The 922,746-nt window shown below is 68.1% G+C and carries 759 protein-coding genes, 12 tRNA genes, 3 rRNA genes, 4 pseudogenes and 2 riboswitches (2 of these 780 only partly in view); of the genes and pseudogenes, 347 read left to right on the forward strand and 431 right to left on the reverse strand.

Translation table 11 applies throughout. The features are described from left to right. On the forward strand, positions 1 to 1,575 hold the 3' portion of the coding sequence (locus tag P7L68_RS17395; RefSeq protein WP_372000229.1) for a response regulator. It extends 1,017 nt beyond the left edge of the window; only the last 1,575 of its 2,592 coding nucleotides appear in the window; the start codon falls outside the window, past its left edge; it ends in the stop codon at positions 1,573 to 1,575. Here the strand turns inward: P7L68_RS17395 and P7L68_RS17400 are convergent. Next, positions 1,458 to 2,408: a hypothetical protein gene (locus P7L68_RS17400; protein WP_372000232.1), complete on the reverse strand. Its 951-nt coding sequence runs from the start codon at positions 2,406 to 2,408 to the stop codon at positions 1,458 to 1,460. The genes P7L68_RS17395 and P7L68_RS17400 overlap by 118 nt on opposite strands. 36 nt (positions 2,409 to 2,444) lie before the next feature. Here P7L68_RS17400 and P7L68_RS17405 point away from each other — a divergent pair, with 36 nt between their 5' ends. The 5 genes from P7L68_RS17405 (at position 2,445) to P7L68_RS17425 (ending at position 10,657) form a co-directional block, all read left to right on the forward strand. Further along, positions 2,445 to 4,133: a GspE/PulE family protein gene (locus P7L68_RS17405; protein ID WP_372000235.1), complete on the forward strand. Its 1,689-nt coding sequence runs from the start codon at positions 2,445 to 2,447 to the stop codon at positions 4,131 to 4,133. A gap of 65 nt (positions 4,134 to 4,198) precedes the next feature. Beyond that, positions 4,199 to 5,425: a type II secretion system F family protein gene (locus P7L68_RS17410; RefSeq protein WP_372000237.1), complete on the forward strand. Its 1,227-nt coding sequence runs from the start codon at positions 4,199 to 4,201 to the stop codon at positions 5,423 to 5,425. Continuing rightward, on the forward strand, positions 5,422 to 8,160 hold the full coding sequence (locus tag P7L68_RS17415; protein ID WP_372000239.1) for a hypothetical protein: 2,739 nt from the start codon (positions 5,422 to 5,424) through the stop codon (positions 8,158 to 8,160). Before P7L68_RS17410 ends, P7L68_RS17415 begins: the two co-directional genes overlap by 4 nt. After that, positions 8,157 to 9,935 (forward strand): hypothetical protein, encoded by a 1,779-nt coding sequence (locus P7L68_RS17420; protein WP_372000241.1) that lies wholly within the window; start codon positions 8,157 to 8,159, stop codon positions 9,933 to 9,935. Before P7L68_RS17415 ends, P7L68_RS17420 begins: the two co-directional genes overlap by 4 nt. Next, positions 9,935 to 10,657 carry a type II secretion system protein gene (locus tag P7L68_RS17425; protein WP_372000243.1) on the forward strand — a complete coding sequence of 241 codons (723 nt, stop codon included), beginning with the start codon at positions 9,935 to 9,937 and terminating at the stop codon, positions 10,655 to 10,657. The genes P7L68_RS17420 and P7L68_RS17425 overlap by 1 nt, the downstream gene beginning before the upstream one ends. Positions 10,658 to 10,837: 180 nt before the next feature. On the opposite strand, the gene P7L68_RS17430 is transcribed toward P7L68_RS17425, so the two are convergent. Together P7L68_RS17430 and P7L68_RS17435 are read right to left on the reverse strand one after the other, a co-directional pair. Next, positions 10,838 to 14,197 (reverse strand): ATP-binding protein, encoded by a 3,360-nt coding sequence (locus tag P7L68_RS17430; RefSeq protein ID WP_372000245.1) that lies wholly within the window; start codon positions 14,195 to 14,197, stop codon positions 10,838 to 10,840. Positions 14,198 to 14,568: 371 nt separating this feature from the next. Further along, complete coding sequence (locus tag P7L68_RS17435; protein ID WP_372000247.1) at positions 14,569 to 16,695, reverse strand: elongation factor G; 2,127 nt, start codon at positions 16,693 to 16,695, stop codon at positions 14,569 to 14,571. A gap of 789 nt (positions 16,696 to 17,484) precedes the next feature. Between P7L68_RS17435 and P7L68_RS17440 the strand changes: the two genes are divergently transcribed. From P7L68_RS17440 to P7L68_RS17455, 4 genes are all read left to right on the forward strand, one after another. Then, positions 17,485 to 18,624, forward strand: coding sequence for an ImuA family protein (locus tag P7L68_RS17440; protein ID WP_372000249.1), 1,140 nt, complete (start codon positions 17,485 to 17,487; stop codon positions 18,622 to 18,624). Positions 18,625 to 18,698: 74 nt separating this feature from the next. Further along, positions 18,699 to 20,441, forward strand: a complete 1,743-nt coding sequence (locus P7L68_RS17445; RefSeq protein ID WP_372000251.1) for a hypothetical protein — start codon at positions 18,699 to 18,701, stop codon at positions 20,439 to 20,441. 53 nt (positions 20,442 to 20,494) lie between these two features. Continuing rightward, positions 20,495 to 23,746, forward strand: a complete 3,252-nt coding sequence (locus tag P7L68_RS17450; protein ID WP_372000253.1) for an error-prone DNA polymerase — start codon at positions 20,495 to 20,497, stop codon at positions 23,744 to 23,746. Between the two features lie 269 nt (positions 23,747 to 24,015). Then, a complete protein-coding gene (locus P7L68_RS17455; protein WP_372000255.1) occupies positions 24,016 to 24,603 on the forward strand; it encodes a class I SAM-dependent methyltransferase in 588 nt (195 codons plus the stop codon). A gap of 18 nt (positions 24,604 to 24,621) precedes the next feature. Here P7L68_RS17455 and P7L68_RS17460 read toward each other — a convergent pair whose 3' ends face one another. From P7L68_RS17460 to P7L68_RS17475, 4 genes are all read right to left on the reverse strand, one after another. Then, positions 24,622 to 26,442: an ATP-binding protein gene (locus P7L68_RS17460; RefSeq protein WP_372000257.1), complete on the reverse strand. Its 1,821-nt coding sequence runs from the start codon at positions 26,440 to 26,442 to the stop codon at positions 24,622 to 24,624. A gap of 264 nt (positions 26,443 to 26,706) precedes the next feature. Next, positions 26,707 to 28,161: a SpoVR family protein gene (locus P7L68_RS17465; protein WP_372000259.1), complete on the reverse strand. Its 1,455-nt coding sequence runs from the start codon at positions 28,159 to 28,161 to the stop codon at positions 26,707 to 26,709. Positions 28,162 to 28,217: 56 nt separating this feature from the next. Further along, positions 28,218 to 29,504 carry a sporulation protein YhbH gene (gene yhbH / locus P7L68_RS17470; protein ID WP_372000261.1) on the reverse strand — a complete coding sequence of 429 codons (1,287 nt, stop codon included), beginning with the start codon at positions 29,502 to 29,504 and terminating at the stop codon, positions 28,218 to 28,220. A gap of 99 nt (positions 29,505 to 29,603) precedes the next feature. Beyond that, complete coding sequence (locus P7L68_RS17475; protein WP_372000263.1) at positions 29,604 to 31,535, reverse strand: serine protein kinase; 1,932 nt, start codon at positions 31,533 to 31,535, stop codon at positions 29,604 to 29,606. 156 nt (positions 31,536 to 31,691) lie between these two features. Between P7L68_RS17475 and P7L68_RS17480 the strand changes: the two genes are divergently transcribed. Then, positions 31,692 to 31,913 carry a hypothetical protein gene (locus P7L68_RS17480; RefSeq protein WP_372000265.1) on the forward strand — a complete coding sequence of 74 codons (222 nt, stop codon included), beginning with the start codon at positions 31,692 to 31,694 and terminating at the stop codon, positions 31,911 to 31,913. 50 nt (positions 31,914 to 31,963) lie between these two features. On the opposite strand, the gene P7L68_RS17485 is transcribed toward P7L68_RS17480, so the two are convergent. From P7L68_RS17485 to P7L68_RS17495, 3 genes are all read right to left on the reverse strand, one after another. Then, entirely contained in the window at positions 31,964 to 32,167 is a 204-nt protein-coding gene (locus tag P7L68_RS17485) for a SlyX family protein (RefSeq protein WP_372000267.1), read from the reverse strand. After that, on the reverse strand, positions 32,160 to 32,678 hold the full coding sequence (locus P7L68_RS17490; RefSeq protein ID WP_372000269.1) for a GNAT family N-acetyltransferase: 519 nt from the start codon (positions 32,676 to 32,678) through the stop codon (positions 32,160 to 32,162). The genes P7L68_RS17485 and P7L68_RS17490 overlap by 8 nt, the downstream gene beginning before the upstream one ends. 286 nt (positions 32,679 to 32,964) lie before the next feature. Continuing rightward, complete coding sequence (locus tag P7L68_RS17495; RefSeq protein ID WP_372000271.1) at positions 32,965 to 33,693, reverse strand: hypothetical protein; 729 nt, start codon at positions 33,691 to 33,693, stop codon at positions 32,965 to 32,967. Positions 33,694 to 34,015: 322 nt separating this feature from the next. Between P7L68_RS17495 and P7L68_RS17500 the strand changes: the two genes are divergently transcribed. After that, positions 34,016 to 35,917: a hypothetical protein gene (locus tag P7L68_RS17500; RefSeq protein WP_372000273.1), complete on the forward strand. Its 1,902-nt coding sequence runs from the start codon at positions 34,016 to 34,018 to the stop codon at positions 35,915 to 35,917. A 94-nt stretch (positions 35,918 to 36,011) separates the two neighbouring features. On the opposite strand, the gene P7L68_RS17505 is transcribed toward P7L68_RS17500, so the two are convergent. Further along, positions 36,012 to 36,086, reverse strand: a tRNA-Glu gene (locus P7L68_RS17505). A 207-nt stretch (positions 36,087 to 36,293) separates the two neighbouring features. Here P7L68_RS17505 and P7L68_RS17510 point away from each other — a divergent pair. From P7L68_RS17510 to P7L68_RS17520, 3 genes are read left to right on the forward strand one after another with little or no spacing between them, the layout of a single operon-like run. Beyond that, positions 36,294 to 37,214, forward strand: coding sequence for an ABC transporter substrate-binding protein (locus P7L68_RS17510; protein ID WP_372000275.1), 921 nt, complete (start codon positions 36,294 to 36,296; stop codon positions 37,212 to 37,214). Next, positions 37,211 to 38,221 carry a FecCD family ABC transporter permease gene (locus tag P7L68_RS17515; RefSeq protein ID WP_372000277.1) on the forward strand — a complete coding sequence of 337 codons (1,011 nt, stop codon included), beginning with the start codon at positions 37,211 to 37,213 and terminating at the stop codon, positions 38,219 to 38,221. The genes P7L68_RS17510 and P7L68_RS17515 overlap by 4 nt, the downstream gene beginning before the upstream one ends. Beyond that, the gene (locus P7L68_RS17520) at positions 38,215 to 39,003 is read left to right on the forward strand and encodes an ABC transporter ATP-binding protein (RefSeq protein WP_372000279.1); all 789 of its coding nucleotides are present in this window, start codon (positions 38,215 to 38,217) and stop codon (positions 39,001 to 39,003) included. The genes P7L68_RS17515 and P7L68_RS17520 overlap by 7 nt, the downstream gene beginning before the upstream one ends. Positions 39,004 to 39,018: 15 nt before the next feature. Here the strand turns inward: P7L68_RS17520 and recJ are convergent, their stop codons facing one another. The 5 genes from recJ to P7L68_RS17545 all read right to left on the reverse strand — a co-directional run bounded on the left by recJ (position 39,019) and on the right by P7L68_RS17545 (position 45,398). Beyond that, a complete protein-coding gene (gene recJ, locus P7L68_RS17525) occupies positions 39,019 to 40,809 on the reverse strand; it encodes a single-stranded-DNA-specific exonuclease RecJ (RefSeq protein ID WP_372000281.1) in 1,791 nt (596 codons plus the stop codon). A 51-nt stretch (positions 40,810 to 40,860) separates the two neighbouring features. Continuing rightward, positions 40,861 to 41,838 carry a class II fructose-bisphosphatase gene (glpX, locus tag P7L68_RS17530; protein ID WP_372000283.1) on the reverse strand — a complete coding sequence of 326 codons (978 nt, stop codon included), beginning with the start codon at positions 41,836 to 41,838 and terminating at the stop codon, positions 40,861 to 40,863. Between the two features lie 261 nt (positions 41,839 to 42,099). Further along, positions 42,100 to 43,428 (reverse strand): homoserine dehydrogenase, encoded by a 1,329-nt coding sequence (locus tag P7L68_RS17535; RefSeq protein ID WP_372000285.1) that lies wholly within the window; start codon positions 43,426 to 43,428, stop codon positions 42,100 to 42,102. Then, the gene (locus tag P7L68_RS17540; RefSeq protein WP_372000286.1) at positions 43,425 to 44,651 is read right to left on the reverse strand and encodes an LL-diaminopimelate aminotransferase; all 1,227 of its coding nucleotides are present in this window, start codon (positions 44,649 to 44,651) and stop codon (positions 43,425 to 43,427) included. Before P7L68_RS17540 ends, P7L68_RS17535 begins: the two co-directional genes overlap by 4 nt. A gap of 171 nt (positions 44,652 to 44,822) precedes the next feature. Continuing rightward, positions 44,823 to 45,398: a hypothetical protein gene (locus tag P7L68_RS17545; RefSeq protein ID WP_372000288.1), complete on the reverse strand. Its 576-nt coding sequence runs from the start codon at positions 45,396 to 45,398 to the stop codon at positions 44,823 to 44,825. 150 nt (positions 45,399 to 45,548) lie between these two features. On the opposite strand from P7L68_RS17545, the gene P7L68_RS17550 reads away from it, so the two are divergent. After that, positions 45,549 to 47,351 (forward strand): PHA/PHB synthase family protein, encoded by a 1,803-nt coding sequence (locus tag P7L68_RS17550; RefSeq protein WP_372000290.1) that lies wholly within the window; start codon positions 45,549 to 45,551, stop codon positions 47,349 to 47,351. Between the two features lie 47 nt (positions 47,352 to 47,398). Here the strand turns inward: P7L68_RS17550 and P7L68_RS17555 are convergent, their stop codons facing one another. The 5 genes from P7L68_RS17555 to P7L68_RS17575 form a co-directional block, all read right to left on the reverse strand. Continuing rightward, positions 47,399 to 48,277, reverse strand: a complete 879-nt coding sequence (locus P7L68_RS17555) for a LysR family transcriptional regulator (RefSeq protein WP_372000292.1) — start codon at positions 48,275 to 48,277, stop codon at positions 47,399 to 47,401. Between the two features lie 181 nt (positions 48,278 to 48,458). After that, a complete protein-coding gene (locus tag P7L68_RS17560; protein ID WP_372000294.1) occupies positions 48,459 to 49,508 on the reverse strand; it encodes a YeiH family protein in 1,050 nt (349 codons plus the stop codon). Between the two features lie 137 nt (positions 49,509 to 49,645). Continuing rightward, positions 49,646 to 50,275, reverse strand: a complete 630-nt coding sequence (locus P7L68_RS17565; RefSeq protein ID WP_372000296.1) for a gamma carbonic anhydrase family protein — start codon at positions 50,273 to 50,275, stop codon at positions 49,646 to 49,648. A 46-nt stretch (positions 50,276 to 50,321) separates the two neighbouring features. Then, entirely contained in the window at positions 50,322 to 51,005 is a 684-nt protein-coding gene (locus P7L68_RS17570; protein ID WP_372000298.1) for an ABC transporter ATP-binding protein, read from the reverse strand. Next, positions 50,998 to 52,245, reverse strand: a complete 1,248-nt coding sequence (locus P7L68_RS17575) for a lipoprotein-releasing ABC transporter permease subunit (protein ID WP_372000300.1) — start codon at positions 52,243 to 52,245, stop codon at positions 50,998 to 51,000. The genes P7L68_RS17570 and P7L68_RS17575 overlap by 8 nt, the downstream gene beginning before the upstream one ends. Positions 52,246 to 52,468: 223 nt before the next feature. On the opposite strand from P7L68_RS17575, the gene P7L68_RS17580 reads away from it, so the two are divergent. Continuing rightward, positions 52,469 to 53,704 (forward strand): protein-L-isoaspartate O-methyltransferase, encoded by a 1,236-nt coding sequence (locus tag P7L68_RS17580; RefSeq protein ID WP_372000302.1) that lies wholly within the window; start codon positions 52,469 to 52,471, stop codon positions 53,702 to 53,704. Between the two features lie 10 nt (positions 53,705 to 53,714). On the opposite strand, the gene P7L68_RS17585 is transcribed toward P7L68_RS17580, so the two are convergent. Further along, a complete protein-coding gene (locus tag P7L68_RS17585; RefSeq protein WP_372000303.1) occupies positions 53,715 to 54,017 on the reverse strand; it encodes a hypothetical protein in 303 nt (100 codons plus the stop codon). Positions 54,018 to 54,375: 358 nt separating this feature from the next. Between P7L68_RS17585 and P7L68_RS17590 the strand changes: the two genes are divergently transcribed. Continuing rightward, positions 54,376 to 55,668, forward strand: a complete 1,293-nt coding sequence (locus tag P7L68_RS17590; RefSeq protein ID WP_372000305.1) for an NCS2 family permease — start codon at positions 54,376 to 54,378, stop codon at positions 55,666 to 55,668. A 562-nt stretch (positions 55,669 to 56,230) separates the two neighbouring features. Here the strand turns inward: P7L68_RS17590 and P7L68_RS17595 are convergent. Then, positions 56,231 to 57,019: a helix-turn-helix transcriptional regulator gene (locus P7L68_RS17595; RefSeq protein ID WP_372000308.1), complete on the reverse strand. Its 789-nt coding sequence runs from the start codon at positions 57,017 to 57,019 to the stop codon at positions 56,231 to 56,233. 152 nt (positions 57,020 to 57,171) lie between these two features. Here P7L68_RS17595 and P7L68_RS17600 point away from each other — a divergent pair, with 152 nt between their 5' ends. Next, positions 57,172 to 58,359, forward strand: a complete 1,188-nt coding sequence (locus tag P7L68_RS17600) for an MFS transporter (protein ID WP_372000310.1) — start codon at positions 57,172 to 57,174, stop codon at positions 58,357 to 58,359. A 29-nt stretch (positions 58,360 to 58,388) separates the two neighbouring features. On the opposite strand, the gene P7L68_RS17605 is transcribed toward P7L68_RS17600, so the two are convergent. Next, positions 58,389 to 59,402: a zinc-dependent alcohol dehydrogenase family protein gene (locus tag P7L68_RS17605; protein WP_372000311.1), complete on the reverse strand. Its 1,014-nt coding sequence runs from the start codon at positions 59,400 to 59,402 to the stop codon at positions 58,389 to 58,391. A 118-nt stretch (positions 59,403 to 59,520) separates the two neighbouring features. On the opposite strand from P7L68_RS17605, the gene P7L68_RS17610 reads away from it, so the two are divergent. Together P7L68_RS17610 and P7L68_RS17615 are read left to right on the forward strand one after the other, a co-directional pair. Continuing rightward, positions 59,521 to 60,402 carry a LysR substrate-binding domain-containing protein gene (locus tag P7L68_RS17610; protein ID WP_372000312.1) on the forward strand — a complete coding sequence of 294 codons (882 nt, stop codon included), beginning with the start codon at positions 59,521 to 59,523 and terminating at the stop codon, positions 60,400 to 60,402. 69 nt (positions 60,403 to 60,471) lie between these two features. After that, a complete protein-coding gene (locus tag P7L68_RS17615) occupies positions 60,472 to 61,131 on the forward strand; it encodes a LysE family translocator (RefSeq protein WP_372000313.1) in 660 nt (219 codons plus the stop codon). 8 nt (positions 61,132 to 61,139) lie between these two features. Here the strand turns inward: P7L68_RS17615 and P7L68_RS17620 are convergent, their stop codons facing one another. The 35 genes from P7L68_RS17620 to P7L68_RS17790 form a co-directional block, all read right to left on the reverse strand. Beyond that, complete coding sequence (locus tag P7L68_RS17620) at positions 61,140 to 61,379, reverse strand: DUF1467 family protein (RefSeq protein ID WP_372000315.1); 240 nt, start codon at positions 61,377 to 61,379, stop codon at positions 61,140 to 61,142. 104 nt (positions 61,380 to 61,483) lie between these two features. Next, entirely contained in the window at positions 61,484 to 61,888 is a 405-nt protein-coding gene (gene mce, locus P7L68_RS17625) for a methylmalonyl-CoA epimerase (RefSeq protein WP_372000317.1), read from the reverse strand. 153 nt (positions 61,889 to 62,041) lie between these two features. Next, the gene (locus tag P7L68_RS17630; protein WP_372000319.1) at positions 62,042 to 63,742 is read right to left on the reverse strand and encodes a ribonuclease J; all 1,701 of its coding nucleotides are present in this window, start codon (positions 63,740 to 63,742) and stop codon (positions 62,042 to 62,044) included. Next, positions 63,739 to 64,518 (reverse strand): type III pantothenate kinase, encoded by a 780-nt coding sequence (locus P7L68_RS17635; protein WP_372000320.1) that lies wholly within the window; start codon positions 64,516 to 64,518, stop codon positions 63,739 to 63,741. Before P7L68_RS17635 ends, P7L68_RS17630 begins: the two co-directional genes overlap by 4 nt. A 28-nt stretch (positions 64,519 to 64,546) precedes the next feature. Next, positions 64,547 to 65,359, reverse strand: coding sequence for a biotin--[acetyl-CoA-carboxylase] ligase (locus tag P7L68_RS17640; RefSeq protein ID WP_372000322.1), 813 nt, complete (start codon positions 65,357 to 65,359; stop codon positions 64,547 to 64,549). After that, entirely contained in the window at positions 65,356 to 66,801 is a 1,446-nt protein-coding gene (gene nuoN, locus P7L68_RS17645) for an NADH-quinone oxidoreductase subunit NuoN (protein ID WP_372000323.1), read from the reverse strand. The genes P7L68_RS17640 and nuoN overlap by 4 nt, the downstream gene beginning before the upstream one ends. Positions 66,802 to 66,822: 21 nt before the next feature. After that, the gene (locus P7L68_RS17650; RefSeq protein ID WP_372000324.1) at positions 66,823 to 68,346 is read right to left on the reverse strand and encodes an NADH-quinone oxidoreductase subunit M; all 1,524 of its coding nucleotides are present in this window, start codon (positions 68,344 to 68,346) and stop codon (positions 66,823 to 66,825) included. After that, positions 68,346 to 70,277, reverse strand: a complete 1,932-nt coding sequence (nuoL, locus tag P7L68_RS17655; RefSeq protein ID WP_372000326.1) for an NADH-quinone oxidoreductase subunit L — start codon at positions 70,275 to 70,277, stop codon at positions 68,346 to 68,348. The genes P7L68_RS17650 and nuoL overlap by 1 nt, the downstream gene beginning before the upstream one ends. Before the next feature lie 7 nt (positions 70,278 to 70,284). Then, complete coding sequence (gene nuoK / locus P7L68_RS17660) at positions 70,285 to 70,593, reverse strand: NADH-quinone oxidoreductase subunit NuoK (protein WP_014745484.1); 309 nt, start codon at positions 70,591 to 70,593, stop codon at positions 70,285 to 70,287. Then, the gene (locus P7L68_RS17665; protein ID WP_372000328.1) at positions 70,593 to 71,207 is read right to left on the reverse strand and encodes an NADH-quinone oxidoreductase subunit J; all 615 of its coding nucleotides are present in this window, start codon (positions 71,205 to 71,207) and stop codon (positions 70,593 to 70,595) included. The genes nuoK and P7L68_RS17665 overlap by 1 nt, the downstream gene beginning before the upstream one ends. Before the next feature lie 107 nt (positions 71,208 to 71,314). After that, the gene (nuoI, locus tag P7L68_RS17670) at positions 71,315 to 71,803 is read right to left on the reverse strand and encodes an NADH-quinone oxidoreductase subunit NuoI (RefSeq protein WP_062761416.1); all 489 of its coding nucleotides are present in this window, start codon (positions 71,801 to 71,803) and stop codon (positions 71,315 to 71,317) included. 152 nt (positions 71,804 to 71,955) lie between these two features. Beyond that, on the reverse strand, positions 71,956 to 72,969 hold the full coding sequence (nuoH, locus tag P7L68_RS17675) for an NADH-quinone oxidoreductase subunit NuoH (RefSeq protein WP_372000329.1): 1,014 nt from the start codon (positions 72,967 to 72,969) through the stop codon (positions 71,956 to 71,958). After that, a complete protein-coding gene (nuoG, locus tag P7L68_RS17680) occupies positions 72,962 to 75,040 on the reverse strand; it encodes an NADH-quinone oxidoreductase subunit NuoG (protein ID WP_372000331.1) in 2,079 nt (692 codons plus the stop codon). The genes nuoH and nuoG overlap by 8 nt, the downstream gene beginning before the upstream one ends. A 10-nt stretch (positions 75,041 to 75,050) precedes the next feature. Then, the gene (gene nuoF / locus P7L68_RS17685) at positions 75,051 to 76,331 is read right to left on the reverse strand and encodes an NADH-quinone oxidoreductase subunit NuoF (protein WP_372000333.1); all 1,281 of its coding nucleotides are present in this window, start codon (positions 76,329 to 76,331) and stop codon (positions 75,051 to 75,053) included. Continuing rightward, positions 76,321 to 76,947, reverse strand: a complete 627-nt coding sequence (gene nuoE / locus P7L68_RS17690; RefSeq protein ID WP_372000335.1) for an NADH-quinone oxidoreductase subunit NuoE — start codon at positions 76,945 to 76,947, stop codon at positions 76,321 to 76,323. The genes nuoF and nuoE overlap by 11 nt, the downstream gene beginning before the upstream one ends. A 14-nt stretch (positions 76,948 to 76,961) precedes the next feature. After that, complete coding sequence (locus P7L68_RS17695) at positions 76,962 to 78,146, reverse strand: NADH-quinone oxidoreductase subunit D (protein ID WP_372000336.1); 1,185 nt, start codon at positions 78,144 to 78,146, stop codon at positions 76,962 to 76,964. Further along, a complete protein-coding gene (locus tag P7L68_RS17700) occupies positions 78,146 to 78,769 on the reverse strand; it encodes an NADH-quinone oxidoreductase subunit C (RefSeq protein WP_372000338.1) in 624 nt (207 codons plus the stop codon). The genes P7L68_RS17695 and P7L68_RS17700 overlap by 1 nt, the downstream gene beginning before the upstream one ends. 99 nt (positions 78,770 to 78,868) lie before the next feature. Further along, positions 78,869 to 79,393, reverse strand: coding sequence for an NADH-quinone oxidoreductase subunit B family protein (locus P7L68_RS17705; RefSeq protein ID WP_086015164.1), 525 nt, complete (start codon positions 79,391 to 79,393; stop codon positions 78,869 to 78,871). A 29-nt stretch (positions 79,394 to 79,422) separates the two neighbouring features. Continuing rightward, on the reverse strand, positions 79,423 to 79,788 hold the full coding sequence (locus P7L68_RS17710) for an NADH-quinone oxidoreductase subunit A (protein WP_062761420.1): 366 nt from the start codon (positions 79,786 to 79,788) through the stop codon (positions 79,423 to 79,425). A gap of 482 nt (positions 79,789 to 80,270) precedes the next feature. After that, positions 80,271 to 80,347, reverse strand: a tRNA-Asp gene (locus tag P7L68_RS17715). 69 nt (positions 80,348 to 80,416) lie between these two features. Then, positions 80,417 to 81,970 (reverse strand): flavin-containing monooxygenase, encoded by a 1,554-nt coding sequence (locus tag P7L68_RS17720; protein WP_372000340.1) that lies wholly within the window; start codon positions 81,968 to 81,970, stop codon positions 80,417 to 80,419. A 171-nt stretch (positions 81,971 to 82,141) separates the two neighbouring features. Next, positions 82,142 to 82,218, reverse strand: a tRNA-Val gene (locus P7L68_RS17725). Between the two features lie 310 nt (positions 82,219 to 82,528). Further along, a complete protein-coding gene (locus tag P7L68_RS17730; RefSeq protein ID WP_014745496.1) occupies positions 82,529 to 82,804 on the reverse strand; it encodes an HU family DNA-binding protein in 276 nt (91 codons plus the stop codon). A gap of 215 nt (positions 82,805 to 83,019) precedes the next feature. Then, positions 83,020 to 85,440 carry an endopeptidase La gene (gene lon, locus P7L68_RS17735; protein WP_372000342.1) on the reverse strand — a complete coding sequence of 807 codons (2,421 nt, stop codon included), beginning with the start codon at positions 85,438 to 85,440 and terminating at the stop codon, positions 83,020 to 83,022. Positions 85,441 to 85,656: 216 nt separating this feature from the next. After that, positions 85,657 to 86,925, reverse strand: coding sequence for an ATP-dependent Clp protease ATP-binding subunit ClpX (gene clpX, locus P7L68_RS17740; protein WP_372000344.1), 1,269 nt, complete (start codon positions 86,923 to 86,925; stop codon positions 85,657 to 85,659). Positions 86,926 to 87,306: 381 nt separating this feature from the next. Continuing rightward, positions 87,307 to 87,939: an ATP-dependent Clp endopeptidase proteolytic subunit ClpP gene (gene clpP, locus P7L68_RS17745; protein ID WP_372000346.1), complete on the reverse strand. Its 633-nt coding sequence runs from the start codon at positions 87,937 to 87,939 to the stop codon at positions 87,307 to 87,309. 125 nt (positions 87,940 to 88,064) lie between these two features. Beyond that, the gene (gene tig / locus P7L68_RS17750) at positions 88,065 to 89,423 is read right to left on the reverse strand and encodes a trigger factor (RefSeq protein WP_372000348.1); all 1,359 of its coding nucleotides are present in this window, start codon (positions 89,421 to 89,423) and stop codon (positions 88,065 to 88,067) included. Between the two features lie 285 nt (positions 89,424 to 89,708). After that, the gene (locus P7L68_RS17755) at positions 89,709 to 91,349 is read right to left on the reverse strand and encodes a hypothetical protein (protein ID WP_372000350.1); all 1,641 of its coding nucleotides are present in this window, start codon (positions 91,347 to 91,349) and stop codon (positions 89,709 to 89,711) included. 261 nt (positions 91,350 to 91,610) lie between these two features. Continuing rightward, positions 91,611 to 92,402 carry a hypothetical protein gene (locus tag P7L68_RS17760; RefSeq protein ID WP_372000352.1) on the reverse strand — a complete coding sequence of 264 codons (792 nt, stop codon included), beginning with the start codon at positions 92,400 to 92,402 and terminating at the stop codon, positions 91,611 to 91,613. Then, the gene (locus P7L68_RS17765; protein WP_372000353.1) at positions 92,402 to 92,902 is read right to left on the reverse strand and encodes a hypothetical protein; all 501 of its coding nucleotides are present in this window, start codon (positions 92,900 to 92,902) and stop codon (positions 92,402 to 92,404) included. The genes P7L68_RS17760 and P7L68_RS17765 overlap by 1 nt, the downstream gene beginning before the upstream one ends. 42 nt (positions 92,903 to 92,944) lie before the next feature. Then, entirely contained in the window at positions 92,945 to 94,147 is a 1,203-nt protein-coding gene (locus tag P7L68_RS17770) for an acyltransferase family protein (RefSeq protein ID WP_372000354.1), read from the reverse strand. Between the two features lie 46 nt (positions 94,148 to 94,193). After that, positions 94,194 to 94,278, reverse strand: a tRNA-Leu gene (locus P7L68_RS17775). 119 nt (positions 94,279 to 94,397) lie between these two features. Continuing rightward, entirely contained in the window at positions 94,398 to 96,008 is a 1,611-nt protein-coding gene (locus tag P7L68_RS17780; protein WP_156502961.1) for a hypothetical protein, read from the reverse strand. A 99-nt stretch (positions 96,009 to 96,107) separates the two neighbouring features. Further along, positions 96,108 to 97,604 carry a malonyl-CoA decarboxylase gene (locus P7L68_RS17785; protein WP_372000356.1) on the reverse strand — a complete coding sequence of 499 codons (1,497 nt, stop codon included), beginning with the start codon at positions 97,602 to 97,604 and terminating at the stop codon, positions 96,108 to 96,110. Positions 97,605 to 97,708: 104 nt separating this feature from the next. Then, positions 97,709 to 99,274, reverse strand: coding sequence for an NAD(P)H-hydrate dehydratase (locus P7L68_RS17790; protein ID WP_372000358.1), 1,566 nt, complete (start codon positions 99,272 to 99,274; stop codon positions 97,709 to 97,711). A gap of 173 nt (positions 99,275 to 99,447) precedes the next feature. Between P7L68_RS17790 and P7L68_RS17795 the strand changes: the two genes are divergently transcribed. Beyond that, on the forward strand, positions 99,448 to 99,816 hold the full coding sequence (locus P7L68_RS17795; protein ID WP_372000360.1) for a hypothetical protein: 369 nt from the start codon (positions 99,448 to 99,450) through the stop codon (positions 99,814 to 99,816). 10 nt (positions 99,817 to 99,826) lie between these two features. Beyond that, positions 99,827 to 100,429, forward strand: a complete 603-nt coding sequence (locus tag P7L68_RS17800; RefSeq protein ID WP_372000362.1) for an endonuclease/exonuclease/phosphatase family protein — start codon at positions 99,827 to 99,829, stop codon at positions 100,427 to 100,429. A 129-nt stretch (positions 100,430 to 100,558) separates the two neighbouring features. On the opposite strand, the gene P7L68_RS17805 is transcribed toward P7L68_RS17800, so the two are convergent. Together P7L68_RS17805 and P7L68_RS17810 are read right to left on the reverse strand one after the other, a co-directional pair. Beyond that, positions 100,559 to 100,635, reverse strand: a tRNA-His gene (locus P7L68_RS17805). A 94-nt stretch (positions 100,636 to 100,729) separates the two neighbouring features. Further along, a complete protein-coding gene (locus P7L68_RS17810) occupies positions 100,730 to 101,902 on the reverse strand; it encodes an aminotransferase (RefSeq protein ID WP_372000364.1) in 1,173 nt (390 codons plus the stop codon). A 436-nt stretch (positions 101,903 to 102,338) separates the two neighbouring features. Here P7L68_RS17810 and P7L68_RS17815 point away from each other — a divergent pair, with 436 nt between their 5' ends. Then, complete coding sequence (locus tag P7L68_RS17815) at positions 102,339 to 102,677, forward strand: P-II family nitrogen regulator (RefSeq protein WP_014745508.1); 339 nt, start codon at positions 102,339 to 102,341, stop codon at positions 102,675 to 102,677. A 258-nt stretch (positions 102,678 to 102,935) separates the two neighbouring features. Next, positions 102,936 to 104,345, forward strand: a complete 1,410-nt coding sequence (gene glnA, locus P7L68_RS17820; protein ID WP_372000366.1) for a type I glutamate--ammonia ligase — start codon at positions 102,936 to 102,938, stop codon at positions 104,343 to 104,345. A 155-nt stretch (positions 104,346 to 104,500) separates the two neighbouring features. Here the strand turns inward: glnA and P7L68_RS17825 are convergent, their stop codons facing one another. Continuing rightward, a complete protein-coding gene (locus P7L68_RS17825) occupies positions 104,501 to 105,433 on the reverse strand; it encodes a DMT family transporter (RefSeq protein WP_372000368.1) in 933 nt (310 codons plus the stop codon). Positions 105,434 to 105,569: 136 nt separating this feature from the next. On the opposite strand from P7L68_RS17825, the gene P7L68_RS17830 reads away from it, so the two are divergent. After that, a complete protein-coding gene (locus tag P7L68_RS17830; protein ID WP_372000369.1) occupies positions 105,570 to 106,532 on the forward strand; it encodes a LysR substrate-binding domain-containing protein in 963 nt (320 codons plus the stop codon). Here the strand turns inward: P7L68_RS17830 and P7L68_RS17835 are convergent. Further along, entirely contained in the window at positions 106,480 to 106,896 is a 417-nt protein-coding gene (locus P7L68_RS17835) for an acyl-CoA thioesterase (RefSeq protein WP_372000371.1), read from the reverse strand. The genes P7L68_RS17830 and P7L68_RS17835 overlap by 53 nt on opposite strands. Before the next feature lie 143 nt (positions 106,897 to 107,039). Here P7L68_RS17835 and parE point away from each other — a divergent pair, with 143 nt between their 5' ends. The 4 genes from parE to P7L68_RS17855 all read left to right on the forward strand — a co-directional run bounded on the left by parE (position 107,040) and on the right by P7L68_RS17855 (position 110,945). Beyond that, entirely contained in the window at positions 107,040 to 109,019 is a 1,980-nt protein-coding gene (gene parE, locus P7L68_RS17840) for a DNA topoisomerase IV subunit B (RefSeq protein ID WP_372000373.1), read from the forward strand. 228 nt (positions 109,020 to 109,247) lie between these two features. After that, a complete protein-coding gene (locus P7L68_RS17845) occupies positions 109,248 to 109,700 on the forward strand; it encodes a hypothetical protein (RefSeq protein WP_372000374.1) in 453 nt (150 codons plus the stop codon). A gap of 47 nt (positions 109,701 to 109,747) precedes the next feature. Beyond that, on the forward strand, positions 109,748 to 110,278 hold the full coding sequence (locus P7L68_RS17850) for a hypothetical protein (protein ID WP_372000376.1): 531 nt from the start codon (positions 109,748 to 109,750) through the stop codon (positions 110,276 to 110,278). Positions 110,279 to 110,303: 25 nt separating this feature from the next. Further along, positions 110,304 to 110,945: a hypothetical protein gene (locus P7L68_RS17855; RefSeq protein WP_372000377.1), complete on the forward strand. Its 642-nt coding sequence runs from the start codon at positions 110,304 to 110,306 to the stop codon at positions 110,943 to 110,945. 78 nt (positions 110,946 to 111,023) lie between these two features. Here the strand turns inward: P7L68_RS17855 and P7L68_RS17860 are convergent, their stop codons facing one another. Next, positions 111,024 to 111,176: a hypothetical protein gene (locus P7L68_RS17860; RefSeq protein ID WP_372000379.1), complete on the reverse strand. Its 153-nt coding sequence runs from the start codon at positions 111,174 to 111,176 to the stop codon at positions 111,024 to 111,026. Positions 111,177 to 111,484: 308 nt separating this feature from the next. Here P7L68_RS17860 and P7L68_RS17865 point away from each other — a divergent pair, with 308 nt between their 5' ends. Both P7L68_RS17865 and P7L68_RS17870 read left to right on the forward strand, forming a co-directional pair. Continuing rightward, on the forward strand, positions 111,485 to 112,825 hold the full coding sequence (locus P7L68_RS17865) for a protoglobin domain-containing protein (protein ID WP_372000381.1): 1,341 nt from the start codon (positions 111,485 to 111,487) through the stop codon (positions 112,823 to 112,825). 104 nt (positions 112,826 to 112,929) lie between these two features. Further along, complete coding sequence (locus tag P7L68_RS17870) at positions 112,930 to 114,117, forward strand: alpha-D-ribose 1-methylphosphonate 5-triphosphate diphosphatase (protein WP_372000383.1); 1,188 nt, start codon at positions 112,930 to 112,932, stop codon at positions 114,115 to 114,117. 6 nt (positions 114,118 to 114,123) lie between these two features. On the opposite strand, the gene P7L68_RS17875 is transcribed toward P7L68_RS17870, so the two are convergent. Together P7L68_RS17875 and P7L68_RS17880 are read right to left on the reverse strand one after the other, a co-directional pair. Further along, complete coding sequence (locus P7L68_RS17875) at positions 114,124 to 114,837, reverse strand: alpha/beta fold hydrolase (RefSeq protein WP_372000384.1); 714 nt, start codon at positions 114,835 to 114,837, stop codon at positions 114,124 to 114,126. Positions 114,838 to 114,868: 31 nt separating this feature from the next. Further along, entirely contained in the window at positions 114,869 to 115,405 is a 537-nt protein-coding gene (locus tag P7L68_RS17880; RefSeq protein ID WP_372006869.1) for a hydrolase, read from the reverse strand. Positions 115,406 to 115,577: 172 nt separating this feature from the next. Here P7L68_RS17880 and P7L68_RS17885 point away from each other — a divergent pair, with 172 nt between their 5' ends. Continuing rightward, entirely contained in the window at positions 115,578 to 117,170 is a 1,593-nt protein-coding gene (locus P7L68_RS17885; protein ID WP_372000385.1) for a DEAD/DEAH box helicase, read from the forward strand. 219 nt (positions 117,171 to 117,389) lie between these two features. On the opposite strand, the gene P7L68_RS17890 is transcribed toward P7L68_RS17885, so the two are convergent. The 10 genes from P7L68_RS17890 to hmpA all read right to left on the reverse strand — a co-directional run bounded on the left by P7L68_RS17890 (position 117,390) and on the right by hmpA (position 129,161). Further along, on the reverse strand, positions 117,390 to 118,238 hold the full coding sequence (locus tag P7L68_RS17890) for an alpha/beta fold hydrolase (RefSeq protein ID WP_372000387.1): 849 nt from the start codon (positions 118,236 to 118,238) through the stop codon (positions 117,390 to 117,392). A 3-nt stretch (positions 118,239 to 118,241) separates the two neighbouring features. Further along, on the reverse strand, positions 118,242 to 119,297 hold the full coding sequence (locus P7L68_RS17895; protein WP_372000389.1) for a branched-chain amino acid ABC transporter permease: 1,056 nt from the start codon (positions 119,295 to 119,297) through the stop codon (positions 118,242 to 118,244). Positions 119,298 to 119,314: 17 nt separating this feature from the next. Further along, the gene (locus P7L68_RS17900) at positions 119,315 to 120,322 is read right to left on the reverse strand and encodes a branched-chain amino acid ABC transporter permease (RefSeq protein ID WP_372000391.1); all 1,008 of its coding nucleotides are present in this window, start codon (positions 120,320 to 120,322) and stop codon (positions 119,315 to 119,317) included. Beyond that, positions 120,319 to 121,044 carry an ABC transporter ATP-binding protein gene (locus tag P7L68_RS17905; RefSeq protein WP_062761077.1) on the reverse strand — a complete coding sequence of 242 codons (726 nt, stop codon included), beginning with the start codon at positions 121,042 to 121,044 and terminating at the stop codon, positions 120,319 to 120,321. The genes P7L68_RS17900 and P7L68_RS17905 overlap by 4 nt, the downstream gene beginning before the upstream one ends. Next, complete coding sequence (locus P7L68_RS17910) at positions 121,037 to 121,834, reverse strand: ABC transporter ATP-binding protein (protein ID WP_372000393.1); 798 nt, start codon at positions 121,832 to 121,834, stop codon at positions 121,037 to 121,039. The genes P7L68_RS17905 and P7L68_RS17910 overlap by 8 nt, the downstream gene beginning before the upstream one ends. A 238-nt stretch (positions 121,835 to 122,072) precedes the next feature. Continuing rightward, positions 122,073 to 123,269 (reverse strand): substrate-binding domain-containing protein, encoded by a 1,197-nt coding sequence (locus P7L68_RS17915; protein ID WP_372000395.1) that lies wholly within the window; start codon positions 123,267 to 123,269, stop codon positions 122,073 to 122,075. Between the two features lie 233 nt (positions 123,270 to 123,502). Beyond that, complete coding sequence (locus tag P7L68_RS17920; RefSeq protein ID WP_372000397.1) at positions 123,503 to 125,035, reverse strand: sigma-54 interaction domain-containing protein; 1,533 nt, start codon at positions 125,033 to 125,035, stop codon at positions 123,503 to 123,505. 139 nt (positions 125,036 to 125,174) lie between these two features. Continuing rightward, a complete protein-coding gene (locus P7L68_RS17925; protein ID WP_372000399.1) occupies positions 125,175 to 126,098 on the reverse strand; it encodes an alpha/beta hydrolase in 924 nt (307 codons plus the stop codon). Positions 126,099 to 126,182: 84 nt separating this feature from the next. Beyond that, positions 126,183 to 127,832 carry a thiamine pyrophosphate-binding protein gene (locus P7L68_RS17930; protein WP_372000400.1) on the reverse strand — a complete coding sequence of 550 codons (1,650 nt, stop codon included), beginning with the start codon at positions 127,830 to 127,832 and terminating at the stop codon, positions 126,183 to 126,185. 123 nt (positions 127,833 to 127,955) lie between these two features. Continuing rightward, complete coding sequence (hmpA, locus tag P7L68_RS17935) at positions 127,956 to 129,161, reverse strand: NO-inducible flavohemoprotein (protein ID WP_372000401.1); 1,206 nt, start codon at positions 129,159 to 129,161, stop codon at positions 127,956 to 127,958. Positions 129,162 to 129,420: 259 nt separating this feature from the next. Between hmpA and P7L68_RS17940 the strand changes: the two genes are divergently transcribed. From P7L68_RS17940 to P7L68_RS17990, 11 genes are all read left to right on the forward strand, one after another. After that, a complete protein-coding gene (locus P7L68_RS17940) occupies positions 129,421 to 130,743 on the forward strand; it encodes a glycosyltransferase family protein (protein WP_372000403.1) in 1,323 nt (440 codons plus the stop codon). A 64-nt stretch (positions 130,744 to 130,807) separates the two neighbouring features. Next, entirely contained in the window at positions 130,808 to 132,034 is a 1,227-nt protein-coding gene (locus P7L68_RS17945) for a glycosyltransferase family 4 protein (protein ID WP_372006870.1), read from the forward strand. Continuing rightward, positions 132,034 to 133,227: a glycosyltransferase family 4 protein gene (locus P7L68_RS17950; protein ID WP_372000405.1), complete on the forward strand. Its 1,194-nt coding sequence runs from the start codon at positions 132,034 to 132,036 to the stop codon at positions 133,225 to 133,227. Before P7L68_RS17945 ends, P7L68_RS17950 begins: the two co-directional genes overlap by 1 nt. Beyond that, positions 133,224 to 133,841: a histidine phosphatase family protein gene (locus tag P7L68_RS17955; protein ID WP_372000406.1), complete on the forward strand. Its 618-nt coding sequence runs from the start codon at positions 133,224 to 133,226 to the stop codon at positions 133,839 to 133,841. The genes P7L68_RS17950 and P7L68_RS17955 overlap by 4 nt, the downstream gene beginning before the upstream one ends. Before the next feature lie 14 nt (positions 133,842 to 133,855). Beyond that, positions 133,856 to 135,088: a glycosyltransferase family protein gene (locus P7L68_RS17960; protein ID WP_372000408.1), complete on the forward strand. Its 1,233-nt coding sequence runs from the start codon at positions 133,856 to 133,858 to the stop codon at positions 135,086 to 135,088. A gap of 6 nt (positions 135,089 to 135,094) precedes the next feature. After that, complete coding sequence (locus P7L68_RS17965) at positions 135,095 to 135,865, forward strand: polysaccharide deacetylase family protein (protein WP_372000410.1); 771 nt, start codon at positions 135,095 to 135,097, stop codon at positions 135,863 to 135,865. A 180-nt stretch (positions 135,866 to 136,045) separates the two neighbouring features. Continuing rightward, positions 136,046 to 136,582 carry a hypothetical protein gene (locus P7L68_RS17970; RefSeq protein ID WP_372000411.1) on the forward strand — a complete coding sequence of 179 codons (537 nt, stop codon included), beginning with the start codon at positions 136,046 to 136,048 and terminating at the stop codon, positions 136,580 to 136,582. Then, positions 136,579 to 138,498, forward strand: coding sequence for a dipeptide ABC transporter ATP-binding protein (locus tag P7L68_RS17975; protein WP_372000413.1), 1,920 nt, complete (start codon positions 136,579 to 136,581; stop codon positions 138,496 to 138,498). Before P7L68_RS17970 ends, P7L68_RS17975 begins: the two co-directional genes overlap by 4 nt. Continuing rightward, positions 138,495 to 140,465 carry an ABC transporter substrate-binding protein gene (locus P7L68_RS17980; protein ID WP_372000415.1) on the forward strand — a complete coding sequence of 657 codons (1,971 nt, stop codon included), beginning with the start codon at positions 138,495 to 138,497 and terminating at the stop codon, positions 140,463 to 140,465. Before P7L68_RS17975 ends, P7L68_RS17980 begins: the two co-directional genes overlap by 4 nt. Before the next feature lie 98 nt (positions 140,466 to 140,563). Further along, positions 140,564 to 141,562: an ABC transporter permease gene (locus P7L68_RS17985; RefSeq protein WP_372000417.1), complete on the forward strand. Its 999-nt coding sequence runs from the start codon at positions 140,564 to 140,566 to the stop codon at positions 141,560 to 141,562. Then, positions 141,559 to 142,713: an ABC transporter permease gene (locus P7L68_RS17990; RefSeq protein WP_372000419.1), complete on the forward strand. Its 1,155-nt coding sequence runs from the start codon at positions 141,559 to 141,561 to the stop codon at positions 142,711 to 142,713. The genes P7L68_RS17985 and P7L68_RS17990 overlap by 4 nt, the downstream gene beginning before the upstream one ends. Positions 142,714 to 142,797: 84 nt before the next feature. On the opposite strand, the gene P7L68_RS17995 is transcribed toward P7L68_RS17990, so the two are convergent. After that, positions 142,798 to 143,484 carry a helix-turn-helix domain-containing protein gene (locus tag P7L68_RS17995; RefSeq protein ID WP_372000421.1) on the reverse strand — a complete coding sequence of 229 codons (687 nt, stop codon included), beginning with the start codon at positions 143,482 to 143,484 and terminating at the stop codon, positions 142,798 to 142,800. 338 nt (positions 143,485 to 143,822) lie between these two features. Here P7L68_RS17995 and P7L68_RS18000 point away from each other — a divergent pair, with 338 nt between their 5' ends. The 9 genes from P7L68_RS18000 to P7L68_RS18040 all read left to right on the forward strand — a co-directional run bounded on the left by P7L68_RS18000 (position 143,823) and on the right by P7L68_RS18040 (position 154,018). Then, positions 143,823 to 144,656, forward strand: a complete 834-nt coding sequence (locus P7L68_RS18000) for an undecaprenyl-diphosphate phosphatase (RefSeq protein WP_372000422.1) — start codon at positions 143,823 to 143,825, stop codon at positions 144,654 to 144,656. A gap of 307 nt (positions 144,657 to 144,963) precedes the next feature. After that, entirely contained in the window at positions 144,964 to 145,728 is a 765-nt protein-coding gene (locus P7L68_RS18005) for an enoyl-CoA hydratase/isomerase family protein (RefSeq protein WP_372000424.1), read from the forward strand. Further along, positions 145,721 to 146,491 carry a creatininase family protein gene (locus P7L68_RS18010; RefSeq protein ID WP_372000426.1) on the forward strand — a complete coding sequence of 257 codons (771 nt, stop codon included), beginning with the start codon at positions 145,721 to 145,723 and terminating at the stop codon, positions 146,489 to 146,491. The genes P7L68_RS18005 and P7L68_RS18010 overlap by 8 nt, the downstream gene beginning before the upstream one ends. 143 nt (positions 146,492 to 146,634) lie before the next feature. After that, positions 146,635 to 147,774, forward strand: coding sequence for an LLM class flavin-dependent oxidoreductase (locus tag P7L68_RS18015; RefSeq protein WP_372000427.1), 1,140 nt, complete (start codon positions 146,635 to 146,637; stop codon positions 147,772 to 147,774). 28 nt (positions 147,775 to 147,802) lie between these two features. After that, entirely contained in the window at positions 147,803 to 148,591 is a 789-nt protein-coding gene (locus tag P7L68_RS18020; RefSeq protein WP_372000429.1) for an enoyl-CoA hydratase/isomerase family protein, read from the forward strand. A 112-nt stretch (positions 148,592 to 148,703) separates the two neighbouring features. Next, positions 148,704 to 150,485: a long-chain fatty acid--CoA ligase gene (locus P7L68_RS18025; protein ID WP_372000431.1), complete on the forward strand. Its 1,782-nt coding sequence runs from the start codon at positions 148,704 to 148,706 to the stop codon at positions 150,483 to 150,485. Between the two features lie 63 nt (positions 150,486 to 150,548). Further along, entirely contained in the window at positions 150,549 to 151,679 is a 1,131-nt protein-coding gene (gene ribB / locus P7L68_RS18030; protein WP_372006871.1) for a 3,4-dihydroxy-2-butanone-4-phosphate synthase, read from the forward strand. A 102-nt stretch (positions 151,680 to 151,781) separates the two neighbouring features. Next, positions 151,782 to 152,321: a flavin reductase family protein gene (locus tag P7L68_RS18035; protein ID WP_372000432.1), complete on the forward strand. Its 540-nt coding sequence runs from the start codon at positions 151,782 to 151,784 to the stop codon at positions 152,319 to 152,321. Between the two features lie 347 nt (positions 152,322 to 152,668). Continuing rightward, entirely contained in the window at positions 152,669 to 154,018 is a 1,350-nt protein-coding gene (locus tag P7L68_RS18040) for a spinster family MFS transporter (protein WP_372000434.1), read from the forward strand. A gap of 102 nt (positions 154,019 to 154,120) precedes the next feature. Here P7L68_RS18040 and P7L68_RS18045 read toward each other — a convergent pair whose 3' ends face one another. After that, positions 154,121 to 154,954 (reverse strand): helix-turn-helix domain-containing protein, encoded by an 834-nt coding sequence (locus P7L68_RS18045; RefSeq protein ID WP_372000436.1) that lies wholly within the window; start codon positions 154,952 to 154,954, stop codon positions 154,121 to 154,123. A gap of 301 nt (positions 154,955 to 155,255) precedes the next feature. On the opposite strand from P7L68_RS18045, the gene P7L68_RS18050 reads away from it, so the two are divergent. The 5 genes from P7L68_RS18050 (at position 155,256) to P7L68_RS18070 (ending at position 159,638) form a co-directional block, all read left to right on the forward strand. Next, positions 155,256 to 155,753: an Lrp/AsnC family transcriptional regulator gene (locus P7L68_RS18050; protein ID WP_372000438.1), complete on the forward strand. Its 498-nt coding sequence runs from the start codon at positions 155,256 to 155,258 to the stop codon at positions 155,751 to 155,753. A 206-nt stretch (positions 155,754 to 155,959) separates the two neighbouring features. Continuing rightward, positions 155,960 to 156,952: a tRNA dihydrouridine(20/20a) synthase DusA gene (dusA, locus tag P7L68_RS18055; protein ID WP_372000440.1), complete on the forward strand. Its 993-nt coding sequence runs from the start codon at positions 155,960 to 155,962 to the stop codon at positions 156,950 to 156,952. 103 nt (positions 156,953 to 157,055) lie between these two features. Further along, positions 157,056 to 157,787, forward strand: coding sequence for an AzlC family ABC transporter permease (locus P7L68_RS18060; RefSeq protein ID WP_372000441.1), 732 nt, complete (start codon positions 157,056 to 157,058; stop codon positions 157,785 to 157,787). Then, a complete protein-coding gene (locus P7L68_RS18065) occupies positions 157,784 to 158,158 on the forward strand; it encodes an AzlD domain-containing protein (protein ID WP_372000443.1) in 375 nt (124 codons plus the stop codon). The genes P7L68_RS18060 and P7L68_RS18065 overlap by 4 nt, the downstream gene beginning before the upstream one ends. A 172-nt stretch (positions 158,159 to 158,330) precedes the next feature. Further along, entirely contained in the window at positions 158,331 to 159,638 is a 1,308-nt protein-coding gene (locus tag P7L68_RS18070; protein WP_372000445.1) for a DUF1835 domain-containing protein, read from the forward strand. Positions 159,639 to 159,724: 86 nt separating this feature from the next. Here P7L68_RS18070 and P7L68_RS18075 read toward each other — a convergent pair whose 3' ends face one another. The 10 genes from P7L68_RS18075 to P7L68_RS18120 form a co-directional block, all read right to left on the reverse strand. Beyond that, positions 159,725 to 160,840 carry a branched-chain amino acid ABC transporter substrate-binding protein gene (locus P7L68_RS18075; protein WP_372000447.1) on the reverse strand — a complete coding sequence of 372 codons (1,116 nt, stop codon included), beginning with the start codon at positions 160,838 to 160,840 and terminating at the stop codon, positions 159,725 to 159,727. Positions 160,841 to 161,000: 160 nt separating this feature from the next. Further along, positions 161,001 to 161,354: a DUF6867 family protein gene (locus P7L68_RS18080; RefSeq protein WP_372000448.1), complete on the reverse strand. Its 354-nt coding sequence runs from the start codon at positions 161,352 to 161,354 to the stop codon at positions 161,001 to 161,003. Positions 161,355 to 161,382: 28 nt separating this feature from the next. Beyond that, positions 161,383 to 162,093: an ABC transporter ATP-binding protein gene (locus tag P7L68_RS18085; RefSeq protein WP_372000450.1), complete on the reverse strand. Its 711-nt coding sequence runs from the start codon at positions 162,091 to 162,093 to the stop codon at positions 161,383 to 161,385. Then, the gene (locus tag P7L68_RS18090) at positions 162,093 to 162,980 is read right to left on the reverse strand and encodes an ABC transporter ATP-binding protein (protein ID WP_372000452.1); all 888 of its coding nucleotides are present in this window, start codon (positions 162,978 to 162,980) and stop codon (positions 162,093 to 162,095) included. The genes P7L68_RS18085 and P7L68_RS18090 overlap by 1 nt, the downstream gene beginning before the upstream one ends. A 19-nt stretch (positions 162,981 to 162,999) precedes the next feature. After that, a complete protein-coding gene (gene livM / locus P7L68_RS18095) occupies positions 163,000 to 164,325 on the reverse strand; it encodes a high-affinity branched-chain amino acid ABC transporter permease LivM (protein WP_372000454.1) in 1,326 nt (441 codons plus the stop codon). After that, positions 164,325 to 165,239: a branched-chain amino acid ABC transporter permease LivH gene (locus P7L68_RS18100; protein ID WP_372000456.1), complete on the reverse strand. Its 915-nt coding sequence runs from the start codon at positions 165,237 to 165,239 to the stop codon at positions 164,325 to 164,327. Before P7L68_RS18100 ends, livM begins: the two co-directional genes overlap by 1 nt. A gap of 509 nt (positions 165,240 to 165,748) precedes the next feature. Continuing rightward, complete coding sequence (locus tag P7L68_RS18105) at positions 165,749 to 166,003, reverse strand: hypothetical protein (RefSeq protein WP_372000458.1); 255 nt, start codon at positions 166,001 to 166,003, stop codon at positions 165,749 to 165,751. 135 nt (positions 166,004 to 166,138) lie between these two features. Next, entirely contained in the window at positions 166,139 to 167,365 is a 1,227-nt protein-coding gene (hemA, locus tag P7L68_RS18110) for a 5-aminolevulinate synthase (RefSeq protein ID WP_372000460.1), read from the reverse strand. Positions 167,366 to 167,705: 340 nt separating this feature from the next. Beyond that, entirely contained in the window at positions 167,706 to 168,149 is a 444-nt protein-coding gene (locus P7L68_RS18115; RefSeq protein WP_372006872.1) for a cyclic nucleotide-binding domain-containing protein, read from the reverse strand. A gap of 167 nt (positions 168,150 to 168,316) precedes the next feature. Then, positions 168,317 to 170,962 (reverse strand): ABC transporter transmembrane domain-containing protein, encoded by a 2,646-nt coding sequence (locus P7L68_RS18120; RefSeq protein WP_372006873.1) that lies wholly within the window; start codon positions 170,960 to 170,962, stop codon positions 168,317 to 168,319. A gap of 388 nt (positions 170,963 to 171,350) precedes the next feature. Between P7L68_RS18120 and P7L68_RS18125 the strand changes: the two genes are divergently transcribed. After that, positions 171,351 to 173,489 carry an autotransporter outer membrane beta-barrel domain-containing protein gene (locus tag P7L68_RS18125; protein ID WP_372000462.1) on the forward strand — a complete coding sequence of 713 codons (2,139 nt, stop codon included), beginning with the start codon at positions 171,351 to 171,353 and terminating at the stop codon, positions 173,487 to 173,489. Between the two features lie 43 nt (positions 173,490 to 173,532). Here P7L68_RS18125 and P7L68_RS18130 read toward each other — a convergent pair whose 3' ends face one another. The 6 genes from P7L68_RS18130 to P7L68_RS18155 form a co-directional block, all read right to left on the reverse strand. Beyond that, positions 173,533 to 174,573 carry a hypothetical protein gene (locus tag P7L68_RS18130; RefSeq protein ID WP_372000464.1) on the reverse strand — a complete coding sequence of 347 codons (1,041 nt, stop codon included), beginning with the start codon at positions 174,571 to 174,573 and terminating at the stop codon, positions 173,533 to 173,535. Positions 174,574 to 174,593: 20 nt separating this feature from the next. Next, positions 174,594 to 175,307: a glucosaminidase domain-containing protein gene (locus P7L68_RS18135; RefSeq protein ID WP_372000465.1), complete on the reverse strand. Its 714-nt coding sequence runs from the start codon at positions 175,305 to 175,307 to the stop codon at positions 174,594 to 174,596. Between the two features lie 285 nt (positions 175,308 to 175,592). Next, entirely contained in the window at positions 175,593 to 175,952 is a 360-nt protein-coding gene (locus P7L68_RS18140) for a hypothetical protein (RefSeq protein ID WP_372000468.1), read from the reverse strand. A gap of 178 nt (positions 175,953 to 176,130) precedes the next feature. Then, positions 176,131 to 177,633 (reverse strand): sensor histidine kinase, encoded by a 1,503-nt coding sequence (locus tag P7L68_RS18145; RefSeq protein ID WP_372000470.1) that lies wholly within the window; start codon positions 177,631 to 177,633, stop codon positions 176,131 to 176,133. Positions 177,634 to 177,647: 14 nt separating this feature from the next. Continuing rightward, positions 177,648 to 178,496, reverse strand: coding sequence for a response regulator transcription factor (locus P7L68_RS18150; RefSeq protein WP_372000472.1), 849 nt, complete (start codon positions 178,494 to 178,496; stop codon positions 177,648 to 177,650). Further along, positions 178,480 to 178,920 carry a hypothetical protein gene (locus P7L68_RS18155; protein ID WP_372000473.1) on the reverse strand — a complete coding sequence of 147 codons (441 nt, stop codon included), beginning with the start codon at positions 178,918 to 178,920 and terminating at the stop codon, positions 178,480 to 178,482. Before P7L68_RS18155 ends, P7L68_RS18150 begins: the two co-directional genes overlap by 17 nt. Positions 178,921 to 179,529: 609 nt before the next feature. Between P7L68_RS18155 and P7L68_RS18160 the strand changes: the two genes are divergently transcribed. Next, positions 179,530 to 180,018 (forward strand): hypothetical protein, encoded by a 489-nt coding sequence (locus P7L68_RS18160; RefSeq protein WP_372000474.1) that lies wholly within the window; start codon positions 179,530 to 179,532, stop codon positions 180,016 to 180,018. Between the two features lie 283 nt (positions 180,019 to 180,301). After that, positions 180,302 to 180,568, forward strand: a complete 267-nt coding sequence (locus tag P7L68_RS18165; protein WP_372000476.1) for a hypothetical protein — start codon at positions 180,302 to 180,304, stop codon at positions 180,566 to 180,568. Here the strand turns inward: P7L68_RS18165 and pdeM are convergent. Continuing rightward, the gene (gene pdeM / locus P7L68_RS18170) at positions 180,543 to 181,352 is read right to left on the reverse strand and encodes a ligase-associated DNA damage response endonuclease PdeM (protein WP_372006874.1); all 810 of its coding nucleotides are present in this window, start codon (positions 181,350 to 181,352) and stop codon (positions 180,543 to 180,545) included. The two genes, P7L68_RS18165 and pdeM, sit on opposite strands and share 26 nt — an antisense overlap. Positions 181,353 to 181,364: 12 nt before the next feature. Further along, the gene (locus P7L68_RS18175; protein WP_372000478.1) at positions 181,365 to 183,839 is read right to left on the reverse strand and encodes a ligase-associated DNA damage response DEXH box helicase; all 2,475 of its coding nucleotides are present in this window, start codon (positions 183,837 to 183,839) and stop codon (positions 181,365 to 181,367) included. A gap of 157 nt (positions 183,840 to 183,996) precedes the next feature. Here P7L68_RS18175 and P7L68_RS18180 point away from each other — a divergent pair, with 157 nt between their 5' ends. From P7L68_RS18180 to P7L68_RS18230, 11 genes are all read left to right on the forward strand, one after another. Then, positions 183,997 to 185,085: a ligase-associated DNA damage response exonuclease gene (locus P7L68_RS18180; RefSeq protein WP_372000480.1), complete on the forward strand. Its 1,089-nt coding sequence runs from the start codon at positions 183,997 to 183,999 to the stop codon at positions 185,083 to 185,085. Between the two features lie 4 nt (positions 185,086 to 185,089). Further along, the gene (locus P7L68_RS18185) at positions 185,090 to 186,706 is read left to right on the forward strand and encodes a cisplatin damage response ATP-dependent DNA ligase (RefSeq protein ID WP_372000482.1); all 1,617 of its coding nucleotides are present in this window, start codon (positions 185,090 to 185,092) and stop codon (positions 186,704 to 186,706) included. Between the two features lie 230 nt (positions 186,707 to 186,936). Continuing rightward, entirely contained in the window at positions 186,937 to 187,965 is a 1,029-nt protein-coding gene (locus tag P7L68_RS18190; protein ID WP_372000483.1) for a hypothetical protein, read from the forward strand. Then, entirely contained in the window at positions 187,962 to 190,235 is a 2,274-nt protein-coding gene (locus P7L68_RS18195) for a patatin-like protein (RefSeq protein ID WP_372000484.1), read from the forward strand. The genes P7L68_RS18190 and P7L68_RS18195 overlap by 4 nt, the downstream gene beginning before the upstream one ends. 68 nt (positions 190,236 to 190,303) lie before the next feature. Then, on the forward strand, positions 190,304 to 190,807 hold the full coding sequence (locus tag P7L68_RS18200) for a DUF3429 domain-containing protein (protein WP_372000485.1): 504 nt from the start codon (positions 190,304 to 190,306) through the stop codon (positions 190,805 to 190,807). Beyond that, complete coding sequence (locus P7L68_RS18205; protein ID WP_372000487.1) at positions 190,804 to 192,255, forward strand: MFS transporter; 1,452 nt, start codon at positions 190,804 to 190,806, stop codon at positions 192,253 to 192,255. The genes P7L68_RS18200 and P7L68_RS18205 overlap by 4 nt, the downstream gene beginning before the upstream one ends. A 20-nt stretch (positions 192,256 to 192,275) precedes the next feature. Continuing rightward, the gene (locus P7L68_RS18210) at positions 192,276 to 192,818 is read left to right on the forward strand and encodes a DUF3833 domain-containing protein (protein ID WP_372000488.1); all 543 of its coding nucleotides are present in this window, start codon (positions 192,276 to 192,278) and stop codon (positions 192,816 to 192,818) included. A gap of 122 nt (positions 192,819 to 192,940) precedes the next feature. Further along, positions 192,941 to 193,966: a magnesium transporter CorA family protein gene (locus P7L68_RS18215; RefSeq protein ID WP_372000489.1), complete on the forward strand. Its 1,026-nt coding sequence runs from the start codon at positions 192,941 to 192,943 to the stop codon at positions 193,964 to 193,966. 112 nt (positions 193,967 to 194,078) lie between these two features. Then, positions 194,079 to 194,504, forward strand: coding sequence for a DUF2946 family protein (locus P7L68_RS18220; protein ID WP_372000491.1), 426 nt, complete (start codon positions 194,079 to 194,081; stop codon positions 194,502 to 194,504). A gap of 48 nt (positions 194,505 to 194,552) precedes the next feature. Continuing rightward, positions 194,553 to 196,481, forward strand: a complete 1,929-nt coding sequence (locus P7L68_RS18225; RefSeq protein ID WP_372000492.1) for a TonB-dependent receptor plug domain-containing protein — start codon at positions 194,553 to 194,555, stop codon at positions 196,479 to 196,481. Positions 196,482 to 196,501: 20 nt separating this feature from the next. Then, positions 196,502 to 197,926 carry a 4Fe-4S binding protein gene (locus tag P7L68_RS18230; RefSeq protein WP_372000494.1) on the forward strand — a complete coding sequence of 475 codons (1,425 nt, stop codon included), beginning with the start codon at positions 196,502 to 196,504 and terminating at the stop codon, positions 197,924 to 197,926. A gap of 8 nt (positions 197,927 to 197,934) precedes the next feature. On the opposite strand, the gene P7L68_RS18235 is transcribed toward P7L68_RS18230, so the two are convergent. Together P7L68_RS18235 and P7L68_RS18240 are read right to left on the reverse strand one after the other, a co-directional pair. Then, on the reverse strand, positions 197,935 to 198,666 hold the full coding sequence (locus tag P7L68_RS18235; protein WP_372006875.1) for a DUF6134 family protein: 732 nt from the start codon (positions 198,664 to 198,666) through the stop codon (positions 197,935 to 197,937). Between the two features lie 21 nt (positions 198,667 to 198,687). Then, positions 198,688 to 198,825, reverse strand: a pseudogene (locus P7L68_RS18240) (DUF2256 domain-containing protein); the annotation flags it as partial. Between the two features lie 110 nt (positions 198,826 to 198,935). On the opposite strand from P7L68_RS18240, the gene P7L68_RS18245 reads away from it, so the two are divergent. Further along, positions 198,936 to 199,958 (forward strand): NAD(P)/FAD-dependent oxidoreductase, encoded by a 1,023-nt coding sequence (locus P7L68_RS18245; protein WP_372000496.1) that lies wholly within the window; start codon positions 198,936 to 198,938, stop codon positions 199,956 to 199,958. Positions 199,959 to 200,103: 145 nt separating this feature from the next. Beyond that, positions 200,104 to 200,676: an HD domain-containing protein gene (locus P7L68_RS18250; RefSeq protein ID WP_372000498.1), complete on the forward strand. Its 573-nt coding sequence runs from the start codon at positions 200,104 to 200,106 to the stop codon at positions 200,674 to 200,676. An 18-nt stretch (positions 200,677 to 200,694) separates the two neighbouring features. Here the strand turns inward: P7L68_RS18250 and P7L68_RS18255 are convergent, their stop codons facing one another. Further along, positions 200,695 to 205,161, reverse strand: a complete 4,467-nt coding sequence (locus P7L68_RS18255) for a translocation/assembly module TamB domain-containing protein (protein ID WP_372000500.1) — start codon at positions 205,159 to 205,161, stop codon at positions 200,695 to 200,697. A gap of 147 nt (positions 205,162 to 205,308) precedes the next feature. Next, the gene (locus P7L68_RS18260) at positions 205,309 to 207,321 is read right to left on the reverse strand and encodes an autotransporter assembly complex family protein (RefSeq protein ID WP_372000502.1); all 2,013 of its coding nucleotides are present in this window, start codon (positions 207,319 to 207,321) and stop codon (positions 205,309 to 205,311) included. 254 nt (positions 207,322 to 207,575) lie between these two features. Here P7L68_RS18260 and P7L68_RS18265 point away from each other — a divergent pair, with 254 nt between their 5' ends. Beyond that, complete coding sequence (locus P7L68_RS18265; protein WP_372000504.1) at positions 207,576 to 208,505, forward strand: LysR family transcriptional regulator; 930 nt, start codon at positions 207,576 to 207,578, stop codon at positions 208,503 to 208,505. Here P7L68_RS18265 and P7L68_RS18270 read toward each other — a convergent pair. Together P7L68_RS18270 and P7L68_RS18275 are read right to left on the reverse strand one after the other, a co-directional pair. Beyond that, entirely contained in the window at positions 208,439 to 209,377 is a 939-nt protein-coding gene (locus P7L68_RS18270) for an SGNH/GDSL hydrolase family protein (protein WP_372000505.1), read from the reverse strand. The two genes, P7L68_RS18265 and P7L68_RS18270, sit on opposite strands and share 67 nt — an antisense overlap. A 2-nt stretch (positions 209,378 to 209,379) precedes the next feature. Beyond that, complete coding sequence (locus P7L68_RS18275) at positions 209,380 to 210,555, reverse strand: OpgC family protein (RefSeq protein ID WP_372000507.1); 1,176 nt, start codon at positions 210,553 to 210,555, stop codon at positions 209,380 to 209,382. A gap of 375 nt (positions 210,556 to 210,930) precedes the next feature. On the opposite strand from P7L68_RS18275, the gene P7L68_RS18280 reads away from it, so the two are divergent. Both P7L68_RS18280 and P7L68_RS18285 read left to right on the forward strand, forming a co-directional pair. Continuing rightward, positions 210,931 to 212,217: an MFS transporter gene (locus P7L68_RS18280; RefSeq protein WP_372000509.1), complete on the forward strand. Its 1,287-nt coding sequence runs from the start codon at positions 210,931 to 210,933 to the stop codon at positions 212,215 to 212,217. Between the two features lie 56 nt (positions 212,218 to 212,273). Beyond that, positions 212,274 to 212,465, forward strand: coding sequence for a hypothetical protein (locus tag P7L68_RS18285; protein WP_372000510.1), 192 nt, complete (start codon positions 212,274 to 212,276; stop codon positions 212,463 to 212,465). Positions 212,466 to 212,550: 85 nt separating this feature from the next. Here the strand turns inward: P7L68_RS18285 and P7L68_RS18290 are convergent, their stop codons facing one another. Together P7L68_RS18290 and P7L68_RS18295 are read right to left on the reverse strand one after the other, a co-directional pair. Beyond that, a complete protein-coding gene (locus P7L68_RS18290; RefSeq protein WP_372000512.1) occupies positions 212,551 to 213,762 on the reverse strand; it encodes a 3-oxoadipyl-CoA thiolase in 1,212 nt (403 codons plus the stop codon). Positions 213,763 to 213,798: 36 nt separating this feature from the next. After that, the gene (locus P7L68_RS18295; RefSeq protein WP_372000514.1) at positions 213,799 to 215,364 is read right to left on the reverse strand and encodes a 3-hydroxyacyl-CoA dehydrogenase; all 1,566 of its coding nucleotides are present in this window, start codon (positions 215,362 to 215,364) and stop codon (positions 213,799 to 213,801) included. A gap of 250 nt (positions 215,365 to 215,614) precedes the next feature. Here P7L68_RS18295 and P7L68_RS18300 point away from each other — a divergent pair, with 250 nt between their 5' ends. Both P7L68_RS18300 and P7L68_RS18305 read left to right on the forward strand, forming a co-directional pair. Beyond that, on the forward strand, positions 215,615 to 216,430 hold the full coding sequence (locus tag P7L68_RS18300) for an IclR family transcriptional regulator (RefSeq protein ID WP_372000516.1): 816 nt from the start codon (positions 215,615 to 215,617) through the stop codon (positions 216,428 to 216,430). A gap of 38 nt (positions 216,431 to 216,468) precedes the next feature. Further along, the gene (locus P7L68_RS18305; protein ID WP_372000518.1) at positions 216,469 to 216,957 is read left to right on the forward strand and encodes a PaaI family thioesterase; all 489 of its coding nucleotides are present in this window, start codon (positions 216,469 to 216,471) and stop codon (positions 216,955 to 216,957) included. A gap of 172 nt (positions 216,958 to 217,129) precedes the next feature. On the opposite strand, the gene P7L68_RS18310 is transcribed toward P7L68_RS18305, so the two are convergent. From P7L68_RS18310 to phnC, 4 genes are all read right to left on the reverse strand, one after another. Next, positions 217,130 to 218,164, reverse strand: a complete 1,035-nt coding sequence (locus tag P7L68_RS18310) for a D-2-hydroxyacid dehydrogenase family protein (RefSeq protein WP_372000520.1) — start codon at positions 218,162 to 218,164, stop codon at positions 217,130 to 217,132. 96 nt (positions 218,165 to 218,260) lie between these two features. After that, positions 218,261 to 219,067 carry a phosphonate ABC transporter, permease protein PhnE gene (gene phnE, locus P7L68_RS18315; protein WP_372000522.1) on the reverse strand — a complete coding sequence of 269 codons (807 nt, stop codon included), beginning with the start codon at positions 219,065 to 219,067 and terminating at the stop codon, positions 218,261 to 218,263. A gap of 104 nt (positions 219,068 to 219,171) precedes the next feature. Next, positions 219,172 to 220,206 carry a phosphonate ABC transporter substrate-binding protein gene (phnD, locus tag P7L68_RS18320; RefSeq protein WP_372000523.1) on the reverse strand — a complete coding sequence of 345 codons (1,035 nt, stop codon included), beginning with the start codon at positions 220,204 to 220,206 and terminating at the stop codon, positions 219,172 to 219,174. A 66-nt stretch (positions 220,207 to 220,272) separates the two neighbouring features. Continuing rightward, a complete protein-coding gene (gene phnC, locus P7L68_RS18325) occupies positions 220,273 to 221,121 on the reverse strand; it encodes a phosphonate ABC transporter ATP-binding protein (RefSeq protein ID WP_372000524.1) in 849 nt (282 codons plus the stop codon). A gap of 335 nt (positions 221,122 to 221,456) precedes the next feature. On the opposite strand from phnC, the gene P7L68_RS18330 reads away from it, so the two are divergent. Together P7L68_RS18330 and P7L68_RS18335 are read left to right on the forward strand one after the other, a co-directional pair. Further along, entirely contained in the window at positions 221,457 to 222,170 is a 714-nt protein-coding gene (locus P7L68_RS18330; RefSeq protein WP_372000526.1) for a DUF1045 domain-containing protein, read from the forward strand. A 90-nt stretch (positions 222,171 to 222,260) separates the two neighbouring features. Beyond that, positions 222,261 to 222,836, forward strand: a complete 576-nt coding sequence (locus tag P7L68_RS18335; RefSeq protein ID WP_372000527.1) for a DUF805 domain-containing protein — start codon at positions 222,261 to 222,263, stop codon at positions 222,834 to 222,836. A gap of 6 nt (positions 222,837 to 222,842) precedes the next feature. On the opposite strand, the gene phnN is transcribed toward P7L68_RS18335, so the two are convergent. The 8 genes from phnN to phnG are packed head-to-tail and all read right to left on the reverse strand — an operon-like array spanning position 222,843 to position 229,322. Then, complete coding sequence (phnN, locus tag P7L68_RS18340; RefSeq protein WP_372000529.1) at positions 222,843 to 223,415, reverse strand: phosphonate metabolism protein/1,5-bisphosphokinase (PRPP-forming) PhnN; 573 nt, start codon at positions 223,413 to 223,415, stop codon at positions 222,843 to 222,845. Between the two features lie 2 nt (positions 223,416 to 223,417). Then, a complete protein-coding gene (locus tag P7L68_RS18345; RefSeq protein ID WP_372000530.1) occupies positions 223,418 to 224,557 on the reverse strand; it encodes an alpha-D-ribose 1-methylphosphonate 5-triphosphate diphosphatase in 1,140 nt (379 codons plus the stop codon). Beyond that, positions 224,554 to 225,291, reverse strand: coding sequence for a phosphonate C-P lyase system protein PhnL (phnL, locus tag P7L68_RS18350; RefSeq protein ID WP_372000532.1), 738 nt, complete (start codon positions 225,289 to 225,291; stop codon positions 224,554 to 224,556). The genes P7L68_RS18345 and phnL overlap by 4 nt, the downstream gene beginning before the upstream one ends. Before the next feature lie 16 nt (positions 225,292 to 225,307). Continuing rightward, positions 225,308 to 226,117, reverse strand: coding sequence for a phosphonate C-P lyase system protein PhnK (phnK, locus tag P7L68_RS18355; protein ID WP_372000534.1), 810 nt, complete (start codon positions 226,115 to 226,117; stop codon positions 225,308 to 225,310). Then, positions 226,114 to 227,052: an alpha-D-ribose 1-methylphosphonate 5-phosphate C-P-lyase PhnJ gene (locus tag P7L68_RS18360; protein ID WP_372000536.1), complete on the reverse strand. Its 939-nt coding sequence runs from the start codon at positions 227,050 to 227,052 to the stop codon at positions 226,114 to 226,116. The genes phnK and P7L68_RS18360 overlap by 4 nt, the downstream gene beginning before the upstream one ends. After that, positions 227,049 to 228,197 (reverse strand): carbon-phosphorus lyase complex subunit PhnI, encoded by a 1,149-nt coding sequence (locus P7L68_RS18365; protein WP_372000537.1) that lies wholly within the window; start codon positions 228,195 to 228,197, stop codon positions 227,049 to 227,051. The genes P7L68_RS18360 and P7L68_RS18365 overlap by 4 nt, the downstream gene beginning before the upstream one ends. A gap of 4 nt (positions 228,198 to 228,201) precedes the next feature. Then, positions 228,202 to 228,828 carry a phosphonate C-P lyase system protein PhnH gene (phnH, locus tag P7L68_RS18370; RefSeq protein WP_372000538.1) on the reverse strand — a complete coding sequence of 209 codons (627 nt, stop codon included), beginning with the start codon at positions 228,826 to 228,828 and terminating at the stop codon, positions 228,202 to 228,204. A gap of 5 nt (positions 228,829 to 228,833) precedes the next feature. After that, complete coding sequence (gene phnG, locus P7L68_RS18375) at positions 228,834 to 229,322, reverse strand: phosphonate C-P lyase system protein PhnG (RefSeq protein WP_372000540.1); 489 nt, start codon at positions 229,320 to 229,322, stop codon at positions 228,834 to 228,836. Between the two features lie 174 nt (positions 229,323 to 229,496). Here phnG and phnF point away from each other — a divergent pair, with 174 nt between their 5' ends. The 5 genes from phnF to recQ all read left to right on the forward strand — a co-directional run bounded on the left by phnF (position 229,497) and on the right by recQ (position 234,817). Then, positions 229,497 to 230,264 carry a phosphonate metabolism transcriptional regulator PhnF gene (phnF, locus tag P7L68_RS18380; protein WP_345959169.1) on the forward strand — a complete coding sequence of 256 codons (768 nt, stop codon included), beginning with the start codon at positions 229,497 to 229,499 and terminating at the stop codon, positions 230,262 to 230,264. Positions 230,265 to 230,438: 174 nt separating this feature from the next. Further along, a complete protein-coding gene (locus P7L68_RS18385) occupies positions 230,439 to 231,014 on the forward strand; it encodes a peptidylprolyl isomerase (protein WP_345959170.1) in 576 nt (191 codons plus the stop codon). Positions 231,015 to 231,133: 119 nt separating this feature from the next. Continuing rightward, entirely contained in the window at positions 231,134 to 232,012 is an 879-nt protein-coding gene (locus tag P7L68_RS18390) for a hypothetical protein (RefSeq protein ID WP_345959171.1), read from the forward strand. Between the two features lie 408 nt (positions 232,013 to 232,420). Beyond that, positions 232,421 to 232,900: a peptidylprolyl isomerase gene (locus P7L68_RS18395; RefSeq protein ID WP_372000542.1), complete on the forward strand. Its 480-nt coding sequence runs from the start codon at positions 232,421 to 232,423 to the stop codon at positions 232,898 to 232,900. A gap of 54 nt (positions 232,901 to 232,954) precedes the next feature. After that, positions 232,955 to 234,817 carry a DNA helicase RecQ gene (recQ, locus tag P7L68_RS18400; RefSeq protein WP_372006876.1) on the forward strand — a complete coding sequence of 621 codons (1,863 nt, stop codon included), beginning with the start codon at positions 232,955 to 232,957 and terminating at the stop codon, positions 234,815 to 234,817. A 15-nt stretch (positions 234,818 to 234,832) separates the two neighbouring features. Here recQ and P7L68_RS18405 read toward each other — a convergent pair whose 3' ends face one another. Continuing rightward, the gene (locus P7L68_RS18405; RefSeq protein WP_372006877.1) at positions 234,833 to 236,398 is read right to left on the reverse strand and encodes an EAL domain-containing protein; all 1,566 of its coding nucleotides are present in this window, start codon (positions 236,396 to 236,398) and stop codon (positions 234,833 to 234,835) included. Between the two features lie 158 nt (positions 236,399 to 236,556). After that, positions 236,557 to 237,489, reverse strand: coding sequence for a DMT family transporter (locus P7L68_RS18410; protein WP_372000544.1), 933 nt, complete (start codon positions 237,487 to 237,489; stop codon positions 236,557 to 236,559). Positions 237,490 to 238,042: 553 nt separating this feature from the next. Between P7L68_RS18410 and P7L68_RS18415 the strand changes: the two genes are divergently transcribed. Both P7L68_RS18415 and P7L68_RS18420 read left to right on the forward strand, forming a co-directional pair. Continuing rightward, positions 238,043 to 239,182, forward strand: coding sequence for a patatin-like phospholipase family protein (locus P7L68_RS18415; protein ID WP_372000546.1), 1,140 nt, complete (start codon positions 238,043 to 238,045; stop codon positions 239,180 to 239,182). Further along, positions 239,179 to 240,654, forward strand: a complete 1,476-nt coding sequence (locus P7L68_RS18420; protein ID WP_372000548.1) for a L,D-transpeptidase family protein — start codon at positions 239,179 to 239,181, stop codon at positions 240,652 to 240,654. The genes P7L68_RS18415 and P7L68_RS18420 overlap by 4 nt, the downstream gene beginning before the upstream one ends. A gap of 225 nt (positions 240,655 to 240,879) precedes the next feature. Here the strand turns inward: P7L68_RS18420 and P7L68_RS18425 are convergent, their stop codons facing one another. Together P7L68_RS18425 and P7L68_RS18430 are read right to left on the reverse strand one after the other, a co-directional pair. Continuing rightward, positions 240,880 to 241,155, reverse strand: a complete 276-nt coding sequence (locus P7L68_RS18425) for a hypothetical protein (RefSeq protein WP_345959178.1) — start codon at positions 241,153 to 241,155, stop codon at positions 240,880 to 240,882. Between the two features lie 215 nt (positions 241,156 to 241,370). Next, on the reverse strand, positions 241,371 to 242,297 hold the full coding sequence (locus P7L68_RS18430; RefSeq protein WP_372000551.1) for a PhzF family phenazine biosynthesis protein: 927 nt from the start codon (positions 242,295 to 242,297) through the stop codon (positions 241,371 to 241,373). Positions 242,298 to 242,508: 211 nt separating this feature from the next. Here P7L68_RS18430 and P7L68_RS18435 point away from each other — a divergent pair, with 211 nt between their 5' ends. The 5 genes from P7L68_RS18435 to P7L68_RS18455 all read left to right on the forward strand — a co-directional run bounded on the left by P7L68_RS18435 (position 242,509) and on the right by P7L68_RS18455 (position 248,772). Next, the gene (locus P7L68_RS18435) at positions 242,509 to 242,949 is read left to right on the forward strand and encodes an OsmC family protein (protein WP_372006878.1); all 441 of its coding nucleotides are present in this window, start codon (positions 242,509 to 242,511) and stop codon (positions 242,947 to 242,949) included. Then, complete coding sequence (locus tag P7L68_RS18440) at positions 242,936 to 244,192, forward strand: multidrug effflux MFS transporter (protein ID WP_372000553.1); 1,257 nt, start codon at positions 242,936 to 242,938, stop codon at positions 244,190 to 244,192. The genes P7L68_RS18435 and P7L68_RS18440 overlap by 14 nt, the downstream gene beginning before the upstream one ends. A gap of 364 nt (positions 244,193 to 244,556) precedes the next feature. Then, positions 244,557 to 246,881: a patatin-like protein gene (locus P7L68_RS18445; RefSeq protein WP_372000555.1), complete on the forward strand. Its 2,325-nt coding sequence runs from the start codon at positions 244,557 to 244,559 to the stop codon at positions 246,879 to 246,881. After that, positions 246,878 to 247,579 (forward strand): methyltransferase, encoded by a 702-nt coding sequence (locus P7L68_RS18450; RefSeq protein ID WP_372000557.1) that lies wholly within the window; start codon positions 246,878 to 246,880, stop codon positions 247,577 to 247,579. The genes P7L68_RS18445 and P7L68_RS18450 overlap by 4 nt, the downstream gene beginning before the upstream one ends. A 239-nt stretch (positions 247,580 to 247,818) precedes the next feature. Continuing rightward, positions 247,819 to 248,772: a DnaJ C-terminal domain-containing protein gene (locus P7L68_RS18455; RefSeq protein WP_372000559.1), complete on the forward strand. Its 954-nt coding sequence runs from the start codon at positions 247,819 to 247,821 to the stop codon at positions 248,770 to 248,772. A gap of 18 nt (positions 248,773 to 248,790) precedes the next feature. Here P7L68_RS18455 and P7L68_RS18460 read toward each other — a convergent pair whose 3' ends face one another. Both P7L68_RS18460 and P7L68_RS18465 read right to left on the reverse strand, forming a co-directional pair. Continuing rightward, complete coding sequence (locus P7L68_RS18460) at positions 248,791 to 249,498, reverse strand: glutathione S-transferase family protein (protein ID WP_372000561.1); 708 nt, start codon at positions 249,496 to 249,498, stop codon at positions 248,791 to 248,793. Between the two features lie 16 nt (positions 249,499 to 249,514). Continuing rightward, positions 249,515 to 251,296, reverse strand: coding sequence for an SLC13 family permease (locus P7L68_RS18465; RefSeq protein ID WP_372000563.1), 1,782 nt, complete (start codon positions 251,294 to 251,296; stop codon positions 249,515 to 249,517). A gap of 146 nt (positions 251,297 to 251,442) precedes the next feature. Here P7L68_RS18465 and P7L68_RS18470 point away from each other — a divergent pair, with 146 nt between their 5' ends. Next, a complete protein-coding gene (locus P7L68_RS18470) occupies positions 251,443 to 252,147 on the forward strand; it encodes a glutathione binding-like protein (protein ID WP_372000565.1) in 705 nt (234 codons plus the stop codon). Between the two features lie 189 nt (positions 252,148 to 252,336). Next, positions 252,337 to 254,697: a penicillin acylase family protein gene (locus tag P7L68_RS18475; protein WP_372000567.1), complete on the forward strand. Its 2,361-nt coding sequence runs from the start codon at positions 252,337 to 252,339 to the stop codon at positions 254,695 to 254,697. 25 nt (positions 254,698 to 254,722) lie between these two features. Here P7L68_RS18475 and P7L68_RS18480 read toward each other — a convergent pair whose 3' ends face one another. From P7L68_RS18480 to P7L68_RS18500, 5 genes are all read right to left on the reverse strand, one after another. Then, positions 254,723 to 254,935: a hypothetical protein gene (locus P7L68_RS18480; protein ID WP_372000569.1), complete on the reverse strand. Its 213-nt coding sequence runs from the start codon at positions 254,933 to 254,935 to the stop codon at positions 254,723 to 254,725. 100 nt (positions 254,936 to 255,035) lie between these two features. Then, positions 255,036 to 256,361 carry a TRAP transporter large permease gene (locus P7L68_RS18485; protein WP_372000571.1) on the reverse strand — a complete coding sequence of 442 codons (1,326 nt, stop codon included), beginning with the start codon at positions 256,359 to 256,361 and terminating at the stop codon, positions 255,036 to 255,038. After that, positions 256,358 to 256,918, reverse strand: a complete 561-nt coding sequence (locus P7L68_RS18490) for a TRAP transporter small permease subunit (RefSeq protein WP_372000573.1) — start codon at positions 256,916 to 256,918, stop codon at positions 256,358 to 256,360. Before P7L68_RS18490 ends, P7L68_RS18485 begins: the two co-directional genes overlap by 4 nt. Continuing rightward, the gene (locus tag P7L68_RS18495) at positions 256,918 to 258,021 is read right to left on the reverse strand and encodes a C4-dicarboxylate TRAP transporter substrate-binding protein (RefSeq protein ID WP_372000574.1); all 1,104 of its coding nucleotides are present in this window, start codon (positions 258,019 to 258,021) and stop codon (positions 256,918 to 256,920) included. Before P7L68_RS18495 ends, P7L68_RS18490 begins: the two co-directional genes overlap by 1 nt. A 118-nt stretch (positions 258,022 to 258,139) precedes the next feature. Further along, entirely contained in the window at positions 258,140 to 258,871 is a 732-nt protein-coding gene (locus P7L68_RS18500; RefSeq protein ID WP_372000576.1) for an FCD domain-containing protein, read from the reverse strand. A 202-nt stretch (positions 258,872 to 259,073) separates the two neighbouring features. Between P7L68_RS18500 and P7L68_RS18505 the strand changes: the two genes are divergently transcribed. From P7L68_RS18505 to P7L68_RS18545, 9 genes are all read left to right on the forward strand, one after another. Further along, positions 259,074 to 259,850 carry a cyclase family protein gene (locus P7L68_RS18505; RefSeq protein ID WP_372000578.1) on the forward strand — a complete coding sequence of 259 codons (777 nt, stop codon included), beginning with the start codon at positions 259,074 to 259,076 and terminating at the stop codon, positions 259,848 to 259,850. Between the two features lie 60 nt (positions 259,851 to 259,910). Further along, positions 259,911 to 260,927, forward strand: a complete 1,017-nt coding sequence (locus P7L68_RS18510; RefSeq protein ID WP_372000580.1) for a fumarylacetoacetate hydrolase family protein — start codon at positions 259,911 to 259,913, stop codon at positions 260,925 to 260,927. Between the two features lie 311 nt (positions 260,928 to 261,238). Further along, complete coding sequence (locus P7L68_RS18515) at positions 261,239 to 261,994, forward strand: ABC transporter ATP-binding protein (RefSeq protein ID WP_372000581.1); 756 nt, start codon at positions 261,239 to 261,241, stop codon at positions 261,992 to 261,994. Beyond that, on the forward strand, positions 261,987 to 262,724 hold the full coding sequence (locus tag P7L68_RS18520) for an ABC transporter ATP-binding protein (RefSeq protein ID WP_372000583.1): 738 nt from the start codon (positions 261,987 to 261,989) through the stop codon (positions 262,722 to 262,724). The genes P7L68_RS18515 and P7L68_RS18520 overlap by 8 nt, the downstream gene beginning before the upstream one ends. Positions 262,725 to 263,025: 301 nt before the next feature. Continuing rightward, on the forward strand, positions 263,026 to 264,246 hold the full coding sequence (locus tag P7L68_RS18525) for an ABC transporter substrate-binding protein (protein ID WP_372000584.1): 1,221 nt from the start codon (positions 263,026 to 263,028) through the stop codon (positions 264,244 to 264,246). 60 nt (positions 264,247 to 264,306) lie between these two features. After that, on the forward strand, positions 264,307 to 265,194 hold the full coding sequence (locus P7L68_RS18530) for a branched-chain amino acid ABC transporter permease (protein WP_372000586.1): 888 nt from the start codon (positions 264,307 to 264,309) through the stop codon (positions 265,192 to 265,194). Between the two features lie 4 nt (positions 265,195 to 265,198). Then, entirely contained in the window at positions 265,199 to 266,182 is a 984-nt protein-coding gene (locus P7L68_RS18535; RefSeq protein WP_372000588.1) for a branched-chain amino acid ABC transporter permease, read from the forward strand. A gap of 195 nt (positions 266,183 to 266,377) precedes the next feature. Beyond that, positions 266,378 to 268,060, forward strand: a complete 1,683-nt coding sequence (locus P7L68_RS18540; RefSeq protein ID WP_372000590.1) for a methyl-accepting chemotaxis protein — start codon at positions 266,378 to 266,380, stop codon at positions 268,058 to 268,060. A 326-nt stretch (positions 268,061 to 268,386) separates the two neighbouring features. Further along, the gene (locus P7L68_RS18545; protein ID WP_372000591.1) at positions 268,387 to 269,607 is read left to right on the forward strand and encodes an ABC transporter substrate-binding protein; all 1,221 of its coding nucleotides are present in this window, start codon (positions 268,387 to 268,389) and stop codon (positions 269,605 to 269,607) included. A 176-nt stretch (positions 269,608 to 269,783) separates the two neighbouring features. On the opposite strand, the gene P7L68_RS18550 is transcribed toward P7L68_RS18545, so the two are convergent. The 6 genes from P7L68_RS18550 to mobB all read right to left on the reverse strand — a co-directional run bounded on the left by P7L68_RS18550 (position 269,784) and on the right by mobB (position 275,398). Continuing rightward, entirely contained in the window at positions 269,784 to 270,611 is an 828-nt protein-coding gene (locus P7L68_RS18550) for a family 1 encapsulin nanocompartment shell protein (protein ID WP_372000592.1), read from the reverse strand. Between the two features lie 44 nt (positions 270,612 to 270,655). Continuing rightward, a complete protein-coding gene (locus P7L68_RS18555) occupies positions 270,656 to 271,036 on the reverse strand; it encodes an encapsulin-associated ferritin-like protein (RefSeq protein WP_372000594.1) in 381 nt (126 codons plus the stop codon). A gap of 122 nt (positions 271,037 to 271,158) precedes the next feature. Continuing rightward, positions 271,159 to 271,971, reverse strand: a complete 813-nt coding sequence (locus P7L68_RS18560) for a ZIP family metal transporter (RefSeq protein WP_372000596.1) — start codon at positions 271,969 to 271,971, stop codon at positions 271,159 to 271,161. A 180-nt stretch (positions 271,972 to 272,151) separates the two neighbouring features. Then, positions 272,152 to 273,444, reverse strand: coding sequence for an MFS transporter (locus tag P7L68_RS18565; RefSeq protein WP_372000597.1), 1,293 nt, complete (start codon positions 273,442 to 273,444; stop codon positions 272,152 to 272,154). A gap of 95 nt (positions 273,445 to 273,539) precedes the next feature. Next, positions 273,540 to 274,715 carry a benzoate/H(+) symporter BenE family transporter gene (locus P7L68_RS18570; RefSeq protein ID WP_372000599.1) on the reverse strand — a complete coding sequence of 392 codons (1,176 nt, stop codon included), beginning with the start codon at positions 274,713 to 274,715 and terminating at the stop codon, positions 273,540 to 273,542. 116 nt (positions 274,716 to 274,831) lie between these two features. Beyond that, positions 274,832 to 275,398 (reverse strand): molybdopterin-guanine dinucleotide biosynthesis protein B, encoded by a 567-nt coding sequence (mobB, locus tag P7L68_RS18575; RefSeq protein ID WP_372000600.1) that lies wholly within the window; start codon positions 275,396 to 275,398, stop codon positions 274,832 to 274,834. A gap of 336 nt (positions 275,399 to 275,734) precedes the next feature. On the opposite strand from mobB, the gene P7L68_RS18580 reads away from it, so the two are divergent. From P7L68_RS18580 to P7L68_RS18625, 10 genes are all read left to right on the forward strand, one after another. Next, positions 275,735 to 277,192: a CmpA/NrtA family ABC transporter substrate-binding protein gene (locus P7L68_RS18580; RefSeq protein ID WP_372000601.1), complete on the forward strand. Its 1,458-nt coding sequence runs from the start codon at positions 275,735 to 275,737 to the stop codon at positions 277,190 to 277,192. A gap of 17 nt (positions 277,193 to 277,209) precedes the next feature. Continuing rightward, positions 277,210 to 278,031 (forward strand): nitrate ABC transporter permease, encoded by an 822-nt coding sequence (ntrB, locus tag P7L68_RS18585; protein ID WP_372000603.1) that lies wholly within the window; start codon positions 277,210 to 277,212, stop codon positions 278,029 to 278,031. A 27-nt stretch (positions 278,032 to 278,058) separates the two neighbouring features. Further along, the gene (locus P7L68_RS18590; protein WP_372000604.1) at positions 278,059 to 278,886 is read left to right on the forward strand and encodes an ABC transporter ATP-binding protein; all 828 of its coding nucleotides are present in this window, start codon (positions 278,059 to 278,061) and stop codon (positions 278,884 to 278,886) included. Positions 278,887 to 278,900: 14 nt separating this feature from the next. Then, positions 278,901 to 281,378, forward strand: a complete 2,478-nt coding sequence (gene nirB, locus P7L68_RS18595; RefSeq protein WP_372000605.1) for a nitrite reductase large subunit NirB — start codon at positions 278,901 to 278,903, stop codon at positions 281,376 to 281,378. Positions 281,379 to 281,392: 14 nt separating this feature from the next. Continuing rightward, positions 281,393 to 281,800, forward strand: coding sequence for a nitrite reductase (NAD(P)H) small subunit (locus P7L68_RS18600; protein WP_372000607.1), 408 nt, complete (start codon positions 281,393 to 281,395; stop codon positions 281,798 to 281,800). Next, positions 281,797 to 284,505 (forward strand): molybdopterin oxidoreductase family protein, encoded by a 2,709-nt coding sequence (locus P7L68_RS18605; RefSeq protein WP_372000608.1) that lies wholly within the window; start codon positions 281,797 to 281,799, stop codon positions 284,503 to 284,505. The genes P7L68_RS18600 and P7L68_RS18605 overlap by 4 nt, the downstream gene beginning before the upstream one ends. Next, entirely contained in the window at positions 284,489 to 285,868 is a 1,380-nt protein-coding gene (gene cobA / locus P7L68_RS18610; RefSeq protein ID WP_372000610.1) for a uroporphyrinogen-III C-methyltransferase, read from the forward strand. The genes P7L68_RS18605 and cobA overlap by 17 nt, the downstream gene beginning before the upstream one ends. 20 nt (positions 285,869 to 285,888) lie before the next feature. Continuing rightward, entirely contained in the window at positions 285,889 to 286,905 is a 1,017-nt protein-coding gene (locus P7L68_RS18615) for a glycosyl transferase family protein (RefSeq protein WP_372000611.1), read from the forward strand. Beyond that, complete coding sequence (locus tag P7L68_RS18620; protein ID WP_372000613.1) at positions 286,902 to 288,422, forward strand: ATP-binding protein; 1,521 nt, start codon at positions 286,902 to 286,904, stop codon at positions 288,420 to 288,422. The genes P7L68_RS18615 and P7L68_RS18620 overlap by 4 nt, the downstream gene beginning before the upstream one ends. Positions 288,423 to 288,595: 173 nt before the next feature. Then, positions 288,596 to 290,968 carry a xanthine dehydrogenase family protein molybdopterin-binding subunit gene (locus P7L68_RS18625; RefSeq protein WP_372000614.1) on the forward strand — a complete coding sequence of 791 codons (2,373 nt, stop codon included), beginning with the start codon at positions 288,596 to 288,598 and terminating at the stop codon, positions 290,966 to 290,968. Here P7L68_RS18625 and gltS read toward each other — a convergent pair. Beyond that, positions 290,955 to 292,154, reverse strand: coding sequence for a sodium/glutamate symporter (gene gltS / locus P7L68_RS18630; protein WP_372006879.1), 1,200 nt, complete (start codon positions 292,152 to 292,154; stop codon positions 290,955 to 290,957). The genes P7L68_RS18625 and gltS overlap by 14 nt on opposite strands. Before the next feature lie 273 nt (positions 292,155 to 292,427). On the opposite strand from gltS, the gene P7L68_RS18635 reads away from it, so the two are divergent. Beyond that, entirely contained in the window at positions 292,428 to 293,036 is a 609-nt protein-coding gene (locus P7L68_RS18635) for a TetR/AcrR family transcriptional regulator (protein ID WP_372000616.1), read from the forward strand. A 109-nt stretch (positions 293,037 to 293,145) separates the two neighbouring features. Beyond that, complete coding sequence (locus P7L68_RS18640) at positions 293,146 to 293,451, forward strand: cupin domain-containing protein (protein ID WP_062768435.1); 306 nt, start codon at positions 293,146 to 293,148, stop codon at positions 293,449 to 293,451. A 53-nt stretch (positions 293,452 to 293,504) separates the two neighbouring features. Here the strand turns inward: P7L68_RS18640 and P7L68_RS18645 are convergent, their stop codons facing one another. Further along, positions 293,505 to 293,987: a DUF2269 family protein gene (locus P7L68_RS18645; RefSeq protein ID WP_372000617.1), complete on the reverse strand. Its 483-nt coding sequence runs from the start codon at positions 293,985 to 293,987 to the stop codon at positions 293,505 to 293,507. After that, positions 293,987 to 295,291: an SDR family oxidoreductase gene (locus P7L68_RS18650; RefSeq protein WP_372000619.1), complete on the reverse strand. Its 1,305-nt coding sequence runs from the start codon at positions 295,289 to 295,291 to the stop codon at positions 293,987 to 293,989. The genes P7L68_RS18645 and P7L68_RS18650 overlap by 1 nt, the downstream gene beginning before the upstream one ends. A gap of 167 nt (positions 295,292 to 295,458) precedes the next feature. Between P7L68_RS18650 and P7L68_RS18655 the strand changes: the two genes are divergently transcribed. Then, the gene (locus P7L68_RS18655) at positions 295,459 to 296,496 is read left to right on the forward strand and encodes an SDR family oxidoreductase (RefSeq protein WP_372000621.1); all 1,038 of its coding nucleotides are present in this window, start codon (positions 295,459 to 295,461) and stop codon (positions 296,494 to 296,496) included. A 15-nt stretch (positions 296,497 to 296,511) separates the two neighbouring features. Then, a complete protein-coding gene (locus P7L68_RS18660) occupies positions 296,512 to 297,012 on the forward strand; it encodes a hypothetical protein (RefSeq protein WP_372000623.1) in 501 nt (166 codons plus the stop codon). 8 nt (positions 297,013 to 297,020) lie between these two features. Here the strand turns inward: P7L68_RS18660 and P7L68_RS18665 are convergent, their stop codons facing one another. The 4 genes from P7L68_RS18665 to P7L68_RS18680 form a co-directional block, all read right to left on the reverse strand. Continuing rightward, positions 297,021 to 297,782: a hypothetical protein gene (locus P7L68_RS18665; RefSeq protein ID WP_372000625.1), complete on the reverse strand. Its 762-nt coding sequence runs from the start codon at positions 297,780 to 297,782 to the stop codon at positions 297,021 to 297,023. A 69-nt stretch (positions 297,783 to 297,851) separates the two neighbouring features. Then, positions 297,852 to 297,937 (reverse strand) — tRNA-Leu (locus P7L68_RS18670). 88 nt (positions 297,938 to 298,025) lie between these two features. Beyond that, complete coding sequence (locus P7L68_RS18675; RefSeq protein ID WP_372000627.1) at positions 298,026 to 298,835, reverse strand: competence/damage-inducible protein A; 810 nt, start codon at positions 298,833 to 298,835, stop codon at positions 298,026 to 298,028. Then, a complete protein-coding gene (locus P7L68_RS18680; RefSeq protein WP_372000629.1) occupies positions 298,832 to 299,857 on the reverse strand; it encodes an NAD-dependent epimerase/dehydratase family protein in 1,026 nt (341 codons plus the stop codon). Before P7L68_RS18680 ends, P7L68_RS18675 begins: the two co-directional genes overlap by 4 nt. Before the next feature lie 174 nt (positions 299,858 to 300,031). Between P7L68_RS18680 and sfsA the strand changes: the two genes are divergently transcribed. The 3 genes from sfsA (at position 300,032) to radC (ending at position 302,780) form a co-directional block, all read left to right on the forward strand. Beyond that, on the forward strand, positions 300,032 to 300,853 hold the full coding sequence (sfsA, locus tag P7L68_RS18685) for a DNA/RNA nuclease SfsA (RefSeq protein WP_372000631.1): 822 nt from the start codon (positions 300,032 to 300,034) through the stop codon (positions 300,851 to 300,853). Between the two features lie 150 nt (positions 300,854 to 301,003). After that, positions 301,004 to 301,798 carry a type I methionyl aminopeptidase gene (gene map / locus P7L68_RS18690; protein ID WP_372000633.1) on the forward strand — a complete coding sequence of 265 codons (795 nt, stop codon included), beginning with the start codon at positions 301,004 to 301,006 and terminating at the stop codon, positions 301,796 to 301,798. A gap of 31 nt (positions 301,799 to 301,829) precedes the next feature. Next, positions 301,830 to 302,780: a DNA repair protein RadC gene (radC, locus tag P7L68_RS18695; RefSeq protein ID WP_372000635.1), complete on the forward strand. Its 951-nt coding sequence runs from the start codon at positions 301,830 to 301,832 to the stop codon at positions 302,778 to 302,780. 4 nt (positions 302,781 to 302,784) lie between these two features. Here the strand turns inward: radC and P7L68_RS18700 are convergent, their stop codons facing one another. Continuing rightward, a complete protein-coding gene (locus tag P7L68_RS18700; RefSeq protein ID WP_372000637.1) occupies positions 302,785 to 303,933 on the reverse strand; it encodes an adenylate/guanylate cyclase domain-containing protein in 1,149 nt (382 codons plus the stop codon). A 383-nt stretch (positions 303,934 to 304,316) separates the two neighbouring features. On the opposite strand from P7L68_RS18700, the gene purB reads away from it, so the two are divergent. Then, a complete protein-coding gene (purB, locus tag P7L68_RS18705; protein ID WP_372000639.1) occupies positions 304,317 to 305,615 on the forward strand; it encodes an adenylosuccinate lyase in 1,299 nt (432 codons plus the stop codon). 69 nt (positions 305,616 to 305,684) lie between these two features. Here purB and P7L68_RS18710 read toward each other — a convergent pair whose 3' ends face one another. Next, positions 305,685 to 306,155 carry a hypothetical protein gene (locus tag P7L68_RS18710; protein WP_372000641.1) on the reverse strand — a complete coding sequence of 157 codons (471 nt, stop codon included), beginning with the start codon at positions 306,153 to 306,155 and terminating at the stop codon, positions 305,685 to 305,687. 175 nt (positions 306,156 to 306,330) lie between these two features. Between P7L68_RS18710 and P7L68_RS18715 the strand changes: the two genes are divergently transcribed. Beyond that, positions 306,331 to 307,170, forward strand: a complete 840-nt coding sequence (locus P7L68_RS18715) for a metallophosphoesterase (protein ID WP_372000643.1) — start codon at positions 306,331 to 306,333, stop codon at positions 307,168 to 307,170. A gap of 77 nt (positions 307,171 to 307,247) precedes the next feature. Here P7L68_RS18715 and P7L68_RS18720 read toward each other — a convergent pair whose 3' ends face one another. Together P7L68_RS18720 and fabI are read right to left on the reverse strand one after the other, a co-directional pair. Continuing rightward, complete coding sequence (locus P7L68_RS18720) at positions 307,248 to 307,565, reverse strand: DUF1476 domain-containing protein (protein ID WP_372000645.1); 318 nt, start codon at positions 307,563 to 307,565, stop codon at positions 307,248 to 307,250. Positions 307,566 to 307,738: 173 nt separating this feature from the next. Continuing rightward, positions 307,739 to 308,521, reverse strand: coding sequence for an enoyl-ACP reductase FabI (gene fabI, locus P7L68_RS18725; RefSeq protein WP_372000647.1), 783 nt, complete (start codon positions 308,519 to 308,521; stop codon positions 307,739 to 307,741). A 364-nt stretch (positions 308,522 to 308,885) separates the two neighbouring features. Between fabI and purC the strand changes: the two genes are divergently transcribed. The 6 genes from purC to grxD all read left to right on the forward strand — a co-directional run bounded on the left by purC (position 308,886) and on the right by grxD (position 313,717). Continuing rightward, positions 308,886 to 309,656, forward strand: a complete 771-nt coding sequence (purC, locus tag P7L68_RS18730; RefSeq protein ID WP_372000649.1) for a phosphoribosylaminoimidazolesuccinocarboxamide synthase — start codon at positions 308,886 to 308,888, stop codon at positions 309,654 to 309,656. Further along, positions 309,656 to 309,898, forward strand: coding sequence for a phosphoribosylformylglycinamidine synthase subunit PurS (gene purS, locus P7L68_RS18735; protein WP_372006880.1), 243 nt, complete (start codon positions 309,656 to 309,658; stop codon positions 309,896 to 309,898). Before purC ends, purS begins: the two co-directional genes overlap by 1 nt. 84 nt (positions 309,899 to 309,982) lie before the next feature. Next, complete coding sequence (gene purQ, locus P7L68_RS18740; RefSeq protein WP_372000650.1) at positions 309,983 to 310,672, forward strand: phosphoribosylformylglycinamidine synthase subunit PurQ; 690 nt, start codon at positions 309,983 to 309,985, stop codon at positions 310,670 to 310,672. Positions 310,673 to 310,772: 100 nt separating this feature from the next. Then, positions 310,773 to 312,980 carry a phosphoribosylformylglycinamidine synthase subunit PurL gene (gene purL / locus P7L68_RS18745; RefSeq protein ID WP_372000652.1) on the forward strand — a complete coding sequence of 736 codons (2,208 nt, stop codon included), beginning with the start codon at positions 310,773 to 310,775 and terminating at the stop codon, positions 312,978 to 312,980. A 79-nt stretch (positions 312,981 to 313,059) separates the two neighbouring features. Further along, the gene (locus tag P7L68_RS18750) at positions 313,060 to 313,296 is read left to right on the forward strand and encodes a BolA family protein (RefSeq protein ID WP_372000654.1); all 237 of its coding nucleotides are present in this window, start codon (positions 313,060 to 313,062) and stop codon (positions 313,294 to 313,296) included. 67 nt (positions 313,297 to 313,363) lie between these two features. Continuing rightward, positions 313,364 to 313,717 carry a Grx4 family monothiol glutaredoxin gene (gene grxD / locus P7L68_RS18755; RefSeq protein WP_372000656.1) on the forward strand — a complete coding sequence of 118 codons (354 nt, stop codon included), beginning with the start codon at positions 313,364 to 313,366 and terminating at the stop codon, positions 313,715 to 313,717. A gap of 76 nt (positions 313,718 to 313,793) precedes the next feature. On the opposite strand, the gene P7L68_RS18760 is transcribed toward grxD, so the two are convergent. The 7 genes from P7L68_RS18760 to P7L68_RS18790 all read right to left on the reverse strand — a co-directional run bounded on the left by P7L68_RS18760 (position 313,794) and on the right by P7L68_RS18790 (position 320,425). After that, on the reverse strand, positions 313,794 to 314,141 hold the full coding sequence (locus tag P7L68_RS18760; RefSeq protein ID WP_372000658.1) for a DUF3325 domain-containing protein: 348 nt from the start codon (positions 314,139 to 314,141) through the stop codon (positions 313,794 to 313,796). Continuing rightward, positions 314,138 to 315,658, reverse strand: coding sequence for a PepSY-associated TM helix domain-containing protein (locus tag P7L68_RS18765; protein ID WP_372000659.1), 1,521 nt, complete (start codon positions 315,656 to 315,658; stop codon positions 314,138 to 314,140). The genes P7L68_RS18760 and P7L68_RS18765 overlap by 4 nt, the downstream gene beginning before the upstream one ends. A 14-nt stretch (positions 315,659 to 315,672) precedes the next feature. Continuing rightward, a complete protein-coding gene (locus tag P7L68_RS18770) occupies positions 315,673 to 315,933 on the reverse strand; it encodes an iron transporter (RefSeq protein ID WP_372000661.1) in 261 nt (86 codons plus the stop codon). Then, the gene (locus P7L68_RS18775) at positions 315,930 to 318,410 is read right to left on the reverse strand and encodes a TonB-dependent siderophore receptor (RefSeq protein ID WP_372000662.1); all 2,481 of its coding nucleotides are present in this window, start codon (positions 318,408 to 318,410) and stop codon (positions 315,930 to 315,932) included. Before P7L68_RS18775 ends, P7L68_RS18770 begins: the two co-directional genes overlap by 4 nt. A 153-nt stretch (positions 318,411 to 318,563) precedes the next feature. Then, positions 318,564 to 319,529: a FecR domain-containing protein gene (locus P7L68_RS18780; RefSeq protein ID WP_372000663.1), complete on the reverse strand. Its 966-nt coding sequence runs from the start codon at positions 319,527 to 319,529 to the stop codon at positions 318,564 to 318,566. Next, positions 319,526 to 320,050, reverse strand: coding sequence for a sigma-70 family RNA polymerase sigma factor (locus P7L68_RS18785; RefSeq protein ID WP_372000665.1), 525 nt, complete (start codon positions 320,048 to 320,050; stop codon positions 319,526 to 319,528). Before P7L68_RS18785 ends, P7L68_RS18780 begins: the two co-directional genes overlap by 4 nt. A gap of 45 nt (positions 320,051 to 320,095) precedes the next feature. Beyond that, positions 320,096 to 320,425 (reverse strand): hypothetical protein, encoded by a 330-nt coding sequence (locus tag P7L68_RS18790; protein ID WP_372000666.1) that lies wholly within the window; start codon positions 320,423 to 320,425, stop codon positions 320,096 to 320,098. Positions 320,426 to 320,434: 9 nt separating this feature from the next. Here P7L68_RS18790 and P7L68_RS18795 point away from each other — a divergent pair, with 9 nt between their 5' ends. Next, complete coding sequence (locus tag P7L68_RS18795) at positions 320,435 to 320,803, forward strand: hypothetical protein (RefSeq protein ID WP_372000668.1); 369 nt, start codon at positions 320,435 to 320,437, stop codon at positions 320,801 to 320,803. Positions 320,804 to 320,949: 146 nt separating this feature from the next. Here P7L68_RS18795 and metC read toward each other — a convergent pair whose 3' ends face one another. Both metC and P7L68_RS18805 read right to left on the reverse strand, forming a co-directional pair. Next, positions 320,950 to 322,128: a cystathionine beta-lyase gene (gene metC / locus P7L68_RS18800; protein ID WP_372000670.1), complete on the reverse strand. Its 1,179-nt coding sequence runs from the start codon at positions 322,126 to 322,128 to the stop codon at positions 320,950 to 320,952. After that, the gene (locus P7L68_RS18805) at positions 322,129 to 323,820 is read right to left on the reverse strand and encodes a rhodanese-like domain-containing protein (RefSeq protein WP_372006881.1); all 1,692 of its coding nucleotides are present in this window, start codon (positions 323,818 to 323,820) and stop codon (positions 322,129 to 322,131) included. Positions 323,821 to 324,498: 678 nt separating this feature from the next. Between P7L68_RS18805 and P7L68_RS18810 the strand changes: the two genes are divergently transcribed. Next, positions 324,499 to 325,344 carry a LysR substrate-binding domain-containing protein gene (locus tag P7L68_RS18810; protein WP_372000671.1) on the forward strand — a complete coding sequence of 282 codons (846 nt, stop codon included), beginning with the start codon at positions 324,499 to 324,501 and terminating at the stop codon, positions 325,342 to 325,344. Between the two features lie 15 nt (positions 325,345 to 325,359). On the opposite strand, the gene P7L68_RS18815 is transcribed toward P7L68_RS18810, so the two are convergent. The 4 genes from P7L68_RS18815 to P7L68_RS18830 form a co-directional block, all read right to left on the reverse strand. Then, entirely contained in the window at positions 325,360 to 326,877 is a 1,518-nt protein-coding gene (locus P7L68_RS18815; protein ID WP_372000673.1) for a tripartite tricarboxylate transporter permease, read from the reverse strand. A 16-nt stretch (positions 326,878 to 326,893) separates the two neighbouring features. Beyond that, the gene (locus P7L68_RS18820) at positions 326,894 to 327,328 is read right to left on the reverse strand and encodes a tripartite tricarboxylate transporter TctB family protein (RefSeq protein ID WP_372000675.1); all 435 of its coding nucleotides are present in this window, start codon (positions 327,326 to 327,328) and stop codon (positions 326,894 to 326,896) included. A 175-nt stretch (positions 327,329 to 327,503) separates the two neighbouring features. Continuing rightward, positions 327,504 to 328,463: a tripartite tricarboxylate transporter substrate binding protein gene (locus tag P7L68_RS18825; RefSeq protein WP_372000677.1), complete on the reverse strand. Its 960-nt coding sequence runs from the start codon at positions 328,461 to 328,463 to the stop codon at positions 327,504 to 327,506. 546 nt (positions 328,464 to 329,009) lie between these two features. Beyond that, positions 329,010 to 329,546 carry a PaaI family thioesterase gene (locus tag P7L68_RS18830; protein WP_372000679.1) on the reverse strand — a complete coding sequence of 179 codons (537 nt, stop codon included), beginning with the start codon at positions 329,544 to 329,546 and terminating at the stop codon, positions 329,010 to 329,012. Between the two features lie 563 nt (positions 329,547 to 330,109). On the opposite strand from P7L68_RS18830, the gene ccoN reads away from it, so the two are divergent. From ccoN to P7L68_RS18870, 8 genes are all read left to right on the forward strand, one after another. Further along, entirely contained in the window at positions 330,110 to 331,621 is a 1,512-nt protein-coding gene (ccoN, locus tag P7L68_RS18835; RefSeq protein WP_372000680.1) for a cytochrome-c oxidase, cbb3-type subunit I, read from the forward strand. Between the two features lie 8 nt (positions 331,622 to 331,629). Beyond that, entirely contained in the window at positions 331,630 to 332,400 is a 771-nt protein-coding gene (gene ccoO / locus P7L68_RS18840; RefSeq protein WP_372006882.1) for a cytochrome-c oxidase, cbb3-type subunit II, read from the forward strand. Then, positions 332,397 to 332,564, forward strand: coding sequence for a cbb3-type cytochrome c oxidase subunit 3 (locus P7L68_RS18845; protein ID WP_014745796.1), 168 nt, complete (start codon positions 332,397 to 332,399; stop codon positions 332,562 to 332,564). Before ccoO ends, P7L68_RS18845 begins: the two co-directional genes overlap by 4 nt. Continuing rightward, positions 332,551 to 333,420, forward strand: coding sequence for a cytochrome-c oxidase, cbb3-type subunit III (gene ccoP / locus P7L68_RS18850; protein WP_372000681.1), 870 nt, complete (start codon positions 332,551 to 332,553; stop codon positions 333,418 to 333,420). The genes P7L68_RS18845 and ccoP overlap by 14 nt, the downstream gene beginning before the upstream one ends. Further along, on the forward strand, positions 333,417 to 334,994 hold the full coding sequence (locus P7L68_RS18855) for a 4Fe-4S dicluster domain-containing protein (RefSeq protein WP_372000683.1): 1,578 nt from the start codon (positions 333,417 to 333,419) through the stop codon (positions 334,992 to 334,994). Before ccoP ends, P7L68_RS18855 begins: the two co-directional genes overlap by 4 nt. Next, positions 334,991 to 335,524 carry a FixH family protein gene (locus P7L68_RS18860; protein ID WP_372000684.1) on the forward strand — a complete coding sequence of 178 codons (534 nt, stop codon included), beginning with the start codon at positions 334,991 to 334,993 and terminating at the stop codon, positions 335,522 to 335,524. The genes P7L68_RS18855 and P7L68_RS18860 overlap by 4 nt, the downstream gene beginning before the upstream one ends. 83 nt (positions 335,525 to 335,607) lie before the next feature. Next, positions 335,608 to 336,264 carry a hypothetical protein gene (locus P7L68_RS18865; RefSeq protein ID WP_372000685.1) on the forward strand — a complete coding sequence of 219 codons (657 nt, stop codon included), beginning with the start codon at positions 335,608 to 335,610 and terminating at the stop codon, positions 336,262 to 336,264. Positions 336,265 to 336,292: 28 nt separating this feature from the next. Further along, the gene (locus P7L68_RS18870; RefSeq protein ID WP_372000687.1) at positions 336,293 to 337,009 is read left to right on the forward strand and encodes a sulfite exporter TauE/SafE family protein; all 717 of its coding nucleotides are present in this window, start codon (positions 336,293 to 336,295) and stop codon (positions 337,007 to 337,009) included. An 83-nt stretch (positions 337,010 to 337,092) separates the two neighbouring features. On the opposite strand, the gene rpsD is transcribed toward P7L68_RS18870, so the two are convergent. From rpsD to cimA, 9 genes and pseudogenes are all read right to left on the reverse strand, one after another. Continuing rightward, positions 337,093 to 337,707, reverse strand: coding sequence for a 30S ribosomal protein S4 (gene rpsD / locus P7L68_RS18875; RefSeq protein WP_014745802.1), 615 nt, complete (start codon positions 337,705 to 337,707; stop codon positions 337,093 to 337,095). A gap of 76 nt (positions 337,708 to 337,783) precedes the next feature. After that, complete coding sequence (locus P7L68_RS18880; RefSeq protein ID WP_372000689.1) at positions 337,784 to 338,575, reverse strand: ABC transporter ATP-binding protein; 792 nt, start codon at positions 338,573 to 338,575, stop codon at positions 337,784 to 337,786. After that, on the reverse strand, positions 338,572 to 339,567 hold the full coding sequence (locus P7L68_RS18885) for a FecCD family ABC transporter permease (protein WP_372000691.1): 996 nt from the start codon (positions 339,565 to 339,567) through the stop codon (positions 338,572 to 338,574). The genes P7L68_RS18880 and P7L68_RS18885 overlap by 4 nt, the downstream gene beginning before the upstream one ends. Further along, positions 339,564 to 340,505 (reverse strand): ABC transporter substrate-binding protein, encoded by a 942-nt coding sequence (locus P7L68_RS18890; RefSeq protein WP_372000693.1) that lies wholly within the window; start codon positions 340,503 to 340,505, stop codon positions 339,564 to 339,566. Before P7L68_RS18890 ends, P7L68_RS18885 begins: the two co-directional genes overlap by 4 nt. Beyond that, the gene (locus P7L68_RS18895; protein ID WP_372000695.1) at positions 340,505 to 342,664 is read right to left on the reverse strand and encodes a TonB-dependent receptor; all 2,160 of its coding nucleotides are present in this window, start codon (positions 342,662 to 342,664) and stop codon (positions 340,505 to 340,507) included. Before P7L68_RS18895 ends, P7L68_RS18890 begins: the two co-directional genes overlap by 1 nt. A gap of 26 nt (positions 342,665 to 342,690) precedes the next feature. After that, positions 342,691 to 343,509 (reverse strand): class I SAM-dependent methyltransferase, encoded by an 819-nt coding sequence (locus P7L68_RS18900; protein ID WP_372000696.1) that lies wholly within the window; start codon positions 343,507 to 343,509, stop codon positions 342,691 to 342,693. A gap of 95 nt (positions 343,510 to 343,604) precedes the next feature. Then, a riboswitch (cobalamin riboswitch) is annotated at positions 343,605 to 343,814 on the reverse strand. A gap of 112 nt (positions 343,815 to 343,926) precedes the next feature. Next, positions 343,927 to 344,556, reverse strand: coding sequence for a bifunctional nicotinamidase/pyrazinamidase (gene pncA, locus P7L68_RS18905; protein ID WP_372006883.1), 630 nt, complete (start codon positions 344,554 to 344,556; stop codon positions 343,927 to 343,929). 183 nt (positions 344,557 to 344,739) lie between these two features. Beyond that, positions 344,740 to 345,495: pseudogene (locus P7L68_RS18910) on the reverse strand (RNA methyltransferase); the annotation flags it as partial. 53 nt (positions 345,496 to 345,548) lie between these two features. After that, positions 345,549 to 347,186 carry a citramalate synthase gene (cimA, locus tag P7L68_RS18915; RefSeq protein ID WP_372000698.1) on the reverse strand — a complete coding sequence of 546 codons (1,638 nt, stop codon included), beginning with the start codon at positions 347,184 to 347,186 and terminating at the stop codon, positions 345,549 to 345,551. Between the two features lie 183 nt (positions 347,187 to 347,369). Here cimA and P7L68_RS18920 point away from each other — a divergent pair, with 183 nt between their 5' ends. The 4 genes and pseudogenes from P7L68_RS18920 (at position 347,370) to P7L68_RS18935 (ending at position 353,456) form a co-directional block, all read left to right on the forward strand. Next, on the forward strand, positions 347,370 to 348,686 hold the full coding sequence (locus P7L68_RS18920; protein WP_372000699.1) for a DUF1800 family protein: 1,317 nt from the start codon (positions 347,370 to 347,372) through the stop codon (positions 348,684 to 348,686). A gap of 137 nt (positions 348,687 to 348,823) precedes the next feature. After that, a complete protein-coding gene (locus P7L68_RS18925) occupies positions 348,824 to 349,882 on the forward strand; it encodes a DUF1501 domain-containing protein (RefSeq protein WP_372000701.1) in 1,059 nt (352 codons plus the stop codon). 587 nt (positions 349,883 to 350,469) lie between these two features. Beyond that, a pseudogene (locus tag P7L68_RS18930) lies at positions 350,470 to 351,210 on the forward strand (IS5 family transposase). Positions 351,211 to 351,257: 47 nt separating this feature from the next. After that, a complete protein-coding gene (locus P7L68_RS18935) occupies positions 351,258 to 353,456 on the forward strand; it encodes a hemolysin (protein ID WP_372000702.1) in 2,199 nt (732 codons plus the stop codon). Between the two features lie 471 nt (positions 353,457 to 353,927). Here P7L68_RS18935 and cysS read toward each other — a convergent pair whose 3' ends face one another. The 7 genes from cysS to P7L68_RS18970 all read right to left on the reverse strand — a co-directional run bounded on the left by cysS (position 353,928) and on the right by P7L68_RS18970 (position 364,468). After that, positions 353,928 to 355,319, reverse strand: a complete 1,392-nt coding sequence (gene cysS / locus P7L68_RS18940) for a cysteine--tRNA ligase (RefSeq protein WP_372000704.1) — start codon at positions 355,317 to 355,319, stop codon at positions 353,928 to 353,930. An 81-nt stretch (positions 355,320 to 355,400) separates the two neighbouring features. Continuing rightward, positions 355,401 to 356,756 (reverse strand): glutamate--tRNA ligase, encoded by a 1,356-nt coding sequence (gene gltX, locus P7L68_RS18945; protein ID WP_372000706.1) that lies wholly within the window; start codon positions 356,754 to 356,756, stop codon positions 355,401 to 355,403. Positions 356,757 to 356,837: 81 nt separating this feature from the next. Continuing rightward, a complete protein-coding gene (locus P7L68_RS18950) occupies positions 356,838 to 358,502 on the reverse strand; it encodes an NAD+ synthase (protein ID WP_372000707.1) in 1,665 nt (554 codons plus the stop codon). A 41-nt stretch (positions 358,503 to 358,543) separates the two neighbouring features. Then, on the reverse strand, positions 358,544 to 359,674 hold the full coding sequence (locus P7L68_RS18955; RefSeq protein ID WP_372000709.1) for a nicotinate phosphoribosyltransferase: 1,131 nt from the start codon (positions 359,672 to 359,674) through the stop codon (positions 358,544 to 358,546). 152 nt (positions 359,675 to 359,826) lie between these two features. Next, complete coding sequence (locus tag P7L68_RS18960) at positions 359,827 to 361,221, reverse strand: class II 3-deoxy-7-phosphoheptulonate synthase (RefSeq protein WP_372000711.1); 1,395 nt, start codon at positions 361,219 to 361,221, stop codon at positions 359,827 to 359,829. A gap of 348 nt (positions 361,222 to 361,569) precedes the next feature. Continuing rightward, positions 361,570 to 362,919, reverse strand: a complete 1,350-nt coding sequence (gene gor, locus P7L68_RS18965; RefSeq protein WP_372000713.1) for a glutathione-disulfide reductase — start codon at positions 362,917 to 362,919, stop codon at positions 361,570 to 361,572. Between the two features lie 91 nt (positions 362,920 to 363,010). Next, positions 363,011 to 364,468, reverse strand: coding sequence for an NAD-dependent succinate-semialdehyde dehydrogenase (locus tag P7L68_RS18970; protein ID WP_372006884.1), 1,458 nt, complete (start codon positions 364,466 to 364,468; stop codon positions 363,011 to 363,013). Between the two features lie 219 nt (positions 364,469 to 364,687). Between P7L68_RS18970 and P7L68_RS18975 the strand changes: the two genes are divergently transcribed. Further along, on the forward strand, positions 364,688 to 365,047 hold the full coding sequence (locus tag P7L68_RS18975) for a hypothetical protein (protein ID WP_372000715.1): 360 nt from the start codon (positions 364,688 to 364,690) through the stop codon (positions 365,045 to 365,047). Positions 365,048 to 365,108: 61 nt separating this feature from the next. Here P7L68_RS18975 and P7L68_RS18980 read toward each other — a convergent pair whose 3' ends face one another. Continuing rightward, positions 365,109 to 368,249 (reverse strand): multidrug efflux RND transporter permease subunit, encoded by a 3,141-nt coding sequence (locus tag P7L68_RS18980; protein ID WP_372000717.1) that lies wholly within the window; start codon positions 368,247 to 368,249, stop codon positions 365,109 to 365,111. A 15-nt stretch (positions 368,250 to 368,264) separates the two neighbouring features. After that, positions 368,265 to 369,437 carry an efflux RND transporter periplasmic adaptor subunit gene (locus P7L68_RS18985; protein WP_372000719.1) on the reverse strand — a complete coding sequence of 391 codons (1,173 nt, stop codon included), beginning with the start codon at positions 369,435 to 369,437 and terminating at the stop codon, positions 368,265 to 368,267. Positions 369,438 to 369,582: 145 nt separating this feature from the next. On the opposite strand from P7L68_RS18985, the gene P7L68_RS18990 reads away from it, so the two are divergent. Together P7L68_RS18990 and P7L68_RS18995 are read left to right on the forward strand one after the other, a co-directional pair. Continuing rightward, positions 369,583 to 370,335, forward strand: a complete 753-nt coding sequence (locus tag P7L68_RS18990; protein WP_372000721.1) for a response regulator — start codon at positions 369,583 to 369,585, stop codon at positions 370,333 to 370,335. Further along, positions 370,332 to 371,447 (forward strand): ATP-binding protein, encoded by a 1,116-nt coding sequence (locus P7L68_RS18995; protein ID WP_372000723.1) that lies wholly within the window; start codon positions 370,332 to 370,334, stop codon positions 371,445 to 371,447. The genes P7L68_RS18990 and P7L68_RS18995 overlap by 4 nt, the downstream gene beginning before the upstream one ends. Here the strand turns inward: P7L68_RS18995 and glmS are convergent. After that, positions 371,408 to 373,234, reverse strand: a complete 1,827-nt coding sequence (glmS, locus tag P7L68_RS19000) for a glutamine--fructose-6-phosphate transaminase (isomerizing) (protein WP_372000725.1) — start codon at positions 373,232 to 373,234, stop codon at positions 371,408 to 371,410. The genes P7L68_RS18995 and glmS overlap by 40 nt on opposite strands. Positions 373,235 to 373,499: 265 nt before the next feature. Here glmS and P7L68_RS19005 point away from each other — a divergent pair. After that, positions 373,500 to 373,574 (forward strand) — tRNA-Val (locus P7L68_RS19005). 67 nt (positions 373,575 to 373,641) lie between these two features. Here P7L68_RS19005 and P7L68_RS19010 read toward each other — a convergent pair. The 14 genes from P7L68_RS19010 to P7L68_RS19075 all read right to left on the reverse strand — a co-directional run bounded on the left by P7L68_RS19010 (position 373,642) and on the right by P7L68_RS19075 (position 387,319). Next, entirely contained in the window at positions 373,642 to 375,090 is a 1,449-nt protein-coding gene (locus P7L68_RS19010; protein ID WP_372000727.1) for a DUF2793 domain-containing protein, read from the reverse strand. Between the two features lie 43 nt (positions 375,091 to 375,133). Next, the gene (locus P7L68_RS19015; protein ID WP_372000728.1) at positions 375,134 to 378,418 is read right to left on the reverse strand and encodes a phage tail protein; all 3,285 of its coding nucleotides are present in this window, start codon (positions 378,416 to 378,418) and stop codon (positions 375,134 to 375,136) included. 2 nt (positions 378,419 to 378,420) lie between these two features. Next, positions 378,421 to 379,254 (reverse strand): DUF2163 domain-containing protein, encoded by an 834-nt coding sequence (locus P7L68_RS19020; protein WP_372000730.1) that lies wholly within the window; start codon positions 379,252 to 379,254, stop codon positions 378,421 to 378,423. A gap of 14 nt (positions 379,255 to 379,268) precedes the next feature. Further along, positions 379,269 to 379,904 (reverse strand): TIGR02217 family protein, encoded by a 636-nt coding sequence (locus tag P7L68_RS19025; RefSeq protein ID WP_372000732.1) that lies wholly within the window; start codon positions 379,902 to 379,904, stop codon positions 379,269 to 379,271. Between the two features lie 12 nt (positions 379,905 to 379,916). Continuing rightward, on the reverse strand, positions 379,917 to 380,069 hold the full coding sequence (locus P7L68_RS19030) for a hypothetical protein (RefSeq protein ID WP_372000733.1): 153 nt from the start codon (positions 380,067 to 380,069) through the stop codon (positions 379,917 to 379,919). A 13-nt stretch (positions 380,070 to 380,082) separates the two neighbouring features. Then, the gene (locus tag P7L68_RS19035; protein WP_372000735.1) at positions 380,083 to 380,874 is read right to left on the reverse strand and encodes a hypothetical protein; all 792 of its coding nucleotides are present in this window, start codon (positions 380,872 to 380,874) and stop codon (positions 380,083 to 380,085) included. Positions 380,875 to 380,889: 15 nt separating this feature from the next. Next, positions 380,890 to 381,318 (reverse strand): phage tail terminator-like protein, encoded by a 429-nt coding sequence (locus P7L68_RS19040; RefSeq protein ID WP_372000736.1) that lies wholly within the window; start codon positions 381,316 to 381,318, stop codon positions 380,890 to 380,892. Further along, entirely contained in the window at positions 381,315 to 381,707 is a 393-nt protein-coding gene (locus P7L68_RS19045) for a hypothetical protein (RefSeq protein WP_372000738.1), read from the reverse strand. Before P7L68_RS19045 ends, P7L68_RS19040 begins: the two co-directional genes overlap by 4 nt. Then, positions 381,704 to 382,165: a DnaT-like ssDNA-binding protein gene (locus P7L68_RS19050; RefSeq protein ID WP_372000740.1), complete on the reverse strand. Its 462-nt coding sequence runs from the start codon at positions 382,163 to 382,165 to the stop codon at positions 381,704 to 381,706. Before P7L68_RS19050 ends, P7L68_RS19045 begins: the two co-directional genes overlap by 4 nt. A 21-nt stretch (positions 382,166 to 382,186) precedes the next feature. Next, positions 382,187 to 383,164 (reverse strand): major capsid protein, encoded by a 978-nt coding sequence (locus tag P7L68_RS19055; protein WP_372000742.1) that lies wholly within the window; start codon positions 383,162 to 383,164, stop codon positions 382,187 to 382,189. Between the two features lie 33 nt (positions 383,165 to 383,197). After that, positions 383,198 to 383,758, reverse strand: a complete 561-nt coding sequence (locus P7L68_RS19060; protein WP_372000743.1) for a hypothetical protein — start codon at positions 383,756 to 383,758, stop codon at positions 383,198 to 383,200. Positions 383,759 to 383,770: 12 nt separating this feature from the next. After that, a complete protein-coding gene (locus tag P7L68_RS19065) occupies positions 383,771 to 385,159 on the reverse strand; it encodes a DUF4055 domain-containing protein (protein ID WP_372000745.1) in 1,389 nt (462 codons plus the stop codon). 35 nt (positions 385,160 to 385,194) lie between these two features. Further along, entirely contained in the window at positions 385,195 to 386,604 is a 1,410-nt protein-coding gene (gene terL, locus P7L68_RS19070) for a phage terminase large subunit (protein WP_372000747.1), read from the reverse strand. 193 nt (positions 386,605 to 386,797) lie between these two features. Further along, a complete protein-coding gene (locus P7L68_RS19075; RefSeq protein ID WP_372000749.1) occupies positions 386,798 to 387,319 on the reverse strand; it encodes a DinB family protein in 522 nt (173 codons plus the stop codon). 225 nt (positions 387,320 to 387,544) lie between these two features. Here P7L68_RS19075 and P7L68_RS19080 point away from each other — a divergent pair, with 225 nt between their 5' ends. After that, the gene (locus P7L68_RS19080) at positions 387,545 to 388,492 is read left to right on the forward strand and encodes a hypothetical protein (protein ID WP_372000750.1); all 948 of its coding nucleotides are present in this window, start codon (positions 387,545 to 387,547) and stop codon (positions 388,490 to 388,492) included. A 48-nt stretch (positions 388,493 to 388,540) separates the two neighbouring features. Here the strand turns inward: P7L68_RS19080 and P7L68_RS19085 are convergent, their stop codons facing one another. Beyond that, positions 388,541 to 389,800: a threonine/serine dehydratase gene (locus tag P7L68_RS19085; protein WP_372000752.1), complete on the reverse strand. Its 1,260-nt coding sequence runs from the start codon at positions 389,798 to 389,800 to the stop codon at positions 388,541 to 388,543. Positions 389,801 to 389,991: 191 nt separating this feature from the next. On the opposite strand from P7L68_RS19085, the gene P7L68_RS19090 reads away from it, so the two are divergent. Further along, complete coding sequence (locus P7L68_RS19090; protein ID WP_372000754.1) at positions 389,992 to 391,923, forward strand: potassium/proton antiporter; 1,932 nt, start codon at positions 389,992 to 389,994, stop codon at positions 391,921 to 391,923. 2 nt (positions 391,924 to 391,925) lie between these two features. On the opposite strand, the gene P7L68_RS19095 is transcribed toward P7L68_RS19090, so the two are convergent. Continuing rightward, positions 391,926 to 392,621, reverse strand: a complete 696-nt coding sequence (locus P7L68_RS19095) for a fumarylacetoacetate hydrolase family protein (protein ID WP_372000755.1) — start codon at positions 392,619 to 392,621, stop codon at positions 391,926 to 391,928. Between the two features lie 150 nt (positions 392,622 to 392,771). Beyond that, a complete protein-coding gene (locus P7L68_RS19100; protein WP_372000757.1) occupies positions 392,772 to 393,764 on the reverse strand; it encodes a 2-hydroxyacid dehydrogenase in 993 nt (330 codons plus the stop codon). Between the two features lie 235 nt (positions 393,765 to 393,999). Between P7L68_RS19100 and P7L68_RS19105 the strand changes: the two genes are divergently transcribed. From P7L68_RS19105 to P7L68_RS19120, 4 genes are all read left to right on the forward strand, one after another. Beyond that, entirely contained in the window at positions 394,000 to 394,659 is a 660-nt protein-coding gene (locus tag P7L68_RS19105; RefSeq protein ID WP_372000758.1) for a bifunctional precorrin-2 dehydrogenase/sirohydrochlorin ferrochelatase, read from the forward strand. 66 nt (positions 394,660 to 394,725) lie between these two features. Beyond that, entirely contained in the window at positions 394,726 to 395,436 is a 711-nt protein-coding gene (locus P7L68_RS19110; RefSeq protein ID WP_372000760.1) for a phosphoadenylyl-sulfate reductase, read from the forward strand. Positions 395,437 to 395,531: 95 nt separating this feature from the next. Continuing rightward, a complete protein-coding gene (gene cysQ / locus P7L68_RS19115; RefSeq protein ID WP_372000762.1) occupies positions 395,532 to 396,356 on the forward strand; it encodes a 3'(2'),5'-bisphosphate nucleotidase CysQ in 825 nt (274 codons plus the stop codon). Next, positions 396,353 to 396,955 carry a regulatory protein RecX gene (locus P7L68_RS19120; RefSeq protein ID WP_372000764.1) on the forward strand — a complete coding sequence of 201 codons (603 nt, stop codon included), beginning with the start codon at positions 396,353 to 396,355 and terminating at the stop codon, positions 396,953 to 396,955. The genes cysQ and P7L68_RS19120 overlap by 4 nt, the downstream gene beginning before the upstream one ends. Positions 396,956 to 396,959: 4 nt before the next feature. On the opposite strand, the gene parA is transcribed toward P7L68_RS19120, so the two are convergent. Beyond that, the gene (gene parA / locus P7L68_RS19125) at positions 396,960 to 397,586 is read right to left on the reverse strand and encodes a ParA family partition ATPase (protein ID WP_372000766.1); all 627 of its coding nucleotides are present in this window, start codon (positions 397,584 to 397,586) and stop codon (positions 396,960 to 396,962) included. 196 nt (positions 397,587 to 397,782) lie between these two features. Here parA and P7L68_RS19130 point away from each other — a divergent pair, with 196 nt between their 5' ends. From P7L68_RS19130 to P7L68_RS19140, 3 genes are read left to right on the forward strand one after another with little or no spacing between them, the layout of a single operon-like run. Further along, on the forward strand, positions 397,783 to 398,043 hold the full coding sequence (locus tag P7L68_RS19130; RefSeq protein ID WP_372000768.1) for a hypothetical protein: 261 nt from the start codon (positions 397,783 to 397,785) through the stop codon (positions 398,041 to 398,043). A gap of 11 nt (positions 398,044 to 398,054) precedes the next feature. Further along, positions 398,055 to 399,098 carry an L-threonylcarbamoyladenylate synthase gene (locus P7L68_RS19135; protein ID WP_372000770.1) on the forward strand — a complete coding sequence of 348 codons (1,044 nt, stop codon included), beginning with the start codon at positions 398,055 to 398,057 and terminating at the stop codon, positions 399,096 to 399,098. 41 nt (positions 399,099 to 399,139) lie between these two features. Then, entirely contained in the window at positions 399,140 to 400,486 is a 1,347-nt protein-coding gene (locus P7L68_RS19140) for a sensor histidine kinase (RefSeq protein ID WP_372000771.1), read from the forward strand. On the opposite strand, the gene P7L68_RS19145 is transcribed toward P7L68_RS19140, so the two are convergent. Further along, on the reverse strand, positions 400,464 to 400,895 hold the full coding sequence (locus P7L68_RS19145; RefSeq protein ID WP_372000773.1) for a DUF1489 family protein: 432 nt from the start codon (positions 400,893 to 400,895) through the stop codon (positions 400,464 to 400,466). The genes P7L68_RS19140 and P7L68_RS19145 overlap by 23 nt on opposite strands. Before the next feature lie 94 nt (positions 400,896 to 400,989). Here P7L68_RS19145 and P7L68_RS19150 point away from each other — a divergent pair, with 94 nt between their 5' ends. Next, on the forward strand, positions 400,990 to 402,423 hold the full coding sequence (locus P7L68_RS19150; protein WP_372000774.1) for an FAD-binding oxidoreductase: 1,434 nt from the start codon (positions 400,990 to 400,992) through the stop codon (positions 402,421 to 402,423). 16 nt (positions 402,424 to 402,439) lie between these two features. Here P7L68_RS19150 and hutG read toward each other — a convergent pair whose 3' ends face one another. Genes hutG through P7L68_RS19165 form a run of 3 tightly spaced genes read right to left on the reverse strand, consistent with a single transcriptional unit; the run spans position 402,440 to position 406,169 of the window. Then, positions 402,440 to 403,252 (reverse strand): N-formylglutamate deformylase, encoded by an 813-nt coding sequence (gene hutG / locus P7L68_RS19155; RefSeq protein WP_372000776.1) that lies wholly within the window; start codon positions 403,250 to 403,252, stop codon positions 402,440 to 402,442. Beyond that, positions 403,249 to 404,805, reverse strand: a complete 1,557-nt coding sequence (hutH, locus tag P7L68_RS19160; protein ID WP_372000777.1) for a histidine ammonia-lyase — start codon at positions 404,803 to 404,805, stop codon at positions 403,249 to 403,251. The genes hutG and hutH overlap by 4 nt, the downstream gene beginning before the upstream one ends. Continuing rightward, positions 404,802 to 406,169: a formimidoylglutamate deiminase gene (locus P7L68_RS19165; RefSeq protein WP_372000779.1), complete on the reverse strand. Its 1,368-nt coding sequence runs from the start codon at positions 406,167 to 406,169 to the stop codon at positions 404,802 to 404,804. The genes hutH and P7L68_RS19165 overlap by 4 nt, the downstream gene beginning before the upstream one ends. A gap of 96 nt (positions 406,170 to 406,265) precedes the next feature. On the opposite strand from P7L68_RS19165, the gene hutI reads away from it, so the two are divergent. Beyond that, complete coding sequence (hutI, locus tag P7L68_RS19170; RefSeq protein ID WP_372000781.1) at positions 406,266 to 407,531, forward strand: imidazolonepropionase; 1,266 nt, start codon at positions 406,266 to 406,268, stop codon at positions 407,529 to 407,531. Continuing rightward, positions 407,528 to 408,262: a histidine utilization repressor gene (hutC, locus tag P7L68_RS19175; RefSeq protein WP_372000783.1), complete on the forward strand. Its 735-nt coding sequence runs from the start codon at positions 407,528 to 407,530 to the stop codon at positions 408,260 to 408,262. Before hutI ends, hutC begins: the two co-directional genes overlap by 4 nt. Positions 408,263 to 408,264: 2 nt before the next feature. Here hutC and P7L68_RS19180 read toward each other — a convergent pair whose 3' ends face one another. Then, positions 408,265 to 409,716, reverse strand: coding sequence for a GNAT family N-acetyltransferase (locus P7L68_RS19180; RefSeq protein WP_372000785.1), 1,452 nt, complete (start codon positions 409,714 to 409,716; stop codon positions 408,265 to 408,267). 289 nt (positions 409,717 to 410,005) lie between these two features. Here P7L68_RS19180 and sbnA point away from each other — a divergent pair, with 289 nt between their 5' ends. Both sbnA and sbnB read left to right on the forward strand, forming a co-directional pair. Then, the gene (sbnA, locus tag P7L68_RS19185; RefSeq protein ID WP_372000787.1) at positions 410,006 to 410,989 is read left to right on the forward strand and encodes a 2,3-diaminopropionate biosynthesis protein SbnA; all 984 of its coding nucleotides are present in this window, start codon (positions 410,006 to 410,008) and stop codon (positions 410,987 to 410,989) included. Further along, positions 410,986 to 412,026, forward strand: coding sequence for a 2,3-diaminopropionate biosynthesis protein SbnB (gene sbnB / locus P7L68_RS19190; RefSeq protein ID WP_372000788.1), 1,041 nt, complete (start codon positions 410,986 to 410,988; stop codon positions 412,024 to 412,026). Before sbnA ends, sbnB begins: the two co-directional genes overlap by 4 nt. Positions 412,027 to 412,050: 24 nt before the next feature. Here the strand turns inward: sbnB and P7L68_RS19195 are convergent, their stop codons facing one another. Next, positions 412,051 to 413,508 (reverse strand): GNAT family N-acetyltransferase, encoded by a 1,458-nt coding sequence (locus P7L68_RS19195; RefSeq protein WP_372000790.1) that lies wholly within the window; start codon positions 413,506 to 413,508, stop codon positions 412,051 to 412,053. Positions 413,509 to 413,669: 161 nt separating this feature from the next. Between P7L68_RS19195 and P7L68_RS19200 the strand changes: the two genes are divergently transcribed. Continuing rightward, positions 413,670 to 414,308, forward strand: coding sequence for a LysE family translocator (locus tag P7L68_RS19200; protein ID WP_372000792.1), 639 nt, complete (start codon positions 413,670 to 413,672; stop codon positions 414,306 to 414,308). Between the two features lie 43 nt (positions 414,309 to 414,351). Then, positions 414,352 to 415,227, forward strand: a complete 876-nt coding sequence (locus P7L68_RS19205; RefSeq protein WP_372000794.1) for a hypothetical protein — start codon at positions 414,352 to 414,354, stop codon at positions 415,225 to 415,227. A 19-nt stretch (positions 415,228 to 415,246) separates the two neighbouring features. Here P7L68_RS19205 and P7L68_RS19210 read toward each other — a convergent pair whose 3' ends face one another. From P7L68_RS19210 to P7L68_RS19220, 3 genes are all read right to left on the reverse strand, one after another. After that, positions 415,247 to 417,493 carry a methyl-accepting chemotaxis protein gene (locus tag P7L68_RS19210; protein WP_372000796.1) on the reverse strand — a complete coding sequence of 749 codons (2,247 nt, stop codon included), beginning with the start codon at positions 417,491 to 417,493 and terminating at the stop codon, positions 415,247 to 415,249. Between the two features lie 148 nt (positions 417,494 to 417,641). After that, positions 417,642 to 418,991 (reverse strand): ATP-binding protein, encoded by a 1,350-nt coding sequence (locus P7L68_RS19215; RefSeq protein WP_372000798.1) that lies wholly within the window; start codon positions 418,989 to 418,991, stop codon positions 417,642 to 417,644. Beyond that, entirely contained in the window at positions 418,988 to 419,677 is a 690-nt protein-coding gene (locus tag P7L68_RS19220) for a response regulator transcription factor (protein ID WP_372000800.1), read from the reverse strand. The genes P7L68_RS19215 and P7L68_RS19220 overlap by 4 nt, the downstream gene beginning before the upstream one ends. Before the next feature lie 254 nt (positions 419,678 to 419,931). Between P7L68_RS19220 and P7L68_RS19225 the strand changes: the two genes are divergently transcribed. The 5 genes from P7L68_RS19225 (at position 419,932) to P7L68_RS19245 (ending at position 429,540) form a co-directional block, all read left to right on the forward strand. Continuing rightward, complete coding sequence (locus P7L68_RS19225; RefSeq protein ID WP_372006886.1) at positions 419,932 to 421,116, forward strand: efflux RND transporter periplasmic adaptor subunit; 1,185 nt, start codon at positions 419,932 to 419,934, stop codon at positions 421,114 to 421,116. 82 nt (positions 421,117 to 421,198) lie between these two features. Further along, positions 421,199 to 423,076: a MacB family efflux pump subunit gene (locus tag P7L68_RS19230; RefSeq protein WP_372006887.1), complete on the forward strand. Its 1,878-nt coding sequence runs from the start codon at positions 421,199 to 421,201 to the stop codon at positions 423,074 to 423,076. A gap of 5 nt (positions 423,077 to 423,081) precedes the next feature. Beyond that, positions 423,082 to 424,488, forward strand: coding sequence for an efflux transporter outer membrane subunit (locus P7L68_RS19235; RefSeq protein WP_372000802.1), 1,407 nt, complete (start codon positions 423,082 to 423,084; stop codon positions 424,486 to 424,488). 178 nt (positions 424,489 to 424,666) lie between these two features. Continuing rightward, entirely contained in the window at positions 424,667 to 427,489 is a 2,823-nt protein-coding gene (locus tag P7L68_RS19240; protein WP_372000803.1) for a beta strand repeat-containing protein, read from the forward strand. Positions 427,490 to 427,599: 110 nt separating this feature from the next. Continuing rightward, positions 427,600 to 429,540, forward strand: coding sequence for a calcium-binding protein (locus tag P7L68_RS19245; RefSeq protein WP_372000804.1), 1,941 nt, complete (start codon positions 427,600 to 427,602; stop codon positions 429,538 to 429,540). An 8-nt stretch (positions 429,541 to 429,548) separates the two neighbouring features. Here the strand turns inward: P7L68_RS19245 and P7L68_RS19250 are convergent, their stop codons facing one another. Further along, complete coding sequence (locus P7L68_RS19250) at positions 429,549 to 429,965, reverse strand: VOC family protein (protein ID WP_372006888.1); 417 nt, start codon at positions 429,963 to 429,965, stop codon at positions 429,549 to 429,551. Positions 429,966 to 430,126: 161 nt separating this feature from the next. Between P7L68_RS19250 and P7L68_RS19255 the strand changes: the two genes are divergently transcribed. Then, a complete protein-coding gene (locus P7L68_RS19255; RefSeq protein WP_372000806.1) occupies positions 430,127 to 430,729 on the forward strand; it encodes a TetR/AcrR family transcriptional regulator in 603 nt (200 codons plus the stop codon). On the opposite strand, the gene P7L68_RS19260 is transcribed toward P7L68_RS19255, so the two are convergent. Beyond that, positions 430,713 to 431,519, reverse strand: coding sequence for an alpha/beta fold hydrolase (locus tag P7L68_RS19260; protein ID WP_372000808.1), 807 nt, complete (start codon positions 431,517 to 431,519; stop codon positions 430,713 to 430,715). The genes P7L68_RS19255 and P7L68_RS19260 overlap by 17 nt on opposite strands. Before the next feature lie 109 nt (positions 431,520 to 431,628). Here P7L68_RS19260 and P7L68_RS19265 point away from each other — a divergent pair, with 109 nt between their 5' ends. After that, positions 431,629 to 432,786, forward strand: coding sequence for an acetyl-CoA C-acyltransferase (locus P7L68_RS19265; RefSeq protein ID WP_372000810.1), 1,158 nt, complete (start codon positions 431,629 to 431,631; stop codon positions 432,784 to 432,786). Here the strand turns inward: P7L68_RS19265 and P7L68_RS19270 are convergent. The 3 genes from P7L68_RS19270 to P7L68_RS19280 all read right to left on the reverse strand — a co-directional run bounded on the left by P7L68_RS19270 (position 432,753) and on the right by P7L68_RS19280 (position 437,585). Next, positions 432,753 to 433,856: a ribonucleotide-diphosphate reductase subunit beta gene (locus P7L68_RS19270; protein WP_372006889.1), complete on the reverse strand. Its 1,104-nt coding sequence runs from the start codon at positions 433,854 to 433,856 to the stop codon at positions 432,753 to 432,755. The genes P7L68_RS19265 and P7L68_RS19270 overlap by 34 nt on opposite strands. A gap of 5 nt (positions 433,857 to 433,861) precedes the next feature. After that, a complete protein-coding gene (locus P7L68_RS19275) occupies positions 433,862 to 435,766 on the reverse strand; it encodes a ribonucleoside-diphosphate reductase subunit alpha (protein WP_372000812.1) in 1,905 nt (634 codons plus the stop codon). Positions 435,767 to 435,903: 137 nt separating this feature from the next. Then, positions 435,904 to 436,126, reverse strand: a riboswitch (cobalamin riboswitch). A 19-nt stretch (positions 436,127 to 436,145) separates the two neighbouring features. After that, the gene (locus P7L68_RS19280; protein WP_372000814.1) at positions 436,146 to 437,585 is read right to left on the reverse strand and encodes a short-chain fatty acyl-CoA regulator family protein; all 1,440 of its coding nucleotides are present in this window, start codon (positions 437,583 to 437,585) and stop codon (positions 436,146 to 436,148) included. A 141-nt stretch (positions 437,586 to 437,726) separates the two neighbouring features. Between P7L68_RS19280 and P7L68_RS19285 the strand changes: the two genes are divergently transcribed. The 4 genes from P7L68_RS19285 to metE are packed head-to-tail and all read left to right on the forward strand — an operon-like array spanning position 437,727 to position 443,704. Further along, a complete protein-coding gene (locus tag P7L68_RS19285) occupies positions 437,727 to 439,253 on the forward strand; it encodes an MmgE/PrpD family protein (RefSeq protein ID WP_372000816.1) in 1,527 nt (508 codons plus the stop codon). 22 nt (positions 439,254 to 439,275) lie between these two features. Continuing rightward, a complete protein-coding gene (gene prpC, locus P7L68_RS19290; protein WP_372000818.1) occupies positions 439,276 to 440,457 on the forward strand; it encodes a 2-methylcitrate synthase in 1,182 nt (393 codons plus the stop codon). Positions 440,458 to 440,475: 18 nt separating this feature from the next. Then, positions 440,476 to 441,393: a methylisocitrate lyase gene (gene prpB / locus P7L68_RS19295; RefSeq protein ID WP_372000820.1), complete on the forward strand. Its 918-nt coding sequence runs from the start codon at positions 440,476 to 440,478 to the stop codon at positions 441,391 to 441,393. 1 nt (position 441,394) lies between these two features. Further along, positions 441,395 to 443,704, forward strand: a complete 2,310-nt coding sequence (metE, locus tag P7L68_RS19300) for a 5-methyltetrahydropteroyltriglutamate--homocysteine S-methyltransferase (protein WP_372000822.1) — start codon at positions 441,395 to 441,397, stop codon at positions 443,702 to 443,704. 25 nt (positions 443,705 to 443,729) lie between these two features. On the opposite strand, the gene P7L68_RS19305 is transcribed toward metE, so the two are convergent. Together P7L68_RS19305 and P7L68_RS19310 are read right to left on the reverse strand one after the other, a co-directional pair. Continuing rightward, entirely contained in the window at positions 443,730 to 445,490 is a 1,761-nt protein-coding gene (locus P7L68_RS19305; protein WP_372000824.1) for an AMP-binding protein, read from the reverse strand. 51 nt (positions 445,491 to 445,541) lie between these two features. Beyond that, the gene (locus P7L68_RS19310; RefSeq protein WP_372000826.1) at positions 445,542 to 446,444 is read right to left on the reverse strand and encodes a crotonase/enoyl-CoA hydratase family protein; all 903 of its coding nucleotides are present in this window, start codon (positions 446,442 to 446,444) and stop codon (positions 445,542 to 445,544) included. A 178-nt stretch (positions 446,445 to 446,622) separates the two neighbouring features. On the opposite strand from P7L68_RS19310, the gene P7L68_RS19315 reads away from it, so the two are divergent. Then, complete coding sequence (locus P7L68_RS19315) at positions 446,623 to 447,249, forward strand: TetR/AcrR family transcriptional regulator (protein WP_372000828.1); 627 nt, start codon at positions 446,623 to 446,625, stop codon at positions 447,247 to 447,249. 13 nt (positions 447,250 to 447,262) lie between these two features. On the opposite strand, the gene P7L68_RS19320 is transcribed toward P7L68_RS19315, so the two are convergent. Beyond that, positions 447,263 to 447,694, reverse strand: coding sequence for an OsmC family protein (locus P7L68_RS19320; protein WP_372000830.1), 432 nt, complete (start codon positions 447,692 to 447,694; stop codon positions 447,263 to 447,265). Between the two features lie 151 nt (positions 447,695 to 447,845). Between P7L68_RS19320 and P7L68_RS19325 the strand changes: the two genes are divergently transcribed. The 5 genes from P7L68_RS19325 to P7L68_RS19345 all read left to right on the forward strand — a co-directional run bounded on the left by P7L68_RS19325 (position 447,846) and on the right by P7L68_RS19345 (position 452,818). Next, positions 447,846 to 448,178: an antibiotic biosynthesis monooxygenase gene (locus P7L68_RS19325; RefSeq protein ID WP_372000832.1), complete on the forward strand. Its 333-nt coding sequence runs from the start codon at positions 447,846 to 447,848 to the stop codon at positions 448,176 to 448,178. Next, positions 448,168 to 448,917: a sulfite exporter TauE/SafE family protein gene (locus tag P7L68_RS19330; RefSeq protein WP_372000834.1), complete on the forward strand. Its 750-nt coding sequence runs from the start codon at positions 448,168 to 448,170 to the stop codon at positions 448,915 to 448,917. Before P7L68_RS19325 ends, P7L68_RS19330 begins: the two co-directional genes overlap by 11 nt. 72 nt (positions 448,918 to 448,989) lie before the next feature. After that, positions 448,990 to 449,700 carry an ArsR/SmtB family transcription factor gene (locus P7L68_RS19335; RefSeq protein ID WP_372000836.1) on the forward strand — a complete coding sequence of 237 codons (711 nt, stop codon included), beginning with the start codon at positions 448,990 to 448,992 and terminating at the stop codon, positions 449,698 to 449,700. A 1-nt stretch (position 449,701) separates the two neighbouring features. Beyond that, positions 449,702 to 452,428 (forward strand): DUF4135 domain-containing protein, encoded by a 2,727-nt coding sequence (locus tag P7L68_RS19340; RefSeq protein WP_372000837.1) that lies wholly within the window; start codon positions 449,702 to 449,704, stop codon positions 452,426 to 452,428. 108 nt (positions 452,429 to 452,536) lie between these two features. Next, entirely contained in the window at positions 452,537 to 452,818 is a 282-nt protein-coding gene (locus P7L68_RS19345) for a Nif11-like leader peptide family natural product precursor (protein ID WP_372000839.1), read from the forward strand. Positions 452,819 to 452,833: 15 nt separating this feature from the next. Here the strand turns inward: P7L68_RS19345 and P7L68_RS19350 are convergent, their stop codons facing one another. From P7L68_RS19350 to pcaC, 6 genes are all read right to left on the reverse strand, one after another. Further along, a complete protein-coding gene (locus P7L68_RS19350) occupies positions 452,834 to 454,471 on the reverse strand; it encodes a Na+/H+ antiporter (protein WP_372000840.1) in 1,638 nt (545 codons plus the stop codon). 140 nt (positions 454,472 to 454,611) lie between these two features. Further along, positions 454,612 to 455,796 (reverse strand): 4-hydroxybenzoate 3-monooxygenase, encoded by a 1,185-nt coding sequence (gene pobA / locus P7L68_RS19355; RefSeq protein ID WP_372000841.1) that lies wholly within the window; start codon positions 455,794 to 455,796, stop codon positions 454,612 to 454,614. Beyond that, complete coding sequence (locus P7L68_RS19360) at positions 455,789 to 457,003, reverse strand: lyase family protein (protein ID WP_372000843.1); 1,215 nt, start codon at positions 457,001 to 457,003, stop codon at positions 455,789 to 455,791. Before P7L68_RS19360 ends, pobA begins: the two co-directional genes overlap by 8 nt. Continuing rightward, the gene (pcaG, locus tag P7L68_RS19365) at positions 456,996 to 457,580 is read right to left on the reverse strand and encodes a protocatechuate 3,4-dioxygenase subunit alpha (RefSeq protein ID WP_372000845.1); all 585 of its coding nucleotides are present in this window, start codon (positions 457,578 to 457,580) and stop codon (positions 456,996 to 456,998) included. Before pcaG ends, P7L68_RS19360 begins: the two co-directional genes overlap by 8 nt. 4 nt (positions 457,581 to 457,584) lie before the next feature. Beyond that, the gene (pcaH, locus tag P7L68_RS19370) at positions 457,585 to 458,289 is read right to left on the reverse strand and encodes a protocatechuate 3,4-dioxygenase subunit beta (protein ID WP_372000847.1); all 705 of its coding nucleotides are present in this window, start codon (positions 458,287 to 458,289) and stop codon (positions 457,585 to 457,587) included. Beyond that, positions 458,286 to 458,699: a 4-carboxymuconolactone decarboxylase gene (pcaC, locus tag P7L68_RS19375; protein WP_372000848.1), complete on the reverse strand. Its 414-nt coding sequence runs from the start codon at positions 458,697 to 458,699 to the stop codon at positions 458,286 to 458,288. The genes pcaH and pcaC overlap by 4 nt, the downstream gene beginning before the upstream one ends. An 82-nt stretch (positions 458,700 to 458,781) precedes the next feature. Here pcaC and pcaQ point away from each other — a divergent pair, with 82 nt between their 5' ends. Then, positions 458,782 to 459,768 carry a pca operon transcription factor PcaQ gene (gene pcaQ / locus P7L68_RS19380; protein ID WP_372000849.1) on the forward strand — a complete coding sequence of 329 codons (987 nt, stop codon included), beginning with the start codon at positions 458,782 to 458,784 and terminating at the stop codon, positions 459,766 to 459,768. Here the strand turns inward: pcaQ and P7L68_RS19385 are convergent. From P7L68_RS19385 to P7L68_RS19395, 3 genes are read right to left on the reverse strand one after another with little or no spacing between them, the layout of a single operon-like run. Further along, entirely contained in the window at positions 459,734 to 461,071 is a 1,338-nt protein-coding gene (locus tag P7L68_RS19385; RefSeq protein ID WP_372000851.1) for a TRAP transporter large permease, read from the reverse strand. The genes pcaQ and P7L68_RS19385 overlap by 35 nt on opposite strands. 4 nt (positions 461,072 to 461,075) lie before the next feature. Then, a complete protein-coding gene (locus tag P7L68_RS19390; protein WP_372000852.1) occupies positions 461,076 to 461,621 on the reverse strand; it encodes a TRAP transporter small permease in 546 nt (181 codons plus the stop codon). Positions 461,622 to 461,626: 5 nt separating this feature from the next. Beyond that, on the reverse strand, positions 461,627 to 462,658 hold the full coding sequence (locus P7L68_RS19395) for a TRAP transporter substrate-binding protein (RefSeq protein WP_372000853.1): 1,032 nt from the start codon (positions 462,656 to 462,658) through the stop codon (positions 461,627 to 461,629). Positions 462,659 to 462,932: 274 nt separating this feature from the next. Here P7L68_RS19395 and P7L68_RS19400 point away from each other — a divergent pair, with 274 nt between their 5' ends. Further along, positions 462,933 to 464,105 (forward strand): hypothetical protein, encoded by a 1,173-nt coding sequence (locus P7L68_RS19400; RefSeq protein WP_372000855.1) that lies wholly within the window; start codon positions 462,933 to 462,935, stop codon positions 464,103 to 464,105. Between the two features lie 30 nt (positions 464,106 to 464,135). Beyond that, positions 464,136 to 464,615 (forward strand): HXXEE domain-containing protein, encoded by a 480-nt coding sequence (locus P7L68_RS19405; protein WP_372000857.1) that lies wholly within the window; start codon positions 464,136 to 464,138, stop codon positions 464,613 to 464,615. Positions 464,616 to 464,951: 336 nt separating this feature from the next. Here the strand turns inward: P7L68_RS19405 and P7L68_RS19410 are convergent, their stop codons facing one another. Beyond that, positions 464,952 to 465,092, reverse strand: a complete 141-nt coding sequence (locus P7L68_RS19410) for a hypothetical protein (protein ID WP_372000858.1) — start codon at positions 465,090 to 465,092, stop codon at positions 464,952 to 464,954. Positions 465,093 to 465,115: 23 nt separating this feature from the next. Further along, entirely contained in the window at positions 465,116 to 465,448 is a 333-nt protein-coding gene (locus P7L68_RS19415; RefSeq protein ID WP_372000860.1) for a hypothetical protein, read from the reverse strand. Between P7L68_RS19415 and P7L68_RS19420 the strand changes: the two genes are divergently transcribed. Next, positions 465,437 to 465,706 (forward strand): HNH endonuclease, encoded by a 270-nt coding sequence (locus tag P7L68_RS19420; protein WP_372000862.1) that lies wholly within the window; start codon positions 465,437 to 465,439, stop codon positions 465,704 to 465,706. The genes P7L68_RS19415 and P7L68_RS19420 overlap by 12 nt on opposite strands. A 73-nt stretch (positions 465,707 to 465,779) precedes the next feature. Then, positions 465,780 to 466,589, forward strand: coding sequence for a tyrosine-type recombinase/integrase (locus P7L68_RS19425; protein WP_372000863.1), 810 nt, complete (start codon positions 465,780 to 465,782; stop codon positions 466,587 to 466,589). 368 nt (positions 466,590 to 466,957) lie between these two features. On the opposite strand, the gene P7L68_RS19430 is transcribed toward P7L68_RS19425, so the two are convergent. The 4 genes from P7L68_RS19430 to P7L68_RS19445 form a co-directional block, all read right to left on the reverse strand. Further along, positions 466,958 to 467,230, reverse strand: coding sequence for a hypothetical protein (locus P7L68_RS19430; RefSeq protein ID WP_372000864.1), 273 nt, complete (start codon positions 467,228 to 467,230; stop codon positions 466,958 to 466,960). 71 nt (positions 467,231 to 467,301) lie between these two features. Then, entirely contained in the window at positions 467,302 to 467,649 is a 348-nt protein-coding gene (locus P7L68_RS19435) for a hypothetical protein (RefSeq protein ID WP_372000866.1), read from the reverse strand. An 80-nt stretch (positions 467,650 to 467,729) separates the two neighbouring features. Further along, positions 467,730 to 468,551, reverse strand: coding sequence for a DNA adenine methylase (locus P7L68_RS19440; protein ID WP_372006890.1), 822 nt, complete (start codon positions 468,549 to 468,551; stop codon positions 467,730 to 467,732). A 158-nt stretch (positions 468,552 to 468,709) separates the two neighbouring features. Next, the gene (locus P7L68_RS19445) at positions 468,710 to 469,249 is read right to left on the reverse strand and encodes a glycosyl hydrolase 108 family protein (protein ID WP_372000868.1); all 540 of its coding nucleotides are present in this window, start codon (positions 469,247 to 469,249) and stop codon (positions 468,710 to 468,712) included. Positions 469,250 to 469,334: 85 nt separating this feature from the next. On the opposite strand from P7L68_RS19445, the gene P7L68_RS19450 reads away from it, so the two are divergent. Further along, positions 469,335 to 469,730 carry a hypothetical protein gene (locus P7L68_RS19450; RefSeq protein ID WP_372000869.1) on the forward strand — a complete coding sequence of 132 codons (396 nt, stop codon included), beginning with the start codon at positions 469,335 to 469,337 and terminating at the stop codon, positions 469,728 to 469,730. Between the two features lie 40 nt (positions 469,731 to 469,770). Here P7L68_RS19450 and P7L68_RS19455 read toward each other — a convergent pair whose 3' ends face one another. The 6 genes from P7L68_RS19455 to P7L68_RS19480 form a co-directional block, all read right to left on the reverse strand. Continuing rightward, entirely contained in the window at positions 469,771 to 470,100 is a 330-nt protein-coding gene (locus P7L68_RS19455) for a phage holin family protein (RefSeq protein WP_372000871.1), read from the reverse strand. A gap of 34 nt (positions 470,101 to 470,134) precedes the next feature. Then, entirely contained in the window at positions 470,135 to 471,124 is a 990-nt protein-coding gene (locus tag P7L68_RS19460; RefSeq protein ID WP_372000873.1) for a contractile injection system protein, VgrG/Pvc8 family, read from the reverse strand. A 56-nt stretch (positions 471,125 to 471,180) separates the two neighbouring features. After that, on the reverse strand, positions 471,181 to 471,576 hold the full coding sequence (locus tag P7L68_RS19465) for a hypothetical protein (protein ID WP_372000875.1): 396 nt from the start codon (positions 471,574 to 471,576) through the stop codon (positions 471,181 to 471,183). Positions 471,577 to 471,664: 88 nt separating this feature from the next. Then, on the reverse strand, positions 471,665 to 471,874 hold the full coding sequence (locus P7L68_RS19470; protein ID WP_372000876.1) for a tail protein X: 210 nt from the start codon (positions 471,872 to 471,874) through the stop codon (positions 471,665 to 471,667). Then, positions 471,874 to 472,329: a phage tail protein gene (locus P7L68_RS19475; RefSeq protein WP_372000877.1), complete on the reverse strand. Its 456-nt coding sequence runs from the start codon at positions 472,327 to 472,329 to the stop codon at positions 471,874 to 471,876. The genes P7L68_RS19470 and P7L68_RS19475 overlap by 1 nt, the downstream gene beginning before the upstream one ends. Positions 472,330 to 472,348: 19 nt before the next feature. After that, a complete protein-coding gene (locus P7L68_RS19480; protein WP_372000879.1) occupies positions 472,349 to 475,156 on the reverse strand; it encodes a phage tail tape measure protein in 2,808 nt (935 codons plus the stop codon). Positions 475,157 to 475,242: 86 nt separating this feature from the next. On the opposite strand from P7L68_RS19480, the gene P7L68_RS19485 reads away from it, so the two are divergent. Then, a complete protein-coding gene (locus tag P7L68_RS19485; protein ID WP_372000881.1) occupies positions 475,243 to 475,752 on the forward strand; it encodes a hypothetical protein in 510 nt (169 codons plus the stop codon). Between the two features lie 120 nt (positions 475,753 to 475,872). Here P7L68_RS19485 and P7L68_RS19490 read toward each other — a convergent pair whose 3' ends face one another. The 32 genes from P7L68_RS19490 to P7L68_RS19645 all read right to left on the reverse strand — a co-directional run bounded on the left by P7L68_RS19490 (position 475,873) and on the right by P7L68_RS19645 (position 501,862). Then, the gene (locus P7L68_RS19490) at positions 475,873 to 476,157 is read right to left on the reverse strand and encodes a phage tail assembly protein (protein ID WP_372000882.1); all 285 of its coding nucleotides are present in this window, start codon (positions 476,155 to 476,157) and stop codon (positions 475,873 to 475,875) included. A 23-nt stretch (positions 476,158 to 476,180) separates the two neighbouring features. Further along, the gene (locus tag P7L68_RS19495) at positions 476,181 to 476,684 is read right to left on the reverse strand and encodes a phage major tail tube protein (RefSeq protein ID WP_372000884.1); all 504 of its coding nucleotides are present in this window, start codon (positions 476,682 to 476,684) and stop codon (positions 476,181 to 476,183) included. 94 nt (positions 476,685 to 476,778) lie between these two features. Further along, entirely contained in the window at positions 476,779 to 478,392 is a 1,614-nt protein-coding gene (locus tag P7L68_RS19500; protein ID WP_372000885.1) for a phage tail sheath subtilisin-like domain-containing protein, read from the reverse strand. Between the two features lie 3 nt (positions 478,393 to 478,395). Then, entirely contained in the window at positions 478,396 to 478,872 is a 477-nt protein-coding gene (locus tag P7L68_RS19505) for a hypothetical protein (RefSeq protein ID WP_372000886.1), read from the reverse strand. Next, positions 478,872 to 479,690, reverse strand: a complete 819-nt coding sequence (locus P7L68_RS19510; protein ID WP_372000888.1) for a hypothetical protein — start codon at positions 479,688 to 479,690, stop codon at positions 478,872 to 478,874. Before P7L68_RS19510 ends, P7L68_RS19505 begins: the two co-directional genes overlap by 1 nt. A 3-nt stretch (positions 479,691 to 479,693) precedes the next feature. Then, entirely contained in the window at positions 479,694 to 481,814 is a 2,121-nt protein-coding gene (locus P7L68_RS19515) for a phage tail protein (protein WP_372000890.1), read from the reverse strand. 84 nt (positions 481,815 to 481,898) lie between these two features. Continuing rightward, positions 481,899 to 482,756: a phage tail protein I gene (locus P7L68_RS19520; RefSeq protein ID WP_372000891.1), complete on the reverse strand. Its 858-nt coding sequence runs from the start codon at positions 482,754 to 482,756 to the stop codon at positions 481,899 to 481,901. After that, on the reverse strand, positions 482,749 to 483,609 hold the full coding sequence (locus P7L68_RS19525; RefSeq protein ID WP_372000893.1) for a baseplate J/gp47 family protein: 861 nt from the start codon (positions 483,607 to 483,609) through the stop codon (positions 482,749 to 482,751). Before P7L68_RS19525 ends, P7L68_RS19520 begins: the two co-directional genes overlap by 8 nt. Beyond that, a complete protein-coding gene (locus tag P7L68_RS19530; protein WP_372000894.1) occupies positions 483,606 to 483,944 on the reverse strand; it encodes a GPW/gp25 family protein in 339 nt (112 codons plus the stop codon). Before P7L68_RS19530 ends, P7L68_RS19525 begins: the two co-directional genes overlap by 4 nt. Positions 483,945 to 484,417: 473 nt before the next feature. Further along, entirely contained in the window at positions 484,418 to 484,708 is a 291-nt protein-coding gene (locus P7L68_RS19535; protein ID WP_372000896.1) for a PAAR domain-containing protein, read from the reverse strand. 3 nt (positions 484,709 to 484,711) lie between these two features. Continuing rightward, positions 484,712 to 485,227, reverse strand: coding sequence for a phage baseplate assembly protein V (locus tag P7L68_RS19540; RefSeq protein WP_372000898.1), 516 nt, complete (start codon positions 485,225 to 485,227; stop codon positions 484,712 to 484,714). Further along, positions 485,224 to 485,763, reverse strand: a complete 540-nt coding sequence (locus tag P7L68_RS19545; RefSeq protein WP_372000899.1) for a hypothetical protein — start codon at positions 485,761 to 485,763, stop codon at positions 485,224 to 485,226. The genes P7L68_RS19540 and P7L68_RS19545 overlap by 4 nt, the downstream gene beginning before the upstream one ends. Further along, positions 485,760 to 486,095 (reverse strand): hypothetical protein, encoded by a 336-nt coding sequence (locus P7L68_RS19550; protein ID WP_372000901.1) that lies wholly within the window; start codon positions 486,093 to 486,095, stop codon positions 485,760 to 485,762. Before P7L68_RS19550 ends, P7L68_RS19545 begins: the two co-directional genes overlap by 4 nt. A gap of 30 nt (positions 486,096 to 486,125) precedes the next feature. Continuing rightward, a complete protein-coding gene (locus P7L68_RS19555; protein ID WP_372000903.1) occupies positions 486,126 to 487,157 on the reverse strand; it encodes a major capsid protein in 1,032 nt (343 codons plus the stop codon). A 67-nt stretch (positions 487,158 to 487,224) separates the two neighbouring features. After that, a complete protein-coding gene (locus P7L68_RS19560; RefSeq protein WP_372000904.1) occupies positions 487,225 to 487,887 on the reverse strand; it encodes a head decoration protein in 663 nt (220 codons plus the stop codon). 6 nt (positions 487,888 to 487,893) lie between these two features. Then, complete coding sequence (locus tag P7L68_RS19565) at positions 487,894 to 488,427, reverse strand: hypothetical protein (RefSeq protein WP_372000905.1); 534 nt, start codon at positions 488,425 to 488,427, stop codon at positions 487,894 to 487,896. 52 nt (positions 488,428 to 488,479) lie between these two features. After that, positions 488,480 to 489,313 (reverse strand): S49 family peptidase, encoded by an 834-nt coding sequence (locus P7L68_RS19570; protein WP_372000906.1) that lies wholly within the window; start codon positions 489,311 to 489,313, stop codon positions 488,480 to 488,482. Positions 489,314 to 489,433: 120 nt separating this feature from the next. Continuing rightward, positions 489,434 to 489,721 carry a helix-turn-helix domain-containing protein gene (locus tag P7L68_RS19575; RefSeq protein ID WP_372000908.1) on the reverse strand — a complete coding sequence of 96 codons (288 nt, stop codon included), beginning with the start codon at positions 489,719 to 489,721 and terminating at the stop codon, positions 489,434 to 489,436. Beyond that, complete coding sequence (locus P7L68_RS19580) at positions 489,718 to 490,041, reverse strand: type II toxin-antitoxin system RelE/ParE family toxin (RefSeq protein ID WP_372000910.1); 324 nt, start codon at positions 490,039 to 490,041, stop codon at positions 489,718 to 489,720. Before P7L68_RS19580 ends, P7L68_RS19575 begins: the two co-directional genes overlap by 4 nt. 322 nt (positions 490,042 to 490,363) lie before the next feature. Then, the gene (locus P7L68_RS19585; protein WP_372000912.1) at positions 490,364 to 491,935 is read right to left on the reverse strand and encodes a phage portal protein; all 1,572 of its coding nucleotides are present in this window, start codon (positions 491,933 to 491,935) and stop codon (positions 490,364 to 490,366) included. Positions 491,936 to 491,952: 17 nt separating this feature from the next. Beyond that, entirely contained in the window at positions 491,953 to 492,171 is a 219-nt protein-coding gene (gene gpW / locus P7L68_RS19590) for a gpW family head-tail joining protein (protein WP_372000914.1), read from the reverse strand. Positions 492,172 to 492,186: 15 nt separating this feature from the next. Then, entirely contained in the window at positions 492,187 to 494,343 is a 2,157-nt protein-coding gene (locus tag P7L68_RS19595) for a phage terminase large subunit family protein (protein WP_372000915.1), read from the reverse strand. Further along, on the reverse strand, positions 494,279 to 494,863 hold the full coding sequence (locus P7L68_RS19600) for a hypothetical protein (protein ID WP_372000917.1): 585 nt from the start codon (positions 494,861 to 494,863) through the stop codon (positions 494,279 to 494,281). The genes P7L68_RS19595 and P7L68_RS19600 overlap by 65 nt, the downstream gene beginning before the upstream one ends. Positions 494,864 to 495,039: 176 nt before the next feature. Next, the gene (locus tag P7L68_RS19605) at positions 495,040 to 495,795 is read right to left on the reverse strand and encodes a hypothetical protein (protein WP_372000919.1); all 756 of its coding nucleotides are present in this window, start codon (positions 495,793 to 495,795) and stop codon (positions 495,040 to 495,042) included. Positions 495,796 to 495,897: 102 nt separating this feature from the next. Beyond that, positions 495,898 to 496,077, reverse strand: a complete 180-nt coding sequence (locus tag P7L68_RS19610) for a hypothetical protein (protein WP_372000920.1) — start codon at positions 496,075 to 496,077, stop codon at positions 495,898 to 495,900. Positions 496,078 to 496,690: 613 nt separating this feature from the next. Then, entirely contained in the window at positions 496,691 to 497,302 is a 612-nt protein-coding gene (locus P7L68_RS19615) for a hypothetical protein (RefSeq protein ID WP_372000922.1), read from the reverse strand. A 351-nt stretch (positions 497,303 to 497,653) separates the two neighbouring features. After that, positions 497,654 to 499,480, reverse strand: coding sequence for a hypothetical protein (locus tag P7L68_RS19620; protein WP_372000924.1), 1,827 nt, complete (start codon positions 499,478 to 499,480; stop codon positions 497,654 to 497,656). Then, positions 499,473 to 499,754 (reverse strand): hypothetical protein, encoded by a 282-nt coding sequence (locus P7L68_RS19625; protein WP_372000926.1) that lies wholly within the window; start codon positions 499,752 to 499,754, stop codon positions 499,473 to 499,475. The genes P7L68_RS19620 and P7L68_RS19625 overlap by 8 nt, the downstream gene beginning before the upstream one ends. Beyond that, positions 499,751 to 500,905 carry a CHC2 zinc finger domain-containing protein gene (locus P7L68_RS19630; protein WP_372000927.1) on the reverse strand — a complete coding sequence of 385 codons (1,155 nt, stop codon included), beginning with the start codon at positions 500,903 to 500,905 and terminating at the stop codon, positions 499,751 to 499,753. The genes P7L68_RS19625 and P7L68_RS19630 overlap by 4 nt, the downstream gene beginning before the upstream one ends. Continuing rightward, a complete protein-coding gene (locus tag P7L68_RS19635; RefSeq protein WP_372000929.1) occupies positions 500,892 to 501,104 on the reverse strand; it encodes a hypothetical protein in 213 nt (70 codons plus the stop codon). Before P7L68_RS19635 ends, P7L68_RS19630 begins: the two co-directional genes overlap by 14 nt. Continuing rightward, positions 501,101 to 501,580 carry a phage regulatory CII family protein gene (locus P7L68_RS19640; RefSeq protein ID WP_372000931.1) on the reverse strand — a complete coding sequence of 160 codons (480 nt, stop codon included), beginning with the start codon at positions 501,578 to 501,580 and terminating at the stop codon, positions 501,101 to 501,103. The genes P7L68_RS19635 and P7L68_RS19640 overlap by 4 nt, the downstream gene beginning before the upstream one ends. Positions 501,581 to 501,628: 48 nt before the next feature. Beyond that, the gene (locus tag P7L68_RS19645; protein WP_372000932.1) at positions 501,629 to 501,862 is read right to left on the reverse strand and encodes a hypothetical protein; all 234 of its coding nucleotides are present in this window, start codon (positions 501,860 to 501,862) and stop codon (positions 501,629 to 501,631) included. A 117-nt stretch (positions 501,863 to 501,979) separates the two neighbouring features. Between P7L68_RS19645 and P7L68_RS19650 the strand changes: the two genes are divergently transcribed. Next, a complete protein-coding gene (locus tag P7L68_RS19650; protein ID WP_372000934.1) occupies positions 501,980 to 502,696 on the forward strand; it encodes a LexA family protein in 717 nt (238 codons plus the stop codon). Here the strand turns inward: P7L68_RS19650 and P7L68_RS19655 are convergent, their stop codons facing one another. Beyond that, positions 502,697 to 503,125: a hypothetical protein gene (locus tag P7L68_RS19655; RefSeq protein ID WP_372000936.1), complete on the reverse strand. Its 429-nt coding sequence runs from the start codon at positions 503,123 to 503,125 to the stop codon at positions 502,697 to 502,699. A gap of 161 nt (positions 503,126 to 503,286) precedes the next feature. Between P7L68_RS19655 and P7L68_RS19660 the strand changes: the two genes are divergently transcribed. The 9 genes from P7L68_RS19660 to P7L68_RS19700 all read left to right on the forward strand — a co-directional run bounded on the left by P7L68_RS19660 (position 503,287) and on the right by P7L68_RS19700 (position 508,924). Then, on the forward strand, positions 503,287 to 503,553 hold the full coding sequence (locus tag P7L68_RS19660) for a hypothetical protein (protein ID WP_372000938.1): 267 nt from the start codon (positions 503,287 to 503,289) through the stop codon (positions 503,551 to 503,553). Continuing rightward, entirely contained in the window at positions 503,550 to 503,747 is a 198-nt protein-coding gene (locus P7L68_RS19665; protein WP_372000940.1) for a hypothetical protein, read from the forward strand. Before P7L68_RS19660 ends, P7L68_RS19665 begins: the two co-directional genes overlap by 4 nt. Before the next feature lie 13 nt (positions 503,748 to 503,760). Then, on the forward strand, positions 503,761 to 504,348 hold the full coding sequence (locus tag P7L68_RS19670) for a hypothetical protein (protein WP_372000942.1): 588 nt from the start codon (positions 503,761 to 503,763) through the stop codon (positions 504,346 to 504,348). Next, on the forward strand, positions 504,345 to 504,563 hold the full coding sequence (locus tag P7L68_RS19675) for a hypothetical protein (protein WP_372000944.1): 219 nt from the start codon (positions 504,345 to 504,347) through the stop codon (positions 504,561 to 504,563). Before P7L68_RS19670 ends, P7L68_RS19675 begins: the two co-directional genes overlap by 4 nt. Beyond that, the gene (locus P7L68_RS19680; protein WP_372000946.1) at positions 504,560 to 504,796 is read left to right on the forward strand and encodes a hypothetical protein; all 237 of its coding nucleotides are present in this window, start codon (positions 504,560 to 504,562) and stop codon (positions 504,794 to 504,796) included. Before P7L68_RS19675 ends, P7L68_RS19680 begins: the two co-directional genes overlap by 4 nt. Before the next feature lie 20 nt (positions 504,797 to 504,816). Then, positions 504,817 to 505,074, forward strand: a complete 258-nt coding sequence (locus P7L68_RS19685) for a hypothetical protein (protein WP_372000948.1) — start codon at positions 504,817 to 504,819, stop codon at positions 505,072 to 505,074. Beyond that, positions 505,071 to 505,463 carry a hypothetical protein gene (locus P7L68_RS19690; protein ID WP_372000950.1) on the forward strand — a complete coding sequence of 131 codons (393 nt, stop codon included), beginning with the start codon at positions 505,071 to 505,073 and terminating at the stop codon, positions 505,461 to 505,463. The genes P7L68_RS19685 and P7L68_RS19690 overlap by 4 nt, the downstream gene beginning before the upstream one ends. Beyond that, complete coding sequence (locus P7L68_RS19695; protein WP_372000952.1) at positions 505,460 to 507,148, forward strand: DNA cytosine methyltransferase; 1,689 nt, start codon at positions 505,460 to 505,462, stop codon at positions 507,146 to 507,148. Before P7L68_RS19690 ends, P7L68_RS19695 begins: the two co-directional genes overlap by 4 nt. Before the next feature lie 165 nt (positions 507,149 to 507,313). Continuing rightward, complete coding sequence (locus P7L68_RS19700; RefSeq protein ID WP_372006891.1) at positions 507,314 to 508,924, forward strand: recombinase family protein; 1,611 nt, start codon at positions 507,314 to 507,316, stop codon at positions 508,922 to 508,924. Here P7L68_RS19700 and P7L68_RS19705 read toward each other — a convergent pair. The 5 genes from P7L68_RS19705 to P7L68_RS19725 all read right to left on the reverse strand — a co-directional run bounded on the left by P7L68_RS19705 (position 508,881) and on the right by P7L68_RS19725 (position 513,927). Continuing rightward, a tRNA-Met gene (locus P7L68_RS19705) sits at positions 508,881 to 508,957 on the reverse strand. The two genes, P7L68_RS19700 and P7L68_RS19705, sit on opposite strands and share 44 nt — an antisense overlap. Before the next feature lie 84 nt (positions 508,958 to 509,041). Beyond that, positions 509,042 to 509,156: ribosomal RNA gene (rrf, locus tag P7L68_RS19710) — 5S ribosomal RNA — on the reverse strand. 127 nt (positions 509,157 to 509,283) lie between these two features. After that, positions 509,284 to 512,028: ribosomal RNA gene (locus P7L68_RS19715) — 23S ribosomal RNA — on the reverse strand. Positions 512,029 to 512,295: 267 nt separating this feature from the next. Beyond that, positions 512,296 to 512,372 (reverse strand) — tRNA-Ile (locus P7L68_RS19720). Between the two features lie 54 nt (positions 512,373 to 512,426). Further along, positions 512,427 to 513,927, reverse strand: a 16S ribosomal RNA gene (locus P7L68_RS19725). The 16S, 23S and 5S rRNA genes sit together here with 2 tRNA genes alongside, the layout of an rRNA operon. A gap of 729 nt (positions 513,928 to 514,656) precedes the next feature. Between P7L68_RS19725 and P7L68_RS19730 the strand changes: the two genes are divergently transcribed. Next, positions 514,657 to 515,247, forward strand: coding sequence for a hypothetical protein (locus tag P7L68_RS19730; RefSeq protein ID WP_372000953.1), 591 nt, complete (start codon positions 514,657 to 514,659; stop codon positions 515,245 to 515,247). A 51-nt stretch (positions 515,248 to 515,298) separates the two neighbouring features. After that, a complete protein-coding gene (locus tag P7L68_RS19735; RefSeq protein ID WP_372000955.1) occupies positions 515,299 to 517,125 on the forward strand; it encodes a sensor histidine kinase in 1,827 nt (608 codons plus the stop codon). 12 nt (positions 517,126 to 517,137) lie between these two features. Here the strand turns inward: P7L68_RS19735 and P7L68_RS19740 are convergent, their stop codons facing one another. Further along, positions 517,138 to 518,526 carry a sensor histidine kinase gene (locus tag P7L68_RS19740; protein ID WP_372000957.1) on the reverse strand — a complete coding sequence of 463 codons (1,389 nt, stop codon included), beginning with the start codon at positions 518,524 to 518,526 and terminating at the stop codon, positions 517,138 to 517,140. Positions 518,527 to 518,699: 173 nt separating this feature from the next. Here P7L68_RS19740 and P7L68_RS19745 point away from each other — a divergent pair. The 7 genes from P7L68_RS19745 to P7L68_RS19775 all read left to right on the forward strand — a co-directional run bounded on the left by P7L68_RS19745 (position 518,700) and on the right by P7L68_RS19775 (position 525,467). After that, positions 518,700 to 518,775: transfer RNA gene (locus P7L68_RS19745), tRNA-Ala, on the forward strand. Between the two features lie 116 nt (positions 518,776 to 518,891). Next, positions 518,892 to 519,749 carry a formyltetrahydrofolate deformylase gene (purU, locus tag P7L68_RS19750; RefSeq protein ID WP_372000959.1) on the forward strand — a complete coding sequence of 286 codons (858 nt, stop codon included), beginning with the start codon at positions 518,892 to 518,894 and terminating at the stop codon, positions 519,747 to 519,749. A gap of 185 nt (positions 519,750 to 519,934) precedes the next feature. Beyond that, a complete protein-coding gene (locus P7L68_RS19755) occupies positions 519,935 to 520,912 on the forward strand; it encodes a TAXI family TRAP transporter solute-binding subunit (RefSeq protein ID WP_372006892.1) in 978 nt (325 codons plus the stop codon). 100 nt (positions 520,913 to 521,012) lie between these two features. Continuing rightward, entirely contained in the window at positions 521,013 to 523,145 is a 2,133-nt protein-coding gene (locus P7L68_RS19760; protein WP_372000961.1) for a TRAP transporter permease, read from the forward strand. After that, positions 523,142 to 523,612: a DUF1850 domain-containing protein gene (locus tag P7L68_RS19765; protein WP_372000963.1), complete on the forward strand. Its 471-nt coding sequence runs from the start codon at positions 523,142 to 523,144 to the stop codon at positions 523,610 to 523,612. The genes P7L68_RS19760 and P7L68_RS19765 overlap by 4 nt, the downstream gene beginning before the upstream one ends. Beyond that, the gene (locus P7L68_RS19770; RefSeq protein WP_372000965.1) at positions 523,609 to 524,910 is read left to right on the forward strand and encodes a DUF2254 domain-containing protein; all 1,302 of its coding nucleotides are present in this window, start codon (positions 523,609 to 523,611) and stop codon (positions 524,908 to 524,910) included. The genes P7L68_RS19765 and P7L68_RS19770 overlap by 4 nt, the downstream gene beginning before the upstream one ends. Positions 524,911 to 524,951: 41 nt before the next feature. After that, positions 524,952 to 525,467, forward strand: coding sequence for a cupin domain-containing protein (locus P7L68_RS19775; RefSeq protein WP_372000967.1), 516 nt, complete (start codon positions 524,952 to 524,954; stop codon positions 525,465 to 525,467). Between the two features lie 15 nt (positions 525,468 to 525,482). Here P7L68_RS19775 and P7L68_RS19780 read toward each other — a convergent pair whose 3' ends face one another. Further along, positions 525,483 to 526,229, reverse strand: coding sequence for an SDR family NAD(P)-dependent oxidoreductase (locus P7L68_RS19780; RefSeq protein WP_372000969.1), 747 nt, complete (start codon positions 526,227 to 526,229; stop codon positions 525,483 to 525,485). 245 nt (positions 526,230 to 526,474) lie between these two features. Here P7L68_RS19780 and P7L68_RS19785 point away from each other — a divergent pair, with 245 nt between their 5' ends. Beyond that, on the forward strand, positions 526,475 to 530,062 hold the full coding sequence (locus P7L68_RS19785; protein ID WP_372000971.1) for a PAS-domain containing protein: 3,588 nt from the start codon (positions 526,475 to 526,477) through the stop codon (positions 530,060 to 530,062). 2 nt (positions 530,063 to 530,064) lie between these two features. Here the strand turns inward: P7L68_RS19785 and P7L68_RS19790 are convergent, their stop codons facing one another. The 4 genes from P7L68_RS19790 to P7L68_RS19805 form a co-directional block, all read right to left on the reverse strand. Further along, a complete protein-coding gene (locus tag P7L68_RS19790; RefSeq protein WP_372000973.1) occupies positions 530,065 to 530,721 on the reverse strand; it encodes a response regulator transcription factor in 657 nt (218 codons plus the stop codon). A 192-nt stretch (positions 530,722 to 530,913) separates the two neighbouring features. Beyond that, a complete protein-coding gene (locus tag P7L68_RS19795; RefSeq protein ID WP_372006893.1) occupies positions 530,914 to 532,617 on the reverse strand; it encodes an MFS transporter in 1,704 nt (567 codons plus the stop codon). Positions 532,618 to 532,953: 336 nt separating this feature from the next. Then, a complete protein-coding gene (locus tag P7L68_RS19800; protein ID WP_372000974.1) occupies positions 532,954 to 533,931 on the reverse strand; it encodes a hydrolase/carboxylic esterase in 978 nt (325 codons plus the stop codon). Further along, entirely contained in the window at positions 533,928 to 535,172 is a 1,245-nt protein-coding gene (locus P7L68_RS19805; protein WP_372000976.1) for an ABC transporter substrate-binding protein, read from the reverse strand. Before P7L68_RS19805 ends, P7L68_RS19800 begins: the two co-directional genes overlap by 4 nt. A gap of 205 nt (positions 535,173 to 535,377) precedes the next feature. Between P7L68_RS19805 and P7L68_RS19810 the strand changes: the two genes are divergently transcribed. The 3 genes from P7L68_RS19810 (at position 535,378) to P7L68_RS19820 (ending at position 536,970) form a co-directional block, all read left to right on the forward strand. Beyond that, a complete protein-coding gene (locus P7L68_RS19810; protein WP_372000977.1) occupies positions 535,378 to 535,890 on the forward strand; it encodes a MarR family winged helix-turn-helix transcriptional regulator in 513 nt (170 codons plus the stop codon). Positions 535,891 to 535,971: 81 nt separating this feature from the next. Next, positions 535,972 to 536,304: a four-helix bundle copper-binding protein gene (locus P7L68_RS19815; protein WP_372000978.1), complete on the forward strand. Its 333-nt coding sequence runs from the start codon at positions 535,972 to 535,974 to the stop codon at positions 536,302 to 536,304. 219 nt (positions 536,305 to 536,523) lie between these two features. Beyond that, on the forward strand, positions 536,524 to 536,970 hold the full coding sequence (locus P7L68_RS19820) for a hypothetical protein (RefSeq protein ID WP_372000980.1): 447 nt from the start codon (positions 536,524 to 536,526) through the stop codon (positions 536,968 to 536,970). A gap of 100 nt (positions 536,971 to 537,070) precedes the next feature. On the opposite strand, the gene P7L68_RS19825 is transcribed toward P7L68_RS19820, so the two are convergent. The 4 genes from P7L68_RS19825 to P7L68_RS19840 all read right to left on the reverse strand — a co-directional run bounded on the left by P7L68_RS19825 (position 537,071) and on the right by P7L68_RS19840 (position 538,914). Then, positions 537,071 to 537,424, reverse strand: a complete 354-nt coding sequence (locus P7L68_RS19825) for a DUF2335 domain-containing protein (protein WP_372000981.1) — start codon at positions 537,422 to 537,424, stop codon at positions 537,071 to 537,073. 130 nt (positions 537,425 to 537,554) lie between these two features. Further along, complete coding sequence (locus tag P7L68_RS19830) at positions 537,555 to 537,782, reverse strand: hypothetical protein (RefSeq protein WP_372000983.1); 228 nt, start codon at positions 537,780 to 537,782, stop codon at positions 537,555 to 537,557. Positions 537,783 to 537,968: 186 nt separating this feature from the next. Next, positions 537,969 to 538,043: transfer RNA gene (locus tag P7L68_RS19835), tRNA-Met, on the reverse strand. 76 nt (positions 538,044 to 538,119) lie between these two features. Beyond that, positions 538,120 to 538,914 carry an amidohydrolase gene (locus tag P7L68_RS19840; RefSeq protein WP_372000985.1) on the reverse strand — a complete coding sequence of 265 codons (795 nt, stop codon included), beginning with the start codon at positions 538,912 to 538,914 and terminating at the stop codon, positions 538,120 to 538,122. 25 nt (positions 538,915 to 538,939) lie between these two features. On the opposite strand from P7L68_RS19840, the gene P7L68_RS19845 reads away from it, so the two are divergent. From P7L68_RS19845 to P7L68_RS19855, 3 genes are read left to right on the forward strand one after another with little or no spacing between them, the layout of a single operon-like run. Then, complete coding sequence (locus tag P7L68_RS19845; RefSeq protein ID WP_372000987.1) at positions 538,940 to 539,896, forward strand: Bug family tripartite tricarboxylate transporter substrate binding protein; 957 nt, start codon at positions 538,940 to 538,942, stop codon at positions 539,894 to 539,896. 1 nt (position 539,897) lies between these two features. Then, positions 539,898 to 540,335, forward strand: coding sequence for a tripartite tricarboxylate transporter TctB family protein (locus P7L68_RS19850; protein ID WP_372000988.1), 438 nt, complete (start codon positions 539,898 to 539,900; stop codon positions 540,333 to 540,335). A gap of 12 nt (positions 540,336 to 540,347) precedes the next feature. Then, positions 540,348 to 541,856: a tripartite tricarboxylate transporter permease gene (locus P7L68_RS19855; RefSeq protein ID WP_372000990.1), complete on the forward strand. Its 1,509-nt coding sequence runs from the start codon at positions 540,348 to 540,350 to the stop codon at positions 541,854 to 541,856. Positions 541,857 to 541,860: 4 nt separating this feature from the next. Here P7L68_RS19855 and P7L68_RS19860 read toward each other — a convergent pair whose 3' ends face one another. The 5 genes from P7L68_RS19860 to P7L68_RS19880 all read right to left on the reverse strand — a co-directional run bounded on the left by P7L68_RS19860 (position 541,861) and on the right by P7L68_RS19880 (position 545,612). After that, positions 541,861 to 542,439 carry a DUF2799 domain-containing protein gene (locus tag P7L68_RS19860; RefSeq protein WP_372000992.1) on the reverse strand — a complete coding sequence of 193 codons (579 nt, stop codon included), beginning with the start codon at positions 542,437 to 542,439 and terminating at the stop codon, positions 541,861 to 541,863. A 138-nt stretch (positions 542,440 to 542,577) separates the two neighbouring features. Next, positions 542,578 to 543,732 (reverse strand): tRNA 2-thiouridine(34) synthase MnmA, encoded by a 1,155-nt coding sequence (gene mnmA, locus P7L68_RS19865; RefSeq protein WP_372000994.1) that lies wholly within the window; start codon positions 543,730 to 543,732, stop codon positions 542,578 to 542,580. A gap of 54 nt (positions 543,733 to 543,786) precedes the next feature. Then, on the reverse strand, positions 543,787 to 544,509 hold the full coding sequence (gene tenA, locus P7L68_RS19870; RefSeq protein WP_372000996.1) for a thiaminase II: 723 nt from the start codon (positions 544,507 to 544,509) through the stop codon (positions 543,787 to 543,789). A 174-nt stretch (positions 544,510 to 544,683) separates the two neighbouring features. Continuing rightward, entirely contained in the window at positions 544,684 to 545,016 is a 333-nt protein-coding gene (locus P7L68_RS19875; RefSeq protein WP_014748187.1) for a ferredoxin family 2Fe-2S iron-sulfur cluster binding protein, read from the reverse strand. A 263-nt stretch (positions 545,017 to 545,279) separates the two neighbouring features. Further along, entirely contained in the window at positions 545,280 to 545,612 is a 333-nt protein-coding gene (locus P7L68_RS19880) for a HesB/IscA family protein (RefSeq protein ID WP_372000998.1), read from the reverse strand. Positions 545,613 to 545,920: 308 nt separating this feature from the next. Here P7L68_RS19880 and P7L68_RS19885 point away from each other — a divergent pair, with 308 nt between their 5' ends. The 3 genes from P7L68_RS19885 to P7L68_RS19895 are packed head-to-tail and all read left to right on the forward strand — an operon-like array spanning position 545,921 to position 551,078. Further along, positions 545,921 to 547,111 (forward strand): efflux RND transporter periplasmic adaptor subunit, encoded by a 1,191-nt coding sequence (locus tag P7L68_RS19885; RefSeq protein WP_372001000.1) that lies wholly within the window; start codon positions 545,921 to 545,923, stop codon positions 547,109 to 547,111. A gap of 21 nt (positions 547,112 to 547,132) precedes the next feature. Then, on the forward strand, positions 547,133 to 550,231 hold the full coding sequence (locus P7L68_RS19890) for an efflux RND transporter permease subunit (protein ID WP_372001001.1): 3,099 nt from the start codon (positions 547,133 to 547,135) through the stop codon (positions 550,229 to 550,231). Then, positions 550,218 to 551,078, forward strand: coding sequence for a 4'-phosphopantetheinyl transferase superfamily protein (locus P7L68_RS19895; RefSeq protein WP_372001003.1), 861 nt, complete (start codon positions 550,218 to 550,220; stop codon positions 551,076 to 551,078). The genes P7L68_RS19890 and P7L68_RS19895 overlap by 14 nt, the downstream gene beginning before the upstream one ends. Here P7L68_RS19895 and ybaL read toward each other — a convergent pair. Continuing rightward, a complete protein-coding gene (gene ybaL, locus P7L68_RS19900; protein WP_372001005.1) occupies positions 550,996 to 552,729 on the reverse strand; it encodes a YbaL family putative K(+) efflux transporter in 1,734 nt (577 codons plus the stop codon). The two genes, P7L68_RS19895 and ybaL, sit on opposite strands and share 83 nt — an antisense overlap. Positions 552,730 to 553,069: 340 nt before the next feature. On the opposite strand from ybaL, the gene P7L68_RS19905 reads away from it, so the two are divergent. From P7L68_RS19905 to P7L68_RS19915, 3 genes are all read left to right on the forward strand, one after another. Next, on the forward strand, positions 553,070 to 553,489 hold the full coding sequence (locus P7L68_RS19905; RefSeq protein ID WP_372001006.1) for a hypothetical protein: 420 nt from the start codon (positions 553,070 to 553,072) through the stop codon (positions 553,487 to 553,489). A gap of 124 nt (positions 553,490 to 553,613) precedes the next feature. Continuing rightward, on the forward strand, positions 553,614 to 556,157 hold the full coding sequence (gene secD / locus P7L68_RS19910) for a protein translocase subunit SecD (RefSeq protein ID WP_372001008.1): 2,544 nt from the start codon (positions 553,614 to 553,616) through the stop codon (positions 556,155 to 556,157). A gap of 82 nt (positions 556,158 to 556,239) precedes the next feature. Next, entirely contained in the window at positions 556,240 to 557,028 is a 789-nt protein-coding gene (locus tag P7L68_RS19915) for a thioesterase II family protein (RefSeq protein WP_372001009.1), read from the forward strand. Positions 557,029 to 557,031: 3 nt separating this feature from the next. On the opposite strand, the gene P7L68_RS19920 is transcribed toward P7L68_RS19915, so the two are convergent. The 6 genes from P7L68_RS19920 to P7L68_RS19945 all read right to left on the reverse strand — a co-directional run bounded on the left by P7L68_RS19920 (position 557,032) and on the right by P7L68_RS19945 (position 565,734). Beyond that, the gene (locus P7L68_RS19920) at positions 557,032 to 558,501 is read right to left on the reverse strand and encodes an SPFH domain-containing protein (protein WP_372001011.1); all 1,470 of its coding nucleotides are present in this window, start codon (positions 558,499 to 558,501) and stop codon (positions 557,032 to 557,034) included. Beyond that, positions 558,498 to 560,195 carry a cyclic peptide export ABC transporter gene (locus tag P7L68_RS19925; protein ID WP_372006895.1) on the reverse strand — a complete coding sequence of 566 codons (1,698 nt, stop codon included), beginning with the start codon at positions 560,193 to 560,195 and terminating at the stop codon, positions 558,498 to 558,500. The genes P7L68_RS19920 and P7L68_RS19925 overlap by 4 nt, the downstream gene beginning before the upstream one ends. Positions 560,196 to 560,310: 115 nt before the next feature. Then, complete coding sequence (locus P7L68_RS19930) at positions 560,311 to 560,523, reverse strand: hypothetical protein (RefSeq protein WP_372001013.1); 213 nt, start codon at positions 560,521 to 560,523, stop codon at positions 560,311 to 560,313. A gap of 138 nt (positions 560,524 to 560,661) precedes the next feature. Beyond that, positions 560,662 to 561,237 (reverse strand): YcjF family protein, encoded by a 576-nt coding sequence (locus tag P7L68_RS19935; protein WP_372001015.1) that lies wholly within the window; start codon positions 561,235 to 561,237, stop codon positions 560,662 to 560,664. Positions 561,238 to 561,508: 271 nt separating this feature from the next. After that, on the reverse strand, positions 561,509 to 564,601 hold the full coding sequence (locus tag P7L68_RS19940; RefSeq protein ID WP_372001017.1) for an efflux RND transporter permease subunit: 3,093 nt from the start codon (positions 564,599 to 564,601) through the stop codon (positions 561,509 to 561,511). Next, positions 564,601 to 565,734 carry an efflux RND transporter periplasmic adaptor subunit gene (locus P7L68_RS19945; protein WP_372001019.1) on the reverse strand — a complete coding sequence of 378 codons (1,134 nt, stop codon included), beginning with the start codon at positions 565,732 to 565,734 and terminating at the stop codon, positions 564,601 to 564,603. Before P7L68_RS19945 ends, P7L68_RS19940 begins: the two co-directional genes overlap by 1 nt. A 339-nt stretch (positions 565,735 to 566,073) precedes the next feature. Here P7L68_RS19945 and P7L68_RS19950 point away from each other — a divergent pair, with 339 nt between their 5' ends. From P7L68_RS19950 to P7L68_RS19990, 9 genes are read left to right on the forward strand one after another with little or no spacing between them, the layout of a single operon-like run. Then, positions 566,074 to 572,409 (forward strand): amino acid adenylation domain-containing protein, encoded by a 6,336-nt coding sequence (locus tag P7L68_RS19950; RefSeq protein ID WP_372001020.1) that lies wholly within the window; start codon positions 566,074 to 566,076, stop codon positions 572,407 to 572,409. After that, complete coding sequence (locus tag P7L68_RS19955; protein ID WP_372001021.1) at positions 572,406 to 577,799, forward strand: SDR family NAD(P)-dependent oxidoreductase; 5,394 nt, start codon at positions 572,406 to 572,408, stop codon at positions 577,797 to 577,799. The genes P7L68_RS19950 and P7L68_RS19955 overlap by 4 nt, the downstream gene beginning before the upstream one ends. Next, positions 577,796 to 593,305, forward strand: a complete 15,510-nt coding sequence (locus P7L68_RS19960) for an amino acid adenylation domain-containing protein (RefSeq protein ID WP_372001023.1) — start codon at positions 577,796 to 577,798, stop codon at positions 593,303 to 593,305. Before P7L68_RS19955 ends, P7L68_RS19960 begins: the two co-directional genes overlap by 4 nt. Before the next feature lie 24 nt (positions 593,306 to 593,329). After that, positions 593,330 to 598,477, forward strand: coding sequence for a condensation domain-containing protein (locus P7L68_RS19965; RefSeq protein ID WP_372001024.1), 5,148 nt, complete (start codon positions 593,330 to 593,332; stop codon positions 598,475 to 598,477). Between the two features lie 15 nt (positions 598,478 to 598,492). Further along, the gene (locus P7L68_RS19970; protein WP_372001025.1) at positions 598,493 to 603,337 is read left to right on the forward strand and encodes an AMP-binding protein; all 4,845 of its coding nucleotides are present in this window, start codon (positions 598,493 to 598,495) and stop codon (positions 603,335 to 603,337) included. Continuing rightward, positions 603,334 to 607,602, forward strand: coding sequence for a beta-ketoacyl synthase N-terminal-like domain-containing protein (locus tag P7L68_RS19975; protein WP_372001027.1), 4,269 nt, complete (start codon positions 603,334 to 603,336; stop codon positions 607,600 to 607,602). Before P7L68_RS19970 ends, P7L68_RS19975 begins: the two co-directional genes overlap by 4 nt. Then, positions 607,599 to 614,033 (forward strand): amino acid adenylation domain-containing protein, encoded by a 6,435-nt coding sequence (locus P7L68_RS19980; RefSeq protein WP_372001029.1) that lies wholly within the window; start codon positions 607,599 to 607,601, stop codon positions 614,031 to 614,033. Before P7L68_RS19975 ends, P7L68_RS19980 begins: the two co-directional genes overlap by 4 nt. After that, positions 614,030 to 620,569, forward strand: a complete 6,540-nt coding sequence (locus tag P7L68_RS19985) for an amino acid adenylation domain-containing protein (protein WP_372001031.1) — start codon at positions 614,030 to 614,032, stop codon at positions 620,567 to 620,569. Before P7L68_RS19980 ends, P7L68_RS19985 begins: the two co-directional genes overlap by 4 nt. A gap of 59 nt (positions 620,570 to 620,628) precedes the next feature. Beyond that, positions 620,629 to 620,868 (forward strand): MbtH family protein, encoded by a 240-nt coding sequence (locus P7L68_RS19990; RefSeq protein ID WP_372001033.1) that lies wholly within the window; start codon positions 620,629 to 620,631, stop codon positions 620,866 to 620,868. A 97-nt stretch (positions 620,869 to 620,965) separates the two neighbouring features. Here P7L68_RS19990 and P7L68_RS19995 read toward each other — a convergent pair. From P7L68_RS19995 to cyoA, 10 genes and pseudogenes are all read right to left on the reverse strand, one after another. Next, positions 620,966 to 621,124: pseudogene (locus P7L68_RS19995) on the reverse strand (addiction module antidote protein); the annotation flags it as partial. A 139-nt stretch (positions 621,125 to 621,263) separates the two neighbouring features. Then, the gene (gene dsr1 / locus P7L68_RS20000) at positions 621,264 to 625,079 is read right to left on the reverse strand and encodes an anti-phage defense-associated sirtuin Dsr1 (RefSeq protein ID WP_372001035.1); all 3,816 of its coding nucleotides are present in this window, start codon (positions 625,077 to 625,079) and stop codon (positions 621,264 to 621,266) included. 137 nt (positions 625,080 to 625,216) lie between these two features. Further along, a complete protein-coding gene (locus tag P7L68_RS20005) occupies positions 625,217 to 626,128 on the reverse strand; it encodes a lysostaphin resistance A-like protein (RefSeq protein ID WP_372001037.1) in 912 nt (303 codons plus the stop codon). A gap of 125 nt (positions 626,129 to 626,253) precedes the next feature. Then, a complete protein-coding gene (locus P7L68_RS20010; protein WP_372001038.1) occupies positions 626,254 to 627,444 on the reverse strand; it encodes a CynX/NimT family MFS transporter in 1,191 nt (396 codons plus the stop codon). Positions 627,445 to 627,446: 2 nt separating this feature from the next. Beyond that, a complete protein-coding gene (locus tag P7L68_RS20015; RefSeq protein ID WP_372001040.1) occupies positions 627,447 to 628,214 on the reverse strand; it encodes a FadR/GntR family transcriptional regulator in 768 nt (255 codons plus the stop codon). A gap of 131 nt (positions 628,215 to 628,345) precedes the next feature. Continuing rightward, entirely contained in the window at positions 628,346 to 629,134 is a 789-nt protein-coding gene (locus P7L68_RS20020) for an SURF1 family protein (protein WP_372006896.1), read from the reverse strand. 2 nt (positions 629,135 to 629,136) lie between these two features. Further along, entirely contained in the window at positions 629,137 to 629,562 is a 426-nt protein-coding gene (gene cyoD, locus P7L68_RS20025) for a cytochrome o ubiquinol oxidase subunit IV (protein ID WP_372001042.1), read from the reverse strand. Continuing rightward, a complete protein-coding gene (gene cyoC, locus P7L68_RS20030) occupies positions 629,559 to 630,221 on the reverse strand; it encodes a cytochrome o ubiquinol oxidase subunit III (protein WP_372001044.1) in 663 nt (220 codons plus the stop codon). Before cyoC ends, cyoD begins: the two co-directional genes overlap by 4 nt. Positions 630,222 to 630,225: 4 nt before the next feature. Further along, the gene (cyoB, locus tag P7L68_RS20035; RefSeq protein ID WP_372001045.1) at positions 630,226 to 632,229 is read right to left on the reverse strand and encodes a cytochrome o ubiquinol oxidase subunit I; all 2,004 of its coding nucleotides are present in this window, start codon (positions 632,227 to 632,229) and stop codon (positions 630,226 to 630,228) included. Positions 632,230 to 632,247: 18 nt separating this feature from the next. Next, the gene (gene cyoA, locus P7L68_RS20040; RefSeq protein WP_372001047.1) at positions 632,248 to 633,435 is read right to left on the reverse strand and encodes a ubiquinol oxidase subunit II; all 1,188 of its coding nucleotides are present in this window, start codon (positions 633,433 to 633,435) and stop codon (positions 632,248 to 632,250) included. A gap of 596 nt (positions 633,436 to 634,031) precedes the next feature. Here cyoA and P7L68_RS20045 point away from each other — a divergent pair. From P7L68_RS20045 to P7L68_RS20060, 4 genes are all read left to right on the forward strand, one after another. Next, positions 634,032 to 634,586 carry a type III effector protein gene (locus P7L68_RS20045; RefSeq protein WP_372001049.1) on the forward strand — a complete coding sequence of 185 codons (555 nt, stop codon included), beginning with the start codon at positions 634,032 to 634,034 and terminating at the stop codon, positions 634,584 to 634,586. Between the two features lie 10 nt (positions 634,587 to 634,596). Next, positions 634,597 to 635,034 (forward strand): hypothetical protein, encoded by a 438-nt coding sequence (locus P7L68_RS20050; protein WP_372001051.1) that lies wholly within the window; start codon positions 634,597 to 634,599, stop codon positions 635,032 to 635,034. 155 nt (positions 635,035 to 635,189) lie between these two features. Beyond that, positions 635,190 to 638,057, forward strand: coding sequence for a site-specific DNA-methyltransferase (locus P7L68_RS20055; RefSeq protein WP_372001053.1), 2,868 nt, complete (start codon positions 635,190 to 635,192; stop codon positions 638,055 to 638,057). A gap of 19 nt (positions 638,058 to 638,076) precedes the next feature. Further along, complete coding sequence (locus P7L68_RS20060; protein ID WP_372001054.1) at positions 638,077 to 641,184, forward strand: BPTD_3080 family restriction endonuclease; 3,108 nt, start codon at positions 638,077 to 638,079, stop codon at positions 641,182 to 641,184. Positions 641,185 to 641,211: 27 nt separating this feature from the next. Here the strand turns inward: P7L68_RS20060 and P7L68_RS20065 are convergent, their stop codons facing one another. The 5 genes from P7L68_RS20065 to P7L68_RS20085 form a co-directional block, all read right to left on the reverse strand. Continuing rightward, positions 641,212 to 643,347 carry a 3'-5' exonuclease gene (locus tag P7L68_RS20065; RefSeq protein ID WP_372001056.1) on the reverse strand — a complete coding sequence of 712 codons (2,136 nt, stop codon included), beginning with the start codon at positions 643,345 to 643,347 and terminating at the stop codon, positions 641,212 to 641,214. A gap of 79 nt (positions 643,348 to 643,426) precedes the next feature. Beyond that, the gene (locus tag P7L68_RS20070; RefSeq protein WP_372001057.1) at positions 643,427 to 644,179 is read right to left on the reverse strand and encodes a pyridoxine 5'-phosphate synthase; all 753 of its coding nucleotides are present in this window, start codon (positions 644,177 to 644,179) and stop codon (positions 643,427 to 643,429) included. A gap of 211 nt (positions 644,180 to 644,390) precedes the next feature. After that, entirely contained in the window at positions 644,391 to 645,911 is a 1,521-nt protein-coding gene (ggpS, locus tag P7L68_RS20075) for a glucosylglycerol-phosphate synthase (RefSeq protein ID WP_372001059.1), read from the reverse strand. A gap of 59 nt (positions 645,912 to 645,970) precedes the next feature. Then, positions 645,971 to 646,693, reverse strand: a complete 723-nt coding sequence (locus P7L68_RS20080; protein WP_372001060.1) for an HAD-IIB family hydrolase — start codon at positions 646,691 to 646,693, stop codon at positions 645,971 to 645,973. Next, a complete protein-coding gene (locus P7L68_RS20085) occupies positions 646,693 to 647,832 on the reverse strand; it encodes an NAD(P)H-dependent glycerol-3-phosphate dehydrogenase (RefSeq protein WP_372001061.1) in 1,140 nt (379 codons plus the stop codon). The genes P7L68_RS20080 and P7L68_RS20085 overlap by 1 nt, the downstream gene beginning before the upstream one ends. Before the next feature lie 251 nt (positions 647,833 to 648,083). On the opposite strand from P7L68_RS20085, the gene P7L68_RS20090 reads away from it, so the two are divergent. The 5 genes from P7L68_RS20090 (at position 648,084) to P7L68_RS20110 (ending at position 653,633) form a co-directional block, all read left to right on the forward strand. After that, the gene (locus tag P7L68_RS20090; protein WP_372001062.1) at positions 648,084 to 649,715 is read left to right on the forward strand and encodes an alpha-amylase family glycosyl hydrolase; all 1,632 of its coding nucleotides are present in this window, start codon (positions 648,084 to 648,086) and stop codon (positions 649,713 to 649,715) included. A 35-nt stretch (positions 649,716 to 649,750) separates the two neighbouring features. Then, a complete protein-coding gene (locus P7L68_RS20095) occupies positions 649,751 to 650,209 on the forward strand; it encodes a GFA family protein (RefSeq protein ID WP_372001063.1) in 459 nt (152 codons plus the stop codon). A gap of 155 nt (positions 650,210 to 650,364) precedes the next feature. Further along, the gene (locus P7L68_RS20100) at positions 650,365 to 651,009 is read left to right on the forward strand and encodes a TetR/AcrR family transcriptional regulator (RefSeq protein WP_372001065.1); all 645 of its coding nucleotides are present in this window, start codon (positions 650,365 to 650,367) and stop codon (positions 651,007 to 651,009) included. A 3-nt stretch (positions 651,010 to 651,012) separates the two neighbouring features. Beyond that, complete coding sequence (locus P7L68_RS20105; RefSeq protein WP_372001067.1) at positions 651,013 to 651,963, forward strand: aminotransferase class IV; 951 nt, start codon at positions 651,013 to 651,015, stop codon at positions 651,961 to 651,963. Then, complete coding sequence (locus P7L68_RS20110) at positions 651,963 to 653,633, forward strand: N,N-dimethylformamidase beta subunit family domain-containing protein (protein ID WP_372001069.1); 1,671 nt, start codon at positions 651,963 to 651,965, stop codon at positions 653,631 to 653,633. Before P7L68_RS20105 ends, P7L68_RS20110 begins: the two co-directional genes overlap by 1 nt. Before the next feature lie 234 nt (positions 653,634 to 653,867). Here P7L68_RS20110 and P7L68_RS20115 read toward each other — a convergent pair whose 3' ends face one another. Further along, positions 653,868 to 654,662 carry a crotonase/enoyl-CoA hydratase family protein gene (locus P7L68_RS20115; protein ID WP_014748240.1) on the reverse strand — a complete coding sequence of 265 codons (795 nt, stop codon included), beginning with the start codon at positions 654,660 to 654,662 and terminating at the stop codon, positions 653,868 to 653,870. A 165-nt stretch (positions 654,663 to 654,827) separates the two neighbouring features. Between P7L68_RS20115 and P7L68_RS20120 the strand changes: the two genes are divergently transcribed. Further along, positions 654,828 to 655,904, forward strand: coding sequence for an AraC family transcriptional regulator ligand-binding domain-containing protein (locus P7L68_RS20120; protein ID WP_372001072.1), 1,077 nt, complete (start codon positions 654,828 to 654,830; stop codon positions 655,902 to 655,904). On the opposite strand, the gene P7L68_RS20125 is transcribed toward P7L68_RS20120, so the two are convergent. Beyond that, positions 655,870 to 657,297: an FAD-binding oxidoreductase gene (locus P7L68_RS20125; protein ID WP_372001074.1), complete on the reverse strand. Its 1,428-nt coding sequence runs from the start codon at positions 657,295 to 657,297 to the stop codon at positions 655,870 to 655,872. The genes P7L68_RS20120 and P7L68_RS20125 overlap by 35 nt on opposite strands. A 253-nt stretch (positions 657,298 to 657,550) precedes the next feature. Here P7L68_RS20125 and P7L68_RS20130 point away from each other — a divergent pair, with 253 nt between their 5' ends. The 5 genes from P7L68_RS20130 to P7L68_RS20150 all read left to right on the forward strand — a co-directional run bounded on the left by P7L68_RS20130 (position 657,551) and on the right by P7L68_RS20150 (position 663,214). Then, positions 657,551 to 659,203 carry an amidohydrolase family protein gene (locus P7L68_RS20130; protein ID WP_372001076.1) on the forward strand — a complete coding sequence of 551 codons (1,653 nt, stop codon included), beginning with the start codon at positions 657,551 to 657,553 and terminating at the stop codon, positions 659,201 to 659,203. A 140-nt stretch (positions 659,204 to 659,343) separates the two neighbouring features. Beyond that, on the forward strand, positions 659,344 to 660,339 hold the full coding sequence (locus tag P7L68_RS20135; protein WP_372001078.1) for a TRAP transporter substrate-binding protein: 996 nt from the start codon (positions 659,344 to 659,346) through the stop codon (positions 660,337 to 660,339). A 150-nt stretch (positions 660,340 to 660,489) separates the two neighbouring features. Then, positions 660,490 to 660,996 (forward strand): TRAP transporter small permease, encoded by a 507-nt coding sequence (locus P7L68_RS20140; protein ID WP_372001080.1) that lies wholly within the window; start codon positions 660,490 to 660,492, stop codon positions 660,994 to 660,996. Further along, positions 660,993 to 662,276 (forward strand): TRAP transporter large permease, encoded by a 1,284-nt coding sequence (locus tag P7L68_RS20145; RefSeq protein WP_372001081.1) that lies wholly within the window; start codon positions 660,993 to 660,995, stop codon positions 662,274 to 662,276. The genes P7L68_RS20140 and P7L68_RS20145 overlap by 4 nt, the downstream gene beginning before the upstream one ends. Positions 662,277 to 662,407: 131 nt before the next feature. Further along, on the forward strand, positions 662,408 to 663,214 hold the full coding sequence (locus P7L68_RS20150) for a polysaccharide lyase (RefSeq protein ID WP_372001083.1): 807 nt from the start codon (positions 662,408 to 662,410) through the stop codon (positions 663,212 to 663,214). 31 nt (positions 663,215 to 663,245) lie between these two features. Here P7L68_RS20150 and P7L68_RS20155 read toward each other — a convergent pair whose 3' ends face one another. Both P7L68_RS20155 and P7L68_RS20160 read right to left on the reverse strand, forming a co-directional pair. Further along, on the reverse strand, positions 663,246 to 664,859 hold the full coding sequence (locus P7L68_RS20155) for a glycosyltransferase (protein WP_372001085.1): 1,614 nt from the start codon (positions 664,857 to 664,859) through the stop codon (positions 663,246 to 663,248). Further along, positions 664,856 to 666,454 carry an HlyD family efflux transporter periplasmic adaptor subunit gene (locus P7L68_RS20160; RefSeq protein ID WP_372001087.1) on the reverse strand — a complete coding sequence of 533 codons (1,599 nt, stop codon included), beginning with the start codon at positions 666,452 to 666,454 and terminating at the stop codon, positions 664,856 to 664,858. The genes P7L68_RS20155 and P7L68_RS20160 overlap by 4 nt, the downstream gene beginning before the upstream one ends. A gap of 642 nt (positions 666,455 to 667,096) precedes the next feature. Between P7L68_RS20160 and P7L68_RS20165 the strand changes: the two genes are divergently transcribed. Genes P7L68_RS20165 through P7L68_RS20195 form a run of 7 tightly spaced genes read left to right on the forward strand, consistent with a single transcriptional unit; the run spans position 667,097 to position 675,624 of the window. Continuing rightward, positions 667,097 to 668,113, forward strand: coding sequence for a PLP-dependent cysteine synthase family protein (locus P7L68_RS20165; protein WP_372001088.1), 1,017 nt, complete (start codon positions 667,097 to 667,099; stop codon positions 668,111 to 668,113). After that, positions 668,110 to 669,522 carry a homocitrate synthase gene (locus tag P7L68_RS20170; protein ID WP_372001090.1) on the forward strand — a complete coding sequence of 471 codons (1,413 nt, stop codon included), beginning with the start codon at positions 668,110 to 668,112 and terminating at the stop codon, positions 669,520 to 669,522. The genes P7L68_RS20165 and P7L68_RS20170 overlap by 4 nt, the downstream gene beginning before the upstream one ends. After that, positions 669,477 to 670,538: an iron-containing redox enzyme family protein gene (locus P7L68_RS20175; protein ID WP_372001092.1), complete on the forward strand. Its 1,062-nt coding sequence runs from the start codon at positions 669,477 to 669,479 to the stop codon at positions 670,536 to 670,538. The genes P7L68_RS20170 and P7L68_RS20175 overlap by 46 nt, the downstream gene beginning before the upstream one ends. Continuing rightward, positions 670,539 to 671,783, forward strand: coding sequence for a hypothetical protein (locus P7L68_RS20180; protein WP_372001094.1), 1,245 nt, complete (start codon positions 670,539 to 670,541; stop codon positions 671,781 to 671,783). 9 nt (positions 671,784 to 671,792) lie between these two features. Then, positions 671,793 to 673,079: an acetyl-CoA carboxylase biotin carboxylase subunit family protein gene (locus P7L68_RS20185; protein WP_372001096.1), complete on the forward strand. Its 1,287-nt coding sequence runs from the start codon at positions 671,793 to 671,795 to the stop codon at positions 673,077 to 673,079. Continuing rightward, on the forward strand, positions 673,076 to 674,317 hold the full coding sequence (locus tag P7L68_RS20190; RefSeq protein ID WP_372001098.1) for an MFS transporter: 1,242 nt from the start codon (positions 673,076 to 673,078) through the stop codon (positions 674,315 to 674,317). The genes P7L68_RS20185 and P7L68_RS20190 overlap by 4 nt, the downstream gene beginning before the upstream one ends. A 47-nt stretch (positions 674,318 to 674,364) precedes the next feature. Further along, the gene (locus P7L68_RS20195) at positions 674,365 to 675,624 is read left to right on the forward strand and encodes an MFS transporter (RefSeq protein WP_372001100.1); all 1,260 of its coding nucleotides are present in this window, start codon (positions 674,365 to 674,367) and stop codon (positions 675,622 to 675,624) included. On the opposite strand, the gene P7L68_RS20200 is transcribed toward P7L68_RS20195, so the two are convergent. Both P7L68_RS20200 and P7L68_RS20205 read right to left on the reverse strand, forming a co-directional pair. Beyond that, positions 675,543 to 676,340 (reverse strand): SDR family NAD(P)-dependent oxidoreductase, encoded by a 798-nt coding sequence (locus P7L68_RS20200; RefSeq protein ID WP_372001102.1) that lies wholly within the window; start codon positions 676,338 to 676,340, stop codon positions 675,543 to 675,545. The genes P7L68_RS20195 and P7L68_RS20200 overlap by 82 nt on opposite strands. Before the next feature lie 78 nt (positions 676,341 to 676,418). After that, positions 676,419 to 677,330 (reverse strand): SDR family oxidoreductase, encoded by a 912-nt coding sequence (locus tag P7L68_RS20205; RefSeq protein ID WP_372001103.1) that lies wholly within the window; start codon positions 677,328 to 677,330, stop codon positions 676,419 to 676,421. Between the two features lie 104 nt (positions 677,331 to 677,434). On the opposite strand from P7L68_RS20205, the gene P7L68_RS20210 reads away from it, so the two are divergent. Further along, positions 677,435 to 678,016 carry a TetR/AcrR family transcriptional regulator gene (locus P7L68_RS20210; protein ID WP_372001105.1) on the forward strand — a complete coding sequence of 194 codons (582 nt, stop codon included), beginning with the start codon at positions 677,435 to 677,437 and terminating at the stop codon, positions 678,014 to 678,016. 23 nt (positions 678,017 to 678,039) lie between these two features. On the opposite strand, the gene P7L68_RS20215 is transcribed toward P7L68_RS20210, so the two are convergent. Beyond that, entirely contained in the window at positions 678,040 to 678,837 is a 798-nt protein-coding gene (locus tag P7L68_RS20215) for an IclR family transcriptional regulator (RefSeq protein ID WP_372001107.1), read from the reverse strand. Positions 678,838 to 679,113: 276 nt separating this feature from the next. On the opposite strand from P7L68_RS20215, the gene P7L68_RS20220 reads away from it, so the two are divergent. The 6 genes from P7L68_RS20220 (at position 679,114) to maiA (ending at position 684,608) form a co-directional block, all read left to right on the forward strand. Next, positions 679,114 to 680,208, forward strand: a complete 1,095-nt coding sequence (locus P7L68_RS20220; RefSeq protein ID WP_372001108.1) for a cupin domain-containing protein — start codon at positions 679,114 to 679,116, stop codon at positions 680,206 to 680,208. Next, positions 680,205 to 680,921, forward strand: a complete 717-nt coding sequence (locus P7L68_RS20225) for a fumarylacetoacetate hydrolase family protein (RefSeq protein ID WP_372001110.1) — start codon at positions 680,205 to 680,207, stop codon at positions 680,919 to 680,921. Before P7L68_RS20220 ends, P7L68_RS20225 begins: the two co-directional genes overlap by 4 nt. A 78-nt stretch (positions 680,922 to 680,999) precedes the next feature. Next, complete coding sequence (locus P7L68_RS20230) at positions 681,000 to 682,043, forward strand: TRAP transporter substrate-binding protein (protein ID WP_372001112.1); 1,044 nt, start codon at positions 681,000 to 681,002, stop codon at positions 682,041 to 682,043. Then, a complete protein-coding gene (locus P7L68_RS20235) occupies positions 682,040 to 682,606 on the forward strand; it encodes a TRAP transporter small permease (RefSeq protein WP_372001114.1) in 567 nt (188 codons plus the stop codon). Before P7L68_RS20230 ends, P7L68_RS20235 begins: the two co-directional genes overlap by 4 nt. 6 nt (positions 682,607 to 682,612) lie before the next feature. Next, positions 682,613 to 683,920, forward strand: coding sequence for a TRAP transporter large permease (locus P7L68_RS20240; RefSeq protein WP_372001116.1), 1,308 nt, complete (start codon positions 682,613 to 682,615; stop codon positions 683,918 to 683,920). Between the two features lie 13 nt (positions 683,921 to 683,933). Continuing rightward, entirely contained in the window at positions 683,934 to 684,608 is a 675-nt protein-coding gene (maiA, locus tag P7L68_RS20245; protein ID WP_372001117.1) for a maleylacetoacetate isomerase, read from the forward strand. 23 nt (positions 684,609 to 684,631) lie between these two features. Here the strand turns inward: maiA and P7L68_RS20250 are convergent, their stop codons facing one another. The 6 genes from P7L68_RS20250 to cysE form a co-directional block, all read right to left on the reverse strand. After that, complete coding sequence (locus P7L68_RS20250; RefSeq protein ID WP_372001119.1) at positions 684,632 to 685,864, reverse strand: type II toxin-antitoxin system HipA family toxin; 1,233 nt, start codon at positions 685,862 to 685,864, stop codon at positions 684,632 to 684,634. Continuing rightward, positions 685,857 to 686,159, reverse strand: a complete 303-nt coding sequence (locus tag P7L68_RS20255; RefSeq protein ID WP_372001121.1) for a helix-turn-helix domain-containing protein — start codon at positions 686,157 to 686,159, stop codon at positions 685,857 to 685,859. Before P7L68_RS20255 ends, P7L68_RS20250 begins: the two co-directional genes overlap by 8 nt. Before the next feature lie 67 nt (positions 686,160 to 686,226). Beyond that, a complete protein-coding gene (locus P7L68_RS20260; protein WP_372001123.1) occupies positions 686,227 to 687,429 on the reverse strand; it encodes a cysteine desulfurase family protein in 1,203 nt (400 codons plus the stop codon). A 115-nt stretch (positions 687,430 to 687,544) separates the two neighbouring features. Then, positions 687,545 to 688,678: a cysteine desulfurase family protein gene (locus tag P7L68_RS20265; protein WP_372001125.1), complete on the reverse strand. Its 1,134-nt coding sequence runs from the start codon at positions 688,676 to 688,678 to the stop codon at positions 687,545 to 687,547. Beyond that, positions 688,675 to 689,196 (reverse strand): Rrf2 family transcriptional regulator, encoded by a 522-nt coding sequence (locus tag P7L68_RS20270; RefSeq protein ID WP_372001127.1) that lies wholly within the window; start codon positions 689,194 to 689,196, stop codon positions 688,675 to 688,677. Before P7L68_RS20270 ends, P7L68_RS20265 begins: the two co-directional genes overlap by 4 nt. A 50-nt stretch (positions 689,197 to 689,246) precedes the next feature. After that, complete coding sequence (cysE, locus tag P7L68_RS20275; protein WP_372001129.1) at positions 689,247 to 689,987, reverse strand: serine O-acetyltransferase; 741 nt, start codon at positions 689,985 to 689,987, stop codon at positions 689,247 to 689,249. A 197-nt stretch (positions 689,988 to 690,184) separates the two neighbouring features. Here cysE and P7L68_RS20280 point away from each other — a divergent pair, with 197 nt between their 5' ends. The 3 genes from P7L68_RS20280 (at position 690,185) to P7L68_RS20290 (ending at position 691,456) form a co-directional block, all read left to right on the forward strand. After that, positions 690,185 to 690,823: an alpha/beta hydrolase gene (locus P7L68_RS20280; protein ID WP_372001130.1), complete on the forward strand. Its 639-nt coding sequence runs from the start codon at positions 690,185 to 690,187 to the stop codon at positions 690,821 to 690,823. Positions 690,824 to 690,977: 154 nt separating this feature from the next. Next, positions 690,978 to 691,178 carry a DUF5397 domain-containing protein gene (locus P7L68_RS20285; RefSeq protein WP_345957737.1) on the forward strand — a complete coding sequence of 67 codons (201 nt, stop codon included), beginning with the start codon at positions 690,978 to 690,980 and terminating at the stop codon, positions 691,176 to 691,178. Further along, positions 691,178 to 691,456: a virulence factor gene (locus tag P7L68_RS20290; protein WP_372001132.1), complete on the forward strand. Its 279-nt coding sequence runs from the start codon at positions 691,178 to 691,180 to the stop codon at positions 691,454 to 691,456. Before P7L68_RS20285 ends, P7L68_RS20290 begins: the two co-directional genes overlap by 1 nt. A 54-nt stretch (positions 691,457 to 691,510) precedes the next feature. Here the strand turns inward: P7L68_RS20290 and P7L68_RS20295 are convergent, their stop codons facing one another. Further along, positions 691,511 to 693,706 carry a heavy metal translocating P-type ATPase gene (locus P7L68_RS20295; RefSeq protein ID WP_372001134.1) on the reverse strand — a complete coding sequence of 732 codons (2,196 nt, stop codon included), beginning with the start codon at positions 693,704 to 693,706 and terminating at the stop codon, positions 691,511 to 691,513. A 137-nt stretch (positions 693,707 to 693,843) separates the two neighbouring features. On the opposite strand from P7L68_RS20295, the gene P7L68_RS20300 reads away from it, so the two are divergent. Further along, on the forward strand, positions 693,844 to 694,344 hold the full coding sequence (locus P7L68_RS20300; RefSeq protein ID WP_372001136.1) for a helix-turn-helix domain-containing protein: 501 nt from the start codon (positions 693,844 to 693,846) through the stop codon (positions 694,342 to 694,344). Between the two features lie 118 nt (positions 694,345 to 694,462). After that, on the forward strand, positions 694,463 to 695,113 hold the full coding sequence (locus P7L68_RS20305; RefSeq protein WP_372001138.1) for a class I SAM-dependent methyltransferase: 651 nt from the start codon (positions 694,463 to 694,465) through the stop codon (positions 695,111 to 695,113). On the opposite strand, the gene P7L68_RS20310 is transcribed toward P7L68_RS20305, so the two are convergent. Then, positions 695,096 to 697,240, reverse strand: coding sequence for an anhydro-N-acetylmuramic acid kinase (locus P7L68_RS20310; protein ID WP_372001139.1), 2,145 nt, complete (start codon positions 697,238 to 697,240; stop codon positions 695,096 to 695,098). The genes P7L68_RS20305 and P7L68_RS20310 overlap by 18 nt on opposite strands. Positions 697,241 to 697,442: 202 nt before the next feature. Here P7L68_RS20310 and tyrS point away from each other — a divergent pair, with 202 nt between their 5' ends. Next, a complete protein-coding gene (gene tyrS, locus P7L68_RS20315; protein ID WP_372001141.1) occupies positions 697,443 to 698,699 on the forward strand; it encodes a tyrosine--tRNA ligase in 1,257 nt (418 codons plus the stop codon). 703 nt (positions 698,700 to 699,402) lie between these two features. On the opposite strand, the gene P7L68_RS20320 is transcribed toward tyrS, so the two are convergent. After that, positions 699,403 to 699,582, reverse strand: a complete 180-nt coding sequence (locus P7L68_RS20320; protein WP_372001143.1) for a hypothetical protein — start codon at positions 699,580 to 699,582, stop codon at positions 699,403 to 699,405. A gap of 36 nt (positions 699,583 to 699,618) precedes the next feature. After that, on the reverse strand, positions 699,619 to 700,254 hold the full coding sequence (locus P7L68_RS20325) for a YceI family protein (RefSeq protein WP_372001145.1): 636 nt from the start codon (positions 700,252 to 700,254) through the stop codon (positions 699,619 to 699,621). Between the two features lie 208 nt (positions 700,255 to 700,462). Here P7L68_RS20325 and P7L68_RS20330 point away from each other — a divergent pair, with 208 nt between their 5' ends. The 3 genes from P7L68_RS20330 to P7L68_RS20340 are packed head-to-tail and all read left to right on the forward strand — an operon-like array spanning position 700,463 to position 703,566. After that, positions 700,463 to 700,930 (forward strand): MarR family winged helix-turn-helix transcriptional regulator, encoded by a 468-nt coding sequence (locus P7L68_RS20330; RefSeq protein WP_372001147.1) that lies wholly within the window; start codon positions 700,463 to 700,465, stop codon positions 700,928 to 700,930. After that, entirely contained in the window at positions 700,911 to 702,506 is a 1,596-nt protein-coding gene (locus tag P7L68_RS20335; RefSeq protein ID WP_372001148.1) for an MFS transporter, read from the forward strand. Before P7L68_RS20330 ends, P7L68_RS20335 begins: the two co-directional genes overlap by 20 nt. A 7-nt stretch (positions 702,507 to 702,513) precedes the next feature. Beyond that, positions 702,514 to 703,566 (forward strand): HlyD family secretion protein, encoded by a 1,053-nt coding sequence (locus tag P7L68_RS20340; RefSeq protein WP_372001150.1) that lies wholly within the window; start codon positions 702,514 to 702,516, stop codon positions 703,564 to 703,566. Here the strand turns inward: P7L68_RS20340 and P7L68_RS20345 are convergent, their stop codons facing one another. Further along, positions 703,567 to 706,965, reverse strand: a complete 3,399-nt coding sequence (locus P7L68_RS20345) for an AsmA-like C-terminal domain-containing protein (RefSeq protein WP_372001152.1) — start codon at positions 706,963 to 706,965, stop codon at positions 703,567 to 703,569. Between the two features lie 278 nt (positions 706,966 to 707,243). Between P7L68_RS20345 and P7L68_RS20350 the strand changes: the two genes are divergently transcribed. From P7L68_RS20350 to P7L68_RS20365, 4 genes are read left to right on the forward strand one after another with little or no spacing between them, the layout of a single operon-like run. Beyond that, positions 707,244 to 710,282 (forward strand): bifunctional [glutamine synthetase] adenylyltransferase/[glutamine synthetase]-adenylyl-L-tyrosine phosphorylase, encoded by a 3,039-nt coding sequence (locus P7L68_RS20350; protein ID WP_372001155.1) that lies wholly within the window; start codon positions 707,244 to 707,246, stop codon positions 710,280 to 710,282. Beyond that, positions 710,279 to 710,740, forward strand: coding sequence for a peroxiredoxin (locus P7L68_RS20355; protein ID WP_372001157.1), 462 nt, complete (start codon positions 710,279 to 710,281; stop codon positions 710,738 to 710,740). The genes P7L68_RS20350 and P7L68_RS20355 overlap by 4 nt, the downstream gene beginning before the upstream one ends. A gap of 15 nt (positions 710,741 to 710,755) precedes the next feature. After that, positions 710,756 to 711,631, forward strand: coding sequence for a ferritin-like domain-containing protein (locus P7L68_RS20360; RefSeq protein WP_372001159.1), 876 nt, complete (start codon positions 710,756 to 710,758; stop codon positions 711,629 to 711,631). A 35-nt stretch (positions 711,632 to 711,666) separates the two neighbouring features. After that, entirely contained in the window at positions 711,667 to 712,191 is a 525-nt protein-coding gene (locus P7L68_RS20365) for an N-acetyltransferase family protein (RefSeq protein ID WP_372001160.1), read from the forward strand. 35 nt (positions 712,192 to 712,226) lie between these two features. Here P7L68_RS20365 and P7L68_RS20370 read toward each other — a convergent pair whose 3' ends face one another. The 4 genes from P7L68_RS20370 to P7L68_RS20385 form a co-directional block, all read right to left on the reverse strand. After that, the gene (locus tag P7L68_RS20370) at positions 712,227 to 713,294 is read right to left on the reverse strand and encodes an alpha/beta hydrolase (protein WP_372001162.1); all 1,068 of its coding nucleotides are present in this window, start codon (positions 713,292 to 713,294) and stop codon (positions 712,227 to 712,229) included. Further along, positions 713,294 to 714,422, reverse strand: a protein-coding gene (gene prfB, locus P7L68_RS20375; RefSeq protein WP_372001164.1) for a peptide chain release factor 2 whose coding sequence is annotated in 2 segments (ribosomal slippage) — positions 713,294 to 714,352 and positions 714,354 to 714,422 — 1,128 coding nt in all. Because the reading frame shifts where the segments join, the coding sequence is not laid out codon by codon here. The genes P7L68_RS20370 and prfB overlap by 1 nt, the downstream gene beginning before the upstream one ends. A 69-nt stretch (positions 714,423 to 714,491) precedes the next feature. Further along, positions 714,492 to 717,032 (reverse strand): penicillin-binding protein 1A, encoded by a 2,541-nt coding sequence (locus P7L68_RS20380; protein WP_372001166.1) that lies wholly within the window; start codon positions 717,030 to 717,032, stop codon positions 714,492 to 714,494. Positions 717,033 to 717,237: 205 nt separating this feature from the next. Next, a complete protein-coding gene (locus P7L68_RS20385) occupies positions 717,238 to 718,530 on the reverse strand; it encodes an N-acetylmuramoyl-L-alanine amidase (RefSeq protein ID WP_372001168.1) in 1,293 nt (430 codons plus the stop codon). A gap of 1,068 nt (positions 718,531 to 719,598) precedes the next feature. Between P7L68_RS20385 and P7L68_RS20390 the strand changes: the two genes are divergently transcribed. Further along, on the forward strand, positions 719,599 to 723,069 hold the full coding sequence (locus P7L68_RS20390) for a ribonuclease E/G (RefSeq protein ID WP_372001170.1): 3,471 nt from the start codon (positions 719,599 to 719,601) through the stop codon (positions 723,067 to 723,069). A gap of 112 nt (positions 723,070 to 723,181) precedes the next feature. Here the strand turns inward: P7L68_RS20390 and P7L68_RS20395 are convergent, their stop codons facing one another. Together P7L68_RS20395 and P7L68_RS20400 are read right to left on the reverse strand one after the other, a co-directional pair. After that, positions 723,182 to 724,351, reverse strand: a complete 1,170-nt coding sequence (locus tag P7L68_RS20395) for a pyridoxal phosphate-dependent aminotransferase (protein ID WP_372001172.1) — start codon at positions 724,349 to 724,351, stop codon at positions 723,182 to 723,184. 166 nt (positions 724,352 to 724,517) lie between these two features. Then, positions 724,518 to 725,759, reverse strand: a complete 1,242-nt coding sequence (locus tag P7L68_RS20400; protein ID WP_372001174.1) for a gamma-glutamyltransferase — start codon at positions 725,757 to 725,759, stop codon at positions 724,518 to 724,520. A gap of 79 nt (positions 725,760 to 725,838) precedes the next feature. Between P7L68_RS20400 and P7L68_RS20405 the strand changes: the two genes are divergently transcribed. The 4 genes from P7L68_RS20405 to P7L68_RS20420 all read left to right on the forward strand — a co-directional run bounded on the left by P7L68_RS20405 (position 725,839) and on the right by P7L68_RS20420 (position 729,811). After that, positions 725,839 to 727,239, forward strand: coding sequence for a M48 family metalloprotease (locus P7L68_RS20405; RefSeq protein ID WP_372001176.1), 1,401 nt, complete (start codon positions 725,839 to 725,841; stop codon positions 727,237 to 727,239). Between the two features lie 66 nt (positions 727,240 to 727,305). Beyond that, positions 727,306 to 728,064, forward strand: a complete 759-nt coding sequence (locus tag P7L68_RS20410; protein WP_372001178.1) for a DsbA family protein — start codon at positions 727,306 to 727,308, stop codon at positions 728,062 to 728,064. Between the two features lie 35 nt (positions 728,065 to 728,099). Next, positions 728,100 to 729,392, forward strand: coding sequence for an AAA family ATPase (locus P7L68_RS20415; protein WP_372001180.1), 1,293 nt, complete (start codon positions 728,100 to 728,102; stop codon positions 729,390 to 729,392). Between the two features lie 212 nt (positions 729,393 to 729,604). Further along, entirely contained in the window at positions 729,605 to 729,811 is a 207-nt protein-coding gene (locus P7L68_RS20420) for a hypothetical protein (RefSeq protein WP_372001181.1), read from the forward strand. A gap of 4 nt (positions 729,812 to 729,815) precedes the next feature. On the opposite strand, the gene P7L68_RS20425 is transcribed toward P7L68_RS20420, so the two are convergent. Continuing rightward, positions 729,816 to 730,502 (reverse strand): HAD hydrolase-like protein, encoded by a 687-nt coding sequence (locus P7L68_RS20425; RefSeq protein WP_372001183.1) that lies wholly within the window; start codon positions 730,500 to 730,502, stop codon positions 729,816 to 729,818. 164 nt (positions 730,503 to 730,666) lie between these two features. On the opposite strand from P7L68_RS20425, the gene P7L68_RS20430 reads away from it, so the two are divergent. Next, positions 730,667 to 731,200 carry a DUF2867 domain-containing protein gene (locus P7L68_RS20430; protein ID WP_372001185.1) on the forward strand — a complete coding sequence of 178 codons (534 nt, stop codon included), beginning with the start codon at positions 730,667 to 730,669 and terminating at the stop codon, positions 731,198 to 731,200. A 94-nt stretch (positions 731,201 to 731,294) separates the two neighbouring features. Continuing rightward, positions 731,295 to 731,492, forward strand: coding sequence for a hypothetical protein (locus P7L68_RS20435; RefSeq protein WP_372001186.1), 198 nt, complete (start codon positions 731,295 to 731,297; stop codon positions 731,490 to 731,492). Positions 731,493 to 731,532: 40 nt separating this feature from the next. Here the strand turns inward: P7L68_RS20435 and P7L68_RS20440 are convergent, their stop codons facing one another. After that, complete coding sequence (locus tag P7L68_RS20440; RefSeq protein WP_372001187.1) at positions 731,533 to 732,015, reverse strand: DMT family transporter; 483 nt, start codon at positions 732,013 to 732,015, stop codon at positions 731,533 to 731,535. A 79-nt stretch (positions 732,016 to 732,094) separates the two neighbouring features. Between P7L68_RS20440 and P7L68_RS20445 the strand changes: the two genes are divergently transcribed. Next, entirely contained in the window at positions 732,095 to 733,057 is a 963-nt protein-coding gene (locus P7L68_RS20445) for a LysR substrate-binding domain-containing protein (protein ID WP_372006898.1), read from the forward strand. 11 nt (positions 733,058 to 733,068) lie between these two features. Beyond that, on the forward strand, positions 733,069 to 734,247 hold the full coding sequence (locus P7L68_RS20450; RefSeq protein WP_372001189.1) for a PAS domain-containing protein: 1,179 nt from the start codon (positions 733,069 to 733,071) through the stop codon (positions 734,245 to 734,247). A 114-nt stretch (positions 734,248 to 734,361) separates the two neighbouring features. Here the strand turns inward: P7L68_RS20450 and P7L68_RS20455 are convergent, their stop codons facing one another. From P7L68_RS20455 to hppD, 3 genes are read right to left on the reverse strand one after another with little or no spacing between them, the layout of a single operon-like run. Next, the gene (locus P7L68_RS20455) at positions 734,362 to 735,345 is read right to left on the reverse strand and encodes a fumarylacetoacetate hydrolase family protein (protein ID WP_372001191.1); all 984 of its coding nucleotides are present in this window, start codon (positions 735,343 to 735,345) and stop codon (positions 734,362 to 734,364) included. 2 nt (positions 735,346 to 735,347) lie between these two features. Next, positions 735,348 to 736,499 carry a homogentisate 1,2-dioxygenase gene (locus tag P7L68_RS20460; RefSeq protein WP_372001193.1) on the reverse strand — a complete coding sequence of 384 codons (1,152 nt, stop codon included), beginning with the start codon at positions 736,497 to 736,499 and terminating at the stop codon, positions 735,348 to 735,350. Beyond that, complete coding sequence (gene hppD / locus P7L68_RS20465) at positions 736,492 to 737,592, reverse strand: 4-hydroxyphenylpyruvate dioxygenase (RefSeq protein WP_372001195.1); 1,101 nt, start codon at positions 737,590 to 737,592, stop codon at positions 736,492 to 736,494. The genes P7L68_RS20460 and hppD overlap by 8 nt, the downstream gene beginning before the upstream one ends. Before the next feature lie 191 nt (positions 737,593 to 737,783). On the opposite strand from hppD, the gene P7L68_RS20470 reads away from it, so the two are divergent. The 3 genes from P7L68_RS20470 to P7L68_RS20480 all read left to right on the forward strand — a co-directional run bounded on the left by P7L68_RS20470 (position 737,784) and on the right by P7L68_RS20480 (position 741,652). Then, entirely contained in the window at positions 737,784 to 738,317 is a 534-nt protein-coding gene (locus tag P7L68_RS20470; protein WP_372001197.1) for a MarR family winged helix-turn-helix transcriptional regulator, read from the forward strand. Positions 738,318 to 738,758: 441 nt separating this feature from the next. Beyond that, entirely contained in the window at positions 738,759 to 739,826 is a 1,068-nt protein-coding gene (locus tag P7L68_RS20475) for a methyl-accepting chemotaxis protein (RefSeq protein WP_372001198.1), read from the forward strand. A 104-nt stretch (positions 739,827 to 739,930) separates the two neighbouring features. Then, the gene (locus P7L68_RS20480; protein WP_372001200.1) at positions 739,931 to 741,652 is read left to right on the forward strand and encodes an adenylate/guanylate cyclase domain-containing protein; all 1,722 of its coding nucleotides are present in this window, start codon (positions 739,931 to 739,933) and stop codon (positions 741,650 to 741,652) included. Positions 741,653 to 741,655: 3 nt separating this feature from the next. Here the strand turns inward: P7L68_RS20480 and P7L68_RS20485 are convergent, their stop codons facing one another. From P7L68_RS20485 to thiS, 9 genes are all read right to left on the reverse strand, one after another. Next, positions 741,656 to 742,948 carry an ATP-grasp domain-containing protein gene (locus P7L68_RS20485; protein WP_372001202.1) on the reverse strand — a complete coding sequence of 431 codons (1,293 nt, stop codon included), beginning with the start codon at positions 742,946 to 742,948 and terminating at the stop codon, positions 741,656 to 741,658. Then, positions 742,945 to 743,907, reverse strand: a complete 963-nt coding sequence (locus P7L68_RS20490) for a hypothetical protein (RefSeq protein WP_372001203.1) — start codon at positions 743,905 to 743,907, stop codon at positions 742,945 to 742,947. The genes P7L68_RS20485 and P7L68_RS20490 overlap by 4 nt, the downstream gene beginning before the upstream one ends. Then, entirely contained in the window at positions 743,904 to 744,899 is a 996-nt protein-coding gene (locus P7L68_RS20495; protein WP_372001205.1) for a fatty acid desaturase, read from the reverse strand. The genes P7L68_RS20490 and P7L68_RS20495 overlap by 4 nt, the downstream gene beginning before the upstream one ends. Then, positions 744,896 to 745,732: a hypothetical protein gene (locus P7L68_RS20500; protein WP_372001207.1), complete on the reverse strand. Its 837-nt coding sequence runs from the start codon at positions 745,730 to 745,732 to the stop codon at positions 744,896 to 744,898. The genes P7L68_RS20495 and P7L68_RS20500 overlap by 4 nt, the downstream gene beginning before the upstream one ends. A 47-nt stretch (positions 745,733 to 745,779) precedes the next feature. After that, on the reverse strand, positions 745,780 to 746,763 hold the full coding sequence (locus P7L68_RS20505) for an aldo/keto reductase (protein ID WP_372001209.1): 984 nt from the start codon (positions 746,761 to 746,763) through the stop codon (positions 745,780 to 745,782). Further along, a complete protein-coding gene (locus P7L68_RS20510) occupies positions 746,763 to 750,257 on the reverse strand; it encodes an amino acid adenylation domain-containing protein (protein ID WP_372001211.1) in 3,495 nt (1,164 codons plus the stop codon). The genes P7L68_RS20505 and P7L68_RS20510 overlap by 1 nt, the downstream gene beginning before the upstream one ends. A gap of 340 nt (positions 750,258 to 750,597) precedes the next feature. After that, positions 750,598 to 751,560, reverse strand: coding sequence for a glutathione synthase (gene gshB / locus P7L68_RS20515; protein WP_372001213.1), 963 nt, complete (start codon positions 751,558 to 751,560; stop codon positions 750,598 to 750,600). 157 nt (positions 751,561 to 751,717) lie between these two features. Continuing rightward, positions 751,718 to 752,461, reverse strand: a complete 744-nt coding sequence (locus P7L68_RS20520) for a glutathione S-transferase (RefSeq protein WP_372001215.1) — start codon at positions 752,459 to 752,461, stop codon at positions 751,718 to 751,720. Between the two features lie 48 nt (positions 752,462 to 752,509). Beyond that, positions 752,510 to 753,502 (reverse strand): sulfur carrier protein ThiS, encoded by a 993-nt coding sequence (gene thiS / locus P7L68_RS20525; protein WP_372001216.1) that lies wholly within the window; start codon positions 753,500 to 753,502, stop codon positions 752,510 to 752,512. A gap of 152 nt (positions 753,503 to 753,654) precedes the next feature. On the opposite strand from thiS, the gene aroQ reads away from it, so the two are divergent. The 8 genes from aroQ (at position 753,655) to aat (ending at position 762,352) form a co-directional block, all read left to right on the forward strand. Further along, on the forward strand, positions 753,655 to 754,134 hold the full coding sequence (gene aroQ / locus P7L68_RS20530) for a type II 3-dehydroquinate dehydratase (protein ID WP_372001218.1): 480 nt from the start codon (positions 753,655 to 753,657) through the stop codon (positions 754,132 to 754,134). Continuing rightward, positions 754,127 to 754,609 (forward strand): acetyl-CoA carboxylase biotin carboxyl carrier protein, encoded by a 483-nt coding sequence (gene accB, locus P7L68_RS20535; protein WP_372001220.1) that lies wholly within the window; start codon positions 754,127 to 754,129, stop codon positions 754,607 to 754,609. Before aroQ ends, accB begins: the two co-directional genes overlap by 8 nt. 13 nt (positions 754,610 to 754,622) lie before the next feature. Next, complete coding sequence (gene accC, locus P7L68_RS20540; RefSeq protein ID WP_372001222.1) at positions 754,623 to 755,966, forward strand: acetyl-CoA carboxylase biotin carboxylase subunit; 1,344 nt, start codon at positions 754,623 to 754,625, stop codon at positions 755,964 to 755,966. A 116-nt stretch (positions 755,967 to 756,082) separates the two neighbouring features. Beyond that, positions 756,083 to 757,213 carry a DSD1 family PLP-dependent enzyme gene (locus P7L68_RS20545; RefSeq protein WP_372001223.1) on the forward strand — a complete coding sequence of 377 codons (1,131 nt, stop codon included), beginning with the start codon at positions 756,083 to 756,085 and terminating at the stop codon, positions 757,211 to 757,213. 125 nt (positions 757,214 to 757,338) lie between these two features. Further along, entirely contained in the window at positions 757,339 to 758,880 is a 1,542-nt protein-coding gene (locus P7L68_RS20550; protein ID WP_372001225.1) for a glycoside hydrolase family 55 protein, read from the forward strand. Between the two features lie 121 nt (positions 758,881 to 759,001). Then, positions 759,002 to 760,453 carry a YcjX family protein gene (locus P7L68_RS20555; protein WP_372001227.1) on the forward strand — a complete coding sequence of 484 codons (1,452 nt, stop codon included), beginning with the start codon at positions 759,002 to 759,004 and terminating at the stop codon, positions 760,451 to 760,453. Continuing rightward, entirely contained in the window at positions 760,450 to 761,517 is a 1,068-nt protein-coding gene (locus P7L68_RS20560) for a TIGR01620 family protein (RefSeq protein WP_372001229.1), read from the forward strand. The genes P7L68_RS20555 and P7L68_RS20560 overlap by 4 nt, the downstream gene beginning before the upstream one ends. A gap of 112 nt (positions 761,518 to 761,629) precedes the next feature. Next, complete coding sequence (gene aat / locus P7L68_RS20565; RefSeq protein ID WP_372001231.1) at positions 761,630 to 762,352, forward strand: leucyl/phenylalanyl-tRNA--protein transferase; 723 nt, start codon at positions 761,630 to 761,632, stop codon at positions 762,350 to 762,352. A 19-nt stretch (positions 762,353 to 762,371) separates the two neighbouring features. Here the strand turns inward: aat and P7L68_RS20570 are convergent, their stop codons facing one another. From P7L68_RS20570 to P7L68_RS20580, 3 genes are all read right to left on the reverse strand, one after another. Beyond that, positions 762,372 to 762,815: a DUF2155 domain-containing protein gene (locus P7L68_RS20570; protein WP_372001233.1), complete on the reverse strand. Its 444-nt coding sequence runs from the start codon at positions 762,813 to 762,815 to the stop codon at positions 762,372 to 762,374. Further along, positions 762,812 to 763,333 carry an outer membrane lipid asymmetry maintenance protein MlaD gene (mlaD, locus tag P7L68_RS20575; protein ID WP_014748338.1) on the reverse strand — a complete coding sequence of 174 codons (522 nt, stop codon included), beginning with the start codon at positions 763,331 to 763,333 and terminating at the stop codon, positions 762,812 to 762,814. The genes P7L68_RS20570 and mlaD overlap by 4 nt, the downstream gene beginning before the upstream one ends. 80 nt (positions 763,334 to 763,413) lie before the next feature. Next, positions 763,414 to 763,761: an NADH:ubiquinone oxidoreductase subunit NDUFA12 gene (locus P7L68_RS20580; protein WP_372001235.1), complete on the reverse strand. Its 348-nt coding sequence runs from the start codon at positions 763,759 to 763,761 to the stop codon at positions 763,414 to 763,416. A 645-nt stretch (positions 763,762 to 764,406) separates the two neighbouring features. Here P7L68_RS20580 and P7L68_RS20585 point away from each other — a divergent pair. The 3 genes from P7L68_RS20585 (at position 764,407) to P7L68_RS20595 (ending at position 769,122) form a co-directional block, all read left to right on the forward strand. Further along, entirely contained in the window at positions 764,407 to 768,069 is a 3,663-nt protein-coding gene (locus tag P7L68_RS20585; RefSeq protein ID WP_372001237.1) for a vitamin B12-dependent ribonucleotide reductase, read from the forward strand. Positions 768,070 to 768,193: 124 nt separating this feature from the next. Then, the gene (locus P7L68_RS20590) at positions 768,194 to 768,424 is read left to right on the forward strand and encodes a hypothetical protein (RefSeq protein WP_296716442.1); all 231 of its coding nucleotides are present in this window, start codon (positions 768,194 to 768,196) and stop codon (positions 768,422 to 768,424) included. Continuing rightward, a complete protein-coding gene (locus P7L68_RS20595) occupies positions 768,421 to 769,122 on the forward strand; it encodes a nucleotidyl transferase AbiEii/AbiGii toxin family protein (RefSeq protein WP_372001239.1) in 702 nt (233 codons plus the stop codon). Before P7L68_RS20590 ends, P7L68_RS20595 begins: the two co-directional genes overlap by 4 nt. A gap of 5 nt (positions 769,123 to 769,127) precedes the next feature. On the opposite strand, the gene P7L68_RS20600 is transcribed toward P7L68_RS20595, so the two are convergent. The 5 genes from P7L68_RS20600 to P7L68_RS20620 form a co-directional block, all read right to left on the reverse strand. Further along, positions 769,128 to 770,204, reverse strand: a complete 1,077-nt coding sequence (locus P7L68_RS20600) for a nuclease (RefSeq protein WP_372001241.1) — start codon at positions 770,202 to 770,204, stop codon at positions 769,128 to 769,130. Between the two features lie 8 nt (positions 770,205 to 770,212). After that, positions 770,213 to 771,358, reverse strand: coding sequence for a hypothetical protein (locus P7L68_RS20605; protein WP_372001243.1), 1,146 nt, complete (start codon positions 771,356 to 771,358; stop codon positions 770,213 to 770,215). Next, entirely contained in the window at positions 771,359 to 772,183 is an 825-nt protein-coding gene (locus P7L68_RS20610; RefSeq protein ID WP_372001244.1) for a hypothetical protein, read from the reverse strand. After that, positions 772,167 to 773,609, reverse strand: coding sequence for a hypothetical protein (locus tag P7L68_RS20615; RefSeq protein WP_372001246.1), 1,443 nt, complete (start codon positions 773,607 to 773,609; stop codon positions 772,167 to 772,169). Before P7L68_RS20615 ends, P7L68_RS20610 begins: the two co-directional genes overlap by 17 nt. 142 nt (positions 773,610 to 773,751) lie before the next feature. Beyond that, positions 773,752 to 774,171, reverse strand: a complete 420-nt coding sequence (locus P7L68_RS20620; RefSeq protein WP_372001248.1) for a DUF2000 domain-containing protein — start codon at positions 774,169 to 774,171, stop codon at positions 773,752 to 773,754. Between the two features lie 666 nt (positions 774,172 to 774,837). On the opposite strand from P7L68_RS20620, the gene P7L68_RS20625 reads away from it, so the two are divergent. The 4 genes from P7L68_RS20625 to P7L68_RS20640 are packed head-to-tail and all read left to right on the forward strand — an operon-like array spanning position 774,838 to position 778,211. Beyond that, positions 774,838 to 775,626, forward strand: coding sequence for an ABC transporter ATP-binding protein (locus P7L68_RS20625; RefSeq protein ID WP_372006899.1), 789 nt, complete (start codon positions 774,838 to 774,840; stop codon positions 775,624 to 775,626). A gap of 19 nt (positions 775,627 to 775,645) precedes the next feature. After that, positions 775,646 to 776,365, forward strand: a complete 720-nt coding sequence (locus tag P7L68_RS20630) for an ABC transporter ATP-binding protein (protein ID WP_372001250.1) — start codon at positions 775,646 to 775,648, stop codon at positions 776,363 to 776,365. Continuing rightward, a complete protein-coding gene (locus P7L68_RS20635) occupies positions 776,362 to 777,225 on the forward strand; it encodes a branched-chain amino acid ABC transporter permease (protein WP_372001252.1) in 864 nt (287 codons plus the stop codon). The genes P7L68_RS20630 and P7L68_RS20635 overlap by 4 nt, the downstream gene beginning before the upstream one ends. A gap of 2 nt (positions 777,226 to 777,227) precedes the next feature. Further along, positions 777,228 to 778,211 (forward strand): branched-chain amino acid ABC transporter permease, encoded by a 984-nt coding sequence (locus tag P7L68_RS20640; protein WP_372006900.1) that lies wholly within the window; start codon positions 777,228 to 777,230, stop codon positions 778,209 to 778,211. Positions 778,212 to 778,341: 130 nt separating this feature from the next. Here P7L68_RS20640 and P7L68_RS20645 read toward each other — a convergent pair whose 3' ends face one another. Continuing rightward, the gene (locus P7L68_RS20645; protein WP_372001254.1) at positions 778,342 to 779,271 is read right to left on the reverse strand and encodes a LysR family transcriptional regulator; all 930 of its coding nucleotides are present in this window, start codon (positions 779,269 to 779,271) and stop codon (positions 778,342 to 778,344) included. Between the two features lie 148 nt (positions 779,272 to 779,419). Between P7L68_RS20645 and P7L68_RS20650 the strand changes: the two genes are divergently transcribed. Continuing rightward, entirely contained in the window at positions 779,420 to 780,826 is a 1,407-nt protein-coding gene (locus P7L68_RS20650) for an SLC13 family permease (RefSeq protein ID WP_372001256.1), read from the forward strand. Between the two features lie 9 nt (positions 780,827 to 780,835). On the opposite strand, the gene P7L68_RS20655 is transcribed toward P7L68_RS20650, so the two are convergent. Both P7L68_RS20655 and P7L68_RS20660 read right to left on the reverse strand, forming a co-directional pair. Next, complete coding sequence (locus tag P7L68_RS20655; RefSeq protein WP_372001258.1) at positions 780,836 to 781,207, reverse strand: VOC family protein; 372 nt, start codon at positions 781,205 to 781,207, stop codon at positions 780,836 to 780,838. A gap of 95 nt (positions 781,208 to 781,302) precedes the next feature. Then, positions 781,303 to 782,544, reverse strand: coding sequence for an RtcB family protein (locus P7L68_RS20660; RefSeq protein WP_372001260.1), 1,242 nt, complete (start codon positions 782,542 to 782,544; stop codon positions 781,303 to 781,305). A 199-nt stretch (positions 782,545 to 782,743) separates the two neighbouring features. On the opposite strand from P7L68_RS20660, the gene rtcR reads away from it, so the two are divergent. Further along, positions 782,744 to 784,351, forward strand: a complete 1,608-nt coding sequence (gene rtcR, locus P7L68_RS20665) for an RNA repair transcriptional activator RtcR (RefSeq protein WP_372001262.1) — start codon at positions 782,744 to 782,746, stop codon at positions 784,349 to 784,351. A 3-nt stretch (positions 784,352 to 784,354) separates the two neighbouring features. Here the strand turns inward: rtcR and P7L68_RS20670 are convergent, their stop codons facing one another. Further along, a complete protein-coding gene (locus tag P7L68_RS20670; RefSeq protein WP_372001264.1) occupies positions 784,355 to 784,804 on the reverse strand; it encodes an Rrf2 family transcriptional regulator in 450 nt (149 codons plus the stop codon). Positions 784,805 to 784,983: 179 nt separating this feature from the next. Continuing rightward, entirely contained in the window at positions 784,984 to 786,204 is a 1,221-nt protein-coding gene (locus tag P7L68_RS20675) for an ABC transporter substrate-binding protein (RefSeq protein ID WP_372001266.1), read from the reverse strand. 514 nt (positions 786,205 to 786,718) lie between these two features. Here P7L68_RS20675 and P7L68_RS20680 point away from each other — a divergent pair. Further along, complete coding sequence (locus tag P7L68_RS20680; protein WP_372001268.1) at positions 786,719 to 786,922, forward strand: DUF1127 domain-containing protein; 204 nt, start codon at positions 786,719 to 786,721, stop codon at positions 786,920 to 786,922. 402 nt (positions 786,923 to 787,324) lie between these two features. On the opposite strand, the gene P7L68_RS20685 is transcribed toward P7L68_RS20680, so the two are convergent. From P7L68_RS20685 to P7L68_RS20730, 10 genes are all read right to left on the reverse strand, one after another. Then, positions 787,325 to 789,130, reverse strand: a complete 1,806-nt coding sequence (locus P7L68_RS20685; RefSeq protein WP_372001269.1) for a long-chain fatty acid--CoA ligase — start codon at positions 789,128 to 789,130, stop codon at positions 787,325 to 787,327. Continuing rightward, positions 789,127 to 789,954, reverse strand: a complete 828-nt coding sequence (locus tag P7L68_RS20690; RefSeq protein ID WP_372001271.1) for an ABC transporter ATP-binding protein — start codon at positions 789,952 to 789,954, stop codon at positions 789,127 to 789,129. Before P7L68_RS20690 ends, P7L68_RS20685 begins: the two co-directional genes overlap by 4 nt. 68 nt (positions 789,955 to 790,022) lie before the next feature. Then, positions 790,023 to 791,237, reverse strand: coding sequence for an ABC transporter substrate-binding protein (locus P7L68_RS20695; RefSeq protein WP_372006902.1), 1,215 nt, complete (start codon positions 791,235 to 791,237; stop codon positions 790,023 to 790,025). Between the two features lie 93 nt (positions 791,238 to 791,330). Continuing rightward, positions 791,331 to 792,374 carry a branched-chain amino acid ABC transporter permease gene (locus P7L68_RS20700; RefSeq protein ID WP_372001272.1) on the reverse strand — a complete coding sequence of 348 codons (1,044 nt, stop codon included), beginning with the start codon at positions 792,372 to 792,374 and terminating at the stop codon, positions 791,331 to 791,333. Positions 792,375 to 792,429: 55 nt separating this feature from the next. Further along, the gene (locus P7L68_RS20705; RefSeq protein ID WP_372001274.1) at positions 792,430 to 793,308 is read right to left on the reverse strand and encodes a branched-chain amino acid ABC transporter permease; all 879 of its coding nucleotides are present in this window, start codon (positions 793,306 to 793,308) and stop codon (positions 792,430 to 792,432) included. A gap of 87 nt (positions 793,309 to 793,395) precedes the next feature. Continuing rightward, on the reverse strand, positions 793,396 to 794,211 hold the full coding sequence (locus P7L68_RS20710) for an ABC transporter ATP-binding protein (RefSeq protein ID WP_372001276.1): 816 nt from the start codon (positions 794,209 to 794,211) through the stop codon (positions 793,396 to 793,398). A gap of 312 nt (positions 794,212 to 794,523) precedes the next feature. Continuing rightward, positions 794,524 to 795,564 carry an MBL fold metallo-hydrolase gene (locus P7L68_RS20715; protein ID WP_372001278.1) on the reverse strand — a complete coding sequence of 347 codons (1,041 nt, stop codon included), beginning with the start codon at positions 795,562 to 795,564 and terminating at the stop codon, positions 794,524 to 794,526. Between the two features lie 204 nt (positions 795,565 to 795,768). After that, positions 795,769 to 797,565 carry an acyl-CoA dehydrogenase C-terminal domain-containing protein gene (locus P7L68_RS20720; protein WP_372001279.1) on the reverse strand — a complete coding sequence of 599 codons (1,797 nt, stop codon included), beginning with the start codon at positions 797,563 to 797,565 and terminating at the stop codon, positions 795,769 to 795,771. A 319-nt stretch (positions 797,566 to 797,884) separates the two neighbouring features. Then, positions 797,885 to 798,271: a phasin family protein gene (locus tag P7L68_RS20725; RefSeq protein ID WP_372001281.1), complete on the reverse strand. Its 387-nt coding sequence runs from the start codon at positions 798,269 to 798,271 to the stop codon at positions 797,885 to 797,887. A gap of 130 nt (positions 798,272 to 798,401) precedes the next feature. Then, on the reverse strand, positions 798,402 to 799,301 hold the full coding sequence (locus P7L68_RS20730; protein ID WP_372001283.1) for a LysR substrate-binding domain-containing protein: 900 nt from the start codon (positions 799,299 to 799,301) through the stop codon (positions 798,402 to 798,404). Positions 799,302 to 799,408: 107 nt separating this feature from the next. Between P7L68_RS20730 and P7L68_RS20735 the strand changes: the two genes are divergently transcribed. The 8 genes from P7L68_RS20735 (at position 799,409) to P7L68_RS20770 (ending at position 807,539) form a co-directional block, all read left to right on the forward strand. Then, complete coding sequence (locus P7L68_RS20735; RefSeq protein WP_372001285.1) at positions 799,409 to 800,173, forward strand: SDR family NAD(P)-dependent oxidoreductase; 765 nt, start codon at positions 799,409 to 799,411, stop codon at positions 800,171 to 800,173. 185 nt (positions 800,174 to 800,358) lie between these two features. Continuing rightward, positions 800,359 to 801,222, forward strand: a complete 864-nt coding sequence (locus tag P7L68_RS20740) for a transketolase (RefSeq protein ID WP_372001287.1) — start codon at positions 800,359 to 800,361, stop codon at positions 801,220 to 801,222. After that, positions 801,219 to 802,250: a transketolase family protein gene (locus tag P7L68_RS20745; protein ID WP_372001289.1), complete on the forward strand. Its 1,032-nt coding sequence runs from the start codon at positions 801,219 to 801,221 to the stop codon at positions 802,248 to 802,250. Before P7L68_RS20740 ends, P7L68_RS20745 begins: the two co-directional genes overlap by 4 nt. Before the next feature lie 123 nt (positions 802,251 to 802,373). Further along, positions 802,374 to 803,384, forward strand: a complete 1,011-nt coding sequence (locus P7L68_RS20750) for a TRAP transporter substrate-binding protein (protein WP_372001291.1) — start codon at positions 802,374 to 802,376, stop codon at positions 803,382 to 803,384. Between the two features lie 11 nt (positions 803,385 to 803,395). Beyond that, positions 803,396 to 803,944 carry a TRAP transporter small permease gene (locus P7L68_RS20755; protein WP_372001293.1) on the forward strand — a complete coding sequence of 183 codons (549 nt, stop codon included), beginning with the start codon at positions 803,396 to 803,398 and terminating at the stop codon, positions 803,942 to 803,944. Further along, positions 803,941 to 805,200 carry a TRAP transporter large permease gene (locus P7L68_RS20760; RefSeq protein WP_372001295.1) on the forward strand — a complete coding sequence of 420 codons (1,260 nt, stop codon included), beginning with the start codon at positions 803,941 to 803,943 and terminating at the stop codon, positions 805,198 to 805,200. Before P7L68_RS20755 ends, P7L68_RS20760 begins: the two co-directional genes overlap by 4 nt. A gap of 3 nt (positions 805,201 to 805,203) precedes the next feature. Continuing rightward, positions 805,204 to 806,217 (forward strand): D-2-hydroxyacid dehydrogenase, encoded by a 1,014-nt coding sequence (locus tag P7L68_RS20765; RefSeq protein WP_372001298.1) that lies wholly within the window; start codon positions 805,204 to 805,206, stop codon positions 806,215 to 806,217. Beyond that, on the forward strand, positions 806,214 to 807,539 hold the full coding sequence (locus P7L68_RS20770) for a glycerate kinase (protein ID WP_372001300.1): 1,326 nt from the start codon (positions 806,214 to 806,216) through the stop codon (positions 807,537 to 807,539). The genes P7L68_RS20765 and P7L68_RS20770 overlap by 4 nt, the downstream gene beginning before the upstream one ends. On the opposite strand, the gene P7L68_RS20775 is transcribed toward P7L68_RS20770, so the two are convergent. From P7L68_RS20775 to P7L68_RS20790, 4 genes are all read right to left on the reverse strand, one after another. Next, entirely contained in the window at positions 807,525 to 809,486 is a 1,962-nt protein-coding gene (locus P7L68_RS20775) for an asparagine synthetase B (protein ID WP_372001302.1), read from the reverse strand. The genes P7L68_RS20770 and P7L68_RS20775 overlap by 15 nt on opposite strands. Before the next feature lie 150 nt (positions 809,487 to 809,636). Then, entirely contained in the window at positions 809,637 to 810,137 is a 501-nt protein-coding gene (locus P7L68_RS20780) for a DUF934 domain-containing protein (protein ID WP_372001304.1), read from the reverse strand. Continuing rightward, positions 810,121 to 812,136: a DUF2849 domain-containing protein gene (locus tag P7L68_RS20785; RefSeq protein WP_372001305.1), complete on the reverse strand. Its 2,016-nt coding sequence runs from the start codon at positions 812,134 to 812,136 to the stop codon at positions 810,121 to 810,123. The genes P7L68_RS20780 and P7L68_RS20785 overlap by 17 nt, the downstream gene beginning before the upstream one ends. A 259-nt stretch (positions 812,137 to 812,395) precedes the next feature. Further along, positions 812,396 to 813,595, reverse strand: coding sequence for an adenylate/guanylate cyclase domain-containing protein (locus P7L68_RS20790; RefSeq protein ID WP_372001306.1), 1,200 nt, complete (start codon positions 813,593 to 813,595; stop codon positions 812,396 to 812,398). An 83-nt stretch (positions 813,596 to 813,678) separates the two neighbouring features. On the opposite strand from P7L68_RS20790, the gene P7L68_RS20795 reads away from it, so the two are divergent. Beyond that, positions 813,679 to 814,035, forward strand: a complete 357-nt coding sequence (locus P7L68_RS20795; RefSeq protein WP_372001307.1) for a hypothetical protein — start codon at positions 813,679 to 813,681, stop codon at positions 814,033 to 814,035. Here P7L68_RS20795 and P7L68_RS20800 read toward each other — a convergent pair. The 7 genes from P7L68_RS20800 to P7L68_RS20830 form a co-directional block, all read right to left on the reverse strand. Next, a complete protein-coding gene (locus P7L68_RS20800; RefSeq protein ID WP_372001308.1) occupies positions 814,004 to 814,237 on the reverse strand; it encodes a Nif11-like leader peptide family natural product precursor in 234 nt (77 codons plus the stop codon). The genes P7L68_RS20795 and P7L68_RS20800 overlap by 32 nt on opposite strands. Continuing rightward, positions 814,234 to 815,520, reverse strand: coding sequence for a cytochrome P450 (locus P7L68_RS20805; protein ID WP_372001309.1), 1,287 nt, complete (start codon positions 815,518 to 815,520; stop codon positions 814,234 to 814,236). Before P7L68_RS20805 ends, P7L68_RS20800 begins: the two co-directional genes overlap by 4 nt. Positions 815,521 to 815,531: 11 nt before the next feature. After that, positions 815,532 to 817,373 (reverse strand): cyclopropane-fatty-acyl-phospholipid synthase family protein, encoded by a 1,842-nt coding sequence (locus P7L68_RS20810; RefSeq protein ID WP_372001311.1) that lies wholly within the window; start codon positions 817,371 to 817,373, stop codon positions 815,532 to 815,534. Continuing rightward, positions 817,370 to 818,380: a hypothetical protein gene (locus P7L68_RS20815; RefSeq protein ID WP_372001313.1), complete on the reverse strand. Its 1,011-nt coding sequence runs from the start codon at positions 818,378 to 818,380 to the stop codon at positions 817,370 to 817,372. Before P7L68_RS20815 ends, P7L68_RS20810 begins: the two co-directional genes overlap by 4 nt. Beyond that, on the reverse strand, positions 818,377 to 818,649 hold the full coding sequence (locus tag P7L68_RS20820; RefSeq protein ID WP_372001315.1) for a PqqD family protein: 273 nt from the start codon (positions 818,647 to 818,649) through the stop codon (positions 818,377 to 818,379). Before P7L68_RS20820 ends, P7L68_RS20815 begins: the two co-directional genes overlap by 4 nt. Before the next feature lie 213 nt (positions 818,650 to 818,862). Then, entirely contained in the window at positions 818,863 to 820,731 is a 1,869-nt protein-coding gene (locus P7L68_RS20825; protein WP_372001317.1) for an asparagine synthetase B, read from the reverse strand. Between the two features lie 309 nt (positions 820,732 to 821,040). Further along, a complete protein-coding gene (locus tag P7L68_RS20830) occupies positions 821,041 to 821,652 on the reverse strand; it encodes a 2OG-Fe(II) oxygenase family protein (protein ID WP_372001319.1) in 612 nt (203 codons plus the stop codon). A 386-nt stretch (positions 821,653 to 822,038) separates the two neighbouring features. Between P7L68_RS20830 and P7L68_RS20835 the strand changes: the two genes are divergently transcribed. Next, positions 822,039 to 823,850: a hypothetical protein gene (locus P7L68_RS20835; protein ID WP_372001321.1), complete on the forward strand. Its 1,812-nt coding sequence runs from the start codon at positions 822,039 to 822,041 to the stop codon at positions 823,848 to 823,850. Positions 823,851 to 823,926: 76 nt separating this feature from the next. On the opposite strand, the gene P7L68_RS20840 is transcribed toward P7L68_RS20835, so the two are convergent. The 5 genes from P7L68_RS20840 to P7L68_RS20860 all read right to left on the reverse strand — a co-directional run bounded on the left by P7L68_RS20840 (position 823,927) and on the right by P7L68_RS20860 (position 831,682). Next, positions 823,927 to 825,717 (reverse strand): acyl-CoA dehydrogenase C-terminal domain-containing protein, encoded by a 1,791-nt coding sequence (locus P7L68_RS20840; protein ID WP_372001323.1) that lies wholly within the window; start codon positions 825,715 to 825,717, stop codon positions 823,927 to 823,929. A gap of 25 nt (positions 825,718 to 825,742) precedes the next feature. Next, positions 825,743 to 828,076: a 3-hydroxyacyl-CoA dehydrogenase NAD-binding domain-containing protein gene (locus tag P7L68_RS20845; RefSeq protein ID WP_372001325.1), complete on the reverse strand. Its 2,334-nt coding sequence runs from the start codon at positions 828,074 to 828,076 to the stop codon at positions 825,743 to 825,745. Positions 828,077 to 828,121: 45 nt separating this feature from the next. Beyond that, a complete protein-coding gene (locus P7L68_RS20850) occupies positions 828,122 to 829,261 on the reverse strand; it encodes an acetyl-CoA C-acyltransferase (RefSeq protein WP_372001326.1) in 1,140 nt (379 codons plus the stop codon). Positions 829,262 to 829,398: 137 nt separating this feature from the next. Next, positions 829,399 to 829,791 (reverse strand): MerR family DNA-binding transcriptional regulator, encoded by a 393-nt coding sequence (locus tag P7L68_RS20855; protein WP_014748384.1) that lies wholly within the window; start codon positions 829,789 to 829,791, stop codon positions 829,399 to 829,401. Between the two features lie 160 nt (positions 829,792 to 829,951). Further along, a complete protein-coding gene (locus tag P7L68_RS20860) occupies positions 829,952 to 831,682 on the reverse strand; it encodes a long-chain fatty acid--CoA ligase (RefSeq protein WP_372001328.1) in 1,731 nt (576 codons plus the stop codon). 394 nt (positions 831,683 to 832,076) lie between these two features. Between P7L68_RS20860 and P7L68_RS20865 the strand changes: the two genes are divergently transcribed. After that, entirely contained in the window at positions 832,077 to 832,298 is a 222-nt protein-coding gene (locus tag P7L68_RS20865; RefSeq protein ID WP_296716547.1) for a hypothetical protein, read from the forward strand. Next, on the forward strand, positions 832,295 to 832,876 hold the full coding sequence (locus P7L68_RS20870) for an AAA family ATPase (RefSeq protein WP_062769144.1): 582 nt from the start codon (positions 832,295 to 832,297) through the stop codon (positions 832,874 to 832,876). The genes P7L68_RS20865 and P7L68_RS20870 overlap by 4 nt, the downstream gene beginning before the upstream one ends. 190 nt (positions 832,877 to 833,066) lie before the next feature. On the opposite strand, the gene P7L68_RS20875 is transcribed toward P7L68_RS20870, so the two are convergent. From P7L68_RS20875 to P7L68_RS20925, 11 genes are all read right to left on the reverse strand, one after another. Continuing rightward, entirely contained in the window at positions 833,067 to 833,210 is a 144-nt protein-coding gene (locus P7L68_RS20875; protein WP_372001330.1) for a hypothetical protein, read from the reverse strand. A 10-nt stretch (positions 833,211 to 833,220) separates the two neighbouring features. Continuing rightward, positions 833,221 to 833,853, reverse strand: coding sequence for a hypothetical protein (locus P7L68_RS20880; RefSeq protein WP_372001331.1), 633 nt, complete (start codon positions 833,851 to 833,853; stop codon positions 833,221 to 833,223). Positions 833,854 to 833,961: 108 nt separating this feature from the next. Further along, on the reverse strand, positions 833,962 to 834,606 hold the full coding sequence (locus P7L68_RS20885; RefSeq protein WP_372001332.1) for a hypothetical protein: 645 nt from the start codon (positions 834,604 to 834,606) through the stop codon (positions 833,962 to 833,964). A gap of 138 nt (positions 834,607 to 834,744) precedes the next feature. Beyond that, positions 834,745 to 835,707 carry a methylmalonyl Co-A mutase-associated GTPase MeaB gene (gene meaB / locus P7L68_RS20890; protein ID WP_372006903.1) on the reverse strand — a complete coding sequence of 321 codons (963 nt, stop codon included), beginning with the start codon at positions 835,705 to 835,707 and terminating at the stop codon, positions 834,745 to 834,747. Between the two features lie 43 nt (positions 835,708 to 835,750). Continuing rightward, entirely contained in the window at positions 835,751 to 838,417 is a 2,667-nt protein-coding gene (gene ppdK, locus P7L68_RS20895) for a pyruvate, phosphate dikinase (protein WP_372001334.1), read from the reverse strand. Between the two features lie 8 nt (positions 838,418 to 838,425). After that, the gene (gene glyS, locus P7L68_RS20900) at positions 838,426 to 840,501 is read right to left on the reverse strand and encodes a glycine--tRNA ligase subunit beta (protein ID WP_372001336.1); all 2,076 of its coding nucleotides are present in this window, start codon (positions 840,499 to 840,501) and stop codon (positions 838,426 to 838,428) included. A 4-nt stretch (positions 840,502 to 840,505) separates the two neighbouring features. Next, entirely contained in the window at positions 840,506 to 841,399 is an 894-nt protein-coding gene (locus tag P7L68_RS20905) for a glycine--tRNA ligase subunit alpha (RefSeq protein ID WP_372001338.1), read from the reverse strand. 227 nt (positions 841,400 to 841,626) lie between these two features. Continuing rightward, a complete protein-coding gene (locus P7L68_RS20910; RefSeq protein ID WP_372001339.1) occupies positions 841,627 to 841,878 on the reverse strand; it encodes a hypothetical protein in 252 nt (83 codons plus the stop codon). Positions 841,879 to 841,890: 12 nt separating this feature from the next. Further along, positions 841,891 to 842,766 carry a S49 family peptidase gene (locus P7L68_RS20915; RefSeq protein ID WP_372001341.1) on the reverse strand — a complete coding sequence of 292 codons (876 nt, stop codon included), beginning with the start codon at positions 842,764 to 842,766 and terminating at the stop codon, positions 841,891 to 841,893. 60 nt (positions 842,767 to 842,826) lie between these two features. Beyond that, positions 842,827 to 843,645, reverse strand: a complete 819-nt coding sequence (locus P7L68_RS20920) for a tRNA1(Val) (adenine(37)-N6)-methyltransferase (RefSeq protein ID WP_372001342.1) — start codon at positions 843,643 to 843,645, stop codon at positions 842,827 to 842,829. After that, a complete protein-coding gene (locus P7L68_RS20925; protein WP_372001344.1) occupies positions 843,642 to 843,971 on the reverse strand; it encodes a DUF2007 domain-containing protein in 330 nt (109 codons plus the stop codon). Before P7L68_RS20925 ends, P7L68_RS20920 begins: the two co-directional genes overlap by 4 nt. 323 nt (positions 843,972 to 844,294) lie before the next feature. Between P7L68_RS20925 and P7L68_RS20930 the strand changes: the two genes are divergently transcribed. From P7L68_RS20930 to P7L68_RS20970, 9 genes are all read left to right on the forward strand, one after another. Continuing rightward, positions 844,295 to 845,296 carry a polyprenyl synthetase family protein gene (locus P7L68_RS20930; protein WP_372001345.1) on the forward strand — a complete coding sequence of 334 codons (1,002 nt, stop codon included), beginning with the start codon at positions 844,295 to 844,297 and terminating at the stop codon, positions 845,294 to 845,296. A 58-nt stretch (positions 845,297 to 845,354) separates the two neighbouring features. Further along, positions 845,355 to 845,431, forward strand: a tRNA-Pro gene (locus P7L68_RS20935). A gap of 288 nt (positions 845,432 to 845,719) precedes the next feature. Next, the gene (locus tag P7L68_RS20940; RefSeq protein ID WP_372001347.1) at positions 845,720 to 847,003 is read left to right on the forward strand and encodes an ATP-binding protein; all 1,284 of its coding nucleotides are present in this window, start codon (positions 845,720 to 845,722) and stop codon (positions 847,001 to 847,003) included. A gap of 158 nt (positions 847,004 to 847,161) precedes the next feature. Next, a complete protein-coding gene (locus tag P7L68_RS20945) occupies positions 847,162 to 848,154 on the forward strand; it encodes an acyl-CoA desaturase (protein ID WP_372001349.1) in 993 nt (330 codons plus the stop codon). Between the two features lie 192 nt (positions 848,155 to 848,346). Next, positions 848,347 to 848,643 (forward strand): acyl carrier protein, encoded by a 297-nt coding sequence (locus P7L68_RS20950; RefSeq protein WP_372001350.1) that lies wholly within the window; start codon positions 848,347 to 848,349, stop codon positions 848,641 to 848,643. 27 nt (positions 848,644 to 848,670) lie between these two features. Continuing rightward, complete coding sequence (locus tag P7L68_RS20955; RefSeq protein ID WP_372001352.1) at positions 848,671 to 849,570, forward strand: class I SAM-dependent methyltransferase; 900 nt, start codon at positions 848,671 to 848,673, stop codon at positions 849,568 to 849,570. Between the two features lie 16 nt (positions 849,571 to 849,586). Then, positions 849,587 to 851,371 carry a fatty acyl-AMP ligase gene (locus P7L68_RS20960; protein ID WP_372001354.1) on the forward strand — a complete coding sequence of 595 codons (1,785 nt, stop codon included), beginning with the start codon at positions 849,587 to 849,589 and terminating at the stop codon, positions 851,369 to 851,371. Between the two features lie 3 nt (positions 851,372 to 851,374). Next, the gene (locus P7L68_RS20965; protein WP_372001355.1) at positions 851,375 to 852,538 is read left to right on the forward strand and encodes an acyl-CoA dehydrogenase family protein; all 1,164 of its coding nucleotides are present in this window, start codon (positions 851,375 to 851,377) and stop codon (positions 852,536 to 852,538) included. Next, positions 852,535 to 853,710, forward strand: a complete 1,176-nt coding sequence (locus P7L68_RS20970) for an enoyl-CoA hydratase/isomerase family protein (RefSeq protein WP_372001356.1) — start codon at positions 852,535 to 852,537, stop codon at positions 853,708 to 853,710. The genes P7L68_RS20965 and P7L68_RS20970 overlap by 4 nt, the downstream gene beginning before the upstream one ends. Positions 853,711 to 853,715: 5 nt before the next feature. On the opposite strand, the gene P7L68_RS20975 is transcribed toward P7L68_RS20970, so the two are convergent. The 3 genes from P7L68_RS20975 to P7L68_RS20985 form a co-directional block, all read right to left on the reverse strand. After that, positions 853,716 to 854,426 (reverse strand): class I SAM-dependent methyltransferase, encoded by a 711-nt coding sequence (locus tag P7L68_RS20975; protein WP_372001358.1) that lies wholly within the window; start codon positions 854,424 to 854,426, stop codon positions 853,716 to 853,718. Between the two features lie 95 nt (positions 854,427 to 854,521). Then, a complete protein-coding gene (locus P7L68_RS20980) occupies positions 854,522 to 855,028 on the reverse strand; it encodes a DUF4864 domain-containing protein (protein ID WP_372001360.1) in 507 nt (168 codons plus the stop codon). 77 nt (positions 855,029 to 855,105) lie between these two features. Then, entirely contained in the window at positions 855,106 to 855,501 is a 396-nt protein-coding gene (locus P7L68_RS20985) for a hypothetical protein (protein WP_372001361.1), read from the reverse strand. Positions 855,502 to 855,753: 252 nt separating this feature from the next. Here P7L68_RS20985 and P7L68_RS20990 point away from each other — a divergent pair, with 252 nt between their 5' ends. Beyond that, positions 855,754 to 856,356: an HD family hydrolase gene (locus P7L68_RS20990; RefSeq protein ID WP_372001362.1), complete on the forward strand. Its 603-nt coding sequence runs from the start codon at positions 855,754 to 855,756 to the stop codon at positions 856,354 to 856,356. Positions 856,357 to 856,368: 12 nt separating this feature from the next. On the opposite strand, the gene P7L68_RS20995 is transcribed toward P7L68_RS20990, so the two are convergent. Continuing rightward, positions 856,369 to 856,986 (reverse strand): TetR/AcrR family transcriptional regulator, encoded by a 618-nt coding sequence (locus P7L68_RS20995; RefSeq protein ID WP_372006904.1) that lies wholly within the window; start codon positions 856,984 to 856,986, stop codon positions 856,369 to 856,371. An 82-nt stretch (positions 856,987 to 857,068) separates the two neighbouring features. Here P7L68_RS20995 and P7L68_RS21000 point away from each other — a divergent pair, with 82 nt between their 5' ends. Next, positions 857,069 to 858,286, forward strand: a complete 1,218-nt coding sequence (locus P7L68_RS21000; RefSeq protein ID WP_372001363.1) for a serine hydrolase domain-containing protein — start codon at positions 857,069 to 857,071, stop codon at positions 858,284 to 858,286. Here P7L68_RS21000 and P7L68_RS21005 read toward each other — a convergent pair. Continuing rightward, complete coding sequence (locus P7L68_RS21005; protein WP_372001364.1) at positions 858,274 to 858,864, reverse strand: TetR/AcrR family transcriptional regulator; 591 nt, start codon at positions 858,862 to 858,864, stop codon at positions 858,274 to 858,276. The two genes, P7L68_RS21000 and P7L68_RS21005, sit on opposite strands and share 13 nt — an antisense overlap. A gap of 100 nt (positions 858,865 to 858,964) precedes the next feature. On the opposite strand from P7L68_RS21005, the gene P7L68_RS21010 reads away from it, so the two are divergent. Further along, positions 858,965 to 859,633 (forward strand): glutathione S-transferase family protein, encoded by a 669-nt coding sequence (locus P7L68_RS21010; protein ID WP_372001366.1) that lies wholly within the window; start codon positions 858,965 to 858,967, stop codon positions 859,631 to 859,633. A 316-nt stretch (positions 859,634 to 859,949) separates the two neighbouring features. Here P7L68_RS21010 and P7L68_RS21015 read toward each other — a convergent pair whose 3' ends face one another. Both P7L68_RS21015 and P7L68_RS21020 read right to left on the reverse strand, forming a co-directional pair. Further along, positions 859,950 to 860,768: a DUF4394 domain-containing protein gene (locus P7L68_RS21015; RefSeq protein WP_372001367.1), complete on the reverse strand. Its 819-nt coding sequence runs from the start codon at positions 860,766 to 860,768 to the stop codon at positions 859,950 to 859,952. 1,017 nt (positions 860,769 to 861,785) lie between these two features. Beyond that, positions 861,786 to 862,667, reverse strand: a complete 882-nt coding sequence (locus P7L68_RS21020) for a PhzF family phenazine biosynthesis protein (protein ID WP_372001369.1) — start codon at positions 862,665 to 862,667, stop codon at positions 861,786 to 861,788. A gap of 111 nt (positions 862,668 to 862,778) precedes the next feature. Between P7L68_RS21020 and P7L68_RS21025 the strand changes: the two genes are divergently transcribed. After that, positions 862,779 to 864,170 (forward strand): PLP-dependent aminotransferase family protein, encoded by a 1,392-nt coding sequence (locus P7L68_RS21025; RefSeq protein WP_372001371.1) that lies wholly within the window; start codon positions 862,779 to 862,781, stop codon positions 864,168 to 864,170. Between the two features lie 29 nt (positions 864,171 to 864,199). Here P7L68_RS21025 and P7L68_RS21030 read toward each other — a convergent pair whose 3' ends face one another. The 4 genes from P7L68_RS21030 to P7L68_RS21045 form a co-directional block, all read right to left on the reverse strand. Further along, positions 864,200 to 864,688: a DUF6314 family protein gene (locus P7L68_RS21030; protein ID WP_372001373.1), complete on the reverse strand. Its 489-nt coding sequence runs from the start codon at positions 864,686 to 864,688 to the stop codon at positions 864,200 to 864,202. A 5-nt stretch (positions 864,689 to 864,693) separates the two neighbouring features. Then, positions 864,694 to 866,217: a flavin-containing monooxygenase gene (locus P7L68_RS21035; RefSeq protein WP_372001375.1), complete on the reverse strand. Its 1,524-nt coding sequence runs from the start codon at positions 866,215 to 866,217 to the stop codon at positions 864,694 to 864,696. Between the two features lie 143 nt (positions 866,218 to 866,360). Then, positions 866,361 to 866,579, reverse strand: a complete 219-nt coding sequence (locus P7L68_RS21040; protein WP_372001377.1) for an acetyl-CoA carboxylase biotin carboxyl carrier protein subunit — start codon at positions 866,577 to 866,579, stop codon at positions 866,361 to 866,363. Then, entirely contained in the window at positions 866,564 to 867,985 is a 1,422-nt protein-coding gene (locus P7L68_RS21045; RefSeq protein ID WP_372001381.1) for an acetyl/propionyl/methylcrotonyl-CoA carboxylase subunit alpha, read from the reverse strand. The genes P7L68_RS21040 and P7L68_RS21045 overlap by 16 nt, the downstream gene beginning before the upstream one ends. 139 nt (positions 867,986 to 868,124) lie before the next feature. On the opposite strand from P7L68_RS21045, the gene P7L68_RS21050 reads away from it, so the two are divergent. Further along, positions 868,125 to 868,823 carry a DUF1826 domain-containing protein gene (locus P7L68_RS21050; RefSeq protein ID WP_372001384.1) on the forward strand — a complete coding sequence of 233 codons (699 nt, stop codon included), beginning with the start codon at positions 868,125 to 868,127 and terminating at the stop codon, positions 868,821 to 868,823. 60 nt (positions 868,824 to 868,883) lie between these two features. Then, complete coding sequence (locus tag P7L68_RS21055; protein ID WP_372001386.1) at positions 868,884 to 869,705, forward strand: helix-turn-helix domain-containing protein; 822 nt, start codon at positions 868,884 to 868,886, stop codon at positions 869,703 to 869,705. Here the strand turns inward: P7L68_RS21055 and P7L68_RS21060 are convergent. Further along, positions 869,693 to 870,259, reverse strand: coding sequence for a YbhB/YbcL family Raf kinase inhibitor-like protein (locus tag P7L68_RS21060; protein ID WP_372001388.1), 567 nt, complete (start codon positions 870,257 to 870,259; stop codon positions 869,693 to 869,695). The genes P7L68_RS21055 and P7L68_RS21060 overlap by 13 nt on opposite strands. Before the next feature lie 129 nt (positions 870,260 to 870,388). Then, the gene (locus P7L68_RS21065) at positions 870,389 to 871,216 is read right to left on the reverse strand and encodes a helix-turn-helix transcriptional regulator (RefSeq protein ID WP_372001389.1); all 828 of its coding nucleotides are present in this window, start codon (positions 871,214 to 871,216) and stop codon (positions 870,389 to 870,391) included. Between the two features lie 167 nt (positions 871,217 to 871,383). On the opposite strand from P7L68_RS21065, the gene P7L68_RS21070 reads away from it, so the two are divergent. Beyond that, entirely contained in the window at positions 871,384 to 872,301 is a 918-nt protein-coding gene (locus P7L68_RS21070) for a DMT family transporter (protein WP_372001391.1), read from the forward strand. Positions 872,302 to 872,304: 3 nt separating this feature from the next. On the opposite strand, the gene P7L68_RS21075 is transcribed toward P7L68_RS21070, so the two are convergent. The 6 genes from P7L68_RS21075 to P7L68_RS21100 form a co-directional block, all read right to left on the reverse strand. Next, on the reverse strand, positions 872,305 to 872,946 hold the full coding sequence (locus P7L68_RS21075; protein WP_372001392.1) for a LysE family translocator: 642 nt from the start codon (positions 872,944 to 872,946) through the stop codon (positions 872,305 to 872,307). A gap of 163 nt (positions 872,947 to 873,109) precedes the next feature. Continuing rightward, entirely contained in the window at positions 873,110 to 875,299 is a 2,190-nt protein-coding gene (gene scpA / locus P7L68_RS21080; RefSeq protein ID WP_372001394.1) for a methylmalonyl-CoA mutase, read from the reverse strand. Between the two features lie 4 nt (positions 875,300 to 875,303). After that, positions 875,304 to 877,208 (reverse strand): methylmalonyl-CoA mutase subunit beta, encoded by a 1,905-nt coding sequence (locus tag P7L68_RS21085; RefSeq protein WP_372001396.1) that lies wholly within the window; start codon positions 877,206 to 877,208, stop codon positions 875,304 to 875,306. 256 nt (positions 877,209 to 877,464) lie between these two features. Beyond that, on the reverse strand, positions 877,465 to 878,154 hold the full coding sequence (locus tag P7L68_RS21090) for an enoyl-CoA hydratase-related protein (RefSeq protein WP_372001397.1): 690 nt from the start codon (positions 878,152 to 878,154) through the stop codon (positions 877,465 to 877,467). A 154-nt stretch (positions 878,155 to 878,308) separates the two neighbouring features. After that, positions 878,309 to 878,740 carry a hypothetical protein gene (locus P7L68_RS21095; protein WP_372001398.1) on the reverse strand — a complete coding sequence of 144 codons (432 nt, stop codon included), beginning with the start codon at positions 878,738 to 878,740 and terminating at the stop codon, positions 878,309 to 878,311. A gap of 240 nt (positions 878,741 to 878,980) precedes the next feature. After that, positions 878,981 to 879,475: a hypothetical protein gene (locus P7L68_RS21100; RefSeq protein WP_372001399.1), complete on the reverse strand. Its 495-nt coding sequence runs from the start codon at positions 879,473 to 879,475 to the stop codon at positions 878,981 to 878,983. 265 nt (positions 879,476 to 879,740) lie between these two features. Here P7L68_RS21100 and P7L68_RS21105 point away from each other — a divergent pair, with 265 nt between their 5' ends. Continuing rightward, positions 879,741 to 882,065 carry a TonB-dependent hemoglobin/transferrin/lactoferrin family receptor gene (locus tag P7L68_RS21105; protein ID WP_372001401.1) on the forward strand — a complete coding sequence of 775 codons (2,325 nt, stop codon included), beginning with the start codon at positions 879,741 to 879,743 and terminating at the stop codon, positions 882,063 to 882,065. A gap of 4 nt (positions 882,066 to 882,069) precedes the next feature. Next, a complete protein-coding gene (locus tag P7L68_RS21110) occupies positions 882,070 to 883,854 on the forward strand; it encodes an ABC transporter ATP-binding protein/permease (RefSeq protein WP_372001403.1) in 1,785 nt (594 codons plus the stop codon). Here P7L68_RS21110 and P7L68_RS21115 read toward each other — a convergent pair. Both P7L68_RS21115 and P7L68_RS21120 read right to left on the reverse strand, forming a co-directional pair. Beyond that, a complete protein-coding gene (locus P7L68_RS21115; protein ID WP_372001405.1) occupies positions 883,839 to 884,789 on the reverse strand; it encodes an aldo/keto reductase in 951 nt (316 codons plus the stop codon). The two genes, P7L68_RS21110 and P7L68_RS21115, sit on opposite strands and share 16 nt — an antisense overlap. Before the next feature lie 403 nt (positions 884,790 to 885,192). Then, positions 885,193 to 885,951: a glucose 1-dehydrogenase gene (locus P7L68_RS21120; protein ID WP_014748438.1), complete on the reverse strand. Its 759-nt coding sequence runs from the start codon at positions 885,949 to 885,951 to the stop codon at positions 885,193 to 885,195. 389 nt (positions 885,952 to 886,340) lie between these two features. Here P7L68_RS21120 and P7L68_RS21125 point away from each other — a divergent pair, with 389 nt between their 5' ends. Both P7L68_RS21125 and P7L68_RS21130 read left to right on the forward strand, forming a co-directional pair. After that, complete coding sequence (locus P7L68_RS21125) at positions 886,341 to 887,804, forward strand: thioredoxin-like domain-containing protein (RefSeq protein WP_372001407.1); 1,464 nt, start codon at positions 886,341 to 886,343, stop codon at positions 887,802 to 887,804. After that, entirely contained in the window at positions 887,801 to 888,328 is a 528-nt protein-coding gene (locus P7L68_RS21130) for a GNAT family N-acetyltransferase (protein ID WP_372001409.1), read from the forward strand. Before P7L68_RS21125 ends, P7L68_RS21130 begins: the two co-directional genes overlap by 4 nt. A 6-nt stretch (positions 888,329 to 888,334) precedes the next feature. On the opposite strand, the gene P7L68_RS21135 is transcribed toward P7L68_RS21130, so the two are convergent. The 5 genes from P7L68_RS21135 to P7L68_RS21155 all read right to left on the reverse strand — a co-directional run bounded on the left by P7L68_RS21135 (position 888,335) and on the right by P7L68_RS21155 (position 893,696). Next, entirely contained in the window at positions 888,335 to 889,090 is a 756-nt protein-coding gene (locus P7L68_RS21135; protein WP_372001411.1) for an NAD-dependent deacylase, read from the reverse strand. Positions 889,091 to 889,141: 51 nt separating this feature from the next. Then, entirely contained in the window at positions 889,142 to 889,786 is a 645-nt protein-coding gene (gene bluB / locus P7L68_RS21140; RefSeq protein ID WP_372001413.1) for a 5,6-dimethylbenzimidazole synthase, read from the reverse strand. A 36-nt stretch (positions 889,787 to 889,822) separates the two neighbouring features. Then, on the reverse strand, positions 889,823 to 890,149 hold the full coding sequence (locus P7L68_RS21145) for a hypothetical protein (protein ID WP_372001414.1): 327 nt from the start codon (positions 890,147 to 890,149) through the stop codon (positions 889,823 to 889,825). 157 nt (positions 890,150 to 890,306) lie between these two features. After that, complete coding sequence (locus P7L68_RS21150; RefSeq protein WP_372001416.1) at positions 890,307 to 892,451, reverse strand: ATP-binding protein; 2,145 nt, start codon at positions 892,449 to 892,451, stop codon at positions 890,307 to 890,309. Positions 892,452 to 892,592: 141 nt separating this feature from the next. Further along, positions 892,593 to 893,696: a DUF2336 domain-containing protein gene (locus tag P7L68_RS21155; protein ID WP_372001417.1), complete on the reverse strand. Its 1,104-nt coding sequence runs from the start codon at positions 893,694 to 893,696 to the stop codon at positions 892,593 to 892,595. Between the two features lie 355 nt (positions 893,697 to 894,051). On the opposite strand from P7L68_RS21155, the gene P7L68_RS21160 reads away from it, so the two are divergent. The 9 genes from P7L68_RS21160 to P7L68_RS21200 all read left to right on the forward strand — a co-directional run bounded on the left by P7L68_RS21160 (position 894,052) and on the right by P7L68_RS21200 (position 905,205). Continuing rightward, a complete protein-coding gene (locus P7L68_RS21160) occupies positions 894,052 to 894,435 on the forward strand; it encodes a cytochrome c family protein (RefSeq protein ID WP_372001418.1) in 384 nt (127 codons plus the stop codon). Between the two features lie 160 nt (positions 894,436 to 894,595). Then, positions 894,596 to 895,174: a uracil-DNA glycosylase family protein gene (locus P7L68_RS21165; protein WP_372006906.1), complete on the forward strand. Its 579-nt coding sequence runs from the start codon at positions 894,596 to 894,598 to the stop codon at positions 895,172 to 895,174. A 214-nt stretch (positions 895,175 to 895,388) separates the two neighbouring features. Then, positions 895,389 to 897,431: a sigma-54-dependent Fis family transcriptional regulator gene (locus P7L68_RS21170; RefSeq protein WP_372001420.1), complete on the forward strand. Its 2,043-nt coding sequence runs from the start codon at positions 895,389 to 895,391 to the stop codon at positions 897,429 to 897,431. 378 nt (positions 897,432 to 897,809) lie between these two features. Further along, a complete protein-coding gene (locus tag P7L68_RS21175) occupies positions 897,810 to 898,892 on the forward strand; it encodes an ATP-NAD kinase family protein (protein ID WP_372001422.1) in 1,083 nt (360 codons plus the stop codon). Positions 898,893 to 898,950: 58 nt separating this feature from the next. Continuing rightward, positions 898,951 to 899,955 (forward strand): thiamine pyrophosphate-dependent dehydrogenase E1 component subunit alpha, encoded by a 1,005-nt coding sequence (locus P7L68_RS21180; RefSeq protein ID WP_372001423.1) that lies wholly within the window; start codon positions 898,951 to 898,953, stop codon positions 899,953 to 899,955. A 34-nt stretch (positions 899,956 to 899,989) separates the two neighbouring features. Next, on the forward strand, positions 899,990 to 900,997 hold the full coding sequence (locus tag P7L68_RS21185; RefSeq protein ID WP_372001425.1) for an alpha-ketoacid dehydrogenase subunit beta: 1,008 nt from the start codon (positions 899,990 to 899,992) through the stop codon (positions 900,995 to 900,997). An 18-nt stretch (positions 900,998 to 901,015) separates the two neighbouring features. Next, entirely contained in the window at positions 901,016 to 902,128 is a 1,113-nt protein-coding gene (locus tag P7L68_RS21190; protein ID WP_372001427.1) for an acetoin dehydrogenase dihydrolipoyllysine-residue acetyltransferase subunit, read from the forward strand. A 4-nt stretch (positions 902,129 to 902,132) separates the two neighbouring features. After that, the gene (locus tag P7L68_RS21195) at positions 902,133 to 902,927 is read left to right on the forward strand and encodes an SDR family NAD(P)-dependent oxidoreductase (RefSeq protein ID WP_372001429.1); all 795 of its coding nucleotides are present in this window, start codon (positions 902,133 to 902,135) and stop codon (positions 902,925 to 902,927) included. A 223-nt stretch (positions 902,928 to 903,150) separates the two neighbouring features. Continuing rightward, entirely contained in the window at positions 903,151 to 905,205 is a 2,055-nt protein-coding gene (locus P7L68_RS21200) for a methyl-accepting chemotaxis protein (protein WP_372001431.1), read from the forward strand. A gap of 70 nt (positions 905,206 to 905,275) precedes the next feature. On the opposite strand, the gene P7L68_RS21205 is transcribed toward P7L68_RS21200, so the two are convergent. Genes P7L68_RS21205 through P7L68_RS21215 form a run of 3 tightly spaced genes read right to left on the reverse strand, consistent with a single transcriptional unit; the run spans position 905,276 to position 909,724 of the window. Beyond that, positions 905,276 to 906,379 (reverse strand): SIP domain-containing protein, encoded by a 1,104-nt coding sequence (locus P7L68_RS21205; RefSeq protein ID WP_372001434.1) that lies wholly within the window; start codon positions 906,377 to 906,379, stop codon positions 905,276 to 905,278. 40 nt (positions 906,380 to 906,419) lie between these two features. Further along, positions 906,420 to 907,556, reverse strand: a complete 1,137-nt coding sequence (locus P7L68_RS21210; protein WP_372001435.1) for an ABC transporter substrate-binding protein — start codon at positions 907,554 to 907,556, stop codon at positions 906,420 to 906,422. A 14-nt stretch (positions 907,557 to 907,570) separates the two neighbouring features. Further along, the gene (locus P7L68_RS21215; protein WP_372001436.1) at positions 907,571 to 909,724 is read right to left on the reverse strand and encodes a TonB-dependent siderophore receptor; all 2,154 of its coding nucleotides are present in this window, start codon (positions 909,722 to 909,724) and stop codon (positions 907,571 to 907,573) included. A 302-nt stretch (positions 909,725 to 910,026) separates the two neighbouring features. On the opposite strand from P7L68_RS21215, the gene P7L68_RS21220 reads away from it, so the two are divergent. Further along, positions 910,027 to 910,701: a TetR/AcrR family transcriptional regulator gene (locus P7L68_RS21220; protein ID WP_372001440.1), complete on the forward strand. Its 675-nt coding sequence runs from the start codon at positions 910,027 to 910,029 to the stop codon at positions 910,699 to 910,701. Between the two features lie 39 nt (positions 910,702 to 910,740). Here the strand turns inward: P7L68_RS21220 and P7L68_RS21225 are convergent, their stop codons facing one another. The 3 genes from P7L68_RS21225 to P7L68_RS21235 all read right to left on the reverse strand — a co-directional run bounded on the left by P7L68_RS21225 (position 910,741) and on the right by P7L68_RS21235 (position 914,053). Further along, on the reverse strand, positions 910,741 to 911,865 hold the full coding sequence (locus tag P7L68_RS21225; RefSeq protein WP_372001441.1) for a lysophospholipase: 1,125 nt from the start codon (positions 911,863 to 911,865) through the stop codon (positions 910,741 to 910,743). Positions 911,866 to 911,948: 83 nt separating this feature from the next. Continuing rightward, positions 911,949 to 912,761, reverse strand: a complete 813-nt coding sequence (locus P7L68_RS21230; RefSeq protein ID WP_372001443.1) for an enoyl-CoA hydratase/isomerase family protein — start codon at positions 912,759 to 912,761, stop codon at positions 911,949 to 911,951. Between the two features lie 107 nt (positions 912,762 to 912,868). Continuing rightward, complete coding sequence (locus P7L68_RS21235) at positions 912,869 to 914,053, reverse strand: acetyl-CoA C-acyltransferase (protein ID WP_372001445.1); 1,185 nt, start codon at positions 914,051 to 914,053, stop codon at positions 912,869 to 912,871. A 265-nt stretch (positions 914,054 to 914,318) separates the two neighbouring features. On the opposite strand from P7L68_RS21235, the gene P7L68_RS21240 reads away from it, so the two are divergent. Both P7L68_RS21240 and P7L68_RS21245 read left to right on the forward strand, forming a co-directional pair. Next, complete coding sequence (locus tag P7L68_RS21240; RefSeq protein WP_372001447.1) at positions 914,319 to 915,356, forward strand: NADP-dependent oxidoreductase; 1,038 nt, start codon at positions 914,319 to 914,321, stop codon at positions 915,354 to 915,356. Positions 915,357 to 915,609: 253 nt separating this feature from the next. After that, positions 915,610 to 916,827 carry a sensor histidine kinase gene (locus P7L68_RS21245; protein WP_372001449.1) on the forward strand — a complete coding sequence of 406 codons (1,218 nt, stop codon included), beginning with the start codon at positions 915,610 to 915,612 and terminating at the stop codon, positions 916,825 to 916,827. Positions 916,828 to 916,883: 56 nt separating this feature from the next. On the opposite strand, the gene P7L68_RS21250 is transcribed toward P7L68_RS21245, so the two are convergent. The 3 genes from P7L68_RS21250 to P7L68_RS21260 all read right to left on the reverse strand — a co-directional run bounded on the left by P7L68_RS21250 (position 916,884) and on the right by P7L68_RS21260 (position 918,645). After that, positions 916,884 to 917,393, reverse strand: coding sequence for an META domain-containing protein (locus tag P7L68_RS21250; protein WP_372001451.1), 510 nt, complete (start codon positions 917,391 to 917,393; stop codon positions 916,884 to 916,886). A gap of 141 nt (positions 917,394 to 917,534) precedes the next feature. Then, complete coding sequence (locus tag P7L68_RS21255; RefSeq protein ID WP_372001452.1) at positions 917,535 to 917,726, reverse strand: hypothetical protein; 192 nt, start codon at positions 917,724 to 917,726, stop codon at positions 917,535 to 917,537. Positions 917,727 to 918,042: 316 nt separating this feature from the next. Further along, the gene (locus tag P7L68_RS21260) at positions 918,043 to 918,645 is read right to left on the reverse strand and encodes a 2-hydroxychromene-2-carboxylate isomerase (protein ID WP_372001454.1); all 603 of its coding nucleotides are present in this window, start codon (positions 918,643 to 918,645) and stop codon (positions 918,043 to 918,045) included. A gap of 170 nt (positions 918,646 to 918,815) precedes the next feature. On the opposite strand from P7L68_RS21260, the gene P7L68_RS21265 reads away from it, so the two are divergent. Then, positions 918,816 to 919,658, forward strand: a complete 843-nt coding sequence (locus P7L68_RS21265) for a fumarylacetoacetate hydrolase family protein (RefSeq protein ID WP_372001456.1) — start codon at positions 918,816 to 918,818, stop codon at positions 919,656 to 919,658. Between the two features lie 250 nt (positions 919,659 to 919,908). Beyond that, entirely contained in the window at positions 919,909 to 921,528 is a 1,620-nt protein-coding gene (locus P7L68_RS21270; RefSeq protein ID WP_372001458.1) for an EAL domain-containing protein, read from the forward strand. 15 nt (positions 921,529 to 921,543) lie between these two features. Here P7L68_RS21270 and P7L68_RS21275 read toward each other — a convergent pair whose 3' ends face one another. Further along, positions 921,544 to 922,056 (reverse strand): PAS domain-containing protein, encoded by a 513-nt coding sequence (locus P7L68_RS21275; RefSeq protein WP_372001459.1) that lies wholly within the window; start codon positions 922,054 to 922,056, stop codon positions 921,544 to 921,546. A 307-nt stretch (positions 922,057 to 922,363) separates the two neighbouring features. Between P7L68_RS21275 and P7L68_RS21280 the strand changes: the two genes are divergently transcribed. After that, positions 922,364 to 922,746, forward strand: the 5' portion of a protein-coding gene (locus tag P7L68_RS21280; RefSeq protein WP_372001461.1) for a helix-turn-helix domain-containing protein. It continues 253 nt past the right edge of the window; 383 of the gene's 636 nt are visible here — the first part of the coding sequence; the start codon lies at positions 922,364 to 922,366; the stop codon falls past the right edge of the window.

Raw genomic sequence — 922,746 nt, forward strand, 5'->3', positions numbered from 1 at the left:
TCGGCCGAACGTGCCAACGCCGCCAAATCAATGTTTCTGGCCAATATGAGCCATGAACTGCGCACCCCCATGACCGGGGTTCTGGGCATGCTCGACCTGCTGGCCGGTACCGATCTGGATGGTCGCCAGCGGCGCTGGGTAACCGCGATGCGGCGGTCGGCGGAAGGGCTGATGACACTGCTCAACGATATCCTCGATCTCTCGAAGGTAGAAGCGGGACGCCTGGTTCTGCACGAGGAGCCGGTGATGATCGGCCGGCTGCTGGACGACGTCGTCGGGCTCTTCGAGGGCCGGGCGTCGCAGAAGGGCATCAATCTGTCGATCCGCCGCGGCCCCGGCGTTCCCGAGACGGTGCTGGCTGATCCGATGCGCCTGCGGCAGGTGCTGATGAACCTGGTCGGCAATGCCATCAAATTCACCGAGACCGGCTTTGTCGAGATCCGCGTCGACTGCAAGGGCGAGGGGGATCATCCGTCCTTCCTGTCCATCGCCGTCGCCGATACCGGCATCGGCATTGCCGCGGATGCACTGGATGCGATCTTTCAGCCCTTCGTTCAGGCGGCGGATCGCTCTGATGCCGCCGCCGTTCAGGGCGATGCGACACCCCCCTCGGGGACCGGTCTGGGCCTGGCCATCTCGCGCCGGCTGACGGCGGCAATGGGCGGTGAGCTCACCGTCGACAGCCTGCCCGGTGTCGGGTCGGTCTTCACGATCATGCTCCCCTGCCGGACCCAGGGCGGACACGCGGCCAGCCGCCGGGGCGATTCCCGCTCCCCCTCCCGGCCGGCGGACAGTCACAACGCCGGCGCATTGATGGCCGTCGCCGGTTTCAAGGGCCGCAGGCTCCTGATCGCCGAGGACAATCCCGTCAACCGGGAGCTCCTGAACGAAGCCCTGCAACGCATGGGCTTCGACGTTGCGATCGCAGAGGATGGTGCGGCTGCCGTCGAGATGTCTGCCCGTACCGCCTTCGACGCCATCGTCATGGATATGCAGATGCCGCGGATGGACGGCGTCACGGCAACCCGCCGGATCCGCGCACGGTCGGGGAAGGACGGCCAGGTGCCGATCCTGGCCCTTTCCGCTGATGCCATGCTTGAGAACCGGTCACGCTATCTCGATGCCGGGATCAACGCCTTTGTGGCAAAGCCCGTGAACTGGGGCGAGCTGCGCGACACCCTGGCCACTCTGCTCAACGACGATCCCCCGTTGGCCGGGCCCGAACCGGAAGACGGATCGTCAGGAGATGCCGGCGGGATGCCCCCGGTGCTCGACCCGGTACGGCAGGGTGAGATTGAAAAGGCCCTTGGTGCCGAACGGACACGCGCCCTTTACGGCATGTTCGCGGAAAGCGCGGCCAGCACCCATGAACAGATCGCCGTCGCTGCAACGACGGGGGATGCAGATGCATGGAGAAGTGGGCTGCATGCCCTCAAGGGCCTGGCAGCCAATTATGGCTACCAGCGTCTGGCCGCCGCCTGTGCATCGCTCGAAGTGGAAGTTCCTGACGTAACGGCTGCGTCCCGGCTTGAGACCGAGGTGACGGCCGCCCGGGCAACCATCAGGGCCAGCTGATTATCCTCTGCCCTGCGCTCATGGACTGCGGCCGCATCCATCATCGCCTGGTCCTCCTGGCCGGGGCCGGTGGTGGCGGCTGGGCAATGGATGCCATGCAGGCTGGTGAATGCCGGCTCTGCATAGGCAAGAATCCGGTCATCGAACCTGTCGGGCCCTGAGGCCACGAACGGCACGACTGCGAAAACCCCGTCATCATCGGCGTTTTCCGTCTCGGCCTCCGACGCGGTGCCGGGTGCCCGCCCACCCCCGGCCAGCCATGCTCCGCCGCCCGGGCCATGTGCCACAAGCAACACCACGGGGTGCTGCGGCGAGGCCCCTTCCAGCGTCAGCACGTCAAAGCCATCGGCACGCCCGCACCAGTCCGCCAGATCCACGGTCTGCGTCGCACGGGCATCCACGGCATAAGTGAAGGGCCGCGACCAGCCGTCCTGAACCGCTGCCGCCGGCAGTCCAAGGCTCGCAGCCGGAACCTGGCCGGTTACCGCGCCGCTGCATGCGGCCTGCGCGATCCCGTCCGTACCGCTTGCCGGACATGGCAGATGTCCGCTCCGGGCTAGTTCGGCTGCCAGCACGGCCATGACCGCCGCCATGCGCCGATCGGTCGACGCGCTTCGTGCCGAGACGGTTTCCGCGCGCAAGAGCGGCAGAACGCTGCCCAGAAGCAGGGCAAGCACGAACACGGCAACAGCAATTTCCACCAAGACGAAACCGTCTTCGGTATTCACGCGCCTCAGGCGATTTCGACTCGACAAATCGTGACCCCTTGCGTATGCAATCTTTAAAGGAGATGTACTTGATAACAATACATCTTGAACGATCTTTATCCACATCTTTTGGTTTAATTGTATAGGTGGTGGATTTTCATTATGAACATGATCAACGGTAGCAATTCAGAGACTAGCGGACGGGATCTGGCCGATGCGTTGATGGCACGCGGCCTGCTGACTGCGGATGCCGCCAGACTGGTCCGGCGCGAGGCGGGTCGCCTTCCCGGCGGATCGCTGCTTCGTGCAATCGAACATATGGGACTGGTCGACGAGGCCGATCTCGTAGCGGTACTGGCCGCCGAGTCAGGTCTGGCAGCCTGGCCGGGCCATCCGGTTCCATCGGATGCGGCCGGGCTTTCGGCCGAGATGCTGGTCACCGCCGGTGCCGTTCCGCTTGGTGTCGAACAGGGCGAACTGCTACTCGCCATGATTGATCCCGACGACCTCACTGCGGCGGAAACCATTCGCCGCAGGCTGGGCCATGCAGGGCAGCTGCGACGGATGGTCATCGGGCGAACCGCCTTCGCACGGCTGATCGGCCGGTTGCATCGCAATGACCCGATGATCGATGCCATGATCGCGGCGGCGGCCGGCAGTGGCGCCACCCCAGGGCTGACCATCGCCGCCGAGCATATGCCCGAAGATCCGTTTCGCGACCGGCCGGTCGCCGATGCCGAAGAAAGTGCGGTGACGCGCCTCGCCGATATGTTGATCGCTGCGGCCGTCCGGGCCGGTGCTTCCGATCTGCATCTCGATCCGGCACCGGGGCATCTGGGCATCCGCTTGCGGATCGATGGCGTTCTGACACCGTTCCGGCTGCTGGATGCCGCCATCGCATCGGGCCTCGTTACCCGCTTCAAGGTGATGGCGGGGCTGGATGCAGTCGTCACCCTGCGCCCCCAGGACGGGCGGATCACAAGCAGGATCGACGGGCTGGCGGTGGAAATCCGCGTGGCGACCCATCCCACCGTCCACGGCGAGGCGGTGGTTCTCAGGCTGCTGGATGCTGACCGCCGGCTGCGACAGCTCGACGGCCTGGGCCTCACCTCCCGAATCGTCGAGGGGCTGCGCCGCATTGCCCGGCGGCCTGACGGGATCGTGGTTGTGGCCGGCCCGACCGGCAGCGGCAAGAGCACCACCCTGCGCGCCCTGACCGGCCTGATAGATCGCCGCCGGCTGGCGGTCGCGACCCTGGAGGATCCGGTGGAATACCCGCTGGACGGGGTGCGCCAGACCGATCTGTCACGCCTGCCGGAGTTGAGCTTCGCCGACGGTATCCGGTCCCTGATGCGCCAGGATCCCGATGTTCTGCTGGTCGGCGAAATGCGTGACGAGACCACCGCAGCCATGGCCTATCGTGCCGCCGTGACCGGCCACCGGGTCTATACCACGCTGCACGCGGGCGATGCCCTGGGCGTCATCGACCGGCTGCGTGATCTGGGTCTGGCGCCACGCCGGCTGGCGGGTGTTCTGGCCGCCGTTCTGGTTCAACGGCTGGTGCGGCGCTTGTGTCCGGACTGTTCACCCGCACCGGGGATGGCAGGTCGCGGCTGTCCGGCCTGCGGTTTCACCGGTTTCCGCGGCCGGGTGCCAGTCGCCGAACTGCTGATCCCCGACGATGCCTTCGACGACCTGCTTGCCGGGGATGCGGCACGGCCGCATCTGGCCGCATATCTGGCCCGATGCGGTCATCAGAGCCTGCTGGCCGATGCCCGCGAGATCGAGAGACACGGCCTCAGCACCCGCGGCGAAATCGAGGCGGTGGTCGGGCCGCTTGACCGGCCATGATCGACCGGCCCGATCCCATGCTCCCGACCACCTGTCCGCCGATGGCAGATATGCCGGATGCCGCCATGCGCCGCTGGCGGTTCCGGGCGATCGATGCCGAGGGCAACCTGCTGCACGGCCGCATTCTGGCCGGCGATGTCGACACGGCCCTCCGCCAGCTGGAAGCGCGTGGGCTCGACCCGCTCTCCATCCGTCCCGTTCGGGAAGGGTTGGCCCTGGTCTGGCAGGGGCTTACCCGCTCCGGCAGCCTGGTGGCGGGCCCGGCCGAACGTCATGCCGCACTTGCCGAAGCCTGGTCTGCGGCGGGTCTGCATCTGGCTGCCGCCCGTGACCTGCCGGCGGCGCTGGATGCCGCGGCCCGGGGTGGCATCTCCCACGCCGCGGCCCATGGGTTCACCGGCATGGCCGCAGCCATCCGCGCCGGACGGAGCCCGGCCGAGGCCGCGGCGGCGGCCGGGCGGGATCTCGGGCCGGTGGCCGCAACGGTGTTTGCGGTTGCCACACGCACGGGGCGGCTGACCCCGGCGATTGACGATCTTGCCCATCATCATGAAACCGAGGCCCTGATCCATGCCCGGATCGCCCGGGCATTGCGCTACCCGATCGTGCTGGGTGCCACCACCTTCGCCTCTCTCGTCGCCCTCATCGGCGGCGCGCTCCCCGAACTTGCCGGTCTGATGACCGAACTCGGTGTTGCGGGCGATGACCCGACGCTGCAACTGGCCATCGCCATCGGTGCCGCGCCCGGCCTCGCAATCGGGGCGATCGCCGGCCTGCCCACGGCACTGCTGGCAGGGCTGCTGATCGCCCGGCGCCATCCGGCCATTGCCCGGCGGATCGACCGCTGGACACCGATCATACGCCTGCGCCATCAGCTCGCGGCGGCCCGCAGCCTGCGCGCCCTGATCCTGGCCGCAGAGGCCGGCGCACCGGTCACGGAGGCACTGGAACTGGCGGCGATTGGTGCCGCAGATCCCGAACTCGCCCGACAGATCGGCAATGTCCGCCGCCTGATCATTCGCGGGGTTCCGCCGGCCGAGGCCTTCGCCCTGCTCGAACCCTGGCCTGCCGTGGCCCAGGCGCCACTGATTGCCGGTGCAGCAGCCGGCCGGCTGCCCGATGCCGCCCGCAGTGCCGCCCGGGCGCTGGACCGCAGCATCGAGCGTTCGGTCGATCGGCTGACCGCCCTGCTGGAACCCGCCCTGGTCATGTTTCTGGCCCTCATCGTCGCCGGCATCGGCCGGCTGGTGCTGGGTGCCCTGTATTCCGGGCTGGCGGAGGTCGGTGGATGAACCTGCGCACGCACTCCTCAGCCCGACAGGTTCTGCTGCTCGATCGGGGCGGCCGGCTCTGGCTGGCGACACGGGCCCCGGACGGCGTGGCCCTGCACCCGGGTCCGGAAACGCCGGCCGACTGGCGCAGCCTTGCAACGATGGGGCGGCGTGAAGGGCTGCGCCGTACGCTGCCGCTGGTCGTGGAAGACGACCGACCACGGGTTGCGACCATTGCCCTCCCCCGGCTGGGCCGGCGGATCCGGCAGCAGATCGAAGCCCGCCGGATCACCGCCGCCGCAGGTGAACTTGGCCTGGATCAGGGCTTCGTCGCCATCAGCCCCCTGCCACCCGGCAGCGGAGATGGGGGTGGCGGCACGGGCACGGATCCGGGCATAGATCCGGCCCGCCGGCCGGACAGGCGGGCGCTCGTTTTCGTCGCCGCCTCGGCGGAACTTCAAGCCTGCACCAGGGCTGCGGCCATTGTCGGGCTGCATCTCCGGCCTTTGCCGCCGGTGCTGCCGGCCGGGATGGCCCTGGCAAAGGAGCACGAGGCACGGTGGCTGGCCCTGCACGTGCCGGTATCACCCGACCAGTCGTCGGACGCCGGGATCGATCAGATCCTCTGCGAAGCAGGTCTGCCGGTCTTCGCCAGCCGTCGCCCGCTATCGGGCCTGCGACCCGTCGAAGCCGCCATGGACGGAAGCCGGGCGGTCCGCCGCCATCTTCATCGACATCACGCCACCCTTGATCTGATCACGCTGCTGATCGACGACCACGCCCCGTTGATCGCCCCATCCCCCGACAGGGAAGAGATGGCGCTGCGTCATCATCAACCGCCATTCCTTACCATGCCGGACCCCACCATCCCGGACAGAGACCGTCTGCCGGGCCTGCTCACCCGTCTGGCTCTTGCCGCCCTGCTTGACGAGACCCCGCCGCTGCGTGTCCAGGCCTTCGGACCGATCCCGGCAACCGGCACGGTCGCCGCCCGTTCCTGGCACGATCAGCCGATGCGCATGCGCAATGCGGCCGCGCCCGCTGCCGCCATTCTTCTGTCTGCCGCCCTGATTCTGCCAGGCCTGCAGGCGGCCGGGCTGGTCGACGAGGCGATGGTTGCCGCCCAGCGCGATCTGATGCTCGCCACGGAGTTCGATCTGCGCAGCGCAGCAGCCGGCGGCACCGATGCCGGACGTCTGGCCCATGCCACACGGGTCGCCTCTGCCCTGGGCGGACTTGCCGCCATGGAACAGGCGGCACCGGTAGACCTGCTCTGCGTGCTGGACCGCCTGGCGGTGCTCAGGCCGGAAGGCCTCGCCATCACCGGGCTACGTCATCAACGGGGCGGCAACGGTACGGAAGCCGGCCGGCTGATGCTCGACATCGAGATCACCCGCAGCGATGCCGCGGCAGCCGAGGCCCTGCGGCGGGGCTTTGCCGGGACCGTCACCACCGCCGGGCTCGGCATGGCCGCGGTTGCCGATCCGCCACCCGGTCCGAACGGCCGCCCGCCTCTCACACGCCAGCCCCCGGCATTCAGCGGCAATGGCCAGGAGGATCCTGCCGGGGGCACTCTGCCCGAAGGCAGCCCTTTCCGCGGTCAGTTGATCCTGGCACCGCTGCCCGCCGATGCCGGCAGGTCCGGGGCGGCATGCAGACCGCGGCTTTCGGCACGGCGCTTCGGCTTGCGTGCAGCCCGCCCGGCCGCGGTGTCGGCGGATGGCAGCCCGGGCCGCCGCCCGGCCGGGCGCTCGCGCCGGCTGGCGGGGCTGGCTCTTGGCGCTCTGGCCGTGATCGTCGCAGATCTGAGCATGGCACTGAAGGTGGAGCGGGCACAGGCTCATGCCGAGAGCCTGGCCCGAACCGCCGAGGCGGCAAGAGCCCGTTTCAGACAGGCAGAAGCGGCGGCTTGGCGGCTCGGCCCCGGTGCCGGGCGGCTTGCCGCAGATCCGCGGCCGCTGTTCGGGCCGCCGGCACCGGCACCCTTGCTCCGGCAGCTGAATGATCTGGCCCTGGCCGCCGGTATCGGAACCATCCGCCTGTCGCTCGCCGATGCACCGGCCGAGACGGTGACGCCGCGGCCGGCAGATCGGCGGCTGCCCTATCCGCCGACGGCAGAGGCTCTGCCTCTGCTTCGGCCGGTTCTGGTCACCGCAGAATTGACAGCGCCCTCGGATGCCGAAATCCGTGCCGGGCTTGTGGCCATGCGTGCCGCGCTGCCGGGTCGCGCCGTGATCGACCGCCTGGATCTGGCCGACCGCCCGGATGAAGGCCTGGCGCATGCCCGCGCCGTATTGCGCTTCGCCACCATCGATCAGGCCAGCCTGCCGCCCCGGCCCGACGGTCCGGCCGGGGATCCGCTGGCCACCCTCCTCGCCCGCCACGACCTGGCGATGCCCGTCGTCCTGCCCGACAGGCCGGGAACCGTGGTCGCCCTTGCCCTGGAGCCGGCGGCACATCAGCGTCGGCTGACCGGCTCCGACCGGCCGGCCGGGAATGAACCGCCCCCGGTCGCACGCCGCATCACGCTCGACGGCATCGCGCGCGGGCCGGGGCCGGACTGGCGCATCTGGATCAATGGCCAACGGATCGCCAGGGGAGAGCAGGGTCAGAGAGATGCCCCAGTCGTCGAAGCGGTCGGTCGCGACACCGTCAGCATCCGTCTGGCTGAAGGTCGGGTCGTGGTTCCTCTCGCCCTTGGACAGCGGATCTGTCTGGGTATCGACGGGGTACTGCCTGATGAGGTCTGTCCATGACCGGTATGCTCTGCCCCGCCCGGCCCTTCCTGTCTGTCCTTCTTGTCCTCGTCCTCACCGCCTGCGGCACTGCCGATCTGCGCGACCGGGCGCTGGGCCTGGACCGCCGCGACTATCGGGCGATCGGGGGCGCGCCGGCAGCGGAACCACCACCGGGGGTCAGACAAGCTCCGCAGACGATACCGCCGGCACCGCTGCCCCCGGAAGACGATGACGATCCGGACGATCCGGCCCCCGATCCGGAGGCCCGGGCAATCCTGACACGCCCGGTCGATATCCGGGTGGCTGGTCAGATCCCGATCGCCGAGGTGGTGGAAGATCTGGCCCATCAGGCAGGGGCGGGCGTGGTGATCGATCCGGCCGTCAGCGGCATGGTCAGGGTCAGCCTCTCTGGTGTACCGCTCGGCAAAGCACTGGCAGCGATCGGCCGCCAGGTGAATTTCGTCTACCGGATCGAAGGCGGGGTGCTTCTGGTCGAACGCGACCGGCCGGTGGTCCGCATCTACCGCATTGATCAGCCCGATATGGTCCGCCGGGTGGATGGTGGTGTCGCAGCCTCGTCAGAACTCGACACCGTCGGCACCGGCAGTGGCGGTACAGCCGACCGCAACGGCTCGTCCATCGCCATCCGCAACCAGACCGACGGCGCCTTCTGGAACGATGCCACCCGAACACTGGCGGCCGCCCTTGGCATCGCCGGTGATGACGCCGCCCAGATCGCAGATCCGGCGGATGACCGCCGCCCCCGATTGAGCGTGAACCCGCGCACCGGCGTGATCGCCGTCTATGGCGATCGCGGTGCCCAGGAAACCGCCCGCCGGGTGATCGCCGGTCTGCGCCGCACCACCGGGCGGCAGGTCCTGATCGAAGCCCGTGTCGTAGAGGTGGCGCTCGACGAGGGCTACGAGGCCGGAATCGACTGGTCGGCAATTCTGTCGGGGGATGTCACCATCTCCGGCCGGTTCGGCGCACCGGCCGCCCGGATCGCGAACGGGGTCGACGACGTCCTGGGCATTCGGGTCTCCGGATCTGATATCGACGCCCTGGTCGGTCTGGCCGCGCGCTTCGGTGCGGTGCGCACGCTCTCCAGTCCGCGGCTCACCGTGCTCAACAACCAGACGGCCCTGCTCAAGGTGGCCGAGAATGCCGTCTATTTCACCCTTGATGTCGAGCGCGAGACCGACGACGACACCGGCGACGTGACCCTGACGGTCAATTCGAAGCTGAACACGGTCCCCATCGGGCTCGTGCTCAGCGTGCAGCCGGCGATTGCCGCCGACGAGCGCTCGGTGGTCATGACCGTGCGGCCGACCATCACCCGCATCGCGCGCGAAGTCGCCGATCCGGGCGTCGCCATCGCCTCGCAGAACCAGGTGGAGAGCCTGGTACCGGTGGTGGAGGTCCGCGAGCTGGACTCGGTTCTGCGCATCCGGTCGGGCGAGATCATGATCATGGGCGGGTTGATGGAAGAACGCGCCCGCTTCGATGAAAGCGGCGCTCCGGTGCTGAAGGATCTGCCCTGGGTGGGGCGGCTGTTCCGCGCCGATACCGATGCCAGCCATACGGTGGAGCTGGTGGTCTTCCTGCGCGCCACGATCCTGCGCGACGACACCGGCGGCACCATCGCCCCCGCCGATATCGACCTCTATCGCGGCTTCACCACCGATCCGCGGCCCCTGCCCTTCCCCGCGCCTTCCCCCTCCACACCGCCTTCCCCCATGCCGGCACCGATACCCGGCCGGCCCGTTCCTGAAAGCGAAAGCGAGCCACAGTGATGAGCATCCGCACCCGTTCCGCAGCCGGGCATTCCGGCTCCAGACAGTCCGTATCCGGGCCTGACGTATCCAGGTCTGGCATAACCGAAGACGATCGCGGCTTCACCCTGGTCGAGGTGGCCATTGCGCTCGTCGTCATCGCCCTGCTGGTCGGTACGGTTCTGCAGGCCCAGGGCATGGTCGGCAACAGCCGCGTCCAGGCCTTCGTATCAGAGGTTGGTGCCATCCGCACCGCGTTCGGCCAGTTTCAGGAACGCTATGGCGCCCTGCCCGGCGACTACGCCGATGCGGCAGCACTTGCAAGCGGCGTCGCGGCCGGCGACGGCAATGGCACACTGTCAGGCGACGGCGCCAGCCAGGAGAGCCTGAATGCCTGGCGTCATCTGACCGCCGCGCAGTTCCTGACCAATCTCAAAATGCCGCCGGCGGGTACATCCGCGCCGTCCACGCCACTGGGTGGACAATACCAGCTGGTCTCGGCGACGGTCGGAGCAACGAGCGGCGTCTGGCTCAGGATCGGCAGCATGACCACCGGTTCAACCACTGGTAATTCAACGCCCTTGCTGAGCGTCGATCAGGCCCGTCGGCTGGATGCGGAACTGGATGACGGACTGCCGGGTACCGGATCGGTGGTCACCAGCACAGCCGCCTGTCAGGTGACCGGCAGCAATATCTACAATCTGGCTGCAACGGATACCTGCCTTATTCAGGTGCTGATGTAGTGGGGTCGGTCCGGCCCTGCCCTTCTGTGGCGATGCTGGTGCGTGTGGCGGTTCTGGCTACGGCTCTCTCGGCTCTGGCCCTGCCGCCACCGCCGCCGGGCGATCCGCTGCCGCCGGAGCCGGGACCGCCTGTCCTGCAGGGACGGGTTTCGCGCATGATCACCCCGGCGCGGGATGTCATCAGCCCGACGATCCCACCACCCAGCGCCCACCGCGACCGGCAACCCGCGCCGCAGGCAGATGAATCGTGACGGTGGTCCCCTGGCCCGGCCGGCTGTCGAGCAGCAGCCGGCCGCCATGCAGCTCCACGATTGCCTTGGACAGGGGCAAGCCGAGCCCGGTGCCTTCAAACCGGCGGCTCAAGGCACTCTCGATCTGGCCGAACGGGGTCAGCACCTTCGACAGATCACCAGGTGCGATGCCGATGCCCGTATCAGTGACGGTGATATCCATACCGCCATCCCTGCCCGGTACCGCCGCCACAGTCACCCGGCCGCCCGGTTCGGTGAACTTCACCGCATTGGACAGAAGATTGAGCAGCACCTGCTTCATGCGCCGCTCATCCACCAGAACGGGCGGCAGGCCGGGTGGCAGCTCGGTCTCCAGGGTGATCCCGCCGGCATCGGCGCGGGCCTGAACCATGCCCCGGGTCCGGGCGACCATTGCCCTCAGATCGACCGGCCTCTCGTCCAGATCCAGCCGGCCGGCTTCGATCTTCGACATGTCGAGGATATCGCTGATCACCGCCAGCAGATGGCCGCCACTCTCGGTAATATCGCGGGCGTATTCCAGATAGCGGGGATTGCCGACCGGACCAAGGGTCTCCAGGGCGATCATTTCGGAAAAGCCGATCACCGCATTCAGCGGCGTGCGCAGTTCATGGCTCATATTGGCCAGGAATTCGCTCTTTGCACGATTGGCGAGTTCGGCCGTTTCCTTGGCCTCCAGCAGGGCCGCCTCGGCGCGTCTGCGCTCTGCGCCCACCAGGGCAAGGGCGATCAGATCAGCCAGGGAGCCTATGAAATTCACCTCGTCCTGGGCCCAGTGACGGGACGTGCCGAAATGTTCGCAACACAGGATACCGACCACCCGGCCATCCACCCGGACGGTCGCGTCCATCAGGGCACCCAGCCTGTCGCCATAGCGCGGCAATGTCATCACCTCGGCCATCGCCGGGTGGTCCCAGGCATCCCCCACGACCAGAACGCGTTCAGGCAGCAGTGCCTCAAAATAGCGCGGCATACCGGCCACCGAGATATGCTGCCCATCCGTCGGCAGATGACTGCCGGCACGCGCGTCGAAATGATCGATGCACATGAAATCGACCGGATCGGAAGACCGGCTGTCCGTCCTGACCGGCATCGTCCCCGCCAGCCAGACGGAGACCCGGCCGACATCGATGATCTCTGCCGCCGTTTCGCTGACGACCCGGATGACGCTGGCAGGATCGCCTGTGAACAGCCCACCGCCATGGGCGATCGCGGCAATGGCCCCGTTCTGACGGCGCAGGCGGGTTTCGCGGCTGCGCAGCGCATCTTCGGCCATGCGCCGGTCGGTAATGTCGTGTACGACCACCAGCAGGGATGCCGCACCGCCATAGCGCAGGGCACAGGCGCTGAGCAGCCCCCAGAAGGCACGATCTCCGGCCCGGATCATGGGGGCTTCGACCCGCTCCGCCGCGGCCCGGCCGCTCAACTCGGCCATGATCAGCGCCGCCGCCCCCGGGTCTGCGAACAGCCGGTCGAAGATCAAACCGCCTTCGGTCTGGCCGCCGACCAGATCGTCCAGTCCGAAGGCGTCTACCGCCGCACGGTTGGCGAAGAGCAGGCGCCGGCCCTCCTGCATCACGATCAGCATCGGCAGCGGCGCCGCTTCCGCAATTGCCCGGAACCGCTCTTCGCTTTCGGCCAGGGCGCGTTCACGCCGACGCACATCGGTCGCATCGCGGGCAACGACCACCAGCCCGCCATCGGCGGTGGCACGTTCGCTCAGTTCCAACAGGCGGCCATCGGCCATGCGGACATCGACCAGCGCATCGCTGCGGTGGTGGACGATATCGCCATAACGACGCATCGCCGTCTCGACCGAAAACCGGCTGTCGCCACCATAGGCACCGCGATCGACCGCGGCACGCACCAGATCCTCTAGCAGGGTGCCGGGCACCAGCAGGTCGGCGACCACCTGAAACAGATCGACCATGCGGCGGTTTACGATCACCAGCCTGAGGTCGCGATCATAGATCGCGATCCCCTCACGCGTGCTGTCCAGCGCATCCAGCATCAAGCGATGTGCGGCCCAGGCCCGGGCTTCCGCTTCCATACGATCGGTGATGTCCGTCGAAACACCACGATGGCCGATCACCCGACCACGAGCATCCAGGATCGGCCGCCCCGCTTCTTCGATCACCCGGCGGCGCCCATGAGCATCCAGCAATTCATAACGCAGACCGTCGAAGGCGACACCGGCCGCCATCTCGTCCAGGTGCCGTCGCCAGCGCCGCTCTTCGGCGCGCCGCCAGGCCATGGCCGGCAAATCGGCGCGACGGGTGCCGATCAGCCGGTCGGCCGGAATCCCCAGTCGATCCACGATCCGGCGGGAGACGTAGATGAACCGGCCATCGGCATCGGTTTCCCAGATCCAGTCGCTGGCGATGCCGGCGACATCACGGAAGCGCTGCTCCTGCTCACTGAGCCGCCGGTTGCGGTCCGCAAGCAGCCGCGCATTATACGTCAGGCTTCCCACGGCCAGCCGCGCCCGGGCGGCCGCACTCCAGACCAGCGCCGACATCAGCAGAAGCGCGATGACGACCAGCGGCACCGTGCTTTCCAGAAGCGTCCGGCCAGGCTGATCTGGCCTCCAGGTGAACCAGGCGATGGGGGTTCCGTCCGGACCGTCCAGCGCCAGTGCAGCGTCACTCTGCGGCATCGCCAGGGTAAGGGTCACCTCGGGCAGGCCCCCGATCATGTCATGGCCCGGGAAATACCGGTCCAGGCGCTGAAAGATGACCAGCGCCTGACCGGGGGCCGCCATCGGGGGAACCGTTCCGTTGGTCACGAAAGGTGCAATACGGGCGGCGACGGCAAAGACGATGCTGTCACCGATCCTGATCGTCCGTTTCACGGCCTGCGGCTCCGGCCCGCCGGTCGCCAGTGCGGCTTCAATCAGGGGGGCAAGCATCGATGGCAGGGTATTGATCTCGGTCCCGGAAAATCTTTCGCCGACGGAAAGATAGACCGGCGGTCCCGACATCCCCATCACAAGGCTGCCGTCGACGGCGAAGGTCTGGCGCAGATAGGCCCCGAAATTGTCGTTGAGCCAGGTGTCGTCGACGGGCGCCTGCGTCGCGATGACCGCCTCGTCCCACCAGGCATAATCGACGACGGTACGCTCCAGGGTCGACATCCGGGCACTGAGCAGATCGCGGATCAGGCGCTGCTGCTGGTTAAGGGCCGCCTGGTCCTGCACCCCGGCTGCGGTTACGACGATTGCACCGACAAGAACCAGCCCGATGGCCATCACCCCCAGGATGGGCCGGATCAAGCGGCCAAAGCTGACATCAGCCGGGGTGGCAGCAGAATGGGACAGCGGTGCCGAGGCCCCGCCGTGATCGTGATCCGCTGCTCCGGCCGCCGTCGTCGGCGCGGATGAAATCTTGTCCCGATGCCTGCCGATGCGCACCTGCGCGATGCCCTCTCGCGATCGGAGCCACGGGCCCCTGCCGTCGTCGCCTGCCGGTCGCCATCCCCCCACGACCGCGCTCCATCATCCAGCCCGGGAAGTGTTGCAGGCCCCCGAGGCGGACGCAAGGCGGAGCCCGGCATTTTTCCAGACCATGCCGGAGATGTGCCATCGCCCGGTACCGCACAGGGACCGGGCGATGGCAGATGACAGCCGGTGCACGTGCCCGGTGATCAGGCGGCGTGGGTTCTGGCCAGCTTCTCCCCCAGTTTGCCCGGCACCTCCTGGAGCACGGCCTCCCCGGCTTCGATCACTGCCAGCCCCTGGGTAGCGGCCGCCAGATCATCGATCAGCCGGGGCAGTTCTGCGTCGGGTACCATCGCTTCCAGCCGGTCCCAGCCCACGGGCTGGGCCACCGCCTCCAGGCCCAGGATCTGGCCGCGGGCGGACTGGATGGCGGCATGCATGCGGGCGGTGGCACTGCCCGGTGCCGTCATCCGCACCGGCCGCACCGGTTCCAGCAGTACCGGATCCGCCTCGCCCAGGGCCTCGGTCATCGCCATACGGGCAGCGGTCCGGAAGGCCATGTCGGAACTGTCGACCGCGTGATGCAGACCGTCGGTCAGGGAGACCGCCAGATCGACCACCGGGAAGCCAAGCGGCCCGGTGACCATCGCGTCGCGCACCCCCGCCTCCACGGCGGGCACGAAATTGCGGGGCACGGAACCGCCGACGGTCCGGTCCTCGAAGCGGAAACCTTCACCGCGGCCCAGAGGGGTGAGTTCCAGCGACACATCGGCAAACTGGCCATGGCCGCCGCTCTGACGCTTGTGGCGCGCCCGGGCCGCCGCCGGCCGGCGCGGTGCCTCGCGGAAGGCGATCCGGGGCGGCCGGGCCTCCACTTCGATCCCGAAGCGCAGCTTCAGCCGCTCCACCGCCAGGGCCAGATGGCGGGCACCCTGGCCGATCAGCACCGTTTCGGACATGTCGGGGCGCGCATCGATCCGATAGGACGAATCCTCTTCCACCAGCCGCGCCAGGGCAGCACCCAGCTTGGCTTCATCGGCGGCGCGGGCGGCCGCCAGCACCAGCCCGGCCACCGGCATCGGCACATGCCGGCGCCCTTCGGCAATCACGCCTTTGGCATCGACCGTCACGCCGACGGGCACGTTTTCAAGCCGGGGCAGCACCACCACCTCGCCCGCGACCGCCGCATCGGTGCGGCGGATCATGGCCGGGCCGTCGAACATGCCGATCTGGCCCAGACGCTGACCGGCAAAGTCATCCCCTTCGGCCAGCCGGCCCGACCACAGCCGGGCGATCCCGACCCGGCCCAGATGCGGCAGATGCAGCACCTTGAACAGCCGGGCCCGCATCCGGCCGTCATCATGTCCGCGCAGGACCGCATCTTCCCCCTCGTCCTCGGTATCGACCGGGTCGAGTACGCCTTCGCGGCAGGCGGTGACGGCGACACCCGGGGTCTCGTGGCGCAGCGCCTTCATCAGCCGCCGGACCCCGAACCCTTCAAGCGCATTGCCGAAGAACACCGGCACGATGGTCTCGCGGCCGAATTCCCGGCCGAGATCGCGATAGATGGTCTTGCGGTCGGGATGGGTTTCCTCAAGCAGCTGCTCCAGCAGCACATCGTCGAAATCGGCCAGCGTCTCAAGCATCACCTGCCGGGCCTCCTGCTCGCGGGCGCTGAGCGAGGCGGGCAGCCGCACGACCTCCGACGCCGATCCGGGGCGATAGCGATAGGCACGTTCGCTGGCCAGGTCGACATGGCCGACCACCCGCTCCTCGCCCGAGGCGCTGCGCTCGCGGATCGGCACTTCGCGCAGCACCAGCGGCCGGCGGCTGGCGGATTGCAGGGCATCGAGGATGGTGGCGACACGCACGCTCAGGGTGTCCACCTTGTTGATGAACACCATGTGGGGAACACGCATCTCCTCAAGCAGGGTAAAGATCGGTGCCAGCGCCTCAACCCGGGCAGGATCGGGGTCGCAGACCACCACCGCCACGTCGGCGACCGTCAGGCAGTCGCGCATATCCTGGCGGCAATCAGCGGCGCCGGGGCAGTCGAGCATCGTCCAGCGTTCGCCCAGATAATCGATACGGGCGGTATTGAGGGTAAGCCCGCCCGAGATCTGGCCGCGCGCCTCGGGCCAGGCATCGCCCCGGGCGGTGCCGTCGGCCACCCGGCCAAGCCGGCCGGTGGTGCCCGAGATCCACAGCATGGCCTCAAGCAGGCTGGTCTTGCCGGTTCCATAAGGTCCGATGAGGACGGCGCATCGCGGCGCCGCTGGAACTCTGTCGGGCATGGCCCCCGCGGGCCTGCCCTCTGCCGTGTTGGTGGACATGGCATCCTCCCCAGCATCCGGAACGGATGGAGGTCGTCCGATGTCGGGTGTTACAGGCGCGGGCGGCAGGACGGGAAGTCGGCACGAAAAGGCACGCCACGCGTCGAAGCGGATCGGACGATCCGTCCCTTCCTTGGCAGCGGAACCGTCGGCGGCGATGCAGGATGCCCGCAGCGAAGGCGGCCCCGTCAGATCGCGGGCCGTTCCGTATCGCCATCGGGCGATATGACGGCCTCATTACATTCCGATGCTCGCGCGGCCGGCCGGCCGAGGCAAGCGAAACCGTCATCCGATGCCGATCTGTCGCAGCCATTGGTCACAGCCACAGGATGCCTGCACCCCTGCTTGACTCCACCTGCGGCCCGGACTAGAACAAAAAGAGAACAAACGGACCCCCCCGATCCGCTGAAACGGCCCCGCAAACCCGGCTCGCATGCCTCGCTTGCATCACCGGGCCCCTCTTGCAGGAAGGCAGCGATGATACCGATCAGGCCGACAACCATCGCGCCGGCACCAGGCCGGGGGGGGCGCATCCTCAGGGACGGCCCCCGCCGCCCGCACGCCCGGACCGTGGCCGATGACCGGGCCGGCAGCACGACCTCTCCGGCGACCGTGAAGGCCGGCCGGTCGCACGCCCTGGCCGTGGCGGAGCTGCAGCTGATGGTGGCCGGGGGCGCATACCCGGTGCCGGAACGTGCTGCCCGTCAGATCTCGTCACCGGCCGGTCGCGCCGGTGTTCCTTCCACCCCGGGGCCAGCGCCGGAAAGCGGCCCGACGACGGAGGATGGCATGGCTTTCGGATCCGCAACCCGCATCACATCCCTTTCGCCCCATACACGGCGCGATCCCGCCATCCGGGTCAGGCCTTCGCGCCTGCTTGCGGCTGCCGCCGCGGCAACCGCACGGGCCGCGGTCGATCCCGAGCCCCAGGCCAGCGATGATCAGCTCGACGATACCGCAGCAGCCGGTCTCGCCGCGGCCCCGGTGCCCGATCGGGTCGACCAGCTGCGGGCAGTGATCGCGCGCATCGAAACCCGGGGCAGTTCCACCGTCGGACGCGATCGGGAGCCGGCGGGCGTGATGATCGGTACCGGCCATGCCGCCATCGACGCCCGTCTTGGCGAAGGCGGTCTCAGCCTGGCCCGGCTGCACGAGATCGTGACCGCAGAGGCGGGGGATCATCCCTCGGCCGGTGCCGCCCATGGTGCCGGGCTTGGCCTTGCCGCCAGCTGGGCCGCTGCCGCAGCGCGTCTGCGCAGCGGGCCGGTGCTCTGGGTCGGCGGCTGGCCCCCTCCTTATGCACCGGGCCTGGCCGGTTTCGGACTGGATCCGTCCCGGCTGCTGGTGGTACCGGCCCGGCGCAGCGCCGAACGGCTCTGGGTGATGGAAGAGGCGGTGCGCAGCGGTGCCGTCGCCGCAGTGGTGGGAGAGGTCGCCGATGCCGACCCGCTCGCCACCCGGCGCCTGCAATTCGCCGCGGCCGAGGGCGGGGCGCTCGCCCTGATGCTCCGCCCGGTCGCCGCCGACAGTCTTGCGGCCACGGCCGCCCATGATGCCGATCCCGCCCTGTTGCTCGACCGCCTGCCGGCCAGTTCCGCCGCCAGCCGCTGGGCGGTGACCACGGCTCCGGGCACCGGCGCACAATGGCCCGCTGCGGCAGGCTATGCCGCCCGCCCGATCGGCCGGCTGCACTGGCGGCTGGACCTGCTCCGCGCCCGCGGAGCCCTGCCCGCCCGCTTCACGGTCGCCTGGGCGGCAGAGGGGAAGGATCCGGTCACGGCCGACAGGCTGGACGTGATCCACGGCCCGGGCATCGGATCGCCACGCCAGGTCGTGCAGGGCCTGCCGGCCAGTCAGACCGAAGCTGGCGGCTGGCTGGGCCGCACCCTTACCCGCAGCCTGATCAGCCGGCCCCTCACCGTCGGCTGACCCGCCCCCCGGAACCGGACATCCGCGCCGGGCGGGGCAGCTGTCCCGTCCTGTCCCGGGGTTCAGTGTCTCTCATGTCCACCCGTCATCCTGATCCCGCACGGCCCGTCCGCCCCGGCACTGGCTCCGGCCGGCGCATTCTGGCCCTGCATCTGCCGCTGCTCGCCATCGACCGCCAGGTTCTGATCGCGCAGGCAAACGGCGCCGCAGACGCTGCCCGACACTGGCGCCACAGCCCTGCCGCCTGTCATGCCCCGGGCCCGCGCGGACCAATGATCACCACCCCGAACCCTGCCGCCCGGGCCGCCGGGGTCCGGGCGGGAATGACGCTGGCCGAAGCCAGGGCGCGGACCGGCGGCGACATCCTGCTCGCACCTGCTGATCCGCGTGGTGACCGCCGGGCTCTGGCCTGCCTCGCCGATCTTGCCGACCGCTTCTCTCCCGCCGTCAGCCTTGACGGCGATCAGGGGTTGCTACTGGACATCACCGGGGTTGCACATCTCTTTCGGGGGGAAGCCGGTCTGATCGCCCGGGCCGGCGCCCTGATCGGTGCCCGCGGCTTCGGCCTGACGGCCGCAATCGCCCCCACTCCACTTGCAGCCTCTGCCCTTGCCCGGGCCCGCGCAGATCAGGCCCGCGCAGATCATCGGATGGGGACCGGATCTGTTGCCGCCGTGGTGGTGGCAGATGACCGGGCCATGTCCGACGAGATTCATGCCGCCCTCGCGCGACTGGTCGGGCCTCTGCCGCCCGAGATGCTCAGCCAGGATGGCGAAAGACTGCGGCGGATCGCGGAAGGTCTGGCCCGGCTCGGCATCCGGCGGATCGATGCCCTCGACGCGCTGCCCCGCAGTTCCGTTGCCGAACGCTTCGGCCCCGGCCTGCTCGACCTGCTCGACCGGCTGTACGACCGGGCGCCGGATCCTTTGCACCCCCGACGCCCGCAGGCACCGGCCGAGGTACGGATGAGCTGGGCGGAGCCGATCGGACGGGCCGAGGACATCGCCGCCGCCACCGCGGCCCTGGTCGGCGATCTGGTGGCGGATCTGGGCGCGGCCGGTCTCGGCGCCCGCCGCCTGGCGCTGTCGGTTCATCTGGTCGACGGGCGCCTGCAGCGCGTTGAGCTGGGCCTGGCACTCGCCAGCCGCGAGCCCCGGCACATGATGCGGCTGCTGGCCGAACGGCTGGACCGGATCGATCCCGGCCTTGGGATCGAGGTGATGGTTCTGGCCGCCCCCGTGGTTCAACCGCTCGCTGATCTGGACCGGCCACTGCCGGGGCTTGGGCAGCCCCCGCTTTCAACCGGTACCGGCGGCGCTGCGGTCGCTGCGCTGATCGACCGGATCGATGCCCGGCTCGGCAATGGCCGGGTCCGGACGGTCAGGATCGAAGCCGGGGTGATGCCCGAGACGGCCATCAGGTTGATTCCCGCGGCCATCGCCCCGGAACAGGCCATGCAGATTGACGACGGCCCCCATCGGGCAACAGCGCCCCGGCCGGCGCGGCTGCTCACCCGGCCCGAGCCGGCCCTGGTAGTGGCGGCCCTGCCCGATGATCCGCCGGCCCGGCTGCGCTGGCGCGGCCGGCTGCATCGGGTGCATCTGGCCGACGGCCCAGAACGGCTGACCGGCCCCTGGTGGGAAAGCCCCGGCGCCCCGGCCGAGGCGCGCGACTATTACCGGGTCGAAACCGAGGAAGGGCTCAGACTGTGGGTGTTCCGCAGCCGCGGATCGGCCGGGCTGGCTTTGGAAGACGGTGGAAGCGCCGATGACGGAGCGCCTGAATACGGCTGGTTCGTCCACGGAATCTTTGCCTGATTTTCCAATAAATTATCCATGGACCCTCAGCTGTCGCCACAGGTTCCGCATCGATGCAGCCCATTGCCCATGTCGAGTTCGAGATCACCAGCTGTTTCAGCTTCCTGCGCGGGGCCTCGCATCCCGAGGAGCTGGTCGCGACCGCAGCCGCCTTCGGTTATGACCGGGTTGCGATCGCCGACCGGTCCAGCCTGGCCGGCGTGGTCCGGGCGCATGTCTCAGCCCGCAAGCTGGGCCTCATCCTGCATGTCGGCGCCAGGCTCGATCCCGAGGATGCACCGCCGATGCTGCTCTACCCCCGCAACCGGGAGGCCTATGGCAAGCTCTGCCGTCTGCTGACCCTGGGCAAGCGCCGGGCACCCAAGGGTGCCTGCCGGCTGACGATGGCCGAGATTCTGGCCATGGCGGGGGATCACGAGATCATTCTGCTGCCGCCGATGTCGTGCCCCGCCACCGGTCCTCATCCCGACTGGGATGCCCATGCGGCCGCGGCCAGCCGGCTGGCCGCCGCCTTCCCCGATGCGGTACATCTGGCGGCGCGCCATCTGCTTGCCGGAGACGACGATGCCCGCATCGCCAGGATCGATGCCCTGGCCGGCCGGCTCGGCATCGACATGATCGCCACGGGCGATGTGCGCATGCATGTGCCGGAGCGGCGGATGCTCGCCGATGTGATGACCTGCATCCGCGAGCATGTGGCCATCGACCGGGCCGGCCGGCGGCTCACCCGCAATGCCGAACGCCATCTGAAACCGCCCCACGAGATTGCCCGCCGCTTCGCCCGCTATCCCGACGCCCTGGCGGCGGCGCGCCGGGTCTCGGACCGGCTGAGTTTCCGGCTCGACGAGCTGTCCTATGAATACCCGATGGAAACCGGCCTGCCTGGCGAGACGCCCCAGCAGGCCCTGGAACGCCGGGCCCGGGAAGGTCTCGCCTGGAGATATCCCGAGGGCGCCCCGGCCGGGCTCGTGAAGCGGGTCGAAACCGAACTCAGCCTGATCGGCCGCAAGGGATATGCACCCTATTTCCTCACCGTGGACGAGATCGTGCGCTTCGCGCGCGATCGCGGCATTCTGGCACAAGGCCGTGGATCGGCAGCAAATTCCGTGGTCTGCTTCCTGCTCGGCATCACCGCCGTCGACCCCACCCGGGTCGACCTGCTGTTCGAGCGTTTCATCAGCGATGCCCGCGACGAACCACCCGATATCGATGTCGATTTCGAGCATGAACGTCGCGAAGAAGTGATCCAGCATCTCTATGAAAAATACGGCCGCGACCATGCCGCGCTTGCCGCCACCGTGATCAGCTACCGGCCGAAGAGTGCGCTGCGCGAGGTTGCCCGCGCCATGGGGCTGGACGAGGACACCGCCGGCCGGCTTTCAGGCCAGATTTGGGGTCATTCCGAAGAGCCGCTCGACCGCGAGGCCCTGCAGGCCGCCGGGATCGATCCCGATGCCCCACGCATCCGTGCGACCATCGCGCTCGCCCGCAGCCTGCTCGGCTTTCCGCGCCATCTGTCACAGCATGTCGGGGGCTTCGTCCTCACCCGCCGGCCGCTGGAAGAGACGGTGCCGATCGGTAATGCCGCCATGCCCGATCGCACCTTCGTCGAATGGGACAAGGACGATCTGGATGCGCTCGGCATCCTGAAGATCGACGTGCTGGCGCTGGGCATGCTGACCGCGGTGCGCAAGGGCTTCGACCTGATCCGGCAGACCACCGGCCGAAGCTGGACCATGGCCACCCTCCCGCCCGAGGATCCTGCCGTCTATGACATGCTCTGCCGGGCCGATGCGGTGGGTGTGTTCCAGGTGGAAAGCCGGGCCCAGCTCAACATGCTGCCGCGCCTGAAACCGCGGACCTATTACGACCTGGTGATCGAGGTGGCGATCGTGCGGCCGGGTCCCATCCAGGGTGACATGGTCCACCCCTATCTGCGCCGGCGCGACGGGCTGGAGCCGGTGGAATATCCCTCGGAAGAACTGAAGGCGGTGCTGCACAGAACCATGGGCGTCCCGCTGTTTCAGGAACAGGCGATGCGCATCGCCATGGTTGCCGGCGGTTTCACCGGTGAAGAGGCCGACGAGCTGCGCCGGGCCATGGCCGCCTTCCGCCGCACCGGATCGGTGAACCGCTTCCACGACAAGCTGGTCTCAGGGATGGTCGCACGCGGCTATGACCGCGACTTCGCCGAGCGCTGCTTCCGCCAGATCGAGGGTTTCGGCGAATACGGCTTCCCCGAAAGCCATGCGGCGAGTTTCGCCCTGATCGTCTATGTCTCGGCCTGGATGAAATGCCACCACCCGGCGGCCTTCACCTGCGGGCTGCTCAACAGCCAGCCGATGGGTTTCTATGCGCCGGCCCAACTGGTCCGCGATGCCGCAGCCCATGGGGTGGAGATCCGGCCGATCGACATCGCCCGCAGCGATTGGGATTGCACGCTGGAGCCGACCACGACCGCAACCGGCACGGCAGGCCTGCCGGCCCTGCGCCTGGGCTTTCGTCTGGTAAAGGGGCTCGCGGAAGCGGATGGGCGGCGGATTGCAGAACGGCGACCGCCCGGTGGCTATGACAGTCCGGCAGCCGTCGCCCGGCTGGCTGGGGTGATGCCGGCTGCGCTGATGCGCATCGCCGAAGCCGATGGTTTCCGCGGCATGGGGCTGGACCGGCGCCGGGCGCTCTGGGCGCTGCGCCGGATGGAGGCCGGGGCAGCCCTGCCGCTGTTCGCCGGGCTGGATGATGGCGGCAGGCCCCGAGAAGCACCGGCCCACCTGCCGCCGACACCGGCCGCGCGGGCGATGGTCGAGGATTATGCCTCAACCGGTCTCACGCTCCGCCGCCACCCGATCACCCTGATCCGCGCGGAACTGGACCGGAGCGGCGTGGTGCCGGTCTCGGCGCTCGGCGGCATCGCCGGCGGCCGGCGCACGGCCGTGGCCGGGCTGGTGACCACCCGCCAGAGGCCGGGCACCGCCAAGGGCATCGTGTTCATCACGCTGGAAGACGAGACCGGCTATGCCAACCTGATTGTCCGCCCCGAGATCCGCGATCGCCATCGCGTGCTGGTCCATACCGGCCGGGTGCTCACCGCCCGCGGCCGGCTGGAGCGTTCAGGACAGATCATTCACCTTCTGGTGGAGACCCTGACCGATGCCGAGCCGATGCTGACCGCCGCAGTCGGCCATGCCGACGATCAGGCGACAGCCGAACATCTGGCGGCCCTTGGCATCCGGCTGGACGCGACCGCCCCGACGACGACCGCGTCCGCTGGCCAGATCCGGTTGCGTTCGCGCGACTTTCATTGATCTTCGATAGCATGGATGAGGATATGAGCCGGGCCATGATCTCATCAACCATGGATCGCAGATCAGCTTCATGACTATGATGAAGGCGGATGTGCTTCTTCCGTGCACGGCACTGCATGTCCCAACAAGGGCATGCACTTGCCTTCGCCTTATCACCCGGGTGCATCCGTCGGCTTCCTATAAAGGAAGATGACGTTTCAGATGAACCAGCACCCGCCCCGGCCGGGCCGTTTCAGCCGCGGGGCGCGCGCATGAACGGATGGCGACATATGGCCGACAGCCTCTTTCTGCGTGAATTCCTGCGCGCGCCCCTCCGCACGGGGGCCCAGCAGCCCTCCAGCCGTGCGCTTGCCACCGCCATGGCCGCCGAAATCGATCCTGCGGCCGACGGTCCGGTGGTCGAGCTGGGGCCGGGGACGGGTGTCGTCACCCGGGCGCTGCTCGACCGCGGCATCCCGGAAGACCGTCTGATCCTGATCGAACTCAATCCAAGCTTCGCAGACCATGTCCGCCGCAGTTTCCCGCGGGCCACCGTGCTCAACGGCTCCGCCTTCGACATGCGCCGGCTGATCACCACCGAAATCGGCGGTGGCGCCGAGCCGCAGATTGCCGGCGTGGTCTCGGGCCTGCCTCTCCGCGGCCGACCGGATGGCCTGCGCACAAGGCTGCTGGAAGACGCGCTCGACCTCGCCCGGCCGGCAGCCGGATGCTTCGTTCAGTTCACCTACTGGTATGACAGCCCGGTGCCGTTCGACCGGGCACGGGTGGATGGCCGCCGCACGCGTTTCGTGCCGTTCAATCTGTGGCCGGCCTCGGTCTGGGCCTATCGCCGTCATCCGGATCTGCTGACCGGCTGACGCCGGACGCGGTCGACATCAAGACGGCCCCGCCGCCGCACGATCCGGTGGGCAGCCACCGGCAGCGGCCCCCAAGCCGACGGTTCCGCCCAGTCGTGCAGCGGGCAGCAGCAGCGTGGCTGTCGTGCCGGTGTCCTTTTCGCTGTCGAGGGTCAGCGATCCACCATGGAGCTCGGCCAGCATCCGGGCAAGCGGCAGACCAAGGCCGGTGCCCTCGAACCGCCGGTTCAGCTTGCTGTCGACCTGACCGAAGGCCTCCAGCGCCACCTCCAGCTCCTCGCGCGACATGCCGATCCCGGTATCTGCCACCACGATCCGCAACCCGCCGTCACTGCTGCGGCCAGCAATGATGGTGACCCGTCCGCCTGCGGGTGTGAATTTGATCGCGTTGGACAGGAGATTGAGCACGATCTGCTTGATCTTGCGACCATCGCCCGACAGCGCAGGCAGACCCGGCATCACCTCGGAGCATACGTCTATGCCCGCCACCTCGGCCCGTTCCCGCAGCATCCCCACGGCCTGACCGATGAGCGTACCGATCACGACCTGCTCCTCGACCAGTTCCAGCTTGCCGGCTTCGGCCTTCGACAGGTCCAGAATATCGTTGATCAGCGACAGCAGATGCTGGCCCGAGACCCGGATATCCTCGACATACTCTCTCTGCTTGGCGCTGAGGTCTCCGGCATAACCTGCCGTCAGGACTTCAGAAAACCCGATCACCGCGTTCAATGGCGTTCGCAGTTCATGGCTGATATTGGCCAGGAACTGAGACTTGATCCGGTTGGCGGACTCAGCCTGTTCCTTCGCGGCACGCAGGGCCACTTCCACCCGCTTGCGGCCGGTCACATCGCGCAGATTGACCACGACACCGCCCACCGCCGGATCCTCGATCCGGCTGCGGCCGATGGCCTCCACCGTTACCCAGTGGCCCAGCGCATGACGCAGGCGGAATTCCAGCACCGCCGTTACGCCAGGGTCGGCCAGGACCGCACGATAGGATTCAGCGACACGGCTTCGATCCTCGGGATGAAGCAGGGCGACAAAGGCGGTCCCGGCCACCTCCCCCGGCGCCCGTCCCAGAACCCGGAGGGTACTCGGGCTCGCAAAGGCAACGCTGCCGTCGCGATCCAGCACCAGAACCATGTCCAGCACGTTCTCGATCAGCGCCTTCAACCGCCGATCCCTCAGATCAGCCGCGCGTTCCGCCTCGGTCTGGTCGGTGACATCCCGCGCGATGGCGATCATCGACACGGCGCCGCTGCTTTGCGGCGAGGCCAGCCTCATGACCAGGGTCTCACACCGTCCGATCGCGCCGTCGGGGCGCCGGAAGTCCAGGGCGCCGCGCCAGCTGCCGGTCTCCATCACCTGGTCCCGGATCGCCTCCAGCCGGCGCGGCAGATCCTCGCCCGCCAGCACATGGTGGATGGTGTAACCGCCGACGCGCCCCGCCTCCAACCCGGTCATCCGGGCGGCGCCGCCATTCCATCCGATCACCCGTGCCGCGGCATCGAAGAGGACCACGCCGTCATTCGTGCGGTCCCACAGAAGCCCCGTTCCATCGATCAGATGGCGGGGCGAAGAGGTGATGCGTCTGGAACGCCACCACAACCCGCCTGCGACCAGGGCACCGGCAACCGAGAGCAGCAGCAGCCCGCTGCCCAGCGCCGCCGCAGGCAGCTGGACGATACCGGTCAGATCAAGCAGTGCGCAGATGCCGACAGCCGCAAACAGCAGGGCTGCGGCGATGAGCGCGGGCTCGAAACCGGCACAGGCAGCCACAGGCACGGTAAGGACGGGCGGCACAGCCGGAGCAGGCGGCGCAAGGGCCCCCTCCGGCATCCCCGCCTCCACGGGCATACCGGCCTCTGACGGCTCGCGCGAAAACTGCACGCCTCCCCAGGCCACGTCGTCGAACCTCTTGACCCGCCACCCCCTCCGGCCATTGCCGGAGGCGGTTACGCCGCTTCAACCACGGCATCGGGCCTCATGGTGATGAAGACACCATCGGGCCCGTCCTGGTCGCTTTCCCGGTGTTCTTGTTCGCTGTCGGAGCGAAGTCGACGATGAACTCAACCACCAATGACGCGGCTTGTCAACATAAGGTCACTCGTCACGGACCACCCTTGTGCGAAACCCATCCGTTCCGCGACTTAGAATCACCGTCTCACGATTCACCATTGTCTTGAGGTGCACCTCTCGACCCCAAAGTGTGTAGACGTGATCCAGGGTCTTCTCCGCATAGCCCAGCTGCAGATCCCGCCCGTCGTGAACGTGCTCCAGCAGCAGCCCGCGGCTGCGGCCGTAGTCACCGTCCAGCACCCGGATCATCGGCATGGCATTTGTGCCGGTCTGGCGGATCAGCCGGTCCCGCACCTCGCGCCAGCCGCTCTCATTCGACACTTTCGCCACCACCAGATCATTGCCGCGCGGTTCATAGGCGAAGAGATCCTGATCACGCATCAGTTCCTCGTCCAGGAAACGACGCAGGAAGCTGGCATCACGTTCGCTCTCGCGGATCTGGAAAAGCTTCTGGCGGGTGGCAGCCGAAGGCGCGCCCGGCAGACCGCGCCGTGGATCCCAGGTGCCTTCCTCCTCGGCAACCAGCCTGTCCCAGATCGCGAGACCCAGGCAATAGGGGTTCACGTCGCCCGGGATCCGTCGCACCACCTGATTATGGCGGACCAGGAACTCCATGTGGATATCGGGTGGCAGCCCCAGCGTGTTCATGATCGCGCGGTGCCAGAAGCTGGCCCAGCCCTCGTTCATGATCTTGGTTTCCATCTGGGGCAGGAAGTAGCGCGCCTCTTCGTCCACGATCCCGATCAGGTCGCGCTGCCAGTCGGCCAGATAGGCGCCGTGGTCGCGGATGAACAGCAGCAGGTCGGGGTCGGGATCCAGCGGCAGCCGCTCCAGATCGGCCCGGGTCGCCGCCTCGTCGGTGCGCTTGCGGGCATGGATCGCGGCATAAGGGTCGGGCGTGCCCGTCGCACGGTCCAGCGCCCGGACACGCTGCTCGGCCGGCGACAGGCGCGGCACGGCCGGGTTGCGGCCGATATTGAACGACAATGCATGGGCGGCATCCAGCACCTTCTCCACCGCCTCCAGCCCGATCGAGGGATCCTCGACATAGCTGCGCACCCGATCGGCATGCATCTTCACCTGGCCCAGGATCAGCTCGGCCCGGGTGCCGCGGGCAAAGTAGAAATTGTTCTTGAAGAAGTCGTTATGGCCGTAGACATGGGCCATGGTCAGGATCTGCAGGCACAGCGAATTGTCGCGCATCAGATAGGCGATGCTCGGGCTGCTGTTGATCACCATTTCGTAGGGCAGCCCGGCGACACCCAGATCATTGAGCGTGCGCTGGCGTTCATAGGATTTGCCGAACGACCAGTGCGGATAGTGCGACGGCATGCCATGATAGGCCATGAAGCCGATCATCTGGTCGCGGTCGCAGATCTCGAATTCCTGGTCGTAGCAGTCGAGTTCATATTCCGCGACCTTGTCGCGGATGCGCGCATCCCAGTCTTCAAGATCGCGCATGGTCCAGCTCATGCCCATGGTGGCAGGCCCTCCCGGTCACCGACGAGACGAGATGAAGAATGGCAGGCGCGCCTTCAGGCGCCGGCCTTCGCCTGGGCAGGTTCCTCCTCCGGGCGCTTTTCCTTGGTCAGGAAAGCCCGGAAGGCCGGCCAGACATCCTCCTTCCGTTCGATCGACAGCATGTGGAAATTCGGCGCCGTCACACGGCGGAAGACATCCAGCATCGTGGCGTCGCGGAACCGCCAGGCATTGGGCTTGATCTCGCCATAGCCGAACAGGTTCGACACTTCGCACAGCTCATTCGCTGCAGCGACCGTCCGGTCATTGTCCGATGGAAAGTTGTCACCGTCCGAGCAGTGGAACGAATAGATGTTCCAGAGCGACGGATGATAGCGTTCGCGAATAATTTCCAGCGCCTTCTCGTAGCCGCTGGAAATCAGCGTACCGCCGCTTTCTCCCCGGTGGAAGAAATCATGCTCGTTCACTTCACGTGCGATAGCGTCATGGGCGACGAACACGATTTCGACCGTGTCATATTTCGTGCGCACGAACTGGTAGAGCATGAAGAAGAAACTCCGCGCCAGATACTTCTTCATCGTGTCCATGGAGCCCGAGGTATCCATGATGCAGATCACCACGGCGTTGCTCTCCGGCTCTACCTGGGGGCGGATGCGGTGATAACGCAGATCGTCTTTACGGAACCGGAAGCGGGGTCCCGCCACGGCAGCACCACCGTCATCGACCTCCTCCTCATCATCGGGCAGGTCGTCTTCGGCATCCTCTGCCGCTTCAAGTTCAGGGTCGGAGACCGGCGGTGTGCCGGTCGCCATCCGCCGTCGGACGCGGGCGATGGCGGTGCGCCGTTTCGACATGTGGACGCGGATGCCGCTCTTGCGATACCCCTTGCGACGGTGGGTGCGCTCGGAAATCACCTCGCGCAGCTTGCGCCGCTCCATGTCGGGCAATTCCAGATCCTCGAACATGATCTGGATCAGTTCGTCCAGGGTGATCTCGGTTTCGTAGACATCGCGGCCGGCCTGATCGCCGGCAGGGCCCTGGCCGGGCTTTCCCTGACCATCGCCGGCCTTGCCGACCACCTGGCCCTCTGCGGTATCGCCATCACCCTGGCCGACGCCGCCCTGGTTGTCACCGAAGATGAAGCGGTACTCCTTGATGCCGCGGATCGGCACCTTGATGGTCTTGTCCCGCGACTGGCCGATGATCGCCTCCTCGGCGACCAGATCGGCGATGTTGTCGCGGATTGCCCGGCGCACCTTCTCGCGGTGACGCTGGCGGTCGCCCGCACTGCGGTCGCTGCGCAGGCCCTCGCTCTGGGCATAGTCCCGGAAAATCGTCGCCATGCAGCTCTGCCATCCCTCTGCTGTCGCGACCGGCCGGCGGCACCCGGAATACGGGACCACCGGCCGGCCGTGATCTGCTGGATCGAACCGCCGCCCGCCTCAATCCTTCCAGAGATTGTTGGCGGCGTATTTCAGCACCACATCGGCCGAATAGCTGTTGTAGCCATTGCCCAGCAGGTTCCTGACCAGCTGGTCGTATTTTTCCCGCTGATCTTCGTCGCGGGTCCGGGCCTTGGTGATGATGCGGCTGATGTCGCGCACGGAATTGGTCAGCTTGCGCTCGATCGCATCCTTGAGCGGCTCATAGGACGAGTAATGCACCTTCTCGCCGCGCCGGGTGGCTGCCCAGAGATAGGCAATGACCTCCTGGCGGAAGCCCTCGGCAGCCGTGCCGATGATCGCGATCTGCTCCTCGATCGACTTCAGGAAAGCCTCGTCGGGCTGCAGCTCCTCCCGCGTGTTGCGGTCCTTGACCTTGGTGCGGTTGATATAGGCTTCGGCATGGTCGAGATAGTTCTGGAACAGGGTCTCGGCCTGTTCCTCATAGGCATACACGAAGGCGCGGGTGATCTCCTTCTCCAGGATTTCCAGATAGGCCTTGTGGATGGTGTCCTGCAGCAGCTCCAGATAATGCTTGCGCCGGTCATCGGGCATTTCGCTGCCCTTGACCATGGCGATCAGCGCCTCGCGGATATGGATCGGCGTGATGCCCTCGGGGCTGTCGGCAAGCGCATTGTCCACCGCCTTGACGATGAAGCGGGTGGAGATGCCGCTCATGCCCTCGGAGATCGCCTCGTCGCGCAGTTCGTCGACATCGATCTTCTTGGCCCGGCCCTTCTCGACCACCTCCTCGCCATTGTAGAGCCTGAGCTTCGTCATCAGATCGCATTTGGGCGTCGGCGCCAGCCGCGAGAGGATCGCGAACATCGCGGCCACTTCCAGCGTGTGCGGCGCGATGTGATGGCGATAGCCCGATTTGCCCAGGATCTTCGAATAGATCTTCACCTCTTCCGAGAGCCTGAGATTGTACGGCACCCGGATCATCACGATGCGATCCAGGATCGCCTCGTTGGTATGGTCGGATTTGAATTTCTGCCACTCGGCTTCGTTCGAGTGGGCGACGATGCATTCATCGACATAGACCGTGCCGTGCCGGCCGGGTGCGGGCACGAATTTCTCCTGGGTCGCGGTCAGGATGGCGTGCAGATATTCGGTTTCGTTCTTGAAGACCTCGATGAACTCGACGATGCCGCGATTACCCGCATCGAAGGCGCCGTTGAGGTCCAGAACCCGTGGATCGCCTTCCGAGAAGCGATCGAGCTTCGAGATGTCCTCGGATCCGATCAGGACCGAGGTGTCCTGGTTGTTGGGATCGACCGGTGGCACCACCGCGATGCCGCGCCGGGCGCGCTTAGAGATCGAAACGGTCCTCACCGGCATCTCTTCATACCGGCCGTTGAACTCCTCCTTCAGCCGCCAGCGGCAGATCGGGCAGAGATCGCCGTCGATGCGGACATTGAGCATCTTCTCGAATTCCCGGCGCAGATGGCGGGGAATCAGATGCAACGGCTCCTCGCGAATCGGGCAGCCGTCGATGGCATAGATCGGTGGGGCTTCCTCCAGCCCGCGTTCCAGGCGTTCGACCAGCGAACTCTTTCCCGAACCGACCGGGCCCATCAGATAGAGCACCTGCCGGCTTTCCTCGCCCTGCAGGGCGGCGGAGTGGAAATAGCGCACGAACTGCTGGATGGTACGTTCCATGCCGAAGAACTCGTCGGAGAAGAACCGATAGGTCTTCACCGGCTCGTCTCCGAACAGGCGCTGCAGGCGCGGATCATCGGCGCCGCCGATCAGGTCCACACCCTTGCTCATGATCATGTCGTAAATGCGGGCATGCGCCAGTTTGGTGATCTCGGGATTGTCCCGAACCTTTTCGAGATAGTCGAGAAAGGTACCGGACCATTCCTGCGAGGTGCGTTCCTCTCGATCCTTTTCGATCAGACTGGCGAAAGAGGTTTTGGGCTGCTCCATGATCGCCCTTCCCGTCCGTTGAAGCGATTGCCGCGGGGGCCAGCCAGAGCCCTTGCGTCTGGTTCGCGTCCGCCGACGTCGGATCGACCGGCCCATGCGGCCGGATAAAGGTCACCCTGATCGTCGAACGACGGCAGACGTGAAGGTCTATCGCGCATGTCGCGGTTCAAAGCCGCGATCAGTTGCCGGACGGCGCTGCCGTACGCCATCCGGACCGGAGCGATGCGGGTTCATTCAGGCTCCGATATGAATCACTTGTTGCCCGGACACGCAGGCTTCAAGAAGAAATCGCCGAGCGGCCGCACCGCCCACCTGCCGGAACCCGGCATGCGGCACGGGAATCCGGCCGTGCTGCGGCATTCCGCCGCGCTCCGGTGACCCGACAAAAAATCGGTCGCCCCCGATCAGCCTGTGGATCGGAGTATGTGTCAGGGGATGAAGGGGGTGCCCGGTTCCGGCCCGTCACCGCCGTCGGCGGACGACAGCCCGGCGATCCGGGCTTCAAGACGCCGGACATGGCGGACCAGCCCGTCGATCAGCCGGTCCTGACGGAGGATCTCAGCCGAGGCCTCATCCAGCATGCGCTCAAGATGAGCGAGGCGTTCCTCGATGGCCATCACGCGGTCATCCATGAGAGGCCGGCTCCCGGGTCATGTAGCGGGCATCGGTCTCGTAGCTCGCCAGCTTGGCTGCAAGCGGCGACGCCGGATCGACCTCGCATGCGGTAAAGCCCATCGCGGCCCATCCGGGCGCTGAGCCGCCGACCGCCGTCAATGCCATGCGCGGCAGGCGGTGATGGCGGGCAAGCTCCTCCAGCATCGCAACCAGCCGCCGGGCCAGGCCCCGTCCGCGCGCCTCCGGCAGCAGGGCCACATCGTGGACATAGAGGCAATCGGCATCGTCGGGGAGCGCACCCAGAAGGCTGTCGAGTGCAGGCGGCCGTCCGTCGATCCAGGGATGGGTCACCGCGTATCCCACCATCTGTCCATCCACCACCGCCGCAAAGCAGCCCCCCGGAAACAGCCGCAGCCGCTCGGCCGGCACCTCCTCGCGCTCGGGAAAATCGAGATGGACGGCATTGGCGATCTCGTTCAGCCGGTCGAGATCCGCGGCCGTGAGTGGCCGCCAGCCCTGTCGGATCATCCTGGCATCTCCGGAAACCGTTGGTCGCACATCGGGCGCGACGTTGGCACGTCCGGCGATCCGGAGCAAGGGCACCGGAACCCGCCCCCGGGTCGCGCCGGACACAAAAAAAGCCCCGGGGGCGAGCCCGGGGCGAAGGTCGGCCTTTCCGTGAATGCAATCGCCGCTTCCGCCCGACCATCAGGCCGCCGCGGAAGCCGGAGCAGAGGATGCCCCGGCTGCATGTCGCCCCCATGACCGCCGCATGATCATTCGATGACGGCGGGGCGGGCGCAAAAAGCGGCGTTCAGGGATAGGCGCAGACGTCGGACGAGACCTCGACGAAGCTGCGATTGCTGGCCCGGATCGCGAAGCGGTATTCGCGGTCACCGATCACCATGCTGTGCTGCAACGGCAGGGTGCCGGTCGCCTCGGTGGCGCGGCCGCCGATCTCGATGAAGCGCAGGGTGACCGGCTGCGACGGGTCGAACCAGGCCTCACGATCCCCCTTGTCGTTGACAGAGGTCTCCCCCCGGCCGGTGACGGTGATCAGCCCGTCGGCAAAGGTCACCGCGTCATTGCTGCCGGTGGAGAGCGGGGTCGGCAGGATGAAGCGCTTGGTGACCGGCCCGCCCTCGCAACGACGCTCGTTGCTGACCGCGCCGATCACGAAATTCAACCGCTCGGGCTTCACGCCATCAGCCATCCGGCTCTGCACGCGGGTCAGGATCTCGGCCAGCTGCCCCGTCGGCACGTCCTTCTGATAGCGCTGACGCCATTGCTCCACCTCGATCAGCGCGCTCTCGCGCGCCTCACGCAGGCGGGCATTCTCCGCCCCAAGTTCCGAAAGCCTGACATTCAGCTCGGCCACGGATTGTTCCAGCCGCCGGACCTCGCCCTCGGCCAGCATCGCGCCGGTGCGATAGGCATAGGCGCCTGCCCCGGCAATGATCGCCAGTCCCGCCAGCCATTTCAGCATCATCATCCGCCGGCGCCGCTTCTCTCGGCGGCGGCTGGCGTTCAGCCCCAGTGACATGCCGTCTTCGTTCCTCGTCAGCGTCCGCTATGGGTGTCAGACCGGTGGCCTTCCACGGCTCTCGCCGCAACCGCCACCGGCCGGTACCGACCGCGGCGCCAGGCGCGGCGTCTTCCGGCCACGCTCCCGCGCTCGGGCCATACTAAGACCGCGTCGGGCCCGGCGGGTCAAGTGGCGAGGACGGGTCAAGTGCGGTGATGCGGCAGCAATGCGGCGACATCCCCGGCGAACACGACGGACGCGGCATCCTCTAGCCTCTCCCTGCAATCAACCGGAACGGGCCGACACCAGCGCCCGGTCCGACACGAGGAGAGACCACCCGATGGCACTTCACGACATCGACGAACTCGCGATCGTCGACACCATTGCCGATCTGCGCAGCCTCGCCACCACCGGTCCCTGGACCATGGTCCGGGTGCTCGGCTATCACAGTGCCGGCGATGGTGCCGGCGGCCTGTTCCGCTGGGATACCTCGGCCTGGAACAGCGGTGAGATCATCCCCGGACGCAGCACGCCCGATGACGGCGGCACCCGCGTCGTGCCCACCGGGCAGACGAGCGGCCCCGGCCTGTGGCGGCGCGTGATGGCATCCAGAGACCGGCTGAACGTGCGCTGTTTCGGCGCCCGCGGCAACAACAGCACCGACGACAGCGACGCCTTCGAAGCGGCCTGCTTCTACGGTCCCGTGCATGTCAGCGACGGCAGCTACAAGATCACCCGGCGTATCACCATGACAGGCAAGACAAGCCTGATCGGTACCGGGCAGGGAGCCTCTATCAGCGCCAACTTGCCTGAAGACTACATCCTGTACGCCGAAACCGGCCTTTCGGGGCTGATCGAAAACATCACCTTCAAGAACTGCACCACCAAGGGAGCCATCTACCTGGGCCATCCGTCCGATATCGAGAAGGGTGCACATCTCTGGATGCTGCACAAGCTGCGATTTTGGGGACAGAAAGGGCCGGCAATCGTCACGAATGGTGTCTACGACATGAACTGGTCGGACATCGACATTTATCACCCCGAAGCACGTCCAGGCAGTGATAGCGCTCCGGAAACCGATTCCGCCGTGATCTTTCTCAGTGGCACCAACAATGTGAATATCGATGGGCTGCATATTGAGCAGCCTCGCTACTGCGGTGTCTATATCGCCAGTGGCGCCGAAATCTCCATTCAGGAAGGAAAGATCGACTGCTTCGGATCACTGGCAAGCTCGCCAAGTGTGGCGGGGTTCTACATCGACGGCGGATCCGTCAGGCTCTCGACCTTCCGGTTCGCCGGCGTGGTTGCGCCGCGCGTGATTATGAAAAAGACCGCGTCGCTCATCGCCGACGAGACCTGCATCATGGGCGGTGGCGGCAATGCGCCACAGATCGTGCTCGAAGGCAGCTACAGTGACACCGGCGCCACCTACTCGTCGCTCCGCCCGACCTGGCCGAAAATTGCGTGGATGGGCCATATTGGCTATCTGGGCGGCAACACCGATCAGCTGGCGACCTGCTTCATCGATGCCAGGATGCCGACCCCGCTCAAGCGCAAGGGGAAGGTGACGACGGCATCAGGGGGCAATATCCACGTCGGCTCTCTGATCGATCTGAGTGCAGATGCAGCCTATGACAACCGCTGCTCGGTCGCCTCGGCGGCTTCCGGCCATACCGATCGCGCTCTGGCGTGGATCGACTACACAACGTCAGACGAGCATTGGTACAGTCTGGTCGGTGTGACCGCTTCGTCGCTGGGCATGGGCGTAAATGCTGATGTGTTCATAGAGCACGCCCCTCACCACGGGTTGGACGTGAAGCTCAATCCGGTGAACTTCGAATACCGCCTGCCGATCTTCGCCACGCTGCTGAACACCACCGTCGCCTCGGCCAGCTATGACGCCACAACAGGCTATACGACGGTCACGGTCGCGGCCACCTTCCCGAAGACGGAATACGAGGGGCGTTGGCTCTACACCGCCTCCGAGCGCTGGCACAAGATCCTTGAGTCGGCGGAGACGACGCCGGACATCTCGACCTTCCTTCTGCCCTACGACGTCACCGCCGAATTCCCCGCCAGTTCCACCGTGACGGTGCGCACCGGTGCGATGGTCAATGCCTCGCTCCAGGGCGATCGGGTGGTCTGGGGACGTGACGACACGCTGGTGTCGGAAGCGCTGGAGACCCTGCGCCGCAAGGGCCGTGGGCCGAACGAGGTCTACCCCCTCGCCGACGGCGCCTGATCCGAAGCCGGGTACCGCCCACCATCAGACGCAAAAAAAGCCGGCCCGAACCCGGACCGGCCTGCGGAAGCGCATTCATCGGAATGCGAGAAGATGGCACCCCCAACGGGAATTGAACCCGTGTCTCCGCCTTGAAAGAGCGGTGTCCTAACCTCTAGACGATAGGGGCATTGCCTGTCTTCCGTGGCCGGTGCGCGGTGCCTTCGGGCGCCGCCGCCGTCCACGGGGCGTACACATATTCGGCGCCGGGCGCCGCGTCAAGCATTTTACGCAGAGAGATTGCAGGAGGCCCTCCGGGCGCTCTGCAGCTTGCACTCGGGCGGGGCTTGCGCCACCATTCGCCCCCATTCCCATTCCTCCGGATCCACGCCCGATCTTGTCCCTTCGCCGTGCCACGACCGGCGCCGTGCTGGCGCTCCTGGTGCTCGCCACATCCGCCGATGCGGCGGAGGGACCGATGCGGGTGGTGTCGATCAATCTCTGTACCGATCAGCTGCTGCTGCGCCTGGGCAATGCCGACCAGATCTCCGGGATCGGTCCGCTGTCGCGCGACCCGAAGCTGTCGGTGGAAGCTGCACGCGCGGCGACCGTTCCCCAGGTGGCCGCCTCGGCCGAAACGGTTCATGCGCTGGAACCCGATCTGGTGCTGGCCGGCCGGTTCGGCGCGACCGCAGCCGCGGCTGCCCTGGAGCGGCTGGGCACGCGGGTCGAACGCTTCCGCCCTGCCGCCAGCATCGACATGATCCGCGACGGCCTGCTGCGTGCCGGCGATCTGCTGGGCCCCGAGGCCCGCATCCGGGCAGAAGCTGAAGTCGCTGGGCTGGAGGCCCGTACCGCCGCCCTGACCGCACGGGCAGCCGCCCTGCCCCGGCGCCCCCGCGCGTTGATGCTGCGCGCCGATGGCAGCATGGTGGGGCCGGGCGGCCTTGCCCATGCCATGCTGGTGATGGGCGGCTTCGACAATATCCTTGAGCATCGCTTCGACCCGGCCGGCCGCGCCCGCCGGGGCGGCGACTGGCGGGTGGAGCTGGAAGCCGCGATCCGCGCCCGGCCCGAGGCGATCCTGATCGAGAGCATGCCCGGTGCCGCACCCGCCCTGGTCCATCGCCTGCCGCGCCATCCCGCCCTCGCCCGTCTCGCCGCACTGGGCGACATGGCGCCCGAGATGATCGGCGTGCCGGGCAATCTCCTGGTCTGCGGGCTACCCGACGCCCTCGACATCGCCGAAGCCCTGCTGCCGGTCGCCGAGCGGCTGTCCGCCAGACCTGTGGCTGCCGCCGAAGGAGACGCCTCGTGAGCGACGCGGCGATCCGCCGGGCGGCCTGGATCCTGCTGGCGATCCTGCCCCTGATCGTGGGCTGGGCCTCGCTCGGCTATGGCCCGTCGGGCTGGATTGCGCCCGATCCGTGGGTCCTGCTCGGCATTGATGCACCGTCCACTGCGTCGGAAATCGTGATGCTGGAGCTGCGCCTGCCGCGCACGCTGATCGCCATGATGATCGGCGCGGTGCTGGGCGCCTGCGGGGCCGCACTTCAGGGTCTGACCCGTAACCCGCTGGCGGAGCCCTCTACCCTCGGCGCCTCGTCCACCGCAGCACTGGGCGCCGTGACCGCGATCTATTTCGGCCATGCCGGCGTGCTCGACGGTCCCGCACCGGCCGCGGCGGGGCTTGCCGGCGCGGCGATCGGCCTGGCGCTGGTGCTGGCTCTGGGGCGCGGCGGCGGGTTGTCGCTGATTCTGGCCGGTGTCGGCGTCGGCGCTCTTGCCACCGCCTTCGTCTCGCTGGCGCTCACCTTCGCGCCCAGCCCCTATGCGACGCTGGAGATGGTCGACTGGCTGATCGGATCGGTTGCCGATCGCACGCTGGCCGATGCCGGATTGCTCGCCCCCTTTGCCGCCCTCTCGCTGCTGCTGCTCACCGGCTGCGGCGCCGGCCTCGATGCCCTGGGGCTGGGGGAACGCACTGCCCGCTCGATGGGCGTGCGCCTCGGCCGGTTGCGCCTGCAGGTGGTGGCGGCAACCGCGATCGGGGTCGGCTCGGCCACCGCGGTCGCCGGCGGTATCGGCTTTGTCGGGCTGATCGTACCCCATGCCCTCAGGCCCTTCGTCGGCCATCGCCCGGGCCGGCTGGTGCCGGCGAGCATGGCCGGTGGCGCGGTTCTGCTGCCGCTCGCCGATCTTGCCGGCCGGCTGATCGGTGACGGCACCGAAATCCGCGTCGGTGTCGCCACCGCGCTGATCGGCGCGCCGGTGTTCCTGCACATCCTGTTGACCCGGGCTCGGGCGGAGCGTGGCACATGGTAAGGGCGATGCCGGCACTGGATCTGATGAATGTCCGCGCGGTGCTGGGCGAGCGCACGATCCTGGACCGCATCACCCTCACCCTGTCCGCCGGCGGTCTCATCGCCCTGGTCGGCCCGAACGGCGCGGGCAAATCCACCCTGCTCGCGATCCTGGCCGGGCTGCTCGGCCCTGCCACGGGCGAGGTCCGGCTGGACGGCGAGCCGCTCGCCCGTCTGGGCGACCGTGCCCGGGCGCGGGTGATGGGCTATCTGGAACAGCAGCCGGAATGCCACTGGCCGCTGAGCGTCGCAGCCCTTGCCCGGCTTGGCCGGCTGCCCCATCGCGGTGCCTTCGGCAGCCTGGATCCGCGTGCCGACGAGGCGGCGGTCGACGCCGCCCTCACCCGCACCAACATGACCGGCTTCCGCGACCGGCGGATCGATCATCTGTCGGGTGGCGAGCGGATGCGCGCCCATCTCGCCCGCGTGCTTGCCGGCGAGCCGCAGGTCATCCTCGCCGACGAACCCCTGGCGGGGCTCGATCCGGCCCATCAGCTGGAAGTCATGGCGCTGCTGCGCGACCTCGCCGCCCAGGGGCGGATCGTGGTGGTGGTTCTGCACGATCTGGCCCTTGCCGCCCGCTTCGCCGATCGGGCGATCCTGCTCGGCGAAGGCCGGGTTCTGGCAGACGGCCCGCCCGAGACGGCGCTCGATGATGCCGCTCTTGCGCGTGCCTATGGGGTTTCGGTCACCCGGGTGGAGATCGACGGCCGGCAGGTGCCGCTGCCGACCGCGCGGCTCTGAGGCGGGCCGGCGGGGTCAGCGGGCGGCCGCCACGTCGTCGATGAACATCTGAACGTCGTCCCGGCCCTGCCAACGGTCGCGCCTGAGGCCACCTGCCACATGCAAAGGCATGCCGCGCGCCTGTAGCAGGGCGCTGCCGACGGCATTGTCGGCCGCGCGGAAGGCCATGCCTTTCAGCCGCGATCCATCCTCAGCGCCCATGATCACCCGGATATGGCCCTGGCCGACCACATCGGCCTTCAGGATCCGCACGCCCGAAAGCGCAAAGCGTGGCTGGGCGTTACCGGTGCCGAACGGCCCGATGCGTTCCAGCACCGAGACCAGATCGGTGGTGGCCCCCCCCACTGCCAGCACACCATCCAGGCCCAGCCTGGGTGCCGGCGGCTCGCCGCCGGTCTGGGCGATGATGCGCTCGGCCAGGAAGGCATGCAGATCGACCATCTGCCTCACCTCCACCGTCAGTCCCGCCGCCATGGCATGGCCGCCGCCATTGACCAGCAGCCCGGCCTGCCGCGCCGCCGTCACCGCTGAGCCCAGATCGACCCCCGGCACCGACCGGCCGGAGCCCTTGCCGATACCGGTGGCGCCATCGACCGCAACCACGAAGACCGGGCGATGAAAGCGTTCCTTGATCCGCCCGGCAACGATGCCGATCACGCCCGGATGCCAGCCGTCACCGGCGACCAGGATGAAGGGTGCATCGGCCTGGCGTTCGGCGGCCTCAAGCGCTTCGGCCTCCACCGCTGCCTCGATCTCGCGGCGTTCGGTGTTCAACCGGTCGAGTTCCATGGCGATGCCGGTGGCTTCGTCCGGATCGTCGGTGCCGAGCAGGCGCGCGCCAAGATCGGCCTGACCGACCCGGCCGCCGGCATTGATGCGTGGGCCCAGCACATAGCCCAGATGATAGGCTTCGGGGGTCTCGTCCAGACGGGCGATATCGGCCAGCCGCGCCAGCCCGGTGTTGCGGCGCCGGGCCAGGACCTTGATGCCCTGAGCGACAAAGGCCCGGTTGACACCGGTCAGCGGCACGACGTCGCAGACGGTGCCCAACGCCACCAGGTCCAGCAGCCCCATCAGATCGGGCGCCTTCACACCCAGCCGGTCGTAGACGCCGCCGTCGCGCAGGGCCCGGTTCAGCCCCACCAGCAGCAGGAAGGCGACGCCCACCGCGGCCATCTGGCCATGGGGGCTGGTTTCGTCGAAACGGTTGGGATTGACCACGGCAAGAGCCGCCGGCAGTTCCGGCTCGCCGATGTGATGGTCGACGACCACCACGTCGAGACGAGCCGCACGGGCGGCCTCAAGGGCGGCGAAGGCCGTCGTACCACAATCGACCGTTACCACCACCCGCACACCGCGGGCGGCGAGCGCGGTCATTGCGGCCGCGTTGGGGCCATAGCCCTCGGTCATCCGGTCGGGAATATAGACCACCACCGGCACGCCGATCCCGCGCAGGAAGCGGGTCACGAGGGCGGTTGAGGTGGCGCCGTCGACATCGTAATCGCCGAACACCGCGATCGGCTCGCGGGCGGCGATCGCCGCAGCCAGACGGTCCACCGCCCGGTCCATATCGCGAAGATGCGACGGGTCGGGCAGTGCGACGCGCAGGCTGGGGTTCAGGAAGTCGTCGGCATCGTCCAGGCCGACCCCGCGCCCGGCCAGAACCCGCCCGACGATCTCGGGCAGGCCCAGGCGCTGGGCCAGGGCCAATCCCAGGCGCTGATCGGCGAGCCGCGTTTCCCAACGTCGTCCGCCAAGCGAGCGTTCGACGCCGAGAACCGCGGCATCACGGAGCAGAACGTCCATGGGTGGGCTCGATACTCCAGGAACGAGGGCTGGTCGGGGGAACCGGACAGATCAGTCGAAGGCGGTCTTGCGGCCGAAATTGTGCTCGGCCGAGATCACGCGGACGGTGCCGGTCTTGGAGCGCATGATCAGGCTCTGGGTCGACCAGTGGTTCACGCCCACGCGATGCACGCCACGCAGCATCGAGCCGTCGGTGACGCCGGTGGCCGAGAAGATCACATCGCCCGAGGCCAGATCCAGCAGGTTGTAGATCCGGTTGAGGTCGGTGATGCCCAGGCGATGGGCGCGGCCACGCTCGTCATCATTGCGGAACAGAAGCTTGCCCTGCATCTGGCCGCCGATGGCGCGCAGTGCCGCCGCCGCCAGCACGCCTTCCGGCGCACCGCCCGAGCCCATATAGATGTCGATACCGGTGTCGGGGCGCGCGGTCGCGATCACGCCAGCCACGTCGCCGTCGCCGATCAGCTGGATGCGCGCACCGGACTCGCGGACCTTGGCGATCAGCTCGGCATGGCGCGGACGGTTCAGGATGCAGGCGGTGAGGTCCGAAATCTCGACGCCCTTGGCCTTGGCCAGGCTCTTCAGATTCTCCTCGACCGTGTTCTCAAGGCTCACCACGCCCTCGGGGAGGCCGCCGCCGACGGCGATCTTGTCCATGTAGACGTCGGGCGCATTCAGGAACTTGCCCTCTTCGGCCATGGCCAGAACCGCCAGCGCGTTCGGGCCGCCGGTGGCGCAGATGGTGGTGCCTTCCAGCGGGTCGAGGGCGATGTCGACCTTCGGGCCCTTGCCGGTGCCGACCTTCTCGCCGATGTACAGCATGGGCGCTTCGTCGCGCTCGCCCTCGCCGATCACAACCGTGCCGTCGATCTCAAGGCTGTTCAGCGCGCGGCGCATCGCGTCCACGGCGGCCTGGTCGGCGGCCTTTTCGTCACCCTTACCGATCATCTTGGCGCAGGCCAGCGCGGCGAATTCGGTGACACGCACGGCCTCAAGGGCCAGGTTGCGATCCATGCTGTAAGTGATCATCGCTCTCGTCTTGTAGCCGTTCAGCGTCGGTCTGAAACCCGCGGGGGAAAATAACGCAAGATCTGCCCGGAATCATCAAGGTTCCGGACAGCCTGATTGCGGCCGGGTCGCGCCGACGACGGATGTCATCCCACTCCGGCGATACCCTAAGCCCGAAGCGCCTCGGGCGCCAGAGGCTGAATCGGGGGATGGACACCAACCGGATGGAAAACGGGCGGGATATGCAGACTGTCCCGCCCGTTCACCCGTTCGTCGCCTGGATCAGAGGCTGTTCTCGATCCGGATCATCCGCGGCGGCTCGATCACCGCCGGCAGGGCGGCAATGGTGTCGAGCGCCCGGCGCAGCGCAGCCTCTGAGGTGGCATGGGTAGTCAGCACCACGGGCACCGCCTCCACCTCGCTGCGCCCGCGCTGGATCAGGCTTTCCAGCGAAACCTGTTCGGTGGCGAAGGCGCGCGCCACATCGGCCAGCACGCCCGGCTGATCCAGCACCATCAACCGGATGTAGAAGGCGCCGACATGCGCATCGATCGGCGCCGCCGCCGGGGCGCCCAGCGCCATCGCGGGCACCGAGAAGGCCGGACCTGCATAGCCGCGGGCAATGTCGATCAGGTCCGCGACCACCGCCGAGGCCGTGGGACCGCGGCCGGCGCCGCGGCCCTGAAACATCGTGCCGCCCACGGCATCGCCTTCGGCGACCACGGCGTTGAACACCCCCTCGACATGCGCGATCGGCGCCGAGAGCGGCACCATGCAGGGATGCACCCGCTGCTCCAGCCCCTGGCCGGTCATCCGCGCGACCCCCAGCAGCTTGATCCGGAAGCCCAGCTCCTCGGCAAAACGGATGTCGTCGATGGTGACGTGGCGAATGCCTTCCACATGAATCGCGTCGATGTCGGGCCGGCCGCCGAAGGCCAGCGCCGCCAGAATCGCAAGCTTATGGGCGGTATCGATGCCGTCGACGTCGAAAGTGGGGTCAGCCTCGGCATAGCCCAGCGCCTGGGCCTGGGCCAGAACCTCCGAGAAGTCGCGGCCGGTGGTCCGCATCTCGGTCAGGATGTAGTTGCAGGTGCCGTTCAGGATGCCATAGACCCGCCCGACCGCATTGCCGGCCAGACCTTCGCGCAGCGCCTTCAGGATCGGGATCCCGCCGGCCACCGCCGCCTCGAAAGCCAGCGCCAGGCCGCTTTCCTCGGCGGCTGCCGCAAGTTCGGGGCCATGGGCCGCGATCATCGCCTTGTTGGCCGTCACGAAGGACTTCCCGCCCGAGAAGGCGGCACGGGCAAGATCCAGTGCCGTCCCCTCTGCGCCGCCGATCAGCTCGACGACCACGTCGACGTCGTCGCGCCGGGCCAGGGCCACGGCGTCATCCTCCCAACCGAGGCCATCCAGATCGAGGCCGCGCTCCCGGCTGCGGTCACGCGCCGAGACCGCGGTCACCTCGATCGGGCGCCCGGCACGGGCGGCGATCAGTGCCGCCTGGTTGCGCAGGATCTCGACGACCCCGACGCCCACGGTACCGAGGCCGGCCACACCCACACGGAGCGGCACGGCATGCCCGGAGGCGGCGGAGAGGGGACTGGCGTTCATCGGACTTCCTCGAATGCTTCGGCAGGTTTCAGGGCCTGTTCTTCACGATATTCCTTGAAGAACCGCTTGATGTTGCGCACCGCCTGACGGATGCGGTGCCTGTTCTCGACCATGGCGATGCGGACATAGCCGTCACCATATTCGCCGAAGCCGATGCCCGGCGACACCGCCACATCGGCGCGGGCGAGCAGCAGCTTGGAGAATTCGAGCGAGCCCAGATGCTTGAACTCGTCGGGGATCGGCGCCCAGCAGAACATCGAGGCCCTGGGCGTCGGCACCGGCCAGCCGATGCCGTGCAGGCCTTCGACCAGCACGTCACGGCGCTCGCGATAGAGCGTCCGCATCTCCTCGACACAATCCTGCGGCCCGTTCAGCGCCGCCGCACCCGCCACCTGGACGGGGGTGAACTGGCCATAGTCGAGATAGGACTTGATCTTGGCCAGCGCCTGGATGAGGCGGCGGTTGCCAGCCGCGAAGCCCACGCGCCAGCCGGCCATGTTGTAGGTCTTGCTGAGGCTGGTGAACTCCACCGCAAGATCCCGGGCGCCCGGCACCGACAGGATCGAGGGCGGCGGCACGCCGTCGAAATAGACCTCGGCATAGGCCAGGTCCGAAAGGATGTACATCTCATGGCGACGGGCGAAAGCGACCAGCTTCTCGTACTGGGCGACGTCGACCACCTCGGCCGTGGGATTGCCCGGATAGTTCAGCACCATCGCCACCGGCTTGGGCGAGGTGTGGCGCACCGCATATTCCAGCTCGGCCAGGAAATCATAGCCGGGGCCATGGGGCACGTGGCGGATATTGGCGCCGGCGATCACGAAGCCGTAAGGATGGATCGGATAGCTCGGATTGGGGACCAGGATCACGTCGCCCGGCGTGGTGATCGCCGAGGCCAGATTGGCGAGCCCCTCTTTCGAGCCGATCGTGACCACGACCTCGGTCTCGGGGTCGATCTCGACCCCGAAGCGGCGGCGGTAATAGCTCGACGCCGCACGGCGGAGGCCCGGAATGCCGCGCGACTGGGAATAGCGATGCGTCTTCGGATCGCGCACCGCCTCGACCAGCTTGTCGACGATATGGGTCGGCGTCGGGGTGTCGGGATTGCCCATGCCGAGATCGATGATGTCGCGGCCGGCGGCGCGCAGCCGGGCCTTCATCTGGTTGACTTCGGCGAAGACATACGGCGGCAGCCGCCGGATCCGCGCGAATTCGTCTGCCATGGGACCACTTCCCGTCGATCGTCTCGTGTCTTGGAGACCAGGTGAAGCAGGTGGCGGAATCTCCGTCGCCCGCAAGGGAGGTTCGACTGTCTCCGGGCGCGGATGCATCGGCGCCAAGGCGCCGCCCCCGTACGGCGCCCGTCGTCCGCTACAGGGGAAAATTTTCGCTTTTTAGCGGATGCCCCCGGTGGGTGCGATGAAAATTTCAAAATCCGGGGCCATCGAGCCTGCCGGCGCCTGGATCCGCGCGATCCGGGTGGCGGGTGCCCCCATCTCGGCGAGACGACGGGATGCGGCCTCCAGCCGCGCGGTGGCCAGTGCCGTTCCCTGGTCGGTGCCGGCCACAAGGGCCAGGGCCTCGTTGCGGGCTTCGGCGATCCGCCAGGCGGCACGCAGCTCCGCCGCAGCGCCGTCGTCAATGGCGGCACTGCCGGGTGCGAAGCCGATCCGTCCGACCGAAAGGCCGGGCCTCGGGGCCACGGGGCGGTTCGCCGCCGCCGCGGCCGCAGCCGCTGCCTCGGCGATCGCCTGACCGGCCCGGCTCTGGTCGTCCACCAGGTCCTGGCGAATCCGGGCGCGCTCGGCGGTCGGCGTGACCGGGGGGGCCGTCTCGGGCACCGAATTCAGGGTCGGGAACGGCGCTGCCGCGAATTCCGCACGGGCTGCCCGGATATCGGGATCGGTGCCGGCGCCCGGGCCTTCGGCACAGGCGCCGAGGGCAAGCGCGAACACAACGGCCACGGCCATCCTGCCGCCCGCGTGTCCCGCGAAATTCCGTCGCATCCCCACCGAGGCAGCGTTGAGCCCCGCCGCCTGCACCCGTATCATGGCCTTCACCTCGACCTCGCACTACCACCGATCGCCGACTGTGGCGGCGCAACTATAAGGGACGTAAGGATGGCCGAGCAAGGAGCCGACCGGGGAAGCAGCACCGGCAGCCGTGACGACGCCGACGCCTTCGCACGCAACATGCGCGAGGTTGCCGAGCGCAGCCAGCAGATCATCCGCGATTTTCTGTCGCGGAACGAAGGCCTGGACACGTCCGCTCCCGCCGATCCCCTGAACCTCACCACCGCTTTCACCCACCTCACCGAGCGCATGATGGAGAACCCGGCCCGTCTGGTCGAGGCCCAGGCAGCGCTCTGGCAGGATTATCTCAATCTCTGGCAGTCCACCGCCACCCGCATGGCCGGCGGCGATGCAAAGCCCGTCATCGCCCCCGACCCGTCGGACAAGCGGTTCAAGGATAAGGACTGGAGCGAGAACCAGCTCTTCGACTTCATCAAGCAGTCCTATCTGCTCACCGCCCGCTGGATCCTGAACACCGTCCATGGTGTTCAGGGCATGGACCCGGACGAGGCGCGCAAGATCGACTTCTACACCCGCCAGTTCGTCGATGCGATGGCGCCGTCGAATTTCGTCACCACCAACCCCGAAGTGCTGCGGGCGACGATCGAGAGCAAGGGCGAGAACCTGGTTCGCGGCCTCAACAACATGATCCGCGACATGGAGAAGGGCGGCGGCGAGCTGCGCATCTCCATGACTGACGAGAAGGCTTTCGAGCTGGGCCGCAATGTCGCGACCGCACCGGGCAAGGTGGTGTTCCAGAACGGGCTGATGCAGATCCTGCAATACACGCCCACCACCGAGACGGTTCACAAGCGGCCGCTGCTGATCGTGCCGCCGTGGATCAACAAGTTCTACATCCTCGACCTTCAGCCCAAGAACTCGTTCATCCGCTTTGCGGTCGATCAGGGCCATACCGTCTTCGTGGTCTCGTGGGTGAACCCGGACGAGGAGATGGCGAAGAAGACCTTCGAAGATTACATGGTCGACGGTCTGATCACCGCCCTCGACAAGGTGACCGAAGAGAGCGGCGTGCCCGAGGTCAATGTCATCGGCTACTGCATCGGCGGCACGCTGCTGGCCACCACCCTGTCCTATCTGAAGGCGCAGGGCGACAAGCGGGTCAAGAGCGCGACCTTCTTCACCACCCTCACCGACTTCCGCGATGCCGGCGACATCAAGGTCTTCGTCGACGAGACCCAGATCGGCAATCTGGAAAAGGTGATGTCGAAGAAGGGCTATCTCGAAGGACGCAAGATGGCGACCGCGTTCAACATGCTCCGGTCGAATGACCTGATCTGGAGCTTCGTGGTCAACAACTATCTTCTGGGCAAGGATCCCTTCCCCTTCGACCTGCTCTACTGGAACAGCGACGCAACCCGCATGCCGGCGGCGATGCACAGCTTCTATCTGCGGCATATGTACCGCGAGAACAAGCTGGTGGAGCCGGGCGGTATCACCATGCGCGGCGTGCCGATCGACCTCAGGCAGATCGACATTCCGGTCTATATCCTCTCGGCGCAGCAGGACCATATCGCGCCCTGGAAATCGACCTATCGCGCCACCCAGCTCTATTCGGGCAACACCCGCTTCGTGCTGGGCGCGTCGGGCCATATTGCGGGTGTCATCAACCCGCCGGCCGCCAACAAATACAACTACTGGACCAATAAGGACCTGCCCGCCGATCCGGAGGCCTGGTTTGCCGGCGCCGAGAAGCATGCCGGCTCCTGGTGGGTGGACTGGGCGAAATGGATCAAGCGTCTGGGCGGTGCCCAGGTGCCGGCCCGCGCTCCCGGTGACGTCCTGGGGGTGATCGAGGATGCTCCCGGCAGCTATGTGAAGATGCGCGACTGACGCACGACCCGGCGGTTCCTCCCACAGAGGAACCGCCGGGTGCCGTTTCAGGCGGTAACGGTGTCGAGGAAGGCCCGCGCCGCCCGCCCCAGATAACGCTCGCGATGCAACAGCAGGTGGAAGGCCCGCTGCGGCAGGTCGAGCCCCGGGCTGCACAGGCTGCCGAGTGCAAGGCCGCCCGCCACCACCAGGGCAGAGAGGGCCGTGGCCCCTGCCCCGGCTTCCACCGCGGCCCGCACCGATTCATTCGACGGCAGCTCCAGCACCACATTCAGGGCCGCAGGATCGACGCCGAGCCCCGTAAGGGCGGTCTCGAACTCCGCGCGGGTGCCGGAGCCGCGTTCACGCAGCACCCAGGGTGTTTCCGCCAATCGCTCCGGCGTCACCTGCGGCAGCGCCGCCCAGGGATGCGCCGCCCCCACCACCAGCATCAGCCGGTCTCCGGGCAGCAGCCGTTCCGACAGCGTGGGATCCTCGACCGGCCCCTCCACGAATCCCAGATCGGCCGTTCCGGCCCGGACGGCCGCCGCGACCTCGGCCGTGTTGCCGATCGCGATCTCGACGGTGACCGCCGGGAAGTCGGCCATGAAGCCGATCAGCCGCGCAGGCAGCCAGTAATTGGCGACCGTCTGGCTGGCGTGAATGCGCAGCCGGCCCCGCGGATTGCCGGCAAGGTCCGCAAGCGCCTGTTCGGCCGCTGCGGCGCGGGTGAGCACCGCACGAGCCTCTTCCAGAAAAATCCGGCCGGTCTCGGCCAGTTCGATTCCCCGGCCGACACGGTGAAACAGAGCTACCCCGTGGCGCGCTTCCAGCGCCGCGATCGTCGCCGAAACCGTCGACTGGGTGAGGTTCAGCGCCCGCGCCGCCCGGGTGACATGGGCATGCTCGGCAACCGCAACGAAAATTCTCAGCTGCTCAAGGGTCATGGCGCCGTCACTGTCCGGCCATTGAAGATGATCGGCGCCGGACGCAGGAACGGCGCCCGTGGGGGCGCCGCCATCAGACCGGATCTGGAAATCTCGGGCGGGCTCATCCCTGCATCATGCAGCCGCCTGGCTCTTCAGGGCAACGGCTTCGGCAGGCAGCCGAATGGCTGGGCCGGATGGGTCACCCCAGCACCGAGACCACGGCCAGCGGCACGGCGCCGACCACCAGGGTCAGCAGCAGGCCCAGGATCACCGGGCGGATGCCGCGGGCCCTGACCTTGCCGAGATCGGTACCGAAGCCGATCGCCGCCAGCGCCACGGTCAGCATGATCGGGGTCGCCGCCGCCGAGATCTGGCGGACCTCTTCCGGCACCACCCCCAGGCTGTTCAACCCGGCAAGAGCCACGAAGCCGACCGCAAACCAGGGAACCGGCACCTTGGCGGCCGCCGCCTCGGCATCCTCGATCGCATGATCGCCGCGGCGCGCGGCCCGGTCCGCCGCCCAGACCAGCAGCCCGACGACCGGGGCCAGCATCGCGACACGGGCGAGCTTGGCGATGACCGACACCTCACCGGCCGCCGTACCGTGCTGGAAGCCGGCCGCCACCACCTGCGCCACCTCGTGCACCGAGGCGCCGATCCAGAGGCCATAGGCGCGATCGTCCAGACCCAGTGCCGTGCCGAGCAGCGGCCAGAGCGCCATCACCGCCGTGCCGAACAGGGTGACCACGCCCACCGCATAGGCGATCTCGTCATCGCGGGCACGGACGGCCGAGCCGACGGCCGCCGCTGCGGACGCCCCGCAGATCGCGGTGCCTCCGCCGATCACCGTGGCGAGCCGCGGCTCCACGCCCACCAGCCGGCCCAAGGGCCGGGCGAGCGCCAGGGTCACGCCCAGGGCCGCAAGCGCCGCCAGAATACCGTCGAGGCCAAGACCGAGAATGTCGCCGGCGGTGACCTGAAGCCCGAGCAGCGCCACGCCCAGCCGCATCAGCGGCTTAGAGGCAACCGCCAGGCCCGGAGCCGCCACGGCGGGCGCGCGGCCGATCATCGCCCGCAGGATCAGCCCCAGCCCGATCGCCACCAGAACCGGGCTCACCGCCTGCATGCCCGAGGCGCGGACCATCAGGATCGCGGCACCGCCGATGACGCCGGCAAGCGCCAGACCCGGCAGTTTCGCCGCGAGCCGTGGCAGGGGTCCTGCGGTTTCAGTGGTGGGAAGGCTCGCCATGGCGTGATCTCCGGTCCGTCCTGCCCGGGGGCGGTTTTTGCACCTCCCGGGGTGTGGTTCATGACCGAAAGATGACCGCAGACGATCATTCGCTCCAATGAATTATACAGCTCGTTATGATCGATTGGACCGAACGGTCAAGAGATGGGCACCACCGCAGCGCCCAGCACGTCGCGGGCCACCTCCTGATGGCGAGCCGCCAGGCCGGAATAGTGGCGGGCCGTGGCGGCAAGGCGGGGCATGCCTTCCTCGCCCAGATCGCGCAGCTTCCTGGCCGGCACGCCGCCCCAAAGCTCGCCGGTCGCGACCCGCTTGTCATTGCCGACCAGCGCACCCGCGCCGACGATCGCACCGCCTTCGACCACCGCGCCATCCAGCACGGTGGCGCTCATGCCCACAAAGGCGCCGGTCATCAGCGTGCAGGCGTGGATCATCGCCCGATGGCCGATGGTGACGTCATCGCCGATCAGGGTCGGATGGGCCAGCCGACTGACATGAACGATGGTGCCGTCCTGAAGATTGGTGCCGCGGCCGATATGGATATGGTTGACGTCGCCGCGCAAGACGCAGCCATACCAGATGCTGCTTTCGGGCCCGATCTCCACCTGGCCCACCACCACCGCACCCGGCGCCACGTAACAGCTGGCATCGATCTTCGGCCAGATGCCGTCGAAGGGCAGGATGATCGCACCGGGAAAGCGCGCCGCAAGCTCTGCCGCCGGCACCGGATCCGCCGGGGGTGTGATGGTGAGTTCGGTGGAAGACATGACGTCAGTCCCTTGTTTTTCTTCTGAGAAGGGCGCCGGATCACTCTCAGGCGACGTGATCCAGCCGCCCCTGATCCAGCCGCACCCGCCGGTCCATCCGGGCGGCGAGTTCGGGATTGTGGGTGGCGATCAGCGCCGCCACACCCTGATCCCTTGCCGCAGCAACCAGCAGGCCGAACACCCGTTCCGCCGTCTCGGGGTCGAGATTGCCGGTCGGCTCGTCGGCCAGCAGCAGCCGGGGCCGGTTGGCCAGCGCACGCGCGATTGCCACCCGCTGCTGCTCGCCACCCGACAGCCGTGCCGGACGGTGATCGGCGCGGGCCGAAAGCCCCATCAGCTCCAGCAGGTCGGCGGCACGGGCGCGGGCCTTCGACCGGCTCTGCCCCGCCAGCAGCTGCGGCATCATCACATTCTCGATCGCCGAGAATTCAGGCAGCAGGTGATGGAACTGGTAGACGAAGCCGATCGTTGCGCGGCGCAGCCGGGTGCGGACGCTGTCGTCGGCGCGGCCGGCATCGGTGCCGTCGATCACAACCCGCCCGCCATCGGGCCGCTCCAGCAGGCCGGCGGCGTGCAGCAGGGTGGACTTGCCGGCACCGGACGGGCCGATCAGGCCGACCATCTCACCCGGATGCAGGCGGAAATCGATCCCGCGCAGCACCTCCAGCACCTGGCCGCCCTGTTCGAAACGGCGGACCAGGCGTTCCAGAATCAGGACCGGCTCACTCATAGCGCAGCGCCTCCACGGGATCGAGGCGGGCAGCGCGCCACGCCGGATAAAGCGTCGCCAGGAAAGACAGCACCAGCGACAGGCCCACAACGCTCACCACATCCGACCAGACGACATCCGCCGGCAGTTTCGACAGGAAGTAGATCTCGGCCGAGAAGAGCTGCGTGCCGGTCAGCGCCTGCAACGCCTGGCGGATGCTCTCGATATTGGTGGCGAAGGCAAGCCCCAGCACGAAGCCGATGAAGGTGCCGACGATGCCGATCGACGCGCCGGTCATCATGAAGATCCTGAGGATCATGCCGCGGGTGGCGCCCATGGTGCGCAGGATGGCGATGTCCCGGGACTTGTCCTTCACCAGCATCACCATGCCCGAGATGATGTTGAAGGCGGCGATCAGGATGATCAGGGTCAGGATCAGGAACATCACGTTGCGCTCGACATCAAGCGCGCCGACCAGTGTCGAATTGGTCTGCTGCCAGTCGGTCAGCACCACGCCGCGATCGGCAATGATCGATCCGATCTCGCCGCGGATCGCCTTCACGTTCTGCGGGTCGGTGACGTCCACCTCGATCGCGGTCGCCGCGTCACCGGTCTGGAAGAAGGCCTGGGCGGTATCGAAGGGCATGAAGACCAGCGAGCTGTCGAACTCGAACATGCCCACTTCGAAGAGGCCGACCACCGGGAAACTCACCTGCCGGGGCATGCCGCCGAACGGTGTCGCCACGGTGCGCGGCGAGATCAGGTTCAACTCGTCGCCGAGCCTCAGCCCCAGCCGCTGGGCCATGCGGGTGCCGATCAGCACGCCCTTGCCCTGAAAATCCTCAAGGCTGCCGGCGCGGATGTTGTTCGCGATCAGGGTCTTGCGCTCAAGGCTCTCGCGGGTGAAGCCGCGAACCAGTGCGCCGCGGGCATCGTCGGGCCCGCTCGCCAGCACCTGGCCTTCGACCATCGGCAGGGCGCGGACAACCACCTGGGCCTTCTCCAGATCGGCCGAAATGCCGCCGTAATCCTGAATGCCGCGCCCCGAGGCGCTGAACACGGTCATATGACCGTTGAGGCCAAGGATCCGGTCGACCAGCTGGTCGCGAAAGCCCTTCATCACGGCCAGCACCACGATCAGGGTGCCCACGCCGAGCGCAATGCCCAGCAGCGAGAAGCCGGCGATGACCGAGATGAACCCTTCCTTCCGCCGGGCTCTGAGATAGCGGAAGGCGAGAAGACGCTCGACTGTCCTGAACATGCGGGTTCCGTTGGCCAGAGGATCGGGAAGTGCCGGAGATATCGGGATGTGCCAGAGGATCGAGAGGAGATCCGGGAGGATGCGTGCGGGCCGACTTTAGGCACAGCCCGGCCGCGGTGCAACCAAATGCCCCGTCATGCAGGGCCGATCACGGCATCGTCACGGGATCAGACCCGAAAACCGGTTCATGATTTCGCAAACCGTGCAGGCGGAGCAGGCGGCGATGACGACGGATCCTCATCTTGAAGCCTTGCAGGACAGGCTCCTGCGCAGGATTGAGGCCTACATGCCGGTGCGTGGACGGCCGGCGCCACCCCGGCCGGCCCTGATCGAAGCGTTCAGGCGGTACCCACGCCACCTCTTCCTGCCGCGTTATCGCCCGGCAGATCAACCCGACGGGCCGGCGCTTGCCCCGGGCGATGCCGCCTTCCTCGACCATGCCTATGACGACGGCCCGCTCTGCTATGTCGATGATCATGGCGCCTCCCTGCCCGCCTCCTGCTCCGAGCCGGGCTTCATCTTTCATCTGGCCGAACTGCTGGACGTCCGGCCCGGCCATCGGGTCCTGGAGGTGGGCTGCGGCACCGGCTGGCTGCTCGCGCTTCTCGCACATGCCGCAGCGCCGGATGGAGAGGCTTTGGGCGTCGAGATCGATCCCGGTCTGCAGGCTCTGGCAGCCCGCAATCTTGCGACGGCAGGTGTCGCGAACGCCATCGCCGTCACGGGCGACGGCCTGGCTGCCGCAGGCCGGAAGACGTTCGACCGCATCATCATGACTGCTTCGGCCTGGCAGCTGCCGGCAACCGTCCTGACCCTGCTTGCGGATGACGGCATCGCAGTTCTTCCCATTCAGAACAAAGGGCTGTCGCAAGAAATTCACGTTCTGAGAAAGGACGGGTCCACCCTTGTGTCACGACTGACGCGCCTCTGCCGCTTCGTACCCCTCACCGGCCGCGACGGTGCCGATGCAGACGTGCTCATGCCCCGCCTGGATGCAGACCCGGACATCACCCGGCTCCCCATGACCGGCCTGCCCGACGTGCTCGACTTCGGCCAGGCGGAGCCGGAGCGGATGATGCCGCCGGCCCTCGCCTTCACCGGCTGGCTGTCAAAGCTGGATCCGCGCTTCCGGGCATGGCGGCTGGGTGCAGGCGATGCAAGACCATCCCTCTTCGGTGATCCGCAGGTCCATGGATTCGGTCTGGTGGATGCAGCGGCCGGATCTGCCGCCCTGTGGCGCGCAGGCTATGTCACGGCATATGGCGATGCGGGCGCGCGTGACGCGCTCTTCGCCCATCTGGCCCGATGGACGGCCCATGGCAGCCCAACCGGCTATGCCTTCGGCCTCGGCATCACATCCGCCGGAGCGGCGTCACCGGTTTCCCACCCATCTCATCGCGAGCGCCGTGGCCCGCTCGATTTCTGGTGGTGGCTGCGCCCGCCCGCCGAACGGTTCTGATCACAGGCCCTCACCGTCTCTCCCGCTCCAGCCGCGCGCAGGCCGCCGCAATCGCATTCCGGGCAGGATCGTCCAGCCGCTCCCCATTCCAGGTGACCGTGCCGTCGGCCGCGATCGTCACCTGGCCGAGATCGACCTCGGCCGAGCCCAGCGGCTGGTCCTTAAAATAGCCGAAACGCTCGAGCGGCAGCCCCAGATCGATAGTGATGCCGCGGCCGAGGGCGCGTTCGGCCGCGCGCGCCCCGTAGCCGCCGTCCAGATCGGCAGGTGCGACGGGGTTTCCGTCGACGTCGACGCCCGGCTGATAGGTCACGTCGGCATCCGGCCTGTGGACGGTCAGACGGTTGCAAAAGGCCCGGTCGACCGTGACGGTCACGCCACGACCATTGCCGTCGATGCGGATCGGTGCCGTAGCATGCTCGCCAGCCGCCACCGCGCCGGTGTATAAGCCGAGAAGGACAATCGCGCCGATCCCCGCCGCACGTCCGGTCGCATGCCGACCGGATCCGTGACGTCCCTCCGGTTGCGGCGCCCTCGACAACGACAGAAACCGAAGCGACCCCCGGGGCCGCTGACGCAGGCCCTGTGCGGCTTGTGTGCAGCCCCGCCGCCGGAGCATCGGATCGGTCTTCCCAATCGGCATTGCCTTACCCGTCCAGGAGCTTGCGGGAATGCTCAAAACCTATTTCCAGCTCGATCAGCTCGGCACCACGGTCCGCCGGGAAGTCGTCGCAGGTGTGACGACCTTCCTGACCATGGCCTATATCATCTTCGTCAATCCGGTGATCCTCGCCAACACCGGCATGGATCAGGGTTCGGTTTTCGTCGCCACCTGCGTGGCGGCGGCGGTCGGCTCGCTGATCATGGGGCTTTATGCCAACTATCCCGTGGCGCTGGCACCGGGCATGGGCCTGAACGCCTTCTTCACCTTCACGGTCGTGATGGAGATGGGCTACACCTGGAATCAGGCTCTGGGCGCGGTCTTCATCTCGGGCGTGGTGTTCTTCATCCTGGCCCTGCTCAAGGTCCGGGAATACATCATCAACTCGATCCCGATGACGTTGAAGCTGTCGATTTCAGCGGGTATCGGTCTGTTCCTTGCGATCATCGCGCTCGAAAACGCCAAGGTCATCGTCGATCATCCGGCCACCCTGCTCACGCTGGGTGATATCGGCCAGCCGACCGTGCTGCTCGCCGCCCTGGGCTTTTTCGTGATCTGCGCCCTGCACTATCGCAACATCACCGGCAGCATCATCATCGGCATCCTGCTAGTGACGATCCTGTCGATCCTGCTCGGCCTGAACCAGGCCCAGGGCATCGTCAGCGCTCCGCCCTCGATCGCACCGACCTTCTTCCAGCTGGATATCGCCGGCGCCCTTGAAGCCGGCATGTTCGGGGTGATTTTCGCCTTCCTGTTCGTCGACATGTTCGACACCGCGGGCACGCTGGTCGGCGTCGCCCACCGCGGCGGTCTGCTCGACAAGGACGGCAAGCTCCCGCGCATCGGCAAGGCCCTGCTCGCCGACAGCAGCGCCACCATGGTCGGCGCCGTCTTCGGCACCTCCACCGTCACCAGCTATATCGAAAGCGCCTCGGGCATCAATGCCGGCGGCCGCAGCGGCCTGACCGCAGTGGTCGTTGCGATCCTGTTCCTGGTCGCTCTGTTCTTCTCGCCGCTGGCAGGCTCGGTGCCGGCCTATGCCACCGCACCGGCCCTGCTCTTCGTGGCCCTGCTGATGGCACGCGGCCTGGCCGAACTCGACTGGGACGACATGACCGAGGTGGCGCCGGGCGTGCTGGCAGCCATCAGCATGCCGCTCACCTACTCGATCGCCAACGGCATCGCCCTCGGCTTCATCTCCTATGCCGCGATCAAGCTGCTGGCCGGCCGGGCCCGCGAAGTTTCGATCGCCGTCTGGGTGCTGGCCGTGGTCTTCGTCCTCAAGTTTGCCTTTATCGGCTGAGGCACTGATATCCCTTGAAAGAAGCGGCGACACAGCGTGATGTGTCGCCGCTTTTTTCGTCGCACCCGCCCCTGTGCACCGCACCATCGCACGAGCGAGCCCTGTTCGAAGCTTACCGGAATTCCGCCCTTTTTGTAATGACCTGACGATTTTTGCATTTTTTGCACCGCACACATGCAAAAATCTGGTGACGATCGTCACATTCCTGCGTACTCTCCCCTTGCCGACGTGAAGGGCACCGGCAATCAGAACCGGCCCAACGTCTAGGGAGGGTGTAACCGGCGAGAGCCGGAGGGATCGACCGCAAGAGCATCCGGTGGCCACGATGCCACCACGCCGGGTTCAGCACAGATCCGGCGCCAGGAGCCACGGCGGTCCCAGGAGAGTAAAGAGTTCCGACGTCCCGGCACAAACGATCGGGCCGTCCACAAAATAACAATGATAACAATCCACTGCGCCGATCGGTTGCCGTCGAATCGGACGTGGTGATCAGCACCAAGCGGAATCTTCGATCAAGGCCGTGCTCGCACGGTCTTTTTTTTTGCGCGGCGACCATAACCGCTCACCCCCTGTCGGAGCGGTGATCACGGCCGGCATATCGCTGGGGGGTGGTGCCGAGCATCCGCCGGAACATGGCCGTGAAGGCGCTCGGGCTGTCATAGCCAAGACGGGCGGCAACCGTGGCCACGGCCGTGCCCTGCGACAGCAGCGACACCGCCTCGACCAGCCGGGCCTGCTGGCGCCAGCGCAGGAAACCCATGCCGGTCTCACGCGCGAAGGCGCGGGCAAGCGTCCGGGTGCTGGCCCCGGCGCTTTCGGCCAACCGCTCAAAACCTGCATCCTCTCCGGGATCGTCCAGAACCCGCCGGCACAGACGCTGAAGCCGCGGATCGCGCGGCCAGGGCAAGTGGAGCGGCAGGGTCCGCGGCGCCTGGAGTTCATGAAGGATCAGCGCGGCCACCGCCTCGCCTCGGCTGCCGTCGGCGTAATCCACGGGCTCTGCCACCGCCGCCAGAATCAGCTCGCGCAGCAGGGTCGTGATCTCGATCACCGTACAGGCAGCAGGCAATCGCCTGGCCGGTTCGGGCGCCACATAGACCGTGCGCATGGACACGGGCCCGATCATCCGCACCGAATGCTCCACCCCGGGCGGCACCCACAGCCCGCGCATCGGCGGCACCAGCCAGATGCCGTCGGCGGCGGTGATCTCCATGACCCCGGCGGCAGCATGGAGCAGCTGGCCGCGCGGATGGACATGCGGCGGAATGATGGTGCCGGCTGTCAGTTCCTTGGCCATCGCCGCCACCGGCCTGGAGACGTGCTGATAGTCGGCTGCATCGGTGCTGCGCATGCCCCTGCCCTCCGGATCAGCCGATGGCCGCTCTGTCGGATTCCCGACGATCTTCGACCAGACATCGCCAATCGGTCGACTTTAGACTGAGACCAGATCGCCGGGAAGCCCGGCATCGCCCCCTCGTCAACCCGCCCCCCGGACCAGCCGCCATGACCCATGCCCGCCGTGTCATCAGTTTCATCAACATCGCCCATGTGGTCGACCACATGTTCATGCTGATCTTCCCGACCGCGGTGATCGGCATGACCGCCAGTTTCGACATGTCCTATGGTGAGCTGCTCACCCTGTCGCTCGGCGGCTTCATCGCCTTCGGCGCCGGTTCGCTGCCCGCCGGCTGGCTGGGCGATGTCTGGAGCCGACGGAACATGATGGCGGTGTTCTTCTTCGGCATCGGGACCGCAGCAATCCTGACCGGCTTCGCCTCGGGCCCCACGGGCATCGCCGCCGGGCTGACCCTGATCGGCCTGTTCGCCGCCATCTACCACCCGGTGGGGACAGCGATGCTCACCGCTCATGCCGACCGGCTAGGCCATGAAATCGGCGTCAACGGCGTGTTCGGCAATCTGGGGGTCGCTTTTGCGGCGCTGATCACCGGCGGCATCACCCAGTATCTGGGATGGCGTGCGGCATTCATCATTCCAGGCGTGCTGGTGATGGCGGTGGGTGTCGCCTTCCTGCTGCTGGTGCCAGACCGGCCGGCCCCGGCCCCCAGGGCCAAGGCCTCCGCCGGGCCGATTCCGCGCCGTGTGATGGTCCGCGCCTTCGCCATTCTGGCCGTGGTCACCATCGCTGGCGGGCTGGTGTTCAACGCCACCACCATCGTCATGCCGCAGCTCTTCACCGAACGGCTCGTCAATCTGGTCTCAACACCGCTGGGCGTGGGTGCCCTCACCTGTCTGGTTTTCGTGCTCGGCGCCACTTCGCAGCTGATCGTCGGCCGGCTGATCGACCGCTACAGCCTGCGGGCGGTCTTCATACCGCTTGCCGCCCTGCAGGCGCCGTGCCTGCTGCTGGCCGCCACCACCGGCGGCTGGGTGCTGCTGCCGCTGGCGGTGGTAATGATGTTCGCCATTTTCGGCCAGGTGACCATCAATGACGGCATGGTCGCCCATTACACCGCCGATCGCTGGCGCGCGCGGGCCTATGCCATACGCTATCTGGTCTCGTTCGGGGCCAGCGCCTGCGCGGTGCCGCTGGTCGCCTTCATGCATGACCACGGTACGGGCTTCGCCGGGCTGTTCCCGGTTCTTGCCGCCTTTGGCGGTGCAGTTTTTGCCGGCGCCCTGGTCTTCCCGGGGCGCCCGCGGCGGCAACCGGCACTGGCGGCCGCGGAGTGATCCGTGCCCGTCGATCAGGCCGCTGCTGCTCAGCCGGCCACGTCGATCACGACCTTGCCCGTTGCCCGGCCCTGCTCCAGATGGGCCTGGGCGTCGGCGGCATGGGCCAGATCGAAGCGCGCCGGATCGAGAAGCGGTTTCATCCGCCCGCTGTCCACCAGTGCCGCGATCCGGCGCATGATCTCGCCATGATGTTCGCGCCCCACATCGTGCAGCACCGGGATGATCATGAACACCACATGCAGATCCAGCCCCTTCAGATGCATCAGGGTCAGATCCGCCGGGAACTGGGACACGATCGTCACCACGCGGCCGTTCAGCCGGGCACCGGCGAACGAGGTGACGAGATCCTTACCGCCGGTCGCGTCCATGACCACATCGAAGCCACGGCCACCGGTCAGCCGTGCGACATAGGTCTCAACACTCTCCTCGCGGTAGTTCACCGCCTCGTCGGCACCAAGATCCCGGGCGATTGCCGCCTTCTCTGGCGACGAGACGGTGGTGGTGACATGGGCGCCGGCGGCCTTGGCGATCTGGATCGCGACATGGCCGACACCACCGGCGCCACCATGGATCAGCACCCGTTCACCCGGCTGTACCCGTGCCCGGTCGATCAGCCCTTCCCAGGCGGTGATCGAGACCAGCGGCAGGGCGGCCGCCTCGCGGAAGCCCAGCTCCGCCGGCATGCGGGCAATCAGCCGGGCATCGGCCCGCATATATTCGGCATAGGTGCCGTCGACGGTCTTCACCCCGCCGGGTGAGCCGAACACCCGATCGCCGACCGCGAAGCCGGTGACACCCTCCCCCAGCGCCACGATCTCTCCAGCCATGTCGCAACCCTGGATGCCGGGCAGGGCCGGCGCCATCGGCGGACCGTTGCGGCGGATTTTCCAGTCCACCGGGTTGACGCTGGCGGCATGGATCTTCACCAGCACCTCGCCGCGGCGCGGCGGCTGCACCGGCACCCGTCCGGGCCTGAGGTTCTCGGGATCGCCGAAGCCGTGCAGCACGGCGGCGGACATTTCGCTCGGAATCGTGGTCATCCTGTCGGTCTCCGGGGTGAGAGGCATTCCGTAGAACCGTATTGAAGCGCGGCCTGATTCATGATGGAAATGAATAGTCTCAATCCCAAGAAACACGTTTCTTCATGGATGGTGGGTGATGAGCCAGCCCGATCTGGATATCGATCTGCTGCGCAGCTTCCTGGCGGTGGCCGAGACCGGTGGTTTCACCACGGCGGGGGAACGGCTTGGCCGCACGCAGTCGGCTGTCAGCGTCAAGATCCGCCGGCTGGAAGAGATTCTGGGGCGGCGGGTCTTCGCCCGTACCAGCCGCTCGCTGGCCCTGACTGCCGATGGCGAGCTGCTGCTCGGCTATGCACGGCGGATGCTGGCGCTCCACGATGAAACCCTGCACCGCTTCTCGGAACCCGAGGCCGAGGGGGAGCTGCGCATCGGCGTCGCGGAGTATTTTGTCCCGCGCCATCTGCCGGCGGTGCTGTCGGCCTTCGCCCGCGCTCATCCGCGGGTGCGGGTAGAGGTTCGCGCCGCCATGGGCTCAAGCCTCATGGAGGCACTCGATCGGGGGACGGTCGATCTGGTCATCGCCAACCGCGATGCCGGGGTCGACCGGGGCCGGGTGCTGATGACCGAGCCGCTGCGCTGGGTCGCTGCTCCCGATTTCCAGATCGATGTCCAGGCACCACTGCCGCTCTGCACCCTGCCCGCCCCCTGCATCTTCCGCGCGCGGGCGATCGAGGCACTGGACCAGCGTCTGCGGCGCTGGCGGGTGGTCTATACCTCGGAAAGCGTCTCCGGCGTCTCGGCGGCGGTGACCGCCGGCCTCGGCATCGGGGTACTCTGCGATTCGACCGTGCCCGCCGGGCTCAGGCTGCTGACCGACGAACACGGTTTCCCGCCCCTGGGCGAAGTGGAACTGGCCGTCTTCGGTGAGGCCAGGGCGCCGCAGGCCCTCGCCCAATCCTTCACGGGCTTCGTCGCCGAACGGCTGCGTGCCCTGCTCCCCGGACGCTGCGCGGCTTAGGCCGACGCTTGCACCAGCGACCATGCTGCCCGATCATGACCAGCGGTTTCCTCGACGGATGAGCGTCCCATGGTCAGCAACACACTGCCCGACGGCCTGTTCCTGGCCTGGGCTGCGATCTTTGGCATCGGCATGCTTGGGGCGATGTCGCCCGGCCCCAATCTGATCATCACCATGCGCACCACCCTCAGCCGCGGTCGTGCCCATGGCTTCGCGGTGGCAGCCGGCCTTGCCTGCGGCAACGCCGTGCACGCCACATTCGGCCTTGTCGGCATCACGGTGCTGATCGCCAACACGCCCTGGGCCTATGATGTGCTGCGTTGGGCGGGGGCCGCCTTTCTGATCTGGATCGGCGGCAAGGCCCTGTTCTCGCGCCACTCCCCGATCGTGGCTGCCGGGATGGCCGCCGATACGGCCATCGAACCGCGCAGCTACCGAGCCTCGATGATGGCCGGCTTCGCAACCAACCTGCTGAACCCCAAGGTGTCGATCTTCTTCCTGGCGCTGTTCACCCAGATCATCGACCCGGCAACGCCCGAGCCGGTGAAGATCCTCTACGGCGTTACGATGGTCGCCGTCGAACTGCTCTGGTTCGGCAGTGTCGCCTGCTTCATCGGCAGCCCCGGGATCCGCCATCGCCTGCTGCGGATCGGCCCCTGGATCGATCGCCTGACCGGCGGGGTGCTGATGACTCTGGGGCTGCGGCTGGCACTGGTGCGGGGCGTCTGAGCCCGCCTCTACTGCACCAGGCCGGCCAGCATGCCTGAACGGATCAGTTGATCAATGCCGTAGGTAACGGCAACGGCCACCAGGCTGGTGATCCCCGCCTTGATCAACATGCGCGGGTTGCGTGGCGCGCCCGAAGCTTCGGCGTGCTCGTCCTTCCGGTCGTGTCGCACCCCGATCGGCAGGACCATGAAGAACAACAGCCACCAGACGATGACATAGACCAGGGCGGCGGTGAACCAGCTCTGCATCGGGCGAGGGCTCCCGTATGTGCAAGGACCATGACGCACGACGCCCGCCGGGCGCATCTGACCGGCGGGCGTCGCAAAAGACCCGGATCTGACCGGACGACCGCTCAGACCTGCTCCAGCTCGACCAGCGTGCCGTTGGTGTCCTTGGGATGGAGGAACAGGATCGGCTTGTCATGGGCCCCGATCTTCGGCTCGCCATCACCCAGCACCCGCATGCCGTCGGCTTTCAGCTTGTCGCGCGCGGCATAGATGTCCTCGACCTCGTAGCAGACATGGTGCACGCCACCGGTGGGGTTGCGCTCCAGAAACTTGGCCACCGGGCTGTTCTCGCCCAGCGGATGCAGCAATTCGATCGCGGTGTTGTCGAGACGCACGAAGACCGTGGTCACGCCATGGGCCGGCTGGTCCTTGGCGGCCGAGACGGTGGCGCCGAAGGTGTTCCGGTACAGGTTCGCCGCTGCCTCGATGTCGGGGACGACGATGGCCACGTGGTTGAGGCGTCCGATCATCGGCTCTTTGTCTCCTCACGATGGGGCCGGACCCGCATGCCGGCACCCGTTCTTGCTGTTGATTGTACCCGGTGGTCTCCCGCACCGTCGGGGCGGATGTTGCGTTGCGGTGGCCGCATTGCGTCCTGTCGGCTCGCAACGCAACATCATGACCTAGATTCTCACGACATGCACGTCGATCAAGGGCTTCTTACCCCGTCGGGTCCGAAGCCGGCGGCGCAGCGCCAGGCGGGCGACTTCGTGGATGCGCTCGTCCTTCAGCACCTCATCGTCGTCCAGCCCGTCGATCGCCTCGGCCAGATCCTCCACCAGATCGGCGGCAAGGCTGTCCTCGGCATCATCGGGGTCAACCAGGCCGGGCAGCGCCACTCTGGGGTCAACCTTCAACTCGCCATACTGATCGACGACCACGGTGGCGAAGGCGGCCCCTTCGTAGAGCATGCGTTTGCGGGCACGGATCACCTCGCCATCTGCCGGCAGTATCTCCGTGCCGTCCGCGACGAGATAACCACTCGCGATCCTGGCGACGCGCCCCGGCGTCCCCGGTGCCAGGCGGATCAACGCACCGTTCTCCACCGTCACCGCCTCAGGGACCTGAAGGCTGCGGGCCAGGGCGACGTGCTCGATCAGATGGCGCGGCTCGCCATGCACGGGCACGGCGATACGTGGTTTCACCCAACGATACATCCGTGCCAGCTCGTCGCGGCCGCCATGGCCCGAGACGTGGATGTCGGCATCCTTCTCGGTGATCACCTCGGCGCCCTGACGGGCCAGCTGGTTCAGCAGCCGGCCGATCTTGCGTTCATTGCCGGGGATCTGGCGTGACGAGAGCAGAACCGTATCGCCCTCGCGCAGATCCGCAGCCGGATGCTCCCCGCGGGCAATGCGGGCCAGTGCCGCATTGGGCTCGCCCTGGCAGCCGGTCACCAGATAAAGCAGACGCTCCGCCGGCAGCCGGCCGGCCTCGCGATCGCTGGCCAGAAGATCGGCAATGTCGAGATAGCCGGTCTCGGTCGCGGCCCGAATCATACGGTCGAGCCCGCGGCCCAGCACCACGACCTTGCGCCCGGCATCGGCCGCGGCTTTGACCACCGTCTCGACCCGGGCGATGTTGGAGGCAAACGTCGCCACGAAGACCTGGCCCTTACGGCCCTTGACCAGATCTCCGAGCTTCGCGCGCACATCGGCTTCCGACCCCGCATCCGCTTCACGGAACACGTTGGTCGAGTCGCAGACCATGGCGAGGACGCCTTCCTCGCCGATCTCACGCAGCCGGTCCTCGTCGGTCACGTCGCCGACCAGGGGTTCAGGATCGATCTTCCAGTCGCCGGTATGCATCACCGTGCCGAAGGGCGTGCGGATCGCGATCGCGTTCGGTTCGGGGATGGAATGGGTCAGCGACACGAATTCCATGTCGAACGGCCCCAGTTGCAGGCGGCCGCCGAGTGGAATCTCGGTAATGTCGATCTCGCGCTCCGAAACGCCGGATTCCTTCAGCTTGGCACGCACCACGGCGGCGGCGAAAGGCGTGGCGTAGATCGGCAGCCGGAGCCGCCGCCAGAGATATGGAACCGCGCCCAGATGATCCTCGTGGGCGTGGGTCAGCACGATCGCCGCGATCGCGTCGCGCCGGGCCTCAAGGAATGCAATGTCGGGCAGGACGACATCGACACCGGGCAGCCGGTCATCGGCGAAGCCCAGGCCGAAATCGACCACCACCCAGGTGCCGCGGCAGCCATAGAGATTGAGATTCATCCCGATCTCGTTGGCCCCACCCAGCGGCAGAAACAGCAATTCCTCGCCCGGCTCGATCCTCACGGTCGGGGGTAGCGCGTCATCCTTCTGTCGTGTCATGCCTTCTCGGAAATGTTGAGCCGGTGGATTTCCAGCAGGCCGACCAGGGTGATATCCGGGTCGGCATGCTGGATCGCATCGGTCGCGTTGAAGAAGATGGGGGCGAGACCGCCAGTGGCGATCACCGTCATCGGCTTGCCGTATTCATCGACGATCCGGCGCACCAGACCCTCGATCAGCCCGACATACCCCCAGAAGACGCCGGCCTGCATTGCCGGCACGGTATCCTTGCCGATGACCTTCTCCGTGCGTTCCACGGCGATCCTCGGCAGTTTCGCGGCGGCGCGGTGCAGCGCCTCCATTGACAGGTTGATGCCCGGCGCGATCACGCCACCCTGATAGGAGCCGTCGGCACCAACCACGTCGAACGTCGTGGCGGTGCCGAAGTCGATCACGATCAGGTCGCCACCATAGATCTTGTGGGCGGCGATGGCATTCACCAGGCGGTCCGCGCCCACTTCGCGCGGACGATCCATATCGATCCGAAGCCCGAGATTGACCTCAGGATCGCCGATCATCATCGGCTCGGACCGGAAATACTTCAGACACAGCTGCCGGAGCGAAAACTTGGTCTGCGGCACCACCGACGAGATGATCACCGCATGGATGTCGTCGACGGTCAGCCCTTCCAGCGCAAACAGCTGCAGCAGCCAGACAGCATATTCATCCGCCGTGCGCCGGCCATCGGTGCTCGCCCGCCATTGCCCGCGCCAGCCATCGCCGTCATGAACCGCAAACACCGTGTTGGTGTTGCCGACATCGATGGTGAGCAGCATGGGCGTCGTCCTTCCCGTGTCATATCGTTCATGCGCCGCCCGTTACCGGCGGTTTCGCAAATACCACCTCGCCGGCTGCCAGCCGGCGGATGCTGCCATCCGGCTGTGTGAGCAACAGCGATCCGTCTTCATCGATGCCGTCAAACCGACCGGTCACCGGCGTTGTGCCATAGCGCACGGTCGCCGTCTGTCCGATGCCATAGGCTGCCGCCAGCCAATCTTCCCTGATGGCCGCCAGGCCGCCCCGCATCCAGGCCGCACGACGGTTGAGGAAGGCGGGGCCGAACGCCTCCACAAGATCCCGAACCATGAGATGGTGTGCGCCGGGCTGTTCTGCCAGCACGATCGGCGGAAACACACCATCGGTCGGCCCGGGATGCACCCGGATATTGGCGCCGATGCCCGCGATCACATAAAGGCCGCGGGCGTCCTCGCCACTCTCCAGCAGGGTGCCGCTCAGCTTGCCGACGGTCCCCTCGCCCGCCAGCAGCAGGTCGTTCGGCCATTTGACCGCCGGGCGCAGGGCGGCACCGGCGGGCAGGATCGCCCCGACGGCATCCGCCATCGCCAGTCCCGAGACGAGAGAAAGCTGCGCCGCAAGTCCGATCGGAACCTGCGGGCGCAGCAGAAGGCTCATATACAGATTGCCGGTCGGTGACAGCCATTGGCGGCCCTGGCGACCGCGCCCCGACGTCTGTCGGGACGCGATGACCAGGGTGCCATCCGGCGCGCCGGCCTCGGCCAGGCGGCGCGCTTCGAGGTTGGTGCTTTCCACCTCGTCCAACGCCACCACCGTGAAGGCCGGCGGCAGTTCCGGCACGCCGTCTGCAACCGCGGTCACGGCATCAGCGCCGCTGCGGCCTGCCCGGCATAGTCGAGCAGCAGGCCCGGCCAGATGAAGTAGAGCATCGTAAAGGCAAAGCTGACACCCAGCGTCACCGTCAGGCCGGGGCTGACACCCCGGTCCAGCGCCTCGGCCGGCTCGTCGAAATACATGACCTTCACGACGCGCAGATAGTAGAAGGCGCTCACCACGCTGGATGCCACGCCGATCACCGCGAGGACGATGAAGCCGGCATCCACCGCCGCACGGAAGACGAACAGCTTACCGATGAAGCCTGCCAGCGGCGGAATGCCCGCCAGAGAGAACATCATCGCACCCATGACGAAGGCGAGCACCGGCCGCGAGCGCGACAGGCCGGCCAGATCAGCGATCTCTTCAACCATGCGGCCCTGGCGGCGCATGACCAGCACGATCGAGAAAGTGCCGAGCGTCATGAACAGGTAGATCGCCATATAGGCGGCAACGCCACGGAAGCCGTCCGCCGTGCCGGCGGTAAGGCCGACCAGGGCATAGCCGACATGGCCGATGGAGCTGTAGGCGAGCAGCCGCTTGACATTGGTCTGACCGATGGCCGCGAAGGCCGCCAGCACCATCGAGGCCACAGAGATGAACCAGGTGATCTGCTGCCAGCTCTGGACCAGGCCGCCGAACGGCTCGGCCAGCACACGGATCAGCAGGCCCATCGCCGCAATCTTAGGCGCCATGGCGAAGAAGGCCGACACGCTGGTCGGCGCGCCTTCATAGACGTCGGGCGTCCACATGTGGAACGGCACCGCCGAGATCTTAAAGGCGAGACCGACCAGGATGAAGACCAGGCCCACCAGCACGCCCAGCGAGGGCTGGCCCTGCAGGCTCTGCGCCAGGGCTTCGAAGCTGGTCGAACCGGCGAAGCCGTAGATCAGGCTGCAGCCATAGAGCAGCATGCCCGAGGACAGCGCCCCCAGAACGAAATACTTCAGACCCGCCTCGGTCGAGCGCACGCTGTCACGCTTGAAGGCGGCGAGCACGTAGAGCGACAGGCTCTGCAGCTCCAGGCCCATATAGAGCGCGATCAGGTCATTCGACGAGATCATCATCATCATGCCGACCGTAGCGAGCACGATCAGCAGCGGATATTCGAAGCGCACCACGCCTTCGCGGACGAGGTAGTCGCGGGCCATGATCAGCGAGAAGATCGACGCGATCAGCACCAGCACCTTCATGAAGGCCCCGAAGCTGTCGGTCACGAACATGCCGTTGAAGGTCACCGCCCGCCCCTCGGGGCCGGTGACGATCAGCACGGCAGCAATGGCGAAGCCGATGCCGGCCAGCCAGGACAGCAGGCCGGTGGCCTTGTCCTTGCCCGAAAAGACGCCGACGACGACGAGGGCAAGGGCCAGCGCTGCGAGCCAGAGCTCGGGCAGCGCCGGGGCGAGATCGGGAAGAGGATAGGACGTCATCTTGTGCCTCGATGCCTCTCGTCAGCGCTGTGCGAGCTGGTTCACGGTGTCGAGCACCATGGCGGCCTTCTCGACCTGAACCTGGGTGAGCAGGTTGGCGACCGAGGCGCGGATCGGCTCGAGGAAGGTCTCGGGATAGATGCCCATCCAGAGGGTGAGCACCACCAGCGGCGCAAAGGCCAGGACTTCACGACGGTTCATGTCGAGAATGCCCTTCAGATCCTCGCGGACCAGCTCGCCGAACACCACCCGACGGTAGAGCCACAGCATGTAGCAGGCGCCCAGGATCACGCCGGAGGCGGCAACGAAGGCAACCCAGGTATTGGCCTGGAAGGCGCCGACCAGAACCAGGAACTCGCCCACGAAACCCGAGGTGCCGGGCAGGCCGATCGAGGCCATGGTGAAAAACAGGAAGATCAGCGCATAGCCGGGCATCCGGTTCACCAGGCCGCCATACCGGTCGATATCGCGGGTGTGCATGCGGTCGTAGACAACGCCCACGCAGAGGAACAGCGCGCCGGAAACAAGCCCGTGGCTGAGCATCTGAATGATCGAGCCTTCGATGCCCTGGGTGTTGAAGGTGTAGATGCCGATGGTCACGAAGCCCATATGGGCTACCGAGCTGTAGGCGATCAGCTTCTTCATGTCGCCCTGCACCAGCGCCACCAGCGAGGTGTAGACCACGGCCACCATCGAGAGGCCGAAGATCAGCGGTGCGAAATACTGGCTCGCATCGGGCAGCATCGGCAGGCTGAACCGCAGGAAGCCGTAGCCGCCGACCTTCAGCAGGATGCCCGCCAGCAGCACCGAACCGGCGGTCGGCGCCTCGACATGGGCGTCCGGCAGCCAGGTGTGCACCGGCCACATCGGCATCTTCACCGCAAACGAGGCGAACATCGCCAGCCACAGGAAGATCTGCGCCTCACGGCCGAAGGGCGTCGCCATCAGGGTCGGGATGTCGGTGGTGCCGGCCTGGAAGTACATGTAGAGCAGCGCCACCAGCATCAGCACCGAGCCGAGCATGGTGTAGAGGAAGAACTTGAAGGACGCGTAGATCCGCCGCTTGCCGCCCCAGATACCAATGATCAGGAACAGCGGGATCAGCATCGCCTCAAAGAAGAAGTAGAAGAGGACGAAGTCGAGGGCAACGAAGGAGCCGATGATCAGCGTTTCCATGGCGAGGAACGCGATCATGTATTCCTTCACCCGCCTGGTGATCGATTCCCAGCTCGCCAGCACGCAGATCGGGATCAGCAGGGTGGTGAGCAGAACGAACCAGAGAGAGATGCCGTCGATGCCGAGATGGTAGTCGATCCCGTAGCCCGGGAACCACTCCGCCTTCTCGACGAACTGGAAGGCAGCGGTCGAGCTGTCGAAGCCCGTCCACAGCAGCAGGGAGATCAGGAAGGTGATGACGCTCGTCCACAGCGCGACGCTGCGGGCGTTGCGGGCCACGGTCGCCTCGTCCCCACGGATCAGCAGGATGAAACCCGCGCCGATCAGCGGCAGGAAGACGACCGTTGAGAGAAGCGGCCAATCCGTCATCACCAGCCGGCCTCCAGACCGAAGAAGAAGTAGGACACGATCAGCGCGAGACCGATGAGCATGGCAAAGGCGTAGTGGTAGACGTAGCCGGACTGCAGGCGCCCGGCACGCCGCGCCAGATCGACCGACACCGCGGCGATGCCGTCGGGGCCGAGGCCGTCGATGATCTTGCGATCACCGGTCTGCCAGAACAGGCGACCGATCCAGAGCGAAGGCCGCACGAAGATCGCGTCGTAGAGTTCGTCGAAATACCACTTGTTGAGCAGGAACTTGTGCAGCCCCGAGAAGTCGCGGGCAATCTTGCCCGGCAGATCGGGCCGGCGGATGTAGAGGAACCAGGCCAGCGCAATGCCACCCACGCTCATCACCAGCGGCAGCAGCTTCACCCAGAGCGGCACGTGATGTGCCTCTTCCAGGATGTTGTGCTCACCCAGCATGGTGATCGCGCCGTTCCAGAAGTGCAGCTCCGGATCGACCATCGGCAGGCCGATATAGCCGGCGACGATCGCGCCCACCGCCAGCGGGAAGAGCGGCGCGGTCATGACCAGCGGGCTTTCGTGGACATGGTCCATGGTGTGCTTGTCGGCGCGCGGCTTGCCATGGAAGGTCATGAACAGCAGGCGCCAGCTGTAGAAGGCGGTCATGAACGCCGCCGCGATACCGAGCCAGAAGGCATAGGCGCCGACACCGGTATGGGCCGCATAGGCGGTCTCGAGGATCATGTCCTTCGAGAAGAAGCCGGCGAAGGGCGGCAGACCGGCAAGCGCCAGAGAGCCGATCCACATGAAGGTGTAGGTGACCGGGATCAGCTTCCAGATGCCGCCCATCCGGCGCATGTCCTGCTCGTCGGACATGGCATGGATGACCGAACCCGCGCCCAGGAAGAGCAGCGCCTTGAAGAAGGCGTGGGTCATCAGATGGAAGATCGCCGCCGGATAGGCGCCGACACCCGCCGCAAAGAACATGTAGCCGAGCTGCGAGCAGGTCGAATAGGCGATGACCCGCTTGATGTCGGTCTGGGTGAGGCCGACCGTCGCCGCGAAGAAGGCGGTCGAGGCGCCGATCACCGTGATCATGTCGCTGGTGAAGCTGGTGAGCTCGAAGACCGGCGACAGGCGCGCGACCATGAACACACCCGCCGTCACCATGGTGGCGGCATGGATGAGGGCCGAAACCGGGGTCGGGCCTTCCATCGCATCCGGCAGCCAGGTGTGCAGGCCAAGCTGCGCCGACTTGCCCATCGCGCCGATGAACAGCAGCACCGCGATGACCTCGATCGTCGGCAGGGTCATGCCGAGAAAGTCGATGCTGGTGCCAGCCACCGAGCCCAGATCGGCGAAGATCGCGTCGAAACCGACCGAACCGGTCACCAGGAACAGCGCGAAGATGCCCAGCGAGAAGCCGAAGTCGCCAACGCGGTTGACCACGAAGGCCTTCATCGCCGCCTTGTTCGCCGAGGGCCGCTTGTACCAGAAGCCGATCAGCAGATACGAGGCCAGACCGACGCCTTCCCAGCCGAAGAACATCTGAACCAGATTGTCGGCCGTCACCAGCGTCAGCATCGCGAAGGTGAACAGCGACAGATAGGCCATGAAGCGCGGCTTGTGGGGGTCATGGCTCATATACCCGATCGAGTAGATATGAACCATGAACGAGACGCCGTTGACCACGATCAGCATGACGGCGGTCAGCGAGTCGATCCGGAGCGCCCAGGAGAAGGCGAGTTCGCCCGAGCGGATCCAGGTGAAGAGGTTGACGGTGGTCGCGTTGCCGCCGACGGCGACATCGAAGAAGGCGACGACGGAGAGCAGCGCGGCCAGGCCGACGGCGCCGGTGGTCACGAGCTGCGACCCCCGATCGCCGATCACACGGCCGAAGAAGCCGGCGACGATCGCCGCCGCGAGCGGAAGCAGGATCAGTGCGACGTACATCGCGGCCTCAGCCCTTCATCAGGTTGATGTCCTCGACCTCGATCGAGCCGCGGTTCCGGAAGTAGACCACGAGCACGGCGAGGCCGATCGCTGCTTCGGCCGCAGCGACGGTAAGGACGAACATCGCGAAAACCTGCCCCACCAGATCCTGGAGCTGGGTCGAGAAAGCGACGAAGTTGATGTTCACCGCAAGCAGCATCAGTTCGATCGACATCAGGATCGTGATGACGTTCTTGCGGTTCAGGAAGATCCCGAAGATCCCGAGGGTGAACAGGATCGCGGCCAGGACCAGATAATGCTCGACGCCGATGCTCATCAGATGCCCTTACCCGTTGGGACCTTCTTGATCTCGACCGACTCTTCGATCGTCCGCGCACTCTGCTTGGCAGGGTCCTGACGGACGACGCCGGGGCGGGTGCGCAGGGTCAGGACGATCGCACCGATCATCGCGACCAGCAGCACAAGACCGGCAGCCTGGAAGAGATAGACATACTTGGTGTAGACAAGCTGGCCCAGCGCCTCGACGTTCGAGACGCCCTCGGGCACGCCGACCGGTGCAGCGAACAGCGGCTGGGATGCATCGGACAGCCCGTAGCTGCCGCCGATGAGCACCAGTTCCGCTGCCAGCACCAGCCCGATCAGCGCGCCGACCGGCAGATATCGCTGAAAGCCTTCGCGGAGCTGGACGAAGTTGATGTCCAGCATCATCACCACGAAGAGGAAGAGCACCGCCACGGCGCCGACATAGACGACGACCAGGATCATCGCCAGGAATTCGGCACCCAGCAGCACGAACAGGCCGGCCGAGTTGAAGAAGGCCAGAATGAGGAACAACACCGAGTGAACCGGGTTTCGGGCGGTGATCACCATCACGCCCGATGCCACCGTCACCGCGGCGAAGAGGTAGAAGGCCAGCGCCTGAAGAACCATTCTCCGCCCTCGTCCGATCTCGTTTCTTGTCGCATGGCACCCGCTGCGGCGGCGGGTCCCTTCAAACCGTCCGCCGGCCCCTCATCGGGGCCGGCGATCTCTTACCGTCAACGGTAGGGGGCAACGTCGGCCAGATTGGCCGCGATTTCCCGTTCCCACCGGTCGCCGTTCGCGAGGAGCCTGGCCTTGTCGTAGAACAGTTCCTCACGCGTCTCGGTCGCGAACTCGAAGTTCGGGCCTTCGACGATCGCATCCACCGGGCACGCCTCCTGGCAGAACCCGCAATAGATGCACTTGGTCATGTCGATATCGTAGCGGGTGGTCCGCCGGCTGCCATCGGCACGCGGCTCCGCCTCGATGGTGATTGCCAGAGCCGGGCAGATCGCCTCGCACAGCTTGCATGCGATGCAGCGCTCTTCGCCGTTGGGATACCGGCGCAGCGCATGTTCACCGCGGAAGCGGGGGCTGATCGGGCCCTTCTCATAGGGGTAGTTCAGCGTCACCTTCGGCTTGAAGAAGTAGCGCAACGTCAGCGCCATGCCCTTCACGATCTCGGTGAGCAGGAATGCGCGTGCGGTCTGGCCGATGGATGCCATCTCAACCTCTCCTCCCCCGTCCGGGACGGCCCGGCATGGACCGGCCCGGATGGCGGGCTTACCTTACTCCGGGAAGCGCGCTTGGCAAGCACGCGTCCCCGCATTCTGGGTCCCCTGCCCGGCCGCCGGCCGGACAGGCTGCATCAGGGGCCTTACTGCCCGGGCAGCCAGCCGAAACCGACCAGCACACCGGCGGTGAGCACCACCCACAGCAGCGAGAACGGCAGGAAGACCTTCCAGCCCAGGCGCATCAGCTGGTCGTAGCGGTAGCGCGGGAACGTGCCACGGATCCAGATGAAGGTGAACAGCAGCAGGAAGATCTTGATCGCGAACCACACCACGCCCGGAATCCAGTTCAGCGGCGCGATGTCGAGCGGGGGCAGCCAGCCGCCGAGGAACAGGATGGTGGTCATCCCGCTCATCAGGATCATGTTGGCGTACTCGCCCAGGAAAAAGAGCGCGAAGGGCATCGACGAGTATTCGACGTTATAGCCCGCGACGAGCTCCGCTTCCGCTTCCGGAAGGTCGAAGGGCAGACGATTGGTCTCGGCCAGTGCCGAGATGAAGAACACGACGAACATCGGGAAGAGCGGGATGGCGAACCACACCGTCTCCTGCGCCCGCACGATCTCCGACAGGTTCAGCGATCCGACGCACAGCAGCACCGTGATGATCACGAGGCCGATCGAGACCTCGTAGGACACCATCTGTGCCGCCGAGCGCAGGGCACCCAGGAAGGCATAGCGCGAGTTCGAGGCCCAGCCGGCGACGATGATGCCGTAGACGCCGAGCGACGAGATCGCAAACAGATAGAGCACGCCGACATTGATGTCGGAAAGCACCCAGCCGTCATCGAAGGGGATCACCGCCCAGGCAACCAGGCTGAGGATAAGGGTCAGCATGGGCGCGAACAGGAACAGGAACCGGTTCGCGCGCGAGGGAATGATGGTTTCCTTGGTCAGCAGCTTCAGCGCGTCAGCGAAGGGCTGAAGCATGCCGAAAGGACCGACGACGTTCGGGCCGCGACGCAGCTGGATATAGCCGATCACGCGGCGCTCCATCAGCGTCAGATAGGCGACCGCGATCAGCAGCGGCAGCACGATGGCCAGAATCTGGGCGACGATGATCACCCCGGGCCAGACATATCCGGAAAAGAACTCAGCCATTGGTGCCGGTCACCTTGTCCTGCTGGAGCGGGTTGCCCGCATAGATCGCGGTGCAGGTCGCCATGGTCTTCGACGCTCGCGAGATCGGGTCGGTCATGTAGTAGTTGGTGACCGACGAGGCGAGCGGCGCCTTGTCCGGAGCGCCGGTCTGGCCAAAGGCACCGCCCAGACCCGCGGGCTCGATACGGTCGATCTTCGCCAGCCGCGGCGCGATCGCCGCCATCCGGGCACGCACGCCAGAGAGGTCGTCATAAGGCAGCGCCTTGCCGAGCACGCCCGAGAGCGCCCGGAGGATCTTCCAGTCCTCGCGCGCCTCGCCCACCGGGAACACTGCCAGATGCGCCCGCTGCGGACGGCCTTCGAGGTTCACGTAGGTCGCGTTCTTTTCGGTATAGGCGGCACCCGGCAGCACCACATCGGCGCGATGCGCGCCGGCGTCGCCGTGATGGCCCTGATAGATCACGAAGGCATCGCCCAGCGCGTCGGTCTGGATCTCGTCGGCACCCAGCAGGAACACCGTGTCGATCTCACCACGGCCGGCCGCAGCCACGATCTCGCGGGTCGAAAGACCGCCCTCGCCCGGCACCAGGCCCAGCTCCATGCCGCCGACGCGGGCAGCCGCGGTCTGCAGGACGTTGAAGCCGTTCCAGCCGTCGCGGACCATGCCGCAACGCTCGGCAACCTTGCGGGCGGCCCCCAGGATCCGGGCGCCATCGGCACGGGTCAACGCCCCCATGCCGACCACGATCATCGGCCGCTCGGCATTGCGCAGCACTTCGGCAAGCGGATCGGCGCCGGACGCGATCGCCTCAAGGCGGGTTGCGTCGTCGCCCAGATCTTCGACCGGCCAGGTCAGCTCAAGCTTCGGCCCGATCGACCAGCCGCGGAAGCCGCCCTTGCGCCAGCGCTTGCGGAAGCGGGCATTGACGAGCGGCGCCTCGCGGCGCGGATCGGTACCGACCAGCAGCACCGCATCGGCCTGTTCGATGCCGGCGATGGTGCTGTTGAACAGCCAGCTGGAACGCTGGGTCGGGTCCAGAGCGGCGCCGTCCTGGCGGCAATCGACATGGACCGTCCCGATCACATCGCGCATCAGATCGCGGAAGGCGGTCATCGCCTCGCAATCGACCAGATCGCCGACGAGACCCGCGACCTTCTTCGGATCACGGCCCGCCAGGCGGGCACGGATCGCCTCGAAGGCCTCATCCCAGCCGGCGGGACGCAGGCGGCCGTTCTCGCGGATATAGGGGCGGTCCAGGCGCTGGCGCTTCAGCCCGTCATAGGCGAAGCGGCTCTTGTCGCCCAGCCACTCCTCGTTCACGTCCTCGTGCAGGCGCGGCAGAATGCGCAGCACCTCGCGGCCGCGGACATCGACGCGGATATTGGCGCCGACCGCGTCGAGCACGTCGATCGATTCGGTCTTCTTCAGCTCCCAGGGGCGGGCGTTGAAGGCATAGGGCTTCGAGGTCAGCGCCCCCACCGGGCACAGGTCGATCATATTGCCCGACAGCTCGGAGCTGAGGGCCTTCTCGACATAGGTGCCGATCTCCATGTGCTCGCCACGACCGGTCGCGCCCATCTCGGGCACACCGGCGATCTCGGTGGCGAAACGCACGCAGCGGGTGCAGTGGATGCAGCGGGTCATCCAGGTCTGGATCAGCGGACCCAGATCCTTGTCCTTCACCGCGCGCTTTTCGTCGTCGTAACGGCTCTGGCCGCGGCCATAGGCCATGGCCTGATCCTGCAGATCGCACTCGCCGCCCTGATCGCAGATCGGGCAGTCGAGCGGATGGTTGATCAGCAGGAACTCCATCACGCCCTCGCGGGCCTTCTTCACCCGCTCGGTGTTGGTGTGGATCACCATCCCGTCGGCGGCCGGCATGGCGCAGGACGCGATCGGCTTGGGCGCCCGCTCCTGCTCGACCAGACACATGCGGCAGTTGCCGGCGATGGACAGGCGCTCGTGATAGCAGAAGCGGGGGATCTCGGCGCCGGCCGCTTCGCAGGCCTGAAGCACGGTCGCCCCGGCGGGCACCTCGACTTCGAGGCCGTCGATGGTCAGTTTAGGCATCGGATCCTCCTCAGGCCGCGCGGGCCGCGTCCCGGGCGGCGCCGAGGCGCCGCTCGAGTTCCGGACGGAAGTGACGGATCAGGCCCTGCACCGGCCACGCCGCGGCATCGCCCAGCGCGCAGATGGTGTGGCCCTCGATCTGGTAGGTCACCTGTTCCAGCCGGTCGATCTCGGCGACGGTCGCCTGGCCCTTGACCATGCGGTCCATGGTCCGCCAGAGCCAGCCGGTGCCTTCACGGCAGGGCGTGCACTGGCCGCAGCTCTCATGCATGTAGAACTTCGACAGCCGGGCGATGGCGCGGACCACATCGGTCGACTTGTCCATCACGATCACCGCAGCAGTGCCAAGGCCGGACCTGACCGCACGCAGGCTGTCGAAGTCCATCAGCACATCGTCGCAGATCGACTTCGGCAGCAGCGGCACCGAAGAACCGCCGGGGATAATGGCCAGCAGGTTGTCCCAGCCGCCGCGCACGCCACCGGCATGACGTTCGATGAGCTCCTTCAGCGGGATGCCCATCTCTTCCTCGATGTTGCACGGCTTGTTCACATGGCCGGAAATCGAGAAGATCTTGGTGCCGGTGTTGTTCTCGCGGCCGAGGCCGGCGAACCAGGCGGCACTGCGGCGCAGGATGGTCGGCGCCACCGCGATGCTCTCGACGTTGTTCACCGTGGTCGGGCAGCCGTAGAGGCCGGCCATGGCCGGGAACGGCGGCTTCAGGCGCGGCTGGCCCTTCTTGCCTTCCAGGCTCTCGATCAGCGCGGTTTCTTCGCCGCAGATATAGGCGCCGGCACCCAGATGGATGTAGACGTCGAAGTCATAGCCGGTGCCGCAGGCGTTCTTGCCGATCAGCCCGGCCTCGTAGGCTTCGTCGATCGCGGTCTGCAGCGCCTGGGCCTCGCGGAGGAACTCGCCGCGAATATAGATGTAGGCGGCGACGGCCTTCATCGCGAAACCGGCGATCAGGCAGCCCTCGACCAGCTTGTGCGGGTCGTGGCGCATGATCTCGCGATCCTTGCAGGTGCCGGGCTCGCCTTCATCGGCGTTCACGACCAGATAGGACGGACGCGGATCGTTCTTCGGCATGAAGGACCACTTCACACCGGTCGGAAAGCCCGCGCCACCGCGGCCGCGCAGGCCGCTCGCCTTCATCTCCTGGACGATCCAGTCGGCACCCTTGGCAATGATGTCCTTGGTGCCGTCCCAATCGCCCCGACGGCGCGCGCCGGCCAGACGGAAATCGTCATAGCCGTGGAGATTGGTGAAGATGCGATCCTGATCACGCAGCATCGTTGCCTCCTGCGGTCCCGGGTACGGCCTGGGTCGCCGACGGCTGCCAGCCCTCGGGCTCAGAGCCCCTGCGGCGGCCGGTCTGCGGACCGGGCTTCGGCGTCTCGCCACGCTTCAGCGCTTCGAGCACCCGCACGGTCAGCTCCGCGTCCAGGTCCTCGTAATAGTCGTCGCCGATCTGCATCATCGGGGCGTTGGCGCAGGCGCCGAGGCATTCCACCTCTGCAAGCGTGAACAGCCCGTCTTCGGTGGTCTCGCCCACCTCGATGCCGAGATGCTTCTTACACGCGCCCAGCACCTCGTCGGAGCCACGCAGCCAGCACGGCGTCGTGGTGCAGACCTGGACGTGGTGCCGGCCGATCGGCTTCAGATTGTACATAGTGTAGAAGGTCGCGACCTCGTACACGCGGATCGGCGGCATGCCCAGAAGGTCGGCGACGTAATCCATGGCCACCCGCGGCAGCCAGCCGCCACCCTGGCGCTGAGCCAGATCGAGCAGCGGCATCACCGCGCTCTGCTGGCGGCCTTCGGGATACTTCGCGATGATCTTCGCGGCTTGGGCGAGATTCTCTTCCGTGAAGGCGAAGCTCGCAGGCTCGACGTTGGTGTCGCTCACTGGTCCCGGTCCCCTCAACGATCGATCTCGCCGAACACGATGTCCATATTCGCCAGGATGGCGACGGCATCGGCCAGCAGATGGCCCTTCGACATGAAATCCATGGCCGCGATATGGGCAAATCCAGGCGCACGGATCTTGCAGCGATAGGGCTTGTTGGTGCCATCCGACACCAGGTACACGCCGAATTCACCCTTCGGTGCCTCGGTCCCGACATAGACCTCGCCAGCAGGCACCTTGAAGCCCTCGGTGTAGAGCTTGAAGTGATGAATGAGCGCTTCCATGGAGCGCTTCATATCGGCACGGGCCGGCGGCGCCACCTTGCGGTCTTCGGTCCGGTAAGGGCCGTCGGGCATCTGCTGGACGCACTGCCGCACGATCTTGAGCGACTCGCGCACTTCCTTCATGCGGACGTTGTAGCGGTCGTACACATCGCCGTTGCGGCCGACCGGAATGTCGAAGTCCATGCGGTCATAGACGTCGTAAGGCTGCGCCTTGCGCAGGTCCCATGCAACACCCGACCCGCGCAGCATCGGGCCGGTCAGGCCCCAGTCCAGCGCATCTTCGGCCGACAGCACGCCGACATCGACGGTCCGCTGCTTCCAGATGCGGCTGTGGCTCATCAGGTTTTCAAGGTCGTCGAAGCGCTTCGGGAACTCTTCGGTGAACTTCCAGATCTCATCCAGAAGCCCGGCCGGCAGTTCCATCGACACACCGCCGGGACGGAAGTAGTTCGCGTGCAGGCGCGCGCCACAGACCTTGTCGTAGAAGCCCATGATGATCTCGCGATCCTCGAAGCCCCACAGCAGCGGTGTGGTGGCGCCGAGGTCCATGGCGAAGGTCGTCATGTTCAGCAGGTGGTTGGCGATGCGGGTCAGCTCCGCGAACATCACGCGGATATACTGGCCGCGCAGCGGAACCTCAATGCCCGCCAGCTTCTCGACCGCGAGCACATAAGCGTGCTCCTGGTTCATGATCGAGACGTAGTCCAGACGGTCGAAATACGGCAGCGCCTGAAGATAGGTCTTGTACTCGATGAGCTTCTCGGTGCCGCGATGCAGCAGGCCGACATGCGGGTCGGCGCGGGTCACCACCTCGCCGTCCATTTCGAGCACCAGCCGGAGCACACCATGGGCCGCGGGATGCTGCGGCCCGAAGTTGAGCATCATCGGCTTGATGGAAGTTTCGGTCGCCGACATCACTTCGCCCCCTGCTGCGCCTTCTCGTCCCCGGGCAGGACGTATTTCGCACCGTCCCATGGGCTCAGGAAGTCGAACCGGCGGAATTCCTGGGTCAGCTGCACCGGCTCATAAACCACACGCTTCTCGGCCTGGTCATAGCGCACTTCGACATACCCGGTGAGCGGGAAGTCCTTGCGCAGCGGATGTCCCTCGAAGCCGTAATCGGTGAGGATGCGGCGGAGATCCGGATGGTCGGCAAAGAACACGCCATAGAGATCCCAGGTCTCGCGCTCAAACCACAGTGCTGAATTGAACACCGGCACGGCCGACGGGACCGGCGTGTCTTCCGAGGCCGACACGGTCACGCGGATGCGTTGATTGTGCTTGAGGCTGAGCAGGTGATAGACGACGTCGAAGCGCTCTTCACGCTCCGGCCAGTCGACACCGCAGACGTCGATCAGCTGCTTGAACAGGCAGTTGCTGTCGTCGCGCAGGAATGTGAGCGTCCGGATGAGCGATGTCCGGTAGACGCGGACCGTCAGTTCACCCAATGCGACTTTCCAGCCGTCCACTCCGTCGCCGAGTGCTGATGCGACATATGCGCCCAGCTCCCGGAGTGCGTCTTCGTTGACGTTACTCACGGCATCCGCCTTCTCGTGCCTCGACACAAAACCTTGAGCACCGTCCGGTTTTCCGGTCCGATGCCCGCCGCCGCTGTTTTTCGGCCGCGAACGCTGGGATCAGCGCTCGAGCGTACCGGTGCGACGAATCTTCTTCTGAAGCTGCAGCACGCCGTAGACCAGCGCCTCAGCCGTGGGCGGGCAGCCCGGCACGTAGATGTCGACCGGAACGATCCGGTCGCAGCCGCGGACCACCGAGTAGGAATAGTGATAGTAGCCGCCGCCATTGGCGCAGCTGCCCATCGAGATGACGTATTTCGGCTCCGGCATCTGGTCATAGACCTTGCGGAGAGCGGGCGCCATCTTGTTGGTCAGCGTGCCGGCGACGATCATCACGTCGGACTGGCGCGGGCTCGGCCGGAACAGGAAGCCGAACCGGTCGAGGTCGTAGCGCGCTGCCGCGGCGTGCATCATCTCTACCGCGCAGCAGGCCAGACCGAAGGTCATCGGCCAGAGCGAGCCAGTGCGCGCCCAGGTAACGAGTTCGTTCAGGCGCGCCGTGATGAAGCCGTTTTCCTTCAGCTCATCGGTCGCGGCGGCAACCACGCGCTCGGCATCGGCACCGGCGAGGGGGCCATGCCCCATGGCCCCGGCCGAGGCGGTGCGAGGATCGGTCACTCCCATTCCAGCGCCCCCTTCTTCCATTCGTAGATGAAGCCGATGGTCAGCACGCCCAGGAACAGCATCATGGACCAGAAGCCGAACATGCCGATGTCGCCGAGCGACACCGCCCACGGGAACAGGAAGGCGACTTCAAGGTCGAAGATGATGAACAGGATCGCGACCAGATAGAACCGCACGTCGAACTGACCGCGGCTGTCGTCGAACGCGTCGAAGCCGCATTCGTAGGCCGAAAGCTTCTCGGCTTCCGGCCGCTGGGGCGCGATGAAGTAGGAGGCGATCACGATCACCGCGGAGAGACCGGTCGCGATGCCGAGGAAGATTAGGATCGGCAGGTACTCGGCCAGCAAGGTCTGCATGGGCTAGGCTTCCCTCCTGAGGCGGATGCCGGCCGGTGCGGTCTGACCGTCACGGTCGGAACATCGCCGGCGACGCTGCGGGGCAGACCGGCAGACCGTTCCGGCGGGTGCCATGCTGCATGCGCGAAGAGCGCCATACCGCCGGCCACGCCCGATGGTCCGCCACGGGCACCCCCGCGCGGCGGCCTCACTATAGGCGAACGTGCTCGCCAACAAAATCCCCATTTTCAGCCACGAATATGCCCCGGCATCGCAGTGCGGCAAGGCTTGACATCTACGTTGTCACAGGGACTTCGGGCCAAAAACGAACAGGCCCGCACCGACGAAGATCGGGCGGGCCCACAGAGTGCGCATTGACATGCGCGGGTCTTGATGAGGCGGTCCGGCGGTGAGGCCTGACCGTCCGAAGACGTTTCTGCATGCGTGAGCACGCGGATCATACTCTCGACCGATGACGACCTCAGCCGTTTCCGGAAGATCGCTGGCGGGAGTGACGGGACTTGAACCCGCGGCCTCCGGCGTGACAGGCCGGCGCTCTAACCAACTGAGCTACACCCCCTCAGGCGATGCGCGGTGTTTATCCGGTCCGCCCCCCTCTGTCAACGCCTTTCCGCAAGGGGCTCCGATTTCATGTCACGGCATGCTCACGCCGGTCGATGATGGCACCCGCGATGCCTGGCCCCGTCGCCTCCCCGGCATCGGCAAAAAGATACTCGTCCAGGGGGGCGCCGCGCATGTCCCACCAGTAGCGGCTCGCGAAGCTGGACCACTGTGCGGTGATGCGCCCCTCCCCCGTCTTGTACCAGCTGTTGCATCCGGCAGCCCAGACGGTGCGGTCCAGCGCTGCCCTGAGCTTCCGATTATAGCCGCCCATGGCCTCGGGCCGGACATCCATCACCGGACGGCTGCGTCCCTCGCCGGCAAGGCGCTGCAGGCAGCGGACCACATAATCGGCCTGCACCTCGTGCATGAAGATGATCGAATTGTGCCCGAGACTGGTGTTCGGGCCGAACAGCATGAAGAAATTGGGGAAGCCGGCCACCGCCACGCCCCGATGCGCCTCGGCACCGCCGGTCCATGCTTCGTGGAGATCAATGCCGCCCCGGCCGGAGATGCGCATCGGCATCAGGAACTCGGTCGTCCGGAAGCCGGTTGCCCAGATCAGGACGTCCAGCGCATGACGCCCGCCATCCGCCGTCTCCACGCCTTCGGGCGTGATCCGGGTGATGCGGCGGGCAACCACCTCAACGCCTGGCCGCACCAGCGTGTCGTACCAGTCGTTGGACAGAACAATCCGCTTGCAGCCTGCGGGATAATCCGGCGTCAGACGCCGGCGCAGCATCGGATCGGCCACCCTGTCGGCCAGACTGGCCAGAGCCTGGCGTTCAAAGCGACGGCGGGCGAAGCCGTTGCGACCGAAAACCAGAAAGTTCTTCTCCAGAGACAGGAAGATGCCCAGCCGATGCAGACGCAACGCCGCCGGGTACCGGCGGAAACGCATGATCTCAGCCTCGGTATAGGCACGATCCGGCTTGGGAGCGATCCAGGCGGGGCTGCGCTGGAACAGGGTCAGATGTCCCGCCGCCGGCGCTATCTCGGGGATGAACTGAACGGCACTGGATCCATTGCCCACCACGCCGACACGCCGGCCCCCGAGATCGAGACCAGCCGGCCAGCGCGCTGAATGAAACTGCAGACCGGCAAAGCTGTCGCGCCCTGGAATCTCCGGCACGGCGGGCCGATCGAGCTGCCCCACGGCCGAAATCAGCACCTCGGCTTCCAGCCGGCCGCCGCCCGTCAGGTCGATGGTCCAGAGCCCCTGCTGATCGTCGAAGGCCGCAGCCTCAACCTTTGTTCCGAAGCGGATCAGGGGTCGGAGGCCGAAGCGATCGGCAGTCTCTTCCATGTAGGCCAGAATCTCGGGCTGGCGCGCATAGGTACGGCTCCAGTCCGGTTTCAGCGCAAAGGAGAAGGAATAGAGGTGGGAAGGCACGTCACAGCCGGCCCCGGGATAGGTGTTCCGGCGCCAGGTTCCGCCCAGCGCCTCACCTTTTTCCAGGATCGTGACGGCCTTGAAACCCGCCTGACGCAGGCGAATGGCCATACACAATCCCCCGAAGCCCGCGCCGACGATGATGACACGCATGTCGCGCGCCCGCGGCGTTACCGTCCGGTCGTTCATCTCCGCTCTCCCCGTCAGCGGCGGGAACGGCCGGTCTGGCGATCATAATGCGCCGCCATATGTGATCGGGCCGCTCTTTGCCGATTATATGAAATTCGGGATGCGGATTAAACGTTTTAGTTGATGAACCAAACAGCGGTCTGCCGGAGGTTGTGGTTGCCTGGCAGATGATGGTGGGCGATGAGGGGCTCGAACCCCCGACCTTCTCGGTGTAAGCGAGACGCTCTGACCAACTGAGCTAATCGCCCGGCCTAATGCACGGCAGAAGCTTCATCGGCGAACAACGGCCGCCCGCCCCGTCGGGAGGAGCGAACGGCCGCGTCTGATGATCTGCGGTGCCACGAACCGCATCGCGGCGCCATATGGTCGATCCGATCCGCCGGACCCGATGGCGCCGCCGGCATCCGGCGCCTTGAGGGGCGGCGCCCGATGCACAGAAATTCGATGAGGTGCCAGCCTTCTATGCGGCCCGGGTCTGCGAGACCCTGAACGGCACATGCGTGTATTTTTGGGCGGCTGCGGCCGCCTGGGCAGGCTACCGGCGTGATCCAGGCAGGATCAGCCGTTCACGGCGTCCTTCAGGCCCTTGCCGGCGCGGAACTTCGGCTGCTTCGAAGCCGGGATGGTGATGGCTTCGCCGGTCCGCGGATTGCGGCCTTCGCTGGCAGCACGGGTCGCGACATTGAACGTACCGAAGCCGACCAGACGCACCTCGTCATCCGCAGCCAGAGCCGCGGTGATGGCATCGAACACGCCGTCGACGGCCCGGGCCGCGTCGGTCTTGGACAGCCCGGTGCTGTCGGCCACGCGTGCAACGAGATCGTTCTTGTTCACTTCTGAGGCTCCCCTTCTTGGAGTGGCGGTTCGAAAAATCACATCTCGGTGATACGTCGACCAGGGGGGAGTGTAAATCCCCCGGCAGAAGCGCGTCAATCGGCCAGCCCGTCGAAAACCGCACAAATCCGCCAAAAAACAGCCCTCGCACCGCCGAAGGCGCGAGGGCTGTTCATTCTTTTCAACCGAAGGTGCGCAGCCCCTCGGACGGGTGCTCAATGTGCCCGTGCGCCGGGCGCCTCGCCCTGTTCGGTCGTCTCGTCGCGGCTGCTGTCTGCCGCCTTGTCATCGGTCCGCTCCGGCCACTCGATCGGCGTCAGGGGCTTCAGAAGGGCATGGGCCAGAACATCATCGACATGCGAGACGGGGATGATGGTCAGCCCCTTCTTCACATTGGCCGGGATGTCCGCCAGGTCCTTCTCGTTGTCCCGCGGGATCAGGACTGTCTTGATGCCGCCATGCAGGGCGGCCAGCAGCTTCTCCTTCAGACCGCCGATCGGCAGGACGCGGCCGCGCAGCGTGACCTCGCCGGTCATGGCGACACTGCGGTTGACCGGGATGCCGGTCAGAACCGACACGATCGAGGTCACCATCGCGATACCGGCGGACGGGCCGTCCTTCGGCGTCGCGCCCTCCGGCACGTGGATATGGATGTCGGCCTGCTCGAACACCGTCGGCCGGATCCCGTAATCCACCGCCCGCGAGCGGACATAGGATCGCGCCGCCTGGATGCTCTCCTGCATGACTTCGCCGAGCTTGCCGGTGATGGTGACCTTGCCCTTGCCGGGCATCTTCACCGCCTCAATCGTCAGCAGGTCGCCACCCACTTCGGTCCAGGCGAGGCCGGTAACGGCGCCCACCATGTCCTCAAGTTCCGCCTCGCCGAACTTGAACCGCCGCACGCCCGCATATTTGTCGAGGTTGGCCGAGGTGATCGACACCTGCTTACGGGTGCCCATCACAAGTTCCTTGACCGCCTTGCGCGCCAGACCGGCGATCTCCCGCTCCAGGCTGCGCACACCGGCTTCCCGGGTGTAGCAGCGGATCAGGTCGCGAATCGCGCCGTCGGAGATCGAAAACTCGCCCTCTTTCAGCCCCTGCGCCTTAACCTGCTTGGAGATCAGGTGGCGCCTGGTGATCTCGACCTTCTCATCCTCGGTGTAACCGGAGATGCGGATGATCTCCATACGGTCGAGCAGCGGCTGCGGCATGCGCAGGCTGTTGGCCGTGCAGATGAACATCACATCCGACAGGTCGTAATCGACCTCCAGATAGTGGTCGGCGAAGGTGCCGTTCTGCTCGGGGTCCAGCACTTCCAGAAGCGCCGAGGACGGATCGCCGCGGAAGTCGGCGCCGAGCTTGTCGATCTCGTCGAGCATGAACAGCGGGTTGGTCTTGCCGGCCTTCTTCATCGACTGGATGATCTTGCCCGGCAACGAGCCGATATAGGTCCGGCGATGACCACGGATCTCAGCCTCATCGCGCACGCCCCCCAGGCTCACGCGCACGAATTCCCGGCCGGTCGCCCGGGCGATCGACTTGCCGAGCGAGGTCTTGCCGACACCCGGAGGGCCGACGAAGCACAGGATCGGACCCTTGAGCTTGGCCACGCGCATCTGCACGGCCAGGTGTTCGATGATCCGCTCCTTGACCTTCTCCAGGCCGTAATGATCCTGATTCAGGACTTCTTCGGCCCATTTCAGGTCCTTCTTGACCTTCGAACGGGTCTTCCAGGGCAGGCCGGTCAGCCAGTCGAGATAGTTGCGCACCACCGTCGCCTCGGCCGACATCGGGCTCATGGTCTTGAGCTTCTTCAGCTCGGCCATGGCCTTGTCATGGGCTTCCTTGGGCATGCGGGCCTTGCGGATGCGCTCCTCGATTTCAGCGCTCTCGTCACGGCCGTCTTCGCCCTCACCCAGTTCCTTCTGAATCGCCTTCAGCTGCTCGTTCAGATAGTACTCGCGCTGGGTCTTCTCCATCTGGCGCTTGACGCGCGAGCGGATGCGCTTTTCCACCTGCAGAACTTCGATCTCGCCCTCGATATGGGCGTAAATCCGTTCCAGACGCTCGACGACAGTCGGAGTCTCAAGCAGTTCCTGCTTCTCCGCCACCTTGAGCGACAGATGCGAGGCGATGGTGTCGGCAAGCTTCGCCGGCTCCTCGATCTGGTTCAGGGTGACCAGAACCTCCGGCGGGATCTTCTTGTTGAGCTTCACATACTGCTCAAACTCGGCCACGACCGAGCGCGACAGGGCCTCGACCTCGCGGCCGGCATCCTCGCCCTCGGCGATCGCCTGGGCTTCCGCCTGAAAATAGTCGCCGTCGGAGATGAGGCGCTCGACGCGTGCGCGGCTGGCGCCCTCGATCAGCACCTTCACGGTGCCGTCGGGCAGCTTCAGCAGCTGGAGCACGGTGCCGATCGTGCCGACCATGTAGATGTCGTCAGCACCCGGGTCCTCCTGGGCGGCATCCTTCTGCGCCAGCAGCAGGATCTGCTTGTCGCTGCGCATCACCTCTTCAAGCGCGCGCACCGATTTCTCGCGACCGACGAAGAGCGGCACGATCATATGCGGGAAGACGACGATGTCGCGCAGCGGCAGGACCGGGTAGGTGTGCGTGCGATGAGTTTCGGTCATGGCCAGTCTCGCATTTATCGGAATCGGCACGGCGTCGGACACGCGGCCCCGGAAGGCCGACATGGCGCCTCGACGTCACATCGGCCCGATTCCTGTTGAGGCCGCGCACACGCGCCCACCGGATGCCGGCCATCCCGCCTCCGAAGAGGCCGGCGATGGCCGGGGCATCACAGCCGGCACGGGTCAGACCGTGCCGCGGCCGAATTGTCGCAGGGATCAGGAAGCGTTGCCGCCCACGTCGCCCCGCCGGTCCGCATAGATATGGAGAGGCTTGGCCCGGCCTTCAACGACCTCCCGATTGACGACGATCTCTTCGACCCCATCGAGGTCGGGCAGATCGAACATCGTGTCGAGCAGGATCTCTTCCATGATGGCGCGAAGGCCCCGCGCACCGGTCTTGCGCTCGATGGCCCGCTCGGCGATCGCGCCCAGCGCATCGTCCGAGAAGGTCAGATGCACGTTCTCCAACTCGAACAGGCGCTGATACTGCTTCAGCAGCGCGTTCTTCGGCTTGGTGAGGATCTGAACCAGAGCGTCGCGGTCCAGATCGTGCAGCGTGGCGATCACCGGCAGGCGCCCGACAAATTCCGGGATCAGGCCGAACTTCAGCAGATCCTCAGGCTCGACCTGACGCAGCACATCACCCGAACGACGGGTTTCCACCGGCTCCACATTCGCACCAAAGCCGATCGAGGTCTTGCGGCCACGGTCGTTGATGATCCGGTCGAGACCGACGAACGCGCCGCCCACGATGAACAGGATGTTGGTCGTATCCACCTGCAGGAACTCCTGCTGGGGATGCTTGCGCCCGCCCTGCGGCGGCACCGAGGCGACGGTGCCCTCCATGATCTTCAGCAGGGCCTGCTGGACGCCCTCGCCCGACACGTCGCGAGTGATCGAGGGGTTGTCGGATTTGCGGCTGATCTTGTCGACCTCGTCGATATAGACGATGCCGCGCTGCGCCCGCTCGACATTGTAGTCGGCGGCCTGAAGCAGCTTCAGGATGATGTTCTCGACATCCTCGCCGACATAGCCGGCTTCGGTCAGCGTGGTCGCGTCCGACATGGTGAACGGCACGTCGAGGATGCGGGCCAGGGTCTGGGCCAGCAGCGTCTTGCCGCAACCGGTCGGGCCGATCAGCAGGATGTTGGACTTGGCGAGTTCGACCTCGGCACCCTTGCCGCCCTGGTTCAGACGCTTGTAGTGATTGTACACCGCAACCGACAGGATCCGCTTCGCCTGATCCTGTCCGATCACATAATCGTCCAGGACGTTGAAGATGTCCTTCGGGGTCGGTCCGCGATCACGCGTCTTGACCAGCGAGGTCTTGCTCTCCTCGCGGATGATGTCCATGCAGAGCTCTACACACTCGTCGCAGATGAACACCGTTGGCCCGGCGATCAGCTTCCGCACCTCGTGCTGGCTCTTGCCGCAGAACGAGCAATAAAGTGTGTTCTTGCCGTCGCCGCCGCTGGACTTGGTCATCGTGTCTCCACTCGTTGGCTCTGCCCGGCGCCCATGTTAGCCGCCGGTCGCGCCCGGGCACAAACCCTAAAAAGCGGCAGACCGACGATGAACCGTCCTGGCTTCGGGAACGCGCCCCAGGTCGTCTGCCGGTGCGGGGGTCCGGACCGGGAGACCGCAGCATCTTCACCGTGCCGCGGTCAATGGAAATGTAATGCGCAGTTCGCGCTTGCCAAAGGGGGAAAAATCATCGGGCGACGCTTCCCGCTTCCACCCCGGACATGAAGAACCCGCCACCGCGTGCGCGCGATGGCGGGTTGCATGTAGCGGAACGCCCCATCGGCCGCCATTCCGGACGATGTCGTGCGGACCGACGATCGCGCACGACGACCGGCCGGACGGTCAGGACGCTGCGTCCTCGGCCTTCGGCCGCTGAGCCACGACCGTGTCGATCAGGCCGAAGGCCTTGGCCTCTTCGGGCGACATGAAGTTGTCGCGCTCCATGGCCCGCTCAACTTCCTCCAGCGGGCGGCCGGTGTGCTGAACGTAGATCTCGTTCAGCCGGGCACGCAGCTTCAGGATTTCACGGGCATGGATCTCGATGTCGGTCGCCTGGCCACGGAACCCGCCCGAAGGCTGATGGACCATGATCCGGGCGTTGGGCAGCGCGTAGCGCTTGCCCGGCGCACCACCAGCCAGCAGCAGCGAGCCCATCGATGCCGCCTGTCCGATGCAGAGGGTCTGCACGTCGCAGCGGATGTACTGCATCGTGTCGTAGATCGCGAGGCCCGAGGTCACCACGCCACCCGGCGAGTTGATGTAGAAGGAAATGTCCTTCTTCGGATTCTCGCTCTCCAGGAAGAGCAGCTGGGCGGTGATGAGGCTCGAAACATTGTCCTCGACCGGCCCGGTCAGGAAGATGATGCGCTCTTTCAGAAGACGCGAATAGATGTCATAGGCGCGCTCGCCCCGGTTGGTCTGCTCGACCACCATCGGCACCAGCGAATTCATGTAGGTATCGAGCATGTCGCTCATGCGCTTTCCGCTCCCCTCGACTGACATCACCGATCTTCATAAGGCCTCTGCCGGGCGCTTGAGACGTCACGACCGCCCTCGGGATACGGGGGCGGTCGCGGACGGTCTCTCGGCAGGGCGGCGGATCAGGCCTCGGACTTGTCCGACGCCTCTCCGGCCTCGCCGTCCTCGTCGGGATCCTTCATCAGATCCTCGGCGCTGACGACCTTCTCTTCGACCTTCGCCTGGGCGAGGATGTGGTCGACGACCTTGTCCTCGAAGATCGGCGCCCGGAGCGCACGCAGCGCATCCGGATTCTTCTGGTAATACTCGATCACCCGCGCTTCCTGACCGGGGAAGCGGCGCGCCTGCTCGATCAGGGCGCGGTTGACCTCTTCGTCCGCCACCTGAACATCGTTCACGCGACCGACTTCTGCAAGGACCAGACCCAGACGAACCCGACGCAGGGCGATCGCGCGATACTCCTCGCGGACCTCGTCCTCGGTCTTTTCCATGCTTTCGAAGGTCTGGCCGGTGCGGGCCATCTCGTCGGTCAGCTGCTTCCAGATGCCGTCGAACTCGGCTTCAAGCATGCCCGCCGGCACGTCGAACGCATAGCGGCCCGCAAGCGCATCCAGCAGCGCACGCTTCAGCTTCTGGCGCGAGATCTGGTCGTAACGGCCGCGGAAGTCATCGCGGATCGCCGCCTTCAGCGCATCCAGGTTGTCGAGGCCCAGCTTCTCGGCCAGGGCATCGTCGATGCCGGCGGTCTTCGGCGCCTTGACTTCCTTGACGGTGGTCTCGAACACGGCGGCCTTGCCCGCCAGGTGTTCTGCACCGTAATCCTCGGGGAAGGAGACCTCGACCTTGCGCTCCTCACCGGCCTTGGCGCCGATCAGCTGGTCCTCGAAGCCGGGGATGAAGGTGCCCGAACCCAGCGCCAGCGCGTAGCCTTCGGCCTCGCCACCCTGGAAGGCCTCGCCGTCGACAAAGCCCTTGAAATCGATGACCACCTGGTCGCCGGTCTCGGCGGCGCGGTCCTCGACGGTCTCGAACTCGCGATTGGCGGCGGCGATGCGCTCCAGCGCCTCGTCGACTTCCTTCTCGTCAACCTCGGCCGCCTCGCGGACCAGTTCGACATCCGAGAAATCGCCCAGCTCGAATTCCGGCATGATCTCGACGACCATGCTGTATTCAAGATCCTGGCCCTCGTCGAAAGCCGTGATCTCGATCTTCGGCTGGGTGGCCGGGCGCAGATTGTTCTGGTCCAGCACGTTGCGCGAGGTCTCGTTCACCGCCTCTTCCAGCACCTCGCCCATCACCGAGGAGCCGTAGCGCTGCTTCACGACCTTGGCCGGGATCTTGCCGGGACGGAAGCCGGGCATCTTGATCGTGGCCGCGATCTGGGCGATGCGGGCGTCGATCTTCTCGTCGATCGAAGCGGCCGGCACGACGACCTTGTATTCGCGCTTGAGCCCTTCGGCGTTGGTCTCGGTGATCTGCATCAAAACGGTCTCACAGGGTCGGTTGACTGCGGCAGCACCCGGTGCGTCGCGGGGAAGGAGACGCATCCCGGGCCGGCCGGGACCGCCTCCGGACGAAACGCCGGGTGCGCGAAGAGACGTGATCGCGGGCAGCACTGCACCACGACACGGGCGGCAGCCATGTGGCACGAAATCACCCGGTTACGCAAGTCCAATACGTTGCGAAAACCGGCTCTCCGGCGGGATCCCCCGCCGGAGAGCCGGGCCTGCATCGCAGCCGCAGCCCGCCCGCATCGGCACGCGGGTTCAGGTGAGGGCATGCAGGGTATAGGTCGTGCCTGACGCATTCCACGCATCACGGACGATGACATCCCGCCCCGAAATCTGCACCAGATCCGCCGCGGCGGAGGAGTGGACCGACACGGCCATCGACCGGCCCCGCCCCGGACCGGTGGCAATCGTCACCGAGACGAACACCAGTGCGAAACGCAGGGTCAGAACCTTGGACGCACCGCCGTCGCCATCATAAGACGTCACGTCCCGGCTGGTGTCGGCGACCGCCTGACGCCAGGCGGCCGGCAGATTGTGCGACTCCATATGAGCGGGCAGAAGATTGTCGCGCACCACAAGGTTCGTGACGGCCGCGGTGCCCGTGGGAAGGCCGATGAGCATGCCCTCCCGCAGCATGACGGGAATGTCCACGACGTTGTCGGTAACGATGACACCGTCCACCGGCTGGTTGATCCGCACGATGTGGCGCACGGCGCCGACATACGGATCGGTGGTCTCGACGTCGTTGTCGGTGCAGACATCCTTCATCACATTGCCGCGGAAGACAATGTTCCGGCAATTTTCATGGCAGGTGAGGATGTCACGACGGACGTATTTGAAGTGGTTGCCGTCCACCGAGACGTTGCTGACGTTCTTCATGACGATGCCGGACATGATCTGGCGCGTGTCGCCCGGGGTCGATCCGCCGGTCCCGGCCGCATTGTCCGTCATGCCGTAGAAGACGTTGCCGCCGATGCGGATGCTGTCGCCGCCATTGATGGAGAACAGCTGGAAGGTTGCGCCGGAATGGATCAGCAGATTGTCAGTGAACAGGGATTCGTTGGCATAACCTTCGAAAACCCGGCAGTTGGTGTCGATATAGTTGCCGGAAAACTGGATGCCGTGGATGCGCGAGGCATTCCAGCCGATGTTGCGCAGCAGGAAGCCGCCCGATCCGGCGTGAAAACGGTTGTCACGGATCATATAGGCGCGCATGCCGCTGCCAAGCGCCTGATCGACGTTCTTGCCGGGATTGAACTGCGCCGGGTTGAGCGGATCAGCATAAGGGTCGTCCTGCGGATCCGGCCAGTCGAGGACGACCGCGTCGATGAACAGGACCATGTTGCATTGGGTGATGTTGAGCCCGCGCCCCTTGATGTGCACCAGGGTCTGGGCCTTGGCCAGCGTGCAGCCTGTGATGCGCAGATCAACGTCGGCGTTGTTTGTCCCGTCCGGCGTAACAAGATAGTCCTCCTCCGCGAAAATCAGCACGCTGTCGGCTTCAGCTTCAGCCCGGCCGATGATGACCAGGTTCTCGAGGCAGACGGAATCCGAATGGACGTGGACCACCGGGCTCACACCGGTCGAGGTCGCCGCCATGGTGATGGCCGGGCGGGCAGTGACGCTGGGGCCCATGGTGACGAAGATGCGCTGACATCGCGTGCGGAGATGCAGCGTGGCGCTGACGAGATATTTGCCGCTCAGGGCCACGTCGCGCCCGCTTGCCAATGCGGCTTGCAGGGCGACGGTGTCGTCGGTGACGCCGTCACCTGCGGCCCCGAAGTCTTCGGGTGTCACGTACTCGGCCAGCCTGGCCGTCAACGTCCGCGCGACCGCACCGGGATAGGGCGCCGTATACAGCACGTCGTCTGAAGATATAGACATATCAAATTCCATTTTTTACCGCCAGATTTAGCGGCTATTTTCATTTTAAAACTTCGGACGATATTTTTTTGTTTTATGTGTTGCGTATTGCCGCAACACAATTCGGTATACTTTAATATTCAGACACGAGAGACAAGAGCACGAATACGGCACTCCAGGCCCTGTCCTGACAAACAATGCAACCCGGCAGATGGCAGCCATCCGCCGGGTTGCGGCCGTCGCGGTCGTCCAGGTGGTGCCGTCCCTCTCCGTCGGGCACCGCTTCATTCATGGTCAGGTGAAGGCAGGCAGCGTGTAGGAAATCCCGCTGGCGTTCCAGGCATCCTTCACCTTCACCGTCCGTCCCGAGATCTCCACCTGATCCGAGCCGGCGGTCGCAGTGACCGACACCGCCATGCTACGCCCGCGATCAGGGCCGCTCACGATCGTCGCCAGGACGAAGACGGGGGTGAAGCGAAACGTGAATTCCTGCGACGTCTGTCCGTCGCCGGTGTAGGCAACGACGCGGCGGCTGGTGTCGGCCGATGCCCCGGAGACGGGAGACGCGAAGGCGTGGGCGCCGATCTCGATCGTCTGCGTTCCATCGGTCAGGGTCGGCAGAATGTTATCGTCGATGATCCAGTTCGTCAGGCTTCCGCCCACGACGACACCCACCAGAGGCGGGTTAGCGACGGTGCGCAACGGATTGTCGAGCACATTGCCCCGCACCAGAAAGCCATCCAGCGGTGCTGCGACACGCACCCCGTAGCGCGTGGTCGGCGGACTGATCGTCGTATCGTCGTTGTCCATCCCGACATTCTTCATCACGTTGTCGCAGATGCTGACATTCGGCACGCCCGAGGCGATGAGAACGACATCGCGCAGCACGCGCTTGAAGTTGTTCCCCACGATAGCGACGTTCGACGCGTTGGAAACGTAGATCCCCGAGACAAGTTCACGGTGCCTCTCGACATTGGGCTCGATATTCCCGGTGTCTTCCATGCCGTGGAAGGTATTGTCGGCAATTCTGATGCAATCGCCACCTTCGATCGTGAAGACATAGCCGGCCGACTTGCCGTGAATCATCACATTGTCCGAGAAGAGCGATTCGTTCGCCACGCCCCTGAATAGGCTGCCCCCTGAACGAAATCCGAGGGCCACTCGATCTCCAGAACATGCACGGCCAGCACGAGGTTGCAGCCCGACAGCCGAAGCCCACGCCCGACCACCTTCACCAGCGTCTTCGCATTACCGAGCGAGCAATTGGTGATGGTGAGGTCGACATCCGCCCTGTTCTGCCCAAGCGGGGTGTAGGCAGCCGCCTGGTTGGCGAAGACGATCATGGAACCCGTGGTTTCCAGTGTCGTGTCCCACTCCAGCTTGTCCTGCGGATTACCCTGCATCACCAGGCCATCGATGACGACACCCGAAGTGAGAACATTCAGGCCGGCCGTACCGCTTGCGAGATCCGCGAAATACAGGCCCGCCACGGCCATATAACCCGGCCCGGTGCTTCCCTGGATCTTCTGACCGATGGTCTTGACCAGCAGCGGCTGGGTGATGCGATGACGACCGGTGATCAACACGTTGCGGCCGGTATCCAGGGCAGCCTGAACGGCAAGCGTACGTCATAGCCGCCCATCCTTCGCCCCGGTCCGGCACCCAGCCGGCCGGATGCCCGCAGGAAGGTTAGGCGAGCAGGCCGCAGCCGGTGCCGCCGGAGACGTTGCCGCATTGCGGCGCATTACGATTCTGGACGAAGGGACTGCTTTTTGATCTGCATGCGGGGCGCCAGGTCGAAGGAACGGCGCACCAGACGAACCGCCGGCTTTTCGACAAAAAAATGAAACATACAGGATCCGGCAAGCGCCATAGTTGCGGCGACAGCCAGGAATGCGATGCCGCCGGCGCGGCCATCGGCAAGTGCCAGAGGCCAGATCGCCCGCACTGCACCGATCGCAAAATAATGACAGAGATAAAGGGCATAGGAGGCGTCCCCCCAGAAGGCGGAGCCATCCGATCCGCCGGACATGCCCGCCCTTCTCCAGAATCACCGCCGCCAGCAGGATGACCGCTGCGGGAACCCCGGCGGTCAACCACCGCCAGAGGTCATAGGTCGTCTGCGGGGCCGGTGTCATGAAAAGAGCAACCGATCCGGCCGTCAGCAGGATCAGACCCGCCGGACGCGACAGCCGCATCCGGCCGAGGAAGGCGACCGCGACCGCCATCCCCAGCACGAAGTCGAACAGGATCGGCGAGGTCCAGACCCGAAATGCCGCCACGCCGGGACGAAAGATCAGACCCGCCGCCACCAACCCGGCCACGATGGTGACCATCGCCGCGACGCGGCGGGCGGGTAGCACGGCCAGCACCAGAGCGAACAGTAGATAGAATTCAAGCTCGAGGTTCAGCGACCAGCCGAGCTGGAACAGCGGCAAGGCCGTGCCCGTCTCAGGATGCGTCCAGGGCAGGAATGCGAAGGATGCCGCCACATGGGCCGCGTCCAGTCCCATCGTGTGGAAGATCGACGGTGCCAGGATCGCGAGCGCCAGCACTGCCGCGGTCACGATCCAGTAAGGCGGGGCGACCCGCGTCAGCCGCCGCAGGAAGAAGTCACCCGGCCGCGCGCCTTCCCGCGCCGTCATGCAGGTCATGATGAAGCCGCTGATCACGAAGAACAGGTCGACGCCCTTCTGCCCGTCCGAAAAGACGGACAAACCACGCCCCTGCAGGTGCACGGCATAGCTGTGACTGGCATGGAGCAGCACGACCATCATGGCTGCCAAGATACGCAGATACTGGACATGAAAGATGGTCGGCAGGCTGGTCATATCCGGATGCCCGCGGCGCGCCCGAAGAATGAAGTCTGGGAAACGATGGTGCGGGCGGTGGGACTCGAACCCACACACCTTTCGGCACGAGAACCTAAATCTCGCGCGTCTGCCAATTCCGCCACGCCCGCGAACCGGCGGTGGATATAGCAGATCGGCTGCGGCGCCGCCAGAATGTCGAAAGGCCCGTCCACCAGCGAACTGACGGACGGGCCCGGAACAGCCTGTAACTCTCTGACGACCCGTGCTGTCAGGCGACGGCGAAGAGGGTATAGGCAGTCGACGACGTATTCCACGCGCCCTTGACCGTCACAACGCGGCCGGTGATTTCCACAAGCCCGGAGGCCGCCGCGCTGGCGGTGCCCACGGAGACGCTCTGGCCCTGAGCGGCACCGCTCACCTGCGTCACCGTCACATAGCTGGGCGTGAACTTCAGCGTGAAGGCCTGCGTCGCATTGCCGTCCCCTTCATACGGGATCACCTTCTGCGCCGTATCCAGCATCTCGGGCGCATTGGTCACGGCAGTCGAGCTGAAGTCGGAGATGTACATATCCGTCGGCACGACGTTCGCGCCGACCGACAGATTCTTGATGGTCGTCGAACCGGGATTGACGATCCCGATCAGCGAGCCACCGGTCGGGTTGGACTGGTCGACGATGTTGCCGTCGACCACCAGACCATCGACATCTGCCGACTGGCCGTTCACGCGCACAGGAGCCCGATCGGCCGCCGGCGTGGCGATATTGGCGAGGCACACATCCTTCATGACGTTGTTGCGCACCAGGATGTTGGCGCTGCCCGGTCCGATGTCGACCACCGCGTTGTTGACACGCTTGAAATGGTTGCCATCCACCGAGACGTTGCGTGCCGCCGCGATGAGGACGCCGGAATGGATCTCACGCGTGACGATCGGGTGTTCTGGCGTCGCCTCCAGGCGGTTCGGCTCCATCCCGTAGAAGATATTGCTGGCGATCCGCACGCTGTCGGAGCCGGCCTCGAGATGAACAAGATGTGCTGCCACCGTGCTGTGGATCACGACGTTGTCCGAGAAGAGCGCATCTTTCGCAACGCCCCGGAAGAGGCGGATATTGGTGTCGATGAAATTGCCGATCACCATCAGACCACGCATGTTGGCCTTGTTTGCGCCAATGTTGGTCACGATGTAGCCGCCCGTGCAGCCATGGATCCGATTGTCGCGGACGGTATAGCCCCTCATGCCGCTCAATGCCGTGTTGTCGTCGTTGGGACCATCCTCGAAGTCCGCCGGCCAGTCGATCTGCAGGACATCACGGGCACGCACCAGGTTGCAGTTGGTCAGCCGGATGGTACGACCCGTCACCCGCACCAGTGTCTCGGCCTCGCCGAGCGAGCACTGACTGATGGTCAGATCCACATCGCCGTTGTTGGCCGTATCAGGCCCCACGGCCGCATCTTCATTTGCGAAGATGATCGACGAGCCGGCCGGAAAACCGTCGCTGTCGCGCCCCTTCACGATAAGGCTGTCGAGGACGACACCCGACGACTTGACGTTGATGACTGCCTGGTTTGCGCCGAGCGTCGGGAAATTGATCGACGCCTTCCCCATATAGCCGGCGCCGGTGGACCCGAAGATCCGCTGACCATCAGTCGTCACGTTGAGCGGCGCCGTGATCAGATGCTTCACAAAACCGGACTGACCGTCCCGGTTGGACACAAGCATCACATGACGACCACTGTCGAGCGCCGCCTGAACCGCAACGGTATCGTCGGCGACACCATCGCCGACCGCCCCGAAATCCATCGGTGTCACAAAATCGGAGAGCTTCTCCGAGAGGTCGCGCGCCACAGCACCCGGGTAGTGGGCTGTATAAGTAACCGGCATGTTCTTTTCCTCATATCGACGGCGATCATTCGCCATTCAGAATATGAAGGAAGTATCCCGGATCTGGCGACCACCAGCTTGTTGCAACAGATCTCAGATTCAGCGCAACAGCCCCCGTACGGCAGAGCCGGCCCGGACCTCATGCGCGCCCCCGGTATAGGCCTCATGATTATCCTCAATCTCGCCGCGCTTGTAGAGATAGTTGACCATCATGCCGGCTGACTGACGAACCCCCTTGGCGCTGAGATCGGCGCGCCAGTTGATCCGCTCCACCCGCGCACCATTGGACAGGTGGAAATGCGCCACGCCGTCCCGGGCCCGGCCGCGGGTCTTCTCCTGGGTCAGATACCGGGCGGCCAGCCGCATCAGCGGTGCCTTCAGCGCCTCGGCGAGCTGCGGCTCGGCCGGCCAGTCGCGATCGAGCGCGAGCGCAAGCGGATGGCCGTCGGTGTCCCTGGGCAAGGCGGCCTTCAGCTTCGACCGCTCGGCCTCTGACAGCAGCCCCTCCCCACCGGCCGCCAGGCACTCGTCCAGCCAGGCCCTGAAGCCGGGGATCGGCGACAGGGTCGCAAAGGTCTTCAGGTTGGGCAGGTCGTGGGACAGATCCTCGACCACCCGCTTGATCAGGAAATTACCGAAGCTGAAGCCTGCCAGGCCCTTCTGGGCATTGGAAATCGAATAGAAGATCGCCGTGTCGGCGGTTTCCGGATCCGCGGTTGGCGCTGTCTCGTCCAGCAGGGTGTGAACATCGCCCGCCAGCCCCTTGACCAGGGCCACTTCCACGAAGATCAGCGGCTCGCGGGGCATCTTGGGATGGAAGAAGGCATAGCAGCGCCGGTCGCTTTCCAACCGGTTGCGCAGATCCGACCATGAACGGATCTCGTGCACCGCCTCGTATTCGATCAGCTTTTCGAGCAGGGCGGCGGGCGCATCCCAGGTGATCCGGGTCAGATCCAGCAGACCGATGTCGAACAGCCCCGAGAGCACCTCGCGCAGCTCGTGCTCCATGCCGCGCGCGGCCGGATCGGTCCGGGTCAGCGGCAGCAGATCGGCGCGCAGATCAACGAGAAACTTCACGCCCTGCGGCAGGCTGCTGAACTGGCGCAGCAATCGCGCCCGCGGGCTCACCAGGGTCGCCCGCAGCCGTTCCAGCGCCCCCACCCGCGCCGCCTGATCGGTACCGGCGTCACGCACCGCCGCCATGGCCGCATCCAGATCAGCCGGCGGCACGTCGAACTCGGCGGCGAGCAGGGTCAGGAAAGCGGCCTTGCCTTTCGGCGCCAGGCCCAGATAGACCTGCCCCAGTTCCGCCGTGCGCGCCCGGGCCGAGACTTCCCCGCCCACGGCATCCAGCGACTGGCGGATCAGCCCGCGGATCCGGTCCAGATCCTCCGCCGGCAGTTCGGGTCGGATCGGCGCACCAATGCGGGCCCGCGCCTGCTGCGACACCTCGCGCCACAGCCGGTTCAGCCGGTCCAGGGTCCGGTCGAAAAAGCCCGGACCTTCCGCCCCGGTATCGGTCGGGGGCGGCGGCGTGACGGCAACTCCGGCCGGAACGGGAAGCGTGGTCTGCGCGGGCGTCACGGTATCGGTCACGGCGGTCCTCCTTCGGCTCTTGCGGCCCTTCAGAGGATCAGGGGATGCGGACCTTCGCGTTCAAGTCTTGACATGCCCAGGAGTGGTGAAGCTTTCGTGGCATCTCAGCCGTCGAGCCCGAAGCCCAGCGGATCGAGGGTCGGGTCGGTGCCCGGCGCCACCGCATCCAGCACCGCAGGCAGGGCATCGGGCAGGTCTTCGGCGATCAGCCCGCGCGGCAGCCGGCGGGCGGCGGCCCCATGCAGCCAGACCGCCGCCGCCGCCGCCTCGAAGGCCGGCAACCCCTGGGCCAGCAGGCCGCCGGCGATGCCGGCCAGAACATCCCCGGCCCCGGCGGTCGCCAGCCGCGCCGGGGCGTTACCGTTAATGGCGATGCGGGCTCCGGCCCCGCCGGGTGCCGCGATCACACTATCTGCCCCCTTCAGTACCACCACCGCCCCGGTGTGGTCGGCGGCGATCCGGGCACGATCGAGCCGCCCCATATCGGACAGGTCGGGAAAGATCCGGGCAAATTCGCCGTCATGCGGCGTCAGCACCACCCGCGCACCATGACCGGTCACCTCGCGGATCTGATCAAACAGCAGGTCGGGTGTAGCAGCGAAGGCCGTCAGCGCATCGGCATCCAGCACCGCAGCGGGCAGCCGGGCCAGCGCGCGACGCACCCAGTCACGGGTCAGCGCATCCACCCCCTGCCCCGGCCCGAGCACGGCGGCCGCCACCTTGCGGTCGTGGAGCAGTTGCTCGAAGGCCTCGGGCGTCGGCGCCACCCGGGTCATCACTGCCGGATCGGCACCGGCATAGATCGAGAGCGCGTCCGACAGGCAGGCGATGGTCACCAGCCCCGCCCCTGCCCGAAGGCCCGCCCGGGCCGCAAGCCGCGCCGCCCCCGCCGTCTCGGGCGGACCGCCAGCCACCACCAGATGACCGCGCCGGTATTTATGGTCCGAGGCCATGGGTGCCCCCAGGGCACGGCGCCAGAGCGACGGACGGTTGAGCATAGTGGCAGGCGCAATCTCGCGCAGCACGCTGTCGGGGATGCCGATATCGGCGATCACCAGCCGGCCGCGCAGGGCACGGCCCGGCATCAGCCAATGGCCGGGCTTGGGCCTGAAAAACGACACGGTCAACACGGCCGGGGCTGCCATGCCCATCACCGCGCCGTCGTCTCCCGATACGCCGCTCGGCACGTCCACCGCGACCACCCTTGCAGTCGAGGCGGCGAGCGAGGCCAGAAGATCGGCCAGCTCTCCCTCGATCGGTCGTGACAGGCCGGCACCGAACAGGGCGTCGATCACCACCGGCGGCACCGTCTCGTCGGGCATGGCTGCAAAACGAGCGGCTGCCTGTGAAATCGGCAGCACGCTGCCCATCCACTGATCAGCGGCCAGACGGGCATCGCCGCGAAGCGCCTCCCGATCCACCATTGAGGCCAGTTCGACCGGCCAACCGGCCGCCGCCAGATGCCGGGCGGCCACCCAGCCGTCGCCGCCGTTGTTGCCCGGGCCCGCCAGAACCATAACGCGCCTCGGTTGCGGCCCCATGGCCGCCATCACCTCTTGTGCCACGGCCGCGCCGGCGGCTTCCATCAGAACGATACCGGCGGTTCCGCCGGCAATCGTGGCCTGGTCGGCGCGACCCATCTCGGCACAGGTCAGCAGCTCGTGGCTCATGGCTCGCAGGTCCTTCCAGCGATGGAGGTCGGCCGCAGGGGCGAGGCCCGCGCGACACGCTCCGCATCTTCGGCGTGCGGGCCGGCTTTGACAAGAATCCTGCCCCACACCTAAAGTTCGGGATGTCACCCTGCACGACACGGACCCCAATCACCCCGGAGGCCCTGGAGACGATGGCGACCACACCGCCCTGGAGCGTGAAAGGCGTCGACCGAGATGCCCGCGACATCGCCAAACGTGCCGCCCAGGCGTCCGGGCAGACGCTCGGCATCTGGCTTGCCGAAGCGATCCGCGCCTTCGCCGAAGCCCAGGCCGTCCATGCCGCAGAGAGCAATCGCTGGGACGATCCCGCCACCCCGGCTCCGGCAGCCACAACGGCGGCGGCGGTGGATGACGGCCGCATCGCCGAGATCGAGGCGCGGCTCGCCCGGCTTGAAGCAACCCTCAACGAGCACCGCGAGCGGTCGGAACATGCCCTTGCCGATCTTGCCCGCGGATTCGTGGCGCTGGCCGAGAAGCGCAGCGCACCGCCCGCGGGCTGACCGGCACCGGATGCGCCTCCTGTGCTGGAACCTGAAGCGCCCCGATGACCGCCGCCTTGCCGGCATCGCCGGGCAGCTGCGGGATCTGGAGGTGGATCTGCTGATGGCGCAGGAAACCCGCCCGGGGGACGGACCGGCACTCGGCCGGCTGCTGGGAGGTGCATCGGCTTTCACCGCGGCCTTCCCGCTCCGCGGCAGCGCCGAGGGCCATCTCATCTGGCGGCGGCATGATCCGGTCGGCCCCGTTCAGCCGCTGATGCTCGGCGGCTGGCCCTGGCCGCGCATCGCGCAGCTCTTTCGCCTTACCCCCCGGGGACCCGTTGCCGCCAATCTGCAGCTGTCCCACGGCCCTCTCGCCCATCGGCGGGAACTTGGGGTGGTGGCGGGCCATCGCCCCGCCCTGATCGCCGGCGATTTCAACTGGCCAGAGGCGCTGCGCCTGCGGGGCTGGCAGGACACCACACCTGCCGGCGGCAGCTTTCGCCTGGGACCACTCCGGCTGCGTCTCGACCGGGTGCTGATTGCCGGAGACCTGCCGCAGCCGTCGGTGCGGATCCTGCCGCATGGCGGGCTTTCGGACCACGACGCCCTGCTGATCGACCTGCCACTCTGAACCCGGTGCCGAAAATACGAAAGGCGCGGAACCAGATGGCATCCGCGCCTTTCGCCGATCGCTAGAACCGGCTTAAATCTCTATCCGGGTCTCTGACCCTCATACTGTCACATGCGACAGGAGGGGGAGTGGGGCGAGTGATGGGATTTGAACCCACGGCCTCCAGAGCCACAATCTGGCGCTCTAACCAACTGAGCTACACCCGCCACCGGAGTGCCGTTTCTCTAATACGCCGGCCCGTGGCGGGTCAAGCGGTTTGTGAAGCGGCCCGGCGAGTTTTTCCGCTCAGGCGCTGCGGGCCTACTGGAAGCCGCCGGCGGCAAAGAAACGTTCCAGCCGGGCAACCGCTTCTTCCAGAACGCTTTCCCGCTTGCAGAAGCAGAAGCGGACGAAGTTGCGGATATCGCCCGCCTGATAGAAGGCGCTGAACGGCAGGCAGGTCACCCCCGCCTCCACCGTCAGACGGCGGCTGAACTCCACGTCGTCCATGTCGCCGACCAGCGGCCGGATGTCGGCGCCGATGAAATACGTCCCCTCGGCAGCCAGCACGTCGAAGCCCACCCGGCGCAGCCCGGCAGACAACAGATCCCGCTTGGCTGCGAGGTCCGCCGCCAGGCCGTCGAAATAGCTGCGGTCCATGGTCAAGCCATGGGCAACCGCCCGCTGAAGATTGGGGGCGGTGGTGAAGGTCAGAAACTGATGGGCCCGGCCAAGTGCCGCGGCGATCGGCGCATCCGCCACCAGATAGCCGACCTTCCAGCCGGTCAGCGAGAAAGTCTTGCCGGCGGAGCCGACCCGGACGGTCCGCTCGCGCATGCCCGGAAGGGTGATCATCGGCCGGTGGGCGCGGCCGTCGAAGACCAGATGCTCATGCACCTCGTCGCAGACCACCACGGCGTTGTGCGCCTTGACCAGATCGGCCAGGAAGGTGAGATCGTCGTCGCTGAACACCTTGCCGGTGGGGTTCATCGGCGAGTTCATCAGCAGCATGCGGGTCTTCGGCCCGAAGGCGGCCGCCAGCGCCTCGCGCGGCAGCTCCCAATGCGGCGGCTCGACCCGCACCAGTTTCGGAACGGCACCCGCCAGCTGCACGATCGGCAGATAGCTGTCGTAAAGCGGTTCGATCAGCACGACCTCATCGCCGGGATTGAGCAGGCCCAGCAGGGCCGCCGCCAGCGCTTCGGTCGCGCCCGAGGTCACGATGACCTCGCGCATCGGATCGACCTCGATGCCATAGAATCGGCGGTCATGCTCGGCCACCGCGCGGCGCAGTTCGGGGATCCCCGCCATCGGCGGATACTGGTTGCCGCCGGCCATGAGGGCGTCGGCGGCGACACGCCGCACCTCCTCGGGCCCCTCCCAGTCGGGGAAGCCCTGGCCGAGATTGACGGCCCCGTGCTCCTGCGCAAGCGCGCTCATCACGGTAAAGATGGTGGTGCCATAGCCGGAGAGGATCTGATTGGCGAACTGCACGGCCCGTTCCTGCTGATGCGCCGCCCCGGATTTCTCAATCTCGGGTTGGGTTGAGTGAAGACGAGGGCCCGAGGATCGCAGAAGCGGAGCCATCCGACAAGGCAGCCGCACAGATGCTGGCCCATCTGCCTTCGTTTTGGGCAGCACCTGCCCGTGTTTTAGCCAAAGCCCGTGGACCCTCGCACCGTCGCGGCGCCTCCGGGCGGGCTGGTCCGTGATGTACCAGTGACTTGCGCAGATTGGCACGGCACGTGCAAACGTTGGTCGGCGTGGGTGGTGCGCGCCACCTGCCGGTGTACGGCTCGGGCGCGTCCAGCGCATGACCGGCACCCCCCGCCTCCAGGCCCCGCAGGTCCTGGCCGCCGTGACCGGCAGTCGGATTGAGGGGCCCGGATCTTCCGGTTCATGCGCGCGACTGACGAGAGTAGCCGCCGAGATGAAGAAGATCGAAGCCATCATCAAGCCCTTCAAGCTCGACGAGGTGAAGGAGGCGCTGCACGAGATCGGCCTTCAGGGCATGACCGTGACCGAAGCCAAGGGTTTCGGGCGCCAGAAGGGTCACACCGAGCTGTATCGTGGTGCCGAATACGTCGTCGACTTCCTGCCCAAGGTGAAGATCGAGATCGTGGTCGGCGACGCCCAGGTCGAGCGCGCGATCGAAGCCATTCAGCAGGCCGCCCATACCGGCCGGATCGGCGATGGCAAGATCTTCGTGACGCCGGTCGAGGATGCCATCCGCATCCGTACCGGTGAGCGCGGCAACGACGCCCTCTGAACGGTTCCGCAGGGCACCGGGCAGCAGGCCGGAGACGACCGGCCCGGACGGATCTGCCCTGCAACCAGATCGCCATTGATCCGCACCGCCGCCGGTGGTGCACTCACGAGACTGAAAAAAGCTCGGCCCCGCCCCCGCAGACGCCTGACGGCGGGCCGACCGGTCGGTATGACGGATCATCCGGGGACACGGTGGTCCGGATGCCGCAGTCCAGGCAGGCCCGTCAACAGGCAGGCCAATCAACAGGCAGGATAGAAAATGTCGGACGCGAAGACTGTCCTTCAGCAGATCAAAGACAACGAAATCAAGTTCGTCGATTTCCGCTTCACCGACCCGCGCGGCAAGTGGCAGCACACCACCTACTTCGCCGAGGCGGTGGACGAGGGCACCTTCACGGACGGCGTGATGTTCGACGGTTCGTCGATCGCCGGCTGGAAGGCGATCAACGAGTCGGACATGATCCTGATGCCCGACTGCACCAGCACCTTCATCGACCCCTTCGCCGCGCAGCCGACCCTGGTCGTGGTCTGCGACGTGCTGGAGCCGTCGACCGGCCAGGGCTATGAGCGCGACCCGCGCTCGACCGCGCTGCGCGCCGAGGCCTACCTTAAGTACACCGGCGTCGGCGACACCGCCTTCTTCGGCCCCGAGCTGGAATTCTTCCTGTTCGACGACGTCCGCTTCAATGTCGGCATGTTCGGCGCCTCCTACTCGGTCGACGAGCTGGAACTGCCCTCGAACAGCGGCCGTGCCTATGACGAGGGCAACACCGGCCATCGTCCGAAGGTGAAGGGTGGCTACTTCCCGGTGTCGCCGGTCGACAGCATGTCCGACATCCGCGGCGAGATGCTGGAGCAGCTGAAGGCCGTGGGCATGACCCCGGTCCTGCACCACCATGAAGTGGCACCGGCGCAGAACGAGCTGGGCACCGGCTTCGGCACCCTGACCGCGACCGCCGACGGCGTGCAGAAGTACAAGTACGTCGTCCACAACGTCGCCCATGCCTTCGGCAAGTCGGCCACCTTCATGCCGAAGCCGGTCTCGGGTGACAACGGTTCGGGCATGCACACCCACCAGTCGATCTGGAAGGATGGCAAGCCCCTCTTCGCCGGCTCGGGCTATGCCGATCTGTCGGAGATGTGCCTCTACTACATCGGCGGCATCATCAAGCATGCGAAGGCGCTGAACGCCTTCACCAACCCGTCGACCAACAGCTACAAGCGCCTGATCCCGGGCTTCGAAGCCCCCGTGCTGCTCGCCTACTCGGCGCGCAACCGTTCGGCCTCGATCCGTATCCCCTATGTTGCGAGCCCGAAGGGCAAGCGCATCGAGGTTCGCTTCCCGGATCCGACCGCGAACCCCTACCTCTCGTTCTCGGCGATGCTGATGGCCGGCCTCGACGGCATCGAGAACAAGATCCATCCCGGCGACGCCATGGACAAGAACCTCTACGACCTCCCGCCGGAGGAGCTGAAGGACGTCCCGACCGTCTGCGGCTCGCTGCGCGAGGCTCTGGCGGCTCTCGACGCCGATCGCGAATTCCTGAAGAAGGGCGAGGTGTTCACCGACGCCCAGATCGATGCCTATATCGATCTGAAGATGGAAGAAGTCTACGAGTGGGAGCACACCCCGCATCCGGTCGAGTTCCGGAACTACTACAGCGTGTGATCTCCAAGCGTTTGATCGCGCCGGACTGGGTCGCGGATCGAGGAGCGGGGGCCTTCGTTTCGTGAACCGCCGGTGACGGTCGACCGACGGGGCCGTCGTTTCCGCTTTCGGGTGGGAACGGCGGCCTCGGCGTTTTCGGGCCATCTGTTCTTCGTTCAGCGGGCTGCGACACCCGTCCTGGCAAGCCAGATACCACCGGCCAGAATGACCGCCCCGCCCGCCAGCGCCGCCGGCCCCGGCACTTCGGCAAACAGCAGCCAGCCCAGGGCGGCGCTGAACACGATCCAGACATAACGCACCGGGCCGAGCGTGGCGGCATCCGCCAGGCGGTAGGCCTGAATGTTGCAGGTCTGCCCCAGGATCGCCGCCGGCCCCAGGCACAAGAAGGCGGTCAGCATCCAGCCCGACATCGGCTGCCAGACCAGCAGTGCCGGCAGGGCCAGCAGCAGGCTGCCGAACAGATTCACATAGAACAGCACCACCAGCCGGGTTTCCGAGCGCGCCAGCGTCTTGATCATGATCGCCTCGATCGCGATCAGCGCGGCACCGCCCAGCGCCACCAGGGCCGGCGCCCACATGGCCGGCGTAAAGCGCACCCCCTGCCCGCCCGCGAAGACGACGATCGCGGCACCGGCAAGACACAGGGCTGCGGCGGCCCAGCGTGCCGGCCGCACCCGCTCGCCAAGCAGCGTCACCCCCAGCACCACCGTGAACAGCCCCTCCAGCAGGCCGATCGCGGCGGCATTGGCGACGGGCATCGCGGTTGCGGCGTGAATGGCTGCCATGCCCCCCAACCCGCCGCATCCGGCGCGGACGGCATGCAATCCCGGCTGGCGCGTCGCCATCGACCGCCAGCGCCCGAGGCTGGTGACCGTGGCCATAACCGTCACCAGCCCGCCCAGATACCGCAACCACATGATCTGGAGCGCGGGGATCAGCCCACCGGCGATCTTGCCCGACATGAAGATCAGGGCGAAAACCCCCACTGCCGTCACGGCCCACAGAATGCCCTGCGCCTCGGCCCCGACCACAGGGGCACGGGGGGCAATCCGCCGCAGGGCCGCGCCGTCGTCACCATCGATGGACATGATGCCGCTCCATTCCGCATACGCCGCAACAGGCGGCTCGCCTCGGAGCATCGGTCAGGGATACCATATCCGTCCAATGCCACTTTGGCGGTACTTCATGCGTTTCTGATATGGATAACGGAGGAGCGCGCCCATCATGAAACTCGGCATGCGCCAGCTCGATGCCTTTCAGGCGGTGATGACGCTGGGTACCGTCACCGCAGCCGCAAATGTGCTCGCCACCTCACAGCCGGCGGTCACCCGGTCGATCCGGCAGTTGGAAGATGCAACCGGTCTTCAGCTGTTCCGCCGCGTCCGTGGCCGGCTGGAGCCGACGGCGGATGCGCGCGAGTTGATGGAGACGGTCCGGCAAAGCTATGCCGGCATCGACCGCATCGCCCAGGTCGCGAGCCAGCTACGGCGGCGCCATACCGGCCATCTTCGCGTCGGTTGCCTGCCCGCCTTCGCCCAGGGCTTCATCGCCCGGACCATCGCCGACTTCCTGGCCGACCATCCCGCAGCCAGCCTGTCGGTCACGCCGCTGATGTCGTCCGACGTGGTTCGCGCCACCCGCAGTCGCGAGGTCGATATCGGCATCGCCGCCTATGACATCGACGTCACCGGGCTCGACACCCGCCCGTTCACCGACTGCCCCGAGATCGCGGTGGTTCCGGCCGGCCACCCTCTCGCCGACCGGCAGAGCGTCACCCCCGCAGATCTGGCCGGGCAGCCCCTGGTGATGCTGGGGGCAAGCGACCCCTACCGCCAGCGGCTCGATCGTCTTCTGGCTGGTGAGGGGGTGACACCGGCACGGCTGGTCGAAACGCCGACCAGTTCAGCGCTCTGCGCCATGGTCGTCGAAGGGGTCGGCATCGGCGTGGTCAACCCGATCACCGCCCTGGACTTCCTGGGGCAGGGTCTGGTCATGATGCGCTTTGCGGCAGATCTGCCTTTCGTCACCACCCGGCTGCAGGTCACGACCGGCCGCGCCGACGCCCTGGCCGCGGCCTTCATTTCGGCCCTGGAACTGCGACGGGACCGGGATCTCGCGGCGGTGTCGGCAGCGCTCACCCCGGAAAAGGCCGCGGCCGCCCCTCGGCATCGACCGCCACGAAGGTGAACACCGCCTCGGTCACCAGTTCCTCGATCGGATCTTCAAGGCTGGTACGTCGGCGGGTCACCCAGGTCTCCAGATGCAGACGGAGCGAGCTGCGCCCCCTGCTGGTGAGGCTGCAATAGACGCTGACCACATCGCCGATGCGAACCGGCTTCAGGAAGCTCATCGCATCCACCGCCGCCGTGACCACACGGCCGCGGGTATACTGGCCGGCTGCGATGCCGCCGGCGATGTCCATCTGCGACATCACCCAGCCGCCGAAAATGTCACCCGCCGGATTGGCGTCGGCAGGCATGGCAACGGTGCGCAGCTCCGCCGCACCTTCCGGACGGCGCCGTGCGGTACCGGGTTCGTGGGTCTGGGTCATGCGCAGGCCTCCCCTCATCGATGGCTGCGGGGCCGGACGGATTGCAGTGCAACAGCCCGGTCATCCCGGCTTCTGCCCGACCCGCGACGTGACATCGACTGTAGCCCTTGCCGCTGATCCGCGCGATTCCTATAATCCGCGCCATGTCAGATCTCTTCGAAAGCGACGCAGCCGGAACCGGCGGCACTGGGTACTCGGCGGCGGACATCGAGGTTCTCGAGGGTCTGGAGCCGGTGCGCCGCCGTCCCGGCATGTATATCGGCGGCACCGACGATCGTGCACTGCACCATCTCGCGGCCGAAATCCTCGACAATTCCATGGACGAGGCCGTTGCCGGCCATGCGACCAGGATCGAGGTCGGGCTCGCCGCCGACAATACGCTGATGATCCGCGACAATGGCCGCGGCATCCCGGTCGACCCGCACCCGAAATACAAGGACAAGTCAGCGCTGGAGGTGGTGCTGACCACCCTTCATGCCGGCGGCAAGTTCAACGGCAAGGTCTATGCGACCTCGGGCGGCCTGCACGGCGTTGGCATTTCGGTGGTGAACGCCCTGTCCGACCGCATGGTGATCGAGGTCGCGCGCGACCGGAAACTCTGGGCCCAGGATTATTCCCGCGGTCGGCCCCAGGGGCCGCTGGTGCTGAAGGGCGCCGCGCCCAATCGCCGGGGCACGACGGTCTGGTTCCATCCGGATGCCGAGATCTTTGGCGATCTCCGCTTCAAGCCCGTGACCCTTTACCGGCTGGTGCGCTCGAAGGCCTATCTGCACCGGGGTGTCGAAATCCGCTGGGCCTGCGATCCGGCCCTGCTCGGCGCCGATAGCGACGTGCCGGCGGAAGAGACCCTGCATTTCCCGGGCGGCCTCGCCGATTTCATGGCGACGCTGGTCGATGGTCCGACGGTCACGCCCGAGGCATTCACCGGCCTTGTGGAGAGCGAGGGCCAGTCCAAGATCGACTGGGCGATCACCTGGCCGCTCGAAGGCCAGGGCTTCACCTCCTGGTACTGCAACACCGTGCCGACCCCCCTTGGCGGCACGCATGAACTCGGCCTGCGCTCGGCCCTCACCAAGGCGCTGCGCAACTTCGCCGAACTGTCGCAGAAGCAGGCGCGGGCGGCCAAGCGCGCCCAGCAGATCACCGCCGACGACATCCTGGGCGGCGCGGTGGTGCTGCTCTCGATCTTCATTCCCGATCCGCAGTTCCAGGGTCAGACCAAGGACCGTCTGACCTCGCCTCAGGCCTCGCGGCTGGTGGAGAACGCGATCCGCGACCGGTTCGAGCACTGGCTGACCGCCAACCCGGCCGCCGCCAGCGATCTGCTCGCCTTCGTGCTCGACCGGGCCGAGGAGCGTCTGCGCCGCAAGGAAGAAAAGACCGTCGGCCGCAAGACCGCCACCCGGCGGTTGCGCCTGCCCGGCAAGCTTGCCGACTGCACGCGCGACGAGGCCGATGGCACAGAGCTTTTCCTGGTCGAGGGCGATTCCGCCGGCGGCTCGGCCAAGCAGGCCCGCAACCGCGACACTCAGGCGGTTCTGGCGCTGCGCGGCAAGATCCTGAACGTCGCCTCGGCCTCGCTCGACAAGCTGAAGGGCAATCAGGAAATCAACGACATCATCCTGGCGCTGGGCTGCGGCACCGGCCGGGAGTTCAAGCTGGCGGATCTGCGCTACGAACGCATCGTCATCATGACCGATGCCGATGTCGACGGCGCGCATATCGCCTCGCTGCTGATGACCTTCTTCTTCCGCCAGATGCCCGGGCTGATCGATTCCGGCCGGCTCTATCTGGCCGTGCCGCCGCTCTACCGGGTGGCGCGCGGCGGTGATACCGCCTATGCCCGTGATGACGCCGATCTGAAGCATATCCTCGCGACCCGTTTCAAGGGTGCGAAGACCGAGATCAGCCGCTTCAAGGGCCTGGGCGAAATGCCGGCGCGGCAGCTGAAAGAGACCACCATGGCGCCCGAGACCCGCACCCTGCTCCGGGTCAGCATCGACCAGGGCAGCCGGATGCTCGTGGCGGAACGGGTCGAGACCCTGATGGGCAAGCGGCCTGAAAAGCGCTTCCAGTTCATCCAGGAAAACGCCCGCTTCGTCACCGAAGCTCTCGACGTCTGATCGCGAAGGGGCGATGCTGGCAGCTCACACTCCGGCATCGCCAGATCGCGAGCGTCATTCATGCCCCCTGGACGCCCCCTTCGTCGCTCTCGGGCGCGATGTTCCTCCCGCCTGCGGGCATTGGCCGCAGCGCTCTGCCTTGTCGCCATCGCCGGTTGCGATGCCGAAGATGTGGTGGTCGTCAGCAATGTCCGCCATGCCGGCTGGGTGTCCGACACCGACATCCGGATGATGCTCGCCTATCAGCCGCTGATGGTGGTGGTGCGCGGCGACCTGCCCGGCCTTTCTCGCATTGCGACCGAAGCCGCGGTCATCGACGGGATCGCGAAAGCGGTGTCCCGCAGCCGCAACTCGCTCGAAATCCTGGCGGACGCCGGCACCAGGCCGCACATCCTCGTGCGGTTCGATCCGCCCGTCGCCAACACCGACGAGGTCTGTACCGCCGATCTCGGGGGCGGCGATCATGATCCGGGTGGAGAAAATGATGGCGATGCCGATGACGCGGTGACACCCGTCATCAGCTGGCGGATCAGCCTGTGCAATTCTCGATCCATGGTGGCAACGGTGACGGCGCGCGGCCCACTCGACCTTCATGCGGTTTCTCCGCTTGAAGACATCGCCGCCCAGAGCCTGGTTCTCCTGCGCGACCCGCGCGAGAACATTCAACGCAGAGGCAGCTGACCGGGCCGCGGCCGGCTTCCCTGCCGGTCATGGGAGCCTGGATCAAGATGGATCGGATCAGGACCGCACGCCCCGCAAGCGCACGCCGCCGCCCCCTGATTTTTGGGACGATCGCCCTGTTTGCGGCACTCGCCGGCTGTGCCGGCGCCGGTACGACGGTCGAAAATGCCCGCCGCGTCGGCTGGGCAACCAGCCAGGACGTCACCATGTTCCTGTCCGACAGCCCGCCGGTGGTGGTCGCTGCCGGAACCCCCGACCAGGCACGGCCATTGGCAGATGCCGTCGGGCGGGCGGTCGGTCATCCCCTGCCGGTTGCCGCTACGCCGCCCGACGGGCCGCATATCCTGCTGCGGGCCGATACGCAGCCGATCGTCCTCAACGCCTGCGACCCTGTGGCCGCCGGCCGGCCGACCGGTACGGAGCGTCTGCAGCTTGCCCTCTGCGCCGATACGGGTGATCCGCTCGGCGCCGCCACGGTCCGTGCCACGGACCCGGCCGCCCTTGATCAGGCGCTGGGTCAGGCCGTCATTCTTCTCAAGCAGCCCGGCGATTCCGGCACGCGCCGCGGCGGCAACTGACGTCGTTCCAAGGGTATCGCCCGCCATGTACGCCTCCCGCCTGCGCGCCCTGTCCCTCGTTGCCCTGCTGGCCGCCCCGACGCTCGCCGCCTGTGCCGGCATGGCCCTGACACGGATCGAACCACCCTTCGTCGGCACGTTCTACGACCGGGACGCCGTGGATCGTGCCTTCAGGGCGCAACCGATGCCGGTCGTGGTGCCGCGTTCCCTGGCAGGCCTGGACGCGGCCGCCAGCGACGCCGTGGTGGTCGATGCGCTGACACGTGGTTATCCGCGCGCCTCCGCGGGTTTCACCGTGGCAGATCCCGCCCCCGGAACCGTGCCCTCCGGCTACTATCTGGTTGTCCAGGCCGGTGGCAATGTCACGACCCGGCCCGAGGCCTGCACGGCAAAGGCGCTGCACATGACAGATCCTGCTTCGGCCCCGGGAACGGCCGCGACGGGGCCGCAGCAGCTCGGCCTCACCATCTGCTATGGCGATACCACGGTCAGCACCACTCAGGGCGGGCTGTCGGTGCCGACGGCAGACGGGGAAGGCTACGCGCCACTGTTTCGCGCCCTGCTGCTGGAGATCACGCCGCCGCGCAACCCGAATATGGACAACGACTGTCTGGGGTTCTGCAATGACGCCCGGGCGCCGATGACGCCCTGGTTTATGGCAGGCTGAGGCGACGCGGACGGCCAACAAAAAAGGGGGGGGAGATATCATCTCCCCCTATTCCTTGTGCAGTGCAAGACCAGGTGGTTACAACAGCCTGTTGCGGCTCGACGCCTCCTGGAATTTCTGTGCAGCGACCGTCAGATGCTCACGGCTTGTTTTCATGCGTTGGGCCAGTGAGCGAAGGGCGTCGGTGATGACGTCGCATTCACGCGACAGCCGGGAGACATGATCCACCATGGTGGACATCCTCGATACGGGTACCAACGTTACTGTTACGACGTCACTGAGCCCCCCGGATCACGGCACCGAAAAATTCAGCACGTCCGTTCCCGTCACATCCACTACAACAATCTTGTTGCTTAATAAAATACTAATATTCCGCAGATGAAACCCATATCTCCCGAGCCGATTCATCTCTTATTTACCATGTGAATTGCGCTACGGCTTTACGTTTCGATAACCTCTGATCGGATAAATTGACGCATCAGCAAGAATGACCTGCCGCGTCAAGAAGTGGGGGAATCGGAATGAATATGGCGGCCGCCTTGTCCCAGACGGATGAAACGTCGGAACGGCTCGCGTTTCTGCGTCTGGACGACGCAGCGCGGACCGATCTCAGATCGATGAAGCCCTTCCTGGAGAAGCACCTCCCGGATGTGCTCGCCGCCTTTTATCAGCATCTGCGTCAGTATCCGGAGCTCGGCCGGATGTTCGGCGGATCGACCGGCCAGGACCGCGCCCGCAACGCACAGCTCAATCACTGGCTGGTCATCGCCGACGGCCGGTTCGACAAAACCTATGTAGACTCCGTTCGCCGGATCGGTCAGACCCATGCGCGGCTGGGCCTTGAACCCGGCTGGTATATCGGCGGCTACGCCTTCATCCTCTCCGGGATCATGGAGCGTCTGACCCGCGAGATGGAAAGCGGGCTGTTCGGTCGACGTTCGGAAAAGCTCTCGCGCTACGGCACCGTCCTGATCCGCGCGGCGATGCTGGACATGGACTTCGCCATCTCGGTCTATCTGGAACGCGGGCGGGCCGAGAAGGCCGAAGCCCTGCGTCATCTGGTCGATGCCTTCCGCTCCACGGTGGGAACGATCGTGGAAAGCGTCGGCGATGCTGCGGGCGCCATGCGTGACAGTGCCGGCCGGATGGCCGTCAATGCCGAGGCCACGAGCACCAGCGCCGAAACGGTCGACATGGCCGCGGCCGATGCGACCCGCGCGGTCGGCTCTGCTGCCGCGGCGACCGAGGAGATGAGCCGGGCCGCGAGCGAGATCGCCCATCAGCTGGAGCGGATGAAGCAGCTGTCTTCGGATGCCGTCGGCCATGTCGATGCCGGGCGGGCCGCGATCAATGAACTGGTCGGTGCGGCCGAGAGCATCGGCAAGATCGTGACCCTGATCCGCACGATCGCCGAACAGACCAATCTCCTGGCGCTCAACGCCACCATCGAGGCAGCCCGTGCCGGCGAGGCCGGCCGCGGTTTCGCCGTGGTGGCGAACGAGGTGAAGACCCTCGCCGGCCAGACGCAGAAGGCGACCGAAGAGATCGGCGGGCAGATCGACCAGGTCCGCTCGATCATCTCGCGCGTCGCCAGCACCTCCGATGCCGTCGCCTCGGCCATCGCGGCGCTCGACGGCACCACCACCACCATTGCCGCCGCCACCGAGGAACAGACCGCCGCAACCCGTGAAGTGGCGCGCTCGACGGTGGATGCCGCCAATGCGACCCACAAGGTGTCCGACATCATCACCGGTGTCGGCAATGCCGCCCGTGAAACCGGTGTTGCCGCCCGCCGGGTTGTCGACGCGGCGTCGGAACTCGATCAGGAATCGCATCATCTGCGCAGCGAGGTCGACCGCTTCATCTCCAGTGTCGGCTGACGACACCGGCGACAGACACGCTGTCACAAGAGTTTCACCCCCTCTCCCCCCGCCGCCGTCCTATCGTCCGCCTCCCTCCCCGATCCTGCACGCGGAACGGCATCATGACGGCGGCGCCCCTTCCTTCCTCCACTTCTCCGTTCACCCTGTCCGGCCGGCGCATGCTGCTGGCGGATGGCGATGTGGCACCCGGCCGGCTGACCCTCGCGGAGGGCCGCATCGTCGAGACGTCGCGACACACCGGTGGCGATGGCGTCGATCTGGGTGATCTGCTGGTCGCGCCCGGTCTGGTCGACCTCCATGGCGATGCCTTCGAACGCCAGATCATGCCGCGCCCCGGCGTCCATTTCCCGATCGATCTGGGTCTCATCGACACCGATCGTCAGATGGCGGCACTGGGCATCACCACGGCCGCCCATGGCATCACCGCGTCCTGGGAGCCCGGGTTGCGCAGCCTCGATGCGGCGGAAGCACTCATCCTGGCGATCCACGCCCTCCGGCCCCGGATGATGGTCGACACCCGCATTCATCTGCGCCACGAGATCGCCAATGCCGCAGGTGCCGCCCGGGTCGAAGACTGGCTTTCCCGCGGTCTGGTCGATCTTCTCGCCCTGAACGACCATCTGCCCGACTTCATCGCCATGCGGGCGCGGCCGGCGAAGCTCGCCGTGGCCGCCGGCCGTTCCGGGCTTTCGACCGACGAGCTTCTGACGCGCATCGACGCGCTTGCGGCCGACCGGAGCGAACAATGGGCCTCGGCATGCCGGCTGGCTTCCGTCGCCCGTGCGGCAGGCATCCCGCTTCTCTCTCATGACGACGAAACGCCCGAGATGCGCGCGGCCGCCCGCGCAATGGGGGCCCGCATCGCCGAATTCCCCGTCGATATGGCAACCGCTCAGGCGGCGGTCGCTGCCGGCGACGAGGTGATGGTCGGCGCGCCGAACCTGCTGCGCGGCACCAGCCATGCCGGACGGCTGGGGGCGCGAGATGCCGTCGCGGCCGGTGCGGCGACCCTGGTCGCCAGCGACTACAGCCATGCCGCGATGCTGACGGCCCCCTTCGTCACCGCCGCCACGACCGGGCTCGACCTCGCACAGTCCTGGTCGCTGGTCTCCGCCCGCCCGGCGCGCGCCGCCGGTCTCGCCGATCGTGGCCGGCTTGCACCCGGCCTGCGCGCCGATCTGATCGTGGTCGACGACGCCGATCCGATGGTGCCGCGCGTGGCCCTCACCATCGCCCGCGGGCGGCTGGTCCATGCCGATGCCACCGGCATCGCCCTGCTCGCCGGTTGAAGCGGATCAGACCGTCAGGCGATCGAGCCATCCGGCCATCGCCGCGACCGCCTCGGCCGGACGCTCCATCGGCGGCAGATGGCCGCAATCCTCGATGACGTGCAGCATGGCCCCGGGGATGGCAGCCGCCATCTCTTCGGCCAACGGCAGCGGGGTCAGCACATCCTCGCGCCCGCAGACCACCAGCGTCGGGCAGGTGATCCGGGCGAGATCCGCCCGGCCATCCGGCCGGGCCATGATCGCCTCCTGCTGGCGCAGAAAGGCCGGATGGCCGACCCTCTCCGCCATCGCCATGATCCGGCCGGTCAATGTTTCATCGGTCAGCCGGCGCTCGTGGATCAGCACCGGCAGCAGGCGCGGCGTCACGCCCTTGAAGCGGCCGCGGCTCGCGACATCGATCAGCGCGCGGCGCCGGGCCGTCTGCTCTTCGGTATCCGCCCGGGCAGAGGTGTCGAGCAGGGCAAGGCCGATCACCCGTTCGGGCGCCTGGCGCATGATCTCCTGGGCCACATAGCCGCCCATCGACAGCCCGGCCAGGGCGAAGCGCGGCGCCGTCACCTCGGCCAGCACCCGGGCAGCCATGGCCGCCACATTGTCGTCGCGGGTCAGGTCGGCCACCGTCATCTCCGCCCGGTCGGCCAGCCCGTCCAGCACCGATGCCCAGAGGTCGTGATCGCAGAGCAGGCCCGGCAGCAGGACCAGGGGCAGACGGTCGGACATCCGTAACAACCTTTCGGAACGTGCAAAGCGCTCAACGGATCAGCGGCAGCACCGCCTTGAAGCGGTCATCGCCCGCCCGGCCCAGCCACTCGAACAGCACCATCTCGGTCGAGACGATCTCGACACCGTGGCGCGCCATCCGGTCGAGCGCGAGCGCCTTGCTGGCGGGGGCGCGGCTCGCGACCGCGTCGGCAACCACCGCAAGCTGAAAGCCGGCACGCGCCGCGTCAAGCACGGTCTGCAGCACGCAGACATGCGCCTCGGTTCCGCAGACCACCAGCCGGCGGCGGCCCGAGGCGATCACCCGATCGCGGAAAGCGTGCTCGTTCCAGGACGAGAAGGTGATCTTGGACACGATCTCCGACGGGTCGAGCCGGTCGCGGATCACATCGACCGTCGGGCCCAACCCCTGCGGATATTGTTCGGTCGCGAGCACCGGAATGCCCAGTGCCCGCGCGCCGTCGATCAGACGGCCGGCATCGGCCACCGCCGCCTCTCCGCCGGAAATGGCAGGCATCAGCCGGGCCTGAAGGTCGATCACAACCAGCAGGTCGGCATCTGCATCCATCAGCGCACCGGCCGGACGGGTGCGGTTTTCGGGGCGGCGGGGGGAAAAATCAGCCAAGTCCTTGCCTCCTGCGGGTTAAGGCCGGTCGCCGTGATTGACTTGCACGCCCCGGCGGTTATATATGGCCCACACATCCGGATATCGACAAGCAGATCGGGCGTACCGTCTCGCAATGACATTCGAAGATCTGGGCCTGAGCGCCGAAGTCCTGCGGGCGGTCACTGACGCCGGCTACAATCAGCCGACCCCCATCCAGGAAAAGGCCATCCCCTGGGTGCTCCAGGGGCGGGACGTGCTCGGCTGCGCGCAGACCGGCACTGGCAAGACAGCCTCCTTCACCCTGCCGATGATCGACATCCTGGCCCAGGGCCGGGTACGTGCGCGCATGCCGCGGTCGCTGATCATGACGCCGACCCGCGAGCTGGCGCAGCAGATCGCCGAGAATTTCAACACCTATGGCAAGTACACGCCGCTGTCGATGGCCCTGCTCATCGGCGGTGTGTCATTCTCCGACCAGGAGAAGGCGCTCGACAAGGGCGTCGACGTGCTGATCGCGACCCCCGGCCGCCTGCTCGATCATTTCGAGCGTGGCCGCGTGCTCCTGACCGACGTGCGCATCCTGGTGGTCGACGAAGCCGATCGCATGCTCGATATGGGCTTCATCCCCGATCTTGAGCGCATCGCCAGCCTGCTGCCGCAGATCCGCCAGACCCTGCTGTTCTCGGCGACCATGCCGCCCGAAATCCGGCGGCTGGCCGACAAGTTCCTGATGAACCCCAGGGAAGTGTCGGTCGCGCCCCAGTCCACGGCCGCATCGACCGTGCGTCAGCTGGTGGTCCAGGTGCCGAACGAGCGCGCCAAGCGCCGCCCGCTCGAAACCCTGATGCGCAACGAGCCGATCGGCAACGGCATCATCTTCTGCAATCGCAAGCGCACGGTCGCGACGCTTTACGAAACGTTGAAGCGGGCCGGGCACGATGTCGGCGCGCTCCATGGCGACATGACCCAGGATGCGCGCAACGAGACGCTGGCCGCCTTCCGCGACAACCGGATCAAGTTCCTGATTGCGACCGACGTCGCCGGCCGCGGGCTCGATATCGAGCATGTCAGCCACGTCTTCAATTACGACGTCCCGCTGGCTGCCGAAGACTATATCCACCGCATCGGCCGGACCGGCCGTGCCGGCCGCAGCGGCACCGCCATCATGCTGGTGACCCCCGATGACAAGAAGCTCTACGACCGCGTGGTCGCCCTGCTGGGAGGCAAGCCGTTGGAAGAGCTGAATGAGCTGTCGGCCAAGGTCACCGCAGAGGTCCCGGCGGACACCGAGACCGAAGCCGCCGCCGCCGGGGGCCGCCCGCCCCGTGGCCCGCGCGCCCGTCCGCGCCGCCGTCGCGAGGTCGAGACTGAGGTCGAGGTGACCGAAGTGCCGGCCGTCGAAGCTCAGGCCGAAGAGCTGCCGGCTGCCGAAGAGGCGCCGGCCCAGGCTGCGAAGCCCGAGCGTCGCAAGCGCCGTGCGCCCCGCTCCGCTGGAACCCGCTCCACCGACGCTCGGCCCACCGAGATCGAGCCGGTCGAGGCCGAGATTGAGGAGGCTGAGGTTGTCGAGGAGGTGCCCGCCCCGGCCCCGGCACCCCGCCCTGCGGCCGAGCGCAAGCCCGAACGGCCCCGTTCGTCCGAACGCCGCCCGCGCGAGGACGACACGCCGCTGGGTTTCGGCAAGGACATCCCGGCCTTCATGCTGAAATCGGCGCGAACCGGCTGATTGCCGGCCATCGCCAATCGATGCCGCCCCCGGAGCCCGTCTCCGGGGGCTTTTTGTTGCCGCTCAGGCCCGTCCGCCACAGACGAAAAAACCGCCCCGGAGGCACTGCCTCCAGGGCGGTTCAGTTTCGACCGGCGGGCTGTCTCCCGGCCCCGCCGATCGAGGCCCTCACCGCGGCCGGTTCCCGGAACCGGCCGCGGTGAGGAAGGGCGTCAAAAATCAGCTGGCAAGGAAGTCCTCGATCAGCTGCAACTGGTCGGGAACGTTCAGAGCCGGAGCATGCCCGCAGCCGGGAATGACCGCAAGTCTCGCCTTGGGCCCGCGTCGGGTCATTTCTTCGGCCGTATCCTGGGTCAGCAGGTCGCTGGTCTCGCCGCGCATGACCAAGGTCTTGGCACGAATGGCATCCCAGGCATCCCACATCTCGAAATCGTCTGTCGTCTCTGCAAAAACGCGCATGACGGCAGGGTCATAATGCACGGTCACCTTGCCGTCATCGCGGCGGCGGGTGGAGGTTTCGGCCATCTGCCGCCACTGGGCATCGGTGATCGCGCCATAGGGGGCGTAGATGGTGCGCAGATAGGCCTCCAGCTCCAGCACCGTGTCGAAAACCGGCGGTTGGGTAACGTAAGACCGGATCCGGCCGACCGCCACCGGCGACAATGCCGGGCCGATATCGTTCAGAACCAGATGGGTGATCCGGTCCCGCAGCGGGCCTGCGGCCAGCACCATACCGATGGCGCCGCCCATAGAGGTGCCGATCCAGCGCATCCGCTCGATGCCCAGCCGGTCGAGCAGTTCGACGGCGATATCGGCATAATGTTCCAGCCGGTACTCGGCGTCGGGCGTCTTCGACCACGACGACAGGCCGCGGCCGATGGTGTCGGGGGCCACGATGCGGTAGCGATCGGCGAAATACGCCGCGCAGGGGTCGAAATCACGGCCGGTCCGGGCGAGGCCGTGCCACATCACCACCGGTTCCGACCGGTCCTTCGACCAGTGCATCAGGTGGATCTCGTGGCCGCAGGCGGTCAGGAATTCGGACGCGGGGGTGGTGGTCGGGGTCATGGATCAGCGTTCCCTGAGTTTGCCGACGATGCCGGACGGGAAGAAGTAGACCGAAAGCACGAACAGGATGCCGAGCCACAGCATCCAGCGATCGGCGGCGATCAGTTCCGGCAGGATCGGGATGCCGGCCAGCGCTTCGGAGGCCGAGCCCATCAGGTCCTGAAGATAGAACTGCGCCAGGCTGAGGATCACCACGCCGATCACCGCACCATAAAGCGTTCCCATGCCGCCGATCACCACCATCAGCAGCACATCGAGCATGATGGCGAAGGAAAGCGTGGCATCGGGCCCGGTATAGCGCAGCCAGAGCGCGTTCAGCACACCGGCGAGCGCCGCCAGCGCCGCCACCAGGCAGGAGGCGGCGGTGCGATAGATCACCACCCGGTTGCCCAGGGCTTCGGCCCGGAAGTCGTTTTCGCGGATCGCCTGAAGCACCCGGCCGAAGGGCGAGTTGACCACGCGCAGCATGAACAGGAACAGGAAGAGCGAGACGAAGAAGACCAGATAATAGCCGATGATCCGGCCGTTGATCTTCTGGCCCAGCACCTCGCCGTCGACCAGCCTGTAAGCCGGGCTCAGCAGCCGCGGGATGCTGAACGACATGCCGTCCTCGCCGCCGGTCAACCACGAGAGCTGCGACGCCAGGATCAGGAAAAAGCTCGCCACCGCAAGGGTGATCATGCTGAAGAAGATCGCCCTCACCCTGAGCGACAGCAGGCCGATCACTGCCGCCACCACGATCGAGAGCAGCACGCCCGCAACCGTGCCGAGGCCCACCGCCCCCCAGCTCGGGCCCAGCGCATTCAGCGAGATCGCGACCCCATAGGCGCCGATGCCGAAGAACATGGTGTGGGCGAAGGAGACGATGCCGGTATAGCCGAGCAGGATATCGTAGGACGCAACCAGCACGATCAGAACGCAGATGCGTGCCGCGACCGCAAGCGAGCGGGTCCCGGGAAAGACGAAGGGGGCGAAGGCGAGGCCCAGCAGCACCACCAGCAGAACGATGGTGAGGATGCGGCTGCGCGGATGGTCGCCGGAGATGATCCAGTTGAGCATGGGTGCGGGTCTCCGGCTCAGTTCTTCGTCGCGGGATAGAGCCCGCGGGGGCGCCAGAGCAGGACCGCCACCATCAGAAGGATGTTGGAGCCGAGCGCCAGCGTCGGTGCGAGATAGCCCATGAAATTTGCGGTGAGCCCCACCAGCAGGGCGCCGAGGAAGCAGCCGCCCACCGAGCCCAGCCCGCCGATGATCACCACGATGAACACCAGAATCATCACATCGGCGCCGATATGGACGGTCACCAGTTCCTGGTAGAGCGCCCACATCACCCCGCCCGAAGCGGCGAGTGCGGTGCCGGCCACGAAGACGCCGACGAACAGCCGGCGGACCTTATAGCCCAGCGCCTCGACCATCTCGCGGTTCTCGACGCCCGCACGGACCAGCAGGCCGATCCGCGTGCGGTTGAGCGCGAAATGCATGCCGATATAGGCGACGAGGCCCAGCACGCAGGCGACCAGCCGGTAACGCTCGACCGCGATGTCACCGAAGAAGATCGAGCCGCGCAGCGTTTCGGGCTTGGGCAGAGGGATCGGATCCGGCCCCCAGATCACGGTGATCAGCTGTTCGGCGACGATCAGACCGCCGACCGTGATCAGGATCTGGCGCAGATGCGCGCCATAGACCCGGCGCACGATGATCCGCTCGAAGGCGAGACCCAGTATGCCGGCCACCACGCAGGCCACCAGGATCGAGAGCAGCATCGCCCCCACATCCCCCAGCAGCGAGATGCCGAGCATGTCGTGGAAGGGCCCGCCCGGCGCCAGCAGCCCGGTCGCAAGATAGGCGCCGACGGCCACGAAAGCCCCGTGGGCGAAATTCAGCACATCCATCAGGCCGAAGACCAGGGTGAGGCCCGAGGCCATCAGGAAGATCATCATGCCCATGGCGAGGCCGGCGATCGCCAGCACCATCCAGGTGCCGGGATCGATGGCGATGAGCGGCAGGAACAGGATCAGGCCGGCGATCGCGAGCGGGGCGTGCCGCTCGACCAGTCCGGCGGTCTTGAGAGCGCGCGCGGTCATTGATGAGCGTCCAGGCTGAGGCCGAGCAGGCGGCGCTGAAGATCTCCGTCATGGGCAAGCTCGTGCATCGAGCCCGCATGGACGACGCGGCCGTCATCCATCACCGCCACCGTATCCCCCAGGGCGGTCGCCATGCTGAAATTCTGTTCGACCATCAGAATGGTCGTGTGGGTGGATTTGAGTTCGCGGAAGGCCTGGATCAGATGGCCGATGATCGCCGGCGCCAGCCCCTTGGACGGCTCGTCGACGATCAGCAGCTCACGCGGCTCCACGATCGCCCGGGCGATGGCGAGCATCTGCTTCTGCCCGCCCGACAGATTGCCGGCCGGCCAGTTCCAGAACTTCTCCAGCGCCGGAAACAGCTCGTAGATCCAGGCAAGGCGTTTCTGGTCCATGGGTCCGGAACGAGCCGCCAGCACCATGTTCTCGCGCACCGTCAGCCCGGCGAAGATCCCCATATCCTCGGGCACATAGGCGATGCCGGCCGCAGCGAGATCGGCGGTATGAGCCCTGGTGATGTCGCGCCCGTCGAAGGTGATCTGCCCCTGCGAGGCCTGCCAGAGGCCCATGATCGTGCGCAGGGTGGTGGTCTTGCCAGCACCGTTGCGGCCGAGCAGCATTGTCAACCCGCCGCGCGGCACCACCAGATCCACCCCCTGAAGGATGTGGTACTGGCCGATATGGGTGTGCACGCCGGCGAGGGTGAGCAGGGCGTCAGACATGTGTGGCGGCCCCCATGCCCAGATAGGCTTCCTGCACGATCGGCGAGGCGACCACTTCGCGCGGGTCGCCATCGGCGACCAGATAGCCGTTGTGCAGCACGATGATCCGGTCGGCGAGCGAATGGACCACGTCCATCTTGTGTTCCACCAGCAGCACGGTCTTGGCCGGGTCGGCCTTGATCTCGTGGATCAGATCCAGGATCACCGGTACCTCGTCGACACTCATGCCCGCGGTCGGCTCGTCGAACATGAAGATCGAAGGCTCCAGCGCGATCAGGATCGCCACCTCCAGCTTGCGCTGGTCGCCATGCGGCAGGGTTGCGACCACATCCTGGCCGCGCGCGGCCAGACGCACCCGCTCCAGGATCTCGTCGGCCCGCTCGATCAGATGCCGGCCATGGGCCGCCATCGAGAAGATGTCGAAGCCGCGGCCACGGCGCGCCTGCACCGCCAGGCGGACATTCTCGCGCACCGTGAGGTTGGGAAACAGGTTGGTCAGCTGAAAGGCCCGGCCGATGCCGCGCCGGGTACGCCCGGCGGCGCCATGCGAGGACAGGTCGTGGCCGTCCAGCAGCACCTCGCCCGCCGTCGCCTTCAGCTGGCCTGAGATCAGGTTGAAATAGGTGGTCTTGCCGGCACCGTTGGGGCCGACGATGGCGGTCAGCGTGCCGCGATCGAACCGGCAGCTGACGCCGTTCACGGCGACGTGGCCGCCGAAGCGCACGGTGAGGTCGCGGGTTTCGAGCGCCGGCCTGGCGCCGCCCTGGCCCGCGGCGGATGAAGCGGTCATGCCGTGTCCGTGGATGCCTGCGCCGCAGATGGCGGCGTCTGGTATGGGAAGCAACTGGTATGGGCAGCCGTGAGGGTTCTGCCGCCGCAGCCGGGCGACCGGGGTTCATGGACCACCCGGGCTGCGGCGGAGGACCCGTGTGTAACGGCGGCGGGGGAAGAGAGGCCCGCACCCGGGGGAGGCATGCAGAACCGCCCCGCCCCGTCACACACGATCACGGGATCAGCACCCGCTCCGGTCAGCGCTTGTTGCGCACCGGCACATTCATTTCGTCGATACCGATGACACGCACCAGCTCGGGGATGCCCCAGGCGACGGTGTCGTCGACCTTGATCCTGAAGTGGTACATCTCCTGCAGCGCCTGATGGTCTTCCTTGCGGAAGATCATCTTGCCCTTGGGCGACATGAACTCCATGCCTTCCATGGCCTTGATCAGGTCTTCGGTCTCGGTGGACCCGGCCTTGCGGATGGCCTCGACCGCGGCGATGCCGGCCGACATGCCACCGGCGGTGAAGAAGTCCGGCGGGGTGCCGAAGCGCTTCTGATGCTCGGTCACCAGCCAGTCGTTCACCGGGTTCTTCGGAATGTCGTAATAGTAATAGGTGGCACCCTCCATGCCCGGCAGCGCCTTGTAAGCGGCCATGGCCGGCAGGATGTTACCGCCGGTCGCGATCTTGATGCCGCGCCGCTCGGGCTCCATTGCCGCCAGCTTGGCGAAGGGCGTGGAGGCGCCGGCCCAGATCACGAACAGCACCTTGTCGCCCTGCACGCCATCCAGCGCGTCGAAGATGCGCTGCGCCGGGGCGGTGAAGTCGGTGGTGTCGCGCGGGACATATTCCTCGTGCACGATCTCGGCACCGGTCGATGCCAGCGCCTCGCGGAAGGCGGTGACGCCGTCGCGACCGAAAGCATAATCCTGGGCGAGGGTCGCGATCTTCACGCCCGGCTTGCCCAGCGCCACGGCGTTCGAGATCGCATCCTGCGACGAGTTGCGGCCGGTGCGGAAGATGTAGCGGTTCCACTTGTCACCGGTAATCGAATCCGCCACCGCCGGCTCGACCAGCAGGATCTTCTGGTATTCCTGCGCCACCGGCAGCATCGCCAGCGCATCGCCCGAAGAGGTCGGGCCGATGGCGAGGTCGACCTCGTCATCACCATAGGCCTCCGCCAGCACCGCGCGGGCGATTTCCGGCTTCAGCTGGGTGTCCTTCTCGATGACCTCGATCTTGCGGCCGTCGAGTTCCATCGTGCCCTGGGTCGCATATTCCAGGCCCATCATCAGGCCGGTATGGGTCTGCTTGGCATAGGCTTCCAGCGGGCCGGTCTTGCCCGAGATCAGCGCGATCCTGATCGGATCGGCCGCCATCGCGGGTGCCGTGCCGATCGCCGCCGCCGTCGCTGCCGCGACGGCCAGGCGCTTCCAGTTGAGCGACATGGGGGTCAGCCTCCCTACCCTGTTCTTGGTGCCCTGACGGCTGCACCACGCTCCCGGCGCATCCGTTTCAGGATACAAAAAGCAAGGCCTATGCCACTTACGGGACATGTTCGGAAAGCAATCACTTACCGCGGCGCAACAGCGAATGCGGCACCGCATCCTGTCCGGCTTTCCGGACGTCGGAGCGTCCGGTCGACCGGACACCCCACCGCCTGTCCGGAATTCCGGACGGGTCAACTGCGGGTGCCGGGCACCCCTGCCTCAATGCCGTGGGTGGCGAGTTTTTCATAGAACTGCGCGCGGGAAATGCCCAGCAGCTTTGCGGCCTGGGTCTTCACCCCGCCTGCCGCCGCCAGGGCACGGCGAATGGCGTCGCGCTCGGCCGCCGCCAGGGCCTCACGCAGTGGTTCCACGGTTTCGGCGACACAGACGGGTTCGTCCGCCGTCACCGGATCGGCCCCCGCGACCGGATCTGCCCCAGCGACCGGATCTGCCTCCGTCGTGCCCGGCTGGCCGGCAGCGATCAGCCCGTCCAGATGGCCGGCATCGATCTCGGCCTCGTCGGTCAGCAGCGCCGCCCGTTCCAGCAGATTGGCAAGCTCGCGCACATTGCCCGGCCAGTCATGGCGCTGCAGCCGGGCCACCGCCCGATCGGTCAGCCGCCGGGGCCGGCCACCCTGCTCGATCGCCAGCCGTTCGAGCAGGGCATCGGCCAGCAGTTCGATATCTTCCAGCCGTTCGCGCAGCGGTGGCAGGCGCAGCGGCAACACATTCAGGCGGTAATACAGGTCGGCACGGAACCGGCCGTCTTCGACCATGCGACCCAGATCGCGGCTGGTGGCCGCAATCACCCGCACATCCACCGGGATCACCCGGTTGGAGCCGAGCGGCTCGACCTCGCGTTCCTGCAATACCCTGAGCAGCTTGGATTGCAGGCTGAGCGGCATGTCGCCGATCTCGTCCAGGAACAGCGTGCCCCCGTGCGCCAGCCGGATCTTGCCGTCACGCGGCTTGTTGCCGGCGCCGGTATAGGCGCCGGGCGCCACACCGAACAGCTCTGCCTCCAGCAGGTTTTCGGGGATGGCGGCAGTGTTCACCCGCACCATCGGCCCGGCCTGCCGCTCACTCGCGGCATGCAGCGCATGGGCCAGCATCTCCTTGCCGGTGCCGGTTTCGCCCAGCAGCAGCACGGTGATGTCGCGTTCGGCCGCACGGCGCGCCTGACGCTTCAGCAACCGCACCGCCTCGGAATTGCCGATGAATTGAGAGAAACCGTATTTGGCCCGGCGGGCATCGGCCAGCTGGCGTCGCGCGGCTTCCAGATCGCGCTGCAATCCCTGGAACTTGTCGACCAGCGGCTTGAGCGACTGTACCCGATCGTACAGGATCATGCCGACCGCGCCCGAGACCTTGCCATCCTCGTCTTTCAGCGGAATGCGGCTGACCACCAGCTGCCGGCCTTCCACCTCGAAGATGTCGATCAGATCGGCACGGCCACTGGCCACCACCTCGCGCAGCCGGCTGTTCGGAATGATGTCCTCGACCGGCCGGCCTTCGACCGGATCCATGCCGTTCCAGCCCAGGATCGCGCGGTACTTGTCGTTCATCCACAGAACGGTGCCGGCGGCATCGATCAGCACGGCACCTTCATAGAGCTGGTCGAACAGCTCCACCGCCGCACGCGCGACCCGGTCCCTGAGGCCCGCCTCGCGTGCGACCGCGGCCCGGCGCCTGCGCGCCGCCACGCTGTCGATCAGCCGCTCCATCCAGCCTGCATCTCCCCCCTGCCGGCACCTGGCCATTATGGACGGCCATCGCCCGCCGGAACCCTGGTGCCAAGCCTAGGCGCGCGTCACGGTCGATGCAAGCCGCAGCCCGTCACGCCTTTGCAGAGCGGCGCCCGGCCTACCCGGCGGCGCGGCGCACCGCGCGGCCGAGTGAGGCGGGCACGACGCTGATATGCCCCTCATCGGGCACCACCAGCAGATCGATCCGCCCGGCGCCGGCCTGCAGCCTGGTCAGCCGGTCATGCATGTCGCGTACGCCATCGACCATGCGGGCCATGGTCCGGAACGCGGCCCGCTCCGGCGCCTCCTCCCGCTCCGGATCCTGTTCGGCCCCTCCCACGACAAGCGTCAGATCCAGAGCCGGCCGGCCGGTGCGGGCCGCAAAGGCCGCCTCTTCCTTCAGCACCTCGCGGTCGTTCCACCAGATCGACGGGCTGGACGCCACCCAGCGCCGGAACGCATCCGGCCGGGTGAAGGCGGCGTGCAGCACGAAGCGCCCGCCCAGTGAATGGCCGAACAGCGTTGCCCTGTCGTCATTCACCGGAAAACGCCGGGCGACCTCGGGGCGGATCTCGTTCAGGATCACGTCGAGAAAGGCTTCATCACCGCCGGTCGGCACCTTGGGCGCACGAGCCCCCATGATCGTCCGCCCCTCGGGCGTCACCGCCGAGGTCAGGTCCAGATAGCGCCGGGTAAGATCGAAGCCCGCCACGCCCGGATACCCGATCGCGACCACGACCACGGGTCCCTCGGATCCGCCCAGCAGCAGCGCACTGGTGGCTGCAATGCCGAAAAAGGCGTTGCCGTCGAGCAGATACAGCACCGGAAATCCACCCGGCGGCGGCGCCACCGGTGGTACCGACACATCCACCCGATAGGTCAGCCCGTTGCGGGCTGCCGTCAGATCGAAGGCGTGGAGGCCCGGCGCCACCGGCGCGGCATCCGTCACCACCGTTTCCTCTGCGGCCCTGGCGGGCAGTGGCGCCCCCGACAGCGCGAAAGCCAGAACGAAAGCGGCAGCAAAGGGTATCAGCAGGCGCACGACAGGCATCTCCGGCAAGGCGATCAGGGCGCCCATGGGACCGCAACTTTGATTGCGACGCAATCTCATTGAGCGACATGCCGGTCAATACGGGTCGGCGCCGCCGATAGTGATCTCCAGCACCGTCGGCCGCCCTGCTCCGAGCAGCCCGGGCAGGCCCTCACGGATCGCGCCCACGGTATCGGCACGGAGATGCGCCACCCCCATCGACGCCGCCAGCTGATCGAAGGCGATGGCGGGATCGTCCAGGACCATGCCGACGGCATGCCCTGCCGCCGCACTCTCCAGCCCCATCGCCGTCGCCGTCCGCATCAGAATGTCGTAGCGCCGGTTGTTCAGGATGACGAAGATCACCGGCAGCCGCAGCCGGGCGGCCGTCCACAGCGCCTGCGGCGCATACATGGCACCGCCATCACCCGTGATGCACAGCACCGGCCAGCCGGTTGCGAGCGCCACACCCGTGGCCGCCGGCATGCCCCAGCCCAGCCCGGCGCTGGCGACGAAATCATGCCGGTCGCCGATGCCGCCCTGCCAGAGCCGGCGCAGCCCCTCGATCAGGGCCGAGGCCTCGTTGACCACGGTCACGCCCCGTGGGGCCGCCTTCAGCACCGCATCGGCGGCGATCATCGGATGCAGCGGCAGCCGGTCGCGGAGCCTGTCCAGCCGGGCCGTGAAGCCGGCATCGGCGACCGCCTTCTCCGCCCGCCGCCGCATAGTGACGGCGGCGACGCCCGGCCGCGCCACGACCGCGGAGAGTGCGGCAAGGCCTGCCCCCGGATCGCCGCCGATCACCAGATCGGCCGCAATGTCGAGCCCGGGCGCCGCCGGATCGCGGGCCAGCTGAATGACCCGCATCCCTTGCGGCAGGGCCGGGCCGGGCCGGTAATGATAGGGTCGGATCGCCCCCTCCCCCGCCAGCACCGCCAGCCGCGCGTCGCCCAGGATCGAGCGGATCTCCGCCAGATCGGGCGGCAGCACACCGCGCCAGCCCGGGTGATCGGTGGGGAAAAGATGGGCGCGCGGCACCGGGGTCGCAAAGACCCGGCAGCCGGTGGCATCGGCGAAGGCGATCGCCGCCCTCATCCCCTGCGGCCCGGCCAGCGTGTCCGACACCAGAAGCACCAGATCGTCGGCCTCCGCGCCGGCGATCATCGACGCCGCGGCATCGATGTCACCCGCAGCCGGGGCCGGCGCGGGAATGCGCGGCGGTGGCGGATCGGCGGCGGCAAGCGTCAGATCCACCGGCAGCGACAGAAAGACCGGCCCCGGCGGCCAGGCCCGGGCCAGCGCGAAGGCCCGGCGCAGCACCTGGCCGGCATCCTCGGGCCGGGTCAGTTCATGGGCCTGTTTCACCACCGGCCGGGCGATCGCCACCAGGTCGTCGGCCAGCCAGGGCGCGCGGATCAGATGCCGGCTGTCCTGCTGGCCGGCGATGACCACCAGCGGCGTGCGCATGCGCGCCGCCCCGATCACCGCCCCCATGGCATGGCCCAGCCCCGAGGCGGTATGCAGATGGGCGACGCCCACCTTTCCCGCCGCATGGGCATAGCCGTCGGCCATGGCGACGGCGACCGCCTCCTGAAGCGCCGGCACATAGGTAAGCCCGGGCGCGCGGGCGACGGCATCCAGCAGCGGCAGTTCGGTGGAGCCGGGATTACCGAAGATGTGCGTTACGCCCTCATCCTCCAGCACCGCCGCGATCATCCGCGCAACCGATCTCTGTCCGTCACCCATGTCCGATCGCCCCCGCCGCTCCGCATCTGCACGGATGATCGCGCATAACGCGTCGCATCGGCCACCTCATTGCTTCAAGGCGGCAGGCGGCGGGGGCGTCTCCGGCGTTTCAGACCGTCATGATCAGGCGGCGCCGAGGATGGCCTCGTCGGTCACCCCGAACAGTTCGTAGCGGATGTTTGCAGGCGCGACCCCGGCCGCAATCAGGTGTCGGGCCTGTGCCTTCTGGAACTCCCGGGGCCCGCACATATAGACATCGATCTCGCAATCGGGCAGCAGCCCGGCAATCCGCGCCGCATCGAAGCGGCCGACCGAATGATGGGTCACGCCCACCCGGTCGGATACGCCCGGACGCTCATAGGCAATGTGCAGATCCAGGCCGGGCGTCGCCTCGGCGAGCGCACGCAGATGGGCGCCGAAGGCGTGGGTTTCGCCGTCGATCGCTGCATGCGCCCAGATCACCGGATGATCGGGCCGGGTGGCGGCCAGGGTCTCGACCATGGCCAGCAGCGGCGTCTGGCCGACGCCGGCGCCCAGCAGCAGGATCGGTCGCGACGTCGCCGCGTCCAGGAAGAAGTCGCCCGCCGGCGGCGCCACCTCCAGCACCGCACCCGGGCGGATGGTGTCGTGCAGCAGGCCCGACCCGCGGCCTTCGGGTTCGCGCTTCACCGCAATCCGCCAGCGGCCATTGGCAGCGCGGCCGGCCAGGCTGTAATGGCGCAGCAGCTGGCTGCCATCAGCACGGGTCAGGCGCAGGGTCAGATACTGGCCGGGCGCGAAATCCGGCAGCGGCCCACCATCCTCAGGCGCCAGCAGGAAACTCTTGATCACCCGGCTTTCCTCGGTGACCGCCTCGACCACGAAGCGTCGGAAGCCACGCCAGCCGCCCGGCCGCGCCGCCCCCTCGCCGGCCAGCGCCGCCTCGCGATCGATGAACACCTTTGCGAGCAGACCATAGGCCTCGCCCCAGGCGGCCAGGATCGGCGGGGTCGCGGCATCGCCCAGCACGTCCGAGATCGCGGCCAGCAGATTGGCCCCCACCACATCATACTGCTCGGGCCGCACCTGGACCGCGACATGCTTGTGGGCGATGCGCTCCACCGCGCCCGCCAGCGCGCCGAGATTGTCGATATGCTCGGCATAGGCCAGCACGGCCGCCGCCAGCGCCCGCGGCTGCGAACCGTCGCGCTGATGCGCCGGATCGAACATCGCCGCGATCTCCGGGGCGGCCAGCAGGCGCTCGTAGAACCGGGTGGTGATGGCCTCGCCATGGGTGCGCAGCACGGGCACCGTTGCCTTGACCAGGGTGATGGTCGCGTCGCTCAACATGCGGAACTCTCCGGAACCTTGAATCTGATCTGGGTCCGGCACACGACGGATCACGCAGGAACCGCTCCCCCGGACAAAAGCTGTATATCAGATGACTTTTATGATCTCCAGTCATAAGATTCATTTCATAAGCATATTATTGCACGGATGCCGCGCCCCGCATGTGCCCTTGCCGCGCCGCGACATCCGCACTTCCCGTCCGCCGCCGGGCTGTGCCATAGTCCGGCCGATACGCCGCAAGCTGGAGGTTCCGGGACGCATGAACGGCGCGCGTGTGCTGATCTACAGCCACGACAGCTTCGGGCTCGGCCATCTGCGCAGATGCCGCGAGATTGCGCACGGCCTGGTCGGGACATTCCCCGACATGTCGGTGCTGATCCTCTCGGGTTCGCCGATCATCGGCAGCTTCGATTTCAGAACCCGCACCGATTTCGTTCGGGTGCCGGGTGTGATCAAGCTGCGCAATGGCGACTACACCTCGCTGAAGCTCAAGATGGACGTCGACCACATCCTGAAGCTCAGGGGGGCGATCATCGAGCGCACGGCCGAGGTCTTTGAACCCGATGTCTTCATCGTGGACAAGGAACCGCTGGGCCTGCGCGGCGAAGTCACGCGCACGCTGAAGCGATTGAAGCGCCGCGGCACCCGGCTGGTGCTGGGGCTGCGCGATGTGATGGACGAGCCCGCCCAGCTGGCGCCCGAATGGAAGCGCAAGCGGGTGCTGCCGGCATTGCGCGACCTCTATGACGACATCTGGGTCTACGGTCTGCCGGAAATCCATGATCCGCTGGAGGGCATCGACCTGCCGGCGGATGTCCGCGCCAAGATGACCTTCACCGGCTATCTGCGCCGCGAGGCCATGCGCGGCGCCGCGTCGGAGCGTATCCAGTCGCTGGTCGCCGGCGCCCCCTACATCCTGGTGACCACCGGTGGCGGCGGCGATGGCGAAGAACTGATCGACTGGGTATTGAAGGCCTATGAGCAGCATGGGCAAAGCCTGCCGCATCGCGCCGTGCTGGTGCTGGGGCCGTTCATGAACCGCGAGGCCCGCGACCGGCTGCGCGCCCGGGCCCAGAAGCTCGACAAGATCGAGGCGCTGACCTTCGACGCGAACATAGAGACCCTGATGGCGGGCGCGCTGGGTGTGGTGGCCATGGGCGGCTACAACACTTTCTGCGAGATCCTGTCGCTCGACAAGCCGGCCGTCATCGTCCCGCGCACGGAGCCACGGCTGGAGCAGTTCATCCGCGCCGACCGGGCCGAAAGGCTGGGGCTGACCCGCATGCTGCTCGATCCCGGGCCCGATCGCAGCGCCGCCGCCATGGCCGATGCGCTGCGCGGCCTTGAGCACCAGCCTCACCCGTCTTCGGTAATGCCGGCCGGCATGCTCGACGGGCTGGATGCGGTCGCCGATCTGGTGGGCGCCGAGCTGGACCGGCGCGGCCGGCCCCAGACACGGATCCGGCAGGTGGCCGGCGGCAGTGCGGGCCCGATACAGACATCGCAGGTCGCAGCCGCCCCGGATGAGGAAACCTGGTCCGACGAGGCCGATTTCGGGACACGGCGCCGTGCGGCACCCTGACGGCTGGACGCCCGGCCCCGGTGTGACCGGCGGCGGCGGGCCTGACGGCGGGCCGACCATCGCCGTGGTCCTGAAAGGCTATCCCCGCCTGTCAGAGACCTTCATCGCCCAGGAAATCCGGGCGCTGGAACTGGCCGGGCTGCCGCTTCGGCTGGTGTCGCTGCGCCACCCCACCGATACCCGCGTCCATCCGGTCCATCGCGAGATTACGGCCGGGGTCCGCTATCTGCCGGAATATCTTCATCAGGAGCCGTTCCGGGTGCTGCACGGCCTGCGCCGTGCCGCACGCCTGCCGGGCTTCGCCCGCGCCCGGGCGCTCTGGCTGCGTGATCTCGCCCGAGACCGGACCCGCAACCGCATCCGCCGCTTCGGCCAGGCTGCCGTGCTCGCCGCCGAACTGGAAGACGATGTGGCGATGATCTACGCCCATTTCCTCCACACCCCGGCTTCCGTCGCGCGCTATGCCGCGATCATGCGCGGCCTGCCCTGGTCGGTTTCGGCCCATGCCAAGGACATCTGGACCAGCCCGGACTGGGAGAAGGCCGAGAAGCTGGCCGATTGCGCCTGGGCCGTCACCTGCACCGCCGCCAATCGTGATCATCTGGCGTCGCTGGCGCCCGAAGGCCGCGTCCGGCTGCTCTATCACGGTCTCGACCTCTCGCGCTTTCCCGATCCGGGCCCGCTGCCGGCAGGGCCGGACGGCACCGACCCCACCCGCCCGGTCATCCTGGTCGGCGTCGGGCGGCTGGTGGAGAAGAAGGGCTGGGACACCGTGCTCGATGCCCTGGCGGAGCTGCCGGCAGGCCTTTCCTGGCGCTTCCTCCATATCGGCGGCGGGCCGCTCAGGGACCGGCTGAAGGAACAGGCCGGCCGCCTTGGCATCTCCGACCGGGTCGACTGGCTGGGGGCCCGCGCCCAGGCCGAAGTGATCGAGGCCTATGGCCGGGCGGATCTGTTCGTGCTCGCCAGCCGCATCGCCGGCGACGGCGACCGCGACGGCCTGCCCAATGTGCTGATGGAAGCCCAGTCCCAGCGTCTGGCGGTGGTGGCGACCAGGGTCTCTGCCATCCCCGAATTCATCGACGACGGCAAAAACGGCCTGCTGGTGGCGCCCGACGATGCGGCCGGTCTGTCGGCCGCCCTGGGAGATCTCATCCGCGACCCGGCCCGCCGGTCGGAGATGGGTGAGGCCGGGCGCCGAAAGCTCGAAGGCGCCTTCTCGCTGACCGGCTCGGTCGGGCCGCTGATCGACCGGCTGCGGGCGGCGGTGGCGGCGCGCGGGGGCCGCTGATGCGGGTTGCCCTCTACTGCCCTCTGAAGCATCCGGACCATCCGGTGCCGAGCGGCGACCGGCGGATGGCGCGCCAGATCCTGGCCGCGCTCCGCAAGGCCGGCCATCAGGCAGAGGTCGCCTGCCGCTTCGGCAGCCGCGACGGCCGCGGAGACCCCGCCCGGCAGGTGCGGATCGCGCGCACCGGCACCGCCCTCGGCCATGCTCTCGCCCGCCGCTACGCGCGTCGGCCCGCCGCTGCCGCCGCGCGCCCCGAAGCCTGGATCACCTATCACCTCTATCACAAGGCCCCCGACCATCTGGGGCCGGTTGTCGCCGCGGCACTCGACATCCCCTATCTGGTGATCGAGGCATCGGATGCCCCGAAGCGCGCCACCGGCCCGTGGGAAACCGGCTTCCGCGCCGCCCGCCATGCGCTTGCCGCCGCCGATCTGGTGATGCCGATGACCCGGCTCGACGCCGTCTGCCTGGCGCGCCTGCTGCCGCCCGAGCGGCTTCGCCTGCTGCCGCCCTTTCTCGACGATATCGGCGTGTTTCAGGCCGCCCGCACCGGTCGCGATCAGGCCCGCGCCCGGCTTGCCGCCATGGCCGGGCTCGATCCGGCACGGCCCTGGCTGCTCGCGGTCGGCATGATGCGGGCCGGCGACAAGCTCGACAGCTATCGCGTGATCGGCCGCATGCTCGCCGATCCGGCACTCGCCACCGCGCCGCTCCATCTGCTGGTCGCCGGTGACGGTCCCGCCAGGACCGATGTGATGGCGGCGCTTGAACCCGCAGGCGGCGGCCGGGTGCATTTCCTGGGGGCGCTTGCCCCCGCCCCCCTGGCCGCAGCGATGGCGGCATCCGATATCCTGGTCTGGCCGGCGGTGCGCGAAGCCTATGGCATGGCCCTGCTCGAAGCACAGGCGGCAGGGCTGCCGGTGGTCGCCGGCCGCACCGGCGGTGTGCCCGATGTGGTCGAAGACGGTGTGACCGGCCTTCTGGCGCCGCCCGAAGACGCTGCCGCCCTCGCCGCCCTCACCCGGCGGCTGATCGACGATCAGGGCACCCGCGCCCGGCTGGCCGCAGCGGCGGCCGGCCGGGCGTCGGCCCGCGATCTGGCCGCGGCCGCCGCGGCACTCGACGACGCCCTGCTGCGCGCCGCATGCAATCATGCGGCGCGGCGCCCCCGGTCCACGGAGGAGACGAGATGACCGGACCCGCCCGCCCGACCACCGGCGGTATCATCCTGGCCCTGATCCGCCATGGCCGCACCGACTGGAACGATCAGGGCCGCATGCAGGGCCGGCACGATCTGCCGCTCAACGATCGGGGCCGCGCCGAGGTGACCGGCTGGCAGGTGCCGGCGGCCATCGCCACCGCCTATGACTGGTACACCTCACCCCTCCTCCGGGCGCGCGAGACCGCAGCCCGCCTGGGGGCTCCGGGCGCCCGGGTGGCGCCCGAACTGGTCGAGATGGCCTGGGGCATCTGGGAAGGCCGGCGGCTGGAGGATCTGCGCCGCGAACAGCCCGACCACATGAGCCTGATGGAAGCCCGGGGCCTGGATTTCCGCCCGCCCGAGGGCGAAAGCCCGCGCGACGTCCAGCGCCGGCTGAAGCCCTGGCTTGCGGCCATCGGCACCAATGGCCGCAATGTCGTCGCCGTCACCCACAAGGGCGTGATCCGTGCGATCTATGCCGCCGCCACCGGCTGGCCGATGCTGGGCAAGCCACCGGAAAAGCTCGCCCGCGACGCCGCCCATCTGTTCCGGGTGGACGAAACCGGCGCCGTCGCGGTGCATCACCTGAACCTGAAGCTCGCCTGAGGACGCCCGCCCCCATGCCCGACACCCCCATGGTCGACGTCAGCCCCGCCACCACCAGCCGTACCGATCGCCCGCGCATCCTGCTCTATGTCCAGCACCTGCTCGGCATCGGCCATCAGAAGCGGGCGGCGACCCTGACCCGGGCGCTGGAGACGGCGGGCTTCGCGGTCACCTATGTCAGCGGCGGCTTTCCGGTGCGCGGGCTGGATACCGGACGGGCAGACTTCGTTCAGCTGCCGCCGACGCGGGCGGTGGACAAGTTCTTCAAGGTGCTGGTCGGCCCCGACGGACAGGTGGTCGACGATGCCTGGCGGGCCCGGCGCCGCGATCATCTGGTGGCGATCGTCGAGCGTCTGCGGCCGGTGGCCGTGATCACGGAACTCTTTCCTTTCGGCCGCCGCCAGCTGGCCTCCGAGATCGTGCCGATGGTCGAAGCGGCCCGCGCCCTTCCCCGCCCGGCGCTGATCGTCTCGTCGGTGCGCGACATCCTGGTCGAGCCGCCGAAGGAAGAGCGTCGCCGCGAGATGCTGGAACGCGCCCGGCGCTTCTACGATCTGGTCATGGTCCACGGCGATCCGGCGCTGGTGCCCTTCGAGCGCACTTTTCCGCTGATGGCCGAGGTCTCTGACCTCGTCCGCTATACCGGCTATGTGGTCGACCGGGCGCGCCAGAGCGCGCCCCCGCCCGGTGGAAGCGTTCAGGATGGCCGGGACGAGGTTCTGGTCTCGGCCGGCGGCGGGGCCGTCAGCGAGGCCCTGTTCCGCGCCGCCATCGCCGCCCGCGCCCTCGCCTCGCCAGCCCTGGCGCGCCGGCGCTGGCGGCTGCTGGTCGGCTGGAATCTGGCGGATCCCGTGCTCGACGATCTGCGCCAGGTGGCGGCAGAGGCCGACGCGGAGGGTTTCGTGGTGGAACGCGCGCGTCCCGATTTCGTCGCCATGCTGGGACGTGCTGCCCTTTCGATCTCTCAGGCGGGCTACAACACCCTGCTGGAGGTGATCGAGAACCGGGTGCCGGCAGTGGTCGTGCCCTATGCCGGCGGGCTTGAAACCGAACAGGGGCTGCGCGCCGGTCTGGTGGCGGAGCGCGGCCTGGTCGAGGTGGTCGACGAAGACGCGCTCACCGCCCGGGCACTGGCAGCCGCCGCCGATCGTGCCCTCGCGGCCGAACGGAACTGGCCACGGCTCGACATGGACGGGGCTGCCGCGTCGGCACGGCTGCTGCACGACCGGCTGGCGGCCGGGGGTTAGTGCCGGATGGCTGCGGACCCCTGGGCCGATCTTACCGCCGAACTCGATGCCTGGGCCGCCGCCGGCCGGCAGGCGACGTTCTGGTGGCGCGATGACGATGCCGTCGCCCCCTCTCCCGCCCTCGACCGGCTGCTCGGACGCGTGAATGCATACCGGGTGCCTCTGGCACTGGCGGTGATCCCGGCCGCCGCCGAACCCGCCCTAGCCGCCCGGCTGGCCGCTGCGCCCGCGGCGATCCGGGTGCTGGTCCATGGCTGGTCGCATGCCAACCATGCCCGCCCCGACAAGAAGAAATCCGAACTCGCCTGCGGCCGGCCGATGGTAGAGATGGCCGGCGATCTCGCCCGCGGGCATGCCCGTCTGGCGGATCTGTTCGGGCCTCGCCTGCTGCCGGTGCTCACCCCGCCCTGGAACCGGCTGCCGGTGCCGCTGATCAGGGAACTGCCCCTGATCGGCCTCGGCGGTCTCAGCCGGTTCAAGCCGCGCAAGGCCCGATGCCCGGCGCCCGGGGTGGTGGAGGTCAACACCCATATCGACCCGATCGACTGGCGCGGCAATCGCGGCTTCATCGGCGAAGCCGTTGCTGTCGCCGCCATCACCGCACATCTCGCCGCCCGGCGCAGCGGTCACGCCGATGCACAGGAGCCCACCGGTCTGCTGACCCATCATCTTGTGCACGACCCGGCACTGGATGAATTTCTCGACCGGCTGATGGCATATTTCGCCGGCCATCCGGCGGTAATCTGGCCGGATCTGCCGACCATTTTCTCGCCCTGATCCCTGGCATCGCGGCGCAACATGTCGATGCTCGTCCACATCGGCGCAGAACGGCTTGCAAGGCGCGGGGGGCAACGGGCATCCTATCGACGGCGCGACATGGGGATCGCGCAACGCCGAGGATGATCCGGACCGGTGACCTTTTCCACGACGTCGCTCCCGACCACGCCGGAGACTGCCATGGACCTGACCGGCAGGCCCGTGCCGGCACGCCCGACGGCTGCGGCCCTGCCGCGGTTGCGTCATCGGCCGCCCCCCCTGATCGCCGATCTTGCCCGCGCGGCCGCCGGCGGCGCAGTGATCGCCCTGCCGCTGCTGGTCGTCGACGGCATGAACGGCGTGCTGCGGTTGATACTGATCGCCCTGGTGATGCTGTTCGCGAGCTTCGCGGTTCAGCGTGGGCTCAAGCTTGCCGAAAGCTGGACGGCAGATGGCCATCTCATCATCCGCCAGACCGCCTTCGGTCGGAACCGGCTGGATCTCGCCCGCCTCAGGACCTTCCGGCTGGAACATTTCGCCCCCCGCAAGGGTGCCGGCTGGTTCCGCCTGCGTCTGATCGACGACAGCGGCGTGCGGCTTGCCGCCGAAGACACGCTGGAAGACTTCCATCGCCTCGTTGCCCTGGCGCTCACCGCGGCCGAGTCCCGCGCCCTGCCGCTCGATGACGTGACCACCCACAACCTGGCAGCGCTCGGCCTCGCCCGGGGGATCGCATGAGCGGGCGGCGCCATGCGTGGCCGCAGCCGCGGCCACTGCTGTCGGTGCGCGATCTGGTCGTGCGCTTCCATCTGCCCGAAGGGCCGCTGACGGCGGTCGACGGCGTGTCCTTCACCATCCATCCGGGCCGGATCACTGCCCTGGTCGGCGAAAGCGGCTCGGGCAAAAGCGTGCTGACCCAGGCGGTGATGGGCCTGCTGCCCTCGCTTGCCCGGATTGAGGGCGGGGCCGCGGTGTTCACCGATCCGCTCGACGGCCAGGCCACCGACCTTGCAACGCTCGCCCCCACCGGCCGGACGATGCGCCGGATCCGGGGCGGGCGCATCGGCATGATCTTTCAAGAGCCGATGAGCGCATTGTCGCCGCTACACACGCTCGGCGACCAGATCACCGAGGCGGTGCGGCTTCATCTGAACGAAGATGCCGCAGCGGCACGCGACATCGCCGCCGACATGCTGCACAAGGTGGGCTTCCCGAACCCGAAAGCCGCCCTCGACCGCTACCCGTTCGAACTGTCGGGCGGCCTGCGTCAGCGCGGCGTGATCGCCATGGCGCTTGCCGCCCGCCCGGCCCTGGTCATCGCCGACGAGCCGACCACCGCGCTCGACGTCACGCTTCAGGCCCAGATCCTGAAACTGCTCCGCGACCTTCAGGACGAGCTGGGCATGGGCGTGCTGCTGATCACCCATGATCTGGGCGTGGTCGCAAGCCTGGCCGACGACATGGTCGTGCTCTATCGCGGCAAGGTGATGGAGGCAGGCCCGGCGGCCGCGCTTATCCGCAAGCCGGAACATCCCTATCTTAAGGCCCTGCTTGGTGCCGTGCCGCGGATCGGCATGGAGCGGTCGGAGCGCCTGGTACCGCTGCGCGAAATCGCGCTGGATCCCCGCCTTGCGGTGGATGTCGTCGGCCGTCAGGGCACCGGCCCCAGGGCGGCGGCGGGCACGCCTCTGCTCGCGGTCGAAGGGTTGACCAAGCGCTTCACCAGCCGCGGCACCGGGCTCTTCGCCCGCGGCGGCGGCACCAGCGTGACGGCGGTCGACCATGTCTCCTTCACCGTCGGCCGCGGCGAAAGCGTCGGCCTGGTCGGCGAAAGCGGCTGCGGCAAGACCACCACCTCGCGCATGCTGCTGGGTGCGATCCGCGCCGATGAAGGCCGGATCCTGTTTCAGGGTGATCACGACGCCGCCCCCACCGACCTCGCCGCCCTCGACGAGGGCGGCTGGATTCCGTTCCGCAAGCGGCTGCAATACGTTTTCCAGGACCCGTTCCATTCGCTGAACCCGCGGATGACCGTGTTCGACATCATCGCCGAGCCGCTGGAAATCCACGGCATCGGCACCGCGAAGGAACGTGCCGACCGGGTGAAGGCGCTGATGAAGATGGTGGGGCTTGATGTCCGCCATCTCCGCCGCTATCCGCACAGCTTCTCGGGCGGTCAGAGGCAGCGCATCGGCATTGCCCGCTCGCTGGCCCTGGGCCCCGAACTGCTGATCCTGGACGAGCCGGTCTCGGCGCTCGACGTTTCGGTCCAGGCGCAGGTGTTGAACCTGCTCAAGGATCTGCAGGATGTGCTGGGCCTCGGCTATCTGTTCATCTCCCACAATCTGGCCGTGGTCGACTACATGTGCGACCGCATCCTGGTGATGTGTGCCGGCCGGATCGTCGAGAGCGCGCCGCGCGAACGACTGTTCGAGGATGCCCGCCATCCCTACACCAAGGCGCTGATCGCCGCGGTGCCCGAGGCCGATCCCGACCGGCCGCTCGATTTCGCGGCGCTGATGGATGGCCGCGCCTCGGATCCGTCTGCATGGCCCGAGCCCTGGCGGCTGGTGCCGGACGGGCCCTCGGTGATGGAAGAGGTGACGCCGGGCCATTTCGTCCGGGTGGCGGCAAGCGCGGAGGCCGCGGCATGATCCGCCTCGCCGCCATCCTGGTCGCCGCCCTGCTTGCCGGGGCTGCGCCTGCCACCGCATCGAACGGCGGCGATGACGGGCGTGCGATGGGCAGCATCATCGAGATGATGATCGCGCCCAGCGCCCCCATGCCGGACCGGCTGATCGAACCGCCGGTGCTTGAACGGCAGGTGGCCGAGGGCAAACTGCCGCCGATGGCCGAGCGTCTGCCGACGGTGCCGGCCGTCGATGATGTCGTCGGCCCCGATCTCAGCCCCGGCCGCTATGGCGGCAGCTGGACGATGCTGGTCGGCCGGCCCAAGGATGTGCGCATGGCCATGGTCTACGGCTATGCCCGGCTGGTCCGCTACACCCGCGACTTCTCGTTCGAAGCCGATATCCTGAAGGAGATGGATGTCGAGGACGGGCGGATCTTCACCCTGCATCTGCGCCCCGGCCATCGCTGGTCCGATGGCGAACCCTTTACGGCCGACGACTTCCGCTACTATTGGGAAGACGTGGTCAACAACAGCAATCTGTACCCGGCAGGCCCGCCGCGCGAGCTTCTGGTGGATGGCGAGTTGCCGCGCTTCACCGTGATCGACGCAACCACGGTGCGCTACGAATGGTCGAAGCCCAACCCTCGGCTGCTGCCAGCAATTGCAGGGCCGCTGCCGCTGACCCTCTACCGGCCGGCCCATTACCTGCGCCAGTTCCACGAGCGCTACGCCGACCCGGAAAAGCTTGCCGCGATGATCGAAAAGCGCAAGCAGTCGAGCTGGGCGGCGCTGCACAACCGCATGGACACGGCGACCGATTTCAGCAATCCGGATTTCCCGACCCTGCAGCCCTGGCGGCTGGTGACGGCGCCGCCGGCCGTCCGGTTCCTGGTCGAGCGCAACCCCTATTACCATCGCATCGACCTGAACGGCCACCAGCTGCCCTATCTCGACCAGATCGCGATCGACATCGTCGACGGAAAGCTGATCTCGGCACGCGCCGGCACCGGCGATGCCCTGCTCCAGGCGCGCGGGCTCGATTTCACCGACTACACTTTCCTTAAGGCCGGCGAGACGCGCTCCGACTATAAGGTCACACTGTGGCGTACCGGGCGCGGCGCCCATCTGGCGCTCTACCCCAATCTCAATGCCCGCGATCCGGGCTGGCGGGCGCTGTTTCGCGATGCGCGCTTTCGCCGGGCGCTGTCCATGGGCGTCGACCGGCACGAGATCGACGCCGTGCTCTATTACGGCCTGACCATCGGTGGCGGCAACAGTGTGCTCGACGAAAGCCCGCTGTCGCGCCCTGGCTACCGGAAGGTCTGGGCCAATCACGATGTCGACCGGGCCAACAAGCTGCTCGACGATATGGGTCTCGACAAGCGCAACGAGCGCGGCATCCGGCTGATGCCCGATGGCCGGCCGCTGGAGCTGGTGATCGAGACTGCGGGCGAGAGCACCGAGCAGATGGACGTGCTGGAACTGCTCCACGACCAGTGGCTGCAGCTCGGCGTCAAGATCTATGCCCGGCCGATGCAGCGCGACCTGTTCCGCAACCGGATCTTCGCCGGCGACACGCTGATGAGCGTCTGGTTCGGGCTGGAAGCCGGCCTTGCGACCGCCGAGACCGACCCGTGGGAACTGGCGCCGGTCAGCCAGCAATCGCTGCAATGGCCGAAATGGGGCCAGTATTTCGAGACCGGCGGCCGTTCGGGCGAGGCACCCGATATCGACAAGGCTGAACAGCTGCTGGCGCTCTACAAGGCCTGGACGGTGGCACCCTCCTCGGCGGATCGCGCACGGATCTGGCGGGAGATGCTCGCGATCAATGCCGATCAGGTCTACACCATCTCGCTGGTGGCAGGCGTGTTGCAGCCGGTCGTCGCCAACCGGCGGCTGCGCAACCTGCCCGACCGCGGGCTCTACAACTGGGATCCGGGTGCGCATTTCGGCCTCTACCGGCCGGAACGCTTCTGGCTCGACGACTGACAGGCGCCCGAGAACCGATCGGGCTGAAGATCCGCCGCGACAGCTGAGGGGCACCACAGAACCCCGCGGCGGATCCAGGAGGGGGAGCAAGGCAGGCGATGTTCGCCTACATCGCGCGGCGGTTGCTGATGATGATTCCGACGCTGATCCTGATCAGCATCCTGGTCTTCGTCATCATCCAGCTGCCGCCCGGCGACTATCTGACGACCCAGCTTGCCGAGCTGGCGGCCCAAGGTGAGGCGGCCAGCCAGGCGAAGATCGAGTTTCTGCGCGCAGAATACGGGCTCGACCTGCCGCTCTGGGAACAGTACCTCCGCTGGGCTTCGGGCCTGCTGGTCGGCGATCTCGGCTATTCCTTCGAGTATCAGCTGCCGGTGGCGGAAGTGGTGGGCGATCGCCTCTGGCTGACGATGCTGGTGTCGTTTGCAACCATCATCTTCTCCTATGCCGTCGCCTTCCCGATCGGCATCTACGGCGCCATCCGCCAGTACAGCGCGCTTGACCATGGCCTCACCTTCATCGGCTTCCTGGGCCTCGCCACGCCCAATTTCCTCCTCGCCCTGGTCCTGCTCTACCTGTCGAACATCTGGTTCGGCACCTCGATCGGCGGGCTGATGGATCCGGAATATCTCGACCAGCCGCTGAGTTGGGCCAAATTCCTCTCGGTGATGGAACATCTCTGGGTGCCGGTGGTGGTGATCGGCACCTCGAACACTGCCGGCATGATCCGCCGGCTGCGGGCCAATCTGCTCGACGAACTGCGCAAGCAATACGTCACCACCGCCCGCGCCAAGGGTCTGCACCCGGCAAAGATCCTGGTGAAATATCCGCTGCGCATGGCGCTGAACCCGTTCATCGCCGATCTGGGCAATGTGCTGCCGCAGGTGGTGTCGGGCGCGGCCATCGTCTCGGTGGTGCTGTCGCTGCCGACCACGGGGCCGATGCTGCTGCGCGCCCTGCAGACGCAGGACATGTATCTGGCCGGGTCCTTCCTCATGTTCATGGCATTGCTGACGGTGATCGGCGTGCTGGTGTCGGATCTGCTGCTCGCCCTGCTCGATCCGCGTATCCGCCTCGACGGAGGACGTTCGCGATGAGCGGTCCCGAGCGCTACATCTCCCACGCCGCCTTCGATCCCGTCCATGACGAGGCCCTGACCCCGGCGCAGGAGAAATACTATCTCGCGTCGCAATGGCGGCTGATGTTCTGGCGGCTGCGCCGGCACAAGCTCGCCATGGCCTCGCTCTGGTTCCTGGGCTTCATCTATCTGGTGATGATTTTTGCCGAGCCCCTCAGCCCCTATAACCCCAACACCCGCCATATCGACAACATCCATGCCCCGCCGCAGACGGTGCATCTGTTCCACAATGGCGAGTTCGTCGGTCCCTTCGTCTATGGCACCCGCTATGCGCTGAACATGGACACGCTCACCCGGACCTATTCCGAAGACCGGGTGCGGCCGCTGCCGATCGGCTTCCTCTGTTCGGGAGAGCCTTACAGGCTCTGGGGGCTGATCCCCATGGATATCCGGCTGATCTGCCCGCCCAAGGGCGGTACGGTCTTCCTGCTCGGCACCGACCGGCTGGGGCGCGACATGCTTTCGCGGGTGATCGAGGGTGCACGGATCTCGCTGACGGTGGGTCTGATCGGCATCACCATCAGCTTCACCCTCGGCATCCTGTTCGGTGGCCTGTCGGGCTATTACGGCGGCTGGGTGGACAGTGCCATCCAGCGGCTGATCGAGGTTATCCGCTCCTTCCCGGAACTGCCGCTCTGGATGGCTCTGTCGGCCGCCATGCCGGTCACCTGGCATCCGTTGTGGATCTTCATCGGCATCACCGTGATCCTGGGCCTGCTCGACTGGACGGGGCTTGCCCGGGCGGTGCGCTCGAAGCTTCTGGCGCTGCGCGAAGAGGACTATGCCACCGCCGCGGTGGTGATGGGCGCACGCCCCAGGCGGGTCATCCTCCGCCATCTCCTGCCCAATTTCATGAGCCATCTGATCGTTTCGGCGACGCTCACCATCCCGGCCATGATCCTTGGCGAGACCGCGCTTTCCTTCCTCGGCCTCGGCGTGCGTGCGCCGCTGATCTCCTGGGGCGTGCTGCTGAACGATGCCCAGGATATCAACGTCGTGACCCAGTACCCCTGGCTGCTGCTGCCGGTGGTGCCGGTGGTCCTTACGGTGCTGGCCTTCAACTTCCTGGGCGACGGGCTGCGTGATGCGGCCGACCCCTACCAGAACTGAGCCCTCGGCCGGATCGCCTGAAAAACGAACGCCGGCCATTCAATGGCCGGCGTTCATTGTCTTAAGGTCCGATCCGGTCTCGGGTCAGCAGGCCGCCATCCGGTCCGCCTCGTCACCCGTCGCCAGCGATCGCAGCCGCTCAGGGTCGAGCAGGCGGACGGCATGGACGCCGTCGAGCGAGATGATGCCGTCACGCTTGAAGGCGGCGAGCGTCCGGCTGACCGTCTCGATGGTCAGGCCAAGATAATCGCCGATATCGGTCCGCGTCATCGGCAGCGGCAGCGGATCGTTCGCCTCGCCGCGTGCCTCCAGCCGGTCATAGAGGCCCAGCAGGAACGACGCCAGGCGTTCGCGGGCACTCTTGCGGCCCAGCAGCAACATCTGCTCGCGCGAGCGGGCGATCTCGTCCTGAGCCAGGCTCAGCAGTCGGCGACCCAGAACCGGGATCCGCTCCTGCAGGTTTTCGAAATCACGGCGCCGGAAGCGGCAGACCGAGACCCGGGTCAGACTCTCGGCGGCCAGGCCGCCCAGGCGGTCATCACCCAGGCCAAGAAAATCTCCGGGCAGCAGGAAGCCCAGAACCTGGGTGCGCCCGTCCGGCAGGCTCTTGTACAGCTTCGCCGTACCCGCGGTGACGTTGTACACATAGGGCGACCGCTCGCCTTCCTCGGCAAGCAGCGCATGGGCCGGAACTTCGATCCGCGACACGATCGACGCCACCGCCGACATCGCATCATGGCCGAGATCACCGCAGAAAGTCAGGGCACGCACATCGCAGGCGTCGCAATCAACACGCGAGCAGCTCGTGGGCGGCTGTCCGGAACTGGGCAGAAGGCGGCTGTCGTTCATGGCTCTCGGACCTTATCGTCGAAGGGCGCATCCGTTGCATATCGGGCGCCTTTGCGGTGCCGTTCATGCACCGCGTGTTTGTTGCAGATCAAATCTAGCATGAGCGTAAGCGGTTTGAGAGTGACGTTTCGTCACGCTCGCGTCCCGGGCATTGCATGCGGCGCCGGGCTGAACCCCCAAACGGACCATGATCTGACAGCGGATGATGTGCTAAACAGGGCGGCCGCACCCGCCGCATCCATCCTTTCCGGAGCGCTACCGTGACCCTTGGAGATGCCGTCGACGCCCTGGTTCTGGGCATTGTCGAAGGTCTGACCGAATTCGTGCCGGTCTCCAGCACCGGCCATCAGATCGTCGTCGCCGATCTGCTGAATTTCCGTGGCGACTTTGCCATCGCCTTCAACGTGATCATCCAGCTGGGCGCCATCCTCGCCGTCGTCTGGGAGTATCGCGGAAAGATCGTCCATGTCGTCGCCGGCCTGCCAAGCGATCGCGAGGCGCAGCGCTTCACCCGCAACCTGCTGATCGCCTTCTTCCCGGCGGTCATTCTGGGACTGCTCTTTGCAGACATCATCCAGGAATACCTGTTCAACCCGATCACGGTGGCCACGGCGCTGGTGGTCGGCGGCGTGGTGATCCTCTGGGCAGAGAAGCGCGATCACCGCATCCGGGCACACTCGACCGAAGAGATGCGCTGGTCCGACGCGCTGAAGATCGGCCTTTGTCAGTGTCTTGCGCTGATCCCCGGCACCTCGCGCTCAGGTTCCACCATCATGGGCGGCCTGATCTTCGGCATGTCGCGCAAGGCGGCGACCGAATTCTCCTTCTTCCTCGCCATCCCGACGATGATCGGTGCCACGGCCTACATGTTCATGAAGCACGGCTCCACCCTGCTTGCGGGTGATCTGGGCGTGCTGGCGATCGGTTTCGTCACCTCCTTCATCTTCGCCATGATCGCCGTCCGGGGCCTGCTCAAATTCATCGGGCAGCACAGCTATGCCGTGTTCGCCTGGTATCGCATCGCCTTCGGCCTGTTCATCCTGGCGACCTGGGTGTTCGGCTGGATCGACTGGACCAGCGTCACCGACCTCTGACACCTCCCGAACCGCCCCTGGCGGCCGCCCCGTTTTCAAACGGCTTTAGCGGAACCTGCGCATGGATCGTGCAGGTTCCGCTTTTCTTTGCGGCCGCCACCAATGGCGCATTCGGCATGGACCACCGCCGAACTGCGCCGTCACGCCACGATGTTCTTTCAGGCCGGCGCGCATGATACGTCTTCGGCAGAACCCATTTGGGCGCCCGCGCTAACGTCGCGTCAGCAGGCAGGTCCCGCATGCCGATGGTGAACAACCGCCGGGATGACGAGGCCGGGTTGAACATGCTGACGTGAAAGGATGCGACATGCTGAGGATCGATCGTGCATCCCCGGCGCTGGTCCGGATGACCATCGACAGGCCGCCCGCCAACGCGCTGACCCTTGACCTGATCCAGGCGCTGACGGATGCCCTTATCCGGTTCGGGGAAGAGGCCGAGGCGCCGGCCGTGATACTGACCGGTGCCGGCGAGCGCTTCTTCAGTGCCGGCGGCGATATTCGCGAGATCACGACGACGGCGGACACGGCGCTTCCAAGAATGCGCAGCTTCCACCGCCTGCTGACCGTGCTCGAAGGCTACCGGTGCCCGCTGCTGTGCGCCGTCAACGGCTATGCGGTGGGCGGCGCGCTGGAACTGGTGCTGTATGCCGATTACGTCGTGGCGAGCGAAGACGCCCGGTTCGGCTTCCCCGAAATCAATCACGGGCTGCTTCCGGCGGCGAAGGGCATGCGCCAGGCGATGAACCGCCTCGGCCGCCGGACTGCCGAGCGCCTTCTCTATTCCGGTGAACTTGTTTCGGCACAGGAGGCCCGGGCGATGGGTCTCGTCGACGAGGTTGTCGGCTTCCAGGACGTGCAGAACCGGACCCGTATCGTTGCCGAGGCCCTTCGCCTCAAGGACATGCACCTGTTCTCGGCAATCAAACGGACCTTCAACGATGCAACCGATATGACCGATGAAGAACTCGAAGCACGAACACTTAAGGATATGCAGGATTATCTGAGTCGTGAAGAGACGGCCGTAGCACGTGAACAGTTCCTCCAGCGCAAGGCGAGGCAGAAACATGATTGACGGCGATCATCTCCGGCTTGAGTTCATGACCTCTGCCGAGGTCGCTCTCGCCATTGCAAGCGGCATCCGGACCATCGTCATCCCCTGCGGCGCGGTGGAGCAGCATGGGCCACACCTGCCGCTCAGCGTCGATGCCGACCACGCGGAACATCTGGGCGTTCTGGTGGCGAAGGGTGTGGGAGGGGCGCTGCTTGCGCCGACCATACGGGTCGGCTGCTCGTCCCATCATCTCGCCTTTCCCGGCACGATCTCGCTGCGCGACGATACGTTCGAAATGATCTGCCGGGACTATTGCACCAGCCTGGCGCGGCACGGTTTCGAGCGTATCCTCATATTCTCCGCGCATGTGGGCAATTTTCCGCCACTTGCCGCCATGCTGCCGCGATTGCGGTCGGCCATGCCCGCCTCCTGCCATGTCTCTGCGTTCACCGATGCGAGGGCATGGCTGGAGACATGGCGCGATGCCGTCGCGGAAGCGGGCGGCGAGCCGGTCAAGGTCGGGGGCCATGCCGATATCGCTGAAACCTCGGTGATGCTCGACCTTCACCCAGAGCGGGTGCGTACCAGGAACTACGAGGCCGGGAGACTGGGTCTTCTCTCACAAGGCGATCTGGAGCTGATGTGGCGCGACGGGCTTTCTGCCGTCAGCGCCAACGGCATTCTTGGTGACCCCGACGGATCATCAGCGGCCATCGGCCGACACTGCATCGAGCGCATCGCCGCCCTCCTCGTCGCGGGCCTGTCTCACGGCGATCCGGCGTAACGGGGCAGCTCCCCCGCCTGCCGAACAATATTCCGAACACGCAGCCGGCATCACGGATCTTCGGCAGGTTCTGCCGCCGGCTTCGTGACAAGCTTCCAGTCATTGAAGGGGCATTCCAAACAAACCCGAGAGGGCATCCCAAAATGGCAGTCACGTTCGGCTTCTGGTCCGAGCAGGAAACTCTGGTTGGCCAGAGTTATTCGCGCCGGCTTCATGAGCTTGTCGAGGAAGCGGTCTTCGCCGAGAAGATGGGTTTCGACATCGTCAGCCTGTCCGAACAGCATGTCGCACTGGGCGGGATTTCCAGCTCTGCGCCCGAAGTCGTCTATGGCTACCTCGCGGCCGTCACATCCCGCATCAGGTTGCGGCCGGCGGTCTCGCTGATGCCCAAAAAGATCAACCACGCGCTGCGCACGGCAGAGCGTGCCGCCGTCACCGACATCCTGTCCAACGGGCGCCTGGAGCTGTATTGCGGCCGCGCGAACACCACGATCGCGATGCGGGCCTTCAATGTGGAGCCCGCTGAAACCCTTGCGCAGATGGAGGAAGGGATCGCGCTCATCCGCGAAGCCTTCAGCAAGGACATCTTCTCCTTCCAGGGCGAGCATTATCAGGTTCCGCCCCGCATGCTGGTCCCGAAGCCGCTTCAGAAGCCCTATCCGCTGATGGGCATCGCCGCGACCAGCGAGCGCAGTCACGTCTGGGCGGCCCGGCAGGGGCTCGCGGTCCTCAGCCACACGCTCTATCAGGGCTGGGAGGCACAGGCGAAGATGGTGGAAGCCTATCGGTCGAACTGGCGCCGGGATCCGAACGGCCCCCTCGACCGTCCGCGTCTCGGCATGCCGGTATTCCTTGGGATCGCCGAAACCGATCAGGCGGCGAAGGACATCTATGCCGAACCGCTGATGCAGTATGCCCGCATCTCGACCGATGCCTATCCGCGTCTCGCGAAGATCGCCGACGACTACGCCTATATGGGTGAAGGGCTGGAGGCCCTCCAGCGCGCAGCCACCGATTGGGATTATCTCCTGAACGAATCGGCCAGCCTGGTTTGTGGCAGTCCGGACACGGTCATCCGTCAGCTGGAACGGTTCATCGACGCCGGCGCCGAAGAGATTCTGTTCCACATCGACTCTGTTTCACATACCGAGATCATGAAGGCGATCGATCTGGTCGGGCGCCATGTCATTCCGCACTTCAACGACCGGAACAATGTGGTGCGTCCGACCGACGAGATACTTGAACAGATCCGCATGATGCGAAAGACGGGCACCTCCGCCTGATCCTTTTTCGACCGATCCGGAGAGTCTCATGACCGACAAGACCTATAAGGGCCTGCTCGTCGAAAAGCGCACGAGCGGCGTGGCGATCATCACCCTGAATCGCCCCCAAATTCTCAACGCCATCGACTGGCCGATGCACACAGCGCTCGAAGAGCTGTTCGTGGACCTCGACAACGACCCGACCGTCAAGGCCATCGTGCTCACCGGTGCGGGTCGGGGCTTCTGCTCCGGCGGCGATCAGAACGCGCTCGATGACGAGGTGGGAACGATTTCCGCCACCCGCTCCGGGCGTCATCTCATCCGCAACATGCTCGAACTGGAATCGCCGCTGATCGCCGCCGTCAACGGCGTTGCCGTGGGCCTCGGTGCCACGCTCGCCCTGTTCTGCGATGTCGTCTTCGCGGAACCCGGCGCCCGCTTCGCCGACACCCATGTGACGGCCGGCGTCGTTGCCGGAGACGGCGGCGCGGTGATCTGGCCGCTTCTTCTGGGGCCGGTCCGGGCCAAACACTATCTGATGACCGGCGACTTCATTTCGGCGGAGGAAGCAGCCGCGGCCGGCATGATCAACAAGGTCGTGCCGGAGGGAACCGTCGTTCAGCACGCAATCCGCTATGCGGAGATGCTGGCCTCCGGCCCCCGCGACGCTATCGTCTGGACCAAATATGCCGTCAACAAGCTGATCAAGGACCAGGTTCATCTGAACCTCGACACGGCGGCGGCGCTCGAAATGCTGACCTTCCACAGCCCTGAGCGCAGAGACGCCGTCGCTACGTTTCGCGAGAAGCGCAAGCGCTTCGCAGAAGGTGGCTACTGACATGGGCGGGCCACAATCATTTGCCACGGCGGCCCCCTCTGCCATTGCTCCTTCGCCGATGCCCCCCGAAGACGGGACGCTGCCGTCGCTGCTTCGTGACCGCCGCGACAGAATGGGCAAGGACGTCGCCTTCTTTCAGAAACGGGGCGGCTCGTGGCACGCCTCGACCTGGGATGACTATGCAAGACAGGTTGCCTGCCTGTCGCGCGCCCTCCTCGATCATGGCCTGCAGAAAGGGGACCACGTCGCCATCATCGGCGACGTCTCACAGGAATGGGTCATCGCCTTCATGGCGACGGCCTGTTGCGGGGGTGTGGCGGTCGGGATCTATTTCACCTCGTCGACAGAGGAGGTGGAATATTTCCTGGAAGATTCCGGCAGCAAATTCGTCTTCGTTGCCGGCGAAAAGGAACTCGACATCCTCCTGCGCAGCCGGCAGGCGGCGACGCTCAAAAAGATCGTGGTGTTCGATCCCACGGTCCCGTCCCTTGGCAACCTCGTGACGCTGTCGCAGTTCTCGGCGCCGGCTTCGGCCTGTGTCGCGCTGCTCGACGATCAGGCCGGCCTGGCACGTCCCGGCGACAATGCCTGCATCGTCTACACCTCAGGGACGACCGGCAATCCCAAGGGCGCGATCCTGACCCACCGGTCGCTGATCCAGGGGGCCGCGACCACCCGAAGCTATTGCCCGGCCCTTTACCGCGACCCCCAGCGGGTGGTCGTCCATCTCCCGCTCTCTCATGTCGTGGGGCTCGGACAGGGGATCGTCTTTCCCCTCATCAGCAAGGTGACGCCCTATTTCGGCGAGACCGGCGCCGATTTCGCGACGACCATTCAGGACGTGAAGCCGACCTATTGGATGGCGCCACCGCGCTTTTATCAACGCTATGCCGCCGAACTGGTCAGCAGGATCAACGCATCCTCGTCGGCACGGAAGACGTCCTATCACTTCGCGATGTCGATCGCACAGAAAGCCCTTGCGGATCGCCAGGCGGACGGCCCCGATGATCCGTTTCTCCAGGCGCTTTTCGCCACCTGTCGCGATCAGATTTTTCTGCCGCTTCTGGCGGAGATCGGGCTCGACCAGCTCACATCTCCCTATACCGCATCCGCACCCATGCCGCCGGACGTCATGAAGCTCTGGCAGACATGGGGTGTGAATCTCAAGGAAGCCTATGGGCAGACCGAACTGGTCGGAGCCAATGTCGCCCAGATGCGCGACTGGTCGACGCCCGGCACGATCGGCGTGCCGATCGCGGATCCTCGCTGGAAGACGCGGGTCGCCGGCGACGGCGAAATGCTGGTTGCGGGGCCCGGCCTGTTCATCGGCTATCTGAACAAGCCCGAGGATACGCTGGAGGCCCTCCGCGACGGTTGGCTTCACACGGGCGACGTCGTCGAACGCCGCCCGGATGGCCTGCTGGCGATCATCGATCGGAAAAAGGAAATCATCAACACCTCCGGCGGCAAGTCGATCAGCCCGGCACAGATCGAGAATGAATTGCGGCAAAGTCCGTACATCTCGGAGGCGGCGGTTTGCGGCGACGGGCGCAAATACCTCGTGGCATTGATCGAGGTCGACCACATCTCGACTGCCGACTGGGCCAAAAGCCGCAACGAAATCATCAACACATATTCGGATTTCTGTTCGTCGGAAGCTGTCATCCGCCTGATCGAGGGCGAAGTCGCCAAGGCGAACCAGAGACTGGCCCCTGTCGAACAGATCAAGTCGTTCCGGATCCTCCCCGAGGAACTGACCGCCGAGAATGGCGTGATGACGGCCACCAGGAAGAAGAAGCGGAAGGTCCTGAATGAACGCTACAAGGACCTCATCGATTCTCTCTATGACCATTCCGAAGACAGCCTGATCCGCAGCGCCCTCTCGAACACATGATGCAGTCGAATCGTGCCGCCGGTTCCGGCGTACACGGTAAGATCTGCTGATCGAAGGATTGTCATGACAATGCTGTCCTGCACCTCACGCCATCCGTTCCTGTCCTCGACGGCGGAGATCATCGACGAGGCGCGCAATGGCCGGATGTTCATCCTTGTCGACGACGAGGATCGGGAGAACGAGGGCGATCTCGTCATCCCGGCGCAGATGGCGACGCCCGAGGCGATCAACTTCATGGCGTCACATGGCAAGGGCCTCATCTGTCTCGCACTCAGCAAGCAACGGGTCGATCAGCTCGGCCTCAAATTGATGAGTGCGGAGAACGGTACCCGGCACGGAACGGCCTTTACCGTTTCAATCGAGGCGCGCGAGGGTGTTTCCACCGGCATCTCCGCAGCCGACCGGGCACGGACCGTGGCGGTGGCGATCGACACCGCCAGGGGCCCCGAGCATATCGTCTCACCGGGCCATATATTTCCGCTGGTTGCACGACCCGGCGGCGTGCTGGTCCGCGCGGGACATACCGAGGCGGCGGTGGACGTGGCGCGCCTGGCCGGCCTCAACCATTCCGGCGTGATCTGCGAGATCATGAAGGAAGACGGCACGATGGCCCGTCTTGACGATCTCATCGCCTTTGCCCGCCGTCACGGGCTCAAGATCGGCACGATCCGCGACCTGATCGCCTATCGTCGCCGCCATGATCATGATGTCGAGCGTGTCGTCACCACGAAATTCGACAGTCGATGGGGTGGTGAATGGACCGCCATCACCTTCCGCATCAAGGCGATCGATACCGAAGCGATCGCACTGGTGAAGGGCGTGATCGACGAGCGGCCGACCCTGGTGCGCATGCACGCGCTCGACATTCTGTCGGACGTCCTCGGCCAGACCGGCGACCGCAGCAAAATCGTTGCTCACGCCATGCAGGACATCGCAGCTGAAGGCAGAGGCGTCGTCGTGCTGTTCAGCCGCGATATGCCCCTCTCACAGCTTCTTCGGGTCAAGTCGGGTGAGCCGCTCGTCGACAAGGCGGAGCTACGCAACTATGGCGTTGGCGCCCAGGTGCTCGCGGAACTCGGCATCCACGACATGATCCTTCTCTCCAATTCGCAGCACACCCCGGTTGCACTCAGGGGGTATGGCCTGAACATCGTGGAGCACCGGAAGCTGCCGGTCGTCACCGCCGCCCTGTAGAGCCGGTTCACCCGACATCCGGCACTTATGCTGAACGACCATGTCCGCCGTCACAATCAAGGTCGACAGCATGTCATTCCATCGCCTTGTGGGAGGCTCAGCATGTCCGCGCACGAACATGCCGTTCTGAAACATGTGGAGACGGCAGCCTTCAGAACGATCCTCAGATCCGTTGCCGGGTCGGTCTCCATCGTGGCCTCAGGCCAGGGGCCCGACAGACGTGGTCTGACCGTTACCGCCGCCACCTCGCTATGCGTCGAGCCGCCGATGGTTCTTGCCTGCATCAACCGCAATGCCGAGGCGCATGACGTCATTCTCCGCACCGGCGCCTTTTCCTGGAACGTGCTCGCCGCCGATCAGGTCCGGCTGGCGGAACGCTTCGCCGCGATGGACGGCAGCAAGGGCGCATCGCGTTTCACCCCCGCCGACTGGCACGACCTGGCCACCGGTGCGCCGGTTCTTCTGCACTCGGTCTGCAGTTTCGATTGCAGGATAGAAGACACTCTCCAGGTCTCTACACATACCATCATCATGGGCGCGGTTGTCGCGCAGAGCCACAACCATGACAAACGCCCCCTGATCTATGCCGCGGGCAGATTCGGATCCCTGGAATATTTTGACCTCGCCGTCCCGGAGAAGTAACTCCTCTCCCGATCCTGCACCATGACTGTCCTCCAGACAGGCTTTCCGGGCATCTCGGATCCGGAGAGAGGGTGGCGCGTGCGGTGCTGATCCGTGCGCGCCGTCTCGCCCACCCTCATATCGCCCCCTCCTCCCTCATATCGCCCCCTCCCTCCCTTCCCTCCCCCCTTCGATGCTGCTTGTCCGACGCTCCCCGTCGATATGGACCAGCCCCTTGTCCTGCTCGCCCACGCGCCTCCCCTCCCCCGGGAGCGGAAACGTGAGCACTGCGTGCTGCCCGATACCGGGTTCCGACCGAAACCGACCCGGCACAACCGCGTATGCCCGGTCCTTTTGGAGACTGCAGTATGATCGAAGACGCAACCACAAAGGTGTCGGCGCCGCCGCTGACAGCCACCCCGACCCCCCATCGGCGTTATGCCCTGATGATGCTGTTCCTCATCTACATGCTGAATTTCGTCGATCGTCAGATCGTCAATATTCTGGCGGAACCGATCAAACGGGAATTGAACCTTGCGGACTGGCAGCTGGGGTCGTTGACCGGGCTTTCCTTCGCCCTTTTCTATGCGGCTTTGGCCCTTCCGATCGCGCGATGGGCAGAGCGTGCGAACCGGGCCAGGATCGTGGCACTCTCAGCGATCATCTGGAGCCTTTTCACAGCCCTCTGCGGCATCGCCCAGAACTTCGCCCAGCTGTTCCTCGCCCGGGTCGGCGTCGGCGTCGGCGAGGCCGGCTGCACCCCCGCCTCCCAGTCTCTGATCACCGACTACACGAGCAGAGAGAAGCGGGCCTCGGCGCTGGCCTTCTTTTCCATGGGCATTCCGGCGGGTTCGCTTGTCGGCATGATGGTCGGCGGCCTGATCGCGGATCAGCTCGGCTGGCGTGCCTCCTTCGCCCTGGTTGGCGTGCCCGGCATCATTCTGGGGCTTCTCGCGTTTTTTACCCTGCCTGAGCCGCGCAAATCCGCCTTCGCCGCAAAAGAGGTGCAGACCACGCCACCCCTCAGGGACGCGCTGCGCGAACTCGGCAGGAACCGCACCTATATCTGCCTGACGATCGCCATGGTCGCGATGAGTTTCGGGACCTACAGCAATCTCGGATTTCTGGGCTCCCATTACCTGCGCAACCACGCCGAGGGATTGGTCACCCTGGCCGCTGCGGTGAACGACCTCACCGGTCTTCAGCTGGGTGCCACCGGCTTTCTCGGCACGGCACTGGGGCTCATCATCGGCATCTTCGGCGCGGCAGGCACCTGGCTGGGTGGCTGGGTCACCGACCGCGCCGTACGCCGCAACCTGAATGCCTATGCCACCATTCCCGCCGTGGCGGCGCTCTGCCTGCCTTTTGCGCTGCTCGCAACCTATCTCACCTCGAACACATTGGCGGCGCTCTGCCTTCTGAGCCTGCCCATGATGCTGCAATCCATCTATTACGGCCCCATCTTCGCAACCGTCCAAAGCCTGGTCCGCCCGCGCAGCCGGGCAACGGCCACCGCCATCTTCCTGTTCTTCGCCAATCTGATCGGGCTCGGTCTCGGGCCGCTGTCGGTCGGCCTGGTCAGCGATTTTCTCGCGCCCTCGCTCGGCTCCGGTGATGCCATCCGCTGGGCCCTGATCAGCACCGCGGTCGTCTTTATCGTAGCCGCCATGGCCTTCCTGGCTGCGCGAAAGAGCATCCATCAGGACATCGTCAGCTGACGGGCTGATCGTCCCGCAGGGCTCGCGCCCGAAGCAGATCCCGATCAGGCGGCGTCGCCTGATCGGGCCCCCTTCGTGCCGGATGCCCGCGCCGACCCCGCGTCAATCCCCCACGACCTCCGTCCGGTCCCGCAGATATCGACGCGGAGGTTGTCCCATGTGCTTTCTGAACATGGCGGTGAAAGCACTTGGGGAATCATATCCCAGCTCCTGCGAGATCGCCTGGACCGTCGCCCCCATCGACAGCCGCTGAACGGCCATCACGATATGGAGTTGCTGGCGCCACCGGCCGAACGGCATCCCGGTATGTTTCAGGACCAGCCGGGCAAAACTCCGCTCGCTCATCGCAACCGCTGCCGCCCAGTCCTTCAGGGTCCTGCGATCGTCCGGCGCCTCCAGCAATTGTGTTGCGATGCGCTGTATCCGTGGGTGGCTCGACACCGGGAAATGCAGCGGCTCCGCCTTCATATGCGCCAGTTCGTCCAGAATGACCTGCACCAGACGGCTTGTGGGGCCTTCCAGGGGATAGAACGGCGGCTGGTTGGCCAGATGAAAGATCATCTCGCGCAGCATCGGGTTGATCGAAAATGTCGCACAGGCATTCGGAAGCGGTGAAACGCCTGTGGTGATGAACAGGCAATATGCCCGGCCGTTATCCGACATGGAGACGCTGTGGGGGATCTCTCCCGGAATCCAGACCGCGCCATTGGACGGAACGATACGCAGCCCGTCGAGCGTCCGGCACATGACCGAACCTTCTGCCGCCACCACCAGCTGGCCCTTCCGGTGCTGGTGGATCGGCAATTCATCGTCATCCACATTGCGGCGGATCAGGAACGAGGTCACCGGCCGGGTAAGCTCGTCAGGATCAAGCGCGGCAAAGCTGACACGCAGGCCCGTAAGATCCCATGGCCGCGACACCGCTTCACCGGTCATCGAGGCATCCGGCCGTTTCGCACCCTTCCGCACAATCTTCGGCAATATTGCGGCCCCTCACGCATTCTGACGCGAAACATACGCCCAATTTGACAGTTTCGCGACATAAAATGGCAATCCCATAGATCCTGCCAAGGGCCGGTGTCGGATACACTCTCCGATGTGCACAGCCGGAAGGCAGACGGAACGCATGCAGCCCGCAACGGGCCTGTCCCTCGGCATTTCCTGCCGTCGCGTCGGTTCTGAGCCAGGCCATCCGCTGTGCGAAGGGGAGTCGCCATGATGAACGGGAGTCACCATCATGAACACGCTGACGCTCGACAGGACGGACATCAAGATCCTCAACGAGTTGCAGAAGGACGCTAATCTGACGAATGTCGAGCTTGCCGGCCGGATCAACCTGTCTCCGTCGCCCTGCCTCACGCGCGTGAAGAAGCTGGAGCAGATGGGCATCATCGAGAGGAGGGTCACCCTTCTGAACCCCAAGGCGATGGGGCTCGAAATCAACGCCTATATCCAGGTCACACTCGACAAGCAGCCGCAGTCGGCGCTGGAGAATTTTCGGGACGCGGTCGAACGGATTCCGGAGGTGATGGAATGCAACTGGATGACCGGCGACTGCGACTTCCTCCTGCGTGTGATCCTGCGGAACGTCGAAGACCTCGAACACCTGATCACGAGCAAACTGTCGAAAATTGAGGGCGTCGCCACCATCCGGTCCAACCTGGTTCTCAAACAGATCACCTACAAAACCGCACTGCCCATCAGCACATCCCACACGATCATCGTCCGGCTCTGACACGGGGGCCCCCTGTCCGACCTCGTCGCCCGGGGGCGACGAGGGGCTTGCCGATCATGGCCATCCCCTCAATATGAAGGTCGGGCCCCCCACCCAAGGGGCTCAGAACCTTCAACTCCGCCATCGAAACCGGGCCGAAAACGTCGTAAAAGGGCGTGCCGTCATGTGCACGCCCCTCCTCAACAAGCCGAGGCCGCTGGAAACCCGTGAAAGATCAATGGCGTAAGATAGCCGTTGCCCCGATGATGGACTGGACCGACCGGCATGACCGCTATTTTCTGCGGCAGATCAGCCGGCGGGCGGTGCTGTTCACCGAGATGATCACCACCGGCGCCCTCATCTACGGCGATGCCGCCCGGCATCTGGCTTACGATCCGTCGGAGCATCCGGTCGTGGTTCAGCTCGGCGGCTCGGATCCTCAAGATCTGGCGACGGCGGCCCGCATCGCCGCCGAGGCCGGCTATGACGAGATCAACCTGAACTGCGGCTGCCCCAGCGACCGGGTTCAGTCCGGCCGCTTCGGCGCCTGCCTGATGGCGGAGCCCGAGCTGGTGGCCGAATGCATGGCCGCGATGAAGGCTGCGGTCGACGTGCCTGTGACGGTGAAATGCCGCATCGGCATCGACGATCAGGACGAGACCGAAACCCTGTTCCGCTTCGTCGAAACGGTGGCATCGGCCGGGGTCGGCGTCTTCTACGTCCATGCGCGAAAGGCGTGGCTCAAGGGGTTGAGTCCCAAGGAAAACAGGGAAATCCCGCCGCTGAACTACCCGCTGGTGCATGCGCTGAAGCGCGCCCGCCCGGACCTGGAGATCGTGCTCAATGGCGGCTTGACCATGCTCGATCAGGCCGAAGCGGAGATCCGCGGCGGGCTCGACGGCGTGATGCTGGGCCGCGCGGCCTATCACGACCCCTATATCCTGGCCGAGGTCGATGCCCGGCTCTACGGTGAGACGACCGAGATTCCCGACCGGTTCGAGATCGCCGAGCGCATGCTGCCCTATATCGAGACCGAGTGCAGCCGCGGCACCAATCTGATCGCGATCACCCGCCACATGCTGGGCCTTTTCCAGGGTCTGCCCGGCGCGCGTGCCTATCGCCGATATTTGAGCGAGAACCATGCCCGCAAAGGGGCGGGACCCGAGGTTCTGGTCGCCGCCCTCGACGAGATGCGCCGTCGCGGCCGCCATGCCGCCTGAAGCTTGCAGGTCACCCATGCAACCCTTGCGTTCTTTTCCGCGTGGCGCACTGCAGCATCGGCTGCCATGATGCCTCTGACGCGATCTGTCGAGGCCGGGTGGAATGAGTACAGTATCGACAGCCGAAACGACTCTATCCCCCTTTATGCAGGGCATGCGTGATGCCGTACCGGTGGCGATCACCTTCCTGTTCATCTTCACCGCCTATGGGGCCGTCGCCCGGCAGACCGGCCTCGACGCCGCAGAAACCGTGGCGGTCACCCTTGCGATCTTCGCCGCGCCGGCGCAATTTGTCATCCTGGAGCCACTGAAGCAGCACGCCTGGATCACGGTTGCCGGTATCGCTCTGGTGGTGAACTTCCGCTTCCTGCTGATGGGCGCAGCGCTGGTTCCGCATTACGGGTCCCTGCCGCATCGCCGGGTACTGCCGCCGCTGCTCTTCCTCTCGGCCAGCACCTTCGCTCTCGGCTACACCTGGGCCAATCAGCATGCCACCCGGTCGGCGGCTGAAAAGCTGCGTTATTATGTGGGGGTGGTCACGCTGTCGGTTCCGCTCGCCGCGGGCGGTTCCGTCGCCGGTTTCCTGGCCGATGACATTCTGCCGACCGAGCTTTCCGCCCTGCTGCTGCTGGTGATGCCGGTCTATTTCACCACGCTTCTCGCCAAGGCGGCCCGACGGCGGGCGCCCTTCATTGCCGGCCTCATCGGCTTCGTGCTGGTCGACCCTGCGGATCAGCTGGTCCCCGGCTTCGGCCTGATGATCGTGGCGGTCACCACCGGACTGGTCATCGTTCTGGTCGAGGAAGTCGGCACCCGCCGCGGGAGGGCTGCATGACCGCTCTGCTCGACTCGTTGATGACCGATTGGCGGGTCTGGCTGGCCATCGGGCTCGCCGGCGTGATCAGCCATGCGCTCCGGCTGCTGCCTTTCGTCGTGCTGAAGGCACCCGACAACGCCGCCGCCAGCCCTCTGTTTCGCTTTTTCGACTATGCCGCCTTCGCCGTGCTGGGCGGGATCATCGGCAGCGCCCTGCTGGCGCCCCAGGCCGGACGACCGCTGATGGGCTATGTCCATCCGGGCACGCTGGTCTCGGTGGTGGTCGTGGTTGAATGCTTTCTGATCGCGCTGCGCCTGGATCGCCCTCTGCTGATCGTGCCGATCGGGCTTGCCAGCCACGCCCTCCTCACGGCCCTGCTGGTCGGCTGACGCTTGTCTCACGCCCGCGACCTGACCTATGCTTCTGGCATGGGGTCCGGTCGGCCCCGCCCGTCCGCGGAAAGGGCTGCGCCCGCGACCGACGAGAGGCTTGGCCGATCAGTCCATCGCCCTTTCCCTCGTCCGCCGGCGGACACGGACGGTACCGGAAAGGGTTTCCGTGATGACCGACCGGCGTTTTGCGCCCGCAGCGCGGCCCGAACCATTCCTTCTCGATCTCGATCAGCAGCGCCGCCGGGCACGTGACCTGCTCCGTGCCGTTCGGGCAGGCGAGCCCGCGGCACGGGCCCGGCTGCACCGCCACTGGCATCGCACAGACCGGCCGGCCGTGCTGGCCGATGCGCTTCATGTGATCGCCCGCGAGCTGGGCCTTGCCTCATGGTCGACGCTCAAGACCCATGTCGCGGCGCTCGATGCGGCCGAAGCCGCCATCGCCCGGGCATATCCGGTGGCGGACGAAGAGCCCGGAACCGTCCATCTGCGCTGCGGCAGTGACATCCGGGACGGTCTGCACCTCGCCGGCTTCCGGGGGGATTTCCTTGAAGTCTCTGACCCGATCTGCCATGGCCCCGTGCCCGAGGGCGACGACCTGATCAGGGTCCGCGCCCGCTTCATCGCCGGCAGCTATCAAAGCCTGCCCGGACTGACGGTGGCGGCGGTCACCGAAAAACTCACCCGGGAAGCGGCCGGGCTCGCCGCAGCCGCAACCGGCACCGGCCCGGTGGTCATCTGGATGGAACATGACCCCTATGACCAGCTGATCCTGGCACGCTGTCTTGCCGCCTTTGCCGCGGCCGGCCGTATGGACCGGCTGCAGCTGATCCTCCGCGACGGCTTTCCCGGCCGGGCACGCTTCATTGGCCTGGGCCAGCTGCCGCCGCCGGCATTACGCCTGCTCTGGGCCGATCGGCGACCGGTCACCCCGGCGATGCTCGGCCTTGGTCAGGCCGTCTGGGCGGCGCTGCGCCGGCCCGATCCGCGCGATCTGGCGGCGATTGCAGCCGGCGGCACGCCCGCTTTGCCCCAGATGGCTCCGGCGCTGCGCCGCTATCTGGCCGAACTGCCGGGCCTCGCCGACGGGCTGTCCCTGACCGAACGCCTGACGCTGGAAATGATCGCAGAAACCCCGGCCGCCCCGCCGACAGCCGGCCGGCTGTTCGGCCGGCTGATGCGCGAAACCGATCCCCTGCCGTGGCTGGGCGATGCCATGTATCTCGCAATCCTGCACCAGCTGGCGCAGGCCCGTGATCCGGCGATCCGCCTTGTCGGGGCTGCGGATGGCGATCCCTATCGGGCGATCGTCGCGCTCACCGACGCCGGACACGCAGTGCTCGCAGGTCGACGTGATGCTCTCAGCCTCGCGCCGCCGACGCGCCAGATCGGTGGCGTGCAGATCGACCCGGCCGCCCGCCACTGGCGCTGGGACCGCGATGCCGAGTGGATCGTCGAAACCGGCCCCGCCATCGGCTGACGGCATGATGCCGAAAAGGAAAACGGCCCCGCGCATCACGCGCGGGGCCGCCGGATATCACTGATCGCTGCCGATCAATGAGCGGATCAATAATAGGCGTACTTGCCGTTGCTCCACTTATAGACCACGTAGCCGGGCGCAGCCACGTCGCCCTTGGCATCGAAGCTGATATTGCCGAGCACGGTGTCGAACTTCATCGAGTGCAGGTTCTTGTTCACCGCCTCGAAATCCACCGACTTCGCGGCAGTGGCCGCCTGGGCCCAGGCCTGAACCGCACCATAGGTGTAGAGGGTGTAGCCTTCAGGATCGAAGCCCGATTCCTTAAACTTCGCCACCACCGGCGCCGCCGCCTGGTTCAGCTGCGGATCCGGGCTGAAGGTCATCAGCGCGCCCTCACCGGCGGGGCCGGTGATCGACCACCATTCCTCGGTGACCATGGCATCGCCCGACATCAGCACCGCATTCAGGCCGGCTTCCTTGGCCTGGCGCTGGATCAGTGCCGATTCGGTGTGATAGCCACCGACATAGATCAGCTCGATGCCCTCGTTCTTCATCTTGGTGACGAGGGCCGAATAGTCCTTTTCGCCGGCGGTGTAGGCCTCATACATGGCCTCCTGGACGCCGAGCTTGTTCAGGTTCTTCTTGGTCTCGTCCGCCAGACCCTGACCATAGGTGGTCTTGTCGTGAAGGATGGCGACCTTCTTGCCCTTGAAGTGCTCGTTGATGAAGGCGGCAGCCACCTCACCCTGCTGATCGTCGCGACCGCAGGTGCGGAACACGCCGGCCAGGCCGCGCTCGGTCAGCTGCGGATTGGTCGAACCCGGCGAGATCTGGACGATGCCCTCGTCGTTATAGATGTCCGACGCCGGGATCGACGAGGACGAGCACCAGTGGCCGGCGACGAAGACCACGCCATCCGACACCAGCTTGTTCGCCAGCGACACCGCCTGCTTCGGGTCGCAGGCATCATCGCCCACCACCAGCCGCAGCTGCTCGCCGTTCACGCCACCGGCAGCGTTGATGTCCTTCACCGCCATTTCGGCGCCGTTGCGCATCTGGGTGCCGATGACGGCGTACTGGCCGGTCATCGGGCCCGCAACCGAGATAACGATCTCGGCCTGCGCCGCACCGGCCAGCGCCAGCGTCGCCACGGCGCCGAGGAGCGCCCCCTTGAGACCGCGATTGATCGAAGTCCTGGTCATGGTCTGGTCGTCTCCCTGTTGACCCGTGCCGACAGGCGATCACGCCCGCTCCCCCGGCACGGAAACCCGTCTCAACCTTCAGGCCCGTGGATTTCAGGCCCGTGGTTTCAGGCCTGTGGTTTCAGGCCCCTTGTTCAGGCCCTGGGGGCGCCTGCCTGTCTCAGCCGGCCACCCCACCTTTCTCACGCCAGCCGAAAATCCCGGCGCGCTCATAGGCCCATGGATACTGCTTCACCATCATCATCGCGCGATACGCACGATAAACGATCATCGCGATCGCGACGAGCACCACCGCATCCACCACATAGCCGGTGAAGGATAGCAGCTCGCCATCATAGAGCGCGTATTTCAGGAATCGCGATGCCGCCGCCAGCAGCATGCCATAGGGCACGGCATGCCAGACCGGCCGCCAGGTCATGGCCAGCGCACGGCCGGTCATGTAGGCACAAAAGCCCATCAGCACCAGCGTCACGCCGATGAAGACCGGCAGGCTGCTTCCGATCACGGCTTCCATGACGCATTCCCCCCGTCGATACCGCGCATCAATGCCCGCCCTCCAGATAGGCCCGCCGCACCTCCGGATCGGCCAGCAATGCCTGGCCGGTGCCAGAGGTGACGATCTGGCCGGTGGCCATCACATAGCCGCGATGGGCCAGCTTCAGCGCGTGAAAGGCGTTCTGCTCCACCAGGAAGATGGTGATCTTCTCGGCCGTGTTGATCTCGCGGATGATCGAAAAGATCTGCTTCACCACCAGCGGCGCCAGCCCCAGCGAGGGCTCGTCGAGCAGCAGCAGCCGCGGCCGGCTCATCAGCGCGCGGCCGATCGCCAGCATCTGCTGTTCACCGCCCGACAGCGTGCCGCCGCGCTGATTGCGCCGCTCCTTCAGCCGCGGAAACAGGTCGAAGACGCGCTCCAGATCCTGCGCGAAATATTTGGGATCGGTGGTCACCGCACCCAGCTGCAGGTTCTCGATCACCGACATGCGCGGGAAGACCCGCCGGCCCTCGGGCGACTGGGCAATGCCCATACGCACGATCTGATGGGTGTCGAGCCCGGTGATGTCCTGGCCGTCGAAGACGATCCGGCCGGTGCGTGCCCGCGGATTGCCGCAGATGCTCATCAGCAGCGTCGACTTGCCGGCACCGTTGGCGCCGATCAGTGACACGATCTCCCCCTCGGCCACCGACATCGACACGCCCTTCAGCGCCTGGATGTTGCCGTAGAAGGTTTCCAGCCCCGAAATCTCCAGCATCACTGCGCCTCCGGGCTGATGCCGAGATCGGCTGCGACCTCGGGCGGCAGTTCGTCATCCTCTTCTTCGCCCAGATAGGCGCGGATGACGGCGGGGTCGTTACGTACCGCTTCGGGCAGGCCATCGGAGATCTTGCGGCCGTAATCCAGCACCACGACGTGATCGGAAATGGTCATCACCACGCTCATGTCGTGTTCGATCAGCAGCAGCCCCACCCCGTCACGATCGCGGATCGACAGCAGCAGATCGTTCAGTTCCAGCGATTCGCGCGGGTTCAGACCCGCCGCCGGCTCGTCCAGGCACAGCACGGCCGGGCGGGTGCACATAGCCCGGGCAATCTCCAGCCGGCGCTGATGGCCATAGGGCAGTTCGCTCGCCAGCCGGTCGGCATGGTCCATCAACTCCACCCGCCGCAGCCAGTCGACCGCCAGTTCAAGGGCTTCGGTCTCCACCTTGCGATAGGAAGGCAGGCCGAACAGGCCGGCGATGGAAAAGGCCGAAGCCTGCATCAGCAGGTTGTGCTGTGCCACCAGCAGGTTTTCGAGGACCGACAGGCTCGGGAACAGCCGGATGTTCTGAAAGGTGCGTGCCACGCCGGCCCGGGCGATGCGGAAGCCGTCCATCCGCTCCAGCTTGCGGGCGCCCTGGGCGGTGTGCAGGGTCAGGGCGCCTGCGGTCGGCCGGTAGAAACCGGTCAGACAGTTGAACACGGTGGTCTTGCCCGCGCCGTTCGGGCCGATGATCGCGGTGATCTCGCCCTTGGCGGCGGTGAAGCTCAGATCGTTCACGGCGGTGAGCCCGCCGAAACGCATGGTCAGGTGCTCGACTTCGAGCAGCGGTGCCGGGGCGGTGGTCGCACGGGGCGCCGCGGTTGCGGTCGTCGTCATCCGATGGATCCTCCCCGCCTCATCCGTCGCGTCCATCGAGGCCCAGCCTGGACCTCAATCGCGAGAGCTGCATGGTCGGCTCGCGGAAGGCGAGCAGGCCGCGCGGCCGCCAGATCATGATCAGCACCATGGCAAGGCCGAAGAACAGCATGCGGAACTGCTGCAGATCACGGGCGAGTTCCGGCAGCAGGATCAGCAGGATCGCGGCCAGAACCACGCCGACCTGACTGCCCATGCCGCCCAGCACCACGATCGCCAGGATCACGGCACTTTCGGTGAAGACAAAGCTCTCGGGGCTGATGAAGCCCTGACGGGTGGCGAAGAAGGCACCGGCGAAGCCGCCGAATGTGGCACCCAGCGCAAAGGCCGAGAGCTTCACATTGGTGGGATTGATGCCCAGCGACCGGCAGGCGATCTCATCCTCGCGCAGGGCCTCCCAGGCACGGCCGATCGGCAGCTTGCGCATGCGCAGCACCACCAGATTGGTGATCAGCGCCAGCGCCAGGATCAGATAATAGAGGAAGATGACCCGGTGTTCGGAGGAATAGGAGAATCCGAACAGCTCGTGGAAAGCAATCTCGCCCTCGCCCGCATTGCGGGTGAACTCGAAGCCGAAGAAGCTCGGCCGCGGAATGCTGGCGATGCCGTTGGGGCCGCCGGTGAACCAGCTCCAGTTCAACAGCACCACGCGGATGATCTCGCCGAAACCCAGCGTCACGATCGCCAGATAATCGCCGCGCAGGCGCAGCACCGGATAGCCGAGCGCGATGCCGAACGAGGCGGCGAAGAGGCCGGCCAGCGGCAGACAGGCCCAGAAGGACCAGCCGAAATAGGCATTCAGCAGGGCATAGGAATAGGCGCCCACGGCATAGAAGGCGACATAGCCGAGGTCGAGCAGGCCGGCCAGGCCGACGACGATGTTGAGCCCCCAGCCCAGCATCACATAGATCAGCACCAGGGTGGCGAGGTCGACCGAGGTGCGGTCCATGAACGGCATCAGCGGCAGGATGATGGCCACGACGATACCGCCCCAGCCGATGCCCTTCAGATATTTCGCCACCCCCTGGCCGGCATGGGTGCCCGCCCGGGCGCCGCCATGGGCCGGGCCGCGGAGCCGGGCCCAGCTGGTGATGGCCAGCCGGCCGAAGAACACGGCGACGACCGCGATGATCAGCCAGTCCCAGCGTGGTTCGACCACCACGACCGGGCCTTCGGCGACGGTCTTAAGGCCCAGCATCGGCAGGGCCAGGATAAAGGCGACGAAGGCGGCAAGGCCTGCATCCTTGATCGCCGCGCCGAAGGGGTTGGGCCGGCCGGCGGCAGGAGTTCCGGTGGTGGTCGCCATCAGACCTTCTCCACCTCAGGCTGGCCGAGCAGGCCGGTGGGCCGGAAGATCAGCACCGCGACCAGGATCGAGAAGGCCGCCACGTCCTTGTATTCGGCCGAGAAATACCCCGACCAGAAGGCCTCGATCAGCCCCAGCAGCAGCCCGCCGAGCATGGCGCCGGGCAGCGAGCCGATACCGCCCAGCACGGCCGCGGTGAAGGCCTTGAGCCCGGCCAGGAAACCGATGAAGAAGTCGATCACCCCGTAATAGAGCGTGACCATCAGCCCGGCCACGGCGGCGAGCGCGGCACCCATCACGAAAGTCAGCGCCACTGTCCGGTTGACGTCGATGCCGAGCAGCGAGGCCATCTTCATGTCCTGCTCGCAGGCACGCTGGGCGCGGCCAAGCGGGGTCTGCTTGATCACCAGGGTGAAGGCGGTCATCGCCGCAACCGTGGTCAGCACGATCAGGATCTGGATGTACGAGATGGTGACGGCATTATCGCCGAAGCCATGCAGGCTGATCCCGCCCGAGATCACCGGCTGCAGCGCCTTGGTCCGCGCGCCCTGCACGATCTGGACATAGTTCTGCAGGAAGATGGACATGCCGATGGCCGAGATCAGCGGCGCCAGACGGAAGGATCCGCGCAACGGCCGATAGGCCACGCGCTCGATCGTCCAGCCATAGGCGGCAGTGAAGGCCATCGCGATCAACAGCACCATCAGCAGGGCCAGCGGCACGTAAGTGACGCCGGCCATGCCGAGCACCGAGAAGGCGATCAGCGAAATGAAGGCACCGATCATGTAGACCTCGCCATGGGCGAAGTTGATCATGCCGATGATGCCGTACACCATCGTGTAGCCGATGGCGATCAGGCCGTAGATGCCGCCGAGCGTGAGCCCGTTGACCAACTGCTGAAGAAAATAGTCCATGACCCCCCGATACGGTCTTGGTCACGGCCGGCACGACGTGCAGCCCCTGACGTCGCCATCCCGTCTGCCCGGCAGATCCCAACCGTCAGGCCACACGCCCCTCGACCGGCATTCCCTCTCCCCCGAGAGAATGGCCTTGTGCTTCGGGCAGAGCCTTGCCTGCCGCACCGGTCATGAACATGGTCCGGACGGATGACGTCTTCCCCCTGGTCATCCGCGATCGCCCGTCAATACCCTGCAATCGTCTTGCAGCCCCCGGTGTCGAGGCTTCTCTGCGACCCCCCGGTCGCGGCCTCGATCCCCTGTCATCGATCTGTCCAAAAGAGTAGCCACTGGCCGCGGGGCGCGGCAAGCCCCGAATGCCGCCTTGCCGAAGATTTGCCCGGGCGGCACTATCGCGTTGCGTTCCTTCCGGGAATTTCCCGACGCACATGCAACTTCGAACATCTTCTACCAGCCCGTCCACTGTGGGTGGACGAGCGGTCGGAGCGGCCGGCCGAACTCTGTCGTCAGGCGATGATCGAACGGCCGCCGGGGCGGGGCGAGGCGGCCGGTGCCCGATCCTGCCCGGGCCGTGCGGCCTGGCTGCGCCGCTTGCGAACATAGGCGAGCTTGTCGCGTGCCAGCCGGACCAGTGCCGCTTCGGGCGTGCCGTGGGGTGCCATGAACGCCACTTCCTCGCCCGTCGCCGCATCCACGGCTGCAACCCGCAGGAAACCTGCGGTGGCCGTTATCTCCAGCAGGATGTCGGCATCGGCGGCCATGGGCGGATCCTTCAGCGGATGATCCGGATAATCTGGCCATGTCCGGTCCGCGGCACAAGGGGACCGACACACGAACGGCGCCGGAAGAAGCCTTCCGGCGCCGTCGGGTCGAATATGCGTGGAGGATGACGCGCGTCAGGCGACCGCAGCCCCCTGTCGGCGATCGAGGCCGAGTTCGGCCCAGACCGACAGCAGCGCCTCGACCAGATGATCCATCATCGCGTCGTCATGGAAGGGGCTGGGCGTAAAGCGCAGCCGCTCGGTGCCGCGCGGCACGGTCGGGTAGTTGATCGGCTGGACATAGATGCCGTGCTCGTCGAGCAGCAGATCGCTCGCCTTCTTGCAGGCGACCGGATCGCCCACCATCACCGGCACGATATGGCTGACCGACGGCATCACCGGCAGGCCCGCTTCGGCGAGCAGCCGCTTCAGTCGGGCGGCGCGCTCCTGATGGCGCTCGCGCTCGACCGTGCTTTCCTTCAGGTGCCGCACGCTCGCCAGCGCACCACCGGCGATCGCCGGCGGCAGCGAGGTCGAGAAGATGAAGCCCGGCGCATTGCTGCGGATGAAATCGACGGTCGCAGCCGAGGCGGCGACATAGCCGCCGACGATGCCGAATGCCTTCGCGAGGGTGCCCTGGATCAGGTCGATCCGCCCCATCAGATCCCGCGCCTCGGCGACACCACCGCCGCGCGGGCCGTAGAGACCGACCGCATGGACCTCGTCGATATAGGAGAAGGCGCCATGGCGCTCGCAGACATCCAGGATTTCCGCGATCGGCGCAATATCGCCATCCATCGAATAAACTGATTCGAAGGCCACGATCTTGGGCGCCGCCGGATCGACCGAGGCGAGCTTCGCCTCAAGATCGGCCGGGTCGTTGTGCCGGAAGATGTGCCGCGCCGCCCCCGAATGCCGGATGCCGGCGATCATCGAGGCATGGTTGAGCGCGTCGGAGAACAGATGGCACCCCGGCAGGCCGCGGGCGAGCGTCGAGAGCGCCGCCTCGTTCGCGTTGTAGCCCGAGGTGAACAGCAGAGCGGCTTCCTTGCCGTGCAGATCGGCAAGCTCTGCCTCCAGCAGCACGTGCAGGTGATTGGTGCCAGAGATGTTGCGGGTACCGCCGGCGCCGGCGCCCATGTTCCGCACGGCATCCTGCATGGCTGCAAGCACCTTGGGGTGCTGGCCCATGCCCAGATAGTCATTGCTGCACCAGACGACGATGTCGCGGGTCCCCTGGGGACCATGATGGGTGGCGCGCGGGAAGGCGCCGGCATGGCGTTCGAGATCGGCGAAGACACGGTAGCGGCCTTCGCGCTTCAGATCAGAGAGCGCGGCCTCGAAAAACGCCTGATAGTCCATCACTAACCTCACAACACGTCGTGACGCGGTCCGCCCGGCGGTTCGTCCGTCGGGCTCGAGACCCACGTGCCGGGAAGGCTTTTCCCGCAGGACCGGTTCCGGTCAGGAAACCGGTCGGAACGGGGCGCCTCCTCTTGGCTCGGACACGTCACGCACCCGAACCGGCGTATCGGCCAGAGACCGGTAAATCGGCCCGAGACCGGCGTCGCCCGAGGCGTGACATGTTGATGCCACAAAGATAGGCCGCCGGCCTACGCGACACAACGCCGCGTCACGGGCCGGGCGTGGAAAATGTCGTGGGAGGCCGCGCGAAGAGTGTCGTGGGAAGCCGCGCGAAGGATCAGGCGTCAGCCGGCTCTGCCGCTGCCGATCCGCTCTCCTCGCCTGCAACGGCGAGGCGATAGCGCTCCGTCGTGCGGTCGACGCGCCGGGCCAGCTCGCGCATGATCTCCACCGCCATCTGCGGGACCTGCGCGATCAGCTGGAAAAACAGTTCCTTGGAGATCCGGAGCGCTGTGACGGGGGTGGCCGCCACCACCGTCGCGGTTCTGGGCACGTCGCACAGGATGGCGATTTCGCCGACCACGTCGTTGCGGCCCAGATCGGCCACTTTCAAGGGGCCGCGGGGTGTTGCGACCTGAACCTCGGCCGTACCCTCGACGATGATGAACACCGCATCGCCGACATCACCTTCCGAAAACACCCGGTCGCCCGGATCGAAGGTCAGCCGTTCGCTGGTAAAGGCAACGAGCTTGAGCTTCGCCGGTTCGATGTTGGCGAACATCGGCACATTGCGCAGCACCTCGACATCACGGATCAGGCTCACCGTCGCCTCCTGCACCTTGGCCGCCGGGTCATCGCCGGCACCGATTCCCTTCGCATGCGTCTTCCCTCTGCATGCGTCCTGCTTTCGCATTCGTCCCGAAGAACGCATTCCCCGGCTGCGTGCCGTCAGCCTTCCGACGTCAGGCGGCGGAAGGCACTGCCTTCCTGGTCGATCTCGTCGGGACTGCCGGTCTGTGCGACCCGGCCGCCCTGCATGACGACCACATGGTCGAAACTCCGTGCCAGCGCCGGCCGTTGCAGCGCCCAGACGATACAATGCCCGGCCATCGCCTCGCGCAGCCGTTCCACCAGATCCATCTGCTCCAGCGTGTCGACGGCGGAGGTTGCTTCCGACAGGACCAGCAGATCCGGCCGCTTGAGCAGCGCCCGCGCGATCGCCGCCTTCTGGCGCTGCGCATTGGACAGCCTGGAGCCGCCGGATCCCACCTGGAAAGCGAGCCCCGCTGCCATCACCACATCGCGCAGCTCCGCTTCGTCGATGACCTGGGCGAGTTTCTGCCCCACCTTGCCGCGGGCCTGGGCCTGACCGTGGACGATGCGTCCGAACAGGATGTTGTCCTGGATGGAACTGCGGGCATGATAGCGCGTCCGGTCGAAGAACTCGATTCGTGCCTTCAGATCACCGGGCCCGTGTTCCATCAGGCGTTTGCGTGCGATCAGGATCCGCTCCCGCACCCGGTCGTCGAGCACGTCGAGCCGGTGGCGGGCCGGGATCAGCTGCAGGGCCAGACCGACCAGACGGCGGCGCTCCTGGGCGTCGAGGGCGCCCACACCTTCGCGTTCGATCCGGTTCAGCAGTGTCTGATAGCCCGGCAGATCCTCGGACGAAATGAAGCTGTACTGCTCGAAGAATTCATGATCGGGCGGCAGATCGGCGAAGAGTTCGATCATCGTTGCGGCAATGCGCCGGCCGGCCTCGACCAGATCGGCATCGAGCGCGCCGTCGGTCAGCACTTCTTCGACGAAGGGATGCTCGACCAGCGTCTCAAGTTCCTCGCCATCGCCGCGCGGCGCACCGAAGAGCAGGTTCTCGGCGACACTGGCGTTGTCGTTCCAGCGCTCCACCTCGAAGGGTTCCACAAGCCTGCCCAGCCCCTCTGAGCCGAGTGCCCGGTGGAACTTCTCGCGGCCTTCCAGCACGCGGGCCGCGCGTTCAGGCTCGGCATCCGGGTCGATGCGGCCGCGCAGGCCCAAGGCGAAGACATCATCGTCCAGCCGCACGATCTTCAGGGCTTCGATCATCCGGCGTTCGGCCGCCTCGATCCCCTGGCCGCCCACCGCCTGGTAATCGATCCAGTCGGCATGGATATCCCACTCGCAATTACCCGAGCGGCGGGCCTCGTTCAGGTCGCGCTCCCACTGCCGCTTCGCCTCTGCATCAAGCTCACGGGCGATGACCGGGCGATGTTTCAGGCTGTAGAGCAGATTGTCTGCAAGTGTGGCGTTGAAGAACACGGTCGAGGCGCCGACGAAAGCGATCCGGCGGCCCACCACCGCATCGGGCAAACCCGCCAGATCCTGGCCGCCGATGGTAATCCGGCCCGATTGCGGATCCGCCAGCCGGGCAAGGATCAGCGCCAGCTCATGCTTACCGCTGCCGGCGCCACCGACCACGGCGGTATGTGCGTCGAGCGGCAGGTGCAGGCTGACCCCTTCCAGCAGCTGTATTTCGCCCTCATCCGCCAGATTGACACCCGAGAGCACGATCTCCCCCGTGAAGGGTTCGATCTTCGGCGGATCCGACAGCAGGCGCTCCGGATCGATCATGCCGGCGGGCTCGAACTGCGCCACGACCTGCTCATACTTGATCCGCGCGTCTTCCTTCATCTGGTAATAGGCGAGCAACTCCTTCCAGGGCGAATACAGCTCCTTATAGGCGCTGATCACCGCCACCAGGGCACCGACCGACAGCTCGCCCTTGATGACCAGATAGCCACCGATCGTAAAGAAAAAGAACGGCCCGAGCTGAGAAATGAAATTGTTCAGGAATTTGATGAAGAATTTTCGGATATAGATCTCGTAGCGGACCCAGAATACGGCATTCATGCGATCCGCAAAATCCGCCAACTCATATGCCGCCGTATCGTTTGATCGGATTTCCTGGATACCGGTGATCGTTTCGCCGATCCGATCAGAGACCTTGCGCATCAGCCGCACGCGAGTCTTGCCGAGGTTATTGACCTTCCGTTGCAGCTTCGGGATCAGATAGATCTGGATCGGATAGAGCGAGATCGCCGCCAGGCCCATCAACGGGTCCTGGACGAACAGGAAGACCAGAATGGTCAGCAGGGTGCCGCCCTGATAGGCGGGTGTCGCGATCGCCTCAGCGATATAGCCGCCAAGCGGCTCCACCTCGCTGGTGATCATCGGGATGGTCTCGCCGGCGCTGGTCCGGCGGAAATGCGGCAGCGGAAAGCGCAGGACCCGCATGAACAGATCATAGCGCAGCCGGCGGAGCATACGCTCGCCCAGCAGGCCCTTGTAGACGTTGATGACGTATTTGAAGGCCTGATTGACGATGACCAGCAGCAGGAAAATTCCGCACAGGGCGAAAAGATATTCAAGCTGGTCGAATTCGAACCCGAAATAGGTCTTCGGGAAATCGCTGCCCTGGATCGCCTTGTTCAGGATGACCTTGGGCAGATCCAGGAAGATATAGAGAAAGGGGAAGGATGCGACGGTGAGGATCAGAAGGATGATCTGCTGGCGCAGGCTATGGCGAACGATATAGCGGAACAGCGAATGTTCCATCGACACGCACCCCTTCTTGTTCTTCTTGCCCGCCCCCACGAAGGCCGGGATCGCCCCATCCCGACAGCCGCCCGTCCGGCCGTCGATCAGCCTAAGCGCAGCGCCCCTCGGCCGCAAGCCCGACGGGCCGCGGATGGCGGGAAGCGGCCTGCCGGATCGCGGACAGGACGGCCGGAACACCGGGATGTGCCACCCCCTGTTCAGGTCCCTCCGTTCAGGTCCCCCCGTCCGGGCCCCCATGTTCAGGCGCCCCCCGTTCGGATGGTTGTAGGGGGGCCGGCCGCAATGCCATCGTCGCGTCAACGATGGATTAACCATCGCCCATAAAGACGGCCCGTCATCGCCGGGCCGGTGCATCAGGACGCAACACGATCAGGGGCTAGAGGCCATGCAGATTTCTCTCCGGTTCCGGGGCACGGCCTCGGTCGCCGCGCTGGCGGTTGCGCTTTCGTCCACCGTGGCCTCCACCAGCGCCGTCGCCCAGGCGATCATCGACAACGGCACGGTACAGCTCGGCATCAACCCTGAAGGCAATCTGGTCGTTCCGCGTTCTGCCCCCGTGCCTATCGGCCTGACCTATCTTCCCGAGAAGAACACCGGCGGCAGCTTCGGCGAAGCACTGGGTCCCGGCTGCGCCTGCGAAGGCTGGGGTATCGCCGATTTCGGCACCACCCTGTTCGGCAAGGCGGGCGAAAGCTTCGGCACCGTCAACATCGACGCGACCAGCATCGATCTCACCATCAGCGGCACCGGCACGCATGCGACCTCCGCCGGCAGCGCCGCCCGATCGGTGGTGAATGTGGTGGAGCCGGGCGCCGATGGCCGCGTGCTGCAGGTAACCCACGACTTCAAGCCGATCGACGGCGTGAAGAACCTGTATCAGGTCGACGTTACGGTGAAGAACGTCTCGGCGACGGCAACCGGCGAGGTCGCGAAGCTGATCTATCGCCGTGCGATGGACTGGGATATTCCGCCCACCCAGTTCTCCGAGGTGGTCACCATTCAGGGCTGGCCGGCATCGAAGCTGATCGCCGTCAGCAATAACGGCTTTGCCGACGGCAACCCCAACACGCCGCAAGGTGCGATTGCGACTGCCGGCACGACGGTCGACGGTAATTTCACCAATGGCGGGCCGTCGGATCACGGCGCCGTGTTCGACTTCGATTTCGGCAAGCTGCCGGTCGGGGAAGAAGTCACCTTCACCATCTATTACGGGGCGGCCGGCGACGAGGCCCAGGCGCTTGCCGCCCTTAAGGCGGTCGGCGCCGAGATCTACTCGCTCGGCAAGCCCTCCGACGGCCCCCGAAGCGATGCCGAGGCCGGCACGCCCAATACCTTTATCTTCGCATTCGCGGGCGTCGGCGGCACGCCGATCGGCGGCGGCGGCGGTGGCGGCGGCGGGTTGACCATCCCCTATGCCAATGCCTTCCGGCAGATGGCCTTCGCCATGGCGCGCGAACATATGCGCCTGGTCTCGCAGCGTCTGACCGGCCTTTCGCATGGCGGTGAAGGCACCGAAGTGTTCTGGGGCGGGCGTTCGGGCATGATCACCGCCCTCGCCGCCCCGCTCGCCCAGCTGGTCTCGGCTGAAGAGGATGGCGGCATCCAACTGGCCCAGCTGGCCCAGAATGCCGCCGCAGCGCCCGCCGGCAACACGGCCCAGGCGCGCGACATGGGCGGTGTCGAAGGTCTGCGCGCCTATGTCGCCGCCTCATACTCCGTGGGTGAGATCGATGGCACCCGGGCCAGCGGCGTGACGGTGGACTATGACGCCATCAACCTCGTCGGCGGTGTCGACTACGAGGTGCTGCGCGACGAAAGCGGCTTCGACAGCCTGCTCTTCGGCGCCGGCTTCGGTTACGGCGATTACGGCGGCGATATCGACAACACCCGGACCCGGATCGATACCCGCGGCTATACCGCCATGCTCTACGGCTCGGCGACCTTCGCGAAATCGGCCTATGCCGATCTGACCCTCGCCCATAGCTGGCTGGACTACGACTATCGCCGCGACACCGGCACCGGCGACGTCACCGCCACGCCGGATGGCCGGGAATGGGGCGGCACGCTGCGGGTCGGCTATGACTTCCGGCCCCGCATCAGCCGCTTTTCCCCCACCCGCTGGGTGTTCGGGCCTTTCGTTCAGGGCCAGTATCTGAAGGCCGATATCGACGGCTTCACCGAACAGGGCACGGGCGGCGTTTCGTTCGAAGACCAGACCGCAAAATCGGTGACGTCACAGCTCGGCATGCATGCCTCTGTGATGCGGTCGATGGATTGGGGCGCACTGATCTTCTCGGGCCGCATGGCCTGGGAGCATGAATACGAAGACGGCGCCGATGCCGTCACCCTGTCGAGCGGCACCGCCCCGATCGACAAGGTGGACCCGGACTATGCTCGGCTGGAATTCGGCGTCACCGCGCTGATCGGCAACGATGTCGCGCTGACCGCCGACTATGCAACGCTCGCCGGCGACAAGTACCGGACCGAACATACCGGTCGGCTGCGTCTGCGCATCGGCTTCTGAGATCGCGGCATTGCGGGGCGTGGGGGCGTCGCGACGGCGGGCCTCAGCGGCGGCCAGGCAGGCGCAGCCCGGCCCCGCCGCGCTCGCGCATCACATCCTCGCGGAAGGCATGCAGTTCGGCCGGGCGGCCACCGGTCTCGTTGGTCATCCGGCCGGTCGGCTCCACCAGCCCCGCCTGCAGCACCAGCCGGCGGAAATTCTGCTTGTGCAGGCCACGGCCGGCCAGGGCTTCCACCGCCGTCTGCAAGCCGGTCAGAGTGAAAGCGGGCGGCATCAGCTCGAAAACCAGCGGCCTGTAGGCAAGCTTGCCGCGGATGCGCCCGATCGCGGTGGCCAGGATACGGCGATGGTCGAAGGCCATGGCCCGCCCCATCGCCGGGCCCCCACCGTCACTGCCGCCACCCGGCGCTGCGGCAACCCCGAAGCTGCGATCGCGCACCGCCTCGGCAACCAGGCCCGCTTCATAGAGCAGTTCATAGCGCTCCAGCACCATCTCGTCATGCCAGTCGACCGCCTCGGCAGCCCCATCGCCAGGGCCGAAGGCAAGGTCGACCCGCGCCCGGCGCCGTATGCGTTCGGCGGATGCCGCCGCAGCCACCCAGGCCTCCAGCTTCGGACGGATGAAATCCCGCACCACGGGCGGCACGCCGGCCCTGCGGTCTTCCCAGGGAAACAGGTCGTACCAGGATCGCCAGCCCGCCTCGATACCGGCCGGCGGCACCGCCTCGCGGACCAGGGCCAGATAACCGATCGAGACGATCCGCGGCCCTCCCTGCCATTCCCGCGGGTCGCGGCCGCGATCGGCAAAGGTGTACAGCTGTTCCACATAGCCCAACGGCAGCCGGGTCTGCGCCGTCACCCAGGCGCGAAGCCCGATCTCCAGCGTCCGGTGTGCCTCGGGCCGGAACGGGCCGGCCGGCAGGGCGTCACCTTCGTCGCCATGCACCACCAGGATGCGCGGATCGCCGTCGGTGACTGCAACGATGGCGGCGGCAAGCCCGACGACCACACCGCCCTCGCCCGGCCCCCGCACGGTGGACTGGACGTGATGCTCAACCGGCGGAGGAAGGTCGGAACCCGTCATGGGGCGATGCCTCGCGCAGGTCAGCCGTGCGGAACCCAGGGGGCCAGCAGATCCATGCGGTCGTAATCGGCGAAGCCGTTCTGCCGGATGACCACCGTGACCCGTTCGATGTAGTCACCGCCCAGTTCAGAATACCGGGTCAGGTGGCGCAGCAGCAGACCGCCATCCAGCTGTTCGTTCATGCGGCGCATCATCTGACGCTCGGCCCGGAACTCGGCATAGGCCGGATGGCTGTTCAGGGTGCGGACATAATCGATGACCGATTCGACGATCGTCTCGTAGGGCTTGACCACGAAAAGCGCGTCGTCCCAGGTCATCACGCCGAACAGCGCATTGCCTTCCCGCGCCGATCGGGATGTGCCCCAGCCGGATTCAAGGGCCGCCTGCCCCAGCGCCAGAGAGGTCGGAATGGCGTCGACGCGGGTGAGCAGATCCTCAAGATCCGTCGCTTTGCCGCGATAGAAGCGCGCGATCTGGGCAAGCCAGGCCTGATCGCGCGGGCTTGGGGCAATCCCCATGCGCATGTCGCGAAGAATGCCCTGAAGCCGGGCCCGTTCACCCAGCACGGCATTGTTGACCGCCACGATGGCCGGCAGCACCGTGCCGAGAAAGCGCGATTTGCGTTCGTCGCCCATAGCGGCGTCGATATCGCCCGGCAGCCGGATCGGCGGAAGCGCGCTCCGCTGGGACCGGGCAGTCGCAAGCGGTGCCACGACAGGCCGGGGCGTGCTCAACACAGCAACATCCAGGCCACCCTCATCCGCCGCCCAAGGCATGGTGACCAGGGGCGTGCGGGGCGGCAGGTGGCGGATCAGCTCGGAAGCGACGGCACTCCGGCCCCCGGCCAGCCCCATCGGCACAGCCACGCAAAGCGCGCAGGCCAGCAGGCGAACACGGCACCGGATCGCGATCGGACGGCTGTATCTGTATCGCATCATGCTCAGATGGATAGCCGAGGCGCCCGACCGGGTCCAGAGGAAAGCATGGTGGTCTGTTTAACCTCCCCTGGCCAGGGGGGATCAGCTCACGGGCCCCCAGGGACCTGCCCCCACCCGGCATGCCGTGACATAAGCCGTGTCGGTCTTCGTCCCCTCCAGCACGCTGGCGCGCAGGTCGCGGCAGAAGCGCAGCCCCCTTGTACCGCGCTCCCGGCCCGGCGTGACCAGCATCAGTGTGCCGTCGGTCAGGGTCCATTTTGCCGTCTGCGCCGGCGCCGCCTCGTTCAGAACCACGGTCAGGCAGCGCCGATCCTGCTCGGAGAGATGACTGTCCAGGTTATCTCCGAAAATGCCCGTCGCGGCGGGTTCCACCACGGCTGAGGCTGCGCACATGCCGGTGTGGGCGTTGTCGGCCCGGGCCGGACGGGCATTCAGCGCCATCGGCAGCATCATAGAGATGACGAGAGAAAGGGTAATCGACCATCGGGGGGAACGGTGCATCACTCATGCCAGTCTCAGGTGTCGCGCCCCCCTGAATAAGGGGGTGTCATCAAGCTGCAGCATGACAGCCCGAAGGTCGAGCGAAAACGCCCCTGACCGATCACCTGAAGAGCACAGATCACCGGGCCAACGGCAGCTCCACAGCCATCCGGAGACCGCCTTCCTTACGGTTCTCTGCCCGGATCAACCCGCCGGCGGCCTCGATATTGCGCCGGACGATCCACAATCCGATACCGAAATTCCCTGCACCCGGCATGCGCTGGCTGTCGTCGCGTATCGAGACATAGCGTTCGAAGATCCGCTCCAGATCCCCCGGCGGCACGCCCGGGCCCTGATCATCGACCAGCACCCGCACCCGGCCGTCGGCGACGGTCGCCGTCACCGTGACCTCGGTGCCGGGCCTGGTGAAACTCAGGGCATTGTCGAGCAGGTTCTGCATGACCGTCTCGATCATGTCGGCCCCCACCCTGACCGGGATGTTGCGGTCGATCCGGCCGACGACGCGGCGATCGCCGGTGGTGCGGGCGTTCTCCTGATATTCGTCGACGATGTCTTCCAGCAGGGCGGAGAGATTGAGCGGCGTACGCGGCGGGTTGAGCAGGTCGGCCACGGTCTCCTCGATCCGGCGCGCGGCATTGACCAGCACGTCGAGCCGTTGTACCGAACGTTCGATCAGATCGAGCGAACGGCGGCCGCGCAGATCATCCGCCGGGATCGAGCGCTTCAGCGGCTCGATGCTCTGGGAGATGACGGCGATCGGGGTCTTGAAGGCGTGGGCGTTCTCTTCGGCCGTGCGGCGCATGGTTTCCGCCGTGCCGCGCAGGTCGCGGACCATGTCATCGAAAGACCGCGCCACATCGTTCAGCTCCGGCACCCGGTTCATTTCCGAGAAGGAACGCTGCGTGCCCGGATCCTTGCGGATGCGACGGGCAACGCCGGCGAAACCGCGGATGTTGCGCCAGACGCTCGTGAACAGCCAGAGCACGACCAGGGCCAGGGTCAGATAGACCGCGCCGGCGAAGCGCACCTCCGGCATCTGCCAATAGGGCCGGGCCAGGCTCTGCCCCACGATCCCATCCGTCGCATGGGCGGTGATCACCACCCAGCAGCCCATGGGGGCATCGATCGGGGTCAGCGAAGTCAGCACCTCCACCTGCCCCTTGGGATTGGTGTATTCCACCGCCAGCGGCCGGCCGCCGCCGCAGGTATCGGCCAGCCGGTCCAGCACTCCGGTCTCGATCAGCTCGGCGCGTTCTTCCTGTAGGTAATCCACCGGCACCGCGGGCACCGAGGCGATGTAGAAGAACGAATTGCGATTCGCCTCGTTCGACGGGCGCAGCATCAGCTTGATCGAGACGTCGGGCTGCGCCATGCGCTCGATCGTCTGGCGCACCCTGGGAACGGCCGCCGCATCGAATTCAGACAGCAGAGGGACCAGCGCCTGGGCAACCAGATTGCCCTGGCGCTGGACACTGTCGAGAAGCAGGGTCCGCTGCTGACGATCCGCCTCTTCGAACTGATCGTAGAGGATCATCGGGACGCTGAAGAACACGACCAGAAGAATGCCGAGCTTGACGGCGAAACTGTCGACCGTTCGTCTCAGCGCACGCAGCAGCGTCATCCTGCCGCCGCCTCTCAGTCTTCCGTCGCGGTCGCGTCGTTCGACCGCGGCTGTTCGGCGTCGAGCCAGCGGTATCCGAAGCCCGGATAATTCTCGATCTGGCCGAAATCAGGGTCCAGATCACGGAATTTCTGTCGGATGCGCTTAATGAAGGTGCGGACGTTGGACCGATAACCTTCCGACCCGTCGCCGGCCATGAACCCGGCGCCATGGACCAGGTCGTAAAGGTCGCGATAGCGGACGTCGAGCCCGGCGCGTTCCACCATATGCAGCACCATGCGGAATTCCGTCACGGTGAGCGGAACCTCCTGGCCCCGCCAATAGGCCCGGTGGGTCTCGACCCTGAGTTCGATCTCGCCATTGCGGAGCACGTCGGATGCGGCACCGGCATCGGCCTGAGTGCCGGCCGTCTCACCGGTCTGGCCCTGGGCTGCGGCTTCGGCCCGGCGCTTCTGCCCGCCCAGGATCAGTTCGATGCGCCGGCGCAGGATCGAAAAGCTGCGCGACTTCTCGACGAAGTCCACCGCACCGCTGGTCAGGGCCGCTTCCTCGTAGATCTGATCCGAGAGCACGGTCAGGAAGATCACAGGGATTTCGCAGCCATCGGCACGCAGGCGGCGCAGCACCTCGATGCCGTTCATCTCGGGCATCTTCCAGTCGAGCAGGATCAGCCCCGGCGCCTCGCCTTCGGCGAGGTAGGACAGGAAGCCGGGACCGCTTGGAAAATCGGCGACGGCGAAGCCCGCATCGACGAGATTCTGGGCAATCGACTCCCGGAAGAGGTCGTCATCGTCAACGATCGCGACATGCAGATGATCCGCGCGGGTGGTTCCCGCCATGCCGTGTTCAGCTTCGTCCGCCATTCCGGTTCCTTGCTCTGATGTCGGCGAGACAGGCCTTGCGCGCCTTCTCGGTATCCTCGGCCCCACGGACCGCGAGCGTCACCACCCGCAATTCCTGTGACGTGATGTCCAGATAGAAAAACAGATCGGCTGCACAAGATCCGGTGCGGTATTGCCAGACGGTCGCAGGCGGTTCTTCGGCCACCGACACCGGTCCGCCCAGCAGGGCACGCACGCGCTCGGGCGGCAGGCCCCGCAAATCGTCCGGTCCGACATCGGGCACAACCGGGGTCAAAAGGGCCTGCTGGCTTTCGCCGGCAGTCTCCCGGCTGCCGGAGACGGGCTGTGCCTGGGCCGCCGGCGTGCTGTCCGGCTTCGGAGGCGGCGGGGCCGGCTTTTCCTGCGGGGTCAACAGGACGCCGTTATACATGCCGGCAGCTGCCATCAGCCGCGGATCGTGCGCGGGACCCGGCTGCGCCGTCATAGCCGTTGACGCGATCGGCGCGGATCTTGGCGCCGCGCATGCGGACAACGTAAGAGCGGCCGCAAACACTGCCGCGACTGCTGCGCGGCGCCGTGCCCGGCGCTCGACGGAGGATGCCGTCACCTCAGCCTCTCGATCCAGGAACCTGGTCTCGCCCGACCGGCTCCAATTTTCTGGTTCTCTTATTTATCGTCCTGGTCGTCGGTCGAACGCTGACATTGCAACTTGCAGCGTCGACGCGGGTTGTATTCTAGCCGAAGTGCCCGAGGATGGAACAGTCAAGGTTGCGGGCTACCGCGCATTTGCTTTGCAGCGCATGCAATGCAATCGGGGCATCCGTCCCAAAATGCGCCATGCTCATATATTGAAACGCCGCGTCCGAATACTCGGCGTCACGATACAACATGTCACGGCAGCGGTCCGTGACGTAAATCAGCGACCGTTTGCCACAAGTTTGCCGCGTGCGGCGCCACACGGGATTTCACATAGTGTCGGTCAAGCCGCGACCGCACCCAAGGTCGTCGCGGTCGGAACCGGACCCGCATCCGGTTTCCGCTCAGGAGACTTCACATGGCGACTCTTCGCTACACAGTGTTGCCGGCCGTGTCAGCCGCCGCTCTTCTCGCCTTCGTTGCCACGCCGTCCTGGCAGAGCGCGACCACGGGGGCATCGTCGACTTTGATTCGCCCGGCGGCCGCCGCCGCACTGGAAGCGCCGCGCAAGGCGGATATCGTGACCGATGACTCGATGGCGCAACATGATCCCGCCCTGATGCGCCTGGTCGGGGAACTTCGTGCCCGCCACGAGCTGGACCGGCCGGATCCGGCGGGAGCTGCGGCAGGCCCGGCCATGACGTCGACCGCGGGCGACGCGCCCCCGGCCACCGCGACCACGCCTGTCCGTGAGGCGACGGTTCCGCAGGCCGCAGCCCCGCAGGGGCCGGCAACGCCGCGGCCGGCGACAGCCGCAGCTGAGCCGGGGCTGGGGGAACGACTTCTCTCCGCCATTGGCGACCTCTTCGATGGTGAGGGTGAGGACCAGCCCCGAACCGCCAACTGACCGAATTGGTTCCCAGGGGATCGCCAATTTTCGCGACCGCCGGGAACAGCCAGAACATCCGTCCGGGGTGAAGCCCGTTCCGGTGGCGGGGGCCATGCCGGAAGCGCGGACGGATGCGGCCCCCGCACTCCACGGACCAAGCCAGTGCTGACCGATCCAAAACTTTCGGGTGGAAGCCGTATCACCGTCACCGGTGCTGCGGTTTCCACCCGGGCTTTTCCGGATCGCCCGGCCACCGGAGCCGTCCTGGAGTCCACCCCATCTGGTACGGAACCGCTGCCCCATGGCCCTGCCGCCCGCCACGATCCATCAGGTGCTGCCAGGACGCCGGGCCGCCCGGCTGCGTCTCGTGCCGGCACCCGTGCAGGGCGGCGGACCATCGCGGGCGCTGGTCTCGATCAGCTGGAGCACGGTGCGCGGACGCTGGACGCTCTCGGCCGGTATCGCCCTGCGCAACGGCCCGGGGGCGGCCGCCCATCGCGCCCGCCCCTTTCCGGCACCGCTGATCTGGGCCTTCCTGCGGGTCAGGCTTCGTCCGCGCCGATGGTGATGCCCGATACGGCGCCCTGCGCCGCCCGGCCCGATGACGGCCGGTGCCCGCCCACCCGCGGCTGATCCGGATCGAGCCGCGCCGACGGCAGGCGATGCACCGTGCTCTCGCCCAGCGCCCAGACATCGAACCCGCCGGCAAAAAGCCGCGCGACGGCCGGGTCCAGCGCATTCAGCCCACCGGTATAGGCCCCGAAGGCCGGCAGGACCAGCCGGTTGCGGCCGCAGGGTGCCCGCCCGCCGGCGAAGCAGCGCCGCGACAGCCGCCGGCCGCGCACGCGCAGAACCGCCTTCGGATGGAAATGGCCGCTGATCTCCAGCCGCTCCCCCGGTGCGGCGGTTGTCGCGGCTTCATGGCGCAGCGCCACCCCCGCCTCCAGCAACTCGTCGACCACCATGCCGCCCAGGCCCGCCGCCGCGCCATGGTCGTGATTGCCGGTGATCCAGACCCAGTCATGCGCCGCCACCAGCCGCTCCAGCCGTCGCCGATCCTCCGGGTCCAGCCGTGCCGGACCGCCCTGATCGTGAAAGCTGTCGCCCAGGCAGAGGATCCGCCGGACCCTGTGGGCCGCCGCCACCTCTTCCAGCCGGATCAGGGTCTCCAGGCTGTCATAGGGCGGCAGCAGCTGGCCCTTGCGGGCATAGGCCGATCCCTTCTCGAAATGCAGATCCGCCACCAGCAACGTCCCCCGCCGTGGCCAGATCAGCGCACCCGACGGATCGGCCAGAAAGGATTCGCCGCCAAACCCGATCGGCAGGGCGGTGCGGTGGGGGGCTGAAAGCATCGTCACGGGCGGTCATCCATGGGTGGCGTCTTTGATCAGGGCGGCGGCTTCGCCCAGCAGGTCGTCATCGGCCTGGCCGGGCACGCTTTCGCGCCCCACCTCCAGCAGCAACGGCACCGCCAGCGGCGAAACCTTGGGCAGGGCCCGATGCAGGATGCGCCCCTGCACCGCCACCAGCATATCGTTCAGCCGGCCGAGATCCGTCAGCCCGCCGGCCGCATCCGCCCAGGTGGCCTTCAGCAGCACATGATCGGGCTGATGGCGGCGCAGCACGTCATAGATCAGGTCGGAACTGAACGTCACCTGCCGGCCGGTCTTCTCGCGCCCCGGATGGCGCTGCTCGATCAGGCCCGAGATCACCGCGACATTGCGGAAGGTGCGCCGCAGCATGCTCGACTCCGCCATCCAGGCTTCCAGATCTTCGCCCATCATGTCCTGGCCGAACAGCGCCTCGATTTGCTCCGGCTCGTCCAGGCTCCAGATCGCGATGGCATAATCATTGGCAACGAAGCCCATCGGCCGGAAGCCCATCCGCTCCATCCGCCGGGTCAGCAGCATGCCCAGCGTCTGATGCGCGTTGCGCCCGGCAAAGCCATAGGCGATCAGGAACCAGCGGCCGGCGCGGGGAAAGGTCTCGACCAGCAGCCCGTCAGGGCCGGGCAGCTCGGACCTCAGATCCTGCATCGCCAGCCATTCGGCAACCGCCGGCGGCAGCACCTCGCGATGGGCCGGATCAGACAGCATCGCCCGCACCCGTCGGGCGAGAGAGGCCGAGATCGGGAAGCGGCCGCCGCCATAGGACGGGATCTTCGGGTCGCCGCCCCGGCCGCGACTGACCAGAACGTCGGTCTCCCGCAGCGCCTCGTAGACCAGCAGTTCGCCGGCAAAGACGAAGCTGTCGCCCGGCACCAGCCCCTGGACGAACCATTCCTCGATCCGCCCCAGCATCCGTCCGCCCATGCCGCGACCACCGGATCTGGTCAGCCGCACGTTCAGCATCGGCATCTCGACGATGGTGCCGACATTCATCCGGTACTGCCGGGCCGCCACCGGCCCCGCCACCCGCCAGCGCCCGGCCTCGTCCTGCTCGATTCGCCGGAAGCGGTCATAGGCCCTGAGCGCATAGCCGCCGGTGGCGACGAAATCGACCACCGCATCGAAGGTCGGGCGGTCGAGCGAAGCATAGGACGCGCTACCGGTCACCTCGGCATACAGCGCATCGGCATCGAAAGGGGCCATGCAGGCCGTGCCCAGGACATGCTGCGCCAGCACGTCGAGCGCGCCCGGCCGTGGCGGCTCGCCATCCAGCTCGCCCTCGGCCACGGCTTCCAGGGCGGCGCGACACTCCAGCACCTCGAACCGGTTGGCCGGCACCAGGATCGCCTTCGATGCCAGATCCAGCCGGTGATTGGCCCGGCCGATGCGCTGCACCAGCCGCGACACGCCCTTGGGCGCACCGATCTGCATCACCAGATCCACCGCCGCCCAGTCGATGCCGAGGTCGAGCGAGGATGTGGCGACCACCGCCCGCAGCCGCCCCTCGGCCATCGCCGTCTCGACCTTGCGCCGCTGCTCCGCCGCCAGGCTGCCATGATGCAGCGCGATCGCAAGCCCGTCCTCGTTCAGATGCCAGAGTTCCTGAAAGACCAGCTCGGCCTGGGCACGGGTGTTCACGAAGACCAGCGTGGTGCCGTGGTCGCGGATCGCCTGATAGACCCCGGCCATGGCGTGGCGGGCCAGATGCCCGGCCCAGGGCACCCGCTCGCCTTCGGGGATCAGCAGCGATACCTCCGCCTGCGCCGCTTCACGCCCGCGCACGATCACCGCCCGGGGGTCGACCCAGCACCGGACCGCCGCTTCATCCGCCACCGTCGCCGACAACCCCACCACACGCAGCCCCGGCGACAGCGACTTCAGCCGGGCGAGCCCCAGCGCCAGCAGATCGCCGCGCTTGGTGCCGGCAATGGCATGAACCTCGTCGACGATCACCGTCGCCAGCCGGCCAAAGATCCTGGGCGCATCGGCATAGGACAGCATCAGCGCCAGCGATTCGGGCGTCGTCAGCAGCAGTTCGGGCGGGGTGCGGCGCTGGCGTTCGCGGGTTCGCTGATCGGTATCGCCGGTGCGCACGCCCACCTGCAGCCCCAGGCCCATTTCGGCGATCGGTTGTTCCAGATTGCGGGCGATGTCGGCCGCCAGCGCCTTCAGCGGCGAGACGTAGATGGTATCCAGCCGGCCGGCCACCTCCCCCGCCGCCGCCCGGACAAGCGCGGGCAGAAAGCCGCCCAGCGTCTTGCCCGCCCCCGTGGGTGCGATCAACAGCACCGGCAACCCCGCTTCCGCGGCCGCCAGCATGCGCAGCTGATGGGGATGCGGGGTCCAGCCGCGCGCGCCGAACCAGCCCGCCACCGGCGCAGGCAGCGGCGCGGGCGGGGGCAGGTCGGCATCCGGCACCAGTACCGGCAGACGGGGTTCATGCACGCTCATGGCCGGATAGTATGGTGCAGGCCACCCAGAAGGCGAGCCCGGCATGATGTCGCCGGGGTGGACTTGGGCCCCCGGCCACCCAATCTTGGCAGGAGCACAAACCGGGTACGCCACTCCTCTCCCGCCAACCACGCCTCTCCCCCAGCCGGGATCCCCCATGCCGGACGATATCCGCCTGCCGCCCGCCGATCCGGCCCCGCCCGCCCCGCGCGGGGCGGGTATCGACTGGCTGGTCCCCTGTCCGGAGGGTCTCTACTGCCCGCCGGGCGATTTCTGGATCGATCCCACCCGTGCGAAGCCGCGCGCGATCGTCACCCACGGCCATGCCGATCATGCCCGCCCGGGCCATGCTGCGGTGCTGGCAACGCCCGAAACGCTGGCGATCATGGCGGCACGCTTCGGCCCGGATCAGGTCCGGGGCCAGCCGGTCCGCTATGGTGAGCGGCTGACGGTGGGCGATGTCTCGGTCATGCTGGCACCCGCCGGCCATGTGCTGGGATCGGCCCAGATCGTCATCACCCATCGGGGCCGGACCGCCGTCGTCTCGGGCGACTACAAGCGCCGGGCGGATCCCACCTGCCCGGCTTTCGAGCCCGTGCCCTGCCATCTGTTCGTAACCGAGGCGACCTTTGCCCTGCCGGTCTTCCGCCACCCGCCGGCGGACGGTGAAATCGCGAAACTGCTCCATGGGCTGGAAGTCTTCCCCGACCGGGCGCATCTGGTGGGCGTCTACGCCCTCGGCAAATGCCAGCGGGTGATCCGGATGATCCGCGATGCCGGCTATGACCGGCCGATCTACATCCACGGCGCGCTGGCGCCGCTGTCGACCCTCTATGAAAGCCTCGGCGTTCCGCTTGGCCCGCTGCTGCCGGTGGCGGGGCGCGCGCGCGCCGATCTGGCCGGGGAACTGGTTCTGGCACCGCCCGGCGCCGTGGCCGATCGCTGGGCCCGGCGGCTGCCCGATCCGCTGGTCGCGGTCGCCTCGGGCTGGATGGGGGTACGCCAGCGGGCGAAGCAGCGCGGTGCGGAACTGCCACTGGTGATCTCGGATCATGCCGACTGGAACGAATTGCTGCAGACGCTGACCGATCTCCGCCCCGAAGAGACCTGGATCACCCATGGCCGCGAGGATGCCCTGGCCCATGCGGCGGCCGGAATGGGGCTCCATGCCCGGCCGCTGCGCCTCGCGGGTTATGGCGACGAGGACGACGACGCCCCGACCGGCGCCGGCGGAACGGAGGGTTGAGCCGATGCGCCGCTTCGCCGACCTGCTCGACCGCCTGATCCTGACGCCCTCGCGCACCACCAAGCTGCGCCTGATCGGCGACTATTTTGCCCACACCCCCGACCCCGATCGTGGCTGGGCCCTGGCGGCACTGGCCGGGACACTCGACCTGCGCGCCGCCCGCCCCTCGGCCATCCGCGAGCTGATCGGCAGTCGCACCGATCCGGTGCTGTTCGCGCTGTCCTATGACTATGTCGGCGATCTGGCCGAAACCGCGGCACTGATGTGGCCCGAACCCGCGGCCACGGCCCCCGGCCGCAACGATCCGGGTGTGCGGCTGTCGGACGTCGCCGAAACCCTCGCCGCCGCCCCCTCGGCCGCGACGGCCATGCGGTCGCTTGCCGGCTGGCTCGACGGGCTCGACACCACCGGGCGCTGGGCGCTGCTCAAACTCGCCACCGGCGGGCTGCGAGTGGGGGTTTCCGCCGGTCTCGCCAAAGCGGCCTTCGCCGCCTGGGCGAAGCTCGATTCCGAAGCGGTGGAAGAGGTCTGGCACGGGCTGGAACCTCCCTACGAGGCGCTCTTCGCCTGGGCCACTGGCACCGGCCCCCGGCCCGACCCGCGCGGCCTGCCGCATTTCCGCCCCTTCATGCTGGCCACGCCTGCCGAGCTGGCAGATCTGGCGCCGCTCGACCCATCCGATTTCAGCGCCGAATGGAAATGGGACGGCATCCGCGCCCAGATGGTGGCGGCCGGCGGCGAGATCCGGCTCTATGCCCGATCGGGCGACGAGATCGGCCGCGGCTTTCCCGACCTGCTCGACGCCTGGCCCTTCGGCGAAGCGGCGGTCGATGGCGAACTGGTGGTGATGGGGCCGGACGGCCAGCCCGCACCCTTTGCCGAGCTTCAGAAGCGCATCAACCGCCGCACCGTCGGCGCAACGATGCTGAAATCCCTGCCCGCCCATCTCAGGCTCTACGACCTGCTCGCCAAAGGTGGCGTGGACCTGCGCCCGCATCCCTTCACCGAACGGCGCGCCGCCCTCGAAGCCCTGGTCGCCGCCCATCCCTCACCCCGTTTCGATCTCTCGCCCCTGGTCGCCTTCTCAAGCTGGGCGGAGCTGGACCGGCTGCGCGCCGACCCGCCCGCCGCCACCATCGAAGGCGTCATGCTGAAGCGCCGCGACACCCCCTATCTCGCCGGCCGCCCCAGGGGGCCGTGGTTCAAGTGGAAGCGCGCGCCCCTGACCCTGGACGTCGTGCTGATGTATGCGCAGCGCGGCCATGGCCGGCGCTCGTCCTATTTCAGCGACTACACGTTCGGCGTCTGGCGCGACGATGAAACACTGGTGCCGGTCGGCAAGGCCTATTCCGGCTTCACCGATCAGGAGCTGGTCGCGCTGGACCGCTGGATCCGGCGCAACACCACCGAGCGCTTCGGCCCGGTCCGCGCCGTCGCCCCCGGCCTGGTGCTGGAGGTGGCCTTCGATTCCGTCCAGCGCAGCCCGCGGCACAAATCCGGCCTGGCCCTGCGTTTCCCCCGCATCGCCCGGATCCGCTGGGACAAGCCAGCAGCCGAAGCCGATCGGCTGGAAACCGCGGCAGGCCTGGTGGCCGGGTCGCCTGCGGCCGCCATCACCTGATGCGTGCGGATGTCGTTGTACATTCTATCAAAATTTATCTACCATCGAGCGAAATTCTGAGGCCGCCCCGCCGGTCGCCGCCACTGCATCCCTGACAGATTACATCGATATCCCAGACAGATCCGCCCTTTCGACCGGGGAAGCAACCTCTGTCGGCATGGTGTTCTTCGGCCCCCGTTAAAGAGAGTGACCATCCGTTTATAAGCGACCATCAATAGGATGTGTTCGTCATGAAGAACGATGCGTTACGCTGCCTTCGGCTGGCCGTTGCCGGGATGGTAACGGTCAACCCCCTCCTCTCCGGCTGCGGGGATTACTGGACCTCGACGGTCAGCCGCACCACGGAGATTGCGCCCGGCAGCAGTATGGTCACCACTGCCGATCTGCGCGTGATCAACCGCAGCATGCGTCTCGACGACTATGGCATCAGCCATGTCGTGACCTGTTCCGAGCCGAGCCCCGATGTCGCAAAGATCCTGAGCGCCGGCGCCACCGGCTCGCTCTCCGCCTCGGCAGAAGCCGCAGGAAAGGATGTCGCCAATGCCGATCTGGCACTCATGGCGTCGCTCGCCCGCGCCGAAGCCCTGGCCCAGCTGGGGCAGCGCCTGGCCACGATCCAGCTGCTGCGCGACGGACTGTTCCGGGCGTGCGAAGCCTATGCCAACAATGCGATTTCGGCCACGACCTACGGCATGATCGTGGCGCGCTATGACGACATCATGATCACCATGCTGCTCGCCGAATTCGCCGCCACCGCCGGGCGGCCGTCACCGGTTCAGACGCTGACGTCGGTCACGACCCTCAACATCCCGAACACGACGACGGGCGATGACACGCCGGGCGAAAACGGAGGTCAGACTGCCGCCGCACCGGCGGGATCGGGCAGCAGCATGACGGCCCGAACGGAAACGCTCCCGCGGGCCGAGGGCGGCAATGCGCCCCAGATCGGCGCCGGCATGGGCGTGCCGGAAGCGATGGTCGCCATGCAGCGGGCCTATCTGGACGACCCGAACATCGACGCCCTGCTGACCGCGTGTCTGGCCGAACTGGCCGCTACGCCGGGCATAGCCAGGCCGGGCGACCTCGCCGCAGCCTGTCGCGATTTCGCCGGCAGCAACGAGTTCCGGGGCATGCTCTCGCAGGTCGGCCAGGACCGGATCCTGCGCATGCTGATCTATGGCGATCCGACCGCCGCCGAACTGGTCGCGCGGATCGCTGCCGCCCGCAACCTGCGCAACGGCCAGGGAGGCAGACCATGACCGATCCCATCTCCGTCCCCTGCCGGGAACTCCGGCTCGGCATCGTGCTCTATGGCGGGGTGTCGCTCGCGATCTACATGGCCGGCATCACCGAAGAGCTGCACGCCCTGCTCCGCGCCTCGCGGGATCGGGCGAGCGACGGCACCCCGCCCGCTGACGCCCCCGACCCGGCACCCACCAGCGCCATCTATCGCGACCTGCTGGACGAGCTGGCGAAGAAGACGGTCGACCTCCGCGTCGTCGTCGACACCATCGCCGGCTCTTCCGCCGGCGGCCTCAACGGCGCGGTGCTGGCACGGGCGATTGCGACCGGCGGCGGCGTGCGTCACATGAACGGCTTCTGGATCGACAAGGCCGATATCACAAATCTCAAGGACGATCCTGAAGAGCGTGCCGGTTGGCTGTATCGCATGCTTGGCCGGGTGCTCCTGAACCGCTTCGCGAGCAATCTGCCACCTCAGATCTCGCAAGGCTGGCTGATCGATCAGGTGGCGGCTTTCGCCAAGGGCGGCGACGGCACCAGAACACCGCTCGACGGCCGCAAATTCATCCGGCTGATCGGTGAAGCCCTTAACGGCATCGGCCGGAGCCCGGCCCATCTCCTGCCCGACGGGCAGCGGCTGGACCTCTTTCTCACCCGCAGTGATCTGCATGGCTGGCCGCGCTTCCTGCCGATCGATGGCCGGCTGCATTGGGGCCGTCAACAGGAACGGCGCTTCCCGCATGCGATGCGGTTCGAGACCCGCGGCGGCCTGACCGGTGATTTCGACGACATCTTCGCGCTGACCTATGCCTGCCGGTCGACCGCCGGCTTCCCGATCGCTTTCGCCCCGCTGCGGAGCAGCGATGTCGCCGAAGAACTGTCCGCTCATGAGGGGCTCGCAGACTTCCACAGCCGCCATCTGGGCGAACATCTCCTTGCCGGCGACAATCGCATGACAGGCGATGACTGGGGCAGCCGCGCCCAGATGGCCGATGGCGGGCTGCATGACAACAAGCCCTTCGGCCCGGTCATCGACGCGATCGGCGACAAGCCCGCCCGCCGCCAGGTGATCCGCCTGATCGCCTATGTCGAACCGACACCCGAGCGGGAGGTGCCGATCCCCGACGAAGTCCGCTTCGCCGGCGGCGCGCTGATCGGCCGGCTCTATCATCATTTCCGCTATGAGCCGATCCTGGACGATCTGGAGGCGGTGGTGGAGCGCAACCGGGTGGCACAGGAGCTCAAGCTGCTTGAGGACGAAACCCTTCTGGCAGCGCAGGACTTCCGGTCCGCCTTTCCCCACGCCCCGGCCCACAGCTTCGCACCGGCATCGGTCGCCCCGTACGAGCGGGCCTGCCGCCGGTCGGCAGCCGCCATGCTCGCCGATCTGATCAACGGCACGCTGAGCCTGCCCCGTCCATCCAGGCAAGCCCATCTGATCCGACGGATTGCCCGGCTGTATGTCGAGGCGGATCCCCAGGCCGCGGCAGCCGCAGCGGCCTTCCCCCGCCAGGATCGCCGCCGACGTTTCCTGGTCCGGCGGGCGAACCAGCTCTATGCGTCGGCAGCCGATCGCGGGGCGGTCGATGCCTTCAAATCGGCTCTCACCGACCTCGCGGAGATCCGTCCGGAGCTCGACCGCGCCAGCACCTGCATCTCCTTCGATCCCACATCCATGGATGACATGCTGGCCGATCCTCCCACGGGGCCGGGCCATGCAGCCTTCGCGGCTTTGACGAAGGCAGTTACACCGACCCTGCGTTGCGCCCTGGCGGCCGTCACCATCGCCGCAAATCGCCTGACCGTTGCACTCGATGCGGCCGTGGCCCAGGTCACGGCCGGCCCCGTGGCGACGGCACTTCGGGGCGCCGACGGCCTGTTCGATCTCGTCGATCTCATCATCGCGCCCGAAATGATCCGCCACCGGATCGAAGAGCCGCAGGAAGCAAGAATCGTCCGGATCTCGCCCGTCGACTGCCGCTCGACCCACCGGGTGATCGACCGGGCCATGGGTGATGATTTCGGCGCCTTCGCCGGCTTTCTCTCACGCGATGCCCGGGTGCACGACATCCTGCTCGGCCGGCTGAACGGCGCCGAGCGGTTGCTCGACATGATCCTCGATACAACCGGGCTCGACCGGGATTGTGCGGGTCTGTTGAAGACACACTACCGGACCAGGCTGTTCAACGCGATCACCGACGATCTGATCAGGATCGTGGACGAGACGGGCGGCCTCGGCGAACGCACGACACGGCTGCTGCAACGGCTCGAATTGCTCGCCCGCTGATCACGGCCGACCGATCCGAAATGCCCCGATCCCCGTATCACTCCTGAAATGGTCAGGGAGACGGGATCATGGGCGGCAGCAATGTCATCGGCAAGGAGCATGGGGCACGGACCGGCCGCATGCCGCAGGGGCCGGCGCGTCTGGCGACGGCTTTGGGCATTGCCGGGCTGATCCCCTTCGCCGCCGGTGCCGCCCTCGCCCTGCTGTCGGATGACGCTGCGGCTGCGCGTGCCGCCCTTCTCGCCTATGGCGCGGTCATCCTCTCCTTCCTCGGCGCCGTGCATTGGGGGCTGGCGCTGGCATCGGGCCAGACGGAGACGGGGCGGGCCATGCTCCGTTTTGCAACCTCGGTGCTGCCCTCCCTGCTCGGCTGGGCGGCCCTGCTGCTGCCGCAGGTCCCGGGCTTCGCCCTCGCCACCGCCGCCTTCGCCCTGCTGCTTGCCGGCGAAACCCTGGGCCCCCTGCGCGCCGGCCTGCCCGGATGGTATCTCCGGCTGCGGATCGGCCTCACGCTGGGTGCCCTGGTCGCGCTCGCGATCGGCGCGCCGATCGGCGGCGGGGGGCCCGCGTGACCCCGGCCGCCGGCACCGCCACGCTGCCCGGCTGGCGCCTTGCGCTGTTCGGCCTGCCCGGGTTGCCACTCGCGGCGCTCACCCTGCCGCTCTACATCTACCTGCCGACCTATTATGCCGACACGCTCGGCCTGGGCCTGGGCGTGGTGGGGGGCGTGCTGCTCGCCGCCCGCATCTGGGACATGGTGACCGACCCTGTGGTCGGCGTGTTCGCCGATGCCATCCGCCTGCCCGGTGGCCGGCGGCGGGGCTGGATGGTCGCCGGCCTGCCCTTCACCATCGCCGGCATCTGGATGCTGATGTCCCCGCCCGAGGGGGCGGGGGCGGTGCATCTGCTGGTCTGGTCGATCGTGCTGCATCTGGGCGGCACCATGATGGTGCTGTCCCAGCAGGCCTGGGCGGCGGAGCTGTCCGACGGCTATGACGAGCGTAGCCGGATCGTCACGGTGCGTGAGGTCTTCGTGATCCTGGGCACGCTGGCGGCGATCGCCCTGCCGGTCGTGACCGGTGGCGGCGGCACCGCCGTCACCGCGGCAGGTCTCGCCACGCTGGGTGCGGCCATCGCCCTGCTGCTGCCGGTCACCACCGCAGCAGCCGTGATCGCGGTACCGGAACCGGATCGCCTGAACACGTCCGGGGGCAGCCGCCTGGCCGGGCTGCGCGCCCTCGCCGCCAACCGCCCCTTCCGGCGGCTGATCGGTGCCTATATCGCCAACGGCTTTGCCAACGGCCTGCCGGCGACCCTGTTCCTGCTCTATGTCTCGCACGTCATCGGCCGGCCGGATCTGGCCGGGCCGCTGCTCTTCGTCTATTTCGCCGCCGGCATCCTGGCAGCGCCGCTCTGGCTCCGGCTTGCCGCCCGCACCAGCAAGCACCGGGCCTGGACGATCGCGATGGCCATCGCCACGGTCGCCTTCCTGCCGGCGGCCTTCCTCGGCACCGGCGATGTCGTGCCGTTCCTGATCATCTGCATCGCCACCGGTGCCACGCTCGGCGCCGATCTGGCGCTGCCCAATGCCATGCAGGCCGATGTGATCGACATCGACCGGGTGGAAACCGGTCAGGAACGGGCCGGGCTGTTCTTCGCTCTCTGGGGCTTCGCCACCAAGGCGGCGCTGGCGCTGGGCATCGGCGTCGCCTTTCCGCTGATCGAGGCGGCCGGCTTCAATCCTGCCGCCGCCGATGGTGGCGGGGTAGCGGCACTCACCGTGCTGGCGCTGGTCTATGGCGCCCTGCCGGTGCCCTTCAAGATCGCGGCGATCCTGCTGGTCCGCCGCTTCCCCCTGACCCGGGAGATCCAGTCCGGCCTGGCCCGGGAGATCGCCCGACGCCGTAACCCGGCGGCAGCCACCCCACCCGGCTGCGGTCCACCTTCTTCGCGGGAACCGTCATGTCCCCTCTCCGTCGCCTCGCCGCGGGCATCGCACTCGCGCTCCTCAGTCTCCTGACGATCACCGGATGCAGCACCATGAAAGTCGAAGATTTCGCCGGCGCCGGGCCGAGCTTCCGCCTGGAGGATTACTTTGCCGGCAAAACCAGGGCCTGGGGCATGTTCGAGGATCGCTTCGGCAATCTGCGTCGCCAGTTCGTCGTCGACATCGACGGCGACTGGGACGGTGAAACCCTTACCCTGGACGAGCATTTCCGCTATGCCGACGGCGAGCTGGACCGCCGGGTGTGGACCATCCGCGCCGATGGCCCCAACGGCTATGTCGGCCGGGCCGACGACGTGCTGGGCGAGGCCCGTGGCGCTGCCTTCGGCAATGCGCTCAACTGGACCTATCGCATGAATCTGAAGGTCGGCGGCCGCGAGATCGAGGTCCGTTTCGACGACTGGATGTTCCTGCAGGAGGACGGTGTGCTGCTGAATCGCGCCACGGTGACGAAGTTCGGCATCGAACTCGGCACGGCCACCATCTTCTTCCAGAAGGAGCGGCCGCGCATCGACCCGGCCCTCGGCATGCAGGACGATCGCCGCCCGGCGATGGCGATGCCGATGCCGGGCGAATGACGGCCGCGCTCCACGCCACCGACACGGAGTTTTCATTTGCCTGAAACGAACGGCGCGCCTAAACCGGGCACAGCCGGCGGCGACAGGCCCCGGCTGCGCCCGAGCACGGCGAGGCCCTGCGCATGATCAATCTCTATGTCACCGAACCGGGTGTGCTCCGCCGCGCACCCGCCGGCAGCCCGATCGACGAGACGGTGGTCTGGGTCGACATGGTCGATCCGTCGATGGAGGAACTCCATCGCGTCGACCATGCCCTCGGCGTCGACATCCCCACCAAGGAAGAGATGCGCGAGATCGAGGCGTCGAGCCGGCTCTATGAAGAGGACGGCGCGCTCTACATGACCGCGACGGTGCTGAGTTCCGTCGAAACCGGCAGCCCGGTCGCAAGCGCCATCACCTTCGTGCTGACCCATGGCCGGCTGATCACCGTCCGCCACACCGACCCCTTGCCCTTCCGCGCCTTCGCGACCCATGTCGACCGGCATCCCAATGCCGTGACCGGGGCGGAAGGCGTGCTCTTCGGCCTGCTGGAAGCGATCGTCGACCGGCTGGCCGACGTCCTGGAACTGGTGGGGGCCGAGATCGACCAGGTGTCGCAGACGGTTTTCGAAGCCGGTCAGCGCACCCGCGGCATCACCCCCGGCAATGGGGGCAAGGCCGGCAAGAAGGGCAAGAGCAGTCAGCGGCCGCCGGCGCCGGATTACGAGGCCCTGATCGCCGCCATCGGCCGGATGGGTGACCTCACCTCCAAGATCCGCGAAAGCCTGGTCTCGATCGGCCGCCTGGCGGGTTTTGCCGGCCGCAATCTGCGCGGCCGGGCCAGCAAGACCGGGCTGGCTGCAATGAAGACCATCACCCGCGACGTGGTCTCGCTGTCGGATCATGCAAGCTATCTGGCCAACAAGCTCTCCTTCATGCTGGATGCGACGCTCGGCCTGATTCAGATCGAGCAGAACGGCATCATCAAGATCTTCTCGGTCGTGGCCGTGGTCTTCCTGCCGCCGACGCTGATCGCCAGCATCTACGGCATGAATTTCGAGGTCATGCCCGAACTTTCCTGGCATCTGGGATATCCGCTCGCCCTGCTGATGATGGTCGGCTCCGCCGTTCTGCCTTACTGGCTGTTCAAGCGCCGCGGCTGGCTCTGAACGGGTTCTGCCGCCCTGCGACCGGTGGTCGCGTTGCGCAGTGTCGATCATCAGACAATGATATGTTGTTAAACCAGCAGGACAGGCCGTGACCACGGGGCGGAAGCAAAGGATGGGCGGCAGCAGAGGCCGTGCGGCGACGCGCGGCCTGTCGGCCGTTCGTGGCCGTCGCCTGCCGGCCGCCCTGGCCATGCTGGTGGTGCTGCTCGCCCAGATCCTGGGCGGTGCAGCGCTCAACGTTGCCGCGGCACAGGCTGCGGAAACCGGCCAGCTGGTCATCTGCACGCCGACCGGTCTGGTGCAGATCGCCGTCGATCAAGACGGCCGCCCGATCGATGGCGATGATCATCTGCGCATCGATCACGGCCTGCCCTGCGGCGGGCTGTGCCTTGCGCCCGCGCTGATCGCGGCGCCCCCCGCCCTGCCCGAGCCGGCGGCGGACGTGCTGGCCCGGCTGCAGCCGGTCGCACGCGGCCTGCCGCTGCCGCGGGACCGCCTCGCACCCCGCCCACCGGCACGCGCCCCACCCCTGGTCTGAGACCGCCTCCGTTCATTCCGAACCGGTATCAGATCCAGGACATTCGACATGATCCTCCGCCAGACTGCGGCCGGCGCCTGCCGGCTGCTGCCCGCGACGGCCTGTGCCGCCGCCGCCCTCGCCCTCGGCACGCCCCTGCCCGCCCGCGCCGACGATATCGGCCCCCAGGGCGGCACCGACCTGCCCGCACTCAGCGTCACCGCCCGCCGCGGAAGCCCGCAGGCGCTCGAAGACGTACCGGCCTCGATCGAGGTCATCGACCGGGCCCGGCTCGATGCCGTGCCGGCGACCACGGTCGCCCGCGCAATCGAACAGGCAACCGGCGTGATCATCGCCGATGGCGGCGCCACCACCCGCTTTTCCATCCGCGGCTTCGAAGACGGACAGGCGCTGATTCTGGTGGACGGCCACCGCCGCCGCGGCCGTTTCGGCAATGTCGATCTTTCGGCCTTCGACCTCGGCGCCGTGGACCGGATCGAGATCATCCGCGGGCCGATGTCGGCGCTCTACGGCGCCGATGCGGTCTCGGGCGTCGTCAACATCATCAGCCGGGATGCCGCCGCCGAACCGGGAGCCAGCCTTCAGTCCCTGGCCGGCATATCGGAAAACGGCGAACGGCTGACCCGGATCGGCCGGGCGGCGGTGGAAACCGGCCGGGTCGGCCAGACCCGCAACCGGCTCGACCTCTCGATCCGCTCCCGCGATCCGTGGAGCGAGGCCGGTTCCGCCTTTGACGACCTCAAGGGCGAATCCTCCCGCCACGCCGCCTGGCGCACGGCCTGGGATGTCGCACCCGGCCACGAGATCACCCTCGATCTCGGCTATGAAGAGCTGCGGGCGAAAGGGCTCGGCTCCAATGGCGGCCGGGTGCCGATGCCGGTCGATTCGCGGGAGCACGAGACCAGCCGCACCGGGTCGCTCACCTGGGCGGGCGAGGTCGGCCCCGGCCGGGTCACGGTGTCGGGCAGCGCCTACCGCACCGAAGGCGATGTGCTGCGCACCGGCTCGCTCGACACCACCCGCATCGACGGGCGCGAACTGACCGGCTTCTACACCCTGCCGATCGGCACCGATCACGTCGCAACCGTCGGCTTTGAATATCTGGACGAGGATATCGACCTGTCGGTTCTGGCCAAAGGGTCCGCCGACCGGCGCAGCCGGGCAGCGGTCGCCCAGGATGAATGGATGCTCGCCGAAGACTGGACCCTGCTTGCCGGCATCCGCACCGACGATTTCAGCGATGTGGGCACCACCACCAATCCGCGCGCGACGCTCTCCTGGACACCGGGGCCCTGGATCTTGCGCATCGGCGCCGGTACGGCCTTCAAGGCGCCGACCTATCTTCAGCTCTATTCGATCATCAACCGCGGCCGCTCGGTGATCTACGGCAATGCCGACCTCGAACCCGAGACCTCGTGGACGGCAGAGGCCGCCGCCGCTTATCGTTTCGCCAATGGCGCGGAATTGGGCGTCACCGCCCATCATTCCGAGGTCGAGGACCTGATCACCACCCGGCTGACCGCGCCCGGGCGCTATGACTATACCAATATCGGCACCGCCCGGATCCGCGGCGTCGAGATCACCGGCCGCACGCCGATCGGCGACGATCTGATGCTGACCGGCTCGCTCGAATGGATCGATGCCCGCGACACCGCCGCCGACGAGCGGCTGGGCCGCCGGCCACGCCAGCAGGGCAAGATCGGCCTCGACTGGGCGGCCGATGACGACACCCTGGTCCATCTGGCCGGCACCGGCATGCTGTCCTATTACGCACCGGTCGGGTTCGGGGCCAGCAATCTCGGCAATGTCTCCACCGATTACGGCCGGATCGACGTCAAGGTCAGCCACCGGCTGACGCCGCTGGTCGAGATTTCAGGCGGTGTCGACGGGCTGATCGGCACCCGCGTGCCCGACAACCTTCAGCCCTTCGAGCCGGCGGAGCGCTTCTTCTATCTCGGCGTCAATCTGCGCTATTGAGCCCGGAAGGAGAGGTCACCATGGCCGTCGTCATCCGACCGCGCCCGCCTTCAAAAGCAATCGACCTCACCGCACTCCCCGGCCTCGCCTGGGTGCTGCGGCGGCCGTATCTGCTGAACGCCCTGCGCGGCCTTACCCTCTTTCTGCTGGTCTCGGCGATCTGGTTCGGCCTGACCGATCCCAGCGGCAGCGGCGCCTTCACCCTGGCGCTGATGTGGGGGATCTTCTGGCCCTTCTTCACCAGCCTCGTCACCCCGACGGTGGGCAATGCCTTCTGCTCGGTCTGCCCGCATGGCTTCATGGGCAAGTATCTGAGCCGGATCGGCCTGAAACGGCATGCGCCGCGCTGGCTGGTCCGGGCCAATATCGGCCTGGTGCTGGTGATGCTGACCTATTGGGCGGTCTCCTTCGCCGCCCCTGCCGCCTTCGCCCGCTCGGCCGAGATCACCGCGGGCTTCTTCCTGGCCTATACCCTGCTTGCCGCCGCCAGTTTCCTCATCTGGCGCGACATGGCCTATTGCCGCCACATCTGCCCGCTGGGCGGGGTGCTCACCGCCTATGCCCGGGCGGGATCCACCTGGATCACCACCGATGCCGCCAGTTGCGCGTCCTGCCGCAGTTTCGATTGCGCCCGCGCCTGCCCCCACCACCTCAGCCCGTTCCGCTTCGAGGACCGCAACGACATGGCCGACTGCACGCTGTGCATGGATTGCGCGGCCGCCTGCACCTCGGTGAAGGTGGAACTGCGCCGTCCGGGTCATCAGCTGGCGCGGCCGGTCGCCCGCGACGACGGCCGCACGGCGCGGATCCTGCTCTGGCTGACGGCGGTCGCCGCCATCGGCGTCCAGTTCCAGCACGGGCTCAACCATACGCCGCTTGCCGCCGCCATGCCCTGGAACCTGGCGGGCGGGCTGCTGGCCGACAGCGTTCCGATGCCGGCCTGGTTCCAATGGTCGGGCGTGGCGGCACTGCTGCTCGCCATTGCCCTTACCCTGGGGGCCGCGCGGGCAGGCTGGGGCCTCGTCGCCCGTCTCGCGGGTCGGGATCCTGCGGGGGTTGCGGCCGTGCTGGGCCATGGTCTGGCACCGCTCGCCTGCATCGCCATGCTCGCCCATGGCATCGTGTTCTTCCTGGCCGTCTATGTGCCGAAGCTCTGGAACAGCGCCATCCCGGCCTACGGTCTGCCTGTCGCGGAGATCGGGCCGCTGGTTGCCCGCGGCACGCCCTGGCTCGACATCTTCGCCCTGCTGCCCTGGGTCGCGATCCTCTGGTCATTGCGGGTGATGCACCGCCGCACGGCACTTGTCCTGCCTGCCGGGACGGCCCCGATGCGCCATCTTTTCGCCACCGCCGCTGCGGCGGCACCGGTCCTGCTCTATGCGCTGGTGCTGATCGTCAAGCTCTGGGCCGCCGCGCAGAATGGTCCGGGCGCCCATGTTCACTGAAACCGTGATCAGGCGCCCATCCCGGGCGCCTGCCAGTCTCCGCGAGCCAGGCGCAGCGGTGACGGCGCCGTGTCGCGCGCCAGACGATAGCTCACCTCGCGGCCACGCCCGTCGAAGGCGACCCCCAGCCAGCGCGGCTCGCCCGTCCGATACCAGAGCGTCATGGTCAGGTCGCCAGTGACGTCATAGGCACGGGCATCGATCGTACCGCCGCCCGGCGCCGGGCGTTCCACGACACCCCGGTCGGCAACCGCCACATCCAGCAGCCGGCCGCGTTGCGTATCCAGCCAGCGCGGCCGTGCCGGCGTTTCAGGATGCCAGTAGCTGGTCGGGATGACATCGGCCGGCGCTTCCACCCGGCCGTCTGCCCCCTGGACGACGAAGCCGTCGCCCTCGGCCCGCCCGTCGACCTCATAGCTCGTGCCATCGTCGTCGGTGCGGGTCCGGATCGCAACCAGCCGGCCACCGGCCCAGCTTTCGGTGTTGCGATGGGTATAGCGATAGACCGTGATCGGCCCGAACGCGACCGCAAGGTCGATCTCCACCGACACCGTCAGCCGGCCATCGGCGTCGGGCGTGAACCGCAGCACATGGCGGCCCATCACCGCGTCCCCCCGGAAGACGTCGAAGGCCAGATCGCCCGAGGCCGGCGCAGGACCGGCGGCCGCCAGCGCAAGCGCACGCCCCGCCACCCCCGGTGCCGCCAGCAACAACCCGCCGCCCAGCAGCCCGGCCAGCACGGACCGGCGGTCGGTGCCGCCACGCCCGCGCCTGCAGGCATCCGAGCAGTAGCGCACCTCTTCCCAATCGCGGGCCCATTTGCGCCGCCAGGCGAAGGGCCGCCCGCACACCACACAGAGCTTGACCGGCAGATCGGCCTTGCGCCGCATTTTCGGCATCGCATTTCTCCCGGGTGGTCAGGTCTCACAATTTTCGGTCCCCGCCCCATATACCGACGGCGGAAGCCAACGGATCACCCGTCCGGTATCTGTCGAGGGAGTAATCGTCCGTGACCTCAGCGCCGCCCCCTGTCTTCGAAGATCCGATCGGGCTTGCGATCATCGGTGCGGGCCTTGCCGGCATTTCGGCCGGCCGGCTGGCCCGGCATGCGGGTATCGGCACCCGCATCTTCGACAAGGGGCGCGGCATCGGCGGCCGGCTCGCCACCCGGCGCGTCACGCTCGATAACGGGACCACGCTGCATTTCGATCATGGTGCCCAGTTCATCACCGCCCGCAGCCCTGCGCTGGTCGCCGCCATGGCCGGGGCCGAAGCCGCCAATCTGGCGCGCCGGCTGCCCGCGCCGCCGCTGAAAGGCCATACCGCCGAAGCCGAACGCGACCAGCCACGCTGGGTCGGCATGGGCGGCATGACCGCAATCGCGAAGGATCTGGCCCGCGGGCTGGAGATCCGGACCGGTACCCGCATCGGCGGCATTGCGCGCACCGGCGACGGCCTCTGGCGGCTGGATGACGAGGACGGGCTGCCGCTGATCCAGGCACGCCGTCTGATCGTCACCGCCCCGCCCGAACAGACGCTGGATCTGCTGATCGATGTGGTGCTGCCCGAAGGCTGGCGCCGCCGCATCGCCTCGACCGTCATCGCCCCCTGCTGGGCGCTGATGCTGGTGGTCGATGACGAACTGCCCCTGCCCGGCCCGCGCTGGCGCCCCGAGGACGAGGCGATCGCCTGGATCGGCGATCAGCGCGCCTTGCCCGGCCGGCCGTCTGCGCCGCAGAGCCTGGTCGTCCACGCGACCCCGCATTGGAGCCGGATTCATCTGGAGGAGACGCCGGAGGCAGCCGCCGCGGCCCTGCTCCATGACCTCGAACGCCTGATCGGCCGGGCGATCACCCCGCGCCTGATCCAGGCCCATCGCTGGCGCTATGCCCTCGCGGAGGTGCCTCTCGGCTCACCTTGTCTGGCCGATCCTGCCGCCGGTCTCGCCATTGCCGGCGACTGGTGCATCGGCGGGCGTGCCGAAGCCGCAGTCGACAGCGGTCGCGCCGCAGCCCTGGCACTGTTCGGCTGAGCAAGACCATTCATGCACCAAGGGTTTGTCACCAACACTTCATTTCTGATCCGAGGGTTGCGCGGCTAAGAATAGGGTTCACCCCCTCTGGTTGCGATCGCGGATCCCTGCGGTCGCCCCCGCTTTTCCCGGTGGCCCCCGCCCCATGTCCGTGCTTTACCAGTCCTCGTCCGACCTGCCAGACCTCGTCGCAGGCCTCTATGAGCGCCGGGCGCACGATCTTTATCTGGGCGAGCCGGTGACGGTCTATGAACATGCGGTGCAATCGGCGATGATCGCCGAGGCCGATGGTGCCGCATCGACCATGATCGCTGCCGCCCTGCTCCACGACGTGGGCCAGCTGATCCGCGGCGCGGCCGAAGACGCCCATCGCCTCGCCGATGATGAGGAACATGCCAGGGTCGGCGGCGACTTCCTCGCCAGCTATTTCCTGCCCGAGGTGGCGGAGGCGGTGCGCCTGCATGTCCAGGCCAAGCGCTATCTGGCGGCTTTGGATTCGGGCTATGCCGCCACCCTCACCCCGGCAGCGCGGGTCGCCCTCTCGGTCGGCGGCGGTGCGATGTCGGCGGAGGAGGCGACGGCATTTCGCATCCGCCGCCATGCCGACGCCGCCCTCAGGCTCCGGCGCTATTGCGACCGGGGCAAGCAGCGCAATCTCGTGCTGCCCCGCTTCCGCAGTTTCGCACGCCATGTGCTGGCGGCGGCGCGGCGCGACTGACGCCGCGCCGCCGCCACGTCAATAGTCATAACTCCAGGTCGCCCCGACGGAACTGCCGCCCTCGGCACCGACTTCGGTGTCGATCTTGATGTTGGGCAGCACTTCCAGTTCCACCGTCACGGCACTGCTGCCGGCCCCCTGTTCGACGCCCACGAACAGGTCGTCGCTCAGATATTTGCCGGCGCGCACCGAGGCGCCGGTGCCGGTGTCGTCGGTGCCGACATCGAGCACGTCGAGCCCGAACAGGTCGCGGGCAAAGCCCGTGGGGTCGAAACCGCCACCACCACCGCCGGTCAGCGTCGCCAGCCCCTGACCGACCCTGATCGCATCCATGGCCGAGAGTTTCGCACCCGGTTTGCCGAAGAAGGCCCGGGCCAGGATTTCGTCCTGCGCCAGCGCCGGTTCCGAGGTCAGCGTCAGCTGCGGTGCCGAGGCCCGTCCGGTGACCTGCACGATCGCCGTGACATCGGCATTGGTCAGCGTCGCCTCGATGTCGAGCCGCGGGTCGATCTCGGTCAGACCATCGAAGGTGATGATGCCCTTGGAAAAGGTCAGCGTCCGCCCGACCACATCGGCTTCGCCGCGTACCACGCGCAGATCGCCATTGATCACCGGCGTGCTGGTCGTGCCGCGCACCTTGAGATCGCCTTCCCATTCGGTGTCGAGCCCGCGGCCGCGGACGAAGATCCGCCCCGGCGCCCGGACATCGATGTTGAGCGCCAGCCCGCCCGATGCCTGCTGCTGCTGTTCGGGCGATCCTGGATCGGCCACCACCCGGCCGTTTCTGACCTCCACCACATCGATGGTGCGCACCGATGGTCCGCCGGTGCTGATCAGGCGGACCTCGGCCTGGCGCACGGTCACCGTACCGCCAAGCTGGCCGTCGCCCAACCCGCCGGTCATCGCCAGATTGCCGTCGACCACCGCGTCGACATCGTCGCGGCGGACCAGCCGCGCCTGATCGATCTTCACGTTGATGTCCATGCGCGGGTCGGCAAGATCCTGAAGATTGACCGTGCCGTTCACGGCAACGGTGCCGCTGCCGCCGTCGCGCGCATCCAGCTTCACCGACAGACAGCAGCGGCCCGAGACACCGATCTCGCCGGTGATGCCGGTGAGCAGCGTGCCGACATCCTGGTTCTCATAGGCGGCATCGCGCAGCCTGATGCCGCCGGCGACATCCGGATCGGCAATCGTGCCGTTCACGGTCATGTCGGCATCGATCCGGCCGGCGAAACGCTGGCCGTCGATGCCGGCGGCAAGTGCCAGCCGGCCCAGATCACCCTGCCAGCGCAGCCGGCCCTCGACCGGCCCCGCCTCGTCGAGCGCGATGTCCGTGGGGGCCCCGCGGCGGAAGGGCTGGAGCGGAGCCTTGGCCGTGATGGTCAGCGGCTGCTCGCCCAGCCCCGCGATCGACAGATCCAGATCCGCCACCCGATCGCCCAGCGTCGCGGCGATATCGCCCGAGATGACCGGCGTCTCCATGCCTTCGACCTCGGCATCGACCGGCAGGTCGCGGATGGTCAAGACCACCCGTCCCTCCCGCCCGCGCGGGCCGAGCGCCAGATCGAGCGTGCCGTCGAGCCGACCGCCATTGCCGATCGGGACCTGGAAACGGCGCAGCGGGTCGAGCGGCACGGCCGTCAGCCGGCCTTCCGCCGTCACCCGGTCAGGTGCCATCACCGCATCGAGCACGATGCGGCCAGCCTTGCCGATCCGCAACTCGGGCAGGTCGATGCGGGTCGCATCGGCAAGGCGCACCGTCGCCGGCGCCCCCAGTCCCAGCTCTTCGCCCAGCGCCTGACCCTTCAGCCGGTCGAGGGTCAGCACCATCGCCCCCTGCCGGTCGGTCGCCAGATTGCCGCCGGCATCGAGGGTCAGCCTGCCCTTGAAATTGCCGGTCGCCGCCAGAGCGAACGCGGTCGCCGCCCCCTCGGGCGTCGCGGTGGCCTGAAGTGTGGCCAGTTGCACCAGGCCGGCAGTCACCCGCTCGGCCGCAACCGTCGCCCGGCCGCCCGGGCGGCCCTGGTCCAGCACCATGTCGGCATCCAGCGTCAGCCGGTCGGCTGAAACACTGCCGGCCACCGACAGGGCCGCCGCCTCGCCATCGGCCTTCACCGTCTGGCGGCCACGCCGGTCGGCGCCCAGGTCGACATCCAGCGACAGCCGGCCGCCCAGGTCGAGCCCGGCCAGCCGGCCGAGCGGCGCCAGATCCGGCGCATTGATGTCGAGCCGGCCGCGCACCAGGGCGTTGGCGAGTGTCACCGCCGCCTGCCCGCGCGCCGTCGTCCCTGCGAAATCGAGGGCGAGCGCCGTCACATCCAGCCGCTTGCCGCCATCGGCAGATGCCGCCTCTGCCGTCAGCCTGAGCGGACCTTCCGCGGTCGCACCATCCAGCGCCACGCGTCCCGTGGGCGCCGAGAGCAGATTGCGGCCATCCAGATCCAGCGTCAGGCGCTGCACGTCGATCGAGCCCAGCCGGCCATCGGCCAGCCGGGCATTCACCCGCGCCGCCGGATCGGAGAGATTGCCGGCAAGCGCGATATCCGCCTCCAGCCGGCCGGCTGCCGGCGCGCCGAGCGTTTCCGCCAGCCGCCCCAGATCGCGCACCGCAAGATTGAGCACCGTGCCGTCGAGCCCGCCGCCCGCGCCGAGTGCCGCCCGGCCGGCGAGGCGGGTGGTGCCGGTCGCAAGCGACAGGTTTTCGGCGGTGATGCCGCCATCGCCGGCCACGGTCACCCGGGTGGCCAGATCGATGCGGCCGGCCAGTGCCGCATCGGCCTCTGGAATGCCCAGCTGCATCGACCGGCCTTCGGCGGAGACATCGGCAACCAGACGGCTCGCCGGATTGCCGGTCACCGTCACATCGACCCCCAGCGTGCCGGCAAGCTGCGGCAGGCCGGCAAGGGTGGCGAGCCGGCTCAATTTCTCGGCCGACAGCCCCGCCTGAGCGTCGATGGTGCCGTCGTCCAGGGCATAGCTGCCGGTGGCCGACAGATTGGCCGTCCCAATATCGAGCAGGGCCGCATCGATCACCACCTTGCCCGCCGCACCGTCGAAACTGCCGCGAGTCTTCAGCGACAGCACGCCGTCGGCAGCTTCCGGCGGCAGGCCGAGCGCCGCCGGGCGCGGCCCGTCGAGGTCCAGATCCAGCGCCAGATCCAGATCCGCCGGCAGATCCTGCGCCGGCGCGCGCCCGGTGACCGCGGCAGTCAGCCGGGCGGCACTGGCAAAAGGTCCGCCATCGCCCACGCCCTGCAGCTGCGGCGCCGCCAGGGTTGCCGCCAGCCGGGCATCGATGGCGGGCCAGGTGCCGTCGACATCCAGGCTCAGGGTCGCCGCCGACAGCGCCGCCGGCTGCGCGAGCGCCAGGATCGGGGCGGTGCCGGAGGCACTGCCGGTCAGCCGCGCCTGAACGGCACCGGTGCCGGTATCCATCCCCGCCGTGCCCGAGAACATGACACCGCCGGCCGCGAGCGCCAGCCGGTCTATGGTCAGTGTTTGGGCATCAGGCTGCAACACCGAGAGATCGAAGGTCAGCGGAGCCTCGGAGGCGAGCACCAGCGGCGGCACCGGCTGATCGGCCGGTGCATCACCCCCGGCGGGTGTGGCGGCATCGGCCCCCGCCAGCGCCCGGCCCATGCCGGCCCAGTCGAGTTCGCCCTGAAGCTGCAGCGACGGGTCCGGACGAAGTGCCAGCCTGATGCCGGTCTCAAGATCGGCGAGCCCCTCCACCCCGGCGGTCAGCCGCCCGGTCCAGCCCTCCAGCGGGCCCGAGCCTTCAAGCCTGGCCGTGATCGGCGGACGGCCGGGCAGATCGGCCATGGTCGCGACCAGCCCGCCTTCCGCCTCTTCGGCGACGAGGTCGACATCCAGCCGACCCGTCCCGAGGTCGGTCTCAAGCGCCGCCGATACCCGCCCCGCCGGCCCGTCCAGACGATGAACGTCGAGCCTGGCCCACGAGATATCCCCGCGCCCGATCCGCGCCGCCCCGTCGACACCAAGCATGGCCGGTGCATCGAGACCCGTGAGCCGCGGATCGAGTTCGAGCAGGGAAACGCTCAGTTTCCGGAGATCGAGCGATAGCGGCGGCAGCATGCCCTCGTCGGGCAGGCGCACGGTCCGCGGATCGAAAGGCTCCGATGGCGGCGGCGGCGTGCCGTCATCGGGCGGCGGCGCAAGCTTGATCCGCTCCGCCGCGATGGTCGCGATTTCGATCCGCCCCGCGAGCAGGGCCGAGGGCCGCCACGAAAAGGTGACGTCGTCGGCCACCAGCCAGGGATCGGCCGGATCGCCGATGCGGAGCCGCGGCAGATGCAGGCGTCCGAACAGGCTGCCCTCGATCGCCGGCAGCTCCACCGGACCCAGACCGGCCGCCTCGATCCCGTCTCGGGCAAGCCCGGCGATGGTCTCGCGCCCCTGCTCGCTGTCGGCCCAGATCGCAGCACCGCCGATGCCGCCGACCAAAATCACCACCAGGCCCATGCCCCCATATCCCAGGATCTTCCGGAGGCGGCCACGACGGCGTCGCGCCCGGCCTTTGGGGGGTTCGGCTCCGCCGCCGGCTGGCGGTGTCGACGGCTCGGATGCCCGTTCGGGCGTGTCACTGCTCACGTTCGGTCTCACTCCGCCTCAGAACGCCTGGCCGAGGCTGATATAGATCTGGTAGGGGTCGTCGACGTCCCGGCGGTCGAGCGGCAGCGCCACATCGAAGCGGAACGGGCCAAGCGGCGTGTAGTAACGCAGGCCAAGCCCCGCACCGGTGCGCAGATTGGTCGACAGATCCGGCCAGGGGTCTTCCGAGATCTGGCCTGCCTCGATGAAGGGCACGACGGCGATGTCCCGGGTCACCGGCATGCGCAGTTCGATACCGGCCTCCGCCACCGACCGGCCACCCAGCGGGTCACCATCGCCGTCCAGCGGCCCCAGCATGCGATAGCCGTAACCGCGCACCGATCCGCCACCGCCGGCATAGAAGCGCTTGTCGGCCGGCAGCGTTGCCGTTGCGGCACCCGCGACGGAGCCGATGCGCCCGCGGCCGGCCACCACCCAGCGCCCCAGCTCGTCAAGCGGCACATAGACCGAGCCCTTGAGTTCGGTGCGCAGGAAGCTGATCGCGGCCCCTTCGATCGCGCCGGTATAGGGGATCACCTCTCCCGAAATGCGATAGCCGCGGCGCGGATCCAGAAGGCTGTCGGAGGTATCGCGCGACAGGGTGACCGGCACACCCAGCAGATAGCTGGTCCGCTCCCCCTTCTCGTCATCCAGGATCTTGTATTCGGGGGCAAGGGCCAGAGAGCCGCGCCAGCCGTCGCCCAGCGCCCGTTCCTGGCCGAAACGGGTCTCGATACCCGTCTGCTGGAAGGCGTCGGTGTCTTCGTTGATCAGCTTGATCGTGCCGAAATTGAACCGGTCCTCGCGCGGATGCGGCCGCTTGTAGTTCACATCCAGTTCCTGGAGCACCGGCGATATGTCGAGTTCCGTGCGCAGCTTGTCGCCGCGGCCGGTGAAGTTGCGATGCTCCCAGAAGGCCCGCAATTCCGGGCCGACCGTGGTCGAGTAACGTGCACCCGCACCGATGCTGCGCGGCGGGCCTTCCACCACCGTCAGTCTGACCGGCATGGCCCCGTCCCCAGGCGGGATCTCGGGCGTCTCGATCACGGCCGAGGAGAACAGCCCCGTGGCCAGCAGGTCGGCGCGGAAGCTCTCGATCTTGCTGGCATCATAGGTGTCGCCCGGCTGCCAGGGGCGCTTGCCCTCCACCACCGTCGCCAGAACGTCTTCCAGCCCTTCGACGCTGGTATCCCCGAAGCGGGTGAAAGGGCCGCTGTCGATGGTCACCGTCACCGCCATGGTGCGGGTATCGTGATCGACGACCGCTCGCCGGCCGGTCTGGCGGGCAAAAGGATAGCCGTTGGCGCCCAGCGTCGTCAGCAGGCGCCGCTCCCCCGCCACCACCTCGGCCGCTTCGGCGGCGGCCCCCATCGGCAGGCCCAGCGCCTTGGGTGCCAGCTTTTCGGCATCGACCAGCGGCGGCTGCCCTGCCGCCCAGTCCACCGTCCAGTCGGCCAGCCTGTAGCGCGGCCCCGGGCGGACGGTGATCTGCGCCGCCGGGGGTTCGGCATCACGGTCGATGCGCAGACGCACCTCGCCGTCGAAATAGCCGCGGGAGCGCAGGGCCTTCTGGAACAGCTCGACATCGCCCTGCCCGCGGCGGCGCAGGGCCGCGAGGCTCGGCGGCGGACGATCCTCCAGCCGGCGCAGTTCCGACAGGCTGCCGAACAGCTCGTCCAGCGGTGCATCGGCAAGCTCGTCCGCCTGCGGCTGGCTGCCGGTGACGCTGCTGGCCGCCCCCTCCTTTTCCTCGCGCGCCCGCTTTTCGGCACGGGCCTCGGCCAGGCGCTGCTGTTCCGCCGCCTCTTCCGGATCCAGTCCCTCGACGGTGATCTGCGTCGTATAGGTCACCCCGCCGACGGTCGCGAAAAGCGGCTCGCCGCTCTCGGCGACGGGTTCCTCGTCCACGAGACCGAGGCTGCGGCCGACATCGTCGACGGTCCCGCATCCACCAAGCAGGGCGGCCGCAAGCAGCGCCGGAACCAGCGGCAGAGGCGCGGTGTGAGATGGGCCGATCTTGCGACGTAGCACCTGGGGGAGGCCTCCGGATCAAGCTTCGCCATGCGCGGAGAGCGCTTTCCCACCTTAGCGACCACCGCCCCCGAACGGCAAGCCGGGCTCCCCACCCGGCCCGTGACGAATTTCGGAACCGGCCCGATCGGCGGCGGCTCCGGCCCTGAAGTGGCATTGACGAATACAGATCTCGCGCGTAACGATCATCTTTCGGCATCCGCAATCCCGGACACCGCTCATCCGCCCCCTCATCTCGACGGAGGATCAACAGGATGCTCGGCATCAAGCTCAGCGAGATCGAGACCTTCCTTGCGGTCGCCGAGGCCGGGTCCATCAACGGAGCCGCGCGCCGTCTGCACCTCACCCAGCCGGCCGTCACCCGGCAGATCCAGCGGCTGGAAGCGGAGCTGGGGTTGATCCTGCTCGACCGGCGCAGCAAACCGCCGACGCTGACCGCCGCAGGTCGCGATGCCATGGAACATTGCCGCCGTGTGCTGAGTGCGGTGGAAGATCTGAAGGCGATGGGCATGGCCGAAGGCGCCACCGCCGGACGGCTCCGCCTCGGCTTTGCCCATGGCGTGGTCGATCTGGCCGTCACCCGGCCGATCGACGAGCTGCGCGCCACCTTTCCGCTCGTCTCCCTGCAGATCGGCAGCGGCTGGACGGGAGAGTTGATCGAGCAGGTCCGCGACGGCCGGCTGGATGCCGCCGTGGTGCTGATCGATCCGAACGAGCATCCGCCCCAGGATATCGAGGGGGCTCGGGTGGGGTCGGAACCGGTGTGGATCGTCGGCTCCGCCCGGGAAAAGGTGCCGCCCGGTCCGATTGCGCCCGAGGATCTGGCCCGGGCAAGCTGGGTGCTCAATCCCGAAGGCTGCGGTTATCATATGGTGGTGCAGCGGCTGCTGGACCGCATGGGCGCGCGGCTGGAAGTCGCGGCCGAGGTCCTGGGGCCCGACATTCAGCTGTCGCTGATCGCCAGGGGGGTGGGCTTCGGCCTGGTGCCGGCGCGCCGCGTCCTGCAAAGCGCCCAGGCCGGCGATTTGCGGCGCATCGAGGTCCGCGGGCTGGAACTGTCCCTGGCGGTCTGGGTGCTGCGCTCATCCCTCGCCGGCAGGCTCACCCCCGCCATCGATCATCTGGCAGGCTCGCTCGCCGCGGTCTGGGCGCCCGCCCCGGTCCCCGCGGTCGCGGCGCTCTGAACCTGCGCACGACCGGCCGGCGCGGCATCCTCCTCATCCACCGTATGCGCGATGGCCGCGGCAAGGGCGCGGGAGATGCAGGCATAGCCCAGCGCATTCAGATGGAACCGATCGGTGAACAGCAGGTCGGGCGTCGGATGCGCGCGATCCTCGTCCCAGGCGGTCATCAGCGCATAGCGGCTGTAGATCGGCGTGCGGGTCTCGTCAGCCACCTGATGCATCAGGGTGACGAAGCCGGCATAGGTCTTGGGATCTCTGGCGCCCGGATAAAGTTGCAGATCCATCAGCAGCGCGTCGGCGCCACTGTCGCGGATCATCTCCAGCCCCTCGCGCAGCTGGTCGGTAAATCGGGCACGATCCACCGCGCGCAGCGCGTCGTTGGTGCCGGCCTGCCAGATCACCAGATCGGGATCGTTTTCAGCCAGCAGGTCGTCCAGCCGAGCCAGCTGATCGGCCGCGATCTCGCCGCCGACCCCGGCATTGATGACCCGGATCCGGCTCTGCGGATAGCGACGGGCCAGATCGCGCTCCAGGCGGAAGGGATAGCTCGCCTCGGGCCGGGGGGCGCCATAGCCCTGGGTGGAGGAAGATCCGATCGCCAGCACCACCAGCGGCCGCCCCTCTTCCAGCTTGTCCTCGGTGACCGGCAGCTCGCCGGCCAGATCCGGGCCGTCTTCCGGCACCGGGCAGACACCGTTGATGCTGGTGTCCAGGGCTGCGCCGAAACTGCCGGCATCCTGTTCAGGCGCGGGGATCGGCGCGGCAGCTGTTTCGGCGGCAGCTGCCGCATGCGGCACCGCCGCCAGCCCGGGCACGAGCATGGCGGCGGCAACGGCGAGCGGGCGAAGGACGCGGTGCAGCGGGCGGGTCATGATCAGGCGCGGGCGGGACCGTAGGTCTTGGCGGGTGCAGGCGCGGGGCTGGCCGACGCCGGAGCGGCGGGCCGGGCAGGAGTCTTTGCGGTGCTGCGCTTCAACCATTCGAGGCCCCCGGCAAGCAGGACGAGAATGACGAGACCGGCAGACACAAGTACCACATCGAGAACCACGCCACCACCCAGCGGAACCCGGACCAGCTGCGCCGCGACCGCGAGCAGAGAACCGGTGGCAAAGACCGCCAGACCCTGGCGCCCCATGACCGCGAAGGGGTTGTTGGCCCCCAGATCGCGCAGCCAGCGGCCGACCGGCGAATAGGCGACAACATAGACCATGGCGAGAAGATGAAGGATGCGCGGCAGGGTGACGAAGGTCTTGTCCTGGCCATAGAGGAAGAACGGGATCGGCAGCATGTCACGCTCGGGATAGAAGGCCGCCAGCTTCATCGCCAGCGCCAGCACCAGATAGGCCGCCGCCAGCCACCAGGCCCAGGCCCGGTAGGGCACCACCTGCGCCTGGCCCAGAATGCCGGCACCGACCACGAAACCGATCGCGAACACGAACTGCCAGGCCAGCGGATTGAAGAACCAGCCACCCTCGTTCGGCCATTCTGGGGCGTTCATGCCGGTCATGTTGGCCACCACCCAGACCGTGGCCGAGGCAACCAGCATGGCGCCGGCGCTGGCCCGCGCGATCAGCATCATCACCGGCAGGGCGATCATGAAGCAGATATACATCGGCAGGATGTTGAAGTAGCCGGGCTGGTGGCCCAGCGTCACCACGCCCATCAGGCCGGCGGCCGGGTCATTGAAGATCGGCCCCAGATTGATCCAGGAATAAAGCTCGGGATCGGCGGTAGTGCCGGCCATCCACGCCACCAGCGCCGCCACCACGGCGATGCAGAAAACATGGACCAGATAGAGGTCGAAGCCGCGTTTCGCCGCCTTGGCACTGGCCAGCCAGGGCCGGTCGGCGGTGAATTTGCGAAAATAGGCGAGCGCCGCCGCAAGCCCGGCCAGGAAGACGAAGATTTCGGTCGCATCAGCGAATCCGAAATTGCGGATCGTGATGTTTTCCAAAGGATTGCCCGGCACATGATCGATGAAGATCATGGTCAGGGCAAGGCCCCGTACCGTATCGATCTCATTCAGCCGGCCGCGGCGTATCGCGTCCATCGGTTTCATCCCTGGTGAGTGTGGCCCGCTGCTTTACCAGCAACACCATTGCTACGCACCAGGCTTCAACCGGTACAGGGGCATAATGTGGATCATCCGCGTCAAAAGCGGGGCAGCCCCATGGCGGCGGTGACATCACCCCCCTTGCCCGGCCGTCACCACCGCAGGTCGAGTCGCCCTGATCCGGTAATGATCATTATGCCCATTATGCATTGGCGTCATGATCAGATCCGACATTATGATCTGACTGTGTTCCCGGTATGGTTGACTTCTCCCGCCACACCGCCCTTCCCGGGGTGTTGTGGCGGGATTTTTCTTCCAACCAAAACACAACCCTTACGATCTTTTTTCGGAATGTCTACGCGTGAGGTGCCCATGAGCCAGGATCCGAGTGCCGCCCCGCCTGCCGGCGGCCAGCCGACAGGGTCACGCCCGTCGCTCGACCGGACAGCCCGCCTGGTGCTGATCGCGGCGGCCCTGGTCGTGACGATCTCGATGGGCGTGCGCCAGGCCTTCGGCGTGTTCCTGACCCCGGTCGTCGCCGAACTCGGGATCGGCCGGGAAGTCTTCGGCTTTGCCATCGCGGTACAGAACCTGCTCTTCGGGCTGATGCAGCCCTTCATCGGCATGATCGCCGACCGTTTCGGCCCCTCCCGCGTGGTATTGGCGGGCACCGCGGCCTATGTGGCCGGCCTCGTGCTCGCAGCCTCGACCGGGTCCCCCACCGGGCTGATGGTCACGCTGGGCGTGGCGGTGGGCTTCGGCCTGGCCGGCACCAGTTTCGTGGTGGTGCTGGGTGCGGTCGGCCGGGCCGTGCCGGAAGCGCGGCGGCCGCAATGCTTCGCCCTGGTCACGGCCGGCGGCTCCTTCGGCATGTTTGCGGTCGTGCCCGGCGCCTATGCCATGCTCGATGCCTTCGGCTGGCGGGATGCGATCCTGCTGCTCGCCATCGCCGCCAGCGCCATGGCCGCGTTCGGCTTTGCGCTCGACGGCGCCCGGCGGCGCGGGCCGGGCGGACCGGCCGCCCGGGTCGCCGCGCCCCCCGCCGGCGCCGAGACCCTTGGCCGCGCCCTGCACGAAGCCGCCCATAGCGGCAGCTTCTGGCTGCTGGCCATCGGCTTCGGGGTCTGCGGCTTCCAGATCACCTTCATCGGCGTCCATCTGCCGGCCTATGTCGGAGATGTCGGCATTCCGGGCTGGGTCGCTGCCTGGGCGCTGGGGCTGATCGGGGCCTGCAACATCGTCGGCGCCTATGTTCTGGGCAGCCTGGGGGCCCGCTTCCGCGGCCGCAATCTTCTGGTGGCGATCTATGCGCTGCGCACCGCCTTCGTGCTGGCGGTGGTGGTGCTGCCGCCCTCGGCACCGCTGATCCTGGCCTTTGCCGCCCTGTTCGGCTTCACCTGGCTCGGCACCATCCCCCTCACCAGCGGCATGGTCGCGCGGATCTTCGGGCCGCGCTATCTCTCCACCCTCTACGGCGTCGTTTTCCTGTCGCATCAGGTGGGCGCCTTCCTGGGCGCCTGGGGTGGCGGCTTCGCCTATGACCTGCTCGGCTCCTATGATGCCGTCTGGGCGGCGATGGCGGTCATCTCGGCAATCGCCGCCCTGCTGCATCTGCCGATTTCCGACCGGCCCGTGGCCCGGCAGCCGAAACCCGCGTGAGCCGGGGAGCAATCCGGGCTATACTCCCGGGATATCTCGTTACGGAGACCAGCGTGATGAGCGAAATGCTGCCCGTCGACCGGATACGCCTGCCGGATGAACAGGCGGGCGACGACCGGCCCCTGCCGGCCTGGACCATCCATGCCGCCGCGGCCGTCATCGGCCTTGTGCTCGGCGCCGCCCTTTATGGCTGGGGCCGCTATTCCGGCGCGATCTCGATGGACTGGGTGGGCCTGCTCTGCGGTTGAACCGCCGCAGGCAAGCCCGCCCTCCCCCCGCCAACCCTCTCCCCCCCAACCCTCCCCCCGGTCGAACCGCCGCCCTTCGGTAGCGTCAGACCCGCTCGAAAATCAGCGCGATGCCCTGGCCGATGCCGATGCACATCGACACCAGGGCATAACGGCCGCCCCGGCGTTCCAGTTCGCGCAGCGCCGTCAGCGTGATCCGCGCGCCCGAGGCGCCCAGCGGGTGGCCGATTGCGATCGCGCCACCATTGGGGTTCACCCGGGGGTCGTCATAGGCCAGATCCAGCTGCTTCAGGCAGCCCAACACCTGGGTCGCGAAGGCCTCGTTGATCTCGATCACATCCATATCGGCAAGGCTCAGCCCGGCGCGGGCCAGCGCCTTGCGCGCCGCCGGCACCGGACCCAGCCCCATCACCCGGGGCTCCACCCCGGCCACCGCCGCCGCCACGATCCGCGCCCGGGGCTTCAGCCCGAAGCGCGCGCCCGCCGCTTCCGTGCCCAGCAGCAGCGCCGCCGCACCATCATTGATGCCCGAGGCATTGCCCGCCGTGACCACACCATCGGCCGCCAGCGGCCGAAGCTTCGCCAGTGCCGCCAGATCGCTCTCGGGCCGCGGATGCTCGTCTTCCGTCACCTCCAGCGCCGGCGCCTTGCGGCCCTGATCGACGGTCACCGCCGTGATCTCGTCCGCGAAGAAGCCGGCCGCGCGCGCCGCTTCATAACCCGCCTGCGATCGCGCCGCAAAGGCGTCGCTTTCTTCGCGGCCGATGGCCAGGTCGCGGCCGATATTGTCGGCGGTCTCGGGCATGGTGTCGCCGCCATAGGCCGCGATCACCTTCGGGTTCGGGAAGCGGGCGCCGATGGCGCTGTCATAGACCTTGAAGTCGCGGCCGAAAGCCTGTTCCGATTTGGCGACCACGAAGGGGGCACGGGTCATGCTTTCCACCCCGCCCGCAATCATCAGCTCGCCATCGCCCAGACGGATGGCGCGCGCGGCATCGATCACCGCCGCCATGCCGCTGCCGCAGAGCCGGTTGACGGTCTGTGCCGCCACCTCCACCGGCAGGCCGCCCATCAGCGCGCCATGGCGGGCGACATTGCGGGCATCCTCGCCGGCCTGGCAGGCGCAGCCGGCGATCACATCCTCGATCGCGGTCGGATCGACGCCGGTCTTCGCCATCAGCGCCCGGATCACCTGGCCCAGCAGGTCGTCGGGGCGGATGCGCGACAGCACGCCGCCCTGGCGGCCAAAGGCGCTGCGCAGGCCGTCGAAGATGAAGGCGTCGGTGGTGGCGGACATGGGAACGGTTCCTCCGGGCTTTTCTCTGGTCTTGTCTCAGGCTTCGTCGCGGGTCAGCGGCAGGCCCAGCCGGGCACGGCGCGACAGCCAGGGGCTGGGCCGGTAGCGCGGATCACCGGTCGCCGCCAGCAGCCCCTCCAGCACCGTCAGCACATGGGCAGCCCCCAGGCTGTCGCCCAGACGCAGCGGCCCTTTCGGATAGCCCAGGCCCAGCTCCACCGCCGGATCGATATCGGCGGGGACGGCGATGCGCATCTGGGCGATCTCGCAGCCGACATTAACGATCTGGGCGGTGATGCGCTGGGCGACGAAGCCGACACTGTCGCGGATCCGGGTCACCGGCACGCCACCCTGTTCCAGCCGCACCGCCATCCCCTCTGCCAGCGCCGGATCGGTGGCGGGCGAGGTCATCAGGGTCAGCCGTCGCTCGAAGCCGAACAGCGGGTCGATCGCCAGCGCCCGGGCCGGATCGATCCCGGCCTCCAGCGCCGCCGTGGTGCAGTCGAGCCCGAGCGGCAGCAGCAGGGCGATGGCACCTGCCCCCGGCCGGTTGCCCGCATCCACCGTCATGCCCGCCTGCGCCACCAGCTCCTGCGCCGCCAGGCGCCAGGCCGGATCGGCGGCCGGGCCGATCCAGACCGGGCCGTCGACCGCACGGCCGGCCAGCGGATCGGGTTCCGGATCCGGCTCGATGCGCGCACGGCCGTTCTCGTAGGTATAGAAGCCGGCACCGGATTTGCGCCCCAGCAGGCCGGACTCCATCCGGTTGCGGCCGATCGGCGATGGGCGGAAGCGCGGTTCCTGGAAGAACTGATTGTAGATCGATTCCATCACCGGCTGCGAAACATCCAGCCCGACCAGATCGAACAGCTCGAACGGCCCCATGCGGAAACCGGCCGCGTCGCGCATGATCCGGTCGATATCCACCGGCCGGGCCACACCGTCCTGCAGGATGCGCAAGGCCTCCACCCCGAAACCGCGGCCGGCATGATTGACCAGGAAGCCGGGGCTGTCGGTGACATTGGCCGGCAGATGGCCGGTGCGACCCGCAAGCGCCGTCAGCGCCGCCGTCACCCAGGGGGCCGTCCGGGCGCCCGCCACCACCTCGACGATCTTCATCAGCGGCACGGGGTTGAAGAAGTGGAAGCCGGCGACCCGCTCGGGCACGGCACAGGCGGCCGCGATCGCGGTCACCGACAGCGACGAGGTGTTGGAGGCCAGGATGCAGTCGGGGCCGACCGCCGGTTCCAGATCACGGAACAGCGTGCGCTTGATTTCCAGCGCCTCGACGATCGCCTCGACCACCAGATCCGCGCCTGCGAACGAGGCCGGCGCGGCCTCCACGACCTTCAACCGCGCCAGGGTTGCGTCGATGTGAGCCCGGTCACACTGGCCCTTTGACGCCTTGCGTGCCAGCATGTCGGCAATGAAGTCGCGCGCCGCATCGGCCGCGCCGGGTTTGGCATCGGCGAGGCGCACCTCGACCCCGGCCTCGGCCAGAACCTGGGCAATGCCGCGGCCCATCGATCCGGTGCCGATCACGCCGGCGATGTCAATCCGGCGGGGGGCGGAAGTGTCGGTTCGGGCAGCGAAATCGGGCACGGGCGGGGTCCTCCGGCAGGCGCCGCCATGCGATTTCCGCAGGGCGGACTCATATTCCATCGCGTTGACGGGGAGGTTAGGCAGTGTCAGATTGGCCTGCAACCGCAATCCGTCAGCATGCGCATCCGCGGAATTTGCCCGAGACAGGATATCATCCGGACAAATTTTGCGGGTAAACGACGGGGCGACGGGGTATGAATTCCGGCAGACGATCGGAAGCGCCCCAGGGGAGGAAGTTGGGAGTACAGGCATGCGCAAACGTGCCGAGATCGAGCCGATTGCGGAGCTCGACCCGGAAGAAGCCGCACGTGATCGGAATTTCGTGACGGCACTGGCCCGCGGGTTGGAGGTGCTGCGCGCCTTCCGCGTCGGCAACCAGCCCATGGGCAACCAGGAACTGGCCGAGATCACCGGCCTGCCCAAGCCCACGGTGTCACGTCTCACCTATACGCTGACCAGGCTGGGCTATCTTTCGTATAACGAACGGATCGGCAAGTATCGCCTCGGCTCGGCGGTGCTGACGCTTGGCTACAGCATGCTCGCCGGCCTGACGGTGCGCGACATCGCACGTCCCCTGCTGCAGGAGATCGCCGATTATTCCGGCGTGTCGGCCGCCCTTGGTGACCGCGACCGGCTGAACGTGCTCTATGTCGAATGCTGCAGGGCCGATACCGCCGTGACGCTGCGTCTCGACGTGGGCTCGCGGATCCCGATCGCCACCAGCGCCATCGGCCGTGCCTTCCTCGCCGGCCTGCCCGAACAGGAACGCGGTTTCCTGATGGAGCATATCCAGCGCCGTTCCGGCGCCGAATGGCCGAAGATCAGGGAAGGCATCATGCAGGCGCTGGACGAGGTGAATGCCCGTGGCTTCTGCACCTCGATCGGCGAATGGACGACGGGCGTCAATGCCGTGGGCGTCCCGCTGCGCCGCCCCTCGGGCGGGCTGATGGCGATCAATTGCGGCGGCCCCAGCTTCATCGTCCATCGCGAGCGGATCGAGAAGGATATCGGCCCCCGCCTGGTGCGCATCGCCCAGCAGATCGAAGCCTCTCTGGTCCGCCGCTGACCGGCACGACTGACGCCTCCAGGAGTTCCAGACCCGACATGACCGGACGTCCCACCATCGTCTCGCCTGCCTCCCCGCCCGATGCGGAGGAACTGGCCGCAATCCTGGCCGAGGGCGAACCGCCGGGCGCCTATAACGGTCTGATCGGCACGAAGCTGGTCCGCTGGCAGCCCGATTACGCCGAGGTCTCGATCGAACTCGGCCCCCAGCATCTGAACCGCGCCGGCGTGCCCCATGGCGGCGTGATCGCCTCGATGCTCGACAGCGCCTGCGGCTATGCCGGCAATTACTGTCCCGATCCCACCCGGGCGCGCTATTGCGTCACCCTGTCGCTCACCATCGGCTTCATCTCCCAGACCCGCGGCAAGGTTCTCACCGCCCGCGGCCGGGTGATGGGCGGCGGCCGCAAGATCTTCATGGTCACGGGCGAAGTCACCGACGACACCGGCGCGCTCATCGCCTCGGCCCAGGGCACCTTCCGCTATCGCGGCGGCAGCGAATCGCTCGAAGGCGTGCCGCGGGGCTGACCTTCGAAGGCACGCACCCCATCTTCTGCGACGATGCGCCGGAGATGGAGGCTCTCATGCAAAACGTCGACCCGTTGGGCCTTGATATGCTCGACTTAGACGTTCTTCGCCGCGAGATCGCGGAGGCCGATGCCGACCCTCGGCCAGATCTTGACGAAGAAGACCTCAATCGTCATTTCGCGGTGCTGCTCCGGGAAGCACTGGCTGCTCGCAGGGCCTGAGTATTTCCATGCATATCTGTCATCCCTGCTCGGACGATCCGCCTGACCGGCGCCCCATCCAGCCAGGCGGCCACCGCCTCTGCCGTCTGACGATAGAAGATGCGGAAGTTCTCGGCCGTCACATAGCCCAGATGCGGGGAGACCACCACCGTCGGCAGTTGCCGGAACGGGTGGTCGGCGGGCAGCGGTTCCCGGTCGTAGACATCCAGGCCCGCGCCGGCCAGGCGGCCGGTCGACAGGGCGTCGATCAGCGCCGCCTCATCCACGATCGGCCCGCGCGAGGTGTTGATCAGCACCGCCCCCGGTTTCATCATCCCAAGCGCCGCCGCATCGATCAGCCCGCGCGACCGGTCGCCCAGTTTCAGATGGATGGTGACGATATCCGCCGTCGCCAGCAGATCCTCTTTCGAGGTCAGCGCTGCGCCCACCTCCCGGCACCGCGCCTCGGTCAGATTGGGGCTCCAGGCCACGACCGTCATGCCGAAGGCCTGCGCCACCTCTGCCACCCGCCCGCCCAGGCGGCCGAGGCCCAGCACGCCCAGGGTCCGGCCCTCCAGCCCCCGCCCCATCACCGTCTGCCAGGGCTGCCCGGCCTTGATGCGCGCACTTTCGGCACCGGCACCACGCATCACCTCCAGAATCAGGGCGAAGGTCAGCTCCACGGTCGGCGCCGCCAGACCTTCGGTACCGCAGACCGTAATGCCCAGCGCCTGCGCTGCGGCCATGTCGATCGCGGCATTGTGCATGCCGGTGGTGACGATCAGGCGCAGATCCGGCAGCCGTTCCAGCACCCGCGCCGGCAGGGGCGTGCGCTCGCGCATCACGCAGACGATATGGAAGCCGCCGAGCGCCGCCACCACCGCCTCTTCATCGGCAAAGCCGGTGTGGAAGACCGTCAGCGCCGCCCGCTCTTCCACCGCCGACCAGTCGGCAAAGCCGGTCGCAATGTCGTGGTAGTCATCCAGGATCGCGCAGCGATACCGCATGGGTCTTCTCCTGCCTGCAAACGCCACGAACCGCCGCGGCACCGGCCGGCGGCGGTTCGACAGGGATGATACAGGAGATGGGGGGGAAGGTTCCGGTCAGATGAACAGCTTGCGCAGCCAGCCCGAGATCACGTCGATCAGGCTGACCATGATGATGATCATGATCATGACCGCACAGGTCTCGGCGAAATAGAAACCGCGGATCGCTTCCCACAGCACCACGCCGATGCCGCCGGCACCGACCATGCCGACCACGGTGGCCGAGCGGACATTGCTCTCGAAACGATAGAGCGAATACGACACCCAGAGCGGCAGAACCTGCGGGATCACGCCGTAGATCACCTCGGCCAGCGGCCCGGCGCCGGTGGCACGGATGCCTTCCACCGGGCGCGGATCGATCGCCTCAACCGCTTCCGAGAACAGCTTGGCCAGCACGCCGGTGGTGTGGACGAACAGCGCCAGCACGCCCGCGAAGGGGCCAAGGCCCACCGCCACCACGAACAGCATGGCGAAGACCATCTCGTTGATGGCGCGCAGCGCATCCATCATCCGCCGCACCGGCTGCACCACCCAGACCGGCGCCACATTCGACGACGACAGAATGCCGAAGGGGATGGCGAAGACGATGGCCAGCACCGTGCCCCAGAGCGCCAGCTGAATGGTCACCAGCAGCTCGTCCAGATAGAAGCGCCACTGGTGGAAATCCGGCGGAAAGAATTCGGCGCCGAAGACGCCCATATTGCCGGCATCGCGGAACAGGTCGAGCGGCCGCATCTCGGCGCCTTCCCACGACCAGACCAGCACGGCGGCGAGCAGGCCATAGGTGACGTAGCGCAGCAGCGATCCCTTGAGATCGCGCGGCGGCGTGATGCCGGGCGTGCGGGGCTGGGCAAGATCGGTCATGGCGGCCGGAACTTTCAGAGAAAACGACGTCGATGGTCGAAACTGGTCTGACATGAAGAACGACCGGCGGCGCGGGGGGCCGCCGGTCGTTTCAGGCAGATGGATCACGAGGCCTTGGCGGCCTTCTCGATCTCGGCGGCGCGCTTGTTCAGCGCGTCGAGCTGGGCGTCGATCTCGGCGATCTTCTTCGCCTTCTCGTCGGCCGCCATGTTCGCATCGGCTTCGAGCTTCGCCTTGGAGCGGAACAGCTCAAGCTGACGGATGGGGATCAGCTGGTCGTTGCTGCTCTTGCGGAACGGCGCCCAGGTCAGGCCCTGCAGAACCGCCTTCTCCTTCTCGACCTCGGGGCCCTCGACACCATAGGTCAGGAAGAAGCTGGCGATCTTCTCCTTCGCCTCGGCCGGGAGGCTGGTGCGCCACACGATCGGGTCCGACGGGATCAGCGGCGACTTCCAGATCACCTTGATCTGCTTGGCCTTCTCGGGGAAGGTCTTCTCAAGGCGGGCCAGGTTCTCGGTGTTGTTGGTCGCGACGTCGACCTGGCCGTTGGCAACCGCCAGCGCGTTGGTCTCGTGGTTCGCGGCAAGGGTCCGCTTGAAGGCGGTCTTGGCGTCGACATTGTTCTGGGCGAAGACGTAGTAGCTCGGCACCAGGAAGCCCGAGGTCGAGTTGGGATCGCCGTTGCTGAAGGTCAGATCCTTGGCCTTGGCCAGCACGTCCTGAACCGAGTTCAGGTCGGTGCGGTCGGCCTGGGTGATCAGCAGCGACCAGTAGCCCGGCGAACCGTCGACCGCCACGGTCTGGGCGAAGATCTCGCCACCGGCACGGTCCACCGCTTCCATGGCCGACTTGTTGCCGTACCAGGCGACGTCGACCTTGTCGAAGCGCATGCCCTGGATGATGCCGGCATAGTCGGGGGCGAAGAAGGCCTTCACCTCGACGCCCAGCTTGCGCGACATGTCGGCCAGGAACGGATCCCACATGGTCTTCAGGTTCTGGGTCGACTCGGTCGAGATGATGCCGAAGTTGATCTCCTTCATCGAGGTGATCTTCATGTCTTCGGCAGCGGCGGCCGGCAGGGCCGAACCGACGGCGATGGCGGCCGCCACGGCCACCTGGGTCAGACGCTTCAGGAACATGGGGTGCATGCCTTCCATGGGGCGTGGGATGCGTGAGGCGGAAGCGTTGGAGAGGCGGGCGCTGCGTCAGACCGCCAGCGCCTGCCCCGCAGACACGGCAGCCGGCGCGGCGCGATCGCGCACGGGCAGGCCGATATCCTCGATCTCGGTCCCGTAGAGACGGGCGAGCATGTCATTGGTGAGCGCGGCCGACGGGCCGTCATAGACCAGCTTGCCCCGGGCCAGCGCGATGACCCGCGAGCAGTAGCGGAGCGCGTATTCGACCTGATGCAGCGACACGACGACCGTGGTGCCGTCCTCGGCATTGATCCGGGCCAGCGTGTCCATCACCCGCCGGGCACTTTCCGGATCGAGCGAGGCGATCGGCTCGTCGGCCATGATCACCTCGGCCTGCTGGACCAGCGCGCGGGCGATCGCGGCGCGCTGCTGCTGGCCGCCCGACAGCGTCGAGGCACGGCGATGGGCCCATTCGGCGATGCCCACCCGCTCCAGCGCCGCAAGCGCCCGCATGCGGTCGTCGCGGCGGAAGCGGCCGGTGAGCACCCGCCAGAGCGGCAGATTGCCCAGCGTGCCGGTCAGCACATTGGTGATCACCGTCAGCCGGCCGACCAGGTTGAACTGCTGGAAGACCACGCCGATCCGGGCGCGGCGCCGGCGGATGTCGCGGGCGATACGGCCATTCTTCTGCACCGTGCCGCCCAGCATGCGGATCTCGCCGCCATCCGTCCGGTCGGAGGCGATCAGCCCCGAAAGATGGCGCATCAGCGTCGACTTGCCGGAGCCGGAGGCACCGATCAGGGCCACCATCTCGCCACGGGCGACCTGAAAGCTCACGCTGTCCAGCGCGCGATGGCCGCGGAAAGTCTTGGTCAGGCGCGCCACCTCGATGGCGGGTGCGCTGGCGCTGTCGGTCATCGCCGGTCGGTCCTTCCGAATGTCCTGCATCAGGGGGCAATGTCGTCCCGCCGGGGGTGTCCCCGTCGGGTACATCCCGGTCGGGCAGGCCGTGCGGGCGGGATCACCTGCGGCCGTACCCCGGGCGGCCACATTGCGCGGCCCGTCGGCTATCTGATTAGCCGGCTTCGATGACGTTTCGGTGACGGAGCGGTAAAGCATTGATGAAGGGCCGCCCCCATGGCATCACGGAGCGGCCGGAGGGCCCTGCCCCCTAGACAAATCCTTGATACACATCCGTAATTCCGGATCTTTCCGGGTGGATGTCGCCCCGTGGTCATCAGGAGATCCGCCCCATGCCGGTACCGTACCGTGCCGCCCTTTATGTCATGCCCGGTGCCTCGGATCCGCTCGGCGCCTTCGGAGCGGCCTGGCTGGGCCGCACGGCGGACGGCGCCCCCCTGCCCCCCCGTCCGGTGGAGCCGGCGGGCTGGTCCGCCGCTGCGCTGGATGTCGTAACGGCCGAGCCGCGGCGCTACGGCTTTCATGCCACCCTGCGCGCGCCTTTCCGCCCGGCAGACGGCGTCGATCTGGACATGATCGAGGCACGGGCAGCGGATCTGGCCGCGGCCCTGCCCCCTGTGGTGATCACGCAGGGGCTGCAGCTGCGCCGGATCGCGCATTTCCTGGCGCTGGTCCCGGCCGTGCGCTCAGAGGCCCTGCAGAATTTCGCCGCCCGGATCGTGGAGGGGACCAATGATCTGCGCCGGCCGCTTGATGCGGACGACCGCGCAAAACGGCTGGCCAAGAGCCGCCTGACCCCGCGGCAGATCGAGCTGATGGACCGCTGGGGCTATCCCCATGTGCTGGAAGATTTCCGCTTCCACATGACCCTGACCGGACGGCTGCCCGAAGACGAGCCGGCCGTCGGCCGGCTCTTCGACGCCCTGGCCGGTGCCACCGCGGGTTTCGCCGGCCGACCCTTCATCATCGATGCCATCGCGGTCGCGGTTGAGTTCGAGCCGGGCGCGCCCTTCATTTGCCACCGCCGCTTCGCGCTCAGCGGTTGATGCGGCAGACGCGGGATGGGATGCTGACACGTCAACGACAACGGCGCAAAAGCGCGGCATCCCCCTACCGCATCCGAAGGCAGAATTTCCATGAAGGGCAAGGTCATCGGCTTCGACAGCCGGACGGGCACGGGCGCCATCGAGGGCGAAGACGGCCTGCGCTATGAATTCTCGGGCACCGAATGGCGGAGCGTCATCCGCCCCGAGGCCGGTGTGCTGGTCGATTTCAATCCCGAGGGCCACCTGGCCCAGGCGATCTTTCCGATTCAGGCGCCGGCCACCGCACGGGGCGGTGACGACTTCTCGTGGTGGGCGTTCTATGTCTCGTTCCGCGGCCGCACCACCCGCAAGCCCTATTGGCTGTATCTGATTCTGCCGGTCTTCGTGATCAGCATCCTGCTGACCCTGCTGGATGTGGGCCTCGGCACCTATGATGCCGAAACCGGGGGCGGGTTGTTCAGCGGCCTGTTCTCTCTGGTCGCGATCTGGCCCAGCCTCGCGATCGGCGCCCGGCGCTGCCATGATCGCGGCCGCAGCGGCTGGTTTCAGCTGATCATGCTGATCCCGCTGATCGGCTGGATCTGGCTGCTGGTCGAAATCGGCTTCCTGCGCGGCACCCGCGGGCCGAACCGGTTTGGCCCGGACCCGCTGGAAGGCCGCGCCTGAGCGGCTTTACCCGCCGATCGCGCGGATGAAGGCGGCCACCGCATCTTCCAGCGTGCCGCCATTGTCGACCACCACCACATCGGGCCCGGAAGGCATGTCCGCCCGGGCCCGGGCCAGGCGGCGCCGGATGTCCTCCGGCGTCTCCCGGCCGCGGGCGGCCAGCCGTTCGGCCAGCACCGCATCGGGGGCATCGACCACCACGATCCTGACCGGCGCCGCCCGCTGCCGGGCAGCGTCCAGCACCGCGCGCGACACATTGGCGACCACCGTCAGACCGTCGCGCCGCGCCGCCGTAACCGTCGCCGGAATGCCGTAGCAAAGGCCGTGGGCCTGCCAGTGCAGCAGGAAGTCGCCCGCTACCGCCCGGACCTCAAAACCGGCGGCGGTCTCGGGCTCGTGATCCTCGCCCCCGGCATCGGCCGGCCGTGTGATCACCCGCCGGGCGAAGAGATGGCGGCCGCGCGGGGCCAGTTCGGCCCGCGCGCGCTCCATCAGCGTATCTTTCCCCGCCCCAGACGGCCCCACCACCAGGCAGAGCAGACCGCAGGCGCCGGTCCCGGCCGCTGCCGCATCGGCCATGATCAGAGCACCTGCCGGCCGCGGCGCCAGACGTTCCGGATCAGCGGCACATGACCGTCGACCACCGAGAAGCGCACAAGATCCGCCTGCGCGCCGGCCGCGATCCGGCCGCGATCTTCCAGCCCGACCGCACGCGCCGGAATGTCGGTGACGGTGCGGATCGCGGCCGGAAGGCCGGCCACATCCGCCAGCATCACCGCCGCATGCAGCAGGCTGGCCGGAACATAGTCCGAGGACAGCACGTCGAGCAGCCCGGCCTTGGCGAGTGTTCCCGCCGAGACATTGCCGGAATGAGAGCCGCCCCGCACCAGATTGGGCGCCCCCATCAGCACCGCCATGCCGGCCGCCTTCGAGGCGCGCGCCGCCTCGATCGTGGTCGGGAACTCGGCCACCGAGCAGCCGTCGGCCTCGGCTTCGGCGACATGTTCTGCCGTCGCGTCGTCGTGAGAGGCCAGCGCATAGCCGCGCGTCCGCGCCTGCTCCACAACATAAGCGCGGTTGGCGGGGGCGTATTCCGCCTGCATGCGCTTCTGGTTGGCGATCATCTCTTCGATCTCGTCGGCACGCACGCCATGCTTGCCCATATAATATTCGCGGTACTTCGCCTCGTCGACGAACTGCCGCTGGCCGGGGGTGTGGTCCATGATCGACAGCATGCCGGTCAGCGGATGGCCGACCAGCGGCTCGACCAGCGCCTGCATGCGTTCATGCGCGATCTCGCAGCGCAGATGCAGAAGATGGTCGACACGCAGCAGGTCGCGGGTTTTGGCATCGGCCACCGCATCGATCATGTCGGCCAGATCGCGCGCCCGGTTGCCCTGCTTCAGATCGCCGATGGTCACGGCGTCGAAGACCGTGGTGATGCCGGCCGCAGCCAGTTCCGCATCATGTGCCCGCACGGCCGGCAGCGACGGCCAGCGCACCCCCGGCCGCGGCGCGAAATGCCGTTCCAGGTTGTCGGTGTGCAGCTCCACCAGCCCCGGGATCAGATGATCGCCCTCAAGGTCGATCGCGCCCGGCACCGAAGACACCCCCTCGGCCAGCTCGGCGATGCGGCCTTCCGCGACCACCACGGTCGCCCGCGGCAGCACGGTCTCGGGCGTCACCACCCGGGCATTGGTCAGGATGGTCTGGGTGGTCATGCTGCGGCTCCGGCGGGGGTGAGGGGCAGAAGGCGGGTCGCGAGGCGGTCGCGCACCGCCCGGTCGTGGAAGATGGCGACGATCGCCGCACCGTTGTTGCGGGCGGCTTCGATCAGCCCGCAGGCGGCATCGACATTGCCGGCATCGAGAGAGGCGGTCGGCTCGTCCAGCAGCAGCACCGGATGGCCGGCGGCCAGGCCGCGGGCGATGTTGACCCGCTGCTGCTCGCCACCCGAGAAGGTGGCCGGCGGCAGCGACCACAGCCGCTCCGGCAGGTTGAGCGCGGTCAGCAGTTCGGCCGCGCGCGCCTCTGCCTCGGCCGCCCCTGCCCCGCGCCGGCGCAGCGGCTCGGCGACGATGCGGAGCGTGGCGACACGCGGGATCACCCGCAGGAACTGGCTGACATAGCCCATGGTCCGGCGGCGGACATCCAGCACCTCGCGCGGCTCGGCCGTGCACATGTCGACCACATCTGCGCCATGGCGGACCAGAACCCGGCCCTGATCGGCCAGATAATTGGCGTAAAGGGTCTTGAGCAGGGTGCTCTTGCCGGTACCGGAGGGGCCGTCCAGCACCACGCATTCGCCGGGGGCCACCTCCAGATCGACCCGGTCGAGCACCGGCAGCCGCACGCCGCCCTGGGTGTGGAGCACGAAGGTCTTGGAGATGCCTTCGGCCTTGAGCCGCCAGCCTTCGGGCACCGGCATCGCCGCCCGGGCGGGATCTTGCGTCATCGGGGTCACCATCGGATCAGACCTGGAGCACGGAAGAGACGAGCAACTGGGTATAGGGGTGCTGCGGATCGTCGAGAATCTGGTCGGTCAGCCCCTGTTCGACCACGCGGCCGCGGCGCATCACCATCAGCCGGTCGGCCAGCAGGCGGGCGACCGCCAGGTCGTGGGTGACGATCAGCACCGACAGGCCCAGATCCTCGTTCAGTTCGCGGATCAGGTCGAGCAGCCGCGCCTGCACCGAGACGTCGAGCCCGCCGGTCGGCTCGTCCATGAACACCAGCCTGGGGCCGATCACCAGATTGCGGGCGATCTGCAGGCGTTGCTGCATGCCGCCGGAAAAGGTGCGCGGCAGGTCGTCGATCCGCCCGCCATCGATTTCAACCCGTCCAAGCCAGTCGAGCGCCCGGTCGCGGATCCGGCCGTAATGCCGGGCGCCCGTCGCCATCAGCGGCTCACCCACATTGGCGCCGGCAGAAACATCCAGCCGCAGCCCGTCGCGCGGATTCTGATGAACGATGCCCCATTCCTCGCGGGCCAGCCGCCGGCGTTCGGCCTCGCCCATGGTCACCACATCATGGGTGGTGCCGGCGCGGTCGGTGTAAAGCGCCTGTCCGCCATCGGCCTCGATCCGGCCCGACAACATGCCGAGCAGGGTGGTCTTGCCCGACCCGCTCTCGCCCACGATGCCCAGCACCTCTCCCGGCCACATCCGGAACGAGACGTCGGTGCAGGCGATGGCGGCGCCGTAGCGCTTCTCCAGCCCCTCCACCGCCAGCAGCGGCCGGGCGGGGGACAGCGTCTCTGCGGTTTTCGCGATCGCGTTCATCGCGCACCCTCCTCGCCCGGGTGAAGCGGGGCATCCATGCCCGGCCCCTCATGGCCGGCCTCGCGCCGGCTGGTGCAGTGATCGGTGTCGGAGCAGACGAAGATCCGACCGCCCCTGTCGTCGACGATCACCTCGTCCAGATAGCTGTCGGTGGCACCGCACAGTGCGCAGGGCCGGTCCCAGCCTTCCACGTCGAAGGGATGATCCTCGAAATCCAGGCTGCGCACGGTGGTATGGGGCGGGATCGCATAGATCCGCTTCTCGCGTCCTGCACCGAAAAGCTGCAGGAATGGCGCATCGTCCAGCTTGGGGTTGTCGAATTTCGGGATGGGCGACGGCCGCGCCAGATGGCGGCCCGCCACCATCACCGGATAGTCATAGGTGGTGGCGATGCGGCCGTGGCGGGCGATATCCTCATAGAGCTTCACATGCATCGCACCGTATTCGGCCAGCGCATGCATGCGCCGGGTCTCGGTCTCGCGCGGCTCCAGCCAGCGCAGCGGCTCCGGAATCGGTACCTGATAGACCAGGATCTGGTCGTCGGTCAGCCGGGCCTCGGGCACGCGGTGGCGGGTCTGGATGATCGTCGCCTCGCGGGTCCGTTCGGTGGTCGCCACACCGGCGGTGCGGGCGAAGAAGCGGCGGATCGAAACCGCGTTGGTGGTATCGTCCGCGCCCTGGTCGATGACCTTGAGCACGTCGTCCCGGCCCAGCACGGCGGCGGTCACCTGAATGCCGCCGGTGCCCCAGCCATAGGGCAACGGCATTTCGCGGCTGGCGAAGGGCACCTGATAGCCGGGGATGGCGACGCCTTTCAGGATCGCCCGGCGGATCATCCGCTTGGTCTGTTCGTCAAGATAGGCGAAATTGTAGCCGTCGGTGCTGTCGCCATCGGCTTCGGCAGCAAGAACGGTCGTCGTCGCGGGGGAGGTCATTCTGCCGCGTCCCTGTCCTGGTCGTCAGCGTGCTGGTCGTCAGCGCCCTGGTCGTCGGCATTCCGGTGGTCGCCATGTGCGCGGCGCAGGCGGCGGACCATGTCGAGTTCCGACTGGAAGTCGACGTAATGCGGCAGCTTCAGATGCTGCACGAAGCCCGAGGCTTCGACATTGTCGGCATGGTAGAGCACGAATTCCGGATCCTGCGCCGGGCCCATCACCGCCTCGCCCAGCTCGCCTGCGCGCATCGCCCGGTCGACCAGCGCCATGGCCATGGCCTTGCGCTCCACCTGGCCGAAACCCAGCCCATAGCCCCGGGTGAATTGCGGCGGCGCCGCAGCCGTGCCCCGGAACTGGTTGATCATCTGGCATTCCGTCAGTTCGATCTCGCCGATTTCGACCGCAAAACCCAGCTCTTCGGGAACCATCTCGACGGCGACCCTGCCGATGCGGATCTCGCCCGCGAAGGGGTGGCTGTTGGCATAGCCGCGCTGGGTCGAATAGCCGAGCGCCAGCAGGAAGCCCTCGTCGCCGCGGGCGAGGCTCTGGAGCCGGAGCGCCCGATCGGCCGGAAAGTCCAGCGGCTCGCGGGTGAGGTCGGGTACCGTCTCCTCGTCCTCGTCCGCAGCAGGCCGTTCACACTCGATCAGCCCTTCATGGTTCAGCAGATCGGTGACCCGCGGCATCGCATCGTCCAGCGGCTCGGCCAGCGGCAGAACCGGCTCGGGCACTATGCCGCCCTCAAGCAGGCCGAAATCCAGCAGGCGATGGGTATAGTCGAAAGTCGAGCCAAGCACCTGGCCGCCCGGCAGATCCTTGAAGGTCGCCGAGATGCGCCGGCGGATGGCCATGCGCGCGGTATCGACCGGTTCCGTCGCGCCGAAGCGCGGCAGGGTGGTGCGATAGGCCCTCAGCAGGAAGATCGCCTCGACCAGGTCGCCCTGGGCCTGTTTGATGGCGAGCCCGGCGAGTTCGGGATCATAGACCGAGCCTTCGGTCATCACCCGGTCGACCGCCCGGCCCAGCTGGCCGGTGATCTGGTCGACGCCAAGCTCCGCAACCTGCGGGTCGCCGCGGCGGTCTTCCGCCAGCAGCCGGTGGGCATTGGCGATGGCCGCCTCGCCGCCCTTGACCGCAACATACATCGGATCAGCCCTCCGGGGTGATGCGGGTGGTGCGCGGCAGGGCCGCCAGGCGATCGCCCGCCGTCAGCACGATGTCGAGCCCGCGGGGATAGAGCGGCGCCAGCGCCGCGCGGGCGGCAACGAAGCCCGCCGGCAATCCGGTCACCGCCAGATGCGCCGCGCCATTGATGCCGGGGCCTTCCAGCCGCCAGCCTGTCGCGGGCTCGGCCGACAGCGTCTCGACCTCGATCACCAGCGTGGTGGAACGATCGGGATAGGCATCGGTGCCGAGCGCAAAACGATCGGGCGCCGGCATGGCCGCCGGATCGCCGATCACCGCAAAGGTCGCCTTGTCGGGTGCGATCGCAAGCGGGGCGCCGGTGTGGAAGCGCAGATACGGCAGGGCCGGGGCTGAAACCCGGTCGAGCCAGACGGGGGTGTCGTGATCGGCCAGCGCCAGCAGCACGGCGGCGGCGGCGCATGACAGCGGCCGGTCGAGCCCCGGCACCGCCGTCACCCGCCGGATGCGGCCGGGGCGCGCCATCGCGTCCAGCACCGCGCGGAAGGTGGTCTGGGCATCGCGGACCGGTTCGGGAAAGCCGGGAGCGAGGCTGGCGAGTGCGGCCGCCGGCCTCTCGGATATCGGGCTCATCTGCATCACTCCCCGCGGACCATGGTGAAGAATTCCACCCGGCTCGCCGCCGCCTTGCGCGAGGCAAGGGCCCGGGCCTCGGCCTGTTCGGCCGCCAGCGGCTCCACCAGATCGCGCATCAGCCGGGGGCCGTGGGCACTGGTCTGGAGCAGCGCGTCCAGAACCGCCACCAGTTCGGCCTTCACCCGGTCGCGGCCGGCGACATAGCCGACCCCGGCCTCGCCATCCTTCAGCCGCACCACGGCGCGCGAGACGGTCATCTCGCCCAGATTGAACCGGGCCCCTGCCCCGCCCGCGCGGCCACGCACCATGGCGAGCCCTGTCTCCGGGCGGCGCAGGGCCACGGCCCCCGCCAGCACGCCGGCCCGGCCGCCGGGCAGATCATCCAGCGCCGCGTGCAACCGGGCGCGATCGGCCCGGGCCAGCACGGCCAGCCAGCGCCTGCGCGCCGCCTGATCCGCCGTGCCGCCGGCCGCTTCCGCCGTCATCGTCATCGGACTTGTTCCTTCCGTACCCGCGTCGTAGCGGATGTCGACAACTTGGTATATTTGTATAGACATCCGTATCTCTCAAGGGCATGATGCCCCCATCACCGCCTGAGGGCAAGCCCGGGTGGGTGACGTTTGCATGACGATGCGGTACCGCAGCAGGACCAGAAGGGGGATCGGATGGCCATCGACCGGGAACCGGGGGTGACGCTCTGGCGGCAGATCGAGCGGGTGCTCGCCGACGAGATCCAGCGCGGCATCATGACGCCCGGCGCGCAGCTCGCCACCGAACACCAGCTGGCGGAACGCTTCGGCGCCAACCGCCACACCGTCCGCCGGGCGATCCGCGAATTGAAGACCCGCGGGCTGATCCGGGTGGAACAGGGTCGCGGCACCTTCGTGCATGAAAACGTGATGGACTACGCCCTGGGGCCCCGCACCCGGTTCAGCGCCAATCTGAAAGCGCAGGAGCGGCGCCCCGCCGGCATGCTGCTGGAAGCGGCCGCCGTTGCCGCCACCGGCCGCATCGCCGAGGGGCTGGGCGTCCCGGAAGGGGCGCCGCTGATCTATCTCACCACCCTCTCCTTCGCCGACAACGTGCCGGTCAGCCTGGGGCGGCATTACCTGGATTTCGAACGCTTCCGCGGCATCGACGAGGTGTTCCGCGAGACGCCCTCCATGACCCTCGCCCTCACCCGTTTCGACATCCACGACTATACCCGCGGCCGCACCCGCATCACCGCGCGCATGCCCTCCGCCGAAGAGGCCGGCCTGCTGCGCCAGCCGCCGAACCGGCCGGTGCTCAAGACGGAATACATCGACGTCGATGTAAATGGCCGCCCCGTCCAGTACGGCATCACCCTGTTTGCCGGCGATCGGGTTCAGATCGTCACCGACCCGCGCCATCCGGACGCCGCAGACAGAACCGATGCATCGACATCGATGTAAATCGTCCGCAACGCCGCCGACCACGGCATGACCCCGGAGAATTTCCCGCCCCGGGTCAATAACTTACGGCAGATCCCCGCAGCGAATTTCGGTCCACGGGTTGGTTTCGGCGTGCCGATCCCCTATATTTCGCTCGAACCCGCCACAACGACCATGATCAGGACCCCTCGCTTGGTGACGATCAGCCGACGCGCGGCCCTCGGCCTTCTTGCCGGCGCCGCAGCTGCCACGGGTATCGCAGGAAACGCCCTGGCCCAGACCAACCCGGCCCCCGCAGGGGCACCGGATCCCGAGAACACCCTGGTCATGACCCTTGCGTCGGGCAAGGTTCTGATCCGCCTGCGTCCGGACATCGCGCCGGGGCATGTGGCGCGGATCAAGGAACTCACCCGGCAGGGTTTCTATGACGGCGTGGTCTTTCACCGCGTCATCCCCGGCTTCATGGCCCAGACCGGCGACCCCACCGGCACCGGCCGCGGCGGGTCGGGCAAGAAGCTGAAGGCGGAACTGTCGAACACGCCCTTCCGGCGCGGCACCGTGGGCATGGCCCGCGGCAGCGACCTGGACAGCGGCGACAGCCAGTTCTTCATCTGCTACGACCGCGCCGGCCACCTCGACGGCAGCTATACCGTCTGGGGTGAAGTGGTCGAAGGCATGGATCTCGTCGACCGCATCGCGCCCGGCGAACCGCCGCGGCGCCCCGACCGCATCGAGAAGATGCAGGTCCTGGCCGACGCAGCCCCGAAGTAATCCCACAGCCGCGGCGGCCCGAAAGGCCGCCGCGGGCCGTTCCATCTGTCCGTTTATCAACTCGAAGTTGATAGGTGATGCAGCAGACTTTCCGGATCAACAAGCAAGGAGGATCTCCCATGAACAGCGGCCGTCCCGATACCAGTCTCTGGGGCCCCGGCAAGGCCATGTTCGATGATGTGTACAACCTCTCGGATCCGGCAGCGTACTGGCAGCGCCTGGCACCTCTCGATTACCAGACCCCCGAGATCGCCGCAGGCTTCTACCGCTCGCTGCTCGGCAGCCTGGCGGTGGCACGTGGCCGCGGGTCGCTGAAGCTGATCGATCTGTGCAGCGGCTACGGCGCGCTGCCGATGATGTTGAACCACGACCTGCAGCCTGGCACGCTGCACCGGCTCTATACCGATCCCAAGCGCGCAGCCCAGCCTGATGATGCCGGCCGGATCGCCTATGACCGCAACATGCTCCAGCGCCGCAAGGCGGCGGCCCAGCACCGCATCGCCGGTGTCGACGTGGCCGAAAATGCGCTGCGCTATTCCCGCACCGTCGGCCTGATCGAACGGGCCTTCGTCGAGGATCTGGAGGCGGCGGCGCCGAGCGACGAGCTGGCCCGCTGGGCGGCCGATACCGACGTGATCGTCGAGGCCGGCGGCATGGGCTATGTCGGCGAGGCGACCATCGCCAGGCTGATTTCGGCGGCCGAAGACGGCCGCAAGCCCTGGGTGCTGTCGATGCCGGTGCGCACGGTCGACACACGCGACCTGGAAGAAATGCTGGCCGATCACGGCTATGCGGTGGAACACAGCTCCAAGACGTTCCGCCACCGCCGCTTCCACGATCAGAGCGAGCAGACCGCCGCGCTCGACCGCCTGGCCGATTTCGGCATCGACACCGGCGGCGCCGAAATCGACGGCTTCTACCGCGCCCGCCTGCTGGTCGCCCGCCCGACGGCGGAAGCCGCAGCCTGGCCCATCCAGGCCCTGCTGCCGGCCGCGTGACCTGCAGGATACGGCCCGGCTTTCAGCCGGCCAGAACGACGACGGGTGATCGCCACAGGCGGTCACCCGTTTTTTGTGGGGTGCGCCCCGCTACCAGGCCGGCACGTGGATGCCTTCAAGAGCTGATCGTCTGAATGGCGGTCAATCTCACTGATCTCGCCCTGCGGGGTCGGAGAACAGTGGCTTCTATATCCGGACCTTTCGGCGCATTCCGCCGCCCATGCCCGCGATGGCACACCTCACCGCCGCCGCCTTTTTCACCCCCCCGGCTTTTTCGCTCGCATCGACGGATGATCGGGCTAGGATGGGGCGCGTCAGCGGTGAACCCGGTTGCGGGTGGTGCCGTGTGGCTTTTTGACGATCCTGCATCCACATCCTTCCGACCACCCGTTACGGAGCCCTCCGCTCATGACCGACACCGCGCTCGACCCCGAGAACACGCTGGTGATGACCCTGGACCACGGGACGGTGGTGATCCGCCTGCGTCCCGACCTCGCGCCCGGCCACGTCGCCCGCATGAAGGAACTTGCGCGCGAAGGCTTCTATGACGGCATCGTCTTCCATCGCGTGATCGAGGGCTTCATGGCCCAGACCGGCGACCCCACCGGCACCGGCCGGGGCGGTTCGGGCAAGAAGCTCAAGGCCGAGTTCACCAAGACCGCTTTCGAGCGCGGCGTGATCGGTGCGGCCCGCACCCCCGATCCGGACAGCGCCGACAGCCAGTTCTTCATCTGCTTCGCCCCGGCCCGCTTCCTCGACGGCCAGTACACCGTCTGGGGTGAGGTGGTCGAGGGCATGGAGGCGGTCGACAAGATCGCCCGCGGCGAGCCGCCGCGGAAGCCCGATGCGATCAAGAGCCTGAAGGTGCAGGCCGACATCCAGGGCTGACGCGCAACCTTGGATACGCCAGACACCACGTCCCGGGGCGGCGACGCCCCGGACATCACGACCGCTTCGAAGGCCGCGACGCGCGACCCGGCCGAAGTCCTGCACGAGGTCTTCGGCTACAAAGCGTTCCGCGGCCTTCAGGCCGAGATCGTGGACCATGTCACCCGGGGCGGCGACGCCCTGGTGCTGATGCCCACCGGCGGCGGCAAGTCGCTCTGCTACCAGATCCCCGCCCTCTGCCGACCGGGGGTCGGTATCGTGGTCTCGCCGCTGATCGCGCTGATGCAGGATCAGGTGGAAGCGCTGCGCCAGCTGGGCGTGCGGGCTGCGGCGCTCAACTCCACCATCACCTTCCGCGAGGCGATGGCGATCGAACAGGCGATGCGCCGCGGCGAAATCGACCTGGTCTATGTCGCCCCCGAACGCCTGCTGACCGAACCCTTCCTGCGCCTGCTCGACGAGATCGAGATCGCGCTGTTCGCGATCGACGAGGCGCATTGCGTTTCGCAATGGGGCCACGACTTCCGGCCGGAATACCGCCGGCTGACGGTGCTGCACGAACAGTGGCGCCATGTCCCCCGGGTGGCGCTGACCGCCACCGCCGACGCCCCCACCCGCACCGATATCCAGACCCATCTGGACCTTGGCCAGGGCCGGGTGTTCCTGTCGAGCTTCGACCGCCCCAACATCCGCTACCGCGTGGCGCCCAAAGAGACCCCGCGCCAGCAGATCAAGGATTTCCTGGACCGCCACCAGGGCGAGGCCGGCATCATCTACTGCATGTCACGGGCCAAGGTGGAAGAGACCGCAACCTGGCTGACATCCGAGGGCATCGACGCCCTGCCCTATCATGCCGGGCTCGACAAGGATGCCCGCGCCCGCAATCAGGACCGGTTCCTGAAAGAGGACGGGCTGGTGATGGTGGCGACCATCGCTTTCGGCATGGGCATCGACAAGCCGGATGTACGCTTCGTCATCCATCTCGACCTGCCGAAATCGCTGGAAGCCTATTACCAGGAAACCGGCCGCGCCGGCCGCGACGGCCTGGCATCCGAAGTGCTGATGCTTTATGGCACGCCCGACATCGCCCGGATCTATCAGCTGATCGAAGCGTCGGAAGCGGCCGACACCCAGAAACGGGTGGAACGGCGCAAGGTCGACGCGCTGGTCGGCTTCTGCGAAACCACCCGCTGCCGCCGCCAGGTGCTGCTGGACTATTTCGACGAGCACGGCACGCAGCCTTGCGGCAATTGCGACACCTGCCTTGAACCCGCCCGCACCTTCGACGGCACCGTCATCGCCCAGAAGGCGCTGTCGGCGGTCTATCGCACCGGCCAGCTCTTCGGCGCCGCCCATGTCATCGACGTGCTGACCGGCACCGTCACCGACAAGGTCCGCCAGTTCGGCCACGACAAGCTCAGCGTCTTCGGCATCGGCAGCGAGCTGGACAAGCGCGGCTGGAAGGCGGTCTTCCGCCAGCTGGTCGCCCATCGCCTGCTGGTGGTCGATACCGCCGGCCATGGCGGGCTCCGGTTGGGCGACAACGAGACCTGCCGGCCGCTGCTGCGCGGCGAAACCAGTCTGACACTGCGCGAAGATCCGGCGCCGCGCCGCCGCGGCCGGGGCCCCGCCCGCGACCGCAGCCGGCCCGAACGCCCGAGCCTGGCCGGCGAGGACGAGACCATGTTCCAGGCGCTGCGCCGCCTGCGCCTGGCGCTCGCCCGCGCCCAGGGCGTGCCGCCCTATGTGATCTTCCACGATGCGACCCTGGTCGAGATGGCCCGCAACCGGCCGCTGGACGAACGCGCACTCGCCGAGATCCCGGGCGTCGCCTCCACCAAACTCAGCCGCTATGGCGACGCCTTCCTGGCCGTGCTGCAGGGCGAGGATCCGGAGACGGTAGCAGACGGGTTCTGACCCCGCCCGGCCGGCTCAGACGATGAAATCCTGTGCCGCCACCGGCCGGCCGAAGAACCAGCCCTGGCCCAGCGCATCCGGATGCTCAACGGCCAGATAACAGGCCTGAGCCTCGGTCTCGATACCCTCGACGATCACCTCGGCCCCCAGAAGCCGGGCGAGCGCAAAGATCTGCGGCACGATCGAGGCGCTGATCGCGCCGGTGCCGATCGCCCGGGTGAACAGCCGGTCGATCTTGATCGCATCCACCGGCAGTTCGCCCAGATGGGCCAGGCTGGAATAGCCGGTGCCGAAATCGTCGATATGGATGCGATAGCCCCGGCGACGATACCGGGCCACCGCCGGTGCCAGCTGCTGATATTCGGCCGTCGATCGCTCGGTGATCTCCAGCGCGATCCGCTCTGGCGCGATGCCGAGCCGGCGGGTTTCGGCTTCCAGGAGATCGAAGATGTCGGAATCGAGCAGATCCATGGTGGTGACGTTGAGCGCGAGGCGGAAATCGCCCGGCCCGGTCAGATGCGGCGCCATTTCTTCCAGCGCACGGATCAGAACATAGCGGGCAAGCTCGCCGCTCAACCCGGTCCGTTCCGCGACCGGCACGAAGATGTCGGGCGGGATCTCCCCGCCCTCGGGCCGGTCCCAGCGCACCAGCCCCTCGGCCCCCACCACAATGCCGTCCCGCACGCGCACGACCGGTTGATAGACCAGCCGCAGACGGCCGGCAGCCAGCGCCCGGCGCAGGTCATGTTCGATCGACTGTTTCGGCCGCCGCCCCTGGGTTGCGGCCAGGGCCGATGCGGCCCCGGCCAACGCCCCCAGCAGGGCCACCCCGGCAAAGACCGGCCTCGGCTGGCCCAGTATGCCCCTGTCGCCGGGAGCCGCGGCAATGCAGACATCGAAGCGGCGGGAACAGGCGGATGCATAGAACTGATCATGCAGCATGACACCGCCCTCCACCGCCCTGACGCTTAACGGATCCGGGGGCGTCCCCTCGCTGGTGCGGAAAACGCGACCGGTGCTGCGCGCATAGCTCATCACCAGCCGGTCGGCGTTGCGCATGAAATCGTAGGCAGCGTCGGAGATGAACACGATCGTCCGGCCAAACGCGATCATGTCGGTGGTAAGGCGCCGGGCGCTCTGATCGCGCGACGCCGTCCAGACCCGCGCCCCGCTCGGTGACAGGTAATCGGGCGGGTCCAGCGGGCTCGACAGGTCCAGGCGCCCCCAGGCGGCGGTACAGAGGATGTGATCGCCGCTCAGACGGCCGACATCGCGGATCAGATGCGCGGCGAAAACCCGCTGCCGCAGCAGGGTGAGATCGAGTTCGGAACAGGTGGCAGCCATGTCCTGGTTGGCGGCCACCAGCATACGGGCGACTTCATCCGCAACCTCGTCCGACCGTGCCACCATCTCGGTCAGATGCGTCTCAAGCGCCGCATCGGACATACGCCGGGCAACGAGTTCTCCTCCGGCAAGCGCCAGTGCCGCCCCCGCCACGGCAGCCGCGAGCAGAAGTGATATCAGCCAGTTACGGCCAGGCCCTGCCCGATCGGTCCGTCCGTAAAGACCCCGCGACAGCATTGACAACTTATTAACCCTCGCCCCCATATCGAGCACCGCTGCATCCTGCAACAGGGTGGCTCGCGACTGGGAGTGTATATGTATAAATGCCGAAACGTACAGAGGCAGGCTATGGAATTTATGGAGAATTTTCTTAAAAACTAATCCAAATCTCCTCGTTATCCACGCCTTGCAAGGCGAACACCTGTAATGACCACAACTGCCCCCAGAAGACGGGCCAGGGTGAGGTCTTCCCCCAGAAACAGAACAGCAACGGCCACGGCGATCACCGGGGTCAGATAGGTGAAGACCATGGCCCGGGCGACACCCAGCCGGGCGATACCTTCGTACCACCAGACGAAGGCAAGGGCAGAGGCGAAGACGACGCTGAATCCCCAGGCGGCCCAGTCGGCGGCCCCGAGCGCCGCCCAGGGCTGATCCGCCAGCCCCGGCAAGGCAAGCAGGCAGAGCGCCAGGGCGCCGAACAGCATGGTCCAGGCGGTCACCGCCAGGGCGCCCAGCCGCGCCAGCAGCTGGCGCGACAGCGCCGAATACAGCGCCCAGGCCGCGGCGGCACCCAGCATGACCAGATCGCCGGCCAGATCGCCGGTATCGAGATGAAGCCCGGTCAGGCTGTTGTTGACCACCAGCGCGACACCGGCAAAGGCGACCAGGATGCCCGCCCAGGCCCGCAGCCCCGCCTTCTGGCCGGTCAGATGGCCGAAGATCGCCCCGAAGATCGGCGCCGCCGACATGACGATCGCCGCGCTCGACGCGCTGGTCATGTGCAGGCCGGCGGCCCAGAAGCCCTGAAAGGCGGTGATGCCCACCAGCCCCAGCCCGATCAGCGGCAGAATGTCGCGCCGTTGCAAATGCAGACGCACGCCGCGCAACCGCAGCAGGATCAGCAGCAGCACTGCGCCAGTGATGTAACGCGTTGCCGAGAAGGCAAGCGGGGACATCTGATCCAGCACTGATTTCGCGATGGGAAAATTGACCCCCCAGATCGCCGCGACCGTCAGCACCTGCGGGACGCCGCTCTGGAACGGCCCGCGCCGGTCGCTGCCCGACGGGTCGGTGGCTTCTGCCCGCGTCGCTCCTTTGGCCTCCATGGTCCATCCTCCCGATCCTGCCGGCCGCATGTTTGTTGGTCGCGCGCATGGCCATCCTCCACCGCGGCGACGGGTGATCCTGGGCCGCGCCCCACCGGAGCGTCAAGCAAACGTATGATCGGTGAATCGGGTCCTGATCCGGCCAACCGCTGGCAGATGTCCCTTCAAGGTCACAGCCGGAAGGGTTTTGACACGCCCAGGGCACGGATCGCCGGGGCAAGATCAATCCCGATGGTGAGCGGTCGATATGCCTCGCCCGGCAATCGACCCTGACCGCGACGCCGACCAGGCCGAGTGGACGCACGCTCTCCAGCAAGCCTCAACCCTGTCGCCTCTTGCGGCGGCCGCATCGCGCGGCCGCCGTTTTTTTTGCAAACGGGGGTGCGGCGATGGTTGCGGCACAGCCACAACCCGTGGCATTCCGGGCGCATGCCCACGAGCGGACTTTGCAGGACGGCCCGTCTGCGCCTATATCGCTGGAGTCAGATTCGTGCCGCAATGCGGCACCCGGGTTCCGGCGGTTTCCGGGACGATGAGGGGCAGGAACGACCGCATGACCGACCGCGCGCCCGACCGCCGGGTCAGGGACCATGTCGACGATCCGGTGGGTGACACCGCGCAGGTGACGGATGCCCGGCGCCGCCCGCAGACCCATGCCGAGCGCGAGGCGCGCTCTCCCGCCAGGACACGCCCCATCACCCTTGCCCTTCAGGGCGGCGGATCGCACGGCGCCTATACCTGGGGCGTGCTCGACCGGCTGCTGGAAGACGACCGCTTCGGCGTCGAAGCCGTCAGCGGCACCAGCGCCGGGGCGCTGAACGGGGCAGCCCTGGTCGCAGGATTCGAAACCGGCGGCCGCCAGGGTGCCCGCGACGCCCTGAACCGGCTGTGGGAGGCGGTGATGGAGGCCGGGCGCTACAGCCCCCTGCGGCGCACCCTGCTCGACCGGCTGATGGGCGGCTGGAACATGGATATGAGCCCGGCCCGCATGCTGTTCGACCTGACCAGCCGGGTGCTGTCGCCCTATCAGCTGAACCCGCTCAACATCAACCCGCTGCGCGATGTGGTCTCGGAAGCGATCGACCTCGACGCCGTGCGCAAATGCGGGGCGATGAAGCTGTTCGTCTCGGCGACCAATGTCCGCACCGGCAAGATCAAGGTGTTCGAGAACGAGGGCATCACCGCCGAAGCCCTGCTCGCCTCCGCCTGCCTGCCCTATGTGTTCCAGGCGGTCGAAGTGGATGGCGATGCCTATTGGGATGGCGGCTATATGGGCAATCCGGCGATCTTTCCGCTGATCTATGGCGCCCGCAGTGCCGATGTGGTGATCGTTCAGGTGACACCGATCAACCGCGACGAAATCCCCAAGACCGCGACCGAGATCTGGGAACGGGTCAACGAGATCAGCTTCAATTCGTCGCTGATGCGCGAAATGCGCGCGATCGGCTTCGTCGCCCGGCTGCTCGACGAGAACCGCCTGGACCCGCAGCGCTACAAGCGCATGCGGGTCCACTGGATCGACGGCGAACAGGAGATGGTGCCGCTCGGCAGTTTCTCTAAAATGAATGCCGATCGCGATTTCATCCTGCATCTTCGCGACATCGGCCGCGCCTCTGCCGACACGTGGCTCACCGTCAATGCCGATCTGGTCGGCAAGCGGTCGAGCATCGACCTTGTGGAGAAATTCCTGTGACCACGGTCCCTGCCGCTCTCCGACATCTGACCGCCGCAGCCCTGATCTCCGTCGCGGTCGGCGTCGCCCTGCCTGCCCAGGCACAAGGCGTTGCCGCAGGCGCCACGGGGGCCGCCGCACAAAAGGCCGCCGCCGCCGCCAAACCGGTGCCCCAGGGGCCGCGCGGCATCATCGGCCGGATCGAGACGATGACCGCGAAGCATGAAGACACGCTGGTCGATCTGGCCCGGACGCTGAACGTCGGCTATGTCGAACTGCTGGCGGCCAATCCGGGTGTCGAGCCCTGGCTGCCGGGCGAGGGCACGAAGATCACGGTGCCCACCGCCCATCTGCTGCCCGACGTGCCGCGCGAAGGCATCGTGGTCAATATGGGCGACCTTCGGCTCTATTACTTCCCGAAGGGTGGCGGGGCGCCGCTCAGCTTCCCGATCGGCATCGGCCGCGAGGGCTTTGCCACGCCCTATGGCGTGACCCGCATCACCATGAAGCGCGATGGGCCGACCTGGACGCCGACGCCTTCGATGCGCGCCCGCAACCCCTCCCTTCCCGCCTTCGTTGGCCCCGGTCCGAACAACCCGCTCGGCACCCATGCGATGAATCTGGGCTGGCAGAACTATGTGATCCACGGCACCAACCGGCCCTATGGCGTGGGCCGCCGGGTCAGCCAGGGCTGCGTGCGGCTTTACCCCGAAGACATCATCAAGCTGTTCGGCATGACCGAAAGCGGCACCAAGGTGACAGTGATCGACCAGCCGGCCAAGGTGCAGGTGATCGACGGCCAGCTTTATCTTGAGGTCCACCCGACCCAGCTGCAGGTCGATCAGATCGAGGAAGTCGGCCGCTTCACCCCGGAAGCCATGCCCGAGGTGGAGCCCAAGGTCGCCGCTGCCGCAACCAGGGCCGGCATCAAGGTCGATTGGGAAGCCGTGACCCGCGCCGTCATCGAGCGCACCGGTCTGCCGGTGAAGGTGAGCGTCGGCGGCGGCACGATCCCCGAACTGGCGGCACTGCCCGTCAATCCGGTGCGGACGCCGGTTGAAAAGACCCTGCCCGGCCAGCAGTCGGTGCCGGCGGAAGATGGCGGACCGGCACGGATGACGCCGGTCTCGGCCACCGCGGCCCCCCAGGCACCCGCGGGCAGCCTGCCCAAGCCGGCGGTCGATCCGCGGAAGGATCCGCTGACGGCCCATACCTTCCCGGCCGAGCTGAAGCCCGCACAGCCGATCGCCCGACCGGCAGAGCCTGCCAATGTGGTGACGCTGAGCGTCTCTCCCGCGGCACGCGCCGCAGCCGAAGCCCGGGCAGTGCAGCCGGTGGCGGCACCCACCACCGCCCCCCTTCCGGCGGCCGCCGCCATCCCGCCCGTCACCGCCAATGCCGCACCGATCACGCAGCCGGCACAGCCGGCGGCCATCGACACCCGCATCCCGCGCGGCGCGCCGGTGCAGCTGATCCAGCCGGTCGCGGACTGATCGGGGCTGCCCCGGTTGCAGCCTTGCGACACGGGGCAGATCAGCCTCTGGAAACAAGAAGGGCCGGCGGAACATGTCCGCCGGCCCTTCTTTTCGTCGACGTCCGGTGATACCCGGATCCGGTGGACGTCCTCCGCCGCAGCGGAAACCGGATCCAAGCGAAACCCCCGGCAGAACCAGGTCTGACCGGGGGCTTCCGTCGCGCCGGTTACCCGGCGCGAGCGATCACTTGCGCTGGCCGGCGCTGAAGGCGCGCTCGGCGCGCTCGGCGGCCCGCTCGGCGCGATCGGCCGAAGCGGCAGAGGCCTGGGCGCTGCGGGCGCTCTCGGCGGCCGAAGCGCGCGAGGCATCGGCGCTCTGCTTCGCCGAGGTGGCGGCAGCCTTCGCCTCGTTGAGGAGCATACGATCCTCGTCCGAGAGGTTCGCGCAGCCGGCGACCGCGATCAGGGCGGTGGCGCCGAAGAGGGGCAGCGCAACGCGCTTGATACGGTTCATGGTCATGGCACATCTCCAGTTGTCTGGGCAGCATGTGGCGCACCCACATGCGTACCGAGGCGACCGTAGCACAACACCTGTCACGTTTCACCGGTCTGCGGAGGGCGGACCGCACGGCATCGCATCACACCCGGGCTCTGTTGCCCGGATGCAACAGGACTGCGGCATCTGTAGCAAATGTCCGTTTATACTGTGGACGCAGGGCGTCTGAGACCACACCCTCATATGCCGCTGATAAGTCTGCCGGTGGTCATCATCACGGCCCGACCCGCCAGGCGCACCGCGGAAATCCCGGTGTGATCCAGGTCGATCTCAAGATCCAGCCGGCTGGGACGGCCCATCGCCTCTCCCTGAAAGATGGTCCAGGCAACGGTCCCCCGCCCCGTTTCGATGCCGGCCAGCCAGGCCGCAAGCGCCATGGCCGCCGATCCGGTGGCCGGATCCTCGCCGATACCGGCGGCGGCCCCGAACATCCGCGACCTTACCCGCCGCGCCGCCCGATCCACCACCATCGGATAGACCAGACGCGAGGGTGCCCCCTCGGGCAGAACACGCGCCAACGCCGATGGATCCGGACGGCAGCGATCCAGATCCGCATCACGCGTCAGCGGCACGAACAGGAAAGGCATCCCGGCCGAGGCGACCAGCGCCCCGTCGGCGATCGCCTCGTCCGGCAGGGACAGAAGTGCGGCGAGGTCGGCCCGGCCCGGGGCATCGGCCACTGCGGCGGGCCGGCGTGGAGCACCCATCACCGCCCGCGGCAGCCCGCCCGCAGCATCGGCCAGGATATCGACCGGCACCGGGCCGGCCATTTCCTCGATCACCACCCGCACCGGGCTGCCGTCGCCGGGCAGGCCGATCCGCCCCAGATGCACCAGGGCCAGTACGCCGCCGATCGTGGGATGGCCGGCGAAAGGCAGCTCGATCTCAGGCGTGAAGATGCGGAATCGCAGATCACAATCCGGCCGCGTCGGTGGCAGGACGAAGGTCGTCTCGGACAGGTTGAATTCGCGCGCGATGCGCTGCATCGCGGCCTCGTCCAGCCCGGCCGCATCGGGCAGCACCGCCAGCGGATTGCCACCGAAGGCCTGGTCGGTGAAAACGTCGGCCGTCAGAAAGGCACGCCCCCGGGCATCAGCGACGGACATGGATTCCTCCCCGCATGGTTGAGGACCAGAAGAGAACGATGCGCGGATCTTGCACCGGCCCTGCAATCCGCGCCAGCCCGACCTGCGGGCATCCGGGCTGGCCGCGCCGCCGGGGGCGTGGTTTACTCGACGGCCGCCGCGACATGCGGGCAACGGAATGAATGGTCCGCCATACGGACCTGGTGTGAATGGACGGATGACGATGACGACGATGACCGCGCGGGTGTCCTGGCTGGACGGCATGATGTTCGTGGGCGAAAGCGGCTCGGGACATACGGTGGTGATGGACGGGGCCGCCCAGCACGGCGGCCGCGATCACGGGATCCGACCGATGGAGATGCTGCTGCTCGGCATGGGCGGCTGCAGCGCCTTCGATGTCGTCCAGATCCTGAAGAAGGGTCGCCAGCCGATCCAGGGCTGCCGGCTGGAGATCGAGGGCGAACGCGCCGAAACCGAGCCCAAGGTCTACACGAAGATCACCGTGCGCTACGTCGTCTATGGCGACGGGCTGGATCCGGCCAAGGTCGACCGGGCGATCAAGCTGTCGGCCGAGAAATACTGCTCGGCCTCGATCATGCTGGGCAAGACCGCCGAAATCGACCATGTCTTCGAGATACGGCCGGCGGCGGCGGCACGCGATGCCGAGGTCTGACACACCGCCGGAACTGCGCGCAGCAGCCGTCCGCGGCGGTGCGACCGACGGCCGGCCCGGCGGCGATGCGCCGCTCTGGATCCTGGTCGTCATCACGGCCATCGGGCCGGTAGCACTCAACCTGTTCGTGCCGTCGATGCCGGCGGCGCAGCGCGGGCTCGGCCTCAGCGATGCCGCCATCCAGCTGACCCTCACCCTCTATCTGGTGGCGCTGGCCGGCGCGCAGCTGATCTACGGCCCGGTCTCCGACCGCTTCGGCCGGAAGCCGCCGCTGATCTTCGGCATGCTGTGCCTGGCGCTGGGCAGCGTCGTCGCCGGTTTCGCCGAGGATGCCGTGCAGCTGGTCAGTGGCCGGGTTCTGCAGGCGATCGGCGGCTGTTCCGGGCTGGTGCTGGGCCGGGCGATGATCCGCGACCGCCATGATCCGTCCGAGGCCGCCTCGCGGATCGCGACGGTCACGCTCGCCATGATGCTGGCACCGATGCTGACCCCGGCGGTCGGCGGCTATGCCGATCAATGGCTGGGCTGGCGGGCCGGGTTCTGGGCCATCACCGCCATCGCGGCGGCGATCTTCGTCTCGGTGGCCCTGCGTCTGCCAGAAACCCATCACGACCGCCGGCCGATGCCCGGCCTGGCCCCCATGCTGCGTGCCTATCGCGGCCTGCTGGCCGATCGCGGCTTCATGGGCCATGCCGGCGCCGCCGGTTTCGGAACCGCCGCCTTCTTCGCCTTCGTCGCCGGCGCACCTTACGTGATCATCGAGCTGATGGGCCGCACCCCGGCGGAGTTCGGGCTCTGGTACATCGTGGCCTCGGGCGGCTACATGATCGGCAACATCATCACCGCGCGCCTCGCCTCGCGCGTCGGGCCGATGCGTATGCTGACGGCGGGCGCCGTCGCCGCGGTGCTGGGCTATGGCTCGCTGATCCTGGCGGCCGGTCTGCTGCCGATGGCGCCGATGACCATCTTCCTGCCGATGACCGGTATTGCGCTCGCCAACGGCATCATCCTGCCCAATGCCACCGCCCGTGCACTGGTGGCAGGCGGCACGGGCAATGTCGGTGCGGCGGCGGGGCTTGCCGGCTTCCTGCAGATGGGCGGCGGCGCCGTCGCCTCGCAGGTGATCGGCTGGACCCGCGGCGCCGATGCCTGGCCGCTGGTCTTCGTGCTGGTCGGCTGCGGCCTGGGCACGCTTCTCTGCACCCTTGTCGCCTGGGGGGCGGAACGGCGCCCGGCCGGCTGACGTCCTGCTCCGGAGCAAAATTCCGTCCGGATAACACCTGCCCGGATAACACCTGTCCGGATAACACCTGTCCGGATAAAAAAAGGGACCGCACCGAGCCAGAAGGTGCGGTCCCCGAAGTGTCGGCCGCGCCGGTGGTCCGGTAGACCGGCGGCGACCGGAGACGTGGGTCACGAGAGACAAGATGCCGCCCTGCGCGGGTCGCGGCTTTGACCTGTATCAAGAACCCGGGACATTCCTGAAAAATTCCTGTCATCGGGTCGGCGCCCGATCACCGCCGGACTTGCCGGCCCTTCCGCACTGCGCGACGATGCGGGCCTGCAGGCAAGGCCGCGACAGAACGGCGCCGGAAGGACCGGGGGATATGCGCGAGATCGAACTCAGGCTGGCGGTGGTCTGCTTCGGCGGCATCTCGCTTGCCGTCTATATTCATGGGGTGACGCGCGAACTGGCCGGGCTGGTCAGGGCGTCGGAACGCATCGGCGCCGCCCGCCAGGGCCGGCCGCAAGGCCGCCTCGACCCGGTCGAACAGGTCTATGCCGGCCTGCTGACGGACATCGGCCGCGACCGGCCGATCCGGGTGGTGATCGACATCCTCTCGGGCGCCTCGGCCGGCGGCGTCAACGCCGTCACCCTGGCCCGCACGCTGGCCCATGACCTGACGCTGGAGCCCCTGCGCGCGCTCTGGCTGGAAGGGGCCGATGTCGATGCGCTGACGGCCGAACGCAACCGCGCCGGGCCGTTCTCAAAGCTGGTGTTGCGGCCGCTGCTGCCGATCGCACGCCGCCTGGCGCTCGGCCCCTCGGCCGCCGCAGAAGCAGATTTCGCCGAAAAGCTCTCGCGCTTCCTGCGCGCCCGCTGGTTTGAGCCCCCCTTCGACGGGCCGGGCCTTGCCGGTCGGTTTTTCGATGCCCTGACCGCCCAGACCCCGGCCGATCCGCATCTGGTCGCGGCGGGTGTCGCGCCGTCGCTGATGCCGCGGGGCGTGCCGCTCGACCTTATCGTCACCGCGACCGATTTCCACGGCCATCCCCGCCGGGTAACCGTCGGCGACCCGGCCTGGGTCACCGAGCGCGACCATCGCCACCGGCTGGCCTTCGCCTATCTCCACGACGGTACCGGCATCCGGCGCGACGATTTCGGCCCGGGCAGCCTGCCGGCGCTTGCCTTCGCCATGCGCGCGACCTCGTCCTTTCCCGGCGCCTTTCCGCCGGCCCATCTGGCCGAGATCGACGAGGCGCTGGCCGCCCGCGGCCTCGGCTGGCCCGATCGGCAGCGCTTCGTCGCCGGCTGCTTCGCGGCCCAGGCACGGGGCGGCGTGGACCCTGAGAAGATCTGGCTGATCGACGGCGCCGTGCTCGACAACAAACCCTTCGGCGCGGCGATCGAGCGGATCCCGCTCCACCCCGCCACCCGGCCGGTGGACCGGCGGCTGATCTATGTCGACCCGCATCCGCGCGACCATCCGGCGCCGGAAAACGGCCATCTGCGCGCACCGGGCTTCCTTGGGGCGATGAAGGCGGCGATGACCGACATTCCCCGCCACGAGCCGATCCGCGACGAGCTGGAGCACATCGCCGAAGGCAACCGCCGCGCCATCGAGATCCAGGATGCGCTGAGCCGGACCTGGCGGCGGATCGAGGCCCGGGTCCATGACGTCGCCGGGCCGGCGCTGGATGCCGGATCGGACGCCGCGGCGGTCGCGATCGCCCGCGAGGCCGGGCACGAAGCCGCCCGTGCCGATGCCGGTTTCACTTACGACGCCTATCTGCGCCTGAAGACGGGGCGCGAGATCGAGGCATTGGCCCTGCTGATCGCCCGCATGTCGGGGATGGCGGGCGACGAGGCCGCACCGCTTGCCGGCGCGGCGCGGGCCGAACTGATCCCGGCGGTTCGCGCCCTGGCCGAACGCGACGGGCCCGTCACCTTCCTGCGCCGCTTCGACGCGGCCTTCGCAGGACGGCGGCTGCGCTTCCTGCTGAGGGTGGTGAACATGATCGCCGACGGCAGCAATCCGCCGCCGCCGGATGCGCTCGCCGCCCTGAAGGCCGATCTCTACGCCCTGCTCGCCCGGATCGAGCGCAGCGCCGGCGGCGGTGGCGATGCGGTGCCGGGGCTTGTCGACCTCTCGCCCGATGCGACCGCCACCGCGGTGGCCGAAATGCTGGCACTGATCGATGCGACCCGGGCCCTGGACGCAAGGCTGGCGGCGCTGGATGCCGGCAAGGGGTTCGGCCTGATCCACCGCCGCCGGCTGATCGCCGCCCATGTCGGCTTCGCCTGGCTGGACGTGCTGCTGCTGCCGCTGCTGGACGGCGCCGAACAGGATCCGTCGCAGACCGTAGGCGTGATGCGGATCAGCCCCGACGACGCCCGGCTGCTGGCACCGGGCGGGGCCGTGGCCACGCTGAAGGGCATCGGCATGCAGCATTTCGGTGCCTTCTTCAGCCGCGCCTGGCGCGAGAACGACTATCTGTGGGGCCGCCTGCATGGGGCCGAACGCATGGTCGACCTGCTGGTCGATGCGGCAGCCAAAGCCGGTGTCGCAACACCCCCCGATCCGGTACGGGCGAAATGCCGGCTGTTTCGTGCCATTCTGGAGATGGAAGCCCCCCATCTGCCGCAGGCGGTCGATCTGATCCGCGACCTGCGTATCCGCATCGATCAGATCGAGGACACCCGTTCATGACCGAAGACCGCCACCGATCAGGCCTGTCCGCCGCCGATGCCGAAGCCTTCGTGGCCGGCGCCACCCTGCCGGCCGCCCCGCCGCTGCTGCCCGAAATCCGCCTGCATCTGGCAAGCGAGGTGACGCCGCTTTGGGAAGCGACCGAGACCAGGCTTGCCGAGGCCGGCCTGCCGCCGCCCTTCTGGGCCTTCGCCTGGGCCGGCGGTCAGGCGGTTGCACGGCTGGTGCTGGACCGCCCCGATCTGGTCCGCGGCCGGCGGGTGATGGATTTCGCGACCGGCGGCGGCGTTGCCGCGATCGCCGCAGCCCTTGCCGGTGCCACATCGGTCGAAGCGGTGGATATCGACCCGTTCGCCACCGCGGCGGCGCGGCTGAACGCGCGCGTGAACGGTGTCGACATCACCACACTGACCGAAGATCTGGTGGGGCAGCGGCCGCCGCCGGGCGCGCCCGACGTCGTGATGGCGGGCGATGTCTGCTACGAGAAGCCGATGGCGGAGCGGGTCTTCGCCTGGTTGCGGGCGCTGGCCGGCGATGGCGTTCTGGTGCTGCTGGGCGACCCGGCCCGCGCCTACGCCCCGCGCGACGGGGTGGAAGCGCTGGTGGTGATCGATGTCCCGACGGTGATCGAAATCGAGGACAAGCCCCAGCGCAGGACCACGGTCTGGCGGGTGCTGCCCGCCCCTGCCGCTTCGTGAAGCCGCAAACATTCCCGCGGCACCAGATTGCGCAGCCGCATCCGAATGCCTAAATATCAGGCGACAGCTCGCGCCGGCAGGCGACGCGCCCCATACCGTGCGGACAGATCCGTCCGGCGGCCGGCGGCGCGGCATCGCCCGTTCACCGGGAGGCCCCGCCAGGGGCACCCGGCAGGGGATGCGGCCCGCCGGCACGCACGCATGGCTTTGACACGAGAGAGCATGAGGAGCATCGAGCGGTGAGCCGGATCCTGTACGACCGTCTGGGCGTCGCGTCGACCGCGAGTGATGCCGAGATCAAATCCGCCTATCGCAAACTGGCCAAGAAATATCACCCGGACAGCCGCCCGGGTGACAAGGCGGCCGAAGAGAAGTTCAAGCAGATCAGCGCCGCCTGGCACATCCTGGGCGACCCGGCGCAGCGCAGGCGTTATGACGCCGGCGAGATCGACGAGGAAGGCCGCGAACGCGCCGCGGCGGGTTTCGGCCCCGGCGGTTTCGGTGCCGGCGGCTTCGGGGGCGGCCGCAATGCCGGCTTCAGCGGCTTCGAGACCCATTTCGACGGCCGCAATGGCGGCTTCGGCGGCGGCTTTGCCGACCTGTTCGAAGAAATCCTGGGCGGGCGCGGGCCGCGTGCCGGCGGGTTCTCGGATATGGGGGGGGCCGGCATGGGAGGTGGCGTCCCCGATACCGAAGCACGGATCACCGTCAGCTTCACCGAAGCGGCGCTGGGCGCCACCCGGCGGATTTCGCTGAGCGGGGCCGGCGAGCTGGATCTGAAGATCCCAGCCGGCGCCACCGACGGCACGAAGCTGCGCCTGCGCGGCAAGGGCCAGGGCGGCGGCGACCTGATCGTCCGCCTGGAGGTAGCCCCCCACCCGACCTTCCGGCGCGAGGGCGACGACATCCACCTGGACCTGCCGGTGACGCTGGCCGAGGCGGTCCTGGGCGCGAAGGTCGAGGTGCCGACCCTCGACGGCCATGCCCGGATCACCGTGCCCTCGGGCAGCAGCAGCGGCCGCAAGCTCCGGCTGAAGGGCAAGGGTGTGCCGGCCCGCGGCGGCACCGGCGACCTTTACGTGCACCTGAAGATCGTGCTGCCCGACCATCCCGATCCGGCACTTCAGGCCGCGATCAAGGCCTGGGCCGAGGCCCATCCCCAGCCCGACCCGCGGCGCAACCTGAAAGGCTGAGCCTCTCGGCCGCGCCGCCTATCCTTCCGGCCCCTCGTGATCCAGGATGACGTGATCCAGGATGACGGGGGGCCGTTTCGTTGCAGCCAGCGCCAGAACGATCCGCGGCTTCGCATAGGCGCGGTCGGCAAAGGCCGAGAGGGCCGGCCGTGACCCCAGCCCCAGCCCGACCCAATCGGCGCGGTGCAGCCAGGCCATCAGCCGCATATCCGCGACGGACCAGCGCCCGGCCAGGGTCGGCCCGTCTTCGAGCGCCGCCTCGACCCGCGCCACCCGCGCCTTCAGCACCAGGCGGGCCTGCTCGATCGCGTCCGGCAGATGGCGGGGCGCCAGGCGGCGGAGCGCGATCAAGGCCATCATCGGCGGCACCAGATCGGTCTCGATCCAGGCCGACCAGTCTTCGGCCACCGCCCGCTCCGCCGGACGCCGCGGCAGCAGTTTCGAAGGTTCGGCCGCGGCCAGCGCCGCCAGGATCGCCGCCGCACCGGTGATCGGCGCGCCGCCTGCGATCGCCACCACCGGCGGCCGGAAGGCCATGGGGCAGTCGCCCATGAAGGCCGCGACCGACGGGTCGATCACCGGATCGGCCGGCGCCAGATCGACCACCGGCCGGCGCAGTTCGGCAAGCGCGAGCGAGACCGCCCCACCATCGGGCGTGTCGCCCGGATGAAAGGCGATCGCTCGTGCAGGATTGGCACGGGCGGCGTCGGCAGGCTTGCGGGTCATGACGGAAAAGCGGTCCTCAGAGCGGCCAGAACAGGAGCAGCAGCGGCACCGAAACCACCGCGACCACGATCTCCAGCGGCAGGCCGACCCGCCAGTAATCGCCGAAATGATAGCCGCCCGGCCCCATGACCAGGGCGTTGTTCTGATGCCCGATCGGGGTCAGGAAGGAGGAAGAGGCGCCGATTGCCACCGCCATCAGGAAGGGGTCGGGCGAGACATCGATACCCTGGGCGACCGCGATCGAGATCGGCGCCATGATCACCGCGGTTGCGGCATTGTTCAGGATGTCGGACAGCGTCATGGTCACGACCAGCAGGGCAGCGAGCAGCACCCAGACCGGCACGTCGCCGCCAAGGCCGACGATGCCGTCGGCGATCAGCCCGGTGACACCCGTCGTCTCCAGTGCCGCCCCGATCGGGATCATCGCCCCCAGCAGGACGATCACCGGCCATTCGATGCCGGTATAGAGTTCGCGCACCGGCAGGGCGTTGCTGACGACCAGCCCCAGCACCACGATCGCAAAGGCGACCGCCGCCGGCAGCAGGCCGGATGCCGCAAGGGCGATGCCGGCACCGAACAGGCCGAGTGCGATCCGTCCCCGGCGCTGATCGTGCTTGATGATGTCGCGCTCCACCAGCGGCAGACAGCGCAGATCGGCCATCACCGCCTGAAGCCGGCGCGCATCGCCCTGGAGCAGCAGCACATCGCCGATCTGCATCCGCACCCGGCCCAGGCGCGAACGGATAGCGGCCCCTTCCCGCGACAGCGCCAGCAGGTTGATGCCATAGGTCTCGCGCAGGCCAAGCTCGCCCGCATGGCGGCCGATCAGCGGCGAGCCCACGCCCACCACCACCTCGGCCATCACGACGTCCTGGGACTGGAGATGCTCCGCCGAGGGGCGTTCCGAAGCGGCGAAGTCCAGCCCCGCCGCTCGGGCGCGCCGGGTGATCGCCTCGCTTTCGCCGCGGACCAGCAGCACATCGCCCTCGGCGATCTTCTGCCGGGCCATGGCGCCGAAGATCCGCCGGTCGTCGCGGATCAGCCCCACCACCGTCAGATCACTGTCGGTCCAGGACGCCTCGGCCTCGCCCACCGTCCGGTCGATCAGGCTGGAGCCGGGCTTCACGGTCAACTCGGTCATGTAGGCGCCGACATCCATCAGATCGGCGACGGCGCCCTTGCCCAACCGGTCGCCCGGGATCAGCCGCCAGCCGAGCAGCGCCATGTAGACCAGCCCCGCCAGCGCCGCCGGCAGGCCGACCCAGGCGAAATCGAGCAGGTGATAGGGCTCCCCCACCGCCTGGGCGCGGAAACCCGAGACGATGACGTTGGGCGGCGTGCCGATCAGGGTGACCATGCCGCCCAGAACCGTGGAAAAGGCGAGCGGCATCAGCACACCCGCCGGTGATCTTCCGGCCTTGATCGTGCTCTGGATCGCGATCGGCATCAGCAGGGCAAGCGCGCCGACATTGTTCATGAAGGCCGAGATCACCGCACCGATGCCGCAGAGCACCAGGATATGGGTGACGGTATTGGCCGAGGCCTTGCGCACCAGGCTGGTGAGCGGCTCCAGCGCACCGGTCAGGGCCAGCGCCCTGCTGATCGCGAGCACCGCCGCGACGGTGATCACCGCATCATGTCCGAAGCCCGAAAAAGCATCCTTCGCCGGGACCAGCCCCAGCACCACGCCGGCGATCAGCGTGCCCAGGGCTACGAGGTCGTAGCGCGGCCGCCCGAGCACGAACAGGACCAGCGCGATGACGAGCAGCGCACTGATCAGGATCTGGTCCAGGGTCATCAGGTATCTTTCCGGGCGGCCATGCTTGAGACCGAGGGTTGCTGATGCGCCGTCATCGGTCAACGCTGTTGTGCCGGCCAGCTGCATGTCGCAGGCTTGGCAGAGTTGTCTCCCCCGTATCCCTGTCCTGTTGTCGCGAGGATTGCATGACCAGCCCGATCGACCTTTTCTACTGGCCGACCCCCAACGGGTGGAAGATTTCCATCGCGCTTGAGGAACTGGGCCTGCCCTACACCATCAGGCCGGTCAACATCGGCGAGGGCGACCAGTTCCAGTCCGACTTCCTGAAGATCAGCCCGAACAACAAGATGCCGGCGATCATCGATCCCGAGGGTCCGGAAGGCCGGCCGATCGCCATCTTCGAATCCGGTGCGATCCTGATCTATCTGGCCGAGAAGACCGGCCGGTTGATGCCGGCCGACCCCCGCGGCCGCTACGCCGTGCTGGAATGGCTGATGTTCCAGATGGGCGGCGTCGGTCCGATGCTGGGCCAGGCGCATCATTTCCGCCAGTACGCGCCCGAGAAGATCCCTTACGCCATCGACCGCTATACCAACGAGGCGGGCCGGCTCTACAACGTGCTGGACAAGCGGCTCTCGGAAACCGAATGGGTTGCAGGCGACGGCTATTCCATCGCCGACATCGCGATCTTCCCCTGGATCGTGCCGCATGAACGTCAGGGTCAGTCTTTCGACGAGCGCCCGCATCTGAAGCGCTGGTACGAGACCATGAAGGCACGGCCCGCCGTCTCCACGGGTCTGGACGTGGGCAAGGAGCTGCGCAGCGGCAGCGCCACCGACCCCAAGGCCTTCCAGACCCTGTTCGGCGCCGCCCAGTACCAGAAGCGCTGACGCATCGGGCGCACCAACCGACAGGCTGCGCTGATCCGGGCTCTCTCAGCCGGCGTAAGTTGATCGGGATGTTCGCAGTGTGCCGATCGTCACCATCCTGCCCCATCTCCTGGTGCAGGATGGACCGGATTCATTCTGCCGCATCCCGTCTCGTATCCCATCGCTGTCCGACCAGGCCGGAGCCCGCGTATGACCGATCGATCGACCGCCCCCGCCCGCCGCCGGCGCCCCTTCCGCCGGCCTGCCGGCCGGGGAGCCCGCACCTTCGCGGCCATCGCGGCCCTGATCCTGCCGGGCTGCGCGGCGCTGGACCCGAAGCCCGTGACGGTCGATGAGCGCATCGCCGCCTTTCCGACCAGCGGGCTCGACCTTGAACGGCCGGTCACGCTGCGCTGGTCGGATGAACAGGTGCCGTTCATCGAGGCGGAAACCGATCGCGACCTCGCCTATACGCTGGGTCTGGTCCATGCCCATCTGCGCCTGGCGCAGATCAGCCTGATGAAGCGGGTGTCACAGGGCCGGCTGTCGGAAATGGGCGGGCCCGTCGCCAACGACATCGATCATGCGCTGCGCATTCTGGGCTTCGGCCGCGGCTCTGCAGAAACCGCCCGCGCGCTTGCGCCGGAGACCCGCATCTGGGTCGAAGCCTTTGTGAAGGGGCTGAACGACTATCAGGACCGGCTGGCGAAGGCCGGCGGGCCCTGGCCGCCCGAATTCGGCCTGCTCGGCATCCGCGCCGAGCCGTGGACGGTGGAAGACGTCCTGACCATCGGCCGGCTGGCCGGCACCGACGTCAACTGGCTGGCCTGGGCCGGGCTGCTGCGTGAACGTGCCCGCAACGGGCCGCAGGATCCGCGCTGGCGCGAAACCTGGGCGCGGGCCACGGATGCCGGCCATGGCAGTGTCGTCAGCTTCCCCACCAACGAGACCCATGCCCGGCTCGAACGCCTGCTGACCGAACTGGCCGGCCTCTCCCGCACCGGCTCCAACTCGGTCGCCGTCTCGGGCCGGATGACCGAAACGGGGTCGGCGATCATCGCCAACGACCCGCATCTGGGCATGAGCCTGCCGAACTTCTGGCTGCTGGCCGGCATGCGCTCGCCGTCTTATCAGGCGGTTGGCATGATGCCGCCGGGGCTGCCCTTCGTCGCCGTCGGCCGCAGCCCGTATCTCGCCTGGGGCGGCACCAATATGCGGGCGCTGTCGAGCGAGCTGTACGATGTCTCCGCCCTGCCCGCGGATGCCTTCCGCACCGAAACCCACACCATCCGCACCCGCTTCTGGTTCGACAGGACCGTGACCGTCCGCGTCTCGCCCTATGGACCGGTCGTGTCCGACAGCGAGTTGATCCCGTCCCGCCCGGGAGAGGCGATCGCGCTGCGCTGGCTGGGCCACGACGTCTCGGACGAAATCGGCGCCCTGCTCGGCGCCATGCGTGCCCGCGACGGCGACGAGTTCCGCGCCGCCTTCGCCGGCCGCTATGCGGTCTCGGCGCAGAACATGTTGTGGGCAGATACCGAGGGCCATGTCGGCCAGGTCCTGGCTGCCCGGCTGCCGGTCCGGCCCGACGGCGTTCCCCAGGATCTGGTCGCCCGTGCCGGCGACCCCGGCCGCGACTGGGCGCGGTTCGTCGATGCCGGCAACCTGCCGGCGGCCCGTAACCCCGCGGCCGGTTTTCTGGCCAGCGCCAACAACCGGCCGACCGATACCGACCGGCTGGTCCCGATCGGGCTGTTCTTCTCGGCCGATGAACGGGTGCGACGCCTGCAGAATGTGGTGCGCGACACTGCGCCGGTGTCCGTCGACGACCTGAAGCAGCTGCAGCAGGACGTGACCTCGGATTTTGCCGAAGGACTGGCGGCGATGCTGGCCGCGGCCGCGCGTGATGCCGGTGTCGCCGGCAGTCACCGCAGCCTGGAGCTGATCACCGGCTGGGACGGCGCCTATGCCGCCGATGCCGCGGCACCGGTCGCCTTCGAAGTGCTGCTCTCACGCGTGGCGGCGGGGGTCTATGGCGGGGGCGAAGCGACCGACGGCCGCTTTGCCTTCGCCTCCAGCTGGACCCAGCTCAACCGCTATCTGGCGGCCGACCTCGCCCGCCTGCCCGAAGCCGAACGCCGCCGGATCCTGGAAGACAGCCTCGCCGCCGCCGATGCGGCCCTCGACGACTATCCCGCCTGGGGCGATATGCACCGGCTGCGCCTGTCGCATCTGCTGGGCCAGGCGCCGGTGATCGGCGGCTTCTTCACCTATGGCGACTGGCCGGTCGGCGGATCGCGCGAGACACCGATGAAGACCGCCCATGATCTGGTGGAAGAACTGCATGCCGCCCGCTATGGCGCCCAGTCGCGCCATGTCTCGGATATGGGCGATCCCGATGCCAACTGGTTCGTGCTGCTGGGCGGCCAGGACGGCTGGCTCGGCTCCAGCACCTTCGCCGATCAGGTGCCGCTCTGGCGCGGGGGCGACTATCTGAAACTGCCGCTGACCCCGCCCGCCGTGGCCGAACGCTTCCCGCGGCGGCTGGACCTCACCCCCGATCAGAGTTGATCGGTAATAACCAGTCTGGCCGCGATCAGCGTTTCGCCAGGTAGCCAGGCTCCCACGGCGCTGGCCGCCTGAGCAATTCGGCCATGTCGGCAACCGGCTCGGCCGGACGGGACAGCGCGGCCAAAAAGTCGGCAAGAGAATCCGGCGTCATGCCGATCATCCCCCGGTCCAGGGCCGAATCCTGGGTCACGAGCGGACTCGCGCGCATCAAGAAGTCCTTATGGTCGTGGGCGTTCATGGTCGCCTCCTTCCTGCCGAAGGATGCCCCTCCGTCTCGCTGAACGCAATACGGGCAGGCTGCCGAAGCCGCCTGCCCGCAGCCATGATCGAACCTGCCTTCACCACCCGACCGGCGCGATCGCGATCGCCGGCATCAGGCTGATCAGCAGGATCACCAGCAGCATCAACATGGCGAAGGGCAAGGCGCCGGCGAAGACGTCGCCCAGCGTGATGCGCGGGTCATCGAGCGTCGAGCGGATCACGAAGACCGAGAGGCCGAGAGGTGGGGTCAGCAGCCCGATTTCGACCGCAATCACCGTCACCACGCCGAACCAGATGAGATCCATGCCGAACCCGTCGACCACCGGCAGGGCCAGCGGCACCAGGATCAGCAGGATCGAGCTGGAATCGAGGATGGTGCCGAGCAGAACGGCGATGGCGACATAGACCACCAGGAAGCCCACCGGGCCGAGGCCGGCATCGGCGAAGAGCGCGCCCATCGCTTCGGGCACGCCGGTCAGCGCCAGCATGCGGCTGTAGAGCGAAGCCGCGATGATCAGCAGCGAGATCGAGGCCGTGACATGGCCGGTCTCCACCAGCACCTTCCAGAAGCCGCGGGCATCCAGCCGCTTGCGGGCAACCGCAACCAGCAGCGCACCGGCAGCCCCCACCGCACCGGCTTCGGTGGGCGTGAACAGGCCGCCATAGATGCCGCCCAGTACCAGGGCGATCAGGCCCACCAGGGGGGCACCTTCGGCGAAGACATTGCCCGGACGCTCCCGCCGTGCGGCGGCGGCGGCGGCCTGAGCTGCCGCCAGTGGCTGCACCCGGTCGGGGCGGAAGCGGGCGAGCAGGACGATATAGACGCCGAAGACCAGGGCCATCAGCAGCCCCGGGCCGATGCCGGCCAGGAACATGTCGCCCACCGACTGTTCGGCGACGACGGCATAGAGGATCAGCAGCAGGCTGGGCGGGATCAGCATGCCCAGCACCGACGAGCCCGCGACCACGCCCACCGCGAAACGCGGCAGATAGCCGAGGCGCATCATCTCGGGCACGGCCACCTTGGTGAAGACGGCCGCGGATGCGATCGAGATGCCGGTGACCGCCGCAAAGGCGGCATTGGCGCCGACGGTCGCCACCCCCATACCGCCGCGCAGCCGCCCGACCACCCGATCGGCCAGGCGGAAGGCGTCGCGGCCCAGATCCGAAACGCCGACCAGATAGCCCATCAGCACGAAAAGCGGCACCACGCCGAAGACATAGCTGTCGATCGAATCCAGCGCGGCCTGGGCAATGGCGGCCGCGGCGACCGACCAGCGGCCGCGCACTTCCCAGATCGCCAGCAGCGACACCAGGCCGAGGGCAACCGAAACATGCATGCCCGCCCAGATCAACAGCAGCAGGGCCAGGATCGACAGCAGGCCGATTTCAAGACCGGTCATGACCGCCCCCCTGCGGCACGGCGTGCGGCCGCAGCCGCGAGGATCAGATAAAGGCCGATCACCAGCACGGAGCCTCCGATCATCAGCGCCCGGATCGGCCAGACCGGCAGGGTGAAGTCACCTGCGGCGCCGACATAGTCGCCGGCCTCGATCGCGCGGAGCAGCCGGGGCCAGAGCGCCCAGGCGAGGATGCCGAAAAAGGCGGCACCCGCCAGATGATGGACGACATCCAGCGCCGCCGCCGCCCGCGGCCGGGCCGCCGCCAGCCGGTCGAGCAGCGCATCGGAGCGGGTGAAGCGCCCCGAGGCGAGCGCATGGCCCGCCTGCAGGAAGACGATGCCGACGATGGAAAGGCCGACGAATTCGGGCACGCCCCTGAGCGGAGCGGCAAAGGCCGCACGGCCCAGGACGTCGGCATTGACCAGCACCATCATCACCAGGATCCAGGCGGTGCCGACGGCGCTGGCAAGGGCCGCGACCCGGCCGAGCGGCCCGGTGCGCGGCGCCGGGGCGGGCGTCTCCACCCGCCCCGGCCCGCTCATGCCGGGTCCTGCCATCACTCGCGGTCCCAGTTGCGGGGCAGCTGGACACCAGCCGCGCGCAGCCCGTCCAGATAGCCCGAGACCACGGCCTTGGCCGGCATGCCCTTGGCTTCAAGCTCTGCCGCCCATTCCTTCGAGACATTGGGCAGCACATCCGCCCAGCGCTTGCGCTCGGCCGGCGACAGCTCGGTGATGGTGGCACCACCATCCTGCATGGTCTTGAACGAGGCGTTCACCCGCGCGACCTGGGCCTTGGCGAAGGTATCGGCATAGATCGCCGCCTCGGCGGTCATGGCATCCTTCACCGGCTGGGGCAGATCGGCCCAGACATCGGTATTGATGCTGATCGCACCGGCGAACTGGGCGCCGATATTGACCCTGGTGATATAGGGCGCCACTTCGTGCAGCTTGGCGGCGGCGGCAGCGGTCGCGAAGGTCAGCGTGCCCTCGTACACCCCCGTCTTGATGTCGTTGTAATAGGTTTGCAGATTGCCGGCGACGGCGACCGCGCCGGTGCCCTTCAACCAGTTGGCCGCCGGGCCGGGGGCGGCGATCTTGCGGCCCTTCAGGTCGTCGATCGACTTGACCGGGAAATTGGTGAACAGGTGGTAGCTGTCGAGCGAGGCACCGGCCAGCGGGATCTGACCGTAGCGGCTCCATTCCTGGTCCATCTCGGGCACGCGCTTCGACACGGCCGTGACGGTCTGGGTCACCAGGAACAGGTTGTCGGTGGTGAACGGCACCATATAGGTGACGTTGTGCAGGGGCATCTTGGCGGCCTCGAACAGCGTACCGACGAAGCCCATGTCGGAGATGCCTTCCTCGATCGCCTCAAGCTCGCTGCCGATCTTGGCGACGGTGCCGCCATAGGCCTCGGTCCACTCGATGCGATACTGGTCGCCGCCATCCTTCAGGCGCTTGTTGACGCCGGGGATGAAGTTCTCGCTCAGGGTCTTGACCCAGAGGAAAGCCGGCGGGTGGCCCGCCGTCACGGTGATCGGAATGGTCTCGGCGGCGGTGGCCGGGCCGGCCGGCAGCAGCAGGGCGGCAAGGCCCATGGCAGCCATGGCTGCCGTCACGCCGCGGCGGATGCCGCGGACCGGAGCGGTGGTTGTCATCTGTCGTTTCCTCCCAGGAGGAGCCCGTCATTGCAGTCGCCGCCGTCTCCGGTGGGCTCGGTCGTCGCGGCATCCTGGGCCGCAATCGGTGCCGGAACCGGCGGGTGGTGGAACAGGATCAGCCGCCCGATGCCTCCAGGCGCACAAGCTCGGCATCGAGCAGGTCGGCGGTGATGGCGATGTGCTCTTCCAGCACCCCCACCGCCCGGTCGGGATCGCGGGCGAGCACCGCATCCCGGAGCAGGTCGTGTTCGGCCGACACCTCTTCCGCCCGGAAGGGGCCGCCAAGCATCAGCCGGCGGTAGCGTTCGGCCTTGTCGTAAAGCAGCGCCCGGAAGCCCTTGAGGGCATTGAGCGGACAGGCGGAGACGAGGGCCGCGTGGAAGGCGCGGTGGCGCTCTTCCCAGGCAGCCCAGCCGGCATCGTCGCCCGCGCCCAGATGCCGCTCGGTCGCCCGGCGCAGCAGATGATGGCTGGTCACGATCTCCGCCTCCCAGTCATCGCCGCCACAGGCGATGGCAAGCCGGAGCGCCGCCCCCTCGATGATCTGCCGCGATCGGGTGATGTCGGCCAGATCCGCCCGGCTGACCGGCGCCACCCGGAACCCCCGCTGGCCCGAGAATGAGACCAGCCCGTCGGCGGCCAGCCGCGACAGCGCCTCGCGCAGCGGGCTCAACCCCACGCCATAGCGCGCCCGCATACTGCCCAGATGCAGCTTGGTATCGGGTTTCAGGGCGCCCGCCACGATGTCCTGACGGATGCGCTCCAGCGCCTCCAGCGACAGGGTTGCGGCGCGCGCGCCCTCTGGCAGCAGGGCATCCTCCGGCAGGTCGGGCAGAGTATCGGCCATGGGCGGCCTCCGGCTGAGGGGCGAAGACTTTTTGCTGCGACACGATATTGCGCCGCAAAATCGATCTTGAATGATCATACATGATTTCGACTCGGAATTTCGATTTTTTTGTGCAGGATCGACGAAGCGCCGCGCTATGATGCCGGCAACCGGAGGTTCCGCCCCCTGAGCGGACCCCATGATCCTGAGGAGGATGACGTCCATGGCACGCCGCTTCGTCGATCTGTCGATCATGCTGGAAAACGGGGTCCGCTCGGATCCGCCCGGCTTCGAGCCCAAGATCACCTATATGAACCACGAGCAGACGCCGGCGCAGATCACCGCCTTCTTCCCCGGGCTGAAGCCCGAGGATCTGCCGGATGGCGAAGGCTGGGCGGTGGAGCAGGTGAACCTGATCACCCATAACGGCACCCATCTGGATGCGCCCTATCACTTCGCCTCGACCATGAACCAGGGCGAGCGGGCGATCACCATCGACGAGGTGCCGCTGGACTGGTGCTTCCGCCCGGGTGTGAAGCTGGATTTCCGCCACCTGCCCGACGGCCATGTGGTCACCGCCGCCGAGGTCGAGGCCGAGCTGGCCCGCATCGGCCACACGCTCCAGCCTTTCGACATCGTGATGATCAACACCCGTGCCGGCAGCCGCTACGGCCAGGACGATTACGTCGATGCCGGCTGCGGCATGGGCCGCGAGGCGACGCTCTATCTGCTGGAGCGCGGCGTCAGGGTGACCGGCACCGATGCCTGGAGCTGGGACGCCCCCTTCACCCATACCCGCGAAAAGTATCTGGAAACCGGCGATGCCGGGCTGATCTGGGAAGGCCACCGCGCCGGCCGCGACATCGGCTACTGCCATCTTGAAAAGCTGCACAACCTGGAAGCCGTGCCGGCCACCGGCTTCACCGTCGCCTGTTTCCCCGTGAAGATCCGCGGCGCCTCGGCAGGCTGGACCCGGGCGGTGGCAATTTTCGACGACTGACCGCCCCGCCCCCTCTCCGCGCCCCCCTTCCCCGCCTCCCCCCTGTGACGGATCCTGCCGATGAAACTGCTCACCTTCGTACCCGGCGCCGGCGCCTTCGAAACCGCGCCCGGCGAGACCCGCCGGATCGGTGCGCTGATGGCCGACGGTCGCCGCGTGCTCGACCTCACCACCGCCGCCGCCCGCATGGGCACCGATGCCGGCTTCGCCGCCTCGATGCTCGCCCTGATCGATGCCGGCGCCGACGGGCTCGGCCGCGCGGCCGATCTGCTGGCCGAAGCCGAACGCGGCGGCGCCGCGGCCGAGGCGGCGGTCGCGCTCGATGCGATCTCGTTCCGCAGCCCCCTGCCCCGGCCGCGCCAGATGCGCGACTGCCTGGTCTTCGAAACCCATCTGATCCAGGCCATGGAGGGCGGTCGCCGCCTGCTGGCCGGGCTGAAGGGCACCACGCCCGAGGCGCTGGGCCTGCCGCCGGTCAGCGTGCCCCAGGTGTGGTACGAGCAGCCGATCTATTACAAGGCGAACCGGTTCAGCGTGATCGGCCATGAACAGCCGGTGCGCTGGCCAAGCCATTCGAAGCTGATGGATTACGAACTCGAACTCGGCATCGTGCTCGCCAAGGGCGGCCGCGACATCCCGGCAGAGGCCGCCCACGACCATATCTTCGGCTACACGATCTTCAACGACATGACCGCCCGCGACTCGCAGTTCAGCGAAATGCAGGGCAGCCTGGGGCCGGCGAAGGGCAAGGATTTCGACACCGGCAACATCATCGGCCCCTGGATCGTGACCGCCGACGAGATGACCGACCCTTACGCCCTCGGCATGCGGGTGCGCGTCAATGGCGAGCTGCGCGGCGAGGGCTCCAGCGCCTCGATGCAGCACCGGTTCGACCGGATCCTCGCCCATATTTCGCGGGACGAGACCCTGCATGCCGGCGAGTTCATCGGCTCCGGCACCGTCGGCAATGGCTGCGGCATCGAAACCGGCCAACTCCTTGATCCGGGTGATGTCGTCGAACTGGAAATCGACGGCATCGGCCGGCTCCGGAACCGCATCACACCACCTCAGGTTTGATGCGCGGCGTCCGCGTTCACGCCCAGGGCGCCGGCCTCCCCCGGCGGCGCAGATCGTGGAACGCGGACGCCTTGACCGCCTTGCGGAATTCCGATAAGACTTGCGGCATAAAATATAATTACAAAAAGAACACAGGGACCCGATCCTCGCTGCGACCGGACGCTGTCTCCCGAAACAGCCGGTCAACGCGCGCTCATCTAGGGGAGGAGTGAGCCGTCCGTGAACACACGGGGTCGTGCATGCGCACGCAGGCCATTGGTCTGCGCGATCGCGCTGCCGTGCCGCATGTGGGCGTGGACGCTTACAGATGCATGGCTCAGGACATCATCATCGAGACGAAGGGACTGACCAAGGAGTTCAAGGGCTTCACGGCGGTCAGCAATGTCGACCTTCAGGTGCGGCGCGGAACCATCCACGCCCTGATCGGTCCGAACGGGGCAGGCAAGACCACCTGCTTCAACCTGATCACCAAGTTCCTGATCCCCACCTCGGGTCAGATTCTCTATGACGGCCAGGATATCACCAGCGAAAAGCCGGCCGCGATCGCGCGCCGGGGCATGGTCCGGTCGTTTCAGATTTCCGCCGTCTTCCCGCATCTGACGGTGCGCGAGAACGTGCGGATCGCCCTGCAGCACAAACTCGGCAACTCCTTCCATTTCTGGCGCTCCGACCGGGTGCTGAACGGCCTGCACGATCGTGCGGACGAGCTGCTGTCGGATGTCGGCCTGGAAGGTTATGGCGACGCCATCACCGCCGAGCTGCCCTATGGCCGCAAGCGTGCACTCGAAATCGCGACCACGCTGGCGCTGGAGCCGAAGGTTCTGCTGCTGGACGAGCCCATGGCGGGCATGGCCCACGAGGATGTCGGCCGGATCGCCGAGCTGATCAGGCGCGTGGCCAAAGGCCGGACCGTGCTGATGGTCGAGCACAACCTCAAGGTCGTGGCGAACCTCTCGGACAGGATCACCGTGCTCCAGCGCGGCGCCATCCTGGCCCAGGGCACCTATGCCGAGGTGTCGCAGAACCCCGAAGTCATCCAGGCCTATATGGGAACCGGTCATGGCTGAGCCCGCCCGCAAGTCGGCCGCCACGTCGGCCGCCCCCCTCCTCGCCGTCCGCGATCTCAACGCCTGGTATGGCGAGAGCCACGTGCTGCACGGCATCAATGTCGACGTCAATCCGGGCGAGGTGGTCACCCTGCTCGGCCGCAACGGCGCCGGCAAGACGACGACGCTCAAATGCATCATGGGCATCGTGCGCAGCCGCAAGGGCAGCATCACTTTCGAGGGCCGCGAGACGATCGGCATGTCCTCGAACCAGATCGCCCGTGCCGGTATCGCCTTCTGCCCGGAAGAGCGCGCCATCTTCTCCAGCCTCGACGTGATCGAGAACCTGATGCTGCCGCCGGTGATCAAACAGGGCGGCATGTCGGTGGAGGAGGTCTTCGGCCTGTTTCCGCGCCTGAAAGAGCGCGGCAGCAGCCAGGGTACCAAGCTGTCCGGCGGTGAGCAGCAGATGCTCGCCATTGCCCGCATCCTGCGCACCGGTGCCAATCTGCTGCTGCTCGACGAGCCGACCGAAGGTCTGGCGCCGGTCATCGTGCAGCAGATCGGCGAGATCATCCGTGCTCTGAAGGCGAAAGGCTTCACCATCGTTCTGGTGGAGCAGAACTTTCATTTCGCCTCGACGGTTGCGGACCGGCATTATGTGGTCGAGGAAGGTCACGTGGTGGACATGCTCACCGCGGCCGATATCGCGACCAGCCAGGACAAGCTCAAGCAGTATCTCGGCGTCTGACCGGCGCCGGGGCCGGGCCTGTCCCGGCACGACTCTCGGCGCCATGCTTCATGGCGTCGGGCCAGAGAAGGTCGCGGCGGCGCGCCTCCGGAACGTGACGGACCCATCCAGAAGGTCTGCCGGTCCGATCGAGGCCCTGTCTCCCGCCAAGAGTCCGCACGCGGCGTTCGCGCCCGCGCCCGGCCGGTTCCAGGACCGATGCCGGCCGGGCCGGACCGGTTGCACGTGACCCGACCTCAACTGTCCCGCGAACGTAATCACCGCCTCAGGCAGAAGACCTCAGGGGAGGAGTTTTCAAGCCATGACGTTCAAGTTGACCCTCGCAGCCGTGACCGCGGCCGTCGTCGCCGCCATCTCGGCCGGCGCGGCGCAGGCGCAGATCACCGACAATGTCGTCCGTCTCGGCGTGCTGAACGACCAGTCGGGCATCTATACCGACCTGTCGGGCCCCGGCGGCGTCGATGCGGCCCGGATGGCGATCGAGGATTTCGGCGGCACCGTCGCCGGCGCCAAGATCGAACTGGTCTCGGCCGACCACCAGAACAAGCCCGATATCGGCTCCAACATCGCGAACCAGTGGTATGACCGCGACGGTGTCGATGCGATCTTCGACGTGCCCACCTCGTCCGTGGCCTTGGCGGTGCAGAACATCGCCAAGGAAAAGGGCAAGGTGATGATCGACCACGGCGCAGCCACGTCGGACCTCACCGGCAAGGCCTGCTCGCCGACCGGCATCCACTGGACCTACGACACCTATGCGCTGGCCAACGGCACCGGCCGGGCGCTGGTCGAACAGGGCGCCAAGAAGTGGTACTTCATCACCGCCGACTATGCCTTCGGCCATGCGCTGGAGCGTGACACCTCCAACGCCGTCACCGCCGCAGGCGGCGAGGTCGTGGGCACCGTGCGCTCGCCCTTCCCGTCGACCGACTTCTCGTCCTTCCTGCTCCAGGCCCAGGGCTCGGGCGCGGACGTGATCGGCCTGGCCAATGCCGGTGGCGACACCGTCAACTCGATCAAGCAGGCGGCCGAATTCGGCATCACCCAGGGCGGCCAGAAGCTGGCCTCGCTGCTGGTCTTCCTGTCCGACGTGCACTCGCTCGGTCTCGACGTCGCACAGGGCCTGGTGCTCACCACCGGCTTCTACTGGGATCTGAACGACGAGACCCGCGCCTTCGCCAAGCGGTTCGGCGAGCGCAATGGCGGCAAGATGCCGACCATGGTCCAGGCCGGCATCTACTCCTCGGTCATGCATTATCTGAAGGCGGTCGAGGCGACCAAGTCGGACGACGGCAAGACCGTGGTCGACCAGATGAAGAAGACCCCGGTCAACGACTTCTTCGCCAAGGGCGGCGTCATCCGCGAGGACGGCCGCATGGTCCACGACATGTATCTGATGCAGATCAAGTCGCCGGCCGAGTCCAAGGCGCCTTACGACTACTACAAGCTGCTGGCCACCATCCCGGGCGACCAGGCCTTCCGTCCGATGGACAAGGGCGAATGCCCGCTGGTCACGAAGTGATCAGCCTTTGAACAACCGTCACCCATCACATCCGACGCCGACACGAGGGGCACATCCTTCATGATGGAATTGATCGGCATTCCGCCGCAGGTCCTCTTCGGCCAGCTGCTTCTCGGGCTGATCAACGGCGCCTTCTACGCCATGCTCAGCCTGGGCCTGGCCCTTATCTTCGGCCTGCTCAACATCATCAACTTCTCCCACGGCGCCCAGTACATGATGGGCGCATTCGTGGCGTGGCTGGTGCTGCAGTACGCCGGAATCGGATACTGGGCCGCCCTGATCATCTCCCCGATCGTCGTCGGTCTGTTCGGCGTGCTGCTTGAACGGTTGTTGATCCGCCGGCTCTACAACCTCGATCATCTTTACGGGCTGCTGCTCACCTTCGGCCTCGCACTGATGATCGAGGGCTTCTTCCGCCAGCTCTACGGCATCTCGGGTCAGCCCTATGCCATCCCGGCGGCGCTGCAGGGCGGCACCAATCTGGGCTTCATGTTCCTGCCCACCTATCGGGCCTGGATCCTGATCGCCTCGGTTGCGGTCTGCGTGGCAACCTGGGCGATCATCGAGAAGACCCGCCTCGGCGCCTATCTGCGCGCCGCGACCGAAAACCCGACCATGGTGCAGGCCTTCGGCATCAACGTGCCGCTGCTGATCACCCTCACCTATGGCTTCGGCGTGGCGCTCGCCGCCTTCGCCGGTGTGATGGCCGCTCCCGCCTACCAGGTCAGCCCGCTGATGGGCTCCAACCTCATCATCATCGTGTTCGCGGTGGTGGTCATCGGCGGCATGGGCTCGATCATGGGTGCGGTGGTGACCGGCTTCGGCCTGGGCCTGCTCGAAGGTCTGACCAAGGTTTTCTACCCCGAAGCCTCCAGCACCGTGATCTTCGTGGTCATGGCCATCGTCCTCCTCATCAAGCCTGCGGGCCTGTTCGGAAAGGCGGCGTGATCCCATGAGCGTCAACACCGTTCCCGCTGCCCGCAACACCCGTGGCCAGAAGGCCGCCGGCCTTGCCATGATCGGCATCGCGATCGCGATCCTGGTCGGCCTTGCGGCACCGCATGTCGTCTACCCCGTCTTCCTGATGAAGGCGCTGTGCTTCGCGCTCTTCGCCTCGGGCTTCAACCTGCTGCTCGGCTATGTCGGCCTGCTCAGCTTCGGCCATGCCGCCTATTTCGGCTTTGCCGCCTATATCTGCGGCCATGTGGTCAAGGTCTGGGGCCTGCCGCCGGAGCTGGGCATCCTGCTCGGCACGCTCACCGGCGCGGCGCTGGGCTTCGTCATCGGCGGCCTGGCCATCCGGCGCCAGGGCATCTACTTCGCCATGGTGACGCTGGCCTTTGCCCAGATGATCTTCTTCCTGGCCCTTCAGGCGCCGTTCACCGGCGGTGAAGACGGCATCCAGGGCATTCCGCGCGGCATGCTGTTCGGGGTGATCAGCCTGCATAACGACATGACCATGTATTATGTCGTGTTCGCGATCTTCCTGATCGGCCTGCTGTTCATCCATCGCGTGATCCACTCGCCCTTCGGCCAGACCCTGAAGGCGATCCGCGAGAACGAGCAGCGCGCGATCTCTCTGGGCTACGACGTCAACCGCTACAAGCTGCTGGCCTTCGTGCTGTCCTCGGGCATCGCGGGCCTTGCCGGCTCGACCAAGGCACTGGTCTTCCAGATCGCCACCCTCACCGACGTTCACTGGCACGCCTCGGGCGAGGTGGTGCTGATGACCCTGCTCGGCGGCGTGGGCACGGTTCTGGGCCCGACGGTCGGCGCCTTCCTGGTCACCGGCATCCAGAACTACTTTGCCCAGGTCGGTGCCTGGGTGACCATCATCCAGGGCGCGATCTTCATCGCCTGCGTGCTGCTGTTCCGCCGCGGTATCGTGGGCGAATATCTGGCCTTCATGGAGCGGCGGCGCAACCGCAACTCCTGATCACGCCGGATCACGTCTGACTCCATGAAAGCCGCCATGCCCCGATGGGCATGGCGGCTTTCGACGTTTCGTTAACCATGCAGCGCGCATTGCTCGCTTTTTGCCTTAGAATTTCAACCATTGATTAATCAGATAGGCCTAGACTCCTCCGATCCGGCGCCCTTCTCGGGCCCCGAGGTTTCGGAGTTCCGGACGATGCAGAACCTCTCGACCGGTGCCAAACTCGGCATCCTGCTCATCGCCGCGTTCCTGGGCGTGGCCGCGACGATGTACCTTTCCCTCACCACCCTGCGCGAAGCCCTCTACACCGACCGCCAGGATAAGCTGGAAGCCCTGGTCGAGATGGGGGTCTCCATTGTCTCTGCGGAAATCGCCCGTGCAGATGCCAGCGGGGGCGACCGGGCGGAGGCAATCCGCACCGGGCTCGCACTGCTGGAGCCGGTACGCTACGACGATGGCGAGGAATACCTCTCCGCAATCGACATGACCGGCGTCATGCTCATGAACGGCAAGTTCCCGAACATCGTCGGCCGCAACATGATCGGGGCGAAGGACAGCAATGGCGTCACTTATGTGCAGGATGCCATCAAGATCGCGACCACGACCGGACAGGGCTCCTTCGCCTATCTCTGGCCGCGCCAGAAGGATGGTGACCCGGAACCCAAGCTGTCCTTCATCCAGCGCGTACCCGGCACCGATATCGGCGTGATCACCGGGGTCTATACCGACGACATCGAGGCCGCCTTCCAGGCCCAGGCGCTGCAGCTCGGCGGCATCGCCGCAACGGCGGCGCTGGTGCTCGGCCTGCTGGCCCTGGTCGTGATCCGTTCGACCGTGCCGCCGCTGAAGGCCGTGAGCCGCGGGCTGGAACGCCTGGCGCAGGGGGAACGGGCCATCGACCTTAAAGGGATGGAGCGGCGCGACGAGATCGGCGCGATCGTCCGTGCGTTCGTCGTGGTTCGCGAGGGGCTGGCCGCGGCAGACGAACTGTCCCGCCAGCGCGAGGCCGAACAGGCCGCCCGGCTGACGCGGAGCCACCGGGTCGACGAACTGACCGGCCGCTTCGACGACGACGCCCGGCAGTCGCTGGCAGTGGTGCTCGACGCCGCCCGCGCCATGGAACGGGCCGCAGCCGAGCTGACCGAGGCGGCGGATCAGGCCGGCCGCCAGGCCGACACCATGGTCGGTGCCGCCAACCAGGCCGATGCCAATGTCCAGACCATCGCGGCCGCGGCGGAAGAGCTGTCGACCTCCACCGAAGACATCGCCCGCCGTGTGACCCAGGCCGCCGACATCGCCGCGCGGGCCACCGAAGAGGCACGGCGCACCACTGAAATCGTGCGCGGCCTGTCGGATACCGGCGACCGGATCGGCGAGGTGGTGGTGCTGATCGATGCCATTGCCGACCAGACCAATCTTCTGGCGCTGAACGCCACCATCGAGGCAGCGCGGGCGGGGGATGCCGGCAAGGGCTTCGCGGTCGTGGCCTCGGAGGTGAAGAATCTGGCGAGCCAGACCGGCCGCGCCACCGAAGACATCTCGCGGCAGATCGGCGCCGTGCAGGAAGAAACCCGCCGCGCGGTCACCGCCATCGACGGCATTGCGAAGATCATCAGTTCGATCAGCGAAATCGCCGGCGACATCGCCGCCGCGGTTCAGGAACAGGGCGCCGGCACCTTGTCGATCGCCCGCAGCACCCAGGCCGCCGCCCAGGCGACCGAAGCGGTGACCAGCAGCATCGCCGCGGTCGGCACAGCCGCAAACCAGACCGGCGCCACGGCCGGCACGGTGCGGGATGCCGCCGGCCGGCTCAATCGTCAGGCGGATGATCTGAAGCAGGTGGTCGATCGCTTCCTCGGCGATATTCGCGCGGCATGAAACCCGCCGCAGGTTGAAGGCAGGAACGCCGTTATCGCTTTCAGGCGGTAACGGCGTTTTTTCCTTTCACGAAGCCCCTCGAATACAGCATCATCTTTCCCAAGACGGCCCGGGAGTGAGATTTCACCCTCTGTGAAATGTCTCCTGATCAGATCAAGGATGCGGATCATTCCGGAACATGACATGCCCGACGACGCGCTGGGGAGCGGGTTGAGACGGGCATGTCGGGCAGTGGCATTCCTGCAGGGAGAGCAGGTGGCTGCATGCCCGCCGGGACCACGCGGGGACCATGGCCGTCGGCCCCGATCCGCCCAGGGAGGATACAGATGAACACCAGGAACGCGATCGCTGCCGCGGTTCTTGCGACCATGACCGGTCTCGCCGCGGGGGCGGCCCAGGCCGAGATCTCGGGCAACGTCGTGCGCATCGGCGTGCTCAACGACCAGTCGGGCATTTATGCCGACGTCACCGGCCAGGCTTCGGTCATTGCCGCCCAGATGGCGGTGGAGGATTACGGCGGCAAGGTCAAGGGCGTGCCGGTCGAGGTGATCTTCGCCGACCACCAGAACAAGCCCGATATCGGCTCCAACATCGCCAACCAGTGGTACGACCGCGACGGTGTGGACGTGATCGTCGACGTGCCGACCTCGTCGGTGGGTCTGGCCGTTCAGAATATTTCCAAGGAAAAAGGCAAGCTGCACCTGAATGCCGGTGCCGGCACCTCGGACCTGACCAGCAAGGCCTGCTCGCCCACCGGCATCCACTACGTCTACGACACCTATGCGCTGGCGACCGGCACCGGTTCGGCACTGGTCGGCCAGGGCGCCAAGAAGTGGTACTTCATCACCGCCGACTATGCTTTCGGCCATGCGCTGGAGCGTGACACCACCAACGCGGTCAACGCCGCGGGCGGCGAGGTGGTGGGCGGCGTGCGCGCGCCCTTCCCGACCACCGACTTCTCGTCCTTCCTGCTCCAGGCCCAGGGCTCGGGCGCGGACGTGATCGGCCTCGCCAATGCCGGCGGCGACACCGTCAACTCGATCAAGCAGGCGGCCGAGTTCGGCATCACGCAGGGCGGTCAGAAGCTTGCCGGCCTGCTGGTGTTCATCAACGACATCCACGCCCTGGGTCTGAAGGTCGCCCAGGGGCTGGTGGTCACCACCGGCTATTACTGGGACATGAACGACGAGACCCGGGCCTTTGCCAAGCGTTTCGCCGAAAAGTCCGGCGGCAAGATGCCCAACATGCTGCAGGCGGGCATCTATTCCGGCGTCACCCAGTATCTGAAGGCGATCGAGGCCACCGGTTCGGATGACGGCAAGACCGTCGCCGACCAGATGAAGGCGACCCCGATCAACGACTTCTTCGCCAAGAACGGCACCATTCGCCCCGATGGCCGCATGGTGCACGACATGTATCTGGTCGAGGTGAAGAAGCCCGAAGAGTCGAAGGGCCCCTGGGACTACTACAAGGTTCTGGCCACCATCCCGGGCGATCAGGCTTTCCGCCCGATGGACAAGGGTGAGTGCCCGCTGGTCAAGAAGTAATCAGGCCCCGGGCCGGTTCTGCCGCACGGGCATATCACCCGCGGATGTCCGGCCCCCAGCCCCCGCCCCTCGCTGGCCGATTTCGCCGGTCATGGGGCCGAACGCGAAACGCCGCCATCCTGTCCGGATGGCGGCGTTTCGTCGTTCAGATCCGTCCCCTGCGGGCCGGGCCGGCATCAGTCGCCGGCCGGTGCCTTGCCGACATCCGCACCGATGGTGCAGATCGCCTTGGGGTCGTCGATGCGCAGCACCAGGCTTTCCGAGAGATAAAGATGGTGGTGAATACCGTCATGCGAGCCATAGCCGGCCCGCAGATCCTGGCCGATCACCAGCGTGCCGACCCGCGGATCGACCAGCACGCCACCCTCGATCGGCGCCTTGAAGATGCCGACGGTGCAGACGCGGGAGATATGCTCCAGCTGCAGCACGTCGCTGCCGTCATAGCGGCGGAACAGCGAGTTGTAGAGCCGGGGCGACAGCGCCAGCGCATAGGGGCCGCGCATCCCGCTTTCGTCCAGCCTGTTCACCGCGGCGAGCACATCCTGCAACGCCTGATCGATATTGGCCCAGTCGCCGCCTGCGATCTCGTGGCGGCCGCGGGCACTCAGCAGGCCTTCCAGGCCGAAATCGGGGTTGCCGTAATAGATCATCTCCTCTTCGCGCGCGGCCACGGCCTCGGCGGCATCCTCGACCGGATCGAGATTGAGCGGCTGCCCCTGATCGGTGGACGAGGCGATGCGCCGCACGCTCAGCCGGAAGCCCTTGCGCAGCATCGGCACCGAGATCGCACGGCTCATCACCGCGCCGGCCTCGTCCGGGCCGGGATCACGGCAATAGTCGTCGTTGCCGATCTCGATCGAGGTCAGGCCCACACCATAGGGGCCGTCGACCTCCAGAAAGCGGCGGCCGGTCAGCGCGTCGCGGGCGGCCTCGATCGCCGCCTCGTCGATGCGGCGCCAGAGATCGGCACCGAAGGGGGCCTGGGAACGGTTCAGGTAATCCATCTCGTGAAACTCCTGCAGCTGGCGAACGGGAAAGCGGGGCCGGATCAGCGGCGCTTCTTCATGCGGCCGATGGTCAGCCCGTCGCCGCCGGTATCGCCATCGCCACCCTTGCCGTCACCGCCGCCGGTGGCGCTTTCCTCCACCCCGGTGATCGGGCCTTCGGTGAACAGATAGGTCTTGATCTGCTCAGCAAAGTCGCCGTCGTTCCGGCGCAGCCATTCCAGCGTCATCATGGCGTGCTCGATTTCCTCGCGCATGTTGTGCAGCAGGATCTCGCGCAGCTCGTCGTCTTCGCAATCATCGGCGCGCTGGCGGTACCAGTCCACCGCCTCCAGCTCTTCCATCAGCGACGAGATTGCATGATGAAGCGCCAGGGTGTGGCGGCTCAGCTTCTCGCGCGGGGCATGCAGGACCTCTCCGGCCATCTGCTCGTCTCCTTCTCGGTTTCGTTGCGCCGGTCCGCCGGCGCCGTCCCGTCCCGGGCAGCGGTCCGCATGGCCGCCGCTTCGTGTTTTGGGTGATCCCGACATCCCTAGATCCGGGGCCGTCAGCCGAAGCCGGCGGCAATGGCGGTCATGATCGCAAAACCGGCGATCAGCGCCCAGCTCGCTCCCATCTCCTGGCCGTGGCGGTGGGTTTCGGGAATCATCTCGTGACTGACGACGAAGATCATCGCGCCGGCGGCAAACGCCATCGTCCAGGGCAGCACTCCGGCGCCGAGGCCGGCAAGCGCCACCCCCAACGCACCGCCGATAATCTCCAGCGCACCGGTGCCGAAGGCAACCAGCAGCGCGTTGATCCGGCTGGCCCCGGTCATCATCATGCCGACGGCCGCCACGAAACCTTCGGGCAGGTTCTGGATCATGATGCCGATCGCCAGCGCCACGCCCTGGCCGAGATCGCCGCCGCCCTCCAGCCCCGAACCGCCGAGGCCGACGCCGACCGCCAGCCCTTCGGGCAGGTTGTGAAGCGCGATCGCCAGCACCATCAGCAGGGCCGGCGCCATCCGGCGGGCATCGATCGCCGCCACGCCGCCACCGTCGACGACCAGCAGGGCGTCACCGCCGGCCGCAACCATGGCCTGACCACCGGGCCCATGGGGGCCGCGCAGGGTCCGTTCGACCGCCTGGTCATCCTGCTGGACGTGCAGATGCGGCACCACCGCATGCAGGGCCGCGATCGCCGCCGCCCCGAGGCCGATGGCGACCCCGATGCCGAGCGCACCCCAGAGTGCCCCATAGCGGGCAACGGACGTGTCGAGCGCCGGGACAAGCAGGGACAGCAGGGCAGCCGCCAGCATCACCCCCGCGGCACCGCCCAGCAGCAGATTTTCCCGCCGGATGCCCGGCCGCCGGATCACCAGAACCGGCAGGGCGCCGAGACCGGTCGCGAGGCCCGCGAGCAGGCTGCCGCCAAGGCCGAGCCAGACCGGATCTATGGATGCGAGATCAGGAATGGCCCCCTCCGATCATCCGTCCTGCCGTCCTGCTTCTCACCTTTGCGGATCATGGCCAAGCATATGGGTCACGTGCATGACGGATCAACCGTTGCCACCATCCTCTCGCGAAATCCTCACAGGATCCGCGGGTCCGTCGCCACCGATCCGGCGGAAGGCGGCAAGGCCGACCAGACCACCCGCCGCCAGCACCGCGAACCCCGCCGCCCAGCCCAAGGGGTCGCCATCACCCCCGGCCCCGTCAAGCGCCAGGCCGAAGGTGATCGGCGAGAGGATGGCGCCGCCGAAGCCCAGCAGCGCATGCATGGCCATCGCGGCCCCGCGTACCGACGGATCGCTTTCGGCCACGGCACCCGCGGTCAGCGAGGCACTGTCGGCCATGACCATCAGATTGTAGATCGCGACCACCACCAGCACCAGGGCGAGCGGCGCCCCGGCGACCGCCGCGGTCAGACCGGCGAGCACGGCCGTCACCGACATCGCCACCGTGATCCAGCGCCGCCGGCCGAGCCGCATGGCCATTTCGTTGCCGAAGAAGCTGGTCAGGATGCCCGAGGCGATGATCGCACCGCCCAGGCTGCTGGCCCAGGCGGCCGCGGCACCGGCATGGACCAGAAAGGCGACCAGCCAGCTGCGCAGGCCGAACATTTCCCAGCAATGGCCGGCATAAGCGAGCGTATAGGCGATGGCGCGGCGGTTGCGCAGCACCGGCCGGAAATCCGGCGGCATCCACCAGGGGCGGTGGCGGATGCCGGCGGCCGGTGCGGGCGGCGGCGTTGCCGGCACCGCAACCAACGCCAGCACCAGTGCCATGGCCGCCGACACACCCGCCGCCCAGAACCCCGCCTGCCAGCCGCCTGCGGCGGCCACCAGCCCGGCCAGCCAGACCGACAGACCCGCCCCCAGAGAGAAGCAGGCGGTATAGCTTGCGACCGCCCGGCTCGCCTTGGGGCCGCGGACATGGTCGCTCAGGATCTTGAGGCCGGGCATGTAGGATCCGGCGAAACCGGCGCCGGCGAGGGCCTGGAACAGCCCGGCCGAAACCGGCCCGGTGGCGAAGCTGCCGAAGCCCAGCGTTGCAAGCGCGATCAGGGTCAGAGAGCCGATATAGACCCGCCGGGCATCGACCCGGTCGGTGGCGCCGGTCAGCACCGGCACCGCCGCGACATAGCCCACGAAAAAGGCCGAGGAAATCCAGCCCGCCGTGCCGTTGCTGAGGCCCCAGTCGTCGCGCAGCAACGGCAGCAGGGCCGGATAGCAGCCATAGGCGGCCATCGACAGCACTTCGCAGAGGCACATCACGGCGACCATGCGCAGGTTGCGCGGCGGCGGGCCGCCGGAGCCGGGCTCAGAGGGGCGGGGCAGTTCTGCTGACACGGCGTTCCGGCTCTCTGCTGGCGGATGACGCCGCAAACCTTAGCGCGTGGCCGCGATGCGCACACGCGCCCATGCTGCAACCCTGGCAGCACCGGTCATGCGGAACCGCGCACCACCCCACGCCGCCGGGCCAGCAGGCGCCGGGCCGCCAGCACCAGAAAGCCGGTCACCAGCCCCCAGAAGGCCGAGCCGATGCCGAACAGGGTGACCCCCGAAGCGGTGGCCGCGAAGGTCATCACCGCCACTTCGCGATCATCCGGATCCGACAGCATGCCGGCGATCGAACCGGTGAGCGGGCCGAGCAGCGCCACGCCGGTGATGATCTGAATGGTTTCCCGCGGCAACCCCATGAACAGGTCGACCAGCGGCGCCGAAAAGAGGGCGAGCAGCACATAGAACCCGGCATAGGCGATGCCCGTGACCCAGCGCCGGCGCGGATCGGGATGAGCATCCGGGCCGGTGCAGATCGCCGCGGTGATGGCCGCCAGGTTGACCGCATGCGCCCCCATCGGCGCCAGCAGCAGCGAGGCAAGGCCGGTGAGCGTCAGCACCGGCCGGGTGGGCGCGGTATAGCCGGCCTGGGCCAGCACCACGAAACCCGGCAGGTTCTGCGAGACCAGCGTCACCAGAAAGAGCGGCAGGCCCAGGCTGACGATCACCGCCGGATCGAAAACCGGCGTCACTGGCACCAGGCTGCCGAAGAGATCGCCGTCATGCGGCGCGGTGAAACCGCCGCCAAGCACCACCGCCGCCACCGCCACCGCCAGCACGATCAGCAGCGCGAAGGTGGGCGCCCGCTGGCGGGCGATCACGAAGACGACCAGCACCAGGCCCGCAAGCAGGGCATCGCTCTGGAAGGCACGAAACAGCGACATGCAGAAGGGCAGCAGCACGCCCGCGAGCATGGCGGCCGCCACGGCTGCGGGGATTCTGGCCGCCAGCCGCCCCAGCGCCGGCACCAGCCCCAGGATGATCATCATCACGGCAGCCGCCATGAAGGCACCGGTCGCTTCCGCCCAGCCGGCATGCAGGGTAGACGCGGCGAGCAGGGCCGCACCGGGCGTCGACCAGGCCAGCACGACCGGCATGCGCAGCCGGACGCTGAGCAGGGCACCGGGCAGCGCGATGCCGAGACAGAGGGCCGTGACGGCCGAGGTGATCTGATCGGGCGTGCCACCCAGGGCCTGACCCGCCTGAACGATCAGGGCGACGGTACCGCCGAAGCCCACCAGGGCGGCAATGAGGGCAGCAGAGAGCGAAGCGAGCGGCAAGGAACAGGGTCCCGGAGACGGCTGGGGAGAGGACCGCACTTTCCGCCATACGGGCTGCGGGCGCAAGCGTTCCACGCGAATGTCATGACGTTTCCATCGACTAAACCGATGGTTTATCAGGACCAGGAGGGCCACGCCTCCGACAGTACGAAGCCTGCCACGGCGTGCAGATCGTCACGACCGAAGATCGGCCGGCCACCCAGCAGATCGCGATCGAGCGCCGCACAGGTCAGGGCTGCCGGATCGGGCACGATCACCCCAAGGATCCGGTCGTCCCGCGGATAGAGCGGCCAGCGCGCATCCCGGCGGCCGGGATCCAGCACCTCCAGCCGCGGATGGCCGGCGCCGGCGAAGCCCTCGACGATGGCGATATCGGCCAGGCCGGCCAGGGCGAGCCAGCGGCGCAGCTGATCCGCCGGATCGGGTTCCGAAACGCCGTCGGGCCCGGTTGCCGGTTCTTCCCGCAGCACCCCCACCAGCCCGCCGCCGCCCACCACCACCGCGGCCGCCCCGGCCCGGCGATGACGGTCGCTGTCCTTGCCCGGCCGGTCGAGATCCGGGCGGTGATGGCTGCGCTTCACCGTGATGACCCGCCGGCCGCCGGCCGCGAGCAGCGGAATCAACCCCTCGATCAGCGTGGTCTTGCCGCTGTTGCCGGGTCCCACCAGGCCGATGATCCGCATATCCCCTCCCCGATCAGGCTGATCCGTTCCGCATACCCGTCGCGCCGCCGGTTGGCAAGTCGAGGCCGACCTATAGACCTGAAAGATCCTATATGAAATTCGGGCATGATGATTTTATGTGCATAAAACACATACAGCCTATGAATCGGGCAATTCCCTGCGCCAGACCCCTTGAGCCCGCTTTGCCTGCGCCGCGCTGAAAGCGTTGTGCAGCACGGGATACAGCTGGACCTTCGGGCTTGGCACGGATCTTGTAGGTACCTTGGTGTTGATACCAAAAGGCCCACACTTTCCGAGACCCCCGCCTGCTGCCGCCATCTGCGAGAGCCTGAGCCCATGACCGACAAGATCGTTCCGCCCGCCTCTCCCGACGCCGCCACCGCCGCTGCGGGGGCACACCGCTTCCGGATCAGCCGGCGGGGATTGCTGGGTGCCGCCGCAACGCTGGCCGCCGCGCGGCTGCTGCTTCCGGGGGGTGCCTTTGCCGCCGCGACCGGTGCGGCGCCCGAGAAGACCGACCTCACCATCGGCTTCATCCCGCTGACCGACTGCGCGCCTCTGGTCATCGCCCATGAGAAAGGCTTCTTCAAGCGCGAAGGCCTGAAGGTCACACTCTCGAAAGAGGCGTCCTGGGCCAATATCCGCGACAAGATGACCATTGGTGCCCTGGATGCCGCCCATATGCTGGCCGGCATGCCGATCGCCGCGACCCTGGGCCTCGGGGCCATCCCCCAGGCCCAGGTGACCGCGCTGTCGCTGGACCTGAACGGCAATGCCATCACGCTGTCCAATGCGCTCCATGACCGGATGGTCGCGGCCGACCCGGCGGCTATGGCCGAACGGCCGATGACCGCGCGGGCGCTGAAGGCGGTGATCGATGCCGACAAGGCCGCCGGCAAGGCGCCGCTCACCTTCGCCGCGGTCTTCCCGGTGTCGTCGCATATGTACGAGCTGCGCTACTGGCTGGCCTCGGCCGGGATCGACCCGGATGCCGATCTGCGCATCATCGTGATCCCGCCGCCGCAGATGGTCGCCAATCTGCGTGCCGGCAATTGCGACGGCTATTGCGTGGGCGAGCCCTGGAACGAGCGCGCGGTCGAAGCCGGCATCGGCAAGGTCGCGATCACCAGCGTCGAGCTTTGGGCCAATCAGCCCGAAAAGGTGCTGGGCGTCGCCGCCGACTGGGCGGAGAAGAACCCCGCGACCCACGAGGCGATGCTGCGTGCGGTGATCGCCGCCGGCCAATGGCTCGACGACCCGGCCAACCGGGCGGAGGCCGCCGACATCATCGCCGGCCGCGCCTATGTGAATGCACCGGCCGAGGTGGTGCGGATGTCGATGACCGGCACCTTCCGCTATGCCGCCGACGAGGCACCGCGCCCGCTGCCCGATTTCAACGTCTTCAGCCGCTACGCCGCCAACTTTCCCTGGATCAGCCATGCCGAATGGACGCTGACCCAGATGATCCGCTGGGGCCAGATCGACCGGCCGGTCGACATCGCCGCCACCGCGGCCGCCGTCTACAGGCCCGATCTCTATCGCAGGGTCGCCGCCCAGATGGGCATCGCGGCACCGACCATCGATCGCAAGCCCGAAGGTGTCAACACCTCCGCCTGGACGTTGACCGAGGCCACCCGGCCGATCGCCATGGGCCCGGATGTGTTCTTCGACGGCACCCGCTTCGATCCGGCCGACCCGGTCGGCTATATCCGCCGGTTCGCGATCAAGGCCCCGGCCGTGGACCTGACCGCGCTTGCCGCCGCCCAGACCACCCCGCGCGCCAGCGCCGCCTGAGCCAGGAGCCCGATCCCATGGCCGACATCTCCCTCGACGGTGCCGCAAAACCCGGCACCGGCATCGGACGGCGCCTCGGCCTTGTGGCCGAACGCATCGTCTGGCCGCTTCTGACCCTCGCCGTCGCACTCGGCGGCTGGACATTGATCCAGCAGACGGTGGCGACCGACCTGCCGGGCGTGGGTGAAACCCTCGCCCGCGGCATCGAGCTGTTTTCAGACCCGTTCTACGTCGCGGGCCCCAATGATCAGGGCATCTTCTGGCAGCTGCTCTATTCGCTGGGCCGGGTGCTGGCGGGCTTCGGCCTCGCCTGCCTGATCGGCCTGCCGCTGGGCCTGCTGATCGGCACCAGCCAGGCGGCATCCCGCGCCTTCACCCCGTTCATCGAGGTGATGCGCCCGGTCAGCCCGCTCGCCTGGCTGCCGATCGGCCTGCTGCTGTTCCGGGCGGTCGATCCGTCGGCAATCTTCGTGATCCTGATCACCAGCATCTGGCCGGTGATCCTGAACACCGCCGCCGGTGTGCGCGCCGTGCCGGCCGATTACGTCCAGGTCGGCCGCGTGCTGCGCCTGGGGCGGCTTGCCATGTTCCGCCGCATCCTGCTGCCCGCCGCCCTGCCCTATGTGCTGGCCGGCATGCGGCTGTCGCTCGGCACCGCCTGGATGGTGATCGTGGCAGCAGAAATGCTGACCGGCGGGGTCGGCATCGGCTTCTTCATCTGGGACGAGTGGAACAACCTCTCGGTCCCCAGCATCCTGGTGGCGATCGTCCTGATCGGGCTGGTGGGCATCGCCCTTGATGCCGCCATGGCCGCCGTCCAGCGCCGTCTTTCCCACTGAGACGGCCCATTGAGAGGGACGACCCCGATGACCAACCGACCGCATCTCTCGATCGAAGGCGTCGATCTCGACTTCCGCACCCGCGACGGTGTCCGCCCGATCCTGCGCGGCATCGATCTGAAAATCGCCCGGGGTGAATTCGTGGCGGTGATCGGCCATTCCGGCTGCGGCAAATCCACCCTGCTCAACATCGTGGCCGGGCTGATCACACCCGAACGCGGGGCCATCCTGCTCGACGACAAGGTGGTCGACGCCCCCGGCCCCGACCGGGCGATGGTCTTTCAGTCCCATGCCCTGCTGCCCTGGCTGACGGTGCGCGAGAATGTGGCGCTGGCAGTGGATCAGGTCCATCGCCGGACCATGGATGCCGCCGCCCGCGCACGGCTGATCGACGAGCATCTGGCGATGGTGCGCATGGATCATGCCGCGGCGCGCCGGCCGCACGAGCTGTCGGGCGGCATGCGCCAGCGGGTCGGCATCGCCCGGGCGCTGGCCATGCGCCCGGCCGTGCTGCTGATGGACGAGCCCTTCGGCGCGCTCGACGCGCTCACCCGCGCCCGGCTCCAGGACGAGTTGATGGCCATCCAGGCCGATCTGTCGATGACGGTGATGATGGTCACCCACGACGTCGACGAGGCCGCCCTGCTCGCCGACCGGGTGGTGATGATGACGGAAGGCCCGGCCGCGCGGATCGGCCGGATCGTCGATATTCCCCTCGCCCGCCCGCGCCGCCGGTCGCAGGTGCTGCGCGACCCCGCCTTCATCGAGGCACGGGTGCAGATGCTGTCCTTCCTCCATGGCGATGCCGCAGAGGATGCCGACGCCGCGGCGATGCTCGCCGTCGCGGCGGAATGAGCGGAGGTCTTCAGATGCACACCACCCGGGACCGCATCCTCGTCATCGGCGCCGGCATGGCCGGCACGCGGCTGGTTCAGGACCTGGTCGCGCTCGCGCCCGGCGCCTGCGACATCACCCTGATCGGCGCCGAACCCCACGCCCCCTATGACCGGATCATGCTCTCGCCCGTGCTGGCGGGGGAAAAGACCGCAGAGGCGATCCGCCTGCTGGACGACGACTTCCTGGATCGCCATGGCGTGACCTTCCTGGCCGGCGACGCCGTAACCGGCATCGATCGGGCCGCGCGGCACGTCACCACCGCCACCGGCCGGCGGCTGGATTATGACCGGCTGGTGCTGGCCACCGGGTCGCAGCCGATCCGCCTGCCCCTGCCCGGTGCGGCGCTTTCGGGCGTCGTCACCTTCCGCGACCTCGGCAATGTCGATACCATGCTGGCCCTGGGCCGGCCCGGCGCCCCGGCAGTGGTGATCGGCGGCGGGCTGCTCGGCCTTGAAGCCGCAGCCGGGCTTGCCGGGCGGGGCATGAAGGTGACGGTGGTCCACCTGGCCGGCCATGTGATGGAACGCCAGCTGGATGCCGAGGCCGGCGGCATGCTGGCGGATGCCCTCGCCGCCCGCGGCATCACCACGGTCACCACCGCGAACAGCCGGGCGATCCTGGACGATGGCACCGGCCGGGTCGCGGGGCTGGAACTCGCCGATGGCCGGGTGCTGCCGGCGGAGCTGCTGGTGATGGCGGTCGGCATCCGGCCCGAGACCGGCCTCGCCCGCGCGGCGGGGCTGGAGGTCGGCCGCGGCATCCTGGTCGACGACCGGCTGACGACGTCCGATCCGGCGATCGCGGCGCTTGGCGAATGCGTCGAATTCGACGGTCAGTGCTTCGGCCTGGTGGCCCCCCTCTACGATCAGGCGAAAGTGCTGGCGCGGGCATTGGCCGGCCGGCCCGGCGACGGCTTCGCCCTCCGCCCCACCGCCACCCGGCTCAAGGTCTCGGGCGTCGACGTGTTCTCGGCCGGCAGTCTGGGCGGCGCGGATGCCGAAGAGATCACGCTGCGCGATGCCGCCCGCGGCAGCTATCGCAAGCTGGTGATCCGTGACGACAGGCTGGCCGGCGTGGTGATGTACGGCGATGTCGCCGACGGCCCCTGGTTCTTCGAAACCATGCGCAGGGCGGAGCCGCTGGGCGCCCTCCGCGACCGGCTGATCTTCGGCCCGTCCTTCGCCGCCGGCCCCTCGGCCACGGGTGCCGATGCCGCGACCGCCGCCGTGGCCGCCCTTGCCGACGATGCCGAAATCTGCGGCTGCAACGGCGTCTGCAAGGGCACGATCACCGCGGCGATCGCGGCCCAGGGTCTCACCAGCCTCGACGAGGTGCGCGCCCATACCAAGGCCTCCGCCTCCTGCGGGTCGTGCAGCGGCCAGGTGAAGGCGCTGCTCGGCCTGTGCCTGGGTGGGGCAGCACCGGCAGAGGCAGAGGATGCCGATCCGGCGATCTGCACCTGCACCGACCTCGGCCATGATGCGGTTCGCGCGCGGCTCGGCGAGCTGCCGGCCATGACCGCGATCGAGGCCATGGCGGTGCTGGGCTGGAAGACGCCCGAAGGCTGTTCGAAATGCCGGCCGGCGCTGAACTATTATCTGCTCTGCGCCCATCCGGCCGCGGGTGTCGACGACCCGGCCTCGCGCTTCGTGAACGAGCGCGTGCACGCCAACATCCAGAAGGACGGCACCTTCTCGGTGGTGCCGCGGATGTGGGGCGGGTTGACGTCGGCCGCCGAACTGCGCGCCATCGCCGATATCGTCGACCGCTACGACATCCCGACCGTGAAGGTGACCGGCGGCCAGCGCATCGACCTGCTGGGCGTGCGCAAGCAGGATCTGCCGGCGGTCTGGCGCGATCTGAACGCCGCCGGCATGGTCTCGGGCCATGCCTATGCCAAGGGCCTGCGCACGGTGAAGACCTGCGTCGGATCCGAATGGTGCCGCTTCGGCACGCAGGATTCGACCGGGCTGGGCGTCAAACTCGAACGGATCACCTGGGGCGCCTGGATGCCGCACAAGTTCAAGATGGCGGTGTCGGGCTGCCCGCGGAACTGTGCCGAGGCGACGATCAAGGATTTCGGCGTGATCTGCGTCGACAGCGGCTACGAGCTGGTGGTCGGCGGCAATGGCGGCATCCATCTGCGCGGCACCGACCCGCTGACCAAGGTTTCGACCGAAGCCGAGGTGATCGAGATCTGCCTGGCCTTCATCCAGTTCTATCGCGAGGACGCCCGCTATCTGGAGCGCACGGCGCCCTGGATCGAGCGCATCGGTCTCGACCGCGTGAAGGCGGTGGTGGTGACGGATACCGCCGCCCGCCAGGCGCTCGCCGCCCGGTTCCTGGCCTCTCAGGCCCATGCACAGAACGACCCCTGGGCAAGCATCGCCGCCGCACCCGGCGCCGAATTCGCGGCCATCGACGTCCCCGCCCGCCAGGCGGCCGAATAAGGAAGCGCGCGCCCATGACCATCCTCGCCGATATGACCGCCGCCCGCGCCGATACCACGGACTGGATCGATTGCGGCACGCTGGACGAGCTGCCGCTGCGCGGCGCCCGGGTGATCCGCCACCAGGGCGGCAGCATCGCCCTGTTCCGGCCGGCGGACGGCCCGCCGGCCGCCATCGCCAATGCCTGCCCGCACAGGGGCGGCCCCCTGGCGGACGGGCTGGTCCACGGCCGCGCGGTCACCTGCCCGCTGCATGGTCGGGTGTTCAGTCTGGATGACGGCCGGGCGGCCGCACCCGACCGCGACTGCGTCGCCCGCTACCCCGTTGCCGTCACGGCAGAGGGCCGGGTGCTGGTGCGGCTGCGGCCGCTGAGCCCGGCGGCACCTGCCGGGGCCGGGCTGATCGCCGAGGCGGCGGAATGACCGCCCTGCCGCCGCCGGCCGCCATCCGCACCACCTGCGCCTATTGCGGGGTGGGATGCGGCGTGCTGGCCCGGCCGGATGGCCAGGGCGGGCTGCTGCCGGTTACGGGCGACCCGGCGCATCCGGCCAATCGCGGCCGGCTCTGCGGCAAGGGGGCCGGCCTCGCCGACACGCTGGGCGGTGCCGGGCGGCTGACCCGGGCGCGGATCGATGGCCGGCCGGTCCCGCTCCATATCGCCCTCGACCATGTGGCCCAAGGCTTCCGCCGGGCACGGGCCGAACGCGGCCCGGGCGGCATCGCCTTCTATCTGTCGGGCCAGATGCTGACCGAGGATTATTACGCCGCCAACAAGCTGGCCAAGGGCTTCCTGGGCAGCGCCAATGTCGACACGAACTCCCGGCTCTGCATGTCCTCTACCGTCGCCGGCCATGTTCGCGGCTTCGGCGAGGATGTGGTGCCGGGGGCCTATGAGGATCTGGATCTCTGCGATCTGGCGGTGCTGGTCGGCTCCAACGCCGCCTGGTGCCATCCGGTGCTGTTCGGCCGGCTGATGGAGGCCCGCGCAAGCCGGGGCACGCGGCTGATCGTGATCGATCCGCGGGCGACCGATACCAGCCGCGCCGCCGATCTGCACCTCGCCATCCGCCCGGGCAGCGATGCCGCCCTCTGGCAGTTCCTGCTGGTCGAGGCCTGTCGCCGCGGCCTGGCCGATCCCGCCGCGGAAGGCTTTGCGGCGGCGATCGAAGCCGCGCGCACCGACTGCCCCGACATGGCCGCCTGCGCGGCGCTGACCGACATCACCCCCGCCGATCTTGCCCGCCTGGCCGAGATGGTGCTGGGCACGGCCCGCTGCGTCACGCTGTTCAGCCAGGGCGTCAACCAGTCGAGCGCCGGTACCGACAAGGTGAACGCGATCCTGAATCTGGAGATCGCGCTCGGCCGCGTCGGCCGCCCGGGGGCCGGGCCGTTCTCGCTGACCGGCCAGCCCAATGCCATGGGCGGGCGCGAGGTCGGCGGGCTGGCCAATCAACTGGCGGCGCATCTGGGTTTCTCCGACGCCGAGCGCCGGCTGGTCGGCGATGTCTGGCAGGCCACCGACATGGCCGTTGGCCCCGGGCTGAAGGCGGTGGAGCTGATCGATGCGCTGGAGGCGGGAAAGATCGGCGCGCTCTGGATCATCGGCACCAATCCCGCCGTCAGCCTGCCCGATGCCGGCCGCTTCCGCCGGGCGCTGTCGCGCTGTCCGCTGGTGGTGATATCGGATTGCGTGGCCGGCACCGACACCCAGGCGCTGGCCCATGTGCTGCTGCCTGCGGCCGGCTGGTCGGAAAAGGACGGCACCGTCACCAATTCCGAGCGCCGGATCAGCCGGCAACGCGCGGTGCTGCCGCCGCCCGGCGACGCCCGCCCCGACTGGTGGCTGATTGCGGAGGTCGCCCGGCGCCTGGGCTTCGGCCATGCCTTCGCCTGGCGCCACCCGGCCGAGATCTTCGACGAACATGCCCGGCTGTCGGGCCTTGCTGCGGCAGCCTTCGGCCGGCATTTCGACATCGCCGGCCTGTCCGGGCTGACCCGCAGCCAGTACGACGCACTGGAGCCGGTGCAATGGCCGGTGCCGGCCGGCAGCCGCGAGGGCACCGCGCGGGTGGTGCCGTCCCAGCGCCTGATCGCCCTGCACCATCGCCCGCCCATGGAGCGTGCGACGCAGCCGGGGGAGCTGGTGCTCAACACCGGCCGGCTGCGCGACCAGTGGCACACCATGACCCGGACCGGCCGGGCCGCGCGGCTGGCCCGCCATGCCCCGGAACCCCTGCTGGCCGTGAACCCGGCAGATGCACAGGCGGCGGGGCTTGGCGAGGGCGGTTTTGCGCGGATCACCGGCCGGCGCGGCACCGCCCTTTTGCGGGTCACGATCGATCCGGGCCAGCGGCGGGGCGAGGTCTTCGCGCCCATGCACTGGTCCGATGCCTTCGCCGCCGAAGCCGCCATCGGCCGCCTCGCCTCCCCCGCCACCGACCCGGTCTCCGGCCAGCCGGAGCTGAAGCATGCGGTTATCCGCCTCGCCCCCTGGCGGCCCGGCTGGTCGGGGGTGATGGTCGATCGCGCGACCCGCGGGCCGCTGCGCCGCGGCGTGCGCCTGCCCGCCTATTGGGTCCGCCACGCGGTCGAGGCCGGCCGGGCGGTGACCCTGGCCGGGGACGAGATGCCGGCCACCGCAGAGGACTGGCGGCAGCTCGCCACCCGTCTTGCCCGGGGTTTCGGTGCCGCGATCGATGCGGGGCCGGCGATCGAGCTGATCGACGCCGCCCGCGGCCGGTTGCGGCTGGCCTGGACAGGGACCGACGGCCGGATCGTGGCGGTGATCGCGCTTGCCCGCGATCCGCAGCATCTGCCCGACACCATGTCGGTCGCCCGCCTGCTCGACCCGGCAACCGATCGCGGCGCCGCAGCCCCTGCCGCCCTGCGCCTGGCCCTGCTCGCCGATCATGATCCCGATCGCGGGGCCGCCCCGGCGGAAGCCGCGATCTGTGCCTGCGCCGGGGTGGGCCGAAGCGCCATCCTCGCCGCGGCCGGCACGGGTCCGCTCGACCGGAGACTGGCCCGGGTGACCGCAGCCACCGGCGCCGGCGGCGGTTGCGGATCCTGCCGCCACCGGATCGGCTCCATCCTCAGCGAGGTCATGCCCCATGTCGAACCGGCCTGATACAGTGGCTGATCTGCCCCTCGCCCTGCGGCTGACCGGCCGGCGGGTGGTGGTCTTCGGCGCCGGGCCGGGGGCCGCGGCCAAGCTCGCCCTGCTTGACGATACCGGGGCCGACATCGCCCTTCATGACGATGCTCCGGCCTGTGCGGAACTTTCGGGGCGCGTGGTTCACCCGCTCCATCCCCTGCCCGACCTTGCCGGCACCCGGCTGGTGGTGATCGCACCAGAGATCGACGCGGCGACGGCACGGTCCATCGCCGATGCGGCCGCCATGGCCGGCGCGCTGGTCCATGCAGTCGACCGGCCGGCGCTTTCGGACGTCACCCTGCCCGCCCTGGTGCGGCGCGGGCCGCTCCGGGTCGCGATCCATACCGGCGGCCGCTTTCCGGCCCTGGCCTCGGTGCTGCGCCAGCGGCTGGAGGCGCTGCTGCCGGCAGGGCTCGGCCCGGCGGTCACCGAGGCCGGGAACCGCCGCGACGAAATCGCCCGGCGCCTGACCGATCCGGCTGCCCGCCGCGGCTTCTGGCGACAGCTGGCCGCCCGGCTGCTGGACCACCCCGAAATCCCGATCGACGACCTGCCGGCCGACGCCAACCCGGTCCAGGCGGGCCGGGTGGATCTGGTCGGCGCCGGCCCCGGCGGCCCCGGCCTGCTCACCCGCGATGCCGCCCGCGCGATCGAGGCGGCGGATGTCGTGCTCCACGATGCCCTGATCGATCCCGCAATCCTGGAACTGGCGCGGCGCGAGGCGCGCCGGATCCCGGTCGGCAAGCGCTGCGGCGCCCATGCCATAGGCCAGGCGGCGATTTCGGCGCTGATGGTGCGGCTGGCGGGTCAGGGGCTGCATGTGGTGCGGCTGAAGGGCGGCGATCCGGCGATCTTCGGACGGCTGGACGAAGAGCTCGGCGCACTCGACGCGGCCGGCATCCCTGCCCGGATCATCCCCGGCGTGACCGCCGCCGCCGCGGCCGCCGCCCATCTCCGCCGGCCGCTGACCCTGCGCGGAACGGCCCGTTCGGTGTCGCTGGTGGCGGGCCATGATCTGGCGGGCGACCTGCCCGAAACGATCGGGCGACTGGCCGCCGCAGAGGGCACGCTCGCGATCTATATGGGCCGCGACCGGGCACCCGCGATCGTGGCGGCGCTGATCGCCGCGGGGCGCGATCCGGCGGAACCCGCCGCCGCAGTCGAATGGGCGGGGCGCCCGCATGCCCGATCGGTCAGCGTACCGCTCGTCATGCTCCCCGATGCGTTGGTAGGGCTCGACGCCGACGGCCCGGTGACGATACTGGTGGGAGAGGCGATCGCCGTTTCCGCAACCGCTGCCCGCCCGGCCGATGCGGAAGGGCGCGACGCCGCCTGACCTTCCGTATCGGAACGCCGATGACCGACATCACATCCGACGCCGTCGCCACCCTCGCCCAGGCCCTTGGCATCATCGGTCGCGGCCCCGGTCGATCGCGGCCGCTGACCCGCAGCGAAGCCCGGGATGCCTTCGCGGCCCTGCTGCAGGGAACCGCGCTCGATGTCCAGGCCGGCGCCTTCCTGCTGCTCATGCGCTATCGCGGCGAGACGGCCGAGGAACTGGCCGGGCTGGTCGATGCCGCCCGCGCTCATATCGCCCAGGTCGATATCGGTGCAGCGCCCGGGGGCAGCGTCCGGCCGGTGCTCGACTGGCCGAGCTATGCCGCCGGCCGCACCCGCGGCCTGCCCTGGTATCTGCTCGCGGCCCGGCTGCTGGGCGAGGCCGGCGTGCCGGTGCTGATGCATGGCGACAACGATCTTCAGACCGGCGGCATCGGTGCGGTACAGGGGCTGGCGGCGCTGGGGCTTTCGCCCGCGGCGGATCTGTCCGAAGCGGCCGGCCGGCTGGGGCACGAGGGTTTCGTCTATCTGCCGCTGGCGGGGCTATCGCCCGATCTCAAGCGGCTGCTCGACCTGCGCAGCGTGCTGGGGCTGCGCTCGCCGGTGAACACGCTGGTCCGCCATCTGAACCCGCTGGATGCCCCCGCGACCCTGATCGGGGTCTTTCATCCCAACTATCTCGACAGCCATGCCGAGGCCTCGCTGCTGCTGGATGCCGGGCGCTGGCTTGGTGTGGTCAAAGGGGCGGGTGGCGAGGGGGAGCGCCGGCCGCATAAGCCGGTCGATCTGCGCCTGGTTGAACAGGGGACATCGAAGGTCGAGCACTGGCCGGCCCTGCTGGCGGCGGCACCGGCCGACAGCCCCGACGACCCCGCCCGCCTCGCCGCCCTCTGGCGGGGCGAGGCCGAGGATCCAGAAGGCGAGGCGACGGTGATCGGCACGGCGGCCGTGGCGCTGCGCATCGCCGGCCGTGCCTCGACGCCATGGGCGGCCGACGCCCTTGCCCGCAGCCTTTGGAGCCACCGGCGGCGATGAGGATCGACGGCGGCGACCCGACCCGGATGGCACTGCGCTACCGGCTGGCCCTGGGGCTGGTCGCAGCACTTGCGATCGGCTCCTTCCTGGTGCTGACCCAGGTGATCAGCCGTGAACGGGCCACTGCCGGGATCATCAATGTCAGTGGCCAGCAGCGCTTCCTGTCGCAGCGCGGTGCCCTGTTCGTGGGCCGCCTGACCTATCCGGTCTCGGCCCAGGAGCATCAGGATGCCCGCCAGCATCTGTCGGAAGTCATCGCGCAGATGCGCAGCAATCACGAGGCGCTGCTGAAGGGCGGGTCCGGCAAAGGGGATGCCGTCGGCCTCTCGCCCGAGATGTCGCGGCTGTTCCACGACGAGCCGTCGGCGATCGACCGCCGGGTGCGGGAATATCTGGCGGCGATGGAGGCGGTGCTCACCGATCCGCGCGCGCCGATCCCGCGCGATGCGCCGGCCGTGGCGCTGGTGCTGCGCGAAGGGCCGGGCCCCCTGCTCGACGTGCTCGACCATGCCGTCGCCTGCTTCCAGGCCGAAGGCGAGGCCGCCGTCGACCGGCTGCACGACCTGCATATCGCCCTGCTGATCGCCACCCTGCTGACCCTGGCGCTGGAAGCCCTGCTGATCTTCCAGCCGATGGCCACGGCGGCCCGGCGCCGTATCCGCGAGCTTGAGACCGCCTCCCTGGCGCTCAAGGCCGCGGCCGAGCGGCTGGAGGGAGAGGTCGCCGCCCGCACGGTGGAGTTGCAGAAGGCCAAGGAACGCGCCGAACGGGCCAATGTCGCCAAAGCCCGCTTCCTCGCCACCGCCGGCCACGACCTGCTGCAGCCGATCGAATCGCTGCGCCTGCTCGCCGGCTCGATCACCCGCCGTAATCGCGACCCGGCCCTGTCTTCGCCGCTCGACGACATGCGCAAGGCGCTCTCGGGCATGCGCGGCCTGCTCGGCAACCTGCTCGACACCGCCCGGCTCGACACCGGATCGGTCACGCCGCAACTTCAGGATGTCGACCCGGCCGCCCTGATCGACGATCTGGCCCGCGAGTTCGAGCCGGTGGCAGAGGATAAGGGGCTGGGTTTCGGCGTCGAGATCAGGCTGATCGATGGCCTCCGCATACGCACGGATCCGGTGATCACCGGCCGGATCCTGCGCAATTTCCTCTCGAACGCCGTGCGCTACACCGCCGCCGGCTCGGTGACCCTGATCGCCGCCCCCGCAGAGCTCGACGGCCGGCCGGCGGTGCGCTTCACCGTCGCCGATACCGGCCCCGGCATCGATCCGGCCGATCAGGAGCGGATCTTCGCCGAATTCACCCAGATCGAGGATGCCCGGCGCGACCGTTCGGCCGGTGTGGGCCTGGGCCTCTCCATCGCCCGGCGCATGGCCCAGATCCTGGAACATGAGCTGACGCTCGACAGCCGCCCCGGCGAAGGGGCGCGCTTCGCCCTGACCGTGCCGCTCGCCCCGGCCGCGAAGCGTGCGCTCAGGTCATCAGAAAAGCCGATACCCGCGGACGATTAATTCTATTTTACACTCGCCCCGTGCTGGGTGAGCCTGACCTGAAGCACACGCCCGCATACCTGGACATGGCTGGAGACACGGCACCCGAAAACCGCCCGCGCGGTTTCCGGCAGGGGGGAGCCTGCGCCGCGATCAGCCTCCGGGAAGGGATCACGAGGGAGGGCCGCAAGCTCATGGGCCAGATCGGTCGACCGCTTCGCCGCAAGGAGGATGCCCGCTTCCTGACCGGGGCGGGCCAGTATGTCGCCGACGCCGCCGCACGGCTGGGTGCGGTGCATATGCGCATCCTGCGCTCACCCCATGGTGCGGCGCTGATCCGGGCAATCGACACCGGCGCCGCCCGTGCCCTGCCCGGCGTGCTCGACGTGATCACCGGCGCCGATCTTGAGAAGATCGGCATCGGCGGCCTGCCCTGCGCCTGGCCGGTCATCAGCCGCGACGGCTCAGCGATGATCCATCCGCCGCATCCCGTGCTGGCGGTGGACCGGGTGCTGCATGTCGGCGACCCGCTGGCGGCGGTGGTCGCCGAGACCGAGGCCCAGGCCGATGCGGCGGTGGAAGCGATCGAGGTCGATTACGCCCCCCTGCCCTGCCAGACCGACCTTGCCACCGCGCTTGATCCCGGCGCCGCACGGGTTCGGGCGGAACTGCCCCACAACCGCTGCTTCGACTGGGATCTGGGCGATGCGGCCGCGGTGGATGCGGCCCTTGCCGCCAGCCCGCGGGTGGTGACGCTGGATCTGATCCAGAACCGGGTGAACGCAAGCCCGATGGAGACCCGCGGCACGCTCGGCGTCTATGACCGCGGCCATGGCGACTACACGCTCTGGACCTCCAGCCAGAACCCGCATTCGATCCGCGTGACGCTCTCGGCCGCAACGCTCAAGGTGCCCGAGGAAAAGCTCCGGGTGATCTCGCCCGATGTCGGCGGCGGCTTCGGCATGAAGATCTATCACTATGCGGAAGAGGTGCTGGTGCTGGTGGCGGCAAAACGCACCGGCCGGCCGGTACGCTGGATCGCGAGCCGGCTGGAAGCCTTCCAGGCCGACACCTATGCCCGCGACCATGTGACGACGGTGTCGCTGGGCCTGGACGAGGACGGCCGCTTCCGGGCGATGAAGGTGCACACGCTGGCCAATATGGGCGCCTATCTCTCCACCTTCGCGCCGTCGATCCCGACCTTCTTCTATGCCAACCCCTTCCCCGGCCCCTATGCCCTGCGCGACGTCTATGTCCATGTCGAGGGGGTGTTCACCAATACCACACCGGTCGACGCCTATCGCGGCGCCGGCCGGCCCGAGGCGACCTATGTGATGGAGCGGATCGTCGAGACGGCGGCGCGCGAACTCGGCATGGACCCGTTCGAGATCCGCAGGATGAACGCGATCCCGCCCGAGGCCATCCCCTACCGCACCCCCTTCCTCTGGACCTATGATTCGGGCGATCTGCCGGCGCTGATGGATCTTGCCCGTGCAGCCGCCGATCTGGAGGGCTATGCAGACCGCAAGGCCGCCTCGGCCGCGAAGGGTCTCCGCCGTGGCATGGGGGTCGCCTTCTACATGGAGGCCTGCGGCATGGGCCCGTCGAAGCTGCTGATCGAAGCCGGGCTCGGCGGCGGCCAGTTCGAAGTGGCGACGGTGCGGGTGGGGCCGACCGGCGGCATCATGGTGCTGACCGGCAGCCATTCCCATGGCCAGGGCCACGAAACCGCCTTCGCCCAGATCGTGGCCGATAAGACCGGCATCGATCCCGCCCTGATCGAGATCGTCCATGGCGACACCGCGAAGGTGCCCTATGGCGTCGGCACCTACGGGTCGCGCTCGCTCTCGGTCGGCGGCTCGGCGCTGGCGGTCACCACCGACAAGGTGGTGACCAAGATGACCCGCATCGCCGCCCATATGCTGGGCACCACGCCAGGGGAGGTCGACCTGGCCGACGGCATCTTCCGGATGCGCGCGACCAATCGCAGCCTGACTTTCGCCGAGGTTGCCGGCCGCGCCTATGCCCCGGTCGACTACCCGCCGGGGATGGAGCCCGGCATCGACGAGACCACCTATTACGATCCGGAAGCCTTCACCTTCCCCTATGGCTGCCACATCGTCGAGGTCGAGATCGATACCGACACCGGCACGACGAAGGTCGACCGTTACCTGGCGGTGGATGATTTCGGCCGGATCGTGAACCCGTTGATCGTGGAAGGCCAGATCCATGGCGGTGCCGCCCAGGCCATCGGCCAGGCCTGCATGGAGCTCTGCCGCTACGACCCTGAGAGCGGCCAGCTGCTCACCGGCTCGTTCATGGATTATGCCATGCCGCGGGCGACCGACGTGCCGCCGGTGGAACTGGTGTCGATGGAAACCCTCTGCACCACCAATCCGCTCGGTGCCAAGGGCTGCGGCGAGGCCTCGGCGATCGCCGGGCCGGCGGCGGTGATCAACGCCATTGCCGATGCGCTCCACGATCTGGGCGTGCGCCATGTCGACATGCCGGCGACACCCGAACGGGTCTGGCGGGCGATCGTCTCGGCCGGTCTCAACCGGCCATGACCGAGATCACCAGGGCATTCACGATATCGATGAAGAAACCGCAGACCAGCGGCACGACGATGAAAGCCCGGTGCGCCGCACCGTGACGCTGGGCGACCGCGGTCATATTGGCGATCGCGGTCGCCGTGGAACCCAGCGTAATGCCGCCGAAGCCGGCGGACATCACCACCGCCTCGTAATCGCGCCCCATCGCCCGGAACACCACGAAGAGGGTGTACAGGATGGTGAGTGCAATCTGCACCGCCAGCACGACCACGATGAAGCCCAGCACGCCGCCGAGTTCCCAGAGCTGCAGCCCCATCAGCGCCATGGTCAGGAACAGGCCGAGCGCGATATCCGACACCAGCGCCAGCCCCTGGCGCAGCGACGGCCACATGCTCAGCACCGCCCGGTTCAACCCCATCGGTGCCAGATTGCGGATCAGGATTCCGGCGATGAGGCAGGTCACGAAAGCCGGCAGATTGATGCCGGCCTCGACGATCGCCGCATGCAGGGCCGTGCCGAGCATGATCGTGATGTTGAGCATGAACATCGCCCAGAGCACGGCGAAATAATCGAGCCGTGGCTCCGGCCCGTCGGTGGTGGTTCCGATGTCGAGGCGGCCATCGCCTGACGGCGCCACACCGTGGCGCGCCATCAGCCAGGCGGCCATAGGCCCGCCGATCACGCAGGCCGCGATCAGCCCGACGGTGTTCGCGGCGATGCCGAGTTCCAGTGCGTTGACGATGCCGAGATCGTCGACGAAATGCGGCGCCCAGGCGAGCGTGGTTCCCACCCCGCCGGTCAGCGAAATCGACCCCGCCATCAGCCCTGCCCGCGGATCCAGGCCGAACGCCCCGGCGATCCCCATGCCGGCAAGGTTCTGCAGCAGCATGAACAGGGTGGCGAGCCCCAGCAGCACCACCAGCGGACGGCCGCCCCTGACCAGGGTCCGAAGATCCGACCGCAGGCCGATGCCCGAGAAGAAGAGCAGGAGCAGAAAGTCGCGGGCCTCCAGTGCGAAAACGATCCGCTGCCCGCCCGCCAGGAAGACGAGCGCCACCACCGCAGCGCAGAGAAAGCCGCCGGCCACCGGTTCCGGAATGGCGTAGCGCGAGAGCACCGGCAGCTTGATCGTCAGGATCTTGCCGGTGACGAGCAGCAGGATGGCGATGGTGAAAGACAGGAAACCATCGACCTCGATCATCATGGCAGTCTCCGGAAACGGTGGGGCAGGACCGCCCCCGCTTCCGGCCGTTGCCGGCAGCGGGGGGCACCCCCTTCTCAAGTCGCCCTCGCCAAGGGCGGGAACCGCTATATCTTCGGAAGGATAACGGACGGCCCATGGCCCGTCCTTCCGGTACCGGCTGTTTCTGACAGGGACATCGTCGACGGGCCTTGAGGTAGATCAACGGCAGTTGACGAGACCCGGAGCAGGATCAGTGGTACATGTTCACGCCCGTGATGACGGAGATATCTGATGCCGGAACCCGCCCCGCGATCATCGGCGGCCACGCGCCAGCGCATCCTGAGGGCCGCGATGATCCGCTTCGCCCGGCATCCTTACGAAGACGCGAAACTGCGCGACATCGCAGCCGATGCGGAGATCGACGTCGCCATGGTGCACCGCGCCTTCGGCTCCAAGGAGCAGCTGTTCATCGAGGTGGTCCGCGCCGCCTTCCAGGCCCGGAGCATGATCGAGGAACAGGTCGATCCGCCGGAACAGGCCTTCGCCCGCGAGATCTTCGATCCCCAGCTCGACCGGACCTTCGGCCTGGTCGACCCCATGGACATCGTCGTCCACTCGCTGTCCAGCACCCAGGCGGCACCGATCCTGCGCGACTTCATCCTGGACGACGTGATCGGCCCGATCGCCCGGCGCACGGCCGATGTCAGAGGGGAGGCCGGCAAGCCGGCCCTGCCGCCACAGATCGTCGACGAGCGCGCAGCGCTCGCTGCCGCCTGCATGACGGGCATCGCGCTTTTTCGTCAGGTGCTGAAGATCGATCTTGTGGGCGATGACCGGCGGGAACGGCTGGAACCGCTCATCCGTGCGGTGGTGAGTGCGGCGCTTCATCCCGCCGACTGATCCGCTGGTGCAGGCAGACAGCCCGCCGTCGTATGCTGGCCGGATCGGAAGACGCGCCCGGACCGGCGGGAGAGCCCGTCCGGGCGAAGCACAGGGAGTGCCAGCCACCATGACCGACGCCACCACCCCCGCCCGCCCCCAGGCCGTGCCCACCCTTCAGGTCGATGACGACCGGGTGCGGGTGACGCTGTGGAGCTTCGCCCCCGGCGCCGAAACGGGATCGCATCGTCACGAACTGGACTATGTGGTGGTGCCGCTGGCCAATGGCCGGCTGCGCATCGAAGGCCCCGACGGCGCCGCCCGCACGGTGGAGCGATCTTTCGGTGCGTCCTATACCGGCACGGCCGGCACCGACCACAATGTGATCAATGACGGCGACGAGCCCTTCGCCTTCGTCGAGATCGAGCTGCGCTGAGCGACGGCGGGCGGTCCCATGGCAATGGGGCTGCCCGCATGCCGGCCGGCAACTCAACCGTCGATCCAGGGGATCATCGGCTTGGCGATCATCAGCCAGACGATCCCCAGCACGGCAAAGAAGGCCGGGAAGCCGAAGGCGAACCAGACCCGGTAGAGCCGGGCCCAGGCCCCGGGCAAAGGCAGCCCGCGCGAGGCGGCCTCTCGCGCCATGTCGCGCAGGCGGAGCTGCATCCACACCACCGGCAGCCAGAACAGCCCGGTGAGCAGATAGAGCAGGATCGAGAGCAGGATCCAGCCCTGGGTGAGCGGCAGGCCCAGATGCATGGCCAGCGCCACACCGGTCACCGGCTGGGCGATGACGGCGGTGAGCGTGAAGACGAAATCCGCGATCACGACGATCCGGGCGACTTCGGCGATGCGGGCGGCATCGTCGGTCATGCGGGCGACGACCAGAAAGAAGGCGATGCCCGCACCGGTGCCGAGCAGCACGGCGGCCCCGATCACATGCAGGAATTTGAGCCCGAAATAGAGCATCACCGGTCCTCCAGGATGGCGAGGGCGGCGAGGTTCAGCATCATGATCGGCCAGATCTTGACCAGCGGCCCCAGCGGCTCCTCCCAGAGCCGGGGCACCAGGATCGTACCGGCGACGACATAGAAGATCGAGATCCCGAGCGCTGCAAAAAGGGCGGTACGGGTGGTGCGCCGCCAGGCGATGCCAAGGCCGATGAGCAGGTCGGCCAGGGCGCCGAGAATGACCGAGGGGCCGGCGAGCGGCCCGACGCCGCCTTCCAGCATCAGCGCGACACCGATATCGTAACCGGGGCCGAAAGAGAGCAGCGCCGTGGTGATCCAGAAGGCCGAAAAGATGCCGAAGATCAGCGGCTTCAGCAGATAGAGCCCGGCGAACCAGCGATCCTGAACCGTCGCCGGCCGGGCGGCCAGCGCCTGCCCCAGCGTGCGGGGCGTGATGCCGGTGGCCCGGATCCAGGGGCCGGGATCGCCGGTCGCGCCGCGCACCACTTCCCGCCGGGCATTGGACCTGAGCGGTGGGCGCCAGCCAAGCCGCGCCACCGCATCGCCCGCCCGCCAGACCAGCCGGGCGAGCATGGGCGGCAGGCGCCGCAGCCGGGCTGGCGCCCAGCCCATCCACCGGCGATGGGCCAGCACGATGTCGGTGAAATCGAGCGGTTCCGGCCCCGCCAGATCAAGCGCCAGCCGCGCCGGCGCGCCGGGGTCGAGCAGGCGCAGCACCGTCTCGACCACATCATCCAGCTGCACGACCTGCAACGGCCCGGTACCGGGCAGAACCGGCAGCACCGGCAGGGCGGCGAGCCCGCGCATCAGCGCGCTGGCGCCATAGACCCCGGGCCCCAGCACCACCGAGGGGCGCAGGATCACCCAGTCGAGATCGCGGGCCATCAGCGCCTGGTCACCGGCGCGCTTGCTGGCCGAAAAACCGCTCGGCGTCGCCCGGTCGACCCCCATCGCCGAGAAATGGATCACCCGGCGGATACCGGCGGCTTCGGCCGCAGCGAACAGCGCATCGGCGCCGGTTTCATGCACCGCCAGATCGTCGCCCGCGCCGCGCGGACCCCGGCCCTGCTGGAACACGCCGGCACAATTGACCACCGCATCGACGCCCGTCAGATACGGCGCCCAGGCCTCGGGCCCGGTGACGGTCGCCATGTCGAGCGCGTGCCAGCGCACGGCCGGCAGGCTCCGCCGGCCGCGGACATCATCGCGGGCCATGCCGGTAACGTCGTGGCCCTCGGTAACCAGTCTGGCGACCACGGCCGATCCGATCAGGCCGGTGGCGCCGGTGACGAGCACATGCACGCGATTTCATTCCTTCAAGGGCCGCCAACACCGTCGACAACGACGGCAGACGCCGCCAGTTCCACCGGAACCCGCCGAGGCGGAACGGGTTGACCTTTCATCGGCCGCCGCAATGCCATGGTCGATGACACGATATCCTGTTCTATCAGGGCGAGACGGAGTTGACGATGCGCGAAACGACGAGACGGCATCCGCAGGCAGGCGACCGGGACCAGACGGCCCCGGTGGTGGTGATCACCGGCGGATCGTCGGGGATCGGGCGCTGCACCGCCCTGCTCTTCGCCCGGCGCGGCTGGCGGGTGGGGTTGATCGCCCGCAGCGCCGACGGGCTTGCCGATGCCCGCGGCGATATCCTGCGCGAGGGTGGCGAGGCGGTGGCCGCCGTGGCCGATGTCGCGGACGCCCGGGCACTGGATGCCGCCGCATCGGCGATCGAAGACCGCTATGGCCGGATCGATGCCTGGATCAACAATGCAGGGGTGGGCTTCTACGCCCCGTTCGAGGACGTCGCCGACGAGGAATTCCGCCGGGTGACCGAGGTCGATTATCTGGGTGTGGTCAACGGCACCCGCAGCGCTCTTGCCCGGATGCGCCCCCACAACCAAGGCGTGATCGTGAACATCGGATCAGTTGTAGCACTCCGCCCGATGCCACTGCTCGCCCCCTATGCCGCGGCCAAATCCGCCGTTGCCGCCTTCACGGAAGCGGTGCGTACCGAACTGATCCACGATCGCCGCCGCATTCATCTGGCGCTGGTGCATCCGCCCGCAACCGACACCCCCTTCTTCGCCCATGCCGGTGCCCGGCTGACCGGGGGCGTGCCCCGCCCCACACCCCCCGTCTACCCACCCGAGACGGTGGCGGAGGCGATCTGGGACGTGGTTGCCCGGCGCAAGCGCACCGCCTATGTCGGCCGCGCCACCCGCGGGCTTGCGCTCATGAACCGGCTGATGCCGGGCCTGGCCGACCGGCTGACCGGGCGGTTCGGCCGGACCGCCCAGGTCACCCGCAGCCGGCGGGCGGCCGACCGGCGCGATCCGGCCGTGTTCGGCCCCGGCCGGCACAGCCATGCCGTATATGGCGGCTGGGCGGAAAGCGGCGGCAATGGCCGGTACATGCGCATGGCGGCCCTGGCCACGGGCGGGCTGGTTCTGGGCCTCTGGCTGGCAGGGCGCGACCGGCGCAGCCGCCCGGCCCGCGCGTGAGGGGGGGAGGATAAGATGTCGACCTCCCGTCTGGACACCCCCCTGCTGGGGGCGATCGCCGGCGTCATGGCCACCGTGGCGATGACCGCCGCCATGCGCCGCATGCGGCCGCTGTTGCCCGCAGAGGACAGCTATCCCCTGCCCCCGCGCGAGATTGTCGACGCGACATCAGGCCGGGCCGAAGACGAGCAGGCCCGGCGCCGCCACACCCTGCTCGCCCATTTCGCCTTCGGCGCCGCCTCGGGCGCAGTTTTCGCCCTGCTGCGCCCGCGGGGCGGGCTGGCGGCGGGGGCCGGCTATGGCGTCGCCGTCTGGGCGGCGAGCTATCTGGGCTGGGTGCCGGCCGCCCGGATCCTGAAGCCGGCCACCCGCCATCCCTGGCGCCGCAATCTGCTCATGATCGCGGCGCATCTGGTCTGGGGCGCCAGTCTCGCCAAAGGGCTGGAGGATCTGGACCGGGCCGAGGGGGAGCTGTTCGACGGCAGCGCCCATCCTCATCCCGATCGGCCGCTTTAGGCCGGCAATCAGGCGCGCGTGGCCAGCCGGATCATCTCGTCCAGATCGCTGCCCTCGCCGAAGCCGAAGCCGAACGCCTCGTCGGACGCACCGGTTCCGGTCCCGGCATCAGTGCCGGCCATCTGCGGCAGCGGGGTACCCGCAGCCGCAGGCGTCTGCTCCGCGGTCGTGCCGTCGGCGGCCCCCGCCCCACCCACGCCCTGCGTCGTTTCATCCTTCACGGCGGCTTCGATCCGCTCGCGGATTTTGGTCTCGATCTTGGCCCGCTCTTCGGGCGACATCGCCGCCAGGTCTTCCTCGGTCAGCCCCTCATCGGCCAGGAACATCTGGCGGTAGCGTTCGGCGGGGGTCATGGACATGAAGTCCATGAAGGCCTGCTCCGCCGCCGACCAGCCGGTGTCGTCATCCGACGCCGTCACACTGCCCGAAGAAGCGCCTGCGGCTTCCGGCGCCCCGGCAGATGCAGAGGCGTCGTTGCCCGCGGCCACGTCCGGCTCTTCGGACTGGCCGATCATCTGCGCATCGAACAATGTCTGACTGGTGGCACTCGCCCCACCCGCAGCCGGCGCGATCAATCCCGCAGAAGAGGTCGGGCTGCCGGACGAGGTGGAGCCGGCAGAAGATGCCGCCCCGGAAATTTCTGCCGGGGGTACCGCCAGGGCGGCAGGTTTTGCCGCCGCCCCGGTCAGACGGGTGAGCTGCTCCGCGCTCCCCATCTGCCTGTAATACCGGGCAGAAAGCCCGCCCGCACCCCACGCCTGCACATCCATGATGTCACGTCCCCGATGTTCCGAAACCGGTCGGGGCGGGATGTCGCAATTTGCATGCCGTCAGGAAGATGGTGCGGACGGCGGGGGTCGAACCCGCACTCCTTCACGGAAGCGGATTTTAAGTCCGCTGCGTCTACCGGTTTCGCCACGTCCGCGCGCGAGGGTACGCACATTGTAACCCATGCGATGCACGCGCACCAATACCGGGAATGGCTTTCACTGTCCAGTACCTCCGGATGCCATTCAGTTACCCTCCCGGAAGAGGACGGGAACGGCCATCTCGGCCAGGACCGCGCAGAGATCGGCCTCGGCGGCAGCCAGTTCGGTGTCGTCGGTGCCGCGCAGCACCAGGCTGACCGAGGGCTTGCCGCCGCGGAAGGCGGGATAGGAGCCGATTTCGACGGTCGGATGGCGGTCCTGAACCTCGCCCAGGCGCTGGGCGATCTCGCCTTCGGCACCGTCGACCACCAGCGTCACGGCACGGGTGACCGCGCCACCTTCCAGTGTAGGGACGACATTGTCCATCATCGCCGCGGCGATCTGGGGCACGCCCGCCAGCACGTGGACCTTGCCGATCCGGAAACCGGGGGCGATCGAGACGGGATTGTCGATCAGCGTCGCGCCCTCTGCCGTGTTGGCCATGCGCAGCCGCGCCTCGGTCAGCTTGTCGGGCGGGTAATAGGCCTTCAGCCGGCGCTCGGCTTCCGGGTGGCGGATCAGCGGCACCCCCATCGCCTTGGAAACCGCCTCGGCAGTGATGTCGTCATGGGTGGGGCCGATGCCACCGGTGGTGAAGACGTAATCGGCCTTCGCCTCCAGCGCGTGGATGGCGTCGATGATCTCGGCCTCGACATCGGGCACAACCCGCACCTCGATCAGGCGGATGCCTGCCGGGGCGAGTTTGGTTGCGATCATCCGCACATTCACATCCTGGGTCCGACCCGACAGGATCTCGTTGCCGATGACCAGCACAGCAGCCGTGCGGGAGGCACCGCCGGTGGCCGGGCTGGTTTCGGCAGGGATGGTGGTCTCGGCGGGGGTCGTGTCGGTCATCTGGCGGGTCCCGTACTTGAAGATGGCGCCTCGATCTCACCGGCCCGGATCAGCCAGTCGATGGTCGCGCGCAGGATGGTGTCGAGCGGCGGCGGCGCATAGCCCAGATCACGCTTTGCCCGGTCGCTGTCGATGGCGACCATGTGACAGGTGATCCGCGCCGCATCGGGCGTGATGGTCGGGCGCAGCCCCGTCAGCCGCGAGACGCCGCCCAGCGCCCGTGCCGCCGCCATCAGCGCCCAGGGCGGCGCCACGCGGTCCGTCAGCCGCCGGCCCAGAATGTCTCCGGTCCGACGGATCAACTCGCGGAAGCTCGCCTCCGGGCCGCCCAGAAGATAATTCTCGCCGATCATCGCGCGATCGGCGGCGGCGACCACGGCATCGGCGACCGCAGCGGCGCCGGCAAAACTACCGCCGCCGGGCGGGATGGCCGGCAGGCGGCCACCGGCCGCCAGGCGAAGCAGCCCGGCCCAGTTGTGACGATCCCAGGCGCCCAGAATATGGCCCGGGTTCAGGATCACGGCATCGACGCCGCGGGCGATCGCATCCTGCACCGCCTCTTCCGCGGCCGCCTTGCTCGCCACGTAACCCACGGGATGATCGGCCCCGACCTTGGGGCAATGCTCGTCGATGCGCCGGCGATCGAACCCGTAGACCGAGGCCGAGGACACATGGACTAGCCGGCGGACCCGGGTCAGCAGCACCGCCTCTGCCACGGCGGCGGTGCCGTCGACATTGGTCCGCCACTGCCGGGCCCTGTCGCGCGGATCGGTAGAGGTGTCGGCCGCCAGATGCAGACAGACATCGGTGTCGTCGGGCGTGCGCGCTGCCATGGCATGGGCGTCGGTCAGCGGCGCCTCGATCAGCTGCACGCCCTGTGCCTCCAGCCAGCTGCGGGTCTCAACCGGTGTTTCGGGCCGGATGAAGGCCGTGACCGCCCAGCCGGGATCCCGCGTCAGCCGCAGGACCACATGCCGGCCAAGCATGCCGCCCGCCCCGGTGACCACGGCGCGCCGAGGCATCTGTGTTCCCGAACCGCGCCTGTTCATGCTCGTCCCCGTCACACATCCGGCCATATCGATACGGCCGGGCCAATCTGCTCGCGGGGATTATGACCGTGCTCGCCCCGGGCTTCCAGTCCGCAGGCCATCCCGCCACCACTTGCACCGGTGCGGACCGGCGCCTAGTCTGGCGCCATGACCGATACGCTGCCCGAGCCGACGACGGATCTCCCCGGCCCCGATCTCCCCGGCCCCGATCTCCCCGGCCCCGATCTCCCCGGCCTCGTCTTCACACCGCCGCTTGAACCCGCGCGTCTCGTGCGGCGTTATAAGCGTTTCCTGGCCGATATCGTTTTCAACGACGGAAACGGGACCACCGCCCATGTCGCGAACCCGGGCAGCATGGCCGGCCTCGCCGACCCTGGTGCCCGGATCTGGCTGCAGCGTTCGGCCGATCCGAAACGCAAGCTGCCACTCTCGTGGGTGCTGGTCGAAACGGCAGGCGGCGCCCATGTGGTGGTCGATACCGGGCGTGCGAACGGGCTGGTCGCCGGGGTGATCCGCGCCGGGCTGGTCCCCGGGCTCGGCGGTCCGGGTACGACTCTCCGGCGCGAGGTACGCTATGGTGCGGCCTCGCGGGTCGATCTGGTGGTGGATCCCGAAGCCGGGTCGGGCGCGCTGCCGGTCTATGTCGAGGTCAAGTCGGTCACCCTGTCGCGCAAGGCCGGGCTCGGCGAATTTCCCGACGCCCGCACCGCCCGCGGTGCCCGGCATCTGGCGGAACTGGCGACGCTGGCGCAGAGCGGCACCGCACGGGCCATGCTGATCTATGCGGTGATGCGCAGCGATGCCGACCGCGTCGACGTCGCCGCCGATATCGATCCCGCCTATGCCGCAGCGCTGGACGCCGCCCGCGCCGCGGGGGTCGGCGTCACCGCACTCGGCTTCGATGCCACGCCCCGGGGCATAAGCTTCGCCGGCCTGCTGCCGGTCGCCGGCTCTGCGAGCGGCGGATGACGGCCGTCACGAAAACGCGCATGTCCCGAGATTGCCGGACGGCCGCTGGTGTAATATCTATGCAGTCAAAGCAGCCATCGCGCAGAACACTCAGTTGCGCAGAACACCCGGGCCGGTACGGCGGATGACGCCGGGGGAAAGCAGGAAACGATGATCAAGATCCACGCGCCCGAGGATTTCGAGGGCATGCGCAAGGCTGGCCGTCTGGCCGCCGACGTCCTCGACTTCATCACCCCGCATGTGCAACCGGGGGTGACGACGGAGCGCCTCGACCAGTTGTGCCACGACTTCATCCTCGACCACGGCGCCATCCCTGCGCCGCTGAACTATCGGGGCTTCCCCAAGTCGATCTGCACCTCGGTCAATCACGTCGTCTGCCACGGCATCCCGACCGATCAGAAGGCGCTGGCCGACGGCGATATCGTCAACATCGACATCACCGTCATCCTGGACGGCTGGTTCGGCGATACCAGCCGGATGTTCCCGGTCGGCAAGATTTCGCGCAAGGCCGAACGGCTGATCGAGATCACCTATGATGCCATGATGCTGGGCATCGGCGTGGTGAAGCCCGGTGCCACTTTCGGCGATATCGGCCACGCCATCCAGAGCTTCGTCGAGAAGCAGAAATGCTCGGTCGTGCGGGATTTCTGCGGCCACGGCATCGGCCGGGTGTTCCACGACCAGCCCAATGTGCTGCATTACGGGCGCCGCGGCGAGGGCGAGGAGCTGAAGCCGGGGATGTTCTTCACCATCGAGCCGATGGTCAATCTGGGCCGGCCCGATGTGAAGATCCTGTCCGACGGCTGGACCGCCGTCACCCGCGACCGCCAGCTCTCGGCCCAGTTCGAGCATACGGTGGCGGTGACGGAGACCGGCTGCGAGATCTTCACCGGCTCCCCCCTCGGCCTCGACCGCCCGCCCTATCGCACCGACATCGCAGCCTGACCGCAGCACCCGCAGGGGATCCACGATCGCGATGACCGACCGGCGCCGCCCCGACCCGAACCAGACCGCCGCGGCGCCGGTAACCGGTTTCGCCCGTGCCGCCGACATGATCGCCCGTGCGGCGGCGCGCCCTGCCGAAGAGGTACCACAGGCAGCCCCGGCTGCGCCGCAGCCGCCGGTACTGGACGTGGAATCCATGCCCTGGTGGCAGGAGGCGGGTCCGGTCCGGACATCGGCTCCGGGACTCGACGAAGCCTCGGGCCGCGTCGCCCGGCCGGCACTGCCCGACACGCCCGAAAGCGGAGCGGCGAAGCCCCATTACCACGGCCATCGCCAGCGCCTGCGTGACCGGCTGCTGGAGCGGGGTGCCGATGCGCTGGCCGATTACGAGTTGCTGGAACTGCTGATCGCCGCCGCCATTCCGCGGGGCGACGTAAAGCCGATCGCCAAGCGCCTGCTTCAGGTTTTCGGCAGCCTGGGCGGCGTGCTGCATGCCGAACCGGCCCGGCTGAAGGCCGTAGAGGGTGTGGGCCCGGCAGTGCTGGCCCAGATCAAGCTGGCCGAGGGGCTGAAAATCCGCTCCATGCGCGAAGAGGTCATCGACCGGCCGCTCTTCGCCTCGTGGCAGGCGCTGATGGACTATCTGATGGCCGATCTGGGCCATCTGCGGGTGGAGCAGTTCCGGGTACTGTTCCTGGACCGCAAGAACCGGCTGATCGCCGACGAGATCCAGCAGCAGGGCACCGTCGACCACACGCCGGTCTATGCACGCGAGGTGGTGAAGCGGGCGCTGGAACACGCCGCCTCGTCCCTTATTCTGGTCCACAATCACCCGTCGGGGGACCCCACCCCCTCACCGGCCGATATCGACCTCACCCGCCGTCTGGTCGATGCCGCGCGCCATCTGGGCATCTCGGTCCACGACCACATCATCATCGGCCGGCGCAGCTATAAGAGCTTCAAGGCCCTGGGGCTGCTCTGAGCGCTCACTCCGCCGGGGTGACGTCGACCGCCATCTGCGGCACGGCCCTTGCCGGCGGCTCGGTGGGTGCACGGGCCGGACGCTGCGCAGGGCGGGAGAGTTCATAGACATCGACGGTCTCGGTGCGGCCGCGCAGCATATGCGCGCCGAGCGACCGCGAATCGACCCCCGCCGGCAGCGGCGCCAGCGCCAGCACGGCTTCCGAGACCAGCACCGGCACCTTCAGCGTCTTGGCGAGGCCTTCCAGCCGGGCGGCGGTGTTCATCGTGTCGCCGATGAAGGCGATCTCGTGCTTGGCATCGCCCAGTTCGGCGACGACGACGGTGCCCACATGCATCACCGCCCGGACCCGCGGCGCCTCGCCGAAGCGGCGGATGAAATCCGGACCGGCGCGTTCCACTGCCTCCAGAATGTCGAAGGTGCAGGTGATCGCCCGCGCCGCCTGACGTGCGGCCTGGCGCGCACCGCAGCTGATGTTCCAGGAAATGATCGCCTGATCGCCGACATAGCGGTCGATGGCGCCCCGGTTGCGGCGCACGGGGGAGCCGAGGGTGAACAGGATCTGCCCCAGATAATCGGTGGCCCCCAGTTCGCCCAGCCGCTCGGCGGTGCTGGTCCAGCCCGCGACATCGACCAGCAGGAAGATGCGTTCCTCGCGCGTCGGGCGATGATAACGGCCGACCAGCAGGGCCAGGAACACCCGGGTGCCGATCAGGTCGCGGATCCGGAACAGAAGGCCGCCCACGGCCGAGACCCCCATCGAGAACAGCAGCACATCGAAACGCAGCACCAGCCACATCAGTGGCCCGTGATCCTGATGGCCGGCCAGGATCCCGAACCACTGGTCCGCGATCATCAGCAGCAGCCCCATCCCGGCGTAGGAGACGAAGGACAGCACCGACCAGACCAGCATCGTGCCGCCGACATAGATCGGGGCCGCCTGGGCGCGCAGCCAGCGGCTGACCCTGGGGAACAGCCGTCCCATGGCAAAGGCGATCATCACCCCGCCGACGCCGGTGCCGTAGACCATGGCGATCCAGACGTCGTTCTTACCTTCCAGTATGCCGAAGATCAGGCCGCAGAGCATGCCGGCGAGCGGGAAACCCAGCCAGCCCAGCGCGCTGCGCAGACGTTGCGCGGTCGCTTCCGTCATGCCACCCCCACCTGTCACCCGACGCCCTGCCCGGCACACCGTCGCATATGGTGTTCATTGTCGATATTGGGCCGCCCTGTCACCTTGTCGACCTCTGTGTGACATCTCTCCCGAGACATCTTCATGACAGCGCCGGCAAGGACGGCCCGGGTCAAGCCAACATGAGTCAGGGCCAACCTGAGTCGGGCCCAACATGAGTCAGGGCCAACCCGAGTCAGGGCAGCCTAAGCCAGGACGGCCGCGCGCGCAGCAGCTTTGCGTCATGTGTGCCCGCAGCCGGTCATCTGCCCTTTGCCCCGAAGGCGCCACGGGCTATAACCCTGCCCGAAGCGGCCGGACGGCTCCGGTTCGCGTGTGTTTCGCCTGCGAAGGACAGCCCAGCGATGATCCCGCGCTATTCCCGCCCCGAGATGGTCCGGATCTGGGAACCGGAGAACAAGTTCCGCATCTGGTTCGAGATCGAAGCCCATGCCTGCGATGCCCAGGCCGAGCTGGGGGTGATCCCCAAGGAAGCCGCGAAGGCGGTGTGGGAACGCGGCGCCTTCGACATTCCGCGCATCGACGAGATCGAGCGCGAGGTGAAGCACGACGTCATCGCCTTCCTGACCAGCCTGGCCGAGCATGTGGGTGAGGAAGCCCGCTTCGTCCATCAGGGCATGACCTCGTCGGACGTGCTGGATACCTGCCTTGCCGTGCAGCTGAAGCAGGCCGCCGATCTGCTGATCGAGGATGTCGACAAGGTGCTGGCCGCGCTGGAGCGCCGCGCCTTCGAATACAAGGACACGCCCACCATCGGCCGCAGCCACGGCATCCATGCCGAGCCGGTGACGTTCGGCCTGAAGCTCGCCGGCTATCATGCCGAATTCCAGCGGGCCCGCGCCCGGCTGGTGGCGGCGCGTGACGAGATCGCGACCTGCGCCATCTCGGGCGCCGTCGGCACCTTCGCCAATATCGATCCCCGGGTCGAAGAGCATGTGGCCGAAAAGCTGGGCCTGAAGCCCGAACCGGTCTCGACCCAGGTGATCCCCCGCGACCGTCATGCGATGTTCTTCGCGGTGCTGGGCGTGGTGGCAAGCTCGGTCGAGCGGCTGGCGGTGGAGATCCGCCATCTTCAGCGGTCCGAGGTCTACGAGGCGGAAGAGTATTTCTCGCCCGGCCAGAAGGGCTCGTCGGCGATGCCGCACAAGCGCAACCCGGTGCTGACCGAAAACCTGACCGGTCTGGCCCGCGTGGTGCGCGGCTATGTCACCCCGGCGATGGAGAATGTGGCGCTCTGGCACGAGCGTGACATCTCGCATTCCTCGGTGGAGCGGATGATCGGCCCCGACGCCACTATCGTGCTCGATTTCGCGCTCAACCGCCTGGCCGGCGTGGTCGACAAGCTGGTGGTCTACCCTGAACGGATGATGGCCAATCTGGATGCGCTGGGCGGCCTGGTCCACTCGCAGCGCGTGCTGCTCGCCCTCACCCAGAAGGGTGTCAGCCGCGAGGACGCCTATCGCCTGGTGCAGCGCAACGCCATGCCGGTCTGGCGCGGCGAGGGTCAGTTCATCGATCTGCTGAAGGCCGATCCGGAGGTCACCGCCCGCCTTTCCGGCGCCGAGATCGAAGGGCTGTTCGATCTGGGCTATCACATGGCGCAGGTCGACACGATCTTCAGGCGGGTGTTCGGGCGGGCCTGATCCGGTCCCGACCAGGACACCACATGTCGAAAAAACCCCGCAGCGCCTGCTGCGGGTTTTTTTCATGGATCAGTCGTCACCGAGGGGGTCACGAACCGGCAGGCTTTTCAGGAAGGCTGCGAAACGGTCCAGTTCTTCGCGCGTCACATCGGCCGGCAGGCGCAGGGCGACGTTCTGGCCCAGGCGGATGGGGAAATAGACCTCCACCGTCTCGGCCGTACGGGGGCCGCCGGTGCGGCTGCGGACCGCATAGAACGGCTGGGCCGGCACCGCGGCATCGGAGGCGGCGACCGCCTGGGACTCGCGTGTCTCTGCCGCGATGGTCGCGGCATCACGCTTCACCAGCCGGGTCTTCTGGCCACGGCGGCCGATCACCAGCTGCCAGTCGGTCAGCGCCTCGATCCGTTTGGCGGCTTCGAGCGCATCGCGATACTCCATCTCCAGCCATTCGGCCAGGGTCTCGATCGGGATGCTTTTGTGAAACCCGTGGTCGTTCTTCTCGACGAAGGCTTCGAAGTCCTGGAGATTGAAAGTGTCCATGACGCGGGCGGCACTCGGAAAAGGTAAATCTAACCGCACACGCTATCATACGGGATCAGTGCGTCAATTCTTTCGATCATTCCGCGTGTCCTGATCCCGTAAAAGCTGTGCCGACGGTCAGACCGCCGCACCATGCTATGATGCGTCATCATCGATCCATGCGAGTTCTCCCCCGATGACCGACATGCGCCTCGTCCTGCTTTCAGACCTTCATCTCGACGTCCGACGCCGGCGGCTGGAGCGGGCCGGGCTCGATCCCGATGCGGCAGTGGCGGCGATCGACGATCTTGGCCGCCAGACCGCCGATGCGGCACGGGCAGCCGGGGCCGATGTCGTGATCCTGGCCGGCGATATCGCCAACGGTACCGGCGGGATCCACTGGGCGGCCAGGACCTTCGGGGATCTGCCGGTGCTCTATGTCTCGGGCAATCACGAATTCTATGGCCATGACCGGGGCGCGCTGATCGCTGAGATGCGCCGGGCGGCGGCGGCTGCGGGCAATCTGCGCTTCCTGGATGGGGATGCGGTCGAGATCGGGGCCCGTGGCAGGCGCGTCCGCATCCTGGGCGGCACGGCCTGGACAGACTACCGGCTCTACGGCGATGCCGCCGCCGGCACGGCCATGGATCTGGCGGGCCAGGTGCTCTACGACCACCAGCGCATCCGCGAGGGCGACCGGCCGTTCAGCCCGGAAGATGCCCGCGGCCTGCATCTGGACTTCCGGGTCTGGCTCGCTGGGGAACTCGCCGCTTCGGATCCATCGGCGACCGTGGTCGTCACCCATCACGGGCCCGCGGCGGCATCGGTGGCCGAACGCTTCGAGGGCAGCCCCCTCTCCCCCGCCTTCGTCTCGGACATGACCGATCTGATGCAGGCGCATGAGCCGGCGCTCTGGCTGCACGGCCACACCCATCACGACGTGGATTACCGCATCGGCCGGACCCGCGTGGTCGCCCGCCAGTGGGGCTATCCCGAGGAAGGGCTTTCGGAAGGCTTCGCCCTGATCACCATCTGACGGCGCCAGGACAGGAAAAACCCGCCCGGGCCGGTGGCCGGGGCGGGGTTTTGCAGTCGGGATGACCGCGCGGAGTATCAGCCCTGGGCGAGCACCGCCGCCTTGGCTTCCTCGCCGAGGCGCTGGAGCTGAACTTCGATCACATGTCGCGAAGTCTCGACATTCGCCGCGGCGAAGTCGGCCAGCAGCTGGGCGATGATATCCTCGTCGCCCGGCTGCTTCATGTCGGCATCGATCAGCTCGTCGCCATAAGCGGCAATATCGGCGCGGCCGATCTGCGGGCCGGCCCAGGCAGCGAGCAGCCGGGCGCGCTTCACGCGGGCCTTGAAGGCCAGTTCCTGGTCATGGGCGAAGCGGTTTTCTTCGGCGCGCTCGCGGTTGTCGAAGGTGCTCATCGCTGGACTACTCCTGCAAAACCTGATCGGTGGTGCGGACCTGGCTTCGGCCGTCATGCCGCGGCGGCTCTCGCCATCCCGCAGTCCGACGGCCCCGTCGCCCCTTCTCATACCAGCAGCAGGCGGCCATGCCTAGCGCAACCGGCCCGGTCCTCTCCCAATCATATGGCCGCTCAGTCGATGATATGGTAGCCGCCGTCGACGAACAGGGTCTGGCCGGTCATCAGCCGGGCGGCATCGGTTGCCAGATGCGCGGTCGCCGCCCCCACATCCTCGATCGACAGCAGCGAGGAAATCGGCGCCTTTTCATGCGCCTTGGCCAGCAGATCGTCGAAACCCGTCAGCCCCGACGCAGCGCGGGTCGCAAGCGGCCCGGGCGAGACGGCATGGACGCGAATGCCCTTGGGGCCGAGTTCGGCGGCCAGATAGCGCACCGAACATTCCAGCGCCGCCTTGACCGGCCCCATGACGTTGTAGTGGTCGACCACCATCTGGGCACCGAAATAGCTCATGCAGACCAGCGTACCGCCCTGTTTCATCAGTGGCTCGGCCAGCTTCGCCATGCGGATGAACGACCAGCAGGACACGTCCATCGCCTGCAGGAAGCCCGCCTTGGAACAGTCGGTCAGCCTGCCGTGCAGATCCTCGACCGGCGCGAAGGCGATGGAATGGACCAGGAAATCGAGCTGGCCCCAATCTGCCTCGATCTGCTCGAACACGGCTTCCAGGGCGCCGTCGACCCGCAGATCCAGCGGCAGCAGCAACTGCGCATCCACCTCCCGCGCAAGCGGCTCGACATGCGGGCGCGCCTTCTCGTTCAGATAGGTGATGGCCAGATCAGCGCCCAGCGCCCGGAAGGCCTTGGCGCAGCCCCAGGCGATCGAGTGCTCGTTGGCGATGCCGGCGATCAGGCCCTTACGGCCGGCAAGCGGCCCGGGGATGGCGGTGGCGGTCATGGAAGCGCGGCTCCGTGGTTGCATCTGCTCAGCGGCATTGTGCATCCGCAGCATGACAATCGCGAGTGCGGAGTCTTGCGGGCCTGCCGGATGATCCTGCCGGAGCAGGCCGGCGAGGCTCGCGCAGCGGGCGAAACCGCATGGCCGGGTCGCGTCGGAAGCCGTTGTCTTGGCGGAGCGGATTGTCTATGTTTCGCGCGCGCCGGACCGACTCCCAGTCGGCCCGGCCCGACTGATTTGCTCATGGACCCGATTTGCTCACGGACCTGGGCTCGGCTCGTCGAGATCTGACGCCCGGAATCGAATCCGGGTGTTTGGACATGTCGACGACGTATCGCCCGTCCGAACTCCCCGGAGGACGCCCATGTCCCGCCGCAGGCGCATCTACGAAGGCAAGGCCAAGATCCTGTTCGAGGGTCCCGAGCCCGGCACCGTGATCCAGTACTTCAAGGACGACGCGACCGCCTTCAACAACAAGAAGAAGGGTGTCATCACCGGCAAGGGGGTGCTGAACAACCGCATCTCCGAATACCTGATGACCCGGCTGGCCGAGATCGGCGTGCCGACCCACTTCATCAAGCGCCTGAACATGCGTGAGCAGCTGGTGCGACAGGTCGAGATCATCCCGATCGAGGTGGTGGTCCGCAACGTCGCCGCCGGTTCGCTCGCCACCCGTCTCGGCCTCGAAGAGGGTGAGCGGCTGCCGCGCTCGATCGTCGAGTACTACTACAAGGCCGACCATCTGAACGATCCGATGGTGACCGAAGAGCACATCACCGCCTTCGGCTGGGCCACGATCCCCGAGATCGACGAAATCCTGAACATGTCGATCCGGGTCAACGACTTCCTGTCGGGCCTGTTCCTCGGCATCGGCCTCAAGCTCGTCGACTTCAAGCTGGAATTCGGCCGGGTGTTCGACGAGGACCAGGACATGATCATCCTGGCCGACGAGATCAGCCCCGACAACTGCCGGCTCTGGGACGTCAAGACCAACGAAAAGCTCGACAAGGACCGGTTCCGCCGCGACATGGGCCGTGTCGAGGAAGCCTATCAGGAAGTCGCCCGCCGGCTTGGCATCCTGCCCGAGGATCCGGGTCGCGACGTGACCGAGACCCCGACCGAGGAGGACGCATGATGAAGGCCCGCGTTCACGTGACCCTGAAGCCCGGCGTGCTCGACCCGCAGGGCAAGGCCATCGCCAACGCGCTCCACGGCCTCGGCTATACCGAAGCAGGCGAGGTCCGCCTCGGCAAGTATATCGAGCTGGACGTCGATGCCGCCGATGCCGCGACCGCCCGCAGCCGCGTCGCCGAGATGTGCGAGCGCCTGCTCGCCAACACCGTGGTCGAGAACTACGCGATCGAGATCGCGGACTGATCCCGCTGCCGGCCCGGGTTACCCCCCGGGCCGGCGGTGTTTCAGCCCCTGCCGACCCGATCCGAAATCAGGGAATCCAAGCCCGTGGATGCCGCCGTCATCGTCTTTCCCGGCTCGAACTGCGACCGCGACGTGGCCGTTTCCGTCGAGGCGGCGCTGGGCCGTGCGCCGCACATGGTCTGGCACCGTGCCGATGAACTGCCCAAGGTCGATCTGATCGTCCTGCCGGGCGGTTTTTCCTATGGCGACTATCTGCGCTCGGGCGCGATCGCCGCAAACTCGCCGATCATGGCGCAGGTGAAGGCCGCCGCGGCAAGGGGCACCCGCGTGCTCGCCATCTGCAACGGCTTCCAGATCGCCATCGAGGCGGGGCTGCTGCCCGGCGCGCTGATGACCAATGCCGGCCTGAAATTCGTCTGCCGCGACGTGCTGCTGAAGGTGGAGCGCAACGACACGCCCTTCACCTCGGGCTATGAGCAGGGTGCGGTGGTACGGTTCCCGGTGGCGCATCATCAGGGCAATTATTTCGCCGATGACGAGACGCTGGCGCGGATCGAAGGCGAAGGCCTGGTCGCCTTCCGCTATGTCGATGCCGGCGGCAACCCGACCGAGGCGGCGAACCCCAACGGCTCGGCCCGCAACATTGCCGGCGTCTATAACGAGGCGCGCAATGTGATGGGGCTGATGCCGCATCCCGAACGTCTGGCCGACCCGGCGCTGGGCGGCACCGACGGGACTGCCATGTTCCGCTCGCTGCTGGGCCGGCTCTCCTGAGCCACGGCTCCGGCGTCCAGTATTTCCGGGCCCCCGGGGTTTTCCGGATCCCGGGGTTTTCCGGGCCCCAAGTTTCCGAGACTGACGGGAATCGCGACCGATGACGGCCGAAACCAAGATCACCCCCGAGATCGTCGCCGAGCACGGGCTGACCCGCGACGAATACAAGCGGATCCGCCAGATCATGGGCCGCGAGCCCAACCTGGTCGAACTCGGCATCTTCTCTGCGATGTGGAGCGAGCATTGCTCGTACAAGTCGTCGAAGAAGTGGCTGAAGACGCTGCCGACCACCGCCCCCTGGGTGATCTGCGGCCCCGGCGAGAATGCCGGCGTCGTCGATATCGGTGACGGCCAGGCGATCATCTTCAAGATGGAGAGCCACAACCACCCGTCCTATATCGAGCCCTATCAGGGTGCGGCGACGGGTGTGGGCGGCATTCTGCGCGACGTGTTCACCATGGGTGCCCGGCCGATCGCGATGATGAACGCGCTGCGCTTCGGCGATCCGTCGCATCCGAAGATGAAGCACCTGATTTCGGGCGTGGTGTCGGGCATCGGCGGCTACGGCAATTGCGTCGGCGTGCCGACGGTGGGTGGCGAGACCAATTTCCACCCGGCCTATAACGGCAACATCCTGGTCAACGCCATGTGCGTGGGCCTGGCCGATACCGACAAGATCTTCTATTCGGCCGCCGCCGGCATCGGCAACCCGGTGGTCTATGTCGGCTCCAAGACCGGCCGCGACGGCATCCACGGCGCCTCGATGGCCTCGGCGGAGTTCGGCGAGGATGCCGAGCAGAAGCGCCCGACCGTGCAGGTGGGCGACCCCTTCACCGAAAAGCTGCTGATCGAGGCCTGTCTGGAGCTGATGAAGTCGGACGCCATCGTCGCCATCCAGGATATGGGTGCGGCGGGCCTGACCTCGTCCTCCTTCGAAATGGCCGACAAGGGCGATGCCGGCATCGAGTTGTGGCTCGACAAGGTGCCGACCCGTGAGGTCGGCATGACCCCCTACGAGCTGATGCTGTCGGAAAGCCAGGAGCGCATGCTCATGGTGCTGAAGCCCGGCCGTGAAGACGAGGCCCGGCGGGTCTTCGAGAAGTGGGAGCTGGACTTCGCCGTCATCGGCAAGGTGACCGATACCGGCCGCATGGTGCTGAAGTTCCACGATGCCGTGGCCGGCGATCTGCCGATCAAGCCGCTGGCCAATGGCAGCCCGGAATACGACCGCCCCTGGACCCCCACGCCGCAGCGCCGGCCGATCGTGCTGCCCCGCGGCCGCGACGATCTGGATGCCGTGCTGCCGACGCTGGAAAAGCTGATGGGCTCGCCCGATCTCGCCTCGCGGCGCTGGATCTGGGAACAGTACGACCACATGGTGATGGGCGACACCGTCGGCCGCCCGGGCGGCGATGCCGCGGTGGTGCGCATCCACGGCACGCAGAAGGCGGTGGCGATCACCACCGACGTCACGCCGCGCTACTGCTATGCGGACCCCTATCAGGGCGGCCGTCAGGCGATCGCCGAGACCTGGCGCAACCTGACCGCCACCGGTGCCAGGCCGCTTGCGATCACCGACTGCCTGAATTTCGGCAACCCTGAAAAGCCCGAGATCATGGGCCAGCTGGTCGGCTGCATTCAGGGCATGGCCGAGGCCTGCCGCGGGCTGAATTTCCCGGTCGTGTCGGGCAATGTCTCGCTCTACAACGAGACCCAGGGCACCGGCATCCTGCCGACCCCGGCGGTGGGCGGCATCGGCCTGATCGCCGACGTCTCGCGCAGGGCCGACATCGCCTTCAAGGGCCAGGAACACGCGATCATCGTGATCGGCGAGACCCGCGGCCATCTGGGCCAGTCGCTCTATCTGCGCGAGATTCTGGGCCGCGAGGACGGCGAGACCCCGCCGGTCGACCTGTCGGTGGAGCGCCGCAACGGCGATTTCGTCCGCACCCTGATTTCGGAAGGCCTGATCGACACCGTCCATGACGTGTCGGATGGCGGCCTGATGGTGGCGCTGGCCGAAATGGCGCTGGCCTCGGGCATCGGCGCGAAGATCGACCCGCCGGTCTTCCAGGCGCCGCTCGCCTGGGCCTTCGGTGAGGATCAGGGCCGCTACGTCATCGCGGCCCCGGCGCCGGCGGCCGATGCCGTCATTGCCCAGGCCTGGGTGACCGGTGTGCCCGCCGCCCAGATCGGCGTGACCGGCGGCACCGAATTGACTCTGACCGGTGCCGGCACGATATCCTTGGAGACGCTGCGCAGCGCCCATGAGGGATGGCTGCCGGGGTTGATGTCGACGCCGGCCTGATCGCCGGCGGGACCGCGCTCCGGCGACCCCGGGGCGCGGTGCGGCGACACAAAGATCGCGTGTGACGGGAGAGACGCGGATGCCGATGGACCAGAACGAGATCGAGCGCCTGATCAAGGACGCCCTGCCGGATGCCGACGTGCTGGTCGAAGACCTCGCCGGCGACGGGGACCATTATGCGGCGCGGGTGGTCTCGTCGGCCTTCAAGGGCAAGACGCGCGTGCAGCAGCACCAGATGGTCTATCAGGCGCTGCAGGGCCGCATGGGCGGCGTGCTCCACGCCCTTGCCCTCCAGACCTCCGCCCCCGCCGACTGAGGCGGGCCGCCGGCCGGGCCAGACGGCCGGCGTCCAGGAATGAATGCCTTCAAGGTCCGAGGATATCATGACCGAGCAGTCGAATCCGGTTTTCGCCGAGATCCAGTCCCATATCGATGCCGAGCCCGTGGTGCTGTTCATGAAGGGCACCGCCGATCGGCCGATGTGCGGCTTCTCCGCCAAGGTCGTCCAGGTGCTGAACTATATGGGCGTGCCGTTCCGTGACGTGAACGTCCTTGCCGACGGCGCGATCCGCGAAGGCATCAAGCAGTATTCGAACTGGCCGACCATCCCGCAGCTCTATGTGAAGGGCGAGTTCGTGGGCGGCTGCGACATCGTCTCGGAAATGTTCGAGACCGGCGAACTCAGCGAATACCTGAACGGCCAGGGCATCGACGCCCGCCAGGTCGGCGCGCGCTGATCCCGCACTGAAAACGCCTGACGACCGAACGGCCCGCCTTTCCGGAATGGAGAGGCGGGCCGTTTCGTGCCCGGCATCAGACAAGACCGGAGATCAGAAGACAGAGCCCCACAAGGCCGACGAGCCAGCCGCCGGCAACCACCTGCCCCGCCCGCCCCGGGCGCCAGGCGAAGAGGCCGGCGGCCAGTGGCGCGGCAAGGCCGGCCACGCCCGCGACCAGAACCAGACCGCGGCCCCAGCCGTCGGTGAAGACGGCAAAGCCGGCCGCAATCAGCGCCAGCGCCCAGCCTTCCAGGCGGCGCCGGACCGGTTGGCGGCGGATTACCGCACCGCGGCCATGGGCCTGTTCGTGATGGCGCGGCATGGCGAGGGCGAGCGCCGTGGCGGCGGAGATGCCGATGGCGAGGATCACCAGTGTGATCATGCCGCCCCTCCCCGCCGGCCGCGCGCCCTGAGGATCATCGCCAGCCGGCCGAGCATGAGCGCGGTGACGAGGCAGGCGAGTTGCATGCCCCAGAACACCCGATCGCCGGCGGCAAGGGCGCCGAGCGGATCACGGCCGGTTACCAGCACATCCGCCACCGGCACCGCCGCCCAGAGCAGCGCCGCGGCGGCAAGGGCGCGCATCCAGCCGACACCGTCGGAACGCCAGGCGCCGGCCAGAAGAAAGGCCAGCCAGACCAGGTAGAAGGCGGCCGGCTCCAGCTCCGCCCGTCCGCCGAGATCGGCCGGCAGCAGGCGGTTGGCCAGAAACTGGCCGGCGATCGCCGCCGGCAGGCCGACCAGACAGCCGATGTTGAGCGCATCGACCAGCCGATGACCGCGCGCGCGGTCGCCCGCGCCGGTTTTCGGCCGGCGCTTGACCGACCAGAGCACCAGCCCGGTTGCGATCATCGCCGTGCCGGCAAGACCGCCCGCAAAAAACAGCCAGCGCAGCGGCAGCCCGGCGAAGCGCGCCAGATGCAGACCGTAAAGCGTGTGATGGACGGCGGCCACCGCTCCGCCTTGCCCGCGGCCATCCGCGATCAGACGGCCGGTGGTACCGTCGAAGACCAGCGCCTCCGGCAGGCGGGCAAGCTGGTCGGCGTCCTGGGGTGTCAGGGTCAGCCGCGCGGCCGTGGTGCCCGGCCGGTCGACCTCGATCCGCCCGACCAGGATATCGCGGCCATCGGCCGACCATGCGGCACTGGCCGCCGCCACCACCCGCCCCAGATCGGTGAGCGCTGCCGGCTGCACCGGTTGAGCGGGGGCCGCGACCATCGGAATGCCGTCGAGATCGGCCGCATAACCGGCGCGCGCCCCCGGATAGCCGGCATCCACCGCCCAGGGCATATAGAGCAGCATCAGGGTGATCAGCCCGCTCCAGGTGATCATCAGATGGAAGGGCAGCGACATCACCCCCAGCAGGTTGTGACCGTCGAGCCAGGCCCGCTGGGCGGCCGCACGGGGGCGGAAGGTGAAAGCGTCCTTGAAGATCCGCTTATGGACGATCACCCCGGTCACGATCGCCACCCCCATGATCATGGCGCAGATCCCGACCAGATAGCGGCCCGGGATCCGGCCCCAGTCGGACATGATCAGGGTGAAATGGACATAGAACAGGAAGTCGCCGCCGACCGTCTCGGGGCCGGCCTCGGGCGCGCCGGTCACGGGATCGAGCCTCTGGGCGACATAGCCGTGCGGCCGGCCGGCGGCGACCTTCAGCACCGGTTCCCGCCCGTCGGAGACATCGATCAGCCAGCTGACCGCATCGGGCGCTTCGGCCTGAAGCCATGCCGCCGCCAGGCGCGCCTGGGTCGGCTGATCGGGCAGAGCGATCGGCGCCAGCCGGTGCATCCAGGCCGAGATTTCGGGCCGAAAATAGCAGGCCGTACCGGTCAGGAAGATCGCGAACAGCAGCCAGCCGACCACCAGCCCGGCCCATGTATGAAGCCAGGACATCTTCTGACGGAAGCTCATCGCCAGCCCCCCGCCGCGGCGATCAGCCCGGCCAGCACCGCCACCTCGGCCAGGGCGCGGCGGGGGTCGTCGACGGCGAACACCCGGATCACCACCGCCACCCAGACCAGGAAACTGCCCATGCTGCCGGCCAGCACCGTCTCGATCACCGGCCCCGGCAGCAGCCGGACGGCAAGGGTGGCGGCCAGCGCCGCCACCAGATAGCCCCCCGGCCCCGCCGCCAGCAGGCGCAGCCCAAGGCCCTGCATGGCGATCACCACTTGTACTTCAGGGTCCCCAGCACCGTGCGGCCCTGGCCCCAATAGCACTGCTTGTCGACCTCACAGCCCGAGACATAGGTCTCGTCGAACAGGTTGGAGGCATTGACCGCCAGCTCGACGCCGGTGAGCGCCGGCGACGCCCGGCCCAGATCGTAGCTGACCGCCGCGTCATACAGGGTGTAGGACGGCACCTTCAGGGTGTTGGTGTCATTGCCATAGGTGCTGCCGACATAACGCACGCCGGCCCCCAGCCCCAGCCCTTCAGCGAAGCCGGCCTGGAAGGTGTAGCGGGTCCAGAGCGCCGCGGTCACCTCGGGTACCATGGTCGGGCGGTGGTGAAGATCCAGCTCGGTGCTCTTGGTCACCTCGCTGTCGAGCCAGGTGAACCCGGCCTGAACATCCCAGCCCGAGGCCAGGCTCGCCACCGCTTCGAGTTCAAGCCCCTTGTTGGTCACCTCGCCGATCTGCCACTGAAGATCGGTCGCCGGATCGGTCTTGGAGACATTGGTCTGGGTCAGATGAAAGACCGAGGCTGTGAACATGGCATTCCAGCCCTGGGGTTGAAACTTGACGCCAACCTCATACTGAGTGCCTCGGCTGGGGTCGAAAGCCTTGCCGTTGCCATCGGTACCGCTTTGCGGCTCAAAACTCTCCGAATAGCTGACATAGGGGGTGAGCCCCATGTCAAAGGCATAGCCAAATCCGACCCGGCTGGTGAAAGCGCTGTCATCCTGCGAGACTTCGCCCGGCGTCAGGCGGTTCTTCACCCGGCTGTCCGCCCGATCATAGCGACCGCCGAGATTGACGATCCAGCCACCCATCCGGATCTGGTCCTGCGCATACAGGCCCCACTGGTTGCGGCGCGTCTCAAGATTCTGATAGATCGCCGGCTCACCTGCAAAAGTGGCATTGCCACCCTGAGGCAGCGTGATCGAACTCACCCGGGCAAAGCGCCGGATCGTGTCGCTGTCATGGCGGCGGTATTCGACACCGGCGAGCAGGGTGTGGTCCAGCGGCCCAGTGCTGCCATCGATCTGGACCTGGTTGTCGACGACATAGACGTCCGACGATTCGCGGGCGGCAAAGGCGTTGCGATCCAGCGTCACGCCATCCGACTTCAGCTCTTTGATGTAGACGGTCGCGAAATCCAGCCGGTTGGCGATATAGCGGGCGTTCTGACGAAAGGTGACGGCATCGTCGAAGCGGTGCTCGAACCGGTAGCCCAGGGTGTAGAGATCCCGGTCCCAATGGCCGTAATCGGTGTCGCCGGCATAGAAGCTGCGCGGCAGCTTGCCATAGGGCGCATCCTTCAGCGTGCCGACGATCGGCAGCATGTTGGAAAAGCCGCCGTCGATATCATCGCGCTGCCAGCTGCCGAGCAGGGTGAGCGTGGTGTCGTCCCCCGCCCGCCAGGTCAGCGAGGGGGCGATGGCGGTGCGTTCCTGATCGATGCCGTCGACCTGATTGTCGCTGTCCATCATCAGGCCGGCCACCCGGAAAGCCAGTCGGCCGTCCTCGACCAGCCGACCGCCGATATCGGCGCCGGCTTCATGGCGGCCGAAGCTGCCGCCGCGCAGCATCACCTCGTTCATCGCCTGGTCGGACGGGGTTTTGCTCACCCGGTTGACGATGCCGCCCGGGGTGTTCTGGCCGTAGAGCACCGAAGCCGGGCCCTTCAGCACCTCGATCCGCTCGAACAGATAGGGGTCGAAGCCGCCGACCGCGAAATTGGCGCCGCCGACCTTGATCCCGTCCAGATATTCATTCGACGAGGCGCCATAGGTGCCGTCGCCACCGAAGCCGCGGACCTGGATATTGTCACCGCCGGGCATGACGCCGCCGGCACGCCCACCGACGCGGACACCGGCGGTATAGGCCAGCGCCTCGCCCTCGGTGGTGACGGCGCGGGCCGACATCTGGTCGCGGGTGACCACCGACACCGATTGCGGGGTTTCCAGCAGCGGCGTGTCGGTCTTGGTCGCGGTGGCGGTGCGGGTCGCGACATAGCCGGCCACGGGGCCGGTCGCCACCTCGGCCGTCCTGACCGCGCCCACCTGGAGCGGATCGAGCACGGTCGCCCCCTCGCCTGCCAGACGTTGCAGCACCACCACCCCGTCGGGCGTGATCGAGCCCGCGACCGGCGTGCCGGCCAGAAGCTGCGCCAGCCCGGCCGCCGGCGTCATCCGGCCCTGAAGACCGCGGCTCTCCACACCCCGGGTGACGGCGGTATCCACCGACACCTGAAGCCCCGCCTGACGACCGAAGGCGCCGAGTGCGCCCGCCAGCGGCTGTGCCGGGATGTCGAAGCTGATCTCGGCTGCCGTGTCGGCCGCCTCGGCCCGGGTGATCGCCATGCCGGCCACCAGCCCCGCGCCCCCCATGGTCATGGTTCCCGGAAGCGTCGCGACCGATGCCGCGACCATGGCCGCAACCCTCTGCGGCACCCTCCGGCGGCGCTGCTGCCCCTGGCTCATACCCGTCTCCCCTGTCATCTGCTCGGGCCATCATGCGAGTGCTTCGCATTTTCAGGACCAACAGACGCAGAGCCCGCCCGGATTTTCCGCACGCCCCGGCATTTTCTTGAGAAAAGACCGCATCCTCTACCGAAAGAAGATACGGCTGTGCGCTCAGGCGCCGTCGAGGATGGTCAGCAGCGGCCCGATCCGACGGAGGCGCCCGCCATGGGCGCGCATCAGCGCCGAAAGCGCCGCCTGCGGATCGCGCAGGTCGTAGAGCCCCGTCACCTGCCGGTCGGCGAGGGCCTCATCTGCAACCAGGATCAGCCCGGGCGTATAGGCCCGCAGCCGCGCCACCACCTCTCCCACCGTCGCCCCATCGACGAACAGCCGCCCGTCCTGCCAGAGCGCCACGGCATCGGGTGCAATGCGGCCATGCTTCGGTGCAGATCCGTCGGCCGGAATCTCGACCGTCTCACCCGGGGTCAGCTGCACGGCCGGCCTGTCGGGGCCTTCCACCCGCACGGTGCCGCTGCGGACCGCGACCATCACCCGGTCGTCATCACGATCGACCTCGAACCCCGTGCCGGTAACGGTGACCTGCACCCGGCCCGCCTGAACCACGAAGGGCCGGCCGGAATCGGCGACCACCTGGAAAAAGGCCTCGCCGCGCCGCAGAATCACCCGCCGGCGATTGCCGTCCAGCTGCATGTCGGCAGCGGAGAGCGGCGCCAGCTGCATGCGGCTGCCATCGGCGAGCGTGACCTGCCGCACCTCCCCCACCCCGGTTGCGGCATCGGCCGTCATCCGCAGGGCAAGCCCCGGCAGCAGCACCACGGCCAGCCCCGCCGCGACCGCCAGACCGGCGAGGCCGGCCGCCCATCGCCCCCGGCGCGGCCGGCGGGTCGGGGCCGGATGCAGACGGGGCGGGGTCATGGCTGCAAGCCCCTCGGGCACGGCAAGCCAGCTGCGCCGTATCTCGGCGAAAGCGGCCATATGGGCCGGGTCGGCCGCACACCAGGCCGCGAAGGCCCGGCCGAGGGCGTGATCCTCTGGTGCCGCCTCCAGCCGGATCAGCCAGTCGGCCGCCTCGGCCAGCAGGGCGGCGGAGGGTCTGGAGGCAGGGTCCACGGTCATGCCCCGTCCTCGTCGCGCAGCGCCAGGGTCAGCCGCACCACCGCCCCCTGCACCAGCCGGTGGGCCGTGGTGACCGACACACCCAGATGATCGGCAATGTGCTGGAGGCTGCGCCCCTCCACCCGATGCATCGTCAGCGCCACCCGTTCCCGATCGGGCAGGCTGGCAAGGGCCGCGGCCATCCGCCGGGTCTGGTCGCGATCGAGCAGCCCCTGATCGGGGGCCGGCAATGCGGCCGGCGCCAGCCAGTCGGGCCGATGATGCAGGCGGTTGTGATCCTCGGTCCGCCGCCTGCGGGTGACATCCAGCGCAAGATTGCGGACGATGCGGTAAAGATAGCCCACCGGCTGCGCCACCCGCCCGGCCGCGGCACCATCCGCGGCGCCCGGGGCGAAGCGGATATACGCCTCCTGCACGACATCCTCGGCGCGCATGCGATCGCCCACGATCGGCGTCGCGTAATCCACGAGCGTCGCGCGGTGATCGAGAAACAGTTTGAGCCTGGGATCGTCGTCGCGCACGGCGCCTTCATGCCTTTCGGGGCGGAAACCCGATGCGGCCGCATGCTAGTCGGATTGCGAACCGGTCGCAATAACACTCTCCCCGGCTGCGCTCCGCAGTGCCAGCACGGCAGCGGCGCGGGCGATACGCCCGGTCAGGCCGTCCCGCCGATCCGCGGGGACATAGCCCATCAGCGAGGTGGCGATGCCCAGATCGACCGCGGCGCCGAACTGGTCGTCGGCGATCTCCCCCCCGGACCAGAGTGCGGCGGCGCCACGGAACATGATCGCCAGCTGTTCGGGCAGGGCCGCGACCGCCAGCGGCCGCATGGGCTGATCGATGCCGGCGGGCGGGGCGTCTTCTGCCACAGGCTGTTCGGCAATCCGCGCGGCCATGATCCGCTGGTGGCCGAACTTACGCCGGACTGGCTTGCCGCCGATATCCGCCGGCTGCGGGAAGGCACGGGTTTTTCGGGCCAGGACCGGATTCTGTTCGGCATGGCACCCGCCGAGGCCGAGGCGACGCCGTTGCCCCATCTTCTGGGCGAGTTGCAGCTTGCGCATGAGCTTGGCACTCACTGCATCTCTTTGCATGTCGCCATGGGCAATTACGATCAGGGCCATCGCGTGGTGCAGCAGCTGGCGGATGCCGGGGCGCCCGGCCCCGACCTGCTGTTCGTGCATGGCGCCGCCCTGACTGAAGCCGAACAGGCGGCGATCGCCGAAGCCGGGGCCGGGCCGTCGGTGACGCCCGAGACCGAGATGCAGATCTGATCCTGGTGCGCACCGACACCGTCAACATGTGCCCGACGATTGATGCCGTGGGCGCAGGACTGTTCGCCAACCTCACCTGATCCCGGACAGAGCGACGGCCCGCCCCCGGACGGGGACGGGCCGTCATCGTCGCCTATGCCGGAAGATCAGCCGATCGCGGCCAGACCCCGCGCCAGGTCGGCTTCCAGATCGGCCGGGTTCTCCAGGCCGATATGCAGACGGACCGGCACGCCGGGCCCGGTCCAGCCGCGCACGGTCTCCGGGGCCTGCGGCAGGGCCAGGCTTTCGAACCCGCCCCAGGACGAGCCGATGCCGAACAGGCGGAGCGTGTCGACGAAGCGGTCGACCGCGGCCAGATCCAGATCCGGGCGCATGCCGATGGTCACCAGCCCGTTGGCGCCGGTGAAGTCGCGGCGCCAGAGATCATGGCGGGGATGGCTTTCCAGCGCCGGGTGCAGCACCCGCTCCACCAGCGGATGATCCTGAAGGAAGCGGGCGATGCGGAGCGCGCTTGCCGCATGCACCGGCAGCCGGGCCGCGATGGTGCGCAGCCCGCGCAGGGTCAGCCAGGCGTCATCCGGGCTGACGGTCTGGCCCATCACCACCTGCATCCGCCACAGCTCGCGGCCCAGCTCGCCATTGGCGACCACGGCACCGATCATGACGTCGGAATGGCCGACGACATATTTGGTGCCGGCGATGACCGAGATGTCGGCGCCGTGAAGAAGCGGCTTGTGCAGCAGGCCCGACGCCCAGGTGTTGTCGATCACCAGCAGCGCGTCGTGGTCGTGGGCAAGCGTCGAGAGCGCCTTGACGTCGATCAGGTCATAGACCCACGAGCCCGGGTTCTCGGCATAGATCATCCGGGTCTCGGGCGTGATCTTCGCAGCGGCATCCTCGACCGTGCCGTCGAAATAGGTCGACGTGATGCCGCGCGGCTCCAGGAATTTCGACCGGATCGCATGAACCTGCGGATAGACCGTGTTCTGGATCAGCACATGCGATCCGGGCAGCAGGCAGGTCAGCAGGACATGGGCGATGGCGGCAAGCCCCGTGGGGAAGAGCAGTGCCCGCTCCCCCCCTTCCAGCGCCGCCCAGGCCTCTTCCAGCGCATGGCTGGTGGGCGTGCCGCGGGCGCCGTAGCTGAACACCCGGCTGCCATCCTCGCGCCGCGCCTTGTTGGCACGCATGGTGGCGATGTCGGGGGCGAGCACGGTGGAGGTGCGGACCACCGGCGGGCTCACCGGCCGCACGCCCTCCATCGGCTGGCTGCGACCCAGATGGATCAGCCGGGTCTCTTCAGACAGCTCATGATCCGCGCTCATTCACACATTCCCTTCCTTGACGCCATGGTCCGTACCGATGATGGCGAAGCCTGCCCGCTCACGATCGTCGAGCTTGGCGAGCAGCCCGGTCTCCCAGGCCAGATAGCGGCGCGCGGCCTCCAGATTGCCATCGTGGCGGTCGTGGACGAAGAACAGGAAGTCGATGCAATCGGCCTCCGACGGCTCGTCCGGGGTCGCCACCACGCTGAAGCCCGCCGCTTTCCAGTCGGCGGCATCGGCGGTCACCAGACCCGCGACCATGCGGCCAAGCCCGGCAAGATCGATGGCGGCACAGCGCGCGATGCGCGGATCGGCCGCAATCAGCACGATGCGGGCATCGGCGGCCAGATCGGCCACCGCTGCGGCAAGCCGCGGACGGATCGCCCAGCGAGCGCCCTCGACATGGCCCTTGCGGAAGGTCATGCCCGGGCGAAGATCGATCAGCGCCACCGGTGCGCCGCCATCGGCCTGCATGGCCGCAATCTCAGCCGGGCGCAGCACCACCAGCGCCGGCAGGCGGCCCGCCGCCTCTTCATGGCCAAGGCCCGAGGCGCCGATCCGGCCCCAGCCCGACCGGCCGCCTTCCAGCACAGCCACATCCCAGCCCATGCGCTTCAGCCAGTTGGCCACGACCGCAGAGCGGATGCCGGTATCGCAGGTCAGCACGACACGGGCGTTACGCACGCCCAGCCACTGATCCGAGGCCTGGATCAGCTGGCCGCCCGGGGCGTGAAGAGCGCCAGGCGCATGATGCAGCTCGTATTCCTCGGGCGTGCGGACGTCGAGAAGATAGGTGGTGCGGCTGACATCGCGCAGCCAGGCGCCGGCAACCTCGGGCGAGATGAAGGTGATGCCGTTGACCGCGGCGAAGCCCACCAGCCAGTCTGCCGCCTCGTCATTGCCGTCGACGGGTTCGGGATAGAGCCGGTCGCTGCCGTGCTCCAGATCGAAACCGGCCAGGCGCCAGCCCTGGGTGCCGTTGCGCAGCGCCACCACCGGGTTGGGCACGCCGATGTCGCGCAGCGTCTGGGCGCCAATGATGCTGCGGGTCCGGCCGGCGCAGTTGACCACGATCCGGGTCTTCGGATCCGGTGCGATCGTGCGGATGCGGTGCACCAGCTCGCCGTTCGGGCAGCAGATCGCGCCCGGAATGTTCATCTTGCGGTATTCATCGACCGGGCGGCCGTCGACGACCACCAGATCCTCGCCGCGGGCCAGCGCCGCCTGCAGCTCTTCGGCCGAGATCGAGGGGGTGTCAAGCTCGTGCTCCACCACCTCGCCGAAGGTCTTGCTGACCACGTTGACGCCGGCGAACAGCTCGTAGCCGGCCGCGGCCCAGGCGGCGACGCCGCCGTCCAGCACCAGAACGTTGCGATAGCCGATCGCCCGGGCGCGGGCTGCGGCACGCGCCGCCACGGTCGACAGGCCGTCATCATAGACCACCACGCGGGTGGCCTTGTTCGGCACCAGCCGCTCGATATCCAGCTCCAGCCGGCTATAGGGCAGCGGCACGGCATAGAACAGATGCGACCAGCCATATTGGCCGTGCTCGCGCACGTCGAGCAGCGCGATCTCGCCACCGTCATGAACGGCGGCCTTCAGCTGGGCGGCGCTGATCACGCCCTCGGCCGGGGTGTCGTCGACCGGCGCCGGCGGCACCGGGATCGACCGGGTCGGGACGCCGAGGCCCATGGTCTTGCAGGTACCGGCAGCCAGATCGAAGGTGGTACGGCCCGACAGGGTCTCCAGTGCCCGACCGTAGAAATGCAGATGGCGGATGATCTGTTCGCCCTCGATCACCACCGAATGGATGTCGTCTGGCATCAGGGCGACACCCCGTCCGGGGCCGACCTCGATCCGCCCGGCCTCGACCAGGGTCGCGCGGCCCGACACGGTGCCGTCATCGGTGCGCTGGTAAAGGCGGTTGACCTCCACCCCCTCCACCGCAGCCACGCAGGCCCAGGTGGTGTGGTCGTGCGGCGGTATCAGCTTGCCCGGGCGCATCACGTTCAGATAAAGCGCGAAGCCGTGATCGCTGTCCTCGCGGATCATGTAACGGGCCTGACGCTCCCCCTCTTCCGGCGGCGGGAAATCCGCCGCGGACCAGAGTTCGGCGCGGGCGGCCAGGGTCTTCAGGCGGTCCAGCACCTGGGCCAGGGCTGCCCGGGTCAGACCTTCGGCGGCCAGGATCTGGCGCGCTTCGGCCACCATCCCGTCGGCGAGAATCCGGCGACGATCGATCATCCGCGTGTTCCTTCTTCCTTCCCGTTCAGCGCCCTGCACGGCGGCAGTGCGTTGCATCTCTGCAGGCTAGCGCTAAACTCATTCCGAAAATAACGAGTAATCCCGCGATTCCCATCAGGAACGCTTATGATTAACTTCGACCTTGCCGCCCTTCGCACCCTGGTCGCCATCGCCGATCAGGAGACCTTCGCCCGCGCCGGCGAGACCGTGCACCGCACCCAGGCCGCCGTCAGCCAGCAGATGCGCCGGCTGGAGGATCAGCTTGGCCTGGCCCTGTTCGAACGCAGCGGCCGCACCAAGGAACTGACCCCTTCGGGCCGCAAACTGGTCGACTATGCCCGGCGCATGCTGGCGCTTCAGGAAGAGACCCTGGCGGCGCTGCATGCCGTGACCACCGGCGGCCCGGTGCGCCTGGGATCGCCCGCCGACATCGCCGATACGGTGCTGCCCGAGATGCTGCGCCGTTTCGCCCGGGCCAACCCGGCCCTGTCGCTGGTGATCCATGTCGGCCGCAGCCCCGACCTGATGGAGCTGCTGAAGAAGGGCGCCATCGACCTCACCATCTCCACCCGGTTCGACGAAAGCCGGCGGCATTTCCTGCTCCGCACCTCTCCGGTCGTCTGGATCGCGGCCAACGACTTCCGGGTGGACCCGAACCGGCCGCTGCCGCTGGTCCTGGCCGACGAGCCCAGCATCTTCCGCAAGATCGCGCTGGCGGCGCTGGAGCGGAGCGGCCAGACCTGGCACGAGCGCTATACCGCCCCCGGCCTTGCCGGCATCCGTGCCGCGGTTGCAGCCGGGCTCGGCATCACCGCCCGCAGCATCGAGGCGCTGACGCCCGAACTCCGGGTGGTGGGAGAGGCCGACGGGCTGCCGCCGCTCGGCAACATCCGCTACTACCTGTATCAGCGCGACGATGCGGTTTCCGAAGCGGCCAAGAACCTGTTCCGGCTGATGGCCGCCCGCGGGTGACGTTCCGGCCGGGTCTCAAGCCTTGCGGCGACGCGTGATACGGCTGCCCACCAGCGGCCAGAGGATGAAGGCGATCGCCGTCGCCATCAGCACGCCCGAGATCGGCCGCTCGAAGAAGATCCAGGGCGAGTTGCCCGAGAGCGAGAGGCTTTGATAGAGCGACCGTTCGATGACCGGCTCCAGCACCACGCCCAGGATCAGCGGCGAGAGCGGGACATGGAGCTTGTTCATCAGATAGCCGAAGATCCCGAAGCCCAGCGCCACGACCACACCGAAAGTGCTGTTCGCGACCGAATAGGCACCGGCGATGCAGAGCAGCGCCACGGCAGCGCCAAGCATGCCCTGCGGAATGCGGGCGACCAGCCCCGGGATGGCCCGGGCCATGGCCAGGCCCAGCGGGAACATCAGGATGTTGGCGACCACGAAGGCCACGACGATCAGATAGGCGATGTCGGGGCTGTCGGTGAACAGCGACGGGCCGGGGCGCAGACCCTGGATCAGCAGCGCGCCCAGGAACAGCGCCGAGGTGGAGTTGCCGGGGATGCCGAGCGAGAGCAGCGGCACCATCGAGCTTGCCACGACCGCATTGTTCGCTGCCTCGGGCGCTGCAACGCCTTCCGGCAGGCCGGTGCCGGCCTGGGCGCCGAAACGCCGGGCAACGCGGCCATAGGCCATGTAGATCGCCATCAGCATGCCCGCACCCGGCAGGATACCGATGATGTTGCCGATCACCGACGCCTGGGTCCAGGTCGGCAGCAGACGGCGGATCATCGAAACGGGCAGCAGCAGGTCGCGGAAGCGCACGCCGGCGGTTGCCGCCTCGGCGGCAGAGGCCGAAGCCGGGTTGCGGCGGCGGACCCAGGCCTCTTCGGCCATGTCGAGCAGGCTGGCGATGCCGAACAGGCCGATCAGCATCGGCACCAGCGGCAGGCCGTCATACAGCCAGGGCTCGTCGAAGGTGAAGCGCGGGTAGCCGCTCTGCGGGCTGAAGCCGATCGTGGCGATCAGCAGGCCGAGCACGCAGGCGATGGTGCTGCGCACCGCATTGCCGGTCGCCATGCCGATGACGGTCGACAGGCCGAGCAGCGCCAGCGCGAAATATTCCGGCGGGCCGAAGCGCAGCGCCTGTTCGGCAAGAAAAGGCGCGCAGAACAGCAGGACCAGCGCGCTGCTGATGCCGCCGAAGACCGAGCTGTAGGTGGCGATGCCCAGCGCCAGACCGCCCTGCCCCTTGCGGGCCATGGCATTGCCGTCGATCGCGGTTACCACGGATGACGCAGTGCCGGGGATCTTGAGCAGAATGGCCGGAAAGGAGCCACCGAAACAGGCGGAGCAATAGATGCCCACCAGCAGCGGAAAGGCGAGATCGCCGGGCATGGCGAAGGTGATCGGCACCAGCACCGCCAGGGTGATGCTGTCGTTGAGCCCGGGCATGGCACCGACCACCAGGCCGATGATCACGCCGAAGACCAGAAAGCCGAAGACCGCGGGCTCTGCCAGATGCAGCAGGGCCGGAAGGATCTGATCGATCATATGCGTCCCTTCCGGGTCAGCCGGTGATCGTGGGCAGCGGCACGCCGAGCAGCACGCCGAAGATCAGGCGGATCGCCGCCGTGAACACGATCGCGGTCACCACCAGACGAATCGACATCGGATCGCCGAGAAGCCGTGCGATCACGATGAACAGGATGAAGGCCGGAAGCTCGAAACCGGCAGGCTCGACGGCCAGGATGACCAGGCCTATGCCGATCGCGATCGCAGCCGGCAGGACCTGCTGGCGGAGCACGATCTCCGAGGCCTTGCGGCCGGCCTGCGGCACGAAGAGCAGCAGGCCGCAGACGGCGAGGATGCCGGCAAACAGCTCAGGAGCGAGCGCGGCCATCGTGTCGTAGCCGGAGGTCTCGACGAAGACGAAAGCCGCAAGTGCCAGCGACGCGGCACCCAGGCAGATCTCGGGCAGTCTGTTGCCCGATGCACGAGGCATGATGCCGTATCCCTGCTGAAATCGGGGCGCATGCGATCGCCGGGAGCGGCGATCGCCCGAGAGACGGTGGTGCGACCGGCGGGCCGTGGGGGGACGGGGATCTTCGCGAAGGGAGGGGCTTCGAAGATCCCCTGGGGGGAGGTGGCGCCGCCGGTCACACCGTCCGGGCCGGACGTTATTCCGGCTTCTTCAGCGTGGGGAGGATCTCTTCCATCACCACGGCGACCTTGTCGACATAGGCCGAGAAGGCATCGGGACCGCGATAGGCGATCGGGTAGCCGCCCTTGTTCATGCCTTCGACGAAGCGGGGATCGGCGACGACCTTCTCCATGGCGGCGGCGAGCTTGTCCACCACCTCACGCGGGGTGTCGGCCGGCACGGCCAGGCCGCGGAAGGTCGCCATGTGATCCAGCACCGGCAGGCCGACTTCGGCCAGCGTCGGCACGTCGGGCATCTCGGCCACGCGCTGTTCCGACATCACGCCCAGGATCTTGATCCGGCCGTCCTTGGCATTGCTCAGCGCCTCACCCATCGAGACGAAAGCGGCATCCACATGACCGCCCATCACCTGCTGGAACTGCATGGCGGCGCTCTCGTTGTGGATGTAGTTGAACTGCGCGCCGGCTTCCTTCGCAAGCACCAGTGCCGCGATGTGATGCGAGGTCGAATGCCCCGGGGTCGCGATGCTGACCGCCCCCGACTTCGACGCCTTCACCAGATCGGCCACATTCGCGAAGGCCGAGGTCGACGGCGCGATGACGACCTCGGGGTCGAGGCAATACATCGCCAGCGTCTGGAACGACTTGTAGGTATAGGGGGTCTTCTTGACGATCGGGTTGTTGATCACCGACGAGGTATAGGCGAGCACCGTATAGCCATCGGCCTTGGCGCGGGCCACATAGCTCTGGCCGACCACAGCGCCACCGCCGGGCATGTTCTCGACGATGATCTTCTGGCCGCCCAGATAGTCCGAGCCGACCTCGGCGATCAGACGGCTGGTGAAGTCGACGGCACCACCGGGCGAGAACGGCACGACGATCCGCACGTTCTTCTCGGGGAACTCCGCCTTGGCGGCACCGCCGAGACCGAGGGCCAGCACGCCGCCCAGAACGGCGGTCGCCAGGAATTTCTTCATCTCTCTGCCTTCCCTGTGAGCGTCCCGGGACGGCCTGATCTGCATCCCCACTTCCCCGGGGGATGCGACGTCTGCCGGGGTCGCAGTGATCCTATGCCGTCCGTCGCGTCAGAAAAAATTCAAAAAAACACGGGATCAATAAGCTTTCGTGATGTTTTCCGGGCAAAATACCCTCAGGTTGCGGCAGTCTGATACGGGTTTCCCCTCAGGATACGCGCAGTATCGCGCCCCGTGATGTCGGTAAAAGTGCCATCGCGTGCAGACTCTCTGAACATCGGCGACAGAATTCATCCAATGATGTTGCACTAAATTCAGGTGCAGAGAAAGCAGTCCCACCGATCATACAGGCGTTTTATACAACCATTGGTAAATTTTCTAAGCGTTTCGCCAATCCCTTACTTGACGCTCCGGTGCCGAAACCGCATCCTCGGTCGGGACGGCAGGGAGGGATGACGACACGCCTTGTCCGTCGACTGGGTAACCGGCTTGACTTCGGCGGGCCTCGTCTATAACGAGTGCCCGCCCTTTTTTTGCCGCGGCGGCTTCTCAACCCGTGGAACGTTCTCCGCCGCCTGCCGCTGCACTATGGGTCGCCGCTGCCGCGGGGCTCTCGCGTCCCTCGATGACTGCAATACTGGCCCGGCCGGTCGCCACCAGTCTGGGCACGCCGCCGTCCGTCAGCACGTGGACGCGCGCCTCGACCGCGGTCAGCCGACGGCCCGGCTTCACCACGCGGGCGTCAGCCACCAGCCGGCCACCGGCCGCGGCGGCCAGCAGCGAGACGCCGAAATCCGCCGTCATCACCCCATGGCCCAGGGGCACCAGCGTGGCGGCGGCACAGGCGCAGGCATTGTCGATCAGATAGCCGATCACCCCGCCATGAAACACGCCATGGTTCTGCATCAGCTCGGGCCGGGCGGCGATCTCTATGCGGCAGCGACCGCTGCCGAGGGCTGTGAGTTCCGCGCCCAGATGCGCGGTGAAGCCCTGTGCCGCCACACCGGCGCGGACACGCTTGTCCTGGATTTCGGGCAGGGGGGCGTCCGGCAGGGCAGCCCAGGGGTCGAAGCCATCGGTGGTCATCGGGCGCAGCTCTCCTTGGTCGGCGGGGCGGCTTCGTCCGGCCGCTTCCGCATATGGCGATCACTCCGGACCCCAGATTAACCCGAACGGGATCCGCCGTCCGGCCGGATGCGCGGCGGCGTGCGACAGAATGCCGCCGCGACAGTCTGTCGATTGCATGCGCGGTCACGCATCCGCGATAGTCCGCGCCATGGCGCGATGCAGCAAAACAGCCCGATCACGGGCGCACCGTCGGTTCGGTTCCAGCCCCATCACGACTGCGGTCGTGGTGGCTCTTTGTGCTGGACCGATGACAGGTCTGCATGCGCAGGCAGGATCAGCCCCCCGCCGGGGATCTGCCCTGCCGCGTCTCCACATCCCCAAGCTGCCGGCCATGCCGCGACCTTTGCCGTCGCGCATGACCAGAAGGACGGCATCCAAGAAATACCGTGAGGTCATGAGATGGCTTCTTCCATCAACGTCGGCGATTGCCGCCCGACAGCATCACCATGTCGTCAGGCACAAAACAGCTTGATGTCGATACCAGAAGAAACCAGCCATCTCTCGATGCAGGGGCATTCGGAATGACTGCGACGACAGCCGTGGCGGGCCGTGCCCCCGCCATTTCCACACCGGTGAGCAGTGACACCATCGCCGGCTATAATGAAGCGATCGTCCGCCGCTTCGCGATCGCCACAGTGTTCTGGGCGGTGTTCGGCTTTGCCGCCGGCACCTGGGTGGCCCTGCTGCTGGCCTTCCCCGAACTGAACATGGGGCTGGAGGGCAGCTTCGGTCGCCTGCGCCCGGTGCACACCACCGCGGTCGTGATCGCCTTTGCCGGCAATGCGCTGTTCACCACCTCGTTCTATGTTGTGCAGCGCACCTGCCGGACCGGCCTCTGGGGCGGTCCGCGGCTGGCGAATTTCGTGTTCTGGGGCTTCCAGGCCTTCCTGGTCATGGCCATCGTGGGCTATGTGCTGGGCGTCACCCAGAGCCGCGAATATGCCGAGCCGGAATGGTATGCCGACATCTGGCTGACCATCGTGTGGCTGGCCTATATGGCGATCTTCGTCGGCACGCTGGCGCGCCGGAAGGAGCCCCATATCTACGTCGCCAACTGGTTCTTCCTGGCCTACATCATCACCGTGGCGGTGCTGCATGTGGTGAACAACCTGGCGATGCCGGTCTCCTTCGTCGGCGCCAAGAGCTACTCGAATTTCTCGGGTGTGCAGGATGCGCTGATCCAGTGGTGGTACGGCCATAACATGGTCGGCTTCCTGCTCACCGCCGGCTTCATCGGCGTGATGTACTATTTCGTGCCCAAGCAGGCGGAACGGCCGATCTATTCCTACCGGCTGTCCATCGTCCATTTCTGGGCGCTGATCTTTCTCTATATCTGGGCTGGCCCGCATCATCTGCACTACACCGCCCTGCCCGACTGGGCGCAGACGCTGGGTGCCGCCTTTTCGATCATGCTGTGGATGCCGTCCTGGGGCGGCATGATCAACGGCATCATGACGCTGTCGGGCGCCTGGGGCCGCCTGCGCACCGATCCGATCATGCGCTTCCTGGTCGTGGCCGTGGCCTTCTACGGCATGGCGACCTTCGAAGGCCCGCTGATGGCACTGAAGCCGGTCAACGCGCTCAGCCATTACACCGACTGGACGGTGGGCCATGTCCATTCGGGTGCCCTCGGCTGGGTGGCCTTCATGACCTTCGGCGCCTTCTACTATCTGGTGCCGCGGCTCTGGCGCCGGCCGCTCTGGTCGATGCGGCTGGTGGAGTGGCATTTCTGGATCGCCTCTCTCGCCATCGTGCTCTACATCACCGCGATGTGGGTCTCGGGCATCGCCCAGGGCCTGATGTGGCGCGCCTATGACGAGTTCGGCTTCCTGCGCTACAGCTTCGCCGACAGCGTCGCCATGCTGCACCCCTATTACGTGACCCGTGCGCTGGGCGGGGTGCTCTATCTGACCGGCGGACTGCTGTTCGCCTTCAACATCTTCATGACCATCCGTCAGCCCGCCCCGGCAACCCTGCCGGAGGCGAGCGATGCCACGCCGCTGCGTGGTGCCGCACCGGCTGCGGGTTCCTGAGGCGGAGGATCGGACACATGCCCCGTTTCAATCACGCCCGTATCGAGCGCAGCACCTCGCTGCTGTTCATCCTGACGCTGATGGTCATCTCGATCGGCGGCCTGGTGGAAATCGTGCCGCTGTTCAAGGTGGAAAGCACGGTGAAGCCGGTCGAAGGGGTGCGCCCCTATACGCCGCTGGAGCAGATGGGCCGCAACATCTACACCCGCGAAGGCTGCTATACCTGCCACAGCCAGATGATCCGGCCCTTCCGCGACGAGGTGGAACGCTACGGCCATTATTCGATCGCGGCCGAAAGCATGTACGACCATCCCTTCCTGTGGGGATCGAAGCGCACCGGCCCGGATCTCGCCCGGGTCGGCCTCAAATACTCCAATGAATGGCAGGTGGCGCATCTGGTCGATCCGCGCAGCGTGGTGCCGGTCTCGATCATGCCCTCTTATGCCGCGCTGCTCGATCGCGATCTCGACGTCTCGGAGGTCTCGGAGCATCTGCGCGCGCTGCGGGCGGTGGGCGTGCCCTACAGCCAGGAGATGATCGCCCGCGCCGAGGCCGATCTCACCGCCCAGGCGGGTGGCACCGATCCGGAAGAAATGCAGCGTCGCTATCCGGGCGCGAAGGTCGGCGACTATGACGGCCAGCCCGACCGGATCACCGAAATGGATGCGCTGGTCGCCTATCTCCAGGTCCTGGGCACCATGGTCGATTTCACCGATGTCAGGCTGGAAAGCGGCATCGGTGCCGGCATCGCCGGCTCGAAGGTGGAGGGCGGACAGTGATCGATGCACTGAGCGCCCTTGTCTACAAGTACTGGCTGGTCGCGGCGGTGGTGCTGTTTGCGCTGATCCTGCTGCGCACCTTCCGGCCTTCGTCGCGCGAGCAGATGAAGGCGCATGCCAACATCCCCTTCCTGATCAAGGACGAAGACGATGGCCGCGCCTGAACGTGATGATCTGACCGGCCGCTACACCACCGGCCATGAATGGGACGGCATCAAAGAGCTGTCGACCCCGATCCCCGGCTGGTGGGTCGGCGTGTTCCTGATCTCGATCGCCGTCGCCCTGCTCTACATGGTGCTCTACCCGTCCTTCGCGTCGACCGAGCGCTATTACGAGGGCGCGCTGAAATACAGCAGCGCCGAAGAGCTGCGCAGGGAGGTGGTCGCCGCCCGTGCCGCCCAGGCCCCGATGCGCAATGCCCTGGTCGAGACCCCGCTGGAGGAGATCGAGGCCGACGACAGCCTCCGCCGGTTCGCGACCACTGGCGGCCAGGCCGCGTTCAACGAGAACTGCGCCGCCTGCCATGGCGTGGGGGCCGGCGGCCAGATCGGCCAGTTCCCGGCGCTGGTGGACGATGACTGGATCTGGGGTGGCAAGATCGCCGACATCCGCCAGACCATCCTCTACGGCATCCGGTCGGCCCATCCCGATACCCGGCAATCGCTGATGCCGGTTTTCGGCCAGATCCTGACGCCCGAGCAGATCAGCCAGACGGCCGCCTATGTGAAGAGCCTGTCGGATCCGACCGCGGCCGGCAGCCGCGCCAGCATGCCGGGGGCCCCTCTCTACGCCGCCAACTGCGCCTCGTGCCATGGGGCCGAGGGCCAGGGCGGCCGTGATTTCGGTGCGCCGCGGCTGAATGACGCCATCTGGCTCTATGGCAGCAGTCAGGAGGCGATCGAGCGGCAGATCACCAACCCGCGCATGGGCGTGATGCCGGCTTTCGGTGAACGGCTGGACGAATCGACCGTGCGGATGATTGCGGTCTATGTCCACACGCTGGGTGGTGGCGAGAAATGACCGCAGGATCAGGCATCACCAACGCATCGGTCACCACCACCGATGCCGCCACTGCGGACCGGCCGGCGCGAGCAGCGCCGGCCGCCCGCCGGCCTCGGCGCAAACCCCATCTGCCCCAGCCGGTGCACGGCCATTTCCGGCGGCTGAAGACCCGGCTGACCGTGATCTTCCTCGGCATCCTGTTCCTGGTGCCGTGGATCCGCTGGGATCGCGGGCCCGGCCTGCCCGATCAGGCGGTGCTGTTCGACCTGCCCGGCCGGCGGCTGTTCGCTTTTGGTCTGGAACTCTGGCCGCAGGATCTGCCAATTGCGGTGGGGCTGATGGTGGCCGGCGCCTTCGGCCTGTTCTATGCCACCAGCCTGTCCGGCCGGGTCTGGTGCGGCTTTTCCTGCCCGCAAACGGTCTGGACCGACATTTTCGGCGGCGTGCGCCGGCTGGCGCATCGGATCGCGAAGGGCAACGAGGCCGCGATCGGGCCGCTGACCGGGGCGATGAGCGCCGCCGTCGCGATCCTGACCGGGCTGGGCTTCGCCCAATGGTTCATCGACGCCCCCGGGCTGGCCGGCCGCTTCCTGGACGGCAGCCTGCCCGGTGCCGTCTATGGCGCCGTCTTCCTGATTGCGCTGTTCACCTATGTGCTGGGGGCCCATGCACGAGAGCGGGTCTGCCTGCATATGTGCCCCTGGCCCCGCTTCCAGGCCGCGCTGCTCGACCGCGACAGCCTGGTCGTGACCTATCGCCGGACCCGGGGCGAGCCGCGGGCCCGCAAGCGGGTGGCCCTGCGTCCCGAGCTGCTGGCGACGCCCCCGGCCGGGCCCGTCACCGGCATGCCGCAGGCTTTCGCCTTTGCCGCCGACGGCACGGTGGGCCTTGCCCGCGGTGCTACCGTCACCGCCGCACCGCTCAGTCGCGGCGACTGCATCGATTGCGGCCGCTGCGTCCAGGTCTGCCCCACCGGCATCGACATCCGCGACGGGCTGCAGATGGGCTGCATCGGTTGCGGGCTGTGCATCGATGCCTGCGACGAGGTGATGACGAAGATCGACCGGCCGACCGGGCTGATCCGCTTCGATGCCGAAGAGGCCGACCCGGCGCCGATGGCACCGCCGGCCCGGATCGGCTTCTTCCGGCCCAAGGCGATGATCTTCGGCGGCGCCATGGTCGTGGCGCTGGCGGCGGTCAGCTTCGGCGTGGCGAACATCACCGACGTTCAGGTCGATGTCGAGCCGCAGAACACCCCGCGCTATGTGCTGCTGTCGGACGGCAGCGTGCGCAACGACTACACCGTCCGCCTGTCGCACCGCCTGCCCCGGCTGGACGGGGTGACCGCCTCGGTCGAGGGCATGCCGGATGCGACGCTCCGCTTCACCAGCGGTGACGGGGCCGATGCGGCCGAGATGGCGGTGGGTGGTCAGCGCAGTGCCGCCAACCGGCTGCTGGTGATCCAGCCGCCGCTGCGGGGCGACGCCCTGCCCCCGGCCGGGCCGCACCCGATCGTGCTGGTCTTCCACGACACGTCGACCGGCGCGGAACTCGCCCGGGTCGATACCCGCTTCTGGGAGCCGGAGAGATGACATCCCCCCGGCACGGTTCACGACAGTACACCGTCCCCTCGGATCCGCCGCCCCGGCCATCGGATCGCTGGATCCCGCGGGCGATCGTGGGCTTCTTTCTGGTGCTGGGCTCGGTCCAGGCCGGTTTCGTGACGCTGGCCTATGACAGCTTCACCGGCCTGGTCACCGACGACCCCTATGCCACCGGCATCGAATACGACCGGGTGCTGAAAGAGCGCGAGAGCGAAGCCGCCCTGGGCTGGCAGGTGGATGCCGCCTTCGAGCCGGGCAGTGAACCCCGCACCGGCCGGCTGGTGGTGCGGGTGACCGATGCCGGCGGGCAGCCACTCGACGATGTGGTCGTCCAGGGAGAGGCCGAACATACCGGCCGGATCCCGCAGCTCCTGCCCGTCAGCTTCGCGCCCGCGGGGCCCGACCGGCTGGTCGGCACGCTCGATTTCCCCAATGGCGGCAACTGGTTCATCCGCCTGAAGGTCACGCAGGGGGATGAGGGGGTGCGACGTCTCGTCGAATTGCCGGTGATCCGCTGACCGGCTATCTCTCCCCTGCCCGCTTCTGCTCTCCCCTTGATCGTCGAACCGATCGACGTCCGACATCTTCCGGAGTTTCTGCCATGTCCATGACGACCTCTCCTGCCGGCGGCGTATCGGGTGGCCGGCCGGCCGTATGGCCCCTGATCGTTGCCATCATCGCCGCCGCGGCGATCGGCGGCATGGTCGCCGGGGCCGAAGTGGCCGTCGTTGCGGGGCTGGGCGCCCTGATCGTGTCGCTGCTGCCGCGGATCATCATGATCGCCGGCCGCGGCGGCATCAGCGCCTTCGCGGTCGCCGGCCGCGCCATGTACACCGCCGGCCGGATCGGCGGCATCGCGATTGCCCTGCCCGGCCTGTTCATCACCAGCCTGGTCTGGCTGATCATCGGCCTGCCGGCCGCACTGGCACGCGCGGCCCATGCCCGGGCTGCCAGCACCGGTGTTCAGCCCGCCCCCCTGCCCACCCTGCCGGATCTTGCCGTGGCGGGCCGGCTGGGCCAGCGCGCCAAGGCCCGCGGGATCAGCTTCCTGAAGGGCATGGTCTCGGAGCGCGGCCTGCCGCTGCTGCTCGCCAATCTTCTGCTGGCGCTGATCATCGGCTGCGTGCTGCTGGGCATGGGTGTGGCGCTTTATGCCGCACTGATCGCCGTGCCGGTGATGATCGCCACCATGATGCTGGTCGCCGTCGACGGCAGCGACGAGCCCGAGGTGCCCGCGGCCGGCGACACCCAGCACTGATCCCGCTGCCCGCGCGGAGAACGGGGCCATGGCAGTGTCCGAACTCACCTTTGCCGGCGGCGCCCTGATGGGCTTCGCCGGCAGCCTGCATTGTGCCGGCATGTGCGGCAGCATCGCCGCCGGTCTGATGTTCTCGTTCGACGGCGAAGGCGGCACACGCGGACGGATCAAGGCGCTGGCCGCCGCCCATGCCGGGCGGGTGCTGGCCTATGCCACTGCCGGCCTGGTGGTGGGGGCGATCGGCACCTCGGTCTATGCCGGGCTGGACCGCGCCGGGGGCTATGAAATCGCCCGGCTGATCGGCGCCGCCACCCTGGTCTGGGTGGGGCTGTCGGTTGCGGGGCTGGTGCCGTCCCTTGCCCGGCTCGATCGGCTCGCCATGCCGCTCACCGCCGGCATCGCCCGGGTGCTGCGCCCGGCGGGCATCGGCGGCGGCATCGCGGCGGGGCCCGGCGGGGCCTTCGTCTCGGGGCTCGCCTGGGGTTGCGTGCCCTGCGGCATGGTCTATGGCGCGCTGTTCTACGCCATGATGACCGGCAGCCCCGAAGGCGGGCTGTCGGTCATGGCCGGTTTCGGCCTCGGCACCGTGCCGGCCGTCGCCGCCACCGCTCTTGGTTTCGCGGGTCTGCGCCGCTTGGCAGCACGTCCCGGCCTGCGCATGGCCGCGGGCCTTGCCATCGCGACGCTGGGCCTGCTCTCCGCCCTTATCCCCTCGGTCGGTGCCGCAGTCCTCTGCCTGCCGTAAAAGCAAAACACCCCGCCGGTCGCCCGGCGGGGTGTTTTGTATCTGGTGCCCGAGATCCCGAAGGCTCTCCGGACCCGACAGGATCAGCGCGAGTAGTACTCGATGATCTGCTTCGGATCCATCTGGACCGGATAGGGGACTTCGGCCAGCTGCGGCATGCGATTATAGGTCGCGGTCAGCTTGTCGAAATCGACGTCGATGTACTCCGGCACCTCGCGCTCGCGGCGCTGGGTGGCTTCGAGCACGAAGGTGAGCTGACGCGACTTCTCGCGGACGCTCACGACGTCACCCGGCTTCAGGCGGTAGGAGGGGATGGTCACGCGGCGGCCGTTGACCGCGACATGGCCATGATTGATGAACTGACGCGCGGCGAAGACCGTCGCAACGAAGTTCGCACGATAGACGACGGCGTCGAGGCGGCTTTCGAGCAGACCGATGAGGTTCTCGGTCGACTCACCCTTGCGACGGGTGGCCTCGTCGACGACGCGACGGAACTGCTTCTCGGTCAGGTTGCCGTAGTAACCCTTCAGCTGCTGCTTGGCAGCGAGCTGCAGACCGTAGTCGGAAGGCTTGCGGCGACGCTGACCGTGCTGGCCGGGGCCATACGAACGTGCATTCACCGGGCTCTTGGCCGTGCCCCAGAGATTCACGCCGAGCCGCCGGCTGATCTTGTGCTTGGCCTGGATACGCTTGGTCATTTGAGAGCGAACCGTTCGGTAACGGGGTAGACCGCAGTAGAGGATCGGGACTGAATACAGGCGCTTCCCGCGGTTGTCAAAGGGAATCGCCCGGATTTCCGCGGGGTTCGGGCCGGGCCCTGACGGCGACCGGCCAGGCGCCCGGGGTGATCGGCGCCGGAACCGGCCGGATGCCGAAGGCCGCTTCGATCGCCCCGTTTCGCAGCACGGCGGCGGGCGGGTCCAGAGCCAGCAGCCGCCCCTTCGCCAGCACCGCCACCCGGTCGGCATGGGCGAGGGCCAGGCCCAGATCATGCAACACCACAACCACCGTCATCGATCCACGCAAGCTTTCGAACAGCTGCATCAGCGACAGCGCGTGGCCGATATCCAGCGCCGCCGCCGGCTCGTCGGCAAGCAGGGCACCGGCCGGCGCGGCCAGCGCCCAGGCCACCGCCGCCCGCGCCCGCTCGCCGCCCGACAGATCGTCCAGCCGCCGATCCAGCAGGTCGCCGAGGTCGAGGGCCGGATCAGGCGCCGCCGGCCGGCCCGCCTGCCACCACCCTGCCCCGCGGGCCGCCCCCAGCCGGACCAGATCACGCACCGTCAGGTTCCAGTGGCTGCGAAAGCCTTGCGGCAGATGGGCGATCCGCCCTGCCACCGCCCGCCGGCCAAGCCCGGCGACCGATCGGCCGTCGATCAGGGCCCGCCCGACATCGGGCATGAGCGCGCCGGTCAACATGCGCAGCGCCGTGGTCTTGCCGGAGCCGTTCGGGCCGACCAGGGCCAGCAGCTCCCCGGGCCGGACATCGAGCGACAGATCATCCAGCACCACCCGCCCGCCCAGACGGAGCGTCACTTGGTCGAGGGCCAGGCCCGCCGCGGTCATCGCACCCCTCCCCGCGCCCGGCCGAGCAGCAGCAGAAAGACCGGCGCCCCGGCCAGCGCCGTCAACAGACCCAGCGGCAGATCGGCCGGCGGCAGCAGGGATCGGGCAAGACCGTCGAAGATCGCAACCAGCGCCCCGCCGGCAAGGGCGGAGGCCGGCAGCAGCAGATGATGGGCCGGGCCGACCAGCCGCCGGGCCAGATGCGGCACCATCAGCCCCACGAACCCGACGAGGCCGCCCCAACCCACCGCGATCGCGGTGATCGCGGCCCCGGCCAGCACGGCGAGTTCGGTGAAGCGGCGGACATTCAGGCCCATGGCGCCCGCCGCCTCGTCGCCCAGCCCCAGCCGGTCGAGGCCGGGGGCCAGTATCAGGGCGAGCAAGAGCGCGCCCAGCGTCGCCAGCCAGAGCAGGCCGAGCCCGGCCATGTCGGGCGTATGGATGCCGCCCATGGTCCAGCTCATCACCACCTGCAGGTTGACCGTGTCGTCGGAAAGCGCCAGCAGCATCAAGCCGCGCACGGCGCCGAGTGCGGCCGCCACCGCGACCCCCGCCAGCAGCACACCGGTAACATCGGCGATGCCGGCGACACGCGCCGCCGCGATCACCACCCAGGTGGCACCCCAGGCACCGGCGACGGCCAGCACCGGCAGCGCCAGACCGGGTGCGACCGGCAGGGGCACCAGAAGGGCGATCGCGGCACCGACGGCCGCGCCCGGGGCGGTGCCCAGCAGCCAGGGCTCCGCCAGCGGGTTGCGGAACACGCCCTGGAAGATCGCCCCCGCCAGCCCCAGACAGGCGCCGACCGCCACCGCCGCCAGTACCCGCGGCAGCCGCCAGGCCAGCAGCAGCCGCGTGAAGGGGTCGTCCTCACCCCGGGCCAGCGCCGCCAGATCGGCAAGCCGCGCCGGCTCGGTTCCAAGCCAGAGCCCCGCCAGGATCGCGGCCAGCAGCAGGGCAATCAGGGCGCCGAAGGCCGTCCGCGTCGTCATTTGCCGCCCTCCGCAGCTGTATGACAGGTGCCGTCTTCGGCAACGGCATCGGGGTGGAGCAGGCGGGCCAGCATCTCCGCCCCCTCCACCACCCGTGGTCCGGGAATCAGCAGCAGCGCGCGGGAAACCGCATCGACCCGGCCGGCCTGCACGGCACGGATCCCCTCCCAGCCCGGGCGCCGCATCAGGGCGGGCACCCGATCGGCGGAACCGGCGATCAGGATCCTTTCCGGGTCAGCCCGCCAGACTGCCTCTCCCGATACCCGCCCCAGCCGGTCGCGGCCCGCGAAGACGCTGATCCCGCCGGCCGCGCGCAGGATGTCGCCGGTATAGGTGGCATCGCGGATGGTGAAGGCGGCGCCGCGTTCGTCGCTGCCGGTCTCCATATAAACGGGCACGGGCGCCCGACCGGCCAGGCAGATGCGCAGCGCATCGATCCGCGCGCCCATGCCGGAGGCGACGGCCTCGGCCGCCGCCTCACGCCCGGTGGCGCGCCCCAGCCGGCGGATATTGGCCAGAATGTCCTCCAGACGGTCATGGGTCAGCACCAGGGCCGGAATGCCGATCCGGCCGAGCGGATCGACCAGCGCCGCCGCCGCCTGCCGCGCCGGGGTCATCACCACCAGATCGGCGCCGAGCCGTGCGATCGCCTCTACCGAGAAGCCGAGCCGGCCGCCGACCCGGGCGGTGCGGGCCACAAGGTCGGGCGGCCAGCGGGTCCAGGCCTCGATCGCCACGATGTCGGGGCCCGCACCGATCGCGGCCAGCATTTCGACATTGCTGGAGAAGATCGCGACGATCCGGCGCGGCGGCGCCGGGATCGTCACCTCGCGCCCCAGCGCATCGGTCACCCGCCGCGGCCAGCCCTCTTCCGCCGCCGCCGGCATGGCGGCGATGCAGGCCAGAACCAGCAGCAGCAGGCCGGGCAGCCGTCCCATCAGAAGCGATAGGTCAGGCCGATATAGGCCGCCCGCCCCGCCTGGCTGTTGCCGGTGCCGCCGCCATTGGACGAAACCGGGTCCCCCAGAGACGGCACGGTGTCGGTGGCGATGAACAGCGGGTGGTCGTTGACGTCGAACAGGTTGTCGACGCCGGCGAACAGCGTGAGGGTCTCGGTCACGAACCAGTCGCCGCGCAGGTTCATCAGCCAGCTCGATCCCTTGCGATGAACATAGCGGCTGTCGGGCTCGGCCCCCGCCACCAGGCTCTCTTCGGTATCGTAGTAGAGCGGGCCGCGGAAGACCGCCGTGGTGGTCAGGCTCCACACCCCCGGCTGGCCGGTGGTGATGCCGAGCGCCGCCTGGGTTTCGTGCATGCGCTGAAGCTTATCGGTATAGGGACCGGTCAGCGCCGCATCGGCGCCCTTGTCGCGCATCTCGAAATTCCACACGCCGGAGCCGCGCGCCACCAGGGTCCAGCCGTCCCAGCCCAGGCGGCGGGCGATGTCATAGGCCGCCTGGAGCTCCAGCCCGCGGATCACTGCGTCACCGGCCGAATTGGCGTAGGTCTGCTCATTCGGCCCGGTGGTGACGGTGGTGATGCGGTCGGTGATGGTGTTCTGGAACAATGCCAGATCCAGGAACAGCGGACCGTCGGCATGGGCGGCACCGATTTCGTATTGCAGGCTGCGCTCGGGGTCCAGATCCGGATTGCCGAAGGTGCGGCCGCCGCCGACGGCGGTGAAATCCGCGGCAAGCTCGGTACCGGTCGGCGCGCGGAAGCCGGTGGCGACACCGGCCCTGAGGGTCACCGTCGGCCAGGCCGCCCAGGCGGCACCGACACTCCAGGTGACGTCGTCCCAGCTTTCGGTGCGCGCCACCAGCAGCGGCTGGTTGGGCGTGGCCCTGGTCGACACCCGGCCATAGGTCCAGCGGGCGCCGCCGCGCAGGGTCAGCGCATCGTCGAAGGCCCGGTGCACGCCCTCGCCATAGACACCGAAATCCTCGGTGTCCTGGTTGATGTCGTAGGGCGGCACCTGCGAGGTGGTCCCGCCCGAAACCGACTGGCGGAAGCGGTCGCTGCGCAGTTTCGCGGTTTCAGCATCGATGCCGAACAGAAGATCGGTATCGTCATCCACCGCCAGCCGCGGCGCCAGCTTCAGCCCCAGCACGTCGAGCTGGCGGCGGTTGTCGTCGACCGAGAAGCCGGGGGCGCCGCTGCGCTGCCGTTCCGATCCCCAATGGAAGCTGTCGACATCGCGCACGGCATAGGCCTGGGCCGCAAGCCCCAGCCCGCCGCCGAATTCGGTGTCCCAGGCGAGATCGAGCGAGGCGTTGCGCCGGTCATCGGTGTTGTCCACATCCCATTGCGACCCGCGGAAGCCGGCATCATAGACACCGTCGGTGCGGAGCGTCAGGTCGATGCGCCCGACATCCTCGTTCTCGAAGCCGAGCGCCGCCAGCCCGCCACCGCGTTTCCAGGCGGTGTTGGCGAGCTGCCCCTCGGGGGTATGGTAGTCGTCGGAGACACCGCCGCCGATGCCGATATAGTGATCGAATCCGGCCATGCCGCCGGCATTGGCGGCATGGCCGCGGGCCAGACCGAAAGATCCGGCACGCGCGGTGATCTCGCTGCCCGCATCCTCGGTGGCACCGCTGCGGGTGACGAGGTTGATCACGCCGCCGATCGCCTGGGCGCCATAGATCACCGAAGCCGGGCCGCGGATGATCTCGATCCGGTCGAGGTCATCGGGCGAGAGCTTGGAAAGATTGGCGGTGCCGGCACGGCGGCCATTCATCAGCACCGTCACCTGGCTGCGCCAGTCGCGGCCCTGGCCGTCGGTCGCGCCGCCGCGGATGTTGAACGAGGTCTGACCCGGGCTCCAGTCGCTGAAAAAGCCAACCGCATTCTCGGCCAGCAGGTCGGTGACCGACCGGGCCGACGACCGCCGGAGGGTGGCGGTGTCGATCACCTGCACGGTACCGGCGGCACGGGCGCGAGGCTCATCGCGGCCCTGGGCGGTGATCAGCATCCGGTCGAGTTCGGTGGCGTCTTCGGCACGTGCGCCCTTGGGGAAGGCCAGATCGGGAAGAAGGGCAACGGAGCAGGTCACGGCCAGCACGCCAAGGGCGGGCCGGCGCAGGGAGGGGATGCGCATGGGCTGACGATCCGTTTTTTATGATGTCAATCGTGCCAGAGGAAGACGGCGGAGAGCTTCGGCGCCTCGGCAATCACACCGTCGCCGCCCTCGACGAGGGCCAGATCGAGATGGCGATCGAGCCGCGCTTCCAGATTGTCGACCGCATGGCCACGGCGGCCCAGATGGTCGAGCATATGGGCACGGGCGGCAGCCCGGTCGGGGAAGACTGCCCGGAAGGTCCAGGGCACCAGATGGACCGTGTCGGGCGCGAGGTCGCCTCCCAATTCGTCGAGCGCCAGCCGGTCGCCCGGGGTGATGTCCTCGCCATGCAGATGCGCCGGCAGAAAACCCGACAGGCACCAACTGCGCGGCCCCGCCTGGGCCGGTACGATCCAGGCGAGCATCCGGCCGAGCGGCCGGGTCCGGGCATGCAGCGCACGGGCCTGGCCGATCGGCCCCGGAATATTGGCGCAGAGGACCAGATCGGCCGGCACCGCCGGATCGGATGGCGCAAGCTCCTGCCAGACGGCGTCGCGGATCTCGATCGACAGGTCGGGCCGCGCCTCGGCAAGCCCGGCCAGCCGGCCGCGCATATGGGCATTGGGCTCGATCGCGCACCAGCGCCCGCCGCGGGCGATCACGGCCTGGCCGAGCAGTCCCGAGCCGGCGCCGATATCGATCAGGCTGCGCGGCCGGCCGCCGTAAAGCGCACGAAGCGTATCGCCCAGATTGCGGGCATAGTCCGACCGGGCGAGCTGGTCGGCGAAGAAGGCGGCATCGGGATCGGCCCAGGGGGCCGGCAGCGGCACCGGCGGAGAGCCTGTAGCAGCCGATGGCGCTGCCGCCTCGGACAGGGTGGACATTCGGGGCCTCACCTGCGTGGCACGTCACCGCAGGCCGGACCCGGGCGGACGGAGCCTCCCGGATCGCCATCGATACACCCCGACCGATGGGCACGCGCGTGACCACGAATGACGGCAGGTCTCCTGGCTTACGGGTCATCGCCGGTCCGTCGCCTTCCCGGCGCCCCATACGGGGCAACCAGTGGCATCGCTGACGGCCGGCTCGCCGTCTACAGTTGCGGGGGCAGCCGGGGCATGAGGCGGATCATCGCCTGCACCCCGTTCCCTTTTGATCCCCGAAGGGAACCGTCGCGGATGACGGTAGTGGAGCGACCCATGACAGGTCAAGCACCCCGTCCTCCTGATTATTTGTTATGATATAACATATTATTTTATCGCAGTGCAACACCCCCGGCAGCAGCGCTGCGGGGGTGAGGATCAGATGAAGAGATCGTCGGCCGATGCGAAGCGCACGCCCGCCGTCGTCATTTCGGCGCGTGCGCGCGCCAGCGAGCCGTCCGTGTCGATGGCACGACAGGCATCTTCCACCAGCACCACCTCGAAACCGGCGGCCCTGGCATCGAGCGCCGTCCAGGCCACGCAGAAATCGGTGGCGAGCCCGCAGACGAAGACCCGCTTGACGCTGCGCGACCGCAGATAGCCGTCAAGCCCGGTGGCACTGCGCCGGTCGGCGGCGAGGAAGGCCGAATAGCTGTCGACCGCGGCATCGTCACCCTTGCGGATGATCAGCCGGGCATGGGGCAGGTCCAGGTCGTCATGCAGCCCGGCACCACGGGTACCCTGCACGCAATGGTCGGGCCACAGCACCTGGGTGCCATAGGCAAGCTCCACGGTCTGGAACGGCGCCTTGCCGGCATGGCTGGAAGCGAAAGAGGCATGGCCGGCCGGGTGCCAGTCCTGGGTCAGCACCACCTCGGTGAACAGCCGCCCGATCCGGTTGATCACCGGCACGATCTCGTCGCCGCCGGCCACCGCCAGCGCGCCACCGGGCATGAAATCATACTGGGGGTCGGTCACGATCAGCGCATCGCCGGCACCCGGGCGCAGACGCAGGGCCTCGGCACGCGCCTCGGCTTCGGCATGACGACCGCGACGGGAAGACCGGCGGGCACCGGGCACGGCCGCGGAGGCATCGGCCACGTCCAGCGCTTCCCGGCGGCGGCGATAGGAGGGGAAGGCCGCCAGTTCCTCGTCGCGCGCGCCGCGGATCATCAGCCCGTGCAGGAAGCCGCGCAGCGAACGCACCTCCTGCCCGGTCAGGTCGGCGCGCAGGAACATGGCCTGCAGATTGCGGAGCATGGTCGGCCGCATCTGCGGGTTCCGCACCACCCCCGACCAGTCCAGCGCCTGGCCCAGATGCTCCAGAAAGGCGTCGATCTCCTTCTTGCTCGCCCGGCCATAGCGGCCGAGGTCGAGCTGCACCGGCACAGTCTCGTCGCGCGCGGTGAACCATTCATAAGAGACCAGCGCCACCGCCTGAGCCAGGTTGAGCGAGGCGAAAGCCGGGTTGAGCGGCACGGTCAGGATCAGATCGGCCAGCGCCACATCGTCATTCTCAAGCCCGGTGCGCTCGGGCCCGAACAGGATGCCGACCAGGCCACCGGCCTCGACATGGCCGCGCATGCGGGCGGCCGCCGCCGCGGGCGTCGCCACCGGTTTCACCATGTCGCGCGGTCGCGCGGTGGAAGCCACCACGAAATCCAGATCGGCGACCGCATCCGCCACCGTCGCATAGACCCGGGCGTTGTCGAGCACCGCATCGGCGCCAGAGGCCAGAACCCGCGCCCGCTCGCTCGGCCAGTCGCAGCGCGGAGCCACCAGGCGCAGATCGGTCAGGCCGAAATTCAGCATCGACCGTGCAGCCGAGCCGATATTGTCGGCGATCTGGGTGTTCACCAGGATGATGGCGGCCTGGCTGCCGACGGCACCTTCAATGCCACGGGTGGCAGCCGCCTTGGGCGGCCGCTGCTCGGACTGGTCGGTCATGCGCTCATATATCTTGTTGCTGCGAAGGGAAGCGGCCGCCGGACGACGTGCCCTCAGGCGACGCTGTTGGCCGCCGCGACCTCTGCCGCCGCCTGCACCGACACGCCGGCCCGATAGAGCCGCCAGGTGATGCCGTCGGCCAGCGCCTCGTAAGAGGCATTGACGACGTTAGCCGAGACGCCGACGGTCGACCAGTGGTCGCCGGCGGTATCGGCGCTTTCGATCACCACCCGGGTCACCGCATCGGTGCCGGTGCCGTCAGGGGCCGACATGATCCGGACCTTATAGTCCACCAGCCGCATGTCGCGCACCGGTTGATAGGTCTGGGCGATCGCCCGCCGCAGGGCGGTATCGAGCGCATTGACCGGGCCGTTGCCTTCTGCCACCGCCATCACCGGCACACCGCCGACCGAGATCTTGATCGTCGCTTCCGACAGGGTCACCAGCTCGCCGCGAGCGTTGTAGCGGCGCTCGTCGATCACCCGGAAGGACAGCAGGCGGAAATATTCCGGCACCTCGCCCAGGGCGCGGCGGGCCAGCAGTTCCAGGCTCGCCTCGGCGCCGTCATAGGCATAGCCCATATGCTCGTTGGCCTTCACCTGCTCCAGCAGGGTCGGCAGGCGCGGATCCGACGGGTCGACCTCGATGCCGATCTCGGCGAGCCGCGCCAGCAGATTGGCCCGGCCGGCCTGGTCCGAGACCAGGACATGGCGCTGATTGCCGACCTGCTCCGGGCGGATATGCTCGTAAGCGCGCGGATCCTTCAGCACCGCGCTCGCATGCAGCCCGCCCTTATGGGCGAAGGCGGCGGCACCGACATAGGGCGCGTGGATGTTGGGGGCACGGTTCATCCGCTCGTCGAAGGCGCGGCTGACACTGGTCAGATGGGCAAGCCCGGCCTCGTCCACGCCGGTCACATACCCCATCTTCAGCATCAGGGTCGGCAGCAGGGTCACCAGATTGGCATTGCCGCAGCGCTCCCCCAGGCCGTTCAGCGTGCCCTGGATCTGGCGCACCCCGGCGCGGACCGCCGCCAGACTGTTGGCGACCGCATTGCCGGTGTCGTCATGGCAATGGATGCCCAGCCGGTCGCCGGGCACGATCGTCGCCACATGGGAGACGATCTCCTCAATCTCGTGCGGCAGCGTGCCGCCATTGGTGTCGCAGAGCACCACCCAGCGGGCGCCGGCCTGATACGCCGCCTTGATGCAGGAAAGCGCATAGTCGGGATTGGCCTTGTAGCCGTCGAAGAAATGCTCGGCATCGAACATCGCCTCGGCCTTGACCCGGGCGGCATGGGCGATGCTGTCCGACACCATGCGCAGGTTTTCGTCGAGATCGACCCCCAGCGCCACGGTCGCCTGAAAATCCCAGCTCTTGCCCACAAGGCAGACCGCCTGGACCGGCGCATTCAGCACGGCAGACAACCCGGGATCGTTCTCGGCCGAACGCCCCGACCGCCGGGTCATACCGAAGGCCGAGATCCGCGCCCGCTGCATCCGCGGCAGATCGCCGAAGAAGGCATCGTCGGTCTGGTTGGCCCCGGGCCAGCCGCCTTCAATATAGTCGATGCCCAGCCGGTCCAGTTCACGCGCAATCGCGGCCTTGTCGGCCGCGGTGAAATCAACGCCACGGGTCTGCGCGCCATCGCGCAGCGTGCTGTCGTAGAGATAGATGCGCTCACCGGACATGGGATCGTATTCTCCGTCGATCGGCTGTTCCGGGACATGTTTAGCACCCGGAACCGGCCGATGCGAAACGGAAATAAGAATGCTTCGCCGACACAGGGCGATGCCATCGATTCGTCATCGCAACCGCTTCGCAATTCCTGCTAGCCTTGAAATTGTCAGGCAGGTTCCCATGGGGGCATCGGTATGCTGATGGAAGGGCAGGTCGTTGCCGCTACCCGCTTCGGGCTGGGGGTGACACCCGGTATGATCCACGAGATGGGAAGGGATCCTCGAGGTTGGGTGGCACAGCAAATTGCGACAAATGATGGAATATCATCATATCATATTCCATCTTTACAGGAACGTCTGAACATCCTTTTTCCTAAAAAAGGCGATGGTGACGCAAAGGTGATCTCGCGCAAGCGGGAAGCGTTTATAAACCGTGCGCGCGATTCGCGTATTGCACGAGGTATATCAACATCCACCCCTTTTGCGGAAAGATTGTCACGGTACTGGTTTGACCATTTCAACATCTCGGTATCGAAGCTCATGATCCTTGGGCTCGCGGACTGGTACGAGGCCGATGCAATCCGCCCCCATGTACTGGGACGCTTCAGGGATATGCTTGGTGCAACCGCCCGACATCCCGCTATGATATGGTATCTTGATAATCTGACATCCGTTGGACCCCGATCAGAAGTCGGTCGTCGAAGGAATGCTGGCTTGAACGAGAATTATGCTCGGGAGCTTCTAGAGCTGCATACCCTGGGGGTCAATGGTGGATATACCCAACGAGACGTTCGGGAAGTTGCAAAAATACTTTCCGGGTGGCGTGCCGAAACCCGCCCGGGAGAGGCGGCCGTCCGGGTGTTTTTTGACCCCGCCTATCATGAACCAGGTGATAAAAAGATTATGGGCAAGGTGATCAAGGAGAACGGTGCCAAAGAACTTGATGATCTTCTTGACTATCTTGCATCGTCACCAGCTACAGCCGCTCATGTCGCCTGGAGGTTTTCCCGACATTTCATAGCCGATTCACCCCCGGATGATTTGGTGAAGGCATTGAAGGACCGCTTCCTGAGAACCGATGGGGACCTGCGCGAACTGGCGTTGGGATTAATTGAGTTCGAGGATGCCTGGAAAGCTCCGGCACAGAAAGCGTTGCCACCGGAAGATTGGGGTATCGCATTTGCTCGCCTGATTTCATTGACCGGAGACGATGCACCAGCACGTATCCGCAATGCCGCTACAGCTATGGGACAAATGGGTTATGCAGCTCCATCTCCAAAGGGCTGGCCTGATGAATTGAGTGCTTGGTTGACACCCGAAACAATCATTGCCAGAAGCTCCTGGGCGCGACGCCTGTCAGAAGATAAAGACGATCTACCCGATCCACGATCTATTCTTAAAGCATACGGAGATTTCATTGGAGAGGCGGAGCGGATGATTATATTCGGCGCCCCGTCATCTCAGGATGGACTGGCTCTCATTGCCGCAATGCCCCAATTTAACCTACGTTGAATGAGGATGCTGCTATGGCGGAGTGCTCACGTCGTCGATTTATCCTTGCCTCAGCTCTGCTGCTTGGAGGCACCGGTTGTCTCTCACTCCTGACACCCTCGCGAGCAGGCGCGAATAACGCCGACGACAGATACTTCGTGTTTGTCAATCTCCGGGGTGCAGCGGACGGCATTGCAACACTGCCGCCGATTGGTGATCCCGATTACGCCGGGCTGCGCGGCGCCCTTGCTTTTAACAAAGGCGAGGTGGAGGTAATGAAAAATGAAATCTTCGGCTTCAATCCCGCGCTCAGCGTAATCCGGCCGTGGTACAGCAGCTCAGAGTTGCTATTCATTCACGCTGTGGCGACCCCTTATCGAAGTCGCTCTCATTTCGATGGGCAGGCCATCCTGGAAAACGGCTTTGCTGACCAGAGCCGGACGGACTCCGGTTGGCTGGGGCGCGCTCTCCATGCACGGGACGGCGCGCCACCAGCCGTAGCCATTGACGGGGGGATCCCACTCGTACTGGCGGGCGCGAAGCGTGTCATGAACTGGTCGCCTGGTAACAGCAGTGTTCCCCCATCGGACGTCGTGGAAAGGCTCGCTTCCCTCTATGACCTAAATCCGCGCTTGGCGCCATTTGCGGATGCAATGAGACAATCCGCGGACAGCATTGAGCGGGCAATGGGTGCAGGAAAGGCAAAAATAGAATTTTTTGCGATGGCTGCGCGGTTTCTGCTTGAAGAGAATGGCCCGCGGATTGCTGTTTTGTCTGTAGACGGCTGGGACACGCACACCGCACAAGGGACTATTAAAGGTCGGTCGCAAGCCGCGTTGTCAAAGCTGGCGGAGGGCCTTGCCCTCATTAGAACTACTCTTGGGGAAGAGCGGTGGGCACGAACAGTAATCCTCGTGGCCAGCGAATTTGGACGCACTGCTCGTCCCAATGGGAGCAATGGGACCGATCATGGCACGGCCGGTGCTGTAATGCTCTGTGGCGGAGCAGTAAATGGAGGCCGAGTTATTTCCGATTGGCCAGGATTAGCCCAAACCTCTTTGTACGAAGGACGCGATCTGAGGCCAACTCTAGACATGAGAGCCGTATTTAAAGGAATCCTGATAGACCATCTGAAAGTCTCTCACAGCGCAGTAGAGCGAACTGTCTTTCCGGAAACACCAGACGTGAGTCCGTTGGGTGATCTCGTCAAGGCATAGGCCCCCTCAGAAGGGCCGAGCGAGTGGATAAACCGATACGAAAGAGTCCTGTCAGAGGAACTCGGCCGCGCGGATAATTCAGCATGGCTGAAGCTGGGGCAGCGGGGCAAGGTTAAGCCTCTGAGTTTGCATATGATTGGACTGCCGAAACAGTCTCACCACCGATCAAGGTGTTCACGCCCGCCATGGTCCCGAATGCTGTGGTTCTGCCCGGTCTGCCCCGGTTACCGGTAAGCCGATCATCGCCGTGCGGCCTGGCACCACCATCATCTCGAGCCGGACGATCCCGGTAAACGGGACAAAACGAGTCCGAAACCGCCCGCCGCATGATGTCGGGACTGATCGGCTTCAATTTCTACGGCTGAAATCAGGCGGCTCGTCGCGAGACTCCTGTTGACGACGCAACACCATGCCAGAAGCATCTCGGCATGGTTTCGGTAGCGGCAGTCACATCAAGCGGCTGCGATCATTTCGCATTGGGTGAAAAGATATAAAATGCAACTGTAGTACTAGTGTCAAAACCCAACCAACCTCTTGATAATGAGATCGTCCTGTGATTCCAGTGGTCTGTAATCACGAGGAACACGATGTCTCAGCTTTTCTGGTTGTCGGATGAACAGTGGGCTCAGCTTGAGCCGCACCTGCCCAAGAACCAGCCGGGTGCCCGGCGTGTGGGTGACCGGCGGGTGATTTCGGGGATCATCCACGTGCTGCGGACCGTGGGTCGATGGTGCGACTGCCCTGAGGAATACGGGTCCCGTCGACAACCATCTACAACCGCTTCCACCGGTGGTCCGGGCGTCGTTTCTGGACGGGGCTGGTAGAGGCTTTGGCAGCATCCGGAGCCGTGACGAAGTCAATGTCGATCGACTCCACCTATATGAAAGCCCATCGGCCAGCACATGGGGGAAAGGGGGCGAAATCTCAGGCGATCGGCAAATCGCGCGGCGGGCAGACAACCAAAGTCCACCTCCTGACGGATACTCTTGGGCGACATCATACGCTCGTGCTCACACCTGGAAATGTGCCCGACATGACAGGAGCGGATCTGTTGCTGTCCAGGATTCCGAAAACTCGTTACCTCATCGCGGACAAGGCGGCAGGCTCCGCGCGTCTTTGTGGGACGGCGGTACCGTTCCGGTGATCCCGGGGCGGACCAACCGAAAACGGAAGGTGGCGTATGACCGGAAGCGTTATCGCAATCGCCATCTCGTCGAGAACGCGTTTTGCCGTCTCAAGGACTTCAGGCGTGTGGCGCGACCCGCTACGATAAGCTCACGGCCAATTTCCTGTCGGCAGTGGCTCTTGCGGCCATCATCGCCTTTTGAGTGTGATTGAGCCTAGCGCCTAGCCCCCTCAACATGGACACAGCAAAATGACCCAGTCAATTATCGGTACACCAAATAACGACATATTGACATCCGATTCTGACACAACCTTTATGCATGGACTTGAAGGCGATGACGTCATCACCTATTTGAATGAATCCTATGCTGAACTCCACGGAGCATCCGGGGATGACAATATATATGTAATTGTTCCTGGACTTTACGTGATGGGAGGAACGGGACACGATAAATTATCTTTCATATACTCAACATCTGGCGTCGATATTGACCAGTACAATCGGCTTGATACTTCTGACATGGATTTTGATGGAGTGGAAGGCATCGAGGAAATTGAACTGAGTCAATTCAACGACTGGCTTCGTGCAGATGAAGAAGTCCAGATCGTTCGGGGAATGGGTGGAGATGACTATCTTCTTGGGTTTGGTCAGCTTCTATATGATGGTGGAGATGGCAACGATACCATAGCCAATGCTGGAGTTTTCCAAGGAAATGATACCTATCTTCTGGATATGACGGATACCTCCCGATTTATTTCAATCGAAAATGCCGATGGCACGATTCGTAAAGATCTAATGTATGGTGACGAGGGCAACAACACGCTGAATGGCCTGAGTGGTGACGACGTCATAGAAGGACGTGGCGGCGCCGACATCCTCGATGGCGGAGAAGGTATTGATACGCTCAGCTATTCTGGCAGCGCTACCGCAGTCGCCATTGATCTGGAACTGGACATCATGCTCGGAGGCGATGCCGAGGGCGATCATGTCAGCGGGTTCGAGATCATTCGCGGTTCGGCTCATAGTGATGTGCTTCGTGGCGGAAATACAACGAACAACCACATCTCGGCAATTTACGGTGAGGACGGCGATGATATTCTACGTCCGACAGGCTCTGGGATCATCCTGAATGGGGGAAATGGTAAGGATATCGTTTCCCATTCCCTCTGGACATCCGGTGTCGTCGTTGACATGACCGCCAGCGGCGGCACAGGTAATACCTATATAGCCATTGAACAAGTGAACGGTAGCCAGTATTCCGACCAGATAAGCGGGACATCCTCTCCAGAAACCTTTATCGGCTTCGCCGGAGATGACATTCTGCGCGGACGCGGCGGCGCCGATCTCCTCGATGGCCGCGGGGGCACCGACATCGCGACCTATTCCGACAGCGCGGAAGCTGTCCGGATCGACCTCGGTATCGGCCTCGGGTCTGGCGGTGACGCAGAAGGCGACCGGCTGATCTCCATCGAAAACGTCAATGGCAGTGCCTTCAACGACACTCTAGAGGGAGATGGCGGCGCCAATCACTTCATCGGCTTCGCCGGAGACGACACCCTGCGCGGTCGCGGTGGTGCCGACATCCTTGATGGTCGCGACGGCATCGATGTTGCAACCTATTCCACCTCGACCACCGGCGTTCACATCGATCTCGCCCTGGGGCAGGGTTTCGGCGGTGAAGCAGAGGGCGATCGGCTGATTTCGATCGAGATCGTCAATGGCAGCATGCACGACGATACCCTCGAAGGCGGCGCCGACGATGACACGTTGCGCGGTTTCGATGGCAACGACATCCTGCGCGGACGCGGCGGCGCCGATGTCCTCGACGGCCGCACCGGATCTGACATTGCGACATATTCCGACAGCAATGCCGCCGTCCAGGTCGATCTGGCATACGGAACCGGAACTGGCGGGCATGCCCAAGGCGATCAGCTCATCTCTGTCGAAGGCGTCAATGGCAGCGCCTTCGACGACGTCCTCCAGGGCAGCCTGTCCTCAGACGCCCTGCGGGGATTCGACGGAAACGACACCCTGCGCGGCCGTGACGGCAACGATATTCTCGACGGCCGCAATGGCAAAGACGTCATCGTCGGTGGACGCGGAGCCGATCTGCTCCTTGGCGGCGCCGGCGCTGACCGCTTCGTCTACAGCTCGATCACGGAAAGCACCAAAACCCTCAGCGGCCGCGACACCATCCTCGACTTCAGCCACACTCAAGGTGATCGCATCGACCTCTCTCCCGTCGATGCCAACGTCACGCTTTCCGGCAATCAAACCTTCACCTTCATCGGAACCGCTGCCTATTCCGGCACCGCCGGACAGGTCCGATATGCCATCACGGCTGAGGGTACCATCGTCTACGCCGATACCGATGGCGACCGGATCTCAGACATGACCATCCTTCTCAATGGAAATCACGCTCTGACAGCCGCCGATTTCGTCCTCTGAGATCGCACCGCCGCCTCAAAAGTGAGCACGGCAGTCAAAACCGGAGAGAGTCGATCGAATGGCGACGCCCTTGAGGCGTCGCCATTCCGTGCTCTGAGTGCCATGTTCCGGATAAGAGCCCGGCTGAGCGCTATATCACGTATAGCAATGCAACCCTCAGAAGCCATGATTGCCCGAATGATCTGGTCATCATGTTCGAAGGATCTGGTTCGAGAGCCAGTTGTCGCGCATGAACTGACAGACATTCTCGAAGTGCCCCTGCGTTCCCCGGGTGTCACAGCGGAGCTGGACTACCCGTGGCGCCGACACCGCATTCGGGACGGACAGCCTAAAGATCCGACTGAACCAACATCCATCACCGGATCGTCAAAGGCCGTAGAGAAGGCTCTTGCATATCTTTCATAACACGACCCTTGCGACGAGAAGAGGAAGCGGCGCGCGCAAACGTTCTTTGCAACAGCCTGCTGATGATCAGCCGCGCTTCCAGCGCGTGCCGTCCGGCCCGTCCTCCAGCACCACGCCGCGTGCCTTCAGATCGTCGCGGATCCGGTCGGCGGCGGCAAAATCCCGGTTGCGGCGGGCAGCCAGGCGCTCGTTGATCAGGTGCTCGATCTCGGCTTCATCCGGGCCGGTCTCGCCGCCTGAAGCCGGGCCGCCACGGAACCAGGCTTCGGGGTCGAGGCGCAGCAGGCCAAGGGCATGACCCGCCCCCAGGATCTGCGCCTTCAGGCAGGCCCGCGCCGCGCGATCGGTGGTGCGATTGGCCTCGCCCACCAGTTCGTGCAGATGCATCAGCGCAAGCGGGGTGTTGAGGTCGTCCTCAAGGGCTGCGCGGATGGCGGCGGGATAGTCCGCGCAATTGCCGTCGGGCTCGATCTCGTCCATCAGCCGCAGGGTGTTGTAGAAGCGGTCGAGCGTCTGCTTCGCCCGCTCCATGCCCTCCTGCGTCCAGTCCAGCGGCCGGCGGTAGTGGGTCTGGAGCATCAGCAGACGCACCGCCTCGCCCGGAACATGGCCCAGCAGATCGCGGACAGTGAAGAAGTTGCCGAGGGATTTCGACATCTTCTCGCCATCGACATTGATGAAGCCGTTATGCATCCAGTAGCGCACGAACAGCGCGCCGTCATGGGCGCACTGGCTCTGGGCGATCTCGTTTTCGTGGTGCGGGAAGATCAGGTCCTGGCCGCCGCCATGAATGTCGAAGGTCTCACCCAGATGGGCCTCGGCCATGGCCGAGCATTCGATATGCCAGCCCGGACGGCCACGCCCCCAGGGGCTGGCCCAGCCCGGCTGATCGTCGGCGCTGGGCTTCCAGAGCACGAAATCGGCGGCATCGCGCTTGTAGGGTGCGACCTCGACCCGGGCCCCCGCCACCATCTCTTCCCGGTCGCGGCGCGACAGCCCGCCGTAATCGGGCATCGACGGCACGCTGAACAGCACATGGCCCTCGGCCTCGTAGGCATGATCCTTGGCCATCAGCCGGCGGATCATGTCGATCATCTGCGGGATGTGCTCGGTCGCGCGCGGCTCGATCGACGGCGGCAGTGCGTTCAGCTCGGCCATGTCCTCGTGGAACATCAGCGCGGTGCGGGCGGTCAGGGTCTCGATCGGCTCGCCGCTCTCCTTCGCCCGCACGATGATCTTGTCGTCGACATCGGTGATGTTGCGGACATAGGTGACGCGCGGATAGCTCGCCTTCAGCAGGCGATAAAGGGTGTCGAACACCACCACCGGCCGCGCATTGCCGATATGTGCGCGGTCATAGACCGTGGGGCCGCAGACATACATCCGGATATGGTCCGGATCGATCGGCTCGAAGGCTTCCTTGGCACGGGTGCGGGTGTTGTAGACGGAAAGCGCCATGATGGCTCGTCCTCGGGGCAGGCGATCAAAGACGGGCGAACGGCGGAGGCGCCGGCCGGTTGAATCAGATGGCCGCGGGCGTCAGGCGTCCCGACCCGAAAGCCGGGCTGCGGCGCGCGCGGCGCCGATCATCGGTAGCAGCTTTTTCAGCTCCGGTCCATGCTCGGCCGCGGTCAGCGCCAGGCGCAACGGCCTGAAAAGCCCCCGCCCCTTCACCCCGGTCAGGGCCTGAATCCCGCGGGTCCAGGCGCTCCAGGTCATCTCGTCCCAGGGCTCCGGCGGCAAGGTGTCGCGGGCCGCGGCAAGCACCGCCTGCGACGTCTCGTCGGCCTCGATCACCGGCGTCACCGGCCCGGCCACGACCTGCCACCAGCGGCCCGCCTCGGCGATCCGCTCGATATTGCCCGACACGGCATCCCAGAACGGGGCCACCAGATCATCGGGCACGCCCAGCCCGACAAGCCGCGTGCGCACGCCCCCGGCATCCAGACGCCGGATCTGCCGGGCATTCAGCTGGACCAGATCGGCGGGGTCGAAACGGGCAGCCGCCCGGCCGAAGCGGCTGATGTCGAAGCTCGCCACCAACTCGTCCAGCCCCGCGACCGGCTCGATTGCATCCGAGGTGCCGAGCCGGGCAAGGAAGGCCGCCACCGCCAGCGGCTCCATGCCGTCCTCGCGCAGTTCAGCCACCGCAAGCGAGCCGACGCGCTTGGAAAGCCCGGCGCCGCCGGCATCCAGCAGCCAGGCCAGATGGCCGAAATGCGGTTCCGCGGCACCCAGCGCATGGAACAGCTGGATCTGCGCCGCCGTGTTGGTGATGTGGTCCTCGCCGCGGATCACATGGGTGACGCCGGTCTCGACATCGTCGACCACGGTTGCGAGCGTATAGGTCGGTGCGCCGTCGGCGCGGATCAGCACCGGATCCGACAGCGATCCGGCATGGACGTCGATCCGGCCACGGACCAGATCGTCCCAGGATGTCTCGCGATCATCCAGCCGGAAGCGCCAGTGCGGCCGGCGGCCTCCGGCCTCCAGTGCCGCACGATCGGCATCGGACAGGGCCAGGGCCGCACGGTCATAGACCGGCGGACGGCCGGCGGCCAGCTGCGCGGCGCGGCGCGCCGACAGCTCTTCCGGCGTCTCGTAACAGGGATAGAGCCGGCCGCAGGCGACCAGTCGTTCGAAGGCGGCGGCGTGACGATCGGCGCGTTCGGTCTGGCGGAAGCGCTCATCGGCCGGAATGCCCAGCCAGTCGAGATCGGCCAGCACACCGTCGACATATTCCTCGCGGCTGCGTTCGCGGTCGGTGTCATCGATCCGGAGTTGCATGACCCCGCCATGGGCGCGGGCATAGAGCCAGTTCACCAGCGCGGTGCGGGCATTGCCGACATGGAGGCGTCCGGTCGGAGACGGCGCGAAGCGGGTCTTGACGGTCATATGAGCCGATACTCGGTGGAACCAGGGCAAAGAAGGCCGCGCCGGTCCGCAGCCGCGGCTCCGACGGGCAGCGACCGGGCCTCAGGCCCGGTCGCGGAAGCGGTTGGTGATCGGATAACGCCGGTCGCGACCGAAGGCGCGGCCGGTGATCTTCACACCCGGAGGCGATTGGCGACGCTTGTATTCCGCCACATAGAGCAGGCGGGCGATACGGTCGACCTCGTCGCGGTCGTGGCCCTGCTCGACCAGAACCCGATGCGGCAGTTCCTTTTCCACCAGCCCTTCCAGGATCGCGTCCAGCCGCTCATAAGGCGGCAGGCTGTCCTCGTCCTTCTGGTCCTCGCGCAGTTCCGCGGATGGCGGCTTGGAAATCACCCGTTCGGGCATCACCGGCCCGTCGGGGCCAAGGGCCCCTTCCGGCTTCTGGGCGTTGCGCCAGCGCGACAGTTCGAAGACCGTCATCTTGTAGACGTCCTTCAGGACCGAATAGCCGCCGCACATGTCGCCATAGAGCGTGGCATAGCCGACCGACATCTCGGACTTGTTGCCGGTGGTGAGCACCATGTCGCCGAACTTGTTGCTCATGGCCATCAGGATCACGCCGCGGATGCGCGACTGGATGTTTTCTTCCGTCACATCCGGCGCGCGATTGCCGAAGACCGGGGCCAGCATGGTCGAGAAAGCCTGTACGGCCGGCTCGATCGGGATCTCGTCGAGCCGGACGCCGCAGAGGTCGGCACAGAGGGCCGCATCATCCAGACTGTCGCGGCTGGTATAGCGCGACGGCATCATCACCGCCCGCACCCGATCGGGCCCCAGCGCATCCACGGCCACCGCCAGCGACAGCGCGCTGTCGATGCCGCCGGAAAGCCCCAGCACGACGCCCGGAAAGCCGTTCTTGTTCACGTAATCGGCCAGGCCCAGCGTCATGGCCGAATAGATCGCCTCCAGCACCTCGGGCTCGGGCGAGAGCGGCCCCGCCTCGGCCACCACCTCGCCCGCCTCGGTCCGGCGGATATGGGCAGGCGTGGTGCCGGTGATCCAGGCCGGGGCCTGAACCTTCAACGCCCCGTCGCGGTTGAGCACGAAAGAGGCGCCGTCGAAGACCAGTTCATCCTGGCCACCGACCAGATTGACATAGACGAGCGGCAGGCCGGTATCGTGGACACGCGCCACCGCATGGGCCAGGCGCTGGTCGCGCTTGTCAACCTCATAGGGGCTGCCATTGATCACCAGCAGGAATTCGGCGCCGCTTTCAGCCAGACATTCGGCAGAATCCGGCCGCCACATATCCTCGCAGATCATCAGCCCGACCCGCCAGCCGCGGATCACCACCGGCCCCGCCGGGGGGGCCAGATCGAACACCCTGAGCTCGTCGAACACACCGTAATTGGGCAGGGCGTGCTTGCGCACCACGCCGGCGACATGGCCGCCATCCAGGACATAGGCGGCATTGTAAAGCTTGCCGCCCTCGGCCAGAGGCGCGCCCACGATCAGTGCCGGCCCGCCATCGGCGGTGGCAGCCGCCAGCATGTCGAGCGAGGATGCCACCGCACGCATCAGCGCCGGCTTGCGGACCAGATCCTCGGGCGGGTAGCCGATCAGCGACAGCTCGCCGGTAATGCAGAGGTCGGCCCCCTGCTCCGCCGCCTGTTGCCGTGCCTCCAGCAGCCGCCGGGCATTGCCCTCGACATCGCCGACGATGGGGTTGATCTGGGCCAGGGCCAGGGTCAGAAGCTGGGTCATATCGGTCCGGATCCTGTCGGAAAGCACGGCACGGAGGGCCGTCAGCGGCGGGGCCGCCGCGACGGCAGCAGGAATTCGCGCCCGACCTTCACGCTCTCGCGCCCGTCATACGAGACGATGTCGGCGGTCGCGTAGGTCTCGCTCCACTTCTCGGGCAGGAAAGAGCCGGTGCCGACCACGTCGATCGGGGCTTCGACGCTGCCCATCACCCGGCACTTCTCCGGCCCGAAGCCGCTGGAGGCGACGATGCGCACCTTGTCGAACCCGGCATCGTCCAGCGCGTTCCGCATCTGGAAGATCGCCGCCGCCGAAACGCCCGGCCCCAGCAGCCATTTCAACTCGGTCTCGCTGCGATAGCGGCGGATCGCGTCGGGGCGGTTACGCTCCAGCGCCGCATAGGACAGCGCCGGGTCCAGCCCTTCCAGGAAGCGGCCGCCATGGGTGTCGAGCCGCACCGACAGCTTGCCGGCCGCCGCCATCTCGGGGAAGCGGCGGCAGACGGCCAGCGCGTCGGTGATCTCGGCGCCGTAATAGTCGACGAGAACCGTAAGCGCATCCCCCGGGAAGGTGTCGACGAACATCTCCGCGGCCCGGAGCGTAGAGCCGGCATAGCCGATCAGCGCATGGGGCATGGTGCCGAAACCGTGGGCATTGCCGAAATGCACCGCGGTCGCATCGGTGGCATTGCCGATGAAGCCCACAGCCCCTTCCGCCTGGGCCGCCGCAGAGCCGACGCTCGCCGCATAGGCCATCATCTCGGCCATCTCGGCGCCGGCGCAATGGCGGGCATCCATGGCGAGGAAGGCGGCGCGCGGCAGGGCGACCGCCATGCTCCAGGCGTTGTAGGCCGCCACGCAGGGAGCGCCCAGACGCTGGAGATAGACGGTCTCCAGCTCCACCAATGCCGACATCGGACCGGTGATGTACATCAGCGGCTCGCCCGCCCCCACCCACGAGCCTTCCTCGTGGCAGGGGTCGATCACGATCTCCACCCCGCGCAGCCGGGCCATCGCCTCGATCCAGTCGATGGCGAGCTTCAGCGTCGCCAGCACCGGGCGGCGCATGAACACGGCATAGGTCACGCTGCGGTCGCCGAACCGCTCGACGATCCGGCGCGTCCGCTTGAAGTAGACGTCGGTATAGGCGGCGACGAAGTCGTTGGTGGCAGACATGCGCAGCCTCGGCAGTTCCGTGGCACCGGCAGACGGGGCATCCGCAGATGACGCTTCGGCGGACGGAGACGCATCGGCGGAAGGAATGGCGGCGGCTCCGGTCTCCGGGGCCGCCGCATCGATCCGACCCTTGGGGGTCGCGGACACGGATGTCACCGCGCGGCACCCGCCGCCGCGGCCGGGGCCTGGGGCAGCCCCAGGCGTTCGCGGCGGAGTGCATCGGCGATCTGGAAGGCGAGTTCCAGGCTCTGCTCCGCATTCAGCCGCGGATCACAATGGGTGTGGTAGCGGTCGGCCAGACCGTACTGGTCGATGGCACGCAGGCCGCCGACGCATTCGGTCACGTCCTGGCCGGTCATCTCGAAATGCACGCCGCCGGCATGGCTGCCTTCCGCCTGATGGACGGCGAAGAAATTCCGCACCTCGGCCAGCACCCGATCGACCGAGCGGGTCTTGTAGCCGGTCTCGGTCTTCATGGTGTTGCCATGCATCGGGTCGCAGGACCAGACCACCTTGCGGCCCTCGCCTTCAACCTTGCGGACCAGGGCCGGCAGCTTGTCGGCAACCTTGTCCGCCCCCATGCGCACGATCACGGTCAGCCGGCCGGGCTCGTTCGCGGGGTTGAGCGCGTCGATCAGGCGCAGCAGCTCGTCCGGATCCATCGACGGGCCGGCCTTGACGCCGATCGGGTTGGCAATGCCCGACATGAACTGGACATGGGCGCCATCCAGCTGGCGGGTCCGGTCGCCGATCCACAGCATATGGGCCGAACAGGCGTACCAGTCGCCCGAGGTGCTGTCGACGCGGGTCAGCGACTGTTCATAGCCAAGCAGCAACGCCTCGTGGCTGGTGAAGAAATCGGTCTGGCGCAGCTGCGGCGCGGTTTCCGAATTCACCCCGCAGGCGGCCATGAAGTCGAGCGCATCCGAGATGCGCTCGGCCGTCGCGCGGTAGCGCTCGGCCTGTTCAGAGCCGCCGACGAAGGCCAGGTTCCACTTGTGCACCAGGTTGAGATCGGCGAAGCCGCCCTGGGCGAAGGCCCGGAGCAGGTTCAGCGTCGCCGCCGACTGGTTGTAGACGCGGATCAGCCGGTCGGGATCGGGCTTGCGGGCCGCGGCGTCGAACTCGATGCCGTTGACCATGTCGCCGCGATACGAGGGCAGCGAGACGCCGTCGCGGCTCTCGAAATCCTCGGAGCGCGGCTTGGCGAACTGGCCGGCCATGCGGCCCACCTTCACCACCGGCATGCCGGCGCCATAGGTCAGCACCACCGCCATCTGCAGCAGCACCCGGAAGGTGTCGCGGATGTTGTTGGGGCTGAATTCGGCAAAGCTCTCGGCGCAGTCGCCGCCCTGGAGCAGGAAGGCCTTGCCTTCGGCGACGCGCGCCAGATGCGCCTTCAGGCGCCGCGCCTCGCCAGCAAAGACCAGCGGCGGATAGCCTGCAAGCTCGGCCTCGACGCGCGCGAGATGCGCGGGGTCGTCGTAGGTCGGCTGCTGCTTGATGGGCAGCGCGCGCCAGGCTTGCGGGGTCCAGGTGGCAGGCATCGGGTCTCGGTCCTCGCGGGCGTCGGGATCGGCGGGCCGATCTGGTCGGACGGCTTTACGTGGTGCGTTGGGCGGGACGTGAGCTGGTCACGGGGCTGTCGGCCGGCACCGGAGTGTCGGCCGGAAAGACAAAGAGCGGCGGCGGGACGTCGGGCGGCGGATCCTCTCCGCTGCCCGGGCGGGTGCCGGTTTCGAACCTATACCGCCGCCCCCGGTGGTTTTCAAACAAAACGCGGGCGGGAAGATGATGCAACGCCGCCGCCCGGCGGGTCAGTGACGGATGTAATATCCGGCAAGCCGCCATTGTGCGTTGCAACAAATACATGCGCGTTCAGCCGTTCTGACGGCTCAATCCTTCACCGGACTGCGCATGGTGACGAATTCCTCGGCGGCACTCGGATGCAGGGCGATCGTCTCGTCGAACTGCTTCTTGGTGGCGCCGCAGGTGATCGCCACCGCCAGCGACTGGATGATTTCGGCCGCATCGTCGCCGACCATATGGGCGCCGAGGACGCGGTCGCTGGCGCCATCCACCACCAGCTTCATCAGCACCCGGGTGTCGCGGCCGGTCAGCGTATGCTTCATCGGCCGGAAGCGCGCCCGATAGATCCGGATCGAGGCATACATCCGCCGCGCCGCCTCTTCGGTCAGCCCGACCGTGCCGATCTGGGGGGTGCAGAACACCGCCGTCGGCAGGGTGTCGTAGCGCAGCCGGTAGCTGTTGTCGTTATAGAGCCGTTCGGCCAGCGAGCGCGCCTCCGCGATCGCTACCGGGGTCAGCTGGAAGCGGTCGGTGACGTCACCCACCGCCAGGATCGAGCGGAGCTGGGTCTCGTAGCGATCATTCACCACGATCGCGCCGTTCTCGCGGGTGTGCACACCCACCTCTTCGAGCCCGAGGCCGGCGGTGTTCGGAACCCGGCCGGTCGCAAACATCACCTGGTCGGCTTCAAGCACCTCGCCCGAGGTGAGGGTCACGGCAAAGCCGTCCGCAAGCCGGTCGACACGCACCGGTTCGACCCCCTTGCGGAAACCGATCCCCCGTGCCTGCATCTCGCCTTCGACGGCGCTGCGGATATCGGCATCGAAGCCGCGCAGGATCCGGTCGCCCCGCAGCACCAGGGTCGTCGCCGTGCCCAGGGTGGAGAAGATCGAGGCGAATTCGGTGGCGATATAACCACCGCCGATGATGACGATCCGCCCGGGCCGCTCGGTCAGGTCCAGCGCCTCGTCGGAGGTGATGACGTGCTCGATGCCCGGGATCTTCGGCAGATAGGCATGGCCGCCGGTGGCGATCAGGATCCGCTCGGCGGTGACGGTGCGGCCATCGACCTCCACCTCGTGCGGGCCGGTCACCCGGCCGCGGCCGCGCAGTACCGTGACGCCGGAATTGGCCAGCATCGTCTCGTAGATGCCTTCCAGCCGCTCCAGCTCGCGGTTCTTGGTGCGGATCAACGCGCCCCAGTCGTGACTGGCGCCCTCGATCGTCCAGCCGAAGCCGCGGGCATCCTCGATCTCGTCGCGGAAATGCGCACCATAGACCAGAAGCTTCTTCGGAACGCAGCCCCGCAGCACGCAGGTGCCGCCCACCCGGCCCGCTTCGACGATGGCGACACGGGCGCCGTATTCGGCCGCGCGCCGCGAGCCTGCGACGCCGCCCGATCCGGCGCCGATGGTGAGCAGGTCGTAATCGTACATGCGTTCGCGTCTCCTGGGTGCGTCGTCATCCGGCGGGGACAGGGGGCCGAGGCACGGCCGCCCCGATCCGCCCTGCCCCGCCGGGTCCGGATCAGGCGCCGATGCCGCCGATCAGGGCGTACTTCACTTCGAGGTAATCCTCGATGCCGTATTTGGAGCCTTCGCGGCCCATGCCGCTCTCCTTCACGCCGCCGAAGGGGGCGACTTCGGTGGAGATCAGGCCCTCATTGATGCCGACAATGCCATATTCCAGGGCTTCCATCACCCGGAACACCCGGCCGACATCGCGGGTATAGAAATACGAGGCCAGGCCGAATTCGGTGTCGTTGGCATAGGCCACCGCTTCCTTCTCTTCATCGAAGACGAAGATCGGCGCCACGGGCCCGAAGATCTCCTCGCGCGCCACCCGCATCTCCTGGGTGGTGCCGAAGACGATGGTCGGCTTGTAGAACCGGCCGCCCAGCTCGTGACGGCCGCCGCCGAGCATGACTTCCGCGCCCTTCGAGGTGGCATCGGCCAGAAGCTCGTCGACCTTCTCCACCGCCGCGTCGTCGATCAGCGGTCCCAGCACCACGCCCTGCTCCAGCCCGTCGCCGACCTTCATCTGGGCGACGCGGGCCGCCAGCTTTTCAGCGAAGGTCTTGGCCACGCCGCGCTGGACATAAAGCCGGTTGGCGCAGACGCAGGTCTGGCCGTTGTTGCGATATTTGGAGACGATCGCACCTTCCACCGCCGCATCCAGATCGGCATCGTCGAACACGATGAACGGCGCATTGCCGCCCAGCTCCATCGACACCTTCTTGACGGTGGCGGCGCACTGTTCGATCAGCACCTTGCCGATCTCGGTGGAGCCGGTGAAGGTCAGCTTGCGCACGATCGGGTTGGAGGTGATCTCGCCGCCGATCGCCGAGGCCGAACCGGTCACCAGGTTCAGCACGCCCTTGGGGATGCCGGCCTCTTCGGCCAGCACCATCAGGGCCAGCGCGGTGAACGGGGTCTGCGAGGCGGGCTTGCAGACCATGGTACAGCCGGCCGCCAGGGCCGGTCCGGCCTTGCGGGTCAGCATCGCCGCCGGGAAATTCCAGGGGGTGATGGCGCCGACGACGCCCACCGGCTCCTTGGTCACCACGATCCGCTTGCCGGCCGAGAAGGTCGGGATGGTGTCGCCATAGACGCGCTTGGCCTCTTCGGCGAACCATTCGATGAACGACGCGGCATAGGCGACCTCGCCCTTGGCCTCGGCCAGCGGCTTGCCCTGCTCGGTGGTCATGATCCGGGCAATGTCTTCCTGATGCGCCATGATCAGCTCGAACCACTTGCGCAGCAGGGCCGCCCGCTCTTTGCCGGTCTTCGCGCGCCAGGCCGGCAGCGCGGCATTGGCGGCCTCGATCGCGCGGCGGGTCTCGGCGGCGCCCATCTTGGGCACGCGGCCGATGACGGCCCCCGTCGCCGGATTGTCGACGGTGATGGTGGCGCCATCATCGGCGCCCACCCAGGCGCCGTCGATATAGCACGCCTCGCGCATCAGACCCTTGTGCGAGAGCTGAATCACCTGAAGTCCTCCCTGGAATGTCTCCCACATACGGCCCGGCTCCGGAGCGACCGCCCCGGGGGTCCGCACGCGAAACTTCGCCGCCCTCCGGGCCGGCCATGGGTTGAACCCGCCCGAATGCGGCATCAGACTATATGGCGGCCGGGGGTGCCGCAAGGAACCCCCACACGCCGTGGACCCTGTTCCGCGGATCATGCAGGGCTGGAGGATCAGGTCATGCGCCCGCACGGCAACCGGAAGACGACGCACCGCATCGCCACGGTCATGCTGGGGGCGGTTCTGCTGGCCGGCGGCCCGGCCCTGGCCGCGGGGAACGAACATCCGGACGAGGGTCTGGGGCCCAGGCTCGAACGCCTGGGCCGCGCCGCCGACGAGGCCCTGACCAGCCTGCGCGACGCCATCGAAGACCTGCCCCGCTATGCCGCCCCCAGGATCGACGGTGACGGCAACATCATCATGCGCCGCCTGCCCCGGCAGGATCCCCCGCTTGACGGCGACAAGGCGCCGGACGAACGCGAGGGCGAGAGGCCGGACCGGGGACGGCCGGTGGAGCGGGATGGCGGGGTGTGGCTGTAACGAAAACGCTCCGTTTCCCGATATGACCGGGCTCGCCGGACCGGACTCGACTTTGCGGGCATCACGGCACGTCCGGCGGCTGTGACGGCGTGCCCCGACGGGCGCGCCACCAGCCCGCCAGTCGCTCGCGGCCGCCGATCACGAACACGAAAAAGCCGGGCACGAAGAAGATCGCCAGAAGCGTGGCCGTGACCATGCCCCCGAAGACGCCGGTGCCGATGGCCCGCTGGGTTTCGGCACTGGCACCGTGTGCAAGCATCAGCGGCACGACCCCCAGGCCGAAGGCGAGCGAGGTCATCAGAACCGGGCGCAGACGCAGTCGGGCTGCGGTCACTGCCGCCTCCGTCACATCCATGCCGCGCGCGTGCAGCTGCCGGGCGAATTCCACGATCAGGATGGCGTTCTTGGCCGACAGGCCGATCACGGTGATCAGGCCGACCTTGAAGAACACATCGTCGGGCATGCCCCGCAGCATCACCGCCGCCACCGCGCCGATCAGACCCAGCGGCACCACCAGCATGACCGAGAGCGGAATCGACCAGCTCTCGTAAAGGGCGGCCAGAACCAGGAACACCACCAGCATCGACAGAGCCATCAACAGGGGCGCCTGCGCAGCCGACATGCGCTCCTGCAGGGATTGACCGCTCCACTCGACCAGGAAACCGGGGGGCAGCTGCGCCGCCAGCCGCTCCATTTCGGCCATGGCGTCGCCGCTGGAGACACCGGGCGCGGGGCTGCCGGAAATGCTGGAGGACAGGCTCCCCTGATAGCGCTGCACCTGCAGGGGCATATCCTGCCAGACGGGCGTGACGATCGCGGACAGCGGTACCATGCCGCCATCGGCATTGCGCACGGTCAGCTTCAGCACATCATCCACCTGCATACGGGCGGCAGCGTCTGCCTGGATGATCACCTGCCGCAGACGGCCTTCATGGGGGAAATCGTCGACATAGAGCGAGCCCGTGGCGGCCGACAGGGTATCGCCGATCGCGGCGAACGACACCCCCAACGCCTCGGCCTTCTGGCGGTCGATGTCCAGGCGGACGCCGGTCCCGGCCGGCAGGCCGTCGGCATAGACATTGGCAAGCCGGTCGCTCTGCCCCGCCAGCTCCAGCAGCCTGGCCGTCGCCGCCTCCAGGGCGTCATGCCCCCGACCGGAGCGGTCGAGGAGGCTCAGGCTGAAGCCCGAAGACGTGCCCATCTCGTCGATCGCAGGCGGCAGAAGGCTCGTCACCGTGCCGTCGGTGATGTCCGCCATCGCCTCGTCGACGCGCCGGGCCTCGTCGGCCGCCGTGGCGCCGCCGCGCCGGTCCCAGTCGCTCAGCATCGCGAAGGCCTGGGCCGTGTTCGCCCCCGACCCCGAGAAGCCGAAGCCCAGGATGACCATGTTCGAGGTAATCGCCGGCCGACCGGCAAGATGGGTCTCCAGGCGCCGGACGACATCGAGCGTGCGTTCGCGCGTGGCATCCGCAGGCAGCTGAACCGAGGTCATGAAATAGCCCTGATCCTCTTCGGGCAGAAATGCGGATGGCAGGGTGCGCAGGGCCAGAACCAGCAGCACGGTGATCGCCACGAAGGCCACCATCACCCGTCCGCTGCGCCGCACGACCGCGACGAGACGGGTTTCATAGGACCGGGTCATGTGATTGAAGCGCCGGTTGAACCAGCCGAAGAAGCCCCGTCGGTCATGCGCGCCGGGGCCGACCGGCTTCAGAAGCGTGGCACAAAGGGCCGGCGTCAGACTGAGGGCCAGGAGGGCCGAAAACAGGATCGACACCACCATCGACAGGGCGAACTGGCGATAGATCACCCCCACCGAGCCGTCGGCCAGGGCAATGGGAATGAACACCGCCGTCAGCACCAGGGTGATGCCGATCACGGCACCGGTGATCTCTTTCATGGCCTTGCGGGTGGCGTCGCGGGGCGACAGCCCTTCGGTCGCCATCAGCCGTTCGACATTCTCGACCACCACGATCGCATCGTCGACGATGATGCCGATGGCCAGCACCATGCCGAACATGGTGAGCACGTTGATCGAGAATCCCGCCACCAGCATGACCGTGAAGGTGCCGAGCAGCGCGATCGGCGCCACGATGGCCGGGATCAGCGTGTAGCGGAGATTCTGGAGAAACAGCAGCATCACCAGGAACACCAGCACCATCGCCTCGATCAGGGTGTAGATGACCTTCTCGATCGAGATCTTGACGAAAGGGGCCGTGTTGAACGGGGTGGCGATGCTCATCCCCGCCGGCATGCTCTGGCTCAACGTGTCGAGCCGCGCCTCGACCGCGGCAGCGGTCCGTACCGCATTCGCCCCCGGGGAGAGCTGAACGGCGGCGAGTGTCGCGGGTTTGCCGTTCTCGCGGTTCGCGAAGCTGTAGGTTTCCGCACCGGTCTCGATCCGTGCGACATCGCCCAGCACCACCCGCGAGCCGTCGGCCGCGGCACGCAGCACGATGCCGGCAAAGGCCTCCGGCGTCTGCAACTGCCCGTCCACCGTCAGGGGCACGCTCACCCGCTGCCCCGGCACGGCCGGTGCATCGCCCAGCCGCCCGGGGGCGATTCGGGCGTTCTGCTGCAGGATCGCCGCCGACAGATCGGTCATCGACAGGCCGAAAGCGATCAGCCGCGACGGATCGACCCAGATGCGCAGCGCCTGTTCGGCGCCGAACAGCTGCACCCGGCCGACACCGTCGATGCGGCGCAGTTCCTCGATCACATTGCGGGCCAGATAGTCGCTCAGTTCCGTCTCGTCGAACCGGCCATCCTCGGATTTCAGGCTGATCAGCATCAGAAAGCCGGAGGTCGCGGACTCGACCGTCAGGCCGTTCTGGCGAACGGCCTGCGGCAGGCGGGGCTCGACGGCCTTCAGCCGGTTCTGCACATCCACCTGCGCCAGTTCCAGATCGGTGCCGGGCTTGAAGGTGACGGTGACCTGTGCCGTGCCCGAACTATCGGCGGATGATTCGAAATAGAGCAGGTTCCTCACGCCCGACAGCTCCCGCTCGATCGGAACCAGAACGGAATCGTTCATCGTCTGGGGGCTGGCGCCGGTATAGGTGGCATAGATGCTGACCGTGGGCGGGGCCACCGAGGGATAGCGGGCGATGGGCAGCCGGGGCAGCGCAAGCACGCCTGCCAGAATGATGAACAGTGCGACCACCCAGGCGAATACCGGGCGATCGATAAAGAACTGCGGCATGGTCGCTCTCCGATCTCAGCCGGCATCGGCGCCCGGGCGCCACATCTGCGGCTCGACGCCGATCCCCTCGGCCAGCCTGTCCACACCCTCGACCACCACCCGTTGACCGGCTTCAAGGCCGGTGGCCACGCGATAGCGGTGATCGACCAGCTCCCCCAGCGTCACGGGCACCGGACGGACGGTGGCATCGGCGGCAACGGTCCAGACCTGCGGCACGCCGCCCGCCCGCGTCACGGCCTGCTGGGGGATCATCAGGGCGTCGTCGTATCCGGCCCGCGGCACACGGGCGCGCACGAACATGCCCGGCAGCAGCTCGCGCGACGGGTTGTCGACCAGGACGCGCAGCAGCAGGTCGCCGGTGCCGGCATCGACGGTGATGCCCGAAAAGAGGATATGCCCGGTCACGCCGTAGGCCGTGCCGTCGCTGCGCAGGATCGTCACCGGCAGACCCCGCCTCTCTGCGTCCTGTCGGCCCGTCGACTGTCCGTCCGGCCCGATCTCACGTCTCAGGGCCTCACGCAGGGCCTCCAGCGAGCGCGCCGGCTGGCGCAGATCGACATAGACCTGATCCACCTGCTGAATGCGGGCCATGGGTGTGGCATCGGTTGGCGAGACAAGGGCACCCTCGCTCACCAGGGCCTGATCGATTCGGCCCGCGATCGGCGCCTCCACGGTGGTGAAGGCCAGATCCAGCCGGCGCCGGTCCAGGGTGGCGCGGGCCTCTGCGACCTCGGCAACGGCCTGGTCACGCTGCGCCACCGCATCGTCCAGAACCTGATCGCTGATCGCATCGGCCCGATGCAGGGGTTCCAGCCGCCGGACCTGCTGGCCGGCCCGCGCCGCGGCGACCTCGGCCCGCCGCAAGGCAGCCGCTGCCATCCCGACATCGGCCTGGAACGGGGCGGGGTTGATCTGGAACAGCGGGTCGCCGGCGCGGATATCGGCGCCCTGTTCGAACAGCCGGCGCTGCACGATGCCGCTGATCTGCGGGCGGATCTCGGCCACACGCACCGCAACGACACGCCCGGGAAGATCCTCGACGACCTCCAGCCGCTCGGGCGCAACCTCCACCACCGCCACCCGGGGCAGCGGCGTGGGTGCCCTGGGCGTCGTCTCGTTGCACCCGGCCAGGACAATCATCGCCAGGGTGAGCCCTGCACTGCCGCGGAGCAGGCGTTCCATCCTCATGCATCGACCTTTCAGGGAACACGTCTGCGCGTCGTTTCCGCCCGAGGCGGGACGAGCGGCGCGAACCCTATGCCGGGGGAATGGCGTTTCCGTCGACGGCGTGTGGAGATAGAGTGGAGGCCGCCCGCAAACATGCAGATCAGCCATGCCCCACCCGCCGATCCCCGCCTCCCGGGTCACCGCGTCTCGGCCTCCCGCCCCCCGGGCGCTGATCCTCGTCGCCGAGGACGAACCCGAGATCGCCGAGATCCTGTGCGCCTATCTCGACCGCAACGGCCTGCGCAGCGTCCGTGCCGATGACGGGCGTCAGGCGCTCGACCTGCATCTGTCGCTCAAGCCCGATCTGGTTCTGCTGGATGTGGGCATGCCGCGCCTGGACGGCTGGCAGGTTCTGTCCGAAATCCGCCGTCGCGGCGAGACGCCGGTCATCATGCTGACCGCCATGGATCAGGACATGGACAAGCTGACCGGCCTGCGGATCGGTGCCGACGACTACATCGTGAAGCCGTTCAATCCGGCGGAAGTGATCGCGCGGGTGAATGCGGTCCTGCGCCGCTCCCGGCCGGCCGGTCACAGCCCCGGCCGGGAGGTCATCCGCGTCGGCCGGCTGCATGCGGACATGGAAAGCCACGAGATCCGGCTGTGCAGCCCGGATGGCGACCGGCCCCTGACGCTGACCCTGACCGAGTTCAGACTGCTGACCCATCTGATGCATGCGCCGCGGCGGGTGTTCAGTCGCGGGGAATTGCTGATGGCCTGCCTGCCCGAGGGAGAGACCCTGGAACGCACGGTGGACAGCCATATCAGCAAGCTTCGCAAGAAGCTTGAGGCAGCCGGTCTGGAAGCCCAGCCGGTCAGCATACGCGGGGTCGGCTATCGGCTGGGAGAAGCGTCGTGACCGGCAATGGCGGTCTCAGCCGCCGCATCATCCGGTCGATGGTCTCTCTCGCCCTGATCGTCAGCGCACTGGCGCTGCTCGGCACCTACATCTTCTATACGCTCTGGTTCGCCCTCTTCCCCACGAGCATCCCCGGCCCCGAAGACAGCGGCTGGATTCCGACGACACCGGAATGGGGGTGGATGGCGCTGACCGCGTTGACGGCACTCGGTCTCGGGGTCCTCTGGGCGCTCAGGCTGGCACGACGCATCCTGATGCCGATCAACGCCGTGGCCGGCGGTCTGCACCGGCTGGCGGAGGGTGATCTGTCGGCGCGGGCCACGGCCGATGATCCGCTGCCCGACGAGGCTACGCAGCTGGTGCATGATTTCAATGCCATGGCCGACCGGCTGGAGCGCGTGGAACACGAGCGCCGGTTCTGGAACGCGGCCATCGCCCATGAATTGCGGACACCGGTGACGGTGCTGCGCGGCCGTCTTCAGGGGCTGACCGACGGGATTTTCGAGCCGACGCCGCAACTGCATCGGTCCCTGCTGACCCAGGTCGAAGGGCTGGGGCGTCTGATCGACGATCTGCGGCTGGTCGGCCTGGCCGAGAACGACCGGCTGGATCTGCAACTCAAGGCTGTTGATTTGCCCTCAGAAGTCGCGGCCGTGGTGCAGGTGGTGGAGCCACGGCTGGCGGAAGCCGGGTTCGACCTGGTCTGTGTGCCGGGGCTGACGGAGCCGGTCGACTGCGACCCCGTCCGCATCCGTCAGGCGCTGCTGGCTGTGCTGGAAAATGCCCGACACCACGCGACGCCGGGGCCGCTGCGCATCACGACCGCCTGCAAGGACGGAGTCTGCCATCTGATGGTGGAGGATAGCGGGCCCGGCGTGCCCGAGGGGATGGCAGGCGAAATCTTCAAGGCCTTCCGGCGTGGCGATCCCCATGGCCGCGGCAGCGGCCTGGGGCTCGCCGTGGTTCAGGCGATCGCCCGTGCCCATGGCGGCGATGTGACCTGCCGCCCGTCATCCCTGGGCGGAACCGTCTTCGACCTCAGCTGGCCGGCCGCTTCGGGGGCTGCCCGCCGTCACTCCACTGTTACCGACTTCGCCAGATTGCGCGGCTGATCGACATCCGTGCCCTTCAGCACGGCGGTGTGATAGGCGAGCAACTGCACCGGAATCGCGTAGAGCAAAGGCGCCACCACCGGGTCGACCGTCGGCAGCACCACCACTTCCGCCACCAGATCGGCCAGGCGCCCGGCGCCGGCCTCGTCGGTGATCAGGATCACCCGGCCGCGGCGGGCGACGATCTCTTCGACATTCGACGCCGTCTTCTCGAACAGCGGGCCGGACGGCGCCAGCGCTACCACCGGCAGCCCGTCGTCGATCAGCGCGATCGGGCCGTGCTTCAGCTCGCCCGCCGCATAGGCTTCGGCGTGGATGTAGCTGATTTCCTTGAATTTGAGCGCACCTTCCAGCGCGATCGGATAAGAGGTGCCACGGCCGACGTAAAGCACACCGGTCACATGCACCAGGCTTTCGGCGATGCTGCGCATCCGGTCGTCGTTGTTCAGCACGTCCGCCACGCGTGAGGGCACTTCGGCGATCGCCTGGGTCAGCTTCTGGTCACGGGCGGCATCGATGGTGCCGCGGGCACGGCCAAGGCCGATGGCGAGGCAGGCGAGTGTCACCAGCTGGCAGGTGAAGGCCTTGGTCGAGGCGACGCCGATCTCGGGGCCGGCCTTGGTGCGCAGCACCAGATCCGCCTCGCGCGCCATGCTGCTTTCCGGCACGTTGACCACGGCGATGGTGATCAGCCCGGCGGCCTTGGCATGGCGCATGGCGGCGAGTGTATCCGCCGTCTCGCCCGACTGAGAGATGAACACCGCCACCTCGCCCGGGATCAGCGGCGTGTCGCGGTAGCGGAATTCCGAGGCGATGTCGACATCGACCGGCAGCCGCGCCAGCTGTTCCACCCAGTACTTGGCCACCATGCCGGCATAGGCCGAGGTGCCGCAGGCGACGATCATCATGCGGGTCAGCGTCTTCGGGTCGAAGGGCATCTCCTTCATCTCGATCGTGCCGCGGCCGGGATCCAGATAGGTCCTGAGGCTGTCGCCGATCACGGCCGGCTGCTCGTAGATCTCCTTCAGCATGTAATGCCGGTGGCCGCCTTTGCCGACCGCCCCGCTGGAGAGTTCCGTCCGCCGCCGCGGCCGTACGACTTCCGCCCCGCCTGCGTCGTAGATGGTCATGCCCGCGCGGGTCAGAACCACCATGTCGCCTTCGTCGAGATAGGTGATCTCGCGCGTGAAGGGCACCAGCGCCATGGCATCGGAGCCCAGATACATGCACCCCTCGCCATGACCCACGGCAAGCGGGCTGCCGCGGCGGGCGCCGATCAGCAGTTCCTGTTCGCCCGCGAAGACCAGGCCCAGGGCGAAGGCGCCTTCGAAGCGCTTCAACGCCGCCTTGCAGGCATCGACCGGATCCAGCCCCTGTTCGATCAGCGCCGTGATCAGCTGGGGGATCACTTCGGTATCGGTCTGGCTGACGAAGACCCGGCCCGCCGCCTGCAGCTCGGCACGCAGATCGCGATAATTCTCGATGATGCCATTATGCACCGCCGCCACCCGGCCGGTGGCATGGGGATGGGCATTGGCCTCGGTCGGTGCGCCATGGGTGGCCCAGCGGGTATGGCCGATGCCGGTCATGCCCGAAACCGGCCGCTCGGCGACCAGCGCCTCAAGCCGGGCGATGCGCCCCTCGGCCCGGCGCCGCTCGATCCGGCCTGCGGCATCCAGCACGGCGATGCCGGCACTGTCATAGCCGCGATATTCCAGCCGGCGCAGCCCCTCGATCAGCACCGCCGCCGCATCCGCAACACCAACGACACCAACGATGCCACACATCAGGCCAACTCCGTCTCTGGTCTGTCCGCCCGCAGCCATCAGGCCGCAGTTCCAGGTTCAGGGGGTAGCAGAGCCGGATGGCCCCTGCCAATCACTTCGCGTTACGAATTGTTGCAGATGCGGCATGGGCGCGGCCCGGCGGATGGCCCATCACGAAACTGCAATCTGCCTGCGATCACCCGCTTGACAGGCCCGGTGCGTGGCCATATAAAGCGCCCACCTCAGGCGGCCGGAACGGCGAAAGCCGGCATCGACCAGATCCTGCGGGCGCGTAGCTCAGCGGTAGAGCACACCCTTCACACGGGTGGGGTCACAGGTTCAATCCCTGTCGCGCCCACCAATTCGACAAGGCCCCCTGCATCTTCGGATGCCGGGGGCTTTGTTCATATCGGGCCTCCTGATCCGTCTCAGGCGCCGATGCGCACGGCGATCTCGGCCATGTCAGGGCCAAGCCGGCGCCAGACCCGCCCCAGGATCCGCGGATCGCACGGGTCATCCAGCCGCTCGTCGGGCCCCAGGCAGCGGGCCAGGATCTCCCCTGCCCCGCCGGCCATGGCAATCGCCACCCGCCCCGGCACCACCGGCCCGGTCAACCGCAGGGGCACCCGGCCGGCGAAGGCAATCCGTGCACCATCCCCGCCAGTATCGCCGCCCACCAGCGCCGGCGCGGTCGACACGACGGCAAAGGCGATAGCCGCGCCGAACCGGCCGGTCACCCGCCCGTCCTGATCGATGCCGACCGCAGCCGCCGGTGACGCCGGCGGGCAATCCGGCGCCAGGGGGACATATTCAGCGAAATCCGCCCCGACGGCATTGATCGTGCCGGCAGCATTCAGGGAACGTCCGGTCGTCCCGTTCACCCCCAGCGCAAGGGCACAGGCCGGGCCGCCGCCCGATCCGGCAACGTTGTAGAACCGGGCCGTCACTCCGGCATGGCCGCCGATCATCGCGGCCTCCGCCCCTTCGGCCGCCGTCACGCTGCGCAGCCTCAGCATGGCCGTGCCGACGCCGGCATCCATCACCTCCAGATGGCCCTCGGCGGTCTGGATCAGGTCCCAGCTCCGTGCCGCCCCGCCCGTCGCCTGCAGGCGGAGCCCCACGGCGGAACCGGCCAGATGCAGCCCCCGCGCCGGTGCCGTGGTGCCGATGCCGAGTGCCGCCCGATCGGCCGGCACGGTCAGCCGATCCACCCCCTGGGTCGCCAGCACCAGCGGTGCGGCAATGTCGGTCCGCAGCCGCAGCGTGCCGCCCTGCCAGGCCAGAGCTGCCTTGCGGCTGCCGGCCTCCCGCAGCGCCAGCGCCGCCTCGCCGCCGGCATTCACATGGGCCGAAACCGCGGCCGCGGTCGCATGGCGCACCACCAGCCCCTCGCCATCCACCGCGCTGCTGTCGCCCACCACCAGCTTCTGCCCGATATCCAGCCGGCCGGTGACGACATCGCCGGCTTTCGAAACCCGGGTCGCAAGTGCTGCATCCAGCCCGGTCACCTCGGTGGTGGCATGGGTATGGGCCAGCATGGTGGTCGCGGTCCAGGCGCCGGCCCGGCGGACGACGAAGGCCTGTTCGGCCTCGACCAGAACCACCCAGCCGTCGCGGGCGGTGACGAACCGCCAGCCGCCCGCGGTCCAGAGCGCCAGCTGCCCGTCGCGCCAGGCCCAGGCGCCCGAGGCCCCGGGTGGTATCAGATAGGCATCGCCCTCGGCCGGGCTGGCGGGGGGCAGGGTCTGGCTGCGGCTCTTGACCGCGATCTGCGCCAGAACATCCAGCAGGGCGAGCGCTTCGTTATGGGTGACGTGTTTCTGCGCCTGGGCGGCCGCAAGCAGCGGCAGTCCCAGGCGCGGCGTGGCATCGGCCATGGCCGGACCTTTCGGAATCTGACGGAAAAGACGGACCGCGCCCTCAGGGCACCACGGTCGCATAGCGCGCCGGGCCGGGCCCGGTCGCCGCACCGATCTGTGCGACCTTCAGGCCAAGAGTGGCGGGGGAGGTGAAGAAGTCGGCATATTGCTGTGCGGCGGAATAACTCCAGCTGCTCGCGCCCTCGACGATCACCGTGCGGCGGACGGCTGCCGTCTCGATCGGGCTCGCCAGGATGTCCAGCTGGTAGCGCTCGGCCGTCTCGCTCATCGGTTCGTCGGCGCCATCGGTCCAGCCGGCCAGGCGGTCGGCCCGCAGCCAGCGGATCAGCACCGAGCCGTCGGTCTGGCGCTTCGCCTGGAGATCGACCGGCCGGAACGGCTGCAGCCCGGCGCCGGTCAGGCTGTGGATGCGGGTCGGGCCGATGGTACCCGCAAGCGTAATCGCCCGGAAATACAACAGCCTACCGATATCCGCCGGCCGCCAGCCCATCACCGCCAGCCGCTCCGGATCGAGCAGATGGACGGCTTCACCGATCACATGGGCACCGACCGCCGCTTCGGTACCGCGCAACCCACGCCGCAGCCGCGACAGCCGCCAGAGGCCGGCCGACAGACGCTCGATCGCCCCGAAGCTCAGGATCTCGGCCCCGACCAGGGCCAGGCTGCGGCCGCTTTCGGCATCGGCCTCGGTGATCCCGGCATCGACCCGCAGATCGTCGCCGAAATCGACCGTGACGCCGGCCAGATCATCGCGGAGCGTCAGCGGCCCAGCGGCCAGCAGGGTGGTTGTCGTACCGCTTGCCGCCGGTGCCAGCACCGCCACCTCCCGCCAGGGGCCGCCGGGGGTGTCTGCCACTTCCACCCGTGCCGCGCGCAGACCGCCGCCACCGCCGGTCACCATCACGACCAGCCCGGGATCGGGGGCGGGTTCCACAACCGGCGGCAGGTCGAGCACCGTCACCTCGGGCAGGCCCTCAGTCAGCGCCGGGGCCGCCGTCACGGGGGGAATGGCATCGGCGCCGGGGCGGGCGGTGCCGTGCAGCCCGTCATGATCGGCCACGGCCTCCACCTCGATCAGCCCGGGCGTGCCGAAAGCCATGCGTTCGATCCGAAGCCGGGCCGGCATCATCGGCAGGCGTGGATCGGCCGCAAGCGCAATCACGTCGCCCGGCTCCAGCAGCAGATCGCCGAAACCCAGACGGAAGCGCCAGCGATCGCGCCCCACCAGCGCCTCGTCGGCAAGGGTGCGGGCGATGCGTGCCGCCTCGTCCGCCGTCAGCACCAGCGGCAGTTCCACAGCCTGGCGATCCTCCGCGCCGGGAACGCTGCGCCGGGCGCGGGCAAGCCCCGGCCGGCCGTCGGCGGCACCGTCGATAAAGGCGACGCCGATCTCGCGCGGCATCTCGGCCTGCTGGATACGGGTGCGCTCCACCAGCGGCGGCGGCTCGTCGCCGGCACCATGCGCGCCCAGCCGGCCCGGCTCGATCACGGCGGCGACCGGCCCGCCGCGGGGTACGAAGGCCAGTCGGCCGTCGCGCTCCACCGCATCCACGAACCAGCTGGCAAGCAGGGGCTCCAGCGCCTCGCGCGCGCTGCCCTGGCGGGCGACGACATAGCCGCGCAGCGTCATGCCGCCGACACCGGTCAGGTCCAGCTCGTCCGGATCCACACCGGCAGCCGCGGCCAGATCGGCGATCACCGCCCCCAGATCCGCGGTCTCCGCCGGCCGGGTGAGCGCCAGCCAGCGGTCGATCCAGGCGGCATTGTCTCCCGCCGGCACCCAGGGCACCGCCATCAGCCGCCCGCCCCCCGCGGCGAAACCGACCACATGGCCAGGCTCGATCTCGACCGGCGTCGTCACCACCCGCCCCGCCCGATCGATCAGCGCCACCCGATCGGTGAAGACCACGCCGACGATTCCGTCCGCCGCCCGGTGCAGGCCGACCGGCCGCTGATCCGGCCAGGGGGTGAGCGTCTGGTCCCGATCGGCGGTGGCGGTCAGCCCCGCAAGATGGCGCAGCCGCGCCCCCGACAGCAGCAGCAGGCCGTCATCGTCGCCGCGCATCAGCGTCCGTGCCGCCGGCAGGCCATCCAGGATCATCGTGGCATCCGCATCGCTGCCGCCGTCGTCCAGCGCCCAGAGCGCCAGCGTTCCGCCCGGTCGCCCGCCCAGGATCCAGATCCGCGTTCCCCAGGCGGTAACGCCGCGAACATCGCCCGCCACCATCCCGGGCAGCGCCACCAGCCGATGGCGGCCGGTCTCGATCTCCACGAACACCGCCGCCGCCTCGCCGTCGCGCGCATAAAGCTGGACCGGGCGGTCGGCCGGCGCCCAGGCGCAGCCGCGCCGGGCCGAGGTCAGCGGGATCGCGTGGCTCCAGCGTTCCTCCGCCAGCCAGCGGCCGGCAGAGCTGCGCTGGCGGGCGACATGACGGACGCGGTTGACCATGTCGCTGGCGGTCACATGGCGGACGATCGCGCCATCCTCCGCGCCGCCATCCATCAAGGTACAGGCATCCGTCCAGGCATAGGCGTTGTCGCCGGCAATCCCGCCCGCCGGCCCCGTCAGCGCGTCGATCGGCGCGCCCGCGATCAGCGAGGGCAGCCGCCGCAGGCCGTCGCGGGCGACCGGGGTGACGCTGGCAAAAGCGGCGGGATCCACCCCCGCCACCACGGGGCTGCCACGCACGATTTCGGCCTCGATCAGCGGCACCCGGTTGCCATAGGGGCCAAGCGGCAGATTCTGGAAGACGAGATAGGCGAGATCGCGGAAGGCGGGGGTCGCCGCGGGCCCTTCATGGGCCAGGATCAGCGGATCGGGTGCCTGATCCGCCGTGCCGCGATGGAGCCTGAAATACCGGCCGGGCGCCGCAGAAGCGGCAATGCCCGCCAGCCCCGCCGCGGGATCGGCCGACCAGATCAGCGTCTCGTCGGCCCAGATCCGCCGGATGCCCAGGATCGGGCCCTGGGCGAACCCCACGGCGAAGCTCGCGAAGTACTCGTACTCCACCCGTCCGGCCGACAGCAGCCGGCCGGCGCCCAGACTGCCGAACAAGCCGCCGGACGTGGTGACGGGGATGATGCGGCGACGTTCGCTGATCGGCCGCGCCCAGATGATGTTGCCCGCCAGCCGCACGCTGCCATAGACCCGCGGAATGATCCGGCCATGGCCGGTGGTCTGGACCGCCAGATCCTGCAGCCGCGGCCCCTCGCGCGGCTCGAACCCGCCGCTCGCCGCCCGGCGCGCCAGGCTGCCCAAGGCATCCCCCAGCCCGCCCGAGGGCAGCAGCCCGCTGATCAGCGAGGTGAGAAAGAACCCGGCCATGATCACGTCGTCTCCAGCGCGCCCGGATCGGGGGTGAAGGGAAAGCCGCGGAAATTGACCGCGTTGTTGAAGCGTGCGGCACAGGTGGTGATCCGCTTGTCACAGCCGACCCGAAGCCGGTAGCCGCAACCGGCAAGGGGGGCCGTGGGCAGCGGCCGGGCAAGGACGATGCCACCGGGGGTACTGGTCGCGACATCGACCACCAGCCCGTCCAGCGCACCGTCCAGGATCGTCAGACGGCCGCCATCGAACCAGCCGGCCGGCTCGGTCCGGGCCGGATCGGCGATCGCAGTGGCGGTTGCCGCGGCAATCACCCCCTCGACCTCGAACCCTGTCCCCGCCAGCGCCACGCCACAGCGGAGGTCGGCGAAATCGGCTGCGCAATCGGGGCCGTAGGCGATGCCGATGCCCTGCTGCAGGCGCTGTGACACGCCGCGCAGTTCCGCCCGCCAGCGGCTGGCCGTCATGGAAATCTCGCCGATGCGGCCCGCCGCCAGCAGCAGCCGTCCGGCTTCGGGCTCCGTCCAGTCGGCAATGGCGAAGTCCACCCGCGCATCATCGAACCGCCCGCAGGCGATATCGGTGGCCGAGACCGCGCCGTCATCCAGCGGTCCGCCGACATCCAGCCCGTCGACGCCCAGCCCGATACGGGCGTCCACCGCCCCCGGCACCATGCCGGCACGGGCGCGATAGAGCGTGCCTTCCACCTGAAGGTCGTGATCGTGATCGGTCAGGCCGATCACCACACCGTCACGACGCTCCACCCGCCAGAGCCTGGCCAGGCTGCCCAGCGGCCGGGCCAGTGCAGCTGCAAGCGCCGCCGAAGTCGTGCGCATGGCTCAAGCCCTCCTCAAAGCCGGATCTCGACCAGCGGCACGGCGCGCAGGGCCCCGATGCCATAGTCTTCAAGCGTCGCCGGCAGATGGTCGGTATCGAAGCGGACCGGCACGTCGAAGGCGAAGCCGGCGGTGAGCACCGCTCCCGCCGCCGGCGCCACCGCGAAGGTGACAAGGCCGGTGGTCGCATCGACGGAAAAAGCCGCCTCGGGCAGCTCCCCGCCGTCAGCCGCCACCCGCACGCTGCCCGCGACCGGCTTGACGATCCGCCGGTCCACATGCCAGGGCGGCGCCTCATAGCGCTTGATCAGGGCGAAGCTGGTGGTGCTGCCGTCCCCCTGGCCCAGCGGCTGATCCAGCGGCCCCGGCGGACCGTTGCCGGCATGGCTGCTGCAATCGGTCCAGTCCTTGAAGCGGAAGCCGCAGGCCCGGCCGCGGCGGGCGCGGAAGAAGGCGATCAACCGGGCCAGCTGCTCAAGTCCGCGCACGCCCATGGCGATGTCATACCGGGCGCGCGCCTCGGCCCAGTCGGCATTGCGCCGTTCATGGCCCGAGGCCAGCACCACCACATCGGTGGAAAACACCGGCCCGCCGGCAGATCCCCAGGCGATGTCCTCGGGGAAGCGGGTGTCGTGAAAATCCTCGATCATCGCATCCGACCATCAACCATCGCGGCGGCGCGCCCGTTCGGCCGCCTCTGCCGCGGCACGGGCCGCCCAGGCGCGACCCGGCTCCAGCCGGTCGCGCCGGCCGGCCCGGCCGGCAAGTTCATCTGCCGCGGCGGGTCGCGGCGCGGTATCGACCGTCTCGGTCATGTCTCTTCTCTCCTCAAAATTCCGTACAGGTCGGGGGTGCGGCCGCCATGGCCTCAAGGGCGAGCGACGCGCCATCGAAACCGCCGGCGCCGATCAGGCCGGGCGGCAGCGCCAGCCGGCGCCCGGATCCGGCCCGGCCCAGTTCCAGGGTCGCGGCCACCGGCCCGGCCTGGGCCAGCCGGCTGGCGAGCGTTCCAGACGTCACCCCCGGTACCAGCCGGAGCGTCAGCTCCACGCGCCCGCCAAGCCAGGCAACCGGCGCCGGCTGATCCGGCGCGGTCATGGCATGAAGCCGGGCCTCCATGGTGAGCCGGCAGCGCCGGAGCGGCATCACCGCCGCCCCGTCGAGCGACAGCCGGAGATCGCCTCCCGTCAGGCGCGGCGACCCGTCCGCCGGCCCGAAATCCGCCGCCGTCTCCGGCACCGCCACGAGGCCGCGGAACAGCGCCACGAACCGCGGCGGGCCGGTCTCATCGAAGTCGAGCACCAGCCGCGCCAGACGGGCACCGGTGATCCGGCTCGCGAGCCCGCCCGCCGACGGGCCGAGCCGCACGGTCAGGGCCGGCTCCGCGCCCATCGACGGCAGAAGCAGGTCGACCAGGGCCAGGCTTGCGGGCATTTCCAGCGCCAGCGTCGGCGCGGCCGACCCGGCCGGCAGGACCTTCTGGCCCCGCCGGGCCGGATCGGCGCCGGTGCGGATCGGATGCCTGATCTGAATGTCCAGCGCCGTCACCACCGGCACCAGGCGGGTGCCGCTCATCGTCTCCAGCTGTACCGCCAGGGGCGCCGGGCTTCGGATCTGCATGCGATGCTCTCCTCCTCACGCGCCGTCGATCCGCCAGAGCACCGCCAGGGCCAGCCTTGCGCCCTCGGGATCCAGCATCAGAGCGGCGCGGCTGACCGCGGTGAGTTCAGCCATCACCCCGCCGCCCGCCTCCAGCGCCGTGCCGGGCGGGAAGGCCGCGAGCACGACATCCGCGGCGGCATCGAGCGCCGCCATGCCGCTGCCGGGTGGTGCCACCACCTCGACGGCCTGGCGGCCGGTCAGCATGGCATGGCCGCCGGTGCCGGCGGTCACCGCCTCCATCGGACCGGGGGACGGCACCAGCCAGGCACCCGCGGCAGGCGGGGGGCCGCCGCGGGTGTTGGGCCAGCGCACCGGCAGGCCGGCCGTCGCCGCCGCCGCCCCCAGCCGGGCATCGAAAGCGGCGCGCAGCCGCGCCTGCACGTCCTGAGCGAGCGAGGTCATGACCCGCCCTCCCCGGCGGCGGGCGCCCTGAGCTGCAGCCGCCAGAGATCGAGCACCGCCACCGGGCGGATCGCCTCTTCGATCCGCCACTCGGCCGTGCCGACCACGATCAGGTCGCCGGGGACGGGGGCGATGCCCAGCCCTTCGACCAGGGCCGGCCGTCGGGCCGTGGAAGCGGCCGAGAGGTCGGGCATCTGGCCGGCGGCGACGGGATCGCGCCCCCAGATCAGCCGCCCCGACGCCATCCGGCTCCGGGTCTCGGTGGCAAGCCCGTTCGCCGGATCGAAGGCAGCGGTCACCCGGTCCAGCGCACAGCCGAGCGCAAGCCCGCCCGCCCCTGCCAGCAGATCGCCCAGCATCCGGCCGAGCACGGCATCGATCCGGGTCATGTCCGCACGAGCCGGCGACGATGACGCACCGGTGCCAGCGGTGCCAGCAGACGGGCGGCAAGGGCCAGCGCACCGCCGGCCCCCGCCGCCGCGCCCGGGGTCTCGCCGTAATCGATGGCGACATCACCCAGCGTCAGCCGCCGGGCGGCACTGCCCGCCGCCTGTTCGGCAAGCGGCCGGTCCAGCGCCGCCAGCGCCAGTTCGATACAGGCCTGCACGACCGGGGCCGGCGCGGCGGCGCCGTCCAGCCCGATGCCGGTCGCGACCCGCGGCCAGGCCAGAGGCTGGGCGGGATCGGCCGGCCGGCCGACGAAATCGTGGAAGGCATCGATATGGGCCGTGGCCTCGACCAGCGCCGCCTGGCGCCGGTCGGCCGGGGCTTCGGCCCAAAGGGTCCGGCCGCGGGCGGCGTGATGGGCATCGGCCCGGGCGAGATCGGCATAGGTGGCGGCGGTCATCGGACGGTCCCCCCTCTCGCCTCAGGCCACGGTCAGCCGCACGCCGGCCAGGCTCTTCGGATCGGTGGCCACGGCCTGCCAGTTGGTCCCGATCTCAAGGCCCGCATCGGTGGGATTGATGCCGCCGCCCACCACATCCCAGGCAAAGCCGCGCAGCCGGACGTTGAAGGCATATTCGCCCTGGATGCGCATCACCAGGTTCTCAAGCCCGGTGATCACATCCGAGACGATCGAGCGCTCCTCGCTCTCCGCCACCTCGATCGCATCCTCGACCAGCCCGAGCACCCGATAGCGGTCGGGGGTTCCCGGCGCCACCAGCGCCGGGCTGTCGATCACCAGGGTCGGCCGGCCGAAACTCGCCACCGTGCCCTGATAGATCGTGACCCCGGCCACCTCGAACACCTTGTCGGCGATGCTCTGCGCCATCAGGTCGTAATAGGGCTTGGAATGCATCACGAAGCACGAGATGCGGCCGCCGGCATCGCCCAGCCGGGCCATGGCCCGGACCAGCGCACCATGGGCGAGGCCCGGCTCGGCCTCGCCCGAGATGTCGAGATTGAGCGCAGTCACCCTCGACAGCGCCGCCGAGGCGGCCCTCAGGGCGGTATCGACATAGTCGACCGCCACCGCCTTGCCGATCTGCCGGCCGAGCAGGAACGACATCTCGCCCGGATCGCGGCCCAGCTTGCGCAGACTGTCGAGGGTATTGGCCACCGGGCCGATCCGGCGGTTGATCTTGATGCCCACCGTCTCGGCCTGGGCAAGCGGCGTGTCGGCCACGCCCGTCACCGCATCGATGTCGCGGCGGGTGACGAGCGAGGCGACGCGCGAGATGAAGCTCTCGGCCGCATAATGGCCGCGGCGGCGCTCCGGCACCAGCCGGATGGCCCCGCCAGAGGCGGCGTTGAAGGCATCGGCGTTCTGTTCAACGACTTCCACCATGCCGCCGAAGAACTCTTCGGGTGCAATGCGGAAGTCCTGCTGGGTTCCAATGGTCATGGCAGTTTGTGTTTCCTCTGAAGGATCTGAAGATCAGGGATCGAGGTCGAGATAGGCGGCGCGGCCATGCTCGCGGATGAAGCGCGCGCGTTCGGCCGGCCCGCCCAGATCGGCGCGGCGGCGATGACGGCCGGCACCGGGCTCGGCCCGGGCGCCGCCGCCATGGCTGTCGGGGGCGGCGAGATAGGCGGCCCCCTCTCCCGCCGCCCAGTCGGCGACGAAATCGGGCAAGGGCCGCGTGCTGCCATCGGCAAGCCGGGCGGTCAGTGCGCGCGCCCCCTCATCGCCCGCCACCTCGATCAACGGGCGGAGCAGGGCCGCCGCCCCCGCCACCAGTGCCGGCGCCACGCCGGCCCGGGTGAGCGCGGTTTGCAGCCCCTGATCGACGAGCAGGCGGTGCAGTTCGCTGCGTTCGCGCTCCATGCCCGCCGCAAGGCTGGCAAGCTCCGCGCGATGCCGACGGTCGAGCCGGGCGCGCAGCGCGGCCAGGGCCGCGGCCTCGTCGGATGCGGGTGCGGCATCGCCGCCATCAGGCAATAAGGGATCCTCGGGCAGTGCCGGCGGTGCTGCCGGATCCCGGGTCTGGTCGGTCATGATCGGATGTCCTCAGGGCTCTGCGGCTGCGCCGGAAGCGGCGCCGGCCGGCAGGATTTCACCGCGGGTGAGTGCCCGACGCAGTTCGCCGCGGGCGATCGCCCCGCTTTGCCAGGCCTCGACCAGCGCGGTCAGTTCGTCGGCCGCCATCGGCCGGGGCCAGTAATCGGTGTTCAGCGCCACCCGCGCCGGCGCCGCCGGTTCGATGCCAAGCCAGGGGGCCGCAAGATCCAGCGCCCGGCCAAGCCCGTCTCCCGCCGCCTGGGCAAGCGCCGCGAGGGCGGAATTCTCTCCCTGGCGATGGATCTCGGCGGTCAGCGCCGCTTCGGCGGCCTTCTTCTCGGGCGCCAGCATGCGGGCGCCGAGCGCCGCCATCTGCGCTTCCTTGCGATCGAGCAGGCGTTCGAGCACGCCCAGGCCCTCGCCGCGGAACTCCAGAAAGAAGGCTTTGGCCTCGGGCGCCTCCAGCACCCAGGCCTCGCCGGCGCCGATCGCCAGAGGTTCCATGCCGTCGAAACGCTGGCCGGTCACCACAGCGGTCGGCAGGCCGGTGTAATGGGCGCCATGCTCCAGATCGGCGCTGGTGCGGTAATGCGAGAGGTTGACCTCCACCAGGTCGAGCAGCGGCGGCCGCGCCACCTCCAGCCCCGGGCCGCGCGGGCCGATGCACAGAAAGGGGATGCGGCCGAGCGGGCGGCCGGCGGCGCGCGGCTCGATCTCGGCCACCAGGGTCGGCCGGTCGCCACCGCCACCGGCCCAGAGCCGCTGGCGATAGACGCCGTCGGGGTCGAGATCCAGGCTCCGGCGGCGCCGGATGCCCGCCTCATCCTCGCCCTCGTCCAGAAGGACATAAACCAGGCGCGGCACGGCGCGGCCATGGCCGCGGGCCAGCCGCCAGTCCAGAACCGCCTCGGCCGGATAGGTCGCCAGATAGGGCAGCCGGCCGGCTTCGGCCGCGGCTGCCCGGGTGGGTGGCGGTGCCTCGTCGCCGGGCGGATGGTCGACCAGCAGGCCGATACGGCCGGTGGTGAGCAGTTCCGCCACGACATGTTCGGCCAGGCGCCGGAAGCCGTCGCCGGTGCCGGTCGGATCGGCGATCACCGGGGCAAGGCCGGGTGCCGCGTCGATCTCGGGCGGTTTGCGAAAGACCAGCCCGCTCAGGCCATCGATGGTGCGGGCGGTGGCGTTGTAGAACAGGGCCCGGTCGCGATAGGCGCGATATGCCGCTTCGCTCTGGCCATCCAGCCGTGGCAGATAGCGTTCGCCGGCGGCATGCACTGCCTCCTGTCCCGCCGCGACGTCGCGGCAGCGGGTCCAGGCGGCCCGGCGGGCGGCGTGGGCAGGATGGACGCGGTCGGCCGCGCCCGGCGCACCGGGCGGGCCCGGTCCGAATGTCGTCATCGGATCTTTCCTCGATATGTTTGAACAACGCGGACCTAAAGACCGCCCAGCTTCAGGCGGACCACACGCCCGCGTTCGGCATCCAGCCAGGACAGCAGCTGGCTCAGCGCGTCGACCTGGTCGTCATGGGCGGCATTGGGGAAGATCGTCGCCTCGCGAACGAAATCCCCGGCCCAGTCTGCCCCCGCCTCGATCGTGAAGCCGCCCGCCTCCAGCCGCGGCGTGGTAACCGCCAGCCGGGTAAGTTTGTCGGTCACCGGCCGCACCGCCTGGACCGGCAGGCGGCCGGGCATGGCCTTCAGATCCTGGATCAGCGACTGGCCCGAGGCCTTGTCCTCGACCAGGATCACCGAGGGTCGCCAGCGCGCGGCCAGGCGGGCCGCCTCGCGGCGCAGGGCCGGATATTCCAGCCGCTCGCGGAACACCTCCGCCAGATGCAGCCCGTCTTCATGTTCGATGACCGTCAGGCAGACGCTCGGATCGTTGAGCGCATCCGCCTTGTAGGCGGTGTCCCAGCTCTGCAGCACCCGCCGGATGCGTGCCGGATCCGGCATGGCCGCCGGCCGCAGCCAGGCAGCCTTGATCAGCCCGCCGGCGGCCGGGGCCGGTCGCTGCAGATACTGCGCAGCATAGCCCGCCTCGCCCAGCATGCGCCGGGCCTCGGCCAGTTCCTCTTTGCCTTCGCGTTCGGGATGCAGCGGCGTGCCCGGTTGACGCACCATCCGCAGCCGGCCGAAATGGATGCGCTGAACGCTGTCCACCTCGGCCGGCAGCGACAGATGGGTCCAGCCGCCACGGGCCAGCAGATGGCCCGAAAGGTCGGCCTCGTGCAGGCGCTGCATCACCACGATCATCGCGCCCCGGCGCTTGTCGTTCAGCCGGGTGGAAAAGGTCTGATCGAACCAGGTCAGTGCTGCCTCACGCAGTGCCGTCGATCGGGCACGGCGCGGATCATGCGGATCGTCGACGATCAGCAGATCGCCGCCGTCGCCGGTCAGCGTGCCGCCGATCGAGGTCGCAAAACGAAAGCCGTTGGCGGTGGTGGTGAAGCGCTGGGCGCGGTCACGTCCGCGGCGGATCCGGGTCTCGGGAAAAAGATACCGGTACCAGCCGCTCTTCATCACCTCGCGGGTGTCGAGCGAATGGCGCAGGGCCAGTTCATGGGCATAAGAGGCGACGATGATCCTGAGCGTCGGATCATGCCCCAGCCGCCAGGCCGGATAGGCCACGGAAACGGTCAGGGATTTGAGCGACCGCGGCGGTACATTGATGATCAGCCGCCGGATCTCGCCCCGGCGCACCGCCTCCAGATACTCGGCCATCAGATCGATATGCCAGTTGCCCAGAAACAGGCTGCCGGGGTCGACGGTGCCGAAGCAGCGGGCAATAAAGCTGGGGAAATGGTCCGCAGCAAGCAGGTCCAGCGCAGTCCCCGGTGTCGTCACCTGGGGAAACGGCCGCTGCGCTGCCGCAGAAAACCCGTCATGTTCGTCTCCGGCTATGTTGAAAGAACAGGGTAAAGATGGCGGAAAACCGCCGGCATCGCCGGGGGTAACTCGCCATCATGGTGAAATAGTTACATCAAAATCGGCCAATGGTTGCATGGGAAGTTGCTGCAACACCGCCCTGGCCATCGTGTCAGCCGGCCGCGGCCTCGGACAACCCATGGATGCGCTGGAAGATCAGGAAATCAAGCGGTGGGGGTGCGACCTCGGTCTGGGTCAGCATGTCGTGGGCCTGACCGCGATGATGGGTCTGATGGTTGAACCAGTGGCCCAGGAACAGGGCCAGCTGGTCCGAGAACCGGTCGCCGCGGGTGGTGGTGTAGGTGAAGGGTTCGGCGAAGCGCGACAGCGGCAGGGCGGTGATGGTGCCCAGAATGCGCTGATCCAGCCCGGCACGTGCACTGCGCAGGTCGTTGAAATGGGTCCAGGGCTGGGCATTCAGGGGCCGGTCCGGCGGAGTGGTGCCGTTCAGCCGGGCAAGAAACAGTTCGTCGACCACCATCATGTGGTTGAGCACACCACGGATGCTGCCGAAGAACGCCGCCCGCGGTCGCTCGAACTCCACCGCCGGCAGGCGCGCCACCGCGTCATAGAGTCTGAGATTCGCCCAGGCATTGTAGCGGGCGAGGATGCCGAAATAGCTTGGCATGTCCATAAGGGTACAACTCCGACTGGCAGTTGGCGGCGGAACGTCGTGCCATCATGACCCGCCGCCACGCGCAGGGATATGGCGGGGTCGAAGAAAATCGCGAAAGGAAAACATCCCTAACGAGATATTAAACCACAATTTGTCACTTTTGCGCGCATATCATCGAATGATCTTGCCTTATTGCGCGAATGTCCTCTAGTCTCGCCTCACACGGTAATCCGGGGGCGTGTCATGTATCGACGGACGGGACGGGCACTGCTGGTGATGCTGATGCTGATCCTTGCCGGCTGTGCCCGCGATGCTGCACCGGAGCTGCCCGCCGCACCGAGCCCGGTGGTTGAGCGCGCGGCACAGTGGCGTGGCATCGCCGAGGACGCGGCACTGCAGATCGGGGCGGGCCTTCCGCCCGGGGCACGGCTGGTGGTCGCCTCATCCGACCGCCGAAGTGCCTTCGCGGATCGCCTGCCCGACCTGCTCGCCGCGGCGCTCATCCGCCAGGGTTTCGCGGTCTGGTCGGTACCGCCCGGCGATGCCGCCCCCCTTGTCCAGGCGGCCGCCCCGGGCTTCGATCTTCAGCCGGCCGGGGCACCGATGGGTCTGCTTCGGGTCGAGACCCGCATCTCCGCAGTCGGCCATGATGCCGAGGACACCCGCAGCCTGCTTGAGGCCGGCCACTACACACTGCTCGCCACCGGCCTCTATCTGCTGGAGAAGGCCGGCCGCGAGGGGGTTGATCTGGTCGCCAATCCGGGCTGGCTGATCGGCGCGGGCATCGCCGCCGACCTCGCGACCTGGGCGGAGCGGCCGACGCCGTCCACCGAACTGGTGCTGGGAGTGCGGGTGCTGGACGGTACCCGCTATGTCACCGCCACCGACCGGGTCTATCTGATCCGCGACGGCGATCGCGGCCTTTACACCGGCCGGCCGCGGGCCTCGCCCGACGCGATCACCGTGCTCTACGATCCGCGCGGCGACAGCCTCTCCGATGCCCGGCAGGCCGCGGCCCGCCACTGCGCACAGACGGCGCGACAGCCGATGCTCGCCACCCGCTGGGCGCCGGCTCCCGATCTGCCCGAAAACCCGGTCGATCTGGCCGTGGTGACCCTCATCGACGATGGCGGTCGGCAGCCACGCCATGGCGCCCGTTTCGATTGCGTCGACGGCGATGCGCGGTTCTGAACCGCATGCGACCCGGCGCCGATCGGCGCGCAACCGGGTCGCCCGCCGTCAGATCGGATGGCCGCGATCGGCCTGCGCATCGGTCAGCGCTTTCGCGAAGGTGTCCGGATCGACATTGCCGCCGGTCAGCACCACCATCACCGTCCGCCCGGCAACCGGTACCCGCCCGGCCAGAACCGCCGCCAGCGCCGCAGCACCGCCCGGTTCCACCACCAGCTTGAAGCGGGCGAAGGCATACAGCATGGCACGCGCCACATCGGCATCGGTCACCGCCACCGCGGCATCGACCACCTGAGCGTTGATCGCGAAGGTCAGCGCGCCGGGGATGGGTGTCGCCAGCGCATCGCAGATGGTGCGCACGCCCGGCGCATTGCCGATCCGCCGCCCTTCGGCGATCGACCGGGCGGTATCGTCATGCCCGGCCGGCTCGGCGATCACCAGGGCCGGCCGGTCGGGCAGCGCCTGCAGGCAAAGACCCGTCCCCGCCGCCAACCCGCCGCCGCCGCAGGGTATCACCACCACATCGGGCCGCTGCCCCAGGCTTTCTGCCTGATCCAGCATCTCCACCGCGATCGAGCCCTGTCCGGCGATGACGTCGCGATCGTCATAAGCCGAGACCACGGTCATGCCGCGCTCCGCGCCGATCCGGCGGGTGATTCCGACCCGGTCGTCCGACAGGCGGTCGTAGAACACGATCTCGGCGCCATAGGCGAGCACCCCCTCGATCTTGGTGCGCGGCGCATCGGCCGGCATCACGATGACCGCAGGTGCCCCGAATTCCCGCGCGGCCGCCGCCAGCCCCTGGGCATGATTGCCCGAGGAATAGCCGACCACGCCGCGCGCCCGCATCTCGGGCGACATCAGCTCCAGCCGGTTATAGGCACCGCGATACTTGAAAGAGCCGGTATGTTGCAGCACCTCGGCCTTGACCAGCAGCCGCCCGCCCAGTTCGGCATCCACCCGGGCCGACCGCAGCAGCGGGGTCTCGATCATCGACGATCGCATGCGGATCCAGGTTCGCCGCAGCACCGACAGGGTCGGCCAGTTCGAGGCCTGGATCTGCTGCAGGCTCGGCCGGGCCCGCTCGGGCAGGATCACGGTACCGGCGCGGTCGGCATCGATCACCGGCAGGTCCGTTGCGTCTTCCGGACGGCGGAGCCCGCCCCAGAGGTTCAGCGCCGGCTCCAGCGGCACGCCGGCACGCGCCCGCGCCGCCGCACTCAGCGGCCGGGCGGCAGGCTTGGGACCGGGGGCATAGGCCGACGAAGCGGCGGTGGTCGAGGTCGGACGGTCCGGGTCGAAGGGCATGGCATCGCCGTCTGAATCGGGACAGGAAGCCTCAGCATATATCACGCCCGGCCCGGCGCCGACCATCGGCCCGGTCCGCAATGCTCCGGCGAAAAAAGCTCACACCTTCGATGATCCGCCGTGATTATAAGCGGACCGGAGACGGCGCCGCGGCAGCGCTGCCCCCCTGTTCGACGCGTGGAGGACCGCCGATGGAACTTGCCAACCAGCTGATCTTCGTAGGCGCCGCCCTCGTCCTGATCAGCATCGGGGCCAGCCTGGTCTCCTCCCGTTTCGGCATGCCGCTGCTGCTGGTTTTCCTTCTGCTCGGCCTTGCCGCCGGGCCGGAAGGTCTGGGCGGCATCGTCTTCGCCGATATAGATTCCGCCGCCCTGATCGGCTCGCTCGCCCTGGCGGTGATCCTGTTCGACGGCGGCCTCAAGACCAAGGGGGAGAATTTCCGCGTCGCCCTCTGGCCGGCAACGTCGCTTGCCACCATCGGCGTGCTGATCACGGCCGGCCTGACCGGGTTGATCGGCTGGGCGCTGTTCGACCAGCTGGGCCTGATGGCCGGCCTGCTGCTCGGCGCCATCCTCAGCCCCACCGACGCCGCCGCCGTGTTCTTCCTGCTCGGCAATCGGGGGCTGGTGCTGAAGGAACGGGTCGGCGCCACGCTGGAGATCGAAAGCGGCAGCAACGATCCGATGGCCGTGTTCCTCACCATCGGCCTGGTCGAACTGCTGCTTGCCGGGGCCTCGGGTGGCGACGGGCTGGGCGTCGTCGAACTCGCCGGCATCTTCGCCCTGCAGATGGGGCTCGGCACCGCCTTCGGCGTCGGTGCCGGCCATGTCCTGGCGCTGGCCATCAACCGGCTGCGCCTCGCCTCGGGCCTCTACCCGCTGCTTGCCCTGGCGGGCGCCCTCTTCACCTTCGGCCTCACCGCCGTGCTCGGCGGCAGCGGCTTCCTGGCCGTCTATCTGATGGGTCTGATGCTCGGCAACCGGAAGCTTCAGGGCTTCCACAACATCATGCGCTTCCATGACGGCCTCACCTGGCTCGCCCAGATCGTGATGTTCCTGATGCTTGGGCTGATGGTGCTGCCGTCGGGGCTGATCGCCATCGCACCGCTGGCCCTGCCGCTCGCCTTCGTGCTGATGCTGGTGGTCCGGCCGATTGCGGTCTGGGTCTCGCTGCTGCCGTTCAACTTTTCGAAGGCGGAACAGGCCTTCATCTCGTGGGTGGGCCTGCGCGGCGCAGTGCCGATGGTTCTCGCCCTCTTCCCGACGGCGGCGGGGCTTGACGTCGGCCCGCTCTATTTCGGCATCGCCTTCTGGGTCGTGGTCGTCTCACTGACCGTCCAGGGCTGGACGATCACCCCGCTCGCCCGCTGGCTGAAGCTTGAAATCCCGTCGAAATCGGGGCCGATCGACCGCATCGAAATCTCGTTGCCCGAACTTCCCGACCACGAGATCGTGGGCTATGCGATCGAAGAGGACAGCCCGCTGGTGGATCGCCATCCGCGCCTGCCGCCCTGGGCGCAGCCGCTGCTTCTGGTGCGGGAAAAAACCCTGAGCAGCCCGGTGCCCGGCTTCCGGCTGGCGGCAGGTGACACGCTCTACCTGCTGGCCCCGCCCTGGAAGCTGATCGACCTGGACGCGGTCTTCGGCGGCCGGGCTGAAGAGGATGCGGCTTTCTTCGGCGCCTTCACCCTGAACGGCGAGGCCCGGCTCTCGGCACTGGGCGATGCCTATGGCGTGCCGGTGCCGGCCGAGGCGCTGCGCGAGACGCTGGCCGATTTCATCGATCGCCAGTTCAACCGCGCGCCGGTCGTCGGCGACGTGGTCTTCCTGGGCAATGTCGCCCTGATCGTGCGCGAGCGCGACGAGACGGGCCGGGTCACCAAGGTGGGTCTCGACCTCGACGGGCTGAAGCGCCGCGCGCCGCGGGTGCCGTTCCTGCCCGACTGGCAGACCCTGGTCCGCGCCGCCCGCCATCTGGGCCCGGGCCCCGCCCGCGCGGTGCGCCGGCTGCGCGACCGCAGCCGCGGCACCACCGCCACCCCCGTCGCAGCCCGGCCCGCCGACAGCACCCGCCGCGGCCTGGCGGAGCGCCTGCGGCGGATGCTGAGGCGTAGCGAAAGGTAAGGTCACACCACGTCGAAGGTCAGCTCACCCACATGTTCGATGCCGCAGCGGACCTTCTGGCCGCGGGCGATCGGGCCGACACCGGCAGGCGTGCCGGTGAAGACGATGTCGCCGGGCTTGAGCGCGATATAGCGCGACAGTTCGGCGATCACTTCGGCGGTGGTGCGGATCATCTGGTTGAGATCGGCCTGCTGGCGCATCTGGCCATCGACCTCCAGCCAGATCCGGCCGCGCTGCGGATGTCCGAAGCTCTCGACGCGGGCAAGCGCACCCACCGGTGCCGCCTGATCGAAGCTCTTCGCCATGTCCCAGGGCCCGCCACGATCACGGGCGGCATTCTGCAGATCACGCCGGGTCAGATCCACGCCCACGGCATAGCCATAGACCAGCGACAGCGCCTGATCAGCCGGCACATTGGCGCCATCGCGGCCGATCGCTGCAACCAGCTCCACCTCGTGATGCAGGTTGGCGGTCATCGGCGGATAGGCGACCCGGGTGCCGTCGGCAACCACACAATCGGCCGGTTTGATGAAGAACACCGCAGCTTCGGCACTCACATCCGTGCCGCCCATCTCGCGGATGTGGTCGGCGTAGTTCTTGCCGATACAGAACACGCGGCGCACCGGAAACCGGATCGCCGAACCGCGAACCGGCAGCGTCGGTGCCTCCCAGGACGCCACCGCCAGACCGTAGGTCATGCTCCCTCCCCCTTGGGTCGATCTCGTCCCGGGGCGCAGGGTCATGGATGCGGGTGCAGGCCGCCCTCGCCACCGGGGCGAGAAAGATACGTCTACACCCGGCCCATGTTAAGCCTTTGTGATATATCCGGCTGAGTTTGCGTCCGAAAGTTACGCCAGCCGGTCGCGCGGCGTCCCGCCGGCAAAAAAGGCATCCAGATTGTCCAGTGCCCGGAAGCCCATCGCGGCGCGGGTCTCGACGGTGGACGTGCCCATATGCGGCAGCAGATAGGCGTTGTCGAGGTCGGCCCAGCGCGGATCGAATTTGGGCTCACCCGTGAAGACATCGAGCCCGGCGGCGCGCAGCCGGCCCGATCGCAGGGCCGCGATCGCCGCCTCGTCATCCACCAGCGGGCCCCGCGCGGTGTTGACCAGAATGGCCCCCGCGGGCAGACGGGCGATCCGTCCGGCATCGATCATGCCGATGGTCTCGGGCGTCGCCGGGCAGTGCAGCGACAGAACATCGGCCACCGCCACCAGGTCGTCCAGCGTCTCGTGATAGACCGCATCGGCGAGATCCTGTCCCAGAGCCTCCGCATCCAGCCGGCGGCGCTGATGATAATGGATGGTCATGCCGAAGGCCTTCGCCCGACGTGCCGTTGCCTGGCCGATGCGCCCGAAGCCCACCAGCCCCAGCCGCTTGCCGCGAAGATCGGTGCCCAGCATGAAGGTCGGCGACCAGCCGGACCAGCCGCCGGTCCGCAGCATGCGCTGGCCTTCATAGGCGCGGCGTGCGGCCCCCAGCATGACCAGCATGGCGATATCCGCCGTTGCCTCCGCCACGACGTCCGGCGTGTTGAACACCTGAAGCCCGCGCGCCTTCGCCGCCGCAAGATCGATATGGTCATAGCCGACCGAGAAGGTCGCGATCGCCTCGACGCAGGCGGGCAGCCCGTCGATCGCCGCCCGGTCCATGCCCTCGGTCGGTGTGAGCAGGATGCCGCGGGCCGCGTTGTCGGCCGCCAGTGCCGCCAGCTCCGCCGCCGGAACCGGCCGGTCTTCCGTCAGGCGGATCACGTGATAGTCGCGGGCCGCCCGTTCCTCGACGGCATCGGGCAGGTGGCGGGTAACGACCAGGACCGGACGATCGGCAGCGGCGGACATGGGGGCATTTCTCCCGGATCTGATGATTGGGTGGCAGCATATCCCGAGCCTGCCGGGCTCCGCCACCCCACATTCGACATTAAAATTCTGTGATTTCCAGAAACTACTCGATAAATATGTGTTGTTTATAGGATCCACCGGACCTACATTGCATTCCAACATGCTGATCCGTATTCAACAGACCGGATCCGTTTTTCCGCATCCCGCACGCCTTCGCCGGCGTGGGAGGAGACCGATGACCGCGCTGCTGCCCGTTTCGCTCGATCTGCGCCGCCTGCCCGTCGCCGTGGCCGGACATGGAGAGAAGGCGCTCACCCGTCTCGCCATGATCGTCGAGGCGGGGGCGATCCAGCCTCGTGTCTACGCGCCGGATGCCACGGCGGATTTCATCGCCCGGGCAGAGGCGCTGGGTGGGGTGGTGGTCGACCGGCTGCCGACCGATGCCGAACTCGATGACCTTCGGGTGCTGTTCGTCGCCGATCTCGATGTCGAGACGGCCCGTCCGCTTCATGATCGGGCCGAGGCGTACAAGGTGCTGGTGAATGTCGAGGATGTGGTGCCGCTCTGCGCCCTGCAGGTGCCGTCGGTCCTGCGTCGCGGCGATCTGGCGATCGCCATCTCGACCGCCGGCGCCAGCCCGAGCCTTGCCATCGCCATGAAGCGCGAGCTTGCCCGCCTGATCGGCCCGGAATGGGCGGAGAGGACGGCCGCCATCCGCCGTCTGCGCATGGCCCTGCGCGGCGCGGGCACACCGCCCGCGGCCGTGAAAGCTGCAACCGACGACATGATCCGGCGTGAAGGCTGGCTGCCGCTCGGCAGCACCGCCCCGGGGGCTGCCGGCGCCGCTGCCGACACCACCACACCGACCGACCATCCCCGCCGTGTGAAGGCCTGATCCTTCCCCTCCCCGGAAGGTCAGTGCCGGAGGAACGACAAAAGACCGCGAAAGGTCCGGATCACCATGGCCGTGATCGAGAATGCGCTCTACGACGAGTTGAACTTCCGCCTGGGTCGCCTTGACGGGATCGAACTGATCGCCGCCGCTGCCTATGGCCCGCTCGGCGGCCGCCTCGCGCTGGTGTCGTCCTTCGGCACCGAAGCGGCGGTCCTGCTGCACATGATCTCGCGGGTCGACCGCGACCTGCCGGTCATTTTCCTTGAAACCGGCATGCTCTTCCCCGAGACGCTGGCCTATCGCGATCAGCTGATCGACCGGCTGGGCCTGCGCAACGTCCAGTCCGAAACCCCTGATCCGGTCGACCACGCCCGCGAGGACCCGGAAGACGAACTCTGGATCACCAACCCCGATGCCTGCTGCGCTTTCCGCAAGGTCCGGCCGCTGGCCAGGGCGCTCTCGCGCGTCGACGGCTGGATCTCGGGCCTGAAGCGCCATCACGGCGGCGGGCGGGCCGAGGTGATGCCGGTGGAACGCGACGGCCGGCGGGTGAAGCTCAACCCGCTCGCCTTCTGGGACCGCGAGCAGATCCTCGGATATTTCGAGACCCACGATCTGCCCCGCCATCCGCTGGAGGCGCAGGGCTATGCCTCGATCGGCTGCATCCCCTGCACCAGCCGCACCCGGCCGGGCGACGACATCCGCAGCGGCCGCTGGTCGGGGCGTGCCAAGACGGAATGCGGCATCCACACCATGTCCGATGGCGCCGGCATCTGACCGTCTGCGGCTGGCCGCCGCCGGTTGACCGCAGCCGGCAGGACGCGGATGATCGGCGGCACGCCCTGCCCCCCGAAGACCGGAGCCTCGCCCTGATGCCGACCGATCTGCCTGCCGACCGCGCCGATGCCGGTATCACCCTGCCGCCGCTCGATGCGCTGGTCGATCTCGCGCGCCGTGCCGGTGAGGCGATCATGGCGCTCTACGGCCCCGGCGTCGAACGCTGGACCAAGGCCGATGAAAGCCCGGTGACCGCGGCCGATCTGGCGGCGAACGAGGTGCTGACCGCCGGTCTCTCCGCCCTTACCCCCGGCGTGCCTGTGATCAGCGAGGAAGCCGTCACCGAGGCGGAGCTTGCCGCCGGCGCGCCGGCCCCGGCCTTCTGGCTGGTCGACCCGCTCGACGGCACCCGCGAATTCCTGTCGCGCAATGGCGAGTTCACGGTCAACGCCGCCCTGGTGGTCGATGGCCGCCCGGTGGCAGGCGTGGTCGGCGTGCCGGCGACGGGGCGAATTTATGCCGGCTGCCCCGATGGCGCGGTGGTGGTGGAAGCCGATGGCAGCCGCCGGCAGATCCGGGTGCGCGCCGTGCCCGCCGACGGGCCGGTCGCCCTGATCAGCCGCAGCCATCTGGATCCGCGCACCCGCGACTGGCTGGCGGCTCACGAGGTGGAACGCAGCCGCCAGGCCGGCTCCAGCCTGAAACTCTGCCTGATCGCCGAGGGCGAGGCCGATCTTTATCCCCGGCTCGGGCGTACCATGGAATGGGACATCGCCGCCGGCCATGCGGTGCTCGCGGCCGCCGGCGGCCATGTCGACACCCTGGCCGGGCCTCCGCTCACCTATGGCAAGCCGGGGCTCGACAATCCCCATTTCCTCGCCCGCGGTCCCTGGACCACCGGCGAGGCGGCAGACGCATGAACGGCGGGATCGACAGCCGCCTGCTCTCTCGTCTGGTTTCTGCCCTCACCGCCAGCGCCGGCCGCCATCCGGCAAGCCGGGCGGATCTGGAGCGCCGTGCCCGCAGCCGGCTGACCCGCTGGCAGGAGGCCGCCGCCCTGCCGCCCGAGACGCTGGATGCCATGGTCGCCCGGGCCCTCGACAAGGTCGCCGCCGCCGGACTGATCGATGATGACGCCTATGGCCGGCTCAGGGCCCGCAGCCTGCGCAATCGCGGCCGGCCCCGCGCCGGTATCGCGCGCGACCTGTCGCTGCGCGGGCTGGAAGCGGACCGGATCGAAGGCGTGCTCTCGGACATGGCCGAGGATGAGGGCGGCGCCGATGACCGGATCGGCGCCATCGCCTATGCCCGCCGTCGCAGGCTGGGCCCCTGGCGGCCGGACGTGGCCCGCGACGGCACCCGCCAGCGCGACATCGCCGCCATGGCCCGCGCGGGCTACTACCCCGATCTCGCCCGCCGGGTGATCGATGCGATCAACGTCGAAGCCCTGGATGACTGGGCCGCCGACCCCGACGCCCTGCCCGACCGGCGCCGGCCGGGCAGCACGGTCGAAGACTGACGCATCAGCCCAGGCTGCGCTCGATCTCGTCGGCCAGCGCCTCCAGTTCCTGGGCGGCGGCAGAACGCGGCTCGGTTTCCGAGACCGCAAGCCCGTCGAGCAGCGAGGCCGCAAAGCCGGTCCGGTTGGCGAAGCGGGTGGCCGCGACCGGCGCGCCCAGCTCGGTCACCGCGTCGATCATCGCCTGGGCCAGGCGCGCGCGGGGGGCCACCCGGTTCAGCACCAGCAGCACCCGCCGGCGTTCGGCGCGCACCAGTTCCAGCGTCGGCCGTGTCGCCCCCACATCGAAGGGATTGGGCTGCACCGGGACCAGCACCAGATCGGCGGCGCGCACCGCACGGCGGGCGTCGTTCTCGGCCTCGGGCGGCGTGTCGACGATGACCACGTCGTGCTCGCGCCCAAGCCCCGCCAGTTCGCCATCCAGACGCCAGCCCGACAGGGCGCGCATGGTGACCGGTGGCCGGTTCGGGCTGCGCTCCGACCGCCAGCCCGCCCAGCGCGCCAGGCTGCCCTGGTCGTCGATGTCCACCACCGCGACCCGGCGGCCGCGAGCCGCCCAGCATCCCGCCAGCTGCGCCGCCAGTGTCGTCTTGCCGGCGCCGCCCTTCTGCTGTGCGATGGTCAGGATCATCTGCCGTCTCCCCGATACGTTCCTCATCCGGCGTTGCAGTCACCCGCCGATATCCAAGCCGAAGCGTGACCTCTGCGACGGCTGGCCGCAAGTCTCGTGCGCGGTTGCGTCGCGCGCCGCGGACCGGCATAGTCGGCGGATACCGACCCTGTGGCGCCGGCCGGTTCCGGTGCCCGCCCCGTGCGGAGACAACCACATGCTCAGCGCCGAAGAGAGCCTGAACTTCATCCGTGAACGGATCGACGCCCTCGGGCATGGCAGCAAGCATCATGAGCGGGCCGCCCATGATGCTTTGACGCTGCTGTCGAAGCACTGGTCCGAAGAAAGCGGCGAGTCCATGGACAACGACCTCGCCGTCATCGAAATGATCGGCCAGGATCTGGCCGACCTGCAGCGCCACATCGCCGATCTGCAGCATGCCTATCTGAAGGCGCTTTTCGGCGACAAGCCCGACTGACACCCGCACCCGTGACCTCTGAAACCACCCGCCGGCTGAAGGTGGCGGTCGATCCGGTCAGTGCGGATGACCGCCGCGCCGTGGACGAAGCGGCGGCGCTGGTCGCCGCCGGCCGGCTCGTTGCATTCCCCACCGAAACCGTCTACGGCCTCGGCGCCGACGCCACATCCGCAGCAGCCGTCGCCCGGGTCTATGCCGCGAAGGGCCGGCCGGCCCGCAACCCGTTGATCGTTCATGCGCCGGATGCCGAACAGGGGCTGAGGATTGCGCGTGCGGACGATCGGGCGCGTCTGCTCGCCAGCCTGTTCTGGCCCGGGCCGCTGACCATGGTGATGAACCGCCGCGCCGATTGCCGCATCGCCGATGCCGCCACGGCCGGCGGACCCACGGTTGCCGTCCGGGTTCCGGCACTTTCGGCGGCACGCGCGCTGATCAAGGCGGCCGGCGTGCCGATGGTGGGGCCCAGCGCCAACCGTTCGGGCCATGTCAGCCCCACCACCGCCGATCATGTCCTGGCCGACCTGAACGGGCGCATCGCCGCGGTGCTGGATGCCGGGCCCTGCCCGGTGGGCGTCGAATCCACGGTCATCGACCTTTCGGGTCCGCAGATGCGCGTGCTTCGGCCCGGCGCCGTCACCATCTCGATGCTGCGGGCCGCACTCGGTACCGATGATCTGGCCGGTTCCCTGGATTCTGCAGATCTGCCGGCCGATGACGGGCTCTCCGCCCTGCCCTCGCCCGGCATGCTCGGCAGCCACTATGCCCCCCGCCATGCGGTGCGGCTGGATGCGACCGCCCCCCTTCCCGGCCGGCGCGAGGTGCTGCTTGCCTTCGGTCCGCCGCCGCCCGGCTTTGCCCGGGTGCTGCAGCTGTCGGCCGATGCCCGGCCGCGCGAAGCCGCCCGCAGGCTCTATGCCCTGCTGCGCACCGCCGACGGCCTCGACGTCGACGGCATCGCCGTCGCCCCCTTGCAGCTCCCCGCCGCCGATCCCGACGGCGAGATCCTGGCCGCTCTTGCCGACCGGCTGGGGCGTGCAGCAGCTCCGAGAGACTGAGCCCTGATGCCGTCATCACCCCGACATGGAGAGGCTCTAAGGTGAGCGATCTTTTCGATCGCAAAAGCGGAGCGGTGATGCGGCAAACCAGGGAGGAGGATCTCGACCGGCTGATCGCACTTGCCCTCGCCGCACCGGGTGATACCGGCAGCGCCATCGGCGACATGCCGGCACCGGGCGACTGGCGGGCGGGCGCGATTGCGTTGCGCGCCACGCCGATCGCCGCGACCACCCATTGCATGGATGTGGTCGATCGCTTTCTTCGGGATCCGACCCTGCCGGCCCTGGCCGTGGTGGACGGCAATGACCGGCCGATCGGCCTGGTCGGACGTACTCATCTGCTCTACGAATTTGCCCGTCCGTTCATCCGCGATCTGTATGCCCGCCGACCGATCCGCGAGTTGATGGCGCGTGATCCGCTGGTGGTCGATGAAGAGACCGGCATCGAGGCGCTGGGCGCCGAGATCACCGCAGCCGGCGGCGGCGCCTTTTCGGCCGGTTTCGTGGTCACCGCCGGCGGGCGCTATCTGGGGGTGGGCTCGGCACTCGACGTGATGCGCCGCCTGGTGGCCCGCATGGCCGAACACAACCGCGCCCTGGACCGGGCGGTCGAAGAGGCCGAACGTGCCAATGCCGCCAAGACCGCCTTCCTCGCCAATATGAGCCATGAACTGCGCACGCCGCTGAACGCGGTTCTGGGCTTTTCGGAAATCATCATGACCCAGATGCTGGGGCCCGTCGGCCATGCCCGCTATCTGGAATATATTGGCGACATTCATTCCTCGGCTGAGCATCTGCTGTCGCTGATCAACGATCTGCTCGACATTGCCAAGGCCGATGCCACCGGGCTGCCGCTCGACATCGAACCGGTCGACGTCATAAGCCTTGCCGCCGAGACCCTGCGTATGGTGGCACCGCGGGCCGAAAAGGCCGGGGTCGTCCTTGCCGCCGACCTGCCGGAGCGGATGCCGGTGATCACCGGCGATCGCCGGCGCCTGCGTCAGATCCTGCTGAACCTGTTGTCGAACGCGGTAAAATTCACCCCCGACGGCGGCGAGGTGCGGCTGATCCTGGAAGACCTGCCGGCCGAGCCGGGCGAGCCGGCCCGGATCCGGATGATGGTCGCCGATACCGGCATCGGCATGACGGCCGAACAGATCCCGATCGCCCTGTCACGCTTCGGCCAGATCGATTCCAGCCTGACCCGCCGCCATGACGGCACCGGCCTGGGGCTGCCGCTGTCGCGGGCGCTGGCCGAGATGCATGGCGGCGGGCTCACCATCGACAGCACGCCCGGCTTCGGCACGACGATCACGGTGACCCTGCCTCACCGGGCGATGGTACGTCCGGCCGGAACGGATCCGGTCAAAGCAGACCAAGGGCTCTGAGTTCCGCCGCAAGCTTCGGGTCACCGCCTTCGGCGCTGCCGGCCCGGCGATCGGCGGGCGCATCCTCGGGCTTCAGATAGCGCCAGCCCTGATGCGGCTTGCGCGACTGGGTCTCCGTCTCGACCAGCTCCGGGTCCAGCACCAGCGCACAGCGGCGCACACCGTCGCTCCCCTCCACCGGCTCCAGCGCCACAAGACGCTGACGGGCGGAGACCAGGCCGCGGATCACCCAATAGAGCGAGCCGCCATCCAGCAGGGCCGCCGTTTCCTTGGGCGTCTGGCGAGTGACGTGGACAAGCAGCGGCGGTCGGCCCGCAGCGCGGGCCTCAACCAGCCGGGCGGCCTGGAGTTCGGCGAGATGTTCGACCGAGTTGACCCCGACCGCGAGTTTGAGAAGATGCAGCGTCATGGCGCGCACTCTATGCCGTCCCGTGCCGCCGCGCCAGAGGCTGCCATGCGCCCACCTCCCCCGACCACGCCGTTCCCCCGGAAGGCCCTGCCCCATGCCCACACCGCTGAACCACCCCTCGCCCGCGATTCTGGACCGCATCCGCACCGTGGTGGGCCCGAAGGGCTGGCGTGACGAGCCGGCGGCGATGGAGCCGCATCTGAAGGAATGGCGCGGCCTCTGGACCGGAAAAACCCCTGCCGTGGTGATGCCCGCAACCACGGAAGAGGTCGCGGCCGTGGTGACGATCGCGGCCGAAGCCGGCATAGCGCTCGTCCCCCAGGGCGGCAATACCGGCCTGGTCGGCGGTGGTGTGCCCACCGAGACCGGTGACGAGCTGCTGATCAGCCTCGCCCGGATGAACCGGATCCGCGATGTCGATGCCGCCGGCGGCAGTCTCGTTGCCGAGGCCGGCTGCATCCTGGCCGATGTCCAGGCCGCGGCGGCGGAAGCCGGCCGACTGTTCCCGCTCAGCCTCGCCTCGGAAGGCAGTGCCCGGATCGGCGGGCTGATCTCCACCAATGCCGGCGGCGTGCATGTGCTGCGCTATGGCAGCATGCGCGATCTGGTGCTGGGGCTGGAGGTGGTGCTGCCCGACGGGCGGGTGTGGAACGGGCTGCGCCGGCTGCGCAAGGACAATACCGGCTATGCGCTGCGCCAGCTCTTCGCCGGCGCCGAGGGTACGCTCGGCATCATCACGGCGGCGGCACTCGAACTGGTGCCGATGCCGCGCCACCGGGCGGCGGCCTTCGTCGCCATGGGCTCCCCCGAAGCTGCCCTCGACCTCTTCGCCCGCGCCCGCGCCCATGCGGGTGACCTGCTCGAAGCCTTCGAGCTGATCAATGCCACGCCGATGGGCTTTGCGCTCCGCCACATTCCGGGCCTCGGCGACCCGCTGCCCGATGCCGCCGGGCCCTGGTTCGTACTGATCGAACTCGCCGGCCCCATTCCGCTGGGGGAGCTGCTCGAAGGTCTGCTCGGCGAGGCGCTGGAGGAAGGTGCGATCGAGGACGCCGCCATCGCCCAGTCCGAGACCCAGCGCAATGCCTTCTGGTCGCTGCGCGAGGGCCTGTCCGAGGCGCAGAAACCCGAGGGCGCCAGCATCAAACACGACGTCTCGGTACCGGTCTCGGCCATCCCGGCCCTGATCCGCCGCGGCGGCCGGCTGGTCGAAGAGCTGATCCCCGGCGCCCGGCTCTGTCCCTTCGGCCACATGGGCGACGGCAATATTCACTTCAACGTCAGCCGGCCGGTCGACATGACCGATGCCGATTTTCTGGCCCGCTGGCACGAGGTCGCCACCGCCGTACATGATCTGGTGGCGGAGCTGGGGGGCAGCTTCTCGGCCGAACACGGCGTCGGCCGGCTCAAGACCGCCGACCTCACGCGCTATCGCTCCGAGGTCGAGGTCGGGCTGATGCGGGCGATCAAGAACGTCATCGACCCGGCCGGCATCATGTCCCCCGGCCGGGTGCTGTCGCGGGATTGATACGACAAGGCGGCCGTCAGCCGATGAAGGCCGCCATCACCGCCTTCAGCACCGGCCGGATGCGGGCCGCGCGTTCCGGCAGGAAGCTGAAGGGCGGGCCGTTCTCTTCCATATAGGTCTCCTGGACCAGTTCCATCTGGATCGCCTCGACACCCTGATCCGGGCGGCCATAGTTGCGGGTGATGTGGCCGCCGACAAAGCGGCCGTCGACCACATGGCCATAGCCCGCCGCTCCGGCCGCCGCCTCCGCCGCCGCGGCGACCCGCGCCCTGCGCTCCGGGCTCATGCTTGCGCCGCGGGCGGTGCCGATGTTCAGATCCGGCAGCCGCCCCTCGAACAGCCGCGGCACCACGCCGCGGATCGAATGGGCATCCCAGAGCAGCGCATGGCCATGGGCGGCCCTGGCCCGGTCGAGTTCCGCCGCCAGCGCCGCATGATAGGGCTGCCAATAGCTGGCCACCCGCCCGGCGATCTCGGCCGCGTCCGGTTCCGCACCGGCCAGATAGAGCGGCCGGCCGTCGAACAGCGTCGTCGGGCAGAGCCCGGTGGTCGCCTGGCCGGGATAGAGGCTCTCGCCCGAGGACGGCCGGTTCAGGTCGACCACATAGCGCGACAGTCGGGCGGCGATGATCGTGGCATCGAAGTCCGCCGCGAAGTCATAGAGTTCGGGGATGTGCCAGTCGGTATCGGCCAGATCCAGCGCCTCGGGCGTCAGCCGCGCCTCCAGCCCGTCGAACAGCCCCGTGCCGCAATGGGGCATGCTCACCACCAGCGCGGAACCGCCGCGGCGAAGGGTGTAAACCTCGTGCACCGTCGTCTCACCGGTCATCCGGCCATGCCCTCCCTCTCCAGGCTCACCTCGGTCAGGTCGCAGAAGCGGCCTTCGCGCACCATGTTGCCCGCTGCCGTCAGGTCCGGGGCGAAATAGCGGTCGGTGTCGTAAGACGGCACCACCGCGCGGATCCGCGCCACCGCCTCTTCGACCTTGGCCGCCGCGCGGAGTGGCCGGTGGAACTCCAGCCCCTGCGCCGCCGCCAGCAGCTCGATGCCCACGATCTCCGACACATTGTCGGCGATGTCGCCCAGCCGCCGGGCGGCAAAGGTCGCCATGCTGACATGATCTTCCTGATTGGCCGAGGTCGGCAGGCTGTCGACGCTGGCCGGATGGGCCAGGGTCTTGTTCTCGGACGCCAGCGCCGCGGCGGTCACATGGGCGATCATGAAGCCTGAATTGAGCCCGGCATCCGCCACCAGGAAAGCCGGCAGGCCGCTGATCGAGGCGTCGATCAGCATCGCGATCCGCCGCTCCGCCAGCGCGCCGATCTCGGAAGCCGCGATCGCCAGCTGGTCGGCGGCCATGGCCACCGGCTCGGCATGGAAGTTACCGCCCGAGATCACCTCGCCCGTGTCGGTCATCACCAGCGGGTTGTCGGTCACGCCGTTGGCCTCGATGGTCAGCGTACGCGCCGCCATGCGCATCTGGTCCAGCACCGCGCCCATCACCTGCGGCTGGCAGCGCAGCGAATACGGGTCCTGCACCCGGTGGCAGTCGGGTCCCTGATGGGCGGCGTTCAGCGGGCTGTCCGCCAGCAGGTCACGATAGGCTGCCGCCGCATCGATCTGGCCGGGCTGGCCGCGCAGCGCATGGATGCGCGGATCGAAGGGCCGATGGCTGCCCATCACCGCCTCGACCGCGATTGCGCCCGAAACCAGGGCGGAACGATAGCAGCGCTCGATCCGGAACAGCCCGTCCAGCGCCAGCGCGGTCGACACCTGGGTGCCGTTGATCAGCGCCAGACCTTCCTTGGCCCCCAGATCGAAGGGGGCGAGCCCGGCATGCGCCAGCCCGTCCGTGGCCGGCAGACGCTCGCCGCCAACCGTCACCTCGCCGATCCCCAGCAGCACGCCGCAGAGATGGGCAAGCGGCGCCAGATCGCCAGAGGCACCGACGCTGCCCTTGGACGGGATCACCGGCAGCACGTCCGCGGCATGCAGCGCCAGCAGCGCTTCCACCAGTTCCCTCCGCACGCCCGAGGCGCCCACCGCCAGGCTCGCCGCTTTGATCGCCAGGATCAGCCGCACCACCGGTGCCGCAAGCGGCGCCCCCACGCCTGTCGCATGCGACAGGATCAGATTGCGCTGCAGGCGGGTGAGGTCACCGGCGGCGATCCGCTTCTGGGCCAGCTTGCCGAACCCGGTATTGATGCCATAGACGGCCTCTTCGCCGGCCGCGATGCGCTCGACGATCGCGGCCGACGCCGCCATCCGTGCCGGCGCCTCACCGTCCAGCACCAGGTGTGGCCGCTCCGCCCAGATCCGGCGAAGATCGTCGAGCGGGATCCGGCCGGGTGCCAGGACCAGGGTCTCGGTGGTCTCGGTCATGCATGCAGCCTTTCGAGCGCGGCCCGGAAGCGGCGGGCGATGGCGTCCTCGTGAATATGCCGGCCGCCCGCCACGACATGGCGACCCCCGGCGAAAACATCGGTGACCAGCGGGCGGTTGGCGGCGAAAATCCAGCCGTCGAGCACGCTTTCCGGCCGGCGGCCGGTCAGCAAGGCATCCGCGGCGTCCAGCACCACGATATCGGCGCGCGCCCCCGGCGCGATGCGCCCGGCATCGATCCCCAGCGCCCCGGCACCGCCCTCTACCGCCGTCAGGTGCAGCGTCTCGCCGGTCGATCTGCCGGCGCCGCCCGACAGCACGGTGCGCCGGCCACTCACCAGCCGCTGGCCGTATTCCAGCAGCCGCAACTCCTCGGCGACGCCGATCGAGACATGGCTGTCGGTGCCGATACCGAAGCGCCCGCCCTCGGCCAGGAAGGCCTCGGCCGGAAAGATGCCGTCGCCCAGATTGGCCTCGGTCACCGGGCAGAGCCCGGCCACGGCGCCGCTCCGCGCGATACGGCCGCGCTCGCCTTCGGTGATATGGGTCGCATGCACCAGGCACCAGCGCCCGTCGACCTCGGCATGGTCATACAGCCAGTCGACCGGCCGGGCGCCGGTGGTGGCCAGGCAATCGGCCACCTCGCGCGGCTGTTCGGCGATGTGGACATGCACGGGGCCCGTCGGCCGCGCCGCCAGCACCTCGGCCAGCAGAGCCGGCGGCACGGCGCGCAGGGAATGCGGGGCGATGCCGACCACCAGATGCGGATCGGTCGCGGCTTCGCTCTCCAGCCGCGCGACCAGGGCCAGGAAGCGATCGGCATCCAGGATGAAACGGCGCTGGCCTTCCGTCGGCGGCAGGCCGCCGAAGCCCGATGCGGCGTAAAGCACCGGCAGCATGGTCAGCGCGATGCCGGTCTCGCGCGCGGCAGCGACGGCGCGCAGGCTCATCTCCGCCGGATCGGCATAGGGGCTGCCGTCAAGGTCGTGATGCAGGTAATGGAACTCGCCGAGTGCGGTGAAGCCCGCCTTCAGCATCTCGACCTGGCCCCAGGCGGCCACGGCCTCGAAATCTTCGGGCGTCATCCGGCCGAGCGCCCGATACATGGCGGCCCGCCAGCTCCAGAAACTGTCGGCGCCTTCGGCCCCGGCCCGCTCCCCGAAGCCGGCGATCGCCCGCTGATGGGCATGGCCGTGCAGGTTCGGCATGCCGGGCACGGCATAACCATCGAAACGCGGCACGTCGCCCGCCGGCACGGTGTCGGTGTCGACTGCGGCGATCCGGCCGGCCGCGTCTATTGTGACCAGAACATCACGCGCCCAGCCCGCAGGCAGGCGGGCAGTCTTCAGGAACAGTCTCTGCATCTGGCTCCGCTCCGGTCTTGACCTAGACAAGCCTATACAAGCTTAGACAAGTCTGACAAGATCGTTCTCGACGCGACCGGAATGGAGACGACGGCCATGACCACGGCACCCCGCTGGGACCGGATCTGGGTGAACCTGCATGTGGCAACCATGGTCCCGGGCGACGAGGCCTATGGGGCGATCGGCGATGCCGCGATTGCCGTAAAGGACGGCCGCATCGCCTGGGTCGGCCCGGCACGGGATCTGCCGGGGCTGCCCGGCGCCCTGGCGGCCGACGTGATCGATGCCGGCGGCGCCTGGATGACGCCCGGGCTGATCGACTGCCATACCCATCTGGTCCATGGCGGCAACCGCGCGCGGGAATTCGAGCTGCGCCTGAACGGCGCCTCTTACGAAGAGATCGCAAAGGCCGGCGGCGGCATTCTTTCCACCGTCACCGCCACCCGTGCCGCCGATCAGGACCGGCTGGTCGCCGACGCCCTGCCCCGGTTGGATGCGCTGCTCGCCGAGGGTGTCACCACCGTCGAGATCAAGTCCGGCTACGGGCTTGAGACCGATACCGAGCTGCGCATGCTGCGCGCCGCCCGGGCACTCGGCACCCGCCGTCCGGTCGACATCCGCACCACCCTGCTTGGTGCTCATGCCCTGCCGCCCGAATTCGCCGACGATGCCGAGGCCTATGTCGATCTGGTGGCGCGCGAGATGATCCCGGCGGCTGCCGAGGCCGGCCTCGCCGATGCGGTGGATGCCTTCTGCGAGCGGATCGCCTTCTCCACCGACCAGACCAGGCGGGTGTTCGAGGCGGCACGCGCCGCCGGCCTGCCGGTCAAGCTGCATGCCGAACAGTTGAGCGACCAGAAGGGCGCGGTGCTCGCCGCCGAATTCGGCGCGCTGTCGGCCGATCACCTGGAATATCTCGGGGCCGACGGCGTGCGGGCCATGGCCGCCGCCGGTACGGTCGCGGTGCTGCTGCCCGGCGCCTTCTACATGCTGCGCGAAAAGCAGCTGCCGCCGATCCTGGAACTCAGGTCGGCCGGCGTGCCTATCGCCATTTCCACCGACTGCAACCCCGGCACCTCGCCGGTGACCTCGCTGCTGCTGATGATCAACATGGCCTGCACCCTGTTCCGATTGACGCCCGAAGAGGCGCTGGCCGGGGTCACCCGGGTGGCCGCGCAGGCGCTTGGGCTTGACGATCGCGGCACCATCGCGGCGGGCCAGCGTGCCGACCTGGCCCTCTGGCGCATCGGTACCCCCGCCGAGCTTGCCTATATGGTCGGCTTCAACCCCTGCATCCAGGTGGTCCAGGCCGGCCGGCCGCGGGATCCGCGCATGGGCTTCGCACAGGCCGCCGCCGCATGACCCAGCCGCTCTACCGCCGGATCAAGGAAGCGATCCGCGCCCGGGTGGTCGAAGGCGACTGGCCCGAAGGCAGCCAGCTGCCGTCGGAGAACCGCCTGCTCGAAGAATTCGGCGTCAGCCGGATGACCGTGCATCGCGCCCTGCGTGAACTGACCGACGAGGGCCTGCTCGCCCGCGTCCAGGGGGTCGGCACCTTCGTCGCCGAGCGCCGGCCCGGGGTTTCGGTGGTGGAGCTGCGATCGATCGCCGACGAGATCACCACCCGCGGCAATCGCCACGCCGCGCGGGTGGAGGTGCTGGACGAGGTGCGGGCCGATGCCGCCCTCGCCCGGCAGATGAACCTGCCCGAGGGCGCCCGGCTCTGGCACTCGATCGTGCTGCATACCGAAAACGACGTGCCGATCCAGCATGAAGAGCGCTGGGTGAACCCGGTTCTGGCGCCGGACTATCCGGCCCAGGATTTCACCCGTATCACCCCCACCGCCTATCTCTCGGGCCTCCATGCCGCGCCCGAGGTCGAGCATGTGATCGAGGCGACCGCCGCCCCCAAGACCATTGCCGCCCGGCTGGGCATCGCCCGCAACGACCCGTGCCTCAGGCTCACCCGCCGCACCTGGGTCGATCGGGGCGTGGTCACGCTCGCGATCCTCACCCATCCGGGCACCCGGTTCCGGCTTGGCACCCGCTTCCGCGCCGGCCCCGGCACCATGCCGCTGGCGGCGGGTTTCTGATCTCAACCGCTGGCACGCGCCAGCAGCCGGCCCATGGTGCGGATCACCGCCGCCCCGACGCTTCGCCGCTTCGGGCCCAGGATGGCATCGGTCGGCCCCCGCCCCTCGATCGCCAGATGCCGGCCCAGCGTGCTGCCGAAGCCCGCCAGCCACACCGCCGAGAACCGGTTCACCCGGCCCAGGATCGAGCGCATGTCGACATACATCACCCGGACGGTCTCGTCGCTGTCGGGATGTTTCTTGGTCAGGGGCAGCGGCTTGCCGCCCACCGCCTGATACATCGGCACAAGGCGGGGGATGGCATCGAACAGCATGAAGCGCACGCCCATCGACAGGCTCAGCCGCTCCACCTCGCGGAACAGATCATAGCGGATGCGGTTGCCGCGGAAATCCGGATGGACGACCAGCCGCGAGACCTCGACGAAACCACCCTCCCAGAACTGTTCGGGCACCGGCACCTGAGCCTGCAATTCGCTCAGCGACCGGTCACCGCCATTGACCACCAGCCGGGCGGTGGCGATCGGCTTGTCGCCCAGATAGGCCAGAAACAGGAGCGACGAGCCGTCCAGCCGGTCGGCCCAGTCGGCCGGGTCGCGCGCCTCGGGCCGGCGCCCGTAGAACTGATTGGCATCGCGCCGGAGCGCGCGGGCCGTCACCATATCCGCCGCCCCCGCCGCCGGCACCACGCGCAGATGCCGCATCAGCCCGCGCGGCTTCAGCCCATGGGTCCAGAGCGCCTGAATACCGAATCCCGGCGCCGTACAGGCCGCCAGAACCGCCGCCCGGTCGATCGCGGTCGGGTCGGCCATGCGCAGCAGGACGCGCACCGCTTCCCCTCCGCTCTCCACCCCGATGATCCGGCTGCACAACCGGAAAGGCGCGGCCCATGGGCGTACCACGGTCAGGGTCATCAGCGTGCCCGGCACCAGCAGGGCCGCCGGGCCGGTCACCTCCGCCACCGCTTCATAGGGGCCGATGGCCGTGACCAGAGCCGGCAGCCGCCGGCGGTTCAGGCTCCGCCCGTCCAGCATCGCCGGCAGCGGCCCGGTCGGACATGGCAGCTGATCCACCACCGGCGCCGGGATCGCGGCCTCCAGCCGGATGGCGCCCCGGTCGGCATCCACCGAGGTACGGACAAGCCGGAGCGGCCCCAGCCGCCGGCGGCGGATCGCCCGCCGGTCGACCCGGGGCTCGACCGCCACCGCCGCCGCCGGATCGGCCAGCCGCCCGGCAACCACATCCGGCAACCGCCCGGCCGCAGCCATGAAGCACCAGCCGCCATCGGCCTCCAGCGCCAGCCGCCCGTTCAGCCGTTCCGTCCCGACATGCAGGCAGACGGCGACTGCGTGCGGCGGCGGCAGCCCGACCGCCGCCATCGGAGATGGCGCGCGCGTCGCCTCCGCAGCTTCAGGCCCGGCCATTGCATCTCTGACAGGCAGATCGATCAGCGTCATGGCGCGCCTCCCCAGTGGCGGGTGGGTCTTTTGAATTATGATATCTTTGATTGTAAATGATAATCACCATGGGTTGATAATCAAAATCACGTCTCACGAAATGAGATTCTCACCCTGAACCCGGCCCGGAGGGGCCACGGGATGAGGGCGCCGGAGCGGGGAACGTTTCGCGGTTGATAATCAACCATTGAATGATATTCTTTTTGCTTATACGCGGCATGATTTTCACGGTCCGCGCATCCTTTTCGCGGATGGCCGCGACCACCTGCGCCTCGGCGGAGGGTTCGCCATGCACATAGAAGACCTCACGGCCCTGATTCAGGATGACGTCTTCCTGCCGGTCCGCATCGATGCGGGTGGCGGTATCGATATCCTGCTCAAGATCGAAGGGCTGAACCCCGCAGGCTCGATCAAGTTCAAGACCGCGGTCGCGATGATCGCCGATATGGAACGGTCCGGCCGGCTGAAGCCCGGCGCCACGGTGGTCGAAAGCTCGTCAGGCAATCTGGGGCTGGCGCTCAGCATCGTCTGTCGGGCGCTCGGCTATGGTTTCGTCTGCGTCTCGGACCCCAACATCTCTCCCGCCACCCGCGACATGATCGAGGCCACCGGCGGCCGGATGGAACCGGTGACGGAGACTGACGAGAACGGCGGTTATCTCGGCACGCGGCTCAGGCGGATCGCCGCCCTGCTCGACCGCCATGCCGGCTGGGTGTGGACCAATCAATACGGCAATCCGGCCGCGAAATGGGCCCATCACCGCTGGACCGGCCCTGCCGTGCGCCGGCGGGTCGATCGGCCGGATTTCCTGTTCGTCGGTGTCGGAACCGCCGGTACGGCCATGGGCTGTGCGGAATATTTCCGCATCAACGCCCCCCAGACCCGGGTGATCGGCGTCGACAGTGTCGGCTCGGTGACCTTCGGCCAGGTCCCCGGCCGGCGCTATCTGCCAGGGCTCGGCGCCAGCCAGCAGCCGCCGCTTTTCGAGGCGGCGATGCTGGATGCACAGGTGATCGTACCCGAGACCGAAACCGTCACCGCCTGCTGGCGTTTCCGCCGCCGGCACGGCTTCCTGATCGGCGCCTCCACCGGCACCGTTCTGGCCGGCATCGCCCGCCATGCCGCCGCTGGCGCCATCCCGCCCGGAGCCACGGTCGTCGCCCTCTCGCCCGATCTGGGCGACCGCTATGCGGCCACGCTCTACGACGCCGCCTGGATCGGCAGCCGCTATGCCGATCTGCCCCCCGACATTGCCGAGGCCCTTGCCGCATGACCGATGATCGCATGCTTCAGCCGGCCCCCTTCACCGTCATCGGTGCCGAGGCCGTCCGCCGTGCCCTTGCCGCCCGCCCCGGCCATCTGGTCGCCCTGGTGCGGGACACATATCTCGCCCATGATGCCGGCCTGACCGTCAATCCCGACAGCTATTTCCTGCGCTTTCCCGACCGTCCCGGCGACAGGATCATCGCCCTGCCGGCCGCGATCGGCGGCGATGCGCCGGTTTCCGGCATCAAGTGGATCGCCAGCTTTCCGGGAAATCTCGCCCGCGGCATCGACCGCGCCTCGGCGGTGCTCGTCCTGAACGACGCCCAGACCGGCTACCCCTTCGCCTGCCTGGAAAGCTCGATCATCAGCGCCGCCCGCACCGCCGCCTCGGCCGTGCTCGGGGCCGAACTGCTCCACGGCCCGGAAAGGCGGGCGCGACAGGTGGCGGTGATCGGCGCCGGGCCGATCGCCCGGGCGATCACCGACATGCTTTTTGCCACCGGCTGGCATGCGGGCGGCCTGGTGGTCCATGATCTCGACCTCGCCCGCGCCACCGCCTTCGCCGATGCGATCGGGCTGCGCCGGCGGATTGCGACCCGGGCAACGGCGGATATCTCGTCGGCGATCCGTCACGCCGATCTGGTGATCTTCGCCACCACCGCCGGCCGGCCGCATGTGATGGACGCGGAGCTCTTCGCCCATGCGCCGACCGTGCTTCACGTCTCGCTGCGCGATCTGGGGCCGGAGGTGATCCTGTCGGCCTGGAATCTGGTCGACGATGTCGATCACGCCCTTAAGGCCGATACCTCGCTGCATCTGGTGGAAAAGGCGCGTGGCGATCGCGGCTTCGTTGCCGGGACCGTCGCCGATGCGGTGCATGGGCGCATCGCACCCGACCGCAGCCGGCCCAGGATCTTCTCGCCCTTCGGCATGGGCATTCTGGATCTGGCCCTCGGCCTCGATGTCTGGAAGGCGGTCACCGGCCAGGGCGGCGGGATCGCGGTGCCCGATTTCTTCCCGCGCACGGCGACCCTCGGTCTCTGATACCCGCCCGGCGGTGATGTCCGCTCAGCCGCCCGGCCACGCCAGAAGCCGGCCCATGCCGCGGATCACCGCCGCGGCGGGGCTGCGCCGGTCGGGCCCCAGGATCACATCGGTCGGCCCCCGCCCTGCAATCGCCAGATGCCGGCCCAGCGTGCCGCCGAAGCCTGCCAGCCACACCGCCGAGAACCGGTTCACCCGGCCCAGGATCGCGCGCATGTCGACATACATGACCTGCTCGATCTCGTCGCTGTCCTGATGCTTCTTGGTCAGCGGCAGCCGGCGGCCGCCCACCGCCTCGTAAAGCGGGGCAAGCTTGGGGATGGCGTCGAACAGCAGATAGCGCACCCCCAGCCCCAGGGCCAGCCGCTCCACCTCCCGGAACATGTCGAGGCGGATGCGGTTGCCGCGGAAATCCGGATGCACCACCAGCCGGGACACCTCGACGAAGCCGCCCTCCCAGAATTCCTCCGGCACCGGCACCAGGGCCTGCAATTCGCTTCTGGACCGGTCGCTGCCATTGACCACCAGCCGGGCGGTGGCGATCGGCTTGTCGCCCAGCAGGCCCAGAAACAGGATCGAGCAGGCATCGAGCGGATCGGCCCAGGCCTCCGGGTCATGGGCATCGGGCCTGCGGCCATAGAACTGGTTGGCATCCCGCCGCAGCCTGTAGACGGTCGCCATGTCGGCCAGCCCCGCTACCGGCACCACCCGCAGATGCCGCATCAGCCCACGGGGCTTCAGCCCATAGGTCCAGAGCGCATGGATGCCGAAACCCGGCGCGGTGCAGGTGGCCAGCACCGCCGCCCGGTCCACCGAGGCAGGATCGGCCATGCGCAGCACGATCCGTGCCCCGGCATCGTCCCCTCGCATCTCTGCGGCAACGATCCGGCCACGCAGTCGGAAGGGGGCCGCCCAGGGCCGTGTCACGGTCAGGGTCATCATCGTGCCCGGGATCAGCAGGGCGGCCGGCCCCGTGATCTCGGCCACCGCCTCATACGGCCCGATGGCGGTAACCAGGGCCGGCAATCGCCGCCGGTTCAGGCTGCGCCCGTCCAGCATCGCCGGCAGCGGTTCGGCCGGACGCGGCAGCCGGTCGGCCACCGGCCCGCAGATCGCCGCCGTCAGCCGGATCACGCCCGCGCCCGCATCGACCGAGGCAACCGCCAGCCTGAGCGGACCCACCCGCAGGTGGCGGAGCGCACGGCGGTCGATCTCGGGCATCACCGCCACGGCGATCGCCGGATCCGCAAGCCGCTGCACCACCCGTTCGGGCAGGTATCCGGTGGCCGCCGTAAAACACCAGCCGGCAGCGGGGTCACCCGAAAGCCGTCCGTCTATCCGCTCCGGGCCGATATCGAGACGGACCGCGACGGCATGGGGCGGCGGCAACCCGGCAGCACCTGCCGGGTTCTGGGCCGGCAGGCCGGTGATGCGTCTGGTTTCCGGTGCCCGTCCGATGACGGGCAGATCGATCAGGGTCATGGCACGCCTCCCCGGTCCTGGTCGCGTCCCCTGAAACAGGATGCCGGAGATTGTGGACCATATCTACTTTCAGTTGATCAATAAAACGACGTGCTGTCGCCAGGGGTCGCCGCTATCATCGATCCACCCCCCCCTTGTTTCCATGCCGGAGCCTGGTCCGCATGACGCCGATCGACGCCACCCTGGCCTTCACCCTGGCCGCCCTGTTGATGACCCTGACCCCCGGCCTCGATACGGCGCTGGTGTTGCGCACCGCGGCGGTGGAGGGGCCGAAGCGCGGCATGCAGGCGGGGGCCGGCATCTGCATCGGCGTGCTTGCCTGGGGCGTGATGGCTGCGGTCGGGCTGGGTGCCGTGCTGGCGGTCTCGCAGTTCGCCTATGAAACCCTCAGGATCATCGGTGCCGCCTGGCTCATCTGGATGGGCATCTCGATGATCCGCGGCGCGCGCACCGGCGGCGCGGCGCTGGATGCCACGGCCACGGCGGCAGCGCCGCGGGCCCGCGGCCAGGGCTGGTTCATGCGCGGCCTGCTCACGAACCTGCTCAACCCCAAGGTCGGCGTGTTCTACGTCACCTTTCTGCCGCAATTCATTCCGGCAGGCGGCGACGTGCTCACCTGGAGCCTCGCCTTCGCCGGCATCCACGCCGTCGAAGGCCTGCTCTGGTTCCTGGCCATCACCCTTGCCACGCGCCGTCTCGCCTCGATCCTCAGGCGCGGCGCGGTGGTCGCCTGGCTCGACCGGGTGACCGGCGGGGTTCTGGTGCTGTTCGGTCTCAAGCTCGCCGTCGACGTCCGCTGAGTCGCGGCCGGCGCCGGCACTCGCCCAAAGGAGGTCCAAACGCATGGCGGTCCGGATCCGGCGCGCGGTCGAAAGCGATATGTTCGCCGTCTACAAACTGCTGCGGTCATCGACCCTGAATGCCCGCAATCTGCCGCTCGATGCCCGGCGGCGCATGTTCCGCCCGGTCTGGGGCGGTAACGAGGGCTATTACGGCTTCCTGATGGAAGACGAGAAAGAGGTGACCGGCTTTCTGGGCACCCTGTTCACCACCCGCGAGATCGACGGCCAGCCGCAGGATTTCTGCGAGATTCACAGCTGGTATGTCCGCGACAGCCATCGCGATGAAAGCCTGAACCTGCTGCTGCCGGTGATCGGCATGCGCAAGCGCACCATCGTCAATCACACGCCCACCCAGACGGTCTACGATATCGGCGCGCGTTTCGGCTTCAGGGATCTGGAGACCGGTGTCGTCGCCTTCTATCCCCTGCCGACCAGCCTTGGCCGGCCGGATTACCGGGTCGGCAACCGGCTGGTGCCGGACCGGATCGATCCCGCGTCGCTCCGCATCCTGGCCGAGCATCGCGACCTGCGTAACTGCCACCATGTCGCGATCGAGGATCCCGACGGCCCGCCGGTCTATGCCATGTTCAAGACCGTGCGCCGGCGCTGGTTCGAGCCTTTCGGCCGGCTGATCCACACCAGCGATCCGGCGGCTTTCGGCCGGCTGGCCGGGCGCATTGCCTGGCGGCTGTGTCTGCGCCATCGCTGGCAGGCGATCATCGCCAATCAGACGATCTTTGACGGCGTGTCGCTTACCGGTGTCACCCGCAGGGTCGGCCGCGACGTGCCCTCGCAATTCCGCTCGAAGACGCTGGAAGCCCGCCAGATCGACCAGCTCTGCTCGCAACCCCTCCTCCAGGGCTACCGGCTGCACTGATCGAAACGACCGCCTCGGGTCAATCCCGATCGGCCATGGCCGCTGCCTTGAGCGGGATCGGCCGGCCACTGCTGCGTCGGGGGCGCGGCGAGGTGGTCACCACCGGGCGACCGGCGGCCGGCTCTGCGGCAACCGGCGTGGCCGGTGCGACCGGTCCGGCTGCCGCATGCCGTGTCTCGACGGCGGTTTCCACTGCCGCAGCCTCGCTCGCCACCGGCTGATCGCGGTCGTCGATCCGGAAGCCTGCCACCATTTCGGCCAGCTGGTCGGCATCGCCGATCAGTTCGGCTGCCGCCTCGGCGCTGGTGCGGGCGGCGATGCGGTTGTCGGCCGATGCAGCCCCCAGCGCCTCCAGCTCGCGCAGCACCGCATCTCCGGCTTCTCGCGCCTGGACCGAAGCTTCGGCCACTTCGCCTGCTGCACGCGCCACTTCGGCGCTGCTGCCGGCGATTTCATCGGCTGCTCCGGCCTGCTCCGCCACCGCCTGGGCGATGGCAAACGCCGCACCATCGGCCCGGCCGACCGCTTCGGCGATCCGGGCCATACCGGCCTCGATCCGCCCGATCCGGGTTTCCAGATCGGCCATGGCCGCGACCACCTCGCCCACCACAGCCTGGCTGGCGACGATCTTGGCGCCGATCTCTTCGGCCGCATCGGCCGACTGGGCGGCAAGGCGCTTCACTTCGCCTGCCACCACCGCAAAGCCGCGCCCGGCCTCGCCCGCGCGTGCGGCCTCGATCTGGGCGTTCAGCGCCAGCATGTGCGTCTGCTGGGCGATATCCAGGATCACCTGATTGACCGAGCCGATGCTGCGGCTCGATTCGTCCAGCCGGTTGACCGAACGGGTCGCGGCATGGGCGGCTTCGGCACCGTCGGCGACGATCCGGCCGACCTCGCGGCCTTCATCGACGGCGGCCCGCATCGCCTCGGTCACCGAACGCGCATGGCCATCCAGATTGCGATTGGCGACGACGATGCGCTGCACCGCATCCGATGCCGCAGCGGCGCTTGCCGACAGTTCTTCCGCGATCGAGCCAAGCCCCGAGATGACGTTCATCGCCCGTCCGGCCGCATCGCGCGCGCCGGCCGCCCGGCCGTCGGTCTGGTCGGCGGCCTGGCCCAGCCGGCCACCCATCCGGTCCAGATCGCGTGAGCGCACCGCCAGCGAGGCGCCGACATCACGCACCCGGCCCAGATCGCCGCGCAGCCGGGCCAGCATATGGTCCAGATCACGGGCCATGGCGCCGACCTCGTCATTGCGTCGGCCGCCGTCATGCTCGGCGGTCAGGTCGCCTTCCGCCGCACGGGCCAGCACCTTGCGCATGCCGCCGATCGGCCGGGTAACCGCCCGTCCGATGATCAGCCCGGCAAGCAGGGCCGCCACGGCCGCCACCACGGCCAGGGCGATCATTGCGAACCGGGTATCGGCGGTGGCGGCGGCCTCGGCGGCGCCGCGGGCATCGGCGGTCTCGGTCAGGCTGCGCCGGGTTTCGGCCAGCAGACGTGCCGCACTGGGCCCCAGCACCTCCACCGCCTCGGTCCGGCGTTCGGCAACCTGGCCGACCAGTTCACGCAGGGTCTTCGCCCCCTTGGCCAGATCATTACGCAAGGTCGAAATCTTCGACAGCGTCTCCAGACGCCCCGGATGCATCATCTTCAGTTCCAGCGACAGCACCGCCCGCTTGGTCTCAGCCAGCGCCGCATCCATCGCATCGGCATGGGCCATGTTGCCCGACGCCATGAACAGGCCCGCTTCTTCCCGCGCCGTCAGCAGGAAACGCTGGATCACCGCCGCCTGATAGGCCGACTGGATGTCCTGATCGATATAGCTTTCGCGGATGATGTCGGTCAGCCCACCTTCCGAGGTTCTGAAGGCCGGCTCCATCTGTTCCCGCCAGAGCGTGCCGCGGGCAATCTCCACCTCGGCCAGTTCCTCGACCGCCTTGCCGAAAGCCTGGGTCGCCGCCGCGACCTCGGCCGCCGCGGCCCCCAGATCGTCGATGCGATCCTCGGCTGCCCGGACATGGCTGCGGAATGCCTCCAGCCGTGCCGGATCGCCCGTTGCGACCAGCAGATCCGCCGCTGCACCGGCAGCGACAAGGTCGGCCTCGGCCGCAGCCATGGCACGGGCGGCACCGACATCGTCCTTATAGGCGGCAAGCCCGGTGCCGGCCCTGTCCAGTGCCACCACCGCCGCGCCAAAGCCTGCCACGGCCAGAACCAGCAGAACGGCAAAGCCGATCGTCAGCTTGCGACGGATGGTCATGGAACGCACGCTCCCGAACCGATTGGCGAACGGTCCCCCCAAAACCGGGGAGACCAATTTGCCAACAGGTATAGGGTGGTGATGACAACCGCATGACGGTGCAATGACATTTAATGAACGAGTCATTCACCCGCATGCCTGGGTGCGATCACGCCGTCATCGTCCAGGGCAGCGTCACCGTCATCTCCAGCCCGCCGGTCGACCGGTTGGCGGCGATGATCCGCCCGCCATGGGCCTCGACCGTGCGCCGGGCGATGGCGAGGCCCAGGCCGTAGCCCTGGTTGCGGCTGCCATCGGGGCCCCGCACGAAGGGCTCGAAGATCGAGGCCAGCATCTCGGGCGGCACCCCCGGCCCCCGGTCGCGGACCTTGAGCACATGGCGACGCCCGCGTTCGTCGATATCCACCGACACGGTGACCGCCCCGCCTTCGGGCGAGAATTTCAGGGCGTTGCGGATGATGTTCTCGACCGCCCGCCGCATCAGTTCGGCGCTGCCCTTGATCAGCATCGCGCCGCCCGTAAGGCTCGCCGCCGGGGTGACGTGGCTCTCCACCGTCACCCCGGCGGGCCCGGCCTCGAACCGGGCATCGGCGACCACCGAGGCCACCAGCCCGTGCAGATCGAAATAGTCCTCCCGGCGGGGGGCGTCGTTCTCCACCCGCGAGAGTGTCAGCAACTCACCCACCAGCGTGTCCAGCCGCGCCGTTTCAAGCTCCAGCCGGTCCAGCGTCACCGCCACCCGGTCGGGCGACTGACGCACCAGCCCCACCGCCATGTGCAGCCGGGCGAGCGGCGAGCGCAGCTCGTGCGAGACGTCGTGCAGCAGCCGGTCGCGCGCCGCCACCGTCTGTTCCAACCGCGCCGCCATGACGTCGAAATCCCGGGCCAGATCGGCAAGCTCGTCACGTCGTCGCCCCATCGCCGGCCCCAGCCGCACGGCCAGATCGCCCCCGGCCAGGTCGTCGAAGCCCCGGCGCAACCGCAGGATCGGGCGGATCAGATAGCGGGCGAGCGCGGTGCTGAACACCAGCCCGCCGCCCACCCCCAACATGATGATCTCGGGCGGCAGCCGGAACGGCCCGCCCGGACGCGGCGGCATGCGCAGGTCCGACAGGTCGCGCGACAGCTGCCAGACCGACCCGTCGGGCGCCGTGACAGACCGGATCAGCACCTCATCCCGGCGGATGACGACAGAGGCGGCCGGTGTGCCATGATCGGCCGGCCGCACCACCAGCCCTGCCCGCTCACTCTCGGGCCAGGCGGCGATCAGGCGTCGCAGCGCCGGCAGGCCGCCGCTTTCCAGCACGGCCGCCGCCGAGGCCAGTTCTACCGGCGCCAGCCGGTCCTCGAACAGGTGTACGATCGGCCGCGGTGGATCGTCGAACAGCTGGATGGCAACCCAGAGTGTCTGGACCATCAGGAAAAAGGTCAGGCCGAAGCCGAACAGGATCTTCCAGAACAGCCGGCCCCTCAGGGCGGCCAGGACGGGCGTGGTCATGCACGATTCACCCGATAGCCCACGCCGCGCACGGTCTCCAGCACGGTCTCGTCGAGGCCGCGCTCGATCAGCTTGCGACGCAGATGGCTCATATGGACATCGATGCTGCGGTCATAGCTCTCATGCGGCCGGCCCAGCACCTCGCGCGACAGCTCGTCCTTGGCGACCACGCGGTTGCCGGCGCGGATCAGCCGTTCCAGCAGGTTGAACTCGGTGGCCGTCAGTTCGACGGCCTCGCCCGCCACCGTCACCCGCCGGGCCTCGGTCTCCAGCCGGATCGGCCCGGCCTCGATCGAAGCCGGGGCCACCAGCGCCGCCGCCTCGCTGCGGCGGAGCACCGCGCGCAGACGTGCGACCAGCTCGCGCGGATAGCAGGGCTTGGGCACATAGTCGTCGGCGCCCAGTTCCAGCCCGACCACACGGTCGACGTCGTCGCCGCGGGCGGTGAGCATGATCACCGGCACCCGGCTCGCGGCCCGCAGCCGGCGCAGCACGTCCAGCCCGCCGATCCGCGGCAGCATGATGTCGAGCAGCACGGCCGCATAGCCGCCCCCGAGTGCCGCCTGCAGCCCGGCATCACCGGTGGTGACAAGCATGGTGTCGAAGCCTTCGCCGGCCAGATACTCGGTCAGCATGGCACCGAGTTCGGCATCGTCGTCGATCATCAGGATGCGCGGGCCGGACATGGATCCCTCTGTGCCGTCATGACGTTGGGCCGAACATATACCGGCCCGCAGCCGGGTGTGAGGGGGCTCGCGTCGGTTTTACCGGGGTTTTACGTATCATCGACACAGGCCTTACCGACGGCAGCCCTCCGCTCGGTTATGCTCGTGCCCGACTTCTCCGCGTCACTCAGGATCGAGCCGTTCATCCCGTGTCCTCCCCGTCCTCAGGTTCCTCCTCCGGCTTCGCCCGGCGCCTGCGCGCCCTGCGGCTGCCCGTGCTCATCCTCGTCCTCGCCGCCGGCGGTTACGGCGTCTGGCGCTATGCCTTCCCCGAAGCGCCGCCGGCGCCGCCGCCGACCGTTGCCGTTCACCGGGCGGATCTTGAAGACACCGTGCTTGCCAACGGCACGCTTGAAGCCGTGAACATGGTCAGCGTCGGTGCCCAGGTTTCGGGCCAGGTCAAGACGCTTGCGGTCGATGTCGGCGACAAGGTCAAGGCCGGCGACCTGATTGCCGAGATCGATTCGCTCAACCAGCAGAACGATCTGCGCAATGCCGAAGCCGCGCTCGCCAATGTCCGCGCCCAGTATCGCGCCAAACAGGCTGCGCTGAAACAGGCGGAACTCGCCTTCCGGCGCGAACGCGAACTATTGGCCGGCCGCGCCGGGGCCCGGGCCGATTACGAGAGCGCCGAGGCGACGCTTGCGACCACGAAGGCCGAACTCGCAGCACTGGAAGCCCAGATCGCCCAGGCCGAAATCACCGTCGACACGGCGAAGGTCGATCTGGGCTACACCCGGATCACCGCGCCCATGGACGGCACGATCGTGGCCGTGGTCGCCAAAGAGGGTCAGACGGTGAATGCGGTGCAGAGCGCGCCGACCATCGTCATGCTGGCCCAGCTCGACACCATGACCGTCACCGCCGAGGTCTCGGAAGCCGACGTCATCCGCGTCGTGCCCGGCCAGGACGTCTATTTCACCATTCTGGGCGAACCCGGCCAGCGCTATACCGGCAAGCTGCGCTCGGTCTATCCGGCGCCGGAATCGGTGGCCACCACCTCCAGCTCCACCACCGCCTCGTCGTCGTCGAGCAGCTCGTCCTCCTCGTCCAGCACGGCGATCTATTACGACGCGCTGTTCGACGTGCCCAATCCCGACGGCAAGCTCCGGATCTCGATGACCGCCCAGGTCTCGATCATCATCGAGCGGGCACCCGGCGCGCTGGTGATCCCTTCATCCGCTCTCGGCACCCGGGCAGCCGACGGCAGCTACACGGTTCAGGTGCTGGGCACGGACGGCACCGTCACTCCCCGTAAGGTGACGGTGGGCATCGACAACAATGTTCAGGCCCAGATCCTGACCGGGCTTGAAGAGGGGGAGCGGGTCGTCGCCACCAACACCGCCACCGTCGGCACCAACATGCAGCCGCGTCGCCCCCGTGGCCCGATGGGATTCTGAGCCCGTGACCGGAACCGATACCGCCAGAGACCCCCTGCTCAGGGTGCGCGGCCTGCGCCGCGAATTCCCGGCCGGCGACCGCATGGTTGCGGTGCTCCAGGATGTCGATCTCGACATCGAAGCGGGCGAGATGGTCGCCATCATCGGCGCCTCCGGCTCGGGCAAGTCGACGCTGATGAACATCCTGGGCTGCCTGGACCGGCCCAGCGCCGGTTCCTATCGCATCGCCGGCCGCGACACCCGCGAGCTGGAGCCCGACGAGCTGGCCGAACTCCGCCGCGAGCATTTCGGCTTCATCTTCCAGCGCTACCACCTGCTCTCCACCCTGACCGCGGTCGAGAATGTCGAGATCCCGGCGGTCTATGCCGGCGGCGACCGCCGCAGCCGGCGGGAACGGGCGCTCGACCTGCTGGGCCGGCTGGGCCTCGGCGACCGCACCGGCCACCGGCCGAGCCAGCTGTCGGGCGGCCAGCAGCAGCGGGTCAGCGTTGCCCGCGCGCTGATGAACGGCGGCCGGGTGATCCTGGCCGACGAGCCCACCGGCGCGCTCGACAGCCGCAGCGGCGAAGAGATGCTGAAGCTGCTGGGCGAACTGCATCAGCAGGGCCACACCATCATCATCGTGACCCACGATGCCAAGGTGGCGGCGATCGCCGACCGGATCATCGAGATCAGCGACGGCCGGATCATCGCCGACCGCCGCAAGCCCGATGCCGGTGCCCCCACCGGCGACCGCTTGCCGCCGGCCGGCCGGCGCGGCGGTTTCGGCATTGCCCGTCACCTCGAAGCCTTCCGTATGGCCCTGCGTGCGATGGTGGCCCATCGTCTGCGCACCTTCCTCACCATGCTCGGCATCATCATCGGCATCGCCTCGGTGGTCTCGGTGGTCGCCCTCGGCGAGGGCTCGCAGCAGGAAATCCTGAAAAGCATCTCGTCGATCGGCACCAACACCATCGACGTGATGCCGGGCGAGAGCTTCGGCGACATGCGCGCCGGCCGCGTGCGGACCCTGCTGCCGTCGGATGCCGAAGCCCTGGCAAGCCAGCCCTATGTCGACAGCGTCACGCCGCAGGTCTCAAGCTCGGCGACGCTGCGCTACGGCAATGTCTCGCTCACCGCCTCGATCTCGGGCGTCGGGCCGCAATTCTTCCGGGTGCGCGGCTATACCATGGCCGACGGCCAGATCTTCGACGATCAGAGCGTCGAGCGGCGCGCCCAGGAAGCGGTGATCGACACCAAGACCCGCGACGAGGTGTTCAAGCATGGTGTCGACCCGATCGGCGAGGTGATCTTCCTCGGCACCGTGCCGGTGCGGGTGATCGGGGTCGCCAACACCCAGGACAGCGCCTTCGGCAGTTCCGACGCACTCAATGTCTGGATCCCCTACACGACCGCCATGAACCGGGTGCTGGGCCAGAACTACCTTCAGCGGATCACCGTCCGCGTCTCCGACGACGTGGCGAGCGACGTGGCCGAGCGGAACATCCAGGCGCTGCTGACCCGCCGTCACGGGGTGCGGGACTTCTTCATGATGAACACCGACACCATCCGCCAGACGATCGAGAGCACGACCCAGACCATGACCCTGCTGGTCTCGATGATCGCGCTCATCTCGCTGATCGTCGGCGGCATCGGGGTGATGAACATCATGCTGGTCTCGGTCACCGAGCGGACACGCGAGATCGGCGTGCGCATGGCGGTGGGTGCGCGCCAGGGCGATATCCTGCGCCAGTTCCTGATCGAGGCGGTGCTGGTCTGCCTGCTGGGCGGTGCGCTGGGTGTCGGGCTCGCCTTCGCCATCGGCGCGCTGCTGGAGCAGAACGGCGTCGCCATGGTCTATTCCGGCACCTCGATCGTCGCCGCTTTCGCCTGCTCCACCCTGATCGGCATCATCTTCGGCTTCCTGCCCGCCCGTTCCGCCGCTCGGCTGGATCCGGTCGAGGCCCTGGCGCGGGAATGACCTCCATGACCCCTCTGCGCATCTCCCTCGCCCTGCTGGTCGCGACCGCGCTCACCGGTTGCGGCACCCTGCTCGAAACGCCCTATGACCGGCCGGCCCTTCAGCTTCCCGTCGGCTGGCAACAGGGCAGTACCGCCGACCGGGCCGTGGCGAAAACCGTCGATGCGGCATCCGTCCGGGCCGATGCCTGGTGGGCAGTTTTCGGCGAACCGGAACTCGACCGGCTGATCGACCGGGCCTTCGCCCGCAACAACGACCTCGCCGCCGCGGCGATCGCCGTCCGACGGGCCCAGCTCCAGGCCGGGCTTGCCGAGGACGACACCCTGCCGCAATTCGGATCGTCCACTCAGGCCTCGCGGGAGCGGGAGCTGGCCGACGACACCAGCGGCACCAGCTATTCCACCAACCTCACCGTCAGCTGGGAGCTGGATCTCTGGGGCCGGCTGGGGCGCACGCTCGATGCCGCCCGCTTCGAGGCCGCCGCTACCGAACAGGACCGGCAGGCGACCGCCCTCAGCCTGGCCGCCACCACGGCCGAGCTATACTGGACCCATGTCTATCTCACCCAGCGCCTGGCCCTGGCCGATGCCAGCCTGGACTACGCGCGGCGGATCGCCGACATCGTCGAAGTGCGCTGGCGCGCCGGTGCGGTCTCGGATCTCGACCGCTTCCAGGCCCGGCAGAATGTCGAATCGCAGGAAGCCGCACGCCTGCTGATCCTGCAAAGCCAGGTGGAGAACGACAACGCGCTCTCGATCCTGTTCGACGCCCCACCCCAGCCGGTGGATCTGGCCCGGGAGCGCCTGCCCGACGGCATGCTGCCGGCCATCCCTGCCGGGCTGCCGGCGGGCGTGCTGGCCCGCCGGCCCGACATCCGGGCGGCGGAACTCAGGCTGCGCGCCAATCTTGCCGATATCGACGCCACCCGCGCCAGCTATCTGCCGACCTTCTCGCTGACCGGCAGCCTGGGCGGCAGCAGCGTGGCACTGCGCGACCTGCTCGCCAACCCGGTGGCGACGCTCGGCCTGGGGCTGACCCTGCCCTTCCTGAACTGGACCGAACGCGACCTCACCATCCGCACGTCGGAAGCCGATTACGAGGCCGCGGTCGTCAATTTCCGCCAGACCCTCTATCAGGCCTTTGCCGATACCGAAAACGCACTTTCGGCGCGAAGCCGCCGGGCCGACCGCGACCTGCGCCTTCAGGCGGCGCTGGACGCCGCCCGGGCCGCCGAACAGATCTACGAAACCCGCTACCGGGCAGGTGCCATCGACCTCCAGTCCTGGCTGGAGTCCCAGGAAACCCGCCGCACGGCGGAACTCAACCTGCTTGAAAACCGGCTGGAGGAAATCCGGGCGATGATCACCCTCTATCAGGCCCTCGGCGGCTCGGCCACGCCTGCCATTCCATAACCTCAGATAGTATCTTCAAACCGAAACACACCAGGGTTACCATCCGCTCATCCGGCACCGTCATCATGCCGGATGAGCGTCGCATCGCCTTCGGCCCGCAATTCTTCCGCACCCCGGCAGCCATGGCGCATACGCCTCATGTCCTGATGACCGACATGATCTTTCGAGGCATTTCAGCATGGCAAACTTTGCGGGCGGGGCCGGCGCAGACCGGATCACCGGTACGATCGGTCACGACCTCATCCTGGGTCGTGCGGGAGACGATATCCTGGCAGGTCAGGGCGGGAACGACGTGCTCTCCGGCGAAAGCGGCAATGACCAGCTCGTGGGTGGCAACGACGACGACACGATGGATGGCGGCGCCGGGAACGACATCCTGATCGTCTCAGGCGGCTTCGGAGCCGATACCTATATCGGCGGTGCCGGCACCGATACCATCCGGCTCACTGCCAATGCCTGGACCACCCGCTTCACCGTCAAGACCACCGGCAGCATCGAACGTCTCGACATCGGCAATTACCAACTCTCCGGCACCATCGGCGCCGACATCTTCGATCTCTCGGGCCTCGGCGGCTACACCGACCCCAACACCGTCATCGACCTCGGCGGCGGCAATGATCAGTTCACCGGCAGCGCCGTCACCGATCTGGTCGATGGTGGCGACGGCAACGACCTTCTGAAAGGCGGTGCCGGCGACGATGCCCTTTATGGCGGCACCGGCAACGATCAGCTCGAAGGCGGCGCCGGCAACGACGTCTTTGAACTCGCCGGCCGCTTCGATGCCGACACCTATCTCGGCGGTGCCGGCACCGATACCATCCGGCTCATCGCCAATGCCTGGACCACCCGCCTCACCGTCAAGGCCACCGACAGCGTCGAAAAGCTCGACATCGGCAATTACGACCTCTCCGGCTCCAGCAGCGCCGACATCTTCGATCTCTCGGGCCTCGGCGGCTACACCGACCCCAACACCGTCATCGACCTCGGCGGCGGCAATGATCAGTTCACCGGCAGCGCCGTCACCGATCTGGTCGATGGTGGCGACGGCAACGACCTTCTGAAAGGCGGTGCCGGCGACGATGCCCTTTATGGCGGCACCGGCAACGATCAGCTCGACGGCGGCGCCGGCAACGACGTCTTTGAACTCGCCGGCCGCTTCGATGCCGACACCTATCTCGGCGGTAGCGGCACCGATACCATCCGGCTCACCGCCAATGCCTGGACCACCCGCCTCACCGTCAAGGCCACCGACAGCGTCGAAAAGCTCGACATCGGCAATTACCAACTCTCCGGCACCATCGGCGCCGACATCTTCGATCTCTCGGGCCTCGGCGGCTACACCAACCCCAATACCGTCATCGACCTCGGCGGCGGCAATGATCAGTTCACCGGCAGCGCCGTCACCGATCTGGTCGATGGTGGCGACGGCAACGACCTTCTGAAAGGCGGTGCCGGCGACGATGCCCTTTATGGCGGCACCGGCAACGATCAGCTCGAAGGCGGCGCCGGCAACGACGTCTTTGAACTCGCCGGCCGCTTCGATGCCGACACCTATCTCGGCGGTAGCGGCACCGATACCATCCGGCTCATCGCCAATGCCTGGACCACCCGCCTCACCGTCAAGGCCGCCGACAGCGTCGAAAAGCTCGACATCGGCAATTACGACCTCTCCGGCACCAGCAGCGCCGACATCTTCGATCTCTCGGGCCTCGGCGGCTACACCAACCCCAATACCGTCATCGACCTCGGCGGCGGCAATGATCAGTTCACCGGCAGCGCCGTCACCGATCTGGTCGATGGTGGCGACGGCAACGACCTTCTGAAAGGCGGTGCCGGCGACGATGCCCTTTATGGCGGCACCGGCAACGATCAGCTCGAAGGCGGCGCCGGCAACGACGTCTTTGAACTCGCCGGCCGCTTCGATGCCGACACCTATCTCGGCGGTAGCGGCACCGATACCATCCGGCTCATCGCCAATGCCTGGACCACCCGCCTCACCGTCAAGGCCGCCGACAGCGTCGAAAAGCTCGACATCGGCAATTACGACCTCTCCGGCACCAGCAGCGCCGACATCTTCGATCTCTCGGGCCTCGGCGGCTACACCGACCCCAACACCGTCATCGACCTCGGCGGCGGCAATGATCAGTTCACCGGCAGCGCCGTCACCGATCTGGTCGATGGTGGCGACGGCAACGACCTTCTGAAAGGCGGTGCCGGCGACGATGCCCTTTATGGCGGCACCGGCAACGATCAGCTCGAAGGCGGCGCCGGCAACGACGTCTTTGAACTCGCCGGCCGCTTCGATGCCGACACCTATCTCGGCGGTGCCGGCACCGATACCATCCGGCTCACCGCCAATGCCTGGACCACCCGCCTCACCGTCAAGGCCACCGACAGCGTCGAAAAGCTCGACATCGGCAATTACGACCTCTCCGGCTCCAGCAGCGCCGACATCTTCGATCTCTCGGGCCTCGGCGGCTACACCGACCCCAACACCGTCATCGACCTCGGCGGCGGCAATGATCAGTTCACCGGCAGCGCCGTCACCGATCTGGTCGATGGCGGCGACGGCAACGACCTTCTGAAAGGCGGTGCCGGCCGGGACCAGTTCTTCGGCAATCGTGGCAACGACACCATCTCCGGTGGCAATGACGCGGATCTGCTGATGGGGGGGGTGGGTGCAGACCAGCTCACTGGCGGTGCCGGTGGTGATCGCTTCATTTACACGGGCACCGGCGACAGTACGACCGCCACCTCGGGCCGCGACACCATCGTCGATTTCAGGCGGGCGGATGGCGACAAGATCGACCTGTCGGCGTTCAACGGAACCTTCTCCTTCATCGGCACGTCCGGCTTCACCGGCAAAGCCATGCAGCTCCACACGGTTTCCGCCACATCCGGCCTGCTGATCGAGGCGGACGTCAACGGCGATCGCCTTGCCGATTTCGCCATTTTCGTTGCCGGAGCAAGCGGCCTTGCCGCCGGCGACTTCATCCTCTGACCCCGGGCCATCGCCTCAAGGCCGCCCCTGTCTTCACGATTTACTTTGGCGGTGCCCTACCGCAGGATGCGAGCCAGAATTCCCGTCGCCTCACATGAAGTGGCAGATCCATGGCAACCATCCGCGGCACCTCGGGCAATAACAGGCTCACCGGCACCGATGTTGCCGACACGCTCTACGGGCTCGACGGCAACGACGTCCTCGATGGCGGCGAGGGCAATGATCTCTATGACGGCGGCAACGGCAACGACACCTTCCTGATCTGGGGCGCGACCGGCATCGACACCTTCCGTGGCGGTGCCGGTACCGACACCATCCGGTTGACCGACGGGGCCAGTACCGCCAGCTTCGTGCTCGGCACCAAGGCGTCGGTGGAGCGGATCGATTTTGCCGGTTTCGACCTCACCGGCACGGAAGGCGACGACGTCTTCGATCTCGGGGGGGTGATCAGCCTGATCGGCCGGCGGACGATCTGGCTGAACGACGGCGATGACCGCTTCACCGGCTCGGCCGCCGGCGACAGCGTTCATGGCGGCACCGGCGACGACCGCCTGGATGGCGGGGCCGGTGACGACATCCTCGAAGGCGGGATCGGCAACGACACGCTGATCGGAAATGACGGCAATGACCGCATCGTGCTGCAGGGGCGGACCGGCCAGGACAAGATCCTGGGCGGCGCCGGCACCGACCGTGTGGTGATCGCAGGCGGCACCCAGCTGAGCTATCTGTCGCTCAACGCATCGGCCTCGATCGAAATTCTGCGCTTCGAGACCGGTGCTGCGCTGGAAGGCACCAGCGGACGCGATACCATCGATCTCTCGGGCGTCACCGCCTATGAAAACCGTCAGACCATCCGTCTCGGATCGGGGGCCGACAGCTTCAACGGCTCAAAGGCCGGGGACATGGTCGACGGCGGCAACGGCGATGACCGGCTTCTGGGCGGCGACGGTAACGACATCCTGGAAGGCGGCGCCGGCAACGACGTGCTGAACGGCGGCAATGGCAACGACATCTTCCGCGTCCAGGGCGCCTTCGGGGTCGATTCCTATAGCGGCGGCACCGGCACCGACACGCTGGAGATCGTCGGCGGCGCCCAGACCAGCAGCCTGCGGCTGCCGGCCAGCACATCGGTCGAGGTCCTGAAGTTCAACGGCTTCGACCTGAGCGGCACGGATGACAACGATCATTTCGACTTCAGCGGCATCACCACGATCATCGGCCGGCGCACCATCTGGCTGAATGACGGCGACGACGTCTTCACCGGCTCCGGAACCGTCGATGAGGTTCATGGCGGCGAGGGTGACGACCGCATCGAAGGCGGCGCCGGTAACGACATCATCGAAGGGGGCGGCGGCAGCGACACGCTGCTCGGCGACAGCGGCAACGACATCTTCCGGGTCCAGGGCGATTTCGGTGCCGATATCATCCGCGGCGGCACCGGCACGGATACACTGCAGGTGGTTGCAGGCGCCGAGACCTCTGCGTTGACCCTGGACGCTGCCGCCTCGGTCGAAATCCTTGCCTTCACCAAGGCCGACCTCAACGGCACGGATGGCAATGACGACTTCAACCTCTCCGGCGTCACAAAGATCACCAATGGCCGGACGATCTGGCTCAATGCCGGCAATGACGTCTTCATCGGATCGCAGACCGTCGACCGGGTCCACGGTGGCGCCGGCAATGACCGTCTGCAGGGCGGCAAGGGCGCCGATATCCTGAGCGGCGGTACCGGGCGCGACAGCTTCGTCTACACCGCCGCCTCGGACAGCACCGTTGCCGCCACCGGCCGCGACCGGATTGAAGATTTTTCGCGCGTTCAAGGGGATAAGATCGACCTTTCCGCTATGGATGCCGTCACCGGCACCAGCGGCAATCAGGCCTTCACCTATGTCGGCAGCGCCGGCTATTCGGGCAAAGGGGGCGAAATACGGGTGGCTGCGGTAACCGGCGGCGTGCTGGTCTATGCCGACCTCGACGGTGATAAATCATCGGATATGAGCATCCTCGTCGCCGGCATCACCAGCCTGACGGCCGCCGACTTCATCCTTTGACCAATGTCTCAGCCGCCGACCCAGGCATCGGCATAGGCGTCGGTGGCGGGGATCACCCGGATCAGATCGATCATCGTGCCCGCCGGGTCGCGGATGATGAAATGCCGCTGGCCGAAAGCCTCGTCGCGCAGCGGCAAAAGCACCTCGACGCCCTCTGCCGCCTGCAGCCTTGCCCATTCGGCATCGACATCTTCGACCTCCAGGTTCAGCAGCACGCCACCGACCGGCCGGCGAAACCCGGCCGGCACGGTCTCGTGGGCTTGGTCCAGCACCGCCAGGTTCACCTCGGGATGGGTGGCATGGCGCAGATGCACGTACCAGTCCGCGACGAAGACCGGCGCGAAGCCCAGATGCATCTGCCAGAAGGCGGCCGTCTCGGCCACACGATCGGTCATGATCACCGGATACCAGCTGTCGATTCTCATCATCCGTCCCTCCCCCGGGCCCAGGGCACCATCGCGCCCGGCCGCTCTTGAACAACCACCACCATTAAACAAACAGGCAGACTGTTTGTAAATATCCTGATTGCGGGCGCCGCCCTGGGCGCGTAGCTTCAGCTCCGGACAGGCTGGGGGTTGGACGGATCATGACCGGAGGCATCGGACGGCGGAGCAATCGCGCGCGCTCGGAAGATACCCGGCGCCGGCTGATCCAGGCTGCCCGCAAGGCCTTCGCCGACAAGGGTTATGCCGCGACCGGCACGCCGGAACTGGTTGCCGCCACCGGGCTCAGCCGCGGTGCGCTCTATCATCAGTTTCCCGACAAGGCGACCCTGTTCCGGGCGGTTCTGGAGGATGCCCAGCAGGAGGTCGTGGCCGCGATCGAGGATGCAGCCGCGGCGGCACCGGATGCCCTTGCCGCCCTGCGCCTGGGGTCGCGCGCCTTCGTGGCCGCCTGCATGCGCCCCGGCATTCGCCGGATCGTGCTGATAGACGGCCCGGCCGTGCTCGGCTGGCAGGTCTGGCGGGACGTGGATGCCGCCCATGCGCTGGGCACGCTGATCGCGGGCCTCGACGCCCTGGCCCAGGCCGGACGGCTGCGCCCCGGCCTTACCGTTCAGGCCACGGCCCTGCTGCTCTCGGGCGCGCTCAACGAAGCGGCGCTGGCGGCGAGCGAGGGCCGGCTCGGCGATGCCGAGATCGCCACGGCGATCGATGCCCTGCTCGACGGGATCAGCCGGCCGGCGTGACGAAATCCACCGCCCGGGCGATCACCCGGGCGTCGGCCAGGATCCGGGCATGGCCCAGCCCGTCCAGTTCCACCAGATGCGCCCCCGGCCAGGCGCCGGCAGAGGCGCGCCCCGCCGCGATCGGCACCACCCGGTCATCGGCAGAATGGAAGAACAAGGCCGGCACCGTCGCCGTCCGGGCCTGACGCGGCAGGTTCATCTCGTGAAGCCGCGCGCCCAGGCGGTCCAGCTCCACCTCAAACGCCGTGCGCGCCGCCTCGTCATACCCCATCTGCGCCGCCAGCGCCCGGGCACCATCCAGATAGCGCGCCGGTGCCGCCACAAAGGCCAGCCGCGCCACCCGGGCACCCTCTTCCAGCACGGCGACGGCAGAGGCCGCACAGCCGATCGAATGGGCGATCAGCCCCTCCACCGACCCCACCGCCGCAATCACCGCGGCCACCGCCCGCGCCAGCACCGGGATCGGCGCAATCTCGCCGCCGGACCGGCCATGTCCCGGCAGATCGAACGCCACCACCCGGCAGCCTGCCGCCAGCAGGGGCGCCACGAAGCCGGCCATGTCGGCATGGCTGCCATCCCAGCCATGGACCAGCATCACCACAGGCCCATCGGCGCCCCACTGATAAAGGGCAAGTGTCTCGCCGTCGAATGCCAGATCACCCCGCAGGGCCGGCGGCAGCTCCACCCAGGCCGGCCGGGCGCGGCTGCGATCGGGGGTGACGAAAGCCCGGGCCAGATCGGCCGGTGCGGGCGCGGCGCGTGGCGCCGTGGCAGGGGTGCTGCTCGACATGGGAACGACGGGCTCCGATACGGGTTGACTCAATTATGATGATCATCATCATTAACAGCATCAACCGCTCCCGTAAAGCGCCACCGCCCCATCCGAAGGTGTCTCCCCCATGACCCGCACCGTCATCGCCGGCTATGTCCGGACCCCGTTCCATTTCGCCCGCAAGGGCGCGCTCGCCGGCATGCGCCCTGACGATCTGGCCGCGATCACGCTGCGCGGGCTGATCGACCGCAGCGGGCTCGATCCGCGGCTGATCGAGGATGTGATCATGGGCTGCGCCTATCCCGAAGGCGAACAGGGCGACAATGTCGCCCGCATCGCATCCCTGCTCGCCGGCCTGCCGATCGAGACCGGCGGCATGACCGTCAACCGCTTCTGCGGCTCATCCATGTCGGCCATCCACATCGCCCATGGCCAGATCGCGACCGGTGCGGGGGACGCCTTCATCTGCGCCGGGGTCGAATCCATGACCCGCGTGCCCCAGGGCGGGTTCAGCTTTTCACCCAACCCGCGCTTCCGCAGCCCCGATCTGCCGGATGCCGAGATCATGACCGAGGCCCATATCACCATGGGCCGCACGGCCGAGAACGTGGCCGCACGCTATGGCATCGACCGTGCGGCCCAAGAGGCTTTCGCGCTCCGCTCCCAGCAGAAGGCGCGCGATGCCCAGGCAGCCGGCCGGCTTGCCGACGAGATCGTGGCGGTGCACACGCCCGACGGCGTGGTCGATGCCGATGGCTGCCTGCGCCCCGGCACCACGCTCGAAGGCCTGGCGGGGCTGAAGCCCGCCTTCGCTGCCGACGGCACGGTGACCGCGGGAACGGCGTCGCCGCTGACCGACGGCGCCGTGGCGGTTCTCGTCACCTCGGAAGGCTTCGCCCGCGCCCAGGGCCTGCCGGTCATGGCGGTGATCCGCGCCACCGCGATCGCTGGCTGCCCGCCCGAAATCATGGGCATCGGCCCGGTGCCGGCCAGCCGCAAGGCGCTTGCCCGTGCCGGCATCGGGGTGGGTGATCTCGGCGTCGTCGAGATCAACGAGGCCTTCGCCAGCCAGGCGGTGGCCTGCCTGCGCGCGCTGGAGATCCCCGAAGACATCGTCAACCCGGATGGCGGCGCCATAGCACTCGGCCATCCGCTGGGGGCCACCGGCGCGCGGATCACCGCCAAGGCGGCTCAGCAGCTGATGCGGGGTGGCGGCCGCTTCGCGCTCGCCACCCAGTGCATCGGCGGCGGTCAGGGCATCGCCACGGTCCTGGAAGCCGTCTGATCGGCGAGCCTGCGGTCGAAAGCCGCCCAGACACCGTCGGGCCCGTCCCAGGCGCCGCGGGTGGCGCCCTTGGAATACTCGGTGGCACGCTGCTCGAAGAAATTCGCGTGCTCCACCCCGTTCAGGATTTCGACCAGCCAGGGCAGCGGGTGCGGCACCAGCGGCCGCGCGCCCTGGTCGGGGTCAGAGAAACAGCCGTGAACCGGGGTCAGCCCCAGCTGGGTCAGCCGCCAGTCGGCGATGTAGCGGACATAGGCCTTCACCTCTTCCGGCCGCAGCCCCTCGACCGGCCCCAGTTCGAAGGCAAGATCGATGAAGCGGTCTTCCAGGCCGACCATGGTCTTCGCCACATCGGTGATGTCGTCGCGCACCGCCCGGGTGACCGCGCCGGTCTCGCGGTGCCATTCATGGAACAGGCGGATGATGCCTTCGCAATGCAGGCTTTCGTCGCGGACCGACCAGCTGACGATCTGGCCCATGCCGTTCATCTTGTTGTGGCGCGGGAAGTTGAGCAGCATTGCGAAGCTTGCGAACAGCGCCATGCCCTCGGTGAAGGCACCGAACATGGCCAGCGTCCGCGCCACATCGGCCACCGTGCCGGTGCCGAAGCTGTGCATGTAATCGGCCTTGGCGCGCATGTCGGCATAGTCGCGGAAGGCTTCGAACTCGGCCTTGGGCATGCCCAGCGTCTTCAGCAGCAGCGCATAGGCATCGATATGCACCGTCTCCATGTTCGAGAAGGCGGCCATCATCATCTGGATTTCCAGCGGCTGGAACAGCGGCAGATAGCGCTTCAGATAATTGTCGCCCACCTCGATGTCAGACTGGGTGAAGAAGCGGAAGATCTGGGTCAGCAGGCCGCGATCGGCATCGCTCAACCGGTCCGAGGTCCAGTCCTTGACGTCGCCGCCAAGCGGCACCTCCTCTCCCATCCAGTGGATCTGCTGCTGCCGTTTCCAGAAGGCATAGGCCCAGGGATAGCGCTCCACGTCATAGGTGCCGGTGGCGGTCAGCAGCCCGACCCGGCCGGTGCCGACCAGGGTCATCGGGTCGACATGCCCCGGGATCATGCGCCTCACTGACATGCCAGGCACTCCTCGTAATCGGTGCGTGCGGTCGCGGCCAATGTGGCCCCGACACGGGTGCCGCCGGCAAAGCCCGCCCGCTGAATGGATTTGGAGCGGCAGTAATAGAGGCTCTTCACCCCCCGCTCCCAAGCGGTCCAGTGCAGCATGTGCAGGTCCCATTTATCGATATCGGCCGGCAGATACAGGTTCAGCGACTGGCTCTGGCACAGGAAGGGCGCGCGATCGGCCGCCAGTTCCACGATCCAGCGCTGGTCGATCTCGAAGGCGGTACGGAACACCGCCTTCTCGTCCCCGGTCAGCCCGTCCAGATGCTGCACGGACCCTTCGTGCTCGACGATCGACTGCCAGATCTCGGGCCGGTCCAGGCCACGTTCGGCCAGCAGCCGGGCCAGATGCGGGTTGCGCACCGGGAAGGCGCCGGACAGCGTCTTGTGGGTGTAGATATTGGCCGGGATCGGCTCGATACAGGCGCTGGTGCCGCCGCAGATGATGCTGATCGACGCCGTGGGCGCGATGGCGAGCTTGTGGCTGAACCGCGCCTGCATGCCGGCCTCGGCCGCATCCGGGCAGGGGCCGCGCTCTTCGGCCAGGAACACCGAGGCGCGGTCGGCCTCCTGGCGCAGCCTGCGGAAGATCGCGAGGTTCCAGGCCTTGGCCATCGCGCTCTCGAACGGAATGCCGCGCGCCTGAAGGAAGGCGTGGAAGCCCATCACCCCCAGCCCGACCGAGCGTTCGCGCATCGCCGAATAGCGCGCCCGGGCCATCTCGTCGGGCGCCGTCTCGATGAAACTGGTCAGCACATTGTCGAGGAAGCGCAGCACGTCTTCGACGAAACCCGCCTCGCCCTGCCATTCGTCCCAGGTTTCGATGTTCAGCGAGGCAAGGCAGCAGACCGCGGTACGCTCTTCATCCAGATGATCGGCGCCGGTCGCGAGCGTGATTTCGCTGCAGAGATTCGAGGTCGAAACCTTCAGCCCCAGCGCCCGCTGGTGGCGCGGCAGGGCGCGGTTGACCGTATCGATGAACAGCAGATAGGGCTCGCCGGTCTGCAGCCGGGTCTCAAGGATCCTCTGCCACAGCCGCCTTGCATCGATCCGGCGCAGTATCGCCCCCGATTTCGGGCTGACCAGCGGGAAATCGGCGCCGTCGCGCACCGCCTCCATGAAGGCATCGGTGATCGCAATGCCGTGATGCAGGTTCAGGCCCTTGCGGTTGAAATCGCCCGAGGCCTTGCGGATTTCGAGGAATTCCTCGATCTCCGGGTGATGCACGTCCAGATAGACCGCGGCCGAGCCGCGGCGCAGCGAGCCCTGCGAGATCGCCAGCGTCAGCCCGTCCATCACATGGATGAAGGGGATGATGCCGGATGTCTCGCCGCAGCCCTTCACCGGCTCGCCGATCGAGCGGACCTCGCCCCAATAGGTGCCGATGCCGCCGCCATTGGACGCAAGCGCCACATTCTCGTTCCAGGTGCGCACGATGCCGTCCAGGCTGTCGGGCACGGCGTTCAGGAAGCACGAGATCGGCAGGCCGCGGCTGGTGCCGCCATTGGACAGGATCGGCGTCGCCGGCATGAACCAGAGCCGCGAGATCGCATCATAGATCCGCTGGGCATGGGCCCGGTCGTCGGCATAGGCGCAGGCCACCCGCGCGAACAGATCCTGATAGCTCTCCCCCGGCATCAGATAACGGTCGCGCAGGGTCGCCTTGCCGAAATCGGTCAGCAACGCATCGCGCCCGCGATCCAGCGCCAGATCGGCCGGCACCGGCTTGGGGGCCAGCGGAAACGGGATCGGCGCCTGCGGCCGGCGCGGCACGGCTTCGGGCGGCACCGCAGCCGTCACCGGAACCAGATGGCCGTGCCGGTCGAAGTCGAAGGCGAGAGAGGTCATGACGTTCACCCATCGATCTGCGGACCGGGGCCGGATGAACGCAGGGCAGGCCCGAAAGCGCCGGATGCGGAACCACAGGCCCGCGGGTCGCCGGACGGAAACCGCCATGCGCCCGCCGGGACTCCCCGCCCAGGGACGTATCATTCCAAGGTTCCGGCAGGTCTCCTGGCTTGCGGGTCACCGCTGCCACGCCGGCCTTCCCGACGGTCGCCCGTCAGTGGCCCTGTCTTCGCGTGGCCGCTCACCGCCTACAGTTGCGGGGACAGCTCCGGCATTGGCGGGGGGGGTCCCCCGTCGCACCGGATTCCCTCTTAGCCCCAGATCTTGTGGATCTGGGGAACCGAGAACGCCGCATCTTGTGCAGATCCGTACCCTGCCGTCAAGCCTCGGCCGCAGGATAGGGGGCGAAGCGGCGTTCCGCCTCATCCACCGCCAGACGCCGCCCCACCGGCGGAAAGGCGCGCTGCGGGCAGGCCGGGCGGTCGCAGACCTTGCAGCCGGCGCCGATCGGCGTCGCCGCCTCCGGGTCGGACAGATCCAGTCCCTTGGCATAGACCAGCCGGCCGGCATGGCGCAGGTCGCAGCCGAGCCCGATCGCGAAGCTCTTGCCCGGCGCGCCCCAGCCGCCACCCATACGCCCCACCGTGCGGGCGATCCAGAGATAGGTCCGGCCATCGGGCATGCGGGCCAGCTGGGTCAGGATCCGGCCGGGGCTTGCGAAGGCCTCGTGGACATTCCAGAGCGGGCAGCTGCCGCCGACCCGCGAGAAATGGAAATCGGTCGCCGACTGACGCTTGGAGATATTGCCGGCACGATCCACCCGCACGAAGAAGAAGGGCACGCCCCGCGCCTCGGGCCGCTGCAATGTGCTGAGCCGATGGCAGATGGTCTCGAACCCCACCCCGAAGCGGCGGGACAGGCGCTCGATGTCATAGCCCAGCTCCTCCGCCGCGGCCAGGAAAGGGCCATAGGGCAGGATCAGCGCCCCGGCGAAATAGGCGGCCAGGCCGATCCGCGCCAGTACCCGCGCCTCCTCTCCCGAAAAGCCCGGATCGGCCGACAGCCGGTCCAGCACCACCCCCTGCTCCAGAAAGGCAAGCCGGCTGGCGATCTGGAAGGCGGCCCGGCCGGGCGGCAGGCCCGCGGCCAGCCGCAGCACCCGGCGCTCGGGATCGAAGCGGCTCAACACCCCGCCCCGGCTTTCCGCCTCGCCGGGCTGTTCGTCGTCGATCACCTCGACGCCGTGGCGGCGGCGCAGATGCGCGATCAACCGCGGCAGAACCCGGCCGGGAACCAGACCCGCCGCCGCGTTCAGCGCCTCGGCGGCATGGTCCAGCTCGGCCACATGGTTATGGCGGGCATAGAAGAAATCCCGCACCTCCTCGTAAGGCATGGGCGTCAAGGTCTGGCCGGCGACATCCTGCCCAAGCCGGGCGGCAAGCGCATCGGCCCGTTCCTCCGCCGCCCGCCAGCGCCGGTGCAGCCCGATCAGCGCCCGGCCCATCTCGGGCATGCCGGCGGCCAGTTCGCGGATCTCGGCCATCGATACCCGTCCGCCGGCCCCCTCTCCGCTTCCGATCAGCACATCGCGCAGATCGGCGATCAGCCGCGCCTCCTCGTCCTCCGAGAACACCTGCACGTCGACACCGAACACCGCGTTGATCTTCAGCAGCACCGGCACGGTCAATGGCCGCTGGTTGCGCTCCAGCTGGTTCAGATAGCTCGGCGACACGTCCAGTGCGCGGGCAAGTGCCGCCTGGGTCAGGCCGCGTTCCTCGCGCAGCCGCTTCAGCCGCACACCCATGAATGCTTTGCTCATACGCCGTTCATCTCCTGTGCCCCGGATCTTCGCAATCTTCGCAAATTCCCGGATCACCCTTCGCAAACCCACGCATTTTCAGTCATTTGTGGATTTTTCTGTCTGCGTATATTGCGAAGCATCCCATCCGATGCAAGCGCAATGAGGCCCCCGGTGATCCTGCACGAGGTTCGCGCCCGCCGTTCCGCCGACCACCTGCCCCGCGAGGATCAGCTCGCCTGGAAGATCGCGGCCGTCGCCGCCGACCCGGTACCGGTCGGTGCCGAGGTCGCGGAAATGATCGGCAACCGCATCATCGACAATGCCGCGGTCGCCGCCGCCGCCCTTGCCCGACGGCCGGTGGCGAGCGCCCGCGCCCAGGCGACCGCCCATCCCTTCACCCCCGGTGCCACGGTCTTCGGCCTGTCGCCCCATCGCCGGATCTCGCCCGAATGGGCGGCCTGGGCAAATGGCGTCGCGGTGCGGGAACTCGATTTCCACGACACTTTCCTCGCCGCAGACTATTCCCATCCGGGCGACAACATCCCGCCGGTGCTGGCGGTCGCCCAGCATTGCGGGCTGAACGGCGATCGCCTGCTCCGGGGCCTCGCCGCCGCCTACGAGATCCAGGTCGATCTGGTGAAGGGCATCTGCCTGCACGAGCACCGCATCGACCACATCGCCCATCTGGGCCCCTCGGCCGCCGCCGGCATCGGCGCGGCGCTGGGCCTGCCGACCGAGGTGATCGTACAGGCGGTGCAGCAGGCGCTTCACGTCACCACCACCACCCGCCAGTCGCGCAAGGGCGAGATTTCCAGCTGGAAGGCCTATGCCCCGGCCTTTGCGGGCAAAATGGCGATCGAGGCGGTGGACCGCGCCATGCGCGGCGAGGGCGCGCCCGCCCCCGTCTACGAGGGCGAGGACGGGGTCATCGCCCGCCTGCTCGGCGGTTTCGAGGCGGTCTACCACGTACCGCTTCCGGCCCCGGGAGAGCCCAGGCGGGCGATCCTTGAGACCTATACCAAGGAATACTCGGCCGAATACCAGGCCCAGGCGCTGATCGATCTCGCCCGGCGGATGGCACCCGCGATCGGCAATCCCGCCCGGGTGAAGAGCATCGTCATCCACACCAGCCACCACACCCACAACGTGATCGGCACCGGCAGCGGCGACCCGCAGAAATTCGATCCCCGGGCCAGCCGCGAAACGCTGGATCATTCGATCATGTACATCTTCGCGGTCGCCCTGGAAGACGGCGGCTGGCACCACCAGCGCTCCTACGCGCCGGACCGTGCCGCCCGCCCCGCGACCGTCGCGCTCTGGCGGAAGATCTCGACGGTGGAAGATCCCGCCTGGACCCGGCGCTATCACGCCGCCGATCCGGCGGCCAAGGCCTTCGGCGGACGGGTGGTCGTCACCCTCGACGACGGGCGCGAGATCATCGACGAGCTGGCGGTGGCCGATGCCCATCCGGCCGGCGCCCACCCCTTCCGCCGCCCCGACTACATCGCCAAGTTCCGCACCCTCGCCGAGGGTGTGATCGAACCGGTCGAACAGGACCGCTTCCTCGCCACCGTCGAGCGCCTGCCGCATCTGTCGGCCGACGATCTGGCCGGGCTGACCTTCACGGTCCCCTCCGACCGGCTGGGTGCGCGGGCACTCCACGGCATCTTCGACCGGCTCGGCTGACCTCCTGAAGGAGTCCAGGCAGATGACGACCACGACCCTCTCCGACACCCCGCGCCCGAAGAAGTCGGTGGCGCTGTCGGGCGTGCCCGCCGGCAACACCGCGCTCTGCTCCGTCGGCCGCAGCGGCAACGATCTGCATTATCGCGGCTACGACATCCTCGACATCGCCGACCGCTGCGATTTCGAAGAGATCGCCCATCTGCTGATCCATGGCGACCTGCCGACCGAGGCGCAGCTGCGGCTCTATCGCCAGAAGCTGAAACGGCTGCGCGGCCTGCCCGAGGCGGTGCGCCGGACGCTGGAGGCCCTGCCGGCCGCCGCCCATCCCATGGATGTGCTGCGCTCGGGCGTCTCGGCCCTGGGCTGCGCCCTGCCGGAAACGGCCGACCGCAACCCGGCGGGCGCCCGCGACATTGCCGACCGGCTGCTGGCCTCGCTGGGGTCGATGCTGCTCTACTGGCGCCACTACGCCCATGCCGGCCGGCGGATCGAGGTCGAAACCGACGACGACAGCATCGGCGGGCATTTCCTGCATCTGCTGCACGGCCGCCCGGCCCCCGCCGCACATCTCAGGGCGATGCACACCTCGCTCAACCTCTATGCCGAGCACGAATTCAACGCCTCGACCTTCGCGGCCCGCACCATCGCCGGCACCGGTGCCGATCTCCATTCGGCGATCACCGGCGGCATCGGCGCCCTGAGCGGCCCCAAACATGGCGGCGCCAACGAGGTCGCCCTCGACATCCAGCTGCGTTATGCCGGCCCCGACGAGGCCGAGGCCGACATCCGCCGGCGGGTGGCGGCGAAAGAGGTGATCATCGGCTTCGGCCATCCGGTCTACACCATCGCCGATCCGCGCAATGTGGTGGCGAAACAGGTCGCCCGCCGGCTGACGGAGGAAAGCGGCGACATGCGGCTCTACCGCATCGCCGAACGGATCGAGGCGGTGATGGCCGATGCCCGGTCGATGTTCGCCAATCTCGACTGGTACACCGCCGTCGCCTATCACGTCATGGGCATACCGACCCTGCTGTTCACGCCGCTCTTCGTCATCGCCCGGACATCCGGCTGGTCGGCCCATGTGATCGAGCAGCGCCAGGACGGCAAGATCATCCGCCCTTCGGCCAATTATGTCGGCCCCGAGCCGCGCCCCTTCCTGCCGATCGGACAGCGCGACCCGGCCGGCCGGGTGCGTGCGGCCTGACCCGAGGATCCCCGTCAGATGCCCTATCTCATGGCCGACCACCTGCCCGCGGAACCCGCGGGCCGGCGCTTCCGGAATCTTCTCGCCCGGCCCGGCATCCTGCGCCTGCCGGGCACCCATAACGGCCTCGCCGCCCTGCAGGCGAAGGCGGCGGGCTTCGATGCGCTCTATCTGTCGGGTGCGGCGATGACCGCTTCGATGGGCCTGCCCGATCTCGGCATCATCACCGTCGACGAGGTCGCTTTCTTCATCCGCCAGATCGCCCGTGCCGCAGGCCTGCCGCTGCTGGTCGACGGCGATACCGGCTATGGCGAGGCGCTGAACGTCATGCACATGGTACGCAGCTTCGAAGAGGCCGGCGCCGGCGCCGTCCATCTCGAAGACCAGCTGCTGCCCAAGAAGTGCGGCCATCTGAACGACAAGAAGCTGGCCTCGCTGCCCGATATGGCGGCAAAGATCGCCGCCGCCGCCCGGGCCCGCCGCGATCTGGTGATCATCGCCCGCACCGATGCCGTGGCATCCGAAGGTCTCGACGGTGCGGTCGAGCGCGCCCGTGCCTATGTCGAGGCCGGAGCCGACGCGATCTTTCCGGAGGCGCTGACCTCGGAAGACATGTTCGCCGAATTTGCCCGTCGCCTGCCCGGCGTGGCGCTGCTCGCCAACATGACCGAATTCGGCCGCACGCCCGCGATCACCGGCGCCCGTTTCGAAGAGATGGGTTACCGCATGGTGATCTGGCCGGTCAGCTCGCTGCGCGTCGCCGCCCGCGCCCAAGAGGAACTCTATGCCGCCCTGGTCCGCGACGACGCGACGGCGGCGATGCTGCCGCGCATGCAGACCCGCGCCCAGCTCTACAAGACGCTCGGCTATCACGACTACGAGGCGCTCGATCTGTCGATCGTGACCACCGTCATCCCCGTGTCCGGAGCCGCCTGAGATGTCCGCCCCCCTGATCCGCACCGCCTCGCTGGGCTTTCCCCGTATCGGCCCGCGCCGTGAACTCAAAACCGCCCTGGAGGCCCACTGGCGGGGAGAGAGTACCGCCTGCGACCTGCTCGACACCGCCCGCGGCCTGCGGGCGGCCGGCTGGGCACGCCAGCACGCCGCCGGCATCACCTGCCTGCCCTCGGGCGACTTCTCGCTTTACGATCATGTGCTCGACACCGCCCTCATGGTGGGTGCGGTGCCGCCGGTCTATGCCGGCCCGGGCCGGGGCCATGCCGGCGGCCGGATCGGTCTCGATACCTGTTTTGCCATGGCACGTGGCACGCCCGAGGGGCTGCCGGCCATGGAAATGACCAAGTGGTTCGACACCAACTACCACTATCTCGTGCCCGAACTCCGCGCCGATCAGACCTTCTTCCTGGGGGACACCCGCATCGTCGACGCCTGGGTCGAGGCGCGCGGCCTGGGCTTCCGGACGCGGCCGGTGCTGCTCGGCCCGGTCAGCTTCCTGATGCTTGCGAAATGCGCGGGCGAGCCCTTCGACCGGCTGCGCCTGCTGCCCGGTCTGCTGCCGGTCTACACCCATGTCCTGCGCCTGCTGGCGGCGGCGGGGGCGACCGAACTCCAGCTCGACGAACCGGTGCTGGTCCTGGACGAAGACCCGGCGGTCACCGCGGCGGTCACGACCGCCACCGAAGCCTTTGCCGCAGCGGCAACCGGGCTTGGGATCATGCTCACCACATATCACGGTGGCATCGACCATCTGGCCGACGCACTCTGCCGGCTGCCGGTCGACGGGCTGCATCTGGACCTGGTCCGCGCCCCCGGGCAGATCGACCGGATCCTGCAGAAGCTCGCCCCTGAAACCCGGCTTTCACTGGGGGTGATCGACGGCCGCAATGTCTGGCGGGCGGATCTTTCGGCACTGCTCGACCGGCTGACCCCGATCGTCGATGCCCGGGGGCCCGAACGGATCCAGCTTGCCCCGTCCTGCACTCTGCTGCATGTACCGATCGATCTCGATCGCGAGACCCGGCTCGATCCGGAGCTGCGCTCGTGGCTCGCCTTCGCGGTGCAGAAGCTCGACGAACTCGTGATCCTTGCCCAGGCCCTGAGCGAGGGCCGGGGCGCGGTCGAAGCAGATCTGGCCGCGGCCGATGCCGCCCTGGCGGCCCGCCGGGCATCGGCGCGCATCCACGACCCTGCCGTGGCGGCGCGTCTTGCCGCCGTCACCCCCGCCATGTCCCGGCGGCAGGCCCCCTATCCGGTCCGGGCGAAGGCGCAGCACGACCGGCTCGGCCTGCCGGCCTTCCCGACCACCACCATCGGCTCCTTCCCGCAGACGCCGGAGATCCGCAAGGCCCGCGCCGATCATGCCGCCGGCCGGCTCGACGACGCGGATTACGACGCGCTGATCGCCACCCGCACCACCGAAGCGATCCGCTGGCAGGAAGAAACCGGCCTCGATGTGCTGGTCCATGGCGAGTTCGAGCGCAACGACATGGTGCAGTATTTCGGCGAACAACTGGCCGGCTTCGCCTTTACCGATCACGGCTGGGTACAGAGCTACGGCTCGCGCTATGTCCGCCCGCCGATCATCTGGGGCGATGTCTCACGGCCGCAGCCGATGACGCTGCGATGGTCCGCCTTCGCCCGCAGCCTCACCGACCGGCCGATGAAGGGCATGCTGACCGGGCCGGTGACCATGCTGCAATGGTCTTTCGTGCGCGACGACCTGCCGCGCATGGAGGTCTGCCGCCAGATCGCACTGGCGCTCCGCGACGAAGTCTCGGACCTGGAAGCCGCCGGCATCGAGGTGATCCAGATCGACGAGCCGGCCTTCCGCGAAGGGCTGCCCCTGCGGAGGGCGGATCGCCCGGCCTGGCTCGATGCCGCCACCGAATGCTTCCGCCTTGCGGCCTCGGCTGTCGGCGATGCCACCCAGATCCACACCCATATGTGCTATTCCGAGTTCAACGACATCATCGATGCGATCGCGGCCCTGGATGCCGACGTGATCTCGATCGAGACCGCGCGCTCGAAGATGGAACTGCTCGACGCCTTCACCACCTTCGCCTACCCCAACGAGATCGGGCCGGGTGTCTACGACATCCACAGTCCGCGCCTGCCGTCGGAAGAGGAAATGGTCGCCCTTCTGGAGCGGGCCAGTGCACGCCTGCCCGCGGAGCGGATCTGGGTCAACCCGGATTGCGGCCTCAAGACCCGTCGCTGGGAGGAAGTCAAACCTGCTCTCGAAGCCCTGGTCCGGGCGGCGCGGGAAATGCGGCGGCGGATGGTCTGAGCACCCGCCGCGACGTGCGATGCCGTCACCCGTCGGCAAGGCTGAGGCCAAGGCGCGCAAGCACACCGGCCACTTCCGCCCTGCCCGCCCCGTCAAGGCCGCCCGGCATCTCGACCGCCACCCGCCGGGCCGCGGGATCGGTGCAACGCAGCTCTGCCCCGGGTGCGATATCGGCAAGTGCCGCCCGCACCCGATGCAGGGTTGCCTCCTGCCGCAGACGGAAGCGGGCGATCTTGCCGAGCGGCGTCAGCGGCAGATCGGGCACCACGAAGACATGGCGGGGCCGGGCCGGCGGTTCGGCGATGGCCGCCGCCACGAAGGCTGCGACCTCTTCGGCCCGGCAATCCGCACCGGCGCGCGGCATGACATAGAGCACCGGCAGTTCGCCCGCATAATCGTCCGGCATCGCCACCGCCGCCGCCTGGGCAACCGCCGGATGGCGATGCGCCACCTCTTCGATCAGGACCGGATCGATGTTGTGACCGCTGCGGATGATCACATCCTTGGCCCGGCCGGTGATGCGCAGTTCGCCCGAGGGCAGCAGCTCGCCCAGATCGCCCGAGGCGAACCAGCCGTCGACCGGCACCCCCTCGATACCGGCCTCGGTCAGATAGCCCTGAAAGACATTCGGGCCGGCGACACGGATCTCGCCGCCTTCGGCCACGGCCACCCGGATCAGCGGCACCGGCGGGCCGACGGCATGGTCGTGGAAACGGCCGTCGACCGGCTGCACCGCGACGATGCCGCCGGTCTCGGTCATGCCGTAGAGCTGAGAGACCGGCCGGCCGCTCGCCGCTTCTACCCGCTTCGCCAGTTCGGGGGCGAGTGGCGAGCCGCCGGTCAGAAGCCCGCGAAGCGTGGCGAGGGTCGCCCCTCTGCGCGGCACATCCACGATCGCGGCCAGGATGGTGGGCACGCTGCCGATCACGCTGCTCCGGGTCTCGTCGACGATCTCCCAGAAGCGGCCGACCACGGCCGGATTGCGCAGGCCGGTCGCGGTCGGGAAGATCACCGTGGCACCCTCCGACAGCGCCGCCAGCAGCACATCGACCAGCCCGCCGACATGAAACAACGGCAGCCCGGTCAATACCCGGTCCCCGGGCCCCATGCCGCTGCCGGCCGCCATCATCAGCGTCGCCGCCACCAGATTGCGGGCCGACAGCTGCGCCAGTTTGGGTGCGCCGGTGGTGCCGCCGGTATGGATGAAGGCGGCCACCCGGTCGGGATCCCCCGGCAGCACCGGCTCCCCCCCATCCCCCAGGGCCAGAAAAGCCGCCCAGCCGAGCGCATCGGTCGCCTCGGGCCCGACCGGCACCTCGACGACCTGTGTCACCCCGGGCGTTTCCGCCACGGCCGCCGCCACCCGGGACCGCACATCCAGGGCCGGATGCGGCCCCATGGTCACCACCACCCGCACCCGCGCCAGGGACAGCTGGGCGGCGATCGCCTCGGCCGACAGCAGCAGATTGACCGGAAAGGCGATGCCCGCGGTCGCGGCGGCCAGCACCGCCGTCACCGCCTGTGGCACGAAGGGCAGCAGGATCGCCACCCCGTCATCGGGGCCCACCCCCAGCGCGCGCAGGGCCGCAGCCGCCCTGTGGACATCCGCCAGCAGCCGGTCATAGGGCACCGCCACGGCCGGCCGGCCCGCGGCATCGGGCAGATATTCCAGCGCCGGATGCGTCGGCCGGGCCGCGGCGACCCGGTCCAGCAGCGCCAGAGGCGTGGGTGTGGCGTCGAGACGGGCAAGCAGCGCCGCCGCCCGCCGATCGGTATCCGGCATCATGGCCGTTTCCCCCTGTCGTCTTGTTTTTGCAGGATCGATGTCCGAACGGGCTCAGCCCTTGTGCCGGGCCTCCAGTTCCCGGATGGCCGCCCGGGCTTCCTCGCCCTCGGGGATCGGCCGGCCGCCGTCGCGCCACCCGACGGCCGCCTTGAAGCCCTCGGCCTGGGCATAACGCCGGAACCAGAGGCCTTCGGGGTTGTGGCGGGTGATGCCGTCGAACACCGTCGCCATCATCTGGCTCTGCTCCAGCCCCATGGTCAGCATCACCTGATTGACCACCATTTTGTGCATGGCCAGATGGCCGCGAGGCACGCCGGCGATGCGGTCCGCAAGTTTGCGGGTCGCCGCTTCCAGCTCCGCCGCCGGCACCGCCTCGTTGGCCAGCCCCCAGGCGGCAGCGGTGCGGCCGTCGATCACGTCGCCGGTGAACATCAGCTGCTTGGCGCGGGTCGGCCCCAGGCGGTAGGTCCACATCGCCGTGGTCGGGCAGCCCCAGACACGGGTCGGCATGTAACCGATGCGGGCATCCTCGGCCATCACCAGCAGGTCGCAGCAGAGCGCGATGTCGCTGCCGCCGGCCACCGCCGCGCCATGAACCTTGGCGATGGTCGGCTTGGAACAGCGCCAGAGGCTCATGAAGTCCTCGGTGTTCCGCTTCATGCAGGCATAGTCGACCATCGGATCCCAGGGATAGCTCTCCTGCTGGCAGGGGTGTTCCACCACCTGCTCCGCCGTATCGGCCAGGTCATAGCCGCCGCAGAAACCCTTCCCCGCGCCCTCGACCACGATCACATGGACCTGATCATTGGCCTCGGCCCAGGCGACCGCGTCGCGGATGTCGCGGGGGGTCTGGTCGGTGATGGCGTTCAGCCGCTCGGGGCGGTTCAGCAGCAGCCGTGCAATGCGGGGCGATGCGGGATCCTGGTCGATCCGCAGGGTGGCGAAATCGGGCATGGGAAGCTCCGGTCGGGGGTTGCAGGTTCAACAGTCAACATTGACTGTATGACCCGATCCCGCCGACCGTCAATCCTGACTGTCAAAGGGCCGACGCCCGCCACCGGTTGCAATCTGCCGCCGGGCGTGTTTGCAATCGCCGGCACCTTGGCCCAGATCCTCGGGGAGACGCCGTCAGATGACCGATGCCTCTGCTGTCCGGCCCTCGATCCGCGACCGGCAGCGCGACCAGACCCGGCAGCGCCTGCTCGATGCCGCCGTCACCTCGTTGATCGAGTGCGGCGTCGCCCGGACCACGACGCTGGAGGTGCAGCGCCGCGCCGGTGCCAGCCGCGGCGCGCTGCTGCATCATTTCCCGAGCCATGCCGCCCTGCTCTCGGCCACGATCGGAGAACTGGTCCGGCGGAACGACGCAGCCGTCTCGCGCGCAGTGGCGCATCACGAACCGGGCACGAGCCCGGTTGCGCGCGCAATCCGCAGCCTGGTGGAGATGAGCAGTCAGCCGGCCTTCATGGCCGAACTGGAATTGTGGGCCGCCGCCCGCACAGACCCCGATCTTCAGGCCGCAATCCGAGCCGCCGAGCGCGATGCCCGCAGCGATCGCGAGCGGGTGGTCTCGGCCCTGTTCGCGCCGGTCGCCGACCGGCCGAATTATGCCGTGGTGGTGGAGATGACCATCCAGTTCCTGCGCGGTCTGGCGGTCTCGCGCCAGATCTCGCGACGGTCCGAGGCCGAGCGCGATCTGGTCGCCCGCTGGATCTGGGCGGCGGAGACCCTGCTCTCGGCCCCGCCGCCCGAAGGCTGAGTGCGCCGCCGCCTCAGGTGGCGAGCATCGCATCCAGCGTGATCTTCGCCTTCAGCACTTTCGAAACCGGGCAGCCGGCCTTGGCCCTGGCGGCCAGTTCCTCGAACTTCACCTGATCGGCGCCCGGCACCCTGGCAGTCAGCGACAGATGAACCGCCGTGATCTCGAAGCCGTCGGTGACCTTTTCCAGGGTCACCTTCGCCTCGGTCTTCATTTCCTCGGCGGTCAACCCCGCCTCGCCCAGGATCAGCGACAATGCCATGGTGAAGCAGCCGGCATGGGTTGCCGCCAGCAGCTCTTCCGGATTGGTACCGGCCTTGTCGTCGAACCGGGCTGCGAAGCCGTAAGGATAGGCGTTCAACGCGCCGCTCTCGGTGGTGAGCGCGCCCTTGCCGTCCTTGATGCCGCCCGACCAGGCGGCCGATCCACGTCGCACGATCTTCATCTCGATGACCTTCCGTCAGAGTCTGATCAGACGGTGCAACCGGCATCCCCGGCCGGTGGTTCCCTCTTCATTTCGGCCGCGGCCGAAACATCGGGGCAGAAGGGCGGGCTAGGATCGCGTATCGCATCCCCCTTCAGGAGCCTCTGCCCCGATGATCCTCGTCGTCTTCGAAGCCGTTCCTACGGAAATCGGCCGTCAGACCTATCTCGAACACGCAGCCATGCTCAGCCCGCGCCTCGACGGGGTCGAAGGGTTCGTCTCGGTCGAGCGCTATGAAAACCTCGCCCGCCCCGGCCATCTGCTGTCGCTGTCCACCTGGCAGGACATGGCCTCGGTCGATGCCTGGCGGCGCGATGGCGCCCATCGCATGGCCCAGGCGGTCGGCCGCTCCGGCGTCTTCGCCGACTACCGCCTTCGGGTCGCGACCACGCTGCGTGACTATGGCCCGACCCGCCGTGCAGAGGCCCCCGCCGATGCTCTCTGAAACCGATCCCGCCCTGGTGCTTGCCGTCGCAGGCGCTTTCCTGCTCGCGGGCACCGTCAAGGGGGTGGTCGGCTTCGGCATGCCGACCGTGTCGCTGGCGGTGCTCGCCGGCATCACCGGCCTGCCCGAGGCCATGGCCCTGCTGCTGGTGCCCTCCTTCGTCACCAATCTTCAGCAGGCGCTGACCGGCGGCCATCTGAAGCCGCTGCTTCGCCGGCTCTGGTCGCTGCTGCTGGTCTCGATCCCCAGCATCTGGGCGGGCGTGGCGATCCTGGCCGACACCGATCCCGACCGGCTCGCCCGGCTGCTCGGGGCCGTGGTGATGATCTATGGGGCGGCCGGCCTCGCCGGCCTCTCCTTCCGCGCCCCGCCCCGGGCAGAGCCGTGGATCTCGCCGCTCATCGGCGCGGTGAACGGCCTGCTCACCGGGCTCACCGGGTCCTTCGTGGTGCCGGGCGTCGCCTGGCTGCAGGCGCTGGGGCTGGATCGCAACGCCCTGGTCCAGGCCATGGGCCTGCTGTTCGCGGTCTCGACCGCAGCGCTGGGCCTTGCCCTGGGTGGCCGGTCGCTGCTCACCCCCGAACTCGGCCTCGCCTCGGCACTGGCGGTGATCCCCGCAATCGCCGGCATGGTGCTGGGGGCCAGGCTCCGCCGCCGCCTGCCCGAACGCCATTTCCGCCGGGTGTTCTTCGGCGCGCTGATCCTGCTGGGATTGCGCCTGCTGGCCGGGGGCGGGTGACAGGCTTGGCATCCGGCCCAAGCCTGCGCATCATCGCCGGATGCGGCACCGCTCAGACAGGAGCCATCACCGATGACGCCGAACATCGCCTCCGGACAGCTGGTCGCCGAAATCGCCGCCGTGATCGGCGACGTCGCCCGCGCCAACATCCTGACCGCGCTGATGGACGGCCGGGCGCTGACCGCGGGCGAGCTTGCCGCCCATGCCGGCGTCACCCCCCAGACCACCAGCGGCCATCTGGCCAGGCTTGCCGAGGCCGGGCTGATCGCGGGGGAGCGCCAGGGCCGGCATCGCTATGTCAGGCTGGCCTCGCCCGCCGTCGCCGAGGCGATCGAGGCCCTGATGGCGGTGGCCGCGGCCGGCCCGGTGCGCCATCGCCCGGTCGGGCCGCGCGATCTGGCGCTGCGTGCCGCCCGCAGCTGCTACGACCACATGGCCGGCAAGCTGGGCGTGGGTCTGGCCGAGGCGCTGGAGGCCCGGGGTCTGGTTGCGGTCGCCGACGGATCGGGGGCCGTCACCGCCCGCGGCAGGGACTTCTTCCACGATCACGGCATCGCGATCGACGGCGGCCGCGGCAGCCGGCCGCTCTGCCGCACCTGCCTGGACTGGAGCGAGCGCCGCCATCATCTGGCCGGCCGTCTGGGGGCCGCCCTGTTCACCCATGCCCTGGGCCAGGGCTGGGTGCGCCGGGCCGAGGCCAACCGCACACTGACGGTCACCCCGCCCGGCCGGCTTGCCTTCAACCGGGTGTTCGGGGTCGATGATGCCATGCTGGTGCCCTGAGGTGACGACACGCCCCTTCGACGACCTGTTCCGCCCGCTTGCCCGAACCGCGGCCTCGGCCCTGGAGACGCTGCCGGGCGTGACCGAAGGCTGGCACGCAGCGGCGGTCGGCGGCCTTGCCGATCATCTGGCCGAACGCTTCGCCGCCGTCGCGGCACCGCTGGTCTTCCAGGCCTTCGAGGCCCGCCGCCCACCCCTGCCGGCTGCGGCGCTGCTGCTCGACCGGGCGCCCGCCGGCACCTCCTCGGACGCCCATGACGCCTTCATCGCCGACATGATCGACGGCGGCTGGCAAGAGCTGTGCGCCCGGCACCGGGTGATGGCCGATCGCCTGGACCGGATCGCCGCCGACGGCCGGGCGGCGGCGGCCGATCTGCTTCGCGCCTTTGCCGCCGATCGCGACCGGCTGGCCCGCTTCGCCGGGCCTGCCCCCGACATCGCCGCCATCGCTTTCGGCCTGTCCGATCCGCATGGTCATGGCCGCGGCGTGGCGCGGGTCGACCTCGCCACCGGCCGGAGCCTTGCCTTCAAGCCGCGCAGCCTGACGCCCGAAGCCGGGTTCTTCGCCCTGCTCGGCTGGATCGAGGAACGCATGACCGCCGCCCAGCGCCGCCGCCTGCCGCCGCAGCGCCGCCCGGTGGTGATCGATCGCGGCAGCCATGGCTGGATGGGCTGGGTGGAGCGGACCCCCTGTGCCGACCTCGCGGAGGTGGAAGCCTTCCACCGCCGCCTTGGCGGGCTGGCCGCAGCGCTCGACCTGTCGGGCGCCAACGACATCCATTCCGACAATCTGATCGCGGCCGGCGCCGCACCGGTGGTGGTCGATCTCGAATGCCTGTTCGGCCTGCCCGCGGCTTCGCCCGCCCTCGACCGGCTGGAAGATGCGCCCGCCCTGCTCACCACCGGGCTGCTGCCCTTTCTGGTGCCGCTGCCGGGCGGGCTCTGGCGCAATATGGGCTGCCTTGGCCCGGTGCTGCCGGCGGCGACCGTGCCCGAGAACGGCTGGCGCCATATCGGCACCGACTGGATCCGCCGCGCGACGGTGGCGGTGCCGGTAGAGGACCCCTGCCGCGCCGTGCTCGACGGGCAGGAAGTCGATGTCACGCCCTGGCTGGCGGCGCTGGTCGACGGCCATGCCGCGGCGATGGAGGTGTTGATCGCCCATCGCGAAGCGCTGACCGCGGCAGGCGGCCCGCTCGCCTTCACCGGCACGCTCTGCCGCCATGTCGCCCTGCCGACCGAAAGCTATCGCCGCCTGCTGGTGCGCCTGGCCGAACCGGACCTGGCCGACGACCCGGAGGCGCCGGCCGTCCAGGCCGCACGCATTGCCCGCCGGCCGCCGCAGCCGGGTATCGGTGCCGGCCTCTGGCCCGGCCTGCTGGCGGCAGAGGCGCAGGCGCTCGCCCGTCTGGACGTGCCCGCTTTCCGCTTCGATCCCGCCGACGGACGCCTTTTCGAAGCCGATGGCCGCCCGATCGGCCGGCTCGACCAACCGCCACAGGCCCGCATCATTGCCCGTGCCCGCGGCCTGTCTGATCTCGACCGGCTGCGCATGGGCGGCATGATCGGGCAGGTGCTGGCGCCGGCCCGGGTGGCCGCCACCGACTACGAAACGCTGGCGGCGCATCTGGCCGCCACCGCCCTGCCCCGCCGCGATGGCGGCATCGACTGGATCCGTCCCCTGGAACGCCCGCCCATCGCCTGGCGACCTGCCGGTCACGGCCTCTATCACGGCGCGGTCGGCATCGCGCTCACCCTCGCCCAGGCCGGCCGTCTGGCGGGGCGTACCGACTGGCTGGATGCCGCGCGTGCAGCCCTTCTGCCACTTCACCATTTCATCGCCGATCCCGGGGCCGACAATGCGCTGGCCGCCTTCAGCCCCGGCTATGCCGACGGGCTGGGCGGCATGATCGCAGGCCTGGTCTGGGCGGCGGAACTGCTCGACGATCCGGCCTGGCTCGACGACGCGGCCCGCCTGGCCCGCACCGCCGATCCCGACGTCGCCGCATCCCTGCCGTTCGACCTGCATGACGGCCTTGCCGGGCTGGTCGTCGCCCTTGCCTTTCTGCAGACACGCGCGCCCTCTGCCGCACTGGCCCGACAGATGACGCACCAGGCCGACCGCCTCATCGCCATGGCCACCACCGATGGCGAGGCCCTGATCTGGCAGCCGGCGCGCGGCGCGGCACTGGCCGGCCTTGCCCATGGCCAGTCGGGCATGGCCGTGGCGCTGGCCGCGGCCGGTGTCGCGGCCGGCAGGCCCGCCTTGCTCGACGCTGCCCGCCGGGCGCTGGTGGCAGAGGACCGGCTGTTCGATGCGGGTGTCGCCAACTGGCCCTCGCCCGACCGGCGTCAGCGCCCGGCCACCGCCTGGTGTCATGGGGCCGCCGGCATCGCGCTCGCCCGGCAGGTGCTGCTCACCCTGGCGCCCGAGGTCTTCGCCGACCGGCGCACGGAGCTGGACACGGCCCTCGCCACGACCGCCGGCGACAGGCCGTCGGGCGCGGGCGACCTCTGCTGCGGGGATGCGGGCCGCCGGATCATCCTCATCCGCGCCGGTCAGGCGGTTCCCCAGCCTCTGTGCAGCCCGCCCGTGCTCTGGAGCGATCGGCCACCGCTGGCCTGGCCGGACCCCTGCCTGTTCAAGGGCCTGGCCGGCCTTTGCCATGCGGACGCCCTCACCCGCGGCCAGCCCGCAATGCCCTGCTTCCTGCTGCCGTTCAGCTGACCGATGGCCGATACACGGCCGTCGACATCTGCCCCTGGCGCATATGGCCGGAAGCGGCGACAGGCGCTAGCGTCGGAGCCGGAACCGCCACAAACCGGGACAACCGCCATGAGCCAGGATTTCGACAAGCTGAAGGACATCATCCAGTCCAACCCCGACCTGCTGAGCGAGGGTGGCGATATCGGCGCCGCCGCGCACCGGCTGGAAGACATTGCCCGCGCGAACGGGCTCGATCTCGACGCCGCGGAAATCGAGCGCCAGTTCCAGGCCCGCGCCGCCGATGGCCGCCCGGATGACGAACTCGACGATCAGGCGCTGGACCAGGTCGCGGGCGCCGGCTCGCCCTGGTGCATGTTCACCAATGGCTGCTACTGCTTCTTCACCAAATAAGCCGGCCCCCGGCGTCTATGCCAGATAGCGGGCCTCCATCAGGTCGATCTCGCGCACCAGCCGGCGCGCCAGGTCGTCGTCGATCTCGCGGGCCCGGGCGATGCGGAAGATCTCCGCCCGCTCGGCCCTCAGCCCCGCCAGCCGCAGCCGGCGTTCGATCTCGTCGGTGCGGCGGAACAGATCCGCCGTGGTCGCATCCGGGCTGTCGGCATCCAGCCGGCGGCGGTACAGCTCCATCACCCGGGCCGCCACGGCGGCATGCAGATCGGCATCGGTACGCCCGGCCGACATCTCGTGCTGGGCGCGCTCCACCGCCAGGATCGCCGCCCGCGCCGCCGCCGCCCGGATGCGGTCGGCCGCGCGGTCAGGTTCCGCCAGCACATCCGGCGCCAGCCCCCTCAGCACCCGCGGCAGGCCGATCGCCGCTGCGATCAGCGAGGCCAGGATCACCCCCGCCGCCAGGAAGATGGCAAGATCACGCGCCGGAAAGGCGGTTTTGTGATTCAGCATCAACGGCAGGGTCAGGATGCCGGCAAGGGTGATCGCTCCGCGCACGCCCGCCAGCGTCATTGCCCCCACCAGCCGATGGATGGTGCCGCGCGACAGCGGCGCCCCCTCGTGCCGGCGCAGCAGGGTCACGCGCAGCGAGACATAGACCCAGAGCCAGCGCAGCGCCGCAAGCCCGGCCGTAATCGCCAGCACATAGACCGCCAGCCACCAGGCCTCGTGATGGCCGGTCTCGCGCACTGCGGTGACGGCCCCCGACAGGATCGCCGGCAGCTGCTCGCCCATCAGCACGAAGATCACGCCGTTCACGGCAAACTGCACCGTGTCCCAGACGGCGTTGCGCCGCACCCGGGTGATCGCCTGAACCTGGCCGCGGATCTCGGCATGGGACATGGTGATGCCGGCGGCCACCGCCGCCAGGATCGGCGACACGCCCAGCCGGTCCGCCACCAGCCAGGCACCGAAGGGGATCAGCAGGCTGATCAGCACCTCGATACCCGGTTCCTCGCCGGCATGGCGGCTGATCCGGCCCTTGACCCAGGTGGCCCCCAGCGTGATCAGCACGCCGGTGGCAAGCCCGCCCAGCGCCAGCTGTGCAAAGGTCAGCAGGGCATCCGGCATCGAGAAGCTGCCGGTCAGCAGCGCCGCCACCGCGAAGCGCAGGCAGACCAGGCCCGAGGCGTCGTTGAGCAGGGATTCGCCTTCCAGCACATGCATCACCCGTGCCGGCAGCGGGCTGCGGGCGGCGATGGCCGTGACCGCGATCGGATCGGTGGGCGAGAGCACGGCGGCCAGCGCAAAGGCCACCTCCAACGGCATGGTCGGGATCATCCAGTGGATGAAGAAACCCATGCCGAGCACGGTGAACACCACCAGCCCGAGCGCCAGTTGCAGGATCGCCCCGTAATCGCGGAACAGCCCCGGCTTCGGAATCCGCCAGCCGTCCAGAAACAGCAACGGCGGCAGGAACAGCAGAAAGAACACCTCGGGCGAGAGCACGATGCCGAGATCGGCCACCGCGGCAATACCGGCACCAAGGGCAATCTGCACCAGCGGCAGCGGCACGGGAACCGGCAACAGTCTGACCAGGAATCCGCTCGCCACCACCGCCAGCAGCATCACCAGCACCAGGGTGATCAGTCCCATGGCCGTCCCACTCCCCGTCCGCAGGCCAGGAGATCGGCCTGATGCGCGAACGATAGCGGAGCCGGGCCCGGCTGCGGCAGATGCAGCTCGGCATGGCTGCCGCGCCCGGGCCGCATGGCAGGGCGGAACCGGGAAGAGGGTCAGAACGGCAGGCCGACATAATTCTCGGCAAGCGTGGTGAGGGCGGCTTCCGACGACAGCAGGTATTCAAGTTCCGCCCGCCGCAGGCCGGCATCGAAGGTAGAGGCCGCGGGACCGAAATCATGCAGCATCGCGGTCATCCACCACGAGAAGCGCTGCGCCTTCCACACCCGCGCCAGGGCCCGGGCCGAATAGCCATCCAGCGCCGCCTCGCCGCCGCCCCCGTACCAGTCGACCAGGGCACGGGTCAGGTAGTGCACGTCGCCCGCCGCCAGGTTCAATCCCTTGGCACCGGTCGGCGGCACGATATGGGCGGCATCGCCGGCCAGGAACAGCCTGCCATGGCGCAGCGGTTCGGCCACGAAGCTGCGCATCGGCGTGACCCCCTTCTCCAGCACCCGCCCCTCGGTCAGCCGCGCGCCATCCTCGTCCCCCAGCCTGGCGCGCAGTTCCGCCCAGATCCGCGCATCCGGCCAGGTGGCAGGGTCGGTTTCGGGCGCGCATTGCACGTAATGCCGCACGATGCTGGGCGAGCGCATGCTGTAGAGCGCGAAGCCGCGGGCATGGCGGGCATAGATCAGTTCGTCCATCACCGGCGGCGCCTCGGCCAGGATGCCCAGCCAGGCGAAGGGATAGACCCGCTCATGCGTGGTCAGCGCATCCCCGGGCAGGCATTGGCGCGCGACACCGTGAAAGCCGTCGCAGCCGGCGATCACGTCGCAGTCCAGCCGCCGGCTCCGGCCTTCGGCATCGCGCCAGGTGACGAAAGGTGCCGGGCCGTCGAAGCCCTGCGGCATCACCTCTTCCGCCTCGAAATGCAGGGCGCCGGGAACATCCAGCCGGGCGCGGATCAGGTCCTTCACCACCTCGGTCTGGCCATAGACCGTCACATGGCGCCCGCCGGCACGGCCGGCCAGATCGACATGCACCCGCCGGCCGTCCAGCGAGATATGGATGCCGCCATGTACCAGCCCTTCCCGGTGCAGCCTGTCTGCGACACCGGCCTCCTGCAGCAGATCCACCGTGCCCTGTTCCAGCACGCCGGCCCGGATCCGGCCCTCGCAATAGGCCCGGCTCCGCCGTTCCAGGATCACCGAGGCGATACCGTGGGTCTGGAGCAGCTGGCCCAGCAGCAGCCCCGCCGGCCCGGCACCGATGATCGCAACCTGGGTGCGTTCACGCATCCTCCCCCTCCCCCGAAAGCCTGCCGCCCGAAACCCCGCCGTCTGAAGACGCCGCATCGGCGATCACCCGGTCGATGAACCGGTCGGCCGACCCACGATCTCCGCCATCTCCCGCCCGCGCCTGTATCGCGGCCGGATCGATCTCCAGATCGTCCAGCAGCCCCGCGGCATGGTTCAGCGCGGCCGCGGTTGTCACCGCCATGGCCGGCCAGCTCTGCCACTCCACCGTCCAGGCGGCGCCGTCGCGTTCCTCGCCATGGATCAGCGCGCCGTGCAGCACCCCCAGCCGGCCCGAGACTTCGCGTGCCGCCGCAACCAGCAGCTCCGCCCGCACCGGGTTGCGCTTGTGCGGCATGGCCGAAGAGCCGCCAGCGCCGCCGAGCCGCACCTCTGCGATCTCGCTCCGCGCCATGATCAGCAGATCGGCGCCGATCTTGCCCAGCGCCCCCGCCAGCAGCGACAGCCAGCTTCCCAGCTCCGCCACGCCGTCGCGCTGGGCATGGCCCGGCATCGGTGGCAGGGCAAGGCCCAGCCGGGCGGCGAATGCCGCCTCCAGCCGTGCTCCCGCCTCGGGATCGAGGCCCGAAAGACTGCCCACCGGCCCGCCCAGGGTCGCCACCAGCAGCCGGGGTTTCAGTTCTTCCAGACGCCGGCGATGGCGGATCAGCGGCGCCAGCCAACCGGCGATCCTCAGGCCCAGCGGCAGGGGCACGGCGATCTGCCCCCGCGTCCGCCCGGCCATCATCGTCGCCCGATGCCCGTCCGCCAGCCCGGCAAGCCGCGCAACCAGCCGGGCCAGCCGCCGGTCGATCACCGCCAGGGCCAGGGCGGCCTGGCGCATCATCGCACTGTCCAGGATATCCTGGCTGGTCGCCCCCAGATGGACGAAGCCGGCCGCATCCTCTGTCACCGCCTGCCGCAGGCTCTGCACCAGCGCCGGGACCGGCACGCCGTCCCGTGCCGTGGCCGCCGCCAGCCTGGCCGGATCGATGTCGAGCCCACGGGCTGCACCGGCGATCCGCCCGGCCGCCGCCGCGGGGATCAGCCCGGCCGCAGCCCCCGCCTCGGCCAGCACCGCCTCCACCTCCAGCATCGCGCCGATCAGCGCCCGGTCCGACAGCAGGGCCGCCACCTCGCCGTCCGACCACAGTCCGCCGAACAGCACGGAGCCCGTAAAGAGCCCGACATCTGCATCGTGCTCAGACATCGAAGAACACCGTCTCGCCATCGCCCTGCATGCGGATGTCGAAGCCGTAGGCAGGCAGGCCCGGGACCGCCAGCCGCCGTGCCACGAGCGTTTCCCGCCGCGCCTCCGGCACCAGGGCCAGCACGGGATCGGCCGCCAGCGCCGCGATGTCCTCGGGGAAATAGATCCGGGTGAAGGCGTGGCTCAGCAGCCCGCGCATGAACAGGATCACCGACAGATGCGGTGCGCCGCCCTCGCCCGCGGCCACGCCCGGCCGCACGGTCTCGAACCGGAAGCGCCGCTCGGGATCGATGCCGGTGCCGCAGCGGCCGAAGCCCCGGAAGCCGGGCGTGTCCGGCCCCGCCACCCGGCCCGCGGCATCGCATTGCCAGATCTCGATCAGGGCATCCTCGATCGCCGCCCCGGCGCCATCCAGCACCCGGCCGGTGATCACGATCCGCTCGCCCGGGCAGGTTTCGTCGGCGATCACCGCATCGGCGATCTGGCCGCCCTTGTAGCCGTACTGGCGTGCCGTCAGCCCATAGGCGAAGAACGGCCCCACGGTCTGCGACGGCGTCTGGATCAGGCTGTTGCGCATCGCCTCAATCCTCCATCGGCGTGGCCATCGCGCCCCGCAGCACGATGTCGAACACATAGCCCAGGGCGAATTCCGGCTGCGTGACGCCGATATCGAATCGCGCCACCAGCCGGTCCCGCGCCCCGGCATCGGCGGTCGCCTGGAAGATCGGGTCCAGCGCCAGCAGCGGGTCGCCCGGGAAATACATCTGGGTCACCAGCCGGCTGGCGAAGCTGCGCCCGAACAGCGACAGATGGATGTGGTTGGGCCGCCAGGCATTGGCATGGTTGCGCCAGGGATAGGCGCCGGGCTTGACCGTCGTGAAGACATAGCGGCCTTCGCCATCGGTCACCACCCGGCCGGCCCCGGTGAAATTCGGGTCGAGCGGCGCATCATGGGCATCGGCCGCATGGACATAGCGCCCGGCGGCATTGGCCTGCCAGATCTCGATCAGCGTCTCCGGCACCGGCCGGCCGGCGTCGTCCAGCACCCGGCCGGTCACCACGATCCGCTCACCCAGCGGCTCGCCATTGACGCGGCCGTTGCGGGTCAGATCATGGTCCAGCGGCCCGACCGCATCATGGCCGAAGACCGGGGCGGTCGCCTCCATCAGCCCGTGCGGGATCGGGATCAGCGGTTTCGACGGCGCCCGCAGCAGGGTCGATTTGTAATCGGGCGCCAGATAGGGCGGCTGGGCGGACCAGTCGCGGGGGGAAATCTTTCCGGTCACCTGTCCTGCCCTCCCTCTTCATCGGCGGAGGCCCCCGCCGTCATCTCGGCCAGCACCCGTTTGGCGATGGCAAAGGCGGTGTTGGCCGCCGGAACCCCGGCATAGACCGCCACATGCAGCAGCGCCTCCTGCACATCCGCAGCACTGGCACCGGTATTGGCCGTGGCGCGGACATGCATCGCCATCTCGTCGTGATGGCCCAGCGCCGCCAGCAGGGTGATGGTCAGCATCGACCGCTCGCGCGGGGTCAGGTGCGGCCGGCTCCAGACATCGCCCCAGGCGCCGCGGGTGATGAAATCCTGAAACGGTGCGTCGAAAGCCGACATGTTGCGGCGGGCCCGGTCGACATGGGCATCGCCCAGCACCCGGCGGCGCATCGCCTCCCCCACGACGTCACGCGGATCGGACATGGCCGGTCTCCGTCATATGGCCCCGCATCTGCCCGGGCTCGTGTAGGATGATCGGGGGGTGCATGAAGGGAGAGGCGGGCACATGATCGACCGGCGCATCAAGTTCCGGCATCTGACATGTTTCCTGGAAGTGGCGCGGCTGCGCAGCGTGATGGCCGCCGCCGACAGCCTGGCGATCACCCAGCCGGCAGTCTCGAAGACGCTCCGCGAGCTGGAAGAGGTGCTGGACGCCCGGCTGTTCGACCGCGGCCGCCGCGGCCTGACCCTCACACCCTTCGGCCGCCTGTTCCTGAACCATGCCGGCACGGCGGTGACCGCCCTCAGTGACGGCGTGGATGCCATCGCCCGTGCCCGCACCGGCGGCGGCGGCGAGCTTCTGCGCATCGGCGCCCTGCCCACCGTCGCAGCCCAGGTGATGCCCACGGCGGTCCGGCGGTTCGGCGCCGGCGGGGCGCGGGCAACCGTGCGCGTCGTCGACGGGCCGAATACCCTGCTGCTGGCCCAGCTCAGGATCGGCGAACTCGATCTGGTCGTCGGGCGGCTGGCCGAACCGGAGGCGATGACCGGGCTCAGCTTCGAACATCTCTATTCCGAGCGGGTCACCTTCGCCGTCCGCCCCGGCCATCCGCTGCTCGACCACCCGGTCCCCGACCCGCGGGCGGTGGCCGCCTTCCCGCTGATCGTGCCGCCGCCCGGCTCGATCATCCGGCCGGTGGTGGACCGTTTTCTGATCGCGGCCGGCATCCGCCGGATCGACGGTGCGATCGAAACCGTCTCCGGCACCTTCGGCCGCAGCTATGTCCGGCAGTCGGATGCGGTCTGGATCATCTCGCGGGGTGTCGTCGCCCGCGACATCGTCGAGGGCCAGCTGCGCGAACTGCGTCTGGATACCGGCGACACCAGCGGGCCCGTCGGTCTCACCACCCGTGCCGACCAGCCGCCGACGCCGGTGCTGCGCCTGTTGATCGACGCGATCCGCGATGTGGCGGCGGATCTGCGGGCGGCGGATGCGGAAGAGGAACTGGTCCATCTGCTCAATACCCCAACAGTCGCGGCAGGGTCAGCGTGATCGCCGGCACGGCCACCAGCAGTGACACGCGGACGATCTCGGCGGCAAAGAACGGCATCACGCCACGGAAGGTCTCACGCATCGGCACGTCGCGGGCCAGGCCGTTGATGATGAAGACATTGAGCCCGACCGGCGGCGTGATCAGCCCCAGCTCAACCACCACCAGGGCGATGATGCCGAACCAGACCTTCTGATCCTCGGGCGTGAGGCCGAAATCGAGCCCCGCCACCACCGGCCACAGGAACGGAATGGCAAGCAGGATCATGCTCAGGGAATCCATCAGGCAGCCGAGCAGGATCAGCAGAGCCAGGATCGCGACCAGGATCAGATAGGGGTCGAGCGTACTCTCCCGCACCAGGGCCGCCCCGGCCTGCGGCAGGCCCGACCGGGCAAGGAAGATCTGCAGCAGGGCCGCGCCGAACAGGATCAGGTAGATCATGGCGGTGGACAGCGCCGTCTCCAGCACGGCGGCTTTGAGCCCGCCGATGCCGAGGCCGCCCCGCCCGCTGAGCCGCAGGCCGATCCCGTAGAGCCCGACCAGCAATGCCCCCACCGCGGCGGCCGGTGTGGGGTTGAACAGGCCGATATAGATGCCCCCGATCACCACCCCGAAAACCACGAGCACCGGCGCCAGACGCAGGGTCAGCCGCAGCTTCTCGGGCCAGGCCACCGGTGCCGCAGGCGGTCCCAGTTCCGGCTTCAGCAGCACCTGGATGCGGATGACCGCAAGAAAGAAGGCCACCGCGATCAGCCCGGGCACCAGAGCGGCGCCGAACATGGTGACGATATTGCTTTCCACCGTCACCGCATAGATCACCAGCACCACCGAGGGCGGGATCAGGATGCCGAGCGTGCCGCCGGCCGCCAGCGTGCCGGTCGCAAGGGCCGGGGCATAGCCCAGCCGGCGGAGTTCCGGCAGCGCCACCTGACCCATGGTCGATGCCGTGGCAAGCGACGAGCCGCAGACCGCGCCGAACCCGGCGCAGGCACCGATCGCCGCCATGGCGACCCCGCCGCGCATCCGGCCGATCCAGGCATTGACGCCGGCGAACAGGTCACCCGACAGGCCCGAGCGGCCGGCGAACTGGCCCATCAGGATGAAGAACGGCACCACGCTGAGGTCGTAGAGCGAGAACTGGTCGAAGGCGAGGGTCTGCAACTGCCGAAGCAGGATGGTTTCTCCCGACAGCACCACCGTGCCGCCGGCGCCGACCAGCGCCATGGCCAGCGCGATCGGCACCCTGAGGGCGATCATCACGAACATGATGACCATGCCGGCAATGCCGGTCTCGATCGGGCCCATAGGATCAATGCCCTCCCGCGCCGCCGGCCGTGACGCCATCACCGTCGATCCCGCCCGCAGGCCGCCCGCCCGCCGCCATCCAGGCCGCCACCACGGCCCAGAGCAGCAGCGACGTCAGGATCGGCGGGAAGGCCCACCAGACCGGAATCTGCAGGATCGGCGTCACTTCAGGGTAATCGGTGGCGTAATAGCCAAGAAAGCCCAGGCTCATCCGCCAGAGCAGCAGCAGCGCGAAGCCGGCCATCAGAACATCCACCACCCGGTCGAGCCCGCGCTGCACCCCGGGCCGCAGGGCCTGAATGAACAGGTCCACCGAGACATGGGCACGCATCAGCTGGGCGAAGGGCAGGAAGGCGAAGACGGCGATCGCGCAGCCCAGCTGGGTCAGTTCGAAATCCCCGGTGATCGGCCGGCGGATGGCGAGGTCGAGCACGATGCTCGTTCCCGTCACCGCCATCACCGCGACCAGAACCACCCCGCCGGCCAGCGCCCAGAGGCGGGCTGCCCGTTCCGGCAGCGGACGCCCTCGCGCGCGTCTCTCACCCGCCATGCATCTCACTCGCCATGCGCGGCGACGCGCTCGCGCGCCCGGGCGACCAGGGCGGCAGCGTCGATGCCCTTCGAGGCGACATCCTCGATCCAGCGGGCCTCGACCGGCGCCAGCGCGGTGCGGAAGGCCGCGAGTTCGTCAGGCGTCAGCTTCGCAATGGTGGTGCCGCGATCGGTATAGGCCTTGCGCCCGACATCTTCCGCCGCCAGCCAGGCCTTGCCGATCTCCCGGGCGAAATCCGCGCCGGAATTGCGGTCGATCACCGCCTTCAGATCCTCGGGCAGGCCGTCATACTTCGCCTTGTTCATGGCGAAAATGAACACCGCCGTCCCGAAGCGCTCGCCATTGGCACCCTCGCCGGGGCCGCGGGTCAGCTGGTCGAGCTTCAGCGACGGCACCACCTCGAACGGCACCATCACTCCGTCGATGACCCGTTTGGAAATCGCCGCCGGCACGTCCGGCACCGGCATGCCGATCGGCGACCCGCCCAGCGCTTCCACCACCCAGCCGCCGACCCGGCCGGGAATGCGGATCTTCTTGCCCTGAACATCGGCGGGGCTGCGCACCGGGGCATCGACCATGTTCAGGGTCTGGCCGGCATGGACATGGACCAGCAGCGGCTTGACGGTCTTGAACTCGTCGGCAAAGTCGGTCGCCAGCATGTCGCGGATCGCAAGATTGGTCGCAACCGGATCGTTCAGATGCACGAAGGGCAGCTCGAAGACTTCAAGCTTCGGGAAACGGCCGGGGGTATAGCCCGCCACCGTCCAGACGATGTCGGCGATACCGTCCTCGGCCTGCTGGAACAGCTGGTTGGGCTTGCCGCCCAGCGACATCGACGGATAGATCTCGACCGAGATCCGGCCGCCGGAGTCCTCTTCCACCCGCTTCGCCCAGGGCTCGATCAGCCGGGTCTGGGCCGGGGCCATCTGATTCAGGAAATGGTGAACGGTCAGTTTCACCTGGTCGGCCGCCATCGCCGATGCCGAGATCAGCATCGCCGACGACGCCACAGCCAATCGCATGAAGATGCGCATCCGATATCCCCCCTGAACGTCGCATCGTCCGGCCCGGGGCCGGCTGCCGGGTGGTCCCGGCGCGATCATTGGGTTCACGATGGCAGCGACGGCCGGCGATTCAAAGTGAGGTTTGCCGCCCTTCACCATAACCATTCGGTTATATCAGCGCACAGTGTTACGGCAGTCTGTCGCGCGGCCATACGCGGCGAGGTGGAGACGAGGCCTGTACAACCGGTGCCTTCCGATCCACACTTCGCAGACGATGTCGACATCGCATGGCGGGGGAGGACGCATGACGAGCTGGGCCCTGATCCTGGTGCCGGGATACTACCGCAAGCCCAAGAACACGCTGCGCGACGTGCTGGTCGCGAACCTGACCCTGTCGGAAACCATGCCGATGACCGAGACCGCATCGGATACCGACAAGGCGACGCTCACGGTCATCCCTTCGGACACCACCGGCCTGCCCGCGACGCTCGACGTCTACGAGGCCTCATGGTCCGACCTGATCCCGACGCCGGCCGAAGAACGGCCGATCGGCCGCCTGTTCCAGGGGCTGTCGCTGCTGATCTACTGGCTCGGCTATCCGCGGATGTGGCTGGCGATCTTCCGCTATTCCTTCTATATCGCGGTCGGCTATCTCGCCTCCGCGGCCATGCTGGTGCTCTGGCTGATTTCGCTGATCTCGATCGTGGCGCAGGCAACCGGTGCCGATACCACCACCACTCCGGTCACGGCCGATGGCTCCGATGCCATGGTCTGGGTGGGACAGCATGTGCAGGCGGCAGCCGCCTGGCTGGTGGCGAAGCTGCCGCCGACCTGGGCGGCGACCCTGACCATCCTCATCCCTCTGCTGCCGGTCATGACCGTCGCCGACCTCGCCGCCTTCACCCGCGCCTATCTGCGCGATGCCGCAGCCGATGGCATCACCGGCCTGCGCGCCCGGTTGCGCATGCGCGTCCAGACCAGCCTCGCCAAGGCGCTCACCTCGGGCAGTTACGACCGGGTCATCATCGTCGGCCATTCTTTCGGCTCGCTCATCGTCACCGATCTGATCGCCGGCTGGTATCGGGCAGCCGACCTTGAAAAAATCTCGGTCGTCACGATCGGGTCGCCAGGTGCGGTTCTCGCCTTCCGCTCCGACTGGCTGGACCAGGAGATCGCCGCCGCCGTCGAACGCAGGCCGGGGTGTGGCTGGACCGATATCCATGCCGATCGCGACCTGCTCTCGGCCGGTCTGGTGCCTGTCGACAGCCCGGCCGTCGAAACCGGCGACATCACCCGCATCGTCGTCGACCTGCCCGGTGGCCTGATGGACCGGATCGACGGCACCATCCACTTCACCTATTTCCGCGATGAACGTGTGCTGCGCACCATCCTGGGACAAGGCGCGGCGCCGGGTGCCCCGGCACTTCCGGGCACCGCGGAAAAACCCGCCTTGCCCGCGCCCATGCCTGCGGCCTGAAACAGGCCCGCGCCCCGAAAGCCATCGCGGATGCCGACCTTCGATCGCGCCCTGTGGGCCCTGCCCGTGATCTACCTCGTCCACATCGTCGAGGAATACGGCGCCGGTTTCCCCGCCTGGATGAGCCTGCACATGCAGGCCGATATGGACGATGCCGGATTTCTCCGCAACAACGCCCTGTTCATGGCGATCCTGGTCTCGCTCTGCCTGTGGGCAGCGCGCAGCCGCAGGCGGCTCTCCGCTCTGCTGCTGCTCGCCTGGGCAAGCGGGCAGCTGTTCTGGAACTTCATCTTTCACCTGGCAACGACCGTCATCGCCGACAGCTATTCCCCGGGCCTCGTTACCGCAACCCTGCTCTATCAGCCGGCCTCGCTGGTGATGGCGGGGCTCGCAGTCCGCGACCGCCGCCTGGGCCTGCCCGATATCCTCCTCGCCTTCGCCATCGGCGCAGGCTTGATGCTGTTCGTCATCTGGGCAGGGCTGTGGCAGTTCGACCTGCCGGCCGTCTGAGGGAGAAGAGGCAGGGCGGAAGAATGGACAGAAAGAGATCGCGAGGGCCCCTGCTCAAGGAGATCCGCCCCCGCTCCCCGTGTTTTTGAGGGACGCCTGCGCCCTCCCCTGCCCGGCGCGACGGCAGCGCGGGGTGCTGAACGCAGCAACGCCGCCCGCGGCGTGTGGCCAGGGGCGGCGTTTGCTTAAAACTTGGTTGCGGGGGCACGCAACAGCCAATCCCCTAAATTCAGGTTCTGCGCCTGACCTAAGTGGAGGCGCATGCCTCAGCCAAAGGAGAGAGCGCTTCTTACTGGCCGGGCGACACGAGGGTTCGCACCTCCCCGATCATGGTGGTCATGGCATCCGCGCCTCCACCAGATCCCGCACCGGGCCCATCAGAGGCGTCAGGTCGATGGCGTTCTCGATCATGGATCTTTCCTCCTGAAACACGAACGGCGCCGGCTCGATCAAGCGAGCGGCGCCGTTCGTGTGCATGATGTCTGTCGTCGGTCAGTCAGCTACGGCAGAGAGACAAGTCCTTTGGCGACGGCATGAACATCGACCAACCGCGAGATCCAGCCCTCGCCGAAAGTCGCCCAACCGTCGAGCTTCGACATGTAGACGCCCCGCACGCCCGCGAGCCGGCGCAGCACTTCGGCCGGATCGGCCGCGCAGGCCCGCAGCGAGATCGGCCCGAGGATGCCATCCACGCGCACACCCGCCGCACGCTGCAGCAGACACCGGGCCGCACCCTCGCCATGATGAAAGGCGGCATCCGCTGCCGCCAGATCGAGCCCCGCCGGCAACTCGTCGCCGCGGACGCCCCGCCAGAACACACGTTGGCCGCCCATATCCGGCCGGTCGCCGATGACGGGCCGGATTCGGTGCGCAACGGCCTGGCTCTCACCGGTACGCTGCACTGGATGTTCGATCACGGCCTGGTCTCGGTGGACGAGGATCACAGCCTGCTGCTCGACCGGGGCCGGGTGCCGGACACGATCCTGCGGATCATCCATCCCGACCGACGTCTGGTGGTGCCGGATCTCCCGGATCTCCGGCCGCATCCGGAATTTCTGCGCTATCACCGCAGAGAGATCTTTCGCGGCTGAGGCACCCGGCCAGGCAGGCCAGGTCGATCCGATAGCCGGTACCGCCCCCGCTCGTGTGGTCCAGGGGGCCGGCATGGGCCGCCAGCCGAGCCAGAAACAGCCGGGCCGCTTCTTGCCCCTGCAACGCCTCTTCCGTCGGCCCCAGCCAGTTCACCAGCAGACAATATCCATCCGCCGGCCAGAGTCCGGCGATGCGGGCCGCAAGCGGCGCTTCGCCTACTATGTGGTGCAGTTCCTCTCGCTTCTCTTCTCGTGGGGGCAGCCCCGGGGATATTGCGACATCAATCCGGCGGCCGCAGCCCCCAAGATCGCGAAACCGCGCTGCGCCCCCGTGCGCAACCGGCCATGGAGCGCGGAAGAAATCGAGGCGATGATCACCGCCTCTGAACCCGGGCTTCGGGCCGCCGTGGCCCTCGGAGTCTACACTGGCATGCGGGAGAGTGACGTGGTCGCGCTGCCCTGGACGGCCTATGCGGAGGGTCGGCTTGAAGCCCGGCAGGGTAAGACCGGTGAGCCCATATGGGTGCCCGTGCACCGCAGGCTGAAAGAGATCCTGGACGCAACGCCCCGGACATCGGAGATGATCGTCACCGGGGCACGGGGCAGGCCCTTGACGGTCGAGGGCTTCAAGACCATCTTCTTTCGCCTGCGCGACAGGCTGCAGGCAGAGGGCCGGATCCGGCCGGGCCTGACCTTTCACGGCGCGCGGCACACCGCCGCTACCATGCTTGCCGATGTCGGCTGCGACGAACGGGACATCATGGCGATCACCGGGCATAAGTCCACGGCTGCCCTGCGGAAGTACATTGGGCAGGCGGATCGGAAGGCGCGGGCGGAGAAGGCAATCAGGCGGCTGGAGGGAGCACGGGCCGAGACGGAATAAGCACCCACGCCGTGCAAATTCGCATCGGATCCACAGGACGACGGCCGAGCAAAGTCAGAGCACAACGAGGCCCCGACACGCCCCGACTGTAAAACGCCTCCGGGCAAAACTGTAAAGCCCGTGACGTACAACGATCTAAGCTCTTGAAAAACTGGCGTCCCCGGCAGGATTCGAACCTGCGACCCCAGGATTAGGAATCCCATGGCAGACGATGGGAACCAGGACGTTAGGCATGCCCCGCGTGAAAAATCCGGGGCCATATTTCAATGGGTTGGCTGCCGGTCCGGAAACCGGATCGGCAGCCGGTCTTCTGTGCAGATTTGCAGAACAAGTCGGATCAGCGGGTCCGGGACCTGTAACACCCGATCCTACGGGCGATGCAGGATAGCCTCTCGATCCCGCCGAGGCACAGGAACCTCCTCAACGACGACCAGCACCGTTCCAATGTTGTCCCGCGGATTGAAGATCCGTTCCTTCACCACCCACAGACAACGCTCTCCCGACACCTGATCAGGATAGGGGGACAGCATCTTGTCGCCGATCTGCAGAACCGCCCCACCGGGGACCTCTTGCAGGTCATGCTCAAGATCGACGAGCATGCCCTCCGCCGTCCGTTCGTAAAAACGCAGCCCGAACTCCATTTCCATGTCCTTTTGATGATGACGAGAACATGAGGTGAACACGAAGAACGGATCAGGGTCAAGAGCACGATCTACGACATACGTGCCTCGACGAGATCTCTGACCTTCTCAGGCGTAATTTTGAGATACCGGAGACCGTCCGGAACCAGTTCCACCATGTAGCGGAGACCAAAGTCCAATGCGGCATTGTGGACAGTCACATCGTCCAGATGACCGAACTTTTCAAGAGCCCGCTTCTTTCCGATCTTCGCGGCATTCTGCGCAGCAACGTCCACATAGGCCCTGATCTCGTTCGCGGACTTCAGCCCAAGCCACCGCTTGAGCGCCGCACCGACAAGACCGGTCACAGCAGCAGCCACCAGTTCCAGCACCGGCCCCACGAGGGGGGTCAGGTCGATGGTGTTCTCGATCGTGCTCATGGATCTTCCCACTAGAAACACGAACGGCGCCATCTCGATCAAAGTGAGCAGCGCCGTTCGTAGAGGTGATGATGTTCAGGTCAGAGGAGCCGGCCGACACCTTCATTATCAGCAGCGCGGCCACCGGAGATCAGCAGTTCAGCCGCCGCGGTATTGGCATCGCGACCAATGCTGTAGGTGGTCCGGACCTGCTCGATCCGGAAATGTCCGAAGGTTGAGCGCACCTCCGGCCGATCATTGAGCGACAGGATAAAACTGCCACGAAGCGCAGCAAGCTTCTCCGCCATCCTGCCAAACTCCATTCGGTCGAACGCCGCCCCATAGTCCCGTTCCGTTCCCCAGTAAGGCGGATCCAGATAGAAGAGGGCGTCGGGGTTGTCATACCGCTCCAGGCAATCCGACCAGGGCAGGCACTCGATCACCACCCCTGAGAGGCGCCGGTGAACTGCGTCGAGCGCCGCTTCCAGATCCCCGCCGTCAAAGAGCTTCGGCGCCTCAGGTGAAACACCGAACACAGGGCGGGTCGGGCGCCCACCAAAGGCCAGGCGCTGCAGGTAGAGGAACCGCACCGCGCGCTGAATGTCGGTCAACGTCTCCGGATCGGACCGCCGGAGACGCACAAACTCCGCCCGACTGGTCAACTGATACCGACATTCATCCATGAATGCGCGGTAGTGGTGGCGTAGCACCCTGAAGAGGGTGGCAATGTCGCGGTTCAGGTCATTGATCACTTCCTTCTGAACAGTGCGACGTCGACGCAGGAAGACCCCGCCGAGCCCTACAAACGGCTCGACATAGAGCCGATGAGGAACGCCGCTGATTCGGTCGATGATGAGAGGAGCGAGGCGGCTCTTCCCGCCGATGTAAGGCGCCGGTGGTGAAGCCGGCGCGACACGGGTGATGGACATCGGTCTTTACGATCGCTATACGATGCCCCGCCGCTGCAGTGGTGGCGAGGAGGTCGTGAGACGGCCGTTGCGGTCGTAAGGGGCCATCCCCCTTGGTGATGGGCGGCTGTACGCCCTTGCCCTCGCGCTTCCGAGCGAGGGCTCGCTGCCGGTCATGCCCGACCGGCAGCGAGTTCCTTGGCGACGGCATGAACATCGACCAACCGCGAGATCCAGCCCTCGCCGAAAGTCGCCCAACCGTCGAGCTTCGACATGTGGACGCCCCGCACACCCGCAAGCCGGCGCAGCACTTCGGCCGGATCGGCCGCGCAGGCCCGCAGCGAGATCGGCCCGAGGATGCCATCCACGCGCACACCCGCTGCACGCTGCAGCAGACACCGGGCGGCACCCTCGCCATGATGAAAGGCGGCATCCGCTGCCGCCAGATCGAGCCCCGCCGGCAACTCGTCGCCGCGGACGCCCCGCCAGAACACCCGTTCAAAGACGTCACGGGCCGCCGCCTCGTCGATCAGACGGATGTCATCAGCATCGACGTCGCCATCGTGATCGAGATCGAGGCCCAAGCGACGCGCCAGGCGGAGCGAGACGCCCCATTTCGTGGCGCCGCCGGGGTCTTGCGGGTGGTTGACGAAGCGGTCGCCGCCTTCCGCCTCCATCGTCACCATGAATGCCGCCACCAAGTTCCGTTGCATGTCATTCTCTCTTGACAATAGATCGCCACTGCACGGAACTCGAAGTTTCCGCAGCATAGTTGCGAACTGGTTGAGGAGATCGGATATGCGCGCTAGCGCCGTTATCGTAGGCGCCGCGGTCCTTGCCGGATGTGCAACGTCCCCTGCTAAACTGGCAGAAGGTGATTTTCACTGGACAGCGGCTGCATATCCCAGCTCGTGGGAAAGCACCTATCGGGCTTTCATCGAAGGCTTCCGCACTTGTGGAGGCATATATCCGGAAGGCCAGATCTACCAAGACAGTCAGGAAGGTAAGATCGATATCTATCTTCCGGCTGGCTTCGGCGGACGTTCCCAATGGGTCTTCGGGAAAATCCGAGTGATACCTACCTCCGAAGGCTCATCAGCCCAGATCGGAGTTCTGAAGGAATATGACCGGCGCCAGAAACAGGGCGATATCCTTGCCGAGTGGGGACGCGGCAACTATCAGAACTGCATCTGACGATCCATCTTCCTCGCCTCGTAATGCACTCACCTATGCGTCAGGCGCGACCGCCCGTCCGGGCAGCCACGATACGCAGGACAATGTCCTGCACCCCCCGCGGCCCGAGATACGCCAATCCCACGACGACCGCGAGCCGCACCTCGCCCTCGACAAGCCCCGCCCAGGACGCCACGCCGTCGGCAATCAAGGCGATGCCGACGGCCGCGATCAATTCCCACACGAGATGCCGCGACCACCAGCGGCGGCGGCCCTGCTGCACCTCGCCGACGTGGTAGAGCAGCCGGCCGATATAGGCGGCCAACAGTTGCAGGCCCACGAGATCGGCGAGGTGCCGAAGTTGGGACCAGATCCAGTCGAGCGCATCCACCGGGGCCGCTCCTTCTCGTTTTTCGTGTGATTGATCAGGACTTCGCAACTTCGGCCTGTAGGGCGCAGACATAGCCGCCGCTATCGAGGCGATGCTCGACGCGGCTGATGATCCAGTCGCCGTCGGCACCGGCACGGAAGCCGGCAAGGGTCAGGCGGGTTTCGGCGGCCAGCGCCGGCCGGCCGGGAAGGTTCAGATCCAGGGTTGCCGCCCCGCGCCGGAAGGCATCGAGGCGTGCGGCTGCCGCCCTTTGAGCCTGCGACGGATCGGCATAGGTGTGGCGCAGGGTGTGGACCGGCTCCCCCTGCCCCGCCGTCACGGTGCGGGTCTCCGCCGTCGCGTCATCGCGCCAGGTCGCGGCGACGGCGGCATACTTCCCCCGCTTGGCCAGGGTCACCCGCCAGTCGGTCACCTCGGACGGCAGCAGCGTGATGGCCGGTATCGCCTGCCCGGATGCGGCCCGTGCCTCGCCGCGGGGCACGAACAACAACTTGCCATGCGCCGGCTTGGCGATCGCCCCGATGTCTCGCGCAAGCCGGGTCAGAAAGGCGATGTCGCTTTCTTCGGTCTGGTCGGCATGCGGCACGGCCTGGTCACGCAGCCCTGCGGCAATCACCGGATCGAAGCCGTGTTCCCGGGCGATAGTCTCGACGATCGCCCCCAGCGTCGTGCGATGCCATGACCGGCTACGCTGCACCTTCAGCCGGCCGAGCGCCGCATGATCCCGGCTGTCGCTCGCCTTGGCCCGCACCGATATCCGCCGTTCCGGCCCCTCGACCTCAACTTCATCGACCCGAAACCGGCCGAGATCGACGACACCGCCGGTCTCGGCATAGCCGATCCCGACGACCATCTCTGCCCCCTCGGGCGGCAGAGGTACAGTGCCGTCACGATCATCGATCACCAGCTCCGCAACATCGCTGGTGAGGCTGGCTTCATCGGTGACCGCAAGCGATACCAGCCGGTCGGCGATCCTGGCGGTGATGTCGCGATCGTCGAGGGCCACCTTGAAGACGGGTGTCATAGCATTTCCCCGAAAATAAAATGGGCCGCTCAACGCGGCCCATTCGGCAATTCAGCTTACTCTTCCACTTTATCCACGACATCCAGGCAAGCTGCCCGATATTCTTCATACTGTTTCATCGCCCCATCCAAAGCCGGACCGTCCTTCCCTCTGCTTTTATCAATCATTTCCTGCCACAGCGCATTGGCATGGATCCCGGCAGCGTAGCAATATCCATATGGCTTAGCGAAGACATTAGGGCCATACTCCTGCCCATTATCCACAAGAGATTTCATATGACGACTATGGATCGACATGCGATGAAGATCCCCATACTCGAGAACTTCATATCCTTCGTCAATGCCATCATCCAGCGACTGGATATAGGCCCTTACCTCCTGCGGACTTGCCGCTACAGCCGACCCGGCGGTCAACAAGACCGCCAAGCCAATGAACAGCTTTCGCATGGTCATCTCCTTACCATCCTTCCGGCGGCAGGATGTTGCCTTAAGGTTACATAATGGTCAATTCACGTCCCTCTTTAAGGGAGGAGCAACCGGCTCAATCCCACAACCGCACCTGCCGCACCGCCACCCCGGCCGGCGCCAGTTCGGGCAGCAGGATCTCGATCCCGGCGGGCAGCTTCGGCCCGCGAGCTTCAAGATCCGGGTTCGCAGCCAGGATCGCTTCGGTGGCGCCGGCCGTGCGGCCATAATGGGCCCAGGCGATCGCATCGATCATGTCGCCGTCGCGGGTGAGATAGCGCAGCATCACCGCACCTCCCGGCCGTCGACGCCATTTTCGGTGACCGCGGTCGCCCCAGCGGCGCCGGCACCGTCGTCACCATAGATCGAGAGCGAGATGCGGAAGTCGATCCGCAAGGGTGCACCCTCGGGGATATGGCGGGTGCCGCTCTCCTCGACCGACGTCACCACCCACCGCCCCAGCACTTCGCCCAGCCCCGAAACCAGCACCTGAGGCGTGCCGGCCGCCGCGAGGGCTCGCAGTCGGGGCACCTGGCCCAGGCCGCCCCGATAATGCGGGTAGATGATGCCGTCCAGATCGATGGTCTCGGCGCCGGGGCCGATCCATTGCAGGGCCGGCCGGCGGCCGATCCGGTCGATCGCGGCCCAACGGTATTCGGCTGCCCGGCGCAGGGTCTGATAGGCCGCGGTCGCGATCGAGAAGCGGAACTCCCCAAGCGCGAGCATCACAAGGGTGGTCATTCCGCCCCTCCCCTTTCGTCTAGTCGTGATTGGCCGCCCGCCGGCGGGCCTCTGCCTCGCGCAGCACCTGACTGATCTGCCGGCGGATTTCGGTCGCCAACACCTGCGGATCGGTTCCGGGCGCCGCGGTGATCGAGAAGTTGAAGGTCATGTTGATGCCGCCATCCACAACCGCCGGCGGCGGGGCAGCCGAAGCCGGTGCCGCAAGCGCGGCCACCGTTCCAGCCGTCGCCGCAAGGCCGCCGCCGGTGCGGGCAGCCAGCCCCGCCACGCCTCCGGCCGGACCGGAGCCGCCTGTCGAAGAAGGCTGCGGAGGTGCAGACGAGCCCGCGGCGGTGCCGTCCCCGTCCCCGGTCACCCAGTTCCAGGCCTTGCCCAGGGTGTCGCGCACCGATCGGATCGGCGCCGTAACCAGTTCCGAGACACGGGACCAGACGGCGGACGCGGCCTGAAGCACACGATCCCAGATCCCGCCCAGCAGATCGGGCAGCACCGACCAGGCCTCTGTGACCAGATCGGCAGGGCTCCAGGCGATAGCTGCCTTGAGCCCGTCCCAGGCGGCGGATATGCCGTCGGTGACGCGGTTCCACGCAGCAGAAGCGCCATCGACCACCGCCGACCAGACCCCCGCCAGCCCGTCGGGCAGCGCCTGCCACAGCCGAACCACCAATCCGGCCGGGGTCCATGACAGCACCGTCTTCAGCACCTCCCAGGCAGCGGATGCCCCCGCTTCGATCGCGGGCCACAGGCCTTGGAAGAAGGCCTTCACATCATCCCAATAGGTGATCAGCAGCACGGCACCACCCGCGATCGCCGTGATCGCAAGACCGATCGGATTCATGAGCAGAGCCAGCCCCAGTGCCCGCACCGCACCGATCACCACCGGCAACGCCACCCGCCCCAGCCCGAGCAGGACACGGCCGAGCCCAAGCGCCGCCTGCCCGGCGCCACTGAAGGCTGCACCGCCAAGACCGACCGCCTGGCGCACCAGCCCGCGAAGGGCACCGCCGGCGCTGAGCGCACCGGCACGCACCGGCCCGTTCATCGCGGCGCCGAGATTGAGCATGGTGCCGAGCCCCGGAACCAACAGCCCGCCGACCAGACGGAAGGCCCGTCCCAGCAAGCCGACCCGTCCCGCCGCTTCAGCACCACGCAGGCCGAGCAGCTGCAGTGCGCCGCGGCCGATCGAGATCACAGTGAACACCGACCGCAGCGCCAGGCCGATACCGACCACACCGGCCACAACACCGGTGAGCCCGGGCGCCGCCTCAACCACCCCGGCTATGGAATTGGCAAGGCCGGTGAAAGCATCGGCCAGAACGGTGATCATCGGATCGATCGCCACTTCGAAGGCAGCGACCACCCGGCCGAAGGCGATGCGTGCCCGATCGAGGGCAACGCTACTTGCTTCTGCCATCCGGGCTTTGTCCTTGTCCACAACACCGTCGGCTGCAAGGACCTCCTTTCGCATCCGATCGTATTCGCTTAGATTGGCAAGCATCGGCTTGATGAAGTTCAGCACCTGCTGATCGCCGAAGAGTTCGCCCATTTTGAACTGATCACCCTCCGTCAGATCCTGGATCCGCTCCAGCATCCAACGCACCGGATCGAGCCCTTTGTCTGTCGCCTCCTTGAACTCGTCGGCCAGATCAACGCCCATGTCAGCGAAACGCTTCACCGTCTCGGGCGCGGTCATTTTGGCCAGGAAATTGGCAAAGTTGTTCGCAGCTTCGGACGGTGATCCCGCACCCTTCAACGCCACCTGCACGGCAGTGGACAGGGTCGCAATACCTTCCGCCCCCTTCATCCCAAGGGCCTGGGCGGCGGCCGTCAGCTGCGGAAAGTCCCGCGCCATATCCCTGAGTTCGAAACCGCCGAGCTTGCCGGCCTGTGCAAGCATGTCGAACGCCTTGCCCATTTGCTCGGGGGCGATCTTCATGTTGTCGATCAGGCTGTAAGCTGTGGTCGACAGATCTTCGATCTCCGCACCGGTGGCCAGAGCCGCCGAACCAACCCGCTCCAGGCTTGCCAATGCCTTGCCAGGATCCAGGCCTTTTCCCACCAGGATTTCCAGGCCCCGGGTCAGTTCCTCGACCTTCTGCCCGGTATCGGGCGCCAGACCGTTGATCTGTGCCCGAACCTTGGCCAACTCATCGGAAGAGAACCCGGCGGTGTTCGCGAGCATGCGCAGTTGCCGATCCCAGGCCACGGCCGGCGCAAGCGTGAGTGCGGCACCAGCAATGCCCGCCGTGTTCACGAGCGCCTGGTTCCGCAGGTCCCGCCAGCCCTGCCCGATCCGCGACAGAGCAGCATCTGCGGTCTTCAGCGCGTCGAACTTCCGACGGAGCGCATCGGTCTCCCGGCCCAGCCGGGCTTCTTCGGCCGTCAGGCGCTTCACGTCGATGCCGGCTTCGGTAAGCGAGGCGCCCAACCGTTCCAACGCCTCGCGCTTGCGGCCATAGGTGACCCGGGCTCGCTCCGCCTCAGCTTCAGCGCGTGCAAATTCCCGCTGCATCCGGGCGGTAGGCTCGGAGGTTTTCGCCATCTCAGCCGACAGCTCCGCCACCCGCGCCCGCGCGGCATTCCAGGCCGTGCCCGCCTGAGATGCTTCGGTGCGCAGGGTCCGCAGGCCGGCAATCTGCCGAGTACGCCCGTCTAGAGTCGCGATTGCATCCCCGAGCCGATCGACCTTCGACGACGCCTGATCGAAGCTGCTGCGAAAGGTATTGGCCAGCGCCGCCCCGATGACGACGCCAACCGCGATGGTGCTACTGCGGGCCATGCCGCTCACCCCAAGTAAGCCATGACCGATGTTGCCGGCTGGCATCCAGACGAACGATGATCGAAGATCCAAATAGCAGAGGCTGGATGGCCTCGTTCAGGGCGGATAACGAATGAATACGGACGCGGGCAATGCTTGATAACGCGCTTATGGTTGGCTTTATATCTGCCGCTGTTTCCATCGTCGTCACGGTCCTCACCTCAATTCTCACGCGATCGAGAGAGCGAGAGGCCGATTGGAGGAAACTGAAGTTCAGCCAATATCAAGAGTTCATTATCGCGCTGTCCGCTGCAACCTCGTGGACACCCAACGCCGAAGCGCGCGCTCGGTATGCTAATGCAGTGAATAGTCTGCATCTTTTTGCTTCGAGTGACGTGGTAACAGCCCTCAATGCATTCCAAACAAAGGTGCCACAGACATTTCATGAAGAGTATTCCGAAGAAAGGCAGATTAAGTTGAATGAACTGATCGCCGCGATCCGCCGGGATCTCGGCATAAACTCCAACTCCAGCCTGACCTATTCCCTTTTTTCAGCCCCGCCTGCGCGCCCAGAAGATGCCAGGGGGAAACAGGCCCTCGACATCCTGAAGCGTGCAGGCCAGGGCAATCCTCCGATCGCGGGTGACAGGCTGGACGATTGAGCCATCAGCCAGCCTTCACCCGCGCCTGAACCCGCGCCGCCGTCGAGAGCCAGGCCTCCAGGTCGGCTTCGTCGAAGTCGAGCATGTCGGTGAGCCCCCAGCCGGCGGCGAGGCCCAGGGTCACGCAGGCGGTTCGGACATCTTCGAGGGAACTTTCCGAAAACCCAGATAGGCACGCTGCAGCGCCTCGTAATCGGCTTCGTCCAGATCCTCGATCACCTCTGGCGCCACCTCACAGAGATTGGCGAACAGACGGACCTCCTTCTCGGCATCGCTGCCGCCGAGCCGGTCGACCAGCAGCCGGTCGCGGACCTTCGAGCGGCGCATGATCAGCTGGCGGTGATCGCTGCCCTCGACGGTAACCGGCAGGGTGAGCGGGATGGTGACGGTACGGGCGACGGTCATGGGCCGTGGTCTCCTTCACAGGATCAGATGCCGAGGGCGGTACGAACGGCCTGGAGCCGGTCTTGCCCGCCCACGCGGCGCACCATGTTGGCAACGTCGATCTCGATCACCGTGGTGCCGTCGATGTCGAGCCGGTAGTAGCGGAGCGCGAGCGTCGCCTGCGGGCCGGCCTTGGAGCCGACCTTCGCCGAGCCGGAGGCGAGCTTGGTGATCTGGCCGCGCATCACCGCCACCATCGGCGTGACGGTGTTGTCATCTGCGACCAGGGCGCCGCGGAAGGTCCACGGCACCGATGCCCCTTCACTCAGGCCCCAGAGCCGGTAGAGATCGGCGGCATGCTCGGCGAAGGTCACCTGCGCGGTCAGGGCATCGAGCCCCATGTCGATGGCGGCCGGCGCATCCATGCCGCCGGCTCGGTGCTCTTCGGTCTGAACCGACAGTTCAGGCAGCTGGACTTCATCGACCCGCCCGGCATAGCCGCGACCGTCGACGAACAGGTTGAAGTTCTTCAGGATCTTGGGGATCACGGGTCCGTCTCCGGAAAAAGCGACGGCCCGCCGGGAGGCAAGGCTCCGGGCGGGCCGTCAGTCGGCGGGAGGATCGGAAAGGCAGGCAGCCGGATCAAGCCGCGGCGGCCGGCCGGACGAAAATCTCGTCGATATAGTCGTCAACCAGGCGCGACCGGAAGGTGATCCGTTCTGCCGGATAGGGCGGGGTGAAGTCGAAGTCGAAACAGATTTTGCCCTGCGCGACCTGATCGGCCGGATTGGCGGCCGGGTCCGCCCAGCACCGGCCGCCCAGGATCGCCCCGATCGAGGTGAGGTGACGGAGATAGGCATTCACTCCCTCGACCACATCATCGACATAGGTTCGGGTGATGTTGCGGTCGACCGCCCAGAAATGCGCCTCCAGGATCGATTGGTTGATCATGTCGGCCGTCCGTCGCGCCTGCAGGAAGGCCCATTTCGGATCGGACGAGCAGCTACGATTGCCCCAGAGCCGGTAGCCCTCGCGGTGGATGATGGTCGCCACCTCGCGTTCGTTCAGCAGGTTGGCGCGGGACGAGGTATCGCCGAGCGCGAAGTCCACCGGTCGGCTGGTGCCGACGATGCCGTTGATCACCATGTTCGACGGCGACCACCAGAAGCCACGTTCCGCATCCGACTTGGCGATCAGCCCGGCCACCCGGGCACTCGGCGGTTCCCGGATGGTCGTTTCGGTACGGGTGTCATAGACCTTCACCCAGGGGTCAACGACATACACCCGCGCCGATCCCCAATCCTCGCGGTAATCGATCGCCGCGGCATCGTCGATATCAGGGCCATCGGCGATGATCACCGCCTTCAGCCGTTCGGCGATGCCGACCAGTTCGGCCACCACCGGATTGGCCCCATCGGTCCGCTGATGGGTGAAGCCGGGCGCGATCAGGATCCGCGGCGAGACCTTGACCACGCTTTCGGCCGCGACCAGGGCATGCACACCGCGCCAGCCGGCCGCATCCGCGCCGCCGATCACATCGCCCAGGCCGACGGCCGCCGGATCCAGCCGACGGACCCCGACCGACAGGCTTGCCCCGGGCAGGATCGCCCCGCCTGCCACACGCACCAGGCGCCCGGTCGCACGATCGAGGATCCAGTCGGTGCCTTCAGCCAGGGCAATGGTGTAGGTGACCCGCACCGCCGCACCAGCCGGAATGCTGCCCGTGGCCTTCCGGGTGATCACCCCGCCCGCCACGGTATATCCCGTGTCGGCATAGGGCGCGCCGCCATCGGCCGGGGCGATCGCCTCGACCGTGGCGCCGGCAGGGATCGCGATGGTGCCGGGTGAGCCCGCGAACCGCGCCGGGGCCGTCACCGGCCCGTCAACCGTCACCGAAATCACGCCGGCACCGAGGGGGATCCCGCCGGCATCATCGAACTGCCGCGTCCCCGGCGCCACGGTTTCGACATGGGCCGGGTTGTCAGGATCCGCGACGTTGATCACCACCACCACCGCCCCGGTCTGGTCAAAGATCCCATCAAGGGCGGCGGGGATGGTGAAGCCGGCGTCAGTGGCGGCAGAGCCGAAGATCGCGGCCGCCTCGATCCGGTTGCCGGCGATCAGAACCGGCGTGTTCACGGGGCCGGTCGGCGCGGTGCCCAGCAGCCCGATCACCGCCGAGCGCACCGTGCGGATCGGTCGCGGGCCGTCGTCGATCTCGACGATCTCGACGCCATGGAGAAAGTCGGTCGCCATGGATCAGATCCCCTTGAGCACCGCCAGGGCCGGCGCAGCCGCCGCCCCGATCGCATCCACCGTCTCCGCTGCCCGGACCGCTTCCTTGCCCGCCAGCCGCGCCCCTTCAATCTGGGCAAGGATTTCAATCCAGGCCGCCCGGGTGGCGGTGATCTCGTCCGCCAGATCGCCGACGCTCATAGATCGCGCGGCCGCCTCCACCGTGAGCAGCGGCCAGGGGCTGGCATCCACCGGACGACCGGCCGCGATCCAGGCGGCCGCCATCTCTGCCTTGAGCTGATAGACACCATCCTGCCCAGGCGCCGTGGTCGCATACCGCCCGCGCGCCGCGGCGGCCGCGAGATCGAGATCCCGCAGCGTCCGGTCTCGGGCATCGGCGATGTGCTGCGAGGCGAAGACATCGGCCGGAATGCCAAGCGCGGCCGCGTCCTCCGCCGTGTCCACGCCGACATACCGCCGGCCGTCATAGACGATCTGCATCAAAGCACCTCACTGCAGACTATGTTGACCACCCGACCGGTCGAGTCTCGCACCAGACCGGAGACCAGATCGGTGAGTGTCAGGTCGGACGGCAACTCGGTTCTGCGCACGCCCAGCACTGCCGGCTGGGTCTGAGCGGCCAGCAGAGACCCGCGGCCGGAGACCGTGCGTTTGATCCGCGACCCATAGACCTGCAGCCACAGAGACGCCGCCCCCTCAGACCGATTCGCGAACGGCGTCGACCCGAGGCGGATATCGCAGTAGATCACGCCGCAGGACGCCCCCATGACGTCAACGCGACGTATGAGCCCGCTCGATGCTGGGTTAGTATCGGCAGTTGCCGTCTCCAGCCCGCAATAAACAAACACGATGGATGAGCAATCAAGCCCGAACCCGTACGCAGTTCCGCCGACTATCCGCTGACGGATAGTCGGCAACAGGGCTTTGTCTGCATTGGTGCCAGAGGGGGATGGGTTGCTGACCGGCCCGATCCGTATTGACTTGTGTCGTAGATCGATGTGCTGATCGATATCACAGACCACCGGCGCGAGGGGGAGATAGATAGCGCCCCGCCCGCCGGCGGGCACTGCATCACAGGCCGCCTTAAGTGTACGCATCGGCCGGCCCGACGATCCCGGCCCGGTGTCGTCACCGCTGCGCGGGTCGACGTAATAGACCCGCTCGTTACTCGGGATCGCCACAAGAGCGGCAGTCACCGCAGCGTCGATCGCCTGCGCCTTGGTGCGGTAGGTTTCAGTGAGGGCATTGACCTTGGTGGTCAGGTCGGCAATCTGCGTCTCGAGAGAAGCGAAAGCCATGGATCAGCTTCCTTCTAAGCGGGCCATTGCCTCGATATAGGCGGGAGACCCTTCGTGATAGACGGGATAGACCGGGTAGCGGGTGCGCAGGGAGATGGTACCGCCGGCGCCGTCATCGACCGGAGGCAGGATCACCCGCACGCCACTGGCGCGCACCGCCCGGGCCGTGCCGCTGGCATCCAGCACCCACTTGACGCCGCTACTGGTATCGGCGCTGTCCGAGGCGCCGGCGCCCCCGAAGAGCTCCGCCGGCGTGCGCCAGTAGCGATCCGACAGCCAGCCCTGATAGGGTTTTTCCTCGGTGCCAGACCCACCGTCGGATTGAGGGATGTCATAGGGGTTCCAGGCCTCGAGGGGCGTGCGCAGCACCAGCTCCAGCGGGATCGCCCAGCTGGCCCGGTAGACATCCCCGTCGCGCTCGAAGCCGGCCACACGCTTCCTGGTGGTCAAGGCGGCCCACAAAGACGGGTCATTGAACCCACGCCTGAACTTTGAGCGTCCGGATGCATCGGCCGTAGACAGTGCGGCCTTGCGACTGTAGTAAGCCGCATTCAGCAGGGCGGATGATTCATAGCCCCGGACCGTTTTCCAGGCACCCTCCTCCCAATACCTCTCGTGGAGTACGGCACCCTCACCGTCCAGGCCGGGCACCATCGCCATCAGATCGTCGGCGATCTCGTCGCGCAGCCGATAGCGCGCGAGGCGGGAGGCTTCGAGTGCGGCCAGCGTCATCCCCGTGCGCTTGCGGGTGATCACATCGTCGACCAGTTCGACTAGTGCTGATATTGGCCGCTCGGCGAGCGTACCCACCGTCCGGGTCAGGATGCGGTACCGGAGCACCGCGACCTCAGTGCGCCCTCGGATGGACCGGATCGCGATCGGGACATAGGGATTGTTCTCGGCGCGCAATTTGGCGCCGGTGGCGTTGATCGCCTGGATGGTGTTGAGGAGGCCGGCGGCAGATCGGTCGTCCGCCTCGTGGCGTGGCGAGTAAAAGCTGTCCCCCACTGCGCCGTCGGGCGGGAGCACCTCCCACCACACCTCCAGATATGCCAGATCCAGCCGGAAGTGCTGCGCGTCGGCTGCCGCCAAACCGCCGACCGCAGCCTTGAGGATCAGCTCACGCATCGCGGCCGTCTGTTGCGCGACACCGCCCGTCACCGACGCGGGCAGGGTGGTCATCGGCAGACGGCGCGTTGACAGATAAGCCCCTCCCGCCGGCGCCGGTGTGTTGTCGACATAGTCGTTGTGCCGGGTGCGCAAATACCACCCATTGACCACCACGGCCAGCTCGGCAAGCCCCATCACGCCGTGCGCATTGGCGTGATCGTGGGCATTGCCCGCTGCATACCCGACGGTCAGCCGCCTGTCCCAGGGATCAGGTCCACCTCCATCGTACTGCCGCGTGATCACGAGCCCTGATTGCCCCGACGCGCGCAGGATCTCTGCCTGCGCTTCCGCAGCCGATGCCGCCGACAGGACCAATCCACTCAGCACGCCTTGCGAGGCGGAGAGACGGTCCTCAAGCACCCGCATCTGCCCCAACACATCCTGATCCCGCTGCTGCTTGATCCGCCGCACCTCATCCGCGAGCGCGTCGAGGCGAGCGTCGCGGTCCAGGCCGCGGCGGCCCTCGTCGGTGAAGGCGGCTGCCAGGGCCGCGGAGGCGGTGGCGCTGTCATCAGCGATCGGCTGAACCGCCAGTTCCAGCGGCTGCCCCTGATCCACGATCTCGATCTGCCCGAGGGGCACATCCGTAACGGTCAGGCTCAGGCCAACGAGGAAGCGCGTCGGCGCCGACTTGTAGCCCAAGGCGGTGTCCGCGCTCGACCACAGCCACACCAACGTACCGTCTTCAGCAAAGAAGCCGATCTCGCGGATCCAGCCCTCTTCCTCACCCGTGAAGGCGGCAGACAGATTGAGCTGATACCGATCCTTGTTCACCTCGGCCTTCGCGATCGGCGCACGCACGAACTCCGACCGCAGCGCCGTGGCTGACACCGATGGCTGATACCCTGCGGACCCTGCGGCGACATGGGTGATGCGAAGCTTCAGCCCCTGGATATCGGCATCAAGCACGGCCTGCCGGCCGCGGCTGGTGGTTACGACCTGCAGCGTCGCCATTCGAGCCTCCGAACGAGAAAAGGGGCAGCTCCCGTGTGGAGCCGCCCCTTTCAATTGAATTGTCTGTATCAGGCGTTAGTGGCGTCAGGCCCAACCCGAAACCACCAACGCTACAACCGGCCGCATCAAAGCGCCCCCCTGCCACCAGGACGGAGCAGCCCGCGCGTCGATGTGCACCACGGGCACCGCCGCGGACACCGCGGCATGAACCACCGGCCGTCGCAGCGCCGCACCATGACGCCAGGCCGGCGCCGCCTCACCCGTGATGTCGACCACCGGCACCGCGCCGGCTGCCTCGGCAAGCACCGCAGGCCGGGTGAGGCCGCCCGCCAGGCCTGGACCGCCGGTGACCAGCTCAGAGCTTTCTAGGCTCGCACCGGCAAGGCTGGCAGCCGCCACCGGGCGGCCCAGCGCCGCGCCCAAGACCGCATCGCCGGCATAGCCCGCGCCGAGGCGGATGTCGAAATGCACGCGTACCGGGGCCACCCGGCGCAAGGTCTCGGTCAGATCCTGGAAAAGTTCATCCAGTCCCCAGGCCGGCGGCCGGTCCAACCACTCATTCACAAAACCATCGACCGTCACCGTGTGTGGACGGCCGGCCGTTTCAAACCACTCGCTGAAGTCGATACGCACGCCCAGAGCTTCCAGGGCCGTGCGCAGCGCCCGAGGGGTGCCGCGATGGCGGCGGGTCGGGATCGTGGCCCGGATCACCGCCCGCTTCACCTCGACCGGCCATGCCGCGCGCCAATAGTCGACACCCAGCCCCCAGGCGAGCCAGGGCAGCAGATGAGGTGCGCAGGCCTCGACGTCATAAAGCTGACGGATCGGCACCGGCACCGCACCCAGCCGGGCGCTGGCCCGGTCGAGCGCGCGCTCCAGCGCCGATGCGTTGGGCGGCAGAAGGCTTTCGCCTGCGCCGTCGGTCGCGTCATCGTCACTCATCGCGCCCCATCACCGTGATCGTGATCCCCGTGCACCAGGCCGCCGCATCCCGGTCGATCACCAGGGTGGTCACCGGTTCGTCGAGTTCAACGCGCTGCACGCCGGGCTGATGCAGGGCCGCATGCAGCCCCGAGACGGCGATGTCATGACCCAGCTTGTGGCGGGCCGAAACATAGGCGGTGGTTGCCGCCCGCGCCGCCTCGACCACCACCGCCTCGTCCGGTCCCTGATAGAGCCAGAGCCGCGCCTGCACCGCATAGGGCCGGATCGAGGCCGCCTGCACGCTCACCAGATCGGTCAGCGGCCGCACATCATCCGCATTCACCGCCGCCAACACGCGGGCGAGCAGGGCTGCCGACGGCGTACCGTCTCCATCGGATCCGAGCACCGTCAACACCACCTGCCCCGGTTCGGGCGAGGTGACGGCGACATCGCGCACCCCCGCATCGGCCGCAAGCGCATGATACTGATACGCCCCGATCGGACCCGCGACGCTGTACCCGTCCGGGGCCAGCCGCACCCGATCCCGCAGCCGCTCGTCCCCTTCGCCAGGCAGACGCGCCACGCCGAGCAGCGCCGCCAGATGGTCCAGATCCCCGGCGCGGGCATGGGCCAGCATCACCGCCTTGGCCGCCTCGTTCACCCGCTGCCGCAGCAGCAACTCGCGATAGGCCGCCACCTCAAGCACCTTCATGGCCGGATCGCTCTCCAGCGCCGAAGGCTCGATGCCCGCTTCCCGACAGAGGCTCAGGAAGTCGGCGATCATCGCCTGTTTGATCGCCCCATAGTCCAGGGTCTCGACCACATCGGGCGGCGGCAGCCGCGAGAGATCGATGGGCGCGAAGCCGCTCATGTCACGATGATCCCGTTCAGACTGATCGCCCTGCCATCGGGCAGATAGCGGCCCTCGATATCGAGCGTGATCCGCCCGGGCACCACAGCCGCCAGGGCCAGCCGCTCCACCCTGAGCCGCGGTTCCCACCGCGCCAGCGCCTCGGCGGCGGCAACGTAGAGATCAAGCGCAAGCGCCCCATCAACCGGCCGGTCGATCAGGTCGAAGATCCGCGATCCGTAGTCGCGCAGCATCACCCGGCTACCGATCGGCGTGGTCAGGATGTCACGCACCGACTGACGCAGATGATCCAGATCGGCAAGCCAGCCGCCGGCGGCGGCATCCATTCCAGCCATTGGGATCCTCTTATCAGGTCGCTCAACGGAAGTACTGGAGTCCACGATCAGATACTTCTAGCCAGAGGATATTTTTATTCCGCGAATATTCTTTTATATACTGACATAGATTATAATTTATATTATCCAATATCGTTAAATCATTATTTATTCTGAAAAACAAATATAAGGGATCTCCGGTATATGAGGCCGGAGATCTACACAGATAAATAAAACAATCACCCTCGAAATATTCGACATCAAATCCGAATGGCGATAAAATATAATCGCAACATATCTCAAACAATACTTCGGATGTATCATCCCACTCCCCTGCAATTCTCTTACAATTCAATGGATTTTCCATGACTACAAAAAAATAAAACCGTTCATCTACAAATTTGAATACGCACATATTCGATCACGTCATTTGCGTTGGTTGGTTCAATAGAGTGCCACGAAAATTGGTCATGACAGAGAAACATCTTTGCCCCCTATTCACACAAAACGTTTGGAGAGCCTTCAGAAACAAAAGAGCCGCAAGCGACAGCATCACCGACCCGCGCTAAAGCCCGCTCCTCGACAAACACTGTCGGCGACCCAGCCGCCTGCACGCTGCCATGGCATTCCGGGATCTCAGGGCAACAATGGACCGCCCAGCCATCGCCCACCCGCAGCGCCGGCCGGCCGTTCACGAACACGGTCGGGCTGCCCTCGATCGAGGGTCGGGGTGGCCAGCAGCCATGCCCGGAGCAGCGATCACCCAGCCGCGCAACGCCCGCCATGGCTCACCCCTCCCCGTTCAGATCGATCCGCGGCGCCTTGAGCACCAGGCGCCCAGGGTCCAGCCGGATGAAGGCGTCCGGCCCACACCGGATCTCGACCGTCCCACCCGCCGCGCTCAGATCGATGGTCAGCCGATGCGCCGCGCGGTCATAGGCGATGTCGGTCCCATCGGCATACCGTTCCCGCCGGATGTCCGGCCGGGATGCGGGATCCGGCACAGCGGCCTGATGCAGCGCCGGCAGGATCACCCCCTGCGCCAGATCCCCCGACGGCGACAGAACCACCACCTGTTCGCCGACCTCGGGCACCCAATGCGCCACGTCCTGCCCGGCCCGCTGCGTGATCCAGGGCCGCCAATCGGTCAGCAGCGCCCCGATCGCAACCCGCGCCCGCGAGGCGGCATGGTCTGCCTCGGCGATCGTGCCGATCCGGATCAGGTTGGCGACGCGGCGATGCAGGTCGGTGATCTCGGGGTCGCCGATCTGGCCGGTGCGCTCGGATGCTTCGACGCTGATCATGATCCCCCCAGGCAGAGAACATCGTGGATGGCACCGGCGCCCGGGGCCCTGTCGTCGGTGTCGCCCGCAGACAGGTCGTCACCGGGCAGTTCATCACCGGGTGCCCGCCCCGGGGTCAGGTAGGTCACCGCATAGTCGAGCCGCTGTGCCCCGATCGGCATCCGCCCATCGATCTCGATGCCGGTCTCCATCCCCTCATAATCGACCCGATCGAGACGCATCCCATCCACCATCAGCCCGGGCATGGCCGCTTCTACCGCCCCCGCGATCGTATCGAGCCGATCGTCGACATCTTCCCGGGCCATGGCGACGATCTCGATATAGAGGGCAAGCCGCCGCCGGGTCGGGGCGTAGCCGTCCGGATCGCCAGGATCCCGCTCCACATCCTCTGACCGGGTGTAGACGAGGATTGCGGGCAGATCTTCTTCGTCCAGGCGGGACAGGCGGCCGGGGTGAACGCGGTCGCCGACCTCAGGCGCCACCCCCTTCAGCAGGGCCGCGGCCGCATGGCGGATACGGGCGCGCGGATGCATCATGCCACCCTCAGCCAGAGCCAGGCCGCAGCGGTGCCATCAGGGTCAACCGCTTCCACCACATAGTCACGGCCGCGGATGGTGAGGCGATGCCGACGTTTCGGCGCCGCCGGCAGGCCGTCGATCCGGACCCACGCCTTCGCCACGGCATCGACGACGGGCACGCCGATATCGGCGCCCTGACTGCGGATGTCGAGTTCGGCATCAAGCAGCCGGTCCCGAAAGATCACCTCCACCGCAACCGGCCCCGCGCCGGCATCATAGGCGGCAGGCTCCCCGAAGCCGGCCGCGCAGGCAGCGGCAAGATCGGCCTGCATCCTGTTCCAGATCGTCATTCGGAAAGCCCCCTTGCCGCCGCTTCCGCGCTACGCGCGCACCGTCACCAGCAGATCAGGCCGCGCGCAGATCGGCAGAACATTGCTCTGCGACTTCAGCTCGACGCCCTGGCCATGCTTCAGGACCTCGGGCGAAACGAAGACCTCGACGCCCAGCGTGTTGGCCAGCCCGACATGATCCGGCGGGCCGTCATAGATCCGGAAGGTCTTGGTGGTGCCGAGCGGGAAGGCGTGGCCCTCGCCCGCCGCCACGAAGCGGCCCGAACTGCCGTCGCGCAGACCGGCGCGGGCGCGGCAGACCTCGAACGTCACTTCGCCGAAGGGAAAGCTCTGCACCAGACGGCCACCTTCGGTCCGGCTGGCGGCCAGCAGCTGTTGTGCGGCGATGCTGTTCAGATAGAACTTCTCCACCGTGGGATGCGCGGTCAGCTTGGCGAAGAACTCGCCCGAAACCAGGCAATGCACCCCGGCCATGGTCTCCCCGCGGAGATTGCCGTCGATATGAGCCACCAGCTCGGCGCACTTCTCCAGCACGTTGGTGGCCGGGTTGGAGAGATCGAAGTCGATCACCTTGGGCGTGATGCCGAAGACCTGGAACCAGTCGTAGAGCACTTTGTTCGCGCCATCGATCAGCTTGCCCTTGATGGCCCCCATCGACAGAAAATCGCGGGTAAGTGCGTGATGCTGGCGGATGTCGAGCAGCGTGTCGGCCGTCGCCGTCTCAATGCTGGCGAGCTGCTGGCGGCCGCTGCCGAACACATAGCGGTCCTGCAGGTCAGAGGGCCGGATCACCGCCTCATGCGGGAAGTGCGGCACCTTGAGGACGACGGTGTGGCCGCTCTTTTCGCCCTGGACACTGCCGGGGGCGCCGCGTTCGGTCGCCTGCAGCACATAGATCTCGCCATTGCGGAAGCCGATTTCCACGTAGGTGGAGGCGATCGGCTTCGGCTCGAACAGCCCGAGCCCCGCGAGCCGCCCCCAGCGGTCGGGGATGAAATTGATTTCGTCGGTCAGCTGGACGGCAGTATAGGGAAAGACGATCGGCTGGGTGGTCGGGTCCATCATCAGGCTCCGGAGAACTGGTTTCAATCCACACACCCGCAAAGGTGCGGATCGGATCGGCGGCCGGTCAGCGCGGCGCCAGGCCGCGCGCGGCGAGCCCGGCCAGGGCCGCGGCGGCGACCGCCGGGCCACCCGGAGGGATGATCAGCCCGGCACGCACCAGCACGGCATCGCGGGTCACCGCCTGCCCCTCCGTATCCTGACCAGGCGCGGTGACCACGCGGGTGATCAGCACCCCGCCGACCCGGCCGGTGCCATCGAGAGCGTCGGCCTGCCAGGGCACGGCCTTGCCGTCACCTTCGGGCACCGTCACGATCCAGCCGTCGCCCTTCGCGAAGGCCGTGCCGCCGGCAATGATGGTGAAGGCCAGATGCTCGCCCACATAGGCGCCGAGCCCGGCATCGCGCAGACGAAGACCTTCGGGCGAGATGACAGCGAAGCTTGCCGAGGCCCCGCCCGAGAGGCAGACCACCTCATAGCTCCCCGTCATCACCCGCGTGCTCAGGGCGGCGGCATCGAGCGTGCCGTTGCCCTGATTGCCCGGCTTGGCCGCAACCGTCGGCGCGCCGAACAGCCGGAAGCCGAGAATGGTGCCGACGCGCAGCTCTTGCGCGGCATCGGGATCGGCCGCCACCGTCACCACCCGGCGCGACAGACCGTGAGGCAGTTCATGGACCAGCACGGCACTGGTGGAGGACGGCCCACCGATCACCTGGTAAGGCATGCTCATCGACTGTCACTCCCCCTGATGGCCCGGGCCGAACCGGCCGAGGCGGGCATTGATGGCAGACCGCAGGCCGCCCGATGCCGCCGGCACATCGCCCCCGTCAGGCGCGATCGACGGATTGCCGATGCGGGCCATCAGGGCGGCGAAATCACCCGACGACGCCTCCGCCTGTGCGGCGGGCGAGGCCTGCAGCGTCTGGATTGCCGCATCGGCCGGCAGGCTGGTACGGGTGGCGAGATGGATGGCGAGCGCAGTCCGGCCTTCGGCCGCGGCATTGCCCAGGATCGCCCCGATCCGGCTACGCTCCGCCGCCGCCCCCTCCGCCCGCAGCCGCTCGGCATCGATGCCGGAGGCGGCCGAGACTGCGGCCACCTCCGGCACCGCAGGCACAACCTGCGCCGCGCTCGCGGACTGTGGCATCACGGGGGCCGCGGGCTGCACGACCGCAGCGGGATCGTCGCCCAGCACCGGTTCTGCCGGACGGCCGACATGCGTCGTCGCCGGCGCACCTCCGAAGAGGTGCCCGAAGGTCAGGTTCACCATGGATGTCCTCTGGATCTGGTCTTTGGTCCGGAACGTGTCTCGTGCCACAGGATCAGCGGCGACCAAGTTCGGTCAGGAAGGCCGCCATTGCCTGTGCAGGCGAGGCGACCACATCGGCAAGCTTCGCCGCCACCGCCTCGGCGCCGGTCAGGCAGCGGGCTTCGGTCCTGGCTGCCGCGGCGGCGGTGAGGCCCGCGCCCCGGCGGAGGCGCCCCACGGTCGCGCAGAACAGCTGATGGACGCCCTCCAGCTCGGCGCGGATCGCGTCGCGCACCTCTGCCGGCAAGGGCTCGTAGGGGTTGCAGTCCACCTTGTGCGCGCCGGTATGGATCAGGGTAACGGCGATCCCGGCTTCGGTCAGCGCCGCCGACAGGTCGACATGCATCATCATGGTCCCGATCGAACCGGCGCCGCCGGTCCGCGGGATGGTGATCCGGTCGGCGACTGCCGCGATCGCATAGGCCGCCGAATAGGCCTCTTCGCTCAGGATCGCCCAGACCGGCTTGCCGGCCGCCCGCTTGGCCCGTTCGATATCATCGACCAGGTCGAACAGCCCCGCCACCATGCCGCCGGCACTGTCGATATCGAACACCACACCACGCACCTCGGGGTCAGCCAGGGCCCCAAGCACCTGCACGCGCAGCCCGTCATAGCCGGTATAGCCACCCCAGCCCGACACGCATCCCAGCTTGTCGACCAGCACACCCGACACCCGGATCACCGCCACCCCGGCCATCACCGGATAGACCTTCCCGCCCGCCAGCTGCGCCACCGCCCCACCGGGCGACGCGGCCTTCATCTGCACCAGCATCCGCCCCAGCCGATGCGGCGCCACCATGAGCGGCAACCCAACCAGCCGCGCAGCCGGACCGGCGGTGTCTTCCAAGCATGTCATGTTCGCGCCCCCTCAAACGACGAGAGGCGGCCCGAAGGCCGCCTCTCTGGCAACTGAAGACATTGCAGTTTCAATCTGCGCCCCAATAGGGCGGCAAGACATGACCTGCCGTCAGCGCGCGCATTCACGCATCGGCACAACTGCCAGACGGGAGCCGATCGCCGCAGCATACCGGGTGACCATATCCAGGCTGGGCATGCGCCGCGCCGTCTCCAGGCGCGCGATAACCGACTGTTGCGTACCCATTTTCTCTGCAACCTGCGCTTGCGTCATTCCGGCGGCATGGCGGGCCTCGATCAAGGCCGTGACGATTTCATAGACAGGTGCAAGCCGATCGTATTCAGCCTGAGTTTCCGGATCCTGGAGAAGCCGCTCTTTCATCTCCGCGAGACTGATCATGGCTTGATCTCCTTCGCACGTTGCTCGGCAAGCTGGAGCGTGGCCTTCGGGGTCTTCTGCGTCTTCTTTACGAAAACCAGAACCACTACCACTCGACGACCGCTTGCCGTCACGTAGATGGCACGGGCAATACCATCACGTCCTGTAAGGCGCATCTCCCACAGCTTGTCCCGGAGATGCTTCACATGAGGTTCATGGATGCGTTCCAGACCAACGGCCTGGATCATCTCTGCCAGTCGCAGGAAGTGTGCCTTCAGATCGGGGGCCAGCGCTTCAAGCTCCGCCGCAACCCGCTCATCCAGGATTTCGACCTGCCACATTCAACAACCCTCGCTGAAAACGATATAGCCAATTGGCTATCAGGATGCAACCCCGCCGCTGCGGCCACGAGTGAAAATCGACGTGTCTACTGGATATGCTGCCATGCCCTCTTCCTACGGAAGAGGGCATGGCAGCATATCCTGTGCCTCAACCTGAACGATCTTCACCATAGTACCATATACCCGTGCAAAGGCGGGCCAGAGACCCTTCCGAAGAGAAAGGTAATGGCCAACATCACCCGGAGCCGGCAGATCATGGTGGCACAGACATGTAGCGGGGAGCAGGCCGCAAATACCATAGGCCTGCCCCTCTACGACCACCCTACTCACTCTTCATCGCCTGACGCCAACCCCACACCGGCTCCGGCAACCCCGCCGCCGCCCATTCCCGTCGTTCGCGGGCGCGTTGGGCGATGATTTCCTGATAGTCGCGGCCCTGTTCTGCCGCCTCGTCCTCCAGCGTGCTAAGGCCGTTCTCCATCCGGATGCGGGCGGCTTCCGCCTCCTTGACCGGATCGACCCAGCCGCGGCCCGGGCCGATCCAGCGGCTGGCGGTATAGGCCGGCAACGCGGCGTGGAAGGCAGGCGCCCCTTTGGGCAGGCGGAGGCGGCCGGACATGACGGCTTCCTCCAGCACCGCCACGAACACCAGGGTCGGCACGGCCTGACTGAAGGTCTCGCGGCGGACGGTCAGGCCGCGCCAGATCTCCAGCAAGGCGGCCCGCGCCGAGCTGTAGTTCACCTGACTCCAGTCCTGCGACACCTGTTCATAAGACTGCCCCGTGGCCGCGGCGATGTTCCGAAGCCCGGCCGCTTCGAAAGCCGCGAACGCGACGTTCGGGCGGGTGGCGGCCGTGAAGTTGAAACGCTCGCCCGGGAACAGGGTCGGGATGCGCACGCCGCCCAGCATCAGGCGCCGTTCGTCGTGGAAGGCCTTCCGCAGATCCTGATAGCCCTGGACCACACCGGCGCCGTTGGCGTAGCGCTGATCGGACAGCGCATCCTGCAACAGGCTGTGATCGAAGGGGCTTTCGATGAAGGCCGCGAAGATTGCGTTCAACACCGCCGCCTGCAGCTCAAGCCGATGGTGTTGGTGGCGCATCTTCAGCGCCTCAACGATCGGCGCCAGACGCGACATGCCCCGCGTCTGGCCGGCCCGGTCGCAGTCGTAATGATGCAGGGTCACCGGCCGCCCCCACGGGGTTTCGCGGGGGGACCGGGTCCAGCTCATTCGCTGGGCATCCGGCCGGCCGTCTCCGGGGTGAGCGTTCCGGATATGGTAGGCGATCGGCGCGCCCAGATCGTCCATCTCCACCCCGCGCGACAGGGTGGGACTATCAGGGCGACCAACCGGGTTGCTCAGCCGGTCGGGATCGAGCACCCGGACCGCCGTTGCCCAATCACCGCCCCGCTCCGGCAGCCAGTAGAGCGTCGCCAGCCCGTCGCCATCGACGACATAATGCCGGTAGATCTGCCCCATCAGTGCCGGGAAGGTCAGCCGCCGGCCGACATCGCAATAGCGCCGCGGATCGAGCGCCCAGCCGCGGAAAAGCGCTTCCGCTTCCGCGGACCATTCCGCCGCCGCCTCAGGGGAGATGCCGAGCGCCCGCCAGTCTGGCTTGTGCGAGAGCCGGAACTGCGCGCCGATCGCCATGTCGATCTCGCGCCGGACCAGCCCCGAGGCCCAGCCATTGTTCCGAACCAGATCGCGGATGCGCCCGACCGCAACATCCCGCGCCCCGGCCACTTCGTCATCGGGCGTGGTCAAGCCCGGCAACCAGGTGCCGAGATCCTGCGACATCGGCTCACCGGCGGTGTAGGCAGCCGCGAGGGCGCGGGCGCGGGTCGCCTTCGACAACGGCCGCCCGTCCGGCCCCCACAGCTCCGCCACCATCTGCCTCCCCTCCCTGATCAGAAGTCCACGCCGATCGCCCGCCGGCCGCCGCCCTGGCCGGCCTTGACCCTGAGTTCGGCAATCCATGCCCGCAGGTCACCGGCGCGGGCGGCGGTGTAGGTCACGCTCTTGCCGTCATGGGCGACGGTCACGACCCTCTGCCCGATCATCAGCGCATGCAGCGCCGCCTCCGCCTCGGCGAGCATCCGCCGGGCCGTCTCGATGTCTTCGGTCATCCTGGTCCTCGTGGGTCAGGCGATGCGGGCCACCACCCGCCGGGCACCGTCGGCGACCGGCGGCGGAACCACATCTTTTGCGGGTGCATCGCTCACTTTTGGTTGTGGTGTCGTCAGTGCTGGTGCCGGGCGTTCGGTCCCCGGCCGCGGCGCCCAGAGATCGGCAAAATCCGGTTGCGCCGAGACGGGCGTTGCCGCCGCCCGTTCCGCTTCGATCCGCCGCCAGCCTTCATCGAGCAGCATGTCGAGCCCCAGATGATAGGCGAGCGCCCGGGCGCCGACGGTGATGTCCAGCGCCTCGTTCGGCCGCCCCTGGATCTTGGTCCAGACCCGTTCCACCCGGCCGCTCTTGTGGACGTGTTCGGTCAGATGCTCGGCGGTGAGCTGGGCGAACCAATGCTCGTCGCACCCGACCGGGAAGTGCAGCACGCCGGAGGGCCAGGCGCCCGCGTCGTCAGGGCCCGCGATCGTCAGCCGCAGCGCCGCATAGACCCAGGCCTTCAGCTGATAGGTACCCGTGGGCCAGATCTTGACCCCGTTGCGGATCTGCCGCCCGTCCCAGCGGATGTCGACCGCCCTGGGCGTGCCCATCATCGGCAGCAGATGACCGGGCCGGCCGTCGAGCGCGAAGACCCGCGGCCGCCCACGCGCGAACATGTAAGCGTGGTGCGAGAGATAGCCGGTGTCGATGCCGAAGGCCTCGATCGACCAACTGCAACCCCTGTGATCCTGATATTTCTTACCCACTACTTCAGCGAGTGCCTTCCAGACCGGAGCCGTCCCGGGATCGCTGTGCGGGTCGCCGATGATGACGCCCTTGTCGATCAACCAACCGGTCATGCCGCGGCCCCAGGCATAGACGCCGTATTCGATACGATCCTTCTGGATGTCTGCCATACCCGTGAGCACCAGGCCGCCGGGCGGGATCTGGCCCAGGGGATAGTTCTCCACCCGCTTGGCCAGCTCGACATAATCCGGTGCCTCGCCCTTCTCTTCGTAAGGCTCGCCCAGCACCTGTTGCGAGATGATCTTTTCCTTGTGCGGGTTGCCCTCCGCCTCGGCGATCTCCTTTGCGGTATCCGCCCACGACACCTGCGGGTTGTAGACCTGCCAGAGCGCGAAGCCCGGCTCGCGCCCGCCGCTGGACCGGGCCAGCCAACGGCCAAGCTCTTCCGGTTCAAACCAGTCCGGGGGCGCCTGATCGGTGGCGTCCTCGCGCGCCGGGAACGTCTTGACCCACTGGCCGGCGGCCAGCATTGCAGGCTTGTGATGTTCCTCGATCACGCAGCCATTGGCCGGGCAGACGAACCAGGCGGTGCGCAGCTCACCGATCAGGTCGGAACGAAGAGCCTCCGGCTTCAGGGTATGGAACACGCCGCATTGCGGGCACGGCACGTATCGGCGCCGCTGATCGCTCACCTGCCATTTCTGATCGATCCGGCAGCTGCCCTTGAAGCCCGGGGTCGAGTTCCAGAAGACCTTCTTCCGCGCATTCCATGCCTTCGCCCGGGCCTCGGCCATATCAGCAGGATCGCCGCGGCCGTCGACGTCGAAGGGGTATTCGCTCACCTCTTCGAGCAGGATCACCCGGGCCGAAATCATCTGCAGGCCCTTCGAGCTGTTGGCGCCGGTGACGACGCAATAGCCACCGCGGAACTTCTTGAACGCCGTGGTCGAGCCGTCTTCGTCGCGGCTCTTCTTCTCCTTCACCACCCGTTTCAGCCGTGGCGTGGCCTCGATCATCGGATCGAGCTTGCCTTTCACATACTTCTTCGCCTCGTCGAGCGACGGCAGCACCACCAGGATCGGCGCCGGCTCATGGTCCATGATTGCACCGATCAGGTTCAGCCCGCCTTCGCTCCCGCCCACCTGCGCAGACTTCCGGAAGGTCACCGACCGGCAGGGATGGGACAGGCTCAGGCAATCCATGATCTCGACCAGATGCGGCATGCGGTCGTTGCGCCACTCGCCGGGGAAGGGCGAACCGCTTTCCGCCGCCACGATCCGCGGCGCCTTTTCCGCCCAGGCCGAGACGGTCAGCCGCGCGCGCGGCCGGAGCGCGGCTGCCAGCGCCCGCGCCACCACCACCCACGCATCGGGCAGCCCGTCAATCGGGCTCGTCTGTTCGGGGACCGCCTCCCGCCAGGTCTCTGATGGAGCGATCGAGTTCATTCGCGAAGCGTTCCATGATGCTGCGATCGGCCGCGTCCAGCCGTGCCGCGATGTCGTTCGGGTCCGTCAGGGTGGCCAGCTGCGGGGCCACCTCCGACACCCGCAACGCCAGGGCCTGCACCAGGCGCTGCGCCGCATCCTGCAACGCCGTCTCCACCGCCCCGCGGTCGACCACCCGGCCAAGCCGTTCCGCCAGATCCAGGCGCGCGCGTTCGGCTCGCGTCCGCTCATGCTGGGCGCGGGCCTCCGCATAAGAGCCGGGCATCGGCCCGGAGGCTGCCGGCGCCACGGCCCGTGGCCGCGGCCCGGCCGCCGCACCCTCATCACCCCCAAGCCCCCCCGGCCCCCGTGCCGGATCGGCCGTCAGGTTCAGCAGGTCGTCGGCTTCCTCCGGGTCGATCAGGCCGTCATGCAGAGGCAGCCGGCCGGCCTTCACCAGCTTGTTGACATACTGTTTCGACCGGCCGACCCGCAGCGCATAGGCCGCCTGCGTGATCAGCCGCGATCCGGCATCGGTCATGGTCGGTGGTCCACCGGTTGACGGGGGACCGGTCAACCCTGCGGTCTACCGGTCAACCCTGTTTTCGGAGCCCTGCACTGGCGAAGTCCCGCGGCGCGCGGCACCCGCACGGGGACACGCCCGGGAAGGACCCGGAGGGGGTGCCGACGGGGGTGCCGCGGCCCGTTTTCTAAGGGTCATCGGGCGGTGGCGAGGGCGGCCGCGAAGGCCTGTTCGAAGTTGTCGGCGAAGCGGACGAAGGCGACGCGGCGGACCGTGTCGCCCATGCCGAGCCGCGGCTCGACCTCAACCGCCGGCGCCATCACGTACATCAGCCGGATGGGCTGGCGCTTCTTGCCGGCATAGCGGCCCTTGGTCATCTTCTGTTTCGCGCCATAGCGCTGCCAGATTGCATACGCGACCTCGCCTCGCGCAGCCGTGCGCGACGCCGAGCGCGAGAACATCCGGCCGCCATGAGCCGAGCGACCGGCCAGGGATCGTTTGCCACCGGCCTGCCTTTCGTTGCGCGCAGTGGCATAGGCCCCCTGCGTCGACAGCGGCGCCGCGAAGAAGCTCGGCTTGTCCAGCAACGCCCCCGGCCATCGCGAGGGGCGCGTGGTCTGGCCCGGGTTGCGCCGCACCTCTACCGGCTTGGCGACGCTCTTCCCGTTCCGGCCTTCCTTGGTGCCGCCGGTTTCCTGGCGGGCCATGAACTCGTCGCGGGAATAGACCACGGCTTCGAGCCGGTCCCGCCGCGCCGGCTGGATCCGGATCCCACGCGCCACCCACCCGGTGCGGATGGTGAAGCGCCCGGGCAGTTCCGCGACGACTTCGCCCTGTGCTTCCTGCGCGGTCCGGGTCAGAGCCACCGCCGCCGCGAACACTGCCTGTTTCCTCGACTGCCGAAGCGCCCGATCGAGCGCGACCCGGTCGAGTGAGACGTCGATGTCCATGCCGCCCCTCCTCCAACCACAACATCTTGTGGCTGGCCACACCCCCGAAACGAAATCGGGGAGGCCGAAGCCTCCCCGATCCCTACTCTGCCTATATCTGGGTCACGGCGCCTCCGGAATATCGGCGAAGCGTTTCCCAGTCTTAATCTCGGAAATCCGCCCCGGATTCACGTCATAGTCAGCCGCGATCCGGTTCAGGAACTCTCCATTGAGAATGCGCCGCTTGATAAGCGGAACATCGGAGGAGGAGATTTTCCGAGAAGGCCAGCGATACATCCGCATGTACGGATCCTCTTCAAGGCAAAAGCACCTTGAACAGGCAGAGTCCCCCTGTTACTCTAGCTAAGCATGAAGGAGCTTTGAGGGACTTACCTCCCTATTCGAGCGCTTTGACCAGTTGCGAAAATGGCTCCCTCTGAAAGGCCCGGTGTTCGAGCACCGGGCCTTTCTTATTAAGAAGCCACCATCATGATAGCCCAGACTGCAGGGCGAGTCGAGCCCTGGACTGCACGATTCCCAAATCAAAACGGGCGGGGACAGAGTCATACTTGTATGACATCGGTATCCAGCTCTTCGCCCTAATTTCTAGGGCATGTACGCCCGGCTCCTATACTGGGCAATCACCCTCTCGCCTACTCTATATGGTCAGATATCTGCGTGCCTCAATCCGTGCAGAATTTGAAGACGCTCATCATCCACGTCGTAGAACGCCCTAGCCGCGTGAGATCGCATATGCGCCCGACACATAGAGGGTAAGGACATCAGCAGCATGGCTCATACGAGCAAGCCGGAAATGACCTGACAAAACAAAGGGGTGCGGCCATTTTTCTGGCCGCACCCCTTTGTCTGGACGTGCAAAACTTAGGTATTTTGTAAAGGATTTTTCGTGGGAGAGTCAAGCGCCTTTCTGCATCTGACCCAGATCATCCCGCCTCCGCGCCCAGGGGCTGGCTGGCGCAGTGGGGCCGCGGATCTCGAAAAGCTGCAGACACCCCGGCCATTGGGTGAGCAGAGCGACCAGACGAACAAGGCCTTCATGCCAGAGGGCCCAGGTCTCCCGTGCGGCCCGGTACTCCTCTGCCGTCGGGCGAGGCTCAACCGGGCACAGCACCGGGTTGCGGTTTCGATCGTAGATCACGACCGGTTTACGCCCCCCCGATGCCAGCTCCCGCCATTGCGGCTCCATGCGGAGGCGGCCGGCCGTCCAGTCGGGACGCTCACCTGCCCTGGCAGATAGGATGATCAAGGCCCCCATCCTTGACGGCAGCATGGAGACCGCCTCGTGCACGGTCTCGGCATCGCTATGCAGGGACTGCGGCACCCGGTCTCCGCTGGCGCTTCGAATTGACACACCCGTCTGCCCAAGCCCATCGAGAACCGATGCTTCAGCCCATCCGGCCGGTCCTTTCGGAAGAGCTGCCTCTTCCGCCCGAATGACCCGATCAGCCCGCTGGGTCTGATAGGTCCAGATCAGAAGATCTTCAATGTCGATGCGACGCTTGATCATCAGCTAGGCCCCGTAACCCGGTGTAACCGCCGCCGTAACCACGCTAACCATCTGTTTTCCTTATATATAAATATCTAAGGTTACAGAGGTTACAGAGGTTACGGTACGAATTGCGCGTGCGCGCACGCGCGCGTACAGGTGTGCATGATGTTGTCGGTGTAACCTGCGTAACCGCTGTAACCCCCTACACAACCCGTTGATGGGGAAGGATCTTCAGGGTTACAGCCAAGGTTACGGTCAGATACGGCCGTAACCGGCAGGCGGGGGACCGGGGGCAACGAGCGGCCGGTCGACATGCTCCGGCCCCGATCCTTGCCCATGCGGGCATATCATTCAAGCCGGAGGCATTGCTCACCCCTCGTCCTGCAATCGCAAGGCCGGTATCGGCAACAGCGTGCACCGCGACAGGCGTCCTCCAAACTTCAGGGCCTTGGGGGATACCCTTGCCCCTTCGACGTTTCTGAGAGCCTGCATCCAGACCCCCGAGCCTTCCGGCCGCTGCCCCCAATGGGTCCCCGCATAGATGCCTGCCAAACCCTGATGCGCATTAGCGACGGCAAGCCATGTCTCGCCATCTTCACGATGAATGGCGAGGCCGATCCTTCGCAGGGTCTTCGCAGCGTCACCACCGCGTTGGATATCAAGCGCCTCAACGACCATCTCCCCCACCGTCGATCGCTGGCCGCTCCGCCAGAGGATGTCCGGATGCGAGGTGAGCAGCCGATCGAGGCAGCGTTCATGGTCGGGCGCCTCGTCCGAGATCAGCGCCAGATCCCCCGGATCGAGCGCACGCACGGCATCGGCGACCACCTCTTCAGTCGGCAGATCATCACCGCAGAGCGCCGCCGCCGCGCCGAGCAACGTGCCGTACTGGTCGGCGCCCCGGATCTTGTGCCCCGAGGCGACCAGAGCCTTGCGGTACAGCTCAATCCCGGCCTGCACCATCGGCAACCGGTCGATCAGACGGCGGTGGATGCCGGGGCCGAGATCGGCGAAGCGGGCGATTTCCTGGTTCATGTCGATCAGGCGGACGTTCGGCCGGTTCTCCAGCGGTTCAAGGTTGATCAGCGCCAGACGCTGCAGATTGGTGGCAGACAGCGACGGTCTGAGGGTGGAAGAGAACAGCAGCGCGGTGTTCATCTGCACGCTCGATGTCTCGTGCCGCGCGGAGGATCGACCGGAGCCGCCGCCACCCCGGGTCGAGGCGATCCGCACCAGCTTCATGATCGCCTGTTCCTGTCCGGGATCCGCTTGCGGCTCGTGCTCGTCGATCGATACCGGCCGCGCCGCGCCGGCCAGCCGATCGCGGATGTAGGCCGGTGTGGGATCGGCTTCATGCAACAGCCAGCCGCGCAGGATCGCGTGTATCAGCTTCAGCAGCGCAGACTTGCCGCTGCCGGGCCGCCCGGTCACCCAGATCGACGACCGCCAGTCCAGCACGCCGATCAGATAGGCAACGCAGATCCAGCCGAGCACAAGGTCCGGTTCAATCTCGGGCCGGCTCCAGTTCCATGTCCCCAGGAAAGCCCGAAGGATCTCGATTTCATCCCGGCCCGCCGGCCTGTCCGCAGGGTGCGGCAGCGACGCACGCCCGGAATAGACCCGGCGGCCGGCCAGCCCGGGCGGTTGCCACCGGCCGTCCACGAGGACCGCATCGCCGCAATGCACCACCAGCTGCCCGGTATCCGGATCTGACCAGGTCCCGACACCGCATTCCAGCTCGGCCGGATCGATGATGCCCCGGCGGGCGCAGGACGACATCAGCCATTCGGCCGCCGCATAGGCGTTCCAGCCGTCGGGATTGCCGCGGCGCCGTCGCGGCTTCGCCTCCACCGATGCGTCGGCAGCGACTTCCTGCCCTCCTTCCGCCCCCGGCTCCGCTGCCGGCGCTTCAGCCGGCGCCTTTGCATCCGCCTTGGCATCCCGCGAGGGCCAGCGCTTGCGCAGCCAGTCGATCCGCGGCGCGAACAGGCCGGCAATGTTCAGGCGGTTGTGTTTGCCCGCTTCAAGGCTCAGCACCTCGTTCATCGGGGTGAGATAGAGATAGCGGCCCTGGCTGGTCCCAAGGCACAGCACCGGGCACGGCCCCGCCTCGCGTTCATTCGCCTGATCCTCAGACCCCCCGGCCGGCGGCGGGCCGGCCGCGTCGAGGCTGTCGAGGACATCCTGTTCACTCACGCACCACACTCCCCGCGGGCCCGGAGGCACCAGCCGATGTCGGGTCAGCAGCAGAGCCGGGACCGGGGCCATACAGCCGCTCACCGATCTGGCGGATCACTTCCCGCTCAGCCCAGTCCAGGCGCTTATCGGCGCCGGAGATCACCAGGATGCCGTCTTCGCGCCAGCCGCGGCGCTTCACGGTTTCAACGTCAGGCCGCGCGGATTGAATGCGACCAAGGGCGCAGCGCGGCGCCACCGGGCGTTCGCCCGGTTGTTTGCGAACTCGGCTCACGTGGCGTCCTCCAGAGTGGGGAGCGAGGTGGAAGGCGGAGCGGATGCCCTGGCCGGCTCGTCCCGCTCTGCCAGAAGGTCGTTGAAGTCCATGCCGCGCGGCGGCCATGCAACCAGCACCTCGCGCCCCTCCGCCTTGAAGCGCGCAGCCGCCCGGGCGATCAGGGCTTCGTAGACCAGCGGGTCGGGGGAATCGTTGTCGGCCAGGATCAGCACCCTGCGGCAGATCTCGGGCAACCGGATGCCCGGCCCGTCCATGTCCGGGATGGTCGAGGGCAGGCACAGATTCGGCCAGTCGGCGGGCGGCGACGGATGCGGCCGCCCCTGCCCCTTGCCGCGGCCATAGATGTTGACGAACGCGCCGGCCGCCCACACTGCCAGATCGGGCCGCGCGCTCAGCACCGACAACCCCGTCTCGATCCCCTCGGAGATGGCGATGGTTTCAGCCGCCGGGGTCAGGCGGATGGCACCACCCCTCATCAACCCCAGCATCTTTTTCGCCGGGTCGAGCCCGCGCGCCTTATAGCCGCCGGCATCGAGATAGGTTCTGTGAACGCCGACCACCCGGCCGCGATCATCCTGGATCGCCGCAACCATGGCCTCCCAGGTGCCCTGCGTTCTGCGGCGATCACGAAAGGCCAGCCGCGGGCAATAACGCAGGGTCGGGGGCAGGGCACAGACGATCCCACGGCGCCGCAGGTAGCGCTCGGCAGTGGTGCCGCTGATCGGCTGCGATGCGAACCAGATGTCCCGGGCGCGATCCACCCGCTCCGCAAGGGCCGCAGCTTCATCGACCGGGGACTCCGGCGGCGGCGGCGGGGCCGGCCTGGCCCGCCGTGGCCGGCCGGCCGGCGCCGGGCTGATCCCCGCATCGATCTCCAGCTCTGCCAGCGCCTCGCGAAGCGGGATCCGCTCAACCCGCGAGACGAATTCGATCACGTCGCCATGGGCGTTGCAGCCGAAGCAGTAGAAGCGCCGCCTGCCATCCGAGACGGTGAAGCTTGGGGTGCGTTCGTTGTGGAAGGGGCAGAGACCGACCTTGTGGTGTCCGCGATTGGTCAGGACCACATGCCGGGAGACCACGTCGGAAAGGGCAATCCGCTCTCGGACCTCTGCGGCACGGCGGGCAAAACTCACCTCAGCCGCCGACATGGCGCCGGCCCTCGCTACCAAGGGCCGGATAAGCGATAGCTGCCCCTGCGCTGTTCGCCTCGCTCACCAGTCGGCGAACATCAACCGGGCGACCGTCGATGCAGAGTCGGCCGCCAACCTCTTCCATAACCGTCCGTCCGGACTTCTGGAGATGAACCATGGCTTCGCGGACGGGGCCGCGCAGGCTGTACCAACTCATGCCCCACCCTCCCCGGCCGCGATCATCACCCGCAGGTCGCGCGCCATCGCCGTGGCCGCCTCGATCACCTGTTCGGCTTCGACCAGCAGCCGCCGCAGATCCTGGCGGCACAACACGCCGTCCGCAGATGCGGTGATCAGTGCCCGCGACACGTCCCCGGTCTCGGCAACCAGGGCATGCAACCGATCCGAGGGCTGAAGGATCGGCCGCCTGTCGCCGCCCAATCGCCGCAGCACCAGATCACGTTCATGTTCCAGCGTCGGCAGCAGGCGAGGTTCTTCACCACCCGCCATCAGCACCGCATCAAGCTGCGCCGCCGCCCGCGCCGGCAGAACCCGCCGGTCATCAGGATCGGACACATGCAGCAGGTGATCCCGGCTCAGGCCCGTGGCGTCGCGGATCTGGCGGGGCGACAGATGATCGAGCGCCGCCATCAGGGCGGCTTCGATCGTTTCGGCATGCCGCAACTTGGTCATGACACCCTCATCGATTGTCTCGGGCGGACGATGCGCGGCGCTGTAAGCTCAAGCGATCGCCACATCGGCAATGCCCGCCAAGTCGTTGATGCCGACTTTGACGCCGTCTTTCGCAGCGTTCCGGATGATCCGCTCCCAATGGGCTTGCGGAACGAAGCCCCCTGTACCGCCCCGTTGGCGCGCGTGGCTCCATCGGTAGACCGTGACGACGCTGACGCCCGCCCATCCAGCCAGGCTTTTGGCGCCAAAGCGGTCGATCAACCGCTTCGCAGTGTTGGACATGACGTGCTCCCGCAGATGCACAACTGCCCAAAACTTACGAATATCGTCATGATAGGGTCAAGCGCATTTATGATCTGCGTAAATGAACAGCCCCATCCCATGCGTACAATGTGCAGCATGAGGAAGCCCGAACTGCCACGCGCATGGCTGGCGCGCCTTCTGGACGCCGCCGGCATCACAAAGAAGCAACTCGCTGACGCGCTGGGGCTGCCGCCTCCCCGTGTGAGCGATATGCTGGCCGGGCGACGCCGCATTCAGGCGAAAGAAATCCCGATCATGGCGAAATTGCTCGGCCTTGAGCCGGCCGAGCTTCTTCGCATGGACACGACAAGCGATACGTCTCAGGTATTGACCGTTGAACCACCAACCGCATTCGCGCGCATTCCGGTTGTCGGGAGCGTCGAAGCGGGGTATTGGTCCACGGTCATGTCCCTACCTGAACACGAATGGTCGTGGATCGCCGTCCCGATGCTGGATGACAGGATCAGCCCCACACAGCTCTTCGCGCTCACTGTGCGAGGCCAGTCGATGGACCTGATCTACCCAGAGGGAACCTTGCTGGTCTGCATGCCGATCCATCACGTACCGCGCCCGCTGGAAGACCGCGATCACGTTATCGTTCGACATCAGCGCAATGGGGAGTGGGAGACCACGGTGAAAGAATACCGGGTAGACGAGGATGGCAGCAAATGGCTGGTTCCGCATAGCAGCAAGCCAAGCTATCAAGCGATCAAGCTGCCCGACAACGACAATTGCGACAATGGAACAGACAATGACGGCATTGCCGTCATTGCCCTTGTGTATGCTGATTTCCGTAGACGTGCCGCCATATAGTCATTCTATGATGCCAGCATCAACAACAATACAGTCTGAATTCCGAATTATTCCGTATGCATTTGATGCGTTCACCCCGCCGAAACCATTTTTGGCCCTAAATCTTGTATAAATATTGTGCATTCCCTCGGTGTTAACCGGGGTTATTTTTGTTTCTACATGTTCAAAACTATCAGGATCTCTTAAGCGGCTTTTGATGGCATCATTGAAAAGATATGAGCTACCATCGAACGTACTTAAGCAATGAAATCCCTTCTCTCGCTTTTCACTATCCGGCATTCCATCCCCTTCCCCGAATAGAATAGACCAAACGACAAATATGCCGATGGCGCCAAGTATGAATTTTAGCGTCTTCATAATTTGACCTGCCTCCACTTCCAGTTCAGATAACTTATGAAATCTTTTCATGCGCCACAATATGAACGCCATGGTAGATTTTCCATGGAAATGAGTTCCTATCAAGCCCTATTTGATACTCGAACCGCACCCGTTCCCCTGCATTCGCCTTGCTTACGAAAAACGTACAATCCCGCTTGAAAAAGAAATTACCATAATCGTAATATACGCCATCCACACCGCTGGAGGCGATCATGCCCACCAACCAGCCACTCACGCGCGCCCAGGCGACACTTGCCTATTGGGCATCATCCCGCGCCCTGAAGCGCCAGGGCCCGCCCCTTCTTCGTCAGACATCCTTCCGCGCGCTCATCACGATGGCGCGCCACCACCCCCGCACGCGACTGGCCCGCGCGGCCCGGTTCACGCTGCGGCAGCACTATTGGGGGCTGACGGTATCGCGGCCGGTCCCCGCCGAGGTGATCCCGTTCCCGCGGTCGTTGCAGGGCAGCGGATCATGACCGGCCGCCTCTCCGGATACCGCGTCACCATCGAACGCGCCGTGATCACCCGGCAGGCGGGCACCGTCTATGTGCATGCCCGCAACGAAACCGACGCACAGCGCCAGGCGCTGCAGCCGGGCACCGACATCGACTGGCAGCCCGTCGGGCATGACATCCGCGATGTGGCGGTGTCGGACGTGAAGCCCGCCTGAAAGGCCCCGCCCCATGATCAATCGGATCACTGCCGCGTTTGACGCGCGGATGGCGGAGCTTTGCCGCCATGTCGCCGATCGCCTGCCAGCCATGCTGATCCGGCGGGCCGATGGCCGCCCCTATCTGGTGCGCCATCTGGTCTGCCGCCTGCCCGGCGGCCGGCGGATCTACCTGCACCACTTCCTCGCCTCCGACGATGCCGATGTGGTCCACGACCACCCGTGCCGCTTCGTCTCGCTGCTTCTCTCGGGCGCATATACTGAAGAGCGCCTGCTGCATCTGCGCGACATCAACCAGCCCATCATCCGCCCCCACAGCTTCGGGCGGCTGATGGTGAACCACATCCCGCGGCATCGCTGGCATCGGGTGGTGCTGCGCACGCCATCGGTCTGGTCGCTGGTCTGGCGGGGCCGGACCCGAAAGCAGTGGACCTTGAGGCGCATCCTGTGGCGCGCGGCCGCTGAAGGTCGCTGGCCCTACCAGGACCGGCCGATGTCACCCGGCAGCGACACTGACTGGCGGCAGTGCCCGACCGGGCGCCAGATCCGCCGGCAGATCGAAGCCGAATGCCGGCACGGCCGGCCGGCCCGTGACACATGACGGCGGCCGCCCTGGATCTCGCCTTCCTGCTGGCCCACTGCCAGTGCGAGGGCGGCACCTTCATCACCCCCCGGGCCTGCTATCAGGATCGGTTGTGGCGAAACCTCGCTGCCGAAGGCCTCGCCGTCATGAAAGAGGAACGGGGCATCCGTCGCGACTGGCAGCTCACCGACCGCGGCCGCCGCCTCCGCCGCCAGATCGAGACCCGGCCATGACCGCGGAGAGCTGGACGGTCGCCTTCAGCCCCGGCTTCACGATCCTGATCCACCGCGACGAGGTGGACCGCCACAGCCTGCGGATCGAAGCGACCTTCCCCGCCGGCAGCGCCTTCGAAGCCGAGATCATCGCGGCGGTGATCACCCAGGACATCGAAAAACCGCTCCGCGACGCCCTGCACGCGATCAACGTGAGCTGGCGCCGCTATGCCTGCCGAAGGAGTGCCGAATAGATGATGGGGAACCCCAAGCCATGACCGCCATCCGCACCCCGCTCTTCAGCGCATCAGGCCTCCGCATCCTGATCGAGCGCCGCTTCGACGCGGACGGCCACGTCACCCGCCATCGGACAGTCCTGGAACTCCGCATTTCCACCCGTGATGCCGCCCATGCCCGCTACCTCGCGGCAGGGCTGGCGGAAGATCTGCCGCCGGTGCTGCGGGAGATGGGGCGGAGGGGGCGTGTGGAGGCGGCAAGTCGATCCCGATCCCGGGCGGGAGGCGCGCCGTGAGCACGAAGCTTTACCCGCTTTCCGACCACGCACTTGAGATCCTGCGGCACACGATAGGCCACGACGAGCACGGCCCTCGTGAAGGGATCAGGCGGAACTATTTCGCCGCGTGCCGGGGAGGTGACCGGGACAGATCTCACCTCGTTGCATTGTGTCTCCGTGGATTGCTGCGACGGGGGCGCTGCATCCCCAAAGACATGGGCGACCTGGTCTACTACCACGTCACCAAGGCCGGACGGGAGTATGTGGAGGCGCACCGCATCCCGCGTCCACCGCTGACGCGCAGCCAGCAGCGCTATCGGGCTTATCTGGCTGCCGACACCGGTGAGACGTTTATCGAGTGGCTGCGTCGCTACCCCGAGCGACGTTATTGGGGAGAGCGCCTATGACATTGGCTGCGGCACCGATGATGGGGCTGACGCCTGCGCAAATCCCCTTCGACTTCCGATCGACGGCGAACCGCAAGCTCGTCATCGATATCTTCGCTGGCGCGGGTGGAACCTCCATGGGGATACGGTGGGCGTTGGGCAGAGACCCGGACGTTGCCGCCAACCACGACCCGACCGCATGCGGTGTGCACCACCGCAACCATCCGTCGACCATCCACCTCAGGGCTGATGTCCGCGAACTCGATCCGATCAAGATCACGCGCGGCCGCCCGGTGGGACTGCTATGGGCAAGCCCGGATTGTCGTCATTTCTCGCGCGCGAAGGGCAGCAAGCCCACATCTCCGCGCGTGCGATCCCTGGCATGGGTGGTTCTCAGATGGGCGGCGGCAGCGGCACCTGACGTCATCATGCTGGAGAACGTCGCTGAAATCGCAGATTGGTGCCCGCTGGTCGCGAAGCGGGATAAGTCATCCGCCCGCGTCATCCGGGCAGACGGCACGATCGCCGCAGCGGGAGTACGAACCCCGATCTCTGAACAGCAGCTTGTGCCTTGCAGTCGAAGGAAAGGCCGCACATGGCGGCGGTTCATCCACAGCCTGCGAAGCTTGGGGTATGCGGTCGAATGGCGGCACCTGCGGGCATGCGACTATGGCGCACCAACCATCCGCACCAGACTATTCCTGGTGGCGCGACGGGACGGATATCCGATCCGATGGCCCGAGCCGAGCCACGGAGATCCGACCAGCGAATTCGTTCGCGCCGGCCGGATGAAGCCGTGGCCGGTGGCCGCCGATATTGTCGACTGGTCGCTTCCGACCCCGAGCCTCTTCCTGTCTCCCGAAGAGGCGCGCCGCCAGGGGTGTCGCCGCCCCCTGAAGCCAGCCACCCTGGCCCGGATTGCCGCCGGGCTGCGGCGCTACGTACTCGAAGCGGATGATCCGTACATCATCCCCGCTGCCAGCGCCCGCAAGCGAAAGAGCAGGAAAGCCATGGCGCCGCTGGTCATGCCGATCACCCACACCGGCCAGCGCCGCAGCCGCAGAGTTGATGAACCCATGCCGACGGACACCACTGCCAACCGCGGGGAACAGGCACTCATTGCAGCATGGATCGCCCAGCACAATACGAACACCGTTGGGGCCTCGATCGCTAATCCGCTGGGCGTCACCACCACAAGGGGCACCCAGCAATATCTGGCTGCTGCCTACCTGTCGCACCAGCACGGCAGTGGCGGCGGAGATGGCCGCCTCGACCGGCCGACGAAAGCCGTCACCGCTGGCGGCCAGCACCACGCGCTCGTTCGCGTGGACACGTCCGGCCGGGTCGATCGCTCCCATCAGGTCGGCGCATTTCTCGCCACATACTATGGCACCGCCACGGGTCAGGATATGCGGGAGCCCGTACAGACCGTGACCACGAAACCCCGGCAGGCCCTCGTCACCGTGCGCGGCATGCCGGTGATCGATATCGGCATGCGGATGCTCACCGTCGCGGAACGCGCCGCCGCTCAAGGCTTCCCCCCGGACTATGTCCTGGATCGCCAGGCAGACGGCACACCGGTCAGCAAGACCGACCAAGGCCGGTTGATCGGCAATTCGGTCTGCCCACAGGTCGCCTGCGCCTTGGTCCGCGCGAACCTGGCCCATCTTGCCATCAAACAATCCACCATCTCGGCCGCGGAGTGAGGGCCATGACCCGTGAGATCCCGCCCGCTCAGCTCCCTGACTGGCCCCGGTTGCCGGACCTGCGGGTAGGGACAAAACGTGCCGGAGATGGTAACAAGGAGGCGTTGGTAGCCCTCGTTCGGTCGCTGGCCATCCAGCAGGCCCGACGGGACCACGAAGAGCAACATGCAGAAGCGAGCCGCCATCTACGCCAGGTTTTCTTCGGATCGGCAGAATGAAAGGTCCTGCCGAGACCAGATCGATTTGTGTTCCGCATGGGCCGAACGCCACGACTTCCGCATCGTCGACACCTTCCAGGACCAGGCCATTTCCGGCGCCAGCACAGTCAACAGGTTCGGCTTTGCCGGCCTCATGCGGGCGGCGCGCGAGCATCGGTTCGATGCCGTCATCTGCGAGGCGCTCGACCGCCTGTCCCGTGACCAAGCCGACCTGGGGCAGTTTCGCAAGGAACTGACCTTCCTCGGCGTCGGCATCTACACCGTGCAGGACGGCGAGGTCGGCGCGATCCATGTCGGCGTCAAGGGACTGATGGGCGAACTTTATCTGGCGGACCTTGCCCAGAAGACCCGCCGCGGCCTGCGGGCGGTGGTCACGGACGGCCGCCATGCCGGCGGGCGGTCCTATGGCTATGACGCGGTCAGCGGCAAGGCGGGAGAACTGGTCATCAACGAGCGCGAGGCCGAGATCGTCCGGCGCATCTTCACCGAGTATAACGCAGGCCGCACGCCCAGGCAGATCGCCGCTGATCTGAACCGCAGCGGCATCGCCGGGCCTCGGGGCGGTAAGTGGAACGCCTCTACCATAAACGGCAGCCGTGACCGTCAGAATGGCATCCTGCAAAACCGGCTCTATGTCGGGCAGATCGTCTGGAACCGGCAGCGGTTCGTGAAGAACCCTGCAACCGGGAAACGGGTATCGCGCGCCAACCCGGAAAGCGAGTGGATGGTGGCCGAGGCTCCCCATCTCAGAATCCTGGACGACGCCACATTCACGGGGGCGACCGCCTTGAAGCGGGAAAAGGGTCGAGAGCATAGCAGCCGCGCGCGCAAGCCGCCGCACCTGCTGTCCGGCTTGGTGAAGTGCGGAGTCTGCGGGGCCAGCTACACGGTGATAGGCAACGACCGGCTGGGCTGCGCTGGCTTCCGCGAGCGCGGCGATTGCTCCAACAACCGGACGGTGACCAGGCTCCACATCGAGGAGCGGGTCCTGGTGGCTTTACAGACGCAACTGGCCGACCCCGACCTAATCGGCGAGTACGTCCGGGCTTACCACGCCGAGCGCAAGCGCTTACTCCAGGCGGCGAGGTCCGGCCTTGATGCCAAGCGGAAACGGATCGGGGAGCTATCAGCCGGTATTGAGCGGATCGTCGACCACGTTGTCGCCGGCACCGCCACGGCTGGCCTGATGGACAGGCTGGCTGCGATGGAGGAGGAGAAGGCGTCCTTGGCGTCCGAACTGGCGGCGCTAGACACGGACGCCAACGCCCCCATCGATCTGCATCCTGGCGTGGCCGAAAAGTACCGCCGAACCGCGGCCGACCTGCACGGCCACCTGCGCGCGTTGGAGCACGATCCCAACAGGGAAACCCTGTTCGCCGACATCCGCCGTCTGATCGAGAAGGTGGTGGTGATCCCCACGGGCAAAAGAAAACCCGTGGACTTGGAGGTCCACGGGCTGCTTGCGTCGTTGCTGTCGGTTAAGACGAACACCGGCCCCGAATTTAGGGGAATGGTGGTTGCGGGGGCAGGATTTGAACCTGCGACCTTCAGGTTATGAGCCTGACGAGCTACCGGGCTGCTCCACCCCGCGTCAGGGCGTAGGCGGTGAACAGTGTGTGTGAGATGAGATCGCGCTTTGGGTGAGCGTGTATATGTCCGTCCATGCGGTTGCAAGACCTGGCAGCGACCTACTCTCCCGCGTCTTAAGACGAAGTACCATCGGCGCAGGACGGTTTCACGGCCGAGTTCGGGATGGGATCGGGTGGTTCACGTCCGCCATAGCCACCAGGTCATGAAACCGCACGGAGGGACAATCCGGAAGCGATGCTTCCGGACGCTCTGAGCGCGAGATCGTCTGATTTGATTTATGTGTGCAAGCTTCGTGGGCCGCGGGCCCGGTTCTGGGCGCGGCGGGGATCTTTCGAGCCGATCGAGCGATTAGTACCGGTCAGCTCAGCGCATTGCTGCGCTTACACACCCGGCCTATCGACGTGGTGGTCTTCCACGGCTCTCAAGGGAGACCTGGTTTCGAGGGAGGTTTCCCGCTTAGATGCTTTCAGCGGTTATCCCTTCCGGACATAGCTACCCAGCGATGCGGCTGGCGCCACAACTGGTGCACCAGAGGTCCGTCCATCCCGGTCCTCTCGTACTGAGGACAGATCCTCTCAAGTCTCCTACACCCACGGCAGATAGGGACCGAACTGTCTCACGACGTTCTAAACCCAGCTCACGTACCACTTTAATCGGCGAACAGCCGAACCCTTGGGACCTGCTCCAGCCCCAGGATGTGATGAGCCGACATCGAGGTGCCAAACAACCCCGTCGATATGGACTCTTGGGGGTTATCAGCCTGTTATCCCCGGCGTACCTTTTATCCGTTGAGCGATGGCCCTTCCACTCGGGACCACCGGATCACTATGGCCGACTTTCGTCTCTGCTCGACTTGTCAGTCTCGCAGTCAGGCGGGCTTATGCCATTGCACTCGACAGCCGATTTCCGACCGGCCTGAGCCCACCATCGCGCGCCTCCGTTACTCTTTGGGAGGCGACCGCCCCAGTCAAACTACCCGCCATGCAGGGTCCCGGCTCCGGATCACGGAGCGCGGTTAGACACCAAGAACCAAAAGGGTGGTATTTCAAGGTTGCCTCCACTCCGGCTGGCGCCGAAGCTTCACAGGCTCCCACCTATCCTACACATTCAGTCCCTAGTGCCACTGCAAAGCTGTAGTAAAGGTGCACGGGGTCTTTCCGTCTGACCGCGGGAACTCCGCATCTTCACGGAGAATTCAATTTCGCTGAGTCGATACTGGAGACAGTGGGGAAGTCGTTACGCCATTCGTGCGGGTCGGAACTTACCCGACAAGGAATTTCGCTACCTTAGGACCGTTATAGTTACGGCCGCCGTTTACCGGGGCTTCGATTCAGAGCGTGAACCCCTCCTCTTAACCTTCCGGCACCGGGCAGGCGTCAGACCCTATACGTCGCCTTGCGGCTTCGCAGAGCCCTGTGTTTTTAGTAAACAGTCGCCACCCCCTGGTCTGTGCCCCCCGCCCCTGGTTGCCCAGGAACGGGGCCCCCTTCTCCCGAAGTTACGGGGGTAATTTGCCGAGTTCCTTCAGTATCGTTCTCTCAAGCGCCTTGGTATACTCTACCAGCCCACCTGTGTCGGTTTCGGGTACGGTCTGTACGTGGGAGTTATTTCCTGGAACAACTTCGCTGCCGGGAACAATCCAGTAAGCCCCGACAACTTACATCATCCGTCACTTCCCACAGGTGCAGGAATATTAACCTGCTTCCCATCGACTACGGCTTTCGCCCTCGTCTTAGGGGCCGACTCACCCTGCGCGGATTAGCCTTGCGCAGGAACCCTTGGGCTTTCGGCGACAGAGTTTCTCACTCTGTTTGTCGCTACTCATGTCAGCATTCTCACTTCCGATACCTCCAGGCGCCCTCGCGGGTCGCCCTTCACAGGCCTACGGAACGCTCCGCTACCACGTGCCATAAGGCACATCCACAGCTTCGGTGTACGGCTTTAGCCCCGTTACATCTTCGGCGCGGGACAGCTTATCTAGACCAGTGAGCTGTTACGCTTTCTTTAAAGGATGGCTGCTTCTAAGCCAACCTCCTGGTTGTCATGGCCGTCCTACATCCTTTCCCACTTAGCCGCAACTTGGGGACCTTAGCTGGTGGTCTGGGCTGTTTCCCTCTCGACTACGGACCTTAGCACCCGCAGTCTGTCTGCCACGCTGTACTCCCTGGTATTCGGAGTTTGGTTAGGTTTGGTAAGCCGGTGAGGCCCCCTAGCCCATCCAGTGCTCTACCCCCAGGGGTAATCACGTGACGCACTACCTAAATAGTTTTCGCGGAGAACCAGCTATATCCGAGTTTGATTGGCCTTTCACCCCTAGCCACAGGTCATCCCCGTCTTTTTCAACAGACGTGGGTTCGGTCCTCCAGTGCGTGTTACCGCACCTTCAACCTGCCCATGGCTAGATCACCCGGTTTCGGGTCTACTTCATCCAACTCAAGCGCCCTGTTCAGACTCGCTTTCGCTGCGCCTACACCTACCGGCTTAAGCTTGCTGGATAAAGTAACTCGCTGACCCATTATGCAAAAGGTACGCCGTCAGGCTTGCGCCCTCCGACTGCTTGTAGGCATCCGGTTTCAGGAACTGTTTCACTCCCCTCGTCGGGGTGCTTTTCACCTTTCCCTCACGGTACTGGTTCACTATCGGTCGTCAGGGAGTACTTAGGCTTGGAGGGTGGTCCCCCCATCTTCGAACAGGATTTCACGTGTCCCGCTCTACTCAAGGATCCAGTGCGCAACTCTCCATACGGGGCTATCACCCGCTCTGGCCGGCCTTTCCATGCCGTTCTGATCGTCGCACAAAGGACCACTGGCCTGATCCGCTTTCGCTCGCCACTACTTACGGAGTCTCCGTTGATGTCCTTTCCTCCGGCTACTTAGATGTTTCAGTTCACCGGGTTCGCCTCTCCTGGCTATGTATTCACCAGAAGATACCGCCGAAGCGGTGGGTTGCCCCATTCGGAAATCCATGGATCAAAGCTTACTCGCAGCTCCCCACGGCTTATCGCAGCGTGTCACGTCCTTCATCGCCTCCTGACGCCAAGGCATCCACCAGATGCCCTTCTCTTGCTCGAGAGATCCGCCGCCACGTCCAGAACCGGACCCGCGATCCGTTTGCAGTCATGCAAACCGGCGCAGCCATCCTTGAGGTTCCGACGCGCGGCCACTCAGCTCGCATACATCAGACGATCTCATCTCTTCACACTGTCCAAAGAACATCACCGGTAACCCCGAAGGGTTCCGGTTCACGGATCGGAAACCCGATCCCGGCATCCCGTTCCGAAGAACGAGGCCGAAACCTTCTCGCTTCCTGCATCGAACAGCACTTCACGGCCTGGGCAGATGGTGGGCCCGGGTGGACTCGAACCACCGACCTCACGCTTATCAGGCGTGTGCTCTAACCACCTGAGCTACAGGCCCGCTTGACTGCGTTCGATGCGGAAGGGATGCGGGGACGGCGGGCGTCTTCCTTAGAAAGGAGGTGATCCAGCCACAGGTTCCCCTACGGCTACCTTGTTACGACTTCACCCCAGTCGCTGACCTTACCGTGGACGGCTGCCTCCCTTTCGGGTCAGCTCACCGGCTTCGGGTAAAACCAACTCCCATGGTGTGACGGGCGGTGTGTACAAGGCCCGGGAACGTATTCACCGCGGCATGCTGTTCCGCGATTACTAGCGATTCCGACTTCATGCACTCGAGTTGCAGAGTGCAATCCGAACTGAGACGACTTTTTGAGATTAGCTTCACCTCGCGATGTCGCTGCCCACTGTAGTCGCCATTGTAGCACGTGTGTAGCCCAGCCCATAAGGGCCATGAGGACTTGACGTCATCCCCACCTTCCTCCGGCTTATCACCGGCAGTTTCCCTAGAGTGCCCAGCCGAACTGATGGCAACTAAGGATGAGGGTTGCGCTCGTTGCGGGACTTAACCCAACATCTCACGACACGAGCTGACGACAGCCATGCAGCACCTGTGTGACGTCCGGCCGAACCGAAAACCCCGTCTCCAGGGTCGCGACGTCCATGTCAAGGGCTGGTAAGGTTCTGCGCGTTGCTTCGAATTAAACCACATGCTCCACCGCTTGTGCGGGCCCCCGTCAATTCCTTTGAGTTTTAACCTTGCGGCCGTACTCCCCAGGCGGAGTGCTTAACGCGTTAGCTACGACACTGCGATACTAAGTATCCCAACGTCCAGCACTCATCGTTTACGGCGTGGACTACCAGGGTATCTAATCCTGTTTGCTCCCCACGCTTTCGTGCCTCAGCGTCAGTTTCGGGCCAGGCAGCCGCCTTCGCCACCGGTGTTCTTCCCAATATCTACGAATTTCACCTCTACACTGGGAATTCCACTACCCTCTCCCGAACTCCAGCCTACCAGTCTCAAAAGCCATTCCGGAGTTGAGCCCCGGGCTTTCACTTCTGACTTGATAAGCCGCCTACGCACGCTTTACGCCCAGTAAATCCGAACAACGCTAGCCCCCTTCGTATTACCGCGGCTGCTGGCACGAAGTTAGCCGGGGCTTCTTCTACGGGTACCGTCATTATCTTCCCCGTCGAAAGAGCTTTACAATCCGAAGACCTTCATCACTCACGCGGCATTGCTGGATCAGGCTTTCGCCCATTGTCCAATATTCCCCACTGCTGCCTCCCGTAGGAGTCTGGGCCGTGTCTCAGTCCCAGTGTGGCTGATCATCCTCTCAGACCAGCTACCGATCGTCGCCTTGGTAGGCCATTACCCCACCAACTAGCTAATCGGACGCGGGCTCATCCATCTACGGCCGAAGCCTTTCCCCCGAAGGGCGTATGCGGTATTAGCTGCAGTTTCCCGCAGTTATTCCCCATAGATGGGCAGATTCCCACGTGTTACTCACCCGTGCGCCACGTAAGCCGGAACCGAAGTTCCGACCCCGTTCGACTTGCATGTGTTAGGCATGCCGCCAGCGTTCGTTCTGAGCCAGGATCAAACTCTCAAGTTGAACCTTCGCTGCGTGATCACTCACACAACAAGGCCTCAACCGAAGTCGTCCCGGCATCTCTCTAGGCACAAGGTCATATCGAGATGCCAAGGCGCTCATCGGTCAGTCGTTCTTAAAGTCCTAAGATCGACGACCGCCGCCCTCGCATCCCTTCCGATCCGTTTCACAATGTCAAAGATCCGGCCGAGGCGTCTCCGCCCCAGGGCACCCTCAGGCGCCGGCTCATTTAAGAGCCTGTATTCTCTGGCTTTTCAGCCCCGCCGGCGCCGCGTCGTCCGCGGTGCCCGTCGGTGTGGGGCGGTTTTTACCCCCGCCGTCCGGCTGCGTCAACTGCTTTTTTCGAAGCGTTTTCGGCGGCTGTTTCGGCGCGTCGCCTGGCGCATTTCTACGTGGCGACAATTTTTGAGTTTACAGAAGGCTCATCGGCTCAGCAAGCGGTTTTTTGATGCTCGCCTCTTCTGCCTTCTCCCGTTCGGGTGTGGAGTGCATATGGGGAGCATCGGCGCCGTCGTCGAGCCCCCGGCCGCTGAAATCATCAGACGCAGCGGGCCCGTGCGATATTCCGCCGCGGGCTGAACCGGACACCTTTCGCTAACCTTCATTTAAGCTTTGCCCGCTAGCCTGAACAACAACGACAAAGCGCATCGCCCTGCCACGCACTGACGGGGAACGATACGGTTTCCCAGGGTCGCTCTGTTCTCGCCCCATTCAGCAGAAGGCAGCCGACGGATGTTCCAACCGACCGACCGACCGATCACCGGGTTCACCAACAGACTGGCCGCCCTCGTGCTGGGCGCGGTTCTGCTGAGCCCCACATTCCTGCCCGAAGCGGTTGCCTTCACGAACGCCGCCCGTGCCGCAGAGGGATCGACCCTGGCTGCCCCGGCAGACAAGGTCGTTCTGGATGTGAACGGCAGCATCGCCGTCTCCAACACCCCCGGGGGCTCCGCTGCCTTCGACCGCGCCATGCTTGCTGCGATGCCGCGTTCGGCCATCGAAACCACCACCCCCTGGACGGAAGGCGTGCAGCGTTTCGAAGGCGTATTGCTGAGCGATCTGGTGGCGCGCCTGGGAGCGACCGGCACCAGGATCACTGCCCGGGCGCTGAACGACTATTCCTATACGTTCGATCTCGCCGATGCGATCTCGCGGGGCGCCCTGATTGCCGATCTCACCAACGGCAAGCAGATGTCGGTTCGCGAACGCGGGCCGCTCTGGATCGTCTTTCCGCTCGACGACATGACGGGCATGACCGAGGTGGAGCGCCACGAGATGCAGTCACGCATGGTCTGGCAGCTCAAGCAGATCACGTTCAACTGATCCTGATCTGTCAACCGACCTCCAGTCTCCCCAACCGGATCGGCCGCCGGCATGCGACGCCTTCTCACTTCGAAACGCCTGGCAGGCGCGCTCGGCGCGGTGATCGTGATCCTGGTCGCGATGATCGGCTGGACCGTGGCTCAGCTGGTGTCGGAAACCCGTCTGAGGGCGACGGAGCGGAGCGAGCGCGACTGGGCCGTGGTGCAGCTGGAGTTCGAGACGCTGCGCATGGCCGACGCCTACACCCATTATCGCTTCGAGCGCAGCCAGGATGCGCTCGACGAGCTGTTGCTGCGTGCGGACATCGTCGAGAGCCGGCTCAGCCTGTTCCGCAAGGGCATCGTCGCCGACGCGCTGGCCGGCCGTCCGGACATCAACGATCTTATGTTGACGATCCGCATCACTCTGCTGGACGTCGGCATTGTGGAAACCTCGGACGATGCCGCAGCCATTGCGGCACTGGGGCGCAGCATCGAAGCGTTACGCGCCAAGGCCTACGATGCCTCGGTCGCCCTTCTGCTCGACAGCAATCGCAGCCTCGCGGCGCTTGAGGTCCGCCTCAGATCGCTCTGGTACTGGATCGCCCTGCCGCTCACCGCCCTGATCCTGGTCGGCGGCTTCCTGGTCGTGCTGCTGACCGGCGCGGTGAAACGGGAAAGCCAGCGCCGCGAAGAAGCCACCCGAGCTCGCCGCGAGGCTCTTGCCGCCGAACAGATGCTGTCGAATGCGATGAGCGCGATGTCCGACGGCCTGCTGATCGCCACGGCCGACGGCCGGATCGCCACCGCCAACCGCCGGGTCGACGAGCTGATGCCGGCTACCATCGGTCGCCCTTTTGCGGGCCGCCGCATCCAGGATCTGCGTGATCAGCTGTTCGCAGAGGCGGTGGTGGACATCCGCACCAGCGCGGCGGACACTGGCGCGGAAATCGATCCGCTGGATCCGCAGCACCTGGACCGCGATCACGAGCTGCATCTGGCCGGTGACCACTGGCTGCGGGTCAGCCGCCGCACCACCGCCGATGGCGGCATGGTCTTCGTGATGTCCGACATCACGCCGCTGAAGCGCCGCGAGCGCGACCTCGCCACGGCCATGCATGCCGCCGAAGCCGCCAGCCGCGCCAAGACCGAGTTCCTGGCCAATATGAGCCATGAGTTCAAAACGCCGCTCAACGCGGTCATCGGCTTCACCGACATGATCATTCAGGGGGCCGCAGGCCCCCTGAACGATCGACAGCGCGAGTATCTGGGCCATGTGCGCGACGGCGGCAACCGGCTGTTGTCGCTGATCGACGACATCCTGGAAATGGTGCGGGCGGATCGCGACGGCCTGAAAGCGGCACCGCTGGATCTGGACCGGCTGGTCGCCGGCGCCGTGGCGGATGCCGAACGAGCCGCCCGGGAGGCCGATGTCACGCTCGCCCGGCTGGAACTGGATCTGCCGGTGCATGGCACGATCCGCGGCGACCGGCGCCTTCTGCGCCGGGCGATCGACGCACTGCTGTCGAATGCGATCAAGTTCACACCGTCGGGCGGCCATGTCACCGTCAGCCTGCGCAATGTCACCCTGCCTCATCCCGAAGGCAGCCCGATCGACGGGGTAGAGATCAGCATCGCGGATACCGGCATCGGCATCGCCCCCGAACAGATCGAACGGGTGCAGCAGCCCTTCGTGCAGCTCGACAGCAGCCTCGCCCGCCGTTACGAAGGCGCCGGGCTGGGCCTGCCCCTGGCCCGGCGGTTCGTCGAGGCCCATGACGGGCAGCTGAGCCTGAACTCAGCCCCGGGCCTTGGCACCGAAGCGCGGATCTGGCTGCCGCTCGCCAGCGCCGAGCCCGAAGCGGTACCGGCAACACGGTTGCGTGTCGCATCGCGCTGACGGCATCTTCCCTCAGCCCTCGTTGCGTCCGTCCTCCGCCGGCAGCGGCAGCAAAATTACCGCCTGCGTCCCCTGCCCGGGCTCGCTGAACAGGGTCAGCCGCCCGCCATGGGCCTCGACCAGGCGGCGGGCCAGCGGCAGCCCCAGTCCCGTGCCCTCGAAACGGCGCGAGAATCCGGCATCGAGCTGGACGAAGGGTTCGAAGGCCCGTTCGATCTGACCGGCGGGCATGCCGATACCGTCATCGGCGATCTCGATCCGTATGCCCTCGGTACCGCCCTGCCCGGCCTCTGCCACCAGCCGCGCCGTGATGGTCACCCGGCCGCCCGGCTCGGTGAACTTGATCGCGTTGGAGAGCAGATTGACGATGACCTGCCGGATGCGGACCTCATCCACCACGGCCGGCAAGGCTGGCGGGTCGACATCGAGCGACAGCGTCAACCCGCCCTGATCGGCCTTGGGCTGCAACATACGCACCGTCGAGCGCAGCAGCCGGGCAAGATCCAGCGGCCTGGGATCGAGCGGCAGAGCCGCCGCCTCGGCCCGGCTCAGATCCAGGATGTCATTGATGACGCTGAGCAGATGGGTGGCGCTGTCCCGGATATCGCCCAGATATTCCCGCTGCCGGTCCGACACCGTTCCGGCATAGCCCATCAGCAGCATGTCCGTGAACCCGATCACGGCATTCAGCGGCGTGCGGAGTTCGTGGCTGACATTGGCCAGGAAGTCGGTTTTCACCTTATTCGCCCGTTCGGCCGCATCACGCGCGGCGGCCAGCGCCGCTTCGCGCGCCTTGATCGCGGTCACGTCGGAATAGAGCGAAAGCAGCCCCCCGTCATGGGTGGGGCTTTCACGCACCATCAGCCAGCGGCCGTCGGCCATGCGCATCTCGAACCGCCCGCGCCCGCGGGCCCGCATCTCACGCCGGCGCCGGGCCCAGGCTTCCGCCGTTTCGCCCATCGTGTCGATGATGCCCCGCTCCAGCACATCGCGCATCAACGTGTCGAAGGACATGCCCGGCCGGAGTTCCGGCGCACCAGGCCCCATGATCTCCTGATAGCGGATATTGCTGATCAGATAGCGGTCGTCGGGACCGCAGAGCAGCAGGGCATCGGTCATGGAATTCAGGGCATCGAGCAGGCGCGCCTCGCTTGTCCGGCGCACCCGTTCCGCCACTTCGGCGCGGGCCAGATGGCGGCGGGCGATCGACCGCTCCCGCCGGACCAGCATGGCCAGGACCACGATCATGGCCCCCAGGCAGAACAGCATGGCGGCAACCACACTCTGACCGGGGGCGATCGCACCGCTTCCCACCGCAAGCGCCACGACCGCCACAGCGAGCCCCAGGACGATCAATCCGCGGGTGAGGCCTCCGGCGACTTCCTTGTCCCACTGCTCCACGGGCGATCCCTCATTCTGCGGCGGCGGTCCTGTTTGTTGTCATTCGTGACCGTCCGCCCTCGACTCCACCCGGTCGGAGCCCCCGGGTCAAGCAGCGAGCGCGGCCACATCATCAGCACTTGCAACGCGCGGCCACAGGCAGTACAAACCGCGTCGACCGCATACGGGATCCCGGGGCCGTAGCTCAGCTGGGAGAGCACCTGCTTTGCAAGCAGGGGGTCAGGGGTTCGATCCCCCTCGGCTCCACCAATTCCGTTGCATCAGAGCGTCTCAGCAGGGGCCGACCGCACACGCGGCCGGCCTTTTTCGTGTCTGCCCCCGCCGTCCCTGCCCCACGCCGTCATCGAACGGAGCCCGACCACGCCATGCCCGTGCCCAGCCCCACCCACGTCCTCACCATCACCTGCCCCGACACCGTGGGCCTTGTGGCGGCCGTGTCCGGCTTCCTGTCGGGGGAAGGCGTGTTCATCAATGAAAGCGCCCAGTACGGCGACCCCGAGACCCAGACCTTTTTCATGCGGGTGGTGCTGTCGGTGCCGGGGGATGGCGACGGTGCGCTGGGCGTGCGCTTTGCCGAGGTCGCCCGCAGATTTTCCATGCGCTGGACGCTGCACGACCTGACCCGCCGGCCGCGGGTGCTGATCTGCGTGACCAAGGCCGGCCACTGCCTGAACGATCTGCTGCACCGCTGGCACAGCGGCCTGCTGCCGATCGAGGTCGCCGGCGTGATGGGCAATCACGACAGCCTGCGTCACCTGGCCGACTGGCACAAGGTGCCCTTCCACCATCTGCCCGTGACCTCCGCGACCAAGGCGGACCAGGAACGCGCGCTGCTCGATCTGATCCGCACGCTCGACGTCGAACTGGTCGTGCTCGCCCGCTACATGCAGATCCTGAGCCCGACGCTCTGCCAGGCACTCTCCGGACGCTGCATCAACATCCATCACAGCTTCCTGCCCGGCTTCAAGGGCGCCCGCCCCTATCATCAGGCACATGCCCGGGGCGTGAAGCTGATCGGCGCCACGGCGCATTACGTGACCACGGACCTGGATGAAGGCCCGATCATCGAACAGGCGGTGGAACGGGTCGATCACACCCACACGGCCGAAGAGCTGGTGACCATCGGCCGCGACATCGAAACCGTCGTCCTGGCCCGTGCCGTGCAGTGGCACGTGGAGCGCAGGGTGCTGATCAACCACAACAAGACGGTGGTCTTTCGCTGACCGGCAGCGCCCCGTAACATCACGGGCTGCATGCTGCATGCAGCTTTTGCTTGCCGCAGGTCACCCCCACACGGCTAAACTGGCAGAACCAACGGCCGGTCCCGCAGAGATCGGGACAATCCGCCTGGGGAGGCGGTGGCCGGATGAATGCCGGAAACAGCGGCAATACGGGGGTAACGACATCCATGATTTCTCTGGGCAAGCGCGCCGGCGCACGACAGCTGGCGGGGCTGGCGATGGCCGCCGCGATCACCATTGCGGCACCGGTGGCGGCCAAGGCCGAACAGTTCGTCAACGTGCTCACCGGCGGCACCAGCGGCGTGTACTATCCGCTGGGCGTGGCGCTCTCCAAGATCTACGCCGACAACATCCCGGATGCCCGCACATCGGTGCAGTCCACCAAGGCGTCGGTCGAAAACCTGAACCTGCTCCAGGCCGGCCGCGGCGAGATCGGTTTCGCGCTGGGTGACTCTGTCGGCCTCGCCTGGGCCGGCGACACGGAAGCCGGCTTCAAGGGTAAGCTCGACAAGCTGCGTGCCATCGCCGCCATCTATCCCAATTACGTCCAGATCGTGGCGAGCCAGGAGAGCGGCATCAAGACGCTCGCCGATCTGAAGGGCAAGCGGATCTCGGTCGGCGCGCCGCGCTCGGGCACCGAACTCAACGCCCGCGCCATTCTGGGTGCGGCCGGCCTCAGCTACGACGATCTGGGCAAGGTCGAATACCTGCCCTTCGGTGAGTCGGTCGAACTGATGAAGAACCGTCAGATCGACGCCACCCTGCAATCGGCCGGTCTGGGCGTCGCGTCGATCCGCGATCTCGCCACCAGCGTGCCGATCACCGTCGTGGCGGTGCCCGCCGATGTCGTGGAAAAGATCGGCGATGCCGCCTATCAGGCAACCGAGATCCCGGCCGGCACCTATGACGGCCAGACCGAGGCGGTGCCGGGCGTTGCCATCCGCAATATCCTGGTGACCCATGCGGATGTGCCGGATGCGCTGGCCCACGAGATGGCGAAGCAGATGTTCACCCATCTGGATACCATGGTTGCGGCCCATGCCGCAGCAAAGGCGATCTCGCTGGACGGCGCGACCAAGGGCCTGCCCATCCCGCTGCATCCGGGTGCCGAGGCCTATTATCGCGAGGCCGGCGTCCTGAAGTGACGGAACCCGAGGCGGCCGGCCGGCGGATGATGCATTTCTGCGGATGCCATCCCCGGCCGGCTTCCCGTGTCGATACGCCTGTCTCGGGACATCCACGCACATGACCGCATCGACTGTCCGGCCCGCCGACGGGGCCCCGCATCAGGGCCATGACCATCTCCAGGACCACAGCTTCGAGGCGGGGCCGATGCACGCGCCCCTGCCCGACAGGACCCGGGGGCTGGGCCGGGCCATTTTCCTGGTCGCCGTGATCTTCTCGGCCTTCCAGATCTACACCGCCGCCTATACGCCGCTGTCGAGCCTGGTGGTCCGCTCGATCCATGTCGGCTTCCTGCTGCTGCTGGGCTTCATGATCACCGCGGCCCACCGGCCCAAGGGCTCGGGGCTGCGCCGGGTCGATCTCGGCCTCGGCATCGCCGGCTTCGCGCTCGGCCTCTATCACTGGATCTTCGAGACCGACATCCTGTTGCGCGCCGGCGATCCGTCGATGACCGACATCGTGCTCGGCTGCGCGATGATCCTGCTGGTCTTCGAAGCCGCCCGCCGGGCGATGGGCATCGCGCTGCCGATCATCTGCGCGCTGTTCCTGTCCTATGCGATCTTCGGGCATCTGCTGCCCTCGCCGCTCAATCATCGCGGCTACGGTTTCGATCAGGTGGTCGACCAGATGTTCCTCGGCACCGAGGGCATCTTCGGCATCCCGATCCTGGTCTCGTCGACCTACATTTTCCTGTTCATCCTGTTCGGCGCCTTTCTGGAGCGCGCCGGGATGATCATGCTGTTCTCCGACGTCGCGATGGGCACGGTCGGCGGCGCCCGCGGCGGCCCGGCCAAGGTGGCGGTGGTCTCGTCCGCGCTGATGGGCACGATCAACGGCTCGGGCGTCGCCAATGTGGTGACCACCGGCCAGTTCACCATCCCGCTGATGAAGCGTTTCGGCTATCGCCCGGCCTTTGCCGGGGCGGTCGAGGCGACATCGAGCATGGGCGGCCAGATCATGCCGCCGGTGATGGGGGCCGTCGCCTTCATCATGGCCGAGACGCTGAATGTCCCCTATATCGACGTGGTCGAAGCGGCGCTGATCCCGGCCCTGCTCTATTTCACCACCGTGCTCTGGATGGTGCATCTGGAAGCCGGGCGCCTGAACCTGGCCGGCCTGCCGCGCTCGGAACTGCCGGATCCGCTGGCGGCGGTGAAGGCGCGCTGGCACCTGATCATTCCGCTCGCCATCCTGGTCTATCTGCTCTTCGCCGGCTACACCCCGCTGTTTGCGGGCACGGTGGGGCTGGCGCTGACGGCGGTGTTGATTCTGGGCGCCCCGATCTCGGGCCTGCTGCCGGCCATGCCGCTCCGGATCCTGTTCTGGGTGGCGATCGGCCTTGCCACCGCCGGCTTCTTCCACTGGGGCATCGACGTCATCGCCGCGGTGATCCTGGTGCTGGTGGTGATCTGCCTGGTGATCAGAGGGCTCCGGCCCACGGTCGACATGATGGTCCAGGCGCTGGCCGATGGTGCCCGCAATGCGCTGGGTGTCGGCATCGCCTGTGCGCTGGTCGGCACGATCATCGGCGTGATGACCCTGACCGGCCTTGCCACCAACTTCGCCCGGGTGATCATCGAGGTCGGCGATCAGAGCCTGTTCCTGTCGCTGGTGCTGACCATGCTCACCTGCCTGGTGCTGGGCATGGGCATCCCGACCATCCCCAATTACATCATCACCTCGTCGCTGGTCGGGCCCGCTCTGCTGGAACTCGGCGTGCCGCTGATCGTCAGCCACATGTTCGTCTTCTATTTCGGCATCATGGCCGATCTGACCCCTCCGGTGGCGCTGGCGGCCTTCGCGGCCTCCCCCATCGCCAAGGCAAGCGGGCTGAAGATCGGGGTGAACTGTATGCGGATCGCCATCGCCGGTTTCGTCGTGCCGTTCATGGCGGTCTACACCCCGGCACTGATGCTCCAGGACGGCGGGCCGATGGCCCAGGCGATCGGCTACTGGCCGGCGGTTGCCTATATCGTTCTCAAGGCGCTGATCTCGATGGGGCTCTGGGGGGCCGCCAGCATCGGTTTCCTGGCCGGGCCGCTCGCCTGGTGGGAACGGCTGCTCGCCGCTGCGGCCGCCTTCCTGCTGGTCGCGGCACTGCCGGTCACAGACGAGCTTGGCATCGCGCTCGCCGCCCTGGTCGTCGGCCAGCATCTGCTGCGCCGCCGCATGGCGCGGCGTGCCGCATCATGAGCGCCGCGGCCGCCCTCGGCCTGTGCATCGCACTGGCCGCGGGCGGCCCGCCGCTCACCCGCCTGCCGCTCGACCCCCATCTGCCGCTCGACCGGTTCACCCTCGCCTGGACCCATTCAGTGGAGCGCATCCGCTGGCGCGAGACCTGGATCATCGGCACCGATGGCCGCCTTCATGCCGGTGAGGCCGTGATCGAGGGCAGCGGCGCCGGCATGGAACCGCCCGACGACGCCCGGCTGATCGACGGCCACTGGGTCTACACCCCGCATCTGCCGCCGCAGGATGCGCTGACGCTCGCCAATTCCACCATGACCGGGCCGCACGACATCTGTATCGCCGGCCGGTGCCGCAGCCTGTTCGACATCGCGCCCGGCGCACGCAACCGGCCGGTGCGTCTGTTCCCATGTCCGGGCGATGCGCTATCATCGGGCAGCACGACAGCACCGGAGGCGGGAACCGCAAGATGATGGAGGGTCTGCGCCAGCGGATCTGGACACGGCTGCGCCAGACGCTCTGGTTCCAGCCGGCTCTCGCCTCGGCGCTCGCCGGCTGCTGGGTGGTGCTCGCCATCATCGGCGGCCCCCTGCTGCCCGGCATGGATGACCTGCCCATTCCCGACAAGGACACCATCGTCGATCTGCTGAAGATGGGCGGCGGCAGCCTGCTGACCATCGCCACCGTCACGCTCTCGGTGCTGATGGTGGTGCTCAACGCGGCGGCCGGCCAGGCCTCGCCCAGGGCCCTGCCCGGGCTGATGTCGGACCGCATGACCCATCGGGCACTGGCCGCCTTCATCGGCGGCTTCGTCTATGCGGTGACCGGCGTGGTCGTTCTGGGGCTCGGTCGCGATGGTGATGGCGCCCGTCTGCTGATCGGCGCGGGCGGGCTCGCCACGCTCTCTCTCGCCCTCTACCGCATGGTGCTCTGGTTCCACCACATCGCCGATCTGCTGAAGCTGTCGAGCATGATCGACCGCATCTTCCGCACCGGCGACCAGGCGCTTGACACCTATCGGATGTCCCCGGCATACGGATTGCGCCTGCGGCCCGCCGCCATGCCGGCCCTCGACGGCCCGGGGCTGATGCCGCTCTACCCGCGCCTGACCGGCCATCTGCGCCTGATCGACGTCGCGCGCCTGGCCGGCACGGCCGAGACGCACCAGCTGTCGGTGATCATCTGCCACCGGCCCGGCACTGCCCTGCATCCGCAGAAGCCGATGGCGATGATCCGCAGCCGCGACGGCCGCCAGATCGACGACGCCCTGCGCACCACGCTGATTGCCTGTTTCGACATCGGCCGCGACCGCACCGAACAGCAGGATCCCCTGCTCTGCCTGGAGCTGCTGTGCGAAACCGCCTGCCGCGCGCTGTCGCCCGGCATCAACGACCCGGAAACCGCCATCATCTGCCTGGACCGGCTGGAATCTCTGCTCACCGGGCTGGTGGCCCGGCCGGCCGATGCCGACACCCCTGCTGATACCGACCGGCTGGGCCCCGGGGCCGCCCATGTGGTGCTGCCGCCGCTGCCGCTGGACCTGGTCATCGACCGGGCCCTGATGCGCATCGCCCGTTGCGGCGCCGATGCGGTCGAGGTCTCCTGTCATCTGCTGCAGGTACTGGAGGCGATCGCACGCACCGCGCGCGACGGCGCCGATGCCGATGTCGCCCGTGCCGCCGCGGTCAGGGCCCACGCGCATGCGGCGGCGGCCCTCGTCACCGTTCATGACCGGCAACGGGTGGATGCGGCACTTGCCGCCATCCCGTAAGCCCGGTGCAGCCTTCCCTCTTTCCACGAAAGGCAGGACGAATGAGCGCCCCCCACGACCATGATCACGACCATGATCACGACCATGATCACCATCACGGCCCCGCCGACGACTGGCGCCATACCGGTGTGCAGGTGATCGCCGGCGACCAGCTGGACCCGAACACCGCCCAGACGCCGGGCATGTCGCGCGCCACCGCGATCAACAATGCCCGCACCGGCGCCAGCAAGATCTGGGCCGGCACCGTCACCATCCAGCCCGATGCCAAGACCGGCGCCCATCATCACGGCGCGCTGGAAAGCGTGATCTATGTGGTGCGCGGCCGCGCCCGCATGCGCTGGGGCGACCGGCTGCAGTTCACCGCCGAGGCGGGGCCGGGCGACTTCATCTATGTGCCGCCCTATGTGCCCCACCAGGAAATCAATGCCGCGGCGGACGAGCCGCTGGAATGCGTGCTCGTCCGCTCGGACCAGGAGCCGGTGGTGGTCAATCTCGACATCGAACCGGTGGAAAAGCCGGAAGCGGTGAAATGGATCGATCCCATCCACCGCAGCTGATCCTGCACATGCCGCTCAGACCGCCGACCAGCCGCCATCCACCAGATGGGCGCTGCCGGTGACGAAACCGGCCTCTTCCGACAGCAGGAAACAGGTCAGCGCCGCCACCTCTTCCGGCGTGCCCAGCCGGCCGATCGGATGCTGTCGGACCAGATGGCGGCGTGCCTCGGGCGCGATATGGGCGATCAGCGGCGTGTCGATGAAGCCGGGGCAGACGGCGTTGACCCGCACGCCCTGCGCCGAATATTCGACCGCCGCCGTCTTGGTCAGCCCGATCACGCCATGCTTGGCGGCAACATAGGCGGCGGATCCGGCAAAGCCGTTCAGCCCCAGGATCGAGGCCATGTTGACGATGGCCCCGCCGCCGGCCGCCAGCATCGCCGGAATCTCGGCATGCATGGCATAGAACACGCCGTTCAGGTTGACGTCGATCACCCTGCGCCAGCCGGCGATGCTGTAGTCGGCCACCGGCCCTTCGGCACCGCCGATGCCGGCATTGTTGACGGCCAGATGCAGGCCGCCGAAGCGGGCCACGACATCCGCAACCAGCTGCGCCACGGCATCGGGATCGGCCACGTCGACGGCAAAGGCGGCTGCCTCGACACCGCCGTCACGCAGTTCCACCGCCAGGGCTTCGGCCGCGTCCGCCTTCAGGTCGGCAAGCGCGATCCGGGCACCGCCCGCGCCGAGCCGGCGTGCAATGGCAGCGCCGATGCCGGATCCGGCGCCGGTGACGAGGGCGATGCGGCCGTCAAAGCTCATGGGGGCGGTCTCCTCTGGGACATCCGGCCGATCTGGTGGCGGCCTGCATGAACGACTCTTTCACCGCCGCCGCGCCAGGCTCCGGCACCGGCGGTGTCCACCGAGGATGATGAGCCCGGCAAAGCAGGTCAACCGCACAGCGACGGGGCTTGATCCCCCGCGCAGCGCGCGGGAAACTGCCCCTGTGGACCCGGGCGTCAGATACCGGGCCGATATAAGGGGGAGGAGGCCGTCCGCGGCGGATCATGGACAGCTGGCTGGTGCTTGCCCTGTCTCTGGGCTATCTCGCCGTCCTGTTCGCCATCGCCTGGCAGGGCGATCGCGTGGCCGCGCGCCGTGCGGCCCCGGCGACAGGCGGCCCGGCTGCAAGCGGCCCGACGGCAAGCGGCCCGACGGCAATCGGTCCGGCTGCAAGCGGTCCGGCTGCAAGCGGATCCGCCAACCGCCGCGCGCCCCTGCTCTATGCCTTGAGCCTCGCAGTCTACTGCACCTCCTGGACGTTCTATGGCGCGATCGGCCGTGCGGCCACCGGCGGCTTCGATTTCCTGTCGATCTATGTCGGTCCGATCCTGATGATCGGCCTCGGCTGGCCGATCCTCGCCAAGATGGTGCGGGTGGCCAAGGCCGAAAACGTGGTCTCGATCTCGGATTTCATCTCGGCGCGCTATGGCAAGAGCCGGGTGCTGGCGGCACTGGTCACCGTGATTGCGGTGGTGGTGGTGCTGCCCTATTTTGCCTTGCAGCTCAAGGCGATCACCATCAGCTTCGAGGCCCTGGCCGGCAATCCCTTCGCCGGCACGGTCATGCCCGACCTGCCCGGGCGGACCACCCTGCTGGTCACCGTGATCATGGCCGCCTTCGCCATCCTCTTCGGCGTGCGCACCATCCATGCCAACGAGCACCATCCGGGGCTGATGAGTGCGATTTCGGCCGAGTCGCTGGTCAAGCTGGCCGCTGCCCTGATCGTCGGGGCGGCGATCACCGTGGTGGTGGCGGGCGGGCCGGTCTCTCTGGTCGGCACCGCGCTTGCCGACCCGGCCCTCGCCCATATGCTGGAACCGCGGCTCGGTCTCAGCTGGTGGGCCATGACCCTGCTGTCGGGCTTCGCCATCCTCTGCCTGCCGCGCCAGTTTCATGTCGCGGTTGTGGAGAATACGCATGTCGCCGATATCCGCACCGCGGCCTGGCTGTTCCCGGCCTATCTGATTGCGATCAACCTGTTCGTCGTGCCCGTCGCCATGGCCGGCCTGCTGCTCTTCGCCGGCGCCGACATGAATGCCGATACCTTCCTGGTGACCGTGCCGCTGGCGATGGGAGAGCCGGGCCTCGCCCTGCTCGCCTTCATCGGCGGGCTGTCGGCCGCCACCGGCATGATCGTGGTCGGCGCGGTCGCCCTCAGCACCATGGTCTGCAACGATCTGATCGTCCCGGGGCTGATGGCCTTGCGCCCGGGCTCGCGGCGGCTCAGGGACAACCCCACCCGCATGCTGCTTCTGGTCCGCCGGCTGGCGGTGATCGGCATCCTGGCGCTGGCCTATATCAACTATCTGCTGCTCGGCAGTACCTTTCCGCTCGTCACCTTCGGTCTGGTCTCTTTCGCCGGGGTCGCGCAGTTCGCGCCGCCGCTGCTGCTCGGCCTGTTCTTCCGGCAGGTCACCAAGGCCGGCGCCATCGCGGGGCTGATCGCCGGCTTCGCGGCCTGGGTCGCCACGGTGCTGCTGCCCTCCTTCGCCGAGGCCGGGGTGGTCGCCGGCAGCGTGCTGCATGATCTTCTGATCGGCTTCGGCTGGATCACGATCGGCGGCGCCACCAGTGTGCACGACCTCGATGTCCTCTCGGGCGGAGCGCTCACCAGTCTCGCGCTCAATCTCGTGGTACTGCTGGCGGTATCGCGGTTCACGCGCCGGTCGGAGCTGGAGGCGCGGCAGGCGGAACGTTTCGTCTCCATGCGCCACGAGCTGGGCGAGCGGCGCGTGCATCCCCGCGGCGCCACGCTCGCCGATCTGCACGAACTGGCGGCGCGCTATGTCGGCCGCAAACGCGCCGATGCCGCCTTCGCCGACCTTGCCCAGTCCCGCAGCCTCCATACCGACGGCTTCGATGCCGCACCGCCGCTGCGCATCGACCAGGAAGCGGTGCAGGCGACCGAATGGCTGCTGGCCGGTGCCATCGGCTCGGCCTCGGCCCGGGTGGTGGTGGCCAGCCTGCTGGCCGACCGGCGTCTGTCTCGTTCCGATGCCCGCAGCATCATCGACGAGGCCTCGCGCGCGATCCTCGATCAGCACACCCTGCTGCGCTCGACGATCGAGAATGTCGGCAAGGGCATCTGCGCCTTCGACCGCGATTTCCGGATTCTGGTCTGGAACCGGCGCTTCCTCGACATGCTCGACGTGCCGGAAAGCCTGATCACCGTCGGCACGCCCTTGTCCGACATCGTCGACCATCTTCATGCCCGTGGCGAATTCAGCCATGACCGCGAGATCGTCACCCTGTTGCGCCGCTCGGATCCGGATCTGCGCGACCGGCCCGACATGTATCAGCGGATCCGCCCCGACGGCACGGTGCTGGAGGTCACCTCGAACCCGCTGCCCGATGGCGGCTTCGTGGCGGTCTTCAACGACGTGACCGAGCGTCACCGCGCGGCGGAAGCACTGCGCGAAGCCAATGAGGGGCTGGAGCGCGGCATCGCCGAACGCACGGCCGATCTGGCCGATGCCAAGGCCGAGGCCGACCGGGCCAACCGCGCCAAAACCCGCCTGCTGGCGGCGGTCAGCCACGACCTGCTCCAGCCGCTGCATGCCGCCCGTCTGTTCATTTCGGCCGCCCGCGACCGCGGCAATGATCCGCTGGTCGGCCAGGCGGATGCGGCGCTCCGCTCGGTCGAACAGCTGCTGGGCGACCTGCTCGACATCACCCGGCTCGACAGCGGCGTGGTCAAGCCCAGCCGCGGCGCGGTGGTGGTCGACGAGGTGCTGCGGCCGCTGATGGGTGAAATGGCAGTGGTCGCCGCCCGCCATGGGCTGACACTGGTGCACATCCCCTGCTCCGTCACCGTCGAGACCGATGCCGTATTGCTGCGCCGGATTTTGCAGAACCTGATCGGCAATGCACTGCGCTATACCCGCACCGGCCGGGTGCTGGTCGGGTGCCGGCGGCTGGGCGACCGGTTGCGGATCGAGGTGCACGACACCGGCCCTGGCATCCCGCCCGAAAAACAGGCGGAGATCTTTCAGGAATTCCGCCAGCTCGACGGCGGGCCGGGGGATCGTGACAAGGGGCTGGGGCTGGGATTGTCGATCGTGGAGCGGCTGGCGGCGATCCTTGGCCACAGGGTCGGGCTCCGCTCCACCCCTGGCCGCGGCAGCTGTTTCTCGGTCGAGCTGCCCGTGAGCGAAAGCCGGGCCCTGGCGCGGCGCGTGGCACCAGAGGCCCGCGGCGGCGGCTTCGACGGTACGCTGGTGCTGTGCATCGAAAACGAGCCCGCAATCGCGGAAGCCATGACAGCCCTGCTCGGTGGCTGGTCCTGCGAGGTCGTCTGGGGGACCACGGCCGAGGCGGCGCTCTCCGCTCTCGGCGACCGCCGCCCCGACATCGTGCTGACCGATTATCACCTCGATCACGGCCTGAGCGGGCTCGACGTGCTCGCCGGCCTGCGTACCCGTTTCGGCGCCGCACTCCCCGCCGCCGTCATCACCGCCGATCGCAGCGACACCGTTCGCCGCGCGGCCGAGGCGGCCGACTGCCGCATCGCCTATAAACCGCTCCGCCCGGGCGCACTCAGGGCGCTGATCGCGCATATGGTCGCGAAGGGGCGAAGCCGCGCCGCAGAATAGGGTCAGCTGCCCGCCGTCTCCGCCTCCGCCGCCGCATGCAGCGCCAGCCGCCCGGCCAGGATGGCGGCCTGGGTCCGGCTCACCACGCCCAGGCGGCGCAGGATCACCGTCACATGGGCCTTCACCGTGGTTTCGACCACGCCCATCTCGTAGGCGATCTGCTTGTTGAGCTTGCCTTCGGCGATGCCCGCCAGCACCCGCAACTGCTGGGGGGTGAGGCCGGCGATGCGGTCGGCGACGTCGATATCCTCGGCCGTCTCGGCCTCGTCGGTGTCCGGCTGCCAGATCTGGCCCTCGATCACCGCCCGGATCGCGGCGCCCAGCCGGTCGACCGGCGCCGATTTCGGCACGAAGCCCGAGGCGCCGTATTGCATCGCCCGGCGGATGGTGGCGGCATCCTCCATCGCCGAGACCACGATCACCGGGATCGCCGGATGTTCGTTGCGCAGCAGCACAAGGCCGATCAGCCCGTTCATGCCCGGCATGTGCAGATCCAGCAGCACGCAGTCGATGCCGTCATCGCGGGCCAGAACCGTTTCGACTCCCGAAAATTCCGACGCCTGGATGGTCTCCGCCCCGGGCAGGCTGTCGGCCACCGCCTGGCAGAGTGCCGCCCGCATCAGCGGATGATCGTCGGCGATCAGGATCCGATACGACATATCCCGCCCTCCCCTCGGGTCCCGGGCTTCCGGCTGCGTTGGCCGTACCCTTATGAGGCAGGATCATGCGCAAGTTTCTGTCCGACGCAAGGCCGGTCTGCATATGAATTGAAACGGGCAGCCGAAGCTGCCCGTTCCATGATGCTCTTTTCGCGGGTGCAGCACGCACCCTTGGGCTGTGTGTTGCGCTGCTCAATCGTGCTGGTAGATGTCCACCGACTTCGTATCCCGGACGAAGAGCACACCGATCACCAGGGTGGCTGCCGCGATCACGATCGGGTACCAGAGACCCGAATAGATGTCGCCGGTGGCGGCCACGATCGCGAAGCTGGTGGTGGGCAGGAAGCCGCCGAACCAGCCATTGCCGATGTGATAGGGCAGCGACATCGACGTGTAGCGGATCCGGGTCGGGAACATCTCGACCAGCATCGCCGCGATCGGGCCATAGACCATGGTCACGTAGATGACCAGCACGGTCAGCAGCACGATCAGCATCACATGGTTCACCCGGGCCGGGTCGGCCTTGGCGGGATAGCCGGCCGCGGTCAGGGCATCGCCCAGCGCCTTGTTGAAGGCGGCGCCGGCAGACTGCGGGTCGACCGGGGCGGCGTGGCTGCCGCCGCCATGCAGGTTGACCTCGGTTTTGCCCGTGGCGCCCGAGGCGTCGTAGCTGTCGATCACCACATCGCCGACGCGGATCTGGGCGATGGTGCCGGCGGGGGCGGCTTCGTTGCTGTAAGGCGCGCCCTTCTTCACCAGAGCCGACTTGGCGATGTCGCAGCTGCTGGTGAATTTGGACGTGCCGACCGGGTTGAACTGGAAGCTGCAGCTCTCGGGATCGGCATAGACCACGATCGGCGCGCTCGCCACGGCCTGTTCCAGCGCCGGATTGCCGTAATGGGTCAGGCCCTTGAAGATCGGGAAATAGGTCACGATCGCCAGCGCCAGGCCGACCATGATGATCGGCTTACGGCCGATGCGGTCCGACAGGCTGCCGAAGATCACGAAGAAGGGCGTGCCCAGCAGCAGGGCGGCGGCGATCATCAGGTTGGCGTCCTGCGGATCGATCTTCAGGGTCTGCTGCAGGAAGAACAGGGCATAGAACTGGCCGGTGTACCAGACCACCGCCTGGCCGGCGACCAGGCCGAACAGCGCCAGCAGGACGATCTTGAGGTTCTTCCAGTTGCCGAAGGCCTCGGTCAGCGGCGCCTTCGAATGCTTGCCCTCTTCCTTCATCTTCTGGAAGACCGGGCTTTCGTTCAGCATCATCCGGATCCAGACCGACACGCCGAGCAGCACGATCGAGATCAGGAAGGGAATGCGCCAGCCCCAGCTTTCGAAATCCTCGGCCGGCATGGAAACGCGGCAGCCCAGGATGACCAGAAGCGACAGGAACAGGCCCAGCGTCGCCGTGGTCTGGATCCAGGCGGTATAGGCGCCGCGGCGGCCGTTGGGGGCGTGTTCCGCGACATAGGTCGCCGCACCGCCATACTCACCGCCCAGCGCCAGACCCTGCAGCAGGCGCAGAATGATCAGGATCACCGGCGCGGCCATGCCGATGGTGGCATAGTTCGGCAGGATGCCCACGATGAAGGTCGAAGCACCCATGATCAGGATGGTGACGAGGAAGGTGTATTTCCGGCCGATCAGGTCACCCAGGCGGCCGAAGACCAGCGCACCGAAGGGACGCACGGCGAAGCCGGCGGCGAAGGCGAGCAGCGCGAAGATATAGGCTGCCGTCTCGTTCACGCCCGAAAAAAACTGCTTGGCGATGATCGCAGCCAGCGAGCCGTAGAGATAGAAGTCGTACCACTCGAACACAGTACCCAGCGAAGAGGCGAAGATAACCTTCTTTTCCTTGCTGGTCATGGGTGCGGCCTTGCCCGTATCCGCCATGGATATGTTGGCCATATATCCTCCCTGCAACGTGGCGTTGCTCAGACGTTTTCTGCGTTGGAAGACGCTGCCTGACGCCGATCCTGAAGCAGGGCCGTTCCCTGGCCCCGGATGCGTCCACCGGGTGGGTCGGATGCTTCATTTCCCCGTCGCCCGTCAGGCCGGTCGATGGTGAAACGATGCGCCGCGCGGCCGAAGGACGCAGCCCCGACCTTGGTCGGGGTGAGATCCGATACAGATCCTTGAAATGAAAGAAGAATTCTTGTGCGCCGCAGCAAATCGTCGCATCGCGGCGCACAAACGCCTGCCCGTGTGTTCACCCGGGGATTGGGCCGCTCACGTCCCGGCCGTGATCCAGTCGATCAGCAGCGCGGCCAGCCCGTCGGAATTGTCGTCCATCATCGGCATGTGCGAATTGCCGCGGATGCCCATGGCGGGCAGATCCATCAGCTTCGCCTCTACCCCGGCGGCCGCCAGCTGGCCCACATGGCTGCGGGTGGCGGCGGCCAGATCCGACCAGAACGGCGTCTCCTCGACGAAATCGCCCAGCATCAGCAGGCGCCGCTGCGGCCGGCCGTCGGGGCCTGCGGGCGACCAGTCCCCGGGCAGGGCCGGCATGCCCGAAGGCTCGATGCCGATGCAGCCACGCACGAGATCGGGGCGCGCGGTGGCGGCGGCATGGGTGAACCAGCCGCCCTGGCTGTGCCCGACCAGGATGCAGGGGCCGACGGTTTCGATCACCGCGATCAGCGCCGCCAGCGCCTGGGGCGCGGTCGACAGCCAGCGCGGCACATGGTTGCGGCACAGGGCGTCGAAGCCCGCCATCGGGAAACGCTGCCCCGGGAAGGGTCGCCGCGCCGCCATATCCGCCGCAGCGCCCAGCCGATAGAGCGTCCAGGCCTGTTCGTCGGTGCGCATGATCGCCCGGCCCGCCCAATGGCCATCGACCGCGCACCAGCCGGCCCGGCCGCGCTCCACCCCGTCGACGACATGGGTGGTGAACCCGGCCTGGACGAAACGGGTCAGCCAGCCAGGCCGGCCGTCGGGCGTCGTCTCCCACATCGAACCGGTCAGCGCGCCGCCATGGACCAGCACCAGCGGCAGCGCGCCGGGCCGGGCGTTGCGCGGCACGAAACTCTGGACATAGGCCTGATCGGCAAAGACCGCGCCATTGGGATCATGAATGAAATCCGGGGTATCGGCCGAAAAATTGATCCGCTCGGGCGCCGCATCCCGGGTGACGACCCGCCCGCCGCCGCAGCGAAAGCTGCGGAAGCAGGCGAGATCCATCTCATGGCCGGGGGCCTCGGTCACCTGGCCACCAGCGGGCAGGTGCTTTCCGACAGCGGCCAGACCAGTTCGTCGCCGGGAATGGTCGCCACGATGTCGAGATAGTCCCAAGGGCCCTTGGATTCGGCCGGCGCCTTCACCCGGGCCAGATACATGTCGCGTACCACCCGGCCATCTTCACGCAGCCGGGCATTGCGGCTGTAGGGATCGTCGATCGGCAGTTCGCGCATCTTGGCCGACACCGCATCGGCATCGGTGCCGCCCGCGGCGTCCACCGCCTTCAGATAATGCAGCACCTCGCCATAGACACCGGCCTGCAGCATGCCCGGCATGGCGCCCACCCGCTCCATATAGCGCTTCGACAGCGCCCGCGCGCGATCATCGGCATCCCAATAGGACGGCGTGGTGAGATAGGTGCCCTGCGCCGCCTTCAGCCCCAACCCATGGATGTCCGACAGCATCAGGATCAGGGCCGCCAGCTTCTGGCCGCCCGCGACCAGGCCGAATTCGCCGGCCTGTTTGATGGTGTTGATCGTGTCGCCGCCGGCATTGGCGATACCCACCACTTTCGCGCCCGATGCCTGGGCCTGAAGCAGGTAGGACGAGAAATCCGGCGTCGCCAGCGGATGGAAGACCTCGCCGACCACCTGGCCACCGGCGCCGGTGACCACGGCCCCCGCATCACGCGCCAGCTGATGGCCGAAGGCATAGTCGGACGCGATCATGAACCAGCTGTCACCGCCGGCCTTGACCACCGCCCCGGCGGTGCCCTTCGACAGGGCATAGGTATCGTAGGTCCAGTGCACGCCATAGGGCGAGCAGGACTTCCCGGTGAGTGCCGGGGTGCCGGCGCCCGAGAACAGCACCATCTTCTTCTTCTCGCGGGCGATTTCCTGCACCGCCAGCGCCACGGCCGAATTGGGCACGTCGACGATCACATCGACCCCGGTCTGATCAAACCATTCGCGCGCGATCGACGAGCCGAGATCGGTCTTGTGCTGATGATCGGCCGAGATCACCTCGACCGGGCGGCCGGCGACCTTGCCGCCCATATCCTCGACCGCAAGCCGCGCCGCCTCGACCGAGCCCTTGCCCGTGGCATCGGCGGTGACGCCACTCAGATCGGTCAGCACGCCGATCCGGATCGGCTTCATCTCGTCCGCCGCGGCCCGTCCGGCCACAACCGTCGTTCCTGCCGCAAGCCCGGCCACCACGGCCAGGGCCACCGCCAGACGGCCGCCGGCCGCCTTGCTCCTGTTCTGCATCTGGTTTCCTCCCGCTCCGGCGCCATGGCGCCGCGGGCTTCAAGGCGCGCAGCCCCTGCCCGTTCTTGTGTCGTGCTCCGGCACCTCGCGCCGGGTCGCCGATCTGCTATCGTGCGATGCGCTGATGCCATGGGGGGTATAATCCTCCCATATGGGACGAATTGTAAACCCTCGCCATATTGCGCTGCCAGCAGGAGGCCCGCCTTTGCCCCGTCCGTCGAAGACACCCGTCGAAACGCAGGACACGGTTCCCCTCGTCCGCGATCTGAAACTCTTCGGTCTGTTCGAGACGGTGCCGATCCGCCAGGCCTATCGCCTGGCTTTCCTGACCAATTTCTACCGGGCACCGCTGCTGCGCCGGATCGAACAGGAACACGGGCTGACCCGCCCGGAATGGACGATCCTGATCTGTCTCAGCCACCAGGACGGCCTGAACCCGCGCGACATCTGCGATTTCACCGAACAGCCGCGCAACAATGTCAGCCGCGGCGCCGCCCTTCTGGAAGCCAAGGGCCTGATCACCCGCGGCCCCGACCCGGAGGATGCCCGCCGGGCCCTTCTGCACCTGACGGAGAGCGGCCGCGCCCTCTATGCCCGGCTGATGCCGCTTTTCCAGGCCCGCGAGGCCGAAATGCTGGCGGTGCTGAGCCCCGAGGAGCGCGCCCAGCTGGACCATCTGCTGACCCGGCTGACGGCGGAGCTGCCGGTCTGGCGATGAGGTCGCAACCATAATCTCCTGGAACCGATGACGCCGGTGCCGGTTGCTCCCCTTGAACGCAACCTGCAACGGAGCGCCCCGATGACCCGGATCACCCCCGAGATGCAGCGCTGCATCGACGCCTGCCTCGCCTGCTATCAGTCCTGCCTGGGCACCGCGATGGGCCATTGCCTGGAAAGCGGCGGCCGCCATGTCGAACCCGAACATTTCCGCCTGATGGTGGTCTGCGCGGAAATCTGCCGCACCTCGGCCCATTTCATGCTGACCGGCACGCGCCACCACCGCCATGTCTGCCGCGAATGCGCCGAGATCTGCCAGGAATGCGCCCGCAGCTGCAACGACCTGGACGGCATGGAGGCCTGCGCCGCAGCCTGCCGCCATTGCGCCGAGCGGTGTCTGGCGATGGCGGCATGAGGATCATGCCATCTTGCCAGGCGAGATAAATATCGTTCAGAGATAAAGAAGGCCCGGGTGGTTTCTGCTGTCCGGGTTTTTTCAACGGATCGCGATGGGTTTTACCCTACTTATAATTGAATATTGTTTCCTTAATAATGCTAATAAGCCCCCGCCCATTAAGGAGGAGGTGCTCTTCCGCCCCGTCCTTCATCCTCAATCCACTGACAGGAATGATCCATGACCCATCACACTCGTTCTCTGGACCTGCAGGCCGACTATATCGGCGATTTCGAGATCAACATCGCCACGCGAATCTATACCTACCTTCCTCTTGGTCCTGTGGATATCCATGCTGGCTATGACGCATATGACACGCGCCTGCATGGTGTCGTGAAGGAGGGATACGGCCTCTTCATGGATGGTGAGAAACCAGCAAGCCTGCCCTTCCCCATCCGAGTACTTGCAAACCGGCACCTCACGACATTGGTCCGCCGAGGCCGCCGGGGAGCGCGTTGTGGGCCGCCTGCGTACATCGTCGACGCTCAGATCGTCCGTTCAGAGACGGCAGATCCGAAGCAACTCGAAGCCGAAGGCTTTCCGCTCCACATGCTGCCGACCTATCTGCTGCGTCTGGAATTGGGCCACGTCATGCCCTGGGCAACAGAAAATCAGGCCAGCCTCTGAAATTCCCGGCGGTCACGGCGACCTCAGAAAGGGCGGCTCCTGCGGGACCCGCCCTCCGATGCAGCAAGCACGACGATCTCTGTCGATGTAATGATACTGATCAGGGTTTTTCGCTTTGATCCGAACGGTGCGATCCCTTCCCCCGAATGAACGCACCGACCACACCCGCTACGCCCAACCCCGCGATCGCGATCGCAACCTCACCATGTCCTATATAGGCACAGAAGCAGGTTGCGATCAGAACGAAGATCAGAACGCCAGCGCCCAGCCACATGCCGAGATTACTGTATCGCACCTCGGCATGAAGGGCATCGGCTTCAAAACGATGTCGATGTGCCTGCTCACGTTCGGTAAGTGCCAGAATGCGTTCAGCCGCTCCCGGCAGAACGTCTTCATAGTGAGCAAACAGGGCGGGAGGGGGCAGGGGACCGCTGAACATGGTCTGGGAGACCATCCTGCGGTACTCCGCCTGCTCCTCGGCCGGCAGTCCCTCTATGACCGCCTCAATACGCTTCAGCCGTTCACCCTCCTCAGGCGGAAGATCCTGAGGTGCGTCGGTTCGAGTTTCCGGTTTCCCACCAGCGTCAGGAGGCCTGGTCACGCGCCTTCACCTGACGGAAAGCCGCATACATGTCGCGACCGACATTCTTCATGTCGGATGCCGGGCCGGATGGATTGCGGATGTTCTGGAATCTGCCGGTGACGGGCTGGGCCAGAGCGCCGGCGACGAACGAGCCCATGACGGTCAGCCCGGCCATCATCCCCGACACGAAGGCGCCGGTCGCCCGCTTGCGATTTCGTCCGTTCTTCATGGCCACCTCCCCTTACAGGGCCTGCCACCTATAGATGACGTCGCAGTCCCACGCCGTCAATCTCGACCTGACGCGGCAGCAAAAGGGCGGTCCACCTGACACCTCCGCCGTCGAAACGGAAAAAGGCCTGGCTGACAGAAAAGTCAGCCAGGCCTTCCGCCAGCAAGATCGCTCTTACTGTGTCGATGGTAGCGAGGGAGGGATTTGAACCCCCGACCAAGGGCTTATGAGTCCCCTGCTCTACCACTGAGCTACCCCGCCGCAATGCGTTGGAGCCGGTTTGTTTCCGGCGCCGCCGCTCAGGTGGGCGTGAAATAGCGGATCGGCGGGCGGGTTGTCAAGGGGCGGTGTGACGGTTTTTGGCAGGCTGGTCGTCGATCGCCGTCGTGGCGGTCAGGCCGGAGAGGCGGGCGGCGGCCGTCGCATCGTCGAGGACGGGCGGCAGGCGGTCGAGCAGGCCGGGATACGCCGCCCGGGCCTCGTGGCGGGTATGGGGCCAGTCGCTGCCCCAAAGAATGCGGTCGGGGCCGAGCCGCTGCGCCAGCCAGGCGACATGGCCCTCCACCGCCACCCGGCTGCGATAGGGCGCGCTCGCCTTGACATGAACCCCGTGATCCGACGGCAGGGCGGCCAGTGCCCGAAACCAGGGTTCGGCGGCCGGGTCCGCCGCCTCGGGCAGGCCCAGATGGTCGACCACCAGCCCGCCCGCCGCCGCCGCGAGCGGCGCCAGAACCGGCGCAAGGCGGCTGCTTTCCAGCTGGATTTCCAGATGCAGCCCGGCATCGCGCATGCGCGCCAGAAAGCGCCGCACCTCCGGATCGGCCGGGTCGGGCACGCGGGCGCCCGCCACCAGGTTCCAGCGCAGACCGCGCACGCCGGCCGCCCGCAAGCCGTTCAATTCCCCGGCCGGCACGTCGACATCGACCACCGCCACCCCGGCGAAGCGGCTGCGGTCCAGCCGCTCCAGCGCGCCCAGCATCATGCGGTTGTCGGTTCCGAGAAAGCTGACCTGAACGATCACCCCGCCTTTCAGGCCATGTGCCGCCAGCAGGTCGAGCCAGCCCGCCAGAGGCGCCCGGATGCGCCCGTGGCGCAGGCCGGACCGGATGTCGCCGGGCGTCGACCGAGACAAGACATACGTCCAGGGAGGGACGACAATGAAGACGCTCGTGACCACGGCCGTCATGGCCGGCCTGCTCGCCACCTCGTCGCCGGCGCTCGCCGCCTATCCCGAACGTCCGATCGAGATGACCGTGCCGGCGCCTGCCGGTGGCGGCACCGACACCGCTGCCCGCAAGCTCGCCACCATTCTGGAAGAGAAGCTCGGCACCAGCATCGCCATCCTGAACGTGGCCGGCGGCGGCGGTGCAGTGGGCGCCACCCAGTTCCTGCGCGCGAAGCCCGACGGCTATGCCCTGCTCGCCACCTGGAACAGCCCGCTGACCACGGTGCCGCAGGTGCAGAAGGTCGCCTATGACGCGACGAGCTTCACGCCGATCGCCTCGACCTCGGAAACCGCCTATACGCTCTGCGTGAAGGCGGATTTCCCTGCCGCGACCGGCGCCGAATTCCTGGCCGAACTCGCCGCCAACCCGGACAAGTACACCTATGGCAATGACGGCATCGGCGGCACCATGCAGCTCGCCGCCGAGCGGATCTTCCATGCCAGGGGCGTGAAGGCGGTGGCCATCCCCTTCGGCGGCGCCGGTGAAACCCTGCAGAACTTCCTGGGCGGCCATGTCGACATCTATGGCGGCTCGATCTCGCCCGTCATCCCCTATGTCCAGTCGGGAGAGGCGAAGTGCCTGATCGTCACCTCCGCCGCCCCGGTCGCCGCCCTGCCCGATGCCGCCGGCCTCGCCTCTCTGGGGCTCGGCGGTGAAGAAACCCTGCTCTGGCGGGCGATCATGGGTCCCAAGGGGATGAACCCGGCCGACATCGAGGTTCTGACCCGGGCGATCACAGAAGCAGTGAACACGCCCGAATACGTCGAGTTTCTGGCGACCCGCGGCGAGATCCCCAATGTCGTGACCGGCGAGGCGCTGGCGGCCCGGCTGCAGGGCGAATACGACGCCCTCGCCCGCGTGGCCAAGGCGCTGGGCCTCGGCAACTGAGATGGAACGGCGGCAGGACGTCGTCCTCGGCCTCGTCCTCGCCGCCCTCGGCGGGTTCGCAGGCCTTGAGGCCTCAGGCTATCGCGGCGCCTCGGGCCACTACCCCCTGGCGCTCGGGATCGTGCTTGCGGCGCTCGGTCTGGCCCTGGCCGTCCGCGCGGCGGTCCGAGGCAGCCCGAAGCCGCGCCCGCTGGCCATCCACGCCCCCCGGCTGATCGGCAGCAGCGCCATGGGCGCCGCCTATCTGGCCCTGGTGCCGGTGCTCGGCTTCTACACCGCCTCGGCGCTCGCGGTCGCGACCATGCCCGTGGCGCTGGGCCTGCGCCGGCCGGTACTGGTCGCGCTTGGCACCGTCATCTTCACGGCGGCGGTCTGGCTGGTGTTCTCGGTGGTGCTGAACAAGCCGCTGCCGCCCGAAATCTGGTTCCGCCCCGGCTGAGGTTTCCGCCCCATGGACATCATCCTCCAGATCCTGTCGGGCGTGTTCGCGGCCGGCCCCCTCCTCGCCATGCTCGGGGCCTCGCTGCTCGGCGTGTTCATCGGCGCCCTGCCCGGGCTGAACCCGGTGATGGCCATCGCCCTGCTGCTGCCGCTCACCTATTCCATGGACCCGCTGGTGGCGCTGGGCATGGTCGCCGGCATCTATAACGGCTCCATGTATGGCGGGGCCATCCCGGCGATCCTGCTGCGTATCCCCGGCACGCCGGCTGCCATCGCCACGACTTTCGACGGTCACCCGATGGCGGAGCGGGGCGAGGCGGCGAAGGCGCTCAAGATCGCCTGCTGGTCGTCTGCGATCGGCGGGACCGCCTCGGCGCTGGCGCTGATGACGCTTGGCCCGCTGCTTGCCCGCGGCACGCTCTATTTCGGCCCGGCAGAGTATTTCTGGATCGCCATGTTCGGCATGGCCTCGGTGGGCGTGATGGTCGGCCGCGATGCGCTGAAGGGCCTGATCGCCTCGGTGCTGGGGCTGCTGCTGGGGACGGTCGGGCTCGACCAGCTCTCGGGCAGTTCGCGTTTCACCTTCGATCAGCCCTGGCTGCTGGGCGGGCTGGACCTGATCGTGATCCTGGTCGGGCTCTATGCCCTGCCGCCGGTGCTGCAACTGGCAGAGGCCGCAGACCTCAAGGGCCTGCCGGCCAGCGCGCTCCGCCTCGCCCGCGTCCGGCTCGGCCGCGCCGAGGTGCTGGCCCTGGTGCCGACCTGGATCCGCTCGTCGCTGATCGGCATCGCGGTCGGCATCCTGCCCGGTGCCGGCGGCAACATCGCCGCCTTCCTGTCCTACAACGCGGCCAAGAATCGCGCCCGCGACCCCGATCGCTTCGGCAAGGGCGCCCCCGAGGGCGTGGCGGCGGCCGAATGCGGCAACAATGCCGACAATGCCGCCTCGATGATCCCGGCCCTCACCCTCGGCATTCCGGGCAATGTGGTGGCGGCGCTGGTGCTGGGCGCCCTGCTGATCCACGGCCTGCAGCCGGGCCCGCAGCTCTTCCATCAGGCGCCGGATCTGGTCGGCGGCTTCATGGTGCAGATGCTGGTGACCTCGGTGCTGATCCTGGCGGTGGGCGGTGCCGCGGCCACCCGGGTCTTCGCCCAGGTCCAGCGCCTGCCCGGGGTGATGCTGGTGCCGACCATCCTGGTGCTGATGGCGGTTGGCGTCTATGTCATCAACGGCCGGGTGGTCGATCTCTGGCTGATGTTCGGTGCGGGCCTTGCCGGCTATCTGCTGGAGAAGCTGGAGGTCCCGCTCGCCCCCATCGTGCTCGGCATGATCCTGGGCCCGATGGCCGAACAGGGGGTGCGCCGCGCCCTGCTGATCGGACGTGGCGACCCCCTGCACCTGGTGTCGGGCCCGCTGTCGATGATCATCGCCGCGGCGACGCTGAGCTTCATCCTCTGGCCGCTGCTGCGGCGCCTGAAGCCCGCCCGCCGCCAGAGTGCCCGCCGCAGCGACCGTTGACGCCTCAGGGCTTCAGCTTCTCCTGACGCGACAGAAGATCGCGCAGGGTCGACTGCTGGCGGTCGAGATTGCGGATCTGGTCGCGCAGGCTGCGACGCTCGTCATCCTTCTGCGCCTTCTGCAGCTTGCGCTCCAGCTCGTTGATCCGGAAATCATTGTTCTGGATGTCGCGCCGGGTTTCCGACACCTTCAGCCCGTCGCGGAGCGCCCGCTCGAAAGCGGCACCCTGGGGCTGGCCGCGGCAGACGTCGCTCTTCCAGGAATTGCCGTCCACACCCTCTTCCCAGCCGCGGGCCGGGGTGCAGTAGGTCTTGATGCCCTGGTCCCAGCCGGCCCGCCAGGCCGCGGCATCGGGGCGCACACCCGCCTTGGCGCAGTCGCTGGTATAGCTTGCGATCGTGTCCTGATCCTCGCCGGCGGCGCCGTCGGCATAGCCGGTGCGCTGCCAGTCTGCCACGCGGCATTCATCCTCGCTCATGCTCGCACAGGCAGACACGATCAGCGGGGCAGCCAGCAGGGCAAGCAGGATCAGGCAGCGCCTGATCAGCCTGGCGGAGGTGAAGAAGATCCGGGCATTCATCATGGGTGCAGCGTCTTCCAGGGCAACGTCCCCCGACCGGGGCCGGTCGCGGGCGAGACGGCCCGCAGCGCGCTTATAGCACCCGGCCCGATGCCCGGCACCTGCCCTGAAGCCGGCGGGGAAACCGCTGTCAACCTGCCGTCAGGCGGCTGCAATCTGTCGGTCGACGGCGCCGGCGATCCAGCCGCCGCCCAGCACGCGGTCACCGTCATAGAACACGCAAGCCTGGCCCGGGGCCACTGCCCGCTGCGGGTCGTCGAACGCCACCCTGGCCGTCAGGCCGCCCGCGGCATCGGCCACGACCGTCAGCCGGGCCGGCGCCGGCTCGACGGTGGAGCGGATCCGGGCCTGGATGCAGAGCCCGTCTGCCGGCGGCAGATCGCCCTCGCCCAGCCAGTGCACATCGCTGACCGCGACCTCGTGATGGCCCAGAAGATGGCCCGGCCCCACGATCACCCGCCGGCGCACCGCATCCAGCCGCACCACGTAAAGCGGCTCCGGCCCGCCGCGATCGAGCTTCAGCCCCCGGCGCTGACCGATGGTGTAGCGATAGACGCCCTCATGTGCGCCCAGCACCTCGCCGGTGACCGCATGAACGATCTCGCCCGGGGCCTCGGCGGCCGGGGCGAGCTTTCGCACCGTCTCGGCATAGCGGCCGGACGGCACGAAGCAGATGTCCTGGCTGTCGGGCTTGGCGGCAACCACCAGCCCGTATTCGGCGGCAAGCGCCCGCACCTTCGGCTTTTCCATGTCGCCCAGCGGGAAGCGCAGCCGTGCAAGACGCTCCTTGGTGATCGCGAACAGGAAATAGCTCTGGTCGCGGGCCGGATCGCGGCCGCGCAGCAATGCCGGGCCGCCATCGGCGCCAATGGTCAGGCGGGCATAATGGCCGGTGACCAGCAGGTCGGCATCCAGGTCGAGTGCCGTGTCGAGCAGGTCGCGGAATTTCACCCGCTCATTGCAGCGCACGCAGGGGATGGGCGTCTCGCCGGCCAGATAGCTCTGGGCGAAATCATCGATCACCGCCGCGCGGAAACGCTGCTCGTAATCCAGCACGTAATGCGGGATGCCGAGCTTTTCCGCCACTGCCCGGGCATCGCGGATGTCACGGCCGGCGCAGCAGGCGCCCGCCTTCTCCACCGCCATGCCGTGATCATAAAGCTGCAAGGTGACACCGACGACGTCATAGCCCTCGGCCTTCAGCATCGCGGCGGTGACCGAGCTGTCGACGCCGCCCGACATGGCGACCACCACCCGCGTGGCGGCGGCGGGCTTGTCGAGGCCGAGGCTGTTCATCTGCTGTGTCTTTCCTTGAGCCGGTATCGGACGGCAGGAGACCGCCGCATGCCTTCAGATGTCGGTTGCGCGGGCGGCCGCGTCCAGTCCCATTTGCCAGAAGGCGGCTTCAAGCCGGCTCGCGGCGGCAAACAGCCCGGTCAGGGCCGGCAGCCGCGCCTCGGCGCCGCGCGCGCGCCAGACCCGGTCGATCTGGTCGGCGGCAGCCCGGGCGATCGCCAGATATTCCTCGCCCGAATAGGCCTCGATCCAGTCGCGATAGGCATCGCCCGCGGGCAGAGCGGCCGCTGCCACCTTCAGGCGCAGCCCGATTTCGCCATAGCCGACCACGCAGGGCGACAGCGCCACCAGCAGGTCGAGCAGATCGCCCTTCAGCCCGGCATCGATCACGAAACGGGTATAGGCGATGGTCGGCAGATCCTCGGGCGTCGCCGCCATCTGCGCTTCCGTCAGGCCCCAGCCGGTACAGGTCCGGACATGCAGCTTCATCTCGGTATCGGTCAGCCCGCGCAGGGTTTCGGCCGCAGCGCGCATGTCGTCCAGCGTCTCGGCCTTGAAGGCGGCAAGCGCATAGGCGCGCGCGAACTGGATCAGGAACAGATAGTCCTGGATCAGATAATGCCGGAAGGCCGGCCGCGGCAGATCGCCCCGGCCCAGCCCTTTCACGAAATCATGCCCGACATAGGCCTCCCAGTCGGTGCGGGTCAGATCGCGCAGCCGGGCGATCAGCCCGTCTTCGGCGAAAAGGCCATGGCCGGCCGGCAGGTCGTCGAGCATACCGTGTCTCCTCGGAAGGCATGGGGCAACCAGATCGGAGGTACCGCGGCCCGCAGCCTAGCCGCGATGGCCGTGGCTGGCCAGCCCCGGCGGGACAGCCCAGGCATGCAAAGACGCCGCCGGCAGAACCGGCGGCGTCCTCAGAATGTCGAACCGCAGAACGGCCCGCCCCGATCAGTCGATCAGCGCGTTGTGGACCTCCGTCGGCAGCGAGACGGTCAGGCCGTCCAGCTCTTCGGTGATGATGATCTGGCAGCCGAGGCGCGAGGTCTTGGTCAGCCCCCAGGCGAGGTCGAGCATGTCCTCTTCCTCTTCCGCCGCGTCGGGCAGACGCTCGAAATCCTCGGGTGCCACGATCACATGGCAGGTCGAGCAGGCCAGCGAGCCCTCGCAGGCACCCTCGATATCGATACTGTTGCGGTGGGCGATCTCGAGGATCGACAGGCCGACGGGCGCCTCGACTTCGCGGCGGTTGCCGTCACGCTCAATAAAGGTGATCTTGGGCATCGCGTTTCTTCTCTCGTCCCTCGTGTCCGCCGCACGGACCCGGACGGGCTCCACGCCCGCGGCGGCAAGCTCGCTCGGCTCCGTTGAACCGCATTCCATCGCCGAGGGCAAGCCCGAACTCCACGAGCCCGCGGGCACTTGCGCCTGCGACCATCGCCAGACTATGCCGGATCCGGTGGACATTCAACCTGTAGTGAATGACCCATCGTCGATGCAACCATTGCGACGGGTTCCGGCCGGAATCGACTTAAATCCGGGACGGGTCAGACGTGGAAGCTCTCGCCGCAGCCGCAGCGCCCCTTCTCATTCGGGTTCCGGAAGACGAAACCAGCCTGAAGCTTGTCCTCTTCCCAATCCATCTCGGTGCCGATCAGGAACAGGATCGCCTTGGGATCGATCAGGATGCGGACACCCTTGTCTTCGATCACCTCGTCATGCTTCGCGACGTCGTCCGCCATCTCCATGGTGTAGGCGAGCCCCGAGCATCCGGCGGTCTTCACGCCCACCCGGATACCGACGATCCCCTCCTTGTCGGCCATCAGGCCGCGCAGCCTGTCGGCGGCGGCATCGGTAATGCGCAGTGCCGGCATGGGCATCGGCTGGACCTCCTTGCTGTGACCTGCATGCGACGGCCGTGAACGAAACCGATACGTCCGGGACCGCCCGACCCCCGCCCCCGGCGGATTCCGGGCGACGTGGGCTTTGAACTCTAACATAATCGCTCGCCGGCCGGATGAAAGAGGGCAAGATCCCCGTCACCGGCAGGGGCGCCATGTCCCAGCGGCAATACAGACTGCATTCAGCTGCGGATCATTCCATCCGCCCGCGCGCATCACCGCACCAGGACCGGCCCCGCGCGGCAGCCCGCCGCATCGCGGCCGTCACGACCGGAATCGAGAGCCACATGACCGACCGACGTCACCCGACCCGCACGCCGCTTCGTGCCCGTCCCGCCGCCGCCGCGGTCATTCCCCTTCTTGCGGCCGCGATCTTCGCAGCCTTGCCGGTTCCGGTCGTCGACTCAGCCTTCGCCCAGGGAGCGCCGCAGGGTATGCCGGTGGAAGCGGCCAGGGCCCGCGCAGAACCCTTTGCCGAGACGATCACCGTCGCCGGCGGGCTGGAGGCGGTGCAGGCAATCGACGTCGCCTCGGAAATCACCGGCCGTCTGGCGGCCATCGAGGTCACCGACGGTGCCAGGGTCAAGGCCGGCGAGGTGCTGTTCCGCCTGGACGACGCCATCGCCCGCACCGTGCTGGCCGAGGCCCAGGCCTCGATCGCGGTCAACCGCCGCAATGCCGAGCGGGCACGCGATCTCGCCCGCCGCGGTGCCGGCACCGCGCGCGCCAGCGACGAGGCCGAGGCCGAACTGCTGATCTCGGAGGCGCAGCTGCAATCGGCCCGGGTGCAGCTGGAAAAAACCGTGATCACAGCCCCCTTCGACGGCATCGCCGGCTTCCGACAGGTCGACCTCGGTGCCTATATCTCTCCCGGCCAGACCTTGACCACGCTGGACGACATCGATCCGATCCGGGCGGTCTTCCGTCTGCCTGAACGGTTCGCAGGCTCGATCCATCCGGGCACGCAGGTTACGGTCGAGGTCGAAGCCTTCCCTGCCGAACGCTTCCCCGCCCGGGTGGCCGCCATCGATCCCCGGCTCGACCCGGGGGGCCGGAGCCTGGCGGTGCGGGCCGAAATCGACAATGCCGACGGGCGGCTCAAGCCCGGCATGTTCGCCCGCATCACCGCGGTGCTGAACGAGATCGGCAACGCCCTGATCATTCCCGAACAGGCGATCGTGCCCGGCCGCGACGGGCCCTTCGTCTACAAGATCGTCGACGGCAAGGCGACCCCGCAGCCGGTCACCATCGGCGCCCGCCGCGTGGGTGAGGTGGGCGTGACCAAGGGCCTGGCCGATGGCGACCTGGTCATCACCGCCGGCCAGATCAAGATCGGCCCGGGCATGCCGGTCATGCCGCTGCCGACCGGCGCCGATCCCTTCGCAGAGCCCGCCCCCGGCGCCGGAGCCCCCGATACCGGAGCCCCCGGATCGGATGCCGCCGCCCCGGCTGCCGGCGGCGCGGCGTCCGGCGGCTGATCACGGAGAGGAACGCCCCCTATGAAACTCTCCGATATCTGCATCCAGCGACCGGTCTTCGCGACCGTGCTGAGCTTCGTGGTTCTGCTGCTGGGCCTGGTCGCCTATGACCGGCTGTCGGTTCGCGAATATCCCAACATCGACCCGCCGGTCGTGAATGTCGAGACCACCTATCCGGGCGCCAGCGCCCAGATCATGGAAAGCCAGATCACCCAGATCCTGGAGGACAGCCTGTCGGGCATCGAGGGGATCGACTACATCACCTCGATCAGCCGTCAGCAGCAGAGCCAGATCACCCTGCGCTTCAAGCTGGACCGCGACCCGAGCGATGCCGCCGCGGACGTCCGCGACCGTGTCGCACGTGTCCGCGGCCAGCTGCCCGACGAAATCGACGAGCCGATCATCGAAAAGGTCGAAGCCGACGCCCAGCCGATCATCTATCTGGCCTTCTCCTCCGACCGGCATTCGCCGCTGGAGCTGTCGGATTATGCCGACCGCTACGTCAAGGACCAGCTGCAGATCCTGACCGGCGTGTCGCAGGTGATGATCTTCGGCGAACGGCGCTATTCGATGCGCATCGCGCTCGACCCGATCCGCGTCGCCGGCTACGGGCTGACGATCCAGGAGATCGAAGCCGCGCTCGCCGCACAGAATGTCGAGATCCCGGCCGGCACGATCGAAAGTGCCGAGCGCGAATTCACCGTGCTCTCGGAAACCGATCTGCAGCGCCCGGAACAGTTCAACGCCATCGTTCTGGCCGAGCGCGACGGCCACCAGGTCCTTCTGTCCGATGTGGGTCAGGCCTTCATCGGCGCCGAGGCGGAAGACAGCGCCGCGCGCTTCAACGGCAAGCCGGCCGTGGCGATGGGCGTGGTGAAACAGGCCACCGCCAACCCGCTCGACGTCTCGGCGGCGGTACGCGCCCGCATCCCCGAGATCATCGAGAACCTGCCCGAGGGCATGCGGGTCGACGTCGCCTATGACAGCTCGGTCTTCATTCAGGAATCGATCAACAACGTCTACGACACCATCATCGAGGCGGTGGTGCTGGTCATCCTGATCATCTTCCTGTTCCTGCGCTCGCTGCGGGCGACGCTGGTGCCGCTGGTGACCATTCCGGTCTCGCTGATCGGCGCCTTCTTCATCATGTATCTGCTGGGCTTCACCATCAACACGCTGACCCTGCTGTCGCTGGTGCTCGCCATCGGCCTGGTGGTCGACGACGCGATCGTGATGCTGGAGAACATCTTCCGCCATATCGAGGCGGGCATGTCGCCGATGCGCGCGGCCTTCAAGGGCAGCCGCGAGATCGCCTTCGCGGTCATCGCGATGACCATCACCCTCGCCGCCGTCTACATGCCGATCGCCTTCCAGACCGGCACCACCGGCCAGCTGTTCACCGAATTTGCCCTGACCCTGGCCGGCGCGGTGCTGATTTCGGGCTTCGTCGCGCTGACGCTCACGCCCATGATGTGCGGCGTGCTGCTGAAGCACCAGACCAGCCACGGCCTGTTCTACCGGATCATCGAGCGCTTCCTCGACGGCCTCACCCGTGGCTACCGGGCAACGCTCAAGGGCGCGCTCAAGGTCCGGCCGCTGATCCTGCTGATCGGCCTGGGTGTCGCCAGCGGCAGCTTTTTCCTGCTCAAGGCCCTGCCCGAGGAACTGGCCCCCTACGAGGACCAGGGCTTCCTGATCGGCTTCCTGATCGGCCCCGAGGGCGCGACGCTCGATTATACCGAGCGCTATGCCCGCGGGCTGGAAGGCATCTATGCCGGCATCCCCGAAGCCGAGACCTATTTCGTGGTTGCAGGCTTCCCGCTGAAGTCGCAGGGCATCAGCTTCGTGAAGCTCAAGGACTGGGCGGATCGCGAGCGCAGCGCGTCGGACATCGCAGCCTCGGTGATGCCCTCGATGTTCGGCGGCCTGCCGGGCGTGATGGCCTTCCCCATCCCGCCCGCCCCGCTCGGCCAGGAGATCGGCGAGAAGCCGGTGCAGTTCGTGGTGCAGTCGTCGCTGCCCTATGAACAGCTGGGCGCGCTGGTCGACAGGATCGTGGCCCGGGCGATGCAGAACCCCGGGCTGCAGAATGTCGAAACCGACCTCAAGCTCAACCGGCCGCAGCTGACCGTCTCGGTCGACCGGGCCAAGGCCGCCGATCTCGGCATCGGTGTCGACGTGATCGGCCGGACGCTGGAAACCGCCCTCGGCGGCCGTCAGGTCACCCGCTTCAAGCTGCATGGCGATCAGTATGACGTGATCATCCGCCTGGACGATCGCTATCGGGCGACGCCATCGGATCTGAACGCGATCTATGTCCGCTCGGCCACGGGCGACATGGTCCAGCTCTCCAACCTGGTGACGGTCACCGAGACCGTAGCGCCGCAGGGGCTGAACCATTTCAACCAGCTGCGCTCGGTGACGGTCGACGCCAATCTGGCGCCGGGCTATGCGCTGGGCGACGCCCTCACCTTCCTCGATCAGGTCGCGCGTGAGGAACTGGGCGGCCAGGCCACCACCGACCTCTCGGGCCAGAGCCGTGAATTCCGCGACAGTGCCTCCAGCCTGGTGGTGACCTTCGTGCTGGCGCTGGGCTTCATCTTCCTGGTGCTGGCCGCCCAGTTCGAAAGCTGGCGCGATCCGTTCATCATCATGCTGACCGTGCCGCTGTCGATCACCGGCGGCCTGCTGGCGCTGTACCTTTCGGGCGGCACCTTCAACATCTACAGCCAGGTCGGCGTGGTCACCCTGATCGGCCTCATCACCAAGCACGGCATTCTGATCGTCGAATTCTCGAACCAGATCCGGCGCGAGGGATTGTCGCGCAGCGATGCCGTGGTCGAGGCGGCGGTACAGCGCCTGCGTCCGATCCTGATGACCACGGGCGCCATGGTGCTGGGCACGGTGCCGCTGGCGCTCGCCACCGGTGCCGGCGCCGAAAGCCGCCAGGATATCGGCTGGGTGATCGTCGGCGGGCTGCTGGTCGGCACCTTCTTCACCCTCTTCGTGATCCCGACGGTCTATACCTATATCAGCCGCCGCGACATGAAGCCGATCGTGGAGGCGCCGAGCGATGCCGAACTCGCCGCCGAGGGAGCCCAGGGCCATGTCTCCCACTGACCATCCGGCGCCCACTGACCATCCGGCCGGGGCACCCGGGGTCGACCTCCTGGTCATGACCCTGGATGCCACCGATCCGGAGATCAATACCCGGCTCGCGCCCCTTCTCGACGACGAGGAGCGTGCGCGGGCCGCACGCTTTCATTTCGACCGCGACCGCCGTACCTATATCGCCGCCCATGCCCTGATCCGGTCAGTGCTGGCGGCGCGGACCGGCATCGCCCCCGCGGCACTCCGCTTCGCCGCCGGCGTGCGCGGCAAGCCCGATCTCGTCCCCGGCCAGCTGCCCGTGCTGGCCGATGGCCGGCCGGCGCTGCGCTTCAACCTCTCGCATACCCGCGAAGCCGTGGCCGTGGCGGTCACCACCGATCCGGGATGCACCGTCATCGATCTCGGCGTCGATATCGAAGCCGCCGACCGGCTGGGCGATTATGACGGGCGCATCGCCCGCAGCTTCTTCGCCGAAGACGAGGCGGCGGCACTCGAAACGCTGCCCACCGCGGCAGAGCGTGCGCGCCGCTTCCTCACCCTCTGGACGCTCAAGGAGGCGGTGATCAAGACCACCGGAGAGGGGCTGTCGCAGAAGCTCTCGGGCTTCAGCATCCGCTTTCCGGCCGGCTGGCCGGCGGAGGGGCTGCTGCCCGATATCGAGGCCCGCGATCCTGCCCCACCCGACGGTCTCGCCTGGCATCTGACCCATCAGGAACTGCCGCCCAGCGGCGGACAGGGCGGCCTGCATGTCGCAGCCGCCCTGCTCTCGCCTGTCAGGCAGCCCCGGCCCCGCTGGCGGCTGGTCCGTGCGGAGGCGGCGATGCTGCCCCGGCTTCATCCGCAAGCCGCCGGCTGAAGGCCCGAAGGATCATGCTGCGGGCGATTTCCTCGGGGTCGGTCACCACCTCGACGGTGCCACGGCCGGCGAGATAGGCGGCCTGATCGTCATCCTCGGCCCGCGCCACCACGATCAGCCCGGGATTGGCCGCCAGGGCCTGGGCAACCACCTGTCCGGCTTCGAAGCTGCGCGAGATCATCACGAACATCATCCGCGCCCCCGCCAGATTGGCGGCCTTCAGGATGTCCGGCGATGCGGCATTGCCCTGGACGCATTCGATGCCGCGCTTTGCCAGGTCAGCCGTACGGCCGGGCAGATCCTCGATGACCAGAAAGGGCAGGTCCCGGGCTTCGAGTTCGGCACAGATCCGCCGGCCGACCTGGCCATAGCCGACCACGACGACATGATCGGTCAGCGTCGTCGGCACCGGCGGCAGGTCGGGCGCGTCCTCGGGCCGCGCCGGCGGCAGCATCGGCTCGGTGCGCGCCCGCCAGATGTCGATCGCCCGGAACAGCAGCGGGTTGATCAGGATCGACAGGATGGCGCCGGCCAGAATGAAATCCTGCCCCTCGGCCGGCATCAGCCCCTGGGACACGCCCAGCGCCGCCAGGATGAACGAGAACTCGCCGATCTGGGCAAGGCTTGCCGAGATGGTCAGCGCCGTTCCCCGGCCATGGCCGAAGGCCCGCACGATGCCATAGGCCGCAAGCGACTTGCCGAAGACGATGATGACCAGCGTCGCCGCCACCGGCAGGGGATCCTCGATCAGGATCGCCGGGTCGAACAGCATGCCGACCGAGACGAAGAACAGCACCGCGAAGGCATCGCGCAACGGCAGCGATTCCTCCGCCGCCCGATGAGACAGGGTCGATTCGCTCAGCACCAGCCCGGCGAAGAAGGCGCCCAGCGCGAATGAGGCCCCGAAGAGTTCCGAGGCGGCGAAGGCCACCCCCAGCGCCAGGGCCAGCACACACAGCCGGAACAGCTCGCGGGAGCCCATGTGAGCCACCTGGTGCAGGATCCAGGGCACCACGCGCCGGCCGATCAGCAGCATCAGCGCCACAAACACCGCAACCTTGCCGAGGGTGAGCGCAACCGCGGTCGCAATCTCGGCAACCGACGGCGCGCCGCGGCCTTCCCCGGCCATCAGCGCACCGAAAGCCGGCACCAGAACCAGCGCCAGCACCATCGCCAGATCCTCGACGATCAGCCAGCCCACGGCGATCCGGCCGCGCTCCGTCTCGATCAGCCGGCGTTCCTGAAGCGCCCGCAACAGCACCACCGTGCTTGCCACCGACAGCGCCAGGCCGAAGACCAGGCCGGCCATGATCGTCCAGCCGAGGGCAAGCGCCAGCCCCAGCCCCAGCAATGTCGCCAGCCCCATCTGGGCAACGGCGCCGGGCAGCGAGATCCGCCGCACCGACATCAGATCCTTGACCGAGAAATGCAGCCCCACGCCGAACATCAGCAGGATCACCCCCAGCTCAGCCAATTGCGGCACCAGCATCTGGTCGGCGACATAGCCCGGTGTCGCCGGCCCGATCGCTACCCCCGCCAGCAGATAGCCGACCAGCGGTGAAATCTTCAGCCGCTGGGCGATCGCGCCCAGGACGAACGCAAGACCAAGACCGGCAACGATGGTGGTGACGAGGGGCAGATCGTGATGCATGCGGGGCCGGGTCTCCAGATTGCAGAATGGGGGGGATCCGCCGACGCAACCAATGGCAGCGGCCGTGGCGTAATGGACGGTAGCCGGACACGCGGACGGTGAGCGCACGGATGCCGGGCCGGCAGACAAAACCGGAAGCCACGGCACATGGGCCGTGCCATGCGCGGAGGGTCGCGGTGGGTTGAGGGAAGAAATACGGGTGAAGGGGAGTTGGCGAACGAAAGCCGCTTCCTTGGGTATATGGCGCAGCCCTTGACGGTTCAAGGACCAGACCCGATTTTATGATGGACTCCGTCCAGAAGCTTCGCCAGCAGGGCTGCCAGCCTCCGTGTCTTCCTCCATGCCTCAGGATCCGGACGACCCCGGCAGGCGGCCACTGCTGCCGTTGCTGCTGGCTGTGCTCGCCCTGCTCTGGACGGCGGGGGCCGTGGTTGGTGCCGCCCCCCGGCTGCCAGCGCTTCAGGGCGGCACACAGGCAGCCGATTTTGTCCATGGCGGGACCGGGCCGGGAACCCCCTTCATCCTGCCGCGCGATGCAGGGCCGGTGCTTCTGGCCGATCACGGCCGCAGCCCGACCCCGCTGCCGGCCCCGGGCGGTTCAGCCCTGCCGCCGCCGGCGGGCCTGCCGGCCGCGCGCCGCCCTGGCGTGCAGCGCCGACGCCCGCGTTTGGGGTCCCGGGACTGCCCGCAGGATCCGCGCCACACCCGCCCGGCCGTCCGCGCCCCGCCCGCCGGCCGGGGCCGCATCGCCGCCGCCTGACCGGCCGCCGCAGCCCGCACGTCACCGACATCTTTCGACCTTCCGAGACATCCAGTCCTCATGGACACGCGGATGCCCGTGCGTTGTGGCGCCCGGCTGACCGCGGCGTGTGGAGACCGGCTAGATGCGCACATCGCGCTGGCTGATCCTGAGCTATACCCTGATCATCCTGGTGGGGCTGTCTTTCGCCCTGCCCAATCTGCTCACCCCCTCCCAGCGGGCAGCCCTGCCCGACTGGCTGCCCTCCAGGCCGGTCACACTCGGCCTCGACCTCAGCGGCGGGTCCCAGCTGGTGCTGGAGGTAGATGCCGCCGCCCTGGTACACGAGACCCTTCAGTCGCTTGCAACCGAGGCCCGGGCCACGCTCGGCGATGCCGGGATCGGCACGGCTTCGATAAGCGTCGATGGCGACGGCGCCCTGCTGCACCTCGCCGACCCGGCGCAGCGTCCGGCTGCCGAGGCCGCGCTCGCCCCCCTGCTCCGCGCCGGGGGCAAGGTCACCGCGGTACTTGCCCGCGACGGTACCGGTGTCCTGCGCCTGACCCTCAGCGACAGCGCCCGCGCCGAACGCCTGAACGCTGCCCTCACCCAGAGCCTTGAAATCGTCCGCACCCGCATCGACCAGATCGGCGTCGCCGAACCTTCGGTACAGCGGGTCGGCAATGACCGGATCATGGTACAACTGCCGGGTGTGCAGGATCCGGCCCGGATCCGCACCCTGCTCGGCAGCACGGCGAAACTCGGCTTCCACATGCTCGCCGACCAGCCGGCGGCCGGCGCCCGCCCGGCACCGGGCACCCTGCTGCTGCCGATGCAGGACGGCGGCGACGGTGCGCCTCGCAGGCTGGCGGTCCAGGCGCGCCCGGCCCTCGACGGCGACCGGCTGGCCGATGCCCATGCCGGCTTCGATCCGCGCAGCGGCGAGCCGGTGGTCAATTTCCGCTTCGACGAGGCCGGCGCCCGCCGCTTCGCCGAGATCACCACGCAGAATGTCGGCCGCCCCTTCGCCATCGTCCTCGACGGCCGGATCCTGAGCGCTCCGGTCATCCGTGAGCCGATCACCGGGGGGGCGGGCCAGATCAGCGGCAGGTTCTCGGTGGCAGAGGCCGGCGTGCTCTCGGCCCTGCTCCGCGCCGGCGCCCTGCCCGCCCCGCTCAAGGTGATCGAGGAACGCAGCGTCGGCCCCGATCTGGGCGGAGATGCGATCCGCGCCGGCATCGTCGCCGGCCTTGCCGGCTTTGCCCTGGTCTGCGGCTTCATGGTGGCGCTCTATCGCGGCTGGGGGATGATCGCGAACCTGGCCCTGCTGCTGAATGTGGGTCTGACGCTGGGCGCGCTCTCGGCGCTGGGTGCCACGCTCACTCTGCCCGGTATCGCCGGCATCATCCTGGGGCTGGGGCTTGCGGTGGATGCCAATGTGCTGATCAACGAGCGCATCCGTGAAGAGACCCGCCGCGGCCGCAATGCCCGGGCCGCCCTCGATGCCGGCTTCAGACGGGCCTATGCGACCATCGTCGATTCCAACGTCACCAGCCTGATCGCCACTCTGCTGCTGTTCCAGTTCGGCAGCGGCCCGGTGCGCGGCTTTGCCGTCACCATGGCGCTCGGCATCCTGATTTCGATGTTCACGGCGGTCACCGTGGTCAGGATCGTCATGACCTGGATCCTGGACCGGCGCGGCGCGCTCCGCTCATCCACGGCCAGGCTGGAGATCGAGCCGCTGATCCGGCTGATGCCGCCCGGGGAGACCCGGATCCGGTTCATGCGCGCCCGCTTCGCCGGCATCGCGGTCTCCGCCGTGCTGTCGCTCGCCTCGATCGGGCTGTTCATCTCGCCCGGGCTCAATTACGGCGTCGACTTCAAGGGCGGCATTCAGGTCGAGACCTCGACCCAGGCCGATCTCGGCCTTCTGCGCGACCGGTTGGGCGGGCTGGGGCTGGGAGAGGTCGCCCTTCAGCAGACCGGCGACGGCGGCACGGTCCTGGTCCGGGTAGAGCGTCAGCCCGGCGGCGATGCCGCGCAGACCGCCGCGGTCGAAACGCTGAAGGCGGCGATCCAGGGCATCGATCCGGCCGCCGGTATCGAACGGGTCGACGTGGTCGGGGCCAAGGTCAGCGGCGAACTTGCCACCGCCGGTGTGCTGGCGGTCGTGCTCGCGGGTCTTGCCATGATGATCTACATCTGGTGGCGCTTCGAATGGCCCTTCGCCGTCGGTGCCATCGCGACACTGGTGCTCGACGTTACCAAGACGGTCGGCTTCTTCGCCCTCACCGGCATCGACTTCAACCTGACCGCCATCGCCGCCCTGCTGACGCTGATCGGCTATTCGGTCAACGACAAGGTCGTGGTTTACGACCGGATGCGCGAAAATCTGCGCCTGCACCGCAATCTGTCGCTTCGCGAGATGATCGATCTCTCGATCAACCAGACCCTCGGCCGCAGCCTCTACACCTCGGCAACCGCCTTTCTCGCCATGCTGCCGCTCGCCATCTGGGGCGGCAGTGCGGTGGAGAGCTTTGCCGTGCCGATGGTGTTCGGCATCCTGGTCGCGGCCTCGTCCTCGGTCTTTATCGCAGCCCCGATCCTGCTGTTCCTGGGCGAGCCGATGCGCCGGCGCAGCCGGTCGGCGATGATGGCGGATGGCCCGGAGCCTGCAACCACCGGGTGACAGGTCATCCCTCCTGAGGTATAGCGGTCGCATCCGGCCCGGATGCGGCCGCCTGTGCCGACGACACTGAAGGAGGGGTTTCATGCAGCCCATCGCCTCGCGCTGGGTCCAGCCCGGCCAGGATCGCTGGCTCACCGGTCCTGCCGGTCGCAGCGCCGCCCCCTGGCGGCTGCTGTGCATCCCCCATGCCGGCGGAGGCGCCAGCGCCTACCGCCCGTGGGAGGCCCTGACCGGCCCCGATGTCGAGCTTCTGGTCGCCCAGTTGCCGGGGCGCGAAAGCCGCTTCCCCGAGCCGGCACTCGACCGCGTGGCACCGGTGGTGGAAGGGCTGGCCGCGGCTCTCGGCCGCCTTGCGCCCAAACCGACCCTGATCTTCGGCCACAGCATGGGGGCGATGATCGGCTATGAGCTGGCCGCCCGGCTGGTGCGCGAGGCTTCGCCCCATGCACCGCAGACATTGATCGTCTCGGGCCGCACCGCGCCCGGCTCGACCAGCACGCTGGGCGACCTGCTCGGGCTTGATGATGCCGGCTTCGCCGATGCGCTCGCCGCCCGGTATGACGGCATCCCGGCCGCCCTGCTCGCCGATCGCGAACTGATGGCCGTGTTCCTGCCGACCCTCAGGGCAGATTTCCGGATGGTGGCCGATTATCGCCCGGATCCCACCGGCTGCCCGCGCCTGCCCTGCCCGATCCTGGCGCTGGGCGGCGCCGACGACATCCATGCCGCCCCGGAACGGCTGACCGCCTGGCGGGACTTCACCGCCGCAGGCTTCACCTGCGAGATTTTCCCGGGCGGGCATTTCTATCTGGCTGCCGATCCGGCGCGGGTGGTTGCGCGCGTGCTGGCCGCACGCACCACCGCCGGCTGACGATCAACCGCCGACGCCCGGCATCCCGGGCGCATTGCCTCTCGACCGGTCCACGACCGGCGCCGTTTCCGGCACCAGACCATAGGAACCGAAGCCCGCCGGCCCCTGGGGCGCGCCGTCGCTGCCGATCCCCAGCCAGCGACTCAGCTGTTCAAGGGTCACCGGCTCACCGGGCAGGAAGCCCTGGCGTACCGCGCCCGGTGCCGGCTGCGGCGATACCGTCGACGGTCCGGCGGTGCCGGGTGCCGCCTGATGTTCCGGCGTCGTCATCTCGGGCACGACGCCATGGCCGGTCGCTGCGGCGCCGGCCGGCGCCCCTTCGATCACCGCCGCGCTCTCGCCACTATCCATGCGCGTTCCCTGCGAGGGTGCGCCGGGCGGCGTGGCGGCAGCCCCCGACCGGCCGAGCGGATCGGATCCGACCGGCCGGATCTCCATGGTGCCGGTATCGACGTCGCCCACGATCACCGGCTGTGCGGTATCGCCACCGGCCGTGGGGGACCCCGCCGCCTGCGGCCCGGGGGTCGAACCGGGAGCCGCCGCGCGGGCGCCATTGCTGTCGATGCCGCCCAGGATCAGCGGCATGCCGCCCGAATCCTTGTTGCCGATCACCACCACCTTGGCATTGTTCGACTGGGCGAGCTGGACCGAGGCATTGATGCCGAGCCAGGTGAGATAATCCGGGATCTCCGCAGCACCGACCCGGTCGAACAGCATGCGGATGCCTTCGCCCTCGATCCGTTTGCGTTCGGCTTCCTTCTGCTCGGTCGCCAGGCGGTAGTCGTATTCAAGCTGACGCTGATACTGTTCCACCTTGCGCTCGATCGCCTGGGCCACCCGCTCGGGCAGATGGATCGCCTTGATCAGCACATCCTGCAACTCGATCAGGCCAATGCCCGGCTGGCTGTAATAATTGCCCCGCAGGAAATTCGCCTTTACGCCTTCATAGATCTCGTTCTGCACGATGGTACGCAGGTTCGAATAGAAATCTTCAGCCGTGTACTGCGAGATGCGACCACGGGCCACCGAACCGACTTCGGGAATGATGATCTTGTGCAGATATTCCGGGCCGACATTCTTATGCAGAATGCCGACATACTCGGGGTTCACCCGATAGCGGAATGAAATGGTGGTCGCAACCGTCAGGCCGTCGGCCGTGATGGCGTCATAGGTCTGGGTCACGGTCTGGAAGCGGACGTCATAGATCTCCAGCCGGTCCCAGGGCCAGATCACCTGCAACCCTTCGCCGGTCGGATTCTCGACATCAGTGCCGCCGAAGCGGTGCCAGACGACACCGGCGTGACCGGCCGGAACGGTGATGAACATCACCGGCCAGAACAGGATGACCAGCCCGCCGGTGAGCAGGATCGACAGGGTCAGCGACCAGAGATGGCGGCGAAGCCAGCCGCTGATCCGGCGGAACAGCCCCGGGCGCTCCGGCTCTTCGGTCATGTCCATATCGGCGACCGTCATGCCGGCTCCTCCCCATCTTCGTCGTCACGGGCATCTTCCACCCGGGTGGCATCGCCGCGGGTCTGGTTGTCGCGCCTGTCGACGATCCGGACCACGCGCCCTTCCTCCATCGCCACGCGGCGGTCGGCAACGTCGAAATAGCGGTCGTCATGGGTGATCGCGATCACCGTCTTGCCGCGCGCCTTCAGCATCGGCAGCAGTTCCCGATAGAATTTGCGCCGGAACTGCGGATCCTGATCTGCCGCCCATTCATCGAGCACCAGCACCGGCCGGTCCTCGATCATCGACACCATCAGCGCCAGACGCTTCCGCTGGCCGCTCGACAGGTCGATCGTATCGAACAGGTCGCCATCGAGCGCCACCTTGCCCCCCATCTCCATCAACTTGACCAGCGCATCGAACTCGGCCGCATCCGGCGGTTCGATGCCGTAAAGCCGGCGGAACAGATGGTAGTCGGCGTAGATGGCAGAGAACAGCGAGCGATAGGTCTCGAATGAACCGCGGGTGACCGGCTTCCCGTCCAGCCGGATCATACCCTTGTCTGCGTGATAGAGGCCGAGCAGCAGGCGGATCAGGGTCGACTTGCCGGAGCCGTTGCCGCCGGTCACGAAAATCAGTTCACCCGACCGGATGGTCAGGTCCACCGGCCCCACCCCGAAGGACACGCCCCCCACCGGCGCATAGGTGAAGGCGACACCGTCCAGCCGGATTTCCTCGAACGAGGTCAGGGTCTGCGACGGGCTGGTGGCCACCTCGGAAGCGGCGGCAATCTCGCGCAGCACCCGGTCCATGCGCATCAGATTGTCGGCCGCGGCATTGGCCATGGCCATCATCGGCACGGCCTGGATGACCATGCTGAGCGGGCCGACGATGAACAGAATGGCGGTCGCGGTGCGGACCACGGCCTCGGGTTCGGTATTGCCGAAGCTCGGCACCACGAAGACCACCATACCCAGCAGCAGGAAGATCATCGTCTGGCCGAAGACGAATTCATTGCCCGACTTCACCTGCATGTCGGCCTTGGCATTGCGTGCCTCGGCCGACAGCCGCGCCATGTCGCGCAGCAGGGCATCGCGCCGCGATGACGACAGCTTCACTTCCTTGAAGCCGTCGAGCACGTCGCGCATGCTCTCGAAAACCTGATTTTCCTTCATCATCGCAACCGGATACCGATTGCGCAGATCGATCAGCCGCCGGACGACCAGGAACACGGCGATCGCGATGAACCCCGTGCTCAACCAGAAGGCGGTGCGATCGGTGATGAAGATATAGATCATCGCAAGCGCGACCAGGATCACCGACTGGGCGGCGATCACCAGAAGGTTCGCCGCCTGGGAAATCGTCTGGGTGTCGCGGATAACGCTGGCCAGGATATTGCCGCGCCCCACCTGTTCCAGCGGCAGAAGATCGGATCGCGAAACCGCATCGATCAGGCTGCTGCGCTGGCGATGGATGATCTCCTCCACTTCGGTGGCGGTGATCTGCATCATCCGGCGCTGGCTGAGAACATAGACCGCGACCACGATGGCAAACAGCGCCACCGTCCGCAGGTCGAGCGCATCGTCGTAAAGCCCGGCGGAATTGTTGATGATCGCCATCACCAGCGCATTGCTGACACCGGCGAGCGCGGCGATGAACAGGAGGGTCGCCGGTTTCGCCGTCAGGTCACGGCGAATAAGCTCGATCAGGGGCATCGTCACCGGGCGGAACTCGGTCTTGCTCGGGGAAATCGTGCCCGGGAGATGCCCCCGGGAAGCGGATCGCGGCACAGCCGGCCGGAGCCGGTTCCGCGATGCGGTCTCGTGCCGCTCAGTTGCGCTTCGCCTTGCGCGCCACCACCGGGCGCGCCGGCTCGCGCGGCCGGGTGGCATAGAGCACCAGCAGCACCACGAAGGGCGTCAGCAGGATCGAGAGCAGGAAAGAGACGACGAAGCCCGGTTTGCGGCCGGCGCCACAGAGGCCGACCATCACCGACATGACGACGTAGATGATGGGGAGCATGAGGCCGGCAGTCGGCGGCATCGGGATGATCCTCTCGGTGCGCTGGTCGCAGGACCAGATGCGGCATGGTCAGGCGGCGGATGCCGCCCGCCCCGCCCCGCGGATGCGGCGACGGGAACGGGCGGCTGATCCGTTGGATCGACATCACTGGGATGGCGATCACGACGCCTTGGTGGCGGCAGGCTTGCCTTCGGCCTTCACGGCGTCGGCCGCGGCCTTCGCGGCCTCGGCGGTCGACGGGGCATCGGCCTTGGCGGCCTCGAATTCGGCCTTGAAGTGGTCGCGCAGCTGATCCGGGTTGAAGTTCAGCAGCGTGCCGCCGGTCTCGAAGTGCTGGATGAACACCCGGCCGATGGCATAGGTCACGGCGTAGGACACGGTGGGCGAAACCGCAAGGCCGATGACCGTGCCAACCACCGGCACCGACTTCACCAGGCTGGCGACGCCACCGACCAGGCTGGCCGCGGCGGTGCCGGGGACAACGGTGTTGGCCAGCGAGCCGACGATCGCCTTGGCGCGGTTCTCGCTGAACGGCACCTCATAGATCTTCGACAGCTCGTAGATCATCTTCACCTGCACGCCCGTGACCAGGGCCACGTCGAGCAGGGGGAAAGGCAGCAGGCCGGCGCCCGCGCCCCAGAGCGCGCAGCGCTTGACCAGCGAACGCGCATCATCGGCGCGCGCTTCGGGCGTGTAGACATCGGCGGGAGCAGCCGTCACTTCAGCGGTGGACATCGATCGCATCCTCATCCAGGGGCCCGGACCAGTCTTGCCGGGATCGGTCGGTAGGTCGGAAGGGGGGGAAGGGACGACAGCCCGTCGTGGGACAGTACCGTACGGGAAGACGGCGCCCGGCGGGCAAGGTCGTCCGTACCATACTGATGATCCACGCAGAGCGTGCCATTCTTCCTCTGAAACGCCAACGGAATTCCCGGGGACACCCGGCTCCGCCGGCGGTACGCCATCTGGAGGGCATCCGGCGGCGGGTATTTCACACCCGACGTCGTCATGATGCCGCCCGATCCTTCAATCTCTGCTGCAGCAGCGCATCGGGCGGTGGTGGCTCCACCAGCACCTTGCGCCGCTTCCGCGAGATCAGAGTATAAACCGCAGGTATGACGAACAGCGACACGAACGTACCGAAGGTCATACCGCCGACGATCACCCAGCCCAGTTCCCGGCGCCCGCCGGCGCCGGCGCCGGTGGCGATGGCCAGCGGCACCGCGCCCAGCACGGTCGCGATCGTGGTCATGATGATCGGCCGCAAACGGGTCTCGGCCGCCTCGATCACCGCCTCGGTCCGGTCGCGGCCGGCATCGCGCAGCTGGTTGGCGAATTCGGTGATCAGGATGCCGTGCTTGGCGATCAGGCCGATCAGGGTCACGAAGCCGATGAAGCTGTAGATGTTCAGCCCGCCGCCGGTCTCGCCCAGGGTGAAGATTGCCCCGGCCACCGCCAGCGGCGCCACCGCCAGCACGATCACCGGGTCGCGGAAACTTTCGAACTGGGCGGCCAGCATGAAGAAGATGAACACCAGCGCCAGCAGCAGCACCAGCCCGGCCGAACCGCTTTCCTGCGACGCGGTCGCGGCGTCGCCCGCCAGCACCGTCTTCATGCCCGGCTGCAGCACCTCGCCCATCAGCGGCATCAGCGCCTGGAAGGCTTCGGCCAGCTGATGACCGGGGGCGACCGCCGCCGTGAAGGTGGCCGAGCGCAGCCCGTCGGTGTGCTCCAGCGTGTCGGCGCCGACGGTCCGGCGCAGCTCCACGAAATCGCGCAACGGCAGCGGATCGACACTCTTGCCGCGGATTTCCAGCGTGTTGATCGTCTCCACCTGGCCCCGCCATTCCGGCGGCAGGTCGATGATCACCTTGTAGAGTTCGCCGCGGTTGGTGAAGGTGGAAACCGGGTTGCCGCCCAGCGCCGCCTGCAGCGTGTCGCCCAGCGCGGTTGCCGTCACCCCCTGCTCGCCCGCGCCGTCGCGGTCCAGCGTCACCTCCAGCTGCGGCCGGTCCAGTTCCAGGCTGGAGGCCGGGTCCGCGATCGACGGCAGCTCGCGCGCTTTCGTCACCAGCCGGTCCATGGTCCGGGCCAGATCGTCATAGCTGCCCGTGGTGGTGATCATCAGCTGGATCGGCCGCGAACTGCCGCCACCCCCCAGCGGGCTGACCTGCAGCACGTCGATCCGCAGGCCCGGGATCGCCGCCAGCAGCGGCTTCAGCGCATCGCCGATCTCGGTCGCGCTCCGGCTGCGCTCGGCCCAGGGCTTCAGCAGCAGATAGGCGCTGGCGGCGGACGGCTTCGGGCTGCCCAGCAGGGTCAGCACGCCGGAGGCCTCGGGCACGCTCTTCAGAACCGCCTCCACCCGGGCGACCTCGTCCTGAAGGTGGTCGAGGGTCGAGGTGCCGCGCGCCTCGATATCGAACAGGATATAGCCCTGATCCTCGACCGGGGCGAAGGCGAAGTTCAGCCGGCTGGTGGCCGAGAAGCCGATATAGAGTGCGGCGATCACGCCCAGCAGCACCAGCCAGCGCCGGTGCAGCAGCCAGCCCAGCAGGCGGCCATAGAGGCGGGCGAGTGCTTCGCTCGCCCGCTCCACCCGCCGGGCATAGCCGTGTTCGGCCCGTGCACCGATCAGCCGCGCGCACATCATCGGCGAGAGCGTGCGGGCGATGAAGCCCGAGATCAGCACGGCGCCCGCCAGGGTGAAGGCGAATTCCCGGAACAGCATGCCGATCTGGCCGCCGACCAGACCGATGGGCGCAAAGACCGCCGCAAGCGTCAGCGTGGTCGCGATCACCGCGAAGCCGATTTCGCGGCTGCCGAGGAACGACGCGGTGAAGGCGTCGAGCCCGTCATCGACATGGCGCTGGACATTCTCGATCTCGACGATCGCGTCATCGACCACAAGACCGATCGCCAGCACCACCGCCATCAGCGTCAGGGTGTTGATGCTGAAATCCATCGCCGCCATCAGCCCCAGCGTGCCCAAGAGCGACAGCGGGATGGTGACGAGCGCGATGGCGCTTGAGCGCAGAGAGCCCAGGAAGATGACCACCACGCCCAGCACCAGGGCGACCGCGATCGCAATCGTCTCGAACACCTCGTGCACCGAGGCATCGATATAGATCGTGCTGTCGAAGGCGATCTCCAGCCGGAAGCCGCCCGGCAATCCGGCCTGCAGGGCCGGCAGTTCCGCCTTTACCAGCTTCGCGATGTCGAGCGGGTTGGCCGTGCTTTGCGGCACGATGCCGACCGCGACCACGTCGCGGCCGTCGAAACGGATGGCGTTGTCCAGGCTTTCAGGCCCCACCTCCGCCCGGCCCAGATCGGAAATGCGCACCAGATAGCCCGGCTCGGCACGCACCACCAGACGGTCGAATTCGGCCGCGGTCGACAGCGCCCCTTCCACCACCACATCCGTGCGGTCGGTGCGGGTGCGGATTTCGCCGCCGGGCACATCGGCATTCTGGGCGACGATCGCCGCCCGGACATCGCCGATGGTGATGCCGTAAGAGGCCAGGCGGATCGGGTCGAGCACGATGCGGATGGCATAGCGCCGCTCGCCCAGCAAGGTTGCCTGGGCCACGCCGTCCAGGGCCGAAATCCGGGGGAGCAGCAGGCGGTTGGCGGTATCGCTGATCTCCAGCGCATCATGATTGTCGCTCGCCACCGTCAGGAACATGATCGGCTGGGCATCGAGCGACTGCTGTGCCACCACCGGCGCCCGCGCCGCCTGGGGCAGCGTATCGGTGAGCGGCGCCACCTTGTTGCGCACCTCGTTGGCGAGCAGCAGCCCGTCGAGCCCCAGGCGGAACTGGATCTGGACCAGCGACATGCCGGCCCGGCTCTGGGACGTGATCTGCTGCACGCCGGAAATGCCTGACACCGCCTGTTCGATCGGCGTCGTCAGCTGGCGCTCGACCTGTTCGGCCGCCGCCCCCGGATAGACCGTGGTGATGGTGACATAGGGAAAATCCATCGCCGGCAGCTGACGGATGGACAGGTGGTCGAGCGCATAAAGCCCCAGCAGCGCCAGGATCAGGTTGATCACGATCGCGAAGACCGGCCGGCGGATGCAGAGGTCGGAGATCAGCATCAGCCGGCCCCGCCCGCCGGTACCGGGTCGATGCGCATGCCGTCTTCGACCTTGAACTGGCCTTCGACGATGACGGGCGTGCCGGCATCCAGCCCGGTCACGATTTCCACCGTACCGCCGTCGCCATCGGCGCCGATGGTCACCGGGCGGCGAACGGCCTTGCCGTTCTCTGCGACATAGACGTAATCGCCGGACAGCGACGACATCACCGCCGGACGCGGCACCAGCACCGCCCCCGCCCGGCTGTCGAGCAGCAGATCGACATTGACGAACAGACCCGGATGGATCGGCCGGCCGCCGATCTCGGCCTCGCTCAATTCGGCACGGAGCAGGATGCTGCGGCTGTCGGGTTCGATCGACGGATCGACCAGCGTCACCCGGCCCCGGATCGGGTCCGGCCCCAGGCTGTGGGAGGACAGCGTGACGGGCAGGCCGGTTTTCAGCCGCGGCAGCAGTTTTTCCGACACCCGGAACGTCACCCGCAGGCGGGAGCGGTCCTCGACCGTCAGCGCCTCCTCGCCGGGGGAGAGAAAGCTGCCGACTTCGATCTTGCGGGTGCCGGCGACGCCGTCGATGGGCGCGCGCAGGGTCAGCAGGTCAAGCTGGGTCTGCTTCACCTCCAGCGCCGCCCGCGACGCCGCGACGGCGGCACGCGACCGGTCGATATCGGCGCGGGATTTGGTGCCGCGGCGGCCCAGCTCTTCGTCGCGCGTCAGATTCTGGGCGTCCAGCGCCGCGGTCGCCCTGGCGCTGGCAAGCTCGGCCTCGGCCACGCGGCGGTCCAGCCGCACCAGGGGCTGGCCCTGCCGCACCGGCTCTCCCTCGCGGAACAGCACCTCGACCACATGGCCGCCGGACTGGGGCGACAGCACGATACGCGCGACCGGCTCGACCGTGCCGAAAGTGATCAGGCGATCATGGGCCGTGCCGCGGCCGGCATCCGCCACACCCACCTTCATCGGCGGTGCAGCGGGGGCCTGCACGGGCGGGGCCGCGGCGGTTCCATCCGCCGCCGGGGTCCGGGAGGCACCCGGTGCCGGCATGCCGGGCACAAGACCGGCCTGCCAGGCCCAGCCGGCAGCACCCGCCAGGCCTGCAATGATCACCAGGGTGATCCAGCCTCTCGCCCTCATCCCTCTCCCCTGCCGCGACGCAACACACCGCGAACGGTCACCGGTACGGGGTGGAGGGTGACACGACATGGCATCACCTGTCTACCGAACCGCAACCAAAAATCCACTTGCACGGGAATATCTCCCGTCCTACCAATGAGCGCAACTTCATGGGCACCGAAACTGTGGCAGAATGCACCGTGCCGGGCCCATGGTCATCGATAGCAGGATCTGCGGCCGCCTTCACCTCTGCGCCTTTCGCCGATAAACGACCATCGACCGAAAGACCTCCAGGCAGGTTGCCGTATCGCCAGAGCCGCGCCTATCATCGCTCGATCACCAGCGGAATGAAGACTGCCGATGACCGCGCAACATTTCGTCGCACATCAGAATATCTGGCTGGATGAGCGGCTGAATACCGGGCCGGGGTCATATCACATCGGTGGATATGTTGAACTCCGTGGTCCCCTCGATATCGATGTCTTCCGCACGGCATTGAAGGCGGTGGCGGTGGCGCATGCGGGCCTGCATATGCAGCCGGTGCCCGAAGGGGATGGCTTCCGCCTTCTCGTAAGACAAGACACTTTTCCATCACATGACATGGTCGACCTGTCGCAGGAGGGCAATCCTGTGGCAGTTGCGAACGCACAGATGGCAGCGGATTTCCGCCGGCCATTCCCGGCGGGCGCCCCCCTGTTCAGGTGGGGGTTGATACGCCTCGCCGCCGACCGCCATTTCTGGACCAAGACCTATCATCATCTGATCGTCGACGGCCACGCGATCTCCCGGATCGTGCAGGATGCCGCACATGCATACACCTCCCTGCTCGCCGGCCGCGAGCCCGGCCTTGCCGGCAGCAACCCGCTGGCGACCGGTGACCCGCTGGCCGGCGACGGCGTGTCGGCACGGCGCTACTGGTCGACGGTCCTGGCCGCGGCACCGGCGACGCTCAACCCGGTACCTCCCCTGCCTCCACCGGATCCGGAGGCCCCGGATCCGGCGGCTCCCGGGCGGCGGACCCGGATCAGGCTGGACCGCCGGATCTATGACGGCCTCGGGCGTCTGGCCTCAGGCGCCGGCGCCGGCCTGCCGCAGCTGCTTCTGGTGCTGGCCTCTGCCGCCCTGCTCCGCCGGGCAGGCCGGGAGGCCCTGGTCGCCGGCCTGCCGGTCGCCAACCGGCCCACCGCCGCCCACAAGGCAGCCGTGGGCCTGTTCGCCACCATGCAGCCCGCGATCGTGGCGATCGGCGCGGCCGACCGGCCGCTCGACGTCGCGGCCGCCCTGGCCCGCACCATGCGCAGCGCCTATCGCCATCGCAGCATCGCCTTCGCCGAACAGGCCGCGATGCTGGCAGCCGTGCGCGGCCGGGGCACGCCCGCCTTCGACATCACCCTGTCGTTCGAGCCGCATGACTACGACGCCCGCTTCGGCCCGGCAACGGCCACCGCCCATACCCTGTCCACCGGGCGCGAGCCGCATCCGCTGTCGGTCTTCGTGCGCGATTATCACGACGGCGCGGCCGTCACCATCGATCTGGACTGGCGCAGCGACGTGTTCGCCGCAGACGAGATCCCCCTGCTGATTGCGCGTTTCGAACATCTCTGCCGTCAGCTCCTGGACCAACCCGCAGCGCCGCTCGGCCAGCTCGACCGGCCGGACGCGGCAACCCTCGCCCGGCTGCGGGAGCTGGGCCGCGGTCGGCCGCCGCATGCGGGCGATCTTGCGCCCCTCACCGCGGCGATCGTCGCCCGGGCTGCCATGTCGCCCGCGGCATGCGCGGTGGTCGATGCCGCAACCGGCGACCATCTCGACTATGCCGGGCTCGTCGCCCGCGCCCGCCGCCGTGCGGCAGCGCTGCAAGAGGCCGGTGCCGGCCCTGAAACCGTCATCGCTCTCGCGCATGCCCCCGGGGTCGGGGGCGTGATCTCGCTGCTGGCCGTCTCGATGGCGGGTGCCGCCTGGCTGCCGCTGGATCCCGAGGACCCGCCCGTACGCCGCGCCGCCATTCTGGATCAGGCCCGCCCCCTGCTGGTGCTCGACGATGCATCGGCCGTCGGTCTCGATGCGGCCATGACGGCCGATGCCCGACCGGTCGCACGGCCGGTTCATCCCGAACAACTGGCCTATGTGCTGTTCACCTCGGGCTCGACCGGCACGCCCAAACCCGTCGCCGTGCCGCACCGGGCCCTGGCCATGCACATGGCCTGGATGGGCCGGCGCTATCCGCTTGGCCCCGGCGATGTCGTCCTGCAGAAGACCCCGGCCGGCTTCGATGCCTCGATCTGGGAGTTCTGGGCGCCCCTGATGGCGGGGGCGCGGCTGGTGCTGGCGCCGACCGGCAGCCATCGCGACCCCGAGACGATCGGGCGCCTTGCCGCAGATCATGGCGTCACCATCCTTCAGGCCACACCGACGCTGATCGATGCGCTGGCCGCGAGCGGCGCACTTGCCCGGGCCACGGGGCTGCGCCGGCTGTTCGCGGGCGGCGAGATCCTGAGATCCGCCACCATCGCCGCCGCCCGCGCCGCCTTGCCCGCCGATGCGGTGCTGATCAATCTCTACGGCCCCACCGAATGCTGCATCGACGCCTCGGCCGCGGACATTCCGGCAACGGCCGCCGGCCCGGCACCGCTGGGCGCCCCCGTCGACGGCGCCAGCCTGCAGGTGATCGATGCCGCGGGCGACCCGGTCGGCCCCGGTGTCGCCGGTGAACTCGCCATCGGCGGCCTGGCGGTCGGGCGCGGCTATCACGGCGATCCGGTGCGCACGGCCCTGGCCTTCCGGCCGGACCCGGAGGCGGCGTTCCCCGGTGCGCGGCGCTATCTGACCGGCGATCGCGTCCGCCGCACCGAGGCCGGCCAGCTGCTGCCGCTCGGCCGGATCGACGGCCAGCTCAAGCTCGGCGGCCGACGGATCGAGCCGGGGGAGATCGAAGCCGCGCTCATGGCCCATCCCGCCATCGCCCAGGCCGGCGTGGCCCTGCTGCCTGCAACCGACAGCGCCGCCCTCCGGCTCGGCGCGCTGATCGTGCTCCGTCCCGGTGCACCCGCTCCCCTGCCGGACGACCTGCGCCACCATCTGGCGGGCCGCCTGCCGGCCGTGCTCCACCCGGCGGTCATCACCGTCGCAGACCGGCTGCCGCTGTCGCGGTCCGGCAAGCTCGACCGCCGGGCACTCTGCCTGGCGATCGCCGCCGACGCACCCGCCATGCCCGCCCGTGCCCGTGTCGACGGCCCTCTCCAGGCCGAGATTGCCGCAATCTGGGCAGAGGTGCTCGATCTGCCGATGCCGGGTGCGGGGGACGACTTCTTCGCCCTCGGCGGCCATTCGCTGAAGGCCATGCAGGTGGCGACCCGCCTGCGTGCGGTGTTCGACGTCGGGATCGGCCTGGAAGAGCTGTTCGACAATCCCCGTCTGGCCGACCTCGCCACCCTCATCGCCGCCCGCCGCCGCAATGCGCCGCCGGCACCGGGTCCCGTGCTCGACATCCTGCCGGTGCCCGCCGGCACGCCCCGCCCGCTCTCCTTCGCCCAGGAGCGGATCTGGTTCCTGGCCCAGTGGCCCGACGGCGCGGTCGCCTACAATATGGCGATGGCCGTCCGCATCGACGGCCCGCTCGACGTGGCGGCCTTTGCCGCGGCCGCAGCCGTGCTGCCGGACCGCCATCCGATGCTCCGCACCTGCTTCACCGCGCCCGACGGCGTGCCGCTCCAGCGGATCGACCCTGCCGCCCGGCTGGTGCTGGCGACCCGCGATCTCGGCCATCTGGATCCCGCGGCACGCGATGCGGCGGTGGACGAGGCCGCCGCCCGCGACGCCGCCACGCCCTTCGACCTGACCTGCGCGCCCCCGCTGCGACTGACCCTGCTGCGACTGGACGACACCGCCCATGTCCTGCTGGTCAACCTGCACCACATCGCCGGCGACGGCTGGTCGGGCCAGATCGTGCTGGAAGAGCTGACCGCCCTTTACGCCGCCCGCATCGGCGTCGGTCCCGATCTTCCGCCCGCCCCGACGCTCACCTATGCCGATGTTGCGGACTGGCAGCGCCGGCGCCTGAACGATGCCGAGGCCCGCCGGCAGCTCGACCATTGGCGGGGCGTGCTGACCGACCCGCCGGTGCTCGACCTGCCGACCGACCGGCCGCGGCCGCCGGTGGTGTCGTCGGAGGGCAGCTGCCTGATCCGCGACCTGTCGGCCGGCCTGCTGGACGATCTCCGCCGGGTGGCGGCATCCGCCGGCTGTACGCCCTTCATGGCGATGACGGCCCTGTTCGGCCTGCTTCTCGGCCGCATGGCCGGTCAGGCCGAGGTCGTGATCGGCACGCCGGTGACCAACCGCCCGGACCGGCAGCTGGAGAATCTGGTCGGCTTCTTCACCAACACCCTGCCGCTGCGGCTCGACCTCAGGGGCGCCGACCTTCCCGCCCTGCTGGCCCGCACCCGCGCCACCTGCCTTGCCGCTTTCGACCATCCGGACCTGCCTTTCGAACGCCTGGTCGATGCCTTCGCCCCCGAACGCAGCCTGGCCCACACGCCGCTCTTTCAGGTGATGCTGGCCTGGCAGCTGGCCGGCGCCAGCCGGCTGGACCTGCCCGGGCTCACCGTCACCCGGCTTGCCCCGACATTCACCGCCGCCAAATTCGATCTGATGCTGTCGGTCGAAGACACCGGGCGGGCGATGTCCTGGCGCTTCGACTATCGGGCGGAACTCTTCGAGCCCGAGACGATCGCGCTGATCGCCGACCGCCTCGCCGCCCTGATCCAGGCCGCCGCCCGGCATCCGGAGGCGCGGCTCGCGACCCTGTTCGAGGCCCCCGCCTCACCGGCAGCCACGCAGCCCGCATCCGCGGCCACCATCGCCCCTGCCGGCGATATCACGGATGTCATCCTCGCGCGCCTCGACGCCGATCCCGACCGGATCGCGCTGGTCGATGCCGCCAGCGGCGCCAGCCTTACCGCTGCGGATCTGGCAGCCCGCGCCCGCCGCCGTGCAGCCGGGCTGATCGCAGCCGGCATCGGCCCCGATCGCATCGTCGCCCTCGCCCATCCGCGCGGGCCCGAGCTGGTGGTCTCGATGCTGGCGGTGGCGCTTGCCGGGGGTGCCTGGCTCGCCCTCGACGAGGATGAGCCAGAGGCCCGCCGGGCGCTGATTCTGGCCACCGCCGCCCCCGAACTGGTGCTGGACGACGACAGCGCCGCCCGGATCGACGCAGTCGCCGCGGCCGGCGATCCCCCCCTTCCGGCGGCCGCCCGCCATCCCGAACGGCTGGCCTATCTGCTGTTCACCTCGGGCTCCACCGGCACGCCCAAGCCGGTGGCGGTGCCGCATCGGGCGCTTGCCCGGCATATGGCCTGGATGAACCGCAGCTTCCCGCTGGATGGGACGGATGCCGTGCTCCAGAAGACGCCCACCGGCTTCGACGCCTCGGTCTGGGAGTTCCAGGCGCCGCTGATGACCGGCGCCCGGCTGGTGCTGGCACCGCCGGGCAGCCATCGGGCGCCCGAAACCCTGGGGCGGCTGCTCGAAACCCACGGCATCACCATCCTTCAGGCGACACCCACCCTGGTCGATGCGCTGGCGGCCACCGGCGCGCTCGCCCGCGGCCGGCAGCTGCGCCGGCTCTTTGCCGGCGGCGAGGCCCTCGGCACCTCCACCATCCGCGCCGCGCGCGCCGTGCTGCCGGCCGGCGCTCAGATCATCAACCTCTACGGCCCCACCGAATGCTGCATCGATGCCACCGCCTGGGTCGCAGACGGCCTGCCCGCGGCCGGCACCGCACCGCTGGGTGCGGCCATCGACGGCGTGCATCTGGCGGTGCTCGACCGCGACGGCCGTCCGGTTCCGCCGGGCCTGCCGGGTGAACTCGCCATCGGCGGAGAGACCGTCGGTCGCGGCTATCACGGCGATCCCGTGCGCACGGCACTCGCCTTCCGCCCCGACCCGGCGACGTCCCGCCCCGGCGCCCGGCGTTACCTCACCGGCGACCGGGTGCTGGTCGATGCCCGGGGCCGGCTGCGCTATCAGGGCCGGATCGATGCCCAGATGAAGCTGCGCGGCCAGCGGATCGAACCGGGCGAGATCGAGGCGGTGCTTTGTGAACATCCGGCCATCGCCCGCGCCGGGGTTACGGTGATGGCGGCAGAGGGCGCCGAAAGCCTCGTCGCCTGGCTGACCTGCCATCCGGGGGGCATGCTGCCCCCGGCGGATGCGCTCCGCCGCCATGTCGCCCGGCATCTGCCGATCCACATGATCCCGGCGCGGTTCGTCGCGACCGACAGCCTGCCGCTCACCGCGTCGGGCAAGCTCGACCGCCGGGCGCTGACCGCCCGGCCGCTGCCCGAGGCCGACCGGCCCGCCGGCGGCGATGCGCCGGCCAGCCCGATCGAAATCCTGATCGCGGACATCTGGGCCGGGGTGCTGGACCGGCCGGCCATCGCCCGCACCGACGACTTCTTCGCGCTCGGTGGCCATTCGCTCAAGGCGGTGCGCATGCTCGCCCGGCTGAACGAGGCGCTGCCGGTGGAGGTGCCGCTGCGCACCGTGTTCGAGAACCCGACCGTGGCGACGCTTGCCGCCGCCCTCGATGCCCTGACCGAAGCGGCACTGGCCGAGGATGACGACCTCGCCGCCCTGCTGGCCGAAATCGAGGCCCTTCCCGAAGCAGAGACCTTTCCGGATACCGCCGCCCAATGAGCACGCTCCCGCCCGACGCGCCTGCCGGCCGCAGCCTGCTTGAACGCATGGCCGCCCTCAGCCCCGCCCAGCGCGCGGCCCTGAAGCAGCGCATGGCGGCGGCGCGCGACGGTGCCCCTGCTGCGGTTGCCCCGGCCGACGCCCAGGGCAGGCTGCCGGAAACGGGGGAGCAGGCGCCGCTCTCTCCCGCCCAGGCCCGGTTCCTGTTCCTGACGAAGGACGATACCGGCGACATCCAGGCCATGTCGCTGATGCTGCGCATCGACGGCCCGCTCGATGCCGGTTGCCTGGCCCGGGCGGTCGGCGACGTGATCGCCGCCCAGGCGGCGCTGCGCTGCCGGGTCCTTGAAACCGGCCAGGGCCCGGTGCAGGAGGTGCTGCCCGCCCCGGCACCGGCAGAGGCGCTGCCCATGATCGATCTCGGCCCGGCGGATGACGCCGACGCCGCTCTGGTCACGGCCGGCCTTTCGCTGGGCCGGGAGGGCTTCGACCTTGCCACAGGCCCGCTTGCGCGCTTCCGCCTGTTCCGCTGCGCGCCGGATCTGCACGGTCTGGGGGTGGTGCTGCACCACATCGTGGCCGATGGCTGGTCGGCCGGGCTCTGCCTCGCCCTGATCCAGGACGCCTATGCCCGGCGCATGGCAGGCCAGCCGCCGGCACCGCCGCCCGCCCGATCGGCCTTCGACGAGGCGCGGCGTCTGGTCGGCCTGGCGGCCGGCGAGGCACATCTCCGCCGGCTCGACCGGCAGGTCGACCGTCTGGCCGGTGCCCCCCGGCGGCTGATGCTCGACGGCGGGCCGGGTGAACCCGGCCCCGCCCGGCATCTGCCCTTCCGGATCGAGGCACCGCAGGCGGCAGCCCTCGCCGGGTTGAGCCGCAGACTGCCCGGCGCCACGGTCTTCACCGCCCTGCTCGCCGCCTGGGGCGCGGTGCTCGGCCGCTTCACCGACCAGGGCGATACGACGATTGCGGTCGCCGTCGCCAACCGCCCCGATCCGGCGCTCGACCGGACCGTCGGCGAGTTTGCCGATCTGGTGGTGCTGCGCCTGCAGACCATGGACGACCCGATCATCGACGCCCTGCTCACCCGCACCCGGGATGCGGTGATCGATGCGCAGGCCCATGACGGCATCACGCTCGCACAGATCATGGAGGCGATCGACCGTCGCCATGGCGCCGTGGCCCGGCCGGCGATCGAGGCCGCCTTCAGCTTCCTGAATGTCCCGTCGCCGGCGGCCGAAGCGCAGGGCCTGCGTTTCCGGCCGCTGCCGCTGCCGGCCGGCCGGCTGGATTTCGCGCTCTATCTGACGGCACACGAGGATCCCGCCGGCGGCCTGACCGGCTCGCTCGGCTTCAGGCCCGATATCGTGCCGCCGGTGCTGGCCGCAGCCCTGGCCGACGCCTTTCTGCTGGCCGTAGACGCCATCGCGACGGATGGCAGCCTTCGGGTCTCGCGCCTGGCGCTCGCGACCGGGCCGGCCGTCGACGACCTGCCCACGGTCACCGGCCCCGATGGCCGCCTGCACCTGGCACCCGTGGGGCTGCCCGGCCGGCTGCTGCCCGGCCCCGATCGCGCACGGCGGCTCTCGGACGGTCGCCTGCGGCTGTTGCCGGGCATCGACGGGGCGCTCCGCCGCGGCACGGCCCGGGTCCATCCGGCCGCGGTGGAAGCTGCGCTGCGCCGGCTGCCCGGCGTGCTCGACGCAGCGGTCTGGACCCGCATCGGTACCGATCACGACGCCCGCCTGGTCGCGGCGGTTGCGACCGGCATTCCGTCGATCGATCCCGCCGGTTTCACGACCGGACTGCTGAACGCACTCCCGCCCCTGCTCCGTCCGGATGCCGTGCTGCCGGTCTACGCCATCCCGCGCGATGCCGGTGGCCGGCCCGATCGCGTGACCCTGGACCGGCTGGCGGTGCCCGGGGCACCGCAGCGCCTGGATCGGGCCGCTCTGGTCTGGGTGGAAGCCCCGGCCCCCGCCCTGCCGCGCCGGCCGCTCGACAGCCTGCCCGGCGCCGCCATGACGGCCGATGACGCGGGCTGGCTGGTGCCGGGCGACCCGCCGCCCCCGGCGCTGGCCGATGGCGGGCCGCTGGTTCTGCCGGCCGATGCCCCGCGCACGCTGGATGCCGCCCTGATCGCGACCGCCGCCCGCCATCCGGGGCGCGGCATTCTGCATGACGACGGCCGCGGCTCGCCGCGTTTTCAGGATTATGCCGGGCTGCTGGCGGCGGCCCGCCGGACGCTCGGCCGGCTGCAGGCGGAAGGCCTTCGCCCCGGCGACCGTGCGGTTCTGGTCTTCGCCGATCTTCCCCGCCATATCGAGGCGATCTGGGCCTGCATCCTGGGCGGCATCCGGCCGGTGACGGTCGCCGTGCCCCATGCGGCCGGCGATGCGGTCGCGGCCAAGCTTTCCGGCACCCATGCCCATCTGGGCGCACCGCCGGTGCTGACCGATGCCGCCACAGGCGACCATCTGGCCCGGATCCTGCCCGATGCCCGGATCCTGATCGCAGCCCCTGCCGCCGATACGCCTGACGGGGTGCCCCATCCGGCGGCCCCGGAGGATGTCGCCTTCATCCAGCTCTCCTCCGGCTCGACCGGCGTGCCCAAATGCATCCAGGTCACCCATGGCGGGGTGATCGCCCATGTCTTCGGCCAGGCCGCCGCCTGGGGGCACGGGCCCGACGACGTGGCGATGAACTGGCTGCCCTTCGACCATGTCGTGCCGATGCTGACCTGTCATCTGAAGGACACGGTGCTCGGCCGTCAGCAGATCCAGGCACCGACGGCCGCAGTTCTGGACCGGCCGCTGCTCTGGCTCGACCTGATCGAGCGCCACCGGGTGACGCTGGCCTGGGCGCCCAATTTCGCCTTCCGCCTGGTCGCCGACGCGCTGTCGCGTGAGACGGGCCGGCGGCGCGACCTGTCCTCGATCCGCTGGTTCATCAATGCGGGCGAACAGGTGACGGCACCGGTGGTCGCCGATGCGCTGGCGGCCATGGTACCGCACGGGCTGCGCCCGGGTGCCGTGCGCAATGAATTCGGCATGGCCGAACTCTGCACGGTGATGACCGGCGGGGTGGATTTCACCGACGACCATGCCTGCCGCCATGTCGCCGCCGGATCGCTCACCGGCCGGCTGCGTGCCGCCGCAGCGCCCGGCCCGGGCACGGTCAGCTTCGTCGATGCCGGAAGGCCGATCCCCGGGGTGACCATCCGCATCGCCGATCCGGATGGTGTCACCTGCCCGGAAGGCGTGATCGGCCGGCTTCAGGCACGGGGCGCCGTCACAACCCCCGGCTATATCGACAACGCCGCCGCCAATGGAGCGGCCTTCGCCGATGCCGGCTGGTTCGACACCGGCGATCTGGGCTTCATCGCCGGGGGCCGTCTGGTGCTGACCGGCCGGCTGAAAGAGATGATCGTCGTCCGCGGCGCCAATCACTACGCCCATGACATCGAAGACGAAGCCGGCCGGGCGGCCGGAGTCGCCGCCACCTTCGTCGCCGCCACCGCCGTCGACCGGCCGGATCTGGGCACCGAGGGGATCGCGGTCTTCTATGTCCCCGAGGCCTGCCTGGCCAAGACCGGGTCTGCCGATGATGCCGACCCGCGCCGCGCCGAGATCGCGGCGATCACCGCCCGCCTCACCCGCCGGCTCGGCATCGCGCCCTCGGTGGTGGTGCCGCTGGACCGGGCCGATTTCCCCAAGACCACCAGCGGCAAGATCCAGCGCACGGCGCTGCGTCGCCGGCTGGAAACCGGCGATTTCGATGCCCGGCTTCAGGCGCTCGGCCTTGCCCTCGGCCGCGATCAGGGGCCGGGCCTGCCCGACTGGTTCCTGGAGCCGGATGATGCCCCCGCACCGCCGCTCGCCGGACCGGCACGCCTCGGGCTGATCGAAGACCGCCTGCCGCGCGGCCTGGCGCTGGCCGATGCCATCGACCGGCGGCGCGCACTGCTGGCCCGGCTGGCCGGCCAGGATGCCGAGCTGGTCACCGTGGCACCCGCCGGCGATGTGACCGCCACCGCGGTGGATGCCTTCACCGCCGCCGCGGCCGAAGAACTGCCCGGCCTGCATCTGCGCCGGATCATCGCCGCCGACGGCACGCCCGAAGCGTTCGTCACCGACGAGATCGCCCGCGGCACCCTGCTGGTGGTGCACCTCACGGCCGGCGGCCGCACCCGGCCGGTGCTGCGCCCGGCGCGGCTCGCCCCCGACACCCCTGCCAAAGCTATCGCCCCAGGGCAGTCCTGGCTGGTCACCGGGGGCCATGGCGGGCTCGGCCGGGCGCTGATCCGCCATCTGCTCGATCGGGGCGTTGCCTCCGTCACCATCATTGGCCGGCGCATGGCGACGGTGGATGACCCGCGGGTGCAGGCCCTGTCGCTCGATCTTGCCGCCGCCGATGCCGGCGCGCGGCTTGCGGCCCTCGGCCGGTTCGACGGCATCGCCCATCTGGCCGGGCTCTATCGCGAGCGCCCGGCGGCCGAGGAAGATGGCGCGGCGGTGGCCGAGCTGGCGGCGCCCAAGACCGGGATGCTGCCGGCACTTGCCCGCCTGCTGCGGGATGACGGGCTGCTGATCGCCTTCTCCTCGGTCGTGGCCCATCTGCCGGCGGCCGGCACCGCGGCCTATGCCGCCGCCAATGCCGCCCTTGAAGCCGAGGCGGCCGCGCTGCGTCGCCCCGGCGGGCCACGCCTCGTCACCATCGCCTGGACCAATTGGGAAGGTCCCGGCATGGGGGCAGCGGTCACGGGCGCCGGCGGCCTCGCCCGCGGCCGTGGTCTGCTGCCGGTTTCCCCCGCCGAGGGTCTGGCCAGCCTGGATGTCGTGCTCGCCGCCGGCCTGACGCGCGCGGTGATCGGCGCCGATCGCCACCATCCGATGATCGCCGCCCGCTGCATCGACCCGGCGCTGCCCCCCGCCCGGGCCCGGGCGGTGCTGCTGGTGGCGGGTGACGACGCGGCACCGGCGGCGCTCCGCCGGGCCGAAGACATTTTCGGCACCCCGATCGGCCCCGGGCTGCGCCGTGTCGACCATCTGCCCGCCGGTGATGACGGCCTCAAAGCCCGCGCCGCCGGCGACGACACGGCCCTGGCCGTGGCCCCGCGCACGCCGACCGAAACCGCGCTCGCCGATATCTGGTCGGCGCTGCTGCCCGCACCGGTCGCCGGCATCGATGCCGATTTCTTCGCCGCCGGCGGCCACAGCCTGCTGGCCGCCCGGATCGTCACCCGGATCAACGACCATTTCGGCCTGCACCTCACCCCGGCCGCGCTGTTCGACGCCCCGACCATCCGGGCGCTGGCGGCGCATGTCGACGGCGTTGCGGCGCCGGACCCGGCCGGGGCCGACGAGGATTTCGAGGAGGGCGCCCTGTGACCGCCACCGACCTGCTCGCCCGCGTCGCCGGCGCCGGCATCCAGCTCTGGTCCGAGAATGGCGAGCTGCGTTTCCGGGCGCCGAAGGGTGCGCTGACCCCGGAACTGCGCGCCGAGATCGGGGCGCGGCGGGCTGAACTGATCGCGCTTCTGGCCGAAGCCGCCACCATCGCCGCTGCGGATGACCGCGAGCCGCCTCTGCCCTTCCGGCCGGAACTCGACGACGAAATTCCGCTGGCCCCCGGCCAGGCCCGCTGGTGGTTCCTCGACCGGCTGGGCGCCGATCCGCAGGCAGCGCTGATCACGGCCGCGCTCGACATCTCGGGTCCCCTCGACATCGACCGTCTGGCCGGCGCCTTCGCAGAGATCACCCGCCGCCATCAGCCGCTCCGGACGCGGATCCTCGATCATCAGGGCACGCCACGTGCCGTGCTCCGGCCGGTGCCCGCCCCCTGGCCGCTGCCGGTGATCCCTGCGGCCGACAGCATCGCAGCCGACCGGATCGCCCGCGAGGTCGCCAATCGGCCGATCGATCTTGAAACCGGGCTCAACCTCCGCACCGTGCTGATCCGCCAGGCACCGGACCATCACCGGCTGGTGGTGGTTCTGCATCATGCCGCCGCCGATGGCTGGTCGCTGGGCGTGCTGCTCGACGATCTGCGCATTCTGTATGACGGCGGCACGCTGCCGCCGCTCCGCCGCAGCTATGCCGAGGTGATGCAGGAACAGGCGCGGATCAGCACCGCCGATCTCGATTTCTGGCGCCGGACGCTCGCCGATCTGCCGCCGGCGTCGGACCTTCCCCTGCCCGGCCGCCCGGAAACGGCCGGGGGCGACCCGGTGCTCCGCCGATCGCTCGATGCCGCGACCGCCGGCCGGCTGGATGCCCTGGCCCGCGGGCTCGGCGTCACCTCCTTCATCATCCTGACCGCCGCCGCGCAGATCCTGATCGGCCGGCTGTCGGGCAGCCGGGACTTCGCCCTCGGCACCCCGGTCGCCAACCGGCCCGATGCCGATGCCGAGGCGCTGATCGGCTTCGTCACCAACACGCTGGTGCTGCGCTCGGCCCTCGGCCGCACGCAGACGGTGCGCGAACTGCTCACGGCCATTCGCGGCGACACCCGCGACGCACTCGCCCATCAATCCCTTCCCTTCGACCGGCTGGTCGATGCGCTTGGCCTGCCCCGCACCGGCACCGGCAACCCGCTCTTCCGGGTGCTGGTCGCAGCCGGTGCCGCCGACCTGCCGGCGCCGGTGCTGGGCGGGCTCGACGTCTCCATCCTGCCCGCCCCGGCCACCAGCAGCCGGCTCGACCTTGAAATCCACGGCCATGCAGGGCCGGAGGGCTTCGAGCTCGCCATCACCTTCGATCCCACCCGCATCGGCCGCACGGCCGCCGCCGACATGCTGGACCGGCTGGCCCTGATCCTGACCGGCATGGCCTCTGCCCCCGATGCCGCCTGGGCCGGGCTGCCGATCCTGACCCGGGCCGAGGCCGCCCGGATCGATGTGGCGGCGCGCGGAGCCGCGATCCGCCACCCGCGGGTGCTGGACGAAATCCTGGCCCGCGCGGCGGAAGCCCCTGCGGCACCAGCGCTGATCGACGGCCATGGCTGCCTCGATCGCCGCAACCTGGTCGGCCGGGCCGCCGCCCTGGCCGCCCGGCTGGGCGGCGCGGTCAAGGGTGCGCCGGTGGGGTTGATGCTCAACCGCGGTCAGGCCCATGGCATCGGCCTGCTGGGCAGCTGGCTTGCCGGTGCAGGGGCCATGCCGCTCGATCCCGATCTGCCGGATGCCCGGCTCGCGACCATGATCGCCGTTGCGGAACCGGCCGCGATCGTCGCCGATGCGACAGAGATCGACCGGCTGCGCCGGCTGACCGACCGCCCCGTGCTCACCCTTCCGGATGCGGCTGCCGAAGCCCGGCCGGTTGCGACCAGCCCCGACGACCTCGCCTATCTGCTCTTCACCTCGGGCTCGACCGGCACGCCCAAGGGCGTGCGGGTCGCCTGGCGCACCCTCGACCAGCTGATCGGCTGGCACCGTGCCCGCCACCCCGTGCCCGCCCGCACGCTGGGCTTCGCGCCACTCGGCTTCGACGTCTCGATGCAGGAAGCGGCCCTCGCCTGGGCCGAAGGCGGCACGCTGATCACCGCCGACGAGGCTACCCGCCGCGATCCGGCCGCGCTTGCCGCCTTCATCTCGCGCCACGACATCGCCCGGCTGTTCCTGCCGGTGGTGATGCTCCACGCGCTGGCCGACCATCTGGCGGCCCATCCCGATCAGACCCCTGCTTCGGTCCGGCTGATTGCAACCGCAGGCGAACAGCTGCGCATCACCGGCCCGGTGCGGGACTGGTGCCGGCGGCAGCCCTTCGCCATCGACAATCAATACGGCCCGACCGAAACCCATGTCGTCGCCGCCGAACTGCTGCCGGCATCCGGCGTCGACCACTGGCCCGACCGCCCGGCCATCGGCCGGCCGGTGGATGGTGCCGCGCTTTTCGTCACCGACCCGGCCGGCCAGATCCTGCCCGACGAGGTGGCGGGCGAGCTGCTGATCGGCGGCATGGCCCCGGCACTCGGCTATGCCGGCGATCCCGCCCGCACGGCAGAACGCTTCGTCACCGGCCCCGACGGCCAGCGCGCCTATCGCACCGGCGACCGGGTGCTGCGCCATGGCGATGGCCGGCTCAGCTATCTGGGCCGGGCCGACGATCAGGTGAAGATCCGCGGCTTCCGGGTCGAGCCGGGAGAGATCGAGGCAGTTCTCGGCAGCCATCCGGACGTCGCCCAGGCGCTGGTCGTGGTCCGGATGATCGCCGGCCAGGCGACGCTGGTCGCCCATGTCGAGCCGCGCGCGCTGCCCGCCGACGAAACCGGTTTCGCCCGGGCGCTGGCCGATCATCTCCGCGCCCGTCTGCCCGAGCCGATGGTGCCGGCACGCTGGGTGATCAGCCCTGCCCTGCCGCGCTCCGCCAATGGCAAGCTGGATCGCCGCGCCCTGCCGGCCGTCGAGGGCCTGCCCCTGGCATCCGTCGATGCCGGGCCGCCCGCCACCGATACCGAACGGACGCTGGCGGCGATCTGGGCGGAAATTCTGGGTCTGCCGGTCGACGGCATCTCGCGCGGGGACGATTTCTTCGCCCTGGGCGGCCATTCCCTGCGCGCCACCCAGCTGATCGCCCGGATCGGCCGCGATCTGGGGCTTGAGCCCGGCGTCGCCCGGGTCTTCGAGACCCCGCGCCTTGCGGATCTTGCTGCCGCCCTCGACGCCCTGTCGCTGGCGACCCCGGCCGCCCCGGTCGCCCCGATCCCGCGCCGGGCGGATGACGACGACCTGCCGCTCTCCTTCGCGCAGGAGCGGCTGTGGTTCATCGACCAGCTGAGCCCGGCACGCGGCGCCTATAACATGCCGGCCGCCCTGCGCCTGACCGGCCGGCTCGACCCCGATGCCCTGGCGCGCGCCTTCGCTGCGATCTGCCGCCGCCATGCCGTGCTGCGCACCGCGATGATCGAGCGCGACGGCCGGCCGGTGCAGCGGATCCACCCCGCCCCCGAGACCTGGTCGCTGCCGGTCGAAGACCTCTCGGGCCTCGCCGATCCCGAGGCCGAGGTGCTCGCCCGCGCGGTCGAGGATGCCGAGACGCCCTTCGATCTTACCCGGCCGCTCAAGATCCGCACCCGCCTGCTGCGCCTGGGCGCAACCACCCATGTCCTGCTCGCCACCCTGCATCACATCGCCTCCGACGGCTGGTCGATCGGGGTGATGGTGCGCGAGCTGGGCGCATTCTACGCCGCCTTCGCCGCCGGCCAGCCCGATCCGCTGCCGCCGCTCGCGGTCGACTATGCCGATGTGGCACTCTGGCAGCGCGCCCGGCTGTCGGGGGCCGAGCGCGACCGGCTGCTCGACCACTGGCGGGGCGTGCTCGACGGCTTCACCGCGCCCGAACCGGTCTTCGACCGGCCGCGGCCGGCGGTGCAGAGCTATCAGGGCGCGCTCACCCGCCGGCCGCTGCCGGCAGCGCTTGCCCGCCATGTCGACGAGACGGCCCGCCGCCACAAGGCGACCCCCTTCGTGGTGCTGCTCGCAGCCTTCCAGCTGCTGATCGGCCGGATCTCGGGCACCACCGACGTCGCCGTCGGCTCGCCCATCGCCAACCGCACCCATCCCGATACCGAGGCGCTGATCGGCTTCTTCGTCAACGCCCTGGTGCTGCGCAGCCGCTTCAACGACGATCCGGACTTCGCCGCCTTCACCGACCGGGTGCGCCAGGTGGTGCTCGACGCCCAGGACCATCAGGACCTGCCCTTCGAAGTGCTGGTCGAGGCGCTGGAGCCCGACCGGGCTCTGGACCGTAACCCCCTGTTCCAGATCGCCTTTGCGGTCCAGAACGCCGAGCTGCCGCCGCTCGCCCTCGACGGGCTCGACATCCAGCCGGTCGAGCGCGAGGTCACCCGCACCCGCTTCGATCTGGAACTCCATGTCTGGCCGTCGGAGACCGGCTACGACCTGGTCGCCTATTACGCCACCGATCTCTTCGACGCGGCCACCATCGACCGGCTGCTCGGCCGCTATGAAACCCTGCTCGCCGCGGCGCTGGCCCGGCCCGAGGCCCCCGTCTCCACCCTGCCGGTCGCGACGGCGGATGAAGAAGCCGCCATCGCCGCACTCCGTGCCGGCCCGCCGGCCGCGGCCTTCCGTCCCGTCACCGCCGAAATTGCCGACCGGGCGGCCGAAGCCCCCGATGCGCCGGCGATCCTGCACCAGGGCGCGCCCCTGTCACGCACCGATCTGGACCAGGCAGCCACCCGCCTCGCCCGGCGGCTGATCGCGGCCGGCATCGGACCCGAAGACCGGGTCGGCCTGCTCTTCGACCGCTCGCCCGCTTTCGTGATCGCGGCGCTGGCGGTGCTGCGCGCGGGTGCCGCCTATGTGCCGATGGTGACCGACTATCCGGATGAACGCATCCGCTGGCAGATCGCCGATGCCGGCATGCGCGCGGTGCTGGCCGCCGCCGATCAGGCACCCCGCATCGGGCAGGCACCCCGCATCGGGGATGCCGTGCCCGTGCTGGTGCCGGACGACGATACAGGTGACGGCGATGCCGCAGCCCGGCTGCCCGATCCGGCAGACATCGACGCCGACCGCCTCGCCTATGTGGTCTATACCTCGGGCTCCACCGGCCGGCCGAAGGGCGTGGCGGTCACCCATGGCGGCCTCGCCAATCTGGTCGCCTGGCACCGGCGTGTCTATGCCCCCGACCAGACGACCCGCATGGCCCAGGTGGCCGGCCTCGCCTTCGATGCGGCGGGCTGGGAAATCTGGCCGGCACTCGCCGCCGGGGCCGGGCTGGTGCTGCCGCGGCCCGAAGCCGGCCGCGACCCCGATCTGCTGCTGGCCGATTTCGTCACCCATGGCGTAACCCAGGCCTTCGTACCGACACCGCTTGCAGCCCCGCTGCTCTCGCGCCCGCGTCCTCAGGGCTTGAAACTCGATCTGCTGCTGACCGGCGGCGAGCGGCTGGCGACGGCGCCGGACATGCCCGGCGTGCGACTGATCAACCATTACGGCCCGACCGAGACCGCCGTGGTCGCGACCGCCGGCCCGGTCGATCCGGCAGAGATCGCCGCCGGCCGGGCACCCGCCATCGGCAGGCCGATCGACGGCTTCACCGCCCATGTGCTCGACCGCCGGATGCGCCCGGTGCCCCTGGGCGTGGCGGGCGAACTCTGGCTGGGCGGCCCCGGCCTCGCCCGCGGCTATCTGGGCCGGGCGGAGCTGACCGCCACGGCCTTCATGCCCGACCCGTTTTCCGCCACCCCCGGCGCCCGGCTCTATCGCACCGGCGATCTGGTGGTGCGGCGGCCCGACGGATCGCTCGATTTCCGCGGCCGCGCCGACGCCCAGGTGAAGCTCCGCGGCCACCGGATCGAGCCGGGGGAGATCGAGGCGGCGCTGCGCGACGATCCGGCGGTCGCCGAGGCCGCCGTGCTGCTGGCGCCGGCGGGCGATGGCCAGGCCGCTGCCCGGCTGGTCGCCTTCGTGGTGGCCGACACCGCCGCCGACGAGGCCGACCGTGCCGCCCGCGAGGCCGAGCGGGCCGAAGACTGGCGCCGGCTTTATGCCGATACCTATGGCGCGCTGGACGGCGACCCGGTCTTCCGCATCGCCGGCTGGACCAGCAGCTATGACCGCAGCCCGATCCCGGCGCCCGAGATGGCGGCCTGGCGCGATGCCACCGTCACCGCCATCGACCGGCTAGGCGGAGAGACGGTCTGGGAAATCGGCTGCGGCAGCGGCCTGCTGCTCTGGAAGCTGGCGCCGCGCCGCCGCCGCTACCATGCCACCGACTTCTCCGCCGAGGCGATCGCGCATCTGAAGACAGATCTGGCCCGGAGCGGCATCGATCATGTCACGCTGGAACGCCGCGCCGCCGACGACATGGCCGACCGGCCGGCGGGCCCCTGGGACGTGATCGTCATCAATTCGGTCATCCAGTATTTCCCCGGCGAAGACTATCTTCTGCGGGTGCTGCGCGGCGCGCTGGAAGCCATCGCCCCTGAGGGCGCGCTCTTTGCGGGCGACATCCGCGCCGCCCATGTCGAGCGCGGTTTCCAGACCTCGATCGCCCTGCATCAGGCCCCCGCCGCCACCCCGGCGGAGGCGCTCGCCGCCCGCATCGCCGATGCGCTGGCCGCAGAGAAGGAACTGCTGATCGATCCCGCCTGGTTCCTGACCCGCGCCGCGGCACTGCCCGGTGTGGCGGGGGTCGACATCCGGCTGAAGCGCGGCCGCGACCGCAACGAGATGACCCGCTTCCGCTATGACGTCACCCTGTTCAAGGGCCCGGCCCGGGCACCCCTGCTGCCCGACCGGCGGATCGCCTGGGCCGACGGCCCCGACATCGCCGCGCTCTGCGCCCGGGTGGCGGCAGAGGGTGGCCGGATCGAGATCCTGGACCTGCCCAATGCCCGCACTGCCGCCGACATGGCGGCGGCCGACCGGCTGGACGGCCGCCATGCCACCGCGGGCGACATCGCCGCGGCCGCAGCCGAAGCGGCGCGGGATGCCGTGGATCCCGAAACCCTCTGGTCGATCGCCGATCAGGCCGGCGTCGCCCTGCGCATCACCTGGGCCGAAGATCCGGCCCTCATGCATGTGCTGATCGAACCCGCGACCGCGGCGGCGGATCCGCGCCCGCCGCTCTGGGCGCCCTGGCGGTCGATGCCGGCGCGGCCCCCGATCAACGACCCGCTGGCCGCCGGTGCCGACCGGCGCATGATCCGCCGGCTGCGCGACCATCTGCGCCGCCGCCTGCCCGACGCCCTGGTGCCGGCCGAGATCCGCCTGGTCGAGCGCCTGCCGCTCACCCCCAACGGCAAGCTGGACCGGGCCGGGCTGCTTGCGCGGCTCACCGCCCCGCGCGCCGCGGCTCCCGAAGCCGCCGCCGCCCCGGCCGGCGCCACCGAGGCGACCCTCGCCCGGATCTGGTGCGAGGTTCTGGGCATTCCCACCATTGGCCGGACGGACAATTTCTTCGAGGCCGGCGGCGATTCGATCCTGTCGATCCAGGTCGCCTCCCGCGCCCGCCGGGCCGGGCTGCCGCTGGCCGTCCGCGACCTCTTCGCCCATCAGACCCTGGCGGAGCTGGCGGCGGCGCTGGATGCCCGTGCCGAAACCGATGCCGGCCGCGACGCCTGTCTGCCGGTCGATGGCGCCGTGCCGCTCACGCCCGTTCAGGCCTGGTTCCTGGACCGGGAGCCCGTCGATCCGCATCATTTCAATCAGGCGATCCTGCTGACCCTGCCGCCCCGGATCGAGGACGCGGCACTCCGCGCCGCCGTGCTGGCCCTGGCCGGCCGCCACGACGCGCTGCGCCTGCGCTTCACCCCCGATGGCAGCGGCCGGATGATCCAGCAGGCGGGTCCGGTGGATGGTGCCACCCGGTTCGACAGCATCGATGCCCGCTTCGACGACCGGGCCGCCCATGCCGCCCGGGTGCAGGCAGGGCTGGATCTCGCCCGCGGCCCGCTGCTCAGGGTGGTGCGCTACCGGACCGGCGCCGATGCCGACCGCCTGCTGATCGTCGCCCATCACCTGGTGATCGACGCGGTGTCGTGGCGGCTGCTGCTCGACGAGCTGCGCGAGCTGCTGGCGGGCAGCGCCGCGGATCCGACACCGGCCCCATCCTTCACACCCGCCCCATCCTTCACCCGCTGGGCGGCGGCACTTGCCGATCGTGCCGCCCGCGGCGCCTTCGACGACGAGATCCCGCACTGGCAGATGGTCGCCCGGGCCGCCGTCCAGGCCGCCCCCCTGAAGGTCGATGACGCGGCCGCGCCCGATCTGGTGGCGCATGCCCGCGCCACCCATCGCGCGCTCGACGAGACCCGGACCGATCAGCTGCTGCGTGCCGCCAACCGGGCCCTGCGCACCGAGGCGGCCGAGATCATCACCGCCGCCGTCGTCCGCGCGCTCGCCCGTCTGACGGCCACCGCCCCCGGCCCGGTCACCCTGCTGATCGACCGCGAAGGCCATGGCCGCGAGGATCTGGTCCCGGGGCTCGATCCCGCCCGGATCACCGGCTGGTTCACCGCCATCCACCCGGTGGCGCTGATCGCCGATCCGGCCGAACCGCCCCGGACGAGCCTTGCCCGGATCAAGGACGCGCTCCGCGCCGTGCCGCGCCGGGGCGCCGGCTTCGGCCCGCTCATCCGCGCCGGACGGATCGAGACCCCGCCACCGGCACCCGAAATCGCCTTCAACTATCTGGGCCAGGTGGATGCCGCACTGGATGGCGGCGGCCTGCTCGCCGCAGCACCAGAACCGGTCGGGCCGCTGCAGAGCCCGGCGGCGCACCGGCTCCACGCGCTCACCATCGGCGCCGCGGTGATGTCGGGCCGGCTCCGGGTCGAGATCACCTGGCCCGGCGCCCGGATCACGGCTGCGCGCATGGAGCGCCTGGCCGACGATGTGGCGACGGAACTGGCGAACCTGGTCGATGCCTGCATGGCAGCCGATGCCGCCGGGCTGACGCCCTCGGACCTGCCGCTCGCCGGTCTGGACCAGCCGGGCATCGACGCCCTGCTCGCCCGGTTGCCGATCCCGGCGGATGCGGTCGAAACCGCCTGGCCGGCAACAGCGCTTCAGCACGGCCTGCTGCTGCAGGGCGCGCGCGGCCCGGCCGAGGGGGTGGCGCTCTATGTCGAACAATTCGCCTTCCGCCTGCGCCCGCCGGTCGACACGGAAGCACTTGTCCAGGCCTGGGATCTGGTCACCGCCCGCCATCAGGCCCTGCGCACACTGATCCTGCACGAGGGGCTGGAGAGGCCGCTGGTGGTGGTCGCGCGCCATCACAAGCCCGAGGTCTCAACCCACGACCATCGGGCGCTTGCACCGGCCGATGCCGAAGCCGCGCTCGATGCCGCACTTGCCCGCGACCGTGCCACCCGCTTCGATGCCGCCCGCGCCTGCCCCTGGCGCCTGGCCCTGCACCTTCTGCCCGACACCGACACCGGCCCGGGTGAGATCATGCTGGTCTGGAGCTTCCACCACGCCCTGCTCGACGGCTGGTCGACCTTCCGGGTGCTGGAAGAGGTGCTGGCCGCCTATGCCGCGCTCAGCCGCGGCGCCGTGCCGGAGCTGGCGCCGGCAGCCCCGCTCGCCCGCTTCGCCGCCTGGCTCGCCGCGCGCGATCCGCTGGCCGAAGAGACCTATTGGCGCGCGGCCCTCGACACCCTGCCCGAACCGCAGCCGCTGCCCGCGGCCCGCCCCGGCGGCACGCCGACGGCCGGGCGCCGCCACGTCACCGGCCGCCTGGCCGCCCCGGCGGCGGCACGGATCGTAGAGGCCGCCCGGCTGCTGAAGGTGACCCCGGCCACCATCGCCCAGGCCGCCTGGGCGATGGTGCTCGCCCGCCATGGCGACCGCGACGATGTGGTCTTCGGCACCACGGTTTCGGGCCGGCCCGAAGCGGTGGCAGAGGTCGAACGCATGGTGGGGCTGTTCATCAACACCGTTGCCGTGCGGGTCCGGATCGACCCTGCCCGCCGCATCGGCGACTGGCTGGCCGAGCTTCAGGAGAGCCGCCGCGCCGCCACCGCCTTCGAGGCCGCCCCCCTGGGCCTGGTCCAGCGCTGGGCCGTGCCGGGCGACATCCGCCGCCCGCTGTTCGAAACCATTCTCGCCTTCGAGAACTACCCCGTCGCCGAGGCGCTGAAAGGCGACGCCGCCACCCCGCCGGTGCTGGACGTGGCCGACACCGTCTATGACGGCCGGACCGAATATCCGCTGACCGTGACCGTTCTGCCCGGCGACGGGTTCGCGGTCGATATCGCCTATGATCCGGGTCTGGTCGATGCCGAGGCGGCCGACCGGCTGCTCCGCCAGATGCTGACCGCCCTGGCCGGCCTCACCCGGGATCCGCAGGCACGGCTGGCCACGGTCGATGTGCTGGATGCGGCCGAGCGCCGGCTGATCGCCGACTGGTCGCAGGGCCGCGGTGCGGCGGCGATCGCGGCCGGCTTCGCCGGGGATCCGGGCCCGCTTGCCGATGACGACCGGCCACTGCATCTGCGCCTCGCCGACCACCCGGCCGGGGATCCGGTGCTGATCCATGGCGATCGCCGGCTGGATCGTGCCTGGCTCGACACCGCCGCCCGCCGGGTCGCCGCCCGGCTGCTGACGGCAGGCGTGGGCAAGGGCGATCTCGTCGCCCTGCTGATGCCCCGCAGCCCCGAACTGGTCGCGGCCATGGTCGGTATCCACCTGGCCGGCGCCGCCTATCTGCCGCTCGACCCCGTCTATCCCGATGCCCGCATCGCCGCGGTTCTGGGCCATGCCCGGCCGCAGGCGATGATCGCGGATACGGCCGGTCTGGCACGTCTGCGGGATATGACCGAGGCCCCGGCGCTGCGGCTCGACATCGCCGACGTCACCGGCACCGGCCCCCGGCTCGACGCATGGCCCGAACCCGCCGCCGACTGGCGGGATCAGGCCGCCTATGTCATCTACACCTCGGGCTCCACCGGCACGCCCAAGGGCGTCGTCGTCACCCTCGGCAATCTGGCCCGGCTGATCGATGCCACCCGGCCCTGGTTCGATTTCGGGCCCGATGACGTCTGGACCCTGTTCCACTCCCCCGCCTTCGATTTCTCGGTCTGGGAGATCTGGGGGCCGCTCGCGACCGGCGGCCGGCTGGTGATCGTCGATCACGATCAGGCCCGCGATCCGGCCGGCTTCCATCGCCTGCTGGCGCGTGAGAGCGTGACCGTGCTGAACCAGACGCCGAGTGCCTTCGCGGCGCTCGACGCCGCCGATGCCCTGGCCGGGGACGTCTCCGCGAACCGGTCGCTCGACGCGCTCCGGCTGGTGATCTTCGGCGGCGAGGCGCTGGATGCCGCAGCCCTGGCCGGCTGGTTCACCCGCCATGGCGACGACCGACCGGCGCTGGTCAACATGTACGGCATCACCGAAACCACGGTCCATGTCACCCATGCCCGGATCCGTGCCGCCCATGCCGCGGAAACCGGTACCGCGCCGATCGGCGTGCCGATGCCCGATCTCACCCTGCTTCTGCTCGACCGTCACGGCCGCCCGGTGCCGATCGGGGCTGCAGGCGAGATTCATGTCGGCGGCCGCGGCCTTGCCCGCGGCTATCTGGGCCGCGACGATCTGACCGCGGAACGTTTCGTCACCACCGCCGACGGCACCCGGCTCTACCGGAGCGGCGATCTCGGCCGCTGGCGCAGCGATGGCCGGCTGGATCATCTGGGCCGGATCGACGCCCAGGTGAAGATCCGCGGCTTCCGGATCGAACCGGCCGAGATCCGCGCCGCCCTCCTTGCCCATCCGGCCATCGCCGATGCCGCCGTTGCCGCCCGGACCGGCGGCGCCGATGATCAGCTGCGGCTGGTGGCGTGGATCGTGGCCGATCATGTACCCGGCGATCTGCGCGACCATCTGAAGGCCCGGCTGCCCGACTGGATGATCCCCTCGGCGGTGGTGCCGGTGGCGGCGCTGCCGCTGACCCGCAACGGCAAGCTCGATCTGGCTGCCCTGCCCGATCCGGCGCCGGCCGGCGGGACCGGCGGTGCGACACCGGCCACGGCCACCGAAGCCCGGCTCGCCCGGATCTGGGAAGACCTGTTGGGCGCGCGCGCGCCCGGCCGCGGCGACGACTTCTTCGCCCTCGGCGGTCATTCGCTGCTGCTCGCCCGCCTCGCCCACCGGATCGCGCGGGATTTCGGCGTCACCCCGGACTGGCAGACGCTCTTCTCCGCCACCAGCCTGGAGGCACAGGCCGTGGCGATCGAAAGCCTGGCCGGCAGCGGCGGCATGCCGCCGCTGCGCCCGGTTCCGCGTGACGGCCGGCCGCTGCCGCTCTCTGCCGCGCAGCGCCGGATGCTGTTCCTGAACGAGGCCGCCCCCGGCCCGGCACACACCATCCCGCTGCTGCTCGGCCTGACGGGTCCCCTCGACCTCGACCGGCTGCGGGCGGCGCTCGACGGGCTCATCGCCCGCCACGAGGCGCTGCGGTCGCGCTTTCCGACGGTGGCCGGCCAGCCGGTCCAGCTGGTGGCGCCTGCGGAACCGCAGCCACTGGTCGTGGTCGAGCCCGAGGATGCGGCCGAATGGATCCGGGCCGAACTCGCCCGACCCTTCGATCTGGCGAACGAACCCGCCTTCCGCTGCACCCTGCTGCGGCGCGGGCGGCAGGATCATGTCCTGGTCGCCTGCCTGCACCATGTCGCGGGTGACGGCTGGTCGGTCGGGCTGCTGGCCCGCGATCTGGGCGCGCTCTACCGCGGAGACGCCGATCTGCCGCCGGTGGTGATCGGATCGGCCGATCTGGGTGCCGCCGAGGCCGACCCCCGGCGGATGGCGGCGGTGGATGCGGCGCTCGACCGGCGCGCAGCCGCCCTCACCGGGCTGCCGGTGCTGGATCTGCCGACCGACCGGCCGCGGCCCGAAATCCGCCGCGGCCTCGGCGCCTGCCGGACCTTCACCCTGCCGGCGCCCCTGGCGGAAGCCGCCCGCGCCCTCGCCGCCGCGCGGGGCACGACGACGGCCGTGGTGCTGACGGCGGCCCAGGCGGCACTTCTGGGCGGTCTTGCCCAGACCGACCGCTTCGCCATCGGCCTGCCCGCCGCCGAGCGCCTGGCACCCGAGACGGCCGAGACCGTCGGCCTTCTGGTCGAAACCCTGGTGCTGGCGGTCGACCTCTGCCATGTCAGCGGTGCCGGGCTGATCGACCGGCTGGCCGCAGAAATGCGTGCCGCCCTCACCGCCCGGCCGCTGCCGATCGACCGGCTGATCGACCGGCTGGCCCCCCCGCGCGATCCGGCGCGCACGCCGGTCTTCCAGACCATGGTCAGCCACGAACGCCTGGCAAGCCATGTGCTCGACCTCGGCCCCGATCTGGCGGCCGGGCTGCTGCCGGCGCCCACGGCCGGTGCGCGCACCGATCTCACCCTGATCCTGACCGACCGCGCGGATGGCGGGCTCGACGGGTTGATCGAATACGACACCGATCTGTTCGATGCGGCCACCATCGACCGTCTGGCCACCGGCTACACCCGGCTGCTGGGTGCCCTGACGGCAGCGCCCGAGCGGCCGGTTGCGCAGTTGCCGCTCGGCGACCCGGCCCCGGCTGCCGCCCTGGAACAGGTCTCACGGCCCACCGACCCGGCTGCCGCATTCCGCACCGTCGTGGCGGCCCGCCCGCAGGCGATCGCCATCAGCCATGCCGACGGCACCCGGATCGGCTATGCCGAACTGTTCGATCGCGCCGACGGCCTCGCCCGCGTGCTGCTGTCTCAGGGTCTCCGCCCCGGCGCCCATATCGGCCTCTACGCCGAACGCTCGGTTGCCGGCATCGTGGCGACGCTGGCGATCATGCTGGCCGGCGGCACCTATGTGCCCATCGATCCCGCCTATCCGGCCGACCGTCAGGCGATCATTGCCCGGGATGGCGGGCTGGAGGCGCTGATCCTGCCTCGAACCGCCCCCCTGCCCGCCTGGGCCGCCGGCCTTGGCCATGTCGTCCATGTCGACCAGGATGGCCGGAGCGATCTGCCCGTCACCGGTGCGCCCGCGCCCGACGGGCCGGTATCGCCCGAATCGGTGGCCTGCCTGATGTTCACCTCCGGCTCCACCGGCCGGCCCAAACCGATCGCGGTGCCCTGGCGGGCGGTGATCGCCCGGATGGTCGACGGCGGCTATGCCGCGATCGGGCCGGAAACCGTGATCCCGCACCTCTCCAACCCGTCTTTCGACGCGGTGACCTTCGAAATCTGGGGCGCGCTGCTCAACGGCGCCCGGCTGCATCTGGTCGACCAGGCCGTGCTGGCCGACCCCGCCTGCCTGGGGGATGAACTGGCCGCAGCCGGCGTCACCGTCGCCTTCGTGACCACAGCATTGTTCAATCGCATCGCCGAGCGTGCACCCCAGGCCTTCGCCGGCATCCGGCGGGTGCTGACCGGCGGCGAGGCCGTGCAGATGCGCTGGGTCCGCGCGGTTGCCGCCGCCTGCCCCGGCACCCGCTTCGCCAACATCTACGGTCCCACCGAGACCACCACCTTCGCCACGGTCTTCGACCTGGACGACCCGGCGATCGATGCCGCCCCGATCGGCCGGCCGATCGCCCGCACCACGGCGCAGGTTCTGGACCGCCATCTCCGGCCGCTGCCCGACGGTGTGCCCGGGGAACTCTGCCTGGGCGGCGACGGCCTTGCCCACGGCTATCCGGGCGATCCGGTGCGCACGGCGCTGGCCTTCGTCCCCGACCCGTTTGCCGGCGTTCCGGGCGGACGTCTCTACCGCACCGGCGACCGTGTGGCCCGCGATCCTGACGGTCATCTCCGCTATCTCGGCCGACGCGACGGCCAGATCAAGCTGCGCGGCCATCGCATAGAGCCCGGGGAAATCGCCGCCGCAGCCCAGACCCTTCCGGGCGTGGCACAGGTGCATGTGATGCTCCGCCGGGACGACGGCGAGCCACGGCTGGTGCTCTATGCCACCGGCACCGCCACCCCGGCAGAGATTGCAACCGCCCTCCGCGGCCTCCTGCCGCGCTGGATGGTCCCTTCGGCGGTGCTGATGCTGAATGCCCTGCCGGTCAATGCCAATGGCAAGATCGACACCGGCCGCCTGCCGGCTCCCCCGCCGGTCGCAGCGGACCCCGTGGCGGCGACCGGCGGCGGCACCATCGACCGGCTGGCGGCGATCTGGGCGGCGCTGCTCGGCCATCGCGCGTTCGGGCCGGCCGACAACTTCTTCGATGTCGGCGGCCATTCGCTGCTGCTGGTCGACCTGCGGACCCGGATCGCCGACGGCCTGGGGGTCACGCTTGCCATGACCGACTTCTTCGCCGCCCCGACCCTTGCCGATCTCGCCCGGCGGATCGACGAGGGAACGACGCCGGCAGCGCCGGCCCGGCCGGGTGCGGCTGCCGACCGGCTGGACGGCCGCAGCCGCCTTGCCGCCCGCCGCCGCGGCCCCTGAACCCCGATCCGAAGGCACCTGCCGATGATCCCCGCCGACGACCACAGCATGACCACCGCCGGGACCGCGCCGTCGCCCACCGACATCGCGATCATCGGCATGGCCTGTCGCGTGCCCGGGGCCGACGGACCGGAAGCGCTGGCACGACTTCTGGCCGAAGGACGCGAAGGCATCGCGGACCTGCCGGATGACGACGGCATTGACGATCCGCGCTGGGTGAGGCGCAAGGGGCTGCTGGCCGACCCCTTCGGTTTCGATGCCGGACTGTTCGGCCACGCCCCGCGTGAGGCGGCGCTGATCGACCCGCAGGCGCGGCTGCTGCTGGAACTGGCCTGGGAGGCGCTGGAGCGTGCCGGCCAGCCGCCACGCGCCACCGGGCACCGGGGCCGCACCGCCGTCTATGCCGGCGCCGGCATCAGCACCTATCTGCTGACCCATCTGCTCAACAATCCCGCGGCGGCCGAACTCGCGACCCCCTTCGAGGCGGTGCTCGCCAATTCGGGCGACAGCCTGGTGACGCGCATCGCCTATGAGCTGGATCTGCGCGGCCCGGCGGTGGACGTTCAGACCGCCTGTTCGACCTCGCTGGTGGCGGTGCATCTGGCGGTCCAGGCGCTGATCGCCGGCGAATGCCGGATGGCGCTGGCGGGCGGCGCCTCGATCGACCTGCCGGCACCGACGGGCTACTGGTACGCCCCCGGCATGATCCTGAGCCCCGACGGGCATTGCCGGGCCTTCGCGGCCGATGCCGCCGGTACGGTGCCCGCTTCGGGCGGCGGCATGGTGGTGCTGAAGCGGCTGGTGGATGCGCTGGAGGATGGCGATCACATCCATGCGGTGATCCGCGGCTCCGCCACCAACAACGACGGCGCCGCCCGGATCGGCTTCACCGCCCCGGGCGTCGAGGGCCAGGCCGAGGTGATCGCCGAGGCGCTGACACTGGCCGGCATCGCGCCCGACCAGATCGGCATGATCGAAGCCCATGGCACCGGCACGCCGATCGGCGACCCGATCGAGGTTCAGGCCCTCACCCGGGCTTTCGGGCCCCAAGTGCCGCGCGGGCAGTGCCTGCTGGGTTCGATCAAAAGCAATCTGGGCCATCTGAACGCCGCAGCCGGCGTGGTCGGCCTGATCAAGGCGGTGATGGCGGTGGAGGCAGGGATGGTGCCGCCCACCCTGCATGCGGAGACCCCGAACCCGGCCCTGGACATCGCCGAGACGCCCTTCCGTCTGGCAACCACCCTCAGCCCCTGGCCGGCAATCCCCGGGCCGCGGCGCGCAGGCATCAGTTCCTTCGGCATGGGCGGCAGCAACGCCCATGTGGTGATCGAACAGGCCCCGCCCCGCCCGGCGCCCCCCGCCGCACCGGCCCGGCTGCTGTGTTTCGCGGCGGCAACCGCCAGCGCCCTGGACCGCATGAGCGCCGCCGCCATTCCGGCCACGGCGGATGCCGGCTTCACCCTGCTTGCGGGCCGGGCACGCCTGCCCCATCGCCGGGTGCTGCTGCGGCGGGCGGATGGCGGGACCGAGGTGATCGACGGTATGGCGCCGGACCAGCCGGTGACCGTGGCACTCGCCCGGCCCGATATGGCCATCGCCGCCCGTCTGGCCGCCCTCGGCCTGGATCTCGCCCCCCATGGCAGCCTGACGCTGGAGGTCGACGGCAGCGACGAGACCGCCCTGCTCCGCGCCGTCGCCTGCGCCTGGACCCGGGGTGCGGAGATCGATGCCACCCGGCTCTACGGCCCCGGCCGCCGCCGGCTGCCCCTGCCCGGCTATCCTTTCGAGCGTGGCCATCACGAGATCCCGCGCCCCGCGGCAGCGCAGGCGGCCTCCACCGCGGCCGATCCGCTGGCCCTGCCGCCGCGGCTGGCCGATCCGGCCGACTGGTTCTGGCTGCCGGTCAGCCGCGAAATTCCGCCACCGGCCATCGATGCCCGGGAGACCGAGCCCGGCAACGCCGCCGCCGCCATCGCCGGCCCGGTGCTGATCCTGGCCGACGCGCTGGGGGTGAGCGCGATCCTGGCCGACCGGCTGAAAGCCGCCGGCCACACGGTCGCCCTGGTCGAGCCGGGCAGTGCGTTCATCGAGACGGCACCCGGCCGCTTCACGCTCGATCCCGCAGATCCGGCCCAGTTCCGCAGCCTGATCGCGGCACTGGACGGCGATCCGCGCACCATCCTCCATGCCTGGGCGCTGGAAGGGGCCGAGGCCCCCCTGGCCGGGGTGGAGGCGATCGCCACGGTGCAGAGCCGGGGGCTGCATGCCCTGCTCCATCTGCTCCAGGCCCTCGGCAGCCCCGGCACCGGTCCGGAGCGCCGGCTGCTGGTCGCGGCCGACCGGCTTCTGCCGGTGACGGAAGACGATCTCCGGCCCGATCATGCACCGCTGCTGGGGGCGGCCAAGATCGTCTCGCAGGAATATGACCGCATCCTCTGCCGTATGGTCGATCCCGGCACCGGTGCACCGGCGCGGCTGGCCGATATCCTGCTGGCGGAACTGACCGAAGGGGCAGAGGCACCGCGGGTGGCCAGCTGGCGCGGCGGCCGGCGCTTCGTCGGCGAGGAAGCCCCGCGGCGGCTGACGGGGGATGGCCGGCCGCGCTTCGCGCCGGGCGGGGTGACGGTGATCACCGGCGGCCTGGGCGGCATGGGCCTGGCCTTCGCCGAAGAGGTGGCGGAGCTTGCCCCCGGCGGCGCGCTGGTGCTGATCGGCCGCTCGGTCTTCCCCGAGCCGGAAGACTGGGACGGCTGGCTGGCCGAGAATGGCGAGGCCGGCCGCATCGCCCGCAGCATCCGCCGCCTGCAGGCGATCCTGGCCCGCGGCACGCGGCTGATGATCGCCACCGCAGACGTGGCCGACGCCCGGGCGGTCGGGGCCGTGCTGGCCGAGGCACGCCGCCGCTTCGGGCCGATCACCGCCGTGCTGCACACGGCAGGCCTCGCCGATTACGAGGGCGTGATCCATGGCCGGCCGCGGGAGCGCACCGACCGGGTGATGGCCGCCAAGCTTCAGGGCACGCTGGTGCTCGACCAGGCGACGCGGGACGACCCGCTGACCCTGTTCCTGCTCTGCTCCTCGCTCGGTACCGTGCTCTACCATGTGAAATTCGGCCAGGTGGGCTATGCGGCGGCGAACGAGTTCATCGATGCCTTCGCCCGGGCACGTGCCGCCGATCCTGCCCGCCCGGGGGCCACGGTCGCGATCCGCTGGTCGGACTGGCGCGACAGCGGCATGTCGGTGGCGGCACTGGCCCGCTGGGCGGAGCGCACCGGCATCGACGAGAGCGACTATATTTCGGACGGGCTGACCGATCTGGAAGGCCGTCTGGCCATGCGCCGCGCGGCGGGCCAGGCGGCGCCGCTGATCGGGGTATCGCAGCACGACCTCCGGACACTGATCGCCCAGGATCCCTTGCGGGCCAGGGCCTTCCTGGCCGAAACCGATCGCGCCCATGCACGGCCCGCGCTGGCACAGGATTATGTGGCGCCGCGCACGGCGGCCGAGCGCGAGGTGGCGCGGATCTGGCAGCGACTGCTGGGCATCGACCGGGTGGGCGCGCTGGATGATTTCTACGATCTGGGCGGCCATTCCCTGCTTGCGACCCAGGTTCTGTCGCGCATTACGGAGCGGCTGAAGGTCGAGATACCGCTGGATGCCTTCCTGGACGATCCGACGGTGGAGGCGCTGGCCGGGCTGATCGATGCCGCCGAGGCGGCGCGCGCCGCCACCACGGCCCTGGCCGGCGGCCCGCCGGCCGAGGGGGCCGCGGATGACGGGCCGATCCCCCATGCCGGCCGGCCGGAAGACGGGCTACCGCTGTCCTTCGCCCAGGCGCGCTGCTGGTTCCTGGACCAGCTGGACCCGGGCAGCGCCGGCTACAACATGCCGATGGCACTGGAGGTGTCGGGGCCGCTGGACCGGGCGGCCCTGTCGCGCAGCATCGACCTGATCCTGGCTCGCCACGAGGGGCTGCGCACCCTTTGCATCGTGCGGGACGGCGAGCCGCGCCAGATCGTGGTGCCGGCACGCATGGGCATTCTGGAGATCCGTGCGGCGACCGAGCCTTCGGGCATGCAGGCCCTGGCCGAGGCGGAGGCGCGCGAACCCTTTGATCTGACACGGGACATTCCGTTCCGTGCCGCCCTGGTACCGGTGGGGCCGGCACGGCATCTGCTGCTGATCACCATGCACCACATCGCCTCTGACGGCTGGTCGATGGGGGTGTTCCTGGACGAGCTGGCGCGGTTCTATGCGGGCTTCGCGGCAGGCGAGGTGCCGGCGCCGGCGCCCCTGCCGGTGCAGATGCCGGATGTGGCGGCCTGGCAGCGGCAGCGCTATGCCGGCGGCCGGCTGGAGGCGCTGACCGGCTGGTGGCGCGACCGGCTGGCGGGGGTGCCCGATCTGGTGCTGCCGACCGACCGGCCGCGGCCGCCCATACGCAGCGATGCCGGCGGGCTGATCGCGGTGCCGCTGGATCCCATGGCCCTTGCCCGGCTGAGGGCCCTGGGGCGGGCGGAGCGGGCAAGCCCGTTCATGGTGCTGCTGGCGATCTTCCGCCACCTTCTGGGCCGCTATTCGGGGCAGGAGGATTTTGCGATCGGCACGCCGGTGGCGGCACGCCCGCGGCCCGAGCTGGAGCCGCTGATCGGCTTTTTCGCCAACACGCTCGCCATCCGTAGCCGCATACCAGGCGATGCGAGCCTGCGCCAGGCGATCGCGATCGTGCGCGAGGATGCCGGCCAGGCCTTCGCCCGCCAGGATCTGCCCTTCGACCGACTGGTGGAGGAGCTGGGCATTGCCCGCGATCCCGGACGTAACCCCGTGTTCCAGGTGCTGTTCGTGTTGCAGAACGCCGGACGGGCGACGCCGCGGGTGGCGGGGCTGGAGCTGACGCCGCTGGACGCGGACACCGCCACGGCGAAGTTCGACCTGACGCTGTCGATCGTGCCCGCGCGTGTGCCGGACGGGGCCGGGACCGAGGCGGACGATTACAAACAGGCGTTGTTCGAATTCGCCACCGACCTGTTCGATCCGGCCGGAATCGAGATGATGGGAGCATGCTTCGCCGAACTGGTCATGCGACTTTCGGTTGAAGCCGACGCGCCGATGTCGTCCATTGCGCTGGATGCCGCGGGGATGGCGGCCGCAGCCGATGATGACGGCTGGTGAGGGAGGAAGGACGAGATGACCCGCGATACCACCGACGCCGCCCTGGCTACCCGGCTCGCAGCGCTCGACCCCGCCCGCCGGGCGCTGCTGGAACGGAGCCTTGCTGCACGCCGGGCGATGCCGCCCGAAGACCTGACGGGGGCCGTGGCACGCATCCTGGCAGGCAGCCCGGCCGCCCGGGCGATGGTCTTCACCCTGCGTGAACTGGGGGTCGGAAACGGCACGGTCGTCGGGGTGAATCTGGTCGAAACGGCTACGCACGGTCCGGAAATAGCCGGAATGGCTATTTCTGCCGGGCTGGCGGCCGGGGCCGATGTGCTGGTGGCGGGCGATGGCGATCGGCGACCGGCGGATATGATCGTCCTGCCCTCGGCGGAGCTGCCCTGGCCCGAGGTGCCGGCCACCACCCCGGCGGTCACCCTTGAACCCATTGGTCGGGTGCTGATCGATGGGCCGCAGGGATACCAGCCGGTCGATCTGGCCGGACGTTTCGCCCGTCTGGCGGAGGTCTTCGCCGGGGCGCGGCGGGTGGCGGTCGAGACCGGGACCGACGACCCGGATGCGCTTGCGGCGCTGATGTTTGCGGCCGCAAGCGGGCTGGGCATGACCGGGATCGATGCGGCCACGCGCCGGCCGCGCGCCATGCTGGCGAAGCTGGCCGCAACCCGGCCGCAGGCGATGGCCATCCGGCCCGGATCGCTGGGCCGGATGATCGAGGCGGCGGCGGGCGGGGTGGACCATCCGGGCCTGGCCGATATCGCAGCAATCGATTTCGGCGGGGCGGCCGTGCCGGCGGCGCTGGTGGCGAAGCTGCCGGGCCGGCGGCTGTTCTGCCACTATGCCGACGGCAGCGGCGCACCGCTGGCCGGCTGGATGATCGATCCGGCACTGGTGACGGGAGAGACCGCACCGGCGGGGCGGCCGCTGGCCAAGGGGCGGATCCGGATCGTGGACGGCAGCGGTGCCGTGGCGCCGGCCGGCATGGTGGGACGGATCGAGACCCGGGCCACCGCAGAGGACGCCACCGCAGAGGAGAGCCGGCACTGGCTGGCCACCGGCGATGCCGGGCGGCGCACACGTGACGGGCTGCTGGAAACCCTGGCCCGGCCGGATGGCCGGCTGCGGCGGGACGGCCGGCTGCTGGATCTGGCCGCGGTGGAAGGCCGCATCGCCCGCCTGCCGGGGGTGGCGGATGCGCATCTGCGCCTGCGCCGCACGGAAGCCGGGCCGGTTCTGGTGGCTGCCCTGGTGCCGGCGGGCACACCGGATCGGGCGCTCGCCGCCGCCGCAGCTCTGCCCGGCTGGTGCCGGCCCGAGGCGATACAGCTGGTGGACCACCTGCCGCTGACGGCCGCGGGCGAGATCGATATGGCGGCGCTGGACCAACTGCCGGTGCCGGACGAGGCCCTGCTGGAGGCGACCGACGCAGCGCTTGCCCCGGCCCCCGCCATCGAGGACCCGGCCCCGGTGGCGCTGGAGCGGCTGGTGGCGCTGCCGCCCGTACCGGACCGGCCTGCCCGGCCGCCCGTGACCCTGATCGCCACCGGCACCCCCCTGCCCGCGCCGCGCTTCCGCACCCTGCCCGAAATCCTGGACCATGCGGCAGACCACGCGGCCGCACGCGGGATCGGCATCATCCGCGACGGCCGTGGCACGGTGGAGCAGATCGACCACGCCGGCTTCCGCGACCGGGTTCGGCTTCTGGCGGGCGGGCTGGCCCGTGCCGGGATCGGCCGGGACGACCGGCTGCTGCTGGTGGTGGCCGATATCGCCGACTATCTGACCGGCTTCTGGGCGGCCCAATGGCTGGGAGCCGTGCCGGTGCCGGTATCGGTCGCGGGCAGCTGGACCACGGAGGACGGCAATGCCGCCAAGCTGCTGCAGACCCGCCGGCTGCTGGGCCATCCGCCGGTGCTGGCCGATCGCGGCCGCGCCGGCCTGATCGCAGACTTCCTGGCCGCCCACGAGAACGACATGTCGGCAGGGCCGGTGCTGGACCCGGCACTGCTGGCGGAAGGTGCCCCGGTCGAGCTGGCGGCGGAGGTCGACCCGGATGCGCCGGCGATCCTGCTGCTGACATCCGGTTCCACCGGCACACCCAAGGCCGTGGTGCAGACCCATCGCACGCTGATCGCCCGAACCACGGCGACCATCGCCCATCGCGGCTATGGCCCCGAAGATCTGTCGTTCAACTGGATGCCGCTGGACCATGTGGGCGCGGTGGTGATGTTCCATCTGCGCGATCTGGCGGCCGGGGCGGGGCAGATCCATGCGCCGATCGATCTGGTGCTGGCCGAGCCGCTGAACTGGCTGCGCTGGATGAGCCGCGACCGGGTGACGGTGAGCTGGGCGCCGAATTTCGCCTTCGGCCTGATCGTGGCCGAGGCCGCACGGCCGGGGGCGCTGGAGGGCATCGACCTGTCGGCCCTGCGCATCCTGATCAATGCCGGCGAGGCGATCGTGCCGCGCACCGCCCGGCGCTTCATCGCAGCCCTGGCCCCGTACGGGCTGGGCCCCGCGGTGATGAAGCCCGAATGGGGCATGTCCGAGACCTGCTCTGCGGTGATCTGTTCCGACGGCTTCACCCTGGAGGGGACCGGGGATGACGACATGGCCGCCGATCTGGGCGGCCCCGTGCCCGGCACCGCCTTCCGGATTTTCGAGGGCCACGGCACACCGCCGGTGGGGCGCCTGCAGATCAAGGGCCCGACGGTGACCCCGGGCTATCTGGAAAACCCCGAGGCCAATGCCGAGGCCTTCACCGCAGACGGCTGGTTCGACACCGGCGATCTGGGCACGATGACCGACGGCCGGCTGAAGATCACCGGCCGGGCCAAGGACGCGATCATCGTGAACGGCCGCAACCTGCACGCCCACGAGATCGAGGCGGTGGCGGAAGAGGTGCCGGGCGTGGCGGTATCGTGGACCACCGCCTTCGCCAACCGCCCGGCCGGGGCCGATACCGACCGGCTGGTGGTGACCTGGGTGCCGGAAGACGGGGCCGATCGCGAGACCGTGGCCGGCACCATCCGCGCCCGCATCGCCCGCCGCCTGGGGGTGACCCCGGCGGCAGTGGTGGCGGTGCGGCGCGAGGACGTGCCCAAGACGGCGATCGGCAAGATCCAGCGCGCGCGCATCCGCGCCGATTACGAGGCCGGCCGCTTCGGCGGGCTGGTGGCGGCCCCCGCCGACAGCGCGCCCGATCAGGGCCCCGTGGACCTGCCGCTCTCGCGGCCGGTCTGGCGCCCCGCCGCCCTGCGCCGGCGCGATCCCGCGACGCCGGCCGTGATCCACCGGGCAGAGGGCACTGACGCCGTGGCGATGATCGCCGGCCTTCGCGACCGGCTGGCACCGCTGCTGGCGGACGGCGGCGGAAGGCTGCGGCTGGTGCTGGGAATACGCGGGCTGGAGGCGATCGACCCCGGCGACCCGGTGCCCGATCCGGCAGCGGCGGCACTTGCCGCCTGGGCGGCAAGCCTGGCGCAGGAGACCGGCCGGCTGGAGCTGCGGGTGGTGGATCTGGACCCGGGCAGCGATGGCGCAGCCGCAGAGGCGGTGCTGGCCGAAGAGGCCGGCCATGCCGATCCCGAGCCGGTGGTGGCCCGGCGCGGCAGCCGCCGGCTGGCCCGCCGGCTGGAAGCGCTGGAGATGGAGCTGCCCGCCCCCCGGACGCTGCCGATCACGGCAGGCGGCATCTGGCTGCTGGCCGGTGGCACCGGCGGGCTGGGGGTGGAGCTGGCCGACTTGCTGGGCCGGCGCTTCGGGGCGCGGCTGCTGCTGGTTTCGCGCGGCGAGGCCGCGGCAGACCCGATGAAAGCGGCGCGGCTGGCCCGGCTGAGCGCAGCCGGGGTGGAGCATCTGGCCATGGCCGCGGATGTCACCGACCGCGGGGCGCTGGAGGCCGCCATTCGTGCGGCCTGCGAACATTGGAACGCACCCCTGGCCGGAATCGTGCAGATGGCGACCGATGGGGCGCTGGACGCACAATGGGCGGAGATGGCCGATCGCGGCGGGCTTGCCGACAGCGACGCGGCACTGGCCGCGACGATCGGCCCCAAACTGGAGGGCACCCGCCACCTGGTCGCCATTGCCCGTGCCCATGGCGACCTGCCGCTGATCGGCTTCGGCACGGTGAACGCCCTGTTCGGCGCCCCGACGCTGGGGGCCTATGCGGCCGCCAATGCCGCCATGGCGGCGGTGCTGGCCGGCGAACGCAGCCGCCGCCAGGCCGCGGGCACGGCCGGGGAGACGGCAGGAAGCGGGACGGTGACGACCATCGACTGGTCGATGTGGGATGGGCTGGGCCTGGCCCAGGGTGCGCCGGAACCGGCCCGCGCCCGGACCCGGGCGCTGGGCTACAGGATCATCGGCCGCAGCCAGGGCCTGCGGGCACTGCTGGCGGCGCTGGCGCTGGACCGGCCGCGGGTGGTGGCGGGGGTGGATACCGCCGGCCATCCGGTGATGCGGCGGCCGAGAGCGGCCGCGGCCCGGCCCCTGCTGGTGCCGGTGACCCGGGGAAGCATCACCGGCGCCACCGACCGTTTCGGCCGCCGGATGACGATCGGTACGGGAACGGCGGCCCCATCCGGGCCGGGCCTGGTCGCCGATCCGCCGCGCGGCCCGGTCGAAACCCGGATCGCCGCGCTCTGGTGCGACCTGCTGGAACGGCCGGCGATCGGCCGGCACGAGAACTTTTTCGAGATCGGCGGCCATTCGCTGCTGCTGGCCCGGCTGCGCGCCCGGCTGGTGCCGCTTGCCGGCCGCGAGATCGGCATCGTGGAACTGTTCCGCCACCCCACCATCCGCGACCTGGCCCGCCTGGTTGCCGCAGACACCGCCGAGATCGAGGCTGGGGAATGACCGTCGACACCGCCGCCGGGCCTGAGAGCCGCACCACCCGGACCATGTCCCCCGTCCACAGCGTTCCGGTTGCGGTGGTGGGCCTTGCCTGCCGCGCGATCGGCGTGGATGGCCCGGAAGCCCTGCGCCGGGTGCTGCTGGAGGGGCGCGACGTGCTGGCGCGCCATGATGCCGCCGGCGCCGGGGCGCTGGGTGTGCCCGCCGCCCTGGCACGGGATCCGCGCTATGTCGGCACCGCGGCAATGCTGCCCGGACAGGAGAGATTCGATCACGCGCTGTTCGGCCTGTCGCTGCGCGAGGCGGAATTGCTGGACCCGCAACACCGGCTGTTTCTGGAACTCTGCCGCGAGGCGCTGGAAGATGCCGCCTGGCTTGCCCCCGCGGCCGGGCGCCGGGTGGGGGTGTTCGGCGGCTGCGGCAGCCCGATCTATCTGATGACCCGGCTGGCCGGCGCCGGTGCGGCGCTGGAGGCGGCGGGCGCGACGGCGCTGAGCTTCGCCGCCAAGCCGGATTTCCTGTCGCTGCGCGTCGCCTATCGGCTGGATCTGCGCGGGCCGGCGATGACCGTGCAGACCGGTTGTTCGACGGGCATGAGCGTGGTGCAGGCCGCCATGGCCGCACTGGCGGCCGGCGAATGCGAAGCCGCGCTGGCCGGCGCCGCCTGCCTGACCCGGCTGGACCCGGCCGGCTATCTTTACCATCCGGGCGCGATCGAAAGCCCCACCGGCCGCTGCCGGCCCTTCGACGCCGCAGCCGACGGCACGGTCGGCGGCAGCGGCGGCGCGGTGGTGCTGCTGAAGCGGCTGGCCGATGCCGAACGCGACGGCGACCATATCCATGCCGTGATCCGGGCGGTGGCGATCACCAATGACGGCGGTGCCAAGATCGGCTTCACCGCGCCGGGCGAAGAGGCGCAGGCCGAGGCCGTGGCGCGCGCATTTCGTGTCTCTGGAATTAATCCAGATACGATTGGTTGTGTGGAAGCCCATGGCACCGCCACGGCGCTGGGCGACCCGATCGAGCTGGCGGCGCTGACCCGCGGCTTCAGGGCCGCCGGCGGCACGCGCCTGGCCCATGCGGCGCTGGGATCGGTGAAGGGCAATCTTGGCCATGCCGATGCGGCGGCCGGCATGCTGTCGATCGCCAAGGCGGTGCTGTCGGTGGCCCATGGCGAGATCTACCCCACCGCCAACACCACCACCCCCAATCCGGAACTGCGGCTGGCCGAAACCCCCTTCCGCCTGCCGACCGCCCCTGAAGCCTGGCCCGCCGCCTGCCATCCGCGGCGGATGGCGGTGAACTGCTATGGCATGGGCGGCACCAATCTGCACGCCATTCTGGAACAGGCGCCGGCCGGCAGCCCGCGCGCGGCAGAGCCCGCGGGCCCGCTGGTCTTCGTGCTGTCGGCCGCAGACGAGGAAATGCTGGAGGCACTGGCCGCCCGCATGGCCGCGGCCTTCACGGCCGGGGCGGCACCGGCTGCCGTGGATGTCGCCTTTTCGCTGGCCACCGGCCGGCCGGCCCTGGCGGCACGGCGGGCGGTGGTGGCGCAGGATCTGGCCCAGGCGGCGCGGCTGCTGACGCAGCCCGGCCCGGCCCTGCCGGTGCTGCGCGACCGGCCGGTTGTGATCGACCGCGCCGATGCCGCCTGGGCGGCGCTGCTGCCCGATCTGACCGACAGCCCCGATGCCCGCGGGCTGGTCGACGGGGTGGCGCCGGCGCGGCTGGTATCCGGCCCGGCCGATGGTACCGATCCGCTGATGGCCGATCCGCTGATGGCCGATCCGCTGATGGTAGATGGCCGCGACCGGCTGCAGGCGCTGGCGCGGCTCTGGTGCCTGGGGGTCAGGATCGACTGGGCGGCGGTGTTTCAGGGCAGCCATCCCCGGCGGGTGCCGCTGCCGGTGATGCCCTATCGCCCGACCCGCTGCTGGATCGACCTCGCACCGGCGGAGCCCGTGACCGCTGCGACCGTGGCGCCGGCCGCCGTGATGCCCGCTTTCGTCGAGGCCCCGCTTGCCGCCGGGACAGCGATGCCCGCAACCATCGTCACCGGATGTGCCGCGCCGGTGACCGGTCTTGGAACCACCCTGCCCCTGGCCGAAGCCGATGCGGTGACCGGGCGGGTGCTGCTGGTGCTGCCCGGGGCGCTGGGCCTGGCCGGACGCCGGCCGGCGGACCCTGAAGAGCTGCGCCAGGCCAGCGCCTTGCGCGCCCGGCCCGGCGTGGATCTGACCATCATCGACACGGCCCCGGCCGTGGATCTGCCGCCCGCCACCGCATCCGCCCTGGCGGCGCGCATCCGCGCCGAGGCGGCGGGCGACGCCCCGGCGGTGGCCTTCGACGGCGCCCGCCGGCTGGTGCTGGTGGCCGAAGCGGTGGCCGCCGAGGATGCGGCGCCGCTGCCGGATGACGGCCGGCCGGCGCCGGAGACCGCGGGTCCGGATCTGGCCCACCCCGCAGCTTCGGCCGCAGCGGCCCGGCTTGCCGCCCTGCCGGTGGAACCGGCGCGCGGCCCGGCGCTGGATGCGGCCCTGGACCGGCTGTGCGCCGCGCACAGTGTTGCCATGATGCGCAGAAGCGGGGTCGACATGGCACCCGGCGCCGGGATCACCCGTGCCGAACTGGACCGGCGGATCGGGCTGGTGCGGGGCCAGGGCCAGGGACAGGGCCAGGGATGGAGCCAGGGCCAGGGATGGGGCCGGATGCTGGATGCCGCCCTGGCCGATCTGGCGGCCGACGGGCTGCTGACCATCGCCGGCGACCGGCTGATCTGGGGGCCGGCGGTGGCCGATCTGCCGGCGCCGGATGCGGCGGCGGACCGGGTGCGGGCGATCGACCCCGATCATGCCGGGCTGGTGGCGCTGATCGATCATTGCATGGCGGCCCATGGCGAGGTCTTCGCCGGCCGGCGCCCGGCCACCACGGTGATCGCGGGGCGCGAGGCCGGGCGGCTGTTTACCGGCGCCGGCCCGGCGATCGAGCGCCATTCCAGCCGCGCGCGGGTGCTGGATGCCGCAGCCGATGCGGTGGTGGCGGCGGTGGATGCCGCAGCCGCCGCCGGGCGGACGGCCCGGATCGTGGAGGTGGGCGGCGGCACGGGGGCCTTCACCGGCCCGGTGCTGGACCGGCTGGCCGGCCGGACGGTCGACTATCTGTTCACCGATGTGTCGGGCGAGTTCGTGGCGCGGGCGCGGGCGACGCTGGCCGCACGCGGGCTGACCGGGGTGCGGGTGGCACGCTTCGATGTGTCACGCGACCCCGCGGATCAGGGGCTGGAGGTGGGCGGCGCCGATCTGGTGCTGGCGCTGGACGTGATCCACGCCACCGCCGATCTTCGTGTCTCTCTCGACAATGTCGCGCGGCTGCTGCGGCCGGGCGGGCTGCTGCTGCTGGCCGAACTGGTCGTCGCCCGGCGCTGGGTGAACGCGATCTGGGGCCTCGCCACCGGCTGGTGGGTGATGACGGATGACCGCACCACCTCTCCGCTGATCGACCCTGCCGCCTGGCGGCGGGTGCTGGAAGGCGCGGGTTTCGCGACCGAGGCGGTGCTGCCCGATACCGACGGCGCCGATACCCGCCTGTTCATCGCCCGCAACACCCGCACCGGCCCGGCCGCGCTGGCCCTGCACGAGGGAGCGCTGCCCGCCGCGCTGCCGCAGGCCAGGCGGCATGTGCTGATCCGGCCCGCAGCGGCGGGTGACCTGGTCGCCGCCGCCCTGGCCGGGGCCGAGGCGCGGGCGCTGGAATGGGCGACCGGCGCGGAAGCGGTGGCCTGGACCGGCGAGGGCCGGCCGGATGCCCGGCAGCGCCACCTGTTGCAGCGGACAGGGGCCGCGGTGCTGATGCCGGCCGGTGACGCCGCCGCCCCTGCCGCCGCACCGGTCGACGGCGATGCCGCCTTCGCCCTGGTCGCGGGGCTGTGGCACGACCTGCTGGGGGTGACGCCCGAGGATGCGGCCGCCGATTTCTACGCCGCCGGCGGCGACAGCCTGATCGCCACCCGCATGCTGGCGCTGCTGGCCGAACGCCACGGGCTGGACCTGCCGGCCACGGCCCTGTTCGCGGCGACCACGGCAGGCGAGATGGCCGGGCTGATCCGCGCCGCGGCACCGGCGGCAGACGCGGCCGCGATCGATGCCGGCGCCGACGCCGACCTGCTGGACCTGCTGGCCGATATCGAGAACATGTCGGATGAAGAGATCGCCGCCGCCATGGCACGGCTGGAGGGACAGGAACAGGACGGGCGGGAGGTGGCGGAATGACCGGGGATCTGTCGGCCCGGCTGGACCGGCTGAGCCCGGCGCAACGTGCGCTGTTCGAACGTATGCGCAGCATGCGTCCGGAACCTGCCGCTGCGCCTGAAACGGCGCCCGAAGCGGCGCCGCTGTCTTTCGCGCAGGCACGGCTGTGGTTCCTGGACCGGCTGCAACCGGAGAGCCCGGCCTATAACATCGCCTCTGCGGTGGAGATCCGCGGAGAGATCGACCTGGCGGCGCTGGATGCGGCGCTTCAGCAGGTGATCGCCCGCCATGGCGTGCTGCGGACGCGGTATGAGGAGGGGGCGGAGGGGCCACGGCAGATCCTGGATCCGGTGCCGGCCGGCCCGGTGCTGGGGCTGGCCGATGCCCCGGATCTGGCGGCGGCAGAGGCCCTGGCGGCAGCCGAAGCGCGGCGGCCCTTCGATCTGGCCACGGGGCCGGTCTTCCGGCTGCTGCTGATCCGGATCGCCCCGGCGCATCAGGTTCTGGCGGTCACCGTACACCATATCGCCGCCGATGCCTGGTCGCTGGGCATTCTGTTCGACGAGCTGATGACGCTTTATCAGGCGCGGCTGGACGGCGTGCCGGCCGCCCTGCCGGCGCTGACCACCAGCTATGCCGCCTATGCCGCGGAACAGCGCGCGGCGCTGGATGCCGCGACCGAGGCCCGGCTGCTGGACTGGTGGCGCCATCGGCTGGACGGGCTGCCGGTGCTGGACTGGCCGGCGGGACCGCCACGGCCGCCGGTGCAGCGCTTCGAGGGGGCGGCCCGGCGTTTCGACGTGCCGGCGGCGCTGACCCGGGCGATCGAGGCGCTGGGCCGGCGTCACGGCGCCTCTACCTTTCAGACCCTGATGGCGGCGGCGCAGGTTCTGGTTCATCACGAGACCGGCCAGCGCGATTTCGCCCTGGGCGCGCCGGTCGCCAACCGCCGGCGCCGCGAGCACGAGGCGCTGATCGGCTTTTTCGTCAACACCCTGCCCTTCCGGGCCAGGTTCGACGACGACCCGGCCTTCACCACCTGGCTGGAACGGCTGCGCGACGATGCGCACGCGGTGCTGGCGCATCAGGATCTGCCCTTCGAAAAGCTGGTCGAGGCGCTGGAAGAGACCCGCGACCCCAGCCGCAACCCGCTGGTGCAGGTGGTGCTGGCCTTCCAGAACGCGCCGGTCGGCAGCGGGGCGGCCCCCGGCGGGCTGGGTCTGCGCGGGCTGGAAACCGATCAGGGCATCGCCCGCTTCGATCTTGAAATCCACCTGACCCCGACGGCGGGCAGCGGGCTGGCCGGCATGATCCTGTACGACACCGCGCTGTTCGATGCGGCGCGGGTCGACCGGGTGGCGCGGCGTTTCGTGCGGCTGCTGGAGATGGTGACGGCAGATCCCGGGCGGCGCATCGGCGATCTTGTGCCGCTGCTGGACGAAGACCTGGCGGCGATCGCAGCGGCCGCCCCCACGGTGCCGCGGCCGGCGGAGCTGGTACCGGCACGGCTGGCGCGCATGGTGGTGGAGCGGGCGGCGGCGCCGGCGGTCGAGGATGCGGGCGGCATGATCGACTATGCCGGGCTGGATGCGGCCGCGGCCCGGCTGATGCGGGCGCTGGCGGATCTGGGCATCGGCCGGGGCGATGTGGTGGCGGTGATCCTGGCCCCGGGGCGGGAGGCCGCCGCGGCCGCGACGGGCATCTGGGCCATGGGGGCCGCCTATCTGCCGCTGGACCCGCGCCACCCGCCGGCCCGGCTGGCGACACTGATCCGCCGCGCCGGCGTGCGGGCGGTGGTGGCGCCGGCCCTGCCCGAGGGGGTGGAACTGCCGCGGCTGGAGGTTGGTTTCGGCCCGGATCATGGCGGTTTCGGCGGCGGTCATTTCGGCGATGGCGGGGCGGCGGCGCGGGCGGCCCGGATCAATACGGCGGAGGATGCCGCCTATCTGATCTTCACTTCCGGCTCGACCGGCGAGCCCAAGGGGGTTGTGGTGCCGCATGGCGCGCTGGCCGGGCTGGTCGACTGGCATCTGGATGCCTTCGGCACGGGGCCGGCCACCCGGGCGAGCCTGGTGGCCGGCCCCGGTTTCGATGCCGCGGTCTGGGAGATCTGGCCCGTGCTGGCCGCGGGCGGCACCGCGGTTGCGGCCGACCCCGCCATTTTGGCCGATCCGGCGGCGCTGGCCGGGTGGCTGGTCGACCGGCGGATCAGCCAGGCCTTCATGCCGACCCCGCTGGTCGGTGGGCTGCTGGGCCGGGTCTGGCCGGCAGAGACCGCGCTGCGGCTGGTGCTGGCGGGGGGTGAGCGGCTGAGCCTGCGGCCGCCCCAGGGCCTGCCCTTCCGGCTGGTCAACAATTACGGGCCGACCGAGGCGGCGGTGGTTGCGACATCGGGCACCGTATCTCCGGGCGCGGCGGGTATGGGGCTGCCCGATATCGGCGGGGCGATCACCGGCGCGCAGCTGCATGTGCTGAATGCGGCCGGCCGGCCGGTGGGCATCGGCATGCCGGGCGAACTGCATGTCGGCGGGCGCGGGCTGGCCCAGGGCTATGCCGGCGATCCGGTGCGCACGGCGCTGGCCTTCCGGCCCGACGCCACGGGCGATGGCGCGCGGCTTTATGCGACCGGCGATCTGGTGGCGCTGCGGGCCGATGGCCGGCTGGACTTCCTGGGCCGGGCCGACGACCAGGTGAAACTGCGCGGCCACCGGATCGAGCCGGGAGAGATTGCGGCCGCGATCCGGGCCCTGGACGGGGTGCGCGAGGCGGCGGTGGTGCTGCGCGAGGACGGCGCGGAGCCCCGGCTCTGCGCCTATGTCGTGGGATCGGCCGCGCCGGCACGGCTGGCCCGCCGGCTGCGCGAGCGGCTGCCCGGCTATATGGTGCCGGCGGATTGGGTGCAGCTGGACCGGCTGCCGCTGACCACCTCGGGCAAGCTGGACCGGCGGGCGCTGCCGGCACCGGAGGTGACGGCGGCGACCGGGGCCGCGGCGGAAACCGCGGCCGAGCGGCTGATCGCCGGCATCTGGGCCGAGGTTCTGGGCCGGAAGCTGCCGCCCGGCCGCGACGACGATTTTTTCGCCCTGGGCGGCCATTCCCTGGCGGCGGCCCGGGTGGCGGCGCGGTTGCAGGCGGCCGGGCGGCCGCTGCCGCTGGCGACGCTGTTCCGCGCCACCACACTGGCGGCGCTGGCGGCGGAGCTGGAGGCCGAGCCCGCAGCGGGCGATGCGGACGGCATCGATCTGCCGGCATTCGAACCGGTGCTCGACGGCGAGGTGCCGCTCAGCCCCGGCCAGGCGCGCTGGTGGTTCCTGGACCGGCTGGGCGCCGACCCGGCAGCTGCGGTGATCTCGGCCACGCTGGATCTGGCGGGGCCGCTGGATGCCGGCCGGCTGGCGTCGGCCTTCGGGCAGATCGTCGCCCGGCATCTGCCGCTCAGGACCGCAATCATCGCGGTGGACGAGCAGCCGCGGGCCGTGCCGCAGCCGGTGCCCATGCCCTGGCCGCTGCCGGTGCTGCCGGTGGCGGACGAGGCTGGGGCGGACCGGCTGGCGCGGGAGCTGGCGGCCCGGCCCTTCGATCTGGCGTCGGGGCCGTTTCTGCGCACGCATTTGTTGCAATTTGGCCCTGAGAGACATCTTTTGATTGTGGTTCTGCACCATGTCGCCGCCGATGGCTGGTCGATGGGGGTGCTGATCCGCGAGCTGGAGGATCTCTATGCCGGGCGGGTGCCGGCGCCGCTGGTGGTGGCCTATCCCGAAACCGCACGGCGCGGCGCGGCGCTGACCGGGCGGGATCTCGCCTTCTGGCGCGACCGGCTGGCGGAGCTGCCGCCGCCGCAGGCGGTGCCCGGGCGGCCGGAGACGGAGGCCGCGGCCGGGCCCGACACCGCCGATCCGGTGGTGGTGGCGGCCCTGCCCGAGGCCGCGACCCGCGGGCTGGAAGCGCTGGCGCGCCGGGCCGGGGTGACGCCGTTCATGCTGCTGCTGACGGCCGCCCAGATCCTGTTCGCGCGGCTGTGGGGCACGCGGGATTTCGCGCTGGGCACGCCGGTCGCCAACCGGCCGGATCCGGCCTCGGAAGCGCTGATCGGGTTTCTGGTCAACACCGTGGTGCTGCGCAGTTCGCTGACGCAGGCAGACGACCGCCTGGACCGGCTGCTGGCGCAGGTGAAGGCCGATACGGTGGCGGCGCTGGCCCATCAGGCCCTGCCCTTCGACCGGCTGGTCGAGGCGCTGGATATCGCGCGCAGCGGCACCGACAACCCGCTGTTCCGGGTGCTGGTCGCCTGGCAGCCGGGGGATCTGGCAGTACCCGATCTGGCGGGGCTGACGGTGACGCCGCGGCCCTCCCCTTTGATCGGCACGCGGCTGGATCTGGAAATCCACGGCCAGGCCGGGCCGGGCGGCTGGCATCTGGCGCTGACCTATGCGCCCCCGCGGCTGTCGCGGGCGGATGCAACCGCCATCGGCGCGCGGCTGGTGCGGGTGCTGACGGCGATGGCGGCAGAGCCGGAGCAACGCTGGACCGCGCTGCCGGTTCTGGGCGCCGACGAGACGGCCAGGATCGATGCGGCGGCACGCGGGCGCGCGATCGCCCATCCGCGGGTGCTGGACGAGATCCTGGCCCGGGCGGCGGAAGACCCCGCCGCAGCGGCGCTGATCGACGGCCGGGGCAGCATCGACCGCCGCGGCCTGATCGGGCGGGCGGCGGCGCTGGCGCAACTGCTTTGCCAGATGCGGGGCCAGTCCGTCGGGTTGATGCTCGGGCGCGGTCAGGCGCATGGGGTGGGGTTGCTGGGGGTGTGGCTGGCCGGGGCGGCGGCGATGCCGCTGGATCCCGACCTGCCGGATGCGCGGCTGAAGACGATGATCGATATCGGCCGGCCGGCGGCGATCATCGCCGATCCGGCGCAGCTGGCGCGGCTTCGGGCGCTGACCGATCTGCCGGTGATGGCGCTGCCCGAGGGCGAGGCAAAGCCTGCGCCGGTGACGGCCATGCCCGACGATCCCGCCTATCTGCTGTTCACCTCGGGCTCCACCGGCACGCCCAAAGGGGTGATGGTGGCCTGGCGGACGCTGGACCAGCTGACCGGCTGGCATCGGGCGCGGCATCCCGTGCCGGCGCCGACGCTGGGTTTCGCGCCTCTGGGCTTCGATGTCTCGATGCAGGAGGCGGCTCTGGCCTGGGCCGAAGGCAGCCCGCTGGTCGTCGCCGACGAAACGGTCCGGCGCGACCCGGCGGCGCTGACCGCCTTCATCCGCGCGCATCAGGTCGCCCGGCTGTTCCTGCCGGTGGTGATGCTGCATGCGCTGGCCGATCATCTGGCGGCCCATCCCGACCGGATCCCGACCTCGGTTGCGCTGATCGTGACGGCGGGGGAACAGCTGCGCATCACCGGCCCGGTGCGCGACTGGTGCCGGCAGAGCCGGTTCGCCATCGACAACCAGTACGGGCCGACCGAAACCCATGTCGTGGCGGCAGAGCTGCTGCCGGCCGACGCCGTCGACGACTGGCCCGACCGGCCGGCGATCGGGCGGCCGGTGGATGGCGCGGTGCTGTTCGTGACCGACCCGGAAGGCCGGGTTCTGCCCGACGAGGTGGCGGGAGAACTGCTGATCGGCGGCATGGCGCCGGCGATCGGCTATGCCGGCGACCCGGTGCGCACCGCCGAGCGCTTCGTGACCGGCCCCGACGGCAGCCTGGTCTATCGCACCGGCGACCGGGTGATTCGCGGCCGCGACGGACGGTTGACCTATCTGGGCCGGGCCGACGACCAGGTGAAGATCCGCGGCTTCCGGGTGGAGCCCGGCGAGATCGAGGCGGCGCTGGGGGCCCATGACGAGGTCGCCCAGGTGCTGGTGGCGGTGCGCGGGATTGCCGGCGCCGCGACGCTGGTCGCCCATGTCGAGCCAAGGGTGATGCCGGCCGACGAGGCCGGTTTCGCGGGCCGGCTGGCGGCCTGGCTGCGGGGCCGGCTGCCGGCGCCGATGGTGCCGGCGCGCTGGGTGATCACCCCGGCCCTGCCCCGATCGGCCAATGGCAAGCTGGATCGCAAGGCCCTGCCGCCGGTGGACGGGATCACCCCGGGCCAGACCGTGGGTGCGGCACCGGCGACGGAAACCGAGACGGCGCTGGCCGGGATCTGGACCGCGATCCTGGGGGTGGAGACGGTGGCGCGCGGCGACGACTTCTTCGCCCTGGGCGGCCATTCGCTGCGCGCGACCCAGCTGGTCGCCCGCATCGAGCGGGATCTGGGCCTGGCGATCCGTCTGGCGACGGTGTTCGAACACCCCACGCTCCAGGGCCTGGCCGCAGCGGTGGACGAGGCGCGGACCGACGCGCTTGCCGATGACCTGTCCCTTCTGGACGAAGACGAGCTTGCCGCCCTTCTGGGCGGTAACGACCTGGACGCCCTTGCGGGCGACGACGATCCGGAGACCGCCGCATGACCGACGCCCCCCGCCCCTCGGCCGAGGCGCTGCGCGCGAAACTGAAGACGCTCTCGCCCGAACAGCGCGCAGCGCTGGAACGCAAGCTGGCAGCGGCCAGGACGGGGGCTGCTCCCACCGGCATGGCCACTGCGGGCACAGCGATCCCGCGCATCCCGCGCGACCCGCCGCCCGCGGCATCCTTCGCGCAGGAGAGGCTGTGGTTCATCGACCGGCTGGCGCCGGGCACGGCGGCCTATAACATGCCGGCCGTGCTGCGGCTGGCCGGGGCGCTGGACCATCAGGCCCTGGAAACCGCCATCGGGCGGATCGTGGCCCGGCACGAGGCGCTGCGCACCGCCCTGGTCGAACGGGATGGCCGGCCGGTGCAGATGATCGCCCCGGCGCCGGCCGCCTGGCCGATCGCGGTCGAGGATCTGAGCGGCTGCCCGGCCGAGACGGTCACCGCACGGGTTGCCGCCGAGGCCGAGACACCCTTCGATCTGGCCCGGCCGTTCAAGCTGCGCAGCCGGCTGCTGCGGCTGGGCGCCGACGACCATCTGCTGCTGATCACCCTGCATCATGTGGCCTCGGACGGCTGGTCGCTGGGGGTGCTGACCGCCGAGATCGGCGCGCATTACGCCGCCGCGCGCGACGGCCGCGACACGGATCTGCCGCCGCTTGCCTGCCAGTATGCCGATTTCGCCGCCTGGCAGCGCGGCCGGCTGAGCGGGGCGGCGCTGACGCGCGAGATCGACCACTGGCGCCGCACGCTCGACGGTTTCGTGCCGGGCGAGTTCCCGACCGACCGGCCGCGGCCGGCCGAGCAGTGCTTCGAGGGCGCGGTGGTCAGCCGCCGGCTGCCGGCGGCGCTGGCGGCGAAGGTCGATGCCGCAGCGCGGCGGCACAAGGCGACGCCCTTCATCATTCTGCTCGCCGCCTTCAACGCCCTGCTCGCCCGCTGGTCGGGGGAGATGGATGTGTCGGTCGGCATCCCGGTCGCCAACCGTACCCATCCCGATCTGGAAGCGCTGATCGGCTTCTTCGTGAATGCGCTGGTGGTGCGGGTGCCGCTGGGCGGCGACCCCGCGATGGACGAGATCATCACCCGCAGCCGGGCGGCGGCCACCACCGCCTATGACCATCAGGACCTGCCCTTCGAACGGCTGGTGGCGGAGCTGGCGCCCGAGCGCGACCCGTCGCGGCCGCCGCTGTTCCGGATCGCCTTTGCGGTGCAGAACGCGCCCCAGGGCGGCATCACCCTCGCCGGGCTGGAGCTGCGCCCCTTCACGGCCGAAATCACCCGCACCCGGATGGAAATGGAGTGGCATGTCTTCGAACGCCGCGACCAGACCGGCGCCGCGGCGGGGCTGGATCTGGTCGTCGCCCATGCGACCGCATTGTTCGACCGGGCGACCGTCGACCGGCTGATCGACGGCTTCACGGTGCTGCTGGAGGCAGGGCTCGACCGCCCGGAGACGCGGCTTTCCGCCCTGCCGGTGATGACGGCGGCCATGGAAGCGGCGGTGATGACCGCGGGCCGCGGGCAGGCCCCCGAGGCCATCCCCGCCCCCGATCTGGGCCGGGTGCTGGCCGGGCGGCTCGCGACCGACCGGGTGGTGCTGGCAGAGGCGGATGGCCCGCGGCTGACCGGCCGCCAGCTGCTGACACGGATGGAGCGGATGGCGGCGGCGCTGGCGGCGCGCGGGCTTGCGCCCGAAACGCCGGTGCTGCTGCTGATGGATCGTGGTATCGACCAGATCACCGCCACGCTCGCGATCTGGCGAGCCGGGCTCTGCCAGATGCCGGTCGATCCGGCCCAGCCGGATGCGCGGCTGGCGGCGATGATCACCGGCGGCGCCCCGGGGCTTGCGATCAGCGATGCCGGGGGGCTGGCGCGGCTTGCCGCCCTTGCCCCCGACCTGCCGCGCTGCCGCACCGCCGACCTCGATGCCGAGCCGCGGCCATTGAAGGCGGTGCATGGCGACCAGCTCGCCTGGATGATCTTCACCTCGGGATCCACCGGCACACCCAAGGCGACGCTGGTAACCCATGGCGGCGCGCTCAACACCGGCTTCGCCCAGGCGCGGATGCTGGGGCTGGGAACGGCCGACCGGGTGGCGCAACTCGCCTCCCCCGGCTTCGATGCCGCCCTCTCGGAACTGCTGATGGCGCTGATCGCCGGGGCCGAACTGATGCCGGTGCCGGCGGCGGTGGCGCGCGACCCGCTGGCGCTGGGCGATTTCCTGGCGGCCGAACGGGTGACGGTGGCGACGCTGACCCCCAGCATGCTGGCGGCGATCGGCCAGGATCTGCCCGATCTGGCGGTGCTGCTGGTTGCGGGCGAGGCCTGCCCGCCCGAACTGGTGCACCGCTTCGCCCCTGGCCGGCAGCTGGTGAACGCCTATGGCCCCACCGAATGCGCGGTCTGCGCGACCATGGCCGTGGGGCTGGTGGCAGAGGCGGGGCCGCCGCCGATCGGCACCGCCATCGACGGCGCGGACTGCCTGATCCTGGACCGGAACGGCCGGCTGGTGCCGGATGGCGTTGCAGGAGAACTCTGCATCGGCGGGCCGGGCGTCGGCCGCGGCTATGCCGGGCGGGCGGACCTCACCGCCGAACGCTTCGTGCCCCACCCGGCGGCGGACCGGCCGGGTGCCCGGCTCTATCGCAGCGGCGACCTGGTCCGCCGCCGTCCGGACGGCGCGCTGGACTATCTGGGCCGGATCGACACCCAGCTGAAACTGGGCGGCAACCGGATCGAACCGGGCGAGATCGAGGCGGTGCTGCGCGCCGACCCGGCCGTGGCCGATGCGGTGGTGGATGTCGTCGAGATGCCCGGCTCCCCCGCCGCAGTCACCCCCGCGGCCCCGGCCGCCGACCAGAGCGACGGGCCGGCGATCGCGCTCCGCCCCGCCGATGCGCTGGCCGATGGCCGGCGGCTGGAACTCTGGCCGTCGATCGCCGAGCATTTCGTCTATGACGAGACGCTCTACCACGCCATGACCCATGACGAGGCCCGCAACGCCCATTACCGGGCGGCGATCCGCGCCGCCGTGCCGGGCAAGGTGGTGGTGGATATCGGCACCGGCGCCGATGCCATTCTGGCCCGGCTCTGCGTCGAGGCGGGGGCCGCGAAGGTCTATGCGGTGGAGCTGCTGAAAGCCTCGGCCGACGCCGCGCGCGCGACCGTGCGGCGGCTGGGGCTCGACGACCGGATCATCGTCGTCCAGGGCGATGCCCGGCGGGTGACCCTGCCCGAACCCGCAGACATCTGCGTGTCGGAAATCATCGGCCCGATCGGCGGCTGCGAAGGCTCTGCCGTCATCCTGAACGATGTCTGGCGGCTGCTGAAGCCCGGGGCGGAGATGATTCCGGCGCGCACGGTGTCGATGGTGGCGGGGCTGGAGCTGCCGGCCGGCTTCCGCGAGGCGCCGGGCTTTTCCGGCCTGACCGCCGGCTATGTCCGGCGGATTTTCGAGGATCGCGGCGGGCCCTTCGACCTCAGGCTCTGCCTGAAGGGCATCGGCCCCGACGATCTGCTGACCGATGCCGCGGTGTTCGAGGATCTGGACCATGCCGGGCCGGTCGCGACCGAAAGCCGGCATCAGGTGGTGCTGACCACCCGCCGCGCCGGCCATCTGTCGGGGCTGACCGTCTGGCTGAAGCTGGAAGCCGCGCGCGGCCGGGTGATGGACACGCTGGGCGAGATCTGCTGCTGGCTGCCGGTTTTCCTGCCGGTCTTCGGCGAGGGCCGGCCCGTGCCCGCGGGCAGCCGCATCGCCATGACCATCACCCGCACGCTGCACGAAAACGGCATCAACCCGGATTTCCGGCTGACCGGCATGATCGAGATGCCCGACGGCACGGGCGAGCCCTTCGACTGGTTCTCGCCCAATCACGGCGCCGGGGCCGGCTTCCGCGCCTCGCCCTTCTATCGCCGGATCTTCCCGGAAACGGCGCCCGCTCCCGCCGCCCCCCTGCCCACCTCCCTGCTGTCTCCCGACACCGGCCGCCGGCTGGTCGCCTGGGTCACGCCGCGCGGCGGGGCCGACCCCGAAGGCGATGCGGCGCTGGCCCGCGACCGCGTGGAGGAATGGCGGGCGCTCTACGAGACCGCCGGGCCGGCGGCGGCAGAGACGCCGGCAGATCTCCGGGCGGACGCCCACCCGGACGACGCCCTCTTCGCCGGCTGGAACAGCAGCTATACCGGCCGGCCGATCCCGGTTCACGAGATGCGCGACTGGCGCGACCGGACGGTGGCGGCGATCCGCCGCGCCATCCCCGCGGGACGCCTGCCGCATATCGCCGAAATCGGCTGCGGCGCCGGGCTGTTGCTGGAACCGCTGGCGCCCGCGGCCGCCTCGATCCTCGGCACCGATTTCTCGGCGGCGACCCTGGCGGGGCTGGAGGCACGGCTGGCCGGACGCGGCTGGCCGCATATCCGGCTGGAACGGCAGGAAGCCGCCGACCCGCTGCCGCTCGACCACCCGGTCGATCTGGTGGTGATGAATTCGGTGGCGCAGTATTTCCCCGCCCCCGCCCATGTAGAGAAGGTGCTGCTGCGGATCGGCGCGGCGCTGGCGGGGGGCGGTGCCGCCTTTCTGGGCGATATCCGCGATCACGGGCTGGCGGAGATCTTCCATGCCTCGGTGCTGGCCTTTCAGTCCGGCGGCGCCCTGCCCGAGCGCGACGACGTGGCCCGGGCGGTGGCGGCGGATGAAGAGCTGATGCTGGATCCGGCCTGGTTCCACGGCCTGATCGGCCGCATTCCCGGCCTCGCCCATGTCGAAACCCTGATCAAGCGCGGCCGGGGCGACAATGAGTTGGTGCGCTATCGCTATGACGTGATGGCGGTGTTCGGCCCGGCCCCCGCCCCGATCCGCCCCGAGCTGACGCTGCCCTGGCCGGGGCCGGAGGCCCTGGCGACGTGGCTCGCCACAGTCGCGGGGCCGGTCGAGGTGACCGACATCCCCGATGCCCGCATCGCCGACGACACCGTCCGGGCGATGCGGCTGGGGCTGGTTTCCACAACTGCCGCGGGTGACGCGGCCGATCCCGACAGCCTGCACGAGCTGGGCCTGCGCCTGGGCCGGGCGGTGCGGCTGGCACCGGCGGCCTCTGGCATCGCGGGCGCAATGGACGCGCTGTTCGATGCGCCGGGGCTGGCCGACGACCCGCTGGCCCGGGGCTGGATGCGCGCGCCCTTGCCGCGGGGCCGGTTGGCGAACGATCCCCGGCTGGCGAACGACCCCCGATTGGCGAACGACCCCTTGGCGCGCCGGCGCAAGGCCGCCCTCGCCGACCGGCTGCGCCGCCGGGCGCGCGAGGTGCTGCCGGCGGCGATGGTGCCGCAGGCGGTGATGGTGCTGGACCGGCTGCCGCTCGGCGCCTCGGGCAAGCTCGATCGGGCACGGCTGCCGCGGCCCGAGACCGGCCATGCCCGCCACCCGGCGCGCGCCCTGCCGGCCGACCGGCTGGAGGCGGCGCTGGTGGCGCTGTGGGAAGAGCTGCTGGGCACCGCGCCGATCGGGGTGACGGATGATTTCTTCGCCCTGGGCGGCCATTCCCTTCTGGGGGTGCGGCTGGTGGCCGAGGTGAAGGCACGGCTGGGCGGCACGGTGCCGCTGGACCTGCTGATGCGCGCGGGCAGCGTGCGGGCCATGGCCGACCATCTGCGTGCGACAGCTGCCGGGGCTGGAGATGCAGCGGCAGATGGCGGCCGCCTGATACCGCTGCGCCGCGCCGGCAGCGGCGCACCGCTGTTCTGCCTGCCGCCGGGTGGCGGCACGGTGTTCTGCTATGGCCCGCTGGTCGACCGGCTGGCCCCCGGCCGCCCGGTCTGGGGCCTGCAGGCCGCAGGCGTCGAGCCGGACGAGGACCCGCATGAAAGCCTGGAGGAGATGGCGGCCGCCTATCTGACCGCGATCCGCCGCATACAACCAGAAGGACCGTATCACCTGATCGGCTGGTCCTTTGGCGGGCATGTCGCCTATCAGATGGCGGCCATGCTGACGGCGGCGGGCGAAGCGGTGGCGCTGCTGGCCCTGCTCGACACCTTCCCGCCCGAACATGTGCCGCGGGTGGATGAACGCTACCGGCGGGAAGAGGCTTATCTGGCCTATCTGGCCGGACTGGCGGGGATCGAAGTCGCAGAAGACGAGCTGGCGCCGCTTGCCTCAACGGCGCGGATCCGCCTGGTGGCGGACCGCGCGGTCGCGGCCGGCGCCCTGCCCGCCCGCGATGCCGAGGGCACGGTGCGCCGCCTGCTGGCCCTGACGCAGATCTCGGGCCGCCTGGCGCGCGAGGCGCAGCTGCCCGCCTATGGCGGCCCGCTCGCCATGCTGCGCGCGGCCGAGGCCCTGACCCCGGCCCTGGAAGACCTGGCCCGCCGCGACCCGGCCTGCGGCTGGGGCCGCCACGCCACCGGCCCCCTTACCGCCGCAACCGTCCCCGGCCGCCACGACACGATGATGACCGCGCCCCATGTCGACCGCCTGGCAACCGTGATTGACCATCTGCTGACGCAGACTGTCACCGAAGCCGCAGCCGGGTAAGATCACACAGACCCACGAAACCTCCCCCCCTCGCAGGGACCAGATACAGGAGACGCCGGATGAGCTGGGACGACGAAGAAGACCGCACGATCTATGAAGTGGTCGTGAACCACGAGGAACAGTATTCGATCTGGCCCGCCGACCGCGACCTGCCGCTCGGCTGGAACAAGGCGGGCAAACAGGGCCCGAAGGCCGAATGCCTGGAGTATATCAAAGAGGTCTGGACGGATATGCGGCCGCTTAGTCTGCGGAAGAAGATGGAGGAGGATGAGCGGCGGCGGCAGGCGGAGGAGAGGTGAGGTCGGGAGCGGGGCAATGTGACATTGTGCCCCGCTTTCATGCGGGCCCCGGCCCGAACGGGCCGCCCGCGCTGGCCGGCTGCCGATGCTTCTTGCGGGCAATTTCCGTCATGCCCCTGGCGCGGGCGACAACGCCAAGCGCCTTTGCAACATAGGCCGCATCGCCGGTTTCGACGGCATCGGCCATGAAGGCCGCGATTTCTTCGTCATCGACCAGTGCGGTGGCGGGGTCGTAGGTGGTGAGGGATTCGGCCATCCTGGTTACTCTATTCTTTGGCGAGATTTTTGGCGGTGGCGATGTCGCGGGCCGGCGACGCTTTGCCCCCGGGTTGCGACACGGTCAAGAGATCGTCGCGGCGCTGGAAATATACACAGACCCATAAATCTAGGATCCCTCATTTCAGAAGAAATCCATGAAGCCTTTTATATTCGCTAACTTCAAGAAGGCGCGGATCAACCTCTCCAATTTCATTGAGGCATTTCTCCAAATTTTCGAGATCCCATGGTCTTATGCCGATTGTTTTATTCAGCAACGTCAATGCCTTCTGAGGAAATTCAGAGCATAACCCAGATTGGCTCAAGAGACTAACAATGATATCCGGACTCTCAATGGGCTGGATCCAGTCCTGGATGGTATCTAAAGCAGACGGAAACTCCTTCCCGGACGCGATAGCCATACGGGCCAAAGGCCTCACCATCCGGGGGTCTCTCCGTTCACCGAATTTCGGCCAGATGTCGTGCCAGAACGGTTGAACACGATTCCTCCAGTATTCTTCCCGCTGGCTTGCGGAGCCTTCAAGAGCCTGCGAGAGTGCCCGAGCTGCTTCCACTAAGCCATCTTGCGGGAGTGAAGAAATCGCAGTTCGGAACTCCTCTACAGTGTATCCGTCGCTCCTTTCCAATGCAGCATAGGTGATGAAAGTGGCAAACTGATCGCGATGCTCGATGAGTTCAGCGTAATGTCTCGGGGTATCCAGAAGTTGCGGCTTCAGTGCTTCCAATAGAGGTCCATACAAGCGCGGGGACCAGAGAAAACCTTCCCAGACAGCCTTAGCTTCAACGGGATTATCCCAACTGAACAACGGCAGAAGATGTTGCTCGGTCCACTGACGATCCCCACGAAACAACGCGATAAGCCGTGACCCCAGCAGAACACGGCCAGGGCGAAAACGGGCAGCCTGTACATCACAGATCCTGGTGAAAAAAGGCTTGATCGTGGGGGGAAGCCCGTCTCCGTCTTGAGGGTTCTTTTGGAACCAAAGATTTAATAACGCCCTCGTGACCAGACCAAACGGATGATTGATTGCGTCATCTACGGGCCGATCTGCCGGCTCCTCAAGCGCATTCGTCGTTTCAACAGTTTCCAGGGCCATATTCAGAACACGATCACACAGTTCCAGAAATATATCCTCATGGATGTTGATCGACATAGAGGCAGCATCAAGCCACCATGCAACACTATGCACAAGCTTCTGCATGATATTGTCACGCATGGTAAATACTAAAGGCGCCGCACAGCGCCATGAGCGCTTGACGACGTGATCTGCACTCCACGCCTGTAATGCATCGGACCATGGCTCCACCGGCCACATGTCGGTAGACGCAAGGTCAGACAATGCCATCAGGCAATGGAACATGCGCTCTCGGCAAACGTCGCGCCACTTATCTTCATAATTAAATCTACGATCAGATCGAGTATTTTTTAGCCACTCCACCAATTCTTGGCGGCTTCGCGGAGGTACATCGATGGAAGAGTCGTCTCCGTTGTCGGGATCACCACTCACGCTCATCCAACGCGAAAATTCTTCATGCTTATGATCGCTCAGCGTCCAGCCTGGGAAATCGGCTGAAATCTGAATCAGTCTCTGCTCGCTGAGCGCTCCAAGAGCGGTACCAGAAGCTTTCAATTTGACCAAACGCAGCCAGACGGCACGACTGACGTCGTCCCGCCTGTGCTCCGGCATCAGGTCATCTGGATAATCCTCGTGCGGTGGCCCTGCCAGTATTATTGCCTCCAGGCGTTCCTGTGGCTCGCCCGCCAACGTGCAGCCCTGCAGCACGAGCAGCCTGCATACCTCCCGCTTCGTCTCTGGAGACCAAAGCCACAACGCGTCATCGGCAAGCAGCCACTCAACCCACTGCTCAGGCGGAATACAATTTTCATGGCTTGCGGCGAATAGAGCGAGGCGCTTAAAGGTGGGATACGGCAGTTCGAACCAAGCTTGGGCTACACGTGTGGCACGCGCGTCATCGTTGGCACGAACTTCCAGCCATGCATCACGCAATAATTCGATCAAGCTTACCCAGTCATGGAAGCCGCGACTCTGCCCATGCCGCTCGATCGAGGGCAAATCCCAATGTGATTGATCGTGACGATTGTCACCTTCTCTCAGATCACGAAATAGGTCGAGCGCATCCCGCAGTATATATTGAAAATCTTCCAACATATATGGCAATATTTCTTTAAATTTTTCATCGTATGGGAATTTTATTGTAGATCTCGCGTGATCAATCGACAGAACAATTTCCCAGTCTACCAATTGATTTACGCGTGCAACCTTCTCTTCATTTAAATCTCGCCCTCCCGAGGGAATCGGCGCCCTAATATTCACACAAGGCTTAAGTGCTTCACGCAGTTCGAACCGAAGACTGGCGGTCAACCCTGTTCTGTTCAGATGGCCCAACCAGCGACGCAAATGGAAGGTGTTCCAGGATGATTTTAGGCGCCCGCTGAGCACAATGTGCCATAGTTTTTTCATCACAGGACTCGGGACGGCTTTTGGAGCGTGCGAGCGGATCTCATCAAGTTCCGCTGTATTTCCTTCACGTTCCAGCGATGCAAGACGCTCTAGTTCACGCTCGATGAGCGATGCCCAGTGGTCATGTAATTGTCCACCTTGTTGTGCAATCCAGATGATCAACCTTGGATCATCCAGATGGCGTGTCAGCCAGCGGGCCAAATGCATCATCACATCGTCCCACCGGCTACGAGCATCCCCTCCCGACGCCAGCAGCATCCATGGCGCCCCCCGATAGGAAGCAGGTCGGCTCAACAGGCTGAAGCTCAGCTCGGTATCGACGTCATCATGCGCAGGCACATCAAATCGTATGAGATCGTTATGGCTGAAAGCCCGACGAGAAAATACCTCAAGAAACCAGTCCAGGGTCGGCACCGGATTGGAATCCGCGAATCGTTTGGCTGGTAAACCCGACTTATCCGAGATCGCCCATAGCATCCGAGCAATGAAATTGTCTTGCTGCGTACTGGCCTGAGGTGCGGCCATGGCATATTTGACGACTATGGATTCTTTCCCCTGCGTGCCGTCACGATAGATACTGGCCCAGGCGCACAGCGTCCGGTGGAGCCCTGAATGATCAGTGCCATTTACCGCAGTATTGTAGAGGATAGGGGTGACACCTTTGCTCTTCCATTCGATGAATGCTTGATCCTCTTCTCCTGGTTTGCATCCACCAAGTGCCCAGGCTTGCGGCGTGACTTCACCCAGCATCCTGTCCGCTGCCAAGGCGTCCATCATGTACCGCAACACCGGGTCATTTATGGCGTACCCCACAAAACAGACGGCGTAGTTTCTAAACAGTTCACTTACGAAGCGTGCCGCCCAGCGTTCAGTCAAATACGCCAGACCAAAATCACCGCTGGTCACCACCAGGCGATTCAACGCCACCTCGTCCGACTTCTTCGGCAATATCCCATGAAGGTAGACCACTCCATCCCAGCGACTATTCTTCGGTACTGGAAGCATCGGAGCAGCATATGCCTCAAATTTTTGGTTTATGCGCTTCGCTGCCTTGTGAAAAACATGATCGAAGTTGGTCGTAACCAAACGCAACGTACCAGCCCGGTTGCGTGCCAGTCGCAATAGTGCCAGCTGTGTGTCGATGGCGCCTTTGCGGCGCAGTTTCGGCTTCAGAACCTGTGCAAGGACTTCACGCATCTCTTTACGCTGGCCCGGCAAACGTCGTTCTAATAAATCAAGTGTGACGTCATACTGCGCGCGCTCGAACGCCAACCGCTCAGTCTTAGAAAAATCCGTCCCGATTTTGCTGTAGATACTCTCTACCAACCCCCTGAAGTCCGGGAGGCCTGCCGGATAAGAGATCCCTGCACCACAGAAAAATATCACACGGCCATCTTCGTGCGCCTGCAAAAGCGCCTCTGGAATATCCGGTCCTCCCGCAATGAACTGCATTCTCGTCCTCGTTCGAAATTTCTACCGCGATATCAAAATATGTTCTCGCAAGTGCTCTTACTTCCGCAACCATCTTGCACACCTGTCACCCATGTCGGCGGGCTGAACTGTTACCTATCTTAGCGGTCTGGACCACCTCACCCCCTCCTCCCCCAAACCCCAAAAAACACCACCCAAAACACCACCGCCGCGACAATCGCCGTCGCCACCAGCGCCCAGCTCATGCCCACCGGTTCGGCCAGGCGCCAGATCGGTTCGGCCGGGGTGACTTCGGGGTTCTGGACGATGGAGAACAGCGACAGGTTGTTGGCGAGGTGGACGCCGATCGCCGGTTCCAGGCGCTGGGCCTTGACCGTCAGCGCCGCCGCGAACAGGCCGGCGATGAACAGGCTGGCATAGGTTTCGGGCGTGTTGGCGGGGCTGTAATGGTAGAGGGAGAAAATCACCGCGGCGCCGATGGCGGCGACCACCGGGCGGCCGATCACGGCATAGACGCCCTGGAGGGGATAGGCGCGGAAGACCAGTTCGTCCGAGGTCGCCTGGATCAGGTAGAGCACCAGGCCGAGGGCCAGGCCCGCGATCCAGCCTGCCGGTTCGAAGACGAAGTTGAAGGTCACCGGCTGGCCGCTGAGCCAGATGCCGGCGAGCGAGGACAGCGTCACCAGTGGCAGATAGATCAAAAAAGCGAGGCCGACCAGCTTCAGATTATAGGTGCGCGTGGGCGAGATCAGGGTCATGAACGGCCGCCGGTTGAGCAGCCGGACCACCAGAAACACGCCCAGGATCCAGATCGGGAACATCGCCATCCAGATCAGGAAGCCCACGATATTGGCCGTGGTCGCGAACAGGTTGACCATGGCGTCGGGGGGGCCGTAAGTGCTGATCGCCCAGGCCTGGATCGGGCCGATCACCTGGGCGGCGCCCAGCGGCACCACCAGGAAGATGATGATCAGCCCGATGCCGTAGATCAGCTCGCTGCTGCGGCCGAGGCGGCCCAGGTCGAGATAGGCATTGGCCGGCGCGGCGCTGGTCTGGTCGCTGGCGGTCATGGGCACCCCCTTCTGATCCACGGCCGGTTGTCGGCATGCGGCTCGTGTCGGGTGCCCACTCTATCACCGGAACCGGGCGACCTGCATTATCCGACATCCATCGTCGGGTAATCTTTTCTGAAGGTTCACAACGTGCGGTCGCGGGCGGCGATCAGGCCGTTGACCAGGGCCACCAGGCCGATGCCGGTGAGCAGCCAGGCGACCAGCGACCAGCCGCCGGTGATTTCGTGGATCAGGCCGATGGCGAGCGGCCCGAGCGCCGCCAGGGTATAGCCCACAGACTGCGCCATCCCTGAGAGCCGCGCCGCCGTCATCGCATCACCCGACCGCAGCACGATCATCACCAGCGCCAGCGCGAAACAACCGCCCTGGCCGATGCCCAGAACCACCGCCCAGGGCCACATGGCAGCAATCGGCCCCCACATCATGCCCAGCATGCCGGCAATGGTGCAGAGCATGATGCCCAGAACCCAGAGCTGCTGATTGCGCCGCCGGGCCGCCAGCACCGGCACGAACAGCGCCGAGACCGTCTGCACCAGCAGCGACACCGAGACCACCAGACCCGACATCACCACGCTGATGCCGCGATCCTGCAGGATGCTGGGCAGCCAGCCGAACACCGAATAGGCGAGCGAGCTTTGCAGCCCCATGAACAGCGTGATCGACCAGGCGAGCGGCGAGGTCAGCAGCCGCGTGCCGGTCTGGGGCCGATGCCCCGCCCGGGTGTCCAGATGCCGCGCCGCCGGCCACCAGACCGCGGCGGCGAGCAAGGCCGGGATCGCCCAGACGCCCAGCGCCACCGCCCAGCTGCCGCTGGCCTCGGCGATCGGCGCGGTGACACCGGCGGCAATCGCCGCCCCGCCGCACAGCGCCATGGTGTAGATGCCGGTCAACAACCCGGCTTTGTCTGGAAAGGCTTGTTTTACAACCCCTGGAAGCAGAACACCGGCAATGCCGATGCCGGCACCACCGAGCAGCGAGCCGGCGAACAGGCCCACGGGACCAAGAAAGCCGCGCAGCACCACGCCCATGGCGATCATCACCAGCGCCACCACCGCAGCGGCCGGCACGCCGATGCGGCGGGCGAGCATGGGGGCGGCCGGGCCGAACAGGCCCAGACACATCACCGGCAGGGTGGTCACCAGGCTGGCGGTGGCGCTGTCGAGGCCCAGAGCGTTCGACACCGTGCCGAGCAGCGGCCCGATGCTGGTCAGCGCCGGGCGCAGGTTCAGCGCCACCAGCACGATGGCAACGATCAGCAGAAGCACGGCGCCGCGGCGGGCCGCGGCCGGGGATTGCGGGGACGAGGTGGACATGGTCACAGACCGGGGGCTTTCAGTGTGCGGAGGGGCTTTGTACGGGAGGCTTTCGGGGGCGAAGACAGGTCGGACAACCGGCCTTCGACCACCGCCATCAACGGCGCCAGCAGGTCGCGTGCGGCATGCGCGGCCCGATCGGGATCGCGCGCGGCAATGGCGTCACGCACCGCGACATGGGCCGCAAGGCTCGGCTCCGGCAGGCTCCGATCGGCGAGCGAGATGCGCAGATAGCGGCGCAGCTGGTTGGTGAACCAGCCGTAGAGTTCGGCGAGCGCGGCATTGCCCGCGGCCTCGGCCACCGAGAGGTGGAAGGCGATGTCCTGTTCCAGATAGGCCTCGAAGGCAGCCGGATCGGTGGGGGCCGGCTCGACCAGACCGCGGCCGGCCAGGGCGCGGTCGATGCGGGCCAGGCTGTCGGGCGTGACCCGCAAGGCCGCCAGCCGTGCCGCCTCTACCTCCAGCGCCGCACGCAGCTCCAGATGATCGCGCAGCCCGGCATTGGCGACGCGGCGAAGCGCATCGGCCGGCTCGTCGACGGCGCGGATATAGGTGCCGTCGCCCTGGCGAACCTCCAGCAGGCCCAGATAGGCAAGCGCCCGCACGGCCTCGCGCACCGTGCCGCGGCCGACGCCCAGCGCCTGGGCCAGTTCCGGCTCCGGCGGGATCCTGTCCCCCGCACCCCAACCATCCTGGCCGATCTGGGCACGCAACCGCTCGATCGCGGCATCGACGAGACTGCGCCGGGCGACGGCGCCGAGGCTGGACATGAACGACAGGCTCCGCTGACATCGGTTCAGCAGATCATCGGATGTTTCGGCGCAGGATGCGAGCAGGAATGCGGGATGAAACAGGGCGGCCCCGCGGGACCGCCCTCGCCGCGCCGCCGCTGCATCAGAGATCAGCCGCGCCGCCGCCGGATTTCCGAGCGGAGAACATAGGCCGCCCCCGCCGCCGACATCAGGGCGAGCGTGAACCAGGTGAGCGCGTAGACCAGATGGCTGTCGGGAAAGCTGACTTTCGTCAACCCGCCCACGGGATAGCCGCCGGGGGCGGTTTCCGCGGCATCGACGAAATAGGGTGCTGCCTCCGCCAGCCCGCGGGCCCGGGCGATCGCCGCCACGTCGCGGGAATACCAGGCCTCCGCCGCCGGGTCGTTCTCGCGCAGGAAGCCGCCGCCGGGTTCGGTGATCCGCAACAGACCCGTGACCGTGGTATCGGTTCCGATCTGGCCGGCGGCACGGCTGGCCGGGTCTTTCCGTTCCGGCGGCACGAAGCCGCGATTGACCAGCACGGTGAAGCCGCGATCGTCGGCGAAGGGCGTCACCACCCAATAGCCGGCGCCGAGATCGGTGGTGGCGCGGACCAGGGTTTCGCGGTCGTTCAGGAAGCGGCCGGCAAGCGCCACGCGGCGATATTCATCGCCGTCGCGGTCGATCCGGGGCCAGGTATCGCGACCCGGGGCCGCGACCGGATCCTGATGGATGCGGGCATCGATGCGCGCGATCAGATCATGCTTCCAGGCCCGGCGTTCCACCTGCCAGATGCCCAGCGCCAGACCGCCGGCAATGCCAATGAGAAAGAGGACGCCCACCAGAATGAGCGTCCCCGTCCTGCGGCCGCGCCGCCCGCCGGGAGGGGCCCCCTTTTCGGGCAGGCCTCCTTCCGGCGTGATGTCGCCTTTCGGCATGGTCACGGCAGCTGTCTCATGTCGTGAACCGGCATCATGTTGGTGTTCAGATGGTACATGACCCACATGGACCCGGCGAGGGTGATCGCCACGATGATGACGGTGAAGGTAAGGGACAGCATGTTCCAGCCGCCCTCGGAGCTGAGGTTCATATGCAGGAAGTAGACCATGTGGACCACGATCTGCACGGCCGCGAAGGCCATGATCACGATCGCCGTGGTCTGGGCGTCCTCGATCACGCCGCCCATCACCAGCCAGAAGGGGATCGCCGTCAGGATGACGGAGAGGATGAACCCCTTCATATAGCCGCCGAAGGAGGCGTGGCCCGCGCCGTGGTCGTCTTCGTGCGCGTGCCCGTGGGCGCCGTGGGCCTGGGCACCATGCCCGTGGACGTTGGCGCCGTGCAGGCTGTTCAGCTCCGCGCTCATCGCAGCATCCCCATCAGATAGACGAAGGTGAAGACGCCGATCCACACGACGTCCAGGAAGTGCCAGAACATGCTGAGGCACATCAGGCGGCGGCGATTGGCCGGAACCAGGCCGCGCTTCGAGACCTGGACCATCAGCGTCACCAGCCAGATGATGCCGAAGGTGACGTGCAGGCCATGGGTGCCGACCAGGGTGAAGAAGGCCGACAGGAAGGCGCTGCGCTGCGGCGTGGCCCCGATATGGATCAGATGCGCGAACTCGTAGAGTTCGATGGCGAGGAAGGCGAGGCCGAACAGGCCCGTGATCCCCAGCCACATCTGGGTCTCGGCCACCTTGCGCTTCTCCATCGAGATCATGGCGAAGCCGTAGGTGATGGACGAGAGCAGCAGCATGGTGGTGTTGAGCGCCACCAGCTCCAGGTCGAAGAGATCGGCCGGCGCCGGCCCGGCGGCATAATTGCCACCGAGCACGGCATAGACCGCGAAGAGCGCCGCGAAGATCAGGCAGTCGCTCATCAGATAGATCCAGAAGCCGAGATACGTGCTGCTGCCTTCGGCGTGCGCGTGCTCTTCTTCCAGGTAGAACGGGCGGGCTGACGCGGCCCGGCCCGAGGCCAGGCGACCCGAAGCGGAGGGGGCGCCGTGAACGGTTGCAGTCATGTCGTCACCCCTGAACCGCGAGCTGGCGGGTCCGCTCGGCTTCCGTCTTCTCCACGGTCTCGACCGGGATGTGGAAGTCGCGGTTGTAGTTGAAGGTGTGATAGATCGCCGAGCCGATCAGCGCCACGAAGGACACCGCCGCCAGCCACCAGATGTACCAGATGAGGGCCGCACCAAGGACGACGCTGATCCCCGCCAGGATGATGCCGGCGCCGGTGTTCTTGGGCATGTGGATCGACCGGAAGCCCATCTGCGGACGCTGATAGCCGTTCTTCTTCATGTCCCACCAGGCGTCGCGATCATAGACGACCGGGGTGAAGGCGAAGTTGTAGTCCGGCGGCGGCGACGAGGTCGCCCATTCCAGCGTGCGCGCATCCCAGGGATCGCCGGTCGTGTCGCGCAGCTTGTTGCGGTTGCGGACGCTGACCGCGATCTGGATCAGGAAGGCGGCGATGCCGCCCGCGATCATCACCGCACCCAGGGCGGCGATCACGAACCAGATCTGCAGCGACGGGTCGTCGAAGACGCGCATGCGGCGGGTGACGCCCATCAGGCCCAGCACGTAGAGCGGCATGAAGGCGAAGTAGAAGCCAACCACCCACAGCCAGAACGAAACCTTGCCCCAGAAGACGTCGAGCTTGAAGCCGAAGGTCTTCGGGAACCAGTAGGCGATCGCGGCGAAGGCGCCGAACAGCACGCCGCCGATGATGACGTTATGGAAGTGGGCGATCAGGAACAGGCTGTTGTGCAGCGAGAAGTCCGCCGGCGGCACCGCGAGCAGCACGCCGGTCATGCCGCCGATCACGAAGGTCAGCATGAAGGCGACCGTCCACATCATCGGCAGCTCGAAGCGGATGCGGCCGTGATACATGGTGAACAGCCAGTTGAACATCTTCGCGCCCGTCGGGATCGAGATGATCATGGTGGTGATGCCGAAGAAGGCATTCACACTGGCGCCCGAGCCCATCGTGAAGAAGTGATGCAGCCAGACGATGTAGGAGAGGACGGTGATGGCGACGGTCGCATAGACCATCGACTTGTAGCCGAACAGGCGCTTGCCGCAGAAGGTGGCGGTGACTTCCGAGAACACGCCGAACATCGGCAGGATCAGGATGTAGACCTCCGGGTGGCCCCAGATCCAGATGAGGTTGACATACATCATCGGGTTGCCGCCGAAGTCGTTCGTGAAGAAGTTGGTCCCCACGTAGCGGTCGAGCGACAGCAGAGCCAGAACGGCGGTCAGGATCGGGAAGGCGGCGACGATCAGGACGTTGGTGCAGAGCGCGGTCCAGGTGAAGACCGGCATCTTCATCATGGTCATGCCGGGCGCGCGCATCTTCACGATGGTGCAGATCAGGTTCACGCCCGACAGCAATGTGCCGACACCCGCGATCTGCAGGGCCCAGATGTAATAGTCGACGCCGACATTCGGGCTGTAGGCGATGTTCGACAGCGGCGGATAGGCCAGCCAGCCGGTCTGGGCGAATTCACCCACGAACAGCGACATCATGATCAGGACCGCGCCGCCGGCCGTCATCCAGAAGCTGAAATTGTTCAGGAACGGGAACGACACGTCGCGGGCGCCGATCTGCAGCGGCACGATGTAGTTCATGAGACCCGTGACGATGGGCATCGCCACGAAGAAGATCATGATCACGCCGTGGGCCGTGAAGACCTGATCGTAATGATGGGCGTTGAGGTAGCCTTCGCTGCCGTTGAAGGCGATGGCCTGCTGGAGGCGCATCATGATCGCGTCGGCAAAGCCACGCAGCAGCATGATGATGCCCAGCACCATATACATGATGCCGATGCGCTTGTGGTCCACCGTGGTGAACCACTCCTTCCAGAGATAGCCCCACAGCCGGTAGCGGGTGAGGACGGCGAAGAGGGCGAGGCCGCCGAGGGCGACCGCGATGAACGTTCCAACCACGATCGGCTCGTGGAGCGGCAGTGAGTCCAGGCTCAGCCGGCCGAGGAGGAACGACGTCCCTGCGGTTTGTTCAGACATGATTACCGGAGTCTCAGGTCAGGAATTGGCGGGGCCGGGCACGCCGGTCTCGGGGGCCGGGGTCAGCATCGACACCGCCTTCGGGGCCGGACTCACGTCCTGGTCGTTGTTGGCATTGATGACCGGCATCTGGGCGGCAGCGCCGCCGGCGCGCAGGCCGATCGGGTCTTCGGGTGTGCAGAGGGCGGCGACATAGACCGGCTCGGGTCCGAACACCGCACCGCGGCGACCGGTCTTGTCGTATTCGAGCGAGGCCACCGGGATGACGTTGTCGATGCCGGCGATGCCGAGACCGCCGCGGTCGTCGATCGCCATCATCTCACCCATGCACATCTTGCCCGGCTCGACGCACATGTTGAGGATGCGGTCATAGAGCTTGGGGTCGGCATGGGCGAAGTGCATGACCGGCACGTTCTCGCTCGGCCGCTCCAGCGTCAGATAGGTCGGCCCGTCGAGCGTCTGGCCCGAGGCGCGGACGGTGGAGACCCAGCCCGCGAATTCGTCCTGCGACAGGCCGTGGAACTTGAAGCGCATGCCCGAGAAGCCGGCACCGCTGTAATTGGCCGACAGGCCGTCGAAGGTGCCGGGCTTGTTGATCACCGCGTGCAGCTTGGTCTGCATGCCCGGCATGGCATAGATCTGGCCCGCCAGCGCCGGCACGAAGAACGAGTTCATCACCGACGAGGCCGTGATCCGGAAGGTGATCGGCCGGTCGACCGGCGCCGCCATCTCGTTGACGCTCGCGATCCCGTATTCCGGATAGATGAACAGCCACTTCCAGTCGAGTGCGACCACCTCGACCTCCAGCGGCTTCACATCGGCGGCAACCGGCCGGTCGGGGCCGATACGATCGAGCGGCTTGTAGGGGTCCAGCGCGTGCGTGCTGATCCAGGTCACCGTGCCCAGGCACAGGATGATCACCAGCGGCGCGCCCCAGACCGCCAGCTCGATCTTCGTGGAATGGCTCCACTCCGGCTCGTAGCGGGCGTTCTTATTGGACTGCCGGTATCGCCAGGCGAACAACACGGTCAGAAGCATGACCGGCACGATCACCAGCAACATCAGCACGGTCGACAGAAGGATGAGGTCCCTCTGCTGCGACGCAATGTCACCAGACGGATTGATCAGGACGAGATTACAACCGCCCAACAACGCCATGAGAGGCAGGGTGGACAGGACGCGGATCCGGCTCAAGACAGTACTCATGGGATAGGGTGTCACTTTTGTGCGGCGCAACAACGGACCATTGCGGCGCGCATCATAGGACTCGCCCCTGCCGAAGGCAAAAGCGAAGGTCGGCCGGCCTGACCAACCTCTGGTCCTATGCCCTGCGTCAGCGCCTGGAACCTATATGGTTCCCAAGGCTCTGCGGGGGGTGTGGATGCAGTGCGACATATTGGCGCATCGCGGATGCGAAGAGCCTGCCGCAGCGTTCACTCCTCTTATGGGTAAGATATTTATCGCAGAACGAAATTTCGGTGCGGTCCGTGATCCGCATATCCGCAGACCGCACAGGCGCGCGCCGGCATGCGGCGACGGGCGGGCTTGACCGGCGACGGGCGCCACCCTTCCGCCGGGGGTGCGGGCGGGTTGGGCGGGGCGTGGTCAACCGGGGGGAGGGTGATGGGTCATTGGATGGGTCGGTGTGTTCGCTATTCAAATGTTGATGGCCCGTGGTCTTGGGGTGTAAATATCCAAAATCAACCACAGTACATCAGAAATTCACCCCATGATTGCAGGATCTCTACTAAGACAAATTGCAGCTGTATCGATTGATCGTCAGTGCCTCCCGGAGACCATGTATGTCGCTGGATGATCTGTTCGGAGCAGCACTGACGGCGGCACGGCAAGGCGTCGTCGGCCTCGAAAACCGATGCAAGCCGAAGAGTTTACGCCGGCTGGATAAAAACACAGTCAGATTCCTTGAGATCTATACCCGATCGATTGCGGAGAGAGTCAAATATGGAGATGTCATCGCGGCAGATGTTTACCTGCTCTGGCTGGTCGATGAAGCGGGAAAGATATGGCTGGCGTTCGAAGAGGCGTTTGACGAAAATGACGAGATGTTCCGTTTCGTGCTGAACCGTGAAACGCTGGGCGGTAGCATGCATGATTTGCCGAAACCGCTGGCAAAGCTTGGACATCCGTCTCTGGTCGGCGGGGGCAAGGCACGTATCGGGGGCGAACTGATCTTTGATCCGGATGCGACGCCTCCCATATGGTATCTGAATAACAAGTCCGGTCGCTACGGTCTCCGGGCTGATCGGACGGTGGCACATCTGCAGAATGTGCAGAAGCTGTTCCGCGACCACGGGCTGGAGTTCCACATCGACTTCCGGCCTCCGGGACAATCTTGAGGATGGGCCGATGCCGGGCGAAGCAAGCACGCTGACACCTGAAGACGTCGTGAACAGACTGGCACGGCTGAGCTTTGCCCGCCTGCGCCCCAGCGAACGGCGCAAGCTTGCCGAGGCCCTGGATACTCCCGAACTGAGGGGGCAGGTGTTCGATCGGTTCGGGGCGTTCCTGCGCGGCCTGCCGCTGGAGACGGCCGACGGGCAGGATGAGCTGCTGGTGGCCGTTGCAGATCTGAACATGACCGGTTTCTGGGATCGCCTGCCCAAGCATGTCATCCACGACTGGCAGCATTTCGGCGTCAGCCGCGAACAGCTTCAATATCTGGCCAGTCTGGTTCGGGGATATGAAGGCGCTGCCGCAGAGAGAATCGAGCATGCCCTGAAGCCGCGGGTTCAGCGCGCAGATGAAGCCCGACCGGATCCGGCCATCCGCCAGGTCATTTATTGAGACATCAGCCTCAACTGCCGGCGCCCCGCGTCTTCCACCACATCACCCCCTAGGCACACCCGCGTCTCGCGACCATAATGGCGCCGGGATCACGCCCCCCGCGCTTGGGATAGGGGGGTGAAACTGTGCGATGCAGACGGGAGGGGCGGCGGTTCATGGCCAGGAAGCCGATCGAGGTCACCACGCTGAAGCATGATGCAGCAACCCGGCGGAACATTCCGACCGCCGAGCTGGAAGCGGTGATGACCGACGGCGACAAGGCTCCGCTGGCCGTCGCCTATGCGCGGCGCAACCCCGATCTGGACCCGCAGCTGATCTGGCGCGGCAAGGAGGCGCCGGGAACGGTCGACGCAGGGGCCGAGGCGGCGACGCTGAACGTCGCGGCCCCCCCGCTTTATATTCAGGAGAAGGTCCACCCCCAGGTCCTGATTGAGGATCTGCGCCGCGAAACCGAGGCGCGCGCAGCCGAGGCCCGGGCGGCAGAGGCCGGCGACACGCCCGATCTGTTCGCCGACTTCAACGGCCTGCCCGATGGCGAGGCGGTGACCGAGTTCTATGCCCACGACCAGCACTGGTCGAACCGCATGATCCTGGGCGATTCGCTTTCCGTGATGGCAAGCCTGGCCGAGCGCGAGGGGCTGCGCGGCCAGGTGCAGTGCATCTATTTCGACCCGCCCTATGGCATCAAGTTCAACAGCAATTTCCAGTGGTCCACCACCACCCGCGACGTGAAGGACGGCGATCGCGGCCATGTGACCCGCGAACCCGAACAGGTCCGCGCCTTCCGCGACACCTGGCGCGACGGCATCCATTCCTACCTCTCTTATATCCGCGACCGCCTGACGGTGGCCCGCGACCTGCTCAGCGAGAGCGGCAGCATCTTCGTGCAGATCGGGGATGAGAATGTCCATCGGGTGCGGGCGGTGATGGATGAGGTGTTTGGAGATGGGAATTTGATCTCCGTCATCTCCTACATAAAAACTACCAGTCAGACTTCGGAATATATCGCGAGCGTCAATGATTACGTTCTCTGGTATTCAAGAGATCGATCTAAATTTAAATATCGGCAAATGTATTCCATGAAAAGAGTCGGCAGCGATGGCGCATCTGGTTATAGCCGCATTGAAGAGGCGTCGCTTATTAGGCGAAATATGTCGATTGAAGAGCGACGTTCCCCGGAATCAATTCCAGATGGCGCGAGAGTTTTTTCATTGGATAACCTTACGAGCCAGAGGCCGCCGGGAAATTTTCCGGTTCTTCTGTCAGGTCGGAAAATTACTCCAAATCGAGGGTATTGGAAGACTGGGGAGATCGGCATGCTTCGCCTTCAGAAGGCTGAGCGTGTAGAATTGGTGGGCAACACGCCTAGGTATGTCAGATATATTAATGATTTCCCTGTGTATCCGATCAATAACGTTTGGGTGGATACTGTCACCGCAGGATTTTCATCTGACAAGATTTACGTCGTGCAGACGCTCGAAAAGGTCGTCGAACGCTGCCTCCTGATGGCCACCGACCCCGGCGATCTGGTCCTCGACCCCACCTGCGGGTCGGGCACCACGGCCTATGTGGCCGAGCAATGGGGGCGGCGGTGGATCACCATCGATACCTCGCGGGTGTCGCTGGCCCTGGCGCGGTCGCGGATCATGGGCGCGCGCTACCCGTATTATCTGCTGGCGGATTCCGAAGAGGGCCGGCGCAAGGAGGCGGAGGTGACGCAGAGCGTGCCGCGCTCCGGCCCGGTCGGGGGCGATATCCGCCAGGGCTTCGTGTATGAGCGGGTGCCGCACATCACGCTGAAATCCATCGCCAATAACCCCCGGATCGACGAGATCTGGGAAGCGTGGCAGGCGCGGCTGGAGCCGCTGCGCGCGGCGCTGAACACCGCGCTGGGGAAATCGGACAAGGCCGGCACGGCCTGGGAAGACTGGCAGATCCCGCGAGAGGCCGGCCGCGACTGGCCGGAGGCCGCCAGCCGCGCCCATGCCGCCTGGTGGGAGGGGCGCATCGCCCGGCAGCGCGAGATCGATGCCGCGATCGCCGCGCGCGCCGACAGCGAATTCCTGTATGACCGCCCCTATATCGACCGCGGCAAGGTCCGCGTCGCCGGCCCGTTCACGGTAGAAACCCTGTCGCCGCACCGCACGCTGGCGGTGGATTGGGACGATGAGCTGATCGACACGCTGAAGGCCGCGGAAACCCGGCGCGCGGGCGGGACCGGCGGGCCGGTGGTGCCGGATTTCGCCGCCATGATCCTGGACAATCTGCGCGCCGCCGGCGTGCAGCAGGCGCATAAGGAAGACCGGATCAGCTTCACCAGCCTGACCGGCTGGCCGGGCGACCATATCTGTGCCGAAGGCCGGTTCTTCGAAGGGGCGGACGACACCGGCCGCGAACGCCGGGCGGGCATTCTGGTCGGCCCGGAATTCGGCACGGTGTCGCGCGCCGATCTGGTGGCCGCGGCGCGCGAAGCGGGCGATGCCGGCTTCGACCTGCTGATCGCCTGCGCCTTCAACTACGATGCCCATGCCGCCGAACTGGACAGGCTGGGCCGGGTGCAGGTGCTGCGCGCGCGCATGAACCCCGATCTGCATATGAGCGCCGATCTGAAGACCACCGGCAGCGGCAATCTGTTCGTGATTTTCGGAGAGCCCGATATCCGCATCGAGCCCGCGGACGAGGCCGGTGCCGACATGATCCGGGTGCGCATCCAGGGCGTGGACGTGTTCAAGCCCCAGAGCGGCGAGGTGATTTCGGAAGGCCCCGAGGGCATCGCCCTCTGGATGCTCGACACCGCCTATAACGAAGAGAGCTTCTTCGTCCGCCACGCCTATTTCCTGGGGGCGAACGATCCCTACAAGGCACTGCGCACCACGCTGCGGGCCGAGATCGACCAGGATGCCTGGGACAGCCTGCATTCCGATGTCTCGCGCCCCTTCCCCAGACCCGCCACCGGCCGGATCGCGGTCAAGGTGATCAATCATCTCGGCGACGAGGTGATGAAGGTGTTCCAGGTCGACTGACCGGCGGAGGCAGAGCCCGATGACCCAGTCCTTCTTTGACCGGCCGATCCTGAATTCACCCTATCTGATGCCCGACCGGCATTGGGAACTGGTCGACGGCCAGCCCACCGACCGGATCATCCCCCGGCGCCGCCGGTCCGATCTGGTCACGCCGGTGCCGCAGCCGCAGAAGCGGCGCAGCATCGCCAGCCAGGCGGCGCTCGACCTGGGCGGCCGGGCGGCCGATCGCGGCGAGGATCAGGTCTATAACCCGACCCCGATCATCAACGAAGTCCGCGCGCTGATGGAAGACTGGCGCCGGCTGCCCAATCCCAATGACTGGAAGGTGACGCCGGAAACCGCCCGGCTGCTGAAACACTGGCGATCGCACAATTTCCAGGGCGTGCGGCCGTTCTTCTGCCAGATCGAGGCGGTGGAAACCGCCATCTGGCTGACGGAAGTGGCCCCCCATCTGGGAGAGCGCAGCCGGGGCATCCTGGCGCATCTGAAACAGGCCAATCGCGAGTTTAACGGCGAGCTGTTCCGCATGGCGCTGAAGCTGGCCACCGGCGCCGGCAAGACCACGGTGATGGCGATGCTGATCGCCTGGCAGACGGTGAATGCGCTGCGCCATCCCGGCAGCCGCCGGTTCAGCCGCGGCTTTCTGATCGTCGCCCCCGGCATCACCATCCGCGACCGGCTGCGGGTGCTGCTGCCCAACGACCCCGAAAGCTATTACAAGACCCGCGAAATCGTGCCGCCCGATCTGCTGCCGGCGATGAACCGGGCGATCGTGGTCATCACCAACTATCACGCCTTCAAGCTGCGCGAGACCCTGGAGATTTCCAAGGGCAACCGCGCCCTGCTGGAGGGCCGCACCGGGCCGAAGCTGTCCACCCTGGAAACCGAAGGCCAGATGATCCAGCGGGTGATGCCGGAACTGGCCGGGCTGCGCGACATCGTGGTGCTGAACGACGAAGCCCATCACTGCTACCGGCCGAAGCTCAGCGATGCCGAGGGCAGCACCGAGGCGGATCTGAAGGGCGACGAGAAGAAGCAGGCCCAGGACGATAACGAGACCGCGCGGCTCTGGTTCTCGGGGATCGAGGCGGTGCGCCGCCGGCTGGGCCTGGCCCTGATCTGCGACCTGTCGGCCACGCCCTTCTTCCTGGCCGGATCGGGCTATCGCGAAGGTGCGCTCTTCCCCTGGACGATGAGCGATTTCTCGCTGATGGACGCGATCGAATGCGGCATCGTCAAGCTGCCGCGGGTGCCGATCGCCGACAACATGGCCTCGGGCGACATGCCGATGTTCCGCAATCTCTGGGACCATATCGGCAAGAAAATGCCCAAGAAGGGCAAGAGCCGCTCGGGTGGCGGCGGCTATGACCCGTTGAGCCTGCCCTCGGAACTCCAGACCGCGCTGGCGGCACTTTACGGCCATTACGAGAAGGTGTTCGCGCTCTGGCAGCAGCAGGGCATCGGCGTGCCGCCGGTGTTCATCGTGGTGTGCAACAACACCACCACATCGGATCTGGTCTACCGCTATATCTCGGGGTTTTATCGCGAGGAAGAGACGAACCAGGGCGACGCCGCGCCCCGGAGGGAGGACGGCGGTCTCAGCGGCCCGTTCGAACAGGGCCGGCTGGCGCTGTTCCGCAATTTCGACGACTACGGCAACCCCCTGCCCCGCCGCAACACCATCCTGATCGACAGCGCGCAGCTGGAAAGCGGCGAAGGGTTGAGCGACGCCTTCCGCGCCGCGGCCGCCGACGAGATCGCCGAGTTCCGCCGCGAGATCGTGGAGCGCACCGGCGACCAGCGCGCCGCCGACAGCATCGACGATGCCACCCTGCTGCGCGAGGTGATGAACACCGTCGGCAAGCGCGGCCGGCTGGGGGAACAGGTGCGCTGCGTGGTCTCGGTGTCGATGCTCACCGAAGGCTGGGACGCCAATACCGTGACCCATATTCTGGGCGTGCGGGCCTTCGGCACCCAGCTGCTGTGTGAACAGGTGGTCGGCCGGGGGTTGCGCCGGCAATCCTATGAACTGAACGCCGACGGGCTGTTCGACGTGGAATATGCCGACATCCTGGGCATTCCCTTCGACTTCACCGCCAAGGCGGTGGTGGCGCCGCCGGCCATCCCGCGGGAGACGGTGCGGGTGCGGGCGGTGCGGCCGGAACGCGACCCGCTGGAGATCGTGTTCCCGCGGGTCGAAGGCTATCGCGTCGATCTGCCCGATGACCGGATCGATGCCGTGTTCAGCGCCGATTCGGTTCTGGAACTCACCCCGGATCTGGTTGGCCCCTCGATCGTCAAATGCCGCGGCATCGTCGGCGAAGAGGTCGACCTGACCGTCGAACATCTGGACGGCATGCGCCCCTCGACGGTGATCTATCACCTGACCCGGCATATGCTCTACACCCGCTTCCGCGACCCGGGCGAGGCGCCGAAACTGCATCTTTTCGGCCAGATGAAGCGGGTGGTGCGCCGCTGGATGGAGGGCTGGCTGCGCTGCGCGGGCGGCACCTCCCCGGCCCAGCTGGTCTATACCGAGATCGCCGACATGGCGGCGGAGCGGATCATCGCCGCGATCAACCGCGCCATCCTGGGCCAGGATGGCCTGCGGGCCCCCGGCGGAGGGCGGATCCGTGCGATCCTGGACCCGTACAACCCCTCGGGGTCCAGCCGTCACGTCAACTTCACCACCTCCAAGCCGCTGCGCTGGCAGACATCGCCCGATCACTGCCATGTCGACCTGGTGATCTGCGACAGCGAATGGGAGGCCGAATTCTGCCGGGTGGCCGAAGCCCATCCCCAGGTCCGGGCCTATGTGAAGAACCAGGGTCTGGGGCTGGAGGTGCCTTATCTGGACGGCAACATCCCCCATCGCTACCTGCCGGATTTCATCCTGCGCATCGATGACGGCCGGCCCGACCTGCTGAACCTGATCGTCGAAATCAAGGGCTTCCGCGGCCGCGACGCCCGGATCAAGGCCGAGACCATGCACACCCATTGGGTGCCAGGGGTGAACAATCTCGGCCAGTTCGGCCGCTGGGCCTTCGCCGAATTCACCGCGGTCTATGAAATCGAGGCGGCGTTTGCACGGCTGATGGAAGAGGTACGGGGACAGATGGCTGCCTGAACGGGATGGGCAGAACAGGGCGGCTCGTCAGGCTTCAAGATCCGCCAGAAATTCCGAGCCCGGCGCCACGCCCGAGACCAGCAACCGGTCGCGGGCGCGGGTGCAGGCGACATAAAGCAGATGGCGTTCGGTGTCGTAGACATGGTCGAGATCGGCTTCGTCGGCGATGGCGGCGATGCGGGCGGCCGATGGCAGCGCGTCATCATCGCAGGCCATCACCGCGACCGCGCGGAATTCCAGCCCCTTGGCCACATGCATGGTGGCGATGGCGATCCGGCCGTCGGCCACCGCGACCTCGGCCCCCAGATGGGCCGGGACCAGACCGAGTGCGGCCGCCACCGCCTCGGCACGTGGCCGCAGGCTGTCGTCGCGGATGATCAGGGCGATTTCCTCGGGCGACATGCCGTCATCCAGCAGGTCGAGCACCCAACCGGCGATCAGGCGGATTTCGGCCGCTTCGTCGGCGGCCAGCCGGATCTCAGGCGGTGGGCCGTCGAACAGTGAGACGGTGCCGTCGCGGCCCTCGCTGACGCCGTCGACATCGGCCAGCACATCTGGCAGCAGCCGGTCGGCCCGGGTGCGGATCTGATGCGAGGTGCGGTAATTGACCTTGAGCACATGCGACCGGCCGCGGATGTCGATGCCGAGTGCGGCCCAGGAAAAGGGCTGGCGGAAGATCCTCTGGCCCAGATCGCCGGCGAAGAAGAGTGTGTCGGGGCGGGGAGCATCGGGGCGGGAGGCATCGAGGCGTCCGGAACCGGAACGGGCGAGGCTGGCCAGGAAGCGCAGTTCGGCCGGCCCGACATCCTGCGCCTCGTCGACGATCACCGCATCGAAGCGCGCGTCATCGGTGGGCAGCCCTTGCGGCGGTGTGGCCGGGATGATCGCGGTGTAGATCGCGGCAAGCGTGGTGAAGCCCTGATCGGCCAGATCGGCACGCACCGCATCGACCACCGCCCAGATCTCGTCGCGCTGGCGGGAACCCAGCCGGGTGCGGCGGCCAAGGCGCGGCGTGGCCCTGTAGGCCGCGGCATCGGTCAGGGCGCGGGCCTCGATCACCTCGTGCCATTCGGCGGTGATGAAGCCGGGGCGAAGATGGCGCGGGCCGGTCGGCCCTGCCGCCCGGGCCAGGATCGCCGCCCGCACGGTTTCCGCATCGGCGATCCGCACCGGCCCGAGCCGCGCGCGTGCGGCATCTTCCGCCAGATCGGGCAAGGCCCGCACGGTGATGCGGGCCGCAAGGTCGCTGTCATGGCCGGTCAGCCGCTCCAGCTTGTGGGCCAGGGCAGCGGCGAGCGGCGCCGAGACGGTGGTCAGCAGCACGCGCGCCCGGGCATCCCGGCGGGCGATCCAGGCCGCGCGATGCAGGGCGACCACGGTCTTGCCGGTGCCGGCAGAGCCGGCGATCCGCACCGGGCCGCCATGATCACGCTCCACCAGCCGGCGCTGATCCGGATGCAGGAACACGATCCAGCGATCCCAGGGGTAGTCCAGCGCCCGGCGCAGATCTTCCGGGGTGTGGATGGTGCGGAACCGGCGCCCGTCATCGGGATGTTCGAAGGCCGCAGTGCCCCCGGCGTCGGGGCGGGCCGGCAGACGGCCCGTGGAGACATAGTCGAGCAGCGCCTCGACCGCCTCCTGCGGCAGGCGTTCGGCCACGTCGAAGAAATCGGGCGACGAGGCGTGCCGCACGGCCTGAAGTTCCGAAGGCGGCACGCCGATGCCGAGCATGTCGTCATCGGTGAGATCCAGGAAGAGCGGCGGATGCCATGGCTCCTGGGGGACATCTGCCGCCTGCCGGAGCTGTGGGGCGGCGCCCTCATCGGGGCCGGCAACTTCCGGTAGCACCACGATCTGCATGGCGCCGGTCACCGGATGGCGTTCGATCCGCCGCCGTTCGGCCCAGCGATAGGCGGCATCATGATGGTCGACATAGGCCAGCAGCAGCGCGTCGTCCAGCCGATGCAGAATGATACGGATGTCGGCATTCACCCGCACCGACCAGAAATGCCGATCTGCCGCCCGGTCGAGCCGGTGCATCCGCAACCCCGGCGCCGCCGGATCCAGCTGCAGATCGAAAGCCGCGGTCTTGGCGGCTTTCAGATCCGGCCCGTGGAGCCTGCGCAGCCCGTCGACAAAGCTGTCGGCGATGCGGAAATCCATGGCGCCCCTCCCCCCTGCCGATCCTGCCCCCGTCTTCGACGTATAAGCCGTGGGGGCAGATCGCGCAATGGTAGGGCGTTCAGCAGATGCCGTTGATGATGTCCAGATACCGCCGCACCGTCTCGTCCCAGCCATAGTCCAGCGCTTCGGCGGTGATGGCGTGGCCGATCGAGACTTCCAGGCAGCCAGGCGCGCGCGACAGGAAATCGGCGAGGTTGACCAGGTTCAGGTCGTGGCCGGCATTGAGGCCGATCCCGGCTTCCGCGGCGGCCTGGGCGGTGGCGGCCACATAGGCGGCGGCGGGTTCGAAATCCGGGCGCTCCCAGGCCATGGCATAGATGCCGGTATACATCTCCACCCGGTCGGCGCCCAGCGCCTTCGCCGCGGCCGGGGCCTTGGGGTCGGGGTTGATGAACACGGCGATGCGCGCGCCCGAGGGCCGCACCAGATCGATGCCCCGGGCCAGTTCTTCCGCACGGCTGCCGAAATTCCAGCCCTCTTCCGAGGTACGGGCGCCCGGCGCATCGGGGACCAGCGTCACCTGATGCGGGCGGACCTGGTTGACCAGTTCGGCGAAATCTTCCGAGGGGTAGCCCTCGATATTGAACTCGGCACCGATCACCTCGGGCAGATCGGTCGCAAACAGGCCGGCCAGATCGAACACGTCGCTGCGCCGGATATGGCGTTCATCCGGTCGGGGATGGACGGTGATGCCGTGTGCGCCCGCGCGCAGCACCCGCTTCGCCGTCGCCAGCACGTCGGGATAGCCGTTGTCGCGCTGATTGCGGAGCAGCGCCACCTTGTTGAGATTGACGCTGAGCTTGGTGGTCATTTGCCGCCATCCCCTGTCGTTCGCACATGCGCCCCATGCCGGTCATCCGGGCGAAAACACGCCCCGCCTGCCCTGGCCGGAAGCGGCCGGGCGGGCGAGGCGGGGGACAGGATATATCCGGAAGGCCGGCGCCTGCGACCGATTGTTCAGCGAAATTTCTTCAGCCTGAACCGCAGCCTCCGGCAACTGCCGGCGCAGGCATGACGCCGGGTCACACCGCCTTCAGCGCCGGCGGCTCGTCGGGCCTGCCGATCTCGTCGAAACGCTCGAAGGTATGATCGGCCCAGCGGGCCACGTCGTAGCGGCGCACCGTCTCGTACATCGCAGCCATGCGCGCCCGCGCCTCGTCGGGCGCCATGTCCAGCGCCTGATCCATGGCCGCATCCATCGCCCGGTCGGAATAGGGGTTGGCCAGGATCGCCTGCGGGAACTCCACCGCGCAGCCGGTGAATTCCGACAGCACCAGCGCGCCTTCCTGGCCGCGCTTGGCCGCCACATATTCCTTGGCGACCAGGTTGAGGCCGTCACGCAGCGGCGTGATCACACAGACATCCGCCCGGCGGTAATAGGCGATCAGCTTGTCGAAGGGGATGGCGTTCGAGAACAGCAGGATCGGCGTCCAGCCAAGGGTGGAGAAGCGGCCGTTGATCCGGCCGACCAGGGCTTCCACCTCGCGCTGGGTGTCGCGATAGATCCGCATGCCCGCCGCGGCCCGGACCGAAACCACCACCAGCTTGACCTTGCCGTGCAGCTCCGGCCGGCGTTCCAGCAGGCGTTCATAGGCCTGCAGGGTCTCGCGGATGCCCTTGGTGTAATCGGTGCGGCCCACCGCCACGATCAGCCGGCGATCGCGAAGTTCCTCTTCGATCTCGGTCTGAAGCGCCTGGTTGGCCTCGGTGTCGAGCACCCTGGCCACGAAATCGGGGTTGGTGCCCACCGGGAAGGCGTCGATGCCGACCTTGTGGCCCTTGTGACGCACCGCCACCGGGACTTCGGGTTCCGACAGCGCCAGGCCCGAGGGCGACATGCCATCCTCCACCCGGGTGCTGGCATCCACCTCCACATCGCGGAGCGCGCGGGCGACATCGGCGAAGTTCTTGGCATAGCGGGGAATGTGGAAGCCGACCAGATCGCAGGCGAGCAGGCTGTCCACGATCTCCTCGCGCCAGGGCAGGATGTTGAACACATCCGGCCCCGGGAAGGGGGTGTGGTGGAAGAAGGCGATCTTCAGATCAGGCTTGATCCGGCGCAGATAGCCGGGCACCAGCCAGAGATTATAGTCGTGCACCCAGACCAGCGCATTGTCTTCGGCCTGGGCGGCGGCGGCTTCGGCGAACAGCCAGTTGACCTCGCGGAAGGTGTTCCAGTCGGTGGTGTCGTAGCGGAACAGCCAGGGGAAGGAATGCAGGATCGGCCACAGCGCCTCCTTCGAGGTGACGTGGTAGAACATCCTGACCTGTTCGGCGGTCAGCGGCAGCCGCGAGACCGAATACCGGCCATAGCTGTCCTCGATATCGATCACCCGCTCGAAGCTTTCCTTGCGCTTGGGGCTGACCTGTTTCCAGGCCACCCACGCGCCCTTGCCTTCGGGCACGCGGCCGAAAAAGCTCTTCAGCGTCGGAACGATCCCGTTCGGGCTTTTGTTTTCACGATAGACGACGCGGTCGCCGACCACCTCTTCCTCATAGGGCTGACGGTGATAGACGATCACGAGCGATGACTTGCGGTTCATCCCTGTCCCTTTCGATCTCGGTTGCGGCTCCGACGGCGTGCGGGCGGTTGCCCGCCGGCTCAATCGAGGCCGAAATGGCGGATCGCCTCGGCGATGCCGGCAGCACCGTGGCCGGCGCTCCGGTAAACCCAGGGCTTGTCGGTCAGTTGCTCAACGAGGCGCGGTTCGGAATTGCCGACCGCCACCCCTTTCAGTCCGGTTTCGAACAGCGAGAGGTCGTTCAGCGTGTCGCCGGCGACCAGAACCCGGTCGGCCGGCAGGTTGAGGGTTGCGACCAGCTGCTGAAGGGTCGGCCCCTTGGCCACACCCTTGGGCAGCACGTCGAGGAACGTATCGGCCGAGAGCAGCCAGTCGAAACCGGCGGCCGCGATCTTGTCGAGGGTTGCGGTCTCAAGCTCGGCCGGCTCGTACCAATAGCTCACCCGCCGCTCGAAGGGGGTGGGTTGCAGCCGGATGCCGGGCTCGCCCGACAGCATGGCCTTGACCCGGTCCCCCGCATCGTTCCAGGCCCGGGCGATCGGCGCCTGAACCTCGTCCACCACCCGGAAATCGCGGCCGGCGACCACGGTGGTGCCCACATCGCCGATCACGAAATCCGGATGCGGCATGCCGGGTTCGGCCACGAGTTCGCGGATGAAGCCCAGATCACGGCCGGTCACGAAGATCAGCAAGGCATCGTCGCGGGCCTGAAGCGCCTGGTAAAGGGCGCGCCGGTCTTCATCCGAGCCCCCGAGGAAGGTTCCGTCGAGGTCGGTTGCGAGTATCAGCTTGTGATCGGTCATCAGGCGTCCGTCGTCTCAAGGTCGCTCGCGCGGTGGGCGGGGTGGTCGATCGCGACCACCGGCTCCAGCGCGCGGCTTTCGGCCCGGATCGGGCGGGTGAGCAGGGCGGTCATCGCGGCATCGATGTCGAGCCGGCCCCGGATGACGGCGTGTACCGCTTCCGAAATCGGCATCTCGACGCCGAGCCTGCGGGCCAGCGCGGTGACGGTCTCGGCATTCACCGCCCCTTCGACCACGGCCGACTTGCCGGCCAGCGCCTCGTCGGGCGTGGCGCCGCGGCCCAGGGCCAGGCCGAAGGTGAAGTTGCGCGACTGCTCGCTGGAACAGGTGAGCGTCAGATCGCCGATGCCGGCAAGGCCGGTGACCGTCTCGCGCCGGCCGCCCAGCGCCTGGGCCAGCCGCTTCAGCTCGGCCAGGCCCCGGGTGATGATCGCGGCGCGCGGATTGGAGCCGAGCCCCCGCCCGGCGGCGATGCCGCAGGCAATGGCGAGCACGTTCTTGACCGCGCCGCCGACCTCCACCCCGGTCAGATCGTCGGAGAGATAGGGCCGGAAGCTGGCGGTGCCCAAGGTGACCGCGACCCGGGCGGCGAGCGAGGCGACCAGCGCCGCCCCCATGCTTTCCGGGTCGAGCGGCCCGTCCTCGTCATCCTCCATCGGCTGGACATCGGCCGAGGCGATGGTGACGGCGGTGGGCTGGCCTTCGGCCACTTCGGCCGCGAAGCTGGGGCCCGAAAGCACGGCCTGCGGACGGCCGGGCATGACCTCGGCGATCACCTGGGTCATCAGCAGGCCGGTGTCGCGTTCGATCCCCTTGCTGCAGATCACGACCGGCATGCCCGGCGCGGCATGGCGCCCTACCTCTGCCGCCATCGCCCGCAAAAACTGCGAGGGGATGACCAGCAGGGCAAGATCGGCGCCGTCGAGCGCCTGCCCCATATCGCCGGTGACCGAGATCCCGGCCGGCATGTCGTGGTCTGGAAGAAAGGGATTGCGGCCGCCGGCACGGATCGCCGCCACGGCCTCGGCTTCACGGATCCACAGCCGGGTCTCACGCCCGGCACGATCCGCCACCATTGCGAGCGCGCTGCCCCAGGCACCGCCGCCGATCACCGCCACCCGTCTGAACGGCGCGATCACGGGCACGGGCTCCGGAGCGTTGCTGCTCTCCTCGATACTCACCGCGATGATGCTCCCTCGTTGTTGTCGGTCGTGCCACCCCGGCACAGCACGTCGCACCGGGCAGCACGTTGGCTACAGATATATGCTGCGCTGCAGCGAAATGAAGGGATCCCCCCGGAAAACCACGAAAGGACGCGTGAAAGGCACGGATCAATCGGTATGATCATAGCACGAGGCGCCAGCGGGCGCGACAGCGAAGGAACGAACTGATGCAATGGTGGCGTGGCGCGGTGATCTATCAGGTGTATCCGCGCAGCTTCCAGGATACGAATGGTGATGGTGTCGGCGATCTTCCCGGTGTCACCAGGCGTTTGGGACATCTGGCGGCATTGGGTGTGGATGCCGTCTGGATTTCACCCTTCTTCAAGTCCCCGATGGCTGATTTCGGTTACGACGTCGAGAACTATCGCGAGGTCGACCCGCTTTTCGGAACGCTCGATGATTTCGATGTGATGCTGGCAGAGGCGCACCGGCTGGGGCTGAAGGTCGTGATCGACATGGTGTTGAGCCACACCTCGCAGCGCCACCGCTGGTTTCAGGAAAGCCGGCGCAGCCGCGAGAATGCCCGCGCCGACTGGTATGTCTGGGCGGATCCGCGCCCGGACGGCACGCCGCCCAACAACTGGCTGTCGATGTTCGGCGGCAGCGCCTGGACCTGGGAGCCGCGGCGGCGGCAATACTACCTGCACAATTTCCTGGCCGATCAGCCCGATCTGAACCTGCATCTGCCCGAGGTGCAGGATGCCCTGCTCGACGAATGCCGTTTCTGGCTGAACCGCGGCGTCGACGGCTTCCGGCTGGATGCCTGCAACTGCCTGACCCATGACCCGCAGTTGCGCGACAACCCGCCACGCCCCGCCGACATGCCACCGACCGAAGCGGTGACGCCCTCCAATCCCTACAACTATCAGCGGCATCTTTATAATAAATCACAACCAGAAACCCTGGGGTTCCTCAAGCGCCTGCGCGCGCTCACCGATGAATACGGCGATATCCTGCTGCTGGCCGAAATCGCCGACGACGACAGCCTGAAGGTGATGCGCGACTATGCCGGACCGAAGGCGCCGCTCCATACCGCCTATTCCTTCGCCCTGCTCGGCCCGGAATTCGATCCGCGCCATGTGACGGGCGCGGTTGCAGCCTTTCATGCCGACGGCATCGACGGCCGTCCCGGCCGGGACGGCTGGCCCAGCTGGGCGTTCAGCAATCATGATGTCGAGCGGGTCGTCTCGCGCTGGGGCGGGCGGGACGCGCCGCCGGAATTCGCCAAGGCCCTGATCGCGCTGCTCTGCTCGCTGCGCGGCACGGTTTTCCTCTATCAGGGCGAAGAACTGGGCCTGCCCGAGGCGGATGTGCCTTACGAACAGCTGAAGGACCCCTACGGGCTGAACTTCTTCCCCGATTTCGCCGGCCGCGACGGCTGCCGCACGCCGATGCCCTGGGAGGATGGCGACCGTCATGCCGGCTTTTCCACCGTCGACGGCTGGCTGCCGATCCCCAACGACCATCTGCTGAGGGCGGTGGCGGCCCAGGCGGCCGATCCGCAATCGGTGCTGTCCTTCACCCGCCATTTCCTGCGCTGGCGGAAAGCCCGGCCCGAACTTGTGACCGGTGACATCGACATCGTCGAGGCCACCGAGCACATGATCTGCCTGGTGCGCAGCCTGAACGGGTGCCGGCTGATGGTGGCGATCGAACTGGCCGGCCGCGGCGGATCCGTCGCCCTTGCGGGCGAGGTCGCGGAAGTGGACGAGGATCACCGCCTTGCCCTCGGCTGGGTAGAACGTGACCGCATCACCCTGCCGCCCTATGGTGCGGTCTTTGCCTGGCTGCGCGATTGACGGCGCATCGGACACCATCATCAGAGAGATGCGACATGGACGAGAAAATTGCCGGCACCTGCCGCTGCGGCACCGTCGCCTTCGAGGTGGACGGCCGGCCGCTGATCACCATGGCCTGCCATTGCCGCGAATGCCAGCATATGACCGGCAGCGCCTTCTCGCTCAGCAGCCTGTATCTTTCCGACCGCTTCCGGGTGACGGCCGGCACGCCGGTGGCGCGGCGGGTGGGGCAGATGGCCACCCATCATTTCTGCCCGGATTGCGCCAGCTGGCTGTTCACCCGCCCCGACGGCATGGACGAGCTGGTGAATGTGCGCGCCACCCTGCTGGCCGATGCGGCCGGTTTCCGCCCGTTCATCGAGACCTGGACCGCGGACAAACTCCCCTGGGTGACCACCCCCGCCACCCACAGCTATCCGGGCTTCCCGCCCATGGAGGCCTACCCGGCCCTGCTGGCCGAATTTGCCGGCGGCACGACGGCGCCCCGGCCCTGATGCCGGACGCGGCCCTTCGGGGCCGCTTTTTTTATGTCGGCCACCCAGCCATCAAACTCGAATAAATTCGAATTTACCGGCTTGAGCACCACCGGTTCTCACGCTAGGCTCATTCTCACATGGAATCGGATCGACTTCAGTTCGGGGGGAGCCGGATGACGTCGACGGTCGCGGATGCGCCCAGACAGCGGCGCGGAAGGCTGCGTTTCGAGAGCATTCTCGACGCGGCGGAAAGTGTGCTCCAGCAGCGGGGCACCACCGAAATCAGCCTGCCCGAGGTGGCGGCGGCGGCAGGCGTGCCGCCGGCCTCGCTCTACCATTACTTTCCCAACACGCGGGTGCTGCTGTTCGAGCTGGCCCGGCGCTATATGGAAAAGTTCGAGGTTCTGGCCGAAGAGGAGGTCGATCACGACCGGCTGGAGGCCTGGACCGATCTGTTCCGCATCCATTGCGACCGGGCGCTCGGCTTCTATCGCAGTCATCCGGTGGCGATGCGGCTGCTGCTGGGGCCGGAAAGCGGCTGGCAGATCCGATCGGCCGATCTGTCCGCCAACCGCCAGATCGGCGAGATCCAGTATGACCGGCTGCTCCGCCATTTCGTGGTGCCCGACAGCGACGAGCTGGCCCGCGCCCTGCCCGTCTCGATCACCATCGGCGATGCGATCTGGGCCCTGTCCTTCGCCCGCGATGGTGATGTGACGCCCGACATGGCCGCGGAATCGCTCCGCGCCCGCATCGCCTATCTGCGCCTCTATATTGCCGAGAACACGCCCAAGCGCGTCCATCCCCTGGGGGGTTGAGCCATGACCGATCAGAACGACAACAAGGCGGGCCGCTTTGCCGGTGGTGCCGCCTGGGTCCGCGGCCGTTTCGTGCCCATGGACGAGGCCGTCCTGCCCGTCACCGACTGGGGCTTCACCCGGTCGGATGTGGTCTACGACGTGGTCCACGTCCATGACGGCGCCTTTTTCCGCCTGCAGGACCATCTGGACCGGTTCGAGCGGGCGATGGCGCGCCGGCGGCTGAAGCCGGCCGAAGACCGGGCGGCGATCGAGGCGATCCTGCATCGCTGCGTGGCGCTGGCGGGGCTGTCCCATGCCTATGTCGCCATGGCCTGTTCACGCGGCCGGCCGCGGGTGGCCGGGTCGCGCCGCCCGGAAGACTGCGACAACCATCTGATCGCCTATGCCATCCCCTGGATCGACGTGATCCCCAAGGACGTTCAGGCCCGCGGCGCGCATCTGTGGATCGCCGGCACACCGCGCGTGCCCGATGCCTCGGTCGACCCCACGGTCAAGAACTACCAGTGGAGCGACCTGACCTCGGGCCTGCTGGAGGCCCATGACGAGGGGTACGACACCGCGATCCTGTTCGACCGCGACGGCTTCCTGACCGAAGGGCCGGGCTTCAACGTGTTCATCGTCTCGGGCGACCGGGTGCTGACCCCCGATCGCGGCGCCCTCCAGGGCATCACCCGCAAGACGGTGCTGGAACTGTGCGACGGGCTGGGCCTTGTGGGCCGGGTGGCGCCGATCACGCGCGAGATGCTGGACGAGGCCGACGAGGTCTTCACCACCACCACCGCCGGCGGGGTGATGCCGGTGTCGCGGGTGGGGGGCCGGATCCTGGGCAATGACCGGCCGGGCCCCGTGACCATGCGGCTCTACGACGCCTATTGGGCGGCCCATGCCGATCCGCGCTATGCAACGCCGGTGCTGCCGCTGGACGCGACCGCCGGGCTGGAGGCCGCCTGATGAGCACGGCAACCGGTTCCGGATCCGCACGGGGCGACCGCCCCGGCGGTGACCTGCGGGCAAAGCCGTTGTCAGGGCCGCGCAACGGCGCCCGGGAACTCTGGGCAGAGCGTCCGGAACCCGACGGGCCGGCGGCCGCCTGGTGCTATTCCGACCGGCGGAGCTACCGGCCGGGAGAAACGGTGCGGTTGCACCTGTCGTCGACCCTGAAAGCGGTGCGCCTGCGCATCCTGCGCGAGGGGGCGACGCCACGGCTCGCGGCCGAAATCGGGCCGCTGGAAACCGGGTTCCATGCGGTGCCCGAACGGGCCTGGGAAACCGGCTGTGGCTGGCCGGTGGCCCATGACTGGACCATCCCTGCCGATCTGGCCCCCGGCGGCTATCTGATCGAGATCCGCGATGCCGCAGACCCGGCCGCCCTGCCCCTGGGTCACCATCTGGTGGTGATCCGCAATCCGGAACCGGCGGGCGGCATCGCCCTGGTCGCCGCCACCGGCACCTGGTCGGCCTATAACGACTGGGGCGGCGCCAATCACTATTACGGCATGGACCCGGAGCGTCCGCGCGGCCGCTCCCCCATCCTCTCGACCCAGAGACCCTGGGCGCGCGGCCAGATCCAGCTGCCCGAGGGGGCGCCCCGGTCGGTGAACGCGATCCGCCCCCGCGGCCCCGGTCCGGCACGCTATGACTGCGTCGAATGGGCCTTCCTGCACGGCTTCACCAAATATTACGCGCTCGCCGGCTGGGCCTCCTACGAACGGCCCTTCCTGATCTGGGCGGAACAGGCCGGCTATCGGGTCGAGGTATTGACGCAGGAAGACCTCCATGCCGACCCGGCGGCGCTGGACGGCTATGACTGCGCGGTCTTCGTCGGCCATGACGAATACTGGTCGGCCGAAATGCGCGACACGGTGGACGGCTATGTCGCGCGTGGCGGCAGGGTGGCGCGCTTCGCCGGCAATTTCCTCTGGCAGATCCGGCTGGAGGACGATCTCCGCCGCCAGGTCTCGTACAAATACGATGCCCGCACCCATGATCCGATCCGGCTGTCGGGCGACACCACCCGCCTCACCAGCGCCTGGGAAGACCCGCTGGTCGGCCGGCCGGGGGCGGAAACCTTCGGCGTGAATGCGCTCCGCGGCATCTATGCCGCCTTCGGCGGCATGGCGCGGCGGGCACCGCGCGGCTTCACCGTCTTCCGGCCGGAACACTGGGCCTTTGCCGGCACGGGGCTCTGCTATGCCGACATGTTCGGCGACGAGGCCAATATCTTCGGCTTCGAAATGGACGGGCTGGACTACACCTTTACCGACGGCCTGCCGGAACCCCGCTTCACCGACGGCGCGCCGGATGGTCTTCAGATCCTGGCCATGGGCTGGGCGACCCTGGCCGAAGGCGGCCGGCCCCAGGACGGCTGGTCACTGATGCTGGGCGATGCCGATGCCCGCTTCCGCGCCGCGCTGCTGACCGACGATGCGTCGGAGGAAAGCCTCCGCAAACATGCCCGCGGCAGCGGCATGGTGGTGCATTTCACCAAGGGCGCCGGCGAGGTGTTCACCGCCGGCACCTGCGAATGGGTCAACGGGCTGATCACCCGCGACCCCTATACCGAGCGGGTGACGCGCAACGTGCTGGACCGGTTTTGTGGGGGGCGGGTGCACGGAGGTTGATTGCCCCCCAGGAACACTCCCCGTCTCTAAACCGTATTGCAGGGGCCCTTATCCTGCGTACTTTCCGAGGCCCGCGCTTAGCGCGGGTCTCCGTGTATCCGGGGTATGCGATGATGTACATTGCCGCCGCAAGCTTCCGGGAGTGCTGCACCCGAAGAAATCGTCGCAGCACTCCCGGACGTGACCGGGCAGAAATGACGCCCGGATATACAGGCAGTCAGGAGCCGACAGCCGTTACAGCTGCACCTTCTCCGTCCGCTTGCCGACGAAATCGCCCAGCCGGCCCTGGACGTCGTCGATGGCGGTCTGGACCATGCACATGATCAGGCCTTCGGTGTAAAGGCCGTCGGTGGCCGACATGTCCGAGATCTTGTTGATCGCGGTGACGATGGCGTAATTCGACAGCCGGGCATTGCCGGCGATCTTGCGGGCGAGGTCCAGCGCCGTCGCGCGGGCGTCGTCGGCGATGTAATGGGCAAGGCCCAGGCGCCGGCCCTCTTCCACATCGATCACGCGGCCGGTGAGCATCAGCTCGATCATGCGGCCGGGGGTGATGATGCGCGCGACGCGGACGGTGGCGCCGCCGCCGGTGAAGATGCCGCGCTGGCCCTCGGGCAGGGCGAAATAGGCGGTGCGGTCGGCGACGCGGACATGGGCGGCGGCCGCCAGTTCCAGCCCGCCGCCGACCACCGCACCCTGCATGGCCGCCACGATCGGGATGCCGCCATGCTGCATCTTGTCGAAAGCCCGGTGCCAGCCCTGGCAGACCCGCATGAACTCGGTCGGCGAGCGGCGCTTGGCGTGATGTTCCTTCAGATCCAGCCCGGCGCAGAAATGCGGGCCTTCGGTCTGCAGCACCACGGCGCCCACCTCGGGCGGCACATTGGAGAAGAAGGCGTCGATCTTCGCCACCGCCGCCTCGTCGAGCGCATTGCGCATCTCGGGCCGGTTGATGGTGACGATCGCGACATTGCCGTCGATCTCGATCTTCAGCACGTCGTCGGATGAGGGGGCGGGAATGGTGGTCATGCTGGCTCTCCGGATCTGCTGGCGGAATGCGCCGCACGCGGCACGCTGTGCCGGCGCCTTGCTCGCAGGCATACGCTGAAATCCCGCCGGAAAAAATCCCACGACCCGCCGCGGGATATGCATAATCCGCCAAACTTCATCCACGCGCGGCAGGAGGGCGGAGATATGCAGACCGATGCCGGCGACACGCTCTCGACCGGCTTCGTGCACGGGTTGCTGGAGGCGGCAGCCGGCATCACCACGCCCGACCGGCTGCGCAGCTTCGTCGCCGCGGCCGGCATCGCCCCCGACCTGCTGGATGCGCCGGCGGCCCGCGTGACCCGCGACCAGATGGTGGCGCTGTACCAGCAGGTGGCCATCGGCACCGGCGACGAGATGATGGGGCTGTGGTCGCGACGGATCCGCACCGGATCGCTGAAGCTGCTGTGCACCGCGATGCTCGATGCGCCCTCGATCCTGACCGCGCTCTATCGCTTCACCCGGGTCTGGAACCTGCTGCTCGACGACTGGCGGCTGGACTGCCGCCGCCTGGGCGAGACCATCGAGGTGACGCTGGAGAAAGCCGCAGACGACGCCCGGACCCGCCCCTTCGGCCATGCGCTGATGATGAAGCTGCATCACGGCGTGACCTCGTGGCTGGCCGGCCGGGAAACCCCGGTGACCGGGGTGGATTTCGCCTTCCCGGCACCGGCCCATGCCGCCGATCACGCCCTGCTCTTCCCCTGCCCCGTGCGCTTCGACGCGCCGGTCACCCGGCTTTGCATGCCGGCCGCGATCGGGCGGGAGAGCTTCCGGCGCAGCCGGCAGGAGATGCTGCCTTTCCTGCAGGCGGCCCCGCGGCAATGGCTGTTCACCACACTGCGCGAACCGCAGATGGCCGACCGGGTGCGCGACGAACTGGCCCGCCATCTGTCCGGCCCCGCCGATCTGGCGGCGGTGGCCGCCGCCCTCGGCCAGTCGACCCGCAGCCTGTCACGCCGGCTGGCAGAGGAAGGCACCAGCTTCCGGGCGGTGAAAGAGGCGCTGCGCCGCGACATCGCGATCCGCGACCTCACCCGCACCGACCGGCCGATCGCGGCGATCGCGGCGGCGCTGGGCTTCGATTCCGCCGCGGTCTTCCACCGTGCCTTCAAAAGCTGGACCGGCAGCACCCCGGGGGCCTATCGCCAGCCGGGCGGCGGGGCGGCCGGCGGGGAGAGCGGCGCTCCTACTTCGCGGCGCGGAACACGAGCGGGTTCATGATGCCCTTGGGATCCACCGCCTTGCGCAGCCGGGCGATCAGCTCGGCGCGCGGCTTCGGGCAGCGCCTGGCATAAGAGGCGGCCTTCAGCCGGCCGATGCCGTGCTCAGCGCTGATCGAGCCCGAGAACTGATCGACCACCCGATAGGTGATGTCCGACACGCCCTCGACCGCATCCCTGGATGCACCGGCCGGCAGCTGGACGTTGAAGTGGATATTGCCGTCGCCCAGATGGCCGAAGGGGTTGATCAGCGCATCCGGATGCACCCGCCAGATCGCTTCCGAGGCTGCATGGACGAAGGCCGGCACGTCGGACACCTGGACCGAGACGTCGTGCTTGACCTGAATGCCCGGCGCCAGGCGCTGGCCTTCGACGATGGCTTCACGCAGCAGCCAGAGCGCCTTGGCCTGGGCCTCGCTTTGGGCAATCGTGCCGTCGGTGACGAGCCCGGCCGAGAAGGCCTCTTCGACCAGCCGGTCCAGATCCTCCTGCAGGCGTTCGTCGGAACGGCCGGAGATTTCGGTCAGCACCGTCCATTCCGGCCGGCCGTCCAGCGGGTCGACCGCGCCCGCCACATGGGCGGTGGCGAAATCGATGCCCTGGCGCGGGATCAGCTCGAAGCTTTCCACCGCATCGCCGGTGAATTCGCGGCAGAGCGACAGCAGCTTCGGCCCGTCGGCGAGCGAGGGCAGCGCGAAGAACAGGGTGCGGCTGGCGCGCAGCTGCGGGAACAGCTTGAGCGAGGCGGCCGTCACGATGCCGAGCGTGCCCTCGGCGCCGATGAACAGCTGCTTCAGATCATAGCCGACATTGTTCTTGCGCAGGGTGGTCAGCTCCGACAGCACCGAGCCGTCGGGCAGCACCACCTCCAGCCCCAGCACCAGATCGCGCATCATGCCATAGCGCATCACATGGATGCCGCCGGCATTGGTGGCGATCAGCCCGCCGATCTGGGCGGTGCCTTCGGCCCCCAGGCTGAGCGGGAATTTGCGCCCGGCATCGGCGGCGGCACGCTGGACCGTCTCCAGCACGCAGCCCGCCTCCACCACCATCGAGAAATCGATGGTGTCGAGCGCACGGATCCGGTTCATCCGGCCCAGCTGCAACAGGATCGAGGCACCGTCGAGCCCCGGCACCGCCCCGCCGACCAGGCCGGTATTGCCGCCCTGGGGCACGATCGCGATCCCGGCCTCGGCACAAAGCCGCACCACGCCCGCGACCTCTTCGGTCGATTGGGGGCGGACCACGGCGATCGCCCGGCCCTTGTAGAGCTTCCGCCAGTCCTCGAGAAACGGCGCCATGTCGCCGTCATCGGTGATCAGACCGCGCGGGCCGGTGATCCCGCGCAGGCGGTCGATCAGGGTGTCGGGCGCGATGGTGGCGGCGGCAGGCATGGCTCCGGTTCCTCCGAATGATTGGCCGCTCTGCGCACGCCTGAGGTGACGAACGGGCCGGCGGCGGGGCGAGGATGGCAGGCTTGCGTCCCTCTGCCCAGGGTAAATTCATACATCGGATTTCAGTTGTCAGACAACTGACGTCATGCTACTCGTGACAACAGGCCGCGCCACTGGCATCAAGACCCTATGGGGACCCGCTTTGCGGGCTCCGCCATCCAAGGACAAGGCGCGACAGACGGGGATGAAACACGTGACCGACCGCAGCGGAAAGGCGCCGGAACGTCAGTTCCAGGCACTCAATCGTCCGAAAAGACTGTCCGACGAGATCGCCCGGCAGATTTCCGAGCGGATCGCGACCGGTGTCTTCGCCCCGGGCGAACGCATGCCGACCGAGGCCGAACTCGCCGTCGAGTTCGCCGTGGGCCGCAGCGCCATCCGCGAGGCGATCGCAAAATTGAGACAGGAAGGCCTGGTCACCACCCGCCAGGGTGTGGGCGCCTTCGTGACCGAGGATCCGGGTGCCGCCTCGTTCCAGATCGACACCGACGGGCTCAGGACCATCGAGGATTTCCGTCATGTGATGGAACTCCGCATGGAACTGGAGGTCAGCGTCGCGGCCATGGCCGCGCGCCGGCGCAGCCGTGCCCAGCTGGAGAAGGTCGAAGAGGCGTTCCAGGCCCTCAAATCCCGGCTGGAGCGGGGGGAAGCGGCGGTCGACGAACAGCACGCCTTTCACCGCGCGATCGCCATCGCAAGCAACAACCCGCATTACCGCGATTTCATGCAGTTCCTGGCCTCGCGCATCCGCGTGGCGCTGTCGGTGGAAACCGAACGCGCGACCGGCGGCCGCGATGCCGCGCGCAAGCTGCTGCGTGAATTCGAGGGAATCCTGACGGCCGTCCGCCTGGGCGATCCGGACAAGGCCCGCCGCGCGGCCTGGTTCCATCTGCTCCGGTCGGCGGACCGACTGGGCCTCCGCGGCCTGCAGGGTTGGGAAGAAAGCAGGATGACCTTGATCGGAGAGAATCTCATACCGGTCTGCGCCCCCGCAGATCCGCAGCCGCGCAAGCCGCGCTTCACCCCGCCGCCGGGCGCCTGCGACTGCCATGCGCATATCTTCGGCCCCGAAAGCCGCTACCCTTACACGCGGCATCGCACCTATACCCCGCCGGATGCCCTGCTGCCGGCCTATAAGCACATGCTGGCCACGCTGGGCATTCAGCGGGCGGTGATCGTGCAGCCCAGCGTCTACGGCACCGACAACCGTGCCACCCTGGATGCGATCCGTGCCGGCGGCCCGGATTTCCGCGGCGTGGTGGTGGTGGACGAGAATATCGACACCGCCGAGATGGAGCGGATGCACGAGGCCGGCGTGCGCGGCGTGCGCATCAACCTGCTGTTCAAGAGCGGCATCGAGGTCTCGGACGTCCGCCGCCTGGCCGAGAAGATCGCGCCCTTCGGCTGGCATATGCAGATGCTGATCGACGTGTCGGAATTCGCCGACATCCGCGAGACCCTGGGCCGGCTGCCGGTCGATGTGGTCTTCGATCATCTGGGCCATATGCCGACCTCGATCGGCACCGACCATCCGGGCTTCCAGGAGATGCTGTCGCTGCTGGCCGATGGCCGCGCCTGGGCCAAGATCTCGGGCGCCTATCGCATCACCTCGGCCAGCCGCACGCCCTATGACGATGTGGCGCCCTATGCCCGCGCGATCATCGCGGCCAATCCGGAACGGGTGGTCTGGGCCAGCGACTGGCCGCACCCCTATGTCAACATCCCGATGCCGAATGACGGCGACCTGCTCGACATGCTCGACGACTGGGCGCCCGACGCCGCCACGCGCGACCGCATTCTGGCAACCAACCCCGCCAAACTCTACGGCTTCGAAGAGTCGTTTTAGCCCCTCGCCGGGCAGCCACTCCGTGGCCTTGGCCGCCGCCTCAATGGCGGGAGTCGTTTTAGCCCCTCGGCCCAAGCGGCCACTACCGTGGCCTTGGCCCCCGTCTCGCGAACTGCCTGAAAAGCAAGAGGAACGCACCCATGGGTTTCACCCGACGCACCCTTCTCGGCGCTGCACTCGGCCTCGGCGCGCTGGTCGCCACCGTGCCGGCGATGGCCGCCGACGTCACCCTGAAGCTGGGCTGGACCACCTCTGACGGTGCCACCGACCCCTATGCGATCGCGGCGCGCGACTTCGCCGCGGCGCTGGAAGCCGAGATGCCCGGCGTGTTCGAGGTGAAGTACTTCCCGAACCGCCAGCTGGGCGACGAGAAGGAAATGATCGAAGGCATGTCCTTCGGCACCATCGACGGCGGCATCATCACCAATGCGGTGATCGCCAATGTCGAGCCGGCCTTCCAGCTGCTGGACCTGCCCTTCCTGTTCGCGAACGAGGCCCAGGCCCACAAGGTGCTGGACGGCGATGTCGGCCAGGAGCTGATGGGCAAGCTGCGCAATCGCGGCATCATCGGCCTTGGCTTCGCCGAAGGCGGCTTCCGCCACATGATCAACAACACCCGGCCGGTGGCCAACCCCGACGACGTGTCGGGCGTGAAGTACCGGGTGATGCAGAACCCGGTCTTCCTGGAGATGTTCAGCTCGCTGGGCGGCAACCCGGTGCCGATGGCCTGGGGTGAGACCTATACCGCCGTGCAGCAGGGCACGATCGACGGGCTGGAAATCCCGGTCGCGGTCGTCCAGGCCAACAAGTTCTCCGAGGTCACGAAGTATCTGTCGCTCACCCGCCACACCTATTCGGCGCTGGGCCTGATGATTTCGAAGCGGACCTTCGACAAGATGACCAAGGAGCAGCAGGACGCCGTGCTGCGCGCCGCGCCGAAGGCGATCGCCGCCCAGCGCGCCGAGGTGGCCGAAAACACCACGAAGATCATCGAAGAGCTGAAGGCCGCCGGCATGACGGTCAACGAGATCAACGATCCCGCCGCCTTCCGCGCCAAGGTGACCGGCGTCTACGACCGCTTCAAGCCGCGGATCGGTGCCGAGCTGATGGACAAGACCCTCGCCGAGGTCAACTGACCCTGGTGACGGACCGTCCGGCCGGCAGTGCGCCCCCCGCACTGCCGGCCGGATGTCATTCGGGGCCAGCGCATCGCGCCCCTGCGCCCCGATCGCCTGTCCCCCCCGATCCCCTGTCCCCCGATCCTGACGGCAGACGGTAGCTTCCCCATGTCGGCTTTGCTCCAGACCCTCTCGCGCGGGCTTGCCCGGGTAACCGGCTGGGTGATCGTGGCCATCACCACCTTGATGATGATGAGCCTGATCCTCCAGGTGTTCTCGCGCTATGTGCTCGGCCAGGGTTTCACCTGGACCGAGGAACTCGCCCTGTTCCTGTTCACCTGGGTCGTGCTGCTCGCCGCCACGACCGCGATCCGCGACGACGGCCATGTCCGCCTGCAGCTGTTCGTCGACCTGCTGCCGGGTGCTGCGCGGCGGATCTGGATGCGCCTCCTGACCCTCTCGGTGCTGGTCTTCTGCGTGGTGTTCGCGATGACCGGGGCCGAATACGTCTCGGCGACGCTGGGCCAGGTCTCGGCCGCGGTGCAATACCCGATCGAGGCGCTGCACATGGCGGCACCCGTCACCGGCGTGCTGGGCGCAATCCACGCCCTGGCCCGGCTGCTGGCCCCGCAATCGGTGATCGACGGCACCCCGGAAACCGGAGGCATGGTATGAGCACCGCCGCAGCCGTTCTGCTGATCGTCTTCGCCGTCTGCCTGTTCGGCGGCGTGCCGATCGTCTTCTCGCTGGGCCTTGCCGCCATCGCCGGGCTCTGGGCCGCGGACTTCGATCTGATCGTGCTGGCCCAGCGCACGATATCGGGCACCCAGGTCTTCACCCTGCTCGCCATTCCGGGCTTCGTTCTGGCCGGCGACCTGATGATGCATGGCGGGCTGTCCCGCCGCCTGGTCCGGCTCTGCCAGGTGCTGGTGCAGCATGTGACCGGCGGGCTCGGCATGGTCACCGTGCTGTCCGCCACCTTCTTCGCCGCGATCTCGGGCTCGGCACCGGCCACCACCGCGGCCATCGGCGGCATCATGGTGCCCGAGATGGAACGCCACGGCTGGAGCCGTCGCTTCGCCGCGGCACTCTCGACCGCCGCCGGCCCGATCGGGCAGATGATCCCGCCCTCGATCCCCATGGTGATCTGGGGCGTGGTGGCGGAGGAGTCGATCACCAAACTGTTCCTGTCGGGCATCGTGCCCGGCATCCTGATCGCCATCGGGCTGATGGTGGTGTGCTGGTTCGCAGCCCGCGCCCAGGGCATCCCCAGGGCGGCCCGCCGGGCGACGGCGCGCGAATTGCTGGTCGCGCTCAATGACGGCAAATGGGCGCTGGCGGCGCCGCTGGTCATCCTGGGCGGCATCTATGGCGGCATCTTCACCCCCACCGAAGCTTCGGCGATCGGCGTCGCCTATGCCTTCGTGGTGGGCATGTTCATCTATCGCGAACTGAAGGTCCGCGACCTGCCGGCCATCCTGCTCCAGTCGATGCGCACCACCACCATCGTCTGCAGCATCATCGCCGTCGCCTCGGCCTTCGGCTGGCTGGTCGCGATCGAGCAGCTGCCGACCGTGATCGCCGAGGCCATCCTGTCGGTGTCGTCGAACCCGATCGTCATCCTGCTGATGATCAACGTGCTGCTGCTGTTCATCGGCGCGATCATGGACAATGTGGCGGCGATGATCATCCTGGGCGGCGTGCTGACCAGCATCGGCGCCAGCCTGGGGCTGGATCCGATCCATCTGGGCGCGATCGTGGTGATCAACTTCGCGATCGGCATGGCCACCCCGCCCTTCGGCTATTCGCTGTTCGTCGGTGCCGCGATCAGCAAACTGTCGGTCGAAGAGGTCTCGAAAGCGCTCTGGCCGATGCTGCTGGTCAAGATCCTGGTCCTGGCGCTGATCACCTATGTTCCCTGGGTGGTGCTGGCCCTGCCCCGGCTGCTGGGGTGACCATCTTCAACCATCGTCCCTGATGGCGGCTGGCATCGCGTCGCGGTGATGATATGCCTGATGATGGTTGGCTTTTGTCGTTGCCGGCGGTATTCCGGACGAGACACCCCGGATGACGGAGATGGTCCGCGATGACAATCACCCGCTCTATCTTCATCCTGGTCGTCACTGCCGGCGCCATGATGTCCATCGCCACACCGGCACGGGCCGGAACCGCGACGGCCCCCTGCGGCCCTGGCTTTGCGGCACCACTCCGGCTCGGCCCTCTCGCCAATGGCAACCCCGACCAGGCCTGGATGGCACTGCCGGTCGTCCATCTCTGGGGGCTCGACAATGCTGGCGTGGTGCAGGAAGACGGCCGGGCGATCCTTCAGGTCCGCTACCCCGAAGGATCGATAAACCCCGGCCGGCGGGACGCACCCAGGGGCGGGCTGGGATTCTTTCTGCCCGTCCCGGGCGCGCATGACGCCCGCGAGATCTGTTTGAGCTATGAGGTCCGCTTTCCCGACGGCTTCGCATTCGCACGCGGCGGGAAACTGCCCGGCCTCTATGGCGGGGATGCACCACGCGGTGGCGCCACAGACCGTATGGAGGGATTTTCCGCCCGGCTCATGTGGCGCGAGGCTGGGGCCGGCGAACTCTATCTCTATGCGCCGGATCAGGCGCAGCCCTATGGCCAGAGCCTGGGGCGCGCGCATTTCTACTTCAGGCCCGGGCATTGGACCCAAGTCGTCGAGCATCTGCGCCCGGGTGTGGATGGCCATCTGCGCCTGCTTATCGACGGTGCCGAAGTAACCTCGTTCCTGGGCCGGCTGCCCGTGGGCAGCGGCGCCGGACTGATGATGTCGACCTTCTTCGGCGGCAGCAGCCCAGACTGGGCGTCACCGCGCGACCAGTCTGCATCCTTCGCGGATATCACGATCTGGCTTCGGCCCTGACAGCGCGGGACCGCCCTGCCAGCCAACCCGCTCAGCGCCCGCCGAACTGCATCATCGGTGTTTCAGCGGCCATCAGATCAATGTCGGAGCCCGAAGCCCGACCAAGCTGGCGGTCGGCTTGGCTGGCCACGTCGCCGATATAGGCGACGAACAGCACGAAGGCGATGACAGCGGCAATGTTGTAGACATACGACGTCAGACTGTTCAACACGGCGAGGCCGGTCGATCCTGAGCCAGCGGCCAGCTTCTGCCGGGTCCATTTCTGACGATAGGGATGAAAGCTCATGAACACCTTCACCACCGAGCCGACGAACTGGGTGTAATAGAGCAACGCCGGGAACCAGGGGTGAAACCGCCCCCCATGCAGGCCGATGACTACACTGTTGAAGCTTCGGGTCAGAACGATCCAGAAGACATAGATCAGCAGAAACACCGGTGCATGGAGAAGGCCGAGCAGGCCCGCAAAGGTGGGGCCGATGAGCGTCGTCCACATCGACAACCGCTGATCCAGCAGACACATCCACAGAAACCAGCCTGTACGACGTGGTCCCAGAGCCAGGGCGCGGCCATTGGCCCGGATCATGTTGCCATACCAGCGCGACATGAGCGCGAGACTGGCCGGCACGAAACCGCCTGCGGGCAGTTCTTCCAGCGGGTGAGCCACCGCATCCGGTACATAGAGCATGTTCCAACCGCTCCGCAACACCGCATACCAAGTGCTTTTGTCATCGCCGGTGAGCAGCGCAATCCGCCCCAGCCGCCAATGGTGTATCACATCGGAGCGCACGGCGACGATGAAGTCGGGGCGTGTAGCGATCTCGGCACGAAACAGCGACAACCGGCCGGTCAACACCATCACCTTGCGCGACAGCGACACCGAGCACATCAGCACACTGCGCTGTGCCATGCGCAGGCGATACCATTCACGCTGCAACGTGCTGCCCTTCACCAGCGGCACATTTTCAGTGGTCACGGCGCCGATATCAGGGTTCGTCTGTATGATTGATGCGGCCCTGGCAAGACAGCCCTCGCCGAGCAAAGTGTCACCATCCATCAGGATCACCTGTGAACCGGGCTTCGGATGGCGCGCCGCGATCAGTTCAAGGGCATCCGCCATGGCGTGGCGCTTGCCCTTGCCCGCCTGGAACACCGGCAGCAGCACCACGCGCGCCGACTCGGCATGGCGCCGCACCACGCGGCGCAGCACCTCAATGTCGGCGGGATCGGTTACACCGGCAATGATGGTGGCACCGCTGCCACAGGCTGCAATCTCGTCGATCAGGCGCCCATAGACCGCCGCGTTCATCTGCGCCGACATCCGGAAGCTGGTGACGAGGATATAAAAATAGGGAAGAGGCAGACGAGCGGCATCGGCGGCGGCGCGGATACGGGGAAACACGAAGAACTTGTAGCGGAATGCCCTGACGTAATGCATCGCCGCCCAGGAATACCGCCAGATCCCGATGATGCCGATGGTCGCGATGAACACCGTGGTGCCCGGGGTCAGCACGGCCGTTGGCATGATGCTGGCCAGAAAAATGATCAGCATGATCCAGAACGCGATGCCGGCCCACATGGAGAAGCGTGGCGACGTCTCCTCGTAGCCAGGCAGCAAAACCTTGAACCGATCCACCGGCCGCTTCATGTCGTTGGCTCACCCGGATTGACGTCGGAGGTGAACCAGCCGATCCCTGTCAATTTGAACAGAAGATCGCCCGGATGGATCCGCATGGCGACAATCGCCGGCACGCCGCTCACGGGTCTCGGCATCGATGGCGGCAACGTCACCGTGACCAGCGCGAAACGGCTGACAGCCCGCAATTGCTCGGGCAGACCGGTTCTGCCGGTGTTGCGCGGGTTAAAATTGATCCGAGCGATCCGTCCGTCGATCTCTTCGGCCTGATCAGACAGAAGAACGCGCGCCTCACCACCGATACGGAGATAGCGGACCTGATCGATCGGCAGCAGCACATCAACCTCGGTGCCCTGATCGTGGCCATCGCCCAGCCCGTAAACGGCGGTGCCAGCTTCCACATATTCGCCGTCCCTGGCGCCCTGCATCTCGACCACGCAGTCGCATGGGCTGCGGACCACAAACCGCGCCTGTCGGGCACGCAGGGTCGCCTCTTTGGCTGAGAGTTGTTCGCGCCTCTCGGCAAGACTGCGGCGCACATCGCCGGGAGTCTGGCGGGTGGCACGGGTGTCGCCGAGATAGAGACCGGCACCGGCAAGCTTCAGTTCATCCCGCAACCGCTGGAGGGTTGCCTTTTCGTCGGCCAGGGCAATCTGGGCCTGACGCAAGGCCACCTCTGCCTCGTCGACCTGCACGGCAGCTGCGCGGCCATCTTTCGCAAGGCCGGCCCGGCGATCAAACAGGCGCTGACGAACCGCGACCTCAGACGTCATCAGACGCACACGTGTATCGGCGGCGGCAATGTCGGCCTGCAACTGGCCCACCCAGGAGCCAAAGGCGGCCTCCACGTCAGACAGATGTTCTACCTCAAGCTCGATCTGTTTCTGCGCTGAAACGATCTCCTGTTCCAGCGCCGCAATATCCTGTGGATTGACCGGCGCGCTGATCTCGAAGAGAACGCTGTCGCGCGTAACCGTCTCACCGGTCGTCGCGGTTGCCGCCAGCAGAAAGCCTGCCTGCGGCGCCCGCATCACGATTCGGTCCGACGCCACCGCCGCATATTCGGATTGAACGGTCAGGAAACTCGACAGCAGCGAGACGGCACCGAAGGCTGCCACGCCAATCGTCACCACCAGAATCGCCCCAAGCCGCAGCGCGGCCGACACTGCCCGCATCCGTCGGGTTGTTTCGTCGGAGAAACTGATCTCCGGAGGCATCCCGTGCGATGCCAGCCCAGCGACAGTGACAATGTCGCCCGACAGGTAATTGTCGACGATGTAGGACAGTGCCTCGGCCTGATCCGCCGTCATGTCGACGAACTGAAAACCACGCCCCTTGCCATCGACGACCCGCACTGCTTTCGCCAACAGTGTCAGCGTCGCTTCGACATGCGGGAAGATGAAGATGAGACGGCACTTGAAGACATCACCGGCCTCGCAGTCCGGTGCGGAGGCTTCGAGCCCAAATCCACCCAGGCTCCAATCCGCCACCACATGCCGAACACCGTTGATCTCGACGGTCAGGGGGATATCGATCCGCGGATGGACCCGCTGCCCACTCTTGCTGGTGATCGGCGAGGGGCGAGAGGCGGGGTCGGATGCACTCATGATATCCTCAATATCCTCGGCACTGCTTCAAGGTCGCTCGAATGGGTCATGTTCTGCAACGTCATGTCCCAAGGGTATACGCCCCATAAATGAAAACTTCCATACGATGCGGCATCGGATTGGCAGCCTTAATGACCGTCGGAAGATGCACGCAGGACATTACTCGATACTGCCGTCGGGCGTCCCTTGATAGGTCCTCGCGATTGCCCCGGCTCTCAACTGGCCGGTCGCAGTGGAATGCCCCACGCCCACCCTCGTTGACATCATCCTGTCAGCAGGATCGAAAACACTCTGCCCCCCGCCTGTTCGGAAGATTTTTGCCCGCATGGGCAGGATCTTCGCCGGGTTTGTCACACAACGCATCCGACAGACAGGGGCGGCCCGGGCCGGGTGGCGTTGGCGGTGATCAACTTCGCGATCGGCATGGGGCCACCCCGCCCTCCCATGACGACGACACCGCCCCCGCCGGCCGCCGGCGGGGGCGGTTTCATTTTCGGGTGCCGGCGCCGGATTCTTAGAACCTTAAGTTTATTTTTGCCTGGCAAAATGCCTTGACGCGTTTGTTTCGCATGATACAGTCGCCCGGAAATTGAACAAGAACAGCCTGTAGTCCATTCTTCATCAGCTGGGGAGCGGCATCGGATGAAGGTGTACGACTCGATCCTGGAGGCTGTCGGCGATACACCGATGGTCCGGATCCGCAGCATTTCAAAACAGGTCCCGGCGGAAATCTTCGCCAAGCTCGAATTCATGAATCCCGGCGGCAGCGTGAAGGACCGGCTGGTCCGCTATCTGCTGGAGCGCTACGAAGAAGCGGGGGCGCTGACGCCCGAAACCGTGCTGGTCGAGAATTCCTCGGGCAATACCGGCGCCGCCCTGTCGATGGCGGCGGCGGTGCGCGGCATCGGTTGCGTGATCACCATCCCCGACAAGATGAGTTCCGAGAAGATCGCCCGGATGCGCGCCTTCGGCACACGGGTGGTGGTGGCCCCCACCGCCGTGGCCGCGGACGCGCCCGAGAGCTATTACAGCCAGGCACGGCGCATCGCCGAAGAAACCCCGGGGGCGATCTATCCCGATCAGTACAACAACCCGCTGAACGCCGCTGCGCATTATGCGAGCACCGGCCCCGAGATCTGGGAGCAGACCGGCGGCCGGATCGATGCCTTCGTCTGCGGCATCGGCACCGGCGGCACGATCAGCGGCGTCGGCCGCTATCTGAAGGAGCGCGACCCGTCGATCCGGGTGATCGGCGTCGACCCGGAAGGCAGCGTGTTCCACGACCAGTTCCATCATGGCCGGATGAGCACCCCGCATGTCTATCAGGTGGAGGGCATCGGCGAGGATTATCTGGTCGAGGTGGTGGATTTCTCGGTGATCGACGACATCATCCGCGTGGACGACCGGGCGTCGTTCCTGACCGCGCGCCGGCTGGTGCGCGAGGAAGGGTTGCTCTGCGGCGGATCCAGCGGCGCTGCGATGTGGGGCGCATTGCAGGTGGCGGATCGCTTCCCCGGCGGCCGGATCGTGGTGCTGCTGCCCGATTCCGGCAACATGTATCTCAGCAAGTTCCTGGACGACGGCTGGATGGTCCGGCACGGCTATCTGGCAGAGACGGACCTGCAGGCAGAGGCGCTCGCCCCGGCAGGTGCCGCATGACCGCCATCACCGCCGAACCGCCCATGATCGAGCCATCCGTCGCCGCCGGTGTGATGCCGGGCATGCGCTGGGCCTTCGCCGACCGCATCGACCTGATGGATGAAAGCCTGCGCGAGGGGGCCGAGCGCGCCAGCGTGCCACCGGACCTGGACGCCAAATGCGACCTGGCCGAGGCGATCGCAGCCGTGGGCATCCGCACGCTCGTGGTCGGCATGTTCCCCGACGTGCCGCAGAATGCCGAGCTGCTGGCCCGGCTGGTGCGCCGCCAGCAGGCCGGACGGCTGCCCGCCGATCTGCGCTTCATGGTCATCTCCCATGTCGGGGTGACCATGCGCCAGACGCTGGCCCTGCTCGACGATCTGGCGATCCCGCTGGAGACGGTGCATGTGATCGCGATCCATTCGGTTTCGGATCTGCAGATCACCCATCTCTTCCCGACCATCCTGCGCAAGGACGGCGCCGTCGACTGGGATCAGACCGCCTGGGAGGCGCTGGACGACGCCGCGCGGCGCGCGCGCAATCTCGACTGGCTGGCCGATTTCCTGCCGGTGGTGACCGGCTGGCGCGGCGGCGGGGTGATGGTCGGGCTGCTGGATGCCTTCCGCGCCGATCACGGCCATCTGATGAATGCGGTGGCAACCGTGGCCGCGGCCGGCATCCGCCAGATCCGCCTGGTCGACACCGCCGGCACCTGCCTGCCCCATCAGCTGCCCCAGACCGTGGGCGAGCCGGTGGCGCGCTTCCCCGACATCGCCTTCTACGGCCATTTCCACGACGATTTCGGCATGTCGACCGCCAATGCGGTGATGGGGTTGTCGCTGGGGCTGAAGGGGGTGGACGTCTCGGTCGGCGGCTTCGCCAACCGGGCCGGACATCCGCCGCTGGCCGAGGTGGTGATGGCGCTTCGCAAACTCTACGGCGTGGAGCTGCCGGGCGTGGACCCGACCCGGCTGCACGGCCTCAGCCGCATGGCTGAACGGATCTACGGGCTGATGGAAAACCCCGCCCAGGCGATCACCGGCGTCGTCACCCACAGCGTGCAGAGCGGCATCCGCACCGAACTGCTGCGCAAGGCCCCCCGGATCTTCGATGCCATCGCCCCCGAAGAAGTCGGCGCCCGGCTGGTGGCGATGTTCGGGGTGCGCAGCGGCCGCGACGGGCTGCTGCGCTTCCTGCGCGAACGCCAGCTGCTCGCCCCCTTCGGCCTGGAGCCGACCCCCGAGATCGCCGACGCGCTGTTCGAACACCTGGACGCCGAATGGGCCCGCCGCAGCGCCGGTGCCCGCGCACGGCTGGGCGAGCTGATCGAACAGTATCAGGACACGCTGAACGCATCCTTCTTTACCGAAGAGGCTATGACGTCATGGCTGAGCGCGCATCTGACCGCCGTGCATATGAAGACGGCCTGACCGCCACCGCCGCCGCGGCCGCCCTCTGGCCGATCTTCCGCGACCGGGCCGCAGGCGCCGATGAAGACCAGTGGCGCGACATGCTCGACCTTGCGGCCATCGCAGCCGGCGGGCTGGCGCAGGAGGACGGGCTGGACCCGGCCGGCGAACTGGCCGTGCACCGGGTGCTCTATGCCATCTATGCCGGCCGGATCCTGGTGCCCTGGTCGCCGCAATGGCGCGATCTGGACGATGTCCGGGTCGATCTGCTGCGCCGGACGCTGGAAACCGGCTGGGAGGCGGCCGAACGCCACCGGCTGACCGGCTTCTTCGGCCCCCTGCCGCAGGTGGCGGATTTCGCCGGCTGGGCCACCCGTCACTGCCAGGCCCACCGGTCCAATGTCGGCCACCCGCTGTTCGATTTCCTGAGCGACCGGGCGAGCTTCGACCAGCTGCGCAGCTTCATCGTTCAGGAAACCCCCTTCGACATCCATTTCGGCGACATCGTGGCCATGATGCTGCCGGGGGTGCATGGCGGCGCCAAGGCGGAATTCTCGCGCAATTTCTGGGACGAGATGGGCCGCGGCGACCAGCGGCTGGCGCATCGCCAGCTGCGGCTCGACATGATGACGGCGCTGGGGGTGCGCGAGGATGTGTATGTGACCGAGGTGGAGGCCTTCTGCCTGGAGGAACTTCGCCTCGCCAACATGTATTTCCACGGCGTGTTCAACCGCGCGCTGCTGCCGCAGGCGATCGGCATGATGCTTGCGACCGAACTGATGGTCCCCGGGCGGCTGGACCGGCAGATCCAGGGCTGGCGCCGGGTCGGGCTGGACGACGACACCATGCGCTATCTGATCGAGCACACCGTGGTCGACATCGAACACGCGGCCGGCTGGATGAACGAGGTGGTGCTGCCGATGCTGGCCGAGCGCCCCGAGGTGATGGGCGAGATCGTCCTCGGCATGGCCCGGCGCCTGGAACATGCCGCTGCGGTCTGCGACCGGATGATGACGCTTCTGCCTGCGGCGGCCTGAATGACCGCCTTTCCCCTTCGAGACCGCCTCTCCGCCACAACAGACCCGGAGATCGTCCTCGCCGGCTGCGGCCTCAGGGGGATGGGTCTGCTGACCGCCACGCCGGCCCTGCTCGACCATCGCCTGACGGTGGTCGATGCCGGGCCGCGGCCGGGGCCCGGTGCCTTTGCCGGCTACCGGATCCAGTCCAACTCCGCCGGCACCGACTTCTTCGGCTGGGTCGATCCGGCCGGGCCGTTCGGGCCCGTGCTGGACGACCCGGCCGTGCGCCGGCTGCGCGAGCATCAGGGGGCGTTCGATCTGGCGCTGCTGGCGGGCGCGCTCGACCGTTTCGGCGACCGGCTTGCAGCGCTGCTGCCGCCCGAGCGGCTGATCAGGGGGGACCGGCTGGCACATGTGGCGACGGACGGGGCGACCATCGGGCTGACGCTCGCCTCAGGCCGCCGGCTTCAAAGCCGCGTGCTGGTGCTGGCGCTGGGCATCACCGAAGCCGGCCATGATGCGCTGGCCCCCTGGGCGGCCCGCACCATCCCGTCGGGCCGGATCGTGCGCGACCATCTGGCGGCCCTGCCGCCGATGCCCGCGGGCCGGCCCGCGCGGATCGTGATCGCCGGAGGATCGCACAGTGCCTATTCGGCGGCACTGGTACTGGCCGATGCCATGGATGCGGGGCATCTGAATGCCCGTGTCGCCATTTTGCATCGCAGCCCCGCGCGGCTGTTCCATCAGAACCTGGCGGACCATGCCGCAGAGGCGCATGGCCCGCTGGAAGCCGTTCCCGACCCCGCCCGCGACATCTGCCCGGAAACAGGCCAGGTCTTCCGCTATTCGGGGCTGCGCCACCGGGCGCGGGCGCTGTTCCAAGAGATCGCCCGGGGCGGGCGCCCGGGCTTCACCCAGCTGCGGATCCCTGCGCTGGCCGATGCGGCGGAGCTGCTGGACCGGGCCGATCTGATCGTCCAGGCGCTGGGCTACCAGAGCCACAGACTGTCGATGACCATCGACGGCCACCCCTGGGATCCGGCGGGCGGAGGGGCGGTGGTGCGCCCCGGGCCCGATGGCCGCATCCCGCTGCCGGGCGGGTCTGCGGCACAGATCTTCGTGATGGGCATGGACCCCTACCCCTATGACGACGGCGCGCTGACCCCCACGGGGCAGTACGCGCTGCGCGGCGGCCAGATCCTGGCCGCCCTTGCCCGGCTGGCTGCGGCCGGACAGCCCCTTCCCCTCGCAGAACCCGGATGAGGTATGGCCATGGCGCATATGGTCTTCGTGGAAACCACCCGCCCCGCCACGCGGGCGCTCGATCATGCGCTGGCCATGGGGCACGAGGTGACGCTGATCCGATCGGGCCGCTTCGACTGGCTGTTACCGCCCGCCGAGCATGAGCGGATCCGCGCGCTCGACATCCGTCGGGTGGAGATCGCCGACACCCGCTCCGATGCGCTGATCGAGACGGCCCTTCACGATCTGATGGCCCTGGGGCCGGTCGATGCCGTCCTGACCGCCTTGCAGCCGGTGGCCACCCCGGCCGCGATCGCCGCCGGCCGGCTCGGCATCCGGGCGACCGCGGCCCGGGGCATGATCAATGCCCGCGACAAGGCGCTGACCCGGGCGGCACTGGACCGCGCCGGCCTGCCCTCGGTCGCCCATGCCACGGTCCGCACGCTGGAGGATGCCCTGAACGCCGCGGACCGCATCGGCTATCCGGTGATCGTGAAGCCGGTGAACGGCCTGGGCAAGGCGCTGACCACCTGGGCCAACCGCCCCGACGACATCCACAGGCATTTCGCCACCCTGGGCGGGCGGCGCGAATTGCTGCAGACCGGGCTTTCGGACGAACTCGCCGATGCCGCCTTCATCATCGAGGAAATCGCCCGCGGCCCGCTGCATTCGCTGGAGCTGGCGGGGCTCGCCTCGGGCGCCAAAGTGCCGCTGATCCTGGTGCGGCGGAAGACCGGGCGGGATGATCCGGTGCTGGAGATGGGCTCCACCGTCCCCGCCCCGCTTTCCGCCGAAGACCGCCGGGCGGCAGGCGATTATGCGGTGGCGGTGGCCGAGGCGCTGGGCCTCGACATCGGCATCTTCCATATCGAGCTGATCATGACCGACAGGGGCCCGCGGCTGGTGGAGGTGAACCCGCGGATTGCCGGCGGCGCCATCCCCGATCTGATCCGCACCGCCACCGGCATCGACCCGTTCGAGCTTCTGGTGCGCATCCATGCCGGCGAAAGCCCGGTTTCGGACTGGCTGCCCGAAACCTGCGCCGCCAGCCACAGCTTCATCACCATGGCCGAAGACTGTACCATACGCGCCGATCTGGCCCCCGACTGGTTCGATGCCTTCCGGCCGCGCATGGCCTCGGGCGGCTGCGACATCCGCCCGGGGGCCAGCTACCGGCGCATGGACGGCAATCAGGACGTGCTGGGTGTTGTCCGAATGGTTGCACCAACCATCGGCGAAGCCGCCGCCGCCTGCGAGGCGCTGCGGGCGGAGATCGCCGCGACCCTGGGTGTGAAGCTGGTGGAGCTGGTGGAATGAGCGGCACCACCCAGCCCCTGCCCTCGCGGCTTGCGCTCTTCGCCGACCGGCGGTTCCTGCTGCTCTGGGCGGCGATGCTGGTCAGTGCCACCGGCACCTTCATGCTGCTGCTTGCGGTTTCGGCCGAATTGCTGAAACGCCATGGCTCGGGCCTCGGCGCCGCTTCGGTCTTTGCCTTTCAATGGATCCTGCCGGTGGTGGCGGTGTCGCTGGTCCGCCGGCTGGCCGAAAGCCGGCGGCTGCGGCGCACGGTGATCCTGGCCGAAATCGCCGGGGCCGTGATCTCTCTGGCGATCGGCCTGCTGCTGACCGCCGATCTGACGGTGGCCGTGCTCGCCTGCTTCCTGATCCGGGGCCTGGCCGAAGCCGTGACCAAGACCTCGCGGGTGGTGCTGGTCAAGCTGATGTTCCAGGGGCCGGCGCTGACGCTCGCCTCCTCCACCTTCAACCTGTCCTTCTATGTCGGCGGGGCACTGGGCGGGCTGGCGGGCGCGGTGGCAGTGGAGCATCTGCCGCTGATCGGGGTCTGCGCGGTCGATGCCATGACCTTCCTGATCTCGGCCGCCTGCTATCGGGCGCTGCCCGATCTGCGACCGTCCGGCGAGGCGCCCCGCGCCCCCGGCCGGCGCCGGGGCGCCATCGCCGAGGCGCTGTCGCTGATGCGCGCCGACCGCAGGCTGTGGCTGGCGGCAGGCTATGTGGTGGCAGCGACCGGCGTGCTTCAGGGTTTCCACAACACCGCCCGGGTGGTGCTGCCCATGCGCCATCTGGGCCTGGGCGAAAGCGCGGTGATGCATCTGCAGATCACCAGCGGCCTGGCCATCATCCTGGGGGCGCTGGCGATCCCGGTTCTGGGGGCGCTGGCCCGCCACCGCGGCTTCGCGCCGCTCACCCATCTGGGCGCCTGCGTCATGCTTTGGGCCGTGACGCTGGTCGCGGGCGAGACGGGGCTGCATCTCGGCTATTTCGCCTATATCTTCCTGTTCGAGGCCGCCTTCACCGCCGCCCAGGCCCAGCTGATCCAGGCCACGCCCAGCCGCGACATGGCGACGATGCAGGCGGCGGTGGGGGCGCTGGGCACCAGCCTGCTGATCGGCTGTACGCTGTTGAGCGGCGCGCTCGCCGATCTGATGCCGCTGCCGCTGGTGGCCGCGATCACGGCCGGGATCGGGGTCGTCATCCTGCTCGCCATCGAGGCCGGCAGCCGCCACGGCATCCGCAAGGCCGCCGGTATCTGATGAAGGCCCCCGTCTGATGAAGGCCCCCTGATGAAGGCCCCCGTCTGATGAAAGGGCTGCTGCACGACCGCAACTTCCTGCTGATCCAGGCGGCGACGCTGATCAGTGCCACCGGCAGTTTCATGCTGCTGCTCGCGGTTTCGGCCGAGCTGTTGCGGCGGTCGGGATCGGGGCTGGGGGCCGCCTCGGTCTTCGCCTTTCAGTGGATCCTGCCGGTGCTGGCGGTCTCGGCCGTGCGGCGGCTGGCCGATCTGCCGGGGCTGCGGCGGGTGCTGATCCTGGCCGAACTGGCCGGGGGCGCACTGTCGCTCGCCATCGGCCTGCTGCTCACCGCCGATCTGCTGCCTGTCGTCCTCGGCTGTTTCCTGCTGCGCGGCTTCGGCGAGGCGGTCACCCGCACCGGAAGGGTGGTGCTGCTGCGCCGGTTGTTCGACGGCCCGCGCCTGGCCGCGGCCGCCGCCAGCTTCAACATCGCCTTCTATACCGGCGCCACACTGGGGGGCGTGACCGGCGGGCTGGTGGTCGGGCGGCTGTCGCTGACGGAGATCTGCGCGCTCAATGCCGCAAGCTTCCTGGTGGCGGCACTGTGCTGGCGGGCATTGCCGGATGCGCGCGGCGCGGCCGATGCAACCAAAGGAGGTAGTGGCGCACTACGGGATGCCTTTCGGCTGATGGCCCGCCATCCGGCGCTGCTGCGCCAGGCCGGCTATGTCGTGCTGTCGACCGGCGTGTTTCAGGGCTTTCACAACGCCGCCCGCACCCTGTTGCCCATGCGCGGGCTGGGGCTGGACGACCGGGCGGTGATGCATCTGCAGGTGGCAAGCGGGCTCGCGATCATCCTGGGGGCGGTGCTGGTGCCGCTGCTGGGCAGGCTCGCCCGCCGCCGCTGGCTGACGCCCTGCGCCTCGGTGCTTGCCTGCCTGCTGCTGGCCGCCGCCAGCCGCGCCCCCGGGCTCGGCCTGCTCATCGCCGCCTATCTGGCCTTCCTGGTCGCCTTCGAACTGGCCTTCACCGCCGCCCAGGCCGGGCTGATCCGGGCCGCGACCACCGGCCAGATGGCGACCATGCAGGCCGCCGCCAATGCCGGCGGCACGGCCCTGGTCATCCTGGTGACGCTGGCGACCGGCGGCCTGGCCGATCTGATGCCGATGGCGGCCGTGGGCCCGGTGATCGGCGTTCTGGGGCTGATGCTGATCGCCGGGCTGGAGCTGGCCGCGCGGCGGGCTCAGGCGATGCTATCGACCACGCCGCCATCCACCCGCAGGGCGGCGCCGGTGGTGGCGGACGACAGCGGCGAGGCCAGATAGACCGCCAGATTGGCGACCTCGTCGACCGAGGCGGCGCGCCGGATGAGCGAGCCCGGCCGGTTGTCGGCCACGAAATTCGCGGCACTGTCTTCGATCACATCCCCGTCCACCGGCCGGCCATCCGCCTCCAGCATGCGCCGGAGCCCGCGGGAGAGGGTCGGGCCGGGCAGGATGGCATTGGCGGTGACGCCGGTACCGGCCAGCCGCTTGGCAAGCCCCCGCGACAGGGCCAGACAGGCGGTTTTGGTGACGCCGTAATGGATCATGTCGGCGGGGATGTTGAGCGCCGATTCCGAGGACAGGAAGATCACCCGCCCCCAGCCGCGATCGACCATGCCCGGCACCAGCGCCCGCGACAGGCGCATGCCCGACAGGAAGTTGACCGCCAGGATCTGCTGCCAGAGATCGTCATCGGCCTCGAAGAAATCGGCCGGGCCGAAGACGCCGACATTGTTGACCAGAATGTCCGGCTGCGCGACCGCTCCGGCCAGGGTATCGCAGCCGGCCCCGGTGCCGAGATCGGCGGCGACACCGCGCACCTCCGCCCCGGGCACGGCCTGCTTCAGCGCCGCCACCGCCTGGTCGACATCCGGCTGATGCCGGCCATTCAGCACCACGGACGCCCCCGCCCCGGCCAGGCCGCGGGCGATGGCATGGCCGATGCCGGCGGTGGAACCGGTGACGACGGCCGAGCGGTCAGTGAGATCGATCTTCATCGGATTTGCCTCCAGACGACTGCGGGATCGTCAGAGGTGCGAACGCCGTGGCAGGCGATGCGTTCCGGCCCCGATCGATCAGCGATAGCCGGCAGGATCGGCCGGCAGGCCTGCCTCCTGAACCTCCACCAGATAGCGGAAGCAGTCGGGGCGCGAGCCGTCGAGATCGTCGACGCCATAGACCCGGGCCAGTTCGCCGCTGGAGGTCGAGGTACCGTTCCAGCGCATCCGCCGGGGGTCTGCCGCCAGCGCCGCAATGCCGCGGCCAAGGAAACGGGGGGTTTCCGAGATGCAGAAATGCGGCTCCCGCGCGATGGCATCGTGCCAGCCGGCCTCGGTGACGCCATAATGGTCGAGCATCATCTCGGACCGCATCCAGCCGGGCGTCACCGCGACCGAACAGCAGCCATAAGGCTCAAGATCGCGGGCATGGGCCCAGGCCATCCGGATCACCGACATCTTGGCCAGATCGTAGAAGGGCGACAGCCGGTAGCGGCCGGCATTGTACCCGGCGGTGCCGTCGGTCACCTCGACCAGAACCCCGCCGGGCCGGCGGATCATCAGCGGCAGCAGGTGATGGGCGGCGATCAGATGGGTGTCGACCGCGTTGTGCAGCAGCCGCAACCCCTTGTCCAGGTCGTGCCCCCAGACCGGGACGTTCCATTCGGTGAGCAATTCGCCGCCCCAGACATCGTTGACCAGCAGGTCGAGCCGGCCATGGGCCGCGTCGATCCGGGCGGCCAGCGCGGCCACCGCCGCCCGGTCCAGATGGTCGAGCACGACCGGGATGCCGCAGCCGCCGGCCGCCGTGACCAGGGAAGCCGTTTCCTCGATCGTCTCGGGCCGGTTGTAATCCGAACGGCGACCGGCGGTGGAGCGGCCGGTGACGTAGACCGTGGCTCCGGCGGCGCCCAGCTCGACCGCGATCCCGCGCCCGGCGCCGCGCGTGGCGCCGGCAACCACGGCAACCCTGTCCGAAAGAGCCGTCATGAACCATGTCTCCCTGGGTATGGCGCTTCCATAAGCGTCTCGGATAATTTATAAACGAATATTCGTTTATAATGGAAGACCAGGGTTTACACTGGAAGGACGATATGGCCCGCCAGCGCAGCCTGCCCGATGAACGGGTTCTGGAGATCACCCTCGCCCTGATGCACCGGTTGGGGCCGCAGGCCGTCACCTTCGCGGCGGTGGCGGCCGAAACCGGCCTGTCCAGCGCCACCCTGGTCCAGCGCTTCGGCAGCAAACCGGCAATGGTCAGGGCGGCACTCGATCTTGCCTGGACGCGGCTGGAGACCGCGACGGCCGAGGCGATCGCCGCCTGCCCGCCGACGCCGGACGGCGCGGTCGCCCTGCTCGCCGGGCTCTCCCACGGCTATGGCGACATCGACAGCTATGCCGACGGGCTGATGGTGCTGCGCGAGGATCTGCGCGACCCGGAACTGCGCGCCCGCGGCGCCGCCTGGGGGGCCGGGCTGGCGACGGCGATCGACCGCTGTTTTCCCGACCGCCCCGGCGCCGGCAGGCTGATGATCACCCAATGGCAGGGCGCACTGATCTGGTGGGGCTTTGCCCCCGACCGGCCGATCGACCGGGTGGTGGCGGAAAACCTCGGCAGTCTGGCGGGCCTGCTCGCCGGACGGCCGGTCCCGGCGGAACCGGCCGGGGGCGGCTGACCGCATCGCGCCCCCGGGCAGCGTCAGGCCGTGGCGCCCAGCTCTTCCGAGATGATCCGGCAGCGTTCCGCCAGCAGCAGGGCGGCCGGGTGATCGGGATCGGCAAGGGCGCGATCGGTGCCGATCAGGGTCAGCACGCATTGCGCCTCGTTCTGCCAGTCGAGCACGGGGCTGGACGCGGCGGCAAGGCCCGGCACCACCGAACCGTCGACGGTGGCGACCCGGCGGGCGCGGATCTCCGCGACCAGCGCATCGACATCGACCGGCGGCAGATCCCGGCCGGCGGCACGGGTTTCGGTGGCGAGCACCGGTGCAGTCACGCTTTCGGGCAGCCAGGCCAGAAAGGTGCGGCCGGTGGCCGACCGCAGCAGCGGCATCACCGATCCCAGGCTGAGCGCGCCCACGAAAGGCACCCGGCTGCGGTGCAGCCGGACGACGACCGCGCCGTGCAGGCTCCAGACCGCCAGATGGGCGGTGAAACCCGAAGCTTCGGCAAGCGACGGCAGTTCGGCCGCCGCCCGCGCCACCGGATCCAGCCGGCCCATGGCCGCCAGCCCCAGCTGCAGGGCGATCGGCCCCAGATCATAGCGGCCGCCATCGCCATCCTGCACCACCAGCCCGTCGCGGACATAGCTCGCCAGATAACGATGGGCATTGCTGGCCGAGATGCCGGCCGCCTGGGCGATGGCCTTCAGCGGCAACGGCCCGCCGGCGCGCATCAGCACCATCAGCACGCGGTTGCCGATCTCCACCGACTGAATGCCGCGCGACCCGGCGGCTGCGCCGGCCGCTCCCCCCTCTTCCAGCTCGATCGCTGCCATGGCGGGGTCTTGTCCTCCCATCGTTTCCGACGCCTTGCGGCAGATCGCCGCCGCGGCGATCGACCGCATGGGCTTCTGCATTGGCGTTTGCTTCTGAGCAATCGTTTTGCTAATAGAGAATACAGAGCCCGAAGACGGGTGACAACATGTCGCACCGACGGCCGGCGATCTTCAGTATCGCGCCGGCCCAACGGTCGCACAGCAGAGGCCGGGTCATCAGCGGGTCGCGTGGGAAACGCCGCCGTCCTCCCGGCATGTGCCCATGGAGGAATTCCGATGACCGCTCCCACCGCTTCAGGCCCCACCTCTTCCGGCCCCACCTCTTCAGGCCCCACCTCTTCAGGCCTCCCTGAAAGCTACGCCGCCGAACTCGACCGGCTGGACATGGCGCCGCTGTGGACGGTGCTGGCCGATCTGGTGCCCGAACATCCGCGACCGAAAGCCGTGCCCCATCTCTGGCCCTATGCGACCGCGCGTGCAGCCCTGCTGGAAAGCGGCCGGCTGATTTCGGCCGAAAAGGCCGAACGCCGCGTGCTGGTGCTGGAAAATCCCGGCCATCGCGGCGAGCACCGCGCCACCGCCTCGATCTATGCCGGGCTGCAGCTGATCCTGCCGGGGGAGCGGGCCCCCGAACACCGCCACACCCAGTCGGCGCTGCGCTTCGTGATCGAAAGCGACGGCGCCTATACCACCGTCGAAGGTGCCAGGGTCGACATGGCCCCCTTCGATCTGGTGCTGACCCCGCGCTGGCGCTGGCACGCCCATGGCCATGACGGCCGGGAGCCGGGCGTGTGGCTGGACGGGCTCGACATCCCGATGATCAGCCTGTTCCAGGGCGGTTTCGCCGAGCGGATCGGCGACAACGAAGCCCCCGCCCGCCGTCCCGACGTCTCGCCCGCCATGCATGCCGCGGGGCTGCGCCCGGCCGCCGGCACTGCCGCCGCCGCCCATGGCCTGCTGCACTATCCCTTCGCCAGCTGGCGGCCGGCGCTGGATGCCGCACGTGCCGCAGGCGGCGTGGAACCCCATGACGGCGTGCGGCTGGAATTCACCGACCCGGCCACCGGCGGCCCGGTGCTGCCGACGCTGTCGGCCTTCGCGCAGCTGGTGCCCGCCGGCACCGCCACCCGGGCCGTGCGCCGCACCGAAAGCGCGATCGTGGTCGGTGTGGAAGGCCGCGGCACGCTGGCGATGAGCCGCGCCGACGGCAGCCGCGTGGCGCTTGCCATCGGCCCGCGCGACGTTGCCGTGATACCCTCCTGGTCCGATCTGTCGATCACCGCCGAAGCCGGCGAGGACCTGGTTCTGTTCAGCCTGTCGGACCGGGCGGCGCAGAGCGCGCTCGGCCTCTATCGCGAGGAACGTGCATGACCACCGCTGCCACCAGCCCGGAGATCACCGCCGGCGGCACCGCCCCCACCGTCGTCGTGCCCGTCGAGGGCGGCGGCGGCTTCGCGGTGCGCCGGGTGTTCTGCGTCGGCCGCAACTATGCCGCCCATGCCCGCGAGATGGGCCGCGACCCGGATCGCGAGCCGCCCTTCTTCTTCACCAAATGGGCCGAAAGCGTGGTGCCCGGCAGCGGCACCATCACCTATCCGCCGCGTACCGCCAATTATCACCACGAGGTGGAACTGGTGGTGGCGATCGCCGAAGGCGGTGCCAACATCCCGCAGGACCGGGCGCTGGATCATGTGTTCGGCTATGCGGTCGGCCTCGACATGACCCGCCGCGACCTGCAGCTGGCCGCCCGCGATCTGGGCCGGCCCTGGGACGAAGGCAAGAATGTCGAGCAGAGCTGCCCGATGGCGGCGCTGGTGCCGGCCACCCGCATCGGCCACCCCGATCGGGGCCGGATCGTGCTGATGGTGGATGGCGCCGTGCGCCAGGAGGCCGACCTCGCCGACCTGATCTGGAGCGTGCCCGAGATCGTGTCGATCCTGTCGGAGAGCTGGACCCTTCAGCCCGGCGACCTGATCTTCACCGGTACGCCCGCAGGCGTCGGCGCCGTGGTGCCGGGCGCGGTGATGCATGCCGAAATCGACGGCCTGCCGGCGCTGGACGTGACGGTGGTCAAGGCAGACTGACGGGTACCGGAAGAAAGACGGGTGCGGCCGGCGGGGAATGACCGGCCGCCCCTCCATGACATTGGGGAGGAGACGACAATGCGCGGTTTCATCGCGGCGGCTTTCGGTGCCGCCCTCACCATCGCAGGGCTGGGCGGCGGCGTGGCGCCGGCCGCAGCGCAGGAAACGGTGACGCTGAAGATCAGCCACTACCTGCCGGCCAGCCACGGCTTTCAGACCGATTTCCTGGGCCCCTGGGCCGAGGAACTGGCGCGGCGTACCAATGGCAAGGTGAAGGCCGAGATCTATCCCGGCACCAGCAGCTTCGGCAATGCCGCCCGCCAGGCCGATCAGGTCCGCGCCGGGGTGATCGACATCGCTCTCGGCCTGCGCGGCATTCCGCGCGGCCGGTTCGAGCGCAGCTCGGTCTTCGAACTGCCCTTCGTCGTCAGCGAGGCCGGCGCCGGCACCAAGGCGATGTGGGAGATGTACAAATCGGGCGCGCTTGCCGACGACTACAAGGAATACAAGGTCCTGGCGCTGTTCGTGCACAATGGCGGCCTGTTCCACACCACCTCCACCCCCGTGCGCGAGCTGTCGGACCTGAAGGGGCTGCGCCTGCGCACGCCGAGCGAGGCGGTGTCGGTGATGCTGCAGTCGCTGGGCGCAAGCGCCGTGGGCCTGCCGCCGAGCGAAATCTACGAAAACCTGCAGAAGGGCACGCTGGACGGCCTGGTCACCACCTGGGATCTGGTCGGCGCCACCCGGCTGAACGAGGTGGTGAAGTACCACACCGACGGCCGGGTCTATACCGCGGCCTTCTATGTGCTGATGAACCAGCGCAAATATGACAGCCTGCCGGCCGATGTGAAGCAGGCGATCGACGAGACCTCCGGCGATGCGCTGGTGGCGAAGTTCGGCGACTGGTGGGCGAAGTGGGACAAGGCCGGCCGCGAGGATGCGGTCGCCCGCGGCCACGAGATCATCGAGGTCGACGAGGCCACCCGCAACCGGTGGCGCCAGGAACTGACGCCGATGATCGATGCCTATATCGAGCGGCTGCAGAGCACCGGCGTCGCCGATGCCCGCGCGCTCTACGACCAGGCCCGCGACCTCACCGCCCGTTACGAGGCTGCGGAATGACCAAAAGCCCTTCGGCATCGCCCCGGCCCGCTCGCGGCGGTGCCGTCCGGCTGGTCGACGGTGTGATCGAGGCGGCGGCGCTGCTGGGCGTCGCCTGCCTCGGCATCGGAATCGTCGCAACGGTGGCCGATGTCCTCGGCCGCCAGGTCCTCGGCTTCCAGGTGACCGGCACCGTCGATCTCACCCAGCTTGCCGTCGTCACCTGCGCCTTCCTGTCCCTGCCCTTCGGCTTCCGCCGCGGCGCCCATGTCGCGGTCGAACTGCTCGACGACCGGCTGCCGCCCGCGGCACTGCGCGCGCTGGACCTGCTGGCGGGGCTCGCCGGGCTCGTGGTCATGTTCGTGATCGCCTGGCGCGGCTGGGGAGAGCTGGAACTGGCGCTCGATTACGGCTCGATCTCGCAGGATCTGGGCCTGCCGCTCTGGATCCATCGCGGCCTGGTCGTGGCCGGCGGGGCGCTGGGCGTGCTCGCCTGCCTGATGAACATGGCCGAGGCGCTCGGCCTCTGGTCACGTCCCGCGCCCGCCCCTGCCGGCGCCTCCGTCTCCGTCAACGAGGGCTGAGTTCCCATGGACCTGACGATCGGCGTGCTCGGCTTCGTGGCCGTGCTCGTGCTGGGCATCCTGCGCGTGCCCGTGGCCGTGGCGATGGCCGTGGTGGGCCTTGCCGGCGGTGCGGCTTTGGGCGGGCTCGACGGCATTCTCTATCTCTCGGGCACCCTGCCCTATGACGCCGTCTCGCCCTACGGCCTGTCGGTGGTGCCGCTCTTCGTGATGATGGGCGTGTTCGCCGGCCGGGCCGGGCTGTCGCGGGCGCTTTACGACGTGGCGGATCTTCTGGTCGGCCGTTTCCGCGGCGGCCTCGCCATGGCCACGATCGGCGCCAGCGCCGGCTTCGGCGCGATCTGCGGATCCAGCCTCGCCACCTGTGCGACCATCGGCAAGGTCGCCCTGCCCGAAATGCGCCGCCACGGCTATCCCGACGATCTGGCGGCGGGCGCGGTTGCGGCCGGCGGCACGCTGGGCGTGCTGATCCCGCCCTCGGTGATCATCGTGCTCTATGCGCTGATCACCGAACAGTCGATCGGCGCGCTGTTCGCCGCCGCCCTGATCCCCGGGCTGATCGCCACCCTCTATTACATGATCGCCGCCCGGATCTCGGCCCGCCGGCTGCCGCGGCGCGGAGAGCGGGGCGGCGAGACCGGCGAGCGCAGGCGCGGCGGGGGCCTCCGCCTGCTCGCCATCGCCGATATCGTGGTGCTGTTCGGTCTGGTGATCGGCGGCATCTATGCCGGCCTGTTCTCGCCCACCGAAGCGGCCGCGATCGGCGCCGGCGGTGCCGCCCTGCTCGCCTGGATGCGCGGCGGGCTGAAGGGTGGCGAACTGCGCGGCGCGATGGTGGAGACCGCACTCACCTCGGGCATGATCTTCCTGATCCTGATCGGGGCGGCGCTGTTCAATTACTTCGTCGAGACCTCGGGCCTGCCCCAGGCGCTGGTGGGCGCGATCGCCGCCGCGGGGCTCGGCCAGCTGGAAGTCATCATCCTGCTGGTGGTGTTCTATCTGGTGCTCGGCTGCTTCATGGACAGCATGTCGATGGTGCTGCTGACGGTGCCCGCGGTCTTCCCGCTGATCGAGGCCAACGGCATCGATCCGATCTGGTTCGGCATTCTGCTGGTGACCGTGGTCGAACTCGGGCTGATCACGCCGCCGATCGGCATGAATCTGTTCGTGCTGAAGGGCATCGATGCCCGTCTCGATCTTGGTGTGGTGATCCGGGGCGTGCTGCCCTTCATCGGCGCCGATGTGGTGCGGGTGGTGACGCTGATCGCCCTGCCCCAGGTCGTGCTGTTCCTGCCCCATCTGCTCGGCTTCTGAGGACCCTGCCCCCATGACCGTCGAACCCGATACCACCGGACCCGACACCGTCTTCCACGGCTATTTCCGCTCGTCTGCCGCCTATCGCTGCCGGATCGCCTTCAACCTGAAGGGCTTTACGCCCACGCAGCGCTTCGTGCATCTGCGCAAGGGCGAACAGAAGAGCGCGGCCTATAAGGCGCTCTCACCCGCAGGGCTGGTGCCGGCACTGGAAACGCCCCGGGGCGTGCTGACCCAGTCGCTCGCGATCATCGAATGGCTCGACGAGACCATGCCCGATCCGGCGCTGCTGCCGGCGGATGCCTGGACGCGCGCCAAGGCCCGCGCCTTCGCCCAGACCATCGCCTGCGACATCCACCCGGTGAACAATCTGCGGATCCTGGGCTATCTCAAAAACCCGCTCGGCCATGACCAGGCGACGGTCGACAGCTGGTACCGCCACTGGATCGCCGAGGGCCTGAGTGCCGCCGAGGCGCTGGCGCAGGATGCCGGCGGACGCGGTCCCTTCCTGTTCGGCGACAGGCCGGGCCTGGCCGACATCTGCCTGGTGCCCCAGCTCTACAATGCCCGCCGCTTCGCCTGCCCGCTGGACGCCTATCCGCGGCTGCTGGCGGTGGAAGCGGCCTGCAACGCCCTGCCCGCCTTCGCGGATGCCGCTCCCGATCTGCAGCCGGACGCCGAGGGCTGAGGGCCAGGGACTGAGGCAACGTCTCAACCGGCACGGACGATCGCAAGCCCTGTGAGGTGTCTGTCGATGGCAGACACCACATGGCTCGCGACCGGCAGATGAGACTTTTCCGCCTGCCAGAGATCCAGGAAACGCCCGACCGTCTCCCGCGCGATCTGCTGGAGCTGGTGTGACGGCAGCCCCGCCTTTTCCGCCATTCTGTCGAGTTCTTCCCAGGTGAAGGCGTCGAAGCGCTTCACCCGGGCAAATTTCAGAGCAACATTTTCGTCCGGCATATACGGGATGGTGGACAGCATATCGTAGGCGGGGGCCAGTCGGGCGGTTCTTTTGTCCGCGTATATGACGGACCAGTTCTTCAGGTGCATGTCCGCATTTCCGATCAGGACACTGAAGACGAGCCGCCTGACAAAATCAGCCGCCACCTCGACGTCGCTCTCGGTCGCCAGAACCTGAAGGATGTTTCGCAGGCTGGCCGATTTGTACTTCGTCTCGGGGTACACACCGAAAATCTGGGCGAAGTCCTCGATATGCACGGCCCCGGCGGCCGTGCGATCGAAGCGACGGATGGCGAAGCCCTGCCCCCGGATCCGACCGAGGTCCTGCGGCAGGCCATCGATCCCATCCAGATCGACGAGCCTGATTTCCGGCACGTCGATCCCGAGATCACGTGCCAGAGACATCATCGCAAACTCATTCTCCGGCACGCCTTCGAAGCGGGTCGACGGCAGTTTGACGATCCATTCCCCGCCGATCCCCCGGGCCGGGATGGCCAGGCCGCCATTCTTCCCGGCCCGATGCACCGCAGAAAATTTCAGCTGAACCCCCGCCAGCGAGAAGCGCAACACCCCGGCCGGATCCCGGCAGCCCGCGGCATCTTCCGCCTGCCCTGTCCATGGCTGCCCGGCATCGGGGTCGGCCGGCACAATCGATACCGCACCGGCAAGATCCTGCCCCAAAGCCCGGAGCAGGAAAAATTCCCGATCCGGATGCACACCGGCGCGGCGGGCCAGATAGTCACGCAGCACACCTTCCGGCAGAAGATTTGCGAAGAACGGCGGCAGCCGCCGCTGCGTCGGCGGTATGTTGGTGATCAGGCTGCCGAACGCATCCTTGAAGGACAGGCTCAGCGTCGGCCGTGCCGGATCTGCGACATAGTCCTGATCGAAAGCGAAGATCGTGCGATCCCCGCCCAGCCGGGTGAGGGAGCCGATACGGCGCCCGTGCAGCCGGACGTCGAGGACCGCCAGATCAGACATCGTCCTTGTCCTCATCGAGCTGATAGACGGGGCGAGGTTCCGCCTGGCCGGATGTCAGGGATGCGATGACGGCAAGAACGGCCGGTAATGCCTTGCGCGGCACGAGCACGGGTTCCAGATCGAGCACCCGGGCCAGTTCGATCAGGCTGGAGAGCTGCAGATCGACGGTGCCCGTCTCAATCTTCGAGATGTGACTCTGGGGCAGGCCGGTCAGCGAACCGAGGGCCCGCTGCGTCAGGCCCTTGCCCCGCCGCGCGGCCTTCAGCTCCTTAGCAATGTCGGGAATCTCGTACATCTGATCTGCTTTCGCATATATCGATCTGCCCGACATATACTAAAACAGATCAGACTCTTCTGCGACCTCAACTCCGGCCACCGGCGGCCTTCGCGAGCATGGCCACCGCCCGGTCGACCTCCGCCTCGGTGGTGAAGCGGCCGAGGCCCAGGCGCAGCGCCGCCGTCACCCGCGCATCGGCGAGTTTCAGCGCCCGGAGCACGTAGGACGGCTCCACCGCCGCCGAGGAACAGGCCGAGCCGGCCGACATGGCGATGTCGGGCAGCGCCCGGATGATCCGGTCGGCTTCCGTGCCGGGCAGCGACAGGTTCAGATTGTGCGGCACCCGCGGGGTATGGCCGGGGGCATCGGTGCCGGTGAAGGCGGCACCGTTGATCTCGGGCCTGAGCCCGGCAGCACTCAACCCTTCCAGCAGACGCAGATGCAGCCGGCCGATGCGCTGCGTTTCTTCGGGCCCTTCCTGACGCGCCAGACGGGCCGCCTCGCCCAGGCCGACGACCAGAGGGGTCGGCAGGGTGCCGGCCCGCAGGCCGCGTTCCTGGCGGCCGCCGTCGAAGAGCGGCTGGATGCGGTCTTCGATCCCCCGGCGCACGAACAATGCGCCCACGCCCTTGGGTCCGTAGATCTTGTGGCCCGACAGGCTGAGCATGTCGACGGGGGCACGGCGCAGGTCGAGCGGGATCCGCCCGGCCGCCTGGGCGGCGTCGGTATGGACCAGGGCGCCCCGCTCATGGGCGCGGGCGGCGATTTCGGCGACCGGCTGGACGGTGCCGATCTCGTTGTTCACCGCCATCACCGAGACCAGCAGCGTGTCGTCGCGCAGCACCGCCGCGACCGCATCGGCCCGCACGATGCCGTCGGGGCCGGGCGGCACCACGGTCACCTCGAAGCCATGGGCTGCGGCCATGCGCTCGGCCGCCGCCAGCACGCAGCGATGCTCGATCGCGCTCACCACCAGATGCCGGCGCGGATTGCCGGCCGCAACCGCCGCCAGCGCCGCCCCCTTGATGGCGAGGTTGTTGGATTCGGTGGCCCCCGAGGTGAAGACGATCTCGCCCTGATCGGCGCCGATCAGGGTTGCGACCTGCCGGCGCGCCTTCACCACCGCGGCTTCCGCGTCCCAGCCCCAGCGATGGGTGGCGGAATGGGGGTTGCCGAACTGGGTGGTGAGATAGGGCATCATCGCCTCAAGCACCCGCGGGTCCATGGGCGTGGTCGCCTGATTGTCCAGATAGATCGGCGCCGCCGGACAGTCGGTATCGTCGCTCATGCGGCCGGGAGCCTCCATAGCGGTCATCGCATCACGTCTCCGTCACCGGCCCGATCGGGGCCCCCGGTTGTCGTCCCGTCGCGGGGCGCCCATGCACGGACGCGCCCCGCAGATCTCATTCGGCTGCCCTGGCGCGCCGGGCCGCCATGCGGCACCAGGCGGCGATGAAGGCCTCGGCATCATCGGCCGTGCTGCCGGCCCCCAGGCTGACCCGAAGCGCCTGGCCGGCCAGATCGCCCAGCCCCATCGCGGCCAGCACCGGGCTTGCCGTCACCTTGCCCGAGGAACAGGCAGAGCCGGCCGAGACCGCGATTCCGGCCAGATCCATCCGCATCACCTGGGTCTCGGCGGCGATGCCCGGCAGCACCACCGACAGGGTGTTGGCCACCCGGCCACAGGCCGCATCCCGCCCCGGAAAGACGGCATCCGGCGCCGCTGCGGCCAGGGCCGCCTCGATCCGGTCGCGAAGCGCCGCCAGGCGCCGCCCTTCGGCGGCCAGATCCGTGGCGCCGAGCGCCGCGGCCGCCGCCCCGAAACCGGCAATGCCGGCCAGGTTCTCGGTGCCGCCGCGCCGGCGAAATTCCTGCCCGCCCGCGATCAGCGCCGCAGGTTCGACCTCCGGCCCCGCCACCAGTGCCCCCACACCCTTGGGGCCACCGATCTTATGGGCGGAGAGTGACAGGAAATCGACCGCGCCACACAAGGTTCCGAGGTCGAGCCGCCCGGCCGCCTGCACGGCATCGCAGGCGATCCGCCCGCCCCGGGCATGCACCAGCGCCGCGATCTCCGCCACCGGCTGAATGACCCCGGTCTCGTTGTTGACCGCCATCACCGCGACCAGCGCGCCGGCGCCGCCATCCGGCAGACGGTCGAGCACGGCCGCCACTGCATCCGGGTGGACCACGCCCTGGCCATCCACCGGAATGCGCGGGGCCTGGGGATCGGCCGCCAGCACGCTGTCATGCTCCACGGCCGAAACCGCACGCCGGCCGGGTTCCGCCTGATGCAGCATCCAGGCATTGGATTCGGTGCCGCCCGAGGTGAACAGCACCCGGTCGGGCCGGGTGCCGCAAAGGGCCGCGATCTCGGCCCTGGCCTGCTCCACCACCGCCCGGGCGGCGCGGCCCTCGGCATGAATCGAAGACGGGTTGCCGGCCAGATCCAGCACCTCGATCATCCGCGCCCGCGCCGCCGGCAGCAGCGGCGCGCCGGCATTGTGATCGAGGAAATGGCGCATGGTGCGCGTCACGGGTGGTCATCCTTATGGCCTGTGGCCAGATCGGCGATGCTGACCTGGGCGAGCCGGGCGCGAACCCCGGCATCGACGGCCTGCCAGAGGGCGACCACGCCGCAGCCGAACCGGCCCTCCACCCCCCGCAGCCGGCCGTCCCCGCCCTCGACCGCGGCCACCACATCGGCGACGCTGATCGCCTCGGGCGCGCGGGTCAGGCAATAGCCGCCGGCGGCACCCCGGGCGCTGCGCACCAGGCCGCGCCGGCGCAGCTTGCGGAACAGCTGTTCCAGATAGGCCGGCGGGATGTCGGCACAGGTTGCGATGTCGGAAATACAGGTCGGCGTGGCACAGCGCCGCCGGGCCAGCTCCACCATCGCCACCACGGCGTAATGCGCCCGCGCCCCCACCCGGACCACGCCCGATCCGCCCGCCGCCTCCCGCGGGGCCGGGCGGGCGCGCCGGGGCAGATCGGCGGTCCCGGAACAGTCGGGGTCGGCGGTGTCGATCGCGGCACTGTCGAAGCTGTCGGGCATGGGGCGCAGCCTGGCGTTTGTGGGGCGGGTGGGGCGCAGATCAGGGACGCTCAGCGGCGGTCGCCGGCCCCAGGCAGGCGGTGAATCCGGGCCTCGGCATCGGTGACGGCACGGGCATGGCCCTCGGGGTCGAGCCCGGCCTCCAGCTCGCTCACGCGGGCGGACAGGCGCTGAACCTCGCTCAACAGCCCGTCGACGATCCGCGCCATCGGGTCCGGCAGGTCGGGGGTGCCGATCGCATAGGCATCGAAGCGGCGCATCTCTTCGTCCAGCCCGCCGCGGGCCTTGACGATCCGGCCCGGAATGCCGACCACCGTCGCCCCCGGGGGAACGTCTTTCACCACCACGGCGTTGGAGCCGATGCGGGCATCGGCGCCGACCGTGATCGGCCCCAGCACCTTGGCGCCGGCACCGACGATGGTGCCTTCCAGCACGGTGGGATGGCGCTTGCCCTTCTCCCAGCTGGTCCCGCCCAGGGTGACGCCCTGATAGAGAGTGACGTTGTCGGCGATCTCGGTCGTCTCACCGATCACCACGCCCATGCCGTGGTCGATGAAGAAGCCATGGCCGATGGTGGCGCCGGGATGGATTTCGATCGCGGTCAGGAAACGGCCCAGATGCGACACCCAGCGGCCGAGCAGCTTGAAATTCCGCCGCCACAGCCAGTTCGCGACGCGATAGATCATGATCGCGTGGAAGCCGGGATAGCAGAGAATCACCTCCAGCCGGCTGCGCACTGCGGGGTCGCGATCGAACACCACGTCGATCTCGCGTTTCAGGCTCTTGAACATGGCCTCGCACCGTGTGATATCATCCGCCACCCTGCGTCCGGCGACGGACTCCGTTATGGCGCCCCGACCGCTGCGCGCGACCCGACGTCGTTTCCACGGACTCTACGGATATCCGACCGAAACAGTCAAGATTGTCCGTCATCACCGGCCCCCGCCCGGGCGCTTTGACGTCGGCAACGACAATACTGGGAGCAGCAATGCCCGAAGTGATCATCAACGGACCCGAAGGACGCCTTGAAGGCCGGTATCACCACGGGACGGCGAAAAACGCGCCGATCGCGCTGATCCTGCATCCGCATCCGCAGCATGGCGGCACGATGAACAACAAGGTGGCCTACACCTTGTTTCAGACGTTCAAGGCGCGCGGCTTCTCGGTGCTCCGCTTCAACTTCCGCGGTGTCGGCCGGTCCCAGGGCAGTTTCGACAACGGCCAGGGCGAGCTGTCGGATGCCGCATCGGCGCTCGACTGGATGCAGAACTACAACCCGAACGCCACCGGCTGCTGGATCGCCGGCTTCTCGTTCGGCGCCTGGATCGCCATGCAGCTGCTGATGCGCCGGCCCGAGATCGACGGCTTCATCTCGGTCGCGCCCCCGGCGAATATGTACGACTTCACCTTCCTCGCCCCCTGCCCGTCTTCGGGCCTGATCATCCATGGCGACCGCGACGACATCGTCTCGCCCGATTCGGTCACCAAGCTGGCGACGAAGCTGAACAGCCAGAAGGGCATCACCATCGAGCACAAGGTGGTGCCGGGCGCCGACCATTTCTTCGGCCAGCAGCTGGAAACGGTGGCGGCGCTCAGCGACGATTATCTGACCCGCGCGGGGCTTTGAGGCGCGGAAAGCGGAACCCGGATGATGGGGATAAGCGGCAAAGAGCCACGGACGGATTAATTTCGGCCCAGGTATAACGTAGGGGTCCGATTTTGATTGTCGCCGTCCACTATCTCAGCCACGATTCCCCGCATCTTTTCATGGGAGAAACATCATGCATGCTACCGTTGCTCCCCCATTCGTTCCGGTCGGGAAGATCAAATGCTTCGGGCCTTTCGGGCCGAAATACGAGGTCGGCCATGTTCTTCGTCAGTTGGACGATGGCGATTGGATGGTCGAAGTCACAATGGTCGAGACTGGCGAGACGGCCGAGTACCGCTTGACGCACCTGTCGGATGATCCTGAGGCAAGCTGATGTACGCGGCGGCTTTCGATCTGGTGGTCGCCGATACCGAGAAACATCATCCCAAGGGTGTCACCCAGGCATACACCGAAATTGGAGCGGCACTCGCAGATCACGGCTTCCGCCGTGTGCAAGGCAGCCTGTACGTTACCGACGACGAGAACATGGCAAACCTGTTCCTGGCAATACAGTCGCTGCGATCAAAAGCATGGTTTCCAAGATCTGTGCGAGACATCCGCGCATTCCGCATTGAACAGTGGTCCGACTTTACTTCGGTGGTGAAGGCATAAACACAGGGCCTGGCTGTTTCGGCCCCCACCTGCCTTCACAGAGAACACGCCCCCTCAGCTGCGCCTCAACAGGCGCAGCGCATTGGCGGTGACCAGCACGGTGGCGCCGGTATCGGCCAGGATCGCCGGCCACATGCCGGTGAGCCCGGCGATGGTGGTGACCAGGAAGACCAGCTTCAGGCCGATGGCGATCGCGACGTTCTGACGGATCACGGCCATGGTCCGGCGCGCGAGGTCGATCAGCGCCGGCACGCCGGTGACGCGGTCGTCGAGCAGGGCCGCATCGGCGGTTTCCAGCGCCACATCGGTGCCGCCGCCCATGGCGATGCCGACGGAAGCCGCCGCCAGCGCCGGGGCATCGTTGATGCCGTCGCCGAGTTTGGCGACCGGCCCGCGGCCGGCGCGGGTCAGCTCCTGCACGATCCGGGCCTTGTCTTCGGGCATCAGCCCGCCATGGCCTTCGATGCCGAGACGGGCGGCCATGGCCGATGCGGTGGCCGGGGTGTCGCCGGTCAGCATCACCGCACCGATGCCGCGGCGCTTCAGCGCCGCCAGCCCGTCCAGCGCATCGGCGCGCGGGGCATCCTCCATCGTGATCAGCCCCAGCGGCCGGCCGGCCTCGGTCAACACCGCGATGCTGTGGCCGGCGTCACCGGCACGGGCGATCGCCGCGGCCAGATCCGGATCACCGGGCTGCCGGCCATTGCCGAGCAAAAGGCTGCGCCCCTCGACCACCCCGCTCAGCCCCTCCCCCGGGATCGCACGGACATCGCGCGCCATGGGCAGGGTCAGACCGCGGCTGCGGGCCTCGTCCAGGATCGCCCGGGCGATGGGGTGGGCGGCGCCGGTCTCCAGCGCCGCCGCCAGGCGGACGACCTCGTCGGCCGCAAGCGTGCCGAAGCCCGCGGCCGTCACCACCCGCGGCCGGCCTTCGGTCAGCGTGCCGGTCTTGTCGAAGGCGACGGTGCGGATGGCCGCCAGCTTTTCCAGCACCGCACCGCCCTTGATCAGCAGCCCCCGACGGGCACCGGCGGCAAGCCCGGACGCGATTGCCGCCGGGGTCGAGATCACCAGCGCGCAGGGGCAGGCGATCAGCAGCAAAGCCAGCCCGCGATAGACCCAGACCGACCAGTCGGCCCCGGCGAGCAGCGGCGGCAGCACGGCGGTGGCAAGCGCCAGCCCCACCGCGATCGGCATGTAGATGCGGGCGAAGCGGTCGATGAAGCGGGCGACCGGGGCCTTGGCCTCCTGCGCCTCTTCCACCAGCCGCACCACCCGGGCGATGGTGTTGTCGGCGGCGGCCGCCGTCACCCGGACGGTGATCGCACGATCCTGAACCACCGTGCCGGCGAAGACGCCGTCGCCGGTCAGCTTCTCCCGCGGGACCGATTCGCCGTTGACCGGGCTTTCATCGATCAGCGCCGCCCCCTCGACGACCGTACCGTCGGCCGGGACCCGGTCGCCCGGGCGGACCAGCACATGATCGCCGACGGCAAGCTCCGCCGCAGGCAGTTCGCCAACCGAGCCATCGGCCGCGACGCGACGCGCCGTGCGCGGCACCAGATCGGCCAGCGCCTTGATACCCCTGCGTGCCCGGGCGGCGGCAATGCCTTCCAGCAGCTCGCCCACTGCGAACAGGAACACCACCGTCGCCGCCTCGCCCGCAGCGCCGATCGCAAGCGCACCCAGGGCCGCAATGGTCATCAGCATCTCGATGGTCAGAACCGAGCCGCCACGCGCCGCGCGGAAAGCCTGGCGCGCGACCGGCGCCAGCCCGATCAGGGCGGCAATGACGAAGGGCCAGGGATCGGCCGCCGGCCAGATCATCTCCAGCACCATCGCCACCGCCAGCATCAGCCCGGCGATACCGACCAGCCGCGCCTTGGGGGTCTGCCACCAGGCCCCCTCGATCGCGGCACCATGGGCGTGATCATGGCCGGCACCGTGATCGTGATCGTGATCATGGCCACAGCCGGCCACGGGCGGGCCGCCGATGGTATAGCCGAGTGCGGTGATCGCCGCCTCCACCGCCGGCCGGTCAGGGGGTGTGGCCCCCGCCGGCGTCTCCACCCGCACCGTGCCGCCGGTTACGTTGACGCTGACCGCCGAGGCCGGTGCGACCCGGCCGACCGCCCGCTCGATCTTGAGCGCGCAGGAGGCGCAGTCCATGCCGCCGACGGCAAGGCGAAGCACGGGGGCTGCACCACCATCGGGTGCGGTGTCGGGGTCGTGAGGGCTGGTACGTCGCATCGCGGGGCCTCGCAGGCAGGGAAAGAAGTCCTCGATGCGTCCGATCCTGAGACCTACAGCGACTGTAGCTTCAAGCCCTTTTCTGCGAGCGGTTCGCACCCCATATGTCGGTCAGCTTTTCCCAGGGGAGACCCGGCATGACCGGCGGCAGGGCAACGGCCCTTTCCATCGGATCCCTGGCGCGCGAGACCGGCGCCAAGGTCCAGACCATCCGCTATTACGAGCAGATCGGGCTGCTGCCGGAACCGGCGCGCACCGCCGGCAACCAGCGGGTCTATGGCAAGAGCCATCGCGACCGGCTGGCCTTCATCCGCCATGCCCGCGAACTGGGCTTCCCGCTGGATGCGATCCGCGAACTGCTCTCGCTTTCCGACGATCCGGCCGCCCCCTGTGCGACCGCCGACCATATCGCCCGCAACCAGCTGGCGGCGGTCGAGGCGCGCATCCGACGGCTGGCGGCACTGAAAATCGAGCTGGAGCGCATGCTCTGCGATCATGCCCGCACCGGCACGATCGCCGATTGCCGGGTGATCGAGGTGCTGGCCGACCACAGCCACGGCCATTGCGTGGTCCATCACGCAGAGCCCGAAGCCGCCGCTGACCTGACCGACACACCCGCGGTCGTGAAAACGTCGTGACGCCTCAGGAAGCCCGCGTCAGGGGCGTGGGAGTGTGCTATCCAAAAGCGTTCGGCCGGATGAAAGCGTCTGGCCGGATCAACAGGCCGACACAGTCAGGCGGACGGGACGGACGGGCATGGTGACGTTTTCGATGAAGCGGGCAGGCTGCGCGGAGCATCGCCGGACCGCGCGTGGCCGGGGCAGCGATTTTGTCGCCTTCTTTCGGGCCTGGATGGGCGATCCGCTCCGGGTCGCCTCGGTCATGCCCTCGGGCGAGGGGCTCGCACGGCTGATCACATCCGAAGTGACGCCCGCGACCGGCCCGGTTCTGGAACTCGGCCCCGGCACCGGCGTGTTCACCCGGGCGCTGCTCGCGCGCGGCGTGGCCGAACGCGACCTCACCCTGATCGAATTCGGCGCCGAGTTCGCCGGCATGCTGACCCGGCGCTTCCCCGAGGCCCGCATCGTGCAGGCCGATGCGGCGAAGCTGAAACAGTGCCGGCTTTATGACGCACCGATGGCCGGCGCCGTGATCAGCGGTCTGCCAGTGCTGTCGATGCCCGCCCGCAAGGTGATGGCGATCCTGACCGGCGCCTTCGGCTATCTGAAGCCGGGCGGCGCCTTCTATCAGTTCACCTACGGACCGCGCTGCCCGATCTCGCGCCGGATCCTGGACCGGCTGGGCCTGAAGGCGGTCAAGATCGGCTCCACCCGTCGCAACCTGCCGCCAGCCTCGGTCTATCGGATCACCCGGCGGCCGGTGCTGAAATCAGCGGTTGCGGTCTGATACCTGCCCCGCCATCCGTGTCCCCGCCACCTGTGCCCGGTGCAGCGCCCCGCCGGTGACGGCACCACCGGTGGCGGTGGTCGAGGCATAGGAGAGGGCGAGCCCGTCGGCGGCCCGAACCGCCAGCACCGCGAAGGCCTGGGCTTCCAGCGCATCCCCGTCGAGACCGACCTCGTCCACCGGCGCGACCGGCAGGTTCGACCGCGCGGCAATGGCGGCGCGCAAAGTGCGGTTGTGGCGGCCGCCACCGGCCAGCAGCACCCGTTCCGGCGGTTCGGCACCGGCGGCGACCGCCAGGCTGAGGCCGCGGGCGACCGCACGGGCGGTGAACTGCGTCAGCGTTGCCGCCGCATCGGCCAGCGGCAGATCCGCCACCAGATCGAGTGCCAGGGCGAAACGGTCGCGATCGAGCGATTTGGGCGGCGGACGGTCGAAGAACGGATCGGCCAGAAGCCGGTCGAGGATGGCTTCGTCGGCGGTGCCCCCCGCCGCCGTACCGCCATCCTGATCGAAGGCATGGCCGGTCCGCCGGCGCATCAGATCGTCGATCAGCGCCCCGCCCGGCCCGCAATCGAAAGCGAGCAACCCGCCATCGACGCCGATGAAGGTGAGATTGGCGACCCCGCCGATGTTCAGCACCGCAACCGGCGGCGCCACACCCGCCCAGGCCATCATCGCCCGGTGAACCACCGGCACCAGCGGCGCGCCCTCCCCGCCCCGGGCCATGTCGGCGCGGCGGAAATCGGAAACCGTGTCGATGCCGGTCAGGGCGGCGAGCCTTGCGCCGTCGGCCAGCTGCACGGTGATGCCCTCGTCCGGCAGATGCAGCACGGTCTGGCCGTGGAAGCCGATCAGCCGGACATGGGGGGCGATCTCCGGCACCGTTTTCAGCAGCGCGGTCACAGCTTCGGCCTGGGCGCGGGTCAACGCCGCCTCGGCCCGGGCCGCATCGACCAGCGGCGCACGGCCGCCCAGCAGCCGGGACAGCGCCTCGCGCAGATCCGCCGGATAGGGCCGGAACAGGGTCGGCCCGAATCCGGTGATGTCGACCCCGTCGGTTTCGACCAGCGCGGCATCGATACCGTCGAGCGAGGTGCCGCTCATCAACCCCACCGCCCAAACCGGCCGGCGGCGCGGCGCGCCGTCATCGGCGGATGCCGCGATGACGGTGGGTTCGGGATCGGCCGGAACCGGCCGGCCGGCCATGCCGGCTGCGATGGCGACCAGCGATGGCGGCGCGGGGAAGCCCAGCGCGCGGGCGCGTGACCAGTCCTGTGCCGCCGGCCAGCCGGTGACGGCGGCGGTGGGCGCCGCTTCGGGCGCAACGGTGATCAGGCCCGCCGCCTCTGGCCCGGCGACGCGGGCGACGGCGCCCACCAGATCCCCCGCCCTGATGGTGCGCGACGGCAAGGCCACCAGCGGGTCGCCATCCAGCGCCGCAGCCGGCAGACCCGCCAGGCGGATCAACCCGTCGACGGTGGAGGCGACATCGGAGACCGCGAGTTTCAGCCCCGCCGGCAGCGGCAGCACCACCGCCTCTCCGGCAGGTGCTGCCGACAGCACCCGCGCCAGGCGGGCCACCGCGCTGGTGCCGCCGGCGGCGGCCGGCCGGTCGATGATGCTGGCGATGCGGGCGATGCGCGGATCGACCACGCCGCGGCGGCCGGCATCGGCGAGCAGCAGCTCGGCGGCGGCCTTGGTCGCGCCATAGGTGGTGGCCGGGCGCGGCGCATCGTCGTCGCCCGCGGTCGCCCGCGCCCGCCGCCCGCCATGCACCGAGATGGTCGAAGCGAAGACCAGCCGGGTCTGCCGGCCGCTCTCTGCAATCGCCGCGATCAGGTGGCGGACGGCATCGAGGTTGAGTGCGGCCGCGGCATCGGGATCGGCCTCACCCGCAGGCGTGTTGCCGGCGGCCAGATGGAAGATCAGATCGGCACCATCCCCGATCAGCGCCCGCACGGCATCGGCGCGGGTGAGATCGACGGCAGGCGTGCCACCGCGGGCCACCTCGTCCAGCCGGTCGATCGGCCGGGCGGTGCCGTCGATCAGGATCGTGCCCGCCGTCTTCAGCTGCCCGACCAGCGCCCGGCCGATGAAGCCGGTCGCCCCGGTCACGATGATGCGCATCGGTCACGTCCCCCTGAGACTGCGTTGATCTGCCTGACGATGGATCGTCATCCCGCGGCCGGTCATCTGGCGGCCCGTCATCTGGCGGCCCGTCATCTGGCGGTGCGGGCGGTTTCATGCTACATCCGCCCGCGTATCCAAACCCGGTCGGCCCCCTGAACGATCCACGGCCGGCCGCTTTCGTGCAAGAGGAACCCTGCCGATGACCGATCGCCGCTACGTGTCCGACTTCGTGCGCGTAATGGTCGAGCGCGGCTATCTCCACCAGGCAACCGACCTGGAGGGGCTGGACGAGCGCTTGAACCAGGGCACGGTCGCCGGCTATATCGGCTTCGACTGCACGGCGAAGAGCCTGCATGTCGGCAGCCTGGTGCAGATCATGATGCTGCGCTGGCTGCAGAAGACCGGCCACAAGCCGATCGTGCTGCTGGGTGGTGGCACCACCCGGATCGGTGATCCGACCGGCCGCGACGAGGCCCGCAAGATGCTCGACGATGCCGCCATCGCCGAGAACATGGCCGGCATCCGCCAGGTCTTCGACAAGTTCGTGCAGTTCGGCGACGGCGCCACCGATGCGGTGATGGTCAACAATGCCGACTGGCTGGACGGGCTGGGCTATATCTCGTTCCTGCGCGACTATGGCCGGCACTTCTCGGTCAACCGCATGCTGACCTTCGACTCGGTCAAGCTCCGGCTGGAGCGCGAGCAGCCGATGTCGTTCCTGGAATTCAATTACATGATCCTCCAGGCCTACGACTTCCTGGAACTGTCGCGCCGGCAGAACTGCCTGCTGCAGATGGGCGGCTCGGACCAGTGGGGCAACATCATCAACGGCGTGGAGCTGGGCCGGCGGGTGGACGAGCGCGGCCTGTTCGGCCTGACCTCGCCGCTGATCACCCTGGCCTCGGGCCAGAAGATGGGCAAGACCGCGGGCGGCGCGGTCTGGCTGAATGCCGAGATGCTGTCGGCCTATGACTACTGGCAGTTCTGGCGCAACACCGCCGATGCCGATGTCGGCCGCTTCCTGAGGCTGTTCACCGAACTGCCGCTGGACGAGATCGCCCGGCTGGAAGCCTTGGGCGGCGCCGAGATCAACGAGGCCAAGAAGATCCTGGCCCACGAGGCGACCAGGATGGCGCATGGCGAAGAGGCGGCGCTCTCCGCCGCCGAAACCGCCCGCCGCACCTTTGAGGAAGGCGCCGCCGGCGAGGATCTGCCGGTGATCGTCATCCCCGCCGCGGAACTGGATGCCGGCATCCCGGCCTTCGAACTCTTCGCCCGCGCCGGCCTCGCCCCCAGCCGCAAGGAGGCCCGCCGCACCATCCAGGGCGGCGGCGCCCGCCTGAACGGCGAAAAGGTCGAGGACGAACAGCAGCCGATCACCACGGCCTGGCTCTCCGACGGCCAGATCAAGCTGTCGGCCGGCCGCAAGCGCCACGCGCTGGTGAAGATCGGCTGAGCCGCACCGGACAAGCGGTCGGGACGACATGCGGGCGGCACCGGTCGGGGCCGCCCGCATTTATTGTGTGTCGAGGTACGTTTGCCCACTCTTCCCATGAGCAACCGTTAATTTTAGATTTGAAGGTGCTTCACCGGGTGGCGCCCCACCTTCTCCGGCGCCATATACTAAGCCAAAGAACTTCTGATGAGGTTGGGCATGTCTAACGGCGTGACGGGAATAAAACGGGTTCAGTGCCCAAAACCTTCGGAAAACGAGGTGGTGGTGCGCGATTCCGGAGGCAACGAGTGGCAAGTGTCAGAGAGCCAATACAAGGCTCGGGGCTATCAACCGCCCCTATGCACTTTACAGTGGAGATGACGATACATTAAAGGGCCCCGAGGCCAGAGGTACCCAAGGCTCCAGACTCAATCACACCCAGAACGCAATGATGGCCACAAGAGTCGCCACCGACAGAAAATTGGCCGTGAGCTTGTCGTAGCGGGTCACCACACGCCTGAAGTCCTTGAGGCGGCAAAACGCGTTCTCGACACGAATGGCGGCTGCGACGGCGCTTGCGGTAATACGCCACGTTGCGTTCTCGGTTGGTCCGGCCCGGGATCATGAGAACCCTACCGCGGGTCCGGCAAGGGCGCGCAGCGCCTGTCGGCGGTGCTACACCACGGGTGGGACGGCACCAGCTGAAACACTACAGCGTAGCCTGTCATATCAACGACGGCCGCTCGCCGCGTTCATATAGCTCGTCGCGCGTCCACCTGCCGGCATTGACGACGTCCTGTCGGGACAGGCGGTCGAGCAGGCGTCGGCGCGCTGCAGTCACCCGCACTTCTTCGTCCTGGTCATCGACCGGCAGAGAACTGCGGGTCGCGTCATCTTCCGTCATCCTGATGGCCTCCCCGGCTGGTGCGTCGCGTCGAGTTTACGACGCCGCCTCAAACGCCGCACCGATCTCCAGCATCACCTCGTCCGAGACCATCGGCACGATATAGGTCATGCCGAAATCGCTGCGGCGGATGGTGGTCCCGGCCTCGAAGCCGATGGTGGCGGCCTGGTTCATGGGGTTGATGCCCGCGCCGGTGAAGCGGGCGTCGAGCACCACCGGTTTCGTAACGCCGCGGATGGTGAGGTCGCCGGTGATCTTCGCCGTCAGGCCGTCCACCTCGACCGCGGTGGAGCGGAAGGTGATGGTGGGGTGGGATGCCATGTCGAAGAAATCGGGGCTCCGGAGATGCTCGTCCAGCTCCGCGCTGGTGGTGACCAGGCCGTCGACCGGGATTTCCATCGCCACGCGGGCCTTCGACGGGTCGGCCGGATCGATCTGAAGCGTGCCGGTGGCGCCGCCGGCAATGCCGCGATAGGCGTTGAAGCCGAAATGGTCGACCGTGAAGGTGATCTGGGTGTGGGACGGGTCGGCAGTATAGCGGCCGGCCGCCACCCGTGACGGATCGGCGGCGCCCGGCACCTCCTGCGCCGTGGCCGGGGCGGGCACGGCAGCGAGGCCCAGGCCCAGGCTCAGGATTGCGGCGGAGAGAACGGTCTTCATCGTCGGCGTCATCTGATCATCCTTTCGCAGCGGTGGGCGGCATAATCGCCTCGCAGTCTTTCACAGTCATCGTGACCATTGCGTGTTCCCGACGGCGTGATATCCCGCACAGCCCTGCCGCGATTGCAGGGCGGGTGCCCGCAGCGGCGGGCTTGCCCTTCCGGACGATCCGGCATAAATGTCGCCAGACAATCATTAGCAGCCTATATATGTGATCCCTATGAAAACCCGTCCCGCCACGCTTCGCTCGGACGTCACCAACGAACTGGCCACCGCCAGCCGCAAGATGCGCACCGGCTTCGATGCACTGGTCCGCACCCGCGGGCTGACGCTGGCCCGGGCACGGGCGCTGATGCTGCTGGCCCGCCATCCGGGGATCAGCCAGACCGAACTGGCCGGGCTGCTGGAAATCGAGAACCCGACCGTGGTCCGCCTGCTCGACGGGCTGGAGAAACAGGGGCTGATCCGGCGGACGCCCGCCGAGACCGACCGGCGGGTGAAGCGGATCGATCTGACCGAAGAGGCCGAAGACCAGGTCGACGAAATCGAGGATCTGGCCGAGGTGATGCGCAGCACCATGGCGCGCGGCATCCCCGAGGCCGATCTGACCGTCACCCTGAAGGTGCTGCGCCGGATGATCGCCAATCTGGAAAGCGGCGCCGCCGCCGATGACGGGGAGGCGGATTGAGGTGACCGAAGAGCCCGGCATCCCCACCCGGCGGATGATCGCCTGCATCGCGACCTCGGCGCTGCTCTGGTCGGCGCAGGGGCTGGGGATGAACCTGATCGCCGCCAACACCAGCCAGATCTCGGGCGCGCTCGGCGCCACCACCAACGAGACGATGTGGCTGGTGGCGGCCTATATGGCGCCCAATGTCAGCCTGACCATGCTGTTGACCAAGGTGCGCAACCAGTTCGGCCTCAGGCGCTTCACCGAGATCGGCATCGCCCTGTTCGTCGCGGTGTCGTGCCTGCACCTCTTCGTTCAGGACCTGCATGCGGCCCTGGTGGTGCGGTTCCTGGCCGGGGTTGCCGCCTCGCCCATGTCGACGCTGGGCTTCCTCTACATGCTCGAAGCCTTCCCGCAATCGAAGAAGCTGTCCTGGGGGCTCAGCCTCGCGCTCACCTGCACCACGCTCGGCGCGCCGCTCGCCCGGATCATCTCACCCAGCCTGCTCGATCTCGGCCTCTGGCACGGGCTGTATCTGATGGAGGCGGGGCTTGCCCTGATCGCCATGGCTGCCGTGCACCGGCTGCCGCTGACGCCGATCCCGCATACCAGGATGCTCCACCCGCTGGATGCGATCAGCTATCCGCTGGTCGCCGCCGGCTTCGGCCTGCTGGCGGTGGTGATGGTGCTGGGCCGCTATGACTGGTGGCTGGAAGCCCCCTGGATCGGGGTCTGTCTCGCCCTCTCGGTGCTGTGCATCGCAGGCGCGGCGGCGATCGAGATCCATCGCGAGACGCCGCTGCTCAACATCCGCTGGCTGACCAGCCCCGAGATCCTGCATGTGGCGGCCATCCTACTGGTCTTCCGGCTGGTGCTGTCGGAACAGACCTCGGGCGCCTTCGGCCTGTTCCAGTCGCTGGGCCTGCTCAACGAGCAGAGCCGGTCCCTGCAGGTCGTCATCCTGCTGGCCTCGATCGCCGGCGGGCTCACCTGCGGCATGTTGCTGAAACCCGGCCGCGACGCCGCCTTTCACGCCGTGGCCCTGGTCTGCATCATGACCGGCGCCTTCATGGATGCCCATGCGACCAGCCTGACCCGTCCGGCGCAGATGTATCTGAGCCAGGCGCTGATCGCCTTCGGCGGCATGCTGTTCCTGCCGCCGGCCATGCTCACCGGGCTGATGCACACCATGAAACAGGGGCCGAGCTTCATCACCAGCTTCATCGCCGTCTTCCTGTTCACCCAGAGCCTGGGCGGGCTGATGGGCTCGGCCCTGTTCGGCAGCTTCGTCACGCTCCGCGAGAAATTCCATTCGGCCCGGCTGGTCGAGGACGTGGTGCTGACCGATCCGCTGGTCGCGGCGCGGGTGAAGCAGCTGGGCGGTGCCTATGGTCATGTGCTGACCGATCCCGCCCTGACCAATGCCGAAGGCATCGCCCTGCTCTCGAAACAGGCGACGCGGGAGGCGACGGTTCTGGCCTACAACGACGCATTCCTCGCCATTTCGGCCCTGGCAGCCCTGGCGCTTGCCGGGCTTGTCCTTCACCTGCTCGCCGCCCGGGTCCGACACCCGGCCGCGGCCACCGCCCCGTGATGTTCCGATGACCAGACAGATCTTCCGGTTCAAGACCCTGATCGTGCTTGCCGCCGGCCTCGCCGGCGCCCTGCTCATTCTTTATGCCTGGCGGCTGCCGCCCTTCGACAGCAGCGTCGAGACCACCGAGAACGCCTATGTCCGCGGCCGGGTCACCCTGCTCGCCCCCCAGCTTTCAGGCTATGTGACGGGCATCGCGGTGAAGGATTTCGAGACGGTCACGGCCGGCCAGGTGCTGGTGCGGATCGACGACCGGATCTATGCCCGCAGGCTTGAACAGGCCGAAGCAGACCTTACCGGCCGGCAGGCCGCCCTTGCCAATGCCGATCAGGACCGCCACGCCGCCGAGGCGCGCATCGCCTCGGCCAAAGCGGCGGTCGAAAGCGCGCAGGCGGCCCTGACCCGCAGCCGCGCCGATGCGGGCCGGGTGGATGCGCTGATCACCCGCGGCGCCGCAACCCGCGCGGCGGCCGACGCCGCCCATGCGGCCCGCGATCAGGCGGCGGCGGCACTCGCCCAGGCGGAGGCCGCGGTCGAGGTGGCGAAGCAGGATCTCCAGAGCGTGATCGTCGGCCGCGGCACGCTGGAAGCGGCGGTGGACGCGGCGCGCGCGGCAGTGCGGCTGGCGCGGATCGATCTCGACAATACCCGGATCACGGCGCCGGTCGACGGACGGATGGGCGAGATCGGTGTCCGGCTCGGCCAGTATGTCACCGCCGGCACGCAGCTGGCCGCGATCGTGCCCGCCGATCGCTGGATCATCGCCAATTTCAAGGAAACCCAGCTCCACGGCATGCAGCCCGGCCAGCCGGTGTCGTTCACCGTCGATGCCCTGCCCGGCCAGAGCTTCCGGGGGCGGATCGAGCGCTTCTCCCCCGCCACCGGCTCGGAATTCGCCGTGTTGAAGCCCGACAACGCCACCGGCAACTTCACCAAGGTGGCACAGCGCCTGCCGGTCCGGATCGCGATCGACCATAACCAGCCGGCGCTGGACGGGCTGGCGCCGGGCATGTCGGTGGTGGTGCGGGTGGACACCGCCGGGAATGCCGTCCACGGCTGATCAGCGGTCGAAATCGGGTTTCGGGTCGGCGCCCGTCGGCGGATTGCCGGCCCTGCCGGTGACGCCGTCGGTAATGGCGCTGAACAGGTTGCGCAGAAAGCCGGGCGCCAGGGCGGCCAGCGGGTTGACGCTGACATCCGGGTCGTCGAGCGGCCCGTCCAGCCGGTAGGTGGCGGCGAAAATGCCGCTGCCCTCTTCTCCCACCAGCAGGTCGCCGATCACCGGGATGCGGCCGATCGCACTGTTCAGGGTATAAAGCGGCACCAGTGTTCCGGCCAGATCGATGGTGCCGCCGTCGATGTCGATCCGGCCCGAGGCCGTGACCCCCACCTCGCTGCCATGGGCGCGGGCTTCGGACAGGGTGACCACCCCGTTCTCGTAGACGAACGCGCCGTCGAGCACGTTGAAGGCGATGCCATCCCGCCCGCCGATCTTGTCGGAGACGCCGGACGGCGAGGCCGTCGCCAATGCGCGGGCGATGGCCGGGGCGTTCTGAAGACGATAGTCGCGACCGATGATGTGGCCGCGCACCAGATCATGTGCGACGGTGTCGTCGATCACCCCCTCGATCACCATCGATCCGCCGGCGATGCGGCCGCGCAGCCCGGCAAAGGCGACGAGATCGTCCATCCGGTCGGTGTCGAGCCGGATGGTCCGCCCCCCGGCCGGCGCCGCCCCGCCGCCGATCGCGACCGTGACCGTCCCCGGCCCCCGATCGCCGGCAGCCGCTGCGGTTTCGGGTGCGACCGGCAGGGCTGCCTGCAAGCGGGCCTCGCGCCAGCGGCCGTTTTCGATCGCCACCGATCCGCGGGCGCGATCCAGATGCCGCAGATCGTCGATCCGCACCCGGTCGATCGCAAGTTCCAGATCCACACGGGCAGGCGGGGAGGCCGGATCGCGCGGCCTGGTTTCCGCGTCGCCCCCGGTGCCGTCGATCAGCGGTTCGACATCGAGCATCCGGCCACCCAGGATCACCCGGTCGGATGCCCCGTCGCTGCCGGCGCTGTACTCGACCCGCAGCCGGTTGTCGCCCAGATCCAGCCGCTCGATCTTCGCCTCAAGCAGCCGCCCCGCCGCAACCCGGAGCGTGCCGAGCGCATAGAGATCACCCGCATCGACCCGCAGATCGCGGATGTCGATCACCTCTCCCCCCGGTCCCGGGCCTCCCGGCACGGCATGGGGATGGATGGTGGCCGAAAGCCCGCCGGCGGTGCCGGCGCGCTTGCTCCAGCCGATATCGGGAATGGCGAGGCGGGCCCGGGCCAGATCGGCATCGACCCGGATCACCGGCTCATCGGGCTTGCCGCGCGGCACTTCAACCGCAAGCTTGAGCCCGACCGGACCGGTAAGATACGGCGCCGGATCGAAGCCGGCGCGCTTGCGGGCCGCCTCGTCCAGCGTGCCGGCGACATCGACCCGCCGCTCCCAACTGGTGCGGGCGGCGATCGCCTGCCGCCAGTCGATGTCGAGCGGCGCGCCCCCGACCTCCGCCCGGCCGGTCAGCCGCGCCTGGGCATTGTCGACCGCAACGGCAAAGCCGCCATCGGCCAGATCGAGCCCGAGCACCGCCTTGCGCAGGGCCAGCGCCTCGATCCGGCCCCGGGCGGTGTAGCGCACATCGGGTTTCTCCTGGCCGAGGGGCAGGCTGAGGGTCAGATCGATCGTGGTCTGCCCCTCCAGCCCGTCGGGACTGGACAGCGCCGGGTCGACGAATTCGATCGGCGGCATGGCGAGCACGGTGACCGCATCGGCCACCGGACCCGAAATCGGGATCGCTGCATCGACGCGGGTGGGCTCGGTCTTGACGCCGAAGCCTTCGATCGCGACCCGGGCGGCACCGAGAGCGAGCCCGGTATCGCCGGCACGGCCACCGGCCGCCAGATTGAAGCGCAGGCCGCGGAGATCGAAGCTGCCGGTGCCGGCCAGATCGCGGGCCGGCGGCAGCGGCCGTTCGTAATCGACCGAAATGCCCCGATAGGAGAAATCGCCCTGGATGGCCGAGGGCGCCAGATGCCCGTCGGGCCCCAGCATGCCCGGGCGAATGTCGACCACCACCGACACGCCGTCGACCCGGCCGCCGCGCACGCGCGAGATCACCCAGTCGCGCGCCGCCTCCTGCTGGCCGAGCGGCCAGTAGCGGTCGATATCGTCGACCGCAAGATCGCCGCCGATGACGCCCCCCGAAATGCCGAGGCCCTGAGCCGGGCCATTCAGGCCGGTGACGGTCACGCTGCCGCCAAGGGCCGCGCCGTCGCTGAGGCGGATATCGGCACGGGTGACCTCCAGCCGGTTGCCATCCTCGGTGAGATCGGCCGCCAGCACGATCCGCTCTACGGGCAATGGCCGGGCGATGACGCCGGGCCAGTCGACTTCTCCCGCCCCGGCGGTCGCATGCAGCCGCAGCCGCTCGATCCGCCGCCGGGCCATCTGCATCTCGACCACGCCCTGCAGCGGCAGGGCGAGACCGTCGAAGGGCGCCGGCAGGCCGAGCACGGCGGCGACCCGGTCGATACGGGTGGGGTGGATGGTCAGGTCCAGATCGGCCGCCCCCTGATCGGGCGTCACCAGGCCGCCGAGAGAGGCGCCGACCGCCTCGCCCGCGACATTGCCGGCAAGATCGACCGCAACCCGGATCCGCTCCCCCTCGCGGATCAGCCTGAGATCGCGGCCTGAGACATGGCCCGAAAAGCCGGCGACGCCGTCCTGATAGGTAATGTCCACCGCCGCCACCCGGACCAGCTGCACCCGGGTCATGTCCAGCGCCCAGGCGCCGGGGTCGGCCATCTGATTGAGCCAGCCGCGCAGCCGGTCGACATCAGACAGGGGTTCGGCCGGCACCGGCGGGGCGGCGGGATCGGCGGCGCGGAGTTCCGGATCGGGCGCCACCGGCTCGGGCGGCGGCGCATCGGCATCGAACAGGGGCCTCAGCCGCGAGATCGGCAGCCCCTCTTCGGGCGCCCGGGCACGTTCGAGCGGTGCCGCATCCAGCAGGGCCAGCGAAACCTCGCCCGACGGCGCCCGCTGGACCGCAAGCTCGACACCGGTCACCTCCAGCACCGTGGGCACGATCCGCTGGGCGATCAGATCGCCGACCGAGAGCCCGATGCGCAAGCCGGGCAGGCGTAGCACCGGCTGGTTGAAGCGATCGATGATCCGGACGTCGTCGACGGCGAGGGTGAGCGCGACATTGGTGGCGTCGAGGGAGAGCCGGGCATCGCCCGCATCGATGCGGAAGCGGCCGTCAGCCAGTTCCAGCCGGTCGGCGATCCAGGGTCCGGCCGGTCCCAGATCGACCGGCCCCGCGGCCAGACGGAAGCCCGCGGCCGCCAGCGCCAGAATGACGACCAGCAGCAGCCCGAGAAAGAGACGGACGACCCAGGTCGAGATCCTGACGATCATGCGGGCGCGTCCTTACTGTCCTGATGGGCCGGCGGCAGGCGGCAATGGATGCGATGAGCCGGGCCTTGCGTCCCGACAGGGGTTATGATCCGGTGTCTAGCAGGTAATGACGATCGCGCGAAGCGCCAAGACGGTGTCCGTCGCATGGTCGCACGGCCTGCTTGCGTGATCATTACGTGTCATCGCAGCCCGCCCCTCTGCGCCCCTGTCCCTGCACCTCGCCATCCTTGCCCCCATCCTTGCCCCCCATCCTCGCCCCTCGTATCGGAAGCCCCCGCATGACCGCCGCTTCGCCCCTGCTCGACGCCGCCCCGGGCCATCGCCTGCCGGTCGTGGCCGACCCCGACCGCGCCGCGATCGCCCGCGAGCGCATCCTGGAACGGCTGGGCGAGGCGCAAGGCGATGCGGCAGACGACCTGGCCGCTTTTCGGGCGTTTCTGGAAGATCCGACCGGCCGGCGCCTGATCGACGGCATGGCCTGCGGCAGCGCCTATCTGACCCAGCTTGCGGTGATCGAGGCACCGGTCCTGGCGCGCACCGTGCGCCTCGGCCCCGTGGCGGCCTTCGACGAAATCCGCGCGGGCTTCGACGCGTTGAAACGCCGGGGCGGCACCGAGGCGCAGGTGATGGCGGAACTCCGCCGGCTGAAACGGCGGGCGGCGCTGGTGATCGGGTTGGCCGATCTGGCCGGGATCTGGTCGCTGGCCGAGGTGACCGGCGCCGTCTCCGACACCGCCGAGGCGGCGCTTCAGGCGGCTTTCGCCCATCTGCTGCGCGATGCGGCCAGGCGCGGCGACATCCGGCTGGACAACCCCGAGGATCCGGGGCCGACGAGCGGGCTTTTCGCGCTGGGCATGGGCAAGTTCGGCGCCTGCGAGCTGAACTATTCCTCGGATATCGACCTGATCGTGCTCTACGAGCCCGAGCGGGTACAGATGGCCGACGACCGCCACCCCCAGCCGGTTTTCACCCGCATCGCCCGCGATCTGGTGAAGCTGATGGAGGCGCGCACCGCCGAAGGCTATGTCTTCCGCACCGATCTGCGCCTGCGCCCGGACCCGGCCTCCACGCCGCTCGCCCTTTCGGCAGAGGCCGCCGAAGTCTATTACGAAAGCGTCGGTCAGAACTGGGAACGGGCCGCGATGATCAAGGCGCGGGTGGTGGCCGGCGACGAGACCGCGGGCCAGCTGTTCCTGAAGCGGCTGACACCCTTCGTCTGGCGCAAGAGCCTGGATTTCTACGCCATCGCCGACATCCACTCGATCAAGCGTCAGATCAATGCCCATCGCTCGGGCGACGGGCTGGACCTGCCCGGCCACAATCTGAAGCTCGGCCGCGGCGGCATCCGCGAGATCGAGTTCTTCTGCCAGACCCAGCAGCTGATCTTCGGCGGCCGGTCGCCGGCGCTGAGAGCGCGGGCGACCGAGGCGGCGCTGGATGCGCTGGTAGCCGAACAGCGGGTCGAGGCGCCGGTTGCAGACCGGCTGAAGACCGCCTACCGGCTGCTGCGGACCATCGAGCACCGGCTGCAGATGGTCGACGACGCCCAGACCCATTCCCTGCCCAGAGACGAGGCCGCCTTTGCCCGCGTCGCGGCGTTTTCGGGCTTCGAGGACCCGGCCGAATTCGGCCGGATGCTGCTCGACACGCTGAAGGGGGTGGAGAAGGCCTATGCGGAACTGTTCGACGATGCGCCGGGGCTGGGCACCGCCGAGGGCAACCTGGTCTTCACCGGCACCGAGGACGACCCCGACACGATCGAGACCCTGGAACGGATGGGCTATCGCGAGCCGTCACGCGTGGTGGCCCGCGTGCGCGAATGGCATCGCGGCCGGGTCCGCGCCACCCGCAGCGGCCGCGCCCGTCAGATCCTGACCGAGATCATGCCGGAACTGCTCTCGCGCCTGGGCGGCACCGGCGATCCCGATGCCGCCTTCATGCGCTTCGATGCCTTCCTGGGCGAACTGCCCTCGGGCGTGCAGATCTTCGCGCTGTTCCACAGCAATCCCGAACTGCTGGAACTGGTGGCCGAAGCCATGGGCACGGCGCCCAAACTGTCTGAACAGCTGGCCCGCCGGCCCTCTCTGCTCGAAGCCGTGCTCGACCCCGACTTCTTCTCGGGGCTGGCGACGCCCGAGGCGCTGGCCGCCGATCTGGATCGGGTGCTGTCCCGGGCGATCGATTACGAGGACACGCTGGATCTCACCCGCCGCTGGGCGGGGGAGCGGAAATTCCAGGTGGGGGTGCACATCCTGCGCGGGCTGACCGATGCCGATGCCGCAGCCCCCGTGCTCACCGCCATCGCCGATGCCGTCATCTGCGCCCTGCTGCCGCGGGTGCTGGACGAATTCGCCCAGGCCCATGGCCGGATGCCCGGCGGACGGATCGCGATCCTGGCTCAGGGGCGGCTGGGATCGCGCGAGATGTCGATCGACAGCGACCTGGATCTGGTCGTCGTCTACGACGCCTCGGGCGAGGCCGGATCGGATGGCAGCCGGCCGCTGGGGCCATCGCACTATTATGCCCGCCTTGCCCAGCGTTTCATCTCGGCGATCTCGGCACTGACCGGAGAAGGCCGGCTTTACGAAATCGACACCCGGCTCAGGCCCTCGGGCTCGTCCGGGCCGGTGGCGAGCCATCTGGATGCCTTCCGCCGCTATCACCGCGAGGATGCCTGGACCTGGGAACATATGGCGCTGACCCGCGCCCGGGTGGTGGCCGCCAGCGACGACAGCCTGACACGGGATCTGGACCAGGTGGTGCGCGAGGTGCTGCTCACCCCCCGCGATGCCGACCGGGTGGTGATCGAGGTGGCGGATATGCGCCGCCGGATCGCCCAGGAGCACGGCACCGACGACTGCTGGCAGGTGAAGCATGTCCGCGGCGGGCTGGTCGATCTGGAATTCCTGGCCCAGCAGCTGCAGCTGATCCACGGGCCCGACATGCCCGATCTGCTGCTGGGCGACACGGCCCTGGTGCTCGCCCGGGCGGGGGAGCTGGGGCTGATCGAGGATGGCGCGATGCTCGCCGATGCGGTAAGGCTTCAGCGGCGCATGCTGGGCCTGCTCCGGCTGACCGTCACCGGCCGTTTCGACGGCCGCACCGCCCCTCCGGGGCTGATCGCGGCCCTCGCCCGCGCCGCGCGCCTCGACGAGGGCGCGGATGCCGGGGCGATCGGTGATGTGCTCCGCTCTTGCCAGGCGCGTGTGCACGCCCATTTCGACCGCTACGTCACCGATGCCGCCGCCCGGGTGAAGGCCGAAGGTGCGGCGGATGCCGGGGCGGACCCCAAGACCGCGATGGAGACGAAACGATGATCGAGGAAGGCGCCAAGGCCCCGGATTTCACCATGCCCACCGATGGCGGCGGCGAGGTGTCGCTGGCCGCCCTCGCGGGCAAGACGGTGGTGCTCTATTTCTACCCGCGCGACGACACGCCCGGCTGCACCAAAGAGGCCTGCGCCTTCCGCGACCTGCATCCGGCGCTGGAAAAGCTGGATGCGGTGGTGATCGGCGTGTCGAAGGACAGCGTCGCCGCCCATGACAGGTTCAAGGCCAAATACGGTCTGAACTTCCCGCTGGCCGCCGATACCGACGGCGCGGTCTGCGACGCCTATGGCGTCTGGGTCGAGAAGAACATGTATGGCCGCAAATCGATGGGCATCGAGCGCAGCACCTTCCTGATCGACGGCACCGGCACCGTGCGGAAGATCTGGCGCAAGGTGAAGGTCGACGGCCATGCCGAGGCCGTGAAGGCGGCCATCGACGCGCTCTGACGGGTGACGCATCCCGTGACCACAACTGCCTTCATCCCCGCCGCCATCGGGGTTCTGCTGACCGCGGAGCCCCGCGCCAAGGCCGCCGCGGCGCGGGCGCTGGCGGCGGACTGGCGGGCCGGACGCCTGGCCGCCCCGACCATGGCCAGCCCGACGGACACCGGGGCGGCGGCATTGCCGCTGCGCCCGGCCCGGCCCGAGCGCCCGGTTCTGCTGCCACCTTCGCGCATGCCCAAGCGCGGCCGCGGCGGCAGCGTCGCCAGCCGGGTGCGGCTGCTGCATGCGCTGGCCCATATCGAGTTCAACGCCATCGATCTTGCGGTCGACATGGCGGCACGCTTCGGGGCGGAAATCGACGCGGAGGAGGCGGTGTGCCGGCGCTTCGTCGACGACTGGATCGGCATCGCCGACGACGAGGCCCGCCATTTCGGCCTGGTCGCCGACCGGCTGGAGGCGCTGGGCGCGACCTATGGCGACCTGCCCGCCCATGACGGGCTGTGGGAGGCGGCGATGGCAACCGCCCATGACATGACCGGCCGGCTGGCGGTGGTGCCGATGGTGCTGGAGGCCCGCGGCCTGGACGTGACCCCCGACATGATCCGCCGGCTGGACGACGTCGGCGACACGGTCTCGGCCGATGCGCTGCGCGTGATCTATCGGGACGAGGTCGGCCATGTCGCCGCCGGGCTGCGCTGGCTGACCCATGTCGCGACCGCCCGCGGCACCACCGCCCGCGCCCTGTTCCACGACCGGGTCCGCCACCTGTTCCCCGGCCGGGTGAAGCCGCCCTTCAACGCCGAAGCCCGCGCCCGCGCCGGCATGGTGCCGGAAGACTACGAGCCGCTGGCGGAGATGCGCGACCAGACGGCGCATGCCACACCCCTGCCCTGACGGCTGTTACATCACGACATCGGACGATCCGGACCATGCTTATCCGCGACGCGGCTGCCGCCGACCTGCCCGGCATTCTTGTCATCTATAACGACGCCGTGGCCAACACCACCGCGATCTGGAACGAACGCCTGGCGACGCTCGACGATCGCGGCCTGTGGCTCGCCGCACGCCGCGACGCCGGCTATCCGGTTCTGGTGGTCGAAGACGACGCGATCGAGGGCGGGGTTGCCGGCTATGCGAGCTTCGGCGACTGGCGGCCCTTCGACGGCTATCGCCACACGGTCGAACATTCGGTCTATGTTCACCCCGATGCCCGCGGCCGCGGGCTGGGCCGGGCGCTGATGGAAGCCCTGATCGACCGGGCGATTCAGGCCGGCAAGCATGTGATGGTGGCCGGCATCGATGCCGGCAACACCGCTTCGCTGGATCTGCACCGCCGGCTGGGCTTCACGGAAACCGGCCGCCTGCCCCAGGTCGGCGCCAAATTCGGTCGCTGGCTGGACCTGGTGTTCATGCAGCGCCGGCTGTCGGAACGGGCGGTGCCGCCGGAGATGTGATCGGGCTTTCAAGCCCGTCTGCGGGCGTCCGAGCCCTATTTGACCGGCGGCCCGGAGGGCGTGGCGCCGCTGCCTGCGAAGGCCGAGATCAGCATGGCCACCCGCGGATCCGGCCTGAGCCCCGGGGTGGTATAGGCGGCGATGTTGGCCGCCCGTTCGGCCGGGGCCGGTTTCAGCACGTGGTTGAGGCCGGCCAGGATCTCGATCCGTGTGCCCCTGGGACGGCCGGCTGCCAGGCGTCGGGCATCGGCGGTGGTGACCTGAAGATCGCGATCGCCCTGCAGGATCAGCACCGGCCCGGCGAAGCCTTCCAGCACCGTCGCCGGGTCGATGCCCAGCCACGAGATCAGATAGGGCTGAACCGAGGGGCGAAACAACGGCGCCAGTTCCAGCGGCACATCCGCCACGTTCCGGCCCGCGGTGAGTTGGGCGAGGATCCGGCCGGCCCGGCGGCGCAGATCGTCGGGCATCGGCGCCTGGGCGAGCTGACGTTCCAGCGTGCGGACCGCAGGCTCCCCCGGCGTCGCCGCCAGCACGATGGCATCGGGTGCCTCGCGCCGTGCCGCCAGCAGGGCGATCAACCCGCCCTCGCTGTGGCCGAGCACGATCACCGGCGCATCGCCGGCCAGCTTGCGTGCGGCACGGACCCATTGCGCGGCATCGGCCGCCAGCAGATCGATGGTCATCAGCGCCTCGTCGGCAATCGCCGTCCGGCTGGCGCCGATACCGCGCTTGTCGACGCGCAGGCTGGCAACGCCCCGCACGGCCAGATCCTCCGCCAGCATGCGCAGCAGATCGGTGCGCAGCCCCGGCTGGTTGCCGTCACGATCGGTGGGGCCGGACCCGGCCAGCATCAGCACCACCGGCAGCACGGCATCGGCACCGGCGGCACAGGGAAAGCCGAAACTGCCGACCAGATCGGCCGGCCGGCCGGCCGGCTCCTTCGCCGCCGGAACCGGGGCCTTGATGGCGATCTGACGCTCACACAGGGCCTGGGCCGGCATCGCCGGCTGCGCCCGTGCCGGGGCCTGAAACGACACGACCGCGGCGAGCAAAGCCGCCGCGGTCGCAAGGCGTCCGGTTGTCCGGAAGCGGGCCGTCATCAGTCGAGATCGCCGACATCGCCGGAGGTGCCCTCGACCCTGGCCGACAGCGCCGCCTGCATGAAGGCATCGAGGTCGCCGTTCAGCACCGCCTGGGTGTTGCCGGTCTCGACGCCGGTGCGCAGATCCTTGACCATCTGGTAGGGGTGCAGCACGTAGGAGCGGATCTGATGACCCCAGCCGATATCGGTCTTGGCATCCGCCTCGGCCTGGGCCTTTTCTTCCCGCATCCGGAGTTCACGCTCGTAAAGGCGTGCCTTCAGCATGCCCATGGCGGTGGCGCGGTTCTTGTGCTGCGACCGGTCCTGCTGGCACTGCACCACGATACCGGTGGGCACATGGGTGATGCGGATGGCGCTGTCCGTCCGGTTGACGTGCTGGCCACCGGCACCCGAGGCCCGGTAGGTATCGATGCGCAGATCCTTGTCCAGGATCTCGATGTCGATCGAGTCGTCGATCACCGGATAGACATGGACGGCGGCAAAACTGGTCTGGCGCCGTGCCTGACTGTCGAAGGGCGAGATGCGCACCAGACGATGGACGCCGGTCTCGGTCTTGGTCCAGCCGAAGGCGTTCTGACCCTTGATCAGCAGGGTCGCCGATTTGATGCCCGCCTCTTCACCGTCGGTCTCTTCGACCAGCTCGGTCTTGTAGCCATGCGCTTCCGCCCAGCGCGTGTACATGCGCAGCAGCATCAGCGCCCAGTCCTGGCTTTCGGTACCGCCGGCGCCGGCATGAACTTCCAGATAGGTGTCGTTGCCGTCCACCTCGCCCGAGAGCAGGCTTTCGACCTTGAGCTTCAGAAGCTCGTCGAGCAGGCGGGCAAGCGATGCCTGCGCCTCGTCGACGACACTGTCATCATCTTCCATCTCGCCCAGTTCGGCGAGTTCGAGATCGTCGCGGAACGCCTGTTCCAGCTTGCGGTAGCGATCGATGGCACCTTCAAGCTGGGTGCGTTCGCGCATCACCTTCTGCGCGCGCGCCGGGTCATCCCAGAGCTTCGGATCTTCGGAGAGGGCGTTCAGCTCGTCGAGCCGGATGAGCGCGTTCTCCCAGTCAAAGATACCTCCTCAGCAGACCAAAGGTCTGCTCGATCTCGTCGGCGAGCGACTTGATCTCGGCGCGCATACGCACGTCCTCCCGTTGATGATGATGGCGGCGCGAATGGCGCCGCCCTTGACGGTCTGGCGGCCCCGATCAGTAGAGGCCGCCCGGTGCCGGCGCCGAGGCGCCGCCATAGGGGTTAGAGGGCCGTGCCGGCAGGTTGCCGCCGGTGCCCGCACCGGCGCCCGGATCGCCATAGGTGCCGTAGTCGTCCTGCATGCCCGAAACCATGGTCGGCTCGGTGCCGGGCTTGAACGCCTCGGTGATCACCGTCGCCGTATCGGCGCCCGGCAGCAGGCCGGTCTTGGCGTCGACGCGCACCAGACGGATGCCGCTGGGGGTGCGGAACGGCGTCGCCGGTGCATCGGCGAGGGCGCCCTTCATGAAGTCCACCCAGATCGGCAGCGCCGCAGAGGCACCCTGCTCGTTATCGCCGAGCGAACGCGGCGTGTCAAAGCCGACATAGACCCCCACCACCAGGTCGGGGCTGAAGCCCATGAACCAGGCGTCGAAGCTGTCATTGGTGGTGCCGGTCTTGCCGGCGAGCGGCTTGCCGATCGAGGCGGCCCGGCGGCCGGTGCCGCGCTGGATCACGCCTTCCATGACATGCACCAGCTGATAGGCGTCGAGCGGGTTCAGCACCTGCTCTCGCGTGTCGGGCAGCACCGGCGGCTGCAGGCCGGGCTGCCATTCCGGCACCGAGCAGTTCTCGCAGGGACGCTCGTCGCGGCGGAAGATGGTCCGGCCGTCGCGGTCCTGAATGCGCTCGATCAGCGCCGGATGGATCTGTTTGCCGCCGTTGACCACCATGGCATAGGCGGTGGCGAGGCGCATGAGCGTGGTTTCGCCGGCACCGAGTGCCGTGGAGAGATAGGGCGGCCAGTCGCCGATGCCGAGCCGGCGGGCGATTTCCGAGATCGACTCGGCGCCAAGATCGCGGGCGAGACGCACGGTCATCAGATTGCGCGACTGTTCGACGCCGACGCGCAGCGTCGAGGGACCATAGAAACGGCCGCTGTAGTTCTTCGGCCGCCAGGTGTCGAGACCGGCCCCCTGTTCCAGCGCAAGCGGGGCATCCTGCACGATCGATGCCGGCGTCCAGCCATGTTCGAAAGCCGAAAGATAGACGAAGGGCTTGAACGCGGAGCCCGGCTGGCGCTGGGCCTGGGTGACGCGGTTGAACTCGCTGGCGGCAAAGTTGAAGCCGCCGGTCATCGCCAGCACCCGGCCGTTATGCGGGTTCATCGCCACCAGACCACCCGAAACATCGGGCACCTGGGCCAGCTTGAGCGCATCGGCCGCCGCCTTCGGTGCCGGTGCCTCGCCATCCTCGGCGCGGCGGCCCGCCTCTGCCGCCACCTCGGTCGGGTCGTTGGCCGGGGCCACGACCACGATGTCGCCCGCGCTCACCACCTCGTCCACCGCGCGGATCGCCGGGCCGCGCCGGTCGACCGAGACGTATTTCCGTGCCCATTTGACCGCGTCGAGGTCGAGCGTACCGGCAGCACCATCGGCGAAGATCAGCTTCGCGGCCTTGGCGCCCGCCTCCGTGACCAGCGCATAGCGCCAGCCCGGCACCAGCGGCTTGTCGCGCCCCAGATCCTCCAGCCGCTTGCGGGCGGCCTCGATATCGCCGGTGGCGACGCCGCTCTGCACCGGGCCGCGATAGCCGTGGCGGCGGTCGTAAGAGACCAGCCCGTCGCGCAGCGTCTTGTCCGCCAGCGCCTGAAGCTTCGGATCGACGGTGGTCATCACCGTCAGACCGCCTTCATAAAGTTCATCCGAGCCGAAGCGCTGGGCGATCTCGCGGCGCACCTCCTCGACGAAATAATCGGCGCGGGCCTGGTCTTCGCCGCCGCGCGGCCGGGTGACCAGCGGCCGGGCTTCGGCCGCCCGGGCCTCGTCGGCCGAGAGATAGCCGTCCTCGGCCATGCGGCTCAGCACCCAGTCGCGACGGGCCTTGGCCGCATCGGCGCGGCGGACCGGATTGTAGTTGTTCGGGGCCTTGGGCAGGGCCGCGAGATAGGCCGCCTCTTCCGCCGTCAGCTCGTCGAGCGACTTGTCGAAATAGGCGAGCGCCGCCGCCGCGACGCCATAGGCGCCATAGCCCAGATAAATCTCGTTCAGATAGAGTTCGAGAATATGATCCTTGGTGAAGGCGCGCTCGATCCTGAGCGAGAGCAGCGCCTCCTTGACCTTGCGCTCGATCGACACCTCGTTGGTCAGCAGGAAATTCTTCGCCACCTGCTGGGTGATTGTCGAGGCGCCGATCGGCCGGCGGTCACTTGCCAGATTGTCGATATTGGTGACCGCAGCACGCAGGATCGCGACCACGTCGATGCCCGGATGGGTGTAGAAATTCTGGTCTTCTGCCGCGATGAAGGCATGTTTGACCACATCCGGAATCGCATCGATCGGCACGAAGACGCGCTTCTCGCGGGCATATTCATCCAGCAGACGGCCGTCACCGGCATAGATCCGGGTCACGGTCGGCGGCTTGTAATCGGCCAGCTGCTCGAAATCGGGCAGATCGCCGTCATACATGGTGACGCCGTAATACAGCGCCGCGCCGCCAGCGATGGCGAGCAGGACGATGCCGGTCAGGAGAAAACCGAGCAGACGGATCAGGCTCATCGGCTGTGCAACGCCGCGGGCCAGGGCCGGCGGCTCCCATATGGTTGACGGGCGGGGCCAGCGGACGGAAACGCCCCTGGTCGCGGAGCCGGAGTGTGGCCGCGCAGGGCGCCCGCGTCAATCGCAGGGGCACCATGCCCGCCCTGCAAGCCACGCAAATGACACGGCATAAGACGGCTGGGGCACCGCGCGCGCTCGGGCGGGCTCAGAGGCGGCTCCAGGTCTGCTCGCCGGCAAAGAACTGGTCGATCGCCCCCGCGATGCCGCGGGCGAGCTTCGCGCGATGCGCGGGGTCCTGAAGCACTTTCTCGTCCTGACGGTTGGACAGGAAACCGGTCTCGATCAGCACCGACGGCATGTCCGGGGCCTTGAGCACGGCGAAGCCGGCCGACCGGACCGGCTTGGTCAGCAGTTCGGTATGCGGCTGAACCTGGCCGATGACATGGCCTGCAAAGCGCGCCGACAGGTTCATGGTCTCGCGCCGGGCCAGATCGATCAGGATCGAGGTGACCTCGGCGCTCTCCGTCGAAAGATCGACGCCGGCGATCAGGTCGGACTTGTTTTCGCTGTCGGCCAGCTGGGCCGCAACGCCGTCGGACGCCCGTTCCGACAGGGTGTAGATCGACAGGCCGCGGGTGCGCGGATTCTGCACCGAGTCGGCATGGATCGAGATGAACAGCTCCGCCTGGGCGGCACGGGCGATGGCAACCCGGTCGCGCAGCCGGATGAAGATGTCGCGGTCGCGGGTCAGCACGGCCTTGTAGCGGCCGGTCTTCTCAAGCTCCTGGGCCAGGGCCTTGGCCATGGCGAGCGTGATCGACTTCTCCTGCACGCCGGTGATGCCGATCGCGCCCGGATCGATGCCGCCATGGCCGGCATCGATGGCGACGATCCGCCGGCCGTCGGTCCGGGCGCGCGGCCGGGCCGCATCGGGCACGATCGGCGCTGCGGCAACGGCTGCCTGGCCCGCGGGCGGCTGCGGGGCGGCGGCGACCTTGGTGCCGTCGAACCGGTCTTCCGGTTCCCCCTTCAGCGTGGTCCGGGCGAAGGATTGCGCCGAGGTGCGCGACAGATCGACCACGAAACGCGGCGGCAGCCCGTCCTGGGCCGGCAGCACGAACATCGAATCGATCTGGGATGGCTGGGAAAGGTCGAGCACCATGCGGTAGACGCCGGGTTCGAACAGGCCGACGCGATAGCGCGCGATCAGCCCGGCCCCGGAATTCTCGCCCTTGTCGAGGATCTGCCAGTCCAGGTTGCGGAAATCGATCACCACCCGGTCGGGGCCCGACAGGGTGAAGGCGCGGAAATCCACCCGGCGATCCAGATCGATCACCAGCCGGGTCTTGTCGGGATGCATGCCGAAGCGCAGGCCGACCGCGCGGGCGGTTTCGGCGGCGGCCGCCTCTTCCGGACCGATGCCCGGCAGCGGCCCGGCAATCACCGAGACCAGCGCCAGCAGGCAGACCAGCATCCAGCCGACGACACGTTTCGCCATCCGGCCCGGCCGGGACGGCGGCGCAGCGGAGACGCGGCAAAAATGGTCGGCGGTCTGGCGAATGGCAGGCGCGGACATGTGACGGCTCCAGGAGGCGTCGGCGGCTGATCCTCTGACCGGCCGCGCCGCCCGAAAACCGCCCGAAAACGGGCAGCTCCGATGACACCGCAACCAGCGACTCCTTCGTTTTATAGGCGGAAGTCGCCCAATCTTTCAATGCGTTTATCCATGTTGTTGGCACCGGGGGTGAACTCGGACAAATGGTTGTGTCCGCCGGGAGACTCCCGCCCCTCCGATCCCCGGCCGGATGCGGCTGCCGCAGGGCGCGTCCGTGTGGCCGCATGCGCGCGCAACACGCGCTTGCCCTGTCGCCGGATTGCAACAGCGCGATTGTGGAAGGGCTCCGACCTGTTCTATAGTGCGGCCGCGCGTTCCGCTTCGGTCACCGGCACCTCTCGTATCAGAGAGAGGCCTTCTGCCGGACGGGTCGTGCCGGAATTCCGTATGGCCGGAGGCATCGGACCGAGTTTATCGGACCGCGCCGCTCCGGGAGGGAGCATCCCCCGGCCGACGGTTGAACCCGCCGCGAGGCAGGACGACGACGACCCAGGGCATGCCGGCCTCGCATCATGCGTGGCCAGGCCGGCCGGCGGAGAGCGAAATCCTTGTGACGCGGTGGCGGAGCGGAGTGTGCGGCAATTACGCGGTGCGCCCCCCCGACCAACAAGGAACGGTCATGAACGACGCGCGCGGTTTCGCGCAGAGCGTCGGTCGCGCGGACCCTGAGGCGTCTTCTGATGCCACATCCGTCTGAGCGTCCGGTGCACAGCCTGAGAGGCTACAGCTGCCGCCGATCGCTCGGCGGTACGCGTTCCGTCGTCTTCGCGCCGTTTCCCTGCCATCCGACACCGGGCCTGACCGTGCCGCCTGCCGCCGCTGCCTTCACCGGCACCGGCGCAGCCGACGGCCGCAGCCCCGTGCGTCGTTCCTCCAAATCCTGCCCGACGGATCTGCGCCGCCTGACGATGGCCGGCGCCCGTTGCGGTCATATCCGGAGTTCCACGCTCGATGACGAAGCGTATGCTGATCGACGCGAACCACCCCGAAGAGATGCGGGTGGTCGTCACCAACGGCAACCGGCTTGAAGAATTCGATTTCGAAACCTCGACCAAGAAGCAGCTGAAGGGGAACATCTATCTCGCCAAGGTGACCCGGGTCGAGCCGTCGCTCCAGGCCGCATTCGTCGATTATGGCGGAAACCGGAACGGCTTCCTGGCCTTCAGCGAGATCCACCCCGACTACTTCCAGATCCCGCTGGCGGATCGCGAGGCGCTGGTCCGCGAGGTCGAGAAGGCGGCACGAGAGGATGCCGAGCGCGAGGCGCGTGCCGATGCCGGCGAAGGCCCCGAGATCGAGGAAGTCGGCGGTTCCGACGTCGACGACATCGCGGCCGGCGGTGCCAGCCGGCGGCGGCTGCAGCCGCATCGCCAGTACAAGATCCAGGAAGTCATCAAGAAGCGGCAGCTGATCCTGGTTCAGGTGGCCAAGGAAGAGCGCGGCACCAAGGGTGCGGCCCTGACCAGCTATATTTCGCTGGCCGGCCGCTATTGCGTGCTGATGCCGAACACGCCCAATGGCGGTGGCATCTCGCGCAAGATTTCGGATGCCCGCACCCGCAAGAAGCTGCGCGAGACCCTGACCGAGCTGGGCACCCCCGCCGGCATGAGCGTGGTGCTGCGCACCGCCGGCGCCGAGCGCACCAAGACCGAGATCAAGCGCGACTATGAATACCTTTCGCGGCTGTGGGACGACATCCGCGAGCGCACCCTGTCGTCGCGCGCCCCGGCCCTGATCTATGAAGAGGCCGATATCATCAAGCGGTCGATCCGCGACATCTATTCCAACGACATCGACGAACTGCTGGTCGAGGGCGGCGACGGCTATCGCGCCGCGAAGGAGTTCATGCGGATGCTGATGCCCAGCCGCGCGCGGCTGGTGAAGCAGTATGGCGACCGCATCCCCCTCTTCCACCGCTACCAGGTCGAAACCCAGCTCGCCTCGATGCACTCCCCCACCGTGCGCCTGCCCTCGGGCGGCTATGTGGTGATCAATCAGACCGAGGCGCTGGTCGCGATCGACGTCAATTCGGGCCGCTCCACCCGCGAGCGGAACATCGAGGAGACCGCGCTCAAGACCAATCTTGAGGCCGCCGACGAGGTCGCCCGCCAGCTGCGCCTGCGCGACCTGGCCGGGCTGATCGTCATCGACTTCATCGACATGGACGACCGCAAGAACAACCGTGCGGTCGAACGGCGCCTGAAGGAGGCGATGAAGGCCGATCGCGCCCGCATCCAGCTGGGCCGGATCAGCGGTTTCGGCCTGCTGGAACTGTCGCGCCAGCGGCTGCGCCCGTCGCTGATCGAGGCCAGCACCATGCAGTGCCCGCATTGCGGCGGCACCGGCCTGGTGCGGTCGGTGGAGAGCACGGCGCTTGCCGCCCTGCGTGCGGTGGAAGAGGAAGGCATCCGCGAACGTACCGAAGAGCTGGTGCTGCGCGTGCCGACCGAGGTTGCGCTCTACATCTTCAACCACAAGCGCGACATGCTGGCGGATATCGAGGCCCGCTACGTCTTCCGCGTGGTGGTGGAGGCCGCCGACAATCTGACGCCGCCCATGCCTTATGAGCTGGAGCGCACCCGTCAGCGCAAGGAAGGTGAGATCCCCGAGCGGCCGGCAACCGCCGAGCGCCCGGTGACCGCCGAATCCTCCGCCGCCGCCGCCGATGCCGATGCCGCCCGCATCGCCGCCGAGGTCGCGGAAGCCGAGGCCGAGGAAGAGGCGATGGCCGAGGAAGAGGCCGCCGCCGAAGCCCGCAGCGAGGCCGCAGCCGAGCCCCGGCCCGAGGCCGACAGCCAGAGCGAGGAAGAGCGGAACCGCCGCAAGCGGCGCCGCCGGTCGCGCCGGCGCAAGCGGCGTGACGACGAGACCCTGTCGGCCGCCGAGGGCGACGATCAGACCGACGCCGAGGGCGATGATCAGGACGAGACCGACGGCGAGACCGACGCCTCGGACACTGACGCCTCGGACACTGGCGCCTCGGACACTGGCGCCTCGGGCACGGAAGCCGTGGCCGGCGGCGAGAGCGCCGAAGAGGCCCGGACTGCCGAGGAGAATGGCCGCCGCCGTCGCCGGCGTCGCCGGCGCCGGCCGGGCAATGGCGAGGCCCGCACCGACGTCCAGGCTGCCGATGACGACAATGGGGACGCGGACGCGGCAGATGATGCGGTGACCGAAGCCGAGGCCGAGGCCCCGGTGGCGGCGGCCGAAATCGTCGAGCCGGTGACCGAAGATGCTGCGGCAGAGGCCCCGGTGGCGGAAGCCTCGGTGACCGAAGCTCCTGCGGCCGAAGCTGCCGAAGCCGAAGAGGGTCGCGGCCGTCGCCGTCGCCGTCGCCGGCGGCAGCCCGACGTCGATGCAGTGGCGGAGGTCGAGGCGGTGGCCGAGGCCGAAGCCGCCCCGGCACCGGTGAGCGACACGGCACCGGCCGAAGCCGCCGCGGATGAAGCGGCGGTCGACGAGGAACCGGTCGAGGCAGCCCGCGCTGACGAGGTGCCGGCTGAAGCGGCTCAGGCTGAAGACGTGGAGGCCGAAGACGGGCAGGCCGAAGACGGCGTGGTGGCGGAACAGGCGCCGGCTGAAGAGGCAGCGGCCACCGGGCATCCCGCTGCGGAGCCCGAGGCCGTCGGTGCCGATCTGGTGCCGGAAGCCGATGCCGTGGTCGTGGCCGATGCGGTGGTGGCCGAAGAGCCGGTCGCCGCGGCGCCCGAGAAGCCGAAGCGCCGCCGCAAGGTGAAGGCGGAGACCGAAGCCGAGGCACCCGCCGAGGCCGAGGCTGCGCCGAAGCCGAGCCGTCGCCGCAAGGTGGCCGGGACCGCCGCAGACGCCCCGGCCGATGCCGAGGTGGTTGCGGAAGAGGCCCCCGTCCGCAAGCGGGCGACGCGCGCCAAGGCGACGACGACCAAGGCTGCGACCACCAGAACCGCTGCGGCCAAGACCGCCAAGGCGGCAACCCCGGCCAAGACCACCCGCACCCGTAAGGCCAAGGCGGCCGAGCCGGTGGAGGGTGCGGCCGCCGAGGCACCGAAGCCGCGCCGCCGCCGCAAGGCGGAGCCTGCGGTGGAGGCGGCCGAGCCGGCCCTGGTCGTGACCGCCGTGGAAACCGGCGCCGAGCCGCCGGTGATCGACGGGCCGGCCGCCGCCGCGGTGGCCGAAGCCGCCGAGGCCCCGGCTGCCCCGCTGGAGCCGCCCTTCCGCGAGGACGCCACCACCGAACCGGCCACCGCCACCGAACCGACCACCGCCACCGAACCGACCACCGCCACCGAACCGACCACCGCCACCGAAACCGCGGCGGAAACCGGTACGGATGCCGCACCGCAGCCGGCCGGCGACGACGAGCCGGCGGTGACGGTGATCGAGGCCGAAGGTGCGCCCGCGCGCCCGCGCCGCGGCTGGTGGGCCTCTCGCGGCCGCAGCTGACCACCCGGATCCGGAGCCGGCCCCAGGCCGGCTCCGGCCACGGACAAAAACAGGGGCCGCCGGTCGAACCGGCGGCCCCTGTTTTTTGTCCGGGCAGCTGTCGTCCGTCTGGTCAGGCGACCTTGCCGACGCCGAAACTGCGGCGCATCCAGCCATCCAGCCGGTCGACCACCTGCACCATCTCTTCGGTCGCCCCGGCAAAGGCCATGCGCAGATAGTGATGGCCCTTGAACGGGTCGAAATCGACGCCGGGGGTGGCGGCGATGCCGGCTTCGTGCAGCATGCGACGGCAGAAATCGATGCTGTCGGTGCTGTAGTCGGAAATGTCGGCCCAGACATAGAAGGCGCCGTCGATCGGCGCGATCCGTCCGAGCCCGACCTTGGGCAGGCCGTCGAGCAGGATCCGGCGGTTTTCGGCATAGCGCTGTACCGCGATCCCGGCCTCTTCATAACCGTCGAAAGCGGCCGTGGCGGCGATCTGGGCAACGGCCGAGGGCGAGAGGAAGAAGTTCTGCGCCAGCTTTTCGGCCGTGCGGGCCATGTCTTCCGGCACCACCATCCAGCCCATGCGCCAGCCGGTCATGGCGAAATACTTCGAGAAGCTGTTCACCACGATCGGCGCCTGAGAGAAGTTCAGCGCGCTGCGGGTGGGCGCACCATAGGTCAGACCGTGATAGATCTCGTCCGAGATCAGCGTGATGCCCTTCGCTTCGCAATAGCGCACCAGAGCTTCCAGCTCTTCCGGCTTCAGCGTGGTGCTGGTCGGGTTGGAGGGGCTGGCGACGATCAGCCCGTCGATCGGCTTCTCCAGCGCCTCCAGATGGGCGATGGTCGGCTGAAAGCGGCTTTCGGGCCCGGTCTCGATCGACACGACCTCGATATCGAGCGCCTTCAGCACATTGCGGTACGAGGTATAGCCCGGCTCCGCCATCGCCACCCGCGCCCCGGCATCGAAAGCCGCCAGGAAGGCGATGGTGAAGCAGCCCGAGGCACCATGGGTGATCAGGATGCGCTCGATCGGAATCTCAAGCCCGTACCACGACCGGTAATGCTCGGCGATCCGCCGGCGCAGCGCCGGCTGCCCGGCCCCCTCGGTATAGCCGAAGGCCGGACCGTCAAGCGCGGCGCGGGCTGCACGGATCGCCGGCGCAGGCGCGCCGGTCGACGGCTGGCCGACTTCCATATGGATGATGTGACGGCCGGCGGCCTCAAGCGCATTCGCTTCAGCCAGCACCTCCAGCGCGTGGAACGGAGGGATCTGCGAGCGACGGGAAACGGGCATGGAATGGGGTATCCTTCTGCAGGGGCCGTGCCCCCGGGGGGAAGACGACCTGCACGGGGCGCAACAGATATGACCGGGATTATGAAACCATAAGTTCATAATCCCGGCCATACCAGGTGCGCGATACGATCAATCGCCGTCTGCGGCGCACCGCCCGAGCGACAGCTCAGCGGATGGCCAGCCCCGACGACGAGGGCGAGACGATCGCATTGCAGCGCTGATCGTCCGACGGAATGCCGTTGGTGCAGGCGGCGGCACCGATATCGGCACCGGCCGTGGCCGCGGCGGCAAGCGAGTCATCCAGCGGCTCGCCGCCATAGAAGCTGCCGATCAGCCGGCTCATCGCGGGCACCGCGCCCTCGCCGGTCGCCGTCGCGGCCATATAGGGCTTGTAGATGTTGGTGTTGACCGCCAGCACCGCGGCGCCCGAGGCGGTGGCCGCGGGATCCAGCGGCCGGGCAGCGATGATGCCGGTATCGTCCCCCATCCGGCCGGTGCCGAAGGGGGCGCCCTGGGTGAAGGTGCAGGCGACCGCCTGTCCATACTGGTCGATGGCCAGAATGCCCGACTGTACGGCATCCTGGCCGGCCACCGGCAGGGTCGTGCCGGTGCGCACGGTCGAAAGCGCATCCAGCGCCGCCGCACCGCCGGTGCCGGGAACGGTGACCATGTCGAAATTGCCGAGCGAGCGGGTCAGCGCATCGCCCTTGGCGGGCTGATAGGCGCGCAGCTCGTCGGCCCTGAGCGTGATGCCCGCCTGGGCGAAATCCTCGATCATCCGCCGGCCGAGCGGGCCCGCATAGAGCGTGCCCGGGCCTTCGGTGCGCAGGGAGCCCAGCGAGGAGGCGAGATCCGGCCGGGTCATCTGATTGCCCTGGGCCAGATTGCCGAAGCTGCGCGCCAGTGTCGGCGAGGCCGAAATCACCTCGCGATAGGCGGCGAGATCGGCCGCGAAGGCCGGCGAGACCTGCACGCCGAACCGGGCCAGCTGTTCGGCCGGCGACACCAGCTGCGGCAGGCGCAGCACGCCGTAATCGGCATGCATGGTGAAGAGCCCGCGGGCAAAACCCGGCAGCGCCACCGTCTCGCCGGGCACGGCCGCCTGCGGCAGGAAGGCATAGGCGCGCGGCGGCTCTGCCTCCTTAGGCTTGGTGCGGCGCGGCTGTGCCTTGTAGACCACGCAGGCCCCGCCGCCGCCAAGCCCCACGCGGCTCGGCAACGTGACGGTCTGGGTGAAGGCCATGGCCACCGCCGCATCGACCGCGCTGCCGCCGGCCGAGAGGATGTCGCGGCCGACCAGCGCCGAACGCGGCTCGTCGGCGGCAATCAGGCCGATGAAGCCGGTGACGGCATCCACCTGCCCCACTTCCACGCGCGGCCCGCAGCCCGCCAGCGCGGCGATGCTCACGATTGCGAGAGCCGCCGGCGCTTCACGGAGATGCCACGGTTGCCGAGATTGACGGGCGTGTCGTACGACCCTACGTTCGGTGAAGACATCCGGGGTCTGCACCGTGCGCTCAAGCTTCCTCCGCATCGCCGTCCTTATCTGCTTCCTGATCGTGTCGGGGATCGGTGCCGTGGGCCCCGCCTCGGCGCAGCAGCGAAGCCTGTCCTTCATCCGCGACGCCGAGGTGGAACATACCATCCGGCAGATAGCGACTCCACTGTTCAAGGCCGCGGATCTGGATCCGGACGGGATCGACATCCACCTGATCCGCGACAACGCCATCAATGCCTTCGTCGGCGGCGGCATGCACCTGTTCATCTTCACGGGGCTGCTGATGGCGAGCGATAACCCGAACCAGCTCGCGGGCGTGATCGCACATGAAACCGGCCATATCGCCGGCGGCCATCTGTCGCGGATCGGCGGCGCGGTCGAGATGGCGACCGCCCAGGCCATCGCCTCGGCCCTGCTCGGCCTTGCGATCGGCGTTGCGGGCGGCAGCGCCGATGCCGGCATGGCGATCGCCATGGGCGGCCAGCAGATGGCCCAGCGCGGCATGCTGAGCTTCAGCCGCGCCCAGGAGAATTCGGCCGACCAGGCCGGCATCCGCTTCCTGCACCGGGCGGGCGAGTCGGCGCAGGGCATGCTCCAGTTCTTCGAAAAGCTCGACACCCAGAACGCGCTGATCGGCAGCCGGCAGAGCCCCTATCTTTCCACCCACCCCATGGCCGCAGACCGGGTCCGGGTGGTGCAGAACGTGGTGGCGCAGGAAAAGGGCGTCACCGCCGAGGCGACGCCCGCCGAGCAGATGGCCTATGACCGGATGATCGCCAAGCTGCGCGGCTTCCTGGATCCGCCGGGCCGCACTTTCGCCGCCTACAAGGCCGACGACACCTCGGTACCGGCGCGCTATGCCCGCGCCATCGCCTATTACCGCCAGGCCGATCTGGATAACGCCCTGCCGATCATCCGCGGGCTGATCGCCGAACAGCCCGACGACCCGTATTTCCACGAGCTGGAAGGCCAGATGCTGTTCGAGAACGGCCGGGTGGCCGAGGCGATCAAGCCCTACCGGCTGGCGGTGGAGAAGTCCGGCCGCGCGCCGCTGATCGCCGTCGGCCTTGCCCAGGCGCTGATCGAGACCGGCACCGATGCCGGCTATGCCGAAGCCCAGGGGCTGCTTGAGAACGCCACCGCGAAGGACCGCGACAATGCCACGGCCTGGCGGCTGCTCGGCATCGCCTATGGCCGCGCCAACCGCATGCCGCAGGCGTCGCTCGCACTCGCCGAATACAACGCCCAGGTCGGCCGCTGGGACGAAGCCGAGGTCCAGGCCACCCGCGCCCGCGACACCCTGCCGGTCGGCTCCCCCGGCCAGCTGCGCGCCGATGATCTGGCCGAATACGTCAAGCGCCAGCGCGAGGAAGCCCGCGCCAACCGCTGAGGCCGCGGGGTGCCCGTCCCCGCCGCCCTGAACCACCCCACTCCGTTCCGAAAGACACCAGACCCCATGTCGAAACTCCTCGTCCCGGCCCTGGCCCTGATCCTGGGTGCTGCCGGCGGTGCCGCTGCGACCCTGGTCATCGACCGCGTTCACGCCGTGGACCCGGCGTCGGAAGCCCGTGCCGGCGAGGACATGGTCCGGGCCCTGCTCGCCCGCGAGCCCGAACTGGTGGTGGAAAGCATCCGCGCCTGGCAGGCGAAGCAGGAAACGGCGGAACTGGAAGCCCAGGGCTCGGCCATCCGCGACAGCGAGGCCGCCCTCGTCGCAGACCGGCGCGACCCCGTCGTCGGCCCGGCCGATGCGGCGGTCACCGTGGTCCAGTTCTTCGACTATCGCTGCCCCTATTGCCGCCGCGCCATGGGCACCGTCGATCAGCTGATCGAGAAACGCGACGACATCCGCGTGGTCTACAAGGAATTCCCGATCCTGGGCCCGGATTCGCTGGTCGCCGCCCGCGCGGCCCTGGCCGTCAACCAGGTCGCGCCCAAGGCTTATCCCGAAATCCATGCCGCGCTGATGACCCAGCAGGGCGGGCTCAGCGAAGAGCGCGTGCTCGCCATCGTCGCCGATCGGGGCGTCGACGCCGAAGCGGTCAAGGCGCGCATGCACGCGCCCGAGACCGAGGCCCATATCCGCGATACCATGGATCTGGCCCGCAGGCTCGGCATCGGCGGCACCCCGGCCTTCGTGATCGGCGATACCCTGCTGCCGGGCGCCGTGGAACTCGACGCCCTGGACCGTGCGGTCGAGGCGGCGAAGGGCTGACCTGCCACCACTCTCACGCCCGGGAGGTGCTCCTGATGTTGACCGCCATCACGCTCGAAAACTTCAAGAGCTACCGGTCGGCGCGCCTCCCGCTGGCGCCGCTCACCGTGCTGATCGGCGCCAATGCCTCGGGCAAAAGCAATGCGGTCGAGGCGATGCGGCTGCTGTCGTGGCTGGCCCAGGGGCAGAAGCTGTCGGCCATCCGCTATGCCATTCATGACGGCGAGCAGGTGGTGCGGGGCAAGGTCCAGGATCTGGCCTACTGCGAAGGCGACAGCTTCAGTATCGGCTGCGAGACGGATCATGACGATTTCAACCGGCTGAGCATGACCGTCTCGCTCCGCGAGGACGGACTGCATCTCGCCGGGGAGCAGGTTGCCGGCATCCGCCTGCCGCTCTATGATCTGGACCAGCCCTCCACCGGCCGCAGCACCGATGTCCGCGTCGCCTATGACAATTTCAGCCGGGGCGGCAAGAAGCCGCATGTCGTGTGCAGCGACCAGATGGCGATCTTCACCCAGCTGACCAGCCCGGCCACCTTCGACGCCAAGCACAGGAAATCCCGCGAGACCATTCCGAAGATCGCCCGCGCCTATGAAGCGAGCCTCGGGTCGATGCTGTTCCTGGATCCGGTCCCGGCACGCATGCGCGACTACAGCTTTCCCGGTGAGCACCGGCTAAATGGGGATGGCAGCAACATTTCCTCGGTTCTCTGGGACCTGACGGAAGGCGCGCGAAGTACGGACGAGGCCACAGCGGATGTGCTTGGCTTCGTCAAGAGCCTGCCTGAGCAGAACATCGCCGGCTTCGATTTCCTGAAGGAGCCCCGGGGCGGGGTCATGATCCAGCTGGAAGAGACGTTCGGCGCACAGACGCGAAGGTATGATGCCTCGCTGCTGTCTGACGGCACATTGCGTGTTCTCGCCATCGCCGCCGCCATGCTGTCGGCGCAAAGTGGCAGTCTGGTGGTGATCGAAGAGATCGACAACGGCGTCCATCCGAGCCGCGCCCGCCACCTGCTGGACAGCATCCGCAACCTCGCCCGGCGGCGGAACCTGCGGGTTCTGCTGTCGACCCACAATCCCGCCCTGCTGGATGCCCTGCCGGACGAAGCCGTTCCCGATGTGGTGTTCTGCTATCGCGACCCCGAAGACGGATCGAGCCGGCTGGTCCGCCTGGACGATCTGCCGACCTATCCGGAACTCGTCGCACAGGGCAGCCTGGGTGATCTGGCCACCAGCGGAGCGCTGGAGCGGGCGGCGAAGATCCGGATCGACGAGGCCACCCGCAGAAGCTTGGCCCTCGCCTGGATGGATCGGCTGGGTTGAGGGCCGGGCCATGCGCACCGTCATCCTGATCGACACCTCCGTCTATCTCAACATCCTCAAGGTTCCGGGTTTCGACCAGCAGCAACAGACCGTCCACGCAGATTTCAGACAATACCTGTCCGGAAATGCCCGTTTCCTCCTGCCGATGGCCACGATCTGGGAGACAGGCAATCACATCGCCCATCTGGGCGACGGCCGGCTGCGGCGGCAACATGCTTTGCGTTTCATCGAAGCTGACGGACTTCCCCGATCATGCCCAGCGGAACAAATCGGACGACAGGACCAGCGAAGGCACCAGCCTCGCCGATCTGTCCCTGATCAAGGAGTGGCAGCGGCTTTGCACGCTGGATCCCAGGGCGCGTGTCGTCATCTGGTCGCTCGACCGCGACCTTCTGGGCTACGACCGGAAACCGGACTGAGGCCTCACACCCGCGGCACGGCCACAGCGATCCCCCGCGCCGCCAGCAGGCGCGGGGCGATGGTGGCCAGATCGGGGAAGCGGTCGGCGATGGCATCTGCGCCCTCGGCCATGGCGAGGGGGCCGTGGCCCCAGCCGGCGAAGACGACCGGCATGCCGGCGCCCCGGGCCGAAACGACGTCGTTGCGGTGGTCGCCCACCATCACCGCCGGGGCATGGTCGAGGCCGGCCGCCTGCAGCGTCAGGGTCAGGTGGCGCGGATCGGGTTTGGAGACCGGAAAGCTGTCGCCGGCGCCGATGCCGTCGAAACGCGACAGCAGGCCCAGCCCGTCGAGCAGGGTGCGGGTGGCGGCCGCCGGTTTCTTGGTGCACAGCAGCACCGCCCAGCCGGCAGCGCGGAAGGCATCCAGGGTTTCGGGCACACCCGGAAAGGCCGTGGTCGCTTCGGCGGCATGGGCGGTGTAATCGGCGAGGAAGCGGTCATGCGCCGCCTCGTCCATCGGCCGGCCGCGGGCCGCCAGCACCCGTTCCACCAGCTTGCGCGGCCCGTCGCCCAGATAGCCGGCGATTTCAGGACCCGACACCCCGGGCAACCCCAGCCCCGCCATCAGCCGGTTCATCGCCGCCGCGAAATCCGGCACGGCATCGACCACGGTGCCGTCGAGGTCGAGGAGAAGGGCGGGACGGGTCATCGGCTGAAAGCTCCGGGATGGGACAAAGCTCCGGGACGAGATGGGCCGCAGGATAGCAGCCGCCGCCCGATGCCGCGACAGGCGCCTTCGCCACCCTGCGACGGGCTGACGCAGGGCGCCGCGCCTTCTGTCCGCAGCCGGCTGCACCCGGCATACTCGGCGCCATGGATCTGTATCGCCCGACCGCCCATCCTTTGCCCCAGGACTCGCGCCTCCGCCCGATGTTCGTCGGCGCGGATCTGGCCGATTGCTATGCCATCGGCCTGCCCGCCGGGGTGGATGGCGATCCGGAACGGCTGGCCCGGGTCCTGTTCGCGGGCCAGGCCGGCTGGGCCCGAAGCCTGCTGAAGCTGCGCGACCTGCTGGTCCGCCCCTTCGGGCTGAAGACCTCGGACCGCATGGCGGCCGCCGGGGATCGGGACGATCCCGACAACCGCCGGATCGGCATCTTCCGGATCTACGAAATCCGGCCGGACGAGATCATCCTGGGCGAGGACGACCGCCATCTGGATTTCCGCCTGACGGTGCGCCTGGCCCCCGACCCCGACCGCCCGGGAGAACGGCTGGTGATGACCGCGACGGTGGTCCGCTGCCATAACGGCCTCGGCCGGCTGTACATCGCCCTGATCCGCCCCTTCCATGTGGCGGTGGTGCGTTCGGCGCTGGCGCGGGCGGCACGGGCGGGATGGCGGGGATAGGTGTCGCGTCCACCCGGCACCATGATCCGGGCGGAAATTTGCCTCAGCTCCGTGAAAGGCATATGTTATGGCCATATGCCTGAGATGCCGCCCCATGAACGACACGCGCATCCGCCATGTTCGCCTGTTCCGCAACGGCCGCAATCAGGACACGCACAAACAGGGCCTTGTCGCACTGCTCGACAGCTGGGAGCCCATGGACGAGGCGTTGCCTGAGCCCAAGGACCAGCCGACCGTGCCGGAGGATATGGTTCTGAGCCGGTTCGACCTGCGTGACACGGTCGGCCTCTGATCCCCATGTCGAGAGCCGGCGGATCAAGCCGCCCGCCGGCTCATGATCCGGCAGCCGGCTTCACGCCCGATGCCTGCAGCTGCATCACGATCAGCCCCAGAATGATCAGGCCCAGGCCGGCAAAGCGGGGCAGCGAGACCGGCTTCTGCGGGAGGCCGACCAGGCCCCAATGGTCGATGACGACCGAGGCCAGCATCTGCCCGGCGATGGCCGCGGTGATGAAGCCGGCGGCCCCCAGTTTCGGCGCCAGCACGAGCGCACCGGTGATATAGACCACGCCGACGATCCCGCCGATCCATATCCAGCGCGGCGCCTGGGCGAGATTGGACAGGGCCGGCATCTCGACGCGCGCCAGCAGCATGACCGGCAGGATGCAGGCAAAGCTGACGCACAGCGATATGGCCGTGCCCCAGAGAGGATGGCCGAGTGTCCGCCCGAGGGCCGCATTGGCGCCCGCCTGAAACGGAACGACCGCGCCCGAGACGACCGCGGCGAGGGTGAGAAGCAATGAGCTGGTGTGCATGATGAACCTCCATGCTCATCAGATGCGATATCCACTTCATGAATGGAAATTCGGATGTAATATCTTCTATATGCAGCAGATGAATAATCTTCGCGGTATCGATCTGAACCTGCTGGTGGTGCTCGATGCGCTTCTGGCCGAACGGCATGTGTCGCGCGCGGCCGCCCGGCTGAATATGAGTCAGCCGGCGGTCAGCCACGCGCTCGGGCGTCTGCGGCATCTGTTCGACGACCCGCTGTTGATCCGCCGCAACGGGCAGTTGACGCCGAGCGCCCGGGCGCTGGACATCGCCCCCGCACTGACCGAGGCCTTGCGACAGCTGCAGGAGGTTCTGGGGCCGGGAGGCTTCGACCCGGCGCAGGAAACGCGACGTTTCCGCCTGGCGATGTCGGATTACGGCTCTGCCGTCATTCTTCCCGACCTGCTGAACATGCTGCGCCGGGCGGCGCCGGGGATCGAGCTGGTGATCACCCAGGCGAGCCGTGAGGCGATGCTTCGGCAGGTGCTGGACGGGGACTGCGATCTGGCACTGGGCGTGTTTCCCGATCTTCACCCGCGAATCGAGGCCGAACGCCTTTTCGACGAGCAGTTCGCCTGCCTTGCGGATCGGCAGGGGCTGGACGGCCGTGATCGTCTGGATCTGGCTGCCTATCTCGCCCGGCCCCATGTGCTGGTTGCGATGCAGAACGACGCCGATACCGGGATCGATACGGCCCTGCGCGCCATCGGCCACACGCGCCGCATCGTGGTCACGCTGCCGCATTGGGGCACTGCGCCACGGCTGATCCGGGGGACTGACCTGGTTCTGACCGTCGCCCGCAAAACCCTGGCCCTCTGCGAAGATGATCCGGACCTCGCCGTCTTCGCGCCGCCCTTTGCGATCCCGCCCTTTCCCTTCGTTCAGGTCTGGCATGAACGGCGCACCGGCGATTCCGCACATCTGTGGTTACGCAGCGCCGTTGCGACCGCCGCGAGGTCCGTGTCGCAGCCTTCCGCATCCGACATGGAGGCAGCCGGCGGGGGCCCTGCCCGGCCGCTGTGACGTAAACATCATTGCCAGATGACTGCGTCGGACTGCCGGATGCGAAGAGCCAGGATTATCGCAGCTTCTGGGCCGATCTGAGGTCGACCCGGGCCAGGACGGCCGAATTCCGCCGCATCGCCAAAGGCGGACGCGAGGTCTGGATCCAGGCCACCTATACCCCCATTCTGGACCCGGCCGGCAAGCTGGTGAAGGTGGTGAAATACGCCACCGACATCACTGCGCAGAAGCTGATATCGGCCGACCACCAGGGGCAGATCAGCGCCATCGGCCGGACCCACGGGGTGATCGAATTCGATCTGGACGGCAAAATCCTGCTGGCCAACGACAACTTCCTCGCTGCCACCGGCTACCGGCTCGACGAGATCAGCGGGCGGCATCACAGCATGTTCATGCCCGGCGACGAGGCGCGCAGCGACGCGTATCAGGCATTCTGGCAGAAGCTCCGGGCCGGCGATTTCGTGGCCGGCATTCACAAGCGGGTCGGCAAAGGCGGACGGCCCGTCTGGCTGCGCGCCACTTACAATCCGATCTTCGATGCATCGGGCCGGATCTGCAAGGTGGTGAAATACGCGACCGACATCACCCGGCTGATCACCTCGCATCTGGCGGCGGTCTCGTCGGCACAGGTGACGCTCGGCAATGTCGAGGCGGTGGCTGCCGCCTCTGAAGAGTTGACGGCATCGGTTTCCGAGATCACCCGCGCCGCCGACAGCGGCCACCGCTCTGCCGAGGTCATGCGCGACAACGTCACCCGCGGCGAGGCTGCCGTGGCCCGGCTGAAGGAAACCACCAGCGCGATGAACGGCGTGATCAAGCTGATCCAGGAGATCGCCTCGCAGATCAACCTGCTGTCGCTCAACGCCACCATCGAGGCCTCGCGTGCCGGCGAAGCCGGCCGCGGCTTCACCGTCGTCGCGTCCGAGATCAAGACCCTGTCGGGCCAGACGGCCACCGCCACCGAGAACATCGCCCGCCAGATCGCCGAACTGCAGGATGTGTCCCGCAGCGTGGACGCCACGATGACCGGCATCACCGGCGGCATATCGGCCCTGCACGAAGCAAGCGCCGTGCTTTCATCGGCAATCGAGGAACAGCTGGCCATGACGCGGAGCATTGCCGGCAACATGCATCAGGCAGTCGACGGCGTGACCGGAACGACCGACAGTCTGGCGAAGATGATGCAGTAACCCCCTGCGAAAACGGCCCGCAGGCTTATCCCCCGCGGGCCGTTTTCACGGTCTGAAAGGATCGGGCCGGCCAAAGGGCGGTCCCGCCCTCATGCCTTCAGCCCCCTCATGCCTTCAACCCCACTTCACGATCTTCTGGTCGATGGCGCCGAAGATCGACACATCCTCGCGGTCGGTCATCTCGATGCGCACGCGATCGCCGAAAGACATGAACGGGGTCGCGGGCTTGCCGCTATCGATGGTCTCCAGCATGCGCCGCTCGGCGATGCAGCACGAGCCGCGGCTGCGGTCGAGATTGGAGACGGTGCCGGAGCCGACGATGGTGCCGGCGCCCAGATGGCGGGTACGGGCGGCATGGGCGACCAGGCGGCGGAAATCGAAGGTCATGTCCTCGCCAGCCTCTGGCGCACCGAACAGCTGGTCGTTCAGCCAGACCTTGAGCGGCAGGTTGACCTTGCCGCCATCCCAGGCATCGCCCAGCTCGTCCGGGGTGACCGCGACCGGGGAGAAGCTGGAGGCGGGCTTGGACTGGAAGAAGCCGAAGCCCTTGGCCAGCTCGCCCGGGATCAGGTTGCGCAGGCTGACGTCGTTGACCAGCATGACCAGACGGATATAGCCGCCCGCCTGATCCGGTGCCGTGCCCATCGGCACGTCGTCGGTGACCACCGCGACCTCGGCCTCGAAATCGATGCCGAAAGCCTCGTCGGCGCATTCCACCGGATCCATCGGGCCGATGAAGCGGTCGGAGACGCCCTGATACATCAGCGGGTCATGCCAGAAGTTCTGGGGCATTTCGGCGCCGCGCGCCTTGCGGACCAGTTCGACATGGTTCACATAGGCCGACCCGTCGGCCCATTGATAGGCGCGCGGCAGCGGCGCCATCGCCGCCACCGGATCGAAGCCGATCACGCCATCGGCCTCGCCCGCATTCAGCGCCTCGGACAGGGCCTGAAGCCGGGGGGCGGTTTCGGCCCAGCGGTCCAGAGCGGCCTGCAGGGTGGGGGCGATGCCCTCCGCCGGCACACAGCGCTTCAGGTCCCGCGAGACCACCACCAGCCGCCCGTCGCGGCTGCCGTCCTTGAGGGTCGCCAGCTTCATCGTCACTCCGCTGCTTCGTTGGTCGCGGCCGGCTGCGTGCGCCAGCTGTCGACATAACCGGTCCATTCGACACTGGCCGCACCCGCCTGAACCTCCAGCGGGTCGCGGGTGTCGATCATCACCGCCACCTCGTCGGTTTCCTTGCGCGCCGCCTTCTGGCCGATGGCAAAGGCCTTGGGGTGCGGCCCATGGGCGAAGCCCGCCGGGTGCAGGCTGATCATGCCGGGATGAATGTTGTCCCGGCTGAAGAACGAACCGCGGTGATAGAAGATGAACTCGTCATAGTCGACGTTGGAATGGAAGAACGGCACCTTGAGCGCACCGGGATCGGTTTCGATCGGCCGGGGCACGAAGGTGCAGACCACGAAGCGCTCCCCCACGAAGGTGGTGTGGGCCGAGGGCGGCAGATGGTAGCGATGGCTCATCAGCGGCCGGATGTCGCGCCAGTTCACCTTCACCGGCGCCAGATCCCCATGCCAGCCCACCGCATCCAGCGGGTTGTACGGGAAGACCATGGTCGAGACCTCGCCGAAGCGCTTCACCGCAACCCGGGTTTCGGTTTCCGACCGCTGGTCGTCGAAAGCCTCGTCGATCACCGGCACCGCCAGGATCGCCGGATCGAAGATCGCATGCGGCCCCACGATGCCCTTGTCCGGCAGCTTATAGGCGGAATCGGTCGCCTCGATCATCAGCACCCGGGTCGGCGCCTCGGGCACCAGGCGCCACATCGTGCCGCGCGGCAGCAGGATGTAATCGCCTTCGGTATAGGTCAGGTGGCCGAAATCGCAGAACAGATGGCCGGCGCCGTCATGGATGAACAGCAGCTCGTCGCCATCGGCATTGCGCGCCAGATGGTCCATCGGCGCCTCGATCCGCCAGAAGCGCACGGCGCAGCGGCGGTTGCCGGCCAGCGCCTCGGCCGACCAGGGGCCGGCCGGCACGGCATCGAATTTCGTGGTGTCGAAGGCGCGCGGCCGGATCGGGCCTTCGAACCGCACCCAGCCGGTGGGGGCATGGGCATGGTGGATATGGGCGGCCGGGCCGAAGAAGCCCTCCCGCCCGATCTCGTGCTCGAAAGTGCCGTCGGGCAGGTCCGCATGGGCCTGCCGCGACGCCCGGCCTTCGACGCGCGGGATGTTGATCCAGTTACGCATCGGCGCTCAACACTCCGCGCTTGATCTGGTCGAGTTCCATGGCCTCGAACAGCGCCTTGAAATTGCCTTCGCCGAAGCCCTCATTGCCCTTGCGCTGGATGATCTCGAAGAAGATCGGGCCGATGACGTTCTCGGTGAAGATCTGCAGCAGCATGCCGACATGATTGTCGGGCAGGCCGTCGATCAGGATATGGTCGCGGCGCATCCGCTCCAGATCCTCGCCATGGTCGGGCACGCGGGTGTCGACCATGTCGTAATAGCTGGACGGCGTCTCAAGGAAGGCGACGCCGCGGTCGCGCATGCCCTCGACCGAGCGGAAGATCGCATCGGTGCCAAGCGCGATGTGCTGGATGCCCTCGCCGTTATAGGCCTGGAGATATTCCTCGATCTGCGACTTGTCGTCGGCCGATTCGTTGATCGGAATCCGGATCTTGCCGCAGGGGCTGGTCATCGCGCGCGAATGCAGGCCGGTCAGCTTGCCTTCGATGTCGAAATAGCGGATCTCACGGAAATTGAACAGCTTGGTGTAGAATTCCGCCCAGTGGTTCATCCGCCCGCGATGGACGTTGTGGGTCAGGTGATCGATATAGGTGAGACCCTGATCATTGGCGGCGGCCTCCGCCCCCTCGATCGGCTCGAAATCGATGTCGTAGATCGTGCCCCTGGGGCCGTAGCGGTCGACCAGATAGATCACGCTGCCGCCGATGCCCTGGATGGCCGGAATGTTCAGCTCCATCGGGCCGATCTGGCCCAGATGCGGCTTGGCCCCCAGTTCCAGCGCGCGCTTATAGGCGAAGCGCGCATCCTTGACCCGGAAGGCCATGGCGCAGGCGCCGGGGCCGTGCACGCGGGCGAAGGACTGCGCAAAACTCTCGGGCTCGGCATTCACGATGAAATTGATGTCGCCCTGGCGGTAGAGGGTGACGTCCTTGCTGCGGTGACGCGCGACGGCGGTGAAGCCCATCCGCTCGAACAGCGCCCCCATCTCCACCGGGTCGGGGCTTGCAAACTCGACGAACTCGAAGCCGTCGGTGCCCATCGGGTTCTCGAAACCGAACGGCGTATCGCCGTCAATCCTGCTTTCCGCGCTCATCGCTTTCCCCCTCGACGTGCCACGGCTACCATCCTGCCCCCGGGACGGCACGCGGACGACGCCCCGCATGGGATGCAGGGATCGGGAGACCGGGCCTTCCGGGGCTCGACGTCACCGCCGGCACCTGATAGTTTCATTTGTAACCAAGTTGCCCCCGGACCCGGGCAATGTCAAGCGGAGGCCATCATCCGGTGAGCGAAAGCGCCAGCCCTGCCCCCGGGGCCAATCCTGAGCCCGGTTCCAATCCGACGCGGCGGCCCAACCCGGCACGCGGCGAGGATGGCAAGAGCCTCCGGCTGGAGCGCTTCCTGCCCTACCGGCTGTCCATTCTGGCCAACCGCATTTCCTCCACCCTGGCCCGCGCCTATGCCGAAACGTTCGATCTCACCATTCCCGAATGGCGGGTGATGGCGGTTCTGGGCCGGTTTGCCCCGCTCACCGCCAATGCGATCTGCGAAGCCACGCAGATGGACAAGGTGACGGTCAGCCGCGCCGTGCAGCGGCTGGAGCGCGCCGGGCGGATCGAACGCACCACCGACGAGACCGACCGCCGCCGGGTGCTGCTCCGGCTGTCGGCCGACGGGCTGGATGTCTATGGCCGGATTGCCCCCCTGGCACTGGATTACGAGGAACGGCTGATCGCCGATCTGACACCCGAGGAACGCGACGCGCTGGTGCTGCTGATCGATCGCCTGACCGAGATGGCCGCCCGCACCGAGATCTGACGCGTGTCCGATCAGGCGATTAGCAACCATTGGTAGATAAAGTGGATATTTCTGTCGGGCGCCTGACGGGCAAGGTGGTGCCGGATGGCGCCGGAATGTGACGCGGCGCAGCACATTCACGAAAATTGCCTTTTATTCGAACGGTATTTTATGCAGGCATCATCTGTAAAAACTGGCGGAATACAGCCGAATTCGATGCCGTGACAGCCTTCCCGCCCTCGGGTCCACGATGTGTGCACCGCACGATATATCCTCTTGTTGCGCCGCCGCATCCTGCTCTACAGTTAAAGCAGGGTGACATACAGGCGTGACACTTCGGCATCGCAGGATCGATGCAGCCCCCGGGTGACTCGCCTCCGACGCGTGACATACACAAGCAATACGCGGCCAACCGCGACCGGAGACGCCTGCTGCGACCGGAAAATGATAGGGGGTATGGTGATGACCAGTCAGATGCCACTCGCAGTGCGTGCCGCGGCCGATGCCGTTGCCGCCGAAGCCGTTTCGGCGCAGAAGGTCCGCGGCCTGATGCAGGGCCTGAGCGATGATGTCCGGCGCTTTTCCAGCGGCAATCAGGAGATCGCGGCACGGACCCGTCTGCTGGCCCTGAATGCGGCGATCGAGGCCGCCCGCGCCGGCAATGCCGGCCGCGGCTTTTCGGTGGTCGCGGGCGAGGTCAAAAGCCTGGCCGAGCAGGCCGACGGCGCCGCGAAACGCTTTCAGGAAGAGATCATCGGCCGCATCGCCGAATGCGAAGCGGTGACCCAGCGGCTGGTGGGCCAGCGCGGTCAGGAACTGGCGAAGGCCCTGGTCCAGCTGATCGTTCGCAACCTTTACGAGCGTACCTGCGACGTACGGTGGTGGGCCACCGACACCGCCTTCTGGGAGGCGCTGGAACAGCCCTCCCGCGAGGCGCTGGAACATGCCGCGATGCGGCTGTCGGTCATTCACCGCTATTACACCGTCTACACCAATCTTGTGCTGACCGATGCCTCGGGCCGGGTGGTCGCCATGGCCGACGACCGTTTCCAGCGCATGCGCGGCGCCGATCTGTCGCGGGAAGCCTGGGTGCGCGAGGCGCTCGCCACCCGCAGCGGCGATGAATACATCGTCGACGACGTCCGCACCGACGTGATGCACGACAACCGCTCGGTGCTGGTCTATGCCACGGCGGTCCGCGAAGGCGGACGCACCGACGGGCGGGTGATCGGCACGCTCGGCATCTATTTCGACTGGGAACGCCAGGGCCGTTCGATCGTGGTCGACGAACCCTCGCTCTCGGCCGATGAATGGACCCGCTCGCGGGTCCTGCTGCTGGATCGCGCCCGGCGCGTCATCGCCGCCTCCGACGGCCAGGGGCTCTACCAGACCTTTCATCTGTCGACCGACGGCGCCAAACAGGGCACCTACATGACCGGCGACACGGTGATCGGCTTCTCTGAAACCATCGGCTATCAGGAATATGACGGTCTGGGCTGGATGGGTGTGGTGATCCAGCGCATGAGGTGAGCCCGAGGCTCCCGCCCGGCCAGCCGCTCCGCTAGGATGGAACGGCCGGCCGCTGCACCCGTCTTCCACGCGGCCCGGCCAGCCCGGAGCCGGAGCCGCACCCCATGACCAGCCCGAGCCTTCCCTTGTCCCGGGGTCGTACGCAGAACCGGCGCGGCCGCCTGGTCCGCCGGTTGCGCGCGGTGACCGGCGCCATCATGCTGGTCTTCGTGACCGGCCATCTGATCGCCCATGCCAGCGGGCTGTTCGGCATCGGTTTCGCCCAGAAGGTGCTGGACGTGACCATGGCGCCATGGACCGTGCCGCCGGGCGCCGTGCTGCTGCCCGCCGCCTTCCTGCTCCATGCCGGCCTTGGCCTGCGCGCGCTCTATCTGCGCCGCAGCCTGCGCATGCCGCCCGCGGAGGCGCTGCAACTGGCGCTCGGGCTGCTGCTGCCGCTGCTGCTGGCGGCCCATATCACCGGGGTGGATGCGGCACTCAGCGTCGATGCAGGGGTCGACAGCTATACCCGGATCATGGCCCTGCTCTGGACACCGACCGGGGCGTTGCGCCAGTTCGTGCTGCTGGGCGTGGTCTGGCTGCACGGCATGATCGGGCTCGGCTTCTGGCTGAAGGGGCGCGGCGCCGGGCCAGGCTGGATCGCCGCCTGGCGGATCGGCGCCTGGGCGCTGCCGCTCGCCGCGCTGCTGGGCTTCCTGGATGCCGGGCGAAGCGTGGCCGGGCTGATGAAGCTGGGCGTGCTGTCGCCGACGCTGTCCGGCCTGCCCGCCGATCTCCATGCCCGGGCTCAGGCGAATGAGTTTGCGATGATTGCGAACTGGACCTTCGCAATCTTCGCAACCCTTGCCGCCCGCGGCCTGCGCCACCTGATCTCGCTGCGTCACGGCCGGATCACGGTGACCTATCCGGGCGGCCGCACGGTGCGGATGCTGCCGGGCGGTTCGGTACTGGAAGCAAGCCGGCTGGGCAATGTGCCCCATGTCGCGGTCTGCGGCGGCCGCGGCCGCTGTTCCACCTGCCGGGTGGAGATCGTGCGCGGGCTGGAGAACCTGCCGCCGGCCGATGCCGAGGAAGCCGCCCTGCTCTCCCGCATCCGCGCGCCCGCGGGCGTGCGGCTGGCCTGCCGGCTGCATCCGACCGGACCGGTTTCGGTGCATCCGCTGCTGAAGGCCCAGGGCCGCGGCCGGCGGCCGTCGGAGGATGCGATGGTCCATGGCGGGCGCGAGAAGCGGGTCGCGATCCTGTTCACCGACATCCGCGGCTCTACCGCCATCGCCGAACAGCGCCCGCCCTACGACATCATGTTCCTGCTGGAGCGCTATTTCGAAACCATCGGCGGCGCGGTGGAAGCGGCCGGCGGCACGCCCAACGCCTTCGTCGGCGACGAGGTGATGGCGATCTTCGGTGCCGATGGCGGCGACGGCCCCAAGGATTTCGCCGCCGCGGCCACCCAGGCCCTGCACGCGGCGGGCGAGATCGCCCGTCGGCTGGAGGTGCTGAACCGCAGCCTGGTGCGCGATCTGGGGCAGCCGCTCAGGATCGGCATCGGCATTCATGGCGGCCCGGCCGTGGTCGGCCGGCTGGGCTATGGCGAGACCCGGATGTTGACCGCGGTGGGCGATACCGTCCATGTCGCCCGGCGGCTGGAAGAGCTGACCAAGGCCCATGCCTGCCTGCTGGTGGTATCGGACGACATCCTGCAGGCGGCAGGGCGGACGCCGGCCAGCCTTGATGCCACGCGCCACGAAATCACCGTCCGCGGCCGGGTGGAACCGCTGGCGGTGCATGCAGTACCGGCCGTGGCGGTGGACCGGCTGGGCGGTTGACGCTCAACCGGATCCGGGCGCCAGATCGAAGATCACGCCCTCGCGTTCCCAGGCACGGATCCGGGCATAATCGGCCGCCAGCACCGCCGCATCTTCATGAACCAGATAAACCACGCCGGGGCTGGAGAAATAGTCGATCGTCGGCCTGAGCCGCACCCCCGGCCCGGCCACGGCGATCGATGAGGCATAAGAGGCGAGCCCCTCGATCCGCGCGAAACCCGACCGGCCGGTGATGACGCCCTCATGCTCTGAAATGAGCGCCACGCACCAGATCTCCGCCGCCATCCGGTAGGGCTGATCGAGCCGGGCCAGGAAGCCCGCCGGATCGGTCACCGCCTGCACCGCAAGATCGGCCTGGGTGACCCCCAGGCTGCGGCGCACCGCCTGCTGTTCCACCGTTCCCATCAGCCGGGCGGCGGTTTCGATCAGCACCGGGCCCTCGGCGGTGAGCATCAATTCGGTATGGGCGGGCCCATAGGCGATGCCGAGTGCGTCGAGCACGGCCAGGGTATAGGCGGCAAGCGCGTCCTGAACCGCGCCGTCGCGCGGCAGCAGCATCTCCAGATCGTTGATGAAGGCGGCATCCGCCACCTCGCGCTTGGATTCGGCCCAGATCTCGGCGACCAGATGACGGCCGTTCACGCTGACCGTGTTGACGAAATACTGCCGCCCGCGCAGGAAGCCCTGCACCAGCAGCCGGTCGTTGACCGACCCCAGCCGGTTGGGCCGGCCATGCAGCGCCCGGAAGGCACGCTCCACCGCCGCGGCATCGTGGCAGAAGGTGACGCCATCGGTGCCGGCGCTGTCGAGCGGCTTGACCACCACCGGCCAGTTTCCCCGTGCCATCGCCCAGGCGACCGCATCGGCCGGATCGTCGGTCACATGCTGGGGTGCGGCGGCAAGGCCCGCCGCCGCCACCACCTGCCCCATCAGGAACTTGTCGCGCCGGGCGCGGCTGAGCCGGGTGCCGTTGCCGGGCAGGCCAAGCCCTTCGGCCAGCTGATCGGCCAGTTCCACACCACATTCCGAACCCGCCAGCACAACCACCGGCGCATGGGGCAGCAGGGCATTGAGCGTGCGGCGAAGATCGCCGTCATGGGCGATCAGCCCGATGAAATCCCCCGGCCGGAAGCTTGCCCGATAGGGATCGGGCACCAGAGGGGTGCTGGAGACATGGATCGTCCGCCAGCCGGCGGCGGCAAAGGCGGGGGCAAGGGCCGCACCGGTGGAATAGGCATCGACCACCACGGCCACCGGACGGATATCGGGCACGGGAATGCGCGGTCGGTCGGTCATGGCGCATCCCCCGCAGCAAGCGCCGGGCCGGCACGGCGCGGCCGCATCAGCCCCAGATAGCCGGCGGCAACCAGCAGCGCCACACCGGCGACGGTCAGCGGCGACCAGTGGTTCCAGGCGCTGAAGGCCTGGAAGGCGAGCGTGAACAGCGGGCAGAGACCGACGATGACGTTGACATGGAAGATCCGGCCATAGCGGATGCCCACCTGCAAGGCATAAAGCGGCAGTGCCACGCCCAGAAGGCCGATGCCGGCGACGGTTTCGACCGAGGGCATCGGCCCCGCAAAGCGGCCGGTGGCCCAGGCGACGATGCCGCAGAACCCGACCAGCAGCCAGAAACGCCGGGCCATGATCGCCGACGGACCCAGCCCCGCCAGCGACAGTTTCTTGGCCCAGACACTGGTCAGCGTGGCCGAGATGCCGCCCGCGGTCGCCGCCACCAGGCCGAACGCGGTTTCGATCGGGGTCGCGGCGATCACCTCGCCCTGCCCCTCGGCCGCACTCCAGGCCAGCAGCAGGCAGGCGGCCAGAATGCCCGCCCCGCTCGCCACCTCTGCCAGGGTGGTGCGGATGCCGGCAAAGCGGCGCCAGGCCAGCACCGCAAGCGGCCCGACACCGCCGCTCAACCCGCCGGCCACCGCCGGCTCCAGCCAGCGCAGCGCCAGATAGATGCCGAGCCAGGCGCCGGCCGTGGTCAGGTTCACCATCACCAGCGCCCGCATCACCCGGGGCGTATAGACCGACGTCTGCCCCCCGCCGGCCCGGTCGATCACCTGGAACAGCAGGATCACCAGCCCGAAACAGGCGGTGATCAGCACGAAGGGATCGACGGTCTGCAGCACATGGCCGGCATAGACCTCTTTCGCAGCGCTGGTGACGTTGTAGACCATGGTCGCAGCCAGACCCGCCAGCACCAGCGGCCGGGCATGGGCATAGCGATCGGCGTCGGCATCGGTCATGCGGCAACCTTCGGCGCGCGGATGTTGCGGAACACCTCGCGGTAATAGCGGCCGAAAAAGGCCGCATAAGACGGTTCGGTATGGGCCAGATCGGCATGGATGATGCGGTCGATCCGGGCCAGCTGGCGGATCGGCGCATTGGCCAGCCAGTGATGCGAGGCGTGAAAGTTGTTGCCGTTCACGAACCACGACAGGAAGCGGCTGGTGGTGATGGTGCGGCTGTTGATCAGGGCGCTGCCATTATCCATCACACAGCCGAAATGCTCGGGCAGCTGGATGTGGAAGTTGAAGATCGCCGCCGGGATCAGCGGCAGGAACCACAGCCAGAGGAAGACCGGCTGGCCGGTCAGAAGGTCGAAGACCACCCCGCCCGCCAGACAGGCCGCCATCAGCCGGAAGCCGTCGCGCACCCGCCGCTCGGACCGGCTGCGGATCGGCATGCGGCCGCGCACCGCCGCCACGCATTTGCCCAGCGCCGCGCGGAAATGATCCAGCGCCAACAAGTTGCGCCACAACAGCCAATAGTTGTGGATCGCCGCCGGCTGATAGGCAAAGCCCTCGTCACGGACATCGACATGATGGCGGGCATGCGACACCCGCCATTCCTCGAAATTGGTCAACAGGGTCATGGCCAGCGCCGTGCCGACCACCCGGTTCACCCGGCGGCTGCGGAAGGCGATGAAATGCATGCATTCATGGGCGAATTCCAGATTGCGGGCATAGACCGCGCCGATCAGCACCGCACCCAGGATCTGCAGCGGCAGAATGCCTGTGCCGAGGGCGAGCCAGGCGCCCGCTCCCCAGATCGCCCCCTGTTCGGCCATGCGCCACAGGAAATAGCGGTCCCGGATCTGCATGAAGCCGGCATCGGCGATCAGCTGCGCGCGCGCCTCGGCGAGCCGGCGTTCGGCGGCGGCGGCCGCGGCCTCCAGCGCCGCCCGCCGGATGGCAGCGTCGTCAGACCCCGCATCAAAAGCCAGAGCGACGCTCATGACTGCCTGTCCTCGACATGAGTGGCACCGCGATCGGTGTAGACTTCGTCGGTGGTCTCGTGCACCACCTCGCGGCTCCAGTCGGCGACGCTGGCCCAGGCGAGGTTGAGGATGGTGCGCTGCGACGGCCGCTGCAGCGGATAGACGCCATGCAGCGTGGTGTCGGAGCGCAGGACGTAGATGTCGCCGGATTTGAGCGCATAGGACCGGATCGGCCGGCTGCACAGGATCTCGTGCAGCCGCGGATCGGCCTTGTTCCAGCGGGTGTCGGCGACACACTGGATGAAGCCACCATCTTCCACCGGCGGCGCCTCCAGCACCCAGACCATGCCATAGGCGTAATCGTCCCAGTGCCAGCCATGGGTGTCGCCCGGCTCGGTCAGCCGGGCGATGACGAACTGCTCGTCGTCATAGGGACAGAGCACCACCTCTTCGCCGGCGATGCGCGTGGCAAGGTCGAGCAGCGGCTTCGACCGGTAGAGCCGCGGCACCAGCGCGCTGTTGCGGGCAATGTAGTCGCGCTTGACCGAATTCATCTTCCGCGGCGTGTTCGACGTGGTCGGCAGGCGGATGTCGCGCCGCACCGCCCAGCCGGCGATCAGCCGCTCCACCTCGGCGCAGAGGGCCGCCATCACCTCGGGCGGGCAGATTTCAGAGACGACCACCAGCCCCTCGTCCAGGAAGCGCGCCCGCCAGCGGGCGAGCAGATCGTCGGTCACCACGGCGGCGATCCGCCGGGCGAGCAGGTCGTCCAGCGCCGCCGGCAGGTCGGGCTCGGCCCCGGTAACGGTATCGGCATCGGCGGCAGGCATGGATATGTCGGTCAGGCTCATCTGCGTGATCTCCGGTCGGGTCATCGGGATCCGGACGGGGGCGGGTCTTATTGCGACCATTCGGTGGGCTCGCGATCCCAGCGATGATCGCGGAGTGCTGCGAGCAGATCGGGCGGCAGGCCGCGACCATCGGCGACGGCCGTGTTGGCGCGGACATGGGCGGGGGACCGCATGCCGGGAATGACGGTGTGGACATCCGGATTGGCCAGGATGAAGCGCAGCGCCATGCCGGCCATGGTCTCCCCCGCCGGGACCAGCGGCTTCAGCCGGTCGGCGCGCGCCACGCTGGCGGCCAGGTTCTCGGGTACGAAATAGGAAGTGCGCCAGTCGCCCTCGGGCCAGCGGCTCTCCAGGGTGAGCGTGCCGGTCAGCGTGCCCTCGTCGAAGGGCACGCGCGCGATCACCCCCACATCCAGATCCCGGCAGAGCGGGAACAGCTCGTCCTCGGGCGCCTGATCGAAGATGTTGTAGATGACCTGCACCGCATCGATCAGCCCGGTGCGCAGCGCCGCCATGGCGTTCCACGGCTCCCAGCGGTTGATGCTGATGCCGATGCCGTCGATCAGGCCGCGGGCCTTGAGGTCGGCCATGGTGTCCTGCCAGGCCGGATCATCGGCCCAGGCATCCTCCCAGACGTGGAACTGCATCAGGTCGATGCGGTCCACACCCAGATTGCGGCGGCTGCGTTCGGTGTAGTCGCGGATATGATCGGGCGGAAACACATCGGCCAGGCGCGACGTCCGGGTCGAGGGCCAGCGCCGGTCGGCCGGCGGGATCTTGGTTGCGACATAGATCCGCTCGGCCGGACGTTCGGCCAGCAGCCGGCCGCACAGCACCTCGGAATGGCCGCGGCCATAGATCCAGGCGGTGTCGAGGAAATTGACCCCCTGATCGACCGCCAGATGCAGGGCGGCCAGGCTCTGCGCATCCTCGTTGCCGGTCCAGCCGCCCTCGCCGCCGCCGATACCCCAGGTGCCGTAGCCGATCTCGCCGATCTGCCAGCCCAGACGGCCAAGCCTGCGTCGGTTCATCATGCAGTCTCCTCGGAAGCGGACTCATCGCAAGAGGGTGGGCAGGCAGCGCGCCGACGCGCGAACCAGGGGGCCAGCAGGCCGGCATCCACCGCCGGCCAGGCGAGCCCGGCCGCCGCCATCGCGGCGCGGCTGGCTGCATCGCCGAACATCAGATCCTTGTCGGCCACGAGATCGGCGGTCGCGAAGGCATCCGCGCCGTCATCTCCCGCCGGATCGGGCAGCAGGGCCAGCAGGGCCGCCGCATCGACGTCACCCGCCGCAGCCCGGCTCAGCCGCTCGTGGAAGGCGGCATAGCTGACGGGGGTGAGCGCGATCCCGGCCGCCTCGGCCTCGTCGAGCAGATCCTCGAACCGGGTGCCGGGGCCGTAGAGGTGGAAGGTGGCGGCGGGTTCCGTCAGCCGCGCCGCCACGAAGGCGGCGGCGATGTCGACCGGGCTGTAGTCGAAGCGCAGCCCGGTCGGGAAACGCAGCCCCAGCCTGAGGCAGGTCGCGGTCAGCCGTTCGACCAGGGCCTGAGGATTGCCGAGACCGCTCCGCCGGGCGGGCAGCATCTCGCCCAGGCGATGGAGGCTGGCGGTGATCCCGCGGCGGCGCGCCTCGTCGATCAGCCGTTCGGCCGCCCATTTGGACCGGCTGTAGCCGTCCTGCGGCAGGGCACGGGGATCGGCGGCATCGGCCTCGGTCACGGCATCATGGCCGGGGCTGCGCGCGAAGATGCTGAGGGTCGAGACCTGGTGGAGGTGTTTGGGCACACCGGTCACCGCCAGCCTGAGCAGGGTTTCCACCCCGGTCACATTGGCGGCGGCATGGGCCTCGTAGCCGTGGAGCAGATTGACCAGCGCGCCGGCATTGACGATGACGTCGATGCCCTCTGCCAGCCGGCGCCAGGCCGCATCGCCGAGGCCCAGCTGCGGCAGGGCCAGATCGCCCGCCAGCACGGTGACGCGGTCGGCCGCGATGCCGACGCGCAGAGCCGCGGCGGCATCGTCTTCTGCCCGCACCAGGCAGACCAGATCCACATCCGGCCGCGCCAGCAGCGCCGGCAGCAGATGGGCGCCGACGAAGCCGGTGGCCCCCGTCAGCAGCACCCGCACCCGGCCCGCGGGCGGTGCCCAGGCGGCGGCCCCCACCGGCGGGCGAATGTCGTCGGCCAGCCGGACCTCGGGCGCCGGCACCGGGGCGGAGGCGGTCTCCTCGCCGCGGCGGCGGCGGTCGATCAGCGCCGCCAGCGCGCCCAGGGTGGGGTGCGCGAAGATATCGGCGACGGTGATCCGCATGCCGAAATGACGGGTCAGGTCCATGGCCAGCACCAGCGCCGTGAGGCTGGTGCCGCCCAGATCGAAGAAGCCGTCCTCGGGCCCGGCCGGGGCCAGCTGCAATGTCGCCCGCCAGCGGGCGGCCAGCGCAGCACTGGTCGGATCGGTGAAACCGGCATCGGCCGCGGCGGCCGCCTCCAGCCGGTCGGTGGCGAGCCGGGCCAGGGCCCGGCGGTCGACCTTGCCATTGGCGTTGAGCGGCAGGGCATCCAGCACCAGCAACCGTGCCGGCAGCGCCTGGCGCGGCAGGCGGGTGGCGAGGAAGCGGCGCAGATCGGCGGTATCGACCTCGCCATGGCCGATCAGGCAGGCAACCAGCTCGCGCCGGCCGCCCTGTTCATGCACCACCACACGGCCGGCGCGGATGTCGGGATGATCGGCCAGCGCGCCTTCGATTTCCCCCAATTCGATACGCACCCCGCCGATCTTCACCTGATCGTCGCGGCGGCCGACATAGGCGAGCCGACCGTCGCGGCGCCAGTAGCCCAGATCGCCGGTGCGGTAGAGCCGGTCGCCGGGCAGTTCCGGAAAGGGATTGCCGACATGGGCGGCGGCGGTCTTTTCGGGCGCGCCCAGATAGCCGCCGCCCAGGCAGGCGCCGCCGATGCGGATCTCCCCCACCATGCCCGGCGGGGCGATGAAGCCGTGATCATCCACCACCACAGCAACCGTGTTGTCGATCGGCGTACCGATCGGAATGCTGCGGTCGTCGTCATCGCCGACATGGTGGAAGACCATGCCGATCGATGCCTCGGTCGGGCCATAGGTGTTGACGATGCCGATCCCCGGCAGCATGCGCCGGAAGCGCCGCACCGCCCGGGGATCGATCTCCTCGCCACCGATCAGCAGATGGCGAAGCGAGCCGAGCCGGCGCACCAGCCCGGGTTCCGCCACCATCAGATCCACCATGGCGTTGAAGATCGAGGGCACGAAATCGGTCATCTCGATATCGTGCGCCGCGATGGTGCGGAGCGTGGTCTCCAGGTCGAGCACGCCGCGGGTGCGCGGGATGATCACCCGCCCGCCGATGGTCAGCGGCCAGAGCAGTTGCCAGATCGAGCTGTCGAAGACATGACGGCTGTTCTGAAGCACCACCGGCGGCCGGCCGTCGGCGGCAAAGCGCCGGGTCATCACCCCGAAGCGATTGAGCAGCCCGCCATGCAGGTTGATCGCGCATTTGGGCAGGCCCGTGGTGCCCGAGGTGTAGAAGCCGTAGATCGGGTCGCGGCCGTCCACCGCCGCGGCGTCGAACGGCGTTTCAGCCGGCGGGATCGCGGCATGATCCAGGATCAGCGCCGCCACCCCCGGCGGCACCACGGCAGGATCGGCGGCGATCACCAGCCGGGGGGCCAGCGCCTCCAGCAGGGCCGTGACCCGCTCCGGCGCCCAGCCGTCATCCATGGGGACGAAGGGGGCGCCGAGCTTCATGGCAGCCAGCATGGCGAGCGGCAGCTCCAGCCCGTTGGGCATCAGCAGCGGCAGCATGTCGCCACGGCCGACACCACGCGCAGCCAGCATTGCGGCCAGCCGGTCGGCGCGGGCGTCCAGCTCGCCATAGGTCAGCCGCGCCGCTTCGTGCACCAGCGCCACGCGCTGCGGATCCCGGCGGGCGATGGCGCGGATCGCATCGGGGATGGCCGGGGCCGTGGGGCATGGCCGGCGCGGGCCGTTGCGTTCGATCAGCAGCTCGTAGCGGCGTGCCGGGGAAATGAGGTCCACCGCCCCCTGGGCGGCATCGGGGCCGGCGGCGATCAGGCGGTCGAGCGCATGGGCCAGATCACTCGCCCGGGCCTCGTCGAAGGGCGGACGGCAGAGACGCCGGTCCAGGATGACCCGCAGCCGCCCGTCCGCCTCGACCCTGAGCACCAGGGCCACGGCCGGCAGATCGCCGGCGGGTTCCGAAATCACAAGGGCATCGGCCGGGCCGTCTGCCGCGTCGGGCACCGGATCCTCCGGGACGAGATCACCGAGACGCGCACCGGCCGTGACCTCCAGCGCCAGGATGCGCAGCCCCCCGGCATCTGCCACGGCGATGCGCGGCTGCGGCAGGGCCCGCCAGCGATGCACCAGCACCGCGAGCAGGGCCGGCAACCGGCCGAGAGGGATGGCCCCCCTGGTCCGGCACAGGGCCTGATCGGGCACCGACGCGACCATGTCATGGAAAGCGGGCGGCACGTCGGCATCGGTGCCGGCGGGCGGGTATGGGAAGGGAGAAGGGGATGGGAAAGAAGAGGATAAGGCGGGAGAAGCGGTTTCCATCACGTCCGGCTCCTGATGCGACCACTGAGGGACGGACCTGTTCCCGGGGGCCGTGCGGGCCATCTGCGGGCATGGCTCCGCCCTGCGGATGTTTTCTGCGCGACGCGACAGCGCATAAAACACCCGGTCCAGCCCTGGCGGGTCTGTCCCGCCGCCGGTCATGTCCTGTTCTGGGGTGGTTGTGAGGTGGTTGGAAGAGCGGTGGCCGCCAGACATCAGAGGTCGGGTGGCCGCAGATGTCAGGTGGCCGCAGCGCTCAGGCGGTGCCTGCCCTGAGCGTGGTCAGCCGGGTTTCGATGGCATCCCACACATCCCGTTCGACCGTGACGCCGTCGAGGCGGTCGATCTCCTGGATGCCGGTGGGACAGGTCACGTTGATCTCGGTCAGGTGGTCGCCGATCATGTCGATGCCGACCAGGGTGAGACCGCGGGCACGGAGTTCCGGCCCGACCGCCTCGCAGACCTCGCTGTCGCGCGCCGTCAGCGTGGTCTTCACCGGCCGGCCGCCGACATGCATATTGGCCCGGGCCTCGCCCCGCTGCGGCACGCGCAGCACCGCGCCGCGGGGCTCGCCCTCGACCAGGATGATCCGCTTGTCGCCCTCGCGCACCGCCGGCAGATATTTCTGAATCACCAGCGGCTCGCGCCCGCGGAGCGCGTGAAGCTCCAGCAGCGCGCCCAGATTCTCGTCATCCGGCCTGACCCGGAACACGCCCAGCCCGCCGAAGCCGTAGAGCGGCTTGATCACGATATCGCCGTGTTCCTCGCGGAAGGCACGGATTTCGTCGACCGAAGACGAGACCAGGCTGGGCGGCATCAGGTCGGGGAAGCGGGTGATGAACAGCTTCTCGGGCGCATTGCGCACCTGCACCGGATCATTGGAGACCAGCGTCCGGGGGCCGGCATGTTCCAGCAGATGGGTGCTGGTGATGTAGGCCATGTCGAAGGGCGGGTCCTGGCGCAGCAGCACGACATCCATCTCGTGGAGCGGAACGCGTTCCTTGGGACCCAGACGGTAGTGATCGTCGCGCACCCGCTGCAGCCCCAGCGGCCGCATCCAGGCCACGGCGCCGCCGGGAGTGAGGCTCAGATCCGACGGCTGGTAGTGATAAAGGTTATGGCCGCGGCGCAGGGCCTCCAGCCCGAGCATGAAGGTCGTATCGCCATCGAAGTTGATGGTCTCGATCGGGTCCATCTGCAGGGCGACGGTCAGCGCCATATGTCCTCCGGGGCGGTTCTGGAGCGACCGGGACGGGGGCAGCCTCTCCGGATGCAGTGGCCCGCCAGACGAAAAACTCTCTGGCGGGCACCCTATCATTCTATCCTGAGTTGGTCCAGGTCCGTGATCACACCCAAACCGATGGTTTCGTGATCGGTCAGCCCGAAGCGGCCGGGGCATCGAGTTCCGGATAATGGCGGAAGATGCCGTCCTGGTTGAAGGCAAGCCGGCGGTCGCTGGCGAGATAGGCGGCGATCCGCGGCCAGGCCGCCACGCGATCCACCAGCGCCTCCACCCCCGGCCAGCGCCCGGCGAGGCTTGCCATATGATCAGGGAAGGCGTAGCGCAGGCCCAGCATGGTCTGGAACAGGCCCAGATCGGCATAGGAGAGCCCGGCACCCGCCAGCCAGCCCGATGCGGCCGGGTTGCGGGTCAGCACCTGCTCGTACCAGTCCAGGAATTTGGGGATCCGCTGATCGCGGAACCCCGCCGCCCGGCGCGCCGCCTCGGGCTTCTGGTCCTCGTAATAATCCCAGGAGCCGAGCGGGTGGTGCACGTCATGGGCTTCATTGACCAGATCGGCGGTGGTGAGCGCGATCTGGCGGGCGAAGAGCCGCGAGGTCTCGTCCTCGGGCGCAAGCCCGTAGGTCTCGCCCAGATAGGCGCAGATCAGGGGCGTCTGGGCGATCAGCAGATCGCCATCCTTCAGCACCGGACAGGCGAAGGGCGCGAAGGGCTCGCGCTCATCCCCCAGCACACGCAACAGCCCGTCCATGCCGCCGCCCTGGCGTTCGGGCAGGCGGGCCATGTCGCGCCAGGGGGCATCGATGGCGACCAGCACCAGGCGGACATATTCGCCCCGCCCCGGCAGGCCCGGCCAGTAGTAGAGTTCCATGCTCATGGGGGTCGGGCTCCTTGGCTGAACCGGGAACCGCCCCCCGCACCCGGCTCAGATCAGGCCGGCGAGCGGTGAGGACGGGTCCGCATAGAATTTGCGCGGCATGCGCCCGGCCAGATAGCCGAGACGCCCGGCCTCGACCGCGGCCTTCATGGCGCGCGCCATCATCACCGGATCCTTCGCCCCGGCGATCGCACTGTTCATGAGCACGCCGTCGCAGCCGAGTTCCATGGCCGCCGCCGCTTCCGAGGGCGTGCCGACACCGGCATCGACCAGCACCGGCACGCCTGCCTGCTCGACGATGATCCGGATGTTGACCGGGTTCTGGATGCCGAGACCAGAACCGATCGGGGCCGCCAGCGGCATGATGGCGCAGCAGCCCAGATCTTCCAGCTTCTTCGCCACGATCGGATCGTCGCTGGTGTAGACCATGACGTCGAAACCGTCGCGGATCAGGGCCTCGGCGGCCTTCAGGGTTTCGGTGACATCGGGGTAGAGCGTCTTGTGGTCGCCCAGCACTTCAAGCTTCACCAGGTTCCAGCCGCCGGCCTCGCGCGCCAGGCGCAGCGTGCGCACGGCATCGTCGGCGGTGAAGCAGCCGGCGGTGTTGGGCAGGTAGACGTAGCGCCTGGGGTCGACGTAATCCATCAGCATGGGTGCCGACGGGTCGGTGACGTTCACCCGGCGGACCGCCACGGTCACGATCTCGGCACCCGAGGCCTCGATCGCGCGGGCGGTTTCCTCGAAATCCTTATACTTGCCGGTGCCGACCAGCAGACGCGAGGTAAAGCTCCGGCCGGCGACGACGAAGGGATCTTCCGCCGGGGCCGCCGCATCGGCACCGCTGCCGCCGCCGATGAAATGCACGATCTCCAGCCGGTCCCCCTCGGCGAGACGCGTGGCCTCGAACTCGGCGCGGCGAACGATCTCCAGATTGCGCTCGACCGCGATCTTCCGCGCGTCCAGCCCCAGCTGGCCCAGAAGCTCGGCCACGGTCGGCTCGCCTGCAACCTCGCGGGCCTCACCGTTGATCATCAGTCGCATACCAGGATCTCCGCTCAACATGATGCTCGGGCCCCGGGATGCCGGAACGCCCGCTTCGAACGGCGTTGCGCCCCGCGGCACGGGTGCTTTATAACGCAGGGCTGACGTGGCGTCCTCTCCTAATCACCGTTCACGGGGTATCGACAGCCCGCATGGCGCCGACCATCCTGGTCCTGAACGGACCGAACCTGAACCTGCTTGGCACCCGCGAGCCCGAGGTCTACGGGCATACGACGCTGGACGACATCCGGCGTCTGTGCGAAGCCCGTGCCGCTGCCCTGGGGCTGGCCGTCGATTTCCGCCAGTCGAACCACGAAGGCGTTCTCGTGGACTGGGTACAGGACGCCCGCACCTCTGCGGCAGGGATCGTGATCAATCCCGCCGCCTACACCCATACCTCGGTCGCCCTGCTCGACGCGCTCACCGCGACGGCACTGCCGGTGATCGAGGTGCATTTGTCGAATATCCATCGTCGCGAAACGTTCCGGCACCATTCCTATGTGTCCCGGACGGCGGTCGGCGTGATCTGCGGCCTGGGGGCTGCGGGTTATGCGCTGGCGATCGAGGCGATGGCCGGGCTGATCCCAGGGGGGCAGGCCCGCGCGGCCACGAAGGACCAATCGCATGTCTGACACCAAGGCTCGTGCCGTCGATACCGGCCTGATCCGCGAACTGGCGCTGCTGCTCGACGAGACCGGCCTGACCGAGATCGAGGTCGGCGCGGGCGAGGGTCGCATCCGCATCGCCCGCCAGGCACCGGCGCAGATGACGGCCCCGCAGATGCTGTTCCAGGCGCCCGCCGCCGCCGCACCCGCGGCGGCACCGGCCGCCGCGGCACCTGCGGCACCGGCCGCCGCCGACCCCGCAGGCCATCCGGGCGCCGTGCCCTCGCCGATGGTCGGCACCGTCTATCTGGCCCCGGAGCCGGGTGCGCCGGCCTTCGTCGCCGAAGGCCAGACCGTGCGCGAGGGCCAGACCCTGCTGATCATCGAAGCCATGAAGGTGATGAACCACATCCGCGCCCCGCGGAGCGGCACCGTCAGCCGGCTTCTGGTGCAGAACGGCCAGCCGGTCGAGTTCGGCGAGCCGCTTGCGATCATCGAGTGACGCGGGAGCGATCATGTTCGAGAAGGTGCTGATCGCCAATCGCGGCGAAATCGCATTGCGCGTCCATCGCGCCTGCCAGGAGATGGGCATCCGCACCGTTGCGGTCCATTCCACCGCCGATGCCGATGCCATGCATGTCCGTCTCGCCGACGAGAGCGTGTGCATCGGCCCGGCCCCCGCGCGCAATTCCTATCTGAACATCCCGGCGATCATCGCCGCCGCCGAGATCACCGGCGCCGAGGCGGTTCATCCGGGTTACGGCTTCCTGTCCGAGAACGCCCAGTTCGCCGAGATCGTCGAGGCACATGGCCTGACCTTCATCGGCCCCACCCCGGAACACATCCGGCTGATGGGCGACAAGATCGAGGCCAAGCGCGCCGCGAAAGAGCTGGGCCTGCCGCTGGTGCCCGGCACCGACGGGCCGGTGACCGACGAGGCCGAGGCGATGAAGATCGCCCGCGAGATCGGTTTTCCGGTGCTGGTCAAGGCCGCCGCCGGCGGCGGTGGCCGCGGCATGAAGGTGGCCGAAAGCGCCGAGGGCCTGCGCGAGGCGCTGCAGACCGCCCGCGCCGAAGCCAAGGCCGCCTTCGGATCGGATGCGGTCTATCTTGAGAAGTATCTCGCCAATCCGCGCCATATCGAGATCCAGATCCTCTGCGACACCTTCGGGACCGTGGTGCATCTGGGCGAGCGCGACTGCTCTCTGCAGCGCCGCCATCAGAAGGTGCTGGAAGAGGCGCCCTCGCCGGCGATCGATGCGGCAGACCGCGCCCGCATGGGCGAGATCGTCGCCAATGCCATGCGCAAGCTGGGCTATCGCGGCGTCGGCACGGTGGAGTTCCTCTACGAGAACGGCGAGTTCTACTTCATCGAGATGAACACCCGCCTGCAGGTGGAGCATCCGATCACCGAGGCGATCACCGGCATCGACCTGGTCCGCGAGCAGATCCGGGTGGCCGCCGGCCAGCCGCTGGGCTTCACCCAGGAAGACGTGCGCATTCAGGGCCACGCCATCGAGTGCCGGATCAACGCCGAGAACTCCGAGACCTTCGCCCCCTCGCCGGGGCTGGTCGACACCTATCACGCCCCCGGCGGGCTGGGTGTGCGCGTGGACAGCGGCCTCTATCAGGGCTATCGTATCCCGCCCTATTACGACAGCCTGATCGCCAAGCTGGTGGTCCATGGCCGCAACCGCAACGAGTGCATCATGCGGCTGCGCCGGGCGCTGGAGGAATATGTCGTGGGCGGCATCGACACCACCCTGCCCCTGCATCAGCGTATCGCCCGCCATCCGGATTTCGTCGACGGCGTCTACGACATCCGCTGGCTGGAGGCCCTGGTCGCCAATCGCGGCTGACCCGGGACCATCATGCATCAAGGGGCGGGCGGGCCGGAGGCGTTTCCGGCCCGCCCGTCTGCGTTTAACCCATGCCCCCCTTCTCGCGGAGCCCCCCCTTCTCGTGGAGCCCTGTCATGGCCGGTCTCTCCCCTGATCTGCAGACCCCCTGCCTTGTGGTCGACGAGGCGAAGATGACCGCGAATCTCGACCGGATGGCCCGGCGGATCGCCGGGCTCGGCGTGGGCTTCAGGCCGCATCTGAAGACCGCCAAATCGGTGGAGATCGCCCGGCGGATGCTGCCCGACACAGGCGGACCGGCCACCGTCTCCACCCTTCGCGAGGCCGAGGTCTTCGCGGCGGCGGGCGTGCGCGACATCCTTTATGCGGTCGGCATCACGCCCGCAAAGCTCGGCCGGGTGCAGGCGCTGAGGGCCCGAGGCTGCGATCTGGCGGTGATCCTGGATTCCGTGGAGCAGGCGCAGGCGATCGTGGCGGCCGGAGCCGGCCCGATCCCGGCGCTGATCGAAATCGACTGCGACGGCAAGCGCGCAGGGCTCGCCCCCGATGCCGCAGAGATCATCGACATCGGCCGGATCCTGCAGGAGGGCGGCGCGGAACTCCGCGGGGTGATGACCCATGCCGGCGGCAGCTACGACGTCTCGGGACATGAGGCCCATGCGGCCTTCGCCGAACGCGAGCGCCAGGCGGTGGTAACGGCGGCAGACCGGCTGCGCGCCGCCGGCCTGCCCTGCCCGGTGGTCAGCGTCGGCTCCACCCCCACGGCGCTCGCCGCCCGTGATCTTGCGGGCGTGACCGAGCTCCGCGCCGGGGTCTATGTCTTCTTCGACCTGGTGATGGCGGGCATCGGCGTCTGCGCGGTGGACGAGATCGCGCTCTCGGTCGCCACCACCGTGATCGGCCACCGCCCCGACCGGGGCTGGACCCTGGTCGATGCCGGCTGGATGGCGCTGTCGCGCGATCGCGGCACGGCCGGCCAGGCGATCGATCAGGGCTATGGGCTGGTGGCGGATGCCACGGGCCGCGTGATCCCGGATCTGATCGTCACCGGCGCCAATCAGGAACACGGCATCCTGGCCCTGCGCCCGGGCAGCACGGCCACGCCGCCGGACCTGCCGGTCGGCACGGTGCTGCGCATCCTGCCCAACCATGCCTGCGCCACCGCCGCACAATTCGACGCTTATCATGTCATCCCGGCGGATACTGGCGCCGCCCCGGCGATCTGGCCGCGTTTCGGCGGCTGGTGACCGGGATGCGGCCGCATGTGGCCGCAACCGGTGACGCGACATCATAAACCAGACCGCCCAGACTTCCCCGGTCAGCCCCGCCCGCCAGCCCGGCGGCGCGGCGCACCATACCGGGGATCATCAAGATGCCGATCTTTACCGCCTGCCTTATCTGCGTGACGGATTTCGGGGCCGTCGGCGACGACGTGACCGACGACACCGCCGCCATCCAGGCCGCCATGGACCATGCCGCCAGCCTGCCCACCGGCGGCTCGGTGCTGTTTCCGGCCGGCTATTACCGCATTTCGGCGCCGCTCATTCAGGACAGCCGGGTCTTCCTGACCTCGGGCGGCGGCCTGTGGGACGTGGTGATCCGCCCCACCACCGGCTTCACCGGCTCGGCGCTGATCAAGACCCGCGGCTTCGACACCTACAATGCCGGCGACTATTCCATCGTTCGCGACACCGGCATTCCCTATGGCTACGGCGTCTGGGGCCTGGCGCTGGACGGCATGCAGGCCGTCAGCCGCTGCTATGAAGGCTACGGCAAGTTCCGGTACATGAAGATCACCTGTACCGATGCCGTCGACGACTGCTTCTTCCATGCCTGCGGCAAAAGCACGGGCATCGAGACCACGCCGGTCGACGGGGTGATGCGCGACCTCTGGGAAGGCGTGCTCGACATCGACACCGCCCGCAGCGGCCGCTATGGCGTGCACTTCATGGGCCCCCACGACGCCCATATCATCCGCTCGGTGAACGTGCTGCATGGCGACTGGCACTTCTTCATCGACTATGACGACAACCGTGACGGCGGCTGCCGCATCGGCCGCGTGCACACCTATGGCGGCAGCGGGGGCGGCGTCCGCTTCAGGTCTTCGGTTCAGGGCGATCACGTGATCGCCGAGAACGGCGTCCTGATCGAGGGCTATACCGAAACCCTGCTCAACATCATCCAGACCCGCAACTCGTCCTCGCCCGCCTGCGTGCAGATCGCCGGCCCCTGCGACATCGGCATGATCCGCGCCAACTGCAATATGGGCGACGTCTATCCGGCGGCGAATGGTGTGGAGGTTTCGGCCTCGCGGGTGAAGATCGGCCAGATGCGCGTTCTCGGCGCCAGCGGCGGCGGGGCCGGCACCGGCCTGGCGATCGCCAGCACCGCTTCGGACTTCTGGGTCGGCAAGGCCGATATCCGCGCCTTCGGCGCCGTCGGCGGCAAGGGTCTGTCGATCGACGGTGCGGACAATGTCCGGATCAACGGGCGCATCTCGTCGTGTGAGACCAACGCCTCGTTCGCCCCGGCCGGCGATGACTGCCATGTGGAGCTGGACAGTTATGTCGTGACCGGCCAGCAGCACTATTCCGGCAGCCTCGGCGCCCGCTCGAAACTGCTGATCAACGGTTTCGGCGCCAGCTTCCTTGCCAAGGAGGCCGTTGCCTCCGGCACGATCTCCACCGCCGCGACCGGTCCGGTGGTCGGCTACGTGACCTTCCCGCGGCCGCTCAGCTACACGCCCGGCCCGTCGCAGGTGAATGTCATGCTCACCACACGCTCGGACAATGCGGTGACTGCCCGTGTCGAGCGTATCGCCGCCATCTCCGCCACCAGCGTTCAGGTCGTCTTCACGGTGACCAATGCGGTTGCAGGGTCCACCTATGATTATGAACTGCGGGTCGCACCCTGACACACCGAAGGATGACACGGCGATGATTCGCCGCATCATGTTGACCCGGCGTCTCCGGCTCCCGATCTGAAAGGGCGACGCGGTCGGCCGCGTTACCGTTCAACGACCGGGACCGCTGCTTTTGTCCGCCTCTCCCTTCGATCGCCTGGGCCTGGAAGCCCGCCGTCTTGCCCGCCGCCTCACCCCCGAGGCGCTGGCAGAAGAGGCGGCGTCTCTGCTCGACCGGCCGCTCCGGCTGGGGGTGACCGGTCTTGCCCGGTCGGGCAAGACCGTGTTCACCACCGCGGTTGCCCGCGCCCTGCTCTTCCCCGACCGCCTGCCCTTTCTGCAGGCCCGCGCCGACGGCCGGCTGATCGGCGCCGAGCTGCGCCGGCCCGGCGATCCCGAGATCCCGCGTTTCGCCTATGAAACCCATCTGGCGCGCCTGGCCGGCAGCGATGGCGAGGCGCCGGGCTGGCCCGCCTCCACCCGCATGCTCTCGCAATTGCGCATGGGGCTGCGCTGGAAACCGGCCGGTCTGGTCGACCGGCGGATCCGGCCGGTGCGCGAGCTGACGCTCGACATCATCGACTATCCGGGCGAATGGCTGCTGGACCTGGCCCTCATCGAGCGCAGCTTCGCCGACTGGTCGGCCGAGGCGCTGGCCATGCTGCGCCAGGGCAGGCGGGCAGAGCTGGCCCGCCCCTTCCTCGCCCGGCTGGAAATGCTGGATCCGGCCGCCCCGGCCGATGACGTCACCCTCGCCGAGCTGGGGCAGGGCTGGAGCGCGCATCTGATCGCCTGCCGCGCAGCGGGGCTTGCGGTCTCGCGCCTCGGCCCCGGCCGTTTTCTGGTGCCGGGCGATCTGGAAGGCGCGCCGGTGCTGGCCTTCTCCCCCCTGCCGGAGCCCAAGGGGCGCGCACCCTCGGGCAGTTTGTATGCCGTGGCGGCGGAGCGTTTCGACCAGTATCGCAAGCGCATCGTCGGCCGCTTCTTCCGCGAACATTTCGCCCGGCTGGACCGCCAGGTGGTGCTGGTCGACCTGCCCGGCGCGCTCAGCGCCGGGGCCGACGCCGTGGACGATCTGAAGCTCGCCCTGACCGAAAGCCTGGGCGCCTTCCGCTATGGCCGCGGCCACGGCATGATCGGCCGGCTGCTGTCGGGGGTGCGCATCGACCGGGTGCTGTTCGCCGCCACCAAGGCCGACCAGGTGCCCGCCGCCCAGCATGCGCGGCTGGATGCGCTGATGCAGTCGCTGGTGGCCGATGCCGCCCGCGCGATCCGCTTCGAAGGCGCCGAGACCCGCACGCTGGCCATCGCCGCGGTCAAGGCGGCGGAAAGCGTGTTCGCCGAGCATGACGGCCGCAATCTCGCCTGCGTGCGCGGCCGCATCGCCGGCCGCGAGCGGCCATCGGTGGTCTATCCGGGCGAACTGCCGGCCGATCCGGCCGAGGCGCTGGCCCGCGCGGCCGAAGGCGGTTTCGACTTCCCGCCCTTCCTGCCGCCCGAGGGCCTGGTCCGCGACGGCCACGGCATGGCCCATATCCGCCTGGATCAGGCACTGGATCATCTGATCGGAGACCGGCTCGGATGACCGACCGCCCGCGTGTTTTCGACGAACCGGCCACGACGCCGCCCCGCCCGACCGCAACCGGCCGGCCCGGGACGGCACGCCCCATGGAACTGCCGGACACGGCCGCCCTGACCGCACGGCCGGCGGAGGAAGAGACGCTGCCCGTCGCCCTGGCCGGTCGCGGGCTGATGCCGGATCTGGCGCCTGGGGCCGCGATGCGCCGCACCGGCCGCCGGCTGCTCTGGGGCGGGCTCGGCGGCCTGGCGGTGGCCCTGATCGGCTTCGAGACCTGGGACCTCGCCACCCGCGCCTTCGCCCATGCCGACTGGCTGGGCTGGATGGTCACCGGGCTGGGCGTCGCCACACTCGGCGGGCTCGGCATTCTGGGCGGCGCCGAAATCGCGGCGCTCCGGCGGCTCGCCCGGGTCGACGGGCTGCGGGACGAGGCCGGGCGACTGGCGGCACCGGCAGCCGTCCACGACCCGGCCGCGGCAGCCAACGCCGCCGCACTCGCTGCACGGGTGGCCGCGCTCTACGAGACGCGGCCCGGCCTCGCCGCCGCCCGGGCGGATTTCACCGCCCAGCTGACCGATGCCCATGATGCCGCCGAGGCGCTGGCCCTGACCGAACGCCTGCTGCTGGCCCCGATCGATGCCGAGGCGCGCCGGCTGGTGCTGCTTGCCGCCCGCGACACGGCGCTGGCAACCGCCGCCAGCCCGGCCGCCCTGCTGGATGCCGCGGTGGTGCTGTGGCGCAATGCCCGGCTGGTGCGCGAGGTGGCGGCGCTCTACGGCGTGCGCCCGGGGCGGATCGCCAGCCTGAGGATCGTGCGCCGCAGCCTGGGGGCGGCCGCGGTCGCGGGCATTGGCGAGGCCGGCCAGGATACCGCCGTCGACGCGCTGGGCGGCGGGCTCGCCGCCGCGGTTTCCGCCCGGCTGGGCCAGGGCGTGGTCAACGGCCTGGTCGCCGCCCGCATCGGGCTGGGCGCCATGGAAGCCTGCCGCCCCCTGCCCTTCCGGGCGGTGAAGCGGCCGCGCACCACCGATCTGCGCCGCGACATGCTGCGGATGCTGGCGGGCAGCTGACCGCCCCCCTGCAATCGGGGCGGCAGGGTGCAGGTTGAGCATGGGGTGCAGGTTGAGCGGGGAGGCCTGCCACCCCACATCTGGAGCAGCTTCCTCCCCAGGGACATCCGGCATGCATCTGACGCCCGACCTGCTGCTGCGCGCCTATGTCTGCGGCATCTTCCCGATGGCCGAGTCGGGCGACACTCCCGAACTCTACTGGGTCGACCCCGACCGGCGCGGGGTGCTGCCGCTGGACGGCTTCCACCTGCCGCGCAAGCTGCGCAAGACCATCCGCCGCGCGCCCTTCACCGTGACGATCGATGCCGATTTCGACGGCGTGATGCGCGGCTGTGCCGCCCCCGCCCCCGGCCGCGACCGGACCTGGATCAATGGCGAGATTCTGGCGCTTTATACCGAACTGCACCGGATGGGCCATGCCCACAGCATCGAGATCCGGGAGGGGGACGAGCTGGTGGGCGGGCTTTACGGCGTGTCGCTGGGGGCGGCCTTCTTCGGCGAGAGCATGTTCAGCCGGCGCACCGATGCCAGCAAGGTGGCGCTGGTCCATCTGGTCGCCCGGCTGAAGCGCGGCGGCTACCGCCTGCTCGACACCCAGTTCGTCACCGACCACCTGACCCGTTTCGGCGCGATCGAGATCCCGCGCGGCGTCTATCAGGACCGGCTGCGCAACGCGCTGGGCATCAGGGCGAGCTTCATCCCCGAGCCTTTCGGCTTCGGCCCGGGCACGCCCGATCAGGTGCTGGCGGCGATCGACGGGCCGGTGGCACAGCCCCGACGCCGGCGGCCGCGCGATCCGCTGGACGATGCCGATGCGGTGGTGGTGGAGGTCTGAGCGGGCGGCGGTACGGGGGTCAACCCGCGGGCTTTTCGGCCCCCGCTTCCGTCTCTTTCGGCGCCTCGTCGACGCAGGAGGTCGGCCAGATGTCGTAGATCGGATTGTCGAGCGCGTTCAGCCCCGGCGAGGAGGCGAACATCCAGCCGTCGAAGATCCGCTCGGTGGGTGCCGAGGCCGTGGTCTGCTGCACTTCCAGGAAGACCCGGGCTTCGGGGGCCTGTTCCGGCGGCGCGCTTTCGCAATAGCGCACGGTGATCACCAGCGAGCCGAATTCGACCGGCTGGCCGATCGGCGCCACGATGCGGCTGATCCGCGCCGTGACCTTGTTCAGGCCGTTGAAGATCGCAACCTTGCCCGGGATGCCGCCGGTTCCGCCCGTCTGCTGCTGCGCGGCGGCAGGGCCCGAGGCCAGAAGCAGGGCGCCGAAGGCCGCGGTTGCAAGGCTGCGCATCCTGATCATTCCGCGAAGGGATCCTTCTTGGCCGCACCGCCTGCGGCGGGGGCTTCGGCACCGGCCGGCTTCTCCTCGCCGCTGCCGCCGGACGAGAAGAGATAGCGGCCGATCAGCGATTCGAGGCTGACCGAGGACTGGGTATAGGTGATCGCCTGGCCCGGCTGCAGCATGCGGTCATCGCCGCCCGGCACCACCGAGACGTATTTGTCGCCCAGCAGGCCCGAACTTGCGATTTCGGCCGAGCTGTCGGCCGGCAGCTTGATCGTGGGATCGATCGAGAGCGTGATCTCGGCGCGATAGGTCTCGGGGTTCAGATGCTGGCCGGTGACGCTGCCGACCTTGATGCCACCGATGCGGACCTCGGAGCCCGGCACGATGCCGTCGACGCTGTCGAAGGCGGCCGTCAGGGCATAGCCACTGCCGCTGCCGCCGCGCCCGGCGCCGGTATAGGCATGGACGGCGAAGCCGACCGCGACCGCAATGACGGCCGCGCCGAGCAGGGTTTCGACGACACTGCGCTGCAAGCTCTGGTTCCTTCCGGCCGTTGGATCCGGATCAGCTGCGGCGGCCGGCGACAGCGCCGGCCGGCAGACACCCGATCAGATCAGGACGGCGTCCAGGGTTCGTAGTCACCGGTGGCCTTGGGCCGCTCGCCACCGGCCAGGATATGGCCCTTGGGCAGATAGGCCTCGGCACTGCCGGTGTGGTTCGGCTCAAACGGCTTTTCCCAGGTCTTGCGCGCAAGCGGCGCCTCGACCGGGGTCTTGTCGGTGGTGCCGTGCAGCCAGCGATGCCATTCCGGCGGCACCGTGGTGGGATCGACACCCTTGCCATAGGTCACCCAGCGCCTGGACGGGCTGTCCTTGTGCCGGAAATAACGGTTCCCGAACTCGTCCTCGCCCACGGACACGCCGTGGCGCAGGGTGTAAAGACGTGTCATGAGATTGGTCATGGGGTCCACTATCCGGATGACTGGCCGCCGCCAAGATAGGGGTTGCCCCCCCTGTGCGCAAGTCTCGGCCGTGCAGGGCGGGCATATGTGCCGTGCAGGGGTGACGGCAGCGCTGCATTACGCATCGATGACAGCCATCCTGTCCACAGGCCGCCTGTGGAAAACCCGGGGAAGAATCGCCCGGTTCCGGCGCGGAATCAAGGCGCTCCGGGGCTTTGCGCCAATGCTGTGCGAAGTCCCGGACATGGCGGACTTTCCCATACATGACCACACCATATAGATAAAATCCCCTGCAAGACCCCCTAGATATTGTAAGGCAGGGCAGACGGAAAACACTTGCGGCGCGGGGCCGTGCAGGCTTACGATCCGGGTCAGACGGGCAGACCGAAGGCACCTTCCTCGGGGGATCCCGCCGCAGATTTGGCGCCGGCCCGGCCGGCGACCTTCGGACATAACCCCAACCCGACAGACCCGATCCCCGACACCACACCCCGCGCGCCCATGGACGAACCGATGCAGTCGATGCACCGGTGGCCGGGCTTCGGGGTGTTTCCGTGCCCGGGGCGTCGTTGCGTCGCCATTTTCCGTTGAATCCCACGCGAGCGGGCCCCAGGCCGCCCGCCAGCATGATGGAGGCAGGATACGATGCGGATCGCCCGCAAGCTCACCGTCGATGGCCGCTCCCCTTACCAGGGGATCGAGATGCGGACCGCCACCAGCGAAATCCGCAACCCCGACGGCTCGGTCGTCTTCAAGCTCGAAAATATCGAGGTCCCCGCCTCGTGGTCGCAGGTCGCCTGCGACATTATCGCGCAGAAGTACTTCCGCAAGCGCGGCGTTCCCGCCGTCACCCGGCGCGTGCCCGAAGAAGGCGTGCCCGAATTCCTGTGGCGCTCGGAACCCGACGAGGCGGCACTGGCCGCCCTGCCCGAGGGCGAGCGCTATACGGGTGAGCGGACCGCCGCCCAGGTCTTCGACCGCATGGCCGGCACCTGGGCCTATTGGGGCTGGAAGGGCGGCTATTTCGACAGCGAAGCGGATGCCGCCGCCTATCGCGACGAAATGTGCCGGATGCTGGCCGACCAGATGGCAGCACCCAACTCGCCGCAGTGGTTCAACACCGGCCTGCACTGGGCCTATGGCATCGACGGCCCGGCCCAGGGCCATTATTACGTCGACCATGTCACCGGCGAGCTGACCCGTTCCGCCACGGCCTATGAACACCCGCAGCCCCATGCCTGCTTCATCCAGTCGGTCTCGGACGATCTGGTGAACGAGGGCGGCATCATGGACCTCTGGGTCCGCGAGGCGCGGCTGTTCAAATACGGCTCGGGCACCGGCACCAATTTCTCGTCGGTCCGCGGCGAAGGTGAGCCGCTGTCGGGCGGCGGCCGCTCGTCGGGCCTGATGAGCTTCCTGAAGATCGGCGACCGCGCCGCCGGCGCCATCAAGTCGGGCGGCACCACCCGCCGGGCCGCGAAGATGGTGGTGGTCGATGTCGACCATCCCGATATCGAGGCCTATATCAACTGGAAGGTGATCGAAGAGCAGAAGGTGGCGGCGCTCGTCACCGGCTCGAAGCTTGCCAACCGGCATCTGAACGCGGTGATCAGGGCCGCATCGGATCTGAAGATCGCCGAGGACGACCGGTTCGACCCGCGCCGCAACCCGGCGCTGAAGGCCGCGGTCAAGGCCGCCCGCGCGGCGCTGATCCCCGAGAATTACGTCCAGCGCGTCATCCAGTTCGCCCGCCAGGGCTATACCGAACTCCATATCCCGGTGTTCAACACCGACTGGGATTCGGAAGCCTATCTGACCGTTTCGGGCCAGAATTCCAACAATTCGGTGCGCGTCACCGATGCGTTCCTGAACGCGGTGCTGGCCGATGGCGAGTGGACGCTGACCCGCCGCACCGACGGCAAGGTGGTGCGCACCATCCGCGCCAAGGATCTGTGGGAGCAGATCGGCAACGCCGCCTGGGCGAGCGCCGATCCCGGCATCCAGTTCGACACCACGATCAACGACTGGCACACCTGCCCCGCCCACGGCCGGATCAACGCATCCAACCCGTGCTCGGAATACATGTTCCTCGACGACACGGCCTGCAACCTGGCGTCGCTGAACCTGATGACCTTCCGGCGCGCGGACGGCTCGTTCGACATCGAGACCTATGAGCATGCGGTCCGGCTTTGGACCGTGACGCTGGAAATCTCGGTGCTGATGGCGCAGTACCCCTCGGCGACCATCGCTCAGCTGTCCTATGATTTCCGCACCCTCGGCCTCGGCTACGCCAATCTGGGCGGCCTGCTGATGGCCTCGGGCCTTGCCTATGACAGCCATGAAGGCCGGGCACTGGCCGGTGCGCTGACCGCGATCATGACCGGTGTCGCCTATGCGACCTCGGCCGAGATGGCGAAGGAACTGGGCACTTTCCCGAAATACGCCCCCAATGCCGAGGCGATGCTGCGGGTGATCCGCAATCATCGCCGTGCCGCCCATGGCGCGACCGAGGGCTATGAGCAGCTGGCCGTGGCGCCGGTGGCGCTGGACCACGCCAACCTGCCCGACCCGCGCCTGGGCGATGCCGCCCGCCGCGCCTGGGATCAGGCGCTGGAACTTGGCGAGGCGCACGGCTTCCGCAACGCCCAGTCGACCGTGATCGCCCCCACCGGCACGATCGGCCTGGTGATGGATTGCGACACCACCGGCATCGAGCCCGATTTCGCGCTGGTGAAGTTCAAGAAGCTGGCCGGCGGCGGCTACTTCAAGATCATCAACCGCACCGTGCCCGAGGCGCTGGCGAAGCTGGGTTATGAAGAGCCCCGCATCCGCGCGATCATCGATTATGCGGTCGGCCGCGGCACGCTGGCGGGCTCGCCCGCCATCGGCCATGACGCGCTGCGTGCCCGCGGCTTCGACGATGCGGCGATCGAGCGGCTGGAGAAGTCGCTGGCCCAGGCCTTCGAGCTGAAATTCGCCTTCAACAAGTGGACGCTGGGCGCCGAATTCTGCCGCGACGCGCTGGGCTTCACCGATGCCCAGCTCGACGATCCGGCCTTCGACATGCTCCAGGGCCTGGGCTTCTCGAAGGACGAGATCGAAGCCGCGAACATCTGGGTCTGCGGCGCGATGACGCTGGAAGGCGCGCCGGGGCTGGAAGCCCGGCACCTGCCGGTCTTCGACTGCGCCAATCCCTGCGGCCGCAAGGGCACCCGCTACCTGTCGGCGGAAGCCCATATCCGCATGATGGCGGCGGCCCAGCCCTTCATCTCCGGCGCGATCAGCAAGACCATCAACATGCCGAATGCGGCGACGGTGGAAGACTGCAAGGCGGCCTATATGCTGTCCTGGCGGCTGGGCCTCAAGGCCAATGCGCTCTACCGCGACGGCTCCAAGCTCTCGCAGCCGCTGAACGCCATGATCCTGGACGACGATGTCGAGGACGTGGAAGAGGCGGTGGCCGAGTTCGCGGCGAAGCCCGCCGCCGAACAGGCGCGCGTGGTGGCCGAGCGGATCGTCACCCAGTATATCAGCGAGCGCCAGCGCCTGCCCCATCGCCGCAAGGGCTACACCCAGAAGGCGGTGGTCGGTGGCCACAAGCTCTATCTGCGGACCGGCGAATACGAAGACGGCAAGCTGGGCGAGATCTTCATCGACATGCACAAGGAAGGCGCCGCCTTCCGCAGCCTGATGAACGCCTTCGCCATCGCCATCTCCATCGGCCTGCAGTACGGCGTGCCGCTGGACGAATATGTCGACGCCTATGTCTTCAGCCGCTTCGAGCCTTCGGGCATGGTGGAAGGCAATGACGCGATCAAGATGGCGACCTCGGTGCTCGACTATGTGTTCCGGGAACTCGCGATCTCGTATCTGGGCCGCACCGATCTCGCCCATGTCCAGCCGGTCCAGGCTGCAGACCTGCTGCCCGACAGCGTGGGCCGCGGTGTGCGCGAAGGCACGCGCGAAGACGGCCAGGGCGGCACCCCCACCCCGGCGCCCGCGGTCGCCGCGGCCATGGGGCTCGCCAGCGCCGGCTTCGTGCGCAGCAATCTCTACGTGCTCCGCGGCGGCGCGGGCGGCAACACCGCCACCGCCTATGCCGAGCCGCATGCCCATACCCATGAAGACCTGTCGCCGACCGCACTCGGCCATGCGGACGTGGTCGACGAGCGCCTGGAGGCGATCCGCATCGCCCGCCAGAAGGGCTTCGAGGGCGACCCCTGCGGCGAATGCGGCAACATGACCCTGGTCCGCAACGGCACCTGCCTGAAATGCGTCACCTGCGGCTCGACCAGCGGCTGCTCGTGACCGGCGGGGCGGCCCGGCCGCCCCTGCCTGCACCCCGACGATCATCCGACGCCGCCCCGGTTCCGACCGGGGCGGCGTTCGGTTTTGGTGGCAGAGGCGGCCCGCCATGCCTAGAGTCGGGATCATGGCCCAGGACATCGCCCCACCCGCCCTCATCGTCCCGGCCGAGTATCCCGAACTCCGGCTGCTCGCCTGGAACCGCGATCCGGCACGACCACTGCCGGAAGCGGAGGTCTTCGCCCTCTACGAGGCCAATTGGCGCCATGTCGACCAGGACCGCCTGACGCCCCGCGAACGGGCGCTGATCGACCGGCTGACCCGCCGCTGGGGGGCTGGGCGGATGCTGGTCCGATGACCGGCTATCGTCGCCCCGAGCATCAGGCGGTCGCGGTCCTGCTCGGCCGGCTGGACGCGGCGGTTCTGGAGGCCGGCGCCTGCCGCTTCGGGGGCGGCACCGCGATCGTGCTGGCGCTTGGGGAATACCGGGTCTCCGCCGATGTCGACTTCCTTTGTGCCAGCACGGAAGGGTATCGCTTCCTCCGTCAGCGCATCTTCGACGGCGGGTTCGGAAGCCTGTTCAGAGCCCCCGTCACCCTGCCCCGCGGCCACCGCGCCGATCAGTACGGCCTGCGTGCCCTGATCGAAATCGACGGCCGGCCGGTGAAGTTCGAAATCGTCCGCGAAGCCCGCATCGAGCTGGATCCGCCAGATGCCCGGCTGTGCGGCTGCCCGGTGCTGAGCACCGCCGACCAGTACGCCGAAAAACTGCTCGCCAATGCCGACCGCGGGGCCGACAGGGCCGTCGCCTGGCGGGATGCGATCGATCTCGGCATGCTGATCCGGCATCTGGGCCCTGTCCCGGATGCAGCGGTCACAAAGGCCGTCGGCGCCTACGGCCCCTCGGTCCTCGCCGCCCTCTCACGGGTTCACGAGGCGCTCGACCTGCCGGAAAACCGCCGCCATGCCCGCGATCGCCTGGGCATGACCGGGGAGGATCTGGACAGGGCCGTAGACGCGCTCGGCGCCGATCTCCGGCGGCTGACGGGCGGCTGATCCGTTCACCCCGCCTGCGGCGAGCGGCGCACCCGGATCTCGATCCGGCGGCGTTCCTTCACATCCCCTGATTGTGAGCCATCGGCGAGAACATCGCCGGGCATGATCGTCTGCGCACCTGAATAGGGCAGGATGCGCAGTTCCGAGAGCCGGGGATCTGCCCGCAGGATGCGGGCGACCGCGGCCGCACGTGCCATGCCCAGCCCGGCATTGTCCCCCGGACGAAGCCGGCCGGCACCTTCGGTACCACGCAGAACCGGCAGCAGGCTGCGATCCAGATTGGACTGGCGACCGCCCATGCCCTGTTCGTCGGTATGGCCGATCACTTCAATCACGTCGGTGCCGTAGCGGCCCGAGATCTGCACCAGCTGCTCGACCACAGCCGTGGACAGAAGCGTCCGGAACTCCGGTGAAATCTCGGCACTGCCGATCCCGAAGGAATAGCCGTCGGCCTCGCTCAGGCTGATGATCGGCGGCCAGTCATGTGTCCCGCGCCCTAGCAGCCGGTCGAGCATGCCGGGCGCCGCATCGGTCTTCGGGGCAGTCTCCGCCGTGCGGGCTCCGGCTGCAAGCCGCGCAATCTCGTCAGGCGTCATCCCGACCAGATCCTGTTCCGCGCGGGCGTCATCGAGCGCCCGGGCCTCGTCGATCAGCCGGGCCAGCTCTTCAGGCGTGATACCGGCACGGACATAAGGGGCGAGGTCGCGCCAATAAGGGGCGATTTCCTGCACCTCCGGTAGGGTCATGCCGGTCTCCGCCAGCTGGCGGGCAGTTGCCGCGCCGATGGACAATTCGCGCCAGTCCTCGGGCACATCCGGGCGCGCCTCCAGCATCCGGGCCATCATCGATCCCTCGGCGTCGAGTTCTGCGACCTTGAGCCGCGCTTCGGCAAGCTCCGCCTCGATGCGCGAAATGGTGCGGGCATCGCGCGTGAAGATTACGGCAGAGATCAGCGCCAGACAGAAGACCAGCAGAAGCATGAGCTCTGCCATGGTCAGGCCGAGCACGATGCCGCGACGATAGGAAGCGGCGGCCCGCCGCATGCCCCCATCCGGCAGGCCACCGCCGGTGGCCCGGTTCATGTCGTCGCTCATCCGCCCTGCCCTGTGGGTAGGCCCCCTGCGGATCGGCCATCATCCGCCGTCTCGAAGGTCGCGGATGAGGCATCCGGCCCTTCCCGAACCGGCTCGCGTGCGGCAAGTGCGGCAAGCGCCTCGGCGATGCGACGGTTGCCGGTTTCGGTACGCTCCAGTGCCTCGGCAAGCCGGCGCAGCCCATCCCGGGTCTCGCCCAGAACCCCGTGGCCGGCGGCCTCCCGCGCCCGGGCGGCCCGTTCCACCTCGCCGATCGCCTGGATCAGCGCCCCGGTATTCTCCCGCGTCGACCGGTCGAAGCCTGCGGCGGCCTGGGCCAGCGCATCGATGGTCGGCTGAATCTGGATCCGGATCAGCTGTTCCGGCGTCTGCATCGCGCGCAGCCGCTCGGCCGTCTCACCCAGACTGCTGGTCACCCGGCCAGCGCTGGCGGCCAGCCCGTCGGTGTCCTCGGCCAGGCGGCGGGTGACGTCGCCAAGCGAGGCGGACACCCGGGTGGTAAGTCCGTCGAGCGTGGCACTCGACGATTGCGACACCGTCTCGATGGGTTGCACGGCCTTGCGGGCAGCATCCTGAACGTCGGCGAGCAGCCGTTCCGACACCGTGCGGGTGGTGTTCAGGATCTCCTCGAAGCCCTCGCCCATCACCTGTTCGGTGGCACGGCGGAAATGGGAGAGTTCCAGCACCGTGCGGTCCAGCTCACGCCGGAGATTCCGGGCAGCGTCGGCAAGTTCGATGCGGGCGGTGTGCTCAACCTCGACCGGATCGACCCGCATCTGATTGAACATCACCCGAAGCGCCACACCGGCAATGGTCGAGGCGATGGCGATGCCGAAATTGCGCACGATCTCGTCGGCAGCCCCATCGGCGCTGAACTGGTAGAGAGATGCCCCCAGGCTGACCAGGGTGTAGAGAAAGCCCATATAGTAGAGATTGTCGCCGTTCTGGTCAGCGCGCAGCCGGAGCCTGCGGAAGCCGAGCAGGGCCGTTGCATAGCAGAGCATCAGGGCCACCGGCACGCCCGTGACCACCCAGGCGGGCAGGCCCATCAGCTTCGCAGCAACAATGAAGCCGGCACCTGCGAGCACGAACACGAAGAACACGATCGGCCCGAAGAAAGTGTCGAGACGCGTGCCGGACATTCAGCCTGCCCCCTGCAGCTTGTGGGCCCGCTCGAACCGGCCCCGGTTGTCGTCGATCCACTGCTGCCAGAAGCCGACATGATCGACCGATTTCAGCTTCGATGCCGCGCGCTCGATATAGAACAGCGTCACCGCGGCTCCCCCGAGATCGGTGCGGTACTGCCTGTAGGCGGGAGACGCTTTGAAGGTGTCGTAGCGCAGATCGCCCCGGAACTGCGAATAGAGCGACGTGTTCTCGACCATGTCAGAGACAATCACCAGGGATTTGGGCAGATCGGCAACGGCCCGTCCGGTGAAGCTGTCGACGGCGATGGCCTGGATTGCCGACATGATCGGCGAAACCTCGCCGGTGTGCGGCGCCAGCCCCGTACCCAGCGCCTCGGCAAGCGGCCGTTCGAAGGCGGTGATCCAGCGCTTGCGAGCCAGTGTCGGATTGGCTGTCCATTCGTCGAGATCGCTGCCATCGCCCGGATTGCAGCGGCTGAACAGCACGCGCGAACCGCCGTCTTCCTGTGTCATCACCCTCAGATCGATGCGCTCGTTCACCGCAGCGCCGGTCGCGATGTCGGTGAGCAGGGTCTTCACCTCGCGCCGCCCGATTTCGGGCAGCGGATCGGAACTATCGATCAGAATAACGGTGATGCCGGCGAGATGCCCGTCCGCGGGACACAGGCTCTCGGGATCGCGCTTCGTCGGGCGTTCGGCGCCGAACCACAGCCAGCCGCCGGCCCCGAGAATGGCGAGAATCGCCACCACGGCAAGAACGAGGCCGATGACGGTACCAGTCTCGCCGCGGCCACCGCGCCGCCTACGCCGCCGTGCCATCCCCTGCCTCCGGAATCAGGCTGTCGAGCTGACGATAGCGTTCGACCGTCTCGGCGAAAGCGCGGTTGATGTCGACGATCGCGGCTTCCAGCGTCTGCTGAGCGATCCGGATCTGCTCGTTCAGCAGGTCGCGATCTCCCTCGTCCCGCCGGGGGATGGCGGCAGGAATGCGGGTCAGGGTGAAGCCCCGGACGAAACGTTCCGGCGGTGGCGTGCTCCGCGCCGACTGGTTGGCGGTGTGGTAGATCCGAAGCAGCGCGGTGCCGGCAGCCTCCAGATTGACCTGCGCCTGTTCGAACAGCAGCTGGAGACGCTGGCGGTTGGAGATGATCGTGTCGTAGTCCTTGCGCCGTTCCGAGAGGTCGCGGCTCACCTCCCCCAGCTTTTCGCCATAGTCCCGGCGGATGTCGTCGAGCGTGTCGATCAGCGCGGTCTTGCGGGCCATATAGGCATCATGGGCGGCATTCAGCCGCGCCTGCACACCGGCATAGCCTGGATAAGGGTCGCGGAACTGCCAGCCATCGGCGAAGGCAAGGGCCGAAAACAGCAGGCCGATGCCGAACAGGACCCAGGACTGGACGTCGGCCATGGCGACGGGCGCCGTGCCAAGTCGGCGCATCACCTCCTGCCCTGCCCCTTCGGCAACGAGTTCGGCAGCCTCGCGGTAATGGGCGAGCGCCAGATTGATCGCCACGGCCAGCACCAGATAGATCAGCAGCGAGATGACGCCCACGGCCTTCATGGCGCCACTGCGATGGGCAAGACGGGAGACGCCCCAGAAGGCCGCGAAGAAGGCCACCCCGATATTGAGCGCCGCGAAGAAGAAGGCCTGGGATGCGCCGCCCAGCAGACCGGCCTGGCTACCGACCGCCAGAAAGCTGCCATTGGCGATGGTCTCGACCAGCAGCAGCAGCGCGATCACCGCAACGGACAGCCCGCGCCGGAGCGGCGTGTGCAGCCGGGCTGCGCGGTCGATGCCATGACGGGCACGGAAGGCGTTGCGTTCCGCCTCCGCCTCCAGCACCCGCCGACGCAGCCCATGCAGCTCGTCCATGCCCTTCGCCGCCTCGGCCCGGAATTCCGACAGACATTCGGGCGCCGCCAGCCGGATCTCGTTGAACCGTTCCTCGAAGGCGAGCCCGGCCAGACGTTCCGAATAGGTATGGGCCTGTTCCTCGAACGTCTCGAAGGCTCGGCTGTTCTGAGCGGCGACCTGTTCGGCGATGCGGGCCTCGATATCGTCCGGGACGAGGCTGTCCGAGGGCGGTTCTTCCCGCACCCCCCGGGCACGTCCCTCCGCCTCCAGCCGGAGTTCGGTCGCGACCCGGGTGACATCGAGTTCGGTGAACACCTGCAAAGAGGCGCGGTTCAGATGGGCCGGGCGGTGCAGGTTCCCGGTCAGACGGCTCAATGCCGATTTCAGCATGATGGGCGGACAGTCCCGAGATCGTCCGGCCATCAACCCGCCGGCCGACCCGACGGGCCCGATGCGCCCGGAACGTGTGTTCTGCATCGAATTATATCCAGAAACACCAGGATCCGGACAACTGACTGTCGATTGGTGTTGCTCACCGCAACAGTTTCAGGCTCCCGGTCAGCGAGCGCACCCATTTGTCCGGGCCGAAGAGGCCGAAGCCGTCAATCGTCTCGGTGCCGAGATCGCGGTCGGGGAAGGTGGCGACGTAGTCGGCAAAGACGTGCAGGCTGCGGGCGAAGCCCGGGAAGGGGACGACGACGGCGTCTTCGGGGGCCGGCAGGGCCTTCAGCAGCAGGCTGCGGATCACCTCGCCCGGTGCCTGAAGGACGGGAACCGGCAGGTTGGTGATGGTGGCCGTGGCGCGGCCGGCCGCATCGGTGAGGGCGACGGCGCCGAGCGACGGCCGGGCTGCCCCCAGGCCGATGGCGATGCCGGCGATGGTGTTGGCAAGCAGTCCGGCCGGCAGGGCCGGGTCGATGATGATGGCGATGCGGCTGCAGGCGGCAGTCATCCGGGGATCCCTTCGCATGAAAAGCGGGATCGGGCATCCACCCGCTCCCGGTCGCGAAGTCTGGCCGGCAGCCGCTGGAATGTGCTGTCTATCCACCCGCCGGCAGAGGCGCCGCGGGGCAGGATCGTTCCAGGCCGGCGGAGATCGGGGCAGAAGCTTGCCCGCCACCGGGAGTGGTGGCCACCCATACAATCGCAATCATGCCCGAGATGATGGTATACCATTTCGGGATCAAATCGCCCGGATCCAGGATGTGGCTATGCACAATATTCCTTGTGCGGCGCAATATCATTCCAATCCTGCGGTCGGGAGCAGATCCGAACGCCTCTTCCGGAAATAATCGGGATCGCGCACCGGTCGGGGGATCGCAAAACATGCGGTCCAAACCTCGGAATCGACACCGTTCGCTCTGGTCGGGTTTCGCGGTTGCCAGCGCGCGACGGTTTGGTTACTTAGGTCCGGAGCCTTCAGGGGAGGCCCGCGGAGGGGCTGCGGTGCTGGGGGAGAAATGACGCACCGCACGTGCTTCCGAACACGTTACGGCTGGACGCGCGAAACCACAGCGCGCAGCATTCCGTCAGGGCAACCGCCGTCCGACCGTCCGGCCCCCGCGGGACGATTGGTGCGGCATGCGGCCAACTTCGACATATGGAAGCGATGTCGGCCTTGATTTCCGTACAGAACATCGTGAAGCGCTTCGGCGGGCTTACAGCCGTCGACGACTGCTCGCTGGACGTGCCGAAAGGCTCCATCACCGGCCTGATCGGGCCCAATGGTGCCGGCAAGAGCACGCTCTTCAACATCATCGCCGGCGCCCTGCCGCCCTCCAGCGGCAAGGTGCTGCTGGAAGGCCGCGACGTGACCGGGCTCAAGCCCCACCAGCTGTTCCGGCAGGGGCTGGTGCGCACCTTCCAGATTCCGCACGAACTCGGTCGCATGACCGTGCTTGAGAATCTGATGATGGTGCCGGCCGGCCAGGCGGGCGAGAACCTGATCTCGGCCTGGCTGTCCTGGGGACGGGTGCAGCGCGAGGATGCCCTCATCCGCCGCAAGGCCATGGAGGTGCTCGACATCCTGGAGATCACCCATGTCGCGGGCGAGCTGGCCGGGAACCTGTCGGGCGGGCAGAAGAAGCTGCTGGAACTCGGCCGGACCATGATGGTCGACAACTGCCGGGTGATCCTGCTCGACGAGCCGGCCGCCGGCGTGAACCGCACGCTGCTGGTCAAGCTGGCCGATGTGATCCGCCGGCTGAACCGCGAGCGCGGCATGACCTTCTGCATCATCGAGCACGACATGGACCTCGTGACCGAATTGTGCGACCCGGTCATCGTCATGGCCCAGGGCACCGTGCTGACCCAGGGCACCATGGCCGAGATTCGCGCGAACCAGACGGTGCTCGACGCCTATCTGGGCTCGGCCGGCGATCCGGAAGCCTTCCGCCGCAAGGCGTGACGCAGCGAACGAGGAACAGATGAGCCTGCTCGAAGTCGAGGGCGTCCGCGGCGGCTATGGCGAAGTGGACATCCTGAACGGCGTCAACATGCGGGTCGAGGACGGCGAGATCGTCGTCATCATCGGCCCCAACGGCGCCGGCAAGTCGACGGCCATGAAATCGGTCTTCGGCCTGGTGAAGATCCGCCAGGGCCATGTCCGCTTTCAGGGACACGACATCACCAATCTGCGGCCCGACCGCATCGTTCATCACGGCATGTGCTATGTGCCGCAGGAAAACAACGTCTTCCCGACGCTCACCGTTCAGGAAAACCTGGAAATGGGGGCCTTCATCCGGCGCGACGATTATCGCCCGACCATGGAGCGCATCTACGACCTGTTCCCGGTGATGCGCGAGAAGCGCAAGCAGCCCGCAGGCTCGCTCTCGGGCGGTCAGCGCCAGATGGTGGCGATGGGCCGGGCGCTGATGCTGGAGCCCAAGCTGCTGCTGCTGGACGAGCCGACCGCCGGCCTCGCGCCCGCGATCATCGACCAGATGTTCCAGAACATCATCAAGATCAACGAACTGGGCGTGGGCATCCTGATGGTGGAGCAGAACGCCAAACAGGCGCTGGCCATGTCGCATCGCGGCTATGTGCTGGTCCAGGGCCGCGACCGTTTCACCGACACCGGTGCGGCACTGCTCGACAATCGCGAGGTGGCCGAGATGTTCCTGGGCGGCGGAGGCCACGCGGAATGACCGATCTGCTTCAGCTCACCATCTACGGCATCGTGCTCGGCAGCGTCTTCGCCCTCGGCGCCGTGGGCCTGTCGCTGGTCTATGCGATCCTGCGTTTCCCGCATTTCGCCCATGGCGACTTCATGACGCTCGGCGCCTATATCTCGCTCGCCGTCGTCACCACGTTCGGCGTGCCGCCGATCATCGCCCTGCCCTTCGGCGCCGCCGGTGCGGTGCTCTTCGCGATCGCCGTCGACCAGACCATCTATCGCCGCCTGCGCAAGACCCAGCCGGTCATCCTGCTGATCTCGTCGGTCGGCACCGCGCTGATCCTGCGCGCCCTTCTGCAGATGATCTTCGGCTCCGAGACCCAGGTCTACCAGTCGGGCATCCAGATGCCGATCCGCTTCGGCGACATCCGGGTCAAGCCGGCGCATTTCATGATCGTCGGCGTCGCCGCCTTCCTGGTGCTGGCATTGCATCTGTTCCTGCAGAAGACCCGGGTCGGCAAGGCCATGCGCGCGATGAGCGACAACCGCGATCTGGCCCAGGTGACCGGCATCTCGGTCGACCGGATCGTGATCTGGACCTGGGCGATCGGCATCGCGCTGGCCGCCACCGCCGGCGTGCTGCTGGGCATGGACACCCGCCTGCATCCGACCATGGGCTGGAACATCCTGCTCCCGGTCTTCGCCGCCGCCATCCTGGGCGGTATCGGCAGCCCCTATGGCGCCATCGCCGGCGGGCTGGTGATCGGCATCGTCCAGGAGTGGTCGACCATGGTGATCTCGCCCGCCTACAAGCCCGCGGTCTCGTTCGCGATCATGGTGGTGATGCTGCTGGTCCGCCCGACCGGCCTGTTCGCAGGGAGGAAGGTGTGATGATGGGTATGGGTGGTCTTGAAACCTATGCGGTCTTCTTCCTCACCTCGGTCGGCATCTATGCCATCGTCTGCCTGGCGCTGAACGTGCAGTGGGGCCTGTCGGGCCAGTTCAATTTCGGCATCGTCGCCTTCTATGCGCTCGGCGCCTATACCTCGGCGATCCTGACCGGGCCCGACAGCGGCGGCACCTATCTGGGCGGTTTCGGCCTGCCGCTGCCGATCGGCCTGATCGGCGGCATGATCGTGGCCGGCCTGCTCGGCCTGTTCATCGGGCTGGTCTGCCTCAATCTCCGCGCCGACTATCTGGCGATCGCGACCATCGGCATTGCCGAAATCGTCCGTCTGTTCCTGAAGAACGAAGCCTGGCTGACCAACGGCGTGCGCGGCATTCCCGGCATTCCGCGGCCCTTCTTCGACAGCGGCTATTTCGAACTCGCCTATCTGGCGCTGGTGCTGGTGCTGGTGGTGCTGGTCTATCTGGCGATCGAACGCGCCCGCAAGGCCCCCTGGGGCCGGGTGCTCCGCGCGATCCGCGAGAACGAGGACACTGCGGCGGCGGCCGGCAAGGATGTGGTCGGCTTCCGCATCCAGGCCTTCGTCTTCGGCGCGGCGATCATGGGGCTTGCCGGCGGGCTCTACGCCCATTTCATCGGCTTCATCAGCTCTGAAGCCTTCATGCCCGAGGTCGGCACCTTCCTGATCTGGGTGATGCTGATCGCCGGCGGCAGCGGCAACAACAAGGGCGCCATCCTGGGCGCTCTGGTGATCTGGATCATCTGGTCGGGCAGCGAGTTCATCATCAGTCAGGTTCTGCCGGCCAGCCTGACCACCCAGGCGGGCGCGCTGCGCCTGCTGCTGATCGGCGTGCTGCTGCAGGTGATCCTGCTCACCCGTCCGGCCGGTCTGTTGTCGGAAGAACGGCTCTACCGCACCGGGCGCACCGCCCAGGCCGACCCCAAGGCCCATCGCCGCGAGGTCCGCTGACCACCGCACCGGATCCCGATCGGACAGGATCCCCCGGGGGCGGGTGCCACGGCACTCGCCCCCGCTTGCGTTCGGGCGCCGCTTGCGTCCGGGCGCCGTTTGCGTACAAGCGACTTTGCCGGACACCGGGTCAGCCTGCCGGGCGCCCCCCTTCCCCCGTTTCAGGCTGCGCCGCATCCCCGGAAGGCATCCGCCCCATCAGGGCCGGCCGACGGGCGGCAAGGGCCGCCGCCAGATGATCCATCAGCACCCGCACCCGGGGTGTGTCGCGCAGATCGGGATGGGTCAGGATCCAGAGATCGAGGCCCAGCCCCGACAGCGTGCGCAGCCGCACCAGCGCCGGGTCGGCATCGCAGAGATAGCAGGCGAAGAGCCCCAGACCGATGCCGGCCCTGACCGCCTGGATCATCATGCCGGTATGGTCGGTGCGCAGCACGATCCGGCTGTCGGGAATATTGGCCGCCACCCAGCGCGCCTGGGGCAGATCCGCCCGCCCTTGGGCATAGGTCACCCAGGGGGCCTCGGCAAGGGCCGCACCGGGCGGCAGGGGCGGATGGTCGCGCGCACCATAGACGCCGTGCACCAGGGTCGCGATCCGCCGGCCGATCAGACTGTCGGGCGGGTTGCGGCTGACGCGGATTGCGATATCCGCCTCGTGCCGGGCCAGGCTGACGGTTTCGTGGGAGATGGCAATCTCGGTGCGGATGCCGGGATGCAGGGCGCGGAACGCCGCCAGCGCCTCGGCCAGCCAGGGTGCCAGCGCGCCCAGTGTCGCGATCCGGACCGTGCCGGTCAGCCGCCGGTCACGCCCCGAGAGCCGCCGTTCCAACGCCACCAGCCGGGTTTCGACCTCGGCCGCCTCTTCCAGCAGTTCGCGGCCGGCGGCGGTGAGGGCGTAGCCGCCCGGCCCGCGATCGAACAGCCGGAGCCCGAGTTTGGTCTCGAAGCCGGCCATCCGTCGCAGCACCGTCGAATGGCGCACACCCAGCGCCCGGCCCGCGCCGGTCAGGCTGCCCGCCCGCGCCACGGCCAGGAACAGCCTCAGATCATCCCAATCCATGCCTGCCGCCATCCCGAGAGCCTCCGCAGGATCAGGGCTCCATCTGTGCATCTGCGCACAGGTCGGGTCAAGTTTCGACGGCTTGCGCGGTGACGCGGATGGGGAAATTCTCCCCACATGCCCCGCCGTCCCGGAGACCCGTCCTGCCATGTCCGCCAGCGCCGCCCGTCCACCGGTCGTCACCACCGCCATTGCCGGCCTGCTGCTGATTCTGGTGGCGGCCATCCGCCTGCTGCCGGAAGCCGGCGCCGCACCGGGGGGCCTCAGCCCTGCGGCGGCCCCGGCGGCCGCGCTGGTGGTGATGACCCTGGGGCTCTGGGCAACCGGGCTGCTGCCGGAATCGGTCACGGCGCTGGGCTTCTTCACCATCGCCATGCTGACGGGGTTGGCACCGCCCGAGGTGGTGTTCTCGGGCCTGACCTCTTCGGCCTTCTGGCTGATCTTTTCAGGGCTGGTGATCGGGGTGGCCGTCCGCCACAGCGGGCTCGGCGCCTGGATCGCCGGCCATCTGGCGCAGCGGGTCGGCACCAGCTATCAGGGCGCGCTTCTGGGCGCGCTGACCTTCGGCCTGATCATGGCCTTCCTGATGCCATCGGCCATGGGGCGGATCGTGCTGATCCTGCCGATCCTGGCGGCGCTGGCCGAACATCTGGGCCATCATCCCGGTGACCGCCGGCATGCGGGCATGATGGTGGCCGGCGTGATCGGCACCTTCCTGCCCTCGTTCACCATTCTGCCGGCCAATGTGCCGAACAACATCATGGTCGGCATTCTGGAAGCGGCAGGGGCGCCGGTCCCCAGCTTTTCCACCTACCTCGTCACCAATTTCCCGGTGCTGGGGCTGCTGAAGACCCTGGTTCTGGCCGGCGTGCTGCTGTTGCTCTACGGTCGCGGCCCGCAGAAGCCGGTGCCGCGCCCGGAACGGCCGGCCCCGATGACCCCGGATCAGCGCCGGCTGGCCCTGGTGCTGCTGGTGGCCCTGGGCTTCTGGATGACGGATGCCCTGCACCACATCTCCCCCGCCTGGGTCAGCATGACCGTGGCGGTGGTCTGCCTGGTGCCGCGCTTCGCCTTCCTGCCGCCCCGCGCATTGCAGACGCTGAACATGGAGCCGATCTTCTACGCCGGCGGCGTGATCGGCCTTGGCGCCCTGATCGTCCATGCCGGGCTCGGCGACTGGCTGGCCGCCGTGCTGCTCGATGCGGTGGGGCTGCAACCCGGCGCCGCCGCCGGCAATTTCCTCCGCACCGGCGGCCTGGCGACGGTGGTGGCACTGGCCACCACCCTGCCCGGCGTGCCCGCCATCCTGACGCCGCTCACGGCCGATCTCGCCGCCGCCACCGGCCTTTCCACCCCCGCCATCCTGGCGGCCCAGGTGATGGGCTTCTCGACCGTCATCCTACCCTATCAGGCCCCGCCGCTGATGATGGCGATCCTGATCGGCGGGCTGCCGATCCGCGATGTGGCAAAGCTCTGCCTGCTGACCGCACTCGTCACCATCCTGATGCTCTGGCCCTTGCAGGTGCTGTGGCTGCGGGTGATCGGGGTGATCTGACCGGCGCCGTCAGCCGCCGGCCAGCGCATAGACCCTGAGCCGGTGCCCGTCGGGGTCGAGGCCCATGAAGCTGTAGCCGAAGCCCTGCATCATCGGCGCCGCGGCGATGGCGACGCCACGGGCCTGCCAGTCGGCGAAGGCGGCATCCACGGCGGCGTCATCGGCCATGCGGATGCCGAGTTCCGAGGCACCGGGCGGCGCCGACGGCGCCGGCACAACCACAGACTGCGCCCACAGGCCGAGCATCATGCCGCCCTCCAGCGCGAACAGGGCAAAGGCCGGGGATACATCCACCGGGCGGGTGTCGAAGAGATCGGCGTAAAAAATCGCACTTGCCGCCGGGTCGGCGACATAGAGCAGCACATAGGTCGGATGGGTCATCGATCCCGCTCCCGTTCGGCCGGCTCCCCATGAGCGGCACCTGCGGGATCATGCGCCCGGCCTGCTGACAGGGGCTGTCAACAGCCCGGGCGGTATCATCCTTTCACGCAGACCACCTGCCGCAGGGTGTGCACCACCTCGACCAGATCGGCCTGGGCGGCCATTACCGCATCGATGTCCTTATAGGCTTTGGGCGTCTCGTCGAGCACGCCCGCATCCTTGCGGCATTCGACCCCGGCGGTATCGCGCAGATGATCGTCGAGCGTGAAGCGGCGATGGGCTTCGATGCGCGAGACCACCCGCCCGGCCCCGTGGGAGCAGGAGCAGAAGCTCTCGGGATTGCCCCTGCCGCGCACGATGAAGGATTTCGCCCCCATCGATCCCGGGATGATGCCGGCAAGACCATCTGCCGCACGCACCGCCCCCTTGCGGGTGACCCAGACCTCGCGGCCGTAATGCCACTCGCGCGCCACGTAATTGTGGTGGCAGTTCACCGCCTCCAACGTCGCATCAAAGGGCCGCGTCATCACCTTCCGGAGGGCGGCGACGGCATGGTCCATCATCACCCGGCGATTGGTCATCGCGAAATGCTGCGCCCATTCCACCGCCATCACGTAATCGTCGAAATGCGCCGTGCCCTCGGGCAGATAGGCGAGATCGACATCGGGCAGGTCCAGGTGATAGCGGCGCATATCCTCTTTGGCGAGTTCGATGAACCGCGTGCCGATCATGTTGCCGATGCCGCGCGAGCCGGAATGCAGCATCACCCAGACCCGATCGGCCTCGTCCAGGCAGACTTCCAGGAAGTGATTGCCGGTGCCGAGCGTGCCCAGATGAACGATCGCATTGCCCTTGACCAGGGCCGGATGCCGGGCGATCAGCGCCCGATAGCCGGCATCGAGCCCCGCCCAGGCCATCGTCACCGCCGGTGGCAGATCGTCGCCCCACGCGCCGGCATCCCGCTTCTTCCGCCCGCCCGTGCGGCCATGGGGCACGGCGGCTTCGAGCGCCGAGCGGATGCCCGCCAGGCTGTCGGGCAGATCATCGGCGGTGAGCGAGGTACGCACCGCCATCATGCCGCAACCGATATCGACACCGACCGCCGCCGGGATGATCGCGCCCACGGTCGGGATCACCGAGCCGATGGTCGCCCCCTTGCCCAGATGGACGTCGGGCATCACCGCCAGCCATTTGTGGATGAAGGGCATCGAGGCGGTGTTGAGCAGTTGCCGCATCGCAAGCTCGTCGACCGGCACGCCGCGGGTCCACATCTTGACCATCGCGGCCGGCCGGTCGCGGGCGGGTTCATAACGGTCTGCAAGAAGATCGAAGGCCATCGCAGGTCATCCCCGGCTGCGGAAGGACAGGTGTCACCCTCTCTGCGAAGCCCGTGCCAGGGTGAGGGCGGCGGGCAGGGATCCGGATAAGCCTCTGGTCAGACAGGACAGTCTCTTCCGCTTGCCGCACCGGCTGGGCGGCGCGGGTGCGACCGGATATGATCCTGTTGTCTCGGAACTTATACGTCAGGATAAGGCTATGTCGAAGCGCCGGGTCGTGATCGGGTTCGCGGGCACCACGCTGGATGTGGCGGCCGGCCCGCATCGCTGGAAGGCCTGGCGGCCGACGATCTCGCTGGTTCAGCAGCCGGGGATCGGCATCCATCGGCTGCATCTTCTGCATGGGGCCGGTGCCCGCAAGCTGGTGGCGCGCCTGGTCGACGATATCGGCCTGATCGCGCCCGGGGTGGAGGTGCGCCCCGAAGAGATGACGATCGGCAATCCCTGGGATTTCGAAGAGGTCTACGGCCTGCTGCATGATTTCGCCCGCAGCTTTCCCTTCGACACCGAGGCCGAGGACTATCTGATCCACATGACGACCGGAACCCATGTCATGCAGATCTGCTGGTTCCTGCTGGTCGAGGCGCGCTACATCCCGGCGCGGCTGATCCAGGTCTCGCCGCCACCGGCCCGGGAACGGCCGGGCGGTTTCGGCAGCCACACCATCGTCGACATCGACCTGTCGCGCTATGACCGCATCGCCAGCCGCTTCGGACAGGAGCGGCGTGACGGCACATCCTTCCTCAAGGCCGGAATCGACACCCGCAATCCCGGCTTCAACCGGCTGATCGAGCGCATCGAACGGGTGGCCCTGCATTCGACCGCGCCGATCCTGCTGACCGGCCCGACCGGCGCCGGCAAGACCGCCCTCGCCCGCCGGATCTTCGAGCTGAAGAAACAGCGCCGCCAGGTCGACGGCGCCTTCATCGAGGTCAATTGCGCCACCCTGCGCGGTGACGGCGCCATGTCGGCCCTGTTCGGCCATGTCCGCGGCGCCTTCACCGGGGCGGTGGCCGAACGGGCGGGTTTGTTGCGCGCGGCGGATGGCGGGCTGCTGTTCCTGGACGAAATCGGCGAGTTGGGGCTGGACGAACAGGCGATGATCCTGCGCGCGATCGAGGAAGGCCGCTTCCTGCCGCTTGGCGCCGATCGCGAGGTCGTCAGCCGGTTCCAGCTGATCGCGGGCACCAATCGCGACCTTGGCACCGCCGTGGCGGAAGGCCGGTTCCGCGAGGATCTGCTCGCCCGCATCGACCTCTGGAGCTTCGACCTGCCGGGCCTGGCCCGCCGACCCGAGGATATCGACCCCAATCTCGACGAGGAGCTGCGCCGTCACGGTGCCCGTGAAGGCCGCCAGGTCTCGTTCAGCCGGGAAGCGCGGCAGCTGTTTCTCGCCTTCGCCACCGGGCCGCGCGGGCTGTGGCCGGGCAATTTCCGCGACCTCGGTGCGGCGGTCACCCGGATGGCGACCCTCGCCCCCGGCGGCCGGATCACCGAAGAGGTGGTGGCGGAGGAGATCGAGCGGCTGGAACGGGCCTGGCAGCGCCGGGCGCCGGACAGCGCGGATGACGCGCTCTCCGGCCTGCTGGACGCGGCGCGGCTGGACCAGATCGACCCGTTCGACCGCATCCAGCTGGCGGGGGTCGTGCATGCCTGTCGCAACGCCCCCAGCCTCAGCGCTGCCGGGCGGGCCCTGTTCGCAGCCTCGCGCGCCCGGAAAGCCGCGCCCAATGATGCCGACCGGCTGCGCAAATATCTGGCCCGCTTCGGGCTGGACTGGTCGAGGGTGACGGCCGCGGCAAAGTGACCGTCAGGCCGCGTCGGTCGCCCGGTCGAGGCCGAGCAGGCTCGCAATCTCGCAGCGCGGGCGGGTGAGGTCGGCCAGGGTGTAGCGGTCCATATGGGCATAGAAGGCTTCGGCCGCTTCGGCCAGCGCGCCGCGCAGCACGCAGGCGGGCAGGATGCGGCAATTGCCGTGGGTATCGAAACATTCGAGCAGGGCGCTGTCGCGCTCGGTTTCGCGCAGCACCGCGCCGATGCGGATGTCTTCGGGCGCCTGCCCCAGGCGCAGCCCGCCGCCCTTGCCGCGCACGGTTTCCAGATGGCCGAGCCGGCCCAGCTGGTGGACCACCTTCATCAGATGGTTGCGGGAAATGCCGTAGGCCTCGGCGATCTCGCCGATGGTGACCAGCCGGCCGGGGGCGACCGCCACGAAGATCAGGCTGCGCAGGGCATAATCGGAAAAGGTCGTCAGGCGCATCGGCGTGCTCCGGTGGCGGCGTGCCGGCCCCTCGGGAGCCGCTCCTTAAGATATATCCCGAATGCGTCTATGTGCCAGGGGCATCCGGCCCGGGACGCCTCCTCCGGACAATAAGACGCGGCGGCCGGTTGCCCGGCCGCCGCGCTGGTCGTCAGGTCTGCGGTCCCCGACGGGATCGATCAGAGCTTGGGCTCGACGATCTCGCGGGTCTCGACGGTGCCGTTGCCGAACTGATAGATGGCAAAGGTGCCCGGCACGTCGCCGGCCGCGTCGAATTCAAGGGAGCCCGAGGCGCCGACATAGTCGATGTCCTTGCCTTCCTTGATCAGCTTGACTGCCTTTTCCCACTCGCCCGGCAGAACCTTTTCGCCCGGAGCATTCGCAACCTCGCGGAGTGCATCACGGATCTTGGTACCGTCGGTGGAACCGGCCTTCTCCATGGCCAGCGCCAGGACATAGACCGCGTCATAGGTGGTGTCGATATAGGGCTTGGGCGGCAGCTCCTTGAACTTCGCCTCATAGGCCGTCCGGAACTTCGTCGCCGCGGGGCTGTCGGCCACGGCCTCAGGGGCGATGCCGACCACGTCCTTGAGATATTTCTCACCGATCGCACGCGACATCTCCGGAGCCTTCAGGCCGTCGGAGAAGACGAACTTGGTGAACAGCCCCTCTTCCAGCGCCTGACGCACCACGGTGGTGCCGGTCTCAGGATAGGCGATCAGGATCAGCGCTTCGGCCCCGTCCTTGGCCGCTGCGGTGAGTTCGCCACGATAGGACACGCTGCCCGGCTCGAAGGACTGCGAGCTTGCGACCTTGCCGCCGCCCTTCTCGAAGGTCTTGGCGAATTCCTCCGCCAGGCCCTGGCCATAGTCGTTGTTGATGTACATCACCGACACGGTCTTGTAGCCCTGATTGGCTGCAAGCTGCCCCATCACCGTGCCCTGAAGGGCGTCGGACGGCACCGAGCGGAACAGGAAGTCCTTGTCGTCGAGCGAGGTGATCACCGGCGAGGTCGAGGCCGGCGAGATCTGGGGCACCATGCGCGGTGCAGACACGGTGGTGGCCACCGGAATGGTGACGCCCGACGACAGAGCGCCGACCATCGCATTCACGCCCGCCACGGAGACCAGCCGCTGGGCCGCATCCACACCCGCCTGGGCGTTGGTCTGATCGTCCGCCACTTCGAGCGTCAGCTTGCCGCCCAGCACGCCGCCCTGACCATTGATCTCGGCAGCAGCCAGCAGCGCGCCGTTCACCGAGGCAACGCCATAGGCCTGCAGATCGCCGGTCAGCGGCATCAGCGCGCCGATCTTGGCTCCCTCGGCCCAGGCCGGCGCCGCAGCGGTAAGCATCGAGGCGACAACGGCCGCGGTGGCGGTCCGGATCGGATTGAGTCTCATCGCTTCCCCATCTTTTTCTGGTTGCGATCCAACATCATGCGTCGACGACCCGGGTGCCGCGGCGTCCGGCGGGGGCCTTGGGCGGTCACCTTCGGCAACCGGCCGGCCCGGATCCGACCACCGCGAGCCGTCGTTCCGGAACAGGCCGGATCCCGCGCCATCTCTCCCGCGCGGGCCGTCTGCTCCGGCCTCCCCGGGCTCGGGCTGGGGCCATTATGCACCGGAGCAGGCGGAACCAGAAGCAGGGAAACTCGCCTCATACCTGATAGGAAAGCCATGCAGATCGCGCACGGGTCTGGTGCCATGCAGAAGCTGCATTGTTGCAGTGCGAAAAGGACCCCTCCCGAAACCGATCGATCAGGCGTATCTCTAGCTCATCGAAACGACACGATGCGCCGCCGCAGCTCAGGCGCCCCGACCGAGCCCCCCAAGCACGCAGCCCTGAAAGATCTTCAGGATGCGACCGGTCGAGAGGCCCGGCAGCGAAGACGGCGCAGCCCCTAGGAGACCTGTCATGACCGCCTTCATTCCTGGCGTCATCTCGCTGAAGAACGTGATCGCCCGCGTGATCCGCTGGCGCCTGGAGCGTCGGACCTACGCCGAACTGAAGTCCCTGGACGACCGCATGCTGGCCGATATCGGCATCTCGCGCGGCGAGATCCGCTCGGTCGCGACCCATGGTCGCCAGGGTCACGAGGTTGCCGGCTACGGCGTGTGATCCGGCGAGCCCGGCCGTGAATATGGCCGGATGCCGCGCCTGAAACAAGCTTCGCATCAGGAACCGTCCTCCCCCGGAGCCCGATGCGATAACTGAAGCGTTTCCCCCGCTTCAGCCTGCCCGGGCCGCTGCCGCCCTCCCTCGGCAACCGGCCCGACCCCAGCCCGGCGTCTGCTGCGCCTCCGCCTGCCCTCCCTCAGGCCCGAGTGCTGCGCGACGCCGACGGGACCGGTCGTTCCCCACTTGCGACCAGCCCCGCGATGCCTTGATGACGGTCCGGCCGCCCTCCCTCGGCCCCACCGTCCGCCCCTCTCCCCAAGGGGCCGCATCGCCGGGCAGCAAGACGGACCGGTCACCGCATCACGGCCCCGACGCTTCCCCCGTCGGGGCCGTTTTTTTTCGTCAGGCGTAAAGCCCCTCAATGACGTCGGTGTACTTCCTGTACACATTGCTGCGCCGGATCTTCATGGTCGCCGTCACCTCGTCGTCGTCATGGTCCAGTTCCTTGGTCAGCAGGTGGAAGCGGCGGATCTGCGACACGGGGGCGAGACCGGCATTGGCACGGGCGATTTCGGCGTCGATCAGGGCCCGCACCTTCGGGTTCTCGGCCAGCGACCGGAAGGTGGTGTAGGCGATGCCCTGCTCTTCGGCCCAGCGCGCGACGGTGTCGTAGTCGATCTGGATCAGGGCGGCGACGTATTTGCGCCGGTCGCCGATCACCACGCATTCCTTGATATAGGGGCTGGATTTGGCGGCATTCTCGATCTCGGTCGGCGACAGGTTCTTGCCGCCGGCGGTGATCATGATGTCCTTGATCCGGTCGACGATGCGGATATGGCCGTCGACCTCTTCCCCGACATCGCCGGTATGCAGCCAGCCGTCGCGGATGGTGTCGCGGGTGGCGGCCTCGTTCTTGTAGTAGCCGGCGAAGACCGAACCGCCACGGACCAGGATTTCGCCGGTCGCGGGATCGAGCTTCACCTCCACCCCGTCGACGGCGGTGCCGACCATGCCCGGCCGGGCATCCTCGGGCGCCTGGCCGATAGCCACGCCCGAGGTCTCGGTCTGGCCATAAGCCTCGACCAGCGGCACCCCGATGGTGCGGAAGAAGCGCAGGATCTCGGGCGAAATCGGGGCCGCACCGGTAAGGGCGACATGGACCCGGCGCAGGCCGATGAAATTCTGCAACGCCCGGAACACCAGCAGATACCAGAGCGCGAAGCGCAGTCGCTCGGCCAATGCCCAGTCGCGGCGCGGTTTCCAGGCAAGTGGCGTGCAGTCGCGGACCGCGCGGTCGAACAGCGCCTTCCGCCAGCCGCCGGTCTCGGCCATCTTGATGTGGATCGCTGCGTGCAGTTTTTCCCAGATCCGGGGTACGCCCAGGAAAAAGCTGGGCGCCACCTCGCGCAGATCCGACTGTACGGTGCGCAGGCTTTCGCCGAACGAAATCCGGCTGCCCAGATAGAGCGGTGCGAAATTGGTCATCGCCTGTTCGGCGACATGGCAGAGCGGCAGATAGCTGAGGCTGGAGGCGTCGCCGTCCAGATGCAGCCGCGCCACCAGCCCGGGCACGACATGGGTGATGTTGCGATAGGTGATCACCGCCCCCTTGGGCTTTCCGGTCGAGCCCGAGGTGTAGATCATCAACGCGGTGTCATCCAGCGTCTGGGCATCGAGCAGCGCATCGGCGCGGCCGGGATCGGCGGCATGGCGTCCGGCGCCCAGCCGTTCCACCTCGCTGAAGGCGATCAGGTCGGGGTCGTCGTAGCCGCGCAGGCCACGCATGTCGACGACCACGATCCGGCGCAGCCGCGGCAGTTCCGCCCGCCGCTCCAGCACCTTGTCCGCCTGTTCCTGATCCTCCACCACCACCACGTCGACATCGGCATGGGCGAGCACATAGGCGACCTCGCCCGCAGGGCTGGTCGGGTAGACGCCGACCGTGACCGCACCGATGATGCCGGTGCCCAGCTGGGCGATCACCCATTCGGCCCGGTTTTCGGACAGAATGCCGACATGGCCCCCGGCGCCCACGCCCAGCGCCTCCAGCCCCAGCCCGAAGGCGCGGGCGCGCTCGAAATAGCCGGCCCAGGTGATCGGCTGCCAGATGCCGTAATCCTTCTGGCGGATCGCGAGCCGGTCGCCCTGCCGGCGGGCATGCTCGCGCAGCATCTGGGGCATGGTCAGGGTCGGAATCGCCATGGTCATGACAGCCACCGCTTGCGCCGCTTGTAATGCTTGATGTCGCGGAAGGACCGGCCGCCGCCATCCTCGCCGCCATGGCCCAGATAGAATTCCTGCACGTCCTGATTGGCGGCAAGCTGGGCCGGCGTGCCGTCGATCACCACCCGGCCGCTTTCCATGATGTAGGCATAATCGGCAACCGCGAGGGCGATCGCGGCGTTCTGTTCGACCAGCAGCACCGCGGCCCCGCGCTCGCGATTGATGCGCAGCACGATCGAGAAGATCTCTTCCACCACCATGGGGGCAAGGCCCAGCGACGGCTCGTCGAGCATGATCAGCTGCGGCTCGGCCACCAGCGCCCGGCCGATGGCCAGCATCTGCTGTTCGCCGCCCGAGAGATAGCCGGCAAGCCCCTTGCGCCGCTCTTTCAGCCGCGGGAAATAGCCATAGACCATGGCCAGCGCATCGTCGGTGGAGCCGACGCTGCCGGCATTGCGGGCATAGGTCGCCGCGATCAGATTCTCTTCGACCGTCAGATCCTCGAAGACCCGGCGGCCCTCCATCACATGAAACAACCCGTCATGAACCAGCCGGTCGGGCTCCCGCCCCCAGGCCTCGCGGCCGCGGAAGCGGACATGGCCGGCGGTCAGCCCGCCATTCTCCAGCCGGATCAGGCCGGACACGGTCTTGAGCGTGGTCGACTTGCCGGCACCATTGGCGCCGAGCAGGGCCACGATCGCGCCGGGGGCGACGCGGATCGACAGCCCGCGCAGCACCTGCACCGTGTGATTGTAGACGACCTCGATATTCTCGATGTCGAGCAGAGGATCGGGAGAGGCTGACGTCATCGGCAGGGCCCCGGAGAATGCGGCCGGCCCGGGCACAGGATCCCGGACCGGTCGTCGGTCGGACGAGGTCAGGTGAGCGCGATCCAGTCGGAGGCCGGCACGTAGCGCTTTTCCGAGAACCTGACCTGGTAGATGCGGCCCACCGGCACCGAATGGGTCTTCATCGAAATCGGCAGGCCGATGATGCCGCCGGTGTCCCAGTTCTCGATGCTCTCCAGCGCCGCCTTCATGTTTCTGGCGGTCATCTCCTGGCCGCCCTCAATCACCCGCCGGGCGATTTCGGCAAACAGCATGCCGGTGAACCAGCTGGCGACATAGGGGACGGGGCGGTAGGTCACGTCGGGCGCATGCTGCTTCGTCCAGGCGCGCATGGCGTCGAAATTGGCACCGCTGGCGTCACTGTCGTAATAGTTGTAGGGCATCACGCCCATGAAGCCGTCCGACGGCTCGCCTACCTGATCGATCAGCAGCTTGTCCATGGTGTAATAGGTGCCCATGAACTTCGTCTTCAGACCCATCTGCTTCATCTGGACGATGAATTCGTTGATCGGCGACAGCACATAGCCGTGGAAGATCACATAGTCGGGACGCGAGCGGCGCAGCTTCAGCACTTCCGCCGAGACGTCGACACTGCCGGGTTTGGTCACGATTTCATCGACCAGCTCGATACCCAGCGCCTTGGCGCGCGCCTTGGCCGAGGCGATCGGGTCGCGGCCGAATTCGGTGTCGCTGTAGACCAGCGCCAGCTTGGGCGCCGAACCGCCCGAGGCCTCGTTCTTGATGTATTGCAGCAGAATGCCGACCTGCTCGGCATAGCTGGGGCCGGCGATGAAGTGATAGGGATAGCGGCCGGGATCGGCGAGTTCCGAGGCGAAGCTCGCCCCCGACATCACCGTCGTGCCCATCTGGACCAGTTCCGAGGCGATCGCCTTTTCGAAGCCGGTGCTGTCGCCGAAATAGAAGGGCGGCTTGTGGGCGGCGGTGATCTTTTTGAAGGCCGCCACCGACACGTCGACCTTATAGCCGGTGTCTTCCATCACATAGCGCAGCTGGCGCCCGGCGACGCCGCCATTGGCGTTCTTCCATTCGACGAAATCGTTCAGCCCCTGATGGCCGGCGATGCCGGCAAAGGCGAAGACGCCGGTCATCGGCAGCGAACCGCCGATGACGATGTCGTCGGCCGCAAGCGCCATGCGCGGGTCGAGCCCGGATTTGAGCGCAAGGCCGAGGGCCGCGGCACCGCCGCCATATTTCAGGAGATCGCGGCGCGAGAGGCCGCGCATGATGCTGGACATGGGTGTCTCCTCCCTGACAAGGACGCCTGCCGCCGGTTCTGGCCGGCGGTCGTTGACGATCGTGCAGGCCCCGGGCACCCGTCAGGTGCGGAAGGGCCAGAGGTGGAAGAACCGCCGGAGCCTGCGCCACATCTCGGCCAGACCATGGGGTTCGAAGATCAGGAACAGGACGATCAGCAGGCCGAAGACCACCTCGCGCATCGGCGACAGCACGACCGGAGCCTGCGGGTAGAAGGGGGTGACCATGGTGGTCACGAAGCGCAGCGCCTCGGGGACCAGGGTCATGAAGATCGCCCCCAGAATGCCGCCCAGGATCGAGCCCATCCCGCCGACGATGATCGCCGCCAGGAAGAAGATCGACATGGTGAGCGGGAAGCTTTCGGGCGTCACCACCCGGAAGAAATAGGCGAAGAGCCCGCCGGCCACCCCGGCATAGAAAGAGCTGAGCGCAAAGGCGTAGAGCTTCCAGCGCAGCAGGTCGATGCCCAGCACCTCGGCCGAGATGTCGCGGTCGCGGATGGCGATGAAGGCGCGCCCGACCCGGGTGCGGAACAGGTTGCGCGCGCCCATGCAGGCGATCACCGCCACCCCCATGATCAGCCAGTACATCGACCGGTCGTCGCCCAGCACCAGGCCGAAGAGTTCGGCCGGCGGCACCTGCAGGCCGCCGATGCCGCCGGTGACCGGATCCCAATGGGCGAAGACGAAATGGGCGATGACCGAGGCGGCAAGCGTCGCGATCGCGAGATAAAGCCCCTTGACCCTGAGCGACGGCAGGCCGACCAGCACGCCGAAGGCGGCGGAGACGAGCCCCGCCAGCGGCAGGGTCAGAATGAAGGGCACCCCCCAGCGGCTGGCGAAGACCGCGACCGTATAGCCGCCGATCCCCATGAAGGCCGCCTGGCCGAGCGAAATCTGGCCGGTGAAGCCGGTCAGGATGTTGAGCCCGGTGGCGCTGATCACGTTGATCGCGACCAGACAGGCCAGATAGATGGTGTAGTCGTTGCCGATCAGGGGAAAGACCAGGATGGCCACGATCAGGGCCGCGAACCACGCCCGGCGCACGGGCGTGTCGAAGATCATCTCGTCGGCGATATAGCTGGTCTTGGCGTCACCGATACGCATCGCGATCCGGTCTCCGGTGCGGTGGTGGCGAAGGAAGGTCCGGCCGCGTGCCGGCTCAGAGGCGCTCGATCTCGCGGGTGCCGAACAGGCCGTAGGGGCGGATGATCAGAATCGCCGCCAGCAGGGTGAAGGTGGCGAGCTGGCGGTATTCACCGCCGAGATAGGTGCCGGCGATGGTCTCGATCCAGCCCACGAACAGCCCGCCGATCAGCGCGCCCAGAATGCTGTCGAGCCCGCCCAGGATCACGATCACCAGGATCGACAGCCCGACCACGCCCATCTGCGGGCTGAGCCCGCCGCTGGCGGCAACCAGGATCCCGGAGATCGCCGCCGCAAAGGCCCCGGCCATCCAGGCGGCCGAGAACACCTTGGGCACGGCGATGCCCATCGAATAGGCCGCCGCCTGGTCGGACGCCGTGGCGCGAAGGGCCACGCCGCCGCGGGAGAAGCGGAAATAGAGCAGGTAGACGGCGATCACGCAGGCCGCGATCACGAAGGCCCAGGCGGATTTCGGCGCCACGAACATCTCGCCGATCATGATCGGCTCCCGCGGCAGGAAATCGGGCAGCAGCTGCGGGTCGGCGGTCCAGAGCATTTCGGCCAGGCCGATCAGCACGCTGGCGATGCCGACCGTCACCATCACCACCGAGATCGGGTTCTCGCCCAGCATCGGCCGGATCGCGACCCGCTCGATGATGCCGCCCAGAAGCGATCCGCCGATCACCGCCAGCGGCAGAGACACATACCAGGGCCAGTCGAGGATGCCGGCGAAGGTGAGGAACAGATAAGCCGAGAACATCATCATCTCGCCGACGGCGAAATTGATGACCCGCGTGGCCTTGTAGATGATCACGAATCCGAGGGCGATCAGGGCATAGAGCCCGCCGGTCGCCAGCCCCGCAAGGCTGACTTCGCCGAAGAACAGCCAATCCAACGGCCGCCTCCTTCCACATGCAGGATGCTAGGCAAGGGGGGATTTCTGGTCGTACAGGGCTGGTTCGGGCAGAAAGACGGCCACGGGTCAGGCCGCCGCCTGCCCCGCCTCCAGCCGTGCGCGCATCTGCCCGACATCGCCCGCCCCCAGATAGGCGCGGATCACTTCAGGATCTTTCTGGACCTCGGCCGGCCGGCCGGCGGCGATGCGCTTGCCGAAATTCAGCACCGCGACGTGATCGGAAATGTCCATCACCAGCCCCATATCGTGTTCGACCATGAGCACGGTGACGCCCCATTCCTCCTTCACGTCCAGGATGAAGCGGGCCATGTCTTCGCGTTCCTCGCGGTTCATGCCCGCCACCGGCTCGTCCAGCATCAGCACGGCCGGCCGCATGGCCAGCGCGCGCGCCAGCTCCACCCGCTTCTGCAGGCCGTAAGGCAGGGCGCCGACGGGAAGCCCGCGGATATGGTCGATTTCCAGGAAATCGATGATCCGCTCCTCCACCTCCTGCCGCAGCCGCGCCTCTTCCGCCCGCGCCCGGCCGCGATAGATCAGGGCATCGATCAGCCCGGTCTTCAGATGGACATGCGCGCCGAGCTTGATGTTGTCGAGCACGGTCATGCCGCGGAACAGGGCGATGTTCTGGAAAGTGCGGGCAAGCCCCAGCGCCGCACGGGCCGGCGGCTTCAGGCGGCTGACGTCCCGGCCGCGAAAGCGCACCGTGCCGGTGTCGGGCTTGTAGAAGCCCGAGATGGCGTTGAACAGAGAGGTCTTACCTGCGCCATTGGGGCCGATCACGGTGGTGATCGTGCCTTCCTTCACGGTGAGCGATACATCGGTCAGGGCGGCCACGCCGCCGAACTTCAAGCCGACGCCCTCAACCTCCAATATGGCTGTCATGTAGCACCCGTCCGACGGCAGACGGGCGGATGCACCTCTCCCGTCTCCCCGGCACGGGCGCATCCGTGCCGTCGATGGTGATCGTTCACCGGTAATGTCTCCCTCCCTCGCGGGGTGGTCTTTATTATTTTAGAACCACTCCCGTCCCTTCAGGCTAGGAAACTGTCCGATGGGTGTCAATTGGCATTACCCACGGGTAAAAAGATTTCCACGCTGTAAAAGCGACAGCCCGCGCCCCCGGAGGTCCGGTGGCGCGGGCTGGCTGCAAACCCATAGATTGTGCCGGTGGAAACCGGCCGGACCCGCCGGCTGTCAGACGGCGACGAAGCGCCAGATACCGTCCGGGCCGGTTTCGCGGCGGATGGCGTTGCGGTGGACCAGATTGTTGATATGGGCCAGCGCCTCCCCCGTGGCGAAGACCAGCTGCTGGGCATCGAGCGTGCGATTGCCGAACAGCAGCGGGAAGGTGTCGCGCACGGTGCAGGGCCCGGCGCGGCAGGCGGTCAGGATTGCCTCCAGCCGGTCGTGGTGATGGGCGGCCAGCGCCTCGATCCGGTGATGCAGGCCGTAGAAGGGCGCATCATGGGCCGGCAGTACCAGGGTGTCCTCGGGCAGTTCCAGGAATTGCGGCATGTCCGCCAGGAACATCGCCAGCGGATCGCCATCGGGCTCGGTCGGCCAGACCGCGACATTGGGGCTGATCCGCGGCAGGACCTGATCGCCCGAAATCAGCACCCCGCGCTTTTCCGAATAAAGCGAGACATGCTCCACCGCATGGCCGCGGCCGATCAGCACCTGCCATTCATCACCGCCGAAGACGACCTTCGCCTCGCGGCTCATGCGCAGGAAGCTCTGCGGCAGTTCCGACACGCCCTTGCGATAGCCGCTGGTGCGGCCGTGAATGCCCTCGATCTCTTCGGTGGTCAGCCCCGCCTTGCGGTAGTAGGAAAGCCGGGCGTCATGGGCGCCCGAGGCGACCTCGAACCACACCGCCCGCGCCATCAGCCATTCACCCAGCGAGGCATGGAAACGCGCGCCCTCCCAGCGGCGGACCATCCAGCCGGCCAGACCCATATGGTCGGGGTGGTAGTGGGTCACGACCACATCGACCACCGGCCGGCCACCAAGCGTCGCCTCGAATACCTGTTCCCAGAGATCCGTGGTCATGCGGGTGTTGATGCCGGTATCGACGACGGTCCAGCCCTCGGGCCCGTCGACCAGCCAGAGATTGATGTGGTTGAGCGCAAAGGGCAGCGGCATCCGGACCCAGAAGACGCCCGGGGCGACCTCCAGGCTCTGCCCCGGCTCCGGGCGCGTGGTCAGGGGATAGACGACCCCGGCGGCACGATCCATGTCTTGGCCTTTCCTTGCATCACCTCCCCCTCATCAGACAGATCCGTCTTCAGATTGCGACCCCCGTCTCTGCGGACGTTCGGGCCGTTTTCGGCAGCGACACGGCCTTCCCGGCGGCTTCTGAGCGGCCGTCTCCGGAAGGCGCGTCGCAGCCGGGGCCGGGCGGCTGCCCGCCCTGCCCCGGTGCATGCGCATGTCGTACGATCAGGCGGCGAACTGCTCGGGGCTGAGCGCCATGATCGAGGCCGAGCCGGCCTTGACCGTGCGGGCAAGCCCGGCCGCCAGCGGCAGAACCTGTTCGGCATAGAAGCGGGCGGTGATCAGCTTCGCTTCCAGGAAGGCCGCATCATCGGCGCCTTCCGAAAGACCGCGGATCGCGGCCGCGGCCGAGATCGCCATCATCCAGCCGCCGGCGACCGTGCCCATCAGCCGGGCATAGGCGGTGGCACCCGCGAGCACGGCCTGGGCATCGCTGCCGGCCCGGGCGATCAGCCAGTCGGTGGCATCATCGGCGGCAGCCACCGCCTCGGCCAGCGCAGCGGCGATGGTCGCGGCATCATCACCTTCCACCGCCTTCAGCGCCTCGGCGGCAGCCCCCATCTCGGCGACCAGCGCCTTGATCGACTGGCCATTGTCCATCGACAGCTTGCGGCCGACCAGGTCCATGGCCTGGATGCCGTTGGTGCCCTCGTAGATCAGGCAGATACGGGCATCGCGCAGATGCTGGGCGGCGCCGGTCTCTTCCACATAGCCCATGCCGCCATGGATCTGCACACCGGTCGAGGCCAGTTCGAAGCCCAGATCGGTCGACCAGCCCTTCACGATCGGGATCAGCACCTCGACCCGGCGCTGGGCCTGACGGCGAGCCTCCGCATCCTCGGTATGACGGGCACGGTCGATCATCGCGGCGGTATAAAGGCCAAGCGCACGGGCGGCCTCGGTCTGCGACTTCATCAGCATCAGGTTGCGGCGCACATCCGGATGCATAATCAGCGGTGCCGCGCCCTCAGCGCCGGCGGCACGGCCCTGGCGGCGCTCCTGCGCATAGGCCAGCGCCTGCTGATAGGCGCGCTCGGCGATCGCATAGCCCTGGATGCCGACATTCAGCCGGGCATTGTTCATCATGGTGAACATGTACTGCAGGCCGCGATTCTCTTCGCCGATCAGATAGCCGGTGGCACCGCCACCGTCGCCGAACTGCATCACCGCGGTCGGGCTGCCATGGATGCCGAGCTTGTGCTCAAGGCTGGCACAGCGCAGGTCGTTGCGCCGGCCCAGCGTGCCGTCGGCATTGACCAGGAATTTCGGCACGATGAACAGCGAGATGCCCTTCACGCCTGCCGGCGCGTCCGGGGTGCGCGCCAGCACCAGATGGACGATGTTCTCGGTCAGGTCGTGCTCGCCATAGGTGATGAAGATCTTGGTGCCGGTGATGGCATAGGTGCCGTCATCCTGCTTCACCGCCTTGGTGCGCAGCAGCGCCAGATCCGATCCGGCCTGCGGTTCGGTCAGGCACATCGTGCCGGTCCATTCGCCCGAGACCAGCTTTTCCAGATAGGTCTGCTTCTGCGCGTCGGAGCCGTGGGCGGTCAGCGCCTCGACCGCACCGATGGTGAGCAACGGGCAGAGCCCCCAGGCCATGTTGGCCGAATTCCACATCTCGGCGCAGGCCGAGGCGACGGTGATCGGCAGGCCCTGGCCGCCGAATTCCGGCTCGAACGGGATCGAGTTCCAGCCGCCGTCGACAAACTGGCGATAGGCCTCGCGCCAGCCTTCCGGCGTGCGGACCACGCCGTTCTCGACCTTCGAGCCCGTCTGATCACCGGTGCGGTTCAGCGGTGCGATCACCCCGCCGGCCAGCTTCCCGGCTTCTTCAAGGATGGCGTCCACGGTATCGGGGGTCGCCGCATCGCAGCCCGGAAGCTGCGACAGGCCTTCGATGTCGACGATCTCGCGCATCACGAAGCGCATGTCGCGGATGGGTGCCGTGTAACCGAACATGGATGTCCTCGAAGTCTCGGGTCCGTGGGGAAGTCTCGGGGCCGTAGGTAAAGAGTGCAGGATGACTGGAAAGATCGGCCGGCCAGCGCGAAAAGCAAACGCTCGCTTGGCAATATTCCATCACCAGGGGCCGCCCGAAGGACCTCTCTGGTACAAGCCGGCCCCTCGATGCGACCGCCCCCCGCCGGAAAGCGGGCTGCTTTCGCCCGACGTTATAACATCTGCGGCAGACGCGTGCAGGGGATAAACGTCACGAGGCCCGGCACCACCGCCTGGACAGGCGACGGGCCGGGCCCCGGAAGGCAATGCAGAGCCGTGCTCAGTCGACCGCCTGATGATGGGCTGCGGTCACAGCCGGCGTGACGGCCGCGGCCGAGAAGGCCTCGGTCGCCAGCGCGGTCAGCCGGGTCGCCTCGTCCATATAGTCGCGAACCGCCTTCTGGGCGAAGCCGTTGGCCATCTCGATGAAGTCGACCGGCGAGCGGCAGGCGCTGAGTTGTTTCTGGCTGGCGAAATCTTCGTTCAGCCGGCCCATCACGAACCGGCTGTATTCCTGGGCGATGCGTCCGGCCGCATCCACGACCGCTCGGTTGATCTGAAACCAGGTCTCCACGGCCTCGCGGCCACCGGTCATCATCGTGTCGAACGACACCGGCGGCATAAGCGCGGCCTCGGGCGCGGTGGTCTTGAAGGGGCTGACGGTCATGGCTGTTTCCTCCACCTCAGAGGGGGCGGTGCGACAGCGGGGGTCGCATTCATCTTTCATTTACCATGCCATGAAAATCAACACATTGATCTGCATCAATTTCCACTCCAGCCCGCAATCAGGCCCGGCCTTACTCGACCATGAGTGCCGGATCGAGCCCCAGCTCGGCCACCAGCCAGCGCACCAGGGCGCGGATGGTCTGCCGGCGCGAAGCCAGGCGCGGAAACACCAGGTGATGGCCGACATAGGTGATGTCGCGTGCGCGCCCCACCAGCGGCCGGACCAGCAGGCCCGACCGGATCTCCCGCTCTGCCAGCCGGGTCGATTCCAGCGCCACCCCCAACCCGTCGGTCGCCGCCGCGATGGCCAGGAAGCTGCGGTCGAAGCGGGCGCCCTGGGGTGGCGGCGGCGCCAGGCCGTTCGCCTCGAACCAATGCGGCCAGCGGATCAGCTTGTTGTCGCTCTGAAGCAGGGTCTGGTGCAGCAGATCGGCGGGTTTGCGGATATAGGGGGCCAGGGCCGGCGTGCACAGCGGTACCACCGTCTCTTCGCCGAGCGGGATGACCACGATGCCGTCGCGGGGCTGCACTTCGCCATAGATGATGTCGGCATCGAATTCATTGGTCTCGAACCGCGCGTAATCGGTGTTGGCGGCCAGGCGGACATCGATCTCGGGATTGGCGTTCAGGAAGCGCGACAGCCGCGGCGTCAGCCAGGTGGCGGCGAAGCTCGGCGCGCAATGCAGCCGCAGCAGCCCGGGGCCGCTGGTCGAAATCAGGTCGATGCCGCGGCGGATTTCCTCGAAGCCGCGCCCGACATGGCCGATCAGGGCGGCACCGTCGGGGCTGAGCCGCACCGCACGGGTGGACCGCACGAACAGCACCACGCCCAGCTGATCTTCCAGCTTGCGCACCGCATGGCTGACGGCGCTGGGGGTCAACGACAATTCCTCGGCCGCCGCCCGGAACGAGCCGGTGCGCGCGGCGGCCTCGAAGGCGCGAAGCAGGGAAAGCGGCAGGGGTGGCGCCATGTTACGGATGAACCTGATTCATCAATTGATGCAAACTTCCCGTTTGTCGGGGCACGCGGGTTTGCCGATGCTTGGGTCAATCAAAACCCAAAACGGCGGAGGAAACCATGCTCCTGAACGGCAGAACGGCCGTGATTTCAGGTGCGGCGAGTGCGCGCGGCATCGGCTACGCCACCGCGAAACTGTTCGCGGGCCAGGGCGCCCGGGTGGTGATTCTGGATCTCGACGAGGCGGCGTCGGCCGCCGCGGCCGCCGGCCTGCCGGCCACGCCCGCCGGCCTGCCGCATCTGGGCCTCGCCTGCGACGTCACCGACCGCGAGGCCTGCCTTGAAGCCACCGCCCGGATCATCGCCACCTGCGGCCGGATCGACGTGCTGGTCAACAATGCCGGCGTCACCCAGCCGGTGAAGCTGCTCGACATCACCCCCGCCGACTGGGACCGCATCCAGGACGTCAACCTGCGCGGCACGCTCTATCTCAGCCAGGCGGTGATCCCGCATATGCGCGCAGCCGGCGGCGGATCCATCGCCTGCATGTCCTCGGTCTCCGCCCAGCGCGGCGGCGGCATCTTCGGCGGCCCGCACTACTCCGCCGCCAAGGCGGGGGTTCTGGGTCTCGCCAAGGCGATGGCCCGCGAATTCGGCCCGGCCGGAATCCGGGTCAACTGCATCACCCCCGGCCTCATCCAGACCGACATCACTGGCGGCAAACTGACCGACGAGATGCGCCACGAGATCCGCAAGACCATCCCGCTCGACCGGCTGGGCGAGGCCGCAGACGTCGCCGGCGCCTGCCTGTTCCTGGCCTCGGACCTCTCCTCCTACATCACCGGCGCGGTGATCGACGTGAATGGCGGCATGCTGATTCATTGATCTGGCCCTCGCCGGGCGGGCACTCCGTGCCGGTTTGTCAGCCCCTCGCCGGGCAGGCACTCCGTGCCCTTGGCCGCCGCCTCAATGGCGGCTGAGCGCTGCGCGCAGGCCGGGCGCTACCGCGCCGGCTCCACTGGCCTGGCACAGGCCCGGCTTTTCTTCTTTCCTGTATGTCGAGGTTCCTGATGACCACCGAAATCGATGCGGCGCGTGGGCACGCGCTGGCCAATGTGAGCCTGGCGGAGCGCGCCTGGCGCATCCGGCGGCTGGCGGTGCGGATGGGGGAGGTTCAGGGGCAGGGCTATGTCGGCCAGGCCCTGGGTGTCGCCGATCTGCTGGCCGTCTCCTATTTCCACGCCCTGCGCTACCGCCCCGAGGATCCGCTCTGGGAGGGGCGGGACCGCTTCCTGCTCTCGATCGGCCACTATGCCATCGCCCTTTATGCCGCGCTGATCGAAGCCGGCATCATCCCCGAGGACGAGCTTGAAACCTATGGCACCGACGACAGCCGGCTGCCGATGTCGGGCATGGCCGCCTATACCCCGGGCATGGAGATCACCGGCGGCTCGCTGGGCCATGGCCTGCCGATCGCGATCGGCATGGCGCTGGGGCTGAAGCGCAAGGCCTCCACCTCGTTCATCTACAATCTGATGTCCGATGGCGAACTCGGCGAAGGCTCGACCTGGGAAGCGGCGATGTCGGCCGGTCATCATCGGCTCGACAATCTGATCGCGCTGGTCGACTTCAACGACCAGCAGGCCGACGGCCATTCCCGCCAGGTGCTGTCGGCCGAACCCGTCACCGACAAATTCCGGGCCTTCGGCTGGCACGTCCAGCGGGTGAACGGCAACGATATCGAGGCGCTGCGCGCAGCCTTCGACACCGCACGTGAGCTGGATGAGCCCAGGCCCCGGGTCATCATCTGCGACACCACCATGTGCAAGGGCGTGCCGTTCCTGGAAGCCCGCGAGATCACCCATTTCATCCGGGTGGAGCCCGATGAATGGCAGCTCGCCCTGGATGCGCTCGACGAAGGAAAGCCCGCATGACCGCCCTGAAGCGCCCCGCCGGCCGCCCCGCCCCGGTCCGCGATCCGTCGCGCCCCCGGCTGACCACCTCGGCCATGATCGCCTCGCTGGCAGCCGAAGGCCAGCGCACCGAGCCCGCCCCCTTCGGCCATGCCCTGGTCGAGCTGGCAAAGACCCGGCCCGACATCGTGGGGCTGACGGCCGATCTTTCGAAATACACCGATCTGCACGTCTTCGCGAAGGCCTTCCCCGACCGCTTCTATCAGATGGGCATGGCCGAACAGCTGTTGATGGGCGCCGCCGCCGGCCTTGCCCGCGAAGGCTTCATCCCCTTCGCCACCACCTATGCGGTCTTCGCCTCGCGCCGCGCCTATGACTTCGTCTGCATGGCGATCGCCGAAGAAAGCCTGCCGGTCAAGATCGTCTGCGCCCTGCCCGGCCTCACCACCGGCTACGGCCCCAGCCATCAGGCGACCGAGGATCTGGCGATCTTCCGGGGCCTGCCGAACATGACCATCGTCGATCCCTGCGATGCCATCGACATCGCCCAGGCGGTGCCGGCAATCGCCGCCCATGACGGGCCGGTCTATATGCGGCTGCTGCGCGGCAATGTCCCGGCGGTGCTGGACGACTACGACTACAGCTTCGAACTGGGCAAGGCAAAGCTGCTGCGCGACGGGGCGGAGGTGCTGTTCATCGCAAGCGGGCTGATGACCATGCGGGTGCTGGACGCGGCGAAATCGCTCGCCGCGGACCGGATCGGCGCCGCGGTGCTGCATGTGCCGACCATCAAGCCGCTCGATACCGAAACCATCCTGCGCGAGGCCGCCCGCCCCGGGCGGCTGGTGGTGGTGGCCGAAAACCATACCATCATGGGCGGGCTGGGCGAGGCGGTCGCCGCAACCCTGATGCGGGGCGGCGTCCACCCCGCCTTCCGGCAGATCGCCCTGCCCGATGCCTTCCTGGATGCGGGCGCCCTGCCCACGCTGCACGACCGCTACGGCCTGTCGGCCGCTGCCGTGACCGCCGCCGTAAAGGGGTGGCTCTGACGTCAGGCCGGCTCCGAGGGAGCCCGAGCTGAGGCCGAACCGGTGCCGGGCCGGACAAACCCGGACGACCGGCCCCGAAAACGGGGCCGGCGCCACACAGAAAGACCAAGGGGGGAAAACCACATGCCGATCGAAATGCGCCGCCGCACCTTCCTGGCCGCAGGTGCCGGGCTGTTTGCCGCCCCGGCGATCCTGAGCCTGACCGGCGGGCGCGCCCGCGCCGCCACCACGCTGACCCTGGGCCATGGTGCCGCCGCCGGCAATCCGCGGGCCGTCGCCGCCGAAAAATTCGCCGAACTGGTCAAGGCGAAGACCAATGGCGAAATCGCGATCAACATCGCGGGTTCGGAACAGCTGGGCAATGACGTCGCCATGCTGACCTCGATCCGCACCGGCAGCCTGGACCTTACGGCCAACAGCCAGGGGGCGGCATCGGGCCTCGTGCCGGAAATCGCCGCGCTGGGCCTGCCCTTCCTGTTCAAGGACGCCACCGCCGCGATCCGCGTGCTCGACGGGCCGATCGGCGCCGATCTGGATGCAGCCTTCGGCAAGGTCGGCATGATCCCCCTCGACTGGTGGGATAACGGCATTCGCCATGTCACCAACGGCAAGCGGCCGGTGGCCACGCCCGCCGACCTCAAGGGTCTGAAGATCCGCACCCCAGCCGATCCGATGACGATCTACATCTTCACCGTCCTCGGCGCCGCCACCCAGCAGATCGCCTTCAGCGAACTTTACGTGGCGCTCCAGCAGGGCGTCGTCGACGGCCAGGAGAACCCGCTCGCCAATATCGCGAGTTCCAAGCTCTACGAGGTCAACAAATACATCAGCCTGACCGCCCATAAATGGGAGTCGACCCCCTTCCTGATGTCGCCGATCGCCGCCGCCCGCGTCGGCAAGGACGGGCTTGCCGCGATCAAGGCGGCCGCGAAGGAAGCGGGCGTGCTCCAGCGCCGGCTGATGGCCGAAGCGGACGTGAAGCTGCTCGCCGACTTCAAGGCCAATCCGGCGGTGGCGGTGAACGAGGTCGACCATGCGGCCTTCGTGCAGGCGACGGAACCGGTCAACGCGGCCTGGATCGACAAGCCCTTCGGCGGCTTCGTCAAGCGCCTGATCGACGCCGCCAAGGCCTGATGGAGGCAATCATGAAGACGCTTTCGGCCGGCGGCCCGTTCATGGCCGCCGCCGACGGCGTCGACCGGGTGCTGGGCGCGATCTGCCGCGCCGTGCTTCTGGTGACGCTGTCCCTGATGCTGGCCGGGCTGGGCCTGAACGTGGTGATCCGCTACGTCGCGACCCAGGGCGGCATCGACTGGATCAACGAGGCGACGGAGTTCCTGTTCCCCTGGGCGATCGCCGCCGGGATCGTGCTCGCCGTCCAGCGCGGCGCCCATATCGCGGTGGATGTGTTGTTCGGCTTCTTCGGCCCGCAAGGCGCGCGGGTGCTGGGCACGGCGATCCATCTTCTGGTCGCGGTCGCCTATCTGCTGCTGCTGAAAGTGACGATCGGGCTGATCCAGATCGTCTCGATCGAGATGAGCCCGCTGCTCGGCATCTCCCGATCCTGGGCCTATTGGGCCCTGGCCTTCGGTGCCGGCGGTGCCGCCTTCGCCAATGCCGCCATCGCGCTCAGGGTGGCGCTGAACGGCGTCTCCGCCCTGCCCGCCGCCCCGGCCGAGGAGAGCGTGACATGATCGGCGTGATGGTCTTCGTCTTTCTGGGCCTGCTGATCCTGGCGGTGCCGGTCGGCCACGTGCTGATGATCGCCTCGGGTGCCGCGGTGGTCTCGCAGGGCATGCTGCCGCTCAGCATCGTCGCCCAGCAGATGTTCAACCAGACCCAGTCCTTCCCGATGCTGGCCCTGCCCTTCTTCATTCTGGCCGGCAGTCTGATGATGAGCGGCCGGCTGGGCGACCATCTGATCGGCTTCGCCAAGATGCTGGTCCAGCGCTATCGGGGCGGCCTCGCCTCGGTCTCGGTGGTGGGCTCGGCGGTCTTCGGCGGTGTCTCGGGTTCGGCGGTCGCCGATGCCACGGCGCTCGGCTCCATGCTCATCCCCTGGCAGAAGCGCGAGGGCTATCCGGGCGGTTTCGTCGCCGCCAACAACGCCGCCTCGGCGATGATCGCGATCCTGATCCCGCCCTCGATCCCGCTGATCCTCTATTCGCTGGTCTCGGGCGTTTCGGTCGCGGCCCTGTTCGTGGCCGGTGTGCTGCCGGGTGTGCTGATCACGGTCGGCTTCGTGATGATCTGCAACATCTCGGCGCGGCTGCGCGGCTTCCCGCTGCATCGCGAACCTTTCGACTGGGCGGCCTTCCGCCATGTCGGGCTGCGCGCCCTGCCGGCGCTGGCCCTGCCGGTGCTGATCCTGGTGCTGCTACGCTTCGGCTTCGCCACGCCCACCGAAGTCTCGGTGCTGGCCACGATCTATGCCATGGCGGCGGGCCTGCTGATCTATCGCGATCTCACCCTCGACCGGGTGGTGAAGGCGATGATCCAGGCGGGCATCGCCACCGGCGTCGTGATGCTGGTGATCATGGGCTCGGCCGCCGTCGGCTGGCTGATGACCTTCGCCCAGATCCCGCAGAATTTCGCCGCCTGGTGCGTGGAAACCCTGCGCCATCCCTGGGCGATCATTCTGGCGATGAACGTGATCATGCTGATCGTCGGCATGTTCATCGACCTGCCGGCCGCGATCCTGCTGCTGGGGCCGATCTTCGTGCCGCTGGCCCAGACCATCGGGCTCGACCCCCTGCAGCTGGGCATCATGATGGTGCTGAACCTGGCCATTGGCCTGTTCACGCCGCCGGTCGGCACCACGCTGTTCATCTCGGCCTCGATCGCCCGGGTGCCGATTCTGACGGTCACCCGCGAACTCTGGCCGTTCTACCTGTTCACGCTAGCGGTGGTGATGGCCTTCAGCTTCATCCCCGCGCTCACCATCGGCTGATCCATGACCTCACCCCGACTGGTCTTCCTGGACCGCGGGACGCTGTCGCCCGGAACCCGGCTGCGCCGCCCCGCTTTCGACCACGACGTCGTGGTCCATGACCGCACCGCCCCCGATCAGGTGGCCGGCCGCATCGCCGGCGCCAGTATCGTGATCACCAACAAGGTGCGGATCGGGGCGGATGCGCTGGATGCAGCCCCCGGGCTGCGGCTGATCGCGGTCGCCGCCACCGGCACCGATGTCATCGACCTTGCCGCCTGTACGGCCCGCGGCATCACCGTCTGCAACATCCGCGACTATGCCCGCCACACCGTACCGGAACACACCTTCGCGCTGATCTTCGCCCTGCGCCGCAGCCTGCTGGCCTATGCCGATGCGGTCAGGGCCGGGCGCTGGCAGGCGGCCGGGCAGTTCTGCTTCTTCGACCACCCGATCCGTGATCTGGCCGGGTCGCGCCTCGGCATCATCGGTGATGGCGCGCTCGGCCGCGCGGTCGGGCGGATCGGTGCCGCCCTGGGGCTGGATGTCGTCTTCGCCGCCCATAAGGGCCGCAGCGTCGCCGGGGCGCAGGGCATGGGGCCGCTTTATACCGATTTCGACAGGGTGCTGGAAACCGCCGACATCCTGACCCTGCATGCCCCGCTGATCGAGCCCGGCCCCCATGGCCCGGGCACGAGACACATGATCGGCCGGCCGGAATTCGCCCGCATGGCCCGCCGGCCGCTGCTGATCAACACCGCGCGCGGCGGGCTGGTCGATGAAACCGCCCTGGTCGAGGCGCTGGAAGCCGGGCAGATCTCCGGCGCCGGTTTCGACGTCGCCACCGCCGAACCACCGGCGCCGGATCATCCGCTGATGCGCATCGCCGGCAGGCCCGACGTGATCATCACCCCCCATATCGCCTGGGCGGCGGAAGAGGCGATCCAGACGCTCGCCGATCAGCTGATCGACCTGATCGAGGCCTTCATGGCCGGCCGGCCGCGCAATGTCGTCGCCGGCCCGGGGGCCGGATCATGAGCGGCGGGGCCGATCCCCGCCGGGCGATCTTCGACGCCGCCGTGGCCGCCTGCGATCCGGGCCTCGTGCTGCCGGCCCATCTGCCCGATGCCCCGCCCCGTGGCCGGGTGGTGCTGCTGGCCTGCGGCAAGGCCGGCGCGGCGATGATCGCGGCCGCGGCCCGCCGGTATCGCGCAGCGGGGCTCCCCCCCGATCGCCTGCAGGGCCTGGCGGTGGTGCGCCATGGCTACGGCGCCCGCGACGACGACGGCCTGCCGCCCGGGATCGAGGTGGTGGAGGCCGGCCATCCGGTCCCGGACGAGGCCGGGCTTGCAGCCACCCGCCGGGTGCTGACGATGGCGGCGGCGGCACGCCCGGACGATCTGGTGCTGGCGCTGATCTCGGGCGGGGGGTCCGCCAACTGGGTGGCCCCCGCCCCGGGCGTCGACCTTGCGGAGAAACAGGCGCTGACCCGCGCCTTGCTCCGCTCAGGGGCCGATATCCACGAGATCAATGCGGTGCGCCGGCATCTTTCGGCGATCAAGGGCGGGCGGCTCGCCGGGCTGATCCGCGGCCGGCTGGAAAGCTTCGCCATCTCGGATGTGCCGGGCGACGACCCCGCCGCCATCGCCTCGGGCCCCACGGTCGCCGACCCGACCACCCTGGCGGATGCCCGCGCGGTGCTGGAGAGATATGATGTGCCCCCCTCTCCCGCCATCGCGCTCAGGCTGCGGGATCCGGCTGCCGAGACGCCCAAACCGGGCGACCCGGCCGTCGACCGCCGCCCCTTCACCCTGCTCGCCCGACCCGCCGATGCCCTGGCTGCCGCCGCCGATGCCGCAGCCCGGGCCGGCTATCGTCCGGTTCTGCTGGGCAGCGATCTTGCCGGCGAGGCACGAGACGAGGGCACACGTCAGGCGTCCCTGGCCCTGGCGGCACAGGCGGAAGGGCACCGGGTCGCGCTGATCTCGGGCGGGGAGCTTACGGTCACCCTCCGCGGCGACGGCCGGGGCGGCCCCAATCAGGAATTCGCCCTGGCGCTGGCGATTGCGCTGGGCGGCGCCCCGGGCATCCGGGCGCTGGCAGCCGATACCGACGGCACCGATGGCGGCGCGGGTGCCGCCAGCGATCCGGCCGGTGCGCTGGTCGACCCCGATACCCTGGCACGCGCCCGGGCCGCCGGAACCGATGCCCGCGCGGCCCTGCTGCGCAATGATTCGACCGGCTTCTTTCAGGCGGCGGGCGGGCTGTTCCACCCTGGCCCCACCCGCACCAATGTCAACGACCTGCGGGTGATCCTGGTCGACCCGCTGCCGCCCGCCGGCACATCAGTTCGCGCCTGAAGCCCGCCGGATGAAATCGCCGACGGCGGTGCCGCGCAGCATCGCCAGACGATAGACAAACATCGCGTCGCGTTTGCGCAGATCCGTGGTCGCCATATCGGCGTGCAGCCTTTTCAGCCGCTCGGTGTCGAGCATCTCGCAGGCCGCAGGCGACCGCAGAATGCCTTCGACCGTGCTGTCCAGCAGCTCCGGCTTTGCGGTGAGGGCTTCGTGCCAGTCCGGCGCCTGCAGGCCGCGGCGACGCTCCGCCAGTACCTCGCGCGGCAAACGGTCGGTCATGGCGCGCCGGGCGAGCGCACGCCCGCCACCATTCTCGACGAAGATCTCGTCCGGCACCCGCATCGCAAACTCGATCAGGCGGATGTCCGAGGTCGGATCCCGGCTGTCCAGCCCCCAGCCGGCCAGTACAGCCTTGTGGTAATTGCCGCCGTCGACACGACGCAAAACCCTGAGACGCAACTCGATGCTGTCGAGGCTGGGGCGATAGGAGAGGTCGAAACCAGCCCTCTTTGCCGCTTCGAAGGCCCGGGCCCGCCTGTCGGGATGCAGCAGAGAGATGGTGGCAAGGTCCATCTGCCGCCCGGCCAGCTTCATCAGGCCGAGCCATGCCCAGGACGGCAGGGCCGGACCAATGGACTGCGCCAGCATGCCACGCCACCGCCACTGCCCGCCGGCGCGGACATGGCCGCGCGCCTCCTTGAACCAGCGCACGAAACGGCCGGACAGAAAGAGCTGGGGATAGAAGGTGTAGCCGTCATAGCTGAGGCTCATATTCCCCATCTGCCCCGACAACACGACGCGGTGCCCCGCCTTTCGGGCCATGTCGTTGATCTGATTCATCCAGACATGATTGCAGGGGTTGAGGATCGGGCGATCCATGAACTGAAACCCCGTCCCCAGCATCTCTATCGGCGAGGTACCGTCGTTGACCACCCGGACATGGTCGACATTCGGATAAAGCCGGGCGGTCGCCGAAGCCAGCGGCCATTCATCGGCCATCCGGTCGCGATCCACGAACCGGTCGTCATAGCCGGGGCGGACCGTCGAGGTATAGGCCGTCACCCGGCCCGGCGCGATCAGACGCGCGGCCGTGGCGGTCACCGACGAACTGTCGAGACCCGAACTCAGATGGGTCGCCACCCGGTCGCCCGCACCTCTGAGCCGGCAGCGCACCGCCCGGTCCAGTTCAGTGCGCAGGGCCTCGGCATATTCGTCACGGCTGGACAGGCGGAGGAGCGGCGGCGCGGGGTTCCACCAGCCCTCGGCGCGGACGCCGCCGTCGGCCGTCACCACGGCGCGGTGGCCAGGCAGGAGGCGTTCGATGCCTTCGAAGAAGGAATTGGTCCCCAGTTCCGGCAGCAGGGCCAGGAAGCCGTTGAGCCGTTCCATATCGGGGGCCATGCGCAGCCAGGGCAGCGCCAGCAGGCCGCGGGGCATGGTCGCCACAGCAAAGAAGCGGCCGCCGCCGGGCAGGGTTCCCGCATGATAGTGCAGCGGCCGGGCGCCCAGATGGTCGCGGGCCATCAGCAGGCGGCGTTCACGGACGTCCCAGACCACAAAGGCGAAATCGCCGTAGAAATGATGGACGCAGTCCAGCTCCCAGCGTTCGAACGCCGCCATGGCCAGATCGGAATCGGCCATGGTCTTCAGCCGGTCGGCGCTGATGCCCAACTCCTGCGCCAGATCCTCGCGGTTGTCCAGGCGCAGATCGGCCACCATGACGAAGCGGCCGCCGGCGCCTTCCACCGGCTGGCGGTCGTAAATGTCTTCCGGCAGCGACGGGTTGAGCCGCAACCCGATCGTGATCCGTTCATCGGCCCACCCCTGATCCGCTGCCCCGGGGCGGGCATGGGGAGTATAAATGGCCTGGGCAGCCAGCATCCGGGTGAGCGCGGCATCGCCCTCGGTGTTGCCATCGACCTGCCAGAAAGCAGCAAGCGCGGTCATACGCGGGTCCTCCGGCTCCGGAGGGCGACACGGCAGATGGCAGGATCAGGCAGGCTCATGAGGCGACACGTCCCGGGAAATGCGAACCGGCCCGGATCATAGCCGATTCCGGGCCGGTCACACATCCTCTCTTTCCAGTCCCGACGGCCGTCAGGCGCGCCCGGATACCAGGCGGCGGAAGAGCTGAACCGGCCGCGCCGGCTCGGGACCATGCGGCTGCAGCACCAGGAACTCGGCCCAGCGGGCAATCGGCCGATCCTCGGGCGCTTCCACCGTGGTGAAGCCGCAATCGAGCAGCATGACGAACTGGTCGGGCAGAACATGGCCGCGGGCGCGGATCTCACCCTCATAGCCCATGTGCTCACGCAGCGTGCGGGCAATGGTGAAGCCGCGGCCGTCGCGGAATTTCGGGAAGTCGATCGCCACCAGATCGATGGCATCCAGCACCTCGCGCAGCCGCTCTGGCCGGGCATCGGGCCCCAGCGCCACACCACGCGCCAGCCCGTCGCCCGCAACCTCCGGCGTGCCGGCCCGGGCGGCCAGGAAGCGGGCCAGCGGCAGGATGGTCTCGGGGGTGGTTACCGCCTCGCCATCGGCCGCCACCTGCCAGCGATCGGCGATCGGCTGCCCCTGATCATTTAGCAGAGCCATACAGCGCGTCCTTGAACGGGGTGATGCCGATGCGGCGATAGGTGTCGATGAAGGTCTCGCCGGCCTCGCGGTGGGCGACATGGACGTTGACGATGGTCTCGATCGCATCGACCACGTCTTCATACGAGACCGACGGCCCCAGGATCTGGCCCACGGCCGCCTGCTCGTCGGCCGCACCGCCCAGCGTGATCTGATAGGCTTCGACGCCGGCGCGATCCAGGCCCAGAATGCCGATATTGCCGATATGGTGATGGCCGCAGGCATTGATGCAGCCCGAGATGTTCAGCGTCAGCCGGCCGATATCGTGCTGGCGGTCCAGATCGGCGAAACGTTCGGCGATCCGCTGGGCGACGGGGATGCTGCGGGCCGTCGCCAGCGCGCAGTAATCCATGCCCGGGCAGGCGATGATGTCGCTGACCAGCCCGATATTGGCGGTCTCCAGCCCGGTGCCCTGCAGGGCCTGCCACAGCGCGTAGAGCGCGTCCTGGCGGACATGGGGCAGAACCAGGTTCTGTTCATGCGCCACGCGGATCTCGCCGAAGGAATGCCGGTCGGCAAGGTCGGCGACCAGGTCCATCTGCGCATCGGTGGCATCGCCCGGAATGCCGCCCACCGGCTTCAGCGAGATGACCGCCGAGATGTAGCCCGGCCGCTTGTGCGGGTTGGTGTTGGTCCGCACCCAGGCTGCGAAGGCCGGATCCGCGGCTTTGGCACGCGTGAAGGCATCGGACACCGCCGGCAGGGTCTCGAAATCCGGATCGACGAAACGGGCCGCGATCGCCTCCACCACCTCAGGCTCAAGGCGGTAGCCCTCGGCATCCATCGCCGCGAATTCTTCCTCGACCATCTGGCGGAAACGTTCGGGCTTGGTCTCGCGGACCAGGATCTTGATCCGGGCCTTGTAGAGATTGTCGCGCCGGCCGAGAGCGTTATAGACCCGCAGCACCGCTTCCATGTAGCGCAGGAAATCCGGCACCGCCACCCAGTCGGCAACCCTGGTCGCCACGATCGGCGTGCGGCCCAGCCCGCCGCCGACATGGATCTCGAACCCGATCTCGCCCGCCGCATTGCGCTTCGCCAGCACGCCGATATCGTGCAGCCGCACGGCCGCGCGGTCATTCGGGCTGCCGGTGATGGCGATCTTGAACTTGCGCGGCAGGAAGGTGAATTCCGGGTGGTCGGTGGACCACTGGCGCAGGATTTCGGCGAAGATGCGGGGATCGACCACCTCGTCGGCGGCCGCGCCCGCAAACTGGTCGGTGGTCACGTTGCGGATGCAGTTGCCGCTGGTCTGGATGGCGTGGATGTCGGCATCGGCCAGCACCTCCAGAATATCGGGGGTGTCGACCAGCCGCGGCCAGTTGAACTGGATGTTCTGGCGGGTGGTGAAATGGCCATACCCCCGGTCATAGACCCGGGCGACATAGGCCAGCTGGCGCATCTGGTCCGACGACAGCACGCCATAGGGCACGGCCACCCGCAGCATATAGCCGTGCAGCTGAAGATAGAGGCCGTTCATCAGCCGGAAGGAGCGGAACTCCTCTTCCGTCAGCTCACCGGCGATGCGACGCTCGACCTGGCGGCGGAAGACCTCGGCCCGATCCTTCAGGAAGGCGCGGTCCTGCTCGTCGTAATTGTAGATGCCGGCGGTCGCGCGATGCTGCGGCCGGGGGGCTGCCGACACCGGCGGCGCCGGCGGCCATGCGGTTTCGCCCGCCTGCTTGCCCAGATCGGCGCGCACGCTGGGGCCACGGCTGCGGATGCTCTCCCGCCGGGTGGCGGGCACCGGGCGGCCGCCGTCCACCTCGGCCGGGGCCTCGGCCACCGAGACGACCTCCTGGCGACGCTCACCTTCGGCCGCGAGCGCACGCCCGGCCTCCAGCGTCTCGCGGTCGAAGACGGCGGCACCGTCGACCCGTTCCACCCACTCGCCCGCCTGATTGAGCCAGACGGCAACGCCGTCGGTCAGGCGGTTGGCGGAAATCACATGCAAGCTCATGACCCGAACTCCTGCTCACCGCCGGCTGCGGGGACCGTCGGTGAAGGGGCAATCCGCGACGACATTGTTGTTTCGCGGCTTAATCCACACACGAAGATCATATATACGGCCGACGCCGGGAATTGCAACGCAATCCGATGTGAATAAAGGTGATGCCTGCATTGATGCCGGGACAATCTCACCGAAGATAGTCTCAGCCTGGGCTAGATAACATATTTTCGGTAGAAAACCCGAAAAATAACACTAATTTTTTGTTTAATCAGGCATCGGGGGTATAGAGGTGCTGAACCACCTCGACGCCGCGGAGCGCGAAACGTCCGACCGAGGCCACCTGATGGCCTGCGCCGTCCAGGGCATCGACGAAGGCCTGCGACAACAGCAGATTGCGGTCGACCGACCGGCACATGGCGGAAATGCGGGCGACCTCGTTCACCGCCGGCCCCACGACGGTGAAGTCCAGCCGGTCGGGACCGCCGACATTGCCGTAGAACACCGACCCCACATGCAGGGCAAGATAGAGCCCGGTCGAGGGCAGCCCCGCGCCTTCGCGCATCCGCGCCAGATCGCCGAGGCCCTGCCGGGCGGCAGCGGCGGCGGCCAGCGCCCGTTCCGTCGCCGCCTGGCGGTCGTCGGCAGGGAAGACGGCCAGAATGCCGTCGCCCATGAATTTCAGGACTTCGCCACCCTCGGCATGGATGGCGGCAACCACCGGTTCGACATGGTCGTTCAGGAAAGGGATCACCTGATCGGGCGGCAGGCTGCCGCTGATCCGCGTCCAGTCGCGCAGATCGCTGAACCACAGCACGGCATCGCGCTTTTCGGCGACCCCGCGCACGATCCGTCCCGACATCACCTGGCGGGCGACGTCGCGGCCCAGATAGGTGCGGGCGATGGTATGTGCGATACCGGACAGCGAGGCCGCGCGTATCGCCAGCCCCAGGGATGGCATGACCGCCAGGACGGCCGCCACGTCCGCCTCGCCGAACCCGCCCGGATGATCGGTGATCCACGAGACATAGACGCATTCCATGCCACCGACGCCGATCCCGTCGCCACCGGTGCCGCCGAAGCGGACGATGGTGGCCAGATAGCCGGTCTGGCCCTCGGCACGCAGCTCGGCCAGGTAGTCGAACTCGCCATCGGTCGCCGGCGACAGCAGGCGCAGCAGCATCGGCGCGCCACTCTGCTCCAGATGATTGAACGGGCTGCCCGCCCAGCTGTCCGGATCATGATCGCGACCATAGGCGATCACCGCCGTCTCTTCCTCTCCGGACCGCCAGCGAAAGGCATGTCCCTCCAGGATCGGGTGCAGGGTGTCGCAGACCATGTTGGCGCGGGTCAACGGCACACCCAAAGCCCGCAACCGCTCGGCCGTGCCGTTCAGCAGCGCCTGCTCACCGTCTCCGGCAAGGCCGGTGTCCAGGATCCAGCGGCAGATATCCCCGACGTCGATCGCCATACCCGGCCTCTTTCACAAAGCGCCACATCCCGACCGCCTGATATAAACTGGCGATCGGATGATACCATGCGCGGAGCCGGCCGATGTCGCAACGCCTCCTCTTCCTGCGTCTTGCAACCGTCACGCGGCGCGACCGCCATCTGGCGACGGATCAGGTCGCCGATGCCGTGGGGGCCGCCGGAGGCTGGATCGACGGCCACAACCAGTTCTCCAACAAGATGACCACGCTGCGCTTCACGGTCCCCGCAGGCGGGCTGGAGCTGCTCCGCAGGCGGCTGGCCGATCTTAAACTCGCGCTGACCGACGAGACCGCGGCGGCGCTGGACGCGGCCATCGCCGCCGGCCACGCGCCCGAGCGCGAGGTCTCTGCCAGTTTCCAGCTGACCTTCATCCACGACGAACCGGATCTCAGGATCGACATTCCGGCCGTGCCGGGGTGATCGCGGCCGCCATCTGCCGCATGCGCCGGTCGACGGCAAATGCCCGTACAAGATCTTCCCCGGTAAAGACCAGGCCGCAACCGGCGGCAAGCGCGATCAGATCGTCGAGGCACAGCGGTGCGGGCAGCGCCTCCAGGCGGCTGCGAAGTGCCGTTTCCTCACGGCACCGGCGCAGGAAGACCAGGGCGGCCTGGCGGCTCATCCCGATCTCCTCCCGGGCTGCCCCGACCAGGCAAGCGGCAGACTTTCCAGCCCGCGCACGGCATAGCAGCCGTTCCACCGGCCGGGCCCGGCAAGATGCAGATCCGGGGCCATGGCGACGAGCGCGCCCACGGCAATCCGCGCCTGGGCCCGGGCAAGCATGGCCCCCGGGCAGGCATGCATCCCGGCACCGAATGCCATATGCCCCCGGGCACCGCCCGAGGTGATGTCGAACGGCCGTTCGGGTTCATGGCCGGCCGCGGCAATCACCAGCAGAACCCGGTCACCGGCGCGAATGACCCGGCCGCCGATCTCCAGATCGGCAAGGGCCGTGCGGGTGACCACCTGTGCCGGCGGATCGACGCGCAACACCTCTTCGATCGCCCCGTCGATCAGCGACGGCCGCTCCCGCAGCAGAGCGAGCTGGTCCGGATGGCGCAGCAAGGTCAGCACCAGATTGCCGATCAGGGCTTCGGTGGTGGCGTGCCCCGCGAACAGCATCAGCGAAAGCTGGGCAATGGCCTCCTCCTCGCCCAGAACCCCGCGATGACGGGCGGCAGCCAGCCGGGACACCAGCGGCGGCAGACCGCGCGCCGGCTCCCCCTCTTCCGCAGCGCGCAGAAACAGCCGGCGGAAGCCCATATTCACCATCGACAGAGCGAACCAGCCCTCGGCCTCCCGCTCGGGCAGGGGATCGACATCGGTCGCAGGTGCCGTGCGCCGGATGGCCGCCATCAGCGACGCCATCAGCCCCTCCGGTATGCCGATCAGGGCGGCGATCACCTGGGCCGGGAGGGGCCGGGCCAGATCGCGCATCAGATCGAAAGGCCCGGTGGCGGTCTTCAGCAGGCGGGCGGTCTCTGCCCGGATCAGCCTGTCGAGCGCATGGAGCGCGGCAGGCGACAGCGACTCCCGGACCAGGCCGCGCAGCCGGCCATGATCGGGGGCATTGCGTTTGGTGAACCACAGCATCGCAGACCGCCGCGCCGCCAGAATCGTGGCCGACATGCTGCCGCTGCCATCCAGTTCGGGGCCCGGCTCGCCATGGCCGAGCTCGGCCGCGCGCAGCAGCCGGGCGATGTCGGCCCGGCGGGTGATCACCCAATCACCGCGCCCGGGCCGGCGCCAGACCGGATAATGATCGCGCAGCACGGCATATGTCGGATAGGGATCCGCCAGAAAGGCCGGGACACGAGGGTCGAAAGGGGCAACCCCCAGGGCCGCGAAATCCGGCTGCGGAGTCTGGGCATCAACGGCGGGGTCGGCCAGGGGAGAGGTCATCATGGCAGCTGACATCACGAACGCGCGTGGGGCTTCACCGCCCGTGCCTCGCCACAGAAAACCGGCGACGGCCCGGCGGCGTGATCCGGGAACAGATACAATCCGCCGAGACCGGTCGTCACCGGCACCGGCCCTGCCTCGTGGACATAGGCCCGCGTCCAGCGCCGTGTCGAGACCATCCCGGTGAGATCGGCCGTGCTCACTCCCTCGAACCCCGCCTGGCGGAGGGCTGCGGCGGTCTGCGAGAGGGTGCGTGTCCGATCCGCATTCACCCGGTCGAAGCGGTCGACGAACGCCCGCCCCCCGGCATCGAGCGTCTCCGCCGGCCGGGTGAAACAATCGCTGATATAGAGAATGCCGCCCGGGCGCAAGATCCGATGCATGGCGCGAAACAGGGCGGCGGGGTCGTCGGTGTGGTTCGAGCTTTCGAAGAAGACGACGGCATCGAAGAAGCCATCCGGCCAGGGGGGATGGTGATAATCCCCCGCCACCAGCCGGACCCGGTCGGACAGGCCGGCCCGCATGACGAGCCGCCGGCCAAGGGCTGCCTGATCGGGCATCAGGGTCAGCCCCCACACCTCTGCGCCGATGTCGCGGGCAAGATCCATTGCCGGCCCCCCGACGCCGCAGCCGGCATCCAGAACCCGCATCCCGGGTACCAGCCCGGCCCTCTGCGCCCAGGCGAGGTTCGATCGCCTGACATCCCCGTCGCTTCCCAGCTGATAGGCCCGGAATGTGGTGCCGAGGTGATGCAGATAGGCTGTCGTCATCTGCCGGAAATAGCGACGGGTCCTTTCCAGGATCGGCAGCCCGTCCGGCGTCTCCCAGTCGGAAGAGACCCGGGGCGGCAACCCTTCGCGCCCGTGCCCGAACCAGAGATATGCTTTGGCCGCCATCTGCCCCCCGGCATCGCGCGTGACCTTGATGTGGCTTATCCCCAGAGTGAGAACGCTCTGGCCGGCATCGGGCGCCAGCAGATCGGCACGGATCAACTCGGCAGGCCAGGGGATGTCGTCAGGCGAAAGGCGGCAGGGCCAGGCTTCCGCGGCGCTGCGCCGTTCCACATCGGCAAGCCCCAGAACGGTCGTCAGCGCCAGGGGGGGATGCGGCGGACGGGGGCCCGCGGCGCATTCAAAGCCGATCGCCGGCAGCACCCCCCGCTCCGGATCCAGATCCACGGTGAGGGTCATCCGGTCGGAGACGGCAAGAAGGGCGCGACCGAGCATTGCCGCCTCGGTCAGATCACCTGGCCAGCCGATCACCTCCAGGGTCGGGACAATCATGTCCGCCTGAAGCCGTTTGATGTTGAGCCGCATGCCGCCGCCGGGACGGCCGAGCATCAGGCCCAGATGCGACGGAAAGGCACCGGGGACGGCCGCTCTCAAGGCCGTGACAAGCCGCATCAGACGGTCCGGTTGCCGTCCCGTCAACCGCGCCGCCACATCCCCCATCGCCGATGCCGGATCCTCGTCGGGCCTGGTCGGTGGAAAGCCCAGGAAGACCGAGGGCAGGAAGCCCCCCGGCACCGGATCGAACTCCAGCCAGATTTCGACAAGGGGCGTTGTGGTCCGCCAGTCGGCCAGCAGCCCGTCCAGGCGATCCGGCGTCGCCCCCGGGGGCGCCAGCTGGTGGAGAGCGGCCCGCAATGCCGGCTCCAGACGGGCTGCGAGACGATCCTCTCGCAGCAGGCAGAGTTGAAGATCCACCTGGCGCGAGGCGCCGGAAAGCCGGCATTCAAATCCGCCCGTCAGAATGGGCGGCAGGGCGCGCATCAACGCCCCGAGCCCGCCGACATCGCCGAGTACGGGAGAGATCCGGTGTGCGAGGGCGGGCAGGACGTCGATCGGCGGTGTCATGACGGCAAGGGACCACGAGCGAGATCACGGGTCGCCCCCAGCGCATCCCATCGATCCGGACGTTCGAGGTACAGCACCGGCACCTCGCGCAGAATGCGGGCCAGACGACGAAACAGCGCGGCCCGTTCCCACGGACGTGGCGGCAGAAAGGCCGGGTGAAGCATCGCCTCCAGAGCCGGCAGCGCGGCCACCGGCGGAACGCGCCGCAAAGCCGGCGATCCGCTGCCGGTTCGCGGCCCGAGCAGCAGGATCCGCCCTACCGGCAGGCTCCCTGCCCCGTCATAGACCGGGAATTCCGGAGAAACCACCCGCCGCTTGGGCGCAATCGACCAGACCCGGGGCAGCGAGACGGGGTCGAGGCCGAACTTGGCGAGCGTGTCGGGCAGCAGCCGCGGCCCGTCCTGACCGCGATGCACGCAAAACCCGCCCGGAGTTTCGTCGAGGATTGCCTGATCATCCGCAAGCACCGGACAACCATCTCGCGCAAACGCAGCCAGAAGGGTGGACTTGCCGGCACCGCTCGGCCCCGACATCAGGATCGCCTCGCCGCCGGACACCACCGCGGCGGCATGCAGAGGCAATCGCCCCAGCCGACGCGCGACCAGGGCGAGCACCGGCCCGAGAAACAGGGAGGCGAGATCCTGCGGCAGCGTCCCGTCATCAGGCTCCGCGATCCGTCCCGCCCAGAACAGCGTCACCGACGCCCCGTCCGGAGAGATCAGGCATTCCGCAGGCATCTCGTGACCGAAGCGGATCAACCAGGGACCGTCGGGGCCATCCTGGTCCGTCTCATAGACCACGACCCCGCGATCCTTCACGTCGTCATATGATGACGGTCGCGATACCGGACGCCAGTGCCGGGCGGTGCGCGACGGGAAGCCCTGGGGCGGAACCGCAGCGACACATTCAAGGGAGGTATGGGCGACCTCCGCGGCTCCGCCGTCGAGCCAGGGGAAGCTTCGCGTCGACGCCACCCCGATCCCCTGTATCCGTGTCAGGACCGTCACGCCCCGGTAACCGTCAGCACGCCGGCGGCGGCGAGTTCGTCAACGAGCTCCGCGATATCGTTTCGAAGCGTCTCCTCGCCGACCTCGTATTCCCCGAGGAGAACCGCCACGGCCCGGTTCAGATCACCATCTTCCTGGCACAGCTGCCACAGGCGCGCGCCCACGCCGTCGAGGGCGAGATATTCCCCCGATCGCACATCAAAAATGACGACCGTCTCGCCGATGATCTGGCAGAGTACATCGTCTGGTATGACAACCCGTTTCCCCATCCGAGCTTCTCGATTAAGTCCCCGCGGCTCGTACGGAACCACGGGGAGATGCGCATCAGGAGTCGTAAGCCGATCCGCTGAAGTCGCCGTCCCAGGTGGGGCCATTGGCGGGAGCGGACCGGGTCAGGTCGGAAACCGGCGCAAGCCGCTGGAGGACCGGCTTGCGATAGGTCTTTCTGGGGGAGATGGCAGTCACGTTCGACATCCTTCCTGTCAGTGGAGCTGTGGTATTCCCCGGCTCTGATCCGGTCTTTCCTGATCACCCGACCAGGGCTCCCGGATCGTCACGGGTCGGTGGAGCCGGTCGCGCCATTTCAGCCAGTAGGCCAGCTGCCACACGCGGCGGAACCGGGCAAAGCTGTAAAACGTCCATCGCTGCTGATCGTGCAGGTCACGGCGAAGAGCTGCGACATCGACGAACCCGCCAAGATCCGGTACATCGAGCAGCGCCTCCATCCAGCCCTGCAGGCCCCGTCGCCTGACGGCGATCGATCCCGGATCACCCCCGAGCGGGGTCTTGCGCCGGCGCAGGATCTCTGTCGGCAGCTGCCCCGCCAGTGCAACCCGCAGCAACATCTTTCCCGGATGCCACGGGCGTGCAGGTACCCTGGAAACGGCATCGATCACCCGCCTGTCAAAAAACGGATGCCGCACCCGCAACGGCAGGCCGGTCACGTCGGGATCTGCATGCTGGAAAATTTCCGGCCAGAGCGGCGCACGGGCCATGCCTGCCCGGCCACTGCTGTCGCCGTCGTCATACCAGCTGGCCAGCCGGTCGCTGACCCCGCCGGGTTCGACAAGCCAGCCCGGTGCCTCCAGCCGTGCCGGTGGCGTCTTCGGAGCCTGGCGCGGGAAGGGCCGAAGCGCAGGCCGCAGACCGGAAATCCGCCAGCAGTGAAACGCATGCAGCGGAAAGGCGACCAGCGCTGCAAACGGCATGACGAAAGCCGTGTGGTGGTCGTCTGAAAACAGCGGATCTCCGCCATAGCCGCAGAAGAAGACCCGGGAGTGCCTCGCGGCCCGAATGTAGATATGCCTGTCGGCGACTTGCCGCATGGCCTCACCAGGCTCCGGCGGCAACATGTCCGGTGGGTCGACGGGCGCGGTGAGCGGCAGATGATCCGTCGCAAGCACCTCGATGGGAATTTTCAGACGGGCGGCGACCTGACGCGCCAGCTGCCCCTCCTGATCAGGCAACAGTTCACGGAGTTCGGCCGTATAAGCCCTGAGCCCTTCCGTCCCCGTGACGGAAGCCAGTCGGGCAGCAATGCTTGTCGAGTCCAGCCCCCCGCTCAGAGACAGACCGGCTTGCGGCCAGCGTCGCCGGTCAGCGACCGCCTGGTCGAATGCCTGGCGGAAGGCATCCATCTGACGGCGTGGCGAGAACCGCACGCAGGGGCGCCCGTCGGGCTCGGGCTGCCAGTATCGCCGCAGAACGGTTCTGCCTGCCTCGCAGACCAACAGATGTCCGGGCGGGATCCTGTTGACGGATCGGTAGATCGTCGCGTCCGGGCGGCTGCGGGCCGGCAGGACAAGGAAATCCATCACCGCGGTGCGATCGAGCTGCCGATCGGCGCCAGGATGCGTGAGCATGCAGGAGAGGCTGTTGGAGACGAGCAGCGTATCGCCGATGGTTGCCGTGTAGAGCTGGGCGACACCATAGTGATCGCGTGCCGCAACAAGACGTCGACGCGCCCCATCCCACAGGATGACGGCGAAGTCTCCGAAGATCCGGTCGAGGGCCGCCAGATCCCAGCAGGCAAAGGCCCGCAGCACCAGCGCCTCATCGCTCATTCCGGCATCGACCTGCATGCCGGCCGCGGTCAGAGCGTCAATCAGATCAGACCGGCCGTCCAGCCGGACATCGCCGGCAAGAATGAGAACCCCCGACTGCTCCAGCCCGTCACCGGCAGCCGCTTCCTGCACGGATCTCAGAGACGCCCGCCCCAGCGCGACAGACCGATCAACGATCACCCTGTCCCCATCCGGGGCACGGTAGCTCGTCGTCGCGAGCATCGCCCGGGCGAGCCGATGCGGCGCGGGCGCAGCATCAGGTGCCAGAAGAGCGAGAACGACGCTCACGAAGCGACGGCGAAGGAATTTCTTCCATCCCCCCTCGGCAACCAGCTGCCGTCCTGGCTCCCGATCTCTCGATCACGATCCATTTCTGCGTCACCATGTCCGCTGCCCCATCAGCGATCATGCAGAAAGAGACAATATTCAGTCAATTCCATTCAAATTTCAGGCATCCGAAATCCCCATCCAATATCGTCATCGGAGCATTACCTCGAAGATAAACTACATCAAATTGAAAATCAGAAAGACAGCTGATCTATCATCAACCATAAATGTGTACATCGTCCTCAGAAATAATATATGAGTGCCCTGGACTCAGCTCCACTCCGGCGTGCGCAGAAAGAAGCAGGTCAGATTGTACTTCACCCCGCGCACCGGCGGAGCGCCGCGGTGGAGATGGGTCCAGAAGGGCGGGAACAGGACAAGCAGGCCCCTGGTCGGCTTGATCGCGACCTGCTGATACGGGAATTCGGTGTGCCCGCCCTCTTCCACCGTGCGCAGATAGCAGAGCGCCGAAACGAAGCGGTCATAGGTATCGCGTGGGCCGGCATCGATATGCCAGCCGAAGCCCTGGCCGGGTTCGATCTTCTCGATGATCGGGACGCTCATCCGATGATTGGCCGGGGCGGTCATCCGCAGCACGGACTGGTACTTCTCCGCATAGCTGCCGAGCGCCTTGTAGAGCGCCGCCTCCACCGGCGCCATCAGGTCGTCCCAATGCGGCCCTTCCATCGAGGACATCACGCCGCTGCGATTGGCGCTCTGGCCGGCCGCCGTACGGCTGGCAAAGCGACCCTCATCCTGTTCGAAACGCGCAATCAGCTGATCGCAGAGGGTATCCGGAAGAGCATGGGGAAAGGCATCGACGAAGGCCGGTTGGGGCGGCGGCGCCGGCCGGCTGCGTGGCGGGCGGTGGGTAGCGGGCATCATTGGCACATCCCTCCACAGTCACCGGATGCTGCAGGAAGGTGGCGTGAACGGCACACGCCCACCTTCCTGCCGACACCCGGGGAACATGACAGTCGTCACAAATATATCCTTTTGAAGAGCAACCCCTTCTCTCGGACTCATGACTCAGAGTCCCGCTCTCTGTCTGAGATTTTCATCACACCTTGAGTCTCTTTGCCGGATTTTCTGCCATGCAGGCAAAAATGTACATCGATCACACTTCATACATCCCAATCGCGGAAATAGGAGCCGCATGCCATTCCGACCGAAGCACAAATCTGACCAAAAATTGAATATTTGAATCGATGATAAACTTATTGGGGAATATCCTGGTCGGTGCGAACGACATAACAGGACGAGCCGCCATGAAGACAGCCCGCTTCGTCGCCTGCGCCCTGCCTCTGCTCTGCAGCACCGCCGCGCTGGCCCAGACAATCACCTACGCCCCGGACACGGCCTCATCGCTGGTCATGATGCCGCCACTCCAGGCAAACAGCCTGTCGCCGACGCCACCCGCCGATGTGAGCGGCGGGGCACCGCAGGCCAATCTGGTCGATGCCGCCTATTTCGCCTGGGAGGAGTTCATCGCCCTGAACTGGCCGGCCCTGAAACAGAACGGCCGGGTGGTGCGCGACACGCCCGATCCGGCCGCGACCTTCGGCGACCCCAAGGCCGGGCCGCTGGTCTGGGAGACCTATCGCCACAAGATCGAGATCTTCCCGGGCAGCAATTCACCGAACGACCCGCCGCATGGCGTGCCACCCGGCACCAACGATCCCTGGGGCTACAGCGCACCGCCATCCTATGTCTATTCACCGGCGATCTTCGGTGCCGGCGGCCAGGTACCGGCCTGCCCCGGCCAACCGGCCGTCGCCCAGCCGGCCTGGATCAATCTGGACGAGACCAGCCAGATCGGCCTCGCCACCATGCATGCCGGCATCCTGGACGGCGCGCCGCCTGCCAGCCCGAACAGCGCGCCGTCGCTGATCCGCTACCTGGCCAAGGCCAACCAGACCGAATTCGACTATGTCGTGACCAACCGGCTCTGGTATGTCGGCACCGACGGCACCACCCCGCTGGAACAGCGCATCGCCACCTGGAAGGCGGGGCTGGCCGCCGGCAAGCCGGCGCCCGAGAATCAGGTCGTGACCCTGCCGGCCGGTACGATCGAGGTCAAATCCGCCTGGCGGCCGCTGGTCGCGGGCAAGGAAGATTCGACCCGCTACCACACCAACACGGTGCGCTATTACGAATCCGGCCCGGCCGGCACGCCCTGCTGGTGGGAGGCAGAATGGGCGCTGGTCGCCCTGCACATCATCCAGAAGACGCCGAGCGCGCCCCATTTCATCTTTGCGACCTTCGAGCAGGCCGACAATATCCTGCAGCCCGACGGCACACCGATCGAGGATGCGAGCGGCAAAATCGTCCAGCAGCCGGTGGGCGCCACGCCGACCACGCCCTATCTGGCCTATCAGGACAACCCGACCCATCCCTTCGTGGTACCGCTCGGCGGCGATCAGTTTTGCAACACCCCGCAGAACCGGCTCTATTTCCAGGAACTGCCGCCGGGTGATCCTTCGGTTCAGCCCGGGACACCGGTCGGCGGCAATCTCTGCGTCAATACCCGCTACGAGCCGATCAACTATACGCTGCAGCAGATCAACACCAACTTCCAGAACAGTATCCGCTCGTACATTGCCAATAAGGGCCTCTCGTCGACGCCCTGGCTGAACTACAAGCTGGTCAATGTGCAGGTGGTCCCGTTCAATCGTTCAGAGGCCCTGCCCTACAACAACACCAACTTCGTCAGCCCGAAGCTGCGCAGCGCCTTCTATCAGGCCAATATCACGGTCGAGACCGACTACACCCTGCAGCAGTTCAACGGCCGGATCGCGGCCGACAATGCGCCCACCACCTATCCGGAGGGCGGCACGCAGCAGAATTTCCAGAACGTCTACATTCGCAACCAGAACAACACGTCGTTCACCACCTATCAGATGGGCGGCTGCATGGGCTGCCACGGCAACGCCCAGGTCGGCGGCACCGATTTCAGCTTCATCATCGGCGGCAACCCGCTGAGCCTGAAACCCGACACGCCCGAGCCCGAAAGCGCCGCCGATGCCCGGGCCTTCTACACCGATCGCCTGAGCCGTCTGCCCTCGTTCAAACATCCGTAATCGCGGATCCCACAGACGACGACACCCCCGCCGGTTTCCCGGCGGGGGTGTCGTCTGTCGAGGCCTGTGGCGACGATCAGAACTCGTCGTCGGCCATCGCCATCACGGTCTTCGCGCCGGCCATGGCCACCGCAAAGGCCGCCAGATGCTCGGGCAGCACCTGCTCCATGAAGAAGCGGGCGGTCTTGAGCTTGCGCTGGTGGAAGTCGACATCCTCGCCCGCGGCGATCTTGCCGGTCGCGACCTCGGCCATCTTCGTCCACATGAAGGCGAGTGCGACCAGCGCGAACATGCGCAGATAGGGCGAGGCCGCAGCACCCGCCTCGTCGGGATTGGCCATGGCCTTCTGCGCCAGGCCGGCGGTCGCCTGCTGCAGGCGCTGGAAGGCCTTGGCGAAGGGGCCGACGAACTCCTTCAGCGCCGGATCCGACTTCTTCGCGGCGATATAGGCATCGGCCGGATGGAAGAAGCGGCGCAGCAGCCGGCCCATGCCGGCGGACAGCTTGCGGCCGACCAGATCCATCGCCTGGATGCCGTTGGTGCCCTCGTAGAGCTGGGTGATGCGGGCATCGCGGACATACTGTTCCATGCCGTGCTCACGGATATAGCCGTGGCCGCCATAGATCTGCACGCCGCGATTGGCGTTGTCGAAACCCAGATCGGTCAGGAAGGCCTTGATGATCGGGGTCATCAGCTGGACCAGATCATCCGCCTCCTGCCGCACCGCCGGATCGGGGTGGTGGTGCGAGACGTCGATCTCGGTGCCGATCCAGTAGGACAGCGCCCGCGCACCCTCGTTCAGCGCGCGCATGGTCATCAGATTCCGGCGCACATCCGGATGAACCACGATCGGGTCGGCCGACCGGTCCGGATATTTGGTGCCGGTCAGCGCCCGGCCGGCGGTGCGGTCCAGCGCATAGGCAACCGCCCCCTGATAGGCCGCTTCGCCGATGCCCAGCCCCTGCATGCCGACGGCGAGCCGCGCGACATTCATCATGGTGAACATCGCCTGAAGGCCGCGATGGGGCTTGCCCACCATCCAGCCGACCGCGTCGTCGAAGTTGAGCACGCAGGTCGCCGACGCCTTGATGCCCATCTTGTGCTCGATGGCGCCGCAGGCGACGCCGTTGCGCTCCGCCGGTGCGCCATTGGCATCGGGGATGAATTTCGGCACCAGGAACAGGCTGATGCCGCGGGTGCCCTCGGGCGCATCGGGCAGCTTGGCCAGCACCAGATGGATGATGTTCTCGGTCAGGTCGTGCTCGCCGGCCGAGATGAAGATCTTGGTACCGGTGATGCGGAAGCTGCCGTCATCGTCCGGTACCGCCCTGGTGCGGATCAGCCCCAGATCGGTGCCGCAATGCGGCTCGGTCAGGCACATGGTGCCCGACCAGGTGCCGTCGGAAAGCTTGGGCAGATAGCGGGCCTTCAGCTCGTCCGAGGCATGGGCGGCGATGGCGTTATAGGCGCCGGCCGACAGGCCCGGATACATGCCGAAGGCGAGATTGGCCGAGCAGATCATCTCCTCGACCACGAAGTTCAGGGTCTTGGGCAGCCCCTGCCCGCCATATTCCGGATGGGTGGCAAGCGCCGTCCAGCCGCCCTCGATGAAGGTGGCATAGGCTTCCTTGAAGCCCTTGGGCGTGCGCACCACGCCGTTCTCGAAGGTGCAGCCTTCCTCGTCGCCCGGGCGATTGAGCGGGAACAGCTCGTTCTCGCACATCTTCGCCGCCTCTTCGAGCACGGCATCGAAGATGTCGGGGGTGGCATCCTCGTAGCCCGGCAGCTTCGAGATCCGCGAAACGTCGAGCACGTCGTGCAGCACGAAACGGATGTCGCGCAGCGGTGCCTTGTAGGTTGCGGCCATGGGATCGGTCTCCTCTCCGCAGGGCTCAGTTGCGCAGCGGCTTGCCGGTTTCGAGCATGTGCTCGATCCGGGCCAGCGTCGCAGGCGTCTTCAGAAGCGAGATGAAGGCCTCGCGCTCCAGCCGGGTGACATCATCCTCGCGCAGCGTCTCGGTGATGTCGGTGTCGCCGCCCGAGAGCACGCGGGCAAGCGCGCCCGACACCACCACGTCATGCGGCGTGGCCTTGCCCTGCTGGAAGAAGCCGTCCACCGCCATTTCCAGCGCCACCCGTGCCGAGGGGCCGGGCAACGAGATTTCGGCGGGTTCCGGCTTCCGATAGCCCTCGGCCAGTTCCAGCGCCCGGGCCTTGGCATCGGCCAGCACCCGGTCGCGGTTCATGGTGATCCGGTCGCGGTCGACGAGCAGCAGCATGTCGCGCGCCTCGTCGGCGCTTTCCGACACTTTCGCGGTCGAGACCATTTCGAAGACCTGGCCCACCGCCGGCATCGGGCCGCCCGGACGACGCTTGTTGGCCATCCAGCGGAACAGCAGCTCCTTGCAGCCGCCCCAGCCCGGCACCACGCCGACGCCGACCTCGACCAGACCCATATAGGTCTCGGCATGGGCCTGAACGGCATCGCAATGGAGCAGGATTTCGCAGCCGCCGCCCAGCGCCATGCCCGCCGGCGCACCGACCACCGGGAAGGGCGCGTATTTCAGCGCCTTATAGGCTTCCTGGCCCATGCGGATCATGCCGTCGATCATGTCCCAGGCGGCGATGTTCGAGGCGAACAGGGCCAGCCCGACATTGGCGCCGACCGAGAAGTTGTCGGCCTCGTTATAGATCACCAGCGCCTTGTAGCCGCCACGCACGATCTCGGTCGACTTCGCGACCATTTCGAGCACGCCCGGATCGATCGCATTCATCTTGGTGTGGAATTCCAGGCAGAGCACGCCGTCGCCCAGATCCCACAGGCTGGCCGACCCGTTGCCGTCGACCCGCTTCGAGCGCCGCTTGACGTCGGAGAGGCGCAGCACGCCCTCCGGCACCGGCACCGGGGCATAGCCGCCGGCACGGGTGGCATATTCGAGCACGCCGTCCGAAACCCGATAGAAGCGGCCGGTGCCGTTGCCGGCGACGGCAGCCAGGATGTCGGGCACCTTGCGGCCCTCGGCCTTCAGCCGGTCGGCGAACCAGCCGGCGCCCATGCGGTCGATCAGCTCGAACGGGCCGTACTTCCAGCCATAGCCGAGGCGCATCGCCTCGTCGATCGCCGGCACCTCGTCGGCGATGACGCCGACCAGATCTGCGGTGTAAGACAGCGCCGCCGAAATAACCGCCCAGGCATAGGCGCCGCCGGCATCCTCGTGCGAGACCAGGGCGCGGAGATCCTTCGCCCCGGCACGGATGCTGGCAAGGTCGGGCTTGCGCTTCGCCCGGTATTCGCCGGTCGCGAGGTCCATCGCCTCCTGAATGGTCTGGCCAGCATCCTTGCGCCGACGGTAGAAGCCGCCCTTGCCCTTCCGGCCGGTATAGCCCTCGGCGATCATCTTCCGGAACAGATCGCTGTCGCGGTAGATGGCGTGATAGGCGTCATCGGCGGGCAGGGTCGCCTTCATGCTGGCGGCGACATGGGGCATGAGGTCCAGACCGACGAGATCGATCAGCCCGAACACGCCGGTCTTGGGGATGCCGACCGGCTTCGAGAGCAGCGCATCGACCGCCTCGACATCGAGCTTGCGGTCCATGGCCTCGGTCACCGCCGCCTGCATCCAGAAGGTGCCGATGCGGTTGGCGATGAAGCCGGGGGTATCCTTGCAGTCGACCACGCCCTTGCCGAGCGCATGGTCGCCGAAGGCGCGGATCGCTTCCACCGCATCCGCACGCGTCTCGGGGCCGGCGACCAGCTCCAGCAGACGCATATAGCGCGGCGGGTTGAAGAAATGGGTGATCAGGAAATCGCCCTTGAACGCCGCCGACCGGCCCTCGACCAGCAGGCCAAGCGGGATGGTCGAGGTGTTCGACGACACGATCGAGCCGGGCTTGCGGACCTCGTCGAGCGTCGCATACAGCCTGCGCTTGATGTCGAGGTTCTCGATCACCGCCTCGACGATCCAGTCGGCATCGGCCAGCTGGCCCAGATCGTCTTCCAGATTGCCGGTGGTGACGAGCTTCGCGCGGCTCGGATGCATGAAGCTTTTGGGCTTGGTCTTCAGCATCTTCTGGACCGCGCCCTCGGCGAGCGCGTTCCGGTTTTCTGCCCCCTTGGGCACGATGTCGAGCAGCACCACCGGCACGCCGGCATTGGCGATATGGGCCGCGATGCCGGCGCCCATGACGCCGGCGCCGATCACGGCCGCCTTCTTGATTGCAGTCATCTCAAAGCATCTCCGGTCGCTTGGGACAGCCGTCTGGTTCCTGCGTCAGAGCGCTTCGAGGACCGTGGCGATGCCCTGGCCGCCGCCGATGCACTGGGTGGCCAGCGCATAGCGCCCGCCTTCCCGCTTCAGCAGGGCCGCCGCCTTGCCGGTGATGCGGGCACCGGTGGCACCCAGCGGATGGCCGAGAGCGATGGCGCCGCCATCCAGGTTCACCCGGGCCGGATCGAGGCCCAGATCCTGGATGCAGGCCAGCGCCTGAGAGGCGAAGGCCTCGTTCAGCTCCACAACGTCCAGATCACCGGCCTTCACGCCGGCGCGGTCCAGCGCCTTGCGGCTGGCCGCCACCGGACCGATGCCCATGATCTCGGGCGCGCAGCCGGCAACGGCCACCGAGCGGATGCGGGCGAGCGGGGTGAGGTTGTTCTTCGCCGCATATTCTTCGGTGCAGACCAGGCAGGCCGAGGCGCCGTCGGTGAGCGGCGACGAGGTGCCGGCGGTGACCACGCCATCCTTCTTGAAGGCGGGATCGAGCCCGGCCAGCCCTTCCACCGACGCATCGGGGCGGATGCAGCCGTCGGCATCGACGGCCGGGCCCTTCTTCTGGGTGATCGCGACGATCTCGTCGGCGAACCGGCCCTGCTCGCGCGCCGCGGCCGCCTTCTTATGCGAGGCGACGGCGAATTCCTCCTGGGCGGCGCGGCTGATCTGCCACTTTTCGGCGACGTTCTCGGCCGTTATGCCCATCGGCATATAGGCGCCGGGCATCATCTCGGCCAGCACCGGGTTCGGTGCCGGGTTGAAGCCCATCATCGGCACGCGGGTCATCGATTCGACGCCGGCGGCGATGAAGGCCTCGCCCGCACCCAGCTGGATGGCGCCGGCCGCCATATGAACCGACTGCATCGACGAGCCGCAGAAGCGGTTGACGGTGGCACCGGCCACCGACTGGGGCAGGCCGGCCAGCAGGCCGATCAGGCGCGCGGCATTGAAGCCCTGTTCCCCCTCGGGGAAGGCGCAGCCCAGGATCAGGTCTTCGATCGTCTCGGGATCGATGCCGCTCCGCTCGACCAGGCCCTTGACCACCTGGGCTGCCAGATCATCCGGACGGACCTTGGTCAGCGCGCCCTTGCGCGCGAAGTGGAAAGGCGAACGGGCATAGCCCGCGATCACGACGCTCTTCATGGGGGCCCTCGGCTCCTGGATTGTCTCTCCCGTGCGCCGGCGTGCCGGCGCTCGTGGTTCTGGTGTCAGACATGTGGTCTTACATGGTGGCGCGGGAACGATGACGGTTCCGCGATGCCTCTGGCGACATCCGGCAATCAGCCGGCGGCATCGACGCCCTTGACGGCCAGCGCGGCCAGCACCTGGGCCTCGATGTCGCGCAGCTCGTCGAGGGTCACCATCAGATCGCTCAACTGGCCCTGAAGCTGTTCCATCCGCTCGGTCACCGCGCTGCGCAACTGGCGCAGCTGCTCCACCTGGGTGCGGTCGGCCTCGTAGAGGTCCAGGAATTCCTTGATCTCCGCCAGGCTGAAGCCCAGCCGCTTACCGCGCAGGATCAGCTTCAGCCGTGCGCGATCGCGATAGGAATAGACCCGGTTCATGCCCTCCCGTGCGGGCTTGATGAGGTGCTGATCCTCGTAGAACCGGATCGCCCGGGGCGTGATCGAGAATTCCTCGGCCAGTTGGGTGATCGTGAAGGTGTCCGGCATGCGCTCCCCCGCTTGTGCACAGGCCCGGCGGACCTCGGGGGCGGTGCCACTGCCCCGGGCCCGGTTCTTCACCTGTGTGGCTCTTCGCCTGTGTGCCATCCCGACCCGGGCATGTTAGTTGACGTTTACGTAAACGTCAACTAACTCCGCACGGGCCCGTTCAACCGGCGGCCTTGCGGCGCGCCTCGTATTTCTCCTTCTCCTCCTGCACCAGCTCCTTCTTCGACAGCTTGCCGATCAGGGTCTTGGGCAGGGCGTCGCGGAACTCGATCTGCTTGGGCATCTCGATCGGCGACAACCGCTCCTTCAGGAAGGCGGTGAGTTCGGCCGCCGTCAGATGGGTGCCGGCCTTCAGCTTCACGAAAGCCTTGACCGTCTGGCCGCGATACTCGTCGGGGATGCCGATGACCGTGCATTCCTCGACCGACTCATGCAGATAGATCGCCTCTTCGACCATGCGCGGATAGACGTTGTAGCCGCCGGCGATGATCAGATCCTTGATCCGGTCGACGATGAAGGCATAGCCGTCCTCGTCCAGATAGCCGACATCGCCGGTGTGCAGCCGGGCGCCGGCCATGGCCTTCGCGGTCTCCTCGGGCTTGTTCCAGTAGCCGGCCATCACCTGGGGGCCGCGGATGCAGATTTCGCCGCGGCTGCCCTGGGGCAGCACGGTCTCGCCATCCTCAAGATCGACGATCTCGATCGTGGTGCCCGGCATGGGCAGGCCGATCGAGCCTTCCTTGCTGATGCCGTTGAACGGGTTGCAATGGGTGACGGGCGATGTCTCGGTCAGGCCGTAACCTTCGACCAGCGTGCAACCGGTCAGCTTCTCGAAGGTCTGCTTCACCTCCAACGGCAGCGGTGCCCCACCCGACAGACAGTAATTGATCGACGAGAGGTCGAACTCCCTGATCTTCGGATGATTGGCGATGGCCGTGTACATGGTGGGCACGCCGGGGAACAGGCTCGGCTTCTTCTTCGCCAGCGTCTCCAGAACCTGGTCCAGTTCGAAGCGCGGCAGCATGATCATGCAGGCCCCGGCCAGCACCGAATAATTCATGCAGACCGTCATGGCGAAGACGTGGAACAGCGGCAGCACCACCATGGTGCGCTCCTGCCCCGGCCGCGCATCGGGGAACCAGGCCTCCAGCTGCCGGGCATTGGCATGCAGATTGGCGTGGGTCAGCATCGCGCCCTTGGGCAGGCCGGTGGTGCCGCCGGTATATTGCAGCACCGCCACCGTGGCTTCGGGATCGATCTGAACCGGCGCATAGCGGCCGTCATTCTGCATCAGCGCCTTGTGATGGACGATCCGGGCGCTCTTCTCGACCTTGCCGATCTCCTTGCCCTTCACCAGCGGGAACAGCAGGTTCTTCGGGAAGGGCAGCACACCGGCCATAGGGCACACGATCACCCGTTCAAGACAGGTCTTGCCCAGAAGGTCCTGGACCTTGTCGTAGACCACCGCCAGATCCAGCGTCACCATCACCCGGGTGCCGCTGTCATTCACCTGGTGTTCGATCTCGCGCGCGGCATAGAGCGGGTTGAAGTTGACGATCGTGGCGCCGATGGTCAGCGCGGCATAGTAATAGACGATCGAATAGGGCGTGTTGGGCAGGAACAGGCCGACCCGGTCCCCCGGCTTCACGCCGATCTGCTGCAGCCCCTTGGCGGCCTGGCCGACCATCCGCCCGATCTCGCCGAAGGTGAGGATCTTGCCCAGGAAGTCGACCGCCGGCCGATCGGCGTAAGCCTTGACCGCGTGATCCATCAGCGAGGTCAGCGGCGCGGGCGAAATCGTCTTGCGCCAGTTCACGTCGGCAGGATATTTGCGCAACCAGACCGGCTCGGCTCCGCCGGGATCGATCCCGGCACCCATCATCTGTGTCATTGGTCCTCCCGAGACCTTGTCGCGACCCCGGCGCCCGCCCCTGCCCGGCCCGGACCCCGTACCGCTTCCTTGATGAGCCGTCCCCCAACGGCAATACCGGTTTCCGTTTACGTCAACCGGCCGTTCGACTATCCCAGGACACGCGCCCCGGATCAACAGTCACGCCGCGAACCGGCGCCGGATTCTTTGCCGGCCGCATATGCCCGGACGCAACCATGGGTCTGTCCTCAACCCAGAGTTACAATACCCGGAATCATGTCTCAAGACAGGTCGGAACGATCGGGAGGATTGTCAATCGGATCGGGGCGACGTCGGGGATTGAAAGCGCATGACAGGCGGCCCAGTTTCACGGGATCATCGGTGGCATACGGCGCGATCCCGGGGGAACAGAAATATGTCGACAGCACCGGAGGATACTCTGGCGCGGATGCTGGACGAGGCAGGCGAGGACAGCTCAGAGGCTGCCGGGCACCTCGCTGCCGGGCGCCCGATCTACTACAGAACCTCCGACCTTCCACCGCGGCAGGTCATCAAACAGTATCCTGACGGCCGCAGGGAACTGGTGAGCTTTGAAACCGGCCGGGAAACCCTGATCGGGGAGCTGTCGGCAGCGTGACTCGCCTGTGGGTGATCGCCGGCCCCAACGGCGCCGGCAAATCGAGCCTGACGCGCCGTTACATCTCTCTTTTGACGCGGTTGCACGTCATCAATCCTGACACCATTGCTGCGAATCTTGCGGGCGGCGGCCGCTTCACCGCAGACCAGGCGGCACGCGCCGGCAGAGTGGCCCTGAAGGAGCAGCGCCTTTATCTGGCCGAGCGCCGAAGCTTTGCCGTCGAGACGACACTGACCGGACAGGCCCCTCTCCGCCTTCTGACGACGGCAAGAGACGTCGGCTACAAAACCAGCCTCGTCTATGTCGGTCTGGACGATGTGGGCCTGTCATTGGCGCGCGTCGCGGCACGTGTTTCCGCGGGTGGCCATGACATACCGCCCGCAGATATCCTCAGACGTTTCGACCGAAGCATGGCGAACCTCCACAGGGCCCTGCCGCTGGTGGACAGGCTCTGGCTGTTCGACAACTCCCGAGATCGGTGGCGCCTTATCCTTCGCACGGAAGGCCGACACCTTCGCTTCGCAAGCCCTGACCTGCCGCGCTGGGCAGCAGACATCGTGACAGGTTACAGGCGCTGATCGCCCGCAGACCTTGGGCGCCGCGCCCCGATCACTGTCGCAACCCCTCCAAGCACCACCTGCCCGGGCACGAAAATCATCCGCGCCATGCCGCTGAAGGCATTGGCGTCCTTGTAGATGAAGGGGGTGATCTGTTCGGCGGGGTCGATATGAATATAGAGATACCAGCCGAGGCAGGCCCGGCCCAGCGTCAGAGCGGCGCAGGCTGCCGCCAGCGGCCAGGCGGGGCGCGCAGCAGGGCCAGGAAGTCCAGCACCTCGACCAGCAGAAAGGCCGCATAGCCGCCATAGGCGGCTATGACGAGGCCAAGGATGCGGCGCAGGGCGGCGGTCATCCGACTGCCGTTATCCCTGGGCCTGGAGCGCACGCAGCCGCTCCATATGGGGGCGCACCGCCTCCAGCTCGGCCGCGGAGATCGCCATCACCGGGCGGTTCATCTCGTCCGACGGGCCGTAGCTCTGCAGCAGCTGCCGCTTCTGGGCGTCGGTCAGCTGGTCGCTGTCGCGGATCCGCGTTCTCAGGGCATCGCGCTCGGCCCGGGCGGCAACCGATGCCGCGCCGTCGTAATCGAGCGTCAGATAAGCCTGCATGATCCGATCGCCGGTCGCGGCCCAGGCAGCGAGATCGGCAAAACCGCGCTTCATCATCATGGCCGAGGCCTCGTGCCATTCCGGCATGCCCTCGATCGCGGCGGTCATCGCCGTAAGATCCCGGCCCGGCTGCGTCGGCGTCGCCACCCGATGATCGCGGATCGCCTGGCCGATCTCCGCGCGCCGATCCGGCGGCAGAGCCCCCGACCAGTCCGTGAACGCCTGCCAGCTGTCGAGCCAGAGCGTCACCACCTCGCCGGTCAGAGGGCCGGTCAGGTCGACACCGGCCTCCCCTGCGGCGTGCGCGGCGCGGGGTGCCGCCACGCACGCGGTCATCGGAATGGCGACGGCAAGCACCAGAACCAGCAGGCGGCGGGCGATCTGCACGGGCGGATCCTCATGGCGCAGAAGAAGAGAAGGCGAGGAAGCGGGCGACGCCGGCCCAGCGCCAGCCCGCCGGATCGGCCAGCCCGCCGGATCAGTCAGCCCGCCGGATCAGTCGCCGCCGCCCATGTTCCGGATACGCTCCAGATGCGGCTGCACCGCGGCGATGTCGGCCGGATCGGCCTTGCCGGCCTGATCCATCATCGCCCCGGCATCGCCCAGCATCTGCAGCATCATCTTCTTCTGCTCGGCGGTCATGTCGGGCGAGTTCATGATCTGGCTGCGTGCGGCCTCCATCTCGGCCCGCTGGCCCTGGACATCCTCGCCCTGCATCTCGATCGCCATATAGGCCTGCATCACCCGATCGCCGATGGTCGCCCAGTCGTCGAGGCCCGAGAAGCCGTGCTTCGAGACGATGCCGGCAGCCTGCGCCGCCTCGGGCGCGCCCGCCATGCGGGCCACGGCGGCGGAAAGCATGCGGCCATCGGCCATATCGCCCATCAGGGCCTGCGGATCACCGGCACCGCCAAGGGCCTCGCGGCGGTCCTCGGGCAGGGTGTCGCTCCAGGCTTCAAGCGCCTGCGAGGCATCCAGCCAGCGGCCGACGGTGGCGCTGTCGAGGCCGGCGGCACGGGCCGGCTGGGCAAGGCCCAGGGGCAGGCCAACGGTCAGGGCCGCGGGCAGTGCCACGGCCAGACTGGCCAGACTGGCGCGGAAGGCGGCCGCGGCAAGGCGGCGGCGAAGGATCGCGGTCATCGTCCAGACGTCTCCCATCCAGGCGGGCCTTCTGCCCGCCGGCACAATCGGACCGGGGCCCCGGGCCGGTGGTTCCGGCCTCTTGCGGTCCTGATGCGATACATCACCCGACCATACTGCCGGACCGGCACGCCCGCGTCAGCGGTCGAGGCGGGCGGTCAGTTCTTCGGCGGCAGCGGCCAGGCGCCGGAACGGCCCCTGCCCGGCTGCAGAACCGGTACCCGCACCACCCAGGCGACGCAGACCCTCGGTTCCGAAACGATCCTTGAGCGACGAGGCGATCCAGCCCTCGGCCTGGGCCTGGCGCCGCGGCGCCAGCCGGTCTTCGGCGATCAGCCAGTCGTGATGGCGGTCTGCTGCGGCGATCAGATCCCCGATCCCCTCGCCCGTCGCCGAGGCGACCTTCAGCACCGGCACCTTCCAGCCATCCGCACGCAGCCCCACGGCCTTGAGCGCGGTTGCGACATCGGTACGGGCGCGTTCGGCGGCCGGCCCGATATCGGCCTTGGTGACAACGGCCAGGTCCGGAATCTCCATGATCCCGGCCTTCATGAACTGCAGGCTGTCGCCCGATGCGGGCTGGACGCAGAACAGCACCGTGTCGGCCACCTCTTCGACATCGGTCTCGGACTGGCCGACGCCCACCGTTTCGACCAGCACCACGTCGAACACCGCACGCATCAGCACGGTGGCGGCGATGGTCAGATCGGCAAGCCCGCCCAGCCGGTCACGGGCCGCCATCGAGCGGATGAACACGCCCTGGTCTTCAGGATCGGTCTGGATGCGCGTGCGGTCGCCGAGCAGCGCGCCCTTGGTGCGCTTCGACGAGGGGTCGACCGCGATCACCCCGACACTGCGGCCCTGATCGCGATAGCAGCGGATCAGAGCGGAAAGCAGCGAGGATTTGCCGACACCGGGCGGACCGGTGATGCCCAGAACCCGGGCGGCCGGCGCTTCATGCGCGGCATCGAGCAGGGCCGCAGTCTCCGGCCGCCCGGCCCGGCTTTCCAGTTCCGCCAGCGCGCGGGCAAGCGCCGGCTTGCCGCCGTCCCGGATGGCGTCGAGACGGCGGAGGCCGGCAGCGCTGCTGCCGGCCTCCATCCTGTTCCCGTCGGAACCGCCTGTCATGCCGCTGTCCCGGCCGTCAGCCGCGGGCGCGGAGCGCCGCCTGGGCGGCGGCCAGGCGCGCGATCGGCACGCGATAGGGCGAGCACGAGACGTAGTCGAGGCCGGCACGCTGGCAGAAGTCGATCGACGCCGGGTCGCCACCATGCTCGCCGCAGATGCCGAGCTTGATGTCGGGGCGGGTCGAACGGCCGCGCTCGGCCGCGATCTTCACCAGTTCGCCGACGCCGTCCTGGTCCAGGCTGACGAAGGGATCCTGATCGAAGATGCCGGCCTCGCGATAGCTGTCGAGGAAGGCGCCCGAATCGTCGCGGCTGATGCCGAAGGTGGTCTGGGTCAGGTCGTTGGTGCCGAAGCTGAAGAACTCGCCGACCTCGGCGATCTTCGCGGCCTGAAGGGCGGCGCGCGGCAGCTCGATCATGGTGCCCACCAGATACTCGACCTTCGCCCCCTTCTCGGCGAAGACCTTGGCCGCAGTGTCGTCGACCAGCTTGCGCAGGATTTCCAGCTCGCGGCGGGTCGCAACCAGCGGGATCATGATCTCGGGCGTCACGGTCTGGCCAAGCTCGGCCGAAACCTCGACCGCAGCTTCCAGGATCGCCCGGGCCTGCATCTCGTAGATTTCGGGGTAAGAGATGCCCAGACGGCAACCGCGATGGCCCAGCATCGGGTTGCTCTCGTGCAGGGCCGAGGCGCGGGCAGCCAGCTTCTGCGCATCGATGCCCGAGGCGGCGGCCACCTCGGCGATGTCCTTCTCGGTATGCGGCAGGAACTCGTGGAGCGGCGGGTCCAGCAGGCGCACCGTCACCGGCAGGCCGGCCATGATCCGGAACAGCGAGACGAAGTCGCCGCGCTGCATCGGCAGCAGCTTGGCCAGCGCCGCACGACGGCCGTCGGCATCATCCGACAGGATCATCTGGCGCACCGCGATGATGCGGTCGTCGCTGAAGAACATGTGCTCGGTCCGGCAGAGGCCGATGCCCTCGGCACCGAAGGTGCGCGCGGTTTCGGCATCCAGCGGGGTCTCGGCATTGGTGCGGACCTTGAGCGTGCGGATCTCGTCCGCCCAGGCCATCAGCGTGCCGAAATCGCCCGACAGGTCCGGCTTGATGGTCGGCACACGGCCGAGCATCACCTCGCCCTTGCCGCCGTCGATGGTGATGGTCTCACCCGCCTTGACGGTGACGTCGCCGACGGTGAACTGACCCTTCGCATAGTCGATGCGCACGGTGCCGGCACCCGACACGCAGGCGCGGCCCATGCCGCGGGCAACCACCGCCGCATGGCTGGTCATGCCGCCGCGGGCGGTCAGGATGCCGCGGGCGGCATGCATGCCATGGATGTCTTCGGGGCTGGTCTCGATGCGGACCAGGATGACGTCCTCGCCGGTCTGGGCACGCTTCTCGGCCTCGTCGGCGGTGAAGACCACCACGCCCGAAGCGGCACCGGGAGAGGCCGGCAGACCCTTGGCGACGACCTGCTTGGGGGCCTTGGGGTCCAGCGTCGGATGCAGCAGCTGATCCAGCGCCTGGGCCTCGATGCGGGCCACCGCCTGCTCGTGGGTGATCAGCCCCTCTTCCGCCATGTCGACCGCGATCTTGAGCGCGGCGGCGGCGGTGCGCTTGCCGTTGCGGGTCTGCAGCATGTAGAGCCGGCCCTGCTGGACCGTGAACTCGATGTCCTGCATATCCCGGTAGTGCTGCTCCAGCCGGTCCTTCACGGCGACCAGCTCGGCGAAGACCTCGGGCATCTCCTCTTCCATCGACGGATCGGAAGAACCGTTGGCCTGCTTGCCGGCAACCGTCAGGTGCTGCGGGGTGCGGATGCCCGCCACCACGTCCTCACCCTGAGCGTTGACCAGGAATTCGCCGTAGAACTCCTTAGCACCGGTCGAGGGGTTGCGGGTGAAGGCCACGCCGGTCGCGCAGTCGTCGCCCATATTGCCGAACACCATCGCCTGCACGTTGACGGCGGTGCCCCACTCGGCGGGGATGTTGTGCAGACGGCGATAGGTCTTGGCGCGCTGGTTCATCCAGGAACCGAACACCGCGCCGATCGCGCCCCAGAGCTGCTCACGCGGGTCATCCGGGAAGGGACGCCCCAGCTCGCGCTCGACGATCGCCTTGTAGTCGTCGATCAGCGACTTCCAGTCGTCGGCGGTCATCTCGGTGTCGAGATGGTAGCCGCGCTCTTCCTTGCGCGCCTCCAGCCGGTCCTCGAAGAAGCTGTGATCGACGCCGAGCACGACGTCGGAATACATCTGGATGAAGCGGCGATAGCTGTCATAGGCGAAGCGCTCGTCACCGCTGCGGCGGGCGAGACCATCGACCGTGACCGGGCTGAGGCCCAGGTTCAGCACCGTATCCATCATGCCGGGCATCGAGGCGCGCGCACCGGAGCGGACTGAGACCAGCAGCGGGTTCTCGGCATCGCCGAAGCGCATGCCCATCTCGGTCTCGACCTTGGCGAGCGCTTCCGACACCTGCGCCTCAAGCTCGGCCGGATAGGTCTGGCCGTTGGCGTAATAATAGGTGCAGACCTCGGTGGTGATCGTCAGACCGGGCGGAACCGGCAGGCCCAGATTGCTCATCTCGGCCAGGTTCGCACCCTTGCCGCCGAGAAGGTTGCGCATGTCCGCGGTGCCTTCGGAGCCGTTGCGGCCGAAACTGTACACCCACTTGGTCATCGGTCGACTCACCCTTCGATCTTCGAAAAATCGGCCACGGCCTCCAGCGCCGCCCGGATCTCGGACAGCAGATGGAGCCGGTTGCGCCGACGCTCCGGCATATCGCAATTGACCGTCACACGGTCGAAGAACGCGTCGACCGGCACCCGGATCCCTGCCAGAGCCGTCATCGCCCGCTCGTACTCCTCCCCGGCCAGCGCCGCGGCGATATCCGCCCGCGCCTGGACGAGGGCGCCATGCAGCGCCACCTCTTCGGGTTCGACCAGCAGCGCCGCATCGGCATCGCCACCATAGGTCGTCCCGTCCTTCTTCTCTTCGATACGCACGATGTTGCTTGCCCGCCGGTACGCCGCCAGCAGGTTCGCCCCATCCTCGCCATCCAGGAACGACTGCAGGGCGCGCACGCGCGCCAGCAGCCGGACGACGTCGTCATCATCGACACCGGCCAGCGTCGCCGCGATCAGATCATGGCGCACGCCGCGGTCGCGCATCAAGACCTTCAGCCGGTCGGCGAAAAAGCCCATCAGATCGCCGTGAAGGCGGCCTGTGTCGATCTCGCCCAGGATCGGCCGGTAACCGTCGGCCGCAGCCGTGATCGCCGCCTTGAGCGGCAGGCGCACACCGGTCTCGATCAGGATGCGCAGCACGCCCAGCGCCGCACGGCGCAGCGCATACGGATCCTTGGAGCCGGTCGGTTTCTCGTCGATGGCAAAGAAACCGGCGAGCGTGTCGAGCTTGTCGGCCAGCGCCACCGCCACCGACAAGGGCGCGGTCGGCACGCTGTCCGACGCACCGGCCGGCGCGTAATGCTCTCCGATCGCCTGGGCGACCTCGGCCGGTTCGCCGTCATGGGTGGCGTAGTAGCGGCCCATGATGCCCTGGATTTCGGGGAACTCGCCGACCATGCCGGTGACGAGATCGGCCTTGGCCAGCCGGCCGGCCCGCTCTGCCCGCTCGGGATCGGCACCCGGCACATGGGCCGCAAGCCACCGGGCCAGCGACGCGATGCGCGCGGCCTTGTCTGCGACGGTGCCGAGCTTCGCCTGGAACAGGATCGCGGTCAGCCGGTCGAGACGCGCATCCAGGCGGGTCTGACGGTCGGTGTCCCAGAAGAACTTGGCATCGGCGAGGCGCGCGCGCAGCACCCGTTCATTGCCGTGGACGATCACCTTCGCCCCCTCGGCATCGGGGGCGAGATTGCTCACCAGCACGAAGACCGGCGCCAGCCGGCCCTCGGCATCCTCGGCGACGAAATAGCGCTGATGGGTGCGCATGGCCGAGACCAGAACCTCGGAGGGCACATCCATGAAAGCATCGTCGATGCGGCCGGCAAGCACGGTCGGCCATTCGACCAGGCCGGCCACCTCTTCCAGCAGGCCTTCATCGGCGCGGAGCATCAGCCCCAGATCGGAAGCGAGTGCCGCGGCATCCGATGCGATCTTCCGCCGCCGCTCTGCCGCGTCCAGCACCACATGGGCACCGGCCAGCGCCGCGCGATAACCGGCGAAATCATGCACCTCGATGGTGGCCGGCGCCAGGAAGCGATGGCCCTGGGTGGTGTTGCCGGCGGTCAGATGACCGAAGCGCACCGGCACGACCGCGCCGCCGAACAGGCAGAGGATCGAGCGCAGCGGCCGCACCCAGCGGATCTGATGGGCCCCCCAGCGCATGGATTTGGGCCAGGGCAGATCGGCGAGCGCACCCGCGATCAGCTCCGGCAGCACCTCGATGGTGGGCCGGCCGGGCTCGAACACGTCGAGGAACCAGAAACTGCCCTTGGGCGTCTCGCGCTCGATCAGCGAGGAGCGGTCGGCATTGTTGGCGGCAAGGAAGCCCGCCAGCGCCTGTTCGGGCGCACCGACCCGCGGGCCGCGGCGCTCTTCCGCCCGATCGGGCTGGGCCTCGGCCAGATCATGGATCACCAGCGTCAGGCGGCGCGGGGTCGAGAAGGCCTCGGCGCGGCCGAAGGTGATCCGCTGTGCGGCCAGACGCTCGGTCACCAGACGCGCCAGATCGTCGGCGGCCCGGCCCTGCATGCGGGCGGGAATCTCTTCCGACAGAAGTTCGAGAAGCAGTTCGGCCATGGGATCAGGCCTTTCCGGCGGCAGAGACGGAGGGGCTGCCCGCGATCCAGGCCTCGCAGCACCCCTTGGCCAGCGCCCGCACCCGGCCGATATAGGCCGCACGCTCGGTGACGCTGATCACGCCGCGCGCATCCAGCAGGTTGAAGAGGTGGCTGGCCTTGATGCACTGGTCGTAGGCCGGCTGGGCCAGACGTGCAGCCAGCAGGCGGGCGCATTCGGCCTCGGCATCGGCGAAGTGCCGGAACAGCATGCCGGTATCGGCCTGCTCGAAATTATGTGCCGAATAGTCGCGCTCGGCCCTGAGGAAGATGTCGCCGTAACGCACGCCGCGGTCGTTATAGGCCAGGTCGTAGATGTTCTCCACGCCCTGGATGAACATCGCCAGGCGTTCCAGGCCATAGGTCAGCTCACCCGAGACCGGCTCGCATTCGATGCCGCCGACCTGCTGGAAATAGGTGAACTGCGACACCTCCATGCCGTCGCACCAGACCTCCCAGCCGAGCCCCCAGGCGCCCAGCGTCGGGCTCTCCCAGTCGTCCTCGACGAAGCGGATGTCATGGACCAGCGGATCGATCCCCAGAACCGCCAGGCTGCCCAGATACAGCTCCTGCAGGTTCTCGGGCGACGGCTTCATGATCACCTGGAACTGGTAATAATGCTGCAGCCGGTTGGGATTCTCGCCGTAACGACCGTCGGAGGGCCGGCGCGACGGCTGGACATAGGCCGCGTTCCAGGCATCGGGGCCAAGTGCCCTGAGCGTGGTGGCCGGATGGAAAGTTCCTGCGCCGACTTCCATGTCATAGGGCTGCATGATGACGCAGCCCCGCTCCGACCAATAGTGCTGGAGACGGAGAATGATCTCCTGGAAAGACGGCGCGCCTTTGCGCTCTGTCGCCATGCTCAGCCCGCTGATGCGTGTCGGCAATCCTGCCGCCGACCGGTTCGTTTGGTGCGGCGCGAACATAGCCGCCGGCCGGTTGAGGGTCAAGGATCGCGCGCTTCGCGCAAGATGCGTGCGCGCCGCCCCGGCCGGGCCGTCCCCCCGGTTTCCGGGGGAGACGCGGCAGCATGGCTATGATTAAGGGTTAGTTAAGATCCGATATGCACGCACCGCGTGTATTCGCCTCAGCCGACCGGACAGTCGCCCCGGCCGCAGGGCCCGGCGCCGGGCACCACGAAGCTGCCGCAGCGGGCGCAGCGGTCGGCATCGGCCACCTCGCGCCCCGCCCGGCGCCGGCGCGGCACATGGCGGGGTTCCCGCCGGTCTTCGCGGGCGATGGTCTCGCGGCGCTGGCCGAAGATCCGCGCCAGCCGGACCCCGGTAAACACGGCCAGCACCACCAGCACCAGCAGCAGGATCTTCGACAGGCTGAGCATGGCCCCGCGCCCTCAGAGACCGTAGCGCGACCAGAGCGCGCGGGCTTCGACCTGCTCGACCAGTCCGGCGACGGCGGCGGTGCCGGCACGCTCGGCCTGCAGCCCCAGCCTGACCCGGCCGAACAGGCCGCTGCGCTCCTGGATCTGCGCGAAACGGACCTCCTCGCCGAAGCGGCTGCGCATCACGCTGCGCAGATCGCCCAGACCGTCGGCAAGCCCCAGTTCCACGGCCCGCGCGCCGACCCAGACGTCACCCTCGAACAGCGGCGTGTCACCCGCCTTCTCAAGCCGTTGCCCCCGGCGCTCGCGCACCACTTCGATGAAACGCTGATGCACCTGTTCCTGAATGCCACCCAGCCAGGCGATATCCTCGGCCTTCTCGGGCTGGAACGGATCGAGCCGCATCTTGGAATTGCCCATGGTGTAGACGCGGCGGTCGAGCCCGAGCCGCGCCATGGCGCGGTCGAAGCCGAAGCCGGCCGAGACGACGCCGATCGAGCCCACCATCGAGGTCTCGTCGACATAGATCTCGTCGCCGGCCATGGCCAGCCAGTAGCCGCCGCTCGCCGCCACGTCCTCGACGAAGGCGATCACCGGCAGCTTCTTCTCGGCAGCACGGGCCCGGATATGCTTCCAGATCAGCGAAGACTGGGCCGGCGAACCGCCAGGCGAGTTGATGACCAGCGCCACCGCCTTTGCCTCGGGCAGCTTGAAAGCCCGCTCGATCAGCGGCTTCACCGCCTCGTGCGACAGGTTCGCCTGGAAGCTGCGGCCGGACATGATCATGCCCTCAAGGCGCAGCACGGCCACGACCGGCGGCGGATTGCGGAACCGCTTCACCGGCAGCAGGCGGAGCAGGCGGCGGAAGCGGCTGGGCTTGTCGGTCAAGGCGGCATCTCTCCCGGGTGCTGGGTTCAGGGGATCATATCGAGTGGCGGGCAGCGCCTGTCAACGCCGGGGCGGTGCGTCAAGCGACAGGGCGGCCGCCTCTTCGAGCACGGCCCGGACCGTCGGCGTCCAGTTCCGCCCCTCCCCCGCCAGGACCAGCGGCGCCAGCAGGGTAAGCGGTGCCCGTCGTCCCTTGCGGGCCTGAACGATCACCCGCTTGGCCGGCCGGCCATCGTCCACCGTGTGGACCGGCAGAACCCGGATGTCGCCGGCCGGGCCGGTCAGCGCCGTCAGGATGCCGGCCAGCCGGTCGGCCCGCATCACGATGGTGAAACTGCCGCCGGGCTTCAGCCGCTTCAGACCGGCCGCGATCCAGGCATCGAGACCGATGCCGTCCTCGACATGGGCGGCACGGCGGCCCGGATCGGGCGGCGGGGCGGCGCGGATGTCCTCAAGAAAGGGCGGGTTGGTCAGAACATGATCGAAGGGCTGCGCGCGCGGATCCTCCGCCCCGGACAGCCGGGCCCCGACATCCGTCTCCACCACCGTCAGGGCTGCGCCGGCAAGCCCGGCATTCACCCGGGCGAGCGCCGCCGCACCACCATGACGCTCCACGCCGACCAGCGCCAGCCCGGGCACCCGGGCCGCAAGGCAAAGGCTGGCCGCACCGGCCCCCAGCCCCAGATCCAGCACCCGCTGCCCCGGCTCGGCCGGCACGGCGGCGGCCAGCAGCACCGGATCGACCGCCGCACGATAGCCGTCGATGAACTGGACCAGCCGCACCCGCCGGCCCAGAAGATGGTCGAGACTGACCGTCGCCGGATCGATGCCCTGGCGGGCGAGCGCCTCGTCGAGGCCGAAGGCGGTGATCACGGTCACCGCCGGGGACCCAGAACCCGTGCGACCAGGCCGGCCAGACCGCCGGCGGCAGAACCCGGGCCATCCGCGGCCCCGGAAGGGTTCCTGCGGGGCGGCGCTGAGATCGGCCCGGTTTCCCCCAATGCCTGTGCCGCTTCGTCCAGCAGGTTGCGGGCGCGCGGCGCCAGGAGATCATCCACCATCAGCCGGCGCGGGAAGGCGCCGATGGAACCTTCGGCGAGGCTCATCTGTTCGTCGAAGACCAGGGTCTCGATGCCTTCAGCGGCCAGAACCGCGCGCGCCCAGGACAGGCGTACCGGATCGGTGGTCAGCAATACGACATCCATCGGCGGCGATCCCGGGAGAGTGAGGCGGTGACCGTCGCCACACCAGGAGCGCAGGACGGACGGGGTGAGGTCTGGGTGAGGTGAAGAGACGGTGACGACGGCAAGGCATACGCACGGCGGCTTGTGCAACGCACACGGGCGGGGCAGGATGTGCGGCGATACACTCTGTCTGCCCCCTGCGTCGCTGCGCATCTTGACCGCGCCGCGCGCCACTTCATATGCTCCCCAGCGCCGCGCGGAGCGTCAAGCCCTGCCGGCCCCGGGTCCAACGTTGCCCTGTCTTCCAACGTTGCCCTGAAACAAGACGGATCGGCTGCTCTCTCGTGGATGCGCGCGCACACTCCTCGCAAGAGGTCCTCTCGACCCTTCAGGCTCTGGTGGCAGATGACCTGAAGCGTGTCAATCAGGTCATCATCGACAACATGCAGAGCCAGGTGGGGCTCATCCCCCAGCTGGCCGGCCACATCGTGTCGTCCGGCGGCAAGCGGCTCAGGCCCCTGCTGCTGCTGATGTCGGCCAGGCTCTGCGGCTATACCGGCGACCGCCATGTGCCGCTGGCGGCCTGTGTGGAATTCATCCACACCGCCACGCTGCTTCATGACGATGTCGTGGACGAAAGCGAGCTGCGGCGCGGCAAGGCCACCGCCAATGCGGTCTTCGGCAACAAGGCCAGCGTGCTGGTCGGCGACTTCCTGTTCAGCCGGGCCTTCCAGCTGATGACCCGCGACGGCTCGCTGGAGGTGCTGCGCATCCTCTCGGATGCTTCGGCGGTGATTGCGGAAGGCGAGGTGATGCAGCTGCTCACCTCCAACGACCTCGAAACCGACGAGGCCGCCTATCTCCGCGTCATCGAAAGCAAGACCGCCAAGCTGTTCGAGGCCGCCTGCCAGATCGGCCCGGTGGTCGCCGAGCGCCCGGATGCGGACATCGAAGCCCTGGCCCGCTACGGCATGGCACTGGGCGTGATCTTCCAGCTGACCGACGACCTTCTCGACTATTCGGCAGAACAGGCGGCACTGGGCAAGACCATCGGCGACGACTTCCGCGAGGGCAAGATCACCCTGCCGGTCATCGTGGCCCATGAGCGGGGCGATGCGGAAGAACGTGCCTTCTGGTCGCGGACCATGGAAGAGCTGGATCAGCGCGAAGGCGATCTGGAACACGCCATCGGGCTGATGCGCCGCCACGACGCTTTCGGTGAAACCCTGCGTCGTGCCGAGACTTACGGCGAGATCGCCCGCGCCTCTCTGCAGGGCTTCGCCGATGGGATCGAGCGCCGCACCCTGGACGATCTGATCTCGTTCTGCATCGCTCGCGGTTTCTGATCGAAAACCTGCTTGCAGGGGCCGCCGGATCCCGCTATAAGGCGCCCCACGGACGCACCGGAGTGTAGCTCAGCCTGGTAGAGCACCGTCTTCGGGAGGCGGGGGCCGCAGGTTCGAATCCTGCCACTCCGACCAACTTCGGTATGTCCGATCGTCACACCCCGGCAGGGAAACCTGCCGGGGTGTCGTCGTTCAGGGGTCAGGCGTCCGATCGCCGACATGCGGTGACCGAAGGTTCCTGGTCCGGCATGCGCGACATCTTTGGGCCGACTTGCGTGCGTTGCGGCATTTCGCAAGGGCAAATGTCGACTTACATTGCAACCTGATGGTGATCACGGCACCATCATGCAATGCATACGGATCAAATGTGACGCAGGCGCGCCACATACCCGGTCTGCCATCCTGAACCACCGGATCCCTCACATGGCCGACGGAGACGCCCTGGACGACGCGATGGAAGACAGCGTGCAGCATGCCGACCGGCTGCTGCGTATGGCGGTCAACCGGATTCCGGAAGCCGTGATCATCTACGACACCGATGATCGCGTCGCCTTCGTCAATCAGGCCTATTGCGATTTCTTTCCCTATATGCCCCCGGTCGGGCAGCTGATGGGCCAGCGCTTCGAAGACGTCATCCGCCACAGCATGGTGGCCCCGGGTGTCGTGCTCGATCCGCTGGCCCGGACCGATCCGGATGCCTATATCGCCAAGCGCCGCCACCGGCTGCACAACCCGCAGCCCCAGCCCTTCGAGCAGCTGACGGCCGGCCGCTGGCATCTCGTGCGCGAGGTCAGGGTGCCCGGCGTCGGCTTCTTCGGCCTGCGCAGCGACATCACCGACATCAAGCAGCGCGAGATCGAGCTGAAGATGGCGCGCGATCATCTGGCCCGCCAGACCCAGCAGCTGGCGGAAGCGCGCGAGGTGGCGGTCCGCGCCCGCGAGATCGCGATCGCCGCCAGGCTGGAGGCAGAGCGGGCCAGCGCCGCCAAGTCCGAGTTCCTCGCCCGGGTCAGCCACGAGCTGCGCACGCCTTTGAATGCGATTCTGGGTTTCTCCGAAATCATCCGCGACCAGCTTCTCGGTGATCGGGCACCGCAGCGTTATGCCGAATATGCCGCCGACATCCATCACGCCGGCTCGCATCTGCTGAAGCTGATCGACGATATCCTCGACATGGCCAAGATCGAGGCCGGCCGGCTGGATCTGCTGGTCGACGACGTGGATCTCCACGGCCTGCTGCGCGAACTGATGCACACCTGCAAGCCGCTCGCCCGCCGGAACAACAACCGGTTCGAGACGCAGATCCCAAACGACATCGGCACGTTGAAAGGCGATGTCACACGGCTGCGACAGGTGGTGCTGAACCTTTTGTCCAATGCCTGCAAGTTCACCCGGGGGGGCGCGGTGACCCTGACCGCCCGGCGGATCAGCTCCGTCGACGGCCGCAGCGATCTGGTCGAGATCGTGGTCACCGACACCGGCATCGGCATGACCGAGGCACAGCTGGCCCGGGTGTTCGAGGATTTCATTCAGGCCGACGCCGCGATCGCCCGCACCTATGGCGGCACGGGGCTGGGGCTGCCGATCTGCCGGCGGCTCTGCCTGCTGATGGGCGGAGATATCCGCCTGGACAGCAGCCCCGGCACCGGCACCACTGCCCGGGTGACCCTGCCGGTCTCGGGCCCGCCCGGCTGCATCCCTGTCTGACCGATCGACGCGACATACAACCCTAAGGCGTCAAATCCCGCGCCATGCGTCCAACATTGCTTGAAATTTCTCGCAAGGGTTGTTTATATAGGGTTCAAAGCAACATTGGAGTTTGCAACGACCGCGGCCGGGAGACGGATGCGGACGAAGGGGGGATGATGTCGTCTGACACGCCGACCAGCGGATCGGCCCGCCCCGGTGCCCGGAGCGGCCAGGATCCGCGCCTCAGGCGGGCACAGGCCCGCCACGCCTTCGCGATCCTGGTGCTGCCCGCCATCGGCAGCCTGATCGCCATCGGCCTTGCCATCCACGAGGGCAGTGTGCCGGCCGCAGCCCTGGTCATTCTGGCCGTCTCTTACATTGCGACTTATGCCGGCATCACCGTCGGGCTGCACCGGCTGTTCGCCCATCGCGCTTTCGAGACCAGGCCCTGGCTGCGCGCGGTCTTCGCCGTGCTCGGCTGCATGGCGGCCCAGGGACCCGCGATCTACTGGGCGGCCAATCACCGGGTTCATCATATCCGGTCGGACCGTGACGGCGACCCGCACAGCCCGCGAATCGCAGACGGGCGGCAGCTGGGGCGCTGGGAAGGGTTCTGGCACGCCCAGGCCGGCTGGACCTTCAGCCATCGGCCGGCCGACGTCTTTGCGGTCACCCGCGACCTGACCCGCGACCGGCTGCTGATGTGGATCAACCAGCGCTATCTGTGGTGGGTGGCGCTGGGGCTGGTTCTGCCCACGCTGGCCGGTGCGCTCGCCATCGGCGGCATCCGGGGCGCGGTGCTGGGCCTGCTCTGGGGCGGCGCAGTGCGGCTGACCCTCAGCTATCACTTCACCAATGCGATCAATTCACTCACCCACATGATCGGCACCCGGCCCTTCGGCGGCCGGAACACATCGACCAATCTGTGGCCGATCGCCCTGCCGACCCTGGGGGAGGCCTGGCACAACAACCACCATGCCTTCCCCACCTCCGCCCGCTTCGGCCTGGCGGTGTGGGAGCTGGATATCGGCTGGTGGATCATCCGCAGCCTGGAAGCCGTGGGGCTTGCCTGGAACGTCCGCCGCCCCCTGCCCGAGAGCATCCGCGCCAAGCGCGCCGCAGCCGCTGCAGGCATGCAGGTCGACGACGACGACCGTGTGACGGCCTGAACGCCCGCCTGGCCGCCCCGCTTGCGGCCGCATCTCAATCTGGATGGGCCGATCAGAAATTATCGCGCCTGACGCGAAATTTTCTCTGGCCTCAAGCGTATATCATGCGCATATCAACCCAAGATTGAGTGTTTTTCAGCCTCTCTGACCCTTCCAACGCCGGGCGCAGCCCGCAGCCGGAGAACTTGCTCCATGAACACCCAGACCACGCTTCCTGGTGCCCAGCAGGCCGCCCCTGGTGCCCAGGCGGCCACCCGCCCCGATGCCGCGGCCATCGAGGCCTGGCTCGTCGATTATCTGGCCGACCGCCTTGGCCGCGATCGCTCCGAGATCCGCCGGACCGAACGCTTCGAGCGCATGGGCGTCGATTCGCTCGCCGTGGTCTCGATGACCGGGGAACTGGAAGAGTGGCTCGGCCGCAAGGTGGAGCCCACGCTCGCCTACGATCACCCCACCGTCCAGGATCTTGCAGCCGCCCTTGCCGGCTGAGGCCGTGCCCCGACCGGAGTTCGCGCCATGTCACCTGATACCAACCAGATCCATCCCACCAGCCCTGCCGGCGGCCACCCCGGCACGTCGTCGGACGCGCTGCGCTCGCATTACGACATCGGGACCGACTTCTTCGGTCTGTGGCTCGACCCGTCGCTGACCTATTCCTGCGCCCTGTACGAGGCCGGCGACACCGATGATCCGGCGGGCTTCCTGGCTGCCCAGACCCGCAAGCTGGATTTCCATATCGATCAGGCCCATGCCGCCGGTGCGGCGCGGGTGCTGGATATCGGCTGCGGCTGGGGCTCGATGATGCGGCGCCTGGCTGAACGCGGCGCAGGCCACGTCACCGGCATGACCATGACCGAAGCCCATCGCACCCATGTCGAGAGTTTCGGCGATCCGCGCCTTGAGGTCGCCCTCACCCCCTGGGCGGGGTTCGAGCCCGAAGCGCCCTATGACGCCATCGTGTCGCTGGAAGCCTTCGAACACTTCGCCCGGCTCGATTCGACCGAGGCGGAGAAGAAGGCCGGCTATCGCGCCTTCTTCGAACGCGCCCATTCCTGGCTGAAGCCCGGCGGGCGGATGTCGATCCAGACGATCGTCTACGGCCGGGCGACCAAGGCCGATTTCAGCGCCTTCTGCGCCGCCGAAGTCTTCCCGGACAGCGACCTGCCGCGCCTGCACGAGATCATGGAAGGCTGCGACCGCCTGTTCGAGGTGGAGCGCCTGCGGTGTGACCGCCAGATGTATGTCCGCACCTTCCAGAGCTGGCTCGACGGGCTTCGGGCCAATCGCGCGGCGGCCGAGGCCATCGTCGGTCCCGCCGTGGTCGATCGGTTCGAGAAGTATTGCGGCGTGTTCATGATCGGTTTCCACACCGGCGCCATGAACCTGGCCCGCATCGGCTTCCGCAAGGCAGGCTGAGCGAAGGGGGGCGTCGATGACCACCGATACCACCGCCACCACCCTGGTCCATCGCCTTGAAGACCTGGCCCGCAACCGCGGCGACGCGCTGGCCTATGTCTTCCTGGCCGATGGCGAGCGCGAACAGGCCCGGATCGACTATGCCGGGCTGAATGCCCGCGCCCGGGCGATCGCCCGCGGCCTGCTGGCGGTGGCGGAACCGGGAGACCGGGCCCTGCTGCTGCATCAGCCGGGCATGGGGTTCATCGAGGCCTTTTTCGGCTGTCTGGTCGCCGGTCTGGTGGCGGTGCCGGCCTATCCGCCGCGCCGCAACCAGTCGCTCGACCGGCTGGGCGCCATCGTTTCGGGCTGCGGTGCCCGGGTGATCCTGATCGCCGGTGACCAGCGCGCCCAGCTGGAACCGCGCCTTGCCGAGGCCGGCGCCGAGGGGGCCGGCGCGATCGCCGCTGCCCGGATCCTGGCGACCGACGAGATGGCAACCCGGGCCGAAGACCTGTTACCGCATGCGCCCGCCGTCGGCCCCGACGATCTCGCCTTCCTGCAATACACCTCGGGCTCGACCGGCGACCCCAAGGGCGTGATGGTCAGCCACGGCGCGCTTGCGGCCAATCAGCGGCTGATCCGCCGCGCCATGGGCCATGGGCCCGAGACGGTGTTCGCCGGCTGGCTGCCGCTCTATCACGATATGGGGCTGGTCGGGAATCTGCTCCAGCCGCTCTGGCTGGGCATTCCGTCGGTGCTGATGGCGCCCGCCGCCTTCCTGCAGAAGCCGATGCGCTGGCTGCGGGCGATTTCCGACTGGAAGGCCACCACCGCCGGCAGCCCCGATTTCGGCTACGACCTGTGCGTGCGCCGCTTCCGCCCCGATCTCTGCGAGGGGCTGGACCTGTCGTCCTGGACCGTCGCCTATAACGGCGCCGAGCCGGTCCGGGCCGAGACGCTGGAGCGTTTCGCCCGCACCTTCGCGCCCTATGGCTTTCGCGCCGAGGCCTTTTATCCCTGCTACGGCATGGCCGAGACCACGCTGATGATCTCGGGCGGCAGCCAGGGCATTGCACCGCCGGTCATCGATGTGGACGGCGGCGCGCTCGATCTGGGCCGGGTGGTGCCGCCGGTTCCGGACGCCATCATCCCGCCTCGCCGGCTGGTCGGCTGCGGCCGGCCCGGCGAAGGACTGGCGGTGGCGATCGCCGACCCGGAAACCGGCCGCCCGCTGCCCGAAGGCCGGATCGGCGAAATCCTGGTCACGGGCACGAGTCTGGCCCGCGGCTACTGGCAGCGCCCCGAGCTGACGGAAGACGTGTTCGGTGCCCGCCTGCCCGGCGACGATCGCCGCTGGCTGCGCACCGGCGATCTCGGCTGCCGGATCGACGGCGAGCTTTACGTCACCGGCCGGATCAAGGAGCTGATCATCATCCGCGGCCGCAACCACTATCCGCAGGACGTCGAAACCGCAATCACCGCCGCCTGCCCCGATCTTGCCGCCGGGGCCGCGGCTGCGGTCTCGGTCGACGGCCCCCATGGCGAGATGGTGGTGGCGATGATCGAGGCCGAGCGCGAACGCATGCGTCGGCTGGACGGGCCCGAGATCTTCGCCGATGCGGTGGAGGCGGTGGCAGCCGCCCTGGAACTGCGCCTGGACCGGCTGGTGATCCTGAGGCCGAACACCATCCTCAGAACCTCGTCGGGCAAGATCCGGCGCCGCGAGATGCGCGCCCGGCTGCTGGCCGGCATGCTCGATCCGCTCTGGGACAGCGCGGTACGCGAACCCGCCCGTCAGCCCGAAGCCGCGGAGGCATGACGGATGGAACCCGCCTGGTCGGCCCAGGAAGAACTGCGCATCTTCCGCCATGCCGTACGCGGCTTCCTGGCCACGGAATTCGTCCCCCGGCTGGGCGCCTGGCGTGCGCAGGGCATCGTCGACCGCGAAGCCTGGACGGCAGCGGGAAGCATGGGCCTGCTTTTGACCGAGCACGACCCGGATCTGGGCGGCGGCGGCGGCAGTTTCGCAACCGAGGCGATCGTCTACGAGGAGCTGGCGCGGATCGGCGACACATCCTTCTGCAAGGGCGTGCATGAATGCTGCGCCGGCTATATCCGCGCCTATGGCACACCAGAACAGCGGCGCCGCTGGCTGCCCGATCTCGCTGCCGGCCGGCGGATCGGGGCCATCGCGATGACCGAGCCCGGCAACGGATCGGACCTGAAGGCCGTGCGCACCACCGCCCTGCCGCATGGCGACCATTACCTGGTCTCCGGCTCCAAAACCTTCATTTCCAACGGGGCTTCGGCCGATCTGATCCTGCTGGTGGCGACCGTCGATCCGACGGCAGGCGCAAAGGGCATCACCCTGCTGGTGCTGGAAACCGACGACCTGCCCGGTTTCCGCCGCGGCCGGCGGCTTGCGAAGATGGGCCAGTGCGGCCAGGACACCGCGGAACTGTTCTTCGACGAGATGATCGTACCGGCCGCCAACCGGCTGGGGGCGACGGATGGTATGGGCTTCGGCCAGTTGATGTCGCAGCTGGCCTATGAGCGGCTGATCATCGCCGTGCAGGCGGTGACCTTCGCCGAGCGTGCCCTTGCGCTTGCCGTGGACCACGCCATGACCCGCGAGACCTTCGGCCGGCCGCTGATCGACCATCAGGCGCTGCGCTTCACCCTGGCCGATGCCCGCACCGAAGCCCATACCGGCCGGGTGCTGGTCGATGACTGCATCACCCGCATCATTCAGGGCCGGCTGGATGCCGAAACCGCGGCCATGGCGAAGCTCTGGACCACCGAGATGCAGGGCCGGGTGGTCGATGCCTGCCTGCAGGTCTTCGGCGGGGCGGGCTATATGGCCGAACACCCGCTGGCGCAGATGTATGTCGATGCCCGCGCCCAGCGGATCTATGCCGGCTCCAACGAGGTGATGAAGGAAATCGTCGCCCGCGGCCTGGCTGCGCTCAAAGGATCCCCGCAATGACCGACACCCGGCCGCTCGATGCCGCGCGCACGGCAGAAGCCCGCGCGCTTTATGATCACCTGACCGGCAATGGCAGCCGGTTCCTGCGGGTGGGGGAATTGCTGACCGCAGGGGCGGAAGCGGCCCCCGGGCTGCTGCCCGATGTCGCAACGCTCGCGGCCGAAGCCGCCCGCCCGCTGTCGGCCAAGACCGGTGTCGAGATGGCCCAGGCGCTGTTCCTGCAGGCAATCTTCGCCGATCAGCCCCGCGGCCTGCATCTTTGCCATGCGATGCTGCTGCCCCGCCCCGAAGCCGCCGCCAATGCCGCGCGGCTTGCCCGCGACGGGGTGCTGGATCTGGGGCTGGTCCGGGTGGAACGGCGCGGCCGGCTGCTGGTGGTGGAAAACCGCAATGCCGGCCGGCTGAATGCCGAGGACGTGCCCACCATCGACGCGCTGGAACATGCGGTCGATGCCGCGCTGCTGGACGAAGAGAGCACCGCCTGCATCCTGCGCGGCGGCGTGGTCGACCATCCCCGCTATGCCGGCCGACGGCTGGCCGGGGCCGGGCTGAACCTGACCGATCTCTACGAAGGCCGCGTGCCCTATGTGATGTATATCGAGCGCGAGATGGGCTGGGTGGCCAAGGTCTTCCGCGGCCTGGCGGCCCCGGACCGCCTGCCCGACGAACTGGCGGAAACGCGCGAGAAGGCCTGGATCGGGGTGATCGACGGCTTCGCCATCGGCGCCGCCACCCAGGCGCTGCTGGTCTGCGATGCGGTGGTGGCCGAAGCCGGCAGCTGGTTCAACGTGCCCGCCCGCAAGGAAGGGCTGGTGCCGGGCTGCACCAATCTGCGCCTGCCCCGGATCATGGGCGACCGGCTGGCCCGCCAGATCATCATGAACGGTCGCACCATCCGGGTCGACGAGCCCGAAGCCCGGCTGCTGATCGACCGCGTGGCCGAACCCGACGGGCTGGAGACGGCGATCGACGAGGTGGCGGCCGATCTGGTCGATGGCGGCGTGGTCTCGATCGCCGGCAACCGCCGCGCCTTCCGGGTGGCCCAGGAACCGCTGGACCTGTTCCGCGCCTATCTTGCGACCTATACCCGCGAGGTGGCGGTCTGCCATCTGAGCCCGGCGCTGGTCGCCAATCTGGAACGGCACTGGACCGGGCGGAAGGCGCGCGGCTGAGCGCTTCAGGCGGTCGCGACCCAGCCCCGCCAGGTGAAGGCGGCGAAGAACGGGCTGACGTCGCGGAAGCCACCCTCCTCCAGAATCGTCGCGTCGGTGGCAGGATCGAAGGTCATCAGGCTGCGGCGCACCGCGTCCCGGGCGCCGTTGGTCTGTTCGACATCCGCACCCATCGACACCGCATAGGCGGCATAGCGCGACAGCCAGAGATCGCGTTCCGCCGCCCCTTGCGGAAAACTGGAATGGGCGGCGACGAACGGCGCGCCCGGCACCAGGCGGCGGTGGATCTCCGCCACCGTCCGCCGGCGTTCGGCCGCCTCCAGGAAATGCAGGGTCAGCAGGCAGGTTGCGGCATCGAACGGCCCCCGGGGCGCATCGTCGATATAGCCGTCAACCAGATCGACCCGTTCGGCCAGCGGCCCCAATGTGCGGCGGGCAAGCGCCAGCATCTCGCGCGAGGGATCCACACCGGTGAACCGCCAGCCGGGCCGCGCCTCGGCCATGGCCTTCAGTTCCAGCCCACCCCCGGCCCCCAGCACCAGGATCCGGGCATCGGCCGGCACCCGTTCGGCCAGCAGCAGCCAGGTCATGCGGTGCAGCGCCTCCAGCCCCGGCACGAAGCGTCGCGGACCGTCGGCATAGCCGGCCACGGCCTCGGGGTTGCAGAAATGGCTGACGAGATCGGCCGTGCCGCCATCGGCAGGGGTGTCCGACATGAGATGCAGTCCTCCGGATCCTGATTCGTAACTTACGATGATACGAATATGGATGAAGGTCAACGGCGGGGGATCGCGCGGGGCCGGCGGTCGGGTCAGACCGCCTCGGCCGGGGTGTCGAACAGGAAACAGCCGGTGATGCGATGATCGCCCGCGACCACTTCCAGCGTGTAGACCGCCATCACCACCCCGCCCTCGCGGGTCTGGAGCATTGCCCGCTGGACGAAGCGGCCATCGGCGAGACGCCAGGCGGGGCCGTAATCCACCTGCACCGGCCGGATCACGGCCGGATAGGCATGGCGCACCATGCGCAGGAAGCGGTCGGGCGTGCCGAACCGGGCCTGGATGGCGGGCGCCGCCATGGCGAAGGCGCCGGCGGCATCATCGCGGGCCAGCGCCGCAAGCTGGCGGTCGATGGCCGCGATCACCGCGGCCCGCTCTGTCGCATCGGCGACGACGGCTTCAGGCGCCGCGGTCCGGGCCGGATGATCGGCCCGCGGATGATCGGCCGCAACCACCACCAGCGCCGCGCCGATCATCAGCGATGCCGCAATCTTGATCCACCCCCGGCCCATAGCCGGCAAGCCTTGCTGACGGGACATCTGCGGGCCTCCCCCTGCCGTCGCACGCGCACCCCATGCTGATGACATGGGGTGGCGCGGGGGAAGATCCAGGGTGATCAGGCGGTTGCCAGGCGCGGCCGGCGCAGGCCCAGGAGCTGAAGCTCGGCCAGCACCGCCACCACCACCGCCTGACCGATGACCAGGGCGTAGCCGAGGCTGGTGGGGTCCACCCAGCCGAAGATCAGGAGGGCGATGCTGTCGACCACCCAGAGCAGGTTGACGATGGCGAGCGTCCGGACCGCCAAGCGGGGCAGCGGGTCGCGGGCGGCGATGAGCAGAATGCCGCCGGCGATGACGATCAGGACCATGGCGGTACCGGTCAGCAGGCCGCGGGGCAGGCCGGTGAGATCCGAGACGAGGCCACCGGCGATCAGGAACAGGGCGGCCATGCCCAGCCCGCTCAGGGCATCGAGCCAGAGCACGCGGCGCAGCAGGGTCGGGGTGATGGTCATGACGGGTCTCCTTCGCAGAGCGGTGCCGGACGGGCCCCTTGCCCGCCGTCCTGCCCCCATCAGACACCGGCGATACGCGCCCGGCGATTATGCCGGAGGTAATGACCAGGATGACGTCATGCCTGCCGTCATCATGCTTTCATCGATGCGGCCGCATCATGACCGGCGACGAAACCGGAAACGCTCCCCATATATTGTCGTCCCACCCGAGGCCGCAGCTCTTGCGGCCACCTTCGGAACGGACAGGAAAACATGACCGATGCCGAACTTCACGGCTGCCTCGACTTTATCCGTCAGACCGAAAAGCTGAAGGACGTCCTGCGCAATTCCTACACCGCCTCCGGCCGTCACGAGAGCACTGCCGAACACAGCTGGCGTCTGGCGCTGATGGCGATGGTGTTCGGCCCGGATCTGGGCCAGGTCGACCTGCTGCGCGTGCTGAAGCTCTGCCTGATCCATGATCTGGGCGAGGCGATCGGCGGTGATGTGCCGGCCATCCACCAGACCGGCGGCCCGGACAAGGCGGCACAGGAACGCGCCGATCTGATCACGCTTCTGGAACCGCTGGATGCCGCGCGCCGCGCCGACTTCCTGGCGCTCTGGGATGAATACGAGGCGGCCGCCACACCTGAGGCCCGGCTGGTCAAGGCGCTCGACAAGATGGAAACCATCATCCAGCACAATCAGGGCACCACGGCCCCCGATTTCGACCATGGCTTCAACCTGGATTACGGCCGCCGCTATGCCGACGGCCATCCGCTGCTCGCCCGGCTGCGCCGTCTGGTCGATGCCGACACCCGCGCCCGGATGGCGGAGGCGGCCCCGCCGCCCCGACGCACCGGTTCGGACGGTTGATCCGCCGCAGCCTCAACCGGGCATGATCTGATCGACCATGGCCAGCAGTTCATCGCGCCCGGCGCCGTCGCGGGCCTGGATCGACATGCCCTGGATGACGGCACCATAGAGCCGGGCCAGCGCCTCGGCATCCGTCCCCGCAGGCCAGTCGCCGGCAGCGATGCCGCGGCGGATGCAGGCGGCAATGGCGGCAAGGGTATCGCGGCGCAGCCGGGCGGTCTCCGCCGCCACCGCGTCATGCTCGGGCGCGCAGGTGATCAGGGCGGTGGAGATCAGGCAGCCGGCAGGACAGGCGGGATCGGTGAAGGCGATCGCCGTCTCGCGCAGCAGTCGCCGGATCGCCGCCCGGGCGTCGGGCTCTTCCTCCAGCGCGCGGAGCGTGAACACCCCCGGCCCGGCCCGATAGGCGCGCATCACCTCGCGGTACAGCTCTTCCTTCGACCCGAAGGCGGCGTAGAGGCTGGGCGGGGTGATGCCCATCGCCTGGGTCAGGTCGGCGACCGACGTACCCTCATATCCCCGGTCCCAGAACAGGCGCATGGCCTTGGCCAGCGCCGCATCACGATCGAAACTGCGCGGGCGGCCACGGCCCTGACGCGGGGCCGGCGATGGGGGTGGCGATATTTCCATAGCGATCGATATATATTTCTGTTGCACGAGGGGAAGCGTCCGCTCATTAATATAGCGACTGCTATCTAAATGGAGAAGCGCCATGCGCAACCTGTCCTCCGCCGCATCCCTCGCGGCGGTCACGCTCCCCCTCGCCCTGATGCCGGCCGCGGCCGACGACAAGACTCTCGGGGCACGGATCGACCGGGTGATCGACATGGCGATCGCCGAAGGCCGGATCGCCGGTGCCGTGATCCTGGTCGCCGAGGACGGCCGGCTGATCCATCGCCGTGCCGCCGGCCATCTGGATCGCGAGGCGGGCCTGCCGATGCGCGAGGATGCCATCTTCCGCTTCGCCTCGGTCAGCAAGCCCTTCGTGGCGGCGGCGGCCCTGGCGCTGGTCGATGACGGGGTTCTGGACCTCGATGCGCCGGTCACCCGCCACCTGCCCGATTTCCGGCCGGCAACCGCCGACGGCGACCGGCCGGTGATCACGCTGCGCCAGCTGTTGAGCCATACCGCCGGGCTCGATTACGGCTTTTTCCAGCCCGCCGACGGCCCCTATGCCCGGGCGGGCATCTCGGACGGCATGGACGATCGCCCCGGCCTGACCCTGGCCCAAAACCTGCGCCGGCTGGCCCTGGTGCCGCTGCGCAACCGGCCGGGTGCGGCCTGGCATTACTCGCTGGCGATCGATGTCGCCGGCGGGCTGATCGAGGCCGCGACCGGCCGCGCGCTGCCGGCTGTGGTGCGGGAGAAGGTGACCGCACCGCTCGGCCTTGAAGACACCGGCTTCATCGTCGCCGATACCGCACGGCTGGCGGTGCCCTATGTCGATGGCCCCGAAGGCGGGGTCCCGCGGCGGATGGCAGCTGCCGAAGCGGTGCCCTTCGGCGGCAGCGCCGTGCATTACGCGCCGGCAAGGATCCTGGATCCGGATGCCTGGCCGTCGGGCGGGGCCGGCATGGCGGGGACCGCCGCCGATATCCTGGCGCTGCTGGAAGCGATCCGTACCGGCGGCGGCGGGGTGTTGAGCCCGGACATGGCGGCGGCCTTCGTCCGCCCGGCAACCGGCGATCTGCCGCTCGACGTTTCAGGCCCCGGCTGGGCCTTCGGGCTGGGTGCCTCGGTGCTGACCGATCCCGCCCTGGCGGGCAGCCCGCAGAGCCCGGGCACATGGGCCTGGGGTGGTGCCTATGGCCATTCCTGGTTCGTCGATCCCGCCCGCAGACTGAGCGTGGTGGCGATGACCAACACCGCCCTCGCCGGCATGACCGGGGCCTTCCCGGATGCCCTGCGCGATGCGATCTATGCCGGGTGAGCGGTGCCGGCCACGGGCCAGAGGGCCGCGACGGTCCGCGTCACGATGGCCGGCACGGTGTCGCCGGGTGCGATCGCCAGCCGGCCGTCGATGATCAGCATCGACAGGCCATGGACCAGAGCCCAGCGCGCCCGCCCGAGATCGGGGTCGATGTCGGGGCCGGCCCCCATGGCATGGGCGGCCTCGGCATCCGCGGCGATCCGCTGCTTCTGCGCCGGATTGAGCGGCCCCACCATCAACCGGAACAGGCCAGGATTTGCGCAGGCAAAGCCGACATAGGCCAGTGCCTGTGCCAATGACCGCGACCTGGGATCAACCCCCTGTTCCGTCGCGGCTTTCAACGCCGCCCCCAGCTCGCGAAACCCTTCGGCGGCCAGTTCGGCGAGCAGGGCCTCGCGGTTCTCGACATGGCGGTAAGGCGCCATGGCCGAGACGCCGGCCTGGCGCGCCACCTCGCGCAGGGACAGCCGGTCATGGCCTTCCGCCTCGATCAGACGACGCGCAGCCGCGATCAGCACCGGCTTGAGATCACGGTGATGGTAGCCGTCGGACGGGTGTGAAGCCTCCGTCTCGCCCATTGACGTCATCCTCTTCCGCCTTAATGTTTACAGTGTAAACATATGAGGGGCGGCCAGTCCAGCCGCCGGCGCAAGGCAGGGTCAAGGGGTCTGAAGGGTCATGATCGTCGTCCACCATCTGAACAATTCGCGCTCGCAGCGCGTGCTCTGGCTGCTGGAGGAGCTGGGGCTCGACTACGAGATCCGGCGCTATGAGCGCGACCCGGCCACAATGGAGGCGCCGGCAAGCCTGAAGGCGGTGCATCCGCTGGGCAAATCGCCGGTCATCACCGACGGCGACGTCACCGTGGCCGAAACCGGCGCCATCGTCGACTACATCCTGGAGCAGTACGGCAACGGCCGCCTGGTTCCGGCCGCCGGCACGCCGGAACGGCTGCGCTGGCGCTATTGGATGCACTATGCCGAAGGCTCGGCAATGCCGCTGCTGGTGATGAAGCTGGTGCTGATGCGCGCCCCCGATCGCACGCCGGCGCTGATCCGGCCGCTGGCGCGCAAGATCACCGGCGCGATCAATGCCGGCTTCGTCGACCCCAGGCTCAACACCAACCTCGCCTTCTGGGAGGCGGAGCTTGGCCGCGGCCCCTGGTTCGCGGGTGCAGAATTCACCACCGCCGACATCATGATGAGCTTCCCGGCCGAGGTATCCGCGCAGCGGATCGAGGGCGCCCGCAATGCCACCCGGGTGCAGGATTTCGTGAAGCGGATTCATGCCCGCCCGGCCTACCGCCGCGCCCTGGAGCGCGGCGGCGCCTATGCCTACGCCGACTGACACCCGCCCAGAACCACGACGGCGGCCATGAAGCCCCCGCTCCCGCACGTCCCCGTGCGGGAGCAAGCCGCCATTGAGGCGGCGGCCAAGGGCGCGGCAGCGCCCGCCCGGCGAGGGCCAAACAGACTCCCGCCATTGAGGCGGCGGCCAAGGGCGCGGCAGCGCCCGCCCGGCGAGGGTCAAACAGAACCCCGCCATTGAGGCGGCGGCCAAGGGGGGCGGAAGCACCCCGCCCGGCGAGGGTCAAACAGACTCCCGCCATTGCGGCGGCGACCAAGGGGGGCGGAAGCACTCCGCCCGGCGAAGGCCAGACAGACTACTCCATCCAGGCGAGGTCGGTGATCGGTGCCGGTGCGCCTTCCACCGGGCGGACCGGCGTGGCCTTGCCGGTGGCCAGATCCAGCTTGTGGATCATCCCGCCATTCACCATCCAGCCGGCCTCGCCCCCCATATCGGTCGAGACGATGTTGAAGGCGATGGGCGTATCGACGGTGATGCCCAGCCGGCCGATCGCGGTCAGCACGCCGTCATTCGGCGGCGCCTGCTTCACCAGGGCGCCGATCGTGGCGTCGATATCGTAAAGCGCGGTGGCTTCGGCCTTCCGGCCGGTGCGCGAATTGGTATAGGCGCCGGCCACGATGTTCGGGGTCTCGCCCTTGTGCATATCGGCATAGGCGAGCCGGCCATCGATCACCGCCTTGCCGTCATCGACATTCACCCTGAGATTGGTGCCGTCGGGCGTGATCACCCGCAACCGGTCGGCAGCCGGATTGAAATCGACCGTCACACCATGGCTGGCCGACAGCTTCTCCGACAGGGTCGCCCGCGCCGTCGCCATGCCGGTATCGGGATCGATGGTGACGATCCGGCCGTCGTTTGCCAGGCCGTAAAGCTTGCCGTCGGCCGGCCGGACATCGATGCCCACCAGGCCGGGTACCCCCGAAATCCGGACCGTGTCGGTCACCTTGCCGGTATCCGGGTCGATCTGCACCAGGCTGCTGTCGCCCGCCAGCCCGACCAGCGTGCCGGCAGAGGCGGTGGTCATGCCCGGCATCATCGCCAGCATCGGCAGGGCGAGAACCGCCGCGGCGGCGGCACGGGCGGAACCGGTCTTCAGGTGTTGGAAGCGTGTCATGGTCGGCGTCTCCCTCTCAATACGGGGCGGCGTCGGCGGGACGATCACGTCCCGATCCACCCATCAGGGAAACAACGCACCGACCGGCACCACTGGATGCACACCCCCGGGATTTTTTTGAGCCGGCGCTCCAGCAGGGCGAAATCCCCGGAACCATCGGCCTGCAAGCTGCAGCCCGACAGGTCGTTGGACATTCTGCAATGCGTTATTTCAAACGTTCAATTGACTCTCGCGAAACTTTCCCCTACACAGGACCTGCGCTTACGAAAGGATCGGTCAGGAAACCCGGCAGACACTGTCGGAAACAGCCGATCTTCGTTGAACGCCCTGATGACTGGCAATCCGGCGGCGCAGGCTGCGTCTCCCCGGCAGATCCGCCGCCGTTGCTCATCCGTCACCGGTCCCCCTCCTCTCCCCCATGAGTGAGCGGTGGCGGATGTAGTCTCGGACGCCCGGCCCTGGTGGCCCGGGCGTCCTTTTTTTTGGGGGGAGAGGAGTCTGTTTGGCCCTCGCCGGGCGGGCGCTGCCGCGCCCTTGGCCGCCGCCTCAATGGCGGCTTGCTCCCGCACGGGGACGTGCGGGAGCGGAGCCTGTACGGCTGACATCGAGCCTCTGGCCGGGCGGGGCGCTGCCGCGCCCTTGGCCGCCGCCTCAATGGCGGGAGCCTGTTTGGCCCTCGCCGGGCGGGCGCTACCGCGCCCTTGGCCGCCGCCTCAATGGCGGCTTACTCCCGCACGGGGACGTGCGGGAGCGGAGCCTGTACGGCTGACATCGAGCCTCTGGCCGGGCGGGGTGCTTCCGCACCCCTTGGCCGCCGCCTCAATGGCGGGAGCCTGTTTGGCCCTCGCCGGGCGGGCGCTGCCGCGCCCTTGGCCGCCGCCTCAATGGCGGGAGCCTGTTTGGCCCTCGCCGGGCGGGCGCTGCCGCGCCCTTGGCCGCCGCCTCAATGGCGGCTTGCTCCCGCACGGGGCCGTGCGGGAGCGGAGCCTGTATGGCTGAGATCGGGCCTCTGATCAGTCAGCGGATGGGGGCGGTCAGGCCTGAGATGCGGATGGGGCTGCCGGGTTCGGGGCCGAAGCTGGCATGGATCAGGCTGGGGCGGCCCATGTCTTCGCCCTGCACCACCTCGATCGCCCCCTCTTCCAGCCAGCGGATGTCGCGCAGATAGCCGGCCAGCGCCGCCGCGGCGGCGCCGGTCGCCGGGTCCTCGTAGACCCCGCCGATCGCGAAGGGGTTGCGGGTATGGAAGCGGGTGCGGCTTTCTGCGGTCACGAACAGGAAGGTGGCAAGCGACTGTTCCGCCTGAAGTGCCGCGCCACGGGCAAAGGCGTAGCCCAGCTGCGACAGACGTCGGCGGTCCTTCAGCGCCACCACCAGATGGTTGGCGCCGGCATGGATCAGCCGCACCGGCAGATGCGGATCCAGATCCCCCTCGCCCAGCCCGAATTCAGCCAGAACGCGCGCGACGTAATCCGCCGGCGGCAGCCGGGTCCAGGTCGGCGGCGAGGTCAGCGCCGCAGCCCAGCCATCGCCATCGGGAATGGCCTCGACCGTGATCCGGCCGGCATTCAGGGTAAGATTATAGACCCCGGCCCCTGTCCGCGCACCAAGAGCGGCCCCGAGAGCGATGGTCGCATGACCGCAGAACGGCACCTCCTGGCGGGGTGCGAAATAGCGCACCCGCCAGCTGCCGGCCGTGCCGGATCGCGACAGATCCGGCCCAGGCAGATCAGGCACGGCAAAGGCGGTTTCGGAATAGCCGACCGCCCTGGCCACGGCCAGCATCTCCGCCTCGGACGGCCAGCTGTCGGCGAAGACCACCCCGGCCGGATTGCCGCCATCGGCATCCGTGGTGTCAGAGGTGAAGGCCGCGATCTTCAACACGGTGTCGGGGATCATGGGGGCATCGCTCCGGTTGCAGCTGCGTGGAGGATGACCGTATGATGGTGACACTTGGCGCTCAATCCCTATAGTGTCACGGTACACTTTCGCCCGGAAGGCAGGACACGCATGCGTCGCGGCTCGGACTGGACACCCCGCCTTGCGGCGGGCGACGGGTCGCTGGCCGACCGGCTGGCCTCGGCACTTGCCGACGACATCGCCCGCGGCCGCATCGCCCCCGGCGACCGGCTGCCGGCCCATCGCGATCTGGCCTGGCGGCTGGACATCGGCCTCGGCACCGTCACCCGCGCCTATGCGCTGCTGGAACGGCGCGGGCTGGTGGTGCCGGAACGCGGCCGCGGCATGTTCGTGGCAGTGCCGCCCGCCCCACCACCGGGGCCGGTGGATCTTTGCGTCAACACGCCGCCCCGCACCCTCGACACCCAGGCACTCCGCGCATCGCTGGCCCGGCTGGCGACACGGATCGACATGACCGGCTTCGGCAGCTACACGCCATCGGCCGGCACGCCGCAGCATCGGGCGATGATGGCCCGCTGGCTGGCCCGTGACCGCGTGGACCTGCCGCCGTCGCGGCTGATGCTGGCCTCGGGCGCCCAGCATGCCCTGGCGGTGGCGATCGCCACGGTCACCGGCGGCCGGCCGGGCACGATCCTGACCGAAAGCCTGACCTATCCCGGCATCATCACCATCGCCCGCCATGCCGGCCACCGGCTGCAACCGGTTATGATCGACGACCAGGGCATGTGCCCCGAGGCGCTGGACCGCGCCCTTCATACGGCAATGCGGGATGGACACCCCGGACAGCGGCTGATCTACGTCACCCCCACCCTGCACAACCCCACTGCCGCCAGCATGGGCCGGGCGCGGCGCGAGGCGATCGTCGGCGTCGCCACGGCCCATGACGCGGTGATCGTGGAAGACGACGTCTATGGCGTGTTCGCCGGCAGCGACATGCCGCCGCTCGCCGCCCTCGCGCCCGATCGCTGCCTCTATGTCTCGGGCCTGTCGAAGAGCCTCAGCCCGGGGCTGCGCATCGGCGCCCTGGCGGTGCCGCCCGCCTTCCTGGAAGCCGCGGCCGATGCCCTTGCCGCCAGCGCGACCATGGCCCCGCCGCTCGGCTGCCTGCTGATGGAAAGCTGGCTGGAAGACGGAACCGCAGAGGCTGTGGAGCAGGCGGTACGGGCCGAAAGCCGCGACCGCACCGCCCTCGCCCGGCAGCTGCTCGGCCACCATGTCCCTCCACGAGAGACACCCGGCTTCCACATCTGGCTGCCGATGCCGCGCCCGGCGGCCGAAGCCCTGGCCATGGCCGCCGCCGCCCGGGGCATCCGGGTCACCCCGCCCTCGGCACCGGTGGTCGATGATCGCCCGGGCGCCCCTGCGGGCCTGCGCCTCTGCCTGGGCGGACCGTCGCGCGACGCCCTGACGACGGCGCTGGGCAGCATCGCCGACATCCTGAACCGGCTGCCCGACGAGACGGCGGACCGGATTGCCGTCTGATCTGCCCACCCGTCGGCTTCGCAGGCGGGTCAGCTCGGCAGAGAGACCGGATCAGCAGGCAGATGGGGGCGCCGGCAGGTGGTGATCGCGCGATAATCCTTGCGCGGTCCCCGCACCCGGATGTCAGTGGAAAAGGCCTGCGGCAGGTCCAGCCGGATGATCGCCTGGTAAAGATCGGCGCCGCAGAGATGGCTGTCGGCCGCCTGCAGGCCGCCCGCTTCATCGGCCGCGAAATCCAGCGTCACGAAACGGGCGCCAGAGGTGGCGCCGTCGGCGAAATCGATCGCGATCCGGCCGTCATCCAGCAGCCGCCAGGTATAGGCCCGGAAGACGTCGAGCCGGCGGCCGTCCGGCAGGTCCAGAACCCCGGTCTCGCGATACCGCCAGACGGTGCTGTCGGCTCCGGGGGTGAACACCGCCTCGCCACTCATCCGCCCCTGGCCGGGGATGTCGCGCGACAGCCGCCACACCCCGGACAGGCCTGCAAAGGCCGCCGCCACATCCGCCGTCGCCACCACCCGTCTCAGTCTCCCGGCCCCTGCCCCAACAATTCCTGACCGAACAGCACCGCCACCTCGGCCAGGGTGCCGAGCGCGATGTCGGGCCGGGCATGCCGGCCGCTCAGCCGATATTGCGCCGGAAGCACCGGCCCGTGCCAGAGGAAGCGGCCGAGCGCAGTGCCGTCATGGAGCAGATCGGGCATCACCCCCAGCTTTTCCGCCAGCACGTCGCACATGGCGGGATAGTCGGCATGGGGGAATTGCGGCCGCGGCCGGGCATCGCGGATCGCGCGCTCCGCGGCAACGGCGCGCTCCAGATCGAGCGAATCGGGCCGGGGCAGCTTCCCGGCCAGCACCGCCGCCGCCCAGCGGGCCTGAAGCTCCATGACCCCGAAATAGGGGCCGCGATACATGCCGACGAAGGCAAGATCGGGCACGCCCTGCGGAAAGACGCAATGGCCGAGCAGAACCGGCTGCAACCGGTCCTGGGGGTCGTGACCGATCGCCTCCAGGATGCCGGGGGCGAGCATGGCGAGCGACGGCCGATAGCCGGTGGCGCAGATCAGCACGTCGAAGGGACTCTCGCGCCCGCCGTCGCGGAGCGTCAGAGTGGCGAGGTCGAAATCAGCCGCCCGCGCCAGCTCCAGCCGGCCGGATCGCACCGCCGTCGGCAGGGCGTCGGAGATCACCATCGGTGCCGTCAGATCATCATGCCGCACGTCGAGCAGCGGGTGCAGCCGCCGCTGGTCTCCGGCGATGCCGTCGAGCCAGGACCAGCGCTCCCGCCCGGCGGTCGCCGCATCCAGCGCGGCCAGACGGCGGGCACGGGCGCGGGAATTGATCACCAGATCCATCGGCAGACGCAGGCGGATGCGGTCGTCGCCGCCATCGGTCGCCACCAGCCCGGTTTCGGGCAGCACCGGCACCGCGCGCGGCACATACCAGGCCGGCCGGCGCATCAGCATCACCGTGCGCTCCGCCACCCCGGCGATCTCGGCGGCGATGTCGGCCCCGGAAAAGGCGCTGCCCAGCACCGCCACCCGCCGGCCGGTGAAAGCCGCCGGGTCGCGATAGCCGGCGGCGTGCAGCACCGGCCCGCCGATGGCGAGTCTCTCGGGCATCAGGGCCTCGGCGAACACGCCCGAGGCCACGATTACCGCATCGGTATCGTGGGTCTCGATCCGCCCGCCGGCCTCCACCATCAGGCGGAAGCCGGGATGGCGCGGGATCACCGCCATCACCCGATGGCCGGGGCGGATCGCTTCATCCAGGCCGAAGCGGGCGGCATAGCCGGCGAGATAGGCGGCAACCCGCCGGCCCTCGGGGAACAGCGGCGTGTCCCGGCCATGGGGATGGTCGGAAAAGACGCAGCTGTAGCGTGAGAGATTGGTTCTGAGGCTGTTCCAGACCAGGCCGGGCTCGGTCCATAAACCGCCCGGCCGGTCCTTGGCCTCGAAGGCGACCGCTTCCAGCCCCTCTTCGCGCGCCGATTTGAGCGCGACAAGACCCGCGGGCCCCGCCCCGATGATCGCGACCCTGCGTGCCAACTGCCCGTCCCTCATCCCTCGGTCGATATCACGTCCGGAACGCAATGCCAGAAATCGGACACGCCGATCCTGAAGCGCGATCATCCATAAATGATCATAAACCAGACGTAACCAAAGATGCGAGAGCCGAGGGAAGGGAAAGTTCAGCCGATACGCGCCAGGATCTGGTCCTCGGCCACCGTGTCGCCCTCCGCCACCAGGATTTCGGTGACGGTGCCGTCCACCGGTGCGTTGACCGGGATCTCCATTTTCATCGATTCCAGGATCAGGATCGGATCGTCGGCCGCGACCCGGCCGCCGGCCGGCACCTCGATCTTCCACACCTTGCCGGCGATCTCGCTGCGGATCACTGTGTCGGCCATGGCACGTCTCCTCGTTTCTTCTGGGGGATGCCCCGGGGGATGTTCTTCTCAGGCGGCTGGCGACCGGACGCCAGGATCTCCGGCGTCAGCCCGGTATGAACCCGGCCGGCGCGGAAGGCCGGATGGCCGATGGCACGGCGCAGGAAGGGGATGTTGGTCTTGATGCCCTCGACGACGAAGCCGGCAAGCGCCCCGTCCAGCCGGTCCAGCGCCTCGTCGCGGGTGGCGCCGCGCGCAATCACCTTGGCGACCAGCGGATCATAGAAGGGGGTGACACGCCCGCCCTCGCGATAGCCGGTATAGACCCGCACGGCCTCGGCCACCGGGGTCTTGAAGCGGGAGAGCCGGCCGGCCGAGGGCAGGAATCGCACCGGATCTTCGGCATAGATGCGCGCCTGCACCGCATGGCCGCGTACCTCCGGCCGGCGGGGCAGAACCTGGTCCAGCGGCTCCCCCAGCGCCAGGCGGATCTGGGCGGCGACGATATCGGTGCCGGTCACCTCTTCGGTCACGGCATGTTCCACCTGCAACCGCGTGTTGACCTCCAGGAAGGCGAAGCCGGCCCCCTCCTCCCACAGCATCTCGACCGTGCCCAGATTGTCATAGCCGAGGCTGCCCAGCATGCCGGCGATCCTGTCGCCCAGCGCCGTGACCTCGGCGCGGTCGAGCCCGGGGGCCGGCGCTTCCTCGATCACCTTCTGGTGGCGGCGCTGAAGCGAACAGTCCCGTTCCGACAGGCAGACGGCCCCGCCCCGGCCATCGGCCAGGATCTGGAACTCCACATGGCGCGGCCGCTCCATCAGCCGCTCCAGATAGATCTCGGCCGAGCCGAAGCTGCGCGCGGCCATGGTCCGCGCCCGCTCCAGCGCCTTGTCGAGTTCCGCCGCATCGTGCGCCGCCAGCATGCCGATGCCGCCACCGCCCTGTGCGGGCTTGACCAGCACCGGATAGCCGATCGCCGCGGCCGCCGCCCGTGCTTCCGCCGCATCGGGGCCCAGAAGACCGCTGCTCGCCCCCATCGGCATGCCCTGTCCGGCCATCAGGCGGCGGGCCTCGGTCTTGTGGCCCATCGCCTCCAGCCAGCGGGCATCGGGGCCGATGAAGCAGAGCCCGGCCGCGCGCACCGCGCTTGCGAAAGCGGGGTTTTCCGAGAGAAAGCCATAGCCCGGATGCACCGCGGTGGCGCCGGTGGCCGCCGCCGCTTCCAGCAGTTTCGGGATCGACAGATAACTGTCGGCCGGCGCCTCGCCGCCCAGCGCATGGACATCATCGGCAAGATCCAGCCAGGCCCCCTCGGCATCGGCATCGGAATGAACCACCGCCACGCCCAGCTCCAGGCGCCGGCAGCTTTCGATGACGCGCGGCACCACCGCGCCCCGATTGGCGATCAGGACCTTTGCAGACATGGGCGTTTCCCCGGCAGATTATTTTAAACGTTTGTTTGCCTTGAAAGGCTAGCCCATGCCCCGGGGGGAGACAAGCGCCATCCCCATCCCGTCATCGCCGGAATTGACAGAGAATATGTTATGTTATTACATTCCCTTCATGATTGACACCGCCGCCATCCGCCGCCCCGTTCCGCCCAAGGTCGTCATCCTGCATCCGCATGCGGGGGCGGCAACGGACCCGCTGCGGGCTCATCCTCCGCATCTGCCCGGTGTGGTGGTGACCGGCTGCGACCGGGCGCCGGGCCTGGCACTGGCCAGGCGCGACACCGCGATCGGCATCTGGTGGCGGGATCCGCCCCCGGTGGTGGCGCTGCTGGATCAGGCGCCGGAAACCGCCCTGCCCGACGGGCGGCTGACCGTCGAAGCGGATTCCGCCATGATCGCTGCGGCTGCGCAGAAGCTGGTCGGCACCGGCCATCTGGAGCCGCCGACCGCGCAGGCGCTGATTGCCGACATCACCCGGGTGCTGACACGCTTCGCCGCCATGTCGCGGGCCCATCATCTGGCGATCCGGCTGGAGGTGGTGTCGGGCCCGGCCTGCCGGCGCTTCCATCAGGATCACGTCCGGGCGCGGCTGCTGTGCAGCTATCGCGGCCCCGGTACCGAGCTGGCCCCCGCGACGGTGGACCGGGATGCCGGGCCGGCGGCCCTGTGCCTGGGCGCCGGCCATGTCGCGGTGCTGCGCGGCCATCGCCATCCGCTGGGGGCCGGGCGGGTGCTGCACCGTTCTCCCCAGGGGGTCACCGGAAAACGGCTGCTGCTGGCGGCCGATGCCGACCCCGATTGCAGCTGTTGATTGATCCGGAGCACCGGCTTGCCGACAATGGCGGGATCCGCCATCGAGGAAGGCCCCCGCATGAGCACCGCCCGCGCACGGACGACGCCCCACAAGGCCGCCTCTTTCGGAGAGCTGCTGCGCGACTGGCGCCAGCGCCGCCGGCTGAGTCAGCTGGCCCTTGCCAGCGAGGCCGAAATCTCCACGCGCCATCTCAGCTTCATCGAGACCGGCCGCGCCATGCCGAGCCGGACGATGGTGCTGCGACTGGCCGAACAGCTGGAGGTGCCGCTGCGCGAACGCAACGAGCTGCTGGTGGCGGCCGGTCATGCCCCGGAATTCGTCGAACGCCGGCTGGACGATCCGGCGCTGGCAGCGGCCCGGCGGGCGGTCGAACTGGTGCTGAAGGCCCACGAGCCCTTCCCGGCGGTGGCGCTGGACCGGCACTGGACGATCATTGCCGCCAATGAGGCGGTGGCACCGATGCTGGAGGGGGTGGCTCCCCATCTGCTGGCCGGCGCCATAAATGTGATGCGGCTGTCGCTGCACCCGGAAGGGCTGGCGCCGCGGATCCTGAACCTGGCGGAAGTTCGCGCCCATCTGCTCGACCGGCTGCGCCGGCAGATCGATATGAGCGCCGACCCGGTGCTGATCGAGCTGATGGCCGAGGTGAAATCCTGGCCGGCGCCGATCCATATCGCGACCGCCGCCATCGCCCAGGATCCCTATGGCGGGCTGGTGGTGCCGGTGAAACTGGCAAGCCCGGCCGGGCCGCTCACCCTGTTCAGCACCACCACCGTCTTCGGCTCGCCGCTCGACATCACGCTTGCCGAGCTTGCGATCGAAACCTTCTTTCCCGGCGATGACGCAACGGCCCGGGCCTTCCGTGATCAGCGCCCGTAGCGCACCTCCAGCACGGCCTTGCCCAGCGCATGGGCGTTGGTGAAAAAGCCGATCAGCGCCGGCATGGCCTCGGGCGTCGCCACCGGCAGGGTCTCGACGCCCAGCGCCGTCAGGGTGAAGACATAGCGATGCTCGCTCCCTTCGGGCGGGCAGGCGCCGCCATAGCCGGGGACGCCGAAATCGGTGCGGGTTTCGACCGCACCGGCGGGCAGGCGTGCGGCATTGCCCGAGGCGCCGGTCTCGATGCCCTGCGCATCGGCCGGGATGTTCGCCACCACCCAATGGGTCCAGCCGATGCCGGTGGGGGCATCCGGATCGTGCACCGTCAGCACGAAGCTGCGGGTGCCGGCGGGCGCTCCCTGCCATGTCAGCGCCGGCGACAGGTTGCCGCCGTCACAGCCGAAGCCGTATGCGGCCGAGAGCACCTGTGCAGCCGGCAGCCGGCCATCGGGCATGTCGGGGCTGGTCAGGCGGAAGTCGCCGGCCGATGCAGGCATAGCGATCAGGGCCGCCATGGCGGCGGCAGCGACGGCGGAAGAGATCCTGGCAGGCATGGGGGAGCACCTCGCAGCGGGTTGTCACACCTGCGATGGTGCCCGCATATGCATGCCCTCGCGCGCCCGATCCGATCGGATCGCGTGCCGATCCGATCAGCCGGAGAGTCGGATCGCATGCCGATCCGATCAGGCCGAGAGACGTGTCGGGGCCGGATCGGTCTGGTCGCGGATCGCTGCGGGCGGGTGGCCGAAGCGCTGGCGGAAGCGGGCGGCGAAGCGCGAGGGGCTGTCATAGCCGACCAGGGCCGCGATGGTCGCCACCGGCTGATCGGTCACCTGCAGCAGCATCAACGCATGGGCCATGCGGGTCTCGGTCACCAGATCGGTGAGCGAGGTGCCCTGGGCGGCCAGCTTCCGGCGCAGCGTCGCCTCGCTCATGGCAAGCTGCGATGCCACCTCCGCCGCCCGCCAGGGCGCCGCCAGATCCCCTGCCACAAGGGCGCGGATGCGCTGTGCGATGGTCGGCGGCACCGGCGGCGGGAAGGTGCCGCCGTGATGGGCGATCCAGCCCAGCACCTCGCGCATCCGCTGCACGGCCACGGTTTCCGGCACCGCCGCCGGATCGGCGACCGCCGCCCGCGCCCGCTCATAGGCCTCAAGGAAATCCGGCGCCATGGCCGGGATGGCGAGGGCCCGGGCGATCGGCCGCACGGCCTCGGGCACCGCAAAGCCCGCGATCACGGCCTGATCGATACTCAGGAAATCGGCGGCATAGAGCCCGCTCTCCGGCCGGTTGACCACGTCGAAGACCTCGCCACCCGCAATCGCCGCCGCCCCGCCGGCCGGGATCACCGTCTCCGTCCCGGCCGCGCGCAGCAGCTTGAGACCACGACGGACCACCATCAGGGTCGGCTGATCGACCACGATCCGGGTCAGCAGCAATTCCCGGCGCTGCAGCACCCGGGCGATCACCCCCACCCCGTTGCGCAGGATCACCCGGCGATCCGTCAGCATGTCTTTCACCTCTCACCGCGCGCGCGATCGCCCCGGGGCGTGGCGACGGGGCTTCCCGTGCACGCCCGGCGCGCTATGCTGCGACCCCGACAAGAACTGTTCCCGGGGCCGATGCTGTCCGGACAGTCTTCCCCCGCCGGCACCGGCTTCGCAAGGCTTGCATGTTCATGGCGCTTTCCACACAGGCGCGCGGCACCGCGCTTGCCACCGCAGGCATTCTGACCCTTACACCAGACACGCTTCTGGTGCGATTGATCGCCGCCGATCCCTGGCTGCTGCTGTTCTGGCGCGGCGGGTTGATGGCACTGACCATCCTGGTCGCCTGGTGGGTGGTGACCCGCGAACCGCCCTGGCGGGCGCTCACCCGCATCGGCCGCACCGGCTGGGCATCGGGCATGGCGCTGGGGCTGGGCTCGGTCTGCTTCATCCTGTCGCTGAACTACACCGCGGTCGCCAACACGCTGGTGATCATCTCGTCGGGCTCGCTGTTCGGCGCCCTGCTGTCGCGCGCCTTTCTGGGCGAACCGGTGCCGCTGCGCACCTGGGCCGCGATCTGTGCGGCCCTGGCGGGCATCGCGCTTCTGGTCTTCGGCGGCCGGATCTTCGGAGACGAGGCCGCCGGCCAGGCCGGCAGCCGGCTGGGCGACCTGATCGCACTGGTCGCCGCCCTGCTGATGGCGATCCATCTGGTGATCCTGCGCGCCAGCGGCGGCCGCATCCCCTCCACCCCCGTGGTGGGCGTGGGCGGGCTCACCTGCTGCATCATCGGGCTTGCAGTCGCGCTGGCCCTGGGCCTGCGACCGCTGCTGCCCGACGCCGATGTCGTGCCGCTGGTGCTGGTCTACGGGCTGGTGGTGCTGCCGGTCTCTTTCGCACTGATCTCGTCCGCGCCCCGCTACATCCCGGCGGCGGAGGTCAGCCTGATCATGCTGGCAGAGGCGGTGATCGGCCCGTTCTGGGTCTGGCTGGCGGTGGATGAAGTGCCGCCCATGGCCACCTTCGCGGGCGGTGCGGTGGTGTTGACCACCCTGATCCTGCACGGCATCGCCGGCTTCCGCGCCGAGCGGCGCCGGCGCCACGCATAAGAGTCAACCAGGTGTCCGGCGCATCAGCGCGGTGGCGAGCCCCGCGCCGATCATCAGCGTGCCGCCGGTGCGGTTGACCGCACGCTGTACCGCCGGCCGGCGGATCACCCGCCGCGCCCGCCCGGCGGCAAGGCCGTAGAGCGAGACATTGACGATGGCGAGGCCGATGAAGGTGGCCTCAAGGATCACCATCTGCGGCAGCAGCGGTGCCGTGGGGTCGATGAATTGCGGCAGGAAGGCCACGAAGAAGACGATGCCCTTGGGATTGAGCGCTGTCACCAGCCAGGCATGCAGGAACACCCGGCCGAGCCGGGTTTCAGAGGGCGGCGCCTCGGCGACCAGCCCCGCCGCATCGATGGCGACCGGCGCCCGCCAGAGCTTCAGCCCCAGCCAGACCAGATAGGCGGCGCCTGCGATCTTCACGATGGTGAAGACGGTGGCCGAGGTGGCAAGCAGCGCCCCCATGCCGGCCATGGAGGCGGTCATGGCGGTCAGGTCGCCCAGCGCCACCCCGCCCACCACCGCGCCTGCGGTGCGCCGGCCATGGGACAGCGCATAGGAGATGACCAGAAGCACGGTCGGCCCCGGCATGACGAGCAGCGCCGCCGAGGCGGCGGCGAAGGCGATCCAGGTTTCAGGCGACATGAAAAACTCCCCTCCCGATGGTCTCGGGAGAGGAGCAATCCACGGATCCGCATCCGCGGCAAGAGGCAGCTGGTCCTGATCCGCGAAGGCAGAGCCCGGTCTCAGTCCGCGAAGGCAGAGCCCGGTCTCAGTTCAGTCCGCGAAGGCAGAGCCCGGTCTCAGTTCAGTCCGCGAAGGCAGAGCCTTCGGGCCGCGGCTGGGTATAGCCCAGGCGCAGGTTCAGCTTCTCCAGCAGGTCGATCGCCGCCTCGGCGATCACGGTACCGGGGGGATAGACGGCCGCGGCGCCGCCGTCCAGCAGGGCCTGGAAATCCTGGGGCGGGATCACACCGCCGACCACGATCATCACATTGTCCTTGCCCTGGGCATCCAGCTCGGCGCGCAGTTCCGGCACGAGCGTGAGGTGGCCGGCGGCCAGAGAGCTTGCCCCCACGACATGGGCATCGGTCTCGGCAGCGGCCCTGGCGGCCTCTTCCGGGGTCTGGAACAGCGGCCCGATCTCGACGTCGAAGCCCAGATCCGAGAAGGCGGTGGCGATCACCTTCTGGCCGCGGTCATGGCCGTCCTGGCCCATCTTGGCAAGCATGATCCGGGGCGCGCGGCCGTCCAGATCCTTGAAGGCGCGGATCATCTCGCGCGCCCGCTCGACCACCGCATTGCCCTCGCCCACTTCCGGCAGATAGATGCCGCGGTTGACGCGGATCTGTGCGGCATGACGGTTGAAGACCTTCTCCAGCGCAAAGGAAATCTCGCCCACCGTCGCCTTGGCACGGGCGGCCGCGACCGAGAGTTCCAGCAGGTTGCCGGTGCCACGGGCCCCGGCTTCCAGCGCCGCCAGCGCCGCATCGACCTCGGCCTGGCTGCGCTCGGCCTTCAGCCGCGCGAGCTTTTCCAGCTGCTGGCGCCGCACGCCCTCGTTGTCGACCTTCAGCACCGGGATGTCGTCTTCCTGGGCCGGGCGGTAGCGGTTGACGCCCACCACGCTCTGCCGGCCGCTGTCGATGCGGGCCTGGGTACGCGCGGCGGATTCTTCGATACGCAGCTTGGGCACGCCGGCCTCGATGGCCTTGGTCATGCCGCCCAGCGCCTCGACTTCTTCGATATGGGCCAGCGCGCGCTGCGCCAGATCATAGGTCAGCCGCTCGACATAATGGCTGCCGCCCCAGGCGTCGATCAGCTTCGTCAGGCCGCTTTCGGTCTGCAGGAACAGCTGCGTGTTGCGGGCGATACGGGCCGAGAAGTCGGTCGGCAGCGCAATCGCCTCGTCCAGCGAATTGGTGTGCAGGCTCTGGGTCTGGCCGGCGGCAGCCGCCATCGCCTCGACGCAGGTGCGCGCGACGTTGTTGAACACGTCCTGCGCCGCCAGCGACCAGCCCGAGGTCTGACTGTGGGTGCGCAGCGACAGCGAGCGCGGATCCTTGGGATTGAAATGCTGCTTCACGAGCTTCGCCCAGAGCAGGCGCGCCGCCCGCATCTTGGCCGTCTCCATGAAGTAGTTCATGCCGATCGCCCAGAAGAAGCTGAGCCGCGGTGCGAACCGATCGACATCCATGCCGGCGGCGACACCGGCGCGGATGTATTCGATGCCGTCGGCCAGCGTATAGGCCAGTTCCAGATCGGCCGAGGCGCCGGCTTCCTGCATGTGGTAGCCGGAGATCGAGATCGAGTTGAAGCGCGGCATCTCCTTCGCCGTGTAGGCGAAGATGTCCGAAATGATCCTCATCGACGGCGCGGGCGGATAGATATAGGTGTTCCGCACCATGAATTCTTTGAGGATGTCGTTCTGGACCGTGCCGGTCAGCTTGTCGTGCGGCACGCCCTGTTCTTCGGCCGCCACGATATAGAGCGCCATCACCGGCAGGATCGCACCGTTCATCGTCATCGACACGCTCATCTGATCGAGCGGAATGCCGCTGAACAGGGTGCGCATGTCGTAGATCGAATCGATCGCGACACCGGCCATGCCGACATCGCCCTTCACCCGCGGATGATCGCTGTCATAGCCGCGATGGGTGGCCAGGTCGAAGGCAACCGACAGGCCCTTCTGGCCGGCCGCGAGATTGCGGCGGTAGAAGGCGTTGGAGTCTTCCGCGGTCGAGAACCCCGCATACTGGCGGATCGTCCACGGATTGGTGGCATACATGGTGGGATAGGGGCCCCGTACATAGGGCGCCACACCCGGATAGGTGCCGGTGAAGTCGATGCCGGCCAGCGCATCGGGCCCGTAGGCCGGCTTCACCTCGATGCCTTCGGGGGTAACCCAAGGCTCGACCGCCGCCGCCACATCGGGTGCTGCGGCGGGGGTCACTGCGTCGAAATCGAGGGCGGCGAAATCGGGAAGCGTACGTGCCATCGGATCAGGCCTCCGTACCGGCAGAAGGGGTGGCCACGGCCGCATGGGCCTCGGCAAGCAAAGCGAGCGCGTCCATGCCCGCGGCCAGGAAGCGCGAGACACCGGCCTCGCTCAGCGCCGCCTCCAGCTCGCCCGGCCGGCCGGCCAGCCAGACATGGGCGGCACCGGCCGCCTTCAGCGCGGCAGCTGCCGCCGCCGCCTCTTCGGCATAGCGCGCATCCGACGAGCAGAGCACGGCGAGGCGCGCACCGGCCGGCAGACCATCGGTGCCGTCGTGAATATCGGCATCGATACCGCCCGCGGCCAGCAGGTTGCGGGTGAAAGTCAGCCGGGCGGTATAATCGGCGGGCGTGCCCAGCGTCACCAGCAGCGCCTTCGGGTACGAGCCATCGGCCGTCAGGCCACGGGCGGCCTCGCGCAGCTGCTCGTAAGGCTCGGCCAGGCGCATGGGGGTGAGCGGCGTGCAGGCGGATGCCGGGCCATCGGCCGCGATCTCGGGCATCGGCCGGGCGAAGGAAGCGGGGTCGACCTCGTCCATGGTGGGGGCGACATCGCCCAGATTGGGGAATTCCGAGACGCCGATCAGGCCGGTCTGGCGCTTTGCCACCGCGGCCTCGATCGCAGCCCGGGTGGTGGCCGCACGGTCCTGCACGATGCCGGCTTCCAGCGCCGCGATCAGGCCGCCGGCCTGCTCGATCGCCTGGAAGGCGGCCCAGCCGGCGCGGGCGAAGCCGTCGGTCAGCTGCTCCAGCGCCCAGGCGCCGGCGGCGGGGTCGGCAACCCGGCCCAGATGGCTTTCTTCCATCAGCACCAGCTGGGTATTGCGGGCCTGGCGGCGGGCAAGCGCCCCGGGATGGCCGATCGCATCGGTGAAGGGGGCGAGCACGACCACATCGGCGCCGCCGACCGCACCGGCAAAACCGGCCGCGGTCAGCCGCAGCAGGTTCACCCAGGGGTCGACCTTCGAAAGCATGCGTGCCGACGACCGCGCCTCGATCCGGGCCGGAACATCGACGCCGGAGGCCGCCGTGATCCGCCCCCAGATCGCCCGCGCCGCACGGAGCTTGGCGAGCGAGGTGAAGTATTCGCCATCGACCGCAAGGCCCAGCGTCACGCGGCGGAAGGCCTCGTCGACCTCGAACCCGGCCTCGACCAGTGCCCGTACATAGAGCACGGCCGCCGCCGCCATCACGCCCAGTTCCTGGGCCTCACCGCCGCCGGCCTCGTGGACCACCTGGCCCGAGGCGCGCAGGAAGCGGGCTTCCAGCAGATCCGGCGCCAGGCGCTTCGCCAGCGCCGCCGCCCGGGCGACACGGGCCTGGACCGAGCCCGGCGCGGTACCGCTGGCGGCAAAGGCTGAAATCGGGTCCATGTTGAAGGCGAGCGGCGCGCGGATGGCGCCGGGCTGGCTGCGGGCGAAACCGGCGAGCCAGCCCGCCGCCTCGATATCGAGCGCGCCGGCATCGAGCCCGACCGGGGCCAGGTCGATCATCACGCCGTCGAGCACGGTCGCCAGATCCTCGGCCGAGACCGCGGCGATGCCGTCGCAGCCGGTCGGGTCGAGGCGCAGCAGCACCGAGGCGGCACCGTTCTCCAGATCTTCGAGAACCTGGATGTTCGCGGTTGCGGGATCGGGGTGGCGGACCAGGGTGCGCAGATCCCAGGGCCGGTCGGAATCACCCGTTGCGGGGCGCGGCAGCATGCGGGCGGCGATGCCGTCTTCGGGCGTGTAGAGCGGCTCGACGCTCAACCCGTCCCGGGTCTTCCAGCGCAGCTTCTTCTCGTAGGGCGCGCCCTTCAGGGTCTTCTCGACCAGGGCCATCCAGGCATCCCGCGACGGCGGATCGAAATCCGCGGCCAGCGGGGTGGCGGGTTCGAGGGGGTTGCTCGTCTGCACAGGTTTCACCACGGTTTTTCCGATCCGGCATCTTCTGGCGCCTTCGGACACGGCCCCCGCGGGCGGTGCCCTGCACGGGTCTGCCGAAGGCGGGTTCGGCGTTTCCTTATCCTTGCGTCCGGAACCGGGCAATGCACCGTCGTCCGGACATGGGTCGCAAGACATATACCGCAAAGCGGTAGCAGACGGGAAACACGAACCGCATCGCAGCAACACCCGACCCTTCGTGAACCGCGTGCGAATATGCACGGCGGCGCGGCAGACCGGTTCAGCGCAGCATCGCCAGATCCGCCGCCAGCCCGTCCAGCGCCGCGCGGATCGCCGGGCCGCGCAACCGCGCCTTGGTTGCGGCATAGGCGGCCGGCGACAGGCGCTCCGCCAGATCCTGCGCCATGCGCTCGGCCCGGGCGACGGTGCTGGCGGCATCCACTTCGATATCGTCGATCAGGTTTTCGGCCAGCGCCGCCTCGGCCGAGAAGGCTTCGGCATGAAGCAGCGCCCGCGCCTCCAGATGCCGGGGCACCACGGTCTGCGCCACCATCAGCATCCAGGCCGGCAACGGCATGCCGATCGCGGTCTCGTTCAGCTGCAGCCGATAGGGGCCGGCGGTCATGCAGCGCATGTCGCAGGCATAGGCCAGAATGGCACCGCCGGCGATGGCGTGGCCGGTCAGGGCCGCCACCGTCGGCATGGCAAACCCGTGCAGGCGCAGCACCAGCCGCGAGAACTGCCCGAAAAAGGCGATGAACTCGGGGCCGGACATGTCGGGCAATATCTTCAGGTTCAGCCCGGCCGAAAACATGCCGTCGCGCCCGGCCAGCACCAGGGCGCGGGCACCCGCCGCCTCGGCCTCGTCCAGCGCCGCATCCAGCCGGGTGAACCAACCGGCGTCGAGCGCATTGGCCTTGCCGTCGTCGAATCGGACGGTGGCGATCCCGTCCCGGAAGCCGATCTCCATGGAATGCGTCTCCTCTCCGACACGGCTGCAATGGCAGCGGTCCAAACGACGACGGCCCCCGCCCCACCCTCTGATCCGGGGCGGGTTGCGGGGGCCGTTATCATAGCGCGTCCGGGTGGAAGCCGTCACGCGGGCGCCGGTCGCGGATGGGGCATCAGCTGCCGCGCGCGCGCGTCTGGACACCCAGTGTGCCACCGCCGCCGGTGCCGCCGGCGCCGATGGTGTTGCCGTTGCCGCCGGTGCCTTCGACGCTGTCGGTCACGCCCTTCAGGATCGAGGTGGCGCGGTTGAAGCCGTCATCGGCGTGATAGGTGATCGTCACTATCTCGCCGCGCGCGACATCGGTCATCCGCGGGTCGCCGATCAGAAAGGCGGTGCCGTCCATCAGGGTCAGAAAGGCGCCGTCGGCCTGATAGACCACACCCTGCTTGGTGTGGGTCCCTTCGACATCCGCGGCCGCGGCGGCAAGCGGCATGGCCGCCGCCTGTTCCGGCGTCACGGCATGGCGCTGGTCGTTGGCGGCGCCGGCGATACCGGCACCGGCCAGGGTGAAGGCGGCAACAAGCAGGGGGAGGGACTTGCGCATGATCTTGGGTCCTCTGTTCCGGGAACGGTGCCGTCGGGCACCGTATGCCCCTCGAAACCGCCACCGTCCCTGCCCGTTCCCCCGGTCACGGTTTTGCCCCGATCTCGTCGCAGCCCCGGGCCCCGGACACCGGAATGCCGCACCGGACACGCGGACGCCCGCCATCCCGGGGGCAGTCCGGAATGACGGGCGTCCTCGATCGGCATCAAGGATGCCGAAAGGCATAAGGAGCCTGAGGGGTCAGCTGCCCTTGGCACGCGGCTGGGCGCCCATCTGGCCGCCGCCGCCCGTACCGCCGGAACCGGTGGTGGTCGAATCACCGCCGGTGCCGCTCAGGCTGTCGGTCGCGCCCTTGCGCACCGAGGTGGCACGATTGGTGCCGCCTTCCTGGTTGTAGGTCACGGTGACCTTATCGCCTTCGGAGACGTCGCTCATCTGCGGGTCGTCGACCTGGAATTTGGTGCCGTCTTCAAGGGTCACGGTGTCACCGCTGACGCTGGCGACGGTGCCCTGCTTGGTCATGGTGCCGGCACCGGCACCCGTACCACCCGGGGCGGCCGCGCCCGAACCGGTGCCGACGCCCGGCGTCGTGCCCGGGTTGGTGGGGTTGGCGTTCTGCGAACTGCCAGAGGTGCCACCCGCGCCGGTCGGCGAGCCGGAGGTGCCGGCTGCGGTGGCGAGCGAGGCGCCGCCGAGCATGAGGGCGGTCACGAGAACGGGCAGGGTCTTGCGCATCGGGGGGATCTCCATAGTCAGCAAGGCAACTGCGTGCGTTGCCGGGGGTGTGAGGCGCGGCGCGGGTGCCGTCCGCCTCTTGTCCCCCTCAACGGACGGGCGCCGCGACCGTTCCACCTGCGGTCCGAATTTCTTCGCAAGATCCGCGGCACGACGGACGTGCTTGGCATTCACGACGTGCGCAGGTATGTTCACGCCAACTTGATAATAAGAATCATTCGCAATTGAGCGACGAGTCCCTTCCAACGAGAAAGGGATCGGTCCGATGAACACCAGATGGCTAAAAAACGGCCTGACTCAAGGGCTTCTGACCCTCTGCCTGACCGCGCCTGCCACCGCCTTCGGCCAGATGACGGCAGTGTCGACAGCGGCGACACCAGCGGCCGAGGAACGTGAAGATGACGGCAGCACCGAAGCGACAGGCACGCCCGAGAGTGCGGGCGAAAGGCTGCCGCCGCTGTCGGTGATCGCAACCCGCGGTGCCCGGACGGTGGACGACATCCCCGGCAATGTGACGGTCATCGACAGGCAGGAGCTGGATCTGCGCATGGTCGACGATATCGGCGAGCTGGTCCGGCACCTGCCGGGCATCCAGGTCGACCGTCAGACCAGCGGCACCAATCCCTTCGGCGACCGCACCGGCTTCACCATCCGCGGCGTGTCGGGCAATCGCATCCTGACCCTGGTCGACGGCAGCCGGACGCTGGAGCGGATCACCGACAATACCCGCGACGTGGTCGAACTGACCCATATGAAGCGGGTGGAGATTCAGCGCGGCCCCGCCTCGGCGCTGTGGGGCAGCGATGCGCTGGGCGGCGTGGTCGCCTTCGAGACCATGGACCCGGAAGATTATCTGGCCGCCAGCGGCCGCGACACCGCCTTCCGCTTCGACACCACCCATTCCACGCTCGACAATTCGACCGGCGGCGTCGGGGCGGCAGCGCTGCGCTATGGCGATTTCGCGGCCTCGCTGTCGCTGGGCAGGCGTGTGGGCCACGAGACCGAGAACCGCAATGCCCGCAGCTCCAAGGCGGCCGGGGCGGTCTGGGAGTGTTATCGCAATCCCGGCGCCACACCCTGCGGCCAGCTCGATCCGGCCGATATCCGCTCGGACAATGCGCTCGCCAAACTGGTCTGGACGCCGGGTGCCGATCACCGTATCGGCCTGACGCTGGAGCATTTCGAGCGCGAGACCGAGGTCGAGCAGCTCTACGACCACGGCTACGACAGCTCGGGCAATTTCGTGGCGAGTTACGACCGCACCCAGACGCTGAGCCGGCAGCGCATCGCGCTGGAGCATGACTGGACGGTGGATTTCGGCCCGATCGAGACGATCCGCTGGCAACTCTCCCATTCCCCGCAGAAGAGCAGGCGGGAGGGGGCGCGCGATCGCATCCTCGCCAACGGCAACAGCGAAACCCGCTACGACTATCTGGAATACGAAGAAGCCTTCACCGAATTCGATGCCCAGTTCGATGGCGGCTTTGAGACCGGCCCGCTCAGCCACCGCCTGACCTGGGGTATCGACGGCGACTATACCGCAACCGATTACGAGCGTGTCGATACCACGGTCAACCACACCACCGGCACCACCACGGTGGCCCGTGCCGGCGGCTTCAACTTCGCAAACGCCACCACGATCCGCGCCGATGCCTATGTGCAGGACGAGATCGGGCTCCTGGACGGCCGGCTGCGGGTAACCCCGGCGCTGCGCCTTGCCCATTACGCGATCGATCCCGATCCCAATGCCGATTACAAGCCGGTGGACGGCGCCGAACCGCGCAAGGTGACCGAGACCGAGCCAACCTGGAAGTTCGGCGCGATCTACGATCTCGATCACAACTTTTCGGTCTATGGCCAGTATGCCGAAGGCTTCAAGATGCCGACCGCGCAGCAGCTCTATACCTCGCTGCCCGGCGCCTTCTTCGACCTTGTGCCCAATCCGGACCTGAAGCCGGAACGGGTGAAGTCTTATGAAGCCGGGTTGCGCGGCCGCTTTGCCGACGGCAATTTCTCGGTCGGTGGCTTCTATGCCGATTATGACGACTTCATCCAGTCCTTCTACAACCCGCCCGGCACGAATGACTACACCTATAAGAACCTGTCGGTGGTCCGGGTCTGGGGCATTGAGGCCTCGGGCGAACTCTATCTGGATGATCTGTGGAGCGTGAGCGGCGCGCTCTCGGCACAGCGCGGCGAACAGCAGGCCGCACCGGGTGAGGATACGACCGCCTTCGATGGCGCCATCCCGCTCGGCGGCACACTGGGGCTGCATTACGACGACAGCGAGATAGGGCTCCGCGCCAGCCTTTACGGCACCTTCCAGCGCGGCGTGACCCGCACGTCCAGCAGCAGCGCCTACAAGCCCGGCGGCTATGGCGTGTTTGATTTCGCCGCCGCCTGGACGCCCGCGCACTGGATCACGCTCCGCCTCGGCATCGACAACATCTTCGACAAACGCTACTTCCCCAGTTCGGCCACGGCCTATGGCGCCCAGCCGTCAAGCGTCTCGGTCGCCAACACCAATCCGATCGAGGCACAGGTCCAGCCGGGCCGCGCGTTCTCGCTCGGCGCGACGCTGACCTTCTGACCCGATGACGGTCACCGCCGATCCCGGCCGCCCAGGCGGCCGGGCACGCGGCACCGTCCGCCGCCATCGCGGCGGACGGCTGCGTTGTTTCCTGCGTCTGGTCCTGCCCTTCTTCATCGGTCGTGCAGGCCGGGCGGCGGCGCTTAAATTCACCCTCGCCTTCGGCCTCGCCATCGCCGCGGTCTGGATCGGCTTTGAACGCAATCTCTGGAACCAGACCTTCTTCGGCGCGCTGGAGCGGCGCGATGCCGAAGCCGTCTTCCGGGCGACGCTCGACTGGATCTGGCTGCTGGCGCTGCTGGTCGGCGTCTCGGTCCAGCGGGCCTATCTGGAACGCATGGTCGAGATCGAATGGCGGACCTGGCTGACCCGCCGCCTGCTCGACCGCTGGCTGGGCCGCGGCGGGCTCTGGCGGCTGGAAAGCGCCGGCCGGATCGACAATCCCGACCAGCGGGTGGCCGAGGATGCCCGGCTGCTGTCGTCGCTGACCGTCGAACTGACGCTTCGGGTGCTGCTCGATGTGGTGGAACTCGGTCTCTATATCGGCGTGCTCTGGCATCTGTCGGGCACACTCGCCCTGCCGCTGCCGGGCGGCGCCCGCCTGGATCTGCCCGGCTATATGGTGATCGCCGCAGTGGTCTATGCCGGCATCGCCAATCTGGTCGCCCACCGTCTGGGCCGGCCGCTCGCCGGGCTTGCCGCACAGCAGCAGCACCGCGAAGCCGATTTCCGCTTCGGCCTGGCCCGGCTGCGCGACGCGGCGATCGAGGTGGCCCTGCTCCGCGGCGGCCGGCGCGAGGCCGGGCTTGCCGCCGGTCGCTTCGAGGCGGTGCGCCTGAACGCGCTCGATCTCGCCCGCCGCCACCGGATCTATGCCCTGTTCCAGACCCCGTTCAGCTATACGGTGCTCAACATCTCGATGTTCGTGACCGCACCGGCCTATCTGGCCGGCCAGCTGGATCTTGGCGGCATGATGCAGGCGCGCGGCGCCTTCTCGACCGTGGTTGCAAGCTTCGCAACACTGGTCTTCGTCTACCCGAAGGTGGCTGAATTGATGGCGGTGCTGTCGCGGCTGGAAGCCTTTGAACAGGCCCTGGCCGACCGTCCCCCCCGCCTCTGCCCGCATCCGGCCGGACGCGCCGCGGCGGCGGATGCGTTGGTGCTGGAGGGGGTGGCGGTCACCACACCCGACGGGCAGCCCCTGACCCGGCCGATCGATCTGGTGCTGCGGCCGGGAGAGAAAATCGCCCTCACCGGCGCCTCGGGCACCGGCAAGAGCCTGCTGCTCTCCGCCATCGCCGGCGCCTGGCCGCATGTCACCGGCAGAATCGACCGGCCCCGGGCGGGCTGGCCGCCGGTGGTCGTGCCCCAGCGTCCCTATCTGCCCGGCCTCGCCCTCGGCGCGGCCCTGCTCTACCCGGCGGATGGCGATCTGCCCGACAGCCGGGCGCAGGCGGCGCAACTACTGGAGGCCGTGGGGCTCGGCCGCCTGATCGCCGATCTGGACGGTCCGGCCCGCGACTGGGACCGGCTGCTTTCCCCCGGCGAACGTCAGCGCCTGGCCCTGGTCCGCGCCCTGCTCCGCCGGCCGCGCTGGCTGTTGATCGACGAGGCGACCTCGGCACTGGATGCCGAGGCCGAGACACGGGTACTGGCGCTGATCGACCGGATGCATCCGCCGCCCGCAGTGCTGATGGTGGCGCACCGCCCGGCGGCGATCGCCGCCTGCGACCGGGCGATCGGGCTGCACGCGGCAGCGGACGCGCCGCCGGATCAGGCGCCGGCCTGATCCAGCGCCGTCATCTCGTCGGCCGTCAGCGACAGATCCAGCGCCTTCACCAGGCTCGTCAACTGGTCGAGGCTGGTGGCGCTGGCGATCGGCGCGGTGATGCCGGGGCTTGCGATCATCCAGGCCAGCGCCACCTCGGCCGGGGTCGCGCCATGGGCCTCTGCAACCCGGTCGAGGGCGTCGAGGATGGCGAAGCCCCGCGGGTTCAGATATCTGGCGACCCGGCTGCCGCGCTGGCTCTGCGACAGATCTGCCTCCGACCGGTACTTGCCCGAGAGGAAGCCCGAGGCCAGGCTGAAATAGGGAATGACGCCCAGCCCGCGGCCCATGCACAGATCCCGGAGCGGCCCTTCGAAGCTGCTGCGATCGTAGAGATTGTATTCCGGCTGCAGGGTCTCGTAGCGGGCAAGGCCGCCGGCGGTGGAGATGTCCAGCGCTTCCGACAGCTGATCGGCGGTGAAGTTCGAGGCGCCGATCGCCCGCACCTTGCCGGCCGTCACCAGCCGGTCGAAGGCTTCCAGCGTCTCGTCCTGGGGGGTTTCGGCATCGGGATAATGGGCCTGATAGAGATCGATATGGTCGGTCTGCAGACGGCGGAGCGACGCCTCGACGCAGCGCTCGATCCGATCTGCCTTCAGGCCCTTGTCGTCGGGCCGCATCGGGGCGCCGACCTTGGTCAGAATCTTGACCTTCGCCCGCTTCGCCGGGTTGGCGGCCAGCCATCTGCCGATGATGGTCTCGGACTCGCCCCCCTCATGCCCGTCGACCCAGACCGAATAGACGTCGGCGGTGTCGATGGCATCGATGCCGGCATCGACAAGGGCATCGAGCAGGGTGAAGGAGGTCGGCTCGTCGGCGGTCCAGCCGAACACGTTGCCGCCGAAAACCAGGGGCACGATCTCAAGGCCGGACTGACCGAGCTGGCGCGTCTGCATGGGGGAACCTCTCCTGATCCAGGAACGCCCGCAGATGCCGCCTCCCCGGAAAAGCGCCGGGGCCGGCTGCGGGCGACCCATGGTCGCGCGCCCCCGGCCCCGTATGCAAGCCGTCAGCGTCCCCAGCCCTCACCACTCACACGGATGCGCATGGCCCCGGATGGCGAGATGTACCCCCCACCCGCCATTGAGGCGGGGGCCAAGGGCACGGAGTGCCCGCCCGGCGAGGGTCAAACAGACTCCCGCCATTGCGGCGGCGGCCAAGGGTGCGGCAGCACCCGCTTGGGCCGAGGGCCAGACAGACTCCCGCCATTGAGGCGGGGGCCAAGGGCACGGAGTGCCCGCCCGGCGAGGGACTAAAAAGACTCACCCGCCCGGCGAGGATCAAACAGACTCCCCCTCCTCAGATGCAGCGCCCGCCGTCGACTTCCATGCACACGCCGGTCAGGAACGAGGCGGCATCCGAGGCGAGGAAGGCGGTGGCTTCGGCCACGTCGCGGGCGGAAGACAGCCGGCCGAGCGGGATGGTCTCGATGATCTTGGCGCGTGCTTCCGGGGTGTCGGGCTGGCCCAGGAAGGCACTGGTCAGACCGGTCGGGCCCATCACCGGATTGACGGCGCAGACCCGGATGTTGTCGGGGGCCAGTTCCACCGCCATGGTCTTGGTGATGACCACGGCCGCGCCCTTGCTGCCGTTGTACCAGACCAGACCGGGGCGCGGACGCACGGCCGCGGTGGAGGCAATGTTGATCATCACACCGCCCTTCTGGGCACGGAACACCGGCACGGCATGCTTCGCGGCCCAGAACAGGCTCTTGACGTTGACGTCGAAGACCTTGTCGAAGGTCGCCTCGTCGACATCGGTCATGGGCCCGCGGTTGTGGGTATAGCCGGCATTGTTCACCAGCACGTCGAGCCGGCCGAAGGCATCGGTCGCCGCCTTGATCATGCCCGCGGTGCCGGCATCGGTCGCCACATCGGCATGCACATAGACCGCCTCGGCGCCGGTCGCCTTGATCTCGGCCGTCACCCGCTCACCGCCGGCATCGTTGATGTCGGCGACCACGACCTTCGCGCCCTTCTCGGCGAACAGCCTGGCGATGCCCTCGCCGAAACCCGAACCGCCGCCGGTGACGATCGCAACCTTGCCCGTCAGGCTCATCTTCTGCTCCTCTCCTGGAACGATCGGCCGGTGCCCCACCGGCCACGTCATCCGGCTCCCGTCTGGTGGTGCGGCGGGGGTTTCCGGACCGGCCTCCGATCTCCCGTCCACCTCCGGCGACGGGGCGTCCACTCTCGGAAAACGCGAGCGGACAGCGAAGACATTCGCGGACAATAGCACGTCGGACGGCGCTGGGAAGAGCCTGCCCGTGCCTCTGAACCCAAGGAAATCCGCCAATGCCCGCCTTGCGCGGAGCGTGCGGCGCACCATTCTCGCCGCAGTCCCTGGACACAACCATTCGTTTCAAATTGACACAGAAACTTGCGGCCCGCACAGTCGAGCGCAACGGCCCCCGGCAGTGGCCGACCAGAATAGGGAGAACACGTCTGATGGCGATCCGCGCCCCGCATTTCCCCACCGACGGCGTCACCTGGTTCAATCTTGCAGGCCCACCGCCGACCCTGCAGGACCTGCGTGGCCGGCTGGTGATCCTGGATTTCTGGACCTTCTGCTGCATCAACTGCATGCATGTGCTGCCGGTGCTGGCCGAAATCGAGCGGCGCTATCCCGACACCGTGGCGGTGATCGGCGTCCACAGCCCGAAATTCACCGCCGAACGCGACCCCGAGAAGGTCGCGGGCGCGATCGCCCGCTATGGCATCACCCATCCGGTGATCCACGACCCCGAGATGCGGATGTGGCGCGAATACGCCATCCGCGCCTGGCCGACCCTTGGTTTCATCGGCCCCGACGGCGCCTATCTGGGGGCAGCCCCCGGCGAACCGGCGCTGGAGAAGCTGGTGGAGCTGGTCGAGCGGGTGCTTGAAGAGGCGCGCGAGGGCGGCAGCCTGTCGCCTGCGATGCTTGATCTGGCGCCGCCCCCCGAACCCGCGCGGCTGCTGCGCCATCCGGCGAAGCTGAAGGAATTCCGCTATGGCCGCGGCTCTGCCGGCTGGGCGATCGCCGATGCCGGCCATCACCAGATCGCGCTGTTCGACAATGCCGGCAACGAGATCCGCCGGGTCGGATCGGGCGAGCCCGGCCTGGTCGACGGACCGGCGGAGCAGGCACGCTTCCAGCGGCCGCAGGGGCTGATCGCCGCCGATGGCGCGATCTTCGTCGCCGACACCTGGAACCACGCCGTGCGCCGGATCGATGTGGCGAGCGGCGCGGTCACCACCATCGCCGGCACCGGCCGGCGCGGCCCGATCCTGAAGACCCCTGCCCCGGCCATCGATACCGCCCTCGCCAGCCCCTGGGATCTGGAGTACCGCGAGGGCGTGCTCTATGTCGCCAATGCCGGCACCCATCAGCTGGCGCGGATCGATCTTGCCACCGGCGTGCTGGAGCCGCTGGCCGGCACCGGTGCCGAAGCGCTGGTCGACGGGCCGGCCGATCAGGCGGCGCTGGCCCAGCCCTCGGCACTGGCGCTGAAAGAGGATCAGCTCTGGTTCATCGATGCCGAAACCTCCAGCCTGCGCCGGCTGGACCTGGCCAGCCGCGCGGTCTCGACCCTGGTCGGTGACGGGCTGTTCGAATTCGGCATGGTCGACGGACCGGCCAAGACGGCCCGTTTCCAGCACCCGCTCGGCCTCTGCTTCGACATGAACGGCAACATCCTGGTCGCCGACGCCTATAATGATGCGATCCGGGTGGTGGATCCGGAAACCGGCATGGTCTCCAGCCTCGACGATCCGCCCTATGACTGTTTCGATGATCTCTGCCGCCCGCTGTCGGAACCGGCCGGGGTTGCGGTGGATGATGACGGGGTGGTGTTCGTGGCCGATACCGGCAATGACAGGATCTTCCTCTATCACGACGTGTTCCGGACCAGCCGGACCTGGGCGGAATGACAGGGCGTGAGGCAGCGGCAGATGCCCTGCTGATCCGCCCCGCCCGCCCCGACGAGGCGGCGGTGCTGGCGGCGATCGAGGATGCGGCGGCGGTGCAGTTCGTCCGGATCGGCATGGATCTGGGCGCCACCGCCTCGGATCCGGCCATGCTCGCCGCCCGGGCGGCCGAAGGTTCGGTGCTGACTGCCAGCCTGGCCGGCCGGCCGGTCGGCTTCGCCATCCTCACCACGGTCGACGGCAATGCCCATCTGGCGGAACTCGACGTGGCACCCGATGTCCAGCGCCGGGGCATCGGCCGCCGCCTGATCGAGGCTGTGGCCGATCGGGCGCGGGCAGCCGGTCATTCTGGCCTCACCCTCACCACCTTCCGCGACGTGCCCTGGAACGGCCCCTGGTATCGCAGGCTGGGCTTCACGGAACTGCCGGCCGAGGCCCAGGGGCCGGCGCTCCGCCAGATCCGCGCGGCAGAAGCCCGGCGGATCGATCCGCTGGGGCCGCGGATCGCCATGATAAGGGGTCTCTGATCCGGCTCAGAGCCGACCGAGAAGTTCCTCGACGAAAGCCGGCACGATCAGGCTTGCCGGGCCGTAGCGGGTTTCGGTGAACAGGCTGGCGCCCTCCGACGGCTCCAGGTTCAGTTCCAGCGTATGAGCCATGCCGCGGTGGCGGACATCGGCCACGAAACCCGCCGCCGGATAGACCGTGCCCGAGGTGCCGATCGACACGAACAGCCCGCACTCGGCCAGCGCCGCCTGGATCCGCTCCATCTCGAACGGCATTTCGCCGAACCAGACGATATGCGGCCGCATCCGCCCGGTCGATCCGCAGCCGTCACAGGCCGAGGCCTCGTCGAGATCGGCCAGGTGATGGGCGACCGCCTCGCACTCCAGACAGCGCACCTTGGCCAGTTCGCCATGCATGTGGATCAGATTGCGGCTGCCGGCACGTTCGTGCAGGTCGTCGACATTCTGGGTCACCACCAGAACCCCGCCCGGCCAGGCCGCCTCCAGCCGGGCCAGCGCCTGATGCGCCGGATTGGGCTGAACGCTGGCCAGCTGGGCGCGCCGGCTGTTGTAGAAGCCCTGAACCAGTGCCGGATTGCGGGCGAAGCCTTCAGGCGTCGCCAGGTCTTCCAGGCTGTGGCGCCGCCAGACGCCATCGGCATCGCGGAAGGTGTCGAGCCCGCTTTCCTTCGAAATGCCGGCCCCCGTCAGCACCACGATCGGCAGGTCGGGGGTCACGTCGTCCAGGCTCGTCTCAGGGTCGAAACGGTCGATCCAGCGCATCGGGGGTCACTCGCGAGAAGAGGACGAAAAGAAAAAATGCCGCGCGGCCGCTCAGCGCCGCAACACCTGCCGGCAATCGGGCCGGCGGTCCTGCCAGCCCTGGCGCTCCAGCTCCGGCACCTCCTGCTGGTCGGCCGGGCGACCAAGACACAGATAGCCGATGAAGCCCCAGCCGGCCGGCACGTCCAGCAGCTGCACCACCGGTGCGGGATCCAGGATCGAGACCCAGCCCAGCCCCACATCATGGGCGCGTGCCGCCAGCCATAATGTATGGATGGCGAGCACCGCCGAATAGGCCACGGTTTCGGGCATGGTCCGGCGGCCGAGCCCATGGCCCTGCTGGGGGTCGGTGACCGCGAAGACCGCGAGCTGCAGCGGCGCCTTGTCGAGACCTTCCAGTTTCAGCGCCCGATAGGCGGCGCGGCGCGGATCGGCCTGGGCGGTGGCTGCGGCCTCGTTCGCCTTCAACACCTCGGCGCGGATGGCGGCACGCAAAGCGGGCGTATCGACCCGCACGAAGCGCCAGGGCTGCGAGTTGCCGACGGAGGGCGCGAGACAGGCGAGATCGAGCAGCCGGTCGATCAGCTCTTCGGGCAGCGGATCGGTGCGGAACCGGCGCACATCGCGGCGCCAGCGCAGCAGCGTCTCCAGCATCGCCTGGAAGTCGGGATCGAAAACCGGTGCCGCGCTCGCCATTCGTCAGCTCTCCGTCAGTCAGCGCCCATCGACCCGTCAGCGCCCGTCGATGATCGACCCGCGGCGGACGCGGAACTGCGTGCCGTCATCCAGCTTGTGCAGCCCGTCTTCCAACCGGCGGCGGGTGCCGTCGGGGTTCATCACCGTCGCCTGCATGCGGAACTCGGTCGCGTATTGCGAGGGGCCGATCATGACGGTGCGGCCGTCGGACAGCATGCGGATCACCGTGTTGGGCGGCAGCGGCGGCGGCACCTCGGCCTCGCCGGGGGCGGCCGGCGCCACCGGGTCTCCGGGGGCCGCCGGTGCCGTCGGTTCCGGCTGGAGATTGCGATCCGGCGGAATCTGGGCGTTGGCGGGGACCATCCAGAGACAGGCGATCGTCAAAAGTGCAGGGAAGACAAAGGACAGGCGGCTCGGGGAGGAACCGGGACGGGCGAGCATGGGTGGTGCGACCATTCGACGGACTTGGGGGCGGCAGGACCCGCCGGCGACCGGCGGATCAACCATTGATCCATAGCATTCAGATGTCCGCGCCGCGAATCTTCTGCAAGCTCTCGATCAGCGGATCGTCACCATCCTCATCGCTCCCGTCCTCGTCGCCTTCATCCTCGCCGACAGGGGGCGGGCCACCAGCGGTTTCGGTCACCAGCCTCCAGGCCGGCAGCAGCACCCGGACCGTGGTTCCGACCCCGGGCTCGCTTTCCAGCACCACCTCGCCGTCGTGCAGGTCGACCATCGCCTTCACCAGCGACATGCCGAGCCCGGTGCCCTCGTAGCGGCGCGAGAGCGAACTGTCGACCTGTTCGAAGGGCTGGAAGACCCGCGGAATATCGTCTTCGGCGATGCCGATGCCGGTATCGGCGACATAAATCTCGATCGTGCCCCCGTCGTCCGCCTCTGCGACCAGCCCCGGATTGCACCGCACGCCAAGCTCGACCCGTCCGCCCGGATCGGTGAATTTCACCGCATTGGACAACAGGTTCAGCAGCACCTGGGTCAGCTTGCGCTCATCCGCTTTCAGATCGGCGCGGCGCAGATCCTCGGGCAACTGCACCACCAGATCCAGCCCGCCGCGACGGGCCCGCTCGGCCACCATCCGGCGGCTGCGCTCCAGCAGGAAGCGGATCGGAACCTCGCTCTCTTCGACCGCAAGCTTGCCCGCCTCGGCCTTGGACAGATCCAGGATGTCGTTGATCAGCGACAGCAGATGCTGGCCCGACTGCCGGATGTCGGCGACATATTCTTCCTGCTTGGCGCTCATCGGCCCGAACAGCCCCGACTGGAGCATTTCGGAAAAGCCCAGGATTGCATTCAGGGGCGTGCGAAGCTCGTGGCTCATATTGGCCAGGAACTCGGCCTTGCTGCGCGCGGCGGCCAGTGCCGCATCGCGGGCCAGGCTCATGCCTTCGGCCAGTTCCACCAGCCGGGCGGTCTGGTCCTCCAGCCGCTCACGCGTGTCCTGCAGCTCGTGGAGGTTCTCCTGAAGCTGGCGTTCCTTGACCTTGATGTCCGTCGCATCGACATGCACGCCGACCACCAGCCCACCGCTCATCAGCCGTTCGCGGATCTGCAGCCAGCGGCCGTCGACATTGCGCTGCTCGATGATGCCGATCGGATTGCGGTGCTTGCGCACGCGCTCGGCAATCCAGGCCTCGCGATCGGCCAGCCCCACATCGATGCGTCCGGAATCGATCTCTTCGCGCAGCATGTCGACGAAGGGGGTGCCGGGGCGGGTCAGATGGTCCGGCACGCCATAGAATTCACGATACCGGCTGTTGCAGAACACCAGCCGGTCCTCGGCATCGAACAGCACCAGCCCGGCCGACATGGCATCCAGCGCCTCGTCGAGCACCCGATGGGTCCGCTCGGCGGCCTGGGTCTCGCGGCGCTGGTCGGAAATGTCGATCAGGGTCCAGGCGATGCGGTCCAGCCGCCCGTCCTCCAGACGATCGGCCATCGCGGCGATCCGCAGCCAGCGCACCTCGAATCCTGTGCCGAGCTGGCATTCCACCGACAGCCTGTCGCGGGTACCGCCGCGCATCTCGTCGAGCAGCCCGGCCAGCCGCTCGCCCACCACCCCCATGCGCGCCAGCAGATCGGCGAAGGATTCGGCCCGGCCCGCCCAGGACAACAGAGCTCGCGCCCGCTTGTCCGACACCCGGACCCGGCCGTCGGCATCGGTGACCACCAGCCCCACTTCAGCGGCCTCGACCTCAAGTCCTCTCTCGGGGTCGGCCAGGAAATCCTGTGGTGCGGCGGCAAGTGTGGAGGCCATGGCTTCGGGCAGGTCGATGGCGATACCGCGCAGCGTGGCGACGCCGGCGGTCGATATCACCGGCGCTCCAAGCGCCACGATCACCCCGCCGCCCATCCAGCGCCGGGGTGCATCTGGCAGAAAGGCGCGGCGCAGCATGTCTTCAAGGTCGCCGGCCAGCACGGCCGGGCAAAGCCGGCGGGCAAGATCGGCCAGCGGCAGCGGGCGCTGCGGCTGATCGGAAAGATGACCGACGGGCACATCCCCGGCCAGGCCTGGCCGGGCGACGAGCACAAAACCGCAGCCGGGCGCCGCCCCGCCATCCAGACCGGAGCCCCCTGCCGCTGCCATCATGCGGACCTCATCGGCCCGTGCCACATCGGAAGCCGTTACCGACGCTTTATCGCCCATGCCCTCGTTCACTACCGTCTCACCCCAACCCACCGTGGCACGGCGGGGATCCGGATCACCTGACCGTTCATCCGCAAGTGTATTGTCCTTGCGGAAGCGAGGCCACATGAACCGGAATGCGCGGGGGTGATTCCGGTCCCGTCAGGCCGCCCGTTCGCCGGAAGCCAGGCGGCTGATCAGATAGTCGAGATTATCGCTGTCGATGCCCTCGACCTGGGTCAGCACCCGCTCGATCAGGGTCGAACGATATCTGATCCGGTCTCCAGGCCGGCCGTCATACTGCATTTCACGCGCCACGTCGATGGCCGTCATCATCGCATGCGCCAGTGCGTCGGGAATCCGGGCGGTCTGCAGCAGGCGTTCAAGCCCCTTGCGGCCCGGATCGTCGATCAGCCGTTGGGCATTCATCAGCGCAACACCGGCCAGCCGGGCGATGCCGCGATCGAAAAAGCCGCGATCGCCGATGCACAGCGCCCGGAACAGGATGGTCGGCGTCAGCCGGCGGGCGGCGTAGAGCACGTCGATCAGCTCGTCCGGGTCCTCGGCACGCGAGGGATCGACCAGACCGATCACCGCCCGCTCGCGCCCGGCCAGCGCCAGATCCAATGCCAGTGCGGCGGGCACGTCGGGCCGCTTGACCAGCTGGGTACGCAGCCGGTCCGACACCACCGAGACCAGCCGTTCCGAGACCTTCACCGGCAGCACCGGCCGGGCGATCACGCCGGCCTGAACGTTTTCGCTGGCCGGGAAGCGGTCGATGGCGGTGAGCAGGGATTTCTCGCCCAGTTCGGCCCCGGGGTTGCCCACCACCGTCGCGACGGCGCCTTCGGCACCATGGCGGACGATCGTCTCGCCCAGCTCGGCCGAGATGATCTTGCGCCGCGCCACCGCTTCCTGTGCCGCCCCGGTCTGGGCACGGACGATCTCGATCAGGTCCTCGTCGGTCAGCACTTCCGAGAATTCCAGGATCGGTGTCGCCACCGGCACCACGTCACGCGCCAGGGTGCGAGCGACATCGGCAGGCACGCCCGGATTGTCCTTCAGGGCCTCGGCGAGGGCGGAACGGACCCGTACCTCGGCATCGCGCAGCATCAGCCGGAAAATATCCTCGGCCAGCCGGCGTTCGCTGTCGCTGAGTTCGCCGTCGGCATGGACGGCAGCGACCTTGCGGGCGACGTCTTCGCGCCGTGCCGCCGTGGGTTCGGACAGCAGCTTGCGGATGTCTTCTTCGCTCAATTTAGCCATGACGACCTCCCCCGTTCCGTCGCGCCGCCGGACGATCTGCCCCGTGCGGGCGGGCGATCCCCGGGCTTCGGTCACGGCGTGAACCTGTACAGCTTACGCGATTGGCCGGGACAGCGCCACGCAGGACAGGGTTAACACGTTCTTCACGATGTTTCTGTCGCAAATGCACGGCAGGCGTGTTTACCGCCTCCGGCAACCGCCCCCCGGCATTCCCCTGGCAAGCGACCATGCGGCGACAGGACGCACATCCCGCCGGGATCGCATATTCTAGATTGGCGCCCGAGAGAACGCCGCAATCCGCCGGGGCAACGGTGAGCGCGGCCGAGGCGCAGACACAGAGGATGAGACAAGACCAATGGACACCCGTTTCCGCATCGCCGCCCTGGCCGGCATCACCGGCCTGATGCTCGCCGCAGGTCCCGCCGCTGCCGAGGGCGACGCCGCCAAGGGCGAGAAGATCTTCGCCCGCTGCAAGGCCTGCCACACGATCGAGGCCGGCGGCCCCAACCGTGTCGGCCCCAATCTGCATGGCGTCTATGGCCGCGAGGCCGGCAAGGCCGAGGGCTTCAAGTATTCGAACGTCGTGGCGGAATCCGGCATCGTCTGGACGCCCGAGAACCTGGATGCCTATCTGACGGCGCCCGCGAAGTTCCTGAAGGGCAACCGCATGGCCTTCGCCGGGCTTGCAAAGCCGGAAGAGCGTGCCGACATCATCGCCTATCTCGCCAGCCAGAAATGAGCCGGGGCGCCCCCAAGCGGTCACCGGCCCGGAAGGATCGTTGACCGACAGCGCCGGACCTGCCGTCTTCACCGCCGCCGCCCTGGCCCGGCATCTGGGCCGGGTGATCGCCACCCCCGCCGTCGCCGATGCCGGGGCGCATGCCGCCCTGGAGGCGGCGGTGACGGCGGCGCGCGGCTGCACGCTCTGTGCGCCGCATCTGCCGCGCGGCCCCCGCCCCGTGCTGCGCGCCGGGGCGAGTGCCCGCATCCTGATCATCGGTCAGGCGCCCGGAACGAAGGTGCACGAGACCGGCCTGCCCTGGAACGATGCCAGCGGCGACCGGCTGCGCGACTGGACCGGGCTCGATCGCGACATCTTCTACGATCCGGCGCGCATCGCCATCATCCCGATGGGGCTCTGCTATCCGGGCCGCGGCACCGGCGGCGACCTGCCGCCCCGGCCGGAATGCGCCCCGGCCTGGCATCCGCGGCTGCTGCCGCATCTGCCCGAACTGCGCCTGGTGATCCTGGCCGGAGCCTATGCGATCGGCGCCTATGCCAGGCCGCTGCTCGGCCCCGCCTTCGCACGTGCACCGCTCTCGAACGTGGTCGCAGCCTGGGAGACCCTGCCCCCGGGCATCATGCCCCTGCCCCATCCGTCGCCCCGCAACCGCCGCTGGCTGCGCGACCGGCCCTGGTTCGAAGAACGTGTGGTGCCGGCACTGAAGCAGCGGGTGGATCGTGCCCTCGGGCGATGATGCATCGCAGTATTTCATGCCGCGCCGCAAGAAAAACCGGCACCACGACGTCATCACAGATCACCCTTTTCCATTTATTTCAAGACCATGCATGCAGGCCGCCTGTGCCGTTTCTGTCGCACGACGCCTGAAACTGCGTTAGGATTTCTCCCAGAGAGAGACGATCGCCGGCATGACCGGCGCTACGGCTCCGATCCTGGGGAGGACCTACGCGATGGTGGCCATGCATGTGCGGGACCATATCGAGGAAGTCGTGCGCGTCGTCTCGACCGAGACGTCTGAGCCCGGCGGTGCTGCGCGGGCCCGTCGCGGCCAGGCCCGGCCGCAGCTTCGCGCCTCCCCCCTCCGCGACGCCCCCCATCGCGCCATCCCGCTTCGCGACGGGCTGATCCGCGACAGCTGGCGGCGCTGTGTCGCCACCCACGGCCTGGACCCGACGCGGCTTCAGGAGGCCCGGATCCTGCCCGAGGCGCGGGTGCGCGAGCATCGTGAGCGGCTGGAAGATCTGATCCGCACCGCCCGTTTCGGCCTGGAAAGCCTGTATCGCCGCATCGCCGGCCAGGGCTATGTGCTGCTGCTGTCGGATGCGCGCGGCGTGACGGTCGATTTCATGGGCGACCCCACCTTCGACAACCATCTGCGCCGCGCCGGGCTCTATCTGGGATCGGACTGGAACGAAGCCCATGCCGGCACCTGCGGCGTGGGGCTGTGCATCGCCTCGGGCGAAGCGCTGACCGTGCACCAGACCGACCATTTCGATGCCACCCATGTCGGGCTGACCTGCACCTGCGCACCGATCCACGACGTCGACGGCCGCCTTGCCGCCGTGCTCGACATCTCGGCGCTGCGTTCTCCCACCCCTAAGGACAGCCAGCATCTGGCCCTGCAACTGGTCCAGGATTACGCCCACACCATCGAGATGGCCAATCTGGAGCGGCGGTTCCGCGACCGCTGGCTGGTCCGGTTCAGCCTGTCGCCGGATTTCGTCGAGGCCGACCCGGATTGCGCCGTGGCGCTGGATGATGACGGCCGCATCCTGGGCATGACCGACCGCGCCCGCCGCCTGCTCGCCGGTCAGGCCGATGGCAGTGCCCGCGACCCCTCGGCCGTGATCGGCCGCCATTTTAACGAGCTGGTGGATTTCGACGTCGAACGCCTGGGCGATCTGGGCCGGGGGGCTGCGACCGAATCCTGCGGCATCGAGGTCCGCTCGGGCCGCATGCTCTATGCCCATGCCGCCCCGCCCGGCCCGGCACCTGCTGCCCGCAGCCGCCCCGACACGCTCCGCCGCGGCACCCACGGCCTGCCGGCACCGCTTGCGGCCCTCACCGGCGGCGATCCGGCCATTCTCGCCATGCTGGGCCGCGCCGCCCGGCTGGTGGAGGCGCCGGTCGCGATCATGATCCGCGGTGAGACCGGCACGGGGAAGGAATACCTCGCCAAGGCGCTGCATCAGTCACGCCGCAAACCCGGCCCCTTCGTGGCGGTCAACTGCGCGGCCCTGCCCGAAAGCCTGATCGAAAGCGAGCTGTTCGGCCATGTTCCCGGTGCCTTCACCGGCGCCCGTGCCCGCGGCCATGCCGGGCTGATCCGCGAGGCATCCGGCGGCACGCTGTTCCTGGACGAAATCGGCGACATGCCGCTTGCCCTTCAGGGCCGGCTGCTCCGGGTGCTGGCCGAACGCGAGGTGCTGCCGGTCGGCGGTTCACGGCCGGTACCGGTCGACATCCGGGTGATTTCAGCCAGCCATCGCGACCTGATGGCCGAGGTGCGCGCCGGCCGCTTCCGCGAAGACCTCTATTATCGCCTGAACGGCGCCCTGCTGACCCTGCCGCCCCTGCGCGAACGGGCCGATCTCGACTGGCTGGTCGGCCGGATGCTGGCCGACGGGGCGACCGAGCCCGCCGGTCATCGCCTGGACCCGCAGGCCCGGCTGCGGCTGCGGGCCCATCACTGGCCGGGCAATCTGCGCGAGCTCGCCAATGCGCTGGTCTGCGCCCGGGCGGTTTCCACCGGCGGCGTGATCCGGGTCAACGATCTGCCCGAAGAGCTGCAGGCCCCGGCGGTCAGTGCCCAGGCCCATGCCATCGGCCCCCATCCGCGGGCGCGGGAAGACGCCGAGATGCTGCGCATGGTGCTGAAATCCCACGGCTGGAACGTGTCGGCCGCCGCCCGGGCGCTCGGCATCGACCGCACCACCGTCCACCGCCGCATGCGCCGCCTGGGCATCCGCCCGCCGCATCGGGTGGAGGGGTGAGGCGCGGCAGGCCATAGGCTCCTGAACGCCACGATCAGCGACAGTACAGGTGGATTCCCGCCTCCGCGGGAATGACGGTATCTTTTTGTTCTAACACAATAAACTGTCATCCCCGCGAAGGCAGGGATCCACCTTTGCGTCACGATGCACGACATCGGCAGGAGGCAGAGCCGATCTGCGCCCGCCAACCTGCGGCACGCGCATCGCCCGTGGCGCCACAGCTGTGGCAGGGCACACGCGACACGCCACAGCGGCTTTCGCCCAAGCATTTGATTCTGCTCAAAACATAGAACTGGCCCGCCTTTTGCCACTCTCAGCCCGGACCGCACCGTCAGATGTGCGGCGGCAAGATCTCTAAGGGGCATGGGGATGAGGGGCATGGAAACGCGACGAGACGACGCAGCGCCGCCTGCGGGCGCGCCGCTGGTGGGCGTGATCGCCAATCCGGTTTCCGCGCGGGACATCCGCCGGGTGATCGCCAACGCCACCAGCCTGCAGATCGCCGACCGGGCCAATATCGTGCTCCGGATTCTGGCCTGTCTGCGCCATTTCGGCATCGGCCGGGTGGTGATGATGCCGGATACCGGCGGGGTGCGGTCGCATGTGAAACGCGGCCTGCACCAATCGGCCAATCGCGGCGACGGCCGCTTTCCGGCGGTCGAGTGGCTGGACATGGCCGTCACCGCCACCGCCGATGACAGCATCGAGGCCGCCCGGCGCATGGCCGCCATGGGTGTGGCGGTGATCGTGGTTCTGGGCGGCGACGGCACCCATCGCGCCGTCGCCTCGACCTGCGGCCGGGTGCCGATCGCCGGCGTGTCGACCGGCACCAACAACGCCTTTCCCGACACCCGGGAGGCCACCGTCACCGGGCTGGCCGTGGGGCTGGCCGCCGCCGGGCTGGTGCCGCCCGAGGTGGCCTTCCGTCCCAACAAGCGCCTGGAGGTGACGGTCGCCGGCCGCACCGAAACCGCGCTGGTCGACGTGGCGGTTGTGGCGGAGCGTTATGTCGGCGCCCGCGCGCTCTGGCGCACCGAGGGTTTCCGCGAGCTTTTCGTCACCTTCGGCGACCCGCGCACCATCGGCATGTCGGCCATCGCCGGGCTGTCGGCCCCGGTCGACCGCGCGGCACCTTTCGGCCGCCACATCCGCTTCGCCGAACCCGCCCTGGCCGAACGGGTGCTGCATGCCCCGATCGCCCCCGGGCTGATCCTGCCGGTCGGCATCGATGCCGTCGCCCGGCTGGATCCCGACCGGCCGGTGCGGATCATGGCCGAGGCCGGCTCACTCGCCTTCGACGGCGAGCGCGAAATCGCCTTCACCGCCGCCGACGCACCTGCCGTCACGCTGCGCACCGATGCCTTCCGCACCGTCGATGTCGAGGCCTGCATGGCCCATGCCGCAGCGGAAGGCCTGTTCTTCGACAGGACACGGGGACCGGCTGCAAACACCAGCGCCTGAGCCCCGACGACTCAACCACGAAGGCGGACCCACCGCCACCATCCAGGGAGGATGACCGATGCCGGATTCAAAGCCCGCCCGTCCCGACGGGCCGCTGCCGCTCGATCACGACCGGCTGCTCCACGCCTACCGGATCATGCGCACCATCCGCGACTTCGAGGAACGCCTGCATGTCGATTTCGGCCGCGGCGACATCCCCGGCTTCGTCCATCTTTATGCCGGCGAAGAGGCGACGGCCGCCGGCATCATGATGCATCTGAACGATCAGGACCGCATCGCCTCCACCCATCGTGGTCATGGCCATTGCATCGCCAAGGGCGTCGACGTGGTGGAGATGATGGCCGAGATCTACGGGAAGACCACCGGGTCCTGCCGCGGCAAGGGCGGCTCCATGCACATCGCCGACCTGTCCAAGGGCATGATGGGCGCCAACGGCATCCTTGGCGCCGGTGCGCCGCTGGTCTGCGGCGCGGCGCTCGCCGCCAAGGTGCTGGGCCACAAGGGGGTGGGCATCAGCTTCGTCGGCGACGGCGCCTCCAACCAGGGCACCTTCCTTGAAAGCCTGAACCTCGCCGCGGTCTGGAACCTGCCCGCGATCTTCGTGGTCGAAAACAACGGCTATGCCGAAAGCACCGCTTTCGAATGGGCGGTGGCCGCCGACAGCTATGTCGATCGCGCGACCGGCTTCGGCCTGCCCGGGGTCACCGTCGACGGCACCGATTTCTTCGCGGTCTACGAAGCGGCGGGCGAGGTGATCGCCCGGGCGCGCGAGGGCGGCGGGCCGTCGCTGCTGGAATGCAAGATGGTCCGCTTCTTCGGCCATTTCGAAGGCGATGCCCAGACCTACCGCGCCAAGGGCGAGCTGGAGCGCATCCGCGCCGAGCAGGACTGCATCCGCATCTTCCGCAGCCGCGTCACCGGCGCGGGTGTGGTGACCGATGCCGAATGCGATGCGATCGATGCCGAAGTGGCAGAGCTGATCGAGCGCGCCGTCCAGGCCGCCAAGGACGCGCCGATGCCGTCTGCGGCGGATCTCCTCACCGACGTCTACGTCTCGTACTGAGCCGGTCCGGCTCTTCTTCCGGAGGATTTCCGCCATGGCCCGCAAGATCAGCATGAAAGACGCCATCAACGAGGCGCTGGACCAGGAGATGACCCGCGATCCCACCGTCATCATGATGGGTGAGGACATCGTGGGCGGCACCGGCGCCGGCGGCGAGGCCGACGCCTGGGGCGGCGTTCTGGGCGTCACCAAGGGGCTCTACGCCAAGCATGGCGACCGGCTGATGGACACGCCGCTTTCCGAAAGCGCCTATATCGGCGCCGCGATCGGTGCCGCGACCTGCGGCCTCAGGCCCGTCGCCGAACTGATGTTCATCGACTTCATGGGCGTGTGCTTCGACCAGATCTACAACCAGGCCGCCAAGTTCCGCTACATGTTCGGCGGCAAGGCCGAAACCCCCGTCACCATCCGCGCCATGGTCGGCGGCGGCTTCCGGGCGGCGGCACAGCACAGCCAGATGCTCACCCCGCTGTTCACCCATATTCCCGGCCTCAAGGTCGTCTGCCCGTCGAATGCCTATGACGCCAAGGGCCTGCTGATCCAGTCGATCCGCGACAACGACCCGGTGATCTTCTGCGAGCACAAGGCGCTCTACGGCCACGAGACGGACGTGCCGGCCGAATCCTATGCCATCCCCTTCGCCGAGGCGGCGGTGGTGCGCGAGGGCGGCGACGTCACCATCGTGACCTACGGCTTGATGGTCCATCGCGCCCAGGAGGCCGCAGCCCTGCTGGCGAAGGACGGGATCGAGGCCGAGATCATCGATCTGCGCACGCTCTCGCCGCTCGACATGGACACCGTTCTGGAAAGCGTCGAGGCGACCGGCCGGCTGGTCGTGGTCGACGAGGCGCATCCGCGCTGCTCGATCGCGACCGACATCGCCGCCCGGGTGACGCAGGAGGCCTTCAAGGCGCTGAAGGCAGCCCCGCGCATGGTGACCGCCCCCCATACCCCGGTGCCGTTCTCGCCCACCCTCGAAGACCTGTTCCTGCCCTCGGGCCAGGCGATCGCCGAGGCCGCCCGCGCGACCATCGGCCGCTGACCAGGAGACGAAACCGCAATGAGTGACGACCGCATCAAGCCGCTGGTGATGCCGAAATGGGGCCTGTCCATGCAGGAAGGCCGCCTCGCCGCCTGGCTGGTCGAGGAAGGGGCCGACATCTCGGTCGGCGACGAGATCATGGAGGTCGAGACCGACAAGATCACCAATGTCGTGGAGGCGGCCGATGCCGGCCGTCTCCGCCGCCGGGTCGGCCAGGAGGGCGAGGTCTACCCGGTGAAGGCCCTGCTGGGCGTGCTGGCGCCGCCCGAGGTCGATGATGCCGCGATCGACGCCTTCGTCGCCGCCTATGAGGTGCCGGCGGCGGGCGGTGACGACGAGGATGCCGCCCCCGCCCATGCCTTCGTCGACACCCCGGCCGGCCGGCTGCGCCATGCCAGCCGCGGCGACAGCGGCCCCCATGTCGTGCTGATCCACGGCTTCGGCGGCGATCTCGACAACTGGCTGTTCAACATCGACGATCTGGCCGGCGTCGCCCGGGTCCACGCCCTCGACCTGCCCGGCCATGGCCAGTCGTCCAAGGATGTGGGCACCGGCGACCTGGAGGCGCTGGCCACCGCCGTGCTCGCCTTCATGGACAGCCAGGAGATCGAGGCCGCCCATCTGGTCGGCCATTCCATGGGCGGGGCGGTTTCGGCCCATCTCGCCACCACCCGGCCGGAACGCGCCCGATCCCTGACCCTGATCGCCTCGGCGGGGCTGGGGGAGGAGATTGACCAGGGCTATATCGACGGCTTCGTTTCCGCGGCCTCGCGCCGCGATCTGAAGCCCGTGCTCTCGAAGCTCTTCGCCGATCAGGCTCTGGTCGGCCGGCGGCTGGTCGACGACCTGCTGAAATACAAGCGCCTCGACGGGGTGGATGCCGCGCTGGCGAAGCTCCGCGACGGGCTGTTCGCGGGCGGGCGCCAGAAGGCCCCGCTGGCCGCGGCCATCGCCGCCGCCGATCTGCCGGTGCTGGTGATCTGGGGCACGGAGGACCGGGTGATCCCGGCCGCCCATGCCAATGCCCTGCCCGGCGCCACGGTCGAGGTGCTGCCCGATGCCGGCCACATGGTCCAGATGGAAGCGGCCGCCCGGGTCAACGAGTTGATCCGGCGCCATATCGGAGGATGATCCCATGACCGCCTCTCTCCCCCTTTCGGGTCGCCGCACGGTGGTGACCGGCGCCGGCCGCGGCATCGGGGCCGCCATCGCCCGCGGGCTTGCCGCCCAGGGTGCGGCGGTGATGATCGCCGATCTCAACCCCGACACCGCCGCCGGGGTGGCCGACGAAATCCGCAAGGCCGGCGGCACGGCCGCCGCCACCGCGGTCGATGTGCGCGAGCGGGCCTCGGTCGCGGCCATGCTCGACCGGACGATCGCCGAGTTCGGCGGGCTGGACGTGGTGTTCAACAATGCCGGCATCGCCCAGGTCCGCCCCTTCCTCGCCATCACCGAAGACGACTGGCGGACGGTGATGGACGTGAACGGGCTGGGTGTGCTGATCGGCATGCAGGAAGCGATCACCCGCCTGCGCGCCCAGGGCACGGGCGGTGCGATCATCAACACCGCCTCCATCGCCGGCAAGCAGGGCTATGAACCGCTGGCCCATTATTCCGCCAGCAAGTTCGCGGTCGTCGCCCTCACCCAGGCGGCGGCGCGGGCCTTCGGGGCGGAGAACATCCGGGTCAATGCGATCTGCCCGGGCGTGGTCGCGACCGACATGTGGAAGCTGATCGACCAGGGCTTCCGCGACTCAGGGCTGACCGGCCGCGAGAACGAGGCCTTCGATCAGTTCGCCGCCGGGGCCGTGCTCGGTCGCCCGTCCAGGGCCGAGGATCTGGTCGGCGTCGCCTGCTTCCTGGCATCCGATGCGGCCGCCTTCATGACCGGTCAGACCCTGCTGGTCGACGGCGGCATGGTGATGGACTGACCTCCCGGATCCACACTTTTTCCCCACCGCCGTCCCCGCCCCGCCCCGGCTCCACCCGGGGCGGGGTTTTCATGTCTTGTCCTTTAAACGACCGGTTCCCCACCTCGTCGCACAACGCTAATGTTGCGCTTCAATGACGCCGGGTGACGATGCGGCAACCTTCAGGAGCGCATGAATGCGGATCTTGCGACAGGGATCTCTGACGTTCCGGATCACCGCCGGCATGGCCACGGTGCTGGTGATCTCGGTCGTGGCCATCGCGGTCACCCTGCTCTCCCTGTCGCGTCAGGCCGCCGAAGACGCGGCCATGGCCCATCTTGCGGAACTCGCCACCGGCCAGGCGGCGGTGATCCGCGCCGATATCGGCCAGGCGGTCGACGACGCCCGCGCGCTCGCCCGTGCTGTCGCCGTGGAACAGGCGCGCCCCGCCCCCGACCGGCGGGTGGTCGATGCCCATCTGGCGCGCCTTGCCGGCGAACGGCCGGCCTATGCCGGTGTCTGGGTGGACATGGCGCCCGACGCCTTCGACCGCCGTGATGCCGAATATGCTGCGGCCCGTGCCGCGGCAGGGGATGCACCGACCGAAATCCTTGCGCTGCCAGGCACCGGCCGGATGAGCCTGCTCTGGTATCCGGACGAAACGACGGGGCGGCCGGTCGCCGATGCCACCGACGGCGCCGCCTTCGACGAGGTGATGACCAAGGAATATTATCGCGCGGCCGCCCGGGCCCGCGGCGCCGCCGTCACCCTGCCCTATCTCGACGACTTCACCAAGGCGCTGATGACCAGCACGGTGATGCCGGTGATGGCCGACGGGAAAATCCTCGGGGTTGCAGGCGTGGACATCACGCTGGCCGGCATCGCCGAACGGCTGTCGGCCATCCGGCCCTATGGCGCGGGTTGGCTGGCGGTGGTCGCAAGCGACGGCAGCTATGTCGCCCATCCGGACCCGGCCCGGCTCTCGCATGCCGATGACGACCTGCCCGGCGCGCTCCGGCAGGCGATTGCGGCCGGCCGCAGCATAACTGCGGCCGCTGAACTGGATGGCACGCCCCATCACCTGCACCTTGAACCGCTCACCTTCAACGAGGCGGCGGGGCGCTGGACCCTGATCGTCGCCGTACCGCGCGACGCCTTCATGGCCGAGGCCGACCGGCTGCTGATCAGCTGCCTTGCGGCCGGCGGGCTGGCGCTACTGCTGGGCCTGATCATCGCCTGGCTGCTGGGCCGCGGCATCTCGCGCCCGGTTCAGGCGATGACCGGGGTGATGGGCCGGCTGGCCGGCGGGGATCTGGCGGTCGATATCCCCGCCCGCGGCCAGCGCGACGAACTGGGCGAGATGGCGCGGGCGCTCGACCTTTTCCGCGAAACGGCCCTGCGTGCCCGGGATCTCGACGCCGCAGACCGCGCCGCCCGCGCCCGCAGCGAGGCGCGGGCCGCCGCACTCGCCGAGGCTCAGGCGGAATTCGACAGCCGGGCCGGCGCCCTGGTCGACGTCCTCGCCCGTTCCGCGGCCGAACTCAACGGCACCGCCCATGCCCTGTCGGGCATCGCCGGAACCACCCGCGGCCGGGCCGACGAGGTGGCGGACGAAGCCGAACGGGCGACCCGCAGCGTCGAAACCGTGGCCGGCGCCACGGCCGATCTTGCCCGGACCTTCGAAGACATCCGCCGCCGGGTCGACCGCTCGGTGGGCGATGCCGAGGCTGCCGAGGCCGAAACCCGGCGCACCGATGTGGCTGTCGCCCGGCTGACCGAGAATGCCGGCCGGATCGGCGAGGTGGTCGACATGATCCGCGGCATCGCCGAGCAGACCAATCTTCTGGCCCTCAACGCCACGATCGAGGCGGCACGGGCCGGCGAGGCCGGCAAGGGCTTCGCGGTGGTCGCCGCCGAGGTGAAGCAGCTGGCCGACCAGACCGCACGGCTGACCGACGACATTCTGGTACAGGTGACCGGCATCCGCGATGCAACGACGGAGACTGCCCGCTCGATCTCGGCGGTCGGCAACGCCATCGACGGGTTGACCGGCACCGCCCGCGACATCCGCGCGGCCGTGGAAGAACAGGACCGCGCCACCCGCGACATCGCCCGCAATCTTCAGGATGCCGCCGGCGCAACCCGGCAGGCTGCCGGACGCATGGCGGACATCCGGGCGGCAGCGGGGGAAACCGGCACTGCCGCCACCCGCGTTCTGGCCGCCGCAGAGGCCGTCGGCCGCGATTCCGCCGGGCTGGCTGCGGAAGTCCGGCGCTTCGGAGAGATGGCCCGCGATTGAGATGATGTGCCTTGTGACGTTGTCGTCCGTTCAGATCAGGCTGGGATGCCCGCCGGTCGTGAGGTGACCATCAGGCCGAAACCGATGCAATACCCGCCGCGACGATATCCGCCTCGCTCATGCCCCGCCGCCAGTGGGAGAAGGCGATCATGCGATTGGCCGGGATGCCGGCCTCCGCCCTGAGGAAAGCATGCATCGCACGGAAGGCGGTGTATTCGGCCCCGATCCAGGCGAAGATGTCGCCGTGATCGGCCGGCACCGCCACCTGCCGCAGGGCATCGGCCAGCAGGGTGGTGGTCCCTGGTGCCGCAGCACCGCGATGCAGCCAGCGGATCTGCACCCCGGGCGGTGCGGCGATCACCTGTTCCTCGGCGGCATCGGCGACCTCGATCAGCGCCACGCCCGCGGCCTCCGCCGGCAGCCCTTCCAGAATGCGGGCAATGCCGGGCAGGCCGGTTTCATCGCCGGCCAGAAGATACCAGCCCGCCGGCTTCGGCCCGTTGGCGGCCGGCCCCAGAATGCCCACGATATCGCCCGGCGCCGCGTCCCGCGCCCAGGCAGCCCCGGGGCCCGCACCGTCATGGAGCACGAAATCGATGTCGAGCCGGCCGGCCGCGGCATCGATCCGGCGGATGGTGAAGATGCGCGAGGGCAGCACGCCGTTCCCGGGCCAGAGGATCCGGCCGTGATCGTCAAGCTCCGGCCAGTGCGGGGCTGTGACACCCTTTGCCTGGAACAGCAGCCGGCAGTGGATCTGGTCGGGCACGGCATAGCGGCCCAGATCCTTGCCCGTGAAGGTGATCCTGCGCATGCCCGGCGTCAGATCGGTGACGGCGCAGACGGTCAGCACGCGCAGATCCTGCGGCAGGGCAGCGCCCACGGTATCGCCGGTCCAGCTGATCTGAAGCCGTTCGGGCCGGGCGACGAAGTCGATCAGCCCGGTCAGCTCGTGCTTCAGGCGGTTGAAGGCCGCGGGATCCGAGGCTTCGACCAGCAGCCGCAGCACCCCCTGCCCCGGCGCCAGCCGGGCGCGAGCGGCGCCGGCCTCGACCAGATAATCGTCCCCCTCGGCACGGAGCGTCAGGTTATGGGCCGAGAGCGAAGCGATGATGGTGTCGAGATACCGGTCGAGACCGGCAAAGGCGATCTCGGCCTCGGCCTTGAAGCGTGGCATGGGGCTCGTCCTTCAGATTGTCTTGTTTTTCGAGCGGGTCTCAGCCCGCAAGGCTCACCCAGCAGGGGCCGGGCAGCGGTTCGGCAAGGAAGCGCCGGCCGATCTCGTCGAGCGTCGCCGCAGGGTCGAGATCGGCGAACAGCGCCGGATGCAGCCAGGTGGCGGCGATCTCGACGAACAGGATGTTGAGCGGAGCAACCGTCAACAACCCCGTCCACACCCCGTGCACCCGCCGGTCGCGGACGGCCGGCAGCGTCTCGAAACCGGTGCGCGCGACCAGCCGGGCAAGGCCGGCGCGCGCGGCTGCCGGGTCGAGCCCCGGGCCGATGCCCGGCCGGATATCGCCGCCATAGGCACCGCCCGAGGCGATATAGACCGCCGGCGCCTCGGTCATCAGCTGCTCGATCGGCAGTTTGGCATACCAGGACGCCTGGACGGCCGAGAGGTTGCTGCCGCCGGCAAGCGCCAGAAGGTCACCCCAGATCCGCCGCCCGGCCGCCCAGCAGCAATCGTCATAGGTCGACTGGACTTCCAGATAGGTCCGGACCGGCACCATACCGGCGAGCCGCCCGGTCACCCGCGCCAGATGATCGGCGACGAAACCGGTGAAGGCGCGGGCGCGGGCGCGCGCGCCCAGCACCTCGCCCCACATCCGCATCGCCCGGCCCATGTCCCCGATCGGGTCGCCGGCCGCACCTGCCGGCGGTGCCGCATTGCTGGCGGCATTGCTGAACACCACCGGAATGCCGGCGGCGGCCAGCTGCTGGACCAGACGTCCCTCGCCCAGTTCCGGCTCCATATAGGCGGTGGCGACCACCAGGTCGGGGGTGAGCGACAGGATATGCTCCACCGACAGCGTGTCGGGCGTCTGGCCGCCGATCTCGGCGATCAGGCTGCCATCGGGCCGCGTTTCATAACGCCGGCGCAGAAGATCGCTGTCGAGCCTGGCCACATCCGCCCAGCCGACCACCAGCCGCGACGGTTCGGGGTGCAGCAGGGCCATGCTGATCACGTCGCGCGCATCCAGCAGCACGATACGCCCCACCGGCCCCGCCAGTTCGACCCTCCGGCCGATCACGTCGGTGACGACCATCCCGCCGCCTGCGGCACGGGCGAGCGTCGGGGCTGCGGCAGCCGCCCCCAGCAGGGCCAGAAAACTGCGGCGATCGAGATCCATCAGAGACCGGCTCCTCACCAGCTGTAGCGCAGCCCGGCCAGCACCTCGGTGCCGTTGCCGTACTGGCAATAGAAGCCGCTGGTGCAACTCGTGTAATAGGTCTTGTCGAACAGGTTGGTGGCATTCAGCGTCACCTGGGTGCCCTGCAGCGAGGGGGACAGCCGGGCCAGATCATAGCGCAGCCCGACATCGACCAGGGCGAAGCCGTCGGCCTTGAAGCTGTTGGTGTCGTCGGCATAGCTGCTGCCGACCACACGCACACCCGCCCCCAGGGTCAGACCGTCGAGCGCGCCGGCATCGACGGCATAATTGGCCCAGACCGACCCGTGATAGGCCGGCACCGCCTGCGGACGCTTGCCGATATTGGCCGCGACCGTCGATTTCGTGACCTCGGTGTCGAGCAGGGTGAGGGCCGCGATCACCTCCAGATTGGCCGTCACATTGCCGCGGGCTTCGAACTCGACGCCCCGGGAACGGACCTCCCCCTGCTGGACATTGAAGCCGGGCGCGCTGCCGGGGGTAAGAACGTTCTCCTGCCGGATCTGGAAGGCGGAGACGGTGAACAGCGCCTTCATGAAATCCGGTTCGTATTTGACGCCCAGCTCCCACTGTTCGGCTTCGGTGGGATCGAAGGGCCGGCCCGAGACGTCGACGCCGATCACCGGCTCGAACGAGGTCGAATAGCTGACATAGGGGGCGATGCCGTTGTCGAAGCGGTAGAGCAGGCCGGCGCGATAGCTCGGCGACCGGCTCGACTGGTCGCTGGTGGTGCCGGCCAGGCGGTTCCGGCTCTCCTGCTCCGTCCAGTCATAGCGCGCGCCCAGCAGCAGGCGCCAGCCGCCCAGGCTCATCTGATCCTGCAGATAGACGCCCGTCTGCTCCAGGGTCTGGCGGCTGTCGATGACCGTGGCAAGCGCCCCCACCGGCAGGCCATAGCGCGGATTGGCCAGATCAAGTGGTTCAGCGGCCCCCATATCATAGGTCCAGTCGCTCACCGCATGCTGATAGTCGATGCCGATGATCGCCTGGTGCCCGACGGCACCTGTGGCGAAATCAAACTGCGCCCGGTTGTCGGTGGCGACACCTTCAACCGTCTCCGTCGAGCGCAGGGCAATGCGCGGCAAAAGCCCGCCTGTCGTGATCCCGCCCGCCATCTGCAGGCTCTGGAAATCCAGGTCGATTTCGGAATAGCGGGTCTTCGAGCTGACGCTGACCATGTCGTTGATCCGATGGTCGAAACTGTAGCCGATGGCGCGCTGGGTGCGGTCATAGCTGTCGAAAGCCGGATCGCCGACATTGTCGTCGCGGTCGAGCCCGCCCTTCCAGGCATCCGGCGCCAGCTCCTGCGGATAGGTGGAGTTGAAATACCCGCCCTTCGGATCGGTCTGATAGAAGCCCTGAAGGGTGAGCTGCGTGTTCTCATCGGGCTGCCAGCGCAGCTGAGGCGCGATGGACAGCCGCTCCTCCTCGACGTCGTCATACCGGGTGTCGGCACGCCGGCCCATGGCGGCGATGCCGTATTGCCACTGCCCCTCGGCATCGATCCGGCCCTGGCTGGCGAGACCGCCCTGCAGCCTTCCATGGCTGCCGCCCTCGATCCGGGCCTCACCCGATGCGGTGGCAGAGGGGGTACGGCTCAGCTGATTGACCAGCCCGCCCGGACTGGTCTGGCCATAGAGCACGGCCGACGGCCCCTTGAGCACGTCGATCCGGTCGAGCAGGAAGGGATCGACCGAGGGCAGAGCGAAGGCCTGACCGCGGGGCAGGCGCAGCCCGTCCAGGAAGTCGACGATCCGGGTCGAGGTGCCGAAACCGCCGAAACCGCGCAGGAACAGGCTGTCATAGCGACCGGTGGCATCAGGGGTGGACAGCACGCCGGCGGTGTAGGTGAGCGCCTCCTTGACCGTGCGCGCGTTCTGATCGTCGAGCTGGCGGCGTGTGATCGTGCTCACCGATTGCGGGGTCTCCAGCACGGGCGTGCCGGTCTTGGTCGCCGTGGTCGCAACCGGCGCCAGATAGGCATCGCCCGTGGTCGCGGCCGTCGCCTCGCCTTCGACCTGAAGCGAGGGCAGCGTCGTCGCCTCGTCGGCCATGGCCCCGACCGGTGCCAGCAGAGCCGATGCAGCGATCAGCCCGGCGCCGCCACGTCTTGAGAACACCCCCGTCATGCGTCCGTCCTTCCCCGTCTCCGTCGCCCGCCCGGGCGGATCTGTCCCCGGGCGGATCTGTCAATCAATGCGAATGCGCATCATTCGCGATACCTGCAGCTATAAAACAAACGGGACGGTCCCGTCCAGTTAATTGGCGCGGTGTTCGGAACTGGCCGGGATCGGTGCGGGTGAGGTACAACTGTCCCGTCCGACCCAGGGTGGTTTCGCCACCCCGGTCACGCGGAAAAGCCCCGGCGCGACCCGCAGGCAGACGGGGACAGATGCAGACACGGGCGGGAGATGAGGATGACATCGGGACGATGACCAGCGCAGCGCCGCAGCAGCAGGCGGGCCAGCCGGATCGGAACCGGCCACGCCGGGGGCGGCCGTCGAAGGAAGATGCGGCCGAAACCTCGGGCCGGATCATCGAGACGGCGGCGCAGCTTTTTGCCGCGCAGGGTTTCGCCGCGACCTCGATCGAACAGGTCGCGGCCGCCTGCAGCGCCGGCAAGGACACGATCTACCGGCGTTTTCCGTCGAAAATGGCGCTGTTCGAGGCCGTGGTCGACAGTCTGCGGACCCGCACCCTGTCGCGACTGGAGCAGGAAATCCGCTCGGCCGGCGGCGCAGGCGACGCGCTGGCGCGGCTGAAGCGCATCGCCCGCTGGTTTCTGGACGTGAACCTGGATCCGGAAATGGTCGCCTTCAACCGCATCGCGCTCAGCGAGGCGGTGGTCTTCGGCGACGGCCGGCACGATCAGTGGGAAACGGATCCGATCCTGGACCGGCTGGTGGCCCTGGTACAGGAAGCCCAGGGCGCCGGGCTGCTCGCCCCCGGTGACACCCGGATGATCGCCACGCATCTTCTGCATGCGATCGTCTTTGGCCCCGCCACCGATGCCATGATGGGCCGCACCGGCTGGTCAACCCCCGCCGCCCGCGACCGGTTCTTCGATCAGGCCTGGACGCTGTTCCTGCGCGGGGCCGGAAGCTGACGGCCGGACATCCCCCCCCGGGCCGTCCCCCACCGGCCGTCACCCCCCGGCCGTCACCCAGCGGGCGACGTCCTGCCAGACCAGCGGGCCGTGCAGGTCGCGCAGCAGCATGTGCCAGCCCTGGGGGTAGGTGTTGATCTGCAGGTCGTCGCGGCCATGGGCGATCAGCTTCTCGCGGAAGTTCTTCACCGCCCGGCGCGGCAGCACCTGTTCGTTGCGGCCGTAGAGCGCCAGTACCGGCAGGTCCAGCGATCCGGCTGCCTCCGTCGCCCGTTCCATCAGGTCGACCAGGCCGAAGATCGCATCGGCGCGGGTGGTCTTCAGCACCAGCGGGTCGCGGCCCAGCGCATAGAGCATGGCGTCGTTGTCCGACGGCCGGATGCCGAGCCCGCCGCCATCGAGCGGCAGCCAGGGCATGGCATGGGCGGTGGTCCACAGCATCCAGCGCTGATAGGGCTGAAGCGTCGACCAGCCCCAGACCGCAGGCGCCACCAGGATCAGCCCGGCAGGCCTGAGTTCGGCCGGCAGTTCGCGGGCCATGCGGGCCGCGGCCGACATCACCACGGCACCGCCCATGCTCTCGCCCAGCCAATAGACCGGCACCCCCGGATGGCGGGCGGCGATGGCGCGGGTGGCGTCTTCCAGATCGCGGATCAGGGCAGAGGTGCCCGGCCAGATGCCGGCCCGCGGCGCCTCGCCGAAACCGCGCTGGTCATAGGCATAGGTTTCGATCCCCCGGGCGGCCCACCAGGGGGCCGGCAGGGCGAAGGCGCGGCGATAATCGTTGAAGCCGTGCAGGCCGATGATCACCGCCCGGGTCGCGGTGCCGGCGGGCGGGCCCCAGTGCCAGAGCGGCAGGGCCGTGCCGTCGGCCATGGTCAGCGTCAGCGCCTGCGGCGCCACCTCCGCCCCGGCCGAGATCGCCGCCGGGCTGGTCGGCGTCGCCAGCACCAGCTGCGTCTCCTTCCAGGCGATCGCCGCCGCCTCGGGCGAGGGATGCCGGCCCTTCAGAGAGGCCGGCGGCATGTCGCCCGCCGCATCGATATCGCCCACCGCCGGCCGCGGATCGGCTGCGATCGCGACGGCATGACGGTCGGGGCCGCGGCCGATCGCAAGCGGCGCGCAGCCCGCCGCGGCGGCCGCCGCCATCAGGAATGCCAGCATCAGACCCCGCCTCCCAGAGCGGCCACGCCGCGTCACCCCATCCGCTGCGCGCGGTACCCCACCCGCCGCCCGCGGCATCATCTTCAGCGGCCTTCATAGCCCGGCTTGCGCTTGGCCAGGAAGGCACCCAGACCCTCGTCGAAATCATGGGTCCGGCTGTTGGCGACGAAGGCCTCCTGCTCGCGCGCCAGCTGCTGGCCCAGCGGGTTGTCCAGGCTTTCCGAAACCAGACGCCGGGTGCGGGCATAGGAAAGCGTCGGGCCGGCCGCCAGCTTCGCGGCCAGCTTCATCGCCTCGGCCGGCACCTCGGCCGCGGGCACGATGCGGTTGACCAGCCCCCAGGCCCGCGCGGTTTCGGCATCGACCGGCTCGTTCAGCAGCAGCATTTCCATGGCGAGCTTGGGCCCGATCAGCCGCGGCAGCGCGAAGGTGGAACCGCCATCGGGCGTGGCACCGATGCCGGTATAGGCCATGACCAGCTTCGCCTCTGCCGCCATCACCACCAGATCGCAGGCCATGGCCATGGACACGCCCGCGCCGGCCGCGACACCGTTGATGCCGGCCACGATCGGCTTCGACAGCCGGGCCATGGCCAGCACGATCTCGTGGAAGGCGCCGACCAGCGCATTGGCGGCCCGCGGCCGCTCGTCACCCGTGGCACCGTGGAGATGGGCCAGATCGCCGCCGGCCATGAAGGCGCGCCCCGATCCGGTCAGCAGCACGGCCCGGACCGCGGCATCGCCATCGACCGTCAGCAGGGCTTCGAGCAGATCGGCACCCATCGCCGGGTTGAAGGCGTGCAGCACCTCCGGCCGGTTGAGCGTGATGGTCGCAACACCGTCGGCGACGGCGAGGATGACGGTTCCCGAACCGATCGGGCGGGCGGTCTCGGTCATTGGGGCGCTCTCTCCGGATCAGGGCCTCCCGGCGGCACGGCATCCGCCGGCCACCGGGGGCTTCTTCTACTTCAGGGCGAGCACTGTATCAGCACTCGCGGGGGCCGTCAGCGGGCGACGTTCTCGTAGAGCACGGCCATGCCCTGCCCCGCACCCATGCACATCGAGACGATGGCATAGCGCTGGCCGGTGTTGACGAGGTGGTTCATCGCCACGATGGTCATGCGGGCACCGGTCGCTCCCGGGGGATGGCCGATCGAGATGCCGCTGCCATAGAGGTTGGTGACGTCGCGCGGGATGCCGAGCTTCGCCTCGGCATGCAGGTTCACCGCGGCGAAGGCCTCGTTGATCTCGTAATAATCGATATCCGAGACCTTGAGACCACGCCGGTCGAGCAGCGCCTGGATGGCCGGCACCGGGCCGCAGCCCATGATGCGCGGCGGCACGCCGACGATCGCCCAGTCGACCAGACGCACCACCGGGGCGACGCCCTCGGCTTCCAGCGCCGCGCGATCACCCACCACCACGAAGGCGGCACCGTCGGTCACGCCGCTCGAATTGCCCGGGGTGACGCGGCCGCCCTTGCGGAAGACCGGGTTCAGCTTCGCCAGCTTCTCAAGCGTCACGTCCGGACGCGGGAACTCGTCCATCTCCATCAGACGGGTCTTGCGGCCCTCGGGCACCTCGATCGGCTTGATCTGGGCGGCCAGGAAGCCGCTCTTCATGGCCTCGCCGGCGCGCTGCTGGCTCATCAGCGCCCATTCGTCCATGGCCTCGCGGGTATAGCCATAGTCGTCGGCCAGGTTCTCGGCGGTCTCACCCATCAGCTCGCGGCTGAACGGGTCGCGATAGGCCCAGTCCAGGGTGTCGATCACCTGGCCGGGGCCGCGCTTCATGCCCCAGCGCGCGCCGGTCATCACATAGGGCCCGCGGCTGAAATTCTCGCCGCCGCCGGCCAACGCGATGCGGCCATGGCCCGAGATGATCTGCTCGGCCGCGGTCAGGATCGCCTGGGTGCCGGAACCGCAGGCCCGGCTGACATTCAGCGCCGCAGAATGCTCAGGCATACCGACCTTGAGCGCGATCGCCCGGCTGGCGAAATAGCCGTCATGGTCCACGGGCAGCACATTGCCCCAGACAAGATGGTCCATCTTGTCGGCGCCGATGCCGGCCTTTTCCAGGCAGGCGCCCGCCGCATGGACACCGAGGTCGACCATCGGCACGTCCTTCAACGACTTGCCGTAGTCGCCGAACGGCGTGCGCATGCCGCCGGCCAGCACGATCTCGGTCATCGGTTTCTCCCTGAGTTTATGGTTCATGATCCACGGATCACCCGGACATGCGGGAGTCCGTTCCGCGGCAGAGCATCCGTCAGCCGGCGCCCGAGGGCAACCCCGATGAATCCGCATTCATCGCGGGCGTTTTCGCCCCCGTCAGGTCGTGGCCGCGATCGTACTTCAAACACTCGTTTGTTTGAAGTAGGCTGACTTTCAGCTTCGACCGTGTCCCGGCCGCTTCCACCGGGGCGCGATGCCCACCCCTGACGAGAGACGAGAGATGACCCAGAACCGCCGCATTATCCTGGCCTCGCGCCCCGTCGGCATGCCGACCGCCGCGAACCTGCCGATCGAGACCCAGACCCTGGCCGAGCCGGCCGAAGGCCAGATCCTGGTCAAGGTCATCTACCTGTCGCTGGACCCCTATATGCGTGGCCGCATGAATGCCGGCCGCTCCTACGCCGCCAATGTCGCCGTGGGTGACGTGATGGTCGGTGGCGCCGCCGGCCGGGTGGTCGCCTCGAAAAGCCCCAGGTTCAAGGAAGGCGACTACGTCTTCGGCATGTTCGGCTGGCAGGAATATTATCTGGGGGATGCGGCCGGAGTCCGGAAGCTGGATCCCGATCAGGCGCCGATCAGCACCTCGCTCGGCGTGCTGGGCATGCCGGGCATGACCGCCTATGTCGGCCTGCTCGACAAGGGCCAGCCCAAGGAAGGCGAGACGGTCGTGGTCTCGGCCGCCAGCGGTGCGGTCGGCGGCGTGGTCGGCCAGATCGCGAAGATCAAGGGCTGCCGCGCGGTCGGCATCGCCGGTGGCCCCGACAAGTGCGCCTATGTGGTGAACGAGCTGGGCTTCGACGCCTGTGTCGACTACAAGGCGCCCGATTTCCTCGACGCCTTCAAGGCCGCCGTGCCCGACGGCGTCGACGTCTATTTCGAGAATGTCGGCGGCAAGGTCGCCGATGCGGTGTTCTCGCGCATGAATGATTTCGGCCGCGTCGCCCTCTGCGGCCTGATCGCCCATTACAACGACACCGGTGCGCCGGAAGGACCCGACAACCTGCCGCGCTTCATGTTCAACCTGCTCTCGCGGCGCCTGTCGGTGAACGGCTTCATCGTCAGCGACCATCCCGATCGCGCGGGCGATTTCTTCCGCGATGTCTCGGGCTGGATCCGCGACGGCCAGCTGCGCTACCGCGAGGACATCGTCGAAGGCGGGCTGGATGCGACGGTGGAGGCCTTCCAGGGCCTGTTGACCGGCCGCAATTTCGGCAAGCTGATCGTGAAGATTTCCGAAGACACCAGCCGCGCCGGCTGATGTCCGGAGGGGGGCGGGACGCCCGCTCCCCTTCGCTCCTCTCTCGTGTCTAAATCTTAATTTTTTTGACTTATAGATGTAGCTCGGCGGTCGATCGGGCGGTTTTCGCCCGGACAGGGCGCCACAACAGTGGCAGAGGACTGCGTTTTCCCGTCATAGTGAATGCGGTCCGCCCCACCCGATGCGAGTCTTGTCGACCGATGCCCTTAAGCCGACACCGCACCCCCCGCACCGACTTCGCGGACGCCTGGCCATGACCGGCGTGCTCACCGACAGCACGGCGGACATACACGCCGATGCGCCGCGGGATGTGGCGGAGACGATCGTTGCAGCCGCATCGGAAGCCATGCTGCTGACCGATGCCGAAAGCCGGTCGAGTTTCCTGAACCGGGCGGCCTGCATGCTGATCGGCAGCGATCGGCGCCGCCAGAGCACCGGCCGGCTTATGGCGCTGGTCAATGGGATGATCCAGCGTGCGACCAACGACCGGTCATTCAGAAGCCATCTCGATCTGCTCGCCAACGACCGGCAATCCGCGCATGCCTCGGAACTCCGTCTTCGGGGCGTGATGCCGCGGCTGCTCTCGATCACCTCGCAGCCCATCGATCCGCAAGGCCGGCGTCAGCTGTGGATCGTGCGCGAAGACCGGCAGCTGTCCCGCCAGGCCATGGATTGCCGCAGTTGTGCCGGAGAGGCCCGGTCGATCCACGATGCCCTGCTCGCCCGCACGCGGGCACTGAGCGAGGCGCGCGATCTGGCCGATGCCAGCCGCGTGGTCGCCGAACAGGCAAGCCGCGCCAAAAGCGAGTTCATGGCGCATCTGAGCCACGAGCTGCGCACACCGCTGAATGCGGTTCTGGGTTTTTCCGAGGTCATCTCGCGGGAATTGCTGGGCCCGTCGGCCGTACCGGCCTATGTCGATTACGCCCGCAGCATCCACCAGAGCGGGACCACCCTGCTCGGCCTGATCGACGACATTCTGGATCTGTCGCAGGTGGAAACCGGGCGGGTCACGGTTCGCCTGCGGCCGATGGATCTGGCCCAACTGGTGAACGGACTGGAGCTGGACGAGGACCTCCGGCCCGGCGTGCGGCTGGCCACGGACCTGCCCCAGGGGCGGATCGTCATTCCGGGGGATCCCGATATTCTTGCCCGGGCGGTGCTGCATCTGGTCGAGGTATCGGCCAATGTCGCGCCGGCCGGTTCCACCGTCACCATCCGCGCTTTCGACACCGGCACTCATGCGGGGATCGAGGTCATCGATGCCGGATCGGTGATGAGCGCGGTGGAGATCGAGAACGCGCTCGCCGCCTTCGGCGACACCGACAGCCAGATCGCCCGCAGCGGCCGTGGCCGCGGCGTCGGCCTGTCGCTGGCCGATGCGCTGATCCGCCTGCATGGCGGCCGTCTGGTGATCGCACCACGCGGCAATGGCGGCATGGTCACCCGGGTCCTGCTGCCGCGCGGCTGAAGCCGGCCCCCGCACCCGCCCCTCGCCCGACCCCGCCCCTCGCCCGACCCCGGCCGTCACTGCATATCCTTGCCCGGATCCGGCGCGGTGGCGTCGTCGACGGCGCGGAAGCCCATCTTCCGGCCGTCGGAGGTGACGATGGTCAGGCGATTGCCATCCACCTCTGCCTGGCGGGCGGCGAGCAGGCCGTCGATCAGGTCCATCTCGGCATCGGTCTTCTGCCGGTCGCAGGCCATGCGCGTGGCGCCGATGCCGCCGAAACGCAGGCTGCCCGGCAGATCATCGACACCGGTCTGATAGCGGCCGAACATGCGGTTGCAGGGGCCGCGCGCCGACATGCGGCCATCGTCGTGAAACCTGAACCGGGACGTCTCCGCCCCGGGGGCCGCCGGATCGGGCGCCCAGACCGTGCCGGTCAAGGGCAGGTCGGGCCGGCTGCCGCCCCCCTCCCCCTGCATGCCCGCACAGGCACCAAGCGCCAGCGGTGCCGCCACGGCCGCCATCAGGCGCAGGGACCGGAGCCCGGCCGATGCAAGACGGGGCGCGGTTGCGGAACGGGCGGGCATGGCGGATCCTCCTGAGGCCTCGGTGATCACGGCGTCGATGAACGCCGGAGCGCCGATCCTGCACGCAGACGACGCCGCTTCCCAGCGGCAATCCCGTGACACGGCCGTCACGCGGTGTGGCCGGATCGGGTCGTTCCCGGATCAGGCCGTCACCGGATCGGTCACCACATCGAAATCCATGGGGGCCGGGCTGCGGTCGGCCAGCGGCGGCCGGCCGAGGCCGATCGGGCGGCGGGCGATGCTGCCGGGGGCCTGAATCTGATCGGCCTGGGCATCGGCCTGGCGAAGGGTGGTCATCCGGGTATCCTCGGTGGAAGCCATGATCGTGGTCATCTGAAGCGGTTCCGTCGGATCCGGCAGCCTGTGTCGGCGGCCGTCATTTGCAGGGATCGCCGGAACCGCCCCCGGTGCGGGAGGCGGGTTTCGCAAGGCCAGAACGCGAAACGGCCGCCTCCGTCTCCGGAGGCGGCCGTCGATGTCGGGATCTCGTCTGGCCCTCAGGCCGGCACACCCGCTCGATTGGCCACCCCCGGGGGGCTCCACCAATAGAACGTAAACGAGGTATAGGTGCGCGACGTGATCATGGCCGCTACTCTGATCCCGCCTCGCAGCGCCGTCAAGCCCCGAGCATGCGACAGCGACGACGGGATCACCAGCCGCCCCGCGCCAGCCAGCGATCGACCATCGCCAGCCGGTCCCAGCCCCAGAAGGGCTCGCCATCCACCAGCACGAAAGGCGATCCGAACACGCCCCTGGCGACCCCCTCTTCCGAAATCGTCTTCACCTTCTCCTTGACCGCAGGATCGGCCATGCCGGCCAGAACCTCTTCCGCATCCAGCCCGCGGCGGGCGGCCACGCCGGCCACCACGGCAGGATCGGTCATGTCGGCCTGCTCGACATAATAGGCGTGGAAGGCATCATGGGCGAAGGCCACCGCCGCTGCGGGGTCGCGCGCCTCGATCCAGTAGAAGGCCCGCGAGGCGGGCAGCGCCACGATCGGATGGCCGGGCGGCAGGGTGAAGGGAATGCCGGTCTCGCGCGAGATACGCCGCCAGTCGTTGCGGGCGTAGTCACCCTTGAGCGGGGTGCCGCTCAATCCGCGCATGCCCGTGGCCTTGAACGCCACCCCCAACATGTAGGGCCGCCAGATCACCTGCCGGCCATGGCGTGCCGCCAGGGCCTCGATCTCGTGGGATGCGAAATAGGCATAGGCGGAACTGAAGTCGAACCAGAACTCGATCGGGGCGGTCATGGGCTCTTCCATCGCCTGGGGTGATGTCTTCCGACATGGTTCTATCATGCAGCGCACATCCTGCGCAAAGCCGCCGGCAAACCGCCCGCTCCATGGACCCGGGGCATCGCCTCGCCGCGATTTCGTGGCAGGATGGCCCCGGACCCATTCCACGATCACAGGACCTTCCGATGCGCCTCGTCCGTTACGGCCTGCCCGGCCAGGAACGCCCCGGTCTTCTCGGCCCCGATGGCAACCTGCGCGACCTTTCCGCTCAGATTGCCGATCTTGGCCCTGCCACGCTCGACCTTGAGACGCTGGAGCGGCTGAAGACGATCGATCCGGCCGATCTGCCGGTGGTCGAAGGGCCGGTCCGGCTTGGCGCCTGTATCGCGCGCCCCGGCAAGTTCATCGGCATCGGGCTGAATTATCGCGACCACGCGGCCGAAGCCGGGATGGCGCTGCCGACCGAACCGGTGGTCTTCCACAAGGCGACCTCGTCCATGGCGGGGCCCGAAGACGATCTGACCCTGCCGCCGGATGCCGCCAAGACCGACTGGGAAGTCGAACTCGGTGTCGTGATCGGCCGGGTGCTGAAGCGGGCGAGCCCTGACGAGGCGCTGGCGGGCATTGCCGGCTATTGCACGGTCAACGACATCTCGGAACGTGCCTTTCAGCTGGAACGGGGCGGCCAGTGGACCAAGGGCAAGTCCGCCGATGGCTTCGGCCCCGTCGGCCCCTGGCTGGTCACCGCCGACGAAGTGCCCGACCCGCAGGCCCTGAAGCTGTGGCTGGAGCTGAACGGAGAGCGCCGGCAGGACGGCACCACCGCCGATCAGGTCTTCGGCGTGGCCGAGATCCTGTCCTATCTCAGCCGCTTCATGACGCTGGAGCCGGGCGACCTGATCACCACCGGCACGCCGGCGGGGGTCGGCGCCGGAGCAACTCCCCAGCGCTTCCTGAAGCCCGGTGATCATATGTTTCTTGAAGTGGAAGGCCTGGGCTGCCAGTCGATCCGCGTCACCGCCGGCTGATCCTGCCTTTGCATGCTCTTAACATACTGACATCCTGCCATCCCGCGAATCGGGGGGGCGGATCGGCTGCATGTGGACGCCGTCCCCCCGACCCGTCTACAATCTGGCGCCCGGCAAGTTGGCCGGTGGTCGATCAATCCCGGGTTCACACGGTATACGGCCGGATTGCGGGCGCCGGGCCCGGTGGCGGGCAGCCCCCGCTTGCGGGCGATGGTGACAGCCGGCAGAGCCGGCATTCCAGGGTGATGGCATGCGCAGACGGGTGCTTGCGGTGACATTGACGCTGGCGACGCTCATCGGAGCGTTGCCGGTGGCAGGCAGCCTGTGGATCGCCTGGGAAAATGCCCGCCGGGTGGAAACCGATCTGCTGATCCGGGCCACCCGGGAAATGCTCACGCGATCGGAACGCCTGCAGGAGGACGCCACCCGCGCCCTTGCCGCCATGGCCGCGGTCCCGGTCGCGGATGCCTGCACCCCCGGCGGCCTTGCGCGGCTGCGCGCCGCCGCCTTCGCCAGCCGCGGCGTTCGCGAGGTGGGGGTGGTGGAGGAAGGCCGCGTGGTGTGCACCGGTGCCGGCCGGCTCGACAGTCCGATGCCCCTGCCGCTGCCCGATATGTCGGTGGGCGAGATGCGGATCTGGTATGACCGGCTGCCCCCCGGTCTGGACGACAGCGCCCGCGCCGCCAGCCGCACCACGGTGATCGTCCGCGGCCCCTATGCCGTGTTTCTCGATACCGAACAGATCTATGATCTGGTCCTGGCGGAACCGCGGGTGGTGTTGAGCATGGTCGCCCTCGGTACCGGCCAGGTGCTGGGCGTGCGCACCCGCCCCGAACGCGCCATCCTGTCCGATATGGTCGACCGGTTCCGCAATCAGGACGAGCCCGAAGCCATCCGTCTGGGCGACCGGCTGGTGGTGGCCGCCATCGCCCGCGACGGCACCGCCATGGCCCTTGCCTCGGAGCCGGTCAGCGTGGTGATCGAGACCTGGCGCGAACAGGCCCTGCTGATGGGGCTGCCGGGGCTCGCCAGCGGCGGCATCATCTTCTGGCTGATCATCATCCTCGTCCGGCGGGGCGACACCATGGGCGCCCGCATCCGCCGGGGCCTCGGCCGCGGCGAGTTCCGGGTGGTCTATCAGCCGATCGTCCGCCTGGCCGACGGTGCCTGTCTGGGCGGCGAGGCCCTGGTCCGCTGGCAGCAGCGCGACGGCAGCATGATCTCGCCCGATCGCTTCATTCCGGTGGCCGAAGCCGAAGGACTGATCGAGCGGCTGACCGACGAGATCATCGAGCATGTCTTCGCCGATCTCGGCAAATTCCTGGCGGCGCGCCCCTCGGTCTGGATCGCGATCAACCTGTCGGCATCGGATGTGGAAAGCGACCGGGTCCGCGGCCGGCTCGACCGCCTGCGCAAGACCCATGGCGTAGCGGCAGCCCAGATCGTGCTGGAAGCGACCGAGCGCACCCTGATCGATGCCAGGCGCGCCCAAAGCTCCATGCGCAGCTTCCGCGATGCCGGTTACCGGCTGACCATCGACGATTTCGGCACCGGCTATTCCAGCCTCGCCTATCTCGCCACCCTGCCGGTGGACGGGCTGAAGCTCGACAAAACCTTCGTCGACGGCATTGGCAGCGGGTCTGCCGCCGACGACGTGATGGGGCACATCCTGTCGCTGGCGGCAACGCTCGGGCTGGATGTCGCGGCGGAGGGTGTGGAACATCAGGCCCAGGCGGATTATCTGATCGCCCGCGGCGTGACCTACGGCCAGGGCTGGCTTTATGCACGCGCCATGGACGGTAGCGCCTTCTGCAGCTATGTCGACGGCCATCTGCCGGCCGCACCGCTGGCAAGCCGTCGCCGCGCCTGACCGTTCAGCGCTGCGTCAGGTTTCCGGTGCCGACCACGGGGTGAAGCAGAGCACGCCGAAAATGGCGGTGATCAGGCCGGGATCATCCATGCCGTCCCCGGCCAGCGGCACTTCAAGCGCGTCGAAAAGATAACGCCCCCGCGAATTGGCAAAGCTCGTATCGCCATGCGACCGCACCGGGGCGCGGCGCCGGACGACCTCGTCAAAGCTCCGGGCCACGATCTGGTAGGTTTCCGGCGGGTAGACCTCGTCCAGCCACCAGCCGGTCCGGTCCCGCCCCAGCCGCTCAACGATCGTGGAGCCGATCAGCCTGTAGCGATAGCGGACCGTGGCGTCGGCGTTTCCGCCCGGGTCCTGTCGGACGACATCGACCAGATAGCTGGTCGCAAGCAGATGATGAAATGCCAGAGGATCCAGATCCCGCCGACGAAGGCTCTGCCCGGCCTCGGCCGCCCGCTGCCAGACGCCCAGCACCGGCATCAGCCGCGGGTCCAGGCCATCGAGTGTCGATTCGACGATATAGGACACGTTCCCGGCGCCCCCTTCCCGCAATCCGGCCAGACCATGCCACCTATCGTCTGCACCCTCGCCGAGCCTTGCGCCGACTGCAACAGGAAGTGAACAGGTGGTGCAACACGCAATGAGTTCAACGCATCAGGCGTTATTGCACGGCATTTAATAAACGCAAAACGCGCTATTCCCGACGAAAAAGCGGGATTTTTGCCCTCGTTGCACTATCATGACGTTTGAAGCCCGAGAAGAGGCCACCCACCGGATGAGTTGCCGGATAAGAACCTGAAAGCGGCCGCCGATAGTCGCGCGGATGCACAGGATCATGCCGAAACCAGTCGCCAAATCGAGGTCGTCGAAGATGCGTCATGACATCACCCCGCCTGCGGGCGGCCGGTCGCCCGGAGCGGCCACCGCGCCCGATCTTCGTTCAGCTCGTTGCGCCCCCAGCCATCCCATCACCGCCCCGCCCGGCGCCGGCGCGCCGGCTTCCGCCACAGCCGACATGGCCACCGCAGAAGCCTCGCCGCCTGCCAACCGCCGCGACATTGAAACCGAGATCAACCGTGCCATCGGCCGGCGGATCCGGACGCTCAGGCTGGCGCGCGGCCTCAGCCAGGAAGCCTGCTCCACCCAGCTGGGCATCAGTTTTCAGCAATTGCAGAAGTACGAGAAGGGGCAGAACCGGATCAGCGCCTGCGCATTGTA

The organism is Tistrella mobilis (assembly GCF_041468085.1).
Taxonomy (GTDB): Bacteria; Pseudomonadota; Alphaproteobacteria; order Tistrellales; family Tistrellaceae; genus Tistrella; species Tistrella mobilis_A.

Bases quoted from the DNA above. Each gene is read 5' to 3' on its own strand.
- P7L68_RS17400 (WP_372000232.1), bottom strand. From the start codon at position 2,408: ATGTGGATAAAGATCGTTCAAGATGTATTGTTATCAAGTACATCTCCT.
- P7L68_RS17405 (WP_372000235.1), top strand. From the start codon at position 2,445: ATGAACATGATCAACGGTAGCAATTCAGAGACTAGCGGACGGGATCTG.
- P7L68_RS17410 (WP_372000237.1), top strand. From the start codon at position 4,199: ATGCGCCGCTGGCGGTTCCGGGCGATCGATGCCGAGGGCAACCTGCTG.
- P7L68_RS17415 (WP_372000239.1), top strand. From the start codon at position 5,422: ATGAACCTGCGCACGCACTCCTCAGCCCGACAGGTTCTGCTGCTCGAT.
- P7L68_RS17420 (WP_372000241.1), top strand. From the start codon at position 8,157: ATGACCGGTATGCTCTGCCCCGCCCGGCCCTTCCTGTCTGTCCTTCTT.
- P7L68_RS17425 (WP_372000243.1), top strand. From the start codon at position 9,935: ATGAGCATCCGCACCCGTTCCGCAGCCGGGCATTCCGGCTCCAGACAG.
- P7L68_RS17435 (WP_372000247.1), bottom strand. From the start codon at position 16,695: ATGTCCACCAACACGGCAGAGGGCAGGCCCGCGGGGGCCATGCCCGAC.
- P7L68_RS17440 (WP_372000249.1), top strand. From the start codon at position 17,485: ATGGCTTTCGGATCCGCAACCCGCATCACATCCCTTTCGCCCCATACA.
- P7L68_RS17445 (WP_372000251.1), top strand. From the start codon at position 18,699: ATGTCCACCCGTCATCCTGATCCCGCACGGCCCGTCCGCCCCGGCACT.
- P7L68_RS17450 (WP_372000253.1), top strand. From the start codon at position 20,495: ATGCAGCCCATTGCCCATGTCGAGTTCGAGATCACCAGCTGTTTCAGC.
- P7L68_RS17455 (WP_372000255.1), top strand. From the start codon at position 24,016: ATGGCCGACAGCCTCTTTCTGCGTGAATTCCTGCGCGCGCCCCTCCGC.
- P7L68_RS17460 (WP_372000257.1), bottom strand. From the start codon at position 26,442: ATGCCGGAGGGGGCCCTTGCGCCGCCTGCTCCGGCTGTGCCGCCCGTC.
- P7L68_RS17465 (WP_372000259.1), bottom strand. From the start codon at position 28,161: ATGGGCATGAGCTGGACCATGCGCGATCTTGAAGACTGGGATGCGCGC.
- yhbH (WP_372000261.1), bottom strand. From the start codon at position 29,504: ATGGCGACGATTTTCCGGGACTATGCCCAGAGCGAGGGCCTGCGCAGC.
- P7L68_RS17475 (WP_372000263.1), bottom strand. From the start codon at position 31,535: ATGGAGCAGCCCAAAACCTCTTTCGCCAGTCTGATCGAAAAGGATCGA.
- P7L68_RS17480 (WP_372000265.1), top strand. From the start codon at position 31,692: ATGTCGCGGTTCAAAGCCGCGATCAGTTGCCGGACGGCGCTGCCGTAC.
- P7L68_RS17485 (WP_372000267.1), bottom strand. From the start codon at position 32,167: ATGGATGACCGCGTGATGGCCATCGAGGAACGCCTCGCTCATCTTGAG.
- P7L68_RS17490 (WP_372000269.1), bottom strand. From the start codon at position 32,678: ATGATCCGACAGGGCTGGCGGCCACTCACGGCCGCGGATCTCGACCGG.
- P7L68_RS17495 (WP_372000271.1), bottom strand. From the start codon at position 33,693: ATGTCACTGGGGCTGAACGCCAGCCGCCGCCGAGAGAAGCGGCGCCGG.
- P7L68_RS17500 (WP_372000273.1), top strand. From the start codon at position 34,016: ATGGCACTTCACGACATCGACGAACTCGCGATCGTCGACACCATTGCC.
- P7L68_RS17520 (WP_372000279.1), top strand. From the start codon at position 38,215: ATGGTAAGGGCGATGCCGGCACTGGATCTGATGAATGTCCGCGCGGTG.
- recJ (WP_372000281.1), bottom strand. From the start codon at position 40,809: ATGGACGTTCTGCTCCGTGATGCCGCGGTTCTCGGCGTCGAACGCTCG.
- glpX (WP_372000283.1), bottom strand. From the start codon at position 41,838: ATGATCACTTACAGCATGGATCGCAACCTGGCCCTTGAGGCCGTGCGT.
- P7L68_RS17535 (WP_372000285.1), bottom strand. From the start codon at position 43,428: ATGAACGCCAGTCCCCTCTCCGCCGCCTCCGGGCATGCCGTGCCGCTC.
- P7L68_RS17540 (WP_372000286.1), bottom strand. From the start codon at position 44,651: ATGGCAGACGAATTCGCGCGGATCCGGCGGCTGCCGCCGTATGTCTTC.
- P7L68_RS17545 (WP_372000288.1), bottom strand. From the start codon at position 45,398: ATGGCCGTGGCCGTTGTGTTCGCGCTTGCCCTCGGCGCCTGTGCCGAA.
- P7L68_RS17550 (WP_372000290.1), top strand. From the start codon at position 45,549: ATGGCCGAGCAAGGAGCCGACCGGGGAAGCAGCACCGGCAGCCGTGAC.
- P7L68_RS17555 (WP_372000292.1), bottom strand. From the start codon at position 48,277: ATGACCCTTGAGCAGCTGAGAATTTTCGTTGCGGTTGCCGAGCATGCC.
- P7L68_RS17560 (WP_372000294.1), bottom strand. From the start codon at position 49,508: ATGGCGAGCCTTCCCACCACTGAAACCGCAGGACCCCTGCCACGGCTC.
- P7L68_RS17565 (WP_372000296.1), bottom strand. From the start codon at position 50,275: ATGTCTTCCACCGAACTCACCATCACACCCCCGGCGGATCCGGTGCCG.
- P7L68_RS17570 (WP_372000298.1), bottom strand. From the start codon at position 51,005: ATGAGTGAGCCGGTCCTGATTCTGGAACGCCTGGTCCGCCGTTTCGAA.
- P7L68_RS17575 (WP_372000300.1), bottom strand. From the start codon at position 52,245: ATGTTCAGGACAGTCGAGCGTCTTCTCGCCTTCCGCTATCTCAGAGCC.
- P7L68_RS17580 (WP_372000302.1), top strand. From the start codon at position 52,469: ATGACGACGGATCCTCATCTTGAAGCCTTGCAGGACAGGCTCCTGCGC.
- P7L68_RS17590 (WP_372000305.1), top strand. From the start codon at position 54,376: ATGCTCAAAACCTATTTCCAGCTCGATCAGCTCGGCACCACGGTCCGC.
- P7L68_RS17595 (WP_372000308.1), bottom strand. From the start codon at position 57,019: ATGCGCAGCACCGATGCAGCCGACTATCAGCACGTCTCCAGGCCGGTG.
- P7L68_RS17600 (WP_372000310.1), top strand. From the start codon at position 57,172: ATGACCCATGCCCGCCGTGTCATCAGTTTCATCAACATCGCCCATGTG.
- P7L68_RS17605 (WP_372000311.1), bottom strand. From the start codon at position 59,402: ATGACCACGATTCCGAGCGAAATGTCCGCCGCCGTGCTGCACGGCTTC.
- P7L68_RS17610 (WP_372000312.1), top strand. From the start codon at position 59,521: ATGAGCCAGCCCGATCTGGATATCGATCTGCTGCGCAGCTTCCTGGCG.
- P7L68_RS17615 (WP_372000313.1), top strand. From the start codon at position 60,472: ATGGTCAGCAACACACTGCCCGACGGCCTGTTCCTGGCCTGGGCTGCG.
- P7L68_RS17620 (WP_372000315.1), bottom strand. From the start codon at position 61,379: ATGCAGAGCTGGTTCACCGCCGCCCTGGTCTATGTCATCGTCTGGTGG.
- mce (WP_372000317.1), bottom strand. From the start codon at position 61,888: ATGATCGGACGCCTCAACCACGTGGCCATCGTCGTCCCCGACATCGAG.
- P7L68_RS17630 (WP_372000319.1), bottom strand. From the start codon at position 63,742: ATGACACGACAGAAGGATGACGCGCTACCCCCGACCGTGAGGATCGAG.
- P7L68_RS17635 (WP_372000320.1), bottom strand. From the start codon at position 64,518: ATGCTGCTCACCATCGATGTCGGCAACACCAACACGGTGTTTGCGGTT.
- nuoN (WP_372000323.1), bottom strand. From the start codon at position 66,801: ATGACGTCCTATCCTCTTCCCGATCTCGCCCCGGCGCTGCCCGAGCTC.
- P7L68_RS17650 (WP_372000324.1), bottom strand. From the start codon at position 68,346: ATGACGGATTGGCCGCTTCTCTCAACGGTCGTCTTCCTGCCGCTGATC.
- nuoL (WP_372000326.1), bottom strand. From the start codon at position 70,277: ATGTACGTCGCACTGATCCTGCTTCCGCTCGCGGCGGCGATCGTCGCC.
- nuoK (WP_014745484.1), bottom strand. From the start codon at position 70,593: ATGAGCATCGGCGTCGAGCATTATCTGGTCCTGGCCGCGATCCTGTTC.
- P7L68_RS17665 (WP_372000328.1), bottom strand. From the start codon at position 71,207: ATGGTTCTTCAGGCGCTGGCCTTCTACCTCTTCGCCGCGGTGACGGTG.
- nuoI (WP_062761416.1), bottom strand. From the start codon at position 71,803: ATGGCATCCATCGGCCAGACCGCACGCGCATTCCTGCTCACCGAGATC.
- nuoH (WP_372000329.1), bottom strand. From the start codon at position 72,969: ATGGCTGAGTTCTTTTCCGGATATGTCTGGCCCGGGGTGATCATCGTC.
- nuoG (WP_372000331.1), bottom strand. From the start codon at position 75,040: ATGCCTAAACTGACCATCGACGGCCTCGAAGTCGAGGTGCCCGCCGGG.
- nuoF (WP_372000333.1), bottom strand. From the start codon at position 76,331: ATGCTGCGTGATCAGGATCGCATCTTCACCAATCTCCACGGCTATGAC.
- P7L68_RS17695 (WP_372000336.1), bottom strand. From the start codon at position 78,146: ATGTCGGCGACCGAAACTTCCATCAAGCCGATGATGCTCAACTTCGGG.
- P7L68_RS17705 (WP_086015164.1), bottom strand. From the start codon at position 79,393: ATGGGGCATGGCCCCCTCGCCGGTGCCGATGCCGAGCGCGTGGTTGCC.
- P7L68_RS17710 (WP_062761420.1), bottom strand. From the start codon at position 79,788: ATGCAGACCTTGCTGGCCGAGTACCTGCCGATCCTAATCTTCCTCGGC.
- P7L68_RS17720 (WP_372000340.1), bottom strand. From the start codon at position 81,970: ATGAACGACCGGACGGTAACGCCGCGGGCGCGCGACATGCGTGTCATC.
- lon (WP_372000342.1), bottom strand. From the start codon at position 85,440: ATGACCGAAACTCATCGCACGCACACCTACCCGGTCCTGCCGCTGCGC.
- clpX (WP_372000344.1), bottom strand. From the start codon at position 86,925: ATGACCAAGTCCAGCGGCGGCGACGGCAAGAACACACTTTATTGCTCG.
- clpP (WP_372000346.1), bottom strand. From the start codon at position 87,939: ATGAGCGACATGCTCGATACCTACATGAATTCGCTGGTGCCGATGGTG.
- tig (WP_372000348.1), bottom strand. From the start codon at position 89,423: ATGCAGATCACCGAGACCAACGCCGAAGGGCTCAAGCGCGAATACAAG.
- P7L68_RS17755 (WP_372000350.1), bottom strand. From the start codon at position 91,349: ATGGAATTTGATATGTCTATATCTTCAGACGACGTGCTGTATACGGCG.
- P7L68_RS17760 (WP_372000352.1), bottom strand. From the start codon at position 92,402: ATGATTCACGGCAAGTCGGCCGGCTATGTCTTCACGATCGAAGGTGGC.
- P7L68_RS17770 (WP_372000354.1), bottom strand. From the start codon at position 94,147: ATGACCAGCCTGCCGACCATCTTTCATGTCCAGTATCTGCGTATCTTG.
- P7L68_RS17780 (WP_156502961.1), bottom strand. From the start codon at position 96,008: ATGCCGGTTACTTATACAGCCCACTACCCGGGTGCTGTGGCGCGCGAC.
- P7L68_RS17790 (WP_372000358.1), bottom strand. From the start codon at position 99,274: ATGAGCCACGAGCTGCTGACCTGTGCCGAGATGGGTCGCGCCGACCAG.
- P7L68_RS17795 (WP_372000360.1), top strand. From the start codon at position 99,448: ATGGCGACCACACCGCCCTGGAGCGTGAAAGGCGTCGACCGAGATGCC.
- P7L68_RS17800 (WP_372000362.1), top strand. From the start codon at position 99,827: ATGCGCCTCCTGTGCTGGAACCTGAAGCGCCCCGATGACCGCCGCCTT.
- P7L68_RS17815 (WP_014745508.1), top strand. From the start codon at position 102,339: ATGAAGAAGATCGAAGCCATCATCAAGCCCTTCAAGCTCGACGAGGTG.
- glnA (WP_372000366.1), top strand. From the start codon at position 102,936: ATGTCGGACGCGAAGACTGTCCTTCAGCAGATCAAAGACAACGAAATC.
- P7L68_RS17825 (WP_372000368.1), bottom strand. From the start codon at position 105,433: ATGTCCATCGATGGTGACGACGGCGCGGCCCTGCGGCGGATTGCCCCC.
- P7L68_RS17830 (WP_372000369.1), top strand. From the start codon at position 105,570: ATGAAACTCGGCATGCGCCAGCTCGATGCCTTTCAGGCGGTGATGACG.
- P7L68_RS17835 (WP_372000371.1), bottom strand. From the start codon at position 106,896: ATGACCCAGACCCACGAACCCGGTACCGCACGGCGCCGTCCGGAAGGT.
- parE (WP_372000373.1), top strand. From the start codon at position 107,040: ATGTCAGATCTCTTCGAAAGCGACGCAGCCGGAACCGGCGGCACTGGG.
- P7L68_RS17845 (WP_372000374.1), top strand. From the start codon at position 109,248: ATGATGCTCGCCTATCAGCCGCTGATGGTGGTGGTGCGCGGCGACCTG.
- P7L68_RS17850 (WP_372000376.1), top strand. From the start codon at position 109,748: ATGGATCGGATCAGGACCGCACGCCCCGCAAGCGCACGCCGCCGCCCC.
- P7L68_RS17855 (WP_372000377.1), top strand. From the start codon at position 110,304: ATGTACGCCTCCCGCCTGCGCGCCCTGTCCCTCGTTGCCCTGCTGGCC.
- P7L68_RS17860 (WP_372000379.1), bottom strand. From the start codon at position 111,176: ATGGTGGATCATGTCTCCCGGCTGTCGCGTGAATGCGACGTCATCACC.
- P7L68_RS17870 (WP_372000383.1), top strand. From the start codon at position 112,930: ATGACGGCGGCGCCCCTTCCTTCCTCCACTTCTCCGTTCACCCTGTCC.
- P7L68_RS17875 (WP_372000384.1), bottom strand. From the start codon at position 114,837: ATGTCCGACCGTCTGCCCCTGGTCCTGCTGCCGGGCCTGCTCTGCGAT.
- P7L68_RS17880 (WP_372006869.1), bottom strand. From the start codon at position 115,405: ATGGATGCAGATGCCGACCTGCTGGTTGTGATCGACCTTCAGGCCCGG.
- P7L68_RS17885 (WP_372000385.1), top strand. From the start codon at position 115,578: ATGACATTCGAAGATCTGGGCCTGAGCGCCGAAGTCCTGCGGGCGGTC.
- P7L68_RS17890 (WP_372000387.1), bottom strand. From the start codon at position 118,238: ATGACCCCGACCACCACCCCCGCGTCCGAATTCCTGACCGCCTGCGGC.
- P7L68_RS17895 (WP_372000389.1), bottom strand. From the start codon at position 119,297: ATGCTCAACTGGATCATCTCCGGCGACCATCCGCGCAGCCGCATCCTC.
- P7L68_RS17900 (WP_372000391.1), bottom strand. From the start codon at position 120,322: ATGACCGCGCGCGCTCTCAAGACCGCCGGACTGGTCGAGCGGCACGCC.
- P7L68_RS17905 (WP_062761077.1), bottom strand. From the start codon at position 121,044: ATGTCTGACGCCCTGCTCACCCTCGCCGGCGTGCACACCCATATCGGC.
- P7L68_RS17910 (WP_372000393.1), bottom strand. From the start codon at position 121,834: ATGACCGCTTCATCCGCCGCGGGCCAGGGCGGCGCCAGGCCGGCGCTC.
- P7L68_RS17915 (WP_372000395.1), bottom strand. From the start codon at position 123,269: ATGTCGCTCAACTGGAAGCGCCTGGCCGTCGCGGCAGCGACGGCGGCG.
- P7L68_RS17920 (WP_372000397.1), bottom strand. From the start codon at position 125,035: ATGGAGCGGCTGATCGACAGCGTGGCGGCGCGCAGGCGCCGGGCCGCG.
- P7L68_RS17930 (WP_372000400.1), bottom strand. From the start codon at position 127,832: ATGGGTGACGGACAGAGATCGGTTGCGCGGATGATCGCGGCGGTGCTG.
- hmpA (WP_372000401.1), bottom strand. From the start codon at position 129,161: ATGTTGAGCGACGCGACCATCACCCTGGTCAAGGCAACGGTGCCCGTG.
- P7L68_RS17940 (WP_372000403.1), top strand. From the start codon at position 129,421: ATGAACGGCGCGCGTGTGCTGATCTACAGCCACGACAGCTTCGGGCTC.
- P7L68_RS17950 (WP_372000405.1), top strand. From the start codon at position 132,034: ATGCGGGTTGCCCTCTACTGCCCTCTGAAGCATCCGGACCATCCGGTG.
- P7L68_RS17955 (WP_372000406.1), top strand. From the start codon at position 133,224: ATGACCGGACCCGCCCGCCCGACCACCGGCGGTATCATCCTGGCCCTG.
- P7L68_RS17960 (WP_372000408.1), top strand. From the start codon at position 133,856: ATGCCCGACACCCCCATGGTCGACGTCAGCCCCGCCACCACCAGCCGT.
- P7L68_RS17965 (WP_372000410.1), top strand. From the start codon at position 135,095: ATGGCTGCGGACCCCTGGGCCGATCTTACCGCCGAACTCGATGCCTGG.
- P7L68_RS17970 (WP_372000411.1), top strand. From the start codon at position 136,046: ATGGACCTGACCGGCAGGCCCGTGCCGGCACGCCCGACGGCTGCGGCC.
- P7L68_RS17975 (WP_372000413.1), top strand. From the start codon at position 136,579: ATGAGCGGGCGGCGCCATGCGTGGCCGCAGCCGCGGCCACTGCTGTCG.
- P7L68_RS17980 (WP_372000415.1), top strand. From the start codon at position 138,495: ATGATCCGCCTCGCCGCCATCCTGGTCGCCGCCCTGCTTGCCGGGGCT.
- P7L68_RS17985 (WP_372000417.1), top strand. From the start codon at position 140,564: ATGTTCGCCTACATCGCGCGGCGGTTGCTGATGATGATTCCGACGCTG.
- P7L68_RS17990 (WP_372000419.1), top strand. From the start codon at position 141,559: ATGAGCGGTCCCGAGCGCTACATCTCCCACGCCGCCTTCGATCCCGTC.
- P7L68_RS18005 (WP_372000424.1), top strand. From the start codon at position 144,964: ATGCTGAGGATCGATCGTGCATCCCCGGCGCTGGTCCGGATGACCATC.
- P7L68_RS18010 (WP_372000426.1), top strand. From the start codon at position 145,721: ATGATTGACGGCGATCATCTCCGGCTTGAGTTCATGACCTCTGCCGAG.
- P7L68_RS18015 (WP_372000427.1), top strand. From the start codon at position 146,635: ATGGCAGTCACGTTCGGCTTCTGGTCCGAGCAGGAAACTCTGGTTGGC.
- P7L68_RS18020 (WP_372000429.1), top strand. From the start codon at position 147,803: ATGACCGACAAGACCTATAAGGGCCTGCTCGTCGAAAAGCGCACGAGC.
- P7L68_RS18025 (WP_372000431.1), top strand. From the start codon at position 148,704: ATGGGCAAGGACGTCGCCTTCTTTCAGAAACGGGGCGGCTCGTGGCAC.
- ribB (WP_372006871.1), top strand. From the start codon at position 150,549: ATGACAATGCTGTCCTGCACCTCACGCCATCCGTTCCTGTCCTCGACG.
- P7L68_RS18035 (WP_372000432.1), top strand. From the start codon at position 151,782: ATGTCCGCGCACGAACATGCCGTTCTGAAACATGTGGAGACGGCAGCC.
- P7L68_RS18040 (WP_372000434.1), top strand. From the start codon at position 152,669: ATGATCGAAGACGCAACCACAAAGGTGTCGGCGCCGCCGCTGACAGCC.
- P7L68_RS18045 (WP_372000436.1), bottom strand. From the start codon at position 154,954: ATGACCGGTGAAGCGGTGTCGCGGCCATGGGATCTTACGGGCCTGCGT.
- P7L68_RS18050 (WP_372000438.1), top strand. From the start codon at position 155,256: ATGAACACGCTGACGCTCGACAGGACGGACATCAAGATCCTCAACGAG.
- P7L68_RS18060 (WP_372000441.1), top strand. From the start codon at position 157,056: ATGAGTACAGTATCGACAGCCGAAACGACTCTATCCCCCTTTATGCAG.
- P7L68_RS18065 (WP_372000443.1), top strand. From the start codon at position 157,784: ATGACCGCTCTGCTCGACTCGTTGATGACCGATTGGCGGGTCTGGCTG.
- P7L68_RS18070 (WP_372000445.1), top strand. From the start codon at position 158,331: ATGACCGACCGGCGTTTTGCGCCCGCAGCGCGGCCCGAACCATTCCTT.
- P7L68_RS18075 (WP_372000447.1), bottom strand. From the start codon at position 160,840: ATGACCAGGACTTCGATCAATCGCGGTCTCAAGGGGGCGCTCCTCGGC.
- P7L68_RS18080 (WP_372000448.1), bottom strand. From the start codon at position 161,354: ATGGAAGCCGTGATCGGAAGCAGCCTGCCGGTCTTCATCGGCGTGACG.
- P7L68_RS18085 (WP_372000450.1), bottom strand. From the start codon at position 162,093: ATGCTGGAGATTTCGGGGCTGGAAACCTTCTACGGCAACATCCAGGCG.
- P7L68_RS18090 (WP_372000452.1), bottom strand. From the start codon at position 162,980: ATGACGACGACCGCAACCGCGGCGCCCCGTGCGACCACCGCCCCGGCA.
- livM (WP_372000454.1), bottom strand. From the start codon at position 164,325: ATGGCGACCACCACCGGAACTCCTGCCGCCGGCCGGCCCAACCCCTTC.
- P7L68_RS18100 (WP_372000456.1), bottom strand. From the start codon at position 165,239: ATGGACTATTTTCTTCAGCAGTTGGTCAACGGGCTCACGCTCGGCGGC.
- P7L68_RS18105 (WP_372000458.1), bottom strand. From the start codon at position 166,003: ATGGCCGCCGATGCCGACATCCTGCTGGAGATAACGGCCACCGCAGGT.
- hemA (WP_372000460.1), bottom strand. From the start codon at position 167,365: ATGGACTATCAGGCGTTTTTCGAGGCCGCGCTCTCTGATCTGAAGCGC.
- P7L68_RS18115 (WP_372006872.1), bottom strand. From the start codon at position 168,149: ATGTTCGCCAACATCGAACCGGCGAAGCTCAAGCTCGTTGCCTTTACC.
- P7L68_RS18120 (WP_372006873.1), bottom strand. From the start codon at position 170,962: ATGGAACATTCGCTGTTCCGCTATATCGTTCGCCATAGCCTGCGCCAG.
- P7L68_RS18125 (WP_372000462.1), top strand. From the start codon at position 171,351: ATGCAGATTTCTCTCCGGTTCCGGGGCACGGCCTCGGTCGCCGCGCTG.
- P7L68_RS18130 (WP_372000464.1), bottom strand. From the start codon at position 174,573: ATGACGGGTTCCGACCTTCCTCCGCCGGTTGAGCATCACGTCCAGTCC.
- P7L68_RS18140 (WP_372000468.1), bottom strand. From the start codon at position 175,952: ATGGCGCTGAATGCCCGTCCGGCCCGGGCCGACAACGCCCACACCGGC.
- P7L68_RS18145 (WP_372000470.1), bottom strand. From the start codon at position 177,633: ATGACGCTGCTGCGTGCGCTGAGACGAACGGTCGACAGTTTCGCCGTC.
- P7L68_RS18150 (WP_372000472.1), bottom strand. From the start codon at position 178,496: ATGGCGGACGAAGCTGAACACGGCATGGCGGGAACCACCCGCGCGGAT.
- P7L68_RS18155 (WP_372000473.1), bottom strand. From the start codon at position 178,920: ATGGCAGCTGCCGGCATGTATAACGGCGTCCTGTTGACCCCGCAGGAA.
- P7L68_RS18160 (WP_372000474.1), top strand. From the start codon at position 179,530: ATGGCGACTCTTCGCTACACAGTGTTGCCGGCCGTGTCAGCCGCCGCT.
- P7L68_RS18165 (WP_372000476.1), top strand. From the start codon at position 180,302: ATGGCCCTGCCGCCCGCCACGATCCATCAGGTGCTGCCAGGACGCCGG.
- pdeM (WP_372006874.1), bottom strand. From the start codon at position 181,352: ATGCTTTCAGCCCCCCACCGCACCGCCCTGCCGATCGGGTTTGGCGGC.
- P7L68_RS18175 (WP_372000478.1), bottom strand. From the start codon at position 183,839: ATGAGCGTGCATGAACCCCGTCTGCCGGTACTGGTGCCGGATGCCGAC.
- P7L68_RS18180 (WP_372000480.1), top strand. From the start codon at position 183,997: ATGCCGGACGATATCCGCCTGCCGCCCGCCGATCCGGCCCCGCCCGCC.
- P7L68_RS18185 (WP_372000482.1), top strand. From the start codon at position 185,090: ATGCGCCGCTTCGCCGACCTGCTCGACCGCCTGATCCTGACGCCCTCG.
- P7L68_RS18190 (WP_372000483.1), top strand. From the start codon at position 186,937: ATGAAGAACGATGCGTTACGCTGCCTTCGGCTGGCCGTTGCCGGGATG.
- P7L68_RS18195 (WP_372000484.1), top strand. From the start codon at position 187,962: ATGACCGATCCCATCTCCGTCCCCTGCCGGGAACTCCGGCTCGGCATC.
- P7L68_RS18200 (WP_372000485.1), top strand. From the start codon at position 190,304: ATGGGCGGCAGCAATGTCATCGGCAAGGAGCATGGGGCACGGACCGGC.
- P7L68_RS18210 (WP_372000488.1), top strand. From the start codon at position 192,276: ATGAAAGTCGAAGATTTCGCCGGCGCCGGGCCGAGCTTCCGCCTGGAG.
- P7L68_RS18215 (WP_372000489.1), top strand. From the start codon at position 192,941: ATGATCAATCTCTATGTCACCGAACCGGGTGTGCTCCGCCGCGCACCC.
- P7L68_RS18220 (WP_372000491.1), top strand. From the start codon at position 194,079: ATGGGCGGCAGCAGAGGCCGTGCGGCGACGCGCGGCCTGTCGGCCGTT.
- P7L68_RS18225 (WP_372000492.1), top strand. From the start codon at position 194,553: ATGATCCTCCGCCAGACTGCGGCCGGCGCCTGCCGGCTGCTGCCCGCG.
- P7L68_RS18230 (WP_372000494.1), top strand. From the start codon at position 196,502: ATGGCCGTCGTCATCCGACCGCGCCCGCCTTCAAAAGCAATCGACCTC.
- P7L68_RS18250 (WP_372000498.1), top strand. From the start codon at position 200,104: ATGTCCGTGCTTTACCAGTCCTCGTCCGACCTGCCAGACCTCGTCGCA.
- P7L68_RS18255 (WP_372000500.1), bottom strand. From the start codon at position 205,161: ATGGGCCTGGTGGTGATTTTGGTCGGCGGCATCGGCGGTGCTGCGATC.
- P7L68_RS18265 (WP_372000504.1), top strand. From the start codon at position 207,576: ATGCTCGGCATCAAGCTCAGCGAGATCGAGACCTTCCTTGCGGTCGCC.
- P7L68_RS18270 (WP_372000505.1), bottom strand. From the start codon at position 209,377: ATGACCCGCCCGCTGCACCGCGTCCTTCGCCCGCTCGCCGTTGCCGCC.
- P7L68_RS18275 (WP_372000507.1), bottom strand. From the start codon at position 210,555: ATGGACGCGATACGCCGCGGCCGGCTGAATGAGATCGATACGGTACGG.
- P7L68_RS18280 (WP_372000509.1), top strand. From the start codon at position 210,931: ATGAGCCAGGATCCGAGTGCCGCCCCGCCTGCCGGCGGCCAGCCGACA.
- P7L68_RS18285 (WP_372000510.1), top strand. From the start codon at position 212,274: ATGAGCGAAATGCTGCCCGTCGACCGGATACGCCTGCCGGATGAACAG.
- P7L68_RS18290 (WP_372000512.1), bottom strand. From the start codon at position 213,762: ATGTCCGCCACCACCGACGCCTTCATCTTCGACGGCCTGCGCAGCGCC.
- P7L68_RS18300 (WP_372000516.1), top strand. From the start codon at position 215,615: ATGCGCAAACGTGCCGAGATCGAGCCGATTGCGGAGCTCGACCCGGAA.
- P7L68_RS18305 (WP_372000518.1), top strand. From the start codon at position 216,469: ATGACCGGACGTCCCACCATCGTCTCGCCTGCCTCCCCGCCCGATGCG.
- P7L68_RS18310 (WP_372000520.1), bottom strand. From the start codon at position 218,164: ATGCGGTATCGCTGCGCGATCCTGGATGACTACCACGACATTGCGACC.
- phnE (WP_372000522.1), bottom strand. From the start codon at position 219,067: ATGACCGATCTTGCCCAGCCCCGCACGCCCGGCATCACGCCGCCGCGC.
- phnD (WP_372000523.1), bottom strand. From the start codon at position 220,206: ATGTTCCTGAAGCGTCTGACCCAGGTGGCCGTGGCGGCCGCCATCGCC.
- phnC (WP_372000524.1), bottom strand. From the start codon at position 221,121: ATGACCGACAGCGCCAGCGCACCCGCCATCGAGGTGGCGCGCCTGACC.
- P7L68_RS18330 (WP_372000526.1), top strand. From the start codon at position 221,457: ATGCCGGTACCGTACCGTGCCGCCCTTTATGTCATGCCCGGTGCCTCG.
- P7L68_RS18335 (WP_372000527.1), top strand. From the start codon at position 222,261: ATGAAGGGCAAGGTCATCGGCTTCGACAGCCGGACGGGCACGGGCGCC.
- phnN (WP_372000529.1), bottom strand. From the start codon at position 223,415: ATGGCCGATGCGGCAGCGGCCGGGACCGGCGCCTGCGGTCTGCTCTGC.
- P7L68_RS18345 (WP_372000530.1), bottom strand. From the start codon at position 224,557: ATGACCACCCAGACCATCCTGACCAATGCCCGGGTGGTGACGCCCGAG.
- phnL (WP_372000532.1), bottom strand. From the start codon at position 225,291: ATGACGCAAGATCCCGCCCGGGCGGCGATGCCGGTGCCCGAAGGCTGG.
- phnK (WP_372000534.1), bottom strand. From the start codon at position 226,117: ATGAACGCGATCGCGAAAACCGCAGAGACGCTGTCCCCCGCCCGGCCG.
- P7L68_RS18360 (WP_372000536.1), bottom strand. From the start codon at position 227,052: ATGACCTCCCCCGCGACGACGACCGTTCTTGCTGCCGAAGCCGATGGC.
- P7L68_RS18365 (WP_372000537.1), bottom strand. From the start codon at position 228,197: ATGTATGTTGCGGTCAAGGGCGGCGAGGCGGCCATCGCCAATGCCCAC.
- phnH (WP_372000538.1), bottom strand. From the start codon at position 228,828: ATGAGCCCGATATCCGAGAGGCCGGCGGCCGCACTCGCCAGCCTCGCT.
- phnG (WP_372000540.1), bottom strand. From the start codon at position 229,322: ATGACGATGACGGCGGAAGCGGCCGGCGGCACGGCGGATCAGGCGGCG.
- phnF (WP_345959169.1), top strand. From the start codon at position 229,497: ATGGCCATCGACCGGGAACCGGGGGTGACGCTCTGGCGGCAGATCGAG.
- P7L68_RS18390 (WP_345959171.1), top strand. From the start codon at position 231,134: ATGAACAGCGGCCGTCCCGATACCAGTCTCTGGGGCCCCGGCAAGGCC.
- P7L68_RS18395 (WP_372000542.1), top strand. From the start codon at position 232,421: ATGACCGACACCGCGCTCGACCCCGAGAACACGCTGGTGATGACCCTG.
- P7L68_RS18405 (WP_372006877.1), bottom strand. From the start codon at position 236,398: ATGCTGTCGCGGGGTCTTTACGGACGGACCGATCGGGCAGGGCCTGGC.
- P7L68_RS18410 (WP_372000544.1), bottom strand. From the start codon at position 237,489: ATGGAGGCCAAAGGAGCGACGCGGGCAGAAGCCACCGACCCGTCGGGC.
- P7L68_RS18415 (WP_372000546.1), top strand. From the start codon at position 238,043: ATGACCGACCGCGCGCCCGACCGCCGGGTCAGGGACCATGTCGACGAT.
- P7L68_RS18425 (WP_345959178.1), bottom strand. From the start codon at position 241,155: ATGACCATGAACCGTATCAAGCGCGTTGCGCTGCCCCTCTTCGGCGCC.
- P7L68_RS18430 (WP_372000551.1), bottom strand. From the start codon at position 242,297: ATGTCCGTCGCTGATGCCCGGGGGCGTGCCTTTCTGACGGCCGACGTT.
- P7L68_RS18435 (WP_372006878.1), top strand. From the start codon at position 242,509: ATGACCGCGCGGGTGTCCTGGCTGGACGGCATGATGTTCGTGGGCGAA.
- P7L68_RS18440 (WP_372000553.1), top strand. From the start codon at position 242,936: ATGCCGAGGTCTGACACACCGCCGGAACTGCGCGCAGCAGCCGTCCGC.
- P7L68_RS18445 (WP_372000555.1), top strand. From the start codon at position 244,557: ATGCGCGAGATCGAACTCAGGCTGGCGGTGGTCTGCTTCGGCGGCATC.
- P7L68_RS18450 (WP_372000557.1), top strand. From the start codon at position 246,878: ATGACCGAAGACCGCCACCGATCAGGCCTGTCCGCCGCCGATGCCGAA.
- P7L68_RS18460 (WP_372000561.1), bottom strand. From the start codon at position 249,498: ATGACCCGCAAGCCTGCCGACGCCGCCCGTGCCAATCCTGCACGAGCG.
- P7L68_RS18465 (WP_372000563.1), bottom strand. From the start codon at position 251,296: ATGACCCTGGACCAGATCCTGATCAGTGCGCTGCTCGTCATCGCGCTG.
- P7L68_RS18470 (WP_372000565.1), top strand. From the start codon at position 251,443: ATGACCAGCCCGATCGACCTTTTCTACTGGCCGACCCCCAACGGGTGG.
- P7L68_RS18475 (WP_372000567.1), top strand. From the start codon at position 252,337: ATGACCGATCGATCGACCGCCCCCGCCCGCCGCCGGCGCCCCTTCCGC.
- P7L68_RS18480 (WP_372000569.1), bottom strand. From the start codon at position 254,935: ATGAACGCCCACGACCATAAGGACTTCTTGATGCGCGCGAGTCCGCTC.
- P7L68_RS18485 (WP_372000571.1), bottom strand. From the start codon at position 256,361: ATGACCGGTCTTGAAATCGGCCTGCTGTCGATCCTGGCCCTGCTGCTG.
- P7L68_RS18490 (WP_372000573.1), bottom strand. From the start codon at position 256,918: ATGGCAGGACCCGGCATGAGCGGGCCGGGGCGGGTGGAGACGCCCGCC.
- P7L68_RS18495 (WP_372000574.1), bottom strand. From the start codon at position 258,021: ATGACAACCACCGCTCCGGTCCGCGGCATCCGCCGCGGCGTGACGGCA.
- P7L68_RS18500 (WP_372000576.1), bottom strand. From the start codon at position 258,871: ATGGCCGATACTCTGCCCGACCTGCCGGAGGATGCCCTGCTGCCAGAG.
- P7L68_RS18505 (WP_372000578.1), top strand. From the start codon at position 259,074: ATGGCACGCCGCTTCGTCGATCTGTCGATCATGCTGGAAAACGGGGTC.
- P7L68_RS18510 (WP_372000580.1), top strand. From the start codon at position 259,911: ATGAAACTGCTCACCTTCGTACCCGGCGCCGGCGCCTTCGAAACCGCG.
- P7L68_RS18515 (WP_372000581.1), top strand. From the start codon at position 261,239: ATGGCTCAGGACATCATCATCGAGACGAAGGGACTGACCAAGGAGTTC.
- P7L68_RS18520 (WP_372000583.1), top strand. From the start codon at position 261,987: ATGGCTGAGCCCGCCCGCAAGTCGGCCGCCACGTCGGCCGCCCCCCTC.
- P7L68_RS18525 (WP_372000584.1), top strand. From the start codon at position 263,026: ATGACGTTCAAGTTGACCCTCGCAGCCGTGACCGCGGCCGTCGTCGCC.
- P7L68_RS18530 (WP_372000586.1), top strand. From the start codon at position 264,307: ATGATGGAATTGATCGGCATTCCGCCGCAGGTCCTCTTCGGCCAGCTG.
- P7L68_RS18535 (WP_372000588.1), top strand. From the start codon at position 265,199: ATGAGCGTCAACACCGTTCCCGCTGCCCGCAACACCCGTGGCCAGAAG.
- P7L68_RS18540 (WP_372000590.1), top strand. From the start codon at position 266,378: ATGCAGAACCTCTCGACCGGTGCCAAACTCGGCATCCTGCTCATCGCC.
- P7L68_RS18545 (WP_372000591.1), top strand. From the start codon at position 268,387: ATGAACACCAGGAACGCGATCGCTGCCGCGGTTCTTGCGACCATGACC.
- P7L68_RS18550 (WP_372000592.1), bottom strand. From the start codon at position 270,611: ATGGATTACCTGAACCGTTCCCAGGCCCCCTTCGGTGCCGATCTCTGG.
- P7L68_RS18555 (WP_372000594.1), bottom strand. From the start codon at position 271,036: ATGGCCGGAGAGGTCCTGCATGCCCCGCGCGAGAAGCTGAGCCGCCAC.
- mobB (WP_372000600.1), bottom strand. From the start codon at position 275,398: ATGCGGATCATCGGCCTGGTGGGACCCGGCAACAGCGGCAAGACCACG.
- P7L68_RS18580 (WP_372000601.1), top strand. From the start codon at position 275,735: ATGACCGACAAGATCGTTCCGCCCGCCTCTCCCGACGCCGCCACCGCC.
- ntrB (WP_372000603.1), top strand. From the start codon at position 277,210: ATGGCCGACATCTCCCTCGACGGTGCCGCAAAACCCGGCACCGGCATC.
- P7L68_RS18590 (WP_372000604.1), top strand. From the start codon at position 278,059: ATGACCAACCGACCGCATCTCTCGATCGAAGGCGTCGATCTCGACTTC.
- nirB (WP_372000605.1), top strand. From the start codon at position 278,901: ATGCACACCACCCGGGACCGCATCCTCGTCATCGGCGCCGGCATGGCC.
- P7L68_RS18600 (WP_372000607.1), top strand. From the start codon at position 281,393: ATGACCATCCTCGCCGATATGACCGCCGCCCGCGCCGATACCACGGAC.
- P7L68_RS18605 (WP_372000608.1), top strand. From the start codon at position 281,797: ATGACCGCCCTGCCGCCGCCGGCCGCCATCCGCACCACCTGCGCCTAT.
- cobA (WP_372000610.1), top strand. From the start codon at position 284,489: ATGTCGAACCGGCCTGATACAGTGGCTGATCTGCCCCTCGCCCTGCGG.
- P7L68_RS18615 (WP_372000611.1), top strand. From the start codon at position 285,889: ATGACCGACATCACATCCGACGCCGTCGCCACCCTCGCCCAGGCCCTT.
- P7L68_RS18620 (WP_372000613.1), top strand. From the start codon at position 286,902: ATGAGGATCGACGGCGGCGACCCGACCCGGATGGCACTGCGCTACCGG.
- P7L68_RS18625 (WP_372000614.1), top strand. From the start codon at position 288,596: ATGGGCCAGATCGGTCGACCGCTTCGCCGCAAGGAGGATGCCCGCTTC.
- gltS (WP_372006879.1), bottom strand. From the start codon at position 292,154: ATGATCGAGGTCGATGGTTTCCTGTCTTTCACCATCGCCATCCTGCTG.
- P7L68_RS18635 (WP_372000616.1), top strand. From the start codon at position 292,428: ATGCCGGAACCCGCCCCGCGATCATCGGCGGCCACGCGCCAGCGCATC.
- P7L68_RS18640 (WP_062768435.1), top strand. From the start codon at position 293,146: ATGACCGACGCCACCACCCCCGCCCGCCCCCAGGCCGTGCCCACCCTT.
- P7L68_RS18645 (WP_372000617.1), bottom strand. From the start codon at position 293,987: ATGCTCTATTTCGGGCTCAAATTCCTGCATGTGATCGGGGCCGCCGTG.
- P7L68_RS18655 (WP_372000621.1), top strand. From the start codon at position 295,459: ATGCGCGAAACGACGAGACGGCATCCGCAGGCAGGCGACCGGGACCAG.
- P7L68_RS18660 (WP_372000623.1), top strand. From the start codon at position 296,512: ATGTCGACCTCCCGTCTGGACACCCCCCTGCTGGGGGCGATCGCCGGC.
- P7L68_RS18665 (WP_372000625.1), bottom strand. From the start codon at position 297,782: ATGGATGTGCAGGCGTGGGGTGCGGGCGGGCTTTCTGCCCGGTATTAC.
- P7L68_RS18675 (WP_372000627.1), bottom strand. From the start codon at position 298,835: ATGACCGACACGACCCCCGCCGAGACCACCATCCCTGCCGAAACCAGC.
- P7L68_RS18680 (WP_372000629.1), bottom strand. From the start codon at position 299,857: ATGCCTCGGCGCGCCGTGGTCACCGGGGCGGGCGGCATGCTTGGCCGG.
- sfsA (WP_372000631.1), top strand. From the start codon at position 300,032: ATGACCGATACGCTGCCCGAGCCGACGACGGATCTCCCCGGCCCCGAT.
- map (WP_372000633.1), top strand. From the start codon at position 301,004: ATGATCAAGATCCACGCGCCCGAGGATTTCGAGGGCATGCGCAAGGCT.
- radC (WP_372000635.1), top strand. From the start codon at position 301,830: ATGACCGACCGGCGCCGCCCCGACCCGAACCAGACCGCCGCGGCGCCG.
- P7L68_RS18700 (WP_372000637.1), bottom strand. From the start codon at position 303,933: ATGACGGAAGCGACCGCGCAACGTCTGCGCAGCGCGCTGGGCTGGCTG.
- purB (WP_372000639.1), top strand. From the start codon at position 304,317: ATGATCCCGCGCTATTCCCGCCCCGAGATGGTCCGGATCTGGGAACCG.
- P7L68_RS18710 (WP_372000641.1), bottom strand. From the start codon at position 306,155: ATGGACACTTTCAATCTCCAGGACTTCGAAGCCTTCGTCGAGAAGAAC.
- P7L68_RS18715 (WP_372000643.1), top strand. From the start codon at position 306,331: ATGACCGACATGCGCCTCGTCCTGCTTTCAGACCTTCATCTCGACGTC.
- P7L68_RS18720 (WP_372000645.1), bottom strand. From the start codon at position 307,565: ATGAGCACCTTCGACAACCGCGAGCGCGCCGAAGAAAACCGCTTCGCC.
- fabI (WP_372000647.1), bottom strand. From the start codon at position 308,521: ATGACCGCCACCGCCATCCCCGGGCCGCTTGCCGGCCGTAAGGGCCTG.
- purC (WP_372000649.1), top strand. From the start codon at position 308,886: ATGTCCCGCCGCAGGCGCATCTACGAAGGCAAGGCCAAGATCCTGTTC.
- purS (WP_372006880.1), top strand. From the start codon at position 309,656: ATGAAGGCCCGCGTTCACGTGACCCTGAAGCCCGGCGTGCTCGACCCG.
- purL (WP_372000652.1), top strand. From the start codon at position 310,773: ATGACGGCCGAAACCAAGATCACCCCCGAGATCGTCGCCGAGCACGGG.
- P7L68_RS18750 (WP_372000654.1), top strand. From the start codon at position 313,060: ATGCCGATGGACCAGAACGAGATCGAGCGCCTGATCAAGGACGCCCTG.
- grxD (WP_372000656.1), top strand. From the start codon at position 313,364: ATGACCGAGCAGTCGAATCCGGTTTTCGCCGAGATCCAGTCCCATATC.
- P7L68_RS18760 (WP_372000658.1), bottom strand. From the start codon at position 314,141: ATGATCACACTGGTGATCCTCGCCATCGGCATCTCCGCCGCCACGGCG.
- P7L68_RS18765 (WP_372000659.1), bottom strand. From the start codon at position 315,658: ATGTCCTGGCTTCATACATGGGCCGGGCTGGTGGTCGGCTGGCTGCTG.
- P7L68_RS18775 (WP_372000662.1), bottom strand. From the start codon at position 318,410: ATGAGCCAGGGGCAGCAGCGCCGCCGGAGGGTGCCGCAGAGGGTTGCG.
- P7L68_RS18780 (WP_372000663.1), bottom strand. From the start codon at position 319,529: ATGACCGTGGACCCTGCCTCCAGACCCTCCGCCGCCCTGCTGGCCGAG.
- P7L68_RS18790 (WP_372000666.1), bottom strand. From the start codon at position 320,425: ATGGCCGCGCGGATTGCCGAACAGCCTGTGGCAGAAGACGCCCCGCCC.
- metC (WP_372000670.1), bottom strand. From the start codon at position 322,128: ATGAGCGCGGATCATGAGCTGTCTGAAGAGACCCGGCTGATCCATCTG.
- P7L68_RS18805 (WP_372006881.1), bottom strand. From the start codon at position 323,820: ATGGGCCTCGGCGTCCCGACCCGGTCGATCCCGGTGCCGCCGGCGCCG.
- P7L68_RS18810 (WP_372000671.1), top strand. From the start codon at position 324,499: ATGATTAACTTCGACCTTGCCGCCCTTCGCACCCTGGTCGCCATCGCC.
- P7L68_RS18815 (WP_372000673.1), bottom strand. From the start codon at position 326,877: ATGATCGATCAGATCCTTCCGGCCCTGCTGCATCTGGCAGAGCCCGCG.
- P7L68_RS18820 (WP_372000675.1), bottom strand. From the start codon at position 327,328: ATGCCTCGTGCATCGGGCAACAGACTGCCCGAGATCTGCCTGGGTGCC.
- P7L68_RS18825 (WP_372000677.1), bottom strand. From the start codon at position 328,463: ATGAAGAAATTCCTGGCGACCGCCGTTCTGGGCGGCGTGCTGGCCCTC.
- P7L68_RS18830 (WP_372000679.1), bottom strand. From the start codon at position 329,546: ATGACCACCGATGGCTTCGACCCCTGGGCTGCCCTGCCGGACGCCCCC.
- ccoN (WP_372000680.1), top strand. From the start codon at position 330,110: ATGACTGCGACGACAGCCGTGGCGGGCCGTGCCCCCGCCATTTCCACA.
- ccoP (WP_372000681.1), top strand. From the start codon at position 332,551: ATGGCCGCGCCTGAACGTGATGATCTGACCGGCCGCTACACCACCGGC.
- P7L68_RS18855 (WP_372000683.1), top strand. From the start codon at position 333,417: ATGACCGCAGGATCAGGCATCACCAACGCATCGGTCACCACCACCGAT.
- P7L68_RS18860 (WP_372000684.1), top strand. From the start codon at position 334,991: ATGACATCCCCCCGGCACGGTTCACGACAGTACACCGTCCCCTCGGAT.
- P7L68_RS18865 (WP_372000685.1), top strand. From the start codon at position 335,608: ATGTCCATGACGACCTCTCCTGCCGGCGGCGTATCGGGTGGCCGGCCG.
- P7L68_RS18870 (WP_372000687.1), top strand. From the start codon at position 336,293: ATGGCAGTGTCCGAACTCACCTTTGCCGGCGGCGCCCTGATGGGCTTC.
- rpsD (WP_014745802.1), bottom strand. From the start codon at position 337,707: ATGACCAAGCGTATCCAGGCCAAGCACAAGATCAGCCGGCGGCTCGGC.
- P7L68_RS18880 (WP_372000689.1), bottom strand. From the start codon at position 338,575: ATGACCGCGGCGGGCCTGGCCCTCGACCAAGTGACGCTCCGTCTGGGC.
- P7L68_RS18885 (WP_372000691.1), bottom strand. From the start codon at position 339,567: ATGACGACGCGGACGGCCTTCGGCGCCCTGATTGCCCTGCTGCTGGCC.
- P7L68_RS18890 (WP_372000693.1), bottom strand. From the start codon at position 340,505: ATGGGACGGCTGCCCGGCCTGCTGCTGCTGGTTCTGGCCTGCATCGCC.
- P7L68_RS18895 (WP_372000695.1), bottom strand. From the start codon at position 342,664: ATGCGCATCCCCTCCCTGCGCCGGCCCGCCCTTGGCGTGCTGGCCGTG.
- P7L68_RS18900 (WP_372000696.1), bottom strand. From the start codon at position 343,509: ATGTCCACCCTGTCCGAGGCGGCAGCGCCATCGGCTGCTACAGGCTCT.
- cimA (WP_372000698.1), bottom strand. From the start codon at position 347,186: ATGTCCGGTGAGCGCATCTATCTCTACGACAGCACGCTGCGCGATGGC.
- P7L68_RS18920 (WP_372000699.1), top strand. From the start codon at position 347,370: ATGCTGATGGAAGGGCAGGTCGTTGCCGCTACCCGCTTCGGGCTGGGG.
- P7L68_RS18935 (WP_372000702.1), top strand. From the start codon at position 351,258: ATGACCCAGTCAATTATCGGTACACCAAATAACGACATATTGACATCC.
- cysS (WP_372000704.1), bottom strand. From the start codon at position 355,319: ATGGCGCTTTCCGTCTACAACACCCGCACCCGTGCCAAGGAAGCCTTC.
- gltX (WP_372000706.1), bottom strand. From the start codon at position 356,756: ATGACCGTCAAGACCCGCTTCGCGCCGTCTCCGACCGGACGCCTCCAT.
- P7L68_RS18950 (WP_372000707.1), bottom strand. From the start codon at position 358,502: ATGACCCAGCTTCTGACCCTGGCCCTGGCCCAGATCAACCCCATCGTC.
- P7L68_RS18955 (WP_372000709.1), bottom strand. From the start codon at position 359,674: ATGTCTGCCACCAACGACTTCGTCGCCGCCTATACCGACGTCTACTTC.
- P7L68_RS18960 (WP_372000711.1), bottom strand. From the start codon at position 361,221: ATGCCTGCCACCTGGACCCCGCAAGCCTGGCGCGCGCTGCCCATCAAG.
- gor (WP_372000713.1), bottom strand. From the start codon at position 362,919: ATGTACGATTACGACCTGCTCACCATCGGCGCCGGATCGGGCGGCGTC.
- P7L68_RS18975 (WP_372000715.1), top strand. From the start codon at position 364,688: ATGCGCCCGCACGGCAACCGGAAGACGACGCACCGCATCGCCACGGTC.
- P7L68_RS18980 (WP_372000717.1), bottom strand. From the start codon at position 368,249: ATGCCGCAGTTCTTTATCGATCGCCCGGTATTCGCCTGGGTGGTCGCA.
- P7L68_RS18985 (WP_372000719.1), bottom strand. From the start codon at position 369,437: ATGAGGATGGAACGCCTGCTCCGCGGCAGTGCAGGGCTCACCCTGGCG.
- P7L68_RS18990 (WP_372000721.1), top strand. From the start codon at position 369,583: ATGCCCCACCCGCCGATCCCCGCCTCCCGGGTCACCGCGTCTCGGCCT.
- glmS (WP_372000725.1), bottom strand. From the start codon at position 373,234: ATGTGTGGCATCGTTGGTGTCGTTGGTGTTGCGGATGCGGCGGCGGTG.
- P7L68_RS19010 (WP_372000727.1), bottom strand. From the start codon at position 375,090: ATGGCCGATGCCACGCCGCGCCTGGGACTGCCGCTGCTTGCGGCCGCC.
- P7L68_RS19015 (WP_372000728.1), bottom strand. From the start codon at position 378,418: ATGGCCGGGTTCTTTCTCACCTCGCTGATCAGCGGGCTGCTGCCCTCG.
- P7L68_RS19020 (WP_372000730.1), bottom strand. From the start codon at position 379,254: ATGCGCACGACTTCGGCGGCGCTTGCAGCTGCACTGGCCCGGCCGCTG.
- P7L68_RS19025 (WP_372000732.1), bottom strand. From the start codon at position 379,904: ATGATCGAGGATTTTCACGACACCCGCTTCCCCGAGGACATCGCCTGG.
- P7L68_RS19030 (WP_372000733.1), bottom strand. From the start codon at position 380,069: ATGACCGAGACGGTCGATACCGCGCCGCGACCCGCCGCGGCAGATGAA.
- P7L68_RS19035 (WP_372000735.1), bottom strand. From the start codon at position 380,874: ATGCAGATCCGAAGCCCGGCGCCCCTGGCGGTACAGCTGGAGACGATG.
- P7L68_RS19040 (WP_372000736.1), bottom strand. From the start codon at position 381,318: ATGACCTCGCTCGCTCAGGACGTGCAGGCGCGGCTGCGCGCCGCTTTC.
- P7L68_RS19045 (WP_372000738.1), bottom strand. From the start codon at position 381,707: ATGACCCGGATCGATGCCGTGCTCGGCCGGATGCTGGGCGATCTGCTG.
- P7L68_RS19050 (WP_372000740.1), bottom strand. From the start codon at position 382,165: ATGACCGCCGCCACCTATGCCGATCTCGCCCGGGCCGATGCCCATCAC.
- P7L68_RS19055 (WP_372000742.1), bottom strand. From the start codon at position 383,164: ATGACCATTGGAACCCAGCAGGACTTCCGCATTGCACCCGAAGAGTTC.
- P7L68_RS19060 (WP_372000743.1), bottom strand. From the start codon at position 383,758: ATGACCGACCAGACCCGGGATCCGGCAGCACCGCCGGCACTGCCCGAG.
- P7L68_RS19065 (WP_372000745.1), bottom strand. From the start codon at position 385,159: ATGACGACATTCGGACCGGGCCCGCCCGGTGCGCCGGGCGCGGCCGAC.
- P7L68_RS19075 (WP_372000749.1), bottom strand. From the start codon at position 387,319: ATGGACATGCCAAGCTATTTCGGCATCCTCGCCCGCTACAATGCCTGG.
- P7L68_RS19080 (WP_372000750.1), top strand. From the start codon at position 387,545: ATGTATCGACGGACGGGACGGGCACTGCTGGTGATGCTGATGCTGATC.
- P7L68_RS19085 (WP_372000752.1), bottom strand. From the start codon at position 389,800: ATGCCCTTCGACCCGGACCGTCCGACCTCGACCACCGCCGCTTCGTCG.
- P7L68_RS19090 (WP_372000754.1), top strand. From the start codon at position 389,992: ATGGAACTTGCCAACCAGCTGATCTTCGTAGGCGCCGCCCTCGTCCTG.
- P7L68_RS19095 (WP_372000755.1), bottom strand. From the start codon at position 392,621: ATGACCTACGGTCTGGCGGTGGCGTCCTGGGAGGCACCGACGCTGCCG.
- P7L68_RS19100 (WP_372000757.1), bottom strand. From the start codon at position 393,764: ATGTCCGCCGCTGCCGATCGTCCGGTCCTGGTCGTTACCCGCCACCTG.
- P7L68_RS19105 (WP_372000758.1), top strand. From the start codon at position 394,000: ATGACCGCGCTGCTGCCCGTTTCGCTCGATCTGCGCCGCCTGCCCGTC.
- P7L68_RS19110 (WP_372000760.1), top strand. From the start codon at position 394,726: ATGGCCGTGATCGAGAATGCGCTCTACGACGAGTTGAACTTCCGCCTG.
- cysQ (WP_372000762.1), top strand. From the start codon at position 395,532: ATGCCGACCGATCTGCCTGCCGACCGCGCCGATGCCGGTATCACCCTG.
- P7L68_RS19120 (WP_372000764.1), top strand. From the start codon at position 396,353: ATGAACGGCGGGATCGACAGCCGCCTGCTCTCTCGTCTGGTTTCTGCC.
- parA (WP_372000766.1), bottom strand. From the start codon at position 397,586: ATGATCCTGACCATCGCACAGCAGAAGGGCGGCGCCGGCAAGACGACA.
- P7L68_RS19130 (WP_372000768.1), top strand. From the start codon at position 397,783: ATGCTCAGCGCCGAAGAGAGCCTGAACTTCATCCGTGAACGGATCGAC.
- P7L68_RS19145 (WP_372000773.1), bottom strand. From the start codon at position 400,895: ATGACGCTGCATCTTCTCAAACTCGCGGTCGGGGTCAACTCGGTCGAA.
- P7L68_RS19150 (WP_372000774.1), top strand. From the start codon at position 400,990: ATGCCCACACCGCTGAACCACCCCTCGCCCGCGATTCTGGACCGCATC.
- hutG (WP_372000776.1), bottom strand. From the start codon at position 403,252: ATGACCGGTGAGACGACGGTGCACGAGGTTTACACCCTTCGCCGCGGC.
- hutH (WP_372000777.1), bottom strand. From the start codon at position 404,805: ATGACCGAGACCACCGAGACCCTGGTCCTGGCACCCGGCCGGATCCCG.
- P7L68_RS19165 (WP_372000779.1), bottom strand. From the start codon at position 406,169: ATGCAGAGACTGTTCCTGAAGACTGCCCGCCTGCCTGCGGGCTGGGCG.
- hutI (WP_372000781.1), top strand. From the start codon at position 406,266: ATGACCACGGCACCCCGCTGGGACCGGATCTGGGTGAACCTGCATGTG.
- hutC (WP_372000783.1), top strand. From the start codon at position 407,528: ATGACCCAGCCGCTCTACCGCCGGATCAAGGAAGCGATCCGCGCCCGG.
- P7L68_RS19180 (WP_372000785.1), bottom strand. From the start codon at position 409,716: ATGACGCTGATCGATCTGCCTGTCAGAGATGCAATGGCCGGGCCTGAA.
- sbnA (WP_372000787.1), top strand. From the start codon at position 410,006: ATGCACATAGAAGACCTCACGGCCCTGATTCAGGATGACGTCTTCCTG.
- sbnB (WP_372000788.1), top strand. From the start codon at position 410,986: ATGACCGATGATCGCATGCTTCAGCCGGCCCCCTTCACCGTCATCGGT.
- P7L68_RS19195 (WP_372000790.1), bottom strand. From the start codon at position 413,508: ATGACCCTGATCGATCTGCCCGTCATCGGACGGGCACCGGAAACCAGA.
- P7L68_RS19200 (WP_372000792.1), top strand. From the start codon at position 413,670: ATGACGCCGATCGACGCCACCCTGGCCTTCACCCTGGCCGCCCTGTTG.
- P7L68_RS19205 (WP_372000794.1), top strand. From the start codon at position 414,352: ATGGCGGTCCGGATCCGGCGCGCGGTCGAAAGCGATATGTTCGCCGTC.
- P7L68_RS19210 (WP_372000796.1), bottom strand. From the start codon at position 417,493: ATGACCATCCGTCGCAAGCTGACGATCGGCTTTGCCGTTCTGCTGGTT.
- P7L68_RS19215 (WP_372000798.1), bottom strand. From the start codon at position 418,991: ATGACCACGCCCGTCCTGGCCGCCCTGAGGGGCCGGCTGTTCTGGAAG.
- P7L68_RS19220 (WP_372000800.1), bottom strand. From the start codon at position 419,677: ATGTCCGGCCCGCGCATCCTGATGATCGACGACGATGCCGAACTCGGT.
- P7L68_RS19230 (WP_372006887.1), top strand. From the start codon at position 421,199: ATGGTTGCGGTGCTCCAGGATGTCGATCTCGACATCGAAGCGGGCGAG.
- P7L68_RS19235 (WP_372000802.1), top strand. From the start codon at position 423,082: ATGACCCCTCTGCGCATCTCCCTCGCCCTGCTGGTCGCGACCGCGCTC.
- P7L68_RS19240 (WP_372000803.1), top strand. From the start codon at position 424,667: ATGGCAAACTTTGCGGGCGGGGCCGGCGCAGACCGGATCACCGGTACG.
- P7L68_RS19245 (WP_372000804.1), top strand. From the start codon at position 427,600: ATGGCAACCATCCGCGGCACCTCGGGCAATAACAGGCTCACCGGCACC.
- P7L68_RS19250 (WP_372006888.1), bottom strand. From the start codon at position 429,965: ATGAGAATCGACAGCTGGTATCCGGTGATCATGACCGATCGTGTGGCC.
- P7L68_RS19255 (WP_372000806.1), top strand. From the start codon at position 430,127: ATGACCGGAGGCATCGGACGGCGGAGCAATCGCGCGCGCTCGGAAGAT.
- P7L68_RS19260 (WP_372000808.1), bottom strand. From the start codon at position 431,519: ATGTCGAGCAGCACCCCTGCCACGGCGCCACGCGCCGCGCCCGCACCG.
- P7L68_RS19265 (WP_372000810.1), top strand. From the start codon at position 431,629: ATGACCCGCACCGTCATCGCCGGCTATGTCCGGACCCCGTTCCATTTC.
- P7L68_RS19270 (WP_372006889.1), bottom strand. From the start codon at position 433,856: ATGATCCCGGGGCATGTCGACCCGATGACCCTGGTCGGCACCGGCCGG.
- P7L68_RS19275 (WP_372000812.1), bottom strand. From the start codon at position 435,766: ATGACCTCTCTCGCCTTCGACTTCGACCGGCACGGCCATCTGGTTCCG.
- P7L68_RS19280 (WP_372000814.1), bottom strand. From the start codon at position 437,585: ATGAGCAAAGCATTCATGGGTGTGCGGCTGAAGCGGCTGCGCGAGGAA.
- P7L68_RS19285 (WP_372000816.1), top strand. From the start codon at position 437,727: ATGAGGCCCCCGGTGATCCTGCACGAGGTTCGCGCCCGCCGTTCCGCC.
- prpC (WP_372000818.1), top strand. From the start codon at position 439,276: ATGACGACCACGACCCTCTCCGACACCCCGCGCCCGAAGAAGTCGGTG.
- prpB (WP_372000820.1), top strand. From the start codon at position 440,476: ATGCCCTATCTCATGGCCGACCACCTGCCCGCGGAACCCGCGGGCCGG.
- metE (WP_372000822.1), top strand. From the start codon at position 441,395: ATGTCCGCCCCCCTGATCCGCACCGCCTCGCTGGGCTTTCCCCGTATC.
- P7L68_RS19305 (WP_372000824.1), bottom strand. From the start codon at position 445,490: ATGATGCCGGATACCGATCGGCGGGCGGCGGCGCTGCTTGCCCGTCTC.
- P7L68_RS19310 (WP_372000826.1), bottom strand. From the start codon at position 446,444: ATGCCCGATTTCGCCACCCTGCGGATCGACCAGGATCCCGCATCGCCC.
- P7L68_RS19315 (WP_372000828.1), top strand. From the start codon at position 446,623: ATGACCGATGCCTCTGCTGTCCGGCCCTCGATCCGCGACCGGCAGCGC.
- P7L68_RS19320 (WP_372000830.1), bottom strand. From the start codon at position 447,694: ATGAAGATCGTGCGACGTGGATCGGCCGCCTGGTCGGGCGGCATCAAG.
- P7L68_RS19325 (WP_372000832.1), top strand. From the start codon at position 447,846: ATGATCCTCGTCGTCTTCGAAGCCGTTCCTACGGAAATCGGCCGTCAG.
- P7L68_RS19330 (WP_372000834.1), top strand. From the start codon at position 448,168: ATGCTCTCTGAAACCGATCCCGCCCTGGTGCTTGCCGTCGCAGGCGCT.
- P7L68_RS19335 (WP_372000836.1), top strand. From the start codon at position 448,990: ATGACGCCGAACATCGCCTCCGGACAGCTGGTCGCCGAAATCGCCGCC.
- P7L68_RS19345 (WP_372000839.1), top strand. From the start codon at position 452,537: ATGAGCCAGGATTTCGACAAGCTGAAGGACATCATCCAGTCCAACCCC.
- P7L68_RS19350 (WP_372000840.1), bottom strand. From the start codon at position 454,471: ATGGGACTGATCACCCTGGTGCTGGTGATGCTGCTGGCGGTGGTGGCG.
- pobA (WP_372000841.1), bottom strand. From the start codon at position 455,796: ATGCGTGAACGCACCCAGGTTGCGATCATCGGTGCCGGGCCGGCGGGG.
- P7L68_RS19360 (WP_372000843.1), bottom strand. From the start codon at position 457,003: ATGTCTGAGCACGATGCAGATGTCGGGCTCTTTACGGGCTCCGTGCTG.
- pcaG (WP_372000845.1), bottom strand. From the start codon at position 457,580: ATGCGCAACAGCCTGATCCAGACGCCGTCGCAGACCGTGGGGCCGTTC.
- pcaC (WP_372000848.1), bottom strand. From the start codon at position 458,699: ATGTCCGATCCGCGTGACGTCGTGGGGGAGGCGATGCGCCGCCGGGTG.
- pcaQ (WP_372000849.1), top strand. From the start codon at position 458,782: ATGATCGACCGGCGCATCAAGTTCCGGCATCTGACATGTTTCCTGGAA.
- P7L68_RS19385 (WP_372000851.1), bottom strand. From the start codon at position 461,071: ATGGGCCCGATCGAGACCGGCATTGCCGGCATGGTCATCATGTTCGTG.
- P7L68_RS19390 (WP_372000852.1), bottom strand. From the start codon at position 461,621: ATGGCGGGTGAGAGACGCGCGCGAGGGCGTCCGCTGCCGGAACGGGCA.
- P7L68_RS19395 (WP_372000853.1), bottom strand. From the start codon at position 462,658: ATGCGCATCTTCATGCGATTGGCTGTGGCGTCGTCGGCGATGCTGATC.
- P7L68_RS19400 (WP_372000855.1), top strand. From the start codon at position 462,933: ATGACGAGCTGGGCCCTGATCCTGGTGCCGGGATACTACCGCAAGCCC.
- P7L68_RS19405 (WP_372000857.1), top strand. From the start codon at position 464,136: ATGCCGACCTTCGATCGCGCCCTGTGGGCCCTGCCCGTGATCTACCTC.
- P7L68_RS19410 (WP_372000858.1), bottom strand. From the start codon at position 465,092: ATGCACACGAACGGCGCCGCTCGCTTGATCGAGCCGGCGCCGTTCGTG.
- P7L68_RS19415 (WP_372000860.1), bottom strand. From the start codon at position 465,448: ATGGGCGGCCAACGTGTGTTCTGGCGGGGCGTCCGCGGCGACGAGTTG.
- P7L68_RS19425 (WP_372000863.1), top strand. From the start codon at position 465,780: ATGGGCCGCCAGCCGAGCCAGAAACAGCCGGGCCGCTTCTTGCCCCTG.
- P7L68_RS19430 (WP_372000864.1), bottom strand. From the start codon at position 467,230: ATGGAGTTCGGGCTGCGTTTTTACGAACGGACGGCGGAGGGCATGCTC.
- P7L68_RS19435 (WP_372000866.1), bottom strand. From the start codon at position 467,649: ATGAGCACGATCGAGAACACCATCGACCTGACCCCCCTCGTGGGGCCG.
- P7L68_RS19445 (WP_372000868.1), bottom strand. From the start codon at position 469,249: ATGCAACGGAACTTGGTGGCGGCATTCATGGTGACGATGGAGGCGGAA.
- P7L68_RS19450 (WP_372000869.1), top strand. From the start codon at position 469,335: ATGCGCGCTAGCGCCGTTATCGTAGGCGCCGCGGTCCTTGCCGGATGT.
- P7L68_RS19460 (WP_372000873.1), bottom strand. From the start codon at position 471,124: ATGACACCCGTCTTCAAGGTGGCCCTCGACGATCGCGACATCACCGCC.
- P7L68_RS19465 (WP_372000875.1), bottom strand. From the start codon at position 471,576: ATGACCATGCGAAAGCTGTTCATTGGCTTGGCGGTCTTGTTGACCGCC.
- P7L68_RS19470 (WP_372000876.1), bottom strand. From the start codon at position 471,874: ATGCTGCGCTATCTCACCCGCGACGGCGACATGATCGATGCGATCGCC.
- P7L68_RS19475 (WP_372000877.1), bottom strand. From the start codon at position 472,329: ATGACCACCCTTGTGATGCTCGCGCTTGGGGAGTTCCGCTTCTCGATC.
- P7L68_RS19480 (WP_372000879.1), bottom strand. From the start codon at position 475,156: ATGCCAGCCGGCAACATCGGTCATGGCTTACTTGGGGTGAGCGGCATG.
- P7L68_RS19485 (WP_372000881.1), top strand. From the start codon at position 475,243: ATGCTTGATAACGCGCTTATGGTTGGCTTTATATCTGCCGCTGTTTCC.
- P7L68_RS19490 (WP_372000882.1), bottom strand. From the start codon at position 476,157: ATGACCGTCGCCCGTACCGTCACCATCCCGCTCACCCTGCCGGTTACC.
- P7L68_RS19500 (WP_372000885.1), bottom strand. From the start codon at position 478,392: ATGGCGACCGACTTTCTCCATGGCGTCGAGATCGTCGAGATCGACGAC.
- P7L68_RS19505 (WP_372000886.1), bottom strand. From the start codon at position 478,872: ATGCAGATCGTCTATGACGGCCGGCGGTATGTCGGCGTGGACACGGCG.
- P7L68_RS19510 (WP_372000888.1), bottom strand. From the start codon at position 479,690: ATGGCTTTCGCTTCTCTCGAGACGCAGATTGCCGACCTGACCACCAAG.
- P7L68_RS19515 (WP_372000890.1), bottom strand. From the start codon at position 481,814: ATGGCGACGCTGCAGGTCGTAACCACCAGCCGCGGCCGGCAGGCCGTG.
- P7L68_RS19520 (WP_372000891.1), bottom strand. From the start codon at position 482,756: ATGAGTGACGATGACGCGACCGACGGCGCAGGCGAAAGCCTTCTGCCG.
- P7L68_RS19525 (WP_372000893.1), bottom strand. From the start codon at position 483,609: ATGAGCGGCTTCGCGCCCATCGATCTCTCGCGGCTGCCGCCGCCCGAT.
- P7L68_RS19530 (WP_372000894.1), bottom strand. From the start codon at position 483,944: ATGGCTGGAATGGATGCCGCCGCCGGCGGCTGGCTTGCCGATCTGGAT.
- P7L68_RS19535 (WP_372000896.1), bottom strand. From the start codon at position 484,708: ATGGCGGGCGTTGCGCGGCTGGGTGATCGCTGCTCCGGGCATGGCTGC.
- P7L68_RS19540 (WP_372000898.1), bottom strand. From the start codon at position 485,227: ATGATCAGCGTCGAAGCATCCGAGCGCACCGGCCAGATCGGCGACCCC.
- P7L68_RS19545 (WP_372000899.1), bottom strand. From the start codon at position 485,763: ATGATGCATCCGCGCGCCCGTATCCGCCATGCGGCCGCGGCCCTGCTG.
- P7L68_RS19550 (WP_372000901.1), bottom strand. From the start codon at position 486,095: ATGACGATCTGGAACAGGATGCAGGCCGATCTTGCCGCTGCCTGCGCG.
- P7L68_RS19555 (WP_372000903.1), bottom strand. From the start codon at position 487,157: ATGGACCCGACCACCCAGCCGATCGTCTTTCCCTATACTGCCGTCCAG.
- P7L68_RS19560 (WP_372000904.1), bottom strand. From the start codon at position 487,887: ATGAGCATGCCTTACCAGGTGATCGGTGGGCCGTCCTCCACCAGTGCC.
- P7L68_RS19565 (WP_372000905.1), bottom strand. From the start codon at position 488,427: ATGGTGAACCTGACCTTCGGGCACCTCTTCGGAGGTGCGCCGGCGACG.
- P7L68_RS19575 (WP_372000908.1), bottom strand. From the start codon at position 489,721: ATGATCAGTCTCGCGGAGATGAAAGAGCGGCTTCTCCAGGATCCGGAA.
- P7L68_RS19580 (WP_372000910.1), bottom strand. From the start codon at position 490,041: ATGTGGCAGGTCGAAATCCTGGATGAGCGGGTTGCGGCGGAGCTTGAA.
- P7L68_RS19585 (WP_372000912.1), bottom strand. From the start codon at position 491,935: ATGGTGGCGGAGCTGTGGGGGCCGGACGGGCGGCCGTTGTCGAAGGCG.
- gpW (WP_372000914.1), bottom strand. From the start codon at position 492,171: ATGACCGAAGACATCGAGACGGCCCGGCGGATGCTCGCCGAGGCGGAG.
- P7L68_RS19595 (WP_372000915.1), bottom strand. From the start codon at position 494,343: ATGAACTCGATCGCTCCATCAGAGACCTGGCGGGAGGCGGTCCCCGAA.
- P7L68_RS19600 (WP_372000917.1), bottom strand. From the start codon at position 494,863: ATGACCGATGCCGGATCGCGGCTGATCACGCAGGCGGCCTATGCGCTG.
- P7L68_RS19605 (WP_372000919.1), bottom strand. From the start codon at position 495,795: ATGGACATCGACGTCTCACTCGACCGGGTCGCGCTCGATCGGGCGCTT.
- P7L68_RS19610 (WP_372000920.1), bottom strand. From the start codon at position 496,077: ATGCGGATGTATCGCTGGCCTTCTCGGAAAATCTCCTCCTCCGATGTT.
- P7L68_RS19615 (WP_372000922.1), bottom strand. From the start codon at position 497,302: ATGATCAAGCGTCGCATCGACATTGAAGATCTTCTGATCTGGACCTAT.
- P7L68_RS19630 (WP_372000927.1), bottom strand. From the start codon at position 500,905: ATGTCGGCGGCTGAGGTGAGTTTTGCCCGCCGTGCCGCAGAGGTCCGA.
- P7L68_RS19635 (WP_372000929.1), bottom strand. From the start codon at position 501,104: ATGAGTTGGTACAGCCTGCGCGGCCCCGTCCGCGAAGCCATGGTTCAT.
- P7L68_RS19640 (WP_372000931.1), bottom strand. From the start codon at position 501,580: ATGACCAAGTTGCGGCATGCCGAAACGATCGAAGCCGCCCTGATGGCG.
- P7L68_RS19645 (WP_372000932.1), bottom strand. From the start codon at position 501,862: ATGTCCAACACTGCGAAGCGGTTGATCGACCGCTTTGGCGCCAAAAGC.
- P7L68_RS19650 (WP_372000934.1), top strand. From the start codon at position 501,980: ATGAGGAAGCCCGAACTGCCACGCGCATGGCTGGCGCGCCTTCTGGAC.
- P7L68_RS19655 (WP_372000936.1), bottom strand. From the start codon at position 503,125: ATGGCGTTCATATTGTGGCGCATGAAAAGATTTCATAAGTTATCTGAA.
- P7L68_RS19660 (WP_372000938.1), top strand. From the start codon at position 503,287: ATGCCCACCAACCAGCCACTCACGCGCGCCCAGGCGACACTTGCCTAT.
- P7L68_RS19665 (WP_372000940.1), top strand. From the start codon at position 503,550: ATGACCGGCCGCCTCTCCGGATACCGCGTCACCATCGAACGCGCCGTG.
- P7L68_RS19670 (WP_372000942.1), top strand. From the start codon at position 503,761: ATGATCAATCGGATCACTGCCGCGTTTGACGCGCGGATGGCGGAGCTT.
- P7L68_RS19675 (WP_372000944.1), top strand. From the start codon at position 504,345: ATGACGGCGGCCGCCCTGGATCTCGCCTTCCTGCTGGCCCACTGCCAG.
- P7L68_RS19680 (WP_372000946.1), top strand. From the start codon at position 504,560: ATGACCGCGGAGAGCTGGACGGTCGCCTTCAGCCCCGGCTTCACGATC.
- P7L68_RS19685 (WP_372000948.1), top strand. From the start codon at position 504,817: ATGACCGCCATCCGCACCCCGCTCTTCAGCGCATCAGGCCTCCGCATC.
- P7L68_RS19695 (WP_372000952.1), top strand. From the start codon at position 505,460: ATGACATTGGCTGCGGCACCGATGATGGGGCTGACGCCTGCGCAAATC.
- P7L68_RS19700 (WP_372006891.1), top strand. From the start codon at position 507,314: ATGCAGAAGCGAGCCGCCATCTACGCCAGGTTTTCTTCGGATCGGCAG.
- P7L68_RS19730 (WP_372000953.1), top strand. From the start codon at position 514,657: ATGTTCCAACCGACCGACCGACCGATCACCGGGTTCACCAACAGACTG.
- P7L68_RS19735 (WP_372000955.1), top strand. From the start codon at position 515,299: ATGCGACGCCTTCTCACTTCGAAACGCCTGGCAGGCGCGCTCGGCGCG.
- purU (WP_372000959.1), top strand. From the start codon at position 518,892: ATGCCCGTGCCCAGCCCCACCCACGTCCTCACCATCACCTGCCCCGAC.
- P7L68_RS19755 (WP_372006892.1), top strand. From the start codon at position 519,935: ATGATTTCTCTGGGCAAGCGCGCCGGCGCACGACAGCTGGCGGGGCTG.
- P7L68_RS19760 (WP_372000961.1), top strand. From the start codon at position 521,013: ATGACCGCATCGACTGTCCGGCCCGCCGACGGGGCCCCGCATCAGGGC.
- P7L68_RS19765 (WP_372000963.1), top strand. From the start codon at position 523,142: ATGAGCGCCGCGGCCGCCCTCGGCCTGTGCATCGCACTGGCCGCGGGC.
- P7L68_RS19770 (WP_372000965.1), top strand. From the start codon at position 523,609: ATGATGGAGGGTCTGCGCCAGCGGATCTGGACACGGCTGCGCCAGACG.
- P7L68_RS19775 (WP_372000967.1), top strand. From the start codon at position 524,952: ATGAGCGCCCCCCACGACCATGATCACGACCATGATCACGACCATGAT.
- P7L68_RS19780 (WP_372000969.1), bottom strand. From the start codon at position 526,229: ATGAGCTTTGACGGCCGCATCGCCCTCGTCACCGGCGCCGGATCCGGC.
- P7L68_RS19785 (WP_372000971.1), top strand. From the start codon at position 526,475: ATGGACAGCTGGCTGGTGCTTGCCCTGTCTCTGGGCTATCTCGCCGTC.
- P7L68_RS19790 (WP_372000973.1), bottom strand. From the start codon at position 530,721: ATGTCGTATCGGATCCTGATCGCCGACGATCATCCGCTGATGCGGGCG.
- P7L68_RS19795 (WP_372006893.1), bottom strand. From the start codon at position 532,617: ATGGCGGATACGGGCAAGGCCGCACCCATGACCAGCAAGGAAAAGAAG.
- P7L68_RS19805 (WP_372000976.1), bottom strand. From the start codon at position 535,172: ATGCAGAACAGGAGCAAGGCGGCCGGCGGCCGTCTGGCGGTGGCCCTG.
- P7L68_RS19815 (WP_372000978.1), top strand. From the start codon at position 535,972: ATGACCCGGATCACCCCCGAGATGCAGCGCTGCATCGACGCCTGCCTC.
- P7L68_RS19820 (WP_372000980.1), top strand. From the start codon at position 536,524: ATGACCCATCACACTCGTTCTCTGGACCTGCAGGCCGACTATATCGGC.
- P7L68_RS19825 (WP_372000981.1), bottom strand. From the start codon at position 537,424: ATGGTCTCCCAGACCATGTTCAGCGGTCCCCTGCCCCCTCCCGCCCTG.
- P7L68_RS19830 (WP_372000983.1), bottom strand. From the start codon at position 537,782: ATGAAGAACGGACGAAATCGCAAGCGGGCGACCGGCGCCTTCGTGTCG.
- P7L68_RS19845 (WP_372000987.1), top strand. From the start codon at position 538,940: ATGAAGACGCTCGTGACCACGGCCGTCATGGCCGGCCTGCTCGCCACC.
- P7L68_RS19850 (WP_372000988.1), top strand. From the start codon at position 539,898: ATGGAACGGCGGCAGGACGTCGTCCTCGGCCTCGTCCTCGCCGCCCTC.
- P7L68_RS19855 (WP_372000990.1), top strand. From the start codon at position 540,348: ATGGACATCATCCTCCAGATCCTGTCGGGCGTGTTCGCGGCCGGCCCC.
- P7L68_RS19860 (WP_372000992.1), bottom strand. From the start codon at position 542,439: ATGATGAATGCCCGGATCTTCTTCACCTCCGCCAGGCTGATCAGGCGC.
- mnmA (WP_372000994.1), bottom strand. From the start codon at position 543,732: ATGAACAGCCTCGGCCTCGACAAGCCCGCCGCCGCCACGCGGGTGGTG.
- tenA (WP_372000996.1), bottom strand. From the start codon at position 544,509: ATGCTCGACGACCTGCCGGCCGGCCATGGCCTTTTCGCCGAAGACGGG.
- P7L68_RS19875 (WP_014748187.1), bottom strand. From the start codon at position 545,016: ATGCCCAAGATCACCTTTATTGAGCGTGACGGCAACCGCCGCGAAGTC.
- P7L68_RS19880 (WP_372000998.1), bottom strand. From the start codon at position 545,612: ATGCCCATGCCGGCACTGCGCATTACCGATGCCGCCGCCGACAGGCTG.
- P7L68_RS19885 (WP_372001000.1), top strand. From the start codon at position 545,921: ATGACCGACCGACGTCACCCGACCCGCACGCCGCTTCGTGCCCGTCCC.
- P7L68_RS19890 (WP_372001001.1), top strand. From the start codon at position 547,133: ATGAAACTCTCCGATATCTGCATCCAGCGACCGGTCTTCGCGACCGTG.
- P7L68_RS19895 (WP_372001003.1), top strand. From the start codon at position 550,218: ATGTCTCCCACTGACCATCCGGCGCCCACTGACCATCCGGCCGGGGCA.
- ybaL (WP_372001005.1), bottom strand. From the start codon at position 552,729: ATGCATCACGATCTGCCCCTCGTCACCACCATCGTTGCCGGTCTTGGT.
- P7L68_RS19905 (WP_372001006.1), top strand. From the start codon at position 553,070: ATGCCTCAGGATCCGGACGACCCCGGCAGGCGGCCACTGCTGCCGTTG.
- secD (WP_372001008.1), top strand. From the start codon at position 553,614: ATGCGCACATCGCGCTGGCTGATCCTGAGCTATACCCTGATCATCCTG.
- P7L68_RS19915 (WP_372001009.1), top strand. From the start codon at position 556,240: ATGCAGCCCATCGCCTCGCGCTGGGTCCAGCCCGGCCAGGATCGCTGG.
- P7L68_RS19920 (WP_372001011.1), bottom strand. From the start codon at position 558,501: ATGACGGTCGCCGATATGGACATGACCGAAGAGCCGGAGCGCCCGGGG.
- P7L68_RS19925 (WP_372006895.1), bottom strand. From the start codon at position 560,195: ATGCCCCTGATCGAGCTTATTCGCCGTGACCTGACGGCGAAACCGGCG.
- P7L68_RS19930 (WP_372001013.1), bottom strand. From the start codon at position 560,523: ATGCCGCCGACTGCCGGCCTCATGCTCCCCATCATCTACGTCGTCATG.
- P7L68_RS19935 (WP_372001015.1), bottom strand. From the start codon at position 561,237: ATGTCCACCGCTGAAGTGACGGCTGCTCCCGCCGATGTCTACACGCCC.
- P7L68_RS19940 (WP_372001017.1), bottom strand. From the start codon at position 564,601: ATGCTGATCTCCGACCTCTGCATCCGCCGGCCGGTCTTCGCGATCGTG.
- P7L68_RS19945 (WP_372001019.1), bottom strand. From the start codon at position 565,734: ATGAGGGCGAGAGGCTGGATCACCCTGGTGATCATTGCAGGCCTGGCG.
- P7L68_RS19950 (WP_372001020.1), top strand. From the start codon at position 566,074: ATGACCGCGCAACATTTCGTCGCACATCAGAATATCTGGCTGGATGAG.
- P7L68_RS19955 (WP_372001021.1), top strand. From the start codon at position 572,406: ATGAGCACGCTCCCGCCCGACGCGCCTGCCGGCCGCAGCCTGCTTGAA.
- P7L68_RS19965 (WP_372001024.1), top strand. From the start codon at position 593,330: ATGATCCCCGCCGACGACCACAGCATGACCACCGCCGGGACCGCGCCG.
- P7L68_RS19970 (WP_372001025.1), top strand. From the start codon at position 598,493: ATGACCCGCGATACCACCGACGCCGCCCTGGCTACCCGGCTCGCAGCG.
- P7L68_RS19975 (WP_372001027.1), top strand. From the start codon at position 603,334: ATGACCGTCGACACCGCCGCCGGGCCTGAGAGCCGCACCACCCGGACC.
- P7L68_RS19980 (WP_372001029.1), top strand. From the start codon at position 607,599: ATGACCGGGGATCTGTCGGCCCGGCTGGACCGGCTGAGCCCGGCGCAA.
- P7L68_RS19985 (WP_372001031.1), top strand. From the start codon at position 614,030: ATGACCGACGCCCCCCGCCCCTCGGCCGAGGCGCTGCGCGCGAAACTG.
- P7L68_RS19990 (WP_372001033.1), top strand. From the start codon at position 620,629: ATGAGCTGGGACGACGAAGAAGACCGCACGATCTATGAAGTGGTCGTG.
- dsr1 (WP_372001035.1), bottom strand. From the start codon at position 625,079: ATGCAGTTCATTGCGGGAGGACCGGATATTCCAGAGGCGCTTTTGCAG.
- P7L68_RS20005 (WP_372001037.1), bottom strand. From the start codon at position 626,128: ATGACCGCCAGCGACCAGACCAGCGCCGCGCCGGCCAATGCCTATCTC.
- P7L68_RS20010 (WP_372001038.1), bottom strand. From the start codon at position 627,444: ATGTCCACCTCGTCCCCGCAATCCCCGGCCGCGGCCCGCCGCGGCGCC.
- P7L68_RS20015 (WP_372001040.1), bottom strand. From the start codon at position 628,214: ATGTCCAGCCTCGGCGCCGTCGCCCGGCGCAGTCTCGTCGATGCCGCG.
- P7L68_RS20020 (WP_372006896.1), bottom strand. From the start codon at position 629,134: ATGCCGAAAGGCGACATCACGCCGGAAGGAGGCCTGCCCGAAAAGGGG.
- cyoD (WP_372001042.1), bottom strand. From the start codon at position 629,562: ATGAGCGCGGAGCTGAACAGCCTGCACGGCGCCAACGTCCACGGGCAT.
- cyoC (WP_372001044.1), bottom strand. From the start codon at position 630,221: ATGACTGCAACCGTTCACGGCGCCCCCTCCGCTTCGGGTCGCCTGGCC.
- cyoB (WP_372001045.1), bottom strand. From the start codon at position 632,229: ATGTCTGAACAAACCGCAGGGACGTCGTTCCTCCTCGGCCGGCTGAGC.
- cyoA (WP_372001047.1), bottom strand. From the start codon at position 633,435: ATGAGTACTGTCTTGAGCCGGATCCGCGTCCTGTCCACCCTGCCTCTC.
- P7L68_RS20045 (WP_372001049.1), top strand. From the start codon at position 634,032: ATGTCGCTGGATGATCTGTTCGGAGCAGCACTGACGGCGGCACGGCAA.
- P7L68_RS20050 (WP_372001051.1), top strand. From the start codon at position 634,597: ATGCCGGGCGAAGCAAGCACGCTGACACCTGAAGACGTCGTGAACAGA.
- P7L68_RS20055 (WP_372001053.1), top strand. From the start codon at position 635,190: ATGGCCAGGAAGCCGATCGAGGTCACCACGCTGAAGCATGATGCAGCA.
- P7L68_RS20060 (WP_372001054.1), top strand. From the start codon at position 638,077: ATGACCCAGTCCTTCTTTGACCGGCCGATCCTGAATTCACCCTATCTG.
- P7L68_RS20065 (WP_372001056.1), bottom strand. From the start codon at position 643,347: ATGGATTTCCGCATCGCCGACAGCTTTGTCGACGGGCTGCGCAGGCTC.
- P7L68_RS20070 (WP_372001057.1), bottom strand. From the start codon at position 644,179: ATGACCACCAAGCTCAGCGTCAATCTCAACAAGGTGGCGCTGCTCCGC.
- ggpS (WP_372001059.1), bottom strand. From the start codon at position 645,911: ATGAACCGCAAGTCATCGCTCGTGATCGTCTATCACCGTCAGCCCTAT.
- P7L68_RS20080 (WP_372001060.1), bottom strand. From the start codon at position 646,693: ATGACCGATCACAAGCTGATACTCGCAACCGACCTCGACGGAACCTTC.
- P7L68_RS20090 (WP_372001062.1), top strand. From the start codon at position 648,084: ATGCAATGGTGGCGTGGCGCGGTGATCTATCAGGTGTATCCGCGCAGC.
- P7L68_RS20095 (WP_372001063.1), top strand. From the start codon at position 649,751: ATGGACGAGAAAATTGCCGGCACCTGCCGCTGCGGCACCGTCGCCTTC.
- P7L68_RS20100 (WP_372001065.1), top strand. From the start codon at position 650,365: ATGACGTCGACGGTCGCGGATGCGCCCAGACAGCGGCGCGGAAGGCTG.
- P7L68_RS20105 (WP_372001067.1), top strand. From the start codon at position 651,013: ATGACCGATCAGAACGACAACAAGGCGGGCCGCTTTGCCGGTGGTGCC.
- P7L68_RS20110 (WP_372001069.1), top strand. From the start codon at position 651,963: ATGAGCACGGCAACCGGTTCCGGATCCGCACGGGGCGACCGCCCCGGC.
- P7L68_RS20115 (WP_014748240.1), bottom strand. From the start codon at position 654,662: ATGACCACCATTCCCGCCCCCTCATCCGACGACGTGCTGAAGATCGAG.
- P7L68_RS20120 (WP_372001072.1), top strand. From the start codon at position 654,828: ATGCAGACCGATGCCGGCGACACGCTCTCGACCGGCTTCGTGCACGGG.
- P7L68_RS20125 (WP_372001074.1), bottom strand. From the start codon at position 657,297: ATGCCTGCCGCCGCCACCATCGCGCCCGACACCCTGATCGACCGCCTG.
- P7L68_RS20135 (WP_372001078.1), top strand. From the start codon at position 659,344: ATGGGTTTCACCCGACGCACCCTTCTCGGCGCTGCACTCGGCCTCGGC.
- P7L68_RS20140 (WP_372001080.1), top strand. From the start codon at position 660,490: ATGTCGGCTTTGCTCCAGACCCTCTCGCGCGGGCTTGCCCGGGTAACC.
- P7L68_RS20145 (WP_372001081.1), top strand. From the start codon at position 660,993: ATGAGCACCGCCGCAGCCGTTCTGCTGATCGTCTTCGCCGTCTGCCTG.
- P7L68_RS20150 (WP_372001083.1), top strand. From the start codon at position 662,408: ATGACAATCACCCGCTCTATCTTCATCCTGGTCGTCACTGCCGGCGCC.
- P7L68_RS20155 (WP_372001085.1), bottom strand. From the start codon at position 664,859: ATGAAGCGGCCGGTGGATCGGTTCAAGGTTTTGCTGCCTGGCTACGAG.
- P7L68_RS20160 (WP_372001087.1), bottom strand. From the start codon at position 666,454: ATGAGTGCATCCGACCCCGCCTCTCGCCCCTCGCCGATCACCAGCAAG.
- P7L68_RS20165 (WP_372001088.1), top strand. From the start codon at position 667,097: ATGAAGGTGTACGACTCGATCCTGGAGGCTGTCGGCGATACACCGATG.
- P7L68_RS20170 (WP_372001090.1), top strand. From the start codon at position 668,110: ATGACCGCCATCACCGCCGAACCGCCCATGATCGAGCCATCCGTCGCC.
- P7L68_RS20175 (WP_372001092.1), top strand. From the start codon at position 669,477: ATGGCTGAGCGCGCATCTGACCGCCGTGCATATGAAGACGGCCTGACC.
- P7L68_RS20180 (WP_372001094.1), top strand. From the start codon at position 670,539: ATGACCGCCTTTCCCCTTCGAGACCGCCTCTCCGCCACAACAGACCCG.
- P7L68_RS20185 (WP_372001096.1), top strand. From the start codon at position 671,793: ATGGCGCATATGGTCTTCGTGGAAACCACCCGCCCCGCCACGCGGGCG.
- P7L68_RS20190 (WP_372001098.1), top strand. From the start codon at position 673,076: ATGAGCGGCACCACCCAGCCCCTGCCCTCGCGGCTTGCGCTCTTCGCC.
- P7L68_RS20195 (WP_372001100.1), top strand. From the start codon at position 674,365: ATGAAAGGGCTGCTGCACGACCGCAACTTCCTGCTGATCCAGGCGGCG.
- P7L68_RS20200 (WP_372001102.1), bottom strand. From the start codon at position 676,340: ATGAAGATCGATCTCACTGACCGCTCGGCCGTCGTCACCGGTTCCACC.
- P7L68_RS20205 (WP_372001103.1), bottom strand. From the start codon at position 677,330: ATGACGGCTCTTTCGGACAGGGTTGCCGTGGTTGCCGGCGCCACGCGC.
- P7L68_RS20210 (WP_372001105.1), top strand. From the start codon at position 677,435: ATGGCCCGCCAGCGCAGCCTGCCCGATGAACGGGTTCTGGAGATCACC.
- P7L68_RS20215 (WP_372001107.1), bottom strand. From the start codon at position 678,837: ATGGCAGCGATCGAGCTGGAAGAGGGGGGAGCGGCCGGCGCAGCCGCC.
- P7L68_RS20220 (WP_372001108.1), top strand. From the start codon at position 679,114: ATGACCGCTCCCACCGCTTCAGGCCCCACCTCTTCCGGCCCCACCTCT.
- P7L68_RS20225 (WP_372001110.1), top strand. From the start codon at position 680,205: ATGACCACCGCTGCCACCAGCCCGGAGATCACCGCCGGCGGCACCGCC.
- P7L68_RS20230 (WP_372001112.1), top strand. From the start codon at position 681,000: ATGCGCGGTTTCATCGCGGCGGCTTTCGGTGCCGCCCTCACCATCGCA.
- P7L68_RS20235 (WP_372001114.1), top strand. From the start codon at position 682,040: ATGACCAAAAGCCCTTCGGCATCGCCCCGGCCCGCTCGCGGCGGTGCC.
- P7L68_RS20240 (WP_372001116.1), top strand. From the start codon at position 682,613: ATGGACCTGACGATCGGCGTGCTCGGCTTCGTGGCCGTGCTCGTGCTG.
- maiA (WP_372001117.1), top strand. From the start codon at position 683,934: ATGACCGTCGAACCCGATACCACCGGACCCGACACCGTCTTCCACGGC.
- P7L68_RS20250 (WP_372001119.1), bottom strand. From the start codon at position 685,864: ATGTCTGATCTGGCGGTCCTCGACGTCCGGCTGCACGGGCGCCGTATC.
- P7L68_RS20255 (WP_372001121.1), bottom strand. From the start codon at position 686,159: ATGTACGAGATTCCCGACATTGCTAAGGAGCTGAAGGCCGCGCGGCGG.
- P7L68_RS20260 (WP_372001123.1), bottom strand. From the start codon at position 687,429: ATGAGCGACGATACCGACTGTCCGGCGGCGCCGATCTATCTGGACAAT.
- P7L68_RS20270 (WP_372001127.1), bottom strand. From the start codon at position 689,196: ATGCCCGACAGCTTCGACAGTGCCGCGATCGACACCGCCGACCCCGAC.
- cysE (WP_372001129.1), bottom strand. From the start codon at position 689,987: ATGTTCAAGAGCCTGAAACGCGAGATCGACGTGGTGTTCGATCGCGAC.
- P7L68_RS20280 (WP_372001130.1), top strand. From the start codon at position 690,185: ATGCCCGAAGTGATCATCAACGGACCCGAAGGACGCCTTGAAGGCCGG.
- P7L68_RS20285 (WP_345957737.1), top strand. From the start codon at position 690,978: ATGCATGCTACCGTTGCTCCCCCATTCGTTCCGGTCGGGAAGATCAAA.
- P7L68_RS20290 (WP_372001132.1), top strand. From the start codon at position 691,178: ATGTACGCGGCGGCTTTCGATCTGGTGGTCGCCGATACCGAGAAACAT.
- P7L68_RS20295 (WP_372001134.1), bottom strand. From the start codon at position 693,706: ATGCGACGTACCAGCCCTCACGACCCCGACACCGCACCCGATGGTGGT.
- P7L68_RS20300 (WP_372001136.1), top strand. From the start codon at position 693,844: ATGACCGGCGGCAGGGCAACGGCCCTTTCCATCGGATCCCTGGCGCGC.
- P7L68_RS20305 (WP_372001138.1), top strand. From the start codon at position 694,463: ATGGTGACGTTTTCGATGAAGCGGGCAGGCTGCGCGGAGCATCGCCGG.
- P7L68_RS20310 (WP_372001139.1), bottom strand. From the start codon at position 697,240: ATGCGCATCATCGTGACCGGGGCGACCGGCTTCATCGGCCGGGCGCTG.
- tyrS (WP_372001141.1), top strand. From the start codon at position 697,443: ATGACCGATCGCCGCTACGTGTCCGACTTCGTGCGCGTAATGGTCGAG.
- P7L68_RS20320 (WP_372001143.1), bottom strand. From the start codon at position 699,582: ATGACGGAAGATGACGCGACCCGCAGTTCTCTGCCGGTCGATGACCAG.
- P7L68_RS20325 (WP_372001145.1), bottom strand. From the start codon at position 700,254: ATGACGCCGACGATGAAGACCGTTCTCTCCGCCGCAATCCTGAGCCTG.
- P7L68_RS20330 (WP_372001147.1), top strand. From the start codon at position 700,463: ATGAAAACCCGTCCCGCCACGCTTCGCTCGGACGTCACCAACGAACTG.
- P7L68_RS20335 (WP_372001148.1), top strand. From the start codon at position 700,911: ATGACGGGGAGGCGGATTGAGGTGACCGAAGAGCCCGGCATCCCCACC.
- P7L68_RS20340 (WP_372001150.1), top strand. From the start codon at position 702,514: ATGACCAGACAGATCTTCCGGTTCAAGACCCTGATCGTGCTTGCCGCC.
- P7L68_RS20345 (WP_372001152.1), bottom strand. From the start codon at position 706,965: ATGATCGTCAGGATCTCGACCTGGGTCGTCCGTCTCTTTCTCGGGCTG.
- P7L68_RS20350 (WP_372001155.1), top strand. From the start codon at position 707,244: ATGACCGCCGCTTCGCCCCTGCTCGACGCCGCCCCGGGCCATCGCCTG.
- P7L68_RS20355 (WP_372001157.1), top strand. From the start codon at position 710,279: ATGATCGAGGAAGGCGCCAAGGCCCCGGATTTCACCATGCCCACCGAT.
- P7L68_RS20365 (WP_372001160.1), top strand. From the start codon at position 711,667: ATGCTTATCCGCGACGCGGCTGCCGCCGACCTGCCCGGCATTCTTGTC.
- P7L68_RS20370 (WP_372001162.1), bottom strand. From the start codon at position 713,294: ATGACGGCCCGCTTCCGGACAACCGGACGCCTTGCGACCGCGGCGGCT.
- P7L68_RS20380 (WP_372001166.1), bottom strand. From the start codon at position 717,032: ATGAGCCTGATCCGTCTGCTCGGTTTTCTCCTGACCGGCATCGTCCTG.
- P7L68_RS20385 (WP_372001168.1), bottom strand. From the start codon at position 718,530: ATGGCGAAACGTGTCGTCGGCTGGATGCTGGTCTGCCTGCTGGCGCTG.
- P7L68_RS20390 (WP_372001170.1), top strand. From the start codon at position 719,599: ATGACGAAGCGTATGCTGATCGACGCGAACCACCCCGAAGAGATGCGG.
- P7L68_RS20395 (WP_372001172.1), bottom strand. From the start codon at position 724,351: ATGCCCGTTTCCCGTCGCTCGCAGATCCCTCCGTTCCACGCGCTGGAG.
- P7L68_RS20410 (WP_372001178.1), top strand. From the start codon at position 727,306: ATGTCGAAACTCCTCGTCCCGGCCCTGGCCCTGATCCTGGGTGCTGCC.
- P7L68_RS20415 (WP_372001180.1), top strand. From the start codon at position 728,100: ATGTTGACCGCCATCACGCTCGAAAACTTCAAGAGCTACCGGTCGGCG.
- P7L68_RS20420 (WP_372001181.1), top strand. From the start codon at position 729,605: ATGCTTTGCGTTTCATCGAAGCTGACGGACTTCCCCGATCATGCCCAG.
- P7L68_RS20425 (WP_372001183.1), bottom strand. From the start codon at position 730,502: ATGACCCGTCCCGCCCTTCTCCTCGACCTCGACGGCACCGTGGTCGAT.
- P7L68_RS20430 (WP_372001185.1), top strand. From the start codon at position 730,667: ATGGATCTGTATCGCCCGACCGCCCATCCTTTGCCCCAGGACTCGCGC.
- P7L68_RS20435 (WP_372001186.1), top strand. From the start codon at position 731,295: ATGAACGACACGCGCATCCGCCATGTTCGCCTGTTCCGCAACGGCCGC.
- P7L68_RS20440 (WP_372001187.1), bottom strand. From the start codon at position 732,015: ATGCACACCAGCTCATTGCTTCTCACCCTCGCCGCGGTCGTCTCGGGC.
- P7L68_RS20445 (WP_372006898.1), top strand. From the start codon at position 732,095: ATGAATAATCTTCGCGGTATCGATCTGAACCTGCTGGTGGTGCTCGAT.
- P7L68_RS20455 (WP_372001191.1), bottom strand. From the start codon at position 735,345: ATGAAGCTGGCGACCCTCAAGGACGGCAGCCGCGACGGGCGGCTGGTG.
- P7L68_RS20460 (WP_372001193.1), bottom strand. From the start codon at position 736,499: ATGCGTAACTGGATCAACATCCCGCGCGTCGAAGGCCGGGCGTCGCGG.
- hppD (WP_372001195.1), bottom strand. From the start codon at position 737,592: ATGAGCGCGGAAAGCAGGATTGACGGCGATACGCCGTTCGGTTTCGAG.
- P7L68_RS20475 (WP_372001198.1), top strand. From the start codon at position 738,759: ATGACCAGTCAGATGCCACTCGCAGTGCGTGCCGCGGCCGATGCCGTT.
- P7L68_RS20480 (WP_372001200.1), top strand. From the start codon at position 739,931: ATGACCAGCCCGAGCCTTCCCTTGTCCCGGGGTCGTACGCAGAACCGG.
- P7L68_RS20485 (WP_372001202.1), bottom strand. From the start codon at position 742,948: ATGACCGACCGACCGCGCATTCCCGTGCCCGATATCCGTCCGGTGGCC.
- P7L68_RS20490 (WP_372001203.1), bottom strand. From the start codon at position 743,907: ATGACCGATGCCGACGCCGATCGCTATGCCCATGCCCGGCCGCTGGTG.
- P7L68_RS20495 (WP_372001205.1), bottom strand. From the start codon at position 744,899: ATGAGCGTCGCTCTGGCTTTTGATGCGGGGTCTGACGACGCTGCCATC.
- P7L68_RS20500 (WP_372001207.1), bottom strand. From the start codon at position 745,732: ATGAGCCTGACCGACATATCCATGCCTGCCGCCGATGCCGATACCGTT.
- P7L68_RS20505 (WP_372001209.1), bottom strand. From the start codon at position 746,763: ATGAACCGACGCAGGCTTGGCCGTCTGGGCTGGCAGATCGGCGAGATC.
- gshB (WP_372001213.1), bottom strand. From the start codon at position 751,560: ATGGCGCTGACCGTCGCCCTGCAGATGGACCCGATCGAGACCATCAAC.
- P7L68_RS20520 (WP_372001215.1), bottom strand. From the start codon at position 752,461: ATGAGCATGGAACTCTACTACTGGCCGGGCCTGCCGGGGCGGGGCGAA.
- thiS (WP_372001216.1), bottom strand. From the start codon at position 753,502: ATGCGACTGATGATCAACGGTGAGGCCCGCGAGGTTGCAGGCGAGCCG.
- aroQ (WP_372001218.1), top strand. From the start codon at position 753,655: ATGGCGCCGACCATCCTGGTCCTGAACGGACCGAACCTGAACCTGCTT.
- accB (WP_372001220.1), top strand. From the start codon at position 754,127: ATGTCTGACACCAAGGCTCGTGCCGTCGATACCGGCCTGATCCGCGAA.
- accC (WP_372001222.1), top strand. From the start codon at position 754,623: ATGTTCGAGAAGGTGCTGATCGCCAATCGCGGCGAAATCGCATTGCGC.
- P7L68_RS20545 (WP_372001223.1), top strand. From the start codon at position 756,083: ATGGCCGGTCTCTCCCCTGATCTGCAGACCCCCTGCCTTGTGGTCGAC.
- P7L68_RS20550 (WP_372001225.1), top strand. From the start codon at position 757,339: ATGCCGATCTTTACCGCCTGCCTTATCTGCGTGACGGATTTCGGGGCC.
- P7L68_RS20560 (WP_372001229.1), top strand. From the start codon at position 760,450: ATGACCGACCGCCCGCGTGTTTTCGACGAACCGGCCACGACGCCGCCC.
- aat (WP_372001231.1), top strand. From the start codon at position 761,630: ATGCATCTGACGCCCGACCTGCTGCTGCGCGCCTATGTCTGCGGCATC.
- P7L68_RS20570 (WP_372001233.1), bottom strand. From the start codon at position 762,815: ATGATCAGGATGCGCAGCCTTGCAACCGCGGCCTTCGGCGCCCTGCTT.
- P7L68_RS20580 (WP_372001235.1), bottom strand. From the start codon at position 763,761: ATGACCAATCTCATGACACGTCTTTACACCCTGCGCCACGGCGTGTCC.
- P7L68_RS20585 (WP_372001237.1), top strand. From the start codon at position 764,407: ATGCGGATCGCCCGCAAGCTCACCGTCGATGGCCGCTCCCCTTACCAG.
- P7L68_RS20590 (WP_296716442.1), top strand. From the start codon at position 768,194: ATGGCCCAGGACATCGCCCCACCCGCCCTCATCGTCCCGGCCGAGTAT.
- P7L68_RS20595 (WP_372001239.1), top strand. From the start codon at position 768,421: ATGACCGGCTATCGTCGCCCCGAGCATCAGGCGGTCGCGGTCCTGCTC.
- P7L68_RS20600 (WP_372001241.1), bottom strand. From the start codon at position 770,204: ATGAACCGGGCCACCGGCGGTGGCCTGCCGGATGGGGGCATGCGGCGG.
- P7L68_RS20605 (WP_372001243.1), bottom strand. From the start codon at position 771,358: ATGTCCGGCACGCGTCTCGACACTTTCTTCGGGCCGATCGTGTTCTTC.
- P7L68_RS20610 (WP_372001244.1), bottom strand. From the start codon at position 772,183: ATGGCACGGCGGCGTAGGCGGCGCGGTGGCCGCGGCGAGACTGGTACC.
- P7L68_RS20615 (WP_372001246.1), bottom strand. From the start codon at position 773,609: ATGCTGAAATCGGCATTGAGCCGTCTGACCGGGAACCTGCACCGCCCG.
- P7L68_RS20620 (WP_372001248.1), bottom strand. From the start codon at position 774,171: ATGACTGCCGCCTGCAGCCGCATCGCCATCATCATCGACCCGGCCCTG.
- P7L68_RS20630 (WP_372001250.1), top strand. From the start codon at position 775,646: ATGAGCCTGCTCGAAGTCGAGGGCGTCCGCGGCGGCTATGGCGAAGTG.
- P7L68_RS20635 (WP_372001252.1), top strand. From the start codon at position 776,362: ATGACCGATCTGCTTCAGCTCACCATCTACGGCATCGTGCTCGGCAGC.
- P7L68_RS20640 (WP_372006900.1), top strand. From the start codon at position 777,228: ATGGGTATGGGTGGTCTTGAAACCTATGCGGTCTTCTTCCTCACCTCG.
- P7L68_RS20645 (WP_372001254.1), bottom strand. From the start codon at position 779,271: ATGGATTGGGATGATCTGAGGCTGTTCCTGGCCGTGGCGCGGGCGGGC.
- P7L68_RS20650 (WP_372001256.1), top strand. From the start codon at position 779,420: ATGTCCGCCAGCGCCGCCCGTCCACCGGTCGTCACCACCGCCATTGCC.
- P7L68_RS20655 (WP_372001258.1), bottom strand. From the start codon at position 781,207: ATGACCCATCCGACCTATGTGCTGCTCTATGTCGCCGACCCGGCGGCA.
- P7L68_RS20660 (WP_372001260.1), bottom strand. From the start codon at position 782,544: ATGGCCTTCGATCTTCTTGCAGACCGTTATGAACCCGCCCGCGACCGG.
- rtcR (WP_372001262.1), top strand. From the start codon at position 782,744: ATGTCGAAGCGCCGGGTCGTGATCGGGTTCGCGGGCACCACGCTGGAT.
- P7L68_RS20670 (WP_372001264.1), bottom strand. From the start codon at position 784,804: ATGCGCCTGACGACCTTTTCCGATTATGCCCTGCGCAGCCTGATCTTC.
- P7L68_RS20675 (WP_372001266.1), bottom strand. From the start codon at position 786,204: ATGAGACTCAATCCGATCCGGACCGCCACCGCGGCCGTTGTCGCCTCG.
- P7L68_RS20680 (WP_372001268.1), top strand. From the start codon at position 786,719: ATGACCGCCTTCATTCCTGGCGTCATCTCGCTGAAGAACGTGATCGCC.
- P7L68_RS20685 (WP_372001269.1), bottom strand. From the start codon at position 789,130: ATGACCATGGCGATTCCGACCCTGACCATGCCCCAGATGCTGCGCGAG.
- P7L68_RS20690 (WP_372001271.1), bottom strand. From the start codon at position 789,954: ATGACGTCAGCCTCTCCCGATCCTCTGCTCGACATCGAGAATATCGAG.
- P7L68_RS20695 (WP_372006902.1), bottom strand. From the start codon at position 791,237: ATGCGCGGCCTCTCGCGCCGCGATCTCCTGAAATATGGCGGCGGTGCC.
- P7L68_RS20700 (WP_372001272.1), bottom strand. From the start codon at position 792,374: ATGCGTATCGGTGACGCCAAGACCAGCTATATCGCCGACGAGATGATC.
- P7L68_RS20710 (WP_372001276.1), bottom strand. From the start codon at position 794,211: ATGACAGCCATATTGGAGGTTGAGGGCGTCGGCTTGAAGTTCGGCGGC.
- P7L68_RS20715 (WP_372001278.1), bottom strand. From the start codon at position 795,564: ATGGATCGTGCCGCCGGGGTCGTCTATCCCCTGACCACGCGCCCGGAG.
- P7L68_RS20720 (WP_372001279.1), bottom strand. From the start codon at position 797,565: ATGTTCGGTTACACGGCACCCATCCGCGACATGCGCTTCGTGATGCGC.
- P7L68_RS20725 (WP_372001281.1), bottom strand. From the start codon at position 798,271: ATGACCGTCAGCCCCTTCAAGACCACCGCGCCCGAGGCCGCGCTTATG.
- P7L68_RS20730 (WP_372001283.1), bottom strand. From the start codon at position 799,301: ATGGCGCCACCCCTGCCGCTTTCCCTGCTTCGCGCCTTCGAGGCCGCC.
- P7L68_RS20735 (WP_372001285.1), top strand. From the start codon at position 799,409: ATGCTCCTGAACGGCAGAACGGCCGTGATTTCAGGTGCGGCGAGTGCG.
- P7L68_RS20740 (WP_372001287.1), top strand. From the start codon at position 800,359: ATGACCACCGAAATCGATGCGGCGCGTGGGCACGCGCTGGCCAATGTG.
- P7L68_RS20745 (WP_372001289.1), top strand. From the start codon at position 801,219: ATGACCGCCCTGAAGCGCCCCGCCGGCCGCCCCGCCCCGGTCCGCGAT.
- P7L68_RS20750 (WP_372001291.1), top strand. From the start codon at position 802,374: ATGCCGATCGAAATGCGCCGCCGCACCTTCCTGGCCGCAGGTGCCGGG.
- P7L68_RS20755 (WP_372001293.1), top strand. From the start codon at position 803,396: ATGAAGACGCTTTCGGCCGGCGGCCCGTTCATGGCCGCCGCCGACGGC.
- P7L68_RS20760 (WP_372001295.1), top strand. From the start codon at position 803,941: ATGATCGGCGTGATGGTCTTCGTCTTTCTGGGCCTGCTGATCCTGGCG.
- P7L68_RS20765 (WP_372001298.1), top strand. From the start codon at position 805,204: ATGACCTCACCCCGACTGGTCTTCCTGGACCGCGGGACGCTGTCGCCC.
- P7L68_RS20770 (WP_372001300.1), top strand. From the start codon at position 806,214: ATGAGCGGCGGGGCCGATCCCCGCCGGGCGATCTTCGACGCCGCCGTG.
- P7L68_RS20775 (WP_372001302.1), bottom strand. From the start codon at position 809,486: ATGACCGCGCTTGCTGCTTTCTGGCAGGTCGATGGCAACACCGAGGGC.
- P7L68_RS20780 (WP_372001304.1), bottom strand. From the start codon at position 810,137: ATGGCTCTGCTAAATGATCAGGGGCAGCCGATCGCCGATCGCTGGCAG.
- P7L68_RS20785 (WP_372001305.1), bottom strand. From the start codon at position 812,136: ATGAGCTTGCATGTGATTTCCGCCAACCGCCTGACCGACGGCGTTGCC.
- P7L68_RS20790 (WP_372001306.1), bottom strand. From the start codon at position 813,595: ATGGCGATCGACGTCGGGGATATCTGCCGCTGGATCCTGGACACCGGC.
- P7L68_RS20795 (WP_372001307.1), top strand. From the start codon at position 813,679: ATGTCGCAACGCCTCCTCTTCCTGCGTCTTGCAACCGTCACGCGGCGC.
- P7L68_RS20800 (WP_372001308.1), bottom strand. From the start codon at position 814,237: ATGAGCCGCCAGGCCGCCCTGGTCTTCCTGCGCCGGTGCCGTGAGGAA.
- P7L68_RS20805 (WP_372001309.1), bottom strand. From the start codon at position 815,520: ATGATGACCTCTCCCCTGGCCGACCCCGCCGTTGATGCCCAGACTCCG.
- P7L68_RS20810 (WP_372001311.1), bottom strand. From the start codon at position 817,373: ATGACACCGCCGATCGACGTCCTGCCCGCCCTCGCACACCGGATCTCT.
- P7L68_RS20820 (WP_372001315.1), bottom strand. From the start codon at position 818,649: ATGGGGAAACGGGTTGTCATACCAGACGATGTACTCTGCCAGATCATC.
- P7L68_RS20830 (WP_372001319.1), bottom strand. From the start codon at position 821,652: ATGCCCGCTACCCACCGCCCGCCACGCAGCCGGCCGGCGCCGCCGCCC.
- P7L68_RS20835 (WP_372001321.1), top strand. From the start codon at position 822,039: ATGAAGACAGCCCGCTTCGTCGCCTGCGCCCTGCCTCTGCTCTGCAGC.
- P7L68_RS20840 (WP_372001323.1), bottom strand. From the start codon at position 825,717: ATGGCCGCAACCTACAAGGCACCGCTGCGCGACATCCGTTTCGTGCTG.
- P7L68_RS20845 (WP_372001325.1), bottom strand. From the start codon at position 828,076: ATGACTGCAATCAAGAAGGCGGCCGTGATCGGCGCCGGCGTCATGGGC.
- P7L68_RS20850 (WP_372001326.1), bottom strand. From the start codon at position 829,261: ATGAAGAGCGTCGTGATCGCGGGCTATGCCCGTTCGCCTTTCCACTTC.
- P7L68_RS20855 (WP_014748384.1), bottom strand. From the start codon at position 829,791: ATGCCGGACACCTTCACGATCACCCAACTGGCCGAGGAATTCTCGATC.
- P7L68_RS20860 (WP_372001328.1), bottom strand. From the start codon at position 831,682: ATGACACAGATGATGGGTGCCGGGATCGATCCCGGCGGAGCCGAGCCG.
- P7L68_RS20865 (WP_296716547.1), top strand. From the start codon at position 832,077: ATGTCGACAGCACCGGAGGATACTCTGGCGCGGATGCTGGACGAGGCA.
- P7L68_RS20875 (WP_372001330.1), bottom strand. From the start codon at position 833,210: ATGACCGCCGCCCTGCGCCGCATCCTTGGCCTCGTCATAGCCGCCTAT.
- P7L68_RS20885 (WP_372001332.1), bottom strand. From the start codon at position 834,606: ATGACCGCGATCCTTCGCCGCCGCCTTGCCGCGGCCGCCTTCCGCGCC.
- meaB (WP_372006903.1), bottom strand. From the start codon at position 835,707: ATGGAGGCCGGCAGCAGCGCTGCCGGCCTCCGCCGTCTCGACGCCATC.
- ppdK (WP_372001334.1), bottom strand. From the start codon at position 838,417: ATGACCAAGTGGGTGTACAGTTTCGGCCGCAACGGCTCCGAAGGCACC.
- glyS (WP_372001336.1), bottom strand. From the start codon at position 840,501: ATGGCCGAACTGCTTCTCGAACTTCTGTCGGAAGAGATTCCCGCCCGC.
- P7L68_RS20905 (WP_372001338.1), bottom strand. From the start codon at position 841,399: ATGGCGACAGAGCGCAAAGGCGCGCCGTCTTTCCAGGAGATCATTCTC.
- P7L68_RS20910 (WP_372001339.1), bottom strand. From the start codon at position 841,878: ATGCTCAGCCTGTCGAAGATCCTGCTGCTGGTGCTGGTGGTGCTGGCC.
- P7L68_RS20925 (WP_372001344.1), bottom strand. From the start codon at position 843,971: ATGGATGTCGTATTGCTGACCACCGATCCGGTACGCCTGTCCTGGGCG.
- P7L68_RS20940 (WP_372001347.1), top strand. From the start codon at position 845,720: ATGGCCGACGGAGACGCCCTGGACGACGCGATGGAAGACAGCGTGCAG.
- P7L68_RS20945 (WP_372001349.1), top strand. From the start codon at position 847,162: ATGTCGTCTGACACGCCGACCAGCGGATCGGCCCGCCCCGGTGCCCGG.
- P7L68_RS20950 (WP_372001350.1), top strand. From the start codon at position 848,347: ATGAACACCCAGACCACGCTTCCTGGTGCCCAGCAGGCCGCCCCTGGT.
- P7L68_RS20955 (WP_372001352.1), top strand. From the start codon at position 848,671: ATGTCACCTGATACCAACCAGATCCATCCCACCAGCCCTGCCGGCGGC.
- P7L68_RS20960 (WP_372001354.1), top strand. From the start codon at position 849,587: ATGACCACCGATACCACCGCCACCACCCTGGTCCATCGCCTTGAAGAC.
- P7L68_RS20965 (WP_372001355.1), top strand. From the start codon at position 851,375: ATGGAACCCGCCTGGTCGGCCCAGGAAGAACTGCGCATCTTCCGCCAT.
- P7L68_RS20970 (WP_372001356.1), top strand. From the start codon at position 852,535: ATGACCGACACCCGGCCGCTCGATGCCGCGCGCACGGCAGAAGCCCGC.
- P7L68_RS20975 (WP_372001358.1), bottom strand. From the start codon at position 854,426: ATGTCGGACACCCCTGCCGATGGCGGCACGGCCGATCTCGTCAGCCAT.
- P7L68_RS20980 (WP_372001360.1), bottom strand. From the start codon at position 855,028: ATGTCCCGTCAGCAAGGCTTGCCGGCTATGGGCCGGGGGTGGATCAAG.
- P7L68_RS20985 (WP_372001361.1), bottom strand. From the start codon at position 855,501: ATGACCATCACCCCGACCCTGCTGCGCCGCGTGCTCTGGCTCGATGCC.
- P7L68_RS20990 (WP_372001362.1), top strand. From the start codon at position 855,754: ATGACCGATGCCGAACTTCACGGCTGCCTCGACTTTATCCGTCAGACC.
- P7L68_RS20995 (WP_372006904.1), bottom strand. From the start codon at position 856,986: ATGGAAATATCGCCACCCCCATCGCCGGCCCCGCGTCAGGGCCGTGGC.
- P7L68_RS21000 (WP_372001363.1), top strand. From the start codon at position 857,069: ATGCGCAACCTGTCCTCCGCCGCATCCCTCGCGGCGGTCACGCTCCCC.
- P7L68_RS21005 (WP_372001364.1), bottom strand. From the start codon at position 858,864: ATGGGCGAGACGGAGGCTTCACACCCGTCCGACGGCTACCATCACCGT.
- P7L68_RS21010 (WP_372001366.1), top strand. From the start codon at position 858,965: ATGATCGTCGTCCACCATCTGAACAATTCGCGCTCGCAGCGCGTGCTC.
- P7L68_RS21015 (WP_372001367.1), bottom strand. From the start codon at position 860,768: ATGACACGCTTCCAACACCTGAAGACCGGTTCCGCCCGTGCCGCCGCC.
- P7L68_RS21020 (WP_372001369.1), bottom strand. From the start codon at position 862,667: ATGATCCCCGACACCGTGTTGAAGATCGCGGCCTTCACCTCTGACACC.
- P7L68_RS21025 (WP_372001371.1), top strand. From the start codon at position 862,779: ATGCGTCGCGGCTCGGACTGGACACCCCGCCTTGCGGCGGGCGACGGG.
- P7L68_RS21040 (WP_372001377.1), bottom strand. From the start codon at position 866,579: ATGGCCGACACAGTGATCCGCAGCGAGATCGCCGGCAAGGTGTGGAAG.
- P7L68_RS21045 (WP_372001381.1), bottom strand. From the start codon at position 867,985: ATGTCTGCAAAGGTCCTGATCGCCAATCGGGGCGCGGTGGTGCCGCGC.
- P7L68_RS21050 (WP_372001384.1), top strand. From the start codon at position 868,125: ATGATTGACACCGCCGCCATCCGCCGCCCCGTTCCGCCCAAGGTCGTC.
- P7L68_RS21055 (WP_372001386.1), top strand. From the start codon at position 868,884: ATGAGCACCGCCCGCGCACGGACGACGCCCCACAAGGCCGCCTCTTTC.
- P7L68_RS21060 (WP_372001388.1), bottom strand. From the start codon at position 870,259: ATGCCTGCCAGGATCTCTTCCGCCGTCGCTGCCGCCGCCATGGCGGCC.
- P7L68_RS21065 (WP_372001389.1), bottom strand. From the start codon at position 871,216: ATGCTGACGGATCGCCGGGTGATCCTGCGCAACGGGGTGGGGGTGATC.
- P7L68_RS21070 (WP_372001391.1), top strand. From the start codon at position 871,384: ATGGCGCTTTCCACACAGGCGCGCGGCACCGCGCTTGCCACCGCAGGC.
- P7L68_RS21075 (WP_372001392.1), bottom strand. From the start codon at position 872,946: ATGTCGCCTGAAACCTGGATCGCCTTCGCCGCCGCCTCGGCGGCGCTG.
- scpA (WP_372001394.1), bottom strand. From the start codon at position 875,299: ATGGCACGTACGCTTCCCGATTTCGCCGCCCTCGATTTCGACGCAGTG.
- P7L68_RS21090 (WP_372001397.1), bottom strand. From the start codon at position 878,154: ATGGAGATCGGCTTCCGGGACGGGATCGCCACCGTCCGATTCGACGAC.
- P7L68_RS21095 (WP_372001398.1), bottom strand. From the start codon at position 878,740: ATGCGCAAGTCCCTCCCCCTGCTTGTTGCCGCCTTCACCCTGGCCGGT.
- P7L68_RS21100 (WP_372001399.1), bottom strand. From the start codon at position 879,475: ATGCGCAAGACCCTGCCCGTTCTCGTGACCGCCCTCATGCTCGGCGGC.
- P7L68_RS21105 (WP_372001401.1), top strand. From the start codon at position 879,741: ATGAACACCAGATGGCTAAAAAACGGCCTGACTCAAGGGCTTCTGACC.
- P7L68_RS21110 (WP_372001403.1), top strand. From the start codon at position 882,070: ATGACGGTCACCGCCGATCCCGGCCGCCCAGGCGGCCGGGCACGCGGC.
- P7L68_RS21115 (WP_372001405.1), bottom strand. From the start codon at position 884,789: ATGCAGACGCGCCAGCTCGGTCAGTCCGGCCTTGAGATCGTGCCCCTG.
- P7L68_RS21120 (WP_014748438.1), bottom strand. From the start codon at position 885,951: ATGAGCCTGACGGGCAAGGTTGCGATCGTCACCGGCGGCGGTTCGGGT.
- P7L68_RS21125 (WP_372001407.1), top strand. From the start codon at position 886,341: ATGGCGATCCGCGCCCCGCATTTCCCCACCGACGGCGTCACCTGGTTC.
- P7L68_RS21130 (WP_372001409.1), top strand. From the start codon at position 887,801: ATGACAGGGCGTGAGGCAGCGGCAGATGCCCTGCTGATCCGCCCCGCC.
- P7L68_RS21135 (WP_372001411.1), bottom strand. From the start codon at position 889,090: ATGCGCTGGATCGACCGTTTCGACCCTGAGACGAGCCTGGACGACGTG.
- bluB (WP_372001413.1), bottom strand. From the start codon at position 889,786: ATGGCGAGCGCGGCACCGGTTTTCGATCCCGACTTCCAGGCGATGCTG.
- P7L68_RS21145 (WP_372001414.1), bottom strand. From the start codon at position 890,149: ATGGTCCCCGCCAACGCCCAGATTCCGCCGGATCGCAATCTCCAGCCG.
- P7L68_RS21150 (WP_372001416.1), bottom strand. From the start codon at position 892,451: ATGGGCGATAAAGCGTCGGTAACGGCTTCCGATGTGGCACGGGCCGAT.
- P7L68_RS21155 (WP_372001417.1), bottom strand. From the start codon at position 893,696: ATGGCTAAATTGAGCGAAGAAGACATCCGCAAGCTGCTGTCCGAACCC.
- P7L68_RS21160 (WP_372001418.1), top strand. From the start codon at position 894,052: ATGGACACCCGTTTCCGCATCGCCGCCCTGGCCGGCATCACCGGCCTG.
- P7L68_RS21170 (WP_372001420.1), top strand. From the start codon at position 895,389: ATGGTGGCCATGCATGTGCGGGACCATATCGAGGAAGTCGTGCGCGTC.
- P7L68_RS21175 (WP_372001422.1), top strand. From the start codon at position 897,810: ATGGAAACGCGACGAGACGACGCAGCGCCGCCTGCGGGCGCGCCGCTG.
- P7L68_RS21180 (WP_372001423.1), top strand. From the start codon at position 898,951: ATGCCGGATTCAAAGCCCGCCCGTCCCGACGGGCCGCTGCCGCTCGAT.
- P7L68_RS21185 (WP_372001425.1), top strand. From the start codon at position 899,990: ATGGCCCGCAAGATCAGCATGAAAGACGCCATCAACGAGGCGCTGGAC.
- P7L68_RS21190 (WP_372001427.1), top strand. From the start codon at position 901,016: ATGAGTGACGACCGCATCAAGCCGCTGGTGATGCCGAAATGGGGCCTG.
- P7L68_RS21195 (WP_372001429.1), top strand. From the start codon at position 902,133: ATGACCGCCTCTCTCCCCCTTTCGGGTCGCCGCACGGTGGTGACCGGC.
- P7L68_RS21200 (WP_372001431.1), top strand. From the start codon at position 903,151: ATGGCCACGGTGCTGGTGATCTCGGTCGTGGCCATCGCGGTCACCCTG.
- P7L68_RS21205 (WP_372001434.1), bottom strand. From the start codon at position 906,379: ATGCCACGCTTCAAGGCCGAGGCCGAGATCGCCTTTGCCGGTCTCGAC.
- P7L68_RS21210 (WP_372001435.1), bottom strand. From the start codon at position 907,556: ATGGATCTCGATCGCCGCAGTTTTCTGGCCCTGCTGGGGGCGGCTGCC.
- P7L68_RS21215 (WP_372001436.1), bottom strand. From the start codon at position 909,724: ATGACGGGGGTGTTCTCAAGACGTGGCGGCGCCGGGCTGATCGCTGCA.
- P7L68_RS21220 (WP_372001440.1), top strand. From the start codon at position 910,027: ATGACCAGCGCAGCGCCGCAGCAGCAGGCGGGCCAGCCGGATCGGAAC.
- P7L68_RS21225 (WP_372001441.1), bottom strand. From the start codon at position 911,865: ATGCTGGCATTCCTGATGGCGGCGGCCGCCGCGGCGGGCTGCGCGCCG.
- P7L68_RS21230 (WP_372001443.1), bottom strand. From the start codon at position 912,761: ATGACCGAGACCGCCCGCCCGATCGGTTCGGGAACCGTCATCCTCGCC.
- P7L68_RS21235 (WP_372001445.1), bottom strand. From the start codon at position 914,053: ATGACCGAGATCGTGCTGGCCGGCGGCATGCGCACGCCGTTCGGCGAC.
- P7L68_RS21240 (WP_372001447.1), top strand. From the start codon at position 914,319: ATGACCCAGAACCGCCGCATTATCCTGGCCTCGCGCCCCGTCGGCATG.
- P7L68_RS21245 (WP_372001449.1), top strand. From the start codon at position 915,610: ATGACCGGCGTGCTCACCGACAGCACGGCGGACATACACGCCGATGCG.
- P7L68_RS21250 (WP_372001451.1), bottom strand. From the start codon at position 917,393: ATGCCCGCCCGTTCCGCAACCGCGCCCCGTCTTGCATCGGCCGGGCTC.
- P7L68_RS21255 (WP_372001452.1), bottom strand. From the start codon at position 917,726: ATGACCACGATCATGGCTTCCACCGAGGATACCCGGATGACCACCCTT.
- P7L68_RS21260 (WP_372001454.1), bottom strand. From the start codon at position 918,645: ATGACCGCCCCGATCGAGTTCTGGTTCGACTTCAGTTCCGCCTATGCC.
- P7L68_RS21265 (WP_372001456.1), top strand. From the start codon at position 918,816: ATGCGCCTCGTCCGTTACGGCCTGCCCGGCCAGGAACGCCCCGGTCTT.
- P7L68_RS21270 (WP_372001458.1), top strand. From the start codon at position 919,909: ATGCGCAGACGGGTGCTTGCGGTGACATTGACGCTGGCGACGCTCATC.